We start from the raw sequence: 885,770 nt of genomic DNA, 5'->3' as shown, positions 1-885,770 counted from the left end.
CTACCCCTCCGCCTCCCACACCCGGTTCGAGCACTCGCTGGGCGTGTACCACCTCGCCGACCGCGCGCTGGAGTACCTCGGCGTCGACGGCGACCGCGCCCGCCACCTCCGCGCGGCCGCCCTCCTCCACGACGTCGGCCACGGGCCGTACGGCCACCAGACCGAGGAGGTGATCCGGCGGCGCACCGGCGTCGACCACGACGAACTCGGCGACCTCCTCGGCGGGACGGACGCGGGCGACGTCCTCCGCGCGCACGGCCTCTCCGTCGACCGCGTCGCCGCGATCGTCCGCGGCGAGGGCGAACTCGGCCAGCTCGTCTCGGGCGAACTCGACGTCGACCGCATGGACTACCTCGTGCGCGACGCCCACCACACCGGCGTCCCCTACGGCACCATCGACCACGAACGCCTCGTCCGCGAACTGCAGTACCGGGACGGGGCGCTCGTGCTCGCGGAGGGGAACGTCCAGACCGCCGAGTCGCTGCTGCTCGCGCGGGCGCTGATGGACGCGACCGTCTACCGGCACCACGTCTCGCGGGTGGCGGGCGCGATGCTGGAGCGCGCCTCCGAGCGACTGCTGGAGTCGGACGCGGGCATCGACGTGGAGCGGTTCCGGCGGATGGCCGACCACGACCTCCTCGTGGCCCTGCGCGAGCACGTCCCGCACCTCGGCGAGCGCATCGAGTACCGCGACCTGTTCAAGCGGGCGGTGTGGACGGACCTGTCGGCGACGCCCGCGGACGTGGTCGAGATGGACCACGGGGACGAACGCGCCGCGGAACGCGAGATCGCGGCCCTCGCCGATGTCGACGCCCGCGACGTCGTCGTCGACGCCCCCGGCCGTCCGACGTTCACCGAGGCCGGAAGCCGGGTCGTCGTCGACGGCGTCCCCCAGCGACTGGAGGACGCCTCGGAGCTGGTCGCGGGCCTGCGCGCCGCCCAGCGCGCCGGCTGGCGGATGGGCGTGTACGCGCCCGCCGCGGAGACGGACGCCGTCGCCGCCGCCGCCGAGGAGGTCCTCGGCGTGCGGGCGGGACCGATCCGGGACTGAGCCGCGGAACTCAACTCGTCGCCGACTCCGCCTCCGACAGCCACGACGGCTCGTCGACCGTCGTGGAGCCGACGTCCTCGTAGGTGAGCGTCAGGGAGAGCCGCGTCGGCTCGCCGAAGCCGTCGACCACGAACGCGTAGCGGACGCGCTTCACCAGCCCGTCGCTCCGGAGGTACACGCGGACGGTCGCGTCGGTCGCCTCGGCCTCGGCGAGCGCCTCGCCGACCGGCCCGACGGCCGACTCGTTCAGCGTCGAGAGGTTCGCCTCGTACACGTACGTCCGTGTCCCGTCGACCTGTGCGGTGCCGTTGGCGGCGAACTCGAAGGAGTCGGACAGCTCCGACAGCGGCGGCGCGACGAAGCGGCTCGCGTTCGGCACCGACCCGTTCTCCCCGCGCTCGTACCGGATCGTGTTGCCGGACTGCGTGCGGACGTACGGCCGCTCCCCGCCCGGCGCGTACACCGCGACGCCGGAGTCGCCGGTCCGCGTCTCGACGAGGTACGCGTCGCCGTCGAGGTCGACCGCGGCGGTCGTGTCGCTCGTGACGTCGAACAGGCTCCCGTTGACGGAGACCGATTGGTTGTACGTGAAGCTCCCCGCCTCGCGCAGGGCCTCCTCGTGGCCCGCCTCGACCTCCTCGGCGGACGGCGCGCTCTCGTACGGTGCGCCGCCGCCGGTACAGCCCGCGAGCGCGACGAGGAGGGCGAGTCCGGCAGCTATCCAGAGGGACCGTCGTGTGCCTGCTCTCATACGACCGCGGACGGTCGGGGCGCGAATATGGTTTCGGGCCGTCCGTCACGGAGCAAACACGACGCCGCCCCACCCGGGCCCTCGCCGACAGTTTATAGCGGGCGACGGCGAACCCCGGGTCGATGACGACGATCAAAGACTCCGTCCACGACCACATCTCCGTGGACGGCGTCGCGGCGGACCTCCTCGACACGGGGCCGGTCCAGCGGCTGCGACGGATCGCCCAACTGGGCACCGTGAAACTGGTGTACCCCTCCGCGAACCACACCCGGTTCGAGCACTCGCTGGGCGTGTACCACCTCGCCGACCGCGCGCTCGACTCGATCGGTATCGGGGGCGTCGAGGCCGAGCGCGTCCGTGCCGCAGCCCTCCTCCACGACATCGGCCACGCGCCGTTCTCGCACAACGTCGAGGAGCTGGTCCACCGTCACACCGGCCTCTACCACGACGACGTGTCGGACCTCCTCGTCGAGACGGAGGTCGGCGACGTGCTGGAGGCGCACGACCTCGACCCCGAGCGGATCGCCGGCCTCATCGCCGGCGAGGGGCAGTACGGCCAGCTCGTCTCGGGCGAACTCGACGTCGACCGCATGGACTACCTCGTGCGCGACGCCCACCACACCGGCGTCCCCTACGGCACCATCGACCACGAACGCCTCGTCCGCGAGTTGACGTTCGCCGACGGCGACCTCGTGCTCGACGAGGGGAACGTCCAGACCGCCGAGTCGCTGCTGATGGCGCGGGCGCTGATGACGCCGACGGTGTACGCCCACCCGGTCGCCCGCATCTCGAAGGCGATGCTCCGGCGCGCCGTCGAGCGCCTGCTGGCGACGCCCGACATCGACGCCGGGCAGGTGCGCCGGATGGACGACTACGACCTCGTCTCGGCGCTGCGCACGGAGCCGGCCACCGCCGAGTTCGCCGCACGCTACGACCGGCGCGACCTGTTCAAGCGGGCCGTGTGGGCCGAGTACGACGACACGCCCGAAGCCCTGCGCGAGGCCGACCACGAGGCGGTGCGGGAGTTGGAGGCGGAGATCGCCGAACGGGCGTCCGTCCCCGCCGACGAGGTCGTCCTCGACGTGCCCGGCGAGCCGTCGATGACGGAGTCCACCTCGGAGGTGCTCGTCAACGGCGAGATCCGCCGGCTGGGCGACCACTCGCCGCTCGTCGAGGGGTTGCGGACCGCCCAGAAACAGCAGTGGCGGATGGGCGTGTACACCGTCGCCGACGCGACCGAACGGGTCGGGAAGGCCGCCGTCGACGTGCTCGGCCTCGACGTGGACGGCACGCTCGTCTCGGACGTGCGGCGCCGCGTCAACGCGAGCCTCGACGAGTTCGAGGCGGGGGCGGGCCGGTGACCGACCCCGCCGCGGACGAGCCGGGGTCGGGCGACACGGAGACGTACGAGGGGACGGTGCTCGTGGGCGAGGACTTCGAGGCCGTCGAGGGGCGCGTGGTCGTCGAGGACGGCGCGATCGCCGCAATCGAGGAGGCGTCGGTCGCGAGCGACGACATCGTCTGTCCCGCCTTCGTCAACGCCCACACCCACATCGGCGACTCCGTCGCGAAGGAGGCCGGCCGGAGACTCGACCTCGACGCGCTCGTCGCGCCGCCGGACGGCCTGAAACACCGGATCCTCCGGGAGACGCCCGACGAGGAGTTGGTCGCCGCGATGCGGCGCTCGCTGCGGTACATGCACGCCACGGGGACGACCGCCCACGTGGAGTTCCGCGAGGGGGCGTCGCCGGCGTCGACGCCATCGCGGCGGCCGTCGACGGGCTCCCGGTCGAGTCGGTCGTGCTCGGGCGCGAGACGGTCGCCGCCATGGAACACCCGTTCGCGGCGGGCTTCGGCGCCAGCGGCGCCCGCGACGCAGACTTCGACGCCGAGCGGGCGGCCACGCGCGCGGCCGGCAAACTGTTCGGCATCCACGCCGGCGAGCGCGACCCCCACGACCTCGACGCGGCGATGGATCTCGACCCCGACCACCTCGTCCACGTGGTCCACCCGGAGGAGCGCCACCTCGACCGCCTCGCCGCCGAGGGGTGGCCGGTCGTCGTCTGCCCGCGCTCGAACCTCGTGACGGGCGTCGGCGTCCCGCCGCTGCGCGACCTGCTCGACCGGACGACCGTCGCGCTCGGCACGGACAACGTGATGCTCGACAGCCCGTCGATGTTCCGCGAGATGGAGTTCGCCGCGAAGCTCACCGACGCGACCGCCGTCGAGGTGCTCCGGATGGCGACCGCCGCCGGCGCCGCCGTGGCCGGCCTGAACTGCGGCGCGATCGAGCCGGGACGCGACGCCCGTCTGCTCGTGCTCGACGGGGACAGCGACAACCTCGCCGGCGTCCGCGACCCGGTCCGGGCGGTCGTCCGCCGCGCCGGACAGGGCGACGTGAAGGCGGTCGTCCCGTAGCCGGGGCGAGCCGGTCCGGCGGGGGCGATCGCCACCCCCGGTCGGCGACAGGTCCAAGCGCCGTCGCGGTGACACGTCGCGTGTGCACCCCGACGACCTCCCCGACCCCGGCAGCGTCCTCCGCCACGAACGGACCTTCACCACCGACGACGTGCGTGCGTTCGCCGACGTCTCCGGCGACCGCGGCGACCACCACGAGGTGCCCGACGACGAGGGGCGGCTGCTCGTCCACGGCCTGCTCACGGCGACGCTGCCGACGAAGATCGGCGGCGACCTCGACGTGCTCGCGCGGGAGATGACCTACGAGTTCCTCCGGCCGGTGTACACGGGCCAGCGCATCGTCTGCGAGGTGACCGTCACGGACGTGACCCGGCGCGACGACCGCGCGGAGATGACGGCCGACATCGTCTGCTACCGCGGCGACGCCGACGGGGAAGAGCTCGTGATGACGGGCGGGTTCGAGGGCGTGGTGCTGGAGTGAGTCGGAGCGGTTGGAACGAGTCGGAGGAGAAGCGCGCCGGGGCGCCGCCGAGCGAACGGGCGGCGCGACCCGTCGATCAGGCGACGCGCCCGGTCAGTCCGCCGACGACGCCCGCGGCCACGAGGACGTGGGCGAGGCCGAGGACGACGAGCGCGACGGTCGTCGCCCCCGGGATCGACGGCCCCACCGCGACCACCGGGACGAACGAGACGGCCAACACGACCGCCGAGACGGCGAGGAACGTGCGTTCGGGGGCGTCGCTGACCCGGCCGATCGCCGCGTAGACGGCCGCGGCACCGAGCGCGGCGACGGTCGCGGTCGCCGCCAGCGGCACGATCCCGAGCGGGTCGAACGACGCGGCCGCCGGGCCGAGCGCGACGGCGGCGAGCGCGCGAGTGGCGACGGCCGCGAGGAGGGCCAGCGCCAGCGCGACGACGACGCGGCGCCGCAGCGGCGACCCGACGACCGCGACGGTGTCGGCGGCGGGTTCGGCGGTGGGTCGGGCGATCGGATCGGCCTCGGGCCGGCTCGCGGCGTCGGTCGTGGAGCGTGTAGACACGAGGAGGATACGCGCGGCGAGGAGATAACCGGTCGCTCCCGAGGTCGGGAGCGACTCCGCGGGAGCGGAGTCGGTGCTATATCCCCCCGACAGTCCATCGTCGTGACGTGACTGGACAGCAGCGGACCGACGGCGGGGGACGGAGCGACGGCGGCCGACCGACGGTGTTGGTCGCCGGTGCGACGGGGACCCAAGGCGGGGCGGTGGTCGACGCCCTCGCGTCGGGCGCGTTCGGGGAGTTCGAGGTGCGCGGACTGACGCGCGACGCCGACGGCGCGGGCGCGCGGCGACTCCGCGAGCGAGGGGTCGCGGTCGTCGCCGGCGACATGACCGACCGCGCGGCGATGGACGCGGCGGTGGCGGGCGTCGACGCGGTGTTCGGCGTCACCGCCGGCGACCCGGCGACCGAGCGCGCACAGGGGCGGACGCTGGTCGCGGCGGCGGCCGACGCCGCCGTCGAGCGGTACGTGTTCTCCTCGGGCGGCGCGGCCCACACGACCCCCGGCATCCCCCACGTCGACGCCAAGGGCGACGTGGAGACGGCCGTGTGGGCGGCGTTCCCCGACGCGACGGTCCTGCGCCCGTTCAGCTTCCACAGCAACTTCGAGCGCCAGCGCGCGGAGATCGAGGCCGGGCGGCTCGCGTTCCCGCTCCCAGAGGGCGCCCGCCACGCGACCGTCGACCCGCGCGACATCGGCCGCACGGCCGCGGCCGCGCTCGCCGACCCGGAGGCGTTCGCCGGCGTCGCGGTGCCGTTGGTCGCCGAACGGCTCGCCCTCGCGGAGCTGGCCGACGTCTTCGCCGACGTGCTCGGTCGCGAGGTGGAGCCGGTCCGGGTGCCGCTGGCGTCGCTCGACGAGGGGTTCGCGGCGTTCATGCGGTTCCTCGCCACCGTCGAGGCCGACCCCGAGGCGTTCCGCGAGGCGGTCCCGTTCGAGCCGTACACGCTCCGGGAGTACCTGGTCGACGCCGGCTGGGGGGAGTGAGGGGCCCGCCGCGTGCCGGTGGACGCGGGGCGGCTCCGGACAGCCGGAGCGGGCGGTGACGCCCGTGTCACCGACGCGCGCTTTGATGCGGGCCGGCGCCGAACGGAGGGCCATGGCCTGTCCACACCTCGACTACCGCGAGTCGGACGGCGAACGGTCGTTCGACACCGCCCGCGCGTTCTGTACCGTGACCGACGAGTTCGTCCAGCCCGTCCACGCCGACATCTGCAACGAGCGCTACGGCCTCGACCCGGAAGCGGACTGCGAGGTCTTCCGCGCTGACGCCGGCCTCGACTGGGACGAATGACGTACGAGGAGTACCTCGACGGCGAGCCCGTCGTGATCACCGCGGCGCTCACCGGCGGGATCCAGGGGAAGGAAGCGCACCCGGAGCTCCCGGAGACCCCCGCCGAGATCGCGGCGGCGGCCGCCGCCGTCGAGGAGGCCGGCGCCGCGGTCGTCCACCTGCACGCGCGCCGCGACAACGGGGAACGGGCGTTCTCGACCGAGCGCTTCCAGGCGGTGACCGACGCCGTCCGCGACGCCACCGACGACGTGATCGTCCAGCACTCGACCGGGGGGACGGCGGCGCCCGACGCGCTCCGGGCCGAGCCGCTGCGCACCGACCCGGCGCCGGAGATGGCGAGCCTCGACATGGGGCCGCTGAACCGCGGCCGCCGGCTCACCAGCGAGAACACCCGCGACACGATCGACGGCCTCCACGCGGAGATGCGCGAGCGGGGGATCAAACCCGAGTTGGAGGTGTTCAACAACGGCCACCTCAACGAGTCGTTCCGGATCCTCGACGAGTTGGCCGACCCGCCGTACCTGAACCTCATCTTCGGCCCGGGGACGCTCACGCCGCCGTCGCCGGCGAACCTCCAGCGGATGGTGGACCAGCTCCCGGAGCGGGCGGCGTTCAACGTGATCGGCTTCGGCCCCCACCAGCTCCCGCTGACGACGCAGGCGATGCTGTTGGGCGGCCACGTCCGCGTCGGCCTGGAGGACAACAGCTACCTCCGGAAGGGGGAACGGGCGACGAACGCGGCGCTCGTCGAGCGCGCGGTCCGGGTCGCCGGGGAGTTGGGGCGCCCCGTCGCAACCCCGGCGGAGGCGCGCGACCTCCTCGGCGTCGTGTCGCGGCGCTGATCGGTTCCCCCGTTTCGCTGCGGGGTCGCTCCCGGCGCCGCCGGAACGCCTTTGCCTCGGTGGTCAAAGGCCCGGCCATGAACCCCGAGCCGTCGCCCGAGGCCGCGGAGCGCGCGCGACGGTACGCGGCGCGACTCCGGACGGTGCCCCGCGACGACACCGACCCGGCGTTCCCGCCGGCCGAGCCGGTCGCCCGCGACGACCCGTACGACGCGTTCGCCACGCCGGCGACGGCGGTCGGCCCCGGCGAGGGGCCGCTCGCCGACCTCCGCGTGGCGACGAAGGACAACGTCGCCGTCGCGGGGCTCACCCACCGCGCCGGGACGGGCGCGCTGGCGTGGACACCGACGGCGGACGCGACGGTGGTCGAGCGCCTCCGGGTCGCGGGGGGACGTTCGTCGGCACCACCCGGATGGACGCGCTCGCGCTCGGCGTCACCGGCGAGGCGTGCCGCGCCGGCCCGACCCGGAACCCGGCGGCGGCCGAGCGGGTGCCGGGCGGCTCCTCCAGCGGCGCCGCCGCGGCGGTCGCCGGCGACCTCGCCGACGCGGCGGTCGGCACCGACACCGGCGGCAGCGTCCGCGTCCCGGCGGCGTTCTGCGGCGTCGTCGGCGCGAAACCGACGTACGACCGCGTGCCGCGCACGGGCGTGCTCGACCTCGCGCCGACGCTCGACCACGTGGGCGTGCTCGCGCGCGACGCCACCACGGCCGCCCGGACGCTCGACGCCGTCGCCGGCGCGGACCCGCTGCGCCCGGGGTCGGCGCCCGCCCCGGCGTCGGCCGCGCTGGAGGCGCTCGACGACCCGCTGGGCCGCCTCCGCGTCGGCGTCCCGGAGCCGTTCGTCGAGGCGGCCGCCCCGCGCGTCGCCGCGGCGTTCGAGGGCACCGTGACGGCGCTGGCGGGCCTCCCCGGCGTCACCGTCGAGCGGCTCCCGTTCCCCGAACACGAGGACGCCGCGTTCGTGAACCAGGTCCACACGCTCGTCGAGTTCGCCCGCGTCGTCGAGACGGGCGGCCAACCCTCGGCGACGGTCGCGACGCCGCGACGCGCGCCGCGCTCCGGGCGGCCCCCGCCGCGATGGACCTGCCCGAGCGGGTCGAGCGGCTGATCGAGACGGGGCACGCGTTAGCGGCCGAGACGGACGCGTACGCCGACGCGTGGGACGCCCGGCGTCGGATCGTCCGCCGCACGCAGGCGTGTCTCGGCCGCGTGGACGTGCTCCTCACGCCGACGACGCCGATGCCGGCCCCGCCGTTCGGTGCCGTCGGGGACGACCCGGACGGTCCGACCGATGCGGGCGAGTCGGGCGACTCGGCGGCCGGAGGCGACGTCGCGCCGGGCGAGGTGCTCGCGAACACCGCGCCGTTCAACTGTACCGGGAACCCGGCGGTGTCGGTGCCCGCCGGCACGGTCGAGGGGCTCCCGGTCGGCCTGCAGGTCGTCGGCCCGCTCGGCGGGGACGAGCTCGCGTTGCGGGTCGCCCGCGCGGTCGAGTCGCTCGACGACGCGTGAGCGGCGCGGGGAGCGACCGGCGGCGCCGGGAGCCGCGATCAGAGGACGAAGACGAACAGCACGAAGCCCGCGAGGATGGAGCCGGTGATGACGAACTGGGCGACCGTCGAGGCGAGCAGGCCGGCGACGGTGAAGGCGGCCGCGCGGACCGCGCGGCGGGGCTCCTTGCCGGCGCGCAGCTCCGCCGCGAGGACGACGGCGACGGTGCCGATGACGATGCCGAGCGGGCCGACGACGAAGAACAGCGCCAGCGACGCCAGCCCCGCCACCACCATCGTCGACGTCTCCGCGCCGCCGGCCCGCGAGGCGAGCGGGCCCCCGAGGTGTTCGATCGCGAACGCGAGCAGGCCCACGACCACGAACACGACGAGCCAGCCGACCCACAGCGACGGCGCCGACGCCGGGGCGAGGAAGTAGTACAGGAGGACGCCCGCGACCGACAGCGGCCCCGCGGGCACGAGCGGGACGACGCTGCCGACGACGGCGCCGACGAGGAGGGCGAGCGCGAGGACCGTCACGAGGTCGACCATGGCGGAACGTCGTCGCGGTCGACCATAAGCCCGCGTTCGGCGGGTCGGCGCGCGGCGGTCGGCCTCGGGTGTCGAGGCCACCGGGGTGAAGGCAGTTGCGCGACCCCCGAGGACCACGGCTCCGACGCCCTCCGGTGACCCACGGGGGCGCCCTCGCGGCGACACCGGCGGACCGATCACTCGTACCGTGCGCGCTCGGCGAACGCCGCCTCGTCCCCGTAGCGGTCGACCAGCGGCTGGAGCGTCCGGCCGAGCGAGCGCATACACTCGGCGGTCGAGACGTACCCCAGCTCGTCGGTGACGGCCTCCCACTCGCGGGCCTGCAACACCTTGCGGACGAGCAGTCGCTCCGCCCGGTCGGCGAGGTCGGCGTCGCCGTCGAGCAGGTGCGCAAGCGCGAGCCGGCGGAACGGCCGCGGGGCCATGTCCGCGAGCCCGGGCCCGTACGCCGCGGCGACCGTGAGCCGCCACTCGTAGTCGGTGACGTCGACGACCGGCTCGCCGGGCGCGTCGCAGGCGGCGAGCGCGCCCCGCACCACGTCCGGGTCGAGATCGGACAGGGCGTCCGACAGCACCGCGCCGACGCGCTCGCGGAACCAGCGGGCGTGGCGGCCGGCGAACCGCCGGCCCGCGTCGCTCGTCGGGCGGACCATCAGCGCGGAGTGCTCGCCGCTGGCGTCGTTGCGCGTGGTCGCGAGGTGGACCGTCCGGTAGCCGTTCGCCCGCCAGAAGTCGAGCAACTCCGGCGTCGCGCCGAACCCCGTCCCGAGGTAGTCCACGTCGTCGCCGAGTTCGGCGGCGACCTCGTCGAGCAGCCGGGAGCCGAGCCCGCGGCTCCGGACGGCGTGGTGGGTCGCGATGCGGACCACGCGCGCGCCCGTCGGCGCGGCGGCGTCGGGGTCGCGCAGTTGGCTCGTCAGCACGTCCGGGAGCATGTTGCCGCGGACGCGCTCGCCGTCGTACATCGCCTCCCGGGTCGCCTCGTCGAGGCCGCCCTCCCGCGCGAGCAGCGCCACCGAGACCACGTGGCCGCCGTGTGTCAGCGCCCGTACCGAGAGGTTCGGCGCGTCGAGCAGGCGCGCGAGGTCGTCCGGCTCCGTCCGGTAGTGTGCGACGACGAGGAGGCCGAACGCAGCCGACAGCAGGTGCTCGTCGGCGAGCAGGTCGTCGCCGTCGAGGACGCGGTACGCGACGGACTCGGGCGTGGCGTCCTCGACGGCCGCGGCGACCGGCGGCCGGGCGTCCAGCAACAGCGCGCGGAACGCCCACGCCTCCACCGGGTCGCCGCGCGCGTAGCGGATCGGGTCGTCCATCCGAACGTCGGTCACGCGCCGGTCGGCGTCGTCGAGGCGGTCGCGGAAGCGGACGGAGAACCCCCGGCCCGCGCCCTCGTAGCCGTGGACCGTCGTCACGAACGCCGCCGCGGGCGCGTCGAGCAGCCCCGTCAACAGCCGCACGGGGAGCGCGGCCGCCTCGTCGGCGACGACGGCGTCGACCGCGTCGGCCGCCCCGACCGCCTCGGCGGGCGGGAGGTAGCGGACCCGGCCGCCGGCCTCGGGCACGAGCGTGCGCTCCTCGTCGACCGCGAGGGCGACCCCGAGGTCGTTCGCGAGCGCGCGGGCGCGCTCGAACAGCGCCGCGGCGCCGCCGAACGACGGCGCCGTCACGAGCACGTCCCGGCCCTCGGCGGCGAGCGCGGCGGCCGCGAGACCGGCGGCGCTGGACTTCCCGCGGCCGCGGTCGGCCTCGACGACGACCGCCGACCCCGGGGTCCGGAGCCGTTCCAGCGACGACACGGCGCGCGCCTGATCGCGTGTCAGACACGACTCGTATGCCGCGGCCGGGAAGGCGGCGCCGGCGGGCGTCGTCGGCGCCGCGGGCGAGGCTGGCGCGTCGTCCCCGGTCAGCCCGTCGCGCTCGACCGTGTCGCCGGCGCCGTCGGGGTCGTCGCCGACCGCGACGACCGCGACGCCGGGGTGGGTGCGGAGCGTCGCGACGAGCCGCGACCGGAAGCGGCCGGAGACGTCGTCGAGCCCGAACGGCGGCACCGCGAGCGACTCGTCGAAGTCGTCGCGGCGGTCGGGCCACTCGTCGAGGGGCGGCGCGAGCAGCACGTACAGGCCGCCCCCGTCGACCGCGCCGACGGACCGGCCGACGGCGTTGGGCGAGAACTCGCCGAACGCGTCGAGCACCACCGCCTCGCGGGTGGTGCCGAGGAGCCGCCCGGCGTGTTTCGGACGGTGGCGCTCGAACCGGAACCCCTCTCGCGTCGAGAGGACCGTGGCGTCCTCGTCCGCGACCCCGGCCGCCTCGACGGCGGTGAAGGCGGCGTCGATACAGGCGTCGCGCTCGCCGTGGAGCACGAGGAGGCGGCGCTGGTCGGTGCGGCGCGCCTCCGCGCGGAGGTCGGCCGCGAGCGCCGCGAGCGCGTCGCGTGTCACGCTCGCGTGTGGACGGGCCGGGGGCTTGCCCGTTTCGACCGCGGCCCGCCGGTGCTCGCCGGCGCCGCGCGTCGTCGACCGCTCGTCGCCGGCGCCGTGCATCGCCAGCCTCTCCTCCCGCCGCCGGGAGCCGACGGTATGGACCCAGTCGACCTCACCCGTCGGATCGAGCCCGGGATGCCCGTGTACCCGGGCGACCCCGGCGTGACGGCGGAGGCGAGCGCGACGATGGACGACGACGGCTACCGCGTCACCCACCTCTCGTTCACCACGCACGTCGGCACCCACATCGACGCGCCCGCGCACATGGAGCCGGACGGGGCGACGCTCGACGCGTTCGACGTCGGCGACTTCCGCTTCGCGGCGCGGCTCGTCGACCTCGCCGGGGACGCCGACGCCGACCGCGGACTCGACGCCCGCGAGCCGGTCACGCCGGCGGTGCTCCCCGACGGGGACGCCCTCGACGCCGACACCGACATGCTCGTGCTCCGGACCGGGTGGGGGGACCACTGGGGCGAGGAGCGGTACTTCGACCATCCGTACCTGACGGCCGCGGCCGCCCGACACGTTGCCGACCTCGGCTGTGCGGTCGGCCTCGACACGATCAACCCGGACCCGACGCCGACGGACCGCGCCGGCGACGACGAGCCCGAGGGCGTCCCCGCGCACCACGAACTGCTGGGCGCCGGCCGGTTCGTCGTCGAGAACCTCCGTCTCCCGGGGACGCTGCCCGAGCGGTTCGTCCTCCGGTCGTTCCCCCTCCGCGTGGACGCCGACGGCGCGCCGGTCAGGGCGGTCGCGGCGGACCGGTAGGGCGCGCCGGCGGATGCGGACGGTCCCCGTGTCGTGCCCTCACACGGCCGCAGCACATTGAACACGTTTATACGGCCAACCCGATTATCCGTGCAGTACGACCTGCTCGGGGTCGTGACCCGCTCCGTCGTCAGGGACTTACGACCGGCGGAGGTGTCGAGCCACCGAGCGGGAAGCCACACAACAATGTCAGTCTACGTCGACTACGAGACGCCGGCGGACCTCGCGGAACGAAGCCTCGACGCGCTCGAGGTGGCCCGCGACACCGGTATCGTGAAGAAGGGAACCAACGAGACGACCAAGGCCGTCGAGCGCGGCAACGCCAAGCTCGTGTACATCGCCGAGGACGTCGAGCCGGAGGAGATCGTCATGCACCTCCCCGAGCTGTGCGAGGAGAAGGGCATCGCCTACGTCTTCATCGAGACGCAGGACGACGTCGGCCACGCCGCCGGCCTCGAGGTCGGCTCCGCGGCCGCGGCCGTCACCGAGGCGGGCGAGGCCGAGGACGACGTCGAGGACATCGCCGGCAAGGTCGAGGAACTGCGGTAACCCACCATGTCCGCTGAAGAGCAAGAGAGCGGCTCCACGCCCGCCGAGGTCGTCGAGATCGTCGGCAAGACCGGGATGCACGGCGAGGCCATGCAGGTCAAGTGCCGCATCCAGGAGGGCGAGAACCAGGGCCGCATCATCACGCGGAACGTCCTGGGCCCCGTCCGGATGGGGGACGTCCTCCAGCTGCGCGAGACCCAGCGCGACGCCGACTCCATCGGAGGTCAGTAAGCCAATGCCCCAGCAACGAGACTGCGACTACTGCGGCGCCGACATCGAGCCCGGCACGGGCACGATGTTCGTGAGCGTCGACGGCAGCGTCACGCACTTCTGCTCCTCGAAGTGCGAGAAGAACGCGGACCTGGGTCGCGAGGCGCGCGACCAGAACTGGACGGAGGCCGGGCGCGAATGAGCCACCACGACGAGCGCACGTTCGTGATGGTCAAGCCCGACGGCGTGCAGCGCGGCCTCATCGGCGACGTCGTCTCCCGCTTCGAGCAGCGCGGCCTGAAGCTGGTCGGCGCGAAGTTCATGCAGATCGACGAGGAGCTCGCCCACGAGCACTACGGCGAGCACGAGGGCAAGCCGTTCTTCGAGGGCCTCGTCGAGTTCATCACCTCCGGCCCCGTCTTCGCGATGGTGTGGGAGGGCGCCGACGCGACGCGGCAGGTGCGCAAGATGATGGGCGAGACCGACCCCGCCGACTCCGCCCCGGGCACGATCCGCGGCGACTTCGGGCTCGACCTCGGCCACAACGTGATCCACGGCTCCGACCACGAGGACGAGGGCGCCAACGAGCGCGAGATCGCCCTCTTCTTCGACGACGAGGAACTCGTCGACTGGGACCTCGACACCGCCGAGTGGGTGTACGAGGACGAGTCCCACTGACGCCGGCACGACGACGCCGGACCGCGGGTTCCGTTTCTTCGCGCCGCCCGCCCGAGAGCGACGTGTGTGCGAACCGCGGTCCGGATTTATGTCGTCTCACGACGAGGTACCGGTATGACGCTCAGCGCACGTAACAGCCTGCACGGGACCGTCACTAGCATCCGGACCGACGGCCTCGCCGCCGAGGTCACGATCGAACTCGGCGACGGACAGCAGGTCACCTCCGTGATCACCGCGACCTCCGTGGACCGCCTCGGGCTCGAAGAGGGGATGGAGGCCGCCGCCGTGATCAAGGCGACCGAAGTGATGATCGACGCCTGAACGGGTCGCCCAACACAGATCCGACGCCGGCGCCCGTCGACCGAGTCACGGGGATCGACACCACGACACACATTTATTCGTACTGAAACTATAAATACGTACGAAGCGAGCCGGTAGCATGAACACCGGGGATTGGGGGGCACGGCCGATGGCCGAAGTCGTCAGGAACATCGCGCTGGCGGTGGCCGACGGCCAGGCGGCGCTCGACCGGCGAACCGCCGAAGTGCAGCGGGAGTTGGAGGCCGCGGCGGCGGCGGGGGGAGCTTCCCTACGCCATCGACGCGCCGTGGTACCGCTTCTCGGAGGTCGACGTGGACGTCGAGTTGGCCGTCAGCGTCGACGCCGAGGTCGAGCGCGACGCCGGCGGGACGGTCCGCGGGTACCGACCGTACGTGAAGGCGACGCCGCTCGACGCGGGCGCCACACGGACGGCCGACGTCGACGCGGAGTTGGCGAGCACGCTCTCGATGCGGTTGGTGCCGGTGCCGCCGGAGCGGCGCGTCGTCGGACGGGACGGGAGCGATGAGTAGCGGCGGCGACGGCGGGTACACGCTGTTCACCCGCTCGACGGTCGACGCGAAGACGCTCGAACCGGACGTGCGCGCGGAGTTGGGCGGGCTGTACGAGGCGACCGAGCAACTGAACACGAAACTGCGCGACGAACTGGCGGAACTGCGCGCCGAGCGCGACGTGTTGCGGACGCGCGTCGAGGGGTTGGACGCCGAGAACGACACCCTCGCACAGCGGTTGGGGAGTCTCGCGGCGGAGGTCGACCGGGTCGCCCGGGAGGCCGAAGCGGCCGAGGAGTTCGACCCCGAGGCGTTCGCGGCGGCGATGCGTGCGGATCTGGCCGACCTGCTGGACCGCGAGGACCGGGAGGCGCGGGAGGTGTTCCGGCCCGGAGGCGCTGCCCCGCTGCCGACCCTCGCCAGCGTCCCCGCGACGCGAGTGTTCGCGGACTTCGCGCTCGCCGCCGAGGAGGCCGACGCCGCCGCGGCGGACTCCGGGTTCGCCGTCGAGGACCTGTCGGTGACGCTGCGGACGGGCGTGCGCCACGAGGACGGCGTCGCGCTCCAACTGCCGGGGCTGGTCGGCGCCGACGCCGCGGGGCTGTCGGACGTCTCCTTCGCCGTCCGCCCGCGGGCGACGCCGTCGGCGGCGCCGGTCGGCGAGGACGGGGTCACCCCCGCGGACCTGCGGGAGGTGCCGCCGCTGGTCGGCCGGTCGCTGGCGGCCGCACGGGAGACGCTCGCGGCCGCCGGGTTCGCCGTCGGCGCGGTGACGGAGGACGACGGGGAGCCGGGGCGCGTGCTGGCACAGCTGCCGTCGAGCTACTCGCTCGCGGAGCCGGGCGCGCCCGTCGACCTCACGGTCGGGCGGGCCGCCGCACCCGACGACGACTCGCTGCAGGGGACCCGCCCGAGCGCGGCCCCCGATGCGGCCGGCGACACCGGGCCGACCGGGGAGGAGACGGACCGGGAGTCACAGGGGACGCCGGCCGCTGAGCCGGACGACCTCGAACGGATCGACGGCATCGGCCCGACCTACGCCGAACGGCTCGTGGACGCCGGGATCGAAACGTTCGCCGAGCTGGCGGCCGCGGACGTCGACCGCGTCGCCGCGGCGGCGAACACCTCGACCTCTCGGGCCGACGACTGGGTCGCCGCTGCCGGCCGGCTGGCGGGTGAGACGCGGTGACGACCGGGGACGGCGCGGACCCGGCGGCCGTCGCGACGGCGTTCGGCGCACGGGTCGACGTGACGCGGCCCGCGGGCGACGCGGGCTTCTTCGTGGTGACTCCGGCGCCGGGGAACCGCGGCGACGACGGGGCGCGCGCCGCGTTCGAGCGAGTGCTGCTGGAGGCCGTCGGCGGGCGAGACGCCGTCTTCCTCGCCGAAGGCGACGCCTACCTCGTCTACGCCGACTTCGCGGCCGCGGAGTCGCTCCGCGACCGGCCGGCGGTCGCACACGTCGGCGGCGTCTCGGTGGACATGGAGCGATTGCGGAGCGCGCTCGGGGTGTAAGGCGACGGCGGCGGCGGAACGGGCGGGGAGCGAACGACCGGATCGCGGAGCGATGCGTCGGAACACGGGTTCGTTCCGCCGCCAGATACGTTTATCTCGTTTCCTCGCGTGCCGTACTATCGAGGCACAAGGATGTCAGTAGGACAAGAACTGTTGGACGTACCGCTCCCGGACATGGTGCACAAGCTGGCGAAAGGGGGTCGCGGACGCCCAGCACGCACTAGACAAGAACTCGGTCGCGACCGCGCAGGCGCTGGCCGACGAGGAGGTCGACATCGTCACGAACCTGACGCGACACGTGACCGACAGCGGCATCACTTTCGACGACCCGGAGGTCGTCACGATGTCGCTGCTACAGGTCGGGCTGGCGCCGACGTTCTACCAGTTCAGCGAGGCGACCATCGAGGTGGAGATGGACATCAAGACGCAGCTCCAGACGGAGACGAACGTCGCCGTCGAGACGGAGTTCGAAGCCGACTGGGGGGGTCGTCAGCTGGAACGTCTCCGCGGAGGTCGAACACAACCGGAAGTTCGGCAAGGAGGTCCACGGGACGAGCCGGCTCGTGACGACGATGGTGCCGGTGCCGCCGCCGGAGTTCCTCATGCCGCGGATCGAGACGTTCGACGACCGGACCGACACCGACCCGTCGACGTGAACGCCGCGCGGACCGACGGATGACCGGGCGCGAGCGCGCCGCCCCCGTCGACGTCCCGTTCGAGGAGTTGGTGTCCCGACTCGCCGCCAGCGTCGCGGCCGCACAGGCGGAGTTGGACCGTGGGCTGGCCGAGTCGGTGCGGACGTACGCCGAGACGCGGGTGCCGGTGACGCCGCGGCTCGTCCGGACTCGGGACGCCGACGGGTCGGTGACGACGACCGCCGCCGACCCGGTCGACCGGTCGCTGTTGGAACTGGGGCTGACGCCGACCCGCTACCAGTTCGGGGAGGCGACCGTCGAGGTCGAGTTCGACATGCGTGTCGCCGAGGCCGGCGAGGACGACGGCCAGTCGGGCGGGGCGTACGGCCTCCTGGCCGACACCGCCGGCGTGGCGGCGGCGCGGCGGTTCGACCGCGAGGCGACCGCCACTGCGTCGCTGTCGGCGACGCTGGTGCCGACCCCCACACCGCCCGGACTCGCGCGGAGCGGGGCGACCGAAGACGGGGCGTCCGGTGGCGACGGCGAGTGACCGGCCGGCGATCGCCGGGAGGTTTTCACCGGTCGCCCCCCTACGTCGACGCGTGCGTCGAACGAAATCGACCCTGACGACGGTGGTGTTCGGTCTCGCCGGGGCCGCGTTCCCGGAACGAACCATCGCCTACGCGAACCGACTCCTCCTCGCCGGCTACGACAACCCGGAGGACCTGGAGCCCAGCGAGTGGTACGTGTCGCTCACGCGGTGGGTGTCGCTGCTCGTCGCCGCCGGCGCCCTGCTGGAGTTCCTCGTCGACCGGCGCGACAGCCGCGCCGAGAAGCGGGCGCGCACCGACCCCGCGGACGACGAGTAGGCGGCGGTCACTCGACGCGTTCGCTCGTCTCCTCGTACCGCTCCGCGAGTGCCGTGTAGTGGGCGGCCGCCGCGCGCGTGGGCGGGTCCTCCAGTTCCGTTTTCGGCTCCGCGGGGACGCCCGCGACGAGCGTCCGCGGCGGCACCTGCGTCCCCTCGGTGACGACCGCGCCCGCGGCGACGACCGCCTCCTCGCCGACGCGGGCGTCGTCGAGCACGACCGCGTTCATCCCGACGAGCGCGCCCTCGGCGACCGTGGCCGCGTGGACGATGGCGTTGTGGCCGACGGTCACCTCCGGTTCGAGCACGGCGTCCTCGTGGAGCACCGCGCCGTCCTGCACGTTGCTGTCGCGGCCGACCTCGATGCGCCCGTGGTCGCCGCGCAGCGTCGCGTTCGGCCACACGCTCGCGCCCGCCGCCAGTCCGACGTCGCCGACGACGACCGCCGCCTCGTCGACGTACGCGTCGTCGTGGACGTCCGGGGCCGTCCCGTCGAAGGATCTGATCACGGGTGCGGGTGCGGGGCTGCGGGGCTTGAACCTGTGGACGCCGACAGCCGACCGGCGCAACGACAGCGTACAAGTCCGCCGGGATGCAAGCGGCGGTATGGTCACGTTCCTCGCCGGCGGCACCGGCACGCCGAAGCTGCTGGACGGTGCCGCGGGCGTGTTCGCCCCGGAGTCGACGACGGTCGTCGGCAACACCGGCGACGACGTCGAACTCGGCGGCCACCTCGTCTGCCCGGACGTCGACACCGTCCTGTTCCACGGCGGCGGCGTCCTCGACACCGAGCGGTGGTGGGGGATCGCCGACGACACGACCGAGACGCACGCGGAACTGTCGCGACTCGCCGACGCCGCCGGGCTGGAGGGCGGCCCCCGGTACCTGGACGACGAGGCGCAGACGGCGGGGCGCGACATCGCCCGCTGGCGGCGCTTCTCGGGCGTCGCGGAGTTCATGGAGATCGGCGACCGCGACCGCGCGGTCCACCTCACGCGCACCTCCCTGCTCGACGAGGGACACACGCTCACCGAGGTGACGCGCACGCTCGCCGAGGCGTTCGGCCTCGACGTCGACGTGGTGCCGATGAGCGACGACCCGGTGGCGACGATCGTCCACACCGAGGACGGCCCGCTGCACTTCCAGGAGTACTGGGTCGCCGAACGCGGCGCCCCGGCGGTCGAGGACGTCGAGTTCCGCGGCGCCGACGCGGCGGCGCCGACCGACGCCGTCCGCGAGGCCCTGCGCGACGACGTGGTGGTCGGCCCCTCGAACCCGGTGACGAGCATCGGGCCGATGCTCGCGCTCGACGGGGTCCGCGAGGCGCTCGCGGAGACCACCGTCGTCGCCGTCTCGCCGTTCGTGGAGGACCGGGTGTTCTCGGGCCCGGCCGCCGACCTGATGCGCGGGACGGGTCGGGAGCCGAGCACCGCGGGCGTCGCCGACGCGTACCCGTTCGCCGACGCGTTCGTGCTCGACGACGACGACGGCACCGCGCTCGACCGACCGGTCGTCCGCACGGACACCCGGATCGGCGACACGGCCGACGCGGCCCGCGTCGCGCGGGCGTGCCGGGAGGCGCTGGAGGTGGCGCGGTGAGCGGCGGCGGGGGCCGCGCGACCGGGGCGGCGACCGTCGCCGACCTCGGCGTCGACACGCCGCTCGCGCTCGCGAGCCTCTCGGGCGTCGCGGACGCGGCGTGGGCCCGGGCGGGGGCCGCGTACGCCGGCCTCGCGTTCCTCGGCGGCATCGCGGTGGACGGGGCCGCCCGCGAGGCCGCCCGGGCGAGCGTCGCCGATCGCAACCGCTCGGAGTTCCTCCCGCCGGACCCGATCGCGTGGGTCGACGGGCAGGTGGCCGCGCTCGCGGACGCCGACCTCCGGGTCGGCGTCAACGTCCGCGCCACGTCGGTCGACGCCGTGCGGGGCGCGGCGGAGGCGTGTGCGGCCCACGACGCCGTGGTGGAGGTGAACGCCCACTGCCGCCAGTCGGAGCTGTGCGAGGCGGGCTGTGGCGAGACGCTGTTGGGCGACACCGAGCGGCTGTGCGAGTACGTCGCGGCCGCCGCCGACGCGGGCGCCGAGGTGAGCGTGAAGGTGCGCGCCGAGGTCGACGGGGTCGACCTCCCGGCGACCGCGCGGGCCGTGGCGGACGCGGGCGCGGACGCGGTCCACGTCGACGCGATGGACAGCGAGGGCGTGGTCGCGCTCGTGAAGGCCGCCGCCCCCGACCTCGTGGTGATCGCGAACAACGGCGTCCGCGACCGCGCGACGGCGCGGGAGTACCTCGCGGCCGGCGCCGACGCGGTGAGCGTGGGGCGGCCGAGCGACGACCCGCGCGTGCTCGGCCGCGTCCGCGAGGCGGTCGACGAGTGGACCGCGGCGTCCCCGGCGACCGTGCGTTCGGCACGCGGCCGCGGGCCGTCGCCGGGGGCGCCCCGATGAGCGAGGGCGTCGACCCGCCGCGGCGCGGCCCCGCGGCGAACGCCGAACTCGCGCTGCTGGTGGAGGTCGCGGGGACGCCGAAGCCGGGCAACGTCGACCGCCGCCGCGACCTCGCGGACCTGCGCTTCGAGCAGTTCCTCGCCGGCGCGGTCGGCGCCCGACCGGGGCTCGACCGGGCCGCCGCGGGCGCCCCCGTCGGCGAGGCGTTCGAGGCGGCCGTCGCCGGGATGAGCGAGCAGTCGGGCGGGAACACGCAGTTCGGCTGTCTCCTCCTGCTCGTGCCGCTCGTCCGGGCGGCCGCCGCGGACGACCTCTCCCCCGAGGGGGTTCGGTCCGTGTGTGAAGCGACGACGGTCGACGACGCCGCCGGCTTCTACCGGGCGTTCGAGCACGTCGGCGTCGCGGTGGCGGACCCGCCGCCGGGGCTGGACGCCCTCGACGTGCGCCGCGGCGCCGACGCGGTGCCGGCGCTGCGCGAGCGCGGCCACACCCTGTTCGACGTGCTGGCCGAGTCGGCGGCGCCCGTCGACGACGCGGGGACGCCCGGCGACGCGAACGCCCGCGATTGGGTCGAGGGGTTCCCGCGCGTGTTCCGCGCGGCCGAGGCCGTCGCGGCGGACGAGGGGCCGGTCGCCGACCGGGCGGCCCGCGCGTTCCTCGACCTGCTGGCCGAGGCCGACGACACGCTCGTCCGCACCCAGCACGGCCCCGCGGTCGCCCGGGAGGTCCGCGAGCGCGCGGCGGCGGTCGACTCGCTCGCGGAGGCGGAGTCGTGGGCCGGTGAGCTGGTCGACCGCGGGATCAACCCCGGCACGACCGCCGACCTGACCGCGGCGGCGCTGTTCGTCGCGCTCGAACGCGGGGTGACGGTGTGAGCGACGACGGGCGGGGGGCGGCGGACGGGCGGACGACGGAGCGGCGGACCCCGGCTCGGCGGACGGCGACTGGCCCGTCTCGCTCGCGGGCGTCACCGAGTCCGTCGTGGCGACCCTCGGGCCGAACGACCTGTGGAACGTCGCCGCGCTCGGCCTCCACCCGCCCACGCACGACGGGCGGGCCCCGGACGCGCCGGTCCGCGCCCGGACGTGGGGGCGGACGCGCACGTGGCGCAACTTCCGCGAGCGCGGCGGCGGCGTCGTCCAGTTCGTCACCGACCCGCGCGACTTCGTCGACGCGGCCGCGACGGTTCGCGAGGAGGAGACGCCCGTGCTCGACTCCGCGGACGCGTGGGCCGAGGTCGACGCCGAGCGCGTCGACGCCGGCGAGCGCGGCGGGACGCAGTGGGTGGACTGGCACCTGCACGTCGTCGACGCGGCCGTCGAGCGGACGGGCGTGCGGACGATCAACCGCGCGTTCGGCGCGGTCGTCGACGCGACGGTGGCCGCCTCGCGGCTGGACGTGCCGGCGTACGACACCGCGACGCTGCTGGAGCGGCTCCGCTACTTCGAGGCCGTCGTCGAGCGGTGCGGCGGGCCCGCCGAGCGCGAGGCGTTCGCGACCCTGAGCGCGGCGAGCGGGTGGCGGGAGGACGGCGACGACGGCGACGGCAGCCCGCAGGGGTAGCACGCCGCGCCGTTCGGCCCGGAACGAACGCTTTTAGTTCGCGTTTCGTGTACCATTGCACATGGCGATCAAACCGAAGTACGTCAAGCAGCTGGCGACGCTCCTGCTGGAGAAGTACCCGCAGTCGTTCAACACGGACTTCGAGACGAACAAGGAGAACGTCGCGAGGCTGACCAACGTCGAGTCGAAGGGCGTGCGCAACCGCATCGCGGGCTACATCACGCGCAAGAAGGCGTCCAGCGCGGCCGCGGCGTAATCGGGTATTCGACGTTCTCGCGACAGCCGCCCCGCCAGCGACGGCGTCGTCGCGCGCCGCCGCGCCGCCGCGTCGCCCCCCGACGGTGTCGCTCACACACGGAACCGACACCTTGAACGACGAGCGCCGCCGCGTGCCGGTATGTCGACCTCCTCGCTCGCGGACCGGCTCGGCACCTCTCCCGAGCGCGCGTACCTCGGGGCCGTCGCGGCGGCGGCCCTCGCGCTCGCGGCGGGCGCGCTGGCGTTCCCCGAGGCCGTGTACGACGGCTTCCTGTGGCACTACTTCTGGGGCCCCGTGCAGGCCGACGCCAACTCGGCGGTGTGTGCGATCCGCCCCGGCAGCAGCGTCGAGTACCTCTACTCGTCGGCCGAGTGTGCCGCGGCCGCGGAGCCGGTCGCGTACCCCGGCTACACGCTCGTCTCGGAGGCGGGCTACGTCGTCACGCTGTTGGTGGCGCTGTCGGGCGTCGTGCTCCTGTTGCAGCGGCTGGACATCGCGCGGACGACCGACTTCTTCCTCGCGCTCGTCCCGTACTTCTTCTTCGGGGGCGCGCTGCGCGTCGTCGAGGACGCCGACAACGCGATGGAGGCGTCGCTGTTCGGCTACCCGCTGAACACGCTGCTCATCAGCCCGATCATCTACTTCACCGTCTTCGCGATCACCCTCGCGGCCGTCGTCGCCGTCGTCTCGCTCCACCGAAACGGCGCGCTCGCGTCGACCGAACGGCCGATCCTGTGGATCGGGGTCGCGCTCAACGTCGTCACCGTGGGGTTCCTCGTCGCGCTCGCGCTCGCGCCGGACACCGTCGTCACCTTCTACGCGCAGGTGATCGGTGTCATCCTGCTGGGTACCGCGGTCACCACCGCGGCGACGTGGTACGCGACGAAGGCGGCGATCCCGTGGGTCCACTCGGGCACCGGCGCCGCCGGCGCCGTCGTCATCGGCGCGCACGCGCTCGACGGCGTCGCGAACGTCGTCGGCCTCGACTACATGGTCGCGCTCGGCGCCGGCCCGAACCTCGTCCCCAAACACCCGGTCAACCAGTTCATCGTCGACACCGCGGGCGCGGCGTGGCCGTTCCTCGTCGTCAAACTGGTCGCGGCGGTGTTCGTGCTCGCCATCTTCGAGGAGGAACTGTTCGAGGAGTCGCCGCGCTACGCGGTGCTGTTGCTCATCGCGGTGACGGCGGTCGGGATGGGCCCGGGGACGCGCGACATGCTGCGCGCGACGTTCGGCATCTGACGCCCGCGGCCCCGACGGGAGTCGGGACGCGGCGGGTCGAAACGCGGTCGGTCAGTTCTTCGGGGTCGTCTCCGCGGCGAACGTCTGTGTCTCGATGATCCCGTCGCGGATCACGAACGTGTCGGTCGCGAACTCGTACACCCGTTCGGGCGTCTCGGCGTGCCAGCGGATGTACGCGACCTCGCCCTCGACCTGCTGTTCGTCCATCGCGAACTCGACCGGCGACTGGGAGAACTCCGCGAAGAACTGCTCGAACAGCGTCTCGATCTCGTCGAGGCCGCGGAACGTCCCCTTCGTGCTCGTGACGACGACCGAGTCCTCCGTGTAGTCGGCCAGCATCTCCTCCATGTCCTGGTCCATGAACGCGTCGAGGTGGTGGGTGAGGACCGATTCGGTGTCGGCTGTGGGGCTGTGAGTCGCCATGGATAACCGATCGGAGAGACGACAGAAACGGACGTATCGGTATCGTCCGGGATGTTGCAGCTTCGGTGCACGGCGACCGACGGGGGTCGCGACGCGGCGACTTACTCCAGGACGACCAGCACGTCGCCCATGTCGACGGAGTCGCCCTCGCCGACGAGCACCTGCGAAACGACGCCGCCCATGTCGGCGACGACGTCGTTCTCCATCTTCATCGCCTCCAGCACGCAGACGACGTCGCCGGCGGCGACCTCGTCGCCCTCGGCGACGTTCACCGAGAGGATGGTGCCCTGCATCTCCGCCTCGACCGTCTCGCCGTCCCCCTCGACGACGACCTCGTCGTCGCCGTCGTCCGCGGCGACGCCGGGGCGCTCCATCCGCCCGGAGCCGCCGCCGGCGCCGTTCGGCGTCGGGATGGCGGGCGCGCCGCGCTCCTCGAGGCTCACCTCGAAGCGCTTGCCGTTCACCTCGACGGTGAACTCCCGCTCGGTCGACTCCTCGCCGTCGTCGGCGGCGGCGTCGCCGGTGCCCCACTTCTCCTGGGCCTCCGCGAACGTCGAGCGGTCGGCCTCCTCGTCGAGGTACTTCGTCGTGTGCGTGCCGCCGACGAAGCGCTCGTCGGTGAGCATCAGGCGGTGGAACGGGACGATGGTGACGACGCCCTCGATGTCGTACTCGGCGAGCGCGCGCCGCGAGCGGGCGAGACACTCGGTGCGGTCCGACCCGTGGACGATCAGCTTCGCGATCATCGAGTCGTAGTCGGTGACGATGTCGTCGCCCTGCCGGAGCGCGTCGTCGAGGCGGACGCCGATGCCGCCCGGCGGGTCGTACGTCTCGAGGCTCCCTTTGTTGGCGGGCGCGAAGTCGTCGGCCGCGTTCTCCGCGTTGATGCGGAACTCCATCGCGTGCCCCTCCAGTTCGACGTCCTCTTGGGCGAACCCGATCTCCTCGCCCATCGCGACGCGCAGCTGCGCTTTCACGATGTCGATGCCCGTCAGCTCCTCGGTGACGGTGTGCTCCACCTGGATCCGGGTGTTGACTTCGAGGAAGTAGAAGTTCGTGTCCGGCCCGAGCAGCTCGCCGTCCTCGCGCTCGAGGTCCTCCTCGACGAGGAACTCGACGGTCCCCGCGTTCGTGTAGTCGGCCGCGCGGACGCCGCGACGCGCCGCCTCGCCGATCTGCTCGCGCAACTCGTCCGACAGCGCGGGCGATGGCCCCTCCTCGATCACCTTCTGGTGGCGGCGCTGGAGCGAGCAGTCGCGCTCGCCGAGGTGGCGGACGTTGCCGTGCTGGTCGGCGACGATCTGCACCTCGATGTGGCGCGGGTTCTCGAGGTAGCGCTCGAGGTACACCGAGTCATTCGAGAAGTACGCCTCCCCCTCGCGCTTGGCGGACCGGAGCAGGTCGGCCGCCTCGTCGGCCGACTCGACGACCTTCATCCCGCGGCCGCCGCCGCCGCCCTCCGCCTTGATCGCGACGGGGTAGCCGTACTCGTCGCCGAAGTCGGTGACCTCCTCGACCTCGGTGACGGGGTCGGTCGTCCCCGGTACGATGGGGACGTCCGCGCCGTCCATGATCTTGCGGGCCTTCGTCTTCTCGCCCAGCGACTCCATCGCCTCGCTGGTCGGGCCGACCCACGTGATCCCCTCGGCGTCGGCGACCTTCGCGGCGAAGTCGGCGTTCTCCGCGAGGAACCCGTACCCGGGGTGGATCGCGTCGGCGCCGGCCTTCCGGGCCGCCTCGACGATCGCGTCCTGGTCGAGGTAGGAGTCGGCCGCGCGGGCCGGGCCGACGTTGTACGCCTCGTCGGCGTAGCGGACGTGCCCGCCGTGTTTGTCGGCCTCGGAGTACACCGCGACCGTCTCGATGTCGAGTTCCTCGCACGCGCGCATCACGCGCACCGCGATCTCCCCGCGGTTGGCGACGAGCACCTTGTCGAACCCCTGGGTTTCGGTCATTCTTGCGAGGTGCTTCCGCAGGGCGTCTACTCAAACCGTCGGTTCGGGACCGGTCACGACGCGACCCGCGAGAGGGAAGTCGCCCGCGGGGGTCCCCACCCGTCCCGTCAGAAGCGGTCGGCTCGCCCGCTCGCGGCCCACGCGTCGGTCGGCGCCCCCGTCGGCACGCGGGCGGGGCGGCCGCCGAGCGCGTCGAGTCGGCCGGCGAACGCCCACCGCTTGCCGTCCCACGTCTCCTCGCCCTCGGCCGCCGCGGCCGCCGCGGCCGCGGCCTCGCTGTCACGGATCTGCGCGCCGACGGCGGCGACGATGGCGGCCGCCTCCTCCGCGTCGGCGTCGTCCGGGAGCGTCAGGCGGTCGGCGAGCCGCGACGGCGCGAGGGCGTCCGGCTCGTCGGCCGCGTCGGGGTCGTCGGTCGCCATCTCAGATCGGGATGTTGCCGTGTTTCTTGTCCGGGAGCGAGTCGCGCTTCGACGAGAGCATCTCCAGGTCGTCGATGAGCCGCGGCCGCGTCTCCGGCGGCTCGAGCACGTCGTCGAGGAACCCCTTGTCGGCGGCCGTGTAGGGGTTGGCGAACTCCTCGCGGTACTCGTCGATCAGCTCCTGACGCTTCTGTTCGGGGTCGTCGGCGTCGGCGAGTTCGTCGTCGTAGAGGATGTTCACCGCGCCCTGCGGCCCCATCACCGCGATCTCGGCGGTCGGCCACGCGTAGTTCACGTCGCCGCCGATGTGCTTGGAGGCCATGACGTCGTACGCGCCGCCGTACGCCTTGCGCGTGATGACGGTCAGGAGGGGGACGGTCGCCTCCGAGTACGCGTACAGCAGCTTCGCGCCGTGACGGATGATGCCGCCGTGCTCCTGGTCGGTGCCGGGCATGAACCCGGGGACGTCGACGAACGTGAGGATGGGGACGTTGAACGCGTCACAGAACCGGACGAAGCGCGCGCCCTTCTCGCTGGACTCGATGTCGAGCGTGCCGGCGTTGACCCGCGGCTGGTTCGCGACGACGCCGACCGAGCGGCCGTCGAGGCGGGCGAAGCCGGTGACGATGTTCTTCGCGAAGTCGGCGTGGGTCTCGAAGAACGACCCCTCGTCGACGACGCGGTCGACGACGTTCGTGATGTCGTACGGCTTGCGCGGCTCGTCGGGGACGATCGAGTTGAGCTCCTCGTCGCGGCGCTCGGGGTCGTCCCACGGCTCGACGCGCGGCGGGTCCTCGACGTTGTTCTGCGGGAGGTACGACAGCAGGCGGCGCATGTGGTCGAGCGCCTCCTCCTCGGAGTCCTCCGCGAAGTGGGCGACGCCGGAGGTGCTGGCGTGCGTCTGGGCGCCGCCGAGTTCCTCGAAGCTCACCTCCTCCCCGGTGACCGTCTTGATCACCTCGGGCCCGGTGATGAACATGTGGCTCGACTCCTTCACCATGAACACGAAGTCCGTGATGGCGGGGGAGTACACCGCGCCGCCGGCGCACGGGCCCATGATCCCCGACAGCTGCGGGATGACGCCCGACGCCTCGGTGTTGCGCCGGAATATCTCCGCGTAGCCGGCGAGCGAGCCGACGCCCTCCTGGATGCGGGCGCCCGCGGAGTCGTTGAGGCCGACGACGGGCGCGCCGACGTCCATCGCCTTGTCCATCACCTTACACACCTTCTCGGCGAACACCTCGCCGAGCGACCCGCCGAACACGGTGAAGTCGTGGGCGAACACGAACGTCTTCCGGCCGTTCACCTCGCCGTAGCCGGTGACGACGCCGTCGCCCATGATCCGCTTGCCCTCCATCCCGAAGGTGTGGGTGTCGTGGGTGCGGAACTGGTCGAACTCGTGGAACGTGCCGTCGTCGAGGAAGTAGTCGATGCGCTCGCGCGCGGTCAGCTTCCCCTTCTCGTGTTGGCGCTCGATCCGGTCCTCGCCGCCCCCCTTCTCGGCCTCCGCACGCTTCTCGCGGAGCTCGTCGATGCGGTCCTCCATCGTCACGGCTGCTCACCTCGGGTCGAAGCGGACATTCGTTGGGGGCAGGTGCGACCACGCGCCCCTTAGGGGTTCCGTAACAGGCGACCGACCGGTCAGGTCCCGGTCAGGAACGCGTCGATCCGCTCCCACGTCAGTTCGACGCGCGCGCCCACCTCGCCGGCCGCGAGCGCCCCGCAGGCGTTCGCGACCGCCAGCGCCCGGTCGCGGTCGCCGCCGTCCAGCGTCGCCGCGAGGAAGCCCGCCGCGAACGCGTCGCCGGCGCCGGTCGTGTCGACCACGTCCGCGTCGAAGCCGTCGTGGGTGTCCGTGCGGCCGCTCGCGCGGTCGTGCACCTCCGACCCCTCGGCGCCGTGGGTGACGACGAGCGTGGCGTCGTCGCGGAGCGCGCCGTACGCCGTGTCGCCGTGTTCGTCCTCGTCGAGCAGCGCCGCCGCCTCCCGGCGGTTGCAGAACACCAGGTCCGCCAGCGGGAGCGTCGCCGAGAAGTCCCGCTCGGCGAACTGCCGGCCGGGCGCGAAGCTCACGAGCGCGCCGTTCTCCCGGGCGCGCTCGGCGAGCGCGGCCGCGACCGCCGGCGGCTGGTTCGTCAGGTGCAACAGGTCCGTCGCGGCCGTGAGCGCCCCGCGGGGGAGGTCGGCGGCCGTGAACGCCTCGTTGGCCCCCTCGTTCGACAGCACCATCACCTCGCCGTCGGCGTCGACGATCAGGTACTTGACGGCCGTCTCGCCGTCGGTGTCGACGAGGTGGGTCCGGACCCCCGCGTCCGTCAGTTCGCGGCCCGCGAGCAGTCCGGACTCGTCGTCGCCGACGGAGCCGAACAGCGCCGCGTCGCAGTCGAGCCCCGCGAGCACGGCCGCGACGTTGGCGGCGCTCCCGCCGCCCGCCTGGTGGCGACGCTCGATGCGCACCTCGCCGTCGGGCGCGGGCAGGCGGTCGACGATGAGCGTCACGTCCCAGTTGACGTGGCCCGCACACAGCACGCGCGGCCGGTCGCGGCGGCCGGCGCCGGCGAGGGCGCGGTCGCCCGAACGGTCGCGGCTCATGCGGACGAGGCGGACCCCGTCGTGCCGTCCGGCTCCTCCCACGGGCGGTCGGCGCTCTCGCCGAACAGCTCGCGCATGAGCGTGACGATGCTCTCGGGCGGGAACTGCCCCGACTCGGTGACGATGGCGTCGACGTACCGCGGCGGCGTCACGTCGAAGGCGGGGTTCTCGACGGCGATGTCGCCGATGTCCGCGCGGGCGTCGTCGGCGATCACCTCCGACTCGTCGCGCATCTCGATCTCGACGGTGTGGCCGGTGAGCGTGTCGGGGTGGAGTTTGATCGTCTGGGCGGCGACCATGATCGGGACGCCGCGCTCGCGGGCGTTGACGGCGAGCCCCGAGGTACCGATCTTGTTGACGACGCCGCCGTCGGCGGCGATGGAGTCGGCGCCGACGAGCACGTGGTCGACGTCGTCGAGGTAGCGGCGCGCGGCCGAGTCGACGACCAGGGTCACGTCGACGCCCATCTCGCGGAGTTCGGTGGCGGTGATGTGCCCCTGGTTGCGCGGGCGCGTCTCCTTGACGATCGCCGACACCTCCTTTCCCTGCCCGACGGCCGCCTCGACGCACGCGAGCGCGTCCGTGGAGTGGCAGTGGGTCATCACCGTGTCGCCGTCGCGGATGCGGTTCGCGCCGACGCGCCCGAGGTCGCGCTGGGCGCGGTCGAGGCGGTCGGTGAAGGCGGTCGTCGCCGCCAGCAGCGAACTCCGGAGCGTCTCCACGTCGTCGCCCGCCATGCGTCCGAGAGTGTAGCGGAGGGCGTTGGGCAGCGAGACGGCCGTCGGGCGGGTGCCGTACAGCCGTCGGCCGGCGTGTCGCATCGTCCGCTCGAAGGCGGCGGGGGTGTCCGCGTCCGTCTCGGCCGCCTGTTCGGCGACGGCCTCGGCGGCCGCGCGGGCGATGGTGGCGGCGCCGCGGATCTCCATCGTCGCGATGTCGTCGGCCGTCGCCTCGACCGCCTCGGCGAGCGGGGGTCCGTCGGTCATGGCGCCGACGTTCGCGGCGGTGGGTTATCAGTTGTCGGGTGTCCCGGCGTCAGTCGATCCGTCGGACGACGGCGACGAGTGCGACACACGCGGCCGCGACCGCCGTCGCGGCGCCGAACCCGGGGACGAGCGTGTCGGTCCGGCGGTCGATCGTGGTCGTGTGGATGTACGGCGTCGGACTCGTCGTCTCCGTCGGCGTCACCGCCGCGTCCGCGGCGACGACCCGCCCCTCGACCTCGGCGACGGTCGCGTCGTCGTACAGGACGGTCACGGAGAACGTGTCGCCGGGAGCGTGCTGGGAGAAGTCGTGCCCGATCGCGAACGTGCCGTCCTCGCGAACGGTCGCCTCCTCGGTGGCGATGAAGCTCGGCTGTGTCTCACCCGTCGACCTGAGTCGCACCGTCACGTTCGTCCCGGGGTCGAGGTCGGTCGTCCCCTCGATCGTCGCGTCCTCCGCCGCGTGGACACGGACCGTCCCGTTCACCGTGGTCACCTCGGTGGCGCCTTGGGCGGCGGCGACGCCCGCGACGCCGACGGCCGATACCGCGAGGACTGCCACGAGGACCAGTGTCGTCGTTTCCGTCGGTCGCATGTGACACTCGAAGGGTCGGACCGGTGTCAACTAAACACGACGAAGGCTCAAACGCGAGCTTTCGTCACCGTGCGAACCGTCCGCACACGGAGAGGCGCCCGACGTGGCCGGCCCTCGGGGCGGGTCTCCACCGGAGCGGCCGCGCGCCCCGCGTCAGTCGTCCGCCGGCGCGACGTCGCCGACGGCGGGCACGTCGATGGTGCCGGCGTCCAGTTCCTGTTCGACCTCGCGGGCCGCCTGCACGAGGTTCTCCATCTTCCCGTACGCCGCCTCGCGCGGGAGCAGTTTCAGCCCGCAGTCGGGGCTGACGGTGAGCTTCTCCGGGGGGACGACCTTCAGGCCCTGCTCGATGTTGGCCTTGATCTCCTCGACGGACTCCACCTCGGCGACGTGGGCGTCGACGACGCCGAGCGCGAGGTCGGGCGCGAACTCGCCGTCGGCGAACGTCTCGATCTGCTCGTAGTCGTCGTTGCACAGCTCCACGTCGAACTCGTCGATCGGGTAGTCGTTGATCTCGGGGTAGACGCGCGAGTAGTCCCCGTAACAGACGTGGAGGCCGATACGGACCTCGTCGGGGATGTCCGCGACGATGCGTTCGAGACACTCGCCGACGATGGCGTGGTCGTCCGGCGTCGTCGCCAGCGCCGGCTCGTCGATCTGGATGTAGCGGGCGCCCGCCTCGACGAGCTTCTCGATCTCCTCGTTCACCAGGTCGGCGAGGTCGTACGCCAGCGCCTCGTCGTCCGGGTACGACTCGTTGAACGCCCAGTTGGCGAGCGTGTACGGCCCCGTGATCGGCACCTTCACCGGGCGCGTCGCCACGTCGTCGACGAACGCGAACTCGTCGACGAGCCACGGCTCGTCGTACGCGACGTCCTCGACGACCGACGGCTTGTCGAAGTAGTTGTGGCCCCACACCTTCACGGGGCCGTTGAACTCGTAGCCGTCGATGCGTTCCGCGAAGAACTCCACCATCTCCTCGCGGCGCATCTCGCCGTCGACGACCGTGTCGAGGCCGGCGCGCTCGTGCTCGTGGGTGATCACGCGACAGGCGTCGTCGGTCGCCTCGGCCCACTCCGCGTCGCCGAACTGGTGGTCGTCGTCCTCGAAGCGGTCGCGGGCGCGGTTGAGCCACTTCGGCTTGGGGTACGAGCCGACCACGGTCGTCAGCAGGAAGTGGTCCGTCTCGTGCCCTTCGGGGCGGAACTGCTCGCGGTTCCCGGGGTTGCGGCTCACGCCTCCACCTCCGTCTCCGCGACGTCGGCGTTCGCGATCCCGGCGGCCTCCGCGAGCACCGACAGCTTCGCCTTGTGTTTGTTCACGGGCAGGTAGAACGTCTCGGTGTTGGGGGTCACGTAGGTGGTGTCGAACTCCTGGGCGGGGATCTGGTCGTCGACCCAGTCGACGCGCTCGGCGACCGTCTCGGGCTGCTCGACGAGCGTGTTCTGGCCGTCGACCAAGCCGAGCGCGATGTCGTCTTTCGTGCCGAGCTCGTTGACGCACTCCAGGTTCGCCTCGCGGTCGGCCGCGACGAAGTCGAAGCCGACGGCGTCGACGTCGGCGTCCATCAGGTGTGCGTACGCCTTCTCCTCGAACGCCGCCCAGTACGTCTGGACGACGACGTCGGCGTCGGTCGCGCCCGCCACGCGGTCGATCGTCTCGCTCGCGAGCTCGTTCAGGTCGTCGTCGGGCGCGTTCGTCACGAACGACGGCTCGAGGAGGAACAGCGTCTCGTGGGCGGGGAACGCCTCCACCTCGCCCGCGAGGAACTCGCCCACGGCGTCGAGGAACGCCGCCTCGTCGCCGTAGTGTTCGTCGGTCGCGAGGTCGGCGAGCGTGTACGGGCCCGGGAGGACGGCCTGCAGCGCGTCGTCGTCCCCGAGGTGGGCCGTCGCCGCGGTCAGTTCCGCCGCGACGTCACCCGACGCGGCGAGGTCGTCGACGACCCGGGGGTCGCGGTAGAAGTTGTTGTTGTCGTAGTAGCGGACGATGCCGCCCGTCTCGACGCTGTCGTGGACGGTCAGCGGGTGCGCCAGCATATCGTCCCACCGGCCCTGCCCCTCGACGATCCGGCCCAGGCCGGCCTCGCGTTGGTCGGCGACGACCTCGGCGCGGACGTCGTCGTACACGTCGGTGACGGCCGCCCCCTCGGCGCCGTCGATGAGGTCGTGTTTCTGGTGCCCCTTCAGGTCGGAGAGTTCCCCCTTCGCCCAGTCCGGGAGCGGATACAGTCCCGGAGTGGTCGCGACTACGTCGGTCATCGCTCACGGCTACGAAATGCCGACGCATAATACTTGTCGTTCGGGTTAATGTCTCACGGTAATTCTTCGGCCTCACTCCCGGTGTCGGAGCGCGAGGATCGAGAGCGTCTCGAACGGGTACGACTCCTCGGCGACCGTCTCCGCCCGGAAGCCGGCGTCGACGGCGTACTCGACGACGTCGGCGAAGCCGGTCAGCGAGGAGACGAGCAGCAGCGCCACGCCGTCGGGCGCGAGCGCGCGCGGGAGGTCGTCGAGGAACGGCTCGATGAGGTCCCGGCCGGACTCGCCGCCCGACAGCGCCGCCTCCTGCCAGTCGTCCCACTCGTTGTCCGGGTCCGTCGGCAGGTACGGCGGATTGAACAGCACCGTGTCGAGGGCGCCGTCGCGGAACGGGCCCAGGAGGTCCGCGCGGACGGCCTCGACGCCGCGGTCGCGCGCCCGCCGGGCGGCGTGGGGGTTCACGTCGCTCCCGATCACGCGCGTCGCGTCGGACTCGGTTCGCACCCTCTCGGCCACCCAGCCGGAGCCGGTGCCGACTTCCAGCGTCGCCCCGCGGGCGTGCTCGACCGCCGCCTCCGCGAGGAGGCCGGAGTCCTCCGCGGGAGCGTACACGGGCGCGTCGAGCCCCCGCCGGGCCGCGAGGGAGTCGCGAGTGCTCGTGTCGCGCGTCCCGTCGGACCGCGGGGCGTCCTCAGGCACCGTCGCCCCCGCGGTCGCCGCCGTCGGTCTGCGTGTTCGCGGCCGACCCGCGCGCGGCCGGGAGGTCCTCGCCGCCGGCGACGCGGAACCCGCCCGTCTCGGCGCGCCCGGACAGTTCGCGCTGCGGGTACGGGATCTTGATGCCCGCGTCGTCGAACGCCTCCTTCACCGCGAGCGTGACCCGCGTGCGCGCCTTCCACATCTTCCGGGCGCTGGGGTTGTCGATGAAGAAGCGCAGGCGGAGCCCGACCGAGGAGTCGCCGAACCCCGTGAGAACCACGTGCGGGTCCGGCTGGTCGAGCACCAGGTCGTGCCCGCGCATCGCCTCCTCGGCGATCGCGGCGGCCTCGTCGACGTCGGTGGCGTAGTCGACGCCGACGTCGAGGTTGAGCCGGAGCCGCCCCTTGCGCGAGCGGTTCACGACCTCCGTGTCGGTGACGACGTCGTTGGGGATCATCACGTACTCCTCGTCGAACGTCCGGATCTGGGTGTTGACGATGGTGATGTCGGTGACGACGCCCTCCTGGTCGCCGATCACCACCCAGTCGCCCAGCTCGAACGGCCGGGAGAACAGCACGACGAAGCCCGCGAGCACGGCCCCCAGCGTCTGCCTCGCCGCGAGGCCGAGCACGATTCCCGCGAACCCAGCGCCGACGAGGAGGTTGCCGGGGTTGACGCCCCAGACGGTGAACACGATCAACAGCGCGACCGCGTACACGCCGACCTGCACGACGTGGTGGGTGATCTCCGTCTGGTGGTCGGAGAGCGCCCCGTTCCGCCGGCCGAAGTCGCGGATCCCGCGCTTGGTCAGCCGGGTCGTCGCCGTCGCGAGCACGAGGATGGCGACCGTCAGGACCGTCCGGACGACCGCTCGCCCGGTGACCGTGTCGGTCGGGAGGACCCCGACGGCCAGCCCGACGCCCCGCCAGACGACGACGAGGAACAGGCCGAACGCCACGATCGACGTCGTGACGACCCCCGCCCGGAGCGACTCGATCAGGAGGTCGCTGTCGTCGGTGCGGGCCTTGAGCCACGGGCCGATCTGCCGGACGGCCACGACGACCGCCGCGAGGACGATCACCGCCACCAGCGACGCGAGGGCCCGCGATTCGGGCGTGGGGAACGCCGCCTGGATCGCGTCGACGAGCGCCGCGAGGCTCTCGATGACCGGGCTCGGCTCGGACGCGCCGCCGTCGGTCTGTGTCACTGTCCCGGGCCGACCTCGGTCGTCTCGGCGGCCAACTCCGCGAGCGCGGCGAACTCGGCGGGCGGGAGGTCGCCCGGCCGCTTCGACAGGAGCGCTTCGTCGGCGGCGGCGACGACCGCGTCGCCGTCGGCGAGGCCGGAGATGTGGACCGTGTTGCGGATCGCGTTGCGCACGGTCTTGCGTCGCTGAGTGAACAGCGCCTTCACGAACCGGAGGAAGAACGCCTCGTCGTCGACCTCGTAGTCGGGGTCACGGGGGACACACCGGACGACCGCGCTGTCGACGCGCGGCTGCGGGTCGAACGCCTCCGGCGGGATGCGCTCGACGATCTCGACGTCGGCGTAGTGTTGGGTCGACACGGACAGCCGGCCGTACTCGGGGGTCCCCGGCTCGGCCACCATCCGGTCGGCGAACTCCGCCTGGAACATCAACACGAGCGGCTTCCCGAGGGGGAGGAGCCGGAACGTCACCTCCGAGGAGACGCCGTACGGGAGGTTCGAGACGGACGCGGAGAAGTCGGGGAGCTCGACGTCGAGGGCGTCGCCGGCGACGACGTCGAGGGCGCCGGCGGCGACCGCGTCGGCGAACTCCTCGCGCAGGAACGCGGCGAGGTCGCGGTCGCGCTCGACGACCGTGACCCGGTCGCCCGCCGCGAGCAGTCGGTCGGTGAGCGCCCCCGTCCCGCCGCCGATCTCCAGCAGGTGCGAGCGGTCGGCGTCCGCGGGGAGGTAGCCGGCCAGCCGGTCGAGTACGCGGTCGTCGACGAGGAAGTGCTGGTCGCGGTCGGGGTCGCCGCGCACGCCCGCGCGGCGCCGGAGGTCGTCCGGGTCGCGGAACTCGGGGGTGGCGTCGGTCATTGGCCGCCGTTCGCGGTCGACGGGTGTAAAGCCGTCCATAGCCGGACGCGCCGGACGACGGGCCGCCGCCGGGACGGCGGCGTCGGCCTCAGGTCTTGTTCGCGGTCGGCGCGTCCACGCCGACGAAGATCCGGTACTTCAGGTCGTCGTCGCGCAGTTCCTCCATGACGCGCTCGACGAGCGTCCCCTTCGGGTCGTGGAGGCCGGAGACGCGCTCGCTCACGTCCGCGAACGACTCGAACGGGCCGCGCTTGCGCGCCTCGAGGACGTTGTTGCGCAGTTTCTTGCCGATCCCCGGCAGGAGGTTCAGCTGGTGGAGGCGGAGGGTGATCGGCTCGGCGTCGTTGTAGAAGTCGACGAACCGGCGCTCGTTCGACTCGACGATGTCCGCGACGACGTACTCCAGTTCTTGGCGCGCGCCGCGGTTGAGGTCGTCGTACCCCACCCGTCGCGCGCGTTTGATCCCGTCGGCGGTGGTCGGCTCGATCCGGACGAGGTCGTCGATGCCGAACTCGGCGTCGTCGGTCAACTCGAACTCGAACAGCCGGAAGTCGCGCTCGCCGAGCCCGTAGGCGACCGCCGGGCGGCGGTGCTGGGGACGGTCGTCGTCGGCGCGGCCGTGCGGGAGGTACTCGAGGACGTACGCGTGGACGGCGTCCGACTCGGGGTCGTCGTCCGCGCTCGCCCCCTCGGCGACCGCGGCGTCCGACGGCCCGTCCGCTGATCCCGGGTCGGTCTCGTCGTTCATACGGGCCGATAGGTCGCCGGAGTTGATAAAGTGTCGTCGCCGTCGCCGCGTCACGGTGACGGCCGCCGAGTCGACGGTCGGGGAGCGGGGGTCGGTTACGCGTACTTCGCGACGACGTCGAGGATCGCGTCGAGCTCGTCGCCGTCGAGCGCGTAGCGCTCCTGTGCGTACACGGCGCGGACCTCCGTGCGGTCGCGCGGCAGCAGGTCGGCGATCTTGTACGCCTGCGGTTCGTCCACCTTCTCCAGCTCCAGCAGCTCTTCGACCAGCTCCAGCGACTCGTCGGGGCCGAGGAACGCGAAGCGGTTGACGTGGTCGACCGCCCGCGCCAGTTCGTAGCGCATCTCGCGGTCCTCGTCGGCCGCGCGCTCCGCCTCGACCGCGCTCAGCAGCTCCTTCGCCTGCGAGACGGTGAGGTACTCCTCGGACAGTTTCTCCTTGAAGATCGTCATCGCGTCACTCGGTCTGGGCCTTCAGGTGCGCGGGCTTGGCGATGATCGTCTTGGCCTTGGAGCCGTCGACGATCTCGACTTTGAACGCGGCGCCCTGCTTGCCCACGACGGTCCCGGTGTGGCCGTTGAAGCGCGGGTGGAAGCGGCCGTCCGAGACCGAGGGGTCCAGCTTGAGGTGGACCTTCTGGCCCTCGTCGAACTCCGCGATCGCGCGCTGGGGCGGCGAGGTCCCGCGGTCGCGCGGGTCGTTCGAGAGCTTTCCACGAGTGCCCTTGAGGGGTCCGTTCGAACTCGGCATAGTCGTGCGAGAGCGTTCTCCTGTCGGGCGTATAAATGGTGCGTTCCGCGGTTCCGGTGTGGCGGTGTCGCACACCGTCGATCCCGGGGCCGTCCGTCGCGGTCCGCCCCGTCGCTACGAGCCGGGACGTGTCGCGCGACGGGGCCGGCGACGTCGACGCCGTTCAGGCGCCGATGTACTCCTCGTTGACCTCCCACTCGCCGCGGTCGTTCCGGACCATGTACTCGCCGTAGTACGGCACCCGGTTCGAGACGACCGTTCGGAACGCCTCGCGGATCTCGGGTTCGGTCATCTCGCCCATCGGCTTCAGGTCGTCGTTGCGGTTGAGACAGCCCTTCAGGTACCCCTCGTGGGTGACGCGGACGCGCCCGCAGTTCGCACAGAAGCCGGCGTTCTCGACGGGGTCGACGATCTCGACCATCCCCTCGCCGCCGTCGTCCCCCGCGACGTAGTACCGCCTGCGGTCGTGCATCTCGCGGTGCTCGACGCGGACCGCGATGTCCGCAAGCCAGTCGTGCACCCGCTGGATGTCGATGTTCCACTCGGGACGCCCCGTCAGCTCGGGCATGTACTCGATGAGCTGGAGCTGGAGCCCGTCGTTCTCGGCGACGTGGTCGACCATCCCCTCCACGTAGCCGGCGGTGTGCTCGAACACGACCATGTTGAGCTTCACCGGCGCGAGGCCGGCGTCGAGCGCGGCCTCCACGCCCTCGATCACCTTCTCGTAGGCGCCCGACTTCGTGATCTCGGCGAACGCCGCCGGGTCGAGCGCGTCCTGCGAGACGTTCACGCGGTCGAGCCCCGCCTCGACGAGCGCCTCGGCGCGCCCCGGGAGGAACGTGCCGTTCGTCGTCATCGAGGTCTCCATCGAGTCGGGGGTCCGACGGACAATCTCCTCGAGGTCGTCGCGCAACATCGGCTCGCCGCCGGTGAACTTCACGGCGTCGACGCCGAACTCGGCGGCGACCTCCAGGAACCGGACGACGTCGTCGGCGGACATCTCGTCGTCCTGCGCGTCCATCGGGCCGCGCGTGTCCCCGAGCCCCTCGTTGTGGCAGTAGACGCAGTCGAAGTTACACCGGTCGGTGAGCGAGACGCGGACCCCGGTGACCGCCCGCCCGAAGTCGTCGACCAGCGGTGTCGGCATTATGTAGATGCGTTCGTTCGTGCGTACTTGAACTTGTGGGACACATCGGCAGATTTGTAACTGTTCGAGGTTACTTCCGACGTATCCGTGGCGATACATCGATCGGCCGACGGCGACGCCGCGGTGGCCCCGTGGGAAACCCTTATTCGGGGCGCTCGCCGACGCGACGACATGGACGAAGCCGCCGTACGCGAGCGACTCGCCGGTGTCGACGACCCGGATCTGGGCGAGGACATCGTCTCGCTCGGTCTGGTGAACGCGGTGCAGGTCGACGACGAGGAGGGCGTGATCCGCGTGTCGCTGGCGCTCGGCGCGCCGTACGCACCGACCGAGACGGGGATCGCCGAGGCCGTCCGCGACGCGCTCGCGGACACCGACTACGCGCTCGACATCTCCGCGTCGGTCGACTCGGGCCTGTCGAGCGAGGAGGAGGTGCTGCCGAACGTGAAGAACGTCATCGCCGTCGCCTCGGGCAAGGGCGGCGTCGGGAAGTCGACGGTCGCGGTCAACCTCGCGGCCGGCCTCTCGGCGCTCGGTGCGCGCGTCGGGCTGTTCGACGCCGACGTGTACGGGCCGAACGTCCCGCGGATGGTCGACGCCGACGAGGCGCCGCGGGCGACCGAACAGGAGACGATCGTCCCGCCGCAGAAGTACGGGATGAAGCTGATGAGCATGGCGTTCCTCGTCGGCGAGGACGACCCCGTCATCTGGCGCGGCCCGATGGTCCACAAACTGCTCACCCAGCTCGTCGAGGACGTCGAGTGGGGCGCGCTCGACTACCTCGTGCTCGACCTGCCGCCGGGGACGGGCGACACCCAGCTCACCATCCTCCAGACGCTCCCCCTCACGGGCGCGGTGATCGTCACCACCCCCGAGGAGGTCGCGCTCGACGACGCGAACAAGGGCCTGCGGATGTTCGGCAAGCACGACACGAACGTGCTCGGGATCGTCGAGAACATGTCCGGGTTCGTCTGCCCGGACTGCGGGGGCGAACACGACATCTTCGGCAAGGGGGGCGGCAAGCGGTTCGCCGCCGACAACGACCTCCCGTTCCTCGGCGGCATCCCGCTGGACCCGTCGGTGCGCACCGGCGGCGACACGGGCGCGCCGGTCGTCCTCGACGACGAGTCGGGCGAAGTGGGCGACGCGTTCAAGATCGTCACCGAGAACGTCGCGAACAACGTCGGGGTCGTCCAGCGGCGCGCGGTGAGCCGGCGGACCGAGCAGCACACGCCGTCGCAGTAGGGACCGGGCGGCGACGGGGCCGCCGTCCGAGACACCGGTTTTCACGAGCAATCGGGGCCGAGCGCGCGGATTCGAACCGGCTTTGTCGCCGGGGCCTCGCATGCGACGTATGAGCGACGACGAGGACGCGCGGCTCCCCGAGGGCCTCCGGGCGGACGACGACCCCGACTGGCAGTTGGCGCCAGACTCCGCGGCCGAGTTCGCCGCCGACGCCGACAGCCGGGAGTTCCTCCGCGCCGTCGCCGAGGACGTGCGCGGCGACTCCAGCGAGTCGAAACAGCTCTCGGCGATCCTCTACCGCGTCTCGGACCTGTACGACCCCGACGAGGACACCTCCCCCGAGGAGATCTACCTGAACGTCCGACGGATCATGCAGATCAAAGAGCGCGGCGGGCTGCAGCGGGAGTAGCGGAACTGTGAGCGACATCGCCGTCCGGACTGCGACGGTCGACGACGCCGAGCGACTCGCGGCCGTCTACCGCAGCGCGTACGCGCGGAACCGCGAGTTGGGCTTCCCCGCGAAAGCGGCGTCGGCCACCGACGCGACGGTGACCGAGTGGATCCGCGACGACCACGTGCTCGTCGCCGTCGCGGAGGGGACCGTCGTCGGCGGCGTCCGTCTGGACCCGGTCGACGACGACGCGGTGAAACTGAGTCGGCTCGCGGTCCACGAGTCGCGGAAGGGCGAAGGCATCGGCGCCGCGCTGGTCGACGCGGCCGAACGGTGGAGCGGGAGACACGGCCACGGGACGGTCCGGCTGACCACGCCCGAGGAGCACCCGTTTCTCCCCGAGTTCTACCGCGACCGTGGCTTCCGGAAGACGGGCGACTACCCGCTGGCGTACCGCGACTACGACGAGATCGTGATGGAGAAGCGGCTGTAACCGGGTCGATGTCGGCGGCGTCGGTCCGAAATGGGTCGGTCCGAAATGGGTCGGTCCGGGGTCGCCGGACCCGTTACGCGGGGCTCACTGGAACGTCCGGCCCAGTTCCGACTCCTGTTCGTCGCGCGCCTCGCGGTTCTGGAACCGCTGTTCGATCTCCTCGTAGCGCTGCTTGGTCTCCTCGGTGACCGAGGGGTTCACCTCCTCCAGCGCCGCCTCGAAGTGGGCCATCGTCACGCGGACGTTGCCCACCGACTCGTTCATCTCCTCGGGCGACACCGACTGGATGAACTCCCGGGTGGCGTTCATCGACGCCTCGCGGCACACCGCCTCGATGTCGGCGCCGACGTACCCCTTCGTCTTGCGGGCGAGCCGTTCGAGGTCGACGTCGTCGGCCAGCGGCTTGTGCTGGGTGTGGACCGCGAAGATCTTGCGGCGGCCGTCCTCCTCGGGGACCGGCACGTGGACGTGGCGGTCGAGGCGGCCCGGGCGCAGCAGGGCGTTGTCGATGAGGTCCGGACGGTTCGTCGTCGCGATGACGACCACGTCCTCGAGCGTCTCCAGCCCGTCGAGTTCCGTCAGGAGCTGTGAGACGACGCGCTCGGAGACCCCCGAGTCGCCGGAGTTGCGGCCGCGCTCGGTCGCGATCGCGTCGATCTCGTCGAAGAAGACGATGGTCGGCGCGTTCTCGCGGGCCTTGCTGAAGATCTCGCGGACGCCCTTCTCGGACTCGCCCACGTACTTGTTCAGCAGCTCCGGTCCCTTCACCGAGATGAAGTTCGAGTCGGACTCGTTGGCCACCGCCTTCGCGAGCAGCGTCTTCCCGGTGCCCGGCGGGCCGTACATCAGCACGCCCTTCGCGGACTGCATGTCCATCGCCTCGAACACCTCGGGGTAGTCCAGCGGCCACTGGATCGTCTCCCGGAGACGCTCTTTCGTGTCCTCCAGTCCGCCCACGTCCTCCCAGGTCACGTCGGGGACCTCGACGAACACCTCCCGGAGCGCGGACGGCTCGATGCCCTTGAGCGCCTCCTTCATGTCGCCGCCGGTCACCTGGATCGACTCCAGCACCTCGGCGTCGATCTCGTCGTCCTCGAGGTCGATCTGCGGGCGGATGCGCCGCAGCGCGTTCATGCCGGCCTCCTTCGCGAGGCTCTCGAGGTCGGCGCCGACGAAGCCGTGGGTCGTCTCGGCGTACTCGTCGATGTCGATGTCGTCGGCCAGCGGCATGTTCCGCGTGTGGACCTGGAGGATCTCCTTGCGACCGTCGCGGTCGGGGACGCCGACCTCGATCTCGCGGTCAAAGCGGCCGCCGCGGCGCAGCGCCGGGTCGATGGCGTCGACGCGGTTGGTCGCCCCGATGACGACGACCTCGCCGCGCTCCTCCAGCCCGTCCATCAGCGAGAGCAGTTGGGCCACGACGCGGCGCTCGACGTCGCCGCCGGCCTCCTCCCGTTTGGGCGCGATAGAGTCCAGTTCGTCCATGAAGACGATCGCGGGGGCGTTCTCGGCGGCCTCCTCGAACACCTCGCGCAGCTGCTCCTCGGACTCCCCGTAGTACTTCGACATGATCTCGGGGCCCGACAGCGTCTGGAAGTGCGCGTCGATCTCGTTGGCGACGGCCTTCGCGATGAGCGTCTTCCCGGTGCCCGGCGGGCCGTGCAGGAGCACGCCCTTCGGCGGCTCGATGCCGAGGCGCTTGAACAGCTCCGGGTGGCGCATCGGGAGCTCGATCATCTCGCGGACCTGTTCGAGCTCGTCGTCGAGGCCGCCGATGTCCTCGTAGGTGACGTCCGGCGTCTCCGCGCCGGCGCCGCCGGCGGTGTCGGCGATCTGCTCGGCGGGCTTCTCGGAGATGTCGACCTCCGTGGAGTCGGTGATGACGACCGTGCCCGACGGCTTCGTGGAGGCGATCTTCAGCGGGACCGCCTGCGAGCCGCCGCCCATCAGCCCGAGGCCGAGCGGGAAGCGGATCGTCTGCCCCTGCGTGACGGGCTGGCCCGAGAGCTTGTCCCGGATGATCGAGCCGACGTTGCCGCGGATCCCGAACTGCTGGGGGAGCGCGATGGTGATGCGCTCGGCGGGCTCGACGTCGGCGGCCTCGACGGTGACGCGGTCGTCGATGCCGACGCCGGCCTCCTGTCGGAGCTGGCCGTCGATGCGGACGACGCCCGTGTCGTCGTCCTCGGGGTAGCCCGGCCAGACGCGGGCGATCGCGGTCGAGTCGCCCTCGATGCGGATGTAGTCACCGCCCGACAGGTCGAGCTCCTCGGCGGCGACGCGGTCGATCGCGGCGAGGCGTCGGCCGGCGTCCTTCTGTTTCAGGGGTTTGACGGTGAGTTTCATGCGATGTGGATCGTGAGTACGCCGTTCTCGATGTCAACGCTTGCGGCCGGGCCGGGGAGCTCGAACTCGAACTCCTCCTCCCCGCCCTCGCGGTCGACGACGACGATCGCGGAGCCGTCGACGGTGTCCACGTGGACGTCGTCGTCGGCCGCGTTCAGGTCCGCCGCCACGACGGTGCCGTCCGGGTAGTCGTACCGGCGGACGAACCGCTCGCGACGGTCGGTAGTGTGTCGTTGAGTCATGCTGTTCCTAACCCCAAGTAATACGCCACAGTATATAAAGATATCGCCGACAAACCGCAATACGGCGACGGGAATCGGATCTGAGAGTCGGCTCGCGGTTCACACCGACCGACGCCGCACCGCGGGACGCTCCCGGCCGATTTATCACGGGTCCGGGACGACTGCGAGTATGCACACCGTCGAACGGCACGGACGGCGCATCGCGTACAGAAGCCGCGGCGGGGACGCCGACGGGCCGGGAGTGGTGTGCGTCCACGGGAGCGGGGGGACCGGGGAGGTGTGGGCCGGCCAGTTCCGGCTCGCGTCCGAGACGACGACGACGGCGCTGGATCTGAGCGGTCACGGCGCGAGCGAGGACGTCGACGCCGAACCCGGCCCGGAGACGCTGGAGGCGTACGCCGAGGACGTCGTCGCCGTCGCCGAGGAGACCGACGCGTCCGTCCTCGTCGGCAACTCCCTCGGCGGCGCGGTCGCGATGTGGGTCGCGCTCGAACACGACCTCCCGCTCGACGGGCTGGTGTTGACGGGGACGGGCGCACGGCTCACGGTGCTCGAGGACCTGCTCGTGTGGCTCCGCGACGACTTCGAGCGCGCGGTGGCGTTCCTCCACGAGCCCGACCGGCTGTTCCACGACGCCGACGCGGAGACGCTCGACCGGTCGCGGGCGGCGATGCACGACGCGGGGCGTGCGGTCGTCGAGCGCGACTTCCGGACGTGCCACACGTTCGACGTCCGCGACCGGCTCGACGCGATCGACGTCCCGACGCTCGCGGTCGTCGGCGAGCACGACGGCCTGACGCCGCCCCGGTTCCACGAGCGCCTGGCCGAGGGGATCCCGGACTGCGAGCTCGTCGAGATCGACGACGCCGCGCACATGGCGATGGTGGAGCGCCCGGCGGCGTTCAACGACGCCGTCCGTCCCTTCCTCGACAGTCTGTAGACGGCACGGCGCCGGGCGCGGGCCGCGACCGCCTCAGTACACGTCGTCGACGTCGTCCTCGACGTGGCTGTGCTCTGCGGCGGGGAACTCGCCGCGCTCGACCTCCTCCCGGTAGGCGGTCACGGCGTCCGACATCGCCCCCCGGAGGTCGGCGTACTGCTTCGAGAACGGCGGCGACCACTCGTCGAGGCCGAGCACGTCGGTGATCACCAGCACCTGCCCGTCCGTCTCCGGACCCGCGCCGATGCCGACGGTCGGGATGTCGAGCGCGTCGGTCACCTGCTCGGCGAGGTTCGCGGGCACGTGTTCGAGGACCAGCGAGAACGCGCCCGCCGCCTCGTGTTCGCGGGCCAGATCGAGCAGTCGTTCGGCCGCCTCCGGGTCGGTCCCCTGCCGCTGGTACCCGCCGAGCTGGTTGACGTGTTGTGGTGTCAGGCCGAGGTGAGCCATCACGGGGATCCCCAGCTCCGCGAGCCGCCGGGTCAACTCGACGGTGTGGGGCCCCGACTCCAGTTTCACCGCGTCCGCGTCGGCCTCCTTCAGCATCCGGCCGGCGTTCTCGATGCTATCGGCCTCGTCGACGCCGAACGAGAGGAACGGCATGTCCGCGACGACGAGCGCGTCTTCGGTCGCGCGCGCGACGGCGGCCGTCCGGCTGTGCATCTCCTCCACCGTCACCGGGAGCGTCGAGTCGTGCCCGAGGACGGCGTTCCCCATCGAGTCGCCGACGAGGATCACGTCGATCCCGGCCTCGTCGACGATCTCGGCCGTCGGCGCGTCGTACGCCGTCAGCATCGTGATGGGCTCGTCGTCCGCCCGTTCGCGGAGGTCCCGCGTCGTCACCATGCGCCCGGCTTGGGGTGGGGTCCGATTAATCCGTGCGATCCCGGCGTCGGCGGGTTCGCCGCGTGATAATCGCGGCACAACGGGTATGTCCGTGGGGGCGCGACCGACCGACCGTGACCGATCGCGGCCTCTCGCCGGTCGTCGGCGTCGCGCTCATGGTCGTCGTCGTCGTCCTCCTCGGCGTCGTCGTCGGGACGCTGGCGTTCGGGTTCGACGACCGGCTCGGCGAGCCGGCGCCGCAGGTGGCCCTCGACGTGACCGCGTACTCGGCCGACGGCGCGGACAACTCCGGGCGGCCGTACATCGAGATCCACCACCGCGCCGGCGAGACCGCCGACGGCACCGAGGTCTTCATCCGCGACGAATCCGGCACCGAGATCCCGTGGAGCAGCGTGTGGACCGCCGGGCCGACGGTCGGCCCCGGGTCGTACGCCCACGTGGACGGCTGCGGGAGCGACGGCGCGCTCGACGTGATCGCCGCGGCGGGACAGACGTACTCCATCGTGTTCCGGAGCGAGGGCCGAACGCTCGTGATCTACGAGGTCGCGGTGCCGTCGCCGCCCGCCGACGTCGGCTGTTGACGCGGCCGCCGACGTCGGTCGGGGCCGTCCGGACCGGAACCGACACGGCTTACACCGTCGCGCCGCACCCTCCGAGCGTGCCCGAGCGCGTCGAGACGACCGACCCCGACGGGGTCGACTACGGCTGGGTGATGCAGGCGACGTTCGTCGTCACCGTCACCCTCGGGTCGGTGCTCGTCGCCGCGCTGTCCGCGTTCGTGGTCCTCCCGACGTGGGCGGCGCGCGCCTCCTTCGCCATCCGCGTCGGCGCCGTGATCTGGATCGTCACCGCCGTGGGCGCGTACTACTACGAGAAGAACGTGCGCGCGGCGTGAGCGGCGCCGACGGGCCCGACGGCCCGTCAGACCCAGCGGAAGTCGACGCCGGCCCGCTCGGCGGTCACCGCGTCGCGTTCGGAGTCGCCGACGAACAGCGCCGCCGCCGGGTCCGCGCCGAGGTCGCGCAGCGTCGCGATCAGCGGCTCGGGGTCCGGCTTGTACGTCGCCACCGAGTCGCGCCCGACGACGCTCCCGACGTGGGGCGTCAGGTCGTGGCGGTCGAGCGCGGTCCGACAGGCGGCCTCGCAGTTGAGCGAGCAGACGCCCGTCGGCACCGCCAGCGGGAGGTGGTCGGCGTGCGGGAGGCGGGCGGACGCCTCCGCGCCGGGCACCTCGTGGTCCGCGAGGACGGCCTCCAGCCCGGGCGGAGCCCCGCGCCGTCGGCGCGTTCCAGCAGGCTCCACAGCTCCGCGCCCGCGGCGTCGTGCCCGTTGGCCTCGAACAGCGCGACCGCGTCGCCGGCGGCGGCCGCCCAGTCGACCGCCAGGTCCACGAGCGTGCCGTCGAGGTCGAACACGACGGCGTCGTACCCCGCGTAGTCTGCCGCCGCGTCCGCGGACGGGTCGCCCGTCATCGGCTCACAACAGCTCCCGCGCGATGATCGTCTTCTGGATCTCGGTCGTCCCCTCGTAGATGGTCGTGATCTTCGAGTCGCGGTAGAACCGCTCGACGTCGAACTCGCTCATGTAGCCGTAGCCGCCGTGGATCTGGACCGCCTCGTTCGTCACGTCGACGGCGGACTCGCTGGCGAAGTACTTCGCCATCGACGCCGCGAGGCGGGGGTCCTCGCCGGCGTCGGCCTGCCGGGCGGCCTCGCGCACGAGCAGGCGCGACGCCTGCACCTTCGTCCCCATCTCCGCGAACTTGTTCCGCACCGCCTCGATCTCGGCGATCGGCGCGTCGAACTGCTCGCGCTGGTGGGCGTACTCGCGGGCCTCGTCGAACGCCGCCTGCGCGAGCCCGACCGCCTGCGCCGCGATCGCGATCCGGCCGCCCGTCAGGGTCTGCAGGGCCGCGGAGAGCCCGCGACCCTCCTCGGTGAGGCGGTACGCCTCGGGGACGCGCACGTCCGAGAACTGCATCCCGACGGTGTCGGAGGCGCGCAGGCCGAGCTTCTCCTCCCTCTTGCCGACCTCGACGCCGTCGTAGTCGGCGGGGACGAGGAACTGCGTGATCGACCCGTCGTCGTCGGCGTCGGTCTTCGCGAACACGATGTACACGCCCGCGCGCTCGCCGTTCGTGATCCACTGCTTCTCCCCGTTCAGGACGTACTCGTCGCCGTCGCGCTCCGCGGTCGTGGTCATCTGCGCGGGGTTGGAGCCGGCGCCCGGTTCCGAGAGACAGAACGCCCCGACCGGCCGGCCGTCGACCATGTCGGGGAGCCACTCCTCGCGGACGGCCTCCGAGCCGAAGTCGGCGATGCAGGAGGCGGCCAGACAGTGCACCGAGAGGGCGGTCGCGACGGCCAACTGGCCGTACGCGAGTTCCTCGTTGACGACCGCGTACGTCGAGCGGTCGGCGTCGAAGCCGCCGTACGCCTCGGGCGTCGTCAGCCCCGTGAGGTCCAACTCGGCGAGGGTGTCCCACGCGTCCTCGGGGAACGTCTCCGTCTCGTCGGCCGCCTGTGCCCCCGGCCGGAGTTCCTCGACGGCGACCTCCCGGACCACCTCGCGGATCGCACGCTCCTCGTCGTCGAGCATCGACGGGGAGTGCCCGTACGCGTCCGCGTTCGCGTGTGCCATACGCCCGCCTTCGGCGCGCGGGGGTTAAGCGTGACTGACCGCCGGGGGCCGCGCGGTCGAGCCGGGGTTAGCGGCCTCCTTGTCGCCGCGAAAGCTGTTCGTACCTTTCCGTCGGGCCGTCGTTCGGGAACACGAATGCGCCTCCCCACTCGCGCCGCGGTCCTCACAGCGGTCGCCCTGCTCGCGCTCGCCCCGGCGGTCGCCGCCGCCGCCCCGGTCCCCGGGACCGGCCCGGGCGACCGGTCCGCCCTCGCGGCGACACAGGAGTCGACCGTCACGCTCACCGTCGCGCTCGAGACCCCCGCGGGCGACCCGGTCGGCAACGCCGACCTCACGGCCTCGTGGGACGGCGGCTCCGCGAGCGCGACCACCGCCGGGAACGGCCGCGCGTTCCTCGACGTCCCCGAGGGCGCGACCGTCGAGATCGGCGTCGACCACCCCACGTACATGCGGAACGACCCCTACGTCGTCGAGGACGCCGCCGAGGAAACGGTCGCCGTCACGGTCCGCGAGCGCGGCGGCCTCACCGTCACCGTCACGGACGCCGGCGGCGACGCGGTCGGCGACACGCGGGTGGTGCTGCGGGCCGACGGCGAGGTCGTCGTCAACGGCCGCACGAACGCCAACGGCGGCTTCACCACCGGCGCCATCGAACAGCGCGAGTACGGCCTCACCGTGGTGAAGCAGGGCTACTACCGGGTGACGCGCGACGTCGACGTCGGCGAGTCGACGCGCGAGTCCGTCGCCGTCGAGCGCGGCTCGGTCACCCTCTCGTTCGACGTGACTGACGACCGCTTCGACCCGGCCGAGCCCGTCGCCGACGCCCGGATCGAACTGGAGACGGCCGGCACCTTCCGCACGCTCGACAACGGCGAGGCGACCGCGCAGGTCCCCGTGAACGCGGACCTCGACCTCGTCGTGACCAAGGAGGGGTACGAGACCGTCGAGCGGACCGTCGACGTCGGCGAGTCGGCGGCGACGATCCGGGTGGACCTCGGCCGGACGCCGGAGCTGAACGTCACCGCCGTGAACACCCGCGTCCTCGTCGGCGGCCGAACCGTCGTCACCGTCGTCGACGCCTACGGCGACCCCGTCGCGGACGCCGCCGTGCTCGTGGACGGCGAGCAGGTCGCCACGACCGGGGGCGACGGCACCGCCACCCTGCGGTTCGACGAGGCGGGCGACCGCACCGTCGTCGCCGAGTCCGACGAGCTGACATCCGGGGAGCTCACGGTGACCGTGGTCCGCGAGCGGACCGCGACGCCCACGCCGACCGCGACCCCCGACCCGACCCCGACGCCGTCGCCGACGGCCGCCGAGACGACCGATCAGGGCGAGACCGGCGTGAGCTTCCCCGGCTTCTCGCCGCTCACGGCGGTGGTCGCCGTGTTGACGCTGGCGGCGCTGTTCGTCGGGTGGGACCGCCGGACCGGCGAGTGACCGACGGAGCGAGTGCCCGGACGAGCGGGTGAGCGCGTGAGCGCTCGGCCGGGCGGTCGTGCCGGCGGGCGACCGCGCCGCCGCCGGCGGCCGGTCCCCGCGCCGGCGTCAGAACTCGCGGAGGAACGCCGCGACCTCGTCCGGGTCGGCGGCCAGTCCGCCGCCCTGCGCGAACCGCGGCGAGCCGCCCCCGCCCCCGCCGAACGCGTCGGTGACGGCGTCGACCACGTCGCCGGCGTCGAGGTCGCCGGCGGAGGCGACGACCACGAACGGGGCGTCCCCGTCACCGACCGCGGCGACCGCGTCGGGACCGTCCGGCTCGTCCACGAGCGTCTGCGCGGCCGCCCCGACGGCGTTCGCCTCGAAGCCGGCGACGACGCCGACCCGGCGCGCGCGTCCCTCCTCCCCGACGGCTTCGAGCGCGCGCAGTCGTCCCACGAGCACCTCCTCGCGGAGCGCCTCGAGGTCCGCGGCGAGGCGGTCGCGCTCGTCGGCAACCCGGGCGACCGCGTCCGGGAGGTCCGCCACGGCGACGCCGAGTTCGCGGGCGGCGGCGCGGGCGCCGCGGTGGGTGTCGGCCCGGCGGTCGATGCCGGCCGGGCCGACCGCGAACTCGACGCGGGTGAGCCCCTCGCCGGGGTTCGAGCGGTCGAGCACCGTCACGGGACCGATCTCGCGGGTGTTCGCGACGTGGGTCCCCCCGCACGCCGCCGCGTCCCAGCCCGCGACCGTCACGACGCGGACCGTGTCGGCGTCGGCCATCACGTCCTCCTCGGTCTTCGTGTTGAACGCCACCGCCTCGTCCCCGCGGGCCTCGTCGACCGGCCGCTCGGCCCACGACACGTCACGCGAGTCCCACACCGCGCGGTTCACGAGGCGCTCAAGTTCGACGAGCACGTCGTCGGTCACGTCGGTCGACGTGCGGAAGTCGACGCGCACCTTCTCGTCGGTGATCCCGAACCCGCCGTAGCCGAGGTCGTCGAGCACCCGCCGGCCCGCGCCGTACAGCACGTGGCTGGCGGTGTGGGCGCGCATGCAGTACGTCCGGTAGTCGTCGTCGACGACGCCCGCGACGGCGTCGCCCGCGTCGAACGCGGGCGCCTCGGCGAGCGTGTGCACCACGCCGTCGGCGCCGGCCCGCACGTCCGCGACCGACACGCCGCCGAGGGTGCCGCGGTCGGCGGGCTGGCCGCCGCCCTCGGGGTAGAAGTACGTCTCCGACAGCGTCACCGCCCGGCCGTCGACCGACTCGACGGTCGCCTCGAACGCCCGGACCTCCGGGTGCTCGGCCGCGAGTGTGTGTCCCATGGCCGCCCGTGGCCCCGGGAGCCGAAAAACGATGTGCCCGCGGCGGCGTCGCGCGCGGCGGGAGACGGGCCGGGCCGGATCGCCCGATCCGTTCCCGGTTCGGCACGGGATCTCGCCGCCGTCCTCCGAGGCCGCCCTCCCTCCGTTCGGCCGGGAAGGTCCGTTAGGTGGGCGGCTCGGCCCGAGACCTCGCCGCCGTCCTCCGAGGCCGCCCTCCCTCCGGTCGGCCGGCCTCGCGTTACTCGTCCACGAGCGTCACGTCGAGCGCCTGTTCGATGCTCCGGACCGTCGACCCGCCGACACCGGCGCGGGCGGCGCGCCCCTCCTCGACGGCGTGGACCTGCTTCACGTCGACGCCGACCTCCGCGGCGAGGTCCTCGGCGGTCAGCCCGGCCTCCTGTCGCGCGTCGGCGACGACGTCGCCGTACCCCTTCACGAGGTACGGCAGGCGGTCCTTCTCGTAGTCGGTGCCCTGCTCCTCCCAGCGGCGGGAGTCGCCGGTGTTGGCGTCCATCGCCTTCGCGACGTTCTGGGCGGCGCGCTTCGTGCGGCTCGGCTCCGCGGCGTCGCGGTTGCCGCCGCCGCCACCGCCACTCCCGCCGCGGCCGGAGCCGCGACGGGCGGCGTCGTCGTCGTGCGGCGCACAGTCCGAACAGACGAGCAGCTTCGCGCCGGCGACGTTCGCCCGCGACAGCTTGGTGTCCTCGCGGCCGCACAGCTCGCACGCGTCGCCGGAGCCACCCCCGCCGCCGCTCCCGGTGGAGTACTTGGCCATGCCCCAGCTACGCGCTCGGAGGGTTAAAAACCGTGTTCCGTCGCCGACATCACGACGGGAGCCCCGCGGTCGCGCTCAGACGACGCGGTTCTCCAGCTCCGGCAGCTCGTCGCCGTCGGCCGCGGCGAGTCGGCGGACGTTCCCCGCGAGGACGTCGGCGACGCGCTCGAAGTAGCGCGGGGTGTGGCCGGCGTTGTGCGGGGTGATGTGCACGTCGTCGAACCCCCACAACGGGTGGTCCTCCGGGAGCGGCTCCGGGTCGGTCACGTCGAGGAACGCCCCGCGGACGTGGTTCCACCGCAGCGCGTGCACGAGGGCGTCCGTGTCGACGACGGGGCCGCGGGCGATGTTGACCAGCGTCGCGTGCGGCGGGAGCGTCTTCAGGGCGTCGCGGTCGACGAGTCCCTCCGTGGTGTCCGTGAGCGGGCACGCGAGCACGAGGTGGTCGGTCCGCGCGAGCGCCTCGTGGACCGCGTCGTAGCCGAACACCTCGTCGACCGGGCCGCCCTTCTCCGGCGAGTGGCGGACGCCGAGCGTCTCCACGCCGAACGGGGCCAGTCGCTCGACGACGGCCGTGCCGATGGCGCCGAGGCCGACGACCGTCACGGTCGAGTCGTACAGCTCCCGGGTCCGGTAGGCGCGCCACTCGCGCCGGTCCTGTTGGCGGGTCGCCCGCCGGAAGTCCCGGGCGAGCGACACGAGCGCCCCGATCACGTACTCGGAGATGTTGGGCGCGTGGACGCCGGAGGCGTTGGTGACGGCGACGCCCGCGGCCTCGAAGGCGTCGAGGTCGAGGTGGCCGGTGCCGGCGTACACGCCGGCGAACAGCTTCAGCGACGCCGCCCCGTCGAGGAGTTCCCCGGTCGCGAACCCCTCGCCGGCGACGGCGTCGGCGGTCGCGACCGCCTCGCGCTCCTCGGCGGGTGTCGACGCGAGGACGACGTCGTGGTCGGGGAGGCGCTCGCGGAGGACGTCGACGAACTCGGCGGCCGGGTGGCCGTGGATCTTCTGTCTGGTGACGACGACGCGCATGCGCCGAGCGACGACCCGGCCCCACTTAGTTACGCCGAGCGTCGGCGCGACCGGCCGACACGGGTCGCGAGGGCTGGGGGGCGGCGGCCGGGGTCCGGCGGCGGTTCAGGCAATCGGCCCGTCGTCGTCCGCGAGTCGGCCGAGCGCGGCCGCCCCTCGTCGCCGGCGCCGGCGACGATCCCTCCAGGAGGTCGCCGGCGACCCCGCCGAGGAGTCGCAGCGTCTCCCGGTCGGCGGCGGCCGGCGGGCCGCGTTCGCGGCGGAACGTCGACAGCGTCCCGACGGCCGCGCCGTCGACGCGGACGGCGACCCCGGCGTACGAGCGCAGGCCGTACTCCAGCGCGAGGCTGTCGGCCTCGAAGCGCGGGTCGGCCGCGATGTCGGGCACCGCGTGGACCCCGTCCTCGAGGACCGTGTACGTCGAGAGGCTGCGGGCGCGGTCGACCGCGGTCGGCAGCGCCCCGTCCGAGCGGCCGACGACGTGGAGGCGGTACTCGCCCAACAGTCCGACCGTGGCCGCGTCCGCGTCGACGGCGTTCGTCACCGCCGTCGCGAGGTCGTCGAGCGCCCCCGCTTCGAGGAGCCGCCCCCTGTCGAGGGAGTCGACGGCGGCGACGCGGGCGTCCTCGCGCTCCGCGACGGGGTAGCCGCGGTGGGTGCGTCGCTCGACCGCGAACTCCGCGGCGGCGGCGACGGCGCTCGGCGCCCGCTCGGGCACGTACTCGAGCGATCGGTCGGTCGCCGCCGGCGCCGTCGGCGTCGCAGTCGACGCGACCGCCCCCGCCCGCGAGCAGGCACGCCGCGTCGGGGTAGCGGTCCCGGACCGCGGCGAACGGGACGACCGGCTCGCTCGGCGTCTCGCCGTCTACCACGACCGCCGCCGGGTAGCCGTCGAGGGCCGTCTCCGGCGCGACCGCGTCCGCGGGCGGGAGCCGGCGGACCGGGACGCGCGACGCCGTCGCGACGCGTCGTGCCCACTCGTCGTCGCCGCTGACGACGAGCAGTCGTTCGGGCCCGCCGTCGACCGTGGCTCCCGCTCCGGCCGCCCCGCGGTCGCCCGTCTTCCCGGCTGTCATCGTCGCGTCCGACACCCGACCCGGGGATAAAACGACGCCCGCAGGTATCGCCGCTGATTGCGGCCGGGGCGTCGGCGTGGATCAGCGGCCGTCGACGACGTCGTTGACGAGGGTGCCGACGCCCTCGTAAGTGATCTCGACCGCCTCGCCGGTCTCGACGAGGCCGGGGTTCGCGGGCGAGCCGAACGCGACGCAGTCGCCCGCGCGGAACTCGAAGCGGTGAGAGAGGTACGAGACGACCTCGTAGGGGTCGAACAGCATCAGTTCGGTGTTCGCCTCCTGTCGTCGCTCGCCGCCGACGTTGGTGTGCATGTCGATGCCCGTCGGGTCGAGGTCCGTCTCGATCCACGGGCCGAGCGGCCCGGAGGCGGTGAACGCCTTGCGCGCGGTGCGGCCCTGTTGGTCGAGCGCGTCGACGTCGTTCATTACGGTGTAGCCACGGATGGCGTCGGGCACGTCCGCGGGGTCGAGGTCCGAACAGGGGTCGTCGATGACGGCGACCAGCTCCCCGGCGTAGGTGAGTTCGTCCGTCCACGCGGGGTACGGGATCGGGTCCCGGTGGCCGACGACGCTGTGGGGCGGTTTGATGAAGAAGTCCGGCTCCTCGGGCCGCTCGTAGTCCATCTGGTCGAGCGTCGCCGCGTAGTTGCGGCCGACGCAGAACAGCGCGTCCGGGTCGCAGGGCGCGAGGAGGTCGGCCTCGTCGACCTCGTACTCGGCGTCGTCCGTGACGAGCGTGCCGTCGCGGTACTCCCCCCTCGCGGACGCCGTCGGCGGTCTGGGCGCGTGCGAGTCGCATGGCTGCGAGTGCGGAGCGGTCGGTGAAAAAGCGTTGTCCTCGCGGCGACGCGGGGGCGGTGGCGAGCGGGGCTCAGCTCCCGACCTGCGTCGCCCGCTCGACCACGTCCGCGCCGTACCGCTCCGCCAGCTCCTCGTGCTGGTCCGGGCGGTGCTCGTACACGTCCTGGAACAGGGTGATGGGGGTCTGGGCGGCCTGATACGTCGCTTCGTCCCACATGCGGTCCTTCTCAAGCGACACCTCGACGCCGTCGATGACGAGCGTCGCCGCCTGCGTCATCGCGATGGCGCCCATCCCGGACTCCTTGGCCGCCTCGAACTCCTCCATCGAGTCGACGATGTCGTCCATGCTCGGGACGTACGACGTCATGTCGAGCAGTTGCTCGCGGAGCTCGTCCTCGTCGAGGTGGTGCTCGTCGCCGCCGACCGTGAGGACGTAGCCGTCGCCGGTGGCCTCGAGCGAGAGGTCGTCGCCGTCGTACACCTGCGTGTCGCCGTCGGCGACCAGTTCCACCTCCTCGCCGTCGACGTCGAGCAGCCACGTCCCCGTGACCGGCGGGAGCGGGGCCGTGTTCGCGACCTCGACCTGGCCGGGCGTGAGCGACCAGATGCCGGTCATCCCCTTCGCGCGGTTGTCCTCCATGCGCTGTTTGTACCCCTCCACGTCGCGGATGTTGTCGTACGGGCCGTCGACGGCGACGAGGCCGGCGGCGCTGGCGCCCTTCGAGGTGTTGTGGCGGAGTTCGGGCCACTCGGGCAGTTCGCCGGTGGGCGTCATCGCCCGCATGTCCTTCGTGTAGTCGACCTCGCCGTCGACGAGCATGAACATCCGTTCGAGGGTGTTCGAGGGCTTGCCCATCTCGTCGCGGATGCGGTTGAGAGCGATCTCGGCCTCGCCGCTCTCGACGATCACGGACATCGAGAGGCTCCCCGCCTCCAGTCCGTGCTCGGCCTCGACGAGCTGGAACGCCTCGTCGGCCTTCTTCCAGTCGTCGATGTCCCCGACCTCGGGGATCACGAAGCCGTCGATGTGCTCGACGGCGCCGTTTTCGGGGTCGGCGATCTCGCGCATGTACTCGAACCCGTTCAGTCGGGTCGTCGGCCGGTCCCGGTGCCACTCGATTCGCGGGTGGATCTCGCCGGGGAAGTCGGCGCCGTGCTCGGCGACGACCTCGACGATGTTCCGCGCCCCCTCGGCGCGCATGTTCGGCGCGGTCGCGTCCTCGTTGTCGGGGATCCACACGTCGGGCGCCTGCATCCCGCGGAGGCTCGCCGCGCGCCGCAGCATCTTCGCCGAGTCGTCGCCCTCCTTGATCGCCGTGGGAGAGGTGAAGAACGTCCGAACGAACTCGCGTTCGTAATTGCGTTGCACACTCATGTCTACCGATTCAGGGGTCCCGGCGAACTATCATAAACGTTCGTTCCAGACACAGTTTTGCCCGGAAGCGACGCCCGCCGCCGGCGTCCAGCGACGCTACCCCAGCGGCTGCACCAACTCGACGGTGTGGCCGTCCGGGTCCTTCAGGAACGCCGTCCGCGCGCCCGCCTCCGGCTGGTCGCCCGGCTCCTTCACGACGCCGTGGTGGTCGATGCGCTCGAACGCGGCGTCGACGTCGTCGACCTTCACGGCGATGTGGTCGTAGGCGGTGCCCTCGTCGAACTCGTCGTCGCCGTCGGTGTCGGACAGCTGGAGTTCGACCCCGTTCTCGTCGGCGACGTACAGGTTCCGGGTGTCGCCGTCGGCGGTCGTGAACTCCCACGAGCGCTCGAACCCGAGGTGCTCCGCGTACCAGTCGGCCGCGCGGTCGGCGTCGGCGACGTTGAGACAGACGTGGATGAACGCCATGCGTTCCACACCCACACGGGCGGGGTTAACCGTTGGCGTCGCCGCAAGGCGCCCGTCGGGAGCCTCGTCACGTGACAACAGCCGACAAAGACTATTTACACGATTGTTCCTTCGGGTACCGCATGGCAACGCAGGAACCGGACGCGTCCCCGCGGTGGGACACGTCCGCCGCCGCGCTGGGGCACGACCGGCCGGACGTGGCGGCGTACGCCGCGCTCGCGTCGGACCTCCGGGAACGGGTCGACGGGGAGGTCCAGTTCGACGAGTACGCGCAGGTGTTGTACGCCACCGACGGCTCCATCTACCGGGCGAAGCCGGCGGGGGTGGTGTGCCCGCGCGACGTCGACGACGTCGTCGCCGCCCACGAGGTGGCCGCCGACCACGACGTGCCGGTGTTGCCCCGCGGGACGGGGTCGTCGCTCGCCGGGCAGGCGGTCGGTCCCGGCTGTGTCGTCCTCGACATGTCGCGGCACATGGACGACATCGTCGCGGTCGACGCCGACGCGAGGGAGGCGACCGTCCAGCCGGGCGTCGTGCAGGACCACCTCGACGCCCGCCTCGCCGAGGACGGCCTGAAGTTCGCGCCCGACCCCGCCTCCTCGGGCCGGGCGACCGTCGTCGGCGGCATCGGCAACAACTCGACGGGCGCCCACTCGGTTCGCTACGGGATCACCGACGCCTACACCGAGGAGTTGGAGGTCGTGCTCGCCGACGGCACCCGGATCCACACGCGCGAGGTGGTGCTCGGCTCCGACGAACACGAGGCGATCATCGACGGCGGCGGGGTCGAAGCCGAGCTGTACCGGACGGTGGAGGGGCTGGTCCGGGACAACGCCGACGAGATCGCCGAGAAGTACCCGAACCTCAAGCGGTCGGTGTCGGGGTACAACCTCCACAAGGTGATCTACGAGACCGACGACGGCGAGGAGGCGATCAACCTCAGCAAACTGTTCGTCGGCGCCGAGGGGACGCTCGGCACCGTCGTCGAGGCGACCGTCTCGCTCGTCTCCAAGCCCGCGGAGACCGCGCTCGCGCTGTACTGCTTCGACGACCTCGTCGACGCGATGGAGGCGGTTCCGGTCGCGCTGGAGTACCCGGTGAGCGCGGTGGAGTTGATGGACGACGAGGTGTTCCGCCTCGCCCGCGAGTCGACCGAGTACGCCCAGTACGAGGAGCCGATCCCCGACGGGACGGCCGCCGCGCTCATGCTGGAGTGGGACTCCGAGTTGGTGGACGACTTCGAGGCCGCCGTCGCCGACACGACCGCGGAGTTCGTCGACGCGGGCGCCGCCTTCGACGTGCTGGAGGCGTACTCCGACGAGGCACAGGGGAAGCTCTGGAAGCTCCGGAAGGCCGCCATCCCGCTCCTGATGAGTCTGGAGGGCGACCCGAAGCCGTACCCGTTCATCGAGGACGCGACCGTCCCGCCCGAGGAGCTCGCGGCGTACGTCCAGGAGTTCGAGGACGTGCTGGAGGCGCACGGCACCTCGGCGGCGTACTTCGCGCACGCGGGGTCGGGGACGCTCCACATCCGCCCGATCCTGAACCTGAAGGACGGCGAGGGGATCGAGACGATGCACTCGATCACCGACGACGTGACGGACCTCGTGCTCGACCACTTCGGCGCCTTCTCCGGCGAGCACGGCGACGGCCTCGCGCGCACGGAGTTCAACCCCAAGATGTACGGGCCACAGCTGTGGGGGGCGTTCCAGGACCTCAAGAGCGCGTTCGACCCCGACTGGCGGATGAACCCCGGGAAGGTGGTGTACGTCGACGGCGACACCGCCGCCGACCGGGGCTACCCCGAGTCGGCCGCCGACACGGACATGCGCGAGAACCTCCGTTACGGCGCCGAGTACCACTCCATCGAGCCGCAGACGGCGCTCGACTTCGACGACGAGGGCGGCTTCTCGCACCTCGTGGAGCTGTGCAACGGCTGCGGCACCTGCCGGGAGACGGAGGGCGACGTGATGTGCCCGACGTACCGCGCCTCGGGCGAGGAGATCCAGGCGACCCGCGGGCGGGCGAACATGCTCCGGGCGGCCATCTCGGGGGAGCTCCCCGAGGAGGAGCTCCACTCCGAGCGGTTCCAAGAGGAGGTGCTCGGCCTCTGTGTCGGCTGTAAGGGGTGTATGTCCGACTGCCCGACGGGCGTCGACCTCGCGAAGCTGAAGGCGGAGGTGAAACACGAGCACCACGAGCGCGAGGGGGCCGGCCTCCGCGAACGGCTGTTCGCCGACGTCGACGTCGCCAGTCGGGTCGGGAGCGCGCTCGCGCCCGTCGCCAACGCGGCGACGAAGCTCCCCGGCGCGCGGACGGCGATGGAGCGGACGCTCGGCATCGCCGCGGAGCGCGACCTGCCGACGTTCACGCGCGACACCTTCCGCAAGCGGTTCGCGCGCCGCGGCGGCGCCGCGGTCAGCGCCGCCGAGGCGGACGCCCGCGTCGTCCTGTTCCCGGACACGTACACCGACTACAGCATGCCCGACGCGGGCATGGCCGCCGTCGAGGTGTTGGAGGCCGCGAACGTCCACGTGCGCGTCCCCGACGACCTCGCGGCCTCCGGACGGGCGGCGTTCTCGACGGGGTTCGTGGAGAAGGCCCGCGACCGCGCCGCCGCGAACGTCGAGACGCTCGCGCCGTTCGTCGAGGAGGGGTACGCCGTCGTGTTCGTCGAGCCCTCCGACGCGGTGATGTTCCAGGACGAGTACCGCGACCTGCTCGACGGCGACGCGGTCGAGGCGGTGTCGGCCGCCAGCTACGGCGTGCTGGAGTACGTCGACACCCACCGGCTGGACGAGGCGATGGCGTTCCGCGAGGACCCGGAGACGGGCGAGCCGCTCGCGTACCACGGCCACTGCAACCAGAAGGCCGTGAACACCGACCACCACGCGGTGGGCGTGCTCCGACGCGCCGGCTACGACGTCGACCCGCTCGACACGACCTGCTGCGGGATGGCCGGGAGCTTCGGCTACGAGGCCGAACACTACGACCTGTCGAAGGCGATCGGCTCGATGCTGTTCGAGACGCACGACGAGAGCCGGGCCGAGGCGATCACCGCGCCGGGCGCGTCGTGTCGCTCGCAACTCGGCGACCGCGAGGAGGCGAGCGGGCAGCCGCCCCACCCCGTCGAGAAGGTCGCGGCCGCGTTGGAGCGGTAGCCCGGACGCGGGCCGCGGGACCGACGGGTCCCGGGCACGTCCGGGGCCGGGAGGGGTGTCAGATCCAGCCTTCGCTGGCGAGCAGTTCGCCGTTGAGGACGGAGGCGCCGGCGGCGCCGCGGATCGTGTTGTGCGCGAGGCAATTGTACTTCACACCCGTGGCCGTCGGCTGCACGCCGCCGGCGACGACCTGCATCCCGTCGCCGCGCATCCGGTCCATCCGGGGTTGGGGGCGTTCGGGCCGGTCGTCGCCGAACACGTGGATGAGCGGCTCGGGCGAGGACGGGAGGTCGGCGCTCGGGAACGACGCCATCGCCTCGCGGACCTCGTCGGCCGAGGGGTCGGCGGCCAGCTCCGCGAACACGTTCTCGAGGTGGCCGTCGATCGTCGGGATCCGGTTGCAGGAGGCGGCGACCTCCGCGTCGTGCAGCGACAGCTCGGCGCCGTCGAACTCGCCGAGGAGCTTCCGGCTCTCCGTCTCCATCTTCTCCTCCTCGCCGCCGATGTGGGGGATGGCGTTGTCGATGATCTCCATCGAGGTGACGCCGTCGTAGCCGGCGCCGGAGACGGCCTGCAGGGTCGACACCTGCACCCGCTCCAGACCGAACCCGTCGAGCGCCGCCAGCGTCGGCACCATCGTGATCGTCGAGCAGTTGGGGTTCTTCACGAGCGCGCCGTCCCAGCCGCGCTCGTCGCGCTGCACCTCGATGAGGTCGAGGTGGCCGGGGTTGATCTCGGGGATGGTGAGCGGTACGTCCTCGGCCATCCGCGCGTTCGAGGAGTTCGAGGAGACGACGTAGCCCGCCTCACACAGGTCGGGTTCGATCTCGGCGGCGACGCCGGAGGGGAGCGACGAGAAGAGGAGGTCGACGTCGTCGGGGATCGCCGCGGGGTCGGTCGCGCGAACGGTGACGTCGCGCACGGATTCGGGGATGGCGGAGTCGAGGCGCCACTTCGCCGCCTCGCTGTACGGCTCGCCCGCGGAGGACTCGCTGGCGGTCAGACAGGCGATGTCGAACTGTGGGTGGTCGTCGAGCAGTTGGATGAACCGCTGGCCGACGGCGCCGGTGGCGCCGAGGATACCGACTCGGTGAGACATTGTGCGCCTCTGTGTCACACGCGGATAAGACGCTTCGGATCCGGGCGAGGACGGCGAGGATTGCCGTAGCCGCGGTTCCTCGATTCGCCCCCGCGGGTCGCCGAGGAACCGTCGGCGCCGCGGCCGCGACGGCGACGGATCGTCGGCCGGGGGGAGCCCGCGGTCGACTCACTCCAGCGCCGCGTCGAACGCCGCCTGCAGGTCGGCCTTCATGTCGTCGATGTGCTCGACGCCGACGGAGACGCGAATGAGACCGTCCGTGAGCCCGGCGGCCTCGCGTTCTTCCTTCGGGATCGCGGCGTGGGTCATCGCCGCCGGCTGTTCGATGAGGCTCTCGACGCCGCCGAGCGACTCCGCGAGCGTGAACACCTCGGTCTCCTCGACGACCGTACTCGCCTGTTCGAGGCTACCGGCGAACTCGAAGGAGAGCATCCCGCCGAAGTCGTCCATCTGTGCGCTCGCGAGGTCGTGTTGCGGGTGGGAGTCGAGGCCGGGGTAGTACACGCGGTCGACGGCGTCGTGATCGGCGAGCCACGCGGCGAGGTCGCGGGCGTTGTCGCAGTGGCGGTCCATCCGGACGGGGAGCGTCTTCGTCCCGCGGAGGACGAGGAAGCAGTCGAACGGGCCGGGCGTCGCGCCCACCGAGTTCTGATAGAAGCCGATCCGCTCGTCGAGTTCCTCGTCGTCGACGACGAGCGCGCCGCCGACCACGTCGGAGTGGCCGCCGAGGTACTTCGTCAGCGAGTGGCTCACGATGTCGGCGCCGTGCTCCAGCGGGCGCTGGAGGTACGGCGTCGCGAACGTGTTGTCCACCGCACAGAGCGCGTCGTACTCGTGGGCGACGTCGGCGAGCGCGCCGATGTCGTTCACGCGCATCAGGGGGTTCGTGGGCGTCTCCACCCACAGCAGCGCGGTCTCCTCGCGCATCGCGTCGCGGACGGCGTCGTGGTCGGTCGTGTCGACGAAGTCGAACTCGAGGTCGTAGTCCTCGTACACCTGCGTGAAGATGCGGTGGGTGCCGCCGTACACGTCGTCGCCGGTGACGACGTGGTCGCCGGCTTCGAGGAGGTTGAGCACGGTGTTGATGGCGCCCATCCCGGAAGCGAACGCGCGGCCGAACTCGCCGCCCTCCAGCGCCGCGAGGTTCGCCTCCAGATCGGTCCTGGTGGGGTTGCCGGTGCGGCTGTACTCGTAGCCGCGGTGGTCGCCGGGGCCGTCCTGCTTGTACGTGGAGTTGGCGTAGATGGGCGTCATCAGCGCGCCCGTCTCCTCGTCGGGCTGTTGCCCGGCGTGGATGGCGTCCGTCTCGATGCGGAACTCGCGGTCGCCGTCGTCGCTCATGTGCGAGCCGAGGGTACCGACCGGTGTGATTCTTCCCATTGCGGCTCGCGCCGCCGCGGCGCCGGAGGCACGGCGCCGGAGGGACGGCGCCGTCGGGCGGCTTCCACCGAACGTGGAACGGTGGACACGCTGAATCGGGGGCGCCCCGAAGCCGGCGGCATGGACCCCGCACAGCTGACGAGGGACGTGTGGCGGGTCGACGCGGACGGGTTCCCGGCCGGGGGAACGGTCGCGGAGCAGGCCCGCTTCCTCCTCCGGTACGCGGTCCTCGCGCCGTCGAGCCACAACACACAGCCGTGGTCGTTCGCGGTCGACGACGACGGCACGGTCGCCGTCCGGGGGGTCGAGGACCGGTGGCTCCGGGAGGCCGACCCGGACAGGCGCGAGTTCCACCTGAGTCTGGGCTGTGCGGTCGAGACGCTCCGGATCGCCGCCGGCCGGTTCGGCCTCGCGTGCCGGGTCGTGACGCCGCCCTCGGGGCCGGTCGTCGCGCGCGTGGAGGTCGGCCCGGGCGGGAACCCGCACCGCGACGTGGCGCTGTTCGACCGGATCACCGAGCGGTACACCGACCACCGCCCGTTCCGGTGGACGCCGGTGCCGACGCCCGTGGTCGAGAGGGTCCGCGACGAGGTCGCCGACTTCGACGTGTCCCTCCGGCTCGTCCGGGAGGAGCGACCGAAGCGCGCGATCGCGGAGTTGCAGGCCGCCGCGGACCGCGCACAGATGGGCTCCGAGGCCTACCGCCGGGAGCTTGGTCGGTGGATCGGGAACGGCGCGCTCGGCGACTCGTGGCCGTTCGCCCGCGTCGGCCGAGCGGCCGTCACCCACCTGAACGTGGGCGGGCGCGAGGCCCGTCGCAACGCCGCGCTGATCGAGTCGGCGCCGGCCGTCGCGGTGCTCTCGACGGCGGACGACGACCGCGGCTCGCGCGTGGCGGCCGGGCGGGCGTTCCAACGGGTCGCCCTCGTCGCCAGCGCGGCGGGGCTCGCCGTCCACCCGATGAGCCAGATCCTCGAGCGGCCGGCCCGCCGCGAGACGCTGCGCGGACTGCTGGACCTCGACGCGCGGCCGCAACACCTGTTCCGGCTCGGGTTCGCCGACGGGAGCCGGCGCCACACCCCGCGGTGGCCCGCCGAGGCGGTGACGGTCGACGGGGGCGCGACCGCGGGCGAGGAGTGAGACGGGGCCGGGGCGGGCGGTCGGACGGATCACAAACACCTTGCCGCCCCGCCCCGGATGTCGGGCCAGTAGGTGGGCTCCGTGACCGAGAAACGAGAATACACCGACGACTACCCCGACAAGACGCTGTACATTCCCGGTCCGACCGAGGTGCGCGAGGACGTCATCGAGGAGATGGCGCAGCCGATGTTCGGCCACCGGATGGACCGGATGACGGACCTCTACACGACCATCGTCGAGGACACCAAGACGTTCCTCGGCACCGACCACGAGGTGATGATCCTCACGGCCTCCGGCACCGAGTTCTGGGAGGCCGCGACGCTCAACCTCGTCGACGAGCACATGCTCGTGGCGACGAACGGGAGCTTCAGCGAGCGCTTCGCCAACGTCGGCGAGCGCCTCGGCAAGACCGTCGACCGCCTCGAGTACGACTGGGGGAAGGCGGTCAAGCCCGAGGACGTGCGCGAGCGACTGGAGGAGCGCGACCGCGACTACGACGTGGTCGGCCTCGCGATGAACGAGAGTTCGACCGGCGTCCGCAACCCGATCGAGGAGATCGGCGACGTCGTCGCGGAGTACCCGGACACGTACTTCGTCGTCGACGCGGTCTCGTCGCTGGGCGGCGACTACGTCGACATCGACGCCCACGGGATCGACGTCATCTTCAACTCCACCCAGAAGGCGTTCGCCATGCCGCCGGGCCTGGCGGTGTGCGTCGTCAGCCCCGAGGCGTACGAGCGCGAGCTGTCGAAGGACTCCGCGTCGTGGTACGGCGGCTTCCAGCGGGCGCTCGACTACTACGACCGCAAGGGCCAGACCCACTCCACGCCCGCCATCCCGGTCATGCTCGCGTACCGCAAGCAGATGAAGTACATGCTGGAGGAGGGCCACGAGGCCCGATCCGAGCGCCACCGCGAGATGGCCGAGTACACGCGGGAGTGGGCCCGCGAGCACTTCGACGTGTTCCCCGAGGCGGGGTACGAGTCACAGACCGTCGGCTGCATCGAGAACACGCAGGGCATCGACGTGGCCGGCACCATCGAGCGAGTCAGTGAGGAGTACGACATGGTGTTCTCGAACGGCTACGGCTCGCAGCTCGGCGAGGAGACGTTCCGCATCGGTCACATGGGCGAACACGACGTCGAGTCGATCCGCCGGCTCACCGACGCCATCGAGGACGTCGCCGGGCTGTGACCGCGCGCGGGCGTCATCCCCCGGCGTCCGTGGGGTTCGACCCGTACACCGCCGGCACCCAGCGCTGGGAGTCGATCGGCGGCCGCTCGTAGTCCGCGCCGCTCTCCCGCGGCGGCAACGGGGCCGGCTCCGGCATCGTGTCCTCGTAGTCGATCCGGCCGAGCAGGTGGGTGATGCAGTTGAGCCGCGCGTGCTTCTTCACCTCGGCGTCCACGACGTACCACGGCGAGTCGTCGGTGTCGGTGTGCTCGAACATCGCGTCCTTCGCCCGCGAGTAGTCCACCCAGCGGTTCCGCGCCTCCAGGTCCATCGGACTGAGCTTCCACCGGCGCTTGGGGTCCTGACTGCGCTTCTGGAAGCGTCGCTCCTGTTCCTCGTCGCTGATCGAGAACCAGTACTTGACGAGGACGATGCCCGACCGCTGGAGCATCCGCTCGAACTCGGGGGCCGACCGGAGGAACTCCTCGTACTCCGCGTCGGTACAGAAGCCCATGACGCGCTCGACGGTCGCGCGGTTGTACCAACTCCGGTCGAACAGCACCACCTCGCCCGCGGCCGGCAGGTGCTCCACGTAGCGCTGGAAGTACCACTGGGTCTGCTCGCGCTCGGTCGGCTTCCCGAGCGCGACGACTTTCACGACCCGGGAACTCGTCCGGCGCGTGATGCGGTGGATGGTCCCGCCCTTCCCCGCGGCGTCGCGGCCGTCGAACAGCACCACCGCGCGGAGCCCCCTGCTCGCGCACCCACATCTGGAGCCGCACGAGTTCCTCCTGGAGCCGGTCCAGCCCCGCTCGTAGTACTTGCGCTTGATCGTCCCGTTGGACTTGTACAGGTCGTCCGCGTCGACCGTGGCCAGCACCGACTCCTCGCCGGGCAACACCGGGTGGGCGCTCATGGTCCGGGAGCCGGGTTCGGTCGAGTAGTGTTGACACGACTCATGGTATCCGATAGCCGCCAGCCCACCATAGCTGTGCGTGACGGCTCCCACGTGGCTGTGGCTGTGCGGGCGGAGTGTCGCCCGGGACACTAACGAGCCGGCGTCATCCCGAGGCGGCGTGCCGCGTCGGCCGGGAAACCCTCGTGCCGGGCGTCCGCGATCGCGGCTCGCGGCGGCCGTGTGTCGCACGCCCGGGTTCTCCGCGCCGTCATCGCACCCTGGCGGGTCTACTGGGGCGGGGACTGAAGGCGTGCGAACCCACCTACTCGGTCGCCGTACAAACCCCTACCGGACCCGTCGGACCTACCGGAGGAACTTCGAGAGCCGGTCGCGCAGCGAGGAGTCGTCGCCGAGCTTGAGGTAGTAGGCGTCGCCGCCGTCCTCGTAGTAGTTCTCGATGCGGCGGACGACCTCGAAGCCGATGTGCTCGTAGAACGACAGCGCCGCCCGGTTGGTCGTGCGGGCGTGGCACGACACCGACCGGTTCTCGTCGGCGACCTCGGCGACGAGGCGCTCGCCGTAGCCGCGCCCCCGGACGCGGGGCGCGACGGCCAGAAACAGGATGTAGCCGTCGCGGCGCGCGGACGAGAACCCGACGAGCTCGTCGTCCTCGACGAGCAGGTGACAGTTCGCGCGGCGATACGCGTCCATGAAGAAGCCGCGCCGCTGTTTCAGGACGCCCTCCAGCTGTCGGATCTCCTCTTTCAGCGCCCACGCGGCCTCGCCGTGTGTGGCGTCGCCCGGGGGATCCACGCGCTTCTCGACGTTGACGCTCACTTCGGAGAGAGCTACTGCTGACGCGCATTTAATTCCACCGTCGCCGGCGGTCGCGGGCCGTCGCGCGGGCACCACCGTTTTATCACCGTCGCTCGTGGGTCGGATAATGCAGCGTTGGTCGGCCCGTGAGATGGGCGGGTCGCTGGTCGGCGCGTTCCGGGCCGCGTTCGTCACGGGCGTCGCCGTCGTGGTGCCCCTCCTCGTCTCGCTCATCGTCCTCGCCGTCGCCGGCCAGTACGTCTATCAGTACCTCGACCTGTTCTCGTCGCTCGTGTTGGGCGTCGGTCCGGACACGAGTTTCGCCGTGGCGACGCCCGCCGGCGTCCTCACGGTGGGCAAGGAGACACTCATCGAGCTGCTCACGCCGATCGTGTTGGTGTACGTCATCGTGGTGATGGGCCTGTTCATCAACACGACGCGGCTGGGCGCGGTCGCGGTGGACTACTTCGACGCCGCCGTCGCGCACGTGCCGGGGATCGGCTCCGTCTACGAGTCGTTCCGGCAGATGTCGGACGTGATGCTGGAGGAAGACACCCAGAACTTCCGGGACGTGAAGCTCGTCGAGTTCCCCCACGAGGGGGCGTACACGCTGGGGTTCCTCACGACGGAGACGCCGCCCCCGCTCCGGGAGCCGACGGGGCACGACCGGATGCTCACGCTGTTCCTCCCGCTGGCCCCCAACCCGGTGATGGGCGGCCACCTCGTCCACATGCCCGCCGACAAGGTGATGGACGTCGACATGACCGTCGAGGAGGGGATCCGTGCGGTCGTCACCAGCGGCGTCGCCGTCTCCGGCGGCTCCGGCGGCGCGGGGGCCGCGAACGGGCTCTCCGAGGAGCAGCTCCGGACGCTGGGCGGCATCGAACACGCCGACCAACAGCTGAACCCCGACGCCGACTCGCCCGACGTCCGCCGCGAGGACGACGTCGACGTCGACCGCGACGAGGAGTGGGACCGGCAGGTCGCCCCCGAACGGTCGGGCACCCCCACCGACATCGCGCGGCGGACCCGCGCCCAACGCGAGGAGCCGCACGAGGAGCCGTCCCGCGACGAGGAACGACAGCCGTACTCGCTGTACGGCGGCGAGGAGGCGACGACGACGCCCGCCCGGGAGGCCGGCCGGTACGCCGCCGAGACCGACGAGACGGAGACGCGGCCGGCGCGGGAGGCCGACCGCGAGGCGGCCGACCGCGAGTCGCCGTCGGAGCGCCCCGAGCGGGCGGGCGATCGACCCGCCGGCGAGCGCGAGGAGACCGACGCCCGGCCGGAGACCGTCACCGAGGCGGCCGACATCGGCGAGGCGCGCGACGGGGACCGTGACGGGTAGGTTATCCCGGCCGACCACGAACGACACGGCGGACCAGTGACCGACGACCCCGACACGGTCGCCGACGGCGGCGCCGACGGCGACGACGGCCGGTTCGAGCTTCGAGACCACACCGCCGACGTCGCGGTGGCCGCGACGGCCGACTCGCTGGGGGGCGTGTTCGCGGCGGTCGCGAACGGGCTCACGGCGGCGATGTGCGACGAAGTCCCCGACACCGGGGAGCGGTTCCCGATCGAGGTTCGCGCCGAGTCGCCGGAAGCGGCGCTGTTCGACTACCTCGACGAGTGCATCTACGAGCGCGACGTCCGGTCGGTGCTCCCGGCCGACCACCGCGCACGGGTTGGGCCCGTCGACGGCGAGTGGGTCGTCGAGGCGTCGGCGCGCGGCGTCCCGTTCGCCGACGTGGTCGCCCGCGACGTGAAGGCCGTCACCTACTCCGAGATGGAACTCGCGGAGACGGCAGACGGCTGGCGGGCGTACGTCGTGTTCGACGTGTAGTCGTCGCCACAGCACTTAGGCCCGAGCCGGCGCAACATCCGGGGATGGAGACTGCACCCCGTGTTGGCGGCCGACTCGTCGGCGCGGCGGCCGCGCTGGTCGCGACCGTCGGCGTCGCCGCCGCCCACGTCGAGTACGTGACCGACGCGAGCGAACGGGGCGACCCCGTCGCGTTCGTGGTCGCGGCGCTGTCTGAGCCGACGGTCGTCGCGCCGCTCGCGTTGGGCGGCGTGGCCGTCGTCGCGACGATGGTCGGCTACTTACGCGTGCGGCCGCTCCGGGCGGACGTCACGGCGATCCGCCGCGCGCTCGCCGCGTACACCGATCTGCTCCCGTGGCTGCTCCGGCTCGCCATCGGCCTGCCGATGGTCGGCGCCGGGTTCGCGGGCTACCTGTTCACGCCGCTGGTGACCGCCGCGGACACGGCGATCCCGATCCGGCTGTTCGGCGTGGCCGTGGGGTTCGCGCTGTTGTTCGGGCTCGCGACCCGTTTCGTGGCCGCGGCGGCGCTCGCGTCGTACCTGCTGTTGCTGCCGTCGCACCCGTCGCTGTTCTTCGCGTTCGAGTACAGCGCCGGCCTGCTCGCCATCGTGCTCGTCGGCGGCGGACGCCCGAGCGCCGACCACGTCATCGCGCAACTGGCGGCGAACGAGGAGACCGTCTACTCCCGGTTCGACCCGTTCTACCGTCGGCTCGCCGTGCCGGTGGGCGAACGGATCGACCCGTACCGGCGGTTCGTCCCGACCGTGATCCGCGTGGGGATGGGCGTCGTCTTCGCGTACCTCGCGTTCGCCGAGAAACTGCTCGCGCCTGCGCGGGCGCTGGCCGTCGTCGAGCAGTACGGCCTCTCGACGCTGACGCCGGTGCCGCCGGAGCTGTGGGTGCTCGGCGCCTCGCTCACCGAGCTGTTCCTTGGCGTGTTGCTCGTCCTCGGGCTGTTCACGCGGGCCTCCTCGGCGGCGGCGTTCGTCGTGTTCACCACGACGCTGTTCGGCCTCGCCGACGACCCGGTGTTGGCGCACATCTCGCTGTTCGGCCTCGTGTCGGCGCTGTTGGTCACGGGCGCCGGCCCGCTGTCGCTCGACGCCGCGCTGTTCCGCACGCCCAACGAGATGGGCGTCCCCCGCACCGGGAAGGGGGCCGTGCGGGCGGCCGCCGGGGGCGACGCCGACGGCGAGGGGACGCGCACGGACGGCGGCCCGTCGGACGCCGACCGGTAGTAACGCTATTCCGTCGGGGTACGGGAGGTACGGGTATGACCGACACGCCCGAGACCCGCGAGTTCGACGGGGTCGAACTCCGGAAGGTCCGCGAGTTCGTCTGGGAGATCCCGCAGTCGGGAGGGATGAACGCCCCGGCGCGAGTGCTCGCGAGCGACGCGCTCCTCGACCAGATCGCCGACGACAACACGCTCCAGCAACTGCGGAACTCGACGCACCTCCCCGGGATCACGAAGTACGCCGTCTGCATGCCCGACGGGCACCAGGGGTACGGCTTCCCCGTCGGCGGCGTCGGCGCCACGGACACGACCGACGGCTGCATCTCGCCCGGCGCCGTCGGCTACGACATCAACTGCGGCGTCCGGATGGTCCGGACGAACCTCACCTACGACGACGTCCGGGGCACCGAGGAGGAGTTGGTCGACAGCCTCTTCGCGAACGTTCCCTCCGGGCTGGGCGGCGGCGGCGTCGTCGAGGGCGACGCCGACACCGTCGAGGCGATCCTCGAACGCGGGATGGAGTGGGCGCTGGAGGAGGGGTACGCCACCGAGGACGACCTCGCTCACTGCGAGGACGAGGGACGCCGCCCGGACGCCCGCCCGGAGTTCGTCTCGCAGAAGGCGAAGGACCGCGGGCGCAACCAGATCGGGAGCCTCGGCTCGGGCAACCACTTCCTCGAGGTGCAGCGCGTCACGGACGTGTTCGACGGCGAGGTGGCAGAGGCGTTCGGGCTCCGCGAGGACCAGATCGTCGTGTTGATCCACTGCGGGTCGCGCGGGCTCGGCCACCAGGTCTGCACGGACTACCTCAGACGGATCGAGAAGCGTCACGGCGACCTGCTGGAGCGGCTCCCCGACAAGGAACTCGCGGCCGCCCCCGCCGGCTCGGAACTCGCCGACGAGTACTACGGCGCCATGTGCGCGGCGATCAACTTCGCGTGGGTGAACCGACAGCTCATCACCCACCGGACCCGGCGCGTGTTCGAGCGCGTGTTCCGGATGGACGCCGACGAGTTGGGGATGGAACTGCTGTACGACGTCGCCCACAACATCGCCAAGCGGGAGGTCCACGAGGTCGGCGTCGACGCCGACGGGACGGCGGTCGCCGAGGCGGACGCCGTCGACCACGAGGAGCGCGAACTGTACGTCCACCGTAAGGGGGCGACGCGCGCGTTTCCCGCCGGCCGCGAGGAGGTGCCGCCCGCCTACCGCGACGTGGGCCAGCCCGTGATCATCCCGGGGAGCATGGGCGCGGGCAGCTACGTGCTCGTCGGCGGCGCCGAGTCGCTGCCGGAGACGTTCGGCTCGACCGCCCACGGCGCCGGGCGGGTGATGAGCCGGACGGCCGCGAAACAGGAGTACTGGGGCGAGACGGTGCAGGACGAACTCCGCGACCAGGACCACATCTACGTGAAGGCGCAGTCCGGCGCGACCGTCGCCGAGGAGGCGCCGGGCGTGTACAAGGACGTCGACGAGGTCGTCCGCGTCAGCGACGCGCTCGGTATCGGCGACAAGGTCGCGCGGACGTTCCCCGTCTGCAACATCAAGGGGTGAGGCCGGCCGAGGCGGAGGGAGGGGCTGACAGGCGACGCGGGGGCAGTTCACGGCGCGGTGCGTCGCACACCCGCGGAAGCGCCGTGGCGAGGGTCATCGCACGGCCCCGCTGGCCCCGGCTTCCCACGAAAACGTTCGGGTGGCCGTTCCGGGGACGCCACCGCCGCCCGCGACGACTACGGCCGCGCCCTCAGTAGAAGCCGCCCGTCGGTCCCGACGGGCCGTCCGGTCCCCGCGGGGCGTCCGGGCCGCGGCCCTCCGCGAGTTCGACCGTCTCGCCGTCGGTGGCGGCGCGTCGCGGGTCGAGTTCCTCGCCGTCCTCGAACTTCACGAACGAGAGGTAGAAGCGTTCGCCGCAGCCGTCGGCGCCGTCGTCGGCGGGCGCTGGCGACTCGCCGCAGACGAACGCGACGCCGTCGGCGGCGCCGTCCTCGAACGGCTCGTCGGGCGCGGCGTACGTCCACCCCTCGAACGGGTACGGGGTGACGGCCTTGTCCGAGAGGTAGCCGTCGCGCTCCAGTTCGACGAGCGTGCCGCAGTGTGGACAGTAGTAGCTGACAGGGTACCCCATACGGGTACGACGGGCGCCGCGCACTTGCGGCTGTCGCCGGCGACGACGGGGGTGTTCGCGCGGCCGGGAACGCGGACTTGAAGCCCCCCGGACACGAGGATCGGGCAATGACACCCGAGGAGACGGTTCGGGCGTACTACGACGCCCTCCGCGCGGGCGAACCGCTCGCGCCGTTCTTCGTCGAGTCGCCCGCGACGGTGAAAGTCGGGATCGGCGAGCGGTTGGTCGGCTACGCTGACGTCGCGAACGGCCTCCGCGAACAGACGCGGACGACGGACGACTGGGACGTCGAGAGCCACGACCTCCGCGTCGTCGAGCGGGGGGCCACGGCCGCGGTCAGCGACGCGGTGACCCTCTCGTGGTACGACACGGAGGCGTTCACCGAACGGACGTACGAGACGCGGTGGAGCGGGACGCTCCTGCCGAGCGACGACGGCTGGGCGTTCGCCGGGATGCACGTCTCGACCGCGACCGACCGGGACCGCTGATGGTCGGGCCGAGCATCACCAAGGAGGAGCGCGATGCCACGAACCGCCGGCTCAAGATCGGGCTGGTGGTCCTCATCGGGATCTCCGGGGGCCTGGTGTCGCTCCAGGTCGACCCGACGCCGGCGCAGTTCGCCGCCGCCGTCGGCGTGTCGTCGGTCCTCGGGTTCGCGCTCACGTGGTTCGTCGTGCGCACGCTCCGGGAGTTCTCGCCGAAGCGGTGAGCGACCGCCGCCGGCCGGCGGCGCGTCGGGCCGCGACCCCGTCGGCGGGGCTCAGGCGACCCGGCGGATCCACGCGCCGGGGTCGTCGAACTCCGCGTCGGTCGGGAGGTTCTCGGCCCGCTCCCACACCAGCGACGCGGTCCGGAGGTCGGTCTCGTCGGCGACGGCCGCGAAGAACGCCGCGCCGCGCTCGTACTGGCGCCGTTTCATCCCGAAGCCGAGCAGCCGCTTCAGCAGGTTCGTGATCGGGTCGCCGCCCTGCCGGCGCGCGTCGAGTTTCGCCCGGAGGTCGTCGTACTCGTCGTCGAACGCGCGGTCCATCAGGAGTTCGGCGTACCCCTCGACCGCGGTCATCGCGGTGTTGAAGCTCGCGGAACGCCTCGCGCGACTGCGCGCCGGCGCCCAGCAGCGAGCCCCCCTCGCTCAGCGCGCCGATCCCCTCCTCGACGCGCTCCTCGAGGTAGCCGGGGAGCCACGGCGCGGCGCCGAACTCGGCGGCGTGGGCGACCTCGTGGAAGGCGATCCAGCGCCGGAACCGCGGGTAGCCCACGTCGAGCTCGACCGCCGCGCGCCGGATGTTCGGGCGGACGAAGTACAGCCCGTGGTCGGTCTCGTCGGCGCCCGCCAGCAGGAGGGGGTCGTACTGCCCGAGGACGTTGCGCGCGAGGAACGCCAGCGACACCGCCATCGTCCCGGAGTTGATCGAGCGGGCGACGCCGGGGAACACGCCGCTGGCCTGCTCCTCCAGCGGGGCCAGCACGCGGCGGAACGTCTCGACGTTCGCGTCGATCCAGTGGTGGCGGTGTTGCACCTCGACGCTGTCGGGGAGGTCGAACTCGACCCCCGAGGCCGCGCGGAGCCCGTCGCGGGCCGCCCGCACGTCGTCGGCGAACGCCGTCCGCTCGGCCGGCTCCATCCGCAGGTCGCCCGGCTCGCAGCCGCCCTTGGCCGCCTCGGCGACGGCGTCCCAGTCGATGACGCCGTCGGGTGCGTCCGCGGCGTCCGCGATCGCGCGGAGACTCCGCGTCAGATCCATACCCCCGGTCGGGGACCGGACGGGATAGGCCTTCCCCCCGGGCGGCGGGCGGGGGCGACCGACCCCCCGAGGGCTCGTGGACGCTTCGGGCGATTTAAGACCGAACGGCGGCCCCGTTCACGGTATGCAACGAGTCGACGTCGCCATCGTCGGCGGGGGGGCCGGCGGGGTCGGCCGCCGCACACGCCGCCGCCTCGAACGGGGCCGACGCCCTCGTCATGGAGAAGGGCGTCCCCCGCGCGGACCGCGAGCGGCTCGGCCCGGACTCGACGGACGCCGCGGGCATCCTCGACTACTGGGTCGACATCATGGGCATCCACCCGGACGAGTTCCCCGAGGGCGTCCTGCAGGACCACCTCGACCGCGCGGAGTTCATCGGGCCGAACGAGGCGTGTACGCTCCGGTCGACGGGGATCGAGTCCAGCTACGACCACTTCGGGTACACGATGCACCGCGCCCGCTTCGACGACTTCCTGCGCGACCGCGCCGAGGCGGCCGGCGCCGAGTACCGCGTCAAGGCGTCGGTGAAGGGCGTGGAGACGGACCCGTCGGCCGGCGTCGGCGGCGACGACCCGCGACACGTGCTCTCGCTGGCCTCGGGCGACGAGGTCGGCGCGGACTTCCTCGTGCTCGCGGACGGCCCGCAACGCACGGTGACGAACCGCGTCCTCGACGACCTCCTCCCGGACGGCGCGAAGGCGTCCGAGCGCCTCGCGTCGACGCGGACCAACCACATCGCCTACCAGGAGTACCGCACGTTCCCGCAGGAGGTGTACGACGAGGTCGACGGCGCCATCAAGTTCTGGTGGGGCGTGATGCCCGGCCACACGGCGTACCCGTGGGTGTTCCCCAACGCAGACCGCGTCTGCCGCGTCGGCCTGACGATGCCCATCGGGATGGACCTCGACGAGATCGACGACCGCGAGCAGTACGCGCTCATCCACGAGGACGACGAGCGCGTCCCCTCGGGCAAGGAGTACGTCCGCCGTCTCCTCGAACGCGAGTGGGGCGACGAGTACGACATCGAGGAGGACTTCCCCCTCGTCGAGGAGGCCGGGAAGACGAAGGGGACCGAGACGTACCCCATCTCCTCGACCAAACCGATCGAGAGCCCCGTCGACGCCGGCGTCTGCGTGACTGGCGGCGCGATGGGGGCGACCAGCGCGTTCCACGAGGGCGGCGACCACGTCGCCGTCCGCACGGGCGCCATCGCGGGCGAACTCGCCGCCGCGGGCGACGTGTCGGCGTACAACGACCGCTGGCGCGACGCCATCGGCGACGAGGTGTTGCGCAACGTCGCGATGGCGGAGCTGTGTCGCGGCTACGGCCCCGCCGACTGGGACGACGCGTTCCGCATCGGCCGGCGGATGCTGGCGGACGGCCGCGGGTACCGGATGTTCGAACAGAAGTTCGGCGCCGGCTGGGGGGCGACGAAGCTCCTCCTCCGGTACCAGTGGATCAAGTGGAAGCACCGGGGCGGCCGGTACGTCCAGTTGACCGAGGACGAGTACGCGTACTGAGCCGGGACCGCGTCGGCGCGGCGACGCCGCCCCGACGAACACAAGACCCTTACCGACACCTTCCGGGCGCTGTGGTGTGCACATACGTCCCCTCCCGGCTGAAGAGGCCGCCGTGCGTCGCTACGTCGAGGAACTGTGGCTTCCGTACAACCGCGAGTTGGAGCGAACGGTCGCGGAGTTCGCGTTGGCGGACCGGCCCGACGCCGACCTCGTCGACGCCGAAGCCGAGTTCCGATCGGGACGGCTCGCGGAGGACGGGTTCGAGATCTGGATCGCCGTCGACGACGCGGCCGCCGACGGGGTGGACGCGGACGCGGAGCTGGGCGCCGCCGACCTGCCGTTGGCCGGGTTCGTCGCCGCCGAACGGGAGCCGGCGCCGACCGTGTTCGACCGCCCCGACCGGCTGGTGATCGACGACCTGTACGTCCGTGAGCTGTACCGTGGCGGGGATCTCGCACGCGATCTAGTGGGGCGAGCCGCCTCGTACGCCGAGGCGGCGGACTGCCCGCAGGTCGCGCTCGACGTCGACACCGACAACGAACGCGCCCGGGCGTTCTACGACAGCCTCGGCTTCGAGCCGCGTCGCCACCGGCTCGTCGTCGACACCGCGGAGCTGTAACCGGCGCTCCCGGTCTACATCCCCATGTCCGCGGCGTCCTCCGGCACCGGCAGGTCGTGCACGGCGACGCCGAGCAGTTCGGCGACGTGGTCCAGCGCCATGTCGAACCCGTAGTAGCGCTCCAACTCGTCGCCGGCGGGGCCGCCCTCGCGCACCTTCAGCATGGCGTACCCCTCCACGTTCTGTGCGACCGCCGCACGGCGGCCGTCGCGCTCGAACGTCAGCTGTCGCTCCCCGTCGGTCTCCTCGTACGTCGCCGTGATCCCGTCGGCCTCGGCGCTGCTCATACACACGCATGGGACGGGAGGTACTCGGCGGTTGCGGTCGCGACACCGCCGCGGTCGGTGGGAGCCGACCGACGTCACGGGAGAGAGTGCCGCCGCTCGGGGTCGTGAAGACGGAATGAGTGGCGGACGGGCCGGCGTTGCCCGGGAGTTCCGCTGCGGGGAATCCCGGTCGCTGACTCCGCCCCGCGGCCCGACGAGCGACGAACGTCCGGTGGTGGGCTGCTCGCTTCCGCGCCTGACCCGGTGCCACCGACGAACCGTGGGAGGGCACCCCTGCGGGTGCGCCCCGGCGGACCGTCGTCCCCGGCGGACGAGGCTTCTCCGTCAGCTTCCGAGGCCCACGACGGGCGTCCCGGACGCTGCCGGCGTTCGGTCCCCGCTGAAGACTCTATGGCGGGAGACGAGCAGGGCCTAACTGCCCGACCTAGTCCACCACAACGTAGTCCGGTTCGACTTAAGGGCCTTCCGGTACGGCACGACCGACCGACGGCGAAAACCGTGTGACCGCGCGGCCTCCCCGCCGCGGACCCTCCCGACCGCGGCGCGTCTCCGGTCGCCGTCGGCCCGCGTTACAGCACCGCCCGGGCGTAGGCGCCGGCGCTGACGGGCACCAGCGCGGCCACGCCGAGCACGAGCCAGCGGTGCCACAGGATCCAGCTTCGCGGACGCGGGGAACGAGTAGAGGTTCTGCACGTCGACGGCGAGCGCCCACGCCGCGGCCAGCGCGAACAGCGCGAGGCCGGCGACGACGGCGATGCCGGCGACGGTGTCGGCCGGACGGCGCTCCTGTCTGCCCGAGAGGAACACGATCACGAGCAGCGCCGCGAGGAACCCGACGCCGGCGGCGCCGAGCGTCCCGGAGGCGTAGTACACCGACAGCCCGGTGCCGGCGTCGGCGATCAACAGCAGCGGCGCCGCCAACGAGAGCAGCAGCGCCAGACAGGCGACGATCCCGGCGGTGGGTGCGGCGTCGGCGAGGTCCATGGTGTCGGAACGCCGGGCGGCGCGCACTTAACGGCGATCGATCCCGGTCGGCGCGGGCGGTCGGCTCCCGCCCGCGGCGGCGGTCGGTTGGGAGGCGACCGTCCCGTCCGAAGGGCAACGCCGAAGTAGACGCCCGCGGAGGCTCGGGTATGGAAGACGTCGCGATCGTCGGCGCGTCCATGACCCGGTTCGGGCAGCGGGACGCGTGGATCAGGCAGCTACTGGCGGAGGCCGGACAGGCGTGTCTGGAGGACGCCGGCGTGTCGGCCGACGCCGTCGAGCACCTGTACGTGTCGAACATGGCCAGCGGGGAGTTCGAGGGACAGACGGGCGTCCCGAACGCCCTCGCGCACGACCTGCAGGCGGTGCCGGCGTACACCGCCCGCATCGACCAGACCTCGTCGTCGGGCGGGGCGGGCATCTACGCCGCGTGGCAGTCGGTCGCCTCCGGCGCCTCCGACATGACGCTGCTCGTCGGCGGCGAGAAGATGACCCACCGGTCGACCGCCGAAGCGACGGACGTCATCGCGTCGCTCACGCACCCCTGCGAGTACAAACACGGGCTGACGCTGCCGAGTTTCGCCGGGCTCACCGCGCGCCTGTACCTCGACACGTACGACGCGCCCCGCGAGAGCCTCGGGAAGGTCGCCGTGAAGAACCACAAGAACGGCGTCGACAACCCCCACGCGCAGTTCCGCAAGGAGGTCGATCTGGAGACGGTGCTCGACTCGCCCGTCGTCGCCGACCCGCTGCGATTGTACGACTTCTGCCCGATCACGGACGGGTCGGCCGCGCTGCTGCTGTGCCCGGTGTCGGTCGCCGAGGAGTACGCCGACGACTACGTCACCGTCACGGGCATCGGCGGCGCCACGGACACCCACGTCGTCCACGAGCGCGCGGACCCGACGACGATGCGCGGCGTCGTCGAGTCCAGCGATCGGGCCTACGAGATGGCCGGCCTGTCGCCCGACGACGTCGACGTGGCGGAACTGCACGACATGTTCACGATCCTCGAGTTCCTCCAGTTCGAGGACCTCGGCTTCGCCGAGAAGGGCGAGGGGTGGAAGGCCGTCGAGGAGGGGCGCACCGACCGCGACGGCGAGCTCCCGATCAACACCTCCGGCGGGCTGAAGTCGAAGGGCCACCCGCTCGGGGCGTCCGGCGTCGCGCAGGCGTACGAGGTCGTCCAGCAACTGCGCGGCGAGGCCGGCAAGCGACAGGTCGACGCGGACGTCGGTCTCGCGTGCAACGTCGGCGGGTTCGGGAACTGTGTCACCACCGCGATCTTCGAGGGGGTGGACGCGTGAGCGACCGCGAGGGCGAGCGAAGCGCGCCCTCGAACCGAGCGGGGAGCGGATCGACCCGCGAGGGGGAGCCGAGCGAGCCCGCGACCGACGGTGGCGAAGACGCCCCCGCCTTCGAGGCGGCGCGCTACCCGGACGGGTCGATCACCTACCCCGCGCACCCGGTCGGCCCGGGCGGCCAGGAGCCCGTCGACACGGTCGACCTGAGCGAGCACACCGCGGAGGTCGTCACGTGGACCACCTCGACGGCGACGCCCCCGGGCGTCCGCGAGCCGAACCACGTCGCCGTCGTCGAGTTCGACGTCGACGGCGAGCCGGTGCGCGCCATCGGGCAGGCGACCACCGGCGACCTCGCCATCGGCGACGAAGTCGAGCCCGTCTACTGCGCGGAGCTGCGCGACCCCGAGGCGGGGATCCGCGAGCCCGCGAGCCAGGAGTGGGACGGGTTCCGCTTCCGGCCGGTCGAGTAGTCGAGGCCCCGCCGGACGCCCGTTCTCAGCAACAGTCGGCCAGCGCGCGCCGCGTCGTCTCCCCGTCGACCGTCCCGACGCGGCAGTCGTCGGCACAGTCGAGGTCGGGGGGACAGTCGACGAACTCCACCGAGCGCGTCACCCCGTCGAGCGCGGCGACCAGCCGCTCGCCCCCGTCCGTGAGCCGGTAGCGCGGTGTCGGCGGCGACGTCGCCGCGACCTCCCGCCGGATCAGCCCCCGCAGCCGCAGGTCGCGGAGGCGACGCGCGAGCGTCTTCTCCGGCACCTCGTCGAGGTCCGTGTGGAGGTCGCCGAACCCCCGCGGACCGTCGCGCAGGCCCGCGAGGACGTGGAGCGCCCACTTGCCCGAGAGCGCGGCGCGGAGGTCCGCCAGCCGCTCGTGCCGGTCGTCCGGATCGTCGTCGGTCACGGCCGACGATCGGCCGGACGGGACATAACCGCGTCGCCGACTGTCGCGCCCGACAGCGGCTGTCGGCGGCGACAGGGGGCACGGGGGACGACGACGGTTGCCCCCGTCCATCCGCCCGCATGACGACCGAACACGACCGCGACTGCCGTCCCGAATCCGACCGAACCGACCGGATCGAACTCCCCATCGCGACGCTCCGCGCGCTCGCGGGGTCCCGTGGGTGCCGGTGCGGGTGTTGCGACTGCTCGTGCGGGTGCTGTGACTGCCCGTGCGGGTGTCGCGACGTTCGCTGTGGACGCGACCTCGCGGCGGGGTGCTGTGGAGAGGGCGCCGCCGGACCGACGAGAACCCTCCGCGCCGGCGACCGGTGCGGCTGCTGTGTGCGCTGACCGTCGACGTCGTCCCGTCGGGCCTACCTCTCGTCGTCGGCGTCCGTGTCCGACGTGCCGTCGGCGGTGGCACCGTCGTCGGACCCGTCGGCGCCGTCGTCCCCATCGTCGGGCTCGGTATCCGCGGCTTCGGCCGGCGAACGGTCGGGCCCGTCGGCCGCGTCGTCCGACTTCCCCATCCGACGCTTGATCGACTCCAGTTCCGCGTCGACGTCGACCTGCGGCGCCGGCTCCTCCTCGTCCGGGTCGTCGTCCTCGGCGTCCGTCCGCGAGTCCGTGGCGTCCCGCCGCTCGTCGTCACCGTCCGTCGTCCCGTCGGGACCGCCGACGGCGATGCTCACCGGACCGTCGTCGCGCCGGCCGCCCCGGCCGCGCTCGTCGCGGCGCTCGCGCTCCCGCTCGCGGTCGACCGTCGCGCGCGACTCGCGCACCCGGCGCTCCAACTCGGCGCTCAGGTCGCGGGCGTCGGCGACGAGGTCGCGGCTCTCGTCGTCGTTCGGGAGGTCGGCCTCGGCGAGCGTCTCGCGGAGGCGCGCGAGCGCGTCGGCGGCGTCGGCGGTCGCGCGGTCGGTCGCGGAGGTCACGCCGTCGGCGAGCGCGTCCGAGAGGACCGAGCGCCCGAGCCCGCGGCGGTCGCGCCGGCCGCTCCGTCGGCGGCGCCGCTCGGGCGTCTCTCCGGGCGCCGCGAGGTCGATGACGCCTTGGAGGAGTTCGAGCGCCTCGACGGTCGCCTCGAGCACCGCGACGACGGTCGGGATCGTGTAGTCGCTGGTGAAGCGGAACAGTTCGCCCACCGCGGGCGGTCGCGGCGGCTCGCGGGTCGGTCGGCGGCGGCCGCCGCGGTCGTCGCGTCGCCGGTCGGGGGAGCGTCCCCCCCGCTCTCGCTCGCGGTCCGTCAGTTCGGCGCGGAGGTCGGCGAGCGTCGTCTCCAGTTCGTCGACGAGCGCGGCGAGCTCCTCGTCGTCGCGGGGGTCCCGGAAGGGGTCGGCCATACGGATCGTGTTGTTCGCGTTCGGGGATAACAGTTGGTGCGCGGCCGGGGCGGGCGCCCGACGGCGGCGGTCCCTCAGCGCGGCTTCGCGCGGCGGTACTGGACCGGCCACGCGACGTCCTCTCCCAACTCGCGGGCGGCGTGGAGCGGCCAGTACGGCGACCGCAGGAACTCCCGCGCCATCAACACCGCGTCGGCGCGCCCGTTGGCGACGACCGCCTCCGCCTGCTGGGGTTCGGTGATGCCGCCGACCGACGCGACGGCGATGTCGACGCCGGCGTCCGCGACGTGCTCGCGGATCACCTCCGCGTACGGGAGTTGGTAGTTCGGTCCCGCGTACGGCACGTCCTGCGCGGGCGAGATGCCGCCCGCGCTCACGTCGATCAGGTCCGCGCCGGCCTCGGCGAGCAGCGGCGCCAGCCGGGCCGACTGGTCGACGTCCCACGAGGGTTCGTCGTCGATCCAGTCGGTCGCGGAGATGCGCACGAACACGGGCTTGTCGTCGGGCCACACCGACCGGACGGCACCCGTCACCTCCCGGAGCAGGCGAGTGCGGTTCTCGAAGGAGCCGCCGTACTCGTCGTCGCGGTCGTTGGCGACCGGCGAGAGGAACTCGTGGAGGAGGTAGCCGTGGGCGGCGTGGACCTCGGCGACCTCGAAGCCGGCCTCGCGGGCGCGCTCGGCGGCGTCGGCGAAGTCGGCGACAACGCCCTCGACCTCGTCGGTCGCGAGGCTGCGGGTCGGCGCCTCGTCGCCGTCGCGCGGGTACGGTCCCGACGGCGCCACCGTCTCCCAGCCGCCCTCCTCGACCGGGACCGGACCCCGGTCCTCGTCCCACGGGCGGTACGTCGACGCCTTCCGGCCGGCGTGGGCGAGTTGGATCGCGGGCACCGACCCCTGCGACCGGACGAAGTCGGCGATCGGCGCGAGCGCGTCGCGCTGTTCGCCCGTCCAGATCCCGAGGTCCTGCGGCGAGATCCGACCCTCCGGCGACACGGCCGTCGCCTCCGTCATCACGAGGCCGGCGCCGCCGACGGCGCGCGACCCGAGATGGACGAGGTGCCAGTCGGTCGCGACCCCGTCGGGCGAGGAATACTGACACATCGGCGAGACGAACACGCGGTTCGGTATCTCCGTGCCACGGAGCGTGAGCGGCGAGAACAGGTGATCGACCATGTGCGTGGTGGGAGGGGGCGCTACTAACGGCTGGCGACGGCCGACGGCCTTGCCACTACCGAGGTCGCGGCCCCCGGCGGCCCCGCCGCGCCGCCCGTCGATCCCGGGGGGTTTTCACACGTACCGCGTCACGGTCGCGCCATGGGACTCTCTACGGACGAGATCATGCAGCTCAGTCTGGACCTCGTGGGGTGGGACGAGGTACCGGCCGACAGTACGGTGTACGTCTCCGGCGAGGACGTCGAGACGGCGCTGGTCGGCATCGACCTCGAGTCGCCCGAGATCCAGTTGGCGCACGACCGCGGCTACGACCTCGCGCTCGCGCACCACCCGACGGGGACGAGCGCCCGCCTCGAGTTCCCGGAGGTGCTCGACAAACAGGTCGAGTTCATGACCGCCCACGGCGTCCCCGAGAAGGTCGCCGAGGAGGCCGTCGCCGACCTCCGCTCGCGCATGGACCACGGCGGCCACTCGATGAACTACCGACACGACCCCAGCGTCGCCGAGCTGCTCGACCAGCCGTACCTCAACACGCACCTCGCGCCCGACGAGTACGGCCGCCGCGTGTTCCGCGAGGTCGCCGACGACATGGCCGCGGGCGCGACGGCCGGCGACTTCGTCGACGCGCTCGGCGCGATCCCGGAGCTCCGGGACGCCGAGACGGACGTGCGCCTGCGCCTCGGCGAGTGCGACAACGACCTCGGCGAGGTGGCGGTCCACCACGCCGCCGGCACCAACGGCGGCGCGTCGGTCGCCCGCACGTACTTCGAGCACGGCGTCGACACCGTCCTCTACATCCACGTCGGCGCCGGCGACACCGCGGAGTTGCGCGAGGCGTTCGCCGACGCGGGGAAGAACCTCGTCGTCACCGGCCACATCGCCAGCGACGCAATCGGGATGAACGCGCTCGTCGACGCGCTGGAGGAGCGCGGCGTCGCGTGCGACACCGTCTCCGGGTGCGGGATCGGCCGCGAGAACTGACGACGCCACGCGGCCCCGCCGGGGGCGGGACGTGGCGACGAGCCGTCGTTTAGGCAGACCAAAATCTATTTGCGTGGCGGGCGGCGAGGGAGTGCCAATGAGCGAGGACCTGCTCGCGGACCGTCGCGTCGACGCCGCCGTCCGGGCGGCGACGCCGCCGGTGAACGTGACCGCGCTGCGAACGCGACCCGACCGGACCGTGTTCACCGAGGACGACAACGCCGACGGCTGGATCGCGACGGACCTGACGGTCGCGGTCGAGCAGTAACGGTCGGCGAAAAACGGGAGACCGGCGACGGCGTCCGCTGTTACTCCATCGCGCCCGCGGTGACGAGCGTGTCGTCCTCGAGGTAGTGTTCGAGGTGGTGCGCGTCCTGTTCGACCCGCACGATGTGCTCGCGGAGCAGTTCGCCCGTCGCGAAGTCGCCGAGGCGGTCGGCCAGTTCGACGTGCTCGCGCAGGCTCTCGATGACGTCGCCGTACATCGCCACGTCGTGCTCCAGCGACGTGCGGATGTCGTACACGTCCTCGTCCTCCGGCTCGAACGGCGCTTCGGCCTGCAGCGTCGCCATCGAGGCGTGCGGGACGCCGCCCAATGCCTGCGCCCGCTCGGCGAGTTCGTCCGCGAACGCCTCGGCGTGCTCGGCGGCCTCGCCGAGGAACAGGTGGAGGTCGCGGAACTCCGCGCCCTCGACGTTCCAGTGGTGTTTCTTCAGTTGGTGGTAGAGGACGTACGTCGCCGCGAGATCGGTGTTGAGCGCGTCGACGATCTGTCGGGCCTTCTCGGCGTCCATCCGCAGCGCCTCCGAACCGGTGACCTCGCCCGCCGACTTGCGCACGTGCTTCTGGGTACTCATACTGTACGTCGACGTACGCGCTCCGAGGGCTTAAATCTGGATTTGACACAAGTTCGCTTTCGACATCGCGAACTTCTGTTTCCGTTCAGTTAGTCGTCCCGCCGGTCGCCGGGGGCCACGCCGTCCGGCGGTGCCGCCGGCGGGTTCGAGCACGGGGGCGAACACCCGCCGTTCGGCGAGCACGTTCGGGTCGAGGTCGACGACGGCTAAGTGCGGGACGGCGACGGTCGGCATACCCGCAGGCGTCAGCCCCGGCGGGAAGGCCCGGCGGTTCGGGCCCCGGATATGGAAACGCCCTTGTAGCCGACACACCCATCCTCGGCCATGAGCGACGACGATCCGGCCGAGGAAGCCGAGGAGGCCGAGGAGACGGAACTCGTCCCCGAGGTGTCCGCCGAGGACCTGGAGGCCCGGCTGGACGAGGCCGCCGAGGCGCTGGAGGCCGCCGAGACCGAGGCCGACCTCGACGACGTGGAGGGCGACCTCGACGCGGTCGAGGCGGACCTCGAGCGCGCGGACCTGCCCGAACCGGACGAGGACGACGACGAGGCCGAGGACCCCCGCGCGGACCTCGAGTCGCGGCTGTCGGACCTCCGCGACGACCTCGAGGAGCAGCGCGGCCCGTACGCCGCCGACGTCGTCGACGACGTCGCGGACGTGCAGGCGACGCTCCGCGACACGCGCTGGACCGAGGCCGGCGAGGCCGACCTGCCCGCGGTCGTCGACGAGTTCGTCGCCGCGGTGAACGAGGCGCTCGGGACCGAGCTCTCGCGCGACGGCGACGACGACCCCGAGGCGCTCGCGGCCGCGCTCGACGAGCCGACGGGCGCCGTCGAGGACGCCGGCCTCGACGCCGACGAGGACGCCGACACCATCGCGGCGCTGCTGGAGGCGACCGACGCGCTGGCGACCGGCGTCGACGACGCCGAGGAGTGGGACGACCTCGAGACGTACGAGCAGCTGCAGGCGCAGGGGTTCTACGACGTGCTCGGTCACTACAAGGACTTCCCGCCGGAGCTGTCGGCGCTGAAGGCCCACGAGCAGGCGGGCAACGTCGAGATGGTGCTGCTCGCGCTCGACTCGCTGGGCTCGGAGTTCATGGAGGAGCACGCGCTGAACGCGCTCGTCCGGATGAACGACCAGGGGGCGTTCGAGGCGATGCACCAGCGCGCCGGCAAGCGGGACCAGGCCGCGATCAAGGCGCTCGGGAAGATGGCCGCCGAGGACGCCGTCGAGACGCTCGTCGACTACGTCGACTCCGACTCCAACCCCGCGCTCCAGAAGGTGACGTTCAAAGCGCTCGGCGAGATCGGGCACGCCGACGCCGTCCAACCGCTCGCGAACAAACTCGCCATGGAGAACGACGAGGTCCGGCCGTACGCGGCGCGTGCGCTCGGCCTCATCGGCGACACGCGCGCCGTGGAGCCGCTCGCCGACGCCGCCGCCGACGACGAGAGCGACAACGTCCGGGCGGCCGCGCTGTGGGCGCTCCGGCAGATCGGCACCGAGGCGGCCCTGGAGGCGGCCGCCGAGTTCGACGACGACCGCGCGTTCATCGTCCAGACCGAGGCCGAGAAGGCCCGGGACGCGCTCGACGCCGGCGCCGAGGAAGCCGCGGCGTAAGCCGGGTGGGCCGCCGCCGCGTCCCGCTCGCCCCGTGCTACAACAGTTCGCCGACGAACAGCAGCGCGAACCCGAGCGCGACGAGCAGTCCGCCCGCGCGGCCCAGCGCCGTGTGCTCCGTCACCTCGGCGGGCGCGATGTCGATGTCGTAGCTGTCCCACTCCTCCTGGTACGAGACGTACGACGGCACTTGGAAGAACTCCAGCGCGATGAGCGCGCCGCCGACGGCGCCCAGCGCGGCGCCGACCAGCCGCACGCCGCCTGCGATGGCGACCATACCGAGAGGGACCGGCGGCGCGGCAAAAACACACCGAAGCGAGCCGACCCCGACCCGCCCGGAGGCGTCCGGCGCCGTCCCCGTTGCCGGGGAGGGTTCAAGTACCGGAACGGGCCCACTCCGTCGCAGTGGGACGCGACCGCCGCCGCGGCACGCTCGTGCTCCTCCTCGTGGTCGCGAGCGCCGCCGTCGTCGGGGGCGCCGCCACGGCCGGCGCGACGAGTGCCGACGGCGCGACCGCGACCGACGCGGCCCCGCGGGTCGTGGCGCTGCTCCCGAACCCCGTCGCCGCCGGCGACGCGGGCGAGTACGTCCGGCTGCGACTGCCCCGGGGGAACTGGACGCTGAGCGACGGCGAGGACCGGATCCGTATCGAGCGCGGTCGAGCGGGCGCGGTGCTGGTGACCGACGACCCCGAGGCGATCGTCGCGCCGCCGAACGGGAGCGTCGTCGCCGCCCCGCTGTCGCTGTCGAACGCGGGCGAACGGCTCGTCCTCCGGCGCGGCGGCCCGGACGGTACCGTCGTCGACGAGGTGGCGTACGCGGACGCCCCCGAGGGCGAGCGGTGGCTGCGGGACGCGGACGGAGGGGACCGGTGGCGACCCGTCGGGTACGCGCCCCGCGACCCGGTCGCGTTGGGGGCCGCGAACGCCACCGCGTTCGTCCTCCCGGACGCGCCGGGGGCGGCCGTCGAGCCGATCAGGCGGGCCGAGGACCGCGTGCTCCTCGCGGGGTACACCTTCGCCTCCGAGCGCGTCGCCGACGACCTGATCGCCGCCCGCGAGCGCGGCGTCCGGGTCCGGGTCCTCCTCGACGGCGCCCCCGTCGGCGGGATCACCGACGTCCAAGCACGGCTCCTCGACCGGCTGGTCGATGCGGGGGTCGACGTCCGTGTCGTGAGTGGGCCCCACGCACGGTTCCGGTACCACCACGCCAAGTACGCCGTCGCGGACGACGCCGCGGTCGTGTCGACGGAGAACTGGAAGCCGAGCGGCACCGGCGGCGCCGACAACCGGGGGTGGGGCGTGGTGCTCCGGTCGCCGACGGCGGCCGACGCCCTCGCGAAGCTGTTCGCCGCCGACCGTGGCTGGCGCGACGCCGTCCCGTGGCGGACGTTCCGCGCCGGCCGGACGTTCACGGACGCGCAGCCGGCGACCGGCAGCCACCCCCGCCGGCACGCGCCGGCGACGGTCCGCGTCGAGCGCGCGACGCTGTTGACCGCGCCCGGCAACGCCGAGGCGGGCGTCGTCGCGGTCGTCGACGACGCCGAGCGGCGGGTCGACGTGTTGCAGCCGACCGTCGAGCCGGGGGCGTTGCTTGCGGCGACCAGACGGGCGGCCAAGCGAGGGGTCCGGGTCAGGCTGCTGCTGTCGAACGCGTGGTACGTCGCCGAGGAGAACGCGGCGCTGGTCGACTCGCTGAACCGCTGGGCCGACCGCGCCGGGGTGCCGTTCGAGGCGCGTGTCGCCGACCCGGGCGGGGCGTTCGGCAAGGTCCACGCGAAGGGCGTCGTCGCCGACGACACCGCGGTGGTGGGGTCGCTGAACTGGAACCCGACGAGCGCGGGGGAGAACCGGGAGGTCGTCGTCGCGCTGGAGGGCGCGGGCGTCGCCGACTACTACCGGGAGAGCTTCGAGGCCGACTGGCGCGGCGAGGGCGGCCGACCCGGGGGCGCCGTCCCGCCGCTGGTGGCCGTCGCGGCGGTGGGCGCGGCGGCGGGGACCGTGCTGTACCTCCGGCGTCGGCTCGCGTTCGACGGTGGAAACGGGGGACCCGGCCCGTCGGAGGGGGACGACCGTGGACCGATCGGGTAGAGAGCGGTCGCGAGCGGTCGCGAGCGAGCGGCTCAGTCGTCGAGTTCGATCGTCGTCGACAGCTCCTCGTCGAGTTCGGCCTCCGCCATCTTCTCGACGAGCGCGTCGATGACGTCCTCGCGGCGCCCCTCGACGAACTTGATCGAGCCGACGACGAGGTGGCCGCCGCCGGAGACGCCGCCGCCGTGGACCTCCTCGTTCAGCTCCGTGACCATCTGCGGGATGTCGAGGCGCACGCCGTCGGAACGGAGGACGGCGAAGTCGGGGCCGTAGCCGATGGTGATGACGGGCTCGCCCGTCGCGCGTACCTTCCGGTCGTGGAGTTCGCCGGTCGTCTTCCCCGGCGCGGGGTAAGTGAACCGCTTGGCGAAGTTCTCCAGGTCGATGCGGTACAGGTGCGCGTCGGAGTCGAGGCGCTCGTGTTCGACGTGCGGCTCGACGGCGTCGAGCTGTTCTTCGACGTCGCGGGCCGCGCGCGTCGAGAGGAACTCGACGAGGTCGCGGTGACGCTCGTCGTCGTCGGCGCCCACGTTGAGCACGTCGCCCACGAGCGTCTTCCCCTCGCTGTAGCGCAGCCAGTGGGCGGCGTAGTCGAGCGCCTCGCCGATGTCCTCGATGTCGTCGCGGTCGTAGCCGGCCGTCTCCGCGAGCGCGAGGAACTCGTCCATGACCTCGGCCTTCGAGCGGTCGGACAAGCCCGCGACGGCGGGCACGTGGCGCAGTTCGTCCGTGACGCTCGGGTCGATGAGGCGCGCGAGCTCGACGCACAGCATCCCCGTCGTGATGCGATAGTCCTCGTCGTGGAGGTAGGGGTTGACGTGGTGGTCGAGCAGGTCGTTCACCGCCTCCGGGTCGGGGTGGTGGTGGTCGACGACCGCGATGGGGACGTCGTAGTGGGCGAGGTTCTTGTACGCGGGGACGTCCTCCTCGGTCGACCCGTTGTCGAGCATGAGCAGGAACGGGAGCTTCTGCCCGTGGCGGGCGCGCCCCTCGAGCGCGAAGTTGAGGTCGCGGGTGACGTCCTCCATCTCGTAGAACGGCGCCTTGCTCGGGAGGCGCTTCAGCGTGTGGCGGGCGGCGTCGTCGCCCTCGTGGACCTCCTCGATGAAGTTCTCCAAGGCGAGTTGGACCGGGATGGCCGCACACATGCCGTCGCCGTCGGCGTGGTGGCGGATGCGGATCGGGCGCCCCTCCAGCACCGTCCGGCGGAGCGTGCGCGCGAGGTCCTCGAGTTCCGGGCGCAGCGACTCGAACGCCTCCCACTCGACGAGCGGGTCGACGGCCGACGGCTCGGCGCGCTCGGCCATCGCCTCGTCGAGCCGTTCCCGGGCGGCGGCCGCGGCCTCGCCCGAGAGGACGGTCACGTCGTCCACCTCGAGCTGTCTGTCCCCGTTGTGCTCCTCGACGGTGCCGGCGACGCGGGCGACGTCGCCGATCTCGACCTCGGGGTACGCGCGGACGCCGGCCTCCTGGAAGGCGGCGGCCGCGAGCACGCCCGACTCGTCGGCGACGTGGAAGATGGTCGGCCCGCCGGTCTGCTTGATCTGGGTGATCTCCCCCTCGACGGTGACGTGGTCGCCCACGCGGCCGTCGGCGACGGCGGTGATCTCCGGTTCGTGCTCGACGGCGAGCACGTCGGCCTCCTCGAGGTCGACGTCCGCGAGGTCGAACGACACGTCGCCGTTCTCCTTGATCTCCTCGAGGAGGACGACCAGTTCGTCGCCGACGTCGAACGTCTCGCCGTCGAGGTTCGACTCGTGGAGCAGCCCCGAGACCTCCTCGGAGACGTCGACGAAGACGCCGTAGTCGACCACGCCGTTGACCGTCGCGACGTAGCGCGCGCCGACCTCGACGTCGGTGAGCGTGCACGTCGGATCGAGTTCGTAGACCGCGGGTCGGGAATCCCCCGCCCCGTTCTCGCCGGAGTCCCCGGCGGCGGAATCAGTCATACACGGAAGTCAGTGACGGCAGGTGTTAAGGGTTGTAGTATCGATCCAGCGGGGTCGGAGCCACGGCGGGCCGCGGGCCGGCGAGGGCCGACGCAGCCGTGGCTCCGCGTACCGACACCCTTAGTTTGCGTCCGACCCGACTTCGGACAATGCGACTGTTCCGGTCGAGCGAGGTGCTCGGCATCGCCGCCGAGACCCTCGAGTTCGCGTTGGAGGCCTCCCGGGACACCCACCCGAACGAGTACATGGGGTTCCTCCGCGCGACCGACGCGCGCGACCTCGGCCTGGAGAAGCGGGGGCAGGTCATCACCGACGTCCTCGTGATCCCCGGCACCACATCGACGCCGGAGTCGGCGACCGTCCAGGAACACATGCGGCCGAACTCCTCGCGGGCCGTCGGGTCGATCCACTCCCACCCCAACGGCGTCCTGCGCCCCTCGGACGCCGACCTCGCGACGTTCCACGCGGGGGAGGTCCACATCATCGTCGGCGCGCCGTACGAGCGCGGCTGTTGGAAGGCGTTCGACTCCGACGGCGACCCCCGCGACCTCGACGTGCTCGACGTGGCGCTGCCCGAGGACGAGGCGTTCTTCGACTTCGACCAGACCGACATCGACGCGGAGCTGTACGATGAGTGAGGACGCCGCCGAGCGGACGGACGGTAAGGCGGCGGCCGCGAACGACCCCGACGCCGCCGGGTCGCGGACCGCGCTCGCGCAGGGCACCTTCGACATCCTCCACCCGGGGCACCTCCACTACCTCGAGGACGCCGCGGCCCGCGGCGACGAACTCCACGTGATCGTCGCCCGGCGCGACAACGTCACCCACAAGCCGAAACCGGTGTGCCACGACCGGCAGCGACGGGACATGGTCGCGGCGCTGTCGGTGGTCGACGAGGCCCACCTCGGCCACCCCGAGGACTTCTTCGTCCCCGTCCGCGAGATCGACCCCGACGTGATCGTGCTCGGGTTCGACCAGCACCACGACGAGGCGGCCATCGCCGGCGCGCTCGCCGCCGAGGGGATCGACGCCGAGGTGACGCGCGCGACGGGGCGGGAGCCGCGGTACGAGGGGGAGTTGCTCTCGACCGGGGACATCATCGACCGGCTGATCGACCAGCGGGGCTGAGGCGCGCCGCCGCGCGGATCAGCGTCGGGGCTCCGCCGCAGCACCAGACTCCGTCGCCCCCCAGAGGTAGACGGGCGCCAGGCCGACCGCGAGCGCGCCCAGCGCGACGGCGACGATGGCGAGCGACTGGAGCGCGTCGACCCCCGCGACGCTCCCCGGACGGCGCCGGGCGTCCCGGCCGCCAACAGGATCGTTCCCGCCGCCCACAGGCCGAACGCGCGGCGCGTGTCCGACACGGTGACCGCGTCGCCGAGCCTGACGTAGACGGCGACGAGGCCGATGCCGGCCGCGAGCGCGATGCCCGCACCCGCCAGCGCGAGCAGCACCGTCACCAACTGTGCGGTGGCCAAGTGGCTCGTCATCGCCGGCCCCGCGGGCGAGGAGCCCTCGTGCGTCGGTCGCTCACGGCCGCCTCACGGGCGATCGTACCGCTGGAGCCCCTGCCGGACGGCGGCTAACAACCGAGCTTCGTCTCCGCCGTCGGCGTCGGTGAGCGCGGCGACCGCCTCGGCGGCGAACTTCGACTGCGCGGCGACGCCGCCGGCGCCCGTCCAGGGGCCGACCGCGGCGATGGAGAACGTCATGGGGTCAGCGAGCCCCGGCGGCGACAAAAGCGTGCCGGGGCGGCGAACGACGCCGCACGAGCCGATCCCGCGGTCGGCGCCGGGTGTCGGTGCTCCTCCGTCCCGAGCGTCTCCCCCCTGAGACGCCCTCGGGAACAGTCGACCGTACGTCAGGTCCGGAGATATAGTTGGCGTGAATCGGCCTGTCAGGCCCCATACAACCGCTTTTCAGGATCCTCCGGGCCGACCGGGCGAGCGACGACCCGGCGCGGATGGCGGGGCGGAGTACGGACGCGCCGCCCGGCGGTGGTGAACTGTTTTGCCCGTCGCCCCGCAATTGCGGCCATGGAAGTCCGCGGCGAACGCGAGTGTACCGAGTGCGGGACCCGGTGGTCGTACTTCGAGACCGGGAGCGTCGCGTGCCCCGACTGCGGGAGCCTCCACAGCGTCGGCACCGGCGAACGGCGGCGGCACACGGACACGCCCGCGGAGCTCGACTTGAACGGGGTGCTCGTCCGCCTCGACGAGGCGCCGCTGGCCGACCTCGTGGCCGACGTCAAGGACGCCTGTCGGACGTACCTCCGCAAGCGGGGGTTCATCCGCGGGGGCGACCTAGCGCCGCTGGACGACGCGTTCCTCGCGGCGACCGAACTCAAGCACGCCGCCGACGTGTACGGCCGGATCGCGTCGGCCGGCGGGGGAACGCCGCCGCGACGATCGGGCGTCGCGGCCCGGAGGGGTCGACGCCCGGAGTCACCGACGACGAGGAGTGGTACGTCACGAGTCTCCTCCGGGCCGCCGACACCGGGGAGCGACCGGCCGCCCGCGAGGTCCCGCCGCGGATGCACGAGGCGCGCGGGCTCGCCGCCGCCGAGGCGGTACTGGCGTACCGACAGGACGTGGCGACGTACCTCGACGACCACCCCGACGCGGCGGCCCGTCGGACCCTCGGGGCGGTCCGCGACCGCGCCAAACGGCTGGAGGCGCTCGAGGGCGACGTCGACCCGGCGGAGGCGGACGCGCTGGTCTCGGCTGCCGTCGAGTTGGGCCGCTACCTCATCGCCGAGGACGACGACGCGTTGGCGGCCGCCCGGGAGGCGTTGCGCCGGGAGTTCTGAGACCGCGCGGCCGGTCAGGGGGTGTCCTCCGGCGTCAGCAGGTGACAGTAGCCGGTGACGCCCACGAACGCCCGGCCCTCCTCGGTCGCCGTCGCCACCCGCTCGCGCCACCGGGTCGCCGCCGCCGTGCCGACCGCCCCGTGGTCGGCGACGAACTCGGCGACGAAGTCCAGGAGGTGGCCGGCGAAGGAGTCGTCGACCGGGTCGTGGGCGGCGACCGCGTACGGGTCGACCGACCGGACCGCGAGCCCCGACGCCGACGCCGCCTCGTGCAGTCGCGACCCGAGCGTCGGGTGCCGGCAGTGGTCCCGCCACGCGGTCAACACCCGCTCCGTCGACGACCGGTCGGCGCCGCGGACGACGAGGGTGTCCCAGTCGACGAGGAACACGGCCGCCCGGCCGGAGGGACGGAGGACCCGTCGGATCTCCGCGAGGGCGTCGCCCGGCGACCCGAGGTACTGGAGGACCTGCACCGCCGTGACGGCGTCGGCCGCGCCGTCGGGGAGCGGGAGCGCGGTCGCGTCGCCCGCGACGACCGAGGCTTCGGGAACGCCCGACAGGCGGTCGCGGGCCAACCGCGTCATCGGGACCGACCGGTCGACCCCCACGACGCGCCCCGCGGGACCGACTGCGTCGGCCAGTTCCAGCGGCTCGAACCCCGGGCCGGGACCGACCGAGACGACTGTCTCGCCGGGCGCCGGCGCCAGCGTCTCGCGGACGAACCGTCGGCGCTCGGCCGCGCCCGCGGTCCGATAGGCGGCCTCCTCCGCCGCGGCCGCCTCCATGTCGTACTCGTCGTCGTGTGTAGCTTCCTCGGAGGGAATCGCTGATCGCCGGCGGCACGGAGGGGGATCGTGAAAAACCGACGATCCCGCTCAGGGCAACTCGATCGCGACGTCGTGCTGCTCGCTCGCGGCCTTCACGGTGTTGTACAGCAGCATCGCGCGCGTCATCGGGCCGACGCCGCCGGGCACCGGCGTGATGGCGCCCGCTTTGCCCGCCACGTCGTCGTAGTCGACGTCGCCGACGAGGGTGGACTCGTCGTCGCGCTCGACGCGGTTGATCCCCACGTCGACGACGGTCGCGCCCTCGGAGATCATGTCGGCGGTGACCATCTCCGGGACGCCCGCGGCCGCGACGACGATGTCCGCACGGCGGGTGTGCGCGGCGAGGTCGTCGGTGCGCGAGTGACAGACGGTCGTCGTCGCGTTGCCGCCCTCCGCGCGGCCGAACAGGAGGTTCGCCATCGGCTTCCCGACGATGTCCGAGCGACCGATCACGACCGCCTCCTTCCCCTCGGGGTCGACGTCGGCCGCCGCGAGCAGGCGCTGGATGCCGTGGGGCGTGCAGGGCTTGAACCGGGGGTTGCCGGCGACGAGGCGCCCGACGTTCTCCGGGTGGAAGCCGTCGACGTCCTTCGCGGGGTCGACCGACCGGAGGACCCGGCGGGTGTCGACGTGGTCGACGACGGGCATCTGGACGAGGATGCCGTGGACGGAGTCGTCGGCGTTGAGGTCGTCGATGGTGTCGTACAGCTCCCGTGCGGGCGCGTCGTTGTCGACGTCGACGTGGATGCCGCGCATCCCGACCTCCTCGCAGTCGTTCTGCTTCATCGAGACGTACGTCTCGCTGGCGGGGTCGTCGCTCATCAGTACGGTCGCGAGCGCCGGCTCGACGCCCGCGTCGCCGAGCGTGTCCACGCAGTCGGCCACGCCCGATCGGATCTCGGCGGCGACGGCGTTGCCGTCGATGTCGGTCATACACGACGGGGCGGCGGCGAGGCGTAAGTATTCTCGGGTTCGTGCACAACCACGGCTGCAGAGTAGTGAAAATACGCACGAACGTGTGGTGGCGCGACGTGCGGACGACGAGGCCGACCGACGCGCCGAACCCTACTCGTACAGCGGGTGCTCGTCGGTCAGTTCCGAGACGCGCTCGCGGACCTCCGCGATCACGTCGTCGTCCTCGACGTTGTCGACGACCCGGTAGATGAGGTCGCCCACCTCGCGGCAGGCGGCCTCGTCGAAGCCGCGGGTCGTGAGCGCGGGGGTGCCCGCGCGGATGCCCGAGGGGTTGAACGCCGAGCGCGTCTCGCCGGGGACGGTGTTCGCGTTGAGGACGATGCCCGCGTCGGCGAGCGCGTCCTCGGCGTCGCCGCCGGTGGTGTCGGGGTGGGACTCGCGCAGGTCGACGAGCACGAGGTGGGTGTCGGTGCCGCCGGAGACGACCTCGAACCCGTTGTCGGCGAACGACTCCGCCAGCGCGGCGGCGTTGTCGATCACCTGCTGGGCGTACTCGCCGAACGCGGGCTCCAGCGCCTCGCCGAAGCCGACGGCCTTGCCCGCGATGTTGTGCATCAGGGGACCGCCCTGCCCGCCGGGGAAGACGGCCGAGTCGATGTCCGAGGCGTGCTCCTCGTCGCACATGACGATGCCGCCGCGGCCGGCGCGGATCGTCTTGTGCGTGGAGCCGGTGACGAAGTCGGCGACGCCGACCGGCGAGGCGTGGACGCCCGCGGCGACCAGGCCGGTGATGTGGGCGATGTCCGCGAGGTGGTACGCGCCGACGTCGTCGGCGACGGCCTGGATGCGCTCCCACTCGACCTCGCGCGGGTACGCCGAGAAGCCCGAGACGACGATGTCGGGCTCGTACGCGGCCGCCTGCTCGGCGAGCGCCTCGTAGTCGATGTAGCCCGTCTCCGTGTCGACGCCGTACTGCTCGACCTCGAACAGCTGGCCGGCGAAGTTCGCGGGGTGGCCGTGGCTGAGGTGGCCGCCGTGCTCCAGCTCCAGCGAGAGGATCTTGTCGCCGGGCTCCAGCGTCGCGAGGTAGACGGCCATGTTCGCCTGCGTGCCGGAGTGGGGCTGGACGTTGACGTGCTCGGCGCCCCACAGCTCCTTGGCCCGCTCGATGGCGAGCTCCTCGACGTCGTCGGCGAACTCGCAGCCGGCGTAGTAGCGCTTGCCGGGGTACCCCTCGGCGTACTTGTTGGTGAGGGCGCTCCCCTGCGCCTCGAGGACGGCCTCGGAGACGTGGTTCTCGGAGGCGATCATCGCCAGCGTGTCGCGCTGGCGCTGCACCTCGCCCTCCAGGGCGTCGGCGACGGCGGGGTCGGTGTCGCGAACTTCGGGATACTCCATACCGGAGTTCCGGTCAGCGGCGACAAAAAGCCATCCGTCCCCACGACGCCCGCCGGCGATAGGGCTAAATGGAGCCCCTTCGGAGGTGGGCCCGATCGGATGAAGATCGAGACGACCGACGAGGGACTCCGGGCGGTCGACGCCGCCAAGAACACCCTGACCGTCCGCACGGAGGGGTGGACACCCGGCGGGTCGGCCCCCTCGCTCCACGACGCGCTCGGCGCGGTCGGACTGGAGGACACCCGGACCCCGGACGTCGTGTTGTCCGGGGTCGTCGACCTCCTCGGGTTCCCCCCGGTGTACGCGCCCATCCGGGAGGTCGACACCGGCGAGGTGTTCGAGTTGGGCGCGGGCACCGGACCGCTGTCGATCCCGGACGGCGCCTACGTGCTCCACATCGGCAGTAGCGTCCACGCGTACGTCCGGTTCGACGGGCCCGCGACGGTCGAGAAGCCCGACTACGAGCGCTTCCACGTCCGGTTCCCCGAGTCCACCGCGGTGTCGATCGGCTTCAGCACCGGGATCCAGAACGACACGGAGGTCGTCACCGTCCCGCGAACCCCCGCGGGCGTCGCCGAGGCGCTGTCGGCGTTCCCCGCCGGACACCGGACCGCGACGGCCGACCGCTCGTTCGCCACGATGCGGGGGCGACCGCCCCGCGTCGACTTCGGCGAGACGCTGTCCGTGCCGCCGGCGGTCCGCGACCGGACCGAGGACGCGGACGCCCGGCTGGTCGTGCCCCCCGACCTCGAGTACCTGTTCCCGGTCGCGCCGCTGGCCCACTACGTCGGGGCCCGAGTCGACGTCGAGCCGGGCGCGACGCCGCGGGTGGAGACCCCCGGGGGCGTCGACGAGCTCCCGGCGTTCCCCGAGTTCCAGGACGCCGTCGGGGAACTCCTCGAGCGAACGTTCTACCTCGACTGTGTGGTCCGCGAGAGCGGGCCGTACGCGTCGGACCTCGGCCTCGCGTCGGTGCTCGAGGAGGTCGGGGTCGACGCGGACGCGCTGTACGCCGCGCCGCCCGCCGAGCGGTTCGACGCGTACCGGGCGGTGCCGTTCGAGCGCGTCGCCGACCGGTTCCCCGACTGGCACCTCTCGATGTCCATCGCGCCGCGATACGAGCACGTCCCGACGCTGTCGCACCTGCTGGCGAACGTGCCCCACGTCCGCATCGCCGAGTCCGCCTCGCTCGCGGAGACGGAGTGGTTGGACAACTCGCTCGACGACTTCTACCGCGCGGACGCCGGTCCCGCCCGGGCGGCCCCGGGCGACGTCGCCTCCGTCGAGCTGGTCCAACCGGAACTGGGCCCCGGGCGAACGCACGGCTGGCTCGCCGACGGCGTCCCCATCGACGCGTTCAAGACGCTCCCGGAGGCGTACGAGAACCGGACACGCTACCTCGACGCCGCCGGCGAGCCCACCTCGGTGGTCGCCATCCTCAACGACGGGGAGATGCGCGACGAGCACGCCGAGGTGGCGGCCCTGTACCGACGGCGCGCGGAAGCGCTCGACCTCGACGTCTCGCTCCGCGAGAACCTCGCCGTCGACGAACTCGCGACCGTGTTCGAGTCGCGTCACGACCTCGTCCACTACATCGGGCACTGCGAGCGGGAGGGGCTCCGGTGTGCCGACGGCTACCTCTCGGCGAGCAGCCTCGCGGAGTCGAACGCACAGACGTTCTTCCTGAACGCCTGCGGCTCGTACCACGAGGGCATCGAACTCGTCCGCAAGGGGAGCGTCGCCGGCGGCGTCACGTTCAACGAGGTGCTCGACAGCCAGGCGGCGACCGTCGGGACGATGTTCGCGCGACTGATGGTCAACGGCTTCAGCATCGAACGGGCGCTCGACAAGTCGCGACGCCGGATCATGACCGGGAAGGACTACGCGGTCGTCGGCGACGGGACCCACGTGCTCACGCAGTCGGAGGACTTCGTCGGCGCGGACATCCAGGTCGACAACCTGGGCGACGACCGCTACCGAGTGCGCTACTTCATGGACGCGCCGTGGATAACCGGCGGCGCGTTCCGGTCGTACCTGCAGGAGACCAACGAGACCCACCTGCTCGGCGAGACCTTGGAGTTCACCATCGACCGTGCGCGGCTCCTGGAGTACATGGCGGTCGCCGACACGGCTGTGCTGTACGACGGCGACCTCCACTGGTCGGATACGCTCGAAGAGAAGCTCGGCCGGGAGTAGCTCGAGCCGTTACGGGCCGGGGTACACTTCGCCGGACGACGACGGGCTCAACTCGAACCCGGTCGCGGCGGCGGTGTCGCCCGCGAGCAGGAGCACGAGCAACATCAGCGTCGTCAGGACGGCTTTCGGGTGGTTGCTCGCCGCTGACGCGACGCGGGAGTTCGCGGCACGTTCAAGCATAGCACTTGGTACCATACCCGCACTCAAAACGTAATCACACTTAAAATTCACGGCGAGGCAGGCTTCCATCCACCACCTCGACCGCGTATTCTGCCGCCTCAGCGGTTGATTCCTCGGAATTCCCGTTAGTATTAAATATTCACGAGGCGACTGTGGTAGCAACGATGACCGCGAATCTGCTCGAAGAGACGATGGACGACCTCCTCCGGTCGCTGCTGGAGGAGTCGACGGGGGACCTCGTCGTCGTGGACCCCACGGAGTCGGTGATCGAGTCGCTGATCGACATCGGCGCCGACGCCGAGGAGCTGCCGACGCTGAACGTCCTCGCGGACGACCGGCTGCTGAAGGACGTGATGGACGACTTCCTCGTCGCGGCCGACGCCGCGGACCTCGTCGACGCCGAGCGCATGACGCTGCGCGAGCTCGACGAGGGGGCCGACAACACGCTGTTCGTCGGCGAGGACCGGCTGTACGCGATCGTGAGTGCCGACGAGCACGTCGCCGCGCTGGCCGCGGACGACGAGGCGTTCATCGCCGACGCCTACGACACGTACCGTACGCGCTGGGCGGACGCCCCGTCGTTCAACCTCCGGACGCCCGCGCTCTCGCGCATCCGCAGCTCGCTCGACGACGACATCGGCGAGCCGGTCCGCGCGGACTTCGACAGCGTGCTCGACTCGCTGGAGACCGCCCGCGGCGACGGCGACGGCCTCGACGAGGTCACCATCTCGCTGCTCGTGGCCGCGAAGAACGACGTCCTCCTGTACGACATCAGCAAGTGGGGCGAGGACGTCGGCATCGCCTCGAAGGCGACGTTCTCGCGGACGAAGACGCGGCTGGAGGACATGGGCCTCATCGACACCGAGAAGGTGCCCATCGACGTCGGCCGCCCGCGCCTGCGCCTGAAGCTCGGCGACGACCGCCTGCGCGCCGCCGAGAGCGACGAGCTCGCCAGCGTCGCCTACCGGATGCTGAACTGACGCGGTCCACCCCCTCCGTCGCGGTCAACACCCCCGACTCGGGGTCCGTCGCGACCGACCACCTTTTTGTGCGGTTCGTGCCACGAGCGCGGCATGGACATCGCCATCGTCGCGCCCGACCCCGCCGCCGCCCCCCTGCGGGACGCGTTCGCCGACCTCGACGCGAACGTGATGGAGGTGGAGGCCGGCCTCCTCGACGGGTTCGACTTCGCGGTCGTCGCCGCGACGACCGGCGACGGCGTCTTCCGGACGGCGACGCGGCACCTCGACGAGTGGGTCGCCGTCGAGGTGGGCGGCGTCGGCGGCCGACCGGTCGAGGGGCTCGACGCCGCCGTCTCCGTGTTCTCCGCCGACGCCGGCTGTTACGACTGTCTGCGGGACCGCGTCCGGGCGAACGCGCCGGCGACGGACGTCGCCCCGCGGGGCACCCGCAGCGCCGTCCGCTTCGCGGGCGCGCTCGCCGGGCGGCGCGCCATCCGCCACCTCTCGGGCGAGTCGGTCGCGGGGACCGTCGTCGAGGTCGACGGGCCGGAGCGGTCGTTCCTCCCGTCCCCCGGCTGTGACTGCGGGAGCGCCCCCGACGGGTTCGAGGTGGCCGAGCGCGCGGACCCGGCGACGCTCGACGACGCCGTCGACCGGATGGACCGCGCGGTCGACGACCGGCTCGGCCTCGTGACGGAGGTGGGCGAGCGCGAGTCGTTCCCGGCGCCGTACTACATCGCGCGGACCGCCGACACGACGGCGTTCGCCGACGCCCGCTGTGCGGAGTTCGCGGCCGGCGTCGCCGACGGCTGGGACGCCGCCTACGCGAAGGCCGTCGGCGAGGCGCTCGAACGCTACTGTGCGGGCACCTACCGCTCGTCGGCGTTCCGGTCCGCGCCGACGGAGGGCGTGGTCGACGCGGTGCCGGTCGACCGGTTCGTCCGGCCGGCCGACGCCGAGTCGCCGGCGGCGGACGAGCGGCTCCCGTGGGTCGCCGGCGTCGACCTCGCCACCGGGGAGTCCGCGTCGCTCCCGGCCGAGTTCGTGGTGTTCCCGCCGCCGGCCGAACGGTTCGCGCCCGCGATCACCACCGGGCTGGGGCTGGGCAACTCGACGGCGGAGGCGGTGCTGTCGGGGCTGTACGAGACCGTCGAGCGCGACGCGTCGATGCTGTCGTGGTACTCCACGTTCGAACCGATGGGGCTGGCGGTCGACGACGAGGGGTTCGACGCGCTCCGCCGGCGGGCGAGCGCGGAGGGCCTCTCGGTGACGACGCTGCTGCTCACGCAGGACGTCGACGTGCCCGTGGTGGGCGTGGCGGTCCACCGGGACGCCGAGACGGGCGCGTGGCCGCGGTTCGCGATGGGGTCGGCCGCCGACCTCGACGCCGCCGCCGCCGCCCGGAGCGCGCTCGCGGAGGCGCTCCAGAACTGGATGGAGCTGCGGGCGATGGGCCCCGAGCGCGCGAGCGGCGAGCAGGGGGCGATCGGCGCGTACGCCGACTTCCCCGCCCGTGTCCACGAGTTCGTCTCGCCGGAGGTGACGCTCCCGGCGGCGGACGTGACCGACGACGGGGTCGCGGGCCTGTCGGGCGTCGACGCGGTCGCGGCCGTCGTCGACCGCCTCGGCGACGCCGACCTCGACGCGTACGCCGCGCGGCTCACCACCCGCGACGTGGCCGCGCTCGGCTTCGAGGGGGTCCGGGTGCTCGTCCCCGCGGCGCAGCCGCTGTTCACGGCCGAGCCGTTCTTCGGCGAGCGGCTGCACGAGGTGTCCGCGTCGATGGGGTTCGAGGCCGAGCCCGACCGGGCGTACCACCCGTTCCCCTGAGCGGTTCCGGGCAGCTCCGGCCGGGAACGTCGACCCGATCCGATCCCGGAGCGTTCTTGCCCGCATCCCCGTAGCGTGCAGACGACTGAATGCCCCGGTTCCTCCACTACTCGGACATCGAGAACGTCTACGACGACCCCGAGCGAGCCGGTCGCCTCGCGGGCCTGATCGCGGAACTGAACGGCCCGGACGCGGCGGTCGTCGGCAGCGGCGACAACACCTCGCCCGGCGTCGCGGCGACGGTCGCCGAGGGGCGACAGGCGGTCGACTTCTACCGTGCCGTCGACACCGACGTGGAGACGTTCGGCAACCACGACTTCGACTTCGGCCCCGCGGCGACGCGCGACGTCGTCGCCGACTCGCCCCAGACGTGGGTGTCGGCGAACGTGCGCGACGAGGCCGGCGAGCCGTTCGGCGCCGCCGAAGGGGTGGTCCCGTGGACCGTCGCCCGGGTCGGCGGCGACCGCGTCGGCTTCTTCGGCGTCACGGACCCGACGACGCCCTCGTTGAACCCCATGGCCGCCGAGATGACGTTCACGGACCCGTACGCCGCGGCCCGCGACTGCGTGGCCGCGCTCCGCGAGGAGGGCGTCGACCGGATCGTCGCCGTCTCCCACCTCGGCGGCGGCGACGACGACCTCGCACGCGTCGACGGCGTCGACCTCGTCCTCGGCGGCCACGTCCACAGCGAGCGCGCCGAGGCGGTCGACGGCGTCCTCTGTACCCGCCCGGGCGTCAACGGCCACACCGTCCTCGAGGTGACGCTGGACGACGACGGCGCGACCGTCGCGCGCCACAGTCCCGCCGACGCGCCCGTCGACGAGCGCGTCGCGGACGCGCTCCGGGAGCGCATCGCCGCGGCCGGGCTGGACGAGGCGGTCGGCCGGGTCGACGAGCCGATCCCCGGACCGAGGCGGCGATCCACGGCGGCGAGTGCCGGATCGGCAACCTCGTCGCCGACGCCTACCGGTGGGCAGCCGACGCGGACGTGGGGCTCCAGAACGCCGGCGGCCTCCGGCTCGGCCACGACCTCGCCGGCGAGGTCACGCGGGCGGACCTCCTGTCGGTGCTCCCGTTCGAGGAGCCCATCGTCGAGGTGGAGCTCACGGGCGCGGAGCTGCTGGACGCCTTCCGCCAGATGTCGGCCGCCGTCGTCGACTTCGGCGAGGACGACTGGTGGCACGGCCACGTCAGCGGGGCGACGGTCGTGTGGGACGACGACCGTGAGGCGCTCGTCTCGGCGACCGTCGACGGCGACGCGGTCGACCCCGAACGGCTGTACACCGTCGCGACGCCGGAGTACATCCTCCACTCCGACCACGAGTTCCCCGCCGTCGACGAGCACCACCGCGCGGGCGAACACGGCATCCAACACGAGGTCCTCGCCGCCTACATCGCCGAGTTCGGTGTCGACCCGCGGATCGAGGGACGGATCCGACGCGTCTCGACGGCCGCCGCCGAGGGGGTCGACCCCGACGGCGAGGTGTGAGGACAGGGACGGGGCGGGACACGACGGCGAGGGTGTCGGCGGTCGCGTCCCCCGGTTTCGTCGACGGGTGGTGCGGGAGTGTGTCGCAAGAGGAAGTGTTTACACGGGCCGGCGCGTTCGACACGACAATGACTCTGGTCGTCGTGCCGGTGCGCTACCCGCTCTCGAAACACTCGAGGGCGACGCTGGCGGAGGCGATCCGGATCGCCGACGAACGCGACGCCGAGTTGACCGTCCTCCACGTCGACCTGTACCAGGACGGCAAGGAGGTGACGCGCACCGGTCTCAAGCGCGCGGTCGAGCGCGAGTTCGGCGCGCTGCCGGAGGTGCGCTACGTGGTCCGTCGCGGCTTCCTCGTCGAGGAGACCATCCTCGACGAGGTCGCCGCCGAGCAGGCCGACGTCGTCGTCATCGGCGCGAAGCAGGCGAGCCGCTGGCGCCGCACCATCCGCAAACTGTTCTCCGACCCCGACATCGAGTCGTTCCTCAACGACAAACTGGACGCGACGGTGATCACCGTGCGGGCCGACGGGAAGGCGACCGAGCTGGCGTCCGCGGACGGCGGACGGGACGACCCGTGACCGGGGCGGACGACCCGCCGACCGAACGCGCCGAGACGGCCGCGGGCGGCCCCGCCACGGTGGGGCTCCCCGCGACGCGTCGCCGACTGCTGGCGGCGCTCGCGGACGGCCCCGTCTCCGGACCGCGACTGGCCGAGCGGCTCGGCGTCTCCCGCGCGGCCGTCTGGAACCACGTGGAGGCGCTGCGCGAGGCGGGCTTGACCGTCGAGAGCGGCGACGACGGCTACGCCGTGACGGACGTGACGGGGTACTCGGGCGAGGCGATCGCGTACGGACTCGAGGCGCCGTTCGCCGTCGAGTACCACGACCGCGTCGGGTCGACGAACGACCGCGCGCGCGCCCTCGCCGCGAGGGGCGCGGCGGCGTCGCCGTCGTCGCCGACGAACAGACCGCCTCGCGCGGTCGCCTCGACCGCGAGTGGGTGTCGCCCCCGGGCGGCGTCTGGCTCTCGGTCCTGTGTCGGCCGTCCGTCCCGCCGGCGCACGCGCCGGCGTTCACGCTGGCGATGGCCGTCGCCGTGACGCGCGCCTGCCGGGAGACCGGCGTCGACGCCCGGATCAAGTGGCCCAACGACGTGCTCGTCGGCGAGGGCGGCGCCCGCGGCGGCAGGAAGCTCTGCGGGATCCTCACCGAGATGGAGGGCGAGGCCGACCGGGTGTCGTGGCTGGTCGTCGGCGTCGGCCTCAACGCGAACGTCGACCCCGACGACCTCCCCCCGGACGCCGACGCCACGAGCCTGCTCGCCGAACGGGGCGCCCCGGTCGACCGACGGCTGGTCGTCCAGCGGATCCTCGAGGAGTTCCACGCGCTCCGCGGCGACCTCCGGGGCGCCGTCGACGCGTGGGCGGAGTACGCCGACACCGTCGGCCGGCGCGTCCGGGTCGACACCCCCGGCGGCGTCGTCGAGGGGGAGGCGGTCGGCGTCGAGTTCCCCGGCGCGCTCGTCGTCGACACCGGCACCGAACGCGTCACCGTCACCGCGGGCGACTGCGAGCACCTCCGGCCGACCGAGGAGTGAACGGTCGAGGAGTCGGTCGCCCGGAGGGCCCGCGCCGGCCGGCGGCGTCCGTCAGGAGCGGTCGGTCACACGCACGGTGAGCACCGGCACCGACGACGCCCGGACCACCTTCTCGGCGACGCTGCCCAACAGGAGTCTGTCGATGCCGCCGCGGCCGTGGGTCCCCATGACGACGAGGTCGCAGTCGTTCTCCTCGGCGTACCGGACGATCTCGCGGCTCGGGCTGCCGTCGACGATCGCCGTCTCGACGGGCACGTCGTAGTCGTCGCCGAGCGCCTCGACGAGGGAGACGGCGTCCTCCGCGTCGCGGCGGAGCAGTTCGTCGATCCCCTCCCAACTCGACTCCATCGGCATCCCGGCGTACGACGCCGAGTTGACGACGTACACCGCGTGGACGGTCGCGCCGTGCTCGACCGCGAGGTCGATCGCGTGGCGGACCGCGCGCTCGACGCCGTCCGAGCCGTCGGTCGGGACGAGGATCCGGTCGTACATCCCCATGTGAAGGTCTGTCGTACCGAGACCGTGATACGTAATCAACCCTTCGCACGATCGGACCGCCGTCTCTCGGTTCGTGGTTTCGGTTCGTAACGGTCGTCCGACGGTGGCGACCCCGACGGACGGTCGGCGTCGACGGCGCCGCGGCTCCGTGACGTTGCGAACGCGGGAGAACGGGACCGGACGCGGTCCCGGGCGCGGCCGACTTACAGGCGGCCGACTTCCTCGACCTTCACCGACTCGACGCCCTCGACGCCGGCGAACGCCTCCTCGACGGCCTCCGTGCCGCCGGCGTCGTCGGGGACGACGACCATCGGGAGCAGCGCGACGAGGCCGAACGCCACGTCGTCGCGCTCGACGTTGCGGATCTCCGCGCCCTGCGGGAGGGACGCCTCGAGCTTCTCCTGCAGTTCGTCGAGGTCGATCTCGGGGCTCTGCGGCATGACCTTCATCTTCGCGGCGACCTTCCCCATGGTCAGGGCCCCCGGAAGCCGCAGTCGGGACACTCGTAGAGGTTGCTCTGCTTGCGGCACTTCGCGCAGCGGCTGACCTGCGTGCCGCAGTCGGGGCACTTGAACGTCGCCGCCGCCGTGCCGGCGACGTTGATGCCACAGGAGACACAGCGCCGCTCGGAGCGCTGGTCCGACTCTGACTGGCTCATACGGCTAGACTCCGTCGCGCGACTTTTAACGATTGTCTTTCAGCCGGCGCTCCGGTCCGGCGGCCTCCCGAGCCGGGCGGCCGCAGTACCGCGCTCACCCGACCACGAGCGGCCCCAACAACACACCCATGAGGTGGACCCGGCGACAGCCGAGCCGGACGGGGACGAAGCCGACGACGGCGGCGGCGGCGAGGACGACCACGCCGACGGGCCCGGCGAACCCAGCCGACAACAACGCGAGGAACGCGAGCGCGCCGGCGACGAGCGGCCGGTGGGGGAGCGCCCCGACGGCCCGGAGGGCGCGGTCGCCGAGGACGACGACGCCGAGGACGCCGACCGCGCCGGCGACGACGACCGCCGCCGTCATCGGGCCGAGCACCGCGGGGACGCCCGCCTCGCGCATCGCGACGAGGACGCCCGACCGGGGCGCGTCGAACGCGCGGTAGGCGAACAGCGCGAACACCGCCGTCGCGGTGTTGGCGCCGCTGGTCGCGACGACGTACTCGCGGGCGGGGTCGCGGCCGACGGTCGCCGGGAGCGCGAGCACCGCGGCCACGCCGGCGGACACGCCCGGCAGGTAGCCGACGGCGGCCCCGCCGCCGGTTCCCGCGGCGGCCGCGCCCGCGAGCTCCCGACGCGACAGCCCGAGGCGGGCGTCGGCCTGCGGCGGCACCCCGCGCCGTCGGCGGCGTCGACCAGCACCGGCACGCCGAACAGGCCGGCGAACAGCGGGGCGAGCACACCGCCGGCGGGGAGGAGTCCCGATACGGGAAGGTCCAGCGTGACGAGGCCCAGCGCCGTCGCGAGCGCGACCGAGAGCCCGCCGGCCAGCCGGCGCCGCGTCGACGGTTCGGTGACGACGAGCAGGAGGGCGACGCCGCCGAGGACGACCGGGAGCCACCGGCGGAGCAGCGGGAGCGCGACCCGCATCCCTGCGGTGACGGCGACCGCCAGCGGCAGCGCCGCGGCCAGCGCGACGCCGGATCCGACCGCGGACAGCCGGAGCGCCTCCCGCCCGCGCCCCTCGGCGACGAGTCGGTGGCCGGGGAGCGCCGCGGCCGCCATCGCCGCGTCCGGCACGCCCAGCGCGAGCGACGGCACCACGTCGAGGAACGTGTGGACGACGCCGGCGGCGAGCATCGCACAGCCGAGCGGCACCGGCGGCGCCTCGAGGGCGGGCGCCGCCGCCGCCAGCAGGAACGCGAAGTTGTTGGCGTGGAGCCCCGGGATCAGCCCGCTACAACAGCCGAGCGCGCAGCCCCCGAGCGTGTACGCGAGCAGGAGCGTGCCGGCCGGCGCGGCTGGAGTCGGGAGCACCGCGACGGAGTGGTGTCGTCATCGCCCTTCAACGCTCGGCCCCCGGGGAGCCGCGACGGCGCCGTCGCTGGCGGCGGCGGCGGCGGCGAAAGAAGTGTGATCTCGGGTGGATCGATCGAGTCGAGGCGACTCGCCGACGTCAGCCGAAGAGTTCGCCCAGGCCCTCGCCGGAGGCGTCGTCCTCGTCGTCGTCGTCGTCGGCGGCCTCGTCGGCGGCCTCCTCCTCGGCCTCGTCGTCGCCGTCGTCGGCCTCCGCCTCGTCGTCGGAGCCGCCGGCGGCGCCGCCCGCGGCGCCCGCGGCGGGCGCGGCGGCGGCCGTCTCGATGGCCTCCTCGATGTCGACGTCCTCCAGCGCGGCCACGAGGGCCTTCACGCGGGACTCCTCGACGTCGACGCCGGCGGCTTCGAGCACCGCCGTGACGTTGTCCTCGTTGATCTCCTCGCCCGTCTCGTTCAGGATGAGTGCAGCGTAAACGTATTCCATTGTCCTGTGTAGTTGTGTTTATCCGAACATCGCGCCGAGGCCCTCGGCACCGTCCCCGTCGTCGTCGTCGGTGTCGGTGTCGTCGGACTCGGCTTCCGTGTCCTCGTCGTCGCTCGATTCGTCCGTCTCCTCCTCGGCGGCCGGCTCGGCCGCGGGCGCCTCGACGCCGCGGAGCTCCTCGGGGAGCGCCTCGTCGTCGTCGATGGCGGCCGCGAGCGAGCGCAGCTGCGCGTCCGCGCGCGCCATGAGGTCGGGCATGAGTTCCTCGTCCTCGATGGCGGCGAACAGACCGACGGCCTTCGCGTCGCCGGCGGCCTTGCCGAGCAGGGTGCCCGCGGTGCGGGCGGTCGGGTAGGCGGCGTTGACCGAGAGGTTGCGCGCCGCCGCCGCGGCGGACTGGACGTCCGCGCGGTACTCGTCCACGTCGATGGCGAGTTCCTCGGGCTCGAACAGCACGCCGTCGGCGAAGACGGCGCGCAGGTCCAGCCCGACCTCCTTCGGCTCGATGCCGAGCTCGCCGAGCACGCCCGCGAGCTCGTTCGAGACGACCTCGCCGGCGTCGAGGACGTGCGAGTCGGACAGCACCTGGATGGAGCCGTCTTGGATGCGCGCGTCCGCGCCGACCTGCTGGAGCTCGCCGACGAACGGCCCGGGGTCGACCCCCGTGTCACCCTCCGGGATGACGATGTCGTTCGGGGCGACCTCGCCCGCCGCGATGGGCGCGGACGTCTTCGACGCCTCGAGCTGTTTGTACAGCCCGAACGGGTTGTCGTCCGTCCCGATGAGGCCGACGTGGCCCGAGACGAACTGTCCGAGGTCCTCGATCCCCGCGTCGACCTCGTCCAGCGCGCGCTGGATGAGGGTGTTGCGGGACATCCGGAGCTCGGCCTGTCCGTACAGGTCGCGGCGCATGTCTTGGAGCTGCCGGCTCGGGATGCCCGTCAGGTCGACGACGCCGACGGCGTCGTACGAGCCGACGAACTCGGTGAGCTCGGCGACCTCCTCGCGCTTCCACTCCGGGATCGTCTCGGTCTTGCGCTCCTCGGCGGAACTGCTCATACGGGCACCTCCACGGACGGACCCATCGTCGTCTTGACGTAGATCGCGTCGATGTTGAGCGGCCCCTTCTCCAGATCCGCTTCCAGCCGGCGGACGATCACGTCGATGTTGTCGGCGATCTCGTCCGCGGTCATGTCCTGGGCGCCGACGCGCGTGTGGAACGTGCGGCGGTCCCGGGAGCGGAGCTGGACGGTGTTTTTCATGCGGTTGACGGTCTCGACGACGTCGTCGTCGGGCTGGAGCGGCGTCGGCATCTTGCCGCGCGGCCCCAGGATGCGCCCGAGGTTGGACGCGACGTCCTGCATCATGTCGGCCTCGGCGATGAAGAAGTCGGTCTCATCGGCGAGATCCTTGGCCTCGCCCTCTTCGGATGCGAGATCCGAGAGGTCGCTGCCGGACAGGACTCTGTCGGCGACGTCTTCCGCACGGAGGGCTGTCTCACCCTCCGCAATGACGACGATCTGCGTCTCCTGACCGGTGCCGGCCGGGAGAACGACTTCGTCGTCGACTCGATTCGACGGGTCGTTGAGGTCCAGATCCCGGAGGTTGATCGCCAAGTCCACGGTCTCGCGGAAGTTGCGAGCGGGGGCGGTCTCCAGTGCCTGGGTTACTGCGTCCTCGATTGAATCTGCCATTTTTCACCTCCGTAGTACGCAGGAATGCTCCTACGGGTCAGTGAAACAGGCGTACGCCTGTCTCACCGTCAGGTCCGCCCACGCGACACTTAAGACCGTCGAAGGCTCGGCCGCCGCGTCGACCGTTCACACGGTCGTTACTCCGCCGGACGGGGTCGCGACCCGCCGCGGCGACGCAGGTCGGCCGGCGAGACCGGCTCGATGTCGTACGTGTCGCACACGCGTGCGAGCGCGTCCACGCGCTCGGCGAACTCCCCCGGTCGGTGGGCGTCGGTGCCGACGGTGAACCGGACCCCGCGGTCGCGGAGCGCACGGAGCAGGTCGTCGGTCGGGTGGAGGTCGGGCTCGCCGTCGCGTGTCGTCCGCTTGGCGTTCACCTCGGGGACCGTGCGCGAGGCGGCGAACGCGTCGGCGACGCGGCGGACCTGTTCGTCGGTCCGGCGGCCGGCCAGTTGCGGGTGTGCCTCGATCACGTCGACGTGGGCGGCGATCTCGAACAGCTCCGACGACGCGAGCGCGACGACCGCGTCGTAGTAGTCCGCGACGACCGTCTCGGGGGCGGGCGTCCCGGGCGTCGAGAAGTCCTCGAACGAGAACACCGTGTGTCGGCCGACGTAGTGGACGCTCCCGAGGGCGTAGTCGAAGCCGGCCTCGTCGAGGAAGGCCGCGATGCGGTCCTCGCTCCCCGGCTCGTAGTCGACCTCGACGGCGTCGTGGACCGCGAGGTCGTACTCCCCGCGGAGCCGCTCGATGGCGTCGCGCCGGCGCTCGTAGGTGAGGTCGAAGTGGCGCGCGTAGCGGTCGCGCTTCGCCACCCAGTGGTCGTCGCGCGTGACCGAGCAGTGGTCGGCGAAGCCCACCCCCTCGAGGCCCGCCTCCGCGGCGGCGTCGAGCATCGGCCCGAGGTGGCCGCCGTCGGAGTACACCGAGTGGGCGTGGTAGTCGTGCATACCCTCGAACCGCGCGCCGCGGAGTTAAGCGCCCTGCACCTCACAACGGGCGTGGAACGACGGCCGCGGGGTCGCCGTCGCGGCCGCTGTACGGAGCGAGCGCGCGCGGGCCGCCGAGCACCGGCGGCCGGTCGCGAGAAACGAAGTGGAACCCGGGTCGCGTTACGCCGCCGCTTCGTCGGCGAGAACGTCGTCGTACTCGCCGGCGTCGACGCGGTCGTCGAACGTCCGGGCGTCCTCGCCGTCGATGGTGACGCCGAGGGAGGCGCACGTGCCGCCGACCTCCTTGGCCGCGGCCTTCACGTCGTACGCGAGCAGGTCGGTCATCTTCTGCTCGGCGACCTTCCGCACCTGTTCGACCGTCATGTCGGCGACGAAGTCCTTCTGGGGCTCGCCCGAGCCGGTGTCGAAGCCGACCTCGTCTTTGATCAGCTCGGCCGTCGGCGGGACGCCGACCTCGATCTCGAAGGAGCCGTCGTCGTCGTACTCGACCGTGACGGGCACTTCCATGCCGTCGAACGCCGAGGTCTTGTCGTTGATCTCGGCGACGACCGCCTGCACGTCGACCGGCGTCGGACCGAGCTCGGGACCGAGCGGCGGGCCGGGGTTGGCCTGACCGCCGGGAACGAGCACTTCGATGGTTCCAGCCATGCTTTCGGATTCCCCGTCGCGTCGTTTAAGGATTGTCTTTGCGACCGATACGCCGCCTCCCTGCGTGTGATCTGCACACATCCGGCCGGCGGACCACCGGCGCTTATTCACGCCCCGAACGGGCGAGTCGATATGACCGACCCGGCCGACATGGCGTACACCCGCCTCGGCGACACCGGGCTGGAGGTCTCGCGCCTCTGTCTCGGCTGCATGAACTTCGGCACCGAACGCCCGTGGATGGTTGGCGACCGCGACGACAGCGTCGACCTGATCCACGAGGCGCTGGACCTGGGGATCAACTTCCTCGACACCGCGAACGTCTACTCGACGGGCGAGTCCGAGGAGATCGTCGGCGACGCCGTCGCCTCGGCGAACCGCGACGAACTCGTCCTCGCCACCAAAGTGTACGGCGACATGGGCGACGGCCCGAACACCGGCGGCCTGTCGCGCAAGCACGTGCTCGATCAAGCGGAGGCGAGCCTCGACCGGCTCGGCACCGACTACATCGACCTCTACCAGATCCACCGCTGGGACGACGACACCCCCATCGAGGAGACGCTGTCCGCGCTCGACCACCTCGTCGAGACGGGGCGGGTGCGCTACATCGGCGCGTCGACGATGACCGCCTACCGGTTCACGAAAGCGCTGTACACAAGCGACGTCGAGGACTACTCGCGGTTCACGTGTATGCAGCCGGAGTACTCGGCGGTCGCGCGCCACGAGGAGGCGAACCTGCTGGAGGTGTGTGAGGGCGAGGGCGTCGGCGTCATCCCGTGGTCGCCGCTGGCGGGCGGCTTCCTCACCGGCAAGTACGAGCGCGGGGCCGGCCCCGCCGACGGGACCCGCGGGGCCGCCTCGGAGTCGGTGCGGAGCTACTTCACCGAGGAGAACTGGGCGGTGCTCGACGCCGTCCGCGGGGTCGCCGAGGAGGTCGACGCCTCCCCCGCGCAGGTCGCGCTCGCGTGGCTGCTCGAACGCGACGTGGTGACCGCGCCGATCATCGGCCCCCGGACGGGCGAGCACCTCCGCGAGAACGTCGGCGCCCTGTCGGTGGATCTCACGCCGGATCAGGTCGACCGGATCGCCGAGCCGAAGTCGCCGCGCTACCCCAAGGCGTAGCCGCGTCCCCCGTTCCCGCGTCCCCCGCTCCCGCGTCCCCCGTCCCCGTGTCCCGACGCCGGCCCCCGACGCTTATCGCCGTCGCCGGCGACACCGTGTGCATGAGTACCACCGACGACGACGCGGACGGGACGCCGGCGATGACGTACACGCGCCTCGGCGACACCGGACTGGAGGTCTCGCGCCTCTGTCTCGGCTGTATGAACTTCGGCTCCGGCGAGCCGTGGATGATGGGCGATCGCGACGCCAGCGTCGACCTGATCCACGAGGCGTTGGACCTGGGGATCAACTTCCTCGACACCGCGAACGTCTACTCGGCCGGCGAGAGCGAGGAGATCGTCGGCGACGCCGTCGCCTCGGCCGACCGCGACGAACTCGTCCTCGCCACCAAGGTGTACTTCGACATGCACGACGGGCCCAACGGGGGCGGGCTCTCGAGGAAGCACATCCTCGATCAGGCGGAGGCGAGCCTCGACCGCCTCGACACCGACTACATCGACCTCTACCAGATCCACCGCTGGGACGACGACACCCCCATCGAGGAGACGCTCGCGGCCCTCGACCACCTGGTGGAGTCGGGACGGGTGCGCTACATCGGCGCGTCGACGATGACCGCCTACCGGTTCACGAAGGCGCTGTACACCAGCGACGTCGAGGACTACTCGCGGTTCACCTGCATGCAGCCGGAGTACAACGCCGTCGACCGCCACGAGGAGGCGAACCTCCTGCCCGTGTGCGCCGGCGAGGGCGTGGGCGTCATCCCGTGGTCGCCGTTGGCGGGCGGCTTCCTCACCGGTAAGTACGAGCGCGACAGCCAGCCGGAGGCGGGACTCCGCGCGGACGCGGACGAGTACACGGCCGACCGGTTCACCGAGGAGAACTGGGCGGTGCTCGACGCCGTGCGCGCGGTCGCCGCCGAGCGCGCGGCGACGCCCGCACAGGTCGCGCTCGCGTGGCTGCTCCACCGGGACGTCGTCGACGCGCCGATCATCGGGCCGCGGACGAGCGAACACCTCCGCGAGAACGCCGGCGCCGTCGGCGTCGACCTCACCGACGCGGAGGTGGCCCGGATCGCCGAGCCGAAGACGCCGCGGTGGCCCGCCCCCGGGAAGGACTGACCCGGCGGACGGCAGACGGTACGGTTTTGCCGGTGCCGCACGGCGGGAGTCCATGGACACGGAGTCGCTCGTCGAGACGTTGGAGGCGGCGGGCCTCTCGCCGTACCAGTCGGCCGCGTACGTCGCCTTGTTGGATCTGGGGACCGCGTCCGCGACGGACGTGGCCGACGCGAGCGGGGTGCCCGCCCCGCGGATCTACGACGTGTTGCGGACGCTGGAGGAGTTGGAGTACATCGAGACGTACGAGGAGGGGTCGCTGCGCGCACGGGCCCACAGCCCGTCGATCGTGTTGGACGACCTGCGGGGGCGCGCGAACCGGCTGGAGGCGGCCGCCGAGGAGGTCGAGGACCGGTGGGAACAGCCCGAGCTGGAGGCCGGGGGCGCGAGCATCGTCACCCGCTTCCGGACGGTGATCGAGCGGGCGGAGTCGTTCATCGAGGAGGCGACCCACCAGATCCTGCTGTCGACGACGACGGCGAACCTCGGCCGGCTGGCGCCCGCGCTCCGCGCGGCGACCGAGCGCGGCGTCTCGGTCAGGGTGTCGGTCCACACCGGCGACGGCGAGGCGGTGCCCGACCCCGAGCAGTTCGAGGGGCTCTGCCTGGAGGCGCGCCACCGGCCGTTGCCGGCGCCGTTCGTCGCGCTCGCGGACCGCCGACAGGCGTCGTTCGCACACCACCCGGACTCGTACGACCGCTACGGCGTGCTCGTCAACGACCGGACGCACACGTACGTGTTCTACTGGTACTTCCTCACCTGTCTGTGGGAGCCGTGGGAGACGGTGTACGACGCCGCCGGCGAGGGCCTCCCCCGCGAGTACCTCGACGTGCGTCACCTCGTCCGTTACCTCCGCCGGGTCGACTGGGAGCACGAGCCGGTCCGGATCCGCGTCGACGGACACGACACCGTGACGGGGGACCCCTGCACCGTCGAGGGCACCGTCGTCGACGTGCGCGTCCCGTTCGCGGACGAGGCGAACTCGGGGTTCGAACTGGCGGGCCAGGTCACCGTCGACGTGGACGTCGAGGGCGACCGGGTCAGCGTCGGCGGCTGGGGCGCCATCGTCGAGGACGTCGAGGGCACCCGGCTGACGCTCCTCGACGGACCGACCGCGTGAGTCGGCCGTCGCACATATGTCCCTGCGACCTGACGTGAGGGGTGTGGACGCACGGCGCCCCGGCGCCGCGTAGCGACCTGCTCGTTAACAACAGGTGTTGTAAAGCCCATAGCCTATATTAACGATTGTTCCCTATGAGCGGGCGATGTCTGACGACAAGACACGGAACGGCGTATCGCGGCGGGAGTACCTCGCCGCTGCTGGGGCGTCAGGTGCCGCGCTCGGCTTGGCTGGCTGTCTCGGCGGCGGCGGGGGCGGCGGCGGCGGGTCGGACCCGATCGACACCGAACCGCCCGAGGAGGACGTGACCATCCAGATCGCGGCCGACTCGAACTTCGCGAACGCGCAGGAGGACATCGTCCAGACCCTGCGCGAGGACGGCGGCATGCCGGAGAACATCGAGGTCGAGTTCCTCGCCGGCTCGTTCACCACCGACGACCGACAGTCGCAGTACCAACAGATCCTGTCGGCCGGACAGGAGCGCCCGACGGTCCTGATGATGGACAACGGGTGGACGATCCCGTTCATCGCGCGCGACCAGCTCGCGAACCTGAGCTCGGCGCTGCCCGACTCGCTCACGAGCCAGATCCAGGACAACTACATCGAGAACATGGTCGCGACGGCCCAGAACGCCGACGGCGACCTGTTCGGCGTCCCGCTGTTCATCGACCTGCCGACGATCCAGTACCGCAAGGACCTGTTCCGGGAGGCGGGCTACAGCGACGACGACTTCGAGACGTGGGCCACCGAGCCGATGACGTGGTCCGAGTTCTCCCAGACCGTCGCCGAGGTCAAGGAGGCCACGGGCACCCAGAACGGGTTCCTCTGGCAGGGGTCCTCCTACGAGGGCCTCTCGTGTTGTTCGTTCATCGAGTTCATGGGCTCGCACGGCGGCTCGTACTTCGGCGAGTTCGAGAACTACTTCGGCCCCGTCGGCGACCGACCGATCACCGTCGACGGCGAGGGCGTCGTCAACGCCATCCGGATGCTCCGGACGTTCATCTACGGCTCCGACGACGACGTCGCGCTCGACGGCTACGCGGACATCTCGCCGCAGGCGGTCGTCCAGTACACGGAGGAGCCCGCCCGCGAACCCTTCACGAACGGGAACGCGGTCGCGCTGCGTAACTGGCCGTACTCGATCAACATCAACGGCGCCGAGGACGTCTTCGGCGAGGACCTGGGCGTCATGCCGGTGCCGTACGCGGTCAGCGAGGAGGACTCCGAGTACAGCTCCATCGGCGGCACGACGGCCGCGCAGGGCGGGTGGCACCTCACGCTCAACCCGAACGCGTCGGACCTGCGCAAGCGCGCGGCGCTGCAGTTGTTCCAGGCGCTGCAGGAGGAGTCCGTCCGGCTGCGGATGGCCGAGATCGGCGGGTGGATCCCCCCGCTCCCGAACCTCATCAACACCGAGGAGACGCGCGGCCTCGACATCATCGGTCGCTACGTCGACAGCCTCGAGGTGGCCGCGAACAACACGCTCCCGCGTCCGGTGACCACCGTGTGGACGCAGGAGTCGACGCAGATCGCCAGCGAGGTCAACAACGCGCTCCGCCAGGAGAAGACGCCCGAGCAGGCGATGAGCGACCTCAAGTCGTCGCTCGAGGAGATCGAGGGCTCGGCGTAAACCGACCCCGCTCTCGCATCACACTTATTACGATCATGAACAACGGTTAGCAAGACGCATGAGCACAGAACAAGAAACGGGGGATCTGTCCGGCGGGACGCGGACCGGCGCGTACGCGAGCGCCGTCCGCTGGATGGAGAACCTGTCCGAAACCCAGTACGCGTACCTGCTGTTGTCGCCGGCGATGCTGTTGCTGGCGGTCATCGCGTTCTGGCCGCTGCTGTCGACGTTGCGGCTGTCGCTGTTCGCCGACAGCTTCGCCGCCGCGAGCGTCGGGCAGTTCGTCGGGTTGGACAACTACGTAGCCATCATCACCGGGCAGCGGACGGCGCTGTTACCGTCGCCGTTCCTGCCGCAGGCGCTCACGGTGCAGGCGCTGTTCAACAGCGCGCTCGCCGTGACGATCCTGTTCACGGTCATCAGCGTCTCGTTCGAGACCGTGATCGGGTTCGTGCAGGCGCTGATCCTCGACCAGGACTTCCGCGGTCGCCGCTGGGTCCGGGTCGCGATCATCCTCCCGTGGGCGATCCCGATCGTCGTCCAGGGGATGATCTTCTTCCTGATGTTCCAGCCGAACATCGGGTTCCTCGTCGGGACCGCGGAGGACCCGGCGCTGCTGAACCAACTCGGCTTGCTGTCGGTCACGCCGCTGGCGAACGCGCAGGACGCGACGATGATCGTCATCGTGGCCGACGTGTGGAAGACGACGGCGTTCATGGCGCTGCTCATCCTCGCGGGGATGCAGTCGATCGACCGGAGCCTGTACGACGTGGCGCGGGTCTCCGGCGCGTCGCCGTGGCAGCGCTTCAAGCTGATCACCCTGCCGATCATCCTGCCGACGGTGCTGGTCGCGATGCTGTTCCGCACCATCCAGGCGATGCGGATCTACGGACTGATCGAGACGGTCGCGGGGTGTACGACGGTGCCGTCGCTGTCGTGTCTGGTCGTGACGACGTTCAACCAACGGCTACTCGGGTCGTCGGCGACGATCGCGTTCATCACGGCGGCGGTCATCGGCGTCGTGGTGTCGATCTACATCGTCGGCTACGCGCGAGGTGAGATGGCATGAGCAGGGACACGCGCACGGACGGCGGCGTACAGGGCGAACCGGAGCTGAAGCGCGGCCCCTTCCAGCGGTGGGTCGCCTCGACGATCAAAGAGCCCCAGAAGGCGTACCGCGCGATGTTCTACGTCGCGACGATCTTCTTCCTCGCGACGACGCTGTTCCCGTTCTACTTCCTGCTCGTGCTGGCGTTGACGCCGGAGAACGCGCCGCTGGCGCTGTTCCCGACCGCGCCGCGCTTCGAGGTCTTCCTCGACGTGTTCGACCGGGTCAACTTCCTGCGGTACATGTTCAACAGCCTGGTGCTCGCGCTGTCGACGACGGCCGTCGTGTTGTTGCTCGCGAGTCTGGCGGGGTACGTGTTCGGCCGACTGCAGTTCCCCGGCCGCACGCCGCTCATGCTGCTGATCCTCGCGATCAGCTACTTCCCGCCGGCGGCGTTCTTCCTGCCGCTGTACCAGCTGTTCACGGGGAACGTCGTGCCCGGGCTGAGTCTGTACAACACGCCCGGGTCGATGATCCTCCCGTTCAGCTCGCTGTTCATGCCGTTGTCTATCTTCATCCTCACGACGTTCTACGGGCAGATCCCGGACGGACTGGAGGACGCGGCGCGCGTCGAGGGGACGACCCGGCTGGGCGCGCTGTTCCGCGTGATCATCCCGCTGTCGGCGCCCGGTGTGGCGACGGCCGGGGTGCTCACCTTCATCTCCGTCTACAACGAGTTCTTCTTCAGCCAGCTGATGAACAACGGCCAACCGGCCAACTGGGCCCCCATCGTCGGGGGCCTGCTGAGCCTGCAGCGCGCGGGCCAGTTCCAAGTCACCTACGGCGTGATGGCCGCCGGCAGCATCATCGCGGTGGTGCCGGTCGCCATCCTCGTCGTGGTCGCACAGGAGCGCATCGTCAGCGGACTGACCGCCGGCGCACTCAAGGAGTAACAAACCAATGGCACGAGTACACCTACAGGACGTGACGAAACGCTACGGGGACGTAACCGCGGTCGAGGAGATGAACCTCGACATCAAGGACGGGGAGTTCATCACCCTCGTCGGCCCCTCGGGGTGTGGCAAGTCCACGACGATGGAGATGATCGCCGGCCTGACGACGCCCAGCGAGGGCACCGTCAACATCGGCGAGCGCGACGTGACGAACCTCCCGCCGAAGGACCGGGGCATCTCGATGGTGTTCCAGAACATCGCGCTGTTCCCGCACATGGACGTGTACGACAACATCTCCTTCGGGCTGCGCCTGCGCAACTACGAGAAGGAGGAGATCGACCGGCGCGTCGAGAACGCCGCCAGCATCGTCCAGATGGAGGGGATGCTCGACCGCATGCCCGACGAGATGTCCGGCGGCCAGCGCCAGCGCGTCGCCATCGCCCGCGCCATCGTGCGGAACCCCGACGTGTTCCTGATGGACGAGCCGCTGGCGAACCTCGACGCGAAGCTGCGCGTCCACATGCGGACGGAGCTCCAGCGCCTCCACAAGGAACTGGACACGACCATCGTGTACGTCACCCACGACCAGGCGGAGGCGATGACGATGTCCGACCGCATCGCCGTGATCAACGAGGGCGAACTCCAGCAGTTCGACCCGCCGCTGGTCTGTTACAACGAGCCGCGCAACGAGTTCGTCGCCGGCTTCATCGGCTCGCCGTCGATGAACTTCACGACCGGTCAGCTGACGCAGACCGGCTTCTCCTCGGAGTTCTACGACGTGAGCTTCGACACGACCGGGATCGACGCGAAGCCCGGCGACGCGGTCACCCTCGGCGTCCGGCCGGAGGACGTGTACCCGACGGAGTTCATCGACGACGCGAGCGACCCCACCGAGACCATCGAGGCCGAGGTGGACGTCCTCGAGCCGATGGGCGACGAGATCTTCGTGTACCTCATGCTCGACGAGGACAACGAGGGCGGGATGGGCGGCACCGCCGCCGGCGACGACAGTCTGCTGATGAGCGTCTCCCCCGACAGCGACCTCACCGAGGGCGACCTCGTCGAGGTCGTGCTCGACCGCGCGAAGATCCACCTGTTCGACGACTCGACCAGTCTCGCGATCACCCACGGCGTCTCGCGCGCGTCCGCCTCGGCCGCCGACGCCCAAAGCGAGGAGGCCGAGTAAGGATGGTCGAGGCCCTGTACCTCGCGGCGGTGACGATGCTGTTCGTCCCGTGGGTGTACGGGCTGTACGCGCTCGCCCGCGACGGGCGCAACCGGTTCCTGCCGCTCGCACGGCAGTTCCTCCGCGGCCGCCGCGCGAAGAAGGAGCAGGCGGAGGCGGAACGCGAGCGGGAGGAGCAGGAACGACAACTATACTGACCACCCCCTCGTTCGTGCGACCGAGATGAATTACTCGCTTCCGAGTAGTAGGGGGGGTGCGCCGATGACCCTCGTCGACGGCTTCGACCCGTCCGACGTCCGCGTCGGCATCGTCGGGCTCGGCGGGATCGGCCACCACCACGCGGAACAGTTGGAGGCGCTCGGCGCCGACCTCGTCGGCGGCATGGACGTCGACGCCGACGCGCGGGCACGGTTCTACGAGCGCTTCGACACACACACGCGTTCGAGGACGCCGACGAGCTGTTCGACCTCGTCGACGCCGTGTTGATCACCACGCCCAACCGCTTCCACGAGGAGTACGCGGTGAGCGCGCTCGAACGCGGGCTCGACGTCATGCTGGAGAAGCCGCTGGCGCACACGCTGGAGTCGGCCGAGCGGATCGCGGACGCGGCCGCCGACGCCGACGGCATCTGCATGGTCGGGTTCAACAACCGCTTCGCCGCGCCCGTCGAAGTGCTGAAGCACTACCAGGCGGAGGGTCGCCTCGGCGACGTGACCCACGTCGAGGCGAACTACGTGCGCCGTCGGGGCGTCCCCGGCCGGGGCTCGTGGTTCACGACCAAGGCGGTGTCGGGGGGCGGCAGCCTCATCGACATCGGCGTGCACGCCCTCGACCTGGCGCTGTACTTCCTCGACTTCCCCGAGGTCGTCGAGGTCTCGGGCGTCGCGCGCTCGGAGTTCGGCGACCGCGAGGACTACACCTTCATCGACATGTGGGGCGACGACTCCGGCCCGGAGGACTTCGACGTCGACGACTCCGTGTCCGCGTTCGTCCGCACGGCCGACGGCGCGACGATCTCGCTCGAGGCGGCGTGGGCGACGAACCGGCCGGAGAACAACGACTTCTACGTCCGCGGCACCGACGCGGGCGCACACTTCGACCGCGGGAGCGGCGACCTCACGCTGTACGAGAACGGCGTCGGCGGCGGCCACCACCTCACCGACACGGACGTCGACACGCGCGAGGTGAACACCCACCGCGCCGAGCAGGCGACGTTCCTCGAGGCCGTCGAGGCCGGCGAACAGCCGACCCGCAACACGGTCGAACAGGCGTTGACGGTCCAGCGCGTCATCGACGGCATCTACCGGTCGACCGAGACCGGCCGCGCGGTCCGGCTCGACGGCTGACCGCGCCGACCGTCCGCCGCGGTCGGATCAGCCGTCCGACTTTTGATCCCCCGGGCGCAACGGGAGGCCGATGGTCACGACAGCGATGGGGAGCGCCGAGGTGGTGCTGCGACTCGTCGCGGGACTGGGGCTGATCCTCGCGAACGGGTTCTTCGTCGCGATCGAGTTCGCGCTCACCCGGGCGCGACAGTTCACGGAGGAGGAGTTCGTCGGCGGCACCCCCGCGCTCGAACGGGCGTGGGAGATGACACAGAGCCTCGAGATCTACCTCACCACCTGTCAGGTGGGGATCACGGCGTCGAGTATCGCGGTCGGCATCGTCGCCGAACCGGCGCTGGCGGCGCTGTTCGAGCCCGTGTTCGCGAACACGGGGCTGGCGTCGGTCGGCGCCGGCGCCCTGCTCGGGTTCCTCATCATCAACCTCCTGCACCTCACCCACGGCGAGCAGACGCCGACGTACCTCGGCGTCGAGCGCTCGCGGCTGGTGTCCCGCTACGGCGCGACGCCGCTGTACTACTTCCACAAGCTCATCTCGCCGGTGATCACCTTCGGCGACTGGATCGCGAAGGCGACGCTGAAGCTGTTCGGCGTCGAGATGACGGGCGCGTGGCTGGAGACCGAGCAGGACGCCATCGAGAGCCGCGCGGACCTCCGCCGGAAGCTGTCGTCGACGCTCGAGGAGGGCGAGATCGCCGACGAGCGCCGCGAGGAGGTCGTCAACGCCCTCCGCGTCGGCGACCGCACGGTCGCCGAGATCATGGTGCCGGCCGACGAGATGGTGACGCTGTCGACGGGCGCCACGGCCGCCGAGAACCTCGAGCGGATGCGCGAACACCCCCACACCCGGTTCCCGCTGCTCGGCGACGACGGCGAGGAGTTCGTCGGCACCGTGTACGTGCCGTCGGTGATCCGCGAGACGGACGACCTCACCGACGACGGCGTCGACCTCGCGGCGCTTGCGACGCCGCCGATGACGCTGGCGCCCGCGACCAGCGTGGCCGACGCCATCGACCGGTTCCAGGTCGAGGGACAGGAGCTCGCGCTCGTCGTCTCGGAGGGGGAGATCCACGGCCTGCTCACCGCCACCGACGCCTTCGAGGAGGTGATGGGCGAACTCGAGGACCCCCTCGACCGCGCGGCCGGCGCGAACGAACCGGACGGCCCCACCGCGTAGGTGACGGCGCGCTTCAGGCCGGGGCGGGGACCGCACGGCGGCCGCCCGCCCGGCGGCCCGGCCGCGGCGACATACAGATTTATTCGGTGTGTAGTACAAACCGCGAGCATGGACATCGGCGTACTGACAGTGCCGCTGGGCGGCGAATCGCGGGCCGACGCGTTCGAGTACCTCTCGGGCATCGGCGTGAGCGCGGTCGAACTCGGCGTCGGGGGGTGGCCCGGCTCCGCACACACCGACCGGGAGGCGTTGGTGGCCGACGAGGCGGCCCGCGAGGCGCTGCGGGCGGACCTCGCGGAACACGACCTGCGGGTGAGCGCGTTCGCCACCCACAACAACCCCCTCCACCCGGACGCGGAGACGGCCGCCGAGGCCGACCGCGAACTCCGGGAGGCGGTCGAACTCGCCGACGCGTTCGACGTGAACACCGTCACCTGCTTCTCCGGCCTGCCGGCGGGCGGCCCGAACGACGAGGTGCCCAACTGGGTCACCGCGCCGTGGCCGACGGCGCACGCCGACGCCCACGACTACCAGTGGGGCGTCGCCGAGGAGTACTGGTCCGACCTGGCGGCCCACGCCGACTACCACGGCGTCGACCTCGCCATCGAGATGCACCCGAACATGCTCGTGTACGAGCCGCACGGCATGCTGAAGCTGCGCGAACTGACGAACGAGCGCGTCGGCGCCAACTTCGACCCCTCGCACCTCTACTGGCAGGGCATCGACGTGACGGAGGCCGTCCGCCTGCTCGGCGAGCACGACGCCATCCACCACGTCCACGCGAAGGACACGAAGGTGTACGAGTCGCAGGCCCGCGAGAAGGGCGTGCTCGACACGACCGACTACACCGACGAGCGGAACCGCTCGTGGCTGTTCCGCTCGGTCGGCTACGGCCACGGCGAGGAACACTGGAAGGACCTCGTCAGCACGCTCCGGATGGTCGGCTACGACGGCGCGCTCTCCATCGAGCACGAGGACTCGCTCACCTCCTCCCGCGAGGGGCTGGAGAAGGCGGTCGACCTGCTCGACCGCGCCGTGTTCGAGACGAGCCCCGGCGAGGCGTACTGGGCGGAGTGACCGCGAGGTGACCACGACATGACAGACGAACCCATCCGGATCGGCGTGCTGGGGTACCGCTTCATGGGCAAGGCGCACGCGAACGCGCTCGACCGCCTCCCCATGTTCTTCGACGACGCGCCGGAGACGGAGCGACACACCGTGATCGGCCGCGACGAGGCGGCGCTGGCGGAGGCCGCCGACACGCTCGGCTTCGCCCACACCGCGACGGACTGGCGCGACGTGGTCGACGAGGTGGACGCGTTCTACAACCTCGGCCCGAACCACCTGCACGTCGAGCCGACCGTAGCCGCGCTGGCGGCCGGCACGCCCGTCCTCTGTGAGAAGCCGCTGGCGCCGACGCTGGCGGGCGCCGAGCGGATGCGCGACGCCGCCCGCGAGGCGGACGTCCCGGTCGGCTGTGCGTTCAACTACCGGTTCGTCCCCGCGATCCGCTACGCGAAGCGGCTGATCGACGACGGCGAACTCGGCGAGATCCGGCAGGTCCGCGGGCGGTACCTCCAGGACTGGCTGTCGGACCCGGAGGCGCCGTGGAGCTGGCGCAACGACGAGGAGCTGGCCGGGTCGGGCGCGCTCGGCGATCTGGGCGCGCACACGGTCGACCTCGCGCGCTTCCTCGTCGGCGACCGCGTCGGCGAGGCCGCGTCGGTGTCCGGACAGCTCCGGACGTTCACGGAACAGCGCCCCGTCGAGGGCGACGCCGACGAGACCCGCCCGGTCACCGTCGACGACGCGTACTCGGCGCAGGTGACGTACGAGAGCGGCGCGATGGGCACGTTCGAGGCCAGCCGGGTGACCGAGGGGCACAAGAACGACCACACGATCGCGGTGCACGGCTCGAAGGGGAGTCTGGAGTTCTCGCTGGAGCGGCTGAACGAACTGCGGGTGATGACCGGCGACGACCGCGGCTACGAGACGGTGCTGGTCACCGACGAGGACGACCCGTACATCGACCACTGGTGGCCGCCGGGCCACGTCATCGGCTGGGAGCACACGTTCGTCCACGAGAACTACGAGTTCCTCTCGGCGGTCCGCGACGACGAGGCGTTCCGCCCGGACTTCGAGGACGCGTACGAGGTGCAGCGAGTCCTCGACGCCGTCGAGCGCTCGGACGCCGACGGCGTCCGCGTCGACCTCGCGTGAGCGCCGCCGGCCGCCGATTTCGGGCGGCGTTGGAACCTGCTTGCGGAGTGATGTGAACCGGCCGCGAGGATCGGGTGCGGACAATGCAAGCAGTAGTTTACAAGGGCCCGAAGGAAGTGGCCATCGAGGACGTCGAGGAACCGGAGATCGAACACCCGAACGACGTCGTCATCGACATCACGACCAGCTGTATCTGCGGGTCGGACCTCCACATGTACGAGGGTCGGACGGCCGCGGAGGCCGGCATCGTGTTCGGCCACGAGAACATGGGGGTCGTGACGGAGGTCGGGGACGCCGTGTCGACGCTGGCGGTCGGCGACCGCGTCGTCGCGCCGTTCAACGTCGCCTGCGGCTTCTGTGAGAACTGCGAAAACGGCTACACCGGGTTCTGTACCAACGTCAACCCCGGCTTCGCCGGCGGCGCCTACGGCTACGTCGCGATGGGACCGTACAAGGGGGGACAGGCGGAGAAGCTCCGCATCCCGTACGCGGACTTCAACGCGCTGAAACTGCCCGAGGGAGACCAACACGAGGACGCGTTCGCCCTGCTGGCGGACATCTTCCCGACGGGGTGGCACGGCACCGAACTGGCGAACCTCCAGCCGGGCGACTCCGTCGCGATCTTCGGCGCGGGGCCGGTCGGGCTGATGGCCGCCTACAGCGCCAAGATCAAGGGCGCGGCCGAGATCTACGTCGTCGACCGCGTGCCCAGCCGGCTCGAACTCGCCGAACAGCACTGCGACGCCACCGGGATCAACTTCGAGGAGGGCGACCCGGTCGACCAGATCACCCAACAGCACGGCGGCGAGGTCGACAAGGGCGTCGACGCCGTCGGCTACCAGGCGATCGACCCGGACACGGACCCCGGCTCGGACGCGTACGACCCGGCGCGGGAGAACCCGGCGGTCGTGCTGAACCAACTCGTGCAGGTCGTCCGTCCGACGGGCCAACTCGGGATCCCCGGGCTGTACGTCCCCTCGGACCCCGGCGCGCCCGACGAGATGGCCGCGCAGGGTCGCCTCGGCATCGACTTCGGCAAGCTGTTCGAGAAGGGACAGAAGCTCGGGACCGGCCAGTGCAACGTGAAGCAGTACAACCGGCAGCTGCGCGACCTCATCATCGAGGGGCGCGCGGACCCGAGTTGGGTCGTCTCCCACCGCGTGAGTCTGGAGGAGGCGCCCGAGATGTACGAGAAGTTCGACAACCGCGAGGAGGGCGTCACGAAGGTCCTCCTCGAGCCGTAGCGCCGCGCCCGCTCGCGGCGGCCGGCGGCGGTCGCCGGCGACCCTCGGTCCCCGTTCTCCGCGCGCGGTCGCTCGGCGCCGACCCGCTCAGCGCCGGAGCCACGTCCGCGGGTGTTCCTCGCGGAGGTGGTCGTGGTACGCCTTCGTCACTTCCGGGTAGCCGGTTCCCAGGTAGAACCAGTCGCACTGTTCACACGCCCCGCTGATTCCCGTGGCCATAACCCGGCCAGTAGGCGGAGCGATATGAACACACGTGGTAGCTGTGTACACACCAACAATAAACACGACAGCGACGAAGCAGGTCGCGTGTGCCAGTACTGCGACTACAGCTTCCACGACGGCTGGACGACCCTCCTGCGGTACGACGACGTGTACCGGCGGGCGACCGGCGGCGGGAGCACGGCCACGTACGGCTTCCACGAGGAGTGGGACGACCTCCGGGAGGAGGTGCTGTGAGCCTCACTCGCGGTCGAGTCGCCGCTCGACGGGGAACGGGTCGGCGTCCGGGTCCGCGCGCGCCGGCGAATCCCCCCGAGCCGCGAGACAGTCGTCGAGCGCCGCCTCGACGGACCCGTCGTCGACGCCGCGGCCGATGAACACGAGTCGCGTCCGCGGTTCGTCGTCGCCCCACTCGCCCAGCGGCCCGAACCGGACCACCGGGCCGGCCTGACTCAGTCCCATCACCGTGTCCGGGCGGCTCGCGACGTGGGCGAACCCCTTCGCGCGGACGACGCGGCCGTCCCAGTCGGCGAGCCACGCCGCGAACCGCTCGGGGTCGAACGGGCGCTCGCGCTCGTACACGACCGACTCGACGCCGTGGGCGACCGCGGCGGGCACGTCCCCGTGGTCGTGTGCGTGGCCGCGGCCGCCGTGATCCCCGGACGCCGCCGCGCCCGCCGCGTCGTCCCCGTCCCGGCCCGCGGCCAGCGCACGCCTCCAGCCGGGCGCGCGGCGCGCGGCGTCGAAGTCGAAGGAGTCGCCCGCGAGGACGACCTCGGGGTCGGCGTCCGACTCGGCGGTGCGGTGGATCGGCGCGCGCGGCTGCAGCTCCCGGATCGCCGCCTCGACGGCGGCGAGGGCGTCGTCCGGCACGAGGTCGCACTTGTTGAGCAGCAGGCGGTCGCAGAACTCGATCTGGTCGACCAGCACCTCCGCGAGCGGCCGTTCCGGCTCGGGGGCGTCGGCCGGGAGGCCGGCCTCGGGGTCGAACGCCTTCCAGAAGCCGTAGGCGTCGACGACGGCGACCACGGAGGCGAGCCGGAAGCGCTCGGTGGGGTCGCCCCCCTCGCCGGCCGCCGTGAGCGTGCGGGCGATCGGCAGCGGCTCGGAGACCCCGGACGCCTCGATCACGACGTGGTCGAACTCCCGGCGGTCGGCGAGGTCGAGCAGTTCCGCGACGAGGTCGTCCCCGAGGCGACAGCAGATGCAGCCGTTCGAGAGGTCGACCACGCCGTCCTCGCTCTCGCGTTCGACCGTCGCGGCGTCGACGTTCACCTCGCCCATGTCGTTGAGGACGACCGCGAGCCGCCGGTCGCCCGGGTTCGCCACCAGCCGGTTGACGAGCGTCGTCTTCCCCGCGCCCAGCGGGCCGCACAGCAGCGTGACCGGGATCCGGTCGTCGGTGTCCATACGCGCCCGTTCGGCGCCGGCGACATAGCTGGCCGACCGCGTCACAGCGTCGTGCGAACCCACGTCGACGGCGGTCGCGTCGGGGCCTCCGTCGATGTACACACCCGGTGGATAGCGGGCCGACATCCGGCGAAACCCGACGGTTCGACCGTTCAGTCACCCGAACGCTTTTGGACGAATCCGGGGTACGACACGGTGTGTCATCTTCCCCCACGGACGCCGCGACGGTCCGCGTCGCGTTCGACGCCGCCGGCGGGCGCGACGTCTCGCGGCGGCGCGGCGTGCCGCCGAGGCCGTCGACGCGCCGGTCTCGGTTCGCGCGGTCGGGTCGCCCGGGACGGTCCACGGTCCGCTGGTGGCGATCACCCGGGGGCCGCACCGCGACGTACCGCGCGGTCGACCCCAACGGGGCGGCGGCGCGGGTGAGCGTCCTCTCCGAGGGCGCCCTCCCCGCCGACGACGCCGACGCGGTCGTCGACCACGACGCGGCCCCCGGCGACTTCCCCGTCGGCGACGGGCCGCTGTCGGCGGGCGTCAGACGGACCCTCCGGGGCGCCGGGTGGGTCGACCCGGTCGCCGTCGACGTGCCGGCGGCGGACGGCGACGACGTGCTGGCGTCGTGCGCCGCGCTCGGCCTCCGCGGTCGGGGGTGGGGCGACGCCCGGCGGGACGAGCCGGTCGCGGGGGCTGGCGCGCCGCCCGCGACGCCGACGGCGACCCCGTCGTGGTCGTGAACGCGCTCGACGCGGACCCGAAGGTCGACGCCGACCGGCTGCTCGTCGGGAGCCTCGCCGGACGGGTCCTCGCGGGCGCCGCGCTCGCCGCCCGCGTCGTCGACGCCGCCGACGTGGTCGTCGCCCTCCCGACCGGCGAGCCGGTGCTCGCGGACCGCGTCCGCGCCGCCGGCGACGCGGTGGCCGGCGCGGGCGGCCCGACCGTCGAGGTGGCGGTCGCCGACGCGGCGTACATGACGGGCGAGCCGACGGCGCTGTTGGAGGCGCTGGAGGGGGCCGACCGGGTCGAGGCGCGGCGCCGCCCGCCGGGCCCCGAAGCGTGGGGCCTGTTCGAGCGACCGACGCTCGTCCACACGCCGCGGACGCTCGCGGCGGTCGCGCGAGCCGTCGCCTCCCCGACGATCCCGACCTCGACCCCGACGCGGCCGACCCGGGCACCCGGCTGGTGACGGTGGTCGGCCCCGACCGCCGAACCGTCGAACTGGCGACGGACGCGAGCCTCTCGCGGGCGCTCGGCGACGGCGATCGGGCGGCGTTCGCCTGCGTCGGCGGGCAGTTCGGCGGACTGACGCGCGACCTCGACACGCCGGTGTCGGCCCCGGCGCTGACGGGGGCGGGGCTGGGGACGAACGGCTCCGTCGAGGCGTACGAGGACGGCCCCGGCGGGGCGTGTCCGGTGGTCGTCGCCGGCCGCCGGGTCCGCGTCGCCCGCGAGGAGAACTGCGGGCGCTGTGTCCCGTGTCGGACGGGGAGCGTCCGCGCGCACGAACTGCTCAGGCGGGTGTACGCCGGCGAGTTCCCCGACGACCGCCTCCGGGAACTGGCCCGCACGATGGCGCGCACGTCGCTGTGCGGCTTCGGCGTCGACGCCGCCCGGCCGCTGGCGACCGCCCTCGACGACTTCGAGGCTGACCTGCGCGCCCACGCCGACGGCCGCTGCCCCGGGGGTGTGTGAGCTGTGAGCGCCGACGACGCGAACGACGCGGACGGCGAGCCGGAGGAGCCCGGGCCGCTCCCGCGGGTCCCCGAGGTGGCGGACCCCCGCACGTCGACGCCGCTGACCGAGACGTTCACGCCGGGGACGGCCTCGGACCCGCCGATCGACCCGCGAGGGGAGACGCGAGCCGCGGGCGGCTGCGGCGGCGCCTGTTCGTGCGGCGAGGGAGCGAGGACGCCGCGACGCCGGAGCCGGCGGCGGCGGGCGACGCCGTGACGGTCACCGTCGACGGGACCGAGGTGTCGGTGCCCGCCGGGTCGACGCTCCTCGACGCGATGGAGCGGGTCCCGTACGAGGGCACCGTGCCGGCGCTGTGCGCGTACGACCGCGACGGCGGCGACTGTTCGGACGACATCGGGCCGCGCTCGACGTGTCGGACGTGTACCGTCGAGGCCGACGGCGAGTTGGTGGCGGCGTGTTCCAGGCCCGTCGAGGACGGCGTCGCGGTCCGCACGGACGCCGCCGACGCCCGCGAGGCGCGGGAGGTGAACCTCGATCTGGTGTTGTCGGACCACAACCTCCGGTGTACCACCTGCAACCAGAACGGCCGCTGCGAACTGCAGGACGCCGCCATCGAGACGGGCGTCCACGAGCCGCGGTTCGGCGTGTTCGACGAGCGCAGCGCGTACGAGCCGCTCGACGACACCTCGTCGTTCATCCAGATCGACCGCAACAAGTGCATCACCTGCACCCGCTGTGTCGACGCCTGCAACGACGTGCAGGTGTCGGGCGTGTTGCGGGTGGAGGGCACCGGCGAGGACACCGAGATCGGGTTCCAGTCGGACGCCGAGACGATGGCCGACTCCGCGTGCGTCTCCTGCGGCCACTGCGCGACGGTGTGTCCGACCGGCTCGCTCACCGAACAGGGGCTGGCGGGCATCGCGACGCTCCCCATCCCGGGGTTCACCCACGCCAACAGCGTCGGGAAGTCGCTGCGGGCCGACGCCGAGAAGGCCGCCCGCGCGACCAGCGAGACCGGCGGCCGGCGGCGCCGGCGCGAGGGGGCGACGACGGTCCCTCCCCACCCACGAGCGCGCCGAGCGCGACGGCCTCGCGGCGGCGCTGCGGTGGGCGAGACGGAAGGCGGGCGAGGCGGGTCGGTCCGCGATGCTCGCGGGCGAGCACACCGCGGAGTCGATCGCCGCGAGCACGCTGAAGGAGGGGTGGCTGTTCGACATCGCCGACCGCGTCGCCGACCGCCGGCTGCGGGGCGTCGACTTCACCGAGACCACCTGCGGCTACTGTGCCGTCGGCTGCCGCTTCCAGCTCGTCTCGAAGGACGACGAACTGCTCGGGGTGGTGCCGACCGACGACCCGGCGGACGCGCCCGCCAACGACTTCTCCACCTGCGTGAAGGGGAAGTTCGGCTTCGCGTACGCCGACTCCGACGAGCGGCTGACGACGCCGCTGGTCCGCGGCGACGACGGCGAGTTGCACCCGGCGTCGTGGGAGGAGGCGCTCACGCGGGTCGCCGAGGGGTTCGAGGCGATCCGCGAGCGGTCCGGGCCGGACGCGCTGGCGGCGTTCGCCTCCTCGAAGTGCACGAACGAGGAGGACTACCTGCTGCAGAAGTTCGCCCGCACGGTGTTGGGCACGAAGAACGTCGACAACTGCGCCCGGCTGTGCCACTCGTCGACGGTCGCGGCGCTGAAACAGACGCTCGGGTTCGGCGCGATGTCGAACCGCATCAACGAGGACATCGGCGAGGCCGACGCCTACCTCATCACCGGGTCGAACACGACCGAGAGCCACCCGGTGTTGGCGACGCGGATCAAGCGCAACGTCCACGACGGCGCCGACCTCGTAGTCTTCGACCCCCGGAAGGTGGAGATCGCCGAGCACGCGAGCCAGTACGTCCGCACGACGCCCGGCTACGACGTCGCGTGGATCAACGGGCTGATCCGCTACATCGTCGCCAACGACCTCCACGACGCCGAGTTCGTCGCCGAGCGCACCCGCAACTTCGACGCGCTCGTCGAGAAGGTGGAGCCGTTCACGCCCGACGAGGTCGAGCGCCTCGCCGGCGTCCCGGCCGAGGAACTGGAGCGCGCGGCCGAGACCGTCGCGACGGCCGACTCGGTCGTGTTCGGCTGGGCGATGGGGATGACCCAACACAGCCACGGCACGCAGAACGTCCTCGCGCTCGCGGATCTGGCGCTCGTCACGGGCAACGTCGGCAAGCCCGGCGCGGGCGTGTCGCCGTTCCGCGGCCACAACAACGTGCAGGGCGGCGGCGGCGACATGGGGACGCTCCCCAACTCGCTGCCGGGCTACCGCGACGTGACCGACCCCGCCGTGCTCGACGAGTTCGAGGACGCGTGGGGCGTCCGCCCGCCCGGCGAGGTCGGGCTGAAGGTGCCCGAGGTGTTCACCGAGGCTCTCGCGGGTACCGTCGAGGGGCTGTACGTGATGGGCGAGAACCCCGCGCTGTCGGAGCCCGACGTCTCCCACGCCGAGGAGGCGCTGGAGGCGCTCGAGTTCCTCGTCGTGCAGGACATCTTCGAGACGGAGACCACGGCGTACGCCGACGTGGTGCTCCCCGCGTCGGCCGTCTCCGAGAAGGTGGGCACCGTGACGAACACCGAGCGGCGCGTCCAGTTGGTCGGGAAGGCGGCCGACCCGCCCGGCGACGCGCGCCAGGACTGGCGGATCGTCCAGTCGCTCGCCCGCCGGATCGCCCACGAGGGGCCGGCGTGGGACTACGACCGCCCGGCCGAGGTCATGGACGAGATCGCCGAGGTCGCGCCGATCTACGGCGGCATCAGCCACGACCGCCTCCGCGAGGAGGGCGGCCTCCAGTGGCCGTGCCGCGACGCCGACGACCCGGGGACGCCGTACCTGTACGACGAGGAGTTCAACTTCGACGACGGGAAGGCGCGGTTCGTCCCCGCCGACACGGGCGAGCCGGGCGATCTCCCGAGCGAGGAGTACCCCCCTAACGCTCACGAGCGGTCGGGTGCTGTACCACTGGCACACGGGGACGCTCACCCGGAAGGTGCCGGGGCTGGTCGACCACGTGAGCGAGGCGTTCGTCGAGGTGAACCCCGCGACCGCCGACCGGCTGGGGATCGTCGACGGGGGGGCGCGTCCGGGTGGAGTCGGCCCGCGGCGCCATCGAGGTGCGCGCCGAGGTGAGCGACCGCCCCGGCGACGGCGTGCTGTTCGTCCCGATGCACTTCGCCGAGAGCGCCGTGAACCGGCTCACCGCCGAGCACTTCGACCCGACGAGCGGCATCCCGGAGTACAAGGTCGCCAGCGTCCGGGCGACGCCGGTCGACGGCGAAGGCGTCCCGACCGACGAGTGACGCCGGGGCGTCGAAACAGCTTTTCGACGGACGCGTGAGGTGGGACCGTGCAGGTGCTGCAGACGCCGCCGCCGGAGCCGGACGCGCTCGCGCTGGCGATACTGGTCGTCGGCCACGCGGTCGCGTGCGTCGTCGCCGCGGCGGTCGCCGAGGGGGCGGCCGGCCGCTGGCTCAGGGCGACCCGCGTCGCGGTCGGGGAGCGGCGCTCGCGGTCGCGGTCCCCGCCGTGGCGCTCGTCGCGTACGAGGTCCGGCTGCTCGGCCCGGTCGTCTCCGTGACCGGGTGGAACGAACTGGAGACGTCGGTCGTCGTCGCGGGGGCGGCGAGCGTCGGGGCGGTCGTCGTCGCCTCGGCGGCGGCGGACGCGGAGTTGACGGATCCGGGCTACCCGAGCGCCGCGGCGGCGCTCCGGGCCCACCTCTCCGGGGACGACTTCGTCGGCGTCGTCGTCGGGACGGTCGCGCTCGTCGCGGGCGAGTTCGCGACCGTGGTCGCCGCGAACGCGGTGTGAGCGACGCCGGGTGCCCGGCCGCCGCCCGCCGCCTCACCGGTCGAGGACGCCCTCGTCGGTGACGACCTCGCTGACGAGGTGCATCGGGGTGGCGTCGTAGGCGGGGTTCTCGATGGCGATGCCGTCGGCCGGCTCGAGCATCACCTCGCTGGGCGGACGGAACTCGTTCTCGAAGCGGAACTCGTCGTCGATCACCTTCGTGCCGGAGCCGACGACGACGAACGGCACGTCGCACTCGGCGGCCGCCGCGGCGATGGGGAACGTGCCGACCCGGTTGTACAGCGTGTCGCCGACGATGCAGTCCATCCCGACGACGACGCGGTCGGGGTCCAGTTCCCGCAGGAGGTGGCCCGCCGCCGCGTCGACCGCGAGGTGCGGCTCGACGCGGTCCATCGCCGCGAGCGTGCGGGCGGTCTTGCGGCCGAGGTAGCGCGGGCGCGCCTCCGTCACGTAGGCGGTCATGTGTGTGCCGCCGGTCGCGGCCGCCTCGACCGCCTCCAACACCGTCGAGGAGTAGTCGTGGGTGAGGAACGTCTCGCCGTCCGCGAACGTGCGGGCGGCGTTTTGGGCGGCCTCGCGCTTGCCGGTCTCGACCCGGGACACCTCCTGGTCGATGGCGATCTCGAGCAGCTCCTTCGCGCCGCCGACGGTGTCGGCGTGGCCGAGGACGTCGCCGGTGACCGCGCGCATCGTCCGGTGGAGGCTGGCGTGCGAGGGGTTCGCCCGCCTGAGCGCCCCGGCGTTATGTTCGAGGTCGCGCTCGAACTCGTCGAGGGTGGCGTACTCGCGGTCGAGCAGGTCGGCGAGCGACCGGGCGGCCTTCACCGCGACGACCGACGAGGAGTGCGTCTGCATCTCGCGGATCTCGGCGACCGTCTCGTCTATCATGCGTCCGCGGTGGAGGCTTTCGGGGTTAGGTGTTGCGGCGGTCGCGACCGGCCGGGGACCGCGCGGCCGCGGCGGCCATCCCGCAACGCCCAAACACCCGCCGCAAGTACCCACGGACGATCAGATGGACCCGAAGACCGAAATGACGAGCGTCGACCTCGCGGCCCTCGTCGGGGAACTCTCCCGCTACGAGGGCGCGAAGGTGGACAAGGTCTACCTCTACGGCGACGACCTCGTCCGGTTCAAGCTCCGCGACTACGACCGCGGGCGGGTCGAACTCCTCGTCGAGACGGGCGACGTGAAGCGGTGTCACGTCGCCGACCCCGCGCACGTCCCCGACGCGCCGGGTCGCCCCCCGGAGTTCGCCAAGACGCTCCGCTCGCGACTCGCCGGCGGCGAGTTGGCGGACGTCGAGCAGTACGAGTTCGACCGCATCCTCTCGTTCGACTTCGACCGCCCCGACGCGAACACGACGGTCGTCGCCGAGCTGTTCGGCGAGGGCAACGTCGCGGTGCTCGACGAGACCGGCGAGGTGCAGCGCAGCCTCGAGACGGTACGGCTGAAGTCGCGCACCGTCGCGCCCGGGAGCCGGTACGAGTACCCCCAGTCGCGGATCGACCCCTTCGAGGCGCGCTACGAGGTGTTCGAGGCCCGGATGGACGAGTCGGACACGGACGTGGTGCGGACGCTCGCGACCCAACTCAACATGGGCGGGCTGTACGCCGAGGAGTTCTGCACCCGCGCCGGCGTCGAGAAGACGCTGGCCATCGCGGACGCCGGCGAGGACCAGTACCGCGCGATCCACGACGCGATCGAGCGGATGGGCGAGCGGCTCCGCTCGGGCGACCTCGCCCCCCGCGTGTACCTGGAGGACGGCGAGGTGGTCGACGTGACGCCGCTGCCGCTGGAGGAGCGCGACGGGCTGGAGTCGGAGGCGTTCGACGACTTCAACGCCGCGCTGGACACGTACTTCCACCGGCTCGACCTCACCGAGGACGAGGAGGTCGACGACGCGCCGGACTTCGAGGCGGAGATCGCGAAGAAGCGGCGCATCATCGACCAACAGGAGGGCGCCATCGACGACTTCGACGAGCGCGCGCAGGCCGAACGCGAGAAGGCCGAGGCGGTGTACGCCCACTACGACCTCGTCGCGGGCGTGCTCACCACGATCCAGGGGGCCCGCGAGGAGGGGCGCTCCTGGGAGGAGATCGACGAGACGTTCCTCGAGGGCGCCGACCGCGGCATCCCGGCGGCCGAGGCCGTGAAGGGCGTCGACGGCGCCGAGGGGACCGTCGACGTCGCCCTCGACGACACCGTCGTCACGCTCGACGCGAAGACGGGCCCCGAGAAGAACGCCGACCGGCTGTATCAGGAGGCCAAGCGCATCGAGGAGAAGAAGGAGGGCGCGCTCGCGGCCATCGAGAACACCCGCGAGGAGCTCGAGGCGGTGAAACAGCGCAAGGAGGCGTGGAAGCGCGACGACGGCGACGACGAGGCGGACGACGACGACGGCGAGGAGCACGAGGCCACCGACTGGCTCTCGCGGGCGTCGGTGCCCGTCCGCAACCGCGACCACTGGTACGACCGCTTCCGGTGGTTCGAGACGAGCGACGGCTTCCTCGTCATCGGCGGGCGCAACGCCGACCAGAACGAGGAGCTCGTGAAGAACTACATGGAGGGCCGGGACCTGTTCTGCCACGCGCAGGCCCACGGCGGACCCGTCACGCTGATCAAGGCGACCGACCCCTCGGAGGCCGCCCGCGACGTCACCATCCCCGAGCAGTCGCGCCGGGAGGCGGCGCAGTTCGCCGTCTCCTACTCCTCGGTGTGGAAGGACGGCCGCGGCGCCGGCGACGCGTACGTCGTCACCCCCGACCAAGTCTCGAAGACGCCCGAGTCCGGCGAGTACATCGAGAAGGGCGGGTTCGTGATCCGCGGCGAGCGCGACTACTACCGCGACGTCGCCGCCGAGGTCGCCGTCGGCGTCCAGGTGGAGCCGGAGACGCGGGTGATCGGCGGCCCCCCGAGCGCGGTCGAACCGCGCGCGGAGACGACGATCCGGCTCACCCCGGGGCAGTTCGCGCAGAACGACGCCGCGATGAAGTGTTACCGCCTGCTGAAGGAGCGGTTCGCCGACCAGTCGTTCGTCCGCAAGGTCGCCTCGGCCGACCGGGTGCAGGAGTTCCTCCCGCCGGGCGAGAGCGACGTGCACGGGGACTGACGCGTGATCGCCGAGGCGCTCCGGTTCCCGTTCGGCACCGGCGACGACCGCGGCGCGGCGACGGAGGCGCTCCTCGTCGGCGGCGGGCTCCACGTCCTCGCGGCGATCGTCCCGCTGGTGCCGCTGATCCCCGTGATGGGGTATCTGGTGCGGGTGTTGGGCGCCGCCGGCGACGCCGAGGACCCCTCGCGCCTGCCGACGTTCCGGTCGCCGGCGGGCCTGCTTCGCGACGGAGTCGTCGGCTGCCTGCTCGCGGTCGCGTTCCTCACCGTGCCCGTCGTGCTCCTCGTCGTCACCGTCGGGGGGGCGCTGTCGGGGGGCGCCGCCGGCGGTCCGATCGACCCGACGACGCCGCTCGGCTACGGCGCGACGCTGATCGGCGGGACCGTGACGCTCCTGCTGGCGGTCGCGCTCGTGTACCCTCCCCGCGGTGCTGGCGGGGTACGCCCGCGCGGACCCGGCGGGCGGCACGGTCGGGCGCGTCCGCGAGGCGTTCGCCCGGCGGCGGCTGTGGGCGAGCGTGACGAGCGGGCGCTACTTCTACGCGTGGACCGTCGGCGGCGTGTTGCTGCTGTTCGGCGCGGCGCTCGCCAGCGCGGGCACGCGGTTCACGCGACTGCTCGGCTTCTTCGGGCTGTTCTACCTCGAGGTCGCGGCCGCCGCGGCGCTGTCCCGCGGAGTCGGTGGAAACCGTTAACCCCCGGGCTCCTGACCGGTCGGGTATGTTAGAGGACGCGCTTCGGTACCCGTTGAACAACGACGACCGCCTCGCCACGCTGGTGATCGGCGGTCTGTTGCTCGCGTTCAGCTTCCTGATCGTCCCGGTCTTCGTCCTCCAGGGCTACCTGGTCAGGGTGTTGCGCTCCGCGGCCGAGGGCGAGGAGGCGGCCCCCTCCTTCACGGACTGGGGGGCGCTGATCGTCGACGGGCTGAAGCTGATCGTGGTCGGGCTCGTGTACGGCTTCGCCATCGCCGTCCCGTTCGTCGTCGCCACGTTCGTCGTCGGCATCGGCGGGGCGACCGGGAGCGAGGCGGGGCTGGCGGCGTTCGGCATCGTCGGGGTCCTGCTGTTCCTCGTCGCGACGGTGGTCGCGATCCTCGTCACGTACCTCCTGCCGGCCGCGCTCACCAACTTCGCGCTCGAGGGGCGCATCGGCGCGGCGTTCGACGTGAGCGCGATCACGGAGGCGACGCTGTCGTCGAAGTACCTGATCGGCGTCCTGCTGGGCGTCGTCCTCAACGCCGTCATCGGCACCGTCGCCGGGCCGCTCGTGTTCCTGCTCGTCGGGATCCCGCTGCTGTTCTACGGGCAGGTCGTCTCGTACTACTGCTTCGCCCGCGGCTTCGCGGAGGCGACCGGCCGGAGCGGTCGCGGCGGGGTCGACACCGCGCGGACGACGCCGACGGACACGCTGTAGGCGCCGCACGACGCCGACCGCCCCGACGGCGCCCCGCCGTCTCGGAGGGCCTTTGTACGCGCCCGCCGCACGTCGAGCCATGCGAATCGACTCGCGCGGCCGCGGCGAGGAGGGGCGCGAGCGCCTCACGGTCGTCCCGGAGACGACGGACGACCTGTGGCACCTCTCGCACGTCCTCGAGCCCGGCGACCTCGTCGAGGCGGACACGACCCGGCGCGTCACCCGCGACGACGACCAACTGCGCGACAAGGGCGGCCAGCGCGAGCACATGCGCGTCACCATCGAGGTCGACGACGTGGAGTTCGCCCGCTTCGCCAACCGCCTCCGGGTGGGGGGCGTCATCGTCGGCTGCTCGCGCGAGGACGAGATCGGCCACCACCACACGATCAACGTCGAGGAGCGCAAGGAACTGGTCATCGAGAAGCACTTCAAACCCGACCAGATCGACCGGATCGAGGAGGCCGAGGCGGCCACCGGCGCGCCCGACGTCGCCATCGCGACCGTCGAGGAGGGCGCCGCGTTCGTCCACACCGTCCAGCAGTACGGCACCGAGGAGTACGCCAGCTTCACCAAACCGACCGGGAAGGGCGAGTACGCCCGCCCCCGCGACGAACTGTTCGACGAACTCGGGTCGGCGCTGTCCCACCTCGACGCCGAGGCGGTGATCCTCGCGGGCCCCGGGTTCACGAAGAACGACGCCCACGACTACCTCGACGAGCACTACGGCGACCTCTCCGACCGCATCTCGGTCGTCGACACCTCCGCCGCGGGCGACCGCGGCGTCCACGAGGTGCTCAAGCGCGGCGCCGTCGACGAGGTGCAACGCGAGACGCGGATCGCCCGCGAGGCCGAGCTGATCGACGAGCTCACCGAGCGCATCGCGCAGGGCGCGAAGGCGACGTACGGCGTCAACGAGACGATGGAGGCCGCCGAGTTCGGCGCCATCGAGACGCTGCTCATCGTCGACGAGCGCCTGCGCGCCGAGCGCCAAGGCGAGGGCGACTGGGACGTCGACGTGAACGACCTCGTCTCGACGGCCGAGCAGAAGGGCGGCGACGTGGTCGTCTTCTCCGGCGAGTTCGCGCCGGGGCAGCAGCTCCGCAACCTCGGCGGCGTCGCCGCGCTCCTGCGGTACCGCCTCCAGTGACGATGCCGGGAGGCGCTCCGGACGACACGGACGCCGCCGCCGGCCCACGCGACGGGCTCACGCCCGCGGACGCCGATTGGACCGCGGCGCCCGTCGCGACCGCCGCCGACTGGGACGCCGTCGTCGACCTGCGGATGGCCGTGTTCGTCGACGAACAGGGCGTCCCCGAGGAACTGGAGCTGGACGAGCACGACGAGGACCCGCTCGGCTCGAGGGTCGACCACCTCCTCGTGCGCGAGGCCGCCGGCGACGCGGTGGCGACCGCCCGGCTGCGCGCGGTCGACGGGGCCGCCTACGGCCGCGACCCCGGACCCGTCGCGAAGGTCGAACGCGTCGTCGTCGCCCGCGAGCGCCGCGGGGAGGGGTGGGGCGCGAGGGCGATGGCGGCGGCCGAGCGGCGTGCACGCGAGCGCGGCCTCCCGGCGGCGGTGTTGCACGCGCAGACGCGGGCGGCGGGCTTCTACGAGCGCCTCGGCTACGCCGTCGACGACGCCGTCGGCGTGTTCGAGGAGGACGGCATCGACCACGTGCGGATGTGGAAGACGCTGTAAGAGGCGCCTCGACGCCCGGAGGCGGGCACGGGACCGCCGGACGCCGCTGCCGCGCTCGCCGGGTCCCGAAGCTACAAGCGCGACGTGCGACACACACGCACACATGGTCTTCCCCCGTCGCTACCGGCGCCACCTGATGTGGGCGACGCTCGCGTTCGGGTTCCTGTTCGTCAACTTCTTCCGCAACTCGACGGCGGTGCTGTCCGGCGACCTCGCGGCCGTCTTCGACGCCACGGCCGCCGAGTTGGGGCTGCTCCACTCGTCGTTCTTCTACATCTACGCGGCCGCACAGCTCCCCTCGGGGCTGCTCGTCGACCGGTACGGCCCCCGACGCGTCGTCTCGGTGGGGCTGGCGGGGATGGCCGTCGGGGTCGCCGGCTTCGCCGCCGCCGACACGCTCGCCGTGGGGTTCGCCGCGCGCTTCGTCGCCGGCCTCAGCGGTGCGGCCATCTACGTCGCCGTGTTGCGCTTCTGTGCGAACTGGTACGCCCCCGAGGAGTTCGCGACGATGACCGGCTTCACCATCGCCGCCGCCGGCGTCGGGGGGATCCTCGCCACGACGCCGTTGGCCGTCGCCGCCGGGGCGACCGGGTGGCGCGCGGTGCTGGTCGCCTCGGCCGGCGGCGTGTTCCTCGCGGCGCTCGCGGTCGGCGCGTTCGTCCGGGACCGCCCCGCGAACGTCGAGGACCGGCCCGCCGGCGCCGACTCGGGGACGGACCACGACTCGCTCCGGGAGGTGCTCGCGGGCGCCCGCCGCGTGCTCTCGGACGTCGACACGTGGCTGATGGGCGTGCTGCTGTTCCTCGTCATCGGGCTGAACTTCACCGTCGTGGGGCTGTGGGGCGTCCCCTACATCGTGAACCTCTACGATGTCCCCGTCTCGACGGCCGCGACGACGGTGCTGGCGGCGAACGTCGGCTTCGCCCTCGGGTCGCCGCTGTTCGGGGCGGTGTCCGACCGGACCGGCCGTCGGACGGAGGTGATCCTCGGCTCGTGTGTGGTGTTCCTGCTCGCGTACGGCGTCATCTTCCTCACGGTGACGCCGCCGCTGGTCGTCGTCTCGGCGGCGCTGTTCGTCGGCATGGGCGTCACCGGCGGCGCCTCGGTCGCCTACACCGTCGCCAAGGAGCGCCACGCGGCCGACAGCGGCGCCGCCACGGGGACGATCAACGGGATGGCGTACTTCGGCGCGGCGGTGTTCCCGGCGGTGATGGGCGCGGCGCTGGACGCGTACTGGACCGGCGCCGTCGTCGACGGGGCCCGCGCGTACACCGCACAGGGGTACCGCGTCGCCTTCGGCGTCGTCGCGGCCGGCGGCGTGGTCGCGGTGCTGTGTGCGGCGGCGCTCCACGTCCGGGTGCGGCGGCGCGAGCGCGCGGCGGCGACCGCGTCGGCGCCGAGCGACGACTGAGTCACGCCGGGGACAGCAGCGCCACGCCGGCCCGCGCCGCCGACGCGAGCGCGAGCCCCAGCCCCACGGCGGCGACGACGTAGGCGCCGACCGCGAGCGCCTCGGCGCCGCCGGCCGTGTCCGACAGCGCCACGGCGACGCCGGCGACGGCGAGCATCCCCGCCGCGACCACGCCCTCGACGACCGCCAGTGCCAGGTTCAGCCCCGTCGGGCGGTCGCCGCCGTCGAGGTACGTCGCCACCCCCCACACGCCGCGGGCGACGACGAGCAGCCACAGCAGCCCGACGCCGACCATCGTCGCGAGGATCGCCGTGCCCAGCCGGCGGCCGCCGGGGTCCGGGAGCGCGGTCGGGCCCACGAACGTGGACAGGGCCACGCCGGCGCCCGCGAGGACGAGCAGCGCGAGGCCCCCGCTGGCGGCGATCGACGGCGCGGCGCGGGCGCGGGCGGCCAGCCGAGCGACGGCCGAGTCGGTCACGCCGGGTGCGAGCGGCCTGCCGGGCATCAGTCTTGTCCTACTCCCCGGTCAACGCCTCGCTCGCGGGCGCGAAGTCGATGGACTGCCCGAGTCCCTCCTCCCGTGCGCGCTCGTACAGGAGGTAGGCGGCCGCGACCGTCTCGATGCCGGTGCCGCCGGAGTCGAACACGGTGACCTCGGTGTCGCTCGTCCGGCCGGGTTCGACGCCCGCGACGACCTCGCCCAACTCCGCGTGCACGTGGTCCTCGCCGACGACGCCCGCCTCGACGGCCGAGAGGAACGAGCCGGCGTCCTGCAGGGCGCGGGCGCGGAGGTCGGGGACGTACGTCGCGCGCTCGACGGTTGCGTGGTCGAGCTCCCGCTTGGTCGGGTCGTACTGCCCCATCGCGGTGACGTGGGTGCCGGGCTCGAGCGCCTCGCCGTCGAACACCGGCTCGGAGGCGTTCGTCGCGGTGATCACGATGTCGGCGTCCTCGATGGCCGCGTCGGCGCTGGCGACGGCGGCGACCGAGGCGTCGAGGCGGGGGTTCATCTCGCCGGCGAACGCCTCGCGGTGCTCCTTCGTCGGGGAGTACACCCAGACCGTCTCCAGGTCGCGGACGGTCGCGGTCGCCGTGAGCTGTCCCTTCGCCTGCGCGCCGGAGCCGATGACCGCCAGCGAGGTGGCGTCCTCGCGGGCGAGCGCGTCGACGCCGACGGCGCCCGCCGCACCGGTCTTGAACGGGTTCATCGACGCGCCGTCGAGCAGCGCCAGCGGCTCGCCGGAGTCGGCGTCGAACAGCGGCGTCATGAACCACGCGTCGCGGGCGCCGAAGCCCGCGGAGTAGGTGTACCCGCCCATCGCCCCCGTCTCCGGGAGGACCGCGGCGTAGGTGGTGAGGAACCCCGGCGGCTCCTCGTTCGTGAGCTTCGTCCGCGGGTCCGCCGGGGCGCCCTCGCCGACCTGGCGGTAGGCGTCGCGGACCGCGTCGACGTAGTCGGCGGGGTCGGCGAGGCCGTCGACCGCCTCGCTCGTCAGGAACAGCGTCTCGGTCATGGCTCGGGGTTGGACGGGCGAGGTGAAAAACGTGGGCGGCGGCGTGCCCGCGGGCCGAGGCGGGGGACGGGCCGGGCGACTCAGTCGAGGTTCGACGGGGCGCGGGGGCCGGTGCCGGCCTCCGGGGCTCCGGGGCGGGCCGGCGAGTCGGCGACCATCGGGTCCGAGGCCGGGCCGCGGACGAACATCGCGTGGGCGACGAGCCCGGCGGCGACGGCGCCCCCGACGGGGACGGCTACCTGCATCGACCAGCCCAGCCCCTCGAGCATGAACGTGATGCCGAGCAGCGCTGCCGGGATGAGACCGAGGACGTAGTCGTGGTAGCCAGTCATAGACAACACGTACTATGAACAGGGGTCATATAGGTGTTTCTCATGACTGCTGTGTCACAGATGCGCGAGTTATCGGTCACATCTTCATAAGTTATGGGACACGATCCCTCTCAGAGCGCCTCTCCTGTCCGATTCGCCAGATCACGGGGGTATCAGCGCCGCTAGGGATCGGCTGGCGAGCCCCGACGGCCGGATACGAACCGTTTTGCCCCTCGGGCGATTCCACGGACCGTGCGACGACCGATCGGGTACGCTTCGCTCGCGAGCGCGGTGGCGGCCGCCGTCGCCGCCGCCGTCGTGACAGCGACGACGCCGCTCGCGGACCTCGAGTTGCCGACGCCGGGCGTGACCTCGCCCGACGCCGTCGCGGCGACGCTCCTCCTGGCCGCCGCGGTCGTACTGGCGGCCAACGGCGCCTACTTCGTGGTGTACGGCTTCGCCGTCCGGCGCGCGACGAAACGCCGGGCGCACGACCTCCGCAACGTCCTGCGGTTGGCGTTCGGCGCGCTCGCCCTCGCCGGCGTGCTCGGCGTGGTCACCGACCGCTGGGTGGGCCTGCTCGTCTCGCTGGGCGTCGTCGGCTTCGCCGTCACCTTCGCGCTCCAGCAGCCGCTGTTGTCGCTGGTGGGCTGGTTCTACCTGATGTTGAAGCGGCCGTACGCCGTCGGCGACCGCGTCCAGATGGGCGACGTCGCGGGCGACGTCACGGAGGTGGACTTCTTCGTCACGACGCTGTGGGAGATCAACGGCCCGCTCGTCTCGACGAACCAGCCCTCCGGGCGCGTGGTGACGGTGCCGAACAGCCAGGTGCTCTCCTCGGAGGTGGTGAACTTCGGCGGGGACGCCTTCCCGTACGTCTGGAACGAACTGGCGATCCAGGTGGCCTACGAGACGGACCTGGCGTTCGCCCGCGAGCGGATGATCGCGGTCGCCGACGACTACCTGGGCGAGGAGATGGCGACGGCCGTCGACGGCTACCGCGACCGGCTCTCGGAGACGGCCGTCGAGCTCGAGGTCTCGGACGGGCCCACGGTGAACGTCGTCCAACGGGAGTCGTGGGTCGAGCTCCGGCTCCGGTACCTCGTCGGTCACCGACGGGCGACGCGCACCCGCAACGACCTCTACGACCGGATCGTCGCCGAGTTCAACGACGCGCCCGACCGCGTCGGCTTCCCGGTCGGCCGCAACCGCTGAGCCGCCGTCGCCGGCGGCCGAACGCGGCGGGACGACCCCCGCTCGCCCCCGTATTTTTGGTATCGCGTGCCACAGGTCCCGCATGGACTCCGGCCGACTCCCCGCGGTCGCGCGCGCCGTCGTCCCGGCGGGCGTCGGCCTCGCGGCCGCGGTCGGCGGCGGACTGCTGTACGTCCCCGGCGGCGTCGCACAGGGAGCGGGGCCGCAGGCGCCCGCCGCGTACCTGCTTGCCGGCGGCGGCGTCGCCTGTCTCGCCGTCGCGTTCGCCGTCGTCGCCTCCGGCCCGTTCGCGGAGCGCGGCCCCGTGTACGGCTCCGTCGCCCGGGTGTCGGGGTCGCGCCTCCCCGGCGCGCTCGCGGCGTGGGGGCGCTCGCCGGCTACGTCGCGCTCCTCGCGCTGCTCGCGGAGTGGTTCGGGCGGCTGGCCCCCTCCCCGCGGGCACCGGCGCCTACGTGCGCGGCACGCTCGACGCGCCGACCGGGCTCGCCGCGCTGACCGGCGTCGGGGCGCTGGCGCCCCCGCGGGCGAACTGCTCGCCGTGGGGGTGTGTGCGGCGGCGCTGGGCGTCCACCTGCTCGGGGCCCGCCGGGCCGCCATCGCGGCCGCGCTCCCGGCGTGGGGGGTCGTCTGCGGCGTCGGCGCGCTGCTGGCGGCGGCGTTCGTCCCCGGCGTCGGGGAGTTCGTCGCCGGCAACTTCGACCCGCTGTACCCCACCTTCGGTCTCCGGGCGGCGCCGGTGCGTGCCCTGGTCGGCGGGACGGGAGTGGCCCTGTTCGCGTTCCTCGGCGTCGAGGCCGCGGCGTACGCGGCGCTCGGGCGGGCGGGCGACCGGAACGCCGAACCGGACACCGGCGACGCCACAGCAGCCGCGAGCGCGCCCGTCCTCGCCGCCGCGACCGCGACCGCGCTGGTGTCGCTGACGGCGTTCGTCGCCCTCGGCGTCATCGACTGGACGCGGCTGAACCTCGCGGACATCCCCGCGGCCGACGCGGTGGGGGCGTACCTCCCGGTCGACCCCGTGGTGGTGACGGTGACCGTCTCGACGGTCGCGGGGGCCGCCGCGGTCGTCGCGCTCGGCGTCCCGGCGGCGCGCACGCTCGCCGGACTGGCCGAACTGTTCCCGCCGCTGGGCCGCGGACCGGGCGACCCCCGCTGGCGGCGCTGGCGGCGGTGTACGGGGCGGCGGCGGCGCTGGCCGTCGCCGACCTCGTCGCGGTCGCGCTGTACGTCGCCGTCCCCGGGCTGGCGCTGTCGTATCTGGCCGTCGTCGGCGCCGTCGTCGCGATGCCGTCGCGGCGGCCCGACCTCTGGCGGGCCTGTGCGCTCGCGCCCCGGGCGGGCGGCGGGCGGGCGGCGCTGCTGGGCGGGGGCGCGGTGGCGGCGTCGCTGCTCGGCGTCGCGCTCGCGAGCGACCCCGCGACGGTGCTGGCGCTGACGCTCCACCGCGTGTCGCTGGCGGTGTTCGAGTTCGAACTGGTGTCCGACCCGCTCGGCGGGCACGTGCCCGCGCTGGTCGTGTGGGAGCTCGTCGGCCTCGGACTGTACGTCGTCCTCCGGGACTACCGCGCGTCGACCGGGGCGGAGCTGTCGCCGCTGGACGGGGCGGGCGACGCGGGGGGCGACGAGGACCCGCCGCCGCAGTCGGGGGCGGCGACGGCGACCGCGCCGCCGAACCGTAACCCCGAACCCCGTCGCGCCCCTGCCGACGGTAATGGAAACCGGGGCCATCCCCCTCGAGTCGGTCGGGCCGTTCGACCTGCAGGCGACCGTCGAGAGCGGCCAGACGTACCTGTGGGACCGCGCGGACGGGAACATGTACGAGACGATGTCCGCCCACGGCGGCGACCACTGGTACGAGACGGTCGTCCCGCCGCTCGACGGCGTCACGGACGAGCGGGCGGTCGTCCGGGTCCGCCAGACCGGCGGGGTCCTCGAGTGGGAGTCGACGACCGACGCCGTGCCGGTGCTCACGCACCTGCTCCGCCTCGACGACGACCTCGACGCCGTCCTCGACGCGACGCCGGACCTCCCGCTGCTCGAGCGCGCCTACGAGGCGTACCGGGGGATGCGGCTCGTCCGCGACCCGCCGTTCCCGTGTCTCGTCTCGTTCATCTGCTCGGCCCAGATGCGCGTCAGCCGCATCCACGGGATGCAGATGGCGATGGCGGAGTCGTTCGGCGACGCCGTGTCGATGGACGGCCGGAAGTACCACGCGTTCCCGACGCCCGCACAGTTGGCCGACCGGACGGAGGACGAGCTCCGCGACCTGTCGCTCGGCTACCGGGCGCCGTACGTGCGGCGGACCGCCGAGATGGTCGCGACCGGCGAGGCCGACCCGACCGCGGTCCGCGGGATGGCGTACGAGGACGCGCGCGAGTACCTCACGCGGTTCGTCGGCGTCGGCGAGAAGGTGGCCGACTGCGTGCTGCTGTTCTCGCTGGACTTCCTCGAGGCGGTGCCGCTCGACACGTGGATCCGGACGGCCATCGCCGACTACTACCCCGAGTGCGACGCCGGCGGCTACGCCGAGACGAGCCGCGCGATCCGCGAGCGGTTCGGGGGCGAGTACGCCGGCTACGCGCAGACGTACGTGTTCTACTACCTCCGCGCCGGCGGGGAGTGACGCCGACAGGAGACGGGGGCGCCGTGACGGGGCCCGACGGCGACGAGTGGCACGGACGAGGCGGTCCCGGCCGAAGCTTCATACGCCGAGGAGTGGTACAGTTACCCATGGACTGCAGGGTCGTCGTCGAGGCCGCGGTGCCGGTGTACGACGTCGAGACACCCGACGAGGCGGTCCGGATCGCGATCTCGAAGACGGGGGAGATGCTGAATCCGGACCTCAACTACGTCGAGATCGCGATGGGGACCCGTACCTCCCCCGACGGCGAACAGCTCACGCCGGCGTTCGTCGCCGCGGACGAGGCGCTCGTCGCCTTGGAGCTGGAGATGACGGTGTTCAACGTCGAGCGCGAGGAACACGCCTCGCGGATCGCCCGCAAGGAGATCGGCCAACGGCTCCACGACATCCCGCTGAAGGTGTTGCGCGTCGAGCCGCTGGAGGAGGAGGAGGACGCCCGGGGCGACGGCACCGGGGACGACGGCGGCGAGCGCGGAGACGAGCGGTCGCCACGGGGGGCCGACGCGACCGACGAGGACCTCCTCCCGGAGTTCGAGGAGATGGTCGAGGAGGAGCGGACGCGGGACCGCGACGGGAGATAGGACGACGCCGTCGCTCGCGGGGGGTCGGGGTCGCGGGAGTAAGCGCGCGGTTTCAGTCGGCGTTCGGCGCGACGGGCTCCGTCGCTTCCGACTCCGCGGACGATGTGATTCCCGAGGCCAACTTGAACACGGCCGCCTTGTGATCCGTCTTCGACCGGTGGATCGACGTCGGCTTCACGCCCAACTCTCGGTACTCGGTGAGATCGAGGTCGGTTCCCCACTCCTCGTACTCGCTGCGTACCTCGCTGAGAAGGCCGTGCAGGTGGATGAGCTCCTGCTTCTTCATGGACGAACTCGGCTTGCGACCCGAGGGTTAAAGGCTTATCTTGAGCCTCGTTAGCACGGTGCCCAACGGATTTAGGTATGTCGAGCTAACTTGTCGGTCCCCTTACGATCCACTCCGGTTCCGTTCAGTCCCCCCGGACCGGAAACGAGCGAACTCACCCGACGATTTCGGTCGTGCGCGGGCGTCAAACCGCAGATCCGTTGTCAGGTGTCCGTCGGGCCCGCCGGGTCTCGGTGCCGGTCGACGGGCGGCGTCGACGGCGGGCCGTGAACGTTTTTCAGTCCGCACGCGCCTACACACGCGCATGGACTACGACGAGATGTTAGGTCGTGCGATCGAGGAGACGCCCGACATCGACGAGCGCGGGTCGCGCTTCGAGGTGCCCGACCCGGAGGTCCGCCCCGAGGGGAACGTCACCGTCGTCGAGAACTTCCAGACGCTGGTCGACCGCCTCAACCGCGACGAGGACGACCTCCTGCGGTTCCTGCAGGACGAGCTGGGGACGGCCGCGCGCATCGACGAGTCCGGGCGCGCCCGGCTCACCGGCGACTTCAAGCAGACGCGCGTCGCCGACGCCGTCCACGAGTACACCGAGGGGTACGTCATCTGCTCGGAGTGCGGGCTGCCGGACACGCGGATCGTCGAGCAGGGCGGTGCGGACGTGCTGAAGTGCGACGCCTGCGGGGCGATCACCAGCCTCGGTGCCTGAGACGGGCTACTGGAACTGTTTCAGCGTGTCGAGGTCGCGCTCCGTGCGCATGAACTCCGCGAGCCGCCGGGTCGCGTGACAGGAGGGACACGAGAAGTTCTCGCGGTGGCCCGGGAGGTCGGTCGGCCCTTCCTCCCAGTCTTTCGAGCACTCGGGACACAGCAGTCGGACGAAGGCCTCGACCATACGCCGTCCGGTTGCCGTGCCGCCCAATAAAGGCTTGTGGCGGTGTCACACGGACGGAATCGACCGCGCGGACGGCGTCGTCGTCGGTCGGCGGGAAAACGAAAGGGTCGCGACGGGTCGGCGTCGAAGCCGGGAGCCTCAGGCGTTCGCGCGGCCGCCGAGGGGCTCGCCGTCGGCGAACTCGGCCGCGTCGAGCAGCTCCTTGTAGCGGTTGCGGATCGTCACCTCGCTCACGCCCGCCACGTCGCTGACCTGGCTCTGGGTGAGCGCCTCGTTCGTGAGCAGCGCCGCCGCGTAGACGGCGGCGGCCGCGAGGCCGACCGGCGACTTGCCGCTGGTGACGCCCGTCTCTTGGGCGGTCTTGAGCAGTTCGCGCGCCCGCCACTCGCCCTCGTCGGAGAGGTCGAGGTCGGAGGCGAACCGACCGACGTACTGCGCGGGGTCGGCGGGGGCGACCTCCAGTTTGAGCTCGCGGACGATGTAGCGGTACGTCCGGGTGAGCTCCATGCGGTCGACGCGCGACACGGCGGTCAGCTCGTCGAGCGACCGCGGGGTGTTCGCCTGCCGGGCGGCTGCGTACAGCGCCGCCGAGGCGACGCCCTCGATGGAGCGACCCGGGAGGAGGTCCTCCGAGAGCGCGCGCCGGTAGATGACCGACGCGGTCTCGCGGACGTTCTCCGGCAGCCCCAGCGCGGAGGCCATGCGGTCGATCTCGCCGAGCGCCTGCTTGAGGTTGCGCTCCTTGGAGTCGCGCGTGCGGAACCGCTCGTGCCACGTGCGGAGGCGCTGCATCTGCTGGCGGCGCTCCGCCGAGAGGGTCTTCCCGTAGGCGTCCTTGTTCTGCCAGCCGATGTTCGTCGACAGCCCCTTGTCGTGCATCATCTTCGTCGTGGGGGCGCCGACGCGGGACTTGCTCTCCCCGTCGCGGCTGAACGACCGCCACTCGGGGCCGCGGTCGATGGCGTCCTCCTCGACGACGAGCCCGCAGTCCGTACAGACCGTCTCGCCGTGCTCCTCGTCGGCGACGACCGACCCGCCGCACTCGGGGCAGGTGCGCACGGACTCCGTCTCCTCGACGCGCTCCGCGGGTCGCTCTTTCGCGCTCTTCTCCCGCTCGGTGTAGCTGCTGATGGTGGTTTCTGACTCGCTCATGGGTCTCCCGGATCGCGGCCGACGCGGAGGGCGAAAAACTGCCGCCGCAGACCGTCGTCCTTACCAGTCGTTACGTGCATTCAGGTATTAAAGCTTTCGCGGATGGGATACCGCCGTACACACCGTCGAAACGGCCCGTAGCGTGTGAATTCGTGATCGATTCGACGCCGCACCGACAAGATCACGAGGATAAAAACCGTTCGGTCGTGTCGGAGGGGCGTTCGGTCGCGCCGAAGCGCCAGCAGGGCCGCGCCCAAGAGGGCGACTACGCCGAGCACCGCGCTCGAGCCGGGGCCGGACGTCTCGGCGGCCTCGCCGCCGGTCTCCGTGGCCACCTCCGTCTCGGTCATCGCCTCGGTGGCGGTGTCCATCGGGGTCGACGTCGCCATCGACTCGCCCGTGCACGTCACGTCCGCGGCGACGATGGCGCCCTGCGAGGAGGCGTACGGGCCGTCGGCGCCGCCCTCCTTTCGACGAAGTCGTACGTCTCGTCGTCGTCGTCCGTGTCCGTGTGCGGCATCGCGACGAACGTCCCGTCGGCCTCGACGCCGCTGTCGGGGTCGACCGTGGCGTTCTCGTGGGTGCCCGGCGCGAGGTACGCGCTGGTGCTGTGCACCGAGCCGAGCGCGTCGCCGTCGAGGAGGGTGGCGTCGTGGACGGTGACGATGCCGCCCTCTGGGAGGGTCACCTCGTCGACGACGATGGTCGTGCCGCCGGACGTCCGCGCGGTGAACGGGTCCGGACCCGGGTCCCGTGGCGCCGCTACACCTCGGCCGACCGCCGCCGTCGGCACCCGCCCGCGGCGCCGCCGACCGGCAACACTTACCGTCCCTGCCGGACCCGGTTCGGACATGACCGACGCGTACATCGTGGGGGCGGGCCAGTCGGCGTTCGGCTCGTTCCCGGAGGAGACGTACCGGACGCTGTTCCGGGAGGCGTACGAGGCGGCCGCGCCCGCCGACCTCGACCCGGGCGAGGTGGACGAGGCGTTCGTCGGGACGCTGGGGGTCGGCGGCCGACAGATCGGGCTCGCGGGCCCCGCCGTCACCGAACACGTCGGCCTCCACGGGGTGCCGTGCACGCGCGTCGAGAACGCGTGTGCCGCCTCCGGCTACGCGCTCCGACAGGCCGTGATGGCCGTGGAGTCCGGGATGGCCGACCTCGTGCTCGCGGGCGGCGTCGAGGTGATGACCGACACCTCCGCGGAGGCGACGAAGTACTGGCTCGGCGTCTCCGGCGAGACGGAGTGGGAGCGCATGGCCGGCACGACGTTCTCCGGCGTGTACGCCCAGATGGCCGACGCGTACCTCCGCGAGTACGACGCGCCGCGCCGGGCGATGTCGGAGGTGGCCGCGAAGAACCACGCCAACGGCGCCGAGAACCCGAAGGCCCACCTCGGCTTCGAGTGTTCCGTCGAGGACGCCGAGGCCGCCGCCGTCGTCGCCGACCCGCTCACGCTGTACCACTGCTGTCCGACGACGGACGGCGCGGCCGCCGTGTTCGTCGCCGGCGAGGACGTCGCCGCCTCCTTCGACGACCGCGTGCGCGTCGCCGGCGTCGGCGCCGCCTCCGACCGCGTGGGGCTGTTCCAGCGCGACAGCTACACCGCCGTCGAGGCGAGCGAACGCGCCGGCGAGGCGGCGTACGACGCCGCCGGCGTCGCCGACCCCCGGACCGACCTCGACTTCGCGGAGGTGCACGACTGCTTCGCCATCGCCGAACTGCTCGCGTACGAGGACCTCGGGTTCTGTGGCCGGGGCGAGGCGGCCGACCTCGTCGGCGACGGCGTCACCGCCGCCGACGGGGATCTCCCGGTCAACACCTCCGGCGGGCTCAAGTCGAAGGGCCACCCCATCGGCGCGACCGGCGCGGGGCAGGCCGTCGAGGCGTTCGACCAGTTGACCGGGACCGCGGGCGAGCGCCAACTCGACGACCCCGAGCGCGGCCTGACGCACAACGTCGGCGGCTCCGGCGGCGCGGCCGTCGTCCACGTGTTCGAGGCCGCGGGGGTGACGGGGGCGTGAGCGCGCCGACCCCGGGTCCCGGCCCGACCGCCGGGGAGCGGCCCGACGCGGACGCCCGGATCCTCGGTGTGGGGGTGTACGCGCCCCGCGCACGGCTCCCGAGCGACGAGGTGTCGAACGCGTGGGGGCGCTCGAAGGCCCGCGGCGTCGACGCCGTCGCGGTGCCGGCGCCCGACGAGGACGCGCTCACGATGGCCGTCGCGGCCGCCGAGCGCGCGCTGGAGGCGGCGGACCTGTCCGCGGGCGACCTCGCGGGGGCGATGTTCGGAACCGCGACGCCGCCGCTCGCCGAGGAGGACCTCACGCCGCGGCTGGGCGAGGCGCTGGGCGTCCCCGCCGACGCGACCACCGGATACACCGGGCGGAGCACGCGCGCCGGCACGCGAGCGCTCAGGGCCGCACGCGACGCCGGGGCGTTCCCCGCGCTCGTCGTCGCCGCCGACGCGCCGACCGGGGCGCCCACCGCGCCCGAGGGACACGCGGCCGGCGCCGGCGCGGCGGCGGTCGTCCTCGGCGGCGGCGACGGGAGCGGGGCGCGACTCGTCGGCGACAGCGAGGCCGCCAGCGACTACCCCGGCACCCGGTTCCGGCGCCGCGGCGGCGACGACGTCGAGGGGCTCGGCGTGACCGGGTACGACCGCGCGGCGTTCGTCCGGCCCGTCGCGGCCGCGGTCGAGGGTCTCGCCGGCGACGACGACGTCCCCGACCCCGGGACGGCCGGCGCGCTCGCGGTCACCGCGCCGGACGGCGACCTACCGGGGCGCGCCGCCCGCGCCGTCGGGCTCGACGGCGACGCCGTGACCACGCCCGTCGGGACGCTCGGCGACACCGGCGCCGCGGGGGCGCTGGCGGGGCTGGCCGAGGCGCTCCGCGCCGGCGTCACCCGCACGCTCGTCGTCGGCTGGGGGAGCGGCGCCGGCGCCGAGGCGCTCGTCGTCGACGGCGTCGCCCCCGTCGAGGGGACGCTCGACGGCGGCCGCGAGGTGACCTACACGGAGGCGCTCCGCCTCCGGGGCGAGGTGGTCCCCGACGAGCCCCCGGCGGGGGCGGCGCGGCGGTGTCCGTGCCGACGTGGCGGCGGTCGATCCCGGCGCGGTACCGCCTCCGCGCGGGCCGGTGTCCGGACTGCGGCGCGCTGGCGTTCCCGCCGGAGGGCGCGTGCCCGGACTGCCACGCGCTGGTCGAGTTCGCGCCCGCGCCGCTGCCCCGCGAGGGGGTCGTCGAGGCGGTGACCGGCGTCTCCCCGGGCGGAGCGCCTCCCGAGTTCGCGCGACAGGCCGAACGCGGCGGCGACTACCCGGTCGCGCTCGTCCGGTTCGAGCGGGACGGGCGGGCGGTCAGCCTCCCCATGCAGGTGTGTGACGCCGACCCCGAGGCGGTCGCGGCGGGCGACGCGGTCCGCGCGGCGTTCAGACGGATCTACGAGCAGGAGGGTGTCGTCCGGTACGGCCGAAAGGGTCGGCCGAGCGACGCCTCGACCTGACGCCGCGAGGGCGGCTCAGGAGCGTCGCTCGGCGAACGAGGGGAGCGCGGTAGCAAAATGCCCACGGGGGCCACGTCGTACCTGGGGGGGATGAGAGAGGCACACGACGGGACGGCCGTCCGTAGGCGTTCGATAGTGTACGCTTCATCGGTATGAGCGTTACGGCTTCGGCCGTCGACTGCCGGTGTCGGAACGGCCGGCCACGAGGCTTATTCGGCGGCCGCTTCGAGCCCGGACATGGACAGACGAGCGTTCATCGGTGCCGTCGCGGGCGCGACGACCGTCGGGCTCGCCGGCTGTTCGGGCTCGCCGACGACGTTCGAGGCGCGGCCGGCGGGCACCTCGGCGGCGGCCGCCGACGAGACCGGGTACGAGGAGCGAGGGACCGAGTCGCGGACCGTCAGCCGCGAGTTCGCCGGCACGGACGTCGAGGTGATCAACAAGGTGACCACCTACGAGAAGACCGTCGACACGGTCCTCGGGTCCGTCCGGGCGGGTGTGTTCGCCGCGGTCTCCTCGCCCGCGGTAGCGGTGGCGGGGCAGTCGTTCAACCCCGTCGGCGACTACGACCCCGGGCGTCTCGTCGAACTGCTCGCCGGCAGCTACGGGGGGCTATCCGACCCGACGCGGGTCGGCGAGTCCTCTGTGGAGGTGCTCGGGGAGCCGCGGACGTTCGTCCGGTACGAGGCGACCGCGACGTTCGAGGGCCAGGAGATCGACGTGTTCGTCCACGTCACCGAGGCGCTGCGCTCCGGCGAGGACTTCGTGATCCCCGTCGCGGTGTACCCGGCGCAGGTCGGGGAACGGGGCCGGGAGAACGCCCACACCCTGGCGAGCGGCACCGAACACCCCGTCTGAGTCCCGCCGAACGGCCCGAGTGCGTCCTCCTCGCGACGTGTCACCACAACCCACAGATATAAATACCGAAGTCGCATCAAGGACGGACGAGGTACACGCGAATGGCGAAAGGCACGGTCGCATTCTTCAACGACACTGGCGGCTACGGATTCATCGAGACCGAGGACGCGGACGAGGACGTCTTCTTCCACATGGAGGACGTCGGCGGGCCGGACCTCGAGGAGGGACAGGAAGTCGAGTTCGACATCGAGGAGGCAGAGAAGGGGCCACGGGCCAAGAACCTGCAGCGCCTGTAACGACGCTACCCGAGGTACCGAACCCGGACCGTCACCGGTCCGTCGGAACCGCTCACGACGACTTGTTCTTGGAGGGCGTCGCGCGCCGCCGAGCGCCAGCGCTCCGCACCGGCGCCGGGGAACCGCGGGAAGTCGTCGGCCACGAACGCCCGCGGCTCGACGTGGATGGGTTCGGCGCCGTCGTACTCGCCCTCCCCGCCCGCGACGTGGAGGCGGGCGCGCATCCGGCCGGCGAACGGCGGCGTGATCCGGAGCACCGCGTCGCGGCGACCGCGCTCGCGGGCTTCCAGCGCCGCGACGACGTCGTCCGCGGTCACCGCGAGCTGGCGGATGACCGAGGCGTCGGCGTGGTCCGTCTCCTCCACGGGTCAGTTCCCGGTGTGTGTGATCTGTTCGAGCGGTCCCGAACAGCGCGGACACGTCGCCCGGTAGGAGAGCGGGCTGACGCTCGATTCACACTCACGACAGACGAATGACCGTCCGACCATCGCTCACAGATAGTAGCGGTAGTGTGTTAAACGTTGTCGTGCACCCGATACCGTCGACGGGCGGCCGCGCCGGCGCCGGGCTCGGGGCCTACCCGTCGTGGTCGGTGACGAAGTCCGGCTTCACCGTCCTGTCGGCGACCTCCCCCCGGAGGTGCTCGACGAACTCGGAGACGGGCACGTCGTTGCGCTCGTTCTCGAAGCGGTCGCGGACGGAGACGGTCTCGGCCTCCTCCTCGTCGCCGCCGACGACGACCATGTACGGGACGCGGTCGTCGTGGGCCGCGCGGATCTTCCGGCCGATCGTCATGTCGCGGTCCTCGACCTCGACGCGGAACTCCGAGAGCTCGTTCTTCACGCGGTGCGCGTAGCCGAGGTTGTCGTCGGAGATGGGCAGGATGCGCACCTGCTCGGGCGCGAGCCAGAACGGGAAGCGACCTGCGAAGTGCTCGATGAGGACCATGAAGAAGCGCTCGTAGCTGCCGTACAGCGCGCGGTGGATCATCACCGGCCGGTGCTCCTGGTTGTCCTCGCCCGTGTACGTCAGGTCGAACCGCTCGGGCATCGTGAAGTCGAGCTGGACCGTCGGGCCGTCCCACGAACGGCCGAGGGCGTCCTCGAACGAGAAGTCGATCTTCGGCCCGTAGAACGCGCCGTCGCCCGGTTCGATCCCCCACTCCAGCGAGGACGACTCCAGCACGGCCTCCAGTTGGCTCTCGGCTTGCTCCCACACCTCGTCGCTGCCGACGGACTTCTCCGGGCGGGTCGCGAGGTCGACGGAGACGTCCAGGTCGAAGGTGTCGAGCACCTGCTCGATCCCGTCCATCACCTGCCGCACCTCCGCCTCGATCTGGTCGGGGCGCACGAACAGGTGGCCGTCGTCGATGGTGAACGCCCACGTGCGCGAGAGGCCCGACAGCTCGCCGCGCTGCTCCTTGCGGTACACCTTCCCGTGTTCGGCGTAGCGGATCGGCAAGTCGCGGTAGCTCCACGACCCCTGGTCGAAGATGGTCGCGTGCCCCGGGCAGTTCATGGGCTTGAGGCCGTACTCCTCGTCGTTGACGTCGAAGAGGAACATGTCGTCCTCGTAGTTGTCGTAGTGCCCGGACTCCTCCCACAGCTCCGTGCGGAACACGTGGGGCGTCTCCACCTTCCCGTAGCCCGCGGCGTCGTTGAGTTCGTCGACGTACTCCTCCAGCTCCGAGAGGATCGTCTTCCCGGCGGGGTGGTACAGCGGGAGGCCCGGCCCGGTGATCGTCGGGATGGAGAACAGGTCCATCTCGCGGGCGATCTTGCGGTGGTCGCGCTCGGCGGCCTGCTCGCGCATGGTCAGGAACTCCTCGAGGTCCGACTCGGACTCGAACGCCGTCCCGTACACGCGCGTCAGCTGGTCGTTCTCCTCGTCGCCGCGCCAGTAGGCCGACGAGATGTTCAGCAGTTCGAACGCGCCGATCTCGCCGGTGGACTCGACGTGGGGCCCCTTACACAGGTCGCGCCAGTCGTCCTGCTCGTACACGGAGACGGGGTCCTCGCCGGCGGCCTCCTCGTTGAGGATCTGGGTCTTGTACTCGTTGTCCTCGTAGGCGGCGAGCGCCTCCTCGCGGGACAGCTCCAGCCGTCGGATCTCGTAGTCGGCCGCGACGATGTCGGCCATCTCCGACTCGATGGCCGCGAAGTCGTCCTCGTCGATGTCGACGCCGGCGACGTCGTAGTAGAACCCCTCCTCGGTCGGCGGCCCGATGGCCAGTTTCGCCTCCGGGAACACCCGCTGGAGCGCCTGCGCGAACACGTGTGCCGCCGAGTGGCGCAGGACCGTGAGGTACTCGTCGGACTGGTCGGTGACGATCTCGATGCGCGCGCCGTCGTGGACGGGCGCGGCCTTGTCGACGAGTTCGCCGTCGACGACGCCGGCCACGGTGTCGCTCCCGAGTCCGGGTCCGATCTCGTAGGCCACGTCCTCCACGGAGGCACCCGCCGGCACGGACAGCTCCGAGCCGTCCGGCAGGGTGACGACGATGTCGCTCATACGCGTTCGGTGCCGGGGGGCGCGAATAAGTCTTGTCGAACCGTGTGAACCGCCGCGACGGCGGCTCCGGATCCGCCCGGCGACGGCCGCTTCGGAAAGAGCCAACACCCGCGGGCCCGACCCGTCGACATGGACCTCCCCGTCGACGCCGACCGTCTCCGCGACGACATCGAAGCGACCGCCGCCTTCGGCGACGTCGACGCCGCCGCGGGACGGGGCCGGACCGTCCTCGCCGGCACCGAGGCGAACCGCCGCGCCCGCGAGTACCTCGTCGACCGGCTGGACGCCGCCGGCCTCGACGTGACCGTCGACGCCGTCGGCAACGTCGCCGGCCGGTGGGTGCCCGAGGGCGCCGACTCCGAGGCCGCGCCGGTCGCCGCCGGGAGCCACCTCGACTCGGTCCCGGAGGGCGGCATCTTCGACGGCCCGCTCGGCGTGTACGCCGCGCTGGAGGCCGTCCGCGCGATGCGGGACGCCGGCGTCACACCCGACCGGCCCGTGGTCGTCGTCTCGTTCACCGAGGAGGAGGGTCAACGCTTCGCCGACGGGCTGCTCGGTTCGTCGGTCGCGGTCGGGGAGCGCACCGTCGACGAGGCGCTCGCGCTCGAGGACGACGACGGCGTGACGCTCGGCGAGGCGCTGGAGTCGATCGGCTTCCGGGGCGAGGGGCGGCTCGACGCGAGCGGCTGGGACGCCTTCTACGAGCTCCACATCGAACAGGACACGGCGCTGGAGGCGGCGGGCGTCCCGGTCGGCGTCGTCACCACCATCACCGGGATCACCCACCTCGACGTGGAGATCCGCGGCGAGGCGAACCACGCGGGCGCGACCCACATGCACGACCGGACGGACGCGCTCGCGGCCGCCGCCGAGCTCGTGCTCGACGTGGAGGCGGCCGCCACCGACGTGGTCGACACGACGAGCGACTCCGCCGTCGGCACCGTCGGCTCGCTCGACGTGTCGCCGAACGCCACGAACGTCGTCCCCGGCCGCGTCGAGGCCGGCGTCGACGTCCGCGACGCCGAGTACGGGTCGATGGAGGCGATCGTCGACGCCGTCCGCGACGCGCTCGCCCGGCTGGAGGACGAGCGCGGCGTCGACACCGCGTGCTCGCGCCCGTTCGACCTCGCGCCGACCCCGATGGCCGAGCGCCTCCGCGAGGCGGCCCACCGCGCGGGCGAGGCCGCCGGGCTGGAGACGATGGACCTGCACTCCGGCGCCGCCCACGACACGATGCACGTCGCGAGCGTGACGGACGCGAGCCTCCTGTTCGCCCCCTCGCGGGACGGCATCAGCCACAACCCCCGCGAGTGGACCGACTGGGACGACTGCGCCGACGCGACGCGGGTGCTCGCGGGCGCGCTGGCCGAGACCGCGGGCGCCGAGTAGCCGAGTAGCGTCGCCCGCCCACGGACGCGGACGAGCGAGGAGGGTTACGCGGCGAGCGCCACGTCGAGGTACAGCATCACGACCACCCCGACCATCGTCCCGAGCGTCGCCTCGCGCTCGTGGCCCCGCGAGTGCGTCTCCGGGAGGATCTCGTCGGAGATGACGAACAGCATCGCGCCCGCCGCGAACCCCATGGCGTACGGGAGGACCGGCTCGACCGCGACGACCGCGAACGCCCCCAGCACCGTGAGCGGGATCTCCACCAGCCCCGAACGGATCCCGGTGAGGACGGCGTAGGAGGACCGGTCGAACCCCGCGTTGATCGCGGCGATCGAGACGGCCAGCCCCTCCGGGATGTTCTGGATGCCGATCGCGATCATGAGGGCGAGCCCGTTGGCGACGTTGCCGGAGCCGAAGCCGACGCCGACGGCGAGTCCCTCGGGCATGTTGTGGATCGTGATCGCGACGATGAACAGGATCACCGAGGCGACCTTGGCGTCGGTGACGGTCTGGTCGTCGCGCTCGCGGCCCGTGATCAACACGTGGACGTGCGGCACCCAGCGGTCGGCCCGGTCGAGGACGGCCGCGCCGAGGAGGATGCCCACGAGCACCGGCACCGGCGAGAGCAGCCCCGTCGCGGGGACGCCGGGCACGACGACCTCCGTGAGATCGATACCGGGGACGATGAGCGAGGTGAACGACGCCGCGAGCATCACGCCGGCGGCAAAGCCGAGCGCGGTGTCGAGCGCGCGTTCGCCGGGGTCGCGGACGGCCAGCACCGTGACCGCGCCCACCATGTTCAGCCCGGCGATGACGACGCCGCCGACCAGCGCCTGGACGACGGGGTCCGTCCCGACGAGGTCCACGAACTGCTCTTCGAGCACGCTCGTCCCACCACGCGGTTCGACACAAAAGCTATCGGTCCCGGCCGGCCGCCGCGGCGGCGCGGTCGCGAGGGCGGGCGGGGGCGGCGTCAGTCGTCGGAGGCGTCGGGCGTCGCCGCGACCGGGCGGTCGGCGCCCTCCTCGGCGACGCGGAACCCGCCCGTCTCCGTGCGTCCGGACAGTTCGCGCTGCGGGTACGGGATCTTGATGCCCGCCTCGTCGAGGGCGGCCTTCACGTCGCGCACGACGGCCGCCTTCGCGAGGGTGCGCCGCGGCGCGCTCGGGTGCTCGATCCAGAACCGGCACTCCAGCACGACCGCGGAGTCGCCCAGCGACTTCGGGAACACCTGGGGCGGCGGGTTCGACTCGATGGGCGCTACCTCCGCGAGCGCGTCGGCGACGACCGACTCCGCGCGGTCGACGCCGGCGTCGTAGTCGACGCCCACGTCGACCGACAGCCGGAGTTGGCCGAGGCGGGTCCGGTTGGAGACGGTCGCGTTCGCGACCCGCTCGTTCGGGATGACGACGACCTCGCCGTCGGCGGTGCGGATGCGCGTGTTGATCACGGTGATGTCGGCGACGATCCCCTCCTCGCCGTCGATCTCGACCCAGTCGCCCAACTCGAACGGCCGGGAGAACATGAGGACGAACCCCGCGATGAGCGAGCCGATGGTCGTCCGCGCGGCGGTGCCGATGACGATGCCGAGGAACCCGGCGCCGACGAGCAGGCCGCCGAGGTTCACCCCCCAGACGGTGAGGCTCCCCACCACGGCCCCGGCGAGCACCGCCACCTGGAGCACCCGGAATACGATCCCCTTCTGGTGTTGGTTGATCGCGTCCGACTCGTCGGCGTAGTCGTCGAGTCGCGACTCCAGCACGTCGATCCCGACGAGCGCGCCGCCGACGATACCGACGGTGACGAGGACCTGGACGATCCGCGGGACCGTCGCGGCCATCGTGTCGACGGCGAGGAGCGCGAGGTCCGCGAACCCCCACACCACGAGCACGGCGAGGCCGCAGCCGATGAGCACGGCGAACTGGAGCGTTCGGACGACCGCCGTGACCGGGAGCCCCCAGTCGAACTCCGACGCCTGCACCGGGACGCGCTCGTCGGCGAGCACTCGGTCGCGCGTCACGCGGTGGACCGTCCGGACGACACGCGGCGCCAACAACAGGGCGGTGACCGCGGCCGCCGTGAGGAGGACGACCGTCACCGCGAGGCGCGCCTCGGTGGTGACGAACCCCTCAAGCGTGTTCCGCAACTGCACGACGAAGGTACCCTGCACAGTCGTGGGAGCCGACAGGTCGCAAAAAGTCGATCGGTACGCGTCCCTGCGCCGACGCGGGCCCGTCGAGCGGGCGGCCGGTCGCTCCGCGCGGTCGGCGGGAGCGGCGGCCGTGCTACAGGCGACGGCTCACGTACGGCCCGTCCTGGTAGTAGCCGAGCTTGTCGCGGTAGTAGCCGCGCACGCCGATCCCGGAGATGACCGACAGTTTCGGGAACCCCGCGTCGGCGGCGATGTCCTCGGCTTCGCGCAGCAGTCGGCGGCCGTAGCCGCGGTGTTGCCAGTCGCCGTCGCGTCCGTCGTCGCCGCCGTCGAACGTCGCGGGCGAGCCGTACACGTGGAGCTCCCGGACGAGCGCGGCGTCCTCCAGTTCGCGCCGGACCGCGTCGCCGTCGGCCGCGGGGCCCGCGCCCGGGGCGGCGTGCGAGTACGAGGGGAACCGGAGGCGGCAGAAGCCGACGAGCAGGTCCTGTGCGGTGTCCTCGAAGCTGACGAAGTGTTCGATGCCGCCGCCGGACTCGTAGGTGGTCACGTCGAGTTCCACGTCCTCGGGGGTCGGGTCGGCGTCGTTGTGGCCGACCTCGCGGGCGCGGACGTCCCGGAGCTCGTACCCCTTCTCGGCGGCCCGCTGTTCGGCGAGCTGGCGGAGGTTCGACTTCCAGACGCCGGCGTCGATGAAGTCCGCCGGGATGTCGCGCTGGACGCGCTGGAGGCGGCAGTACTTCGGGATCTCGTTCATCGCGTCGGCGACGAGGTCGGCGGCCGCCTCGTTGTCCAGCGGCTCGAACTCGTCGCGGCGCCACGCGTCGTACACGCGGGTGCCGCGCACCACGAGCGTCGGGTAGATCTTGAGGTAGTCCGGGCGCCAGTCGGCGTTCGCGAACAGCTGGCGGAAGTCCTCCCGACACATCTCGCGGCTCATCCCCGGCTGGCCCGGCATCATGTGGAACCCCACCTTGAACCCCGCGTCGCGCAGGCGACGGTTCGCGTCGATCGACGCCTGGTTGCCGTGGCCGCGGTGCATCTCGCGGTTCACCCGCTCGTACGTCGTCTGCACCCCGACCTCGACTTTCGTCCCGCCGAGCTTCAGCATCCGGTCGATCTGCTCGGGGTCGCACCAGTCGGGCTTCGTCTCGAACGTGATCCCGACGCAGCGGACGTCCGCCGACTCGTTGCGCGACTTCACGTCCTCGAGGTACTCGAAGTCGTACTCGTCCGCGTCCTGCGCGAAGCTCCGGCCCTCCGCGGGGTTCGGGCGCGCGTCGGTGTCGTACTCGTTCATCGCCTGTAACGCCCGCTTGACGAACCACTCCTGGTAGTCGTGCGAGCGCGCCGTCATCGTCCCGCCCATCAGGATCAGCTCCGCCTTGTCGACGGGGTGACCGATGTGGCGGAGCTGTTCGAGCCGGAGGGTCACCTGCCCGTACGGGTCGTAGTCGTTCTGCTGGCCGCGGGCGGCCGCCGGCTCGTGGCCGGTGTAGCTCTGGGAGGAGTCGAACTCGGAGGCGGGCCCGCCGGGGCAGTAGAGGCACTTCCCGTGGGGGCACATGTGCGGGGCCGTCATGATCGCGACCGGCGACACGCCCGACGCCGTCCGGACCGGTTTGCGGCGGACGACCTCGCGGACCGCCTCGCGGCGGCCCTCCGGGGCCCGCTGGAGGAGGTCCGTGTTCTGTGGCACCTTCGGGGAGGAGAACTCAGAGCACGCCTCGAGCTTGGCGGACTCGAGGTCGTCCCGGTCGATCTCGCCGTCGAGGATGCGCTCGACGAGGTGCGCGCAGGCCCGCTCGAACGCCGCCGGTTCGTCGGACTCCTCGGCGAACGCCGACAGCTCAGGATCCGAGTCCGCGGTCCCGCTCATTGGGTGTGACTGGTCGCGTTCGGGGCCTAAGGGTTTCGTTCGGGTGGGTGCCCGGGCGGTGGCTCGTGGATCGCCGGGCCGACGCGCCGCTGGCCGGCCGACGGGCACGGGAGAACCGCGAGGTGGACGAGCGTCGCGTCCGGGGCCGCGTCAGTGCAGCTGGCCCGCGACGGCGTCGACGACCGCGTCGACCACGGCGTCGCGGCGGCCGGCGAGGTACTCGACGCGGCCCTGGCGGACGCCGACGGCGGTGACGCCCGCGTCGGGCACCGCCATCGTCGCGTCGCCGGCGGCCTCGCGCACGTCGACGGCGTCGTCGGCGCGGACGTACAGTTCGTCGGTGCCGTACACGACCGTCGCGTCGCGGTCGCCACGGCGCTGGAGTTCGTCCGCCAGCAGGGTCGTCGAGGGGAAGTCGAACCGGTGGCTGTACGCGTCGGCGTCCAGCGTCGCGAAGGTGAGGCCGTCGACCTCGCGCTCCTCGATGTTGGCCTCGGCGGTGTCGAGTTCCGTCTCCAGCTTCTCGCGGAACTGCCCGGCGATGTGGCCCGCGAGGTCGCCGCCCTCGGCGCCGAACAGGATGTCCGTGATGAGCTCGCGCTTGTCCTGGTAGCTCTGGTAGTACGCCTCCAGCGCCACGGCCTCGCGCAGTTCGGCGACGCGCTCGGCGTCGCGCCCCGCCTCGTCGGCGAGGGCGGTGTACGTCTCGGGGGCGTCCGCCCAGTAGCTGACCGCGGGGAGGTGCGCGAGGTCGTCCGACACGTCGGGGTTGACCGTCGCCGCGAGCACCGTCGCCAGCGCGCCGGTCGTCAGGTCGGCCGCGTCGGCGCCGGCGATCCCGGGGTTGACGACCGTCGCGACGGCCTCGGCGATCTCGGGGTCGGCCGCGGCCGCGTCGACGACGACGCGCTCGGCGTCGTACACGCCCAGCAGGTCGAGCCCGTCCATCGACTCGCGCGTCGAGCCCGTCCCGACGAGGAGCACGAGCGGCAGCTGCTCGCCGTGGCGGTCGCGGTCCTGGAGCATCCGCGTCGCGTCCTTGGTCGCCGCGTCCATGTCGTACACCGGCTCGTCGAGCGGCCGGCGGGTGAAGTAGTGGTACTCCGCGTCGCTCTTGGCGTGCTCCTCGCGGACGAGCGGGAGCACCGCGCGCTCGACGGCGGCGCCGGCGACGTAGCCGTCGGCGGTCGCCGCGTGTCGGACGACGACGGGGCGCGACTCGATGACCGCCCGGCGGACCGCCTCGGCGGCGTCGAGCAGGTCGTCGGCCACGGCGTCGACGGCGTCGTGGTCGCCCAGCGTGACGAGGTCGTCGGGGCGCGCCTCGTCGGTGACGGCGTCCGCGAGGCGGCGCTGGACCGCCTCAGCTTCGTTTCCCTCTAGCGCCGCGAGCGCCTCCGTCTCCACCTGGATCTCGTTGCGGCGCACCTCGACCTCGCCGTCGAGGCGGACCACGTCGCCGACCTCGATCTCGGGGTACGCGCGGACGCCGGCCTGCACGAACGCCGCGCAGTCGACGACGCCCGTCTCGTCGCGCAGTTCGAACACGGTCGGCCCGCCCGTCTGGCGCGCGCCGACGACCTCGCCCTCGATGCGGACCGACTCGCCGACGCGGTCGGAGAGCGTGCCGATGGCGACGCGCTCGACCTCGCCGTCAGGCGTCGCCTGCTTCCGGTCGCGGACGGCGTCGACGTCGTCCCCGTCGTCGGTGGCGTCGGCGTCGGCGGCCGAGTCGTCGCCGCCGGACGCGTCCGTCACGGCGTCGGAGCCGCCGTCGTCGGCGTCCGTCCCGGCGGCCGAGTCGGCGGCCGACTCGGTGCTTTCGTCCGCGTCGTCGCCGGTCTCCCCGGGGCTGTCGGGGGTCGGCTTGTGGACCACGCCGCCCGCGTCGTCGTCGCCGTCGTCGCCGTCGTCGCGCTCCAGTTCCGTCGTCCCCTCCTGGACCAGCGCGCCGCGGAACTCCCGCTCGGACTGCCGGATCGACCACGCGAGGTCGACGTCGCCGTTCTCGCGGACGTTCTTCACCTGGACGAACACCTGGTCGCCCGGCTCCCAGTCGAGCGACTCCAGCCGCTTGTCGAGCTCCGAGCGGTGGAGCAGCCCCGTCACGTTCGACGACAGGTCGACGAACACGCCGAAGTCGGCGTAGCCGTCGACGAGGCCGCTGTAGAAGCGGTTCCCGACGAGTTGGTGGGGGTCGTTGCCGCGGAACTCGAAGACGACGTCCTCCTCGTGGGAGGCGCAGATGCGTCCGTCCACGGACGCACCACAGATGATACACTTGCCCATTTGTGTGGAGCCAGAGTCCCCTGCCTAAAACGGTTGTCGAAACGCCGACGGCGACGGATCCGGCCCGGTTCCGTGCGGATCGCACGACGGCGCTCGGATGGCCGGACGGACGGGCCGCTCAGACGATGTACCACCGGGTCAGGAGCGTCTCGACGGCCGCGAACCCGCGGAAGCCGACGCCGAACACCAGCGCCGACGGGAGCGCGGTCGCGACCGCGGCCCGGAGGGTCGAGGTGTCGTGGACCTCGCGGACCCCCAGCGCGAGCAGGCCGGCCCCGTACAGCGCACAGGCGGCTCGGAGCTCCGGGACGGGCGGGCCGGCGAGCGCACACGGCGCGCTCGCGTACGCCAGCACCTGTACCGTCTCGCTGATGCCGGCCCGGTCGCGGACCAGCAGGATCAGCACCACCGTCTGCAGCGCCGCCGTCAGGTGGAGGGCGGCGGGCGCGAGGAACACCGCCACGAACAAAAGCGACACCGCCGCGGACACGCCGGGACCGCCGAACGCCGTCGGGATCGTGACGGGGTCGAGGACGAACTGCACCCCGGCGAACGCGACGGCGACACAGACGGCGAACACGAGCCCGGGTGCTTGGTCGCCCGGAGCGACGCCCGTCCGGAAGAAGCGCGTCGGCCTGACCAGCACCTCGACCCACGCACGGGCGACCGCCGCCGGCCCGCGTGCCCGTCCCCCCCTCGGGGTTCTCGACCCACGTCGTCACGGTCGCCCTTGCGGCGGCGCGACATTGACCGTTGCGATGGCGGAGCGTCGGGCGGCCGCCCGTCGCCGTTTCCCCGTGCCACCGGTGTCGACCGTCCTCAGTCGCGACGGACGACGTGACAGTGCCGGCAGCGCGCCTGGTAGCTCTCCTCGGCGCCGACGAGGTACGTCGGGTCGTCCTCGTGGGCGGGCTCCCCCCTCGATGAGCCGCTGGTTCCGCGTCGCCGGCTCGCCGCACTCCGCGCAGATCGCTTGGAGCTTGTCGACGTACTCGGCGACCGCCATCAGGTCCGGGAGCGGGTCGAACGGCTCGCCGCGGTACGTCTGGTCGGTGCCCGAGACGATGACGCGGCGGTCGTCCTCGGCGAGGGTCTGGCAGACCTCGACGAGCGCGCCGGAGAAGAAGTTCGCCTCGTCGATGGCGACGACCATCTCCCCGTTCAACTCGTCGACCAGCTCCCACGGGCCCTCGCCCTCGTTGTCGACGACGGTCGCCTCCCACGAGCGGCCGTTGTGCGAGCCGATGGTCGTCTCGCCGTAGCGGTCGTCGAGCGCGGGCGTGAAGACGGCGATGTCCTGACCCGCGATCTCCGCGCGGCGGAGCCGTCGCAACAGCTCCTCGGTCTTCCCGGAGAACATCGACCCCGAGATGACCTCGATCCACCCGGAGCCGGTGATCGCGTGCATACCAGTTCGACGCGGTTGCTCCGCGGAAAACCGTTACTCTCTGTCCGCCGCGACGCGCGGCCGGACCGACGGCGCGACCGCTGTCGGGGGTGGCCGTCCGAAGGATTGTGCGTGGGTGCTGTCTGTAGGGCGCCCCGAGGGGCGCACAGCACCTGCATCCGTGTGGATGCGTGGGACCGGATTTGAACCGGCGGACCTCTACAGGACAGCGCCCTCAACGCTGCGCCGTTGGCCTGGCTTGGCTACCCACGCATCGTGCGTCAGTACGCGTTCCGTCGTACCCCGGTGACGGATAAAGGGCTTTCCATTCGGTCGGCCCCTCGGTGGGGAGTCGCACACGGCGGTGTCGCGACCCGGGCGGTCGGGCGCCGCCCCCGAAAACGGCTTTGTGCTCCCGATCGTTTGACCGGCAATGAGTACCGACACGTCCGCCTCCGGGGGACCGCTGCGAGGGTTCGTTCGCGATCACAGCCTCGGCGTCGCGGGCGCCGTCTCCGCGGTCGCGCTCGCGGCGGTGTTCGCGACCGCCGGCGGGCTCGTCCCCGCGGGACTGCTCCCGCGGGCGCCCTCGGGCGTCGTCGAGGCGATCCCGACCGTCAACGCCGTCGTCTCGCTGGCGGCGATCGCGACGATCCTCGCCGGTGTCCGCGCGGCGCGGGGGCGCGACTTCGTCGCACACCGGCGCTTCATGCTCGCCTCGACGGCCCTGTTCGGCGTGTTCCTCGTGTGCTACCTCTACCGGATCGCGTTGGTCGGGACGACCGACTTCGGCGGGCCGGCCGTCGTCGAACGGTTCGTCTACCTCCCGCTGCTGGCGGTCCACATCCTGCTGGCGGTCGTGTGCGTCCCGCTCGTCGTCTACGTGCTCACGCTGGGGGCGACGCGGCCGGTCGCGGAGCTGTTCGACACCGCCCACAAGCGGGTCGGGCGGGTGGCGGCGTCGCTGTGGGTGGTGTCGTTCGCCCTCGGCGTCGTCGTGTACGCGCTGTTGTACCTGGTGTACTGAGTCGGCGCCCCTCGGCGCACGCGGGGGTTCACGTAGTAGGACGCGACCACCGGCGGCGATGCGGTGACGGACGCCGCGGGCCGATCGCGGGTGTGCGACACGCCGGTCCGCGGACGCGGAGCGTGTCGCCTGTTCGCCACTCGCCGCCGGCGGTAGCGGCGGCCGCGACCGCTCAGTCGTCCGCGGGCGCCTCGCCGACCGCCGGCCGCTGCACGTCGCGGTCGGTGGGCTCGCCGTCGATGTCGTACGGGTACTCGCCGGTCACACAGCCGAGGCACAGGTCGGACTTCGACGACGCCAGCGCGCCGGCGACGGCGTCCGTCGAGAGGTACGACAGCGAGTCGGCGCCGATCGCCTCGCGCACCTCCTCGACCGAGCGGTCCGCGGCGATCAGCTCCTCGCGGGTCGCCATGTCGATCCCCATGTAACAGGGGGCGACGATGGCCGGCGCCCCGATGCGGACGTGCACCTCCTCGGCGCCCGCGTCGCGCAGCAGTTGGACCAGCTGTGTGGAGGTCGTCCCGCGGACGATGGAGTCGTCGATGAGGGTGACCGTCCGCCCCTCGACCGTCGAGCGGATCGGGTTGAGCTTGAGGCGCACCGCCCGCTCGCGCTCGTCCTGCGTCGGCATGATGAACGTCCGGCCGACGTAGCGGTTCTTCATCAGCCCCTCGGCGAACTCGACGCCCGCGTCGTCCTCGGCGGCGGCGTCGGCGTACCCCGAGGCGAACGCCCGGCCGGAGTCCGGCACCGGCATGACGACGTCGGTGTCGACGCCGGCCTCCTCCCACAGCGCCCGCCCGAGGTCGCGCCGCGCCTCGTACACGAGCGTGTCGTCGATGACCGAGTCCGGGCGCGCGAAGTAGACGTGCTCGAAGAAGCAGTGGGCGCTGGTCTCCTCCTCGAACAGGCGGTAGGAGTCGAAGCCGCTGCCGTCGGATTCGAGCACCACGAGTTCGCCCGGCCGCACGTCGCGGACGAGGTCGCCGTCGAGCGTGTCGATGGCGGCCGACTCGCTGGCGATCACGTAGCCGTCCTCCAGTTCGCCGATACACAGCGGCCGGTTCCCCCGCGGGTCGCGCACGCCGAGGACGGTGTCGTCGTGCATCACCGTCAGCGAGTACGACCCGTGGATCCGGCTCATCGTCCGCTTGACCGCGCGGATCAGGTCCGACTCGAGGAGGTTGCGCGCGAGGTCGTGGGCGATAACCTCGGTGTCGCCCTGCGATGTGAACGCGTGGCCGACGCCCGCGAGTTCGTCGCGGATCTCGTCGGCGTTCACGAGGTTCCCGTTGTGCGCGAGCCCGAGCGCGCCGGACTTGAACGACACCGAGAACGGCTGGGCACAGCAGGCGTTGACGCCGCCGGCGGTGGGGTAGCGGACGTGGCCGATGCCCGCCGACCCCGCGAGGCCGTCGAGGTCCGACTGCGAGAACGCGTCGCCGACGAGCCCCATCTCCACGTGGCTGTGTTGCTGGAAGCCGTCGTGGGTGGCGATCCCCGCGGAGTCCTGCCCGCGGTGTTGCAGCGCGTACAGCGAGTAGTACAGCGGGCGGGCCGCGTCCCGGTCGGCCAGCGACACCCCGACCACGCCGCACTTCTCCGTCGGCCCGTCGCCGGGCGTCGGCTCGCGCGAGCCGTCGCCGAGCGGTTCCGTGAGCGATGTGACCGGCGCCGACGTACCCTCCCCGGGGTCGCCCTGTGGCATGGGAGGTACTGGACACCGGCTCCACAAAAACCCTCGTTATCGTGTGTAGGTGTCCGCGATTCGGAGCCAGTGTATGCGCGTTCGTGTACATCACACCCGCAGAGGGGGCACCGGCCGAGCACCGGCGGCGGCGGAACGGCGCCCCGACGAGCGGCGCCGAGCGGCGACACCGTCGCTACGGGAGCGTGAGAACGTGAGAGGAGAGACGGCTCAGTTGTCGCCGGCCTTCGACTGCCACGAGTAGTCGCGCCGCTTGGCGGACTTCCCGAAGCCGCAGGAGGAGCACTTCTTCTTCTTCACGTGGTAGGACTTCTCGCCGCAGCGTCGACACTTGACGTGCGTCGTCTTGTTCTTCTTCCCCTGAGACGGCGTTCCGGCTCCGGTCATGCGTTGATGGAAACGACGTTGTCGCCACGGATAATCGTTGTGTCTTCCACTTCGTCGTCCGTGGAGCCCTCCAGCTCCGTCGGATCGAGGACGACGTTCATGTGTTGGTCGTAGCCGGCGAGGACGCCGAAGTGCGCGGAGCCGTCCTTCAGGTGGACGGTCACCGGCGTGTCGAGCGACTCCTCCAGCACGTCGAGCGGACGGCCAGTCATGTTCGCCCCGTCGGCCGATTGCCGTTTAAGCGTACCGGACCCGTTGTGAGCCGGAACCGGCGCCGACCGGCCGTTCGGCGGCCGTAGCGACGCTCGGGGGTCGCGGCCGACGGCGGTCGAACCCGCACAGTTTTAACACCGGACCGATACGCTACAAACACCACAGGCCCGCGGGTAAGTACGGGGATCGACCTCGTATTGCGGGATTGCGGACCGACGCGCTGTAAGACGCCGGGGTCCACAGCGACCCGTACCGGGGCTTTCCGTACGAGCATCGGCCGCGCGCGCGACGCGCGGGATTCACGCTCGCAACAACCAACGAACGCAACCATGGAAGTAGAAATCGCGACGATCGGCGGCTACGAGGAAGTCGGTCGTCAGATGACGGCAGTCAGAGCGGGAGACGACATCGTGGTGTTCGACATGGGCCTCAACCTGAGTCAGGTCCTGATCCACGACAACGTCGAGACCGAGAAGATGCACAGCCTCGACCTGATCGACATGGGCGCCATCCCGGACGACCGGGTGATGAGCGACATGGAGGGCGACGTGCAGGCGATCGTGCCGACGCACGGTCACCTCGACCACATCGGCGCCATCTCGAAGCTGGCGCACCGCTACGACGCCCCCATCGTCTCCGCGCCGTTCACCATCGAACTGGTGAAACAGCAGGTCAAAGGCGAGAACAAGTTCAACGTCGACAACGACCTCGTCAAGATGGAGGCCGGCGAGACGATGGAGATCGGCGACTCCGGCAACGTCCAGCTCGAGTTCGTCCACGTCACCCACTCCATCATCGACGCGGTGAACCCGGTCGTCCACACGCCCGAGGGCGCCGTCGTGTACGGCCTCGACAAGCGGATGGACCACTCGCCGGTCCTCGAGGACCCCATCGACATGCAGCGGTTCCGCGAGATCGGCCGCGAGGGCAACGGCGTCCTCGCGTACATCGAGGACTGTACCAACGCCGGCCGGAAGGGCCGCACGCCCTCCGAGTCCGTCGCCCGACGCCACCTGAAGGACGTGCTCACGTCCATCGAGGACTACGACGGCGGCATCGTCGCCACGACGTTCTCCTCGCACGTGTCGCGCGTCTCCTCGCTCGTCGAGTTCGCCGAGGAGATCGGCCGCGAGCCGGTGCTGCTCGGTCGCTCGATGGAGAAGTACTCCGGCACCGCCGAGCGCCTGAACTTCGTCGACTTCCCGGACGACCTCGGGATGTACGGCCACCGCAAGTCCGTCGACCGCACCTTCAAGCGGATCATGCAGGAGGGCAAGGAGAACTACCTCCCCATCGTGACGGGCCACCAGGGCGAGCCGCGCGCGATGCTCACCCGCATGGGTCGCGGCGAGACCCCGTACGAACTGGACGACGGCGACAAGGTCGTCTTCTCGGCGCGGGTCATCCCGGAGCCGACGAACGAGGGGCAGCGCTACCAGTCCGAGCGCCTCCTGAAGATGCAGGGCGCGCGCATCTACGACGACATCCACGTGTCGGGCCACCTCCGCGAGGAGGGGCACTACCAGATGCTCGACGCGCTGGAACCCCAGCACGTCATCCCGGCCCACCAGGACATGAAGGGCTTCGCGCCGTACGTGGACCTGGCGAGCCGCAAGGGGTACAAGCTCGGCCGTGACCTCCACGTCACGCAGAACGGCAACATGATCCAGCTGACCGAGTGACGATGGCGCAGGACGCGACGGCAGAACGGGTGCTCGCGGCGGTCGGACAGCGCCGCGAACGCGTCAACGCCGCCCTCGACGAGGACCTCCCGATGGCCGAGCCCGAGCGGCTGTACGAGGCCACCCGGTACATCCTCGAGGCCGGCGGCAAGCGCCTCCGGCCGACGGCGGCGCTGCTGGTCGGCGAGGCGCTCGCGGAGGTCGACGCCGACGACGCGACCGACTACCGGTCGTTCCCGGCGCTCGACGGCGAGGAGTTCGACCTGATGCGGGCGGCCGTGAGCGTCGAGGTCATCCAGTCGTTCACCCTCATCCACGACGACATCATGGACGAGGACGACCTCCGGCGCGGCGAGCCGGCGGTCCACCGCGCGTACGACACCGAGACCGCGATCCTCGCCGGCGACACGCTGTACGCCAAGGCGTTCGAGCTGCTCTCGGACACCGGCGCCGACCCCGCGAACACCGTCGACGCGGTCAACCGACTCGCCTCCGCGTGCACCCGCATCTGCGAGGGGCAGTCGCTCGACGTCGACTTCGAGTCGCGCGACGACGTCACGCCCGAGGAGTACCTCGAGATGGTCGAGCTGAAGACCGCCGTCCTGTACGGCGCGTCGGCGGCCATCCCCGCGGTCCTCATGGGTGCCGACGACGAGACGGTGCAGGCGCTGTACCAGTACGGCGTCGACTCCGGGCGCGCGTTCCAGATCCAGGACGACGTGCTCGACCTGACGGTGCCCTCCGAGAAGCTCGGGAAACAGCGCGGCTCCGACCTCGTCGAGGAGAAGGAGACGCTCATCACGCTCCACGCGCGCCAGCAGGGTGTCGACGTGGACGCGCTCGTCAGCGCGGAGACGCCCGCGATGGTGAGCGAGGCGGAGGTGGACGAGGCCGTCGCGGTGCTGGAGGAGGCGGGCTCGATCGCCTACGCCCGCGACATGGCCGAGGACCTCACCGAACGCTCGAAGGGGCGACTCTCGGTGCTCCCCGAGGGGCCGGCGCGCGACCTGCTGGCGGACCTGGCCGACTACCTCATCACCCGCGGCTACTGAGTCGCGACGGCCCGTTTTTTACTCGCCCCGTGCGGCGTGCCCGACATGGACGACAGCGACGGCCCCGCCGGGGGGGACGAGCCCGACGCCGAGGCGAGCGACACCGACGGACGCGTGGCGGCCCGACGGCCGGTCCAGACCCGCTCGGACCGGCGTCGTCGGGGCGTCCGGCAACTCCTGTTCGTGATCGCCGGGTCGCACACGGGCGCGTTCCTCGGGTCGTCGCTGCCGACGAACTTCGGCCTCCCGGGGAACGTCTCGGGCGCGCTGCTGGTCGTCGTCCTGTTCGTGCTCCCGTTCGTCGTCGACGCGAAGTGGGAGCGGATCGAGCGCGTCGCCGAGCGGGTGGGCCGGTGACCGGCGGGCGGTCCCGACCCGCGCGCCGGCCGCGGCCGCCGCGATCGCCGGGGCGAACGGAAACGCGCAAGTCCGTCCCGCCCGGCGGATCGGACGTGACCACTCCGTGAGTTCCGCCCGAACCGCCGCGCTGTTCCTCGCGCTCGGGCTGTGCTGGGGCGGGAGCTTCCCCGCCATCGAGTTCGGCCTCGTCGAACTCGACCCGCTGCTGCTCGGCGCGTACCGCTTCGATCTGGGCGCGCTCGTCGCGTTGGGGTACGTGTTCGCGACCGCCGACGACCCCATCCCGCGCACCCCGTCGGATCTGGGCGCCGTCGCGGTCGCCGGTCTCCTGTTCGTCGTGGCGAACATCGCCTTCCTCGCGTACGGGCAGGTGTACACCACCGGCGGCATCGCCTCGATCGTGTACAGCCTCAACCCCATCCTCACGACGTTCTTCACCGTCTGGCTGCTCGGGGAGGGGAGCCTCGACCTGCGGGGGTACGTCGGCGTCGCGCTCGGCGTGCTCGGCGTGGCGCTCGTCGCGCAGCCCTCGCCCGCGAACCTCGGCGGCGACACCACCGTCGGCGTCGCGCTCGTGTTCGTCGCGGCTGTCGCCGTCTCCTTCGGGAGCGTCGTCACCCGGTGGCTCGCGCCGCCCTCCGACGCGCTCCCGCGGACCGCGTGGGGGATGGCGCTGGGCGCGGTCGTCCTCCACGGGCTCAGCGTCGCCGCCGGGGAGCCCCAGCCCCTCCCGACGGCGCTGTCGCCCCGGGTGCTCGTGTCGCTGGCGTTCCTCGGCGTGTTCGCCTCGGCGCTCGCGTACGCGATCTACTTCGGGCTGCTCGACCGGCTGGGGCCGTTCGAGATCAACCTCGTGAGCTACGTCGTCCCCGTCGTCGCGACGGTGGCCGGAGCCGTGCTGCTGGAGGAGGCGGTGACGCCGCTCACGGTCGTCGGGTTCCTCGTCGTCGTCGCCGGGTTCGCGCTCGTCAAGCGGGAGGCGATCCGGCGCCAACTCCGCGGACGGTCGTGGTGAACGGTCGGCCCGCGTCACCCGCCGTTCCCGGGCCGGCTACTCGCCGCGCAGGTCGTCGATGTCCGCGAGGAGTTCTTCGGCGTGCTCCTCGGGCGAGACGCCCTCGTACACGCGCTCGATCGTTCCGTCGGGGCCGATCAGGTACGTGTTGCGGAACACGCCCTCGACGACGTTGCCGAACACGTTCTTCTCGCCGTAGGAGTCGTACGCAGCCGCGACCGATCCGTCCTCATCCGAGAGCAGGCTGAACGGGAGGTCGTGCTTGCGCGCGAACGCCGTGAGGTCGTCGACCGGGTCGTCGCTGACGCCGAGCACGACGGTGTCGCGCGCCTCGAACTCGTCGTAGGCGTCGCGGAAGCCGCACGCCTCGGTCGTACAGCCCGGGGTGTCCGCCCGCGGGTAGAAGTAGAGGACGACCCGCTTGCCGTCGAACTCGTCGAGCGAGACCTCGCGGCCGACGTGGTCGGGGAGCGAGAAGCCGGGCGCCTCGGTGCCGATGTCGAGCATGGCCGGGGTTGGGGCGGCCCGCCGAAAAGCCGTGTCGGTGTGGGTGAGTGGAACGACCCCGCCTCACGAGAACGATCCGCGTCGCGCCCCCGACCGGCCGCGGGCGACCGACTACTCGACGGGTTCGGCGGCGTCGCGCTCGACGAGCGGCCCGGCGTTCTCCGCCGGGAGCGTCACCACGTCGTCGGCCGCCAGATCGTACTCGACGTCGTCGACGCCGAGGATCGACCCCACGTCCCGGGTGATCCGGAGCGTCCGCCGGTCGACGGCGTCGTCGTCGGCCGCGGTCGCGGCGTCGGTCGACGGTTCGGGACCCGGATCGGAGCCCACGTCCGGGGCGCCGCCCGCGCGGTCGGGCTCGGAGCCCGGGACGAACTCCCCGGGCCATCCGACGGCTCGGCGGGCTGATCGGCCGGCTCGCCGGCGGGCGCCTCCGCGGGCGCCGGCGGCGACTCCGCGGCCGTGTCGGGGGCGGTCGCCCCGGCGTCGGCCCCGGCGGACGGCGACTCGCCGCCCATCGCGTCCGCGAGGACGCCGCCGCCGTCGTCGTCGGTCGGGGTGTCGGGCGGAGGTGCGGGGGCGTCCGACGAGGGGGCGCTCGCGTCGGTCGCGCTCGCGCCCGTGGCCGCGTCGGCGCCGACGGCCGCCGCCGGCGCGTCGGCCTCGGCCTCGACCGGGGAGCCGCCCCCGACGCCGATGTCGACGCCGGCGCCGTTCTCCAGCACGTCGAGGACGCGGTCTTTGTTCTGTTCGATCCGGACGACGAGGTCCTCGAACAGCTCCGCCTCCTGGACCGTCATCCCCTCCGTGTCGGTGGGGGCGCCGGCGGCCGCGAACGACGAGAGCTTCACCACCTTGCCGACGCGCCGTTCGTACAGCGACTCGACGACCTCCTCGGCGGTCTCGATCTCGTCGGAGAGCTTGCGGACCCGCTTGTCGGAGAAGGGGTTGCTCACCTCCGCGGCGCGCTCGTCGCGCTGGCGCTTGCGCTCGGCGAGGTACGCCGCGACGTCCTCGTAGAAGGAGTCACGCAGGTGCTGGAGGCTGTCCTTCCTGCGTTCCTTCGACTGTACCGAGCGTAGTTCGTCCAGATCCATCGTGTGCTACTCCCTCGCCTTCTGCGCTCGTCCGCGTGCCATGAGGAACACGCCGACGTACTCGGGTACCGAGACGATTCCCTCCGGCACCTTATCTCTGTCGTCGCCCACGTCGACCGGCCCCGGTTCCTCGACGTCGACGAGGATGTCGCGCCCGCGGAAGCGGTCCGGCACCGCGTCCGTCAGCGGGTCGAACGCCGCGACCTCGTCGCGCTCCAGCGGGCACACGAGCAGGCCGCTCCCGCCGTGGATGCTCCCCGGCAGGCGGATGAGTCGCCGGATGTCCGTGGTGACGGGTTCGTCGATGGGCGCCGTCTGGTCGGCGGTGACGCGCTCGGCGACGGCCCGCACCAGCGTCGAGGCGCCCGGACCCAACTCCACGTTCCCGGATTTCACCCCTTCGGGGTTGCGGTCGAGCACCCCGTAGATGGTGCGGGCCGTCTTCTCACCGACGCCGTCGAGCTCCTGCAGTTCGGCGAGCGCGTCGGCCTCGTCCATCGCGAGCAGGTCCTCGGCGTAGTCGACGAGCGCCTCGTGGACGCGACGCCCCCACCCGCCCTCGCGGCGGAGCTGTTTCTGCAGCGTCGTCCCGCGGTCGTTCGGCCGCTTCTCGATCAGGCCGTCGTAGTTGAGGTCGACCGCGCGGACGTAGTCGACGACCTCCCGGCGCGCGGTCGAGTCCAGCTCCGCGACGGCGTCGTCGCGGACGTGGACGTGGTAGCCGCGCCCGCCCGAGAACACGACCTGCATGTCCCCGTCGGCGAACCCGAAGTCCGCCGTCAGGATGTCGAGCAGCGCGAGCAGTTCCTCCTTGCAGGCGGCGAGCATCTCGCCGTAGCCCGCCTCCTCCGGGTCGACGCCCGGGAGGTGGTCGGCGTCGAGGTCGAAGACCAGATCCGCCGAGCGCCACCCCTTCCCGCTCATCGACCCGTTCGCGGGGTCGTCGTAGCGGGCCGCCGAGAAGTACGCGTGACGGGGCGCCTCGCGCGTGAGGAACTCCCCCACCTCGCCGATGTCGAGCAGCGACTGGTGGCGGACCATGGTCGTGCCGTCGCCCGCGGTGAACGGGATGTGTCCCCACTCGCGCTCGTTGGCCTGCGGCGGCGGGGAGACGCTCGCGCTCCGGTAGTAGTCGCCGAAGCGCCCCGTGAGGTACTCGCGTGTGCGACGGTTCATCTGACGGAGTTCACGTAGCGGGGTCTGCGGTATGAGTGTTGTCGTCTGTGTTCGGATCGCGAGAGCGACGGCGCGGCCCGCGGTTACGCGTCGGGGCCGGCGACGGTCGCCAGCGCGTCAGCGCCGCCCCAGGACGACGCCGATCGCGCCCGCGAGGAAGCCGAAGACCGCGAGCACGCCGAACAGCACCTGCTCGTTCGCGTACGTCAGGATGGCGCCCGCGATGGCGCCGCCGAGCGCGCCGACGCCGAACACGCCGAGGTAGGTGTAGCCGTACGAGAGGCCGCGGGTGCCGGCGGGCGTGTACTCGGCGACGGTCGCCTGGTAGAACGGCTGGACGACGAACAGCGCGACGCCCAGCACCGCCCCGAACGCGAGGAACGGGACGAACCCGAGGTTCGCGACCGGGAGGAACAGGACCGCGAGGACGCCGAGCAGCCCGTAGCCGAGCGCGAGGCCCCGCTCGACCGGCATCCGGTCGGTGAGCTTCCCGCCCGCGTACTGGCCGAGGACGCCGATCATCAGGAGCCCGGAGTAGACGTAGTTCGCCGGCGACAGCGTCTGGCCGGCGGAGCCGCCGACGGCGTCGGCCAGCCCGGCGGGGAGCAGCGAGGCGACCGGCACCGGCTCGAAGCCGGGGAACCCCTGGAGCAGCTCCGGCATGAACGTGAGGACGCCGCGGTAGTACAGCCCCGAGAGCATCACGACCACGAACACGAGCGCGAAGCTCCCGGCGAACAGCACGCGCGACTCCGAGACGAACTCCGCGACGGAGTCGACACCCGCGTCCGCCTTGGAGTCGCCGCCCTCGCCGCCGTCGGTCGCCGCCTCGACGGCGGCCGTCTCGTCGAAGCGGGCGCGCACGGCGTACCCCGCCGCCAACAGCGCGGGCACCGCCAGCACCATCGCGACCGTCTGCCAGTCGAGGAACAGCAGCATGATCGCCGTCAACAGCGGCCCGAGTCCGATACCGAGGTTGCCCGCGATGCCGTGGTACGCGAAGCCCGTGCCGCGTTCCTCGACGCCCTTCGAGAGGAGCGCGAGCCCCGCGGGGTGGTACACCGACGCCGAGACGCCCCACACGACCATCGCGAGCGTGACGGCCACCAGCCCCGGCGCGAGCCCCAGCAGGAGGAAGGAACTGGCCATCCCGACGAGACACGCGGTGATCAGCCGCCGCGACCCCACCCGGTCGACGAGGACGCCGCCGGGGAGCGCGCCGAGGCCGAACAGCCCGTACCCGACCGTGACGAGGAGCCCCAGCGTCGCCGACGTGACCGCCACCTCGACGGGGCCGAGCGACACCACGTCGAACTGCGTCAGCCAGATGGGGATGAAGATGGGAATCGACAGCTCGTAGGTGTGGACCATCCCGTGGGCCAACATCGTCAGCCCGACGATGGATCTGTCGTTCCGGTTCACACACGAACGACGCGGGCGCGGAGCCATGTAGCCGTCGGTGTCGGCACGGACGGCCGACTCGGGGGTCGTCCGCGGGGTCCGGCCGCCGCACTTATTTATATACTCACGGTATCACCTGTGCGAAACAGTTATGCTCCGGAGCGAGAACACATCGTGCAACCGCCGACCACGGGGAACCAATGCGCTGCATCCGATGCCACGACCGCGTTCGCTACGACCGGGCCGTCGTCCGGGAGTCCGACGGCCGCGTCCTCGGCGGCCTCTGTGCGGCCTGCGAGCGCGACCGGGTCGGCCGCGTGCTGCTCGACGGGTACGTCGACGGCGGCCCGGACTGTCTGTTCTGTGACGGAGCCGGCGCGGTGGCGCTCCCCGTCCACCGCATCGAGTTCGACGAGCGCGACGGCCCGACGGAGCGCCGGGGGTTCCCGGTCGAACCCGACACGCCGCGGCTGTGTGCGGCCCACGCCGAGGACGTGCTCGGCGTCGCGGTCGCGCGCGCGGCGCCCGCCGGGTCGACCGCCGCGCCCACCGCGGTCGCCGACGGCGGACGCGACGAGCGGCGCCGCGACGGGGAGCGAAACGACTAATCGACCCCCGCGACTAGCCGAGGGCAATGAGTTCGCGAGACTGGCCCCACGACCCGGACGGCGAGCAAGGGAGCGAGGGCCGCCGGAAGTACGGGCACGCGGTGTTCGTGAAGAAGGTCGACGAGGAGGAGGACTTCCCGCTGCGCGCCGGCGACTACCGCGAGGAGTTCGGCGACCACCCGATCCGCCTCGACGCGGACACCGTCGTCGCCGTGGAGGACGTGTTCCAGCACATCGACGACGACACCGAGTTCGAGGACATCGTCGCGTTCCACAAGGAGATCGGCGCGACGATGCGCGCCCACGACTACTGGACGTACGAGGGCGCGGAGGCGTTCACCCGCACCCGCGGGTGACGGCGCGGCGTGTCCGACGAGTTCTGCGTCCGCCGCGTCCGCCCCAGCGACGCCGCCGCCGTCGCCGCGGTGTTCGAGGCGGCGCTCCGTGACACCGGCGCGTACCACCCGGAGGCCGCCGGCTCGCCGGCCGACGAGACCCTCCCCGCGGACTACGTCGACGCCGGCGGCGACTTCCTGGGCTGCGTCGCCCCGACAGGGGCCGCGACGGCCGCCGACGTCGACCGGCCCGACGCGCTCGCCGTCGACGACGGCGTCCTCGTCGGTACCGGCGCGCTCCGCCCGCCCGCGGCGTCCGTGAGCGAGGCGGTCGCGGGCGTGGACGCGCTCGCGGGGCGGCGGCTCGCCGAGGTGAAGAGGCTGCACGTCCACCCGGCGTTCCACCGCCGCGGCCTCGGGTCGCGGCTGCTGGACGCCGTCGTCGACCGCGCACGCGCGAACGGGTTCGAGGCGCTGGTGTTGGAGACGACCGCGGGACAGACGGCGGCGCTGGCGTTCTACGCGAGCCGGGGGTTCGAGGAAGCGACGAGGACGACCGTCACGCCGCCGTCCGTCGGCGAACCGATCGAGCTGGTGTTCTGCTGGCGGCAGCTGTAGCCCGGCGACCGGTCGGGTGGTGACGCCGGCGTCTACTCGGGGTCGGGGGAGCCGCGCGCGGTCCGCCCGCCGATCTCGCGCTCGAAGTCCTCACGCTCCCACCCACGGGTCCCCTCGCCGTCGACCTCGTTCTGGAGCTTCTCCTCGAGGAGGTTGATCGCCATGCGGTTGGCGCCCTCGGGGATGATCAGGTCGGCGTGCTTCTTCGTCGGCTCGATGAACTGCTCGTGCATCGGCTTCACCGTCGAGAGGTACTGGTCGATGACGCCCTCCAGGTCGCGGCCGCGCTGGACGACGTCGCGCTCGATGCGACGCAGGATGCGCACGTCGGCGTCGGTCTCGACGTACAGCCGGAGGTCGAGCATGTCGTTGATCGCCTCGTCGTACAGCGCGAGGATCCCCTCGACGACGATCACGTCCGTCGGCTCCACGGTGAGCGTCTCCGGCTTCCGGTTGTGGACCTCGAAGTCGTACTGTGGCATCTCCACGTCGCCGCCCGAGAGGAGCGTCTCGAGGTGGTCGCGCAGGAGGTCCCACTCGAACGCCTCGGGGTGGTCGTAGTTCACCTGCTCGCGCTCGGCCAACTCGAGGTGCGACAGGTCCCGGTAGTAGTTGTCCAGCGGGATGCGCGTCACCGAGTCGGAGACGCTCTCGGTGATGAGCCGCGAGACGGTGGTCTTGCCGGCGCCGGTCCCCCCGGCGATGCCGACGACGAACGAGGGGTAGGTCATCGGTGAACGGTCCCGGTGCCGGACGCTTGTGCATGTCGGTCCGCCCCGCTCCTCGGACCGCCGCGCGCACGATCTTCTTCACAAAAATCTGATACTTGGGTGTGATACGTACAAATTCGGTCAACTTTATAAACGGCTACGGCATTGGCCCACACATGGCACGAAAGATCGACCGTCGCGACGTCCTCAAGGGCGCCGGCACGGCGGGTGTTGTCGGGCTGGCTGGCTGTATCACACAGAACGACTCGGGCGGCGGCGGCGGTGGCGGAGGAGGCGGCGGCGGCGACACCGAAGAGACGGAGTCCGAGATGGAGGACACCGAGTCCTCCGGCTCGATGCGGACGGTGCGTCACTCGGTGCTGATGCCGCTGACGGGCGACCTCGCGTCGCTCGGCGGTCCGATCCGCGACGGCGGCACCCTCCCGGTGAAGCAGCTCCGGGCGGCGGGCGACATGCCCGTCGAGTTCGACCAGACGGTGGAGGACACCCAGACCGACCCGCAGGCGGGGATCCAGGCGGCGAACGCGCTCGCCAACGCCGGCTACCCCACGGTGACGGGGCCGGCGTCCTCCGGCGTGAACCTGCAGGTCACCCAGCAGGTGTTCATCCCCAACAGCATGGTCGGCTGCTCGCCCTCGTCGACGTCGCCGAACGTGACGACGCTCGACGACAACGACCTCGTCTTCCGGACGGCGCCCTCCGACGCCCTGCAGGGGCAGGTGATGGCGCAGGTCGCCGACAACGAACTCGGGAACTCCAGCGCGTCCATCCTCTACGTCAACAACGACTACGGACAGGCGCTGGCCGACTCGTTCACGCAGGCGTTCCAGGACAACCACTCCGGCACCGTGCAGGAGTCGGTAGCGTTCGAACAGGAGCAGTCCAGCTACACCTCGCCGCTGTCGACGGCGATGGACGACTCGCCGAGCATGCTCGTCGTCATCGGCTACCCGGCCTCCGGGATCCAGATCTTCCGCGACTTCTACAACAACTACAACAACGACACGGACGTGCTGGTCACGGACGGCCTCGTCGACCCGACGCTGCCCGACGAGGTCGGGAACGACATGGCGAACGTGTACGCCACGACGCCGCAGGCGACCGGCCCCGGCCAAGAGGAGTTCGCGCAGCTGTACGAAGACGAGTACGACCGCGCCCCCGGCGTGTTCAACGCACACGCGTACGACGCCTCCGCGGTCTGTCTGCTCGCGAACGTCGTCGCCGGCTCCAACGACGGCGACGCGATCAAAGAGGAGATGCGGACCGTCGCCAACCCGAACGACGGGCTGGAGGTCACTCCCGGCAACCTCCCCGAGGGGCTGCGCGCCGCCGCGAACGGCGACGCGGTGTACTACCAGGGCGCCTCCTCGTCGGTCGACTTCGACGAGAACGGCGACATGACGGCCGTCACGTACGCGTTCCTGCAGTACAACACCGACGTCGAGGGCAACGTCGACACGCTCTCGACGATCGACTTCGAGGCCTGAGCGCGACGCGCTCGGCCGTCCACCGATCCTCCGTTTTTCGCGCCCGCAGCGACCGCGTCGACCGCCGCCACCCGCGGTTTTAGGAACCCCGCGCTGGACACGACGCTCATGCACGTACTCAGGAACGGCACCGTCGTCGACGCCGACGGCGTCCGCGAGGCCGACGCCGCCATCGCGGACGACGGGATCGTCGCCGTCGGCGACGTGGGGCGGGGCGACTCCGAGACCGACGTGAGCGGACAGTTCGTCGCCCCGGGGTTGATCGACGCGCACGTCCACCTGATGATGGACGGCCGGGCCGACGTGGCGACCGCACAGGACATGAGCGACTACGACCTCGCGTACGTCGTCGCCGCGAACCTCCGGAAGGCGGTTCGCGCGGGCGTGACGACGGTCCGCGACCTCGGCGCGAAGGGGACCGTCGCGCTCGACGCCGCCCGCGCGGTCGCCGAGGGGCGACTCGACGGCCCGCGCGTGCTCGCGGCGGGCCGGAACGTCGTGATGACCGGCGGCCACGGCCACTGGTTCGGCCGCGAGGCCGACGGCCCCGACGAGGTGCGCAAGGCCGCCCGCGAGCAGCTCAAACTCGGCGCGGACGTGGTGAAGTGTATGGCCACCGGGGGCGTCCTCACCGAGGGCGCCCAGACCGGGGCGCCGGAGCTCACCTACGACGAACTGGCCGCGCTCGTCGACGCCGCGGGCGCCAAGGGCGTCCCGACCGCCGCCCACGCCCACGGGAAGGAGGGACTGCTGAACGCCGTCGACGCCGGGATCACGAGCATCGAGCACGGGACGTTCATGGACCGGGAGGCCGCGAACGCGATGGCCGCCGAGGACACCTACTGGGTGCCGACCGCCGCCGCCCTGCAGAACATCGTCGAGAACCCCGAATCCGGGATCCCCCGCACGGCCATGGAGAAGGCCGTCGACGCCGCCGAGGCGTTCGAGTCCTCGTTCGAGCACGCCCAGGCCGCCGGCGTCGACATCGCGATGGGGACCGACGCCGGCACGCCGTTCAACTACTTCGACAGCATCGCCGACGAACTCGCGTACATGGTCGAGTTCGGCCTGTCGCCGGCGGCGGCGCTGGAGGCGGCGACCGTCACCGCCGCCGAGCTGTGCGGGCTCGACGACGTCGGCCTCGTCGCCGAGGACCACCGCGCCGACTTGGTCGTCCTCGACGCCGACCCCACCGAGGACGCCGACGCGTGGCAGGAGCCGAACGCCGTGTTCGCGGCCGGCGAGCGCGTCGTCTGAGCGGGCTCGGCGGCCGCGAGCACCCCCGGCAACTCTCGCCGAATCGGGGTGTGCCTTTTTATGGATGAAGTGATTGGGTCCGCTCGATGCCGGAGTGTACCAACTGTGGTGGGTTCGTAACGGAGCGGTACGTCCGGGTGTTCGCGCCCGACGGCCTGGAGAACGTACGGGTGTGTCCCAACTGCGAGGACAAACTCCGCGACGGCGCCGACGTGCGAGAAGCGCGCTCGAAGCGGAACTGACGACGCGAGGAGGGGAGCGAGGAGACTCGACGACGGTACCACCCGGTCGGGAGCCGGTCGGTCGTGGGGGCCGCCCCCGACCGGCCGACGGATGACATAGAACTACTACCCGTCACCCGGAAGCCACGGCCATGGACATCGACGCCGCCGGCGAGGGACTCGCGCCCGTCGCCGGAGCGCTCCGATCCGGCGACCGATCGCCGGTCGAGTACGCCGCGACGCTGTGTGACCGCATCGACGACCGCGACGGCGCCGTGCGTGCGTGGGTCGACGGCGCGAAGTCGCGCGAGTGGTCGACCGCGGAGGCGCGCGCGCTGGTCGACCGACATCCGGACCCCGACGGCCGTCCGCCGCTGTTCGGCGTCCCCGTCGGGGTGAAGGACATCTTCCACGTGGACGGGCTACCCACCCGGGCCGGCTCCGACCTCCCGCCCGGCGCGCTCGCGGGGCCCGAGGCGACCGCGGTCCGACGCCTCCGCGAGGCGGGCGCGCTCGTGGCCGGCAAGACGCACACCACCGAGTTCGCGTACTTCGCGCCCGGTCCGACGCGCAACCCGCACGCCCTCGACCACACGCCCGGCGGCTCGTCGAGCGGCTCCGCGGCGGCCGTCGCCGCCGGCACGACGCCGCTCGCGCTCGGTACCCAGACCGTCGGGTCGGTGATCCGGCCGGCCGCGTTCTGCGGCGTCGTCGGCTTCAAGCCGACGCGCGGGCGGATCCCGACCGACGGGGTGATCCCGCTGTCGGCGTCTGTGGACCACGTCGGGTTCTTCACCCGCGACACCGCCGGCGCGCGCCTCGCCGCCGCCGTCCTGCTCGACGACTGGAACAACCGCGACCTCGGGACGTCCGACACTCCCACCCTCGGGGTCCCGGACGGAGCCTACCTCGACCAAGCCACCGCGCGCGGACAGCGGGCGTTCGAGGCCGCGGTCGACGCGCTCTCCGAGTCGGGGGTCGACGTCGTCCGGACCGCCGCGTTCGACGACATCGACGCCGTGAACGAGCGCCACGACACCCTCGTCGCCGCCGACGCCGCCCTCGCCCACGGCGACTGGTACGCCGCCTACCCCGACCGGTACGCCGACGCGACCGCCGAACTGATCGAGACGGGACGCGACGCGCCGGTCGCCGCGGTCGTCGAAGGCCGTCGGGGACGTGCGGCGCTCCGCGAGTCGCTGGCCGCCGTCGCCGACCGGCACGGGATCGACGCGTGGGTCGCGCCCGCGGCGCCCGGGCCGGCGCCGGAGGGCTCGACGACACCGGCGATCCGGTGCTGAACCTCCCGTGGACGCACGCGGGACTCCCCACCGTCGGCCTGCCGGCCGGCGCCGTCGACGGGCTTCCGGTCGGGATACAGGTCGTCGCCGGGTTCGGACGCGACGAACGGCTCCTCCGGTGGACCGAGGATCTGGCGCCCGTCGTGCGCGGCGCCGCCTGACCGCCGCGCGCCGCCGAACCGACCCGTACCTCGTCACGAGAAACCCACACACGGCGGGGTCGAACCGACACCGTTTTACTGGTTACAGGCGTACCCTTGGTTGCACTCAGGTAGTGCATCACCGCGCTCCGGTGGTGTAGTCCGGCCAATCATATTGCCCTCTCACGGCAATGACCAGGGTTCAAATCCCTGCCGGAGCACTTCTCTCTCGACCCGATCGCCGAGCTACGGCCGTCTGGGTCGTACCTCGCCCGTACTCGGTCGTCGTTCGAGCCTCCCGTTCGTACGGGGCCAGTAACAATGCAGGAGCCGCCCATGCGTGTTCGACACCGATGGCTACCGCCCTCACACCCGTAGTGGGGTTCGCGACCACCGCCGCGCCCCCGCTCCAGTTGTTCTCCGGCGAGTTCCTCCAGTACGCGGTCGTGTTCTTCGTCCTCGCGGTGGTCGCCGCCGTCTTCGGTGCTCGTGGCATCGCCGGGCTGAGCATGACGATCGCGAAGTGGCTCGTGATCGCCTTCCTCGTCCTCGCGGTCGTCTCGCTGCTCCTCTGATCGACTGCCGGTGCGGGCGGCGCAGCTGCTCGACGATCGCCGAGTGGTCCCCGGAAGCCATCGAGAGTGGTGCGACTGCTCGGGGTGGCCGTCGCTGGCGGTCTGTTCGTGTGTGTAAATGAAGAAAGCCCACCAGCACGCGTGTGCTGGTGGGCTCTCGAACTGCGTGTATGAGTGGTGGGCGGCGAACCGGTGTTTCCAGAGGCTCTCGCACTCCAGGACTGGCCGGAACGCTGGCGGGCTTAACTTCCGTGTTCGGGATGGGTACGGGTGGTGCCCCGCCGCTATGGCCGCCCGAAGGCCGACCATCGGGAACGATCCGATGTGTGCCAACGTCGGTCTCCGACCGATATGTACGTGCAATCCAGTTAGCACCTGAACCCGATTCAACGGAACATCGGGCTCCAGTATATGAGTGTGGCTCGGTCTGTTAGTGCTCGCGGGCTGAACGTCTCGTTGCCTCGACGCGTACACCCCGAGTCTATCGAACTCGTCTTCTACGAGTGACCTCGGTGGTACTTCTTTTCCAAGTGGGTTTCGAGCTTAGATGCGTTCAGCTCTTACCCCGTGTCGCGTAGCTTCTCGGCAGCTGCCCTCTCGGACAACCGATACACCAGTGGCGACCATTCGTAGTTCCTCTCGTACTATACGAACGTTCTCGTCAAGTACCGTAACACCCCCAATAGATAGCAGCCGACCTGTCTCACGACGGTCTAAACCCAGCTCACGACCTCCTTTAATAGGCGAACAACCTCACCCTTGCCCGCTTCTGCACGGGCAGGATGGAGGGAACCGACATCGAGGTAGCAAGCCACGCGGTCGATATGTGCTCTTGCGCGTGACGACTCTGTTATCCCTAAGGTAGCTTTTCTGTCGTAAATCCGGGCCATTGAGGCCCTTGATCCGTTCGCTAGACCACGCTTTCGCGTCAGCGTCACTCGCTTGGAATGACACTGTCAGACTTCCTTGTGCTCTTGCGCTCTTCCGCGGGTTCCTGTCCCGCGTGAGGAAATCTTGGGGCGCGCTCGATATCTTTTCGAGCGCGTACCGCCCCAGTCAAACTGCCCGGCTACCGGTGTACTCCTCCCGGAGTGAGGGTCGCAGCCACTAACGGGTAGTATTTCAGTGATGGCTCGGTGGCCCGCTAGCGCGGGTACCTGTGTAATGCCTCCTACCTATCCTGCACGTTAGCGGCCACGTCCCAGCGACAGCCTGCAGTAAAGCTCTATAGGGTCTTCGCTTCCCCTTGGGGGTCTCCAGACTCCGCACTGGAACGTACAGTTCACCGGGCCCAACGTTGGGACAGTGTGGCTCTCGTTGATCCATTCATGCGAGTCGCTACTGAAGCGACAAGGTACTACGCTACCTTAAGAGGGTCATAGTTACCCCCGCCGTTGACAGGTCCTTCGTCCTCTTGTACGAGGTGTTCAGATACCTGCACTGGGCAGGATTCAGTGACCGTACGAGTCCTTACGGATTTGCGGTCACCTGTGTTGTTACTAGACAGTCGGAGCCACCGAGTCACTGCGACCTGCCCCGTCGAGGGCAGGCATCCCTTATTGCGAACGTACGGGACTAACTTGCCGAATTCCCTAACGTCGGTTGCTCCCGTCGGCCTTGGCTTGCTCTGCCAGAGTACCTGTGTCGGATCTCGATACGAGTACCACGCTCGTCTTTTCACGGGCCCCTGCTAACACCGTCTTGCGCTGTTTCAGGCTTCGTCCGCTTCGTGCCGTTACGGCTTCCACGGACTTCCCTGATTGGACCGGGCGAGTGCCCGGTACGATGGTTGCGGAGGCGTCGACTTTCAGTGCGTGGTAGCACTGGAATATTAACCAGTTGCCCGTTCGTCCGGTTCGAATTACGGCCGGACTTAGGATCGGCTAACCCTCGGCTGATTAGCAGTGCCGAGGAACTCTTACTCTTTAGGCCTTCGAGGTTCTCACCCGAATATCGCTGCTACTGTGACCAGGATTGTCGTTACTGAACGGTCCACGCGAGCTCTCGCCCGAGCTTCCATCCGTACAGTACGCCGACCTACACGATCCCTCGGTGAAGAGGGCGGTTAGGTATCAGAGGTGGATTTGAGTCCCGATCATTTTGGGCGCCTTGAACCTCGGCCGGTAAGCTGTTACGCTTTTCTTAGCGGGTAGCTGCTTCTAAGCTCACCTCCCGGCTGTTTAGGGCTCAAGACTACCTTCAGAGGATTACACTTAATCCACACTTTGGGTCATTAACCTAACTCTGGGTTGTTCCCCTCACGGTGCCCAAGCTTACCCCGGGACACCGGACTCCCTCCGTCAGCGGCGTTCGTACGTTCGGAGTTCGACAGGGAGGCCGACTCCTCTCGGAGGCGGGTCTCCCAATCGGTGGCTCTACCGCACGAACTACCTTAGGAGAGGTCATGCTTCGACATGTTTCGGTCGGAACCAGCTGTTGCCGAGTTCGATGGGCCTTTCACCCCTACTCCAAGATCACGCGAGGGTATTGTAGGACACCAACGCTAACGGACCTCCACGTGCCTTTCGGCACGCTTCATCCTGCCTCGGAGTAGATCACTCGGTTTCGGGTAGTACTGCTTCGACTCCCCGCGCTTGAACACGGCGGCCCTCGCAATGCTGCGGCCTTGTCGGTTTCCCTGCGCCTTCCTCGATACTCGAGTTAGACTCGCCGGAGCAGTACACTCCCTGGTTCGTTTTTCAAAACGCACGACGGAACTTCGGCTCCTCTCACGTCTTACTGGTGGGTCGCCCCACGGTCATTCTGTGAGAGGCCTTTCAAGCCCCGTCGCTCGATCGCCAGCTGATTTCAGGCCCTATTGCACCGCCCTTCTCGGGGTGCTTTTCAGCGTTCGCTCACGCTACTTGTTCGCTATCGGTCTCGAGGAGTGTTTAGTCTTCTCAGTCGATGCCTGAGGTATTCACGAGGGATATCCAACCCCCGCTACTCTGGGAACTGATCCGCAGGTCGCGTTCGTGATACGGGACTGTCGCCCTGTATCGTGCTCCGTTCCAGGAGACTTCTCACGAACTCGAACTGCTTGGTATCAGCCCGAACACCACATTGCCCGTGAGGGCTTCGGTTTGGACTGTGTCGCGTTCACTCGCCGTTAGTAACGACATCTCGGATTGATTTCTCTTCCTGCTCCTACTGAGATGTTTCAATTCGGAGCGTTCCCCATTGCGCAAGGCAATTGTAGAGGGATTCCCATTCGGAGATCTCAGGTTCTTCGCCTCCATGCGGCTTCCCTGAGCTTATCGCAGCTTGGCACGTCCGTCGTCGGCTCTCGAGCCGAGCCATCCACCAGCTGGCACAGTAGCCAATACTGAGTGGAACCCAATGGACCCGATGAATCGGGTTCAGTGGGTGTCTGGATTGCACGTACATACGGTCGTCATCGCACGTCCCGTGGGTGGCACGGGAGCGTGCATCGACCCTTCCCATTCCCGCTCTCGCGGAATGGTGCATCGATCGTGTGTACCTCTTCATCTCGTCGTGCCACACATAAGGGGCACGATTCGAATCGTGGTACGAGAGTGACCTCCAAGGAATCGAACCCTGGCGATGACCACGAGGTCTGACGAGCCCCGATAGTTCGAAGGTGTCTGGTCGCATCCACGAGCGCCACGACGAAACCCAAGGTGGGCCAGGACGTCGTCCTGGTCCCGGTCTGTGGAGGTGATCCAGCCGCAGATTCCCCTACGGCTACCTTGTTACGACTTAAGCCCCCTTGCGAAGCCCAGATTCGACCTGGCAACCCAGGCCTCATCCGGACCTCACTCGGGTGCTTTGACGGGCGGTGTGTGCAAGGAGCAGGGACGTATTCACCGCGCGCTTGTGACACGCGATTACTACCGAATCCAGCTTCATGTGGGCGAGTTTCAGCCCACAATCCGAACTACGACCGGGTTTCTGAGATTACCGTCCCCTCTCGGGGTAGGAACCCATTGTCCCGACCATTGTAGCCCGCGTGTAGCCCAGCTCATTCGGGGCATACTGACCTACCGTTGCCCGTTCCTTCCTCCGCCTTGGCGGCGGCAGTCCTCCTAATGTACCCATCGACCTCGAGGGTCATGCTGGCAATTAAGAGTGCGGGTCTCGCTCGTTGCCTGACTTAACAGGACGCCTCACGGTACGAGCTGACGGCGGCCATGCACCTCCTCTCTGATCGTCTGCTAAGCTCATCACACTGAGCTTCATTCGAACAGTCGGAGCTGGTGAGATGTCCGGCGTTGAGTCCAATTAAACCGCAGGCTCCTCCGGTTGTAGTGCTCCCCCGCCAATTCCTTTAAGTTTCATCCTTGCGGACGTACTTCCCAGGCGGTTCGCTTCTCGGCTTCCCTACGGCACAACACAGACTCGTAGTCTGCGTCGCACCTAGCGAACATCGTTTACAGCTGGGACTACCCGGGTATCTAATCCGGTTCGAGACCCCAGCTTTCGTCCCTGACCGTCGGAGCAGTTCTCTCAAGGTGCTTTCGCCATCGGTGGTCCGTCCAGGATTACGGGATTTCACTCCTACCCCGGACGTACCCCTTGAGTCTCCCTGTCCCAAGCCGAGCAGTTTCCGCCGGACGCCTACCAGTTGAGCTGGTAGATTTCCCGACGGACTTGCCCGGCCGGCTACGGACGCTTTAGGCCCAATAAGATCGGTCATCACTCGAGCTGCCGGTATTACCGCGGCGGCTGGCACCGGTCTTGCCCAGCTCTTATTCGTGTACCACCTTACGGTACACAAAAGCGAAGGCACTATGCCTCCGCACTCGGAGTCCCCCTATCGCACTGTCGTGCAGTGTAAAGGTTTCGCGCCTGCTGCGCCCCGTAGGGCCCGGAATCTTGTCTCAGATTCCGTCTCCGGGTTCTTGCTCTCACAACCCGTACCGATTATCGGCACGGTGGGCCGTTACCCCACCGTCTACCTAATCGGCCGCAGCCGCATCCTACAGCGCCGGAGCGTTTTCCGCTCCCCGCATTCAAGCGTGGGAGCAGTATTCGGGATTGCCCTCAGTTTCCCGAGGATATCCCGATCTGTAGGGCAGCTTGGCCACGTGTTACTGAGCTTTCCGCCACGGGTCTAACCCCGTGCGACTAGCATGGCTAAATCGGACTCCGATAGCAATGACCTCCGGCAGGATCAACCGGAATGTTTCTCCCCGTGAGGGGAGAGGGTGGCGGGTCATATCGTGGCGACATCGTGGAACCGACCAGATGTCACCGAACTATCGGGGCTCACATCAGATACCGTCTTGCGGCGGACCGCAGGGGCGGAATCCTCATACCGTGTCGCCGCGCCGACCGCGGCGCGCTTCACATCACATCGAATGGCAGTGTTACGTATAAGCCCGTCGTCTCGAAGGCGCCGAGGGAGGCGTACTCGTGGGTATGTCTCTCACAGTTTCCGCCCGAGGGCGCGTGGATCAGCCCGGCCACGCGTCACAAAGTATTCAGGGAAGTGACTGGTTCGTCCGACCAGTGGCCCTCCGTTCGTGGGTCGCCCCCGTCGGGGCGCGGCTTCGGAGCGCGGCGCGGGCTCGGCTGTCGGTGGACCCGCGTGCGTTGGTCGCGCTCCGGGTCGTGCTCGGGGCGACGCTCCTCGTCGACGTGTGCCTCCGGGCGCGGTTCCTCCGGTTCTTCTACACCGACACCGGCGTCCTCCCCCGATCGGTCCTCGCGGAGCGGTTCCCGACTGTGGCGCACGCGAGCCTGTACACCCTGACCGGCGGCGACTGGTGGGTCGCGTTCCTCTTCGCGCTCACGGGGATCGCGGCGGGCTGTCTGGTCGCGGGCTACCGGACGAAGGCCGCCGCCGTCTGTGCGCTGGTGCTCCTGACCGGGCTCCACGTCAGGAACCCGTTGGTGTTGAACGGCGGCGACTCGCTGTTACGGCGACTGTTGTTGTGGAGCGTGTTCCTCCCGCTCGGCACGGGAATGGCGATGGGTGCGAACGGAACGCGCGTCGAGACTGCGGGGAGCGCCGACGCTCGCGACGGCGGACAGTTGCTCCACCCGGCCGCCGTGGGGTTGTTGGTACAGCCGGTGGTCGTCTACGTCGCCAACGCGACGGTGAAGCTCCGCGGCGACGCGTGGACCGACGGCACCGCCGTGGCGATGGTGTTCAGCCTCGACTCGTTCACCGTCCTGTTCGGGGACGCGCTCGCAGGCCGGCCGCGCGTGCTCGCTGCCCTCGGCGTCGGCTGGCTCGCGCTGTTGTGTTGTGCACCCGCGCTCGTGGCGACCACCGGACGGACGCGCGCGCTGGTCGTCGGGGCGTTCGCGGCCGCCCACACCGGGATGGCGCTCACGCTAGCCGTCGGGCTGTTCCCCGTGGTCAGCGTAGCCGCGTTGCTCCCGTGTCTCCCCCCTCGCGTGTGGGACGCCGTCGAGCCCCGGTGGAACGCCGGGGTCGCGGCGCTCGCGCGAGTCCGCGGACGGCTGCGTCCGGCCGCGCTCCACCGCGCCGTCGCCTCGAAGGGCGTGATCGCGCGGGTCGAGGTGCCCGGCTCGACCGTCGCGACCGCCGCGCGGCGGACGGGTGCGTCGCTGCGCCGCACGGCGGTGCCGACGCTGCGCCGCCTATCGCGCGTCGCCGCGGCCGTCCTCCTGGTCGGCGTGCTCGTGTGGAACGCGACCGCGCTGGGCTACGTCGCCGTCCCGGTCGACGACGACGCCGGCGTAACCCCCGAGGGCGCCCGGTGGGACATGTTCGCGCCGTACCCGCCCTCGGAGGACGTCCGCTACGTCGCCGTGGGGACCACCGAGTCGGGGACGCGAGTCGACGCGATCCGCGGCGGGGCGGTCCGCTGGTCGCGGGACGGCGCCGGTGGGACGGGCTACCCGAGCGTTCGGTGGCGGAAGTACCTCGAGGTGGTCCGGTGGGGCGACGACGAGGCGCTCCGGGGCCACGTCGCGTCGGCGTTGTGTTCGCGGTGGGAGGCGACCCACGACGGCGACCTCGACAGGGTCGCGCTGTACACGGTCGTCGAGTCGACACGACCCGGCGAGCGGGGCTCGACGCGTGTCTCGCGCGTCCGAACACACGAGTGCGCGTGACCGCGGCGGAGCGAGTCGCTCGGCCGGGCGAGCACTCGAAAACCGGTGTCGGATCGGGCGAGGACGGTGGCGACGAGGGGGGACGACGGCGTCTGTGGGAGAGACGAGCGAGACGAACGAGCCGACCGGTCGGGGACGAGGTCGGGGGGACGGCCGGGGGAGTCGCGATCAGGTGTCGGCCAGTCCGGCGTCCCGCAGGATGCGGTCGACGTCGAGGGAGACGCCGTCGAGCAGGAGGTCCGACTCCGCGATGGCGTCCTCGACTTGGGCGACGGTGAGCGCCTCGGACAGTTCGTAGGTGTTGTACTGGCCGCCGCGGAGCCCCTCGTTGTTCTGGTACGAGTGGAGGAACCCCAGCATGTCGAGTCGGGTGAGGTGGTTGTACATCCCGCGCTGGCTGAGCGGGTCGTCGCCCGCGGCCTGCGCGAGCCGGCGGTACGCCGCGTGGATCGCCTTCGTGCGCACGGGCGTGCGACCGTCCGCGTCGAGGCGCGCGACCGCCGAGAGGATCAGCTGTTTGTGCTGGTCCTGGTCGGCGACCGACTCCACCATGTCGCCGTAGTCGAGTTCTTCCTTCGCGGCGTACACGTCGTCGGGCTGGATGGGGACGTGGCCCTCGTTCTCGGCGTGTTCGGCCGCCTGTTTGAGCAGGTCCATCGCCCGGCGGGCGCTCCCCGAGGAGTTCCGCACCGCGAGCGCCGCACACAGCGAGAGCACCTCCTTCCCGTAGGTGTCGGCGTGGAGCGCGCGTTCGGCGCGCGCCTCGATGATCTCCTCGAGCTCCTCGGCGGTGTAGGCGGGGAACTTGATCTCCGTCTCACACAGCGTGTCCCGCACCTTCGGCGAGAGGTTCGACCGGAACGTGTAGTCGTTGGAGATGCCGATGAGGCCGATGCGGGTGTTCTCTACGTACCCGATGTCGCGTGCGCGCGGGAGGTCGTACAGCAGGGTGTCGGACTCGCCGACGCGGTCGACCTCGTCGAGGACGATGAGGACGGTGCCGCCGATGTCGTCGAGTTCGTCGTACAGCATCTCGTACACCTCGCGGGCGGCGTACCCGGTCGAGGAGACCGTCTCGCCGTCGCGCAGTTCGTTCACGAGCGCGATGGCGACCTGGTACGACGAGGCGGTGCCGTCGGCGGGCGCGAGGTTCTGGCAGTTCACGCGCACGTACGTGAACCCCCGTTCGTCGCCCGGCGAGTCGGCGTTGCGCGAGTCGATGTCGGCGTCGAGTTCCTGGAGCAGGTACTTTGTCGCGGCCGTCTTCCCGACGCCGGTGTCGCCGTAGAGGAAGGCGTTCCGGGGCGGACGGCCCTTGTACACGGGTTTGAGCGCGTTCACGTAGTCCTGCATCACCTCGTCGCGGCAGAGGATCTCCGCGGGCGTGTGCTCCTCCGTGAAGAGGTCCGCGTTCCGGATGATCTCCACGTCGTCCTCGAATATCGAACTCGACCCCATATCGCACCCGTCTGTGAGACCAGCCTCCTGATAAGCGTGTGGAAGTTCGAGTGCTTTCGCGTGCTTTCGAGTGTTCAACCGGGGGGTTGCGAGTGTTCTACGAGTGCGTGCGCGAGCCTGCGAGTGTTCGCCTCGCGTCGGCGACGACCCCCACCGGTTTGCGAGTGTTCCGGGCCGCGCGGCCCCCGAACCGGCCCCGGGAGCACGGCCCCGTCCTCTCGACCCCTCCGAGGAACCGACGGCTCGTCCACGCGCCGGGCTTCACGGGGACGACACACACCGGTTTTCGAGTGCTTTCCGCGAGCGCGGCCCCCGCCCGTCGGCCCGCGGCGCGCGGCGCCGACCCGGACACCGGTTTTCGAGTGTTCGCGTCGCGGTGACCCTGCGGCCCACACGCCGTTCGTCGCGCTCGCGACTGCTACCGTCTGAACACCGCCGTCTCGTCGTCCTCTCGTGAGCGCTCCGGAGCGCGGGGGACGGCTCCGGAACGCGTCTCCGCGAACGACCCTCTCACACCGGATTTCGAGTGCTTCGGCCGGTCGTGTGGGTGCGTCGGGACACCCCGCCCGCGGCGGCACCGCCACCCACTACTTAAATGGACAGCGCGGCGAACGACACGGCACTCCCGATCCCGCTCAGACTAGCGATCCCGGCCTGCTCGACTCCCTCCTCTTCCTCCTCCTAGCTAGAGATCGATACCGATATAATATACGCGAGGGGGTGTCGCGACGGCCGCCCCCGCCACCCTCGTGCGGAAAGCACTCGCAAACCGGTGTCAGAGGGTCGCCCCGTCGATCCACCACACACCGGTTTGCGAGTGCTTCACAGTCGACCGGGGATCCGCTGCGAGCCGCCTCGACGGAACACCGGGTTTCGAGTGCTTTCGTCGGGCCGAACGCGTTTTGCGGGGGCGACACCCACCGACGGTATGAGCCACACGGGGTACGCGGCGGTGGCGTTCGACCTCGACGACACCGTCTGTCGGCGCGACCAGGACCCGAACGACCTGTACGCGGCGGCGTTCGAGGGGGCGGGCGTAGGCCGGTTCGGCGAACCGAGCGACCTGTGGCGTGCACTGACGGGGCCGCCGGAGCCGAACGCCGAGCACGCGTACTTCGCGGCCGGCTTCCGGGTCGTCGCCGCGAGACACGGACGGCCGGGAGTCGACGCCGACGCGCTCGCGACGGCGCTGCTCGACGCGGTCGACCACGGCGCGGTGTCGTTCACCCCCGGCGCCCGCGAGGCGCTGGCGACGGCCCGCGAGGCGGGTCCCGTCGCGGTGGTGACGAACGGGCCGGAGTGGCGGCAGTCGCAGAAGATCGCGACGTTGGGGCTCGCGGAGCTCGACGCGGTGGTGTACGCCGGCGACATGGACCGCCGCAAGCCCCACCCGGAGCCGTTCGAACGGGCGTGCTCGCTGTTGGGGTCGCGACCGAGCGAGACCCTGTTCGTCGGCGACTCGCTGGAGCACGACGTCGCGGGCGCGCAAGGCGCCGGGCTCCCGGCCGCGTGGGTGCCGTCACCCGACGGCGACCACCCGCGAACCGCCGACGGCAGGCCGGACCCGTCGCCGTTCGCCCCGGAACACGTCCTCGCGTCGTTGACGGAGTTCCCGCCCACCGTCGCGCGATGACCGAGGGAACCGACGAGGATCGCGGGGCGGACACGGACGCCGGGGACGACGCCGACGCAGACGGAAGCCCGTACGGCGACGTAGACGCGGCACTCGACGAGGCGTTCCCCGGTCGCACCGTGGAGTCCGTGACGACGGTCCACGCCGGCAACCGGAAGCGGACGGTCGTCGCCCGGTTCGGCGACGGCCGAGCGCCCGCGACGGCGGTGGTCCAGACCGCCCCGGCCGGGAGCGGGCTCCGGACGGAGGCGGCGCTCGCGCGCTCGGTCGCGGCCCGCACCGACGTCCCCGTGCCCGAGGTGCTCGGGGGCGGCGTCGTCCCGGGGCACGGACGGGCGTTCGTCGTCACGGAGCACGCGGCGGGCGAGGACCTCCACGCCCGCTTCGTCGCGCTCGCTCCGGCCCGCCGAACCGCGGTCGCTCGGGAGTTCGGCCGCTACCTCGCCGGGCTCCACGCGGCGTTCGCGTTCGAGGGGTACGGCCCGGTCGGCCTCCGCGGGCCGGCGGGATGGGAGGCCGTCCTCGACGACCCCGACCCCGGGTCGGCGCTGGCGGTCGGCGGCCGTCGGGAGACGACCGGCGGGATCCCCGAGGCGAGCGACGACTGGGCCGACTGGTTCCTGCGGTACGCGACGGCCGGCGTCGACGCGCTGCCGGCCGGGTTCGACGACCTCCGGCCGCGGCTCCGGGCCGAACTCGCGGACGAGCGCCCCCGGCTCCCCGCGTCGCCGCCGTCGACGCTGTACCCGTGGGATCTCCGGCCGGGGAACGCCCTCGTCGACGACGGTCGGGTGACCGCGGTGGTCGACTGGGGCCAGCCGCTGGCGGCGGATCCGGCGCTGTCGCTCGCGAAGGTCGAACACCTCGTGTGCGACTGGTATCTCGACGACGACGGGTCGCTCGCGACGGCGGTGCGCGCGGGCTACCGGGAGCGACGCCCCCTGCCGAGCGTCCCGTCGGTGTACCGCCTAGCCGCGGTCGTCCGCTCGGCGGTCGACGGTGCGGGCGTCGTGACGCGGCCGCGCTATCCGGAAGTCGACGGGGACGACGCCGTGGCGTTCCACCGCGAGCGGATCCGCGCCGTGCTCGACGGGTGACTCCCTCGCGCCAGCCGAACCGGGTCGCCGCCCGGTCGCCGACCCCGGCGCCGGTGGCGCTGGCGACGCCGGCGACCCGTAACGACCGAGTAGCAGCGCCCCGAACGGAGGGTCGTGTCGGAGACGTACGTCTGCCCGTACTGCGCGGCGGCGATCGAGCGGGAGTACCGAGTCCAGTACCTGATCCGAACGTGTGACGAGTGCGGGGACAACGGTCGCTTCGTCCACGCGGAGGTGGCGGCCGCGCTCGAGTCGGTCTCCGCGGCCGACCTCCCCGAGGGGTGGAGCGACGAGCCGCTGGACGAGCGGCTCCTCGCGGCCGTCAGGGAGGGCGCCCTCGACGTCGAGGAGACGAAGGTCCACCCGGAGGGCTGACCGTCGGCCGCCGGCCCGTGGGCCCGCTCACGGCGGGCGGCGCTCTCACTCGTCGTCGAACGGGGAGCGCGCGCCCGCCGGCGTGTGGTCCGGCAGGGAGATGACGTTGCCGCGACCGATGGTCGTCTTCTCGATCCGGTCGTCCTCGTCCATGCGCGAGAGGGTCCGGCTCACCTTCGACTTCGACCAGCCGGTCCGGTCGACGATCTCGGACTGTTTCAGGCGGCCGCCGTTGGCCTCCAGCACCGCCGTCACCTCCTCGGCGGGCGTCATCACGCGGTCGACCCCGCCGGCGGTCGCGTCGGCGGAGCCGCCGTCGTCGTCGGGGTCGGACGCCCCGGCCGACGCCGCCGTCCCCGGCCGCGTGGCCGCGGTGTCCTCGGCGGACCGGCCGCCGTCGGCCTCCGTCGCCCGGGCGTCCCCGTCCGACGGGTCGACGGCGGCCGCCCGCGCCGCGCTGGCGGCCGACCGGAGCCTGCGACTCACACCCCCGACGGCGCCGCGGATCGCCGCCGCGCGGTCGGCCGGGAACGCCGCCCGGAGGTTCCGGACGGCGGGGTCCTCGCGGACGGTCCGGCGGGCTCGCTCGGGCACCCGCGGGAGCCAGTAGCGTCTGGTGACCCACCCGCCGACGACGAGCACCGTCGGACCGACCACGGCGAGCAACTCCGCGCCGTACACCCGGATCCACGGCGGGGCCGGGCCGGCGTTCACCTCGCGCGCGTCGGCGACCCCGTCGGCGTCGGTGTCGGCCGCCAGCGGGTCCGTGCCGAACGCGTTCAGCTCGCGGCCGTCCGCGAGGCCGTCGCCGTCCGTGTCGACGACGAGCGGGTTCGTCCCGTACTCGTTCACCTCGCGGCCGTCCGAGAGGCCGTCCCCGTCCGTGTCGGCGTCGTCGGGGTCGGTGCGCGTGTCGTGCACCTCGCGGCCGTCCGAGAGGCCGTCCCCGTCCGTGTCGGCCGCGTTGGGGTCGGTCAGCGTGCCGTGGACCTCGTGGGCGTCGGTCAGGCCGTCGTCGTCCGTGTCCGCGACCAGCGGGTTCGTGTCGTGGACCGTCACCTCGCGGCCGTCGACGAGGCCGTCGCCGTCGGTGTCCACCTCTGTCGGGTCCGTGTCGTGGACGCGGACCTCGCGGCCGTCCTGCAGCCCGTCGCCGTCCGTGTCCACCTCGGTCGGCGCGGTGCGGGTGTCGGTCACCTCCCGGCTGTCCGAGAGGCCGTCCCCGTCCGTGTCGGTCGCCCGCGGGTCGGTTCTCGTGTCCTCCACCTCGCGACCGTCGGAGAGGCCGTCGCCGTCCGTGTCGGCCACGGTGGGGTCCGTGCCGTAGGTGTCGAGCTCGAGCCCGTCGGAGAGGCCGTCGCCGTCCGTGTCGGCCACCGAGAAGTTCGTCCCGGCGACGACCTCGCGTCGCGTCGTCGCCCCGTCGCCGTCGGGGTCGGCGTCCTTCCGGATCACCACGACCTCGTGGGAGACGTTCACCGCCACCTCGGCGTCGAGCGTCTCCGCGGTCACGACCGCCTCCACCGACCGCGGTCCCGGGTCGGTCGCGGTCCACGAGTCGACCTGGAAGGCGACCTCGGTCGTGGTGCCGCCCGAGAGGACGAGCGACTCGCAGGCGATCTCGCGGCGCTCGCCGTCGGGCGTGCGCGAGCGGAGACACGCCTCGTAGTACCCCTCGCCGTCGCCGCGTCCGGTCTCGAGCGTCATCGTGAAGCGAGCCGGCTCGTCGGCCCACAGGTACACCGCGCCCCCGCGCTCGAGGACGACGTTCCGGTCGGAGAACCCGCTCTCCGTCACCGTCATCTCGCCGGCGGCGAGCGACCGCTCGGTCGCCCCGCCGACACCGGCGACTCCCCCGGCGACCGCGCCGAGGAGCACGAGCGTCGCGACGACGACGCCCAGCGCCGGCCCTGTCGACCCGCCCCACGTGGTGGCACACATCCCCCTGTTGTTCCCCGCTTCGCCGGGAGCGGCTTAACCCTTTCTCGCGCGTGCCGTCGACGCCGAAACTGTCGCAACGGTCCGAAACAATCGAGCTCGTTACTGTTGCAAAAGCAGCCAAGTACAGCGATTTCGAACGAAACTATCCGATAACGGATACGTCGGTCGCCCCGGTTCAGCGGTAGCGGCTGCGGACGACCTCGAGCTCGTCGCCGCCGGTGGACGGCTCCGCGACGAGGTCGAACAGCGACGCCATGGTGTCGATCGCCTGCCGGTCGTGGACGTCTGGGACGATGTGCGCGTGGGTGGATCCCCCGTGTGTCGCCACGCGCGTCATCACCGCGTTCACGAACCGGTAGGCGCGGCGGGTGTCGACGTACTGGAGCAGTGCGGTGAGCGACCCGAGACAGCAGACCGGGCCGTGCGGTCCCCCGTCCGCACGGCCCGTTCGGGGCGCCATATCGTCCAGCACGTCGGTGATCCGCACCCCGAGGTCGGTGAGGTTCGAGGGGCCGGCCGCGGCGACGGTCACCACTCCCCCGTCGTCGCCGGCGGACGGGCACGGCGTCGCGTCGACGACGCGCACGTCCGCTCCCCGTCGGCCGCCGCTCGAACCCACGCTCCGGGCGGGCTCCGCCCGGCTCGGGTGAACGCCACGCGCAGGAATCCGCCCGCCCCCGCCGCCCCGGCCGTCCCGTCGTGTGCCTCTCTCGAACACGGGCAGGTGCCCCCTGAGCGAGACGGCGCAGCGAGGACGAGCGCGTTCGTGTCCGAGACCCCCCCCAGCAGACGGCGTCGGACCGAACCCCGCTCGCGATGGCGTTCCTGACATGGCATCTTCCCGGACGACAGGCGAGAATAAAACCCCCCCTCGGTCGTTTCGGACCGTTTCGGGCCCGCTGTCGGACGGTTTCGCACCGTTGCAGCGCCGACGGGAAGGCCGGGCCTACGCGCCCGGCGGCCCGAGGCGAAACGGTCGGAACGGTCCGGGAGCCGCCGCCGAGACGGGCCGACGCCCCCGATCCGTGCAGTTACGTCGGTCCGGTGAGAGGCCCGGACGATGACGCGAACGTCCTCGACGCTGGAGGCACGGTTCCCGACGGATCGACGCGCCGCGCTCGCGCGGCTGGCGACGGGACCGGACGAGGACGCACACGCAGCCGTCGATGCCGCCGGCCGGGACGCGACGGGCGCGGCCGAGGGGCGGCGCGCTGGCTCCGGGAGCCGTCGCCACACACCGGCGAGCCGCTCCGGCCGTTGCCCGCGGCCGGCGTCGACGACGTCGAGGCGGCCGTCGACCGGGCGCGGGCGGCACAGCCCGGATGGGCGGACCGATCGGTCGGGGAGCGGGCCGCGGTGCTCGACCGGGTGGCGGACCTCGCGCTCGACCGCCGCGGGGCGCTCGCGGACGCGGTGCAGGCGGAGACCGGGAAGGAGCGCGAGGGCGCCTACCAGGAGGTGTGGGGCGTCGCCGCCAACGCCGACTACTACGCCGAGCGCGCGCCGGGGCTGCTCGGCGCGACCCGCCGCCGGGGGCGCTCCCGTTCGCCACGCGCACGACCGAACACCGTCACCCCGTGGGCGTGGTCGGGCTGGTGACGCCGTGGAACTACCCGCTCACGCTCGTCGTCTCCGACGCGCTCCCGGCGCTGGTCGCCGGCAACACCGTCGTCGTCAAGCCCGCCGAGGCGACGCCGTACACCGCGCTGGCGGCCCGCGAACTGCTGCTCGACGCCGGCGTCCCGCGCGACTGCTTCCTCGTCGTCCCGGGCACCGGCGAGACGGCGGGCACGGCGCTGACCGAGCGTGTCGACTTCGTCGGCTTCACCGGCAGCACGGCCGTCGGCCGGGAGGTCGCGGCCACGGCGGGGCGGCGGCTGGTCGACGCCTCGCTCGAACTCGGCGGCAAGAACCCGATGGTGGTGCTGGGCGACGCCGACGTCGACGCGGCCGTCGACGGCGCGGTGGCGGCCTGCTACCCGAACGCGGGGCAGTTGTGCGTCTCCGTCGAACGGATCTACGTCGAGGACGCGGTCTACGAGGCGTTCCGCGACCGGCTCGTCGCGGCGACCCGCGGGCTCTCGCTCGGGGTCGACTTCACACACGACCCGGACGTGGGCTCGCTCATCGGGCCGGAGCAACTCGACCGGGTCGCCGGCGCGGTCGACGACGCGGTCGCGGCGGGCGCGGAGGTGCTCACCGGCGGTCGCCGCCGGCCTGACGTGGGACCGTACGTGTACGAGCCGACGGTGGTGGAGGGCGCCGGCCCCGACGACGCCGTCGTCCGCGAGGAGACGTTCGGCCCCGTGGTCACGCTCCACCGGGTGGCCGACGCCGACGAGGCGGTCGAGCGCGCCAACGACACCGACTACGGGCTGCACGCGTCCGTCTGGAGCGGCGACGCCGACCGCGGCGCGGCCGTCGCGCGACGGATCCGTTCGGGTACGGCGTCGGTGAACGACGCGTACGTCTCGGCGTACGCCGCCGTCGACGCGCCGATGGGGGCCGCGGCGACTCCGGGCTCGGCCGCCGCCACGGCCGCGAGGGGCTACTGAAGTACACGGAGTCGCAGACGGTCGCGGTGTCCCGGACGGGCGCGCTGACGCTGCCGGACCCGCCCCTGCGCGGGCCGGCCGCGCGCGTCGGGAACGCCCTCCTGCGGGCCGGGATCCGGGTGTCGCGCGCGCTCCGCGGGTTCCCCGGGCGCGGGGGCGGCCGATGACCGACGGGACGACGGTGCTGCTCACCGGGTTCCCGGGGTTCCTCGGGTCGGCGCTCGTCGAGCGGCTCCTCGACCGCCACGGCTCGGCGGACCGGCTCCTGTTGCTGGTGCAGTCCCACTACCGCGAGGCGGCCGAGCGCCGCCGGGCGGACCTGCTCGACGGCGCGGCGACCGCCGACGGCGACGGGGACCTGCCGACGGTCGACCTCGTCGAGGGCGACATCACCGACCCGGATCTGGGCCTGCCCGACCACGAGGCGGTCGCCCGGGAGACGTCCCTCGTGTACCACCTCGCGGCGGTGTACGACCTCGGCGTCGACCGCGACCTCGCGGAGGCGGTGAACGTCGACGGCACCCGCCACGTGCTCGACCTCTGCCGGGCCGCCGCCGCGGCCGGCGGGTTCGACCGGCTCCACTACGTGAGCACCTGCTACGTGAGCGGGCGCTACGACGGCGTGTTCACCGGGGAGATGCTCGCCGAGGCCGGGCCGTTCAACAACCACTACGAGGCGACGAAACACCGGGCGGAGGTGCTCGTGCGCGAGGCGATGGCGGGCGACGAGGGCGACGATGGCGACGGGGGCGACGACGGCCTGCCGGCGACGGTGTACCGGCCGGCGATCGCCGTCGGCGACTCGGCGACCGGCGAGACACAGAAGTACGACGGCCCGTACTACCTGCTCTCGCTCGTCCGCCGCCAGCACCGCGTCGCGGTCGTGCCCCGACTCGGCGACCCGCGGGCGACGACGCTGAACCTCGTGCCGCGCGACTACGTCGTCGACGCCGTCGAGGCGCTCAGCGGGATGTCCGGCACCGTCGGCGGCACGTACCAACTGTGTGACCCGAACCCGCCGACGATCGCGGAGCTGTACCGGGCGTTCGGGCGCGCGACCGGCCGGCGGATCCTCCCGGTGCCGACGCACCCGCGGCTCGCGAAGGCGGCGTGTTCGGCGCCGCTCCTCGGCGACCTGCTCGACCTGGAGCCGGAGACGATCCCGTACCTCACACACCCGACGGAGTACGCCGACGGCGCGACGCGGCGCGCGCTCGCGGGGACCGGCGTGGCGCCGCCGGCCTTCGGCTCGTACGTCGACCGGCTGGTCGCGTACGTGCGCGACCACCCCGAGGTGACCCCGGACGCGATGACCTGACGCGCCCGGGGCACCCGCGTCGCCGCCCCGTCCCGGGGCGCGCCTTCATACGGTTCGCGCGCGTCGTGTCACACATGGCGGAGGTAACCCTCATCGACCGCGGACGAGTGCGAGCGGACCACGGCTACGTGGTCGACGGCGCGACGATGGCGAGCGCGGCCGACCCGAACCCGGACCACGAGCGGATCGAGTTCGTCGTCTGGAACGCCGTGATCGAGGCGGGCGGCACCACCTACCTGTGGGACACCGGGGTGCCGACCGACGCGGCCGAGGCGTGGCCCGAACCGCTGTACGGCGCGTTCGAGGCCCACGACGCCCACGAACACACCCTTGAGGGCGACCTCGCCGGCGCGGGGTACGACCTCGCGGACGTCGACGCGGTCGTGATGAGCCACCTCCACCTCGACCACGCCGGCAACCTCGACGCGTTCGCGGGCACCGGCACGCCGGTGTACGTCCACCGCGAGGAGCTCGGCTTCGCCTTCTACTCGGCGCACACGACGGAGGGCTCCATCGCGTACCTCGCGGACGACTTCGACGGCGACCTCGACTGGCGCGTGGTGAAGCGCCACCGACACACGCTCGCGGACGGCTTCGAGTTGCTCCACCTCCCCGGCCACACCCCCGGCCTGCTCGGCGCGCGCGTCGAGACGGACGCGGGGACGCTGCTGGTCGCCGGCGACGAGTGTTACGTCGACGCCAACTACGCCGACGGCGTGCCGCTCGGTCCCGGCTTGCTGTGGAGCGACCGCGACTGGCGCGAGAGCTTGGAGACCCTGCGCGAACTGGAGCGCCGTCACGACGCCGACGTGCTGTACGGCCACGACCTCGACCGGTTCGAGACGCTGGCGGCGCGTTACTGACCGTCCGCGACGGCCTCGACGGCGATGTCGAGGTCGCCGTCGACGACCACGTCGCCCCCCACGGTCGGGAGGTCGTACCGCAGGGCGGGGTCGCCGTCGGCGTCGGTCACCGTCGCCGGCCACCGGAGCATCGTCGCGAACGCGTCGTAGCCGAGGCGGTCGACGCCGGCGGCCGCCAGCGCCTCCCGGAACGGCGTCCGGTGGCTGACCACGGTCGCGCCCGGCGCGATGCCGCCCTCCGCACACACCCGGCAGGTGGTGCGCACGACCGCGGGCATCGTAACCCCGCAGGCGGAGCACGGTTCCTCGCCCCCGTCGTGGTCGTCGCACACCTCGATCGTTGCGGTCGACTCCCCGCCACACCGCGGGCAGATCCCGTCCCCGAACATCCGCGCGCGGTGGCAGAACCGCCCGTGGGACCGGTCGAGCAGCGCCCGCGGCGCCGTCTCGACGGCGTCGCCGACCGCGCCCGCCGGGACGGGGATCGAACTCAAGGCCCCGTCGGGCACGAGGTCGAGCCCCAACGCCCCCGGGCACTCGGTACAGCAGGCCACGACGTACCCGCCGGTGTACGTCACCGTCACCGGCGCCCCACAGCGGTAACACGCCGCGTTCGTCTCGCCGGCGGCGCTCCCGGCGGTCGCGGCGACCGCCCCGCTTTTGATCGTGTGGACCAGCTCCCGCCCCGGCGACAGCAGGACGTAGCCGTGTTCGCGCTTCCCGACGAACTCCCCGAGGAGCTGGTTGAGGTGGTAGCCGAACTGGCCGCTGTCCTCGATCCCGACCGCCTCCCGCAGTTCGGTGTACCGGACCGGCGCCCCGTCGCGGTCGCCGCCGCCGAACTCCTCGTGGAGCGCCTCGAGGATCGCCACGCGGATCCGGTTGCCGAGGCGGGCGAACGCCTCCTCCGGCGCGCCCGTGGCCGGCGTACCGGCGTCCTCGCGCTCGTCGTCGCGCCCCCCGGTGTCGCTCATTCCCGGGAATTGGACGGGCTGGGCGCATAAGCGTGGCCCCGACCCCCGCCGCGTCGACAGTCCGTAAACCCCTTTACCCGAGTCGGTTTACGGGACGCCCATGAGTACGACAACCGAGGGAGTCGACCTCGTCGGCGAGGAGGTCGTCGGCAACCTCGCGCGCGCCGCGCTGTTCGCGGCGCTGACGGGCGTGTTCGCGTACGTGTCGTTCCAGCTTCCGGTCACCTCCGTGCCGTTCACCCTGCAGGTGCTCGGCGTGTTCCTCGCGGGCGTGTTCCTCGGCCCGGTCTGGGGCGCCGCGTCGATGGCGATCTACGTCGCCGCCGGCGCCGTCGGGGCGCCGGTGTTCGCCGGCGGCGGCGCGGGACTGGGGTCGCTGTTCGGCCCGTGGGGCGGCTACCTCTGGTCGTACCCGTTCGCCGCCGGGGTCGTCGGGCTGGGCGTCCACGGCGCGGGCGAGCTCGTCGACCCCGGCGACGCGAGCCTCGCGCGGCTCGTGGGCGCGATGGCGGCGGCGACGCTGGTCGTGTACGCGTTCGGCACGGCCGGCTACGCCCTCGTCAACGACGTGAGCCTCGCGACGGCGGTGCTCGTCGCCGCGGTGCCGTTCGTCCCCGCCGAGGCGATCAAGGCCGCCGCGGCCGTCGCCGTCGTCCGCAGCGACGCCGTCGTCGCGCGCTGACCGGCCGTGATCGAGACGCGCGGCTTGACCCATCGGTACGACGCCGGCCCCGACTCCGACGGCGACAACGACGACGGCGACGGCGGGGGCCGTGTCGCCGCACTCGCGGACGTGTCGCTGCGGATCCCCGACGGCGAGTTCCTCGTGCTCGCGGGCGCGAACGGCTCCGGCAAGTCGACGCTGGTGCGCCACTTCAACGGCCTGTTGACCCCCGACGAGGGGACGGTGACCGTCGACGGTACGCCCGTCGGCGACGACCTCGTCGCCGCGCGCACCCGCGTGGGGATGGTGTTCCAGGAGCCCCGCGACTGCTTCGTCGCCGCCACCGTCGCCGCCGACGTGGCGTTCGGCCCCGAGAACCTCGGCCTCGACCGCGCGGCGGTCGACGCCCGGGTCGAGGCGGCGCTGGCGGCCGTCGAGATGGCCGGCCGGGGCGGCGAGCGGATCGACCGCCTCTCGGGCGGCGAGCAGGAGCGCGTCGCCATCGCCGGCGCGCTCGCGATGGAGCCCGCGCACCTCGTCCTCGACGAGCCGTTCGCCGGGCTCGACGAGCCGGCCCGGGCGTCCGTCCTCGCGCACCTGCGCGGCCTCCACCGGAACGGCACCAGTGTCGTCCTCGTGACACACGACCTCCGCGACGTCCTCGCGCCGGCCGACCGGCTCGTCGTGCTCGCCGACGGCGAGGTGGCGGTCGACGGGCCGCCCGCCGAAGCGGTCGAGGCGCTCGGGGAGGTCGGCGTCCGGCGGCCCGACTGATGCTCGCGTACGACCCGGGCGAGTCGGCCGCCCATCGCCTCGACGCCCGGACGAAACTGCTCGTCCAGACCGCGTTCGCGGCGGCCGCGTTCGCACACACCACCCCGTCGGGCCTCGCCGCGCTCACCGCGCTGGCCGTCGTCCTGCTCGCCGGGTCGGCGACGCCGGTGCGAACCGCGCTCGCGGAGTTCCGCGTCGTCCTCCCGCTGCTGGCGGCGGGCCCGATCGTCGAGGCGCTGCGGCTCGGCGCGCCGTGGGTCGAGCCGACGGCGGCTGTCGCCCCCGCGCTGGCCTCCTACCGCAGCCTGCTGTTGCTCGGCCTCGCGGCCGCGTACGTCCGCACCACCCCGGTGCGGGAGTCGGAGGCCGCCGTCTCGTGGCTCGTCCCCGGACGGCCGGGCCGACTGCTCGGCGTCGGGGTGGGCCTCGTCTTCCGGCTGCTCCCCGTGTTGCAGGCGGACCTCGCGCGCACCCGCGAGGCGATGCGCGCCCGCCTCGGCGACGAGCGGCCGCTGCGCGACCGCGTCCGCATCGTCACGACCGCGGGGCTGAACCGGGTGCTGGGCCGGACCGACCGGCTGGCGGTCGCGCTGCGGGCGCGCTGTCTGTCGTGGAACCCCACCCCGCCGCCGTCGTCGCTCGACCGGGGCGACGCCGTCGCTGCCGCGCTCGCCGCCGGGCTGCTCGCGTGGGCGGTCTGGCCCGCCGGCGCCGTCTGAGCGACGCCGCCCGAGAGGCCGGCCGGCGCGGCGTCCTCGCGCCCGCGGCGGGTCGCGGACGAATCCCGACGCGCTTTTATCGGACCGCGGTAGAAGGTCGGGACGAAATGAGCGAGCGCGAGGCGGAGGACTGGCTGATCCGGTATCTGGTGGTCATGGTTGTCGGCGCGACCGCCCTCCTGGCGCTCATCTACGGGCTCGTGTTCGCTCCGAGCGCGGCGCTCGTGGTGGGTTCGCTGGTCGCCCTGCTCGCGGTGTTCGCGGTCGTCGGGATCGACCTGCGCTCCTGGCGCGCCGCCTGAGACGCCGTCGCGGTTCTACTCGCCGGCGTCCGCGAGCCGGCGGAGCTCCTCGTCCGACAGCGACAGCTCCGCCGCGGCGACGTTCTCCCGGAGGTGCTCGACGCTGGAGGTGCCCGGGATGGGGAGCGTCACGTCCGAGTGGCCGAGCAGCCACGCGAGCGCCACCTGCCGCCGGGTCGCGTCGTGGCCCGCCGCGACGTCGTCGAGCGCGTCGCCGACCGCGCCCAGATCGCCCGCCGCGAGCGGGAACCACGGAACGAAGCCGACGTCGGCGTCCTCGCAGGCCCGGAGGACGGCCTCGTCCTCGCGGTTCGCGACGTTGTACTGGTTCTGGACGGTCGCCACCTCGACGTGCTCGCGCGCCTCGTCCAACTGCTCGACCGTGACGTTCGACAGGCCGACGTGGTCGACGTGACCCTCGTCTTTCAGTTCGGCGAACGCCGCCACGCTGTCCGCGAACGGGGTGTCGGGGTCCGGCCGGTGGAACTGGTACAGGTCGATGGTGTCGACCCCGAGGCGGTCCTTGCTCACCAGCACTTGGTTGCGGATGTAGTCCGGGTCGCCGTGGGGGAGCCAGTCGCCGCCCGCCTCGCGGAGCAGGCCCGCCTTCGTCGCGACCACCGCGTCGTCGACGACGCCCGCTTCGCGGAGGAGACGCTCGGAGGTGCCGGGGCCGTAGGAGTCCGCGGTGTCGACGAAGTCGACGCCGTGGTCGACGGCGGCGCGGGCCACGGCGCGTGCGTTCCCCTCGTCGTCGGGCGCGCCGACGATCCCCTGGCCACAGAGCCGCATCGCGCCGAAGCCCAGCCTGTTGACCGTCGTCTCCCCGTCGAGATCGAACGTGCCTGCCGCCGCCGCGTCGGGTGTGTCGCTCATGCGACCGTGCCGTCGGTCGCCGGGGGGATAGTCGCCACGGCGACGGAAGCCGGCGCCCTACGCCGGGCCGAGGTAGCCCCACGTCTGGAGGCGGTCGCCATCGCCGTCGACCCACCGCTCACCGATGTCGTCGCGGTAGTAGAGGTTCGGAATGACGATGTCGTCCACGCGCTCGTAGGCCCGTCGGCGGGCGTTCTGCATCGTGTCCCCTTTCCCGGTGACGACGAGCGGCATGCCGCTCTCGCCGGCGACGCGCCACTGCCCGTCGACCCGCTTGGTGTCCTCCAGGTGGATCCCCTCACGGCTCTCGGTCCGGAAGACGACCGCGGCGTTGCGCGAGTTCTCGTCGTACGTCTTTCCGTCGTCGAAGGGGAACGGCGGCAAGACGACACGGACACCGATCTGGTAGCCGTTGTGAACCTCCAACTCGGGGTCGTTCCCGTGGGCCAGGTCGGAGAAGAACTGCCCGGTCGAGGACTCGAACGACTCCTCTTGGAGCGCGATCGTCGGATAGCCGAACCGTGGAGTGAACTCCAACGGGTAGATGCCGGTCTCGTTGACGATGCAGTTGATGTCGATACTCCCGACGTACCCCTCCTCCGCGAGCCAGCCTTCGAGCTTGCCGAACGTCTCCTCGAACAGTTTGTTCCGCCCGCCCCAGAACATCGACGTCCCCATCTCGCCCGTCGACGGGCCGATGTTTCCAGGGAACAGCTTCTTGTGCTCGAAATTGAAGTTGACCTGGTCGATGAACCGCTCGCCGTTGAAGAACCCACAGATGGCGATCTCCACACCCTCGACCTTCCGCTGGAGCTGGAACCCCTTCATCCGGTGTCCCCACGCCTTCTTGTAGGCACGCAGGACGTCCACCACGTCGCTGCCGTCGTCCTCGTTGCCGACGTAGAGGAGTCGCTTGACGTTCTGTACCTCCCCGAGCGGCTTGATCACGTACGGGGCGGGATGCTCTCTGACGTGCTGGATGCCGGCGTCGAAGTCCTCAAAGACGTGGTGCTCGATCGTGTTGACTCCGTGCGATTCGAGGACGTCCATTGCGTAGCCGCGATCCTCTTCGAGCTGATCGGTGTTCGGGGTGCCACCGACGACTGCTTTCCCTTGCTCCCGGAGTTCCTCAGCGAGCGCACCTGTACCGACGTCCGAGCCGACCCAGATGTCGTCGAAGATGATCACGTCGGCCCACTCCACCTCACCACGCCAGTCGTCCGTCTTGGGGACGAACCCGTCGCCGATTTCGTCGTCCGAGTCGGCTTCGATGTAGTACTTCACGTCGTGGCCCTCCCGATGGACTTGCCAGGCCAGGTCGGTGATCAGCGCGGCGTCGGCTGAGACGAACAAGAAGTTCTCGGCATCCATACCCGCACGCCGCCACGGGGCCTGAAATAGCCACCGACGCGGACCGCGAAACCGTGACACGAGAGAACGACACACGGTCGTCCGGAGCCGATCCGTTTTTGACTGACTGGCCAGTTAGTTAGTTCGAACGCGGCCGCTGCGCCGCACCCCTCACCCCCGACACGATGAGCAACGAGCAGGACACACGGACGGCGTTCATGGAGGCGACGTACCGCGCGCTGTGCAAGCACGGGTACGCCGACCTCACCATGCAGGACATCGCCGACGAGACGGACAAGAGCAAAGCCGCCCTCCACTACCACTTCGACGGGAAGGACGACCTCTTCCGGTCGTTCCTCGCGTACCTCCACGAGGGGTTCCTCGAGGAGATCGCCGACCACCCGGACGGCACGCCCGTCGAGCGACTGGTCGCGCTCGTCCGTCGGGTGCTCGACCCCGTCGACGACGAGGGCGACCGCCAGTTCAACACGGCGTTCATGGAGATCAAAGCGCAGGCGCCGTACCGCGACGGCTACCGGCAAGTGTTGCGCCGGTTCGACGCCGACCTCCACGGCGAGGTGGCCGCGCTCGTCGCGGCGGCGGTCGAGGCCGGCCAGTACGGCCCCGACACCGAGCCCGACGAGATCGCCGACCACGTCCTCACGTACATCCACGGCACGTGGACGCGCGCGGCCGCCATCGGCGCGGACGTGGTGAGCATGCGCGAGCACCTCGTCGAGGACCTCCTCGACCTGCTCGTCGACGGCGCCGAGGTGCCGGTGAGCCCCGCTCACACCGACGCGACGACCGTCGAGGAGCCAACGGACGCGGCCGCCGACGACGGGACCGAGGAGGTCACGTCGCGATGAGCGTCCGCGAACGGCTCTCCTCGGTGTTCAAGGGTCGCGAGGAGTTCGACCTCACGGACGGGAGCATCGGGAAGCCGTTGTTCTACCTCTCGTTGCCGATCGTCGTCACGAACCTGCTCCAGACGGCGTACAACCTCGCGGACACCCTGTGGCTCGGGCGCTACAGCACGGAGGCGCTGGCGGCGATCTCGTTCGCGTTCCCGATGGTGTTCCTGCTGTTCTCGCTCGGGATGGGGATCACCGTCGCGGGGTCGGTGCTGGTCGCCCAGCACGTGGGCGCCGAGGAGGAGGACGAAGCGAAGTACGCCGCCTCCCAGACGGTGTCGTTCGCCGTCCTCGCGTCGATGGTGCTCGGCGCGGCCGGCTACGTCGTCGTCGGCGACTTCCTCGCCCTGCTGGGGGCGTCGCCGGAGGTCCTGCCCGGCGCCACGGCGTACATGCGCATCATCTCGGCCGGGCTCCCGTTCATGTTCGGCTTCTTCGTGTTCACCGCGCTGATGCGCGGCTACGGCGACACGATCACGCCGATGCTGGTGATGCTGCTCACGGTCGTCGTCAACATCGTCATCGACCCGTTCCTCATCTTCGGGTGGTGGGTCTTCCCGGAGCTCGGGGTCGCCGGCGCCGCCTACGCGACGATCTTCTCGCGGGCGCTGGCGTTCGTCGTCGGGATGGCGGTCATGCTCCGGGGGAACCGCGGCGTCCAGATCGTGCCCGTGGACATGGTGCCGAACCTCACGTACGCCCGGCAGATCGTCCGCATCGGGGTTCCCGCCTCCGTCGAGATGACGGGGCGCTCGCTGTCGGTGAACCTGATGCTCGTCATCGTCGGGCTGTTCCCGACGACCGTCGTCGCCGGCTACGGGATCGGCGTCCGGGTGTTCTCGGTCATCTTCCTCCCGGCCATCGCCGTCGCCCGCGGCGTCGAGACGATGACCGGGCAGAACATCGGCGCGGGCAAGCCCGACCGCGCGGCGACGGCCGCCGGCCTCGCGGCGAAGTACATGTTCGTCATCCTCGCGGCGGTCGGCGTCCTCACCATCTTCGCGGCGCGGCCGATCGCGGCGCTGTTCACCCCGGATCCCGAGGTGGTCACGGTGACCGCGGACTTCCTCCGGTGGGTCGCGCCCACCTTCGGGTTCATCGGCGTGATGCGCGCGTACACCGGGAGCTTCCGGGGCGCAGGGAAGACCATGACCGCCGCCGCCATCTCGATCCTGATGCTCGGCGTCATCCGGATCCCGACCGCGCTCGGCCTCGCGCGCCCCGACATCGCCGGGATCCCGATCCCCGCGTTCGACTCGACGGGGATCTGGATCGCGTTCGCCGTCTCGAACACGGCCGGCGCCGTCATCGCCTACCTCTGGTACCGCCGCGGGACGTGGCGCGACGCGGACCCGCGCGGAACCCCCGCCGACGACGACGAGCGCGACGCCGCCCCCGCACCGACCGACGACTGACGGCGCGGCTCACCGTCACCGACTGGCTGACAGGCGACGCCGTCTCCTGCGTTCCGTCGACGGCAGGTGGGGAGGGTCGCGGACCGCGGCGTCGCACACCCGCGTTCGGTCCGCGTCGACCGTCAGGCCACCCGGGGCGTGGTCTCCCTCTTGGTGATAAACGCTCGCGGACGACGCGCCGATACGGAGATGTCGTTCGCCGGCGTAGATGTGGGATGGAGATCGAGTTCGAGATCGACGGGCAGCGACGCGGACCGAACGCCGGCGACGACCCCGTCGTCGAGGGGGCGCGGATCCGCGTCGCGAGCGACCTCGCGACGACGGCGTACCGGAACATCTGGCAGGTGAGCGTCGACGACCTCGACGACCTGCAGCGTCGCGCGGACGCCGCGTGGCTGTGGGTGACGCCGCCGCGCTCGAACGGGACGGACGCCCGCGTGGTCGCCGTCCCGAAGCGTCGCTGACTCCCGGGAGCCGGGACCCGGCCGTGTCCTTTTGCCCGACCGCCGGGTAGATCCGACCATGAGCACCGAACGCGACGCCGCGAGGGTCGCGGCGGACGAGGAGCGGGTGTGGCTCGCGGAGCGCACCTACGGCGACGACGAGCTGAACCTGATCATCCTCGTGTACGCCACGACGGACGGCGAGCGGTACGTCCGCAAGGAGCGCGCGCTGACGAGTTTCGCCGACCAGCGCGAGACGCCCGTGTCGATGGTGGTCGCGCGCGACCAGTTGGGCGCCGTCGACGACGAGGACCGCGAGCGGTACGCGACGGAGGCGACCCGGATGGCGGCCGAACACGGCCCGACCGACACGATCTGAGGCGGGCGGGGCGGTCGGTAGTGGACACGGTTTTCACGGGCGACTCGAAGGAGTCGGTATGCTCACCGCGAAGGGACCGCTCCTGACGGTCGACGTGACCGACCGAACCGTCGAGGAGACGGACATCTCGGAGACGCTCGCGGAGTTCATCGGCGGCCGGGCGGCCGCGACGGCGCTGGCACACGAGCGCATCCCGACCGACGCCGACCCGTTCGGCCCGGAGAACCGCGCGTACCTCTCGACGGGACCGCTCCAGCTGAGCCGGATGAGCTTCACGGGGCGGATGAACATGACCGCGCTGTCGCCGCTGACCGACGGGCTCGCCTCCACGAACGCCGGCGGCTACCTCTCGCGCAACTTCGCCGACACGGGCTACTCGGTCGTCGAGTTCGTCGGCGCGAGCGACGAGCCGCTCGCGGTCCACGTCCGCGACGACGGCGTTGAGTTCGAAGCCGTCCCCGACCTCGCGGGCGCGGAGGTGTCCGCGGTGTCGGAGTACGTGGCCGACGAACACGACCTCGGCCCCGAAGACTGCATCGCGGTCGGCCCGGCCGGCGAGAACCTCGTGCGCTTCGCCTCGGTGATGACGTTCGACTCGCGGGCGTTCGGCCGCGGCGGCCTCGGCGCGGTGCTCGGGAGCAAGAACGTCAAGTGCGTCACCTTCGCGGGCGACGGGAGCGCCCGGCCGGACGTCGAGGTGGCGAACCCCCCCGGCAGCGGACGTCCACCGGGAGGCGGCCACCTCCGACGACCGCATGAAGCGACAGGGGACCACCGGCGGCACGGAGTTCATCAACGACAACTTCGCGCTGCCGACCCGCTACTTCGACGAGTACGAGTTCGAGTCGGCGGCCGCCATCGGCGGCAACGCCGTCGAGGAGAAGAAGTACAAGCGGGGCGCCTGCTCGCAGTGCGCCTACGCCTGCAAGCTCCCCACGCGCGACGAGGAGCGCGGCGTCGAGACGGAGGGGCCGGAGTTCGAGACCGTCTACTCGTTCGGCTCGTGTCAGGGCGTGGGCGACATCGTCGACGTGATGGAGGCCAACGAGCTGTGCGACGAACTCGGGATGGACACCATCTCCGCGGGCGTCACCGTCGCCGCCTACCTCAAGGCCGAAGACGAGTTCGGCAACGCCGCGTTGGCCCGCGAGGTGCTCCGCGAGATCGCGACGCGGGAGACCGACCGCGGCGACCTGCTCGCGGAGGGCGTTCACCGCGCCCACGAGGAACTCGGCGTGACCGACTACACGGTGAAGGGGATGGAGTTCGCCGCCCACGACGGGCGCGTCCTCCACGGCCAAGGGCTCAGCTACGCGGTCGCGAACCGCGGCGCCGACCACATGTACGCCGGGATGCTCGGTTTGGAGTACTCGGGCGAGTTGGACCCGGAGGGCACCCTCGGGAAGGCGGAGCGGCTGGTCCACGAGGAGAACCGCAACGTGATCCGCGACTCGGGCGTCGTCTGCGCGTTCGCGGGGGACTACGTCACCGACGACCGCCTCGCCGCGCTGCTGGAGACCGACTACGAACACCTGCTGGAGATCGGTGCCCGCGTCGTCGCGCGCGAGCGCCACTTCAACAACCGTCGCGGGAAAGACGTCGCGGACGACCGCCTCCCCTACGACGACGAGGTGCCGGACCTGGAGGCGGCCCTCCAGGAGTACTACGCGGCGCGCGGGTGGAACGCCGACGGTACCGTCCCCGACGACGCCCTCGACTCGCCGACCGAGACGGCGGTGGGGTACGGGGCCGTCGCCGACGACTGAGACCGAGACGGGGGCGGGGAGCGACGCCCCGCCGACCGTCCGCGGGCCCGCGCCTCACCCGCCGTACACCGACGGGACGAGCCGGATCACGTCGCCGTCCGTGAGCGGCGTGTCGAGGCCGTCGAGGTGGCGGACGTTCTTCTTCGCCTTCGTCACCACCGTCGAGCCGGCGGTGGTGCCGGCGGCCTCGTCGACGAGCCGCCCGGCGAGCGCGGGGTAGTCGCGCTCGAGTTCGCGGAGCAGGCCGCCGACCGTGGTCGCGGTCGTCTCGCGGACCACCGCGTCGACCCCGGCGTCCTCGCGGAAGGGGCCGAACAGCCGACACTCGACTTCGATCGTCACGTCGGGGGGTTCGTCCTCGGCGGCTTGTAATTTCCCACCGCGGCCGGCCCGACGGACTCTTGCGCGCCCGTCCAGTAGCGCGACCATGAGCGACGACGGCGACACGTTCGGGGTCGGGATCCACGTCGCCGACGACGAGTTCCGGTTCGTCGTCCACGTCCCCTCGGACATCGACTCGGGGTGGGACGACCCCGACGAGTTCCAGCGGCGCATCGAGCGGGTGACGTGGGAGACGCTCGACCAGCGCGAGACGCTCCGCGCGGTCGCCCGGACCGCCGCCGTCGACGAGACGGTCACGCTCGGCACGGTCACGATGCGACCCGACGGCGAGGTGGTCGCGCACACGTTGGCGCCGCCCGAGGAGTGACCGACGGGCGAGGGCGGCCCTCCGGCGACGGGGAACGGGCGCGAGAAGCGAGGGGACGACCGGTGGTGCGCCGCGGGCGCGTCAGTCGTCGGCGTCGTCGAGCACCGCGCCGACGGCGTCGACGCGGGCCGGGTCGTGACCGGTGAGGTCGTAGCGGTTCGCGGCGACGGTGTCGCCCCAGACGCCGAGCGCGCCGAGCTTCACCAGCGCCTGCAGCGCCGCCCCGAGCGTCCGCGGCGTCGTCTCGGGGTCGGGGATGGCGGCGTGGACCTGCTTCGACTGCGGGTACGTCATCCCGACGGCGGTGAGTCCGCGGCGCGCCTCCGTCCAGTGGCGCCGGAGGTAGCCGAAGTTCGTCGGGTCGGTCTCGCGCAGGTGCGCCACGAGCCGCTCGGCGAGGGCGCGGTCCGCGGCGGCGTCCGCGCCGGGGAGGCGGCGCGCCAGCGCCGACACCGCCTCGCCGTCGCCGCCGACGCGCGCGTGGAACTCGACGCCGAACTCCGCCGCGAGGGCGAGCAGGTCGTCGACCGCGGCGACCGGGTCCGCGTCCGCAGGCAGCACCGCCCCGAGGTCGTCGACGACCACGGAGCCGGCGTCCCCCGTGACCGTCTCCTCGAGCACCTCGCGGAGGTAGCCGACGAGGTCGGGCATCGGTCCCTCGGCGGTCGCCAGCACGACGCCGCCGCCGACGGCGCGCCCGTCCGCTCCGGGGGCCGCCGCGGCCGCCCCGCGCACGGTGTCGTCGACGCTGACGAGGTAGGACCGCCGCGGCCCGTCGCCGTTCGACCCGGTCACCGCCCCGTGCCACTCGTCGACCGACCCGTCCGCGATCAACGCGACGTGATCGCCGCCGGCGACGGACGCCGCGTCCGCGAGCGAGGTCGTGTCGGCGTGTAGGGCCCCGACCGGTCGCTCGATCCCCTCTGCAGCCATATCGAACAGACGTGACGCCGGATCCGACATAAATTTACTGGGGGAAGTATCGCAAGTGATGGCGGAGTTTTGAGGCTGGGCCCCGTAGCGGGGTCGATGGCAGGGCAGAGGGACCCGGACCGGCCCGTGGAGGCGGTGCAGGACGCCGCGATCGAACACGCGCTGACCGCCGGCGAGTCGCGTCGCGCGCTCGCGCTGGTCGGCGCGCTCGACCCGCTGCGCGCGGCCGCCGGCGAGGACCCGGCTCTCACCGCGCTGTCCACGACGCTCGTCTCGTGGGTCGGCCTCCGCGAGCGCGACCCGGCCTTCGGCGCGTCCCCGTCCGCCCCTCCGACGGCGCCGACCCCGCGCACGACCCCGGTCGCGGGCGGGCCGGACGACGGGTCCGGGGGTCGGGACACGCGCCGGCGGCGGTCGGCGCGGCCGTCGCGTGTGAGCGATTCGACGTGTCACCGGCCCGAGCGGCCTCGCTCGCGGGGTGTGGGCGGGCCGCGGTCGAGCGGGCGCTGGCCGACCGTCGGTGAACGACCCCCGAGCGCCGATCCGACCGGGAGCGGGCGACCACCGAGACACCCGGCTTTATAACCTGTCGGTTTATAAAGGGAGAGTGAGGAACGACGACGCATGACGGACCCGGCAGAATCCATCGAGATTCAGAACGTTGTAGCATCGACGGGGATCGGGCAGGAGCTCGACCTCGAAGCGCTGGCAGAGGACCTCCCGGGTGCCGACTTCAACCCGGACAACTTCCCCGGCCTGGTGTACCGCACGCAGAACCCCAAGGCGGCCGCGCTCATCTTCCGCTCGGGGAAGATCGTCTGCACCGGCGCCAAGAGCATCGACGACGTCCACGACGCGCTCGGGATCATCTTCGAGAAGCTCCGCGGGCTGAAGATCCCCGTCGAGGACGACCCCGACATCACCGTCCAGAACATCGTCTCGTCGGCGGACCTGGGCCACCAGCTCAACCTCAACGCCCTCGCCATCGGCCTGGGCCTCGAGGACGTCGAGTACGAACCGGAGCAGTTCCCCGGTCTCGTCTACCGCATGGACGAGCCGGACGTGGTGATCCTCCTGTTCGGCTCGGGCAAGATCGTCATCACGGGCGGCAAACGGACCGACGACGCCGAGGAGGCCGTCGAGGAGATCGTCGACCGCATCGAGGCGCTCGGCCTGCTCGGGTAGGGTCGCCGGTCCCGGATCGGCTCCCCGATCGAGCGCCCGCGGCGACCCGGTAGGACCGGCCGTCCGTGCCTCCGCGTGGCACGGGTGTCACTACCGGGGAAACAGGTATATACTCCGGACACACACTCGGTACCATAGTGGCTTCCCGACAGGGCGCCGCCGACGCCGCCCCGGCGTCGGCGCACACCGGTCGCGGCGGCTCGTACACGAACACCCGGGCTCGGACCCGCTCGCCCGGCACCCCCGAACGGGGACGAGACGTCTCCACCCCTCCCGAACGCGACCCGGGGCTGTACGCGCAGACCGACCACTTCAGACACCGCCTCCGCCAGCAGGGCCGCTACATCACCCTCCCCGTCGCGGGCGACGCCATCAGGAACGGCCAGCTCCGCTGGAACTCGACCGACGGCTGGCGGTTCGCGGTCGTCCGCGACGGCGTCCGGTTCGTCGTCGTCGTGGGCGACACGGAGACCCCGTCGCCGGTGCTCGTCACCGGCTGGACGGAGGTCGACGACTGGGAGACGGCGCTGGCGTCGGACCGGTGGAGCGAGCACGACGTCCACACGATCCGGCTCCGCGCGGACCTGTCGGAGCACAAGGACCGACAGATCCCGGGCCGGATCCGTCCGCGGGTCGTCGCGCGCCCGTTCGCGGTCGGCGGCCACCGCGTCCGCACCGCCGCCGGCGAGGGGCACGTCGAGTGTGCCGACTGCGGCGCACGCTTCCGCTCGAAGCGCGAACTGTGCGAACTCCCCTGCGACGACCGGTAACCGCCCGCCGGCGCTCGCGGCGGTCCGCGACCGCGGCCGCCGCCCTCACCGCTCGGCGGAGTCGGCCGGGGCGGAGACGACGGCGCCGTCGGCGGCGACGAGCACCCCCACCAGCCGTCGACGTCCCCGTCGAGCATGTGCTCGGGCACCAGCGGCGCGGCGACCGGCGCGAAGCCGCCCGCGCGCATCGCCTTGACGCCCGGGAACGTCTCGACGGGGCGGCCACGGAAGTCGAACACGCGGATCCGCTTGTCGGCGTCGCGCTCGTACCCGTACGGGAACGTCGCGCGCGGCGGGCAGTCGAGCGCGCCGACGCCGTCGAGGGCGCCCAGCACCGTCCCGTCGTCGGCACGCAGTTCCAGCCGGAACGTCTCCCCCTCGCCGCTCTCGCGCCACTCGACGGCGTCGCCGGCCGGCACCGCGGCGTACCCGCCCTCCGCGAGCGGGACGCGGTCCGGCCCGTCGAAGAACACGCGCCGGCCCTGCTCGTCGGCGGAAACGACGCCCAGCGGGGGCGCGAGGAGGTCCGCGACGGCGTCGGCGGTCGCGCGGTCGTCGACGACGAACAGGGTCGCGCGGTCGTGGTTCCGGTTCGTCCACAGCCGCGAGAGCACCGTCGTCGGGTCGGCGTCCGCCAGCGGGTCGAGCGCGGTCTCGACGGGGTCGCCGAACGGCGCGTCCGCGCCGTCGCCGGGGACGGCGACCGCCGGCGGTTCGGCGCCGCTGTCGGGGTAGGACACGTCGTACCCGCGTTCGCGCATGGCGTCGGCGCCGGCGTCGAGGAGCCGCGTCGTCATCGCCCGACGTAGGGGCCGTGGGGTCAAGTCGCTTGCGCGGGGTGACCGGGCGCCGCCGGCGCGGCGCCGGGACGAACGGCGGCCATTTACCCGGCGGCCGCGTACGCCCCGTCGATGACGGACGACGACGCCCCCGCCCCCGACGCCGACGACGCGGACGAGGCCGCCGACGCGACGCCGGGCGCGGCGGGCGACGACGCGGCGCACGACGCGCCGTCCCTGACGATCGACCGGTTCTACGACGCCGTCGAGGCGACCGAGCGGCCGGTCGTGACGGCCAGCGACGTGGCCCGCGAGACGGAGCGCGAGCAGGGTGCCGCTCGCGAGCAGTTGGACGCGCTCGTCGACGCGGGGACGGTCGACCGGCTCGACGTCGCCTCGGACCCCATCGTCTACTACCCGAACTCGTGGGGCGACCTCGCAGAGCGCGAGCGGGTCGTGCTGTTCCCCTCCCGGCGGCAGGTCGTCGTCGACCAGCCGACCCAGTACACCCGGGCGATGCTGGCGGACTTCGCCCACCTCGTCGACTCGACGGGGACCGAGCCCGGGACCCGCGGCTACCTCTACGAGATCCGGCAGGAGGACGTCTGGGCGGCGCCGTTCGAGGAGTTCGGCGAGCTGTTGGCGCGGATGCGCTCGGTGCTGCCGCGGCGCTCGCCCCACCTCGAGGAGTGGGTGGAGAACCAGTGGAAACGGGCGCGCCAGTTCCGCCTGCGGACCCACGAGGACGGCTACACCGTGTTGGAGGCCGACCGCGAGGAGCTGATGGGCAACGTCGCCCGCCAGAAGCTCGACGCGTCGGTGTTGCAGGCGGATCTCTCCGACACCGCCTCGTGGGTGAACGACGAGGCGATCGGCCGCCTGAAGCGGGTGCTGTACGAGGCGGGCTACCCCGTCGTCGACCGCCGCGACCTGGAGTCGGGCGAGCCGCTCGACGTGACCCTCGAGACGGACCTGCGCGCGTACCAGGCCGACTGGGTCGAGCGCTTCGCCGAGCAGCGCGCCGGCGTGTTCGTCGCGCCGCCCGGCTCGGGCAAGACCGTCGCGGCGCTGGGCGCGCTGGAGGCGGTCGGCGGCGAGACGCTGATTCTCGTCCCCTCCCGCGAGTTGGCGGGCCAGTGGAAGACGGAGATCCTCGCGCACACCGACCTCGACGAGGACCGGATCGGCGAGTACCACGGCGGCGAGAAGGCGATCCGCCCGGTGACGATCGCGACGTACCAGACCGCCGGGATGGACCGCCACCGTTCGCTGTTCGACTCCCGGGAGTGGGGGCTGATCGTGTACGACGAGTGCCAGCACATCCCGGCCGACGTGTACCGCCGGTCGGCGGACCTCCAGAGCAAACACCGACTCGGCCTGTCCGCGACCCCGGTCCGCGAGGACGACAACGAGGAGGAGATCTTCACGCTGATCGGCCCGCCGATCGGCACCGACTGGGGGGCGCTGTTCGACGCCGGCTTCGTGCAGGAGCCGGAGGTCGAGATCCGGTACGTGCCGTGGCGCGACGACGACGCGCGCAACGAGTGGGCCAGCGCGGACGGGCGCGAGCGCCACATGGCCGCCGCGCGCAACCCCGCGAAGGCCGAGGAGGTGCGCCGCCTCCGCCGACAACACGGCGACGCGCGGGCGCTTGTGTTCGTCGACTACCTCGACCAGGGCGAGGCGCTCGCCGCCGAGTTGGGCGTCCCGTTCGTCTCCGGGGAGACGCGCCACCACGTCCGCCAGCGGCTGTTCGAGGAGTTCCGCCAGGGCCAGCACCGCACGCTCGTCGTCTCGCGCATCGCCGACGAGGGGATCGACCTCCCGAACGCCGAACTCGCCGTCGTCGCCTCCGGCCTCGGAGGGAGCCGCCGGCAGGGCGCCCAGCGCGCGGGGCGGACGATGCGGCCCGCCGGCTCCGCGCTCGTGTACGTGCTCGCGACGCGCGGCACCAGCGAGGAGGACTTCGCCCAGCGGCAGATGAACCACCTCGCGGAGAAGGGGATCCGGGTCCACGAGCGGACCGTGGAGTAGTCGCCCGCCCGCGTCGACGCCTCACTCCGTCGCCAGCGGCGCGTCCGCGAACCGCGATCCGCAGTCGTCGCACTCGACGATCGGGTCGTGGGCGGCGTCGGTCGCGAACGCGAGGCGGTCGCTCGCGCAGTCGGGGCACGGGGCGGGGGTGTGCTCGGCGCCGCAGTCGGGACACACGAACGTCGGCCCGCCGGCGGTGTCGAGCCGGAGCGCGTTCGCCCCGCAGTCCAGACACGTCGCCGGGACGCGGACGTCGTCGCCGTCGCGCGGGGCGCCGAGCGCGAGCGCGACCAGCGGGGTGTCGCCGGCGTTCTCCCCGGTCTGGAACTCCCCGGGCGCGAACCGGACGGCCTCGCCCGCCGCGACGCGCACGGGGCCGTCGAGCGTCTCGAACCGCGCGACGCCCGCGACGACGACGAACACCTCCTCTTGGTCGGCGTGGGCGTGGAGGCCGCCCGGGAACCCGTCCCCCGGGGGGAGGGTGTACCAGTTGACCGCGACGTGCTCCGTCGCGAGGCGGTCCGTCAGCCGGACGACCGACTCGTCCGCCTCGCCGAAGGCGGCGCCGTTCATCCCCCGTCGTCGAACGACGGCTCCGCCCACCGCTCGTCGGCGTCGACCGGGTCGAGGGCGTGGGCGATCTGTGCGCCCGAGAAGTCCGCGTCGTGCAGCGCCATGTTGAGCCGCTGCCAGCGCGCGCTCGGGTCGCCTTCCCCCTCCGGGCCGACGCGCGCGCCGTGGGTCTTGAAGAACTCGGCGCCGCGGCCGAGGCGGCTCCCCTCGCCGGTGTGTTGGTCGAAGGCGACGTCGTACTCGCCGCCCGGCTCGAACGCGCCGACCGGGAAGTCGGCGGCCGGGTCGGATCCGGTCTCGCGCGCCTCGACGCGCGCGTCCGCGGCGTTGCGGAAGAACTCGTCGGCGTTCGGGCCCTCGCGCGAGGAGCGGGCCCGGGCGCACGCGAGCGCGGCGTGGACCGCACACAGCCGGCCGCGCCACTCGCCGGGCTCCCACCGCTCGGTCGCGAGCGTCTCGTAGCGGTCGACGAGGAGCGCGACGTCCTGTCCCGCCGCGAGGTCCTCGACGACGTACAGGTGGAGGCGCTCCCAGAGGTTCCACGCGAACCCCGAGCGCGCCAGTTCCCACGCCGCCCACGCGGCGACCTCCTCGTCGGAGCGGCGGACGGCCTTCTGGAGCAGGCTCGACACCGCGAAGCGGTTGAACCCGCCGTCGGTCTCGTCGGCCCCCTTCGGCTCGCCGAAGTCGTTCGTCCCGTCGGCGTCGGGGTCGCGCTCCGAGAGTTCGCCGTCGGCACCGAACGTCGCCTGTCGGCTCTCGTCGTCGCCCATGTCGTTCGCCGTGTTCGCTCCGGACGCGATAAACCCCGCGACGGCACCGTGGTTCGCCGTACCGAACGGGCACCGAATGGGAACCCTTAAGTCCGAAACGCGGGGAATATAGCATCGTACCCGGGTTTAGCTCAGCCTGGTAGAGCAGCCGACTGTAGATCGGCTTGCCCCCCGTTCAAATCGGGGAACCCGGACTCCTCGACGGACTCACACCCCGGAGCCGTGCGGCCGTCGGTCGGGCACCGGCGTCGACGCGGTCGACCCGGGGCACCGCCCCGTCAATCCGAGCCGGCCGCACCCGCGTCGGGCGACTCGGGGCCCGTGGCGGCGAGCTGTCGTGCCGCCGGTAGTCGTAGGGTGACCGTCGACCCGGACTCGTCGCCGACGTCGACCGAGAACTCGCCGCCGACGTCGGTCACGATCCAGTACACCGCCCACAGGCCGATGCCGCTGCTGTGGGTCAGCTCCGACCGGTCGGCGCCGGCGACGATGTGGCGCCACTCCGTGTCCGGGATCCCGGGGCCGTCGTCCTCGACCCGGAGTTCGTAGTAGCCGTCGTCGGACTCGTCGATACGGACCCGAGCGAGGGGCGCGGCGTCGTCGTCGTGGGCGACGGCGTTCCGGAGACACTCCTCGACGGCCGTCACCAGCGCCGAGGTGGCGTCGACGGGGGCGGTCGAGGGGAGCGCCGTCTCCAGCGTCGCGGACGGGAACTCCGCCCGGACCTCGGCGGCCGCCTCGCGCGCGACCGCGGCCAGGTCGACCGTCCGTGTCGGCTGGTGCTCGGCGATGGTCGCCTCGACGGAGCGGGCGCGCTCGCTGACCCCGTGGAGGTCGTCCGCGGCGGTCAACACCGCCCCGGCGACGTCCTCGCGGTCGGCGGGCGGGACGCTCCCGGTCGCGAGGCGTTCGGCGTGGCCCCGGATCACGGTGAGTTTGTTGCGGATGTTGTGCCGCAGGACACGGGAGAGCACGCGCAGGCGCTCCTTGCGCTGCTCGCGGTCGGTCACGTCGACGTACAGGAGGTAGCCGGCCACGTCGCCGGCGTCGACCGGGACGGTCGCACACAGGAACGTCCGCAGCCCCGTCTCCGTCTCCAGCGTCACCTCCCGGCCCGTCCACTCGCCGCGTTCGTGCCGGAGGGAGTCGGGGGACGCGGGGCCGACCGCGGACCGGTCGTCGCCGGCGGGGACCAACACGTCGTCGACGCGGCGGTCGCGGACGGCGCCCTCCCCGTAGCCGAACACCGACTCGAACGCCGGGTTGGCGGCGACGATCCGCGCGCCGTCGTCGGCCCCGCGGACCGCGAGGACGGAGATGGGGACGTTCTCGAACAGCGCCGCGAAGCGGTCCCGCTCGGCCGACAGCGCCGCCCGACGGTCGGCGAGGCGCGCCCGGTAGACGCCGATGGCGAAGGCGGCCACGGCGCCGACCGCGACGGTGTGCCAGGCCAACGCGACCGGCTGGACGCGGCCGCGGACGAACTGCTGTGAGATCACAAGCCAGCCGAAGGCGATCCCGACGACCGCGGCGCCCAGCGCCGTCCGCACGCCGACGCGGCGGACGGCCCCGTCGTCGAGCCCCGATCGGTCGAGCCACACTCCCGCGACGATCAACCCCGCCGCCACGACGGCGAACGGCGCGTTCTCGAGGACGGCCGCGGTCGCCGAGTCGCCGACCGCGTACACGTCCTGGAGCACGCTCACCGTGGTGCCGATCACGAACAGCCCCCCGAGCCCGCTGACCAGCCCGGCGCCGACCGTCCGGTCGTCTATCGCCCCCAGCATCGGTAGCACCTCAGCCACGTCCTGGTCGACAAAAAGGCCTTTGAAGCCCGGTACGGCCGGAATCGCGTGCCGACGGCGACTCGGCGTCCACGCCCCGGGCGCGCTCCCGTTCGGCTCCCCCGCCCCGGTCAGTCGTCCGCGGGTCGCCGGGTCGAGAACTGTCGGTGCCGCCGCGAGCGGTCCCACACGACGATCACGTAGCCGCCGCCGGGGACCGGGCGGATCGACTTCGCCTCGGGGAACGTCGACCCGTCCGCCCGGAGTCCCGTCGAGGTGCCGCTCCACCCCCCGTCGGCGTCGACTGCGGGCAGCACCTCCGACTCGATGTGCTCGACCGCCGAGTCGGGGTGGACAGTCCGCCAGTCGGCCCCACGGAGCGTCTGGGGTTCGTGCTGGTACAGCGCGGCGTAGGCGGGGTTCACGTACTCGAACCGGCCGTCGGCGTCGAGCAGGGCGATGCCCTCGCGTGCGGACTCCAACGCCACGGCGCGCCGGTCCGCGCGCCGGTCCGCGCGGTAGCGGTCGACCGCCTGTTCGATGCGGTTGGCGAGGACGGCGTACTGCGCGGTGCCGGTCTCCTTCTGGATGTACTCGGTCACGCCGGCGGCGATGGCGTCGGCCGCGACCGACTCGCTCCCGCGGCCGGTGTACAGCACGAACGGGAGGTCCGGCGCGACCTCGCGGACCCGGCGCAGGAACTCGAGGCCGTCCGCGCCCGGCATCTCGTAGTCGCTCACGACACACTCGACCGAACAGTCGGCGTCGGCGAGCACGTCGAGCCCCTCGCCGACGGTCGACACCGAGACCACCTCGAACCCGTGCCGGTCGACGAGGAACGCGGCCACCAAGTCCAGGAACGACTCGTCGTCGTCGACGTGGAGCACGCGGGGACGGGGCTCGCTGTCGCCGTAGCCGGTGGTCACGACGTTCGTGTTCGGTCGGGTGTACTTACGAGTTCCTCTACGTGCAGGCCGGTTGACGGGTCCGACCGTCACGGCTCACGGCCGCCCCACACCCGCTTGTCGGCGACGAGTTCGACCGTCATCGGCGCGACGACGCGGATCCGACACGAGAGCCGCGGGTAGCCGAACCGGGCGGCGAGGCGGTCGTGCCAGTGGTCGGCGTCGGGCCCCTCGACGACCCGCACGCCGCAGGTGGCACACAGCCCGCGCCCGCCGCAGTTGAGTCGCTCCGTCGCCCGCGCGTACGGCGACAGGTCCACGTCGTCGCGCCGCTCGTCGGCGGCCAGCAGGGCGTCCCTCAGCATCGCCCCGTGCTCGACGCGGAGGAGCACCTCGCCGTCGGCGTGGCGAACGCGCACCGGAACCGCGTCGGCCGTGTCCCGTTCCGTCGTCACGGCCGGAGTGTCGGGACACAGGGGTAAAGCGGTCCCGGCGAGTCCGTCCCCTCCCGCGGTCCCGGGTGAACAGATACTTATGTCGAACGTGGTATTCTCCGGGTATGACTTCCGGAGCACTCGAAGAACACTCGGACGCCGGTCGCGACGACGCGGCGGTGGTCGACCGCCTCGCCGCGGCGGGCGAGCGCGAGCTGACCGTCGGCGGCGACCGACCGATCCGGATCTCCGCGGGGCACCGCCTGCTGCGCCACGACGGCAAGTGCAGTCGGCCGCACGGCCACAACTACGAGGTGACCGTCCGGATCGCCGGCGAACTCGGCCCCGAGGGCTGGGTCGTCGACAAGGGGGCGGTGACCGCCGTCATCGACGAGTGGGACCACCGCTTCCTCGTCGAGGCGGGCGACCCGCTCGTCGAGGGGTTCGCCGCCTCGGGCGACGAGGACGCGCTGGTCGTCCTCGACGCGCCCCCGACCGCCGAGGTGATGAGCGTCGTGCTGGAGGAGAAGCTCGCGGCGCGCCTCCCAGACCGCGTCTCCGCCGTGTCGGTCACGGTCGCCGAGACGAGCGAACTGTGTGCGGGCGGCGTCTGATCGATGCCCGTCACGAGCGACGTCGACCGCCCGGAGACCGCCCCCGACGGGCCGGCGCTGCCGGTCAACGAGCTGTTCGCCTCGCTGCAGGGCGAGGGGAAACTCGCCGGCGTCCCCAGCACGTTCGTCCGCACGAGCGGCTGTAACCTCCGCTGTTGGTTCTGCGACTCCTACCACACCTCGTGGGAGCCGACCCACGCGTGGCTGAGCGTGGCCGACGTCGTGAGCGAGGTGCACGCCCGCGACCCGTCCCACGTCGTCCTCACCGGCGGCGAGCCGACGATCCACGACGAGAGCTTCGAGCTGCTCCGCCGCCTCGGCGACGAGTACCACCTCACCGTCGAGACGAACGGCACCGTCGTGCCGCCGGCCGACGTCCCGATCGACCTCGCCAGCGTCAGCCCGAAGCTCGCCTCGTCGACGCCGACGCCCGAGCGCGCCCCCGACGGGGCCGACGCCGGCGACTGGGCCGAGCGCCACGAGGCGGCCCGCGTCGACGTCGACGCGCTCGCGACGCTGGTCGACCGCTACGACAGCCAGTTGAAGTTCGTCGTCACCGGCCGCGACGACGTGGCCGAGGTGGTCGACCTCGTCGAGCGGGTCCGCGCCGCCGCGTCCGTCCCCGTCCCCGACACCGACGTCCTCCTCATGCCCGAGGGCCGGACCCGCGAGCAGTTGGCCGGCACCCGCACGACCGTCGCGGAGTTGGCCGCCGAGTACGGCTTCCGGTACACGCCGCGCATCCACGTCGACCTGTGGAACGACGCCCCCGAGACCTGACCATGACCGACACGACACCCACCGAGTCCGCCGACCCGACCGTCCCGTCCGCCGACCGCGCCGCCGACTCCCGCGCCGACGGCGGCGACCGCCCCGGCGCGGTCGTGCTCGTCTCCGGCGGGATGGACTCCGCCACGACCGCCTACGAGGCCCGCGAGCGCGGGTACGACCTCCACTTCCTACACACCTCCTACGGACAGACCACCGAGTCGAAGGAGTTCGCCTGCGCGGAGGCGCTGCGCGACGAGATGGGCGTGGCCGACTTCCTCCACATCGAGACGGACCACCTCGCGCGCATCGGCGCCTCCTCGCTCACCGACGACTCGATGGCCGTCGCGGACGCCGACATGGACGCCGACGCCGACGAGATCCCCTCGTCGTACGTCCCGTTCCGGAACGCGAACCTGCTCTCGATGGCCGTCTCCTACGCCGAGGCGAACGGCTGCGAGGCGGTGTTCGTCGGCGCCCACTCGGAGGACTACGCCGGCTACCCCGACTGCCGCCCCGAGTTCTTCGCGGCGTTCGAGGCGATGGTCGACGTGGGGACCAAGCCCGAGACGAGTATCGACGTCGTCGTCCCGTTCGTCGAGGACTCGAAGACCGACATCGCCGAGCGCGGGACGGAACTGGGCGTCCCGTACGACCTGACGTGGAGCTGTTATCGGGACGAGGCGCCGGCGTGCGGCACCTGCGACTCGTGTGCCTTCCGGCTCCAGGCGTTCCAGCGCCTCGGCCTCGAGGACCCCATCGCGTACGAGGAGCGCCCCGACTACGCCGGCGACGACGACCCGACCGCCGACGCCTGACCGGCCGCGAACCCTTATCCCCGATCAGGGGGGCAAACGCCCCGTGACCTGACCGTCGCCCGCGGGCGTCCAGCGGTCGCGCGACGTACCGCCCGCGGTGCCGTCGTCCCTCGGGAGGACACCCAGCGTCGCCAGTCGGCCGATTCCACCGCGCTACCGCCGGAACCGCAAGGCCTTCCCGCGGACTCGCGTACGCGCAGACGTGTCGACGCTGGACGCGATCGACGCGCTCGAGGAGCGCGTCCCGCCGCTTGCCGGACTCGCCGTGGCCGTGTTGGCCGTCTCGACGAGCGCCATCCTCGTCGAGTGGAGCGGCGCGCCCAGCCTCGTGAAGGCGCTGTACCGCGTCGTGTTCACGATCGCGTTGTTGCTCCCCCTCGCGCTCGCGCGGCCGAGCGACCGCGCGGCGTTCCGCGACATCGGCGGCCGGGACCTGCTCCTCGCGGGCGCCGCCGGCGTCGCGCTCGCGGTCCACTTCGCCTCGTGGTTCGAGAGCCTCCGGTGGACGAGCGTCGCCGCCAGCGTGACGCTCGTGCAGGCGCAGCCGCTGTTCGTCGTGGTCGGCGCGTGGGCGCTGCTCGACGAACGGGTGGGACGCCGGACCGTCGTGGGGATCGGGGTCGCGCTCGCCGGGATGGCGCTGATGAGCGTCGGCGACGCCCTGCTGGGCGCCGGCGCCGCCGTCGCGGGGCCGGACCCCCTCCTCGGCAACGCGCTCGCCGTCGTCGGCGCCGCGACGGCCGGGGCGTACGTGCTCCTCGGCCGCTCGATCCGCCAGCGGCTCCCGCTGCTGCCGTACGTGATCGTGGTGTACGCGACGTGCGCGGTGACGCTGCTCGCGGCGACGCTGGTCCGGGGGCACCCCCTGTTCGCGTACCCCCTCGAGGAGTGGCTGCTGTTCCTCGCCATGGCCGCCGGCCCGGGCGTGTTCGGCCACACCGTGATCAACTGGGCGCTCGCCCACGTCGAGTCCAGCGTCGTGAGCGTCTCGCTACTCGGCGAGCCGGTCGGGAGCACCCTCCTCGCGGTGCTGCTGCTCGCGGAGGTGCCGTCGGCGGTCACGCTCGTCGGGGGCGCGGTGGTCCTCGCCGGCGTGGTGACGACGACGCGCGCCCGCGAGTCGTGACGCGCCGCCGCTACTCCAGCCGCTTGCGCGTCTCGCGGTGCCGGTAGCGGAACATGGGTTCGAACCCGACCCAGCCGAGCGGCGACGCCGCCCTGCCGAGCGAGCCGCCGGGGAGTTCGTACTCCACGCGGTCGTCGACGACGGTCGCGTCCTCGCCCGCGGCGTAGAACCGGTGGGTGTGGCGCCACGTGGGGAACGGTCCCTCCTCCATGGTGTCGACGAACTGCGCCTCGCCGTCGCCCGCCTCGCGCTCCCGGATGACGGAGGTCCACGGCTGGCGCGGGCCGACGCCGAACGGGCGCATGCTCATCTCGATCCGGCTCCCCGCCTCGAGCACCTCGGGGTCGTCCTCGCCGTCGGGGCCGACGATGCGGTCCACCCGGAGGTTCATGAAGTCGGGCGTCAGCGCTTCGAGCCCGTCGATACGCGAGTGGAACGCCCACACTTCGTCGAACGGCGCCGCGACTCGCACGCGGCGTCGGTACGTCGCCATACCTGACCGTGGGGCCGCGGGGGGAAACAGGCATCGGCGGCGGCGGGCCGTGCGCGGGGTCGCGGGGCGACGCTGGCACGACCGCGGCGGCGGTCACCGCGCGAGCGCGGCGGTCGCGACGGCGCCGACGACGGCGCCGGCCACGAACGCCGGGCGGTGGAGGGCGAACAGCGCCAGCGGGACCGCGGCGGCGACGGCGAACGCGGTCGCGAGGTTCGTCGGAGGGCGATACGGGTCGTCGTGCCGGCCGTGTGCCGGCGTTCGGGGAGACATCGTCGATCGTGTGCGGCGGCTCTCGTCGGTCGATACGGGGCACGTCGCCCCTCGGTGCTCCCATCAGCCGAGTCACACTTGAACGTGAGCCAGCCGTGTGAACACCCCCCGCGCGTACCGGCCACACAGGGGCGTATCGGTGGCTTTTACGACGACGCCCCCCGACTCGCCGGCCATGAGCGAGGACACCAACGAGTTCCGCACCGAGTCCGACAGCCTCGGCGACATGCAGGTGCCCGCCGACGCCTACTGGGGCGCACAGACCCAGCGCGCCGTCGAGAACTTCCCCATCAGCGGGGTCACCTTCGGGCGCCGGTTCGTCCGCGCGCTCGGCGTCGTGAAGAAGGCGGCCGCGCAGGCCAACCGCGACCTCGGTCACCTCGAGGCGGACACCGCCGCCGCCATCGTGGAGGCGGCCGACGAGGTCATCGCCGGCGACCACGACGACCAGTTCCCGGTCGACGTGTTCCAGACCGGCTCCGGCACCTCCTCGAACATGAACGCCAACGAGGTGATCGCCAACCGCGCCGCCGAGATCACCGGCGCCGAGGTCGGCGACCGCGTCATCCACCCCAACGACCACGTCAACTTCGGGCAGTCCAGCAACGACGTGATCCCGACGGCGATGCACGTCGCCGCGCTGGAAGCCGTCGAGAAGGACCTCATGCCCGCCCTCGAGGAGCTCCACGCGGCCCTCGAACAGAAGGAGGCGGAGTTCGACGGCGTCGTCAAGACCGGCCGCACCCACCTGCAGGACGCGACGCCCGTCCGGCTCGGTCAGGAGTTCGGCGGCTATCGCGCCCAGATCCAGAAGGGGATCAAGCGCGTCGGCGACGTGCGCTACCACCTCCGCGAGCTCGCCTTGGGCGGGACCGCCGTCGGGACCGGCCTCAACACCGACCCCGAGTTCCCCGAACTCGCCGCGGAGTACATCTCCGAGGAGACGAACACCCAGTTCCGCGAGGCGGACAACCACTTCGAGGCGCAGGCGGCCCACGACGCGATGTCGGAGGCCCACGGCGCCCTCCGCACCGTCGCCGGGAGTCTCAACAAGATCGCCAACGACCTGCGTCTGCTCGCCTCCGGCCCGCGCAACGGCCTCGGCGAGATCGAACAGCCCGAGAACCAGCCCGGCTCGTCGATCATGCCCGGGAAGATCAACCCCGTCGTCGCGGAGGCGGTGAACCAGGTCCACAAGCAGGTCGTCGGCAACGACGCCGCCGTCTCCGCGGGCGCCGCCGAGGGGCAGATCGACCTCAACCTCTACAAGCCGGTGCTGGCGCACAACTTCCTCCAGTCGACCGAGCTGTTGGCGAACGCCAGCGAGGTGTTCGGCGAGCGCTTCGTCGCCAAGCTGGAGGCCAACGAGGAGTACGCGGCCGAACGCGTCGAGCAGTCGATGGCGCTGGCGACGGCGCTCAACCCCGCCATCGGCTACGACAAGGCCAGCGAGGTCGCCAAGACCGCGCTCAAGGAGGGGAAGACCGTCCGCGAGGTCGTGCTGGAGAAGGGGTACCTCACGGAGGCCGAGGCCGACGAGGTGCTCGACCCCGAGGCGATGACCCACCGCGGCATCCTCGGCGAGGAGTAGGCGCCGCCGGTCCGACGCCGATCCCGATCAGGTCGCCCCCTCCTCCAACCGTTCGTACCGCTCCGCGAAGCTCGCCTCACAGGTCGGACAGCAGAAGTGGTACAGGGTGCCGCCGACCCGGGCGGCGACCCCCTCGCTCGTGACGCTGTTGCCGCACTCGGCACACTCGAGCGCGAACTCCGTCGCGCGGACGCTCGGCGTCCAGTCCACGTCCGACACGAGGTCGACGTCGTAGTCCTCGATGGCGTCGACCCCGACGACGGCGACGACCCAGTCGCCGACGGCCTCGTCCTCCACGCGGGCGTACGCCACCACGTCGCTGTCGGCGGTCGTGAACACGTGTTCGACGGCCTCGCTCCCGCGCAGCGCCTCGCGGACCTCGCCGGCGCCGCCGGGCGGCACGGCGAACCGGATGAGGACGGGGGTGCCCGCCCGCAGCGTCGACCGGTCGACGTCGATGGTGAACCGGCGGATCACGCCAGACTCCCGCAGTCGCGAGACGCGGTCCGACACCGCGGGGGCCGACAGGTCGACCGCCTCGCCGATGTCGCTGTAGGAGCGGCGACCGTCCGCCGCGAGCATCCGCAGGATCTCCATGTCCGTCTCGTCGAGGTCGCGCATCGTCCGTCGGTCGACGCCGCGCGTATTCAACCTACCCCGGGATCGAAGGCGAACGGGACGCTACCCGACAGCAACCAAAGCATACCGCGGTGCCGAGGCCGGATCGCTTCGCCCGGGGCGTCCACACCACGGATCCCGAACCCGCGTCACACCGTCCCGCGAGCGTGTGAATGTGCTAGCACACGACATACACCTCCCGGGGGTCGTACTGCCGCTCCGTCGACAGGTAAGTTCGCGTGATCGGGCGACAGCGTCGGGTCCGTTCCGTCGGGCCGCGGACCGACCGTTCGCGTCGTGTTGCTGGTCGAATACGTTCACGCTGTGGTCGGTCCCCGCTAGTTCGAAACCTAACGTGCGGTAACGCTTGCGTTGTCCGGGCTGTCCGACCGACGGCGGGACGCGATCCGTGCCCCGCCGCCCGGTCGGCCTTCGAACGTTCGATCGGCCGTGTTCGCGGCGTTGCGCCCCGTGAAAGACCGGTACGTTCAATTCCTCCCGCTCGAAGGGACGGATATGCCTCAGCTCACCGCGCGAGCGACCGGTCGAGACCTCCTGCGCTGCCGTCGATGCGGCGCGGAGTTCCCCGAGGGACAGGCGACTGAAGACGGCTGGCACTACACGTGTCCCGAGGAGGACTGCGAGGCGACCGGTATCGGCGAAGGCCTGAAGCGCGTCGACTGACGGCTCGGCCACACACGGCGGCCGACGGGGTGTCGTGGGGGCGCGCCCGACTCACACCCTTTTTCTCCCCGGCCGCCGCACGTCCGCGCAATGACCGAGCAGTCGTTCGACCCCGAGGACCTCGGCCTCGTCGCGGGGCTGGAGATCCACCAGCAACTCGACACCGCGACGAAGCTGTTCTGTGACTCGCCGACCCGGCTCCGCGAGCCCGAGGAGTCGACGCGGACGATCACCCGCTACCTCCACCCGACGAAGTCGGAGCTGGGCGAGATCGACGACGCCGCGCTGGAGGAGTCGCAGGTCGACCGCACGTTCGAGTACCTCGCGTACGACTCCACGTGTCTCGTCGAGGAGGACGACGAGCCGCCCCACGAGATGGACGGCGAGGCGCTCGACGTGGCGATGCAGATCGCCGACCTGCTCGACATGGCCGTCGTCGACCAGGCGCACGTGATGCGCAAGATCGTCATCGACGGGTCGAACACCTCCGGGTTCCAGCGCTCGACGCTGCTCGCACAGGAGGGCGAGATCGAGACGTCCGACGGCCCCGTCGGCATCGAGGACCTCATGCTCGAGGAGGAGTCGGCCAAGCGCGTCGCGGAGACCGACGAGGGCGTGCGCTACTCGCTGGACCGCCTCGGCATCCCGCTGGTCGAGATCGGCACGAAGCCGGACATCTCCACGCCCGCGCAGGCCCGCGAGGCCGCCCAGCGCATCGGGATGCTCCTGCGCTCGACGGGGAAGGTGAAGCGCGGGCTCGGCACGATCCGGCAGGACGTGAACGTCTCCATCGCCGAGGGCGCCCGCGTCGAGATCAAGGGCGTACAGGCGCTCGACCAGATCGACGAGATCGTCGAGACGGAGGTGCGCCGCCAGAAGGAACTGGTCGACATCGCCGCCGTCCTCGACGACCGCGACGCCGCGGTGGGCGAGCCGACGGACGTGACCGACGTGTTCGCCGACACCGACTCCGGCGTCATCGCGGGGGCGCTGAACTCGGGCGGCGAGGTCCACGCAGTACGGCTCGAGGGCTTCGACGGCGTCGTCGGGCGGGAGATCGCGCCGGACCGGCGCCTCGGCACCGAACTGTCCGACCACGCCAAGCGCCACGGGGCGGGCGGCATCTTCCACACGGACGAGCTCCCGGCGTACGGCGTCACCGCCGACGAGGTCGCGGCGCTGCGCGCGGCCGTCGACGCCGCCGACGGCGACGCGGTCGCGCTCGTCGCCGACGACCCCGAGACGGCCGCGTCGGCGATCGAGGCGGCCGCCGACCGCGCGGCCGTCGCCGTCGACGGCGTCCCCGAGGAGACGCGCGGCGCGAACGACGACGGGACGACGCGCTACCTCCGGCCGCTGCCGGGCGCGGCGCGGCTGTACCCCGAGACGGACGTGCCGCCGGTCGAGCCGGACCCCAGCGACGTGGAGACCCCCGAACTGCTCACGGAGAAGGTCGACCGCTACCGGTCCGAGCACGGGCTCGACGCCGGCCTCGCCGAGCAGGTCGCGTACGGCCGCCGGATGCCGCTGTTCGAGTCGGTCGTCGCCGACGGCGTCGCCCCCACGTTCGCGGCGACGACGCTGGAGTCGACGCTGACGGAACTGCGCCGCGACGACGTGCCCGTGGAGCGGCTGACGGACGACCACCTCCGCGAGGTGTTCGGGCTGGTCGAGTCGGGCGAGTTGGCGAAGGAGGGCGTCAACGACGTGCTCACCGTGCTCGCGGAGGACCCGTCGCTGTCGGCCGAAGCGGCCGTGGAGGAGGCCGGCCTCTCGGGCGTCGACGAGGAGGAGGTGCGCGTGGCCGTCGCCGAGGTCGTCGAGCGCAACGCCGACCAAGTGGAGGCCGAGGGGATGGGCGCGTTCTCCGGGCTGATGGGCGAGGCGATGGGCGCGCTGCGCGGGAAGGCCGACGGCGAGGTCGTCAGCGACGTGCTCCGCGAGGAGATCCGAAAGCGGGCGTGAGGCGGCCGCCCCCCGACGGCGCGTCCGCGGCGACGTGCCGTCGCTGGGACCGCGAGTATGAAGCTACTTGTCTCCGCACTCTGGAGAACCACCACTGACATGGCCGGTACCAGTTCGGACCCCGATCGCGACGACGGCCACGCCGCGCACGGCGGCGCCGAGGCGGTGCTCGCCGACCACTTCTCGACGGACGAGGTGTACCAGCGGGTGGTCGCCGACGCCGACCACGAGGTCACGTCCGGGACGCGGGAACTGTTCTTCAGCGCGCTGGCTGCGGGGTTCGCGATCACGGTGACGTTCCTGCTGTACGCCTCGGTGACGGCGACGGCCGACACGAAGTTCGTCGGCGTCCTGCTGTACCCGCTCGGGTTCGTCTACATCATCGTCGGCGGCTACCAGCTGTACACCGAGAACACGCTGCCGCCGGTGGCGCTGACGCTGGAGCGACTCGTCTCCGTCCCGACGCTGGTGCGCCACTGGCTGATCGTGCTCGCGGGGAACTTCCTCGGCGGCGGCCTCGGGGCGGTCGCGCTGGCGTACGGCGGCGTGTTCGACCCCGCGACCGCGTCGGTGGCCGCGGAGTTCGCGCGCAAGGGGATCGCCACCCCCGCGTCGGCGCTGTTCGTCAAGGCGGCGTTCGCGGGCCTGATCGTCGCCGGCGTCGTCTGGATCAACTTCGCGGTCCGGGACACCACCTCGCGGCTGCTCGTCGTCTACCTCGCGTTCCTCGCGATCCCGATGGGGAACCTCTACCACGTCGTGGTGTCGTTCACGGAGGTCGTGTACCTCGCGTTGACCGCCGGCGTCAACCCCGTCCCCGCGCTGGGCGGGTTCGTCCTCCCGGTGTTGCTGGGCAACACGCTCGGCGGCGTCGTCCTGGTGACCGTCGTCAACTACTACCAGACGTCCGACCGGCGCCTGCAGATCGAGCGGTTCAGCGACGTGCGCCGCCTGTCGCCGCGGGAGTGGCTGGTCGGGCCGCTGGCCGGGCGGTCGTACGTCCCCGTGATCGACACCGTCGAGGAGATCGTCCGCGACCCGGAGGCGTACCGCGTCATGGTGCCGATCGGCAACCCCCGGACGGAGTCGGGCGTCGTCGAACTCGCCTGCCGGCTGGCGAGCGCCCACCGGAAGGGGAAGGTCCACGTCGTCCACGTCGTGCAGGCGCCGCGGCGGTGGTCCGCCGACCCCGGCGACGACGAACAGGCGCGCATCCGGGCCGAGTCGAACCGCCTCCTGGCGGACGCGCGGGCGATCGGCGACCGACACGACGTCCACCTGGAGACGTCGACCGTCGTCACGCCGCGCTCGTTCGAGGAGGTGTTCACGCTCGCGCGCCGGACCAGCCCGGACCTCGTCGTGATGGACTGGGACCGGGAGGGGCTGTGGGGGTCGGCCCGCGCCGAGCGGGCGCTGGACGAACTCGCGAACCGGCTGCCGTGTGACTTCCTGATCGCCAACGACCGCGGCCTCGACCCGTCGCGGATCCTGTTGCCGACCGCCGGGGGGCCCGACTCCGACCTGAACGCCGAGGTGGTGCGGGCGCTCCAGACGGTCGCGAACGCGGAGGTCGAACTGCTCCACGTCGTCGCCGACGAGGCGGACGAGCCGGCCGGCCGGGCGTTCCTCCGCGACTGGGCCGCCGAACACGACCTGACGGACGTGTCGGTCACCGTCGCGTCCGGCGACGTGGAGTCGGCGATCGCCGCCGCCGCCGCCGACAGCACGATGCTGTTCATGGGCGCGACCGAACAGGGCCTGCTCTCGCGGCTCGTCCGGGACTCGCTACACCTCGACGTGGTCAACGACGTGGAGTGTTCGGTCCTGTTGGCCGAACGCCCGTCCGACCGGTCGCTCCGGCAGCGGCTGTTCGGGCCGCCCCTCAGGGACCGCCGGCCCGCGCGAGCCTACCGTGCCGACGGCGACGACGCCATCCGCGCCGAACCCGGCGACCGCGGCGACCCCGCCGACCCCGCCGAGGAGTGACCCGGGCGCGGCGCCCGCGGCGACCGCGGCGTCGCGGCGTTCGTCCCCACACCCGACCGGGATGGCCCGGCGCGCACGGGTCCGCTCCCGGTCCGCGGGCGCCCACCCACATCGTTAACCCCCACAGCCACCGAACACCGGGTAGTGCCGCACCAGGAGGAGCTCTCGAACCCGTACGGGATGGACACCGACTGCCAGCACTGTCCGGCGCTCGTCGACTGCCGCGAGCGAGTGGTCCACGGCTACGGCGACGCCGAGGCCGAGGTGGTGGTCCTCGGCGAGGCGCCGAGCGCCGGCGCCGAGCGCACGGGCGTCCCGTTCACGGGCGACGCGGCGGGCGAGCGGATCCAGCGGGTGCTCGGCGAGTTGGGCCTGTCGCGCTCCCCGCCCGACGCCGCCGAGCCCGACCTGCAGAACGTGTTCACCACCTACCTCACGCGCTGTCGCCACCCCGAGCGCCCCCCGAGCGACGAGGAGGTGCTACACTGCGACGCCTTCCTCACGGCGGAGGTGCGGATGATCAACCCCGAGTTGATCGTCCCGGTCGGCCAGCGGGCGCTGGAGGCGCTCGCCATCGAGTACACCACCCGCGCGCCCGACTCCTTCGACGCCGACGCCGAGCACGCCACCACCGTGCGCGGCCGCGGCTTCGAGCTGTTGCCGATGAGAGACCTCGCCGACCTCACCGACGCCGACGCCGACGCGTTCGTCGAGCACGTGCTGGAGAACGTCTTCTCGCGGGACTACCGCCAGACGAAGGGGCGGCGGAGCCGCTGACGGGCGGCGACCCGCCGCGCCGGCCGGCGGCCCCTACCAGTACCGCGTCTCCCACCGCGCGAGCGCCCCGCCGCGGCCCCACGCGACCGCGGCGACGGTCGCGACCGCGAGGAACGCCGCCGTCGCGAGCAGGCCGACGACGGGCACGCCCGCCGCGCCGACCCCGCCGACGAGCAGGAGGCCGACCGCGGCGACCGCGACCAGCACCGAACCGATCGAACCGAGGCGGACGAGCGTCGCCGTGATCTGCATACCGACCCCTCGGGCGGGGCGTTTGATAAACCCCTTTGGCGTGGCCGCCGAGTGGCCGGTATGACCGTCGTCGCCGTCCTCGCCGACCCCCCGCGCCCCGGACTCGTACTGTCGGACCTCGTCGAGACGACGCCGCTGTCGGCCGCCGACGCGGCGGCGTTGTACGCCGCGACGCTGAAGGACACGATGCGCGCCGTCGAGCGCTCCGGCGGCGACCTGCTGGTGAACGTCCGCCCCGACGACCTGCTCCCCGACGAACACGTCGACGACACGTCGAGCGAGGCCGAGTTGCGCGCGCTCGCCGGCGACGCGCTCGAGGACGTGACCGACGCGCGCTTCGAGCCGCAGGTGGGGTCGACGTTCTCCGCGCGGGCCGGCAACACCGCGACGCACCTGCTGCGCGAGGAGGGGGTCGACTCCGTCGCCGTGACGCGCGGGACGGCGCCGCTGCTCACGCGTCCGGTGGTCGACTCGGCGGCGATGAAACTGCGCCAACACCAGACCGTCCTCGGGCCGTCGACCCGCGGGCGCACCTACTACGCGGGCTTCACCGCGCCCGTCGACTACGCGGACGCCTTCGAGGGGCCCGAGCTGGAGACGCTCGTCGACCGTGCGAACGACGCCGGCCACGCCGTCGATTTCCTCCCGCTGCACGTCGGCGTCGAGACGGCCGCCGACCTCCGCGACCTCCTTCCCGTGTTGTGGGCCCGGATCGCCGCCGAACGGGTCGTGCCGGAGCACACCGCCACGTTCGTCCACGACCGCGGCCTCCGCGTCCGCGACGGCGCGGTCGTCCTCGACGGCTGACCCGCCCGCGGCGGGCGGCTACCGGCGACCGTCGTCCCCGCGGAGGTCGCGCCCGCCGTCCCCCACCACCTGTGCGGGCGACTCCGGCTCGGGGTCGACGGCGGCCCCCTCCCCGTCGGCCGCGGTTCGCCGCCGGCTAACCGACGGCTGCCCGTCGGCACCTCTGGATTCGGGTCCCCGGACGGCGGGGGCGCACCGAAGGGAACCGCTTTAGTCCGCGCCTGCGGTACTGCGGCACGTGGTGAGGTGGCAGAGTGGCCTATTGCGTCTGCCTTGAAAGCAGATGGCGCAAGCCTCCTGGGTTCGAATCCCAGCCTCACCGACTGCTTCACGACCCGCAGCCGCCGGGCCGTCAGTCGAGGGTTCGGCCGTCCCCGTGCAGCGCGGCCGCCACCCGGTCGGCCACGTAGCCGTGGCCGTCGCCGGTCGGGTGGACGCCGTCGACGGTCCGGTCGCGCCACGCCGACACCGGCCGGGCGAGCGGGACGTGCTCGGCGACGGTCCACGCGAGCAGGTCGTCGTACGCGAGCGAGCGCGCCGGCTGGACGTCGGCGAACGGGACCGCTCCGGGCCGATCCGACGGCAGCAACGGGACGAGCCCGACGAACAGGTGGCGGTCCACGGCGGGGTGGGCGTCGAGGCGACGGTCGAGGGCGCCCGCGGCGTCGCGGAAGGCGGCCGGGTCGACCCGCGGCGCCCCCTCGCGAAGTTGGGCGTCGTTGTGGCCGGCGTGGACGAGGACGGTCAGCGAGGGCTCGCTCGCGGTGCGCGCGACCGCGTCGGCGACGGTGGCCGCGAGGTCGGCGAGCGCGACGCCCGTCCGGGCGTGGACGGACACCGGCTCGTCCCGGTCGCCGTCGAGCAGCGGGGGGACGCGGTGGGGCCACGCGAGCGCGTCGCTCCGGTGGCCCAGCGGGACGCTGTCGCCGACGACGAGCAACACGGCGGGAGCCTCAGAACAGGTTGCCGGCGACGTAGCGCCACAGTCCGAGCGACACCGCGCCGACGACGAGGATGACGCCGGCGAACGTCGGGGCGACCCCGCCGTCGACGTACGGCGTCGCGCGCAGGAGGAGCCCGACGACGGCCGCCGGGACCCACGAGCGCACCGCCAGCGGGACCGACGCCTTCGCCGACTCGGCGGCGCCCGCGGAGTACGCGCCCACGAGCGGCGCGGCGACCGCCCAGCCGACGAGGAACGGCGCCGCCACCGCCAGCAGAGCGACCACGTCGCCGACCCCCGCCAGCGGGAACGGCACCGTCCCGTGCTGGAGCGTGCCGGCGTAGATGAACGCGACGATGACGAGCAGGTCGCCGACCGCCAGCGGGAGAGCGGCCGTGTCGACCCGGTTCGCGAGGAACGAGTCCGTACCCGAGTCCGTTGCCATACCGGGGTGTCCGTCCGATCCGGCTTAACGCCCCCGTTCCGCGTCGGCGTCCCCGCCCGCGTCCCCGGTCGCGCGCCCGGCGGCCGCGGGCGCGGCCTCGCCCGCCCCGGTCGCCTGCACGCCGACGACCGTGTAGCCGAACCCCGGGTCGACGACGTGGCCGCGCAGGCCGGCGTCGACGAGCAGGTCGGCCAGCTCCCGGTCGGCGAAGAACCGCGAGTCCATCCGGGCGAGCCCCTCGACGGCGACCAGCGCCCGGCCCCGCACCGTCCGGGGTCGAACTCCCGGACGACGACGACGCCGCCGGGCGCGAGCACGCGGGCCGCCTCCGCGAGCGCGCCGGGGACGTCCGGGAAGTGGTGGAGCGCGTCGGTGACGACGACGGCGTCGACGGCGCCGTCGCGGAGCGGGAGCCGGGCGGCGTCGGCGCGGACGCCGTCGACCCCCGCCTCGCGCGCCCGTCGGAGCATCCCCGCGGAGTAGTCGAACACGGTCGCCTCGACGCCGAGCTCGCCGAGGGTGCGGCTCGCGCGCCCCGTCCCCCGCCGAGGTCGACGACGCGCTCGACGGGGCGGTGGGCGAACGCGAGCCCCGCGCGGAGGTCCTCGGCGCGGACCGGCGGCATGAACACGTCGTACAGCGGGGCGATCCGGTCGAAGAAGCGCACGTCCCCGTGACCCAACATGGACGCCCCGACGCGCCCCACGACCGTAGCCGTGGCGCTGAAGCCCCGCGGCCGCGAAGGCGACGCGTGGAGTTCCGACTGCTCGGGTGGCCCGCGGACGACGTCCTCGTGCGCCTCGACCACCGCGCGTACGCCTACGCCGGCAAGTTCGCCATGTCGAGCACCGGCAAGGCCGTCGCGCTCGACGACGGGCAGCGGTTCCGGGTCCCCGACGAGCCGAAGCGCGAGTACGTCGCGCCCGTCGGCATCGTCGCGTTCAGCGAGGACCGCACCGACCCCGACGCGCTGTGGCTCCGCTACGTGAGCGTCCGCCGGGAGCGCCGCCGCGAGGGTGTCGGCCCGCGCCTCTGTGCGTTCGTCGTCGCCCGCGCCGCCGAGCGGGGGTACGAGCGCGTCCGCATCGCCGTCAACAACGCCTACAGCTACGAGGCGCTCCACAAGGTCGGGTTCGCGTGGACGGGTCGCGAGACGGGGATCGCCGAGTTGGTGCTGGAGCGCCCCGCGAGCGAGTCCGCGCGAGTCGACCCCGAGACGTACCGCGCGGGGCTCGACACCATCGCCGACCGCGACGACCTCGACGACGCGGAGCGCGCGTTCGTCCGCGAGAAGCGCGAGCGCGGCCCGCCGCCCGTGGACGACGCCGACCCGACGGCCTGAGCCGCGGGCGACGCCCGGCCGCGCACTCGACTCGGGAGCTTCAAACGCCGCCGGACCCAGACACCGACGATGGGAAACGCGGATCTCCGTGACATCGCGCACATCGAGGACGTCTCCTTCGACGACGTCTCCGGGGTCGTCGCGGTGGACGCGCACAACTGGCTGTACCGCTACCTCACGACGACGGTGAAGTTCACCAGCGAACACCGCTACACGACCGCCGACGGGAAGGAGGTCGCGAACCTCATCGGCATCGTGCAGGGGCTCCCGAAGTTCTTCGAGCACGACCTGACGCCCGTGTTCGTGTTCGACGGCGGCGTCACCGACCTCAAGGACGACGAGGTGGCGAAGCGCCGCGAAGCCCGCGAGCAGGCCGAACAGCGCCGGAAGGCGGCCGAGGAGCGCGGCGACTCCGTCGAGGCCGCCCGGCTCGAGGCGCGCACCCAGCGGCTCACGGACACGATCCACGAGACCTCCCGGGAGGTGTTGCGCCTGCTCGACGTGCCGGTCGTCGAGGCGCCCGCCGAGGGGGAAGCGCAGTGCGCCTACATGAACCGCGTCGGCGACGCCGACTACACGGGGAGCGAGGACTACGACACGATCCTGTTCGGCGGGCCGCTCACGCTGCGACAGCTCACCTCCTCGGGCGACCCGGAGCTGATGGACCTCGAGCGGACGCTCGCGGACCACGACCTCACCCAACAACAGCTCGTCGACGTGGCGATGCTGTGCGGCACGGACTTCAACGAGGGCGTGCGCGGCATCGGCCCCAAGACCGCCCTGAAGGCGGTGAAGGAGCACGGCGACCTGTTCGCCGTCCTCGACGCCCGCGACGCCGACATCCCCAACGCCGAGCGCGTCCGCGAGTTCTTCCGCTCCCCGCCGGTCACCGACGACTACGACATCGACACGCGGATCACGCCCGACGTGGACGCCGCCCGCGCGTACGTCGTCGACGAGTGGGAGGTCGACCCCGACGAGGTGGCGCGCGGCTTCGAGCGCATCGGCGACGCGCTCACCCAGACCGGGTTGGACGACTGGACCTGACGGCCACGCACGCGGCACGGGAGGCCGCCACACGCCGAGGGCCCCGCCATCGGTCGGATCCGATGGGATTAACACGTCCCGCGGGGTAGCAGAGAGTACGCTCGGTTGGTGTAGTCCGGCCAATCATGTTGGCCTTTCGAGCCGACGACATGGGTTCAAATCCCATACCGAGCACTTCTGTCGCACACCGCCGTCGCCGAGCGACCGCCACCGGTCACGTCGTGCGCCGCTCGCCGTCGTAGGCGTCGACCCAGTCGTCCACGGCGCCCGCCAGGACGCCGGTCGTGCTCCCCAGGTTGAGGATCCGGTAGCCCGCGTCCGCCTTCGCGTTCACGTCGTCCATCCCGAAGCCGAGGCCGCCGAGCGGCACGCCGGCGTCGAGCGTCTTCGACACGACCGTCTCGACGGCGTCCCGCACGTCGGGGTGGTCGAGTTCGCCGGGGTGGCCCAACGACACCGAGAGGTCGAACGGGCCGACGAACACGAACCCCAGCTCCGGAATGTCGAGGATGGCGTCGAGATCGTCGACCGCCGCGCGCGTCTCGACGGTCGTCCCGATCAGCGTCTCGCGGTCCTCGCGGGCGACGTAGTCGTCGACGGTCCCCCACCGACTCGCGCGCGGCGAGGCGAGCCCCCGGTCCCCGGGGACCCCGTCGACGCGGAACCGCGCCGACCGCACGGCCCGGGCGACCTCGTGGGCGGACTCGATGCGCGGGAGGAACAGCGACCGAACGCCGAGGTCGAGGCACTTCCGCACGGTCGCCGGCCGCGCGTCGGGTGTCCGGACGAGCAGGTCGATCCCCGTGCGTTCGGCCGCGCGGAGGAGGTGTTCGAGGTGGGGGCCGTCGGGACTCGGGCCGCCGTGTTCGAGGTCGATCCACACGAAGTCCAGACCGAGGTCGCCGAACAACTCCACGAGGGTCGGGCTGTACGTCGTGTCGAGCACGCCGAGGGCGACGGCGTCGTCGTCGATGCGCTCCCGGATCGTCCGCGGGGCGGTTGTCGTGGCCATACGCCCGCGTCGTCGCCGGGGGCGCTAAACCCCGGTCACGACTCCCGCCGACCGGTGAACTGCCAGCGGCGCCGGAGTGGGGCGGGCTGTCACCGGAGCTTCCGGTAGCTCTCCTCCAGATCGATCATCGGCTCCGGGTAGTCCATCCCCAACTGCACGCCGTACTCGGCCTGCTCGGCCTCGGTCAGCTCCCACGGCTCGTGCACCTTGCCGGGCGGGACCTCCGACAGCTCCGGGAGCCAGTGGTTCACGTACTCGCCCGCGCCGTCGTACTTCGACGCCTGTTTGAGGATGTCGAAGTAGCGGTCGCGGTTGTCGTTGCCGACGCCCGCGATGTACGCCCAGTTGCCGTAGTTCGACGCGGGGTCGTAGTCGACCAACTGCGTCTCGAAGTACGCCGCCCCGCGGCGCCAGTCGAGCCGGAGGTTGTTCGCGAGGAACGAGGCGGCGTTCTGGCGCGCGCGGTTGCTCTGGTAGCCCGTCGCGTTCAGCTCCCGCATCGCCGCGTCGACGAACGGGATGCCGGTCTCGCCGGCGGCCCAGCGCTCGAACTGCTCGTCGTCCTCGCGCCAGTGGATGTCGTCGCGGCCGCGGATGCCGCCCCGCCCGAAGAAGTCGGTGCCGTGCTTGGCGAACTGGAACTGGAAGAAGTCACGCCAGATCAACTCGAACAGGAGCCAGTACGTCGAGTCGTTCGCGACCCGCTCGCGCTCGTAGCGCTTCACCTCGCGGCGAACCCGCCGCGGCGACAGACAGCCCTCGTTGAGCCACGCCGACAGCTTCGAGGAGAACCCCTGCCCCAGCAGGCCGTTGCGCGTCTGTTTGTACTCGCGCAGGCGGTCCTCCTCGAACAGGTAGCGGTCGAGGCGGTCCAGTCCCGCCGACTCGCCCCCCTCGAAGCCGACCGCCCCGCGGTCGTCGTGGTCGGTGTCGTCGACGCCCAGATCCGCGTTCGACGGGATCGAGCCGGCGCCGACGGCGTCGACCGGTGCCCCCGGCAGGGTCGGGTCGGGGAGCGGCTCCCGGACCTTCGCATCGTTCTCGACGGTCTCGCGGAAACTGGTGTAGGTGTCGGAGATGTCGGTGTACTCGACGGGGAGGTCGTTCAGGTGGTACAGCGTGTGCGTCCAGTGGCGAGCGGGGGTGACGCCGAGCCCGCGGAGCCGGTTCCGGACGGCGTTCTCGACGCCGGCCTCCTCGGCCGTCGGGAGCGTCTGGAAGTGCACGACGTCGGCGTCGACCGCCTTCGCGACCGCCGGGACGACCACCTCCGGGCGCTCGTGGCGGACCACGAGGTCCGACCCGCGCTCGCGCAGGCGCTCGCGGAGGTCGGCGACCGCCTCGCGGCGGAAGCGGGTGCGGTGGGCGCCGGTCTTCTCGAAGCGGAAGGAGCTCCGGCCGCCGAACTCGCGTTCGCCGTACTCGCGGGGGTCGAACGCGTACACCGGGAGCACCGCGTCGGCGTCACACGCCTCCAGCAACGCCTCGTTGTCGTGGACCCGCAGGTCGCGTCTGAACCAGACTACCGCCGTGTCGTCGGCCATCGTCCCGGCTACGGCCGGGACGGACTTCAACGCGTTCGCCGTCGGGACGACAACCCGCCGGCCGTACCGGACGGCCGGACGCGGGCCGGCGGCGCCGGCTCAGGCCAGCCACTCGTCGGGCTTGGTGTCGTAGTCGGCGTCGGCGGCCGCGATCCGGTCGGCCAACGCCGGCTCCAGTTCGTGGCGTTCCACCTGGTCGCCGTCGTAGCGCAGGCGGATCGCCGCCTCCTCGCCGCGGGGCTCGCGGCCGCGCCGGCGCGCGACCTCCAGCTCGTGGTCGTCGTACTCGGTGACGACCGTCGCGAGGTTCACCGGGCGCCCCCACAGCTCGAACACCCGCTCCAGCGTCTTCGTCGCCTTCGGGAGGTCGAGCGCGACGCCGTTGTACCGGTGGCCGAGCAGGAGTTCGCCGCGGTTGTCGTAGTTGCCGTCGTACACCGCGATGGTGGGTTTCCCGAAGTTGGTGAACCGCAACAGGAGCTTCTTCTTCACGTCGTCGGGGTCGACGCTGGCGACGCGGTAGCCGCCGGCCGCGTGGGAGTACTCGTAGGTGAAGTAGTTCCCCTCGACGACGAACTCCTCGGTGAGGAACTCGTCGATGAACGTCACGTCGTTGTGGCTCTCGCGCACCTCGCGCATGCGCTCCCAGCCGGCGCCGTAGTCGACGTCCGCCAGCGCCGTCTCCACGTCGGGGTACACCTCGTCGTCGAACATGTACCGGGCGAGCCGCTCCAGCTCCGAACGCCCCACGCGCTGGAGGAAGCCGCGGTTGGCGGGCTTCGACAGCGAGAAGTGCCGCTCGCACAGCCCCTCGTAGGTGAGCACCGCCCACGGGTACGCGTCGGCGTCGAGGTCGCCGACCAGCGCCCGCTCGAGCGCGTCGGCGTCGACGCGCGGGTCCTCGGGGTCGAGGTGCTCGAGGGTGTCGGCGGTGAGCCCGGCGATCGCCGGGTCCGGCTCCAGCAGGTCCGCGACCGCGTCGAAGTCGACCACGTCGTGGAGGGTGCGCCACGTGACGCCCTCGACGCGCAGGAGCTTGTCGACGACCTCCCGGCGGTTCGCCGTGTTCTCGACGTACTGCCAGATGGCGAGCCCCAGCGCGTAGGGGTTGAGCCCGGGCGAGCCGAGCACGCGGCTCATGTGGTCGGCGTAGGTGACGAACTCGTCGTCGCCGGCGAAGCGCTCGTCGCCCATCATCAGCGACTCCCAGTAGCTGGCCCACCCCTCGTTCATCACCTTCGTCAGCTTCTGGGGCGCGAAGTAGTACGACTCGCGGCGCAACAGCTCGATCACGTCGTCCATCCACGGCTCGCGGTCGACGGCCTTCCCCTCCTCGGCGTCGAACCGCTTGCCGTGCTCGCGGAGGTACCGCACCACGTCGAGGCGCGGCTCGGGGAGGTGTTCGCCCTCCCGTTGGGCGTCGATCCACTCGTCGTCGAACACCTGGTCGCGCACCTCCGCCGACAGACCGAGGCGGTCGAGGCGCTCCTCGATGTCGACGAGGTCGGCGTCGGCGTCCTCGACGCCGCGCTCGGCGGCCAGCGCCCGGTGCTGGTCGATGGTGTCCTCGACGCACAGCACGGCGTCGATCAGCCGCTCGACGTCGCCGCGGTCGACCTCGGGGTCGTCCACGTAGCTCGCGATGGCGTCGGCGTGGCGCTCCAGCATCGCGGCGGCGTTCGGCTCCTCGCGGTCGCCGGCGAAGCGGCCGAACCACTCGTTGTTGCGGAAGAAGTCCGCGTGCGCCTCGACGTGCGTGATGACGGCCTTCTGGTCGGCGTCCGTGTTCGACTCCTGCAGGAACGCGTGGCAGGGGTTGTCGTTGTTGACGATCTCGAACGCCTTCCCCATCCCGAACGTGTCCTGCTTGCGCTGGCGGTCGTACTTCATCCCCCACCGCCAGTGCGGGTACCGCGTCTGGAACCCGTCGTAGGCGATGAGTCGGTTCATCTCCTCGTGTGTCACGACCCAGTAGCGCACCGGGTACGGGCGGAGGCCCAGCTTCTCGGCGAGCTCCCTCGCCTTCTCGGCCGGCTCCTCCAGCCCGGCGGCGACGCGCCGGGTCGCGACTCTGTCGTCGTGGATCATGTCAGGTGCCCTCCGTCGAGAGGATCTTCCGGATCGCGTCGGGGACGTCCTCGGGCCCGGCGACGCGGGCGACCACGACGTTGTCGCGGTCGGCCAACTCGCGCTCCACCTCCTCGGCGTGGGTGGCGTTGATCGTGTTGCCGCCCGGCTGGGTCTCCACGTACGCGTGGAGGTTCGCCGGGATCTCGCGCATCAGCGGCACGACGTTCTCGACGGTGTCGTTGCTGGAGTTCTCGGAGTCGCCGGCGGCGAACACGTAGCGGTTCCACTCGCTCCACGGGTACTCCTCGAGGATCTCCGCGGCCAGCGCGTACGCGCTGGAGATGCGGGTGCCGCCGCCCGAGCGGATGCCGAAGAACTCCCCGCGCTCGACCTCCCACGCGTCGGCGTCGTGGGCGACGTAGCGGAACTCCGCCTCGTCGTACTTCCCGGTGAGGTACCAGTCCAGCGGCGTGAACGTGCGCTCGACGAGCTCGCGCTTCGTCTTGCGCATCGAGCCGGACACGTCGCGGATGTTGACGACGACGACGTTCTTCTGCTTCTTCTCGATCACCTCGGGCTGGCGGTAGCGCTCGTCCTCGCGGCGGAACGGCACGTCGCGCAGGCCGTCCCGGCGGATCCGGGCGCTCACCGTCTCCCGCTCGACGCGGTCGGCGAAGTCGTCGAAGTCGGCGTACTCGTCCATCGCGACCCCCTCGGCGGCCAGCTCGTCGTACGCGTCGCGGATCCACGCCAACGAGACGAGCACGTTGTCGGCGCGGCAGAACTCGAACACGTCGCGCGCGTCGGCGCCGGCGACGCGACACGCCTCGCGCACGTACCCCTCGTCGAAGTCGGTCGCGAGCTTGCGCTTGAGGCCGCGCTTGAACAGCTGCTCGAAGTCGAGCGTGGAGTTGGGCCCCGCCCGCGTCAGCTCGGTGAAGTCGCCCTCCACCTCCTCGACGACGCGCTTGCCCTTCGGCTCGAGGTCGAGCCCCAGTTCCTCGTCGAGCTCCTGGGCGAACTCCTCGGGGTCCATCTCGTAGTAGTCGTGCTCGCCGCCCTCCTCGCCGGGGTCGCCGTCCTCGTCGCCGTCGCCGTCGGCGTCCCCGGGGTCGCCGGGCACGTCGACGGGCTGGCCCGGCTGGGGCGTGCCGCCCTGTCCTTGGCCGACGCCCCCCATGTCGCGCTGGCTGTACTCGAAGCTCGGCAGGTCGACGAGCTTCACCGGGATGCGGACCCGGTCGCGCGAGGAGCCCGAGAGGTCGCCCTCGCGGATGAACTCCGCCAGGTCGGGGCGGCGCCGGTCGCCGATCTCCCGGAACCGTTCGAGGTCCTCCCTCAGTCCCATCCGCCCTTCACCTCGCGCATCACGTGTCTGCTGGCAAGCTCGGCCGACGCCTCGCTGTACCCCTGTTCGGTGGTCATGTGGTCGATGGTGCGCGCCTTCACGCGCGCCGTCTCGGTGTCGGCCGGCGGGTCGTCCCACTGGCCGGGGTCGAGGTCCTCGTAGATGCGGCGGACGTCCTCCCACGAGTGCGCCTCCAACACCGCCCGGATGACGGGCACCGTCGAGAGGTCGACGTCCGCCACCGAGAAGTCCTCGTCGCGGTGCTCCCACGCGTAGCGGTTCAGCGCCGTGATCACGGTGTCGCGGCGGAACGTCTCGACGGCCTCTTCGGGCTCGTTGCCCGCGTAGTCGTCGGCGTCGAACCGGCCGAGGTGCTCCGTCTCGAACACCTTCATCAACAGCGGGTCGGGGTCGACCGCGCCGCGGTCGGTGGCGACCTGCTCGTCGGCGTCCCACGCGAACACGTGTTCGACGTACTCCTCGACGGTCTCCTCGGCGACGCCCTTGTCCGCGAGCACGGCGTCGAGCACGTCCGCCTCCTGGAGGTCGAACACGTGGGCCTTCACCGTCGCCAGCCGGCTCTCGTACTCGGCGATCTCCGCGCGCGAGAACACCGGCGCCGTCGCCAGCCCCTCGGCCATCGCGTGGAGCACGTCCTCGGGCGTGAGCACGTCCTCGACGCGCAACTCGGGGTGGACGCGGTCGGTCTCGTCGTGGAGCAGGTCGGCGATCGTGTCGCGGGTGTACGTGACCGGGATGCCGTGGCGGCCGTCCTCGCCGTCGAACTCGTACTCGTCGGCGGCGACGCGCTCCTCGCCGTCGCGGACGAACCCGCGGTCGAACAGCAGCGCCTTGTCGACGAGCCCCACCGAGTTGGGGAGGTCCTCGGCGTCGAGCCGGGTGACGACGGCGTACGTCGCCGCCGCCTCCAGCGCGTGGGGCGCGAGTTCGCGGTCGCGCATCCGCCCGCGCTCGTCGCGCATCCGCACCGTCAGCGGGCGCGCCATCCGCTCGCGCAGGCGCTCGTGTTCCGTCTCCGGGTCGGGCGCGTCGACGAGGTCGGCCCACACGGTCGTCTCGTCGGTCAGCTCCCGGTGGATCAGCTCCGTCTCCAGGGAGACGCTGGTGAGGTAGCGGAACTCGTGGCGGTCGAGCCGGCGCTTGAGCGCCTTCAGCGGGTCGCGGTCGTTGCGGTCGGCGAACTGCTCCAACTCCGCGTCCAGATCCGGGTTCGAGATGACGACCAACTGCGTGTCCAGGTCCATCCCGATCCCCTTGTCGAGCTTCACGCGCTTCTCGTCGGGGACGTTCAACAGCTTGCGCAGCAGGTCCGCGTGCTGGCTGGCGTCCTCGACGACGGTGACGAGGCCGTTCCCCTGCGAGAGCACGCCGTCGTAGCTGAACGCGCGCGGGTCCTTGCGGCCCCGGGAGTTGAGCTCCCGGAGCATCCCGGGCATCCACGAGCCGACGAGCCGCTCCTTCGGCGAGCCGTCGTCCTCCGCGTGGAGGACGCCGATGCCCGCGCCCACGTCGACGACGTAGTTCTTCACGCGCAGGTGCCGGCGGTCGGTCGTCGCCGAGAACAGGTCCCGGCGGCCCGCGCGGCGGTAGCGCTCCTCGAGGATGTCGAACGCCTCGCGGCTGAACGGGTCCAGGTCCGACTCCGCGCGGACCGGGATGTGGTCGCCGTGCGTCTCGTTGAGCGCCGCGACCAACTCGTCGCGCACCTCGTCGGGGAACACCGACAGCGGGTTCGACTGCACCGGCGACTCGTACCAGTCGTCGTCGGTGTCCTCCTCGGCCGCGTAGCTGAGCCCCCGCTCCTCGTCGCGGGCGGCGATGTTCCACTCGACGGTGTAGCGACGCCCGGCCTCCGTCTTCGAGTACGCCCGCAGGCCGTTGATCAGACACCGCTTCAGCTCGGACTTGCCCGTGGCGGTGGGGCCGTCGAACCAGTGGATCTTCTCCTCTTTCCCGCGGCCGGCGGCGACCGTGCGGAGGTCGTCGACGAAGGCGTTGAGCACGCCCGTGTTGCCGAGGACCGCGTGTTCGCCGTCGTTGGCGGGGTCGTCGAAGAAGCGGTAGCGCTCGCGCTCGACGCCCTCCTCGACGACCGTGCGGGTGCCCATCGACTCGACGGCCGACAGGAGGTACTTGGCGGCGTGGCTGGCGACGCCCGGGCGCTCGAACGCCAGGTCCACGAACTCCGCCAGCGACCGGGGCGGCTCGTAGGCCCCCTCCAGCGCTTCGTCGGCGCGCGCGAGGTAGTCGGTCATCTCAGTCCTCGAGCTCGCTCTTGGCGACCTCCGCGCCGGCGAACTCCAGCACCTCGCGGGCGCCGTCCTCGGAGTAGCCCTGCTCGGTCAGGGCGTCGACCCACGCCGAGCGCTCGTCGTCGTCCAACTCGCCGGCCGACACCAGCGCGGAGAAGTTGATGTTGTGTTTCTTGTCCTCCCACAGCTTGCGCTCCAGCGCGCGGCGGAGCCGGTCGTTGTTCTGCGGGTCGAAGCTCGACCCCTCGCGGGCGCGCCGGGAGACCCAGTTGGCGACCTCCTGGCGGAAGTCGTCCTTGCGGTCGCCCGGCACCTCCAGCTTCTCCTCGACCGAGCGCAGGAACGTCTCGTCGGGCTCCTGCTCGCGGCCCGTGAGGTCGTCCTCGACGGTCGTGTCGTCGATGTACGCCATCACGTGGTCCATGTACTTCTCGCCCTGCCGGCGGATCTCGTCGAGGTCGTACGCGAGCGCGTGGCGGACGTCCTCGATGGCGCGCTCCTTGTACTCCTCGCGGACGAGTTCGAGGTAGCGGTGGTACGTGTCGAGCTTCTCCTCGGGGATCGAGCCGTGGTTCTCGAGGTTGTTCTCGAAGTGCTTGAACACCGCCAGCGGGGAGAGGTACCCCCGGCCGCGGTGCCTGGAGTCCATGATCGCCTCGGCGATCTCGTCGCCGACGAAGCGGGCGGAGACGCCCTCCATCCCCTCGGCGATGTCGGCGACCTGGTCGCCGTTCTCGCGGAGTTTGCGCTCGTCGATCTCGTCGGTCTCGTCGATCTCGCCGTTGTACGCCTTCACCTTCTGGATGAGCGACACCGACTCGTCGGTGGGCTCCTCCAGCCGGGTGAGCACGCCGAACAGCCCCGCCATCTCCATGGCGTGGGGCTCGATGTGGATGTCGGGCACGTCGGCGTTGCGGAGCATCTTCCGGTAGATCTCCGCCTCCTGCTCGTACTCGAGGACGTACGGGTAGTCGATCCGCTTGGTGCGGTCGTTGAACGCCTCCATCTTCTCGTCGCCCTTCTTGTCCCGGTACTCGGGCATGTTCGTCCGGCCGACGATCACCTGGTCGATGTCGATGCGGGGGTTGTTGCGCGGCTTGATCGTCTGCTCTTGACTGGCGTGGAGGAAGTCGTACAGGAACTCCCGCTGGAGCTTCAGCAGCTCCTCGCCGGAGAAGATGCCGCGGTTGGCGTTGCAGAACGCCCCCGCGTAGTCGAACGCGCGGGGGTCGTTCTCGCCGTACACCGCGAGCTTCGAGTAGTTGACGTCGCCCGTCAGCTCCGTCTCGTCTTGGTTCTTCTTGTCCTTCGGCTCGAACGTCTCGATGCAGCGGCGCTGGTTCTCGTCGGCGACGAGCCGCACGACCTCGACGTGGTTCTCCAGCACCTGCTGGAGGTCGTCCTCGTAGTGGGCGAGCAGTTCGTCCATGTAGAAGCCCGACGCCGGGTCGAGGCTCTGCTCGTTGCGGATCGTGTACGGCGCGTCGAGCGCCTCGTTCATCGCCGCTATCACCTCGTCGCGCTGCTCCTGCGGGAGCAACACGAGCGGGTCCTGGTTCATCGCCGACCGGACGGTGTCGTCGGCGGGGTCCTGGTCCTCGATCACCGAGCACAGGTCCGTCCACCGGAACGTGTACATCCGGCCCGCGTCGGAGCGCGTGTAGTCCTCGAAGTAGCGCCGGACGAGCCAGTCGAAGTGGCTCTTGCCCGACCCCACCGGCCCGAGCAGCAGTTTGATCCGCTTCTCGGGCCCGAGGCCGCGCGCCCCGGACTTCACCTTGTTCACGAACTCGTGGATGGACTCGTGGACCTCCCGGCCGTAGAACGTGTTCTCGCCGTCGTGGAGCGGGTCCTCCGAGGCGAGCAGGTACTCGACGACGCCGGCGTCCTCGTCGTAGCGCGTCCCGTAGTGGTCGAACATGTCGGCGACGCGCTGGTGGGCGTTGCGCGCGACGCGCGGGTCCGCCACCACCTCCTCGAGGTACCACGCGAAGGGCTTCGCCTCCCGGAGGTCCTCGGGGACCGACCGCCGGTACTTCTCGCTCAGTTCCGCGAGCGTGTGCGTGCTCGCCACCTCCCCTGGTGCGGTATGATCCGCGTTCTCTGTCTGGTCGCTCATGTGTGGGCCACGTCTGCGGGGACGACCGCGACGGTGCCGCTCGTGGGCTCCCGGGAGGCGTGCGGACGCCCGCCCCGTCGGCGCGCCTCTCGGCAGCCGCGGAACCGTCATGTCTTACCATACCACACAACCGCTGCGCGACCGGCGTGGGCGTCGTCTCCAACAGAACTCGTCGTGAGGGCGATCGGTGGGGGTCGCTGCCTCCGTCCCGTGGTCGGACCGAGACTGTAATGTTGTGGTAGGTGTTAACACAGATAAGCGTGTCGGCGACGCCTGCCGGTACCGACGCCCGGTAGCCTCGTCCGAGCCGCCGGCAACCCGCCCCTTCGACGCCCGTAGGCGGTGGATAGCCGTCGGCGGGGCGCCGAGCGTGGCGCCTAAGCCCGCGGCCGCGCTATCGAGCGGTATGACCGACGAACACGGCGAGACCGGCGACGACGCGGCCGCCGAACCGGACGGGTGGGCCGACGGGGCGGACGTCTCGGTCGACCCGAGCGCCCTCGGCGACGGCTGGCGCGTGTGGAACGAGGAGCCGGGCGGGCGAGCCATCGTCGTCTACCGGCCGGACGTGTTCGACGCCGACCGCTTCCCGGCGCCGTGTCTCCCGACGGTGTACCTGACGAACGGCTCGCGGCGCGCGCGACCGGGCTCGGGCCAGTACCGGACCGACGAGTGGCACGTCACGCTGTTCTTAGAGCCGGAGGTGGAGGCGGAGTCGCGGACGTTCGACGAGCGGGCTGCGGCCGTCGACGGGGTCGCCGACGTGACGAGCCGGTTCGCGGCGGGCGCGATCGACTACCGCGGCGCCTACCAGGTGCCGCGGGAGGCGTACCTCGACGAACTCGACGCGCTCGTCCGGGGCGACTGACCCGGGTCGCGACGGGCGCGCCGGCGACGGCGTTAACTCCGGGGACCGGGTAGCCGAGGGCATGTCAACCGTCACGCTCGTCGGCACCGCGCTCGCGGAGGAGGGGACCGAGTTCGTCTTCCACGGCGCCGCGAGCGCCTGCGACGGCTGTCCGTACCGCGGCCAGTGCCTCAACCTCGCCGAGGGGCGGCGCTACCGCGTCACGGGCGTCCGCGACAACACGCAGGCGCTCGACTGCGCGGTCCACGCCGAGGGGACCGTCCGCGCCGTCGAGGTCGAGCCCGCGACCATCTCCGCGAACGTCGCCTCCCGGGGCGCGTACGCCGGCTCGCGGGCGTCGCTGGAGGGGCCGTGTCCCCACGTCGACTGTCCGAGCCACGAACTGTGCGAGCCGCTCGGCGCCGACTTCGACGCGGAGTACCGCATCGCCTCCGTCGACGGCGACCCGCCCCACGAGGTGTGTCACCTCGACCGGACGCTGACGACGGTGACGTTCGAGGCCGAGGACGGGGCGTAGGCCGACCCGTCGGGTACTCTCCCGACCGAAGACTTACCACGCCGCGTTCGGTACGCGCCGCCGATGCGCCCTCCCCGTCTCGCCGTCCTCCTGTCGCTGTGTCTCCTGCTCGCCGGCTGTGGCGGCGTGACCGACACCGGCGGCCCCGACGCCCGGACCGTCAACCCCGCGCTCGACGACACGCCGACCGCCTCGCCGACGCCGACGGCGTCGGCACTTCCGCGGGGGGTCACGGCCGACGGCGTCGACACGCGGGCGGTGACGGCCGCCCACGAGGACGCGCTCGACGGCCGGTCGGTGACGGTCGAGGTGTCGCGCACCCGGACGCACACGAACGGCTCCGTCCTGCTCGACACGGTCGTCCGGTCGTACGCGGCTCCCCCCGAGCAGTTCCTCGTGTCGGAGGCCGAGGAGACGCCGTACCGGCTGGCCGACGGCGACTCCGTCAACCGTACGCTGTGGCGCAACGACACCGTCTCCGTCCGTCGCGTGGGCGACGACGGCGCGGGCACCGTCGTTCACGACACCGACGTCCCCCGTCAGCGGGCGTTCAGCCCGACGGGCGCCGCCGAGATCCGCGAGATCCTCGGCCCGTACAGCCTGGTGTACTCGGGAGCCACGACGCGGAACGGGACGGTTCACCACCGGCTCACCGAGGCCGACGCCGGCCAGCCGTCGGTCCCGCTGCGCTCGAACGTCTCGGTGCTGGTCGTCGTCACCGACGAGGGCGTCATCGAACGCGCGACCGTCCGCTACCGGACGACCGAGTACGGCGAGCCGATGTCGGTGACCGTCGACGTCCGGGTGTCGAACGTCTCGGCGACGACCGTGCCGCGGCCGCCGTGGGTCGACGCCGCGCTCGCGAACGAGACCGGGTCGTGAGCGCCGCGCGTCACTCGTCGGCGTCCGGCGTCCGCGTCCCGCTGGCGTTGACCGCGGCCAGCTCGTCGGTGTCGAGTTCGCGCATCGGGTCCGGGAGCGCGGCGGCGGCCTCGTCGAGGGCGGCCATCGCCTCGCGGACCGCCGCCGACTGCGGGCCGTCGCCGAGGTTGAGCAGCCGGAGGTAGCCGCGCGCGAGCGCCGTGTACACGCCCGCCTCCGCGAGGTACGAACAGCCGAGCATGTTCGCCCAGACGTGCCCCGGGCGGTTCACCGTCCGGTGGAACGCGTACGGCTCGCCGAGGCCGCCCTCGACCGCCGCGACCGCCAGCGACGACAGCCGCGCCTTCGCCTCGCACCACGCCGCGAGGTGGTCGCCCCAGTAGCCGCGCAGCCGGTCGGCGTCGTACGCGAGGTCGATGTCGTAGCCGAGCGCGTCGAGCCCGCGGGCCTCCAGCGCGTCCGCCACGTCCGCGCCGGCGGCGACCGGGTCGGCGTCGGTGCCGCAGACGACCCGCAGCGTCGGCACCTCGTAGCGACCCGCGGCGTCCCAAAACGAGTGGAACCACAGCGACACCGACCCGCGGTCCGTCGCCTCCCGCATCGCGGGCGCGACGACCCGGGTGAGCACGCGATGTTTCCCGGCGAGCGTCCCGTCCGTCTCGGCCGCGAGGTCCCGCCACGGCACCGCGACCGCGAGGTACTCCATGGTCGTCGATGGGCGGCCACGCCCGATAAAGGTCGCCGCGGCCGCGGCCGCCGCCCCGGGTCGCGGCACCGACACCGTTTTTCCCCCGCACCCGTCCCTTCGGGTAGTGAACGTTCGCGGTCCCCTCCTCGACGTCGGCGAGGTCCGGCAGGTGAGCACGCGCTACGGCGAGCGCGACCTCGCCGAGTTGACGCTCCGGCCGGACGGCGGCGCGGGCGACCCGGTCACCGTCACCCTCTGGGGGAAGTGGACCCACACCGCCGAGCACGCCGAGGAGGGGATGGAACTGCTCGTCACGGACGCCGAGCGCGACGACTACGGCGACCGCGAGGGGTACACCACCTCCCAGGAGTCGTACGTCGTCCTCGAACCCGACTTCCTCGTCGACGTGACCGACATCCGCTCGTGGGTGCAGTGCCCGCGGATGTACTACCTGAACAAGCTCTCGGGTATCCCGCTCAACTACCCCGTGGTGAAGGGGACGGTCGTCCACGAGGTGTTCGGCGACCTGCTGCGCGGCGTCGACCTCGAGGACTCCATCGACGACCGCGTCGCGGAGGCCGGCCTCGAACTCGGCCTGCTCGGGATGGAGCGCGACGAGGTCGCCGACGAGGTGCGCCGCAACGCCGCCGCCATCGAGGGGTGGCTGAGCCAGGGGCGGCTGTCGGCGGCCGACGGCGCGGACGGTGCCGACGGCGCCGACGCAGCCGCCACGACGGGCGACAGCACGCTCGGCGACTGGGGCGACGCCGACGGAGACGGAGACGACTGGGACGGCGGCCCCGACGAGACGGAGTGGCGCTCGGAGTACACGCTCATCTCGCCCACCTTCGGGGTGAAGGGGCGCGCCGACGCGCTCCGGCGTGGCCAGCCCGTCGAGTTGAAGACCGGGAAGAACCTCAAGCGCGAGCCGCGGTTCCAGGACAAGGTGCAGGCGGCGTGTTACGCGCTCCTCCTGCGCGAGCGCGGGGTGGAGGTCGACACCGGCACCCTCCTGTACACGAAGAACACCGCGCTCGACCGCGGCGAGGAGTCGGGCGACCTCTCGCCGGCCAAGGAGTTCTCCGTCGGGAAGGGGTTCCTCGACTTCGTCGTCCGCCAGCGCAACGAGATCGCGGCGACGGAGTTCGACATGACCGTCCCGACGGGGTACGAGGCCGACGCGAAGTGCGAGTACTGCTTCGAGCAGGACACCTGCATGGTCGTGTCGGGACGGCTCGACCAAGAGTCGAAAGCCGGCCAGATCGGACAGCCGCTGCCCGAGGAAGAGCGGACGTACTTCGAGGAGACGTACCGCGCGCTGGAGGAGGAACGCCGCGAGACCCACGCCGAGTACCGGAAGCTGTGGGAGCAGACCGCCGCCGAACGCGCCGCCGACGACCGCGCGCTGATCGACCTCACTCCCCTGTCTCGAGAGCCGATCGGCGACGGCCGGTGGCGACTCACCGCGCGCAAGGACTCGGACGCCGTCTCGAAGCTCCGCGAGGGCGACGTGGCGCTGGCGTCGGACGGCGACCCCGCCTCGGGCCACGCCGAGTTGGGCCGCATCGAGAAACTGGGCGACGAGGTCGTCGTCGAGACGGACGAGCCGGTCGAACTCCGCCGCCTCGACGTGTACCCCTCCGAGCTGTCGGTGTCGCGGATGCACACGGCCGTCCACGACTTCGTCCTCAAGGGCGACCCCGACCGCAAGGACGTGCTGTTCGGGCGCCGCGAGCCCGCGTTCGGCGCCCGCGACGCCGACGCCGAACCGTTCATCGACAACAACGAGGCACAGAACGAGGCGGTGACCGGAGCCGTCACCGCCGAGGACTTCGCGCTCGTCCACGGGCCGCCCGGCACCGGGAAGACGTACACCATCGCCCGCATCGTCCGCGCGCTCGTCGACCGCGGGAACCGCGTGCTGCTGTCGGCGTTCACGAACCGCGCCGTCGACAACGCGCTGGAGGCGCTCCGCGAGCAGGGGTTCGACGACGCCTTGCGCGTCGGTACCGAGACGGGCGTGCGCGGCGACATGCAGGACATCCGGCTGGTCACGCGCGGCGAGCCGAACGACCGCGCCGCGACGCTGAACTCGGCGCCGGTCGTCGCCGCGACGACCTCCACCTGCGGCTCGCGCACGATGCGCGAACAGGAGTTCGACGTCGCGCTCGTCGACGAGGCCTCACAGCTGACCGAACCGGGGACGCTCGCGGCGGTGAACCTCGCCGACCGCTTCGTGCTCGTCGGCGACCACCAACAGCTCCCGCCGGTCGTGCGCGCCGAGAACCGCCTCCGGGAGTCGCTGTTCCAGCGGCTCATCGAGGACCACCCCGACGCCGGCGTGATGCTCGACCGGCAGTACCGGATGAGCCAGCGCATCCAGGCGTTCTCCTCGCGGGAGTTCTACGACGGGAAGCTCCGCCCGGCGACGCCCGAGGTGGCCGGCCAGACGCTCGCGGATCTGGGCGTCGACACCGCGGACCTCCCACCCGAGTTGGGCGACGGCGTGAGCTTCGTCGACCCCGACGGCGCGCGCGAGGGGAACGCCAACCCCGTCGAGGCCGACCGCGTCGCCGCGGTCGTCGACGCGTACGTCGCCGCCGGCGTCGACCCCGACGACATCGGCGTCATCGCGCCGTTCCGGGCGCAGGTCGCCGAGATCGGCCGCCGGACGGACGTGACCGTCGACACGGTCGACCGCTTCCAGGGGTCGAGCGAGGAGGTGATCGTCGTCTCGTTCGTCGCCACCGGCGACCTCGACTCGCCCGTCTTCGAGGACACCCGCCGCGTCAACGTCGCCCTGACGCGGGCGAAGAAGGCGCTGTGTCTCGTCGGCGACGCCGAGGCGCTGGCGTCGGAGCCGTTCTACGCCCGGATGCTGGAGTGGGCGCGCCGGTAGTTCGACGAGCCCGCCGGGCGCCCGGGGGCTTTTGCTCGCCGGGAGCGACTCGCCTCCCATGACCGACGACGTGTACGACCTCCCGTTCGGCGACGCGACGCTGTCGGTCCGGCTGCCGGACTGCGACGTCGACACGGCGGTCCCGGCGGGCGGCGAGGCGGTCGACCCCGGGAGGCCGCCGAGGCCGCGCTCGACGAGCCGCACGGCCCCCCGATCGGCGAGGTCGTCGACGCGAACGACGAGGTGGCGGTCGTCGTCACCGACGTGACGCGCGCGACGCCCGACGAGGAACTGGTCGCCGCGATGCTCGACCGGCTCCCCGTCGACCGCGACGCCGTGACCATCGTGCTCGGGCTGGGCCTCCACCGTCCGATGACCGACGAGGAGATCCGCGACGGCCTCGGCGAGTTCGCCGACCGCGCCGAGAACCACGACCCCGACGCCGCCGTCGAAGTGGGCACGGTCGACGGCGTCTCCGTCCGCGTCAACCCCGCGGTCGCCGACGCGGACGCGGTGCTCGCGACCGGGATGGTCGAGCCGCACCAGTACGCCGGCTTCTCCGGCGGCGCCAAGACGGTCGTCGTCGGCGCCGGCGCCGAGCCCCTCATCCGCTACACCCACGGGCCGGAGATGCTCGCGGAGCCGGGCGTGCGCCTCGGCCGCGTCGACGACAACCCGTTCCGCGAGTTCCTCGACCGCGCGGGCGACCTCGCCGGGCCGGACTTCTGCGTCAACGTCACCCACGGCCCCGCCGGCATCCTCGGCGCCGCCGCGGGCGAGCCGCGCGCGGTCGTGCGCGACCTCGCCGACACCGCCCGCGCGGCGCTGTCCGTCGAGGTGGCGGGCGAGTACGACGCCGTCGTCGGCGGCGTCCCCGCCCCGAAGGACGCGAACCTCTACCAGACGAGCCGCGCGGCGACGTACGTGATCCTCGGGGCGCGAAACCCCTGCGCGGGGGCGGCCGGGTCGTCCTCCCCGCGCGGCTCACCGAGGGCGCCGGCGAGGGCCGCGGGGAGCGACGCTTCTACGACCGACTGTCGGCGGGCTCCTCGGCCGCCGACGTGTTCGAGACGATGCGTCGGGGGTACGAGCCGGGCGCTCAGCGGGCGTTCGTGCTCGCGCGGGCGCTGCGCGACCACGAGGTGTGGGTGACGAACAGCGACCACCCCGAGGTCGTCGAGGCGTGCCTCATGCGCGCCGCGCCGTCGCCGGCCGACGCGGTCGCCCCCGGGAGTCGCGTGCTCGTCGTTCCCGACGCCTTGAGCACGCTGTTGGTGTGAGCTACCGCTCCGACTCGCCGTCGTCGGCGCCGCCGGGGCCCCCTCGCCGTCCGGCCCCTCCTCCCCGCCCTCGGTGCGGGCCGCGCCGTTCCCCGTGGGGTCGACCCACTCGAACGACCGCGACCCGTCCGCGGCGCCCGCGGCGTCGCCGCCGGCCGTGTCGTCGGGCGCTCCGTCGGCGGCGGGGCCGTCGTCCGCCTGTTCGTCGTCCGTCTGTTCGGGCGGGGTCGGCGGCCGGCGCCGCGTACGCCGTCGCCGTCGCTTCGCCGCGAGGTCCGAGCGCAGGCGCGCCAACAGCTCCTCCCGCAGGTCGTCCGCCTCGGCGCCGTCGACGTCGTAGGCGGTCGCGTCGCCGCCGAGCAGCCGCGACGAGGACGCCGAGTCGCCGACGACCGACGCGAGGTCGCGGCGGCGCTGGAACAGCGTCCGCGAGACGAACACCGTCTGGAGGCGGAAGTACGGCACCAGCCGCGTGTGTCGACGGAGCACGCCGGTGCGGGTGACCAGCCCGTCGTCGACGGTCGCGTGGCCGCGGTTCGCCCACGTCAGGTGGCCCGCCAGCGGCGCGAGCACGAGCCCCACGAGCGGCACGAGCGGGAGGTACCGCGGGAGGCCGAACGCGAACCGGTCGACGCCGACGGCGACGGCCGTCACCGCCAGCGCCGCCAGCGCGTAGCGGGCGACGTAGCGACGGCGGGCGCGGGCGGGCGGGCGCTCGACGACGGCCTCGCCGAAGGCGTCGTCGAGGTCTGCGTCGGTCGTCCACGAGGCGTCGTCGCCCGCCAGCGTCGCCCGGAGGTCGTCGGCGAGCCGACCGACGCGCTCGCGGGTGTCGAGCGGCACCGCCGTCTCCGCGCCGCCGCCGTCGCCGTTCGAGCCGGGGGCCGCGCCCGCCGTGTCGACGGTGAGGCTGGCGTACCCCAGCCGGCGCATCGCGGCGTTCTCCGAGACGGTGACCGTCTGCACCTTCGACAGCGGGACCGTCCCGCTGTAGCGGCCGAGCAGCCCCCGCTCGTACCGGAGTTCGTCGTCGACGCGCTCCAGCCGGAACCCGTAGTAGCGCACGAACGTGAGGACGCCGCTCACGACCCACACGACGAGCAGGAACGAGCCGACCCCGAGCGCGCCGAGGTACAGGAGGTCGGCCACCCCCAGCGAGGGGACGTCGGCCGGCCCGACGTCCACGTCCACGATGCCGGCGCGCACGAGCAGCCTGAAGCCGTCGACGACGAGGTCGTCGAAGATGCTCGCGCCGACGAACGGCGCGATCACGGCGCTCGGCCGGAACGACACCGCACACAGCGTCGCGAACCGTCGCCCCGAGAGCTCGTACAGCGTCTCGCGGTCCTCGGGGGGCGCGTCCACGCCGACGGCCCCGGCGTCGGTGTCGGTCGTCGTCGCCGACGTCGCGTCCGCGGTCCCGGCGTCGTCGGCGGCTCCCGTCCGGCCGTCCCGTGCCGCCCGTGCGCGACGGCCGAGGTCCTCGCGGAGGCGGTCGGCCTCGTCGGCCGACACCGCGTCCAGCGTCGCCTCCGTCGACCCGCCGCCGGCGGTCTCGACGCTGACGGTCGCGAGCCCGAGCGCGCGCTGGAGGACGCTGCGGCGCACGTCGACGTTCTGGATCCGCCGGAGCGGGATCTCCCGTTCCTGGCGCGAGAGCACGCCCGAGCGCACGACCAGCCGCTCGGGGAGCACCTCGTACTCGAACCGGTACCACCGAACCAGCGACAGCGCGCCGCCGACGAGGAACGCCGCGGGCGCGAACGCCAGCGCCGACGCGTCGAACCCGCCGCCCATCCCGCCGAAGGCGGTGCCGGCGAACAGCGCGAACAGCGCGAGCTGGCCGCCCGACCGGAGGGCGCTCACCGCCGCCGACAGCGGGTGGAGCCGGGCCATCAGACCGCGTCGAACTCCGACTCGGTCGCGAGCTCGCGCAGTCGCTCGCGTAGCTCGCCGGCCCGTGCGGGCGTGAGGCCGGGGATGGTGATGTCGGCGCCGCGCGACCCGGCGGTGTACACGACGACGGAGGCCAGCCCGAGCGCGCGCTCGAGCGGCCCGCGCCGGGTGTCGACGTGCTGGACGCGGACGTACGGGACCGACGTGTCGACGCGGGTGAGCACGCCGCGGACGATGAACAGCGAGTCCTCGCGCACCTCGAAGCGCCACACGCGGTAGCGGTAGACGGCGGCGATCAGCCCCAGCGTGACGACCGCGGCCGCGAACGCGAGCGCCCCCGTCAGCGGCACCGGCGCGCCGATGCGCGCGGCGCCGACGGCGACGGCCGCGATGACGGCCCCGGGGACGAGCGCCCCCACGACCCACGCGAGGCGGACGCGGGGATCCAACGACTCCATGGCGACGGCTACGGGTGCCTGCGGTAAACCATGTGGGGTCCGGCGGCGCCGATCCGGCCGCGGGGACCCCGTCGCGGACGCGGGGCCGAACGCGCGCGTCGGCGCCTCACTCCGCGCCGGTGGCGCCGCCCTCCGCGAACACGCCGTCGTCCGCGTCCTCCCCCAACTCCTCCATCACGCGGGCGTGGAACTCCCGCAACACGGCGTTCTCGTCCTCGGCGAGCACGACGTCGCTGGCCATGAGCGTCGCGAGCCCGAACGCCCGCGGCGACGGCGTGTCGACCTCGTGTTCGACCACCTCGAGGTCGCCGGCCTGCACGTCGGCCAACACCTCGCGGATCCCGGCGACGTTCAGTTTGTCCTCGACGATCTCGCGGTACGTCTCCTCCATCACCGCGAACGAGTCGAGGTCCTCCGCGAACGAGATGAGCATCTCCGAGGACACCTGTTGCTGGGCGGCGGACTTCTCGTACCCCTTGTAGCGCTTGAGGATCATCAGCGACCGCGTCGCGTTGATCCGGAAGTACCGCTTCAGCAGGTCCGTCCCCTGCAGCGCCGCCCGCAGATCCGGGTACACGTCGTCGGGGTCGATGGACGCCACCACGTCGGCGACGTCCACCTTCCGGTTCAGCGGCATCGTCACCGTGAAGCCGTTGTCGGCGACGGCGACCTGCACGTTCGTGTTCGCCCGGCGCGAACAGCGGTACGCCACCAGCCGCGAGAGCCCGTCGTTGAACTCCCGCCCGTAGTTGCTGTGGACGTGGTAGTGGCGGCGGTACTCCGCCCGGTCGAGCACCTGCTCGACGACCAGCCGCTCGTGGGTGGAGACGCCCTCGGGCCCGAGGTAGCGCCGCTGCTCGTCGAACATCCGCGTGATCGCCCGCACGGAGTTCTCGTCCAGCGGGAGGTCGCGGAGCCACCGGCGCGCGGCCGCGGGGCCGCCCGCGGAGAGGCGCTCGATCACCGCGCCCTGGAAGTCGAGGATCTCGCGCCCGAGGTCGTAGCTGAGGGGGAGCCGCTCGGAGAACCACGAGGGGACGGTGGGGCGCTTGCCGGAGGGGTCGACGTACACCTTCGACCCGCGGCGGTAGCTGAACTGGTAGGTGCCGCCGCCCAACTGGAACACGTCGCCCTTCTCCAGCGTGTCGAGGTACTCCTCGTCGAGTTGCCCCACCCACTCGTCGGAGCCGCGGACGAACACGTCGATGGTGAACGAGTCGGGGATGGTGCCGAGGTTCGTCATGTAGATGACGCGTGCCATCCGGCCGCGCTTGCCGATCAGCGGCTCGCCCACGTCGAACTCCTCGTAGTGGTACTCGCCGTCGGGCGGGTCGTTCGTGTCGCGCCACACCTTCGCGTACACGTTCTTCTCCTCCATCCCGGGGTAGTCGGCGGTGAGGTACCGCATGAGCTGTTCCCAGTCGGCTTCGGAGTACGCGCGGTAGGGGTACGCCGACCGGAGCGTGTCGAGCACGTCCGCCTCGCGCTTCACCGAGTTGATCGCCATCCCGTACACCTGCTGGGCGGCGACGTCCTGCGCCTCCTCGGGGACGAACACCCGGTCGACGAACCCCTCCTCGGCCTTCTCGAGCATCACCGCACACTCGACCAACTCGTCGCGGTCGAGCGCGATCACCCGGCCCTCGACGGTCTGGCCGAGCCGGTGGCCCGCGCGCCCGACGCGTTGGAGGAGGGAGGCGACCGACTTGGGCGAGCCGACCTGCACCACGAGGTCGATGTGGGGCATGTCGATCCCGAGTTCCAGCGACGTCGAGGTCGTCACCACGTCGACGTCTCCGGTCTTGAGCTGTTCTTCGATCGCCTCGCGGTGCTCCTTCGACATCGACCCGTGGTGGCAGCCGGAGTCCGAGTCGTCGTAGCCGAACCCCTCCCGGAGGTTCGTGAGCACGCGCTCGGCGCCCGACCGCGTGTTCGTGAACACCAGCGTGTTCTCGTGGCTCTCGATCAGGTCGTGGAGCCGGTCGTAGAAGCGCTCGTTCACCACGTCGCGGGGCGTGTCGATCAGGTCGTCGGTGGGACACTCCAAGCGGAGGTCGAACTCGCGGACGAACCGGGTGTCGACGATTTCGTAGTCGCGGGGCGTCCACTCCCCGTCGTCGGGGTCGTACTCCCCGCCGACGAGGAACTCCGCCATCGTCGACAGCGGCTCGACGGTCGCCGAACAGCCGATCCGCGTCGGCGACGACGCACAGAGGCGTTCGAGCCGCTCCAGCGAGACGGCGAGGTGGGTGCCGCGCTTGTTCTCCGCCAGCGAGTGGATCTCGTCGACGACGACGTACTCGACCGACCGGAGTTTCTCCTTGAACTTCGGGGAGTTGAGCAGGATCGCCAGCGTCTCCGGCGTCGTGTTCAACACGTGGGGGGTCTCCTCCAACATCTTCCGGCGCTCGCTGTCGGGGGTGTCGCCGTGGCGGATCGCCTGCCGCACGCCCGTCTCGTGGCCGCGGGCGGCGAGGTTCTCGGCGATGCCCGCGATGGGCTCGGCGAGGTTGCGGGTGATGTCGTTCGCGAGCGACTTCAGCGGCGAGACGTACAAACAGTAGACGCTGTTGTCGAGCCCGTCGTCTCGCTCGCGTTCGCGCCGGAAGAGGTCGTTGAGGATCGCGGTGAACGCCGAGAGGGTCTTGCCCGACCCCGTCGGCGAGCAGACGAGCGCGTTCTCCCCCTCGTCGATGAGGGGGATCGCCTCCCGCTGGGGCGGGGTGAAGAAGCCGCCGTTGCCGCCGACGTACGCGCCGAACTCGTCGACCCACCACTCGCGTACGCTGGGTTCGAGCCGGTCGAGCACGGCCGCGTCCGCGATGTCGACGGTCGCGGGATCGAAGTCGTAGTCGGCGTCGGTCGCCGCGAGCAGATCCCGGCCCTCGGTCATTGGGATCGCAAGGCGTCCCGCGGGTAAGTGGGTTGTGGGCGGGCGCACGCGGGCGCGAGCCCGACGGTTGCGCCCGTCCCGGCGCCCGGGTCGTCGCCGCGACCGCCCGAACCGCAACCACTTCCCGGCGCGCCCGCGACGCCGTCGGTATGCGCGTCACCTTCCTCGGCACGGGCTCGGCGATGCCGGTCGCCGACCGCGTCCAGACCGGGCTGCTCGTCGAGGCCGCCCCGGGCGACCGGCGCCCCCTCCTCGTCGACTGCGGTGCCGGCGTCCTCCACCGGCTCTCCCAGACCGACCCCGGCTACGAGGCGGTCTCGACGGTGCTGCTCACCCACCACCACCTCGACCACGTCGCCGACCTGCTCCCGCTGGTGAAGGCGCGGTGGCTCGCCGGCGAGGAGCGCCTCACCGTCGTCGGCCCGCCCGGGACGAAGGCGCTCGTCGACGACCTGTTCGCCGTCGGCGAGTACGAGTACCTCGACGGCCGCGTCGACGTGAGCGTGCGCGAGGTCCACGCCGGCACCGAGTTCTCGCTGGCCGGCCTCGACGTGGAGGCGTTCGAGACGCGCCACTCCAAGCCGTGTCTCGCCTACCGGTTCGCCGACCGCGGGGGCGACGCGGGCACGGAGGCCGCGGACGCCGACGCCGACGCCGATGCCGGCGGCGACTTCGTGTTCTCGGGCGACTCGGAGGCGTTCGCGGGGCTGGCGAACTTCGCCGACGGCGCGCGCGTGCTCGCCCACGACTGCTCGTTCCCCGACGAGGTCGACGTGGACAACCACCCGACGCCGACCCAACTCGGCGAGGCGCTGGCGGGCACCGACGTCGACCGCGTGTACCTCACCCACCTGTACCCCCACACGGAGGGGAACCACGAGGAGATGATCGCGTCGGTCGAACGCGGCTTCGACGGCGACGTGCGCGTCGCCCGCGACGGCCTCCGCTTCGAGCGTGAGGGGCCGCCGGGCGTCGTCCGGCGACCGCACCGCCGGGAGCGGCGCGTGAACCGCGACGCCGCGGGCTTCCTCGCGCTCGCGGCGCTGTGGGGGACGGCGTTCGTCGCGACGAAGGCCGCCCTCGCCGACTTCCCGCCCGTGCTGCTGGCGGCGCTGCGCTTCGGCGCCGCGGCGGCGACGCTGGTGGCGGTCGCGGTCGCGACCGGCCGCGGACTGCGCCCCGCCGGCCGGGGCGACCTCGCGCCGATCCTCGCGGGCGGCGCCTTCTCCATCGGCCTCCACCACGCGCTGTTGTTCACCGGCCAGCAGTACGTCCCCAGCGCGGTCGCGGCCACCCTGCTGGGACTGATCCCGGTGCTCACGCCGGTCGCCGCCCGCGCGCTCCGCCCCGACGACCGCATCGACGCCGTCGGCGCCGTCGGCATCCTCGTGGGGTTCGCGGGCCTCGTGCTCATCGCCGACCCGGACGCCGACCGGGTCCGGGCGCTCCTCCAAGCGACGGGGGCCGCGCGGTCGCCGGCGGTCCGGGCACGGCCGCGACCACGCTCGGCACCCTGTTCGTGTTCGCGTCGGCGGTCGCGTGGGTCGCCGGCGCGGTGACCACCCGCGAGGACGACGCGACGCTGGGGCCGCTCGCGCTGCAGGCGTGGATGGCGGCCGTCGGCGCCCTCCTCCTCCACGTCGCCGCGGCGGCGCTGGGACAGTCGCCCGCGGGGCTGGCCCCCTCGGCGACCGGGGTCGCGTGGCTCCTCTACCTCGCGGTCGTCCCCGGTGCGGGCGGGTTCCTGCTGTACTTCCGGCTGCTCGACCGACTGGGCCCGATCCGCGCGGGGCTGTTGGAGTACGCCATCCCGCCGTTCGCGGCGCTGTTCGGCTTCCTCGTCCTCGGGGAGACGCTCGCCGGGCGGACCGTGCAGGGGTTCGCGTGTGTCCTCGTCGCGTTCGTGCTCGTCCAGCGGGGGCCGATCCGTGCGGCGCTCCGCCGACGGATCGACTGACCCACCGGCCCTCCTGCGGCCGTCCCCCGGTCGCCCGCCCCGCCGGCGGCCCTCCCCGGGCTACCCGATCCGGGTGCCCACGTCGTCGCCGGCGAGGAAGCCCGCGACGGCGTCGGGCCCGAACACGTACGCGGGCGACCCCAGATCCAGCAGCTCCCGGACCTTCGCGGCCATCCCGCCGGTGACGTCCGTCGCGTCGCTGACGCCGAGCACGTCCGCCACGGCGTCGAAGTCGTCGATCCGGGGGATCACCTCGTCGTCGGCGTCGAGCACCCCCGGCACGGTCGAGCACAGCCCGACGCGGTCGGCGTCGAGCGCCGCCGCCAGTTCCGTCACGAGCTCGTCGCCGGACAGCACCGTGACGCCCTCGCCGGCGTGGACGACGCCGTCGCCGTGGAGGACCGGGACGAACCCCTCCCCGAGCATCGTCGCGACCTGGTCGGTCATCAGCGTGAGAGCGCCGTCGGCGTCGCGCACGGCCGCCGAGAGCGGGTGGACCGGCACCGCGGGCACGTCCTCGGCGTGGAGTCGCGAGAGGACGAAGCGGTTGAGCGTCGTCATCGCGCCGTGGACGTCCATCACGCCGCCCACGTCGCGGATCCCCTCGGTCGTGGTCACGCCGTGTTCGGCGGCGTGGTGGTGGCCGAACGAGCCGCCGCCGTGGACGACCACGAGGTCGTCGACGCCGGCGTCGGCGACCGCCGTCGCCAGCGCCGCGAGCGTCTCCCCGTCGAGCGTCTCGGGGCGGTCCTTCTCGGTGATCACCGAGCCGCCGAGCTTGAGGACGGTCGTCATCGGTCCTCCACGCGGACGCCCTCGGTCGCCAACTCGGCGCGGAACGACTGCTCGCACTCGGCGGTGTAGCCGAGGGCGTGTTCGGTCTCGTCGGTCGGGTCAAGCGCGACGGTGCAGCCGCCGCCGCCCGCACCGGTGAGCTTCGCGCCGTGCGCGCCCGCCTCGCGGGCGGCCCACACCATCGCGTCCAGCGAGCGCGAGGAGACGCCGAGCGCCGCCAGCAGGCCGTGGTTGAAGTCCATCAGCTCGCCCAGATCGGCGAGCAGGGCCTCGCTCGGCGGCGCGTCCGGGTCGGCCTCGGCGAGCAGGCGCTCGCCCTCGCGGGTGAGGTCGCCCACCGTCTCGACGGTGTCGGCGGCGAACGCGTGCTCCTCGCGCAGCGCGCGCACCCCGGCGACGAGTTCGCCCGTGTCGCCGGCGCCGCCGTCGTAGCCGACGACGAACGGGAGCGCCGGGGCGTCGATCGTCCGGGTGTCGTCGCCCTCGACGCGGACGGCCCCGCCCATCGCCGAGCAGTACGTGTCCGCGCGCGACGCCTGGCCGTCCTGCACCTCGTACTCCGCCTCGTAGGCGCGGCGGGCGACCTCCTCGGGTGGGAGTTCGGTGCCCAGCGCACGGGTGGCCGCGTCGATGCCGGCGACGACGACCGCCGCCGAACTCCCCAAGCCCGCGCCCAGCGGGATGTCCGACTCGACGGTGATGTCGAAGCCGGCGTCGGGCGCGGCCGCGGCCGCGCGAGCCTGGTCGACGGCCGCCTCGATGTACTCCATCGCCGCCGCCAGCAGCGGCGCGGGCACGTCGACGTCCGGCCGGTCGTCGATGCTCCCGCCCCACGTCACGGTGAAGCCGTCGAGCGAGAGGTCCGCCGCGTCCACGCGGACGCGGTCGTCCTCGCGCGGCTCGACGCTGACTCGCGCGCGGCGCTCGACCGCACACGGCACCGCCGGCTCGCCGTAGACGACCGCGTGCTCGCCGAAGAGGTACACCTTCCCCGGCGCGCTACAGGTGGTCATACCCGTTCGCACCACCGCGCCCCTAACAGCCGTTTCGGCTCGCGCGCGCCGCCCGGGAACGCAGCCCGGCGGGCGACCGGCTCGTTCACCCGGTCCCCCGCGGCGGCGACCCACGGGTGTCCAGAACCGCGCCGTCCCGGCCGGTTCCGCCACGCCCCGCGGAGTATCTTCTCTGATACTCGGAGGGGTGGAATTATACTCCCTGCCGTGGTATCGATTGGCATGAGTTCGACCATCGAACCGGAGCCGACGCCCAGCGTGGACCGAAGCCGCGACGGGACGGTGCTCCGGGTCGAACTCGTCGGCGAGTTCGGCGCCGCGGACGTGGTGCGTACGATGGCACGCGCCCGCCACGTCGCCGAAGGCTGCGACGCGCGCTTCGACGTCATCGTCGACGTGCGCGAGTTCGCCGCCCACGGGGGCGCCCTCGGCGCCCTCGGCGAGTGGGAGACGTTCCTCCGGATGGCCGGCGCCTGCACGGTCGTCCGCGTGGGCGAGGGCCGCGCGGTCGGGGGCCGACCGCCGCGCGGCCACCATGGCCGACGCCGAGGACCTGCTCGCACGGTAACGCCGACGATCGACGACCCTGGGGAGGGACGACGCCACGCGGTCGCGGAGCCGTGGCGCCCGTGCGACACGGCGGCCGGAGCGCGGGTCTCGCCGCTCCCGTCGCGGCCGGCGCCGCCGCTGGGGAGGCGGATATCGAAGGAGTGATCGAAAGTCAGCCGCCGGCTTACAGTTCGGCCTCGAAGTCCTCGAGGGCGTAGCCGGGCTCGGCGCCGCGGTTGTCGAGCGTCTCGTTGGCCAGCAGCCAGTAGACGACCGACAGGGCGCGGCGACCCTTGTTGTTGGTCGGGATGACCAGGTCGACGTTCGACACCTGGTTGTTGGAGTCACACATCGCGATGACGGGGATGCCGACCGTGATGGCCTCCTTCACCGCCTGCGCGTCGCCGATGGGGTCGGTGACGACCACGACGTCCGGCTCGATGTAGCCGGCGTACTCGGGGTTCGTCAGCGTCCCCGGGATGAAGCGCCCGGTGCGGGCGCGCGCACCGATGGCGTCGGCGAACTTCTCGGCGGGGAAGCGACCGTACTGGCGCGAGGAGGTGACGAGCACCTGCTCGGGGTCGTAGTTCGCCAGGAACGACGCGGCCGTGCGGATGCGGCCGTCCGTCTGGCTCACGTCGAGCACGTACAGGCCGTCGTCGCGGACGCGGTGGATGAACCGCTCCATGTCCTTCGTCTTCTGCTGGGTCCCGATGTGGACACCCGCCGAGAGGTAGTCCTCGACGGGGATGAGGAGGTCCGCCTCCTCGTCCGGCATGACGTCCTCGTCGAAGCGCGGACCCGCGTCCGCCTCCTCCTCGGCGTCCGCCTCGTCCGCGGCGGCCTCGTCGGCCGCCTCCTCGGTCTCCGTCGGCTGTTCCTCGGTCTCGTCGGGCGACTCCTCGGCCGCGGCGGTCTCCTCGACCTCCTCCTCGGCGTCGGGCGCCTCTTCGGTGTCGTTCTCGCTTTCGCTCATACTGCCTCCTCCGCGATGCGGATGAGTTCGTTCAGCTTTGCGGTGCGCTCGCCGCCGACCGTCCCCGTCTTGATGAACGAGGCGTCGGTCGCGACGGCGAGGTGTGCGATCGTCGTGTCCTCGGTCTCGCCGGAGCGGTGGGAGACGACCGCGTCCAGCCCGTTGCGCTGGGCCAGCTCCACGGCGTCGAACGCGTCCGACAGCGTCCCGATCTGGTTCGGCTTGATCAGGATGCTGTTGGCCGCGCCCTCGTCGATGCCCCGCGAGAGGCGCTCGACGTTCGTGACGAACAGGTCGTCGCCGCAGATCAGCGTGCGGTCGCCGACGCGCTCGGTCAGCTCGGCGAAGCCGTCGTAGTCGTCCTCGTCGAGCGGGTCCTCGACGTACGCGAGGTCGTAGTCGTCGACCAACTCGGCCATGTAGTCGACCTGCTCGTCGGGCGTGCGCTCGTCGTCGCCGTAGCGGTAGACGCCGGCGTCGGCGTCCCAGAGTTCAGACGCGGCCACGTCGAGGCCGAACTTGATCTCGAAGCCGACCGCGTCCTCGACGCGGGCGGTCGCCTCCTCGACGATCTCGAACGCCTCGCTGTCGTCGACGGCGGGCGCCCACGCGCCCTCGTCGCCCTTCGCGGCGGCGATGCCGCGCTCGTCGAGGATATCGGCGACCGCCGCGTGCACCTCCGCGTTGGCGAAGACGGCCTCCGCCACCGACGGGGCGCCCACGGGCGCCGAGAGGAACTCCTGGATGTGCGTCGCGTCGGCGGCGTGCTCGCCGCCGCCCACGACGTTCCCCAGCGGGACCGGGAACGTGCGGTCCGCGTCGCGGAACGTGCCCCCGAGGTGCTGGAACAGCGGCGCGCCCACCACGTCGGCGCCGGCCTTCGACGCCGCCATCGAGATGGCGACGGCGCTGTTGGCGCCGATCTCCGAGAAGTCCTCGGTGCCGTCGGCGGCGTGCAGCGCCGCGTCGGCGTCGCGCTGGTTGCCCGCGTGGACCGCCCCGACGAGGCGCGGCACCGCGTGCTCGCGGGCCTTCGCGATCGCCTCCTTCGGGGGCAGCTCGATCGCCTCGTACTCCCCGGTGGACGCCCCGGAGGGCGCCGCCGCGCGGCCGAAGCCGCCCGACTCGGTGAGCACGTCCGCCTCGACGGTCGGGTTGCCCCGGGAGTCGAGGACGCGGCGCAGCGAGACGGCGTCGATGCGGGTCATCTACTTGCCCCCCCGCCGGACGGTGAACGGCAACACGCCGGCGTCGTACTCCTCGGCCGCGATGAGGATCGGTTCGGACTGGTCGCTGTCGACGAGCACCGGCGCGCCGTACGCCAGCTGCAGCGCTCGCGCGCCCAGGATCCGGGCTTTCTCGTACCGGTTGTACTGCAGGTTCCCGCTCATTGGTAGGGGGAGACGACGTCGACGAGGTCGGTGTGGCTGACCATCATCCGCCGACAGCAGTGTCGGTTCACGCCCAGCTCGTCGAGGACCGCCGCAGGGTCCTCGTCGCCCTCGCGGGCGCGGGCCTTGAACTCCTCCCAGTGTTCACCGATGACGTTGCCGCACGTGAAACACCGGACGGGGATCATCATGGGTGGATCACCTCAGCGGTACGACTTCTGGTAGCGAGCACGCGCGCCGGGCCCGCCCCACTTCTTGGGTTCGCTCTGCCGGGAGTCGTTCACCAGCAGCGAGCGGTCGAAGTTCATGAACGCGTCGCGAAGCTCCGCGTCGTTGCGGTGCTCCACGAGGCCGCGGGCGATGGCGGTGCGGACCGCGTCGGCCTGCCCCGCGAAGCCGCCGCCGTTGACGCTGACCTCGACGTCGACCTCCGAGCGGAGGTCCTCGCCGGCGACGCGGAACGGCTCCAGCATCTTCAGGCGAGCCATCTCCGGTTCGACCAGCTCGACGGGCTGGGAGTCGATACGCACGCGCCCTTCGCCGTCGGTGACGGTCGCGCGGGCGACTGCGGTCTTCTTCTTTCCGGACGTGTTCGTTACCATGTGACGTTGGCCCCCAGGTCCTCGGCGATCTCGCCGAGGGTGGTGAACTTGATGTTCGACAGGCGATCGAGCGAGGTGCCCTCGAGGACCTCCGGTTCGGGAGCGTCCTCGTCGGGCGAGACGGTCTCGGACTCGAACGGGTTGCCGACGTACACGCGGACGTTCTCGAACGCCTCGCGACCCTTCGTGGTCTTGTACGGCAGCATCCCGCGGACGGAGCGCTTGAAGATGCGGTCCGGCCGCTTCGGGTAGTACGGCCCCGAGTCGGAACCGAGGTTGGCGCGCGTGCGGAACTTCTCCATCGTGAACTCGGTGTTACCCGTGATCACGGCGCGCTCGGCGTTGACGATCGCGACGCGCTCGCCGTCGAGCGCGCGCTGTGCGACCTGCGACGCGACGCGACCCACGATGGCGTCGCGCCCGTCGACGACGACGTCGGCCTCGAACTCTGCGAGACTCATCGGATCACCCTGACGTCGGTTCCTTCGGGGTTGTTCGACAGCGCTTCCTCCAGCCGGACGGCCTCGCCGGCCTGGTCGATCTTCGTCTCGGCGGTGCCGGAGAAGTCGACGGCGGCGACGGTGACGTCCTTGCGGAGCACGCCCGAGCCGAGCACCTTGCCCGGCACGACGACGGTCTCGTCCTCGTTGGCGTACCGCTCGATGCGGCCGAGGTTGACCTCCGCGTGCGTGCGCCGCGGCTTTTCGAGCCGGTCGGCGACGTCCTGCCAGACGTTGGCATCGGACGACCGCGCGACCGACTTCAGTTCGGCGATGAGGTTCTGAAGTCTCGGATTGGTCTTGCTACTACTCATACGAGTACCTCCTGAGTGGGAGTGGTCGACCCGGTCGGAACCGAGTCGGGTGTGAGAAGACGGGAGTGCAGGGGGCAGGATTTGAACCTGCGAACCCCTAAAGGACAGCGCCCTGAACGCTGCGCCGTTGGCCAGACTGGGCTACCCCTGCTCGCGTCCCGTCGTTTGCCGTCCCACCGGATAACCCCTTCGGTCCGAACCCTCCGTGCGGGACGGTGACGGCGACGCCGCTGGCCGGTCGGCGCCGCGCGGGCGGACGGGTCGGGGGTGTGGGACGGAGTCATTGTCTGTGGTTAGACTGCGACCTTCTCTGCCAGTTCGTCCGCGCGGTCACGCAGCGACCGGACCGCACGGAGGGTGAGTTCCTCGACGGGCAGGGACCCGTCGGACTCGACGTGGAAGACGAACGCGCCGGGCACGTCGGTGACCGCGAGCTCCTTGCCCGGGTACCGGTTCGTGAGGTCGGCGCCGAACTCGTCGGTGTGGACGAGTTCGCCGTCCTCCGTCTCGATGACGCCGCGGAGGATGTGGGGCTCCTCGTCGTCGAACTCGTCGGCGTCGCCGACGACCTCGACGCGCTGCAGGTGGCGGTAGCCGACGGCCACGCCGCCCTGGTGTTTCGCGTGTTCCTTGCCGCTGTCGAGGACGGCGTCGGCCTCGAACTCCAGCCGCTGTCCCTCCTTCAGTTCGATGATGGGGACGTTCTCGTCGGCGGGCTGGACGAGGTCGTCGGACGTCTCGATGTCGCCCGAGTACGCCGTCGCCGGCCCCTCGACGTCGAGCGCGAGGGTGACGGTGTCGCCGACCTCGTAGTCGTCGAGCGGCGTCGTCAGCGGGACGAGCCCCAGGCGGAGCCCGACCATCTCGTCGAACATCACCGACGAGTTCTCCACGAACCGGACGGTGTCGATGGAGAACGTCGGCACCTCCGAGAGCATCGTCCGGCGCAGCCCGTTGGCTACCGCGGGGGTGAGCCCGCGGACCAGCAGCCGCACGGATCGGTCGTCTCGGGTGACTACCTCGACGTCGAAGTCGTCTGCCATGGGTTACAGGCGGTTCTTCTTGGGTGCTCGCGTCCCGTCGTGGGGGATCGGGGTCACGTCCTCGATGCGACCGATCTCGATCCCGGCACGGGCGAGCGCGCGGATGGTCGGCTGCGCGCCCGGCCCCGGGGACTTCTGGGCGTTGCCACCGGGCCCGCGGATGCGGACGTGGACGCCCTCGATACCCTGCGCCCTCAGCTGCTCGGCGACGCCCTCGGCCATCTGCATGGCCGCGTACGGCGACGCCTCGTCGCGGTTCTGCTTCACCACGGCGCCGCCCGAGGACTTGATCAGCGTCTCGGCCCCCGTGATGTCGGTCACCGTGATGAGCGTGTTGTTGAACGACGCGAACACGTTCGCGATCGCCCAGCGGCTCTCGGTGTTCTCGGATTCACTCATTTACTGACCCTCCGCGCGTTCGGGGTGGAGTTCGTCTGCGAGCGGGCTGATCTCGTCGAAGTCGACGAGGTCCTCCTCGGCGGTCTCGACCTTGTAGGAGGGGCGGGTGACGCGGGCGTCCCCGACGACCACGTGGCCGTGGAGGATGAACTGCCGCGCCTGCTTCGGCGAGTTGCCGACGCCCTTCCGGTAGGCGACCGTCTGGAGGCGACGCTCGAGGACGTCGGTCACGTCCAGCGACAGGACGCCCGTGATCGCCTCGGTGTCGTCGAGGATACCCAGCCGCTGGAGCCGCGCGACGAAGTCGGCGCCGGCCTCGTTGGCGGCGTCGACGTCGCCCTGCGACTCGCCGATGAGGCGTCGCGCCTCGCGGCGGTAGCGGCGCAGTTCCGACTGCGCGCGCCACAGCTCCTCTTTGTTCTTCAGGCCGTAGCGGGAGAGCAGGTCCGACTCCTCGTCGATGCGCTCGCCCTGGTACGGGTGGTTCGGCGTCTCGTAGCGCTTGGTGGAGGTTCCGGTGCTCATTCGTCCTCACCCGCGGCTTCCTCAGCCTGCTCCTCGCGGATCTCCTCGACGTTGACCCCGATGGTACCCTCCGTCCGGCCGGTGGACTTCGTCCGCTGCCCGCGGACCTTCTGTCCGCGCTTGTGGCGGATACCCTTGTAGGAGTCGATCATCTTCATCCGGTTGATGTCGTGGCGGCGCTTCTCGTTGAGGTCCGAGCCCACGATGTGGGCGGTCTCGCCGGTGAAGAAGTCCTTCTGCCGGTTGACCATCCACTCGGGCACGTGCTCCGAGAAGTTCTCGACGACGTCGACGACGCTGTCGATGTCGTCCTGCTCGAGGCGACCGAACGTGGCGGTTCGATCCACGCCGGCGGCCTCGGCCACCAGGCGCGCGGTGCGCTGGCCGATGCCGTTCATGTCGCTGAGGCTGCGCTCGACGCTCTTCGTCCCGTCCAGGTCCGTCTGGCCGATTCGGACGAAGTACTGGAGGTCGTCGTCGTCCTCCGCGTCGGGCGCGTCCTCTGGTTCTTCTGCACTCATGTCTTGTCTGGGTGGTCAGCGTTGCGGCGGGGATTCGAACCCCGGAGGCTTGCGCCACTGAGTTAGCAACCCAGCGCCTTGGGCCAGGCTTGGCTACCGCAACACCGTGTGCTGTATCGTCGCCGCGCGAGCCATCTCGGCTCCGGACTCGGGACCCGGTGCCCCTACAGTGTCTGCGTTCGGTGTAACTCGGAGGCTCTACTTAAACGTCACGAAAGGGTCGGTGGCCGTGTGAGCCCGTCACGGCCGTGTCAACGCGGGGCACGCCGACTCCGGCGTGGTCGGCGACCGGCGCCGTCCGTCACGCGGCCGCCACGTCGTCGAACACGAAGCGTGCCCCGCCGCCGGCCGACTCCTCGACCGACACCGTCCAGCCGTGGGCGCCCGCGATCTCGCGGACGATGCTGAGCCCGAACCCGGTCCCCTCCTCCCGGCTGGTGTAGCCGTGGTCGAACACGGAGTCGCGGTCCGCCGCCGGGATCCCCGGTCCGTCGTCGGCGACGGCGAACCCGCGGGGCGTCGCCTCGACCCGCACGGCGACGTCGTCGCCCCCGTGTTCGACGGCGTTGCGGAACAGGTTCTCCAGCAGTTGGACGAGCCGGCTCTCGTCGGCGACGATCCGCGGGGCGGCCGCGGCGTCGAGCGTCGCCGCCCGGGTGTCGACCGTCTCCCACGCGTCGCGGGCGACCCGCCCGAGGTCGATCTCGTCCGGGTCCTCCACGACGCGGCCGCCCCGTGCCATCGTCAACACGTCCGAGACGATCCGGTCCATCCGGTCGTGGGCCCGGCGGGCCTTGTCGAGGTGTTCGCTGTCGCACTCCTCGGCGGCCAGCTCCGTTTGCCCCTTCGCGACCGCCAGCGGGTTCCGGAGGTCGTGGCTCACGATGGCGGCGAACTCCTCCAGCCGGTCGTTCTGTCTGCGGAGGTCCTCCTCGACGACCTGCCGCTCCAGCGCCGACGACACCCACTCCGCCATCAGGTCGACCAGCGTCACCTGCCAGTCGGCGAACGGCTCGGTCCGCGGCTCGCGGTCGTAGAAGCAGAACGTCCCGTACACCTCGCCGTCGACGACCACCGGCGCGCCGACGTAACAGGAGATGCCCAGCTCCGAGAAGGCCGCCTTGGCGGCCAACTCCTCGTCGGTCCCGACGTCGCGGAGCGACAGCGACTCCTCGGAGAGCACCACCCGCTCGCAGTTGGTCTCGCCGAGGTCGACCGTGTCGCCCGCCTCGAACAGGTCGTCGGGCGCCCGCACCACCTCGAAGACGTACGTGTCGTCGCGGATCCGCGAGAGGGTGCCGTACGCCGTCCCCAACACGTCCTGTCCCACGGACAGCAGTTCGTCCACCCGCTCCTCGAACGACGAGTCGGCGTCGGCGACCGCCTCCGTGATCCGTCTGAGCGACTCCTCCCGGGCGCGGAGCGTCTCCTCCTGCCGGTACTGCTCGGTCACGTCGCGGACGACAGCCGACAGCCCGGTGTCGTCGGGGTACGCGCGGACCCGGTACCACGTGTCGCTGGGCTCGTAGTACGCCTCGACGTCGGCGGGCTCGCCCGTCTCCATGGCCTCGGTGAGCCGGGCGTGGAACGGCGTGCCGACGATGTCGGGGAACCGCTCCCAGATCTCGTCGCCGACGAACGACTCCGACGGGTCGAGGTCGGCCGTCTGTGCGAACAGCTCCCGGGCACGGTCGTTGAGGTAGACGAAGCGCCACTCGTCGTCGAGGGCGTAGAACCCGTCCGTCAGCCGGTCGAGGAGCACCGCGTCCAGCGCGTCCGGGGCGGCGCTGTCCGTTCCCTGCGCCCCTGCCGTCGGCTCCCCGTCGCGATCCATCTACCGTATCACGGCGAGGCGTGGTTGTAAAGCATTCCCCCGCTCAGCCGTCACGTCGGCCGGTGTCGCCCCCGACACGTCCGCCCGATCACTCGTCGGGCCACCGCTCGATGTACACCGTCTCGTCGGTGTAGAACCGAACGGCGTCGTCGCCCTGCGCGTGCAGGTCGCCGAAGAACGACTCCTTGTCGCCGCCGAAGTGGAAGAACGCCATCGCCGCGGCGGTGCCGACGTTGACGCCGACGTTGCCCGCGTCGACCTCCAGCCGGAACTGCCGCGCCTCGCCGCCGTCGCGGGTGAACAGCGACGCGGCGTTGCCGAACTGCGACCGGTTCACCAGCGACACGGCGTCGTCGAAGTCCTCCGCCCGGATCAGCGCGAGCACCGGCCCGAAGATCTCCTCGCGCGCCACCGTCGCGTCCGGGTCGACGTCGCCGAACACGGTCGGCCCGAGGTGGTACCCCTCGCTCGGTACGTCGCGCTCGCGCCCGTCGAGCAGCACCTCGGCGCCCTCCTCGACGCCCGCCTCGACGTACTCCAGCACCGAGTCCCGGTGCGGCCCCGAGACGAGCGGGCCCATGTCGGTTCCCTCGTCGAGTCCGGGGCCGACCTCCATCGCCGCCGCCTCCGCCACCAGAAGCTCCGCGAACTCGTCGTACACCGCGTCCTCGACGACGGCGACCGGGTTGGCGAGACAGCGCTGGCCGGCGTTGGCGAACGCCGACGAACACGTCTGCTCGGCCGCGAACTCCAGGTCCGCGTTCGCCGAGACGACGACGTGGTTCTTCGCGCCGCCCTGCGCCTGCACGCGCTTGCCCGCGCCCGCGGCGGTCTCGTACACGTGCTTCGCGATGGGCGTCGACCCGACGAACGACACCGCCTCGATCCCGTCGTGGGTGATCAGTCGGTTCACCGTGTCGGGGCCGCCGTGGACGACGTTGACGACGCCGTCGGGGAACCCCGCCGCGTCGACGAGGCGGGCGATCCGGTCGGCGGTGAACGGGTCGCGTTCGCTGGGCTTCAACACGAACGTGTTGCCCGTCGCGACGGCGTACGGGAGGAACCACAGCGGGATCATCGCGGGGAAGTTGAACGGCGTCACCGCGACGACCGTCCCGAGCGGCTGGCGCACCGCCGTCTCGTCGATGTCCGGCGCGGCGTGCGGGAGGTGTCCCGCCTGCATCATCGTCGGGATGCCGCAGGCGACCTCGACGTTCTCGATCCCCCGGCGGATCTCGCCCATCGCCTCCGCCTTCGTCTTCCCGTGTTCGGTGACGAGCACCTCCGCGAGCGACTCCTGGTGCTCCTCCAACAGCGCCTTCAGGCGGAACAGCGGCTGGATGCGCTCCTCGACGGCGGTCGTCGACCACGACTCGAACGCTTCGTTGGCGAGCGCGACCGCCTCGTCCTCGTCGGCGGCCGACGAAAAGCCGACCGAGCCGATCCGCTCGCCCGTCGCGGGGTTCACCACCTCGCCGGCCCCGTCGCCGGTCGCCTCGCGCCACGCGCCGCCGACGTAGTTGTGTGCCGTCTCGCCGTCGGCGATGTCGTCGATCATGACGATCGATCACGTACCCCGTGGCAAGTAGCTACCGCTGGCGGTAGCCGCGGCTGGGAACCGGCGCCGCGGACGCACCCCCGGGGACTACGGGTGCGCGTAGAACGCGACGAACTCGTCGTCGCCGTCGGCGGGCGCGGCGTCGAAGCGGGCGAAGCCGACGCGCTCGAACTGCACGAGGTCGTCGGCCTCGTAGTCGGCGTAGCCGGGTTCGGCGTAGCCGACCACGTCGCCGTCCATGGTGCGGAGGCGGACGCGGACGTGCTCGTCGTCGCCCGCGCCGACCCAGTGGACGACGGGGACGTTCTCCTCGCGGACGAGGGCGATGTCGGTGCCGACCCACGCGAGCGCGTCGCCGTCGCGCCGGAAGCAGCCGAACCCCTTCAGCCAGACGCGCTCGCCGTCGGCGGGCACGTCGTCGGCCTCCAGCAGCACGCCATCGCCGGCGGGCACGTCGCGCTCGCCCCGTTCCTCGTCGTTCGGGTGCAGCGGCGGGTGGCCGACGGCGGGCACGTCGCCCGCGAGCGCGAACGACTCGGCGGGGCCGGCGGGAAGCCGGTCCCGGCCGGCGGCGTCGGACTCGGCGGCGTCGCGCACGAGGAACCGGCGGTCGGTGTCGTCGTCGACGAGGTCGCGGTTGTTCGCGTAGATGCTCGACATCGCGAGGTCGACGTTGCTCGTCGACACGCCCAGATCGACCATCGCGTCGACGATGGCCTCGCCGCGGATGCCGCGCCGCTGCACCGACGCCAGCGTCGGCGCGCGCGGGTCGTCCCAGCCGGTCAACTCGCCGGCGTCGACCCGCTCTTTGATCGTCGAGGTGGACATCGGCACGTCGTACGCGTCGATCTGGACGTGGCCCCAGTGGACGACCTCGGGGTACTCCCAGCCGAAGTAGTCGTACACGAACCGCTGGCGCTTGGCGGAGTCCTGCAGGTCGATGCCGCGGACGATGTGGGTGACGCCCGTGAGGTGGTCGTCGATGCCCGACTGGAAGTCGAGCATCGGCCACGCGCGGTACGCCGCGGCCTCGGGCCGGGGGTGGGGCGTGTCGACCATCCGGAAGGCGACGAAGTCCCGCAGCGCGGGGTTCTTGTGCTCGATATCGGTCTTCACGCGCAGCACCATCTCGCCGTCGCCGTACTCGCCGTCGACCATCGCCTCGAACTCCTCGCGGACGGTGTCGACGGCCTTGTCGCGGTGTTCACACGGCTCCGCGTCGGCTTTCAGGCTCCGGAAGTGTTCGGCGGGACACGAGCAGGTGTACGCGCCGCCGGCGTCGATGAGGTCGCGGGCGTGGTCGTAGTACGTCTCGACGCGGTCGCTCGCCTTCAGCACCTCGTCCGGTTCGAAGCCGAGGTACTCGATCGACTCGATGATGGCGTCGTACGCGTCCAGGTCCGGCCGCTTCGTCTCGGGGTCGGTGTCGTCGAACCGGCAGAGCATCCACCCGTCGTAGATCTCCTTGTACGTCCCGATGACGGCGGGCATGCGGGCGGAGCCGAGGTGCCACGGGCCGTTGGGGTTCGGCGCCAGCCGCATCCGGATCTCGTCGTACTCGTCGGCGTTCGGGAGGTCCGGGAGCACCTGGTCGTCGCCCTCGTCTTCGGCCTCCAGCTCCGCGACGAGGTCGGGGTCCAGTTCGAGCAGGCGGTCGCGGCGGGCGGCGTCGTCCATCCCGCTCACGTCCGCGACGACCGGCGCGACCGCGCCGGGGATCTCGTCGCCGTGCTGCCGGAAGTCGGGGTTCTCGCCCATCAGCGGGCCCATGATCGCGCCCACGTCGGGGTCCGAGCCGTGCTTGAGGGCGTTGTAGAGCGCGTGCTTCTCCGCCTCGGCGCGCACGCGCTCCCTGAGGTCGTCGTTCATTACGCCGAGGTTCAGCGTGCGCCCCCAAAACGGGTCCGGATCCGACCCACGAGGGCCGCCGCGGCGGACCGGCGGCGCCGCGTGGCCGCCGCTCGCGACGACGGTCGGTTCAGAAGGCGGCCGCGGGGCGGAGGGTTCACGTCGACCCGATCCCCCAGCGTCGACTCCCCCGCGCCACGACCGCGTAGGGCGCGCGTTCACACGACGAGCGCGCGTCGGCACACCCGGGTAGGGGCGTTCGACCGATAGCGACTGACGGACATATATACGTCGACCGTTCAGGTGAATTCACGGGTCAACGAGCCGCCACGACCGGGGTAACCGGCTCCTACCGACGGCGTCGCGCGCCGACCCACACCGGGTTTCATGTGCTCGCCGGCGAAGCGTCGGGGTATGCCCGTCTTCTACGAGGACGTCGCCGTCGGCGACGTCTCGACGCACGGCTCGTACGAGGTCGCCCGCGAGGAGGTGCTCCGGTTCGCCGAGCGCTACGACCCGCAGTGGTTCCACGTCGACCCCGAGCGCGCCGCGAGCGAGTCGCCGTACGGCGGCGTGATCGCGTCCGGGTGGCACACCGCGGCGATGACGATGCGCCTGCTCGTCGACGGGACGCTCGCCGACGCCGCCACCGTCGGCGCCAAGGGGGTCGACGACCTCCGGTGGCGCGTCCCCGTCCGGCCGGGCGACACGCTCCGCATCGAGAACGAGGTGGTCGAGACGGTGCCCGAGCGCCCCGATCGCGGCCTCGTACGGGCGCGGACGGAGACGTACAATCAGGACGACGAGCAGGTGTTCCACATGGTCGGGAACGTGATGTACCTCCGCCGGGAGGACGGCCCCGTGGAGTCGCGCGACGCCGGGGCCGATGACCGGGAGTGAGTCGCCGACGCGGGCGACCCGTCGCCGCGACGCCGGCTACCGCGCGTCCGCGTCGTCCGGGCGTTCGCGGTCGGCGTGGTCGGCGTGGTCCATGAGGTCGCTCGCGCGCCGGAACACGCCGGTGAGCGTCGTCATCTCCTTGGCCGTGGGGTGGGCGCGCCCGACGAGCCGGCGGATCAGTCGCTCGCTGCGCTCGCGTTTGTGGTCGCGCGACTCCGCGCGGTCGAGGAACGCCGAGAACTGCTCGTAGAACCGCTCGATGTCGCGCTCGTCGGCTCGCTCGTGGTCGACGTCCGGGAGCTGGTAGTCGTCGAGGAACAGCGACCGCAGTTCGTACAGCGTCACCGTCGCCGCCTGCCCGAGGTTCATCACGGGGTACGCCGGGTTGGCGGGGATGGAGATGACCTCGTCCAGCCGCTCCAGTTCGTCGTTGCTCAGCCCGGTGCCCTCGCGCCCGAACACCAGCGCGGTGTCGGTGTCGACCGTCGCCAGCGACTCGCGCAGTTCGGCGGGCGTCTTGAACGGGAACCGGACGTGACGGCGGGCGTCCTCGCCGGTGATGGCGGTGGTGCCGACCGTGTGGTACGTCTCGACGACCTCGTCGAGGGTCACCTCGTCGGCGTTCGGGAGCACGTCCTCGCGGGCGTGGCCCGCGAAGCCGTACGCCTCGCTGTCGCGGTCGATCTCGGGGGGGTCGACGAGCTTCAGGTCGGACAGGCCGAAGTTCTTCATCGCCCGCGCGATGGTGCCGACGTTCCCGGGCGTCTCCGGTTCGACCACGACGACGACGAACTCGCGGTCGGCGTGGCCCGCCCCGGTTCCGGTCCCCGCGTCCCCGTCGCTCATGAGGGGTACTCCCGGTCGAGGTCGAGGTCGTCCACGTCGAGGTCGCCGTCGTCAACGGCGTCCGCCTCGTTGCCTTCGTTGTCGCCTTCGGCGTCGCCCTCGTCGGCCGCGGCCGCGTCGTCGAAGTCCGGCCGCTCGTCGGCCAGCAGGTCGTCGTCCTCGTACAGCGTCTCGGGGTCGCGCAGGTCGGGGAGCTCCTCGGGCGCCTCCTCGACGTGGTCCATCCCGCCGTAGCCGTCGGGCGCGCGGCCGCCGTCGTCGAACCACTCGTGGAACGCGTCGCGGAACGTCTCCTCGCCGGCGATGGTCGAGCCGCCGCGCTCGCGGAACCAGAACAGGAAGTCGGCCTCGTGCTCGTCGCACAGCAGCACCTCGTCGAGCGGTTCGCCGTACACGATGCTCGCCACCCGGCACCGCTGGATCTCCTCGTCGCCGTGGATCAGGTAGCAGGCGTCGCACGGCTTGTTCATGACCACCTGCAGGCGGACGAGCCGGTGGCGGGGCTCCTGCGGGATCTCCTCCAGCGGCCGCCAGCCGCCGGCGTCGGTGAAGATGTCCTCCTCGTCGAAGCGCCAGCCGCGCAGGCCGATGCTCACCTTACCCATTTGCCGGCCCTTGCCGCGCGTTCGGGATAAGCGGCGCGCTCCCGGGTCCGGCGGCCGGGCGACCGCCGCGGCCGGCCGGCCCGGATCGCCCGCGGGCGCCGCGACCACAACACCGAAACCGGTGCCGCCCGAGGACGTGTCCATGCGAACTGTCGACGCCGCCGGCCTCGGTATCGGGGACGACCACCCGCCCCGGATCATGGGCGTGTTGAACGTCTCCCGGGAGTCCCCCTACGACCCGAGCGTGTACGACGACCCGAGCGAGGCGGCGGCGTACGTCGACGAGGAACTGATCGGCGAGGGCGCCGACATCGTCGACGTCGGCCTCGAGTCGGCGAACAAGAAGTTCGACGTGCTCACGGCCGAGCAGGAGCTGGAGCGCCTCGACACCGCCGTCGAGACCGTCGAGAGCGTCTCCGGCGACGCCGTCTTCTCCATCGAGACGCGCTACCACGAGGTCGCGGAGGCGGCGCTGTCTCGCGGGTTCGACATGGTGAACGACATCTGCGGCTTCGCCGACCCCGAGATGCCGCGCGTCTGCGAGGAGTTCGACGCCGCCGTCGCCAAGATGGCGTCGCCGCCGGACCTCGAACGCCCCGGCGCCGTCGAGGAGGTCGACGACATCTACGAGGCGCTGTCGCTCAACGGCTTCACCGACAAGACCATCGTCGACCCCGCCTTCGGCGGCTGGTCGGAGGCGAAGACGCTCGCCCACGACCGCGAGACGTTCCACCGCCTGCGGGAGTTCCGCGGCTACGGCCGGCCGATCCTCGTGTCGATCAACCGCAAGAACTTCCTCCGGAGCGTCGCCGGCCGCGACACCGAGGGGGCGCTGCCCGTCTCGCTGGCGGCGACGTCGATGGCGGTCGAGCGCGGCGCCCACATCGTCCGGACGCACGACGTGGCCGAGACGCGCGACGCCGCGCTCATCGGGAAGGAGTTCGCCCGCGAGCGCACACGTCGCTCGGACGACGTCTCCGTCGAGGAGTTGGACGTGACGACCGTCGGCGACGCCCGCCGCCACCTCGATCGGGTCGGCGGCGACCCGGCCGCGGCCGGGGACGCCGTCGCGCGGGTGTACGAGTTCGGCGGCCTCGACGCGGAGGAACTGGGCGCGCTGCGGGCCGCCGTCGCGGAGTCGACGGCCGTCCTCGCCGTCGGCGAGGCCGAGTCGACGGCGCTGCTCGTGGGCACGTCGCGAGCGCTCGCCGAGAGCGCAGACGCCGCGAACGGCGTCACCGAGGCCTTGGACGCCGCCTTGGCGTCGGTCGAACGTCCGACGGAGTAAGAAAACTTATACCCGATCCGTCGCTACCCACGGTTGGAAGCCGGGAAGGCACCGCGGGTAGGGGTACTCTGGTGCCGTTTCCGGCCCGATCCCGTATTACTGAGCGCCGCAACCCGGGTAGTCACCACCATGGAGTTCACCGACTGGGAGCCGATCTACGAGGCGATCCTCACCGACTTCGGGTTCGAGCGCGCCGCCGACGAGCGCGTCCGCGACCGGGCGGCCGCCTACGCGACCGCGTTCGACCTCGACCGCCTCGACTGCGCCGGCGACACCGTCGCCGTCGCCGGGGCGGGCCCGTCGCTGGAGGCCGACGCGGCGCTCGCGCGCGACGCCGACCGCGTGTTCGCCGCCTCCACCGCGACCGACCGCCTCGCCGACTGCGGGGTCGAGACGGACGCGATGGTGACGGACCTCGACAAGAACCCCGACACCGGGCGCCGGCGGACCGACCGCGGCGCCGTCGTCGTCGCCCACGCCCACGGCGACAACGGCCCCCTCGTCGACGAGTGGCTCCCCCGCTACGACGCCGCCCACACGCTCGTCACCACGCAGGCCGCCCCGGTCGACGCCGTCGCCAACTTCGGCGGCTTCACCGACGGCGACCGCGCCGCGTTCCTCGCGGATGCCTGCGGCGCCGACCGCCTCGTGTTCCCCGGGTGGGACTTCGACGACCCCGACGTGGACGGGATGAAGGCGCGAAAGCTCGACTGGGCGGAGCGACTCCTCCGCCTCCTCGAACGCCGGCGCGGCGAGCGGTTCGCGGTCTCGACGGCCGGCGCGACCGGGTCGACCCGCCGTGAGCGACGCCCGCCCGGCCCGGGTTCGCCCGCCCGCTAAACGATATTTTAGCTGATACTTATCCGTCGGCGGCCGCTCCGAAGCGTATGGACGACACGACTCCGAACGAGACGTCCCTCGGCACGACCGTCGTCGGGATCGTCGCACGAACCGACACGTTCCAGCACGCCGCCGACGGCGACACCGGTCGCGACGACGCCGCGGACGCTCCCCGTGGCGCGGCGGGCGACGCGGTGGTGCTCGCGTCGGACCGCCGCGCGAGCCTCGGCCGCATGGTGTCGAGCAAGGACGCACAGAAGGTCCACCCGCTCGGCGACTCGGCGGCGCTGGCGTTCACCGGGTCGGTGTCCGGGGCGCAGGCGCTCGTCGCCGACCTCGACGCCGAACGCCGGCTGTACGAACTCCGGCGCGGCCGGACGATGTCGACGACGGCGCTCGCGGGCTACGCGGCGAGCGCGATGCGTCGACAGCCGTACGGCGTCCAGCACCTGCTGGGCGGCGTCGACGCCGACCGGGCTCGGCTGTTCACCTTCGACGCCGGGGGGTCCGTGCTCGAACAGCCGTTCGCCGCCGACGGCTCCGGCGGGCCCTTCGCCTACGGCACCCTCGAGGACGGCTACGAGGCCGGGCTGTCGGTCGCCGACGCCGAGGCGCTGGCGGCTCGGGCGGTCGCCGCCGCGAGCGAGCGCGACACCGCCTCCGGCAACGGGCTCCAGTCGGTGACGCTCACGGCCGCGGGCGTCGACGCCCGCGTCTACGACGACCCCGACGCGGTCGCCTCCTGATCGTCGTCGCGATCGTCCTCGCTTCCCCCGACGGCCGCGCCCGCCACCTCGTCCCGGTCGCCTCCGCCGTTCCGCCCGTTGTCTCCGCGTTCTCGCGTCCCGTCGCTCGTCCGCTCGGCGTCCACGACCGTCGGGCCGTTGCCGACGAGGAGGGCGAGCACCTCGCCGCCGAGCGCGACCGACACCCGGACGGCGGGCGGGTCGGTCGACAGCACGGCCTCGCTCCACTCGGGGCCGAGGTTCCACAGGGGACGGTCGCGGGCGTCGACCCCGTGGTCGTCGAGGAAGGCGACGACGGTCGGGTGGTCCGCGAGCGCGACCGACACCGGCACCCGGACGAGGAAGTCGCACTCCTCGCAGGCGCCGGCGACCACCGGGCGCGACTCCCCCTCGGGGACGCCCGGGAGCGCGGTCGGTTCGACGAACGCGATCCGACCGGCGGCGCGACCCGCGCAGTCGGGGCAGACGCCGTCCGCCAGTTGGCGCAACCGGGCGCGGTGGTACGCGTCGAAGGCGTCGAGGACGGCGTCGGTGTCGCGGCCGCGGACGCCGCTCGGGGGGAACGGGAGCGCGAGCAGTTCCGTCCCGCAGGCGACGCAGGCGACGGCGACGTGGTTGTCGGCGATCCGCGCCTCCAGCGACGCCGCCCCGCAGACCGGGCAGTCGCCGTCGACGCCCTCCGGGTCCCGATCCACCCGCTCGGTGTACACCCCGGCCGCGAGCGCGCGGGCGGCCTGCCGGCCGGCGAACGTCAGGCGGTAGCGCCCCTCGTCGTCGGTGTCGACGTAGCGGCCGTTCAGTTTCCGCAGGTGGTAGGCGAACCCCGCCGACGGCTTCGCGGGGTCGTCGACGACGCGCTCGAACAGCTCGGTGAACCCGAGCGGCCCCTCGGCCGCGGCGAGTTCGCGCACGGTCCGCAGGCGCGTCTCGTCGCCGAGGGCGGCGAACGCGTCGTCGGGCGCCACCGCGGACTCGGCCGCGTCTCCGGCCTCCCGGTCGCCGTCGCTCGCGTCCCCGTCGCTCACGGCGCCAGTACCTCCATCGTCTCGCGGATCTCGTCGGCCTCGGCGGCGCGCGGGAACGACACCGCCACGGCGTCGACGCCGTCGATGGCCGCGAACCGCTCGACCGTCTCGCGGGCGCGCTCGGGCGACCCCGCCGCCGCGAGGTCGTCGAGGAGGTCGTCGTCCAGCGCCGCCAGCGCGCCCTCGCGGTCGTCGTCGTGCCACCGCCGACGGATCGTGTCGGCGACGTCGCCGTGGCCCTGTGCGGCGAGGGCGTTCCGGTAGAAGTCGCCCATCGCGGCGACGTAGAAGGCGACGTGCTGGCGGGCCGACTCGCGCGCCCGGTCGGCGTCCGAGAGCGCACAGCAGGTGAGCGACACGGTCACTCGCTGGTCGTCGGGCTCGCGGTCGCCCAACTCCCCACCGCGGCGGAACGCCGCCAAGCGCTCGCGCAGGCCGTCCGGCGTGAGCATGAGCGCGTGCCAGCCGTCGGCGAACCGCCCGCACAGTTCGACCGCCTTCGGTCCCATCCCCGCGGCGTCGACGGCGACGGGGTGGGCGGGCGGGCCCTGCCGGAGTCGGAAGCCGTCGAGGGTGAACACGTCGCCGTCGTAGTCGACCGGCTCGCCCGAGAGCACGCGTTTCGTCACCTCGACCGCCTCGCGGGTGCGCTTGAGGGGGTTGCCGAAGTCGGCGCCGTGCCACCCCTCGATCACGGCCGGCCCGGAGGGGCCGACCCCGAGGCGGAACCGCCCGTCGCTGGCCTCCTGCAGGGTGGCCGCCGTCTGCCCGAGCAGCGCCGGCGAGCGGGAGTAGACGTTCACGATGGAGGTGCCGAGGCCGACGGTGTCGGTGCGCTCGGCGGCGAGCGCGAGCGCCGTCACGGCGTCGCGCCCCCACGTCTCGGGGAGCCACACCCGGTCGTAGCCGAGGTCCTCGGCGTCCTCGGCCAGCGAGAAGACACCGTCGAGCGAGGGCTGGGCGGCGACGGGCAGGGAGACGTCGCGGTGTGTCATACCCCTCCGAAGCGGACCGGGGCGTAAGAAGCTACCCCGGCCGACGCCCCGCCCGCGGCGACGGGCGCCAGTAGCGTTACTACCGCGCCCCCCGAGGACACCTCCATGCGACTGTTCTGGCACCGACGGGACCTCCGGGTGGCCGACAACCGCGGGCTCGCCGCGGCCGCCGACGGCGACACGGTCGTGCCGGTGTTCGTCTTCGACGACGACGTGCTCGCACACGGGGCGGACCCGCGCGTCCGGTTCATGCTCGACGCGCTCGCCGCGCTGCGGGCCGACTACCGCGACCGCGGCTCGGACCTGGTCGTCGCCCGCGGCGACCCCGCCGACGAGCCCTCGACTCGCCGCCGAGCACGACGCCGACGCCGTGTTCTGGAACGAGGACTACTCGGGGCTCGCCCGCGAGCGGGACGCGCGGGTCCGCATGGCGCTCGACGACGCCGGCGTCGCCCGCGAGACGCGCCACGACGCCGTCCACCACGAGCCCGGCACGATCACGACGAACGCGGGCGACCCGTACGCCGTCTACACCTACTTCTGGAAGAAGTGGCGCGACCGCGACAAACACGACCCGTTCGACGCGCCGACCGCCGACGACCTCGCGGCCGTGACCGGCGCCGACCTCCCGACGGTCGAGGAGCTGGGGTTCTCCGAGCCGGCGGCGGACGTGCAGGAGGCGGGGACCGCCGCCGCCCGCGAGCGCCTCGCCGCCTTCTGCGAGGAGGCGATCTACCGCTACGACGAGGACCGCGACTATCCGGGGAAACACGCCACCTCGCGGCTCTCGACGGACCTCAAGTGGGGGACCGTCGGCGTGCGCGAGGTGTACGAGGCGACGGCGACCGCGAAGGCCGAGGCGGACGCCGACGGCGACGACGACGCCGTCGGGGCGGTCGAGGAGTTCCAGTCGCAGCTCGCGTGGCGGGAGTTCTACACGCAGGTGCTGTGGGCGAATCCCGAGGTGGTGGATCGCAACTACAAGGAGTACGAGCACGACATCGAGTGGCGCGACGACGACGAGGCGATGGCGGACCTGCAGGCGTGGAAGGAGGGGGAGACGGGCTACCCCATCGTCGACGCCGGGATGCGCCAGCTGAAGGCGGAGGCGTACATGCACAACCGCGTGCGGATGATCGTCGCCTCGTTCCTCACGAAGGACCTCCTGCTGGACTGGCGCCACGGCTACGCCCACTTCAAGGAGCACCTCGCGGACCACGACACCGCCAACGACAACGGCGGCTGGCAGTGGGCCGCCTCCACCGGGACGGACGCCCAGCCGTACTTCCGCATCTTCAACCCGATGACGCAGGGCGAGCGCTACGACCCGGACGCCGAGTACGTCAAGGAGTACGTCCCCGAACTCGCGAGCGTCTCCGCCGACGACGTCCACTCGTGGCACGAACTTTCCGTGGGCCGGCGCCGGCAGCTCGCGCCGCAGTACCCCGACCCGGTCGTCGACCACTCGGAGATGCGCGAGCGGGCCCTCTCGATGTTCAAGCGCGCCCGCGGCGAGGAGGAGGAGGGCGCCAGCGCCGACTGAGCCGGCCGGAGCCGACCGCCGGCGACCAGCGGCGAACAGCGCTCAGACGCCGACGCCGCTCGTCCCGAGGATCGCCCCGCACGCGGCGCACTCCCACACGGTCACGCCGCCGGCGTAGCGGGCGTCGGTGTCGCTCTCGACCAGTTCGCGGAGGTCGGTCTCGCAGTGGGGACAGTGACCCATACCGACGCCAGCGACGGCTGCGTGATGGGTCTTGTCGCCGCGTCCGTCGCCGCCCTCGGCACGGCTATCCCCCCGGCGTCCGAACGACCGGCATGAACGTCGCCGTGTTGCTGTACGAGGGGTTCGACGAGTTGGACGCGGTCGGCCCGTTCGAGGTGTTCCGCAACGCCGAGGCCGTCGGCGCCGACTTCCACACCCGACTGGTCGCGCTCGACGGTCCGGGTCCGGTGACCGCGAGCCACGGCATGCGCGTCGAGAGCGAGGGCGCGCTCCCCGACCCGGGCGGGGTGGACCTGCTCGTCGTCCCGGGCGGCGGCTGGAACGACCGCAGCAGCGCCGGCGCGCGGGCCGAGTACGAGCGCGGCGCCGTCCCCGACGCCGTCGCGGCCCACCACGACGCCGGCGCGACCGTCGCCTCGGTCTGCACCGGCGGGATGCTGCTCGCGAAGGCGGGCGTGTTCGACGGCCGGCCGGCGGTGACCCACGCCTCGGCGCTCGACGACCTCCGGGAGACGGCCGCGGAGGTGCGCGAGGAGCGCGTCGTCGACGACGGCGACGTGCTCTCCGCGGGCGGCGTCACCTCCGGCATCGACCTGGCGCTGCACATCGTGGAGCGCGAGGCCGGCGCCGAGGTCGCGGAGTCAGTGGCGACGACGATGGAGTACACCCGCCAGCACGCGGCGTACGAGCCGGGCGCCATCGCCGGCGGCGAGTAGCCCGGACCGCGACCCCCTGCCGGGGCGCCCTCACTCCCGCACCAGCGGCACCAGCGCGACCGCCGCCAGCGCCGCACAGCCCGCGAGCCCGTACCAGCCGAGCGCGTAGCCGGCGGTGTCCGCGAGGTAGCCGAAGGCGGGGGGCGCGAGGAGGCCGCCGAGGTTGATCGCGGTCTGGCCGCCCGCCGTCGCCGCGCCCACCTCGTCGTCGTCGACGAGCGCGGTGAGACAGCCGTAGTACATCCCCGGGAACCCCAGGACGAAGAAGCCCAACAGCGCGAACGCGACGGCCGCGACCGTCGGCGCGCCGACGAGCGTGACGACGACGAAGCCGACGGCGGTGACGACCGACTGGACGAGCAGGACGCGCGCGTTCGCCGTCGCCGCCGGCGTCGGGAGCCGGTCGGCGATGGCGCCGCCTCCGAGGCGACCGAGGCTGCCCGTGCCCTGGATCGCGGCGAGCGTGCCCCCGGCCAGCGCGGCCGAGGCGAGCACGGAGTCGGTCATGTAGAGCACGACGTAGCCGGTCGTGGTGAACACCGCCGCGCCGAGGAAGAAGCCCGCGACGAGCAGGCCGCGGTAGCCCGCGCCCGCCAACAGCCCGCGGACGTCGGGGAACGCGAGCCCCCGAGCCCGGCCGTCCGCCGTAGCCGCCGGCGAACGCGAGCGCGACGAGCGCCGCGACGCCGGCCGCGACGAGGAACCCGTCCCCCAGTCGCCGCCCGTGCCCGCGACGGTGACGACGCCGGCCGACAGCCCCGAGCCGACGGTGACGCCGACCTGCTTCACGTTCATCGCGAGGTTGCGGGCGCCGTCGGGGGCGACGACCAGCACCGCGCGGTTCGTCGCCGGCATCGCCGTGGCGTAGGCGACGCCGACGAGGAACAGCGCCCCGAGCACCAGCGGGTAGGAGGGCGCGAACGCGACGGCGACACAGCCCGCCCCCATCGCCGAGAGCCCGCCGACCATCGGACGGCGCTCGCCGTAGGCGTCGACGACCGCGCCGGCGGCGAACAGCGCGAGCGTGTAGCCGGCGATCACCGCCGTCACCGCGAGCCCGGTCCGGAAGCGCGTGAGGCCGAAGTCGGCCCGCAGGAACGCCGTCGTCGCGAACACGGCGTAGAAGCAGACGCTCGCCGACACCTGCCACCCCGCGACCAGTCCGACGCCGCGCCACCCGCGCACACCCCCCACTACTCGGGTGGGAGTGGTTCCTCCGTCGGTACCGGCGAGCCGGGCCGCGAGTTCGCGCCCGGCTGTCGACGCGGGCACACGTACGCGAACCTGAGGTGAATCGACCCCGCGAGGGCCCGGGCCGAGCGACGCCGCCGATCGCCCGACTCGACCGGGGCGCGGATCGAAACGGTCTTGTCAAGTGCTACCAGTCACCTTCTCAATCTTTAACAGCTATCGCGCCGTTGTAACGGTCGGAGGAACACAATCATGAGCTACGAACTCGACCCGCTGCCGTACGACTACGACGCACTCGAACCGCACATCAGCGAGCAGGTGCTCACGTGGCACCACGACACCCACCACCAGGGGTACGTCAACGGCTGGAACTCCGCCGAGGAGACGCTCGCCGAGAACCGCGAGAGCGGCGACTTCGGTTCGTCCGCGAGCGCGATCCGCAGCGTGACGCACAACTCGTCGGGCCACATCCTGCACGACCTGTTCTGGCAGAACATGAGCCCCGAGGGCGGCGACGAGCCGTCGGGCGCGCTCGCCGACCGGATCGCCGAGGACTTCGGCTCCTACGAGGCGTGGAAGGGCGAGTTCGAGGCGGCCGCCGGCAACGCCTCCGGCTGGGCGCTGCTCGTGTACGACACGTTCTCGAACCAGCTCCGCAACGTGGTCGTCGACAAGCACGACCAGGGCGCGATCTGGGGCGGCCACCCGATCCTCGCGCTCGACGTCTGGGAGCACTCGTACTACTACGACTACGGCCCGGCGCGCGGCGACTTCGTGAGCGCGTTCTTCGAGGTCGTCGACTGGGACGAGCCCAGCACGCGCTACGAGCAGGCCGTCGAGCTGTTCGAGTAAGTCGGACGACGACGAACGGACCCGGAGGGGGTCCGAGCAGACCTCGCGTTTCTTTCGACACGACCCGCCCAGCGACGGCGCCGTCGATCCTCGGCCGGCCGGCGGACCTCGACGTCGAACGAGCCGACTGGTTCCCCGGTGGGGCCGTCGCGGCGACCGCCGGCGACGTGACCACGGTGTGCGAGTCGCCCGCGGCCGGCCGCCTCGGCCGAGGGGGGGTAGTGGGGGCTGCCGGCGGCGCACGATTCATCACGGAGCCGACCCTGGCCACGGACGATGGAACACGTCGACATCGACGACGTAGCCGAGGGCGGCTTCGGCAACGGCGTGACGATGCGGAAGCTGGCCGACCCGCTGGGCGCCGAGGACCTGGCGATCAACCACTACGAACTGGCACCCGGAGAGGGGTTCTCCGGCGGGATGCACACCCACCTCGACCAGGAGGAACTGTTCGTGGTCCTCTCGGGGACGGCGACGTTCGAGACGCCCGAGGAGACGGTCGACGTCGCCGCGGGCGAGGCGATCCGCTTCGCGCCCGGCGAGTACCAGACGGGGAGCAACGAGGGCGACGAGCCCGTCGAGGCGCTCGCGCTCGGTGCGCCCGCCGACTCCACCGAGGTCCGGGTCCCGGTCGAGTGCCGCGAGTGCGGCCACGACGCCCTCGCCGCGATCCCGGCCGAGGAGGGGATGGCGTTCGAGTGTCCCGAGTGCGGCACCGCGGCGGACCTCCCGACGTAACCGACGCCGGAGCCGTCGGGCTTTAGCGGCGGCCGGGCCAACGGCCGTGTATGCCGACGGACAAGGACGACTTCTCCGCGCTGTATCCCTGCGACTTCTACACGCCCGCGGAGCTGCTGGCGCCCGGACAGATGTACACGGTGTACGAGATCGCACGCCTCCTCCAGGGGTTGGAGCCTGACGCCGAGATCGACGAGGGCACCGAGGAGATCCTGCTCGACTGGGCGATCCCGTGGGTGATCGTCAACGCCGACGACCTCGTCGTCGCCGAGCCGCGCACCGACGAGGAGCCGGGGTACTACGGCCTGCGGGAGGACGGCGACGTCGCGGACGGCGCCGACGAGTAGCCGTCGAGGAGCCGACGGGGAGCCGACCGCGGTGCGCGAGCTACCGCATCCGCGCCGCCCGCGCGGCCAGCTCGACGTGGTCGAACGGCGCGTCGAGCACGCTCGGCCCGTGCCCGACGTGCAGCTCCGCGAGGCCCTCGTCGACGCGGTCGCGAACGCGGTCGATGCTGCGGATCAGGGCCTCGCGGTCGCCCTCCTCGAGGTCCGTCCGCCCGAACCCGCCGTTCTGGAAGATCAGGTCGCCCGCGAACAGCACGCCCGCCGCCTCGTCGTACAGACAGAGGTGGTCGTCCTTGTGGCCGGGCGTGTGGAGCGCCTCGTACGTCCCGAGCCCCAGTTCGACGGTGCCCCCGTCCGGGATCGCGTTGTCGACGGCCGGCTGCTCCGTGTCGAACCCCCACGTCTCGACGCCGTACGCGTCACACACGGCCTTGACGTTGCCGACGTGGTCGCGGTGGGTGTGGGTGAGGACGACGGCGTCGAGGTCGTCGACACGCTCGTCGATGCCGGGGAGCACGTCGAAGTTCGACCCGGTGTCGACGAGGACGCGCCGGCCGGTGTCGCCGTCGTCGTCGGCCGCGGGCGAGTCGGCGCTCGCGGGACCGGCGACGAGGAACGCGTTGCTGGTGAACGCCTGCACGCCGGCGGCGAGGTTGTGGATCACGGCCGGGCGTTGGTGGCGGCGGGTCTTGGGGGTTCCCGTCGCGGCGGGCGCCGCGTCGTACCCGCGCAGCGGCGAAACCGATAGCAGTCGCCGGCCCGAACGACCGCGTATGGGTGGGTACGACCCCGACGCGATCGACCCGCGTGCGGAGATGGAGGCCCGCGGCTGGGACGTCGTGTACAAGCCACACGAGCGCATGGCCCGCTACAACGCCTTCTACAACGTCGAGTACGAGGGCGAGCGGATCGCGCCGCCCGCCGCCCGCCGCGAGGGCGTCCCCGCGAACGAGGTGTGGCTCACCGAGTACCTCCGGCCGTACGAGCGGTACATCCTCCACCACGAACTGAACGAGATCCGCTTCCGTGCCGCCGGCTACGGCGTCGAGGAGGCCCACGAGCGAGCCCTCAGAGCCGACGACGTGTTCGCGGGCGACCCGACGTGGGAGGAGCTGTGGACGGAGATCAACGTCGTGCCGCCCGCACGCGTCACGGCGCTCCCGGGCTTCGACGGGGAGTTGTTCGCGCGCATCCAACGCAACCGACCGTACTGCGACATGGCGGAACTCGCCGCCGTCCACGGGATCGACGAGGAGCGGCACGAGCGGCTCCGCGAGGCGTTCTGGTGTTTCGACTGCGACCTGTAGGCCGGACCACGACGGCACTCCGACCCCCGCGTGCGGCCGGTTCCCCATACGGTTTTGCCCCCCCGGCCGAACGACGCCACCATGAAGCAGTACCTCTCGACCGTCGAGGACGTGATCCGGGACGGCACGTACAAGCCGAACCGGACCGGCGTCGACACGCTGTCGGCGTTCTCGGCGCACTACGAGGCCGACCTCGCGGAGGGGTTCCCCCTCCTGACGACGAAGGACCTCTCGGGCTTTCGCTGGCGGTCGCTGATCCACGAACTGCTGTGGTACCTCTCGGGCGAGGAGCACGTCCGCGACCTCCGCGAGAAGACGGGCATCTGGGACGCGTGGGCCGACGAGGAGGGACGCCTCGACACCGCCTACGGGCGTTTCTGGCGGCGGTACCCGGTCCCCGAGGAGGGGCTCGAGGGGGAGACGTGGCCCGACGACGGCCACCGCTGGCTGAACGACGACGAGCGCACGTTCGACCAGTTGGCGTACGTGCTCGACACGCTCCGCGAGCACCCCAACTCCCGGCGCATCGTCGTGAACGCGTGGCACCCCGCCAACGCCACCGTCTCGACGCTCCCGCCGTGCCACTACACGTTCGTGTTCAACGTGCAGGGCGACCGGCTGAACCTCCACCTCACGCAGCGCTCGGGCGACCTCGCGCTCGGCGTCCCGTTCAACATCGCCGCCTACTCGATCCTGCTGACCGCCGTCGCCCAGCGCACCGGCTTCGAGCCGGGCACGTTCGCTCACAGCATCGTCGACGCCCACGTCTACTGCGGCACCGGCGACCGCGGCGACTGGTACGGCGCCGACGACACGCGCGCCATGCTCGCCGAGGGGCTCGCCGACGCCGACTCCCGCGAGGAGTACGAACGCCTCGCCGACTGGGTGGAGGCGGAGGCACCCCCCGAGGCCGACGGCGACGAGCGCAAGGACCACGTCCCGGGCCTGCTCCGCCAACTCGGGCGCGAACCGCGGGAGCGGCCCGACCTCCGCGTGGCCGACAAGCCGCTCGACGAGTTGACGTACGACGACATCGAACTCCGTGGGTACGACCCCGCGCCGGGGATCGAGTTCGCGGTCGCCGAGTGATGGCGGGGGACGACACCGACCCCGCCGACCGCCCCGCGGCGGACGCCGACGTGGACGCCGCCGGGCTCCGGGTCGCGCTCGTGGCCGCCGTCGCCGCCAACGGCGTCATCGGCGCCGACGGCGGGATGCCGTGGCACTTCCCGGCGGACCTGCGCCGCTTCAAGGAGACGACGACGGGCCACCCCGTCGTGATGGGTCGACGGACGTACGAGTCGATCGCGGCCGACCTCGGCGGCCCGCTCCCCGACCGGACGAACGTCGTGCTGTCGCGGTCCGCGCCGGACCTCCCCGACGATGTGGTCGTCGCCGACTCCGTGGCCGACGCGCTGGCGGCCGCCGAGCGCACGGCGGAGGCGCTCGGCGTCGACACCGTGTACGTGATCGGCGGCGAGACGGTGTACGAGCAGTTCCTCGCCGTCGCCGACCGGCTGGTGCTCACCGAGGTCCACGAGGCGTACGACGGCGACACCGAGTTCCCGGCGTTCGACGCCGACGCGTGGGTCGAGACCGAGCGCGAGGCGCGCGACGAGTTCGACTTCGTGACGTACGACCGGCGGCGCTGACCCCGCGGCGAACGGGCGCGGCGTCCCGCCGGGGCGACCGCACCGCCGCGGCGTCGGCCCCCGAACGGCTTTCCGCCCGGCGCGTGTGCCGGCGGTATGCACCGCGCCGGGCCCGCGCTCGTCTGCTGTCTCCTCCTCGTGTGCGCCGGCTGCGTCGCGACCCCGGCGGGGTCGGGAGCCGGCGGCGACGCGACGCCGACCGCGCCGCCCGCGGGCGACGGCACGGCGCGGACCGTGGCCCCGCCCGCCGACGGCCTCCGCGTCACCGTGGTCGAGGTCGTCGACGGCGACACGCTCCGGTTCGAGTACGACAACGGCACGACCGACACCGCCCGCCTGCTCGGCGTCGACACGCCGGAGGTGTACGCCGAGAACACGCCCGCCGAGTTCGAGGGCGTCCCCGACACCGACGCCGGCCGGGCGTGCCTCGCCGAGGCCGGCGACCGCGCCAGCGCCTACGCACGCGACCGCCTGCTCGGCGAGGAGGTCGTCCTCGCGTTCGACGCCAACGAGCCCCGCCGGGGCTACTACGACCGCCTGCTCGTGTACGTCCACCACGACGGCGGCTCGGTCAACTACGCGCTCGTCGACCGCGGCCTCGCCCGCGTGTACGACTCGGCGTTCGAGCGCGGCGACCGGTTCTATGCCGCCGAGGAGCGCGCGATGGCCGCGGGTCGGGGGTGTGGTCGTGTCGCGACGGCACGCCCGGGCCCGTCGGCGGGAGCGCGACGACGGCCGGCGCCACCGACGACGGCGAGGGCGTCGTGATCGCCCGGATCCACGCCGACGCCGACGGTCCCGACGGGGAGAACCTGAACGACGAGTACGTGGTGGTCCGCAACCGCGGGGAGTCGTCGGTCGACCTCTCGGGGTGGACGCTCACCGACGCGGCCGGCTTCGGGTACCGGTTCCCCGACGGGACGACGCTCGCGGCCGATGCGACGCTCACCGTCCACGTCGGGAGCGGCGAGGACACCGACACGGACCTGTACTGGGGGCGCGACCGACCCACCCTCAACAACGACGGCGAGACGGTGACGCTGCGGGACGCGAGCGGGGCGGTCGTCGCCGAGCGGTCCACCTGACGCTTATCCCTCGGCGCGTGGAGCGGGCACGCGTGCCACACCTCCGATTCGACCTCTCGGTCCCCGTCGACGACGCCGACCGCGACGCGTTCGCCCCCCGGGTCGCCGAGACGTACGCCGACGTGATGGACACCGGCACCGACCACGTGGGCGTGATCCTCGCCGAGACCGACCCCCGGATCGGCCGGGCGGCCGACGGCGAGCCGGTCGCGGTCGTGAACGCCGACGTCCGGGCGGGGCGGACCGTCGAGCAGCGCCACGAACTCGCGCGGCGGCTGACCGCGGCGCTCGGCGACCGCTTCGGCGTCCCCGAGCACACGGTGTACGTGGTGTTCACCGAGCACCCCGGCGAGGACTTCGTCCTCGGGGGTGAGCCGCTCGCGTCGTGGGACGCCGCCGAGGCCGACGACGCCCCGCCGACCGAACGCGACGGGCGCGAGTGATCGGCCGGCACGCCTTAGCCGCCGGGGGCTGACGGCCCGTCCATGCCGAGCAAGGCTACCTTCGAGGTGTACCGCGACCACGCCGACGAGTGGCGCTGGCGCCTCGTCCACGACAACGGCAACATCATCGCCGACTCCGGCGAGGGGTACGCGAGCAAACAGAAGGCCCACGAGGGCATCGAGAGCGTGAAGACGAACGCGTCGGACGCGCCGGTCGTCGACGACGAGTGACCGGCCGGCGGCGACCGGGCCCGCACGGACGCGCCGGTGTCGCCCGGTTTCGGCGGGGCAGCTAAAGCTCCGTTTAGGGAGGCTTTTTCCGACGTGGTCCCATACCGTGGACCGATGACCGTACTCGCGACGACGATTCACGTCGGTGGTGACCGATGAGGGGTAACGACCAGCAGGCGTACGACCGCGGGACCTCGCTGTTCTCGCCGGACGGCCGCATCTACCAGGTGGAGTACGCGCGCGAGGCCGTCTCGCGCGGCGCCCCCTCGGTGGGCGTGCGCACGACCGACGGCGTCGTGCTCGCGGCGCAGGCGCAGGCGTCCTCGAGCCTGATGGAGTCGGAGTCCATCGAGAAGCTCCACAAGCTCGACGACCACGTCGGCACCGCCAGCGCCGGCCACGTCGCCGACGCGCGCCAGCTCATCGACTACGCCCGCCGGATGGCGCAGGGCAACCGCCTGCGCTACCGCGAGCCGGTCGGCGTCGAGACGCTGACGAAGTACATCACCGACCACATCCAGGAGAACACCCAGCGCGGCGGCACCCGGCCGTACGGCGCCGCGCTGCTCATCGGCGGCTACGAGAACGGCGCGCCGCGGCTGTTCGGCGCCGACCCCTCGGGCACGCCCCACGAGTGGAAGGCGACCGCCATCGGCGGCTCCCGCCAGCAGATCCAGGAGCTGCTCGAGGAGGAGTGGAGCGAGGAACTCACCCTCGACGACGGCATCGGGCTGGCGCTGCGCGCGCTGTTCGAGGCGAACGACGAGCTGTCGGCCGACGACGTGTCGCTGTCGACGGTGTCGGAGGCGGGGTACACCGCCTTCACGGCCGAGGAGATCGCCGACCTCGTCGCCGAACTCGACCTCGAACGCGACGAGGACGACGACGAGACCACCGAAGAGGAGGAGTAGGGCCCGCCGCCCCCGTCCCGGGTCGACGACGGTCCGCGACCCCGTTCTGCCGCCCGCCGCCGGTTCGCCGGAGCGGCCGCCACGCGGGGAGGGCGTGCGACCGACCCGTTTACCTTCGCCGCGCCCGCCCTCGCAGTCGTGACCGACGACGCCCACACGACGACGCTCGACCGCGTCCGCGTGTACCCCGTGAAGGCGCTCGACGGCGTCGGCGTCGACGCCGCGGCGCTCGCCCCCGGCGGCGGCCTCGCCCCCGACCGGGAGTTCGCCCTGCTCGACGCCGACGGCGACTACGTGAACGGGAAGAACGAGCGGCGGATCCACCGCGTCCGCGCCGAGTTCGACCTCGACGCTCGGACCGTCGCCCTCGCGGCGCCCCACGACGACGACGCGCCCGCCCCCGACACCTTCCGCCTCGACGACGAGGGGGACGCGCTCGCGGCGTGGGTCGGCGCGTTCCTCGGCTACGAGGTGCGGTTGGTGGACGACCGCCCGGGCGGTTACCCGGACGACACGGAGCTCGCGGGGCCGACCGTGCTCGCGACGGGGACGCTCCGCGAGGTGGCGTCGTGGTACGACGGCCTCGACGTCGACTCGGTGCGCCGGCGGCTCCGCCCGAACCTCGAAGTCGCGAGCGACGAGGCGTTCTTCGAGGACCGGCTCGTCGCCGACCGCGGCCGGCGCGTCCGCGTCCGCGTCGGCGACGCCGACCTGCTCGGCGTCAACCCCTGCCAGCGCTGTGCCGTCCCCGCCCGCGACCCCGACACGGGCGCGGAGTACCCCGACTTCCGCGCGCGGTTCGTCGAGAAGCGGCGGGCGACGATGCCCGCGTGGAGCGGCGGCGACCGCTTCGACCACTACTTCCGGCTGATGACGAACACGGTCGTGCCGGCCGAGAGCGTCGGCGCGCACCTCGCGGTCGGCGACGACGTCCGGATCGTCGGCGTCGAGGAGGAGTAGCCGCGGCGGGCGACGCGGAGAGACGGCCTTGCCCGCGGGACGCGCCCGTCTCGGGTGAGTCCCGGCCTACTCGCCGTGTTCCGCGTACTCCTCGGGCGTGTACGTCTTGATCTCCAGCGCGTGGACCTCCTTCGTCATCGCGTCGCCGACGGCGTCGTACACGAGTTGGTGTTGCTGGACGAGCGACTTCCCCTCGAAGGCGGGCGAGACGACGACGGCGGCGAAGTGGGCGTCCTCGTGGTCCGGGTCGGGCGCCCGCGGCGTCGTGACGGTCGCCTCGCAGTCCTCGATGCCCGCCTCGATGGCGGCCTCGACGTCGGCGGCGGTCATGCTCATGGGCCACGGTCGGCGGTCGCCGGGGAAAAAGCGGTCGGTGCCGACGCCGTCCCGGCGCCGCTCCCCGACGGGCTTACCACCGCCCCGCCGGATCCCTCCACCGTGACCGACGCCGGCGACGGCCCCGACCCCACGACCGCCGTCCGCGAGCGCCTGCTGGCCGAACACGGGCCGCTGTTCGACGCCGTCGACGCCTGCGCCGACGCGGTCGCCGACCGGTGGGCCGGGGACGCGACGGCCGACCGCGACGCGGTGGTGCCGGCGCTGCGCGAGGCGCTGGCGGCCGCCGGCGCGCTCGACCGGCTCCCGGCCCTCCTGGCGACCGCCGCGGACGCGCTCGGGGTCCGGCTCCCCGCCGCGCCCGTGGCGGCGCCGCCGTACCTCGTCGTGACGGCGACCGGGCCGGTGGTCCGGGCGACGCTCCCGGCGGTCGGGCGACTGGTCGTCTCGCTCGACGTGTTCGCCGTGGACCGCTCGGGCGAGACCCCGCGGTACCGCCGTGTCGACGGCGACGGCGTGGCGCTGTCGGTCGCGCTCCGGTGACGGGCGCCGCGCGCTCACCCGCGGGCGCACAGCCACAGGCCGACCGCGCCCATCAGGAAGCCGGGCGCCATGGCGACGACGCCGACCCCGACCGGACGCGCGGCGAGGCCGTCGCGAGCGAGCGCGGGGAGGAGGACGCTCAGCGCGGCCGGGACCGCGGCGACGGACAGCACCACCGCGGCCGCGACGACCCACAGGTCCCGGCTCACGGCGCCACCCTCGCCGGATCGGCGACTCGCGGCCGCGGTTCGGTGCTCGTCCGGCGGTTCGCCAGTCGCCCGCTCGTCGCGTGTCGGACCACGGAGGGGGGTGGCGCGGCCCGAGCGAGTCGCTTGTGCCGGATCCCTCCGGCGCATTCATGTGCCGGTCGGCCGACGGGTCTCGCGTGCCACGGCGCGCACACCGACGATGAAACGCGCACGGATCACCATCCACCCGCAGTCGCTCGACACCCCCGCCCTGTACGAGTACCTCACCGACTCCCCGGACGTCGAGTCGGTCCGGACGGTCAACTGGAACGTCGCCGACCCCCCGGCGGGCTTCCTCCTGCACGTCCGGGGCGACCACGAGGCGCTCGCGACGGTGCTCGCGGACGACCCCGAAGTCACCGCCCACGAGGTCGTGCCGATCGACGACCGCTCGTGTTACTGTCTGATCGAGGGGCGCGCCCCCGCCGAGTCGCGGGCGCTGTGGGAGCACTTCACCCGCGGGAGCCTGATGACGGTCCCGCCGGTCGAGTGGAACGACGACGGCAGCAGCACCGTCACGCTCGTCGGGACGGAGGCGGACGTGCAGGCGGCCGTCGCGGCGGTCCCGGGCGACATCAGGGTCGACGTGGAGCGCGTCGGGCGCGGGCGGATCGACCGGCCCGACGCGGGGGACGCGTTGACCGACCGCCAGCGGGAGGCGCTGGCGACCGCCGTCGACCTCGGCTACTACGACACCCCGCGCGGCGCGACGATCGCGGATGTCGCGGCGGCGCTGGGACGGTCGCGCTCGACGGTCGGCGAACACCTCCAGCGCGCGGAGGCGACGGTGATCACTCGGCTGTTCGAGTGAGACGCCCGGTCCCGGTTCGTCGGGCGGGGCGGGCGCGCGGCGGCCGTCGCGACTCCGGCGGAGGTAAACCGCCGCGGCTCCAGTCACTCGGTATGAACCCCGACGAGGTCCGCGACGACTGGGCGGAGCGCGAGGGGGAGTTCTCCCCGCGGTACTACGCGCACAAGGGTCCGGACGACACGAGCGAGGCCCTGCTGTCGGCCATCGAGTTCTACGTCGGCGCCGACGCGCGGGTGCTCGAACTCGGCTGTGGCTCCGGCCGCCACCTCGAACACCTCCGGCGCAACGGCTTCGACCGGCTCGCCGGCGTCGACATCAACGACGAGTCGTTCGACGTGATGGCCGAGACGTTCCCCGAGCTCGCGGAGACGGGCGAGTTCCACACGGGCGCCATCGAGGACCTGCTCCCCGAGTTCGCCGACGACGCGTTCGACGCCGTCTACTCCGTCGAGACGCTCCAGCACGTCCACCCGGACGACGCGTGGGTGTTCGAGGAGGTCGTCCGCGTCGCCGGCGACCTGCTCGTGAGCGTGGAGAACGAGGGGAACGGCGCCGAACGCGGCCGCGACGGCGCGGAGGTGAGCTACGTCAACGACGAGTTCCCGCTGTACCACCGCAACTGGAAGGAGGTGTTCTCGCCGCTGGGCGGGGTGCAGGTCGTGAAAGAGCCGACCAAGCGGGACACCATCCGGGCGTTCAAGCTCTCGTAGTCGTCGCGGTCGGTGGGGACGACGGGCCCTCGCCGTTCACGAGCCCCAAGGTCCCGTGAGTGCGAACCTCCGGGCGCGTCTGTCCCCCGCTGTCCGTCCGAGACGCCCGCTGCATGACGGCCCCGTGTTCTATTGGGCGGAGGGTCACAGGACCGCTCGGCCGTCTTTCCGAGCCGCTCGGTCGCTTCGCTCGGACACTACGAGTTGCTGGGCGGCTCGGCCCACGGACCTCGCCGCCGCTTTCCCGAGACGCTCGCTACGCTCGCGTCTCGCTTACTTCCCTTCGAACTCCGGCTCCTCGTTGGACATGAACGCCATCACGCCCTCCATGAGGTCGTCCGTGTTCATCAGCTGGCCGAACGCCTGTGCCTCGATCTCCAGCCCGGCGTCGGTGTCGTCGCGCCCCGCGAGCATCGCGCGCTTCGTGTAGCGCTGGGCGACGGGCGGGCCGGCGGCCAGGTCCTTCGCCAACTCCATCGCGCGATCCTCGAGTTCGTCGTTGGCGACGACCTCGTTCAGGAAGCCGTAGCGCTCCATCTCCTCGGCCTCGTAGCGGTCGGCCGTGAAGATGATCTCCTTGGCGCGCCCCTCGCCGACGATGTGGCGCAGGCGCTGGGTGCCGCCCCACCCCGGCAGGAGGCCGAGGTTGTGTTCGGGCTGGCCCAGCTCGGAGCGCTCGGAGGCGATCCGCATGTCCGCGCACGTCGAGAACTCCATCCCGCCGCCGAGACAGTAGCCGTCGATGCCGGCGACGACCGGCACGTCGGCGGCCTCGAACTTCCCGAACGTCGACTGCCCCTTGCGCGACAACTCGACCGAGTGCAGGGGGTCGCCGCCGCCGGCGGCCATGCTCTGCACGTCGGCGCCCGCGGAGAACGCGCGGTCGCCCTCGCCGGTGACGAGCACGGCACGCACGTCGTCGTCCCCGTCGAGGTCGTCGATGGCGACGCCGAGTTCGTCGAGCATCTCGCCGGAGATGGTGTTCATCCGGTGCGGGCGGTCGAGCACGATGTGGCCCACCTTCCCGTCGCGCTCGATCCGGATCGTCTCGAAGTCGACCCCGTCGTCCTCGTCGTCGCCGCCGTAGAAGCCCTCGCCGGCGTCGACGAGCTCGCGGAGGTAGTCGACGGCGGCGTAGCGCTCGGCCTCGGTGGCCTCGTGCCGCTCGTCGAGCGTCTCCAGCAGGGCGTCGAGGCCGGCCGCGTCGGCCATCTTCGCGGGGCCGTCGGGGAAGCCGGCGCCCAGCTTCACGGCCTTGTCGATGGCGTCGGCGTCGGCGACGTCGTTGCCGATCAGGCCGGCGACCTCGTTGGCCATCACCGCCAGCAGCGCGTGCTTCACGTCCTCGGAGACCGCGTCCGAGGGCACGTCCGCGCCGCCGTTCTCGTAGTCGTAGAACCCCTCGCCGGTCTTCTTGCCGAGGGTCTCGTTGTCGACCTTCTCCGTGAGGAGCGGGCACGGCTCGTAGGCGTCGCCGAGCACCTCGTGCATGTACTCGAGGACGTGGACGCCCACGTCGATGCCGACCTGGTCGGCCAGCTCGAAGCTCCCCATCGGGAGGCCCAGGTCGTACTTCGTCGTGGAGTCGACCTCCTCGATGGTCGCCTCGCCCTCGTGGACGAGCCACGCGGCCTCGTTCATCAACGGGACGAGCACGCGGTTGACGATGAAGCCGGGCGAGTCCTTGCGGACGCGCACCGGCGTCTTCCCCATCCGCTCGGCGACGTCCTCGACGAGGTCGAGCGTCGCGTCGTCGGTGTGGGCGCCCGAGATGACCTCGACGAGCTGCATCCGCACGGGCGGGTTGAAGAAGTGCATCCCGCAGAAGCGCTCCTCGCGGTCGGTCACCTCCGACAGCTCCGTGATCGAGAGGCTCGACGTGTTCGAGGCGAACACGGCGTGGTCGGGCGCGTGCGCCTCGACGTCGGCGTACACGTCCTTCTTGATGTCCATCTTCTCCGGCACCGCCTCGACGATCAGGTCCGCGTCGGCGACGGCGTCCTCGACGGGGACGACCGCCGTGACGCGCTCCAGGGCGGCGTCGGCCTCGGCCTCGGAGATCTGGTCCTTCTCGGCGAGTTTGCCCAGCGACCACTCGATCTGGTCGTACCCCTTCCGGACGAACTCCTCGTTGATGTCCCGCATGTGCACCTCGAACCCGGCGAGGGCGGCCACCTCCGCGATGCCGTGGCCCATGTTCCCCGCGCCGAGAACCGCGATCGTCTCTACGTCATCAACGTCCATGTGCGTCGCGTTGGAGGCCCGCCGATTCAACGTTTCCCTCCGGCCCGACGCCAACACGTCGCCCGTTTCCCGCAGTTCTCGTTCCCCGGGCTCGGTCGGGGCGTCGTCCCGGTCCCGCCGAAACCCGTTTCTCGTCGCCGTGTCCAGGGACGGCTATGCCAGTCGACTCCGACGCCGACGGCTTCGACGCCCTCGACCCCGCCGACCGGGAGGCGCTCGCCGCGCTCCGGGAGGACGACCTGCTCGGGCCGGTGATCGAGCGCCACGGCCCGCTGACCATCGACCCGGCCGACGACCCCTTCGAGCGGCTCGTCGTCTCGATCCTCCGCCAGCAGGTGTCGATGGCCTCCGCGGCCGCGACCCGCGACCGCCTGTTCGACGCCGTCGAGGTGACGCCCGCGGGGATCCTCGCGGCCGACGAGCAGGTGTTGAAGGACGCCGGCCTCTCCCGGCAGAAGACCCGATACGTGCGCAACGTCGCCGAGGCGTTCGACGACCACGGGTGGGACCGCGAGACGTTCGCCGCGATGAGCGACGACGAGGTCCGCGAGGCGCTGACGGCGATCACCGGCGTCGGCGAGTGGACCGCGAACATGCAACTGCTGTTCACGCTCGGCCGCCCGGACGTGTTCCCCGTCGGCGACCTGGGGATCCGGAAGGGGATGGAGGAACTGTACGCGAGAGAGATGAGCCGCGCCGAGATGGTCGAGGCGGCGGCTCGGTGGGCGCCGTACCGCAGCTACGCGTCGCTGTACCTGTGGCGCGCGAAGGAGGACATCGCCGAGAGCGTCGACGAGGTCGTCGGCGGGGAGTGACGACCGGCACGGCCGCTCTCGGCGCGGGGAATCGAGAGAGGAGAGAAAGGGAGCCGCGCTACAGCTCGACCGCTTCCTTCTGCCCGAGCGACTCGGGGACGGTGAAGCGGATGCTCGTAGTCGCGCCGGACATCGTGTTGATCTTGATCGTGACCTCCTCGCCCTCGTCGAGGTTACTGCTCGCGAACGAGTTCACGTCGAAGATCAGGTTGAGCCGGTCGTCGGGGTCGTTGAGAACGTTCTCGTTCCCGGCGACGTTCTTCACCGACTCGTACGAGTAGTAGTTCGACGAACCGCTGTCGTCGAGTTGGCTCTGGGTGGAGAAGTTCGACGTCGTCGACTGCAGCTGAACCGTGCCCTGTGGGCCGATCCACGTCACAGTCGCGTTGTGCACGTCGATCTCGCCGGCACCCGCGGCCTGCGTGACCGTGACGTTGACGAGGTCGATGTCGCCGGCGTCGGTGACGTTCCCGACGGTGGCGACCTCCTGGAGGCGGTTACTGACCTGCTTGCTGCTCTGTTGGCCGGTCTCCTGCGACTTGCTCTGGAGGAAGCCCGCGGTGTTGATCAGGACGCCGGCGGCGATCGCCGCCACCAGCACCATCGCGATGAACACGATGAGCGTCCCGATACCGACCTGCCCGCGCTCTTCCTCGTCCGTGATGAATTCGAACATTGGGATGTCTTGCTCCCACCCGTTCGCGACAACGAACCGGGCGTATCTACTCCGGCGGCGACGTGAGCAATATACCTTCGGCGCAAATTATCGGAGAAGATATCGGACGTGCGAGCGGCGGTCGGAACGCCGCACGGGGCCGCGGCGTCGGGGAGTTACTCGTCGTCCTCGTCGTCTTTCATCTCCGAGAGCGCGGAGACGAGGTCGTCGGTCGAGGCGCCCGCCTCGAAGCTGGCGGTGCCGTCGTGGTCGTTCTCGTGGGCGTCGACCGTCGAGCCGTCGCCCGCGTCGCCGCCGTCGTTCTGTTGCCGTTCCTGCTCGGATTCGTCGTAGCTCCCGAAGCCCATACACTCCACTCGTGAGGCGAGCGGGAAAAGCGGTCCGGCCCGCGGCCGGCGTGCGGGTCGCTCCCGAACGCTACTCCTCGAGCCCCTCCTCTTCCTCCTCGTCGAGGTCGGGGGTGTTGGCGTCGTCGGCGCGGCGCTGCACGTCGACGCGGTAGTGCTGGAGGATGTCGCGGCCGAGGAGGACGGGGTACTCCATGTGCGAACGGTCCTCGACGCTCGCGGTGACGGTGTGCTGTTCGCCGCCGATCCCGACGACGAGGTCGACGACCGGCCGCGCCTTCCCGGACTTCACCGACCCCGACTTCACGCGCGTCATGCTCTTGATCGGACCCGCGCCGATCTCTGCGGCCAGACTGGTGTCGATTGACGAGCGCGTCGCGCCCGTGTCGGACTTGGCGTACGCCTTCGTCGCGCCCTGCGTCCCGGCGACGTTCACCTCCTCGATGTAGCCGATGATCGGCACCTGACCCTCGTTGATCCGACGCCGCGACGGCATGCACGCGGGCGTCGAGTCGTCGAGCACCGCCGACAGGTCCGTCACGCGTTCGTCGTCGACGTCGCCGCCGACGCGTTCGATCGCGAGCCGCGCGATGTGGGGCGCCGGCGAGCGGCCGCTGGCCTTGAACAGGCCCTTGAACCCCGCAGTGGGGTTGACCTCCAGCACGTACCAGCCGTCGTACCCCTGTACGAGGTCGACGCCGGCGTAGTCGAGGCCGATGGTCTCGGCGGCGCGAAGCGCCATCTCGCGGGCCTCGTCGTCGAGCGAGTCGGTGGCGTCCTCCACGTCGCCGCCGAGGGCGACGTTCGTGCGCCAGTCGTCCTCCGGGGCGTAGCGGTTCATCGCGCCGACAACCTCGCCGCCGACGACGTACACGCGGGTGTCGTGGTGGCGCGCGTCGTCGCGGTCGATGAGCTGCTGGAGGAACGCCTGCCGGTTCCCGACCTGCGGGTTCACCGGCTCCGTGAGGTCGACCTTCCACGTGCCGCCGCCGTGGGTGCCGATGGCGGTCTTGTACACGCCCTCGTCGCCGAAGCGGGTGCGGCCGTCGTTGAGACGGTCGTTCGACAGCGCCAGCAGCGCGTCGGGGACGCGCACACCGGCCTCCGCGAGCGCGACGGCCGAGGCGAACTTGTGCATCGCGGTGAGGACGGCCGAGGGGTCGTTGAGGATCGGTCGCGCCCGGCCGAACGTGTGGGCGAGGCCGAGGCCCTCGGCCGGATGCTCGATATTCGACAGCAGCATCCGGTTGGCGACCACGTCGACGTCGGGTTCGATCGTCACCTCGCCGGCGTCGATGCTGACGGCGGCGTTCTCGCGGCGCAGCCAGACCGGCTCGTGGCCCAGCGCCTCGACGGCGTTGCAGATGGCTTTCGACTCCTTGCTCGTGTGCAGCGAGAGCACCCCCACACGTACCGGATCCTCGGTCATGCGTTGGTGACTCGGCGGCGGCGTGAAATGTGTCCCGGTCCGGCGAAGCCGTGTCAGGAACGGACACGGGCCACGAGGCGCCCGATACCGTCCCGGAACGTGCGGTGGGCGGCGTGGCCCCGTTCACACGGGACGGCCGTTCCCGCCCGCCCGGCTGTGGCGTGCTTTATCACCCTCCGTCGCACACCGGCGGACATGAGCGACGACGGGTCATTCACCTACAACGGCGGGCGGGTGGGCCCAGGCGAACGACAGAACATCCGGTTCGTGGTGTCGGAGACGTACCTCGGGGACCCCGTGCGCATCCCCGTGACGATCATCAACGGGGCGCGCCCGGGGCCGACGGCGTTCCTCTCGGCGGCGGCCCACGGCGACGAACTCAACGGGATCGAGGTGGTGCGGGAGGTCGCCCACGAGTGGGACCTCGAGGCGCTGGCGGGGACGCTCATCTGCCTCCCGGTGTTGAACGTCCCGGGCTTCCTCGCCCAGCAGCGCTACCTCCCGGTGTACGACCGCGACCTGAACCGCTCGTTCCCGGGCGCGGCCGACTCCACGAGCGCCAAGCGGATGGCCGCCCGCATCTACACCAACTTCATCGAGCCGTGCGACTTCGGGCTGGACTTCCACACCTCCACCCGGGGGCGGACGAACATGATCCACGTCCGCGCCGACATGGCGGACGCGGACGTCGGCCGCCTCGCGCGGGCGTACGGGACGAACGTCATCATCGACAGCGAGGGCTCCTCCGGGATGCTCCGGACGGAGGCCGCCGTCGACGGCACGCCGACGATCACCGTCGAGATGGGCGAGGCTCACCGCTTCCAGCGCGGCCTGATCGACGAGGCGCTCGCGGGCGTCCGCTCGGTGTTCGCGGAGTACGAGATGCTGGCCGCCGAGTCCGTCCGGTGGCCGGGCTGGCGCACCGTCATCACCGACGAGCGCGAGAAGACGTGGCTCCGCGCGGACGCCGGCGGCATGGTCGACATGCACTTCGAGCGCGGGTCGCTCGTCCACGAGGGGGACACCGTCTGCACGATCACGAACCCGTTCAAGGACGACAACGTCCACGTCGAGGCGCCGTTCACCGGCCTGCTCGTCGGCGTGCTGGAGAACCCCGTCGTCTACCCCGGGAACCCGCTGTGTCACCTCGTGGAGTTGGACCGCCGCACGCGGCGGGTCGTGGAGATGGAGCAGAGTCCGACCGTCGGACTGGAGTGAGGCGGCGAGGGTCGACGGGTCCCGCGCTCACTCCGCCACGCCGAGGTCGTCGTCGAGGACCACCCGGACCCGACCGTCCGGGCGCTCGAACGCGACCTCGCCCGCGGCGTCGCCGGGGAGGGCGGTCGCGTCCCACGACAACAGCGCGGCGAGGCGGTCCCACGGGCGCGCCGGGTCGGCGACGACCGTCGCGTCCTCCGTGTCGGGGTTGCCGAACAGCGGGTGCGTGACGCGGCCGCGACCACACACCGTACACACCAACTCCGCGAGCACCGGGTAGGCGGTGCCGCACGTGCCACAGGTGCGACCCGTCGGCGCGTCGTGGTCGGGGCACCGCCGGAGGCGTCGCTCGACGTCGCCGCCGCACTCGAGGCACAGGCCGTCGACCATGGCGCGCAGCCGACGGCGGAAGACGCGGTGTGCGTGCTCGAACAGCGCGGCGGGGTCGCGCCCCTCGACGGTCGCCGGCGGGAGGACGACGCCGGTGAGGGTGCCGTCGGGGGTGCCGTCGGCGCCGAACAGCCCCTCGCAGTCGCCACAGCAGGTCACGACGTGGTGGTCGCCGTAGCGGACGTGGACGTCGCCCCCGCACAGCGGACACCGCGCCGGCACCGCCGTCGGCTCGAACTCGGCCGGCCCGTCGACGACGCCGCGGTCCAGCAGCCGGACCACCTCCCGCCCCGGCTCGCGGAGCCGGTAGCCGCCGTCGACCTTCTCGACGAACCGGCCGGTGAGTTTGTCGAGGTGGTAGCTGAACTTCCCGCTGTCGCGCTCGCCGACCTCGCGGCGGAGATCGCTGTACGCGACCGCTCCCTCGCGGGGGCCGGCGGGCGGCTCCCCGGCCGCCAGCGCCCTGAGGACCGCCAGCCGGAGCCCGTCGCCGAGGAACGAGAACGCCGCGCCGGCGCGCTCGGTCGTCTCCTCGCTCATCGGTCGGGGTGGGGGATCCAGCGACAAAACAGTTCGCCCGTTCGACACGACCGCCCTCGACGGGCCCGGCTGGCTCGCGGACCGTGCGGGTGCGTCACGTAACTACTATACCACCGTAGGCCGGAGCCACAGTACGTATGAGCCAGTCGTATGACAGAGGCCTCGTCGAGGACTTCGGCCGCTGGCGGGAGTTCTCGGCGGGGATGTGGGCTTGGGTGTTCCACAAGTTCACGGGCTGGGTGCTCGTGGGCTACCTCTTCACCCACATCGCGGTGCTGAGTACCGCCATCTCCGCGGCCGGACAGTCCTCGGAGGTCATCGCGGCGAACAACGACGTGTACACCACGGTCATCGTGACGCTCGAGAGCCTGTTGGTCGTCCGCATCCTCGAGGTCGGCCTGCTCGCCGTGGCCGTCTTCCACATCCTGAACGGCTGCCGGCTGCTGCTGGTGGACCTCGGGGTCGGATTGGACAGCCAGGACAAGAGCTTCTACGCGTCGCTGATCTTGACGGGCGCGATCGTCGTCGCGTCGGTGCCGACGTTCCTCGCGGGGGTGTTCTGAGATGGCGGAGCGATACTCCTCGTTCGAGAAGGGCGGCCGCCGCTGGCTGTGGCAGCGGATCACCGCCGGGTTCCTCGTCGTGGTGCTGGCGTTCCACTTCTTCCTGCTCCACTTCGTCAACCACGCCGACGAGGTCACGTTCGCGATGTCGAGCGCCCGGATGGAGAGCCTCGCGTACTACTCGCTGATGGTGCTGTTCCTGATCACGGCGACGTTCCACGGCGTCAACGGCGTCTACAACGCCCTCGAGAACCAGGGACTGACCGGGACGCCGAAGCGGGTCGTCAAGTACACGCTGATCGCGGCGAGCCTCGTGCTCGTCGTCCAGGGGATCCGGACCGCGAACGCCTGGGCGGGCCTCCCCACCTTCTGACCAATGAGCACGCAAGTACCAGAGACCGAGACGGAGACCGAGGCCGAGACCGACGTCGAGCACAGCGAGCCACTCGCGCCCGCGCAGGAGGAGCGGATGCGCAAGAAGGCCGAGGGCCGCGCCGAGCGCGAGGAGCGCGCCCGGCGGGAGGCCGAGGAGCGCGCGAACGCCGAGGAGGACACCTACCACCTGAAGGTGTTCCGCTTCGACCCCGAAGTCGAGGGCAAACAGGAGCCGCGCTTCGACGACTTCCACGTCCCGTTCAAGAAGGGGATGACCGTCCTCGACGCGCTCATCTACGCCCGCGACACGTTCGACTCCTCGCTCACCTTCCGGCACTCCTGCCGGCAGGCGATCTGTGGGTCCGACGCGCTGTTCGTCAACGGCCGCCAGCGCCTCGGCTGCAAGACGCAGCTGTCGGACCTCGACGAGCCGGTGCGCGTCGAGCCGCTCCCGCACGCCGACGTCGAGAAGGACCTGGTCGTCGACATGGACCACTTCTACGACCAGATGGAGGCGGTCGAGCCGTACTTCGACGCCGACGAGCTCCCCGACGGCGAACTGGAGGAGCAGCGCCAGTCGCGGGCGAACCGCGAGAAGGTGAAGATGTCCACGCGCTGCATCTGGTGTGGCGCGTGCATGTCCTCGTGCAACATCGCCGCGGGCAACAACGAGTACCTCGGTCCCGCCGCGATCAACAAGGCGTACCGCTTCGCCATGGACGAGCGCGAGGGCGAGGACCGCAAGCAGCACCGGCTCAACATCATCGAGCAGGAGAACGGCGTCTGGCGGTGCCAGACCCAGTTCTCGTGCACCGAAGTGTGCCCGAAGGACATCCCGCTCACCGAGCACATCCAGGAGCTCAAGCGGGAGGCCGTGAAGAACAACCTGAAGTTCTGGTAGGCTCGGGCCCCAGCGACTCGGATCGGCACGCGATTGAAGTAGCCGGAACCCCAAGCGAGTTCAGCGACGCACGGTCGGGAATCCGGCGCGGACGGACGAGCGGACACACGACACACACCACACGACACCATGTACGAACACGACGTTATCGTGGTCGGCGCCGGCGGCGCGGGACTCCGCGCTGCCATCGCCGCCCAGGAGGAGGGCGCGGACGTTGCGATCGTCTCGAAGCTCCACCCGGTGCGCAGCCACACGGGTGCGGCGGAAGGCGGGATCAACGCCGCCCTGCGCGAGGGCGACTCGTGGCAGGACCACGCCTACGACACGATGAAGGGGTCGGACTACCTCGGCGACGCCCCCGCCATCGAGACGCTCTGTAAGGAGTCCCCGAAGGAGGTCATCCAGCTGGAGCACTGGGGGATGGCGTTCTCGCGCGAGGACGACGGCCGCGTCTCCCAGCGACCGTTCGGCGGCCTCTCGTTCCCGCGGACGACGTACGCGGGCGCCGAGACCGGCCACCAGCTGCTCCACACGATGTACGAACAGCTCGTCAAGCGCGGCATCACCGTGTACGACGAGTGGTACGTCTCGGATCTGGCGGTCACCGACGAGGAGCGCCCCGAGGACCGCACCTGCCACGGCGTCGTCGCCTACGACATCCAGAGCGGCGAGCTGTCCGGCTTCCGCGCGAAGGAGGGCGTCATCCTCGCGACCGGCGGCCTCGGCCAGGTGTTCGACCACACCACCAACGCCGTCTCCAACACCGGCGACGGCGTCGCGATGGCGTACCGCGCGGGCGTCCCCATCGAGGACATGGAGTTCATCCAGTTCCACCCGACGAGCCTGCCCAGCACGGGCGTGCTCATCTCCGAGGGTGTCCGCGGCGAGGGGGGCATCCTCTACAACAGCGAGGGCGAGCGCTTCATGTTCGAGTACGGCTACGCGAGCAACGCCGGCGAGCTCGCCTCCCGCGACGTCGTCTCCCGCGCCGAGCTGAGCGAGGTGAACGAGGGGCGCGGCATCGACGACGAGTACGTCCACCTCGACATGCGCCACCTCGGGGAGGACCGCATCACCGACCGGCTGGAGAACATCCTCCACCTCGCGAAGGACTTCGAGGGCGTCGACGGGCTCGAGGAGCCGATGCCGGTCAAGCCCGGCCAGCACTACGCGATGGGCGGCATCGAGACCGACGAGAACGGCGAGACGTGCGTCGGCGGGCTGTACGCCGCCGGCGAGTGCGCCTGCGCCTCCGTCCACGGCTCGAACCGCCTCGGCGGGAACGCCCTGCCGGAGCTCATCGTGTTCGGCAAGCGCGCGGGCCAGCACGCCGCGGGCAAGGATCTGGGCACCGCGGAGATCGAGACCGGCCAGCAGGGCGAGTACGAGCTGGGCGAGGTCGACACGCCGGTCCAGCCCGGCGAGGTCGAGCCCGCGGGCGACGCGGTCGCCGACGGCGGCGTCGCCGCCGACACCGGGTCGCTGTCGGGGCACGACGTGGTCGAGCACGCCGTCAAGCGCGAGCGCGCCCGCATCCAGTCGCTGATGGACCGCGACGACGGCGTCCAGCACGCCGAGATCCGCTCCGACGTGCAGAAGAGCATGACGCGGAACGTGAACGTGTTCCGCGAGGAGGAGGGCCTCAAGCAGGCCCTCGAGGACATCGCGGAGGCGCGCGAGCGCTACCGCGACGTGTTCGTGAAGGACCCGTCGCGCACGTTCAACACGGACCTCATCCAGACCATCGAGACGCGCAACATCCTCGACACCGCCGAGGCGATCACCCTCGGCGCGCTCGCGCGCGAGGAGTTCCGCGGCGCCCACTGGCGCGCGGAGGCGCAGGAGCGCAAGGACGACGAGTGGCTCAAGCACACGATGCTGTCGTGGAACGACGGGACGCCGGAGCTGTGGTACAAGCCCGTCATCCTCGAGGGCGAGGACAAGGAGTACGAGCCGAAGATCCGCTCGTACTGAGTCCCGCGCCGGATTCCCCGTCGATCCCTTCTCCCGTCGGTCGCGTCTCCGTCGACAGTCGAAACCGACCGCCGATCCCGGCCCGAGACCGATTTACTCGGACCCGCGTAATTCCATCTCGTCCCCGAGAACGGCAGTCAGCGCCGTCGTGCGGGCGGTTTCGACGAACGTCGTACCGTGGTTTTACGTGTGTCGAAGCGTTGTGTCACGACAAGATGGCCACGACGCAGGCGGACGCGCTCGATACGAACCCGGAGACGCCGATGACACAGGTCCCCGCGGCGGTCGACTCCCCGCGGGCGAAGCTGGTGTACCTCTACCTCGCCACCCACGGCGCGGTGTGCGAGGACGACCTCTGTGACGGCCTGTCGATGAAGCGCATCTCCCTGTACTCCATTCTGAAGACGCTGCGCGAGGGCGGGCACGTCGAGAAGGCCGACGGTCGCTACACGCTGGCGTAAGCGGTTCCGCCGTTCTCACGACGCCGACCCCCGAGCGGCGGCGCCGCGCTCGCGGACGGACGCCGGCCGACTCCGTTGGCCGCCTCCCACCGGTGGCTGTCCGGGTCGGCGAAGTCGTCCGAGGGGCCGCTCGGGTCGGTGTGTGACGGGCGTGAGGATGCTGCTCGTCGAGTCAATGGAGCGGCGACGCTCCCGGTCGTGCCGAGACTGTCGGCGGCCGTGGAGAACGGAGGACTGGTCCGCGAGGACTACCCGCCGAGGAAGTCCTTGCGGACCTGTTCGTCGGCCAACAGCGCGTCGCCGGTGTCGACGTAGGCGTTCTCGCCGTTCACGAGCACGTAGCCGCGGTCACAGCGGCGCAGCGCCTGCTTGGCGTTCTGCTCGACCATGAGGACCGCCGTGCCGTCGTCGTTGATCCGGTCGATGCGGTCGAACATCTCCTGGACGAGGTCGGGCGCGAGCCCCGCCGACGGCTCGTCGAGCAACAGGAGGTCGGGGTCGAGCATCAGCGCGCGACCCATCGCGAGCATCTGGCGCTGGCCGCCGGACATGGTGCCGGCGCGCTGGTCCGAGCGCTCCCGGAGGATCGGGAACCGCTCGTACACCCACTCGATCTGGTCCTCCGGCACCTCGTCGAGGATGTACGCCCCCATCTCGAGGTTCTCCCGGACGGTGAGGCTCTCGAACACGTTCTCGTTTTGCGGGACGTACCCGATCCCCTCGTGGATGATCTCGTCGGGCGAGCGCCCGTGGATCGTCTCGCCGTCGAACTCGACGGTGCCGCCCATGTAGGTGGTGAGCCCGAACACGGACTTCATCACCGTCGACTTGCCGGCGCCGTTGGGGCCGACGATGGTGACGTACTCGCCGTCGCCGACGTCCATGTCGACCGACGTGAGGATCTGGAGGTCGCCGTAGCCGGCGTCGAGGTCGCGGACGCGCAGCAGGCTCTCCTCGGGGAGCGCGGCGTCGGCCGCGCGGACCGCGCCGGTCGCGGCGTCGTCGGCGACCGCGTCGCCCGCGGCGGCGTCCGCCCCGTCGCCTGCCGCCTCCGCCGATCGCTCGGCGGGCTCCCGGTGGTCGGCCTCGCCGCTCATACGTCGCCTCCGAGGTACGCCTCGACGACGCGCTCGTCGCTCGTGACCTGTTCTGGGGTGCCCTCCGCGAGCACCCGTCCCTGGTGCATGACGATGACGTGTTCGCAGTTGTCCATGATGACGTCCATGTCGTGTTCCACGAAGAGGAACGTGTTCCCCCTCTCGCGGAGTTCGTGGATCCGGTCCAGCAGTTTCTCCTCCAGCGTCGGGTTGACGCCCGCCAGCGGCTCGTCGAGCAGCACCATCGACGGGTCGGTCATCAGCGCGCGCGCCATCTCGAGCAGTTTCCGCTGGCCGCCCGAGAGGTTGCCCGCGTACTCCTCGGCGAGGTGGTCGATCTCGAAGAACTCCAACTGTTGCCACGCCCGCTCCAACAGCTCCTCCTCCTCGGCGACCACGCCGTCGCGCAGGCCGGGGAGGATCGCGTGGCTGAGCCGCTCGCCCGACTGCCCCTGCGGGGCGAGCATCATGTTCTCCAGCACCGTCATGTCGGGGAGTTCGCGGGCGATCTGGAACGTCCGCACCAGCCCCTGTCGGGCGATCTGGTGGGGCGCCATCCCGGTGATGTCGTTCCCGCGGAACGTCACCGACCCCGAGGTGGGCGTGTGGACGCCCGTGATGCAGTTGAACGTCGTCGACTTCCCGGCGCCGTTGGGGCCGATGAGTCCCGTGAGCGAGCCCTCCTCGACGGAGAAGCTCGCCCCGTCGACGGCCGTGATGCCGCCGAACGTCTTCCGCAGGTCCTGTACGACGAGCGGGTGCCCCGCGGCGTCGCGCGCGCCCTGTGCGGCCGCGGCGACCTCCGCGGTGTCCTCGGCGTCGTCCGCCGTCGGCTCGGCGTCGGCGCTCATCGGTCACCCCCTCCGCGCCGTCGCCCCCGTCCGCGACCGCGTCGGCCGAGGGGTGCCGCCCTCGCCGCCCGCCCGCTCCGTCGGGCGACCCAGCGGGATGGCGGCGGCCTCCTCCTTCCGGTGGCCGAGCAGCCCCTCCGGACGGGTCTGCATCAACGCGACGAGGATGACGCCCACGAGCACGAACCGGAGCGCCGAGATGTTGCCGAGCATGTACGCGAGGAACGGGAGCACCTCGCCCTCGACGAACGGGCCGACGGCGGCCGGGAACGTCCCCGGCGTGCCGCCCAACTCGACGTAGTTGGTGACGACCCGGCGCACGTACACCGGCCCCTCCCAGATGAGGCCGGCGAACAGCGCGCCCCCGAGGACGCTGCCGGTGTTGGAGCCGGCGCCGCCGATGATGAGCGCGACCCAGATGTAGAACGTGATGATCGGCCGGAAGGCGTTCGGGTTGGCGAACCCCTGACTCCCCTGCCAGAGGATGCCGCCCAGCCCCATCAGCCCGCAGCCGAACATGAACGCGACGATCTTGAAGCGGTTCGTGTCCTTCCCGAGCGACTTCGCGACGACCTCGTCCTCGCGGATCGCCTTGAGCACGCGCCCGAACGGGGAGTTGCCCGTCCGGACGAGCAGGACGTAGAACAGCGCCACGGCGCCGACGAGCACGGCGACGTACGCCCAGTTGACGATCACCGGCGGTTCCACCGCCAGATCGAGCGTGAACGCCGGCAACGGGACGACGCCCACGAGGAACGAGTTCGGCGGGATCAGTTGGACCCGCAGTCCCTCGAACACCGGGAACAGCACCGAGCCGAGCAGCGCCGGCCCGGCGCCGGGGTCGAAGCTCTCGTAGAACAGCAGCCGGATCGGGTTGCCCGGCATCGTCTTGCCGGTCGCCCCGCCGGTGCCGGTGGTCACGCCCGCGACGGTGAACTCCTGGAGCACCCGGGAGTTCAGGCTCAGACGGATGATCTCCGAGAGCGCGACCGTGACGATGGCGAAGTAGTCCGCGCGCAGGCGGAGGGCGGGCAGCGCCGCCACCAACCCCACGACCGCGGCCGCGACGACCCCCCCGAGGATGCCGATGGGGAGCGGGAGCCCGAGGCCGGGCACCCCGGTCGGGCCGGCGTCGACCGGCGTCGACAGGATCGCCATGACGTACACGCCGACGGCCATGAAGCCCGCGATACCGATGTTGAAGATGCCCGCGTACCCCCAGTGGAGGTTCAGCGCCAACACCATCATCGCGTACACGGCGGTGAAGAAGAACACCGAGCCGAGCGCGCCCGCCAGCCCGTTGAACGGGAGGCCGAGCGCGACGGCGAACAGGAAGAAGACGGCGACGACGTGACCGAGGATGATCAGCAGTTTGTCCGTGTCGGACTCCATCCACCGGTCGTCGAGCCACGCGACGTACGGCTCCGCGGGCGGCGCGGTCGCGGCGTACAGCACCACGACCGTCAGCGAGAGGTAGACGAACCACACGAGGCTCCCGCCGATCGGGAGCGACCCCACGTCGAACCCGACGACGAGCGCGAACGCGACCAGCCCGACGAACAGGTGGCCGAGGGCCGTGCCCCACGCGACGGCGCCGCCCTGCGCCCACTGGTCGCGGAACCACGCGCGGTACGGCGTCCACCCGGGGATCTCGCGGCCGTCGCCGGCGCCGGTCGCGGCCGAGGCGTCGGCGGTCTCCGTGGGCGAACTCATGCCGTCGTCACCCCGGAGAACAGCCCCTCCGGCTTGAACAGCAGGACGAAGATCATGACGCCGAAGGCGGCGACCGTGGAGAACTCGCTGGGGATCCACACCAGCGAGAGGTTCTGTGCGAGCCCCATCGTCACGCCGCCGAACATCGCGCCGTAGATGGATCCGATGCCGCCGAGGATGACCGCCGCGAAGATGAGCAGCAGGAGGACCCAGCCGAACTGGAAGTTCATCGCGCCGCGTTCGAGCGCGATGAGGAAGCCGCCGGCGCCCGCGAGCCCGCCGCCGATGATCCAGGTGAAGCGGACGACCCGCTCGGTGGGGATCCCGGTGACGCGCGCGAGGTCCTCGTTGTCGGCCATCGCGCGCATCGCCTTCCCAAGCTTCGTGGTCTGCAAGAGGAGGTGGACGCCCAACATGAGCGTCGCGGCGACGACGACGAGCGTGACCTCGTGGCCGCCGATGGCGAGCGTCTGGCCGCCGCCGACCGGCAGCGCGAGCTCGGGCACCGACTGCGCGTCGGTGAGCCCGCGGGTGCGCTGGCCGAACACGATGTAGATCGTGTAGCGCAGCGCCAGCGCGACGCCGATCGACGCGATCAACAGGGCGATCCCCTCCTGGTCGCGCATCGGCCGGTAGACGACCCGGTCGATCGCCAGCGAGAGGACGATCGCGGCGGCCGCCGCGACGACGAGGCCGACGACGATCGCCAGCGGCGTCGACAGGATCGACACGCCGAGGTCGGTCGTCGACAGCGAGCCGATGAACAGCAGCGTCGACAGGTCGAACTGGCCGGCGCCGGCGAACAGCCACGTCACCGCCCAGCCGGCGAACGCGCCGGAGGTGACGTAGTCGCCGTGACCGAAGTTCGCGAAGTTCAGGATGCTGTACGTCATCGAGAGGCCGACGCCGGCGAGCCCGATCGAGAGGCCGACGACGAGCCCGTCCCAGAGATACGTGGCGAGTCGGGCGGTCGACAGCCCGCCGGGCGTCGCCAACTGGCGGACGACGTCGAACCCGAGCAGCGCGAGGACGGCCGCCACGACGAGGACGAACGGCCGTTCGACGGCGAGTTCTCTGCCGCGTGTGTACGTTTCGCTAATGCCCATTGGTGTTCCTTCTCACGGTTCGAGAGGTGGCCCGATACACTTAACCGTTCTTTCAGCGCCGCCGGATGGTCGACGCGCCGACAGGTTCTCCCGGCGGCACAAACGCCAAGCCCGGGCGGCACGCACGTCCCATCGATGACTCGCGACGGCTCGGACGACGGGAGCGGCGGGCGCGTCGCGATCGAACGGGGGAGCATCGAGGACGTCGACGCGGTCGCCGGCCTGTGGATCGAACTCGCCGAGGGTCAGCGACCGCACGGGACCCACCTGCTCGCCGGTCCCAACCGTACCGCGGCCGCCGACGCGGTCGCGCGCGCGGCCGTCTCCGGCGGACTGTTGGTCGCGACGGCTCGCGGCCCGGACCGAGGCGACGACGACGGCGACGACCTCGTGGGGTTCGTCAGCTTCGGCCGGGAGGACGGCCGATACGCCCAGGACGTCGCCCGCGGGGTCGTGTACAACCTCTACGTGCGACCGGCGTACCGGGACCGGGGCGTCGGATCGCGGCTGCTCGAACGCGCCGAGGCCCTGTTGGCCGACGGCGGCGCCGACGTCGTGTCGTTGGAGGCGATGGCCGCCAACACGAACGCCCGCCGCTTCTACGAACGGCACGGCTACGCGCTCCACCGCGTCGAGTTGGAGAAGCACTTGCCCGGTGCCGGAAGCGATAGCAATTAAACGGAGGCTCCAGTAGTAACGCACCGCGCCGGGGGAGCATGGGCGGTGCATGCACTCGACTTGTAATCGAGACTTCGCGGGTTCGAATCCCGCCCCCGGCTCTCCAGCCGGCTCGCGGCGTCGCGGCCGCCGACGGCGGGTCGACCCCCGGGCGTGTCCCGCGGGATCGGAGCACTCGAAATCCGGTGTGTCCCTCCTCGGAACGGTCGCGGCCGCGGCGCCCCCGTCGAAGCAAGGTATATACACGTCGCCCCACTCACCTCACGTATGAGCGCCGACTCTCAGGACGACGGCGGCGAGGACGAACTGCGCGAGCGCGTGACGAACTTCCTGCGCCGCAACTTCCCGCAGATCCAGATGCACGGCGGGAGCGCGGCCATCCAGCACCTCGACCGCGAGACGGGCGAGGTCCACATCTCGCTGGGCGGCGCCTGCTCCGGGTGCGGCATCTCGCCGATGACGATCCAGGCGATCAAGTCGCGCATGACCAAGGAGATCCCCGAGATCAACGAGGTCGTCGCCGACACCGGGATGGGTTCGGGCGCGGACGGCGACCTCGGCGGCATGGGTCACTCCGACGGCGGCATGTCCCCCTCGTTCCCCGGCGAGTCCTCGGACGGCGAGGACGACGAGGGGCCGCAGGCTCCCTTCTGAGCGGCGCCGGTCGCCGACCGACGCCCGTCCCGCGGGTCGACGGCCCGACTCGCCGCCGACCGCACCGTCGCACCGTCCGCTCGACGTCTTCTCCCCCGACGAGCTCCGGGCCCGGGCGGCTCAGTCCTCGAGTTCCTCCCGGAGCGTCTGCCTGACCGTCTCGAACAGCTCCCCGTCGTCGTGGCGCAGCGCCATCTGGATGTTCGCCTCCAGCCAGTCGGGGACGTTCCCGATGTGGAAGCGGTCCCCGTCGACCGCGCGCCCGCGGACGCGGTCGAGCCGACGCATCGCGTCGGTCAACTCGATCTCGCCGTCGGGCGCCGGCTCGATCGCCCGCAGGTGGTCGAAGATCTCGGGCGTGAACACGTACCGCCCGACGATCGCGAGGTTCGACGGCGCGTCCTCGCGCGCCGGCTTCTCCACGAAGTCCCGGACGGGGTAGCTCTCGCCGGCGGTGTCCTCGACGTCGGCGATCCCGTACGAGGAGACGTTCTCCCACGGGATCTCTTCGAGCGCGACGACCGACTCCCCGTACTCCTCGGCCGTCTCGATCAGCTGTGCGATCGGCGGCGTCTCGCTTTGGATGAAGTTGTCGCCGAGCAGCAGCGCGAACGGCTCGCCGCCGATGTGGTCCTCGGCGTACATGACGGCCTCCCCCAGCCCGTTGCGGTCCTGTTGCCGGATGTAGTGGATGTCGGCGAGCTCGGTGATCCCCCGAACCCGCTCCAGCCGGTCGTACTTGCCGCTCTTCTCCAGTTCGTGCTCCAGCTCGTAGGACTTGTCGAAGTGGTTCTCGAGGGAGTTCTTCCCGCGGCCGGTGACGATGATGATGTCGTCGATGCCCGCCTCGACCACCTCCTCGACGACGTACTGGATCGTCGGTTTGTCCAGCACCGGCATCATCTCCTTGGGCTGTGCCTTCGTCACCGGCAGGAACCGCGTCCCGTACCCGCCCGCGGGGATGACTGCCTTGTTGATCTCCATTGTCGGATGCTCAGACTCGCCCAGTATATACCTTCTCCAGTCGTCCGAACGCGGTCGCGCGCCGACCGGTCGTCCGGGGCCGACGGTGCCGTGACGGGCGATCGACTCCGCGCCACCGCCGAACGCGACGGCAGCCACCCCCCGTTCGGAGCGGGGACGGCGACGACGTGACCGACGAGTACGACGATCGATCCCGCCGAGGCGATGTTCCGGGTCGAGGCGTCGGGTGACCAAAGAAAGCGGGTGACGGGTTGGGGAATCACCCGCCGGGCCGGAACCGGAGTCGGTCGCGCCGTGGAGAACGCGACCGGGTGTGGTGCGATGCGATGGCAGACAGTCGGCCGGGGAGCCGCTGTCGGCGGTGTCCGAGCGTCGTCGACCGACGCCGCGTCGGTCGGCCGCACGACTCGAACGGTACTCGCGTCGGGGCGGCGACGAACCCCGTCGGCGAGTGATCTATGCGAGAGCGCTCGCGACTATTGTTACTCGTTCGGTATCCTCGACGGGACGGGCGCGAGAGGCACGACTGCGGGACCGAGCGTGCGCTCGTCACACGACGTGCGTGGTCGACCCGGGGCGGGCGGCCCGTCGGGGCCGCCCGAGGGTGTCCATGAAGAGCCGGCCGTCTCCCGGGTACACACCGCGCGGGGCGCGCGGGTGCGGCGAGGACCGTCGTCCCCCCACTCGCGCCGGCGTGGCCGGGTACCGCCCCCGCGAGCGATCGACCACAGCGCCGGACGGGAGATAGTAAGGCGGCCGATAACCGTCGCGACGGCGACCGCCGCAACGGTTTTGCCGCGCGTCGTCGCGTGTACGGTCGTGCGGCGACGCGTCCACGACACGACCGTTCGCGGCGTCGACGTCGGCCCCGAGACGCGCTGCGGGCACTACGACGGGCCGACCGACGTGATCGCCCTCCGGTTCGGCTGCTGTGAGGCGTTCTTCGCGTGTGCGGCCTGCCACGAGGCGACCGCCGACCACGCGGCCGCGGCCTGGCCGCGCGACCGGTTCGACGAGCCCGCGGTCCTGTGTGGCGTCTGCGGCGCGCGCCTCGCGGTCGGGACGTACCTCGAGGCCGACTTCGCGTGCCCGGACTGCGGCGCCGCGTTCAACCCCGGCTGTGCGCGCCACTACGACCGCTACTTCGAGGGCGTCGACCCGGTCGAGGGGTGACCACGGCGGGGCGGCGGGGGCCGTCGCCGCCGCGGCGGGCGGGCACCGTCGACCCCACCGGTAGCTTGATGCGACACAGGGGCGACGTTCGCGCCGTGACCGACGACGCCCCCGCCGAGCCGCTCGACGAGGCCCTGACCGAGGAGCTGGAGGACCCGCCGACCGACCTCGACGAGGAACTCGACGGGGCGGCCGACGAACTCGCGACGCTGGACACGGAGATCCGCGACCTCATCGAGTCGGTCCGCGAGGACGTCGAGACCCTCCGGACGGCCGTCCGCTACGAGGGGCAAGCGATCGAACCGTTGTTCGTCCGCGACGACGTCCGCGAGCAGTTCCCGCCCGCGGAGCTGCGCCAGCGCATGGAGGAACTCGTACTCAAGGGACTGGGCGACCCCCAGCGCGACGCGCCCCTCCACGACTACGGGACGCTCGACGCGACGATCCGCTGGTACGACGAGGTACTGGTCGCCTCCTTCCCCACCGGCGAGTGGTCCGGCATCCTGTTCGTGTTCGACCGCGAGGCGTCGCCGCTGGTCGATCTGGTCGGTCGACACCTCGACGACGACTGAGACCGCCGCCGCGCCCCCCACGCCCGTCGCCTCCCTCCCTCAGAACGCGGTCCACGAGCGCGGGCCGAACCGCCCGCCGCGGACCCGCAGTTCGCGTCCCTCGTCGGTCTGTCTGGTGTCGACGACCGCGTCGCACAGCTGCGTGAAGCGGGCGGCCGGCTCCGGGTCGGACGCCACCGTGTCGAGCGCGTACGCGCCGACGCAGTCGGCGCCGTCGACGCGCCCGGTGAGGACGTGCATGAACTGGTACACCCGGCGGAGGTCAGCGTACATCAACAGCGTCGACAGCGAGTGGAGACCCAGCGCGCCGCGGACCCGCTCGTCGGCGCGGTACCAGTCGTACAGCTGCCCGCTCGCGAGGATCCCGATCCCCGTGAGGTCGCCGGGGCCGCTCACGTGGCTCACCGCCGCGGTGTCGCGTGCGACCGCCATCGACCGCTGTCGGGAGACGCAGTCGACGAACTGCAGCGAGCGCTCGTCGCCGTAGCGGTCGCGGAACCCCTCGCGGAACCGGTCGACCCCGTGTTTCGTCGTCACCAGCATCGCCGCCGGGTCGGGGGCCGCCCCCAGCAGGTCGAGGAGGACCTCTCGTTTCCCGGTGAGTCCGGGGCCGGCGATCAACACGTTGGTCCCGGCGGGGACCGCTTCGGGGCGCAGCGGGGTGCGCGACGCCGACCCGTACTGGGCGTCTCCGGTCACGACGGATGCGTCGGCCGGGGGGACCAAAGCGTTTGTCCGTCGCGTCGGCGCCCGCGCGCCCGCCCGAGTCGCCGTCTGCGGGAGCCTTAACCCGCGCGAGCACCTCCGATCGCCCGTGAGCGACACCGAGACCGCGACGTTCGGCGGCGGCTGCTTCTGGTGCACGGAGGCGGCGTTCAAGGAACTGGCGGGCGTCCGCGAGGTCACCTCCGGCTACGCCGGCGGCCACGTCGAGAACCCTACCTACGAGGCGGTGTGCCGCGAGGAGACGGGCCACGCAGAGGTCACCCGCGTCGAGTACGACCCCGACGAGATCACCTACGCGGACCTGCTGGGCGTGTTCTTCACCGTCCACGACCCGACGACGCTGAACCGACAGGGCCCCGACGTGGGCACCCAGTACCGCTCCATCGTCCTCTACGAGACGGACGAGCAGCGCGAGACGGTCGAGCGCTTCGTCGTCGAACTCGCCGAGGAGGGCGCCTACGACGACGAGATCGTCACCGAGATCGAACCCCTCGAGGCGTTCTACGAGGCCGAGGAGTACCACCAGGACTACTACGATAAGAACCCCGGCGACAGCTACTGCACGTTCAACGCCGAGCCGAAGATCCGGAAGGTGCGCGAGAAGTTCGCCGACCTCGCGCGGACGCAGGAGGCGTAAGCCGACCCCGCGCCCCGGCCGACCCCGAGCGGGGGCGGCGGGTCGATGCGGAACGGTTCGAACAGCCCGAACGGGCCGATCTTGTGGGAGATGCTTCCGTCGAGACGCCCGCGTCGAGTGGACGCCGACGCCGGCGCCGTGTCGCACCCGGCCCGCGGGCAATACGCCGGGGCCCGTCATCCTGTCCGGCCCTCCGTTACCCGTTGGCAGCCCCGCGGCCGGATCACCGGGTCGACCGCGGCGGTCGCCGAGGTCGCGTCGGATGGCAACCGACGGAACGTATTAGCGGATGGGAGACATATGTGCACGATACACATGGTCGAGGTCACGTTCCTCGCCGTCATCGTCGCGCTGTTCGCCCTGCAGGTGGCGTTAGTGGTGTACGCCGGCGTCAGGCGCGACGGCGGCGACGGCCACGGGGTGAGCGACGGCCCCGACGCGGCGCCGGCGTCGACGCCGGAGTCGACCGCGGGCGCCGCGGACGGACGCGTCCGGCGGGGGCCGGGGGCGGACCGGTCGGGGACGGTCCGGTGTCACAGCTGTGACGCCGCCAACGACGACACGTTCCGGTTCTGCCGCAACTGCGTCGAGCGCCTCCCCGCCGGCGGGTACGGGGCGTCGGCGGCGGACGCCGCTCGCGGGTCGGCGCGGTGACCCCGACGGTCGACGCGGCCCGAGACGGTAGGCGCGACCTTCGGGGACGGAAGGCCGCCCGTACGACGGGTGTGAGTGGCCCTACCCTGTCGGTATCCGATCGCCGGGCTGTGACAAGCAGTATCGTTAAGCCGGGTGAGGCGTACTCCAGCCAATGACCCGTGACGACCCGATCGCCTCCGCGCTCCTGTCCGACTCAGCGTACGAACGGGTTCGCTACCAGCGGTTCGGCTGGTTCAAACAGTCGGTAACCCGTAAACTCACGCTCCAGAGCTACCTGCTCCACGTGCTGGCGGGCGTGCTCCCCGTGCTGGCGCTGTTGCCGGCGGAGCTCCGACGGGCCTACTTCGGCGGCCCGGTCGCCGCGGCGGCGCCGAAGGTCGGCCTCGTCGCGCTCGTCGCCGTCGGCGTCGTCGCGGCCGGCGGCCTCGGACTCGTCGCCGTGGCGGCCATCCGCCTCGCGCGCGGCGACGACTTCGACGAACACACCGCCCACTCGGTGCTCAACCTCGAGGACCTCGGCTCGATGGTGGGGCTCGCGACAGGCGGCGTCGCCACCGTCGCGACGTACACGTTCGTGCTGCTCGGGTTCGGCGGCGTCGACACGGTGCGCGCGTGGGTCGACTTCGGCGGCGGGAACCCCTACGCGCCCAGCGGGGTGAGCCTGGACGTCGCCACGGTCGCCGTCACCGCGCTCGTGCTCGGCGTCTGTCTCCAGGTCGCGGCCGCGTACCTCCACGCGCGGAGTCTGGACGAACCGGACGTCGACCTCTGACCCGACCGGCGTACCCGAACGTTTTCGGCGCCGCCGGCGTAGCGGGGCGCATGGACGGCTCCGACCTGTTCTTCCTGATCGTGTCGCTCGTGATCCTCGCGCTGGTCCTGCTCGGGATCGTGATCAGCGTGGTCTGACCGGGCGCGGGCCGACGACGGCGCGCGCGTCGGCGAGACGAGTGGCGGGCCGCTCAGACGCGCGGCTCGACCTCGGCGCCCTCGTCGAGCGCGCGGTTGTGCAGCGCCTCGCCCGTCGCCCCGTCGAACAGGTGGATCGCGTCCGCCGGGAACCGCGCGACGACGCGCTCGTCCGCGTCGAGCTGGCGCATCCCGCCGACGGTGGCGACGAACGGGTTCGTCGGGTCGGCCTCGAAGCCGAGGTACACGGCGTTCTCGTTGCCCATCGGCTCCACCACGTCGACGACGGTCGGGAACTCGTTGTCGGCGGTCGCCTCCGAGCCCACCGTCACCGCGATGTCCTCGGGGCGGATCCCGAGGGTGACGGTGCCCGCGTTCGCGACGGCGGTCGCCTGCTCGTCGGTCAGCGCGTACTCGAAGCGGTCGCCGACGAGGCGGTCGCCCTCGACGTCCATGTCGAAGAAGTTCATCGACGGCTCGCCGATGAACCCCGCGACGAAGCGGTTCGCCGGGCGGTGGTAACACTCCAGGGGCGTCCCCGCCTGCTGGAGTTCGCCGCCGTCGAGGACGGCGATCCGGTCGCCCATCGTCATCGCCTCCGTCTGGTCGTGGGTGACGTACACGGTCGTGGTGTCCAGATCCTCCTGAATGCGCTGGAGCTCCGTCCGCATCTGCGAGCGGAGCTTCGCGTCCAGGTTGGACAGCGGCTCGTCCATCAGGAACACCTCGGGCTCGCGCACGATGGCGCGGCCGAGCGCGACGCGCTGCTGCTGGCCGCCGGACAGCTCGCCGGGCTTGCGGTCGAGCAGCTCCGGGATCGACAGCAGGTCGGCGGCGTTCTCGACGCGCTCGGCGATCTCCTCGTCGGAGAGGTCCGTGGACTCCTCGAGTCCGAAGGACATGTTCTGGCGCGTCGTCATGTGCGGGTACAGCGCGTACGACTGGAACACCATCGCGATGTCCCGGTTCTGCGGCTTCTTGTTCACGATCGAGCGGCCGCCGAGGCGGATGTCGCCGCCGGAGACCGACTCCAGCCCGGCGATCATCCGCAGCGTCGTCGACTTCCCGCAGCCCGAGGGGCCCACGAGGACGAGGAACTCCCCGTCCGCGATGTCGACGCTCACGTCGTCGACGGCGACGATGTCGGAGCCGTCGTCGTCGGTGAACACCTTCCGTACGTCGTCGAGTTCGAGTCGTGCCATGTCAGATCCCTCCGTGTGTCCGGCGCGGCGACCCGAGCCGGTCGATAGTCGTGGGTCCCTCGCCCGGGACCGTGGGTGTTGCGGCGGTCGGCGTCGCGCCCCGTCCGCGTCGGTTCACGAGGCGACCCCCTCGGCGAACTCGTCGCCGAACAGGACGTACACGATGAGCGTCGGCAGCGCGGCCACGAACGCCCCGGCCATCCGGAGCGCGAAGTCCTGTCCCTCCTGCGACTCCCCGAGGCCCGCGAGGATGAGCACGACCGGCGCGGCCGGGCTCGACTCGGTGGACACGAGGATCAGCGCGAACAGGAGGTCGTTCCAGATCTGGGTGAACTGGTAGATGAGGACGACCGCGAACATCGGCGTCGAGATGGGGAAGACGATCCGGCGGTACACCCGCGCGAACGTCGCCCCGTCGAGGCGCGCGGCCTCGATCATCTCCTCGCTGACGGTCGTGTAGTAGCCGCGGAACAGCACCATACAGATCGGGATCCCGTAGGCGACGTGCGTGACGATCAGCTCGATCACGCCGGTGTACGCCCGCGGGACGCCGGCGACCCACAGCGGGGTCAACACCTCCGCCAGCGGCACCGACCCCCAGAACTGCGAGAGGGGGACGAGCACCGCCTGGTACGGGATGAAGATCGCCGCGACGAACATCGCGAGGATCGGCGCTTTGTAGCGGGCGCGCCAGTCGGCCTGCGTCAGCCCGTAGGCGGCGAAGCTCCCCAACAGCGCCGAGATCACCGTCGCGGGGACGGCGTACAGGGCGCTGTTGACCATGCCCCGCCCGAGCGCCTGGACGGCGGTCTCCCACTTCTCCAGCGTGAAGAACTCGCCCGGCGGCGGCGCGAACGGGAGCGTCGAGGAGACGCCCTCCGGGTTCGTCTTGAACGCGGTGACGAGCCCCGACTCGATCGGCGTCAGGTAGAAGGCCGTCAGGCCGAGCACGGCCGCGTACAGCGCGACGCGGTAGCCGTCCAGTCCCGCGAGGTCCTCGCGGACGCCCGCGAGGGCGCCCGACTGTTCGCCGTCGGTGGTTGGTGCGTCGCTCATAGCTCACCCTTGCTGTACTGGTAGTAGAGGTACGGGCCGATGATCGACAGCGCCATCAGGAACAGGATGATGGCGATGGCCGACGCGTACGCCCAGTTGTTCACGCTGTACGCCTCGCGGACCATCTTGGTCGCGAGGATGTCCGTGCCGTTCGGCGGGCGGTAGCCGCTGACCAGCGAGTAGAGGAAGTCGAACGCCTTCAGCGCGAACACCATCAGGACGATGGCGGCGCTGATGGTCGACCCCTTCAACTGCGGGACGATCACCCGCCAGTACATCTTCAGCGTCGACGCGCCGTCGACGCGTGCGGCCTCGAAGTGCTCCCGCGGGATGGCGCGCAGGCCCGCGAGGTACACGACCATCGTGTACCCCGAGAACTGCCACACCAGCGCGAACACGACCGCCCACAACACGATCTGTGAGTTGCCGATCCAGTTGATCGGGCCGATCCCGACCGTGCCGAGGAGGATGTTCACGACGCCGTTGTTGAAGTTGTACATCCACAGCCAGAACTGCGCCGTCACCACGAACGACAGGCTCATCGGGAGCAGGTAGATGGTGCGGAACGTGTTCTCGAAGCGGATGTCGCGGTCGACGAGGATCGCCAACACCAGTCCGAAGGCGAGCGCGACCGCCGTGAACGAGACAACCAACAGGAACGTGTTGACCGTCGCCTCGATCACGCCGGCGTCGTTGGCCGCCCGGACGTACATCTCGAAGTCGAGGTCCGAGTAGTCCGGCCCCACGAACCCCTGGTAGTCGGTCAGCGAGATGACGAAGTTCCACGCGATGGCGCCGTACACGAACAGCCCCATCAGGAGGAACGGCGGCAGCCAGAACACCGCCGACTCGGTGAAGTCCTCGCCGATCCGCTCGTCGAGGCGGTCGAGGAGCCCCCCGGTGCCGGCCGCGCCGGCCGCGCCGCCCGCGGCCGTCCCGCCGTCGGTCGCGACGCGGCCGTCGTCCGTCACGGCGTCGTCGTCACTGTCCCCGCCGCGCAGGGCGCGCCGGAGCCGTGTTCGAGTGCTCGAAAGAATGTCGCGCATGGGGACGCGCTCAGTTTGAGACGGCGTCGACGATGCCGTCGGCGGCGGCCTCGACGTTGTACGGGCCGGAGAACTCGCTGGCGATCACGTCGTTGAGCGCCGAGCGCTGCTCCGCGGAGATGCCCAGCCCGTGCTGGATGTTCGGCGGGCGCTGCTCGGCGTTCGCGAAGTCCTCGGCGGTCTCCTGCAGGTACGGGCCGAACTCGCCCATGTCGACGTCCGTCCGCGTCGGGATCGAGCCCTTGTACTGGTTGAACGCGATCTGGGCTTCCGTGCCGCCGACGAACTCGAGCCACGTCCGCGTCGCCTCGGGGCTCGGGTTGTTCGACGGGTAGAGGAACGAGTCGAAGTGGAGCGTGTACATCCCCTCCGTCCCGGGGAACGTCTTGAAGCCCCAGTCCTCGTTGTAGTCGAACCCGTCCGCGTTCCGATACGCGCCGGCCGCCCAGTTGCCCTGGTGGATGAAGGCGGCCTCGCCCTCGATGATGTTCTGGTTGGACTCCGTCAGCCCGATCGACGCGGAGTCCTCGTTGATGTAGTTCTCGAACACCGTCGCGAGCGCGTCGAGCGCGCCGACCACGTCGCCGCGGTTCGGGCTGCCGTCGACGAAGCTCATGTAGCTGTCGTAGCCGGCCGTCGACAGCAGCATGACGCCGAACAGCTGCGCCTTCGTCCAGGTCCCGCTCCCGCCGTGGGTCATCGGGATCTTGTCCGTCTCGGTGGCGACCGTCTCCAGCGCGCCGAGCAGGTCCTCCGCGCTCGTCAGCGAGTCGGGGTCGACCCCCGCCTCCTCGACGACGGAGACGTTGTAGAACAGGCAGTTGAGCCGGTGCGACCCGAGTGGGACGGCGCGGAACGCGCCGTTGTACTGGTGCAGGTCGACGGCCTCGTCGATGTGGGAGTCGGTGAAGCCGGCCTCCTCCCAGAGGTCGGAGATGTCGCCCAACACGCCCTCGTAGCGCGCGAGGTTGGGGCCCGGCCAGTTCGCGAACGAACTCGGCGGGTTGTCGTTCTGGAGGCGGTTCGCGACGACCGCGTCCAGGTTCTGGTTGCCGCCCCCGCCGATGGGGTTCATGTCGAGTTCGGTGTCGGGGTGGGCCTCGTTGAACGCCTCCTCGAGGGCATCGGCGGCCGTCGCGCCGTCGCCGCCCGTCCAGCCGTGGAGCACCTCGACGGGGGCGTTGCCGCCGCCACCGCCGCCGCCCATACAGCCGGCGAGGCCGAGCATGCCCGCGGCGCCGACGCCGCCGGCGCCCTTCAGTACGTCTCGTCTGTTGAGTTCCGTGTCCTTCATCATCGTTCCTCCGTGCGTGGAGCCATGTCACGGTTCCTCCAGACGACACTTAAGACTTTCCGAAGTTTACTCCGCTGTGAGTGAAAATATGGTACAACGGGCGTTGTACCTCTCGAAATCGGCGGATTGCGGTTCGGGCAAAATTCGTCGGTGCAACCGCATATCGGTTCCGATCAGGTGTCGTCCGACCCGCCGTCGTTCGGACGGTCCGTCGCGGCCGGCACCGGCTCGTCGGTGCCGGCGAGCGCGTTCAGCAGGACGACCGCTTCGGGCTTCGACAGCGGCTCGTTGGCGTTGCCGCAGTGGGGCGACTGGACACACGCCGGACAGCCGTCGGCGCAGTCGCAGGCGGCGATCATCTTCGCCGTCCGCGCGAGCAGGCGGTCGGCCGACCGGTACGACGCCCGCGTCAGCCCGACGCCGCCGGGGTAGCCGTCGTAGATGAACACCGTCGACTGCCCGGTGTGTGGGTGGAACGGCGTCGACACGCCGCCGATGTCGGCGCGGTCACACAGCAGGTCCAGCGGCATGAGCGAGATGGAGCCGTGCTCGGCCGCGTGGATGCCGCCGTTGAACCCCGCCTCGCCGCGGCCCGCCGCGGTCGCCAGCGCGCGCATCTCGCGTTCCACGTCCTCGGGGACGGTGTAGTACAACCCCCGCGTCCGCAGCTCCGTCTCCGGCAGGTCGAGCGCCTCCGCGCCCATCGTCTCGCCGGTCGAGCCGTCCTTGCGCTCGAAGCCGGTGATCTGTTCGGCGACGGTGACGTCCGCGAACCGCACCTCGACGTCGTCGCGGGCGTCGAGCGGCCGGCTCCGGAGGTCCTCGTTGACGGTCACGTCCTTGTCGGTCAGCACCCGGGTGTAGTAGTCGGCCCACGTCGGCCGGAGACGGGCCACGTCTTTGCCGAGGTCCAACTCGTCGACCTCGTACGTCTGCCCCTGGTGGTGGTAGATGGCGCCGGGGTGGGCGTCGCGCAGCGCGTCGCCGAACGACAGCGACGCGATCGTGTCGTTGTTGCGGGCGTCCACGAGGTCGACCTCGCGGTCGTCGATGGTGCGCAGGCTCATCGAGTGTTGGGCGCTCCCCGGCCCGTCGTACGTCCATCGCGGCCCCCGGGAGGTGTCCATCCGTTCGAGGGTGCCGTCGGCCTCCAGCGCCTCCACCACGGACTCGAAGGAGTCGCCGAAGTGGCTCGCGTCCTCGGGGCGCAGCCAGTTCTCGTCGGCGGCGCTGGCGACGTGACTCGGCAGCAACTCGGCGTTCTCCGGGTCGACCATCGCCCGCTCGGGGTCGCCCTCGAACAGGTCGTCCGGGTTCGCCATCAGGTACTGGTCGAGTTGGTCCTCGCCGCCGACCATGACGACGAGCGCGTCGTCGGTGCCGCGCCCCGCGCGGCCGGCCTGCTGGAACGCGGACATCCGCGTGCCGGGGTAGCCGTCGAGGATCACCGCGTCCAGCCCCCCGACGTCGACGCCGAGTTCCAGCGCGTTCGTCGACCACACGCCCGCCACGTCGCCGCTGTGGAGGCCGCGTTCGATCTCGCGGCGGCGCTCGTTCGTGAGGCTCGCCTGGTACGCCTCCACGCGATTGGCGACGTCCCCTTCGCCGCGCCGGCGCAACTCCTTGGCGGCGTCGGTCGCGTACCGCTCGGCGGTCTGGCGGGCGCGGGTGAACACCAGCGTCTGGTACCCCTCCTGCACGAGGTCGCAGAACAGCCGCTTCGTCTCGGTGTGGCTCGACTTGCGCCGTCCCGACTGCCGATCCGCCTGCTCGCCGGTGTACTCCGGTGGGTTCCACAGCACCCAGTGGCGCGGGCCGCGCGCGGAGGTGTCCTCGTCGACGAGCGTGAAGGTCGACTCCGGCCGCGCCGTGACGCGGGCGGCGTGCTCGACGGGGTTGCCGATGGTGGCCGAACAGCAGACGAACTGCGGGTCCGCCCCGTAGCGCTCGCAGATCCGGTTGAGCCGGCGCATCACCAGCGCGACGTGGCTCCCGAACACGCCCCGGTAGCCGTGCACCTCGTCGATGACGACCGTCTCCAGCGAGCCGAAGAACCACTCCCAGTGCTTGTACGCCCACGGGAGCAGCCCGTAGTGGAGCATGTCCGGGTTCGACAGCAGGACTGTCGGCTGGCGGTCGCGCACGTCCCGCTTCTCGGCCTTCGACAGGCGGCCGGTGTACTGTTCGACGGAGACGCGCGACCCGAAGCCGAGCCCGTGGGCCAGCTCCGACAGCGTCTCCTCCTGGTCGGCGATCAGCGCGTTCTGCGGCGCGAGGTACAGCGTCCGGCCGCCGTGGTCCATCGCCCGCTCGAACGCGGGCACGGTGTACGCGAGCGACTTCCCGCTCGCGGTCCGGGTCGCGAGCACCACGTCGCCGCCGTCGCGCACCGCCTCGACGGCCTCGGCCTGGTGGCGGTACAGCGAGTCGATGCCGTCGTCGGCGAGCGCGCTCGCCAGTCGGGGCTCCAACTCCACGTCGGCGAAGGCGGCCTCGCGCCCCGGGAGGGTGCGGCTGTCGGCGACCTGTCCCTCGTAGTACGGGCGCGAGCGCAGCCACTCGACGGTGTCGTCCACGGCTGTCGATCCGTGGGCCGGCGCGCGCTTACCGGTTCCGGTCGCCCCGGCCGCCGCGGCGCGGGTCGCTACTCGCGGGCGTCGGCGACCGGGATGGTCGACTCCGCGCGCTCGCGCAGCGCCTCGTTCATCGTCTCGAAGCCGGCGCGGAGCCGGTCGCGCAGCGGGCCGGGGACGAGCGCGCCGGCGACGCCTCCGAACGTCTCGACCTGCGTGAACCGCGTCCGGGTGCCGTCGTCGAGCGGCTCCAGCAGGAACCGGTGGGTGGCGTCGAACGACCCGGGGACGGGCGCCGCCGAGCGCCACGCCAGTTCGCGCGCCGGCTCGACGCGCGTCACGGTCGGCGCGATGACCGTCGGGGGGAGCCCCCGCTGGGTGAGGAGGACTCGGAGGCGCCGGTCGGCCTCCGCGCGGCCGTCGACGCGCCGGATCAGCGGGTTCCAGTCGGGGTAGTCGTCGAACGCGAGCAGCACCCGCCACACGGCCTCGGGGGCGGCGTCCACCTCGACGCCGGCCTCGACGCGGGTCACGGGTCGACCCCCGGGTCGCGGTCGGCGTCGGCGCCGGGGACGTCGATACCGGCGTCGCGCGCCAGCGACACCAGTCCGACGCCGTCGTACAGGTCGACGGGCGCCGCCCGGGCGCGACGGGTCGCCTCCGGCGCGACGTCGCCGACGGTCGCCAGCACCGCGAACGAGAGCCCGCGCTCGGCGACGAACACGGCGAAGTCGTTCACGTCCGCGACGGTCACGTCCGCGCGACACACCCGCACGACCGCCCGCTCCGGTTCCCCGTCCGGTCGCTCGCGCGCGAGCGACAGCTCCGCCGTCCCGTCCGGCGTCACGGGGGCGGCGGCGGCGTCGTACACCGGCCAGACGGCGCCGAGCCGCTCGACGAAGCCGGCGAACGCGGCGTCCGGGAGCGCCGCGAGCCTGTCGGCCGGATGTCGCATACGCTGTAGTAGCCGCCGACCCGGGAAAAGCGCTCCCGTCGGGGCCAGCATTGATTACCGCCGGGGTGTGACCCCCTCGGTATGGACCGGAGGGCGAAGGCGCGCGAGTACGACGACCCGGTGACGCTGACGGTGCCGGGCGGCGAACTCGTCGTGGACGCCGCGTACGTCGACGCCCCGACCGACGAGATCCGCCGGCAGGCGCGGGAGTACCGGACGGGGAGCCGCGAGTCGTTCGACCTCCCGGTGCGCTACCCGGACGGCTTCCTCGGCCGCGTGATGGGCGCGATGGCGGCCATCCCGTACGGCGAGACGCGGACGTACGGCGACGTCGCCGCCGACCTCGGCAACGCGCCGCAGCCGGTCGGCGCGGCCTGCGGCCGCAACCCCGTCCCGCTGCTCGTGCCGTGCCACCGCGTCGTCGCCGCCGACGGGGTCGGCGGCTTCTCGGCGGCGGGCGGGCCGGCGCTGAAGCGTCGCCTCCTCGACCACGAGCGCAGCGAGTCCGTCCAGACGACGCTCGCGGACGCCCCGACGCGGGCCGACGGGGACGACACGGACGCCGGCGACCGCCCCGACCCGTGAGCGACGGCGGCACCTACACGCTGGTGTTCGCGGTTCCGCGGCCGATCGACGTCGCGGTGGGCGCGCTCGGCGACCGCCGGCTCCCCGCCGGCGGCTACGCCTACACCGGCAGCGCGCTTGGCGCCGGCGGCTTCTCGCGGGTCGACCGCCACCGACGCGTCGCGGCCGGCGACCACGGCGTCCGCCACTGGCACGTCGACTACCTCGGCGGGCACCCGGCGGTGTCGCTCGTCGGCGTCGAGCGCGCGGGCGGCGGTCGCGACGCGGAGTGTCGGGTCGCGCGGACGCTGGCGGCCGACGGGGCCGCCGCCGAGCCGGTGCCGGGGTTCGGTTCCTCCGACTGCGGGTGCCCGGCGCACCTCGCGCGGTACCCCGGCGTCGACGACGCACTCGCGGCCGCCGCCGCGGCGTACGCCCCGCTCCGGGAGGGGTCGGGGTCACGCCGGTGACGGAGCGCTTTTGCCCCGCGCCCCGAACGCCGGTGTATGTTTCCGCCGCTCTCGTACCTCCAGTGGATCGAGGGTCGTCCCGAGGCCGCCGACCACGACCTCGGCTCCAGCGACCTCCGGAGCGTCGCGCCGCCGACGCACGCCGACCCCGTGCCGCCGCGGCTCGCCGGGCTGGACGCCCCGGACGACGACACCGGCCTCCGCGAGTACGTGGCCGCGGAGTACGACGTCCACGAGTCGCGGGTGTTGCCGGCGGCGGGCGCGACACACGCCGGCTTCCTCGCGAGCGCGACGGCGGGCGCGCTGGCACGCGAGCGAGCGCCCGCAGCCGAGTCCGGCGACGGTGACGAGGAGGCCCCGCGCCCGTGGGCGCTGGTCGAGAAGCCGGGGTACGAGCCGCTCGTCGAGACGCCGCGCACGCTGGGGCTCCGGGTCGGTCGCTTCCGCCGGCCGGACGGCGACGCCGCGCTCGACGCCGAGCGGGTGGCGGCGGCGGCGGCCGACCTGCCCGGGCCGCTCGGGCACGCGACGGTGACGAACCGGCACAACCCGACGGGCCGGCTGTCGACGCGGTCGACGCTGGCGGAGGTGGCGGCCGCCGTCGACGACGAGGGCGGCTACCTGCTCGTCGACGAGGTGTACGCGCCGTACACCGTCGACGACGGCGCGGGGCCGTTCGGCGGGCCGACCGGCGCGGGCCTGCCGTCGACGGTCGCCGTCGGGTCGCTGACCAAGTTCCACGGCCTCGGCGGCCTGCGCGTCGGGTGGATCGTCGGCCCCGAGCGGTTCGTCGAGCGGGCGCGACAGGTCGAGCAGTACGTCCCGGCGCTGGCGGCCCCGAGTACCGCCCTCGCCCGACGGTTCTTCGCCAACCGCGACGCGCTCGTCGCCGAGGCGCGCGAGCACTGCCGCACGAACCACGACCTCCTCCGGTCGTTCGTCGACGGACGCGACGACCTCTCGGGCCACGTCGACGCCGGGGCGCCGTTCGCCTACCTCGAACACGAGCGCGCCGACGGCGACGCCGTCGCCGCGGCGGCGTGGGACGCCGGCGTGCTCGTCGTCCCGGGGCGGTTCTTCGGGCTCGACGAGGGGGTCCGCGTCTCGCTGGGTCGGACCCCCGACGACTGCGAGGCCGCGCTGGCGGCGTTCGGCGCCGTTCTCGACGACCTGTAGGCGTCACACGGCGACGACGCGGTCGTGGTCGGCGACGCCCTCGACGACGTGTTCGTTCGTCCGGGCCGGCCGGCGTGCGCCCGTCGCGCGTCCCCGAACCCGGACGCGGACGGCCGCTCCCTCACTCCGTCTCGTCGTCGCCGCGGTAGCCGCGGGCGAACGAGAACCCGGCCACCAGGGCGAGGACGGCGAGCAGGCCCAGCAGGAACCCGCCGACGCTGTCGTTCAGCGGGACGCCGTCGGAACCGCGGCCGAAGAAGTACAACACCCCGAACACCGAGAGGAAGCCGATCAGCGGGAGCGCCGTCAGTCGATTCATACGGCCGGGTCGGCACGACACGTGTTAACGCTGTCGCGCCGGGCACGCCGGCGGCGTCGCCGGCGGGGAAGGGGTGCGGCGCCGCGCGGCTCCGGCCTCACGCCAGCGCGGCGGCCAGCTTCTCGACCGGATGCGGCGGCTCCTCGCCGGCGCCCTCGCGGTCGCCCAACTGCGAGCGACACGAGGCGCCCGGCGCGACGACCGTCTCGCCCGGACTGGCGTCGACTTGGTCGTAGAGGATGCTCGCGATGGCCGTGCTCATCGAGTAGTGTTCGGCCTCGTAGCCGAAGCTCCCGGCCATCCCGCAGCACGTGGAGTCGAGCGGGTCGACGGCGTACCCCGCGCGCCGGAGGACGCCGACGGCGTGGTGGTCCTTCTTCGTCGCCTTCTGGTGGCAGTGCCCGTGGTAGGTGAGCGAGCCGTCCCCGGCGAGGTCCATCGCCTCGTCGAGCCGGAACGCGTCGACGTACTCCAGCACGCCGTAGCTGTTGGCGGCGACCGCGGCGGCGGCCGCGGTGTCGTGGAAGTCGAGCAGGTCAGACTGGAGCATCACGGCCTCGCTCGGCTCGACGACGACCACGTCGCGGCCCTCGTCCACCCGCGGCGCGAGGTCGTCGACCGCCGCGGCCGTCCGCTCGCGGGCGGTGTCGAGGAAGCCCATGCTGTGGGCCGGTCGCCCGGTGTCCTCCACGTCCGCGAGTTCGACGCGCACGCCCGCCGCCTCCAGCACCCGCACCGCCGCCTTCCCCGCCTCGGGGTGGTTGTAGTTGGTGTAGGTGTCCGGGACGAGCACCGCGATCCGGTCCGCGTCGGCCTCGCTCACCGCCGACCCGCCGCGGGCCTCGTACCAGTCGCGCAGCGTCGTCCGGCGGAACGCCGGGAGGTCGCGCTCGGCGGCGATCCCGAGCGCCTTCTCGGCGACCACCCCCGACCCCGGGAGCTTCGTCGCCCAGTTCGACAGCGGCGCCAGCGCCGACCCGACGCGCGAGACGAGGTTGATGTTGGCGAACAGGCGGTCGCGCAGGCTCGCCCCCTCGCGCTCGTGGCGCTCGTGGGCGACTTCGGCCTTCAATTTCGCCATGTCGACGCCGCTGGGACAGTTGCGCTTGCAGCCCTTACAGCCGATACACAGGTCCAGCACCTCGTCGGCGAACTCCTCGGAGAACGGATCCGCCGGGAGCTCTCCCGACATCGCGCCACGGAGGAGGTTCGCCCGGCCGCGGGTGCTCTGGATCTCCTCGTCGGCCGCGCGGAACGTCGGGCACATCACGCCGCCGGTCGTCGACTGGCCGCCGCGACAGCCGCCGCAGCCGTGACACAGCTCCGCCATCCCCCGGAAGCCGTTCTCGTTGTCCCAGTGGAGTTCGGGGTCGAACCCCGCGTCGAAGGCGTACTCCGGGTCGAACCGGAGGTGCTCGGTGAGCGAGTGGTCGCCGCAGACGTTGCCCGGGTTGAGCAGCCAGTCCGGGTCGAACGCCGCCTTGAGGTCGCGGAACACGTTCCAGAGGTCGTCGCCGTACAGCTTCCGGTTCCACTGGGTGCGCGCGCGGCCGTCGCCGTGCTCGCCGGAGACGCTGCCGCCGTACTCCACGACGAGGTCGGTCGCCCCCTCGGCGATGCGCTCCAACTGCTCCATCCCCTCCAGCGACTTCGTGTCCACCAGCGGGCGGACGTGGAGCACGCCCGGCCCGGCGTGGGCGTAGAACGACGCGAACGTGCCGACCTCCTCGAGCAGCTCCTGGAACCCCTCGACGTACTCGGAGAGGTGTTCGGGCGGCACCGCGCAGTCCTCGATGAACGAGATGTGCTTGGCGTCGGAGGTGCGCCCGAGGAGGATCGGCAGCCCGGACTTGCGCATCTTCCAGAACGTCGCGCGCTCGTCGGCGTCGTGGGCCTCCATCGCCGCCCGCGCCCGGATCGGCTCGTCGGTGTCGACCCGGTCGGCGGTCGGCTCGACGACGGTGTCGGTGCCGGGGCACCGGTCCGCGACCAGGTCCGCCACCTTCTCGCGCCCCTCGTCGTCGTCCTCGGCGTAGAACTCCACGAGCAGGACCGAGTCGGTGCCGTCCGGGAGCAGGCCGACGACGTCCCCGAACTCCGTCGTCTGGCGGGCCAGATCGAGGAGCGTGTCGTCCATCACCTCGACGGCCGCGGGGTCGTGTTCGAGGATCGGCGCCACGTCGTCCATCGCCTCGTTCAGCGAGTCGTAGGTGAGCAGCGCGACCGCCTTCGTCTCGGGCACCTCGACCAGCGAGACGGTCGCCTCGGTGACGATGCCGAGCGTCCCCTCGCTCCCACACAGCAGTCGAGCGAGGTTCACCGTCCCCGGCTCGCCGGTGCCGCCGGCACCGATCCCCTGGTCGGCCCACTCGCCGCGCGCCTCGTCGACGAGCACGTCGAGGTTGTACCCGGAGACGTTGCGCTTCATGTCCGGGTACCGCTCGGTCACGGCGTCGGCCTCCTCGTCGACGATGCGGACGAGTTCGGCGTAGATGCGCTCCAGCAGCTCGCCGTCCGGGTCCGCCTCCGCGCGCATCGTCTCGACCGCGACCTCCCCGAACGTCTCGACGGAGCCGTCCGCGAGCACGACCTCCACCTCCTCGACGTACGCGTCGGTCTTGCCGTACTTCAGCGAGTGCGAGCCGGTGGAGTTGTTGCCGATGGCGCCGCCGACGGCGGACTTGTCGCGCCACGCCGGGTCCGGGCCGAACTTCAGCCCGTGGGGCGCCGCGGCCTCGTTGACCGCCTCGACGACGGCGCCGGCGTCGACGGTCGCCTCGCGCGCGTCGGGGTCGACCTCGTGGATGCCGTCCATGTAGCGGGTGAAGTCGAGGACGACCGCCTCGTTCACCGTCTGGCCGGCCAACGACGTGCCGCCGCCGCGCGGGAGCACCGGGATCCCCTCGGCGGCACAGTACGACATCACCGCGGCCACGTCGTCGGTGTGGCGCGGGAGGACGACGCCGATGGGGGTGCGCCGGTACGCCGAGGCGTCGGTCGCGTACAGCTGTTTGGAGTAGGTGTCGAACCGGACGTCGCCGTCGACCAGGTCCTCGAGGTCGGCGACGAGGCCGGGCTCGGCCACGTCGTCGGCCGCGTAGTCGTAGTCGGCGTCCGTCAGGTCCGGCCCGTCGCCGGGCGGGGACGGGAGATCGGAAGACATCGGGTGTGTCTCGGTGTGTGTGCGAGTGACATAAGCCCGCGGGGGAGTGCTTCCGCGCTTCGCGGCCCGTGTCAACGCAACACACAAGCGCCCGGCTTCGCAAGGTCCCGACATGACCACGGACACGCGGTCGGCGTTCGTCGAGAACGTCGAGCGACACCACGCCACCGTCCACCGGGTCGCTCCCGACGGCGTCACCGACGCGGTCGCGACCCTGGTGGATCCGCCGGCCGTCGGCGTCGCGTTGCCCGACGGCCTCGCCCTGCCGCCGTCGGTCGCCACCGATCCGACGCCGGCCGACCTCGACGCCGCCGCCACCGGCGTCACCGCCGCGAGCCTCGGCATCGCCGACTACGGGACCGTCGTCCTGCCGGCCGACGCCGCCGGCAGCGAGCAGGTGTCGCTGTTCCCGGAGCGCCACGTCGTCGTCGTGCGCGCCGCCGACCTCGTGCCGGGGATGCGCGAGGCGATCGACGCCCTCGGGGACCGACTGCGCGACGGCGCCAGCGCCGTGTTGGCGACCGGCCCCTCCGCGACCGCCGACATGGGCGACCTCGTCATCGGCGCGCACGGCCCGCGCGAGGTCGACGTGGTGCTCGTGGAGGCGGCCGACGGCGACCCCGGCGCCGACGGCACACGGGAGGGGCGAGATGAGTAAGCCCGACTCCAAGGCCGAGCGGGCTCGCCGCATCCGGCACCTGCTGGAGACGGAGGGCGACGCCGTCGCCGAGAACACGCGCGGCTTCAACCGCGGGCGCATCGACTCGACGGCGACACTCGACGAGTACGAGGCGTTGAAGGGGGAGGCGCGGGCGATCAAGGAGGACGCGATCGAGCGCCTGCCCGAGCTGATCGACGACCTCCGCGAGGCGGTGGAGGCGCGCGGCGGCCACCTGTACGTCGCCGCCGACGACGACGACGCGACCGCCTACGTACGCGAGGTGGTCGACGGCGCGAACGTCGTCAAGAGCAAGTCGATGACCACCGAGGAGGTGGAGCTGAACGCGGCGCTCGAGGCCGACGGCGCGCGCGTCACCGAGACCGACCTCGGGGAGTGGGTGCTCCAGTTGGCCGACGAGGCGCCGAGCCACATCGTCGGGCCCGCGATCCACAAGTCCCGGGAGGGGATCGCCGACCTGTTCGCGGAGACGTTCGACCTCCCCGCCGACGACCGCCCGGAGACCGCCGAGGAGCTGACGCGGTTCGCCCGCGAGAAGCTCCTCGCGGAGATCCGCGAGGCCGACGTGGGCGTGACGGGGGCGAACTTCCTCACCGCCGACTCGGGGTCGCTCGCGCTCGTCACCAGCGAGGGGAACGCCCGCAAGACCGCGGTCGTCCCCGACACGCACGTCGCGGTCGCGGGCGTCGAGAAGGTGGTCCCCTCCGTCGAAGATCTGGCCCCGTTCGTCGAGCTGATCGGCCGCTCCGGCACCGGACAGGACATCACCTCGTACGTGTCGTTGCTCACGCCGCCGACGCCGTCGCCGCCGGTCGACTTCGCCGCCCCCGACGAGCCGATGGCCGCGCCGGGGGCCCGGACGGGCGACGGCGCGACCGACCCGCACCCCGACCGGGAGTTCCACCTCGTGCTCGTCGACAACGGCAGGCTCGACATGCGCGCGGACGACGACCTCCGCGAGACGCTGTACTGCATCCGCTGTGGCGCCTGCTCGAACTCCTGTGGCAACTTCCAGTCGGTCGGCGGCCACGCCTTCGGCGGGGAGACGTACTCCGGCGGCATCGCCACCGGCTGGGAGGCCGGCGTCGAGGGGCTCGACACCGCCGCCGAGTTCAACGACCTCTGTACGGGCTGCACGCGGTGCGTCCCCGCGTGTCCCGTCGAGATCGACATCCCGTGGATCAACACCGTCGTCCGCGACCGCGTGAACCGCGGCGCCGACCCCGGCACGTTCGACTCGCTCGTCGAGGGGCTGACGCCGGACGACGAACCCGGCGGACTGGACCCGGCCAAGCGACTGTTCGGCAACTTCGAGACGCTGGCGCGGCTGGGGAGCGCGACCGCGCCGGTGTCGAACTGGGGGGCGAACCTCGGGCCGGTGCGCGCCGCGATGGACCGCTGGCTCGGCGTCACGCGGGAGCGCGACCTCCCGTCGTTCCGGCGCGAGACGCTCGTGGACTGGTTCGCGGCCCGCGGCGGCCCGCGGGTGAGCGAGTCGATGGCCCGCCGCGAGGCGGTGCTGTACCCCGACATCTACACCAACCACGTCGCCGTCGACCGCGGGAAGGCGGCGGTCCGCACGCTGGAGGCGCTCGGCGTGCGGGTGACGGTCCCGGAGTCGGCGGCGGTCGGGAGCGGTCGCGCGCCGCTGTCGCAGGGGATGGTCGAGACCGCGCGCCGGAAGGCCGAACGCTGCCGCGACGCGCTGCTCCCCGAGGTCGACGCGGGCCGGGACGTGGTCGTCGTCGAGCCGAGCGACCTCGCGGCGTTCGACCGCGAGTACGGAACGCTCCTCGGCGGGGACGGTGCCGAGCGCCTCGCCGCGAACAGCTACGAGGTGCTGGAGTACGTGTTCGGGCTGCTGGAGAACGGCGCCGCCGCCGAGGGGCTGACCGCGGGCGACGGCGCGCCCGTCGCCTACCACGCCCACTGCCAGCAGCGCACGCTCGGGCTCGCGGACCACACCGTCGCGGTGCTGGAGCGCCTCGGCTACGGCGTGACCGTCTCCGACACCGAGTGTTGCGGGATGGCGGGCAGCTTCGGCTACAAGTCGGAGTACTACGCGCTGTCGATGGACGTCGGCGAGCCGCTGGCCGACCAGTTCGGCGACGCCGAGCGCGTGCTCGCGTCGGGCACCTCCTGCTGTGAGCAGTTGGACGCGCTCCTCGGGGGCCGAACCGAACACCCCGTCGAGGCCATCGCCCCCGAGTAGGCGGCGGTCCCACGGCTACGTCGACCACGCGGCCGCCCCGGGCCGACCGCGCCGCCGCCCCGTGTGCCGGGCGTCGGACACGCGTCGGTGTGCGAGGAACGATTTTAAGACCCGCCGTACCGCAGAACGGCGTATGCACGCAGACGCGGCGCCGCAGGAGATCACCACCCTCGTCGGGCGGGAGGTCTACTCCAACAACGGCGTCTTCGTGGGGGAGGTCGAGGACGTGCGCCTCGACCTGGACGGGCAGACCGTCACCGGGCTCGCGCTGTCGCAACTGAGCGACGAACTGTTCGCGAGCCGGATCGAGCCCGGTAAGGGCGTCATGATCCCGTACCGCTGGGTCCGCGCGGTCGGCGACGTCATCCTGATCAACGACACCATCGAGCGGCTCAAGGACGAAACCGCCGAGGAACAGCAGGTCTGATCGCCCGATAACGGCGGGCGCCGTTCGGTTCTTCGACCGGTCGACGCGTTCGGGAGTGACCACTCCCGGGTACTCGCAACAGGACGCCCGATGAGGGGTCCGACCGGCGGACCGCTCGTCGTGGCAGGTGTGGTTCCCGCGCTGTGCCGGTCGCCGCTCGATACTCGGTTCCCGCGCTGTGCCGATCGTCGCTCGGTGCCCGGTTAGCTCGCTGTGCAGGTTCCCGCCCGATACCCGATTTCGCCGCGGTCCTCGTCGCTGCCGAAGGTACGACCGCCCGCAGCGTGCGGGTCGGTCGGTCGGTCCCGGTCGTCCGTCCGTGTGTGTCCTTCGATGACGACCACCTCCTATACATGCATCATGGTACCACGTACCACATAAACGTTGCTCCGAACCTATCGGCGTCGAGAACCGGCCCGGGAACGCCGCGGCTGCCGACGGAGGCTCGCGGAGTGGTCCCGAGAACGACGTCCTGGTGGATGGAACAGTAGTTACGACCCGTTCGCCGACTCCGGCGACCCCGACCCGGGCGAACTCTCGACGCCCATCGCGTCGAACAGCTTCTTCCGCACCGCCTCCTCCGACAGCTGGAGGAGCGTGTCGCGGTTCGACTCGGTCGCCTCGATGCCCGTGAACAGCCCGAGCGGGATCTCGGCGGTGCCCTGTTTGGAGTGGCCGACCGCCTCGCCGACGTCCGAGAAGCCGTCGCGCAGGACGTTGCCGATGTTGATGCGGATGTCCTTCGAGCGCGCCGCGAGCGTGATGGTGTCCTCTGCGATGCCGAACACCGCGGAGGTGGTGATCCCCTCGAGGTTGAGGAGCTGTTGGGCCGCCTGCGCGAGCGCCTCGCGGTCGCGAACGAACCCGGCGTTGGAGATGAGGTGGCTGCCGTGGACCTCGCGGTTCTGGATCGCCTCCGCGAGCACGTCCAACGTCTCCGGGCTCATGCTCGGCGACTCGACGTCCTCGAGCGTGTCGTGGTTGGCGAACGGGTGGAGGTACGCCGCGGCGGTGAGGTCGGCGGGCGTGGTGTCGCGCTTGAAGTCGACCGTCTCAGCGCGGATCCCGTACAGCAGGGCGGTCGCGACCGTCTCGCTGGGAGAGAGGTCGAACTCCTGGAGGTACTTCGTGAGGATCGTCGACGTGGCGGAGACGTTCTTCCGGATGTCGGTGAACTCGGCGTCGATGAGGGCCTCCGGCTCGTCGTGGTCGATGTACACGTCGACGTCGGCGTCGATGTCGTCGCCGCCGGTCTCGGCGTAGTCGACGAGCGCGAGCGCGCCGTACTCCGACAATGGCTGGGCGTCCTCGCGGGCGTGCAGTTCGATGCCGAGCGTGTTCACGAACGCGCGGTTCTCTTGGTGGCCGATCTCGCCGTCGTAGAGGATGTCGGCCTCGACGCCGTACTCGGCCGCGATGGCCGTCAGCGCGACGGCGGCGGCGATGGAGTCGGGGTCGGGGTTGTCGTGTGCCAGCACCGCGAGCTTCCCGTTCGTCGCGCGGAGGATGTCCGCCAGCTGGCGGGCCTTGTACTCCAACTCGCCCGACTCGAGCGAGCGGAGCGCGGAGTCGGCGATGACGGTGGAGGGGTTGATCACCACGTCCGCGCCGAGGTCGGCGAGTTCGTCCTCGCTGACGGGGTCGGAGGCGCGGACGACGACGTACTGGTCGGAGCCGCGCTCGCGGATGGCGCGGACGGCGGCCTTGTTGGCGTCGACGTCCGACGAGAGGATGAGGATCACGTCGCGGTCGGCGACCGCGTCGACCACGCCGGGCTCGGCGATGTCCTGCACCTGCGCGTTCAGGTCCTGGTCGCGCAACGCCTCGACGCGCGACTCGTCGCGGTCGAGGATCAGCACGTCCTTCTCCTCGTCGGTCAACTCGTCGGCGACCGCGTGGCCGACGCTCCCACACCCGAGGATGGCGTAGGTCGACATCGAGGAGACGGTGACCCCGGTACTCATGTAGCCCGGAATCCGGCCGGACGGCACTTAAGCGGTGATGTTCGTTCACGCCGGCGCCGTCCGGGAAACGGAAGGTCTTTTAGCGTACCCTCGCTTCGTGGAAACGCAAGGGCTTGTAGCTCAGTCAGGGAGAGCGACGGACTCTTAATCCGTCGGTCGGGGGTTCAACTCCCTCCAAGCCCGTCACTCTCGCGGCGCAACGACGACGAGCGAAGCGAGTCGTCCGCGCCGCGGGGCTCGATCCGCGCGGCGGGAGTTGAGGTAGACGGGGGCGAGCGAAGCGAGCCCACGGCGTGGTTCAACTCCCTCCAAGCCCGTCCTTCTCGCGGCGCAACGACGACGAGCGCCGCTCACCGCGTCACGGCTTCCAACTCCGACAGCTGTCCCGCGACGATCCGCAGTTCCGCGACGACGTCCGCGGGGTCGTCGGTGCCGCCGAGGAACGTCTGGTCGGTCGTGAACGACACCCAGCCGTCGCGCGGCCCCCACACCTCGCGGTCGAAGTTGAGGTCCCACGCCGCCGGCGGGCCGTCCAACTCGGTCCTTGTGAACCCGCGGAAGAACGTCGAGACCGTGCCGCCGTCGCCGACGAGGAGCGCGTCGCCGACGCCGGACGCCTCGCCGTCGAGGGCGTTCGGCGGTCCGGCGACGACGAGCGGCCGGCCGTCGCGGTCGTCGCTCGCGACGACTTCATCGGCGAGTACCTGTGGCGGCCGTGGGGAACTCACTGCCGTCCGTTCGACCTCACACGGATAAGTCTGCCGCCGGCGACGACCCGGGTCGTCGCCTCGAACGCCGTCGCCGGGACGGTTCCGGCGTGGTCGGGGGACGGACCACGGCGCCGCACCGGCCTACCGGTCCGGCTCGTCCGGTTCGGCCGCCAGCGCCGCCCGCCGGCTTCTTCCTCGCGCTCGCCGTCGACCGCCAGATCCGGCACCGGCGTGGGCCGGCGGTCCTCGTCGAGCGCGACGAAGACGAACGTCGCCTCCGTCGTCAACTCGCGCGCGCCGGTCTCCGGCGTCTCGCGGAACGCCCGCAGACGGACCCGCACCGAGGTGCGTCCCGTCGCGTACACGTACGACTCGATGACGCAGGTGTCGCCCCGCGGGATGGGGCGCGCGAAGTCGAGCCGGTCGATGCTGGCCGTGACACAGGGGTTGCCCGCGAGGCGCATCGCCGACATCGCGCCGACCTCGTCCATCCACTTGGCGACGTTGCCGCCGTGGGCGGTGTCGTAGTTGTTGGTGTCGTCCGGCTGGACGCGCTCGCGGTTCTCGATGTACGTGTCGAGCAGGGAGACCACGCCGGCGGTACGCCCGCCGGGGTCAAGAGCCCCCCAGTCGACCGCGCGGGTTCGACGGCCATTTCACTCCCCCCGCGAACGCCGGAACGTGACCGACTCCTCGGCCTCGCCCCTCCAGTTTTGGACGCTGTACCTCTCGCGGTTCGCCGGCGGCTTCGGGAGCATCTCGCTGGTCATCCTCTTCCCGAAGCTGGCGGCCGACCTCGGCATCGCGGGCGTCGGCGCGGGCCTGTTCTACACCGTCTACACGCTCGCCCAGACCGTGATGGTCGTCCCGCTCGCGTGGGCGGGCGACCGCTACGACAAGCGACTGGTCCTGCTTGGCACGCTCGCCGTCGGCATCGCCACGTACGGGGCGTTCGCGTTCGCCGCGACCGAGCCCCAACTGCTCGCCGTCCGCGCGGCACAGGGCGTCGTGTTCACCGGGATGGGGCTGATGACGCTGGGGCTGGTCGGCGAACTCGCGACGCGCGGCACGCGCGCCAACCGGATCGGTCGCGCCAACGCCGCCGCCTTCGCCGCCTCCATCCTCGGCGGCCTGTCGGCGGGGTTCCTGTACGACTACTTCGACGGCGCCCGCGAGGTGTTCCTCCTCATCTCCGCGCTGTACGTCGTCACCTTCGGCGCGACCGCGCTGCTGCTGTCCGACGACGACACCCGCATCGAGGGGTTCCCGTTCTCCGATCTGGCGGTGAACCGTCGGATCCTCACGCTCACCTCCTTCCGCGCCCAGTACGCCGTCGCCGTCACGCTCGTCCGCAACTGGATCCCGTTCTTCGCGGGCTACGCCGCGGTCAACGGCGGGCTCGCGTACCCCGCGTTCGCGGTCGCCGTCATCACCGTCTCCGAGAAGTTCACGAACATGCTGTTCCAGCCGTACACCGGCCGCCTCTCCGACTCCGCCGGCCGCGCGCTGTTCGTGTTCGCCGGCGGCGGCGCGTACGGCCTCGTCGCGCTCGCGGTGCCGTTCACGCCGATGCTCGGCGAGGCGCTCGGGCTCCCGACCGCCTACCCCGTCGTCGGGGCGGTCTCCGCCGCGTTCGTCCCCCTCGTCCTCCTCAACTGCGGGCTGGGAGTCGCCGACAGCTTCCGCGAGCCCGCGAGCATGGCGCTGTTCGCCGACGAGGGCAGCGACGGGGAGGGCGTCGCCTCCAGCTTCGGCATCCGCGAGTTGGTGTGGCGCCCCGGCTCCGTGATCGCGCCCGTCGTCGGCGGGTGGCTGATGGCGAACGTCGGGATGGACTCGGTGTTCTACCTCGGCGGCGGGTTCGCCGTGCTCGGCGCGCTCACCTTCCTCGGCGTGTTGTGGCGCTTCCACGGCGCGAACGCGCTCGGCGAGTGGTGAGCGTGCGACCGCGCGGCGGCCGCCTCACACGAGCGGCTCGCCCGCCTCGTCGACGGGCGTCTTCACGACCAGCACGGGGCGGTCGCTCGCGCGGACGACGCGCTCGGTGACGCTCCCCACGAGCATCCGGTACTCGTCGGGACGGCGCTGGCTCCCGGCGACGATCAGGTCGGCGTCGACCTCGTCGGCCACCTCGAGGATCGTCTCCTCGGGCGTGCCGTGCTGGAGGTACGTCTCGACGGAGACGCCGGCGGCCTCGCCGCGCTCGCGCACGTCGGCGAGCGTCTCCTCGCCGAGGTCCTCGAAGCCGTACTCCGGCCCCTCGTGGCCGTCGACGTACTCGTCGCCCGAGTACGTCGTGATCGCGGCCTCGTCGACGACGAACAGCGCGTGCAGCGTCGCCTCCCGCTCGACGGCCACGTCGAGGTCGTCGAGCAGTCGGGCGCGGTCCGCGGCCAGTTCCAGCGCGTGGTCGGTGGCGTTGATCGACGCGTTGCCGCCGTTGGTCGCCAGCAGGATGTCCTCGTACATACGGCGTCCCGTTGGGACGGCGAGACGAAAAAGTGGTCGACGCGGCGCCGCGTCCGGTCGGCCCGCCCGTGTCAGGCGAACACGCCGGCCAACTCCAGCAGGAGTTGGGGCACCGTCGCCAGCAGGAGGCCGCCGACCATGAGGATCGCCGGGAGCCACAACAGCCCGGCGCCGGTGAACAGCCACAGCCCCGCGCCGGCCACCGCGAGCAGGATGCCGACGACCCTGCACAGCCAGACGACGGCCCCCTCCAGTTCCGAGTCCGCCACGACCTCCGCGGCCTCGAGTACCTCGTCCATGTGACCCGCAGGTCGCCCCGCACGACACTTGGACCTGGTGGCCGTCGGGACGACGGCGTCGGGGTGAGGGGCCGTTACAGCCGCTCGGCGGTCGCCTCGACGCCCGCCCCGACGTCGACGGCGGCGCCGTGCTCGGCGAGCGTCTGGCCGAGCGCGGAGACGAGCAGCGAGACGTTCCCCGGCCGCGCGGAGTGGCCCATACAGCCGATCCGGAAGATCTCCCCCGCGAGGTCGCCGAGACCGGAGGCGATCTCCAGGTCGTAGTGCTCCAGCAGGTCCGCGATGACGGCGCCGTCGTCGACGCCGTCGGGCACGCGCACCGCGTTGAGGCTCGGCAGCCAGTACTCCTCGGCGGCGTTCGTCTCCAGCCCCATCGCCTCCAGCCCGGCCTTGAGCGCGCCCGCGGTCTCGCGGTGGCGCCTCCAGCGCGCCTCGATACCCTCCTCGGCGACGAGCCGCAGCGCCTCGCGGAGCGCGTACACGTTCGTGATCGGCGCCGTGTGGTGGTACGCGCGCTCCTCGCCCCAGTACCCCTCCAGCAGCGACAGGTCGAGGTACCACGAGCGGGCGGGCTCCTCGCGGGAGAGCACCTTGTCCATCGCGCGGTCGTTCAGCGTCAGCGGCGACGCGCCGGGCGGACACGAGAGACACTTCTGGGGCCCGGAGTAGGCGGCGTCGACGTCCCACTCGTCGACCTCCAGCGGGACGCCGCCCAGCGAGGTGACGCAGTCGGCGATCACGAACGCGTCGTGGTCGTGGGCGATGCTCGTCAGCTCCGACACCGCCGGCTGCAACACGCCGGTCGAGGTCTCGGCGTGGACGAACCCGAACACGTCGGGCTGGTGTTCGTCGAAGGCGGCCTGCACGTCGACGGGGTCGAGCGGCTCGCCCCACGGGGCGTCGACCTCGACGACGTCGCCGCCGGCGCGACGCGCCATCTCGGCCATCCGGCCGCCGAAGTAGCCGTTCGTGGGCACGAGCATCGTGTCGCCCGGCTCGACGAGGTTGCCGATGGCCGCCTCCATCGACGCCGACCCCGTGCCGGAGACGGGGATGGTCCACCGGTTGTCGGTCCGGAACGTGTAGCGGAGCAGCTCCTGGGTCTCGTCCATGATGTCGACGAACGCGGGGTCGAGGTGGCCGACCAGCGGCGTGCTCATCGCGCGGAGCACCCGCGGATCGACGTCGCTCGGGCCGGGGCCCATCAGCGTGCGCTCGGGCGGGGTGAGTTCGCCGACGTCGGGCGCCTCGGGTCGGTCGAGGTCCGGCTGTTGCATGGCCGGGTGGTGAACAGTAGCGGGCAAAGGTTACTCGGTTCGTATCCCCGCCCGCGGAGACAACGCTAATCAACGGCGGCGGGGAACGGGCCCGTATGACGAGCAACGACGCCGCGGCCGCGGGCTGGTTCGCCGTCGGCGACGAGGAGACGCCGGCCGACCGCGTCAGGGACGGCTCGGCGAACGCGCCCGCCGACTGGCCGGCCGCGGCCGTCGACGCCGGGTTCGCGACCGACGAGGACGACTACTACGCGAAACTGCGCGAGGCGACGGTCGCGGCGACCCGCGCCGCGGTCGACGAGCGCGAGCGCGCCGACGACCGCCAACTGCTCCACGCCGTCCGCGCCATGGACGACGCCGAGCGCGTCGCCAACGAACTCGCCGAGCGCGTCTCGGAGTGGGCCGGGACGCTGTTCCCCGACGCTGGCACCGGTGTCGACGGCTGTCGCGCCCTCGCCGAGCGCGACCCCGACGGACCCGCCGAGGAGCGCGTGGTGTCGCTGGCGACGCGCGTCGCCGACCTCGCCGCGGAGGCCGACGAGTTGGCGGGGTTCATCGAGTCGCGCGCGCCGGTCGCCGCGCCGAACCTCGCGGCGCTGGCGGGGCCGGTGCTCGCCGCCCGCCTGATCTCGCTGGCGGGCGGACTGGAGCCGCTGGCGAAGAAGCCCTCCGGCACCCTGCAGGTGCTCGGGGCGGAGGACGCGCTGTTCGCGCACCTCCGCGGCCACGGCTCCTCGCCGAAACACGGGATCATCTACACCCACGAGTACGTCCGCGGCACCCGCCCCGAGGACCGCGGCTCCGCCTCCCGCGCGCTCGCCGGGAAGCTCACCATCGCCGCCCGCATCGACCACTACTCCGGCGACTACCGCCCCGAACTGGAGGCGGAGTTGGACGAGCGGATGCGCACGATCCGTGCGCGTGCCCCCGACGCGGCCGGCGGGGGTGGCGACGGTGAGTGACACCCTCCCGGAGGGCGTGGAACGCCGCGAGGTCGACGGTCGCGAGCGGCTCTGCACCCGTGGCGAGCCGGTGTACGGCGAGCCGACCGACGGCGAGTGGCGCGCGTGGGACGCCGGGCGCTCGAAGCTCGGCGCGATGCTGGCGCTCGGGATGGACACCGGGCTGGCGGGCGGCGAGACGGCCCTGTACCTCGGGGCGGCCAACGGCACCACCGTGAGCCACGTCGCCGACTTCGCGGGGCCGACGTACGCCGTCGAGTTCTCGCCGCGCCCCGTCCGCGACCTCCTCGACGCCTGTGCGTCGCGCCCGAACCTGTTCCCGCTGCTCAAGGACGCGCGCCGGCCGGAGACGTACGCCCACGTCGTCGAGGCCGACTGCGACGTGCTCGTGCAGGACGTCGCGACCCGCGGGCAGGCGGACGTGGCGGTGCGCAATCGGCGGTTCCTCGCCGAGGACGGCCGCCTCCTGCTCGCGGTGAAGGCCCGCTCGGAGGACGTCGCCGCCGCTCCCGACGCCGTGTTCGACGAGGTGCTCGCGGAGCTGCGGGAGGCGTACGAGGTGCTGGAGACCCGGTCGCTGGACCGCTACCACGAGGACCACCTCGGCGTCGTGGCGACGCCGAAGTGACGCCGCGTCGGCGTGGTCGGCCGCGACGGCGTCGACAGCCACGGCCGCGGACACGACACGCCCGGTTTCCCGACCTATTTATCGCCCCACGTCGAAGCCGTCGCCGATGGACACGGGTTCGGCCGCGGCGTTCGACCGGATGGGCACCCTGGGTGTCGAGGAGGAGTTCTACGTCGTCGACGACGAGGGCCGCCCCGCCTCCGGGAGCGACCGACTGGTGTACGGCGAGCGCGAGCCGCCCGAGCCGCTCGCGGGACGCATCGACCACGAACTGTTCAAGTTCGTCGTCGAGAGTCAGACGCCGCTGATCGAGGACCCCGGCGACGTCCGCGACCGCGTCGTCGCCGTCCGCGAGGCGCTCGTCGAGCACGCCGGGTCGTACGACCTCCGGGTCGCGGGCGCGGGCCTCCACCCCGCGGCGGTGTGGCGCGACCTCGACCACGCCGAGAAGCCCCGCTACCGCTCGCAGTTGGACCGGATCCGCTACCCGCAACACCGCAACACGACCGCCGGCCTCCACGTCCACGTCGGCGTCGACGACGCGGACAAGGCGACGTGGGTCGCGAACGAACTGCGGTGGAGCCTCCCGCCGATGCTCGCGCTGTCGGCCAACTCCCCGTTCTGGAACGGGTTCGACACGGGCTTGGCGTCGGCGCGCGCGACGGTGTTCGAGAACCTCCCCAACACGGGGATGCCGGGCTACTTCGACTCGTTCGCGGCGTACCGGGACTTCGAGCGTCGGATGGTCGAGCACGGCTCCATCGAGGACCGCGGCGAGCTGTGGTTCGACGTGCGCCCGCACACCGGCCACGGCACCGTCGAGGTGCGCACCCCCGACGGCCAGTCGAACCCCGACGTCGTCGTCGCGTTCGTCGAGTGGGTGCACGCGCTCGTCGTCGACCTCGCCGAACGCTACGAGGACGAGGCGGCGCCGGACGCGGCGGCCGGCGGCGACGGCCGCGGGCTCCGCCGGGAACTCCTCGACGAGAACAAGTGGCGCGCGGTCCGCCACGGCCGCGACGCGTCGTTCCTCGACCGCGACGGCGAGTCGACGGTGGACCTCCCGACGGTCGTCGACCGCCAGTGCGACCGGCTCGGCGTCGAGGGCCCCCGGTTCCTGCTGGAGCGGGAGTCGGGCGCGGCCCGCCAGCGCCGCATCCGCGACGCCGGCGGCCTCGACGCGCTGTGCCGCGCGCTCCTGCTCGACGAACACGACGCGTGACCGGCGTCGCGGCGCCGTCCGTGCGGGTCCTCCCGGCTATCGGGAACCGTACCGGGCGACGGGGTTTTCCCTCCGCAGTTCCGACCAGCGGCTAGCGACACATGTCTACCGACGAAGCCACCGAGGACGGCCACGAGTCGGACGGCGCCGCCGACGAGGAGCGCGAGCGCGGCGAGCTCAGGGAGGCCGCCGAGCGGATCGAGGAGAGCGCGACGGAGGTCGCCGACGGCTTCGACGAGCGGATCGTCGACCTGCTGTCGTGGCTGCTCGACACGGAGACGCGCGCCCGGATCTACGTCTACCTCCGCGAACACCCGGGGTCGACGAGCGACGAGGTCGCCGAGGGCACCGGGCTGTACCCGAGCACCGTCCGCGAGGCGCTGGCGGAGCTCCACGGCGAGGAGACGGTGACCCGGACGAAACGGGAGGCGGCCGGCGCCGGCAACAACCCCTACGAGTACGAGGCCATCGAGCCGGCGGCGCTCGTCGAGGGTGCGGTCGGCGAGGTGCAGGACCAACTCAACACGGTGTTCAACCTCGACGCGCGCCTCAGCGGCGACGGCGGCACGGACGACGGGTCCGACGACCCGGTTCGGATCTCGGTCGAGACGACCGAGGCCGACGAGTAACGCCCGCGAGCCGGCCGCGACGGCGGCGACGGGGAGTAACGTCGCTTTTAGGTGTCGGGGCCACCACCGCCGGGTATGCACGTCGCGCTGGGCGGGACGTTCGATCCGGTCCACGACGGCCACCGCGCGCTGTTCGAGCGCGCGTTCGAACTCGGGGACCTCACCGTCGGGCTCACGTCCGACGAGCTGGCCCCGGAGACGCGCCACACGGACCGCTACGTCCGCCCGTTCGAGGAGCGCCGGCGCGACCTCGAGGCGGAGCTGTCGCCGTTGGCCGACGAGTACGGCCGGCGGTACGAGATCCGCGAACTCACGAAGCCGACCGGGATCGCGATCGAGCCGGGGTTCGACGCGCTCATCGTCTCCCCGGAGACGCAGTCGGGCGCCGAACGGGTCAACGAGATCCGCGAGCAGAAGGGCCTCCCGAGCCTGCGGATCGAGGTCGTCGACCACGTCCCCGCCGAGGACGGCGACCGCATCTCCTCGACACGGATCGTCCGGGGCGAGATCGACCGGCACGGGAACCTCACGCCCGAGCGCGAGGGCCGCGGCACCGCCCCGCCGGACGCGGAGTAGGTCGCCCGTGGACGCCGTCGGCTGGCTGACGCGGCGCTCGCGCGCGACACAGCTGCTCCTCGCCGGCGGGCTCGCGCTCCTGTTCGGCTATCAGGCGATCCGGGTCGGCGGCCGCGACCCCGGCAGCCTGCTCGCGTACGTCGGCGGGGCGCTGTTCCTGCTGGGCCAGCTCGCGGCGTTCGCGGGGTTGGCGCTGTTGGCGTACCGACTGCTCACCGAGTAGGGTCGCGTCGGGCGGCGGGGCCGGCGGCCGCGCCGCTCACCACGACGGCGGGCGGAAGCCGGCGTCCTCGAGGACGTCCTTCCAGTGTTGTTGGACGGAGAGCCGGGTGGCGTCCATCGCCTCGGCGACGGCGGTCTGCGGCCGCTCGTCGCCGGCGATGAGGGCGCCGGCGTACAGCGCCGCCGCCGCCATCGCGGGCTTCGAGCGGTCGGCCTCGGGGACGCCCGAGAGGAACAGGTCGGTGGCGTTCGAACGGGCCTCCGAGGAGAGGTCGAGCGACTCGGCGGCGCGCTGGAGCTGCGCGAGCCACTCCTCGTTGTCGACCTCGTCGCGTGCCCGGTACATCCGGTCGGCGCTTCGGGGTCGTCGCTCATAAACTGTCGCCCCGGTCCGACAGCTACTTACCGCGATTCGGGGTACGTGAGGGCGAGCGCGGGTAGCCAAGCCAGGCCAACGGCGCAGCGCTTAGGACGCTGTCCCATAGGGGTCCGCCGGTTCGAATCCGGTCCCGCGCATGCGTGGGGCGAGCGCCGCGAGCCCCCGGACGGTTCTCCACGCCGACCCGAGGCGACGCGAGGGACACGGCCGAGCGACGCGGCCGTCACCGGTCCGCCGTCCGCCGACCCGCCGGAGGTCCCGACTGCGGTGTCGCGTCCGGAACGGTCCGACTAATCGAACACCGAACCGATAGCCCGAGACACGGTCCGGGCGCCGGCCCGACGCGGGCGACCGGCGACCGGGGCGCGCTCGGCCGCGGCGAGCCGGCGGCGGGAAAGCTCCCCATTACCAACTCGATACACGTCGCGTGCGCTCACATGGGATCCGCGTCGACCCACCCGCAGACGACGATCCGAGGGTACGATCCCGGCGACAGATCCGGGTTCCTCGACCTGTACGAGGCGGTCTGGGGCCGGCGGAAGGGCCGTGACTGGTTCCGCTGGCGCTTCGAGGAGAACCCCTACGTCGACGAGGTTCCGATGGTCGTCGCCGAGACCGACGGATCGATCGTCGGTGCCGAGCCGTGCGTGGCCTTCAGGCTCGCCGTCGGGGACCGCACCGCGCTGGCGTTCCAGCCGGCCGACTGGATGGTGCATCCCGACCACCGCCGACGCGGCGTGTTCACCATGATGACCGAGGGGCTCCTCGACCGCTACGCCGACGGTCCCGCCGGCTGCTACTTCAACTACCCCTCGGAGGCGATCCTCCCCGGACTGCGCGACCAGGGGTGGACCGAGGTCGGGTCGGTCCCCACGCACTACCGCGTGCAGGACCTCGAACGGCTCGCCGGCGACCGGCTGCCGACCGACCGCCTCGGGGCGAAGGGCGCGCTCGCGCTCGGACAGGCCGGCCTCTCCCTCGTGCGCGGCGTCTCGTCGCTGGCGACCGGGAGCGACGCCGACGGGTGGACCGTCGAGCGCCACGACGCGGTCCCCGCGACGACGCTGGTCGACCTGTACCGCGCCGGCGTCCCCGACGAGGTGCACGTCCGCCGGGACGTCCCGTTCTACCGGTGGCGGTTCGCGAACCCCCGTTGGGACCCGACGGCGTACCTCGTCCGGTCCGCGGGCGAACCGGTCGCGGGTCTGGTCGCGGCGGCGACCGAGGACGACCTCCGGCAGGTGTGGGTGATGGACGTCCAGCCGGCCGACGGCTCGGCGCCGGCCGGGAGCTACGAGGCGCTGCTGTCGGCGGTCGTCGCCGACGCCGCGGACGCCGACGTGGTGAAGTGCGCGGGGACGACAGTCCCCCCCGAAGCCCTCCGTCGGTGCGGCTTCCGGCGGGACGACGCGTTCCCCCTCTCGAGTGTCGCCACCCGGACGACGCAGGTCGTGCGCTCCCCCGTCCCCGCGGACGCCGACCCCCGCGGGCGGGTGCCGTGGACGGCGGCCGACGTCGACCCGACCGACGCCGACGCCTGGGCGGTCCAACTGTGCGGACAGGACGTGGCCTGACCGGGGCGCCGCCCCGTCTGACGGCGGCGACGCCGGGGCGGCCCGGCCGGACCGCAAGACGGACGCATGACGGTGCCGAAACCGATATGCCCGCGCCGAGAAACCTTGGACGCATGACTACCTCGGCCGACCTCCTCGCCGACCTCGTCGCGGACGTCGACGGGGTGTTCCTCTTCTCGCCGACGGGATCGACCTACGACGACTACCGGGTGATCGACGACGAACCGGCGGTCGTCGTCGCCCCGGAGAACGACCACGACGCCGAGCGGTACGTCGAACTCCCGCTGGAGTTCGACAACGTCCGCGACCGGATCCGCTTCGGGATCGAGGGCGCGATGGACCACGGCTACTGCGCCGAGGGCGACGTGATCGCCTGCGCGGTCGGCGTGTTCGGCGACCCCATCGACGGCGTCGTGCGCACGCCCGTCACCGAGTCGATGCACTCGGGCATCTTCGACCTGTTCGCCAACTCCCGCGCGGACCCCAACGTCGTGCGCGACGTGTTCGACGTGGCGATCGAGTTGGGGAAGAAGGGGCAGAAGGGCAAGCCCGTCGGCGCGCTGTTCGTCGTCGGCGACGCGGGGAAGGTGATGAACAAGTCCCGCCCGCTGAGCTACAACCCCTTCGAGAAGTCGCACGTCCACGTCGGCGACCCCATCGTGAACGTGATGCTCAAGGAGTTCTCCCGGCTCGACGGCGCGTTCGTCATCAGCGACTCCGGCAAGATCGTCTCGGCGTACCGCTACCTCGAACCGGGCGCGGAGGGCGTCGACATCCCGAAGGGGTTGGGCGCGCGCCACATGGCCGGCGGCGCCATCACCCGCGACACGAACGCCATCGCCATCGTCCTCTCGGAGTCCGACGGGCTCGTTCGCGCGTTCAAGGGCGGGTCGCTCGTCCTCGAACTCGACCCGGAGGAGTACTGACGGATGCGCCAGTTCGCCTCGCCCCCGTCGGCCGCGAGCGTGGCTCCCGGCGCCGCTCCCGTCCCGACGCCGCTCCAGTCGGCGACCGACGCCGTCGCCGGCGCGGTGACGAGCCTGCCGGCCCGGCTGTGGCTGGCGTTCGGGGTGATCGTCCTCGGGGCGTTCCTCGGCTTCCTCGTCGTCCGGATCAACCGGCGGATCCTCGTCGGCGCCGGCGTCCCCGAGACCATCGAGGGCACCGCCTTCGAGCGCACCGCCCGCGAGTTCGGCACGTCGACGGTGTCGCTGGTCGCGAACCTCTCGGGGTACTTCATCTTCATCCTGAGCGTCATCGTCGCGCTCACCATCGCGCAGGTGCGCTACATCTCCGACTTCTGGAACCGTACCGCCGAGTTCCTCCCCGCCCTGTTCCTCGCGGTCCTCGTGCTCATCGTCGGCCTCGTCGTCGGCGACAAGGTCGAGCTGCTCGTCAACGACCGGCTCCGCGGCGTGAAGCTCCCGCAGACCGGCGTCGTCCCGACGGCCGCGAAGTGGTCGGTCATCTTCGTCGCGGCGCTGGTCGCGCTCGGGCAGGTCGGCGTCGACACCGCCGCGCTGGTCGTCCTGCTCGGCACCTACGGCTTCGCGCTCGTGTTGCTGTGCGGGCTCGCCTTCCGCGACCTGCTGGCGTCGGGCGCGGCGGGGCTGTACCTCCTGCTCGAACAGCCGTACAGCATCGGCGACCGCGTCCGCATCGGCGACACCGACGGCGTCGTCCAGGAGGTGAACGTGTTCGTCACGCACGTCGAGAGCGACGGCGCCGAGTACGTCGTGCCGAACCGCCGGGCGTTCACCGAAGGGATCGTCCGGGTCCGCGAGTAGGGGTCCTCACTCCCCGGCGTCGTCGTCGGACCGCTCGTCCGTCGAGCCGTCGCGCGCCACCGGTTCGGCCGGGACGCCCGCGACGGTCGTGCCCGGGGGCACGTCGTCGGCGACCAGCGAGTTCGCGGCCACCTGCGCGTCGGCGCCGATGTGGACGCCCGGGAGGACGGTCACGTTCGCGCCCAGCATCGCCCGGTCGCCGACGACCACGTCGCCGAGGCGGTACTCGTCCTGCAGGAACTCGTGACACAGGAGGACGGAGTCGTAGCCGACGATGACGTCGTCGCCCACCGCGATCCGCTCGGGCCAGAACACGTCCGGCGTCGCCTCCAACCCCCACGAGACCCCTGCCCCGACGGTCGCGCCGAGGCGGCGGAGGAGCCAACTCTTGAGCCGCAGGCTCGGGGAGACCCGGATCAGCCACACGACGAGGTAGTTGAGCGCGACCGTCGCGGGCGACTTCGCGTCCGTCCAGTAGCGCAGGGAGTTGCGCCCGCCGGGCGTCGGGTGCCGCTCCAGGCGGTCGTAGCGGGCCGGCGGCCCGTCGTCGACCGCGTCGTCGGCCTCGGCGGCCGTCTCCTCGGGTGTCGCGGCGTCGTCGCTGCTCACGGTTCGGTGTCGGCGCCCGCGGTTATCAATCTCGTGCGTCGGCGGCGGCGGGGAACCCCCGTGTCGCCGGCGGAGCTACTCGCCGCGCAAGGCGGCCATGTGGTCGACGCGCGACCGCACGAGGTCGGCGGTGCCGATGTCGTGGCGGACGTGGAACCCGTCGTCGACCGTCGACAGCGCCGCCTCGGCGTCGGCCTCGGCCTCGGCGATGGAGTCGCCCAGCCCGACGACCGCGAAGGAGCGCGAGGTGGTCGTGTACAGGCCGTCCTCGCGCTGGTCGACGCTCGCGTAGAAGAGGAGGGCGTCGCCGACGCTCGACTCGTCGACCTCGATGCGCGCGCCGGCGTCCGGCTCGACCGGGTAGCCCGCGGGCACCGCGTACTTACAGACGGTCGCCTCCCCGGAGAAGGAGAGGTCGGGGAGCGACTCGCCGTCCCGGGCGGCCGTCAGCACGTCGAGGAACGGCGTCTCCAGCACGGGCAGGGTGTTCATCGCCTCGGGGTCGCCGAAGCGGGCGTTGAACTCCACCACCTTCGGCCCCTCGGCGGTGAGCATGAACTGGCCGTACAGCACGCCCTTGTACTCGGGGAGGGCGTCGACGACCGCCTCGATCACGTCGACGGCGGCCTCGTAGTCGGCCTCGTCCATGAACGGGAGCGTCAGTCCGGTGTCGGTGTAGCTCCCCATCCCGCCGGTGTTGGGTCCCTCGTCGCCCTCGTAGGCGCGCTTGTGGTCCTGCACCGCGGGCGTCGTGCGCACCTCGCCGTCGGCGACGAACGCCTGCACGGTGAACTCCTCGCCGACGAGGCGCTCCTCGATCACCCACTCGTCCCACTCGGCGTCGCGGATGTACTCGACCGCCGCCTCGGTCGTGAGCTGGTCGCCCGTCACGCGGACGCCCTTCCCGCCGGTGAGCCCCACCGGCTTGACCGCCACGTCGCCGTCGTACTCGGCGACGTAGTCGGCGGCGGCCCCCGCGTCGTCGAACGTCGCGAAGTCCGGGTTGCCGGGGACGTCGTGCTCGTCCATGAACCGCCGCTGGAACGCCTTGTCCGTCTCGATGCGCGCCTCGGCGGCGCGCGGGCCGAACGTGTACACGCCGGCGGCGTCGAGCGCGTCGGCGACCCCCGCCTCCAGCGCCGACTCCGGGCCGATGACCGCGAGGTCCGCGTCCACGGCCTCCGCGTAGGCGACGACGGCGTCGGCGTCGCGCTCCTCGGCCGTCTCGAAGCCGTCGGCCAGCGCGGCGATGCCGGGGTTGCGGTTGCTCGCACAGGCGTACAGCGCGGCGTCGTCGGCGAGCGCGCGGGCGATGGCGTGTTCGCGACCGCCGCCGCCGACCAGGAGTACGGTCTCCGTCATACCCGACGACACCGTGCACGGGCGTGTAGTCTTTGCGGTGTCTGTGGGTCTCGTTGTGCGTGTTCGTGTATCGGATCGGCGTCGCGCGGGGCGCGATCGCGGGCCGTGTCGTTCCGCGGCCGGCCCGCTTATCCCTCCCGCCGCCGACGCGCCGACAATGAGCGATCCGACGGCGCGAAACCGGCTGGACGAGGAAGCCAGCCCCTACCTGCGCCAGCACGCCGACAACCCCGTGCACTGGCAGCCGTGGGACGACGACGCGCTCGCGGCGGCCCGCGAGCGCGACGTGCCGGTCTTCCTGTCGGTCGGCTACTCGGCGTGCCACTGGTGTCACGTCATGGAGGAGGAGTCGTTCGAGGACGAAGCGGTCGCCGAGGTGTTGAACGAGTCGTTCGTCCCCGTCAAGGTCGACCGCGAGGAGCGCCCCGACGTCGACCGCGTGTACCAGACCGTGAACCAGCTCGTCAACGGGCGCGGCGGCTGGCCCCTCTCGGTGTGGCTCACGCCCGACGGGAAGCCGTTCTACGTCGGCACGTACTTCCCGCGCGACGGGCGCCAGGGGATGCCGGGGTTCCTCGAGATCTGTCGCAACCTCGCGAACTCCTGGAACGACCCCGAGCAGCGCGCGGACATGGAGGCCCGCGCCGAGCAGTGGACGAGCGCCGCGCGCGACGAGTTGGAGTCGTCCGGCGACGGGTCGCCGGCGCCGACCCGGGACGGCGCGGCCGCGGACGAGGCCGGCGACGCCCTCCCCGACGCCGACGTGCTCTCCGACGCCGTCACCGCCGCCCTCCGGAGCGCCGACCGCGAGCACGGGGGGTTCGGCCGGAAGGGGCCGAAGTTCCCGCAGACCGGCCGCGTCGACCTGCTCATGCAGGCGTACGCGCGCAGCGGCCGCGAGGAGCCGCTGAACGTCGCCGTCGAGACGCTCGACGCGATGGCCGACGGCGGCCTGTACGACCAGGTGGGCGGCGGGTTCCACCGCTACTGCACCGACCGCGAGTGGGTCGTCCCCCACTTCGAGAAGATGCTGTACGACAACGCCGAGTTGGCGCGCGTGTTCCTCGACGCCCACCGCCTCGTCGGGCGACCCACCTACGCCCGCACCGCACAGGAGACGCTCGCGTTCATGGAGCGCGAACTGTCCCACCCCGACGGCGGCTTCTACGGCACCCTCGACGCCGACTCCGGCGAGGGCGAGGGCGAGTTCTACGTGTGGACGCCCGAGACGGTCGCCGAGGCGCTCGCCGCCGCCGGCCTCGACGACGAGGAGACGGTCGATCTGGTGTGCGATCGCTTCGGCGTCGAGCCGGGCGGCAACTTCGAGCGCGGCACGACGGTGCTCACCCGCGCGACGCCCGCCGACGACCTCGCCGACGAGTACGACCTGTCGGTGGACGAGGTGCGCGAGCGCCTGGTGCACGCCCGGACCGCGCTGTTCGACTTCCGGGAGGCCGAGCGCGAGCGCCCGCCGCGCGACGAGAAGGTGCTCGCCGGGTGGAACGGGCTGGCGATCTCGGCGTTCGCCGCGGGGGCCCGCACCCTCGACCCCGCGCTCGCCGACCGCGGCGAGCGGGCGCTCGCGTTCGTCCGCGACCACCTCTGGGACGGCGACCGACTCAGCCGCCGGTACATCGAACGCGAGGGCGACGCCGTCGGCGACGGCGAGGTGAAGGGCGTCGGCTACCTCGAGGACTACGCGTACCTCGGGCGCGCCGCGCTGGAGCTGTACGGCGTCACCGGCGAGGTCGACCACCTCGCGTTCGCGCTCGAGTTGGCGCGCGTCGTCGTCGACGCGTTCTACGACGAGGCCGACGGCACCATCTACGCGACGCCCGCCGACGGCGAGGAGCCGTCGTCCGCCCGCAGGAGCCGAGCGACGCCTCCACGCCGTCGAGCCTCGGCGTCGCGACGCGGCTGCTGCTCGACCTCGACGTGTTCGCGCCGGACGCCGACTTCGAGGCGGTCGCCCGGGACGTGCTCGCGACCCACGCCGACGCGGTGACGACGTCGCCGCTGGAACACGTGACCCTGGCGCTGGCGGCCGCCCGCGCCGAGAGCGGCCCGTTCGAGCTGACGCTGGCGTGCGACGACCTCCCCGCGGAGTGGTGGGACACGCTCGCGAGCCGCTACCTCCCGGGCGTGATCGTCGCGCCGCGGCCGTCGAGCGACGACGGCCTCGACGCGTGGCTGGCGACGCTGGGCCTCGAGGAGGCGCCGCCGGTCTGGCGGGGGCGGGCGGCGCGCGACGACGCCCCCACGGCGTACGCCTGCCGCGACTTCACGTGTTCGCCCCCGAACCACGACCTCCGGGCCGCGCTGGAGTGGGGCGCACGGGAGTGAGGCGATCCCCCTCGCCACCCCCGCGCTCGCGACGCCGCCGCGCGGCCGCCCGAGCGTAACCGCTTTGCCGGCCGGCGGCGACCGGCGAGTATGACCACGGTCTGTCTCGTCGGCGACCCCGAGGCCGACCTCCGCTTCGAGCTGCTCTCGCGGGAGACGGCGCGCGAGGCGCTCGCCACCTACGACCTGCGCGCGCCGTTCGAGAACTCGCTGGCGCTCGACACCGTCAGCCTCGGCGCGGCGGTGTCGCTGTGCAACGACCTCAACTGGTACCTCGTGCGCTTCGTCGACGAGGTGTTGATCCGCGAGCCCTCGGTCGACCCCGACGAGTGGCTCTCGCGCGACCTCGCGACGGCCGTCCGCAACGACGCGATCCGCCGCGAGGAGACCGACCGGTTCCTGAAGGTGTACGGCGTCGCGGAGGGGGCGCTCGTCGAGCCGATGTACCTCGCGCGCAGCGACGACGCCGACCTCCCGACGTACGACCTCCGCGACGTCGACGAGACCGTCCGGGTGCGGGTGACGCGCGCGGAGTTCGAGGGGTAACCGTGCGCGTCGCCTGCGCGGACTCGCGGACCGTCGTCGTCGACGGCGTACGCGTCCGCTACCACGTCGCCGGCGAGGGGCGCGACGGGGTTCCGGTAGTGTTGCTCCACGGCGGCGGCCTCGACGAGGCGGCGCTGTCGTGGCGTGAGACGTTCCCGGCGCTCGCCGACGTGCGGCCGGTGTACGCCCTCGACTGGCCCGGCTACGGCGGCTCCGACCGCCCGGACGCCCCGTACTCGATCCCGTACTACCGGGACACGCTCGCGGGGTTCCTCGACGCGGTGGGTCTCGACCGCGTCGCGCTCGTCGGTGTCTCGATGGGCGGCGGGGCCGCACTCGGGTACACGCTCGACGCGCCCGACCGGGTCGACCGACTGGTGCTCGTCGACAGCTACGGACTCGGCGGTCGGATCCCGGGCGGCCCGCTCGGCTACCTGTTCACCCGCCTCCCGTTCGTTACCGACCTCGCGTGGGCGGCGCTGCGACGGAGTCGGCTACTCCTGTGGGTCGCGCTCAGGGGCATCGTCGGGTCCGGGGACGCCGTGACGCCCGCACTCCTCGACGACGCGGTGCGGGCCGTCCGCCGCGGGGACGCGGGGCGGTCGTTCACCGCGTTCCAGCGCAGCGAGGTGGGTCCGACCGGGCTCCGGACGAACTACGTCGACCGGCTTCCGGACCTGACGGTCCCGACGCTCGTCGTCCACGGCGAAGCCGACCCGCTGGTCCCGGTCGCGTGGGCGGTCCGCGCGGGGACGCTGATCCCCGACGCGACGACACGCGTCCTCCCCGACTGTGGCCACTGGCCGCCCAGAGAGTGCCCGGACCGCTTCCTCGAACTGGTCGAGGAGTTCCTGCTGGCGGAGTGAGTCGTCGCCGTCTCAGTCGAACAGGCCCGTCGAGAGGTAGCGCTCGCCGGAGTCCCAGAACGCCGTGAGCACCAGCGGGTCGTCGCCGGCGACGCCGACGCGGTCGTCCTCGCGGGGCGCCCACCCGTCGACGGCGACGTCGCGGTAGCCGGGGTCGTCGCCGGCGGCGAACGCCGCGGCCACGTCGTACGCCCGGACCTGCGAGGCGCCCGAGGACTGTCCGACGAGGATCCCCTCCTCGCGGGCGAGGCGGCGGCACTCCGCCTCCGCTTCCTCGACGTCGACGGTGAGCACGCCGTCGAGCAGGTCCGTGTCGAGGTTCGGGCTGACGAACCCCGGTCCCATCCCCTGGAAGGAGTCGGCCGTCGGCTCCTCGCCCGACAGCACCGCCGAGTCGACGGGTTCGACGGCGACCACGTCCATCCCGGGGAACTCCTCGCGGAGCCGTCGGCCGATCCCGGTGATCGTCCCGCCGGTGCCGACGCCCGCGACGAGGGCGTCCGGCTCGCGGCCGTCCAACTGGGCGAGCACCTCCTCGGCGGTCGTCTCGTAGTGCGCCTCGGGGTTGGCGGGGTTGTCGAACTGTCGGAGCTGCGTCATCCCCCCGGCCTCCAGTTCGTCGGCGCGGGCTTTCGCGTCCTCGATGCCGCCGTCGACCAGTTCGAGGTCGGCCCCGTAGGCGGCCATGACGCGCCGGCGCTCCTCGCTCTTGGAGGCGGGCATCACGAGCGTGACGTCGTACCCCTTCGCCGCGCCGGCCATCGCGAGGCCGATCCCCGTGTTGCCGGAGGTCGGCTCCACGAGCGCGTCGCCCGGCCGGATCTCGCCGGCCGCTTCCGCCCGTTCGATCATGCGGAGCGCCGGTCGGTCCTTGGCGGAGCCGCCGGGGTTGCGCGACTCCAGTTTCGCCGCCACCGTCGCGCCCGGCGGCGAGTTCACCCGCACCAGCGGCGTCCCGATGGTGTCGAGGACGGATTCGTCCATACCCACGCTACTCGCGTCGCGACTAAAGGGCCTCGCGTCGACGGCAAGCCGTCCGGCGGTCGCGGCGCACGAGCGCGGCCGGCCCGTCACGCCGCACCGTCGGATCTGCCGCCGGCGTCGCGCTTAACCGCCGTCCAGCCCCACTGTCGGGCATGAGTGCGAGCCTCTCGACGATGGAACCGGGCGACGGCTTCGACGCCGACGCGAACGCCGACGTGGTCGCCGCCCTCGGCGACGACGACCTGACGTACAAGGTGTGGGGCGGCGACTGGTGTCCCGACTGCACCGGGCAACTGCCGCGGTTCGCGGCCGCGCTCGCGGCGGCCGGCGTGCCCGGCGAGCGCGTCGAGCAGTTCCCCGTCGAGAAGGTCGACGGCGAGAAGCGGGGGCCCGGCATGGACGAGTACGGCGTCACGCACATCCCCACGGTGGTCGTCTTCCGGGACGGCGCGGAGGTCGCCCGCTTCGTCGAGTCGGCCGACACCGACATCGCGACGTACCTCGCGCGCGAACTCGGCGCGGTCTGAGGAGCCGCCTCCCGGACGGCCTCTCCGAGACCGACACTCCCCCCGCCCGAGCGGCGCCGACGGCCGAGCGGAGCCCCCCGCGCTCGCCGGCGCGTCCGCTCGGCGTCAGACACACTCGAAAACCGGTGGGGTGCGCCCCCTCAGAACGTCGACAGCTCGCCCTCGATGACCCGGCGGGTCACGTCGGTGACGTTGGCGAGGCGCTCGTCGATGATCGCGGTCGCTTCCTCCTCGATGTCGGAGACGGCGACGCCCTCCTCGGTGACGACCTGCGCGTCGGCGACGTGCGGCCGGTCGATCGGCCGGCCGATCTGCGAGAGGAGCCGGACCTGCAGGTCGCGGATGCCGTCGACCTCCTGGGTGACGGCCTCGGCGATGTCCGTCGACAGGAGGTTGTAGATCTTCCCGATGTGGTTCACCGGGTTCTTGCCAGAGGTCGCCTCCATGCTCATCGGGCGGTTCGGCGTGATGAGCCCGTTGGCGCGGTTGCCGCGGCCGACGGAGCCGTCGTCGCCCTGCTCGGCGGAGGTGCCGGTCGTCGTGAGGTAGATGGAGCCCTCCTCGAGGTCGTCGGCGGTGTTCACGTCGACGTGCACCTCGCGGTCGGTGTGCGACTGCGCGAGGTCGGTGACGAACGCCTCGACGCGCTCGGTCGCCGCCACGTACTCCGCCTGGTCGGCGATGTGGGCGTCGATCATCGCGGCGGCGACGGTGATGTCGATGACGTCGCCCTCGCGCTTGCCCATGATCTTCACGTCCTGCCCGAGTTCGGGGTTGTCCGCGGCGTACGCGCCGTTCAGTTCGCGCTCGGCCTCCAGCACGATCCGCTCGGTCTCCGTGAGCGGCGCGTGGCCGACGCCGAAGGAGGTGTCGTTCGCCATCGGCACCTGCACGTCGTCCTCGCCGAACACGTCCTGCAGGTCGCCCGAGCCCTCGCCGAGGTCGACGTCGATCACGATGTCCGAGCCCACCTCGAGCTCGGGGACGTGCTCCTCGACGTAGTCGCGGGCCGACTCCAGCGCGACGCGCTCGACGGGGAGGGTGAGTTCGCGCGTCCGGCCGTCGTCCGTCTCCAACTCGTACTCCTTCGTCGCGCGGCCGACGACGAGCACGTAGATCGGGTCGAGCACCTCGCCGCCGCCGTAGGCGGGGGCCGCGCGGCCCGCGACCAACTGCGTCTCGTCGGTGTTGTAGTGGAGCACGTGCCCGACGCGGTCGAGGTACAGCTGCGAGAGGCCGCGGGAGACGGCCTCGGCGATGCCGTCGCAGATGGAGTCGGGGTGGCCGATCCCCTTCCGCTCGACGATCTCTACCTCCTGGTCCTCGACCGCGCGCCGGTCGAGCTCGGAGACCTGGATGTTCCTCATTGTCCGGCGTGAGGACACCGGTCGCACTATAACTTGCGAAAACAGTCCGGGGCACGGAGATAACTCTGAGGTATTCTCCGGCGACTATTGCCCCTCCAACAGGAGGCCGAGGTAGGAGGTCAGGATCTGGTCGTCGGGGTCGAGACCGAGCTCCCGGAGGACGGCGTACGCGCCCTCCCGCGCCGCCTCGATGTCCGCCTCGGCGGCCTCGCGTTCGACCTCGACGAACTCCCCGACCCCGGCGACGGCGTCGACGGTGACGGTGTAGCCGTCGACGGCGTAGCAGTCGCGCTCCTTCTCGACGGTGGCGGCCGGCTCGAACCCCAGCCCGGCGAGGATGCCCTCGACGGCCCCGGCGTCCGCGACGGCTGTCTCGAACTCCTCGCGGGTCTTCGACGCGGCCTCGACGAGGGGGCCCTTGTACGTCACCCGCGTCTCGGTTCGACCCTCGCGCCCGTCGTGGCCGTCGTCGCCCGACGCCTCGCGGACCGTCTCGCGTCGGAGCCGGAGGGCCTCGTCGGTCTCCGCGAAGTCGCGGTGCGGGGCGTCGTAGTAGGTGTCGACCTGCTCGACCCGCCGGGTGTGCTCGGCGCCGACGGCGTCGAGCCGGGCGCGGACGGCGTCGTGGTCGGCGCGGACCTTCACCTCCACCTCGTACATATCGCGGCGGTCGTACCGGGCGAGGAAAAGGGTGGCGCGACCGGCCGATCGTCGCGCCGTCCGTCGATCACGGGTCCTGTGGGCCGTCCGACCGAAACGTGACTGTTAAGAAGCGGACGAGCGACGGTGGGCACATGAGCGAAGAAGAGCAGGCGGAGGCGGCCGAGGCCGCCGACGCCGGCGATGAGGCGAGCGAGGACGCCGAGTCCGAGACCGAGGAGTCCACCGACGGGATCCAGAACGGCGACTTCGTCCGGCTGGACTACACCGTCCGCACCGCGACCGAGGGCGACGAGGAGGGTCGCGTCGTCGACACCACGCGCAAGGAGGTCGCCGAGGAGGCCGGCATCGACGACGACGAGTACGATTTCTCCCCGCGAACCGTCGTCGTCGGCGAGGGGCACGTGTTCGACTCCGTCGACGAGGACCTGCTCGGCAAGGCGGTCGGCGACGGCAACACCGTCGTCGTCCCCGCCGCGGAGGCGTTCGGCGAGTTCGACCCCGACGACGTGCGCACGGTGAGCGCCGAGAAGATCCCGGAGGACGACCGCTACCCCGGCGCGCAGGTCACCATCGACGGCGAGCAGGGGTACGTCGAGACGGTCATCGGCGGGCGCTCGCGCGTCGACTTCAACCACCCGCTGGCGGGCGACGACCTGGAGTACGAGTACGAGATCCTCGGCGTCGTCGACGACGAGGAGGAGCAGGCCGCCGGCCTGCTCGGGATGTACCTCCAGGAGGCCCCCGAGGTCCGCATCGAGGTCGAGACCGTCGAGCAGGAGGTCCCCGTCACCGTCGAGACCGACGAGGAGACCGGCGAGGTCGACAAGGAGACCGAGACCGAGGAGGTCGAGCGCCGCACGCTGTACATCGAGGCCACCCCGATGATGCAGATGAACCAGCAGTGGATGTTCTCCAAGCAGCAGATCGCCCAGGACATCATGGGCCGCCTCGACCTCGACCGCGTCGTCGTCGAGGAGGTCATCGACGGCTCCGGCGGCATGATGGGCGGCATGGGCGGCATGATGGGCGGTATGGGCGGCGGCATGGGCGGCGAGGACATCGAGGAGGCCCTCGACGACGTGGACATGGACGACGTCGACGTCGACGCCGACGAGCTCGTCGAGGAGCTCGAGGACGCCGAGGAGTAACGCCCCGCGTCCCCGGTCGGCCAGGTCGGCGCGACCGACCCGGCGCCGACCCGACCGCGAACCGACACCGATTACTTCCGATCGGTCCACCCGGCGTGTAGATGGATCTCGACGACGCCCGCGAGGACCTCACGGTGGCCGGCGCGGCCGCCGCCGGCGCGCTCGTCCTCACCGTCGGCGTCGACCTCCTGGTCGGCATCGCGGTGTCGACGCCGCTGCGGCTGGCGCCGCTGGTCGTCTACTTCGCGTACCTCTTCAGCCGGAAGGGCGGTCCGTACGGCGCGGTCGACACCGCCCGCAACTGGATCGTCCTCGTCGTGCTCGTCACGCTCGCGGCGGCGGCGTACGCCGCGGTCGTGTGAGGGGGCGACGGCCGCCGCGACCGCGCGGATCCCCAGTCGCGGGGCTTAACAGCCGCCGATTCCTACCCCAGGTATGAGCATCGAGACCGACGCCCCGGAGGCGGCGACGGACGACTCGGTCGAGGCCCTCGCGCGCGAACTCGGCGACGCCATCGCCGACACGCCGACGTACCGGCGCTTCGAGGAGGCGAAGGCGGCGGTGCAGGCCGACGAGGAAGCACAGGAGCGCATCTCCGAGTTCGAACAGCTCCGCCAGGAGTTCGCGATGGCGCGGCAGGCCGGCCGCGCCGACCAGGAGACGCTCGAGAAGGTGCAGGCCGCCCAACAGGAACTCCACGCGCTCCCGGTGATGAAGGAGTACGTCGAAGCGCAAGACGAGCTCCGAGACCGCCTCGAACGGCTCAACGAGGCCATCTCGGCGGAACTGCTCGTCGACTTCGGCGGCGAGGCCGGCGGCTGCTGTCAGGACTGACCGGCACCGGCCCGCGGCGTCGGCGACCCCCGTTCTCCGCGCGCCCGTCGGACAGCGGCGGCGCCGGCGACGCGAGCGTTGAAACCGGATAGCGACACAGCGTCCCCGTGTTGGCCATCGCGAGCGGCAAGGGCGGCACGGGGAAGACGACCGCGACGGTCGAACTGGCGCGGGCGTTCGGTCGGCGGGGCCGGCCGACGCTCGCGGTCGACGGCGACTGGGACCTGCCGGATCTGGGCGCGCTCGTCGGCGGCCCGCGGCGGACGGCCGCGCTCGACGGCGGGGGCGCCGGCCCGCTCGACGCCGCGGTTCCGGTCGACGGGACGGCGGACGGCCTACTACTCCCGGCGCCGGCGGCCCCGACGACGTCGACCCCGGCCGGCTGTTCCGCGCGGTCGCCGCCGACCCCCGGCGGAGACGGCCGTCCTCGTCGACTGTCCGGCGGGCGCCGCGTCCGACGCCGTCGCCCCGCTGCGCGCCGCCGACGGCGTCCTCGTCGTCACCGAGGCGTGCGCGGCCGCGGCGCGGGACACGGCGAAGACCGTCGCCGTCGCCCGGCGACTGGGGACGCCCGTCGTCGGCGCGGTGGTCTCCCGCGCGACGGTCGCGCCGCCGGGGCTGTCGGCCCTGCTGGGCTGTCGTGTCCTCGCGACGGTGCCGCGGGTCGACCCGCCGGTCGTGGGGTCGGAACGGATCGAATCGACGTACGACGCGCTCGCGACGGCGCTGGCGGGGACGGCGGCGGTCCCGGAAAAATCCCGTCGGATCGCGTGAGAAACGATTATCACACAGCGGTTCGTCAGTGTGTCGCATGCAGGAGCGGCTGTCGACCGGGATCGAGGTGCTCGACCGTCGGTTCGACGGCGGGATCCCGGCGGGCAGCATCGTCTCCTTCTCCGCGGACCCGGCCAGCCAGTCGGAGCTGCTGTTGTACGAGCTGACGGCGGCGCGCGGCACGCTGTACCTCACGACGATGCGGTCGGACCAGGCGGTGCGGGACGCGCTGGACCGCACGCGCTCGCGGGTGGGCACCCCGACGGTGCGCGACATCGGCGGCGACGCGCCGCTGGACGCCGCCAACCGGCTCGTCGGGGCGCTCCCCGAGCGGGCGAACCTCATCGTCGACGTGGTCGACCCGCTGGAGCGGACCGACCGCTCGCGCTACCGGCGGTTCCTCACCGAGCTGCAGACCGCGATGGTGAACACGGGCAGCGTCGCCTTCCTCCACGCGATGAAGGGGCGCGACGAGCCCGTGAACCGCGGGATGACCGAGCACGTCGCCGACGTCGTCTGGGACCTCGACACCGAGATCCGCGGGACGGACGTGGTGAACAAGCTGGCCGTGCCGAAGTTCCGCGGCGGGCGCGCGCTCGACGAGACGGTGAAGCTGAAGCTCGAGGAGCAGGTCGCCATCGACACCTCCCGCGACATCGCGTAGTCGGAGTCGGAGGGTTTTCGACCTCGGCGGCCGGCCGACCGGTATGGTCTCAGTCCTCGCCGCGGTCGGGCTCATCGCCGTGGGAACGGCGATCGTCTGGGTCGCCGGCGGCCGCCTCGAATCCGCGAGCGAGCGCCTCGGCGCCCACTACGGCCTCCCCGCGGTCGTGCAGGGCGCGGTGATCGCCGCCATCGGCTCGTCGTTCCCGGAACTGACGAGCGTCGTGTTCTCGGTGTTGCTGTACGACAACTTCGACCTCGGGGTGGGCGCCATCGTCGGCTCGGCGGTGTTCAACATCCTCGTCATCCCGGGGTGGAGCGCGCTCCGCGGCCGCGGGCTCCGCGCCGACCGCGACGTCGTGTACAAGGAGACGCAGTTCTACATGCTCGCGGTCGCGGTCCTGTTGCTCACCTTCTCGCTCGGGGTGATCTACACCCCACAGCCGGTCGCCGACGGGCTCGTCTCGACGCTGACGCGACCGCTGGCGCTCATCCCGCTCGGGCTGTACGCGGTGTACCTGTTCATCCAAGCGCAGGACGTGTCCGACTACGACGCTCCCGACGTCGACGACGTGGACGCGGGCCGGCAGTGGCTGCTCCTCGTCGGGTCGATCCTCGGCATCCTCGTCGGCGTCGAGGCGCTCGTCGAGGCGGCGGTGTCGCTGGAGGCCGCCCTCGGCGTCCCCTCGGCCGTCTGGGGGCTGACCGTCGTCGCCGCCGGGACCAGCCTGCCGGACACCGTCGTCTCGGTGCGGGCGGCCGAGGCCGGCCGCGGGCCGACGAGCCTCGCGAACGTGCTCGGGAGCAACACCTTCGACCTCCTGGTGGCCGTCCCGGTCGGCGTGTTACTCGTGCCCGGCGGGCGCATCGACCTCGACTTCGGCACGGCCGTCCCGATGATGGGCTTCCTGACGATCGCGACGCTCGGGTTCCTCGTCGTCACGCGGACGGACTTAGAGCTGGACCGGCCCGAGGCGATCGCGTTGCTCGCCATGTACGGCGTGTTCCTCGTGTGGATGGTGTTGGAGACGCTCGGCGTGACGCGGCTGGTGCCGGGCGTGTGAGCCGCGCGTTCGGCCGCCGGCGCTACAACAGTCGTCCCTCGGCGACGGGGACGACGCCGCCCCCACCTCGACCGCGGGGGCGCCGTCCACGTCGCGCTCGGCGCGGATCCGGAGGCGGGAGGGGCGGCCCAGTTCGTACCCCTGTTCGACCGTCGCCGCGACCGGCCCGTCGCCGAGCCACCCGTGTTCGAGCAGCCAGCCGGCGAGACAGCCGGCCGCCGACCCGGTCGCGGGGTCCTCGGGGACGCCGGCGTAGTCGGCGAACACCCGGGCGTGGAGGTCGCCGCCGTCGACGCCGCCGCGCGCGACGACGAGGAGGTTGTGCTCGCCGACCGCGTCGAGCAGGTCGGTGTAGGCGGGGTCGGTCGTCGCGGCCCGCTCGACGGCCGCGACCGACGTGAGGGGGACGACCAGCGTCGGGAGCCCGGTCGACACCGACCGAACGGGCGCGCGGCGGTCGACGTCAGCGGCGTCGAGGCCGAGCGCGGGGGCGACCAGTTCGGGCGCGACGCTGCCGCCGAGGTCCGGGGTGATCTGTCGCATCCAGTACTCCTCGCGGCCGTCGCGCGCCTCGACCCACACGTCGATCGGGCCGACGCCGAGATGGAGGGTGAGGTCGTCCGGCGGGCCGTCGGGCGGGTCGCCGGTGTCGCGCTCGCTAACTCCACCGCCACCGCCACCGCCGACGAGTTCGCGCAGGACCGCGGCCGTGCCGAGCGTCGGGTGGCCCGCGAACGGGATCTCCTCGGCCGGGTCGAAGATCCGCACGTCGTAGCCGGCCCCGTCCCCGTCGTCGGCGCGGGGCCCGTCGACGAAGGTGCACTCGGAGAAGTTCGTCTCGCGGGTGAGCGCGAGCGCCGCCGCGGCGTCGACGTCGGCGGCGTCGTGGAACACGGCCAGTTGGTTGCCGGTGAAGCGCTCGCCGCCGCGGGTGAACACGTCGACGACGTGGAAGCGGTGTCCGGTCACGCCTCGGGATGCGGCGGCGTTCGACAAGGCGGTATCGGCGCCGTGCGAGGCGTTCTCGCGGGTGTTCGTGGAGCGCGCCGCTTAACCGGCTCCAGTCGGTATCCGGGTGCAATGAGCCAGCGGACCGAGGGCGACCTCACCAAGACGGGGATGTCGCTCAAACACGACCGCGAGTGGGACTACGAACTCGACCGCATCGTCGAGGCGGTCGAGGAGCGCGACGCCGACAAGGTCGGCCTCCAGTTCCCGGAGGGGCTGAAGCGCCGCGCGCCCGCGGTCGCCGACGACCTCCGCGAGCTGACCGACGACGTCACCTACCTCATCTCCGGGCAGCCGTGCTACGGCGCGTGCGACCTCGACACCTACCTCATGCGCCGGTGTGACGTGTTCGTCCACTTCGGCCACTCGCCGATGAAGGAGTCGGACAAGATCATCTACGTCCCGCTGTTCTCGAACGTCGACCCCTTCCCGATCATGGAGGAGTCGCTGGCGGAGCTCGCGGACCCCGAGGACGACCCCGACGTGGGCCTCGTCACGACGGCCCAGCACATGAACCTCTTCGGCGACATGGTCGACTGGCTGGAGGAGCGCGGCTACGAGGTGCACACCCGCCGCGGCGACGACCGCCTCACCCACGAGGGGCAGGTGCTCGGCTGCAACTACGCCTCCGCCGACATCGACGCCGACCAGGTACTGTACGTCGGCGGCGGGAAGTTCCACCCGCTCGGCCTCGCGATGGAACACCCCGACAAGACGGTCGTCATCGGCGACCCCGTCAACAACGTCGTGAAGGTCGCCGACACCGAGAAGTTCCTCAAGCAGCGCTACGGCGCCGTCCACCGCGCGATGGACGCCGACACGTTCGGCGTCATCTTCTGCACGAAGATCGGGCAGGGTCGCTGGGAGAAGGCCGAGGAGATCGTCGAGGAGAACGACAACGCCCACCTCATCACGATGGACGAGGTGACGCCGGACCGCCTCCGCAACTTCGACTTCGACGCGTTCGTCAACACCGGCTGTCCGCGCATCACGACCGACGACGGCCCCCGCTTCCACAAGCCGATGCTCACGCCCGGCGAGTACGAGATCGCGGTGGGCAACGAGCCGCTGGAGAACCTGGAGTTCGACACGTTCCACGGCACCTGGTAGGTCGCCCGGTCGCCGGCTACCCGCCGGCGGTGCCCGATTCCGTCACCGTCCCCGATTCCGTCACCGTTCCCGATTCCGTCTCCGTCCCCGATTCCGTCGCCGTTCCCGATTCCGTCGCCGTTCCCGGCTCGGCTTCGTGTGCGGTGACTCGGTACGACTCCCCCGCGTAGCGGAACGTCCGGGGCTCGCTCACGCCGAAGGGCGGGACCGCCCCGTTCGGCTCCACCAAGCGCACGCGGTCGACACCCGCCTCGAACGCCGGGAGCGTCTTCCGCAACAGCGGGTCGCGGACGATCTGTTCGGCGATCCTGCGCTCGGCGGTCGGCTCGTCGACGCGCTCGACGACGAACACGCACGGCCGGGTGTCCTCGCCGGAGGGCACGTCGGTGCGGACTGTCACCGTCGAGCCGTCGCGGGTCGTCTCCGTCACCGAACTGTCGAGCGTCGGCGTCAGGGGGTCGCCCGACAGGACGAACCGAACCGCCAGCCTCGTCGACTCCGTGTACCGTTGCCCCTCGAACGAGCCGTCGGTCTCGAAGGCGTACGTCCCGCCGCCGAGGCGGTCGGTGGTGATCGCGTCCCCGGCCCCCTCGCCCGCCGCCGACTCGTCGTCGCCGCCGACGACGAGCGTCCACGTTTCCGTCCCGCCCGGCGGAAGGAACGAGAGTGGCTGCGGGACGATCCGCGGCGCGACGTAGAACCACGAGCCGTCGACACGTTTCCACAGCCCCCAGTCGTACGGGTTGTACGCGAACCGGCGGTCGCTGTCGTTGACGAGCGAGAACCGGAACGTCGCGGCCGGGAGCCCGCCCGACCGGGGCTCGGCCACCAGTCGAACGGGGTCCGTCGGTCGCTCTGATCCCCACCAGACCACGCGCGCGACCGTGTCGTCGGGCGGGGGGCCGCCGGCCTCGCCGGCCGGGACGCCGAGTTCGGGGTCGGTCGTCGACGACTCGGCCGTGTCGGCGGGCGGCGCCGACCGGGTCGCGCTCGCGGCCGAGTCGCCAGCGGGCGCGAGACAGCCGGCCGCGCCGAGCGCGACCGACGCGAGGAGGGCGCGTCTGTGCACACCGCCGGCTCGCCGAGCCGCGGTAAGTGTCTTCGGGAGATCACGATCACAAGCTATTCACGCTCGGCGACGCCTTCGCCGACGATGCCCTCCACACGCACGCTCGTCGGCGCCGCCGGCGCGGCCGTCGCGCTCGCGGCCGTCGCCGTCGGGAGCGCCGCCGCACAGTCCGGCGTCCGGGACCCGGCGACGGGACTCGACGCCGGGGCGGCTGTCCTCCTCGACTTCGGCGTCGGCCTCGTCGTCTACCTCCTGCTCGGCGGCGTCCTCGTCGCCGTCAAGCCCGCGTACGCCACGGCGAAGGTTCGGGAGTTCCGCGACGACCCTGGCGAGACGGTCGTCTGGGGGCTGATCACCGGCATCGGCGTGCCGATCGTGTTGGTGCTGATCGGGCTCACCGTGATCGGGCTCCTGATCGCCATCCCCGGCATGTTCGTCCTCGCCGCGATGGGGATCCTCGGCACGGCGGTCGTCGTCGTGGTGGTCGGGACCGCCGTCACGAGGGACGGCGGCGAGCCCGGCGGGACGGAGGTGCTGGTGGGCGCGCTGGTGTTCGCGGCGCTGACGGCGCTGCCGCTCGTAGGCGGCCTGATCAACTCGCTCGCCACGCTCCCCGGCCTCGGGATGGTCGGACGCGACCTGAACCGGGCGTGGGACGGGGACTAACTCGACCGGTAGCCGAACGTCTGTGCGTCGAGGAGGTCGACGCACTCCGCGATGTTGTCGCGCATCGCCGCGAACTCCAGGGTCCGGTGTACTCCCGTCTCCATGTCACTCGGTGTCGTGCTCTCCGGCATATGCTTTGGGGCGAAGGCCCCACGACTGATAGTTAGGAGCCGGGTTCCCGACGGTAGCCGGCGTGAAACGTCGTCCCGAGGGACGATCCGGACGGTCGGATGCGGGACGGGTCCGCCGGGCGAGCCGACACGCCTTACTGCCCCCTCCGGGAACCGGGGGCCATGAGCGACACGAGCGACCCGCGGATCGCGTCCGACTGGGGCGACTGGCTCCCGCGAACGATCGAGGCCGCCGAACCCGACGGCGTGGCCGTCTGGTACCTCGGCTGCAACGGCTTCGTCCTGAAGGGGAGCGACGAGACGAGCGTCTGGATCGACCCGTACGTCGGCCTCGGCGACCCGCCGCGGACGGTGCGGATGATCCCCGTCCCGTTCGACCCCCACGACGTGTACGACGCCGACGCGGTGCTGGCGACCCACGAGCACACCGACCACACCCACGGCCCGTCGCAGGCGCCGATCCTCGCGAACTCCGGGGCGCCGTTCTACGCGGCCGACGACTCCCTCGCCGTGACCGAGACGGAGGGGTGGACCGACGGCTGGGACGTGGATCCCGACCAGCTGAACGAGGTCGACGAGGGCGACTCGTTCTCGGTGGGCGGGTTCGAGATCGACGTGGTCGAGGTCGCCGACGCGGACGCGACCCACCCCGTCGGCTACGTGATCCGGTACGGCGACACCACGGTCTTCCACGGCGGCGACACCAAGCCCCACGACGGCTTCGCCGATCTGGGCGAGACGTACGACGTCGACCTCGCGGTCGTCGCGTTCGGCTCCGTCGGCCGGGTCCCGGACAAGGAGACCCGCGAACCGCAGCGCACTCGGTGGTACTGCGACGAGAACCAGGCCGTCGAGATCGCCGAGGCGCTCCGGGCCGACCGGCTGCTCCCGAGCCACTGGGACATGTGGAAGGGGCTGACCGCCGACCCGACGGCCCTCCACGAGCACGTCCGGAGCTTCGCGTTCCCCGAGCGGCTCGAGGTCGTCGAGATCGGCGACCGGATCGACCTCTGAGACGCCGGGCCTCGACCGCGGCCGCCCGCAGTGCGGCCGGACGCGTCCGAACAGCGGGGTTTTTCATCCCCCTGTCCACAGTCGGGGCGTATGGACCACGCACTCGCCGTCGTCGGGCCGACCGAGACCGCCAAGACGCTGACCCGCGAGGCGGGCGAACTCGCCGCCGGCGTCGACGCGACGCTCACCCTGTTGCACGTCACCGACGAGGACGAGTACGACGAACAGCGCGAGCAGCTCCAGCAGGTGACGCGCGGCGACTCCACGTACAGCGTCGGGCAGGCCGTCGAGGGGGCCCGCGCGTACGCCTCCGACATCGGCCGCGAGGTGCTGGAGGGGGTCGGCATCGAGTACGAGGCGGTCGGCAGCGTCGGCGAGCGGGCCGAGACGGTGCTGCGGGAGGCGCGCGAGCGCGACTGCGACCACGTGTTCGTCACCGGCGCGAAGCGCTCCCCGACGGGGAAGGCCCTGTTCGGCGACGACACCCAGCGGATCATCCTCGAGGCCGACCGACCGGTGACCGTCGTCACCGAGTGAGCCACGGTCGGTGAGGCGTCCCGGGTGAGGCGTCCCGGGCGAACCGACGCGGGCCCGTCGACCGCGACCCGCGGCCCACGTTCCGACCCGAGCGATAATCGGCCCGGTGGCTTTTTATACCGAGTGAGGTACGGTGTATCCATGAGTCAGGGGCCCGACGCAGACGGCGGCGTCACCGTCGAGGGGGACGGTGTGACCGTCGACAAGCGGTACAGCGCCGACGAGTTCCCCGTACCCGCCATCGAGTTCACCCTCCGCTCCGACCGGGACGAGCCGACGGAGTTCAGTCTCGTCGACCACATCCCGGAGGACTTCCCGATGGACCGCATCGGGTTCCACCCGGAGTACGAGTCCGAGCACTGGACCGCCTACCAGGACCACCGCGTCGAGTACCGACGCCGGCTCGACCCCGGCGAGGAGGTCGTCACCGTCTACGGCATCCGGATGGACGACCCCGACGCCGAGGACGGGTCGCGGTTCCTCACGGAGCCGACCGTCGAGGAGGTGGCGGAGGGGGACGACCCCGTCGGCGACGTGGCCGACGTGCTCGGCGACGACTCCTCGCAGGCCGTCCGCGACGTGCTCGCCGGCGGCGACGGCGGGGACGACGACGGCGGGCTGGATCTGGCGGCCGCCGAGGACGACCTCGGCGTCGCCGACGCGCCCGACGGGGACGACGACCCGCTCGGGCTCGACGACGAGGCCGCCGAGGCGGACGACGACCTCGGGGACTCGCCGGCCGACGAGCCGCTCGACCTCGGCGACGACGAGGCGGAGGCGACGGACGAGGACGACGACGAGTACGAGGACGACGACGCGGAGGCGGTCGCCGAGGCGGACGACGAGGCGCCGGAGCCGCTCGACCTCGACGGCGAGGAGCCGGACGAGGTCGACGCCGACGAGGGGGACGGCGACCCCGACGACGACGTGCCGGCGGACGAGCCGCTCGACCTCGGCGGCGACGGTGTCGACGTGGACGACGATGCCGCAGACGCCGACGCCGACGACGAGGACGAGGCGGCGGACGACGTCGCGCCCGCGACCCCCGCGGCCGGCGTCGCCGCCGGCGGCGTCGCGGCCGCGCTCGCGGAGGAGCTCCGCTCCGGGAACGTCTCGGAGGCGGACCGGGCGGTGCTGAAGGAGGAGCTGGAGCTCGACTACTCGACGAGCGTCGACGCGCGGATCGCCCGCCTCCAGTCGAAGGTCGAGGACATGGCCGCCTACGCCGACGCGATGGAGGAGTTCATCGACGAGAACGGCATCGCGAGCGAGTGGATGGACGGGCTGCAGGCGGATCTCGACGCGCTGGACGAGTCGCTCGACGAGACGTGGAGCGAACTCGACGCCGCCGCGGACGAGCGCGAGACGCTCCACGACGACGTGGAGACGCTCCGCTCGGACGTCGCCTCCGCCAACGAGGAGGTCGACGCCGTCTGGGACGAGGTCGACGGCTGGGGCGACGACCTCGCGGAGACGGAGGAGGCGCTGGAGGCGTCGCTGTCTGAGGTGCGCGCTGACCTCGACGACCTCGCCGAGGAGGTCGCCGACGAGGACGAGGCGGTCGCCGAGATCCGCGAGGAGGTCGCCTCCGTCGCCGACGACGTGGAGTCCGTCTCGGCGATGGTCGACGACGAACTGTCGGAGGTGCGCGCCGAGATGGAGGCCGTCCACGACGAACTGGCCGAGTTCGAGCAGTTCCGCGAGCGCCTCTCGTCGGTGTTCGGTCCCGGCGGCGCGGGCGGCGCGGGCGGTGCGGACGGCGCCGGCGTCGACGGCGAGGCGGCCAACGAGGAGTAGCGACCGGGCGCGCGGTCGAAACGCGCCGCTTTTGCACGGGGGTTCCCACGTTCCGCCAATGAGCAGACCCGTCTCCGTCGCCGTGCCCCGCAAGGGGCGGCCGCTGGAGGCCACCCTCGAACGGTTCGCGGCGGTCGCGGGCGAGGACGCGACCGCGCTCGCGGACGAGGACGCGACCGCGCTCGCGGACGACGTCTCCTCGACGCTCCGCTACGAGAAGGCGGTGACGAAGGGCCGACAGGCCGACGACCGCGGGGTGTACGAGCGGCTCGCCGCCTACAGCGACCCCGACGGCCGCGGGCCGGAGTACACGCTGATGCGCGACGACCGCGAGGGCCACCCGCGCCGGATCGTGTTCGACTCCGCGCTCGTCGACGTCGACGGTACCACGGTCCGGCTGGTCGGCCGCGAGGAGCCGTTCCGCGCGCTGCGCACCCACGACGTCGCGCTGGGGTTCGACTCGGCGGACCTCGTCCTCGAGGAGGTCGTCGGACTGGAGCCGGAGGGGGTCGCCGACCTCGCGGACGTGAACGCCCGGATCGACCCCCGAGACACCGACGTCCGCGTCGCGACGGGGCTCGGCGACACGGTCCGCCACACGCTGATGGCGACGCCGGACGCGGTCCCGGACGGCGAGGACCTCGACCGCGCGTTCGTCGCCGACTACGAGGGGCCGCTGTGCATCTCGCCCCGCTACGAGCGCCTCGTGGAGGCGGTCATCGGCACCGACGCGCTCGCCGGCGTGGAGTTCGTCTACCCCGACGCCGGGCAGGAGGAGGAGGCCGCCATCGCCGAGGCGGGCGTGGGCGTCTACCTCACCGTCACGGGCGGCACCGCGCGCGAGCACGGGCTCGTGCTCGGCGAGGACCTGTTCCCCAGCGAGACGGTGCTCATGGAGAACGAGGCGGAGGCGACCAAGGCGACCCGGTCGCTGGAGATCGCGCTCGCCAGCGGCGTCGAGACGGCGCTCGCGCCGGAGTAGCGGGGGAACAACCGCCGGGCGGGCGGGAGCGGGGAATCGACGGCGGCGCGGGCGCCGTTGCGTGCGGCGTCGCGGAGTCGCGAGCAACGGACAACGTTATGGGAGCCGCATCGGTACAGCGCGTCGATGAGTGGCTCCCCCGCACACGTGGTGTGCGTCGACGACGACAGGGGGATCCGGCAACTGGTCGCGGAGCGACTGCGCCGGTCGCTCGACGACGTGACCGTCACGACCGTGGCGGGTCCCGACGACGCCGAGGCGGTCGTCGCGGCCGGGGACCCCCCGGTCGACTGCGTCGTGAGCGACTACGAGCTGCCCGGGCGCGACGGCCTCGACCTCCTCGCGAGCGTGCGCGAGCGCTGGCCGGACCTCCCGTTCCTGCTGTTCACCGGGCGCGGGAGCGAGGAGGTCGCGAGCGACGCGATCTCCGCCGGCGTCACCGACTACGTCCGTAAGGGCGGGAGCGACTCGTACACGCAGTTGGCCGACCGCGTGGAGGCGGCGGTGGATCGTCGCCGGACGGAGGCGGCCCTCCGGGCGGAGCGACGGCTGTTCGGCACCGTGCTGGAGACCACCCCCAACGGCGTCCTCCTCGTGGACACCGACGGCGACGACATCGTGTACGCCAACCGCCGGGCACGGGAGATCCTCCGGCTCGGGGGCGACGGGGACCCCCGGAGCGGCCCGGTGTCGGAGCCGCCCGGCGAGACGTACCCGGCGCCGACGTGGGAGTACGTCGACCTCGGCGGCCGCTACACGACCGGCGAGTCCGCCTACGAGACGGCGGCTCGAACGGGCGAGGCGGTGTACGACGTCCGCCACGCGATCGCGTTCCCCGACGGGACCCGCCGTCTGATCGCCGCGGACGCGGCGCCGGTGTCGGAGGGCCGCGAGACGGAGTACGTCGTCGTCGCCGTCGCCGACGTCACCGACTCGGAGACGGAGCGCGCCCGCGCCGAGCGCCACCGCGTCCTCGTCGAGCACGCCGACGACGCGATGGCCGTGCTGGAGGACGGCCGCTACCGGCTCGTCAACGAGGCGTGCGGCGACCTCCTCGGCGTGTCGCCGGAGGCGGCGGTGGGGTCGACCGACCGGGACCTCCTGCCGTCGGACGTGGCGTCGGCGCTCGCGGACCACTCCGAGCGCGCCGTCGAGGCGGGGGCGGCCGTCTCCCAGCGCGTCGAGGTCGTCTGCGGGGAGCGGACGCGGACGTTCGAGGTGCTGCACGTCCCCCGCGAGTCGGTCGTCGGCGCCGACACCAGCGTCGCGCGCGTCTGTCGCGAGGTGTCCGAACAGGCCGAGCGGGAACGGCTGCTCCGCGAGGAGCGCGACCGGCTGGAGTCGCTCGCCGGCGCCGTCGCCCACGACGCGCGCAACGCGATCCGCTCATCTCGGGGCGGACCGACCTCGCGCGCGAGGCGACCGCCCCCGGCGACGAGGCGGTGCGGCGGAACCTCGACGCGGTCGACAGCGGCGTCGAACGCCTGTTCGAGCTGGTGGCCTCCCTGGAGTCGCTCCGGGGCGTGAACGACCCGGTCACCGACGCCTCGCCGGTCTCGATCGCCGACGCCGCGGCCGACGCCTGGACGACCGTCGACGCCCCGTCGGCCACCCTGACGGTGGCCGCCGACACCGTCGTCGAGGCCGACCCGAAGCGGCTGCGGGCGCTGTTGGAGAACCTCTTCCGCAACGCGGTCGAACACGCCGGCGAGTCGGTCGCCGTGACCGTCGACCGCGTCGACGAGTCGGGGTTCGCGGTCGCCGACGACGGCCCGGGGATCCCCCCGGACGAACGCGACCGCGTGCTCGAGTTCGGCTACACCGGTGGAACCGGGACGGGGCTCGGGCTGGGCATCGTCTCCGGGATCGCGGAGGCGCACGGCTGGTCGGTGACGGTCACCGACTCCGCCGACGGCGGCGCGCGCTTCGAGTTCCGGCCGGAGACCATCGACTCGTTCGTCTCCTGATCGGCCCCCCGACCACCGACCGACGCCGACTCCACAGCCGCGCGTCCGTCCCCTGCTGCCGGCCCGGTCTCGGCACCGATTCGATATAGCGAGATGGCGTGTACGCGACGGACGACCGCCGGGTTTCTGTCGGCTGTAGGCCGACGCTATTCGGGTCGAACCGGCAGACTGACACCGGAACACCCGGAAGCGACCGGCGTGTTCGACTCCCTCTTCGCCGACGGCCGACAGCCCGTGATCGGAATGGTTCACCTCCCCCCGCTGCCCGGCGCGCCGAAGTTCGACGGCGACCGGGCCGGGGTCGTCGCGGCCGCCGAGCGCGACGCCGAGCGCCTCGCCGCCGGCGGCGTCGACGCGGTCATGGTGGAGAACTTCGGCGACGCCCCGTTCTACCCGGACGACGTCCCCAAACACGTGGTCGCGAGCATGACCCGCGCGACCCGGGCGGTCGTCGAGACGGTGGACGTGCCCGTGGGCGTGAACGTCCTCCGGAACGACGGCGACGCCGCCCTCTCGGTCGCGGCCGCCGCCGGCGGCGACTTCGTCCGGATCAACGTCCACACCGGGGCGCGCGTCACCGACCAGGGCGTCATCGACGGGAAGGCCCACGAGACGATGCGCCTCCGCGAGCGCCTCGGCGCGGACGTGGCCGTCCTCGCCGACCACGACGTGAAACACTCCGCACCCATCGCGGCCCGCGGCTTCACCGCGGAGTCGGTCGCCGACGGCGTCGAACGCGGCCTCGCGGACGGGGTCGTCGTCAGCGGCACCGGCACCGGCCACGAGACCGACCGCTCGGACCTCGAACACGCCGTCGAGCGCCGCGACGCGAACGACCTCGACACCCCGGTGGTCGTCGGCAGCGGCGTCACCGCCGACACGGTCGGGGACCTGCTCGACCTCGCGGACGGCGTCATCGTGGGGACCGCGCTCAAGGAGGACGGCGACGTCGGCGAGCCGGTGTCGGTCGAGCGCGTCCGCGAACTGGTCGAGGCCGCCCGGAACTGAACCGGGCGCCGGGGACCGTGGAACGCCCGAGTGAGTGGGTTCCGGACGGACTCGAATCCGTCGAGGGGATCGCGGTACAGCGGCGGGAATCGGAGCTACCGGTCCGCGAGGAACGACCGGACCGCCGCCCGCGTCGCCAGCCCGCCGCGGGCGCCCTCGGCGGCGACGTTGTGTGCGGCCGCCGCCGCGGCGAACCGCCCCGCCTCGCGCGGGGGCACGCCCGCGAGGATCCACCGGTCGATCAGCGCGGCGGCGTACGCGTCGCCGGCGCCGGTCTCGTCGACCACGGACACGTCGAACGCCGGCAGTTCGTACACACCCGAGTCGTTGGCCAGCACGGCGCCGGCGGCCCCGGACGTGGCGGCGACGCGGTGGGCGCCTCGGTCGCGGGCCCGCGGCGGCGGCCCGACCCGTACAGCCGAGGTACGACTCGGCGGCCACGTCGCCGACGACGAACAGGTCCGCCGCCTCGACCCAGCGGTCGATCGTCGCCTCGCTCGCGCCCCGCCCGGCCAACTCCGGCAGCGGCCCCGAGAGGTCGAACACGACCGGCGGCGCGTCGGACGCGCCCGCGATATCGAGGAGGGCGCGGTGGACCGGGTCGGGATTGTACGCCGTGAGGAACACGGCGTCGGCGCCGGCGAGGTAGCGCCGGTCCGCGTCGGTCGCGCGGAGCCGGCTCGCGGAGTCGCCGGCGGTGACGATGCTCCGTCTCCCGCCGCCGTCCCGGAGTATCACGCAGTGCGTGCTCGTGCCCGGCTCCCGGCGGACGCGGCGGTCGTCGACGGGCGAGGCGGCGAGGTCCGCGGCGATGCGGGCCCCGGCGTCGTCGTCTCCGAGGCGAGCGACCAGCCCCGCCGACCGGCCCAGTCGGGCGACCGCGCAGGCGACGTTCGCGCCGACGCCGCCGAACGACTCGGCGACGGTGTCGGCGTAGGCCCCGCCGTCGGGCTCGGGGATGTTCGAGACGTGGTAGGTGGCGTCGACGGTCGCGGCCCCGACGGTCACGACCGACGGCGACCCCGGCGTTCGCTCGGCCGGAACGTCGCTCCGATCGGCGTCGCCGTCGGGCATCCTCACTCCTCGACCAGCGGGAACTGCGCCAGCCGGGCGGCCGCCATCGCGGTCAGCCCCCGGGCGGTGACGGAGTCCGTCGAGCGCTCGCGGTGGCCGACGACCATCCCGTCGAAGTCGGCGACGGGGACGAACCGCACCTCGGTGCCCTCGGGGCCGACGTCGACGAGACAGTACCCCTGCGGGAACGAGCAGGTCGTCGGCATCATCAGCTCCCGGACCGACCCCTGCTCGGCCGCCGACGGCATGTGGAGGTGCCCGGTGAGCAGCAGCGGCGTGTCGTGGCGTTCGAGCGTCTCGACGAACGGCTCGGGGTCGTCCATCTCCGGCGGGACGAACATGTCCGGCTCGGCGAGGTCGCGGTGGTCGTGGACCTGTTCGGACATCGCCGGGAGGTTGTGGTGCGCGAGCACGAGCGGCGTCTCCGCCGCGGCCAACAGGTCGTCGAGCTCCGCGAGCTGCTCCTCGGGAACCGTCCCCGCGTGCGAGTCGTACAGCCACTCCTCGGTTCCGGCGGTGTTGACGCCGATCACGTCGATCCCGCCGACGGCGACGTGAAACGGAAAGCCCTGCCCGTCGGGCGTGTACCGCTCGGCGAACGCCGCCATCGGGAGGTTCTCGTGGTCGTAGCCCGCCTTGGGCACGTCGTGGTTGCCGGGCACCGAGTAGAACGGCACGTCGAGGTCGGCGATCAGCTCGTCGAACCGGTCGAAGTTCCACGGCTCGCCGTCCTTCGTGATGTCGCCGACCGAGAGGAGCGCGTCGGCGTCGCGCTCGGCGGCGTCGGCCACGGCGGCGGCGACGTGCTCCTCGGTGCGCTCGAACAGCTTCGAGGTGCCCGACGCCTCCGTCGAGAGGTGCGGGTCGGCGACGACCGCGAGCCGGGTCCGTTCGTCGCTGCGCGGGCGGTCGAGGCGCGCCACGACCGAGCCGGTCGGTCCGTCCGTCCTGTCGAGGGGTGAGGCCATGTGGCCGTGTGCTCGGACACCCCGTGCAAAACCCCCTCGGTCTCGCCCGCGCCGCCGGGACCTGTCGCCGGGGGACGATATTCGACGACCGTGTTGAATACACGGTAGTGGGTTCGATAGGTGTCCCGAGGGCTATGGATACGCACATGGATGCAGATGACAAGATATTTTGTCTATCCGCGGTCGTGTTCACCCGATGTCCGAGGACACCACTCGGCGGCGCTTTCTCACGGCGGCAGGCTCGGGCGTGGCGGCGGCGCTCGCGGGCTGCTCAGGCAACCAACCGAACCAGGAGTCGACCGCGGCCGACACCGAGACCGCGACCGAGGTCGACACGGCGACGGCCACCCCGGAACCGGAGAAGTCCTACACGGGCGGGACGCTCCAGATGGCGTCCGAGGGGCCCATCCAGACGCTCGACCCGGTGAACGCGAAGGGGTCGGGCGCGGGGTACAACCAGTACCAGCAGTCGTTGATGGCGTTCCCGGACGGCGACTTGCCGCCGGTCGGCGAACTGGCGACGGACTACGAGGTCTCCGACGACGGGATCACCTACACGTTCACGCTCCGCGAGGACGTCACGTTCCACGACGGCCAGGAACTGACGGCCGAGGACTTCGTCTACTCGTGGGAGCGCCTCGCGGGCGCCGAGGAGACGCGCAACGCCGACGACATCGTCGGCTCGACGTTCACCCTCGCCCACGAGGGGAACACCGGCGAGTCGGTGACGAACTACGTCCCCGGCTCGCTGGCGGTGCGCGCGGTGGACGACTACACCTTCGAGTTCGACATGGAGACGCCGTTCCACGCGGTGATCTCGCAGATCGCCGGCGGCGCGTTCGGCGTCATCCCCGCGGGCTCGGTCGACTACCCGAAGGACTACGAGAGCCACGGCCTCGACGGCCTCCTCTACGAGGGCGAGTACTCCTACAACGAGTACTTCTCCACGTCCGGCGACGGCCCGTTCTTCGCGGGTACCGGCCCGTTCGAGGTCGACGCCTGGAGCAAGGGCGACCAGCTCGAACTCGCCGCCTACGACGACTACTGGGGCGAGGGGCCGTACATCGACGGGATCGTCTACACCGTCATCGGCAACGCGAGCACGCGCTTCCAGCGGTTCCGTAACGGGAACCTCGACATCCTCGGGGAGTTCCCGACCGCCCAGTTCAACCCCCAGAACCGGTCGATCGACCGCAACCGCGGCTCCTACCGCACGGGGACGTACACCCTCGACAACGGCACCGAGGTGAACTACGGCGAGGCGACCGCTCTCGACACCGACTACATCGTCTTCAACTGCACGCGGACCGAGAAGGCGCCGCGGCAGGCGATCGCGTACCTCCTGAATCAGGACCAGATCGCCCAGCAGGTGTACAAGGGGCTGCCGGACCCGGCGTACCACCTCACGCCGCCGCCGGTGTTCATGGCGCGCGACGGCGAGGAGCCGTCCGAGAACTACCAGAAGCACGTCGAGGACGGCTTCCGGAACGAACTCGACTCCGCGAGCGACGGCTACCCGTACGGCGTCGGCGAGACAAAGCTCCAGGAGGCGAAGGCCGTGATGGAGGAGGCCGGCTACGGCGAGGACAACCGCTACAGCATGGAGTTCACCGTCTTCTCGGGGAACTCGGCGTGGGACTCCATCGCGGGACGCCTGCGCGACAAGGCCGCCAGCGCGTACATCGACCTCGACATCACGAAGGCCGACTTCGGGACCATCATCTCGAACGCGATCAACGGGTCGATGGACATGTTCGCGCTCGGCGACGGGATGGAGTGGCCGGAGTCGGACAACTTCCTCCGGTTCATCCCGCCGTACGACAGTCCCGGCAACATGTTCACCCGGTGGACGACCCGGACGGAGGCGCCCGGGCTCGACTTCAACGGGAACGACCCCGAGACGATCAAGCAGGACCTGCTGGAGGCGCTGCCCGACGAGGTGGAGGAGCAGCACGTCACGGTCACGCCCGCCAGCGACACCGACGGCCAGGGCACCGCCGCGGTGTTCATCGAGCCGGTGACGGCCGACGACCTCGCGAACGCCATCGACGAGGCGGGCTACTCCTCGTCGACGCCGAGCCAGTACGGCGAGTTCGACCCGATGATGAAGGTCTCGGAGGACGGCTGGGAGGACAACTACGTGCCCAACCGCGGGCCCGGGGAGGAGGAGCAGCGCGCGCGCAACGTCGCGTACTACATCCAAGAGGAGATCAACTGGGAGTTCGTCCAGGAGCTGCCCACCACCCACACCGTCTACCAGCGCGTCTGGTCGCAGGACGTCGACGTCCGGATGCACGGCACGATGGAGAACCAGACGTTCAACACGGTCACCATCGACCGGGAGTAACACGCCGTGGCTCCCGCGACGTATCGCGCCGACCCGACCACCCCTTTTCGGAACCGAGCGGAGCGGTCCACGACCACGGACACCGACCCTGACCAATGAGCAAGTGGAGATACCTGGGCAAACGGCTGCTGATGTCGATCCCGGTCCTGTGGCTCGGAACCAGCATGACCTGGTTCATCATCTTCCAGGGCCCGATCGACCCGGCGGCGAACGTCCTCAGCAACACGCAGACACAGAACACCGAGCGCTACGAGGCGGCTCGCGAACAGCTCGGCTTGAACCGCCCGCCCCTGGAGCACTACCTCGACTGGATGGCGAACCTGTTCACGCTCGACCTGGGCCAGACGTGGCTGTTGTACCCCGGCTCGAACGTGAACGCGCTCGTCATGGACTTCCTGCCTCGAACGGTGTGGCTCGGCTTCTGGTCCGTGCTGATCGCGGTGTTCGTCGGGATCCCCCTGGGCTTCTACGCGGGGCTCCGGTCGAACACGCTCGCCGACTACCTCGCGTCCGTCTCCGGGATCGTCTGGCGCGCGATGCCGAACTTCTGGCTCGCCGTGATCCTGCTGTCGCTGCTGGTGTCCTCGGAGACGCTCCTGGGGTTCGACTGGGACACGTTCCTGATCGACCTCCCGTCGGGCGTCACCGGCAACCCGCAGCTCAGCTACATGGCCGGCCGGCCGTGGGCGCTCCTCACCCAACCGGGGGAGACGCTCGCGGCGACGAAGAAGATCCTGCCGGCGGCGCTCGTGCTCGGGTCGGCGTCGATGGGCAACGAGATGCGGATCGGCCGCACCGCCGTGCTGGAGACGCGCTCGCAGAAGTACATCGACCTCGCGAAGGCGAAGGGCGTCTCCGACCGCGCGCTCGTGTGGAAACACATCCTCCGCAACGCCCTGGTCCCGCTCGTCCCGATCATCACCAGCGAGGCGTTCCTGCTAATCGGGGGCTCGGTCCTCGTGGAGTCCGTCTTCGGCATCCAGGGGATGGGGTTCCTGTTCTTCAAGGCCGCCATCCAGGGCGACCTCCCGCTCGTCGGGACGCTGATGTTCGTCTTCATCGTGCTCATGCTCGTCATCAACATCGCACAGGACATCCTGTACACCATCATCGACCCGCGCGTCGGGTACGAGGAGGCCTGAACCGATGAGCTCGCTCACCGGCTCCGAGTCCGTCCTCGCGGAGGCCGACGCCGACCCGCTCACCGACCGCCTGCTCGCACACCCCCGCCCCGCCGTGATCTGGGGCGGGGTCGCGGCGCTGTTGCTGCTCGTCGAGGCCGGCGCGCTCGCGGAGGTGAGCCTCCGCCTGCTCGCCGACCTCGTCGGGGCGCTCCCGGGCGTCGGCGACGCCGCGAGCGTGGCCGCGCTCGCGGACGCCGCCGGCGGCGTCCCCACCCTCCTGTCCCGGGAGACGATCCCGAACCAGGGGTACTGGAACGGCTCGGCGTACGTCGGCACGTTCCTCGGCCTCCAGCCCGCCTGGGCGTGGCTGATCCGGGTCGCCCTCGTGTACGCGTACGCGTTCGCGTGTCTCCTCTGGGTGTACGTCGGCTTCGAGTGGTACCGCACGCACTACCGCGTCGCCGACTGGACCCCGCGCGACGACACCGTCGACCGGCTGCGCGGCCACCGGTGGGGCCTGTTCGGCCTCGCGGTCGTGTTCATGTTCGTCACGATGGCGGTGTTCGCGCCCGCGCTCGGCCCGACCACCGTCGACCAGAACCTCGCGAACCCGTACAGCCACCAGATCAGCTACTGGACCGGGAGCGAGGTCGCCACCTCCCCGGTCGGCGACGCGAACCTCGGGTCGCGCTCGCAGGGCAACGCGCAGACGAACGTCGGCCCGTGGAGCTACGACGACTTCGGTCGGTTCCACCCGTTCGGGACCCTCCCGTCGGGGAAGGACCTGTTCACGTTCATCGCCGCCGGATCGCGCATCTCGCTGGTGATCGGCCTCCTGTCGGTCGGGCTGTCGGCGGGGGTGGCGACCGTGTTCGCGCTCCTGTCGGCGTACTACAAGGGCCGCGTCGACGACGGGCTGATCCTCCTGTCCGACTCCGTGATGGGGATGCCCCAACTCCTGTTGCTCATCATGCTGTCGGTCGTCCTCGCGGGGACGTGGATCGGGAACCTGTACAGCGGCGCGTTCGTCCTCGCGCTCATCTTCGCGGGGACGGGCTGGCCGTACATGTGGCGTTCCCTGCGCGGCCCCGCCCTGCAGGTGTCCGAACAGGAGTGGGTCGACGCCGCCCGCTCGTTCGGGCAGACCCCCGGCACCATCATGCGCAAGCACATGCTGCCGTACATCACCGGCTACCTGCTCATCTACGGCTCGATGACGCTCGGCGGCGCCATCATCGCCATCGCCGGGCTGTCGTTCCTCGGCCTCGGCGTCGACCCGCCGACGCCCGAGTGGGGGCGCGCGGTCAACGCCGGCCAGGAGTACGTCACGACCGCCTCGTGGCACATCAGCCTGATCCCGGGCGCGCTCATCACGCTCGTCGTCACCGGGTTCAACGCCATGGGCGACGGCATCCGCGATGCCATCGATCCGGAGTCCGACTCCGCCGAGGGCGAGGCCGGCGGCCGCGGGGGTGGTGCCTGATGGCCGCCCCGGACGACGGCGCCGACGGCGACGAGCCGCTGCTCGCGGTCGAGGACCTCACCACCGTCTTCCACACGGACAAGGAGACGATCCGCGCGGTCGACGGGGTCTCCTTCGAGGTGTCGGAGGGGGAGACCGTCGGCGTCGTCGGCGAGTCGGGGTCGGGGAAGTCGGTGACGGCCCGCTCGATCCTCGGGCTCATCGAGTCGCCGGGGACGATCGAGTCGGGGTCGATCCGGTTCCGCGGCGAGGAGCTGACCGGCGGGAACTGGGAGCGCCACCGCGGCGACCTCTCGATCGTGTTCCAGGACCCGATCAACTCGATGAACCCCGTGTACACCGTCGGCAACCAGATCCGCGAGGCGCTGCGGATCCACCAGGGGCTCCGCGGACAGGCCGCCCGCGAGGAGGCCGTGCGCCTGCTGGAGGCGGTGGGGATCCCCGACGCGCGGCGGCGCGTCGGCGAGTACCCCCACCAGTTCTCCGGCGGGATGCGCCAGCGGGCCGTCATCGCGATGGCGCTGGCGTGTGACCCGGACCTGCTCGTGTGTGACGAGCCGACGACCGCGCTCGACGTGACGATCCAAGCGCAGATCCTCGAACTGCTGGACGACCTCCAGCGCGAGGAGGACCTCGCGATCCTGTTCATCACCCACGACATGGGCGTCATCGAGGAGACCGCCGACCGCGTCAACGTGATGTACGCCGGCGAGGTGGTCGAGTCGGCGCCCGTCGAGACCCTCTTCGACGGCCCCGCCCACCCGTACACCCGTGGGCTGCTCGCGTCGATCCCCGGCCGGACGGCCACGGGCGACCGCCTCCCGACGATCGAGGGCGAGGTGCCGACGCCGACGGAGTCCGCGAGCGACTGCCGGTACGCGCCGCGGTGTCCCGACGCGTTCGACGCCTGCGAACGGGTCCACCCCGAGCACGTCCGCGTCGGCCCCGACCAGACGGCGGCGTGTCTGCTCCACGAGGAGGTACGACCGCGACCCGACGGGCGCGGCGACCGCGGCCGCCGACGGCGACGCCGCGGCCGACGGGGGTGAACGGCGGTGAGCCGGAGCGACGCGCCCGCGGGCGACGGCGCGGCGCCCGACGGGACCGACGGGACCGACGCCGACGGGGCCCAGCGCGACCCGCTGGTCGAGGTCCGGAACCTGAAGAAGTACTACGAGGACGACGGCTTCCTGACCGGCGACCCGGTGAAGGCCGTCGACGGCGTCTCCTTCGACATCCGGAAGGGGGAGACGCTCGGGCTCGTCGGCGAGTCCGGCTGCGGGAAGACGACGCTCGGGCGGACGATCCTCGGGCTGGAGAGCGCCACCGACGGCGAGGTCGTCTCCGACGGCCGCGAGGTCGCGCGCCTCTCGGGCAAGCAACTGCGCGAGTGGCAGCGGGACGCCCAGATGGTGTTCCAGGACCCCGAGGCGAGCCTCAACGACCGCATGACCGTCGGGGAGATCATCCGGGAACCGCTCGACGCCCACGAGCAGGGGACGAAAGCCGAGCGCAAGGAGCGCGTGTTCGAGTTGATCGACCTCGTCGGGCTGAACGAGGAACACTACTACCGCTACCCCCACCAGTTCTCCGGGGGCCAGCGCCAGCGCATCGGCATCGCCCGCGCGCTCGCGCTCGAACCGGAGTTCATGGTGCTCGACGAGCCGGTGTCGGCGCTCGACGTGAGCGTGCAGGCCCGCGTGATCAACCTCCTCGAGGACCTCCAGGACGAACTCGGCTTGACGTACCTGTTCATCGCCCACGACCTCTCGGTCGTGCGGCACATCGCCGACCGCGTCGCCGTGATGTACCTCGGCGACATCGTCGAACTCGGCGACACCGAGGCGGTGTACAACGACCCCGCACACCCGTACACCGTGTCGCTGCTGTCGGCGATCCCCGGGAGCCACACCGGCACCGACCGCGACCGGGTGACCCTGCGGGGGACGCCGCCGTCGCCGCGGGACCCGCCGCAGGGGTGTCGTTTCGCGACGCGGTGCCCCGCGCGGGTCCGCCCGGCCGCGTTCGCCGACCTGCCGGAGACGGCGTGGGACGGGATCGACGCCCTCGACACGGTGTTGCGCGAGCGCGCCTCGCTGGAGGACGGGCTCACCGACCGGCTCCGCCGGAGCCTCGGCCTCGCGGCCGACGCGAACGACATCGACGAAGTCGTCGCGGACCTGTTCGGCTGGCACCCCGGCGAACAGTCCCCGCAGGAGGGCGAGGGGCCGCTCACCTCGGAGGCCCGCGCGGCCGTCGAGGACGCCGTCCGGTTCGCCCGACGTGGCGAGGACGAGGAGGCCGCCGCGGTGCTCCGGGAGGCGTTCGGCTCGGTGTGCAACCGCGAGCGGCCGGAGGCACACGTCGTCGACGGGGACGGCCGCACCAGCGCGTGCGTCCGCCACACCGACGAGTACGACTCCCCGGCGGCCGCCATCGACGAGCGGTACGCCCGCCGGGACGACTGACGACCCCCCACTCTCCCCCGGTTCCTGTCGCGGTTCTCGACACCGCTTTCGATCGCCGAGGGGGTCCGTTTGGGTATCGCGATACGCAGTTTATGAGATCGGCGTGCGACACAATTCGTCCTCGTGCTGACAACACGGCCCAGCCGGTCGAGCCCGAACGCCGGCGACACAGCGTCGTTCAGACGCCCGGTGGGCGGGGAGCCGACTGCCTCGAAGGAACGCACCGGGCCCCTCACAGCCTGTGACGTCGGCGAGTCGAGCACCGCGAGCAAGCCGACGCCACTCCCGAGGAACCGGCGTGACGGGGCGCTCGCGACGCCTCGCGGCGGCCGGCGCCCGGCGAGCCGCTCTGGGCGCGGTCCGTCGCCGCCACGGGGATTCAGCCGGCGAGACGGCCGCCACTCCCGTCGTCGCGAGCGTCGCCCCCCTACGACTCTCGTTCGGCGGGGTCCCCGGTTCCACCCCCGTCGCCGTACCCAGTGCAGGTCCGTATAGGGTGCTCCCGCACGAATCGCCGGCTCCGCCGGCCCGCTTCACGACCGTTCCTCGCGCGATAGAGGTCGGGGCCTCCTTCGGGCCGCGGCGTGTCGGCTGCCCGACGGCCCGCGGCGACCGGCGGGAGACCAGTTCGTCGTCGCAGTTCCTCGGGTCGGAGCCTCGACGACCGCCGTCCACGGTCGTCGGTGGGGCGTCGACGAGGATCGCCGCGGCCCGTACCGCGTTCGGATCGAGTCCGATCCGTCCCGTCGACGCCGCCCTTCAGCGACACCGCATCGCGCTCGAGACGAGAGACTGGGACGACACCGTCGAAATATAAGCTGTGGGATTGCATCACGATCCGACGACCGAGATAGCTCCGAGAACACCCATAATCGAGGTTTGAGGGCTCCAGAGACACAAATAAGGCGAAACCGGATTCGGTGCAACGCACAGAATTAGATACTTAGGACTCACGTTTGCATCAGATTGATGTGGGTGGGGTCGGTGGTGCGGGTATGAGCGAGGCCGACGCCGACACCGAACGGGTCGCGGTGACCGCACGGGTGCCGGCGTACCAGAAGGAGGCGTGGGTGGCCGAGGCCGACCGCCTCGGGATGTCCCAGTCGGAGTTCGTCCGGACGATGGTCCAGGCAGGCCGCCGCGACCTCGGGATCGCCGACGAGCTCGGGCCGCCCCGGGGCGTCGAGGCGTCGACGGACGCCGACCGCGAGGATCCGGCAACGACTGCCGGGGAACTGGAGGGTGCTTCTCCCCCCTCGAACCCCGGGGGTGACGGGCTCGAAACGCCCCTCCTCGCGGCGCTGGATCGCGAGGGTGTCATGTCGTTCGACGAACTGGTCGAGGCGGTCGCCGGCGACGTCGAGGAACGGGTCGACGAGACGATGGGTGCGCTCCAGTCGCGGGGGCTGGTTCGCTACAGCGGTCGCGACGGCGGCTACGTGCGGGTGGACCGATGAGCGCCGCCGACCGCGCGGACGCCGGCGCCGACGACGACCCCGTCGGCTACTTCCTCGAGGACATGGAGCTCCACGGCAAGAGCCAGCGCACACGCGCCGAGTACGGCCGCGTCCTCCGGCGGTTCGAGGGGTTCCTCGCGTCGCCGGAGCGCGGGCCCGCCGGCAGCGCCGCCGACCCCGCGGCGGCGTCCCACCGGGACTGCATGGCGTTCGTGCACGCGCTCCGTCGCGACCCGGACCTGGCCGACTCGACCACGGCCACCTACGCGGCGTACCTCCACCGGTTCTACGCGTACATGACGCAGGTGGGTGCCTTCGAGGCGAACCCGATGGCGCTGGTGATGGAGGAACTCGACGAGCGGATCGACACCGACCCGACTCGCCGGGAGATCTCGGTGCCTCGGATGCGCGAGTTCGTCGCCGGCATCGCCCACCCGCTCGACCGGGCGCTAATCGTCACGCTCCTGAAGACGGGGATGCGCGTGGGAGAGGTGTGTAACCTCGATCTGCGGGATCTGACGCTGGATCGGCAGCTGCCGGGATACACGCTCGGCGGGCGAGCGCAGTTGGACGGGCGCCCCGACTCGCTGTACGTGGCCAGCGAGCCCGCGGTGGGCGAGCGCTACAACGGCGCGGAGCGCACCGCCTCGAACAAGCGCAAGCGCGGGACGGTCGTCCCCGTCGACGGGGAACTCGCGGAGACGCTCGTCCGCTGGCTCGCGATCCGCCCCGACGCCGCCTCGGACGCCGAGCCCCTGTTCGTCGCCACGGGGAGCGGTTGGGGCGAGCGGCTCACGCCCGAACAGGTGGCGCGCGTCGTCCGCGACCACGCGGGCGAGGCCGGCTGGTACGAGGCCGGCGCCGGGGCGACCGAGAACGTCACGCCCCACTACTTCCGGCACTTCTTCACTACCCACCTCCGCGACCGGACGGGCGACCGCGGCGTCGTGAAGTACCTCCGCGGCGACGTGGCCGGCGACATCATCGACACGTACACCCACAACTGGGGCGACAACGTCCGCGAGACGTACGAACGGCACGTGTACTCCCTGCTTGAGTGATCCGGCCGTCGCGGCCGACCCGACCGCGGACGCCGCGCGCGTCGTCGACACCGCCGGGTCGACTCCCCGCTTCGAGCGTCACACCCGCCATCCCGAAGAAATCTGTTGGAACTTCGAACGTCGGCACAGTTTCATTGTCCGGCGCGTATCGATCTCACAAACTGCATGTCGCTATATCTAATTCCGGGCGGAGCCCACGGGCGCAGTTCGCCCCGGACGACGGATCCGGGGCCGGTCGGATCGGGACGAGGGGGCGCCGACCGACGGCCCGCTCGCGGAGGTGCGCGTGGTCGACCGTGCCGGGATGACCGCCGCCGCCTCCACCGACGAGCAGTTCCTCGTCCGGGAGACCTGGGTCTCTGGAGAACGGGGCCGCGACGCTGCGCGACGTGGGCGTGTGAAGCGAGGAGGCCGTCGAGGCCGGCTACTCCAGCGCGGCGTCGGCGGCCGCGGCGACGAGCGCCGTGAAGAACGTGACCACGAGCACCGCCTTGGCGGCCTCGGTCGCCGACTGGCTCCCCTCCAGCGGGAGCCCGTACACCCCGACGACGCCGAGCGAGACGACGACGGCCACGCCGACCGTGGAGAGGAACCGGAGCGGGAGGCCGGCGACGGACCGCTCGACGGTCGGGTCGCGACGCTCGACGGCGGTGTACAGCGCGAGGTAGGTGAGCCCCAGCGTCAGCGTCGTCCCGACGACGGCGTGCGCGAGGGACATCCCGCCGGCGACGACCCAGATGTCCGCGGGGATGAGCAGGCCGCCCGCGACGACCAGCGCGCCGACCGCCTGCTGGGCGAGGTCGACGGGCTCGAAGCGCGGGCGGCGGTCGGGCACGGCTGTCGGTGCGTGTGCGGTCGGGAAGTAGGAACCGGATCCCCGCCCGGGGCGGCTACGCCTCGACCTCCTCGATCAGCGATGGGTCGTCGTTCGCCGGGGAGTTCACCCGCGTCGAGACGGGGTACCACCGGAGGTCGTCGCCGGGGTACGGCTCCAGGAGTGCCGCCTTCCCGAGGTCGCCCGCCAGCCACTCGCGCTCGCGGTCGCGCGGCAACACGACCGCCATCCGGTGGTGGAGGTCGCGGATCCGGTCGTTCGGCTCGGTGGTGAGGACGGCGAACGACTCGACGCGCTCGGCGTCGCCGCCGGCGTCGTCGCCGTCGCTCCCGCCGCCCCACTCGCCGAGCCCGGCCTGTCGCTGCGGCGGCTCCCACGTCGCGTGGATCCCCGCCATCGCGAAGGTGCGCTCGTCGTCGAACGCGACCCGGTACGGGCGTTTCTCGCCGGCGTGGTCGCTCCACTCGTAGAAGCCGTCGGCGGGGACGAGACAGCGCCGCGAGGCGAACGCGTCGGCGAACGTGCGCTTCTCGTCGACCGTCTCGGTCCGTGCGTTGATCAGGTCGAACGACTCGTCGGCCCACGGCGGGGTGAACCCCCACGTCATCCGGCGGAACGCGTCGGGGTCGTCGGCCGCGAGCACCGGGAGGTCCTGTCCCGGCGAGCAGTTGTACCGCGGCCCCCAGTCGTCGGGGACGGCCGCGTCGAACCGCTCGGCCAGTTCCGCGGCCGTGGCGGCGAGGGAGTAGCGTCCACACATCGTCTGTCGCGATACCGTTGGGCCGGTCCGGGGTTAACGGTACCGCGGCCGCCGGCGGTGTCCCTCCCCCGTCGTCGTCCCGGCGCCGCGCGCGGCGTCGCGCCGACCGCATCCGAACCCTTTAGCCGCGGTACGACCCCACGTCGAACGGACACGCGGTCGCGGCCGACGCTCGACGGGGAGCGAACGCGGCCCGCGACACACAGCGACCATGCGCATCAGAAACAGCTTCATTCCGGTCGAGGGGGTCGGCGCGACGACCGAGCGCCGCATGTGGGAGAACGGCATCCGCGAGTGGGACGAGTTCCGGGTCGACCGCGCGCCGGGCGTCGGCGCGACGACGGCGAGCCGCATCGAGGCGTTCGTCGACGAGGCGGGCGAGCGCCTCGACGACCGCGACGCCCGCTTCTTCGACGAGCGGTTCCCGTCGGGGGAGCGCTGGCGGCTGTACGAGGACTTCCGCGACGGCGCGTGCTTCTTCGACATCGAGACCACCGGACTGTCGCCCGAGCGCGACCGCGTCACGACCGTCTCGTTCCACCGCGACGGCGACACGACGACGCTCGTGCAGGGGGAGGACCTCTCGGCGGAGCCCGTCCGCGAGCAGTTCGACGCGGCCGACCTGCTCGTCACGTTCAACGGCGCGCGCTTCGACGTGCCGTTCCTCGAGACCGCGCTCGGGATGGAGGTCGACACCCCCCACCTCGACCTCATGTACCCGTGCAAGAAGGTCGGGCTGTCCGGCGGCCTCAAACCAATCGAGAAGGAGTTGGGGATCGCCCGCGACGGGCCGGAGATCACCGGTCGGGACGCCGTGCGGCTGTGGCACGAGTACGAGCGCGGCGACGAGCGGGCGCTCGAACGGCTCGTCTCGTACAACCGCGACGACACGGTGAACCTCCGCACGCTCGCGGACGTGGTCGCCGGGCGCCTCCACCGCGAGACCGTCCCGGACGACGACCCGATCGGGACGAGCCTCGGCGCGGACTGACCGTCGCGGCCGCGCCAGCGGGCGGGGTGAACGCGGCGCCCGCTCAGACGATGTCGCCGATGCGGCGCGGTTCGCCCGACAGCGACGGCCGCTTCTCGACGATCTGCAGCACCTCGTGGTCGGTGACGTCGACGTACGACTTCTCGGTGGCCTCCTCGATCAGCTCCTTCTCCAGTCGGAACTCCGTCCCCTGGTAGACGACGTCGACGCCGGTCTCGTCGAACGAGAGCGTGGTCATGGCGGGAGGTAGCTCGCGGGGGTAGTTAAGCGGACGGCACCGGCGCCGGCGCCGAACGCGGCGGGCGCGTCAGCCGACGACGCGGAGGAGGTTGAGCGCCCAGCGGACGACCTCCGACAGCGCCAGCGCGACGCCCTCCACCCGCGAGAGCCGGCGGCCGGACCACAGCGCCGCGACGACGACGACGGTGAGCGCGACGAGCCACGCCACGCTCCACAGCGCCTCGGGGCCGACCGTCAGCGTGGTCACCAGCGAGGCGAGCCCGAGGACCCCGAGGACGTTGAACACGCTCGACCCGACGACGTTGCCGACGGAGACGCCGAGGCTCCCCTGGCGAACCGCGACGAGCGAGACGGCGAACTCCGGGGTCGAGGTGCCCGCGGCGACGACGGTCCCCCCGATCACCCACTCGGAGACCCCGGCCGTCCGCGCGATCCGGACCGCCGCGCCGACGAGCAGGTCGCCGCCGAGCAGGACGACCGCCAGGCCGACGACGACGAGCGCCGCGTCGCGGGCCGGCCCCGTCGCCAGCCGGCGGGCCGGCGTCGACAGGTCCACCGGGTCGGCCGGCTGCCGGTCGACGCCGTCGCCGTCGGTCGCGGCGGCGGGCGGCGGGGCTCCTCGCCGTCGGCGGTGTCGGCGGTGTCGCCGCGCTCGGCGCCGGCGACGGTGCCGGCGCGGATCGAGACGACGGTGTACGCGACCAGCCCGGCCAGCAGCGCCGCCCCTCGACGGCGGTGACGCGGAGGTCGGCGACGGCCGCGGCCGCGGCCGCCGTCGCCGCCACGAGGGCGACGCCGTCGCGGTGGACGATCCGCCGGTCGACGGGGAACGACCCGACAACCGCGACGACGCCGAGCACGACCGCGAGGTTGTACACGTTCGAGCCGACGACGTTCCCGACGGCCAACTCGCCCGCGCCGGTGAGGGCGGCCCGGAGGGTGACGACGATCTCCGGGCTCGACGTGCCGACGGCGACGACCGTCACGCCGATCAGGAGGTCCGAGAGGCCGAGTCGGCGCGCGAGCCGGACGGACGAGCCGACAAGCAGCCGCGCGCCGGCCCACAGCGCCGCGACGCCCGCGGCCACGAGCACGGCGTCGACCGCGAGGGCGGCGGCGGGAACTGCCATACGGTGTCCCGGTTGCGGGCCGGCCCCGTAACTCCGGGGGTCGCGTGCGGGGTCGGACGGGTCGGCCGACCGAAAGCGCCTTTCGCCGCGCCCGAGGACACGTCCCCATGATATCCATCGCGCTCGCGGGCAAGCCCAACGCGGGCAAGTCCACCTTCTACACGGCCGCGACGATGGCCGACGTGGACGTGGGCAACTACCCGTTCACGACGATCGACCCGAACCGGGGCGTCACCCACGTCCGCACCGACTGTCCCTGCCTGACGCGCGCGGAGCGGTGCGGCGACGAGGACTGTCACGACGGGAAGCGCTACGTCCCCGTCGAACTGCTCGACGTCGCCGGCCTCGTCCCCGGCGCCGCGGAGGGGCGCGGTCTCGGCAACCAGTTCCTCGACGCCCTCACCGACGCCGACGTGATCCTCCAGGTCGTCGACGCCGCCGGTGCGACCAACGCCGAGGGCGAACCGGTCGAGGTCGGCGAGTACGACCCCGTCGAGGAGGTCGACTTCGTCGAGGCCGAGATGGACGCGTGGCTCGCGGGGATCCTCGAGCACAACTGGGAGTCGGTCGAACGCAAGTCGCGCTCCCCGGAGTTCGACCTCGAGGAGGCGCTGACGGACCTGCTCACCGGGTTCGGCGCGAGCGAGCACGACGTCGCGCTCGTGCTCCGCGGGCTGGAGTACCCCGACGACCCGATCCAGTGGAGCGACGAGGACCGCGAGGCGCTCGCCGCGGACATCCGCGCCCGGACCAAGCCCATCGTCCTCGTCGCCAACAAGGCCGACATCGCGCCGCCGGAGAACGTCGAGCGCCTGCGCGAGACGGACAAGCCCGTGATCCCCGCCACCGCCGACGGCGAACTCGCCCTCCGGCGGGCGGCGGAGGCGGGCGTCGTCGACTACGACCCCGGCGACGAGGACTTCGAGGTCGTCGGCGACCTGAGCGACCAGCAGGCGACGGGGCTCGAACAGATCCGCGAGGTGATGGGCGAGTTCGGCGGGACCGGCGTCCAGCAAGCGCTGAACGAGGCGGTGTACGGCCTGCTGGACCTGATCACGGCGTTCCCCGTGCAAAACGAGTCCAAGTGGACCGACGGGCAGGGGAACGTCCTCCCGGACGCGTTCCTGCTGCCGCGCGGCAGCGGCCCGAAGGACCTCGCGTACACCGTCCACACCGACATCGGCGACGGCTACCTCCACGCGGTCGACGCGAAGGCGGACCGGCGGATCGGCGAGGACACCGAACTGGAGGAGGGCGACGTGATCAAGATCGTCTCGACCGCCAAGTAGCGCGGGACCGCTCCGAGTTCACTCGAACGACAGCGTCCAGTCCCCGTCGGCGTTCACGTTCACGTAGGACGGACCGTCGATCCGTGCGGTCGTCGTCCCCTCGAACTGACCGATCTCGTTGAACACCAGTTCGCCGAAGTCGTCCGGGTCGAGCGGCACGGTCTCGACGATGAAGTTCGAGGACCCCTCGTGGCTGCCGGTCACCCGCGTCACGCCGTCGAACGCGACGAGGTCGACGTACGCGGGGCCCGATCCGGACGCTTCGGCAGGGAGTGACTGTCCCGCCGTGGCCGTCGGTTGGGCGAGTGTCACCTCCCACGCTCCGTCTGTCTCGATGTTGAGGACGTGCGGCCCCGGGACGTTGACCGCGGCCACCTGCGCCCCCTCGGCGGGCGCGAGCAGGATCGCGAGGTACACGTCCTCGTAGTCATCGCCTTCGACGGCCAGCAACTGCGCCGTAAACGCGGCGTCGCCGTCGACGGCGAACGCCGCCGTGATCGGGCCGCGGCGGAGGTCGAACTCCTCGGTCGTCGCGGTGCCGGTCCCCGTGAACGTCTGGGGGCCGAATCCGGTCGACGACGAGTCGGGCGTGGGAGTGGTCGTCGGATCCTCCTGTGCCCGGGGAACGTCGGCTGCTCGCTCGATGGCTCCACCGTTCGTCTTCGCGCCTACTGCTCGGACGACGCCGGCGCCTCCCAACGCCGTCGCCCCGAGGAGGGTCGCGTACTGTCGCCGGTTCATCACGTCCACTCCTCGCGTCGCGAGCAACGCTGTTTCTGCCGGGCGCTCACCGAACAGTTCCACCTTCGGACACGTTCGGTTGCGGTCACCGGTCCGATGGCGTCCTCGGAAGGACCGATCGCGTCGGTTTAGGGTCACGACGGGCGTCGGCGCGACCGCGACGCTCGCCTACGGCTCCCCGTTCAGCGCGGCCGCGAGTCGGTCCACCTCCTCCTCCGTGTTGAACGCGTGGACCGACGCCCGCACCGCCGCGGGCTCGGGGAGGTCGCGGATCACCAGCCCCTCGTCGTGGAGTCGCTCGACGGTCGCCTCGGGGTCGGCGACGTCGACCGTGACCAGCCCCGACTCCGGCTCGGCGGGCGACAGCAGTCGCTCGTCGTCGACGCGGTCGGTCAGCCGGGCGGCGAGGGCGAGGACGCGGTCGTGGACCGCGTCGAGGCCGACCGCCTCCAGCGTCCCGACCGCCTCCCGGAGGCCGACGTGCGGCGCGAGCGACGCGGTGCCGCGCTCGAAGCGCGCGCCGCCCGGCTTGAGGTGGTACTCGTCGGCCATCGCCTCCTCGACGCTCCGGTAGCTCACCTGCGCGGGCCGGAGGTCGTCGTCGACGGCGGGGTCGACGGCGAGGAGACCCGCGCCCCACGGGCCGAGACACCACTTGTGGCCCGAACAGGCGACGGCGTCGGCGCCCCACTCGGGGAGCGCGAGCGGGCGCTGGCCGGGCGACTGCACCGCGTCGACGAGCGTGAACGCGCCCGCGTCGGCGGCGATCTCGCACAGCTCCCGGACGGGGAGCCGGGTGCCGTAGTTCCACGACAGCGAGGAGAAACACGCCATCGTGGCGTCGGCGACGGCGTCCGCGAACGCGTCCGTGTCGACGCGGCCGTCGGGCGCCTCGACGACCCGCACCTCGACGCCGCGCCGGCGCGCGAGGCGGTCGAACGGGAGCGTGCCCGCGGGGTGTTCCAGGTCCGTGCGGACGACCACGTCGCCGGGCGACCAGTCGTACGCCGCCGCGACGGCGCTGACGCCGTCGGCGGTGCTCTCGGTGAGGCCGACGGCGTCGGCGTCGACGCCGAGGAAGCCGGCGAACCGCTCGCGGAGGCGCTCGTACTCGGCGAAGCCGATCTCGTAGGGGTCGGCGTCCGCGAGCACGTCGACCTTGTGGAACCGCTCCCACGCCGCGGCGGCGTCGAGCACCCGGGCCGGCGACGGGCCGGTGGCGCCCGTGTTGAAGTAGGCGACGCGGTCGCAGACGGGGACGGCCCCGCGGAGCTCGCCGAGCGAGGTCGGGCGCTCGCCGAGGGCGGGGGCGAACTCCGCCACGGGGTTACCGGACCGCCTCGGCGGCCTCGGCGATCAGCTCCAGCGCGTCGCGCAGGTCGTCCTCGCCGGCGGCGTACGAGATGCGCGCGTGCCCGGCGCCGTGCTCGCCGAACGCCTCGCCGGGGACGACGATCACCCCGCGCTCGATGCACTCGTCGACGAAGCCGTCGGGCACCCGCGGCATCGCGTAGAAGGCGCCCTGCGGGCTGGGACACTCGAGCCCGGCGTCGGCGAGCCCCGAGACGACGAGGTCGCGGCGACGCTCGTAGGCGTCGCGCATCTCGTCGACCACGCCCTGCGGCCCCGAGAGGGCGGCTTCGGCGGCGAACTGGGCGGGGGCGGACGCACAGGCCTGCACGTACTGGTGGACGCGGAGCATCCGTTCGATCCGCTCGCTCGACCCGGTGACCCAGCCGAGCCGCCACCCCGTCATCGAGTAGCGCTTCGAACAGGCGTCGACGACGACGACGTTGTCGCGCTCGAACTCCAGCGGCGAGCGGTGCTCGCCGTCGAACACGAACGGCGCGTACACCTCGTCGGAGACGCACAGCACGTCGTGTTCGCGCGCGATGCGGGCGAACTCGCGGACGTCCGCCTCCGAGGAGACGGTGCCCGTCGGGTTGCCGGGCGAGTTCACGACGAACGCGGCGGTGTCGTCGGTGATCCGCTCCTCGACGGCGGCGGGGTCGATGGTGAGATCCTCGCGCAGCGGGACCGGCACCGGCTCGCCGCCCGCGAGCTTCGCGAGCGCGTCGTAGGCGACGAACCCCGGGTCGGGGATGAGCACCTCCTCCCCGTGGTCGACGTGCGCCTCCATCGCGAGGTGGAGCGCCTCGCTCCCCCCGGCGGTGGCGATCACGTCGTCGGGGGACACCGTCACGCCCATGTCCGCCTCGTGGCGCGCGGCGATCGCCTCGCGCAGCGCCGGGATCCCCTTGTTCCCGGTGTAGGCGTCGGTGTCGCCGGCCTCGATGGCGTCGATCGCCGCGCGCTTGGCGTGGTCGGGCGTCGGGAAGTCCGGCTGGCCCAGCCCGAGGTTGATGGCGTCGGCGCCGGCGGCCTCGAACACCTCGCGGATGCCGCTGATGGAGATGCGCTCCACGCGGTCGGAGAACTGCGTCATGCTGGAAGGGGTGGCGGCGGCGGTGTTAGTCGTTTCCCCATCCCACACGGAGTGGCGGTCCCCGGCACGGTCGCTCGCGGGGGAGCGACCCCGCTCCCGGCCGCGGCGGCGGCGTCACGCTCCGGACGACGCTACTGGTACATCCGGAGCCGCTGTGCCTGCGAGATGGCCTCGTCGTCCCGGCCGCGCATCTGTACGGCCAGCTGTTCTTTCGCACGCTGGATGCGCTCTGCCTGCGCCGTCAGCGCCTCGACGTCGACGTCGACGCCGGTGATCGGCTCGACCGCTTCCTCCAGCACGACGCGGGCGGCCGCGGGGTCGGGGAACTGCGGGTCCACGTCGACGACCAGCCCGACGGCGGGCAGGTCGCGCGCCATCGCGTGGGCCAACAGCGCGCCCGTCGGCCCGGAGATCAGCCCCGCGGACTCGGGCGCCGGCACGCCGACGTCGTCGAGCAGGGCCGCCCCCGAGCCGACCGCGAGCCCCCTGAGCGACGACGCCGGCGCCGCGTCGTCTTCGCCGCCGTCCTCGCGTCCGTCCGCGGCCGCTGCGTCGGTCGCCCCCTCGCGGGGCAGTCCCGCGACGTACAGCGGCGTGACCGACTCCTCGCGGAACCACCCCTCGATGCACGCGGCGAACTCCTCGGCGGCGTCCGGGGAGACGGGCACGTCCGACTGGAGCACCAGCAGGTCCGCCTCGGGCGCCGCGTACAGCCGGAGCGGCGTCCGCACCGCACGGTCGCCGCCGGTGTAGGCGGCCGCCGCGGGCAGCGCCTCGCAGTGGACGGTCGCGTACAGCTCCATGTCGAGCGCCTCCACCAGGTGGTCGACGACGATCTTCCCCACGAGGCCGACGCCGGGCAGCCCCTCGACCAACACCGGCTCGTCGAACGAGCGCTCGGCGACCACGTCGATGTGTCCCATAGCCCGTGTCGCTCGGAGTGTGACATAAAGCTACGCCGGCGCGGCGCCCCGGCGGCGCGTCCGCGCGGTCCGAAAGCGACTACCGCGCCGGCGCGGATGGCGTGGTATGAACGACGACGACGGCGTGCTCGAGCGCTACCTCCCCCTCGTCGACGACGAGGCCGCGTTCCGGGCCGCCTGCGACCGGCCGCTCCCGTCGGTCGTCCGCGTCAACACGCTCGCGGCCGACGCCGACCGCGTCGCCCGCGCGTTCGACGCGGAGAGCACCGACTACGAGCGCGTCGACTGGCACGACGGCCTGTTCCGCATGGCCGACCGCTCGCCCGGCACGACGTGGCCGTACGCCCACGGCTGGGTCCACGGCCAAGAGGAGGTGTCGTGTCTCCCGGCGATGGCGCTGGACCCCGACCCCGGCACCCGCGTGTGGGACACCTGCGCCGCGCCGGGGAGCAAGACGACCCAACTCGCGGCGCTGATGGACGACTCGGGCGTGCTCGTCGGCAACGACACGAGCCTCGGCCGGCTGTCGGCGCTGCGCCACAACGCCGAGCGCCTCGGCGCGACGAACCTCGTCGTCGACCAGCAGGACGCGCGCAACTACTCGCTCAACGGGTTCGGGTTCGAGACGTTCGACGCGACGCTCGTCGACGCGCCCTGCTCGTGTGAGGGGACGATCCGGAAGAACCCCGACGCGTTCGACACGTGGACGCTGGACCACGTCCACGAGGTCGCGGGCATCCAGAAGGGCATCCTCCGGCGCGCGGTGCAGGCGACGCGCCCCGGCGGCACCGTCGTCTACTCGACGTGTACGTTCGCCCCCGAGGAGAACGAGGCCGTCCTCGACCACGTGCTCCGCGAGGAGGACTGCGAGGTCGTCGACTGGGACTGCCCGCTGGAGTCGGTCCCCGGGGTCATCGAGTGGCACGACGAGACGTACGACGAGCAGGTGACGCGCGCGACGCGGGTGTACCCGCACCACAACGACACGGGCGGGTTCTTCCTCGCGAAGCTCCGAGTCGGCGGAGCGCCGGACGACGCCGCGGCCGACGCGGAGGTGGGCGCGTGAGCGACGGCGAGGGCGCCCCCGGCAACGACGGGGGGCAGTTCGACCGCCTGCCCGCGACCGCAGACGACCGCGAGGTCGACGGCCGCGCCACGCGCGCCGAGGTGCTGGAGTGGTGGGAGACGCGCTTCGGCGTCCCGCCGGAGACGTTCGCGGACCACACCTTCTGGGAGAAGGGGAAGGGGAAGGTCTGGGCGTTCGCGGCCGACCTCCCCAGCCCGCAGGACCGCGAGGGCGTCGGGATGACGTTCCTCCGCACCCGGCAGGAGCACTGGAAGCCGACGACGACGGCGGTCCGCAAGTGGGGCCACCTCGCGACCCGGAACGTGATCGACCTGTCGCCGGGGGAGGCGACGGCGTTCGCCGCCGGCCACGACCAGGACCTCCCCGAGTGGGACGGCGACTGGGGCTACCTGATCGCGGCCCACGACCTCGCCGGCGAGCGCGTGCCCATCGGCGTGGGCCTGTACCTGTACGACGAACTCCGGTCGGTCGTGCCGAAGGGGTACCAAGAGGAGTTGCCGGAGCTGTAAGCCGGAGCTACCCGTCGCCGCCGTCGCCGTCCTCGCCCTTCTCGCGCACCGTCCCCCCGCCGAGCCCCTCCCACTCGACGCGGTAGTCCAGCGCCGACAGCGCCGCGCTCGCGTCGGTGAGGCCCGCGTCGGACAACACCGACTCCGCGTCGGCGTACGCCATCCCGGCTTCGATGTCGTCGCCGACGCGGTCCAGCACCGCCGGGCGCACGAGCGTGGCGCCGAGGCGGCGGTGCTCGGGGAACGTCACGTCGTCGAGCGCGTCCGTCGGCACGCCGTGCTCGGCGGCCAGGTCCTCGACCCGCACGACCTCCCGATCGGGAACGAGTTCCGCGGGGAGGTCAGCGGTCACCTCGCCCGCGAGGGCGGCCTCGTACTCGCGGAGCACGTCGACCACGTCCTTCACGCGGACGGTGCCCGAGTAGGTGACGACGCGGTGGTCGCGGGCGGCGATCTCCTCGCCGACGCCGAGCGACTCGTCGACGGCGACGACCAGTTCCACGTCCTCGACGCGGTCGAGCTGGTCGAGCTTCTTCTCGACGTACTCGGGCGTCCAGAAGCCCATCACCTCGAAGAACACGCGGTAGTCGGCGTGGCGGTACTCGAACGCGAAGTCGGGGATCATCACGCTCGTGCCGACCCGGAGCGGCTCCGGCTCGCGGGTGAGGTCCCAGTCGAGGTCGAGCGCTCGGAACCGGGCGGCGAAGTCCGCCTCGACGCCGGAGTCGAACGCCGGCTCCGCGAGCGGCTCGACGCCCGGGACGGAGACGTCGTCGTGGGTGAGTTCGAGCAGGTACTCGCGGCCGCGGTCGTCGATGTCGGCCGCCAGCGTCCACTCGCCGGCGGTCGCCGCGACGGTTCGCAGCAGCCGGGCGAAGGCGGTGCCGTAGCGGCGCGTCCGGCGGAACAGCGCGTCCGGCCCGGTGACGACCACCTCGCGGTCGGTCGGGCCGTCCCCGTCGTCGACGACCCGGATCTCGTACAGGAGCCCGAGGCGTTTGGCCGCGGAGACGAGCGCCTTCGGGTCCGTCGAGCGGACGCGCACCTCGGTCGCGTCGAACAGCGCCGTCTGGGCCAGCGAGAGGTCGTACTGGACGAGCAGTTGCTCGGGCGTCCACCGCGAGTCGAAGTCCGTGAGCACCCGTTCGGCGTCGCGGTCGGCGTACAGCGAGGCCTCAACGTCGGCCGGGTCGACGCCGAGCCCGTCGGCGGCGCGCGCGAGGGCCGTCTCGCGCTCGGCGTCGCTCGCGACCCCCGCCGCTTCGGCGGCCTCGAAGGCGACCCGGCGGGCGCGCCGGGGCGGCAGGGGCGCCCGGGTCTCGAAGGCGGCCTCGCGCTCCAGCAGCGAGGCGAACCCGCGGACGAGTTTGAAGTCGTCGGCGTCGCGCTCGAGGCGCTCCAGCGCCGCGTCGAGGTCGCGCCGTCGCTCCCCGACGTGGCCCTGGAACACGCCGAGCACCCGTGCGGCGAGACGGCGGGCGTCGTCGTCGCCGGCGACGAACTGCGGGCGGTAGCCGCCGCGGCGGCTGACGCGGAGGAGGTCCTTCGTGATCACGACCGGTCTACCGACGCGTGGGCCGGCGGGGGTAAAGCGGCGACGGTGCCGGCGTGGGCGAATGGACAAGGCTCATACCGGATCCACGAAACCCACGGCACGTGAACCGTCGCCGTCTCCTCGGGTCGCTCGCGCGCGCCGCGACCGCCGGCGTCGCCGCCGCGCTCGCCGGCTGCACCCCCCGCCGCGCCGTCCGGCCCGTTGACGCCGCCGCGCTCGCCCGTCCCCACCGAGCCGTCCGACACGGGCCTCGTCGTCGCCGACTTCGCCGACGTGGAGGGGGACGACGGCGACCTCCTCGTGGTCGTCACCGTCGAGAACGCCGCCGGCGAGTCGCGGTCGGGCGTCGTGGAGGCGACCGTCGCCGCCGGCTCGGGCGAGGACGCTCGCGAGGAGACCGTCGCCGCGGAGGTGACCGTCGGCCCCGGCGAACGGACGGAGGTGACGCTGGAGACGTCGTTCGGCTTCGACGAGTTCAGCAGCGGCGGGTCGATCCGCGTCGACGTCCGCCCGAACTGAGCCCGTCACCGGCGCCGTTGTGCGACCCGTTCTTCCGCAGTCTCGCTCGTCACCAGTTCGTACAGCGTCGCGGTCTTCGTCCCGTCGGCGCCGGGGCGGAGGACGCGGCCGAGTCGCTGGGTGAACTCCCGCTCGGAGCCGCTGCCCGAGAGGATGACGCCGACGCTGGCCTCGGGGACGTCGACCCCCTCGTCGAGGACGTTCGCCGCGACGACGCGGGAGTACGTGCCCGCGCGGAAGCGGTCGAGCGTCTCGCGGCGCTCCTCGACGCCCGTCTCGGCGGTGATCGCGGGGATCAGGAACCGCTCGGAGATGCGGTACACGAGCGCGGTGTGGGCGGTGAACACGATGACGCGCTCGCCGCGGTGGCGGTCGAGGATCCGCGCGAGTTCGTCGAGTTTCGCGTCGGCGTTCATCATCACCTCGCGGGCGCGCTGCTTGGCGAGCAGCGCCTCGCGTGCGCGCGGGTCGTTCCCCGACCGCTTCACGAGTTCCTGGTAGTCCGATCCCGAGCGGAACGTGATGCCGGCGTCGCGGACGTAGTCGACGAACGTGCCCTGCGCGGCCTCGTAGCGCTCTCGCTCGGCGTCGGTCAGCTCCACCTCGACGCGGCGCACCTCGTAGTCCGCGAGGTGTTCGCCCGCGAGGTCGTCGGCGTCGAGCGCGTACACGACCGGCCCGACGAGGTCGGCGACCGCCTCGTGGGCGCCGTCCGGGCGCTCGAACGTCGCGGTGAGGCCGAGGCGGGCGGGGGCCGCGAACAGCCGCGCGACGTCGCGGTACCCCTCGCCGCCGAGGTGGTGGACCTCGTCGAACACGAGCAGGCCGAACCGGTCGCCCAGCTCGTCGGCGCGGAGGTACGCCGAGTCGTACGTCGACACGGTGACCGCTTCCACCGTCTGCTCGCCGCCGCCGAGGCGGCCGACGGGGACGTCGAACGTCGACGACAGCTCGCGGTTCCACTGCTCCAGCAGGTCGACCGTCGGGACGACGACGAGCGCCGGCGTCCCCGCGGCGGCGATCGCCGCCAACGCGATGACGGTCTTGCCGCTCCCGGTGGGGAGTTCGAGGACGCCCCGGCGGCCGGCGTCGCGCCAGGCGTCGAGCGCGGCCCGCTGGTACTCGCGGAGGGTGTAGCCGGACGACAGCGCGGGGAGGGGGCGAGGTCGAGGACGCGGTCGGTCACGTCGTGACCGCGCTCGCGGAGCGCGTCGCGGACGGCGGCGTAGCGGTGGGCGGGGGCGCGGCGGTCGCCCGAGCGCGCGTCCGCCTCGACGCCGGGGAGCGACTCGTCGGGCGCGCCGGCGACCCGGACCGTCCCGTCCTCGTACGTGAGGGTGACCGACGACACGGGCGGGAGTCGTCGCCGGCGCGCCATAAGTTCGCCGTCGCGGGCACGTGAACCGCGAGCGGGCGACGGCGACCGCGCTCACCGGGCCGCGAGTTCGGCGTCGACGACGACGCCCACGAGGAAGACGTACGCCGCGGCGTACAGCCACGTGACCGCGAGGACGGCGCCGCCGAGCGCGCCCGAGAGCGGACTCCCGCCGGCGAGCCCGACCAGCCGCTCGAACCCGACGAACAGCGCGGTCCAGCCGACGGCCGTCACGACGCAGCCGGGGAGCACCTCCCGGACGGTGACTCGCGCGTCGGGGAGCACGCGGAAGGCGGGCACGAGGAGGACGACGAGGACGGCGACGCGGAGGACCCACCCGGCGGCCGCCGCGACCGGGCCGGCCGGGGCCCACGCGGGGGCGAGCAGGGCGACCCCGACGAGCGCGACCGCGGCCGTCACCACCGCCGCGAGCGCGGCGACGGCGTCGCGGGCCCGGCGGGCGGTGCCGCCGTCGTCGACGCCGTACACCCGGGCGACGGACCGGTCGAGCCCGCGGAACAGGCGGACCGCGCCCCACAGGAGCACCGCGACCCCGACGACGGTCGCGCGCGCCCGGCCGGCCGCCGACGTGAGCACCCGTCGGACGGTCTCCCTGCCGGAGACGGAGAGCGACTCGCCGAGGGCGAGGACCACCCGGTCGGCGACGGCCTCGCCGGCGACCGTCGCCAGCGCCAGCGCCGCCAGCGCCACCAGCGGGACCAGCGAGACGAGCGCGTAGTACGCGACCGCCGCCGCGAGGAAGCCGACGCCCGCCGAGCGCCCGCGCTCGACGACGCCGCGCGCGACCGCGAGGGCGCCGGCCGTCCGCGTCGGGGCGGCCGTCCGGTCGTCGGGCGGGTCCGGGCGGGGACTGTCTGCCACGTCGGTCGGGCGTTCGGGCTCCGGCCGGTTCGTTAGTCCGTCGGCCCGGGCCGGTACGCCGAGCTTACGGCGCGGGCCGCCGTCGCCGCGGCCCGCCCGTAAGTCACACAAGCGGACCCGCCGAACCGACGGGTATGAGCGACGACGACGCGGACGCGGCCGAGGCGGGCGGGATCAACGAGGCGGTCGCGGCGTTCCTCGCGGGCGCCGACGACGTGTACGACGAGTACGACAAGGGGTACGTCGACGCCGACGCGGCGCTGTCGGTGCTGGCGACCCGGATCGACGACCTCCGCGCGGCCGCCGCCGGCGACGACCCGGCCGAGGGCGACGGCGGCGAGTGAGTCGCCGGCGACGCCCGGATCCGCAATCCGTATTTCCGCGCGACCGCTTCGGTGGGGTATGAGCGACGAGGCCGACGCCGGACACGACGAGCCCGAGCCGGACGCGCCGACCGCCGACGAGGAGCCCGACGGGGCCGACGGCCCCGCGGAGTCGGTCGAGGAGACGCCGCTGGCCGACGAGGCGGCCGCGTACGACGACGACCTCGCCGAACGGGTCGCCGCGCTCGAACGGGAGGCCGCCGACGCGGCCGACCGCGTCGAGGAACTGGAGTCGAGCCTGCGCCGGACGAAGGCCGACTTCCAGAACTACAAGAAGCGCGCGAAGAAGCGACAGGAACAGGAGAAGGCGCGGGCCACGGAGGACCTCGTGAGCCGGCTGACCGAGGTGCGCGACAACCTCGTGCGCGCGCTCGACCAGGAGGAGGACGTCGACATCCGCCCCGGGGTCGAGTCCACGCTGGAGACGTTCGACCGGATCCTCGGCGACGAGAACGTCGCGGTCATCAGCCCCGACCCCGGCGAGGACGTCGACCCCGAGCGCCACGAGGTGATGATGCGCGTCGACTCCGACCAGCCCGCCGGCACCGTCGCCGACGTGTACAAGGACGGGTACGAGATGGCCGACAAGGTGATCGAGGCCGCGCAGGTCACCGTCAGCGACGAGGAGTAGGCGGGGACCGAGCCGCGAGGGCCCCGTAGCGTTTTGTGTCGGTCGCGTGCAGGGAGCGCATGGAGTTCACCGTCCACGGACCCGACGACGGGGAGCCGCTGCTGTTCGTGATGGGGTGGGGGAACACCGCCGCCCAGCCCGAGCCGCGCTGGCTGCTCGACGCGCTCGCCGACGAGGGGTACCGAACGCACGCCTGCGAGATCCCGACGAACGTGCGGAGCTTCGAGGACGAGTACCTCGCCCCGCTGGCGGCGTACGTCGCGGACGCCCCGGCGTTCGACCGGGTGCTCTCCCACTCGACGGGGGGCCTGATCGCGGCCCACGCCGTCGCGAGCGGGACGCTCCCCGAACGCGCGGTCCACCTCAGCCCGTGGTGGGGGCTCCACCCGAGCCAGCGCCTCCCGTTCCGCGTGCTGGGGGCGCTGCCGACGAGCCGCGAACTGGTGTCCGTGGAGGCCGACCGGGACACCCTCGGCGCGCTCGCGGAGCCGTCGGCCCGCGAGGCGAACGCGCTCGCCCCGTCGTTCGTGCGCGAGATCCGACGGGCGCAGGCGTCGCTGCCGGCGGCCGGCGACGAGGCGGTCGCCTTCTGCACGCTGACGGACGGCCTCGTCGGCACCGACGCGATCGGCGAGCGCCTCCCCGCCGACCGGATCCGGCTGTACGACGGCGGCCACGAGTGTTTCGCCTCGCCCGACCGCGAGGCGATCGTCGCCGACGCCGTCGCGGCGCTGCGGGAGGGGCCGTCCGCCCTCGAGTGAGTCGGGGCGGCGACGCCGTCGGGGCGACGCGAGGGGGGCGGTCGGCTGCGTTCGCGGTTCGTGATAAGCGTTGCCACTCGTGTGAGGGGCGTGGATCCGTAATCGCAAGCGGGCGACGACTTGGGGGGTGACCGCGGTACGCCCTGTCTAGTAACGTTTAACGGACTCGCGGCGCTATCGGTGGCCAAGATGGCGACCAACAAGATCCTCGGAATCGACCTGGGGACCACGAACTCGGCGTTCGCGGTGATGGAGGGCGACGACCCGGAGATCATCGTCAACGGCGAGGGCGACCGGACGACGCCGTCGGTGGTCGCGTTCACCGACGACGGGGAGCGACTCGTCGGCAAGCCCGCGAAGAACCAGGCCGTCCAGAACCCCGACCGCACGATCCAGTCGATCAAGCGGCACATGGGCGAGGAGGACTACACCGTCGAGATCGACGGGGAGGACTACACGCCCCAGCAGATCTCGGCGATGATCCTCCAGAAGATCAAGCGCGACGCCGAGGAGTACCTCGGCGACGACGTCGAGAAGGCGGTCATCACGGTGCCCGCGTACTTCAACGACAAGCAGCGCCAGGCGACGAAGGACGCCGGCGAGATCGCCGGCTTCGAGGTCGAGCGCATCGTCAACGAGCCGACCGCGGCGTCGATGGCGTACGGACTCGACGACGAGTCCGACCAGACCGTCATGGTGTACGACCTCGGGGGCGGCACCTTCGACGTGAGCGTCCTCGATCTGGGCGGCGGCGTGTACGAGGTCGTCGCGACGAACGGGGACAACGACCTCGGCGGCGACGACTGGGACGAGGCGATCATCGACCACCTCGCCGAGGAGTTCCAGAACGACCACGGCATCGACCTCCGCGAGGACCGGCAGGCGCTCCAGCGCCTGAAGGACGCCGCCGAGGAGGCGAAGATCGAGCTGTCCTCGCGCAAGCAGGCGAGCGTCAACCTCCCGTTCATCACGGCGACCGACTCCGGGCCGGTCCACCTGGAGACGGAGATCACCCGCGCGACGTTCGAGAACATCACCGCGGACCTCATCGACCGCACGGTCGAGCCGACCGAGCAGGCGCTCGCGGACGCCGGCTACGACGCCGACGACATCGACGAGGTCATCCTCGTCGGCGGCTCCACCCGGATGCCGCAGGTGCAGGAGAAGGTGACCGAGATCCTCGGCACCGAGCCGAAGAAGAACGTCAACCCCGACGAGGCGGTCGCGCTGGGCGCGGCCATCCAGGGCGGCGTCCTCTCGGGCGACGTGGACGACCTCGTTCTCCTCGACGTCACCCCGCTGTCGCTGGGGATCGAGGTGAAGGGCGGCCTGTTCGAGCGGCTCATCGAGAAGAACACGACCATCCCGACCGAGGAGTCGAAGATCTTCACGACGGCCGCCGCGAACCAGACGTCCGTCGACGTGCGCGTGTTCCAGGGCGAGCGCGAGATCGCCGAGGAGAACGAACAGCTCGGCGAGTTCCAGCTCACCGGCATCCCGCCGGCGCCCGCGGGCACCCCGCAGATCGAGGTGTCGTTCAACATCGACGAGAACGGCATCGTCAACGTCGAGGCCGAGGACAAGGGCTCGGGCAACGCCGAGTCGATCACCATCGAGGGCGGCGCGGGCCTCTCCGACGAGGAGATCGACCGGATGCAGCAGGAGGCCGAGCAGCACGCCGAGGAGGACGAGGAGCGCCGGCGCCGCATCGAGGCCCGCAACGAGGCCGAGAGCGCGATCCAGCGCGCCGAAACCCTGCTCGAGGAGAACGAGGAGAACGTCGACGACGACCTCGAGGCGGACATCCGCGAGGAGATCGACAACGTCCAGGACGTGCTCGGCGACGAGGAGGCCGACGCCGACGAACTGGAGGAGGCCACCGAGGAACTCTCGGAGGCGCTCCAGGAGATCGGCAAGCAGATGTACCAGCAGCAGGCCCAGCAGGCCCAGGCCGGCCCGGGCGGCGCGGGCGGCGCCGGTCCCGGCGGCATGGGCGGGATGGGCGGCATGGGCGGCGGTCCCGACGCCGGCGCCGAGGGTGACGACGAGGAGTTCGTCGACGCCGACTTCGAGGACGTCGAGGACGACGACGAGTAGTCGCCCTCGGCGACCGACCGGTCGACGCCGGTCGACCCGAGCGGTCGTTCTGCGACGCGGCGGGAGGACGGCCCCCGCCGACGGCGACACCGAACTGTCCCGGAGCGAACAGTCGTCCCGGAAGCCACGCGATTGAAATAGCCGGAGGGACGTATCCACGAACAACGAATGAGCGAGGACTTCTACGACGTGCTCGGGGTGTCCCGCGACGCCTCCGAGGACGAGATCAAACAGGCGTACCGGCAGAAGGCGACGGAGTACCACCCGGACGTCAGCGACGCCGACGACGCCGAGGAGAAGTTCAAGCAGGTGAAGAAGGCCAAGGAGGTCCTCACCGACGAGGAGAAGCGCCAGGCGTACGACCGCATGGGTCACGAGCGGTTCGAGCAGGCCGAGAAGCGCGGCGGCTTCGACGGCGGCGCCGGCGGCGCGGGCGCCGGCGGCATGGGCGGCGACCCGTTCGGGGGATGGGCGGCGGCGCCGGCGGCATGGGCGGCATCGGCGACATCTTCAACGACCTGTTCGGGGGCGGCGGCGGCCGCGGTCGCGGCGGCCCGCGTCCGGGGAAGGACCTCCGGACGAACCTCGACATCGACCTGCAGGAGGCACACGACGGCGTCACCAAGCAGTTCTCCGTCGCGCGCCCGACGCGGTGTGACGAGTGCGACGGCTCCGGCCACCCGGAGGACGCCGACGTCCGCACCTGCACGCAGTGCGACGGCCGCGGGCAGGTGACGCGCGTCCAACAGACGCCGCTCGGGCGGGTCCAACAGACGACCACCTGTCCCGCCTGCGAGGGCGAAGGCGAGACCTACTCCGAGGACTGCGCGGTGTGCGACGGCTCGGGGATCACCCGCGAGGAGACGACGCTGACGGTCGACGTGCCCGGCGGTATCCAGGACGGCCAGACCCTCCGCATGGAGGGCGAGGGCGCGCCGGGCGAGCCCGGCGCCCGCGACGGCGACCTGCTCATCGAGGTGCGCGTCGAGGGCGACGACCGCTTCGAGCGCGACGGCGCCGACCTCCACCTCACCGAGCCGGTGTCGTTCCCGCAGGCGGTGTTCGGCGACACGGTGACGCTGGAGACGCTCGACGGGAGCGTCGAGTTCGAGGTGCCCGCGGGCACCCAGAGCGGCGAGACGTTCCGGCTGAAGGGGAAGGGGATGCCGCGCCTGCGCCGCCGCGGGAACGGCGACCTCTACGTCAACGTGCAGGTCGTGACGCCGGAGGACCTCAACACGGAGCAACGGGAGGCGCTCGAAGCGTTCGCGGAGGCCGGCGGCGAGGAGATCGACGTGAGCGAGGGCTTCTTCGAGAAGATCAAGAACTCGCTGTAGACCGCGTCGGCGCGGCCGGCGTCGTTGCGGCTCGCGTTCTCAGGACAACTGCGCCGCCAGATCCGCTTCGGTGATGATCCCCGCGGCGTCGCCGCCCTCGGTGACGACGACCGCCTTGTAGTGTTCGAGGAGGTTCCGGATCTCGTCGACGGTCGCGTCGGGGCTGACCGGCGGGAACGACTCCGACATGACCTCGCTCACCGGGAGGTCGGCGGCGTCCTCGCCCGCCTTGTTCACGTCGGAGAAGGAGATGGAGCCGACCGGCGTCCCGTTCTGGATCACCGGCAGTTGGGAGTACGCCTCCCCCTCCATGAGGTCGACCGCCTCGCGCACGGACTGGTCGGGCGCGACGCTGATCACCGACTGGTGCATGATGTCGCTCGCGCGGACGACGTCGCCCTCCACCTCGTCGAGCGCCTCGACGATCCGCCGCAGCGTCGACAGTCGGGGGTCGACGTCGCCCCCCTCGATCCGGGCGATCAGCGGCTGCGACACGTCCGCGCGCTCCGCGAGGGCGCTTTGGGTCAAGTCGAGCGCCGTCCGGCGCTCGCGCAGGTCCTGGCGCGTCGGGAGTTCCATACGCCGGAATTACCGTTGGTAATTGAAAAGCGTTCGGTCGGGCGACGGCTTCGCGCCGGCGCGCCGTGCGGGCGGACCGGCGCGGAGCCGGTCGCGACTACCGCTCGTCGTCCTCGTCGGCCTCGGTCTCGACGACGTCGATGACGTCGAGCGGCACGTCGCGCAGCGCCCCGCCGACCTCGCTCTTGGCGATGCGGGTGGCGTGCTCCTCGCTGTCGGCGTTGAACACGTCGATCTCGAGCATCAGCCCGACGAGCGCGGTGGAGGCCGCGATGAACGCCGAGTCGAACGGCTCGCCGCAGGCGGGGCACGGCGTCGCCCCCACCTCCACGTCAACGAACTCCTTGTTCGCCTCGTTGAGTCGCCGACCTGCCTCGCTCACCGCCACGCCGATGGCGTCGTCGATCGCCTCGACGTCGCGGACCAGCCACGCCGCCTCGAGGGCGACGAGATAGTTGCTCATACGCTCCATCCCGGACCTGTGGACAATAACCCGTTGATTCGGCGGCCCGGACCGAGCGGTCGCCGGGCGCGCTCCCGTCGGAACGAGGGGCCCCGCCGACCGCGTCACTCGCGCCGTCGTTCGCATCGATCGGAACCGATACCGGAGATCGAAGGACGTTCGTCGGGTGTTCTCTCCATGCGCAGTCGATACACACAGAAAATTCCGAAACTGCTTTACGTACGGCCACAGTCTGAACGAGTCGTACGACACATGTCCCTGCAAGCACTGACGACGGCGCTGACACTGTACCGCGGAACGTCGCTCTCCCTGGAGCAGGCCGCGACCCGGGCCGGGATCACGACCGAGGAACTGGCCGCGCAGCTTCCGTCGGCAGGGCCTCGCCGTCGACGACGACCGCGCGACCCCCCGGAGCGGTCAGCGACTGACGACCCCGCTCGGTCGCGACGCCCCGCTGGTGCCCGTTTTCCGACCCTCGCCGCCTCTTCGTTCCACCCGTGTTCCACCCGCCACAGCCGCCGGATCCCCCGCGTGGGGACCCGGACGGGACGCCGTGGATTCCCGTAACTTATCGAAATCCTCGGTGTCCCTCCCGGCGAAGGTGCGGGTCTCAACGGCGCGAATCGGCTGGCCCCCACTCGCCGGGGCGGTGACGAGCCGATCGCCCGACTGCGCCGCGATCGAGCGGATCCGAGCGGCCAACAGACTTATACGCAGGTGCGGCGGCACCGGAGACCAAGGGTATGACCCACGCCGCACGCGCCGTCCGCCACGCCGGACTCCACGCGCTCCACCACCTCACCGTCCTCGCGGGGATCTGTGTGTTCCCGTTCGTCCTCATGAGCCGTCGCCTCGGGGTCCGCCTCCCGATGGGGACGGTCGTGGCCCGGATCCACGACGCCTACGACGCCGCCGTCGACGCGGCGACCGACGACGACGAGACGCCGGCCGCGACGGCCGAGACCGAGCGATAGCGCCGCCGTCGGCGAGTTCCTGAAGGGGTGCATTTATCAGCGACGGAGCCGTACCGCGAGTCAATGCGACCATCTAGTGACCTCGCGGACCTCGACGCGATCGGCGGCGAGGAGACCGTGTTCGGGCCGGAGCTCGGGGAGTTCCCCCACGCCGACGAGCGTCGCGCGCAGGCGACCGGCGAGGGCGAGATGAAGACCGGGACGACGACCGTCGGCCTCCGCACCGAGGAGGGCGTCGTGCTCGCGACCGACATGCGCGCCTCGCTGGGCCGGATGGTCTCCTCGAAGGACGTCCAGAAGGTCGAGGAGATCCACCCCACCGGCGCCCTCACCATCGCGGGCTCGGTGTCGGCGGCGCAGAACCTCATCCAGACGCTGAAGGCCGAGACGAACCTGTACGAGGCCCGCCGCGGCAAGGACATGAGCATGCAGGCGCTGTCGACGCTCACCGGCAACCTCCTCCGCTCGGGCGCGTTCTTCATCGTCCAGCCGATCCTCGGCGGCGTCGACGACGAGGGCGCCCACGTCTACTCCATCGACGCGGCCGGCGGCATGACCGAGGAGGAGTACACGGTCACCGGCTCCGGCTCGCAGTTCGCGCTCGGCGTGCTCGAGCAGGAGTACAGCGAGGACCTCTCCGTCGAGGAGGCCAAGCGCGTCGCCGCCCGCGCGATCAAGTCCGCGGTCGAGCGCGACACCGCCTCCGGCAACGGGATCAACGTCGCCGTCGTCACCGAGGAGGGCGTCGAGATCACGAAACACAAGGACATCGACGAGCTGACCGCGTAAGGCGGGGACTCGCCCGGCCCGATGTTCGACTTCGAGACGCGCTTTTGGATCGTCGTCACGCCGGCACTGGCGAGTATCCTCGTCGGACTGGTCGCCGGCGGCGTCCGCGACCGCCCGGCGCTGATCGTCGCGGGCGTCGCCGTCGCCGTCGCGTGGGCGGCCGTCGCGTACGGCGCGTGCACCTACTTCGACTACGGCGTCGGCGACGTGCCCGAGTACGACCCCGAGGCACGTCGCTGACGGCGTCGGCCGCGCGGTCGACGGCTCAGAACTCCCCCAGCGACGTCTGGTTCGCCCGCAGCGCCCGCGCGTCGTAGCCGCGCGAGACGAGGTGGTCGGCGAACGCGTCGGTCGACCCGTGGGTCGTGTACACGCGTTCGGGGTCGACGGCGTCGACGACGGCGTTCAGCTCGTCGAAGTCGCAGTGGTCCGACAGCGCGAAGGTGACGTCGTAGCCGCCGCGGTACCGGAACGAGTCGTCGACCGCCCAGCCGGAGAAGCCGGCCGCCGGCGCGTCGTGGCGCTCCCGGAGCCGGGTCACCCAGTCGCGACGGGCCGCGGACGGCGGGAGCACCAGCGCGTCGCCGGGCCGCAGGTCCACCCCGTCGGCGTACGGCGCGACCGGGAACGTCGCGTCCACGTGCGGCTCCATCGCGCGGTTCACGCGGCGGACGGCCTCGGTGGCGAACACGCGGTCGCGTCCCGCGCGCTCGGCCAGCACCTGCAGCTTCTGGGCGCGCCCCAGCGAGTAGCCGAACAGCAGAACGGGCGTGTCGGCCGTGTCCGCGAGCCAGTCGACGACCGCCCCCTCGACGGCGGCCTGCGGTGGGAGCCGGTACCGCGGCTCGCCGTAGGTGGTCTCGACGACGAGCACGTCCGCCTCGGGCGGGTCGAAGCCGTCGAGGTACAGGCGGTCGCGCGTCGAGCAGTCGCCGGTGTAGCAGTAGCGCGTCCCGTCGTCGGGGTCGGTGACGACCACGGCGCGCGAGCCGGCGACGTGGCCGGCGTTCACCAGCTCGACCCGCGGGTCGGTCGTCACCGCGACGTCCGCCTCCGGGCGACGGGCGCGGGCGATGTCGGCGGTCGCCGCCGAGCAGACGACGGGCCCGGGGTCGCCGCCGAACAGGTGGTCGCCGTGGGCGTGCGTGAGGGCGGTCACGTCGCCGGCGGGGTCGCGGGCGTCGGCGACGACGGTCGTGCCGTCCGCGAGGCGGATCTCGATCCCGTCGCGGAGCGCGACGCCGGGGGCCGTCTCTGTCACGGCGGCCCCTCGGGGGCGCCGGCACAAGACCGTTTCCCGACACCCCTTTTTGTCGCTCGCCGCCGAACGGCCGCCGATGTCGACCGGCTCGCGGATCGCCGCCGTCGAGGAGGTACCGGACGACGGGTCGTACCTGTTCGTCGCCAGCGACCGCCACGGCGAGGACACGGAGGTGATCCTCGTGCGCTGCGAGGAGCCGCCGGGCGTGCGCGCGTGGGTGAACGTCTGCCCCCACGAGTTCCAACGGCTCGACCAGGGGCGCGGCGCCGCGACCCGGAACGGCGAGGTGATCTGTCCGAAGCACGGGTCGATGTTCGACGCCTGCTCCGGCGAGTGTGACAACGGGCCGGCCGCGGGGACGACGCTCACGGAGGTGACGGTGGACGTGACCGACGGCGCGGTGCGCCTCGTCGACGAGAGGTACACGTTCCGACACGCGGGCGAGCGCGACGGCGACGACGGACCGAGTTCGACCTCCCACCTCGGGTTCTGACCGCGTGGGCGACGACGACCGCCGTCGCGACTCCGGGCTACGGCTCGATCCAGTCGGCGAACGTCCCGTCGACGAGCGTCCCGGTCTGCCGGTCGATGTAGGTGCGTTGCATCCCGCGGATCGCGTCGGCGAGGTCGGCGCCGTCGGCGAGGCGCTCGCGCACCCGCTCGCGCTTCCAACCCGCGGGGTCACCCCGCGCTCGGCGCGCCACCGGAGCGGTTCGACGTACGTCTCGGCCGCCGCCGCGGGCACGCCGGCGTCCTCCAGTCCCGCCTCGGCGTGGGCGAGGAGGTCGTCGAACAGCACCGCCCGGTCGCTCGTCTCGACGCCGTCGTTCGTCACCCACGAGAGGTCGGCGTCGATACCGTCGCGGACGGCGGCGTAGAAGTTCGCCTCGGCCGTCTCCCAGTCGAGGTCCGCGACCGGGTGGTGCCGCCGGGGGAGGCTCTCCATGAGCCCCGCGAACGCCGCGAGGAACGCGATCGAGTCGCGGACGGTCGGCTGAGCGGGGATCGGGCGGAACTCGATGCGGGCGTTGGCGGCCGAGCGCGTCGCCCCGTCGAACACCGGCCGCACCCACCGCCAGTAGGTGCCGTGTTTCCGCCGGAGGGTGGCGAACGCGTCGTCGAACCGGTCCCCCTCGGGCACCTCCATCGGCACCATCGTCGCGTCGGCGGCGACGCGGTCGACCGCCTCCGCGACGGAGTCGAGGTCGGCGGGGAACGTCACCTTCTCGGCGCCCTCGCGGTTGAGGACGGACTCGAAGACGGCGACGCGGTTCTCGTGCCAGCCGTCCCGGAGCACGTCCTCGGCGGTCGCGTCGGCGGCGTACAGGTCCGGCGGGAAGAACGGCGCGTTGACGCCCAGCGCGAGCAGGGGGCCGGCGATCCGCAACGCGAGGTCGTGGTACTGGGGGACGTCCTCGGCGCTGGCGACCTGGTAGTGGGGTTGGATCGAGGTGATGAGGCTCTCGGGCATCACGGTGCCGGCGCTCGCCTCGACGTGGGGCGCGTCGACGGCGAACTCGTCGACGCCGGCGCTGTTGGCCATCGCGTGGTAGCGCACCGCGTCGCTCATGTTCGTCGCGATCCGCACGCCGTCGACCTCGACGGCGTCACCGAGGTAGTCGCGCGCGGTCTCGCCCACCGGGGGGATCGTCCACATCCCGTCGGAGACCAGCCGCATCCCCTCGGCGCCCGTCGTGTCGAGCGCGGCCGTCAGCCGCGCGCGCACCTCCGAGGCCTGCGCCCGCAGCCCCGCCGCGTTGAGGGGTTGGGGGCTGGTCGTCATCTCGGCGTTGTGGAGCCCCAACTCCTTCTCGAAGCCGATGAGGTCGAGCAGCCGTCGCGGCACCCGACTCAGGTGGTACGCGTCCGGGTCGTCCTCGGAGCCCGCGCCGGACTCGCGCCACCGGCCCTCCGACACCGCGTAGAACTCGTACTCCAACCCGACGATCGACTGGTGGTTGTCGAAGGTGCCGTCGCGCAGCTCCGCCTTCACGGTCTCGGCGTCGGCGGCCGCGCGCGCCTCGAACGCCTCGGCGTCCGTCTCCAACACCTCGTTCACCCTCGCGGCCAGATCCGGGTCGCCGTCGCTCATGCACCCCGGTGGTCGCGCCGCCGTGTTCAACCCTCCGGCCGAGTCACATATCGAAATCGAGAACCAAGATTTATAAAACACGACTCGGACGGGTAGCGCATGGAGACGTTCGGACTCGTGCAGGCAGGCGCCTGTCCGTTCCGGGGCCGGGGGCGCGCGCTCGACCGCTACGCGACGGCGTTCTTCACGAAGAAGGCCGAGCTGGCGACGTTGGTCTGTGACGAGTGGGTCGTCCTCTCGGAGCGACACGGCGTGCTCGACCCGGACGAGGAGGTGGAGGGGATCGACCGCGAGTTCACGGAGCTGGAGCCGGCCGAGCAGGCCCGGTGGTCGATGGACGTCGTCGCCGACGTGGCCTCGCGGGTGCGGAAACAGGAGTACGACCGCCTCGTCGTGTTCGCCGACCGGCCCACTCGGACCGCGCTGAAGGAGCGCGGCGGGCTGCTCAGTCGGACGGCGGCCGCGGGCGCGAAGACGCTCGAGCCGCTCGCGGGGATCGGCGGGCGGGAGCGACAGGAACAGTGGCTCGACGAACAGCTCGAGATCCGGCGCGACGCCGCCGACCCGACCGCCGCCGACATCGAGGCCGACCTCGGCGAGTTGGGCTGAGCCGCGACGGGCCGCCGGGTCGTCCCGTCGGGACGTCCGGAGTCGTCGGAGTTTTGCGCGCCGCCCGACTCCGGGCGGGCATGGAGTTCGCTACGTTCGCCGAGCGCGCCGACGCGGCCGCCGCCGAGGAGGGCGACCTCGCGACGGTCGGCGTCGTCGCGGAGACGCTCGCGGCCGCCGGCGACGACCTCCCCGTCGTCGCGCGCTTCCTCCGGGGGCGGTGTTCCCCGGCTGGGACGGCCGGACGCTGTCGGTCGGTCCGGCGCTGTGTCACCGGGCGCTGGCGCGCGCCGCCGGCGCGAACGTCACCGCGGCGACGATCGAGACGCGCCTCGCGGAGACCGGCGAGATCGGCGCCGTCGCCGCCGGGCTCGACCTGGGGGGACAGACCGGGCTGGGGGCGTTCGCGGCCGGCGGCGACGACGACGGCCTCACCGTGCGGGCGGTGTACGACGACCTCGTCGCCGTCGCCGAGGCGACCGGCGACGGGAGCGAGTCGTTCCGGCTCGACACCCTGTTCGGGCTGTTCAACCGCGCGACGCCGACGGAGGCGAAGTACCTCGCGCGGCTCGTCCTCGGCGAGATGCGGATCGGCGTCGGCTCGGGGACGCTCCGGGACGCGACCGCCGAGGCGTTCCTCGGCGCGTCGGTGACGACGCCGACGGAGGAGCGCGACGACGCGGACCGCACCGAGGCGCTCGTCGCGCTCGTCGAGCGGGCGCTGCAGGTGACGAACGACCACGGGGTGGTCGCCGAACTCGCCCGCGACGACGGCGCGGCCGGCCTCCGCGCGTCTCGCTGGAGGTGGGGCGGCCGGTCCGGTCGATGCTCGCGCAGGCGGGCACCGTCGCCGACGCGCTGGACACGTGGGGCGAGGCCGTCGCCGAGACGAAGTACGACGGCGCGCGCGTCCAGATCCACTACGAGGCGGCCCCGGACGCCGACGCCGGATCCGACGCGGCCGCCCCCGGTGCGGGACCCGTCTCCGTCTACTCGCGCAACATGGAGGACGTCACCGCGGCGCTGCCGGAACTCGTCGAGCACGTGCGCGAGCACGCGACCGCGCCGGCGATCCTCGACGGCGAGGCGGTCGCCGTCGCCGACGACGGCGAGCCGCTCCCCTTCCAGGAGATCCTGCGCCGGTTCCGTCGCAAGCACGACGTCGACCGGATGCGCGAGGAGGTCCGGGTGGAGCTCCGGGCGTTCGACTGCCTCCACGCCGGCGGCGACGACCTGCTCGACGCGCCGCTGACCGAGCGCCACGAGCGGCTCCGCGAGGTCCTCGACGAGGGCGTCTCCGAGACCCTCGTCTCCGGGGACGCCGCCGCGATCGAGGCGTTCGAGGCCGACGCGCTCGCGGCCGGCCACGAGGGCGTGATGCTCAAGCGCCCGGACTCGACGTACGACCCCGGCAACCGCGGGAAGGAGTGGCTCAAGCGCAAGCCCGACGTCGAGACGCTCGACCTCGTCGTCACCGGCGCCGAGTGGGGCGAGGGCCGGCGGGCCGAGCAGTTCGGCACGTTCGAGGTGGCGGTGCGGGCCGCCGACGAGGGGGACGGCACGGCCGGCGACCACGCCGTCGTCGGCAGGGTCGCGACCGGGATCACCGACGAGGAGTTGGCGGAGTTGACCGCGCTGCTGGAGCCGCACGTGGAGTCCGAGTCCGGCCAGTCCGTCCGGTTCGCCCCCGCGGTCGTGTTCGAGGTGGGGTACGAGGAGATCCAGAACGTCGCCGACGTACGGCTCGGGGTACGCCCTGCGGTTCCCGCGGTTCGTCGCCGTGCGCGACGACAAGGCGCCGGCCGACGCCGACACGCTGTCCCGTCTCCGGCGGCTCGCGGGCGACGACGCCGACGACTGACCCGGCGACGCCGACGGCCCCCCCTCGCCGCCGAGTGACAAGACACTACTCGGGGGCGGTCGTGCGCTCGCACATGGACACACGCCGGATCCTCCGCGAGTACCCGTTACAGGTGTTGCTCGCCGTCGCCGCCGCCGCGGCGCTCGTCGCCACCGTCGCCGTCGCCGCCGGCGGGAGTTCGCTGTCGACGACGCTGCGGCTCGCCGCCCTCACGGTCGTCCTGTTCCTGTTCGCCGTCGGGTTCTCCGCCGGGCCGCTCGGGGAGCGGTACTTATAGGCGCGTCCCGGCCCCTCCATCGCACATGACCGTCAGGCACGACGACCTCCGGGTGACGTGGTACGGCTACGCGACGGCGCGGATCGAGAGCGCGGACGGCACCGTCGTCTACACCGACCCGGGCCGCTACGGCGTGCTCACCGGCGAGTGGACGCCCCCCGGCGGCGGCAACCCGAAGGACGCGGCCCACCCGCGCGCCACCGACCACCGGCCGATGGACGCCGACCTCGTCGTCGTCACCCACGACCACCACTACGACTCCGAGGGGATCGAGCGCGTCGCCGCCGACGACGCGACCGTCGTGGTGTTCGAGGGCGTCGACGCGGGCGCCATCGACCGCGACGTGAAGCCGGTCGAGGACCTGCCGTTCGAGGTCGTCCGCGTCGGCGACGCCGACCACGTCGCCGTCGACGGCGTCGGCGACGTGTGGTCGGTGCCCGCGTACAACGACCCCGACGGGTCCCACGCGAACCGCGACGGCTCCGTGCCGCACCCGGAGGGGTCGGGCGTCGGCTACCGCTTCACCGTCGGCGCGGACGACACCTCGGTGTTCTGGCCCGGCGACTCCGACGCGCTCGACGCGTTCGCCGAACTCGACGTGTCGCTGTTCCTCGCCAACATCTCGGGCGACGTCTGCATGAGCGGCCCCGAGGCCGCCGCCCTCGCCGAGCGCATGGACCCCGACCTCGTCGTCCCGATCCACTACAACACGCTCGAGTTCCTCGAAGCCGACTCCGCCGCGTTCGCGAGCGACGTGGCGAAGCGGGCGGTGCCGGTCGCGCTCGACGAGACGACCGCGTGAGCCGGCGCGGCGAACCGATCCCGTCGCTACCGGGCAACGACACCGCACGCAAGCTACTTCCCCTCCCGTGAGTGACATACCGTCGAGATGCCCTCCGGTGCCTCCCACGGCCACGACCCCGCCGGCTGCCCCGACTGCGGCGCGGTGGTCGCCCCCCACGACCGGTTCTGCTCGGACTGCGGCGCCGCGACGCCCGTCGCCGGCGCCGGCGCCGGCGGCGCCCGCCGCGCCCCCAGCGCCGAGGACCGCGCGTGGCTCCGCCGTCGGGTCGACGACCTCCACGCCGAGGGTGGGAGACGCTCGCCGACGACGGCGAGCGGGTCGTCCTCCGCAAGCGCGGCTTCGGCCGGATCCCGGTCCACGTCGTCCTGTTCCTGTTGACCGGCGGGATCGGGAACCTCCTGTACGCGCTGTACCGGTACAGTTCGGGCGCGCCGCGGCGCGAGGTGTACGCCGACGGGACCGAGCGGTCGCTGTCCGGCGGCGACGGCGGCCCCGGGCTCGGGACCGTCCTCGCGACGCTCGCCGGCGGCGGCCTCCTGTTCGTCGGGCTGGTGTGGTTCGCGGCCGCGCTGATCGCCGACGCCTCCCTGCTCGCGACGGTGCTCGGCGCGCTGGTGTTCGTCCTGTCGGCGCTGGCCGTCGTCTCGCTGCCCCGGGTCGCCCGCGACGGCGTGAAGTCGCCCGGCACGTTCGGCACCGAGCGGACCGTCGAGCGCGAGCGCGTCCGCAACCCCTCCGAGCCGTGTGCCGCCTGCGGCCGCCGCGTGTTCCACGGCGAGCACCGCCGCTACGCCGAGCGGCTGTACGTCGCCGGCCTCCCGGTGCGGACCGCCTCGTCGGGGGAGAACGTGTACTGCGCCGCCTGTGCCGACGAGACGGCCGGCCCGTTCGACGACGACGAGATCGACGCCGAACTGGCCCGGATGCGGGCCGAGCGCGGCGCGCGCGGCGACGCGCGCCGCGACCGCTCCACGGCCGGGGCGAGCGAACGGGAGCCCGAGGTCGAGTCGGACCCCCGGTAGCGCCCTCAGAGGACGCCCATCTCCCCGAGCCGCTCGGGGAGGTAGGTGTCGGTGACGAAGTCGAGCCCCTGCGCGGCGAGCGCCTGCTGCTCGGCCTTCTTCTCGATGTCGAGCTGGAGCTCGATCTGCTCGGTCCAGAAGTCGGTCTGGAAGCGCGGGTCCTCCAGCTCCGACTCGAGGGCGTTGACGTCGGAGTCCGACAGCGGGTCGGTCGGCAGGTCGTAGTCGACGATGTCCTGCGGGCGGATCCCCACGTACTTCGCCTCCGGCGTCGCGAGGTACTCCGAGAGGTGCGCGGACTTGATCGACCCGTAGGCGACGGAGCCGAAGATGCGGTACGACCACGGGTCGCCGTCACAGAACACCACGACCGGGAGGTCGAGTTCGTCGTGCAGGCGCTTGGTGAGCCGGCGGGTCGCGCGGGCGGGCTGGCCGCCGAGGTGGACGACGATCGAGTCGTAGTCGACGTCGAAGCCGTTCTCGACGAGGCGGTCGCGCATCCCGCCGGTCTCGACGCAGAGGACGAACTCGGCGTCGTTGTCGAGGAACTCGATGGTGTCGGGGTTGTTCGGGATCTGGTAGCCGCCCTGCCCGACGTCCTCCTGACAGTGGATCTCGCGGTCGCCGCGGCGGGTCTGCTCGCGGATCTTCAGCGGCCCCATCACCTTCGCGCCCGACTCCTCCGGGCGCATGTGGAAGTCCTCGCGGGTGACGCCGGAGACGATCTCCAGGTCCTCGATCAGCTGGTTCGACTCGTCCTGCGTGCTGAACTGCGCCTCCTCGGAGTCCCACGACTCGCTGAGGTAGTACAGCTCACGCAGGGTCGACGAGCGGTTCTCCTCGAGCTGTTGGGCGAGGAACTCGACGGCGTACACCGCCTTCAGGAGCTTGCGCGCCCCCCGGACGGAGTTGGCCGAGCGCGTGGAGGTGCGGTCGCCGTACACCCACACGCCCGCCTCCTCGTCGAAGACGATGTTGCTCTTCGTCCGCGTGGGGAGCGTCATCTCGGGGATGTCCCCGTGGTCGAACTGGTCGTAGAACTCCGCCGCGAGTTCGATCAGCTGCTCGCGGGCCTTCTCCTCGTTCAGTCGGGTGTCGGATTCGGGTGTGTCTGCGCTCATATCAGGCGTTCACGGTCAGCTTCTCGGTCTCGATGCCGTCCACGTTCACGTCGAACTCCGCGTCGCCGGCGACGGTGTACTCCAACACCGCCTCCTCGCCGGCCGCGACCGTCGGGTTCCACTTCACGAACCACTCGCCGTCGAGGTCGACGACGGTCGCCTCCTCGGGCACGTCCGTCGGTTCGACGCTGACGATGTCGGTCACGTCGGGCGCCTCGTTGCGGTCGGAGTGGTTCTCGACGATCAGTCGGACGGTGTCGCCGTCGCGCTCGCGCTCGATCCCGACGTTGTTCATGATGCGCGCCAGCGCCGCGTCGATGTTCGGCCGCTCGCGGCCGGTCACCTCCGCGACCTTGTCGGCCATCTCCGGGAGGATCCGCCCGAGCACGTCCTGTTTCTCGCGGCGCTTCTGCATCGAGCGCCGCTTGTTCAGGTACGACTTCAGTTCGCGCGCCGCCTCCCGGACGGCGAGTTCGATCTCGTCTTCGATCGCGGGGATGTTGGCGAGCGCGTCCTTCGACTCGCTGGTGAACGGGACGTTCGTCGAGGCGACGTGGATCATGATGACGGCGGGGCCGTTCGGCATCCCCGAGCCGCCGGGCTGGTCGAGCCCGTAGTTGCGCCAGCCGATGCGCTTGACCACGTCCGTGGTCGCACACGCCCCGCGCTGGTACACCAGCGGCACGCGGTTGGCGAACCGGAGGAGGTCGACCTGCCCGCCCTCGTCCAACTCGCCGCCGTAGGCGATGCCGGCCTCGACGATGAACGGGTCGCCGCCGTGGACCTCGGCGTCGCGCGTGGCCGCCGCGTAGAAGTCCGCGTCGAACTCCTTGCGGAGGCCCGCCTCGACGAGCTCCGAGGTGATGGGCGCGAGACAGTCGGTCGGCGGCGCGAGGATGTCCGTCTCGCGCATCGCCTCCAGCAGCTCGCTGGCGGTGTCGCGGCGCTCGGCCGCCTCGCGCACCTTCGGCACGTCGTCGGGGACGGTGACCATCCGTGACCACAGCGCCTCGACGACGTTCTCGCGGGCGGTGTCGCCGAAGGTGGCGTCGTCGAACTCCTCGGTGTCGTCGGCCGCCTCGTCGACGAGCGCCTGCAGTCGCTTGTGGGTCGCACGCGTGCGCTCGTCGTCGGCGGCGAACCGGCGCGCCAATCGCTCGGCCATCCCGGCGACGACGGCGTCGTCCTTCCGGGTGGAGGTGGCCTCGTCGACGAGCGGGTACAGGTCGTCGGTGAGTTCGTCGACGTCCTCGTCGGCGTCGAACGCCGTCATCGCCGCCCACGCGGCCGCGACCGCGTTCTCGCGCACGGTGGCGCCGAAGCGCGTGCCGTACTCGTCCTCGGCGGCCTCGGCGACGTTGTCGACGATGCCGACCAACTCGGAGTAGCTGGTGCGTTCGCGCGAGGCGAGCGTGCTCGCCACCTCCTCGGCGAAGAAGCCGGTCGCCGCCGCGCCCTTGTTCGAGACGGCGTCGGTGAGCGCGGCCGTCACCGGCTCCTCGTCGGCGCTCCAGCCGAGTTCGCGGCCGAAGTGACGGTCGCGGAAGTTGTCGACCACCTTGTCGGCCGTCTTCCGGCCGACCCGGGTGAACTCCTCCTGCAGGAACCCCGAGACGGAGTAGCTCTCGGTCGCCTCCAGCATCTTGATCAGCGTGCCGAGTTCGACCCCGTGCGGGTGGGGGCGGATCTCCTCCGTCTCCGCCGGAAGCTGGTCGGTGCCGCGCTCGAACTTCAGCGGCGCGTCCAGCCCCGGCTCGCGCAGTTCGAGCCGGGCGTGCGGGTTGACGACCGCGGTGTGTTTGATGTAGTCGTGGAGCTGCTGGCGCGCGCGCATGTTCGCCTCCATCTCCACCTCGATCCGGGTGCCGTGCGAGCGGTCCCACGAGGTGGTGCGCTCGGCTTTGATCTCCGGTTCGTTCGTGTCCGTGTCGATGATCAGCTCGAAGTACTGCGCGTCGGCCTCCCCCTTCGGCCGCGAGGTGATCTTCGCGGGCTTGCCGGAGGTGAGCTGCGAGTAGAGGACGGCCGCGGAGATGCCGATCCCCTGCTGGCCGCGCGACTGCTCGCGGGCGTGGAACCGGGAGCCGTACAGCAGTTTCCCGAACACCTTCGGGAGCTGCGCCTTGGTGATCCCCGGGCCGTTGTCCTCGACGATCAGGCGGTAGTAGTCGCCGACCTCCCTGATCTCGACGTAGATGTCCGGCCGGATCCCCGCCTCCTCGCAGGCGTCGAGCGCGTTGTCGACGGCCTCCTTGACGGCGGTGACCAGCCCGCGGGCGCCCGAGTCGAACCCGAGCATGTGCTTGTTCTTCTCGAAGAACTCGGCGATGGAGATCTCCCGCTGGCCCTCGGCCAGCTCGTCGGCGATCCCCTGGTCCTCGCCGAGTTGCGACTGGAACGACGTCATTCTCGTACGGGGTCGTATCCGACGTGGGGTTATAACCGTGTCCTCACCGCGGTGAAAGTGAACCGGGGGACCGACGGCCGGCCACACCGCCGTCGGCACGGGCCGCGACGGGCCGACAGGGCGCCGCCGAGACTGACCGTTCGGTCAGCGCCCGCTCGGCGCCCGTGGAGCGCGGGGAGGGTCGAACGAAGGGGGACGGACGCACCCGACCGCCGGACGGGATGACGGGGCGCTCACGCGCGCGCGTGAGAGGACTTATAACCGGGGACCCGTTAGGGTACGGTAAGGTTCCTATGTCAGGCTCAGGGGATAGTGAGTACGGTGCCGGGCAGATCCAGGTGTTGGAGGGCCTCCAGGCCGTCCGCAAGCGCCCGGCGATGTACATCGGTTCTACGGACTCTCGCAGCCTCCACCATCTGGTCTACGAGGTCGTCGACAACTCCATCGACGAGGCGCTCGCGGGCTACTGCGACCACATCGAGGTGACCGTCCACGACGACGGCTCCGTCTCGGTGTCCGACGACGGTCGCGGCATCCCGGTCGACACCCACGAGAAGTACGAGCGCCCGGCGCTGGAGGTCATCATGACGATCCTCCACGCGGGCGGGAAGTTCGACAACAAGTCGTACCAGGTGTCGGGCGGGCTCCACGGGGTCGGCGTCTCGGTCGTCAACGCCCTCTCACACTGGTTGGAGGTGGAGGTGAAACGCGACGGCGCCGTCTGGAAACACCGCTTCGACCACGGCGAGCCCGAGGAGGGCGCCTTCGAGCGGGTCCGGCCGATGGAGGACGGCGAGAAGACGGGCACGACGATCCGGTTCTGGCCGGACACGGACATCTTCGAGACGACGGACTTCTCGTTCGACACGCTCGGCAACCGGCTGCGCGAGCTGGCGTTCCTCAACTCCGGCGTCACCATCACGCTCGCCGACGAGCGCGACGGCACCGAGGAGACGTTCCTCTACGAGGGCGGCATCCGCGAGTTCGTCGAGTACCTCAACGAGACGCGGACGCCGCTGCACCGCGACGTCGTCTACTTCGCCGACGAGGAGGAGGCCGAGGACGGCTCCGTGCTCGTCGAGGTGGCGATGCAGGCGACCGACGAACTGCAGGGGTCGGTCCACGCGTTCGCCAACAACATCAACACCCGCGAGGGCGGCACCCACCTCACCGGCTTCAAGACGGCGCTCACCCGCGTCGTCAACGACTACGCCAACAGCGAGGGGCTCATCGGCGACCTCGACGGCAACCTCAAGGGCGAGGACGTCCGCGAGGGGCTCACCGCGGTCATCTCGGTGAAACACCCCGACCCGCAGTTCGAGGGGCAGACGAAGACGAAGCTGGGGAACTCCGAGGTGCGCGGCATCGTCGAGTCGGCGGTCCACGAACACCTCGGCACGTACTTCGAGGAGCACCCGGACGTCGCCGAGACGATCGTCAGCAAGGCCGCCGAGGCCGCCCGCGCCCGCAAGGCCGCCAAGCAGGCCGAGGAGCTGACGCGGCGCAAGTCGGCGCTGGAGTCGACGGCGCTGCCCGGCAAGCTCGCGGACTGTCAGTCTCGCGACCCGGAGGACTCCGAACTGTTCATTGTGGAGGGCGACTCCGCGGGCGGCTCCGCGAAGCAGGGGCGCAACCCCGAGTTCCAGGCGATCCTCCCGCTGGGCGGGAAGATCCTGAACGTCGAGAAACACCGCCTCGACCGGGTGCTCCAGAACGAGGAGATCCGGAACATGATCACCGCCGTCGGCACGAGCATCGGCGACGAGTTCGACATCGAGGAGGCGCGCTACAAGAAGGTCATCATGATGACCGACGCCGACGTCGACGGCGCCCACATCCGGACGCTGCTGCTCACGCTGTTCTACCGGCACATGCGCCCGCTCGTCGAGGCGGGGTACGTGTACGCGGCCCAACCGCCGCTGTACCGCATCCGCTACAGGGGCGAGACGTACGACGCCATGACCGAGGCCGAGCGCGAGCGGATCGTCGAGGAGAAGTGCGACGGGAAGCCCGACCGCGTCCAGCGGTTCAAGGGGCTCGGGGAGATGAACCCCGAACAGCTGTGGGAGACGACGATGAACCCGGAGAACCGGGTGCTCAAGCAGATCACGATCGACGACGCCGCGGCCGCCGACCGGATGTTCAACGTCCTGATGGGCGACTCCGTCGAGCCGCGTAAGCAGTTCATCAAGGAGCACGCGCCCGAGGCCGACTGGGTGGACATCTGACACCGATGCAGGCGACGCACATGACGACACGACACACGCACGACGGCGAGGTGTATCGATGAGTTCGGACGCACCGGTCGACCCGCAGGACGTCCGCGCGGCCCAGATCGACCGCGTCCGCATCGAGGACGAGATGGAGCAGTCGTACATCGACTACGCGATGTCCGTCATCGCGGGGCGGGCGCTCCCCGACGTCCGCGACGGGCTGAAGCCCGTCCACCGGCGCATCCTCTACGCGATGCACGAGATGGGCGTCACCTCCAACACCAGCCACCGGAAGTCCTCCTCCGTGGTCGGCGAGACGATGGGTGACTACCACCCCCACGGCGACCAGGCCATCTACGACACGCTGGTGAACATGGCCCAGGAGTTCTCCATGCGCTACCCGCTCGTCGACGGGCAGGGGAACTTCGGCTCGATGGACGGCGACCCCGCCGCGGCGATGCGGTACACGGAGGCGCGGATGTCCTCCATCGCCGAGGAGCTGCTGGCGGACATCGAGAAGGACACCGTCGACTTCACCGCCAACTACGACGACCGCCTCGAGGAGCCGGACGTGCTCCCGGCGGCGTACCCGAACCTGCTGGTCAACGGCTCGACCGGCATCGCGGTCGGGATGTCGACGAAGGTGCCGCCGCACAACCTCGGCGAGGTGATCGACGCGACCATCGAACTGATCGACGACCCCGACGCGACGGTCGCGGACCTGATGGAGCACGTGAAGGGGCCGGACTTCCCGACGGGCGCCAACATCGTCGGCCGCAACTCCGTCCGCGAGGCGTACACGACCGGCCGCGGCCGCGTGCGCGTCCGCGCGGAGATGGACGTCGAGGAGTTCGGCAACGACCGCAAGCGGATCGTCGTCACCGAACTGCCGTACCAGGAGAACAAAGCGCGCATCGTCGAGCGCATCGCCAACGACGTGAACGAGGGCGTCATCGAGGGCATCTCGGACCTGCGCGACGAGTCCGACCGCGAGGGCGTCCGCGTCGTCATCGAGCTGAAACGCGGCGCGAACGTCGAGGTGGTGAAGAACCAACTGCTCGAGCACCACCTGGAGTCCACCTTCGGCGTGATCAACCTCGCGCTGGTCGACGGCCAGCCGAAGGTGCTCACGCTGAAGGAGACGCTCGAACACTACATCGACCACCGCAAGGAGGTCGTCACCCGGCGCTCGCAGTTCGACCTCGAGGAGGCCGAGGACCGCGCCCACATCCTCGAAGGGCGGCTGAAGGCGTTGGAGAACGTCGAGGACGTCGTCGAGACGATCCGCGAGAGCGAGGACCGCGACGCCGCGAAGACGGCGCTGCGGAACGCCTTCGAGTTCAGCGAGGAGCAGGCCGAGCACATCGTCCGGATGCAGCTCGGGTCGCTCACCTCGATGGAGGCAGCCGAGATCGAACGGGAGTACGAGGACGTACAGGCGACCATCGAGCGCCTCACGGAGATCCTCGACTCCGAGGACGAACTCCTCGGGGTGATCAAAGACGAGCTCCGCGAGATCAAAGACCGGTACGACGACGAGCGCCGCACGGGGTTCGTCGAGGACACCGGCACCGTCACCCACGAGGACCTCATCCCGGAGGAGGAGTCGGTCGTCGTGCTCTCGGAGGACGACTACATCAAGCGGATGCCCGCCGCCCAGTTCCGCGCGCAGAATCGCGGGGGGAAGGGGATCATCGGCACCGACCTGAAGGAGGGCGACCGCGTCTCCTCGGTGTTCGTCGCCTCGACGCACGACTACCTCCTGTGCTTCACGGACAAGGGCCGCGTCTACCAGCTGAAGACGTATCAGGTGCCGGAGATGGGCCGCACCGCCCGCGGGAAGTCGGCGGTGAACGTCCTCGACCTCGACGACGACGAGGAGTTGACCGCGGTCGTCAACACGGACGACCTCACCGGCGACGAGTACCTCACGATGGCGACCGAGGGCGGCTACGTGAAACGCACCGCCGGCGACGAGTTCGACAACATCCTCTCGACCGGGATCCGCGCGATCAGTCTCGTGGAGGGGGACGCGCTGGCGGACGTCGAGGTCACCGACGGGGGCCGCGACCTCGTCATCGGCACCCGCGACGGGATGGCGATCCGCTTCGACGAGGACGAGGTGCGCGCGATGGGCCGCACCGCCCGCGGCGTCCGGGGGATCGACCTGGAGGGCGACGACCGCGTCGCCGGGCTCGCCGCCATCGACCGTGAGGCCCACGACTGGGTCCTCACCGTCACCGAGCACGGCTACGGCAAGCGGACCGACCTCTCCGAGTACCGCAAGCAGAGCCGCAACGGCAAGGGACTCATCGACATCAAGACGAACGAGCGCAACGGACCCGTCTGCGCCCTCGAGACGGTCACCTACGGCGACCACCTGTTCGCGATGAGCGCCGAGGGCCAGATCATGCGCACTCGCGTCGAGGACATCTCCACCATCGGCCGGAACACGATGGGCGTGACCGTGATGGACCTCGACGCCGGCGACGCCGTCGCCGCCGTCGACGCTTCCCGGCGGACCGCGTCTCGGGCGAGCGCACGGCCGAGGACGGCGAGGAGTAGCCCGACCGGCCCCCGTTTTCGCGTCGCCGGCCGACCGACGAGCCGACGGCTCGCGGCGGTCGGTCGTCGTGTCGCGAAGAGTCACCGCCCCCGAGCGCCCTCGGGGGCCGTCATTCCGGCATCGCGCCCGTCCACAGCGGGCGATGGGATTCAGCGCACACAGCTACTTAAAATCGAGCCCGGCCCGTCCCGGGGCGCGACCGCCGTCTCAGAGGATGCGCTTGCCGAACGCGCTGGCGACGAGTTCGGTCGCCAGCGCCGCCGTCTCGTTGGACTCGTCGAGGACGGGGTTCACCTCGACCACCTCCATCGACCGGACGGCGTCGGCGGCGGCGACCAACTCCATGGCGTGGTGGGCCTCGCGGTAGGTGACGCCGCCGCGAACCGGCGTCCCCACGCCCGGAGCGATCCCCGGGTCGAGCCAGTCCATGTCGAGGCTGACGTGGATGCCGTCGACCCCGGCGGAGGCGACCGACAGCGCGGCTTCGACCACGTCGGTGATCCCCCGCTCGTCGATGTCCGACATCGTGTACGCCGTCATCTCCGAGTCGCGGATCGCCGCCCGCTCGGTGTCGTCGAGCGCGCGCAGGCCGACGTACGCGACGTTCTCCTCGCGCAGTCCCGGGGCGTTCGCCCACTCGACGCCGTCCCAGTCGTCGTAGCCGAGGGCGGCCGCCAGCGGCATCCCGTGGACGTTGCCCGACGGCGACGTGGTGGGCGTGTTGTAGTCGCCGTGGGCGTCGAACCAGACGGCGCCGATCTCGGCGTCGCGGGCGCTCCCCTTCAGCGAGCCGATGGCGACCGAGTGGTCCCCGCCGAGCACGAGCGGCGTCTCCCCGGCCCCGACCGCGTCGGCGACCCGGCCGGCCAGCGCCGTCGTCACCTCCTCGGTCTCGCGGAGGAACTTGGCGTTGCCCTCGCTGGGCTGGCGGGAGTCGGGGTCGCGCTCCTCGGCCCGCGGGACCGCGAGGTCGCCGTCGTCGACGACCTCCGCCCCGGCGGACGCCAGCGCCTCCGCGAGGCCGCCGTAGCGGATGGCTGACGGGCCCATGTCCACGCCGCGTCGGTCCTGGCCGTAGTCGGTCGGCACGCCGATGATGCGGACGGTCATACCCGGATCGGCGGCTGCCCGGGGCTTGAAACGTGGGATCCGCGCCCGTCAGTCGTCGAGGTACGGCGCGCACACCTCGCGCACGCCGTCGGCGAAGTCGACCTCGGGCTCCCAGCCGGTCGCCGCCTTGAACTTCGAGGCGTCGGCCTTCGTGTGGTACACGTAGTTGTCGAGCGGCACCGGCTCGTACTCCGGTTCGACGTCGGTGCCGAGCGCGTCGTTGATCATCGCGACCATCTCGTTGAACGAGTAGCTCTCGCCCGTGCCGAGGTTGTACACGCCGGAGAGTTCGTGCTCCGCCGCGAGGACCAATCCCGCCACGATGTCGGTGACGTGTGTGAAGTCGCGCGTCTGTGAGCCGTCGCCCCACAGGACCGGCGCCTCGCCGTCGGCGATCTGGGCGGCGAACTGCGAGACGGTGTTGGCGTACTGGCCCTTGTGCTCCTCGTTGCCGCCGTACCCCTGGTACACGGAGAAGAAGCGCATCCCCGCGAGCGTGAGGTCCTCGTAGAAGTCGTCGTAGTACTCGGCGTAGCGCTCGCGCCCCATCATCGAGGCGTCGTACCCCGTCGACGCCTCCACGGCCATGTCCTCCGGACACGGGTCGGTCTGGCTCCCGTAGATGGAGGAGGTCGACGCGTACACGACCGTGTCACAGCCGTCGGCGCGGGCCTGCTCGACGACGTTGACGAACCCCTCGATGTTGACGCGGGCGCCCTGCCGCGGGTGTTCCTCGAGCATCTCCCGGGACGACAGCGCCGCCAGGTGGAACACCACGTCCACGTCCGTCGGCAGGTCGTCGTCGAGGACGTCGGCCTCGACGAACTCCACGTCGTCGGCGAGGTTCTCGTGGGTGCCCAGGTACTCGTTGTCCAGCGCGATCACGTCGTTGCCGTCGGCCGCGAGCGTGTTCGCGAGGTTCGACCCGATGAACCCCGCCCCCCCGGTGACGAGCACGCGTGCGTCGTTCATATCGCACGTCTCCCGGCCGGAGACAAAGACGTACCGGTCCGCGGGGCCCTCCTGTCGCCGCGCGGGCAGGCGGGTCCGGACTGTGGGATCCACCACCGCGCGTCTCCCGGGTCCGTGGTTTTAAGCGGGTTCCCGGAAAACCGTGAACAAATGTCGTCCATCGAGCTCACCGACAGCCAGCGGAAGATACTGAACGAACTGGTGAACCTCTACCGCGAGGAGGAGGACGCGGTGAAGGGCGAGACCATCGCCGAGGCCGTCGGCCGCAACGCGGGCACGATCCGCAACCAGATGCAGAGTCTGAAGGCGCTCCAGCTGGTCGAGGGGGTACCGGGGCCGAAGGGGGGCTACAAGCCGACCGCGAACGCCTTCGAGGCGCTCGACCTCCAGAGCCTCGACGAGCCGGCGTCGACGCCGCTGTTCCACAACGACGAGCGCCTCGACAACGTGAACGTCCAGGAGATCAACCTCACGTCGGTCCACCACCCCGAGCTGTGTCGCGCCGAGATCCACCTGCAGGGGTCGGTCCGCGACTTCCACGAGGGCGACGCCGTCACCGTCGGCCCGACGCCCCTCTCGAAGCTGGTGATCGACGGCACCGTCGACGGGAAAGACGACACCGCCTCCGTCCTCATCCTCAAGATCGACGGGATGAAGGCGCCGGCCGAGCCGCCCGAGCACTAAGCCGCCGCGTCGGGTCGCGGTTCGGCCCGCCACGTCGGAACCGATGCGTCGCGTGCCGCGTGCTTCTGCGAGCGAACCGCGCCCGAACGGCGAGCGACCGCCGGGTCGACTGGGCCGTCGCTACGGAGACATCGCGAGCGGCGACGGTGTGGAGAAGTGGACGGCGATCGGTCGCGGCCGCGCCGCGCGGCGGGTTACGCGGCCGCGGTCACATGTCGCTCCAGGCGTTGAGCGCGCGCCCGTACCCGGAGACGTCGGCGATCCAGCGGCTCGCCACGGCCTTCTTCAGCGCCTTCGCGGCCGGCCCGCCGAAGGTGTTCGGCAGGACCGAGAACCCCGGCACCTGCACGTCGTGGGCGACGGCCTCCTCGCCGACGGAGATGAGCGTCCCCTTGTCCTCGTGTTGCCACGACTTGAGCGGGGCGCCGCGGACGGCGCGCGCGAGGTTCTCGCCGGCGACCTCGGCGGCCTGCCAGGCGGCCTGCGCGGTCGGCGGGGCGAACTCCTCGTCTCCCTGGTCGACGAGTGCGGTGTCGCCGATGGCGAACACGTTGTCGTCGCTCGTCTCGAACGTCGACTCCGCGTACACGCGGTTCGAACGGTCGTCGGCGTCGAGGTGGAACTCCTCGACCTCCGGCTGCCCCGTGATGCCGCCCGTCCACAGCAGCACGTCGTAGTCCATCACGAGGTCGTCGGAGAAGTCGATCTCATCCTCGGCGGGCGCGTCGCCCTCGCCGTCCTCGCCGTAGTACTCCTCCTCGGCGCCGCCGAGGTAGACGGCGTTCTCGTCGACCTTCGAGATGAACTCGCCGGTGGAGACGCCGATGTCCTTGTCGTCGAGGCGCTTGCGGATCGCGCCCTGCACCTCGGGGTCGTTGTTCGGGAACACCGAGTCGAGCCCCTCGACGAGTTCGATCTCGATGGGGGCCTTGTTGTCGTCGCGGAACTCCGCGATCTCGCCGGCCGACTGGATGCCGGAGAGGCCGGCGCCGCCGACGAGCACCTTCGCGGGGTCGGTCGTGGTCGCGTCCTGCCCGGCGGTCTTGACCGCCTGGTGGATCTCGCGGGCGTCGTCGAGGCTCTTGAGCGTGAGCGCGTGCTCGCGCAGCCCCGGGATGCCGAAGAACGCGGTCGCCGAGCCGACGCCCACGAGGAGGTAGTCGTAGTCGATCGCCTCGCCGCCGCGCGTGTGGACGACCTGCTCGTCGGTGTCGACCTCGACGACGCGACCCTTCACGAACTGCGTGTCGTCGCCTTTGATCTCGTCGACCGGGATGGCGACCTTCGACTCCACCGCGGGCTTGCGGATGACGCGGTGCGACTCGTGGAGGACGAGGTGGTACTCGTGGTCGGAGACCCACGTCAGCTCTGCCTCGCCCGGTTCGATGGCGTCCTCGAACGCTTTCACCGTCCCGGCACCGGCGTACCCGGCCCCGACGACGACGACCTGCTGGCTCATGGGTTCGCCTTCCGAGGGGGAGGATAAAGGCGTGTTGAAACCGCCAGCAACCGACGCGTCCGGAGGCGCAGCCGGCCGATCCGTTCGGGACGGATCCGTGTCGGTCGCGACCCGTCGGCGCCCGTCACCGGGCGCGGCGACGGCCGGCGACTACTCCAGCGACAGGCCGGCGTGCCAGCGGTCGACGCCCGCCTCGCGCTTCACCTCGTCCATCCGGGCGAGCAACGCGGCCGCGAGGCTCGCACACTCGGCGGCGCGCGACTCGCCCTCGGTGCGGAACTCCCCGGTGACGCGGTTGGCGTACACCGTGCAGACGGCGCCGGCGCGCAGGCCGTACACGTTCGCGACGGTGGTGATCGCGGCCGCCTCCATCTCGATGTTCTTGACGTTCGCCTCGCGCAACTCGTCGACGAGGTCGTCGGCGCCGGCGGCGCGGAAGCCCTCGAACCCCGGGCGGCCCTGCCCGGCGTAGAAGGAGTCGGCGGACATGGTGATCCCGACGTGGTAGTCGTAGCCGAGGCGTTCGGCGGCGGCGACGAGCGCGGAGATGACCTCGTGGTCGGCGGCGGCCGGGTAGTCCTCGCGGACGTACTCCTTGCTCGTCCCCTCCTGCCGGACGGCGCCGGCGGTGATGACGAGGTCGCCGATGTCCATCTCCGGCTGGATGGCGCCGCAGGAGCCGACGCGGATGAAGGTGTCAGCGCCCGCACGGGCGAGCTCCTCGACGGCGATGGCGGCCGAGGGGGAGCCGATCCCGGTGGAGGTGACCGACAGGGGCTCGCCGTCGTACGTGCCCGTCGCGGTGCGGTACTCGCGGTGGTACGCCTTCTCCTCGTGGTCGTCCCACAGCGCGGTCACCTTGTCGACGCGCTCGGGGTTGCCGGGGAGGAGGACGGTGTCGGCCACGTCGTCGGGCCCGACTTCGATGTGGTACTGGACCTCCGCGTTCGGGTCCTCGCTGTCGTCGCTGGGGCCGTGGTCGCTCATGTCCCGGAGCTACTGGAAGCCGCCTTGTAGTTCGCTCGTTTCTCCGAGGCGACCGACGTCGTCGAAGCGGCCGGGGCGTCCACGTGTGTACCGCGCGGGCGGTGCAGGTCGAACGCGGACCCCCACCACGCGGACGGTCAACCGTGCGCAGCCGGCTCCACCGCCGTACCGCCCCGAGCACGCGACGGCGTGTGATCCGGCGGGCGAAGCGTCGCCGGGAACTAAGCCTCCCTCGTGCGTCGGTCCCGAGGTGACACCGCCCGTCGACCCCGGCCTCGACTACGTCAACCCCGCGGCGGCCTACGGCTTCGACGCGAGCTACCGGAGCGCCCCGCCCAACTGGGACATCGGCCGCCCGCAGCGCGCGTTCGTCCACCTCGCGGAGGCCGGCCGCGTCGGCCGACGGGTGATCGAGGTCGGCTGCGGCACGGGCGAGCTGTCGCTGTTCCTCGCGCGCCGCGGGCACGAGGTGCTCGGCGTCGACGTGGCGCCGTCGGCGATCCGGCAGGCGCGCGAGAAGGCGCGGTGGCGACGCGTCCCGGCGCAGTTCCTCGTGTGGGACGCGCTCCGCCTCGGCGACCTCGGCCTCCGGGCGGACACGGTGGTCGACTCGGCGATGCTCCACTGTCTGGGCCCGCGCGAGCGACGGCGCGCCGTCGAGTCGATCCGGCGGACGCTCCGGCCCGGCGGAGACTACTTCCTCCTGTGTGACGCCCGCGCGGACGACGTCGCCGCGACGTGGGCGTCGCTGTCGCGCGCGGAGCTCCGGGAGCTGTTCGCGGCCGAACGGGGCTGGCGGCTCTCGTTCGTCCTCGACACGGCGTTCGAGCGCCGCGGGTCGCGGAACCCGGCGTTCCTCGTCGGCGCGCGGCGGGTCGAGTAGCGCCGTCGACCGCGGCGAGTGCGCGGGGGCCTACCGCTGTCGGCGGCGCTCCTCGGCGTCGGTCAGCGTCTGGAGACTGATCGTCTCCGGGATGAGCTCCCCGAGGGTGTACGTCGACACCGCGTCGCCCTCGTCGCAGACGACCTCGAGGTCGGCGTCGCAGAACTCCGCGAGCGTCTGCCGGCACATTCCACAGGGGGTGACGCCGTCGCGGGCGTCGGAGGCGACGGCGAGGCGGTCGAACTCGGTGTACCCCCGCTTGACGGCCTCGGCGACGGCGACCTCCTCGGCGTGCAGGGAGTTGGAGTAGTTCGCGTTCTCGATGTTACAGCCCACGAAGACGGTGCCGTCGGCCGCGCGGAGGGCGGCGCCGACGGGGTACTCGGAGTAGGGGACGTACGCGTCGGCGAACGCCTCGCGGGCGGCCGCGACCAGCGGGTCGTCGCCGGGGGCGGCCGGCGCGGCGGAGTCGTCGGTCATACCGCGACCGACCGCGGCCGCACACTTAATCGTGGGCCGTCCCGGCCGACGGCCCGCCGGCGACGCGCCGGGGGCCCGCGATCCGCCCCCGACAGCGCCTTGTGGGTCGCGGTCCTACCCGCGGTCGTGAGCGACCGAGCGACGGCCGACGACGACGCCGGCGGCGAGCGCCTGATCGAGGGGGAGGCGGAGGCCGTCGAGGCGTCGGGCCGGCCGTACCTCGCCGGCGCGGCGGCCGTGGTGACGCTGTTCGCGGCCGCGGCGGGCTACGTCGTCGCCGCCAACAACGCCGTGCCCGCGGTGACCGTGTTCGGGGCCGTCACGCTCCCGGGGTCGCCGGCGGCGATGGCGCTGTACGGCGCCGTGTTGTCGCTGCTCGTCGTCGGCACGCTGTTCGGCCTCGTGACCGTCGCCTCCCGGTTCGACGACGACGCCGTGAACTGAGTCTACCCGCCGCCCGGCCGACCGGCTGACCAGTCGACCGCCGGGCCGGCGCCGTGCCCGGTCGCGCCCGAGCGGGCCCCTTTTGTGGCCGCGGCTCCGACTTCGGGTATGGCGACGAGCGCCCGCGACGGCGGCGAGTCGGGAGAGTTCGCGGCCGAGGAGGCCGAGGACGACGAGTCCGGGCGGAGCCGGTTCTGGGCGGTCGTGGCGGTGTTGCCGTTCCTCGCGATCGGGCTCGGCGACGTGGTGCTGCTGCTGTTCTGGGGGATCGACCCGCTGTGGGGGTTCGCGATCCTCCCGCCGATCCTGTTCTGTTCGGTGCTGGCGTACCTCGTATTCTCGACGGACTTCCTCGAGGGGCGGACCTGACGGGGGAGCGTCGGGGGCCGGCGAAGCGGCCCGCCTACCGGCCGGTGTCGTACTTGTAGGTCGCCTCCTCGGGGTCGATGCCGAAGTCCTCGGCCGTCTCCTCGACCGACGGCTCGGCGGCGTCGCCCTCGGCGGTCGCGTGCTTGAACCGCTCGCGGAGCCGGTCGGGCATCGCGAACTCGCCGCGGTCGAGCCGCATGGCGGCGACCGTCCCGTCGCTGTCGCCGCGCACCACGTCGAGTCGGCCGGCGAGCGCGTCGGGCACCTCGTCGGCGTCGAGGGCCGCGAACCCGAACTGTTCGAGGTACGACGCCGCCGGGGTGAAACAGTAGATCTCGTCGAAGCCGTCGTCGCCGGCAGACTCGACGAGCCGCTCGACGACGTGTGCGCCGACGCCCTGCCCGCGCCACGACTCCAGCACGCCGATGCCGGTCAACTCGACGAAGTCGCCGTCGTCGGTCTTGTGGATCCGCAGGCGGCCGAACCCCGCGCGGGTGTTCGACCCCTCCTCGACCGCGATGACGTAGTCCCGCGACCGGAACGACCGCTCGTCGAGGCCCATCTCCTCGATGCGGTCGAGCAGCCACGCCTCGTCACGGTTCTTGGCGTCGCGGACGTACATAGCGAGCGGTACGTGGCCCCGGGAGTTACCGTTTGTGGGGGGACACGTCCCCGGCGGCGGGCCGCCGGGTGCCGACTACCGCGCCGTCCACCCGCCGTCCACGCTCAGGCACGCGCCGGTGACGTAGCTGGCGGCGTCGCTCGCGAGGAACACGACCGGGCCGGCGACCTCCGCGGGCTCGGCGAACCGGGCCAGCGGCGTGCGGTCGCGGATCGACGCCAGCAGGCGCTCGTTCCCCTCGATGTCCGCCGTCAGGTCGGTGAGCACGTAGCCGGGGGCGACGGCGTTGACGCGCACGTCCGGCGCCCAGTCGAGCGCCATCGACTTCGTGATCCCGACGAGCCCGTGTTTCGAGGCGACGTACGGGTGCTGGCGCGGGAGGCCGACGAGGCCGCCGACGGAGGCGACGTTGACCAGCGCGCCGCCGTCGCTCGCGCGGAGGCTCGCGGCGGCCGCGCGTGCACACCGGAGCGCGCCGCGGAGGTTCACGTCCAGCACGGTCGCCTCGGCGGCCTCGGTCGTCGCCTCCGGCGGCCCGAGCGCGCCGTCGGGGTTGACGCCGGCGTTGTTGACGACGACGCCGACGCCGCCGAACGCGGCCTCGACGGCCGCGAACAGGTCGGTCACGTCGTCCGCGTCGGTCACGTCCGTCGGGTGCGCGAGCGAGTCGACGCCGCGGGCCTCGACGGCGTCGACGGCGGCCGCGACGTCCTCGGGGTCCGGCTCGTCGGCACCACGTCGGCGCCGGCGTTGGCGAGGCCGAGCGCGACGGCGCGGCCGATGCCGCGGGTGCCGCCGGTGACGACGGCGACGCGGCCGGTCAGGTCGAACGCGCTGTCCGGGTCGAACTCGTCGCCGTCGGCGGGAGCCATACCGGCGGTGCGCGGCAGTCGTGTAAAACTACTTGCCCTCCCCGCAAAAACGGCCGGACATGAGCGAGGATCCGGCCCCGACGGTCGACACCGACACCGTGGTCCACCGACCCGACGAGGCGGTCGCCGAGGCGACGAACGTCCGGGCGTTCGAGCGGGCGTACGACGTCGACGGCTACGAGGAACTGATCGAGCGCACGACGACCGACGTCGAAGGGGAGCCGGCCTCCGGCGTCGACTGGTTCTGGGACGAACTCGTCGACTACCTCGGGATCGAGTTCTACGAGCCGTACGACGCCGTCCGCGACGACACGGACGGCCCGCAGTTCACCGACTGGTACCCCGGCGGCGAGATCAACCTCGCGCACAACGTGCTCGACCGCCACGCCGCCGGCGACGCCCGCGACGACGTGGCGTGCGTCTGGGAGGGCGAACCCGGCGACACGCGCGAGGTGACGTTCGGCGACCTCCGCGCGCAGACCGACCGCGTCGCCAACTACCTCGAGTCGGTCGGCGTCGAGACAGGCGACACGGTCGGGCTCTACATGCCGATGGTGCCGGAGGTGATGAGCATCCTGTACGGCTGTTTCAAGGTCGGCGCGATCGCGGTCCCCATCTTCTCCGGGTTCGGCGTCGACGCGACCGCGACGCGCATCGACGACTCCGGCTGTGCGGTGCTGTTCACCGCGGACGGCTTCCACCGCCGCGGGAGCGAGGTGACGCTGAAGGACGCCGCCGACGAGGCCATCGAAGAGGTGGGCCACGTCGAGGACGTGGTCGTGTACGACCGACTCGGGGGCAGCGACCCGTCGAGCGACGTCGACGTGCCGTGGACCGAGGGCCGCGACGAGTGGTGGGCCGACGCGGTCGCCCCGCGGGCGGCCGAGTACGAGACGAAGTCGCTCCCCAGCGATCAGGAGTCGATGCTCCTGTACTCCTCGGGGACGACGGGCACGCCGAAGGGCATCGTCCACACCCACGCCGGCGTCCAGCTACAGTGCGCTAAAGAGATCCACTTCGGCTTCGACCAGCGGCCCGGCGACGTGTTCTGGTGGGTGTCGGACATCGGCTGGATGATGGGGCCGTGGACGCTGATCGGGAACCACACGTTCGGCGGGACGGTGCTCATGTACGAGGGGGCGCCCGACCACCCCGGACCCGACCGCTTCTGGGAGATGATCGACCGCCACGACGTGACGCAGTTCGGCATCTCCCCGACCGCGATCCGCGCGCTCCGGAAGTACGGCGACGACCACGTCGAGGGCCACGACCTCTCCAGCCTCCGCATCCTCGGGTCGACCGGGGAGCCGTGGGACCCCGAGAGCTGGCTGTGGTTCTACGAGCACGTCGGCGGCGGCGAGGCGCCCATCGTCAACATCTCCGGCGGCACGGAGATCTGCGGCTGCTTCCTCATGCCGATGCCCGACCAGCCGCTCAAGCCGTGCACGCTCGGCGGGCCCGGACTCGGCATGGCCATCGACATCGTCGACGAGGACGGCGACAGCATCGCCGACACCCACGAGCGCGGCTACCTCGTCGCGCGCGACTCCTGTCCGAGCATGACCAAGAGCCTCTGGTCGGGCGACGAGCGCTACCTGGAGGAGTACTGGTCGACGTTCACCGACCCGCCGCTGTGGAACCACGGCGACTGGGCCCAGAAGGACGCGGACGGCTTCTGGTTCCTCCACGGCCGCGCCGACGACACGCTCAACGTCGCCGGCCGGAAGGTCGGCCCCGCCGAGATCGAGGGCGTTCTCATCGACCACGACGCGGTGAACCAGGCCGCGGCCGTCGGCGTCGACGACGACACCACCGGGACGGCGGTCGTCGCGTACGTCGTCCTCGAACCGGGCGTCGAGCCGAGCGACGAGCTGAAGGCGGACCTGCGCGCGCTCGTGGGCGCGGAGCACGGCAAGCCGTTCCGACCCCGCGAGATCCTGTTCGTCGACGCGTTCCCCAAGACGCAGTCGGGGAAGATCATCCGCCGCGCCATCGCCTCCGTGTACGAGGGCGAGGACCCGGGCGACCTCTCGTCGATGGAGAACCCCGAGGCGCTGGAGGCGTTGCGGGAGGCGCGCTAGAGCGACACCGCGTCCACCGAGAGCGTCCGCTCTTCCGCCGCAGTCCCGTCCGTCCCCACCACCGCCGCCGTCGCGTCGAGCGGCGCGTCGCCCTCCGGGAGCGCGACCGCCCCGCCGACGAGCAGCGGCGCGAGCACGCCCGCGGCGACCGTCCGGGGGTCGGTCAGGGGTGCCCGCACCGCGACGCGGGAGTCGGCGTCCAGTTCGAGGGTGGCGGCCGCGTCGCGGGCGCCGTCGAGGAGTTCGGCGTGCGAGTACGTCCGGTCGGCGTCCGGATCGCGCAGGACGGGGTCCGCGGGGTCGTGGAACGTCGGCGGGAACGCGGGGTTCTCGCTCCACACCTCCTGCTCCCAGTGGGTCGTCTCCGGGCGCTCGGGGTCGCCGCCGAAGCAGATCAGCTTGGAGCCGCCGGGGAGGTCGAACTCGCCCTCGCGGGCGACGGGGACGACGACGCCGCGCGCGTCGCACCCGCGAGGGGGTCGGCGTCGAACTCGGTGACGGCGCCGAGCAGGGCGGCGCCGAGGAACGTGAGCACCGGCTCCGGGAGCGGCGTGGGGTCGACGACGAGCCGGTCGCCCTCGCGGACGCCGCGGTGGCTGAGGACGTTGCCGACCTTGTACGCGGTGTTACACAGGTCGAAGTAGCTGTACGTGCGGTCCAACTCGGCGGCGTGGAGCGCGAGGCGCTCGCTGCGGCGCTCGCGGGCGACGAGGTCGCCGACGAGCGCGAGGTCGGCGGGGTCCGCGTCGATGGGCATACGCCGGGTTCGGGCGCGACCCTCAAGAGCGCCGCGGCACCGACGGGCCGTGCCGCGCGGTCGCCGACGCCCGGATCTATTCCGACACGCGGACACGTCCCCGGCGATGACGACCCTCCACGGACTCCGACGGCGGGCGCTGCCCGCGTCGGTCGCCCTCTACGCCGCGTCGGTGGTCGCTCCCGCGACGACGCTGCTGCCCGGCGTCCCTCCGGACCCGGCGCTGGCGCTCGGCGTCGCCGCGGGGGTCGCCGCCGTCGCGTTCGCGGGCGCGACCGCCGTCGACGACCTCGCGGCCGGACTCTCGTCGGTGTCGACCCCCGCCGCCCTCGGGGGGCGCTGCTCTCCGGGCTCGGGTGGCTGGCGGTGGCGCTCGGCGCGACCGCTCCCGGGACGCCGGCCGCGTGGGTCGCCCTCGCCGGCGTGGCGTCGTGTCTCCCGGCGATGGCCGCGCTGTGGCTCGCGGAGACGGAGACGAGTCGCCGGCGGATCGACGACGCGACGGTCCACGTCCGCTTCGGCGGCGACGGGCCCGGTCGCACCGCGCTGGCGGGCGCGGCCGTCGCGGCCATCGGCGCCGTCGGGCTCGCGGCCGCCGGCCTGTTCGACCTGTTCGGCGACGGCGTGGGGACCGCGCTGTTCACGTCGGTCGCGACGCTCGTCACCGCCGGGAGTACGGTGCTGTCGGCCGCGGGCGACGACGAGGGCGGAAACGAGGACGACCGAGACGCCGACGGGACCGACGCCGACGACGCCCCGCGGGCGGCCGTCACCGACGCGGGGGTCCGGATCGGCGAGCGGTTCCACGGCTGGGAGACGCTGGAGGGGTACCGGGTCACGGACGAGGAGGTCGAGATCCGACGCGACACGTGGCTCCACCCGACGCTGTCGTTCGAGCGCGACGACCCCGACGACGTGGCGGCCGTGGTCGACGCGCTCGGGCGGCACCTCCCCCGCGTCGACGACGAGGGGCGCGTCGAGACGGCGGCGGCGCCCGGCCACGGGCGGGGGCTCCGCGACGCGGCCGAGGCGACGGGCGGGGAGCGCGAGTCGGCGGCCGGGCGGGAGCGGGAACGAGCCGAGTGATCCGGCCGGCTACAGCTCCAGCCCGCGGATCGCGACGCCGTCGCCTTCGGCGACCGCGCCGACGACGCGGCCGTCCGTCTCGTCGGCCAACGCCTCCGCGCGGTCGGGGTCGACGGCCGCGACGAAGCCGGTCCCCATGTTGAAGGTGCGGTGCATCTCCTCGTCGCTCACGTTGCCCTCCGCCCGCACGAACTCGAAGACGGGCTGGACCGGCCACGGGTCGGTCACCTCGTAGCGGTTGTCGCCGAGGCGTTCGAGGTTGGTCCACCCGCCGCCGGTGACGTGGGCGGCGCCGCGGACGCCGTACTCGCGCATCGGCGCCAGCAGGTCGGCGTAGATGCGCGTCGGCTCGAGGAGGGCCTCGCCGACCGTGTCGTACCCCTCGAACGGGCAGTCGTCAGTGTACTCGTGGGTCCGGGTGACGGCCTCGCGGGCGAGCGTGAGCCCGTTGGAGTGGATGCCCGAGGAGGCCCAGCCGACGAGCGCGTCGCCCGGTTCGGCGTGGCCGTCGAACACGGCGTCCTTGGCGACGAGACCCGCGCAGGTGCCCGCCAGATCGAGTCCCTTGATCACCTCGGGCATCACCGCCGTCTCGCCGCCGACGAGGGCGACGCCGGCGCGCTCGGCGCCCTCGCGCAGGCCCGCGCCGACCTGCTCGGAGAACGTCTCGTCGGGTTCGTCGACCGCGAGGTAGTCGACGAAGGCGACGGGGTCGACGCCGGCGGCGACGAGGTCGTTCGCGTTCATCGCGATGCAGTCGATGCCGACCGTCGAGTAGTCGCCGAGCGCCTCCGCGACGAGCAGTTTCGTGCCGACGCCGTCGGTCGCGAGCGCGAGGTAGCGGTCGCCGATGTCGAGCAGGCCGGCGTAGTCGCTCCCCTCGGCGCCGGCGTCGCCGACGGCCGAGACGAGCGCCGCCGTCGCCGCCTCGCTGGCGTCGATGTCGACGCCGGCGTCGGCGTACGTCAGTCCCTCCTCGGCTTCCTCGGCGTCCCCGTCGTCCCCCGCGGCGTCGTCGGTCATGCTCGTGAGGGGTTCGGGCGGGAGCAAAAGCGCACCGACAGCGCGGCCGACCGAAGGGAGGCCGCGGGAAGACGGCGGCGAGGTCTCCGGGCCGAGCCGCCCACGGACGCGGGGGGCAGCGGACTGAAGGGAGGCCGCGGGAAGACGGCGGCGAGGTCTCCGGGCCGAGCCGCCCACGGACGCGGGGGCAGCGGACTGAAGGGAGGCCGCGGGAAGACGGCGGCGAGGTCTCCGGGCCGAGCCGCCCACGGACGCGGGGGGCAGCGGACTGAAGGGAGGCCGCGGGAAGACGGCGGCGAGGTCCCCGGGCCGAGCCGCCCACGACCGTGCGGGGACAGCGGACCGGCGGGAGGCCGCGGGCGTGCGACGGCCGCGACCCTCAAAACAGCCTGACGACGAACACGACCGCGAAGCCGGCCGCCAGCACCGCGCTCGGGAGGAACGCGGCGAGCCACACCGCGGTCGACCACTCGCGGACGGTCGCGCCGTCGAGCGGGCCGAACGGGATGAGGTTGAACGCCGCCAGCAGGAGGTTCACCGCGACGCCGTACGTGCCGACCGTGAGCGCGGCGCCCGAGAACCCGAGCAGGCCGACGACGAACAGCGGGGCGAACACGGCCGCGAGCGCGAGGTTGACCACCGGGCCGGCGAGCGCGATGAGCCCGTTCTGCCGCTTCGTGATCCGGCCGGCGTGGTGGACCGCGCCGGGCGCGGCGAACAGGAACCCCGCCGTCGCCGCGACGACCGCGAGGAACAGCATCCCGTAGTCCGCGCGGAAGGCGGCGCGCTGGCCGTAGCGGACGGCGACGACCTTGTGCGCGAGTTCGTGCAGCAGGAACGCCACCCCGGCGGTGACGAGGCTGACGAGGAACAGCCCGCCGAGCGTGCCGTACGCGCCCAGCGAGAGGTTCCGGACGACCGTGTTGCCGCCGCCGGCGAAGAAGACGGTGAACGCGACCGACAGCGCCACCCACGCGACGCCGAAGTCGCGGAGTTCGCGCGTCGAGAAGGTGAGCCGTCGCGCGGCGGCGGCGTAGCCGGTCGCCGTGCCGCCGTCGGCGCGGGCGTCGCCCCGGCTCACGCGACGGCCCCCCAGATGATCCGGGCGGACTCGCGGGCGCCCTCGATCATCAGCTCCGTGATGCTCGGCTCCAGCGACTGCGCGAACGCCGGCACGACGTACGTCGCGAACAGCACCGACGCGATCAGGCTCCCGACGTTCGTCGCCGCGACGACGACGATGAGCCGGAACAGCGGCACGTCGAGCATGTCCGAGACGATCGCCCGGATCGGCCGCGTCTCGTCGGACAGCAGCTCGTTCAGCGTGCCGATATCGGAGACGTTCACCGTGAGGTGACGCAGCTCCATGTAGCCGGTGAACCACCCCGGCGCGAGCAGGGGGGTTCACGGAGGTCATCCACGCGACGGCGCCGCCGACGCCGGCCGAGCGCCACCGCGCGCCCGCGAGCTTCGCGAGGCCGGCGGCGAACACGCCGTTGATCAGGAACCACGCGGCGAACAGCGTGAGCAGCTGTTCGTTGCGGACGCCAGCCATCGCCAAGAGGACGAAGAAGGCGATGAACGCCGCCGAGATGCCGAAGGCGGCGAGCTTCCCCCACGGGACGCCGCCGGACTTCGCGGCGCCGACGAGCGACTCCATCGGGGGGGAGCGTCTCCGGCGCCTCGAGGTACGACTCGATGCCCGCGCGGTGGCCCGCGCCGACGACCGCCACCACGTCGTACCCCTCGTTGCGGAGGCCGACCAACTGGTGGGCGATGTACGCGTCGCGCTCGTCGATGAGCGCCTCCGCGCCGCCCGGCGAGAACTGGCGGAACTCCTCCATCATCGCCGTCACGACGTCCGCGTCGGTGAGTTCGTCCGGGTCGAACTCCTCGAACTCCTCGTCGGCGGCGGGGGCGATCCCCAGCGCGCCGATGGCCAGCGCCGCGACGGCGCCGACGCCGAGGCCGGCCGCGAGCCCGAGCGTCAGGCTCCCGACCGCGGTGAGGACGGTGCCCGACAGGAGGCCCGCGACTGGCGCGACGCCGACGCCGGTGACCACGACCGCCCCCGCGACCGCGACGGCGACGACCGCGCCGACGCCGAGGGTCGTCACGCCGCCCGGCGCGTCCGCATCGGCGTCGCCGCCGAGCGAGGCGGCGGCGGCGCGGTACCCGAGGTAGCCGGCGAGCGCCCCGGCGAGCGCGCCGACGCCGACACGCGTCAGGACGGCGCCGGTGATGCCGACGGCGCCGCCGAACAGGCCGATCGCCGGCCCCAGCAGGAGGCCGACGACGAGCCCGAAGGTGACGCCGGCGACCCGCGGGTCGGTGATCCCGAACGCGAGCGCGCCGACCATGCGGAGCTTCTCGACGACCGAGAGGCGGGCCCAGAACCGCTGGATCGTCGTCTGGATGTCGCGGTCGACGAGGGCGACGGAGATGCCGAGCTCCTCGGCGGTGTCGACGGCCGCCAGCAGCTCCGCGCCCGGGTCGATGTCGAAGCGCTCGCCCATCCGCGTCTGGACGTACGACAGCATCCAGTACGCGAGGAACTGGAAGACGGTGTTCCCCTTCAGCAGGTCGCCGGGGTCGAGGTCGTCCGGCGTCTCGCCTCTCATCTGCCGGTAGCGCCCCTCGTCGAGTTCGACGGCGACGATGTCCGGGCGCGCCTCGGCGACGGTTTCCTCCACCTCGCGGACGGACGCCTCCGAGACGTGGGCGGTGCCGACGACCCGGACGCTCCCCTCGCCGCGCTCGTTGGAGGGCTGTGGCGTGGTGCCGGGGGCGGGACCGCCGGTGGCGTCGCCGGCGGGCGCGCCGTCGTCGCCCGCGGCGGCCGCGGGACCGTCGACCCCGTCGGGGTCGCGGCTCACGGGTGTTCACCCGCGTGCGACTCGGTTCCGTAACTCATTGGCGCCGTCTTTCCGGCCGGCCGGTATACGCCTGTCGGAGTCCCACGCCGCCGACACGACGGGGCGTGGGCCCGAGCGCCGACGGCGTCGGCGAGGGGGGCGCCGCGGTAGGTATTCATGCCCGGACCGCGTGGGTCGCGTATGGACCACGAGGCCGAAGTCGCCGGCATCGGGGTGGGGGCGGGGCCGAACGGCGAGGAGGTGCCCGCGGTCGTCCTCCGGGCGCGCGGGGAGTACCTGCCGATCTTCGTCACGGCCGACCAGGCGCGGTCGATCCGCGGCGGGCTCGCGGGCGAGGCGTTCGACCGCCCGCTCACCCACGACCTGCTCGTCGAGATGGTGACGGAGTTCGGCGGCGCGGTCGACTCCGTCCGGATCGACGACCTCGCGGACGGCACGTTCTACGGGAAGCTCACCGCCGAGCGCTACGTGGACGGCCAGCCCGAACAGTTCACGTTCGACGCGCGCCCGAGCGACGCCATCGCGCTGGCGGTCCGGCTGGAGTGTCCGATCCGGATCAGCGACGACGTGATCGACGCCGCCGGCCAGCCGCCCGAGACGATCGAACTCGACGACGACGAGCCCGGCCGGTCGCCGTCGGACGGCCCCCGCGACACCGGCGGCTCCGGCTCCTCCGACACCGACGACGAGTACCGCTACCGCTGAGGCCCGCCCCGTTCAGGCGCCGTCGTCGACGCCGTCCGCTTCGACGTCGGCCGCCTCGACGCCCGCCGCCCCGTCGCCGTCCGCCTCGGCCTCGAGGGCCGCCGCGCGGTCGCGGAACACCGCCGCCAGTTCGCCGCGCTCGAACCCGTTGTCGACCGCCGACTCGACCACCTCGTCGAGCGCCTCGTTCAGGAGGGCGCTCGACGCGATCTCGCGGTTCGTTATCACGGCCGACGGTATCGGGAGGCACGACATAAGTACTCGGCCGATACCGCGACCGGCGGGGTTGATACCGGCGGCGACGGAACGGCCGGCCATGCGCGACACGCCGGATCCGGACGACCGGGACACCACGCTCGCGGCGTCCCACACGGAGATGACGGAGCTCATCCTCCCGAACGACACGAACAACCTCGGCCGGGCGCTGGGCGGGGCGGTGCTCCACTGGATGGACATCTGCGGGGCCATCGCGGCGATGCGGTTCGCCCGCCGCCAGTGCGTCACGGCGTCGCTCGACCACGTCGACTTCATCGCGCCCATCGACCTCGGGGAGGTCGCCGTCCTCGAGGCGTACGTGTTCAACACGGGGCGCACCAGCGTCGACGTGAAGGTGGACGTGCGCGCCGAGAACCCGAAGACCGGCGAGGAGCGCCGGACGACGACCTCGTTCCTCACCTTCGTCGCGCTCGACGAGGAGGGGACGCCGACGCCGGTGCCGGCCCTCGAGTGTCCGACCGCCGAGGAGACGGCGCTCCGCGAGGAGGCGACCGAGGAGCGCCGCGCGCAACTGCGCGACGTCGCCGACCGGCTCGAGTGAGGACGGACCGCCCGGCCGACGGGGCGCTCAGGCGGTCGGGTCGGGGCGCGCCCCGAGTTCGAACTCGACGGTCGTCTCGGCGCCGTCGCGGACGACCCTGAACGGGACCGTGTCGCCCGGCGACGTCTCCAGCGCGAGGTAGTTCGAGAGGTCCGCCTGCACCGCCACATCGGTGCCGCCGACGCCGACGACGACGTCGCCGCCGGTGGGGACCGACACGCCGTCGACGGTGGTCTCGCCGTCGGTACCCCGGAGGACGCCCGCCGCGGGCCCGCCGTCCATCACCTCGACGATGAGCACGCCGCCGACGTCGCCGAGGTCGTACGCCTCGGCGATGGTCGGCGACACCTCGATCAGCCGTACGCCCATGAACGAGTGTTCGTACTCGCCGGTGGCCGCGAGCGCGGGGACGACCCGCTTCGACAGCGCCGCCGAGACGCCGAACCCGAGGTTGTCGCCGCCGCCGCGGGCGGCGACCGCGGCGACGCCGCCGTCGTAGGTGACCAGCGGGCCGCCGGAGTTGCCGGGGTTGAGCGCGGCGTCGGTCTGCACCGAGTCGGCGACGGTGAAGTTGTTGGGCGCGGAGAGCACGCGGTCGACCCCGGAGACGATCCCGGTCGACGCGGAGCCGCTGAAGCCGTACGGCGACCCGATCGCCATCACCGGCGTCCCCACGGGCGGCTCGGGGTCGGTGTCGACCCACGACAGCGGCGTCGCGAACGCCGGCGTGCGCTCCGGGCGCAACACCGCGAGGTCGGAGTAGGCGTCGGTGCCGACGATCTCGGCGTCGCGCCAGGTGTTGTCCTGGAACCGGAGCCGGACGTCCCTCGCGCCCGCGACGACGTGCTGGTTCGTCACGACGTAGCCGTCGCCGGCGACGAACCCCGAGCCGCTCCCCTGTGGCCCGTTCGACCCGTAGTTGAGGATCCCGACGACCGAGTCGATCGTCGCGCGGTACACCTCGGTCTCGGTGCCGCTCGGGAGCTGGGCGGCCACCTCGGTGTCGTCGCCCGCGTCGGCCCCGGTCGAGGCGGCCGCGCTCGGCGCGCGCCCCGTCGAGCCGACCTGCACACAGCCGGCCGCGCCGGCAGCGCCGACGGCCGACAGGCCCGCGAGGAAGTCGCGTCGTGTTGGCATGACACACGTTTGGGCGCTCACTCGAATAACTCCGGCGCTCCGGGCGACGGCGTCGAACGGCGTCCAGCGGCGCTCCCCGGCGGCGCGGCGACGGCGCGGCGCTTCGGGGCTCCGGCAGGCATTTGCCCGCGCCGCGGCAACGACGACGCATGAGTCTGGACGCCGAGGTCCCCCCGCCGCCGACGCTCGCGACCGTCGACCCCAGTCAGTACGACGACACCGAGGTCGGGGGCGACGAGTACCACCGCGAGGAGCTGGAGGCGTTCCTGCGGGAGGGGGCGTGGGAGACGGCGTTCGAGCGCTGGGCGGCCGACGCCGACATCGACGCCGACGCGTGGCGCATCGCGGGCGAGCTCGACCTGTTCGCCGGCTTCGACTTCTTCTGGGACGACTTCGCCGACCGCGTGGGCTATCACGCGCCCGGCATCCCGGAGGACTGGAAGGAGCGCGACCTCCACCCCGACCTCGACAGTTGGGCGCAGGTGTCGGCGGTCAACGCCGCGCTCACCGAGTTCGGACAGGTCGTCTGTGAGGTGCTCAAAGCGGAGTACGTCGACTGGGAGAGCGAGTTCGAGGCGCCCGACGACCTCCCCGACTTCTGAGCCGCCACCGCCGGACGGCGCGGCGGTCCCCGCTCCCGTTGGGCGCCGGTAGCGATTTACCCGCGGAGTGACGAGTGCTACCTATGGTCACGGCAACCGAGCGGGACGAGATGACCTGGTACCGCTGTGACGCGTGCGGGCTGCTGCTCAGCGACCAGACGGACGCCGAGCAGCACGAGGAGCACTGCGACGCCGAGGACCCGTCGTACCTCCAGTGACGCCGGGATCCGGGGGTCGTTCGCCGGCGCCGACCGGCGCTCAGAAGCGGTCGTCCGCGAGCCGCTCGGCGTGGTCGCGCGACTCCGCGACGACCCACCGCACCTTCGCCGCGTCGCCGTACGCCAACTCCTCTTTCAGTTCGTCGCGCAGCACGCCCACGGCCCAGCCGAGCGACGCGCCGTCGGCGTCCCCCAACTCGTACACGCCGTAGCGGTCGGGCACGGCGCCGACGGTCGACCGGTCGAGGTCGCGCCACGGCTTGCGGAGGCTCATCTCACTCCCCCGCGCCGGGGTCGTCGCCGTCGCCCTCGGCGCCGGCCGCGACGAACTCGTAGCTGTCCTCGCCCCAGTCGTCCTCGACGAACGCGAACACGCGCCCGCCGGCGACCTCGGGGTCGGCCTCGATCTCGGTGCGCTGGCCGCCCGGGCGGCGCGCGACGACGCCCGGGAACAGCTCCTCCTCGGCGCCCTCGCCGAGGACGACGCGCCCGACGCCGGTCTGTTCGAGGATGTCGTCGTGGGTCTTCAGGTCGTTCACGTACACCAGCACGCCCTCGGTCTCCGTCGGGTCGGTGACGAGGACGTGCGTCTCCTTGCCGGGCGGCGTGGTGAGGGTGTCCTCGACCACCTGCGGGACGCCGTGGTAGAAGGTGACGCGGCCGTCGAGGTACTCGACCTCGACCCCCTCCTCCCGGAGGGCGACCGAGACGCTCGCGGGGGCGATGTCGTTGCGGTTGGGGGCGCTCATACCCCGACGTGGGGCGGCGGCGCCGATAAGCGCGGCGAGAGCGAGGCCGACGGAGCGACCGGAGGGAGCGACGGAGGCCTCGATCGACGGCGGCGAGGTCCGAAGGGCCGAGCCGCCCACGGTTGCGGGCGAGCGACCGGAGGGAGCGACGGAGGCCTCGATCGACGGCGGCGAGGTCCGAAGGGCCGAGCCGCCCACAGTTGCGGGTCGGCGACCGGAGGGAGCGACGGAGGCCTCGAACGGCGGCGGCGAGGTCCGAAGGGCCGAGCCGCCCACGGTTGCGGGCGAGCGACCGGAGGGAGCGACGGAGGCCTCGATCGACGGCGGCGAGGTCCGAAGGGCCGAGCCGCCCACGGTTGCGGGCGAGCGACCGGAGGGAGCGACGGAGGCCTCGAACGGCGGCGGCGAGGTCCGAAGGGCCGAGCCGCCCACAGTTGCGGGCGAGCGACCGAAGGAAGCGACCGAGGCCTCGACCGACGGCGGCGAGGTCCGAAGGGCCGAGCCGCCCGCAGTCGCGGGTCGGCGGTCGGCCGGACGGCCGGGCGACGGGGCGTCTCGCTTCCCCCTGTCTTTATCCGCCGGTGACACGCAGACGCGGCCATGTACGACAGGCGGGACGTGTTGGCGGGCACGGCCGGCGTGCTCGCGACGCTGACCGGCGGCTGTCTCGCCGACGGCTCGAACGTCCGCTACCCCTCGGGCGACGGCGCCGGTGTGACGGACGCCGCCGCGGCGGCCGGGGCCGACACGCCGGGGACGGCGGCGCCGCGCGGGGCGGCCGCGCCGGAGCCGTCGAACCCGGCGTTGGCGGACCGGACCCGCCGCGTCGCCGACGAGATCCGGTGGTTCGCCGTGACGTATCCGGCGGCGGTCGCCGCCTACCGCCGGGCGGTGGCCGGTCTCGCGAGCGCCGCGGGGGCGCTCGCGACGCGGTCGACCGTCGCCGTCGACGACGTGGAGGCGCTCCGCGACGCCGCCGCGGACCGGCTCGCCGCCGCCGACGACGCCGTCGGGGCCCACTTCCACGCCCCGACTCGACTGCGGGACCGGACCGCCCTCCACCTCGACGTGGCGCGGAAGTTCGCACGCCGGGGGGACCACGACCGGACGCGCGAGGAGCTCGGACGCCTCCGGGAGTTCGCCGCCGGGATGCGGACCGACCCCTACGTCGCGCGGGCGCTCTCCCGCGGCCCGATCCGGAACCGCGCGGTGGACCGCCTGCGCGGCGGCGAGCGCGACCCGGCGCGACCGATGCTGTTCCAACTCGCGTGGGTCGGCGACGACGGCCGTGACCGCGACGGCGACGACGAGGCCTCCGGGCCCGACACGGCGCCGTTCGACCGCGCCCCCGGGTTCCGGGCGTACGCGTTCGACCGGGCGACCGAGGACCCGGGGGAGTACCCGAACGTCGTGGAGCGGCCGGTGGGAGAGCGTCGGCTGCTCGCCCCCCCGCTGACCGACGCCGACCGCGGGGGCGTGGTCGACGCGTACCGCCCGACGTTCGTGCGCTCCGGGCGGGCGTCGACGCTCCTCGTCGGCGCACACCGGCTCGACCGGACGGACCGCCGGCGCGACTTCCCCGACCGCCGGCCGCGGACGCGCCCCGGGAACGCGGTGCTCGTGCAGCGGTACCGGGACGCGGCGACGGCCGCGCGGGCGCGGAGTCGGCTGCTCGACCGCGTCTCCCGGGAGGGGACGTACCCGCTCGGCGACGCGACGTGGGACCGGGTGTACTACGACCGCGGCGGCGACGTGACGTACGCGCTGGCGTGTCGGGCCGGCGAGCACCTGCTCGTGACGGGGGCCGACCGCACCGCGTGGGAGGAGCGCGTCGACTGGGGCGGGCTGCACGAGCGGACGTGGCTGGGGGTGCCTGACCGTGCGCGTCGCGGACCGCCGGGCGGTCGCGGTGGTCGCCGGGGGCTACGCGCTCGTCGGCGTCGGCCTCGCGCTCGTCGGCTTCGTCGGCGCCGACTGGGCGCGCGCGCAGTTCCTCGCCGACGCCGGCGGCGACGCCGCGAGGTTCGGCCCGACGTATCTCGCGCTCGCCGCGCAGGCGACCGCCACCGCCGGCCTCGTCGCGCTGGTCGCCGTCGCCGCCGTCGTCGGGACGGTCGCCGGGACGGGGTACGTCAGCCCGCGGCGGGCGGCGGGGTCGCCGGCGCCGCCGGCGTCGCGGGCGCCCTCCTCGCGGGCGTCGCGCTCCTCGTCGGCGTCGTCGGCGGGGCGGGCGGCGCCGGCGGCGGACAGGTGTTCTCGTTCGGACAGGCGGTCGGGCCGGCGGTCGTCGCGTCGCTGGCGGCCGGCGGTGTCGCCGCCGGGAGCGCCACGCTGGGCGCGGGGGTCGGCGAGTGACCCGCCGTCGCCCGTCGCGACGCGACCTGCTGGCCGCCGTCGCCGGCGCGGTCGCCGCGGCGACGGCCGGCTGTACCGACTCGTCGACGGTGTCGTACCCGGGCACGGGTACCGACGCGACGGCGACGACGGACACCGACGGGCCCCCGGCCGCGACGGCGACGGACACCGGCGGCGCGGCCGAGTCGACCGCGACGCCGACGCCCGCGGAGACCCCCACGCAGACCGCGACCGCGACGCCGACCCGGGCGCGCGCGCCGCCGCGGGGGTCGCTCCGCCTGCTCGACGCCGGCTTCGACGGGCCGGGCGCGTCCGGCGTCCGCCCGTACGCGCGGTTCCGCAACGTCGGCGACGTCACGTTCGGACTGGTGGAGCTCCGCTTCGACGTGTACTACACGCCGCTGGGCGGCGACGACGACGACCGCCGGCTCGTCGCCAGCGGCTACGGGAGCCGCGCGTTCGGCGACGAGGCCGGGTTCGCGCCGGGCGAGGAGCGGTCCGTGGGCGCCGACCTCCGCCTCGAGCGCGGGAGCGGCGTCGACGGGTCGACCGACCGGAAGCGGCTGGACGTGGCACACGCCTACCGCCGCGTCCGGTACCGCTGACCGGCGCCGCCGGGGCGGGCCGGGTCCCGCCGGACGATTGACGCGACCGCCAGCTTGAACCTCGGCGAACGCGCCCGTCGACCCATGGACGGACGCGCCGCCGCCCCCGGAGCAGGCACCGTCGTCAACGCCCTCGCGACGGGCCGCGGCTCCGCGTTCGCGCTGGACCTGGAGACGACCGCGACGGTGCGGCTCGACCCCGACGCCGACGCCGTCTCCGGCGCCATCGCGGGCGCCCCCGACGGCGACACGACGCTGATCGAGCGGTGCGTCGAGCGGTGCGTCGACCGGTACGGCACCGGCGAGGGCGGCACCGTCGAGACGGCCAGCGACGTGCCGACCGCGGCGGGACTGAAGAGTTCGAGCGCGGCCGCGAACGCGACCGTGCTGGCGACGCTGTCGGCGCTCGGGCTGGAGGCCGCGAACGACCCCGACGCGGACGTGTCGAAGACGGAGGCGTGTCGTGTCGGCGTGCGGGCCGCCCGCGACGCCGGCGTGACCGTCACCGGCGCGTTCGACGACGCCTCGGCGTCGATGCTCGGCGGCGTCACCGTCACCGACAACGCGGGCGACGAACTACTGGCCCACGAGGAGCCGTTCGCCTCGCACGCGCTGGTGTGGACGCCGCCCGAGCGCGCCTACTCGGCGGACGCCGACGCGGCCGCCTGCGAGCGCGTGGCGCCGATGGCCGAGCCGCGACCGAGCTGGCGCTCGACGGCGACTACGGCCGGGCGATGACCGTGAACGGGCTCGCCTTCTCGGCGGCGCTCGGCTTCCCGACCGACCCGGCGGTCGAGGCGATGGCCGACTGCGACGGCGTCTCGCTGTCGGGGACCGGCCCGAGCGTCGTCGCCGTCGGCGGCCGCGACGACCTCGCGGCGATCCGCGACCGGTGGGGCGGGCGCGACGGGGCGACCCGGCTCGTCGAGACGCGCCGCCGGGGGGCCCGGGTGCTGTGATCCGCGACACCGACACGAGGACGACACCATGAGCTACGAGGACACCGACGACACGGCGGCCGAACTGGAGGGCATGGGGCTGGACGAACTGCGCGAGGAGATCGCCGAGATCGACCGCGACCTCGTCGAGTTGATCGCCCGGCGGACGTACGTCGCCGACACCATCGCCGAGGTGAAGGCGCACAACGACCTGCCGACGACCGACGAGACCCAAGAACAGGCGGTGATGGACCGCGCCGGCGCCAACGCCGAGCGCTTCGAGGTGGACTCGAACCTCGTGAAGGCGATCTTCCGGCTGCTCATCGAGTTGAACAAAGTCGAGCAACGGGAGAGCCGCTGAGACGGCCCCGCGGGCGGCGGAACCGGCGCCGTCCCCTCAGCGGTCGTCGCGACCCCCGACGTCGATGCGGCCGCGGACCTCCCGTTTGGCGGGCGGACTGATCTCGACGTCCGCCGCCTCGAGCCGGCGTTTCACCGCCCGCGCGTACGCCGAGCGCACGGCGAACACCCGACTGCGGTCGGGGTCCTCGATCCAGTAGTGGGCGCTGATGCGGACGGCGTCCGGGCCGAGTTCGTCGACGTACACCGCCGGCGACGGCTCCGACAGCACGGCGTCGAGGTCGGCCGCCGCCGCCTCGAACAGCGCGACCGCCTCGTCCACGTCGGCGTCGTAGCCGACGGCGAACCGGTCGACGACGCGGTAGTTGCCGCGGCCGAACGGCCGCGTGATCGGCTCGTTCGTCAACACCGTGTTCGGGACCGTGACCAGTTCCCCGTTCGGAGTCGCCACCCTGGTGGCGCGCAGCGCGATGCTGCGCACGGTGCCCTCGCCGCCCGGCCAGCTGATGTAGTCGCCGACGTTGAACTCCGGGTCGAACACCAGCGCGGTGCCGCCGATGAGCGACCCGATGAGCTCCTGCCCGGCGACGCCGAGCGCCAGCGTCACCGCCCCGATGATGAGCGCCGAGCTCCCGAGCCCGCGACCGTAGCCGGCGACGCCGACGCCGACGACGACGCCGGCGACCACGAAGACCACCCGCACGTACAGCGAGACGGCGTCGCGCAGCCGCGGGTTGTTCCGGTTCCGCCGCCGGACGGCGCGTTTCACCGTCGGCTCGACGACCAGCCGACCGACGAACACCACCGCGAGGAAGCCGGCGAGGAACCAGGCGGCCCTGACGACCGCGGGGCCGTAGTCCGCGAGTTCGCCGGGGCCGACGCCCGGGGTCCCGGTCGCCGTCTGGAGGACGGCCGCCGTGGACGGGAGGCACGGACCTGCCGTCGCCGACCGGAGCGGGCCGCTCGCCATACCCGAGACGTACCCGGCGACGCGCATAGAGCGTTCCTCACGTCACAGGGGCGTTGCAACGCGGGTGGGTGCGCCGGCGCGGCCCGGAACGGCGCTCGGGCGCTCGCTTATCCCCTCACACGACGTTCCGTCGGCATGTCATCCGAACGCGCCGCGGTGCGGGAGACGGTCGCGGAACTGATCGAGGAAGCCGGCTCGTGGCCCCACGTGACGGTGGCCGACCACCGCTTCGGCGGGACGGAGTTCCGCGTCGGCCCCCGGGAGATCGGCCACGTCCACGAGTGGGGGATGCTCGACATCGCGTACCTCCGGGCGCTGCGCGACGTCCTGATCGACGAGGGCCACACCGGCGTCCACCACCTGCTGACGGAGTCCGGCTGGACGACCTACCGGATCGGCGCCGCCGCCGAGTACGACCACGCCCGGTGGCTGCTCCGGCTGTCGTACCTCTACCACGTCGGCGTGTTGCAGCGGACGCCCGCCGGCGCCGAGGAGCTCGCCGACGTCGACGTCGCGGCCGAACTCGACGGACTCGCGCCGAGCGAGGCGGTTCGGGCGGCGTTCGAGCGCCGTCGCGGGTGAGTCGGTCGTCGGCCCCGGCGACGATCCGGTCGGCGTCGGGGTGGTCGTCGAACGGCCGGAGCGACCGGACGAGCGCCCGGTGGCCGTGCACCGCCGAGTGCCGGTCGCAACGGCCGTAGAACACGGGGCGGCGCGCGAGGACGGCCGCCCCGTCGGCGCTCATCCAGTCGGTCCGCCCGGCGAGCAGGGGGCCGTCGGCCATCAGTACTCCCAGAGCCGCCGGATCCGGTCGGCGACGGCGGGGTGGGCGTCCCGAAGCGTCGCCACGTCCCGCTCGCCGTCCACGTTGACGACGTGGACCTCGCCGCGTTCGCCGCCGTACACGTCCTGGAAGTCGTACACGACGCCCACGACGTCGGTGTCGTCGGGAACGTCGTCGCTGTCGAGGAGGACGCCCACCTGTCGGTCGACGTTGTACTCGACGAGCCGGTTCACGGCGTCGGCCTCGTCGAGGCCGTCGGGGAGCATGTCGACCCCCGGCTCGAGGTGGGGGCCGAGCAGGTCGAGACAGTGCTCGATCCCGGGCGGCTCGGAGAGCCCGTCGGTCAGCGCGGCGTACGTCGCCGTGACGGCGCCACACCCCGTGTGGCCGACGACGACGGCCACGCGGGTGCCGGTGTGTTCCAGCGGGTACAACACGTCGCCCGACACGGTGTCGCCGACCGCGGTGCGTTGGACGACGCGGTTGCCGATGTTGCCGCAGGTGAACAGCCGGCCCGGCGTGTGGTTGTCGAAGACGTGGTCCTGTAACACCCGCGAGTCCGAGCAACAGACCGTCACGGCCTCGGGGTGTTGGGCCTCCTGAACGGCGTCGAACCGGGAGGCGAACTCCCTGGCGTGGCCCTCGTTGGCCCGGAGTAACTCGGTGACAGTCCGATCCATACGCCGGTGGTCCGGCCCCCCGTGCATTACCCTTGCCCCCGCGCGCCGTCCGAGGCGCCGCCCCGCCCGCGCGTCCGATCCCGGCGGCCGTCTCGCCGCGGAAGTGGACGGGCGTCGAGCGGGGGTGGCGGCGTGTATAATGATGTTAATATGGTATCGTGTGTCTAAGGGAGATTCATGCAACGCTGAAATACCTCCGCGTGCTGGTGTGTGTCACGATGGCAGAACGAACGATGCGAGAGGTCAGCCACACAGCACCGAACGGAGCCTCGGCGGACCGAGTGTGGGAGCGAGGCAACGAGAAACCCGACCCGCGAACCGACGGCGGCGACGAGTAACTCCGCGACGACGACGCGTTCTCCGATCAGGACTGTCCGCCAGCCGTCGGCTCGGCCGGCGGGGCCGCCGCGCGACACCACGACGCCCCCCACAGCGACGCGTCCGTCCGTCGGGGAAGGGAGCGCTCGATAGCGCTCGGTAGAAATCTTTACTCGAACGCGAGTAATCGACAGAAACGAATAAGTGTGCCGAGGTTGATGGATCCGGTATGGGACAGCAGACGACCGTCGACTCCTACAGCGGGGCGATGGCGAGCGGCGTCGTGGACGCGTGGGCGGGGACGGAGCGGGGGACGGCCGGCGCCTCGCCGGCGGATCGCTACACCGCGCGGGACGGGTCGACGGAGTCGAAGCCGGAGCGGTTCACCACGTTCGGCTACGTCGAGTACCCGCCACACGAGTGACGCCGGCGGCGGGCGCGGACCGGGCGGCGATGTCGGGGGTGTCGCCGCCGGCGGATCGTTCTCACCGCCGATAGCCGCGGCGACGGGCCTATATCGGCCCGACCGAACCGGGAGGTGTGATAACCGTCGACGGCCTGCGGAAGGTGTACGGCGACTTCGTCGCCGTGCACGGGAGTACCTTCGACGTGGAGCCGGGGAGATCTTCGGCGTCGTCGGCCCGAACGGGGCGGGCAAGACGACGACGCTGAAGACGCTGGCGGGGCTCATCGAGCCGACCGCCGGCACGGTCGAGGTGGCGGGCGCGCCCGCCGGCGACCCGGAGACACGCACCGCGTTGGGGTTCCTCCCGGAGGAGTCGCCGCTGTACGAGGACATGACCGCGCGGAGCTACCTCCGCTTCTTCGCCGACCTGTACGAGGTGCCCCGCGAGACGGCGAATCGGCGGATCGAGACCGCGCTCGACGATCTGGAACTGGAACACCGCGACCGTCGCCTCGGCGACGTGTCGAAGGGGATGAAGCGGAAGGTCGCCATCGCGCGCTCGCTCGTCAACGACCCGGACGTGCTCATCTACGACGAGCCGGCGTCGGGGCTCGACCCCCTCACGACGAACTACGTGCTGGAGTACGTCCGCGCGCTCGCCGACGCGGGCAAGACGGTGCTGTTCTCCGCGCACAACCTCTACCACGTCGAGTCGGTGTGTGACCGCGTCGTCATCATGAACGAGGGGCGCATCGTCGCCCGCGGCACCGTCGAGGAGATCCGCGCCGAGCACGGCGAGACGAGCTACCGGGTGTTCACGACGGTGCCCGTCGAGGGGAGCGAGCCGGACGGCGACCGCCACCGCACGGTCGTCGACTCGATGGCCGCCGTCGAGGAGCTGCGCGCGGCCGCCGACGCCGCCGGCGGCGAGGTCGTCGACATCCGGACGCGCGAGTCGACGCTCGAGGAGATCTTCCTCGACGTCGCCGGCCAGCCGATGCCCGGGAGCCGGCGAGTCGACCCGGGCGCCGACGGCGCGCGCGCCTCGGACGACGACCGCGACCGCGAGTCGCCCCCGGAGGCGACGACCGACGGCGGGGGACGCGAGCCGTGAGGCTCTCCCCCGGAAGCTGCTCCGGGTGGCGCGGTGGGAGGTGTCCCGGACGACGGGGACCGTCGACCGCCGAACGGCGGTGTTGGGCGCCGTCGCGCTCCTGCTCACCCTCGGCGTCGTCGCCGGCGGCCTCCTCGCGGGGGGCGTCGCGCTCGACGAGGACATCTACGCCGTCGCGGTGAGCCCGGACAGCCCCTACCACGAGCCGGTCGCGCAGTCGACGCCGCTGGAACCGGTGCCGGTCGGCGCGCCCGGCGCCGACGTGTACGTCGACGACCGCGACCCGAGCGACCGCGAGGCGAGCGTCTCGGTCGCCGACACCCCGAAGGGCGAGGCCGCGCTCGCGGCGTTCCGGTCGGCCGTCGAACGCCACAACGGGCGGCTGCTCGCGGCCGAAGCGAACCAGTCGGCGGCGTTCCCGGTCGGCGTCACCCTCAGCTACGTCGAGCGCGCCAGCGAGCGCGTCGGCGCGAGCGACGGCGCGGTCGGGGCGGGTGCCGCGGGCGACGCGGGAGGCGGGGCCGGCGGGTCGGGAGACGCCGACACAGGCGCGGGCGGCGGCGACGCCGCGGGCGGGGGCGGCTCCGGCGACGGCGCGCTCGGCGTCCCGGACTTCGGGGGCGCCGCGGGGCCGCTGTTCGGCGGGCAGCCGACGGGGTCGCCCGCGGAGATCGCGCCGCCGTTCCCCTTCTCGTCGCTCGTGCTCGCGTTCGCGTTCCTCGTCCCGATGAACTTCGTCATCCAAGCGTACGGCTCCACGATCCTCAACGAGCGGATCAACCGCCGCGGCGAGCTGCTCCTCGTCGCGCCGCTGTCGAAGACCGACATCGTCGCCGGGAAGACGCTCCCGTACGCGGGGGTCGCGCTCGCGGCGACGGCGGTGATCGCCGCCGGCGTCTCGGTCGCCTCCGGCGGCGGGGGCGGCCCGCTGTCGGTCGCGGCGGTGTTCCCCATCGCGCTGGTGTTCCTCGCGGCGACGTTCGTCGGCGCGATGTTCGCGCGCTCGTTCAAGGAGCTCACCTTCGTGACGGTCACCGTCTCGGTCGCGCTGACGACGTACGCGTTCGTCCCGGCCATCTTCGCGACGGTGACGCCGGTGGCGCTCATCTCGCCGCTCACCCTCGTCGTCCGCGACCTGCAGGGGGAGGCGGTGTCGATCGGCGAGTACCTGTTCTCCACGGGGCCGTTCTACCTCGTCGCGGGGACGCTGTTCGCGCTGGGCATCGGCGTGTACCGCGAGGAGGACATGTTCACCCAGCGCGCGGTGCCGCTGAAGTTCCTCGACGCTTTGGCGGTGCGGCTCCACCGCCCCAGCGACGTGGCGCTGTTGGCGGCGCTGTCGCTCCCGTTCGTGTTCGTCGCCGAACTGCTCGCGCTGGCGCTGCTGTTCGCGCTCCCGCAGGGGGCGGCGATCGTCGGCCTGCTCGTCGTCGTCGCCGTCGTCGAGGAGTTCGCCAAGGGGGTCGCGGTGTTCGCGGGCTTCCACGGGTCGCGCTTCGAGGCGGACCTCCCGACGGCGCTGAAGTTGGGCGCGCTGTCGGGCGCGGGCTTCTTCGTCGCCGAGAAGGCGACCGGCGTCGTCCAGATCGTCGGCCTCGGCTCGCTCCCGCTCGGGGAGGCGGCGTTCGCCACGTCCGGCGTGGGCGCCGACATCGGCGTGCTCGGCGGGCTGGCGCTGCTCGCGCTCCCGCTCGTGCTCCACGTCGTCACCGCCGCCGTCGCGGCGGTCGGTGCCACACGGGGGATCCGGTCGTGGCTCCTCACGCTCGCGGTCGCGATGGCGATCCACTTCGCGTACGACCTCACGGTGGTGAGCGCCCTTGGGTGACGACGCGCGGGCCGAGGGCGGCGACCGCGACCGCCGCGTCGACACCGACGGCGGCGGGGCGGGCGTCCCGGCGGACGCGCCCAACCCGGTGCCGGGCACGGTCGCCGCGGGCGACCGCACCGGCCGCGACCCGCGGTGGACCATCGCCAAACGCGAGTTGGCGTCGCTGCGGGCGGAGAAGACCATCGTGCTCGCGCTGCTCATCCAGCTGTTCGTGGCGGCGTTCTCGTCGTTCCTCGTCGTCGGCCTCGTCTCGCTGTACGACCCCGGGTCGGCCGCGGGCTACTCGGTCGAGACGGCCGTCGCGGGCGACGACGCGGGGGACCTCGCCCGGGCGGTCGACCGGACCGACGGGATGGACGCGCGGCTGTTCGGCAGCCGGCAGGCCGCCGCGGACGCGTTCGCCGACGGGCGCGTCGACGCGGCGATGCTCGCGACCGGGACGACACAAGGACGGGTGGAGGTACGGGTGCTCGTCCCCGACAGCAACGTCGCGACGACGCTGGTCGTGGTGCGCGCCCGCGAGGCGCTGCGCGCGTTCGAGCGGCTGGAGCGCGACCAGCGCTCGGCGTCGCTGACCGCCGAGACGCTCGCGCTCCCGCCGAGCGCCGGGGCGTCGCCGTACTTCGGCTTCACCTACACGGTGCTCGTCCCGCTCCTGCTGTTCCTCCCGGTGTTCATCGCCGGCTCGGTGACGGTCGACTCGCTCACCGAGGAACTGGAGCGCGGGACGCTCGAACTGCTCCGGGTGGCGCCCGTCACGATGACCGACATCGTGGAGGGGAAGCTGCTCGCGGCCGCGGGGCTCGCCCCCGTGCAGGCGGCGCTGTGGCTGGGACTGCTGTCGGTCAACGGCACCGCCATCGCGCCCGGCGGGGGCCCGCTCGCGACCGCCGTCGGCGTGCTCGCGCTCCTCGGGCTGACCGCGGGACTGGCGGCGCTGGTGACGGCGCTGGGCGCGGCGCTGGCGCTGACGGCGCCGGACCGGCGGGCCGCACAGACGGTGTACTCGCTGGGCGTCCTCGGGCTGTTCGGACTGGCGGCGCTGTCGCCGGTCAACCCCGCGAACGTCGCCGCGCGGCTCGCCGTCGGCAACCCCGACGCGACGTCGTTCCTCGCGGTCGGCGTCGTGGTCGTGCTCGGCGCCGTCGCGGTCGCGGCGGCGCGGGTCGGCGTGGCGCGGTACGGCCCGGCCTGAGCCGGGGGGCGGCGCTCGGTCCCGCTCAGGCGGCCACGAGGTCGACCACGGTCTCCTTGTCGACCACGAGGTTGTACGCGCCCTCGTCGTCGTTCCACAGCACGAGCACGTTCTCCACGGAGAGGACCGCGCCGTACGGCGCCTCCCGGAGGTCGCGGTTGAGGACGGACTCCCCGGTGAGCACGAGGTAGTGCTCCAGTCGCTCGCTGCCGTCGCCCACCTTGAACAGCGGGTTCGCGTCGTCGTGGGGCGCGAGGTTCGCCGAGAGCTTCACACACAGGAGGTTGACGCGGTCGGTGACGTGCGCCTCCGACTCGGCCATGCGGTGGTGGCGCTCGGCGCCGGCGACGACGGGGTGGCGTCGCTCGCCGTCCGGGCGGAGCACCGCCCACGAGAACTTCACGTCCGTGTTGACGTACGTGCCGGGCTCCTCGTCGTACGCGCGGGTCGCCGCCTCGTCGAGCTTCCGCTGGAAGGACGGGACCGCGAGGTCGCGGCGCTCCTCGAACGACCAGCCGCGGTCGTCGGGCGCGTCGCCGGGCCACAGGCGGAGGTCGGGCGCGTACACGCTCGTGTCGCCGTCGGGCGGCGTGAGCGCGCGCTCGACGCGGCGCATCCCGGTCGACGTCTCCAGGTCCGCGGGGGCGAGCAGCACGCACGAGCCGTCGGCGGCGACGGCGTCGAGGTAGCGGTCGACGACCGCCTCCGGGTCGGCCAGCTCCGAGAGGACGTTGCCGAACAGGAGCAGGTCCACCGCGCCCGCGTCGTCGGGGTCGAACGCCTCTGCGGTCTCTCGGTGGACGGTCGTGTGGAAGTTCCGGCGGGTGTCGGCCAGCACCTCGTCGAGCACGTCGGCGTTGGCGCTGGGTTCGAGCGCGTGGTAGTCGACGAGCGCGTCGTCGGGGAGGTAGTCGTGGAGCGCGAGCGCGGGGCCGCCCGTGCCGGCGCCCACGTCGAGCACGCGGAGGCGACGCGGGAGCAGGCCGCGGTCGGCGAGACGGTCGAGCACGTAGCCGACGGCGGCGTAGAAGTCCGGCTGGTGGTAGACGGCGTACGCGAGGGCGGCGTCGGCGTCGTACTCGACGCGGCGCCCGCGGTAGTAGTCCTCCTTCATCCGGTCGACCGTCTCGCGGAGCGCGTCGCCCGACTCCCCCTCGTGCCAGTCGAGGCCGTACCGCTCGAACAGGAGGTCCTCGACCGTCTCGACGTGGTCGGCGGGCAGCGCCTCCGGCGCCCATCCCGGCGGGTCGACCGGCTCGTCGTCGACGGGGACGAACGTGCCGTCGTCGCGCTCGAACAGGCCGAGGTCGAACGCCTCCTCGCGGAGGGCGGTGCGCACGACCGCCGGGTGCGGTCGGTCCGGGAGGTACTCGTACACCTCGTCGGGGTCGACGGGGCGGGCGTTGCGGAGGTACTTCGCGGTGTCGCGCAGCGCCTCGCGGTCGACGCTCACGGCGCCACCTCCGACGGCGGCTGCGACGGCGCGGCGCGTGCGGGGTCGACGCCGGGCGCGGCGTGCGACTGGGTCATACGCGGCGCTACTCGGTCGGCGTGGGTAACGGTTCTGTCTCGCGTCGATCCGCCGCGTCAGTCGTCGGCGTCCGGGGCGGCGTCGGGGCCGCCGTCGGTCGGCTCCGTCCCGGCCCCGGCGTCCGCGGCGTCCGCGACGCGCGAGTCGCCGTCGACGGCCTCGCGGGCGGCGGCGAACAGCGCGGCGAACTCCTCGCGGTCGGCGGCGGCGAGCGCCCGGGCGGCCTCGGCGACGGCGTCGGCCCCGTCGAACGCCTCCCGGATGTCCGCGTACACGCGCGGTTCGCCCTCGGTGACGGTGCGCGCCAGCTCCGCGAGGGGCTCCGAGACCGGCGTGTGGAAGCGGTCGTCGACGTCGCCGGCGGCGAGCGCGTACGCCAACACGGCGGCGTGGGCGCCCGTCTGGACCTTCCCCATGGCGTCGTCGTGCTCGGCGGCGGTCGTCTCGAACACCTCGTTGTCCACGGCGCGAAAGCGGTCGGCGACCGCCTCGACGACCGGCCCGGCCTCGCCGGGGACGTACGCGATCCGGCCGGGGCCGCGCGGCGGGGCGAACAGCGGGTGGAAACTGGCGTACTCGTCGCGGGCGTGCTCGGCCATCGCGGCCAGCGGCGCGCCCATCACGCCGGAGACGTCGACGAGCGCGCCGTCGGCCGCGTTGGCGGCGTAGCCCGCGACCGCGTCGGCGACCGCCGGGATGGGCACCGCGAGGACGACGCAGTCGAACGGCTCGTCGGTGTCGACCGGGACGACCCGCCCGTCGACGACGGCCTCGGCGGCGTCCATCGCGGCCTGCGGGTTCGTGTCCGCCAGCGCGACGCGGTCGGCGACGGGACGGAGGGTGCGCGCGGCCCACCGACCCATCTCGCCGGCGCCGACGACGAGCAGCTTCATGGCACCCGCTATCCGTGTCGCGACCGAAAGCGTGTCGGTCGGGGCGACGGGGCGCGCCCGTCGGTCCGGTGGCGAGGCGCCCTACTCGACGGACGCGATCCGGAACCACTCCGACGGCAGCGTGTCGCCGTCGTGGTCCTCGGCGGCGACGAGGCGCATCCGCACGTCCGCCATCGGGACGGGGTCCGCGAGGCGCACGCCGACGAGGGTCTCCGCCTCGACGCGGCGGGCCTCGCCGCGGAAGTCGACCGCGCGGACGGTGACGCGGTCGGCGCCCACGCCGCCGTCGACGACCTCGAAGTGCGCCTCGAGGAGGCCGGGCGCGACCTCCACGATCTCGCCGCCCTCTGCGGTCACCTCGATGGTGTACGTCCGGATCCCCTCGGGCGCGCGCTGGCAGACGGCCACGACCGCGTCGGTCAGGTCGTCGGCGGCCGGCTCCGCGGGGTCCTCACCGGCCGACTCCTCGCCCGGGCCGGCGTCGTCGTCAGTCACGGCGGCCTCCGTGGACGGCGCGCGGGCGTCCGGCTCGCGGAACGCGTCGGCGATGCGTTCGAACAGGCTCACGGCCGCCCGTACGGTCGCGGGGCGCAAAGCCGCGTCGGCGGTCGGGCGTCGCGGTCATTCGACGACCAGCTCGACCGGGTAGTCCCCGGTGAGGTTCTCGTAGCCGTCCTCGGTGACGATCACGATGTCCTCGATGCGGACGCCGCCGACCTCGGGGTCGTACAGCCCCGGCTCGACCGTGATCACCTGTCCCGCCTCCAGCTCGCCCCCGCGGGGGTTGAGCCCGGGCTGTTCGTGGACGTCGAGCCCGACGCCGTGGCCCGTCGAGTGGATGAACCCCGTCTCCGTGTCGGGGTCGGCGCGCAGCGTCGGGTGGCCGGCGTCCTCGTACACCTCGCAGGCGGCGGCGTGCACGTCCGCGCCCGTGGCGCCGGGCTCGACGGCGTCGAGCGCGGCGTCGAGCGCCTCGTGGGTCAGGTCGAACCACTCGGCGACGGTGTCGCTCGGCGCCCCCTTCGAGAACGTGCGCGTCATGTCGGAGTGGTACTTGCTCGCCTTCTCGCGGGGGAAGATGTCGACGATGATCGGCTCGCCCGCCGCCAGCGGGCCGCTCCCGCGGTCGTGGGGGTCGGCCGCGTCGGCGCCGCAGGCGACGATGGTCTCGTCGAGCGCGCAGCCGTGGCGCAGCAGCGTCACCTCGATCGCCTCCTTCACGCGCTCGCTCGTCAGGGTCGCCTCGCCGGCGTCGTCCGCGAGCAGGAGCGTCCCGTCGGCGGCGACGTCGGCGTCGGCGATCAGGTCCTCGGCGGCCGCCATCGCGGCCTCGTTGGCCGCGGTGGCGCGGCGCACCGCGTCGGCTTCCTCGTCGGTCTTCGTCGCGCGGAGCGTCTCGACGACGTCGTCGCGGTCCACGTCGACGGCGACGCCGTGGTCGCGCAGGCCGTCGGCGACGCCGACGGGGAACCGCTCGGGCACCAGCGTCGACTCGACGCCCAAGTCGGCGAGGAAGTCGGCGTACACGCCCGCCAGCGCCGTCGCCCGCCCCTCGTCGGCGGCGCGGGTCGCGTAGTCGTACGACGACAGCCGGGCGACCGTGTCGGCGTGCGACTCCTTGCGAGCGCGGCCGTACTCCAGCCCGGAGACGAGCACGGCGAGTTCGTCGCCGGTGTAGGCGGTGAAGAACGGGTCCGGCGCGTCGAACCCCGAGAGGTACAGCTGGTTCGAGTCGGCGCTGCCGGCCTCGATGCAGTAGGCGTCGTCGCCGGCCGCCGCGAGCAGGTCGTCGAGCGCCGAGCGGTCGCGTGTCATGTCCGACCGTGGGACGACGGCCGGGATAGGCGTTTTCGTCGCGGGGAACGCGGCCGGGGGCGGGCGGCGGCGGGCGGGGCGAGGGAGGACCGTGCGGCGACGACGACGGAGATCAGACCGATCGCTAAACGGACGCAACAGCCGCCTTTACGACTGATAACGGGCGTATTCGCCGGCAAGTTCAATCGCCGGTATCGCATACGGCCCCCATGAGCGTGCTCGCGCGGATCAGTATCGACGAGGACGACTTCGAGTTGGGGCGCGCGCTCACCGGGCTCCCCGAGGCGGTGGTCGAACTCGAACGGGTCATCCCGACGGCGGAGGCCGCCGTGCCGTACTTCTGGGTCCACAGCGCGACCGCCGAGGAGGTCGCCGAGGCCGTCGCCGGGACCGAGTACGTCGAGGAGGTGAGTCTGGTCGACGAGGTCGACGACACCCTCCTGTACCGGTGTACGTTCCGGCTCATCGAGGGCGGGGTGGTGACCGGGTTCATCGAGTCCGGGCTGACCCTGCTGTCCGGGACGGGGCGGGGCGGCCGGTGGACGTTCGACGTCCGGAGCGAGAAACACGGTGCGCTGGGGGAGTTCCAGCGCTTCTGCGCCGAGCGCGACATCCGCCTCCGACTGGAGTCGCTCACCGAGGACGTCCTCCCGGGCGCGGAGACGACGCTGACCGACGCCCAGCGGGAGGCGCTCTCGGCCGCGTTCGCGGCCGGCTACTACGACAGCCCGCGGACGGCGACGCTGGAGGACGTGGCGGGGCTGCTCGACATCTCCCGGCAGTCGCTGGCCGAACGCCTGCGGCGGGGGACGCGCAACCTGTTGGAGCACGAACTCGGCGCCGAGGCGGCCGAGTTCGGATAAGTACCCCGTTACATAGTCAGGGGTGAGAGCCATGCCCGGTACCGGAGTCCGGTGGGATAGGGATGAGGACAGGAGACACCACGACCGGATCGACCTCACAGGGGGCGGGCGCGAGCGCCGGCGACGCCGAGGTGCAGTACAGCACGTTCGACCCGACGGTCGGCGAGATCTCGGTCGACGTAGCCCGCGCCGTCGCGGAGGCGACCGACAGGGACCCGGCGACGATGGAGCCGTTGGCGAACGCGATCGACCCGGACGCGCTCGACGCGGTCGTCGGGAGCGGCCGCCCGTCCGCGACGCACTGGGCCGAGGTGACGTTCGAGTACCTCGAGTGCAAGGTGACGGTGTGTAGCGACGGCGTGTTGACGCTCGCGCCCCGAACCGACTGACCGACGACGACCCCGCTCCGTTCTCGAGCCGACCACGCGGACCAGCAACGGCTGTCGCGGTCGGTACACACTTGCCCCGGCGAGCGCACGGTCGGAGCATGGACGCTCACGTCTCCCCGTCTCGCGTCGCCGGCCGCGCCCGCGCCCCGCCGTCGAAGAGCTACACCCACCGCGCGATCCTCGCCGCGGGCTACGGCGAGGGCACGGTCGTCACCGACCCGCTCGACTCGGCGGACCCGCGCGCGACCGGCCGCGCCGTCGCCGCGTTCGGCGGCGCCGTCGACTGGGCCGACGACGCCAGCGCCGTCACGGTCGACGGGTTCGACGGCCGCCCCGCCACCCCCGACGACGTGGTCGACTGCGCGAACTCGGGGACGACGATGCGGCTCGTCACGGCCGCCGCCGGGCTGACCGAGGGGCTCGCCGTCCTCACGGGCGACGACTCGCTCCGCTCGCGCCCGCAGGGGCGCTCCTCGACGCCGTCGACGACCTCGGCGGCCGGGCCGAGTCGACGCGGCACAACGGGCAAGCGCCGCTCGTCGTCGGCGACGCGATGGGCGGGGGCGAGGTCGCCATCCCCGGCGACGTCTCCTCGCAGTTCGTCACCGCCCTCCTCATGGCCGGCGCCGTCACCGACGACGGGGTGACCGTCGAGCTCGAAACCGAGCTGAAGTCCGCGCCGTACGTCGAGATCACCCGCGAGGTGCTCGCCGACTTCGGCGTCGACACCGAGCGCACGGCCGCCGGGTTCCGCGTCCCCGGCGGGCAGACGTACGCCGCCGACGAGTACGCGGTGCCGGGCGACTTCTCGTCGATGTCGTACCTCCTCGCGGCCGGCGCCGTCGCCCCGGCGGACGGGGAGGCGGTCGTCGTCGAGGGCGCCCGCCCGAGCGCGCAGGGCGACTCGGCGATCGTCGACGTGCTCGACCGGATGGGCGCCGCCGTCGACTGGGACGAGGCCGCCGGCGAGATCGTCGTCCGCGGCGGCGACCTCTCGGGCGTCGAGGTCGACGTCGGCGACACGCCCGACCTGCTCCCGACGATCGCCGTGCTCGGCGCGGTCGCCGACGGCGAGACGCGCATCGCGAACGCCGAGCACGTCCGCTACAAGGAGACCGACCGCGTCGCCGCCATGGCGGAGTCGCTGGAGGCGATGGGCGCCCGCGTCACCGAGCGACAGGACTCGCTGACGGTCCACGGGGACGCCTCGACGCTGCACGGCGCGACGGTCCACGGCCGCGGCGACCACCGCCTCGTGATGGCGCTGACGGTCGCGGGGCTCGTCGCCGACGGCGAGACGACCGTCACCGGCGCCGAACACGTCGACGTGTCGTTCCCCGGCTTCTTCGGGACGATGGCCGACCTCGGGGCGGCCGTCTCCGTCGAGTAGGTCGGTGAGGGACCGGCGGTGCCGGTGTCCGCCTGTCGGTCAGTCGGTGCGGAGTCGCCGGGCCGCCCGCAGCAGCGCCTCGACGCCCGGGTCCCGTCGGTAGCGGACGACGCCCGCGTCGGCGTCGAACGCGACGACCCCGCCGCGGCGAGCTTCGGCAGGTGGACGTGGTGGAGGGCGATCCCGATCCGCCGAGCGTCGTCCGCGCTCGCCCGCTCGCGAACCGTCGTCACCGCGGCGTCGAACGACAGCGCCGCGGTCCCGTCGCCGCCCGCCCGCTCGACCAGCTCGGCCAACAGCGCCCGCCGGTGCGGGTGCGCGACGAGGTCGAGCACCTCGTCAACGTCGGCGGACGGGGGCGACCCCGCGGCGGCGGCGGCGGAGCCGTCGGCCGTGTCGACCACCGCCGACGGCGGGCCGACCGTCCACCCGTCCCCGTCGTATCGGGCGACGACGTCGTACAGGGGCGCGATGTCCGCCACCACGCCGGCGCCCACGTCGCCCGCGTCGAGGTGGTGGTGGGCGGCGACGTCGTCGGCCGCACACAGCGTGTTGAGCCCGCCGAGCAGGTGCTCGAGTTCCCGCGGGTCGTACCGCTCGACCAGCGTCTCCACGGCGTGGAGACACAGCCGGGTCGGCCCGGGGTCCTCGGTCCACGCGCCCAGCCGGCGGGCGACGGCCATCCCGAGGTCCATCGCCGTCGCCGTCGGCGGGAGGACGTCGAGCGAGACGGCGGGGTCGGCCGACACCGACGTCGAGCCGCCGGCCTCCCCGACCGGGCGTCGACGACCGCCGCGCGTCGCGGCCGGCGGTCGCCGACGGCGCCCTGCCACAGCGCGAGCCGGTCGTCCGGGGCGATCGACGCGGTCACGCTCAACACGCACCCCGCCGTCGGGTCGTCGCCCGCGAGGAGGTCGGTGCACACGTCCCCGTCCGGAACCGACCCCGACGGCGCCACGACCAACACCGCGGTCGCGTCCGCAACGCGCTCGTCGAGCCGGTCGAGTTCGGTCATCGGCGTCCGATACCACGCCACGGTCGATAACACTAGGCAAAGATTTAGTTTCAATATTACGGTACATAAACACGTTTGTCGACACACGTCCGACCGTCGCCGGTCGGGCGGTCGGGGCCCGGTTCCGGCCGTTCCGGCGCCGTGTCGCGCGTCCGGGGCGGGTCCGCCCTCGGTGCGGGACGGTTCCGCCGCCGATGCCGTTTTCGCCGGGGCGCGCGAGGCGAGCCGTATGACCGACCTCGACACGCCGCCGTTCGCGTTCGACTACGACCCCGGCGCGATCCGCTACGGGCGGGGCGCGGTCGACGGCCTCGGCGACGCGCTCGCCGACCGCGGGCTCGACACCGCGCTCGTCGTCTGCGGCTCGAACGTCGCCGCCAACGCCGACCTGATGGAGCCGATCGAGGGCGGCCTCGGCGACCGCCTCGCGGAGGTGTTCGCCGGCACGACCCCGGACAAGCGGCTCCGGGAGGCGGCCCGGGTCGTCGAGCGCGCGGACGCCCTCGGGGCGGACGCGGTCGTCCCGGTCGGCGGCGGCTCCAGCCTCGACGTGGCGACGGTGGCGTCGGTGCTGCGCGCGCGCGGCCTGTCGCTCGCCGACGCCCGCGCCGAGGTGGCCGAGACGGGCGGCATCGCGACCCCCGACGACCCGGCGGGGCTGACCCCGCTGTTCCCGGTGCCGACGACGCTCGCGGGCGCCGACCTGTCGGTGATCGCCGGCATCACCGCCGAGGTCGACGACGGCGCCGGCGGCACGGAGACGGTGTCGACCGGCGTCGGCGGCGCGGCGCTGATGCCGACGGCGCTGTGGTACGACCCCGCGCTGTTCGAGACGACGCCCGCGGGCGTGCTGGCCGGCTCGGCGATGAACGGCTTCGACAAGGCGGTGGAGTCGCTGTACGCCGGCACGCGGACGGCGGTGACCGACGCGACGGCGACCCGGGCGATCCGGCTCCTCGCCGACGGTCTCCCGGCGATGACGGACGACCCGGCGGCGATGGACCGCGCGGTCGCGGGGGTGATCCTCGCGCAGTACGGCATCTCGCGGCCCGGCGACATGACGATCAACGTGATCCACGCGTTCGGCCACGGCCTGCGCGACGCCTTCGGCATCCAGCAGGGCCTGGCCCACGCGGCCGTCGCCCCGCACGCGCTCCGGGCGATGGCGGACGCCGGCGTCGACCTCTCGCTGCTCGCGGCGGCGTTCGACGCCGACTCCGTCGAGGGCGCCGTCGCCGAGGTCGAACGGGTGCGCGACGCGCTCGACCTGCCGGGGTCGCTGTCGGCGGTCGACGGCGTCGACGAGGCGGGGCTCGACGAGGCCGCACGCGTCGCCGCCGCGGACTCGCTGCTGTCGTACGCGCCCGCCGGGTACGACCTGACCGTCGCTGACGCGCGGGCCGTGTTGGACGCGGCGTTCTGACCGGCGGCCGCCCCCGTCGGGGGCCCCCGGCCGACCCCTCGGGGCGCGGCAACCGCGCGGAACCGAGCCCGGGTTCACCAACGGCTATGTCGACCGACACGAACCCACCCGTATGAGCGACACTGCGGAGACGGCGTTGCCGTTCGAGGCGGTGCCCGGCCCGGACGGGCTCCCCGTCCTCGGGTCGTACCTGGAGAACAGTCGGGACTTCTTCGCGTTCCGCGACCGCGTCGCCGCCGAACACGGCGGCGTCGCCCGGTATCGGGTGCTCGGACAGGACATCTTCCTCGTGACCGACCCCGACGTGGTCCAGCAGGTGCTCGTCACCGAGAACGAGACGTTCGTCAAGGGGGAGCTGTTCCAACAGCAGCTCCGTCCGGTGCTCGGCAACGGCCTGCTCAACAGCGAGGGGGAGTTCTGGCGGCGCCAGCGCCACCTCATCCAGCCCGCGTTCACGCCGAAGCGGATCGCGGGCTACGCCGACATGATGGTCGAGACGACCGACCGCGCGGTCGACCGGTGGGACGACGGCGCGGTCCGGAACGTCCACCGCGACATGATGGAGCTGACGCTGGAGATCGTCGCCCGCGCGCTGATGGGCGTCGACATCCGCGACCGCACCCCCGCGATCGGCGGCGCGCTCGACACCGTCATGGAGGCGTCCGCCGGGGCGAGCCTGGTCGACCTGCTCCCGGCGGCGGTGCCGACGCCGAGCCGCGAGCGGCTCCGGGAGGCGGTCGCGTCCCTCGACCTGATCGTCGACGAGTTGGTCGACGAGAAGCGGCGGGCGCTGCGCGAGGGCGACGTGGAGCCGGAGGCCGACGTCGTGTCGGCGCTGCTGACGGCCGTCGACGAGGAGGGCGAGCGGATGGGCGCCGACCAGGTGCGCGACGAGGTGAAGACGCTCCTCCTCGCGGGCCACGAGACGACGGCGCTGTCGCTCACGTTCACGCTCCACCTGCTCGCGCGCCACCCCGAGGTGGAGGAGAAACTGCTCGCCGAGCTGGAGGCGGAACTCGGCGAGGAGCCGGCCGGCTTCGACAGCGTCCGCGACCTCGAGTACCTCGACAAGGTCGTCACCGAGTCGATGCGGATCCTCCCGCCGGTGCACGGCATCCTCCGGGAGCCGACCGAGGACGTCGTGCTCGGCGGCTACGAGGTGCCCGCGGGGACGCCGGTGTCGTTGAGCCAGTGGATCGTCCACCGCGACCCCGACCACTACGACGCCCCCCACGAGTTCCGGCCCGAGCGCTGGACCGACGAGATGGAGTCGGCGCTCCACCCGCTGGCGTACTTCCCGTTCGCGTCGGGCCCGCGCCGCTGTGTCGGCGACCGCTTCGCGCTGCTGGAGGCGAAGCTGGTGCTGGCGACGGTGCTGCGCCGGCGGTCGTTCGAGGTCGTCGAGCCGGCCGACCTGGAGGCGAATCTGGAGGCGAGCATCACGACGCGGCCGACGGTGCCGGTGCGGATGCGGGTGCGCGAGCGCTGATCGCCCTCCGCTCACCCGCGCAGCGCGGCGGGGGCGCCGCCGCGACGCTCCGGCGGTTCTTCGGCCCTTCGCCGCATTTTATACCGCCGACCGACCGAACACGCACATGAACGGGAACGAGTTCGGCCGGCTGTTCCGGCTGACGACGTACGGCGAGAGCCACGGCGAGGCGATGGGGTGTACCGTGTCGGGGGTGCCCGCGGGCGTCGAACTCGACGAGGAACGGATCCAGCGGGAGTTGGACCGGCGCAAGCCCGGGCAGTCGATGATCACGACCAGCCGCGGCGAGCCGGACGAGGTGACGATCAACTCCGGGATCCAGGACGGCTACACCACGGGGACGCCGGTGGGGATGGTGATCCAGAACAAGGACGCCCGCTCGGGCAAGTACGAGCCGTTCGTCACCGCCCCGCGGCCGAGCCACGGCGACTACACCTACTCGGCGAAGTTCGGCACGCGCAACTGGGGTGGCGGCGGTCGCTCGTCGGCCCGCGAGACGGTGAACTGGGTCGCCGCGGGCGCCATCGCGAAGGCGGTGATCGACCAGAGCGAGTACGACGTGCAGATCAAGGCGCACGTCAACCAGATCGGCGACGTCGTCGCCCCCGAGGTCACGTTCGAGGAGCTGCTCGAACACAGCGAGGAGAACGAGGTCCGCTGTGCCCACCCCGAGACGGCCGAGCGGATGCGCGAGCTGATCGACGAGTACCAGCAGGCGGGCGACTCCATCGGCGGCGCCATCGAGTTCGAGGCCCGCGGCGTCCCGCGCGGGCTGGGCGCCCCGCGGTTCGACTCGGTCCCCGCGCGGCTCGGGCAGGCGATGATGTCCATCCCCGCGACGACGGCGTTCGAGTTCGGCCTCGGGCGCGACGCACGCGAGGTCGCCGGCATCGACCGCAACGAGGACTGGGCGTTCGACGAGGGCGACCGCGACGACGTGGTCAGCGAGGCGGGCGACCCGGTGCCCGTCGGCAACGACCACGGCGGCCTGCAGGGCGGCATCACCACCGGCGAACCGATCTACGGCGAGGTGACGTGGCACGCGCCCACGTCCATCCCGAAAGAGCAGACCACCGTCGACTGGGAGACGGGCGAGGAGAAGCAGGTGCAGGTCGTCGGGCGCCACGACCCGGTGCTCCCGCCGCGTGCGGTGCCGGTCGTCGAGGCGATGCTGTACTGCACGGTGCTCGACTTCATGTTGCTGGGGGGCCGGATCAACCCCGACCGCCTCGACGGGCATGTCGGCGAGTACGACACCGAGTACCACGCCGAGCGACCGACGGACGAGAACTGACGCCCGAGGGAGTCCACGCGCCGCCGTGGTGAACACGACGCGGGCGCCGGACCCGCGCTGGGTATCCTATCGGTGCTGCTCGACGAACTCCCGCAGGCCCGCGGCGGAGTCGGCGTCGATCGGGTCGGTCCCCCACCTGAACGCCGGGAGGTCGGCCGCGCCGACGCCGCTGTCGCGTCCGAGGGCTCGGTCGGAGGTCGCCTGATTGCGCCGCCGTCGCGACCGCGCGGCCTCGACGACCGCGTCGCCGTCGACGCCGACTTCGGCGGCGAGGTCGCCGAGGAGGTCGAACGAGTAGTCGGGAGCCGCCGCGACGAGCCCCTCGTGGAAGCTCCACGCGTCCTCGCGGGTGCCGCGGGCGCGCACCTCGAACAGCGCACACGGGAGGAGCATCGACCACTCGTCGACGGGCACGGGGTACATCAACAGCGTGGGCCGGAACGCGTCCTCCGCGAGGAGGTCCGAGAGCTTCGGGAACTCCTCGCGCCACCACCGGATCGACGGTCGGTGGGCGTAGTCGAAGTAGATCGCGACGAGCGTGTTCCCGCCGGCGTAGATCTGCCCGACCCCGGCGTACGGCGTTCGGGTCCCCTCTCGAAAGCTGAACGTCTCGGTCGGTGCGGCCGTCGTGACCTCCTCGGTCTGCCACCCGCCCGGCGGGTCCTCGTCTGTGTCGTCGAGCCACCCGAGACAGCCCGAGACTCCCGCGAGACCGGTCGTCGCGGTCGCGGCGATGATCTGCCTCCGCGTAGGCGTGGTGTGGCGGTCGCGCCGGGTCATTCGTCGTCGTCCCCTCCGTCCTCGGGAAGCGGGTCGGCGTCACAGAGAGCCATGGTCACGTAGGCGTGACCGTTCTCGGCGACGTATATGCCGACGCCGATCGTCGTCATGTCCGAGTCGATCATCGCCGTGTTGTGTGGCGGCGATTCGATGAAGTTGATCAGAAACTGCTCGGCAAGTTGTTCTTCGGTCCGTGTACCGTTCGTTTTCCAGATAGTGCCACTGATGTTCTCCCACCCACCACCACAAGCGTAATCGCTCTCTTGCAGCCGGTCGGTGTACGTCTGGTTATCCGGGTTCGTGTGGGAGAAGAAGTCCCGTTTCACCATGTCGTAGGAGTGGTGACGTGCGATGCGAGCGAGACGGGGATCAGCTATTAGACCACCGACATTATTCGAATCACGATGGTCATCGACTTTTTTCTTCAGCAGCCTTTCAGCTAAGGTTACATTAATATCGTCTCTGGTAGTCTTGTTATCCAGAGGCTCCGGGGTGTTCACCTCGCTGTCAGGTTGCTTGTGTGCGTACTCGGGAGGGTCTGAGCCCCCGTTAAGTGGAGGGGCTTCTGTCTGGTCATCAGTATTCAGCTCGGTCGATTGTGTCCCACTCGGTGAGAGACAGCCTGTTACGAGCGAGAGGACGGCGAGTCCCAACAGTAGTTTTCGTCTCATCTCTGTCCTCCGTGAGCAGTTCTCTCAACCATATATTTCGATGAGCTCAATTGAAATCTAATCTCTTGTGCGTTTAATAATTGTCGGTCGCTAGCACATCACCTCGTCGTGGTGGCTCTCCTCGGAGCCGCACCGAACTTCGACGACCCGGAGGGTCCCCGCGATGTACGACCCGGACCGTGGCTCCTCGAGCGCGTATCGTTCCTCGACTTCGCCGCTGTCTTTCTCCCACAGCCACTCGACCCACGGTTCGGTCTCTGCAAAGGTCTTCAGCGTAACCGTTCGCGTTTCCTCGCCCGCGTACTTGTGGTAGGTCACCGTCTTCGTCCGCTCCACCTCTGTTTTGTACTGGTACTCGGTATCGTAGTACGTCCGGCCATCGTGATCGTGGCCGGTGTACCACGTCTCCGTATCGTAGTCCCACTCGTCGCACTTCTTCGAGAACCCACCGAACGGACCCACGTCGAGATCCCAGTTACTGCACGACCGGGTCGTCCGTCGGTGTTTCTGACGGTCGTGATCGTGGCCGTCACCGATCACCACGCGATCCGTTCGGACTTGCCCGGTGTACGTCCAACCCGCCCGGTCGAACTTGCTGTCGTACCACTCGTATCTGTCCTCGTAGTAGACCTGCGTCTCGGTGTGGACGTCGCGTTCGACCAGCGTCCACTCGTCGCCCGATCCGTCGGGGTCGCTCTTCTCGATGCGAGTGATCCGTCGTGTGCGTTCCTCGTGAGTTGTGGCGTTCAGTTTCCAACTCCCATCGAGCATCGCCAACCGCCCGGAATCTTGCGGGAACGTGACGGTCCGACCGGTGTAGGTTCTCCCGGAGTCGTGAATGGTGACTCTTCTCCAGTCAGCATTAGAGGGCAGATCCTCTGAAACCACTTGGTCCGTCTTCCCAGATCGGACGTCGTACCAGTACTCGACATACGTCCGCGGTCTGACCGTGACGGTCGCCGTTCCGATCGCTTCACCCTCGGATCCCTGCGTCGAGATCAGCCTGACGGTGTACGTACCCGGATCATCGTAGGTGTGTGGGATAGCGACGTTCGTCTTCCCGGGAGTTCCGGCCCCCCTCAGTCGACGTGCCGTCGCCGAAGACCAGTCGGTAGTTCTGGTAGGCTCCCACGGTGAACACGACCTCCTGCCCCGGTTCGACACGCACGTTCGACTTGGGGGGGCCCGTCGCGGGACGCCCTCGCGGAGAACACGACGTCGTCGTGGGACTGCACCGAATGCACCCGGCTCACCCACTTCTGTTTGTCCCGCTGTCCGTCCGCGTCCACGACACGCACCGTGACCTCTCTGGAGACCATCCCGCCGGTCTCCGAGACGAACGTGTGTTCGATGCCGGTCGTCTCGCTCCCGCGGAACCGACCGAGCGACTCGGTGTACCCCGACTCGACCGAGTCGTTGACCGTCCACCTCGCTCGAACCAACTTCGATTCGTTGTGAGAGACGGACGCCGCGAACTCGTAGGTCGCGTGTTCGATCGTATCCGCGTCACCCGTCCGCGTCGGAGCGTCGTGAACGTATCCCCACCTGATCTTCGAGAGCTGTGGTACACCCTGGGTGTCTTCCGCATCCTCCGAGTTCTCCACTTCGGTCTCTTTCACCGCGATCACGGTGTTCCCCTCGTCGTCTGTCACGATCGCACGGACCTCGACAGTTTCACCCAGTTCACCCTCGATCCCGACGTGATTGACGAACCGATCGTTCACGCGCTCCAACTGGTTCTGCGATGGATCCCACGAGATCGTCAAGTTGCCGCCGTCGGGGTCGTAGGCCTCCAGCGTGTACTCCTGCGTGGTCCCGACCGGTGCGGTGTCGGGGCCGGCGATATCGACCACCGGCGGTCCCTCGTCGTACACCTCAACGGTCTTCGTCGCGACCGCGGTCGCGCCGTCGTCGTCGGTCACGACACCGCGGAGCGTCACCGTCGTCGGAGTCGTCCACGCGAGGTCGATCGAAGGCCCGGTAGCCGTGCGTCCCGGCCACTCCCACCGGACGATCCGACCATCGGGGTCCGACCCGGCGAGCGCGTACGTCACCGACTGGTTCGTCGCGACCCGGTCGGGCCCGACGATCCGCACGCTGGGCTGCTGGTTGGCCGGATCGATGGTCGGCTCCCGCCCGGACGGACCGCCTTCGGCGCGTACCTCCACCGTCTTCCGGAACGTCCGGGTCGCGCCGTCGTCGTCCGTCGCCCGGACGGAGAACGCGAACGTCTCCCCCGGCGGGATGTCGACGGTCTTGGTCACCTCGGCGCCCGACTGGCCGTCCGACCACGCGTACGAGACGACGTCGCCGTCGGGGTCGTACACGTCGGCCGTGAACGTCGTGGGCTCTCCCGAGGTGACCGTATCCGGGCCCGCGATCCCGCCGGTCGGCGGTTCGTTCGCGTGCGGCGGGGACTCGTTCGCCGGCGCGTCGGCGGGGTCGGACCCCGACCGCGAGGACACCTCGACGTACAGGGTGTCGTTCCGCGTCACCCCGTGGTCGTCCGTGACCGTCAGCGTGACCGCGTAGCGTCCGACGGACTCCGGCACGAACGTCGTGGAGACCGCGTCGGGGTCGTCCGGGTCGATCGTGTCGCCGGTCGGGGTCTCGATGGCCCACCGGTACGATTCGATCTCGCCGTCCGGATCGAGCGAGCCACCGCCGTCGAGCCACACGGTCGCCCCACGTTCGACCGTCTGGTCGAGCCCGGCGTCGGCGAGCGGCGGGTCGTTCTCCGGACCGGGGTGACCGGCGACGGGAGTCGTGACCGCCGAGACGAGCAGGACCACTACGAGGGCGAGCGACGCGATGCGCATCCGTTGGGGTGGCTGATTCTTTTTGCACTATAAACTTAGCGTATGCAATTGCGGAACCAACGTTCCCACACCCCTTCGGCACGACGGCTACCCGTCGGTCACGGTCGAAGCAGTTCGCGTCGACCCGGGCTCCCCGCCTCGCATCCGCGCGAGCGCGGCCGCGGTGCCGCGGACCGCTCGGTCGGTGTCCGGGCCACACTCCCGTCGCTCGACGGCACGACGGTCCGGGAGCCGTGGACCGCACTCGCGACGGCCACCGCCGCTCGACCGCCCCAACCGCCCCGCGAACGCCGCAACCGCGTCCGGATACTCGGATGACATGAGTGGGGCGTCCGGCCGATGTGTGTTAAATGTACTCACGGGCGGTCTTGTCGTCGGATCGCCAGGATCGGTCGGTACGGCCGCGACCGCGCGGATCCCGAAACCCTCACGATCGTCCCTTTGCGAACCTATAGCAAGGCATTTCACTCGGGCAATTCAACCTTCGTATACTGCCCATCGGAGGGCCGATCAGTACCTATGTCAGACGACGAACTCATCTGGCGGATCGCTGGCGGGTCCGGGGACGGCATCGCCTCGACCAGTCAGAACTTCGCCAAGGCCCTGATGCGATCGGGGCTCCACGTTTTCACGCATCGTCACTACCCCTCGCGGATCCGCGGCGGCCACACGTACGTCGAAGTACGTGCCTCCGCCGACCCGGTCAAGTCCCGCGGCGACGGCTACAACTTCCTGCTGGCGCTGGGCGACTCGTTCGCCCGGAACCCGCAGGAGGAGGCCTACTACGGGAACGAGGAGGTCAAACCGCTGGCGGAGAACCTCGACGAACTCCGCGAGGGCGGGGTCATCGTGTACGACTCCGGCCTGCTCGACCCCGCCGAGATCCCCGACTTCGAGGAGCGCGTCGAGGAGAACGACTGGCACGTGTACGACATGGACCTGCGCTCGCTCGCCCGCGAGCAGGGGCGCGAGGTCATGCGCAACACCGCCGGCGTCGGCGTCACCTGCGCCATCACCGGCATTCCGCTGGAGGCCATCGAGGAGCTGATGCGCGACGCGATGCCCGAGAAGATCCTCGAGCCGAACATCGAGATCATGCAGACGGCGTACGACCTCGTGAACGAGGAGTACGACGTCGACGCCCCCGACGTGTCCGTCCCGACGGGCGAACACGACGAGGAGCAGGTCCTGATGTCCGGCTCCGACGCCATCGCCTACGGCGCCATCGACGAGGGGTGCCGCTTCATCGCGGGCTACCCCATGACGCCGTGGACCGAGGTGTTCACCATCATGAGCCAGAACCTGCCCGAGCTGGGCGGGATCTCCGAGCAGGTCGAAGACGAGATCGCCGCGGCCGCGCTCGCCATCGGCGCCTCCCACATGGGCGTCAAGGCCATGTCCGGCTCCTCCGGCGGCGGGTTCGCCCTGATGGGCGAGCCGCTCGGTCTCGCGGAGATGACCGAGACGCCGCTCGTGTTGATCGAGGCGATGCGCGCGGGTCCCTCGACGGGGATGCCGACGAAGCCCGAGCAGGCCGACCTCGAGCACGTCCTGTACACGTCGCAGGGCGACTCCCAGCGCGTCGTCCTCGCGCCCGGCACCGTCGCCGAGGCGTACGAGGCGTCGCGGCGGGCGTTCCAGCTCGCCTACGAGTACCAGATCCCGACGATGATCGTCTACGACCAGAAGCTGTCGGGAGAACTCACGAACGTCCCGGCCTCGCACTTCGACCGCGAGCCCAACCCGGACATCGGGATGACGCTCACCGAGGAGGAGCTGGCCGAGCAGCCCCACACGGGCGACGGCAAGTTCCACCGCTTCCAGCACGACGGCGAGGACGGCGTCTCGCCGCGCTCGGTGCCCGGCCAGAAGGGCGGGCGCTTCCTCGCGACCGGCAACGAGCACAACCCGGCGGGCCACATCAGCGAGGACCCCGACAACCGGGTCGCGCAGATGGACCGCCGCGAGCGCAAGCTCGACGCGATCCGCGCCGACCTCGACGACGACGGCCTGCTCGTCGAGCACGGCCCCGAGGACGCCGACTACGGCATCCTCACGTTCGGTTCCCAGCAGGGGACCGTCGAGGAGGCCGTCGACCGCCTCAACGACGACGGCACGTCGGTGAAGGCGCTGACGGTCGCCGAGCTGGCGCCGTACCCGACCGAGGCGGTACGCGTGTTCCTCGACTCCGTCGACGAGGCGCTCGTCGTCGAGATGAACGCGTCGGCCCAGTTCCGCGGGCTGACCCAGAAGGAACTCGGCACGCACGGGGAGATGCTCTCCTCGCTGCTGAAGTACAACGGGAACCCCTTCGAGCCGCGAGAGATCGTCGAGGGGTTCACCACGAACGTCGTCGAGGACGGGGAGCTCCCCGGCAACGAGACGAAGTTCGTCCCCGCGGCAGGTGACTAACAATGAGCGCATTCAGTGCCATCGGTGAGGAACGCGAGATCGACCGCAACGAGTACACCCCCGAGATCGAGCCCCAGCCCACGTGGTGTCCCGGCTGTGGCGACTTCGGCGTCCTGAAGGCGCTGAAGGGCGCGCTGCCCGAGGTCGGCCGCACGCCCGAGGAGACGCTGCTCGTGACGGGGATCGGCTGTTCGGGCAAGCTGAACAGCTACCTCGACAGCTACGGGTTCCACACGATCCACGGCCGTTCGCTGCCCGTCGCCCGGGCGGCGAAGCTCGCCAACCCCGGCGTCGAGGTCGTCGCCGCGGGCGGTGACGGCGACGGCTACGGCATCGGCGGGAACCACTTCATGCACACCGCCCGGGAGAACCACGACATGACGTACGTCGTGTTCAACAACGAGATCTTCGGCCTCACGAAGGGCCAGACCTCGCCCACCTCCCCGAAGGGCCACAAGTCGAAGACCCAGCCCCACGGCTCGGCGAAGTCGCCGATCCGCCCGCTGTCGCTGTCGCTCACCTCGGGCGCGTCGTTCGTCGCCCGCACGGCGGCCGTCAACCCGAACCAGGCCCAGCGCATCCTGAAGGAGGCGATGGAGCACGACGGGTTCGCGCACATCGACTTCCTGACCCAGTGCCCGACGTGGAACAAGGACGCCAAGCAGTACGTCCCGTACACGGACATCAACGAGTCGGACGACTACGACTTCGACCCGACGAACCGCGCCGACGCCCAGGAGCTGATGCGCGAGACGGAGGACAAGCTGTACGAGGGCGAGGTGCTCACCGGCGTCTACTACCGCGACGACGAGCGCCCCTCCTACCAGCAGGAGAAACAGCAGATCGGCGAGATGCCCGACGAGCCCCTCGCCGAGCGCTACTTCGACGACGACTACGAGTGGGAGCGCTCGTACGACTCGTTCATCGACAAGCACAAGTGAGCCGCCCGGCGGCGTCGGCGCCCCGAACGGCCCGCACACGGCCGTAGCGGGCGTCCCTCGCCGCGACTCACCTGCCGACAAACCCGTTTTTCTCTTCGCAAGGTATTTTTTCTGTCGCGCGAAACGATTCGGCAATGAGTACCTCCTCTACGGCCGATCGCATCCTCGAAGCGCTCGAGGAGGATGCGCAGGCCTCCTACGCGGAGATCGCCGACCGCGCCGGCGTCTCCAAGCCGACGGTGCGCAAGTACATCAACCAACTCGAGGACGAGGGCGTGATCGTCGGCTACTCGGCGCAGGTCGACCCCAAGAAGCTCTCGGGGCAGACGATCGCGCTGGTGGGCATCGACGTGGACAGCGAGCGCTACGTCGAGGCGACGCGGGCGCTGAAGGAACTGGACGCCGTGGAGTCGCTGTACTCCTCGTCGGGCGACCACATGTTCATGGCCGAGGTGCGGGCGGCCGACGGCGACGAACTCGGCGACGTGATCTCCGAGGCGATCGGCGGCGTCGACGGCGTGACGGCCGCACACCCGTCGGTGCTCCAGGAACGGCTGAAGTAGCGGCCCGCGGCCGCGAACCCGCCGACGCGGCGGGCGGCTTCACTTCCGCCGCGGGTGGCGAAGCTTTTGGAGGATCGGGGTCCCACCGCTCACCATGGAGGAGACGCTCCCCGGCGCGCCGACGGACGACCGCGGGGAGCGCGTGATCCTGCACGTCGACATGGACTGTTTCTACGCCTCCTGCGAGCGGCTGAAGGAGCCGGCGCTCGCGGGCGAGGCGGTCGTCGTGGGGATGGGGTACGAGCCGGGCGACGACATCGGCGCCGTCGCGACCGCCAGCTACGAGGCCCGCGCGTTCGGCGTCGAGTCGGCCCAACCGATCTCGCGGGCCCTCGAGCGGCTCCCGCGGGCGGCCGACGCCGACCCGGCCGACCCCGACGCACCCGACCCGGCGGAGGCCGGCCACTACCGGCCGGTCGACATGGCGTTCTACAAGTCGGTCGCGGCGGAGGTGAAGGCGGTCCTGCACGACGTGGCCGACACGGTGCGGGAGGTGAGCATCGACGAGGCGTACCTCGACGTGACCGACCGCACGTCGTGGGAGACGGTCGGCGACGGCGACGAGGGCGACCGCACCCTCGCGGAGGGGTTCGCGCGGTACGTGCGCGAGCGCATCGAGCGGGAGGCGGGCGTCCCCGCGAGCGTCGGCGTCGCGCCGAACATGGCGACCGCGAAGGTCGCCTCCGACCACGACAAGCCCGAGGGGCTCACGGTCGTCCCGCCCGGCACCGTCGCCGACTTCCTCGCGCCGCTCCCGGTCTCGGACATCCACGGCGTCGGGCCCGTCACCGCGAGCGACCTCGCGGACGCGGGGATCGAGACCGCCGGCGACCTCGCGGCGGCCGACCCCGCCGACCTCGAGGCCCGCTTCGGGTCGCGCGGCCGCGAGTTCCACGACCGCGCGAACGGCCGCGACGACCGCGAGGTGACGCCGACCGGGCGCCCGAAGTCGTTGTCGCGCGAGTCGGCCGGCCGGACGGACGACGCCGAGGCCCAACGGGAGAAGGTCCGCGCGCTCGCGGCCGACGTCGCCGAGCGCGCCCGCTCGCGCGACGCCATGTACCGCACCATCGGCGTGAAGGTGGTGCGGCCGCCGTACGACGTGAACACGCGCGCCGAGTCGCTGTCGGGTCCGGTCGACGACCCCGACCTCGTCGAGACGGTGGCGCTGGACCTGCTCGCGGAGTTCGCGGGGGAGACGGTGAGGAAACTCGGCGTGCGCGTGTCGAACCTCTCCTTTGCCGCCGAGGAGCAGGCGACCCTCGAGGGGTACGAGGGGGCCGCGACCGCCGACGCGAGCGGGGGGGCCGCCGACGCCGAGGCCGGCGACGACGAGTCGGCGTCGGCGGTGAGCCGCCGGACGATGTCCGGCGACGCGACGCTCGACGAGTGGGCCGACGAGGGCGACGCGGACGCGACGCGCGAGCGCCGGGGGCGGCGGCGACGCGGACAGGTCGACCTCGGGGAGTTCGAGTGAGCCGGCCGGGCGGGGACCGTCGCGGCCGCCTCAGCCGTCGTCCGGGTCGGCGCCGGGGCGACGGACGGGGACGAGCGCGTGGATCCGGTCGGCGTGTCGCATCAGCACCGTGCCGAGCACGCTGGTCACGAGGACGTAGCCGACGGTGAACGCGGGGATCGTCTCCCGGAGCGCCGGGGTCGTGCCGGCCGTGGCGAGGAACGCCGCGATGACCAGCGAGAACTCCCCCCGGGGAGCCAACGCACAGCCGACCCGGACCGCGCGACGGCGGTCCAGTCCGTACGCGAGCCCGGCGAGCGAGCCGCTCACCAGTTGGCCGGAGACGGTGACGACCGTGGCGACCGCGACGATCCCCGCCGTCGCGGTCAACAGCCGCGGGTCGGTCGCCAGGCCGATCGCGAGGAAGAACACCGCCGCGAACAGGTCGCGCACCGGCGCGAGCAGCCGTTCGATCCGGGCGGCGTGGTGGGTGCGCCCGAAGGCGGTGCCGACGACGAACGCCGCGACCGCCTCGCTCACCCCGACCGCGAGCCCGGCGCCGGCGACGGCCGCCCCGAGGCCGACGACGCCGAGCGAGAACAGCTCGCCCGAGTCGCCGTCGAACGCGCGTTCGAGCAGCCCCGCGCCGTAGTACGCCGCCGCGACGAGCACGAGCAGGAACGCCAACGACCTGCCGACGGACGCCACCGCGCCGGAGACGTCCGCCCCGCGCACGAGGAACACCGACAGCACCGCGAACCCCAGCGCCGTCAGCACGTCCTCGACGACGAGGACGCCGAGCACCACGTGGCTCTCCGGATCGGCGATCCACCCCAGGTCCGTGAGCGACTTCGCGACGATCACCGTGGAGGAGTTGAACACGATCAGGCCGACGAACGCCGCCTCCAGCCACGAGAAGCCGAGCGCGAGGCCGACGCCGACACCCAGCGGGAGGCTGATGCCCACGTCGGCGACGCTCGCGCGGAGGAACCGGTCCCGTTCGGCGAACAGGTGGTCGAGACCGAGCTCCAGCCCGACGAAGAACAGCAACAGGACGACGCCGAGGTCGGCCAACAGCCGCAGCGAGTCGGGCGTCGCGAGCAGGGTCAGCGGCGTCGCGCCGACCGTCGGTGCCGCCGGCCCGACGAGGATCCCCACGAGGATGTAGGCGGCGATGACCGAGTGGCCGAGCCGGCGCGCGATCCCGCCGGCGACGGCCAGCGCGACGAGCGCGACGCCGACCGTCAACAGGGGTGGAAGGGCGACCACGTGCGGGAGACTACCCCGCGAGGAGCCGGTCGAGCGCGTCGTAGGCCTCCTCGGTCCCAACGACGACGAGCGTGTCGCCCGCCCGGATCGCGGTGTCCGGGTCGGGGTTCGAGAGGAGGTCGTCGCCGCGGCGGATCGCGAGGATCGACGCGCCGGTCCTGCTCCGGATCCCCGTCTCCCGGATCGTCGCGTCCGCGACCGGCGACCCGGCGTCGATCCCGACCGAACGGATCGGCGCCTCCTCGAAGGCGTCGTCGAGGTCGGCCGCGACGGGGGGAGAAGTAGCTCCCCTCGAACAGTTCGCCGATCGTGCGCGCCTGCGACTCGGTGAGTTCGAACAGCGGCTCGCTGTCGCCGTCGGCCTCCCCCCCCGCCAGTAGGTTCGGCGCCGCCCGTCGTTGCGATGGACGATGACGAACTGGCCGCCGTCGGGGAACTTCGCGGTGTACCGCCGGCCCACCCCTGGAAGTTCGGTCTCGAATACCCGCATCGTCCGGCGGTTCACGCGCCCCCCCACATTGCTGTTCGGATACGGCGCCCTCGCCGCGTCGGCTCCCGGCGGAGACGGCGGCGAGCGCGGCCGCGGGTCGCCCCGCGGCGTCTGACGCGCGTCCGACCGGACGGCTGGAGTTAAGCCGGGGCGGGCGTCAGGGTGGGGTAATGAGCGACGAGACCATCACCGTCGCGGACGTGAGCGACGGCGTCGGCGGCGAGTCGGGTCTTTCGCCGGGAACGCCGATCTCGCTGCCGGTGGTCGAGATCCTGACGGGGCGCGGCTTCATCACGGGCAAGTCCGGCAGCGGGAAGTCCAACACCGCCTCCGTCGTCATCGAGAAGCTCCTCGCGAACAGCTTTCCGGTGCTCATCGTCGACTCCGACGGCGAGTACTACGGGCTGAAAGAGGAGTTCGAGATCCTCCACGTCGGCGCCGACGAGGAGTGCGACATCCAAGTGTCGGCCGAGCACGCGGGGAAGATCGCCTCGCTCGCGCTCGAAGAGAACGTCCCGATCATCCTCGACGTGTCGGGCTACCTCGACGAGGACGAGGCCTCCGAGCTGATCCGCGAGACCGCGCGCCAACTGTTCGCCAAGGAGAAGAAGCTGAAGAAGCCGTTCCTCATGCTCGTCGAGGAGTGCCACGAGTACATCCCCGAGGGCGCGGGGATGGACAAGACCGGCAAGACCCTCATCAAGATCGGCAAGCGCGGGCGCAAACACGGCCTCGGCATCGTCGGCATCTCCCAGCGCCCCGCGGACGTGAAGAAGGACTTCATTACCCAGTGCGACTGGCTCTGCTGGCACCGGCTCACCTGGGACAACGACACGAAGGTCGTCTCCCGGATCCTCGGCAGCGAGTACGGCGAGGCCATCGAGGACATGGACGACGGCGAGGCGTTCCTGATGACCGACTGGGCCGAGTCGATCAGGCGGGTCCAGTTCCGCCGCAAGACGACGTTCGACGCGGGCGCCACGCCCGGCCTCGACGACTTCGAGCGCCCCGACCTGAAGTCCGTCTCGGGCGACCTCGTCTCCGAGCTGAAGACGATCACCGACGAGCGCGAGCGCACGGAGTCGGAGCTGGCGGACCTCCGGCAGGAGTTGGACAAGAAGAACCAGCGCATCACCCAACTCGAACGGGAACTGGAGGAGGCGCGGGACATGTCGAACATGGCGGACAAGTTCGCGCAGGCGCTGCTCCAGAAGGCCGAGGCGCCGTACCGCGGCGGCACGGGCCGGAACCGCAGCCGGGACGCCGCCGGGACGGGCGGGCCGCCGGCGGACGGCTCCGCCCCCGAGCCCCGACGACGCGACGGGGACGACGCGTTCGGCAGCCCGGTGAACGACGACCAGTCGGAGCTACACGACTACGAGGAGCCCGGCGCCGCCGCGGACGCGACGGCCGACGCGGACGGCGCGACCCACGACGCCGGCGACGGCCGCGAGGGGGCCGCGGTGGCGGCGACGAACGGGACGTCGGCCGCCGCGGGCGACGCCGCCGACGGTGGGGCGAGCGACGGCCGCGTCGCCGACGCCGTCCCGCCGACCGACGGCGTCGACATCTCGCCGGCCCGGTCGCGGTCGGGGTTCGACGAGGCCGACGGCGCGGCCGCGTTCGTCGACGGGGACGAACTGCGCCACCGCGAGGCGGTCGTCGCGGGGTTCGTCCGGGCGGTGGAGTCGCTGGAGGACGTGACCCGCGGGATGCTCGCGGCGTACCGCGCGGCGGGGCGGTCGACGCCGTTCGCGGCCCACCGGTCGGCGAACGGCTCGGGCGACCGGACGTACGCGTACGCCCGCAACAAGGTGCTCCGCCGGGCGGGGTTCGTCGAACACCGCAGCGGGGGCGAGTACGCCTACACCCTGCCGGACCTCGTGCGCCGGGTGTACGGCGACCACGCCGACGAACAGGAGCTCGTGGAGGTGGTCGCCGAGATCGAGGCGGCCGCCGGCCTCGACCCGGACCTGTCGCCGTGACGCTGAAACTGCCGCCCAGCGGCGACGACCGCTGGCGGCTCGCCCCGCACGCACGGGTCATCGTGTACGAGACCCGCGACGGCAACGAGCTGCTCACCGTGTACGACTGCGGCGCCGCGCAGGCGCCCCCGTCGGCACAGGTGATCGGAAACCTCGTGCGCGTGAGCGCGGCGCACGAACTGGAGCGCGGCCCGACCGGCTACGTCGTCAGCATGCGCGAGGAGGCCGACCTCGTCCGTCAAGACGAGGCCCACTACCTCATCGAGGCGGTCGACGGGGACGGCGACGACGCTGTGGAGAGCGACGAGTCGGAGTAACGACGAAACCGGATCCCGGCGGTCGGTGCCGGTTCAGGCGCGCTTGACGAGTTCCTCGAGGTCGAGGTGGCCGGCGCCGTGGTAGCGTTCGCCCTCCTCGGGCATCGACGCGGTCTCTTGGATGAGTCCCTCCACCTCGTCGGGAGTGGCGTCGGGACGCAGCGACTTCACGAGCGCGACCGCGCCCGCGACCTGCGGCGCGGCCATCGAGGTGCCGGCTTTCCAGCCGTAGCCGGGGACGACGTTCCCGTCGTCGTCGGTCGTGTTGATCGTCGAGAACACGAGGTCGTTGTACGCCTTCAAGTTCTCCTCGACGACGATCTCCTCGTAGTCGTAGTTGCCGCCCGCGGCGCTCACGTCGACGGCGCCGCCGTAGTTCGTGTACACGGCGGGCTGGGTCGTCGGCTCCTCGAGGCGGTTCCCGGACAGCCACTTCTCCTCGTTGTCGTCCTGTTCGTCGCCCCAACTGAAGCCGATGGGGCCGGTGGCGGCGACGCCGAACACGTCGTCGGCCTCGGTCGGGAGGCTGAGCTGGTTCGGAGCGTCCATGTCGAGCGAGGCGTTGCCGGCGGAGTTGACGATGACCGTCCCCTGCGAGCGGACCGTCGTCGCCACCTGACTGATGATCTGCTCCAGTTGGAGCAGGCCCGGGTACTCCTCGGTGTCCGAGACGGTGTAGCCGACGCTGTAGTTGATCGCGTCACAGCCGATCTCGGCGGCGTACTCCCACGCGGCGAGGCCGTCGCCGAAGTAACCTTCGAGTCCGGAGAACATCCGCAGCGAGACGATCTCGGTGTCGGGCGCCGTGCCGAGAACGCCGCCGTCGGGGCCGTCGTTGCTGTTCGTCGCGGCGATCGTGCCGGCGACGTGGGTGCCGTGGTTGCCGGCCCCGTTGGGCCGCCAGTCGAACGGGTCGGTCGTGAAGTTCCGCGAGAGGTCGTCGTCGACGACGTCCGCGAGGTCGGGGTGGCCGTCGTAGACGCCGGAGTCGACGACGGCGACGCGCGTCCCCTCGCCGGTGGTCACGTCGTGCACCGTCTTCCCGTTGCCGGGCTTGTCCGTCAGGTCGTTGCTGAGGTTCTGGACGCGTTTGTCCCACTGATACTCCGAGTTGTTCGCGGGGCCGTCGTGGTTGTGGCTGTTGCCCTCGCCGGCGGCGGTCGGGCCGTCGGCCGCGACGACGGCGCCGGTCCGGTCGTCGCTCAGGTCGAACGCGATGTCCGGCACCGTCGCGGCGCTCGTCCCGACCGTCGTCTCGTCGCCGCGCGCGACGAGGACGTCCGACTGCGAGAGGTCGTGGACGATCTCCACGTCGTCGGGGATCTCGCTCCGGGAGACCTCGCGGAGGTTGACGAGGAACCGCTCGTCGGCCGCGCTCGCACTCACCTGCCCCGCACCGAGACCCACACCGACTGCGGCCGCCCCGATCCCCTTGAGGACGCCCCGTCTGCTATGTTTTGACATTGCGTATCTACACGAAGAATAGTGTGTAATAATACTACCGTGAATCGAAAAGAACCGTTCAGGGACCTATTCGTCGTGGCCGACGCAACAGGTGTCACCGATCCACACGTCGGGGAAACCCTCATCACGGAGCACGGACACCGGACGCCCATGGAGCCCAGTTCTCCGTCCCGCTGACCGGCGCGTCGGCGAGGACGCGTCGCTCGGCACGGCGGGGGTCTCGCCCCCGAGAAGACCGACCGACGAGCGACCGACCGCGCGTTCGCCATCGTCGGGACTCCCCTCCCGACGCCGGCGGGCCCGCGGTCACGACACACAGTGAACGTACGAAATAGACTGACGGACGGACGGGCGGTGGTCGCCGCCCGCGACGCAGACGACACGCCCGACACGACCGAGATCCGACGCCTCGCGGCGGCGGCCGGCTACGACGTCGTCGGGGAACTGACGCAACGGCGCGCCGAGGACCGCCGGTACAACCTCGGCGCGGGCAAGGCCCGGGACCTGGCCGACGTCGTCGCCGACGCGGACGCCGACGCGGTGGTGTTCGACGGCGAACTCTCTCCGGGGCAGTACGCGGACCTGTTGACGCTGCTCCCGGCGGGGACGACGCTGGTGGACCGCTACCGGCTCGTGTTGGAGATCTTCGTCGCGGGCGCCGGCTCGACCGCCGCCCGCACGCAGGCGGAGCTGGCGACGCTGCGGTACGAACTCCCCCGGCTCGAACGGGCGGAGGGGGAGTCGGCGCTGAACCGGGCGTTCTTCGAGAAGGGGTCGCCCGTGCTCGACGCCGAGCGCCGCATCGACGCGCTAGAGGCGAAGCTCGACGGGATCACCGACGCCGCGGCCGACCGCCGCGAGCGGCGCCGCGCGGAGGGGTTCGACCTCGTCGCGCTGGCGGGCTACACGAACGCGGGGAAGTCGACGCTGCTCCGGCGGCTCGCCGACGACATGGCCGTGGCGCCGCCGTCGGCCGAGGGGCACGCGGACCTCGCCGAAGCGGCGACCGCCGAGGACCGCCTGTTCGAGACGCTGGAGACGACCACCCGGCGGGCGACGCTGGACGGCCGGCGGGTGCTGTGTACCGACACCGTCGGGCTGGTCGCGGACCTCCCCCACGACCTCGTGCGCTCGTTCTCGGCGACGCTCGACGAGATCGCCGCCGCGGACGCGGTGCTGGCGGTCGTGGACGCCAGCGCCGACGAGGACCGCCTGCGCCGCCGGCTGGAGACGACGGTGGAGGTGCTGGCGGCCGACGCGACGGGGCCGGTGATCCCCGTCGTGAACAAGGTCGACCGTCTCGACGACGACGGACGGGCGGCGGCGCTCGCGGCCGTCGCCGACGTGCTCGCCGGGGGCGACGTCGACACCCGCGAGCCCGTGGCGGTCAGCGCGCTCGACGGCGCGGGCCTCGACCGCCTCCGGTCGGCGCTGGTCGACGCGCTTCCCGGCGCGACGGCCTCCTTCGCCGTCCCGAACTCCGGCGCGGCGCAGGCGTTCCTCTCGTGGCTCCACGAACACGGCGACGCCGACGCGACGTACGGCGCCGACGCCGTCGCCGTCGAGTTCGCCGGCAAGCCGTCGGTCGTCGAGGAGGCGCGGCGACGCGCCGACGCCCTCGGCGACGCCTGCGGGGAGTAGCCGCCGCGGGCCGAAGGCACATCCGCGTCGAGCGCCACCCCTCGGTATGGACGCGACGCTCGAGCTCCCGACGGGCGAGACGGTCGGCACCGACGAGGTGTTCTGCTTCAACGGCTACCCGTACCGCTTCCGCCCGCTCGACCACGAGGAGTACGCGTTCGCCCTCTCGCCGCTCGTGTGGGGCGGCGGCGACATGGACGTCCCCTTCGCGGACCGCGCGGAACTCCGCGAGCAGTGGGGCCCGGAGTCGCGGGGCGTGCTCGCCGACGAGGAGTGGCGCGACTGGCTCGTCGAGGCGCGCGCGGACGACCGCTTCGGCGACGAGGAACTCGACGCCGTCGAGCGCGAGCTGTTCGGCGACGACGGCGGCGACGGCGTCGTCGGACGCCTGCGGCGCGTGCTCGGCGTGTGACGACCCGCGGGGCTACCGCTCGCGCATGGGCACGTCGCAGTCGAGACACACCTCCATCCCGGCGATCCAGTTCACCTCCGAGCGCTCGCACTCCGGACAGACGTACACCGCGTTGTTGTGCTCCGTCGTCCCCCGCGGGGGCGCGAGGAACCCGGTGTCGGCGACGGTTTCGGCGATCCGCGGCACCCGCGAGCGCTTGAACCGCGCGCGGTGGGCGAGGTACTCGCCCGAGCCGGGGTCCGAGCCGTGGAGGTCGTCCCAGTCGAACCCGTGGGTCGTGTTGCGGGCCGCCTGCTGGGGGCCGAGCCGGACGGCCTCGAAGAGCGGCTCGGTCGCGCGCGACAGCGGCTCGGGCTCGTCCGCCGCGCGGTACAGCCGACGGCGCGGTCGTACGCGTCGGCGCCGTCGTCGCCGAGCCCGCCAGCGGCGCCGAAGTCGCCCATCGCCTCGAAGCAACAGGCGCGCTCCGCGGCCGAGTCGAGGACGCCCGCGTAGTCGGCGGCGACGGCGTTCCCCTCGCGGGCGCGCAGGCGGGCCCGGCGGTCGGCCCCGGCGGCGCGGTAGGCGAACGCCGCGAGCAGGAGGTAGCGGAGCCCGTACCCCCGTAGCTCGCGTCCTCGCCGAGGACGGCGCGGTCGTGGCCCTCGGCCTCGCGGCCCGCGAGGACGCCGCGGGCGACGAGACTGTACAGGTCGCCCGCGCGGGCGGGGTCGCGGTCGACGAGCGCGCGCACGGCCTCGTCGCGGCGGGCCGTCGGGTCGGTGTCGGTCATCGGCGCGGGTACGGGCCGCACGGCCGTGAATCCGCGGGCCGCGGCCGGGGCACGACCCGGGTCGGGGGCGGCGTCGACGGGGCCGCCGCCCGGTGTGAGCACGCTTAAGAAGCGTCCACTACTGCGTTCCCGCATGAACACGCGCGACCTCTCGGCGAACGCGCCGTACGTCCCCGGCCGCGGCGTCGAGGAGGTGGCCCGCGAGTTGGGCGTCGACCCCGACGAGTTGGTGAAGCTCTCCTCGAACGAGAACCCGTTCGGCCCGTCGCCGAAGGCCGTCGCGGCCGCGAAGGCGGCCGCCGAGGACGCCCACGTCTACCCGAAGGCCGCCCACACGGACCTCACCGAGAAACTGGCCGCCAAGTGGGACCTGTCCCCCGAACAGGTGTGGGTGAGTCCCGGCGCGGACGGCGCGCTCGACTACCTCGCCCGCGCGACGCTCGCGCCCGGCGACACCGTGTTGGTGCCCGAACCGGGGTTCGCCTACTACCCGATGAGCGCCCGGTACCACCACGGCGAGGTGGCGACGTACCCCGTCGAGAAGGCCGACGGCTTCGCGCAGACGGCCGACCGGATCCTCGACGCCTACGACGGCGAGCGGGTCGTGTACGTCACGTCCCCGCACAACCCCGCCGGCACCGAACTGCCGCGCGAGGAACTCGTCGCGCTGCTGGACGGCGTCGACGAGGAGACGCTCGTCGTCGCCGACGAGGCGTACGGCGAGTACACCGACACGCCCTCCGCCGCCGGCCTCCTCGACGAGTACGAGAACGTCGCCGTCACGCGCACCTTCTCGAAGGCGTACGGGCTCGCCGGCCTCCGCATCGGCTACGCGCTCGTCCCCGAGGCGTGGGGCGACGCGTACGCCCGGGTGAACACGCCGTTCGCGGCCAACGCCGTCGCGCTCGACGCGGCCATCGCCGCCCTCGACGACGACGAACACGTCGAGCGGAGCGTCGAGACCGCCGCGTGGGCGCGCGACTACATCGCGGCCGAACTCGACGCGCCCACCTTCGACAGCGCGGGCAACTTCGTGCTCGCGGAAGTCGGCGACGGCGCGGCCGTCGCCGAGCGCGCGCAAGCGCGCGGCGTCATCGTCCGCGACACCGGCTCGTTCGGGCTGCCCGAGTGCGTTCGGATCTCGTGCGGGACGGAGGCGGAGACGCGGACCGCCGTCGAGACGCTCAACGAGGTGCTCGCTGAGCTGGGGCTCGGGGCCGAAGCGTGACCGACGCGAGCGACGCCGCCGGCGCCGTCGACACCGACGCCCCGGACGGCGCCGCCGACCGCCTCGTCGTCACCGGGACGCCGGGGACGGGGAAGACGACCGCGACCGACATGCTCGCCGCCGAGCGGGGCGTCGAGGTCGTCCACCTGAACGACCTGATCCGCGAGGAGGGGCTGTACACCGAGCGCGACGCCGAGCGCGACTCGCTCGTCGCCGACCTCGACGCCGTCGCGGCCCACCTCGGCGACTGGACCGGGGTCGTCGACTCCCACCTCGCACACCACCTCGACGCGGACCGCGTCGCCGTGTTGCGGTGTCGGCCGGACGTGCTGGAGGAGCGACTGCTCGAGCGCGGCGAGGGCGAGACGAGCGCCCGTGAGAACCGCGAGAGCGAGGCGCTGGACGTGATCCTCGGCGAGGCGGTCGAGCGGTTCGGCGCCGAGCGCGTGTACGAGATCGACACGACCGAGCGCGACCCCGAGCGCGTCGCCGCCGAACTCGGCCGCGTCCTCGACGGCGACCGCGCGCCGTCGGCCGGCGAGGTCGACTTCGTGGAGTACCTATGACGCTCGACCAGTTCAGACCGTGGGCGGAGAAGGGACTGTCGCCGTTCGTGCGGGCGGCCGACGCGGTCGGCCTCTCCCCGGACGGCGTGAGCGTGATCGCGTTCGCCTGTGCGGTCGCCGCCGGCGTCGCGTTCGGTCTCCAGCCGCCGTCGGCGGCGCCGCTCGCGTACGTCGCGGGGTCGGTGCTGGTGTTCCTGAACGGCTGGCTCGACCTCGTCGACGGCGCGCTGGCGCGGGCACAGGGGACCGACTCCTCCGGCGGCGACCTGCTCGATCACGTGCTCGACCGCTACGCCGACATCGCGGTGTTGGTCGGGCTCGCGGCCGGGATCGGCCGGTTCGGGATCGGCCTCGCGGCGGTGACGGGCGTGTTGATGACTTCGTACCTCGGGACGCAGATCCAGGCGGTCGGGATCGGGCGCGAGTACGGCGGCCTGCTCGGGCGCGCCGACCGCCTCGCGCTCGTCGGCGTCGTCGGCGTCGTCGCCGCGGTCGTCCCCGGGCCGCTCGTGGCCGGCTTCGGCGCCGTGGCGATCCTGTTGGTCGTGTTCGCGGTCGTCGGCCACTTCACCGCGCTCCAGCGGTTCTGGGGCGCGTGGACGTCGTTGGAGTGACCCGCGGCCGCCCGGTCGCTGCGTCGGGCGGCGATCCCGGCTTGTGAACTAACCAACGCTTTTGTTCCCGCACTCGTATGAGGGAGCTATGACCGGTACGGCCGACGCGACCGGGGCCGACGACGGACTCCCGCGGGGCCGGGAGTCGACGCTCTCGGCGGCGCTCGCCGAACTCGAGGACGGCTGTTGCGTGTTGGTGACGGGCGACGCGCCCGACGCGGCCTACCGGGTCGCCGCGTCGCGCTACTTCGGCGAACCGGACCGTCGCCGGCAACGCCTGCTCGCGCTCACCGAGGCCGGGGCCTCGCCGACACCGTGGCTCCCGGAGGGGGCCGACCCGAGCGCCGACGACGAGACGACGGTCGTCCGCCTCGACGGCTCGGTCCGCGACCCGGCGGCCGTCTCGGAGCTGTCCCACACGAACGGGGAGGCGCCGACAGCGACGGACTCGCCCGACCGCCTCGACCTCGACGGCGGCTCCCCCGACGCGTCGTGGGACGCCGAGGCCGTCGCCGCCGCCGTGTTCGAGGCGATGGACGCGGTAGCCGTGGAGGATCCGGGACGGCTCGCGCTCCGGGTCGGCCTCTACCGCGCGGACGCGCTGTGTGCGACGGTCGGTACCGAGCCCGCGCGGGACCTCCTCCGGTCGATCGCCGGGGAGACACGCGACCGCGGCGGGATGGCCCACCTCCACCTCCCCCGGCCGGCGTCCGGCGACCCCCGAGCGGACCCCGTCGTCGACGACACGGCCGACGCCCTCGGCGACGAACTCGACGTGATCGTCGAGCTCCGCTCGCGGGACGGGTCGCCCGTCCCCGAGGAGCGCTGGCACATCCTCGAGTGGGGCGCCACCGAGTGGAACCCCCTCCGGTGACCGCATGACCGACCGAGAGCGACCGTCGGCGCCGAGAGCGGACGGCCTCGGGAGCGGTGTCGACGCCGACGTGGTCGAGGGGGCGACCGAGGACCCGGACGGCGTCGCGACCGAAGCGCCGGTGACACTCGTCGCCGCGGCCCGCGGGGCGCCCGGCGCGTTCGAGATCGTCGACTCGATCGAGGAGGTCCGGCTCCCCGTCGCCGTGGAGACGGACGGGACCGTCGCGCGACCGCCGCGGGTGCGTGCCGAGCGGGTCGCCGCCGCCGACCGGTTCGCCGCCCCGGTCGACGCCTGTTGGCGGATCGACGCCACGGCGGTCGTCCCGCTGTGTACGGCCGACGTGTACGTGCGCGACGCCGACAACCGCGTCGTGGCGACGGCGACGGCGGAGGCGCCCGCCCGCGTGCCGGCGGGGCCCCACGTGCTCGAGCTGTCGACCGCCCCGCTGAAGACGTACGTCGCGCTCGAGGGCCCGGGACGGGTGTCCTACGAGAACCAGTACCCGCGGGTGTCCGTCGCCGGAGGCGGGCTGGTCGTCGGCGCGCGGTCGCGACGGACGACCCCGGCGGGGACGGTCACCGTCCCCGAGACGCCCGCCGGCGTCGCCCGGGCGATCTCGACGTTCGGGTCGGCGTTGGCGACGACCTCGCCCGAGCGGTCGTTCCCGACGCTCCGCGGGCACCCGCCGCTGTTCGAGCGCGGCGAGACGTTCGAGACGCCGCGCTTCGTCGAGCGCGTCGACACGGACGTCGCCCTCGGGCTCCCGTTCGAGTACGACGCGCTGTACGCCGCGGCGCCGCTCGCGTTCTACCTCGCGGCGACGGTCGTCGAGAGCGACGCGCCGTACCTCCGGACGGGGGACGTGCGTCACGACCTCCCGAGCGAACCGGACGCGCTCGCGTCGACGCTCGGGGAGCTCCTGCGGCACTGTTTCACCCTCGACTGTGCGACGCGCGCGTGCTCGGTCGGGCTGTACGACGTCGACCTCGACGTCCACGAGACCCTGACCGAACGCCTCGACCCCCCGTGGGAGGCGTGGTACGAGGCCTCGCTGGCCGAGCGGACGGCGGCGTACCTCGAGGTGCCGACCGCGGCGACGCTCGACTGTCTCGAGTGGCCGTACACGACGGACGTGACGCCGGCGGACGAGAACGCGAGCGTCCTCCCGTTCCTCGCGGCGGACCTCTCGGTGGTCCGGTCGCCGCCGCCGCGGCCCGAGTCGGAGGCGGCCGGCGTCGGTCAACTGGACGACTTCGTGCGCGCGTCGAGCGCCGCCGTCGAGGCGGCGACGCTGACGCGGAGCGCGAGCGACGGCGACCCGCCCGGGCTCGCGACCGACGCGGTGCCCGCCTCCCTGCTCAGGGGGTCGACGCAGAACGACGGCGACGACTCCGAGACCGTCGTGACGCCGGTGCCCGCCGACAGCATCGCCCAGTCGTGGGTCGGGCCGGGCTACCCGATGGGCGCGGCCAAACCCACCGTCGAGGCGTACCGCCGCCGCCTCGACCGCACGCCGGCGGAGGACCTCACCATCGGCGTCACCGTCGTCTGCAACGACGAGGCGATGGTCGAGGAGTTGGGCGACACGTACGGCTTTCGCGACCACGTCACCTTCGACATCCGCGAGGAACGCGACCTGACGGTCGCCGAGTTGCGCGCCCTCCTGAGCGACGACCACGACTTCTTCCACTACGTGGGCCACGTCGACGAGCGGGGGATGCAGTGTGCCGACGGCTTCCTCGACCTCCGGGACCTCGCGGAGACCGGCGTCGACGCGTTCCTGCTCAACGCCTGCACGTCGTACCGGCAGGGGATGGCGCTCGTCGAGGCGGGCGCGCTCGGGGGCGTCGTCTCGCTGACGGACCTCCCCAACTCGCTGGCGACGCGGGTGGGGCGGGACCTCGCGCGGCTGTTCGACGCCGGCTTCCCGCTGTACGCGGCGTTGGACGTGGTCGGGACGGGACCGTTCGCCGGGAACGCGTACAGCATCGTCGGCGACCCGCTGGTGCAGTTGTGTCAGTGCACTACTGCCGTCGCGTATGTGCTGAACGTGGAGGATATTGACCTTGATTCGGATTCAGTCGATTTAGTGCCGCAATGGTATCCAACGCTGCGGCACGGGCTTGGAGGAATGAGTCGACCGATCATCCGTGGTGTCGATATGCGTTGGATCGGCACAGGTAGAGGTGATACTATCGAGACAAACACTTCCGCCTTGGTTGACTGTTCGAAAATGGGACGCTTCCCGATCCGGGTCGGGCGAGAATTGATCTGGAATATCGACATCTCCGATCAATCCCTTTCCACGATAGAGAATCAGTTGACGACGTGATTACGGGCCGGATACGTGTGCGTTCCCCGCAACTGCTGTTGAAACACCACTACTCAGCAACAGCACGAGCGTGAACAGCGCGCCCATCATCCGCGGGTGGTCGGCCAGGAACTCCGTCATCGTGGTGTCGCTTTCGGACATCGTATCTTCCAAGAACGTTGCATATGAATTCAAGATATCGGAAACATTCTGATAACACCCGATCAGAACCAACTAACGATAATCGGAGTATATAAATCGAACACGGATCGCCGGCCGTGGCACACGTTTTATACCGCGCAACGCGCAACGGAGAGGTATGCCCCAGTGTGAGATGTGCGGCGCGGAGAAGGCGTCGCTCACCACCACGAAAGTCGAGGGCGCGGAGCTCGAGCTTGTGTTCGGACTGCTCGGACTTCGGCACCGAGGTGCGCACGGAGAGCACGTCCTCGGCCTCGACGAAGTACTCCACCTCGTCTTCGTCTTCGTCGTCCTCCTCGTCGAGTTCGTCGTCCTCCTCCTCGTCCTCCTCGTCGCGGCGTCGGCGCGACATGTTCGACGACATGGACACCGTCGCCGCCGACTACGACGACCGGATCCGGCAGGCGCGCGAGGCGACCGGGATGAGCCAAGAGGACCTCGCGAAGGACATCAACGAGAAGGCCTCCGTCATCCGCAAGCTGGAGCGGGGGGGACATCCTGCCGTCCGACGAGGTGCAGCGGAAGCTCGAGCGCAAACTCGGCATCTCGCTGGTCGAAGGGGAGTCCGTCGACGACGCCGACTGGGAGAGCTCCTCCTCGGGGAGCATGACCCTCGGCGACGTCGTCAAGCGCAACGACAACTGACGGCCCGCGGGGCGCGGTCGGTTCGAGACCGCCCGACCGCGAACGCTGTCGCGACCGACGCCACTTTTCACCGGCGCCCACGACACACCGGTCGTGAGCGACTCCGATACCCTGATCCTCGTCAACCTCAAGGCGTACCCGTGTGACCCGATCGAGATCGCCGAGGCGTGCGCGAGCGTCGCCGCCGACACCGGCGCGCGGATCGCCGTCGCCCCGCAGGCGGCCCACCTGTCGGCCGTCGCCGACACCGGCGTCGAGACGTGGGCCCAACACGTCTCGCCCGTCGAGCACGGGAGCCACACCGGTTCGACGCTCGCGGAGGCGGTCGCCGACGCCGGCGCGACGGGCACGCTGATCAACCACTCCGAGAACCGGCTGAAACTCGCCGACATCGACGGCTCGCTCGCGGCCGCCGCGCGCGCGGGACTGGAGACGTGCGTCTGCGCCAACAACCCCGCGCAGTCCGGCGCGGCCGCCGCGCTGGGGCCCGACGCGGTCGCGGTCGAGCCGCCGGAACTCATCGGCGGCGACGTGTCGGTCGCGTCGGCCGACCCCGCTATCGTGGAGGACTCCGTGGCGGCCGTCGAGGCGGTCGACGCCGACGTGGACCTGTTCTGTGGCGCCGGCGTCTCCACAGGCGAGGACGTCGCCGCCGCCGGCGAGTTGGGGGCGACGGGCGTGTTGCTCGCCTCCGGCGTCGCGAAGGCCGACGACCCCGAGGCGGTGCTGCGGGACCTCGTCTCCGGACTGTAACCCACGCCGACCGAGACCGGCTTCTCGATCACGACCTACGGTGCCCGATTTCGTCGACCGAGGCAGCCACAGCGATCGTGACTCGGAGCGACGGACGCGCTCGATTCGTCGGGATCGCGCTCCGGCGTGGCAGCGGTCGCGTCTCGGCCCGCCGCTCAGGCCTGCCGGACGTCGTGTTCGAGGACGCCGACGCCCTCGACTTCGACCTCGACGCGGTCGCCGTCCGCCAGCGGGGCCACGCCCGCGGGCGTCCCCGTCGAGACGACGTCGCCCGGTTCGAGAGTCATGTACGCCGTGATCTCCGCCACGAGCTCCGGGACGGAGAACATGAAGTAGTCGCGCGAGGAGGACTGGCGGGTCTCCCCGTTCACGCGCAGTTCGACCCCGGCGTCGGCCGGGACGTGTTCGGGGTCGGCGAGGCACGGGCCGATCGGCGCGGCGCCGTCGAACGCCTTGCCGCGCACCCAGTTCTGCTCGCGGTTCTGGTCGTCGCGGTTGGACACGTCGTTCAGACAGGTGAACCCCGCGACGTAGTCCATCGCCTCCCCGGCGGCGACGTTGCGGGCCTGTTCGCCGATCACGACGGCGATCTCCGCCTCGTGATCCACACGGTCCTTCCCGGCGGGGAGGGTGACCGTCGACCCGGGGTCGGCGACGGCGTTCGGGGGCTTGAGGAACAACAGCGGGCGGTCCGGCACCTCGTTCCCGAGTTCCTCGGCGTGGTCGGCGTAGTTGCGGCCGACACAGACGATCTTCGACGGTTCGCACGGCGCGAGCAGGTCCACGTCGTCGCGGTCGGTGTCGAACGCCGTTCCCGCGGCGGTCACGACGCCGTCGTCGTACCTGCCGCGTCGGACCGCCCCGGCCGGGTCCCGAATACGGGCGTATCGCATGCCCGCCGGGTCGGCCGGTCGCGGCTTAGTCGTTGTGTGTCGCGCGCTCGCCACAACGACGGCGCCGTCGCTGTGGGTCGCGAAAAACGGAGAACCGCGGTTCGTCGGCAGGTCTACAGTTCGATAGCCTGCTTCTGCCCGAGCGACTCGGGGACGGTGAAGCGGATGCTCGTGGTCGCGCCGGACATCGTGTTGATCTTGATCGTGACTTCGGAGCCCTCGGCGAGGTTGTTCGGCGCCGCGGCCGGACCGTTGCTGTAGTCCTGGAGCTCGAACTCGATGTTGAAGCGGTCGTCCGCGTCGTTGAGCACGGTGTCGGAGTTGTCGGTGTTCTTCACCGCGTGCGTCTTGAACTCCCACCCGGTCTCGGTGGAGTCGGTGTGCGTCAGCGTCTCGGTCCCCTGCGGGCCGATCCAGTTGATCGTCGCGTTCGAGAGGTCGATCTCGCCCGCCCCGGGCGCCTGCGTGACGGTGACGTTGACGGTGTGGATCGTGCCGTCGGACTGGTTCACCGTCCCGGTCGTGACGACCTCCTGGAGGCGGTTACTGACCTGCTTACTGCTCTGTTGTCCGGTCTCTTGCGACTTGCTCTGGAGGAAGCCCGCGGTGTTGATCAGGACGCCGGCGGCGATCGCCGCCACCAGCACCATCGCGATGAACACGATGAGTGTCCCGATACCGACCTGCCCGCGCTCTTCCTCGTCCGTGATGAATTCGAACATGTTGTGGTCTCGTCCCGCCCGCTCGCGGCGGTTACCACTGCCGAAGGGGGTCTCCTACAAATACCTCGGCCACGAGGAATCAGAACTGATATCGAACCCGACGCTACCGGACCGTCGCGTCGGTGATCCGCGCGAGCCGGTCGGCCACGGCGTCGTCGAGCCCGGCGTCGGTGACGCGCCAGCGCCAGTTGCCCGTCGCCGTGCCCGGAGTGTTGAACCGGGCGTGGCTGTCGAGGCCGAGGAGGTCCTGCATCGTCGTCACCGCGAGCGTCGATTCGGAGTTCCACACCGCCTCGATCACGTCCCACTCGATCTCGGCGCCGTCGGTGCCGAGGTTGTAGTGGAGGCAGTCGCGCTGTTCGTCGCCCAGCGAGTCGTAGTAGCCGACGACGGTGTCGCTGTCGTGTGTCGAGGTGTAGCCCACGGAGTCCTCGGGGTAGTGCATCGGCTGGTAGAGGTGCCCCTGCTGGCACCAGTCGGCGTACTGGGGGACGCGCATCCCGGGGATGTCGAACGCCTCACGCAGCGAGGCGCTCTCGGCGTCGAGGAAGCCCAGGTCCTCCGCGACGAACGGCAGTTCGCCGAACTCGTCGCGGACGGCCTCGAAGAACGCGTGGCCCGGCCCCTCGCGCCACTCGCCGGCGGAGGGGTCGTCGCTGTCGGCGGGGATCGCCCAGAACTCGTCGAACCCCTTGAAGTGGTCGAGGCGTGCGTAGTCGACCAACTCGAACAGCCGACGGAGGCGGCCGAGCCACCAGTCGTACCCCGTTTCCGCGAGATGGTCCCAGTCGTACACCGGGTTCCCCCACCGCTGGCCGCTGTCGCCCATGTTCGGCGGGACGCCGGCCACGGCCGCGGGGCGGTTGTCCTCGTCGAGGTCGAACGCCGCCGGGGCGGCCCACACGTCCGCGGAGTCGAGGGCGACGTAGATGGGGAGGTCCCCGAGCACGTCGATCCCCCGCTCGGCCGCGTACGCGCGGACGTCGGCCCACTGGCGGTCGAACGTCCACTGGCAGAACGCGCGGAAGGCGACCTCGTCGGCCAGGTCCTCCCGGTAGTCGGCGAGGGTGTCCGGGTCGCGCGTGCGCACGGGTTCGGGCCACTCCGTCCAGAGCTCGCCGCCGAACTCGGCTTTCAGCGCGCGGAACAGGGTGTAGTCGGCGAGCCAGTCGGCCTCGCGCTCGCGGTAGTCGGCGAAGGCGGCATGGTCGTCGGGCGACCCCTCCGCGCGGAACCGGTCGAACGCCGTCCGGAGGCGGTCCAGTTTGAACGACGCCACCGCCTCGTACTGCACCTCGTGGGGGGAGAAGCCGGCGTCGTCGGCCGCGAGGTCGCCGTCGGCGAGGTAGCCGCGGTCGGCCAACTCGCGGAGGTCGACGAGGAGCGGGTTGCCGGCGAACCCGGAGAACGTCTGGTACGGCGAGTGGCCGTGGATGCCCGCGGTCGGCCCCAGGGGACACACCTGCCACACGGTCTGGTCGGCCCGGTCGAGGAAGTCGATGAACGAGCGTGCGCCCGCCCCGAGGTCGCCGATGCCGTGGGCCCCCGGCAACGCCGTCGGGTGGAGCAGGACGCCGCTGCGTCGGTCGAATCGCATTGGCGGGCCAAGGCGGCCGGGGCGTATGAAGTGTCGGGTCTCTCGGTCGCCCGGGCGGCGCCAGCGCCGCGTTCGACGCCCGGGGACTAAGTACCGGTCCCGCGATACGACTGGCAATGACGTACACGGTCCTGATGCTCGGGTGGGGGTTCCCGCCGAACGTGACCGGCGGGCTGGACACCGCCGTGGGGGAGCTGTTCACCCGACTGGACGAGCGCGAGGGGGTCGAGGTCGAACTGGTCCTCCCGGCGGAGTACGCCCCCGACGGGTGGGAGAACATCCACGGCGTGCCGACGGGCGACGGCGACATCATCACCCGGATCGGCCGCCTCTCCGGGGCGTTCGTCGAGCGCGCGGCCGACGCGGACGTCGTCCACACGAACGACTGGTTCGGCTACAACCCGGGATCGCGCGCGCAGGCCAGCCACGACGTGGAGTGGGTCACGACGTTCCACTCGCTGTCGTCCGACCGCAACACCGTCCCGCCCGAGCGCGAGAAGCGCACCGAACAGCGCGTCGTGAACCGCTCGGACCACCTGCTGGCGGTGAGCGAGTTCACGGCGGGGAAGATCAAACACGAGTACGGCCGCGACGCCGAGGTCATCTACAACGGCTTCTCGTCGGTCGAGCCGACCGGCCGGGACGTCAAGGCCGAACTCGACATCGACGGCCCGATGCTGTTCTTCGTCGGCCGCCACACCGACCAGAAAGGGCTGTCGTACCTGCTGTACGCGCTCCCGAAACTGGCGCGCGACGACGTGACGCTCGTCATCGGCGGGACGGGCCACCTCACCGACCAGCTGAAACGCTTCGTCGAGCTGCTCGACATCGAGGACCGGGTCGAGTTCGTCGGCTACCTCCCCGAGGAGGAACTGGGCGACTACTACGCGAGCGCGGATCTGTTCGTCTCGCCGTCGCTCGCGGAGCCGTTCGGCATCACCATCGTCGAGGCGCTGTCGGTCGGCACCCGCGTCGTCGCGGGGCCCAGCGGCGCCGCGGAGGTGCTTCCCGACGACTGCCTCATCGAGGTGGAGCCGAACTCCGACTCGATCGCCGACGGGATCGACTACGCGCTGTCGCTCGACACCCCCATCGAGTACGAGGTGCGCACGTGGGACGAGGTCGCCGACGAGCACGTGGCGTTCTACGAGCGGATCCTCGCGGAGAAGCGGCGCGACGACGCCGAGTGAGCGGTCGCGGGACCGGCCGGGCTACCGGAGGAGCCGGAAGTCCGTGACGGGCTCCGGGTGGACGATCCGGAAGCCGTCGGCGGTGGGTTCGAGGCCGACACGGTCGGGTGTCGGGCCGCCGCGCTGGTACGGGCTGTCCGACTCGCCGGGCGACTGGTACGGGCTGTCGCTCGCGACCGACTGGTAGGGACTGTCCGACACCGACTGGTACGGGCTGTCCGAGGTCCGCGGGCCGGTGCCGTACGCGTCCTGACGGGCCGCCTCGCCCGACTCGGGGGGCCGCCGGAAGTCCTCGGGCGGGAGGTAGATGTGCTCGCCCGAGGCGGACTCGACGACGACGGCGGCGTCGCGGTCGCCGGTGACGAGGACGGTCGTGCGGCCGCCGGCGATGTCGACCTCGACGGAGACCGGGCGGTCCTGTTCGGGGGTGGCGTCGTCGTCCGCGGCGGGCGCGTCGTCTGGGGTCCCCTCCATACTCCGACATCCCCCGCGGTCCACTTAGGGGTTCCCCGACCCCCCGTAGGTACTGTCCCGGGCGAAAGAGCGAAACCGTCGCCGAACAAGCCACTCGGCATGGAACATCCAGGACACCCTCGCGTGTGCGCCGTGGGCGAGTCCGTCGAACTCGCTCCCCGCGATCCCGATCCCAGCGTCGACTACGAGTGGCGAGTCGTCGAGGCGCCGACCGGCTCCGAGGCCGACGTCGACGGCGACGAGGCCGTCCAGTGGTTCACGCCCGATGTCGCCGGGCGGTACCGCCTGCGGCTCTCCGGCGGCGGGCGGAGCCACGACCTCACCGTCCGCGCGTTCGCCGCCGAGACCGCCCCCACGGCGAACTGGGCGGGGCTCCGGCGCCAGCGGGATGTCCGGCGCCAGCGGGCAGTCGGGCTCCGCGCGGGAGGTCGGGCAGTCCGGCGGGGCCAGCGGCTCCGCGCGCGCCGGCATCGGCGGGCGCGGCGGCGTCGAGCGCCCGCGCGTCCACCTGTCGGTCGAGGTCGACGACGACGAGGTGCGCGTCCGCGCGGCGGTCGACCCGGACGAGCCGGGGACCGAGGTGGCGTTCATGCTCGACGACCGCGACGAACTGACCGAGGCCGACGTCGCCGTCGACGGCCGGACGCTCACCGTCGCCCGCGACCGGCTCCCGGAGCGGGCGCGCGTCTACGCCGTCGCCGTCAGCGACGAGGCGTACGGGGTCACCGACGCCGTCGACATCCGCCGCGAGACGCTCGCCGACGGCGGGGCGGTCCGCGCCGACAGCGCCGCCGACGGCGTCCTCGTCGACCGGCCGTACGACCCGCCCGAGTGGGCGCTCGACGCGACCATCTACGAGGTGTACGTCCGCACGTTCGCCGACCCCGAGCACGACCGCAAGCCGTTCGAGGCGATCCGCCAGCAGCTCGACCGCCTCGACGAGCTGGGGGTCGACACGCTGTGGCTGACGCCGGTGCTCCAGCACGACGGCGCCCCGCACGGCTACAACATCGTCGACTTCTTCGAGATCGCCGCCGACCTCGGCGGCCGCGAGGAGTACCAGCGCCTGATCGACGCGGCCCACGAGCGGGGCATGAACGTCCTGTTCGACCTCGTGTGCAACCACTCGGCGCGCGACCACCCGTTCTTCGAGGACGCGTACCACAACCCCGACAGCGAGTACTACGACTGGTACGAGTGGCAGGAGAACGGCGAGCCGGGCACGTACTTCGACTGGGAGCTGATCGCCAACTTCGACTTCTCGTCGCTGGAGGTGCGCCGCCACCTGCTCGACGCGGTCGACGAGTGGGCGCCGATGGTCGACGGCTTCCGGTGTGACATGGCGTGGGCCGTCCCCAACGGCTTCTGGACGGAGGTCCACGACCGCGTGAAGGCGATGGACTCGGAGTTCTTCCTGCTCGACGAGACCATCCCGTACATCCCCGACTTCCAGGCGGGGCTGTTCGACATGCACTTCGACTCGACGACGGCGTTCACGCTCCGCGAGGTCGGCGCGGGCAACGAGCCGGCCGAGGCGGTGCTCGACGCCGTCGACCAGCGCCGGAAGATCGGCTTCCCGGACCACGCGTCGTTCATGCTGTACCACGAGAACCACGACGAGACGCGCTACCTCGCCTCCTACGGGGAGTCGGCCGCGTTCGCCTCCGCCGGGGCGCTGGCGACCCTCCCCGGGGCGCCGATGGTGTACGCGGGGCAGGAGACCGGCCAGTTGGGCCGGCGCGACCAACTCGACTACGAGAACGCCCGCGAGGACCTCACCGAGCACTACCGGCGGCTGCTCGCGCTGCGGGGCGACCACCCCGCGCTGGCCCACCGGGCGTCGCTGGAGCGGGTCGACTACGAGGTGCGCGAGGGCGCGGCCGACTCCGTCGTCGCGTACCGCCGCGAGGCCGCCGACGGCGAGGCCGTCGTCGTCGTCCTCAACTTCGCCTCGGGGCCCGCGACGGTGGCGGTCGACGCCGCCGTCGACGGGACGGACCTCGTGACGGGCGAGTCCGTCGTCGGCGACGGCGACGGCGTCGTCGTCGACGACGTGGTCGTGGTGCCGGTCGGGGCGTAAGGCGCCCCGCCGGACCGCGGGCGCCCGTGCGGCCGGGTCGCCGGCCGTCCGCGGAGCCGTGCCGCCGGACCGACGGCTGAGTGTGCCCTGCTCACGTACCGCGGAGTCTTTAACCACGGGAGTAGTTGCACGGGTGAATGCGGCTTCGAACGGCACTCAACGACTACAAACGCGACCGGGGGCACGGCGCCACCGGCACCGCCAGCACTGTCGACGGTGCGCTCTCCGGACAGGGGGAGCGGCTGGTCCACGTCGCTCCCTCCGGCGCGATCCGGGACTTCTCCTCGTCGCTGTCGGGTCTGTCCGGGATCGACCGGTCGCGGTTCGGCATCGAGACCGGCGACCGGACCTTCTGGTTCGACGAACTGGAGACGGTCCGCCAGCACTACTACCGCGAGACGACGCTCGTGGAGACGGAGTACGACGCCGGCGAGTTCACCGTCCACCAGTACGACCTCACGCTGGGACGCGAACACCTCACCCACGTCGAACTCCGCGGGTCGATCCCGCCGGAGGCCCACCTCGTGGCCTTCCTGACGCTGGCCCCCGAGGGCCAGGAGACGCGCGTCGGCCGGCTGATCCACGAGGGCGCCGGCCCGCTCGACGGCGACGCCGTCGAGGTGTTCCACCGGGAGGAACACGACTACGTCACCGCCTCGACCGGCCTCAGCGACGTCCGCGCACAGATCCCCGAACGGTTCGAGGAACTGCTGAACCCCGACCCCGTCGCGCTCCCGCGCGAGGGGGCGATCAACCGATACGAGGACACCCACCTCAGCGGCGACGTCGTCGTCACCGCGCCGCTGGAGCGTGCGGGCCGGGGGCTGCGGACGACCCTCGTCACCTCGCTGGCCGACGACGACGAGCGCGACGCCGCGCTGGCACGCCTGTGTGACACCGCCATCGAGCACGCCGGCGCCGACGAACTCCGGACCGTCGCCCGCGAGCGCGCCACCGTCTCGGTCCCCGAGGAGACGCGCCGCAAGCGGACCGTCCGCTCCGACCTGCGGGCGCTCGACCTGCTCGAGGCGCCCAGCGGCGCGCGGATCGCCGGCCCCGAGTTCGACCCGTTCTTCCGGAACTCCGGCGGCTACGGCTACACGTGGTTCCGCGACGACGCGCGGATCTCCCAGCACCTGCTGGAGTCGAGCCGCGACCTCGGCCTCGGCGTCGACGTCGAGGCGTTCGCCCGCGCCGCCCGCTTCTACTGCGACTGCCAGCAGTCGGACGGCTCGTGGCCCCACCGGGTGTGGGCGGTCGACGGCTCGCTGGCTCCGGGGTGGGCGAACGCCCGCGTCGAGGGGCGCGCCGACTCCGACGAGTACCAGGCCGACCAGACCGCGCTCACCGTCAACTTCCTCGCGACGTTCCTCCGCGAGTACGACGAGGAGCTGCCGACCGCCGACGAGCGCCGGATCCGCGAGGCCGTCGCCGCCGGCGTCGACGCGCTCGAGGAGGCGCGCGGCGACGACGGGCTCCCCGGCGGTGTCAGAACCTCTGGGAGGACATGGCCGGCCAGTTCACCCACACCGCCGCGACGTTCGTCGAGGCGTACGCCGCCGTCGCGCGCGCGCCGGTGAGCGAGGACCTCCGCGAGCGCGGCCGCGCGGGCGCCGAGGAGACGTTCGACGCCCTCGACGAGCTCTGGGACGAGGAGGCCCGGGCGTACGGGATGCGGCGCACGGACGATGGTCTCGACGACCGCCTCGACGCCGCGACGTTCTCGGTGGTCGACGCCGTGCGGGCCGTGGCCGCGGTCGACGGCCTGCACGTCACCGAGGCGGACGTCGACCGGGTCGCCGACCACCTCCGGGCGGCGCTCGACGGGCTGTACCGCGAGGCCGACGAGTCGAGCGTCGCGGGGCTGATCCGCTACGAGGGCGACAACTGGCGCACGGAGGGCCAGGACGGCGAGAAGGTCTGGACGCTCGCGACCGGGATGGGCGCCGCCGGGGCCGCGGGGCTGGGCGCGCTGCTGGCCGAGCGCGGCCGCGAGCAGACCGCCGAGTGGATGTTCGACCGCGCGGCCGAACTGTACGCGCTGCTGGAGGACGACGGCCCGCTGACGACGCCGACGGGCTACCTCCCCGAGCAGTGGTACGACGACGGCACGCCCGACAGCGCGACGCCGCTGGGGTACGCCCACGGGTTCCGCCTGCGGGTGACGGCCACGCTGGCCGAGACGACGCGCTGCCGAGCGCGGCGGCGCCGCCGACGGCCCCGAGCGACCGGCCGCGCTGGACGACCGGCGAGAAGTTCGGCGTCGCCACCGTCGCCGACCACGACGCCAGGGACGCCTCCCGGGTGTGGTTCACGATGACGGAGGGGGCGCTCACGGAGGTGCGCTTCCCGCGGGTCGACCTCATGAACCTGCGGACGCTGGACTTCATCGTCTCGGCGAGCGACGGCGACTACACCGTCCGCACCCACGTCGAGGGGCGCCGCTCGGACGACGACACCGTCGAGCGGCGGGTGGTCCCGACGGCCGACGACGCGCTGTTGTTCGCCCACGAGATCACCGAGACGGGCGACGGCCGGGGTCACGAGTGGACGCTACGCGTCGAGTACGCCGTCGACCCGAACCACGACGCGCTGGTGGCGGACATCGACTTCCGGTCGGACGACCGCACCGAGTACGACGTGTTCGCCGTCGCCGACACCGCGCTCACGAACACGGGGAACCGCGACCGGGGGCTCCGCCTGGGTCAGCCGGGGAGCCACCACCTGGTCGCGCGCGACGCCGAGGCGTACACGGGCGAGTCGGGCGACGCGATGCTCGTCGACGAGGACGGCAACGCCTACTCGGTCGCCGTGGCGATGGCGACGAGCGACCGGTTCGACTGGGCGACCGTCGCGGCCGCCGGCAGCGACGACCTCTCGACGCTGTTCACGGAGGGCGCGGTGCCGACGACGCGCTCGTCGGTGGACGACGACAACGTCGTGCTCGTCGGCCGGGTCGGGTCCGGACGGCGGACGACCGAGACGCTCGCGCTCGGGTTCGCCCGACAGGCGGACGCGTCGGCGGCGCTCGGCGAGGCCGTCGGGGCGCTCGCCCACGGCTACGAGACCGTCCGCGAGGCGTACCGCTACACGTGGCAGGAGTTCCTCGCGGAGAAGCCGCTGCCGGACTCCGTCTCCGGCGACGCGGAGCTCGCCGACCAGTACCGGGCGGCGCTGATGACGCTGCGCGCCGTCGAGGACAAGACGTACCGCGGCGCCTCCGTCGCCTCCCCGTCGGTGCCGTGGGGCGAGGCCGTCCACGCCGACGAGCAGAAGGGGTACGGCTACAACTTCGTGTGGGCGCGCGACCTCTACCAGGTGTTCACGGCCGCCGAGTTGACCGGCGACATCGAGACGGCCATCGACCAGCTGGAGTACATCTACGAGTACCAGCAGGACGAGGACGGGTTCATCCCGCAGAACACCTACCTCAACGGGATCACCCGCTGGGGCGGCGAGCAGATGGACAACATCTCGTTCCCCGCGGTGATGGCGTACCACCTCTGGGAGAACGGGGTGGAGTTCGAGGACACCCTGTACGGGTACGAGAACGTCCGTCGCTCGGCCGACTACGTCGCCCGCAACGGCCCGTTCAGCGCCCAGGAGCGCTGGGAGGAGGAGTCCGGCTACTCGCCGTCCTCCATCGCCGCCGAGATCGCCGGGCTCGCGTGCGCCGGGAAGCTCGCCGTCGAGAGCGGCCACGACGCCGACGCGCTCGTGTGGCTCGCGCTCGCGGACCGGTGGGCCGACGAGGTGGAGACGTGGACCGCGACGACGACCGGCACCGACCGCCACACCCACACGCCGTACTACGTGCGGGTCACCCGGGACGGCGACCCCGACGCGGGACACCTGCGCACACTCGCGAACAACGGGCCCCGCCTCGACGAGCGGGACATCATCGACGCCGGGTTCCTCGACTTGGTCCGGCTCGGGATCAAGCCGTGGGACGACGAGACGGTCCGCAACTCCGTGCGGGAGGTCGACGACACCATCCGCGTCGACCTGCCCGCGGGCGCGGCGTTCTACCGCTACAACGGCGACGGCTACGGCGAGCGCGACGAGGGTGACGTCGGCGCGCCGTGGTCCGTCGAGAACCACGGGAAGGGGCGGCTGTGGCCCCTCCTGACCGGCGAGCGCGGGGAGTACGAACTGCTGGCCGACGCCGAGGGGACCGGTCGCGGGGAGGACTTGGAGCCGGCGGCGCTGTTGCGGACGATGCAGCGGTTCGCCAACTCCGGGCGGATGATCCCCGAGCAGGTGTGGGACCGCGACTACCGCACCGAGTACGACTGGGAGTACGGCGAGGGCACCGGGAGCGCGACGCCGCTGGCGTGGTCGATGGCCCAGTACGTCCGCCTCGCGCACGGCATCGACGCCGGCGAACCCGTGGAGACGCCGACGTTCGTCCGCGAGCGCTTCCTCGAACGGCGCCTCCACGACAGCGACGAGAAGCCGGCGCTGCGCGTCGACACGAACTTCCAGGGGAACACCGTCGTCGTCTCCGGCGAGACGACCGGCGAGCGCGTCGCCGTGACGACGCCGGTCGACTCGGCGATCCTCACCCCGACAGACGGGGAGTTCGAGGCGACCCTCGACATCGGCTACGGCGAGAACGACATCACCGTCGCCGCCGCCAACGGCTCCGACCTGGAGCGCGCCGCCACCACCGTCACCCGGTTCACGGTCTGAGGGATCGACCGGCGGCCGCCCGGGCGGCCGCACGATACACCTAGTATTTCCTAGTTCGGTTGGGTACGTGTCCAAACAACATCAGGGGTGCCTTTAACATCCACAATCGGCTTCGGACGCGTATGCACGAGCCGGAGACGACGTACGTCGGGAAGGCGTGCGCGTACATCACGCGCGGCGGCTCGGAACTGCTGGTGTTCGAGGGGCCCGGCCACGAGGGGCTCCAGATCCCGAAGGGGACCATCGAACCCGGCGAACGACCCCGGTCGGCGGTGTTCCGTGAGGTCCGCGAGGAGAGCGGACTGGCGACGCTGTCGAGCGTCGAGAAGGTCGCGACCGACGTGTGGACCCGGCGGGAGTCGCCGCCGAAGGCGTACGTGCGGCACTTCTACCACGCGCGGGTCCACGAGCCGCGCGACGAGTGGGTCCACGTCGTCCGCGACGGCGGCGCCGAGCACGGGAGCGAGTTCTCGTTCTCGTGGATCGACGCCGAGGAGGCGCGCGAACGGGGGTTCGCGCTCGACCTCGACGACTACGTCGGCTACCTCGGGGGCGCGCGGGCGGCCCGGGCGGGCGCACAGGCGGCCGACTGACCGCGACCGCGGCGACGGCGTCGCGCGCGACGAACACACCGCGGGCGGCCGTTCTCTCCGTCGGCGACCGGTTTTATGTGTAACTCGGGCGAACGGTAGGGCGTATGTCCGCAATGGACCTCACCTGGCACGGCCACTCCACGTGGGCCGTCGAGATCGGCGACACGCGCCTGCTGATCGATCCGTTCTTCGACAACCCCCACACGTCGCTGGAGCCGTCGGACGTGACCGACCCGGACTACGTCCTGATCACCCACGGTCACGCGGACCACGTCGCCCACGCCGGCGAGTTCTCGGACGCGACGCTCGTCGCGACGCCCGAGATCACGGCGTATCTGGGCGAGGAGCACGGGTTCGAGGACCCGATCGGCATGAACCTGGGCGGCACCGTCGAGTGCGACGACGCGTTCGTCACGATGGTCCGCGCGGACCACACCTCCGGGCTGAACACCGGGTACGAACACGAGGTCGGGATGCCGGCCGGGTTCGTGATCTCCACGCAGAAGCCCACACAGACGACCGACGCCGAGAACACGACGTTCTACCACGCCGGCGACACGGCGCTGATGTCGGAGATGAAGGACGTGATCGGTCCCTTCCTCGAGCCGGACGCGGTCGCGGTGCCGTGCGGCGACCACTTCACCATGGGCCCGTGGCAGGCGGCCGTCGCCGTCGACTGGTGTGACCCCGACTACGCGTTCCCGATGCACTACGACACGTTCCCTCCGATCGAGATCGACGTGGACGACTTCGTCCGCGAGGTCGACGGCACCGGCAACGACGCGGAGGTCGTGGTGCTGGAGGGCGACGAGACGTTCACGATCGGCGGCGACGCCTACTGAGGCGCCGTCGCCGCGTCGCCGCAGTAACAAGGTTTACGCGTCGAGCACCCCACTCACCGGACGCACATGTCCGACATCGAGACCTCCACGGTCAGCGAGGAAGGGTTCACGAGCACGAGTCAGGTCGGCGACTTCGAGCTGACGATCGACGCGCTGGGCGAGGACGGTCCCGATCCCAACTCGGTGTTGGTGGCGGACTACGCCTCCTGTTTCCTGCCCGCGTTCCGCGTCGGCGGCCGCCAGCGGGGTCACGACGACCTCGGGAAGGTCCAGATCGACGCCGCCGCGTCGCTGGACGACGACGACGACCTGACGTCCATCAGCTTCGACATCTACGTCGAGGCCGACCTCGACGACGAGACGCTCGCGGAGATCGTCGAGCGTGCCGAGGGCATCTGTCACGTCCACTCGGCGCTGCGCGAGGGGCTCCACGCCGACGTCACGACGCACGGCGACGCGTTCTGAGGCGGCGCGACGCGTCGCGGTCGCTCGCGGTTCTTTCGACGACACGGACGGTTCGCGAGCCGCCGCCGCGGCGGCCGGCGCGCTCAGCGGGCGGGGTCGCCGTCGCCCCGGTACGTTCGGTACGTCATGGCGCGGCCGTCGATGATGACCACGTCCTCGTCGGTGTGGTCGTTCGTACCCCCGACGGGGTCGTCCGGCTCGTCGCGGAAGACGTACGGTGAGTCGCGCTCTTCCATGGTACACAATACCACATCCCGTGGTATAAGTCTTTGTCAGACAATATCACACTTGGTTCCGCGTTCGGCCGTTCACTCGCGGCCGGAGAACGGTTCCGCACGCGAGGCGGCTATATCCCGATCGGACGGTCGCTTCCGGCGGCCACCCGGACGGCGGGCGGGGCCGACGGCGCGGTCGACCGCACCGGTCGCTCAGGTCGCTCCGGTCACTCCGCTCGCCGTTCGGCGGCGAGCACGTCGTCGAGCTCCGAGAGGTCCGCGAGGACGTAGTCGGGGTCGTACGGCGACGCGGCGACGTCGTCGCGGTCGGCGACCCCCGTGAGGACGAGCGCCGTCGTCATCCCCGCCTCGGCCCCGAGCGCGACGTCCGTGTCGAGGCGGTCGCCGACGACGAGACACTCCTCGGCGGGGACGCCGAGGCTGTCGAGCACGAGGTCGCGCGCCGTCGCCGACGGCTTGCCGAGCACGGCGTCCGGCTCGTGGTCGAGGACGCCGCTGACGGCGTTGATCACGGCGCCGGAGCCGGGGACGAACGCCTCCGGGGCGGGGATGACGCGGTCGGGGTCGGTGCCGACGTACGGCGTGCCGTCGCCGAGCGCCCACAGCGCCGTCGCGAGGTCGTCGTAGTCGAACGAGCGGTCGATGGAGACGACGCCGGCCGTCGCGTCGGCGTGGTCGGTCGCGACGGCGAGGCCGGCCGCCTCCAACTGCTCGATCAGCCCGTCCTCCCCGAGGACGTACAGCGCGTCGTCGGCGTGGTGCTCCCGGAGGTACGCCACCGTGCTGTCGGCCGCGGTGACCACCTCCGACTCGGCGGCGTCGATGCCGGCGGCCGCGAGCCGCTCGACGTACGCCGGCGGCCCCTTCGTCGGGTTGTTCGAGCAGAAACAGATCGACAGCCCCCACGCCCGGAGGCGCGACAGGGCCGCGGGCGCGCCGGGGAGCGGGTCGCGTCCCCTGACCACCGTCCCGTCCACGTCGAGTACGACGCCGCGAATCACGGGCTCGCTACGGGCGGGCCGCTGTTGAAGCCGTCGCCCGGCGGTCGCGCCGCCCGGCCCGACGGACGGACAAGACCGCCGCGGTTCCGGCGAAGCGATCTGGTATCACGGAATCGTGAACGGTAACGTGTATGTGTCGTGGGCTCCGGGATCGGAGTACAGTGACCGCCGCGCAGTTGACCCTGGTGCAGATCGACAACTACGGCCCGTGGACCGTGACGCCGGAGCCTCGTCGGGAGATGGACCTCCAGACGCTCCAGTCGCGCCTGTTCGCGGATCTGGCACAGTACATCGGCAACCGGGGCGGCTACGTCTTCTTCACCCGCTTCGACAACATGGTGGCCGTGACGAACGGCCTCGACCGGCGCGACCACGAGGTCCTCCAGGAGTCGGTCGGGAACCGCTTCCCCGTCACCGTCAGCCTCGGCGTCGGCGTCGACGAGGTGCCGATCGAGGCGCTCGAGTCCGCGACCCAGCGGGTCCAGGCCGCGGGGTCGGCCCAGTCGTCGGACCGCAGCGAGGCGTTCGCGGGCGAGTTTCTCACCGACTCGACCGACGACGACGTCCACATCGCCCACTTCGACGTGAACGACGCGACCGGCAAGTACACCGACCGCATGAACGAGTTCGACTCGTTCATCAACATCGAACACGGCTACGCGAGCCTGATGAAGTACATGCGCGAGGAGCACGGCGCGCTCTCGTTCTTCGTCGGCGGCGACAACGTCATCGCGGCGTGTCCGTCGCTCGGCCACGACGAGTACATGGGCGCCATCGACCACGTCGTCGACGACGTCGACGTCCAACTCAAGGTCGGCGTGGGCACCGGCGAAACCCCCCACGAGGCCGGCTACGCCGCCAAACACGCGCTGGAGGACTGCCGGTACGACGGCACGCTCGTCGAGTTCGCCTGACCGCGACCGCGACGGCCCGAGCGCGAGAGGGTTCGTCGAGCCGGCCGGTTCGACCGGCCCGGCCACCACGCTGATACCCGTGTCGGGTGTGGAGTCGGCGAGGCGCGGGTCGCATCCCGGCCCGTGTCGTCGAAAACCCCCCTACCCACATGACCCTGAACCCGACTGACCGGTCCGTCGACGCGGACGTCGACGACCCGGTCGCGACCCACGCCGACCTCCTCTTGGACGCGTTCGTCGAACACGCCGCCCTCGACGACGGGCTGGTGAGCGCGGTCGAACGCCTCCGCCACGGCGGCCACCGGTGGGACGCGCTCGAACTCGTGATCGTCTCCGAGAAGGACCCGGACGCGGCCAGACGGCTCCTCGACGCGGCCGTCGTCGACGGCTGACCGGAGACCGTCGCCCGCCGACCGGCGAACCGTCGCCCGCGAGCCGATACGTTTGTGTCCGCCGCCGCCCCCCTTCCGACGATGAGCGACGGTTCCACGGCCGGCCGCCGCGACCGCGCCGCGGGCGCCCTCGTCGGCCTCGCGTGTGGCGACGCGCTCGGCCGCCCGGTCGTCGGCGACACCGCGGCGGCGGTGCGCGACCGCTACGGCCGCGTCACCGACCTCCTCGGGGCCGACGGCCGGCGCGCCGGTCGCACCACCGCACTCACCGCCGCCGCGACCCGGACGTGTCGTGTGGTCACGAACGACGGACCGACACCCACGGAGTCGCCCGACCGCGACGACGACCCCGAGCCGACGCCGGGCGCGACGCTCGCGGCGGCCGTGCCGGTCGGCCTGCTCGACGCGTCGCCGGCGCGACGGGCGTCGACCGCCGTCGAGCGTGCCCGGCGTGTGGGTGCGGACGACGCGCGAACCGAGGGGCGGCCGCCGCGCTCGCGGTCGTGGTCGGCGCCCTCGTCGACGGGGCGACGGTCGACGCCGCGCTGGCGACCGCACGGACCGCCGCGGTCGAGCGCGGCGTGCCGGTGCCCGTCCGGGAGACGCTGGCGGTCGTCGGCGACCGAAGCGCGGTGACGCTGGCGACCGACGGCGACGCGGTCGACCTGTTGGAGACCGCGCTCCACGAGGGCGTCCCCGCGGCGGACGTGGAGGAAGCGACGGTCGCCGCCGTGAGCCGCGGCGGGGCCGCCGGCGCCCTGGGCGCGGTCGCCGGGGCCGTCGCGGGGGCGCGACACGGCCGCGCGAGCGTCCCCGCACGGTGGCACAACGACCTCGACCGGACGCCCGAGGACCTCGCGGCGCTCGCGGCCGGGCTGGCGGCCTCGCCGCCGCGGTCGTGAACGCCGGGGGCCGCGGGTCGTCGCCGACCCCGGCGTCGGGTCACAGCGAGCCGTCCGGGCGGCCGCGGGCACCGACAGCCGCGTGCCGGCGGGGAGCCCCCTGTCGACACCCGGACCTGTCGCTCGCAAAGCGAGGGCTGGAGTCGGTCGAGACGGGCGCGGAGTAGGAGTCGGAGTTACTGGATGTGGCCTTCTTCGCGGAGCTGCTGGGCGTCGTCGGACTCGTAGCGCCAGACGACCTCGGCCTTCTCGTCTTGCCAGTCCCACGGCTCGGCGATGACGATGTCGCCCTCCTTGACCCACGTTCGGAAGCGCATTCGGCCGGGGATGCGGCCCATCCGCTCGACCCCGTCGGCACACCGCAGCGTCACGCGGCGGCCGCCGAGCATCTCGGTCACTGTCGCGAACACCTGGTTGTCGTCCGGCATCCGGAGGGGTTTCCGGTTGTGGGAGTCGTCGCTCATGGCCGACGGTTGGTGATGGAGTGGGATAAGTACGTGTATTCACCGAGCGGCCGAACCATGACCGGGACCGCACTCCGGCCGCGTCGAGATCGGTGCTCCGAGGCGTCGTCCGTCCGGCCGGGAGGACGCTTCGCACGCGACGGGACACCCGTCGCTCGCGGCCACGGACGCACGAGAGAATGGGGTCGGAGGGATTTGAACCCCCGATCGACTGATATCTCCGGTCGGCACCTCGGTACTCCAGAGGGTCGTCGTCGCGTCCGATGATCAGTCGGACGCTCGGTATATCAGTCTGGAGTTCGTCACCGGGCGCGTTGCCTCTGGAGTCAGTCGCCATACCGGGCTTGGCCACGACCCCGTGCAGTCGTTCGTTCCCGCGAGATACCTAAAGGGATTTCGATCGGATCCGCCTACGCGCGGTCGGTCTCGCCCCACGGACACTCCTGACACTTGTAGGCGGTGACGAACTCCGTCACGCTCGGCATGTACCCGACCGAGATGACGTCGCCCCCACAGTCGGGGCAGTCGCGGTCGGCGTCCTCGATCGGTTCGGCGTCCATCACGGAGTCGCCCTCGACGATCTCCGCGAGCCGCTTCGGCGTGACCATCCGCCCTTCGACGACACGGTTGCTCATACGCCCCGATGGAGGCGGACGGCGGTAAAACGTCGCGGTTACCGACGGTGGCGGGCACACGGCGGCCGCGACGGGCCGGTCACAGCCACGGCGCGCGCGACGGCTCGTCGTCGTCGCCCGCGGCGTCGCCCTCGGACGGCGCCCCCTCGGCGTCGACGGGGTCGATCCCGGCCGCCGACGCCGTGGGAGTGCTCCCGAACGCGACGCCCGCGTCCGGGTCGCGGTCCCCGGTCGCGGCGTCGGCGACGCCGGCCCCGTCGTGGCCGACCGCGTCGCCGCCGTCGGTGGTCACCGCCCCGCCGACGGGGGACTCGACGGCCGACGCCGCGGCCGTCCCGGGCGCGTCGTCGTCGCCGCCGGCGCCGACCGCGTCGACGCCGGCGCTCGGGTCGTAGGCGAACAGGCCGGCGACACACAGCACCGCCAGCGCGACCGGCTGTTCGGTCGGGAGCAGCCCCGACACCGACAGCGCGAGCGTGCCGAGCGCGACGGCCGAGCCGAACCGGAAGCGGTCGATGTCGACCCGGTCGCGGAGGTGGTCACCGCCCAGCGCCACCGACAACGCGAACCCGACGCCGACGCCGGCGGCCGCCCCCGCGTGGAGGAGCCGTTCGGTCATCGCCGCGTCGAGGGTGAACGCCAACTCGGGGTTCGCCGGCTGGAACGACGCCAGCAGGCCCAGCCCGATGATCGCGCCGGGGCTCGGGAGGTACTCGCCGATCTCGGCGCTGGCGGTCTTGGCGGCGATCGCGAGGATCACGACCGCGGCGAAGCGGTGGAACAGGTCCGTGTCGAGCAGGCTCTGGATCGTCTCGGCGAGGGCGGCCTCCGCCATCGCCACCGGGATCAACACCGCCCCCAGCAGGAGGATCGAGAGCGCCTTCTCGCGGGGCGTCCCCTCCATCTCCGCGAGGACGACCGCCATCGTCGCGGAGCCACCGAAGATGAGCAGCCCGGTCTCGACGATGCCGATCGGGTCGTCGATGGCGCCCGCGATCACGAGCGCGGGGAAGATGCCGTCGATCAGCGGGAGCGCCATCACCGTCGCCAGCAGCCGGGTCGCGCCGCCGACGCGCCGCTCGAGGCGGAGCGCGATGGGGTGTGCTGAGGTACTCACGGGTCAGCGATACGACCCGGCGTAACCCTCGGCCGGACGGGGATCTGGTGACGACCCGGAGGCGACGGCCGCTCGGGCGGAGAACGCGCGTTCCCCTGTCCACCAGTTGAGTCCGCGTTTGAACGGAATAAATGTCGGGAGTGCAGCGTTGTCGCTCACCCGGCCGACGATACCCGTTGCGATGCGGGACTCGAGGTCCATATCCGTACTCTGTGGCAGCCGAGACTTAATGATTGCGTGGGACGTGCCCACACAGTCCGAACGAACCCTCGGCAGGGTATAAGTACACCCGTGACGGTCCGTCGGCGAACGCGCGACCGGCCCGTGGGACCCTCGGAAACCGGAGGAGCGACGCGCAATTCTTGCGCGCGGCGCTCGCGGACCGCCGTCGGCCGTCCCCACGTCGGTGCCGGCGTGGCCGCGCGACGGCCGGGGCGGCGACGCGTCGCGGGGCGATCTGTGCACGGACGTGTGTGAATCCCTCCCCCAGCGGGCCGATTCTCGCAACGTTTTTGCGGTGGCCGCCGCCACCGTTGATATGGCGCAAGACGGTTCCGACGGCAGTCCGTTCTCACAGAAACTGGAGGTACCGGAAGCGTTGACGTTCGACGACGTGCTCCTTCGCCCCAAGGAGAGCCGGGTCGAGCCCGACGAGGCGGACGTGTCGACGCGGGTGTCCACGAACGTGGAGCTGACCATCCCCGTCCTCTCGGCGGCGATGGACACGGTCACCGAGTCGGAACTCGCGATCGCGATTGCCCGCGAGGGCGGGCTCGGCGTGCTCCACCGCAACATGTCCGTCGAGGAGACCGCCGCGGAGGTCGAGCGCGTGAAGCGCGCCGACGAACTCGTGATCCGACGCGAGAACGTCGTCACGGCCTCCCCCGACCAGCCCGTCCGCGAGGTCGACGCGATGATGGAACGCGAGGGCGTCTCCGGCGCGCCCGTCGTCGACGAGGACGACCGCGTGCTCGGCATCATCTCCGGCACCGACATCCGGCCGTACCTGGAGGTCGGCGAGTCCGACGCGGTCTCGGAGGCGATGACCGACGAGGTCGTCACCGCCGCCGACGACGTGGGCGCCCGCGAGGCGCTGGAGCTGATGTACGACCACAAGATCGAGCGCGTCCCCGTCGTCGACGACGAGAACCGGCTCGTCGGGCTGGTGACGATGCAGGGCGTGCTCGCGCGGCGCGAGCACACCGACGCCGCCCGCGACGAGGAGGGGTCGCTGCGCGTCGGCGTCGCCGTCGGCCCGTTCGAGGAGGAGCGCGCCGTCGCCGCCGACGCGGCGGGCGCGGACGTGCTGTTCATCGACTGTGCGCACGCGCACAACCTCAACGTCCTCGACGCCGCGGAGGCGATCAAAGCGGAGGTCGACGCGGACGTGGTCGTCGGCAACATCGGCACCCGCGAGGCCGCCGAGGCCGCCGTCGACTTCGCCGACGGCCTGAAGGTCGGCATCGGTCCGGGTTCGATCTGTACCACCCGCGTCGTCTCCGGCGCCGGGATGCCCCAGATCACCGCCGTCGCGCAGGTCGCCGACGTGGCCGCCCGCGAGGGCGTCCCCGTCATCGCCGACGGGGGGATCCGCTACTCGGGCGACGCGATCAAGGCCGTCGCCGCCGGCGCCGACGCCGTCATGCTCGGCTCGTACTTCGCGGGCACCGACGAGGCGCCCGGCCGCGTCATCACGATGAACGGCAAGCGCTACAAGCAGTACCGCGGCATGGGCTCGGTCGGCGCGATGTCCGAGGGCGGCGGCGACCGCTACCTCAAGGACGCCGAGGAGGACGAGGACTTCGTCCCCGAGGGCGTCGAGGCGGCGACGCCGTACAAGGGACCGCTCGCGGCGGAGCTCCACCAGCTCGTCGGCGGGATGCGCTCCGGCATGGGGTACGTCGGCGCGGAGACGCTCCCCGGGTTCAAGGAGCGCGCGGAGTTCGTCCGCGTGTCGCAGGCGGGCCAGACCGAGGGCCACCCCCACGACGTGACCATCACCGACGAGGCGCCGAACTACAGTCCCGAGTGAGCGGCCGGGACCGCGGCCCCCTGGGCCCGGCGCGCGCCCGAACCGGTTCGGTTCCCGGGAGCGCGGGCGCGCCGGGGCGGCCGGTACGCTTTCGACGGCTGCGCGCGTAGGTATCGACGGTGGCTGGTGGCCACCGCGGATCGTGGGGCACCACAGCGGCGTGACGCGAAAACGTCACCCGACCCACACCGTTTTCTCCGGAAGCCGTCACATCGCATACGATTAAGTACCCGGCGGCGCCAATTCCAGACAATGGCCGGACGGCGTTCGGGCGACCCGACGCGCCCGCGGCATCGAGCGGCGGGACCGCCGCACGGTAAGGGGTATATTGATATGCTCCCGTCCGCGACAGACGTACGAACGGACGGAGCCCCCCAGAATGAGTGAGGACACCACGACCGCCGACGCGGACCACACAGACGAGCAGCCGGTGGTGCTCGTGGTCGAGGACGAACCGGACCTCGCGGACCTGTACGCGGCGTGGCTCGGGGCCGAGTACGACGTGCGAACCGCGTACGGCGGTCACGAGGCGCTCGACCAGCTCGCCGACGACGTCGACGTGATCCTGCTCGACCGACGGATGCCGGGGCTGTCCGGCGACGAGGTGCTCGACGAGGTTCGCGACCGCGGCGTCGACGCCCGCGTGGCGATGGTGACGGCCGTCGAGCCGGACTTCGACATCGTCGCCATGGGGTTCGACGACTACCTCGTCAAGCCCGTCACCCGGGAGTCGCTGTTGGAGACGGTCGAGGGACTGTACGGCCGCTCGCAGTACGACTCGCGCATGCAGGAGTTCTTCGCGGTGTCGTCGAAGATGGGGGTGCTGGAGTCCGAGAAGGGTCGCGCGGCCCTCGAGGACTCCGAGGAGTACCACGAACTCGAGCGGCGCGCGAAGGAGCTGCGCGCGGAGCTCGACGAGGACGTCGCCGGGTTCGGCGAGGACGACTTCGACAGCGCGTTCCGCGAGTTCGACGGCGACGACGACGACGACCTGTTCGACGACGCCGACTTCGAGGACCTCTGAACCGGGCGGAGCGACGGCCGACGACGGCTCGTCGATCCACGACGAACAACGAGTCGCGAGCGACGGCTACGAGAGGAACCGTTCCAGCCGCGCCATCGCCTCCTTCAGGTCGTCCATCCCCGTCGCGTACGAGATGCGGATGTGGCCCCGCCCGCCCTCGCCGAAGGCGGTCCCGGGCACGGCGGCGACGCCCTCCGCCTCCAGCAGCTCGGTCGCGAACGCGCGGGCGTCCCCGTCCGGGGCGACGTCGGCGACGCGGGGGAACGCGTAGAACGCCCCGCCCGGTTCGGCCACCGCCAGCCCGAGTTCGCTGAGCCGCGCGACGACGTAGCGCCGGCGCCTGTCGTACTCGCGGCGCATCCGTTCGACGTCCTCGTCACACCGGTCCAGTGCCGCGAGCGCGGCGTGTTGGGCGGTCGTCGGCGCCGACAGCATCGTGTACTGGTGGACCTTCGTCATCGCCGCGACCGCCTCGGGGGGCCCCATCGCGTACCCCAGTCTGAGCCCGGTCATCGCGTACGCCTTCGAGAACCCGTTGATGACGACCGTCCGCTCACGCATCCCCGGCCGCGTGGCGACCGACTCGTGGTCGCCGTCGTAGGTGAGCGCCGCGTAGATCTCGTCGGCGATGACGAGCAGGTCGTGCTCGCGACAGAACGCCGCGACCGCGTCCATCTCGTCGGCGTCCATCGTGGCGCCCGTCGGGTTGTTGGGGTAACAGAGCACGAGCACGTCGGCCTCGTCGACGCCCGCCTCGGAGAGGGCGTCGGTCGTGAGCGCCCAGTCGTCCTCGTGGCGCGTGCGGACGGGGAGCGGCTCGCCGCCGGCGAAGCGCACGCCCGGTTCGTAGGAGACGTACGTCGGCGTCGGCAGCGCCACGGTGTCCCCGGGGTTCACGAACGCGCGGAAGGCGAGGTCGACCGCCTCCGAGGCGCCCGTCGTGACGAGGATCTCCTCGTCGGGGTCGTACGACTGGCCGTACCGGGTGACGCGCCCGGCGATCGCGCGTCGGAGCTCCTCGGTACCCCGGTTGGCGGTGTAGCTGGTGCGGCCGCGTTCGAGTGAGTCCACGGCGGCCGAGCGCGCGGGCCACGGCGCGGTGAAGTCCGGCTCCCCGACGCCCAGCGAGATCACGTCGTCGCGGGACTCGGCGACCTCGAAGAACTCCCGGATCCCCGAGGGTGCCACCGAGGCGACGCGGTCGGCGGGGGCGAACCGGGAGCCGTCCGTCCGGACGCCGTCGCTCGGGGCGTCCGTCGTGCCCTCCGTGCCGCCGTCGGGTCGTTCGTCCCCGCTCATGGCGTCACCGAGAGTCGGTCGTCGTCGTCGCCGTCGGTGAAGCGCATCCCGCGCTCCTTGTACGTCTCCATCACGTAGTGGGTCACGGTCTTCGTCACGGCCGGGAGCGGGGCGACCTCCTCGGAGACGAACCGCGACACGTCGCCCATCGACGAGCCGGAGACGTGGACGGCGAAGTCGTAGTCGCCCGACATCAGCCGCAGCGAGTCGACCGCGGGCGACTCGGCGATGCGGCGGGCCACGTCGTCGTAGTCGGTCTCGCGGTCCAGCTCCACGTTCACCTCCACGACCGCGGAGATGTGCTCCTCGTCGAGTTCGTCCCAGTCGACGATCGCCGTGTAGCCGCGCAGGGCACCCGACTCCTCCAACTCCGCCAGCGCCTCGGCCACGGCCGCCTCGTCGAGCCCGGTCTGGCGGGCCAGGTCGGCGGTGGACTCGCGAGCGTCGGCGACGAGCGCGTCGATCAGGGTTCGGGTTGCCTCGTCCATGTCTCCGAGTCCGCTCGCCCGGGCAAAGCGGTTTCGCCCGGTGCGATATCCGCGACCACACCACACGGCGGGTCGCCCCGTCCCGCCCCGCCGCCGGCGACCCCCCGGCTTCGGCCGGCGGCGCCGTCGCCGTTTCGAACCGCTCAAACGGCGCTGTCCCCGACGTGGCGTATGAACTACCTCGTGTGGGCGGTCGTCGCGATGGGGGCGTACTCGCTCGTTGCGCCGCTGATGCGCCTCGCCACCGCCGGAGAGGGGGCGATCCCGAGCACGGTCGCCGCGCTGGTGGCCAACACCGTCCTCGTCGTGCTCACCGTCGGCGTCATCGGCGTCACCGGCGAGAGCGTCCTCGACCAGTTCGCCGACCCGCGGATGCGGTACGTCCTCGCGGCCGGCGTCTGTCTCGGCGTCGGCATCCTCGCGTACTACCGCGCCCTCTCGGTCGGTCGCGTCTCCGTCGTCGCGCCGGTCTTCGCGATGTTCTTCGTCGCCTCCTCGGCCGTCGGCGTCGTCCTCCTCGACGAACCGGTCACCGCGCGGAAACTCCTCGGCGTCGCCTTCGCCGTCGTCGCCGTGATCCTCGTCGCGGGCGAGTGAGATAATTTCGCTCTTCTGACCGTGAACAAAGTTTAAGACCCGGAGCGCACCACGTCGGATCGATGTCGTCGTCGGACGCGGAGCGAACGGAGAGTCGGCCCGGCGGCGCCGGCGGCGGCCCGTCCGCCGCGGGCGTCTCGCCGACCGCGATCGCCGCCGACCGCGTCGACGGGCGCCGAGGGACCGGAACGCGGTCGCGCCGCGTCGCGCGGCGGCGGATCACGCCGTGGCTCCCGTTCGTGGCGGCCGCCGCGGCCGCGGTTGCGGTCGTCGCGAGCGCGGTGGCCGGGCGCGCCGCCGGGGCCGCCGGCACGGCCGCCGTGGGAGCGCTGCCGGTCGGGGTGGCGTCGCGACTGGACGCGCTCGCGACCGCGTGTGCGGCGGCGGCGCTGGTCGGCGCCGTCGTCGCCCTCGTGGCCGGGGGCGTCTGGGCGCTCCGTGTGGGCGCGGCCCTGTACCGGCGCCGGGCCGCGGCGACCGGCGACCGCGGGGACGGCGGGGACCGCGCGAGCGGCGCCCGACGCGGCCCGGCCTCCCGGTCGCGGTGACGCTTCAGCGACCTTTTGTACCGCCGTGCCGAACGCCGGGACATGACCGAGTTCGAGAAGGAGGACAGCGTCGTCCTGCACGACGTGCACAGCGAGTACGACGGCGAGACGGGCACCGTGACGCAGGTGATGGAGACGATGTTCGGCGACGCGACGTACACCGTCAGCTTCGAGGACGGACAGGAACAGGGCGTCCCCGCCGACGCGCTGGAGGCGGCCGCGGGCGACGACGCCGACGACGACGAGGAGTAACTTCTCACGGCGGGACGTCCCGCTTCCGACGCCGTTCGTCGCGACCGCCGAGCCGCGCCGCCGCCGTGATGCGTGCGCGCGGCGGCCTCACTCCTCGGCCGGGGAGCCTCGGTCCCGAACGACCGGGGGACGGGGACGCGCCACGCGATCAGCGCCAGCGAGCCGACGGCGAGGACGACCCCCGCCACGCCCAGCGCGACCCCCGGCGAGAACCGGTCGGAGAGGCCGCCGCCGGCGAGTTGGAACGGGACGACCGTCAGGCCCGACACCATCGCCAGCGCCGACAGCGTCGTCGCGCGCCCGAGCGAGGCGACGCGGTCGTTGACGTACGTCGCGGCGAACACGGAACTCGCCTCCGAGACGCCGCGCACGAGGAGGAACGCCGGCAGCGCGAACAGCGGGACCGCCCACTGCCCGACGAGCAGGGCGGCGACGGCGAACGGCGTCGCGAGGAACCACGTCCCCACGCCGACGGTCTCCCGGATCCACCCCGCACGCCCGGTGAGGACCGCCCCGACGAGGCTGATCCCCGCGTAGTACCAGCCGAGGAACGGCTCCACGCCGCCGGCGGCGCCGACGACCGCCGCAACCGTGCCCTCGGCGGCGACCGCCTCGATGCGCGGCTGGAGGAAGATGAACACGAGGTACGTCACCGCCGAGAACAACACGTAGTAGTAGGGGACGAACGACCGGAGGCGCGCGTCCGAGAGGGCCGTCCGGACGGCCTCGAGCGCACGTCGGGGGGTGAGCGGGTCGAACGACTCGTCGGCGTCCGCCGGGTCGTCCACGGTGAGGAGGACGGCGGCGCCGACGCCGGTGACGACGGCCGCGACGAGGAACGGGTACGTGAGGTCGACGCCGGCGAGCCACCCCCCGACGACGGCGCCCCCCACGCCGACCGCGAGCGCGACCGACTCCCCCCGGCCGCGGACGGTCGCGAACTCCCCGTCGCCGACGAGCGAGTCGTACAGCCACGCGTCCTCGCTGCCGGAGCGGAAGGCGTAGCCGACCGACCACAGCACGTACAGCGCGAGCAGCGCCGGGAACGTCGTCGCGAACGCGATCCCCGCGAGCGTCGTCGCGATGACCGCCGTGCCGACGACGAGGCTGAGTCGGCGTCCGATCACGTCGCCGACGTAGCCGGTCGGCACCTCGGCGACGACCGTGGTCACGTTGTACGCCGCCTCGAGCAGCGCGATCTGGGTGAACGAGAGGCCGACGGAGACGAAGTAGAGGTACATCACCGGCCGGTACAGCTCCACCGCCCGGGTCGCCTTGTAGAGGTAGTAGCGGAGGACGGCCGGCGACATTCGCTCGTCGAGAGCCGCGGCCGACACGAAAACGAACCGATCCGGCGGGCCGCGAGTCCAACGCTTTTCATGCCGACCCGCCTACGAACGGGTATCATGGGCTCCATTCCGTTCCACTACGTCGATCTGCGGACCTTCTGTTACGCCACCGAGGACGAGAAGCGGGTCGCGGACGCCCTCCGGGCGTTCCTCCCGGAGGAGTTCGAGGTCGACCGCGTCGTCAACACCGGGCACCACGGCGACCGGATCGTCGTCCTCTCGGCGCGCGTCGAGCGCGCCGACGACGTCCGGCACGTCCTCTCGCGGCTCTCGGACCTGGCCGAGTGGGATCAGGTGCTCGCCGAGCTGGACGAGCGCGTCGACGACAACAACTCGCTGTTCCTCCGGCTCGACAAGCAGGCGGCGTTCAAGGGCCGCGCCGAACTCGGCCCGGGGATCACCTTCCGGGCGAAGGTGGAGGCGTACCCCGCCAAACGCGAGAAAGCCGTCGAGAACGCGCGCCGGACGTTCGAGGAGCTGGCCGAGGAGGCCGCGGAGTCGGCCGGCGAGACCGCCTGAGGAGGCGGTGGCGGGCCGACGGCGCTACGGCCACTTGATCGAACAGCCGCGGCTGGGGCCGGGGTCGAGGTCCACCTCCTCGCCCGCCAGCACGGCGTCGATGGCCTCCTCGATGTAGTACGCGGTCGCCTCGTCGTCGGGGTTGAGCGCGTCGTCGAGGCGGCCGTGGTACGCCAGCCGGTACTCGTCGCCGTCGCGTCGCAGGAGGAACGGGTCGGGCGTGCAGACCGCCCCGTACGCGCGGGCGACCGCGGCCGTCTCGTCGCGGAGGTACGCGTCGTACGCGACCGTCCCCGACTCGACGTACTCCACCATCGTCTCGAACGAGTCCTCGGGGTACTCCGCGTCGTCGTTGGGGTTGACGCCGACGACCGTACAGTCGTCGTACTCGTCGGCGAGGCGGTTCAGGAGGTCGAACTTCGCCTTCGCGTACGGGCAGTGGTTGCAGGTGAACACGACCAGCACGGCGTCGGTGTCGAAGCCGTCGAGCGCGTGCGTGTCGCCGTCGGTGCCCGGCAACTCGAAGCCGGGCGCGACGTCGCCGACCGCGAGGTCGGAGTCGGAGTCGGTCTGGACCATGAGTCGTCGACGATTGGGTCGCCGCAGAGAAAGTCGTTCGGTCGACCGGCCATCGTTCCGGTCGCACCCCACACAGGGGAACGCGTTCGGCGGGAGCGATCGAACGGGCGACGGGCCGCCCGACACGGTCGTGTGACCGGGGCGTTCGCCGACGACGGTCGCTCAGTCCGCCGCCGAGGGCGTCGTGTGGAACGGCTGGCTGGCGATGGACTCGCGGAGGCGCGGCAGCGCGTCGCGACCGTGGCGGTGGGCCGCCGTCACGACGGCGAACACCTCCTCGCGGCTCACCTTCACGCCCTCGCCGGTGACGGCGCGCTCGGGGTGGGCGGAGAGTTCCCGCAGGGTGCCGACCGCGAGCAGGTACGGGATGGCCCACGCCGCGAGGGTGTTCCCCTCGACCAGCGGGACGTGTTCGAGGTACGTCTGGGCGCCGTCGAGGAAGCCGCGGGCGAAGCCGGCGGTCCGGGAGACGACGTTCGCGGTGCCGTCACGGTTCTCGGGCGCGACGACCCGCTCTTGGGGGACGCCCTCCTCGTCGAGCCACTCGGCGGGGAGGTAGACGTTGTTCTCCTCGGTGTAGTCGTCGTGGACGTCCTTCGCGACGTTGACGAGCTGCAGGAGCAGGCCGAACTCCTCGGCGACGGCGTACAGCCGCTCGGTGCGCTCCTCGTCGACGTTGCCGAGGGTGGTGACGAGGTTCGTGATCAGGTTCCCGACGGTGCCGGCGACGTAGTAGCAGTACTCCTCCAGCTCGCCTTTGGTCTCGATGCGGAGGCCGCCGTCGTCGGCGTAGCGCTCGACGAAGTCGGCCATCCCGGTCGCCATCTCGCGGGCGGGCGGGACGACCGCCGCGCGCACCTCCGGCGGGAGCGCCTCGAAGGTGGCGAACACGCGCTCGACGTTGGCGACGACCGCCCAGTCGGCCGAGCGTTCCCCCTCGGGCGGCAGGTGCGGGTCGACCGACGCGCGGAACCCGGTCGCGGTCGTGTCGTCCTCGGGGTCGAGCGCGGCGTCGAACTCCCGGAGGAGCGCCGCCTGTTCGTCCGGGGCGATGTGGTCGGCGTCCTCGACGGTGTCGGCGATACGGCAGACGAGATAGCCGAGACAGATGTACGACGACATCGGTTCGTCGAGAGTGTCGACTGTCAGCGCGAAGGTACGCGAGACCCCCTGCACGGCCTCGTGGCACCACGCGAGGTCGGCGTCGGGGTGGGTCGCGGTTGGGCGGTCGGCGTCGGGCATTCGGTTGGAAGGGCGTTAGGTAGGAGGGTTCAAAAGTACTGTGTGGTGCGGCGGGGTGACACACCCCCGCGGCTCGGCGGCCGAACCGCCCCGCGGTCGCCGGCAGTCCCCGCGTCCGCGGCGACACCGCAAAGATTGAAGCCCGCCAACCCACAGGGTCGACCATGGACTTCGGCTTGACGACCGAGCAACAGCAGATCCGCGACATGGTCGCGGAGTTCGTCGACGAGGAGATCGTGCCGCGGGCCGCCGAGATCGACGAGGAGGACGAGTTCCCGCGCGACCTCGTGGACCAGATGGCCGAGTTGGGCCTCATGGGGATGCCGTTCCCCGAGGAGTACGGCGGCGCCGACCTCGACTACCACAGCTACGCGCTCGGCCTCTCGGAGATCTCCCGCGGCTCGGGCGGGCTCGGCACCGTCGTCGCCGCGCACATCTCGCTGGCGGGCAACATGCTGTACGCCTTCGGGAACGAGGAGCAGAAGCGGGAGTACCTCACGCCGCTGGCGGAGGGGCGCGACATCGGCGCGTTCGCGCTGTCGGAGGCGGGCGCCGGTTCGGACGTGCCCGCGATGGAGACCACGGCGGAGAAGGACGGCGACGGTTACGTCGTCAACGGCGGCAAACTCTGGATCTCGAACGGCTCGGTCGCCGACACGGTGACGCTGTTCGCGAAGACCGACCCCGACGCCGGCAACAAGGGCATCTCCTCGTTCGTCGTCCGGCCCGAGGAGGACGACGGCTTCGTCGTCGAGGGCACCGAACACAAGCTCGGCGACAAGGGCTGTCCGACGGCCGAACTCCGCTTCGACGACCTGTACCTCCCCGAGGACCGCCTGCTCGGCGACGAGGGCGACGGCTTCGTGCAGGCGCTGAAGACGCTCAACGGCGGGCGGATCACCATCGCCGCCCGCGGCGTCGGCATCGCACGCGCCGCCTTGGAGGAGGCGGCCCAGTACGCGACCGAGCGCGACCAGTTCGGCGGCCCCATCTCGCAGTTCCAGGCGATCCAGCACAAGATCGCGGACATGGACACGAAGCTGCAGGCGGCGGAGCTGCTCATGCACAAGGCGGCCGACCTGAAGATCAAGGGCGAGCCGTTCATCAAGGAGGCCGCGCAGGCGAAGCTGTACGCCAGCGAGATCAGCCGCGAGGTGGCCAACGAGGCGATCCAGATCCACGGCGGCTACGGCTACACGAAGGACTTCCCCGTCGAGCGCTACTACCGCGACGCGAAGCTCAACGAGATCTACGAGGGCACCAGCGAGATCCTGCGCAACACGATCGCCCGGCAGGTGCTGGACGAGTAAGTCGGCCCGCGGGTCGAACGCGAAATCTTTCGGCAGTTCTCAGTCGTCGCCCAGCGCCGCGGCGCCCTCGGCGGGCGTGTTGAGCTCCACGTTACCCGAGAGGTCGCGCTGCGGGAACGGGATCTCGATGCCCTCCTCGTCGAAGCGGTTCTTCACGTTCGTCACGTACTCGCCGCGGATCTTGACGAAGTCTGCGCGCGAGGGGTTGGCGATCCAGATGCGGCTCTTGAGGCCGACGTAGCTGTCGCCGAGTTCGGTGAGGCGGACCGAGGGCGCGGGGTCCGAGAGGATGTCGGGGTGGCGCTCGGCCTCCTCGACGATGATCTCGGTGGCGTGGTCGATGTCGTCGCCGTAGCCGATGCCGAACAGGAACTGCATGCGGAGGGTGTCCTTCGCGACGGGGTTCTTGATGACGCCGTCGGTGAGCTGGGAGTTCGGAACCGTCAGGAGTTCGTTGTCGAAGGTGCGGACGCGGGAGACGCGAAAGGAGATGTCCTCGACGATGCCGGAGTTGCCGTCCCACTCGATCCAGTCGCCGATGCGGAACGGCCGGTCGGTGAAGATGAAGATGCCCGCGACGAAGTTCTTGATCACGTCCTGCATCGCGAAGCCGATGGCGAGCGTCGCCGCCGCGGCGATGGTCGCCAGCGACTGGAGGAAGTCGCCGTAGCCCGCGAGACCGAAGCCGACGGCGATCCCGGCGAACACGACGACGACGTTCGCCACCTTCCGGAGCGGGCGCTTCGCGTGGGTGTCGAGCCCCCGAGCCTCGAGCACGCGGTCGACGAGCGGCACGACGAACAGGCGGCTGCCGAGGTAGAACACGAGGAGGACGACGGCGAAGGTGATCCCCCCGCCCAACGGCTCCGCGAGCGTCGGCGGGACGCCCACGTCCGCGAGGAAGTTGGCGACGGGCGTGGTGAGCAGCTCCGCCGTGGCGCCGTCGCCGCCGCCGCCACCGTCACCGGTCGGGGTGCCGGTTCCCGTCTGCAACACCGGCAGTCCGAGCCTCATCGGTGGAGGACCGCCGTGTGGCCGCGCGTCTCGACGAGGTCGGCGGACACCCGATCCGCGAGGTCGGCCGCCAGCTCGTCGACGTCGGTCCCGGCCTGTGCCGAGCGGTGGAACTTCACCTTCACGAGGTCGCGATCCGTCAGCTGGTCGTCCAGTTCGTCGACGACGGCGGAGACGCCCTTCTTCCCGACCCAGACGGTCACGTCGAGGTCGTGGGCGCGCTTTCGGCGCTCCTGATCGGTCATGGGCTCGCTACCGGCGGAAGCGGTTTGAACGTTCCCGTTCGCGACCTCCGCGGACGACGGCGCCGGCGGATCACTCCCCGTACGGGTAGCGGGCGGTCGCCCCGCAGTCGCAGCGGACGACGACGTGGCTCCCCTCCTGGAGGCGGACGCGGGCGTTTCGACCGGGGAGCAGGTACGCGTCGCAGGCGTCGCAGGTGAACCGCTCGAAGCGCCGGGGGACGCCGCAGCGATGCCGCTCGGCGACCCGGCGGGCGAGCCGCACCGCCTCGCGGGCGCGGTCGTGCTCGCCGGCGCGGGCCATCTCGCGGGCGAAGGCGGCGAGCCGGTCGATGCGTTCCTCGGCGATCCGTGTCTCGTTCATTCGTGTCGCGACGCTCCGGGTGCCGGAGGTGCGTGACTGCGTCGGATAGCGGTTTCGGGTCGACGGGTGGCCGCGGTGCGATGACGACGACGACCACGCCGGCGCGGCTCCCTCCCGCCGGGGATCACCCGCGCGCTTTACACGTTCCCGCGCGAAGCGCCCACAGAGCCATGATCACCTCCGAGCGGATGGCGATGGTCGACCGCAACGCCGCGGCGCTCGGCGTCCCCCGCAGGCAGCTGATGGAGTCGTCGGGCAACGCCGTCGCCGACGCCGTCCGTGAGCACGCCGACCCGGGCGCCCGCGTCCTCCTCGTGTGTGGCCGCGGCAACAACGGCGGCGACGCGATGGTGGCGGCGCGGTTCCTCGACGACTACGAGGCGCACGTCGTCCTCCTCGGGCGCCCCGAGACGATCGCGACGGACATCGCGCGGGCGAACTGGGACGCGCTCGTCGCGAGCGAGGCGGCGACCGAGGCGGTCGGCGACTCCCGGGCGTTCGACCTCGACGAGCACGCCCCCGACCTCGTCGTCGACGCGATGCTGGGCACCGGCGTGACCGGCGCGCTCCGCGAGCCGGAGGCCGCCGTCGCCCGGCGACTGAACGCGGCGGACGTGCCCGTCGTCTCCGTGGACGCCCCTCGGGCGTCGACGCCGACACCGGCGAGGCGGCGGGGGTCGCCGTCGACGCCGACCGGGTGGTCACCTTCCACGACGAGAAACCCGGGTTGGGGAGCCTCGACGCGGCCGTCACCGTCGCCGACATCGGCATCCCCGACGCGGCCGAGACGTTCGTCGGCCCGGGCGACCTGCGCGCGCTCCGACGGGCGAGCGACTCCCACAAGGGGGACAACGGGGAAGTGCTCGTCGTCGGCGGGGGACCGTACACCGGCGCGCCCGCGCTCGCAGCCCGCGCGGCCCTCCGCGCCGGCGCGGACCTCGTCCGGGTCGCGTGCCCCGACCACGTCGCCCGCGAGATCCAGGGGTACGGGCCGGACCTCATCGTCCGCCCGTTCGCAGGCGAGCACCTCGCGCCGCCGCACGTCGAGCGCATCCTCGACCTCGCCGCGGGCCACGACACCGTCGTCTTCGGGCCAGGGCTCGGGAACGACGAGTCCACGCTCGACGCCGTCGGCGAGTTCCTCGCGGGCTACGACGGCCGCGCGGTCGTCGACGCCGACGCGCTCCAGGTCGTCCCCGAGGTCGACACCGACGCGGAGTTGATCTGTACGCCACACCAGGGCGAGTTGCGGAAGATGGGCGGCACTACCGCGGACGACTGGCGCGACCGCGCCGACCGCGTCCGCGAGTTCGCCGCCGAGGTCGGTCACACGCTGCTCGTGAAGGGAGCGTACGACGTGGTCAGCGACGGCGAGGAGACGCGCGTCGGGCGCACCGGCAATCCCGGGATGACCGTCGGCGGCACCGGCGACGTGCTCGCCGGCGTCGCGGGCGCGCTCGCGGCACAGATCGAGTCCCCCTTGCAGGCGGCGTCGCTGGCGGCGTACGCGAACGGGCTCGCGGGCGACGACGCCGCCGAGTCGTACGGCGACGGGCTCGCGGCGTCGGACCTCCCGGACCGCATCCCCCAAGCCCTTCGAGACGGTGGGGAGTGACATGAGCGACGACGCGACCCCCGGCGCCGACGCGGCGGCCGACCGGGACGACGACCTGACCCACACCGACGCGGCCGGCGACGTGCAGATGGTGAACGTCGGCGACAAGCCCGACTCGGCGCGCCGGGCGGTCGCCCGCGGCACGATCCACCTCACGGAGTCGACCGTCGAGGCGGTCCGGGGGAACGAGCTGAAGAAGGGCGACGTGCTCGCGACCGCCCGCGTCGGCGCGGTGCAGGCGGTGAAACACACGTGGGAGACGATCCCGATGTGCCACCAGATCCCGATCACGAACGTCGACACCGAGTTCGCCGTCCACGACGACCGCATCGACCTCGAGGTCGCCGTCGAGACGACCGGAACGACCGGCTGCGAGATGGAGGCGCTGGAGGGCGTCACCACGGGCCTGAACGTCGTCTGGGACATGGTGAAGGCCGCCGAGAAGGACGCCACCGGCGGCTACCCCGACACGCGGATCACGGACGTCGAAGTCGTGTCGAAGGAGAAGACCGTCCTCCAGTAGCCGGGCACCACCGCCCCGTATCGATCCCGACCGACCACCGCCTCACGGTCGGCGGATACCTTTTAATGCCGGACGGAGTATCACCGTCCATGATATCACTCGACGAGGCCGTCACCGCGCGGCTGGAATCCCACGGCACCCGCTTCGAAGTGCTCATCGACCCGGACGCGGCGCTGGCGATGAAGCGCGGCGAGTTCGACGGCGACCTCGAGGACGTGATCGCCGCCGAGGACGTGTTCGAGAACGCCTCCCGCGGCGACCGCCCGCCCGAGGAGGACGTCGAGGAGGTGTTCGGCACGACCGACCCGATGGAGATCATCCCGGAGATCGTCCGCCGCGGGGAGATCCAGATCACCGCCGAGCAGCGAAAGGAGATGCTCGAGCAGAAGGAGAAACAGCTGATCAACAAGATCACCCGCAACGCGGTGAACCCGCAGATGGACGACGCGCCGCACCCGCCCGAGCGTATCGAGCGCGCGCTGGAGGAGGCCGGGTTCACGCTCGACCCGATGGAGCCCGTGGAGAACCAGATCGACGACGCGCTGGAGGCGCTGCGGCCGGTGATCCCGATCCGGTTCGACGAGGTGACCATCGCGGTCCAGCTCCCGGCGGACTACGCGGGCTCGGGACAGGCGAAAGTGCGCGAGTTCGGCGACCTCGAGCGCGAGGAGTGGCAAAACGACGGCTCGTGGGTCGGCGTCGTGACGTTCCCCGCGGGGCTGCAAAACGAGTTCTACGACCTCGTGAACGAGGTGTCGAGCGGGGAAGCGGACACCCGCGTCGTCAAAGAGGAAGACGAGATCAGTCGACGGTGACGGAGCGGGGACCGGCACGGCGGGCCGGCCGTCGGTCGCGGTGTCGGTGCGCCGTTATCCGCGCTTGAACCCGATGAAGAAGCCGCCGGTGAAGCCGGCCGACACCGACAGCGTCGAGAGGATCGTCTGGACCCACGTCGGCGGCGTACTCGCGGTGGCGGCCTCGCCCGCGGACATGAACGTGCCCCCGAGCTTGTCCCAGTTGACGGTGAGGATCTCCCGCGACTCGAGGAACTTGAACAGCGCGAGCTCCAGCCCGATGATGACGGCGATCAGCTTCGCGACCTTCTTGGCCGCGAACCCGATGATCCCGCCGATCACGGCGCCCGTCCCGAGTTCGAGCCCGAGTTTCTGGGGGTCGATACCCAACTGTGCGATCACTTCTGGCCCTGGCATACCCCGGGATGGGCCGTCCCCCGTTAAGTCGTTTGTGGGGTACGTGTCGACAGGTTCGTGTCGGTCGCCCTCCGCGTTGCGGCCGGCTGTGTTCGGCTCTCCGGGTCCGGCCGGTCGAACGGGGTCGGCGCGGAATTGAAGTCCACCGGCCGCGTACCCGCGCGTATGCGACACGACTCGAACCACGGGGTGGACGGTACCCATCCCTGACCGCCGTACCGGCGAGGACCTCACGGCCGTCGTCGCCAAACGGGTCGACAGCGGGCGCGCCGACCTGACCGAGATCACCGAGCTGGCGGCCGCGGCCGGCTACGAGGTGACCGCGTCGCTCACGCAGACGCGCGACCAGGACCCAGCCTACCACTTCGGCGAGGGGAAGGCGGAGGAACTCGCCGCGCTGGTCGTCCGCGAGGACGCGGACGTGGTGATCATCGACAACGAGGTGGGCCCCTACCAGACGTTCAACATCGGGTCGAAGCTCCCGGAGGGCGTCGAGGTGATCGACCGCTTCACGCTGATCCTCGACATCTTCGGGCAGCGCGCCCGGACTCGCAAGGCGCAACTGCAGGTCGAACTCGCGGAGCTCCGCTACGAGCTCCCGCGCGCGGAGGTGAAGGCCAGCCTCGCCAAGCGCGACGAGCGCCCCGGGTTCATGGGGCTGGGCGAGTACGACGAGTCGCGCGAGCGCGACATCAAGTCCCAGATCAGCCGTATCAAGGACGAACTCGACGCCATCGCCGAGAAGGAGGAGGAGCGTCGCGAGCGTCGTCGCGAGTCGGGGTTCGACCTCGTCGCGCTCGCGGGGTACACGAACGCCGGCAAGTCGACGCTGCTCCGGCGACTCGCCGACGACCTCGACGTCGACGAGAACGCCGAGAAACACCCCGACATCGACACGACCGCCGAGTCGCAGAACCAACTGTTCACGACGCTCGGGACGACCACCCGCCGCGCGAACACGGGGAAACGGGACGTCCTGCTCACGGACACGGTGGGGTTCATCTCCGACCTCCCGCACTGGCTGGTGGAGTCGTTCAAGTCGACGCTCGACTCGGTGTACCACGCGGATCTGGTCCTGCTGGTCGTCGACGCGAGCGAGCCGGTCGAGGAGATGCGCGAGAAGCTGGTCACCTCCCACGACACGCTGTACGAGCGCAACGAGGCGCCCATCGTCACGGTGTTCAACAAGGTCGACCGCGTCGACGACGACGAACTCCGGCGCAAGCGCGAGGCGCTGTCGGCGCTGGCGCCGAACCCCGTGTGCGTGTCGGGGCTCACGGGCGACCGCATCGAGACGCTGTGTGGCCGCGTCGAGGCGGAGTTGCCGGACTGGAAGCGCGAACGCCTGCTGCTCCCGCTGTCGGACGAGGCGATGAGCCTCGTCTCGTGGGTCCACGACAACGGCCACGTCGAGCGCGAGGAGTACGACGGCCGCCAGGTGGACCTGGAGTTCGAGGCGCCGCCCTCCGTCGTCGAGCGGGCGCGCGCCCGCGCCGCGGAGGTCGAGCGCGACGCGGCGGCCGAGTCGGTCGAGTCGGCGTAGCCGGCGGTCGCGAGCGCCGGATCGGCAGTTTCGGACGGGTTAGTCGGCCGATACTAATTGGGTGGCGCCGTGTGGGGCCGCCCGCATGAGCCACTCCCTGTTCCACGTCGTCTGTCGCGACTGTCGCACCGAGTCGCTGCGCCCCACCGAGGAGGAGGCCGCCCGGGTCGCCGACGACCACGCCGAACGCGCGGACCACGCGGTCGCCGTGGGCCGGGTCCACTGACCCACCCGCGGCCCCCGCCGGCGGGGACCGACCGAGGTTTGTACCGGCCGCCCGAGCGACCGGTATGGCAGACGACGCGAGCGACCGGCTCGAGACGGCGATCGCGGCCGCCCGCCGCGGCGGGGACCGCGCGATGGAGTCGTTCCGCTCGGCGCCGGCGGTGGAGACGAAGGCGGACGGCCCGATGGACGCGGTCACCGCCGTCGACCGGGCCGTGCAGGAGACGGTCGCCGGCTTCCTCGCCGACGCGTACCCCGACGACGCGTTCGTCGGCGAGGAGGAGGACGCACGGAAGACGGTGCCGGCGACGGGCGACGCGTGGGTCGTCGACCCGGTCGACGGGACGGTGAACTACGCCGCCGGCAACCGGGTGTGGATGACGAGCGTCGCCGCCTGCCGCGACGGCGAACCGGTCGCGGCCGCCAACTACGCGCCGGCGACGGGCGACCTGTACGTCGCCGGCGACGCCGGGACGCGCCGCGACGGCGACCCGGCGACGGTGAGCGACACGACCGACACCGCGGCGTTCACCGTGAACCCCGTCTTCGGCGTCTCCCCGCGCCACCGGCGGGAGCTGACGGCCGTCGTCGGGACGGTGCTCGACTCGTTCGGCGACGTCCGGCGGTTCGGCTGCGCGCAGGCGGCGCTGTCGGGCGTCGCGACCGGGGAACTGGAGGCGACCGTCTCGACGGTCGCGCTCAACGACTGGGACACCGTCGCCGGCGTCCACCTCGTACGGCGGGCCGGCGGCCGCGTCACGGACGTCCACGGCGACCGCTGGACGCCCGGGGCGACCGGGTTGATCGCCTCGAACGACGAGGCGCACGACGCGCTCGTCGAGGCGTTCGCGCCCGTCGAGGAGTAGGGGCGGCGACTACCGCAGCGACGCGAGCACGCGCTGGAGGTTCTCCTTCTCCTGGACGCCGACGAGGCGCTCGGCGGGCTCGCCGTTCGCGTAGAACTGCAGCGCCGGGATGCCGCGGACGCCGGCGTCCTGTGCGAGCCCCTGGAACGCGTCGACGTCGACCTTCAGCACGGTGAGGTCCTCCTCCTCGGCGGCGAGCGCCTCGACGGTCGGCTCCAGCATCTTGCACGGCCCACACCAGTCGGCGTAGTAGTCGACGAGGACGATCCCCTCGCTCGTCAGCTCCTCGAACTGCTCGACGCTCTCGACGTGGATCGGCTCGGTCGCGGCGGTCTGGCTGCTCATGCCCCGTCGTTGGCGAGTCGCGGGGATAACCGTTCCACACGAATGTCGGCGGCACGCACGACCGTCGGCGGCGGCCGGCGCACGGCGACGGCGGCCCGGCGTCCCCTCTCAGGGTTCGTACGACAACAGCACGCCGTCGTCGACGCGGGCCACGTCGACGAGGTCGAGTCGCGGGAAGTCGTCGACGAACCCCTCGCCGTCGGCGAGCGTCGGCGCCTCGCGGCCGCCGATCACGAGCGAACCGACGTACAGCGTGAGTTCGTCGACGAGGTCGGCGTCGAACAGCGAGAAGATGACCTCGCCGCCCCCTCGACCATCGTGCGCTCGACGCCCTCGCGTTCGAGCGCGTCGAACGCCGCGCGGAAGTCGACGCGGCCGTCGTCGCCGCCGGCGGCGACGACCTCGGCGCCGGCCTCGCGCAGCGCGTCGCGGCGGTCGGGGGCGCGCGGTCGCTCACGAGCAGGTAGGTGGTCGCCTCGTCGTCGAGGATCCGGGCGTCGGTGGGCGTGCGGGCGCGCGAGTCCGCGACGACGCGCGCGGGGTTGCCGGGGCGGCCGTTGCGGAGCCGCTGGACGCGGCGGTCCTCCTCGTCGAGCGTGAGGTGGGGGTCGTCCGCGAGCACCGTGCCGACGCCGACGAGGACGGCGTCGGCGGCCGCGCGGATCCGGTCGACGCGGTCGAAGTCGGCGGCGCCGCTGATCCGGACCTGTTCGCGGCGGCGCGAGGAGAGCTTCCCGTCGGCGGAGACGGCGGCGTTGACGTGGACGTACACGGCGGTGACTCCGCGGGGCGCGGCTTCAGTTCTGCCGGTAGCCGAGCGGCTTCTTCTGCTCGACTTCGATCTCGACGTGGACGGAGTCGGGGAAGTCCATGTGGCCGACCTCGCGGGCGATGTGGTCGTTGCCGTGGATCTCGAGGCGGCGCGCGAACACCTCGAACTCCCAGTTACCGAGGGAGTCGCCCGAGGAGAGGCCCTCGTACAGCGGCACGCGGACGCGTTCGGCGGGCTCGGTGTGGGGGCCCTTGCACTCGGCGCCCTTGCGTTCGAGCATGGATCGCAGGCTGTTCACGGTGTCGTCGAGCGCGGCCCGATCCCCGCTTTGGAATCGGAGTTTGGTTACGAAGGTCATGAGCTGGGGGTCTACACCACCCGTGTCGCCAGAGCGTGAAAAACGCATCTACCCGTTCCTCGCCACGTGGCGGGGTGACATGGCCGGCGGCGCGTGGCCGCCCCGGCACCCCCGCGCGCCCGCTCGCCGCCGCTCGTGTCGTTTCGGCGTCCCTCGCCCGCGGGCAGGGGGTTTCCGCTCCGACATACTCTTGAACCGGGGTTGCTTACCTGTCGGCAATGCCGGTCGAAGCGACTAGCGCTGGAGCCATCCTCTTCCGCGACACCCGCGGCAAACGGGAGTACCTGCTCCTGAAGAGCCGACCCGGGGACTGGGAGTTTCCCAAGGGCGGGGTCGAAGGGGAAGAGGAGCTCCAGCAGACGGCGATCAGGGAAGTGACCGAGGAGGCGGGAGTCGAGGACTTCCGGCTCATCGACGGCTTCCGCGAGGAGTACGACTACGTGTTCGAGGCGGGCGGCGACACCATCCACAAGACGGTGCACCTGTTCATCGCCCACTCGTTCGAGGCCTCCGCGGAGCTGTCCACCGAACACCGCGACCTCCAGTGGCGCGACTACGAGCAGGCGCTCAACACCATCACCCAGGACGGTCCCCGGGACATCCTCCGCGACGCGCACGACTACCTCGACGAGCTCGCGGCCACCGAGGCCGAGGGCTACCTGCTCGACAGCGAGACCTGACGCCGCGCGACCCCCAGTCGCGTCGCGGTTCGACCCCACGCCCCGCAGCGGCCGCGCCGTCACCGAAAGGCGTTAGTCGGCGCTGACCCCACGGAGGCACGTGTTTCCGGGTCCGGGCGACAGCGAGTTCGCCTTCGAACTGCTCGTGTGTCGGTGGGCGGAGTTGGCGTGGCACCCCGCCGAGGGACGCCGCCCGGCCGTCGTCGCCCGACAGCTCGGCACCCGCGACCGTCGCTGGGACACGGTCGTCGTCGAGGTCGACCCCGACGCGTTCGCGGCCCGTCGGGCGTTCGGCGAGGACGGACTGGACTCGGACCTGCTGCGCGTCGTCCGCGGCGCGCCGGCCGAGTGGACGTGGTACCGCGACGCGCTCGACGACCCGGGGTTCCCGTGGCGCTACGTCCGCGAGGCGATCCACCGGGCGGCGGCGCTGGACCTCGTCGAGAAGCGGCCCGGTGCGAACGGCCGGATCGAGTTCCGCCGCGTCCGCGAGTACCCCGACTGGGTCGAGCGCGTCGTCGCGGTCGAGAACAAGCCGGATCTGGACGCCAGCGCCGCGCGGGCACTCGCCGACCAGCTCCGCCACGACGTGGAGGCCGGCCTCGCCGACGAGGTGTGGGTCGCGACCGGCGCGACCGGCGAGCGCGTCTCGCCCGCCCTGTTGGAGGACATGCCCGTCGAGGTGGGCGTGCTGGAGTTCGACTTCGCCGACGGCGTCGCCGCCGACGCCGGCGAGGTCGTGTGGCACCCGACGACGCTGCGCGCCGACGGCGACCCGCGACGCCGCCTGCTGCTGGCCGAGCGCGCCTACGGGAAGGGGTGGCGCTCGTTCCGCGAGACGATGCGGCCGGACTGTCGCCACTTCGAGCTCCGGCGACGGGGGCGCGCGCTCGTCCCGTACTGCGCCGCGAAGGGACGGGTCCCCACGGCCGCCGAGTGCAAGGGCGGCTGTCCGTCGTTCTCGCCGGAGCCGCCGGGGTGGCGGACGAACGGCTGGCCGGTCGAGGGCGGGCCGGGGAAGGGGGTCCGGGCGCTGTTGGAGCGGCGCCGCGAGCGGGAGCGCGAACGGGCGGGCGAGTGACCGACGGACCGCCTACGCCTCGCTCTCGGCGACGACCTCGACGTCCTCGCGCGGCACCGCCAGCTTGAACGTCGGCACCGTCCGGTAGACCACTTCGACGACGTTCTTCCGGCGGAGGCTCTGGAGCGCGCGGCGCACGTCGCCCGCCCCGGGGTCGACGCCGTACGCCTCGCGGACCTTGTTCAGCACGGAGACGACCGACTCCGAGCGCTCGTCGTGGTCGGCGACGACGCGGAACACCTGCGCGTGAAGTTCGGGGACGGTGAGGCGCTCCGGCACCGCGTCCGGGTCGTCGCCGTCGTCGACGATGCCCGGCTCGACGCCGGTGAGCTCGGCCGCCTCGCTCGTCGCGCGGATGAGGCTGTTGTCGTCGCGGTAGTAGTAGTCCTTCAGGTGGTTCTCCAGATAGCCGTGCACGTCGCTGCCGCTGTCCATCCCCCACCGGTCGCCGAGTTCGCTGTTCTTCGTCGGCTGGAGCCGCACCACGTCGCCGAGGCGCTCCAACTCCTCGTCGGTGAGGTCGCTCATGGCGGGAGGGTTCCCGGGCGCAGTATTTGGGCGTCCCGGTTCCGCGAGTCGCCGGGCGGTCCGGCGGCGGCCCCCGCGTGTGCCTCACCCCAGCGTCAGCGACAGACAGCGCACCGACCCGCCCGCCTTCCGGAACTCGCCGGTCGCGACCGGCACCGGCGTGAACCCCGCCTCGCGCAGTCGGCGCTCCGTCTCGGGGTTCCCCGCGGCGAGGAGGACGTGTTCGCCGTCGACGCAGTGGCAGTTGCACGCGAGGTCGCCCGTCGCCTCCGCGAGCGGCACCTCGACCACCTCGTCGAACAGCGCGTCGATGCTGGCGCGCCCGGCCTCGGTGAACGCCTCCGGCACGACAAGGGCGGTCGACTCGGTCAGCGGGGCGAAGCAGACGTCGAGGTGGTAGAAGCGGTCGTCGGACAGTTCCAGCGTCACGACCGGCGCGTCGACGAGGCCGGCGACGTCGTCGTACGCCGCGCGGTCCGTGCGGACGCCGTGGCCGCCCCACACGAGCCGCCGGCCGGGGTGCCAGACGGCGTCGCCCGCGCCCTCGAAGGCGACGTCCCCGGGGAGGTCGTACACCTCGTAGCCGACCGCGCGACACCAGCGAGCGAAGTGCGCGGGCTCGCCGGCGCGCTCGTCGGTGGCCATCCGCGCACGCACGACGGCCCCGCCGTCCGCCGTCGGGAACCCGAGGTTCGCGGCGAACACGAGGTCCGGGAGCGCGGCGGGCGGGACGTGGTCGGCCCCGCCGGGGGCCGGCGTGCCGTACCGGTCCGGATCGAGGACGACGACGCGCTCGGCGTAGCGTTCGTACACGCGGCGCAGGCGGTCCCACTCGCTGCGCGCGCGGGCGGCGTCGACGCGGCCGCCCATGTAGGGGTTGATCCGGTAGCGGACGTCGAAGTACGTCGGCGCGACGAGCACCACGGTGTCGTGGGCGGGGCGTCGCGGGAGGGTCGGCCGGTCGAGCGGCGGCGGGGCGCGGTCGTCGTACACGGTTCGTTCGATCGTCGACATTGGTCCCGGATCCGCTGGATCGATCTATTGTAAGTCGCGCCGAAACCGGCCGTACGCACGGTTATTCTGGTACTAGTCGGGCACGCGTGTGTCGACGAAGTGCCGGTCCGCGACCCGTACGGCTTTCTCGCCGCACCGAGACACGGCGGGTATGTCCGAGTGGGACACACTCCGCTTCGAGGTGACCGACGGCGTCGCGACCATCACCGTCGACCGGCCAGACAAACTGAACGCGCTCAACGTGGCGACGCTGGAGGCGCTCCGATCGGCGATCGCCGAGGCGGAGGCGGCCGACGCCCGCGCGCTCGTGCTCACCGGCGCGGGCGACACGGCGTTCATCGCCGGGGCGGACATCTCCTACATGAAGGACCTCGGGACGCCGGAGGCGCAGGCGTACGCCGAGTTGGGTCACGACGTCGCGCGGTCGCTGGAGACGTTCCCGGCGCCGTCGGTCGCGGCGGTGAACGGGTACGCGTTCGGCGGGGGCTGCGAGCTCGCGCTGGCGTGTGACCTGCGCGTCGCCGCCGAGAACGCGGTGTTCGGGCAGACGGAGATCGATCTGGGGATCGTGCCCGGGTGGGGCGGCACCCAGCGGCTCCCGCGGCTCGTGAACGACGAGGTGGCGCGGCGGCTGATCCTGTTCGGCGAGCGCATCGACGCGACCGACGCCCACGAGTACGGGCTGGTCGGCGAGGTCGTCGCCCACGACCAGTTGGACGCGCGGATCGACGACCTCACCGCGGACCTGGCCGCCCAGCCCCGCTTCGCGCTGGCGGCCGCGAAGGAGGCGATCAACCAGTCGTACGAGACGGGGCTCGCCGCGGGGCTGGAGTACGAACAGCGCGTGTTCTCGGGGCTGTTCGGGACCCACGACCAGCGCGAGGGGATGGACGCGTTCGTGGAGAAGCGCGACCCCGAGTTCGAGTAAGGCGTCGTCGAGCGACCGGAGGGAGCGAGACGACGGAGTGCGAGCGGGGCGAGGGCGAGCGACGCGAGCCCTCGGCTTCCGGCGGCGAGGTGGGCGCGGCGGAGCCGCGCGGCCCGAGCCGCCACGAGACGGGCGCCGTCGAGCGACCGGAGGGAGCGAGCCGACGGAGTGCGAGCGGGGCCCGGGCGGCTCCACGCGCCGTCCGGGTCGCTCTCGGGGTCGTGACACCGTCGGCACGTTTTCCACGCCGCGGTCGAAACGGTACCACAGCACATGGCGGTGGCGCGATGAGCGGGACGCACGGTCGTCGCTCGCCGGCGACGAACCTCGGGCTGTTGGACGCCACGATGATCGGCATCGGGGCGATGATCGGCGCGGGGATCTTCGTGCTGACGGGGCTGGCCGCCGAGACCGCCGGCGCGGGGGCCATCGTCGCGTTCGCGCTCAACGGCGGCGTGACGACGTTCACCGCGCTGTCGTACGCGGAGTTGGCGGCGGCGATCCCGAAGAACGGCGGCGGCTACGCGTACGTCCGCGAGGCGTTCTCCTCGCCGGTCGCGTTCGTGATGGGGTGGACGCGGTGGTTCACGTACATGGCCGCCGGGGCGCTGTACGCGCTGGGCTTCTCGTCGAACTTCGTCGAGTTGGTCCACCTCTACTGGCCCGGCCTCCCCTCCTCGGAGCCGTGGATCGTGGCGTACGCGCTGTTCGCGGTCGTCTCGTTCGTCGGGCTGAACGCCGTGTCGACGGAGGCGTCCGGCGGCGCCGAGACGCTCGTGACCGCGGTGAAGATCGTCATCCTCCTCGTGTTCGTCGCGTTCGGCATCGGCGCGATCGACGGCGCCAACTTCGTCCCGCTGTTCCCGGCCGAGGGCGGCGCGCTCACCGTCCTCCCGGCGATGGGGCTGACGTTCATCGCGTTCCAGGGGTACGACCTGATCGCCACCGTCACCGAGGAGGTGGAGAACCCGACGACGAACATCCCGCGGGCGATCCTCGCGTCGGTGGTCGTGACGGTCGTCGTCTACCTCCTCGTCGTCGGCGTCGCCATCGGGACGCTCGGCCCGGAAGCTGTTGGCGGCCGCCGGCGAGACCGCCGTCGCGGAGGCGGCGATCGGCTTCATGCCCGACGTGGGCGTGTTCGGCGCGCCGCTCGGCGGGGCGCTCATCGCGTTCGGCGCGGTGTTCTCGACGATCAGCGCGCTCAACGCCGTCGTCATCGGGTCGAGCCGCGTCGCGTTCGCGATGGGCCGCGAGCGCCAACTGCCGGCCCGCCTCGGGCGGATCCACCCCCCGGTTCGGGACGCCGTGGCTCGCCATCGCCGCCAGCGCGGTGGTGATGCTGATCGCGACGCTCGTGGCGCCGATCCGGGTCGTCGGCAACCTCGCGAGCCTGTTCTCGCTGCTCGGGTTCGCCGTGGTGAACCTCGCGGTGATCCGCCTGCGGCGACAGCGGCCGAACCTCGCGCGCCCCTTCGAGGTGCCGTTCTACCCGGCCGCGCCGCTGCTCGGGATCGTGTTGAACCTCCTGTTGGGCCTGTTCATCTCGCCGGAGACGTGGGCGATCGCGATCGGGTGGCTCGGGATCGGCGTCGTGTTCTACGTCGCCCTCCACCGCCCGTCGATCCCGTTCGGGCGCGGCGAGCCGGCGGTCGACGATGGCCCGACGTCGGCGGCGGGTGGGTCGGCGTCGGGCGCCGACGGGGACGCGGACGCCCCGGTCGTGGTCGACACGCCGACGACGGCCGACCCCGACCCGTGGGGCGAGCGCGAGGGGGCGTCTCCGGCCGACGGCGACGCCCGGGAAGTAGAAGTGGATCCCGACGCGACTGACACGGAGGAGGAACGATGAGCGCGCGTGAGGACCTGAGGGTCGTCGTCGTCGGGAGCGGTCGCGTCGGGCTGGAGAGCGCGCGCTCGCTCGCCGAGCGCGGCCACGACGTGGTGATCGTCGAGCGCAACCCCGAGCGGGTCGCCGCGGCCGCCGACGAGTACGTCGCGACGATCATCGAGGGGGACGCCGCGCGCCCGTCGGTGCTCGCACAGGCGGCGCCCGGGCGCGCCGACGTGGTCGCCGCGCTGACGAACACGCTCGGCACCAACCTCGCGGTGTGTCTCGCGGCCAAGCGGCTCGCCCCGGAGGTCCGCACCGTGTTGCGGACGACGGAGCCGGACACCGCCGAGTTCGAGCCGTTCGTCGACCACGTCGTCTACCCCGAGCGCGCCGGCGCCCGCCGCGCGGTCAACGAGATCGAGGGCGGCGAGGTGGTCCGCACGATCGAGGCGCTCGCCGGGGAGTTGGAGGTGATCGAGGTGACGGTCGCGGAGTCGGCCCCGGTCGCGGGCCGGACCCTCCGGGAGGTGTCGCTCCCGCGGGGGAGCCTCGTCATCTCCGGCGCCGAGGGCGAGCACGTCGCCGGCGCGGACACGGCGCTGACGCCGGGGGCGACGTACCTCGTCGCCGCGGAGGGCGACGTCATCGACGAGATCCGGCGGCTGTTCCGGGGGTGACGCCCGCGCTGGGGGCCGATCCCCGGTCGGCGGCGATCCGACACCACGCTGATACGGCCGGGGCGCGTATCGACGACCTATGTCCGAAGTCAAACTGTCCCGGGTGGAGTCGCTGTTCGAGGAACTGGAGTACCCGGTGAGCCGCGCGGCCGCCGCCGGCGAGTTCGGCGACACCACCGTGCTGTTCGCCGACGGCGAGGGCAACCTCGGCCGCTACATCTCCGAGTGCCCCAGCGAACAGTTCCGCAGCGCCGAGGACCTGTACACCGACCTCCAGTCCGCGCTCCCCATCGAGGCGGTGGGGGAACCCGGTCAGTCCGAGGGCGACGCCTGAGCGGTACCCCCCGACGGCGGCGGGATCCGGCGGCGGACGGAGACCCCGGACGTTAAGTACGAGGACGGCCGACGAGGCCGGTATGAACTTCTGCGACGAGTGCGGTTCGATGATGAAGGCGGACGACGAGAAGTGGGTGTGCGACTCGTGCGGCCACGAGGAGCTCCGCGACGCGGCCAAGGAGGCCGGCATGACGACGACGCAGGGACAGGAGGGGAGCGCCGTCGTCGACGTCTCCGAGATGGACCAGTCGGAGATCGGCCCGACGGTCGAACAGAAGTGCCCCGACTGCGACGAGGTGCGGACGGTGCGCTACGAGATGAAGCAGATCCGGTCGGCCGACGAGTCGGAGACGCGCTTCTTCACCTGCACCGAGTGCGGGCACAAGTGGCGCGAGGACGACCACTGAGCCGGGACGACCCCGTTCCCCGCCGCTACTCCCCTCCGAGGTCGGTCCGGTCGCGCGGACCGTAGCGGGCCGCCGGCGAGCGACACTGCGAGCCCGACCGGCGCCGTCGGCGCCCCCGGGTCGACCGTCCTACGCGTCGTCGGCCGCGGCGTCCCCGTCGTCGCCGTCGCGCTCGGCGGCCGCCGTCGCGGGGTCGACGACCCGCTTCCCCGTCTCCTGCGGGAGCACGACGCGGTCGGCGTCGGTCCACTCGCGCTCCAGTTCGGCGCCCTCGAACAGGCGGTCGAGGAAGACGGCGAGGCCGGCGACCTCCGAGTGCGGCTGGTTCGTGACGCCGACGTTGTAGTCGGCCTCCTCGTAGAAGTCGAACGGCACCTTCTCGCCGCCGACGACGACGAGCAGCGGCGTGTCCGCGTCCACGGAGTCGCCGCGGACGTCGGCCTCGACGTCCTGCACGCGCTCGCCGTACATCGTGAGGTGGACGACCGTCCCCTCGAACCGCCGGGCGTACGCGCGCTGGTCGTCGCGGAGTTCGACGGCGAACGGGCCGCCGAAGCGGTCGGTGATGTCGCGGATCGTCTCGGCGGACTGGCCGGCGTTGTCCGGGAGCACCACCCGGTCGGCGCCCAGCGCGCGCGCGGTCAGCCCCACGTGGGTCGTCATCCGGTCGTCCCGCCCCGGGCGGTGACCGTACCGGAGGACGACGACGTCGTCGGTCATACCGGAGCGTCGGCGCCGCGGGGTAAGGGCGGTTCGCTTCGCGCGCGGTCGAGCGAGCGAACGGCGTGAGCGAGCGAGACCGCGGGGGACGGCGGCGAGGTCCGGAGGGCCGAGCCGCCCATCGACCACACACACACCGAGCGAACGGAGCGAACGGCGTGAGCGAGCGAGACCGCGGAGGACGGCGGCGAGGGCCGGAGGGCCGAGCCCATCGACCACAGACCGAGCGAGCGACGCCGTCCGCCGCGGTCGCCGCCGCCAACGAGTCTTTAGCCGTCCGACACCTCCGATCGTCTATGACGAAGTTCCCCGAGGACGTCGCCGGCGTCGGCGACGACCGGATCGTCGGCAGTACCGCCCTCGTGACCGGCTCGACAAGCGGCATCGGTCGCGAGACGGCCCGCGCACTCGGCCGACTCGGTGCACACGTGGTCGTCCACGGGCGCGACGACGAGGCCGGCGGCGAGGTCGTCGACGCGATCGAGGACGCCGTGAACGAGGGCACCGCGGAGTTCGTCCGCGCCGACTTCGCCGACCCCGACGAGGTGTCCCGGCTGGCCGACCGGACGCGGAAGGCGGCCGGCGACGACGGCCTCGACGTCCTGATCAACAACGCCGGCGGCTACTTCCGCGAGCCGCAGCTCACCGACCTCGGCGTCGAGTACACCTTCCACGTGAACCACCTCTCCCCGTACCAGCTCACCGCGGAGCTGCTCGACGATCTCGCGGACGGCGCGCGGGTCGTCACGACCGCCTCGGAGGCCCACCGCGGGGACCGGATCGACCTCGACGCGGTGACGGCGCTCGACGACTTCTCCTCGTGGCGGGCGTACCAGCGGTCGAAGCTCGCGAACGTCCAGTTCGCCGCCGAACTCGGCCGACGGCTGCGCGACCACGACCGCGACGTCACGTCCAACAGCTTCCACCCCGGGGCCATCCCGGGGTCGGGGTTCTTCCGGCACCTCCCGGGGCCGCTGTCGAAAGCCGCCGGCGGGCTCGGCAAGCTCCCGTTCGTGACGACGCCCGCCGACGGCGCCGCCACCGCGGTGTACCTCGCCGTCGCCGACGACGTCGCCGACACCACCGGCCGCTACTTCGCGGACCTGCGCGAGAAGAAGCCCTCGACGGAGGCACAGGACCCCCGCGCGCAACGGGAGCTGTGGGAACGCAGCGCCGGCCTCCTCGGCATCGATGAGCCGCTCGCGGCCGACGGCGCCGACGCGGCCGCCGAGGACGCCACGGGGGCGACGGCGGCGGCCGACGACGCCGAGGCGACCGCCGAGTAGGGGCTCCGGGGCCGATCGACCGGACGCGACCGGAAGGCACTTTCCCCGCTCGGCCGCCGTTTCGCCATGGACTTGACCGACGCGACCGCCCTCGTCACGGGCGGCGGCGGCCTCATCGGCTCGCACCTCGCGGGCCACCTGACCACCGCGTACGGCGCGGACGTACGCGTCGTCGACGACTTCTCGAAGGGGGAGCGCGACCGCGTCCCCGACGGCGTCGACGTGGTCGAGGCGGACCTCACCGACGCGGCCGACGCCGCGGCGGCCGTGACCGACGACCTCGACGTCGTGTTCCACCTCGCGGCGTACACGGACACGAACTTCGACGACGACCGCCGACTGTTCGAGGAGAACACCGAGATGACGTACAACGTCCTCGAGGCGATGGACGAGGCCGACGTCACGAACCTCGCGTTCACCTCCTCGTCGACGGTGTACGGCGAGGCGCCCCGTCCGACGCCCGAGGACTACGCGCCGCTGGAGCCGATCAGCATCTACGGCTCGTCGAAACTCGCGGACGAGGCGCTGATCTCGACGTACGCCAAGAGCTACGGCGTCACCGCGTGGGTGTACCGCTTCGCCAACATCGTCGGCCCGTACCAGCGCGGCAACGTGATCCCCGACTTCATCCAGAAGCTGCAGGCCGACCCCGACGAACTGGAGATCCTCGGCGACGGCCGGCAGGAGAAGTCGTACCTCCACGTCACCGACTGCGTCGACGCGATGTGCCACGTCGTCGAACACGGCGCGCGCGACCTCAACACGTACAACCTCGGGTCGCGCACGACGACCTCCGTGAACCGTATCGCCGACATCGTCGCCGACGAGATGGGGCTCGACCCCGAGTACAGGTACACCGGCGGCGACCGCGGCTGGACGGGCGACGTGCCGAAGATGCGCCTGTCGGTCGAGAAGCTCTCTGCGCTGGGCTGGGAGCCGCCGGCCTCCAGCGACGACGCCGTCCGCGCGGCCACCCGCGACCTCCTCGCGGAACTGCGCTGAGGCCGCGCCCGCGCGTCTGGGGCCCCACACGGGGTGTCAACCCTTCGAACGAATTGTTTACTCGGTCGTGAAAAACTATTTCTACTCGGAGCGCATACACGTTAGTATGAACGCGTACCGCCAAGCAACCTACGCCGAAGTCGCGACCGCCATGCACCGTATCAACGACCGCACCGTCAGTCTCGGCCGCCCCGCCGGGGAGTGACCCCGTTCGGGCCCCGCGTTCGTCCCCTCCCCGCCCCGTCGGCCCCGCCCGTCGCCCGTTCCGACGCGGTCACCGACCGCCCGGCACGACGACCGTCATCGTCGCCGACGCCGCCGCGTCGGTCGCCGCCAACGACCCCGTGACCTCGTACTCGCCCGCGGGCGGCGACGCCCAGACGGCGTCGTAGGCGACCGTCTCGCCGGGCGCGAGCGTCTCGTTCCCGAGCGCCATCGCGAAGCCGCGGTCGTCGCTCCAGCGCCACGCCTCCGCGCCGTCGGCGTCGACGGCGACGAACTCGGCGCGCTGGCCGTCGGCGAACGAACAGTCGACGGCGTCGTCCCCGACGTTCTCGACCGTCAGCGTCAGTTCGAGGCCCTCCTCGGTCGGCGTCACCGTCAGCGTCGCCGCCAGCGTGTCGGCCATACCTACGCGTATCAGCGGAGCGAAAAGAACGTACGGGTCGTGCGGGGACGCGGGCGGATCAGTCGTCGGTGGACGTGTAGCCGAGCGCGGCGGCGGTGTCGAGGAGGCCCGCGCCCTGCTCGTTCGACGCGAGGCCAAGGTCCTCGGCCGTGTTCGTCAGCCGCGAGCGCGCCTCGCTGGCGGTGTAGCCGTCGGCCATCAGTTGGCCCGCGGCGCCCGCGACGTGGGGCGTCGCCATCGATGTGCCCGAGAAGGTGGCGTACGACCCGCCGGGCACCGTCGAGTACACGTCCGTGCCGGGCGCGATGATGTCGACCTCCGGGCCGGTCGAGGAGAAGCTCGACAGCGAGTCGTCGCTGGCGGACGAGGAGACGGCCACACACTCGGGGTAGGCGGCGGGGTAGCCCACGCAGTCCGTGCAGGGGCCGGAGTTGCCCGCCGCGGCGACGAGGAGCACGCCGCGGTCGACGGCGTACTGGCACGCGTCGCGCAGCGCCGCCGAGCCGGCGGAGGCGCCGAGGCTCATCGAGCCGACGTCCCAGCCCCGGTCGGCGACGTACTCGACGCCGGCGGCGATGTCGGAGAAGCTCCCCGAGCCGCGCTTGTCGAGCACCTTCACCGCGTGCAGCGTCGCCTCGGTGGAGACGCCGACGACGCCCTGCGTGTCGTCGTCCGCGCCGGCGGTGCCGGCGCAGTGGGTGCCGTGGTCGTTGTCGTCGTCCCAGTCGTACTGGTACTTCCCGCGCGCCTTCACGAACGCCCGGCCCGAGCCGAGGTTCGCCCGCAGGTCGGGGTGGTCGGAGTCGATCCCCGTGTCGAGGATCGCCACGTCGGCGCCCGCGCCGGTCGAGCCGTTCGCGTGGGCGACCTCCGAGTCCGTGCGGTCGATGCCCCACGGCGTCCGCTGGGCGAGCGCGTGCATCCGGCCGTTCTTCTCGACGTAGCGCACGTCGGGGCGCCTGCTCAGGCCCTCGATCGCGTTCTCGTTGACGCGGATCGTCACCGCGTCGAAGTTGAACTCCCGGACGACCTCGTCGGCCTCCGCCTTCGCGGCTCGCTTGCCGCTGTCGGCGCTGTAGCCGACGTTCACCTCGACGGTGCCGGGCGAGGCCGAGGCCATGCCCGCGAGTCCGGTCGTCGCGACCGCCGCGCCGGTCGCCTTCAGTACGTCACGTCGCGTCTTCCCGTCACGATATACCATGACGAACGTGAAGGCGTGGCACCCACATATAATTCTGATGGAAACTCATTCAAATTACTGTATAGTTATTCAGTAGTAACTTGTCCGAGCGCTAAGGTTATCCTCGTTCGGAGACGAATCTTGAGGCGGGTCCACCGACCGAGGCGGCGGCCGTCGCCGAATGGGACACGGATATACGCCGCGGCCCGTTACGGACGACCGTGCAGGTCGTGGGCTACGACACGCCGTCCGGCGGGCTGTTCGTCAGCGACGGCGCCCCCGACCCGGCGGCGCCGCCCGGCGTCGCGACCGGCGACGCCGACCGGGTGGCTCTCGACCCCGGCACCGACCTCTCGTGGCGCCTCGGCGAGCGTCGCTGCGCGGGCGCCGTCCACGAGGACGGCCACGTCGCCTGCGGGAACGACGCCGCGCCGTACTGCGAGGACCACCGCTCGACGTGGGTGTGCGCGCGGTGTACCGGGACGTGCCTGAAAGCCGAGATGGACTGCTTCGACGACCACGCGATCTACGTCGCGGCGTTCGCCCCCGACGTGTTCAAGGTGGGCGTGACGAGGGAGTGGCGCCTCGACACCCGCCTGCGCGAGCAGGGCGCCGACCGGGCGATCCACCTGCGGACGGTCGACGACGGCCGGATCGCCCGGGAGATCGAGTCGTCGATCGCCGCCCGCGGGCTCGACCGCGACGCGCCCGACGGCGGGGCGGCCGCGCCGCGCCCGGACGCCGACGGCCTCCCGGACCGGGTGCGCGTCCCGACGAAGATCGCGGGGCTCGGCGACGCGGTGGACGCGGCCGCGTGGGAGCGCCTGCTCGACGGCGTCGACTACGAGGCGTCGTTCGAGTTCGACTACGGGCTCGCCCTCGCCGAGCGCCCGGTCGCCGAGACCGTCGCCGCCGGGACGGTCGTCGGGACGAAGGGACGGGTGCTGGTGCTGGAGAACCGCGGGACGACGTACGCCGTCGACATGCGCGACCTCGTCGGCTACGAACTCGAGGAGGGCGGCGGCGACCGGGACCTCCAGTCGAGTCTCGGCGCGTTCGGGTGACGGCCCCGGGACGCCGTTCCCCGGGCCGCGGCCTCACCCCGACCACTCGACGTCCGACAGCGTCCGCTGGACCGCCTCCTCGCCGACGGCCGCCGCGAGCTCCTCGAACCCCTGTCGGACCGCGCGGTCGGAGGCGTTCGCGACGAGCCGCGAGACGATGAACTCCGGCGTCGACTTGCCGACGACGCCGAAGCGGGGCTGGTAGTCGACGAGCAGTTCCAGATCCGCGGTGAGCCCCTCCGCGAAGATGCCGTCCACGCGGGCGGCGTCGGGGAGCGGCGACAGGTCCGCCGCGAGGTGGGTGACGTACACGCCGACAGCGCCGCGGTCGACGGTGAGCTCGACGAGCCCGTTGAGCAGGTCCGCCGCGCGCCCGGGCTCGGTGATCGCCTCGAACTCGTCGACGAGCATCAGCGTCCGTCCCTCGCCGACGAGCGGCGGGACGACGGACTTCAGCGTCGACTCCAGCACCCCGGCGTTGAACGAGGCGTGCCGACGGTGGAACACGACCGTGTCGAACCGGCCGACCTCCGCGGCGTCCGCGGGGACGGGCAGGCCCATCGACGCGAGCACGACCACCTGACACACCGTCTCCAGCAGCGTCGTCTTCCCGCCGGAGTTGGCGCCGGTGAGCACGGCGACGCGGTCGTCAGCGGGGGCGACGTCGAGCGAGTGGTCGCCGACGCCGTACGAGACCGGCTGGACGTCGCCCGACAGGAAGAGGTTCCGAGCGTTCGCCACGGCGACGCCGTCGCCGTCGAGGTCGGGCGCGACGAGGTCGTGGGCGACGGCGAACCGCGCCAGCGACAGGCGGAAGGCGATGTCGGCGACCGCCGACGCGACGCCGTCCACGTCGACGTCGTCGTCGTCGACGTCCGCCTCCAGCGCGGCGCGGACCTCGGCGGCCCGCTCGTCCGCGGCCGTCTCCAGTTCCGCCGCGAGCGTCCGCAGCGTCCCCCCGACGTAGTCGGCGGAGTCGACGGCGTCGTCGGGGGCGGCCGAGCGCACGCGGCCGCGGTCCAGTCCCGTCTCGGCGGCGACGTACTCGACGACGGCCGAGCGGAACGCGTCGGCGTCGCGGGCGCCGCGCCCGCGGACGGTCTCCACGACGCCGAACGCGGAGTCGGCGAGGGCGCGCACGTCGGCCGCCTGCTCGCGGAGGCGGTCGAGGCGGTCGTCGGCGCCCGCGGCGACGCCGTCGTCGGTGAGCACGGCCAACGCGTCGGCCGCCTCCCGGAGCGCCGCCTCGTCGACGCCGTCGAGCGCGGCGAACGTCCCGCCGCGCAGGCCGGCCGCGCGCAGCGCCAGCGCACACTCCAGGGCCGCCCGGTCGGTGCCGCCGGCCTCGTCGTACTCGGCGAACGCGGCGATCACCGCCTCGCGAGCGTCGTCGTCGAGGGCGGTCCACGCGTCGCGCGCCTCCAGCACGTCGTCGAGGCGTTCCCGGCGGCGCTCGGCGCTCGTGAGCGGCGTGAGCACGCGCACGCGGTCGGCGGCGTGGTCGGTGACGGCGTAGCCCGCCGCGATGTCGAGGAGGTCGTCGTACACCTCCCGGGCGTCGCGCGTCCCGAACAGCTCCATCCCCGCTTTCCCGTTCGCCCGACGGAGGACGCGGGTCGCCCGGCCGCGGGGGACCCCGGCCTCGACGAGCGCGCGCACGTCGGCCGACTCGATGGCGGCGACGGCGGCCTCCTCGCCGATGGCGTCGGCGAGCGTCTCCGCCGTCTTCGGCCCGACGCCCCAGTACCGTTCCAGTCGCATACGCGACCGTGTGGTCGGGAGGATGTAGACGGTACCGGTCCGGGCGAGGCCGCACCGGGGAGGTCAGGCGTCCGATCCGTCAGTGGGCTCGGCCGCCGGGTCGAGCGTCCCCTCCGCGAGCAGCCGGTCCGCGACGGGCAGCGCGAGCGCGTGGAGGCGGACGAGGCCGTGCGTTCGCGTCCGCTCCCCCGCGGATAGGCGCCCGAGCCGGCCGACGCCGTCGCTCGCGGGACGTAGACGGACGGACGTAGAACGAACGCGGCCGCGACCCGGTCGGCCGGTCAGGCGCTGGAGCCCGACCCGCCCTCGGCGCGGTCGCGGTACACCCGCAGCAGTTCCTCGAGGATCATCCCCGAGCGGTCGGTGGTCTCGTAGTTCTCGTCGATGAACTGTTCGGCCTCGTCGAAGTCGTTACGCAGGCCGAGTTGGCGCACGGTGATGACGGCGTTGAGGAAGTCGCGGCCGCCGTCGGCGCCGATCAGCACCGGCTCCTTCTTCAGGTCCAGTTCCTCGCGGATCTCCCCGTAGTTGAACGTCTCCGGCTCCCAGTCGTCGCTGACGAGCGCGAGCACGTACTCCGCCGAGAACCGGTAGAACTCGGACTTGCTCTCGAAGACGCCGTCCTCGACGAGCGAGTCGATCTCGTCGACGACCTTGTCCGGGTATCGAACGGTGTCCTTGGCCATTCCGAGTTCCTCCTTCGTCCCGCCCGTTGGCACGGCGCATATAGAGTCTTTTGGTTACCTGACAGACGGCTTCCGACGAACGTCCACTACAGGGCGTGAGGCGTCCGAATTTTGGATTTGATACGCAAAGACGACATTCACACCCACACCCGGACGGCCGACGGCGCGGGGCGGACGACACGGGGCGTTCGGTCGCCGCGACCGGCCGGTTCGCGGCCGCTCGCGGTCGCGGTTACTTGCTCTGGCGGTACACGAGGTTGCGCTGGACCTCGCTGGCGCCCTCGTAGATGACGGGGATGCGCACGTCGCGGTACACGCGGGCGATGCGGCGCTCGGTCAGGATCGAGCGGCCGCCGTGGAGCTGCATCCCGCGCTCGGCGCAGTCGACGGCCATTTCCGTCGACTTGAGCTTCGCCATCGCCGCCCACAGGCCGGCGTCCTCGTGGTTGGCGAGCTTCTCGGCGGCCCGCCAGTTGAGCGCGCGGGCGGCCTGGAACTCGGTCAGCATGTCCGCGAGGTCGTGCTGGACCGACTGGAAGTCCGAGATGGAGCGGTTGAACGCCTCGCGGTCGTGGACGAAGTCCCACGCCTCCTCGATGGCGGCGGCGGCGAGGCCGAGCCCGTGGCCGCCGACGACGACGCGCCCGTGGTTGAAGAAGTCCGCGAGCATGTAGAAGCCGCCGCCCTCGGCGCCGATGAGGTTCTCCTCGGGGACGAAGCAGTCCTCCATCACGATGTGGCCCTGTTTGGACGCGCGCATCCCCATCTTCTCGGGGATGTGCTCGGCCTCGTAGCCGTCGCGGTCCGTCTCGACGATGAAACAGGAGTAGTTGCCGTAGCGGTCGTCGGAGTCGCCCGTCTTCGCGTAGACGGTGAGCCAGTCGGCCTCGACGGCGTTGCCGACCCAGTACTTCTCGCCGGTGATCTCGTAGCCGCCCTCGACCTTCTCCGCCTTCGTCGTCATGCCCGCGAGGTCGGAGCCGGTCTGCGGCTCCGACACCGCGAGCCCGGAGATCTGCTCGCCCTCGGCGACCGGGCGGACGTACTCCTCGCACTGCTCGTCGGTGCCGTAGTCGTACACCAACTCGTTGCCGAAGGAGGCGAGCATCAGCGTGAGGCCGATGCCGGCGTCGGCGCGGTAGAACTCCTCGGCGAGCGCGAGCATCTCGTAGATGTCGAAGCCGCGGCCGCCGTACTCCTCGGGGATGTCCTGCCCGACGAGGCCGGCCTCCTGACCCGCCTCCAGCACCTCCGTCGGGTAGTCGTCGGCGCGGAAGTGCTCCTCGGCGACGGGAGCGATGTGTTCCTCGGCGAACGCGCGGGCCTCGCGCTTGACCTCGCGGGCGTGCTCGGGAACCAGCGACTCGTCCAACAGACCGAGATCCGTGTTCATGATCCCCACTCGGGACGGCCCGACCATAACGTCCGTGGAACCGCGAACCCCGGGAGTCGCGTTTACGGAGGCGGACGGGCGATCGCGCGCCGCCGGCCGCTACTCGCCGCCGCGGCCGCCGGCGGTTCCGAGACCGGCGAGCGCGCTCCGGTCGGAGACGTACCGCTTCGCGAGGTTCGACTCCGCACGGTGGAGCGTCTCGCTCACGGTCGACTTCGCGCGGTCCAGTTCCTCGGCCAGCCCCGACAGCGTACACTCGCGGGGGGTGTCGTAGTACCCGGCCTCGACCGCGCGGGCGACGACGGTCGACTGTCGGTCGGTGAGGACGCTCGCCCCGTCGATCCGCTGGTGGACGGCCGCCACCCGGAACCCGTAGCCGGCCGCCCGGAGCGCGTCGCCCAGCGACGAGAGCCGGTCGGCCGGCGTCGTCACCGAGAGGGTCGCCTCGCCGCCGCGCACCGTCACCGGCGGTTCGAACGGGACGCCGGCGTTCCGCAGCGCCTCCTGGAGGAACGGCTCGCTCGTGTCGAAGGCGACGAGGCGCTCGCCGTCGCCGGCGCGCAGCACCTCGACGTCGCGCACGGTCGCGTGCCCCCGGAGGTCCCGCACGACCGCGTCGAGGTCCCCGCCGTCCTCGGCGGCGACCGAGAACAGCCCCGAACCGTCGGCGTCCGTCAACGGGATCGCCGCGAGGAGCCGGAACACCGTGCCCGGGTAGCTCCGGGAGAGGCTCCCGATCCACGACTCCGGGCCGAGGTCGACGACGAGGGTGGCGCGCGGCATCTCCCCGACCCGACACGCCCCAGGGGTAAATAGCGCCGGCCCGGGCTACTCCTCGTCGTCGACGTCGGGGTCGGGGTCGGCGGCGGGCGTGGCCGGGGCCGCGCCGTCGTCCTCCGCAGCCGGGTCGTCGCCGTCGTCCGCCTCTACGGCCGGATCGTCGCGGTCGTCCGTCGTCCGGTCCGGCTCCCCGACGGCGGCCGCGAGCGTCTCGCGCACGTCCGGGCGCCGGACGGAGCCGGAGACGGTCCGCGGGAGCTCCTCGGCGAACGCGATCGTTCGCGGGAGCTTGAACCCCGCCAGCCGCTCGCGACAGAACGACTCTAAGGCGTCGGCGGTCACGTCGGGGTCCGAGCGGACCACGAGCGCGGCGACGCGCTCGCCCCACTCCTCGTCGGGGAGGCCGACGACGGCGGCGTCGGCGACGCCGGGGTGGTCCCGCAGCGCCGCCGTCACCTCGCCCGGGTCGACGTTCTCGCCGCCGGAGATGATCCGGTCGTCGACGCGGTTGAGCACGTAGACGAAGCCGTCCTCGTCGCGGTACCCCACGTCGCCGGTGCGGAGGCGGCCGTCGTCGGTGAAGGCGGCGTCGGTCGCCTCGGGGTCGCCGTAGTAGCCGGCGGTGACGGACGGTCCCGACACCACCAACTCGCCCGTCTCCCCGGGCGGGAGCTCGGCTCCCTCGTCGTCGCGGACGCTCACGTCCGTCCAGAAGAGGGGGCGGCCGACGGTGCCGACGCGGTCGAACGCCTCCTTCGGGCGCGCGGTGGTGATCTGCGAGGCCGCCTCGGTCATCCCCCACGTGGGGTGGACGGGGACCGAGTAGTTGCGACACCGCTCGATCAGCGCGTCGGGGGCGGGCGCGCCCCCCAGCAGGACGGTCCGGAGACAGTTGGGGAGCGTGCCGCGGGCGTCGAGCATCCGCGACAGCATCGTCGGCACGAGCGACACGCCCGTCGCCTCGTAGCCGCGGATGTCGTCGACGGCGCCGCCGGCGTCGAACGCACGCCGGAGGACGACGCTCGTCCCGTACAGCGTCGCCCGGTACAGCGGCATCACGCCGCCGGTGTGGTGCAGCGACAGCGTCGCGAGGTAGCGGTCGTCCGGCAACACCCCGAGGCGGAACGCCGACGCCGTCGCCGACGCGAGGACGTTCCCCAGCGTCAGCGAGACGAGCTTCGGCTCGCCCGTGGAGCCGGAGGTGAACAGCATGAGCAGTCGGTCGCCGCGGCCCCAGTGGACGGAGGGGACGGCGCCGTCCGGGGCGGCGTCGACGTCGACCACCCGGTCGTCGGCGGGCTCGTCGAGCGAGACGACCGGGACGGAGCGCGCGCCGTCGGCGTCCGCGTCCGCGTCCTCGTCGGCGACGCGGGCGGGCTCGAACCCCTCGTCCTCGTTCCATCCGGTGTCGCCGGCGGCCGCGTCGCCGAGCGCCGCCGCGGCGGCGACCGCCTCGGTGTCGGCGCCGCACACCACCGCGGTCGCGTCGGCGGCGTCGAGCTTCGGACGGAGCTCCGGGGCGGTGAGGCGGTCCGAGCAGAGGACGAGCCGGACGCCCAGCCGCATCGCCGCGTGGACGAGCGCGACGTACTCGACGCGGTTGTCGAGCACGACGGCGAGGTGGTCGCCGGGGACGATGCCGAGGCCGGCGAGCCGGCCGGCGAGCGCCTCCGCGCGGGCGTCGAGGTCCGCGTACGTCAGCGACTCCCCCGTCGCGGCGACGACGAGCGCCTCGGCGTCCGGTGTCGCGGCGACGCGGTGGGAGAGCCAATCGCGCATGGGCCTCGAATGGACCGCCCCCCACTACCGTCTTTCCATCGGACGGGGGCGACCCCCCGCCCCCGGTCAGTGTTCGACGAACTCCACGAGGATCCCGCCGGTGTCGCGGGGGTGGCAGAACGCGACCTCGTGGCCCCACGCGCCGGGGCGCGGCTCCTCGTCGATCAACTCGACGCCGAGGTCGCGGGCGCGGGCGAGCGCCGCCGGGAGGTCGTCGGTCGCGAACGCGAGGTGGTGGATCCCCGCGCCGTTTCGCTCGACGTAGCGGGCGATGGTCCCCTCGTCGTCGAGCGGTTCCAGCAGTTCGAGGAAGGCGTCGCCGACCGCGAGGAACACGACGCGCATGCCGTCGAACTCCTCCTCGTGGACGACCTCACAGTCGAGGAGGTCGGCGTACAGCGCAGCGAGGCCGGCGGCGTCGTCGGTCGCGATCCCGGCGTGGTCGAGGTGCATACCGGCAGGTCGACGGTCGGGGCGATAAAATCCGTGTCCCGAGCGGGGCCGTCGGCGCCTACTGCCCGGGCTTGTACTCGCCGAACTCCTCGCGCATCACGTCGCAGATCTCCCCGACCGTCGCGTACGCCTTCACCGCGTCGACGATGTGGGGCATCACGTTCTGGTCGCCCCGACACGCGTCGCGCAGCCCCGCGAGGGCGGCGTCGGTCGCCTCCTGGTCGCGGTCGTCGCGCAGCGCCTGCACGCGGTCGATCTGGGCCTGTTCCTCCTCCTCGGAGACCTCCTCGAGGTCCATCTGCGGCTCGTCGTCCTCGACCCGGAACTCGTTGACGCCGACGATGACGCGCTCGCCCTCCTCGATCTCGCGTTGGCGCTCGAAGGCGGTGTCCTGGATCTGCCGCTGGACCCACTGGCTCTTGACGGCGTCGAGCATCCCGCCGCGGGTGTCGACCTCCTCGAGGATCTCGAACGCCTCCGCCTCGATGCCGTCGGTGAGGCTCTCGACGTAGTAGCTCCCCGCGAGCGGGTCGATGGTGTCGGCGGCGCCCGACTCGTGGGCGAGGATCTGCTGGGTGCGCAGGGCGGTGCGGACGGACTGCTCGGTCGGCAGCGACAGCGCCTCGTCTTTCCCGTTGGTGTGGAGGCTCTGGGTGCCGCCGAGGACGGCCGCGAGCGCCTGGTAGGCGACCCGGACGACGTTGTTCTCGATCTGCTGGGCGGTGAGCGTCGAGCCGGCGGTCTGGGTGTGGAACTTCAGCTGCTTCGACTTGGGGTTCTCCGCGCCGAAGCGCTCCTCCATGATCTGCGCCCACATCCGGCGGGCGGCGCGGAACTTCGCCACCTCCTCCAGGACGTTGTTGTGGGCGTTGAAGAAGAAGGAGAGCTGCGGGGCGAACTCGTCGACGTCGAGGCCGGCGTCGACGGCCGCCTGCACGTACTCGATGCCGTTGCCGAGGGTGAACGCGATCTCCTGGGCGGCGGTGGAGCCGGCCTCGCGGATGTGGTACCCCGAGATGGAGATGGTGTTGAACTTCGGCGTCTCGTCGGCACAGAAGGCGAAGATGTCCGTGATGAGCCGCATCGACGGCTCCGGGGGGGTAGATGTAGAGGTTGCGCGCGATGTACTCCTTCATGATGTCGTTCTGGATGGTGCCCCGGAGCTCGGCACGGTCGACGCCCTGTCGGTCGCCGACCGCGACGTACATCGCCAAAAGCACCGCCGCCGGGGCGTTGATCGTCATCGACGTCGACACCTCGTCGAGGGGAATGTCGTCGAACACGCGCTCGAAGTCCTCCAGCGAGTCGATGGCGACGCCCGACTTCCCCACCTCGCCGGCGGCCATCGCGGCGTCGGAGTCGTACCCCATCTGGGTGGGGAGGTCGAACGCCATCGACAGCCCCGAGGAGCCCTGATCGATGAGGTACTGGAACCGCTCGTTCGTCTCCGCGGCGGTGCCCATCCCCGCGTACTGGCGCATCGTCCACAGGCGCCCGCGGTGCATCGTCGGGTAGACGCCGCGCGTGTACGGCTCCTCGCCGGGGAAGCCGAGGTCCTCGTCGTAGTCGAGGTCGGCCACGTCGTCGGGCGTGTACAGGCGCTGCACGTCCTGTCCGCCGGTGTCGGTGTCGAACGCCTCCTTGCGCTCCCCGAAGCGGTCGAGGGTCGACGAGAGGGTCTCCTCCTCCCACTCCCGCTTGCCCTCGCGGATCGCTTCGAGGTCGTCCGGGTCGAACATGCCCGTGCAGACACGCGCCCGCGGCTTAAGCGGGGGGGGGAGACCCACCCCCCGCTCGCGACGGGGCGGGACCGGCCGCGACGACGGTCGCCCGCAGACGGCGCGGTCGTCGGCGCCGTCGTGTCGGGCTTTATGTCGTTGCCCCGGGTGGGACCGCCCGTGCAAGTCGCTCCCCTACAACTCGATCCCGTACTCACCGGGGCGTACGTGTTCCACACCCTGTTCGCCGGCCTGTGGGTCGGCGCCGTCGTGCTCGCCGCGTGGAAGGTGATCCCCCCTCGCGAAGGCGGGCGAAATGAACCCGGAAGTGCTCGGCAGCATCACCGCGGGCGTCTCGTGGATCACCCGGATCGGCGCCCTCGTGTTCCTCGCGACCGGCGGCCACATGGCGGCGACCGTCTACGGCGCCGAGGGGCTGTTCGCGCCGCCGCGCGGCCACGTCGTCCTCACGATGCTCGGGCTGTGGGTCGTGATGACCGGGCTCGTCGAGGTCGGCGGCTCGAGGATCCGCTCGGCGCTCGACGAGGGGAAGGTCCGCACCGCCGCCCGCGACGGCGGCACGTTCCTGCGCGCGGCCGCCGGCGTCGGCCTGCTCCTGCTCGTTCTCGGCGGCTACCTCTCGGCGTAACGCCGACGCCGAGCCCCGCCGTATCGGGCCGGCCTCGCCCCACGCCTAAGTCGCCGCACCGCGACCGAGCAGTATGGTCCTCTCCGACGATATCTCCCGGTTCGTCCGCGCGGCGGGCCCGGGGCACACCGAGGTACAGGCACGGATGGCGGCGTTCGCCCGCGAACACGACTTCCCGAACATCGGCCCCGAGTCGGGCGCCGTCCTCCGGCTCCTCGCCCGTCTCACCGACGCCGGCACCGTCTTCGAGTTCGGCTCCGGCTTCGGCTACTCGGCGTCGTGGTTCCTCCGGGGCGGCGCCGACCGGGTGGTGCTCACGGAGTTCGACGCGGACGAACTCGACCGGGGACGCGCGTTCATGCGCGAGGCCGGCCTCGCGGACCGGTGCGAGTTCGAGGACGGGGACGCGATGGCGACCGTCGAGCGGTACGACGGCCCCTTCGACGTCGTCCTCGTCGACCACCAGAAGGAGCGGTACGCCGACGCGTTCCGTGCCGTCCGGGAGAAACTGGCGCCGGGCGGCGTCGTCGTCGCTGACAACGTGATGCGCGGCCCCATCGACTTCGACGCCCTCCTGCGGGCGCTGGAGGGGGACGCGGCCGCGCCCGACGCGGACGACGACCGGACCCGCGGGATCGCGGCGTACCTCGACACGGTTCGCGAGGACGACGCCTTCGAGACGGCGGTCCTGCCGGTCGGCTCCGGACTGGCGGTGAGCACGAAGACGGACTGAGTGACCCGCGGCGAACGGTCGAACGGGAAGCCGAGCCCACCCACACCGTGCCCCGAGTCCCGGCCCGTCGCGTGCGGCGGGTGTGCGACACGGCGCGACGGGCTCGGCGTCGGTCGTGGCGGGGGCCGCGGGTGTCGCCTGTCCGCCTACTCGACGCGGAGTGTCACGTCGCCCAGCGACGCGAACGACGCGGTGACCGTCTCGCCGGCGTCGACCGGGAACGGCTCCGTCAGCGACCCGGTGGTGACGAGCGCGCCGGCCGCGAGGCCGTCGACGGCGTCCGCGAGCCACGTGAGCGCCGCCAGCGGGTTGCCGAGGACGTCCGCGCCGACGCCGGAGTCGACGGGGGAGCCGTCGACGCGGAGCGTGACCGACTCGTCGCCGAGGGCGATCCCGGCGGGGTCGACGTCGGACCCCAAGACGATCCCCGCGTCGAGGGAGTTGTCCGCCACCGCGAGCGGCGCGTCGAACGACCAGCCGGTGCGGCTGTCGACGAGTTCGATCGCCGGGACCGCCGCGCCGACCGCCTCGCGCGCCGCCCGGCGGCCCGCGTCGGCCGCGAGCGGGGACGCGAGCCGGAACGCGATCTCGGGTTCGACGCGGACGCCGACGAACGCGTCCGCGGCGACCCTCGCGGGCGACGACCGGACGGTCCCCCGAGCAGGCGGCCGTAGGCGGGCTCGTCGACGCCGAGCCCGTCGCGGACGCGCTGGTTCGTGAAGCCGACCTTGTAGCCGACGGGGTCGCCGCGGGCGGCGCGGAGTCGGTCGACGAGTCGCTCCTGGACACGGTAGCCGGTCGCCACCGAGTCGACGGCGGGGAGCGCGTCGGGGTCGACGGGCGTCGCCGTGTCGTGCGCCGTCGCGAGCAGCGCCGCCACGTCCGCCGCCCGCGGCGCCCTCATCGACGACTCCCGGGCTGGGGGTCGACGTGCGGCTCCGGCATGAGGTCGGCGAACGGCTGGTCGTCGACCCACTCCAGCAACCGGACCAGCTGGTCGCTGGCGGCCTCGAACAGCTCCGCGCCCTTCTCGGGGGTGGCGTCCGTCTGGTCGCCGAAGACGCCGTTCGCGGAGTTGTCCGGCGAGTCGTAGAACGTCCGCGAGCCGAACTTCATCGTCTCGGCGTCCGCGAGGTCGACGAGGCCGCCGTCGCGGGCGTCAGCGAGGCGGTCTTCCCTGACCAGTTCCTCGGCGATGTGCATGACCATCGCCGTCTCCTTCGGGCCGCCGTGGGGCCCGTTGTGTTCGAACGCCTCCGACACCAGGTCCGGGATCGACTCGTCCCACATCCACTCGACGGCGAAGGCGGTCTCGTCGCGGCGGAGGCGCCGCCCGACCTCGCGGAGGTGTTGGACGTTGCCGCCGTGGGCGTTCACGTAGACGATGCGGTCGACGCCGTGGTACGCGAGGTTGCGCGAGAAGCTCTCGACGTAGTCGCGGAACACCTCGGGGTCGACCCACATCGTCCCGTGGAACTGCCGGTGGTGTTCGGAGACGGCGATGCGGACGGGGGGCGTACAGAGGTAGCCCGTGCGGTCGGTGGCGTCGCGCGCGAGCGCCTCGGCGATGAGGTAGTCCGTCGCCAGCGGCAGGTGCGGGCCGTGCTGTTCGGTCGACCCGAGGGGGACGACCGCGAGCGACTCCTCGGCGACGTAGTCCCCGAGTTCCGGCCACGTCCGGTGGGAGAGGTACACACTCGCCGCAGGAGCGGCGCGGGGATGAATCCGGGGGTGGCGGCGGAGTCCGCGCCGACCCGTCGGCGCGGGGCCGCCGGGCGGTGCCTTCGCCATGCTTTTGCTCGCCGCGGCCGACTCGCCGCGTATGTTCGGAGGCGGCGGGATGAACCCGCGCAAGATGCAGCAGATGATGAAGCAGATGGGCATCGACGTGACCGAGATCGACGCCGAGGAAGTCGTCATCAAGACGGCCGACGAGGACCTCGTGTTCGAGGCGCCGCAGGTCACGAAGATGGACGCGCAGGGTCAGGAGACGTACCAGATCGTCGGCTCGCCCGAGACGGTCGCGTCCGCCGACGCCGCGATCGAGGGCGACGCGGACGAGGACGCGGCCGCCGACGCCGACGGCGCGGTGCCCGACGACGACGTCCAGCTGGTCGCCACCCGCGCCAACGTCACCGAGGACGAGGCGCGCGCGGCGCTGGAGGCGGCCGACGGCGACCTGGCGGCGGCCATCTCCCGGCTGGAGTGAGTTCGTACCTCCTCGTCCACGCCGAGTCCGACCGGGAGTACCTCCGCGCCCCCGGCGACGAGCTCCAGACGGACCTCGGCGTGCTGGAGGTCCCCGAGGACGTCGAGCACGGGCGGACGCTGGAGACGCATCTCGGCGAGGTGTTCCACGTCCGTCGGCTCCGCGGCCCGGACCTGTTCAACCACTTCGAGCGCACCGGGGCGCCGATGATGCCCCGCGACGTCGGGCTCGTGATCGGCCACACGGGCGCGCAGTCGGGCGACCGCGTGCTCGACGCCGGCACCGGAACCGGCGTGCTGTCGGGCTACCTCGGCCGCATCGGCGCCGAGGTGACCACCTACGAGGTCGACCCCGAGTTCGCCGAGAACGCCCGCGATAACATGCGGCTGGGCGGCGTCGCGGACCGCGTCGAGGTCCGCACCGGCGACCTCACCGACGACCTCGACGACCTGGCGGCCGGCGAGCCGTTCGACCTGCTGACGCTCGACACCGGCGACGCCGCCGCCGTCGTGGCGCGCGCGCCGGAGCTCCTCGTCCCGGGCGGGTACGTCGCCGTCTACACCCCGTTCGTCGAGGACGCCCGCGAGGTGGAGCTGACCGCCCGCGACGCGGGGCTCGGGGAGGTGCGGACGATGGAGACGATCCAACGCGAGTTGACCGTCGACGACCGCGGTACGCGGCCGAGCACGGCCGGCGTCGGCCACACCGGCTACCTCCTGTTCGCTCGCCTGCTCGAGTGAAAATCCAACGCGAGCGGATCTGAAAACTGAAGTCGCGGTGCGCCTCATCCCCCGTCGTGACGACACGTTCCCCCTCCGAGCTCGTCCGGGAGAGCATCGCGGGCGCCGAACGGGCGCTCCTCGTCGGCCCGGGGCCGGCGACCGTCCGCGCGCTCGTCGCCGAGCTTCGCGACCGTCGCACGGGCGACGCGCCGCCGCCGCAGTCGGTCAGGCTGTTGTGCACGCCCGAGACGGTCGACGCCGCGCTCGACGACTTCCTCGTGGCCGCGGACGCGGCCGACGCGATGGAGGCGGGCCGGCTCGCCGTGCGGACCGCCGCCGTCGAGTCGTCGCTGGCGATCGTCGACGGGCGCGCCATGGCGCAGTTCTCGCTCCCCGCCGCCGGCCCGGCGCCGGCGACGGTCCTCGGGGCGTCGGGCGGCGGGGCCGTCGACGGACCGCTCGCGGCGGCGTACGAGGACCGCTGGGACGGCGCCGACGAGGTGTCGGTCGACACACCCGGTCGGGAGACGGTGCTCGACACGTTCGCCGACCGGTGGCCGGACGCCGCGCCGGACCTCGCGGCGCTGTTCGACGCCGTCGGGCCGGGGACCGGCGACGAGCCCCTCGACCACGTGACGGCGTGTACCCTCGTCGCGGCCCGCAACCGCCTGCTCGCGATGCGTCTCGGGGACTGGGCCGAGTCGGTCGGCGTCTCGAGCCGCACTGAGGTCGCCCGCGCGAAGGCACGCCTCGTCGACGCCGGCGTGGTCGACACGGTCCGCGAGCCGGTCGGGGTGGGGCGGCCGCGCCACCGGCTCGTTCCCGCCGACGACCGGCTGGCCGACGCCGACCCGAGCGAACTCCACGCGGCCGTCGGCGTGGACCTGCGGGGGTAGTCGCCCCCGCGGGGCCGGCCGTCGTCGGAACCGGCACCGGGGACACCGATAAGACCGTCCGACCCCTTGGCCTGACACGAGATGAGTGCCGACGACACGCCGAACCGGCGGGGTGAGGAGACGACGACGTGGCCGGACTTCGGGATCGCCCTGTACGAACGGCTCACCGGGCGCGGAGCCGAGATCAGCTACACGTTCGACGACATGGAGGTCGACGTGCCGAGCGCCGCGGGCGAGGACGCCGAACACGCCCACTGGCGGCTCAACGGGACGCTCCGCATCTCCTCGAGCGAGCACCCGGACGACGAGTGAGCGACGACCCCGGCGGCGTGACCGGGGCGCCGGTCGACGAGTCGACGGACCCGGCGGCGCCCGACGAGCCGGACCGCATCGCGGTCGGCGACCTCCGGGTCGTCGTCGACGCCGACGCGACCGTCGACGGCGAGCCGCTCCGGATCCGGTCGCGGGACGGTCGCGTCGAGGTGCACGCCGACCGGCTGGCGGCCCTGCGGTCGTTCGCCGGACTCCGAGCCGCGCTCCCCTCCCGCCGGACGCCCCCGTCGACCGCGTCCCGCTCGGCCTGTACGTCCGCGGCGTCGAGGTGGCCCGCGTCGACCCGGGCGTGTCGCCGGGCCCGGTCGCGCGCGCCCTCGGCGTCGCGCCCGTGAGGGTCGACCTCGTCGGGGTCGTCCGCGCGCTGGCGGGTCGCCGCCGGCGCGACTGAGCCCGCGCGGGACGTCTCACCCCGTGTCGCGCATCAGCGCGAACAGCCCTCGCGGAACCCCTCGGCGTCCAGCGCCGCCGCGACGGCGTCGGCGGTCGCCGCGTCGGGCGCCTCCCGGACGGCCGTCGGGTACGCCCCGCCGACGAGGAGGTACGCGCCGTCGTGGGGCACGACCCCCGCCCACCCGCGGGCGCGGACGGCGACCTCGTCGAGCCGACAGAGGGCGTCGTACGCCGCGATCCGGACGCCGTCGTCGAACGCCGCCGCGGCCGCCGCCCGCCCGTCGTCGTTCGCGCGTCGGACCCCTCGAACCCGCGGTCGGCGAGCGTGTCGGCGAAGCCGGCGTGGCCGCGGTTCGCGACGAGCTTCGTGAGCGACGGCGAGGGGGCGTCCGCGGCGTGAGCGTGAGCCGGCTCGCCACGAAGAAGCGCCACAGCCCGTCGAGCCCGGTCGCCGCCCGCAGTCGCTCGCGGAGGGCGACGTCCTCGAACACGAGGGTGGCGGCGTCGACGGCGACCACCTTGGCGTCGAACGCCCGCGTCTCGCGGCGCTCGCGCTCGCGCCACCCGCCGTCGGCGAGCGCGTCCGTCGGCACCGTGGGGAACTGCCCGGACATCGGTCGGGTCGACGTGTCGCGTGGGCCGGTGTTAACTGTGCGGCCGGCCGCGGGCGTGCGCCGGAACGCCGCCGGATCCGACGAGTCGGTGACTTTAACCGACGGCCGCCCGCAGTTTCGACAAATGGCTTTTGAGGACCTCCTCGGAGACCCTGTCATCCAGAAGTACCTCCACGAGCTGGTCGGTCCGACGGGGATGCCCGTCGCGGCGGCCCCGCCGGACGGCGAGGTCACCGACGAGGAGCTCGCCGAGGACATGGGGCTGGAACTGAACGACGTGCGCCGGGCGCTGTTCATCCTCTACGAGAACGACCTGGCGTCGTACCGCCGCGTCCGCGACGAGGACTCGGGGTGGCTCACCTACCTGTGGACGTTCCACTACGAGAACATCCCGGAGAACCTCGAGGAGGAGATGCACCGCCTGCTCGAGGGGCTCGACCGACGGCGGTCGTACGAGTCCGACCACCAGTTCTACCTGTGCGAGGTCGACTCCATCCGCTTCGAGTTCGAGGAGGCGATGGAGTTCGGCTTCGAGTGCCCGGAGTGCGGCTCGCCGCTGGAGTCGATGGAGAACTCCCGGCTGGTGGAGGCGATGGAGTGGCGCATCGACCAGCTCCGCGACGAGCTGAACGTCGAGCGCGACGAAGCCGAGGCGGAAGCGTAGATGGTCGTCCTCGCGACCAAGTGCTACGTCGCCGGCGAGGCTCGCGAGCGCGCGCTCGACGGGATGACGTCGCTGGTGGCCAACGAGCTGGGCGACCTCGACGTGGAGTTCGACGTCGGCGTCCGCCACGACGACTTCGTCTCCGTCACCGTCTCCGGCGACGACGAGACGGTGGCGCGCAACCTCCTCCGCGAGGAGTGGGGCGAGGTCACCGACCACTTCACCGACGGCGAGACGTACGCCGGCACGCTGGAGGGATGGGACGACGAGGGGTTCGTCCTCGACGCCGGCACCGAGATCCGGATCCCGGCCGACGGGCTCGGGCTCGGCGCCGGGACGCCCGAACAGATCCGCGACCGGTTCGGCATCGTCCAACACACGACGCTGCGGTTCGTGTACGACGCGGACGGCGCCCACGAACTGGCCGACGCCGAGCGCGACCGCCTGTACGACTGGACCCGCGGTCAGGGGCGCGTCAACGTCAACTCCGCGACGCGGGCGGAGACGCGCGCCACCGTCAACCGGGCGGGCCACGCCAACGACATCGTCACCGTCGAGCGCCTCGGCCTGCTGGAGCAGAGCATCATCTGTCGCGAGAACACGGACGCGCCCGGCCTCCTCGCGTCCATCGGCGGCTACCTCCCCTCCGAACTGAAGGCGGTCATCCCCCAGTAACCGATGGTCAGGAGACGGCTCCTCCCCGTGGCGGCGCTCGTGGTGCTGTTGTCGCTGTCGGGCTGTCTCGGCCTCCTCGGCGGCGGCTCGGTCCCCGCCGACCGTCTCGACGCGGAGCCGCGCGGCGGCTCGTACGCGTGGAACGAGAGCGTCGACGACGACCTCGACGCCCACATCACGGTCCACGACGACGCGAGCTTCTCGGCGGTGTACGCGGTCAACGGGAGCGAGATCGAGCTGTTCCGCCGCGACGGCCTCGGCGGCACGAACCCGCTCGACGTCCGGGCGGTGCGCTACCGCTACCCGAACGGCACCGTGATCAACGGCACCCAGCTCCGTCAACGCGGCGCGGTCGACCAGACCCGCGACGTCGTCCGGATCGAGCTGCCCGGCGAGGGCGACGTCGACGGCGACCGGGTCGCGTTCTCCGCGGGGTCGACGCCCAAGCGCTTCACGCTGCCGACGTACGTGCGGGGCTCCTACGAGGTCGTGTTGCCGCCGAACCGTCGCACGTCGCTGCCGGTGTTCGGCGACGTCAGCCCCGCCCCCACGGCGACGAGCACGGACGCCGACGGCCGCCTCCACATCCGGTGGGACGACGTGCAGTCGCGCTCGGTGATCGTCCAGTTCTACCTCCCGCAGGACGTGCAGATCTTCGGCGCGGTGTTCGCGCTGTTCTTCGCCGTCGGCGGCGGCGGCCTGCTGTACTACCGGCGGCAGATCGAGGCGCTGCGCGAGCGGCGCGAGGAGATGGGGCTCGACGTCGACACGGACGGCGACGACCTCGGCGACGACGGCCCGCCGCCCGGGATGCGCTGACCGCCCCGCGCGAACGCCACCGCTTATCGCCGCCCGCGCCCACGCTTCGCCCATGACCGCGCAGTCGCCGGCGTTCGACGTCCCCGCCGACGCCGACCTCCCGCCGCTGGCGCTCGACATCGACGGCACCCTGACGACGCCCGACCACACCGTCGACCCGCGGGTGTTCCGCGCGCTCCCCGCGTGGCCCGCGCCGGTCGTGCTCGCGACGGGCAAGTCGTTCCCGTACCCGGTCGCGCTGTGTCACTTCGCGGGCGTCCCCGAGCGGGTGGTCGCGGAGAACGGCGGGGTCGTCTGCGTCGACGAGACGGTGCGGGTCGCCGGCGACGCCGACCGGGTCGCCCGCGCGGTCGCGGCGTTCCGCGAGCGCGGCGGCGACCTCGGGTGGGGCGAGGCCGACACCGTCAACCGCTGGCGCGAGACGGAGGTCGCCGCCCGCCTGACCGCCGACGAGGCGCTGTTGCGCGAGGTGGCCGACGAGTTCGACCTGACGTTCCTCGACACCGGCTACGCGTACCACCTCACCGACCCCGACGTGAGCAAGGGCGCGGCGCTCCGGGAGGCCGCGGCCGTCCTCGACCGCGACCCCGCCGAGTTCGTCGCCGTCGGCGACTCGATGAACGACGTCTCCACGTTCGACGTCGCCGGCGAGAGCTACGCGGTCGCGAACGCCGACGAGGCGGCCCGCGCGGCCGCCGACGAGGTGCTCGCGGACGGGTACATGGACGGCACGCTCGCGGTGTTGTCGCGGCTGGTCGACCGGGCCGAGCCCTGAAGCACCCCGCCCTACTCCGGGCTCGTCGCCTCGTCGATCCACGCGGCGAACGGGTCGGCGACGGCGTCGGGGGCGAACCGTTCGACGCAGGGGGTGTCGTACGGGTGGGCCTCGAGGATGCGGGCCTCCGCCTCGGCGACGCGCTCGTCGCTCGTCTTCACGAGCAGCACCTCCTCGGGGTCGTCGGCGACCACCGCCCCGTCCCAGCGGTACGTCGACCGGCAGGGGACGCGGTTGACGCAGGCGGCGAGGCGCTCGTCGACGAGCGTCCGGGCGAGAGTCGCCGCCGCGCCGGGCGGGGCCGTGACGTACAGCGTCGGCACGGTCGTCTCAGGCGTCGGCGCGGGGGTCGTCGAGTTCCTCGAACGGGACGAACGTGCCGTTGATGTCCCACTCGTGGATGCAGTACACGCCGCCGACCGCGTCCGCGTCGGCGACGACCCAACTCCCGCTGGCCACGTCGAACCGCTCCTGGCGGCCGCAGCGCTCGCACGTGCGTTCGTCGGGGCGGCGGATACGGACGGACATACCAGTCGGTGCACCGCGATCGGACTTAAACCCTCCCGGACCCGTCGGCGGCGCGCCCCCGTGGGTGTAAAGCCCCCGCCCGCCGAACGACGCCCGATGGGCTTCCACACGTTCGACGTCGACCGCGCGGACGCGCTCGAGGACCCCGGCCGGTTCCGCTACTGCTCGGCCGAGGAACTGCTCGCGGCGCTGGCGACGGCGCCCGACGCCGCGGTCGCCGACCTCGGCTCCGGGACGGGCTTCTACACGGACGCGGTCGCTCCCCGCGTCGGCACCTGCTACGCCGTCGACGTGCAGGCCGAGATGCACGACCTGTACCGCGAGAAGGGCGTCCCCGAGACCGTGGAGACGGTGACCGCCGGCGTCGACGACCTCCCGTTCGCCGCCGACGCGCTCGACGCGGCGTTCTCGACGATGACGTACCACGAGTACGCGAGCGACGCGTCGCTCGCGGAGCTCGCGCGGGTCGTCCGCCCGGGCGGCCGCGTCGTCACGGTCGACTGGACCCGCGACGGGCCGGGCGAGGCGGGGCCGCCCCGCGACGAACGCTTCGGCGTCGGCGACGCCGCGAGCGCCTTCGAGGACGCCGGGTTCACCGTCGAGCGCGCCGAGACGCGGCGCGAGACGTTCGTCTGCGTGGCGCGTCGGTAGGGCGGCACGGGGGAGACGGGCGGCGGGGGCGGCGACCGGTACCCGGCCGGCGACACCCCCCGAAGGTTCACGTACGGGGACGGGACCATCGACGGATTGAACCCCGTGGCTATCCCCGATTCCACCGTGAGCGAGGCGACGGACGAGGCGTGGCGCAGCGTGTTCGGGCACGACGAGCCGTACCCCGAACAGGCGGACGGCATCGAAGCCGCCCGCGCCGTCGCCGCCGACGACGGCTTCCTGACGCTCGAGGGCGCCTGCGGCACCGGGAAGACGATGCTGGCGCTGACCGCCGGCATCGACCTGGTGCGCGACCCCGACAGCGACTTCGAGCGCGTGCTCGTCCTCACCAGCGTCAAGCAACAGCTCCGCCAGTTCGAGGCGGACCTCCGGACGATCAACGAGGGGCTGCCCGACGACTGGCGCCCCGTCTCCGGGATGACGCTCGTCGGCAAGGCCGACGTGTGTCCGTACGCCCGCGAGAACCGCGGCGGCGTCGACACGACGAACGTGTACGAGCGCTGCGAGGGGCTGCGCGAGCGCACCCGGAACCTCGTCGGCGACGCCGACGGCGGCGAGACGACGGCGGGCGCGCTCGTCGAGCAGGCCCGCCGCGCCCAGACCGGCTTCGCCGACACCGGCGACGACGGCGTCGACTACCTCGAGACGGCCGGCGAGCCGACGCCGTACCTCCCCGAGATGCCCGAACACGGCGGGAGCGCGACGCGCGACGGCGTCGAGTTCTGTCCGTTCTACGCGCGCTACCTCGACGACCTCCCCGAGGACGGCGACGCCGCCGAAGCCGTCCCGTTCGACTTCACCGACCGCGGCCTCATCGACGCCGAAGAGCTCGTGCGGCTGTCGGCGGGCCACGGCACCTGCCCGCACTCGATGATGGGCGCGATCCTGCCGCAGGTGGAGGTCGTCGTCGGCAACTACTACCACGCGTTCGACCCGACGACGGTGGGCGGGTTCACCGGCGCGCTCGTCGACGACTCGACGTTCGTCGTCTGCGACGAGGCGCACATGCTCGAACCCCGCGTGCGGGACCTCGTCTCCGACGGGGTCGCCGACGCGAGCCTGCGCGACGCCGAGAACGAGCTGACCCGCGTGATCCAGCCCGTCCAGTTCGAGGACTCGGGCAAGCGCGCGCAGGGGACGACCGACGCGGACCTCGTGCGCGGCGAACTCGCCGACGCCGAGGTGAGCCTCGACGAGGTGCAACTGCTGCGCGAGTTCGTCGTCGACCTCCGCGAGGAACTCGACCGCCGCGTGACGGAGTTCCTCGACGCCGAGCGCGTCGGCTGGCGCGAGAACCTGACCGACCTCGACGACGAGGAACTCCCGCTGCGCGACCCGGAAGCGCCCGCGGTCGACGAGATCACCGAGTGGGCGCGCGACGCCGGCTACGGGGAGGACGTGTGGGCCCGCGCCGAACAGGTCGGCGCGGTGGTCGCACGCATCCTCGACGAGGCGGAAGACGAGGACCGCCAGCGCGCCGCGCCCGGCGTCGGGCGGACGCTGAACGCGTGGTACCGCTGCGACCACGAGTCGTACTTCCGGGAGTTGGAGCTGGATCGGACGTGGGACGAGACGGCGCCGCCGGACTCGTGGCGACGGGCGTACTCCGCGCGGCTCGCGCTCCACAACTGCGTGCCCGCCGACGCCATCGGCGAACGACTCGCCGACTTCGGCGGCGGCGTCCTCATGTCGGCGACGCTCGCGCCGCTGGACGTGTTCAGGGAGGTGACCGGCCTCAACTACCTCGAGTCCGAGGGCCGGCCGGTCGAGGAGCGGACGTACGGGCTCGGCTTCCCCGAGGGGAACCGCGCGTCGTTCGCGCTCGACGTGCCGAAGTTCACCTTCTCGAACCGCGGGCCGCCGGGCGAGGACAACGAGACGCGGCGGGCGCACGTCGACGCCGCCGCCGAGGTCGCGAGCACCACGCCCGGGAACGTGCTCGTCGGGATGCCCAGCTACGGCGAGGCCGAGTGGATGGCGGGGGAACTCGACGCGGACGCCCGGGTCGACAAGCCCGTCCTGCTCGACGAGTCGAGCGACGACACCGCCACCGAGTCGCTGAAGGCGGACTTCTTCGCCGGCGACGCGAAGGTGCTCGTCACGAGCATCCGCGGCACCCTCACCGAGGGCGTCGACTACGAGGGCGACCGCCTCGCGGCGGCGGTCGTCTGCGGCGTCCCCATCATCAACACGTCGTCGCCGCGGACCCGCGCCGTGAAGACGGCGTACGACCGCGAGTTCGGCGACGGCTTCGAGACGGCGCTGACGGTGCCGGCGGTCCGGAAGGCCCGTCAGGCGATCGGGCGGGTGATCCGCGGCACCGACGAGGTGGGCGTCCGGTGTCTGGTGGACGCCCGCTACGCCCGCGAGTCGTGGAACGGGGTCCGGGAGTACCTCCCCGAGTACGAACGCGATGAGTTCCGCCCGGTGAGCGCGGACATGCTCCGCTTCGGGCTGGAGCGGTTCTGGGAGCGCCACGCGGACGCGGAGTAGCGGACGCGGGCCGGTCCGCCCCGGTCGTGGGGCCGCCCGCCGCGACCGGAGCGGCAGTCGGCTCCCCCGCCTACACCAGGCTCGCGCCGAGCACGATCACGGCGAGGTTGTTGGCGTAGATCGCGAGCCCCGAGGCGACGAGCAGTCCGAGCCACGCCTCGATCACCAGGCCGTAGTACGGGCGGACCCGGACGGGCGTCACGCGGTACGTCTCGATGACGCCGTGGAACACGACGCTCGCGAGGACGACGGCCGCGAGGTTGATCCCGACGAGTACCGCCAGCGGGCGGCCGAGCGCCCACCGGACCAACGGGTTCGCCTCCGCCGCGCGGCCCACGGCGGCGGCCGCGTACATCGTCGTCAACAGGTCGACCGTCACCAGCAGGAACAGCGCGACCGCCGCCCACTCCCAGTACTCCTCGACGCGGTCGGCGATGGACGCGTGACGCTCGGTCGACACGGCCGAGTCGGGGCGGCGCCGGTATCTAATGGTAACGGCCCCTCACTCAGTTTCGGTACCCACGATTCGAAGGAAGGCGACGGCGGCCGCCCGCGCGTCGGGGGCCGGGTCGAACGACCGCGTGAGGGTCACCCGGTCGACGTCGACGTCGATGCCCGCCGCGACCGCGTCGACCAGCGACCCGGTCGGGTACGCCGCGCCCGCGAGCAGGAACGTGTCGCGCCACGGCCGGATCGCCGCGAGCACGCGGACCGGGACCCGGAGCGTCCCCGAGGTGGCCTCCGCGACCGCGGCGGTCGCGTCGACCGGGTAGTGGGCGTCGACCTCGAACAGTCGCCCCTCGACGTCGTCGAACGCGAACCGGCGCGTCGGGCCGGCCTCGAGGTCCCGCAGCCCCGAGTCGCGCAGGTCCGCGAGGAACTCGCCGCGCGCCTGCTCGGCGGCGAAGCCGACGACGGCGGCCGGCGAGACGGGCGCGCGCTCGAACCCGGGACGGAAGTGACACCGCGAGACGAAACACGCGCGGGCGGCGCGGTCGGCGTCGGTCGTGGGGAGCGCGTCGGCGACCGCGGGGTCGTCGTAGAAGCGCGTGCGGACCGCGACCGTGACGAACCGCGAGTCGAACCCGACGGTCGTGTCGTCGCCGGCGAACTCGTAGCCGGCGTCGGCGAGCGCGGCCTCGGGAACCGGCGGCGCGGGGACGTCGTCGCTCACGGCGGACGCTCGGGGCGGCGCGGTGAAAAGCGGGACGGCGGGGACGCCGGTGACGGCGCCGGGGGCGCGCCGGCGGCCCGACGGCTCACGCCTCCGGCGCCGCCTCGTCGAGCGGCGTCGGGAACCGGCCCGCGAGGTACAGCGCGCCGGCGACGACGAGCAGCACGGCCACGGCCGCCGCGAACAGCCGGAACACCCAGTCGAACGCGACGCCGGCGTCGGTGAGCGCGCCGACGACGCCGGAGCCGTTCGCCTCCAGCAGCAGCGAGGCGCCGGAGAAGACGGCGTAGGCGCTCGCGCGGTCGGGCGCCGGCAGCGTCGACAGCATGTACGTGTCGACGGCGGGGAACAGCGCGTGGGCGGCGTAGCCGATGACGACCGAGACGACGCCGAACGCCGCGAGCGACCCGGCGAACGTGAGCGCGACGAGCGCCGCGAGGAACGCGGCGTTGAGCGCGAGCAGGTACGGCACCTTCGGGAGCCGGTCGGCGAGGCGGCCGCCGAGCCAGAACGCCGGCACGCCCGCGGCGAACGCGACGGTGAGCAGGAGGTTCGCCTCCGCGGTCGACAGCCCCTCCGACAGCAGGTAGCTGACGTAGAAGTTGAACACCCCCTGCCACGCGAAGCCGGCGACGGCGACGAGCGACATCCCCGCGAGGACGATCCGCCAGTGCGACAGCGCCGCGCGGAAGTTCCGGGGCGGCGCGCCGTCGTCGCCGTCGGCCGCCGCGTCGACGCCGCCCCGGCCGCGGACGACGGCGACCAACACGGCGGTGACGACGAGCGCGGCGACCGCGAGCAGCGAGAACACGACGCGCCAGTCGCCGGCGCGCGCGATCGCCGCGAGGACCAGCGCGGGCGCGACGACGCTGGCGACCTGACTCGCCGTGCCGTGGACGCCGACCGCGCGGCCGGGACGGTCCGGGTACAGCGCCCCGATCAGCGGGATCGCCGCGACGAAGTAGCCGCCGGTGGCGAGGCCGACGGCGAAGGCGCCGACCCGGAGGGCCAGCAGGGAGTCGGCGGTCGCGGTGAGCGCGGCCGCAAGCGAGAGCGCGACCCCCGTCGCGAGGACGACCCGCTCGCGGGCGACCTTCGTGAGCACCCAGCCGACCGGGATGCGCGGGGCGGCGGTGCCGACCCACACGAGGGTGGTGACGGAGCCGACCGCGGCCGCCGAAAGGCCCAAGTCCTGTTGGAACTCGGGGACGAGCGGCGCGAACGCCACCCGCCCGAAGTTGACGAGGAAGACGAGCCCGCACAGCGCGGTGAACAGTCGGCGTGTCACGTCGTGGACTGTGCGGTCGGCGCTGCGGATGTCAAGCGTTGCGGATCCGGCCGCCGGGCTCCCCGTTCGCGGCCGGCCGGCCCCGGGACCGGGACGCGTGGATTGATACGGGTCGCGGGTGTCGGTGTGCCCGAATGGACCGCACGACTCCGGGACGGTGGCTGCTGTTCGAGGGGTCGCGCCTCCGCGTGACCGCCCTCACGGTCGTCGCGGTGTGGGCGACCGTCGGCCCGGTCGCCAACGCGGTGCTGGAGCGGTCGCCAGTGGCCGTCGCCCACGGCGAGTCGTTGGTCCCCCTGCTCACGACGTTCCTCAGCGGCGACCTCCTCCTGTTGTCCATCGTCGTCTCCGTGAACTCGCTGTTCATCACCCAAGAGCAGATCCCGTTCGACCAGCAGCTGCGGCGGATCGAGGCCGTCCGGGAGTTCCGGCGGGACATGGAGGCGCTCGTCGACGAACCGATCAGTCCGGCGGAGCCGGCGCGGTTCCTCCGGACGGTCGCCACGGCGGTGCTGGCGGAGGCGCAGGCGCTCGCGGAGGAGCTCGAGGGCGACAGCGACGCGGACGCCGACCTCGCCCGCTTCGTGGAGCGACTCGCCGCCCAGACGCGCACGGTCTCGGACGGGCTCCGGGATGCCGAGGGAACCCTCGACATCATCCTCGCGACCGTCGACTACGACTACGGCGCCCAGGTGACCGGGCTCAGGCGCCTGCGGACGACCCACGGCGACCGCCTCACGGACGACGAGGCCGATCGGATCGACCGGATGCTGGACCTGCTCCAGCACTTCGCGACCTCGCGCGAGCACTTCAAGACGCTGTACATCACGCGCGAGTTCACCGACCTCTCGCGGCAGCTGGTCGCCGTGACGCTCCCGGTCGTAACGGTCACCGCGTTCGTGCTGTTGCACACCGGCGCCGTCACCGGCCGCCACGGCGTGACGACGCTGCTCGTCGTGGCCGCGCTGGCCCCGTTCTTCCTGCTGGCGACGTACACCGTGCGGGTGGCGACGGTGATGCGCCAGACGCGGGCCGCGGGCCAGTTCGTCGTCGAGGAGCGGTCCGGGACGGACGACCCGCTGTCGTGACCCCGGTCGCCACGGATCCAGCACGCTCAAACCCCGCCCCGGAGAAGCGCCGACAGACACCGTGCGCGTTCTCGACTACCTCGAACTGGCCTCGCGACTCGACCGCGCCGGCATCGGCACCGCCCACGACCAGCAGGTCGAGGCGCTCCGTCGCGCCCGCGCCGCCGGGGCCGACGCCGAGGTGGTCACCTCGCCGTGGGCCGGGGGCGACCCCGCGGCGGGCATCCGCGACGGCCTCCGCGGCCGGGGGTTCCTCGCGGACGTCGACGTGGTCCACCTGAACCTCATCGGCCCCGCGAGCCTCGCGTTGGCCCGGTACGCGAAACGCACCGACACGCCGCTCGTCCTCCACTGCCACGTCACGAGCGAGGACTTCCGCGAGAGCTTCCGCGGGTCGAACACCGTCGCGCCCGCGCTGCGCCGCTACCTCCGGTGGTTCTACTCGCGGGCGGACCTGGTGCTCACGCCCTCGGAGTACACCAAGCGCCGGCTGGAGGCGTACCCCGTCGCCGCGCCGATCCGGGCGATGTCGAACGGCATCGACCTCGACTCGGTCGCCGACCACGCCGACTTCCGCGAGGAGTACCGCGCGCGCTACGACCTCGACGGCGTCGTGGCGTTCGCCGTCGGCTCCGTGTTCGAGCGCAAGGGGGCTCACCGCGTTCTGCGAGGTCGCCGAGCGCGTCGACCACGAGTTCGCGTGGTTCGGCACCGTCGACGCCGGCCCGCAGGCGTCGCCGACGGTGCGGAAGTGGACACAGAACCCCCCCGGAGAACGTCACGTTCACCGGCTGGGTCGACGACAAGCCCGGCGCGTTCGGCGCCGGCGACGTGTTCTTCTTCCCGACGAAGGAGGAGAACCAGGGCATCGTCGTGCTCGAGGCGATGGCGTGCGGCAAGCCGTGCGTCCTGCGCGACATCCCCGTGTTCCGCGAGTACTTCTCGGACGGCCACGACTGCATCCTGTGCGAGACGCGCGGGGAGATGGTCGACGCGCTGGAACGGCTCGCGGCCGACCCCGAGCTCCGGGCGCGCCTCGGCGAGAACGCCCGCGAGACGGCCGCCGCACACTCGCTGGACCGCGTCGGCGAGGAGCTGGTGGCGACGTACGAGGAGCTGCTCGCGTGAGCGTCGCGCCGCCGGGCGTCGCGCACCCCGTCGGGCCGCGTCGTCGCCGGCGAGACGAAACCGGTTTCACGCGACCCGGAGAAGCCCCGAGCCAGTGACCCCCCGAACCGTCGCCGCCTTCACCGACACGTACCTGCCGACGGTGAACGGCGTGACGTACACGCTGGAGTCGTGGCGGCGGCGCTGGCGCGAGCGCGGCGGCCGCATGGACGTCGTGTTCCCCGGCGCCCCCGACTACGAGCCCGGCGAGGGGGAGTACACCACCCGCAGCGTCGGCTTCCCCTTCTACGACGGCTTCCGGATGGGGCTCCCGGGCGTCCCCGACGCGGTCCACGACGCCGAGGTCGTCCACGCCCACACCCCCTTCGCGCTGGGGCTCTCGGGGTGGTACCTCGCGCGCAAGCTCGACGCGCCGCTGGTCGCCTCCTACCACACGCCGACCGCCGAGTACGCCGACTACCTCGCCGCCGGCCCGGCGGCGGCCGTCGTCGAGGGGGCGGCCCGCCGCTACGAGCGGCGCTACATGAACGCCGCCGACGCCGTGGTCGTGCCGAGCGAGCCCGCGGGCGAGCACCTCCGGAACATCGGCGTGCACAGCCGCGTCGAGGTCGTCCCCAACGGCGTCGACACCGACTTCTTCGCCCGGCCGCCGGACGACGAGGTCCGCGCGTTCCGCCGCCGCCACGACCTCCCGGCCCCCGGCGAGGCGCCGCTCGTCGGCTACACCGGCCGCCACGGCTTCGAGAAGGAGTTGGAGGAGATCCCGCCCGCGGTGGCCGCGGCCGACGGCGAGCCGACGCTCGTGTTCGGCGGCGACGGGCCCGCCCGCGAGGCGGTGCGCGAGGCCTGCGAGGCGGCCGGCGTCGACGCGCGGTTCCTCGGGTTCCTCCCGCGCGAGGAGCTGCCCGCGTTCTACGCCGGCCTCGACGCGTTCCTGTTCCCCTCGCCCGTGGAGACGCAGGGGCTCGTCGCGCTGGAGGCGAACGCCTGCGGCACGCCGGTCGTCGGCGTCAACGCCGGCGCGCTCGCCGACACCGTCGACGACGGGGTGACGGGCGCCCACTACCCCCGCGGCGACACCGCCGCGTTCGCGGCCGCCATCGACCGGACGCTCGCCGACCGCGACGCGCTGTCGGCGGCGTGTCTCGACCGCCGCGACGCGACGAGCGTCGAACACGCGGTCGACCGGCTGGCGGAGGTGTACGCGGCGGTGACGGAGTAACTCGGCGAGAACGGAGCGTCGGGGCGGTCGGCGCGGCGGGGCGGTTCAGGCGTGCTTCGCCGCGAGCACGTCGACGTCGGCGTCGATGTCGGGATCGTCGACGAGGAGGTCGTCCGCCCGCTCGAGCAGGGCGGTCGCGATCTCGCCCTCGAGGTGGGCCTGCCGCCCCGCCTCGTCGGGGAAGGTGTCGAAGATGCCGAAGCGCGTCTCGTCGAAGCGGACCGCGAACCACGAGGTCATGCCCGTCTCCGCCTCGGCGGCCTCCTGTGCGCCGCGGAGGAACTCGGCGACCTCCTCGGTCTTCTCGGGCTTCGCCTCGAACCGTGCCAGGATCGCGAACTCGGAGTCTGCCATGCGGGCACCGATACGGTCGACCGCCGCATATAGCCGCGTCTGGTGGTGAATACCCCGGATCCGAAGGAGTGATACGTGTGGTTCGGCGCCGCCGTGTTGCCGTCGCCGTCCGACCGGTCGCGCTCCGGTGCCGCGCCCGCCGCGTCCGGACGACGCCGTCAGTCGTCTTCCAGCGCCTGCGCGATCCGCTGGAGCTGTCGGGTCGCGTCGCGGACCTCGTCGCGGAGCTGGCGCACCTCGCGCACCAGCTCCTCGTTGCCGGCCGACTCCTCCTCGCGGGCGCCGGGGCCGCCCATGCCGGGCGCGCCGCCGCCCATCCCGCCGGGGCCGCCCCCGCCCATCATCCCGCCCATCATCTGCGCGAAGGGGTTGCCGCCGCCGCCCATCCCGCCGGGGCCGCCCCCGCCCATCATCTCCTCGGGGAAGGGGGCGCCGCCCTCGCCGTCCTCGCGCTCCTGCTCGCGTCGCTCGCGGATCTCCTCGACCCGCTCGCGGAAGGACTTCTCCTCGGCGGCCTCCTCGTCGCCGTCGGTACCCTCGCCTGCGTCCGTCGGGTCGTCGTCTGCCATACGCCGTCGTTCGGTCCGGCGTCCGAAAAGCGTTGTTCCTCGTGGGGCGGAACGGAGCGCTCTTGTGCGCCCGTCCCCGAAGGGGGCGCGTGTTCGCGGACCGGTCAGCCGACCTCGCCGACGACACGCCCCACCGCGGCTACGGGGCGGCCGTCACGCCCGGCGTGAGCGGTCCCTGTGTGCTCGTCGCGGGGCACGGACCGGCCAACCGCCTGCTGACGTGGCGCGACGGCGCCTTGCGCGACGTGGCGACGCCCGCGGTCGCCGACGAGGGGCGCCACGCCATCGGCGTCGTCGCCGCCGACCTCGACGCCGACGGCGCCGAGGAGATCTACGTCCACAACACCGACGCCTACGAGGGGCACACCCGCGACACCGACCTGCTCCTCGACCCGGTCGACGTGCGCCCGGACCACCCGGACGTCCGCTGGCGCGACCTGTTCGGCCTCGGCGTCAACGCCAGCCGGGGGAACTTCCGGGCGGGCCGGTCGGTCGCCGCGCTGGACCGCTACGGCACCGGGCGCTACGGCGTGTTCGTCGCCAGCTACGGCCTCCCGTCGCGCTTCTACGAGCTGGGCGACGACGGGGAGCTGTCGGACATGGTCGGGGCCGTCGGACTCGACCTGAAGGACGGCGCGCGCTCGCTGTACGCCGGCCCGATCGTGAGCGACCGGATGGACCTGTTCGTCGGCGTCGAGCGCGGTCCGAACCGGCTGTTCCGCAACGAAGGGGGCCACTTCCGCGAGGTCGCCGAGGCGGTCGGCGTCGCCGACCCGGAGACGAACGCCCGCGGGGTCACGATGGCCGACGGCGACATCGCCGTCGGCGGGTGGGAGACGCCGAGCCGCCTGTTCACGCCGTCGGAGGGTGCGGCGGGGTCGGACCCGCCGGCCCTCGGCGACGGGACCCGCAGCGACGGCGGGCTGGCGACGTTCGTCGACGCGGCGCCCGCGGACCTCGCGGCGGCGACGCGGACCCGCACGCTCGTGACCGCAGACTTCGACAACGACGGCCGCGAGGAGCTGTTCTGCAACACGATGGGCGACCGGAACCGGCTGTTCCGCAAGACGGCCGACGGCTGGGCGTCGACGGACGTCGGCGCCGCGCGCGAGCCCGACGGGCTCGGCACCGGCGCGGCCGTCGCCGACGCCGACGGCGACGGCGCGCTCGAACTGCTCGTCGTCCACGGCGAACTGTCGGCCCAGCCGCTCACGCTGTACGACGTGCCGGGCGCGACCGACAACGACTGGCTCCGGGTGCGCCCGACGACGCAGTACGGCGCGCCGGCCCGCGGCGCGACCGTCACCGTCGAGACGCCGTCGTGGACGCGCACGAAGGTGGTGTGTGCCGGCTCGGGCTACCTCTGTCAGATGGAGCCGGTCGCCCACTTCGGGCTCGGCGACGAGCGCGCCGAGCGGCTCACGGTGCGGTGGCCGGACGGCCACGAGGCGACGCTGGAGCGGCCCGCCGAGCGCGCCGAACACGAGGTGCCCCACCCGATGGCGCCGCGGTTCTGACGCGGGAGCGGTCCGGCCGCGCGTCCGGACGGCGCGCCCGGGCGACGACGTGACGGAACCGCTTTCACCCGCCCGCCGACACGTCGACCCATGAGCGACGACGCGCCGCGCCGGGGGAAGGTCGACCGCGACACGTTCGAGTCGACGATCCGTCCCGCGACCGGCGCCGCCCGCGACGACGTGCGCCTCGGCCCCGCCCACGGCGTCGACTTCGGCGTCCTCAACGTGGCCGGCCGGGCGGTCGTCTGCGCGACCGACCCCGTCTCGATGCTCCCGGCCCTCGGCCCCGAGCGCGCCGGCCGGTTCGCGCTGGCGTTCGCGCTCGGCGACGTGGCCGTCTCCGGCGTCCGGCCGACGCACTTCTGCCCCTCGTTCGCGCTCCCGCCGGACGTGACCGACGAGCAGTTCGCGGGCTTCTGGCGCGCGGTCGCCGCCGAGTGCGAGGCGCTCGGCGTCGCCGTCCCCACGGGCCACACCGCGCGCTACCCCGACGCCGCGCTCCCGTGGGTCGGCGCCGCCACCGTCCTCGGCGTCGGCGACCACGACGACGTGATCCGGCCCGACGGGGCCCGCCCGGGCGACCGCCTGCTCGTCACGAAGGGGCCGGGCGTCGAGACCGCGGGGCTGTTCGCCTCGCTGTACCCGGAGGCGCTCGCCGAGCGCGGCCTCGCGGCGTCGACGGTCGCCGACGCCGCCGCCCTGCTCGACGAGACGAGCGTGGTGCGCGACGCGCTCGCGGCCGCCGACGCCGGACGGGAGGCCGTCGCCGCGGGCGCCCCCGCCGGCGTCACCGCGATGCACGACGCCACGGAGGGCGGCCTCCGCGGCGCGCTGTGCGAGACGGCCGCGGCCGCGGGCGTCCGCATCGACGCCGAGCGTGCGGCGGTGCCGACCGCCGACGCGGCGCTGGCCGCCTGCGAGGCGCTGGAGCTGGACCCGTGGGCGTGTACCACCTCCGGGACGCTCCTCGTCGCCGTCGACCCCGGCGCGGTCGACGCCGTCGTCGCGGCGCTCCGGGCGCGGGGGACGCCGGTCGGCGACGCCGGCGCGGTCCGCGCGGGCGAGGGCGTGTTCGTCGACGGCGAGCGCGTCCGGCCCCCCGCGGAGGACGCCTCGTGGGCCGCCTACGAGCGCCTCTCCGGGGAGGAGTGACGGGGTCGACGGCCCGGCACGAGCGATTCCGACGGCCGTCGAATCGACGGCACCGCTAACCCCGCTCCCGGCGATGGATCGGGGATGAGCCCTCCCGAACGGCTGTACGACCTGCTCACGGGCGGGAGCGAGATCAACATCGTCTGCCACAACAACCCCGACCCGGACTGTCTCGCCAGCGCGCTCGCGCTCGGCCGGATCGCGGCGGCGGCCGGCATCGACGAGCGCCACATCCTCTACAGCGGCGACATCTCCCACCAGCAGAACCGCGCGTTCGTCAACCTCCTCGACATCGACCTCAAGGCGTTCGACGCCGACGCGATCGTCGACCGCGCCCCGGGGTCGCTGCTGGCGTTCGTCGACCACTCGATCCCCGGCGACAACAACGACGTGCCGGAGGGCACCCACGTCGACGTCGTCGTCGACCACCACCCGGCGGAGGGCGTCGAGGCGACGTTCGTCGACCGACGCGAGGAGATCGGCGCCACCGCGACCATCATGACGCAGTACCTCCGCGCGCTCGACACCGAGGTGGACTCGGTGCTCGCGACGGCGCTGTCGATCGCGATCCGCAGCGAGACGCTGGCGTACCTCCGCGGCACGACGCGCGCCGAGTACGACGCCGCGGGCTTCCTCCACGACACGGTCGATCAGGAGACGCTCCGCCGGCTCGTCGCGCCGTCGGTGACCGGCGAGACGCTCGACACCATCGCGACCGCCATCGCCAACCGCACGGTCGCCCACGCGGTGCTCGTCTCCCACGTCGGTCGGACCGGCGAGCGGGACGCGCTGCCGCAGGCGGCCGACTACCTCGCGACGCTGGAGGGCGTCGAGACGGCCATCGTCTTCGGCATCGTCCACGACGCGGTCCACCTCAGCGCCCGGTCGCCGGACCCGCGGGTCCACGCGGGGGAGGTGCTGCGCGCAGCGTTCGACGACGTGGGCAGCGCGGGCGGCCACCACGACGTCGCCGGCGGCCAGATCCCGCTCGGGATCTTCGCCGACGCCGCCGACGACGACGAGCGGCTGTTCGGCCTCGTCGACGACCTCGTCGCGGCCCGTCTGTTCGACGCCCTCGGGATCGGCGACGAGTGAGGCCGCCGGGTCGGACCCGGCTCAGTCGTCGGCCGCGGCCGCGAGCCGGTCGCGCGTCGCCGCCGCGAGGTCGTCGAACGCGGCGTCGGCGGCGGCCACGTCGTCGGCGAACGACAGGAAGCCGTGGCACATCCCGTCGTAGTCGAGGTGGTCGACCGCGACGCCGGCGTCCGCGAGCCGGGCGGCGTAGGCGGCGCCGTCGTCGCGCAGCGGGTCGCACTCGCCGGTGACGACGACCGCGGGCGCGGTGTGCGAGAGGTCGGCCGCCCGCAGCGGCGCGGCGTAGGGGTTGGCCGCGTCGACGTCCGAGCGGAGGTACGTCCGCCAGAAGTGGCGCATGTCCGCCCGGGTCAGGAGCGGGCCGTCGGCGTTCGCCTCGTAGGAGTCGGTGACGAACGCGCGGTCGGTGATCGGGTACAGCAGCGTCTGGACCGCCGGCACCGTGTCGTCGGGGGTCGCGAGCGCCGCCGCCGCCGCGAGGGTCCCGCCCGCCGAGGAGCCGGCGACGCCGACGACGCCGTTCCCGCCGAGCGTCGCCCCGTGTTCGCGGGTCCACTCCAGCGCCCGGACGGCGTCGTCGACGGGCGCGGGGAAGGGGTGTTCGGGCGCCAGCCGGTAGTCGACGGAGACGACCACGGCGCCGACGCGCCGGCACAGGCGGCGCGCGAGGTCGTCCGCCGAGTCGAGCGTGCCGAGACACCAGCCGCCGCCGTGGAAGAACACCAGCGTCGGCGCGGGCGTCTCGGCGGGCCGGTACACCCGCAGCGGGAGGTCGTCGCCGTCGGGCCCCTCGATGCCCAGATCGAGCGTCGAGGCGACCGGCAGCCGCTCGTCGGGGCCGCCGTCGCCCCCGAACAGGTCGTCCTCGATCCGGCGCGCCTCCGCGACGGAGAGGGCGTGCCACGGCGGCACCCCCATCGCCTCGATGTCGGCGACGACGGCGGCGGCCGGGTCGAGCGCGGGGTCGCGGTCGGCGTGCGGTCCGGCGTCGGCCGCGGCGTCGGCGGCCGGGTCGGCGTCGGTCATGCCCGTCGCGAGGGGCGACTCGGGTATGAACCGCCCGAATTCCGTCGACCGCGCGGGCCGCGGTGGGGTCGGCCGCGACCGTGTGGCTCTTGCGCGGCCGCCGCCGACCGGGTCGTGTGTCGCTCTCGCTCCGTTCGATCGTCGGCGCCGACGCCGACGTGCTCGCCGACCGGGACTTCCGGCTCCTCCTCCTCGCGTCGCTCATCTCGCCGATGGGCGCGTCCGTCGTCTCCCCGGTCGTCGAGACGCTCGCCGGCCCGTACGGCGTGCCGCCCGCGGAGGTCGCGCTCCTGCTGTCGGCGTTCACCGCGCCCGGCATCGTCTGTATCCCCCTCTCGGGCGTCCTCGCGGACCGCTACGGGCGCAAGCCGGTGTTGACAGCGGGACTGGCGCTGTTCGGCCTCGCCGGCGTCGCCCTGACGCTCACGACCGACTTCCGCGCCGCCCTCGGGCTCCGCCTCCTGCAGGGCGTCGGCTACACCGGCATCGGGCCGATCCTGATCACGGCGACGGGCGACCTGTTCTCGGGCGCCCGCGAGTCGGCGGCGCAGGGCGTGCGCTTCACCGCCGTGGGGGCGTCGCTCACCGTGTTCCCGCTGTTGTCCGGCCTCCTCGTCGCGCTCGCGTGGTGGGCGCCGTTCGCGCTGTACGCCGCGGCGCTCCCAGTCGCGGTGGCGGTGTGGCTGGTGTTCGACGAGTCGGCCGACCTCGGCGGCGACGCCGACGACGACGGGGCGGGCGTGCGCGACCTGCTCGCGCTCGCGACCCGCGGTCGGGTCGCGGCGACGCTCGTCGGCCGCGCCGCGCCGGGGTTCCTCTGGTTCGCGTTCCTCACCTACAACTCCATCGTGGTGGTGCGCCTGCTCGGCGGGTCGCCCGGCGCGGCGGGCGCGCTCGTCGCCGTCGCCTCCGTCACCAGCGCCGCGGCGACGACCCAGACGGGGCGCGTCACCGCGCGGTTCGGCCGGACCGCTCCGACGTTCGCGGCGCTGGTCGTCGCCGCCGTCGGCCTCGCGGGGCTGGCGGCGGCCCCGTCGGTCCCGGTCGCGCTGCTTGCGGGCGTCCCCGTCGGCGCGGGGTTCTCGGTCGCGCTCACGCTGTACCGCTCGGCGATCACCGGGCTCGCGGGCGACGACCTCCGCGGGGGCTCGTCAGCCTCGGCGAGTCCGTCGGCCGCGTCGGCTCGACCGGGGCGCCGGTCGCGATGGGCGCCGTCGTCACGCTCCTCACCGAGCCGCTGGGGTACGCCGGCGCCGTGCGGACCGTCTCGTTCGCGGTCGCCGCGGGCGTCGTCGTCGCCGGCGGCCTCCTCCTGCTCGTGGGCGACCACGGCGCCGACGACGGGCGCGGGACGGACGAGCCGGCCGGCGACGGCTGACCCGGCCGGAGGCGGCAAGCCCTTGCCCCCGCCCTCCCAACCCGGCCGCATGACCGACACGGACGCCGCCGGGACGGAGTCCGCCCACACCCTGGAGGGCGCCCGCGAGCGCGACGCCGCCGACCCCCTCGCCGGCTACCGCGACCACTTCGCGGTGCCCGACGGCGAGCGCTACATGGACGGCAACTCGCTGGGGCTGGCGCCAGACGCCGCGCTCGCGACGCTGGAGCGCGTCGTCGACGAGTGGCGGGAGCTGGCGATCCGGGGGTGGGAGGCGGCCGACCCCGACTGGTTCCACTACGGCGAGCACCTCGGCGACCTGCTCGCGCCGCTGGTCGGCGCCCGCGAGGAGGAGGTCGTCGTCGCCAACTCGACGACGGTGAACATCCACACGCTGATCGGGACCTTCCTCGACACCCTGCCCGGCACCCCCGCCGGCCCCGACCCCGCGGCCGACCCGCCCGCGGTGCTCGTCAACGATCTGGACTTCCCGACCGACCACTACGCGATCCGCGCGCAGTTCCGCCAGCGCGGCATCGACCCCGACGAGCAGTTGGTCGCCGTCGAGTCCCGGGACGGCCGAACGATCGACGAGGCCGACGTCGAGGCCGCGCTCCGCGAGCGCGACGACGTCGGCATCGTGTTCATGCCGTCGGTGCTGTACCGCTCGGGCCAGCTGCTGGACGTCGACCGGATCACCGCCGCCGCCCACGAGCACGGCGCGCTCGCGGGGTTCGACTGCGCCCACTCGGTGGGGGTCGTCGACCACGCGCTCGGCGACGCCGGCCGCGACGACGAGGGCGCCGACTTCGCGGTGTGGTGTTCGTACAAGTACCTCAACGGCGGCCCCGGCGCGACGGCGGGGCTGTACGTCCACGAGCGCCACCACGACGCCACCCCCGCGCTGGCGGGCTGGTGGGGCAACGACAAGTCGACGCAGTTCGAGATGCGCCACACGTACGACCACGCCGGCACCGCCGGCGCCTGGCAGATCGGCACCGTGCCGATGCTGTCGTCGGCGCCCATCGAGGGCGCGACCGAGTTGATCCGCGAGGCGGGCGTCGAGCGCGTCCGCGAGAAGTCGCTCGCGCTCACCGACTACCTGATCGAGTTGGTCGACGACCGCCTCGGCGACGACTTCTCCGTGGGAACCCCGCGGGAGCACCCCCGCCGCGGCGGCCACGTCGCCATCGAACACCCGGAGGGGTACCGCGTGAGCGAGGCGCTGCGCGACCGCGGCGTTGTCGTCGACTTCCGGCCGCCGAACGTCGTCCGCGTCTGTCCGGCGCCCATGTACACCCGCTTCGAAGACGTGTACCGCGTGGTCGAGACGATCGACGAGATCGTCGCGGCGGACGCCCACCTGGAGTACGACCCGCGCGGCGGCGGCGTCACCTGAGCCGCGGCCCCGGAACCGCGAGCGGGCTGCTCACTCCCCCAGGAAGCGCAGGCCCCCGCCGACGAGCAGCGTCAGCCCGCCGAGAATGAACGTTCCCGGGATCGGGAGCACGAACAGGCCGAGACCGACTAGCAACACGATGGTGGAGAGGCGCACGCACCCGAGTCGGCGCGCCAGTCAAAAGTGCTCGGTGGCAGTTCCGGCGGCGCCGGAACCGTGCCCAGCGGTCGGGTCGCCCCCGACTACTCGCGGACGTACTCGGGGTCGAACATCTGCGCGGAGGTGGGTGCGGGGTCGCCCTCGGTGCAGTTGTACGCCGAGAGGTCCGCGTCGGTCGCCCCCGCGGCGCGCAGGAGGTCCTCGTCGTACACCGAGTGCCCGGTGTACTCGCCCGGGTCGCGGTCGAGGATCGCCAGCACGGCGTCCGCGAGCACGTGCGGCGTCCGCCAGTCGTCCTCGGTACCGAGCCCGAAGTAGCGGGTCGCGCGGGTGTCGACCGCGGTGACCGGCCAGAACGTGTTACAGCCGATGTCGTCGCCCGCGAGTTCCTGCGCGAGCGACAGCGTGACGAACGACATGCCGAGCTTCGACCACGCGTAGGCGGCCTTGCCGGGCGCGCGGTCGACGGCGATCGGCGGCGCGTTCGTGAGGATCCACCCGCCCGCCTGCTCGCGGAGGTGCGGGAGGAACGCCCGCGAGACGAGGTACGTGCCGCGGACGTTCACGTCCGTCAGCAGGTCGAAGCGGTTCGCGGGGAGGTCGGCGACGTTCGCCAACTGGATCGCCGAGGCGTTGTTGATCACGATGTCGACCGTGCCGAACTCATCGATCGCCTCCTCGACGGCCGCCTCGACGGCGTCCTCGTCGCGCACGTTCAGCTGGATCGCGTGGGCGTCGACGCCGCGGGCCTCGCACTGCTCGGCCGTCTTGTGGATCGTGCCGGGGAGGTCGCCGCCGGGTTCGGCGGTCTTCCCCGTCGAGACGACGTTACAGCCGTGTTCGGCGAGCGTGAGCGCGATCCGCTTGCCGATGCCCCGGGTCGTCCCGGTGACGAACGCGGTCGACCCGGAGAGGTCGGGTCCCTCGAACGGGGGGTCGGCGCGGTCCGGTCCGGCGGGCATCGCCTCGGCGGCGTCGGGGTCTACGTCGGCCATACTGGGCGTGTTGCCGGCAGGGTTCCTGTAGCTACCGACGACGGCGCGACGCGAGTTCACCGCAGTTTACCGCGACCGCGGCGGCCGACGACCGCCCGGTCGTCAGGCGTCGCCGAGGCGCCGGCGGAGGCGGCCGAACGCCGCCCCGTACCGCTCGACCAGCACCGCCACCAGCCGGCGCTCGGCCGCGGAGAACCCCAGCGCCCACAACACGGCGGCGTACGCCGCGAGCCCGACGGCGGTGCCGACGACCGCGGCCGCGGCCCCGGGAAGCGCCGCCCGCGCCGCGAGCGCGACGAGCACGAACGGGAGCGCCGCGACGAGCGGCTTCCCGTGCGCGAGCGTGAACGGCTGGAGCCCCTCGACGCGGTACAACACCGCCACCTCCAGCCCGTTGTTCACGCCGAGCATGAGCAGGTAACTGGCGACGAGTCCCGCGAGGCCGAACTCGATCGTCAGCGGGATCGCCGTGACCGCGAGGAACAGCGTGATGGCGGTGTTGACGACGAGGAGGGCGCGCTGGTGGTCGGTCATCCGCAGGAGGATGCCGACGCTCCCGGCGGCACACGCGAGGAACTGCGCGGCGACGAACCCCGGGAGCAGCGGCGCGTAGCGGACGAACGTCGGCCCGAACAGCGCCATCACCGACTCGCGGTACACGACCACCGGGATCGAGAGGGCGGCGACGCCGACGAGGACGATCCGGCTCGTGACGTGGTACAGCCGCGCCAGCGCCTCGCCGTGCCCCTCGTCGTTGAGCGCGGCCGCGACCGGCGGGACGAACTGGTTGATCGCCATCAGCGGCAGGCGCACGAGACTCCCGACGAGCACGCCCACCGCGAACACGCCGCCGGCCGTGCCCGAGAGGAACACCGCGATGAGGGGGTAGAAGCCGAGCCGCTGGGTCGTCGTCGCGAAGCCGCTGAGGAACAGCGGGAACGTGTAGCCGACGTAGCGCCGCCGGACGGCGTCGCCGTCGGGGACGCGGATCCGGGGCGGAAGCCGCGCGACCGCGCGAGCCACGCCGCGCCGCCGAGCGCGACGACCCCCATCGCCAGCGGGACGCCGACCGCGACGCCGACGAGGTCGCCGAGCACGACGGCGCCGACGGCGCCGACGACCAGTTGGGCGGCCGGGAACGCGAGCCGCTGGAGGAGGTTCAGCGCCGTCACCTCCTCGGTGGCGCGCATGAGCCGCGCGACGGCGAACAGCGCGACCGACGCCGGCAGCCCCACGGCGAACACGCGGAGGTACAGCGCGAACCGGGGCGCCTCGCCCGAGCGCGCGGCGACCGTCGGCGCCGCGACGTACAGCGCCGCGCCGAACAGCGCCGCGACCGCGACGACGAGCGCGACCGCGAACGTCGCGATGGCGTCGCGCTCGGCGGCCGTCTCCGTCGTCGGGAGGAACCGGCTGAGCCCGCCGGCGAACCCGAGCGCGAGCCGTCGCAAGAACCGTTGGAGCCGCCGCGCCAGCGCGAACAGGCCGTACGGCCCCGCGGCGAACGTGTTGGTGAGAAGCGCGGTGAACGCGAGCGCCAGGCCGCGCTGGAGGAGGATGCTCGGCGTCGAGACGACCGCCCCGTGGGCGACCCGTTCGAGCGCGTCCGCGAGCCGCTCGTCCGGGGACTCGCCGTCCGCGAACCGCCCGCCGGCGGCGTCGGCGGCGTCGGTGGCCGCGTCGGCGTCCGCCCCCGCGTCGCCGTCGGCCGCCGCCTCCCCGGAGTCCATCGGCTCGGCGGAGTGGCGACCCGGACAAAAGGCCGACGGAGCGCGGCGGGTCGCGTCGGATCGCCGACGCGTCCGGCCGGCGGCTACTCGGGGTGCGGGACGTAGTCGTCGCCCACCCGCACGTCGAGCGCGCCGGGGAGGGCGCGGAAGTCGAGGCGCTCGTGGGTCGCCACCTCGCCGTCGCGGCTGAACGTGATCGGCTCGTCGCCGTCGGCGGCGACGTGGAGTTCGCCCGCCCGGAAGTGGGTGACGCCCTCGGTGCCCTCGCCGAGCAGGCGGTGGACGGCCGCCTCGACGGCCATGCCCGACGCCGGCATCCGCTCGACGACGACCACGTCGAACTCGCCGTCCTCCATGTCGGCCTGTCCGCCCTCCTCGACGAACTTCCGGGCGTTGCCGACGAGCACGCACGTCGCCTCGCCCGCCCACGTTGTCGTCGGCGACGCGACGCGCACGTCGAGCCCGTCGAACGCCACCGTCTCGCGGGCGCCGGTGAGGAGGAACGCGAGGGTGCCGAACCGCTCCTTCAGCTCCCCGGAGGTGTCGGTGCTGGCGTTCGCGGGGAGGCCCGCGATACACGACACGAGGAACGGCTCCGTGGACTCCCCGGCGGCGCCCTCGGCGACGCCCACGTCGAGCGGGCGCGCCTCGCCGGTGTCGGACAGTTCGATGCCGTGGTCGAGCGACTCGACGCCGAGGGTGCCCGCGAGGAGGTTCGCCGTCCCCCCGGGCAGCACCGCGAGCGTGGTGTCGCCGAGCGCGTCGGCGCGGAACAGCCCCCGGATCGCGTCGTTGATCGTCCCGTCGCCGCCGCAGACCGCGAGCGTCGACGCCCTCGCGGCCGGCCTCGGCGGCCAACTCGACGGTGTGGGCGGCGCTGTCGGTCTCGGTGACGGCGAAGCCGCGCGCCTCCATCGCCCGGCGGACGCGGTCGGCGTGGTCGCCGGTGCCGCTGTGGGGGTTGACGAGACAGCGGCGCGAACCGATCTGCATGGATCGAGGGACGCGGCCGCGCCACTTCAACCCCTCGGAGGACCGTCGCGGCGGGCGCTCGCGCCTCGCCGCCGACGGTACGGTTAAGTCGGTTCACGGGCCTTCTCGGAGGAATGAGCGACGACGCGACTGCCAGCGTCGGGGACGAGGTGCTCGACCGGATGCTGCGCGGCGGCCTCCCCCGCGGACAGACCACCCTGGCGCGGGGCGGTCCCGGGACGGGGAAGTCGACGCTGAGCATGCAGTTCCTCGACGCCGGCGTGCGCGCGGGCGAGCGGTGCCTGTACGTGACGACCGAACAGACCCTCGACGACGTGGCCCAGTCGTTCGCGGCGTTCCCGTTCGCCCTCGACGACGACCGCCTCGACGTGCTCTCCCTGCACGCGACCCCGGGCGTCACCCTCGACGACCCCGACGGAGCCGAGGAGACGCTCACCCTCCAACGGCTCGACGACGACGCCAGCGTCGGCGGCGACCTCGCTTTCGGAGAGTACACCCGCCCGTTGACGCCCGGGACGCTGCGCGAGGAGTTCCGCCGCTACGCCGACTACGACCGGGTCGTCGTCGACTCCGCGAACGGGCTCGCGGGGTTCACCGACGCCCACACCTACCGCCGGGTGGTCCTCGACGTGATCGCGACGCTCACCGACGAGGGGTCGGCGACGGCGCTGTTCACCGCCGAGGACGGCGGCGCCGACTCGGTCGGCGACCTGCTCCAGTACGCCGCCCACGGCGTGCTCGCGCTGTCGCGCGAGCGGGTGCGCGACGACAGCCACCGCTTCGTCGAGGTCGCGAAGCTCCGCGGCGTCGACCACGACACCCGCCGGCTCGAACTCCACATCGACGCCGAGCGCGGCGCCCGGGCGGTGCCCGGGCGGCGGAGCCAGCCGCCGGCGGTGAAGACCCACGGCCACCGGCCCGTCGGGGTGGCCGGCTTCGACCAACTCGTCGGCGGCGGCATCGTCGCCGGCGCGGGCGTGCTGTTCGAACACGACGGCACCGCGAACGTGTCGACGTTCCTCGGGTCGATCCTCCGGGCGGCGCTGGACCGCGGCGACCGCGTCGCCGTCGTGCCGACGATCCACCTGCGCCCGCACGGCCTGCGGACGGTACTTTCCGGGTTCGGCTACGACGCCGACGAGCTGCTCGCGGACGGCCGCCTCCACGTCGTCGACCTCATCGGCACGTGGGACGCCGACTGCGAGGGCGTCCACGCCCCCGAGCGCGCCGCGGAGGTGCGCGAGGCGTTCGCCGCGATCCGCCCCGAGGGGGACGACGCCGACCTCACGTCGCTGGTGAACGCCGACGCGTACGTGAACGCCCTCTCCCCGGCGGCGACGCGAGAACTGCGCTACCACGAGGAGTCGCGGCTCGTCCGCCCGGCTGACACGCTCGTCCACGTCCACAACCCCGGGGTGGCGACCGACGAGGTGTCGGCGTTCCTCGAGAACACCGCCGAGCAGGTGATCGAGACGTGGCTCTCCGAGAGCGGCCTCCAGTACGTCCAACTGCGCAAGTCGCCGTGCGGCTTCGTCGGCACCACCTCGCTGGTCGAGTACCTCGAAGAGGAGCCGTTCGTCGCCGTCCAAGAGCCGCCGACCGACCGCGAGAACCCGATGGCCGACGAGACGTACCCCGACGAGTACCCGAGCGGGGAGTGAACGGCGTCGCCGTCAGCGACTACGCCGGCGGTCGGGCGGCGTCCCCGACCCGATAGCGCTCCGCACGAGGTCGGCGGGCGTGGCCGACGCGCTCGGCCACGCACTCGCGGAAGTGTACGTCGTCCGCGTACAGGGACAGGCCAGCCCCCATGACCGCGGCGTCGCCGGTGGACGTGGCCGTCTCCGGCGTCGGGTCCCCGACTCCCCACCCCGACGAGTAGACACACCGCTCCCGCGGCCACGACCACGACCGCCAGACCGCGGCGCCGTCGTGAGCGACGGCACGGAGCGTGTGTGTGGTCGTGCGCAGGTCAAGGGCGAGCGTCGCCGACGCGTCGGCGGGGAGCCGGTATCGCCCGCCGGCGACGCGCTCGCCGTCCCGTTCGACGACCACCGACAGGGCTCGCCGGCTCGTCGCGCCGTTGGACAACAGGAGGAAGTCGCCGTCGCTTCGGGGCGGGAGGTCGTCCGGTCCGGCGTCGACACAGCCGGCGGTCGGGGCGACGAGCGCCGAGCCGGCGAGGCGGAGGGCGGCTCTCCGTGTGGAGGGCATCGCCGGCACGACGGCCGCCAGCCGCGAAACTCTACCGCCCGCGGCGGCGGCGCGCACGACCCCTTTTGTCCGTCGGGCGACTACCTCGGCCGTGTCACGCATCGGTCGGTTCCTCGTCGCCGCCGCCGTCCTCCCCCACGAGGCGGCCCACGCCGCGGTCGCGCGGCTGTTCGGCCTCCGCGCCGAGGTGGAGGTGCTGCCGGCGTGGGAGGGGCGCGGGCGCCCGCTCGGTCGCTTCGACGCCCGCGTGCCGGAGTCGACGCCGACGCTCGTCGTGCGAGCCGTGGCGCTGGCGCCGCTGGCGTACGTCGGGGTCGCGGCCGTGCTCGACGCCGTCCTCCCCGGCGGGTCGGACCTGCGGCTGGTCGCCATCGCGCCGCTGGCGTACTGGGCGGCGCTGTCGAACGGCGACCTCGCGGTGGCGGCCGACCCCGAGGCGGTGTGCGAGCGCGGGCGGTTCCTCGTCGCCGACGCGGGGTGGAGCGGGCCGACCGCCGACGCCCTCACCGTCCTCACGACGGGCGCGGTCGCCGGCCTGTTGCTGGCGTGAGCCGCGCTGTCGCCGCCCACGCCGCGGCGTCGAACGGAAGCGATTAGCGTCGCGCGACCCTGCGTTCGGGCGTGTCACGGCTCCGTCGCGCCGGGTCGGCGCTGGCCCGCGCGCTGGCCGACGCCGGCGTCATCGACGAGCGCCGCCTGCACGCGACGACCGACCTCGCGTGGCCCCGCATCGTCACCGGGTTCGCGATCATGTCGAAGCGGACGGTCGACCTGGCGCTCGTGGGGCTGGTCATCGGCCCGGCCGCCGTCGCGGGGCTGACGCTCGCGAACGCGTTCTGGATGCTCGCGAAGTTCGTCGCCATCGGCCTCGCGGGCGGCACCGTCTCGCTCGTCTCGCAGAACCACGGCGGCGGCGACGACGACCGCGCCGCGGCGGTCGTCCGTCTCAGCGTCCTCCTGTCGGTCGCGCTCGCGGTGCCGGCGGTCGTCGCGTTCGCGGTCGGCGCCGAGCCGCTGATCGGCGTCCTCGGCGACGACGCCGACAGCGTCGGCTACGGCGCGGCGTACCTCGCGGTCGTCGCCCCCGGCCTCCTGTTCGAGTTCCTGAACCTCGTCGCCAGCCGGACGTACGCCGGCGTCGGCGACACGCTCACCCCGATGGTCGTGCGCGCCGGCGGCGCCGTCGCGAACATCGCCCTCTCGGGGGCGTTCGTTCTGGGGCTGGGGATGGGCGTCGAGGGGGCCGCCCTCGGCACCGCGCTGGCGACGGCGCTGGTCACCGTCGTGTTCGCGTGGGGGATGACCGGCCGGAGCTACCTCCGGGGCGCGGCGCCAGCCCGGTCCCCCTGCGGCTGCGCGGGTCGGGCGCGGACCGCGAGCTGCTCGCCCAGATCGGCCGGGTGTCCGCCCCGCTTGTCGCCCGCCGCGCGGCGCAGGGGCTCGTCGTGTTCCCCCTGCTCGCCATCGCCGCGACGTTCGGCCCGGTCGCGGTCGCCGCCGTCGGCGTCGGCCGGCAGGTGCGCGCGCTCGTCGGCAGCTTCTCGTGGGGGTTCTCCATCGCCGCCTCGACGCTCGTCGGGCAGGAGCTCGGCCGCGGCGACGAGGCGGAGGCGGAGGCGTACGGCCGGGGGATCACCCGGCTGTCGGTGCTGGTGTACCTCCTCGCGGCCGCGGTCGTCCTCGCGCTCGCGGACCCCATCGCGGGCGTGTTCGTCGACGACCCCGCGAACCGGGCGCTGTCGGCGGACTTCGTCCGCGTCGCCGCGGTGAGCGTCGTCGCGCTCGGCGTCGACGGGTCGATCACCGGCGCGTTGCGCGGCGCGGGCGACACGCGGGTGCCGTTCGTCGCGACGCTCGTCGGCGCGTACCTCGCGGCGCTGCCGCTCGCGTGGGCCGGCACGGTCGTGCCGGCGCTGGGCGTGGGGGGCCTGCTCGTCGCGCTGGTCGCCGAGACGGCGGTGCCGCTCGTGGTGAACGCCCGGCGGTTCCGCTCGAACCGGTGGAAGGCCGTCAGCAGGGAGTACCGCCCGGAACCCACCGACTGAGTCGCGGGCGACGGCGAACGGCGGCGGCCGGGCCCGGGCGTCCGGACGGGTCAGGTGCGGGTGGCCGGGCAGTCCCCGACCGCCTCGCCGTCGACGAGGATCCGGTCGGGGCCGTCGACGGTGACGCGGTGGCCGTCGACGGTGAACACGAAGTGCCAGTCGTCGCTCCGGAGCGACGACAGCGCGTTCAACGCGTCGGCGTCGATCCAGTCGTGGAGGTTGAACTCCAGCTCCAGCGGCGTGACGCCGCGCGCGTCGGCGATCGCCTCGATCACCGCGACCGGGAGCCGCGACTCGGCTACCATCGACCGCCCTCCGGCGCCGCGACCGACGTCGCCCGACCGCGTCCGCGCCGCACGATCACACCGCCCCCGGAAGCGGTGTCGTCCGCTCCTCCCGGCGCGCCGCCGTCAGGATCGGCTCGGCGCCGTCGAACGCCGCGCCCATCCGGAGTTCGTCGTCGTCCCACCGGACGAGGCCGGTGTCGACGAGCTTCGGCAGGTGGACGTGCACGAACCGGATCCGCGTCTCGCGGCGGCCCGCGTCGAGGCGGGGAAGCTCCTCCGGGACGCGAACGGTGCCCGGGTGTCCCCGGTCGAGCATCGTCCACAGCAGGCGGCGTCGCGCGCGGTCGCTCAGGACGTCGTACAGTTCGCTGACCGTGAGATCGCCGTGCTCCATCGATAGGTGCACGCCCACGACCGCACTACATAGGTGCTTCAACCAGATCCCGATCCGATGGCGACGGGTCGGTGTCCGGTCGGTCACGCCGCGGGCTCGCGGGGGGCCATCACCCACGCTTATGCCGACGCGCGGCCGCCTCACCCCATGCGAATCACCGTACTGGGCGCGGGCACGATGGGGAGCGGCATCGCGCACGCGGCCGCCACCGCCGGCCACGACGTCGCCCTCCGGGACGCCGAGGAGGCGTACGTCGAGGACGGCGTCGCGAGCGTCGACGCGACGCTCGCCGAGGGCGTCGACCGCGGGAAGGTGACCCCGGCCGAGCGCGAGGCGGCGCTCGACCGGATCGCGGGGACGACGGACCTGGCGGCGGCCGCCGCCGGCGCCGACCTCGTCGTCGAAGCGGTGCCCGAGGACCTCGACCTGAAGCGGGAGACGCTCGCCGAGGCGGAGGACCACGTCGCCGCCGACGCGGTGCTGGCGTCGAACACCTCCGCGCTGTCGGTGACCGAGCTGGCGAGCGGGCTCGACCGCCCCGAACGCCTGCTCGGCCTCCACTTCTTCAACCCGGTCCACCTCATGGGGCTGGTCGAGGTCGTCGTCGCCGAGCGGACCGACGACGCGACCCTCGCGACGGCCCGGGCGTTCGTCGACTCGCTGGGGAAGGCGACCGTCGAGGTGCGCGACTCCCCCGGCTTCGCCTCCTCGCGGCTGGGCGTCGCCCTCGGCGTCGAGGCGATCCGGATGTACGAGACGGGCGTCGCCGGCGTCGCGGACATCGACGCCGCGATGGAGTTGGGGTACAACCACCCGGTGGGCCCGCTGGAGCTGACGGACGTGGTCGGCCTCGACGTGCGCCTCGACATCCTCGAGCACCTCCGCGAGGAGTTGGGCGAGCGATTCCGCCCGCCGCAGGCGCTCAAACGGAAGGTCCGCGCGGGGAAGCTGGGCAAGAAGACCGGCGAGGGGTTCTACGTCTGGGCGGACGGCGAGGCCGTCCGTCCCGTCGACGAGCCGGCCGACGCGGGGGCGGACGATGTCTGACCCCGATCCGGCGGCCGACCCGGAGACGGTCGCGGCCGACTGCGACGTCGTCGACTGCGCGGTCGGCGACCGCGTCGACGGGGTGGCGACGGTGACGATCCGCCGGCCGGCGGCGCGGAACGCGCTGAACGCGCAGGTGCGCGAGGAGCTGACGGCGGTGCTCGCGGCGGTCGAGGCGCCCGACAGCGGCGTCCGGGTGGTCGTCCTCACGGGCGCCGACGAGGCGAAGGCGTTCGTCGCCGGCGCCGACGTCGGCGAACTCCGCGAGCGGGACATGCTCGAACAGCGCCGGGCGAGCGAGCGCCCCCGCGTGTACGAGACGGTCGCCGATCTCCGGCAGCCGGTGATCGCGCGACTCAACGGCCACGCGCTCGGCGGCGGCTGCGAACTCGCGCAGGCGTGCGACGTCCGGATCGCCCACGAGCGGGCGAAGCTCGGCCAGCCCGAGATCAACCTCGGGATCATCCCCGGCGGCGGCGGCACCCAGCGGCTCGTCCGCCTCGTCGGCGAGGGGCAGGCGATGAAGCTGATCCTCTCGGGGGAACTGGTCGACGCCGCGGAGGCGGACGAAATCGGCCTCGTCGACGAGGTCCACGGCGACGGGGCGTTCGACGACCGCGTGTACGAGTTGGCGGCGTCGATGGCCGACAAGAGCCCCGTTGCGCTGGAGTACGCCAAGACCGCCGTGCGGGCGGCCTCGCGGATGGGGCTGGACGAGGGGCTCGACTACGAGTCGGAGCTGTTCGTCGGGCTGTTCGCGACCGCCGACAAGGACGAGGGCATCGACGCGTTCTTCGAGGACCGCGAGCCGGAGTGGGAGGGGCGGTAAGGCGGCGACGGACGACGGCTCAGTAGCGCACGACGGCGTCGACGATGCCGGCGGTCTGCCCGACGCCGACGAGCGCGAGGCCGGGGACCGCGAGCGCGAGCAACGGGTCGGTCGGACCGCCGACGAACACGCCCGCGAGATACACCGCCGCGCCGACGAGCGACAGCGCCGCGGCCGCGCGGTTCACGGGGCGAGCCGTCCCGGCGGACGCACGCGCCGTGTACCACAGCGCCGGCGCGGGCAGCAGCATCCAGCCGACGACCGACACGAGCAGCGGCGTCGTCCCGAGCCCCGGCGCGAGGAGGCCGGCGGTGCCCGCGAGCGTCACGGGGATGCCGACGAGGATCACGGTGCGCCACGCCCGGAGCACGCCCGTGCGCATGTCGGTCCACGAGAGGACGACGAACAGGACGAGCAGCGCGTCCATCACGAGGTGCGCGATCAGGACGGGGCGGTCGCCGACGGCGCCGAGGTGGGCGGCGACGGCGAACGCCCACGCCAGCGGGACGAGGCCGGCGGGGGCCGTCTCGCGGATGCGTCGGAACACGGCGACGAGACGGCGGTCGCCGTGAAAACCGTTCCCCCGGTCGCCCCGTGGCGGGGCCGGCCGCGACTACAGGAGCGCCGCGGCGACGCCGACGACCGGCACGAGCACGAGGAGGTACACGGCCGCCTCGATCGCCCACGCACGCCGGGTCGCGCGCAGTCGCTGGCGGGCCATCCCGACCGAGCGCGGCAGCACGACGAGCGCGAAGAACCCGACCATCAGCGGGTACATCGCCACGCCGGCGACGACCGTCGCCGCCGCGCCCGGTCCGAGGACGCTCGCGACCGCGAGCAGGAGCCACACGTACAGCGCGCCCGACAGCGTCCCGGCGACGTAGTGGACCGCCGTGGCGAGGCGGTCGGGCGACTCGTCGGGGTGGGTGTCGGTGAGGACGCCGCTGGCGACGCTCGGCGGCGTCCACCCCTCGTCGAGGCGGTCCATCGCCCGGTCCATCGCGAGCGTCGCGAGGACGCCGCCGCCGACGCCGACGAGGAACAACAGCGGGATCGACAGCGGCACGGGCGCGAGCAGCGGGAGCGGAGTCGGTGTCACGGTCGTGCCACGGGCGCGAGCTACCTATCGGTTTCCGCCGGGCGCAGGCGGGCGGGCGGCCGCCGCCCCGCTCACGCCGCGCCCGTGTCGGCGCCGTCGCGGTCGACGCGGACCCACTCCTCGAGGGTGAAGCGGTCGTACGCCGTCGACTCGACCAACTCCCAGTCGGCCGCGTCCCACTCGGGGTACTGCGAGTCCCCGTCGTAGCTGCCGTGGACGCGGCTGAGCGCCATGCGGTCGACGTGGGGCTGGAACAGCTCGTAGATCTTCCCGCCGCCGATGACGTACGCCGTGTCGGCGCCGAGCGACTCGGCGACCGCGACCGCCGCCTCGACGTCGGCCGCGTGGTGGGCGGTGGCGACGTCGAAGGAGTCGACGCTGCGCGAGAGGACGATCTGGGCGGCGCCCGGGAGGTCGTCGCGCATCGAGTCGAACGTCTTCCGGCCGAGGATCACGGGGTCGTTCGCGATGCGCGCGCGGTACTGCTCCTTGTCGGCGGGGATGGAGGGCCACGGGAGTTCGCCGTCGTCGCCGATGACGCCGTTGTCTGCCACCGCCGCGACGGACACGAGTTCGACCATGGTCGCGTGTCGGCGGGGCGACGCATACCGCTTTCCCCGGCGCGGGCGGCCGCCGGCGCGTCCCCCGCCGGCGTCCCGCGCGGGTCGGGCGCTCCGTCACGGTTATGCGCCCGGGCGAGCGCCTCACCGTATGGAGATCGGAGTCGTCGGCGTCGGCGGGGGCGGGAACGCCCTGGCGGACGCCCTCGTCGCGGACGACGCACGGCGGGCGACGGAGTACCTCGTTCGCGCCGTCGCCGTCGACACGGACGCCGCCGCCTTGGAGTCGCTCGACCGCGTCGCCGACGACGACCGACACCTGCTCGGGGCGGTCCACACGGACGGTCGCGGCACCGGCGGCGACGCGGAGTTGGCCGCCGAGATCGCCCGCGAGGAGCGCCCCGAGCTGCAGGCCGCGGTCGACGCCCTCCCGGTCGGGCGCATCGACGCGACGGTCGTCTGTGCGGCCCTCGGCGGCGGCACCGGCGCGGCGGTCGCCCCGGCGGTCGTCGACGTGCTCGGGCAGGTGACTGGCACGCCGGTGTACGTGCTGGGCGTCCTCCCGGGGGACGCCGAGGCGGGCGGCGACGGGGACGCCGTCGACACGGCCGACGGACCGAAGCGACGCGACCCCGACGCCGCGCCGAGCGGCCCGGACCGACCGCTGGCGTCGAACGCCGCGGACGCGGTGCGGGCGCTCAGGGCCGGCGCCGACGACCTCGTCGCCGCGGACCTCGACGTGTGGCGCGCCAGCGGGGCGTCGTACGCCGCCGCGTGGCCGACCGCCGACGAGGCGATCGCGACGCGCCTCGGCGCGCTGTGTGCCGCCGGCGAGGCCGCCGACCCCACGCCCGAGCGTGTGCTCGACGCGAGCGAACTGACCAACACGTTCGGCGCCGGCGGCGTCTCCGCCGTCGGCGCCGCGAGCACCGCCGTCGACAACGGCCGCCGGGAGGGCGTCGTCGGCGGCCTGCTCGACCGCTTCGGCGGCGGCGACCCGGACGTCGACGAGGGCGAGGCGGTGTCGGTCGCGGTCAACACGGCCCGGAAGGCCGTGACCCACCGCCTCTCGATGCCGTGTGACGTCGCGAGCGCGTCCCGCGCGGCCGTCGTGTTCCACGCGCCCCCGGCGTGGCTCAGCCGACGCGGCGTCGAGCGCGCCCGGGCGCTCGTCGGCGAGGAGACGGGCGTCCCCGAGATCCGGTGGGGCGACCACCCGGACCCGACAGCCGAGTCGTTCGGCGTCACGGTGCTGCTCTCGGGCGTCCGTGCCAGCGACCGCCTCGAACGGCTCGGCGACGGCGTCGACCCCGAACGGCTGGGCTGACCCCGCCGGCGGAGCGCGCCGGACCGGCGCCGCTCGTGAACCGACCCGTTTAGGCTCGCTCGCACACCACCGACCCGTATGAGCGCCGACGGGGACGACGAGCCGACCGTACCGATCGTCTGCGAGGAGTGCGGCACGAGCACGCGGGTGCCGCTGTCCGACCTCGCCGACCAGCTGGAGCGGCACAACCGGACCCGTCACGACGGCGAGGAGGCCGCCCGCGTCGACCCGGCCATCGCCGACCGCATCGCGGACCTGGTGGTCGAGGACATGGGCCTGCTCGAAGACGAGTGAGCGACGGGGCGGTGTGACGGGCGGCCGGTCGCCTCGGCGACCGTGTGTCCGCGAAAAGGGGTAGCACGCCTCCGGCGGCGCGGTCGGGCGGCGTCAGTCGTCGGTCGGCATGTGCGACTGGAGGTGGGCCGCCATCTCGCCCACCTCGCGTTTGAACGTCCCGAGGTCGTACTCCTGCGCGTGGATCATGCTGCTCCAGCGCGGCGTCGCGCCCGCGAGGAACGCCACCTCGGCCAACTCCTCGTCGGTCGCGCCGTGGAGCTTCGCGGCCCCGCGGTGGAAGTTGATGCAGTACGGGCACTTCAGGTTCGACGCGACCGCGAGGTTGATCAGCTCCTTGTACTTCGCGGGGACGACGGTCTCCTCGAGAGTGAGCCGCTTGAACGTCGGCCACTCGTTGACGAGGTCCTCCTGGTTCAGGTCGCCGAAGAACCCGGGCACCATGCCGAGCGACTCCTCGATCTCCGCGACCGTCCGGTCGTACGCGTCTGTCGTCGATGTCGTTGCCATAGTTGTGTTTCTCCGGTGTAACGGGCGTCCCGTCACCCGTGACAACGGACGCGTCGTGGCGGCTTTGTTATGGATATCGACGGTTCCGGGTGGGCCGACCGTGCCGACTCGGACCTCCCCGCTGGCCGCCACGACGGCCGGACGCCGACCGGCGCCGCCGTCGTCGGGAAGGGCGGGCCGACGCCGAGTACGTGCCCGTTCGCGGACCGGTGGGGTCGGGCGGCCGTGGGACGCCCGCCGCGGTCGGGGCGAACGGTACGGCGAGGCTGCGACGACTCCCGCACGGCGGGGATCGCCACACGGCGCGGCGGGGCGAGGGAGCGCGGGTCGCGGCCGCCGCGGTCGCCCCGTTGTCACCACCCCGGAACGGTCGCGGCGGCTATGCAGTCCGGGCGAGTATCGTAGGCGGATCGTGACGCACACCCCCGGAAGACGGCGAGGTCGCGCCGTCCGAGCCGACGGCGGGATCGACGAGGACCGGCTGGAGGCGGTCCGCGGCGACGTCCGCGCGCTGCACGACTACCTGACGGACCGCGCCCGACGGAGCGTCGCCGCGGTGGCGTACTCGGTCGACGGCCGGACGTTCGAGTACGAATCCCCCCTGTCGCTCCCGGTCCCGGTCGGCGGCTACGTCGGGCTGTCGACGTCGGGCGGGACGGCGTACCTCGGACAGGTGGTCACGAAGACCGTCGTCGACCGGGAGGGCGCGGAGTTGGGGTTCGAACTGGACCTGCGCGACCGGGACGTCCTGCCGCCGGGCGTGAGCGTCTCCGGCGTGACCGACCGCCTGCGCGTGCGGGCGCTCGACGGCGAGGGGGTGCTGCTCGGCCGGATCACGGGGGAGGGGATCGCGGCGACCGACGCCGACGACGCCTTCGAGACGGCGTCGATCGCGCGGGCGGACGCCGCGACGGTCGACCGGTACCTCGCCGGATCGGGGCGGACCGCCGCCCTCCCGATCGGGCGGGCGCTGTCCGTCGAGGGCGGCGCGACCGTGCGGCTCGACGCCGCCGGGTTCGGTCGCCACACGTTCCTGTGTGGCCAGTCGGGGTCGGGCAAGACGTTCTCGCTGGGGATCCTGCTCGAACGCCTGCTCGTCGAGACCGACCTCCGGATCGTCGTCGTGGACCCCAACTCGGACTTCGTGCGGCTCGACACCGTCCGGCCGCGCGAGGAGGTGAACCGACTCCGGGCCACCCCCCTGTCGGCGGCCGAGTACGAGCGCACGGTCGCCGAGTACGAGCGCGCCACCGAGCGCCTCCGGGTGGCCCGCCCGCGGTCGGTCGCGGCCGAGGGCGGGCGCGTCCCCGACGACGGCGACGCCGACACCGACGTGTTGCGCCTCCGGTTCGGCGACCTCGGGGCCGAGGAGCAGGCGACGGTGCTCGGCCTCGACCCGCTCGAGGACCCGGACGAGTACCGCGCCTTCCGCGACCTGGTCGACGGGCTCGGCGACGAGCCGTACTCGTGGGCGGAGGTCCGCGACGCGCTCGGCCGCGAGTACGGCGCGGACGCCCGACGCCTCGGCCTGCGGATCGCGAACCTCGGCGTGGCGGACTGGGAGGTGTGGGCCGCCCCGGGGGAGTCCTCGGTGGTCGACACGCTGGCGGGCGACGACTGGCGGTGTCTGGTCCTCGACGTGGGGACGCTCGGGTCGGCCGCCGAGGGAGCGGTCGTCGCGAACGCCGTCCTCGCGCGGTTGTGGCGCGACCGGACGCGCCGGCGGCCGACGCTCGTCGTCGTCGACGAGGCGCACAACGTCTGTCCGCGCGACCCCCGCGACGCCCTCCACGCGGCCGCGACCGACGCCGTGACGCGCGTCGCCGCGGAGGGGCGCAAGTACGGGCAGTACCTCCTGGTGGCCACACAGCGGCCGGGGAAGCTCCCGGAGAACGTCCTCTCGCAGTGCGACAACCTCGCGCTCATGCGGATGAACTCGCGGGACGACCTCGACCGGCTCGCGGCGCTGTTCTCGTACGTCCCCGAGAGCCTGCTGGCGGAGGCGACGAAGTTCGGCCTCGGCGAGGCGGTCGTCGGCGGACGGTTCGTCCGCAACCCCACGTTCGCGCGCTTCGAGGGGCGTCTCACCGTCGAGGGCGGCGCCGACGTGCCGGCGACGTGGGCGCGAGCGCGCGACGAGTCGGCCTGACCCCGCCCCGAGGGGCGGTCACAGGAGCAGGATCGTCAGCCCCAGACAGGCGATGCCGAGGATCACCCCGACGAACCGCGAGGGCCACCGCTCCACCTCGGGGTCGGTGAACACCGGCTGGAGGAACGTCGCCCCCGCGACGACGCCGAAACAGACGACGATCACCAGCTCCGGCGGGTACTCGAACAGCAGGATCAGGAGGTACGCGCCCTCGAACACCCACGGGAAGAACACCAGCTGGGTGAACGGGGAGGGGTCGGGCATCCGCCCGATGTACGTGAGGAAGTCGGGAACCACCCACGCGAACGCCCCCGCGAGGAACATCGCCAGCGACATCGCTACCAGCCCGGCGACGGTCGTGAGTTCGAACGCGGCGGACGGCATGGAGCCTCGAACGGCCGGTTCCGGGCGGGACGGTATAACTGATCGGGGGCTCGTTATTGGCGGTGATACTCGAACGGGTCGCCCGCCGGCCGGACCGGCCGACGGCGGAGCCGGGAGCCCGGCTACGTCCCGTCGGCGGCCAGTCCCCGCGCGAACGTCTCGCTGACGAACTCCCGCACCGCCGGGTACTGCTCGGCGCCGATGTCGTCCTCGTGCGTCGTCTCCCTCGAGCGCTGTGAGACAAACGCCCGTTTGCGTCTACGCGAGACCTATTTCGCGGGGCGCCCGACTCGGGACGTGTCCCGAACCACACTGGCGCTGGCCGTCCTCGTCGTCGCCGTACTGGCCGGCTGTACGGGAGCGGCCGGGCCCGGCGCCCCCACGGACGCCCCCGATCGGTCGACGCAGTCGCCGTCCGCCGCCACCTCCGGCCCCGACGAACCGCCGCTCGACGTCGACGGCGCGGCGGGGACGCTCGGCCCGGACGAACCCCCACACACGGTCCGCATCGTGAACGAGGGGAGCGCGACCCGGAACGTGACGCTCGTCGTCCGCCGCGACGGCGAGTCGGTGTACGACGGCTCGTTCCGGTCGTTCCCGAACACCACCGTCCTCGGGGAGATCGACCACGTCGGGAACTACAGCCTGACCGTCGCCGTCGCCGGCGGCGGCGGCGTCACGGAGACGATCGCGGCGTCGTCGTTCGACTGCAACAGTGCGACCACGACGTTCGACGTGAGCGACCCCGACCCGAGCGTCCGGACCGTCTCGACGGAGATGGCCTGTGGCACCGCCGACGGCTGAGTCGGGCGAGCGCTCCCCCCGGTTGCCCGGTGTGCTCCCCGCCCCCCAACATCGTGGGGATACAGGTACGTCGCCGGGGAGCGACCGGTGACCGTGAACTCGAGTGTTCGTGCCGACGGAGGCCGTCGTCGTGTCGTCTGACCCGCCGCTCGGCGGGCGGGTCGCCCCCGGGTTCGAACCGGTCGAGTCGGCGTTCCGGGAGACGCTCCGGGCGCCGGACGAACTCGGCGCCGCGTGCGCCGTCTGCCACCGCGGCGAGCTCGTCGTCGACCTGTGGGGCGGGTACCGCGACGCCGACCGGACCGAACCGTGGACCGAGGACACGCTCGCCCTGGTGTTCTCGACGACCAAGGGCGTCGCCGCGACGGCGATGGCGCACGCCCGGTCGCGCGGCTATCTCGACTACGACGACCGCGTCGCCGACCACTGGCCGGCGTTCGCCAGGCACGGGAAAGGCGACGTCACCGTCCGCCAGCTGCTGGCTCACCAGGCCGGCGTCGCCGCGGTGGGACGGAAGCTGACCCCCGCGGACGTCGCGGCGCGCGACTCGCTCGTGGACCGCCTCGCGGCGAAAGCGCCGGACTGGGAGCCGGGGACCCGCCACGGCTACCACGCGTGGTCGCTCGGGTGGTACGAGAGCGAACTCCTCCGCCGGACCGACCCCCGCGGGCGGACGCTCGGCACGTACGCCGCCGAGGAACTGTTCGCCCCGCTGGGCGAGACGTTCCACATCGGCGTCCCGGCGTCGGCCGACGACCGGGTCGCACACGTGGAGCCGTTCGGCCCGCTCGACGCCCTCCGGAACCTCGGGTCGTTCCCGCCCCGGCTGCTGCTCGGGCTCGCCGTCCCCTGGTCGACCGTCTCGCGGGCCATGAACCCGTTCGACGTCTCGACGCCCGCGGCGCTGAACGCGCCCGAGTGGCGCCGCCTCGAGATCCCCGCCGGCAACGGCACCGGAACCGCACGGGCGCTGGCCCGCCTCTACGGGGCGCTCGCGACCGACGGCGACCCGCTGGGCGTCGGCCGCGACACGCTCGACGCGCTCGCGGCTCCGGGCGTCCCGCCGACCCGCGGGTCGAGGGACGCGATCCTCGGCACGGAGACGGCGTACTCGCTGGGGTACTGGAAGCCGTTCGCGGGCTTCGCGTTCGGCAGCGACGCCGCGTTCGGCGCCCCCGGCGCCGGCGGGTCGTTCGCCTTCGCCGACCCCGAGCGCGACCTGGGCTTCGCCTACACGCCGACCCGGATGGGGACACACGTGTGGGACGACCCGCGCGAACTCCGCGTTCGGCGCGCCGTCGAGCGGTGTCTCGAGGGCCGCTGACCCGAGCGTTCCGGCCGCCCCGACGGGCGGGCGAACGGCCCCGCCGTCGGCTCCCGTGTCACGCTCGTCGGCGCAGGACCCGCTCGACGTGGTGCCCTTTCCACAACAGCAGCCCCGAGAGCGCCAGCGCCGGGAACACCAGCGCCCGCACCGCGAGTTCGAACGCCGCCACGCTGCCCAGCGGCGAGTAGAGGTACACGCCCAGCGTCGTCCCGAGGGCGAGGTGGACGAGTCGCTGCCGCGACCGGAGGCCCGGCCCGCTCATCCGCCCGCCCCGCTCGTTCCGCCGTCGGTCGTTCGTGTCACACCGGAGGGTGGGCGTGCGGCTGGTTCGCTGTTCGCCCAACGCGTTGGGGCGCCGCCCAGCGACCGGGCGGTTCGGCGGTCCCCGTGTGGGGTGCACGGCCACGCCGGGACGGCGCTCGCCGCGACGGAGGTCCCGACGTGCGCCACGGAGGCGGCGTTCAGACGTCGAGCGACCGCGCGTGGCCGAGGACGCGCGCGGTGGCGACCCCGAGACCGTAGGCGAGGGCGTTCAGGACGTGCAGCGAGAGAACGAGCACGAGCAGTCCGAACGCGGCGACGACGAGCGCCTCGCCCAGCGTGTCCACGTTCCACTCCGAGACCGTGATCACCGGCGCGAACGTGATCGACCAGAGGTCCTGCACGAACCGGATCCGGGGGGCGAACGTCAGCGTCGTGTCGTAGAACACGCGGTACGACCCCGGCAGGTCGTAGAGGAACGGGGCGGCCAACAGCGACGCCGTCAGCGTCCCGAGGAACGTCAGCAGGGTGAACGCGACGACGCCGACGGCCAGTTTCGCCAGGAGAAACGCTAACCCGACGTACGTCCCGGCGTCGAGCACGAGGTCCGTCGCGTAGGCGACGACGCCGTCCGAGCGGTCGACGCCGACCCGTCGGGACCGCACGTCGACGGACAGCAGCGTGTCCGCCAGCAGGGTCTCGACCCGGATGCCGGCGGTGGCGAGGACGAGCGTCCCCAGCAGGATCGGGACCCCGACACCGACGACCGAGAGCCCCAGCCCCAGCGCCAGCAGGGTGACGAGCGCGGTGAAGTACGCGAGGCCGAGCGGGAACTGGAGCGCGAGGTACGCGAGGTTCCCGTAGGTCCGGGGACGGAACGGGACGCCGAAGACGGCGCGGACCACGCCCAAGAGGCTCTCGGTCGGGCCGCCGCGGGTTTCGGAGGGAGTCGACATGCGTGGTGGTGTGGGGGAGGGGCTATCGTAGTTACGCGCGGTCCGGTTCCACGGCCGACCCGACATCGAGGACGCGGGCGTGCCGGCAGGCCAGCGTCGTCGCCTCGCCGAGGAGCCACGCGATCGCGTTCCACAGGTTCACGACGAGGACCGCGCCGACGACGCCGAGGGCGGCGAACGCGAGCGCCTCGGGGAGCGTGTCGACGGCGACCAGTCCGCCGCCGACCGCCGCCGGCAGCGGGATCGTGAGGGTCGCATCGGGGTGGTCGTAGAGGAACGGCGCCGCGAGGGCGACCGCGACCAGCGTGCCGGACACGGTGAGTACGACGAACGTGGCGATACCGACCGCGAACTTCGCGAGGACGAACACGACGCTGAGGTACGTTCCGGGGTCAAACAGGAGATCCGTTAGGTAGACGACGACGCCGTCGTCGAGCGACGCGCCGGCGGTGTGGCGCTCAAGTTCGACCGGGAGGAGGGCGGCCGTCACCGCGCGGTCGACGGTCATCGTCGCGACGCCGACCACCAGCGCGCCGACAGCCGGCAGGCCGAGCAGGACGAGCAGCGGGAGCGATCCCAGTCCGAAGCCGAGGGCGGGGACCAGCAGCACGAAGTACGCGACGCCGAGCGGGAACTGGAGCGCGAGGTACGCGAGGTTCTTGTACGTCTGGGGGCGGACGGGTGCGGTCAGGAACGCCTGCGCGACCGAGCGCGGCGTCGTGGTGGTCGTTCGCATCACGGCCTCCACTGTGTTGGGGGAAATCATAAGGCGGGAAGCCGAGTTTCTCACCCAGAAACTGTGCCGCACCGTACAACCCCCCTCGGCCCGCCCGTCCGTTGTGAGTGAGGACGTGGACCGGGCGGAGGTGCTCCGCCTCCTCGACGACGAGTACGCCCGCGCCATCCTCACGGCGGCCAGCCGAGACCAAATGTCAGCCAAGCAACTCGCAGACGCCATCGACGCCTCCCCACCGACCGTCTACCGCCGGGTCGAGGACCTCCAGTCCGCCGGCCTCCTCGTGGAGGAGCTCCGGTACGAGGCCAGCGGGCACCACTACGGCGTCTACCGGACCGCCGTCGACCGCGTCACCGTCACGTTCGCGGACGGCGAGTACGCCGTCCGCGTCGACGGCGCCGAGGAGTCGACCGCCGACCGCTTCACCAGACTCTACGAGGGGCTGCGATGATCGACCCGGCGCTCCCCATGCAGGTGACCCGGACCGGCGAGACCGCGCAGGTGCTGGCCGTGCTGGCGACGTTCCTGCTCTCGGCGATTCTCGGCCTCGTCATCGCGCGGAAGGCCTACCAAGGCTACCGCCGCAACGCCTCGCGACCGATGCTCTACCTCGCGGCCGGCATCGTCCTCCTGACGGCGGTGCCGGCGGTGCTGTCGCTGTTCCTCTCGACGTTCACCGCGCTGCCGAACTACCTCGTCGTGGTGACGACGAACGGCGCCGAGCTGCTCGGCCTCGTCGCCATCGCGTACTCGCTGTACGGTCGGTTCGAACCGGCCGAGGGGGGGCGGATGACCGGCCCGCCGTCGGTCCGCTCCGGACGCTTCCGGTTCCAGTCCCGGCCGCTGGCCGTCGGTGTCGGCCTCGCGGCGCTCACCGTCGCCCTCAGCGAACTCCTCCCCCCCGACGCTGGCGGCCGACCTGCACGCGATGATACTCGTGTTCATCGCCGCCCCGTACGCCGGGTTCGCGTCGCTCGACGGCGGTGTCCGAGCGATGGCGACGGAGTTCGCGGGCATCGCGCTGTTCTGCGGGCTGGCGGTCCTCGGGCTCTGGGTGTGGGCCCCGCTCTGGATACTCGGCTACGCCGGCCACGCGGTCTGGGACACCCTCCACCACCCGGAGTCGGGGTTCGGCGCGACCATCGTCGGGTGGTACGTCCCCTTCTGTGTGGTGTACGACGTGGTCGTCGCCGCGTATCTCGCGGCGGTGTACCTCGGTTGATCCGGGGCGCGTGTCGAGCGTCGACTCCCCGCCACGTCGGCGCGTGTGACGCCGCCGCGCGGCACGTCACGTCGGCCCCTCCACCGCCGTGACCCGGCCGCGCTCGTCGAGCGAGAGCGTGACCGTCTCGGCCGCCACCGTGACCGGGACGGCGACGCGGAGCGGCGCCTCCTGCAGGACCGTCGGCTCCCCGACGTGGGTCGTCAGCACCGACCAGGCGTCGTCGCGGACGTCGATCCCGTGGGCGTGGCACAGCGACACGACGGCCGGGTGGTGGAGGACCACCCCTCCGGCGGTCGTCCGGAGGTGGAGGCCGCAGCGGTCACACGTCGCCGAACGGACGACGGACGGCGTTCGCGTCGGGTCGTGTGTGAGTTCCCCGGACGCCGCCCCGTCACAGAGCGGGCAGACGCCCAGGCGGATGGACTCCGTCTCGTAGCGCATGCGGTGCATCGCGACGCGCATCGTCTCGTCGAGGCCCCGCGTCGCCAGGAGTTCCGGGCCGACGTTGGTGACGAACGAGTGGCCGGCCGGGCAGTCGAAGCGCACCGACCCGTCGCGGACGTCCACGGTCGCGACCGCGCCGCAGACGGGACAGTCCACGTCGTGTCGGCCCACCTCCGGGGCGGTCGAGGCGCCGTACCGCCCCGACCGGAGCACCCCGACGAACCGCTGGCCGACGTTCGAGAGCCGGTAGCCGTCGTCCGTCCGCGTGACGAGCGTCCCGACCAGCCGCTGGAGGTGGTAGTTGAAGTTCCCGGGGTCGTCGTGGCCGACCGCCCGCCGGAGGTCGGCGAACCCCACCCACGGCTCGCGCGGGCGCTCCCGCTGTCGTTCGGCGAGCGCCAGGAGGACACCCGCCCGCGTCTCGTGGCCGACCAACCCGACTACCGCCGTCAGCGCCTCCTCCTCCCCGGTCGCCTCGTCGCCGGTCACCATCGGATGCCCCCACGTCGTGAGCGGGGGGACTTAGCCTGTTGTGATGGATTTCTTATAGTAATTGAGTGCTCCGAGAGCCTATCTCCGCAGTCGGTTTCGGGAGTGTATGGTTCAGGAGACGGACTTCCCGACCCGGCACCGGATCGACGACCTCGTCACGGCGTGGCTCGCCGACGCCGACTGTCCGGGGGCGAGCGTCGCGATCACCGACGACACCGACCTCGTCCACGCCGCCGGCTACGGCCACCGGTCGCTCGACCCGGAACTGCCGGCCACGCCGACGACCCGGTACGGGGTGGGGTCAGTGACGAAGACGGTGACGGCCACGGCTGTGCGGGCGCTCGTCGACCGAGGCGCCCTCGAGGTCACCGATCCGGTCGCGACCTACGTCCCCTACTTCGACGCCGTCCCCGGCGAGCCGGTGACCGTCCGCGACCTGTTGACCCACACCTCGGGGATGCCCTCGGACGACCTCGACGCCCACGTCCTCGCGGCGACGGTGCTCGACACCGACCTGGGTGTGTCGCTCGACGACTGGTCCGACTTCGAGGCGTTCCTCGCCGGTCGGAGCGACCGGCGTCTCACCGACCGCCAGCGGTTCCTCTACTCCAACTCCGGCTACGTCGTCCTGGCCCGACTCGTCGAGGCCGTCTCCGGGGAGCCCTTCCGGGAGTTCGTCGATCGGACCGTCCTCACGCCCGCCGGAATGACGCGAACGACGTTCGACGTCGGCGCCGCCGCGGGCGACGACGATGTCGCCACGCCGCACCTGCGGGCGGGCGCGGACCTCCGGCCCGCGACGTACCCCGACCACTTCGCCTTCGAACCGATCGGCGGGCTGCTCGCCCCCGTGACCGACGTGGCGGCGTTCCTCCGCCGCCACATCGACGGCGGGTCCGCGTTCGGGGCCGCGCTGGCGGACGAGGCGTACGACGCGCAGGTCGTGGTGCGGACCCCGGTCGGCGGCGAACCGGTCGGGTACGGCTACGGCTGGTACGTCCGGCCGTTCGACGGCGACCGGCTGGTCGGGCACAGCGGAAACACGGGCGTGTCGGCCGGGTACGCCGGGTTCCTGCGGGAGCGGGGGCTCGGCATCGCGATCGGCTGTGCCGCGCCGCCGCGCCGGTCGCCCGAGACCCTCGCGGTCGAACTCCTCGCCGACCTCACCGACACAGTGCTGGCGGCCGTGTCGCCGCGGACCGCCCTCGACGAGACGCTGGACTCGCTGACCGGTCGGTACGCCTCGGACGGCGGCTTCCACACCGTGACCGTCGAGCGCGACGGCCCGACGCTCGTGCTCGTTCACGAGACGCCGCTCGGCGGGCAGGAGCTTCGGTTCCGGCCGCGGACACTCGACGGCGACGAGTACACGTTCGGCACGCTCGAGGACGACGGCTCGGAGACCGTCGCCGAGTTCTTCCCGTCGCCCGAGGGCGTCGACCTGCTCGTCGACCGGGTGTTGGTGGAGCGCGTCGACGGGGGGACGGAGGGCGACGGCGGCGAAGCGCCACGAGCCACCCGCTGATTCGGCGACGAGGGGTCCCGCGGTGGCCGGTGACCGACGTCGTGACCGACGGTTCGTGCTCGGGAGCGAGTCGTCGGTCCCGAGGGCCCCCGCCGTTCCCGTGCGTGCCACAGCCGGACCCCGACCGTGCGAACCCAACGTGTTGGGCAAATACTCTCCGCGACCGGGGCCCCGCCACGAGTATGGACGAGCCCACGCGGCCGAACGACCGCCGGAGAACGGGCACCGCGGGTGAGCAGGACGACACGGGGACGCCGTCGGCAGACGACTCGTGGCCGGGATCGCTGCGTCCGCGAGCCTACCTCCTGTTCGGGGTCGCGACGCTGCTCGGGCTGGCGCACCACCTCGACCACGTGATCCGGGGCAACCACGTCGGCTGGCCGATCACCCCCGAGGTGAATCCGTTCACCTACAGCCTCCTCATCTACCCGCTCGTCGTCGGGGGGTTCGCCCTCTCGCTGACCGGGCGGGCCGGGTCCGGGTACTGGACCGTCGTGATGACGCTCGGGACGGGGATGCTCGCGTTCTTCCACCTATCGCCGTGGGCGGTCGAGCCGCCGGCCGACGTGATACTCCCGTACGCCGACCCGGCGTTCGGCTATCTCGCGTTCGCGATCCTGCTCGCGCTCGTCGGCGTCGTCGGAGCGGGTGCGCTGTACTCGCTCCGTCTGTGGGTGCGCGCGTCGGCGTGAGCGACCGCCCCCGGGGTTAAGGAGCCACGTCCCCCACCACCCGCAGATGAACGGCGTGACGTGCCACCACCGTCGCGGCGGGGGAGCCTCGTGATCCGGGCTCGCTTCCGCCTGCGGCTGCCGAGCGACCTCTGGATCGGCGACGTGTCCCGGGCGTTCCCGAACGCGAGCCTCCGTCTGTTGGCGGCCGCACCGACCGGCGACCGGACGCTCGAACTCGGCGAGATCCGGGCCGACGACCCCCGGCGTGTCGCCGCCGCGATCGCCGACCACCGCGACGTCGTCGCACACGAACTCCTCCACTGCGACGGCGAGCGCGCGCTCTCGAAGTACGAGACGCGCGACCAGGCGTTGTTCGAGTTCCTCGGCGGGAGTTCGCTCCTGCCCGAGTTCCCGCTGCTCGTGGAGGACGGCGCGATGACGTTCGGCATCACGGCGACGCGGTCGGACTTCGACGCGTTCGGCGACACGCTGGACGCCAGCGGGGTCCGGTACGACCTGCTGTCGGTCGTCCACCGGGAGGCGGACGGCGACCTGCTCACCGACCGTCAACTGGAGTGTCTCACCGCCGCCGAGCGCCTCGGGTACTTCGAGGTGCCGCGCGACTGCACCCTCGCGGAGGTCGCCGACGCGTTGGGCGTCGACACCTCGACCGCCAGCGAGACGATCCGGCGCGGCACCGCCCGCGTCCTCGAGCAGTTCCTCCTCGACCGGTAGTCGCGACGTCGAGACGTCCCGGCTCTCGACCCCACTCGTAGGCCACCGTGGTCGAGCGACGACAAGCCGTCGGAGAGGTCCGCTGTCACATTCACACGTCATTGGCCATCGCGATTCGGCCCTCGTTCTGGATACGCGGAGACCTCAGCAGGGAGCGCGCTCGATCGGAACCGTTCGCACATCGACCGACCTCACACTCGGCAGTATGGGGAGATACACGACCAGCCTTCCCACGCCTACCGGAGGTTGCCCGTTCGAGAAGCGATGGGCGCTGCAGGCTTCTGTTCGTAATACGAACGATTTCCCTTAGAGGCTGTGAGGTGGTCGATCTGGGAGGGCGAGATGATGCCATTTTCGAGGGATCGCAACCAACCCAATATGTCGTTAGAGCCAATTGACCCAGAATCTTCGGTGGCTGGAATCGATAGAGGGTGTCGAGTAAGGCCTCGACACCAAGGTACTTTGACCCGTTCTTAGGGACGGCAACAACGTCCGAACGGCGATGGGAGACAGGAACAGCACAGCAGCAATTTTGAATCATCTGAAAACCAGCACATAACCCTTATATAATCTGAATATTTCGTTGATAGCATGTCTACGTCATCCTCTATCACTCCGCTGAAATACGATGCGGACACGTGGATCGACCTCGAAGTTGCAGGGAACCTCATCAATAACAAATGGACAGACGACGAGAAGCGAGGGGCCGCACGCAATAGCGTTTCCCGACCGGCGATTAATATGGACGCGGTGAAAATCGTCTGGGAACAGGTCAAGGGGAAGTCGTCACGCACCAAGGCCAAGCAAAGCAAATCTGACACCTTCGATCATATCGATAGTCTTGATCCTGAAGGGCTGAAGTGCCTGTACGCTGCATTTGAATTTACACGTGGCATTAAAGAGAAGTACATCTCATATTACTACGATCAACTCACAGTCGAGCCGGGGTATCAGGATCTGTACGATGATCTGAACAAGCAGGGCCGGAGAGTCGGCAAGACGCTTTTTCTGTACTTGTACGACCAGGATGCCCTGAAAAGCATCTTCTCGCTATCCCACATCGATCGCCCGAAGCCGAAGGCAATTGGAAAAAACGCGTCGAAGATCGCTAATCCGACAGGAAATATCGACATCGGCAAGTTCGAAGATGTCGCCAAATCGACCAACCGTGAGGCTCGGAAGTGGTGTGACTTCGAGTATGAGGGCGACGAGTACATTACAATCAAGCGTCATTACCGCGACGCTGTCGACCCACAGGCGCGTACCAACGAAGAGGTCGAACAGGCGGAGTACGTCGTGACACGGTTTTACGACAAGTTCGTGGACGTGTACACCGAGAAAAATACGACTGCAAGCTCGATTCGTGAGCAGTTGGGCTCGACGTTCAAGTCACAGTCAGTCCAATTCGATAGCGCTGAAGAGCGCAAACCGAATACCCACTTCAACAACCTCAGCCCATTTGACGCGATTCAGGCCATCGACAAGCTATCCAAGCACACCGTGATGGGCGTAAAGGCCTCAGACTCCGGGCTTAGTAACGGTCCCAGACTGACGATGCGAACGGAAGGGCAGAAGATCCTGCCAGCAATTCGAGACATTCGCAACGTCAACTCTGGCTTCGTTGATGACATGCGTGATGTCGCTCAGATCGTGATTTCCAAAGACGGGAAGACGTACACATTGTTCCCGCGTCAAGCAGACAGCTACGAGTGGTACGTGCGATACCAGGCCGCCGGCCTGACTGATGATGAGCGCGAAGAGTTCGAACAAGACATGGAAAAGATCCTCGACATTCAACCGTTCTACGTCTCCTCAAACTGATGCCGTCGGTCGATAAGATCTTGGCCCACTCATTTAGAAACGATTGGGCGAATATTGAGGAGCAGTTTGACGCGCTCGAAGATGCTGACCTCGGAGAACGAGAAGAGAAGGTATTCATAGATTGCACGTCACGCAAGGACGACGATTACGAGACAGCTGCAGCCATCGGTTGCGGTGAGCGTGTGGATATCTCTGAGAGTCCTGATGCAGAAAGCGTAATCTGTGAGTGTGGGCGAGAAATCGACCTGACCCAGAAACATCGTCAGCAGACCTTTGAGTTCAACACCGATTTCGAAGCGCTTCGAAATTGGGTTCAGAGCCGAGTCAAGACGGCCACTGATAATTCATCAGTCCAGATGAAAGACAAACTGACGTTCCTGGGCCATACATTCGACAGATCGATTCTTGTTGCTGATTTGGATCTGCTGAGAGATAATGAACACGTAACCGACGTGGTTGACATTCATCTTTGTACAGAGCGACTGCCACGGTCGGTCGCAGAAACGATCAAGTTGTACGGTCGGCAGGCGTGTTTCATCCTTGTCGGCGAGGGCGTCAACAACCGCGACCAGTTCGACGATCTCAACCTTCCATACGCACATTTCGCCGACTTGTTCAACGCTGATGATTCAGCGTTTGAGAGTCAGATCTGGGACCTCTTGGACGCAGCTCGCGCAGTGGATTCCCTGACCGACATCGAACAGCGTGCAGAAATCGCTGAGAACCTGTACACAAATCATCGCCACAAGCGCGATGGCGTCACTGCCATCGATGAAGACGATTTTGAGTACATCGTCAACACGCTATTGAACTACTGTTTCATGACTTCCAGAATGTTTGGGACTACAATGGCTGGGGAAGAAGTCCCAGACGGGGTGCTGTGTATGCAACGCCCAAATGGGGGAGCTGATGTATATATGTGGGATGCGAAGTATTCGAGCCCCGAGAACGAGCCGCACGAGCTTACAGCAAATAATCAGCGAAATATGACGAAGTATCCCAAGATAATCCATGATAAATCAGGCATGGATGAACGCGATGCAGACCTCACTCACTTTTCGGGCTTCATCTTCGTCACCCCCCAATTGAACACAAGCAATCTGGTCGGGTTTGCAAGGAAGCTCAATGAGCGGTACGCTGATGGGTCAATTATCAAGAGCACTGTGGTCCATCTCCGGATAGACGCATTACTGGCGTTCTACAGGGCTGTTCGGGAGAACAAGCATGGTGCGCGTCGCGTCGAGGTCCAAACACACAAACACTTCAATTCGCTCCTCACAGATGACGACTACCACGGCCATGAGACGGAATTCATCGAACACCAAACCCGGAACCATGGCGATGACCCTGAACACTGGCCTCCAATCGGCCCTTCAGGGATTGGGATATTCGACATCACCACTGGTGATATCGAGTACATCTTTGATGAATACATCAAGGGAAAGAGTTCACCACAGACCGAGATAGACTACCAGAGCTTGCGGAATTCGTTGTCGAAGGTCCGAAAATAGCCCATCAAATCCCATCTGCCAGCGACAGACGTCCTGATCGGGGTACCTTTCGGCGATCGATCGCCCCACTACCGCGGTACTGTTTTTCGTCTACGGGTCGGTGGTCAGCGCCTCGGACCCTATCTTCGACCGGCGATCATCAACCGGAGCGGGGCGATCAACGTCGCGACGATCGGTGGGTATCTTCGGGGGAATGGTTCTGTTCGGGACCATCGGCCTGTTCGTTGGCCCTGTCATACTTGGCGGCTCGAAGATCGTCCTCGACCTGTTTGCCCAGGAGCGAGCGGACCCGACCGTCGAACGATAGGGGATAGGTTCCGCCATCTGTCCTCACATGACCGTGGCCGTGGTACCATCTCACCCGCCGACATCGATCGTTTGCCACACCGCGACGGCATCGGATTCGCTGAGTCCAACCAGTTAGTGGTCGCCGAAACATCCAACGAGCCATTGATTATCGCTATTCGACGCTCGTCTATCTTTGCGAGAATCCCATCGGGAAGCACGCTCGTCCAGAATCGTGCGCCTATCGAACGAACTCGCTCTCAGCAGCCACAGTCGCTTATAAAGAACCCATCCACGTCTGCCGGATTTGGCCTGTTCGAGAAGCGATGGGCGAGGCAGGCTTCTGTTCGAGTGTCGAATGATTTCGCTTAGAGGCCGTAAGGCGACCGATCTGAGTGGGCGTTTCCGAGGGGGTCGCAGACAACAAACTATGTCGCTAGAACCGATCAATCCAGAATCAGCACTCGACCTCTATCTCACCGACCGTGAGCATGAGACATCACAAGCAACAATCTATTCGCACCGTTCGCGGCTAGGACACTTCATTCGATGGTGTGATCAACAGAGAATCACCAACCTGAACGACATCACTGGTCGAGACCTCCACTACTTCCGACTCTGGCGGCGTGAGGAAGGCGGTCTCAAGCCCGTCACCGAAAAAACGCAGATGGACACGCTCCGTGTGTTCATTCGGTGGCTGGAATCGATAGAGGGGGTTGAGCGAGACCTACACACCAAGGTGCTTTCACCAGATCTGGGGGACGGAGACAACGTCCGAACGGTGATGCTGGACAGTGATCGCGCTGAAGCAATTTTGAATCATCTGAACAAATTCGAGTATGCCTCACGCCCACATGTAGTACTCACATTATTGTGGCACACGATGATGCGGGTCGGTGCGGCTCATGCTCTCGATCTTGATGATTATGACCCGGTGGATCAATCTCTCCGTGTGGTCCATCGGCCAGAGACAGGAACCCCAATCAAGAACAAGGAGAGTGGTCAACGGTTCATCGCACTCTCAGAGGATGTCTGTACTGTTCTTGACGACTGGATAGAAATAACGAGGGGGGACGCAGTTGACCAGTATGGACGTCAACCATTGATTTCGACTTCTAAAGGGCGTGCTCACACGACTACCCTCAGAGGGGACTGTTATCGGTGGACCCGTCCCTGCGAGATCGGTATCGAGTGTCCACACGGACGAACGCGTCCTATGTGCGACGCGACTAGTTACGATGAAGCATCCAAGTGTCCCTCCAGCAGGAGCCCACACGCTATCCGCCGAGGCGGGATCACGTATGCGCTCAATCATGGGTGGCCAAAACCTGCTGTCAGTGATCGAGCTAATGTCTCTGAGGGAGTCTTAGACCGGCATTACGATCAACGGACAGAGCGGGAGAAGATGGAACAGCGTAGGGAGTATCTTGACAACCTATAGGCGATGGAGCCACCTGTTATCAATACTTGATCTGTCTCAGATACGTTTATGTCCCCAAACTGACCTCAGGCGAACACTGTGAACAGATCACGAATTCGACTGCCTTCGTTCGTTTTTCTCATAGAATAGATGAGCCGTGACGTTACTCACAAGCGATTGCGACAGATTCTGGGTGTCGACTCATCAGCCTCACCTGACGAAATCAAAGGGGCTTGGAAAGAGTGGATCAAGACTAACAGCGGCGATGCGCTCCGCGGAACGGGCGCTTCAGAAGCCGAAATAAAAGCGGCGTCACAGCGGACAATCGATATCAATCGGGCAAAGGCGGTCCTTCTTGGTGAGGAGGCGATTGGGTTCGGCACAACTTTCGCTGGGAGTTGGAGCGACGTCTTCGGCGAAGAGGGCTCCGATACGGATGATACAACCGCATCATCAACTGGCTCCGATTCCGAATCCAGTGCGGGTGACTCTGCTGACCAGACAGCGACTGACTCCGAAGGCACCACTGACGACTCGACTGGAGATTCGGCATCGTGGACACACCAGACAAATACTGACAAATCGACTCGCTCAGATAGAGGGACAGATAGTGGGACCAGTCAAGGTTCGACCTCAAGCGGTTCAAAACAATCCTCACATCAGAGAGCGGGACAAGCTAACTCAACTACTGGCGAGAATGACCGAAGAAGAAGACGGAAAAATTCGAATTCACGCCACGACAGCGACGGCACTGCCTCGCAGAGGACCTCACACCGAGCATCACATTCTGAATCAACATCTAGCAAGCAAGGTCATGACCGAGACCCTGGCACCGATCGGATAGCCGACACAGGTGAGGAAGGGGGTCGTCGAGGTTCTACACGGCGGTTACTGTTGGCCGCCGGTGCAACTGGACTATTCGGATTCGGGATCGGAGCGACACTGTTCAATTCGACACAGTCTGGTCCTTCGACTCAGCAACAATCAGGTTCCAACTCTGCGGCTGCAGCCGCAGACACGACCGACCAGCCAAACCAACAAGCCACCGCAGCGGCCACAGAACAGTCGGTTGGTCTCACCGAGGCGTGGTCCTACGACTTGGCTGTGCCGGAGCCGATCTCGCAACTGTACACGGACGGTGAGGGCGTGATCGTTCAAACAGGATCGGGGCTTATCAAGCGGCTCTCCCAGTCCGGTGGAGAAGAGTGGACAGTTGACCCTGGCGTAGAATTGTACGATCAAATCGCAGTTGCCGCCGGGACCCTTGTGTATGCCGGGGGAACACAAATCACAGCTATTGACACCAGTACCGGCGCAGAGCGATGGACAGTCGAACGAGAGTTCGACACTAGATATCGGGTTCCCAGTATAACGGTCGCCGACTCGGCTGTCGTCATCGGATACGAAGCTGATGGCGGGATGACGCCGGACGAATATCTAGAGGGGTTTGACTCGACCGACGGAAGCTCACTTTGGAAATTCCGGTCTGACTACACTGGTATGGACGCCGTCGGTGATAGTGTCTATTTCACCGATAACCGATTCATTGAGTCAGTTGGGTCAACGAACATTGATTCGAGACAGGAAATCCCGAACGCTGCAGTTGACCGAATCACATCACTGACAGATGACGAGCGGGTTTCGTACTACTGCGGTGAAGACAGAAACGGCGATGTCATGCTTGTTGCTTTAGATCGCAGACGTAATTCCGTTATTCGGAATATCGAATTGCCACACTCATGGAACCAACCGCTGCACGTGGATGGCGTGGCTCGCGTTGGCGATCTTGCATTTGTTCATATCGGAAATCGGTTGCTCGGTGTTGACCGGAGCGGTGATGTCGTGTACCAGCCCAAGGTTGGTAGTGACCACCGTGCTGGCCCCGTCCAAGCCGTTGGGAACCGCGCATATTTCAGAGCTGACGGCCATCTCAAATCGATTGACCCTGATAGCGGGAAGGTATTAATCGAGATGAAACTCGCAGAACCTTATTCGGCGGCCACTGAGATAGACGGACTGTTGGTAATTGGAGACGAGGCGGGCCGAGTCAGAGCATTTGAATCGGAGTGAACTGATCCTCTCGAGGCAGTTTCCACTTCAACAAATCACAGAAGGACACGCGGGTGAGTAAGAAGAGTTTGTAGTCAAGTCAGCAGATCACCGACTCAGTAATCAGTTGACGAACCGTGCATTTGCGACTAATCTTCTCGAACGTGGATTGATGAATGTGCATTCGACTTCTGTGCGCTTCCATTGACAAGTTAAGGAAGTGTGATTTCAATTGAATCATTGGCGGCTTTGCTACGGCAGGTCAATAGTAGGTGTCTGGCTCAGCCTTCACCGACATTTCTTTAAGTAGACTGTGAACAGTAGCCTATAGTTGGCGGTGCATAGTATGAGTAGATTTGACGACTATTGGAGAAAGACGATTGATCTTGAAGATGGCTCCACCGCGGCTGGTCAGTTAATATCCAAGAAGTCTGGGGATGGCTCATTGACGATTCGCGAGTGCATGCCGCAGCAAGGCGATCTGACTAAATTGATTCCATTCAGATCCGCGCGAACGACGTTTTATGCTGATGAAACAGGTGATGATCGTAATGAGAAGCAGTACGACCGACTCTGGCGACATCAGCACGACTGGCTTCGTGACGAAACGAGCCGTCGAACGCACTTAGATAAACTTCGAGTAGCTGCAGCTTTAGCTACTGCCGTAGGGATAACCCGATACCAAAGAACCCGCGTTCGTGAAATCGTAGGTTCCATCGACGGACGTCGTTTTAATCAGAACGGCGGAATCGTCGGGCTGGCTTTAGGAGCGATCGCCTATGTCGGCGATGAAGAGGCAAGCCGGCTGAAATCATTTGATGCCCGTATTTCTGGAAAGGATCGGTTCGAGGAAGTGTGTGAACGGCACGGTGTCAACGGGGCTCGAGCCTGTAACAAGATCAAGGAATCTTTGCGTTAGGACGAGGAGAAATTCTCGCTCGGTTTGTGAGATCAGTTTGTTGTGTAAATGGCGTGTCGAATTAGAATTTTTCTTCCGTGGACGTGTGGCGTTTTTGAGGTTAAAGACGCAGTCAGAAGTAAGATAATTGAAACATCGATTCTGGCTGCTAAGACAGTTCAACTGATCTCCAGTTCTCCTCAAATCGCCTTATAGAATATGAACGCGAAATTGCAAATCACAACCCGAGAGTGGAATCGCTGCTCGAACAAGTCCAAAGGTGATGAAGCGTGACCGAGACACGCACCGAAGAACTCCTCAGTCAGCTCCTCGCGGAAAATCCGGAGTTTCTCGAGAGTGTAACTGGTAGTCTGGAGGAAATCACACCCAAAGAAGGTGTGTCCGAATTCTTAGAGCACAAGTCGTTTACTGTCCGATCTAACACCACAGAAGAATATCGAAGGAAGCTAGAGTACTTCTTAGGATTCTGCGAGATGCGGGGGATCGACGTCCTGAGTGAAGTGACCATTCGGCAGCTCACGCAGTATCGTCACTGGCGTCGAAAAGACAGTCACAACGGTGATTCACCGCTGTCACCGAAGACTATGCGGGATGATCTGTACCTTCTTCGGGACTTCATCAAATTCTTAGAGGACATAGAGGCTGTCCGGTCGGGTCTGCACGAGCGCATTGATCCACCAACCCTTGCAGAAGGGGAAGGAGTCCGAGACATCGATATCTCTGACAGCCGTGTCAAGGATATTCTTGAGCACCTCTCGAGTTACAGATACGCAACTGCAGATCACGTCGTCTGGGCCTTCCATGCTCACACAGGTCGTCGTCCTGGTTGTCTGCACTCACTCGATCTCAAAGATCTCCGTCTAGAGGGCGACGAGCCCTACCTTGCCTTCCGACATCGGCCAAGCGAGACATCGCTCAAGAACGGTGAAAAAGGTGAAACTGAGCTTGTCATCAACAACGACGTCGCAGAGATCTTCCGCGACTACGTCGAACACCATCGGGTTGATTCGACTTCGCCTTCTGGACGACATCCGTTCCTCACCTCAACAAGGGGACGTCTTTCGAAGTCGACGATGCGGAAATATATCTACAAGTGGAGCCGACCGTGTGAGATCGGTTCGGGCTGTCCACATGACAAGGATCCGGCATCGTGTGAGGCAGCCAAGAGCAGTGATAAAGCGTCGAAGTGTCCATCGAGTCGGCCACCGTACGCGCTCCGCCATGGATACATCTCACAGATGCGCCAACAGGGGCTCAGGGTCGGAACGCTCAGTGCCCGTTGCGATGTGAGTGAATCGGTCATCGAGAAACATTACGACGAGCGAACCCCCGAACAGCGTCGTAAGTTCCGTCGTCGTCGGCTCGAGCGACTGCACCAAGATGTCGATGAAGGAGGATATCTGTAATGTTCGTTGCTCTGGCCGCGATCTGGTTCCATCCAACTGTTTATAAGCTACGCAGCATCTGCCACAGACTACTTAAGAAAGGTCGGATACGCTCAGGGTACCCTCTCCGTATCCTACCCTCTATAAGTACTCAGGGGCAGACCTCTTATCAGCAGATCAGCCGTGTTAGCATCTTGAGTTGGATAGTTCCACTAGTTCTACTCTCGTCATCGGTGAAGGAGCAGTCTGAGTTAACCAACTTCGAAGACACCTCTCAGAACTCTCCCAACGCGGGTTCCAAGCCAGACTGTTGGAACGGAGAAGACCAATCTGACGAGAGCGAGGACACTGGCATCATCTACGCACGGGTCAGTAGTCAAAAACAGGCTCGTGAAGGAGATAGCCTAGAAACACAAGTCGATCAACTGAAACGCATAGCTAAGAACGAAGACATCCCACTTCACTGCGAACCGATCCAAGATCGGGCGCAAACCGGTGGTAGTTTTGAGCGAGATGGTATTCAGCGGGTATTCCGAGAAGCGCAAATGGAGGGGCCGTCATATCTTCTCGTTCAAGATGTTGACCGAATCGGTCGAGCAGCAGCTGAGACGCTCTACTTCATCTACATTCTTCAAACAGAATGTGACGTGACTCTGATCACTCCGTCTGGTCAGAAAGACGTCTCAAGCACCCGTGGTCTCATGCAAACCACGCTCATGTCGCTCATGGCACAGCTGAACAACGATTTCCGAATCAGGAAATCGAAGGAATCGATGGCCCGAAGTTTCATCGAGAAAAAGAATTGGAAAGCAGTCAACCCCATCGTTCCGCTTGGTTACGATCTAACTGACGATGACTGGATTCAGAAGAACGCTGAAAAAGCACCTATCGTCAAAGACCTGTTTGAGGAATTCGTGGACTGTGAGGTATATCAAGAAGCGAAACGACGTATTGAACAAAGACACGGTGATGTCCTCGATGGCCACCGTGTGAAAACCCTACTCCAAGAATTCGCGTACAAAGGGAAACCGCAACTCCCCGAAAACACCGCACTCGACTACGAAGGAAGGAAAATTCGAGATGAACCAGAGCTTCAGATCGTCGACGAGAGAACGTTCGACGAAGCGCAACGTATCATCGAAGAGAAGAACCAGAAATATGAAACTGACAACTCAAAAGGGCTTGTAGATTTCATCCAAGAGTTCGACCTGTTCACTGTCGTTGAGTCCAGCCCTCTAGTCGAATTGCGGTGCGAATCATGCCGTGGTGCGCTGGTGAAAGACGGACAGCGATCGATCACCGGTGCACCAATCAAGGGCCACATGTATCGCTGCACTGAGTGCGGGAAGTCGCGTAAGTGGCCCCGAGACAGCGATTACGAACACATGGAACTCCTTCAGAAGCTACCGGACTTCTGGAGCCTCTTGGACCAACTGAAGAACTGAAGAAGTACTTTGGCCGTAGCAACGGTTCGACCGGTAGCGACGGCCACCTCTGTTGATTTTACCATCCACATCATTCGTTAGCACCGCTGGATACACCTTCAATGTGTAGTACGTCACTCCTCCCAAACTCAGATAGTTTTCTTGGGGTCCGTTAACGATGCTTGACCGGACTTCAAGAATTCGACATAGGTATCCATTACATCCCGTACGATCCGCTCTTTTCGAGAGGGTTCCATCTGACGTTGCGGCACGGAGCGGTTCTGAAACCGCATTCTTATTTCAGTCGCTCGTACGAATACGTCATCAGGGATAATTCTGTATTCAGAAACATACTCAGAGACATCTCCTACTGAATACTGCCCAGTATAGAGTTCATTTCGCAGAATATCTCCTACTGCCCGAGGACACCATTTGTTACCTTGACTTGTCAGAGATCTATTCTCGTTTAGTTTCCTCGCAACTCTGGGCATGGAACGCTCCTCGATGTATGATTCAAATATGGCTCGTACGAGGTCGGATGCCTCAGAGTCGATAGAGAGCCTTTCGTCTGGGAGCTTCGTGTACCCCAAGGGTGGTCGGTCGTTCGGCCACTTGTGATCCATCGCGAGGGCTCTGAGGCCCATCTGAGTCCGTTGCTGTATCATGTCGCGTTCAAACTCCGCTGCACTCGCGATGTTGCGGAAGTTGAACCGACCTGCAGCAGTGGTGGTGTCTATCTGCTCGGTGACGCTGAACAGACCAACTCCGTATTCCCGAAGACCCGATTCCAGTTGTACGGCGTGCATAAGACTCCTTGAGAAGCGATCCAACTTCCAGAAGAGTATCACGTCGAACCAACGCCGCTCCGCTCCAGCCATCATCTTTTGGAACATCGGGCGCTCTATGTCTTTCCCACTTTCAGCCTCATCTCGATAGATGAACCGAACTGTCCAATTTTGTACCTCGCACTGCTTCAAGCACTGGCGAACTTGCTCGTTGAGAGAATAGCCAAACTGCTGGCTCTTCGACGATGTTCGAGCATAAATCGCCACGGCAACATAATCGTCCACCCCTGAATCCTGAGATTCTGACAGAGCCTCATTCATCATTGACTCTTGCCTCTGCTAACTCGGCTATTCTGACCCGGATCGTCTCGGTGGAGATCCCTGCTGCCTCACAGATTTCCGCCTGTGTCTTATCGCCATCCAGTAGTCGGTAGACTGCTGCAGCTGCAACGCCTATCGGATTTCTACCCGTCCATTCACAGACGGCCTCAAACGATTGAAGACGCTGATTCAGATCATTAGCTTCTGAATCGGTGAGTTCGAGCCTGTGAGATAGGTATCCCACGTAATCTGTTGGTGTAGTTGGAGGGATTGGAATGTCCAGAACTGAACGGACCGTGTCAATGGAGTGACGGAGCGAAGAGTTTTCGATTTCACCGAATCGAGCGAACACTGTCATCGGAACTGGCTGGTCAGCGGTTCGCACTGCCCAGTACAGTGCGGCTGTAGCAAGTTCCTCGGTTCTGCGTCCGTGTGTGTCGCCATTAACGAATAGACGGCCGAAAATTTCTGCGCCTCGAATCCGAGACTGAGTTCCTAAGCCCAGCAGTAGCCCCAGCTGCTCAATGGTATCAATAGCGGTGACTAAGCGATCCTCAGTCGCGTTGCGTACCGAAGCGAACTCAAGCCACGATTCAGTCGCCAAATTGGATTCACTTGCTGGCCTCTGTGACTGGAAGAACAACTTGGGGTCGTTACCATCTAGAACAAAGCCACAATTAGCGCAGACCTGCTCGAACATGTACTCTGGATCCAGCCCTGACTTGGATCCACAGAGAGGGCACAGATTGGCACAGGTACCGACGTTTGCATCACTCATCAGGGACCACCGTGGGCATTTCTGGTCGTGAGAGCGATATCAAGATATCATCCTCAGCACACTCTGGACAGAGTGGCTCTCCAGCTGATTTGACGGCGTCCCACTCGGCACAGTATCCACAGCGGTCACAGGACCACTCCTGGATGGAATGGTCCGAAGCAAGATCGGGGAATTTCGAAGCAATTGCAGAGGGGATAGCGGCGCTTGGAAACAGGCGTAAGTACTCTTCCACATTCTCGTGGGGATATTCTGTGTATCCTGGAACAAATCCGTGGGCACCGCTATCTTTCACTGGCGATTTTCCTTTACCACAGCGCTCTCTATAGGAGCAATATCCACACTCCCACTCTTGTTCTGGGTCTGCTGGTGGGAGATTTTCGTCGAGAAGCGAGGTCGTTTGCGTTGCTGCCCAGGGGACTACAACTTCGTCCCAAAACTGCTCGCTGTACTCAATGTGAAAGGTCTTGACGTCGAACGTCTCTCGGCTTCCGTACAGAATTACCCCATCAGGCGGCTTGATTTCGTACTTGCGGCTCAGACCAACTATGTACGCGTGAAGCTGTGCCCTGTGTTTGGGGGAGGGCGAATCGAGCGACTCGACCGACTTTCTCGTTTTAACTTCAATCGGAACGATTGGTACCGAGTCGGAATCAACAATCAGAGGATCTGTTCTTCCTTTGAATCGTAATTCGGTGTTGTCTACCTCCGTACTGTAATCGATCCAATCATGCTTTCGAACGTATCCTCCAACCTCCGAGGCTAGATCTTGTATAAATGGCAGTACGATCTGCTCTTCGAAAGCGGTTCCAAACCAGAAGATGCCATCAGGATTCGCTTTCTCTCTGGGCGAGTTCAGCTTCTGATAGAACTGCTTTCGGTGGCAGTTCAATAAGCCACTTGGGCTGTGGCGATTCGGATCATCCAATATATTTAGATCGTTGAAATATGGCTGCCCTTCTAGAATGTTCTGTCGAAACTCACGATCGTCATACCACCTCGCGAATGAGTCGCCGCAGAGTTGAGAAATTACGCTTTCAGGGTCAATTGGATCTCGAGATTGGGTGTTGGGTGCTGGTTCAGGCATGGCGAGATTTGACTACCTATACTATGCGTTCCCCGAACTTGCTCAATCGGTCATTGATTCTTAGGTAATTGAACTGCCCTAGTGGGTCAATGGCTGTTGAACTGGGCCCGATGATGAGAATTGTAACTGCAGCAGGTAACTGAAAGCCAACTTGACCGCCTATCGGCTGTGGTCGTACTCACCAATCAATATATGAAGAGAACCTGCGACAAGAGCTTCCCTTTTTTTACCGAGCACTTGCCATCGCCTGCTCGACCGAAATATAGCTGGCGATGGCGACGACGAGCGCGACCAGCCAGACGGCGAACTGGGCATCACCGGTGAACGTTGTCGGGAGCATCCCCGCGAATACATTTGTCAGTGTGAACATCGCTACCGCCGCGAGTAGTCCAAGACCGGACATACACGTCCAACCAGGACAGGGGTGAAATTAACTGATTTGCAGCATAAGCCCAGCAGATAAGTAATATGGCATCACAATTAGCTGGTGAGCTAAGATATGTCGGAAGAATTCGATTGGGTCGAACGAGACCGGGGGATCCTGACCAAGCGCGACCGCCAAATCCTACTCGGTCGAGCTGGCGAAAATCTCGATAGAAACGCCCAGAATGTACGTCGCTACAATATTCGAGAAAGGATCAAGAACGCCCTCTACGACTTCCACATAATCGCCCAGAACCTCCCTGTTGCGGACATCCAACAGCTGTTCGAACCCGCCTACGATTGGTCGCGTGAGCGCCGACAACTGGACGAAGAGGGGCGGACCTCAGCCCACCCAGACATTGACCAGTTGCTCTGGAGTTGGTTGGATCTTTTCGAGTTCTTCAGCTACGGGATGTACGCGGGGGGCAAGCAGGAGACGCAAGTCCTGATGCAGGGACTCGTTGAGGGGGGTATTGAGCGGGGATACCGGGAGTACCAGCACGACAACCTCCAGACTTACCGGGAGATCGGTGTGGATCTCGATCTCAACTACGGAAACCTCGTGTTGCGGGACAACTACCTGCAGGGTATTCAACAGGACTTGCCATCAGAGGAATCAGAGATAGCCGAGGAAGTGTTGCGACTCCGCCAGCTGCGGAAAATTTCTCAGTTGGATGCATCCCGCTGGTTTGATCAGTATGTCGGGAAGCCAGAGTTTGATTAAGTGATTGCTCTTGATTCGGCCACGCTACGTGTAGTCAAAAGTGATTCTGATGATTCCAGTGGAATCCGTCGTTCAAAACCTACAGTAGACCGAGCCATCTATTCGGGGTTTACTGGTCTTGTAGAACTGTGTCCAGGGTACCACCAAACAGTACTTCTTCCGCCGACTTTCTTTGAGCGGAGATATCCCTGTTCTTCGAGGGATTCAAGTCGAGTGAGGATCCCCCGCCGCCCCATTCCAAGCCGTTCCGCGACCTCCGACGCCGTTAGTACCGGGTCTACTGCCGATTCGAAGACCCCCAGTATCTGATCGTCTGAGACCGAAGGCGGACGGCCTGGTCCGTTTTCCATTGGCCGACTTCTGCTATCACATCTGTTACACGTTTGCTCCTACGAAGGAGTTAATGCCGTCAACACCGTCAGAATAGTCAACGATCCAATCGCACAGTCATGAACAACGAAGCAGGAGACGACTTTGAGTCCAACCTCTACCATATTCTACGGACGCCCCGCCGCAGGCAGACTATCTCTATTCTCTACGAGCGCGAACTCCCAGTAGTACCTCTTCGGTCTCTCGCTCGTGAGATCTCTGCACGTGAGGAACAAGTGCAAGTCTCCCATGCGACGGGCGAGCCATATCGAAACGTGTACAATTCGCTCTCGCAGACGCATCTACCGGCACTTCAGGACGCTGGTGTCATCATCTATGACCCTCAGCGACAGACAATCTCACCTGGACCGAACCTAAGCGTAGCCGCACTGTTGTTGAGAATCGGTGCAGTAACTGTAGCGCATTTTGAACCGTCAACCGGGACTGATTTCGATGACCAGTAGCGACTGGGCAGGTATCTTCACCGGACCGTTTATCCAAGTGACTCGCCATCCCCAGAATAGATGGTAGACAACTTCAACGAGAAGGCGGATTTTATTTGGTCTATCGCGGACCTTCTCCGAGGGGACTACAAGCAGTCGGAGTACCAGAAGGTCATCCTCCCGCTGACCGTCCTCCGTCGCCTCGACTGTGTCACGGAGCGTAACAAGGACGAAGTACTGGAGCGGTACGAGCAGCTCCAAGAGTCCGGAATCGAGAACAAGGCACCGGCGCTGAGACGCGCGGCGAACGCGGAGGTGTACAACACGAGTACGTACACCTTCGAGTCGCTGTGCAACGACCCGGACCAGCTCGCCGAGAACCTCGACTACTACATCAACCAGTACGACGAGGAGACGAAGGAGATATTCGACAAGTTCGACTTCGACCACCAGATCGAGCGACTCGCCGAAGCGGATCTCCTGTTTAAGGTGATGCAGTCGTTCGCCGAGATCGACCTCCACCCCGACACGGTCCCCAACGAGGAGATGGGGTACATCTACGAGGAGCTCATCCGGAAGTTCAACGAGCTCAGCAACGAGACCGCTGGGGAGCACTTCACCCCCCGAGAGGTCATCGAGCTGATGGTGAACCTCATCTTCAGCGAGGACGACCAAATCCTAACCGAAGGTGGCGCGGTTCGGACCCTCTACGACCCTGCGTGTGGGACCGGTGGGATGCTCAGCGTCGCCGAGGACCACGTCCGCGCGATGAATGGTGACGCAAGCCTCCACGTCTACGGGCAGGAGCTCAACCCCGAGTCGTACGCGGTCTGTAACTCCGATATGCTCCTCAAGGGGCAGGACCCGGAGAACATCGCGTACGGGAACTCCTTCACGAACGACGGCTTCGAGGGGCGGACGTTCGACTATATGCTCTCGAATCCCCCGTTCGGCGTCTCGTGGAAGAAGGTCAAAGAAGAGATCGAGCGCGAACACGAGGAGAAAGGGTTCGCCGGTCGATTCGGCGCTGGGACGCCGCGCGTGAACGACGGTTCGATGCTGTTCCTCCAGCACATGCTCAGCAAGCGCAAGGACACCGACGAGGGTGGGTCACGCCTCGCCATCGTGTTCAACGGATCGCCGTTGTTCAACGGCGGTCCCAACAGCGGAGAGTCGGCGATCCGGCGCTGGATCCTGGAGAACGATTGGCTTGAGGCGATCGTCGGGCTCCCGGAGAACCTCTTCTACAACACGGGGATCCGGACGTACATCTGGGTGCTATCGAACGACAAGCCCGAGGAACGGAAGGGCAAGACGCAGCTCATCGACGCCCGCGAACTGTACGAGGAGATGGACGAGAGCCTCGGCGAGAAGCGTCACAAACTCACCGAAGAGCACATCTCCGAGATCACGCGGATCTTCGGCGACCTCGACGACAACGGGCGCTCGAAGGTCGTCGACAACCAAGAGTTCGGCTACCGCCGCATCGTCATCGACCGCCCGCTTCGGTTACGCTTCCGGGCGACCGAGGAGGCGATCGAGTCTCTCGACGACGAACGTGCGTTCACGAACCGCGACGAGGAAGTCCAGGAAGGGATCAAGGCGGCGCTCGGTGAACTCGACAGCGACGAAGTCTGGATGGATCGCGAGGCGTTTATGAACGAGGTGGAGTTGACGCTCAATATGAAGGGGTTGGACGTGCGAAACAGCGTCTACAACGCCATCGAACGGGCGCTGGGTGAACGTGACCCTGAAGCGGAGATCTGTCGCGACGGGAATGGTAATCCCGAGCACGATACGGACCTACGTGAGAAGGAGCGTGTTCCCCTTGGGACGGACATTCGCGAATACTTTGAGGAAGAGGTCGCACCGTACTCGCAAAATGCGTGGATTAATGAGAGCAGTAAATATCACGACGATCAAGATGGCGCACTTGGTGTAGTCGGGTATGAGATAAAATTTGAAAAATACTTCCACAAGTACACCCCGCCACGTCCAGTTAGTGAGATCAATTCAGAAATATCCGAGGTAGAGAATGAACTTGTGGATATGCTGAATTCGCTCACAGAAAAATGACAATTGAGACAACTACTGTCGGCGAAGAAGACGCACCAGTGACTAGTATCCCCTCAGATTGGTCACTCGTTCCGTTGAAATATGCCTGCGAGATCAACCCTGATTCTGTGACCGGGGAGTTTGATCAAAATGACAAAATAAAATATATTGACATTTCCTCCGTCAGTGATCGTGGGGAAATCACCTTCGATGAGGAGATCACATTTGGAGAAGCCCCAAGCCGTGCCAAACGATTGGTATGCCATGGAGATACAATAGTTTCCACTGTGAGAACGTATCTGAGGGCAATAGCTTATATCGATGAACCAACAGAGAATACAGTTGTGTCCTCTGGATTTGCAGTGCTTAGACCTCAACAGAATGTTCTCCCTCAGTATCTGTCTTATTGTATTCGAGCGAACCCATACATTGAGTGGATTGTTGCGAATTCAACTGGTGTTTCCTATCCGGCTATTGGGTCGGCAGATTTGGGCAACCTCAAGATCCCTGTCCCACCCCTGCCGGTGCAAGCAGATATTTCAAGATACATCAAGAAGAAATCATCGGGGATATTTGAGTCAATAGATTATTTAGACGAATTAAAATTGCTACTAGATGAGTACAAAAAATCGCTAATAACTAACGAGGTAGTCAGCGGTGTTCACCAAGACCGATCTTTCTTTAATGTTGATTCAGAATGGTATGATCAAATCCCTTATGGTTGGGAATTAAAGAGGCTGAATCACCTGCGCAAATCCCATACACCGATAGTCTATGGCATCATTAAGCCAGGGCCTAATCGTGATGAGGGGGTTCCAATCATCAAAGGCGGCGACTGTAAGCCAGAGCGACTTGATCCAGAGTTGTTATCGAAAACAACTGAGCAAAAATCTAACCAATACAGCAGGTCCGAATTGGATGCTGGAGACTTAGTATACGAAATTCGTGGCAGCGTTGGCCGAGTGGTCAAAATCCCTCCTGAGTTGGAAGGTGCCAATCTGACCCAGGATACTGCGAGGATCTCGCCAAAAGAGCATATTGATCCCGATTGGCTACAATATGCTCTGCAATCTGAGCCTTTCCGTCAGCAGATGGATTTGGTATCCAGAGGTGCGACAGTTCAAGGAGTGAACTTGTATGACTTGAGGAGGGGAATAATCCCTGTTCCTCCGGAAGACGAACAAACAATGATCGCAAGATCCCTCGACTCGAAAATCGATCAACTTAGTCAGGTGAGCAAAAATATCGAATCAATTAGAGAACTACTTTCCGAAAAGCGCCAAGCCCTGATCACTGCTGCTGTAACGGGCCAGATTGATGTAAGCGAGGAACGAGGTGATATGCAAGATCAACCTGTATGAGCAATCAGTACGACGAGCAGGCCTTTGAGACGCACATAGAAAGCCAACTGCTCGACCGTGGCTACGAGCAAATCCACAAGAGCAACTTCGACGCCGAACGCGGGATCTTCCCCGACGTCGTCGTCTCGTTCGTTCAGGAGACACAGCCCGACCAGTGGGCGAAGCTGGAGAACGCATATAAGGGGAAGGCTGAGGAACGGTTCCTCCGCGAACTCACGAGCGCACTAGAGAATCACGGCACCCTTCACCTCCTCCGCCACGGCTTCCGAACCACCGGCACCCGCATCGATCTCGCGTACTTCCAACCGAACACGGGGAAGAACCCCGAGGTGCAGCGCCGCTACGAGGCGAACCAGTTGGGTGTGACGCGGCAGTTCCGATACTCCCCGACCGATCAGTCTCTAGAGATTGACCTCGCATTGAGTCTCAACGGCCTGCCGGTCGCGACGGCGGAGTTGAAGAACCCCCAGACAGATCAGACCGTCGACCACGCGAAGCGGCAGTACAAGCAGGACCGCGACCCCGGCGAGCCTGCGCTCCGGTTCAAGCGCGGGGCACTCGTTCACTTCGCGATCGACACCCGTGAGGTCGCGTACACGACCGAACTGAACGGCGACGATACCAGCTTCCTCCCGTTCAATAAGGGTCACGAGAAGGGCGCTGGGAATCCGCCGGTCGAAGACGATCACCGGACGGCATATCTCTGGAAGGAGGTGTGGGAGAAGGACAGTTGGATGGAGATCATCCAGCGGTTCATCCACATCGACACGGAGGAGATCTACCAGGACGGCGTGAAGGTGGGGGAAGAAGAGACGATGATCTTCCCTCGGTACCACCAGCTCGAATGCGTCCGGAAGTTGATCGCCAGTACGCGCGAGAACGGCGCGGGTGAGGACTACCTCATCCAGCACTCCACCGGAAGCGGGAAGAGCAAGTCCATCGCGTGGCTCGTCCATCGCCTCGTCTCACTGCACGACACGAACGACGAAGCGGTGTACGACGGCGTCGTCGTCGTCACCGACCGCACGGTCCTAGACGAACAGCTTCGCAACACCATCTACGAGTTGGACCACAAGACGGGGATCGTCCACGCGATCAAGGGAGAAGGACGTTCGAAGTCTGAGGAACTCGCGGAGGCGTTGGAAGCCGGAAAGCCGGTCGTCATCACGACGCTCCAGACGTTCCCGCACGTCGTCGAACACGCGAAGAAGCTGCCCGAACGGGACTACGCTGTCGTCGTTGACGAGGCGCACAGTAGCCAGTCGGGAGAGATGGCCCACGAGATGAAACAGATCCTCTCGGGGTTGGACCTCCCGGACGACGCGGACGCCGAAGACGCCATCGCGCAGGCGGCGGAGACACGGGGGAACCAAGAGAACCTCAGTTTCTTCGCGTTCACCGCGACGCCGAAGGGGAAGACGTTGCAGGCGTTCGGCCACAGCGTGGACGGTGAAGACCCCGAGCCGTTCCACCTCTACTCGATGAAGCAGGCGATTGAGGAGGGGTTCATCCTCGACGTGTTGCAGAACTACACGACCTACGAGACGTTCTACGGCATCGCCAAGGCCATCGAGGAGGATCCGGAGGTGCCGGAGAAGAAGGCGGTCAAGGCGGTCTCGAAGTACCTGAAGCTCCACCCGCACAACATCTCACAGAAGGTCGAGATCATCGTTGAGCACTTCCGGGAGCACACGAGCAAGAAGATCGGCGGCAAGGCGAAGGCAATGATCGTGACGTCCTCGCGGAAGGCCGCCGTTCGCTACAAGAAGGCGATCGACGAGTACACTGACGAGCAAGGGTATGACCTCGGAACGCTCGTCGCCTTCTCCGGGACAGTCGAAGACGGTGGTATCGAGTACACCGAGGAGGGAATGAACGACGGGATCAAGGAGTCGGAACTTCCGAGCGTGTTCGACACGCCGGAGCACCGTGTTCTCGTCGTCGCCGACAAGTACCAGACTGGCTTCGACCAGCCCCGCTTGCACACGATGTACGTCGATAAGCGGCTCTCCGGGATCCAGGCCGTCCAGACGTTGTCACGGCTCAACCGTCGCTACGCGGGGAAGGACGACACGTTCGTCCTCGACTTCGAGAACGATCACGAGGATATCCGTGAGGCGTTCGAGCCCTACTACGAAAAGACGACGTTGGACGGTAAGACCGATCCCCAGCATATCTACCAGTTGGAAGCGGAACTCGACGCGTTCAGAATCTACAGGGAAGAGGAAGTCGATCGTTTCGCGGAAGCGTTCTTCGACCCGTCGAACACCGGGACCGAGGGAGCGCACGCAAAGCTGAGTAGCCTTGTGCAGCCAGCAAGGCACCAATTCAAGACCGCGACAGTCGAGAAGCAGGACGAGTTCATATCGAAACTCCGCTCGTTCCTCCGCCTCTACAAGTTCCAGTCGCAGATTGTCAACTACGCCGACGAAGAGCTTGAGAAACTCTACACATTCGGCAGGTTCCTCTACAAGGAACTCCCCCGTTCAGGCGGCTCCAGTGTCGAGTTTGATGACGAGCTCGCACTCCAGTACTACCGACTGGAAAAGAACGAGGAGGGAAGCATCGACCTCGGACCGTCTGGGAAAGGTGTCTCCTCACCGAGCGATACTGGAACCGGATCGTCTGAGGACGACGAGGTGGAGCTTTCACGCATCGTCGACCGAATCAACGAAGAACTTGGGACGGACTTCACCGACGCCGATCAACTGTTCTTGGACCAGTTGAAGGAGGATGCGCTGGAGGACGATCGGCTTCGCCGTTCGGCTCAAGTGAACAATATGGAGAACTTCGCGCTGGAGTTCGACGACGCTCTGACCAATATGTTCATTGACCGGATGGACCAGAATCAGGAAGCTCTTTGCGAAGTTTATGGACAACGACGAGGTGCAGGATGCGATAACTAGGCATCTTCGGAGTGCTGTCTACGACGCGAGTCAAGCTGAAGGGTAAAAACAATTCGACGGTCCCTGACAAATTGCGTCTACTACGGTCACGGCACTAGGTGGCCAACACGGACAGCCTACTACTTCGAGCCAGCAATGCGTCTACTATCGCATCAACCACTCAGCCACCGCGATTGCTCACACTGAGAGCGGTGAGATCAGCGAAGAAACGCCGGAGCCGTTCGCGCGCACAGGCTCAAGCAAGATCGTTGATTCCAATCCAAAATGCCTGTTAGTCTCGTTCGTAGAGAACTGCGCGCGCGAGACAACGATCAGCATTCGCTGTCACATCCAACGAGTCAATGATTATGACTATTTCACCCCGGTTTAGATGTGCGCAAACCCCAGACGGAAGCACGATCGTTCGGAATCGTTCGCCCATCGAACGAAATCAAAGTCAGCAGCCACGGTTGGTATATAAACAACCCGCCCACGTCTATCGGATTCGGACCGTTCGAGAAACGAATGGGCGCTGCAGGATTTGAACCCGCGGCAACTTGGTCCGAAGCCAAGCACTCTGTCCAGACTGAGCTAAGCGCCCTTCGCGTCCAGATACCCGACTGTCCCGCTTAAGTCCCGCGCTTCCGGTCGACGCCCCGTAGCCGAAGATATTTATACCACAGTTGATTGTCACCGATCGGCGACGACGGCCACAACGGTCGGGGCGGAGGCGGGCAGTCGGACGGGCGTTGGTTCCATGTTGGGTTGGGTCCCGGTGTCGGGCTTGCCGCATGGTCGCAGAATCCACCGGCGGATCAGTGGCACCGGGACGCTCGGGCGTCAACTCGCCCGGGCAATCTCTCGATACACCGCGAGCCGCGCGGCCGTTCCGCGTCGCTTATCCCCGGTCGGTCGGTGCCGGGGAACGATGGCAGCGACACGCACGCTGGGCGGCTACCTCGAACTCGCTCGCGTCGGCAACGCCGTCGCCGCGGGCGTGTTGACGTTCGTCGGCGCGTTCGTCGCGGGCGGACTCGGGTCGACGCGAGCGGTCGCGCTGGCGGTCGTCGCGACCGTCGCGGCGACGGGCGCGGGCAACGCGGTCAACGACTACTTCGACCGCGACATCGACGCGGTGAACCGCCCGGACCGGCCGATCCCGAGCGGTCGCGTGTCGGCGCGCGCCGCGGCGGCGTACGCGGCGGCGCTGTTCCTCGCGGCGGTCGTCGCGGCGGTGTCGCTCCCGCCGCTGGCGCTGGGCATCGCCGTGGCGAACCTGCTGGCGCTGGTGGCGTACACACAGCTGTTCAAGGGGTTGCCGGCGGTGGGCAACCTCGTCGTCGCGTACCTCACCGGCTCGACGTTCCTGTTCGGCGCGGCGGCCGTCGGGCCGATCGCGTCGCCGACGTGGACGCTGTTCGCGCTGGCGGCGACGGCGACGTTCGCCCGCGAGGTGGTGAAGGACGTCGAGGACGTCGCCGGCGACCGCGAGGAGGGGCTCCGGACGCTCCCCATCGTCGTCGGCGAACGGACGGCGCTGGCGCTGGCGACGGCCGTGATGGCCGTGGCGACGCTCGCGAGCGCGCTCCCGGTCCTCGGGGGGACGTTCGGGCTGGCGTACCTCGTGTTGGTCGTGCCGGCGGACGCGACGATGCTGGGCGCGACGGCGTGGGGCTTTCGCGACCCCGGAACCGCCCAGACGTGGATCAAACGGGGGACGTTCCTGGCGGCGGCGGCGTTCGTCGCGGGACGCGCCGCCACGGTCGTCGCGTGAGCGGCGCGGACGGCGCCCGACGGATCGGCAGCCGTCGTCCCGTCGTCTTCCCAATCATAAAGAATAATACCGGCTCACAGCAAGGGTTGGGTAGTTGGATGACGCCCGGCGTGACGGAGCGACCGACGAGCCCGCGAGAGCGCGCCGTCCGCGTCGACCCCCGCCCGGAGGCACGCTGATGTACGAGGTCGACACCCTCGAGGCCGAAATCGAGCCCGGCTCCAACGTCCTGGTGACCGGCCCGCCGCTGAGCGGCAAGCGGGAGCTGGCCCTGGACGTGCTCGCCGAGGGCACCCGCAAGGGAGAGGGGGCGATCATGGTGACGACGAAGGACTCCGCCGACCGGCTCCTCTCGCAGTTCGAGAAACGCGAGTCGTACGAGGGTCGGCCGGTCGCCGTCGTGGACACCGTCACCCGCCAGCAGGGCGTCGGCGACGTGCGCGACAGCGACCGCATCAAGTACACCTCCTCGCCGGTCGACATGACCGGGATCGGGATCAAGCTCTCGGAGTTCCTCGAGGCGTTCTACAAGGACCGCGGCATCCGCCAGAACCGGGTGATGGTCCACTCGCTGTCGACGCTGCTGATGTACTCGGACCTCCAGACCGTGTTCCGCTTCCTCCACGTGTTCACCGGTCGGATCCAGAGCGTCGACGGCCTCGGGCTGTACTGCATCGACTCGACGGCCCACGACGACCAGACGATGAACACGCTGAAACAGCTGTTCGACGGCATCATCGAGACGCGGGAGGACGGGGAGCCGACGGTGCGGCTCGCGAACGCGTAGTCGCTCGCACGGCCGGCCGGTGTCGGCGCACGAACGCTTTTGACTCGACACGACGCAGGTGTGGGTATGCCAGTCACCGACGACGACGGCCTGCGCGAACTGCTCTCGATGGACCCCGTCGCGGTCGTCGGCTGCTCGAGCACGCCCGGCAAGGCCGCCCACGACGTCCCGAAGTACCTCCAAGCGCACGGCTACGAGGTGATCCCGGTGAACCCGTACGCCGACGAGGTCCTCGGCCGCGAGGCGTACGACTCGCTCGCCGACGTCGACGAGGCGATCGGGCTCGTCGACGTGTTCCGCCCCGGCGACGAGGTCGCCGGCATCGTCGACGAGGTGCTCGCGCGCCACGAGGACCGCGGCGACGTCGAGGGCGTGTGGCTCCAGCTCGGGATCACCGACGACGAGGCGCTCGCGCGCGCCGAGGCGGCCGGCCTGCTCACCGCCCAAGACCGGTGCATGAAAGTCGAACACGGTCGGCTGCTCGGGTAGTCGCCGTCAGAACGACTGCTGGTCGGTGTCGACGGCGGTCTGGTCGCCGCGGTCGTCGTAGAACTTCCGGCCGACGAACGCGTCGCCGACGAACGCCACGAGCGTGGCGTGGAGGTCGTCCGCCGACGCGAACGTCGACACCGACGCGCGGTCGAGGACCGTCGCGACCGTCGTGTCCTCGCCGTTGGGCGCCTCCAGTCGCACGTCGCCGACCCGCGTCACCACCGTCTCGCGGTCCGTCGGGAACGTCAGCCGGTCGGCGAACACCGTGCGCGTCTCTGGCAGTCGCATGGGGAGTCAGTCGGGATCGGTCGGGAAGTGTCTGCGTGCGTGATGGTTCCCGGCTGGCTTCGGCCGTCCGCGCCGCGCGGGTCGCGGCGGTCGGCGACGTCGCCGCGATCCGGACACGCCCCGTTTATCCGCTCGCCGGTCGAAGCCCGGGGCATGACCGCAGGCAGCGCGCCGAACCGGAACACCCTCTGGGGTCGCGCCGTCGCCGACGAACTCGCGGCCGCCGGCGTCGACGCCGTCTGTATCACGCCCGGGTCGCGCTCGACGCCGCTGACCGTCGCGTTCGACCGCCACCCCGACGTCCACGTGTTCTCCCACCTCGACGAGCGCGCGTCGGCGTTCTTCGCGCTCGGCCGCGCCCGCCGCACCGGCGCGGTGACGCCGCTCGTGTGTACCTCCGGCACCGCCGCCGCCAACTTCCACCCCGCGGTGATGGAGGCGGCACAGTCGCGCGTCCCGATGCTCCTGCTCACGGCGGATCGCCCGCCGGAACTGCGCGACTCGGGGGCGAACCAGACCGTCGACCAGGAGAAACTGTACGGCGACGCCGTCCGCTGGTACAAGGACCTCCCCGAGCCCGAGGCCGACGACCGGAAGCTCCGCTCGCTCCGGACGGACCTCGCGCGCGCCGTCTCGACCGCCGAGGGGACGCCCGCCGGCCCGGTCCACCTGAACGTCCCGTTCCGCAAGCCGCTCGAACCCGTCGCGGTCGAGGGCGACGTCCCCGCCGACCTGCCGCGTCTCGCGGCCGAGGGGCGCGACGGCGACGAGCCGTTCGTCTCGACGACGGCGGGCCACCCGATGCCCGACGACCGCGGCGTCCGGCGGCTCGCGGAGGCGCTCTCCGCCGAGCGGGGCCTGCTCGTCGCCGGCCCCGCGGACCCGCCCGGCCCCGACCCGCAGGCGGTGACGGCGCTGGCACACGCGACCGGGTTCCCCCTGCTCGTGGACCCGCTGTCGGGGCTGCGCTTCGGGTCGGCGACGCGCGTCGCGCCGGTGCTGGGCGGCTACGACGGCGTCCTCGCGAACGGGGCGCCCGCCGACTGGCCCGATCCGGAGGTGGTGCTCCGGTTCGGCGCCTCGCCCACCTCCAAGCCGCTGCGGAAGTACCTCGCGGGCACCGACGCCCGCCAACTCGTCGTCGACCCCGCGGGCGGGTGGCGCGAGGCGGAGTTCACCGCGACGGATCTCGTCGTCGCCGACCCCTCTCGCCTCTGTGGCGCGCTGTCGCGACACGTCGGCGGACCGGACTCGACGGCGTGGCGCGAGCGCTGGGAGGCCGCCGAGGCCGCCCACTGGGACGCCGTCGACGCCGAGGAGCGCTTCTTCGAGGGGCGCGTCCTCGCCGACGTGGTCGACCTCGCGCCGGAGCCGTCGACCGTGTTCGTCTCGAACTCCATGCCCGTGCGCGACGCCGATCGGTTCGCCGCCCCGGCCGCGAAGGGACTCACGATGCTGGGGAACCGCGGCGCCTCGGGCATCGACGGCATCGTCTCGACGGCGCTGGGCGCGGGGTCGGCGACGACGGACGACCTGACGCTCGTGACGGGGGATCTGGCGTACTACCACGACATGAACGGCCTGCTCGCGCTGGGCCGCTGTGACGTGGACGCGACGGTCGTCGTGGTCAACAACGACGGCGGCGGCATCTTCCACATGCTCCCCATCGAGCGGTTCGACCCGCCGTTCACGGGGCAGTTCAAGACGCCCCACGGCCTCGACTTCGAGCCGACCGGGGCGCTGTACGACCTCTCGTTCGCCCGCGTCGACGGCGACGACCGCGAGACGTTCCGCGACCGGTACCGGGAGAGCGTGTCGAGCGAGGGGACGGAGGTGATCGAGGTGACGAGCGACGCCGAGGCGAGCCACCGGGTGCGCGAGGCCCTCGCCGACGAGGTCGCCGAGCGCGTCGCGGAACGGTAGCCGGCCGCCGCCGCGGACGGTCACGGGCGGTCACGGCCGACACCGGACGGTCCCCGGCGGTTCCCGGCGGTCGGGCGCCCGGGCGCGCCCGCGAGAGGGATTTATCAGTCGCCGTCGCCACCGGTCGACCATGAGCGAGGGCGACGGGGAGGCGGCGGCGCGCCACGCGAGCCGCCGCGGCAACGACTCCGTGGGCAGGCTCCTCGAGGACCTGTTCGACACGTTCATCGAACACGGGCTGGTGGGGTTCCCCGCGCTGCTCGTGTCGATCCGGCTGGTCCCCCGGGACGGCTCCGTGCCGCTCGTGCTCGGCTACTTCGCGTTCCTCCTCGGCCTCGCGCTCGTCCGGCACGACCGCCTCCACCGGCGCGACGACCGCTTCGCGCGGTGGCCGCGGGGACTCGCGCGGGGCCTGTGGGTCCGGGTGCTGTACTACAACGGCGTCGTGCTCGGGGTGACCGGCCTCGCGATCGGTAGCTGGGCCCTCGACGGGGTCGCGGCCGCCGCGGCGACGGTCCTGACGGTGTCGTTCGCGCTCGTCGCCGGGGTCGCGTTCCCGGACGCGTTCGCCGCGGCGCCCGTCGGGGGCCCGGACCCCGACCAGCGCTACCGGGACGTGTACGCGCTCCGGACCGACCGGCGCCGTCGCGAGCGGTAGCCCGGCGCCGCCTCCGGCCGGGCGACACGCGCACCTTTTTGCGCGCTCCCGCCGCCGCTCCTGCATGAGCGACACGGACACCGTCTCGGCGATCTTCGACCCGGACCTGTGGGAGCCGGTCGACGGCAGCGACGCGTTCGACGACATCACCTACCACCGCGCGGTCGACTCGCCGACCGTCCGCATCGCGTTCGACCGCCCCGGGAAACGCAACGCGTTCCGCCCCGGCACCGTCGACGAACTGTACGCCGCGCTCGACCACGCCCGCAAGCGGGCCGACATCGGCTGTGTCCTCCTCACGGGGAACGGCCCCTCCGAGAAGGACGGCGGCTGGGCGTTCTGCTCGGGCGGCGACCAGTCGGTGCGCGGCGAGTCGGGGTACGAGTACCGCGACGACGACGAGGCCGACGAGTCCGACGACGAGTTGGTCCGCGAGGCGAAGGCGGGCCGCCTCCACATCCTCGAAGTCCAGCGGCTCATCCGCTTCATGCCCAAGCCCGTCGTGGCCGTCGTGCCGGGGTGGGCGGTCGGCGGCGGCCACTCCCTGCACGTGGTCTGTGACCTCACGCTCGCGAGCGACGAGCACGCGAAGTTCCTCCAGACGGACCCCGACGTGGCGAGCTTCGACGGCGGGTTCGGCTCCGCGTACCTCGCGAAGCAGGTCGGCCAGAAGAAGGCGCGCGAGGTGTTCTTCCGCGGGAAGACGTACTCCGCCGCGGAGGCGGTGGACATGGGGATGGCGAACGAGGCGATCCCCCACGAGGAACTGGAGGACGTGGCGCTGGAGTGGGCCGACGAGATGACGAGCAAGTCGCCGACGGCGATGCGGATGCTGAAGTTCGCGTTCAACATGACCGACGACGGGATGGTCGGCCAGCAGGTGTTCGCCGGCGAGGCGACGCGGCTGGCGTACATGACGCCGGAGGCGCAGGAGGGGCGCGACGCGTTCCTCGAGGGGCGCGAGCAGGACTTCTCGCAGTTCCCCTGGCACTACTGAGCCGTCGCCGCGACGACCGGGAAGCCCACCCTTCTTGCCCCGCCCGCCCCACCTCCCGACAATGAGTACGGAGACGGGGCAGGCGGACATCTCCAGACGCGAGGCGTGGGTGATCGCCGCCCGCCCGCAGACGCTGCCGGCCGCGCTGGCGCCGGTGCTCGTCGGCACCGGACTGGCGGTCCGCGACGGCGTGTTCGCGCCGCTGCCCGCGCTGGTCGCGCTCGTCGGCGCGGCGCTGATCCAGATCGGCACGAACTTCGCGAACGACTACTACGACGCCGAGAAGGGCGCCGACACCGCGGACCGTCAGGGGTTCACCCGCGTCACCGCGGGCGGGCTCATCGAGCCGGCGGAGGTGAAACGCGCGATGTGGCTCACGTTCCTCGCGGCCGTCGTCGTCGGCGCGTACCTCGTCGCCGTCGCCGGCCTCCCCATCATGATCGTCGGCCTCGTCTCGGTGGCGATGGGCGTCGCCTACACGGGCGGCCCGTACCCGCTGGCGTACCACGGGCTCGGCGACGTGTTCGTGTTCGTCTTCTTCGGCCTCGTCGCCGTCACGGGCACCTACTACGTACAGGCCGCGGCCGAGGCGGGCGTCGCGTTCCTCACCCTCGTCCCCGGCCCGGAGCTGGTGCCGCCCGCGGCGCTGGTCGCCTCGCTTCCGATCGCCGCCGTCTCGACGAACATCCTCGTCGTCAACAACCTCCGGGACCGCGAGGAGGACGCCGAGACGGGCAAGAACACGCTCACGGTCCGCTTCGGCTACGGCTTCTCGCGGGCGCAGTTCGTCCTCCTCCTCGGGATGGCGTACACGGTCCCGGTCGTGTTCTGGCTGTCGACGGGCGACCTCACGACGCTGCTGCCGCTCGCGACGCTCCCGCTGGCCGTGCCGCTGACGCGGACGGTGCTGACCGAGACCGCGGGCGACGTGCTGAACCCCGCGCTGGAGCGGACCGGGAAGCTGCTCGCGGCGTTCGCCGCGCTGTTCGCGGTCGGGCTGGCGTTCTGATGTCGGGGTTCGGCCTCGACCCGGCCGACGCGCGGCTGCGGCTCGTCGAGCGCACGCTCCCGCTGCGCTCGCCCCTCGGCACCGCGACGGGGAGATCGACGAGCGCCGGGTGGCGATCGTCGCGCTGGAGGGGCGTTCGCCGACGGGCGCCCGTGCCGCGGCGTGGGCGAGGCCGCCCCGCTCCCGCCGTGGACGGAGCCGGCGGAGGCGTGTCTCGCCGCGCTCCGCGGGGCCCGCGCGGCCGTCGACCGGGACGAGCCGGTGGCGGTCGACGACCTCCCTCCGGCGGCCGCCCACGCGCTGTCGCTGGCGGTCGCCGACGCGACGGCGCGCCGCGACGGCCGACCGCTGGCCGCCTCGCTGGCCGCCGAGGCGGGGCTCGACGCCCCGGCGACGGCGGTCCCGGTCAACGCGACCGTCGGCGACGGGAGCGTCGACGAGACGGTGGCGGCCGCCGAGGCCGCCGTCGCCGACGGGTTCGACTGCCTGAAGTGCAAGGTCGGCGCCCGCGGCGTCGCCGAGGACGTCGACCGCCTCCGGGCCGTCCGCGACGCGGTCGGCGACGCCGTCGGGCTCCGGGCGGACGCGAACGGCGCGTGGCGTCGCGAGGAGGCCGAACGCGCCGTCGACGCGCTCGGCGGCGTCGCGTTGGAGTACCTCGAACAGCCGGTCGCCGCCGGCGACCACGGGGCGCTCCGCGCGCTCCGCGGTCGCGGCGTCCCCATCGCCGTCGACGAGGCGGTGAACGCCCCGAGCGGGGCGGAGGGGTGGCCCGACCCGGTCGAGGACACGCGGACGTGGCCGTCCTCAAGCCGATGGCGCAGGGCGGGCCGGGGGCGACCGTCGCCGCGGCGCGCCGCCTCGCCGACCGCGGCGTCGACACGGTCGTCACCACGACGATCGACGCCGCCGTCGCACGCGCCGCCGCCGTCCACGTCGCCGCCGCGGTCCCCGGCGGGGGCGACCGCGCACACGGCCTCGCGACCGGCGGGCTGTTGGCGCGGGGCGTCGTCGACGACGACCCCGCGCCGGTCGCCGACGGACGGATCGCCGTTCCGGCGGGACCGGGCGTCGCGGGCGAGGCGTTCGACGGCGTGGTGTGAGCCGCCCGCGGCGGGCTACGCCGACTCCTCGGCCACCTCGACGACGCCGACCATGCCGAGGTTCCGGTGGGGCGTGCAGTAGTACTTCGTGACGCCGGGCTCCCGGAACTCGTGGGAGAACGTCTGACCCTCGGAGGCGTAGTAGTTGCTCTCGAACCCGCCGTCCTCGGCGACGACGTTGTGGCGGCTCCCCATCCCGGTCCACTCCCAGACGACGGTCGTGCCGGGCGAGACGCGGACGGCGACGGGGTCGAACGCGAAGCCGTCGCCCGTGCCGACGGCGACGGTCACCTCGGCGTTCCCGGTGCGGTCGACGGCCTCGCCGTCGAAGCCGGCGGCGTCCGCGAGGTAGCCGTTGTACGGCCCCGAGTCGGTCTCGGCGCCCCCGCCGGAGCAGCCGGCCAGCGCCGCGACGCCGCCCGCCCCGACGGCCGCGAGGAGGCGTCTGCGTGTCGGGCGTGCGGGACCGGCGTCGGGCGTCCGGTCGGTCGGATCGCTCATACCCTCCTGGAGGGGCGCGCGGGCTTTGACCCCACCGGCTCCGGCCCGGGGGCGCCCGCGGAGCGTTCGGGAGACGGCGGCGACCTACGTGAACGTCCGGGAAAGACTTTAGCCGCGACCGTCCTTCCGGTGTGGTGGCATGACAAACCTCGTCACGCACGTCGGTTCGACCGTCGAGGACCACCCCGGCGAGACCGCCGTCTCGTTCAAGGGGACCGACATCGCCTACCGGGAGCTGTGGGGGCAGACGGGCGCGTTCGCGTCCGGGCTGGCCGACGCCGGCGTCGAGGCCGGCGGCCGCGTCGGCATCTACCTGCCGAACCTCCCGCAGTTCGTGGTCGGGTTCCACGGCACGCTGCGCGCGGGCGGGGTCGTCGTTCCCATGAACCCGCAGTACAAGGCCCGGGAGATCGAACACATGCTCTCCGACTCCGGCGCGGAGGTCGTCGTCACGCTTCCGGACCTCGCCGGACACGTCGCGGAGGTACGCGACGAGACGGACGTCCACACGGTCGTGACGGTCGGCGAGGCCGTCGAGGGCACCGTCTCCTTCGAGGAGTTCTGCGGCGCCCCGGAGTTCGACACCGTCGCCCGCGCGGACGACGACATCGCCTGCCAGCCGTACACTTCCGGCACCACGGGCACCCCGAAGGGCGTCCTCCTCACCCACGACAACCTCGCGTCGAACGCCGAGATGTCGGCGTCGCTCGTCCCGGGCGGCATCTCGACGGACGACCGCCAGCTGGGCGTGCTCCCGCTGTTCCACATCTACGGCATGACCGTCGTGATGAACGCGACGCTGTTCGACGGCGGCGCCTACTACCCCCCTGCCCGCGTGGGACGCCCAGCAGGCGTTCGACCTCATCGAGTCGGCGGAGTTGACGATGATGCACGGGGTGCCCGCGATGTACAACGACATGATCAACCAGCCCGACGCCGCCGAGCGCGACCTCTCCAGCCTCCGGCTGTGTGGCGTCGGCGGGTCGGGCATCCCCGTCGAGGTGTTGCGCCGCTTCGAGGAGCTGTTCGACGCGAAGATCTACGAGGGGTACGGGCTCACCGAGACCAGCCCGGTCACTCACTTCAACACACCCGGGAAGGGCCGCCGGGTCGGCTCCATCGGCAAGACGCTGCCGGGCGTCTCCGCGATGATCGTCGACCACGACTTCGAGCAGGTGCCGCCGGTCGACGAGGGGCCCGTCGACGAGGAGGACGTCGACCTCGACGACATCACCGGCGAGGTCGTCGTCAGCGGGCCGAACGTGATGCAGGGGTACCACGACCGCCCGGACGCCAACGAGGAGGTGTTCACCGAGTGGGACGGGAAGCGCTGGTTCCACACCGGCGACATCGGCTACCACGACGCGGACGGCTACTTCTACATCGTCGACCGCGAGAAGCACATGATCAACACCGCGGGGTACAACGTCTACCCGCGCGAGGTCGAGGAGTTGTTGTTCGAGCACGAGGCGGTCGCCGACGCGGCCGTCGTCGGCATCCCCGACGACCGGCGCGGGGAGACGGTGAAGGCGTTCGTCGTCCCCAAGCCGGGGACGGACGTGACGCCCGAGGCGATCAAGCAGTTCTGCCTCGACAACCTCGCGGAGTACAAACACCCCCGCGAGGTGGAGTTCGTCGAGGAACTGCCGCGGACGACGACCGGGAAGGTCCAGAAGTTCGAACTGCGCGGCGAGTAGGCGGTCCCGCCGGCCGAGCCGCACCAGCCACCCCCGACGCGCCCGCCGCGGCGAAGTGACGGGGAAACGGCCATAACCCGGGGCCACGACGCCCCGGTATGGCAGACGTCACCGAGTTCTCCGACGGTATCGTGCGGCTCGAACGCGACGACGACGGGGTCGCGACCGTCCGCCTGAACGACCCCGACAAGCGCAACGCCCTGTCGGTCGCGATGACCGACGGCATCGAGGCCGCCCTCGACGCCATCGAGGGCGGCGACACCCGCTGTGTCGTCGTCGAGGGCGCCGGCCCGGCGTTCTGCGCGGGCGGTGACATCTCCTCGATGCTGGAGCGACAGGCCTCCGACGCGCCCGTCGACCACGCCGTCCGCCACGTCATCCAGGACATCGGCCGCTGTGTGAAGCGGCTGTACGAGTGCGAGTTCCCGACCGTCGCGACGGTCGACGGCGCGGCGTTCGGCGCGGGCGCGAACCTCGCCATCGCCTGCGACGTGACCGCGCTCCACGAGGACGCCCAGATCGGCTTCGGCTTCCGCGAGGTCGGCCTCGCGGTCGACTCGGGCACCTCCTACCTCCTCCCGAAGCTCGTCGGCGAGAACGTCGCCAAGGAACTCGTCTACACGGGCGAACTCCTGAGCGCCGAGCGCGCGGCGGAGTTGGGCGTCGTCAACCACGCGGTGCCGGACGACCAGTTCGACGCGAAGGTCTCGATGCTGGTCGACCGCATCGCGTCGGGGCCGACCGTCGCCTTGCGCACCTCGAAGCGGCTCCTCCGCTCGGAGTTCGCGACGCTCGGGGAGGCGATCGAACACGAGGCCGGCGCGCAGGCGGCCGTCTTGGAGTCCGAGGACCACGCCGAGGGCGTCGACGCGTTCACCGACAAGCGCCAGCCGGAGTTCGACGGCCGGTAGCTCGGTCGGTCGGCGGCGGCGCGCCCGGTGTGGCCCGTCGTTCGCCCGGCCTGGGCGAGGCCGCACTGGTGACAAGCGAAACGTAGAAAGGGGAACCCGAGAACCGTGCTTGCATGACCGAGTACACGGTGGAGTTCGTCGGCACCGGCGAGACGATCGAGGTGTCCGACAAGCAGACCATCCTGAACGCCTGCATCGAGGAGGGGATCGCACAGGAGTACTCCTGTCGCGTCGGGATGTGTCTGGCCTGTACCGCCGAGATCGTCGAGGGGGAGGTCGCGCAGGACGCCGCCGTCGCCCGCGCGCTCACCGAGGAGGAAGCGGAGACGTACGCGCTGACGTGCATGGCGCGCGCGCAGTCGGACCTGAAGCTCGACCGCGGGAAGTACCCGCCGAGCATCGAACAGGACGCCGCCGCGGCCGACGCCGCCGCGGCGGACGACGACTGACGGGTGACGGGCGTCTGACGAGCGGACGCGACGCCGGAACTGGTTTCACGGTGGCTACGAACGGGAGGACGTGAATCGAACCCGGGCGGCGCGCCTGAGTCCCGCCCTGCTGGCGGCGTCGATCCTCTGTCTGGCGGTCCTCCACGTCCGGCTCGACCGCGACGACGTGTTCGTCGAGGCGGCCGAGGCGTCGATCCTGCTGGTGTTCGCGCTCGCGCTCGTGTTCGTCACGTGGCGCACCGTCCGGGAGTCGTTCGACGCCGAGCGGGTGTGGCGGATCGTCGCGACGGGGCTACTCACGGGGGTGGTCGTCGGCTCGCTGTCGGCGCTGTACCTCGGCGCGCGCCGGGTGACGAACGAGCCCATCACCGAGGCGTGGTTCATCGTCTCGATCGGGTGGAGCCTGGGGGCCAGCGCGGGGTCGCTGGTGGGCTACTACGTGCAGCGCGTCCACGACGAGCGTGCCGCACAGGTCCGGGTCGCGGGACGGTTGACCGTCCTCCAGCGGGTGCTCCGGCACAACATCCGCAACGAGGTGACGATCGTCCGCGGCATCGCGGAGGGGGCGATGGCGGCGACCGACGACGAGACCGTCGAGCGCGACCTCGAACGGCTCAGCGAGCACGTCGACCGGGTGTACGGGCTCTCCGAGAAGGCACAGACGCTCGCGAACCTCTGGAACGACACGGGCGTCGTCGACACGGACCTCGGGGCGGTGGCGCGCGAGGAGGTGTCGTGGTTCCGGGAGACGTACCCGGAGGCGACGGTGACGGTGTCGACCGACGACGACGCGTGGGCGAAAGCGCACCGCGACGCCGCCGCCGCCGTCCACGAGACGCTCGAGAACGTCGCCGTCCACAACGACCCGGCCACGGTGTCGGTCGCGGTGCGCGTCGAGCGCGTCGGGGACTGGGTCGCCGTCGAGGTCGTCGACGACGGGTCGAGCGTCCCCGAGGAGGAGCTCGCGGCGATCCGCGCGACCCGGGAGCTCCCGCTCCAGCACGTCACCGGGCTCGGCCTGTGGGTGATCTACTGGATCGTCGAACTGTCCGACGGCGAACTGGAGATGGACAACCGCGAGCCGTCCGGCGTCAGCGTGCGGATGCGGTTCCCGGCCGCCCCCGACGCCCGGAGCGACCCCACGCCGGCGGACGCCGAGTCGGCGTGAGCCGGTAGCGCCCGGGGCCGTGGGGGTCGCCGTGGCCCCGGCGACGGCGACGCCGTGATCCGTGAGCCGGCGCGCGCGAGGGCGTGAGACCGGCGCCGCGGCCGGATCAGTTCACCGCACAGTTGTTGGGCCCGAGCTCCGCCTCGAACGCCTCGTCGTCGGTCATCGACGCGCGCCCGAGGTTCGTCGCCACGATCCGCTCGTGGTTGGCGGGCCGCGGCGGCAGCGAGGAGGCGACGCGCTCGACGAACGCCTCGCGGTCGAGCCCGAGCACGTCGAGGTCGCGCACCGCGGCCAGCGGCGCGGCGTAGCCGTCGCCCCGGGCGTCCGCGAGGTCGGCGAAGTGGCCCGGCGCGACGAGCGTGTCCTCCGGGAGCGCGAGCAGGCGGTCGTGGAGGGAGTCGTACCCCCGTTCGGCGAGGTCGCGCGCCCCCGCGTCGCCCGCCTCCAAGTCGGGGCGGCCGACGCTCCGGAGGAACAGCGCGTCGCCCGTGAACAGGACGTCGCCCGCGTCCGGGTCGTCGCGGTGGAGCCGCAGACACGTCAGCTCGCTCGTGTGGCCCGGCGCGTGGACCGCCGAGACGGCGGCGTCGCCGACGCGGAGCGTGTCGCCGTCCGCGAGGAGGCGGGGTTCGAACGCGAGGCCGCGCTCGGTCGCGCCCGCCGGGAGCACCGCCTCGGCGTCGCCGTCGGTCGCCTCGCGTACGGCGCGGATCCCGCTGACGTGGTCGGCGTGGACGTGCGTGTCGACGGCGTAGCGGAGGGTCGCACCGTACTCGGCGGCGTCGGCGACGTAGCGGTCGGCGAACGCCCGGAGCGGGTCGACGACGAGCGCCTCGCGGTCGTCGCCGCGGCCCGCGACGACGAGGTGCGCGAGGCACCCGGAGGACGGGCGCTGGTACTGGACCACCGTGAGGTCGCCGCGCCGGACGAGCGGCTCGGCGAGGTACGTCTCGGCCCACGCGTCCATGCCGCCCGCGAGGTTCACCGCGTCGACGCCGGCGTCGGCCAGCCGGGTCGCCACGTCGGCGCTGGCCGCGCCGCGCCCGCAGACGACGACGATCGGCTCGGGGAGGTCGTCCGGGAGCGGGGCCGTCGGCTCGCCGCGCGCGCCGGCGGCGACGAACTGGACGTGGGCGACCTGCCGGGCGACGACGCCGCGGCCGTCGACGTGCCACGCCTCGAACTCGGGGCGGTCGCGCACGTCGAGGACGGAGACGTGCCCGCCGTCGCGCAGCAGTCGCGCGAGCGTCTCGGGGGCGACCTCGCCGCCGGGGTCGCCGCCGAGGCCGCCCGCCGCGGCGTCGGCCGGGGGCCGCGACCGGGGTCGTGGTCGGTCACGGCCGCCTCACTCCCGCGGCTCGAACGCGTGGCGGACGACCTCGCTGTCGTCGTCCCACTCGAAGGAGTCGTGGACGCGTTCGAGCCGCCGTTTGTACGCCGCGAGGTCCTCGGAGCCCTCCGCGCGGGCGTCCTCGTCGGTGAGGTCGCCCAGCGTGCGACGGTCGATCGCCGTCACCTCGAACGTCGTGCCGTCGATCTCGAAGGTGTCGCCCTCCTCGGCGTAGGCGTGCCCGCGGTGGAGTTGGGTGAGCCGTCCCTCGATCGCCTGCTGTCGGACGTGCTCGTTCGGCAGGATCTCGCCGGCGTCGATCTGTGCCATACGCGTTCGGTGGTGTCGCTCGGGGGAAACGTTAACGCCGCCCTCGTCGACCGATCGGACATGGACGGCGAGACGTTCCGCGAGGCGGTGGCGGGCGCGAAGGCGACCGAGTTGGACCGCCTCGGCTCGAACAAGCTCCTGATCGCGCTCACCGACGCGACGCTGGAGCCGACGGCGGTGTTGACCGCGGCGGCCGACTCCGAGCACGCCGCCCACACGACGTTCGCCGGGTGGGCCGACGACGAGACGGACGACGCGGCCCGCGAGCTGTTCGCGTGGCTGGCCGACCGCGAGCGCGACCACCGCGAGCGCGTGCTCGACTCGCTGGCGGCGCTGGACGGCGACCACGACCCCGCCGACGGCGGCGCGATGCACACGTACCTCCGGGCCCGCGAGGACGCCGTCGAGCGCGTCGCCGCCGGGACCGTCGGGCGTGGCCTCGTCAGCGACCGCACCCACCTCCAGATCGTCTCGTTCTTCGTCAACGAGGGGGACGAGCGGCGGGCGGACCTCTTTCGCGACCTCCGCGCGGAGACCGAGGCGGAGCTCGACCGGGGGGTCGCGCTCCTCGACGACCTGTGTGCCGACGAGGACGACTGGGAGCGCGCGCGGATGGTCGCCGAGTACGTGGTGCAGATCGCGTACGACGACTACGCCGACGCGCTGGCTGGGATGGGGATCGACGTGAAGCCGGTGTGTTGAACGCGTCCGTGGCCGCCGTGTGACCACGTGATCGATAGCGGTCTGCGGCCGCGACCGCGACGATCCGGATCCGAGGTGACCACCGTGCGACCGCTCGCGCGGCTCCGATCGGTCGTGACCCGTCGCCGTGAACCCGTCCCTCGTCGCGCGCCCCGCACGGTCCCGCGACCGGGGAGCCGCGACCGATGGCCCGTTACGAATCTCGAAACCGCGGCGACACCGGACAGCATCACCGTGCAAAACCGCAGGCAAGCGGCGGGATCGTCGAGCCGAGCGATTGAAGGGACGCGCCGACGCCGTATCGATCGATGCGACACGACCACCTCCTCTCGGCGGGCCAGCTCACCCGGGAGGACATCGAGGCCGTGCTGGACCGAGCGGCCGAACTCGACGCCGACCCGGACGCCGCCGCCGGCCGCTACGACGACACCCTGCTGGCGCTGTGCTTCTTCGAGCCGAGCACGCGCACCAAGATGTCGTTCGACACCGCGATGAAGCGCCTCGGCGGCGACACCGTCGACATGGGGACGGTGGAGTCGTCGTCGGTGAAGAAGGGGGAGTCGCTGGCCGACACCGTCCGCGTCATCGAGGGGTACGCCGACGGCATCGTCCTCCGCCACCCCAGCGAGGGGGCGGCCAAGCTCGCCTCCCAGTTCGTCGACGTGCCGGTCGTCAACGCCGGCGACGGCGCCGGGCAACACCCGAGTCAGACCCTGCTCGACCTGTACACGATGCGCGAGCGCGCCGGGCTCGACGACCTGACGGTCGGGATCATGGGCGACCTGAAGTACGGGCGGACGGTCCACTCGCTCGCGTCGGCGCTCACCGAGTTCGACGCCCGGATGCACTTCGTCAGCCCGGAGTCGCTGCGGCTCCCCCGGAGCGTCCAGTTCGACCTCCACGACGCCGGCGCCCGGCTCCGCGAACACACCGACCTCGACGAGGTGCTCCCGGAGCTGGACGTGCTGTACGTCACGCGCATCCAGCGCGAGCGCTTCCCCGACGAGAACGAGTACCAGAAGGTCGCGGGCCAGTACCGCATCGACGCCGAGACCCTCGAAGCCGCCCGCGACGACCTCACCGTGATGCACCCGCTGCCGCGCGTCGACGAGATCGCGCCCGACGTCGACGACAGCGAGTACGCCGCCTACTTCGCGCAGGCCCACAACGGCGTCCCGGTGCGGATGGCGCTGCTCGACGGACTGCTCGCCGGGGACGGCGCCGCCGACGACCCGGTCGCGACCGACGGGGGTGGCCGATGAGCGAGCCGGAACGCGAACTGCGCGTCTCGAAGATCCGCGACGGCACCGTCATCGACCACATCACCGGCGGGCAGGCGCTGAACGTGCTCGCGATCCTCGGCATCGACGGCGACGAGGGCGTCGGCGTCTCCATCGGGATGAACGTCCCCTCGGACAAACTGGGGACGAAGGACGTGGTGAAGGTGGAGGACCGCGAACTGAGCCAGGGCGAGGTCGACGTGCTGTCGCTGCTCGCGCCGGAGGCGACGGTCAACATCGTGCGCGAGTTCGAGGTGGTCGACAAGAAGCGCGTCGAGCGTCCCGAGCGCGTCGTCGGCCTGCTCACCTGCCCGAACCACAACTGCATCACGAACGCCGACGAGCCCGTCGAGTCCGCGTTCGGGGTCGTCGACGACGGCGTCCGCTGTGAGTTCTGCGGCGAGATCGTCCGCGAGGACATCGGCGACCACCTCGCGGTCCACTGACCGACCGGGTCGAGTATCGGTTCCGATACCCGGGGCGCTTCCGTTAAATCCCGACGGGGATCTCACCCGCATAGCGCCGAAGCAGATCAACCCATGTTCGAATTCATCACGGACGAGGAAGAGCGCGGGCAGGTCGGTATCGGGACGCTCATCGTGTTCATCGCGATGGTGCTGGTGGCGGCGATCGCCGCCGGCGTCCTGATCAACACCGCGGGCTTCCTCCAGAGCAAGTCGCAAGAGACCGGCCAACAGAGCAGTAAACAGGTCAGCAACCGCCTCCAAGAGGTCGTCACGACCGGGTCGGTCAACACCAACAGCAGCGACAGCATCCCGGACGACACGATCGAGCAGGTGAACGTGACGGTGACGCAGGCGCCGGGCGCCGGCGAGATCGACCTCTCGAACGCGACGATCAACTGGATCGGCCCGCAGGGGACCGAGACGCTGACGCACAACAGCTCCGGCGAGGCCGGCTGGCAGTTCAACACGACCGCGGTGAAGAACACGGACGACTCCGACACCGTGCTCAACGACGCGGACGACCGCTTCAACATCGAGTTCGACCTCACGCTGAGCGACTCGCCGGCGGCGCTGGGCGAGGGCGAGGAGGTCACGATCAAGATCAACACGATGTCGGGCGCGACCACGAGCATCCGCTTCACGACCCCCGAGTCGCTCGGGCAGAAGGAAGCCGTCGAGCTGTAGGCGCGTTCCCCCCTCTCTCGGTTCCGTTTTCGCGACCGTCACGACCGGCCGGCGAGCGGCGGCGACCCGCGGCGCTTCGGAAACGTCTATTCGCCTCCGGCGTACACACACACGGTCGTGACCGCGTTCGACGCCGCCGACGACGACGACCGTCGCGAGGAGCCGTCGCGAGCCTCCGACCCGCTCGCGCCAGACAGCGACCCGGCGGACCTGCTCGACACGATGCTGCGAGCGGGCGTGCTGACGGCGGGCGAGGACGGCGACGCGTTGTACCTCACCGACGCGTTCGAGGCGGCCTGGACCGACGAGATGGAGCGCCTCCGGGCGCTCGAGCCCGAGGAACTGATCGAGGTGACCGCGCGGGCGGTCCCGTTCGAGGCCGAGGGCGAACGCGCCTACGGCGGGATCCGGGTCGAGGGCGAGGCGGGCGTCGCCTGGCTCCGACCCGCGGACGCCATCGCCGACGTGGCCGCCGTGCTCGCGATGGAGTCGTTCGACGTGCCCGCGGTCGCCCGCGCGCCGGCCGCGACGCCGCTGCGACTGTTCACGCCGGAGTGCCCCGTCTGCGGCGACGACCTCGTCGAACGGCCGTCCGCGGACGGGTACGCCGACGAGATCCCCGGCCGGGACTCCCCGCGGGTCGTGCTGGGCTGTGCCGACTGCGGCGCCGAGGTCCACCGCCACTCCGCCCCGGTCGACGCCGGGGGGACGGACGCCGAATGAGGCGGACCTTCGTCCTCCGTCGGTGTCGGCAACGGCTATGCGGCTCCGGCCGCCACTCCCGGGCGTGAGCGTGCTCGACAGGCTCCGCAGACCGGAGTACACCGGCGCCGACCGGTGTTGGCCCTGCACCGCCGTCAACGCCGCCGCGGTCGCCCTCGCGGGCGCGGCCGTGGCAGTCGTCTCGATCCCCGCGGCGCTGCTCGTGCTCGCGGCGGGCGCGGCGCTGATCGCCGTCCGCGGCTACGTCGTCCCCGGAACCCCCGCGTTCGCGCCGCGGCTGGTGCGCGCCGCCGGGCTGGCGCCGTACTTCGCCCACGTCGGCGCCGACGACGCCGGCGGCTCCCCGGACCGGGAGTCCGACGACCTCGCGGTCGGGGACCACGACCCGGCGGAGCTGCTCGGCGCGATGCTGGAGGCCGGGGTGGTGACCGAGGGGAGCGACGGCGACCTCCACCTGACGGACGGGTTCGAGACGGCGTGGACCGACGAGATGGAGCGACTCCGGGCGCTCGACGACGACGCGCTGGCGGCCGCGACCGCCGACGCCGTCCCCTTCGAGGCGGAGGGGTCGACGCGGTTCGACGGGGTCGCCGTCGAGGGGGACGCCGGGGCGGTGTGGCTCCGCCCCGTCCACGCCGTCGCCGACGTGGCGGCGGTCCGCGCGATGGAGCGCGTCGGGGTGGCCGAACCGGTCCGCGCGCCCGCGGCGTCGCCGTTGCGGCTGTTCCTCCCGGCGTGCCCGGCGTGTGGCGGGTCGCTCGCGGAGACGACCGTCGCGGACGGCTGCTGCGGCGGGACGATGAACCCCGGCGAGACGCCGACCCGCCGGGTGGTGGCGTGCGAGGACTGCGGCGCGGCGGTCCGCGACCTTGGCGCGGTCGGCGTCGACGAGGAGCGGCCGACCGACTGAGGCCGCCCGGCCGCGCCGTCGGGGCGCCCGCCGCCCTCGCGACCCGCCCTCGATCCCGCCGCCGGGGGCGGAAACGATTAGTGCCCGCCGCCAGAAGGGCGGGGTATGTCCGGAAAGTCCAAGCTCGTCGTGTTGTTCGGTGTCGTCGTCCTCCTGTACGTGCTGTTCAGCTCAGACACCGAACCCGTCGAGGTCGAAGTCGAGACCGAGGAGTAACCGAATCCGTCCGCGCCGGTGCGTCGCCGGCGCCCCGCGACCGGTTTTCCGAAACACGTACCCTCCCGAGCGGCCAAGTCGCGGTATGACCGAGTACGGCGTCGTCACCCGCAACGCCGAGGAGGTTGAGTGGCCCGAGTTCGACCGCGGGTTCTACGAGGTGAAGGACGTGACCGGTCGGTCGGCCGAGCCGCTCGCGACCGCCGTGAACATGGTGTCGTGTTTCGGCGACAACGCCGCCGCCGAGGCGACGCCCGACCTCGTCCCGGTCGACGAGGCGGGGCGGCCGGCCACCCGCGACCGCACGTACTTCGACTGGGCGTACATCTGTCCCACCCACGAGGAGTACCGCCGCGGCCTCCTCGAGATCGTCGCGGACTGCGCGGCCGTCAACGACGACGTCCGCCTCGACGACGTGGGGTTCCCCCGGCAGGGGTTCTGTCACTGCGACCGGTGCGAGCGGCGGTTCGCGGACAGCGAGTTCGACGACTGGGAGGCGTGGCGCGCGTCGGTGATCACCGAGTTCGTCGCCGCGGCGACCGACCGGATCCCCGGGCGGGTGTACCTCACGCTCTACCCCGACCCGTACCCGGGCCACCTGTACGAGCGGGCGGGGCTGGACCTGGAGGCGCTGGCCGAGTACGTCGACGAGTTCGTCGTCCCGCTGTACGACACCCACTACGGGACGACGTACTGGCTGGAGACGATCGCGAAGGGGTTCGAGAGCCGGCTGGCCGACCTGGACGTCGAGTTCTCCGTCGAACTGTACGCCGTGAACGTCGACATCGACGACCTGAACCACGCCGCGGAGGTCGCGGCGGCGTACGGGAGGGACGTGTTCTTCGGGTACGACGCGAGCCAGGCGGTGGCGGCGCTGCGGCGGCTGAAGGCGGACGCGCGCGAGGGGAAGGAGTACGGAGCCGGCGGGTCCGACGGGCCATAACGGGACGGACTCGGCCGGCCGCCGGGCTCGGGGCCGTCGTCGTGCTCCTCGGCTCGTCGTGACGACCGGCCGTCTCGCGTCCGCGCCCGTCGTCGCCGGCGACGACGACGCGGCGCGGACCCGGGGAGGGGCCGTCGGTCCTCGGTCCCGCGGAGGGACGGCTACGCGCCGGGGTCGCTCGCGGCGACGCGGCCGTCGCCGCGAACCGTCACGTCGTGGCCGTGGTACCGAAAGCTGATCGTCGAGTCGGAGGTCGCGACGCGCAGCACCGCCCCCAGCGCGTCGGGGTCGACGACGCCGACGAGCGGGGACAGCGCCAGCGGTTCGGTCCCCGACGCCCGCGCGACCGCCTCCACGACGGCGTCGACGACGGTGTCCGGGTCCGCGGGGTCACAGCGTACTACCTCGCCGGCGTGTGCCGGGGGGCGTTCGGAGTCGCTCCCGTGTTCCATGCCCACCGTTCGGGACGATCACCGTTCAATGGGTACCCGAACCAGTCCGGTCGCGTCGCGCCCGGCGTCCGACGCCCGACGGCTCACGAGAGGGGGCCGTACGCGAACGCCCAGATGACCGCGATCCCCAGTAGCGTGATGAACCCCGCGACGCCGGCGAGGACGAGCAACATCCCGCCCGTCGCCTTCCGCTGCTCCTGATCGGCCATGGGAACCGCACGGGCCGGGGACACATAGACCCCGCGGCGGGCCGTTTTTGCCCGCGCGCCGCCGAGTGTGACCGTGTCGTCGTCCCGGTCGCCGCCGCCGTCGATGCTCCACCCGGAGGACCGCCCGGACCCCGCCGACGGGACGGGGCCGTGGACCGCCGCGCTGCTGGCGGGGACGCTCGCGTGGGTCGCGCTGGCGCTCGTCGAGTGGCGCTACCTCGCCCCCGGCACCTCGCCGTGGGCGCTCGTCCGCAGCGCGTACACGCTGGTCGTCGCCCCCGGCGTCGCGGCGGTGCTGCTCCACGACGCCCGCGTCCGCGACGCGACCGTCGGCGGCGTCGGCGCCGTCCGTTGGCTGTACGCACTCGTCGCGCTCGTGTTCCCGCCGGTGTCGGTCGGCTACCTCCTCCACCGACGACTCCGCGCCGCCTGAGCCCGCCGCCCGAGCCGGCCCGTCGACCGCCGGCCGCCCGCGTGCGTCGGGCCTGCACAATCATTACACACCGGCGCGTCCCCGAGGACATGATCGACGAGACGGTCCGACGGATCGAGGAGCTGCGGACGCAGAGCGCCTCGCTGGTCGCCGTCGACGCCGCCGAGGCGCTGCGCGACCTGCTCGACCGCGAGTTCCGCGGCGTCGAGGCGTTCGACCGCGCGCTGGAGCGCAACAGCCGCACGCTCAGGCAGGCGAACCGGTCGCACGCGCCGCTGTACACGAGCCAGCGGCGGATCCTCGAGGCGGTCGCCGACGCCGACCCCGCCACCGTCGACGAGGCGAAGGCGGTGCTTTCGGCCGCGATCGACGGGGTCGTCGAGCGCATCGAGGCGAGCAAGCGCGCGGCGGGCGAACACGCGGCGGCCCTGATCGAGGACGGCGACGTCCTGTTGACCCACGAGAACTCCTCGACGGTGGTGACGGCCCTCAGGCACGCCCTCGACGAGGGGACGGCGTTCGACCTGTACGTCACGGAGTCGCGGCCGCGGTTCCTCGGCCGGCGGACCGCCCGCCAGCTCGCCGGCAACGACCGCGTCGACGTGACGCTGATCGTCGACAGCGCCGCCGGGCACGTCCTCCGGGAGTGCGACCGCGTGCTCGTCGGGATGAACTGCCTCGTCGACGACCGCGTGTACAACCGCGTCGGGACGTACGGCATCGCCGTCGCGGCCGCCGACCGGGGCGTCCCCGTGACGGTCGTCGGCGCGTCCTCGAAGTTCGTCGGCGACGCGGGGTTCACCTTCGAGAACACCCACCGCCCCGAGTCGGAGGTGCTGCGGGAGCCCGCCGACGGCTTCGGCGCCGCCAACCCCGGCTACGACGCGACGCCGCTGCGGCTGGTCGACGCGGTGGTCACCGAGGACGGCGTGATGGGCGTGTGAGGCGGCGGCCCCCCGGACGGCGAGTACCGGCGGATCCACAGACGCTTTTCGGCTGACCCGCGTACGCCGTGCAATGACGCTCTACGACCGACTCTACCAGCTCTACGCGGAGTTCGACACGGAGACCCTCCGGGCGTACCGCGAGTTCGTCGACCTGTTCCCCCCGCTCGACTCCCGCGTCGCCCTCGACCGGTGGGACGAGGCCAACGGCGACCTCGCCGAACGGCGCGAGCGCATCGAGCGCGCGTTCGCCGGCCCCGACGGCGCGGCGCTGGCGGAGGTGGCCGCGATGGCCGACCGCGAGTCCGCCTTCACCGCGCTCGACCTCCACGGGAAGCACGGCCGCGCGCCGAACGCGCTCGTGCTCGACGTCGACGAGACGCTCCGCTCGGCGGGCGACACGGACAACGAGATCCCGCGCGAGACGCTCCACCTCCTCACGGAGTTCGCCGAGGAGCTGGGGGTGCCGCTGGTGATCTGTACGGGCCAGACGCTGGAGAACGTCAAGGGGTTCCTCATCCAGGGGCTGGGCAACGAGTTGGTCCACTCGGGGGACGTCTCCGTCGTGTACGAGGCCGGCGCGGGCGTGTTCACCCCCGGCAGCGGCGCCGACACGAAACGCCTGCTGTACGACGACCTCAACGACGACGTCCGGGGGGTCGTCGACCGCGTCCGCGACGGCGTGCTCCACGAGGCGCCCGAGCGCGTCCGCCGCGGCTGTCACCTCCAGGGCAACGAGTTCAACGTCACCCTCAAGCCCAACTACGAGACCGGCAGCGACGACGCCGAGGCCGTCATCGACGAGGCGATGGTCCACCTGCTCGACCTCGTCGGCGAGGCCGCCGGCGACCGCCTCGACCTCGCGGACGGCCCCGCGGCGGCCCGGGCGCACTACGCCGACGCCGACCCGGAGATCGCCGGCGCCGTCGAGCGCGCGGGCGCGACCGCCGACGGCGACGTGCCCGCGGCGGCCGCGGCGCTGTTCGACCGGCTGGAGGTGGCGCTGTACCGCGCCGACGCCGCGGAGTTGGCCGCGGCCGACCTCCACAAGGCCGCCGGCGTCGAGGCGTCGCTGGCGGTGTTGGGCGTCGACGACCCGTTCGTCTGCGTCATGGGCGACTCCAAGTCCGACCTCCGGGTGATGGAGTGGGCCGCCGACACCGACGCCGGCGTCGCGGCGGCGCCGGAGCACTCCTCGGCGTCGGTGCTGGACCACGTCCGGGCGACCGACGACCTCGTGTTCGCGCCCGGCGCGGCGGCGGACGTCCTCCGGACGATGTACGCGTGGCGCTGTCTGGCCGACCTCGACGGCGAGTAGTCGCGGCCGCGGGCCCGCCCCGGGAGGGTTTTCACCCTCCCACGCCGTGTCGTGGGTATGACAGGGGACGCGGGCGGCGACGACCGCCCGGACGGGGTCGCCGGGTGGCTCTCGCTGGCCGGGACGCCGTTCGACGACGTCGAGTTCTCCCGCCTGTGGTTCGTCGCGACGCTGACGTACGGCGTCGGCGACGTGGTGACGACGCTCGCGCTCATCGGCTACTCGGACACCGTGAACGAGGCGAACGCGCTGATCGCCGCCGCGGTCGGCGGCTTCGGCGAGGCCGGCCTGATCGCGGTGAAGCTGGCCGTGTTCGGCGTCTGTCTCGCCATCAGCCTCTCCAGCGCCCGCGCCGGCGACCGCGTCGGCTACTACCTCCCGCCGGTGGCGCTGTCGTTCGTCGGCGCGTTCACGACGGCGCTGAACCTCCGGCTGTTGATCGGGTGAGGTCGAGGCAGGCGGGGCCGCCGTTCCCCGTCCCCCGCTACCCGAGGCCGTCGCTCGTCAGTGTCAGCCGCAGGTCGAAGCCGACCGAGTCGGTCATGACGCCGTTGCCGGCGTCGAGCGGGACCCGCCACTCGACGACGACCGTCCGCGTGCGGTCGCTCCCCAGCGGCACCGACCCCAGCCCGTCGGCGACGGCGCCGTAGCGGACGAATCGGTCGGCGTCGCCGACGAGGTACGTCCGTCCTCCGTCGCCGTCGGCGACGGAGACGCGCAGTTCGAGCGCGTCGAGCAGTTCGACGCGTCCCGGGTCGTCGACGGGCGCCTCCGGTTCGGCGAGGCCGTTCTCGGCGGCCGTCCGGTTGGCGAACGCGAGGCGGAGCGTGCCGTCGGCGGCGCCGGCGTTGCGGACGCGGATCCGTCGCTCCGCGGTCGTCCCCGGCGCGACGTCGTCGACCGAGAGGCCGCGCGCGTCCCGCTCGTCGACCGCGAGGTCGACGGCGCCGGTGTTGGTCACGTCGAACGCGTAGGTGCGGACGCGCTGGGCCTGTCCGACCCGCTCGCCGTCGTCGAAGAACACCGCAGTCACCGCGACCGCGCCCGAGCGGGTGACGGCCGTCGCGTTGGTGGGGTTGTCCAGCGCCGAGGCGTTCGCGGCGTCGACGTAGGTGAACGACGTGTTCCCGACCGCGTCCGCGAGGTCGACGGCGTCCGCGTCGCCGACGGACACCGCCTCGCGGGCGAGTTCGCGCCACGTGCCGTCGGGCTGGCCGGCCCTGACGACGAACACGACCGCGTCGGCGTCGCCCGTCCACGACGCCCGTGCGTCCACGTCGCCGCCGACGGCGCCGACGGCGCCCGCGTCGTTCGACACGTCCGCCGGGGCCGAGACCGACAGCGAGAGCGCCGGGTCGGCGAACGGTCGCTCGGCGGGCGCGTCGTTCCGGTCGTCGTCCGCCTCCGAGTCGTCCGGGTCGCCGTCCCCGCCGCCGTCGTCCGTCGTCGCGGTCCCCGTCGTCGTCGTCGACGCGGTCGCCGTCGTCGACGGTGTCGAGGGTGGGGTGCCATCCTCGCCCCCGTCCCCGTCCGCGGTGCCCGTCGCGGGCGGCGTCACCGACACCGGCGGCGGTGTCGGGGTCGGTGTCGGGGTGGCGGTCGGCGTCGCCTCGGTCGCCGGTCCCCCGTCGCCGCCCTGCGTCAGTCCGAGCTCCGGCCCGAGCACGCCGAGGCCGGCGCCGCCGACGACGACGCCGCCGACGATGGCGACGAGCACCGTCTGTTTGGTCACCGTGAGGCCGCCGAGGAGGTCGCCGATCACGCGCCGTCACCCCCCGTCGTCGTGTTCGTCGCCGTGGCGTTGGGCGTGGGTGTCGCCGTCGCGTTCGGCTCGGGCGTCGCCGTGGCGTTGGGCGTGGGTGTCGCCGTCGCGTTCGGCTCGGGCGTCGCCGTGGCGTTGGGTTCTGGCGTCGCCGTGGCGTTCGGATCTGGCGTCGTTGTCGCGTTCGGCTCGGGTGTTGCTGTTGCGTTCGGCTCTGATGTCGCCGTCGCGTCGGGATCTGGCGTCGCCGTCGCGTTCGGCGGCGGAGTGGACGCGGTCCCCGAGGCCGACGTACCCGCGGCCGCGTCGGCGTGGGTCGCCTCGTCGGCCTCGACGACGACGCCGACGCGTTCGGTGTCCGAGAGGGCGGCGTCGGTGCCGCCGTCGGCGCCGAGACCGACGAACACGGCCGCCGCGAGGACGAGCGTGGCGGCGACGACCCGCCGGACCGGGACGTCGCCCATTCAGCCGTCACCTCCGTCGCCGTCGGCCGTCGCCTCCCGGTAGAGGTCGTACACCTCGCCGACCGCGAGCCCGACCGCCGGGAGGATGACGAACACCACGATGCCGAGGTCCGAGCCCGCGAACGAGACGACGTGCCCGATCAGGGGGATGTGGAACGCGACGACGCCGACCACGTTCGACGCGGCGACCGGCTGTGGGTCGGGATCCTCGTTGGCGTCGCCTTTGGTCCGGAACGACACGCCGCCGCCGTCGGAGCGCACCTCGATCACCCGGTGGGTGACGAGTTGGTCACCCCCGGGGCGCTCGTAGGTGATCACGTCGCCCGTCTCGATTCGGTCCGACGGCGCCTCGTCGACGACGACCACGTCGCCCGCGCGGATCTCCGGCGACATGCTGTCGGAGAGGACGACGTACGAGTGGCTCGCGCCGACGACCTGCGGCACCGCGAACACCACGAACGGCGCGAGCACGAGCACCAGCGCCACGGCGCCGACGGTCCGCGCGTTCGGTCGGCTCATCGGTCGCCACCTCGGGGCTGTCCGGTCCGTCCCTCGCGTGCTGGCTCCGTCATCTGTGGATCTCCGGTCGCAACTCGATCTCGACTGTCCCGCCGGCGACCGGCTCGGCGGGGTCCGCGTCGATCGACCACGCCACGTACAGCACCGCAGTCGAGCCCTGGGAGCCGCCGCTTTCCCCCGGAGCGAGCGTCCGGTCGCTCGTCGCCCGCGCCGGGACCGACAGGTCCCACGCCGGGTCCGCCCGGACGAGGGGGTCCGCCCCGGCCGCTGCCTCGTCGGCTGCGTAGCCGGCGTCGACCGACAGCGCCTTCGCGAGCGCGACGGACGCGCCGTCTCCCGAGGCGCCGTCGGTCGCGCAGGGGTTCGGGTTCGTCCACGTCCGGTCGTCGACCCCGACGGCGACGAGCTTCCCCCGGCTGCGCGTTAGTGTGGTCCGTCGCCGCCCGCCCGTCGCCGGCGTCGTCTCCGCCGCCTCGACCGTCCGCGTCTCGTCGACCGTCTCGCCGTTCCCCCGCCGTTCGTGCACGTCGAGCTCGACGGGGAACACCGCGTCGGCGGCGAACTCGACGACCGCCTTCCCGCAGCCCCGGAACGCGACGTCGGCGACCGGACCGCCCGACCGCTCGGCGTCCGCACCGGACCCGCCGCCGGGCGCGCTCGGGCGAACGTCGACGACCGTGAGGCCGAGCGTCCCCGCGACGGTCCCGTCGTTGGCCACCGGAACCGTCGCGACGCCGGCGTCCCCCGGCGCCGCGTCGTCGATCGCGAGCGTCGCCGTGCCGCCGTCGCCGACCCGGAGGTCGAGCGTCCCCGCGGTCACGCTTCCGGTCGTCCGCTCCGTGTCCGAGAGGAGCGCCCACGTGCCGATGCCGGAGGCGGCGCTGGCGGCGCCGAGCACGCCGAGGCTCGACAGCAGGCGGCGGCGGCCGATCGTTCCGGGGAGGTCGGGTACCATTCGTTCGTGTCCGTCGCTTGTCCGATACTTACGGGAGGTTCCTCATAGGTCTTCGTCCGAAGGACCCACCGGCGGAGTCGAACCGCCGCGAGGCGCCCGCGTGGGTCTGGTCGGTGGCCGCGGTGCGGATCAGTCGCCCGGTGTCTCCGCGACGAGCGGGACGAACGTCTCGGTGCCGTCGGCGAGGCTGACGTCGAACGTGACCCGGACCCGCTTGCCGGTCATCTCCTCTTTGTTCCCGCTCTCGTTGCGGAACGCGTAGAGGTTCACCGTCGCCGTGGTTCCGGGCGAGAGGACGGCCTCCTGCTGGGCCCCGGCGCTCCAGCCGTCGGAGCCGAGGTCGACCCAGCCGGGGACGTCGAACTCGCCGCTGCCGCCGTCGACCCAGCCGTCGGTGTCGCCGTCGGGTGTCTCGAGGTGGACGTCCGAGTTGTAGGTGTAGTCGTCGTAGTTCGTCCCGCCGGTCTCGTCGCTGACGAGGACCAGATCCGTGTCCGTCGGCTGGATGTGGACGTCGGTGACCGTCGCGGTCTGCCCGAACGGATTGGCGAGGTCGAACTCGACGCCCGCGTCGACCGCGTCCCCCGAGGGACCGACCGCGGTCGCGTCCACGGTGCGGGTCTCGGGGAGCGTGATCTGGTCGGGCTCCTGCGTGAGCGCGAACCCGGCTTCGATCTCGACGCTGTCGCTTTGGATCTCGTTGCCTGCGTTGTACACGCGGTAGTCCGTGACGAAGTCGACCGACTGTCCCGGCGACAGCCGGAGTTCGCCGAGGTCGTACGGCCCGAGGTCGACGTCCGACGCGAGCACGTACCCGTCGTCGCCGTTCACCGGCTCGTGACCGATCAGGTACTCGTCGGTCCCGTCGACCACGAGTTTGACCCGGAGTTCGAGGTTCTGTCCGAGTTCGCCCGTGTGCGACCCGCCGGAGTTCGACCCGAACGGGTCCGTCTCTTGGCTCGCGTCCGCCTCGGGGTCGTTGACGCCGTTCTCCGGGGTTCGGAACCCGGTGATCCCGAAGGTGAGATACCCGGGGAGCGTCCCGGCGTTTCGCAGCGTCGCCGAGTCGCTTCCCTCGCCCTCCGGGACGACGTTCGACACGTCGATGACGGCGTTCGAGCCGGTGCCGTTCACCGTCAGGTCGAGCGTGCCCGCCTGCACCGTGTTGTTCGCGCTGGTCTCCTCGTCGCTGAACAGCGCCACCGTGCCCGCACCCGCGGCTGCCGACGCCGCGCCCATCGTCACGAGGCCGCCGAGCACTCCGCGGCGGGAGAGCTCGAACGAGCTACCGGAGTCGTCGCGCATCGGTGGTCACCCGGTGGGGTTACTGCGAGTCCTCTTGGTTCAGAGTTGCAGTCACGTCGAACGTGGCCTCGTCGCCCTGCACCGCATTAGTGACATTCTTCGAGAGAGACCACTCAATTGCCAACTGATCGGGCTCGCTCTGGAACTCGTAATCCTCTAGTTCCGCGTCCAATACTTGCGAAAGTTTCCCACGAGCGATCTCTGTCCGGCCAGTTCCTGAGCTGTAGTCATCGTACATCGCAATGTCGACGTCAAGCATATCTGCGATATTCCGGTAGGTGTTCGACCCGTCGACACGAACGGTCGCGTAATTATCTGACGTCGCCAGTGCCCCGTTCTCGTCCTGCAGCCAATCGAACCCTGGCGTGACTGGAGCGACCACCCACCCATTGGTACCCTTCGGGCTGTTGTACGCAACATGGCCACCGAGCGAGAACTGATTACCCAGCCGAGATTCGTCGATATAGATCCGGGCGATCTTCAGGTCACCGTAATTCCCTCCGTAGAACCGGACGTCTTTGAATCCGACAGCGTCCGGAACGCCCGGCTTTCTGTCGGTAAAGTAACCTTGCTGAGTCGTTTCTTTGTAGAACCAACCACTATCGGTGTTTCCGCCGTCCGGCTGGTAGCCGATATGGAGGTCTGCGAGGCCTGAGTTATCCGTGTCAATCGCAACGGCAAAACTATCGAACGAACCGTCGTCGGGGAATGCCAGCCAGAGGTCTTCAAGATCGTTGTTCTCTCTGTACGGGACCCAGTCGTGGATCGTCCAGACGGGATATTCAAAGCCGACATCGTCGATAAGGTTTGTTCGGTTTCCTCCTGGACCCATCTCACCGAACCCGGTGGCAGCGAACAGGTTCTCGAATAGTCGGTAGTCCGGATCCTCGGCGTTCCCAGCCCCGATGTCCGCTGGATCGAGAGGCAACTCCGGATCAATGTCACCGGTCCGGTCGTTCGGCTGCGTTACCGATAGGTTGTCGATGGTCACGTCCAGTGTTCCGCCGATCGTCCCGGAGTTCTGCATACCGACGAGGTGAGTTCCCGAATATCCGGGAGCGATTCCCGAACCCTCGTTACCATCCGCGGACAGAGTAGCCGTTATATTGTCTTCGCCGTTTCCGTTCGCAAGATTCAGCGTACCGGCTTGGACTGAGTTACCGGAGACTCCTTCAGTGTCGCTGAAGAGCGCGAACGTCCCCGCGCCCGCCCCCGCGGACGCCACACCGATGGTACCGAGCGCACCGAGCACCCGGCGGCGATTCAGTTCGATCGTCGAGCCGCTGTTGTCGTCGTCGGACATGTTTGCACACCGCGCGGAACCACACCGCGCACACAACCGACAACGAACTGGGGGGTAGTATTCATGAGCCGCATACAGCGCTGTAGTGCCGGGGCTACGGCGCTGTATCGCGGGGATTATACCCTGTATCGGGGATCGTACACCCGGTATCGGGCCCCCTAAGGCCCCGGATCGGACGCGGGACGCCCGGAGCGACACCGCGGTCGACGGGGACACTCGCCGGGCGGGATCGACCGCGAAACGACCGGAAAACCGGGCGCGGAGCATGTTTCGGTTCGATTGACACTAAGATAACGACAATCGAACGGTAACCGAGGCCGAGCTTTAACTTATCCAACAACTGAGTAGTCGGTGATGTCAACCCACGTGGACGACACCGCGGGCGAGTTCGGACCGGAGGGACCGCCCGGCCCCGGCGACGACGGACCGGGCGATCTGGGCCGGACGGAGGTGTTCGAGCTCCTCGGCAACGACCGCCGTCGGTACGCGCTCCACCACCTGATGCGCGCCGAGAGCGCCGAGATCGGCGAACTCGCCGAGCACGTCGCGGCGTGGGAGAACGGGGTCGACGTGGCGGAGGTCGACTCGACGCAGCGACGCCGGGCGTACGTCGCGCTCCATCAGACGCACCTGCCGCGCCTCGACGAGGCCGGCGTGTTGCGGTACGAGTCGACTCGCGAGGAGATCGAGTTGACCGAGACCGGGGAGGACCTCCGGGTGTACATGGACGTCGTCCGCGGCAACGACATCCCGTGGAGCGAGTTCTACCTCGGGCTGTCGGCGTTCGCCGCGGCGCTGGTGACCGTGGCGTGGCTGGACTTCTACCCGTTCTCGATCGGCGGCGACGCCGCCTACGCGGCGCTGGTCGTCGCCCTGTTCGCCGCGACCAGCGTCGTCCACCTCGTGCGCTCGCGCCGGAACCGTCTCGGCGCCGGCGGCGACCCGCCGACGGCCCGCTGACCGGGGGCCACACGGAGGTCGCGCGTCCGTCCGGGAGCTTTTATCCGTCGGCGCTGGAAGGGGTGGTGTGTCCCGACGCCGCCCGTACGACGACACGAAGTCCATCCTCGCGGTGATCCTCGGCGTGCCGGGGCTCGCCGGCCTGGTGTACCTCATGCTCGTCGTCGTCAACGTCACGTGGCGCGACTACGGCCTCGCGGCGGGCGCGGCCGTGTTCGTCCTCGGGTTCGTCGGCCTCTCGTACGGCTCCTACCGCGCCGTGGAGCTGGTCCGCAGCGCCGGCGGCCGCTGACGCGAGCGCCCCCGCGCCGCGGCCGGCCGCCCCGGGACGGGCCGGACAGCCAACCTTTACACTAATGCGAGTAAACGGCTATCCATGAGCAGGAACTACGACTCGCTCCACGACCCGAACGCGGAGTACACGATGCGGGAGCTGTCGAGCGAGACGATGGGCGTCACCGCCGAGCGCGGCGGCGGCCGCGACGTCGAGATCACGGACGTGCAGTGCACGATGGTCGACGGGAACTTCCCGTGGACGCTCGTGCGCGTCTACACCGACGCGGGAGTCGTCGGCACCGGCGAGGCGTACTGGGGCGCCGGCGTCCCGGAGCTCATCGAGCGCATGAAGCCGATGATCGTCGGCGAGAACCCCCTCGACATCGACCGCCTGTACGAGCACCTCATCCAGAAGATGAGCGGCGAGGGCACCGTCGAGGGCGTCACCGTCACCGCGATCTCCGGCATCGAGATCGCGCTCCACGACCTCGCGGGCAAGATCCTCGAGGTGCCGGCGTACCAACTCCTCGGCGGCAAGTACCGCGACGAGATGCGCGTGTACTGCGACTGCCACACCGAGGAGGAAGCGGATCCGGAGGCCTGTGCCGACGAGGCCGAGCGCGTCGTCGAGGAACTGGGCTACGACGCGCTGAAGTTCGACCTCGACGTCCCCTCGGGCTTCGAGAAGGACCGCGCGAACCGCCACCTCCGGCCGGGCGAGATCCGCCACAAAGCCGAGATCGTCGAGGCGGTCACCGAGCGCGTGAAGGACCGCGCGGACGTCGCGTTCGACTGTCACTGGACCTTCTCGGGCGGCTCGGCCAAGCGGCTCGCGAACGCCATCGAGGAGTACGACGTGTGGTGGCTGGAGGACCCCGTCCCGCCGGAGAACCTCGAGGTGCAAGAGGAGGTCACCAAGTCGACGGTCACGCCGATCACGGTCGGCGAGAACCGCTACCGCGTCACCGAGGAGCGCCGCCTCATCGAGAACCAGGCGGTCGACATCATCGCGCCGGACATGCCGAAGGTCGGCGGGATGCGCGAGACCCGCAAGATCGCGGACGTCGCGAACCAGTACTACGTCCCCGTCGCGATGCACAACGTCTCCTCGCCGGTCGCGACGATGGCGAGCGCCCACGTCGGCGCCGCCATCCCGAACTCGCTGGCCGTCGAGTACCACTCCTACGAGCTGGGCTGGTGGGCGGACCTCGTCGAGGAGGACGTCATCGAGGACGGCTACATCACCGTCCCCGAGGAGCCCGGCATCGGCGTCACCCTCGACATGGACGTCGTCGCCGAGCACATGGTCGACGGCGAGACGCTGTTCGACGAGGCGTAACGTCGTCGCACGGACGAGCCGACGTCCCGGCTCGCCGGCTCGGTCGGGAGTGTAAGCCGACCGAACGCAGACTAACGCCGGCTTAGCGCCGGCCGTCGCCGGGAGGGCGCCCGCGTCCGGGGTGGGCCGACCGTACCGCCGGCCACGACGGCCGTCCGGTCCTCCGAGGCGGCGCCGACCCGGACCGGACCCCGTCGATCCCGCCGCCCTCCGTCGGTTCCCCGCTCGCGACCGTCGCGACGGTTCCGTGTAACGCGCCGCTACGCTCGCGGCCGCCGGCGGCGACGGTGGATAACAAGGACGGCCCCCGGCGTGGCCGTGGCCATGGTTCGACTCGATCACGCGACCGCGGTGGTGGTGGCGGTGACCCTGCTCGCGGTGGTCGCCCCCGTCGCCGGCGCGGTCGCTCCGTCCGGGCCCGGCCCGGGAGTCCGGGGCGGCGACGACCGCGACGACGAGCACCGCGACGACGGGCACCGCGACGACGGGTGCGGCGGCCGCGAGCGCGCTCGATCCCCCGACGCCGGGACCGTCGCGCCGGACCGACGCGGGGTTTTGACCGGTCGAACGGACCTCGGGGACGCCGACACGCGCGTCAACGCGACCGGTGACGGCGACCGGCTGGGCCGCGCGGTCGCCGGCGTCGGCGACGTGAACGGCGACGGCGAGGCGGACCTGCTGGTCGGCGCGCCGCGCAACGACTCCCGTGCCCGGAACGCCGGCGCGGTGTACCTGTTCTACGGGCCGGTCGACCGCGGCGAGGTGGACGCCGACGACGCGGACCTCGTGCTCTACGGGGTCGACACCGAGGACCGGGCGGGGGCCGCGCTCGCGGGCCGCGACGTCGACGGCGACGGGTACAGCGACCTCGTGATCGGCGCGCCCGGCGACGACGCCGGCGGCACCGACTCGGGGGCCGTCTACGTCGTGTACGGCGGCGAGTCGCTCTCGGGCGAGCGGCGGATCACGACGGCCGCCGGCGTCCGGCTCGCCGGCGCCGGCGCGGGCGACGAGGCCGGCGACGCCGTCGCCGTGGTGGGCGCCGGGCGCGACGACGACGCGGACGCCGGCGGCGGGGTCGCGGTCGGCGCGCCGGGCGCGAACACCTCCGCGGGCAACGCCTCGGGCGCGGTGTACGTCGTCGACCTGCGCGACGGGCCGACGGATCGGCGGTCGCTGGCCGACGCCGACGCGACGTTCCTCGGCGAGGACGACAACGACGTGGCCGGGGTCGCGGTGGCGGCCGTCGGCGACGTGGACGACGACGGGCGCGAGGAGCTGGCGGTGGGCGCGCCGGGCGCGGACGCGCGGCGGGCGAACGCCACGAACGACGGCGCGGTGTACGTCCTCTCGGACGTGTTCTCCGGGGCGAGCGGAGCCTCGACACGGCCGACGCGCGGGTGAACGGCGCGACCTCTCGCGACCGCGCCGGCGCCGCCGTCGCCGGCGGGGCCGACGTGAACGGCGACGGCGTCGACGACCTCGTGATCGGCGCCCCTTCGCCGACGCGACCGGCCGCAACGCCGGCGCCGCCTACGTCGTGTTCGGCGGCGAGATCGAGGACGGCAGCGTCGCGGACGCCGACCGCCGCCTGTACGGCGTCGCGGCGGGCGACCTCGCGGGCTTCTCGGTCGCCGTCGTCGGCGCGAGCGCGGCGACGCCGCGGACGTGCTCGTGGGTGCGCCGCGGCGCGACACGGTCGCCGGCAACGACTCCGGCGCCGCGTACCTGATCGACGGCGAGGTGCGACGGGGGTCGACCGTCCTCGACGACGCGGACGCGACGCTGCGCGGGGAGACGCCGCGCGACGAGGCCGGCACCGCCGTCGCCGACGCCGGCGACGTGAGCGGCGACGACGCCGCGGACGTGGCGGTCGGGGCACCGCGTGCGGCCGACGGCGGGATCGCCTACGTCCTGCGCGGCGACTGCGTCGACGACCCCGCGGAACGGGACGACGACCGCGACGAGGACCGGGACAAGGACCGTGACAAGGACCGCGACGACGACCGTGACAAGGACCGCGACGACGACGACGAGGACGACGACCTGACACGGGCGTCGATCGCGGTGACGTGTCGCGACGACGGCGGCCGGCTGGTCGTCACGAACCCCAACGACGAGCCGGTTCGCGTCGTCGTCACCGGCCCGGGAGGGTTCGAGCGACGCACGACCCTCGACGCCGAGGGCGGCGACGACGCCCTCCGGCTGTCGGCGCTCCCGGACGGCGACTACCGGGTCCGGACGCTGACCGCCGGGGAGGGCGACGGGGAGACGGTCGGCCGCGACACGCTCACCGTCGAGTGCGCGGACGACGGCGGCGAGACGCCGCCGCTGGGCTCGTCGGGACGAACACGACCTGCGCGGCCGCGGGGGGGACGCTGAACGTGACGAACCCCAACGACGTCCCCGTGGTGGCGGTCGTCGAGGGTCCGAACGACACCGTCGAGCGCGTGGCGCTCGATCCGGCCGGGGAGGCGAACGACAGCCGACGACTCGTCGGACTGGAGAACGGGAGCTACACCGTCCGCACGCTGACCGCCGACGGACGGGAGCGGGAAGTCGGCCGCGAGCGACTCGCCGTCGACTGCCCGGCCGCCGGCGACGGCCCCGGACTCGGCCCCGTCGAGACGACCGTCGCCTGCGACGTCGACGGCGACGGCGGCGTGCTGGTCGTCGCGAACCCCAACGACGTCCCGGTGCAGGTCGTCGTCGTGGGGCCGAACGACACCGACGAGCGCGCGACGCTCGGGCCCGCGGGCGAGGACGACGACCGGCTCCGGCTCGACGGGCTGGTGAACGGGACGTACACCGTGCGGACGCTGACCGCCGAGGACGAGAACGGCACCGAGGTCGGCGTCGAGGCCGTCGCGGTCGACTGTGCCCCGACGGCGCCCGACGAACCCGACGAGCCCGACGAGCCCGCGCCCCCGGTGAACCTGCGCCCGGTCGGGGCGACCGCCGACTGCGACGACGACGGCGGCGTGTTGGTCGTCACGAACCCCAACGAGGTCGCGGTGCAGGTCGACGTCGAGGGGCCGGGCGACACCGAAGAGCGCGTGACGCTCGACCCGGCCGGCGAGGAGGACGACGAACTCGCCCTCGACACGCTGGAGAACGGAACGTACACCGTGCGGACGCTGACCGGCGAGGACGAGAACGTCACCGAAGTCGGCGTCGACACCGTCGAGATCGCGTGCGAAGCCGACGCGGGCGTCGACTCCGACGAGGGGGAGACCGGACTCGAACCCGCGGACGGCGAGTCAGAGAACGGGACGGCGCCCCCCGACGGCGACGACGAACCGGACGAGGGGAACGAGACCGACGACGGCGAACCGGCGTCGCCCGACGGCGACGACCCCACGGACGAGAACGGCGACAACGGCGAGGAGGGTGACAACGGCGACGATGAGAACGGCGAGGAGGGTGACAACGGCGACGATGAGAACGGCGAGGCGGAGAACGGAGAGGAGGAGAACGGTGAGGAGGAGAACGGTGAGGAGGGTGACAACAGCGAGGAGGAGAACGGCGAGGATGAAGACGGCGGGAACGACGAGGAGAACGGTGAGGCGGAGAACGGCGAAGAGGAAGACGAGGACGACGAGAACGAAGAGAGCGAGGACGGGAGCGACGCGGAGAACGACGGCGGGGAGTCCACGTAACGACCGGGGAGGTCCTTCGGGGACCCACGTGTAGCGGAACGGCGACGCTACTCGTCGGCGTGGTCGTCGTACGGCGGCCTTTCCGCCCGTCTCGGGCCTCGGGAACGCCGATCCGTCCCCGATCGCTGTCTCGTCCGGCGCCCCGAGCGCGGCGCCGTGTAGCGCCGTGTTACTCGACGGCGACGTGTCGGGCGCTGTGAGTAACAAGGTGGCCGGTCGGCGTGGGCTCCTCGCATGGAGAACGGCGCTCGGATCCCCGCGTTAGTCGTCGTGATGGCCCTCGTGGTGGTCGCCGCCCCGATCCTCGTCGGTGTCGGCCCTACCGGCGTCACGGAGGGCTTACGCGGCGGCGACGCGGGGGGGATCTCGATCGGAGGCGACGACGCGGCGGACGCGGCGGAGGAGGTGACGCTCGCGGGCGAGCTCGAGTTGGGGTCGGCCGACGTCCGCGTCCGCGGCGGGAACGGCCGCGACATGGCGGGGTACACCCTCGCCGGCGTCGGCGACGTGAACGGCGACGGCGTCGCCGACTTCGTCGTCGGCGCGCCGGAGACGGACGGACAGGCACCAAACGGCGGCGCGGTGTACCTCTTCTACGGCCCCGTCGACCCCGGCGACCTCGACGTGACGGCGGCGGACGCCGTGTTCGTGGGCGACACCGCGAACGGGAGCGCCGGGGCCGCGGTCGCCGGCGGCGTCGACGGCGACGGGTACAGCGACCTCGTGATCGGCGCGCCCTTCGCCGACGCCGGCGGGAACGCGACGGGGAACGCGACGGGGAACGCGACGGGGAACGCCACCGCGGGCAACGCCACCGACGGCGGCGCCGGCGCGGCGTACGTCGTCTACGGCGGCGAGTCGCTCTCCGGGCGGAGCAGCCTCCCCGCGGCGGCCGACCTCACGCTGACCGCCGCCGGTGTCGACGACGAGGCCGGCGAGGCCGTGACGACGGTCGTCGCGGAGAACGGCTCCGGCGGCGGCGTGCTCGTGGGCGCGCCCCGCGCGGACACGACGGAGGGCAACGAGTCGGGGGCGGCGTACCTCGTGTCGCTCGCCGAGCGGCCGACGGGGACCCTGTCGCTGTCCGAGGCGGACGCGGCGTTCTACGGCGAGGACGACAACGACCTGGCCGGGTCGGCGGTCGCCGGAGTCGGCGACATCGACGGCGACGGCCGCGCGGACGCCGCGGTCGGGGCGCCGGCGTCCGACACCGACCGGGCGAACCGCTCCAACGACGGCGCGGTGTACGTCCTCTCGGACGTGTTCGCGGCGTCCAACGCGAGCGTCCTCGACGAGGCCGGCGTCGAGGTGACCGGCGCCGAGAGCGGCGACTTCGCCGGCGCGGCGCTGGCGGGCGGCGCCGACGTGAACGGCGACGGCGTCGACGACCTCGTGATCGGCGCGCCCTTCGCCGACGCCAACGGCACCGACTCGGGGGCGGCGTACGTCCTCTTCGGCAACCGGACGCTCGCCGGCGGCGACCTCTCGGCGGCCGACCGCACCTACCGCGGCGTGGGCGCGGGCGACCTCGCCGGCTTCTCGGTCGCGGTGACCGGTACGGCCTGCGGGCCGCGAGCCGACGTACTCGTCGGAGCGCCGCGCCACGACACCGGCGTCGGCAACGACTCCGGCGCCGCCTACCTGATCGAGAACGGGGGCGACGCGGTGACGAGCAGCCTCGGGGACGCCGACGCGCGGATCACCGGCGAGGGGGACGACGACGAGGCCGGCCACGCGGTCGCGTCGGCCGGCGACGTCGGCGGCAACGCCACCCAGGACGTGCTCGTGGGCGCGCCGGAGAACGACGGCGGCGGCAACGACGCCGGCGCCGCCTACGTCCTGTTCGGCCGGTGCGTCCAGACCGACGAGTCGCGCGTCGACGGCAACCCCGCGAGCCTGTTCGAGAGCGGCCCGGCGACGTCCGACGCCCCGAGCGCCTCGGCCGACTCCGGTTCGACCGACGACGATGACGACGGGGACGGGCCCGACGGCTCCGGTGCCGACTCGGGCGGCCAGTCGAACGCCGGGAGCGCCGGCGACGACGACGGGCAAGCGGAGGACGACGCGTCCGCCGGGGACGACGACTCGCCGCCGACGAACGACGACGATGACGGCAACGCGGGGAGTTCGTCGAGCGACGGTGACGAGTCCGCCCCGCCCGACGACGGGTCGGACGACGACGGCGGCGACGACGCCCCGGACGGCGAGGACGCGCCGGACGACGAGGACGCGCCGGACGAGGAGGGCGAGTCGGACGGTGACGAAGCCGACTCCGGGGAGTCCGGAGCCGAAGGGAACGACGACGCGCCGGCCGGCGAGGACGCCGACTCAGAGGAGTCCGGGGCCGACGGCGAGTCGGACGGATCGGGCGCGGGATCCGCGGACGACGAGGACTCGGCCGACGACCCCCCGGAGTCGGGGCAGTCCGAGCCCGACGACTCGGAGCAGCCCGACGACTCGGAGCAGCCCGACGACTCGGAGCAGCCCGACGACTCGGAGCAGCCCGACGACTCGGAGCAGCCCGACGGCGCTTCCGGAGACGAGCCGGCGGAGGGAGCCCAGTCCGGAGCGGGGAGCGATTCGACCGGTGGAAGCGACGACCAGCCGAACGACGACCAGCCGAACGACGACCAGCCGAACGACGACCAGCCGAACGACGACCAGCCGAACGACGACCAGCCGAACGACGACCAGCCGAACGACGACCAGCCGAACGACGACCAGCCGAACGACGACCAGCCGAACGACGACCAGCCGAACGACGACCAGCCGAACGACGACCAGCCGAACGACGACCAGCCGAACGAGAACTCCGACGCCGACGCCGGCGACGGTGACGGGAGCGACGACGAGACGGCCGACGACGGAGACGGCGAGGAGGCCGAGGACACGCCGGCGGACGACACGGCCACCCCCGGTTCCGGCGCGGCGGGCGACGACCAGTCGGAGGATGAGCCCCCCGGCGGCCCGCCGGAGAGCACCCCGGGGAACGACGACCCCGGGTCCGGATCGAACGGCGAGGGGCCCCCGGACCAGCCGCCGGCCGGTGACGGCGCGTCGGGCGGATCGTCGTCCGGCGACGCCGACGGGTCGGCCGAGGACGGCTCCGACACCGGCCCCCCCGGTAGCGACGACCAGTCGCCGAACGACGGCGCGCAGGAGGGGGAAGACGGGAAGGACGACCAGTCCAACAACGACCAGTCCAACAACGACCAGTCCAACAACGACCAGTCCAACAACGACCAGTCCAACAACGACCAGTCCAACAACGACCAGTCCAACAACGACCAGTCCAACAACGACCAGTCCAACAACGACCAGTCCAACAACGACCAGTCCAACAACGACCAGTCCAACAACGACCAGTCCAACAACGACCAGGAGGGAGACGCGGACGGCGACGAACCGCCGGCCGGTCCCGGCGGCGACGACGACGGGGACGACGAGCAGTCGACCCCGCCCGACGACGGGGCGTCCGGGGCCGGACCCGGGGACGATCGGGGCGAGAACGACGGAGCGGGACCGCCGTCGAACGCGCCGCCGGGGAACGGAGGCGCGGGCGACGACGCGGACGACGGGGCCTCGGAGCAGTCGGAGGACACGTCGACCCCGAGCGACGACGAGGAGGCTACCGACGGGGACGCACCCGAGGGCGACGGGAGCGGCGAGGACGCCGACGCGCCGTCGGACGAGGACGAGTCGGCACCGCCGACGAGTGACGCCGGTGACGCCGACGGCGACAGCGACGATCAGACTCCGGAGGGTACGACGGGCACGCCCGAGAGCCCCGACGACGACGGATCGAACGGCCAGCCGAACGACTCCGAGGGGAACGCGGGCCAGAGCGACGACGGCGAGACGGACGCCGCCGGGGACGGCGGGGACGACCCGGACGGGAACTCGGAGGGGAGTTCCGACGACGAGTCCGCCGCCACGGACCGGCCGGGCGAGGAAGCCGGCGACGGCGGTGAGACCGTCGACGAAGAGGAGGACGACGACGGGGAGCAGGAGACGGGCGACTCGGCGGACGACGGAAGCGAGAACGACGCCGAAGAGGAGAGTGAGGAGAACGACGCCGAAGAGGAGAGTGAGGAGTCGTCGAGCGTGTCGTCGCCTGGGCCCGGGAGCGACGACTCCACCGAACGTCCGCCCGGCGGCGACGAGGCCGACGACGCGGGCCCCGGGAACTCGAACGGTCAGGGGCCGCCCGAGACCCCGCCGGGACAGCAGGGTGACGACCCGAACGGCCCGCCCGCGGACGACGACACGGGTAACGGCGACGACGAACAGACGACCGGGAGCGGCGACGACGCCGCCGGCGACGGCTCTCCGGCGGGAAGCGGGCAGTCCGCAAACGACACGGCCTCCGGAGGAGCTTCCGGCGGTCCGGGCGCAGGAAACGGTAGTTCACCGGGGAACGCCAGCGACAACGGGAACGGACAGGCGAACGGCAACGGAGGCGGGAACAGCAGCGGTAGCGGAAACGGGAATGGGAACGGCAATGGGCAGGCGAACGGCAACGGGAACGGGAACGGGAACGGGAACGGCAACAGCAACGGGAACGGCAACAGCAACGGCAATGGGCAGGCGAACGGCAACAGCAACGGCAACAGCAACGGGAACGGACAGGCGAACGGCAACGGAAACGGACAGGGGCCCCCGGGCGCGCTGGACGCCTCGGAGGCGGTCGCGCGCGTGACGGACCGGCTGGTGGCGCTGGTGCAGGCCGACCGGTAGGCCGGGCGAGCGACCGTCGGGCGCGGTCAGCGGGGTTCGATCCCGCGAACCTCGAAGCGGGCGCCGCCGCCGTCGGACTCGACGAGGTCGACGTACCACCCTTGCGCCTCGACGAACTGTTCGACGATGGCGAGCCCGAGCCCGGTGCCGTCGTCGCCGGTCGTGTGGCCCGGCTCGAACACCGCCGCGCGCTTCCCGGGCGGGACGCCGGGGCCGTCGTCGGCGACGAAGAACCCGGACGGCTCGTCCGGTCGGGCGCCGCCGGAGACCGTCCCGACCGTGAGGGTCACGTCGGCGCCGGCGTGCTCGACCGCGTTGGCGAACAGGTTCTCGAGGACCTGCCCGAGCGGGCCCGCGGCCGCCTCGAAGGCGAACGAGTCGACGACGCGGACCGTCGCCTCCTCGCTTCGGACGTGGTCCCACGCCGCCTCCGCGGCCTCGCGGAGGCGGACCTCGGCGGGCGACTCCTCGCTCTCGAACCCGCCGCGCGCCAGCCGGAGCGCGTCCTCGATGATCGTCTCGATCCGGTCGGCCGACGCGTCGATCGAGGCGACGTGGTCGCCGGCGTCGGTGGCGGCGGCCGGCGCCTCGCCGTCGCCGTCGTCGTCGCCGTCGTCGCCGAAGCGGGAGTCGAGGAGCGCCGTCCGCCCCTGCACCACCTGGAGGGGGTTGCGCAGGTCGTGCGCGAGGACGCCGGCGAGCGTCTCGAGCCGGTCGTTCCGGGACTGGACGGTCGCCTCCGCGAGCTTCCGTTCGGTGATGTCGAGGTGTGTCACCTGCGCGAACGCCTCCCCGGCGTGTTCGAAGCCGGCGGCGCGCATGAGGAACCACCGTCGCTCGTCCGGGGAGTGACACGCGTACTCGTGCTCGAAGCTGTCGGCGTCGCCGGCGAGGACGGACTCGAGCCCCTCCGCCACCGCCTCGCCGTCGGCCTCCGCGGCCCGTGGCCCCGCGGCGCGGACCCCGCCGTCGACGGCGCGCGAGCGGTCGCCGCCGTCGCCGTCGCCGCCGCCGCGACACGCTCGGAGGTAGTTCCCGCCGCACGGATCGGTCGACTCGTCGATTCCCTCCCAGTCGCCGTACGACCGCCACGCGCTGTTGGTACGCACGATGACGCCGGCCGAGTCGATGACGGCGACCTGCATGGGTAGCGCATCGTATCCGGCTTCGAGGAGGGAGGGCGTGCTCACGTCACCGGTCACACGTTACAGCTACAAGAAGCCCCGATCCCGACTATCGGACCGGATAGCCGGGGCGTCGCTACCGCCGCCACGTCACCGGTCGTGTTAAGTCCGAAACAGGTGTAGTGTGGTGGCATGGGACACGACGCTGGCGCCGAGGCCGACGACCCGTACACGGTCGACCACCACCTGTCCGACGCCGACCGGAACGTCCACTCGGCGTGGGACAACTCGCTGGAGCCGGCGCTGACGGTCGCCGACGGCGACGTCGTGCGGTTCGAGTGCCGCGACGCGGTCGACGGGCAGATCGACGTGGAGACGACCGCCGAGGACGTCATGGACGTGAGCTTCGACCCGGTCCACCCGCTCACCGGGCCGGTGTACGTCGAGGGCGCGGAGCCGGGCGACGTGCTCGAGGTCGACCTGCTCGACCTCCAACACAAGGGGTGGGGGTACAACGTCTACTTCCCCGGCGAGATGGGGTTGGGCCTGCTCCCCGAGGACTTCGAGGAGCCGGGCATCCACGTCTGGGACCTGCAGGGCGACGTCGGGACGTTCGTGAACGGGATCGAGGTGCCGCTGGACCCGTTCCCGGGCGTCATCGGCAACGCCCCCGCCGAGGCGGGCGAGCACGACACGCTCCCGCCGCGCAGCGTGGGCGGCAACATGGACGTCAAGCACATGACCGCCGGCTCGACCGTCCGCCTCCCGGTGGAGGTCGACGGGGCGCTGTTCTCGACGGGGGACTGCCACGCCGCGCAGGGCGACGGCGAGGTGTGTGTCACGGGCGTCGAGGCGCCGATGTTCGTCACCGCGCGCCTCCGGGTGCGCAAGGACCTCGACATCGAACAGCCCGAGTTCTCGACGACCGGCCCGTTCACGCCGACCGGCCGCGACGAGCCGATGTACGCGACCACCGGGATCGACCCGGACCTGATGGAGGCGACGAAGAAGGCGACGCGCCACATGATCACCCACCTGCACGACCACCGCGGGCTGACACGGGGGGAGGCGTACATCCTCTGTTCGGCCGCGATGGACCTGAAGATCAGCGAGGTGGTCGACGCGCCCAACTGGACGGTGACGGCCTACGTCCCCGAGAGCGTCTTCCCGGAGGAGTCGGCGGCCGACGCCTGAACGTCGAGGCGCCACGCCGCCCACACCAACGACGCCGCGAGCAGGAGCGCGGCGACCGGCCGGAGCCACGCGACGGCCGTCAGCGCCGTGCCCGTCGCCTGCACCCCGAGGACGAGGAACACCAGCGGCCCGCAGCAGGCCGTCCCGGACAGCAACGCCGGCAGGCCGGCCGCGAGCCCCGACGCCGGCGAGACGCCGCAGGCGGCGGGCGCGCGCCACGCCAGCGCAGACAGCCCGAGGTTGGCGCCGACGAGGAGCCCCAGCCCGGTCGCGACGCCGAGCGTCGCCGGCGCGACGAGCACCTCGAGGGGGCCCAGCGTGACGAGCGCGACCGCCTCGCCGCCGAGCGCGCGTGCGAGCGGGTCCGCCGCGACGGTCGTCGCGACCGCGGCGCCGCCCCCGGCGCCGACGACGCCCGCGCTCGCCCGGCCGAGGTCGCCGACGGCGACGAGGTACACGAGGACGTAGCCGACCGTCGCCGCGACCGACACGCCGGCGGCGACGCGGTCGGCGAGCGCGGCCGCGAGCGCGCGCCGGGTGCGGGCGACGGCGACGGCCGCCCCTCACGCGACATACTCGGCCTCGGGGTAGAAGCCGCCGACGGCGTGCCACATCGCGTCGAAGGCGTACACCGGCTCCAACGGCAAGGCGGTGGCCGGGTGGTCGGCGCCGTCGACGCGGAAGCGACCGTCCCTCTCGCCGGACGGCTCGACAGTCGCGTCGCCGGCGCGGTACACCCACGCCGTGTCGAGCGCGGGGTCGTACGCGGCGACGAACGCGCCGTCGGCCGTGGCGAGGAGGTGCGCCCGCGTCGCGGCCGGACGGTCGAACGCGAGGACCCGGTCGGCGGTCCGGGCGGCGAAGACCACCCGCTTGGCGTCGTCCTGCGTCGCCCGCCACCCCTCGTCGAGCGGCGGGAACAGCGTGCGGCTCTCGGCGGCGTAGTAGCCGCTCGTCGGGTTGTAGTTGCCGTACGGGTCCGAGCCGTACCGCCGGGCGTACCCCGTGTGCTCGGTCATCACCAGCGTGTCGGGGTGCGCCTCGCGCCACCGGCCCCACGTCGTCCACACGAGCCGGAGTTCCCGGAGCTGGTCGCCCTCGTGGGGGCCGGAGACGGCCGTCGCGAGCACCTGCGGCCACCGCGAGTCGGTCGCGCGGTCGTACAGCACGAGGTTGTTGTTGACGAGCCGCCCCGACACGCCGAAGGTGGTCTCGCCGCGCTCGAACCCCATCGCCGTGCCCGTCAGCGGGCAGTACGTCACCGCGACCGGGGTCCCGTCCAGCGTGTCGTTCACGACCTCGTGCCACACGAGCACCGACTGGGGGTAGGCCGTGACGTCGTCGGCGCCGGCGTAACCGAAGACGACGTCGTCGGCCGCCAACGACACCTCGTCGGCGGCGGCGAACTGCGGGTCGTCGACCGAGGGGATGCCGTCCTTGCCCGGGCCGCCGGAGACGGTCGCCTCGCGGACGGCGGCAGGGTCCCACGGCTGGTGCAGCGGGTCCCCGCGGGTCGGCGGCCCCGCGTCGAACAGGTCGGCGACGCCGTCGCCGCCGCTCCCGGGCACGACGCCGCCCGTACAGCCGGCGAGCGCCCCGATCCCCCGGCGGCGAGGCCGCCGACGAACCGTCGGCGCGTGGGTGTGAGTGACATGGGCCGGGGTACGCGAACCGCCTCAAAAGCCGTAAGCCGGTCGTGTGTCGCCGTCGCACACGCCGGCGCGCGGGCGACCGGTGGGGACGTCAGCCGCCCAGCGACTCGCGGAGCCGGTCGACGATCTTCCGGCCCTCCGAGCGCGGGTCGTCCTCCAGCACCGCGACGCCGTCGCCGACGGCGACGCGGCCCGGGTCGACGACGTCGGCGCAGACGCCGCCGCGGCGGCCCTTCAGCGCGCGGGCGACGCCGTCCTCGCCCGCCACCTGTTCGACGTGGGTACACGGCGGGCGCGGGCGGGTGCCACGGAGCACCGCGCCCGTCTCGGCGTCGCCGAGGCGGAACGTCGCCCCCAGCAGCTCGTCGAGGTCGGCGCCGCGGACGACGACGTTGCGGCGGTGGCGGCCGTCGGTGAGGTCGATACCCGTCTCCTCGCGGATCGTGTCGAGGGCGGCGGCGTCGACGAGCGTCACCTCACAGACGTCGTACGGGGAGTAGTAGCCGGTGCCGTCGCGGTAGCGGTCCCCCTCGATGCCGCCGTCGACGAGGCGGACGCTGTCGTGGTCGACCATCGGCGCGGAGCCTTCTGGGGCGGTGAACAGCGCCTCGACGCGGGCCTCCTCCATCGGGACACCGTACGGTCGCGGCGGTGATGAAGCCGCGGGTCCCCGCGCCCTCGCGTCGAGCGCCCCGTCCGTCGGCCGGGGCCGCGTCCGCGGGACTACCGGATCGCTCCCCGGCTACCGCCACGACGACGAGGACGTGGAACGCCGCCTGCACGGCCGGCACCGCCACCACCGCCGCGGCCGCCGGCCGGCCCGGCCGTCGCGCCGCCAGCGCGTACGCCCCGGTCGCCGCCGCCACGAACCACAGGAACATCCCCAGGTCGTAGACGGCCGCCTCGGCGGGCGTGAGTGCACGCGGGAGGTAGTAGTTCGCGGTCAGCAGGTACAGCCCGACGACGCCCGCGACCGACGCGACCGCCCCCCACCCCAGCAGCGCCGCGATCCGGAGCCGGGAGGCCGGGGCGAACCGGAGGTACGCGAGCGTGGCGACGACCGGCGCCGTCACCACGATCGGGACCGGGCCGGCCCGGACGGCGACGACCTCGTAGGCACCGTGCACCAGCAGTCCGACGACGAAGGCGACGACGGCCGGTACCGACGACTCTGCCGGACGGAGGTGCGCGGGGCGGACGAGGGAGGACACGCGTCGGTCGACGCGCCACAGCGGCATGAAACACGCGTCGCGTTCCGACGGGCGGACGACGGGCCGGCGACGCCGAGACGGGCGCGGCGGTCGCCCCGAGGGCCGGCGACGCCGAGACGGGCGCGGCGGTCGCCCCGAGGCCCGACGCGACCGCCGGTGCGACCGCTCAGGGCCAGTTGCCGTTGTCGGAGAACGCGTCGACCACCCGCTGGATGGCGACGACGTACGCGGCGGTCCGGAAGTTCGGCACGTCGCGCTCCTCGTAGCACGTCGTGAGGTCGTCGAACGCCGAGACGATGTGGCGCTCCAACTCCTCGTTGACGCGCTCCTCGGTCCAGTAGAAGCGCTGGCGGTTCTGCACCCACTCGAAGTAGCTGACGGTGACGCCGCCGGCGTTCGCGAGGATGTCCGGGAACACGTGGACGTCGGCGTCGGTGAGGATGTCGTCGGCGTCCGGCGTGAGCGGGCCGTTGGCGGCCTCGACGATCACGTCGGCCTCCACGTCCGGCGCGAGGTCGCCGTCGATGGCGTTCTCCAACGCCGCGGGCACGAGCAGGTCGACGTCGAGCGTGAGGAGGCCCTCGTTGGCGAACTCCTCGTCGGCGTCGGGGTAGCCCGTGACCGAGCCCGTCTCGTTTTTGTACGCCTTCACGTCGCGGGCGTCGAGGCCGTCCTCGGCGTACACGGCGCCCGAGGAGTCGGAGACGGCGACGATGTTCGCGCCGAGGTCCTCGATGAGGTAGGCGGCGATGTGGCCGGCGTTGCCGTACCCCTGCACGGCGACCGACGCGCCGTCCATCTCCTTGCCGAGGTAGTCGAACGCCTCGCGGGCGGTGAGCATCGTCGAGCGCCCCGTCGCCTCGACGCGGCCCTCCGACCCGCCGGCCTCCAGCGACTTGCCCGTGACGACGCCGGGCTCGGTCGTGTTCTCCAGCGTCTCGTAGGTGTCCTTGATCCAGTTCATCTCCCGCTGGCCGGTGTTCACGTCCGGCGCGGGGATGTCCGTGTCCTCGCCGATGAACGGACGGAGTTCCTCGGCGAACGAGCGCGTGACACGCTCGATCTCCGCCTCGGAGTAGTCCGACGGGTCGATGACGATCCCGCCTTTGCCGCCGCCGTACGGGATGTCGACGACGGCGCACTTGTACACCATCCACCCCGACAGCGCCTTCACCTCGTCGCGGGTGACGCCCGGGTGGTAGCGGATGCCGCCCTTGTACGGGCCGCGGTCGCCGTTGAACTCCGAGCGGAACGCCGTGAACCGCCCGAGGCTCCCGTCGTCCATGTCGACCGAGAGGTTCAGCTCCAGCACCCGCTCGGGGTGTTTGAGCCGGTCGATGACGTCGTCGCGGACGTCGAGGTACGCCGCCGCGTCGTCGATCTGCTCTTGGAGGCTCTCGAAGGGGTTGGCCTCGTCTCCGGACATACGTACCCGGGCACCGTCCCCGTTCTTAACGATGCCGAATCAATATCATGGATATTCCTTACCCTCCCTAAGACGCATACCTACCGACGGCCACACGCGACGCGTCCGGTACCTCGACGGTCCGGACGCCGCCCTCGATCGACTGCGCGCGGCCGGCGTCCCACGACGTACCCCGACGGAGTCGTGCGATCCGTCCGGCCGGTCGAACCTATGTTGTGGTAATATACCTTAGTTCGGACAGCATCATTAATACTATATTCCGATCCGTCGCACCGCCGGTATCACCCCGTCACACGGCGGGCGACACCACCCATGTCCACCGGAACCGCAGACACACGCGAGGACCGCGCCGCGACCGACGAACCCGCCGCGACCGACGAACACGCCGGGACCGAGGACGACGCCGAGCCCGAGACGGCGCTGGAGACCGCACGCCGGCAACTGGAGCACGCCGCCGCCCACATCGACGTGGACCCCGGCGTCGTCGAGCGCCTGAAACACCCGACGACCGTCCACCGCGTCGCGGTGCCGCTGGAGCGCGACGACGGCTCCGTCGAGGTGTTCACCGGTTACCGCGCCCAACACGACGACGTGCGCGGACCGTACAAGGGCGGCCTCCGCTTCCACCCCCACGTCAGCGAGGCGGAGTGCGTCGGCCTCTCGATGTGGATGACGTGGAAGTGCGCGGTGATGGACCTCCCCTTCGGCGGCGGCAAGGGCGGCGTCGTCGTCGACCCCAAGGAGCTGTCCGCGACGGAGACGGAGAAGCTCACCCGCCGCTTCGCCGAGGAGCTGCGGAAGTTCGTCGGACCGAAGAAGGACATCCCCGCCCCCGACATGGGCACCGACGCCCAGACGATGGCGTGGTTCATGGACGCGTACTCGATGCAGGAGGGCGAGACCATCCCCGGCGTCGTCACGGGCAAGCCGCCCGTCGTCGGCGGGACGGAGGGGCGCGAGGAGGCGCCCGGCCGGTCGGTCGCCATCGTCGTCCGCGAGGCCGCCGACTACTACGGCTCCGACCTCGACGGCCTCACGGTCGCCGTGCAGGGGTACGGCTCCGTCGGCGCCAACGCCGCCCGCCTGCTCGACGACTGGGGCGCGGACGTGGTGTCCGTCTCCGACACCGGTGGCGCCGTGTACGACCCCGCCGGGCTCGACACCTACGCCGTCCCGAGCTTCTCCGAGCGGCCCAACGCCGTCACCGACTACGCCGCCGAGACGGCCGGCGTCGACCTGCTCGACGAGGGGAGCGACATCCTCGAACTCGACGTGGACGTGGTGGTCCCGGCGGCCGTCGGCAACGTCATCACCGCGGACAACGCCGCCGACGTCCGCGCCGACATCGTCGTCGAGGGGGCGAACGGCCCGACGACGTCCACGGCCGACGGGATCCTCGCCGAGCGCGGCGTCCACGTGATCCCCGACATCCTCGCGAACGCCGGCGGCGTCACCGCCAGCTACTTCGAGTGGCTGCAGGACATCAACCGCCGGACGTGGACCGTCGAGGAGGTGCGCTCGGAACTGGAGGCGGAGATGCTGAAGGCGTGGGACGCCGTCCGCACCGAGGTCGAGGACAAGGACATCACGTGGCGCGACGCGGCGTACGTCGTCGCGCTCGGGCGCATCGCGGAGGCCAAGAGCGTCCGCGGGCTGTGGCCGTAACGAGCCGTCGGGGATCGTCGGTCGTCGACTCCGACCGGCTTGGCGCAGTGACGTCCGGTCGGTGTCCGCGACAGGTAGTGTTATTGTGATGAATTGGCAGGTAGTAGATCACGATGCGTAACGACCCGGACGGTCGACGACGATTTCTTCGAGGGCTCGGCGTGGCGTCGGCCGGACTCTTCGCGGGCTGTACCGGCACTAGCGGCGACTCCGGCGGGCAAAGTATCGACGGAGACGAAAGCGACCCAGTTCACGAACACGTGCCGCGATTCGAGGACGACGAGTACGACGGGGACGTGATCACGGCCCGGTTCTTCTCCCCTGCGACGCTCGCCGCGACCAGTCAGACGCGCGTTCGGCTGCAACTCCTGGACAAGGCGCTCCCGCGCTCGCTCGACGTGGACGTCACGTCGTTGGTCGAGGGGTACACCGCGCTCGACGGGACGGTGGTGTCGGCTACGGCCCCCGACGGGGACGCGTTCGGCGACTCGATCGCCGGTCCCGAAGCCGGGTCGGTCGACCCGTACACGCTGTACGAACACGACGACGGGGTGCTCGGACTCGACGGCGAGCGACTGACGTTCGTTCGACCGGACGACCGGGTGTCGCTCGGCCCCCGGGACCTCTTCGAGCGGGTCGTTGACACGGGGTCCGAGGCGGGATCAGAGCAGTCGCCGACCGAGCGGCAAGCGGTCGCCTCGGAGACCGTCGAGGCGGCGGACTGCGACCACTTCCTGTCGGTGGCCGTGTCGGCGACCGGCGGTGGCTTCAGCGAGGAAAGCGGGCACGTTCAGGGGGCGCTCGCCTCCGCCTGGGGGCACACGATCGGGGAGAAGGACGACGAGGAGTTCCCGATCACGTCGACGGTCGCCGCTAAGTACCCCGAGGGCGAGGCCGACGAAGCGACGTTCATCGGGAGCACCTTCGACAACTACCCCTTCCTGGTGAACGGTGACACGGTTTCGACCGACAGTGCGATGATCACGGCACACGCGGATTCGAGTTCGTTCCCGTACGGGGGTGAGAACGTCTATCTGCGCCCCCGCGGGCTGGACGACCCGGAACGCGTTCGTGTCCGTGCCAGTCAGTGGGACTGGACGTTCGACTACCCCGAGTACGGCATCACCGGCTCGGATGAGTTGGTGCTCCCGACGGGACGCGAAACGGTGCTCGTTGCGACCAGTTCGGACGTCGTGCACGGCCTGCGTGTCCAGACCGTCGACGGGGCTGTTTTAGCCGAACCCGGCGTCGACCAGTACGTCGTCGTCGCCCCGACGGAGCCGTTCGAAGGGCGCACGCTCTGCACCGAATACTGTGGCGAGGGCCACGCGGATCACCAGGCGCCCGCCCGGATCGTCGAGTCCGAGACGTTCGACGATTGGGTCGCTTCGCGGTGAGTCGCTGCCGGCGTGGCGGGCGCCGGGTTCAGTGACCGCGACCCCACGACCGCCGTAGCGACGATTACGCCGTCGGTCCGCAGTTCTCACTCCCACTCGCCCGCCAGCCGCGCGTACTCGCGGACCCGCTCGGCCTGCGCGACCAGCGGCGCGTCGATCATCTCGCCGTCGACCTCGAACACGCCGCGGTCGTCGGCCGCGGCGTCGTCGCGGGCGGCGAGCACGTCCCGCGCCCACGCGATCGACTCGGCGTCGGGCGTGAACGCCTCGTTGATCACGGACACCTGCGCGGGGTGGATCGCCATCTTGCCGTCGTACCCGAGCGTGGCCGCGAAGCGCGTCTCCCCGGCCAGTCCCTCCGTGTCGTCGAAGTCCGTGTACACCGTGTCGATCGCGTCGACGCCGGCGGCCGCGGCCGCCGTGACCACCTTCTCGCGGGCGTACAGCACCTCCGTGCCCTCGTCGGTCCGGGTCGCCCCGAGGTCCGCCGAGAGGTCCTCCGCGCCGAACGCCACGGCGTCGGTCGCGCGGGCGTCGGCGATCTCCGCGGCGCGCAACACGCCGCGCGCCGTCTCGATCAGCGCGATCACCGGGACCGAGCGGTCGCGTTCGCGCAACTGCGCCGCGAGGTGGTCGACGGCGTCGGCCGACTCCGCCTTCGGGAGCATCACCGCGTCGAAGGTCGCCGCGTCGTCCGCGAGCACCTCCAGGTCGCGGTAGGTGTCGGTGCCGGTCACGCGAACGCACACCTCGGCGTCGGGCCGGAAGTCGGGGGCCGCGAGCACGTCGCGGACGTCGCGTCGAGCGTCGGCCTTGCGGGCGGGGGCGACGGCGTCCTCGAGGTCGAACACGATCGTGTCGGCGCCGGCGCCGGGCGCCTTCCGCATCAGGTCGGGCCGGTCGCCCGGGGAGAACAGGAGACTGCGTCTGGGCATGGATCGGGGTTCGCCGGACGACCGTATCAATCCCCGCGGCCCCGGGTCGCCGTCGCGGGGTCGCGACGCGGTTCCCGTACGGTTTTGGGCCCCCACGGCGACCCCCGACCATGGCCGGCAAGTATTACGAGGAGTTCGAACCGGGCGAGACGATCGTCCACGAGAAGCGACGGACCGTCTCCGAGCGCGACAACCAGACGTTCTGCGACATGACGATGAACCAGCAGCCGCTCCACCTCGACGCCGCGTTCGCGGCGGACACGCAGTTCGGGGAGCGACTCGTCAACGGCATCTACACGATGGCGCTCGCGACCGGCCTCTCGATCCCGGACACGACCGACGGCACCATCGTCGCGAACCTGTCGTACGACGACGTCGAGCACCCGAACCCCGTGTTCCACGGCGACACGATCCGCGCGGAGTCGACCGTGCTCGACAAACGCGAGACCAGCGACGGGGAGCGCGGCGTCGTCACGATGCGGGTGGACGCGTACAAAGCGGACGGCGACGACGAGACGCTCGTCTGCAGCTTCGAACGGACCGTGCTGTCGCTCAAGCGCCCCGACGCGGAGTGACCGGCTCGGCGCGACGGGCGCACGACCGAGCGCGGGCGTGCAATCTCTCGGCAGGCGCGGACAAAATTAGTGACGGACGAGCGGCAAAAATACTATGTCGGTCCGACACGGACCTCGGATGAGTAACCCGTGACGGGAGACGCACGACGCGGCGAGGGAGGGAGCATCGGGGGGTCTGTCGCGGCCGAGGGAGCCGGGGGGGAGTTCGACGGGGACGACGACCCGGTCGCACGGGCGGCGCGGCACATGGCGCGGGAGCTGTGTGCGGGGTTCCGCTACCACGACCGGGGGGATCGGTCGGCGGCGGTCGCGTCGTTCGCCGCCGTCGACGCCCGCCAGTTCGGCGACGTCGACGAGGCGGCCGCCCGTCGGGCGGCGCGGGGGTACGTCGACGCGCTGTGGGCGAAAGACGACATCGAGACCGAGCACATGCGGGACGGCCGCATCCACGCCGAGTCGATCCGCGACGCCGACTGGAGCGCCGTCAGGGAGCCGTTGCGCGACAGGGCCGCGGCTGTGGGGATGGACCCCGAGTACGCCGCGGCGACGACGCGGGCGTGGCGCAACCACAAGGCCGACGGAGACTACTGGACGCCGATGCTCCGGGCGCAGCGGATCGAGTTCCGGACCGCCATCGGCGACGAGACGTACCCGGAGAAGCCCAGCGACGGGCGGCAGGGGTTCGGGACGGCGCCGGTCCGGTACCTCCTCGGCGTCGAACTCCACGACCTCCACGAGGACGTCCACTGGCGGGAGGCCGTCACGGTCATGGAGCCGTACTACCGGCGGATCCTCCGCGCACACGCCGACGACTGATCGCCGCCGGGAGCAGCCTACTTACCTGTCCGAGCCGAAGCGACCCCGTGTCAGACACCGTCATCGAGGGCGCGCGGGCGACGGCCGCACGGCTCCCGTCGTCGCCGACGCTCGCCCGGTGGGGCCTCGGCGGGATGGTCCTCGCCGCCGGCGTCCACAAACTGCTCGACCCGGCCGCGTGGACCGTCTACGTCGTCGACTGGCTCGCGCCGTGGCTCGTCGTCTCGCCGACCGCGTTCATGCTGGTCAACGGTTTCCTCGAGGTGGCCTTCGGCCTCGCGCTCCTCGCCGACCGCGTCGTCGCCCTCGCCTCGTTCGTCGCCGCCGCGTCGCTGACGGCGACGTGTGTCTACCTCGCGGTCGTGTGGGCGACGACGGGCGGGCCCGCCGGCGGCGCCTTCGGCGACGTGTTGGCGCGCGGCGTCGGGCTCGTCGGCCTCGCCCTCGCGGTGCTGCGGCACTCGTTGACCGACGCCGAGTGAGGCGGCGTCGGGGTGGGGTTTATCACCTCCGGCGCGACACCACCGCCCATGTCATCCGACCCCGCGGACGGTGCCCTCCCGGACGGCTTCGACTGGCTCTCGCTCGACCCCGAGGAGGAGGTCGTCTGGACCGGCAAGCCGCACTCGATGAGCCTCGTCCCGGCGCTGGTGATCGGGATCCCGCTGTCGTTGGTGCTGGTGGGACTCCCGATCGTCGCGTCGGCGTACCTCGCACGCGAGAACACCGAGTACGTGATCACGACCGAGGCGCTGTACAAGAAGCGCGGCGTGCTGTCGCGCGACGTGAAGCGCGTCGGCTTCGAGAAGGTGCAGGACACCTCCTACACGCAGGGGTTCTTCGGCACGCAGTTCGGCTTCGGCGACGTCGACATCTCGACGGCCGGCGGCTCCGGGGTCGAACTCAGCCTCGACAGCGTCGGCGACCCGAAACGCATCCAGGAACTGATCAACGAACGGATCCGCGCCCGCGACGGCCGCGGCGGCCGCGGCGGCGACGCCGACGCGGAGACGAAACCCGACGTCCTCGCGGACATCCTCGCCGAGTTGCGGGCGATCCGGACGGCCGTCGAGGACACGGACGGGGCGGCGGACGGTTCGGCCGGGAGCGACGACGGCGGGGCGGACATGGTCGACACCGAGTCCCCGTTCGTCGCCGAGGACGACGGCGACCGATGAGCGACGCCGCCGCGGCCGCGGGCGCCGATGGCGTCCCCGAGGCGGTTCCGCTGGCCGACGACGAGACGGTGCTGTGGACCGGGCGGCCGCGGCTCTCGGCCGCGATCCCCGCGGGGGTCGTCGGGCTCGGCGTCGGGGTCGGCGGCCTGGCGCTCGCCGTCGGCCCCGCGGGCGGTGCCGGGCGGGTCGGGGTCGCGGTCGCGGCGCTGGCGGTGATCGTCGGCGCCTCCATCCCGGCGCTGGCGGTGCTGTCGCTGACGAACACCCGGTACGTCCTCACCGACCGAGCCGCGTCGGTGAAGACCGGCGTCGTCGGGCGCCGCGTCGTCCGCGCGCGGCTCTCGATGGTGGAGAACACCGCGTACGAGCAGTCGGTGACCGGGTCGCTGTTCGGCTACGGGACCGTGACGATCCAGACAGCCGGGGGCGGAGTGTCGTTCCGCCGCGTCGACGACCCGCGGGACGTACGCGGGCTCGTCGACGACAACACGGGCGGCGGTGGTGACGAGGGCCGACGGGAGGAGTCGATCCCCGGGTCACTCGACGCGTGGCGGGCGGTCCGCGACGAGGTGCGGCTGCTCAGGGCGGCGTTCGACCGGTAGCCGACGCGGTCGCGCACGCTCGTGGGACGAGGTACGGGCGAACAGCCGATGCGGCGCGGTCGGACGGCGGGGCACCGGGCACCCGCGGACCGCCGTCCGTCGGCTCGTCAGGACACGGACGGGGTGGTCCCGTTTCGGTACTTCAACTCGATCCCGCCGGTCAGAGGACGGTGCCGTGCTTCTTGTCCGGCACCGACTTCTCGATGTCCGCGTAGAAGTCGAATCGCTGGACCAGCTCCTCGCGCAGCTCCGACGGCGGGACGATCTCGTCGATGACGACCTCGCTGGCCATCCGGTGGACGTCGATGTCGCGGCGGTACTCCTCGCGGAGTTCGTCCTCGCGCGCGGCCCGCTCGTCGGGATCGTCGATGGCGTTCAGCTTGTTGGCGTACACCGCGTTGATCGCGGCCTCGGGCCCCATGATCCCGATCTCGCCGGAGGGGAGACCGATCACCGACTCGGGCTCGTAGGCGGGCCCGCCCATCGCGTAGATGCCGGCGCCGTACGCCTTGCGGACGACGACGGTCTGCTTGGGGACGGTCGCCGAGGAGGTGGCGTAGATGAACTTCTTCCCCTTCTCGAGGATGGCGTCCTTCTCGACCTGCGAGCCGGCCATAAACCCCGGCGTGTCACACAGGTACAGCAGCGGCACCTCGTAGGCGTCGCACGTCCAGATGAACTGCGCGGCCTTCTCGGCGGCGTCGGGAAAGATGGCGCCCGAGCGCTCGGTCGGCTGGTTCGCGACGATCCCCACGGGCCGGCCGTCGATGCGCGCGAACGCCGTGACGATCTCCTTGCCGTAGTCGGGCTTCAACTCGAAGACGGACTCGGCGTCACAGACCCGCTCGAGCAGGTCGTGGACGTCGTACGGGCGGTTCGGCGCCTCGGGGATCAGTTCGTCGATCCCGTCGGGGGCGTACGTCGGGGGCTTCGGGTCCGAGCGCGGGGGTTTCTCGCCCGCCTTGTCCGGGAGGTAGCCCACCAGTTTCGCGACGAGTTCGCGGGCGTGGCGCTCGTCCTCGGCGACGAGGTCGGCGCTCCCGGAGTGCTTGGCGTGGACGTCCGGGCCGCCCAACTCGTCCATGTCGATCTCCTCGCCGGTGACCATCTTCACCATCCGCGGCGACGCGATCGCCATCGCGGACATCCCCTCGACCATGATCGTGAAGTCGGCGAAGACGGGGGTGTACGCCGCCCCCGCGATGCACGGCCCGTAGAGGACGCAGACCTGTGGGACGCGCCCCGACAGCATCGAGTGGTTGTAGTAGTACTTCCCGATCCCCTCGCGGTTGGCGAAGAAGCCCGTCTGCTGGTCGATCCGGCCGCCCGACGAGTCCATCAGGTACAGCACCGGCTTCCCGTTCTTCAGGGCGCGCTGTTGCATCCGGAGGAATTTCTCGACGCCCTTGCCGGCCATCGACCCCGCCTTCACCGTGAAGTCGTTCGCCATGAAGTGCAGGTCGCGCCCCTCGAACTCGGCGGCCCCCGTGATGAGGCCGTCCGCGGGGAGGCGGTTGCCCTCGTCGTACTCGTCGACGTCGGGGGAGTGCTCGTGCCACGCGTCGAAGTGGGCGAACTTCCCGTCCTCGAACTTCACGCCGTCGGCGGCGCCCTCCCGGCCGGCGTCGCCCGGGCCGCCCTCCCCGCCCTCGCCGAACCACAGGTCCAGTCGGTCGCGGACGAACAGTTTCCCCTGGTCGGGGAGGCGCCGTTTGTACTTCTCGGGGCCGCCCTGCAGGATGTCGTCGATCTCCGCCCGCAGTCGCGCCTCGCGGTCGGTCGGCCCCAGATCGTCGTCCAGCGGGTAGTCGATCTCCGGCGGCTCGGCGGTCGCGAGCGGCTCGTCGGCGTCGTCGCCGGCGTACACCTCGGTGGCGACGCCGAAGTGCTCGGCCATCGCCTCCGCGATGGCGGAGGCCTCCTCGTCGGTCGCGGCCGCGCCCACGTGGATTTTCATAGCCCACCCTCCGCAAGAATTGCGGAAAGGGTTTTCCATGGGCGCCGGCCCGCGGCGCGGACCGGCGCACGGCCCCCGAACGGCGCTGCGAACACGTTGAAGTGCCTTCGAGCGCACCTACTGCCGTGAGCGACACCGACGACACCCTCCGAGCCCTCGCCGAGTTGCCGACGATGGCCCACCCCGCGCCGACGCCCGACGGCGACGAGGTGGCGCTGTACTACGACGTCGACGGCCGCAACGAACTGTACCTCCTCGACCCCGCGACCGGGGACCTGAGCCAGTGGTCCGACGGGCAGGTGCCCAAGGACGCCCGCCACGGCTTCGCGTGGGACGCCGCCGGCGACCGCGTGTTCTTCCACCTCGACGAGGCCGGCAACGAACAGAACGACGTCCACGCCATCGACCGCGACGGGAACGCCGAACCGGTCGTCGAGATGGACGGGCAGGTCACCCTGCAGGCCGTCGGCGACGACGGCGAGACGTTGCTCGTCGGCTCGAACGCCGACGGGCAGATGAACGTCTACCGCCACGACCTCCCGTCGGGCGAGACGACGAAGCTCACCGACTACGACCGGGCGGTGTGGACGGCGGAGCTGTCGCCCGACGGCGAGCGCTTCGCGTTCATGACGAACGAGTCCGACGACTACGACAACGCCGACGTGTTCGTCGCGGATATCGACGGGTCGAACGCCCGGAACCTCGAGATCGGCGAGACGGGTGCGGAGTCGGCCCCCGCCGACTGGCACCCCGACGGCGACGCGCTGTTGGTGGGGGACAACTCCGCCGACAAGGGTCGCTGCGGCGTGTACGACTTCGACACGGCCTCGGTGACGTGGTTCGGCGACGGCGCCTACGAGGAGGAGCCGGCCTTCTTCCTCCCCGACGGCGACCGCTTCCTCGCCACCCGACAGCGCGACGCCGAGGACGTCGCCGTCGTCTACGACGCGGAGACGGGCGAGGGCCGGGAACTCGACCTCCCCAGCGGCGTCGCGTCGCTGACCGACGACACGCCGCTGGCCGACGGTCGCGTGCTCGTCCAGCACACGACGCCGACGGCGCGGCCGGAGCTGCTCGCGTACGACCTCGACACCGACGAGTACGAGACGGTGCTGGAAGCCGAGTACGGCCCCTTCTCGCCCGACGACTTCGTCGACGCCGAGTACTTCACCGTCGAGTCCGACGGCGTCCCCGAGACGCCCCAGCGGGCGGTCGAGCACGACCCCTACGAGGAACTGGAGATCGGCGCCGTCTTCTACGACTCGGGGGAGCGTCCGTCGCCGCTCGTCGTCAACCCCCACGGCGGCCCGCGCCACCACGACCGCCTCTCGTTCAGCTATCGCACGCAGTTCCTCCTCTCCCGTGGGTTCTCCGTGCTGCAGGTGAACTACCGCGGGTCGACCGGCCGCGGCCGCGAGTTCGTCGAGGAACTGTACGACGACTGGGGCGGCGCCGAGCAGGGCGACGTGGCGACCGCGGCCGAGCACGTCCTCTCGACGTACGACTGGCTCGACGAGGACCGCGTCGTCGTGTACGGCGGCTCCTACGGCGGCTACTCGGCGAACTGGCAGTTGGTCCAGTTCCCCGACCTGTACGCGGCGGGCGTCACGTGGGTCGGCCTCTCGGACCTGTTCGACATGGCCGAGAACACGATGCCGCACTTCCGGTCGGAGCTGATGGTGAAGTACCTCGGCGAACCCGACGACAACGCCGCCCTGTACGAGGAGCGCTCGCCGGTCACCCACGTCGAGAACGTCGACGCGCCGCTGCTCATCGTCCACGGCGTCAACGACCGGCGGGTGCCGGTGTCGCAGGCGCGGATCCTCCGCGACGCGCTCGACGAAGCCGGCTTCGAGGCCGGCACCGACTACGAGTACGAGGAACTGGGCGAGGAGGGCCACGGCTCCTCGGACATCGACGACAAGATCCGGAGCCTGGAACTGCTCGACGACTTCCTCGACCGGCGGGTCGGAACCGTCGAGGCGGACGTCGTCGCCGGCGACGACTGAGGGCCGTCGGCGGTCGCGCGTCGCCCGTCGCTTCCCCCCTCCGCTCCGTGACGGGGCACCCCCTCGGGCGGGTCGCCCGGTCGGCGGCGTCAGTCGAACATCTTGTCGTCGAACTCGGGCACGTCGAACCCGCCCTCGCCGCCCCACCCGTCCATCACGCGGCTCTGGTACAGCATCATCGCGACCTTCGGCACCGCCTGCGGCGGCACCGGCGACGACTCGTCGAACGCCTCCGCGGACCACGTGTTGTACTCGTCGACGACGTCCATGGCGTCCTTGAAACTCCGCAGCATGAGCGCCTTGTAGCGGTCTCTCATCGCCCGTACTCGCGACCGGCGAGTCGTGTGTCTGTCGGTTCCGGGAGGTCACGCCGCCGGAAGCTCGACCGCGATCCGGGTGCCGGTGGGGTCGGCCGACGAGACGTCGAGGCGGCCGCCGACGACGCCGACGCCCCAGCGGACGACCCACAGCCCCAGCCCCGAGGAGTGTTGGAGCGGCCGTTCGGTGTCGGCCAACAGCGTCTCGCGCTCCTGGTCCGGGAGGCCGGGGCCGTCGTCGACGACGACGACCTCGACGTGGGCGCCGTCGGCGGCGACGCTCGTCGCCACGCGCACGGTGCCGTCGCCGTGCTTCGCGGCGTTCTCGACGAGGTTCTCGGCGACGGCGTACAGCACCTCACGGTCGGCACGGACCGGGCGGTCCGCCTCGACCGTGGACTCGAACCGCACCGCCGGGTACGACGCGGCGACGCGGTCGACGGCGTCGCCGAACACCGCCCCGACGTCGACCTCGCCGACCGGCTCCGACTCCGCCGCGACGACCCGCTCGACGGTGCCGGCCTTCCTGCTGAGCCCGGCGAGGCGGTCGGCGGAGCGCTCCATCGCGGCGATCGCGCGGTCGTCGTCGGCCGTGGCCCCGTCGGCGGTCGCGGCGTGGCCGCGGATCACGTTCACGTCGTTGCGGAGGTTGTGCCGGAGGACGCGACTCAACACGGCGAGGCGCTGTTCGCGGCGCTCGCGACCGCTCACGTCCCGCAGGACGCACGTTGAGCCGATCGACCGCCCGAAGCGGTTGCGCACGGGCGACACCGACACCGAGAACGGCTTCGGGCCGTCGACCGTCGGGACGCGGAGGTCGTGGCGGCCGGCCGCGGGCGCCGTCGCGGCGTCGAGCAGGCCCGCGACCGGTTCGCCGACCGGCTCCGTCGGGAGGCGCTCGCGGGCGGAGGCGTTGGCGTCGACCACCCGTCCCTCGGCGTCGGTGATGAGGACGGCGTCGCTGAACCCTTCGAGGGCCACGCGCCGCCCGAGGACGCGCGGCGCCGGCGAGCGGCCGATCAGGTCCCGCCGGAACACCACGACGGCGAACAGCACACACGACACCGACAACACCATCGGCGTCGGGTCGACGCCGGGCACCGGGACCACGCCGAACAGCCACGAGAGGCTGGCCACGAACGCCAGCCCGGAGCCGAGGGCGACGGCCACTCCCTCCATCGAGCGGAGTCTGTCGTCGCCGGCGAGCGCCCACCCGAGGACCAGCGTCCCGAGGCCGATGAGCGCGTACGAGTAGCCGACGTGCAGGTAGAACAGCGGGCCCGGGTCGAACCGGACGCCGGCGACGGCCGAGCCGACGACCCGGTAGTCGGTCCACAGGAGGTCGTGCAGCGGGGCGGTGGCCGTGAGCAGGAACGCCGTCGCCGGGACGACCGAGACGGCGACGAGGTGGGCCGGCGAGAAGCGGTCGGAGAGCCCGGCGTACGAGACGGCGAAGACGAGCCACGCGACCGGCAGCGTCCCGCGCCCGAGGTACACCAGCGTCTCCATCGCCTGCCGTGTGCCCGGGTCGAACGTGCCGAGCGCGACCGCGGACGACGCCGTCCACACGGCCGAGCTGAGCGTCAACACCGCGAGCGCGAGGGCGCCCGGCCGAGTGCGCCGTCGGTAGGCGACGAGCGCGATGCCGGCGGACACCGCCGCCGCGAGCAACGAGAGCACCGGGAGCGCGACGGCGACGGCTGTCACGCCGGGTGGTTCGGAACGGCACGTAGATAGCTGTCGCTCCAGTTCTCAGCGCGGATACCGGACGGCGCGCCCGACGCGGCTCACGCCAGCGCCGCCTCGAGCCGCTCGACGAGCGCGGCGTTGCCGACGTGGACCGGGACGCGCTGGTGGAGCCCGGTCGCCTCGACGTCGAGGATGGAGCCGTCGCCCGTCGAGGACCGACCGCCGGCACACTCGACGAGGTACGCGACGGGGTTCCCCTCGAACTGGAGGCGGAGCTTCCCGTCCGGCGCCGACTCCAGAGCGGGGTAGCCGAACACGCCGCCGTAGGCGAGCACCTGGCTCACGTCGGCGATCATCGCCCCGCCGTACCGGAGCTTCAGTTCGTCTTCCACCTCGTCGACGTAGGCCGCGAAGTCGGCGGGCCAGTCGGGGACCCGGCCGCCGAAGCCGTACACCGTCGGCTCGTCGGGGAGGTGGAGCGCGCCGAGCTCCTCGCGGTCGCCCCCGTCGCCGACGAGGAACTCGTCGACGGCGGCCTCGCCCGGCGGACCGACGCCCGCGACCATCGTCGTCACCGGGCCGTACAGGACGAACCCCGCCGCGACGAGGTCGCGGCCGGAGGCTGGGAGCGGCCCGTCGTACACGGCGACGACGGTGCCCATCGGGTTGTTCGACCGGAGGTTCGACGAGCCGTCGAGGGGGTCGACCGCGACCGAGACCGCGCCGTCGCCGACGTCGACGGGCGCCGCGCGTTCCTCGCTGGCGTACGTGCCGACGCCGTCGGCGTCGCCCAGCGCCGACTCCAGCAGCTCGTCGGCGAACACGTCGGCCGCGAGCACCCGCTCGCCCGAGGGGTTCTCGCCGTCGAGGTAGCGCCGGCGCCCCGGGAGGCCGTCGCGGACCTCGGGGGCGACGGCCGCGACCGCGTCCAGCGCCGACTCGGCGACCGCCTCGGGGTCCCGACCCGCCATCAGTCGTCCGCGGCCACCGCGGAGGTGTGTTCGAGCGCCTCCTCGACGCCGGCGCCCTCGAAGACGAGCGCCTCGAGCGCGTCGAGGATCTCGACGGGGTTCTCGCGCTGGAACACGTTGCGGCCGACCGCGAGCCCCTTCGCGCCGCCCTCCAGCGCCCCGGCGACCGACTCGAGGAACGCCCGGTCGTTCGTCATCGTCCCGCCGGACATCACGACCTTCGTCGGGCCCGCCATGCGGACGGCCTTCTCCATCGCCGCCGTCGAGCCGGGGTACTTCACCTTCGCGACGTCCGCGCCCAGCTCCAGTCCGAGCCGCGCGGCGTACGCGATGGTGTCCGGGGCCGTGTCGTTGCTCAGGCCCTGCCCGCGCGGGTACGACCACATGACGACGCCCAGCCCGTGGTCGCGGGCGGCCTCCTGCGCCTCGCGGAACTCCTCGGCCATCTCGACCTCGTGGTTCGAGCCCCCGTACAGGGTGAACCCGATGGCGGACGCACCCATCTCGGCGGCGTAGTCGACCGACCAGTTCACCGCCGAGTTCGGCTCGCCCATCCAGAGGTTCGACGTGCCGTTGAGCTTCGCGAGCAGCGCCACGTCGTCGGCGTAGCTCGGGTAGTACGCCTCGGCGACGCCCTTCCCGACCGCGAACGCGGTGACCGCGTCGTGGGCGGCCAGGTCGAACACGCGCTCGGGGTCGGCCGTCTCGGGGTTCGGCTTGAAGTCGACCGGTCCGTGTTCGATGCCGTGGTCGTACGCCAGGATGAGCGACTTACCGTCCCGGGAGATCGCCGCGTCCGCGTCGGGAATCATACGTACGTCCAGGCAACGTCGGGACGCATAAATCGAGTGGTGTATTCGAACTGATGTTTACTCGGTCGAGGGTATCACTCGGACCCGAGTAGCGGCGTCCGTCAGTCGAGGTACTCGGCGGCGGCGTCGCGGAGGTCGGCGACGCGCTCGGGGTCGCGTTCCAGCGCCGCGGCCACCTCCTCCGGGTCGGCGATCGCCAGCGCGCGGGCGGAGGTGATGCCCGCCTCCGCGAGGTCGGCGGCGTCAGCCGGCGTCACCCCGTCCACGTCGCCGACGGGCGTCGGTCGCGACCGTTCGCGCCACGCCGACTCCGCGGCGACCGGGTCGCCGGAGCCGTCGGCCTTCGCCGAGTCCCCGCCCCCGTCCCCCGCGGCGGCCACCCACGCCCGTTCGGCGTCGGCGTCCCCGTCGGCGTCCGTGGGGGCCGACGCCCCGGCGTCGTCGGCGTCGGGGGCGTCGCCGGCCTGCCAGTCGCCCGACGACGCCGCGACCCACGCGCGCTCGTCGTCGCCGAGGCCGCGGATCTGCGAGGAGCGACGGCGGAGGTCCTCGCCCTCGGACTCGAACGACCACGCCAGCGAGTGCTCGCGACGGATCCGGGCGGCGACGCCGGGGTTGACGCCCGCGTCGAGCAGCATCCGGAACGAGACGCGCTTGGCGCGGACGTCGTCGGCCCCGAACGACGCGTCCGCGAGCACCGCCGCCGTCGCCGGTCCCACGTACTTCAACTCCCGTACGTCATCCCCCACACCTAGTCACCTGTTGGGTCCCTCGGAGCCGAACGCTTTAATCTTTCTGCGCCGATCGACGGCCTCGGATAATTCGTCAGACGCGTCACGTGAGTCGCATCGACGGCTTCCGCGACGGGGCGACCGGGGGGACGCTCCGCTACGCTTACGGTGGCCGCCGGGGGAGCCCTCCCCATGCGAGACCTCTCCGAGATCGCGACGGTCGGCGTCGTCGGCGCGGGCACGATGGGCAACGGCATCGCACAGGTCGCCGCGACCGCCGGCTACGACGTGGTGATGCGCGACATCGAGCCCGAGTTCGTCGAGAACGGCTTCGACGCGATCGAGTCGTCGCTGTCGCGCCTCGCCGACAAGGGCGCGCTCGACGAGGACCCCGGGGCGATCCGCGACCGGATCGCCGGCACCACCGACCTCGCGGACCTGGCGGACGCCGACCTCGTCGTCGAGGCGGCGCTGGAGGACATGGAGGTGAAACGGGATGTCTTCGCGGACCTCGAGGACGTGACCGACGACGACGTGGTGCTCGCGACGAACACCTCGACGCTGTCGATCACGACCATCGCGTCGGCGACCGACCGCGAGGAGCTCGTCGTCGGCCTCCACTTCATGAACCCCGTCCCGATCATGACGGGCGTCGAGGTCGTCACCGGCGAGAAGACGGCCCCCGAGGCGACCGACTTCGCACACGCGTTCGCCGAGGACCTCGGCAAGGAGACGTGGGAGAGCGACGACAAGCCGGGGTTCGTCACCAACCGCGTCCTGATGCCGTGGATCAACGAGGGGATCCGCGCGTACGACGAGGGCGTCGCCTCCAAGGAGGACATGGACAAGGGGATGAAACTCGGGACGAACGTCCCGATGGGCCCGCTCGAACTCGCCGACCACATCGGCCTCGACATCTGTCTCGACGCCAGCGAGACGCTCCACGAGGAGCTGGGCGACCGCTACAAGCCCGCGTACCTCCTGAAGCGGAAGGTCGCCGCCGGCGACCTCGGCAAGAAGACCGGGAGGGGGTTCTACGAGTACTGAGACCCGGGGCGTTACTCTTTTATTACGACACCGGCCCCCTTCGGCAGTGATACCTCGCGCGGACGTGGCCGTCCTCGTCGCGGCCGCCGGGCTCGTGGCCGGGTGGGCCGGGGCGCTCGCGTGGCGCCACCGCGACCAGCGCGGCGCCGCGCCGCTGGCGGCGCTGCTGGTCGCCGCCGCGTGGACCGCGTTCGCGACCCTCGGCGGCTTCACGGCCGACGGCGTCGGCGAGCTACTGTTCTGGCGGCAGGCCAGACAGGTCGGGTTCGCGGTCATCGCGCCCACCTTCTTCCTGTTCACGGCCGGCTACGCCGAGGCGGACCGCGTAACCGGGCGGCGGGCGGTCGTCGGACTCGGGGCCGTCGCCGCGGTCGTCGCCGCGGGCATCGCCACGACCCACGTCCACGGACTGTTCTACGGCGCCGGCGACTACGTGGTGCGGGCGGGCGTCCCCCGCGGCGACTTCGCTCGGGGGCCGCTCTACTGGACCCACGTCGGGTACGCGTACCTGCTCGTCGGGGCCGGGACGGTGTTGGTCGTCCGCCGAGCGATCCGAACGCGTCACCTGTTCCGGCGGCAGGCGGCGGTCGTCGTCGCCTTCGCGCTGGTGCCGTGGCTGTCGAACGCGGCCGCGGTCGCCGTCCCGACGACGCTCCTGTTCGACCCGACGGTCGTCACCGTGCCCGCGGCCGGCGCGCTCGTCGCCGTGGGCGTGTACCGCTACCGGATGCTCGACGCCGCGCCGGTCGCCCGCGGCATCGTCCTCGACCACATCGACGACGGCGTGCTCGTCGTGGACCGCGACGGCGCGCTGGTCGACTACAACCGCACGATGTGGCGCTACCTCGGTCCCGACCCGGTCGGCAAGCCCGTCGACGAACTCGCCTCCGACCCGCTGGCGGCGTTCCTCGCGACGCGGCACGACCCGACGGCGACCGGCGGGTCCGCCGACGGCGACGATGGTCGCGACGCCGACGGCGCCCGGAGGGAGGGTGCCGTCGGGAGCGTCGAACTGCTCGACGCGACCGGCGAGAGCCGCACGTACGACGTGCACCGGTCCTCGATGGCCGACACGGCCGGGAGCGAACTCGCGGCGGTGTACCTGTTCCGCGACGTCACGGAACGGCGCGACCGGGAGGCGGAGCTCCGCCGGCGCAACGAGAAGCTCGACCGCTTCGCGGGGGTCGTCAGTCACGACCTCCGCAACCCGTTGGCCGTCGCCGAGGGGTACCTCGAACTCGCGCACGAGACCGGGAACGACGACCACTTCGACCGGGTCGCCGAGGCCCACGACCGGCTCGACGCCATCGTCGGCGACCTGCTCACGCTGGCTCGCACGGACGACCCGGACACCGAGCCGGTCCCGCTGGCGGAGACCGCGCGACGCGCGTGGCGACACGTCGACACCGCGTCGGCCTCGCTCGCGGTCGAAGTGCCCGAGGACACGGTCGTCGTCGCGGACTCGGGCCGGCTCGACAGGCTGTTCGAGAACCTCGTCCGCAACGCCGTCGAACACGGCGGCGACGACGTGACCGTCACCGTGGAGGCGGGCGACGGCTGGTTCGCCGTGGGGGACGACGGGCCGGGCCTCCCGCCGGCCCTCCACGACACCGCCTTCGAGGAGGGCAACTCCGGCGGGGGCGGCACCGGCATCGGCCTCGCCATCGTCCGGTCGGTCGCCGAGGCACACGGCTGGACGGTCGAGGTCGACCCCGCGGCCGACGGCGCCCGGTTCGTGGTCCGCGGCGTGCGGCGGGTGACGCCGGTCGACGGCGGGCGCGACGCCGACCGCGCGCCGGGTCGCGACATTCGGAACGACTAACCCCCGCCACCTCCGTTCGGCGGACATGAAGGCCACCGCGACGGCCCACCCGATCCAGGGCCTCGTGAAGTACCACGGGATGCGCGACGCCGAGCGACGGCTCCCGTACCACGACTCGATCAGCCTCTGTACCGCCCCGTCGCGGACGACGACGACCGTCGAGTGGCAGCCGGACGCGACGCCCGACGACGACGAGTACCGCATCGACGGCGACGTCGTCGAGGGGCGCGGCGCCGAACGGATCCGGCTGGTGACCGACTACGTCCGCGACCTCGCCGACCTCGACGCCGGCGTCCGCGTCGAGTCGGAGAACTCGTTCCCGTCGAACGTCGGGTTCGGCTCCTCGTCGTCCGGCTTCGCGGCGCTGGCGACGTCGCTCGTCGAGGCCGCGGGCCTCGACATGACGCGCCCTGAGATCTCGACGGTCGCCCGGCGGGGCTCGTCGTCGGCCGCCCGCGCGGTCACCGGCGCGTACTCCGTCCTCTACGCCGGGATGAACGACGAGGACTGCCGCTCGGAGCGCCTCGACGTCGGCGTCGGCCCCGACGGCTTCGACCCGGAGGAGGACCTCCGCGTCGTCACCGCGCTCGTGCCCGCGTACAAGGAGACCGAGGAGGCACACCGCGAGGCCGAGGCGAGCCACATGTTCGACGCCCGGATGGCGCACGTCCACGAACAGCTCCAGCGGATGCGCGACCGGCTCCGCACGGGGGAGTTCTCGGGCATCTTCGAGATCGCCGAGCACGACTCGCTGTCGCTGACGGCGACGACGATGACCGGGCCCGCCGGCTGGGTGTACTGGCAGCCCGAGACGATCGCCGTGTTCAACGCCGTGCGCGAACTCCGCGAGGAGGAGGACGTCCCCGTCTACTTCTCGACGGACACCGGCGCGAGCGTCTACGTCAACACGCCCGCGGAGTACGCCGAGCGCGTCGAGGAACGGATCGCGCAGGTCGGCGTCGAGACGGAGATCTGGGAGGTCGGCGGCCCGGCGCGCGTGCTCACGGAGTCGAAGGCGCTGTTCTGAACCGGCGCCGTCGCTCGGTGGGGGGCTGACGGGCGGTGCGGCGCGGGGCGCCCTCCGCGCGTCGGGCGTCGTCCCGCGGGCGGTGCACCGCGCTCCCGCCTCGGCCGCCCGCGGGCCGCGTTCAGCGCATCGCCGGGGCTGGTCGCGTGCTCGGTGAAGAACGTTCGCCCCCCGTCCCCGTCACGTCCTTACCCGCGCACCCCGTACTCGGCACACAGATGCACGTCGCCGTCCTCGGCGCCGGCTACGCCGGCGTCGCCCTGACACGCAAGCTCGAATCGCGTCTCCCGCCCGACGTCGACATCACCCTCGTCAACGACGGCGAGGAGCACGTCCTCGTCCACGAGACCCACCGCGCGATCCGACGGCCGGCCGTCGCGGACGCCATCTCGGTGCCCGTCGCGGACCTCCTCGACCGCGCCGAGTTGGTCGTCGACCGCGTCGACGACGTCGACGCCGACGCCGGGCGCGCGGAGTTGGCGTCCGGCGACGCCGTCGAGTGGGACTACGGCGCGGTGTGTCTCGGCTCCGAGACGGCGTACTACGGCATCGAGGGGCTCCGGGAACACGCGACGCCGCTGAAGTCGCTCGACGACGCGGCGCGGATCCGCGAGGAGTTCCTCGACGTCGTCGCCGACGGCGGCCGGGTCGTGGTCGGGGGTGCGGGGTTGTCGGGCGTGCAGGTCGCCGGGGAACTGACCGCACTCGCCGGCGAGGAGGGCGCCGACGTGCCCGACGACGTCGAGGTCGTGCTCGTCGAGCAGTTGGACGAGGTGGCGCCGAACTTCCCGGCGAACTTCCGGCGCGCCGTCCGCGAGCAGCTCTCCGAGCGGGGCGTCGACGTCGAGACGGGCACCGCCGTCGAGGCGGTGTACGACGACCGCATCGTCACGGACGACGGCGACCTCCGCTACGACCAACTCGTCTGGACCGGCGGCATCGCCGGCGACGACGCGGTCGACGGCGACCGGCCGGTGGTCCGGGCGGACCTGCGCCTGACCGACCGGACGTTCGCGCTGGGCGACGCCGCCCGCGCGGTCGACGCCGACGGCGAGCCGGTGCCGGCGTCGGCGTCGGCGGCCATCCGCGAGGCGAAGACCGTCGCCGAGAACGTCGGCCGCCTCGTCGACCACGAGCGCGACGCCGCCCCGGACGACTTCGCGCCGCGGCTCGCGCGCTACCGCTTCCAGGTGCCCGGCTGGCTCGTCTCCGTCGGCGACGGCGCCGTCGCTCAACTGGGGCCCACGGTGCTCACCGGCGCGGCCGCGAAGGCGTCGAAGGCCGGCGTCGGCGCGGGCTACCTCACGTCCGTCGGCGCCGTCGACCGCGCGCTCAAACTCGCCGAGGAGGAGTTGCTGTAGCTGCGGCCGCCGACGCGCCCCGTCCCGTCCCGCCCGTAGCGGGGCGTCGGGACTGGACGCGCGTCAATACATACGCGTATTATGACCTATGTTCCTTCGGAGGCATCTGTAGACAACGCTTAGGAACGGTCGTGACATACGTTCACTCATGCCAGCGATCGACATCGATCCGTACAGCAGTTCGGAGGGTCTGTTCGAGTGTGTGGGCTGCGGGAGCCGAACCCAGTCGGCGAGCCACCCGGGCACGTGCCCGAACTGCGACGCCCCGGTCCAGAACATCTCGGTGAGTCGCGAGTAGGCGACTCCCCGGCCGACCACCTCGACACCGCGGTTTCTGCGGTCGCGTCCGCGCCCCGCCAGCGGCCGCCACGACCGGGAACGCGAGCCTTAACACCGTCGCGCCGTTACGACGCGCGATGAGCGACACGTCGCGAGCGACGGGGATGGACGCCTTCGCGGCGCTCGGCGACGAGGTGCGGGCGGCGCTGTCGGAGCGCGGCTTCACGACGCCGACCGCGCCCCAGCGCCGGGCGATCCCGCCGCTGGCGGCCGGGAAGGACGCCCTCGTGATCGCCCCGACCGGCACCGGGAAGACGGAGACGGCGATGCTCCCCGTGCTCTCGGCGCTGGCGGACACGCGCCCGGAGGGACTCGGCGCGCTGTACGTGACGCCGCTGCGGGCGCTCAACCGCGACATGCGCGAGCGCCTCGAGTGGTGGGGCGAGTACCTCGACCTCGACGTGCAGGTGCGCCACGGCGACACCAGCGACTACCAGCGGAGCAAGCAGGCGGACGACCCGCCCGACGTGCTCGTGACGACGCCGGAGACGCTGCAGGCGATGTTGACGGGCGAGAAGCTCCGCGCCGCCCTCTCGGACGTCGACCACGTCGTCGTCGACGAGGTCCACGGCTCGCCGCGTCGAAGCGCGGCGCCCAGTTGACCGTCGGACTGGAGCGCGTCCGGCGACTCGCGGGCGACTTCCAGCGGATCGGGCTGTCGGCGACCGTCGGCGACCCCGCGGAGGTCGGGAAGTTCCTCACCGGCGACCGCGGCTGCGAGATCGTCGAGGTCGACGTGGGGAGCAAGGTGGAGTTCGACGTGGTGTCGCCGCAGGTGACGCCCGAGGACGAACGGCTCGCGGGGAAACTGGCGACCGACCCCGACATCGCCAGCCACGTCCGGTTCATCCGCGACGTCGTCCGGGACAACGAGTCGGTGCTGATCTTCGTCAACACCCGCCAGACGGCCGAGGCGCTCGGCTCGCGGTTCAAGACGCTCGAGGAACCGATCGGCGTCCACCACGGGTCGCTGTCGAAGGCGGCACGGATCGAGGTCGAGGACGCGTTCAAGGCCGGCGAGATCGACGGCCTCGTCTGCACCTCCTCGATGGAGTTGGGGATCGACGTGGGGCGCGTCGACCACGTCGTCCAGTACAACTCCCCGCGGGAGGTCGCCCGCTTGCTCCAGCGCGTCGGCCGCGCGGGCCACCGCCGCGACGAGGTGAGCCGCGGCACCGTCGTCACCGACGCCCCCGACGACACGATGGAGGCGCTGGCCATCGCCCGGCGCGCCGTCGCGGGGGAGGTGGAGGACTCGGGGATCCACCACATGAGCCTCGACACGCTCGCGAACCAGATCGTCGGCCTCCTGATGGACACAGGGGAGGTCAAGGCGCGCGAGGCGTACGACCTGATCACCCGGGCGTACCCGTTCCGCGACCTCGACGAGGCGACGTTCCGGGAGGTCGCCCGCGAACTCTCCGGGAACCGCCTGCTGTGGATCGACGAGGAGGCCGACACGCTCGAGACGTCGGGCGGCACGTGGCAGTACTACTACCGGAACCTCTCGATGATCCCCGACGAGGAGACGTACGACGTGTACGACATCTCCTCGCGCCGACAGATCGGCACGCTCGACGAGCGGTTCGTCGTCAACTTCGCCCAGCCGGGCGAGGCGTTCATCCAGCGCGGCGAGCTGTGGCGCATCAACGACATCGACGAGGAGGAGGCGGAGGTGAACGTCGCGCCCATCGAGGACCCCGCCGGCGAGGTGCCGTCGTGGACCGGCCAGGAGATCCCGGTCCCCCGCGCCGTCGCCGGCGAGGTGGGCGAGATGCGCCGCGTCGCCGAGCCGCAGTTCGCCCGCGGCGCCGACACCGACGCGGTCGCCCGCGAGTTCGCCGGCCGGTACCCCGCGGCGGCCGGGACGGTCCGCGTCGGCCTCGACACCGTCCGGAAACACGCCGAGGCGGGCCACCCGATGCCCACCGACTCCCGCATCGTCGTGGAGGGGCGCGGGCGCTCCATCGCGGTCAACGCCGCCTTCGGCCACGAGGTGAACCGCACGCTCGGCCGGCTCCTCTCGGCGCTCATCGGCCAGCGCACCGGCTCGTCGGTCGGGATGGAGGCGGACCCGTACCGCGTCGAGTTGGAGGTGCCCAACGGCGTCACCCCGGGCACGGTCATCGAGGTGCTGGAGGAGACCGACCCCGCGCACGTCGAGGCGCTGTTGGAGCTCGCGTTGAAGAACTCGGACACGCTGAAGTTCACCCTCGCGCACGTCGCCGCGAAGTTCGGCGCGCTGAAGCGCTACCAGGGGAACAAGCGCTTCGGCGGCGACCGACTGCTGGCGGCGCTGGAGGACACGCCCGTGTTCGACGAGGCGGTGCGGGAGGTGTTCCACACGGAACTGGCCGTCGAGGAGACCGCCGAGTTGCTCGACGCCATCCACGCGGGCGACGTCGAGGTGGTCGCCGCCCGCGAGCGCACCCCGCTCGGGACGGACGGGCGCTCGTCGGGCCGGGAGTTCCTCGTCCCCGAGAACGCCGACGCCTCGGTCATCGAGACCATCCGCGACCGGATCATGGACGACCACGTGATCCAGTTGTGCGTCCACTGCGGCGAGTGGAAACAGCGCACGAAGGTGCGGCGCGTCCGCGACACGCCGGAGTGTCCGGAGTGCGGGTCGACCCGTATCGCGGCGCTGAACCCGTGGGACGAGGACACCGTGACGGCGGTCCGCGCGCACGACAAAGACGACGAACAGGAGAAACTGACGCGCAAGGCGAACCGGGCGGCGAACCTCGTGCAGGCACACGGCAAGCAGGCGGTGATCGCGCTGGCGGCCCGCGGCGTCGGCCCCCACAACGCCGCGCGGATCATCGGGAAACTGCGGGAGAACGAGGACGACTTCTACCGCGACATCCTCAAACAGGAGCGCCAGTACGCGCGGACCAAGAGCTTCTGGGAGTGACCGCCGACCGGACGCCGCGCGGCGTCCGATAGTTTGTTGACAGTTCGGCGACGAGACCGGCGAGATGAGCGACGACACGGCGTCCCCGCGAACGTTCGACGCGCTCGGCGACGCGGTCCCCCGATACGACTCCTTCCTCCGGGTCGCCGACCACCGCGAGCGCGACCGCGCGCTGGCCGACGACCACGACCACGTCGCCTACCGCACCCACGGGGAGACCCCCGACGGGGAGGAGCTGTGGAGCGTCACGGTCGGGGAGGGCTCCGAGAGCGCCCTCCTGTTCGGCGCCCCCCACCCGAACGAACCCATCGGGTCGACCACGGTCGACTTCCTGCTCCACGAGCTCGCGGAGAACGACGCCCTCCGCGACTCGCTCGACTACGAGTTCGTCTGCGTCCCGGTCGCCGACCCCGACGGCGTCCGGCGCAACGAGGGGTGGTTCGACGGGCCGTTCACGCTGTCGAACTACGCGGGGAACTTCTACCGCCCGCCGCCGAGCGAACAGATCGAGGCGACGTTCCCGATCCGACACGAGGGGTACACCTACGACGATCCGACTCCGGGGACGCGGGCGCTCGCGACGCTGATCGACGAGCACGACCCGGCGTTCCTGTTCAGCCTCCACAACGCCGCCTTCGGCGGCTGTTACTACTACGCCACCGAGCGGCTGGACCCGCTGCACGGGACGCTCCAGTCCATCCCCGAGGAGCACGGCGTCCCCCTCAACCGCGGCGACCCCGAGGACCACCGGAACGAGGCGTTCGCGGACGGCGTGTTCCGGCTCCCGACGTTCGAGGACCGGTACGACGCCCAGACCGGCGACGGCGACCCCCGCGAGGCCGAGCTGCTCGGCGGCAACGCGTTCGACTACGCGCGACGGGCGACCGACGGCGACCCCCCGGTGCAGGTCGTCGTCGAACTGCCGTACTTCCGCGACCCCCGCGTCGGGGACACGACGGAACTGGACCGGAGCCGCGAGGCGGTGATCCGGGCGGCCGTCGAGGACCGCCGCCGGCTGATCCGGGAGTTCCGGGCGGCCGTCGCCGCGACGGCCGACCAGTTCCCCGACACGCCGATGGCCCGCGAGGTGCGCGGCGTGTTCGACTGGTACGCCGAGGAGGACGAGTCGCGGCTGGCGTGGGCGGAGTCGAACGACGCGGGCGACGAACCGGCGACCGTCGCCCAGTGCGTGGAAGAGCGGTACACGTGGACGTACCACCTGCTCACGAACGCGGGGATGCTGCTCCGGACGCTCGATACCGCCGCGATGACGGTCGACGACGACGCTCGCGAGCGACTCGTCAACGCGAAGGCGGCGGTCGAGCGGGTGTTCACCGATCGGATCGGCGACCTCCAGCGTGATCTCGACTACGAGGTCGTCCCGATCCGCGACCTCGTCGCGATCCAAGCGCGGGCCGGGCTGGCGTGTCTGGACTCCCTGCAGAAGCGACGTCGCTGACGACCGCCGGCCGGCGTCTCAGTCGTCGCCCTCCCACTCCTCCAGCGTCGCGCCCACGGCGCTGGCGAGGTGGTTGAAGTCGCGCAGCGCCATCCCGTCGCAGGTGACGAGTACGCCCTTGTCGCGGCCGTCGACGCGGATGGCGTAGCCGTTCTCGAACACCCGGAGGGTGTACCGGTACTGGCCCAACTCGGTGCCGGAGTAGCCGTCGCTGGCCATCGCGAAGTCCTGTCGCTCCGTGCCGATGAACGCCATCAGGTCGGCGTCCTGCTCGAGGTCGTCGCGGAGGTACAGCTGCTCGTGGTCCGTCCGCGAGAAGAACGTCACCGACCGCGCGTTGTCGCCGACGGTGGTTCGACAGGTGCTGACGAGTCGGTCGGCGGCCTCGTCCGGAAGGAGTTGGGGCATACCTCACGGCCGCCCTCGGCGCTGTTAGTCCGTGCGGTTCGGCGTCAGTGTTGCCGGTAGTTCGCGACGACAACTCGCGGACGAGTTCCCGCCGCGGCGGCGGCTCAGTCGAGCGACTCGTGGGGGCGCACCCGCTCCAGCGCCGCCGCGAAGTCGTCGCCCGTCACCGACAGCGCGTCGGCGTGGTCGTTCGCCGCCTCGCCGAACTCCTCGGCGACGCGCTCGACGGCGCGCATCGTCGCCTCCCGGACGACGGCGGTGAGGTCCGCGCCCGAGTACCCCTCCGTGTCTTCGGCCACGCCGTCGAGGTCGACGTCGTCCGCCAGCGGCGTGCGCTCGGTGTGGACCGCGAGGATCTTCCGGCGGCCCTCGGCGTCCGGGAGGGGGACCTCCACGTGGCTCTCCAGTCGCCCGGGGCGGATCAGCGCGTCGTCGAGCGCGTCCCGCCGGTTCGTCGCCGCGATCACCGCGACGTTCGGGTTGGCGCTCGCGCGGTCCAGTTCCGTCAGCAGTTGGGAGACGACGCGCTCGCCGACGCCCGAGGAGTCGCCGCCCATCCCGTCGCGGTCGACCGCGATGGCGTCGATCTCGTCGAAGAAGACGATGCTGGGGGCGGCCTGCCGGGCGCGCTCGAACACCTCGCGCACCGCCTTCTCGGACTCGCCGACGTAGCGGTCGAGCAGTTCCGGGCCGGCGACCTCGATGAAGTTCACCTCCGACTCGCCGGCGATGGCGCGCGCCAGCAGCGTCTTCCCGGTGCCGGGCGGGCCGTACAGCAACACCCCGGTCGGCGGGTCGGCGCCGGCGGCGTCGAACAGCGGCGCGTACATCAGCGGCCACTCGACGGCCCGCTCCAGCGTCTTCTTGGCCTCGGTCAGCCCGCCGACGTCGTCGAAGGTGGTGTCCGGCTGCTCGGCGACGTACTCGCGCATCGCCGACGGCTCCACCGTCGCCAGCGCCGCCTCGAAGTCCGCGCGGGTCACCTCGACGGTCGCGAGGTCGACCTCGCTGTCCTCGTGGCGCGCGCGCCGCAGCGCCGTCAGCGCCGCCTCGGTCGTCAGCGAGTCGATGTCGGCGCCGACGAAGCCGTACGTCCGGGCGGCCAGCCGGGCCACGTCCACGTCGTCCGCGAGCGGCATCCGGCGGGTGTGGACCTCGAGGATCTCCCGGCGGCCCGCCTCCCCGGGCACGCCGATCTCGATCTCGCGGTCGAAGCGCCCGCCGCGTCGGAGGGCGGGGTCGATGGAGTCGACGCGGTTGGTCGCGCCGATGACGATCACGTCCTCGCGGGCGTCGAGGCCGTCCATCAGCGAGAGGAGCTGGCCGACGATCCGGTTCTCCATGTCGCCGCCGTCCTCGCGCTGGCCGGCGATGGAGTCGATCTCGTCGAAGAAGACGATCGACGGCGCCGACTCGTTCGCCTGCGCGAAGATCTCCCGGAGCTTCTCCTCGCTCTCGCCTTTGTACTTGGAGGTGATCTCCGGGCCGGACACCGAGATGAACGAGGCGTCGACCTCGTTGGCGACGGCCTTCGCGATCAGGGTCTTCCCCGTCCCGGGCGGGCCGTGGAGCAGCACGCCCTTCGGCGGGTCGATGCCGAGGCGGGCGAACACCTCCGGCTCCGACAGCGGGAGCTCGATCGTCTCGCGCACGAGGTCGAGTTCCTCGTCGAGCCCCCCGATGTCCTCGTAGGTGACGCCGCCGGCGGGCGGGGTCGGTGCCGGTGCGGCGTCGGTGCCGCCGGCCGCGTCCGAGCCGTCGTCCCCGCCGCCGGCGCGACGGTCCCGCGTCGGGAGGTCGACCGACGCGCCCGTCCCCGAGGTCGTGGTGTTCGGCCCCGAGCGCGAGCGGTCGCGGCTCCCCGTCGTCGCGTCGTCCCCCGCCCCGGACGACCCCGACGACCGCTCGACGGTCACGCGCGTCCCGTCGTGGACCTTGACCGGGCCCTCGGGTCGCGTCTCGCGGACGACGAACACGTTGCCGCCGAGGTGCGCGAGGCGGACCTGCTCGCCGGCGCTGACTGGGCGGCCGTCGAGGTCGCGCTTGGCCGCGCGTGCGAGCGTGTCGGCGTCGATGTCCACGTCGTCGAGCGCCGACGGCGCGCTCAGGGTCACGGCGTCGGCCTCGCCGACGCGCTCCTTGCGGACGCGGACCTGCGTCCCGATCTTCGCGCCGGCGTTGGCGCGCGTCTCGCCGTCGACGAGGAGTTCGCCGTCGCCGGCCTCCGCGCCGGCGGGCCACACCTTCGCCGCCGTCTCGCGCTCGCCGGCGATGACCACCGTCTCGCCCGAGAGCACCCCGAGCCTACTCATCGTCGTGTCGGAGAGCCGCGCGATGCCGCGTCCGGCGTCGCGCTTGGCCGCGCCGCGGACCGTCAGCGCGTGCCAGTCGTCGTCGCTCATGGCACGGGCTTGGAATGGCGGGGGCTTACCGCTTTCCACGTGTCGGGCGGGGCACCCGACGGCGTCGCGCCCTCACCGGACGTCCAGATCGGAGTCGTCGAGCAGCGCGCGGATCGTCTCCTCGGGCGGCGCCCCGGGGTTGACCCGGCGGGCGTACCACCGCAGCGCCGTCGCGAGCGTGTCCGTCGGCGCCGCCGACGCGACCCGGAGCGTGTCGGTCTCGCCGCCGGCGGCGACCGCGAGCGCGAACCCGTGCGACGACGAGAGCGCGCCCGCTCCGCGGCGACGGCCGCCAGCGGGTCCTCCCCTCCCCGGCGGCGGCCGGCGGCTCGGCGGGCGACGGTCGCTCCGCCGGGGTGGCCGGCGAGTCGTCGGCCTCGGGGACGGTCGGGTCGGCTGCGTCGTCGTCGTCCACGCGGTCGTCGCGGCCGCCGCCGGTGGAGATGACGTAACGCCCGTCGTCGGTCTCGTCGACGCCGTCGCGGTCCCGGATGTCGAGGTCCTCGGGGTCGACCACGCCGTCGCGGCCGACCGGCGGGCCGTCGTCCCCGCCGTCCGCGCCGTCCGCCGAGGGCTCGTCGCCGTCGACGCGGACGACGTCGCGGACCGGTCCCTCCCCGTCGGCGGCCTCCCCGGGTCGTCGGCGTCGCTCATCGTCGGACGGTTGCCGAGGGCGGCGTATGAACGCACCGCCGCGGTTCTCACGGGTGAGAGCGGCGCGGCGTCCGGGCGGCGCGCCGGCGGCCCCGGCGGCTCCTCCCGTGTGGTCCCGTGTGAACCGCCGACGGTGGACCACCGACTTGATAACCTCGCGCCGGTTCACACCGTGCATGGACGACAGCGACATCTCGGACCAGTACACGCCGGAGGCGGTGGAGGCCGCCGTCTCCGAGCGCTGGGACGAGACGGACGCCTACGAGGTGACGAAGGAGGCCCACGCCGACGACCCCTCGTTCTTCTTCGTCGACGGCCCGCCGTACACGACCGGGCAGATGCACCTGGGGACGGCGTGGAACAAGACCCTCAAGGACACGGTCATCCGCTACCTCCGGATGCAGGGCCACGACGTGACCGACCGGCCCGGCTACGACATGCACGGGCTCCCCATCGAGACGAAGGTGGAGCAGGAGCTCGGCTTCGAGACGAAGCGGGACATCGAGGAGTTCGGCATGGAGAACTTCATCGAGGAGTGTCGGGAGTTCGCCGTCCGCAACCGCGAGAACATGGACGAGGACTTCCAGTCCATCGGCGCCTGGATGGACTGGGACGACCCGTACCAGACCATCGAGCCGGAGTACATGGAGTCGGCGTGGTGGGCGCTGTCGCAGGTCCACGAGCGCGGCCTCGTCGAGCAGGGGAAACGCTCCATCTCGCAGTGCCCCCGGTGTGAGACGGCCATCGCCAACAACGAGGTCGAGTACGAGGACATCGAGTCCCCCTCCATCTACGTGAAGTTCCCCCTCCGCGACCGCGAGGGGAGCCTCGTCATCTGGACGACGACGCCGTGGACCATCCCCGCGAACACGTTCGTCGCCGTCGGCGCCGACCTCACGTACCAGCAGGTCGAGGCGACCAAGGACGGCGAGACGGAGACGCTGTTCCTCGCGGAGTCCACCGTCGAGGACGCCCTCCGGCGCGGCCGCTACGACGACTTCGCGGTCGTGGACGAGTACAGCGGCGAGGAGCTGGTCGGCTGGACGTACGACCACCCGCTGGCCGAGGAGGTGCCCGAGCACCCGAGCTTCGAGGGCGCCGGCCAGGTGTACACCGCCGACTACGTCGAGGCCGACCGCACGGGGCTCGTCCACTCCGCGCCCGGCCACGGGCAGGAGGACTTCGAGCGCGGGTCGGAACTCGGGCTCGAGGCGTTCTGCCCCGTCGGCGGCGACGGCGTGTACACCGACCTCGCCGGGAAGTACGCCGGCGAGTTCGTCCGCGACGCCAACGACGACATCATCGCCGACCTCGACGCGAAGGGACACCTGCTCGCCAGCGAGACCCACGAGCACAGCTACGGGCACTGCTGGCGGTGTGACACCCCCATCGTCTTCCTCGCGACCGACCAGTGGTTCATCCGGATCACCGAGATCAAAGAGGAGCTACTCGACAACATCGACGACGCCGAGTGGCACCCCCACTCCGCCCGCGAGGGCCGCTTCCGCAACTTCGTCGAGGAGGCGCCCGACTGGAACGTCTCCCGCCAGCGCTACTGGGGCATCCCGCTGCCCATCTGGGTGCCGGAGGACGCCGACCAGTACGACGCCGCGGACCTGATCGTCGTCGGCACGCGCGAGGAGCTCGCAGAGCGGGTCGACCAGGACGTCGACCCCGACACCATCGACCTCCACCGGCCGTCGGTCGACGACCTCACCATCACCGAGGACGGCACCACCTACGAGCGCGTCCCCGACGTGTTCGACGTGTGGTTCGACTCGTCGGTGGCGACGCTGGGCACCATCGGCTACCCCGGCGACGAGGCCGACTTCGAGGAGCTGTGGCCCGCCGACCTCATCGTGGAGGCGCACGACCAGACGCGCGGGTGGTTCTGGTCCCAGCTCGGCATGGGCACCGCCGCGCTCGGCGAGTCGCCGTACAGCGAGGTGCTGATGCACGGGTTCACGACGATGGGCGACGGCTCGAAGATGTCCAAGTCGAAGGGGAACATCGTCGAGCCCGAGGAGGCCATCGACGCCGCCGGGCGCGACCCCCTCCGCTGCTACCTGCTGAGCCACGAGCAGCAGGAGAAGAACCTCGCGTTCGAGTGGGACGGCCTCCACGAGATGCAGTCGACGCTCAACATCCTGTGGAACGTGTTCCGCTTCCCGTTGCCGTACATGCAACTGGACGGCTACGACCCCGCCGAGCCGGACGTCCACGCGGCCGACCTCGACGTCGTCGACGAGTGGGTGCTGTCGCGCCTGCAGACCGTGAAAGCCGAGATGGCGGACGCGTGGGACGACTACGAGGTCGACGACGCGCTGAACGCCCTGCTCGACTTCGTCACGACGGACGTGTCGCGCTTCTACGTGAAGGCGATCCGCGAGCGGATGTGGGAAGACGAGGACAGCGCCTCCAAGCGGGCCGCCTACGACACGATGGCGACCGTGCTCGGCGAGGTGACGCGCCTGCTCGCGCCGTACGCGCCGTACCTCACCGAGCGGATGTACCAGCACCTCGACGGCGGGGCGACGACGGTCCACATGCTCGAGTACCCCGCGGTCGACGACGCCCTCCGCGACGAGCAGTTGGAGACCGACATGGCGGTCCTGCGCGACGTGGAGGAGGCCGCGGCGAACGCCCGCCAGCGCGCCGAACGCAAGCTCCGCTGGCCCGTCACGCGCGTCGTCGTCGAGAGCGACGACGGGGCGGTCCGCGAGTCGGTGGGGAACCTCCGCGCCCTGCTGGCCGACCGCGTGAACAGCCGGTCGGTCGAGGTCGTCGCCTCCTACGGCGAACTCGTCGAGGTCGCCGAGCCGGAGATGTCGAAGCTCGGCCCCGCCTTCGGCGGCGACGCCCAGGAGGTCATGACCGCCATCCAGGGGACGACCCGGGCGGAACTGGAGGAGAGCGGTCGCCTCGCGGTCGAGGTCGACGGCGAGGTGTACGAGCTCGACGAGGAGATGATCTCGTTCCACTCGCAGGCGCCCGAGGGCGTCGTGAGCGCGGAGTTCGACGGCGGCACCGTGTACGTCGACACGGAGCTCACCGAGGACGTCGAGTCCGAGGGGTACGCCCGCGACGTCGTGCGGCGTATCCAGGAGATGCGCAAGGAACTCGACCTCGACGTCGACGAGCGCATCCGCGTCTCCGTCGACGTGGGCGACGACCGCGTCGCCGGCTTCGTCGACGAGCACCGCGAGTACGTGGCCGAGGAGACGCGCGCCGACGCGTTCGTCGACGACGGGGAGTTCGACCTCGTCGAGGAGTGGACCGTCGAGGGGGTCCCGGTGACCATCGGCGTCGCGCGGGCGGAGGCGGAGACGCCCGCCGACGACTGACGCGTCGCCGAGCACAGCGAGGCGACGCGCGCCGGCGGCGAGGTCTCCGGGCCGAGCCGCCCACGAACACACCCACCGCCGAGCACAGCGAGGCGACCGGAAACGGCGGCAGGTCCGCTCTCCGAAGGGCGGTCGCTCGACGGAACTGACGGCGTGAGGGGGGTATGGCGGCCGCGGCCACCGACACCACTCGATCGGTGGCCGGCGGGCCGCACGTCGAGAGCGAACTGGAACGGAACGGTCTCCCGTGCCGTGCGCGCGGACCACGCCCGACGCGCCGGCGACTGTGCCTTCGCCGCGGAGCTACCTCAACGCCGCCGGTACTTCCAATCGCTCGGGAACCCTCCGGAGCGCTCCCGAGCGACGCGACCGCCACGTTCATATGAACAGTTCTGCAAGCGTTCGTATGGCTACAACCGAGCGACTCGAACGCCTCATCGCCGACGAGGTGGGCGAGTGTTGCGCGGCCGACGTGGACGACCGACTGGCGGACCTGCGCGCGCTGGCCGCGGGGGCGAGCGTCGAGGAGGGCGCGGGCGCGGCCGACGTCGACGCGCTGTCGGCGTTGGGGAGCGACACGCGCTACCGGCTCGCGCGGCTGCTCGCGGCGGCCGACGGCGATCTGTGCGTCTGCGAGCTGGAGCCGCTCGTGGACGTGAGCGAGTCCGCCGTCAGCCACGGGCTGTCGACCCTGACGGACGCCGGGCTGGCGACGCGGCGCAAGGAGGGGAAGTGGCGCTACTACGACACCACCGACCGCGCGGAGGCGCTGCTGGACGCGCTCGACGCGACCCGCGGGGTGGCGGAATGAGCGCCGACGCCGACGCCGACGCCGGCGCGGGCGACGACCCCGTCCGCCTCGCGTTCGTCTGCGTCCAGAACGCCGGCCGCTCCCAGATGTCGTACGCGTTCGCGCAACGCGAGGCCGAGCGCCGCGGGCTCGGCGACCGCGTCGAACTGCTGACGGGCGGCACCCACCCCGCCGACCACGTCCACGAGGAGGTCGTCGACACGATGGCCGAGGTCGGCATCGACGTGTCCGGCCGGACGCCGCAGCGACTGACCGACGAGCAGTTGAACGAGTGCGACTACGTCGCCACGATGGGCTGTTCGACGCTGTCGCTGGCGGACACGGTGCGGGCGCGCGACTGGGCCCTCACCGACCCCGACGGGAAGTCGCCCGCGGAGGTCGCCGCGATCCGCGACGAGATCGAGGGGCTCGTGGTCGACCTGTTCGACGAGGCGTTCGGCGAGGCCGAGGGCGACGCGGACGGGGCGGACGAATAGTGCCGCTGACGGACCTGCTCGCGGTCGAACTCCTGATCGCCGCGTTCGCCGGCGGCGCGTTCGGCGCGGCGCTCGGGGCGCTCAACACGTTCGTGCTGTGCGGCTTCGTCGTCATCGCCGGCGAGTTGTACGCGCTGGCGACCCGCGCCGCCGGCGGCGCCGTCCCGGTGAACGTCACCGGCGACGTCGCCTTCGGCGTCGTGCTCGGCCCCCACGTCGCCTTCGGCGGCGGCGCCGCGGCGCTGGCGTACGCCGTACACAAGGGGTACGTCGAGACGCCCGGCTTCGACTACCACCCCGCCAAGGAGGTCACCGTCGGCGTCGGGAGCCGCCCGGACGTGCTCGCCGTCGGCGGCGCCTTCGGCGTGTTCGGGTTCGCGGTCGCGACCGTCTCCGGCTCGCTGGGCGTCCCGACCGACCCGGTCGCGCTCGGCGTCGTGCTGTCGGCGCTCGCACACCGTGCGGCGTTCGGCTACAGCCTCGTGGGCGCGCCCGTCTCGAAACTGCTCGACATGACGCCGTTCGAGCGCGGCGACGGGCTCGTGGGACTCCCGGGCGGCGGGCCCGCGAGCGACGCCGTCGACGGGGAGCCGACCGAGGCGGTCGCCGACGGCGGCGCCACGGCCGCGGCGACGCCCCGCGTCCGCGACGGCGCCGACGACCCGATCCGGGTCGAGCCGTGGCTCCCGTACCTCTACCGCTGGCGCGACGTGATCGGCCTCGGGGCCGTGGTCGGCGTGCTCTCGGGGTACGCCGCCTACCTCACCGGGAGCGCGTTCCTCGCGTTCGGGATCAGCGTCGCCGCGCTCGTGTTCCTGATCGGCGGCACCGCCCGCATTCCCGTCACCCACCACATGGCGCTGCCGGCGAGTACCGTGGTGCTCGCGCTCGCGGGCGCCGAGCGCGGGACGGTGGTCCCGAGCGCCGTCGCCGGCGACGTGTCCATGACGGTCGCGCTGCTCGTCGCGGGCGCGTTCGGCGTGTTCGGCGCGCTGGCCGGCGAACTGCTCCAGCGCGTCTTCTTCGCGCACTCGGAGACCCACCTCGACCCGCCCGCCGCGAGCATCGTCGTCTCGTCGCTCGCCATCGGCGTGCTCGCGTGGCTCGGCGTGGTGCCGGCGAGCGCGTGGATCCCGCTGGGGTAAGTCGGGACGAGGCGGCGGTTCGGTATTCGGATCGACGTGCGAAGCAGTGGGTCGAAATCCGGCACGTAGGTACTGTGAACCCTTCGAATCGCGGCTGTACTACCCGACTAACCAACCGAGTGGGGAGTGTACTGCCGATGGATGGCCGGTTCCTCGATCCGTTCGACGTGGGGATACCGCACTCCTCGATTCTGGGTGCTCCTCGCGGCGTTCACCGACTGCGTTCTGGGGACTCTCCTCGCACTCGTCATCATCGAATCTCTTGACTGGGAGCCCCTACTCCCGGTGGCGCTCGCGGCGTGGATCTCCGGCGCCCTTTGTTGGTGGCTCGTCGTCGAGCGTCCCGCCAAACCGACGATTCTGCGGGGGACGCTGTTCGGGGTGGTCTCCGTCCTGCTCACCTTCGTGGTGTGGCTCTTCGGCATAGGCCCCATCATCTACAACGCGCTGTCAGAGAGTCCAGTGTCGCTGTCCCGGCTCGCGCTTGCCTACACCGATCCGACTGCGCTGTGGTTCATCCTCGCAATCTTCGCGTTTGGTAGCGTCGTCGCGGTCCCCGTCGGGACCGTCGGCGGCATCGTCCTGATCCTACTTCGACGGAGAGTTCCGATACGTTCGGACTCCACCTCGGTGGATGACCGAAAAACGCGCTGACGGCAACCGAGCGGAGCGCCGGCTCAGACCTCGACGTCGGTGTCGACCAACGCCTTCTCCAGCACTTCCAGCGGGTGGTTGATCTCGTAGCCCGTCCCGTGCTCCATCTGCATCGAGCAGGTCGGACACTCCGTCATGCCCGTCTCCCCCTCCGCGTGCTCCATGTGCTCGAACATCTCCTCGCCGATCTCCATCGAGTAGTCGTACTTCTCCTCTTTCCAGCCGTACGTCCCCGAGATTCCCGAACAGGAGTCGCCGACGTCCTCCACGTCGACGCCGTCGAGGTGGCGGAACAGCTCCACCGCCTGTCGGTCGAGCCCCTGATTGCGGGAGTGACACGGCGCGTGGTACGCGAAGTCCGGGAGGTCGAGTTGGTCGCCGTCGACCGCGCGGATGGGGTCGATGACGTTCTCGTGGACGAGGAGGTACTCCAAGGCGTCGTAGGTGTTCGCGGCGACCGTCTCGGTGCCGTCGAGGTCGAACTGCTCGGGGTACTCCTGCCGGAGCGCCATCGAACAGGAGGTGCAGGAGGCGACGACGTCGTACCCGTTCTCGATGGCGTCGCCGAGGTTCTCGACGTTCACCTTCGCGGAGCGGCGCGCGTCGTCCAACATCCCGTTGGCGAACATCGGCGTGCCCGAGCAGCGCTGGTCGGGGACGAGGATCTCGTAGCCGAACTCCTCGTACACGCGGACGAGCGCCTTCGCCACCTCGACGGTGTTGTAGTTGGCGTAGTCGCCGTGGAAGTACGCGATCCGCTTCTCCTCGCTGTGGACCTTCGGCCCGCCGCGCCGCTTCCACCACGAGCGGAACGTCTCGTCGGCGAACTCCGGGAAGTCGCGCTCGGCGGTGATGCCCAGCACCTTCTCGTTGATCTTCTGGACCAGCGAGTTCCCCATCACGGCGTTCGTCAGGCGGGGCACCTTCGAGCCGACGCGGGCGAGCGTGCCGTAGTTCGCGAGGATGCGGTTCCGAATGTACTCCCGCGAGAGCTTGTCCATCTGGTTGTCGACGTACTCCCCGCGGGCGCTGTTGTGCATCTGCGAGAGGGGGACGTCCGAGGGACAGGCGCCGTCACAGCGCATGCAGTTGGAACAGCCCATGATCGAGTCGTCGATCTCGGTGTCCTCCTTGCGCTTGAGGCGCCACTGCTCGGGCCCTTGGAACTTCGGCCCGGGGAACGAGTCGTCCACCTCCGCGACCGGACAGGAGGTGTCACAGGAGGTGCACTTGTAACAGGAGTCGGCGCCCGGCCGGAGGTCCATGTCCGAGCCGTCGAACACGTCGACCGGTTCGAACTCGCCGCCGGCCTCCGTGGCGGTGCCGCCGTCGGGCACGGCGCCCTCGCCGGCCGGCCGGGTCGCCTCCGCGTCGCTACAGCCGCAGTCGTCGTCCGTGTGGTGTGTGTCGTGTCCGTCGCTCATGCTTCCTCCGCCGCGGTGCGACCCGCGACCAGCCCCGTGGCCAGCGAGACGCCGCTGGCCGACTTCTCCCGCGCCACGTCCGCGCCGCCGACGACGCCGCCGGCGGCGAACAGGTTCGCGAACTCCGGCGATCCGCCCGCGTCGAGCGGCCGGAGTCGGTCGTCCGGGTCGACGCCGAACCGGGCGAACGCGTGGTCGGCGAACGCCCCCTCCCCGGACCACGCCATCCGGTCGTCGGGCGCGGGGACGTGACAGCCGAACACCGCCTCGCGCGGCCCGTCGCGGTCCGAGTCGACGCCCTTGCCGACGAGCCCGCCGGTCGCGAGCACGTACGCGTCGGCCCGGTACGGGATCCGCGCCCCGTTGCGGTCGATGTACACGCGCTCGATCCGGCCGTCCGCGTCCGTCTCGTGGTCGACGACCGGGTTCCCGGTCGTCATCGACACGCCCGCCTCGTCGAGCGCCTCGAACAGCCGGTCCTCCAGTCGGATCCCGGGGAGGCTCGGCGGCCCCGTCGGGATCTCGAACACCTCGGCGTCGAGGCGCTCCGACAGGTCCGCCCGGACGTCCTCGACGTGTGCGTCGCCGAGTATCGCCGGGAAGCCGACCCGTTCGGCGTCGCCGAGGTGCGGGCGCACGCGGTCGGCGAGCCGCTGCCGGGTCGAGCGCCCCTCGCCGGCGTCCTCGTCGCGCTCCAGCGCGTGCGCCAGCCGCGTCACCGCGGCGTCGGCGCGGTACTCGCCGGGGAACGCGACCGTGGCGCCCTCGACGTCGAACGGGACGCCCGCGGCCGTCAGTCGGTCGGCCGCCAGCGGCGCGTCGAAGTCCGTCGCCGCCTCGAACCCGACGAGGAGCGTGGAGCGGTCGTCGCTGGCGAGTCCCGGCGCCATGCTCCGGGGTAGCGCGCGGTCGGCTTCGCGCGCCCGGAGGTCGTCGCCACGAGCGCGTTGCGGTCGGTGTGCCCGCCGCGGTACAGGTCGCCGACGGCGCCGTCGAACAGCGCCAGCCCCTCGCGGAGCGCGTCCGCGCCGACGACGCGGTACGGGTGCGACTCGGGGAGGTCGTCGACGCCGTCGAACGGGTCCGCCACCGGCGCCGAGCGGCCGTCGGGGTCGGGGTAGCCGAGCGCGTCGACGAGCCCGCTCGCCTGCCGGAGCGTGCTCTCCTTGGCGGAGATCAGGTGGACGTGGACGCCCTCGCGGGCGGCCGCCAGCGCCGCCGTCGCGCCGGCGAGGCCGCCGCCGACGACGACCACGTCCGCCTCAATCGCCACCCGCGTCACCCCCGTCGGGCCGGTCCGCCTCGTCCGCGCCGGCGTCGACCGGCACCCCGCCGTCGGGCGCGGTCGCGCCCGCGGCGTCGCCAGGCCCGTCGACGCCGGCGGGCGCCCCGTCGGCCTCGCCCGCGTCGAACGCCGCGAAGTCCTCCGGGGCGGCGCCGTCGCGGTTCATCGTCGTCGCGTGCAGCAGGTGGTTGAGCATCGCCTGCGAGAGCTGTCGCCCCCACAGGGCGTGGCGCTGGCCCTTCCAGCGCTCCTGCCACAGTTCGTCGAGCGCGGCGTCGACGGTCGCGCGGTCGTAGCCGCCGTACTCGCGCAGGTCGTTCGCCATCCGGTGGACGCAGAAGCCGCCCTGACAGTTGCCCATCGACGCCCGGGTCCGCAGGCGGACCGCGTTCAGGTCGGTGCCGGACTGGTCGATCGCGTCCCGAAGCTCCGCCCGGGTGACCGCCTCGCACTGGCAGACGACCGGGTTCGGCTCGTCCGTCCGCAGCACCTCGTCGGCCCGACTGCCGAGCCGCTGCATGCTGCGGCGGCCGATCGGCGAGCGCAGGCCGAACTCGTCCATGTAGTCGCGGAGGACGGTGAAGTCATCGCTGCCGGGGAGGGGGACGTCGGCGGTCTCGCAGTCGGCGTCCACGCCCAAGAGATCGCAGACGTGGTCGGAGATCTTCTCGGCCATCAGCCGGTAGGTGGTGAACTTCCCGCCGACGATCGACGTCATCCCGGGCAGGTCGTCGCGGTCGGCGTGGTCGAGCAGGAAGAAGTCGCGCGTGATGTCCGTCGGGTCGGTCGTCCCGGTGCCCGGCGGCTCGTACAGCGGCCGCACGCCCCAGTACGACCGGATGGTGCGGGCGTCCTCGAGCATCGGCACGAGCTTCGACAGCTCCTCGATCATGAGGTCGACCTCCCACGCCTCCTCGGGGTAGTCCTCGGGGTCGTCGACCTCCTCGTCGGTCGTGCCGAGGATGCAGGTCGTCTCGTGGGGGACGACGATGTCGGCGTCGCCCTTCGGCTTGCAGCGGTTGATCACCGTGTCGACCTCGCGGACGTTCATCACCGTCATCACGCCCTTGCTCGGCCGGACCTCGACGTTCACGCCGGCCATGTCGCCGATGCGACCGGCCCACGCCCCCGTCGCGTTCACGACGTGGTCGGCGTAGATCGCCTCGGTGCCGCCCTCCGTCCCGTGGACGCGCACGCCCGGCCCGGACTCGTGGGTCACCTCGACGCCGACGATCTCGCCGTCCTCGACGAGCACGTCCGTCACCGGGGAGTGCGTCTCGACGCGGGCGCCGTGTTCCTCGGCGTCGGCGGCGTTGGCGACGCACAGCCGGAAGGGGTCGATGGCGCCGTCGGGCACCTCGATGGCCTTGTCGATGTCGCCCGCGAGGAACGGCTCGACCTCGCGCGCCTCCTCGGCCGTGAGCACCTCCGCGGGGATGCCGCACTCGCGACACCCCTCCAGCTTCTGCTGGAAGTACTCCTCGGTGTCCTCCGGTCGCTTCACGAACAGCCCGCCGGTCATCTCGACGCAGTGGCTGGCGATGTCGCGCAACACCCGGTTCTCCTCGATGCACTCGCGGGCGCTGGCCTGGTCCGAGACGGCGTAGCGGCCGCCGCTGTGCAGGAGCCCGTGCATCCGCCCCGTCGTCCCGTGTGTGAGGTTGCCCTGCTCGACGAGGGTGACGTCGACGCCGCGCATGGCGAGGTCCCGCGCCACGCCACAGCCCGTCGACCCGCCGCCGATCACGACCACCTCGGTCCGTTCGCTCATACTGTGACTCCGTGTGACACGGACCACGGCCGCGTCGGGCATTACGTTATCGGTCATCGCGAAGCGACAGTAAAGATACCGCGGGACCGCGCCGGGGTCGATCAGACGGCGCCGGCGCCGAAGCGCCGCTTGAAGAGGCGACGGAACGCGAGCGTCGCGAACCGCGGCTCCACCCGGCTGGGCGGCCGGCCGGGGCCGTCGTGGTCGTCGACGCGGACGCGCTCGACGATCCCGGCCTCCGCGAGTTCGTAGAGGAAGCGCTCGACCGTCGAGGCGGTCACCTCGAGGCGGTCGGCGATCCGCGCGGCACAGTCCCCGACGGGGGCGCGGTCGGCGGCGGACAGGTCGACGAGACACGCCAGCGTCCGGACCCGGTTGTCCGGGAGCGCGAGGACGCGGCCGAGCGGGACGCACGGCCACGGCACCGCCTCCATCCCGGCGTCGACGCCGGCGGCGTCGACGGCGAGGTCGCCGTCGGCCGCCGCGGCCTCCACCGCCCCGAGCAGCGCGGACAACGCCACCCCGGCGTCCCCCTCCGCCCACTCGGCGACCCGACGGACCGCACCGTGGCTCAGCGCGCCCTGTCCCAACCCGGCGTCGGCGCGGGCCGCGAGCAGGTCGGTGAGCGCCGCCCGGGAGTACGGCTCGACGTCGAGCACGGGCGTCTCCCGGGGGACGCCGACGGCGTTCGGGTCGTCGCGACCGATCGCGAGCCAGGCGAACGTGTCGGCGATCGCCGACAGCCGGGCGTCGACGGTGCCCACGTCGACGGTCTCCGGCTCCCCGACGTGGTCGGCGACGACGACGACCGGGCCGCCGCCCCGCACCCGTCGCCGGAGGCGCTCGTGGGCTCGTCGGTGCCGACGCCGCTGCGGGGCACCGACTCCGGGACCAGTCCGTCGAGGACGGCGTGGGCGAACTCGAACGCCGAGTCGGCGCCGCGGAGGTCCACCCGCACGAACGAGACGTCGGGGACGCTCCCGCCCCGCGTCGTCGTGTACAGCGCGTCGCTGGGCCGCGAGAGCGACCCCGCCAGCCGGTCGACGAGCGCGACCGTGACCGCGGACTTCCCCGTCCCGCCGGGCCCGCGGAGGTAGGCGTTCGGCGGCGTCGTGCCGTCGAACACGGGGTCGAGGTGGTCGAGCAGCCGCTCGACGAGCGCCCCGCGACCGATCGGTTCGTCGAGATGGTCGACGGGGCTGAGCGGGGCCTCGTCCAGTACGAGTCGGCGACGGTCGCCCGTGTGGCGACGGCGCGCGATGCGGTCGTCGATGTCCATTGTCTGGTCGCCGGCCGACCGTCCGCCGGGTCGGCCGCTCGGTGTGCGGTTCGCCGCTTGTGAGGCGGGGGTGGTGATCGGTGTGGTCCCGTGCCGTCGCGCCGACGGCCCGCGGCGAGCGACCGGAGACGGCCGGGATCGGTTGTTTACTACTGGTAGGCTATTGTCGATAACGTTTATAATCTTTCACTATAATGTTTTCCGTCACGGAGTTCCGACCGACCGGGGCTCGACACGGAGGACACACGACATGGCAGAAACCTACGTCGGCGCTATCGATCAGGGAACGACGGGCACGCGGTTCATGGTGTTCGACCACGCCGGAGAGGTCGTCGCCAACGCCTACGAGAAGCACGAACAGATCTATCCGAAGCCCGGGTGGGTCGAGCACGACCCGACGGAGATCTGGGAGAACACCCAGCAGGTCGTCACCGACGCGCTCGCGGCCGAGGACCTCGACCCGACACAGCTCGAGGCGATCGGGATCACGAACCAGCGCGAGACGACGATCGTGTGGGACGCCGAGTCCGGCCGCCCCGTCCACAACGCGCTCGTGTGGCAGGACCGGCGGACGACCGACCGCGTCGAGGAACTGCAGGCCGAGGACAAAGTCGAGTGGATCCGCGGCAAGACCGGGCTGGAGGCGGACGCGTACTTCTCGGCGACGAAGACCGAGTGGATCCTCGACAACGCCGAGCCGCTGAAGCTGCAGGCCTCCCGCGGCGAGAACGTCCGCGACCGTGCCGAGGCGGGCGAACTGCTGATGGGCACCATCGACACGTGGCTCATCTACAACCTCACCGGCAACCACATCACGGACGTCTCGAACGCCTCGCGGACGATGCTGTACAACATCCGCGACCTCGAGTGGGACGACGAGCTGCTCGAGGAGTTCGGCGTGCCGCGCTCGATGCTGCCGGAGGTGCGCCCCTCCTCGGACGAGGCGTACTACGGGACGACCGACGCCGACGGCTTCCTCGGCGCCGAGGTGCCCGTCGCCGGCGCGCTCGGCGACCAGCAGGCGGCGCTGTTCGGCCAGACCTGCTTCGACACCGGCGACGCGAAGAACACGTACGGCACCGGCTCGTTCTACCTGATGAACACCGGGACCGAGGCCGTCGAGTCCGACCACGGCCTGCTCACGACGATCGGCTTCCAGCTGTCGGGCGAGCCCGTCCAGTACGCGCTGGAGGGGTCGATCTTCATCACCGGCGCCGCCATCGAGTGGCTGGAGGACGTCGACCTCATCAACAACGCGGCCCAGACGGCCGAACTCGCGCGGTCGGTCGACTCGACCGACGGCGTGTACATGGTGCCGGCGTTCACCGGCCTCGGCGCGCCCCACTGGGACGGCGCGCCCGCGGCACCATCGTCGGCATGACCCGCGGCACGCGGAAGGCACACATCGTCCGGGCGACGCTGGAGGCGATCGCCTACCAGACCCGCGACGTGGCCGAGGCGATGGAGGCCGACTCCGGCGTGGAGACGAAGAGCCTCCGCGTCGACGGCGGCGCGGTGAAGAACAACTTCCTGTGCCAGCTCCAGTCGGACATCCTCCAGACGGAGATCGCCCGCCCGCAGGTCGACGAGACGACCGCGCTCGGGTCGGCGTACGCCGCCGGCCTCGCGGTCGGCTACTGGGATTCGACCGACGACCTGCGCGAGAACTGGCAGATCGACCGCGAGTTCACGCCGGAGGCGGACGCCGGCGAGGTGGACCGGATGTACGACCGGTGGGGTGACGCCGTCGAACGCTCGCGGAACTGGGCCAAGGAGGATTGATCGTGCATGAACGACCTGATACTGCAGGTTCCGCTCCTCGGTATGGAGTGGGAGGCGTTCCTCCTCCTGTTCATCACGGCGCTGGCCGGCGGCGCGTTCGGCGCGGCCATCGGCGCCCTGCCGGCGTTCATCTTCACGGGGTTCGTCGTGTTCCTCGGCGAGGGACTCGCGATCCTCCAGCGGGAGGTCGCGGCGGTTCCCGCGCTGGACGCTGAACTCGCCGTCGGCGTCACCGGCGTGATCGGCTTCGGCGCGGTCACCGGCCCCCACATCGCGTTCGCGGGCGGGGTGGCGGCCACCGCGTACGCGGGCAAGAAGTACCCCGAGATGACCCCCGAGGGGTGGGACTACCACTTCGGGAAGAACATCCTGTACGCGTTCGGCACCCAGCGCGACATCCTCGCGGTCGGGGCGGTGTTCGGCGTCCTCGGGATGCTGATCAACCAGGTCGGCGCCGCCATCGGGACGCCGACGGACACGATCGCCCTGTCGGTCGTCCTCACCGCGCTCATCGCGCGGCTGGTGTTCGACTACCCGCTCGTCGGGCGGCCGGCCGGCGGCAGCCTCCTCGACATGAGCCCGTTCGAGCGCGAGGAGCAGGCCACCGCCGCCGACGGCGGCACGGTCGATGACCTGTACCCGAACCGCCTCGCGACCGAGCCGTGGCTCCCCCACCAGTACAAGTGGGCCGGCGTCGCCACCATCGGCGTCGTCGGGGGGATCCTCGGCGGCTACATCTGGATCCAGACGGGGAGCATCTTCCTCGGCTACGCCATCTCGGCGATCAGCCTGTTGTTCCTCAACCTCGGCGTCGAGAAGATCCCCGTCACCCACCACATTACGCTCATCGGCGCCGTCGGCGCGGTCGTCGTCGCCCCGGTCGCCGGGAGCGTCGTCGCGCTGCTGGCGGCCGGCGCCTTCGGCATCGTCGCCGGCCTGCTGGGCGAGGTGACCCAGCGGATCATGTACTCCCACTCGGGCACCCACGTCGACCCGCCGGCGATGGCCATCGCGCTCGCGATGCTCGTCGTCGTGGTGCTGTCGGTGCTGGGCGTGCTGCCGAACGCCGGCTACCTCTGAGCCGGCGGCCGCGGCCGCCCGCGGACCGGCACCTCCCGGCCCGCCACCGCCTTTATTCGCGCGACCCGCCTCCCACACGCACATGCAGGTCGCGCTCGTCACCGTCGGGGACGAACTCCTCGCCGGCGACACCGTCAACACGAACGCCTCGTGGCTCGCCGACCAGTTGACCGCCCGCGGCGTCGCCGTCGAGCGCGTCACGACCGTCCCGGACCGCGTCGACGACATCGCCGCCGTCGTCGGCGAGTACCGCGACGCCTACGACGCGGTGCTCGTCACCGGCGGCGTCGGCCCCACGCACGACGACGTGACGATGGACGGGGTCGCCGCCGCCGCCGGCGTCGACCTCGTCGCCAACGGGGCGGCGCTCGACTACCTCACCGAGCACGGCGGCTACGCGGCCGACGACCTCACCGAGGGCACCACCCACCTCCCGGCCGGCGCCCGCGTCATCAACAACCCGGAGGGCGTCGCCCCGGGCTGTGTGATCGACAGCGTGTACGTGTTCCCGGGCGTCCCCGCCGAGATGCGGGCGATGTTCGCGTCCGTGGCCGACGAGTTCGCGGGCGCGGCGCCGTTCGTCGCCACCGTCGAGACGCCCGAGCCGGAGTCGACGCTGCTCGACCGGCTGGCGGCGGTGCGCGAGCGCTTCGACGTGACCGTCGGCTCGTACCCCGGCGACCACGTCCGCGTGAAGTTCACCGGCACCGACGAGGAGCGCGTCGAGGCGGCGGCGGCGTGGCTCCGCGAACGGGTCGACCCGTTGGACGGCGCGGCGGCCGACCGCACCGACGGCGAGGACTGACCGCCCGTCGACGCGGTCGCCGACGGTGGACGGCCGGGAGAAGCGACCGCGACGCTCAGCGGTAGAGGTACGCCAGCCAGCCGACGACGAGGAGGAGACTCGCGATCAGGACGACCGACGCGGCGAGCGTCGTGGGCAGCGCGACCCCCGAGCCGGACTCGGCGACGAGCGGAAGCGTGTTCATGTACGACGCTGGGACCGACCGGCGTATAAACGTGTATATCGCGGGTGGCCCGAGGAGGGCCCGGTCGCGACCCCGCGGCGCGCGGGGCTCAGTAGTCGGCCGCCAGCCCGTCGAGCGCGTCGTGGTGGCGGACGGTGTGGGGCGCCGTCAGCGGCGACACGGACACCCGCCCCTCGACGACGGCGCGGCGGTCGGTGCCGACGGGGTCCGGGATGTCGCCCGTCAACATCCGGTCCCACGTGCGGTCGACGAGGTCGACGTGGTCGCCGTCGCGCTCGGCGGTCATGTCGTACAGCGTCGACGGGCGGGTGACCTCCATCCCGGTCGGGCCGCCCTCCTCGCTCCACGGCGCGTTCACGTTCAGGTAGTCCGCCCGCTCGAACACGCCGGCGTCCTCGGCGTGGTCGGCGAGGTAGCGCGCCGCGGCGGCCGCCTCCCGGTAGTCGTCGGGGTCGCTCGCCTTGCTCCGCCAGTCGTCGCCGCTGCCGCCGGGGACGTACAGCGACACCGCCATCGCGGGCACGCCGAAGAACGCCGCCTCGACGGCCGCGGAGACGGTGCCCGAGCGCCCGAGGACGTACGCCCCGATGTTGGCCCCCTTGTTGCAGCCCGCGACGACCATGTCGACGTCGGGGCACAGCGACTCCAGCCCGGCGATGGCGCAGTCGGCCGGCGTCCCGACGATGGCGTACCCCAACTCGTGTTCGCGGACCTCGACGCGGCCCGAGAGCTTGCGCCCGACCGCCGACTGGTCGTCCGCGGGGGCGACCGCGACCACCTCGCCCAGCTCCGAGAGCGCGTCGTACAGCGCCCGGAAGCCGGGGCTGTCGATGCCGTCGTCGTTCGTGAGGAGGAACCGCGGGGCGTGGCTCGTGCTCATTGGTCACGGCTCGGTCGGGGTCGCCAAAAGCCCGCCGCTCGACCGCCCGCCAGCGCGCCGGGGTCAGACGATCGGGTCGCCGTCGCCGTCGGCTCCGCCGTCGCCTGCCGCCCCGTCGCCCTCGGCGCCCGTCGGCTCCCCGTCCCCGCCGCCGGGGAGCGGGAGGGGGCCTCGTGGGCGGCGGTCCGGAGGACGATCACGTCGCCGATCCCGCCCACGAGCCGGAACGGCACCCGGACCCCGGCGGCCGCGGCGGGGAGGCCGCCGACGGTGCGCTCGGCCACGTCGCCCACCGCCAGCGCGACGGGCGTCTCCGCCTCCAAGTCGACGATCACGTCGGTCACCCGGCCGACGCGCGCGCCGTCCGCCGTGAACACCGCCTTGCTCGCGAGGTCGGTCACGGGTGCGGGATCGGATGCCATGCTGTCGAACGCTTCGGCGGCTGTCACTTAACCTTGTCCGAGCGCGTCAGTACGTCGAGAGGTCGTTCAGGAGGCCGGCGAGTCGGTCGCGGGCGTCGACGCCGCCGAACGACCCCCGCGGGCGCGGCGCCGTCGCCTCGCCGTACCGGTCGAACGCCGTCTCCAGCCGTAGCTCGACCGAGCGCACGTCCCGCTCCTCGACGCCGACGTCCGCGTCCAGCACCCGCCGGTCGACGACCCGGCGGAGCCGCCCCGTCTCCCGGTCGAGCGTCGCGCGGAGGCGCGACCCCTCGCGGAGGTCGATCCCGCCGGGGGAGTACAGCGGCACCGCCCGGGCGTACGCGTCCGGGCCAGACAGTTCGTAGGTGACCGTCCGCCCGGTCCGGTCGTGTTCGCGCCACGTCGCGCGGTGCGGGCGGATCGGCTCGCCGAACATGACCCGGGGGTAGTCGCGGACCGGCGTCCGGCCCGCGTAGCCGCCGTCGACGGTCACCGGCTCGCCGACGGCCTGTGCCGGCGCGTCGCGGTCGACCGCCAGCGTCCCGTCGTCGACGTGGAACACGAACCGCTCGGGGAGGGTCTCGGGGTCGGCGAGCACGGCGTCCGAGAAGTGGAGCACCGCGTCGATGGTCGCGTACGGACACGCCGTCCGCGGGTCGACCCCGTCGGGCTCGCGGTCCGCGAGCACCATCCCGTTCCCGAACGTGGTGAGCGCGTGGGTGTGCCGTCTGCGCGAGTGCTCGTGCAGTTCGCGGTGGCGCGTGAGCCGGTAGGGGGCGTCGCCGGTCCAGTCGTCGAGCACCCGCACGCGCGTGACCGCGCGGTGGTCGGCCGCGAACAGGTGCCGGATCGCCGCGAGGACGCGCTCGCGCGGCGTCGCGTCGGCGGCGAGTCGGTCCGCGGGCGCGTCGGGGTCGTACGGGCGGAGGTCGGCGACGCGGAGGCCCCCGTAGCCGACGGCGCCGGCCGCGGCCGCGCCGAGGCCGGCGAGGAAGCCGCGGCGGTTCACGGCGCCCCCGTCGACGCGGCGGTCGCGGTCGCCGTCGGCTGCTGGTCCCGGTCCCACTGCGCGAGCGCCCGGCTCGTGCCGCCGTCCGGCGCGGTCCACACGACCCGGACGTCGCCGGGGCGGTCGACCGGGACCCGCAGGGTCGCGCCGGGCGCGAGCGGGAACGCGGCGCGGGGGCGGGCGCGTCCTCGGCGCCGCGGCGGGGTGGCTCGCCGGCCCACAGCGTCTCCGTCTCGTCGTCGTCGGTCGCCACGACCACGGCGAGCGCGCCGGTGTTGGCGGCCGTGAGCCGGTTCCCGCGGTCGAACGTCACCTCGTAGGCGGAGCCGTCGCCGTCCCACGCGAACGAGAAGAACGCGTTCGGGAACGTCTCGGGGAAGCCGTCGGTCGCGGGCGGGGCGGGTGCGAGGCCGCAGCCGGCGAGCGCCGTCGCGCCGGCCGCGAGGAGGGTCCGTCTGAACACGACCGGCGCTACGGCGGCGGCGGCGTAAATCCCCGGGTGACCGCCGCCGCGGACCGCAACGCACAGGGGGCCGCGGCGTCCACGGATCGGGCATGGGACTCGGAAGCACGGCGAAGAAGCTCCAGACGGTCGCCGACATGGCCGAGAAGCTGTACGCGAAGGTCAACGAGATCCGCGAGCAGGTGGAGGCCATGCAGGAATCCGTCGAGACGACCGAGGCGCGGGTCGGGGCGCTCGAACGCGAGACCGCCCGCCAGCGCGCGGTGATCGAGGCGCTCGCCGAACGGCAGGGCGTCGACGTCGACGCGGTCGTGGCCGACCTCGACCTCGCCGACGCGGACGACGCGGGGGACGACGAGCCCGGCGGGGCCGACGCCGACACTCCGACGGACGCCGCCTGAGGCGGCCCCGGCGGGCCGTGGCGGGGGTCCGCCCTCCGCCCCTCCCGCGATAGAAAGATACGTGTCCCTCGGCAAGAGTTGCGAGCGTATGACCACCCACCGCGAACCCCTCGACTCCGTGTTGGAGACGATCGGGGAGACCCCGCTCGTCCGGGTCCACGCCTCGCCGGACGAGGTCCCCGTGTACGCGAAGCTTGAGACGTTCAACCCCGGCGCCTCCGTCAAGGACCGCATCGGGAAGCACATGCTCGAACGGATGCTCGAGGAGGGGACCGTCTCCCCGGGGGGGAACCGTCATCGAGCCGACCGCGGGCAACACGGGCATCGGCTTCGCGGTGGCGGCCGGCCAACTCGACGTGAACGCCGTGTTCGTCGTGCCCGAGCGCTTCAGCGTCGAGAAACAGCAGCTCATGCGCGCGCTCGGCGCGGAGGTCGTCAACACCCCCAGCGAGGACGGCATGGGCCGCGCCATCGAGCGCGCCCACGAGCTCGCGGAGGAGCTCGACGGGGCGGTCGTCCCCCAGCAGTTCCGGAACCCGCTGAACGCCGAGTCGCACTACGCGACGACCGCGCCGGAGGTGTTCGACGCCCTCGACGGCGAGGTGGGCGCTATCGTCGCCGGCATGGGCACCGGCGGGACGCTGATGGGGATGGCCGACTACGCCCGCGAACAGGGGAGCGACGCCCGGATCGTCGGCGTTCAGCCGGCGGGGTCGACGTACGGCGACCTGTTCGGCGAGGAGACGACGGAGGGCGAGTACAAGACCGAGGGGATCGGCACCCACGACGTGTCGACGAACGAGCTGGTCGACCCCGAGAAGCTCGACGACCTCAAGACGTTCTCCGACCGGGCGATCCACGGGGAGATGGCCCGACTCGCCCGCGAGGAGGGGCAGTTGGTCGCCTCCAGCGCGGCCGCCAACTCGCTGGCGGCGATCGAGGTGGCCGAGGAGATCCGCGACGGCAGCGTCGAGGCGCCCCACGACACGGTCGTCACGGTGTTTTGCGACTCCAGCGAGCGCTACCTCTCGAAGGGCGTGTACCGCGACTTCGCGGAGTGGCAGGGCTGACCGGCGTGGGGAACGCTCATCGTCCGGGGCCCCGCAGGGAGGCCGTGAACCGACGCGAAGCACTCGGGGCTGTGGCGGCGGCGACGGCGGCGGTGGCCGGGTGTTCGAGCCCGACAGTCACCGAGCGCCCGACCGGCGAGGTCGACGTGACGTTCCGGACCGAGGCCGACACGGAGTACACGGTGCGGCTCTCGCTTACGGACGGCGGGGGAACCGTCGTGGAGGAGTTCGAGTCGCCCGTACCCCCCGGCCGGTCGGACGGACCGAGCTTCTACGCCGGCGGGCTCGCGGACGGTCCGTACACCCTCGCCGTCGAGACGGCGGCCGACGCCGTCGAACTGGAGTGGGACCCCGGCGACTGCGCGTCGCTCGCGGTCGGCGTGACCGTGACCGCCGACGGTCGGCTCCGCGTGGAGCGCGATTGTTCGACGGCGTGACCGGCGACGCGCGAGGAGTCGCCGACGCGAGCCGGGGCGCGGGCCGGGTCAGCGTCGCGCGAGGTCGCGTTCGAGCGCGCGGACGTTCCGGAGGTTGAGCTTCAGCGTCGCGTCGAGGACGTCGCCGACGAGCGGCACCAGCCCGAGGAGGTAGTCGAGGGCGACGAACAGCAGCATCCTGGCGAGCGTCCGCTTGCGGGCGCCGAGGCGGAACGCCTGCCAGACCACGAACAGCGCGACGATCGACCCGACCGCGTCGCCGACCACGGGGACCAGTCCGGCGACGGCGTCGAGGCCGATCCGGTAGGGGACGAACGGAACCGCGATCGAGTCGTCGAGGAGGGTGCCGACACGGCGCGCGCGGCGGAGCCGTCGCGCCGCGGCGGCGTCACCGACGAGGCGCTCGGCCGGAACGTCCCGGAGAGCGACGCCGCCGTCGGCGCGAACGGCCGCGTCGCTGCGGGCGGTTGGACGGTCCCGGGGGTCGAACGGCATCAGAGCTTGGACTCGGCGTCGTCGGCCAGCTCCGCCATGCGCTTGCCGACCCGGCCGGCGTTGGAGAACTCGTCCTCGGACATGGCGGTCGCGAGGGCGTTGCCGAGGACGAACACGGCGTGTTTGTGCTCGCTCTTGGACTTGTGGACGTGGGAGGGGTCGACGCTCAGCTCGTGGTACGGCTCGAACAACGCCTCGTCGACCTCTTCGCGGGCCGAGAAGTGCTCCATGATCGTCACCATCTGCTCGTGGAGTTCGAGGAGTTCGTCCTTGTGCATGAACGTGCGTTGGCCGCTGTCCGAGTTAAGCGTTGTTCGTGGCGGCGTCACACGGCTGGACCGACGAAATCGGCGGGAAGCGGACGACAGCAGCCGGACGGGGTGCCGTGGCGCGTCGGTGGACCGGAGGTCGGGTCAGAAGACGTACTCGTCCTCGTGGCCCATCATCCCGTCGTCCTCGAACCCCGGCTCCGTGTCGCTGTCTTGCGGACCGCTCGTCTTGTACGCCTTCATCCCGGTGGAGATCAGCTCCTCGATCGCCTCGTCGCGCGTGACGAACTCACCCTGCTCGACCATCTGGGCGATCTGCATCTCGAGGTGCTCCGGGACCGTGATCTCGACTTTCGGCATCTACGCGGGGCTTGACGGACGTGCTATTTAAAACCAGCGGGGGATGCTTGCGACAATGTAAACCCTACTTCGGGTTCGGCTCGGTTCAGTTTCCGGTCGAATAATCGAAGTTTTGGGAACACGGAAGCGTCGGCGGCGCGACCGCGGCGGACGCGAGCCGACAGTCTCAGGTCGGCCCGGGCGCTCGTGTCCACATGAGCAGCGAGGTCACCGACCACACGGACCTCTACGAGGAGTTCTCCGACGACCGCCTGCCGCCGGGCCAGCGGAAGACCGACCGCTTCCCGGTGCTCTCGAAGTCGGGCACGCCGGACTGGCACCGCGACGACTGGACGTTCGAGGTGTGGGGCGCCGTCGACGAGTCGCTGGCGTTCGACTACGACGAGTTCCGCGACCTGCCCGCCGAGACGCAGCGACAGGACTTCCACTGCGTCACGGGCTGGTCGAAGTTCGACTGCGAGTTCACGGGCGTCACCTTCCCCCGGTTGGCCGAACTCGCCGGCGTCCGCGACGACGCGGAGTGGGTCATGTTCCACGCGCTCGACGGCTACACGACCGACCTCCCGCTCGCGGCGTGCGACCGCGAGGAGGTGCTGTTCGCGTACGACTACGACGGCGAGCGACTGCCCGACGACCACGGCGGGCCGCTCCGCGTCGTCACCCCCCACAAGTACGCGTACAAGGGGGCGAAGTGGGTGACCGGCGTCGAGTTCCTCACCGAGCCCGAGCGGGGGTACTGGGAGAAGCGGGGGTACTCCGACACCGCGAACCCGTGGAACGAGGAGCGGTACAGCTAGCGAGGCCGAGCGAGCGACGCGAGCGAGGCCTCGGGGGCGGCGGCGAGGTCCGAAGGGCCGAGCCGCCCAAGTCGACCGAGCGACGCGAGCGAGGCCTCGGAGGAGCGGCGGGCGCCGACCGTCTCGACCCGCCGACCGACCGCGCGCCGACCCCGGTCGGGGCTCCCGGAACCAACGGGGTAAAGAGCGGCGCGCCCCAACCGTGGCCAATGAACCCGCCGGACGGCGACGCGCGGGCGGTGCCGCTCTCCGACGCCGACGCGGCGCTCGTGAGTCGCAGTTGCGAGGTCCCCGACATCTCCTTCGGATCGTTCCTCGCGGCGGGCGACCGCCACCGCGTCCACTGGTCCACCCCGGAGGGGTTGGAGGTCGCCGGCGGCGGCGCGGCCGCCCGGCTCGTCGCCGACGGTCCCGACCGCTTCGACGACCTCCGCGCGGACGCCGCGACGCTGTTCGACCGCGTCGACCACGAGGGCCGCCGGCGACGCGCCCCCGCGTGTTCGGCGGCGTCGCGTTCGACCCCGACCACGACGCCGCGGGCGTGTGGGAGGGGTTCCCGCCCGCGCTGTTCGTCCTGCCGGCGATCCAGCCACCCGCGCCGACGGGGGACGTACCTCACGGTGAACCGCTACGGCCCCGACGCCGACGCCGCGGACGCGGCCGACGCGCTCGCGGACGCCCGCGACCGCCTCGACGACCTGCCGATGATGCGCCCGCGCGGCGAGAAGCCGGGCGTCGTCGACACCGAGTGGCTCGTCGACCGCGCGGCGTGGACCGCGCAGGTCGCGAGCGTCGTCGACCGCATCCGCGCGGGCGCCCTCCGGAAGGCGGTGCTGGCGACGGCGCTGCGCGTCGACCTCGCGAGCGACGTGGACATCCCGGACACGCTGGGGCGCCTGCGCCGCACCTACCCCGAGTGCTACCGCTTCCTCGTCCAGCCGACCGACGGCGAGGGGTTCTTCGGCCCGCCCCCCGAGCGGCTCGTCCGCCGCGAGGGCGAGGTCGTCCAGACGGAGGCGCTGGCGGGGTCGATGCCCCGCGGCGACACCCCCGAGGCCGACGACGAGTACGCCCGCGCGCTGCTCGACTCCGAGAAGCTCCAACACGAACAGCGGCTCGTCGTCGACACCATCTGCGATCAGTTGGCCGCCTTCGGCACGGTCGGCGAGGGCGAGCAGGGGATCCGGAAGCTCACCAACATCCAGCACCTCAAGACGCCGATCAACGCCGTCCTCGACGGGGACACCCACGTGCTCGAACTCGTCGAGGCGCTGCACCCCACGCCCGCGGTCGGCGGGCTCCCGCTCGAGGCGGCGCTGGCGACGATCCGCGACACCGAGACGTGGGACCGCGGCTGGTACGCCTCGCCAGTCGGCTGGTTCGACGCCGCCGGCGACGGGGAGTTCGCGGTCGGCATCCGCTCGGGCGTCGCCGGCGGCCGGGAGGCGACGCTGTTCGCCGGCAACGGCATCGTCGGCGACTCCGACCCCGACGACGAGTGGGACGAACTCCAACCGAAGGTGCGCCCGATCATGGACGAGTTGGAGCGGGAGTAACCGACATTTTCGGATCCCTCCAACCCATCCGTCCAGATCAGTTGATTTCTGCTAATACTGCCGTAGCCCGAATTCGGAACCCACGTCCGCGAAACACTCTTGTTGTGATCTCGACAATATGGTAAGAAGTGGGTCAGAACAGACTGGACGATTTCGAGACGACGGAAACGTCGGCTGACGAGTCGACCTGTCCGACGTGTGGGGATGAGTTTGCATCACTCCGCGGGGTGAAGATCCACCACAAGGTCACTCACGGGACGTCGATCAAGCCGAATGTGACGTGTGAGTGGTGTCAAGAGACGTTTCAGGTCAAACCGAGGCGTCTTGATACTGCACGGTTCTGCTCGTCCGCGTGCCAAACAGAGTACCAGAATGAACACCACCGCCAAACAGTCACGTGCCAGAACTGTGGAGATAAATACTCAATAAAAGCGGCCGAAATAGACACCACACGGTTCTGTTCGCGTGAGTGTCAGCACGAAGCGTTTGAGGAAGAATACTCTGGACCGAACAGTCCACGGTGGGAAGGAGGCCTGGCAACCGTAGTTTGTGACGGGTGTGGTGGAACGTACGAAGTCAGGAAAGCGAAGGTCGATTCGACACGGTTCTGCTCAATGGAGTGCAAGGGGGATGTCTACGCCGAGGAGCGTCGTGGTGAGGGAAGTTTCACTTGGGAAGGTGGGTTCTCGGACGTAGCAAACACGCTCCGCAACCTCACTGGGTCGACGAGTTGGGATCGGATCCGGAGCAGTGAACGTGAAGACGAGTGCAAGATGTGTGGTTCCGAGCAAGGAGCCGACGATGGTCGTGCGCTTCACGTGCATCACATCGTACCAGTGCTTGCCGGCGGAACTAGCGAGCCGTGGAATCTGATTACGCTCTGTGCCGCCTGCCATCGTCGCGTCGAGACCTACACAAAGGACATCGTCGACCTAATTCTCGGCCCAGAATCGTGCACCCCCTCCTCGAGTAACGACTAACACCCCCGCCTTTGAGCCACGTCCATGAGCGACGCAGGCGAGGTCGAGGGAGTGGACGCGGCGGTCGTCGCGGAGAAGGTCGACGCCGCACGGGCGGCGGTGGCCGCCAGCGACGACGTCGACGCGTGGCTGTCGGTCGGCCGCGAGACGGACGTGAGCCCGGAGCCGTGTTTCCCGTACCTGCTCGGGTTCGACGTGGTGTGGCCCACCGCCGTCGTCGTCGGCCCCGACACGGCGGCGGTCGTGCTCGGGCGCCACGACGCGCCGACCGCCCGCGACCTCGGCGTCCACGACGTCCACCCGTACGACGAGTCGATCGCCGGGCCGCTCCGGGAGGTGCTCGACGACGTCGGGGCCGACCGCGTCGCCCTCAACTACGACCGCGACGACGTCGTCGCCGACGGCCTCTCGCACGGCCTGTTCCTCCAACTGCGCGACTACCTCCCCGAGCGCGAGTTCGTCCCCGCGAGCGACCTGATCCGGCGGCTCCGCGGGATCAAATCCGACACCGAGTACGAGCGGATCCGCGCCGCCGCCGAGGAGACGGAGGAGCTGTTACAGACGGCGACGGCGACGTGGACGCCCGACACGACCGAACGCGAGTTCGCCGACTTCCTCCACGAGCGCATGGCCGAGCGCGGCCTCGACTCGGCGTGGGCGTGGGACTACTGCCCGACGATCCACATGGGCGACCGCGAGGTGGGCCACACCCTCCCCGCCGACCACACCGTCGACGAGGGGCAACTGCTCCACGTCGACTTCGGGATCCGGCGCGACGGCTACGCCTCGGACATCCAGCGGCTGTGGGTCAGGGGGGAGGCGAGCGACGGCCTGCGGGCGGCGTTCCGCGACGTGCGCGCCGCCATCGACGCCGGTCACGACGCGCTCGACGCGGGCGCGGTCGGCCACGAGGTCGACGCCGCCGCCCGCGAGGAGTTGACCGCCCGGGGGTGGCCCGCCTTCGAACACGCGTTCGGCCACCAGGTCGGGCGCGCGGCCCACGACGGCGGCACCCTCCTCGGCCCCGAGTGGGAGCGCTACGGCGAGGCGCCCCGCCACGCGGTCCGCGCGGGCGAGGTGTACACGATGGAGCTTGGCGTCGCCACCGAGTGGGGGTACGTCGGGCAGGAGGAGCTGGTCCGGGTCACGGCGTCGGGGACGGAGTGGGTCGTCCCGCCACAGACCGACCTGCGGACGCTGCCCGAGTGACGGCGACACGCCCCGTGCGAGCGGCACCGTGAAGTACGGGGGGTCCGGAGCCCCGGTGTGAACTCCCCGGTCGTGGTCGGCTCCCGGGTGGCGGTCGTCGTCGCCGTGGCCCTCACGCTGGTTCTCGTGGTCGCGCTGGAGCGGCTGGCGGGGACCGACCGCCGGGTCGTGCTCCGCCGTCGCCTGTTGCTCGGCGTCCCGTGGGGGACGCTCACGGCGGTCGCGTTCGTCCTCGCGGTGTACCTGTTCGTGCAGGGGGGGTGGACCCACTGGAACGGCCCGGTCGTCGTGCCGTTCCGCGCGTGGTCGTACCTCGCGCCGCTGGGCGTCGTCGTCTCCCCGTTCGCCCACGCGGGCCCCGGCCACCTGCTCGGGAACCTGTTCGGGACGCTCGCGGTCGCCCCGCTGGTCGAGTACGCCGTCGGCCACTACCCCCGCCGGCGCGGCGCCTCGTCGTTCGGCCCCGGCAGGGACGGCTCCCGGCTCGGCGCGCTCGCGAACAACCCCTTCGCCCGGGCGTTCGTGCTGTTCCCGGGCGCGGTGCTCGCGGTGGGGCTCGTCTCCGGCGCGTTCGCGCTCGGGCCGGTCATCGGCTTCTCCGGCGTCGTGTTCGCGTTCGTCGGCGCGGCGCTCGTCTACTACCCGCTGGGGACGGTGGTCGCGCTGTCGGGCGCCGGGCTCGTCTCGACGACGTACCGCGCGCTCTCGACGCCGGTGCTCGAGGCGAGCGGTCGCCCCGCCTACGTCACGCCGTGGTGGGCCGACATCGCGATCCAGGGGCACGCGCTGGGGCTGCTCGTCGGCGTCCTGTTGGCGGCGTGGCTCGCGGCCGCCCGCGGCGACGACCTGCCGCCGCCGCGACGCCTCGCGCTCGGGGCGCTGCTCGTCGGCGTGGAGCAGTCGCTGTGGGCGGTGTACTGGTACCGCGGCGGCGAGTCGTACGTGCTGTACCGGGGCGTCGGCCTCGCGCTCGTCGCGCTGGCGGCGGTGCTCGTGGCGGCGCTGGCGGTCGGGCGGGACGCCCCGCCCGCCGACTCCGTGCGCGAGGCGCTCCGGGCGCTCACGCCGCGCCGGGGCTCGGTGGCGGTGTTGCTCGTCGTGTTGGCGGTGCTGTCGGGGCCTGCGGTGGTGGTGAACCTCGTCGCGGTGAACGACGAACCGCTCCCGGGCGACCCGGTGGAGGTGCGCGGCTACTCGGTCACGTACGCCGAGGGGGTCGAGAACGGGATGGTGTCGGTCGTCGAGTTCGAGGCGTTCGGCGAGTCGACGACGGTGAACACCTCGGGGGTGGTGGTGCGCAACCCCGAGCGGGGGGTGTGGACGACGGCCGTCTCGAAGGGCCGGCTGGCGTTCGCGGGCACCCAGCGGGTCGTCGTCGGCGGCGTCGGCTGGCGCGAGACGGTGCGCGTCGACCGGCGCGGCTGGACCACCGTCGGCGGCGACGCCCCCGCGTACCGCGTCACCCTGACGTACGACGACGAGACGCGGCTCGCCCACCTGTCGAACGCCTCGCGGGCGGAGCCGCGCATCGAGGGGAAGGTCGTCTCGGTGGTGCCGACCGCGTCCGGCTTCGAGTTGCTCGTCGAGGGCGACGACGAGCGCGCGACGGTGCCCGTGCCCGCAGAGAACGAGACGGTGCGGGCCAACGGGCTGTCGTTCGTCCGCGACGGGCGCGCCGTGTACGCGCTCGCGGGCGAGGGGAACGCGTCGACGGGGAACGCGACGACGACGCGCGTCCGGGTCGCCACGCGCGAGCGCTATCGCGGGAACCAGTGAGGCGGCGGGCGGCGGCCGGGCCGACCGGCGGCGACGTCAGCCGTCGCGGGGCCACTCGATGCGGAACACCTCGGCGTCGACGTCGGCCGACTCGCTCGTCTGGTGGTCGTACGTCCGGTCGAGCGTCAGCGTCGCCGCGAACGCGTCGGTGACGGTGCCGCCCTCGTCGGCGGCGAACGCCTCGACGAACTCGCGGCTGCCGGCGTTGTGGACGGAGTAGGAGACGTCCGCGAGCCCGGCGACCGTCTTCAGGAACGCTCGGTCGGCGTGTTCGTTCCCGGTCTGTGCGCCGAACGGCGGGTTCATGATCGCGGTGACGGGACCGGCGGCCGCGAGTCGGTCGCGCGCGAGGGGCGGGCGCGTCGCGTCCGCGCGGACCCAGTGGACCTCGGTCCTGGCGCCGACCCGGCGCTCGTTCGCCCGGGCGACCCCGAGCGCGCCGCCGTCGAGTTCGACCCCGACGACGCGGGCGGCGCCGCGCAGCGCGGCCCCGAGCGCGAACATCCCGGTGCCGGCCCCCAGGTCGACGACCGTGCGGCCGGCGACGCCGCCGCGGAGGTCCGCGAGGTGGACGACGTGGGCCGCGACGCCGGCGGGCGTAGGGTACTGTTCGAGGCTCGCCGTGGGGTCGTCGAAGCCGGCGACGACGGCCAACTCCCCTCGAGCGCGCGACGGCTCGCCACCGCCTCAGGCGCCGGCGTCCGCGGTCGGGTCGACCGCGCGGTCGCCCGCGACCGTCAGCGACACGCCCTCGCGGTCGGCGCGCTCGGCGAGCGCCGCCAGCGCCGGGCGCACCTTCGCGGGGTCGGCGACCGCGTCCGCCTCGACGACGAGTTCGCCCGCGCCGAGGTGGCTCGCCGCCCGCACCAGCGAGCGGAGGCGGTCGGCCTCCCGTTGGGTCTCGATGGAGCTGTCCGTCGCGAACTCCGCCTCCACCCGGAGCCCCGCCGGGACGTACCCCTCCCGCGCGAGCGCGGCGCGGAGGTCGCGGAGGTCGCCCGGGGCGGTCGACTCCAGCGCCGCCGCGTCGATCGTCACCGGTTCGGCGTCGACGGGCTCGGCGGTGGCGACGGCCCGCCGGACGTGCGAGGACGACTGTGTGCTCATGTCACACCGGTCGGGGCGGTAATACAAAAGCGTTTGTGAATGCGCAGTAGTTATTCCGCCGACCGGGTGCAACCGGCCGGTCGCGCCTCGATCGGTCGTACGACGTGTCTGTCGGGCGATCACTGTGTCGGACACGAAACGTCCGGATCCCCCATGACATGCCTATCGGTTGTGCGTCCCCGGAATACTCCCGGAAACCGCCCGCCTCGGCCGGGCTGTGTCACGGATCCGGCCCAGTAGCCGGCCCCAAAGTTTAAATACGAGCCGCGACAGAAGACTTATTAATGGAAGGTCCGAGCCGACAGCGACAACGGGAGAGCGGGGAGTCGGAGAAGCAGTCGGACGAGACGCTCTCGTGCCCGGAGTGTTCCAGCGACAACGTCATCATGGACGCGGACCAAGGGGAGCTGGTCTGTGACGACTGCGGACTGGTGCTCGACGAGCGCCAGATCGACCGCGGGCCGGAGTGGCGCGCGTTCAACCACTCCGAGCGGCAGTCGAAGTCCCGGGTCGGGGCCCCGGTGACGGAGACGATGCACGACAAGGGGCTGACGACCACCATCGACTGGAAGGACAAGGACGCCTACGGGCGGTCGCTGTCCTCGGAGAAGCGCTCCCAGATGCACCGCCTCCGCAAGTGGCAGGAGCGCATCCGCACGAAGGACGCCGGCGAGCGCAACCTCCAGTTCGCGCTCTCGGAGATCGACCGCATGGCCTCCGCGCTGGGCGTCCCGCGCTCGGTTCGGGAGGTCGCCTCCGTCATCTACCGGCGGGCGCTCAAGGAGGACCTCATCCGCGGCCGCTCCATCGAGGGCGTCGCCACCGCGGCGCTGTACGCCGCCTGCCGCCAGGAGGGCATCCCGCGCTCGCTCGACGAGGTCGCGGAGGTGTCCCGCGTCGAGCAGAAGGAGATCGGTCGGACCTACCGCTACATCTCCCAGGAGCTCGGCCTCGAACTGAAGCCGGTCGACCCCAAGCAGTTCGTCCCGCGCTTCGCCTCCGCGCTCGACCTCAGCGAGGAGACGCAGGCGAAGGCCACGGAGATCATCGACGTGTCCGCCGAACAGGGCCTGCTGTCGGGCAAGTCGCCGACGGGCTTCGCCGCCGCCGCAATCTACGCCGCCTCCCTGCTGTGCAACGAGAAGAAGACCCAGCGCGAGGTCGCCGACGTCGCGCAGGTGACCGAGGTCACCATCCGCAACCGGTACCAAGAGCAGATCGAAGCGATGGGCTTCCGCTGAGCGGGTCGGCTCGCGTCGGTCGCCCCGCACGGTCCCCGGTCCCGTTCTCTCGCGCCCGCGCCGCGAGCCGCGGCGCCGGCGACCGCGCCCCGCCTACTCGGCGACGAACACGACGACGCCGCGGTTCCACAGCCCCAGCGTGAGGTCGTACTGGGCGTAGCCGTCGAGCGCGCCGTTCACGGCGACCCGACGGTCCGGCGTCGTCACGACGACCGGGGGCGCCCGGTCGAGTTGGCCGACCGAGCCGACGCTGTCGGTCTCGGCGTCGACCCGTTCGAAGTACCACTGGAGCGGCAGCCGCGCCCCCCACGCGTCGCGGTCGGCCGCCGCCACCGGCGGGAGCGCGTACTCGCGGTCCGTGTCCAGGTCGCGTCCGACGTACACCACGTCGACGCCGTCGTTGCCCGCCATCGCCGTCTCGGCGGCCGCCAGCGCCGCGTCCACGTCGCCCGACGGCTGGGCGTACTGGGCGAACGCCGACTCCGGCGCCGGGTCGGCGTACACGCCCGCCGCGGTGGCGCCGTAGCCGGCGACCCCCGCCGAGGCGACGAGGAGGACGGCGACCAGCCACGCCGGGTCCGTGGCCGTCGCCCGCGCGCGGAGACCCCGGACCGCCCACGCCAGCCCGACCGCGCCGGGGAGCGCGAGCAGCGGGACGACGTGGACGGCCGTCCACGGCTCGACGCCCATCGACGCGATGGGGAACGCGAGCAGGCCGAAACCGGCGGCGTAGCCGCCGAACGCGACGACCGACCGCGTCCCCGGGCGGTAGCGCTCGCGGAGGAAGCCGACCAGCCCGAACACGAGGACGGGCCACGCCGTCGCGACGAGCGTCCGGGCGTACCCCGCCACCGCCGGGAGGAAGGAGTTCCCCCGGGCCGGCGGCGACAGCCGGCCGGCGAACCGCAGGCTCACGAACCGCTCGGGCGCCTCGACGAACGCGAACGCGACCACGGAGGGGAGCGTCGACGGCGACCACAGCCCCGGCCCGACGCCGCCGCCGCGCGGGGCGAACAGCACGAGCGCGACCCCGAGGAAGACGAACAGCGCCCGCGACAGCGACGTGGCGTTCGCGCGGGCCCACGCCACGCCGGCGCCGAGGCGTCCGACGGCCGCGGCGGGCGTCCCGCGCACGCGGGCCTCGTCGAGGACGAACGCGGCCGCGACGAGCCACAGCGGCAGGGACACGACCGCGAACCCGGAGGACGCCAGCGCCAGCGCCAGCGCGGCGGCCCCGAGGTACAGCGGCCAGCGCGCGCCGGTGTCGCGGTGGCGGACGACCGCGCCGACGACGACGAGGCCGAACCCGGCCGCGAGCACGTCGCCGCGGAGGAACCGCGAGTAGTAGACGAGCAGCGGCGACCCCGCCAGCAGCGCCGCCAGCGCGACCGTCTCCCCGTCGTCGAGGCTGCCGCGGAACAGCAGCGCCGCCGCCGGCAGGAGGCCGCCCACGAGCGCGACGAACGAGCGCGCGGCGGCGTCGGTGGCTCCGAACAGCCCGACGGTCCAGCGGGTCGCGAGGTACACGAGCGGCCCGCCGGCGGCCGGGCGGTACTCGTACACCCCGGTGTCGAGGTAGCGGAGCGTCCAGTAGCCCACCCGGCCCTCGTCCCAGTGGAAGGGACGGGCGCCGAGGAACGCGAACCGTGCGAGGAGGGCGAGCGCGACGACGACCCCGACCGCCGCGACCGTGCGGTCGATCCGGCCCGACCGCGTCGCGCCCGAGCGGTCGCCGTCCGACATACCCGGGCGTGTCCCCGCCGCGGTAGTAGGTCTTCGGGTTTCTCCCGGACGACGCGGGGCCGCGCCGCCCGCGGCCGAACGACAACGCTCTTTCGGGGGGAACGCCCACGGGGAACCATGTCGCTGATCTCGTCGCTGCCGGGGCGCCCGCTGTCCGACGGGGAGGTCGCCGCGTTGAACCGTGCGGAGTCGGTCGAACTCGCGGTCGCCGTCGACAGCGAGACCGACACCGAGGCCGCCGCGGCGAACGCGGCCGCCCCGGGCGCGGAGGGCCTGTTGCTCGCCACCGACGCGTGGGTGAAGGGGCTCGACTTCCGCGGCGGCGTCTGGACGGTCGTCGAGACGGTCGCCATCGCCGACGAGTCGGAACGCTACGACGCGCTGCGCGCCTGCGAGGACGCCGTCCGCGCGAACGACGGCGACGGGGCCGAGGCGGGCGGCGGAGCCGCCGACGCCGAGTGAGCCGGGGCGGCCCCGGCGTTCCACCGCGAACGGAGCGAGCGGCCCGCTTTTTCCTCCCCGCCGCGTAGGGTGTGGGGATGTACGACGACATCCTCGTGCCGACGGACGGGAGCCCGGCGGCCGACGCCGCGGTCGACCACGCGCTGACGCTGGCGCGGGAGTTCGGCGCCACGGTCCACGCGTTGTACGTCGTCGACGCGACCGCCTACTCCGTGTTGGAGGCCGGCACCACCGTCGTGCGCGACGCGCTCGAACGCGAGGGCGCGGCCGCCGTGGCGCGCATCGCCGAGGCGGCGGAGGCGGCGAACGTCCCCGCCGTCGAGGCGGTCGTCGACGGCACCGCGTACCGGGAGATCCTCGCGTACGCCGCCGACCACGACGTGGACCTGATCGTGATGGGGACCCACGGCCGGCGGGGGCTCGACCGCTACCTCCTCGGGAGCGTCACCGAGCGCGTGGTGCGCGCGGCGAACCGGCCCGTGTTGACGGTCCACGCGGACGAGGCCGACGCGGCCGACGCGACGGGGACGGCCGCCTGAACCGGTCGCCCGCCGGACACGTCCGGACTACCGCGAGGACAGGGATTATCCCGGCCGCCACGGAAGCGCCGGTATGAGCCAGACCGTCGCCCACGACGACCTGTCGGCGTTCCGCCGCGACCTCCACCGCCACCCCGAGCCCGCGTGGTGCGAGTTCTACACCACCGCCCGGATCGTCGACGAGCTCGAGGCGCGCGACCTCGACGCCGTCCACTACGGCCCGGAGATCCTCGGGAGCGAGCGGATGAACGTCCCCGACGACGACGAACTCGCCGAGTGGTTCGAGCGCGCGCGGGCCGCGGGCGCGAACGAGGACGTGCTCGCCGCCATCGAGGGCGGCTACACCGGCGCGGTCGCGGTGCTGGAACGCGGGGAGGGGCCGGTCGTCGGCGTCCGCGTCGACATCGACGCGCTCCCGATCCGCGAGTCCGAGGACGGCGCGCACGTCCCCGCCGGCGAGGGGTTCCGCTCGGAGCACGAGGGGTACATGCACGCCTGCGGCCACGACGCCCACGCGACGTTCGGGCTCGGCCTGATCGACGAGATCCTCGCCTCGGACTTCGAGGGGACGCTGAAGGTGTTCTTCCAGCCCGGCGAGGAGCAGATCGTCGGCGGCAAGCCGATGGCCGACTCCGCGTTGATCGAGGACGTCGAGTACTTCCTCGCCGCGCACGTCGGCCTCGACCACCCGACGGGCGAGGTCATCTGCGGCATCGACGGCTTCCTCGCCGTCTCGCACTTCCTCGCGGAGTTCGAGGGCGAGCCCTCCCACGCGGGCGGCCACCCCGAGCAGGGGCGCAACACGGTGCAGGCGGCGGCGGCGGCCATCCAGAACCTCTACGGCATCCCGCGCCACGCCGACGGGCCGACGCGCGTGAACGCGGGCGTCGTCGGCGGCGGCACGGCGACGAACATCATCCCCGAGGAGTGCTTCGTCGAGGGCGAGGTGCGCGGCGGCACCACCGAGCTGATGGAGTACATGGACGGGAAGGCGACCCGGGTCATCGAGTCCGCGGCCGACATGCACGAGGTGGACGTGGACGTCGAGACGCTCGGGCGCGCGCCGTCGGCGACCAGCGACCAGGAACTGATCGACGCCATCGCGCCCGTCGCGGGCGACGTCGACGGCGTGACGAACGTGGTCGAACGCGACGAGTTGGGCGGCAGCGAGGACGCGACGTACATGATGCAGGCGGTGCAGGAGAACGGCGGCTACGCGAGCTACGTCGGCGTCGGCACGAGCCACCCCGGCGGCCACCACACCAGCACGTTCGACGTCGAGGAGGAGTCGCTCGACATCGGCGTCGACTTCCTCACGGCCGCGGTGCTGGCGATCGCCGAGCGACGGCCCTGAGCGGGCCGCGAGCGCCGAGATAGCCCGTCGCACTACTACTTTATTAGCTCACGCACCCACTAGGAACGAAGGTATTCCGTGGGTCGGGATATCGGAGAATCACAATGTCCACTACCGTAACCACACAACCGATCGACCGTGTCGAGCGCCTCGGCGTGCGCCGACTCGTGACCTGGGCGGCCGTCCGCGTCCGGGAGAACCCCGAGCTCGTCGGGCTGTTCCTGCTCGCCGGGCTGGTCGGCTACGTCCCGCTCGTCGGGGGGCTGCTCGCGCTGCTCGTCACGACGTTCGTGCTCGGCGTCGCGTACGTCACCGTCGCCGACGACGTCCGCCTGCACGCGCGCGGCCTGAACGCCATCGCGGCCGACGTCCGCGAGCGCTACGTGACGCTGCTCGTCGTCGGCCTCGCGTACACGTTCGCGGTGGTCCTGGGGCTGATCGCGCTCGTGCTCCCCGGGCTGTACATCGCCGCCCGGCTGGCGCCCGCGCTGCCGGTCGCCGCGCTGAGCGACCGCGGGATCGTCGACTCGCTGCGCGAGGGCTGGGCGCTGGGCCGCGGGAACGTCCTGCGGCTGCTCGGCGTGTTCCTCGTCGTGTTCGTCCTCCAGGCGATCGCGGCCGGGATCCTCGCGTTGATCAGCACGGACCTCGCGACCACGGGCATCTCCGCGGTGCTCCTGAACGCCGTCTCCGGCCCGATCCTCGCGGCCGCCATCGCCCACGTGTACTTCGAGTCGCGTGACGACGCCGCGGAGCCCGTCGACGAGATGACCGCCGACGCGGCGGTGTAAGTCCGAGCCGAGGGGTTCGGCGACACGCGCCGCCGCGTCCGCGCGGCGTGATCCGGCCGCGAGTGTCACTCGAGTTGCGATTGTCTGACGACGACTTATATTCCGGAATCCCACACACCCCTGCATGAGCAGCGGACCGCGAGACTCGAACTCGGACGCGACGCAGGACGACTCCGAAGGGACCGGCGAGGCCGCGCACGCCTCGGAGGCCGCCGAGTCGCCGGGGATGACGATCCCCCTCCCGGAGGGGAGCACGAGCGTCTCGGACGCCATCGTCACGAACAGGGAGATGCTGCGCGAGCCGGAACAGCACGGCCTCGCGACCGAGGACGACGTCGCGAACCTCTCGGGGGCGATGGAGTCGCTCTCCGGGAAGGTCGAACGGGTGACGAACCAGTACGACGACGGCGAGGCACGGCTCACCGAACTCGAGGAGCTCGTGGAGCACCAACAGCGGCAGATCGACGAGCTACAGTCGATGGTCGGCTCCCTCGTCGACATTCTGGGCACCGAGGCGGAGTGGACCGCCTTCGACGACTCCTGAAAGCGGAGCGAGCGTCCCCGCCGCCGCGAACCCCGTCGCTGGCGATCGGAGAGTGGCGAGACGGGACGGAGTCGTGCGAGCCGGGACGGAGTCGGACACGGACGCCGGGTTCGCGCGCGGCGGCGGTCGACGGCGCGGCGCCTCAGTACTTCGCCTCCGCGCCGGTGACCTCGTACACGCGGTCCATGATCCGGTCGCGCTCCGCGCGCCACCCCTCGAACCCGCCCGGCCGCGACGGGTACCGCCGGTAGTGGGCCATCAGGTCGTCGGCGACGCGCTTCGTCTTGTAGAAGTCCCAGATCTGTCCCCAGTGGCCGTAGCTGTCCTTGACGACCTCGGCGACGAGCCGCGGCTTCACCGACGCGCTCCCCTCGTACAGCGCCTCCGCGAGGCTCTCGCCGGGCAGCGACGCCATCAGGCCCATCAGTTCGTCGACGTCGACGGCCGTCGAGAGGACGTTGTACACGTCGAGGGCGGCGAAGCGCGCGCCGAAGTGCCCCATCACGCGCTCGTTGTAGCGCCACAGCGTCTCCTCGTCGACCGATCCCTGCTCGATCGCTTCGATGGCCTGCTCGGCGGCGTACTTCCCCGCGTAGGCGGCGCCCGCGATGCCGCCGCCGGTGGTGGGGTTGACGTGCCCCGCGGCGTCGCCGGCGGCGACGAACCCCGGCGCGACCGCCGAGTCGTACGGGCGGCGGGTCGGGAGCGCCGCGCCCAGTTTGTCGGTCACCTCGGCGCCCTCGAACTCGGGGCGCGAGCGCATGTCGCGCTTGAGGTCGTCGACGAGCTTCATCGGCTCCTCGTTCATCTGGAAGCCGAGCCCGGCGTTGATCTCGGTGGACGAGCGCGGGAAGTACCAGAGGTAGCCCGCCGCGCGCTTCGTCGGCTTGAACACGAGGGCGTCGTCGTAGTCGACCGGCTCGGGCACCTCGACGACCTCCCGGTACGCCGAACAGAACTGCGAGAACGAGACGTTCGTGTCGAACGTCGCGTCGCGGAGGTCCGCCTTGTCCTGGAGGATGGACAGCGCCCCCGCCGCGTCGACGGTGACGTCGGCCTCGTACTCGACGACGTCGCCCTTGCGCTTCCCGCGGACGCCGGTGACGCGGCCGTCGTCGGTCTGGCGCACGTCCTGCACGACGGTGTCGTAGTGGAAGTCGACGCCGCGCTTCTTCGCGCCCTCGATGAGCAGTTTGCCGTACTGCAGGCGGTCGATGACGGCCAACTCGCCGGGGATCGGGATCTCCAACACCGTGTCGTGGCTCGGGATCTCGAAGCGGCCGTGGTCGACGCCGGTGTTGGTGAACGCCGGCTGGATCTCCGATTTGGGGATCGAGTCCGGGAACTTGTCGGCGCCCTTCAGGGCGTCGCCGCAGGCGATGTGGCCGGCCTCCTCCTCGTCCTTCCGCTCGACGATCACGACGTCGTAGCCGGCGTCGGCGGCGGTCGCGGCCGCGTAACAGCCCGCCGTGCCCGCCCCGACGACGACGATATCGGGCTCGTGTGTGGTCATTACACGGAGTCACTCGTGCGGGGAGAAAAAGGCAGCCGTTCGACGCGGGGCGAGTGTGCGAGGCGAGCGAGACTCCGGTGTGAACCGTGAGCCGCGAGCGATCTACGCCGTTCTCGACGGCTCGGCCCGAGGACCGCGCCGCCGTCGGGCCGCCGTCCCGTTCGGCCGCCCGCTCCGTTCGCGGCCTCGCGTCGACGACGCTACTCCTCGCCCGACTCGTAGTACTCCCCGGCCGCCTCGGGGATGCGCGTCCGGCCGAACAGCGCCAGCACGACGATGACGGACACGTACGGGATGGTACGCACGAGCGACTGCGGGATGGCGAGCACGTCCTGCCCCTGCAGGCCGAGCTGGAGCGCGTCCAGCCCCGCGAACAGCATCGTCGACAGCAGGGCGCCGACCGGGTTGTAGTTGCCCAGCAGGTACGTGACGATGGCGATGAACCCCTTGCCGTTCACCATCGTCGGGCCGTTGCCGACGAACTGCCCCAGCGACAGCGACAGCGCCGCGCCGCCGACGCCCGCGAGGACGCCCGACAAGAGCACCGCCGCGTAGCGCACCCGGGTGACGTCGACGCCGGCGGTGTCGAGCGCCTTCGGGTTCTCCCCGGAGGCGCGCACCCACCGGCCGAACGAGGTGCGGTTCAGCGTCCACCACGAGGCGCCGACGGCGACGAACATCAGGTACACCATCGGCGACGCCTCGAACAGCGCGCCGAGGAACGGGACGCCCGCGAGCGCGTCCAGCGCGCCGACGAGCGCCGTCGAGACGACCGGGAGCCCGGTGTCCGCGAGCAACTGCTGGATGTCGGGGAACGTCGCCCCGGCGGAGGCGTTCTTCGAGCCGAACACGACCTGCGAGGCGAACGGCGCGAGGCCGAGCGCGATGAGCCAGATGGCGAGGCCGGCGATGATCTGGTCGGCGCGGAACTCGATGCAGACGACGGCGAACAGCAGCGCCAGCAGCGTGGAGGCGACCACGCCCCCGACGACGCCGAGCCACACCGACCCCGTGATCGAGGTGGCGTACACGCCCGCGAACGCCGAGATGATGAGCAGCCCCTCCAGCCCGATGTTGATGACGCCGGACTTCTCGGCGAAGATGCCGCCCAGCGCGGCGAACGCGATGGGGACCGAGAGGCGCAGCGCCGCCGCCAGCGTCGACTTCGAGAACAGCAGCGCGACCACCGCGACGACCGTGTCGCCCGAGCCGGTCACCGCGAGCCCGGCGACTGCGAGCACGGCCGCCAGCACCGCGGCCGCAGCGACGGTGCCGCGCGTCCCGAGCGCGTCGACACGGTCGCCGAGGTCGGCGCTCACGCCTCCTCACCCCCGTCGGTCGCGACGGCGTCGCGACTCCCCCCGAGCCGGTCGCGCACGTCGACGCGCTTGCCGATCATCCGGAAGAACTCCGGCATCGCCACGAACAGGACGATGAGGCCGCGCAACACCCCCACCAACTGCGGGGGGACGTCCGTGCCGACGTCGACGACGATGGAGCCGGACTTGAGGACGCCGAACAGCAGCGCCGCCGCGACCGCCCCGACGGGGTTGTTGCCCGCGAGGATGGAGACGGTGATGCCGTCGAAGCCGTAGTCGGGCACGCCCGTCTGGAAGTTGCCCGCGATCGTGAGCACGTACACCGCGCCGCCGATGCCGGCGAGCGCGCCCGACAGCGCCATCGAGGAGACGACCGTGCGGGCGGCGTCGACCCCGCCGTACTCGGCGGCCTCCGGCTGGATGCCCGAGGTGCGCACGTCGTAACCGAACGCGGTCCTCCGGAGGAGGTACGCGATGCCGACGGCGACGGCGACCGCGAGCGCGAGCGCCAACAGCGACGCGTCCGTCCGGCCGGGGAACAGCGGCTGCGGGAACAGCGCGTACTCCGGGAGCCGCCGGGTCTGGTTCGCGAAGCTCTCGGGGTCTTTGAACGGTCCCCCCGCGAGGTACAGCGCCACCGAGGTGGCGACGAAGTTGAGCATGATCGTCGTGATCACCTCGTTGGCGTCGGCGTACGCCTTCAGCGCGCCCGGGATGGCGCCGTACAGGCCGCCGACGAGCGCGCCGACCGCGACGCCGACGGTGACGAGGACGACCGTGCCGACGAGGCCGGAGACCGCGCCGGCCAGCGCGTACACCACCAGCGCGCTCGCGAGCGCGCCGAACACGAGCTGGCCCTGCCCGCCGATGTTGAACACGCCGGCCTTGAACGCCACCGCGACGGCGACGCCCGTGAACACGAGCACCGTCGTCTCGGAGACGGTCGTCGCGAACTGGCCGTTGAGCGGGTTCGCGAAGAAGTCGCCGAAGGCGCCGAGGAACAGGCTGTCGTACACGAGGATCGGGTCGTAACAGAAGCCGACGCCGAACAGCGAGTACGCCGCCGCGTCGCAGGAGGTCATCCGCCCGGCCGCGAGGATCAACAGGAAGCCGATGGCGACCGACAGCAACAGCGCCGAGCCGGAGATGAGGAGGCGTTCGGTCGCGCTGGCGGCCACGAGCCGGTCGAGCACGTCGAACGCGCGGTCGCGCGCCGAGCGCGGCGGCGGGCCGCCGTCGGCCGACCCGTCGCCGTCGGCGTCAGTCATCCGCCACCTCCGCGTCCGCGTCGTCGGCCGGCGGCGTCCCGGCGACCCCGTCCGTCGCGTCGGCGGCGTCCGCGACCGGGTCCGCCCGCGGGACGTCCTCGGGCTCCTCGCCCGCCATCAGCAGGCCGAGCTGCTCTTCTGTCACCTCGTCCGGGTCGACCACGTCGACGACGCGGCCGCGGTACATCACCGCCAGCCGGTCGGACAGGCCGCGCACCTCGTCGAGCTTCGAGGAGACCAGCAGCACCGCCCGGCCCTCGTCGCGCAGGTCGATGAGCCGGTCGTGGATGAACTCCGTCGAGCCAATGTCGACGCCGCGGGTCGGGTGGGAGGCGACGATACAGGCGGGGTCGCGGGCGAACTCCCGGCCGACGATGAACTTCTGCTGGTTGCCGCCCGACAGCGACTTCGCCTCGGCGGTCGCGTCCGGCGGGCGGACGTCGTACTCCTCGATGATGTCGGCGGCGTGGTCGTCGGCGTACGTCCAGTCGAGCCGGCCGCCCTGCGCGAACGGGGCGTCGTGTTGGGAGCCGAGCACCCCGTTCTCGGAGAGGTCGAAGTCCATCACGAGGCCGCGCTCCTGTCGGTCCTCCGGGATGTACGCCATCCCCGCGCGGGTGCGTGCGCGGCGGGAGGCGTCGGTCACGTCCGTGCCCTCCAGCGCGACGGCGCCGGCGGTCGGCTTCCGCAGGCCGGTGACGACCTCGACCAGCTCCGACTGCCCGTTGCCGTCGACGCCGGCGATGCCGAAGACCTCGCCCTCGCGGACGGTGAAGGAGACGTCGTCGACGGCGGTGACGCCGCGCTCGTCGTTCGCCGAGACGCCGTCGACGGTGAGCGTCGGCGCTCCCGGGGTCGCCGGCGGCGTCTCCGTCTCCAGCATCACCTCGCGGCCGACCATCAGCTCCGCCAGTTCCTCGCGGGTCGTCCCGGCCGTCTCGACGCTGCCGACGTTCTTCCCGTCGCGCAGCACGGTCACCTCGTCGGCGGCCTCCAGCGCCTCGCCCAGCTTGTGCGTGATGAAGATGACCGTCTTCCCGGCGTCGGTCAGCTCCTCGAGCACCTCGAACAGGTCCTCGACCTCCTGGGGCGTGAGCACGGCCGTCGGCTCGTCGAGGATGAGGATCTCCGCGCCGCGGTACAGCGCCTTCAGGATCTCGACGCGCTGTTGGACGCCCACGCCGATGTCCTCGATCGTGGCGTCGGGCTCGACGTCGAAGCCGTACCGTTCGGAGAGGTCGAGCACCGCCTCCCGGGCGGCCGCGCGGTCGACGGCGAGGCCGCCCCACTTGCGGGGCTCGTTGCCGAGCGTGATGTTCTCGGCGACCGTCATCGGGTCGACCAGCATGAAGTGCTGGTGGATCATCCCGACGCCGGCGTCGATGGCGTCGCGGGGGGAGTCGAAGCGACGGGGCGCGTCCGCGACGGCGCCCTCGTCGTCGTAGGTCAGCCCGTCCCCGTCGACGTACACGTCGCCCTCGGTGGGCTCGTACAGCCCGTAGAGGACGTTCATCAGCGTGGTCTTGCCCGCGCCGTTCTCGCCGAGCAGGGCGTGGACCGTCCCCCGCTCGACCGAGAGCGTGACGTCGTCGTTGGCGACGACGCCGGGGAAGCGCTTCGTGATCCCGTCGAGGCGGACGGCCTCCGTCATGTCGGCGGGTGTTTCGGCGGGTACGGGATAAACGGCGCGTTTCGTCCGACGGGCGTCTCAGAAAACGCGAGTGTCAGGCGAGTTGGCAGTCGCTGGCCGGCGTTGCGCCGAACCGGATCGCGGACGCGACGGGGGGCGCCCCCGCGGCGCCTCAGACGTTGTCCGGGTCCTGGGGGACGGAGATGTCGCCGTCGACGATGCCCTGGCGGGAGCTCTCGACCTCCGACTTCACGTCCTCGGGGATCTGGCCGCCCAGCTCGGAGCCGTAGACGTTCGCGACACCCTCCTCGGCGAGGCCGAGGCTGGTGGCGGTGCCGCCCTCGAAGTTCCCGTTGACGGTCGCCTCCGCGGCAGCATACACGGCGGTGTCGACGCGCTTGACCATCGACGCGAGGATGACGTCCGCGTAGTCGGTCGTCACGGACTGGTCGCGGTCGACGCCGATGGCGAACTTGCCCTCGTCGCGGGCCGCCTGGAACACGCCGACGCCGGTGTTGCCGGCCGCGTGGTAGACGATGTCGGCGCCGGAGCTGTACATCGACAGCGCGGCCTCGCGGCCGGCCGACGGCTCGGAGAACGAGCCGGTGTACGTCGTCTGGACGTCGACGTTGGAGTTGGCCGCCTTGACGCCGGCGGTGAAGCCGGCCTCGAACTTCCGGATGAGCGTCCCCTCGACGCCGCCGACGAAGCCGACGTTCGTGGAGTCGCCCGCCGTCGACGAGTCGCCCGCGGTGAACGACTGGCTCGTGAGCAGGCCGGCCAGCTGGCCGACGAGGTACGAGCCCTCGTGCTCCTTGAACGTGTACGAGCGGACGTTGTCGGCGTCGACGACGCTGTCGACGATCATGAAGTCCTGCTCGGGGTAGTCGGGCGCGGTCTGCGAGAGCGCGTCCGCCTGCAGGAACCCGATGCACGACACGAGGTCGTAGTCCGGGTCCGTCGACTGGGCGTACTGCTGCTGGTAGGTGGAGAACTGCGACACCGAGTCCGGCTCGGACTCGTCGAAGGAGATGTCGAAGTCCTCGGCCGCGCGCTGGATCCCCGTCTGGGCCTGGTCGTTGAACGAGCCGTCGCCCAGTCCGCCGGTCGCGTACACCATGCCGACGTTCGTCGTCTCCGAGCCGGAGGCCTCGGTCGCGGTGTCCTCGGAGTCGGAGTCGTCGCCCGACGGCGTCGACATCTCGGTCTCCTCGGAGTCGCCGCCGCCGCCGGACTCGGGGCCGCCCGCACAGCCCGCGAGGCCCACGAGGCTCGCCGCGCCGACGCCCTTCACGAACTTCCGCCGATCGAACCGGTCAGTGTCCATGTGGGGAACCCCGGAGTTGAGACGGTTAAAATCGTCGTAATCCGCCGAATAGGATCGCTACTCGTCGCTGACAGCTTCCACGGCCGACTCGACGACGGCGGCGACCTCGGCGACGAACGGGTCGACGTCGTCGTGCTCGGCGTACACGCGGACGTACGGCTCGGTGCCGGAGGGGCGGACGAGCGTCCACGAGGCGTCGGGGAAGGTGAGCCGGACGCCGTACTCGGGGTCGACCTCGGCGTCGGGGAACGCGGCCGGGAGCGCCTCCCCGAGTCGCTCCATCGCCGCGGGCTTCGCCTCGTCCGGGCAGTCGACGCTGACCTTGCGGTACGGGCGCTCGGTGACGGGGGCGCGCAGGGCCGCGAGCCCCTCGTCGGCGACGAGCCGCGTCAACACCGCGGCGCTGACGACCGCGTCGATCCAGTCGCCGAACCCCGTGTGGACGTGTTTCCACGGCTCGGCCGCGAACACCACGTCGCCCCCGCCCGCGCGGGCCGCGGCGATGCCGTCGTGGAGGTAGCCGAGCGCGACGCGCTCGACGCGCCCGCCCGCCGCCGCGACGCGCTCGTCGATGCGGCCGGAGGCGTTCGGCGTCGTCACGACGACGGGGTCGGCGACGTCGCTCGTCCGGACGTACCGCTCGGCGAGGATGGCGAGCACGGTGTCCTCGTGGACGACCTCGCCGTCGCCGTCGACGACGACGATCCGGTCGGCGTCGCCGTCGTGGCCGATCCCCAACTCGGCGCCGCCCTCGCGGACGAACGCGCGGAGGTCGGCCAGCGACTCGGGCGTCGGCTTCGACTCGCGGCCGGGGAAGTGGCCGTCGACGGTCGCGTTGAGCGTCACCACCTCGACGCCCAGTTCGCGCAACACCTGCGGCGTCGCCACCGACGCCATCCCGTTGCCGCAGTCGACGGCGACGCGGAGGCGTTCGGGCGTGTCGCCGAACTCGCGGGCGTAGTCGACGACGGCCGCGCGGTAGGCGTCGAGCACGTCCTCGTGGGCGCCGTCGCCCCACTCGTCCCAGTCGGCGGGGGCGCCGCCCGCGGCGACGGCCTCCTCGACGGCGGTCTCGGCCGTCTCGCCGTACTCGACGCCGTCGACGAACGCCTTCACGCCGTTGTCGGTCGGCGGGTTGTGCGAGGCGGTGAGCATCACGCCGCGACGGCCGCGCGAGGCGAACGCCAGCGCCGGCGTGGGCACCTGCCCCACGCGGCGCACGTCCGCGCCGGCGGCCTCCAGCCCGGCCTCGGCGGCCGCCGCCAGCGCGGGGCCGGTGACGCGCCCGTCGCGACCGACGACGAACTCCCGGTCGCCGGCCTCGCGGGCGTGGGCGCCGAGCGCGCGGGCCACGTCGAGGACGAGCCCCGGCGTGACGCGCTCGGTCACGTCGCCGCGGATGCCGGCGGTTCCGAACAGGTCCATACCGGCACCTCCGGGGGAGCGCCCAAGACTCCCTCGGTCCGTTCCGACGGCGAGGGTTCTTCACCGATGCCGGGACCAGCCGCCGCGATGCGCTGAGCGCCACCCCGGCGCGTTCGCGGGAGCGCGGCGACGCGCGCCGGGGGCGGAGGGGACGCGTCGCCGCCCGTCAGCCCCCGGCGAGCCGGCGCGGTCACCGTCGTCGCCAGCGTCGTCGCCGTCGCCCCCGGCGGTCGCCACCGTCCAGATCCCGACGGCCATCACGGCGCCCCCGACGACGAACCACGGACCGACGGCCTCGTTCAACAGCAGCGCGCCGAGCAGCGTCCCCACGAGCGGCTGGGCGAAGAAGAACGCCGCGACGGTGCCGGCCGACACCGTCTCCAGCCCCTTGTACCAGAGGTACCACGCCGCCGCCGTCGACCCGAGGCCGAGGTACCCGACCGCCAGCAGCGCGCCCGGCGTCGCCATCGCGGCGAGCGACGGCCCGCGGACGGCCAGCTCGACGGCGGCCAGCGCCGCCAACACCGGCAGCGACGCCACCGTGGAGTACGTCGCCGCCGTCAGCGCGGAGTACTTCCTGACGACCGGCACCCCCCAGACGGTGTACCCCGCCCACGCGACGCTCGCGAGCACGAGCGCGCCGACGCCGGCGACGTTGCCGACCGCGACGGCGGCCGGGTCGTAGCGCCCGGCGAGCACGACCAGCGTGCCGACGCCGGCGAGCGCGACGCCGAGCGCCTTCCGCCGCGTCACGGTCTCGTCGAGCACCCACGCACCCAACGCGACGGTGAACACCGGCGTGAGCACGGTGAGCAGCGACCCCTGGCTCGCGTTCGTCCACGCCGTCCCGAGGAACTGCGTCGCGATGGTCGCCGCGACCCACCCGCCGAGCACGGCGAACCGGCGGTAGTCCGCCCGGTCGACCGTGACGCCGCGGACGCGGACGACCGCGTACAGCGCGGCGGCGCCGACCGCGACGCGCAGGAACCCCAGCGTGAGCGGCGGCACCGTGGCGAACGTCCACGTGCTGACGACGTACATCCCGCCCCAGATGGCGGCCGCCAGCAGCGGCGCCAGCGCGTACCCGTACCGGCGGACGCCGGGGCTCACGGTCGCCCCCGGCGGTTCCCCCCGTCGGTTCGCGGGTCCATCGTCGGCGGTGGGTCGCGCCCGAGGACCGAGTAGGCGTCGGTGTCGCCGCCCCGACGGGGCGTCGCCGCCGGCTTTTCGGCCTCCCGCGCCGAACCGCCGGGTATGAGCGACGACGACCGCGGGGACGACCGCGTCCGCGCACACGTGTACGTCTCCGGGCGGGTACAGGGCGTGTTCTACCGGGCGACCACCCGCGACACCGCCCGCGAGCGCGGCGTCGACGGCTGGGTGCGGAACCTCGACGACGGGCGCGTCGAGGCCGTGTTCGAGGGACCCCGCGACGCCGTCGAGGGGATGGTCGAGTGGTGCCACACCGGGAGCCCCAGCGCCGTCGTGGAGGGTGTCGACGCGGAGTACGAGGACCCCGAGGGCGTGACGGGGTTCACCGTCCGCCGGTAGCGGAGCCCCGCGGGTCGAACGGCTGCGGGGCGCGAGGTGTGGCGCGCGCGCCGCTCAGTCGCCCCGCGTCGGCTCCGGCGCCGACGGTCGGCCGCCGTCGCCGTCGCCGCCGCCGACGAACGGGAGCGAGATCGCCGACCGGGCCTCCACCGGCCGGTCGGGGTCGTGGCCCTTCAGCCGGTCCCACACGACCAGCGCCGACGGGAGCACCAGCATCGAGGTGACGAACGAGTAGAGGATCGACAGCGCGGTCAACACGCCGAACTGGCCGAGGATGCTGAGCACCGAGAACACCAGCACCCCGATCCCGGTCGTGGTGGTGAGCATGCTGCCGAACAGCGCGCCGCCGGTGCCGCGGACGGTCCGTTCCAGCGCCGTGACGAGGTCGTGTTCGGTTCGCTCGTCGACGAAGCGGTGGACGACGTGGACGGAATAGTCGATCCCGAGCCCGATCGTCAACGAGAGGATCGTCGCGGTGAACGCGTTGAACGCGATCCCCGCGAGCCGCATCGTCGCGGCCACCAGCGCGACCGACGCGACGATCGGGATCGTGTTCACCACGCCGAGCGACGGCAGCCCCTCCAACACGCCGTAGATGACGAGCAGGAACACCACCGTCAGCGACAGCGCCACCGCGAGACTCTGGACCGCGGAGGTGAAGATCAGGTCCGAGACGGCCGCGAACACGACCGTGCTGCCGGTGGCGACGGCGATCCCGCTGGTGTCGCGGTAGCGCTCGGCGACCGCGCGGCCGTCGGCGGTCACCTCGTTCTGGTCGGCGTCGGCCTCCGCCGAGTACACCACCTGCGTGCTGCGGCGGTCCTCCGAGAGGTACTGCAACGCCCGGTCGCGCGACGACGACGACAGCAGGTAGTCGTACACCTCGCCGAGGTTGTCGTCGGGGATGCCGTTGGCGTTGCGGTCGTTGCGGTTCACGAGCCGTCGGAACTCGGGGTCGCTCGCGGCGCGCTGGCGGATCACGGTGACGATGCTCTGCTCGTCGGCGTGGCCGTCCTCGCTGACGAAGGTGCTCGGGGGGTCCTCGCCCATCCGGTGGATCTCCTCCAGTCTGGTGGGTTCCTCCATGTCCCCCTCGACGTAGACGGTCACCGAACCGCCCTGACTCGACGTGAACTTCTCGTCGAGGAAGTTGAGGGTCCCGACGGCCGAGTAGTCGCCCGGCGCGAACGGCTCCGGGAGCGCCTCGAGGTAGTCGGGCGTCTCCTCCGGCGGGAGGAAGTCCTCCTGCGAGAACGACGTCGAGATGCCCGCGGCGTAGCCGCCGGAGGCGACCGTGGTGACGACGATCAGCGCGAGGAACACGCGCGGCCCGCGCTCGCCGATCCACACGCCGATCCGGAGCACGTCCGCGAGGCCGGAGCCCTCGGCCCCCAGCGGCCGCTGGGAGAACGTCGGGATCGGGAGGCTGTCGCGCCGGCGGTCGAGCACCACCTTCGCCGCGGGCAGGAAGATCCCGAACAGCAGGAAGGTGAACAGGATGCCGGCGGCCGCGACGAGCCCGAACTCGCGGATCGGCGTCAGCGCGGACGTGAGGTTCGCGAGGAAGCCGATGACCGTCGTCCCGGTGACGATGAAGAACGCGACCAGGAGCTGCCGCGCCGCCCGGTCCATCGCGGCGTCGATGCCGAACCCCTCGGCGCGGTCCTCCCGGTAGCGGTTCACCGCGTGGATCCCGAAGTCGATCCCCACCGCCAGCAACAGCGGGGGCACCGAGATCATGAGCTGGCTGAACGGGATCCCCGCCAGCCCGAGGAACCCGAACGTCCACACGACCGCCAGCAGGAGCGTGAACGAGCCGAGCAGGAGGTCCAGCAGGTCGCGGTACGCGACGATCAGGAACCCCGTGATGAGGATCACGGCCGCGGGCGTGACGATGATCAGCGAGTCGGTGATCACCGTCGAGAACTCGTCGGAGATGATCCCCGAGCCGAACACGGTGATGTCGCCGCCGACGGTGTCGACGACGCGCTGGCTGCGCAGTTGGATGTCGGTCAGCGGGCTCGACCCCGACTGCCCGGCGGCCGCGCCGCCGCCGCCGGCGCCCGGGATCTCGTGGGTGACGACGCCGATCGCCGCGGAGGCGGCGGCCGACTCGGCGTTGAAGTCGTCGGAGACACCGCCGGTGAACGCGGGGTCGTCCGCGTTCGCGCGGACCGCCTCGTCGATCTGCGAGGGCGTCGCCCGCTCCAGCGCGCGGATCTGTGCGTCGGTCGTCGTCGCGGACGGGTCGATGGTCCGGGCGACGGTCGCGGCCGGCGAGGAGACGCCGACGACCCGCAAGCCGTCGGTCTCCTGGAGGCGGTCTTGCGCCTCCAGCATCCGGAGCATCGCCGGCTTCGACAGCACGTTCCGGTTGCGCTGGACGAGCTGTGTCGAGCCCGTGTCGGCGGCGAACGACGGGCCGAACTCGCGTTGGATGTCCGACAGCGCCTCCTCGGCGGGGATGCCCGACGTGAACTGCTCGGTGCCGGCGGACGTGGAGACGTTCGCCAGCCCGCCGGCGAACACCACCGTCACCAGCAGGAACGCGACGACGATCCGGCCCGGTCGCTCGGTGATCTCCCGGGCGACCGCGCCGACGATCGGGCCGTCGCTCATCTGTTGCGGCGCACGTACACCGCGCCGACGAGCCCGACCACCACGAGCGCGACGACGCCGATCAGGCCGAGCGGGAAGCCGCCGCCGCTGGCGGCGATCGCCCGGACCGGGACGCGGTAGGTGTCGGAGATGAGGGTGTCACCCTCGCTCGTCTCGTAGCGGAAGTCGACGCTCGCGGGGTACTTCTTCCCGACGATGGCACTGCCCGCCATCGAGAGGTCGAACGTCACCTCCTTCGTCTCGCCGGGCGCGAGTTCGTCGATGTACCCCTCGTCGTCGCTCGACGACAGCGGCGCGTCGAGGAACAGCTTCGCCGACACCTCGCGCACGGCCGTCTCGCGGTTGTTCGTCACCTCGAGCGTGAGCGTGCCGCCGCCGCCGGCCTCGAGCGACCCGTTGACGACGCTCACCGCGAACTCGTCGCGCTCCTCGGCGACGGCGGCGGGCGCGTCGATCGGGTCGCCGGTGCGTTGGGTGCCTTCGGGGTCACGGTACTGCACGCGCAGGGTGAACTGGCGCGGGCCGGCCTCGGCGGCGTCGGACACCTCGATGTCGAAGGCGAACTCGGCGGACGCGCCCGGCTCGAGCGAGCCGATCGCGACCTCCGGCTCCAGCGGGGAGACGTTGGGGTTCGACGTCTCGAACAGCACGACGGCGTTCGTCACGGTCTGCTCGCCGGTGTTGGTCACGGTGCCGGTGAGCTGCCCCTCCTCGCCGACGCGCAGCGTGCTCTCGAGGCCCTCGACGTCGAACGTCTGCTCGGGGAGGGGGGTCACGCCGAACGACAGCGTGCGCGACGCCGCGGACGCGCCGTCGACGGTCTCGTACTCGACGGTGGCGTCGACGGCGTACTCGCGCGTCTCGGCCGTCTCCGAGAGGGTCGCGTCGACGGTCACCGTCCGCGTCTCGTTGGGGGCGAGTCCGCCGACGAACCGGCGGGCGGTCGCCGACTGTCCGAACGTGAGGTCGGAGTTGGCCGACTGGAACGCCAACACGGCGTTCGTGGCGGGCTCCTCGCCGACGTTGCGGATCGTCACGTCGACGGCGCCGGAGCCGCCGACCGGGGCGGCCGCCTCGACCGACTCGACGGCGAAGCGGGCGCGGTCCTGCACCCGCACGGTCGCGTAGACGGTCCGGGAGACGACCTCGTCGCGGTCGTCCTCGTCGCGGTACTCGACGAGCACCGGGATCCGGTGGGTGCCGCCGGCGATGTCGGCCGGCACGTCGATGCTGACGGTGACGGCGCGCGTGGCGCCGTTCCCCATCCGGCCGATCTCGCGGGTGCCGGAGAGCACCTCGATCCCGCTGGCGTCCTGTACCGTGGCGCGGACGTCGTACGCGGGCTCGACGCTGTCGTCGTAGTCGGCCGCCTCGTTGGTGAGCTCGATCGTCAGCTGCTGTGTCGTCCCGGGCGTCACCACCGGCTCCGACACGTCTGTCTCGAAGCGTGGGTCCTCCACCGCGGCCGCGGCGACCCCGGCGAACCCGGCGCCGACGGTCGAGAGACACAGTAGGGCGGCGATAACGGTCGCGCTGAAACGGTGTGACATCGGTCCTGTCTAACCGTTCAGTCAGGCGCGCACTTAACGTGACCGAAACCGACACCGAACGGTCGCCGCGGCGTCAGTTGAGCGGGACGGCGTACTGTTCGTTCAGGTGGTCGAGCACGCGGCCGACGATCGTCGGGTCGTACGTCCAGAAGCCGTAGAAGGACCGTTCGTCGGCGTCGCCGCGCTCCTCGGCCAGCAGGGCGCAGGCGTCGTTCGGGTTGCCGCCGCCGTCGAACACGACGAACCACGACTCCCGGATCTCGCGGGAGTCCTCCTGGTGGACGGTGACGCCCTCGATCTCCGGGTGTTCGTCGCTCGGCGCACAGTACGTGTGGATGTCGAGGTCCTTGGTCGCGAGGTCCTCGTACACGCCCTTCTGAGCACGGATCGCGCCGACGCGCTGGAAGCCGGCGTGGAGTTCGCCCGTGCCGGCGCGCCACGCGCGGTCCTCCATCTCCCGCGTCGCCGCCATCATCTGCCGGAGGTCGTAGGAGGTGAACGTCGTCCCGTCGAGGTGTTCGAGGATCGGCGCGAACGCCCCCTGCTCGCCCGGCGCCGCCGTGAGATCCCCGTCGAGGTGGCGGAGGTCGACCGCCGCCAACACCTCGTCGTCGTGCTCGTCCGAGAGGACGACGTAGCCGGAGAGCGCGCTGTCGGTCGTCCCCTCCGTGACCCTGACGGCCTGCGACGCGAAGTACTCGCGCAACTCCTCGACGACCCGCTCGTCGGGGGGGTCGAACACCGTCAGGCGCTTCTCGCGGTCCTGCACGGACGCGATGACTGCACGGAGTGACATCTGGTCTCGCGGAGCCTACACCGGGTACCGTGATAAGCCTATCACCGAGGTGTTCGCCCGCCGCCACGGGTGGCTGCGGGCCGTGCGCGAGCGCGGGCGTTCGACCCGCCTACGCCGAGACCACGTCCAGTTCCTCCAGCGAGTCGACGACGACGCGCGCCTCGACCACGTCGCGCTCCTCGGTCATCGGGTCGTCGACGTTCGCGAGCGTCTCGTCGGCCGCCGCCAGCAGGCGCTGCTCCAACTCCGTCTGGTCGGGTTCGTCGCGGGTGTCGTTCAACAGCGCCTCGAAGTCCTCCCGGAGGTCGAACGACGCGCGGGCGACGTTGCACCGCGACAGCGGGTTCATCCCCAGGTTCACCACGAGGTCGGCGACGGTCTCCCAGTCGGACTCGCAGAAGTGGATCGACACCTCGCCGACGATGTCGCGCCAGGCGATGGGGTCGGAGTGTTTCATCAACTGGACCGCGCGCGGCGGGATGTCGATCCGGGCGACCGTGTCGGGCGAGTCGCACAGACAACACGGCTGTTCTGTCCGCCCCGTGTACATGGTCGATCCGAGGGACCGGACGGTGATACCTCCGTCGCTCCCGGAGGCGGACGAGCGACCCGTTCCGGCGGTGCCGTCGTCGGAGCCGGCGGGCTTTTGGCCCGGGCGCGCCGCCCGTCGGTATGCGAATCGGCTTCCTGCTCAACCCCATCGCCGGCATGGGCGGCCGGGTGGGGCTGAAGGGCACCGACGGGAAGGTCGCGGCGGCGCGCGCCCGCGGCGCCGAGCCCCGCGCCCCGGACCGCGCCCGACGCGCCCTCGACGCGCTGGCCGAGCGCGCGCCCGACACGACCGTGCTCGCGTGGGGCGACCCGATGGGCGCGAGCGAGGTCCGCGCGGCCGGGTTCGACCCCGACGTCCGCGGCGGGCCGGCCGACGAGGAGACGACCGGCGACGACACCCGCGCGGCCGTCGCGGCGTTCCGCGACGCCGGCGTCGACCTCGTCGTGTTCGTCGGCGGGGACGGCACCGCCGCCGACGTCGCGGAGGCGCTGGAGGGAAGCGACGTGCCGATGCTGGGCGTGCCCGCGGGCGTGAAGGTGTACTCGTCGGTGTTCGGCGTCTCCCCGGAGGACGCCGCCTCCGTCGCCGCGACGTTCGAACGCACCGAGCGCCGCGAGGTGATGGACATCGACGAGGACGACTACCGCGAGGGGGAGGTCCACCCCGAACTCCGCGCGGTCGCGCACGTCCCCGTGGCCGAACAGCTCCAGTCGGGCAAACAGATCGGCGGCGGCACCGTCGAGTCGCTCGCCGAGGGCGTCGCGGACGACGTGCGCGCCCGCCCCGGGACGACGTGGGTGCTCGGGCCGGGCTCCACCGTCGGCGAGGTGAAGGAGCGACTCGGGTTCGAGGGGTCGCCCATCGGCGTCGACGTGTACCGCGACGGGGAGGTGCTCGCGCTGGACGCCAGCGAGGCGGAGATCCTCGCGGCGCTGGGCGACGACAACGTCATCGTCGTCACCCCCATCGGCGGGCAGGGGTTCGTGTTCGGCCGCGGCAACCCCCAGCTGTCGCCGGCGGTGATCCGCGAGTGCGACGTCGAGATCGTCGCGTCCCGCGACAAACTCGACGACCTCCGGGTGCTCCGGGTGGACACGGACGACCCCGACCTGGACGAGGCGCTGCGCGGGTGGGAGAAGGTGCGCGTCGGGCGCTTCGAGCGGCGGATGCTGAAGGTCGTCTGATCGCGACCCGGCGGCCCCTCATAAACCGGGCAGTCGATCCTTACATATCTCGCCACGGGTATTATGGACATAGGGTCAAGGTTAAGGTCGTATAGGGGATCCGGATAGCTATGGAGACGCGGAAGGTCCAACGACTGGGCCCCTCGACGCTGGCGATGACGCTGCCCGCCGAGTGGGCGAAAGAACAGAACGTCCAGAAGGGCGACGAGGTGTCGCTTCGGATGGGCGGGAAGGGGACGCTGACGGTGCTCCCGGAGTCCGCGAGCACGGAGGACGCGGAGGCGACGCTCCACGCGGACAACCTCGACGCCGACGCCCTCGAGCGGGCGATCCTCGCACAGTACGTGCTCGGGCGGCGCGTGATCAACATCACGACGAAGGACGGCGCCCTCGGCTCCGACCACATCAACGCCGTCTACAAGGCCGAGACACAGCTCATGGGGCTGGGCGTCATCGAGGAGACGCCGGAGAACATCGCCATCCGCTGTTCGGTCGACCCCGAGGACTTCACGCTCGACAACCTTCTCGAGCGGCTGGAGAACACCGGCTCGACGATGCGCGGGGAGGCGGTGAAGGCGCTCGCGCACGGCAACGCCGACCTCGCCCAGCGCGCGCTCAACCGCGAGCGGCAGGCGAACAAGATCTTCGTCCTCCTGTTGCGCCTCATCTTCACGGCGTACCAGAACCCGAACCTCGCGCGCGCGGTGGGTCTCGACTCCGGGTTCCCGCTGATCGGCTACCGGTCGATCGCGAAGAACCTCGAACTGATCGCCGACAACGCCGAGGACATCGCCGAGATCGCCATGGAGGCGGAGGGGAACACGCTCGGCGTCGACGACGCGACGATGCGGCGGATCCGCGACTTCACCGACCAGGTCGACGAGATCACGGCGATGGCCGTCGAGGCGGCCGTCAAGCGCGACTACGCGCTCACCATCGAGGTGAAGTACCTGTTCCGCGAGCTCAAGGACCGCGAGGAGGACATCCTCACCGACCTGCCGGAGATGTCGAACGCGCAGCTCCTCCAGGTGCGCGAGGTGCTCGTCAGCCTCCAGGAGACCGCCCAGTACGCGATGCGGATCGCCGAGGTGTCGGCGAACCTCGCGCTCAACGAGGAGAACGAGTTCGTCACGATCGAGTAGGCCGGCGGCACGCGGGGCGATCGGCCGAGGGACGGGGACCGGACCGTGCCCGGGTCCGACGTCCTCGGGACCCGTCGGGAACTACTCCTCGCCGTCCGTTTTCCGACCCGCGAGCGGGTTCCGGCGGTGGATCCGGCAGTCGAACGCCGGGTGCTCGGCGAAGTGGCGGATCACCATGTGACGCCGCGAGCCGGTGATCCCGGTGCGTCCCACGTCGTCGGCGTCGAACGTCTCCGGTAGGCGGTCGTACAGGCGGCGCAGTTCCTCGAAGGAGTCGAACACCTTGGCGTTGCCCGCCGAGTCGGCGGCCTTGCGCGAGACGACGTACGAGCCGTCGGCGCGGAACTCCCCGGCGGTCCGGAAGAACTCCCGGCGCTCGGTGAGCGCGTCCGTCAGCGACTCCCGCAGGTCGGCGGCGGCTTCGCGGGTCAGTTCGTACGCCTCTCCGTCCACCTCGACGACGATGGCATCGCCGTCCGCGGAGGTGGTTGCGTTACCGTCCGAGAACTCGATCAGGAGCGGTGATACTCCGAGGCATGGTCGTACGTCAGTCCCCCCGCCGACAAAGCCTTGTCGGCACCGTGTCGCGGGGGCACACGCTCACCACAGCGCGAACAGCCCGCCGTCGTCGGTCGTCGTCGTGTTCCCGGTCGGGGTCGGCGTCGCCGTGGGCGCCGCTGTCGGCGTGGCCGTCGGGGTCGACTCCCCGACCAGCCCGCCGTCGGAGCCGTCCGGCGTGTCGGTCGGCGTCGCCGTCGCGGTCGCCGTCCCATCGCTCGGGGTCGACTCGTCCGACGAACCGTCGTCGCTCGCGTCCGCGTCGCCCGCGGCGTCGCCGCTCGCGTTCTTCGTCCCGAAGACGTCCGTCTCGACGGTGCGCCGGTAGCCGTCGAGTTCGATCCGCCGTTCGCCCGCGCCCGTCTCCGAGAGGTCGACGACGAGGTAGAACGGCATCGTGAGGTTCGTCACCTGGTCGCGCCGGAGGTGCGACACCCACCACTCGTCGAGGCGCTGGGTGCGGATCGCGGTGGTCGCCTCGAGCGCGACCGTCTCCCCCGGCGGGATGACGGTCGTCCGCCCGGCCTCGCCGCTCCCCATCGTGATGTCGTTCATGTGGATGTCGTAGCCGATCTCGGAGACGGCGATCGGGTACGACTTCGGGTTCCGGAGGTACAGCGTCATCTCGACCTCGGTGGTCTCGTTGGTCACCGTCCCCCAGTCGGCCTCCGTGCGCTCGAGGACCAACACGGGGTCGGACACCACCGCCGAACTCGCGTCGAGGGGCTTCGGCTCGTCCGTCCGGAACGCCTCGACGATCGAGGTGTTCACGTCGCGGCTCACCTGCGTCGCGTAGCTACGCCCGACGAGCGACGAGTGGACGTCCGCGTCCACCCGGAGGTCGGTGTGCTCGCCGTTGGACACGTGGCTCACCCACCACGCGGGGATCTTCGAGTTGTCGAGCGACGTGGTGAACGGGAGGGAGGCGTTCCCGGTCGTGACCTCGACTCCCTCCTTCGTCCCTTCGGCCATCGTGATCCCGTTCATGGACACGGCGTAGTCGGCGGTGAGCCCGCCGAGTTGGACGCCGATCGGGTTCGGGTTGTTCACGATCAGGTCGCTCTCGACGGTCGTCGTCTCCGTCGTCACCTCGCCGAAGCGGTTCTCGACGCCCACGACCGACGGCGCGCCGACGACGCCCAGCGCGAACGCCCCGCCCACCGAGGCGACGAGCACGACGACGACGACGGCGACGACTCCGACGGTCGAGACGGCGCGGTCGCCGCCGCCGGTCGGACGGCGCGGTCCCGGGTTCCCGGTCATCGTCCGACGGCTCCGCCGGCCGCCGTCAAAAGTCTGCTCGCCGGCTGTCAGTTCGTTGTCCCGCCGCGCGAACGCCGCGGCGGCCCGGACGGCCGCGCCCGCCCCCGTCTCCGCCTTCCGCAAGCGTTAGGTACGCTCCGTCGGAGCCACGAGTATGGCAACCGAAACCCTCGAGAGCGACAAGGCGATCGGCGTGGCGCTGGCGTTCGCGGCGCTGGCGGTCGTCGGCGCCGGGTTCATGATCGCCGGCGCCTCCCAGATCGTGATGGCGTGGGGGTTCGCGCTCGCGATGGCGGCGGCGACGCTGGCGGTCGTCGCGGTGCAGGCGTTCGACGCCTGACGGGAGGCTCGTCGTCGACGGTCGGACCCGCCGTTCGCCACCGAGGGAAGCGTTAAGAACGCGCACACAGTAGAGTAAGGTAGCACAAATGACGGAGTACACCGACGAGGAGAAACGCATCCTCGCGTACCTGCGCGACAGCGTCTCCAGGGGGGAGGAGTACTTCCGAGCGAAGAACATCGCCGAGGCCATCGGGCTGTCCGCCAAGCAGGTCGGCTCGCGCCTCCCGACGCTCGCGGAGAAGGCCGACGAGGTCGACATCGAGAAGTGGGGCCGCGCCCGCTCCACGACGTGGCGCGTCGAACTGTCGTAGCCGCGCGGCTTCTGCCGGCGAGCGCGCTCGCCCCGAGCGGCCGCGCTCGCTCGGCGCCGTCGCCCGTCCCCCGGCGGGCGCCGCCGCGTCGGGCGTCCCCTCGGCCGCCGCAACCACCCCGTTTTTTCGCCCCGCGCCCGTAGCCCGACTCGATGACCGTACGCGTACGCCGGGAGTTCGTCTTCGACGCCGACCCGGAGGACGTCTGGGCGTTCATCGCCGATCCGGCCAAGCGCGCCGGGGCGATCAGCGTCGTCGACGAGTACGAGGTGCACGACGACGGCACCGCGACGTGGCACGTCCGCCTGCCGATCCCGGTGATCCGCTCCAGCATCGGGGTCGACACCGAGGAGGTGCGCAAGGACCCGCCCGAGTACGTGAAGTTCGTCGGGAAGTCGCGGGCGTTCCGCGTCACCGGCGAGCACACCGTCTCCGAGACCGAGGACGGCCGCGCCCGCCTCGTCAACGAGTTCGTCGTCGACGGACGGCTCCCGGGCGTCGAGTCGTTCTTCGAGCGGAAGTTCGGCGACGAACTGGACAACCTCGAACGGGCGCTCCAGCGCGACCTGGGGCTGGCATGAGGCTCGCGCTCGCGCAGCTGGAGGTCCGCGAGGCCGACCGCAACGGCAACCGCGACCGCGCGCTCGACGCGATCGAACGCGCGGCCGCCGACGGGGCGGACCTGGTCGCGCTCCCGGAGCTGTGGAACGTCGGCTACTTCGCGTTCGAGGCGTACGAGCGCGGCGCCGAGTCGCTCGTCGGCCCGACGCTCACCCGGCTGCGCGAGGCCGCCCGCGAGCACGGCGTGGCGCTGTTGGCCGGCTCCGTCGTCGAGGATCTGGCCGCCAGCGCCGCCGACGGCGAGGCCGTCCCCGCCGAGGAGGGGCTGGCGAACACCGCCGTCCTGTTCGACGCCGACGGCGAACGGCTGGCCGTCTACCGCAAGCACCACCTGTTCGGCTACGAGTCCGCCGAGACCCGGCTGCTCACGCCCGGCGAGCGGCTGCCGGTCGTCGACCTGCTCGGCTTCCGCGTCGCCGTGACGACGTGTTACGACCTCCGGTTCCCCGAGCAGTTCCGGGCGCTCGCCGACGAGGGCGCCGACCTCGTGCTCGTCCCGAGCGCGTGGCCGTACCCGCGGGTCGAACACTGGCGGACGCTCCCGCGGGCGCGGGCCATCGAGAACCTCGCGTACGTCGCGACGGTGAACGGCTCGGGGAGCTTCGAGGACGCGGACCTGGTGGGCCGCTCGACGGTGTACGACCCGTGGGGGACGACGGTGGCGTCCGCCGGCGACGAGCCCGCGCTCGTCACCGCCGCGGTCGACCCCGAGCGCGTCGCGAGCGTCCGCGGGGAGTTCCCCGCGCTGGACGACCGGCGGGAGTACTGACGGCGGCGACCGGGCGACGGGGACGCCTCACTCGAGGTAGTGGAGGAACACGGTGCGTTCGCCGTCGAGCAGGTGACACAGTCGCTCCCGGAGGTCGGGCGCCACGTCGACGTGCGCCAGCGGCACCTCCTCGACGCGCAACAGCTCCGCCACGCCGCCCTCCGCGAGGCCGAGCGTGTCGCCCGGCTCGCCGAGCCGCCGCCGGTCGACGACGCACCGCGGGCGTGCCAGGGGGTCCTCGCCGCCCCCGACCAGCGTGTCGGCCCCGAGCCGAACCATACCCCCGCCTTCCCTCGTGCCCACATAACCGTACCGCCGCCGTCGGATCTCGCCGTCGGTCGGTGCCGGTGCATTTATGCCCCTTACGCTGATAGTCGTCGATGCCGGCTGACCGACGCTTTTCTCGTCGAAGGCTGGCAATCGAAAATCCGCGCCGCCGCGCCCGACGCGACCGTGCGCGACCGCTCCGCGATCAGGGGTCCATCGCGACGGCCGCGCACACCACCGCCTCCCCACTCCACTCCGTCCACCTTCGTTTCGCCGGCCGACCGCCGAGCCGCCGCGCTCTCCGGTCGTCACAGTTCGACCCGCCCGCCGGACGCGGACGCCTCCTGCACCGCCGCCAGCGTCCGGACGTCGACGAGGCCGTCGGCGCCGTCGGGTTCGATCGGCGCGTCGGTCGCCACGGCGTGCGCGAAGTAGTCGAACTCCGCGACGGTCTCGTCGGCGCCGGCGCCCGCGACCGTCAGCGTCCCGTCGGGCGTCTCGACGGTCACCTCGCGGTCGGCGCCCGGCTCGAACGCCGAGCGGACGGCGACCCGCCCGTCGCTCCCGAGCAGTTCCAGCGACGTGTTCGGGTGCCCCGAGAACGACGCCGAGAAGTTCCCGACCCAGCCGTCCTCGCCCCCGAACTCGACGCGAAAGTCGACGTGTTGGTCCACCTCGTCGAACGCCGGATCCGGCGACCGGACCGTCGCCGAGACGGCGGTCGGGTCGTCGCCGGCGACGAACCGCGCGGTGTTGAGCGGGTACACGCCCACGTCGTACAGCGCGCCGCCGCCCGCGAGCCGACGGTCGAGGCGCCACTGGTCGGGACCCGCGCTCCCGCCGAGGACGGGGAAGGTGAAGTCGCCGGCCGCCCTCTGGAGGTCGCCGATGCCGCCGTCGGCGACGAACTCTCGGACCCGGCGGACCACGGGGTCGGTCTGCATCCGGTAGGCCGTCATCAGCCGCACGTCGGCGGCGTCGCAGGCGGCGACGAGCCGGTCGGCGCGGTCGACCGTGGCCTCAAGCGGCTTCTCGCAGATCACGTGTTTGCCGTGGTCGGCGGCGGTCTCGGCGTGCGGGAGGTGGAGACGGTTCGGCGTGGCGACGTACACCGCGTCGTACTCGTCGGTCGCGGCGCCCGCGGCGTACGCGTCGTAGTCGAGCGCGGTGACGCCGAACTCGTCGGCGAGGCTCGCCCGGGTGTCCGGGTCGCCGCTGACGACGACGGCGGGCGTCGCGTACGCGCCCTCGGCCATCGCCGGGATCGAGACGTTGCGGGCGTAGTTGCCGCAGCCGACGGTCGCGATCCGGACCGGCTCCTCGACCGCGCCGGTGTCCCAGTCCCGCTCTCCGGCCGCCGCGAGGGTCGTGTCGAACACGTGCCCTCGTCCCGCCGCGCGGGCTAAACAGCGTCGCCCGCTTCAGAATCGGATCCGATAATTCGGGCGGAGTCTTGAAGTAACGAACGCGCCCCGATACTGACGCCGCGGGACCGAGCCCACGTCCGGGTACTCCCCCCCCCAGCGTGTCCGGACGAGCGACCGTTTCGGTCGCCCCGGTTCGGCTTCGCGGGCCACGGGACCTCGTGTCCCGAGCGAACCGGGGGCGCCCGGGCGACGGCGCTTCGCCCATCCGCCCGGGAGGGTCGGAGCACTCCCGCTCCCACTCCCGCTTCGACCCGACGCCCCCGGCACCGCATCGACGCACGAACGCACACCCACACCACGTCCGCGCCGCGGTCGGCGTCCCACACCACGCCGGACTCGCCGCGACGCGGACCCCGGAGCCACACCCTCCGGCGCGTCACAGGGAGCGGACCTCCCCCCCTTTCGAGGTCCGGACTACGCCGCTGACCCACGGGTACGGACGTCGATGGGCAAAGAACGGCGACCGCCGACGGCTCCGCGCCGACTCAGTCCTCCTTCGTCTTGATGTCGGCCGAGAGGCCCTGTGCCATCTCGATGTCCTTCGAGTTGTTCAGCGTCCACGCCGTCCGCTCGGTCACCGCCTCGATCACTTCACGAGCGCTGGGGTAGCCGTTGCCGGACTTCTTGACGCCGCCAAAGGGCAGGTGGACTTCGGCGCCGATACAGGGCAGGTTCCCGTACGCCAGCCCGATTTCCGCGTTGTCGCGGAAGTAGTTGATCTGGCGGTAGTCCTCCGAGATGATCGCACCCGCGAGGCCGTAATCCGTGTCGTTGTGGATCTCGACGGCGTCTTCGATGTCGCCGCTGTACTTCAACAGCGCCACGTGCGGGCCGAACACCTCCTCGTGGGTGCAGCGCAGGTCCTCGTGGGGGTCGGCCTCGTACACGAACGGCCCGACCCAGTGGCCGTCCTCGTGGCCGTCCGGGATCTCCGAGTCGTCCAGTTCCTCGCGGTCGACGAGCACGTTCACACCCTCGTCTTTCGCGAGTTGGTTGTACTGGGAGACCTTCTCCTTGTGCTCGGCCTCGATGAGCGGGCCCATGAACGTGTTCTCGTCCAGTGGGTCGCCGACGGCGACGCTCTCGGCGTTGGCGACGAAGCGCTCCTTGAACTCGTCGTACACGTCCTCGTGGACGACGATGCGCTCCGAGGAGACACATCGCTGGCCGGTCGTCTTGAACGAAGACATGGTGGCCGAGTGGACCGCGGTGTCCAGATCGGCCTTCTCGGTGACGACGATGTTGTTCTTCCCGCCCATCTCACACGCCGCCAGTTTGCCCGGCTCGCCGCCGACCTTGCTCGCGATCTTGTGGCCGACTTCTGCGCTCCCGGTGAACAGCACGGTGTCGACGCGGTCGTCCTCGACGATAGCGTTGCCCGCGTCGCCGAAGCCCTGGACCATGTTGAACACGCCGTCGGGCACGCCGGCGTCCTCGAACATCTCCGCGAGGATCTGGGCACACCACGGCGTCTGCTCGGCGGGCTTGAACACGACCGTGTTGCCCTCGACGAGCGCGACGGCCATGTGCCAGAACGGGATGGCGACCGGGAAGTTCCACGGCGTGATACACCCAACCACGCCGCGCGGTTTGCGGCGCATGTACGCGTCCTTGCTCGGGATTTCGGAGGGGATCACGTCGCCTTTGGGGTGGCGCGCGTCGCCGGCGGCCCACTCGACCATGTGCCACGCCTCCGTCACGTCGGCTTTGCCTTCGGAGATCTCCTTGCCGCACTCCATCGTGACGATCTCTCCCAACTCTTGGTGACGCTCTTTCAGCTCGTGGTAGATGTCCCAGAGGTACTCCGCGCGGTCGATGTGCGAGAGCTGCTTCCACTCTTCGAAGGCGTCGTCGGCGGCGGCGACCGCGCGGTCGACGTCGGCCTCGGTGCCGCGGCGGAACTCGCCCAGTTCGTCGCCGTCGGCCGGGTTCTCCGAGACGAACGTCTCGTCGCCCGTCCCGTCGGTCCACTCCCCGTCGATGTAGTGCTGGTAGACGCCGTCGTCTCGGCTCATGGGCAAAACTTGCGCGAGGGTGGTGAAATAGGTGCGGGAACCGCCCCGTCGCGCCGGAGCCCCGCGGCGTCGGGCGAGCGCCGTCCCGCGATCGGCGGCGAGGGGCGTCGTGTCGGCCGCAAGGCACTTTCCGCGCGATCGTGACGGACCGACCATGACCGACGCCGAGTCGCTCACGATGGACCTGCCCGAATCGGCCGACGAACCGGCGCTGGCACGCGTGCGGACCGTCGCGCGCCTCATGGACGAGGCGGTTCGGGTGCCGGGGACGGACACGTGGGTCGGGCTCGACCCGGTGTTGGGGGTGTTGCCGGGGGCGGGCGACGCCGTCGCAGCGGGCGTGTCGCTGTACATCGTCGCCGAGGCGGCGTACCTCGGCGTCCCGCTGACGACGGTCGTCCGGATGTTGGCGAACGTCGCCGCCGACGTCGCGCTGGGGGCGATCCCCGTCGTCGGCCCGCTGTTCGACGCGGTGGTGAAGGCGAACGTGTGGAACGTCGAGGCGCTGGAGTCGTTCGTCGCCGAGGAGTCGACGAGCGCCGGCGAGGACGCCGGGGCGGAGGCCGCCGACGACGGCCCCGTGACGATCGAGATCACCGAGGGGTGAGCCGGCCGTCGGGACGGATTCCGGACGGATTTCGGACAACCCCCTTGGCGGCGTCGCTCGCAGCCCGAGTACGGACCGCAGACGCGTCCTCGCCGCCGCGCGACCGGCCTCGTCGCGGGACTCGCCGGCTGTGCGGGCGCCCGCGGGGACGACACCGTCCCGGAACCGACCGCGGCGCCGGGCGACCCGACGACCGCGACCGTCGACCTCGCGAACGACGCCGTCGCCCCGATCCGGCTGCCGGTCGAGCCGCCGGTCACCGTCGAGTGGGTGAACCGGGGCCCGTACGTCCACAACGTCAAGAGCGCGACGTGCCACGACGCCGCGACCCCGTGGGAGTACTTCTCCGGCAACTACGGCGAGGGCGAGTCCGAGACGGACACCTTCCGGCGGCCCGGGGTGTACGAGGACTTCTGCACGGTCCACGGCACCGCGACGATGTGCGGGGCGGTCCTCGTCGGGAACGTGACGCTCGAGGAGCCGCTGCCGTGCGAGTGAGGGGCGACGCGGGCGGAGGCCGCGGCCTCGCCGCACCCACCACCGCGCGACTCACGGCTCGCTGCGCTCGCCGTTCGTGACCGCGGCCTCGCTTCGCTCGGCCGCACGCTTCTCGATCTCGCCTTTCAGCCCCGGGCCGTCGAAGTCGTGGTCCGGCCGGATCGCCACGAAGTCGAGGTACTCGCGGGCGCCGAGCACCGACTCCGCGTCGTACGCCGTCAGCGCGGCCTCGACCGCGGCCGCCGCGCCGATCAGCGGCTCCAGCGCCGCCAGCCCGCACGCGAGGTCGTACTCGCAGGCGTCGAGCGCGCCCGGTTCGCGGACGCTCGTCGCGTCGATGAGGTACAGGTCGCCGTCGAGGATCAGGACGTTCTCCGCGCGGAGGTCGCCGTGGGCCAGCCCGTGGTCGTGGAGCCGTCGGAGCGCCCGGAACAGCGCCGGCGCGAGTTCGCGCTCGGCCTCGGTGTCCAGCTCGTCGAGCGAGCGGAACGCCGGGAGGTACTCGACGACGAGGACGCCCAGCCCGTCGATCTCCAGCGCCTCGACCGGCTCGGGCGCGTTCACGCCGAGCGCGCGCATCTCCCGGGTCGCCTCGAGTTCGTGCCGGGCCATGTCCGCGGGCGTGCCGAAGTGTTCGAAGAACCCCTCGGTGCCGGAGGTGAACGCCCCGAGGTTGCGGCCGGCGGTGAACAGCGCGTGGACGACGGAGTTCTGCCGGCTCACCACCTTCACGAAGTACGTCTCGCCGCCAGTGTGGAGGATGAACGGGGTGGAGAGCCAGTTGTCGGCGTCGAGGAACTCGACGCGGGCCGCGCCGTCGCCGTAGCGGGCCGCCAACTCGCGGCCGACCGCCTCCAGCCGCTCCCACTCGACGGTGCCGCGGAGGAGGCGCTGGAAGTCCATGCCACGTGGTACCCCGGCGAGCGGGATAAGCGTCGTCCTCCGTCGCCTCCGCCGGGGTCAGAACGACCGACGGTACAACACGGCCCCGAGCAGCAACCCCACCGCGGCGAGCAGCCCGAGCACGGCCGAGACCGCGACGACCGCCGGGACGTACCACGCCGGGAGATCGAACGCCGCGACGGCGACCGTCGTCGCGAGGCCGCACGCCGCGACGACCGCGAGCGGCGGTCCGGCGGCCCGCCCGTACCGTGTGAGCCGTTCGGTCATCTGTCTCGGGAGGAGCAACTACGGGGCGGCGGGGCAAAACGGCGTCGCGCTCGGGGACGGGCGGGCGGCGCGGATATTGCGCGTACCGAAAGCCATCGAAACAAGTATTTCCCGGGACGCCTCCACTTCGTTCATGAACTTTGATCTACCCGCGGAACACCGGATGATCCGCGACCAGGTCCGGGAGTTCTGCGAGGAGGAGATCGCCCCCATCGCCCAGGAGATCGAGGACGAACACCGCTTCCCGCGGGAGATCTTCGACGAGTTGGCCGCCCTCGACATGATGGGCGTCCCGCTCACCGAGGAGTACGGCGGGCTCGGCGGCGACACGCTGATGTACGCCGTCGTCGCCGAGGAGCTCGGCCGCGTCTCCGGCGGCATCGGCCTCTCGTACGTGGCCCACACCTCGCTGGGGGCCAAGCCCATCGAGCTGTTCGGCACCCACGAGCAGAAGGAGGAGTGGCTCCGCCCGCTCGCCGAGGGCGACGGGCTGGGCGCGTGGGCGCTCACCGAGCCCGGCTCGGGGTCGGACGCCTCCGACATGGACACCGTCGCCGAGAAGGACGGCGACGAGTACGTGTTGAACGGCACGAAGCAGTTCATCACGAACGCGAACGTCGCCAACAGCGTGCTCGTGAAGGCGGTCACCGACCCCGGCGCGGGCTACGACGGCATCTCCACGTTCATCGTCGACCCCGAGGCGGACGACGGCTTCGAGGTGACCACCGTCTGGGACAAGATGGGGCTCAACTGTTCGCCGACCTGCGAGATCGCCCTCGACGACGTCCGGATCCCCGAGGACCGCCTCCTCGGCAACGAGGGCGAGGGGTGGACACAGACGATGAAGACGCTCGACGGCGGCCGCATCTCCATCGCCGCGCTGTCGACCGGGCTGGCGCAGGGCGCCTACGAGGCGGCGAAGTCGTACTCCGGCGAGCGCGAGCAGTTCGGCAAGCCGATCTCGAAGTTCGACGCCGTCCGCGACAAGGTGGTCGACATGTACCGGAAGGTCGAGCGCGCGCGCCTGCTCACCCACAAGGCGGCGACCATGTACGACGGCGGCGAGGACGTGACGAGGGCGTCGGCGCTGGCGAAGCTCGACGCCAGCGAGGCCGCCCGCGAGGTCGCCGAGGACTCCGTGCAGGTGCACGGCGGCTACGGCTACACCACGGACTTCCCGCCCCAGCGCTTCTACCGCGACGCGAAGCTGATGGAGATCGGCGAGGGGACCAGCGAGATCCAGCACCTCGTCATCGGCCGGCAGCTCGGCCTGTAACGGCCCGCGACCGCCTCAATCCCTTCTGATAATTTCGGACGTACGTTTATGCGTGCTACCCCGGGACGATGCAAGCAGCATCGGCAATGGTTGGCGCGTCAGACACCCTCGTCGCCGCCGTCTTCGCCTCGGCGCTGACGTCGACGGCGGCGGGGACGCTCGCGTACCTGCGGACCCGCGAGCGGCGCGACCACGCCGGCACGGCCTTCGTCGCGATCACGTACGGGGCGGCGCTGTGGGCCGCGCTGTTCGGCCTCCAACTGCTCGCCGGGCCCACCGACCTCGGGCTGCTCCTCCTCCGCGCGAAGTGGGTCGCCGCGACGCCCATCGTGACGACCTCGCTGCTGTTCGGGCTGTACTACACCGGCCGCGGCGACTGGGTGACCCCTCGCCGCGCGGCGCTGTTGAGCGTCGAGCCGGCGCTCGCGGGCGCGCTGATCGTCCTCGACCGGGGGGGACTGTTCTTCGCCGGCGTCGCGCAGCGTTCGGTGTTCGGCGTCGAGACGTACGTGGCGGTCCCCGGGGTCGGGTTCGTCCTCCACGTCGCGTACGGCTTCCTCGTCGGGAGCGCGTTCGTGATGCTGTTGGCGGAAGCCGCCTCCCGCTCGTCGGGGCCGTACCGCAAACAGGCGGCGACGCTGGCGCTGGCGTCGACGTTCCCGCTCGTGACTGAGGTCGTGTACATCCTCGACCCGCCGTGGATCCCCCCGGCGGACACGACGCCGGTGGTGTTCGGCGGCGCGAGCCTCCTGTTGCTGTTCGCGATGTACCGCTTCGACCTGTTCGACGTGGCGCCGGTCGCCCACGAGACGGTGTTCGCCGGGCTCGAGGACGCCATCGTCGTCGTCGACGAGTCCGGCCGCGTGCTGGAGACGAACCCCGCCGCCCGCGAGGCGTTCGACCTCGACGGCGACGGCGTCGGCCTGCCGGCCGACCGGGTCCTCCCCGACTCGCCGGCGAGCGCGGCGCTGCTCGACGGGGAGGACGCCGAGGTCGTCGTCGACGACGACGCCGACGCCTACTCGCGCGGCGGCGAGCCGACGTACTTCGAGGCGACGTGCGAGCCGCTCGGTCGCGAGGGCGTCCGCCTGCTCGTGTTCCGGGACGTGACCGAGCGAACCCGGGTCGAGCGCCGGTATCGCGCGTACGTCGAACACGCCGACGACATCATCGCGGTGGCGGACGCCGACGGCGTGTTGGAGTACATCAGCCCCGCCGTCGAGGGGGTGCTCGGGTACGACCCCGAACTGCTGGAGGGGGGCGTCTTCACCGACTACATCCACCCGGACGACCGGCGCGGGGTCGCCGAGCCGTTCGCCGAGAGCCTCGGCCGGCCCGGCGAGAGCGTCCGGGTGTCGTTCCGCGTCGAGCACGCCGACGGCGGCTGGCGGACGCTCGACGGCGTCGGCGTCAACCGCTTCCACGACCCCCAGATCGGCGGCTACCTGATGACGCTGCGCGACGAGACCCGGCGCGAGCGGTACGAACAGCGGCTCCGGGTGCTGACGCGCGTGCTCCGGCACGACCTCCGCAACGAGTTGAACGTCGTCCTCGGCTACGCGGACGTCATCGCCGCCAGGGGCGACGACGAGTCCGTCGAGTACGCCGAGCGGATCCAGCGGTCGGCCGGGCGCCTCGCCTCGCTCGGGAACCGCGTGCGCGGCGTCGACCGCACGCTCCGGAGCGCCGACCACGGCGGCCGCCCGGTCGACGCCGTCGCCGTCGCCGACGAGGTCGCCGCCCGCGCCCGGGGCTGTTCCCGGAGGCGACGGTGACCGTCGAGGCGGACGCGGCGGTCGCGTACGCCGACGAACTGCTCGCGACGGCGGTGTGGAACCTCGTCGAGAACGCCGCCCGCCACCACGACGGCGACGCGCCGCGGATCGCGGTCACGGTCGAGTGCGACGACGAGACGGTCGAACTCCGCGTCGCCGACGACGGGCCGGGGATCCCCGAGGGCGACCGCGCGGCCGTCGAGTCGGGCCACGAGACGAAGCTCCGGCACGCCAGCGGGATCGGCCTGTGGCTCGTCCGGTGGATCGTCGACGGGGTCGACGGCGAACTCGCCTTCGTCGACGACCCGAGCGAGGTCGGGCCGCTGCCCGACACCGGGTCGGTCGTGGTGTTGCGGCTGCGGACGGCCGCGGGCGACCACGAGGCGGACGGCCACGACCTCGACGACCAGATCGAGCCGTGGGGCGTCCCCCCGTCGAACGCGGAGGTGGCCGACGGCGGGTACGGCGCCTGGCCCCGGGGGACGCGGCCGACGCCCCCGGTACGGCCGCGGACGACGACGACTGACGGCCGGGGGAGCGACGGGCGGGGAGCGACGCGCGCGCGCCGGCGCCGGCGGCCGCCCCGTCGCGTCACGGCGCCCGGTCGGCGACGAACACGAGCGGCTCCCAGTCGCCGCGTTCCGCGGGCTCCAGCGCCGTCGCCGCCGAGAACGCCCGGTCGTGGACGACCTTCGCGGCGGCGAGGACGCCCGCCGAGGCGTCGAGCCCCGCGGCGAACTCCCGCCACACCCGCGGCGGCACCAGCAGGTAGTACGCCCGCCCCTCCCGGGCGACGAGCGGGTCGTGCTCGAACGCGCGGCGGTACTCGAACACGAGGTCGGCGACCCCCGGGTACGACCGGACGTCGCGCTGCATCCCCGCGAGCGTCTCGCCCAGCGCCGCCTCGTCGACGGCGGCGTCGCTCGCCACGCTCCCGACGTGCGCCGCGAGCGGTCCGAGGTCGTCCATACCTCGTGTCGGTCGGCCGACGGCTTGAGCCCCACGGTGGCCCCGCCGGGCCCGGCCGCGTCGGCGGGGCGACGCCGTGGCGCCGTCCGCCCGGTCGGCACTCGTCGCGTCCGGTGGGTCGAAGTGGCGGCGCGCGGTAGGCGACACATGGACGCCGACATCGGGTTCGTCACCCAGCTCGGGATGGACCACCGCGAGGCGGTCGCGACGGCGGCCGAGCACGGCTACGACTACGTGGAGCTGATGCTGGACGGCGCGGGCGCGCGCGACCGGCTGGCCCCCGGCGCGACGCCCTCCGGGACGCCCTCGCCGACCGCGGCGTCGGCTGCACCGTCCACCTCCCCTTCCGCGGGCTCGACCCGGGGTCGCCGTTCGACGGCGTCCGCTCGGGGTCGGTCGCCGAGTTCGAGGCGCACCTCGACCTCGCGGCCGCCCTCGGGGCGACGAAGGCGACGATCCACCCGACGCCGAACGCGTGGACCCACGCCCACGACGACGAGACCGTCGGCGACGCGGTCGTCGCGTCGGTGCGCCGCCTCGACGGGCACGCCGCCGACCGCGGCGTGGAGCTGGTCGCCGAGAACATCCCGCGCGGCCGCTTCGACACGAACCGGATCGCCGAGTTGCTGGAGCGGACGGACGTGTCGATGTGTCTCGACACGGGGCACGCGCGCGTCGACGGGCGCGACGACGGCGGCATCGCGGCGCTGGTCGCCGACCACGCCGACCGCATCTCCCACCTCCACCTGAACGACGTGCGCGGGGCCGACGACGAACACCTCCCCATCGGCGCCGGGTTCGTCGACTTCGAGCGCGTGTTCCGCGCGTTCCCGGCCGACTGGGCCGGGACGCTCTCGGCGGAGGTGTTCACCCTCGACGGCGCGTACCTCGGCCACAGCATCGAGCGGGTGCGCGAGGTGCTCGCGGCCGTCGACGGCGACCCCGGGGACGCGGCCGACGACCCGGAGGTGGCCGAGTGAGCCGCCGGCTCGTGGTCGGCGAGTGCATCGTCGACCTCCACCCCGAGGGCGGGGCCGCCGGCGGCGCCGAGGCGGAGACGTACGCCCGGAAGCCGGGCGGCGCGCCCGCGAACGTCGCCGTCGGGCTGGCGCGGCTCGACGAGGCGCCCGGGCTGTGGACGCGCCTCGGCGACGACGCGTTCGGCGACTTCCTCGCGGCGACGCTGTCGGCGGAGGGTGCCCGACACGTACGTCGAGCGCGACCCCGACGCGCCGACCGGGCTGGCGGTCGTCGCGCTCGACGCCAACGGCGACCGGTCGTTCTCGCTGTACCTGGAGGGAACCGCCAGCACGCGGCTGGAGGCGGGCGCCGTCGACGACGCGACGCTCGCGGCGCTCGACTGGCTCCACGTCGGCGGCGTCGAGTTGGCCCACGAGCCGTCGCGCTCGGCGGTGTTCGACCTGTTGGCGCGGGCCCCCGCCGACACGACGGTGTCGTTCGACCCGAACGCCCGCGAGTCGCTGTGGCGCACGTTCGACTACGGCGAGACGCTGGCGGCGGCGCTGCCCGACGTCGACGTGCTCGTCGCCAGCGCGGAGGACCTCGCGCCGGCGGGGTACGCGGGCGACCCGGCGGCGCTGGCCGAGGCGGTGCTCGCCGAGGGCCCCACACCGCGCTGGTCACGCGCGGCGCCGCCGGCTCGTACGCCCGGGCGACGGCCGACGCGCCGTGGGGCGCCGGGGAGGCGTCACACGCCGGCTTCGACGCCGACGTGGTCGACACGACCGGCGCGGGCGACGCGTTCACCGCGGGGGCGATCGCGGCGCTGGACGGCGGCGAGTCGCTCGCGGCGGCGCTCCGGTTCGCCAACGCCGTCGGCGCGCGCGCGACGACCGCGCAGGGCGCGATGGCGGCGCTGCCGACGCGGGCTCACGTCGAGACGTTCCTCGCCGAGCGGTAATCGCTCGGCCGGCGCGCGAGGACGACGAGGCCGATGCCGGCGGCCACGAGCGCCGCCCCGAGCGCGAACGTCGCGAGGTAGCCGACGGCGCCCGCGACGACGCCGCCGACGGCCGAGCCGACCGCGGTGGCGAGGCCGGCGGCGGCCGCCTGCACGCCGAGCGCCGCCCCGCGGGTCGCCTCGTCGGCGAGCCGGGTGACGATGCCGGCGGTCGTGACGGCGATGAACGCCCACGTCGCCCCGATGAGCCCGAACGCGAGCGAGTAGCCCGGCAGCGCCGGGAGGACGAGCGCGACGACGGCGACCGCGGGGAACAGGCTCGCCCGGCCGGCGAGCGCGCCGATCTGGATGACGTAGGGGGCGTAGCGCCGCGCGAGCCGACCCGCGGGGCCGTAACACACCGCCGAGCCGAGGTTGCCGGCGAGGTAGACGCCGAAGACGGCGCCGGCGTCGACGCGGCCCGCGAGGAACGCCGGCACGGGCCCCCAGAAGACGGCGAACCCCAGCGAGAACACCACGACCGCGAGGACGTACCGCCGGAGCGCCGGCGCGAAGCGCGCGAACGGGTTCGGGACCCGTCCGCCGCCGGCCCGCCCGGAACGGTCGCCCCGCACACGCAGCGTCCGCAGGCCCCAGTACATCCGCGTCGGCCCGTACAGGCTCGCGCGGAGGTAGCGCCCGGCGCCCCAGTTCGAGCGGGCGAGGCGGGCGTACACCCGCCGGAAGCGCTCGGCGGAGACGGTCGACGGCTCCGGGTACCACAGCCGCGCCAGCGAGAGCGCGACCGTGGCGACGACCGCGAGCGCGAAGAACAGCAGTCGCTGGCCGACGAGCGGGGCGACCCCGAATCGGGGCGCCGCGAGCGTCCACGCGGTGCCGAGGACGAGGCCGGCGACCCAGCCGTACCCCTGCCAGGCGTTCAGCGAGGCGATCCGGCCGTCCCACTCGTCGACGGGCGCGCCCTCGACGACGACGAGGTTGAGCACGGGCACCGCCGCCGCGATCACGAACCACAGCGCGGCGTTCAACACGAGCACGGCGGCGGGCGAGTCGACGAACGGGACGAGCGCGAGCACGCCCGCGGTCGCCCCCAGCGCCACGAGCACGAACGGGCGGCGGCGGTCCGTGCGGGCAGCGAGGGCGGCCCACGCGACGGCGCCGGGCACGCCCACGAGCGCGGCGGTGGCGGCGATGAGACCGACGAACGCGAGGCTCGCGTCCAGCGCGATGGCGTACAGCGGCACCAGCACGGACGCCCCGCCGACCGAAGCGTACCCCAGCCCCCACGCGATCAGCCAGCGGCGGTTACGGTCCACGGACGGCGATGACGCGGGCGACCCATAGCCGTTGCGCCGGCGGCACCGCCCCGGCGCGTTCGTCGGCGTCGACACGAGCCCGGCGGGACCGACACGCCGACCTCCCGGACCCCGGTCGGGCGGGCCGACGGCAGAGGGGAACCGACGGCGCCGCCGACGCGTTCAACTCGGCGGCGGCGGAAGGGCCGGGTATGACCGACACCGACGCGCCGTACGCGCGCCGCCTCGACGCCGCCCGCGAGCGGCTGGCCGGGGCCGACGCCGACGCGCTCGTGCTGTTCCCGAGCACGAACCTGACGTACCTCACCGGGCACGACGAACACCCGAGCGAGCGTCACTTCCTGCTGTTCGTCGTCGCGGACGCCGACCCCGTGTTCCTCGTGCCCGAACTGGCCGGCGAGCAGGTGCGCGCCGGGACGCCCGTCGCGGACGTGCGGACGTGGAGCGACGACGAGGACCCCGTCGCCGCCGTCGAGGCCGTCGCCGAGGACCTCGCGCTGGCGAACGACGCGCCCCACGTCCTCGTCGACGACACGATGCACGCCCGGTTCACGCAGGACCTCCGGCGGGTGCTCCCCGACGCGACGTGGGGGCTCGCGAGCGACGCCCTCGCCGACCTCCGGGCGATCAAAGACGACGCCGAGGTCGCGGCGCTCCGGCACGCCGGCGAGGCCGCCGACGCCGTCGTGCGCGACCTGCGCGAGATGGGCGACGAGGTGGTGGGGATGACCGAGACCGAGTTGGCCCGTCTGATCGAGGACCGCCTCGAGGTACACGGCGGCACCGGCGTCTCCTTCGAGACCATCGTCGGCTCGGGCCCGAACGGGGCGATGCCCCACCACACCCACGGCGACCGCGTGATCGAGGCGGGCGACCCCGTCGTCCTCGACTTCGGCACCCGGGTCGACGGCTACCCCTCCGACCAGACGCGGACGCTCGTGTTCGGCGACGCCGAGCCGCCCGAGGGCTTTCGCGAGGTCCACCGCGTCGTGCGCGAGGCGCAGGAGGCCGCCGTCGAGGCGGTCGAACCGGGCGTCACGGTCGGCGCGATCGACGCCGCCGCCCGCGACGCGATCGCGGAGGCGGGCTACGGCGACGCGTTCGTCCACCGGACGGGCCACGGCGTCGGCCTCGACGTCCACGAGGAGCCGTACGTCGTCGCCGGCGGCGAGCGCGAGGTCGAGGCGGGGATGGTGTTCAGCGTCGAGCCCGGCGTCTACCGCCCCGACGAGTTCGGCGTCCGCATCGAGGATCTGGTCGTCGTCACCGACGACGGCTGCGTGCGTCTCAACCGCACCGACCGCGACTGGCGGACGGACTGACGGGGTTCGTCACAGGTTCCCGATACTTCGACTCGACGGGACGATCCGCCGTTTCGAGCGGTTTCGGGCGCCCTAAACGCCGACCGTGGTTTCGGCTGCCCGAAACCAGTCAGTCGCGTGAGACTTATATCCGAGTACGGGCTAGAGCCGCCGATGACAGATCTCGGCGCGTACGCGTTCGTGTTCGTCGCGGGGCTGATCACGGCGCTCGCGACGGGGCTGGGCGCGCTCCCGTTCTTCGTCCTCGACGACATCGGCGACCGCTGGAACGTGGTGTTGTGGGGGCTGGCGTCGGGGATCATGCTCGGCGCGTCGCTGTTCGGGCTGGTCGGCGAGGGACTGGCGTACGGGACGCCGCTGGAGCTGGGGGTCGGCGTCGTCGCGGGCGTGGTGCTCGTCGTCGTCGCCCACGAGGTGATCGAGGGCGCGGAGGTGAACCCGCGCAAGTACGAGGAGGCGGACTACAAGAAGCTCCTGCTCGTTCTCGGGGTGCTCACGGTCCACAGCTTCCCCGAGGGCGTCGCCGTCGGCGTCTCCTTCGCGGAGTTGGGGTTCGACACCGTCGGTGGGCTGGTGCTGTTCGGCACCGCGGTACCGCTGCTGGCGGTGTTCATGACCGTCGCCATCTCCGTCCACAACGTGCCCGAGGGGGGTGGCGGTGTCCATCCCGCTGCGGACCCTCGACGTGTCGCCCCCGAAGATGGTGTGGTGGGCGGTGTTCTCCAGCCTGCCCCAGCCCGTCGGCGCGGTGATCGCCTTCTACTTCGTCACGATCGCCCGGCAGTTCCTCCCGATCGGCTTCGGCTTCGCCGCGGGTGCGATGATCTACCTCGTGCTCACGGAGTTCGTCCCGGAGGCGCTCGAACTCGGCGAGGGGCTCGCGGGCGACGGGAAGCGGGAGTTGGTCGGGGGGGATGGCGACCGGCGCGGCCGCGATGGTGCCGCTGCTGTCGGTCACGTCGCTGTAGCGGTCGAGAAAACGGGAGACTCGGCCCGCGGGCGGCGGCGGCGGTCCGGGTTAGTGGGAGTGGCCCAGCGCCTCCGAGAGGCTCTGGCCGAACCGCTCCTCGAACAGTTCCTCGGCCTTCTCGTTGATCGCGGCGACGTCCTCGGGGGTCTCGCCCTGACTGTGGTGGGCGATGGCGTGGGCCTGCTGGGCGAACGCCTGCAGGACCACGTCGCTGATGACCTCGCTGGGGTTCTCGCCCTGCTCGGCCAGCAGGTCGACGAGCCCCGCGGGGAGGTCGACCTCGTCGCTGTCGCCGTCCGGTCCGCTGACTGTGTAGGTTTCGGTTCCGACCATGTCCCGCCGGAGGTGTGGGGCACGTAAAGGTCCGTGGGTCTCGGCGTCCGGTCCGCCGCCTGTCGAGGCCTCGCTTCGCTCGGTAACTGCCGGTCTTGGGCGGCTCGGCACGCAGACCTCGCCGCCGTCTGTCGAGGCCTCGCTTCGCTCGGTAACTGCCGGTCTTGGGCGGCTCGGCACGCAGACCTCGCCGCCGCCTGTCGAGGCCTCGCTTCGCTCGGTAACTGCCGGTCTTGGGCGGCTCGGCACGCAGACCTCGCCGCCGTCTGTCGAGGCCTCGCTTCGCTCGGCCTCGCGTCAGTCGTCCGCGGCGGCCGTCTCCCCCGACTTCGCCTCGGCGCGCTTCTGCTCCTCGAGGTAGTCGTCGGCGTCGATGGCGGCCTTACAGCCCATCCCCGCGGCCGTGACGGCCTGCTGGTAGTGGTAGTCGACCACGTCGCCAGCGCCGAACAGCCCCGGCACCGCGGTCTCGGTCTGGCCCGCGCCGTGGCCGCCCTTCGTCCGGACGTACCCCTCGTCGTCGAGCTCGACGCCCGTGTCCACGAGGTACTCCGTGTTCGGGGTGTGGCCGATGGCGAAGAACACCGCGCCGACCGGGAAGTCGCGCTCCTCGGTCTCGGGGTCGTCGAGCTTGTCGGTCGGGTACCCCTCCGGGTGGGAGACGAGCGTGACCGACTCGACGCCGTCCTCGCGCGTGCCGTGGAGTTCGGTCACCTCGGTGTTGCGCATGATCTCGATGTTCCCCTCGTCGACGTGCTCCTGCACGCGGTCGATCCAGTAGTCCTCGGCGCGGAACTCCTCGCGCCGGTGGACGATGTACACCGTGTCGGCGAACTTGGTGAGGAAGCTCGCCTCCTCCATCGCGGCGTCGCCGCCGCCGACGACGAGCATGTCCTCGCCCCGGAAGAACGCCCCGTCACAGGTGGCGCACGTCGACAGCCCGTACCCCATCAGCTCGTCCTCGCCGGGGATACCGAGCGTCCGCGCCGAGGCGCCCGAGGCGGCGATGACCGCGTCGGCGGTGTACACGTCGCCGTTCGTCAGCTCCACGCGGAACGGGCGCCGGGAGTCGTCGACCGATTCGACGACGCCGTTCTTCACGTCCGCGCCGAAGCGCTTGGCCTGCTCTTTGGCGTTGTTGATGAACTCGGCGCCGTTGATCCCCTCGGGGAAGCCGGGGAAGTTCTCGACCTCCGAGGTGAGCGTCAGCTGTCCGCCCGGCTCGTCGCCCTCGAAGACGAGCGGGTCGTTGTTCGAGCGGGCGGCGTAGATGGCCGCGGTGAGCCCCGCGGAGCCGGTCCCCGCGATGATCAGCGGCCGGTGGTCGACGACGTCGGCGGAGTCGCTCATTGGGTCCGGCTATGCGACTCCGGGGTTTGTACGTTGTGCTGTCGTGCTCGGCGGGCGACCGGCGGCCCGCGCGGGGCGGCGCGCCGCCGCCCGTCAGAACGCCAGTCGCTCGACGAAGCGGCGCGCGAGGCCGGGCCGGCGCGACTCGTGGGGGTACACCGTGACCGTCGTACAGCCGGGGGTCGGGAGGTCGGGCCGTTCGTCGAACAGGGCCGTCCGGAGGCGGTGGTCGGCGCCGCGCCGGATCACCAGGTCGGGGGTCCGCCGCTGCCCCCCGTCCGTGCGCACCGACTCGACGGCGACCGGCACGGAGAGCAGGTCCGACAGCTCCGTCCGGTAGTCCTCGACCAGCCGGCGCCGGGCGTCGGGGTCGGCGTCGCCGCCGGGGTACCACAGCGAGATCCGGCCGTCGTTCGCCCGCGCGACCGCGTCGGCCACGTCGACCGACAGCGGCGGGTACGGCCCCACGTCGCCCGAGAGCACGACCGCGCGCGGGTCGTCGTAGCCGAGGTTGTCGACGAGCAGGACGTCGCAGTGGGCGTGGCGGACGACCCAGTCGATGGGGTCGCCGACCAGCCGCGAGCGGAGCCGGAGCGGCTCGTGCTCGGCGACGATCGTGTCCACGTCGCGGTGGGCCGCGAAGTTGACGACGGCGTGTTTGGTGTCGTGGCTCACGATCTCGTCGGCCTCGACGGCCACGTCGAGGTCGTCGCCCAGCGCCGCGACGCGCGCCTCGAACGAGCGGTCGGCGTCGGACTGGACGGTCACCCCCTCGGTGAGCGGCGCCTGGTCGGGCACCTCCTCGAAGCGGACGGCGACGACGCGGCCGCCGTCCGCGCGGACGAGGTCGGCCGCCAGCGCGATCAGCGAGCGCTCGCGCGCCTCGTCGACGTTCTTCGTGAGCGCGACGAGCACCTCGCGGGTGTCGGGGCGGGCGGCGACGGCCGACTCGATGTCGGCGAGCGCGCCCCGGCCGACCTGCCGCCGGATCGCGTCGCTGGCGGCGCCCTCGCGGTCGACGCGCGGGCGGACGTACACGAGGTACCACGCCACGCTGGCGACGGTGATGGCGACGGCGCCCGCGAGCGCGGTGGTGCCCATCTGGGTCAACAGCGCCAGCCCGGAGACGGCGCCGAACACCTGGATCCACGGGTACAGCGGCGACGTGAACGCCGGCTCGTACTCGACGCTCCCCTCGCGGAAGGCGACGACGGCGACGTTGATCATCGCGAACACCATGATCTGGAAGGCGCTCGCGAGCTTCGCGATCTCGAGGATGGGCACGAACGCGATCAGCACCAGCAGCACCGCGCCGGTCACCGTGATCGAGGCGACGGGGGTGCCGAACCGCTCGCTGACCGACGACAGCGACGGCGGCGCGAGCTTGTCGCGGCTCATCGCGAACGGGTAGCGCGACGACGAGAGGATGCCCGCGTTCGCCGTCGACACCAGCGCGAGGACGGCCGCGAGGATCACCGCCGCGACGCCGGCGCGGCCGAGCGTCTGCTCGGCGCCGACGGCGACCGGCGTGAGCGACCCCGCGACGCTCCCCGGGTCGGTGATCCCGACGAGCACCGCGACGATGGCGACGTACAGGACGGTGGTGAAGGCGAGCGAGCCGAGGATGCCCAGCGGGATGTTCCGCCCGGGGTCTTCCACCTCCTCGGCGACGCTGGCCACCTTCGTCACGCCCGCGTACGAGACGAACACGAGGCCGGTCGCCGCGAGCACGCCCTCGACGCCGGCGCCGAGGAAGTCGGCGTAGTTCGCCTGCTCGACGCTCGGGGCGCTCCCCGCGGCGAACCAGCCCAGCGCCGCCAGCATCACGACGACGATGGCGAGCTGGAGGCGGCCGGTCTGTTTCGCGCCGACGACGTTGATCAGGATCAACAGCGCCGCGAGCCCCAGCGCGACGGGCGTCACCGGCAGGTCGAACACGAGCAGGAGGTACGGCACGCCGCCCACGAGCGCGAGCGCGCCCTTGAACGACAGCGAGAACCACGTCCCCACGCCCGCGATCGTGCCGAACAGCGGGCCCATCGCCCGCTCGATGTAGATGTACGTGCCGCCGGCCTCCGGCATCGCGGTCGCCATCTCCGACTTCGACAGCGCCGCCGGCACGACGAGCAGCCCCGCGATCGCGTACGCGAGGATCACCGCCGGGCCGGCGATCTCCAGCGCCAGCGCCGGGAGGATGAAGATCCCGCTCCCGATCATCGCGCCGATGCTGATCGCCAGCACCGACGGCAGCCCGAGGTCGCGTTCGAGTTCCTTCATCGGCGATCCACCGCGGGCGCCGGGCGAGCGGCCGCCGAACGGGTGGCCGCCGGGTAGTACGGGTCCGGCGACGCGGCTCCGGCGGCGCCGCCCGCCGCGGTGGTCGGTACACGGTACGTCGTCTGCGTGCCGCCCCGGCGGCGGCGCGGTCCGTCGAGTCGTCCCTGAGTCATCGTGGTGGGTTCCGCGGCGGTCGGCCCCGGGTGTCTATCGCAGCGTGAGTGACGGAAGTGCATAAATCGGGCGATTCAATTGACGGGTCGTCAAACTACTCGAACGTTCATTCGGTATCCGTCACGCGAGGGGGCGGGGGCGGTCGCCGGCGCGGCCGCGGCGGCCGACCGGCCGCGACCGCACGCAAGAAGACTAATGGGGCCACCCCGGGGACGTTGGCGTAGATGAAGGACGGCGAACTCGACTCGGTCGACCGACACATCCTCTACTACCTCCAACAGGACGCGCGGTCCACGTCGTCGAGCGACATCGCCGAGAAGCTCGGCCTCTCGGCGAGCACCGTGCGGACCCGGCTCAACAAGCTGGAGTCGAGCGGCGTGGTCCGCGGGTACCACATCGACATCGACTACGACCTCGCGGGCTACCCGCTGTACACGAAGATCATCTGCACGGCGACGATCCCGAACCGCGGCGAACTCGCCAACCGCGCGCGCGACATCCGCGGCGTCACCGCGGTCCGCGAGATCATGACCGGCGAGCGAAACGTGTACGTGAACGCGATCGGGCGCGACCACGACGACCTCGACCGGATCACCAAGGACCTCGACGCGCTCGGCCTCGACGTCCTCGACGAGCAGATCATCCGCGACGAGTACGTCTGCCCGTACCACGGGTTCCTCGACCCCGACGAGGACCCCGACGGCGACGGCGACGACGAGTAGCCCCCGCGGCGACGGGACGCGGTCCCCCACCGACACGCTCAGGGGACGCCGCCGCGACCCGCGACCATGGCCGCCGACCTCGACGAGAAGACGACCCGGTACGGCGAGATGCTCGCGGACGCCCTCGAGGCGGCGGAGGTGTGCGTCCCCGAGGGCACCCCGCTGTACGACGCCGCCGTCGAGTGCGAGGAGATGGCCGCCTCGTACCTCGAGGACGGCCGCCACTTCCGCGCGAGCGACGACCCGGTGAACGCGCTGGCCGCCTACTCGTACGGCTACGGCTGGCTCGACTGCGGCGTCCGCATGGGCCTGTTCTCGATCCCCGCGGACACCGGCCTGTTCACGACGGAGTGAGCCGGCCGCCGTCCCGGGCACCGGATTTATCGTGTCGATCGGGGATCTCCCACCATGGACGACACCGAGTTCACCGACATCGTGGTGGCGGCCGACGGGAGCGAGCCGGCCGAGGCGGCCGTCGACACGGCGTACGCGCTGGCGGCGGCGCTCGGGGCGCGCGTCCACCCCTGCACGGTGGTGGACCCGTTCCCGACGCGACAGCGGCTGAGCGACCTCCGCGCGCGCCGCGCGGCCGCCCGCGACCTCGCGGACGACCTGGCGGCGCGCGCCGAACGCGAGGGCGTCGACGCCGACCCCGTCGTGCGCGAGGGGCGCCCGCACAAAGCGATCCTCGCATACGCCGCCGAGACGGAGGCGGACCTGATCGTCGTCGGCACCCACGGCCGGGGCGGGGCGCGCCGGGCGCTGCTCGGCAGCGTCGCGGAGAAGCTGGTGCGGACCGCGGACGTGCCGGTGCTCGTCGCCCACGGCGCCGACGAGCGCCGCGAGTGGGGGCGGCGAGCCGGCTGCTCGTCGCCACCGACGGGAGCGGGGCGGGGCGCCCGCGGAGGCCGTCGCGGTCGGCCTCGCGGCGGCGCTTGGCGCACGGCTCACCGCCGTCAGCGCCGTCGACGAGGCGGGGACGCTCTCGGCGGTCGGCGGCGGCGCGCTCAGCGGGGACACCATCGCGGCGGTGCGGCGCGCGCTCGACGAACGCGCCGACGACGCCGTCGCGGGCGTGCTGGAGCGCGCGGCCGAGGCCGGCGTCGACGCCGCGTCGGAGGTGCTCGTCGGCGAACCCGGCGGCGCGATCCGCGGCTACGCGGCCGACACCGACGCGGACCTGATCGTCGTCGGGACCCACGGGCGGGGCGGGATCCGCCGCGCGGTGCTCGGCAGCGTCGCCGAGCGCGTCCTCCGCGGGGCCGACCGGCCGGTGTTGGTCGTGCCGGCGCGGGCGGGGACGCTCGCGGCGGAGGGCGACAGCGAGGACGGGGACCAGGTCGACGCCGGGTCGTAACGGTCGCGCGTCTCAGTCGACGCGGACCTCGGGCCCGTCGGGGCCGTCCTCGACGGCGAGCCCGAGCGCCTCCAAGTCGTCGCGGAGCGCGTCGGCGCGCTCGTAGTTGCCGGCCGCGCGTTCGGCCTCGCGCACCTCGAGCACGAGGGCCGCGAGGTCCTCCAGCAGTTCCACGTCGCCGCCGGCCTCGCGGCCGAGTTCCAGCCCGAACACGTCGCCGCCGAACGCCTCGAACGTCTCGACCGCGCGGCGCAGGCCGCGGTAGTCGGGGGCGACGTCGCCGCCGGCCGCCTCGACGCGGTCGACGTGGCGGTGTACCGCCGAGCCGACGCCGAGGAGCGCGCCGAACGCCTCGCGCACGTTCAGGTCGTCGTTCATCGCCGCGACGAACGAGTCGCGGGCGTCGTCGACGGCGGCCCGGAGGTCGTCGTCGACGGCCTTCGCGCGGGCGTCGACGGAGTCGCACGCCGCGACGGCCGTCTCGTAGGCGCGTTCGAGCCGCTCCCACCGCTCTTCGGCCTCCGCCATCGCCTCCTCGGAGAACACCTGGTCGCCGCGGTACTGCGCGCCGAGGTAGAACGTGCGGACGACGTTCACCCCGAACTCCGCGAGCGCGTCGCTCACGGTGAAGAAGTTGCCGAGGCTGGAGGACATCTTGTCCGCCGTCGTCTCCAGCAGGCCGTTGTGGAGCCAGTAGCGCGCGAACGTGTGGCCCGTCGCGGCCTCGCTTTGGGCGATCTCGTTCTCGTGGTGGGGAAAGACGAGGTCGCGCCCGCCCATGTGGACGTCGAGGGTGTCGCCGAGGTGGGTCGTCGACATCGCCGAGCACTCGATGTGCCAGCCGGGGCGGCCCTCCCCCCACGGGGAGTCCCACGTCTCGCCCGACGGGAGCTCGCCGTCGTGCTCGTGTTTGCGGTGCTCGCGGACCGCGTCGGCGCTCACGCCGTCGGCCTTCCACAGCGCGAAGTCGGCGGGGTGGCGCTTCTCGGCGAGTTCGTCGGCGTCGGCGTCGGCCTCCAACTCCTCGGGGCGCTGGTTCGAGAGGCGGCCGTAGTCGTCGAAGGAGGTGACGTCGAAGTAGACGGAGCCGTTCGTCTCGTAGGCGTGGCCCGACTCGATCAGGCGCTCGACGAGCGCGACGATCTCGGGGACGTGTTCGGAGACGCGAGGGTACACCTCGGCGCGCTTGAGGTTGAGCCCGCGCATGTCCTCGATCACCTGCTCGGTGAAGTGGCGGGCGACGTCCGCCTCGGTGTCCCACCCCTCGCGCTCGCCGACGCGGGCGGCGATCTTCTCGTTGACGTCGGTGACGTTCTCGACGTGGCGCACGTCGTAGCCGAGCCAGTCGAGCCACCGGTGGAGGACGTCGGCGTGGAACCACAGCCGCGCGTGGCCGAGGTGTGCGTCGTCCGAGACCGTCAGCCCACAGACGTACAGCAGGACCTCCTCGTCGCTCGCCGGCTCGAACGCCTCCCGTTCGCCCGTCAGGGTGTTGGTCACGGACAGACCCATGTCGGGCGCCGGTACGCGACCCTCCGTGGTAAACCCTCGAAGTTCGCTCCGGCGACCCCGCCCCCCGACGCCCGGCGTCGGCTACCCGTCCAGCGCCGCCTCGACGACCCGGAGCGCGTCGGCGCCCGCGCGCCGGCCGACGACGACGATCAGCGCGTCCGACGCCACCGCCGCCGCCTCCACCGTCGCGCCGGCCGCGCGCAGGCGCCCGAGGACGCGCTCGAGCGCGCCGGGGCCGACGCCGCCGCGGGCGACCACGGCGGTGGCGTCGCCCGCGCCGACGGCGTACCCCTCGCCGGCGACGACGAACAGCGGGTCGGGGTCGTCGTCGCCGTCGGTCCCCCGACGGCGCCGACGCGTCGCTCCATCGTGACGCGGGCGTCGCCGGTCGCGGGCGGCCGCGCGTCGATCTCGGCGGCGTGGCGCCGCAGCGCGGTCGCCACCGCGTCGGGGTCGGCGTCGATGTCGAGCGTCGCCGCGGCGGCGGCGTAGTTCACCACGCCCGCGCGGAGGGCGTCGTACAGGAACGGTCGCTCGCGGACGGCGGCGCGGGTCTCCTCGGCGACGGTCATCTGCCGGCACCTCGCGGCCGCGGACAAAAACGCCGACGGTACGGCGGCGCGGGTCGGGAAGCCGGCGGGCAGAAACGTCGATCGGCTCGCCGTCGTCCCCTCGCGGCTCCCTCGTTCGGCCGCGACGGGCCGCCCGACCCACCTCGCGGCCGCCTCCCGGAGTCCGACACCCCGGCGGATCGGCCATCGTCACGGACTCACACGCGGCCGCACGCGCCCTCGCCGAAGGCGATAAGGTCGCGCCGCCCCGTGATCCGGGCATGAGTCAGGCGCTGGTCATCGTCGCCCACGGGTCGCATCTCAACCCCGGGTCGAGCGCACCCACCTACGAGCACGCGGACACCATCCGCGCGGCCGGCGCGTTCGACGAGGTCCGCACCGGCTACTGGAAGGAGGAGCCGAGCCTCCGGGAGGTGCTCCGCACCGTCGAGGCCGACGAGGTGTACGTCGTCCCGATGTTCATCTCGGAGGGGTACTTCACCGAACAGGTGATCCCGCGGGAGCTCCGCCTCGACGGCTGGGACGTCGCCGACTGGGACTCCGACGGCCTCTCGGCGGACGTCGCCACCTACGTCGCCGAGGACACCGGTCAGACGGTCCACTACTGCGGCCCCGTCGGCACCCACGAGTCGATGACGGACGTGTTGATCCGCCGCGCCGAGAGCGTCACCGAGGACCCGCACGTCGGCGAGGGGTTCGGCTTCGCCGTCGTCGGCCACGGCACCGAGCGCAACGAGAACTCCGCGAAGGCGATCGAGTACCACGCCGAGCGCGTCCGCGAGACGGGCCGCTTCGACGAGGTGCAGGCGCTGTACATGGACGAGGAGCCGGAGGTGGACGACGTGACCGACTTCTTCGAGTCCGAGGACGTCGTCGTCGTCCCCCTGTTCATCTCCGACGGGTTCCACACGCAGGAGGACATCCCCGAGGACATGGGGCTGACCGACGACTACCGCACGGGGTACGACGTGCCCGCCGCGGTCGACGGCCACCGCATCTGGTACGCCGGCGCCGTCGGCACCGAGGCGCTGATGGCCGACGTGGTGCTGGAGCGCGCCGCCGAGGCCGGCGCCGACGTGTCGAGCGCCATCGAGGCCGTCCGCGAGACGACCCGCGTCGCCCCGGGGGCGGACGACTGAATGCTGGCGCGACAGTTCGACGCCCTCGTCGACGAGGCCGAGTCCGGGATCGCGTTCGACGGCCTGCACGTCGCGCGCGCCTCCGACGGCGGCTACACGTTCGGCACGCCCGACCACGAGGCGACGGGCCTGTCGGAGGCGGAACTCCACGCCCACGCCGACGGCAGTCCGTACGTCACCAACTGGTACTTCTGGGAGCGCGAGGTGCAGCGCCACGACTCCCCCCGGCGGGCGTTCCTCCGGCGGGCGGAGGCGGCCGCCGACCACGACCCCGGCGAGCGCTACGAGGCGCTGCGGGAGGGGCTGGTGACCGAGTGGGGTCACCTCCGGATCGAGGCGACGGTCGACCCCGACGACGGCGCACGGCGCTACGACGTGCGCCACGTCGACGACGCCGACCACGCGGTCGCGGACCTGGAGGCGCACGACGACCCGCTCGACGCCCGCGAGATCGCCAAGTACGACGACGACGGGATGTACCGACCGCTCAAGCCCGCGACGAACACGCCCACGGGCTGGGTGTTCCCCGACCTCGACTGGCGCGACGCCGTCGAGACGGTGGAGCTGTTCCTCCCCGCGACGGTCGCCAACTGGTACCGCGAGCAGCGGGGGGAGTTGGACGTCGACCACTGGACGGACACGATGGAGCGCCAGACCGGCATCTACGGCGTCGTCGAGGAACTCCCCCGCGAGGCCGTCGAGTGGGTCGCCGAGGCCGCGTGTGACGACTCCCAGTGCACGAAGCGCCGCGAGTGGCAGTACAGCGCGGACGACGAGTTGGCCGCCGACGGCGGCGCCGGCGTCTACCCGTGTCGCGAGCCGTGTTCGCTCGTCGTCGCCGCCGGCCGCAAGTGGACGAAGCTGGAGGAGGAGGAGCCCCGCGAGTACACGTTCCACCTGACCCCCAGCGAGAAGGAGCAGGTCGAGGGGATCGTCGAGGCGGTCGCGGACGACCGCGTCGACGAGATCCGGGAGGCCGACGTGTACGAGGACGCCAACCGCTACCGGACGCGCTACCTCCGCGCGAAACTGTTCGACGACCACGGCAACCTCGGCGGCGTCCCGACCGACCCCGAGGCGCACCACGACGCGGAAGCCCACGACGGCGACGGCGACAGCCACGGCGACCACGACGCGGACAACCACGACGGCGACCACGACGACCACGACGAGTAGCCGGAGGTCGTCGCGCGCCCCGCCGCGCGACCGCCGGTCACCGGATCAACAGGAAGACCGCGACGGCGACGGCGACGAACACGACGACGACGCCGAGCGTCACGACGACGCTGTCCAACACGAGCGCGAGCGCCACCGCGCCGACGAGGGCGAGGCCGGCGACGGCGCCGACGCCGACGGTCGCGGGGTCGACGTCGACCGGGACGGTCGGCCGGTCCGGGGCGTCGGCCGACTCGACGGGCGCCGGCTCGCCGCCGTCGCCGGCGGCCGCGCCCGGGGACGGGCGTACGACTCGTCGACGTCGATGGGCGCGGGCGGGGGTCGACCCTGACGGCGACCTCGGTCCCGTCGGCGCCGTGGCCCGTGACGACGCGGAGGGTGCCCTCGACCGGGTCGTCGACGCGGGCGACCCGCACGGGCACCGCGAGCGTCCGTCCGGCGTCGACGTAGTGGTTCGAGGTCTCCACGGCCGTCGCGTCCGCGACGGGGCCCGTGAACCGGAGGTGGACGTGCACCGGCTCGCCCTCGTTGTGTAACTCGACCGCGAACCCCTCGTCGGTCGCGAACGACTCGGGCGCGAGCGCCTCGTTCAGGCGGTCGCGGTTCAGCGTCACCCCCAAGGTGGCTGCCTCTGACGACACGTGCGTTCATCCGAACGACCGGACAAAAAGGTTCGTTGCGGGCGGCTGCGGGGTTACTCGTCGCGCATGTCCGGCGGCAGGAGGTTCGGGATGCCGTCCTCGATCGGGTACGTCTCCCCGCAGTCCGTGCAGGTGAGGGTTCCCTCGACGATCTCGCCGTCCTCGCCGGCCTCGCGCTCGGTGACCTCGAGTTCGAGGTCGTGCTTGTCGAGCGGGCAGCAGACGATGTCCAACAGGGACTCCTTCATTACGTCAGCGGTGGCGCGGGCCGGCCAAAAGCATACGGGTTCCCCGCGACCTCACTCGCCGGCGTCCTCGCGGAAGCGCCCGACGCGCCGGCTCCAGTCCCACTCGAGCGAGCGGACCCGCGGCCGCTCGTCGGCGCCGAGCAGCCCGTGCTCGCGCAGCAGCCGGCGGACGCCGGCGGCCCCGCCGAAGTCGCCCCGGAACCACAGACACACGCGGGGCACGCGCACCACCGAGCGGCCGAGGCGGCCGGTGTCGTGCTCGACGGTCCGCTCCAGGTACAGCGCGGTCGCGTCGGCGAGTTCGGCGTCCACGTCGGCCGAGTACGCCGCGATCGCGGGACACGACTCGGCCGCGCAGTTGAGCGCGAAGTGGATCCGCGGGTCGACCGTCTCCACCCGGTGACGGCGTTCGAACGCCGACGGCCGGAGCCGGGGGAGGTAGCCCAGCCCGTACTTCGAGCGCCCGCGGAGCAGGCCGTGTTCGACGTCGTCGAGCGAGAGGTCCGTCCCCGCGACGGTGAGCGCGGGGGCGGCGAAGAACCGCCCGCGCGACTCGTACAGGTCGGGGCGCTCGGTCGCGAGGAGTTGCGCGCCGGCGTTGTAGCAGTTCAGCCAGAACGCGAGCCGCTCGGCGCGACCCAGCGCGTCGAGCGCCGCCTCGTCGAGCCCCGCGAGAGCCGCGCGCTCGGCGGCGACGTCGTCGCCGCGTTTCACCCCGATCAGGAGGGCGCGGCTGGCCGCCAGCGGGTCCGTGGGGGCCGCGTCGTGGACGGGCTCCGTGGCGTCGTCGGCGCGGGGGGACACACCGGTCGTGGGGGCGCCGGACACAAAGCCGTGTCTCAGGCGTGTGCGAGCCACGTCCACGCCAGCGCCGTCGTCGTCGCCAGCGTCGCCATCGCGGCGACCGCCGGCAGCGGCGAACGGCGACGGGTCAGCGACCCGGCGGCCCACGCGACGGCGGGCAACGCGAGCGCGTGCGCGGCGACGACCAGCGGCGGGAGCGCCCCGGCGGCCGCGACGAGCACGACGACGCCGGGGTAGCCCGCGGCGAACGCGAGCCCGAGCGCCCGCAGTCGCCGCGGCGACAGTCGCACCGCGAGCGTCCGCTTGCCGGTCGCGGCGTCGGCCGCCCGGTCGGCGTAGTGGGTCGCCAGCAGGTTCGGGACGACGAGCCACGCGAACGGCACGAACGCGAGGGCCGTGGCCGCGCCGGGACGGGCGAGCGTCGCGTACCCCGCAGCCGGGAGCAGCACCGCGCCGAGGAGCACGTTCGTCCCCTCGCCGACGCCGCGGGCGACCAGTCGCACCGGCGGCAGCGAGTACGCCCACCCGACGACGAGGACGGCCGCCAGCAGCGCGAGCGTCGTCGCGGGGACGTCGGCGGCGACGGCGACGGCGAGCGCGATCCCGGCGACGACGGCGGCCCCGACCGTCGCCCGGGCGGCGACGCGCGGCGACAGCCCCAGGTCCGCGAGCGCGCCGCTCCCGCCCGAGAACGGGGTGCGTTCGGTTCGGGCGTCCGTCCCGGCGTCGGCGTACTCGTTGGCGTAGTGGACGCTCGCGGCGACCGGGAGGAGGACGGCCGCCCCGGCGAGGAGCGCGTCGCCGTCGGCGGCGGCCCCGCGGGCGAGCGCCATCGCCGCGCCCAGCCAGTACACCGCGAGGATCAACAGCACCTGCGCGGGGCGGGCCATCCGCCACAGCGCCAGCGCGCGCCTACGCACGCTCGTCGCCGCCGTCCGCGTCGTCGGGGGTCGCGTCGCCGGCGCCCTCGCGCCCGGTCGCCCGCCGACACGCCGCGAGCAGGTCGTCGACCGGCGGCCGGTCCGCGGGGCGGCGGCCGGGGAACGCCGCCGCGACGGCGGGGTCGCCGCGGAGGTCGAGCACGACCGCCAGCGGCATCCGGCCGACGAGGTCGAACAGGTTCCCGAGCGCCCCGAACCGGGTCGGCTGGTCGTACGCGTCGCCGGTCTCGCCGCCCGGGTCCGCGAGCACCGGGTACGGCAGGTCGACGACCCCCTGCCAGTCGCGGGTGCGGTCGACGGACTCCGGGAGGACGGACGCCACCTCGGCGCCGGCCGCGCGGAACTCGTCGTATCGGTCGGCGACGGCGGCGACCTGCCGCCGGCAGTTGCCGCAGAAGTAGTCGCGCTGGAACAGCAGCAACAGCGCGTCGTGGTCGGCGGCGGCGTCTGCGGGGCCGTACGGGTCCGGACCGACGCCGACGTTCGGGAGCGAGAAGTCGGGGGCGGGCGACCCCTCGATGGAGCGAGTCACACTACGGAGTGGGGCGCGAGCCGGGTAGTCGTTTTCCCGTGTGCCGGCGCGCTCGCGGGGGTCCCCGACGACGGAGCTAACAGGCCGCGGGACGGAGGGATCGCCATGACCCGCGCCGCCGTCGAGGAGGGGTTCGAGCGGTTCGTCGGCGACACCGTCCGGGCCACGTTCGAGGAGTTCTCCGTCGTCAACGCCCTCCGGGGCGGACGGGGACCGCCGGGGGTGATCGAGCGTCTCCTGAAGAACAACGAGGCGTTGGAGCGGACGGTCGTCCGGCCGGAGCTGCACGCCTACCGCGACCGCGTGCTCGCGCAGTTCGGCGCGTCGCTGGACGCGTACGCGAGCGACGACCCGTTCGAGGCCCACCGCGACAGCGTGCTCGCGGACGACGCCTACGCCGAGGCGCTCCGGCCGGACCTCCCCGGGCGCGCCGCGAGGCGATCCGCGACGCGCTCGTCGAGCGACAGCGCGACCTCGCGGCCGCGGTCCAGCCGCTCGTCGCGAGCGACGCCGACGAGTTCTGGGCGGCGGTCGCGGACGCGTTCACCCCCGAGGAGGCGCTCGCGTTCGTCGACGAACGCTTCGTGTTCACCGGCCCGCTGGAGGCGTACCCCGACGCGTTCCGGCTGGAGACGCGGATCGACCCCGGGGAGGTGGTCGGCGGCGTCGGTGGACTGCTCGCCGGCGGCCTCCCGGCCGTCCGCGTCGACTACACCGACGAGGCGTGCCGAGCGATGCGGCGCGCGGAGGAGCGCGTCCGGACGGAGGCGCGTCGGGAGGTCCGGCGACGGCTGTAGTGTCGCCGGGTTTTTGCGACGGGGACGACAGGCCCGCCCCGTGTCGACACTGTACGAGCGGCTCGGCGGCGACGACGCGATCGCGACGGTGGTCGACGACTTCTACGACCGGATGCTCGACGACGACCGCGTGCGTCACTACTTCGACGACGTGGACATGGAGCGGCAGCGACGCCACCAGACGCTGTTCCTCGCGAGCGTCGCGGGCGGGACCGACGCCTACGACGGCGCGGACATGGCGACGGCCCACGAGGACCTGGGGATCACCGACCGCGAGTTCGGGATCGTCGCGGAACACCTCGACGCGGCGCTCGCCGACGCCGGCGTCGACGAGGCGGACCGCGAGGCGGTGCTGTCCGAGGTCGCGGCCCTGAAGCCCGCGATCGTCTCCGCGTAACGCGGCGGGCGGCTACTCCCAGGGGTTCGTCCGCACGACCGTCTGCTCGCGGTCGGGACCGAGCCCGACGGCGTAGACGGGCGTGTCGAGCTGCTGTTCGAGGTACTCTAGGTACGCCAGCGCCGCGTCCGGGAGGGCGTCGTACCCCTCGGCGGCGACGGCGTCCCAGTCGACCTCGGGCCACGGCTCGAACTCCTCGAGCACCGGCTCGCACTCGGCCCACCGCTCGGTCGTCGCCGGCAGGGAGAGCCGCTCTTCGCCCTCCAGCTCGTAGGCGTGGCCGACGTGGAGCTCGTCGAGCCCCGCGAGCACGTCGAGGTGGTTGACCGCGACGCCGGTGTAGCCGTTGACGCGCGCCGCGTGGCGCAACATCGGCACGTCGAGCCAGCCGATGCGGCGCGGGCGCCCGGTGACGGTGCCGAACTCGCCGCCCTTCTCGCGGATGTCCGAGGCGAGCGCCGCCTCGGCCTCGTCGCCGTCGAGTTCGGTCGGCATCGGCCCCTCGCCGACGCGCGAGAGGTACCCCTTCACGACGCCGACGACCTCGCCGCCGCCCGTCACCGTCGGGCCGACGCCCGAGCCGGTGGCCGCGCCGCCGGCGGTCGGGTTCGAGGAGGTGACGTACGGGTAGCTCCCGTGGTCGATGTCGATGAGGGTGCCCTGCGCCCCCTCGAACATCACGTTCTTGCCCGCCGCGCGCTGCTCGTACAGGAAGTCCGAGCAGTTGACCGTCATCCCCTCCTCGCGGAGGCGACGGCCGAACGCGGCGTACTCCTCGTGGAGCGCGTCGACGTCGCACTCCTCGCCGGCCTCCAGCCCGTAGATGTCCTCGATGACCGCGCGCTTCTGCGGGACGACGTACTCCAGGCGGTCGCGCAGCACCTCGGGGTCGAGGAGGTCGCCGACGCGGACGCCGCGGCGGCCCGCCTTGTCCTCGTAGGTGGGCCCGATGCCGCGCCCGGTGGTGCCGACCTTCACGTCGGAGTCTTCCTTCGCTTCCTCCTCGATGGAATCGAGCCGGCGGTGGTACGGGAGGATGACGTGCGCGCGCTTGGCGACGCGGACGTCGGGGTCGAGCCCCCGCTCGCGGAGCGTCCCGATCTCCTCGAAGAGGGTCCGGGGGTTCACGACGCAGCCGTTGCCGAGGACGCCGACCTTGCCGCGGACGGCGCCGGAGGGGACCAACGAGAGCGCGTACTCCTCCCCGCCCTCGACGACGGTGTGGCCGGCGTTGTCGCCGCCCTGATACCGCACGACGACGTCGGCGTCCCCGCCCCAGAGGTCGACGAGGGCACCCTTGCCCTCGTCCCCGAGCTGGGAGCCGACGATGGTGACAGTCATACCGGACGCTGTTTCCGCACGGCCCGGTAAACCGATTACGGTCCGGCGCCGTCGAGAATGCACACTCGTGTATACTATCTCGATGTCGTCGCCCGGACTGTTCGTGTCCACGCATTATCGTCGCGATCGGCGTGCGTAAGCGTTAACCACACCCACGCCCGACTACCGCCCGGAATCGCACGACGACGTGACGGTCCCGTTACCCGTAGCCGGCCGAGAGGAGAACTTTTAAATCATGCACGGACAAGTTAACACGTGCCATGATAGACAGACTTGAGAAGGAGGTCGATATGCTGGAGCGGCACCTCCAAGTCCTCCGGATGGTCATCGAGAACGAGCCGATCGGGATCGTGAAGATGTCCAACGAGACCGGCTACCCCCACCACAAGGTCCGCTACTCGCTGCGGGTCCTGGAGGAGGAGAACCTCATCGAACCCTCGAGCCAGGGTGCGATCACCACCGAGCGCACCGCGGAGTTCGTCGGCGACCTCGACGACAAACTCGACGAGATCGTCGAGAAGATCGGCGGCATGCGCATCGAGGACGCGCCGGAACTCGAGAGCTGATCCGACCGCGGTCCCCGTTCTCGCGCCGCCGGAAGCGCCCGCTTCGGGCGGCGCTCTTCTACCGCAGACCGGTCGCGAGCGACGGCTCGCGTCGCTCGCGACCGCGTTCGTCCCGCGAAAACGGACGGCGACGCCGAGCTACAGTTCCGGGACGTTGACGTGGAACTCGCCGTCGCGCGACTCGACCAGACAGAGGTGGAACCCCTGCTTGCGCGACAGCTTCACGAAGCTCTTGCGCTTGCCCCGCGAGAGCAGGCCGCCGCCGGTGGCGTCGGCGGCCGCCTCGAGGGCGCCGGGCTCGAAGAACGAGGCGGTGACGTAGAACCCGGCCGCGAGGTGTTCGTCGGCGTCGGCGACGGCGCTCGCGTCGCCGACCAGCCCGTCGAGCATCGACTCCGTGGTCGCGTCGCGACCCTCGGTCACGTCCGCGACCAGCAGGGGGTTCCCCATCCGGTCGCGTAGGACGACGTCGAAGCCGTGCTCGGTCGAGCCGCCGTCCTCCTCCTCCAGGGTCACCGTGCCGTCGAGTTCCGCCCGGTCGACCTCGGGGATGGCGTCGAACAGGTCCCGCAGCGCCGACTCGTTGCCCGTGCTCTGGATCTCGTACAGCAGCTCCCGCACGGCCCACTCGACGAAGCCGTACTCGATGGTGTCGGTCAGGAACTCCCGGAACGGGCGGCCGTCGACGGCCGCGTCGTCGCTCTCGAACTCCGTGTGCACCTCCAGCCGGAGGTTGTCGTTCACGTCCGAGCGGGTCGCGCCGCCGGCGTGGGCCTTCTCCAGCGTCGCCCCGCCTTTCGTGTCGTAGCGGACGAACAGGTTCGTCCCGGCGAGCGCACGGTCGGCCGACACCGTCCGCGTCGGCGCGGCGTCGGCCCCGTCGGTGCCGGCCGCCGCGGCGTCGGCGCGCGACTCGGCGGCCGACAGCTCCTCGCGCGCGGTCGACAGCTCCGACTCCAACTGCTCGACGCGCGACCGCAGGCGGTCGTTCTCCTCGGTCAGGCGGTCGATCTCGTCCTCGCTGGCCTCGAGGCGGTCGCGGGCCTCCCGCACCGCCTCGCGGGCGCGGTCGCGCTCGGCGCGGACGGTCGCCAGCTTCCTCGGCGGCGGCCGTCGACTCGCCGCCGGCGCTCGCCGACCCGGACGGCGGGGTGCGCGCGTCGGTCGCCCGGGCGTCGTCCGTCGCGTCGGCGGCCTCGGCGGCGCCGTCGTCGGTCGGTCGGCGGCGCGTCCTCGCGGCCGCCGCGGACCGCTCGCGCGCCCCGTTGCCGGTCGCGTCCGTCGGTCCGGGCGTGGCCGACCGCGACGGGTCCAGCGACGGGATGGCGCGCGTCTCGCGCCACTCCTCCTCGGCGGAGAACGGGTCGCCGTTGGCGTCGGTCGGCGGGTCCTCCCCGGGCGCGTCGGCCGTCGACGCGTCCGCTCTCGACGCGTCGCCCGCCGGCCCGACGTCCGTCCGGGGGTCGACGGGTCGGCCTCGGGCGTCGCGGCGTCGTCGCCCGCCGGGGCCGGCTCCGGGTCCGACTCGGGCGCCGAGTCGGGGGTCGCGTCGGCGGTCGCCCCGGCGTCGGCGGACGGCTCCGCGGCACGGTCGGTCGCTTCCGGCTCCGCCGGCGACGTGTCGCGCCGGTCGCCGGCCGTCCCGGCGGCCGCCGCGCCGCCGAAGGTGACGCCGTCGGGCTCCGGCCCGTCGGCCGACGCGTCGGCGGGCTCGGCCGCCGTGTCGTCGGGTTCGGCCTCCGGGATCGGGTCCGGGCCGTCGTCTGGCGCCGCCGCGGGCTCCGGCTCCGGCTCCGGTTCGGCGTCGGCCGCCGACGGCAGCTCGACGACGTCGATGTCGACGTCGACGACCTCGTAGATCCCCACCTCGTCGTCGGCGGCGTCGAACGCCTCGTCGCCGGTGAGCACCTGCTTCTGTTCGCCGGTCCCGACGAACGCACACGCGAGACGGCGGCCGCCGTAGTACACCGCGTAGTAGTCGCCCGACAGGACGTTCTCCGACAGTTCGATGTAGCCGGTGAACTTCCCCGACGAGAGCTTCGCGTCGGCCGCCGACAGGGCCGTGTCGTTCGTGTAGTAGCGCGCCTTCGTGTCGCCACCCGTCTCCCGCATCGCGAACAGCAGCGGGAACGAGGGGTCGGGCGCCGCGTAGGCGGTGCCGTCAGCGTCCGCGAACGAGTCGAGCGACCCGTCGAAGACGCCGACGATCCGGCCGTTCAACATGAACAGCCAGGCGTGTCCCTCGGTGACCGCCCCCGTGAAGTCGCGGGACTGCAGGGTACGGAGCCCGTCGATCCCCCCCGAGAGCGGCTCGGACTCCCACCCGGTCACCGTGTCGATTGTTTCGCCGTCCATCGCCGGTACATCGCCCCGTCCGACGCAAATACCTTCCGCCTGATCGGACGGCCGTCGGACGGCCGTCAGTCGATCTCGCTGACAGGACCGGCGGCGAGCGAGCGCCCCGAGACGGCCGGTCGGCCGCCGCCGGCCTCCCCGCCCTCACCCGAAGATCGCGAACAGGAACAGGAACCCGAAGTAGAACAGCACGAGCAGGCCGAGGGAGACGATCCGGAACCGCCGGAGGTCGGCGGCCTCGTCGTCGCGGGCGGCGTCGTAGGCGGCGCGCTCGTCGGCCGTGAGGTCGGGGTGCGACTGCCCGAGGTGGAGGTCGCGGTGGCGCTCGCGGGCGAACGGCCGCCCGCAGCGGGGGCACTCGTGGGCGGTCGCGTCCGGCGGCACCGCGTACGGCTCGGCGTCGCTCGCGGTCGCGGGGGCGGTGTCGCGGCTCATACGAACGGGGGCGCACCTCCGGGGCGCGAGACGATCCACAGGCTCGCCATCGTGTACGCCACCATCGCGACCGTGACGCCGTACTGGCTCCGGATCGCCTGCAGGCGGTCGGGGAACAGGTCGTAGGCGGTCGAGTGCGCGACCCAGACGGCCAGCAGGTGGCCGCCGAGCACGGCCGCGACGCCGACGCCGCCCACCCACCCCGGGACGAGCAACACGGGGAGGGCGGCGACCGGCGGCGGCGACAGCGGGGCCGTCGCCACGACCGCGAGCGTCGGCGCCAGCGACAGCGCCGTCCCGAGGTTGTGCGCGAGGTGGTAGCCGGCGGCGATGGCCAACAGCGACGGCGCGAACCGGCGCGCGAGTTCGCCCGGCGCCACGAAGGTGTCGGCCGTCCGGCGCGCCGCCCGCGCCGACGCGAGGTACAGCCACAGGAACAGGCCGTACCCCGCGAGCATCGCCAGCAGGTAGACGACCAGCGCGGGCACCCCCACCCCCACGAGCGGGCGGGCGACGTCGGCCCACAGGCTCGTGCCGACGAAGCCGTCGTAGGTGGTGACGAACACCACCGCGACGACGAACCCCACGTCGTCGCGGCCGTCGACCCAGTCGGCCTCGGTGAGCCCCATGCCGGGGAGGCGGAGCCGGAGCCCGTCGGCGGTGCGGGCGACGGGGGCGACGCGGCCGTACGCCCGCAGGAGTTGCGAGACGGCGTCGGCGTTGCCGAACCAGTCGTCGACGCCGAACGCGACGCTGCCGGCGACCGAGACGGCGAGGTAGCCGAGCACGACGAGCGTGAGCAGGAACGGGTCGTCCGCCAGCGGCGTCACCACCTCGAGGTACACCAGCGCGAGCAGGCCGGCGACGGCGGGCCACGAGCCCAGCCGGTCGGGGTACGCGCGGTCGAGCGTCGGGAACACGCCCGCGACCGCCCGGAAGGGGTCGACGGCGGGCCACACGTTCCCGACGAGGTACGCCGAGAGCACGACCCAGCCCCACCAGCCGACCCACACGAGGAGCACCGCCGCGTTCCGGAGCGGGTCGGTGATCCCGAGCGACTCGGCGCCGAGCCCGGCGACGACCGTCACCGCGAGCGCGAGGAGGCCGACGCCGCGGGCCGCGAGCGTCGCCACCCGGCCGGCGTCCGGGAGCGGGCGCCCCCACGTGTCGATCCGGCGGATGTACGCGCGGTCGGTGACGGCGGAGGCGAGCAGGAACGACGCGCCGACGACCGCGCCGCCGGTCGCGAGGAACAGCCACGTCGGCACCGACACCGTCTCCCGGGCCGCGCTCCGGATGCCGCCGGCGTGGGCGGTCGCGCGGTCGGCGGCCGCCGCGGTCGCGAGCGCGGCGACGACGACCGGGAGGACACGGCGGGCGAGCCGGGTCGGACGGGGGGACCGTCGCATCGGTCGCCGTAGGGGGAGGGCGGCCGAGTAGCTTGCGGAACGGAACGCTCGGAGGCCGGGGCCCGACGGGCGACGGCGACGGCCGGCGCCGAGGCTACGGAGCGTCGGCGTCGGGAGAAGGGAACCGCGAACGGTCGCCGCGGGACGGTCAGACGCGCTTCGAGCGTGCTTCCCGGACTTCGGCACCTTCCCGCACCATGTCCTCACAGGACGGGCAGACGCGGACGTTGCTCATCCCCTCGGGGGCGAACACTCGAACGTACCGCTCGGTAACGAACGAACTACAGTTCCTACACTCCGGCATGCAACCGCAGCGACGTGCCGTACGGTAGTATGTGTGTCGGCCGTTCGCGGAAACTACCGCCGCCGGATCCCCGCGACCGACGCCGCCGGACCGCGCGCGCCCGGACCGCTGGCCGACGCAGGTGGGAGGATTTTTGTCTCCGCGTCGGCTACCCGCGCTCATGGCTACAGAAACGGAAGACGCCCACGACGACGGGCACCACCTCCCGGCGGTCGAGGACTGGCCGCGCGGGTTCGGGGAGGCCTCGTGGTGGCCGTTCGTCACGGCGCTCGGGGGCGCCGGCATCTACATCGGTGCGGCGCTGTACCTCATGGCGGTCGGCGACCGCAACCTCGTCGGGCCGATGGTCGGTCCCGCCGTCCTCGTCGGCAGCATCGGGCTGTTCCTCGTCGGCATCTACGGCTGGCTGTACCACGCGTTCGTCGTCCACTTCTGGGACCGCGGCGCGGACGAACACTCCGCCAGCAAACTCCGGTGGGGGATGCTCGCGTTCCTCGGGTCGGAGATCGCGACGTTCAGCGCCGGCTTCACGTACTTCTTCTTCATCCGCTCGCAGGACGCGTGGACGGAGATCGCCGCCGACCTCCCGCACCTGCTCGGGTCGCTGGTGATCATCAACACGGCGATCCTGATCGTCTCGTCGGTGACGCTGCACTTCGCCCACGGCGCGATCCGGGCGAACGACCGCCGGAAGTTCCTCGGCTGGCTCGGCGTCACGCTGGGGCTCGGCACCGTGTTCATCGGCGGGCAGGTGTACGAGTACTACGTGTTCATCCAGGAGGAGGGCTTCACCCTCTCCTCCGGGCTGTTCGGCTCGGCGTTCTACGGCCTCACCGGCCTCCACGGGCTGCACGTCTCGATGGGCGCGGTCCTGCTGGGGATCGTGTTCGTCCGCGGCCTGCTCGGGCAGTACTCGGCCGACCGCCACGTCTCGGTGACGACGGCCTCGATGTACTGGCACTTCGTCGACGCCGTCTGGATCTTCCTCGTCGTCGCGCTGTACGTCGGCGCCGAGGTCGGGGCGTAAGCCTCACTCGCGGCCGTCGTCCGCTTCTCCGCGTCCGTCCTCGTCGACCAGCTCCAGCGCCGCGACCACCCGTCGCTCCCCGTCGACGTACTTGTAGCACACCCCCGGCTCCTCGTCCTCGGTCGCCCGGTGGGAGCCGTCACACAACGGGAACTCGTCGCTCAGCCCGCAGCGACACACCGCGATGTCGCCGTACTCGTCGTGCAGGTCGTCCTCGTCGAAGCGGACCGGTCCGGTGTCGGTGAGCGTCACCTCGCGCATACGCGGGGCGACACGCCGGCGACGTATCAGTCCTCCCGGTCGGCGAACCACGTCGCCGGCTCCGGGAGGGCGCCGGAGACGACGCCCGCCAGCAGGAGGAAGTAGCCCGCGAGGCCGCCCGCCAGCGCCGCGACCGCGAGGGTGCCGAGCGCCGGTCCCCGAGCGCGACGACCGCGGGGCCGCCGCCGGCGACGAGGAGCGTGCCGCCCCAGCGGACCCGGCGGTCGCCCCACAGCCGTCGGGCGTCGTCGGGGCGGGCGGCCATCGCCACCTCGATCGCGACCGCCCCGGCGACGCCCGCGACCGCCGCGACGACGGTCTCGGGGGCGGCGAGCCGCGCGGCCGGCACCCCGAGCGCCGCCGCCCCCGCGAGGAGCGCGACCGCGGCCGCGAGCGCGAGGGCGGCGTCGCGGCGGCGGTCCGGCGCCGGTCCGGCGGTCGCGTCGCGGGGCACGCCCGTCGATCCGGGTGCGTGGTGTTTAATCCGCCCGCCCCGGTAAGCGGGGTATGCCATCGGCGACCCGTCGAGCGACCGAGTACCTCCTCGGCGCGTTCGGCGTGATGCTGCTCCTCGCGTTCGTCTACCAGTGGGGGTTCGCGACGTTCGAGGGCCAGCGGATCGACTACATCAGCTCGCTGTACGTGGTCGTCGAGACGTTCACGACGACCGGGTTCGGGCTGTACGCCGACGAGTGGGACACGAACGCCATGCAGCTGCTGATGATCGGGTTCCAACTGTCCGGCGTCGGGCTCATCTTCCTCGCGCTGCCGGCGGTGATCATCCCGCTGATCAACGAGGCGCTCACCAGTTCGCCGCCGACGACCACCGCCGCGAGCGACCACGTCGTCATCTGCGCGTTCACGCCGCGCGGCGAGACGCTCGTGAAGGAACTCCGTGCGCGCGACCAGCCGTACGTCGTCGTGGAGCCGGACGCCGACCGGGCGGTCGAGCTGTCGGGCGACCACGACGTCGTCCACGGCGACCCCGAGGAGGTCGAGGCGCTGGCGCGGGCGAACGTCGCCGACGCGCGCGCGCTCGTCGCGGACGCCGACGACGAGACGAACGCGAGCGTCGTCCTCTCCGCCCGGGAGGTGTCCGAGGAGGTCCGGGTGGTCAGCCTCGTCGAGGACGAGGACGTCGCCGACTACCACCGCTACGCGGGCGCCGACCGCGTCATCTCGCCGAGACGGCTGCTGGGGGAGAGCCTCGGCGCGAAGGCGACCGCCAGCGTCGCCGACGAACTCGGCGACGGCGTCGAGATCGGCGAGGACTTCCAGATCGCCGAACTGCTCGTCCACCACGGCAGCCCGCTCGTCGGCGAGACGGTCGCGGAGTCGGCCATCGGGGAGCGCACCGGCGCCAACGTGCTCGGCGCGTGGGACGACGGCGAGTTCGAGTCGCCGCCCCGCCCCGAGCGCGTCATCGACGAGCACACCGTCCTGCTCGTCGTGGGCACCGAGGCGGAGCTGGAGGAGCTCAAGGAGCTGACCCTCTCGGAGACCCGTCGCCGCCGCCGCGGGCGGGTGCTCGTCGTCGGCTACGGGATGGTCGGCCACAGCGCCGCCGGCGAACTCCGCCCGACCGACGACGTGGTCGTGGTCGACCTCGAGGACGACGACGGCGTCGACGTCGTCGGCGACGCCACCGAGCGCGAGACGCTGGAGGAGGCCGGCATCCACGACGCCCGCGCGGTCGTGCTCGCGCTCGACTCGGACACGACGACCATCTTCGCGACGCTGGCGGTGAAACAGGTCGCCCCCCACGCGGAGGTGATCGTCCGCGCGAACGACGCCGACTCCGTGCCGAAGCTGTACCGCGCGGGCGCCGAGTACGTGCTCGCGCTGTCGACCGTCTCGGGGCGCCTGCTCGCGTCGTACCTGCTCGACGAGGAGGTGTTGAGGCCGGAGACACAGGTCGACCTCGTACGGACGCGCGCGCCGCGACTGGAGGGGGAGGGGCTCGCGGAGGCGGACGTCCGCGCCCGCACCGGCGTCACCGTCGTCGCCATCGAGCGCGACGGCGACCTCCTCACCGACATCGGCCCCGACACTCGGGTCGTCCCCGACGACACGCTCGTCGTCGCCGGCACCGACGACGCCGTCAACCGCTTCAACGAACTGTTCTGTTGAGCCGCCGCGGCCGCCACGGCCGGCGCGGCGACTACCGCGCGGCGACGAACACGACCGCCTGCCCGTTCGCCAGTTCCACGGCCTCGTCGAGCGCCGGGGGCGCCTCGCGACCCTCGGCGACGCCGGGGGCGACGAGGGCCGCCTCGAACGCCGCCGGGTCGAGGTCGGCGTCGACGAGGTCGGCGGGCGTCACCGCCGTCGGGGCGCCCTCCATGTTGCCGACGAACAGCACGCGCTCGTCGCCGGCGGGCGACTCCCGCAGGCCGTAGTAGACCACCGAGCCGTTGGCGGGGTTGCGGTAGCCGAACCGGTCGGTCGCCTCGGCGGCGTCGGCGGTCACCGGCCCCTCGTCGTCCGGCGCGTCGGGCAGCCGCATCGACTCGCGGAGCCACGGCCGTTCCTGGCGGAACTCGCGGACGCGCCGCGCGAAGCCGGTGCGCTCGGCGTCCTGCGCGTCGCGCCAGTGCCCGAGGTTGGCGAAGTCGGCCACGTCGCGCATCCACGCGTCGGCGAACGCGTCCAGGTTCGCGGGCGTCAGGTCCATCGGCGGGTCGAGCGGCTCCAGCATCGCGCACATCGCCTCCGAGTCGTAGTCGGTCGGCTCGATCGTCGCCGCCAGCGCCTTCACGAACGCGTCGAGCTCCTCGCGCGTCCCGAAGCCCAACGCCTTCAGCCGGGTGAAGAAGCGGTCGTCGTCGTAGTCGCCCTCGCGCACCTGCCAGTCGAGGAGGTTGTGCTCGTCGGCGACGACCTTCACGTTCCACTCGGCGTCGGTGTCGCGGACGAACCCCCACGGCCCGCGGGCGTTGGCGTTGAGGAAGTCCATCGGCACGCCCGGCAGGAGCGTGTGCAGCAGGGCGTTCGTCGCGGGGTTGTCGTACGCGCGGTCGATGATCTCCGGGGCGGAGTCGCCGAGGTAGCGGTTGATCGGGTCGCCCTCCCACGACTCGGGCACGTCGACCTGCGTCCCGCGGCGGACGGTGTCGTGGTTGGCGACGCCGGTGATCCAGTTGCCGCCCATGTCGGCGACCTCGCGGACGCGCCACCACTTGCTCGCCCAGAAGGTGAGCATCGCGGGCTTGTTGTGCGCGAACGTGATCGGCGACCACTGGAACGAGTGGGGGTGCTGCTCGATGAGGGTGCGGTAGGTGGAGGCCAGCTCCCAGTCGTGGCGCGGCCACGGGCGGCCGTCCTCGTAGATCATCCACGGCCGGTACTCGGTGCCGGCGACCTCCTGCGTGACGGCGTCCATCTCCGCGAGGAAGTCGTCGTCGTGCTCCATCTCGCCGGTCTCGGGGTTGTAGTTGCGGAAGTCCTGCGCGCCGTCGACGCGGATGCCGTCGGCGCCCCAGTCCATCTTCCGGCGCTGGAGGTCGAGCACGTGGGCGCGCACCATCGGGTCGAGGTAGTCGAGGTGCTGGCCGTACATCCCCGGGCCGTGGAAGAACCGGTCCGGGAGGATCCGCAGGCCGCCGTCGTCGGCGTGGCCCAACGCCACGTCGAACACGACCTTCACGGGGTCGGGGAGCCCGTGACAGGCGGCGATGAAGTCGACGAGTTCGTCGGGCCGCCCGGACTCGAGGATCGACGGACAGGGCGCGCCGAACGCGCCGACGACGATGTCGTACCCCCAGTTCACCTTGTCGGGCCGGGCGACGGTCGCCGTCGCCGTGTCGCCGTCGCGGGCGACCCCGCGCCAGTTGCCCGGCGCGTCCGACCGCTCGGTGAGCGGCTCGACGGGCATCAACTGGACGGCGTCGTAGCCGGCGAACGTCTCCTCGAACGCGGTCGGGTCCTCGCCCGCGCGCTCCTTCTCGCCGACCGTCTCGACGAAGTCGGCGAGCCCGGCGAGCGAGCCGCGCTCGGTCGCGGTGCCGGGGTGGATCTCCACCATGCTCGTCGCCGGGTCGACGCGCGGGAGGCCGTCGTCCTCGCTGGTGGCGACGCGTTCGTCGTCGGTGCCCAGCGTCGCGAAGTAGTCGCGGTCGTCGCGCTCGGCGTCGAGCCGGGCGCGGTCGTACAGCTCCGCCGGCCCGAACGCGCCGAACGGCACCGAGTCGGCCAGCGGGTCCTGGACCGTCGCGAGGCCGTCCGCGACGAGTTCGCCGGGGAGGTCCGCCGGGTCGGCGTCGCTCGTCGCGTCGGCGGGGTCGTACACGAGCTGGTACAGGGAGCCGAGGCGCTCGCGGGTGCCCGGCACCGCGCCCTCGACGGCCGCGTACGTCACCTCGCCGGCGCGCCGCGTCGGCACCGTCGAGCGCTCGAACGTCACCTCGCGCGCGTCGACCGCGCCGGGGTCGACGTCCGCCGGCGGCGTGAGCACCTCCAGCGACACCGCCTCGGCCGGCACGCCGTGCTCGACGAGGCCGGGCGTCCAGATCCCGACCGTCGCGTGCCCGTCGCGCACGTGCGCGCCCAACTCGGGCACGAGCGCCTTCGCGGCCGCGAACGCGTCGTCGTGTTCGTCCCGGGTCGACTCGTGTCGCTCGACCAGCGCCGCCGTCTCGTCGGGGAGGAGCGTGGCTCCCCCCGTCGACTCCTGACTCATTGTCGGTGCCTGTAGCGCGAACGGCTTGATTGCTCGGGGATCGGTCAGCCGTCGAACGGATCGACCGGGGCGACGGGCGACACCGCGAGCACCCACGCGATCAACAGTCCGGCGCCGACCAACTCCGGGATCGCGAGCCCGGGCCCGAGGCGGACGCCCGCGACGTACAGCCACCACTGCCCGAGGTGGCCGACGGCGAACGCGAGGCCGACGCGGCCGGCGGTCGCGCGCCGCCGTCGCAGGCCGTCGGTGACGAACACGACGGTGACGGCGAGGTAGAAGCCCAGCGCGACGGGAAAGTGCAGCGGCGAGTCCGAGGGGAACACGCCGACGCCGGCCATCAGCAGCATCGCCGCGGCGAACTCGACGGCGAGGAGCCGTCCGCCCACGTCGTCGCCGGCGGTCCACAGCGCCCACGCGTACGGGAGCCCGACGAGGCCGGCGAGGATCAGCCCCCAGTTGAACGCGGCGGCGACGGCGGCGGCGTCGGCGACGCCGAGATCAGAGAGGGCGTTCCCGGTCACGGAGAACCACGGCGCGAGCGCGACGGCGGCGGCGATGCCGCCCAGCGAGACGACGGACGCGCCCGCCCCGGAGACGGCGGCGACGCGGCGGCGGAGCTCGGTCATCGTTCCCCCCTCCGTCGCCGGGGAGTTGGGTGTTTCCCACCCCGGCGGCGCGGCGGGACGGCGCCGGTTCCGGGGATTACTCGGGGTCGTCGTCGACGTGCTGCCCCCAGAACCCGGGGTGCTTCGCGACGGTCACGTCGCCCTCGACGGTCGTCTGACACGCGAGTCTGAGGCCCGCGTCGGGGTCGTGCGGGGGGACGCGCAGCCGGAGCCGCTCGCGGCGCGTCGGCGGCGACACCGCCCCGTCGACGCGGACCGCACACGTGCCGCAGGAGCCGAGCCCGCGGCAGTTCACCGTGTCCGCGCGTCCGTTGTGCGGCGTCAGCCCGGCCGCTCGCAACACGTCGCGGAGGGTGTCGCCGCGCTCGCAGTCGATCTCGGCGTCGCGAAAACGGACAGTCGGCATACCTTCCGTACGGAGGCGACCGACAAAGCGACGGCGGCCCGACCGTCCGGCGGTCGCCGGGGCGCCGCCCGACCGCCCGCTTCCGGCTCCCGAACGCTTTCGGTCGCGACGCGCCGACTCCCGGCGATGAACGACTTCGACCTGCCGCCGATCGGGCTCGGCACCTCCGCCAACGACGACTTCGAGGAGTGCGCGGAGACGGTGCGGACGGCGTTGGAACTGGGCTATCGCCACGTCGACACCGCCCAGATGTACGACAACGAGGCGGCCGTCGGCGAGGGGATCCGCCGGGCCGACGTCGACCGCGACGAGGTGGTCGTCGCGACGAAGGTCCACCCGGACAACCTCGCGTACGACGACGCCACGCGCACGGCGCGCGAGTCGCTGGAGCGCCTCGACCTCGACGCCGTGGACCTGCTGTACGTCCACTGGCCGATCTCGGCGTACGACCCCGAGGAGACGCTGCGCGCGATGGACGACCTGCGCGCCGAGGGGCTGTGCGACCAGGTCGGCCTGTCCAACTTCACGCCGGCACTCCTCGACGAGGCGCGGGACCTGCTCGACGCGCCCGTCGTCGCCCACCAAGTCGAGTGTCACCCCCTGTTCCCGCAGGCGGAACTCCGGGCGTACGCCGTCGAGCACGGCCACACGCTCGTCGGCTACTCCCCGCTGGGTCGCGGCGAGGCGCTGGACGACCCCCTGCTCGCGGAGATCGCCGAGAAACACGACACGAGCACGGCCGCGGTGTGTCTCGCGTGGGCGTTCGCACAGGACGCGCTCGTGCCGATCCCGAAGGCGACCGGCGACCACGTCCGCGCCAACTTCGCGGCGCAGGAACTGGAGCTGGACGACGAGGACCTCGCACGGATCGCCGACTACGACGTCCGCGAGCGGGTCATCGACCCGGACGCGGCGGCGTGGAACCGATAGTCGGGGCGGCGCCGCTCACAGTTCGACGCCGAGCCGTCCGAGCGCGAGCAGGAACAGGTAGCCGACGACCCCGAGCGCGAACAGCAGCGCCGGGAGGACGAACGGCCCGAACACCGACACGAGCGCGTCGACGGGGCCCAGTTGCGCGAGGACGGGCACGAGCACAGCGTGGTGCGGCGACGGCTTAACGGCCCCGCCCGTCGGCCGTGTCGCCGGCGTCGTCGGCGGTCGCCTCGCCCCCGACGGGTCGGGGCCGCCGCCGTCCGTCGCGGCCGAGTCGGCGCCGGCCCCGGCACGCCCGACCGGCACCCCGGACGCCGCGTCGGCGGGCGCCCCGTCGGCGTGGACCGTCACGTCGCGGCGGGGGTACGGGATGTCGATCCCCGCCTCGGCGAACCGGTCGTGGATGGCGCGGTTGAGCCGGTGGGTCGCCTTCGCGCGCCGCGTCGGCGACGCCACCCAACAGAGGAGTTCGTACTCCAGCGCCGAGTCGCCGAACCGCCGGAAGCGACACCGCGGCTTGGGGGAGTCGAGCACCAGGTTCTCCGCGAGGGCGATGTCGACGAGCAGCGCCTCCAGGTCGTCGAGGTCGGTGCCGTAGGCGACGCCGACGGGGACGCGGATGCGCCGCCGCCGCGAGGGCGCCGACTGGTTGATCACCTTCGTCGCGTTGAGCACGGAGTTGGGGACGGTGACGAGCACCTCGTCGCGGGTGAGCAGCGTCGTCGAGCGCACGCCCACCTTCACCACCGTCCCGGTCTCGCCGGAGTCCAACTCGACGAAGTCGCCGACGCGGTAGGTGTCGTCGAAGTACAGCGCGACGCCGCCGAAGAAGTTGGCGACGGTGTCCTTGGCGGCGAAGCCGACCGCGATGCCGGCGATGCCCGCCCCCGCGAGCAGCGGGGTGACGTCGATCTCCCAGATGTAGAGGACGGTGCCGACCGTGCCGGCGGCAACGAGGATCGTCCAGACGTTGGAGAAGACCGGCGCGAAGTCGTAGCGGGCGCCCTGCTCCTGCAGGTAGTCGACCGAGCGGTTCACCGTCTCGTTGAGCCCCCACGCCCACAGGACGACGACGACGGTGAGGGCGGGGTCGCCGAAGAAGCTCTCCAGCTCCGCGGCGGTGAACGGCACGGCCGCGACGACGGCGTCGAGGCGCGTGAGGAGGAACACCCCGCCGAGCGCGAGCGACGTGACGAGCGGCACCCGGATCTCCGCCAGCGCGATCTCGTCGAGCCCCGTCTCGGTCCGGGTGACGAACCGCTGGGCGGCCCGGATGACGACGAACTCGGCGACCAGCGCCGCGCCGAGCGAGAGCGCGAGGACCGCGAGGGCCGCCTGCCACGGCGGGAGGGCTTCCAACGAGGCGAGAACGTCCATGCATCTCGGGGCCGCCGCCGGGACTTATACCTTCGCCGCCCGCTTCGCGGCCGCGCCGCCCGCGGCCCGAGCGTTCATGTCCCCGACGCCCCCACGCCCGGACGTGTTCAGACGGGGCCACCTCGGCGTCGCGATGCTGACGCTGTCGCCGATCACCTTCTGGCTGTTGTCGACGGGCTACCCGGTGTTCGCCGCGCTCGTCGCCGGGACCGTCCTCTACCTCGCGATGCTCCCGGACGTCGACCACCGGATCCCCGGGATCCCCCACCGCGGGCCGACCCACTCGCTGCTGTTCGCGGGGGCGGTGGGGGCGGTGTTCGCCGCCGCCGCCTCGCTCGTCGAGCCGGTGTTGTCGGTCGCGGTCCCCGGCGGCGTGTCGATGGTCGCGTTCGGCTTCCTGCTGGGGTTCGGCGCGGTCTTCACGCACCTGCTGGGCGACGTGATCACGCCCGCCGGCGTCAACTTCCTGTGGCCGTACCCGCGGGAGTGGTCGCTGTACCTCACGCCCGCCGACTCGACGCTGTGGAACTGGGGGCTGTTCGGGCTCGGCGTGTTCGCGATGGCCGGGTCGGTCGCGCTGGCGGTGCGGGGGCTCCCGATCTGACGACCACAAGACCTATCGCCGAAGCGTGAGCCGTGGCGTGCATGGTCCTCCTCCAAAGCGCCGGCGGCGCCTTCGCGTTCCTCCTGTGGCTGTTGTTCACGGCGCTGTTCATCTACATGGTGTACTGGACGTACAAGGACGCCCAGCGCAACAGCCAGCACCCGGCGTTCCTGTGGGCGATCGTCGTGTTCCTCGCGCCGCTGCTGGGCCTCGTGTTGTACCTCCTGCTCGGCCGGAACTGAGGCGCGTCCCGCGCGACGCCGCGGCGGCCGACGTCGCCCGCGATCGGGGGTAGGGATTTACCCCGGGTCGTCGAAGCCAGCCCCATGAGCGAGGAGTCCGCCACCCCCGAGTTGCTCGACGACGCCCAGCGCCGCTTCCCCGTGCCCGACTACGACGAGGTGCCCGCCGACGTCCGCGAGCGACTGGACGAGGAGACCGAGCGCGCCGGCTTCACGCCGAACGTGATGTCCGCGCTGGCGTACAAGCCGAGCCACTTCCGGGCGTTCCTCGACTTCCACGACGCCTTCGTCGAGGACACCACCCTCGACCGCGCGGAGGTGGAGATGATCGTCGTCGCCGTCTCCGGCCGGAACAACTGCCTGTACTGCAACGTCGCCCACGGCGCGCTCGTCCGCATCTACGCGAAGGACCCCCACCTCGCCGACCAGTTGACGAGCAACCACCGCACCGCCGACGTGAGCGACGAGCGCATGGCCATGCTGGAGGTGGCGGTGAAGCTGACGGAGGAGCCGGACGCGGTGACGACCGAGGATCTGGACCTCCTGCTGGAGGCGGGCTACTCGCAGGCGGAGGTGTGGGACATCGGGATGGTCGCCGCCTTCTTCAACTTCTCCAACCGGATGGCGACGTTCGCCGACTGGCGGCCCAACGAGGAGTTCTACACGATGGGGCGGTAGGCGGCCCCCGCGACGGCGGGAGCGACGCGCCCTCAGTCGGTCGACTCGACCTCGTACTGCTCGGGCACCGCCGCGATCAGGTCGAGGGGGTCGGCGTCGCCCTCGACGGTCACGACGTTCGCCTCGTGGTCGGCGGTGACGCGCTCGACGCCGTCCAGCGCCTCCAGCGCGTCCACCACGTTCTGTTCGCAGCCGCCGCAGGTCATCCCGGTGACGGTCAGCGTCGTCATGCCTCGGGGTAGCCGATCCGGGGTGATGTGGATTTCGGTGTCGGAGCCGGACCGTCGCGCCGCTTTGGGACGCTGTGTCGATTGCGTGTGTCGCTTTGGTTTCGAAGATCCACGCGGCGATCCGGTCGCGGTCTCGAAGGCACAAACCGCATGAATAGGGCCCCCGTACTAGGTGGTATGAGTGACCGGAACCGCGTGACGATCGACGTCGGCGGCATGACCTGCGCCAACTGCGCCGCCACCATCGAGGACGCCGTCCGGGATCTGGACGGCGTCGGCGAGGTGAGCGCCAACTACGCCACCGACGAGGCGACCGTCGAGTTCGACCCCGAGCGCGTCTCGCTGGCCGACCTGTTCGACGCCGTCGAGTCGGCCGGCTACGACCCCATCGCCGAGACGGTCACGGTGGGGATCACCGGGATGACGTGCGCGAACTGCTCGGCGACCATCGAGGACGCCGTCGGCGCCCTCCCGGGCGTCGTCGCCGTCGACGCGAACTTCGCGACCGACGAGGCGACCGTGCGCTACGCGCCGTCGGTGACGACGCGCGAGGACGTCTACGACGCCGTCGCGGCGGCGGGGTACGAGCCGATCCGCGACGACGACGGCGACGCCGAGTCCGCGAAGGACGCCGCCCGCACCGCCGAGTTGACGCGCCAGCGCCGACTGACGCTGTTCGGGGCGGCGCTGTCGGTGCCGCTGTTGGCGATGCTCGTGTTCGAACTGTTCGCGCCCGGCACCTTGCCCGAGACGATCCCCGGCACGGGACTCGCGATCGGCTGGGTCGCGTTCGCGCTCGCGACGCCCGTGCAGGTCGTCCTCGGCCGCGAGTTCTACGAGAACTCCTACACGGCGCTCGTCGTCAACCGCCGCGCCAACATGGACGTGCTCATCGCGCTGGGGTCGTCCACCGCGTACGGCTACTCCGTGGTCGCGCTGTCGGGCGTGCTCCCGCAGGCGGGGCTGTACTTCGACACGGCCGCGCTCATCCTCGTGTTCATCACGCTCGGCAACTACCTCGAGGCGCGCTCGAAGTCGCAGGCCGGCGCCGCGATCCGCTCGCTGCTGGAGCTGGAGGCGGACACCGCCACGCGCGTCCGCGACGACGGCACCGAGGAGGAGGTCGCCATCGAGGACATCGCCGTCGGCGACCGCCTGAAGGTGAAGCCGGGCGAGAAGGTGCCGACCGACGCCGTCGTCCGGGAGGGCGAGTCCGCCGTCGACGAGTCGATGGTCACCGGCGAGTCCGTCCCCGTCGAGAAGGCGGCCGGCGACGAGGTGATCGGCTCGACCGTGAACGAGACGGGCGTGCTCGTCGTCGAGGCGACGAAGGTGGGCGAGGAGACGGCGATCCAGCAGATCGTCAAGCGGGTGAAGGAGGCGCAGTCGCGCCAGCCCGACATCCAGCGCCTCGCCGACCGCATCTCGGCGTACTTCGTCCCCGCGGTCATCGCCAACGCCCTGCTGTGGGGCGGGGTGTGGTTCCTCGCGCCCGAGACGCTCGCGGGCGTCGTCGGCGCGCTCCCGCTGTGGGGGCTCGCGGCCGGCGGCCCCGCCGCCGTCGGCGTCACGGAGTTCGCGGTGTTGGTGTTCGCCTCGGCGGTGCTCATCGCCTGTCCGTGCGCGCTGGGGCTCGCGACGCCGGCGGCGACGATGGTCGGCACGAGCATCGGCGCCCAACACGGCGTCCTGTTCGAGGGCGGCGACGTGCTGGAGCGCGTCCGCGACGTCGACACCGTCGTGTTCGACAAGACGGGCACGCTCACCCGCGGCGAGATGACGCTCACCGACGTCCGCCCGGTCGCGCCCGCGACCGACGGCGCCGCGCCCGCCGGGGAGGAAGCGGAGCCGACCGACGACCCGGCCGAACGCCTGCTCGCCGCCGCCGCGACGGCCGAACACGGCAGCGAACACCCCATCGCCGAGGCGGTCGTCGCCGGCGCCCGCGAGCGCGGCGTCGAGCCCGGCGAGCTCCAGGTGCTCCAGAACGTCTCCGGGAAGGGGATCCGCGCGCGCACCGAACACGGCACCGTCACCGTCGGCAAGCCGGAGCTGCTGCGCGACGACGGCGCCGACCCCGAGCCCGCGATGGACGCGATGCGGGAGTTGGAGTCGGCGGGGAAGACGGCGATGCTGGTCGCGCTCGACGGCGAGCTGCTGGGCGTGCTCGCGGTCGCCGACGAGGTGCGCGAGTCGGCCGAACACGCCGTCGCGGCGCTGCGCGAGCGCGGCGTCGCGGTCCACGTGATCACCGGCGACAACGAGCGGACCGCCCGCGCGGTCGCCGAGCGCGTCGGCGTCGACCCCGACAACGTCCGTGCGGGCGTCCTCCCCGAGGACAAGGCCGACGCCGTGGAGGCGATCCAGGCGGACGGCTCGCGGGCGATGATGGTCGGCGACGGCGTCAACGACGCGCCCGCGCTCGCCTCGGCGTTCGTCGGCGTCGCCATCGGCTCGGGCACCGACGTCGCCATCGAGGCCGCGGACGTGACGCTGATGCGCTCGGACCCGTACGACGTGGTGAAGGCGATCAACGTCTCCGAGGGGACGCTCTCGAAGATCAAACAGAACCTGTTCTGGGCGCTCGGCTACAACACGGCGATGATCCCGCTGGCGTCGCTGGGGCTGCTCCAACCGGTCCTCGCGGCGGGGGCGATGGCGCTCTCCAGCGTGTCGGTGCTGGCGAACAGCCTCGCGTTCCGGTCGTACGACCCCGACGAGCGCTACCGGATCTTCGGTCGGTTCCGGTAGGCCCGTCGGCGTCCGTCCTCCCGGTTACAGCGTCCCGTCGGCGCCCATCTCCCGCACCTCGGCGGCGCGTTCCCGGATCGCGGCCCACTCCTCGTCGTCCTTCCCGTCGACGTGGGAGTACATCAGCCCCATTCGCCCCGTCCCGCGGAGCGTCTCCTCGTTGTCCTTCAGGAAGTCCCAGTAGAGGGCGTTGAACGGGCAGGCACCCTCGCCGGTCGTCTTGGTGTGGTAGTACGGACACCCCGAGCAGTAGTCGCTCATCCCGTTCACGTAGTTCGCGGAGGAGGCGTACGGCTTCGAGGAGAGCGCGTCCGTCGCGAACGTTCCCATGCCCACCACGTTCGGCGTCGTCACCCAGTGGAAGGCGTCGACGAAGCCGAGGTGGAACCAGCGGTTCAGCTCGTGGGGGTCGGCGCCGTAGATCAGCGCGAAGTTCGCGAGCACCATCAGGCGCTCGATGTGGTGGGCGTAGCCGTGGTCGCGGACGTGCCCCACCGCCTCCGAGAGACACACCATGTCCGTGTCGCCGGTCCAGTACGCCTCGGGGAGGTCGCGCGTCTGGTCCAGTTGGTTCGCCTCGCCCATCGCCGGCATCGACTCGCGGTACACGTGGCGCATGAACTCCCGCCAGCCGATCACCTGCCGGACGAACCCCTCGACGGAGTTGAGCGGGACGTCGGTCTCCGGGTCCTCGTAGGCGTCGACCGCCGCGTCGACGACCTCACGCGGGCCGAGCAGGCCGAGGTTGATCGCCGGCGACAGCAGCGAGTGGTCCAGCGCCCACTCCCCCCTCGACCATCGCGTCCTGGTACGGCCCGAACTCCGGTAGGCGCACCTCGACGAAGTGCTGCAACGCCGTCAGCGCCTGCTCGCGGGTGACCGGCCACACGAAGTCCGCGAGGTCCCCACTCCCCCCAGTGGTCGTCGTAGCGCTCGGCGACGAACGCGTGCACCTCCCGCGTGATCGCGTCGGGCTCGAACTCCGGGATCGGCGGCGGCGACCAGTCCTCGGGGGGCGTCTCGCGGTTCTCGTCGTCGTAGTTCCACTCGCCGCCCACGGGGTCGTCGCCGTCCATCAGGACCCCCGTCTCGCGGCGGACGTGGCGGTACCAGTGCTCCTGTCGGTACGTCGCGCCCGACCCGCCGTTCGCGTCGGCCCAGTCGTCCCACTCCGCCGGAGTGGTGAGGAAGCCGTCGTTGGCGACGAGCGTACAGTCGCCGCCGCGTGCCTCGACCATGTCGCGCAGGCGCTCGCCGGCGCCGTGGCTCGGGGGGCGCTGGAAGACGAGCGCGTCGCCCGGGTTCGCCTCGAAGTAGCGGTCGAGCCCGTCGCCGAACGACTCGGCCTCGACGTACGTCACGTCGTACCCGTCCGCGCGGAGCGCGTCGCGGGCGTGGCGCATCGCCGAGAACACGAGCGTGAGCTTCTGCGGGTGGTACGGCATGCGCTCGGCGAAGTTGTGCGCCTCGATCATGAGGACGTGGTCGTCGGACTGGAGCGGTGCGGCGTCGCGGTGCAGTTGGTCGCCGAGGAGCCAGACGGTCATTGGGGGTGGGTGGGGCTTCGTGGGTGGTGGGACGGTGAGAAGGCGGTGCCGGCGGGCGGGTCGATAGCGATCCCACGGACGGCGAGCGTAAGGTCGTTGTGGCGGGGCGTCGGGGGCCGGGCGGCGGCCGCGGTGTCGCGGCTTACTCCCCGAACAGCTCCTCCTCGCGCTGGCGCAGCTCGATCCGGCGCGTCTTGCCCGAGGAGGTCTTCGGCAGCTCGTCGACGTACTCGATCCGGCGCGGGTACTTGTACGGCGCCGTCTCCGCTTTCATGTACTCCTGCAGTTCGGCGGTCAGCTCGTCGCTCCCCTCGTAGCCGGCCGCGAGGACGACGTACGCCTTCACGACGTTGCCGCGCTCCTCGTGGGGGGAGCCGACAGCCGCGGCCTCGGCGACGGCCTCGTGGGAGACGAGCGCGTCCTCCACCTCGAACGGGCCGATGCGGTAGCCCGCAGAGAGGATGATGTCGTCGGCGCGCCCCTCGAAGAAGAAGTAGCCGTCCTCGTCCTCGCGGGCGAGGTCGCCGGTGCGGTAGTAGTCGCCCGAGAACGTCTTCGCGTCGAGCTCGGGCTTCTCGTAGTACTGCTCGAAGATGCCCGGACAGCCCACCGGCACCGCCACTTCACCGATCTCGCCGGGCTCGACTTCCTCCTCCTCTTGGGTGTCGATGATCGTGGTGCCGAGGCCGGGCGTCGGCTTCCCCATCGACCCCTCCTTCACGTCGATCCCGGGGTAGTTGGAGACGAGACAGACGGTCTCGGTCTGCCCGTAGCCGTCGCGGGGCGTGATGCCGTACGCCTCCTGGAGCGCCTCGATCGGCTCGCGGTTGAGCGGCTCGCCCGCCGACAGCGCCTCTTTCAACTCGAGGTCGTAGTTCGAGAGGTCCGTCTGGGTGAACATCCGGTACTGCGTCGGGACGGCACACAGCCGGGTGACGCCCTCGCGCTCCATCACCGAGAGGAACTCGTCGGCGTCGAACTCGCCCTCGTACAGCAGTTGGCGAGCGCCGGTGGTGATGCCGACGCCGACGGGCGACCAGAACCACTTCGCCCACCCGGTGCCGGTCGTGGCCCACAGCAGCTCCTCGTCGAGGTCGACGTCGTCGGCGGCGACGCCCGGCGCGTCCGTCCCTTCCGCGGTGACGCCCCACCAGTACGGCGCGTTCACCAACTCGAACGCGCGCATCCAGCGGTGCTTGTGGAGGACGGGCTTGGGCTGGCCCGTCGTCCCGGAGGTGTAGTTGATGCTCATGGGGTCCTGTGCGCCGACCGCGGGCCCGTCGTGCTCGGTCGCCCGCCCGTCGAGCAGGTCGTCGAACGCGTGCCAGCCCTCGGGGCTCCCGTCGAGACAGATCAGGGTGTCGACGGGCGTGTCGTCGACGATCGGGTCGACCATGTCGACGAGCGACTCGTGGGCGACGACGGTCGTCGCCTCGCAGTCGTTCGCGCGGAAGGCCAAGTCCTTCGGCTTCAGCATCTCCGAGCACGGCACGAGCAGCGCCCCCCGCTTCAACACGCCGAGTTGGACGGCGAACGCGTCGGGGTGGCGCGGGAACAGGTGCATGACGCGGTCGCCCTCCCCGACGCCAAGTTCCTCGAGGGCGTTGGCGAAGCGGTTCGTGTCGTCGTGGATGTCCGCGTACGTCCGCTCGGCGCGCGTCCCCTCGTCGTCCAGGAACGTGACGGCGACCCGGTCGCCGTACGCCTCCGCGTGGCCCTCGATCACCGCCGGGAGGGTGTAGTCGTCCGGGATGTCCCACTCGAAGTCGGCGACGGCGGCGTCGTAGTCGACCGGCATACGCTGACCGTGGACAGTATCGGGAATAATCGTTTGGGTCCCGTTGGCACGCACCGGGGGCGGCCGGTGTGCCACGGACACCCGTGTTTTAGTCGTCCCCCCGCGAGGCTCGCGACATGGAGTACACCACCCTCGGCGACACGGGGATGACCGTCTCGCGCATCTGTCTCGGCTGCATGAGCTTCGGCGACCCCGACTGGCGCGACTGGGTGCTCGGCGAGGAGGCGGGCCGCGAACTCGTCGACCGCGCCGTCGAGTTGGGTGTGAACTTCTTCGACACCGCGAACATGTACTCGGACGGCGCCTCCGAGCGCGTGCTCGGCGACGCGCTCGCGGAGTACGACCGCGACGAGTTCGTCGTCGCGACGAAGGGGTACTTCCAGATGCGCTCCGAGGACCCCAACTCCGGCGGCCTCTCCCGGAAGGCGATCCAACAGGAGTTGGACAACTCGCTGGAGCGCCTCGGGATGGAGACGGTCGACCTGTACCAGACCCACCGCTGGGACTACGACACGCCCGTCGAGCAAACGGTGCGGGCGCTCGACGAGGCCGTCCGCGACCGGAAGGCGCGCTACGTCGGGGCCTCCTCGATGTGGGCCCACCAGTTCGCCGACGCGCTCCACACCGCCGACGCGCTGGGGCTGGAGCGGTACGTGACGATGCAGAACCACTACAACCTCCTGTACCGCGAGGAGGAGCGCGAGATGCTCCCGCTGTGCGAGCGCGAGGGCGTCGGCGTCGTCCCGTGGTCGCCGCTCGCGCGCGGGTGGCTCACGCGGCCGGTCGACGAACTCGACGCGACGACCCGCGGCGAGAGCGAGGAACACGCGCGTCGCCACCCGTACCTCGAGGGCGGCGGCGAGGAGATCAACGCCCGCGTCGCCGAACTCGCCGACGAGAAGGGCGTGAAGATGGCACAGGTCGCGCTCGCGTGGCTGTTCGAGCAGGACGCGGTCGACGCGCCCATCGTGGGGACGACGAGCGTCGAACACCTCGAGGACGCCGTGGAGGCGCTCGAGCTGTCGCTGTCGTCGTCCGACGTCGAGTACCTCGAGGAGCCGTACGAACCGGTGCGCGTCTCCGGGCACGAGTAGGCGTCGAGCCGTCCGCGCGCCCCCGAAACCGGCCGACGACGGCTCGACCCGGGATCGGCGGCACGCACACCCTGCCCGCCGTTATGCGGTGCGTACCTAAGTGCCGTGCTCCCAGTTACCACGCATGGTGTACGTGGAGACAGCGACGTTCGAGTGTGGCTGCTGCGGGCGGCAGTCGCCGTCGACGTGGATCGACTACGACCGGCTCGGCTACCCCGTGTGTCCCGACTGCGGCCGCGTCGACCGTCCCTTCGCCGTCCGGCCGTTCGGCGCCGGCGTCTCCCGACCGCACGCGGCCGCCGAGGTCGACGCGGCCGGTCGCGACCCGTCGACGCGCCCGGAGCCGCCGGCCGAACCGCCGCGTTGACGGCGTTCGACGGCGGATCACCCACCGTGCCCTGGACCCCCGTCGACACGGTCGACCGGTACGAGGAGTGGGAGCGTTCGGACGGACTCGCGACCCTCCGGGTGCGCGAGCGGCGCGGCGGCGGCTACGTCGTCCGGCTCGACCGCCTCGAACAGGCGCCCGACGGTCGGGCGTACCGCCGCGAACGCGTCGCCGACCGCGAGGCCGCCGAGGCGCTCGTCGACGCGTGGAAACGGGAGTTCGACCTCCCCGAGGACGCGTGAGGCCCGGGCGCGGACGACGCCCGGGAGGCCGCCGCCGCCTCAGTCGTCGCCGTCCTGGAACCGCTTGGTCGTCTCCACCAGCGGGTGGCGCGCGTAGTCGACGACCTCGATGTCGGCGATCGACGTGAGCCCCTCCTTGCGGGCCGTCTTCTCCATCCCGAGTTCGACGTGGTCCGCGATGACGATGACGTACGCGTCCATCTCCTCGATGCCCAGCCGGTGGGCCGCCATCACGCGGTGGTGGCCGTCCGCCAACACGAGGGTCCCGTCGTCCTCCACCTCGCCGCTCGCGCTGGGGTTGTCGATGACGACCAGCGGCTCGGCGAGCCCGCGCTCCAGTTCGTAGCGGCGCCCCTCCAGCTCGTCGGCGTACACCCGCGCCTGCGTCGGCACGAGGGCCGCCAGCGACACCCGGCGGCGTTCCTCGCTGGTGGAGACGCCGTGGATCTCCTCGAGCGTCCGCATCAGCTTCCCCACCTTCTCGGGGGTCGCCCGCTCGATGTGCGAGCGGATCACGTCGGTGTTGGAGATGATCCCGACGAGGTTGCCCGCGTCGTCGACGACGGGGAGCTTCTGGATCCCCGACCGCAGGATCACCCGCCCGGCGTCGGTGATGTTCATCTCCGGGTGGGCGACGATGATGTCGTCGCTCATCACCGTGAACAGCGGGGCGTCCGCGTCCGCCGAGAGGAGGTCGCGCGCGGAGACGAAGCCGACGACGGTGCGCCCGTCGGTGACGGGGAAGCCGTTGTGGTTGCTGTCGATGATCCGCTCGACGGCCTCGCGAACGGTGTCGTCGGGCGACACCGTCGCCACGTCCCGGGTCATGTACGCCCGCACCTTCGCCTTCGACGTGTCCGCGGCGGCGTCGCTCATTCGTCGGCGGTTCGACGGCGGGCGGCGTAAGGGTTCCTCCCGACGGGTCGGGGCGGACTCCCGGGGGCCCGTGCGTCAGTCCTCGTCCGGGAACGCGACGACCCGCTCGCTCGACCGGAGCGGCGCCGCCGGGGCGTCCTCCAGCGTCTCGAAGAAGCGGCCGGCGATGATGTCGCGGACGATCTCCGTCAGCGACTCCTTGGAGCCCTCCTCGACGTCGCCGAGGATCCCCAGCGGGATCTGCGCGCCCGCCATGTCGGCGTGGCCGCCGGCCGAGCCGATCTGGTCGAGCGCGTCCCGCAGCGTCTCGCCGAGGTCGATGCCGGCGCCGCGGGCGCGCCCGGAGGCGTAGACGACGCCGTCGCGGAAGCCGTACACGAGGGTCGTGTCGACCCCCTCCATGTCGAGCAGGCGGTCGGCGGCCTGCGCGAGCGCGTCGCGGTCGGTGATCTCCCCGACGCACGACGCGAGGGCGCTGCCGCGTCGCTCGCGGTTCTCGATGGCGCGCGCGAGCACGTCCAACACCGCGGGGTTGAGACTCGGCGTCTCCACCCGTTCGAGCACGTCCGCGTCGGCGTCGGCCAGCAGTTTGGCGGCGGCGTCGAAGTCGGCCTCGCTCACCTCCCGGGTGAAGTCCTTCGTGTCGACGCGGATCCCGTACAGCAGCGCCGTCGCCACCTGGCTGTCCGGTCGCAGGCCGAACCGGTCGAGGTACTCCGCCAACAGCGTCGACGTCGCGCCGACGTCGTCGCGCAGGTCGATGAACCCCGCGTCGATCGGCTCGCGCGGCGGGTGGTGGTCGACGACGACCACCGGCTCGATGTCCGTCGGGAGGCTGTCGTTGACCCCCGGCCGCGAGTGGTCGACGAGCGCGAACGCCGCGAACTCCTCGCGCGGGTCGACGTCGGGGTCGAGCCGCCGCATCTCGATGTCGAGGAGGTTCACGAGCGCGCGGTTCTCCTGGTGGGAGATGTCGCCGTAGTACACCGCCTCGGCGTCCGTGCCGGCGAACCGGGCGATCCGGACCAGCGCCACCGCCGCCGCGATGGCGTCGGGGTCGGGGTTGTCGTGGGCGACGACCGCCAGCGTGCCGTCGACCGAGCGCAGCGCCCGCACCATGCGGCGCAGGCGGTCGGCGGTCGCCCCCGTCGCCACCTCGAGCACGCGGTCGGCGGTCGCGCCGATGGGGTCGATGATCCGGTCGGCGACCTCGCGCAGCGCCCGGAGGTCGGCCTCGGTGGCCTCCTCGCCGGCGTACGCGACGATCACCGCGTCGGGGTACCGCTCGCGGGCGCGGTCGGCCGCCGTGAGGTTCCCCGTCGTCGACGGGCCGGCGACGACCACGAGGTCGGCGGTGTCGGGGTAGTTCGCCGGGTCGTGCGGGTCCGCCTCGACCGCCGAGACGTTCTCGTCGCGCAGCGCGGTCGCGCGGCCGCTGTCGCCGGTGATCACGTGGAGCTCCCCGGGGCGGCCGGTGAGCTCCTCGACCACCTCGGAGCCGACGGAGCCACAGCCCAGCACCAGCCGACGCATCACAGAACCACCTCGGACCGGGAGCGGAAAACCCTGCCGTCCTCCGTCGCCGCCGCCGGCGCGCGGCCGTCGACGGCCGCCGCTGGGGGCGAACGCGCGTCGGAGAAACGGCAGCGAACCCGCGGCGGGTGCGGCCGCCGGTCGCCGTCCCCTCTACGGGAGGATGGCGACCGCGGCCGACTGCGCCGTCTCGATGACGGGCGCGAAGCCGGGCAGCAGCAGCACCGTCGCGACGGCCGCGAACACGACCGCGGCGTACAGCGCCGTCGGCGTCGAGCCGAGCTCGAACTCGCTCGACGGGTCGTTCAGCCACAGCGCCTTCACGACGCGGCTGTAGTAGAACAGCGACAGCGCGCTGTTGACCGCGCCGACGGCCGCGAGCCACCAGAAGCCGGCCTCGACGGCGCCGGCGAACAGGAAGTACTTCGAGAAGAACCCGCCGAACGGGGGCAGCCCCGCCAGCGAGAACATGAACACGGTCATCGCGACGCACGCCAGCGGCGCCTTCTCCGACAGGCCCGCGTAGTCGTCGAACGTGCGGCCGATGTCCCACTGCTCGGCGAGCGCGACGAAGAGGAACGCCCCCGTGTTCATGAAGCCGTACACGAGGAGGTGCGCCATCGACGCGCCGAGCACGTTGCCGCCGGCGCCGCCGGTGAAGGCGGCGAGGCCGATGAGCGCGTAGCCCGCGTGGCCGATGGAGGAGTACGCCAGCATCCGCTTGACCTCCTCCTGGGTGGCCGCCGCGAAGTTCCCGAGCGTCATGGTGACGACCGCGAGGATCTGGAACAACAGCACCCAGTCGATCCCCACGTCCACCGGGAAGCCGGTGACGAACACGCGGAACGCGAGCGCGAACCCGGCCGCCTTCGAGGCCGACGAGAGGAACCCGGAGACGGGCGCGGGCGCGCCCTCGTACGCCTCCGGCGCCCAGAAGTGGAACGGGACGGAGGCGGTCTTGAACGCGAAGCCGCCGGCGATCATCAGGATGCCGACGCCCGCGACGCCGTCGAGGCCGGCGATGTCGCCCGACAGCGCGGCGTACACGTCCGGCAGGAGCAAGCTCCCGGTCGCGGCGTACACCAGCGAGATGCCGAACACGAACACCGCCGACGACAGCGCGCCGATGAGGAAGTACTTCAGCCCCGCCTCGACGCTGCCCGTGTCGCGCTTGAGGAACGCGACGAGCGCGTACGACGGCAGCGAGGCGAGTTCGAGCGCGACGAACGCGACCGCCAGCGAGTTGGCCGCCGCCATCAGCGACATCCCGGTCGCCGCGAACAACACCAGCGAGTAGAACTCCGCCTGGTACGCGCGGTCGTGGAGGTAGTCGTAGCTCGCGACCACGACGAGCGCGGTGACGGAGGCGAACAGCGCCTGGAAGAACAGCGTCATCCCGTCGACGACGAGCGCGTCGCCGAACAGCGCGATGGCGCCGTCGGTGCTCGGCTGGCCCGTCCCCGCCGAGAGGAACCAGCCGGCGAGGCCCAGCGAGGCCAGCGAGCCGACGGTGCCGACGCCGGCCAACAGCGCCGGGTTGGAGCTGTCGGGGTCGACGCTGTCGATCACGATGAGCAGCAGTCCGGTCAGTGCGAGCGCCAGCGCCGGCGCGAGCGCGGTCCACTGCGGGAAGCTGGTCGGCCTGGAGGAGCACGGGCTCCATCAGGCACCACCCCCCGACGACCGCGACCACCGGCTCGATCGCGTCAGTGATCATGTCGAAGAAGATGCCGGGCGCGACGCCCAGCGCGATGGTACACAGCAGCAGCACCGCCAGCGGCGCCACGTCGTGGAACGCCGCCCGGTGGACCTCGTAGTCCGAGTCGAGGCGGAACTCCCCGAACAGCGTCCGCTGCATCGCGAACAGGAGGTAGCCCGCCACGATGACGATGCCGAACATCGACGCCGCGGTGAACAGCGGCGCCGAGGGGATCACCGTCGAGGCGAACGCCCCCTGGAAGATGAAGTACTCGGCCGCGAAGCCGGCCATGAGCGGGAGGCCCATGTAGCCGAACGCGCCGGCGATGAGGATGCCCGTCGTGATCGGCATCCGGTCGGCCATCCCGGACATGTCGCCCACCATGCGCGTGTGGGTGACGTTGTAGATGACGCCGACCGCCATGAACATCAGCCCCGAGATGAGCCCGTGGGCGACCATCTGGAACGTCGCGCCGCCGATGCCCAGCCCCGTGTACGCGACGAGGCCGAGGATGACGTACCCCATCGACGAGACGGAAGAGTACGCGACGATCCGCTTGAGGTCCTGCTGGGCCAACGCGAGCATCGCGCCGTAGATGACCGACACCACGGCGACGCCCGCGACGACCGCCGCCACCAGCGGGCGCGTCGCCACGTCCGGCAGCATGGTGAAGTTGAAGCGCAGCAGCGCGTACGTCCCCATCTTCAGGAGGACGCCCGCCAGCATCACCGACACCGGCGTCGGCGCCTGCACGTGGGCGTCCGGCAGCCACGTGTGGACCGGGACGACGGGCACCTTCACCGCGAAGCCCGCGAACATGGCCGCGAACGCGACGAGCTTCAGGGTCGCCGGGTCGAGCCCGACGAAGCTCCCGAGTTCGCCGTTCTGCAGCGCCATCGTGATCTCCGGCAGCCCGAAGGAGCCGACGGGGAGGTTGAACACCAGCGCCATGAACCCGATGAACATGACGAGGCTGGCGATGTTCGTGTACACGAAGAACTTGATCGCGGCGTACTTCCGGCGCGGGCCGCCCCACACGCCGATGAGGAAGTACATCGGGACCAGCACGGCCTCCCAGAAGACGAACCACAGGAAGAAGTCGAGCGCGGTGAACACGCCCAGCAGGTTCGCCTCCATGAACAGCATGAGGCCGTAGAACTGCGACTGGCGCGAGTCGATGGGCGTCCACGCCGAGACGATGGCGAGCGTGGTCAGCACCGTCGACAACACGACCAGCGGGAGGCTGATGCCGTCGACGCCGACGAACCACTGCAGCTGGTAGCCGGCCAGCATCAGCCAGTCGAGTTGCGTCTGATAGGCGATGCTCCCGGCCATGAGCGCGTTGCCGCCGGCGTCGAAGCCGGCCCACATGTACAGGCTCCCGACCACCGGGACGAGGCTCAGCGCGAAGGCGAGCTTCCCGGCGTACTCGTCGGGCGCCAGCATGACGACCAGCGCGGCGAGGAACGCGAATCCGATGAGTGCTTCGATGATCACAGTAACCACCCCCCGAGAACGCCGAACAGCACGAGTAAGACCGTGAGCCCGAGCGTCACCAGCGCCGCGTAGTTACTCACCACGCCGGTCTGGATGCGCCGGACGCGCCGGCCCGAGAACAGGCTCACGCTGGAGACGGCGTTGACCGTCCCGTCGACGACGCTCTGGTCGAAGGTGTCCGCGGCGCGGGCCAACGGGAGGACGACCCGGTTCGCGAGGTACACCTGATACTCGTCCTGGTAGTAGTTGTCGTACAGCAGGTCCTTGGCGGCGCCGAGCTTGTCCGTGTGCTCGACGGGCTCGGGCACCGCGTACAGCCGGTACGCGAGCGCGAGGCCCAGCAGCGCCAGCCCGAGCGACACCGCGGCGCCGAGCAGGACCGTCGTCACCTCGCCGCCGATGTACGCCGAGGAGTACGGGTCGATCTCGGCGTAGTGGTGGACGGTGAGGTTCGTGAAGCCGCCGTCGAGCCACGAGTGGAGGAAGTCGACCTCCAAGCCCGTGAGGTACTTCACCGGCGCGAGGTTGACCACGCCCGCGCCCGCCGCGAGGACGCCCAGCACCGCGAGCGGCCCCTTCACGTTCCAGCGGACCGGGACGGGGTCTTCGGCCTCCGCCGTCCGGGCCTCGCCGTGGAAGGTGAGGAACACCATCCGGAACGTGTAGAACGCGGTGACCGGCACCGCGAGCAGGCCGAACACGTACCCCAGCAACAGGAGGGGCGCGCCGTCCAGCCCGTGGATCAGCGTCTCGAACAGGATCTCGTCTTTCGACCAGAAGCCGGCGAACGGGAAGATGCCCGCCAGCGCCAGCGACCCGGCGAGGAACGAGTAGTAGGTGACGGGCATCTTGTCCTTCAGCCCGCCCATGTCCCACATGTTCTCGTTGTGGTGCATCGCGAGGATGACCGACCCGGCGCCGAGGAACAGCAGCGCCTTGAAGAACGCGTGGGTGAGCAGGTGGAACGTCGCGGCCACGTAGCCGCCCGCGCCGAGCGCGAGCATCATGTAGCCGTACTGTGAGATGGTGGAGTACGCGAGCACCTGCTTCAGTTCGCGCTTCACCAGCCCCATCGTGCCGGCGAACAGCGCCGTGAAGCCGCCGACGAGGGCGATGACGCCCAGCGCCGTCGGGGAGACGGCGTAGAAGCCGTACATCCGGGCGACGAGGTACACGCCCGCGGCGACCATCGTCGCCGCGTGGATGAGCGCCGAGACCGGCGTCGGGCCCTCCATCGCGTCGGGGAGCCACGTGTGCAGCGGGAACTGCGCGGACTTGCCGACGACCCCGCCGAGCACGAGGAGGCCGACGACCGTGAACCACGCCTGCGTGCCGAGCCCGAGGAACGTGTTCGCCGCGAACTCGCCGTTCAGCGCCTGCTCCGCGAGCGCCGGGAAGCCCGGCGCGGCCTCGGTGCCGGCGAACTGCGCGGTGCCGAACGTCGCGAACACGGCGACGACGCCGATCAGGAAGAAGTAGTCACCGAAGCGGGTGACGAGGAACGCCTTCTTCGCGGCCGACGGCGGGCCGGGCTCGCGGAAGTGGAAGCCGATGAGGAGGTACGAGCACAGCCCCACCAGCTCGAAGAACATGAACGCCATGAGCAGGTTGTCGGCGACGACGAACCCGAGCATGGAGGCGGTGAACAGGCCGAGGCCGGCGTAGTAGCGCGGCAGGCCCGTCTGGCCGTCGTCGTTCATGTACCCCAGCGAGAACACGTGGACCAGCAGCGCCACGAGCGTCACGATGACGAGCATCATCGACGACAGCGGGTCGACGAGCACGCCGAACGTCAGTTCGAGCGGCGCCTCGGCGCCGGGGACGGCGCCGACCGCCCACGTGTAGATCGTTGCGTCGTACACCTCGCCCCCGGCCACGGTGGCCGCCATCGCGATCGACAGGACGAGCGACCCGGCGGTCGCCGCGATGCCGGGGATCGCCCCGCCCTTCGGGAGGAGGTCGCGCCCGGAGAGGGCGGTCCCCACCGCGATCAGGAACGAGAGGAACGGGAGCAGTACGATGGCCGGCGCGAAGTCGAAGATTCCTGCCATGGGTTTACCACCTCATCGTCGTCGCTTCCGTCACGTCGATGTCCTTGAAGTTGCGGTACAGCACCAGAATGATCCCGATGCCGATGGCGACCTCCGCGGCCGCCAGCGCCATCGTGAACAGGCTGAACGTCTGTCCCGTGACGTTCCCCCAGTAGAAGGAGAACGCCACGAGGTTGATGTTGGCCGCGTTGAGCATCAGCTCGACCGACATCAGGAACAACAACGCGTTCTTGCGCGTGAGCAGCCCGAACACGCCGATGCAGAACACGGCGGCCGAGAGGACCAGGTAGGCCTCGGGCGGGGCGAACATCAGTCGTCACCCCCGCGGAGCTTCTCGCGGATCTCCCGCCCCCCGTCGGTGAGGACGGCGCCGATGCCGCCCTCCTCGTCCTCGCTCTTGGCGAGGAACACCGCGCCGTCGATGGCGACGTCGAGCGCGACGGCGATGAGGACGAACGCCACGACGAACCCCTCGCCGGACACGACGGCCCCGGAGATGGCCCCCGCGTCGATGTTGAACATCGCGTAGCCGATACTGGCGGTGATCGACGCCCCCTGCTCGAAGCCCTGTGCCTCCCCGAAGGAGGCCTGCAGGAACACCAGCGCGAGGACGGCGAACAGCGCGACCGCCGCCAGCCCGGGCACGGGGTTGAAGTCCCGCTTCAGGCGCGGCCGCGACCCGTCGTTCGGGTCGTCGCTCACGCCTCGAACACCTCCATCGCCTCGGGTTCATCCTCCCTGCGCACCAGCATCACGGCGAACGTGATGAGGATCAGGACCCCGCCCACGTAGACGAGGATCTGCATGGCGGCCAGGAACTCCGCCTGTAACATCACGTAATGCACCGCGACGCTCAGGAGCGCGGCCCCGAGGAGGAGTGCGGAGTGCCACACGTCCTCGACGAGCACCACGCCCAGACTGCTGCCCACGGTGACGAGGGCGAACAGCGCGAACGCGATAGTCTCTACAACCATTACGGTCAACTCCCGCCGGAGTCCGTTTGAAGGTTTCGAGAACGGATTGCGCGTGTGGGTGCGCGTGTGCGTGCCGGCGGGCTGTCTCGGCCGGATCGGTTTTATACCAGTCCCGGCCGCCGCCGTCCCGCCCCGGCGGCGCCGCTGTCGAGTCGTCGAACCGAAGGGGGGAGAACCCGGGGCGGCCTACTGGTAGTCGACCTCGCCGTCGCCCTCGCCGATCCACGCGCCGCGGTCGGGGTTCCGGGAGTTGAGCGGGTCGATCCCCTTGTACCAGGGGACGTTCTTCAGCTGTTCTTTGTTGTAGACGAACTCGTCTTTCGTGTCGGCGGTGAACTCGAAGTTCTGCGTCAGCAGGATGGCGTCCACCGGACACACCTCCTCGCACAGCCGGCAGTAGATGCACTGCCCGATGTGGAGGTTGTACTGTTCGCCGTTGCGCTGGTCGTCCTGCACGATCTGGATCGTGTCGTTCGGACAGACGTTCTCGCACTGGCGGCACCAGATGCACCGCTCCTGGGAGAACTTGTGGACCCCGCGGAACCGCGGGCTCACCTCGGGCGCGACGTCCGGGTACTCGACCGTGAACGTCTTGCCGTCCAGCGCGTGCTTCATCGTCGTCGCCATTCCTTTCAGGATTCCGATCATAGCGTTGTGAGCACCCCCACGATCACCGCGGTGAGGACGAGGTTCGCGAACGAGAGCACCAGCATGCCCTTCCAGCCGATCTCGATGAACTGGTCGACGCGAAGGCGCGGCACCGCCGAGCGGAGCCACTGCGTGAGCAGGAAGAACGCCCAGATCTTCGCGGTGAACCAGACGATCCCCAGCGCCGCCGGGCCGGGCCCGGCCGGGCCGCCGAGGAACAGCGTCGCCGCGATGGCGCCGCCGAGGAAGATGTGGATGAACTCGCCGAGGTAGATGAGCACGAAGTACACCGAACTGTACTCCGTCTGGTAGCCGGCGACGATCTCCGTCGGCGCCTCGGGGATGTCGAACGGGTTGCGCCCGACCTCCGCGACGTTGGCGACGACGAACAGCGCGAACGCGAACGGGTTCACGAACGCGAACCACTGCGGGATCGCGATGCCGGCGATGCTGACGAACGTCGCCTCCTGCGCGGCGACGATCTCGCTCATCTGGAGCGTCCCCGTGAACAGCACGACGGAGACGCCGGTGACGATCAGCGGGATCTCGTAGGCGATGTTGGACGCGACGGCGCGCAGGCCGCCGAGCAGGCTGTACTTGTTGTTCGACGCGTAGCCCATCATGATCAGCCCGAGCGACGCGATGGACGACGCGGCGAACGCGAACGCCAGCCCGGTCTCGGGGTCGGCCAACTGCAGGCCGCTCCCCATCGGGATGACCGCGAAGCCGAGCAGCGCCGAGAACGGGATGAGCAGCGGACCCAGGTCCCACGCGGGCCGGTCGGCGCCCTCGGGCACGATCAGCTCCTTCGAGAGGAGCCGGACCGCGTCGGCGACGATGACGAACAGCCCGAACGGGCCGATCCGGTTGACCGCGATGCGGTCGGTGAACGCCGCCGTGATCTTCCGCTTGGCCCACGGGCCGGCGAACGCCGTGTTGATGAGCAGGAAGTTGGCGATGAGGAACGCGCCCAACAGCGCGGCGACGACGTCGCCGGCGATGCCGAACGCGTCCAGCCCGAGCAGGTTCGCGATCGTGTCGGGGAGCATCCCCTGTTGGAGCGGAACCGCCCCGGTCATCTGTCCACCTCACCGAGCACGATGTCCAGGCTGCCGAGCGCGGCGATGAGGTCGGGCACGTACTCGCCCTCCGCCATCTCGGGCAGCGTCTGGAGGTTCGAGAAGCACGGCGACCGGATCTTGAACCGGGCCGGCTTGTCCGTCCCGTCCGAGCGCATGTAGATGCCGAGTTCGCCCTTGGCGCCCTCGACCGCGCGGTAGATCTCGGTGTCGTCGTCCGGCTTCAGCGTGCGCGGCACGTTGGCCTGGATGGTGCGGTCCTCCTCGGGCCAGTCCTCGAGCAGGTCGATGCACTGCTCGATGATCTTCGCGGACTCCTCGACCTCGCGGAGGCGCACGAGCAGGCGGCTGTAGTTGTCGCAGCCGTCCTCGGTGACGACGTCCCAGTCGAGCTCGTCGTAGTAGCCGTACGGGTCGTCGCGGCGCAGGTCGTAGTCGACGCCGGAGCCGCGGGCGACGGGGCCCGTCGCCCCGTAGCTCTTGGCGACCTCCGGCGGCAGCACACCGGTGTCGATGGTGCGCATCTGGAGGATCTCGTTCGACGAGATGAGGTCGTGGTACTCCTCCAGCGCCTCCGGGAGGTCCTCGAGGAAGTCGCGGGTCTTCTCGAAGAACTCCTCGCGGGGCTCGGGCAGGTCCCAGACGACCCCGCCGAGGCGGAAGTAGTTGAACATCAGCCGCTGGCCCGTCAGGTCCTCGAGGATGTTCTGGGCCTTCTCGCGGTCCCGGATCGCGTACATGAAGATGGCGGTGAAGTCGCCGTACACGTCCAGCGCGAACGTCCCGACCGCGAGCATGTGCGCCGCGATGCGGCACAGCTCCGCGCCCATCGTCCGGATGACCTGCGCGTACTCCGGCACGTCGATGTCGGCCATGTCCTCGGCCGCGCGTGCGTACGCCCACTCGTTGAGCAGGCCCGCCGAGATGTAGTCCCAACGGTCGGGGTACGGCATGATCTGGTGGCGGTACGTGCCGTTCTGGCAGATTTGCTCCTCGCAGCGGTGGAGGTAGCCGATGTCGGACTCCACGTCCGCCACCTGCTCGCCGTCCAGAACCGTCTTCAGGTGGAGGACACCGTGGGTCGCCGGATGGTGGGGACCGATGTTGAGGTACATCGTGTCGGTGTCCTGCTCGCTGCGGTGGTCCTCCTGCAGCGGGTTGGCGTGCTCGCGCAGCGGGACGACCTGCGGGCGGTCCTGCTCGTAGTCCTCGGCCAGCGGGTGGCCCTGCCACGTCTCGGGCAGGAGGATCCGACGCAGGTCCGGGTGGTCGTCGTACTCGATGCCGACGAGGTCGTACGCCTCCCGCTCGTGCCAGTCGGCCGTGCGGAAGACGGCCTCGCCGGACTGCGAGACGGGGTTCTCGCGGTCGGCGGGCACGACGACCGAGACCTCCTGGGTCGGGTCGTCGTACTTCTTCAGGTGGTAGATGGACTCGTAGCGGTCCTCGTACTCCTGGGCCGTCACACACGAGAGGTGGTCGTACCCGGCGTCCTCCTTCAGCGTGGAGAGGACGGCCTGCACCTCGTCCGGCCGGACGACGTAGCCCGGCGCGTTCAGGTGCTCCTCGCGGCCGATCACGTGGTCGCCGAGCAGCTCGGCGAGCTCGTCGGCGGACTGTTCCTCGACGGTGGCCGGCGCGTCCGGCTCGGGTTCTTCCAGGCTCATGGTTACGGGGAGTCCGCCCAGTTGTAGCGCATGACGAGGTCCTCCTCGTCGATGTCGTCGGCGAGCTGCTGGACGATCTCGTCGCGCGAGAGGTCGCCGAACTGCTCGAGCTCGTACGGCTTCACCGTCACCGGCGACGACTCGCCGTTGGCGATGCGCTCCTGCAGCTTCGCGACGCCGTACACCAGCGCCTCGGGGCGCGGCGGGCAGCCGGGGACGTGGATGTCGACCGGGATGACCTCCTCGGCGCCCTTGATCACGTTGTACCCCTCCTGGAACGGGCCGCCGGAGATGGTACACGAGCCCATGCCGATGACGAACTTCGGCTCGGGCATCTGGTCGTACACGCGCTTCATGCGCGGCGCGAACTTCGAGACGATCGTCCCGGGGACGATGATCACGTCGGCCTGTCGCGGCGACGCGCGCGGCACACCCGCGCCGAAGCGGTCGAGGTCGTGCTTCACCGCGTAGGTGTGCATCATCTCGATGCTGCAGCAGGCGATGCCGAACTGCAGCATGAACATCGAGGAGCCCCGCACCCAGTTCATGAACTTGTCGAACTTGGTGAGGATGAACGGCGAGGAGCCGAACGCCTCCCGCAGCTTCGAGTTGAAGCGGTTGTCCTCGCCCGTCATCCGGGCGTCCCGGGTGTCGGTCAGTACCTGGCTGTCGTCCGTGACGAACGGTCTGTTGTCGCTACTCATGTCAGGAGGAACGCTCCGTCTTCTGTCTCGCCGCACGCGGGCTGGAGGCCCACTTCACGGCGCCCTGTCGCCACGCCCACACGAGTCCGACGACCAGCACGCCGATGAAGATCAACATCGGGAGCAGGACCGTCGCGAGGCCGACGCCCGACTGTAGCGCGGACTGGTAGATGACCGTCCACGGGAAGATCAGAACCGTCTCGATGTCGAACACGACGAACAGCAGCGCAACCATGTAGTACTGGATGTTGAACTGGATGCCCGTCGCCGACCCCGTCGGGATCTCACCGGACTCGTAGGTGGCGCTCTTGCCTTGTTCCGGCACGCTCGGACGGAGGATCGCGGACGCGGCCATCATCCCCAACGGGATACCCACGCCCATCACCGCCAACGCGCCGATCGCTATCCATGGATTCATACCGGGTTCTCCGTATCGTACGTGGGTTTGGACCCACCACACATAAGCGCTTCACTTACGCGTGCGCGCGGTTCCCGCCCGTCTCGCGCGCTCTCGCGGCGGACTCCCGTGCCCGCGACGTCCTGTCGTCTCCGCTCGGTCGAAATCCCGCCCGGATCGCCAGCCCGCGCGGCGACTACTCCCCGCCGCGGTGTTTCTCCCGGAACCCCGCGACGCCGAGGTCGTGGAGGTCGGCCGACACCGCGGCGACGTCGCCGACGAGTCCCTCGTGGTACTCGACGAGCGCGTCCGCGACGGCGTCGTGTTCGCGGGCGAGGATCTGGGCGGCCGACAGCGCGGCGTTGAACGACTTGCCCGCGTCGACGGCGACGATGGGGGCGCCCGTCGGCATCCCGATCACCGAGTCGACGGACTTCTCCTGGACGGGGACGCCGATCACGGGGATCGGGTAGGCGATGCTCGCGGTCATGTTCGGCAGGTCGGCGGACTTCCCGCCCGCCCCGGCGATCACCACGTCGAGGCCGCGGTCGGCCGCGGTGTCGCCGTAGGCGTACATGAGGTCGGGCGTGCGGTGGGCGGAGACGACGTACGCCTCGTAGGTGAAGCGGGCCTCCGGCGGGTCGTGGAAGTCGGTCTGCTCGGCGAACCCCAGTTCCTCGAGCGCGTCGAACGCCCCCTGCATCGTGTCGAGGTCGGAGTCCGAGCCCATGATCACCCCCACGTCGGGCGTCGTCGCGGGGTCGGCGTCGCTGGTCGCCTCCGATTCGAGTCGGTCGATGAGGTCGGTGACAGAGGTCATGGGTGGTGAGTCGGTCGTCGTCGGGTCACTCGAAGGTGAGCCCGTCCCGGAGGTCGCGGGCGCGGGCCAGCAGGTCGTCGCGGTCGGCGTCGGCCTCGGTCAGGGTGAGGTGGCCCATCTTGCGCAGCGGGCGGGCCTCGTGTTTCCCGTACCAGTGGAGGTTCGCGTTCGGCGCGGCGAGCACGTCGCCGACGCCCGCCAGCGCCGCGGGGCGGGGGTCGGACACGTCGCCGAGCACGTTCGCCATCGCGGTCGGCGACCGCAGGTCGGCGGTGCCCAGCGGCCAGCCGAGGGCGGCGCGGACGTGCTGTTCGAACTGCGAGGTGGTCGCCCCCTCGATGGTCCAGTGGCCGGAGTTGTGGGGGCGCGGGGCGACCTCGTTGACGGAGACGGTGCCGTCCGCCTCCTCGAACAGCTCGACCGCGAACACGCCGCGCCCGTCCAGCGTCTCCAGCGTGTCGAGGGCGACCTCGCGGGCGCGCTCGGCGACGGCGTCAGAGCAACGGGCGGGTGCGACCGTCTCGCGGAGGATCTCCTCGCGGTGGACGTTCTCCACGACGGGGAACGCCCGGCGCTCGCCGTCGCCGCGCACCGCGACGACCGACAGCTCGCGCTCGAAGTCGACCAGCTCCTCGGCCATCGCGCCGGCCTCCCCGGCGCCGACCGCCGCGAGCTTCGCCTCGTAGTCGTCGCCCGGTTCGACCGGGAGGTTGCCGCGGCCGTCGTAGCCGCCGGTGCGGGCCTTCAGCATACAGCCGTCGAAGCGCTCGACGGCGGCCGCGAGGTCGGCGGCGTCGTCGACGGCGACGAACTCGGGGACGGGGACGCCCGCGTCGGCGAACGCCCGCTTCTGGACGAGCTTGTCCCGGATCGTCCGGAGCGCGTCCGGCGAGGGGTTGACGGGGACGGCGAACTCCTCGCTCACGCGCTCCAGCACGTCCGGGTCGGCGAGTTCGATCTCCAGCGTGAGCGCGTCGGCCCGTTCGGCGAGCGCGCGGACGCCGTCGGGGTCGTCGAACGACCCCTCGATCTGCTCGGCGACGCGCGCGGCGGGACAGTCGGGCGTCGGGTCGAGCACGACCACGTCGACGCCCAGCGGCGAGGCGGCCTCGGCGAGCATCCGGCCGAGTTGCCCGCCGCCGACGACGCCCAGCGTCGGTCCGGGACAGGTCGGGTTCACGGCCGCGGCTTCGGCAGGTCCGCGCATAAAGATTGTTCAAATGCCCCCGGAGTATGCACGTTCCTGCGTACTCGTGGCCGCTCGCCCCCGACTCACACCGGCGCCGGCGCGAGCGAGGCGCTCGGGCCGGCGGCGACGTCGAGGTCGGCGTCCGGGTCGGCGTCGGCGGCCGTCGACGCGCTCGCGTCCGGGTCGGTCGCGCTCGCGAGCGCCGCCTCGTCGACGAACACGACGATGTGCTCGGTCCACAGGCGGAAGTCGTACTCGCGGGCCGAGTAGCCGTCGAGCATCGCGCCCACCTCGTCGGCGTCCTGCGGCTTCGCGAACACGACCGGCGGCATCTCCTCGGCCGGCGGGAGCCCGTCGAAACGGGCCTCCGGCGGCGTCGACGTCACCTCGGCGTCCGCGCGTTCGAGGTACCACGGGGTCGGCAGTCTGGAGTGCCAACTCGGCCCGCCGGGCGGCATCCGGTCGACGCTCGACTCGTCGGACACGTACAGCCGCGTCCCCCGACCGGTGTCGGTGCCGACCCACAGCACGTCCGTCCCCTCGTTGTCGCGGGCGACCGCCGCGGCGTCGGTCAGCGCCTCCTTGTAGGCGTTCTCGGGCTGGGCCCACTGGAGCACCTGCTTGTCCTCGACGGACGCGGAGTTCCAGTAGTCGACGTTCGGGACGACGACGCCGCCGACCGCCGCGAGGACGATCAGCCCCGCGAGCGCGGCCGTCACGGCGTCCTCGTCGCCGGCGGCGTCGAGCAGCGACTCGCCGACGCTGGCGAGGCCGACCGCCGCCGGGATCGACAGCGGGAGCACGATGTGGACGGCGGCCCACGGCGCCTGGATGTCGGTCGCGACGGGGTAGCCGACGAGCGACGCCAGCCCCCAGTACGTCGCGAACGCGACCAGCGGGCGGGTGCCCCGGGCCTCGCCGTAGCCGTCGACGAGGAAGCCGACGAGCGCGAGGACGACGAGGACGCCCGAGCCGTACGCGAGCGTCTCCAGGATGTCCCACAGGTACGGCACGTACGGGTGTCCCGAGTGGGTGCCCGACGCCCACGTCCCCCAGAACTTCTCGCCGGCGCCCCACGTCGCCTCGTACCAGACCGACCCGAGCGTCGGCGCCGCGCCGGTCGCGCCCGCGGGCGCCGACGCGACGCCGAGCGCCTGCCACAGGTCCGGCCGGGGGCGTAGAAGAACGTCGTGACCGCGAGGAACGACGCCGCGACGCCGACGGCGCCCACGGGGAGCCACACGGCGAGGTGGCCGAGGTAGCCCGCCTCGCTCGCGAACGGCGCGTCGGGCCGTCGGTCGCGAACCCGCCGTTCGATCGTCGCTCGCGTCCGCGACCCCTCGGTCCAGTCGTCGAGGAAGTGGCCGAGCGCGACGACCTCGGCGACCAGCGCGTCCAGCAGCGAGCCGGAGGTCCGCGCCGTCCGCACCACGCGGTGGTCGAGCAGGAGGAACCCCGCCCCGAGGAAGCACGCGAGGTACACGAGCGCGTTCTCCTTGGCGGTGAACCCGAGGCCGAGCAGCGCCGCCGCGCCGAACAGCGGGAGCGTCCGGCGGGTGTCGAGCGCGTACACGACGAGCGCGAACGCGGCGACGCAGAACGAGCCGACGAGCACGTCGCCGCGCATGAACCGCCCGTAGTAGACGAGCAGCGGGTCGACCGACAGCAGCAGGGCGAGCGCGACGACCTCGCGGTCGCGGAGGTGCCGGCGCAACAGCAGCGCCGACAGCGGGAGCAGGCCGCCGACGACCGCGACGGGGAGCCGCGCGGCGAAGTCGGAGGCGCCGATCAGGTCGAAGAGGACGTTGTTCACGACCGGGAGGAACGGGCCGTGGATGATCGGCCGGTAGAAGAACTCCCCGTTCGCGTCGAACCGGAGGATCCAGTAGCCGACGCGGCCCTCGTCCCAGTGGAACACCCGGGCGCCGAGTTGGACCGTCCGGAGCAGCAGCGAGCCGACGACGACGGCGACGACGGCCGCGACCGTGGGGTCGACGCCGCGGTCGCGGAGCCCGGTCGCGAGGCCGTCGAGCGGGCCGGCGGCGTCGGGGGCGGCCGACGCCGCGGACTCCGTGGGGGTCCGGTGGCCCGTCGGCGGTCGCGGTCCCGTCGGGGGCGGGCTCGGCCCCGCCGGCGGGGTCACTCATTGCCGAGCGGTCGCATCCGGCCGGTAACAACTCTTGTGATCCGGACGACGACGGGGGAGCACCCGCGGCCGCGGCGGGGCGGCGCGTGTCGCCGTCCGGGACGGCGCCCGGACACATCGGCCCCGAGCGGTACGCCTTTGGGTCGGCCCGCCATCCGACCGCGTAATGAGCGACACGACGCTCGGGCTGGTGGTCGCGCGCTACTACGCGTCCATCGCCGAGGCCATGGAGGAGTCCGCACGCACGGCGGTCGCCGACCGCGGGGCGACCGTCGCCGAGACCGTCGACGTCCCCGGCGCGTACGACACGCCGCTGGCGGCCGACCGCCTCGCGCGCCGCGACGACATCGACGCCGTCGCCGTTGTCGGCACCATCGTCAGCGGGGACACCGACCACGACCAGGTGATCGGCAGCGCCATCGCGAACAAGCTCGCCGACGTCAGCCTCGACCGCGACACGCCGGTCACGTTCGGCGTCTCCGGGCCGGGGCAGTCGGGCGCGGAAGCCCGCGAGCGCGCCGAGAAGGGCGCCGAGGCCGCGGGGGCCGCCGTCGACCTGGCCGAGGGCCTCCCGGAGCCGGGGGTGGCGGCTTGAGCGACTTCGCCTACGGCTTCGCCGACCGCGTCGGCCGGGTCGAGCCGTCCGCGACGCTGGCCATCTCCAACGCCGCCAGCGAACTGGAGGCCGAGGGCCACGACGTCGTCGACCTCTCGGTCGGCGCGCCCGACTTCCCCACCCCGGAGAACGTCACCGAGGCCGGCAAGGCCGCGATGGACGCCGGCCACACCGGCTACACCTCCTCGAACGGCGTCCCGGAGCTGAAGGAGGCGATCGCGGAGAAGCTCCGCGCCGACGACGTCGACGCCGACGCCGACGAGGTCATCGTCACGCCCGGGGCCAAGCAGGCGCTGTACGAGACGGTCCAGACGCTGATCGACGACGGCGACGAGGTCGTTCTGCTGGACCCGGCGTGGGTGTCCTACGAGGCGATGGTGAAGCTCGCCGGCGGCGACCTGACCCGCGTCGACCTCGCGCCGCACGACTTCTCGCTCGAGGACGGCCTCGACGACCTCGCGGACGCCGTCTCCGACGAGACGGAACTGCTCGTCGTCAACTCCCCGAGCAACCCGACCGGCGCCGTCTACACCGACGCGGCGCTGGAGGGGGTGCGCGACTTGGCCGTCGAGCACGACGTCGCCGTCGTCTCCGACGAGATCTACGACGAGATCGTGTACGGCGTCGAGCAGACCAGCCTCGCCAGCCTCGACGGGATGGCCGACCGCACCGTCACGATCAACGGCTTCTCGAAGGCGTACTCGATGACCGGGTGGCGCCTCGGCTACCTGCACGCGACGGGCGACCTCGTCTCGCAGGCCGGCAAGCTCCACAGCCACTCGGTGTCGTGTGCGACGAACTTCGTCCAGCGCGCCGGCATCGAGGCGCTGCGCAACACCGACGAGGCCGTCGAGGAGATGCGCGCCGCCTTCGAGTCGCGCCGCGACATGCTCGTCGACCTGTTCGCCGACCACGGCGTCGACATCGCGGTGCCCGACGGCGCGTTCTACATGATGATCCCGGTCGCCGACGACGACGCGGCCTGGGCCGAGGAGGCGATCCAGGAGGCGCACGTCGCGACGGTCCCCGGCTCCGCCTTCGGCGCGCCCGGCTTCGTCCGCATCAGCTACGCCGCCAGCGAGGAGCGCCTGCGGGAGGGGATGGGGCGCCTGTTCGACGCCGGCCTGCTCGGCGACGGGTAGCGACGACGGACGCGACCGCGGCGGACGGGGGGTCCGACGTCCCGAGGCGCCGGGCACGGTGGGTCCGACGGCGGCCACGGTGTGTGTCGCCGCGGGTCGGCGCGAACCCTTACGTACCGTCGCGACACACTCCCTGCAACCCGAATGCGCGTCGCCGACCTCCCGCTGGCCCCCGAGTACGTCGACCACTTCGCCGCCCGGGGGATCGAGGAACTGTACCCGCCGCAGGCGGCGGCCGTCGAGGCCGGCGTCTGCGAGGGCGGCAACGTCGTCGCGGCGGTGCCGACCGCCTCCGGCAAGACGTTTGTCGCCGAACTCGCCCTCCTCACGGCCGACGGGCCGGGGCTGTACGTCTGTCCGCTCCGGGCGCTCGCCCGCGAGAAGTTCGAGGAGTTCGACGCGCTCCCCGGCGTCGACGCCGGCATCTCCACGGGCGACTACGACTCGGCCGCGAGCGAACTCGCCGGCAAGGACGTCGTCGTCGCCACCAGCGAGAAGGTCGACTCGGCGATCCGGAACGGCGCCGAGTGGGTCGACGACCTCGCCTGTGTCGTCGTCGACGAGGTCCACCTGCTGGGCGCGGAGGGGCGCGGCCCGACGCTGGAGGTGACGCTCGCGACGCTGCGCCGGGAGGCGCCGGACGTGCAGGTGGTCGCGCTGTCGGCGACCGTCGCCAACCCCGCGGACATCGCCGACTGGCTCGACGCCGAACTGGTCGAGTCGACGTGGCGCCCGGTCGACCTCCGGGTGGGCATCCACGCCGAGGACGCCGTGCGCTTCGACGACGGCACCGAGCAGTCGGTCCCGGTCGACACCGCCGACCCGGCGGCGAGCGCCGACACCGAGGTGACCGCCGAGCTCGTCCGCGGCGCCGTCGCCGACGGCGGGCAGGCGCTGGCGTTCGTCCGCTCGCGCCGGGAGGCGGAGGCGCTGGCCGACCGGCTCACCGACGAGCGACTGCCGACCGTGGTCGACGGAACCGGGCGGCCCGGCGGCGACGGCGCCGGGACGGCCGACCGCGACGCCGGACTGGACGCCGCGGCGGTCGCCGAGGAGCTCCGCGAGGCCGGCGGCACGGAGACGGGCGAACGCCTCGCCGAGGCGGCCGCGTGGGGCGTCGCGTTCCACCACGCCGGGCTCTCGTCGGACCACCGGGCGCTCGTCGAGCGGGCGTTCCGCGAGCGCCGTCTCGCGGTCATCTGCGCGACGCCGACGCTCGCGGCCGGCGTGAACGTCCCCGCCCGCCGGGTCGTCGTGCGCGACCAGCAACGCTACACGGGGTCGGGCCACGAGTGGCTCCCCGTGCTCGAGGTCCACCAGATGTGCGGGCGCGCCGGGCGCCCGCACCTCGACCCGTACGGGGAGGCGGTGCTCGTCGCCGCCGACGCCGACGAGCGCGCCGAGCTGTGGGACCGCTACGTCACCGCCGGCGCGGAGGCCGTCGAGTCGAAACTGCGCGACCCCGCGGCGCTGCGCACCCACACGCTCGCGCTCGTCGCCAGCGGGTTCGCCGCCTCGCAGGCGGAGGTGCTCGACGCGCTGGCGGAGACGTTCTACGCCTCGCGCACGCCGAACCCGGACCTGGGCGGCGTCGTCGGCGACGCGGTCGCCAGCCTCGTCGACGACGGCCTCCTGACGGCCGGCGACGACGGCGGCATCGCGGCGACGCCCGTCGGCGCGCAGGTGTCCCGCCAGTACGTCACCCCCGACACCGGCGTCCGGATCGTCGAGGCGCTGCGGCGCGTCGAGGCGATGGCCGCAGAGGACGTCACCGAACTCACCGCCTTCGAGGCGATCTGCGACACGCCGGACATGGTCGACACGTACCTCGGCAACGCCGAGCGGGCCGCCATCTACCAGTTCGCGCGGACGCGCTCGGCCGAACTTACGACCGACATGACGGCGACCGACGACTTCGAGGGGTGGCTGGAGTCGGTGAAGACGGCGCGCATCCTCGCCGAGTGGGTCGAGGGCGCGAGCGTCGAGGAGCTCGTGGCGTCGTACCGGATCGGGCCGGGCGACCTCGAGTCGCGGATCGAGCGCGCCGAGTGGCTGCTGGGGGCGGCCGAGGCGCTCGCCGAGGAGCTCGACGTGTCGATGCCGGCGCTGGCGTCGGCGCGCGCGAAGCTGTAGGCGGCGCCGGGGTCAGCGGTCGTCCCCGCGGTCGTACGCCCCCGCCTTCCGCAACTCCCCCGCCCGCCGCAACACGCTCGGCGTCCGGCAGACGCCCGGCTCGCCCGCCGCCTGCGGCACGACGCAGTTGTTGCAGTCTTCACAGACGACGGCGACGCCGCGCTCGCCGGCGTCCGCGCGCAACAGCCGCGCCGGCAGCTCCGGCTCCGCGTAGAACGGCCGGGCCATCCCGACCGCGTCGGCGGCGGGGGTCGAGCCGTCGAGCAGTCGGTCGATGGTCGGGCGGTCGCGGATCCCCCCCTCGCACAGCACCGGCACGTCGACGCGCTCGCGGACCCGGCGACACAGCTCGTCGTTCCACGCCGACTCCCGGGAGTACACGAGCGACTCGGCCCAGTTGGCGGCGGCGACGAGGGCGGCGCGGGGGCGCGAGCCGAACGCGTCGACGTAGCCGTCGCGGAAGCGCTCGTCGCGCCACGAGTCGCCGGGGAACGCCCCCCTGACGATGCTCATGTCCCAGAACACCGAGGCGTTCACCGGGACGAGCGCATCGTACCCCGCCGAGTCGAGGCGCCGACACAGCCGGACGCAGTCGTCGGCCGACAGCGTCGGGCCGACGCCCGGCGGCGCCTCCGTCTCGGCGGGCACCTTCGTCGCCACGGGCACGTCGCCGGCGCGCTCGCGGATCGCCGCGAGCACCGCCTCGAAGAAGCGGGCGGGGTCGCCGAACTCGTCGTCGCGGCGGTTGTAAAAGGGCGACGCGAACTGGTGGACGATACCCATGTTCGCGCCCGCGAGGTGGATCAGGTCGTACCCGGCGTCGACGGCGTACGCGGCCGAGCGGCCGAAGTCGGCGGCCAGGTCGTAGCACTCCTCGGTCGTGAGGACGTGCGCGTCGTACGAGAGGAAGCCGAGCCGGTCGAGGAGCCGCAGGGGTCGCGGCGGCTCGGAGACGGCCACCTGTTCGACGCCCGGATTTCGCGCGCGGTGGCCGTGGTGCCACGTCTCCATCGAGCGCAGGCCGCCGTGCTCCAACTGGATCGCGATCCGGCCGCCGTGGTCGTGGACCGCGTCCGGCAGGCGGCCCATCTCGGCGACGAAGTCGGGGTCGTGGACCCGCGTCATCCCCGGGGCGGCACAGCCGCCCTCGCCGCGGACGATGGTCGCTCCCTGACAGACGAGGCCGGCGCCCGCGGCGGCGGCCGGCTCCAGATCCGCGATCAGCGTGTCGACCGCGTCCGGGCCGTTGCCCGCGCACTCGAGCAGCGGCGCGCGGTACAGGCGGTTCGGGAGGGTGACACCCCCGATCGACAGCGGGTCGGTGAGTCGCGCCACGACTCGGAGTACTACGGTCGGCGACATGAACGCTCGCCTCGCGAGCGGCGGGCGCGAGTCGCCGTCTCCCCGCAGATAGCTATCGCGTGTTCCGGTGGACTCATCCCCGCGTCCGACGGACACCGGCCATGACCGACATCGACGGCCGACCCGGGGCGGGAGGAGGCGACGAGGAGCCGAGAACCGACGGCGGCGACGCCGGCGACGGGGCCAGCGACGCGAACGGAGGCGCGAGCGACGGCCCCCGCCCGTTCCGCTACGAGACGGAGGTCGACCCCGGCGAGGTGCGCCACTTCCGCCACGAGGTCGGCGAGACGTACCTCGGCGACGCCGTCGAGATCCCGGTGTCCGTGATCAACGGGGAGCACGACGGGCCGACGGTGCTGCTCACCGCGGCGATCCACGGCGACGAGCTCAACGGCGTGAAGGTGTTGCAGGAGGTCGCCGCCGGCTACGACCCCGCCGAGATCCACGGGACGCTCGTGTGTCTCCACGTGTGCAACGTCCCCGGCTACCTCGCCCAACAGCGCTACCTCCCGATCTACGACCAGGACCTGAACCGGTCGTTCCCGGGGAAACCCCGCTCGAACACCGCCGAGCGCATGGCCAACGCCATCTACGAGACGTTCGTGAAGCAGTGCGACCTCGGACTGGACTTCCACACCTCCACCCGGGGCCGGACGACGATGTACCACGTCCGCGCCGACATGGCGACCCCGGCGGTCGCGCGGCTCGCGCGGGCGTTCGGCAGCAACGTCGTCCTCTCGGGCGAGGCCGACGCCGGGAGCCTCCGGAGCGTCGCCACGAACGGCGGCACGCCGACGATCACGATCGAGATGGGACGCGCCCACCGCTTCCAGCCGGAGCTGATCGAGCGTGGGATCGACGGCGTCGAGAGCGTGCTCGCCGAGTTCGACGTGCTCCCGGGGAAGCCGGTGATCTACCCCGGCTGGCGCCGCGTCGTCGACGCGGCGACGGACAAGACGTGGCTCCGCGCTGACACCGGCGGCCTCGTCGAGATGGAGTACGGCGCGCCGCTCGTGTACGAGGGCGACGCGGTCTGCACGATCAGCGACCACTTCAAGACGCGCGAGCGGACGGTTCGCGCGCCGTTCACGGGGCTGGTCGTCGGGGCGCTCCAGAACCCCGTCGCCGCGCCGGGCCACCCGCTGTGTCACCTCGTGAGCGTCGACGGGGCCACCGCCGCGGAGATCCAACGCGAGATCGACAGCGGGGAGTTCTCCGAGCGTCCGTGGGCCTGACCGCGGGGCGCGAGCGCCGCGAGCGCCCCGGGACGGCCGGGGAGCGACGCGGTCCGGAGGGACCGACGGCGCGCGCCGGTCAGCCGTCGGCGTCGACCTGTTCGTGGGTGTGGTGGTAGAACTCCACCAGCGCCGCGCCGTCGTCGCCCGCGACCGGCTCGAAGCACACCCGGCGGTAGCGCTCGTTGTCGAGGAGGTTCACCACGAGCCCGGCGTCGTGTACGGAGACGGAGTCGTAGGCGGCGCCGCAGGTCGGACACGTCTCGGGTGGGTCGCGCGGAACGTCCACGGTCGCCGTACGGGCCGCGCCGCGAAAACGGTGCGGGCGGCGAGCGGCGCGTCGACTTACTCGTCGTCGGCGCGGCCGTGCGGGTCCGCCGCGTCGGGATTTTCCACGGCGGGGTCGTGGCGCTCGTACCACGCCGTCAACTCCTCCAGCCGGTGGACCGCGCGGTCGGGCGTGCCGATGTCGTGGTGCTCGTTCTCGTAGAGGACGAGCCGCGCCTCGACGCCCTGCTTCTTCGCGGCGACGTACAGCTGTTCGCTCTGGCCCGGCGGACACCGCCAGTCCTCGGCGCCGGCGGCGACGAGCAGCGGCGTCTCGATGTTCCCCGCGTCGGTGATCGCCGACGACGCGTCGATGGCCTCCGGGTTCTCCCACGGGAGGCCGTACTCGTTCTCCATCCAGACGTGGGAGTCGTCGGTGCCGTACGCCGAGCGGAGGTCGTAGATGCCGTGTTCGGGCGCGGCCGCCGCGAACAGGTCGGGCTCCTGCGTGACGAGGAACCCCTGCGCGATGCCGCCGTACGAGAAGCCGTAGCCGAACACGCGCTCGTCGTCGACCCAGCCGCGCTCGACGACGTCGGCGACGCCGTTGGCGATGTCGGTCACCTCGTGGGTGCCCCACTGGCCCTTCAGCGCCTCCGCGAACTCGCGGCCGTACGAGGAGCCGCCGCGGTAGTTCGGCCGGAGGACGAGGTACCCCCGGCTCGTGAGCGCGGCGTGGTCGAAGCTGAACACCGGCTCGTCGTAGCTGATGGGCCCGCCGTGGATGGCGACGACGAGCGGGTGGTCGCCGTCCGCCGGGTCGACGTCGGGGTCGTGGTACAGGACCCCGGAGATGGACTCCCCGTCGCTGTCCCACTCGATCCGGCGCGCCTCCGGCATCGCGTACTCGTCGGTGAGCGCCGCGTTCGTCTCCGACAGCCGGGTCAGCGACTCGGCGTCGGCCCCGTCGGCGGCGTCGAGGTCGGCGGCGTCGAGGTCGGCGGCGTCGACCGCGAACACGTCCTGCCCGTCGCTCGGGTGCGAGAACACGAAGCCGGCGCGGGCGCCGTCGGCCGACAGGTCGAACGCGCCCATCGCGCGGCCGTCCCCCTGCGCCTCGAACACGCGCTCGGCGGCGTCGGGCGCCGCGTCGAACGAGGCGGCCACGCGCACCAGCCGCGTCCGTGCCTCGTCGGCGACCAGGCAGTACAGGGTGTCGTCGTCCGCCCACGCCGGGGCGCCGCCGCGGGCGACCGTCCGGTCGAGGTCCGCCGTCAGCGACGCGTACTCGCCGTCCTCGTACAGGTACACCTGCGTCGGGATACACCAGTTCACGGGGTCGCCGCCGAGGAACGCGAGGCGCTCGCCGTCGGGCGACCAGACGGGCGTGTTCGCGGAGAGGTCGCCGTCGGTCAGCTTCCGGAGGCCGGTGCCGTCGGGCGCGACGGTGAACACGTCGCGCACGAGCGTGTCGTCCGGCTCCGCCTCCCGGCAGGAGGTGAACGCGATGCGGTCGTTCGCCCCCCACGCCGGCTGGAGCCCCGAGAGGCCCTGGTAGGCGCCGGCGCCGTACGTGTCGTCGAGGCGCTCGGCCTCCCCCGTGTCGGCGTCGACGACGTGGAGGTACGTGCGCACGGTGTCGGTGTAGCCGACGCCGTCGAGCTTGTGCTGGAGGCGCTCCGTCTCGACGGGCTTCCCGTCCTTCCGGCCGTCGAGGTACGCCCGCTCGGCGTCCGTGGGGTCGCGCGCGGCGACGACGAGCCGGTCGCCGTCGGGACCCCAGTCGAACTCCTCGGCGCCCTCCTCGAAGTCGGTCGCCTGGGTCGCGTCGCCGCCGAGCGCGAGGTCGAACACCCACACCTGCGGGGTCGGCTCGTCGTCGCCGTTCCCGGCGTCGCCGGCCGCCTCCGTCTCGTCGTCAGCCTCGTCGTCGTCGTCAGCCTCGTCCCGGCCCACCCGGCGTTCGGTGTCGCCGTCGCGGGCGGCGAGGAACGCGAGGCGGTCGCCGTCGGGGCTCCACGCGGGCGCCGAGGCGCCCGACACGCGGGTGAGGCGGTGCGGCTCGCGGCCCCCGTCGGCGGGGGCGACGAACAGCGACCCGACCGGCTCGTCGGTCTCGGGGTCGTACTCCGTGGCGGTGAACGCGACCCGGTCGCCCGACGGCGAGACGGCGACCTCGCCGACCTGCGTCAGGTCGTAGTAGGCGTCCAGCGGCAGTTCCGTCATGCCCGGTCGTCGCGGTCGGCGCCGCAAATAGCTTCGTCATGCGGTCGCGACCGCCGGGAGTCGGCGGCGACGCGGCGCCCCGAACCGACGCGCTGAAACCGACCTCCCGCCCAGCGTGGGACATGACCGAGGACACCGCCGACGGCGACGGCGAGGCCGCCGACGCGTGGGCCCGCCCGGGCGTCCCCGGCCCCGAGGCGCTCGCGTCGACCGCGGAGGCGGCGACGCGCGCGGCCGGGACGTACCTCGCCGAGCGCTTCCGCGACGGCGGCACCGTCGGCGACTTCCACACCGACGACGTGAAAGCCGAGGCCGACACCGCCGCCGAGCGGCGGGTGTTCGACCGCATCCGCGAGTCGTTCCCCGACCACCCGCTCCACGGCGAGGAGTCGGGGCGGGCGGGCGACGGCCCCGTCGAGTGGATCGTCGACCCGCTCGACGGCACGAACAACTACGCCATCGACTACCCCTCCATCGCGACGGCGGTCGCGGCGCGGGCCGGCGACGAGACGCTCGTGGCGGCGATCTACGAGCCGCTGGTCGACGACTGCTACGTCGCGGTGCGCGGCGAGGGGGCGAGACTGAACGGCGAGCCGCTGGCGACGGCGCCGCGCGACCGCCCCTCGACCGCGCGACCGTCTCGCTCGTGGTCGGCCTGCCGGCCGTCCGCGACGACGACTTGCGCGCGGAGGTGGAGACGGTCCGTCGGGAGCTCGGCGGGCGCTGCAAGCGGGTGCTCGAGACGTGGTCGCCGTGTGTCGACTGGGGGCTGCTCGCGCGCGGGAGCATCGCGGGCGTCGTCTGCGCGTACCCCGACCCGTTCGAGCAGGAGGCGGGGGAGTTGCTCGCGGCGGAGGCGGGCGTCGTGTCGACGGCCGGCGACGGCTACTACGCCGGCGCCGTCGACGAGGAGACGCTGGCGGCGCTGATCGAGACGCTCCCGGCGACCGAGTGAGCGCGGCGGCTCGTCGTGTGAGAACGGGGACGCGCGTGGGTATGGCAGTCCAACCGGACCCGTCCGCGTGGGTATGGCGGCGGACGGATCCGTCGGCGCGGCCCCAGCGGCTGTGATCCGTTGAGGGTTATGTGTCTTCTGTTCGGTCACGGAGTTTGCGAACGCCGAGCACCGCCACCGCGGTCGGCACCGCCAACACCGCGAGGTACGGGAGCGCGTACGCCGTCAGGACGACCAGCCCGCGCCCGAGCACGATCACCCCGTCGACCGACTCGAGGAACGCCTCGGTCAGCGGCGTCTCGTACCACGCCGACCGCGTGGGCGGCTCGTAGTCCGGCCGCGGCTCCGACAGCTGCACCGTGATCGTGGAGTACGCGACCTGCCGCTGGAGGCTCTGGAGGCGCGCCTCCGTCCGTTCGATCTCCGTCTGCACGTCCGACAGCTCCCGCTGGACCGCCAGCACGTCCTCGGTGTCGTTGGCCTCGTCGTACAGTTCGCGCAGGCGGTCGCGCTCGGCGCGGAGGCTCTCCAGCCGGGCTTGCAGGTCGACGACCTGCGTCGTCACGTCGTCCGTCGACTGGTCGGCCGAGCGCACCTCGCCCTCGGCCCGGACCGCCTCGTAGGCGCCCGAGTAGTTGCCCGAGGGGATCCGGAGGACGACGGTGCCCTCCGTCCACGTCCGGTTCTCCTCGCCGCGGACCCGGGTGCTCGTCGAGCCGACGTAGCCGCCGCGGTCGCGCGCCAGCGCCGTGAGGTTCTCGCTGGCGGCGTCGTAGTCGTCGACCCGGAGGCTCACCGTCGCCTCGTAGATGATCTGTCTGTTCTCGACCTGTGCGGCGATGCCGCCGTCGCCGGAGCCGGCGTCGGAGCCGGCGTCCTCGGCCGCGGCCGCCTCCTCGGCCGGGGCGCCGGTGGCGACGTCCCCGCCGCCGCGTTGGGCGGCCGAGTCGCCGCCGCCGCCCGCGCCCGAACAGCCCGCGAGGACGAGGAGGAGGGCACAGCACACCGCCACGAGTGGACCACGTCGCATGGGCGTCGCTTCCGCACGGGGGTGCCTAACTGTTGGGTAGCGTGAAAGAGCCGTTTGACCCTTCCGTGGGCGACCCCTACGACGGGTATGAAGCGACGGCTGCTGGAGATGCGCTGGCTCGACGCGCTGTTCGCCCACTGGCGGGTCGACCCCGCGACCGTCGAGGCGCGCCTCCCCGACGCGCTGTCGGCGGCGACGTACGAGGGCGACGCCTACCTCGGGGTCGTCCAGTTCGAGATGACGGACATCCGCCCGCGGGGGTTCCCGGTCGGCCTGTCGTTCCCGGAGTTGAACCTCCGGACGTACGTCACCGACGGCGACACGAAGGGGGTGTACTTCTTCAACCTCGACGCCGCGGACCCCGTCGGCGTCGGCGTCGCCCGCGGGCTGTTCCGGCTCCCGTACTACCGGGCGTCGATGGACGTGACCCGCGACGGCGACCGCGTCACCGTCACCAGCCACCGCACCCACCGCGGCGCGCCCGAGGCACACTTCGACGCCACCTACTGGCCCGTCGGCGACACGGCGACGCCCGAGCCGGGGAGTCTGGAGGCGTTCCTCGTCGAGAACTACCGCTTCTACACCGAGGGGCGCGACCGGGTCTACTACGGCGACATCGCCCACGAGCCGTGGCCGCTCGCGCCCGCTGAGGCGGAGATCCGGACGAACACGCTGTTCGAGGCGAACGGCTTCGCCGAGCCCGCGGGCGAGCCGCTCCTGCACTACGCCCCCGCGAGCGACGTGGTCGCCGACCGGATCCGGCGGCTCGACACCGACGGGGCGACCCGCGCGGGCGACGGCGCGGTCGACATCCCCGTCGTCGACGCGGACTGACCGGCCGACCCGCGGGCGACCGGCACAAGACACTTCACCGGATCCGCCGGTGCTCCGAACGATGCGTCCCCGCGCTCCCCTCCCGGCGTGTTGCATCGCCCTCCTCCTCGTCGCGAGCGGCTGTCTCGGCGCCCCGGGGGCGCCGTCGGCGCCGGCCGACGGGTCGCCCGCGGCCGCGACGGCCCTCCCCGGCGACCCGGTCGCGTGGCCCGACGGGCCGAAGGAGCGACCCGCCCTCCCGGCGACCCTGAACGAGTCCGCCGTCGGCTCGTACGCGCTCACCCACGAGTACCGGTACGTGTACAACAGCCTCTGGTTCGACCCCTCGACGGAGGTGACGCTGGAGTGCGACCTCGACGGCGTCGCCCGCGAGCGCGGCGCGTGGCGCGCGACCGTCACCTGCACGGGCTACTCGAACAGCGACGGCCACACCGACAACGGCACGATCACCGCCACGCCGGCCCCGCACGCCGACTACTTCACCCAGACGTGGGTGTACTGGGTCGGCGACGGCGAGGACGGCGACACGGTCGTCCACCGGACCCGGCCCGAGGAGTGAGCGACCGGGGGGGCGGCCCGCGGGCTCACGCCGGCAGCTCGTGGAGGAACGTCTGGAACTCCACGGTGCGGCCGTCGGGGTCGTCCGCGAAGAACTGGTAGATGTCGTACCGCTCGTTGACGTGCGGCGCCTCGCGCGCGGCGTCGCCGACGCGCTCGTGCAGCCGGTCGACGCCCGCGCGGTCCGGGTACACGAACGTGAGGATGCCCTCGGTCTCGGTGTCGCCGGCGTCGGCGTCGCAGAAGCCGAACCGGAAGTCCCCGTGCGCGAGGATCGTACAGCCGGGCTGTTCGAGCCACACGTCGGCGCCGACGACGTCGGTGTACCAGTCGACGACGCGCTCGCGGGCCGCGGTGCGGACGAAGACGAGACCGCCGGGGTGGGACATACGCCGTCGAACGGTCGACGGCGACGAATAGGCGTCGGTCGGGGGCGTGTCGGTGCCCGTCAGCGGGCGTCCTCGATCACCGCGCGGAACGCCTCGGCGCGCTCGGTGATCGCGGCGAAGTCGCCCGCCTCGACGAGGTCGCGGTCGACGAGCGCGGAGCCGGCACCCACGCACGCCGCCCCCGCCTCGATGTAGTCGGCCGCGTTGTCCGGGGAGACGCCGCCGGTGGGCATGATCTCCAGCTGGCCGAGCGGCCCCTTCAGCGCCGCGACGTGCGACGGGCCGACCGTCTTCGCGGGGAACACCTTCACCATGTCCGCGCCGGCCTCGTACGCCTCGACGGCCTCCGTCGGCGTCATCACGCCCGGCGCACACAGCACGCCGTAGCGGTTGCACGTCTCGACGACGCCCGCGTCGAACGACGGCGAGACGACGAACTCCGCGCCGGCGGCGATGGCCGCGCGGGCCGTTTCGCTGTCGAGGACGGTGCCGGCGCCGACGAGCGCGTCGTCGCCGAGCGCGTCGCTCAGGGTGTCGATCATGTCGGTCGCGCCGGCGGTGTCGGCGGTGACCTCCAGCGCCGTCACGCCGCCGGCGACGAGCGCCTCGGCGGTGTCGACGACCGTCTCCGGCTCCGCGCCGCGCATGACCGCGACGACGCCGGACTCGCGCATCGCGGCGACCGCGTCGGTAGTACTCATACGCGAGTACCTCCTCACGCCGGGACTAAAACCGATCGGTGGCGCCCGTGGGGTCGTGCGTGGCCGACGCCCTACCGCGACCGCCATATGCTATCGCGTCACTTCCCTCGGGTGATGGAGGCCCAGGCGGGGGCGGGCGCCCCCGATTACGAGGAGCTGTACAGACGCGTCGCCCCGTCGGTCGTGTCGGTGTACGCCGACGGCGGCGGCGCGGCCCGCGGCGCCGGCTCGGGGTTCGTCTACGACGACGCCCACGTCGTCACGAACGACCACGTCGTCGGCGACCGCCGGACCGTGAGCGTCCGCTTCGCCGACGGCTCGTGGCTGGAGGGGCGGTCGTCGGCACCGACGCCGACACCGACCTCGCGGTCGTCCGCGTCGAGGGGATGGACGCCGAGCCGCTCCCGGTCGCGAGCGACGTGCCGGAGCCGGGGCGGCCGGTCGCCGCGCTCGGCAACCCGATGGGGCTCGACGGCTCCATCACCGCGGGGATCGTCTCCGGCGTGAACCGCTCGATGGCGATGCGGGGCGGCTTCTCCGTCCCCGACGTCGTCCAGACGGACGCCGCGATCAACCCCGGCAACAGCGGCGGCCCGCTCGTGACCGCGACCGACGACGGCGGCTACGAGGTCGTCGGCGTCAACCGCGCGAAGGGCGGCGACAACATCGGGTTCGCCGTCTCCGCGCGCCTGTTGGCCCGTGTCGTCCCCAGCCTCGTCGCCGACGGCGTCCACCGCCACCCGTACCTCCGGGTGCGGACGATGGACGTGACCCCGGCGCTCGCGGAGGCGAACGGCCTGTTGGAGACCGACGGCGTGCTCGTCGTCGACGTCGGGGAGGACGGCCCGGCCGCCAGCGACGACGGCCTGCGGGGCTGCTCGCGGACTGCGGTCGTCGGCGACCGCGAACTCCCGGTCGGCGGCGACGTGATCGTCGCGGCCGACGGCGAGCCCGTGCGCACCCACGAGGAGTTGGTCCGCCACCTCATCCTCACCGGCGCCCCCGGCGAGACGGTCGCGCTGTCGGTGTACCGCGAGGCGGAGACGACGCGACGCGTCGTCGAGGTGGAGTTGGCCGAGCGCCCCGCGACCGCGGGGACCGTGCCGGTTCGATAGGCGTCGGGTCGAGGACCGTGCCGGAACCGCGTCGACCGTTCGGGAGCGGTCAGCCCGCGACCGTGTGGTCGCGCCGACTCCGTTCGTGGACGTGTCCCGCCAGCGCGGCGACGGGGACGACGAGCCACGCCGACGCGAGTACGGCCGTGACGGCGACGAGGGCGCCGAAGCCGAAGGCGTCGAGGACGCCGCCGGCGACGAGGTCACCGGTCGTTCCGAGCGTGCGCCCGGTCTCAGCGACGGTGAACACGGCCGCGAACGCCGCCCCGGCGAGGAGGTACGCGAGCGTCGCGGCGACGACGCCGGCGACCGCGCCGAACTGCGGGACGCTCGCCGGGAGCCACCGCCACGTCGCCGCACCCGCGAGAAACGCCGTCGGGAGGACCGCCGGGAGCGCGAGCAGCGTCGCGGCCGCGAGGAACCCGGAGTCGAAGCCGAGGCGGGTCGCGCCGACGGTGGCGGCGACGAACAGGACGGAGGCGCCGAGCGCGGCGAGCGTAGCGGCGTAGCCGGCGCCGACCTCGCGTCGATCGGCGCCCGGGAGCCGGTCCGGTCCGTATCGTCGGTACGACCGAACGAACGGAGCGAGCGAGCGGATTCCCACGACGGCATTTCGTTCAGCAGAATGATAGTTCTTGTGACGACGTGGCGCTCCGGGTCGGTCACTCCCCGCGCGGCACCGCGACCGCGCCGACGCCGAACGCGACGAGCGCCAGCGCCGCGAGGATCGCGAGGTTCCCCGTCGCACCGAGCCCCCCCAGCCCGTCGGCGGTCGGCGCCTCGAAGGTGAGCGCGCGCACCCCCCGCGAGAAGTACGTGAGCGGCGAGAGGTTCACCACGGGGAGGAACCAGTCGGGGAGCAGCTCGGGGGAGACGAACGTGTCCGAGAGGAACAGCAGCGGCAGCGCCACCGAGTTCGAGGCGGCGATGACGCCGTCCTGCGTGTCCGACACGCGCCCGAGCACGGCGCCGACGCCGCAGAACAGCACGACGCCCACGACGACGAACGGGACGAGCAAGAGCAGGTCCGCCGAGAGCGGGATGCTCGCGCCGGTGACGAGCGTGACGAGCGCGAACACGAGCAGCGAGGCGACGCCGATGACGCCGACGTTGACGAGCGTGTGCGCCAGCAGCCACTCCCCGCGCGTCAGCGGCGTCGTCGCCAGCTTCTCGAAGCGGTGGCCGTCGCGGTGGCGCGCGATCTCCGAGCCGACGCGCGACAGCGGCGTGAACAGCACCACCGTCGCGAGGTAGCCCGGCAGGTAGTACGCGTCGGGCTGGGCGAACAGCCCGCCGCCGCCCGGCTGGGTGCGCACGAGGACGCCGAAGATGAGCACCAGCAGCAGCGGGAAGAAGAAGGTGAAGAACACCGCCGTCCGCCGGCGGAGGAACGAGCGCGTCGCCGCGACCGTCTCCGACCGCACCCGCCCGACGCGACTCATCGGTCCGCCTCCGTCGCCGCGGCGGCCGCGTCGGCCCCGTCGCCCGTCGCCCTCCCTCGCGCTGTCGGTGGGGCCGTCACCGCTCGCGCCCTCGACGGCGCTCGCGCCGGGCGTGAACGCCCCCTCGAACGTCTCGCCGGTCAGCCGGAGGTACACGTCCTCGAGCGTCGGCTCGGTCCACGTGAGCGACTCGTACGTCACGCCGGCGTTGGCCAGCGCGGTCACGGCGCCCGCGAGGTCGGTCGGCGCCACGTCGCCGACGACCAGCTCGTCGGCGCCGACCTCGACCGCGAACCCCGCCTCGCGCAGGGGGTCGACGCCCGCGTCGGCGTCGGGGCCCGCGACGACCAGCCGCGCGGGCCCGCCGTGGTCGGCGACGAGTTCGGCGGGCGTGCCGACCGCGACGAGGTCGCCGTCGCGCAGGAGCCCGACGCGGTCGGCGAGCCGCTCGACCTCCTCCATCGAGTGGCTGGTGAGGAACACGGTGACGCCGCCGTCGGCGAGCGACTCCAGCAGGTCCCACAGCGCCCGGCGCCCCGCGGGGTCGATGCCGGTGGTCGGCTCGTCGAGGAACAGCACGTCGGGGTCGTTGACGAGCGCGGTGGCGACGCACGCGCGCCGCTTCTGCCCGCCCGAGAGGTGCTCGTACCACGTGTCGGCGTCGTCCGTCAGGCCGACGTCGGCGAGCACGTCGGCGACCGGGCGCGACTCGTCGTACAGGCCGCCGTAGTAGGCGACGAGTTCCCGCGCGGTGAGGCGCTCGGGCGGGCCGAACTCCTGGGGCAGCAGTCCCACCCGGGAGCGGTCGGACTCGCGGGCGGGCGTCCCGAACAGTTCGAGGGTGCCCTCGGCGTCGGCGGTGCCGGTGAGCGCGCGCACGAGCGTCGTCTTCCCGGCGCCGTTGGGACCGATGAGGCCGAACACCTCCCCCTCGCGGACGTCGAGCGAGACGCCGTCGAGCGCGACCGTCCCGTCGTACGCCTTCCGGGCGTCGACCGCGCGGACGGCGGTCGCATCGTTCATGCCCGTCGCTGCGGGCGTCGCGGACAAGAGGGTGCCGAAGGCGGGGCGTCGCCCGGCGCGAGCGGCCCGAGCGGCCCGAGCGGTCGCCCCCGCGACGCTACCGGCGCGAGCGGAGCCGCGACAGCAGCGCGCCCACAGCGCCCGGTTCGTCCGGCCGGCCGAACGCCAGCGGGTCGGGCCGCGCGTCCTCGCCGCCGCGGACGACCAGCGCCACCCCGAGCGCGAGCCGGACGGCGACGAACGTGACCACGCCCACGACGACGGGGAGCTCCGCCAGCCCCCAGTCGGCGGCCACTTCGGGGACGTACGGCAGCGCGGGCACCGAGACGGACGCCGACAGCGCCATCCCCGCCCCCACGATCCGTCCCGACAGTCCCGACACGATTCCCCCCATGTGGATACCACCCATAGGCCGTTCGGGTGTGAAAAAGATTTTGTCAACCGATCGCGGAAGAAGGCCGATATCGCACGACAGCGGCGCCGAACGCGCAGTTCGCGCTCGGCGGTCTCGACGCCGTCGGGCGGTCAGTTCGCGCGGCGACGGAGCGACAGCGTCGCCCCGGCGACCGCCACGACGGCCGCGAGGACGCCGAAGCCGGGGACCGGCGTCGACGACTCGGTCGGCGCGTCCGAGTCGGCCACGGTCGACCCGGCGGCGCCCGGGCCCGGCGTCCCCGACTCGGAGCGGGACCCCGTCGCCGTCGGCGAGTCGGTCGGCTCGTACTCGACGGTCGTGCTCGCGTTCGGGTACGGCACGTCGGCCGCGTCGAGGCGCCCGTCCCGGTCCACGTCCCGGTACACGGTGACCGTGAGCGTGCCGGGGTCGGCGGCGGCGAGGCTCACGAGGCCGCCCGTGTACCCCGTGTCCGGGGCGCGTGGCTGGACGCCGACCACGTCGCCGTCAGCCTCGGCGACGACGACGAGGCTCCGGTGGGAGACGGTCGCGTCGAAGGCGACCTGTCGCTCGCCCTCCCCGCGGACGCTCGCCGAGAGGGTCGCCGCCGGGTCGCGCACGACCGCGCGTCGCTCGACGCCGCCCGTCCGGTCGGGGAGCCGCACCGCGACGGTCAGCCGTGTGCCGTCGGTCGCGTTCGCGGTGCCGAGGCTCGCCTCGAACGTCCCGTTGGCACCGACGGTCACCCGCCGGGTCGTCGTCGTGCCGTCCGCACGCGCCGCCTCGACGACCAGCGTCGACCCGGGGGCGAGCGTCGTCCGGCCGCGAACCGGCTGCCCGGGGGCGAGCGCGACGCGCTCGTCGCGGGGCCAGTCGGGGAGCCCCGCGTCCGGTTCGACGACGACGAACGACGTCTCCGCGGACGCCGGGTCCGCGCCGGCCGCCCGGTCGTGGGCGGCCGCCCAGTCGAAGCGGCCGCTCGCGTTCAGGGTGAGGTTCGCCGCGAACCGGTCGCCGCCGTAGAGCTCCGCCGGCGCGCCGTCGGCGGCGGGGTAGCCGCGGTCGGTGGCGCCGTGGACGACCCGGAGAGCTCGTGTGTCGGCGACGAGGTAGAACGAGTCGTTGGCCGGGTCGGCGTACAGCGACACCGCGTCGGGGTCGAGGAGGTCGACCGCCTTCACTCGACGCGAGGGGGTCGGGTTCGACTGGACGACGCGCAGCGCGCCGCCGGTCCGGTTCAGGTACGCCGCGAGCGCCGTCACCGAGGCGGCCGACTCGTTCGTGTCGACGGCCCACGCCAGCCGCTTCGCGTCGACCGCGAGCACCAGCGTCCCCGGGTGGAGCACCGTCGAGTCGCCGTCCTCGACGTCGTAGCCGCCGAGTCCGTCGACGCCGCCGGCGGTGACGACGGTGCCGTTCTCGAACCCGCGTCGGAGGTCGCCGGCGCCGGCGACCGTCGCGTTCGCCGCGGCGTAGCCGACGGTCAGGTTCCCGATCCGGGGGTCGCCGACGACGAGCGCGAGCCGGTCGACGACCGACCCCCCGCGCGACAGCGTCAGCGTGTACGTTCCCGTGCGGAACGAGCCGTCGGCGTGGTCGACGCCGAACGCGAGGCGGCCGGCGGTGCGGTAGGCGGCCGCGCCGTCGGCGGACGTGTTCACCACGAGCGTGCCGTGGCCCGACGCGCCGGCCTCGCCGCCGAGGTCGACCGAGGCGTTCACGCCGGGGCCCTCGACGCGGACGGTCGTCTCCCACGCCTTGCACGCGAGCACCGCGATCCGGGCGGTGTCGCCGGCGTCGACGTGGGCGGGACGGTCGGCTGCCGGGTCCTCGAACTCGGGGAGACAGTGGGTCGCGCTCGGTCGGTCCGGGGCCGCGAGCGGAGCGGCGAGCGCGGGCGCCGCGACGGCCGACGTCACGAGCAGGAGCGCCACGCTCGCCGCGAGGGGACGCGCGCTGGAGGGCATCGCCGGCACGTCCCGCCCGGGAGTCGTATTCCTTGTGGTCCCCCGACAGGACACCAACATACTTGTCGGCCGTCGGGGAGGGTCGGGTATGGGCGACGACCCGGAACCGGCGGTCGACCCCGACACGCAACGGACGGCGGTGCGCGACGGCTACGACGGGCTGGCGGGGACGTACGACCGCGAGCGCGACGACGCGGAGGCGCCGCTGGTGGAGTCGTTCCTCGGGACGCTCGACGCGGGGGCGCGGGTCCTCGACGCCGGCTGCGGGCAGGGCACTCCCGTGTTGAACCGCCTCCCGGATGGGGTCGACGCGGTCGGCGTGGACCTCTCGGCGTCGATGCTGGGGCTCGCGCGCGAGCGCACCGCCGCGCCGCTCGTGCGGGGCGACCTGACGCGGCTCCCCGTCGCGACGGACGCCGTCGACGCCGTGACCGCGCTCCACTCGGTCATCCACGTGCCGCTCTCGGAGCACGCGGCGGTGTACCGGGAGTTCGCGCGCGTCCTCCGGCCGGGCGGACGGCTCTACGTGACCTGTGCGACCGGCGAGGAGGGGTGGGCGGGCGCGAACGACGACTGGCTCGGCTCCGGCGAACTGATGGCGTGGTCGTTCCCGGGCCGCGAGCGGACGCGGGAGCTGCTGACCGAGGCCGGGTTCGCCGTCACCGCGACACGACGGCTCGGCGACGGCGTCGCCGACGACGACGGCGGCGAGTGGCTCCACCTGTTCGCGTCGCTGTCGGCCGAGTGAGCGTCCCGTTCCGGTCAGGTCACGCGGAGACGGCGGCGCGGACCTCCACGAGCAGCTCCCGGACCGGCTCGCGGAGTTCGTCGCCCCGGTACCGGGCCGCGCGCGTCGCCGGGTCGTACTCGACGATGCCCGCACGGGCGAGCTTCGGCAACGCGACGTGGTGGAGCCGCCGTGCGGTCCCGCCCGACCCGTCGGACGGGAGCGCGGCCGCGAGGTCCTCGACGGTCGCGACGTCGTCGCCCGAGCGCTCGAAGTAGCGGACGACCCCACGGCGGGTTCCGTCCGCGAGCGCCGAGAGCAGTTCGTCGAAGCTGTGCTTCCTCCCCGGCACCGTCGACCCGTCTCACCCCGGACATGAACGGACGTACCCGTCCCGAATGGTTCCGGTTGGTGCCGGAGTTCTCCGGGAGTTTATCTCCTTCCACCGCCTCCGGGCCGGCATCCCGGGGGGGAGCAATGATACTCGCACACTACACCATCGACCACCCGTTCCTGCGGCGGACCCTCCGCACGGTGGCGGGAGCGCACCTGAAGTGGGAGGACTCCTACACCGACCAGGCGGGCCACATGCGGCTGACGGGGTGGCTCGACGCCGACGACCTCGAGGAGTTGGACGCGGCCATCGCGGCGGACCCGACCGTCGGCGACCGCCTCGCGTTGACCGAGTCGAACGACCGCGTGCTGTACCGCCTCGACTTCGCGGACGCGTACAAGGCCGTCAGCGTCCGCTCGATCATCGGCGAGGTGGGCGGCGTCAACGACGTGATCACGGCCGACGCCGACGGCTGGCACCTCAAGACGGCGTTCCCCAGCCGCGAGGCGATCGAACACGTGTACGGCTTCTGTTGTCGCAACGACATCCCGTTCACCCTCGAGCGCATCTACGAGCAGTCGGACCTGTTCGGTTCCGGGAACGGCGGACTCACCGACCGGCAACACGAGACGCTCGTCGCCGCCGTAGAGTCGGGCTACCTCGACATCCCGCGGCGGGCGTCGTTGGCCGACCTGGCCGACACGCTCGGGATCTCGGAGAGCGCCGCCTCCGAGCGGTTCCGCCGAGGGGTGAAACGGCTGGTCACCGCGACCCTCGTGGAGTGAGGCGACGCGCCGGGCCACGGCCGCGGGGGACGGCCGCTACCGGAGCAGGTCGAACCCCGGCCGCCACCACAGCAGCGCGACGGTCACGCAGAACACGAGCGTCGAGGGGCCGTAGCCGATGCCGCCGACGGCCGCGACGACGAACCCCCCGCCGCCGACGACCGCGGTCGCCGCGCCGACGAGGATCGGCAGCGAGCAGGAGACACAGGAGAACAGCCCGAGCAGCCCGGCGACCCCCGCGCTCGTCGCGTCGACGACCGTCCCGTACAGCAGGTACGCCAGCGCCGCGTAGCCGAGCAGCTTCGCGGGCATGAGGACCGCCGCGGCGACGCCCGCGTTCACGACGACCGCCGGCCCCCACCCCGGCGGGAGCATCGCCACCGTCACCCCCGGCACCGTGCCGGGCGGCGCGACGCCGACCACCCCCGAACACCGAAAGCAGGAGCGCGTAGCCGCCGGCGACCGCCGCGGCCCGGCGCCGCGTCTGGGCGTCAGCGGCGGGCGGGCGATAGCGCGCGAACACGACGAGCGCGAGGTTCACCCACGTCAGACCGTACAGCGTGAACAGCGGCGACGAGAGCCGCGCGTTCGTCAGCGCGAAGTACGCGAGGACGGCGAGGAGTTCGAGGTTGACGACGAGCGCCGCGACCTGTAGCTCGCGGGCGGAGACGTCGAACCGGCCGACGGAGAACGTGCGAACGCTCATCTCAGACGGCGAGGGCGTCGACGACGACGGCCAGCAGGACGACGCCGAGGTAGGCGTTCGACGCGTGGAACGCGCGGAACGCCGCCGACTCGTCGCGCTCGTAGTGGAGGCGGACGATCGCCCACAGGAACACCGAGCCGACGACGACGCCGGCGAAGGCGTACAGCCAGTCGAGGCGGCCGAGGCCGACCATCGCGGCGCCGACGGCGAGGGTGGCGCCGAAGTACCAGACGATGTGGCGGCGGGTCGTCGTCTCGCCGCGCACCACGGGCATCATCGGGAAGCCGCCGCGCTCGTAGTCGTCCTTGTACGCCAGCGCGAGGTTGTAGAAGTGCGCGGGCGTCCACAGGAAGATGAGCGTCGCCAGCGCGACCCCGCCCAGTCCGACCTCGCCCGTCACCGCCGCCCAGCCGATGAGCGCCGGGAGGGCGCCCGCGGCGCCGCCGATGACGGTGTTCTGGACCGTGTTGGGCTTCAGGACGAGCGTGTAGATCACCGAGTAGAACACGATCGCCACGAGGCCGAGCACGGCCGCGAGGAGGTTCACCCACGCGAACAGCCCGACCGAGACCACGGTGAGCAGCAGGCCGAAGGCGACGGCGTTGCGGACGGAGACCAGATCGACCGCCAGCGGGCGGTCGCTCGTGCGCTGCATCCGGCGGTCGACGTCGCGCTCGAGGACGTGGTTGAACGTCCCCGAGGCGCCGATGGAGAGCGCGCCGCCCGTCAGCGTCGCCGCGACGACCGGGACCGAGAGGCCGGTGCCGCCGGCAAGCGCCATCGAGGCGCTGGCGACGAGGCACAGCAGCCACATCAGCCGGGGCTTCATCAGCCGGAAGTACGCCCCGGCGGTCATGCGGGCGCGCCGGAGCGGGTCGTCGCCCCACGCCGGGACCGCCGGCCGGGGGCCGTCGTCGAGGGGCTCGGCCGCCGGCTCCGGCGCCGACGTCGCCGACCGGTCCTCGTCCGGGTCGCCCGTCCGAGCCTCGAGCTCCCACGCGAGCGCCGCGAGGAGCCCGCCGAACACGACGAGCCCGCCCGCGAGGTGGAGCGCCGACAGCGTCACCGGGACGCCGGCGACGGTCGCGAGCGTGGCCGCGTCGGCGACGGCGACGTACGCGCCGAGCACGGACTCGACGGGGTACAGGAGGAACGCGACGGCCAGCGCCGCCCGGACGCGGCGGTCCGGGCGGGCCCGCCACGCGGCGACCCCCGTCGCGAGCACGAGGAGCCCGACGAGGAACGCGACCGCGCGGTGGCCGAGGGCCACCCAGCCCGCGGCGTCGCTCGGGAGCGCGAACCCGTCGCCGCAGGCGGGCCACGCGGCACACGAGGCGGCGGCGTCCGTGACCGCCGTGGTGGCGCCGACCACGAGCAGCAGGTACACCCCCATCGCGGACGCCGCGAGGAGCGCGGGGAACCGCTTCGATGTCACTACCACGGATTGCGTCCGGCGGCATATCAACCCCGCGCTTTCCCCGCTCGCGACCGCCCCGTACGACCCCGCCATCCGGTGTTTCGGGCGACAACAGTAGGTATTTACGTGGCCGACGCCGACGCGGATGTAATGACGCGCACGCGATTCGGGAGCCTGTTGCTCGGGCTCGTCGGGCTGGCGCTGTTGGCGACGCCGGTCGCGGCGCAGCCGTCGACGACCGCCGGGCTCATCAACGACCTGAACAGCCGGCTACTGTACGTCGCGATCCCGATCACCATCCTCGTCGAGGTCATTCTCATCTACACGGTCCTGAAGTTCAAGGACAGCGACGAGCCGTCGCCGACGCGGGAGAACCGCCGCCTCGAGATCACCTGGACGATCGCGACGGCCATCGTCCTCCTGTTCGTCGGCGCCGCCTCCTACGGCGTGCTCGCGAACCCGGACGTGACGTACACCGGCGGCGTCGACGAGATCGAACCCGCCGAGGGCGACGTCCACGTCGAGACGGTCGCCTACCAGTGGAACTGGCGGATGAACTACCAGAGCTCGAACATCACCGAGCTGACCGCCGGCGACCTCGACACGGAGGCCATCCCGCGGGCCGAAGGGTTGGAGGGGCCGGTGATCGTCGTGCCCGCCGGGCAGGACCTCTACTTCACCACCGCCTCCGACGACGTGCTCCACGGGTTCGCGGTGCCGGAACTCGGCCTGAAGCAGGACGCGATCCCCGGCCAGAAGAACACGATCAAGACGGTCGCCAACGAGCCGGGCGTCTACCAGGGCTACTGTACGGAGTACTGTGGTGTCGCCCACTCGAACATGTACTTCAGCGTCGTCGTCGTCGACCAGGACACCTACGACGGCTTCGTCGAGCGCCAGACGAGTCAGGGCGGCTCCGGAAACGCCTCGGCGTCGCTGGCGGCCCCGTCGCCGGCCGGTCTCGGCGCGTAACAGGGCGCGTCCGCTCCCGTTCCCGTTCTCCGCGCGCGCCGCACCCGCCGGCGGCGCCAGCGCCCCGGCGGCCTTTTGAAGTCGCTTCGTCCCGAACGCCGAGCGTGCGCGACGAGGCCGAGATCAGAGAGCAGTACGAGTTCCTCGCGGAGCAACTGGAGTCCGAGGAGATGCGCCACGAGAGCATCCGCCAACTGTTCACCCACTACAAACGGGCCCTCGGGTGGGTGTTGGAGGAGGAGCATATATAAGCGGACCCTGACTGCCCGGTAGTTTTATCCCATCACCGGGGCTACACGCAAGTGACGCTTCGTCTGGAGGGCCGAAGCGTCAGCGGGGACCGATTCGGGCGGCGCGCCGCGGGTGTTTCCGCGGCGCGCCCCCGTTCGTTCTCGGACCCGGACGACAGACCGACGAGCCGCGGCCGTCGCCGGCGGGAGCCGATCACTCGATACTGAGCCCGCCGTCCGCGCCGCCCGCGGGGTCGTCGACGTCGTCCCACTCCAGTTCGAACTCGACGCTCAACTCGTCGGGACCCGAGCCGGTCTCGCGCTCGGCTTTCACCTCGAACGTCGCCGTCGCGGGCACCTGCATCGTGAGCGAGTCGCCGGCCCCGGTGAGCGTCAACGCGCCGTCGTCGTCGAGCTTGTCGGCGACCGCGCGGAGGTGGGCGGCGATCTCGTGGCGGTCCTGGCGCAGTTCCGACTTGAACAGCACTTCCTCGGGCATACCGGTCACGACGCCGCCGACGGGTAAAAACCGGTCGGGGGTTACACGGAACTGACACGACAACGGACCTGTGTGATCCAGAAGAGATGCTTCCGAAGCGTCTCACGGCGTCCGCGCCCGATATTCGAGGGGTAGAGCCGTACCGAGGCGGCAAGCTTATTGGGATCCGACAGTAATCTCTCGACGGATAGTACCGATGTACGACCTGACCGGATTCCAGCGCGATCTCCTCTACGTGATCGCCGGGCAAGACGAGCCCCACGGGTTGGCGATCAAGGAGGAACTCGAGGACTACTACGAGAAGGAGATCCACCACGGGCGGCTGTACCCCAACCTCGACACGCTCGTGGAGAAGGGGCTCGTAGAGAAGGGGCAGCGCGACCGTCGGACGAACTTCTACACGCTCACGCGGCGCGGCCGCCGGGAGATCGAGGCGCGGCGCAGTTGGGAGTCGCAGTACGTCGACGCCGAGGAGTGACCGGGTCGGGCCGGCCCGGGCGTCACTCCCCGTCCGGGGTGCCGCCGTCGCCGGCGGGGGTGGGACCGGCGTCCGGGGGGTCCGACACGACCTCCTCGGTGAGGTGCGACGGGTCGACGGCGAACGGGCGGATCGGCTCGCCCGCGAGCAGTTCCGGCAGGACGATCCTGGCGAAGTGGACGACGAGCACGAGCAACAGCGGCATCAGGAAGATGCCGTACCAGCCGAACAGGAGGGGGCCGAGGGTGTACGCGAGCATGACCGCGCCGACGTGGAGCGACCGCCCGGAGACGTACGGCCGGAGCACGAGGTCGGGGATGGTGTCGACGATGACGAGCGACGCGACCGCGAACGCGAGCACGAACACCAGCCCGCCGGTCACGTCGTTGGCGACCGCCCGGACCGCCATGAAGATCACCACGGGGACGTACACCAGTTTCATGCCGACGATGGGGATCAGGCTCGCCGCGCCCGCGATCAGGCCCACGAGCGCGGCCGCCGGGATCGCGCCCCCCTGCGGCGCGAACACGTTGAGCAGCGAGTAGACGATGACGCCGATGGTGCCGGTGACGATGGCGTTGAGGATGTTGCCGAAGAAGATGGACTTGAGGTCGCGGTCGACCGCGAGGCCGTAGGCGTCGATGACGCCCGCCTGGTCGGTGAACTGGACGAAGTAGCGCGCCAGCTTCGTGCCGTCGCGCAGGAGGTAGAACGCGATCGCCAGCATCACGAACAGGTGGATGGCCGCGGTGCCGAGGACCGCGACCGTCCCGACGGCGCCCGACAGCGACCCCATCGCGCCCGAGAGGGTGTCGGCGGTGACGTACTGCTGCCAGTCAAGCGTCGCGAGCTGTGCCGGGTCGGTCACCGCCGGCAGGTCGCCGGGGTCGATGGGGAGCCGGTCGAGGTAGCCGTTCGCGGCGATGTCGAGCTGCTGGACCTGATCGACGACGATGAGGACGGCGTAGCCGACGAGCAGCAGCGCCGGGAGCACCATCGCGAACAGCGCCGTCGCGGCCGCGAGACTCCGCGACGGGAGGCGGCGGCGGAGCCGGTTGTACACGGGCCGGGTCGCGTAGTAGATGAAGACGCCGAAGACGAACGTACCGACGAACGAGTAGACGATGAACGTCACCGCGGCCGCGAGGGCGGCGCCGACGCCCCACCACGCGGTGCGCGACCAGTCGATGTCGGAGAGGGCCATACGCACCCGGGTCCGCCGAACGACAAAAGCGTATCGCGGACCTGACATCCGCTGGAACCGCGGGCGGTCGGCCCGAAGAAATATATACGGCTATACAGTAGTATGTAGCTCTATGCTACCGGTCGCGGTCGCCGGTGTGTCGACCGACCCGCTCGCCGTCCCGGTCGTCAGGCTGGCGTTGGCGGCGGCGCTGGGGCTGTTCCTCGGGCTGGAGCGCGAGTGGTCGGACAAGTCCGCGGGGATCCGGACGTTCTCGCTGACGAGCCTCGTCGGGGCGGTGTTCACGCTCCTGGCGAGCGAGAGCGCCGTGGGACGGGTGCTGTTGGCGGTCGGCGGCGTGCTGGTGGTCGTGCAGGGCACGCTGCTGGCCGCACGCGGGCTCAGCGACGGCGCCGACGGCTCGCTGTCGCTCACGACCTCGGTGTCGCTGCTCGCGGCGTACGGCGTGGGGGCGCTCGTCGCGAGCGGCTTCGTCGTCGAGGGCGTGACGGTGGCGGTGTTGTCGGCGGCGCTGTTGGTGTTGAAGCGGGAACTGCACTCGTTCGCGGGCGACCTCTCGCGGGCGGAGCTCCGGTCGATGACGGAGTTCGCGGTCCTCGCGTTCGTCGTCTACCCCGTGTTGCCCGCGGGCGAGCGGACGGTGTTCGGGGTGCCGCTGGAGCCGCGCGTCGCGTGGCTCATGGTCGTCACGGTCGCCGGCATCGGGATGGTGAACTACGCGCTGGTGCGGACGTACGGGGGCCGCGGCATCGCCGTGACGGGCTTTCTCGGCGGACTGGCCTCCTCGACGGCCGTCGTCGGGACGATGCTCGACCACGCGACCGACCGGGTTGAGTCGGTGTCGTACGCCGTCGCGGGGGTGTTGCTCGCCGACGCCGCGATGGCGGTGCGCAACCTCGCCATCGCGCTGGCGTTCACCGTCACCGGCGACGGCCCGCCGCTGGTGGGGGTCGTGGCGCCGCTGGGCGCGCTGACGCTCGGCGCCGTCGGCGTCGCCGCGGCGACCGCCGACTGGCGAACCCGGGTGGATCTGGCCATCGAGTCGCCGTTCTCGCTCCGCAACGCGCTGGCGTTCGGCGCGGCGTTCCTCGTCATCCTCGCGGTCAGCGGCGTCGCACAGGCCCGCTTCGGCGCGACGGGGCTGTACGTCTCGGCGGCCCTCTCGGGGCTGGTCTCCTCGGCGGGCGCGACGACCTCGGCGGTGCTGTTGTACCGCGGCGGCACCGTCGGCGCCGACGTGGCGACCGTCGCGGTGTTGCTGGCGACCGTCTCCAGCGTCGCCGTCAAGGCGGCGCTGGCGGTCGCCGGTCCGCGGGCGTTCGTGCGACGGGTCGCCGCGTACAGCCTCGCGCTGATCGCGGCGGCCGGCACGGCCGTCGCCGCGGCGACGCTCGTGTGAACGCACGACGGATCCCGGCCTCGGTCGAACGAGATGTCACTCGTCGCGCGGAAGTTGGATCCGGTCCCAAATTCGACCGCGACCTTTTTCATTCGCCCATCGTCACTCTCTGGCATGGATCGACACACCGCGGACGTCCGGGTGACGGAGATGCCCGGGGAGCGGGCCCGCGAGTGGGCGGCGTACCACCGCGAGGTCGCCGCGACGACGACGTACGTGTACGACTTCGTGTGGGACATCACCGCCGACGCCGAGGGGCCGTTCTGCACCGACGTCGACGGCAACGTCCTGCTCGACTTCACCTCCCACGTCGCCGCGGCGCCGCTCGGCTACAACAACCCCAAGATCGTGGAGCCGATGGCGGAGTTCGACATGGTCGACCCGACGAAGATCGCGGGGCAGGACTTCTACGTCTCCGACGGCGCCGACCCCGGCGAGTCGAGCCTGCCGGGGCCCGCCGACCTGATGCACGAACTGACCGAGCGGACGAGCCACTACGGGCTGGACACCGTGTTCCTGTCGAACTCCGGCGCGGAGGCCGTCGAGAACGCCATCAAGATCTGCTACGACCGCTCGGAGGGCGGGAAGTACGGCGTCACCTTCGACGGCGCGTTCCACGGCCGCACGCTCGGCGCGCTGTCGCTCAACCGCTCGAAGTCGGTGTACCGCAAGCGCTACCCCGAGGTCCCCGGCGTCCACGACGTGCCGTACTGCGACGACACCGGCTGTACGCCCGCGACGTGTTCGTGCGGCTTCTTCGTCGACGACGGCGACACGTCGCTGCTGCGGAAGAAGCTCGACCCGAAGACGGGCCACGTGAACCCCGAGGAGACCTCCTACATCGTCATGGAGCCGATCCAGGGGGAGGGCGGCTACCGCTTCCCCTCGGAGTCGTTCATGACCGAGGTGGCCGCCCTCGCCGACGAACACGACATCCCGCTGATCGCCGACGAGATCCAGTCGGGCATGGGACGGACGGGCGAACTGTGGGCCTCCGACCACTACCCCGTCGAGCCGGACGTGATCACCGGCGCGAAGGGGATGCGCGTCGGCGCGACCATCGCGAACGAGGACACCTTCCCGGAGGAGCGCGCCCGCCTCTCGTCGACGTGGGGCGCCGGGGACGTCGTCGCCGCCGCGCAGGGCGTGTTCACGCTGCGCGCCATCGACGAGTACGACCTGCTGGACAACGCCGTCGTCCGCGGCGAGCAGTTCGTGGAGACCGTCCGCGACGCCGCCCTCGACGGCGTCGACGACGTGCGCGGCAAGGGGCTGATGCTCGCCGTCGAGTTCGAGTCGGCCGACCTGCGCGACGCGGTGTTGGAGGCGGCGCTCAAGCGGGGCCTGCTCACGCTCGCGTGCGGGTCGAAGGTGATCCGGTTCCTCCCGCCGCTGGACGTGACCGAACGGGAGATCGACATGGGCGCGCGGCTGTTGATCGCGGCGACGCGCGACGTGAACTGAGACGGTCGCGCCGGCCGACTCGGCCTCCGGTCAGGCCTCGTCCTCCTCGCGTTCGGCCTCCGCCTCGCGCTCCCGCTCCTCGGTGAAGAAGTCGAACTCGGCGTCGTCCGCGCCGTCGAGGTACTCCGTCTCCAGCAGCTGCGACACCGTCCGGCCGAGCGCGTCCAACTCCTCGTCGACGCCGCCGGCCGCGTCGTCGGAGAACGCGTCGGGGGCGTCGTCGGGGACGGTCGGGGCGCGGTAGCCGACGTCGTCGGTCGCGGGGTCCCAGTAGAAGTCGAACCGGTCGAACAGGCCCAGATCGGCGGCCGTCTCGAACTCCGCGGCGGTGAGGTAGGTGTGTTCGGCCCACTCGGCGAAGGCGTCGCGCCACGCCCCCGCGCGCAGCGCCGTCCGGAGCGCCTCGCGCCGGTAGTCGTCCTCGATATCGGGGTCCCGCGTGCCCAGCGACTCGTAGTCGCCCCGGGGCTGGGGCCCGTGCAGGCTCGGCGGGTCGGGCACCTCGACGTCCAGCGCCATACGGGCGGGTCGCTCGGCGCGGACAAGGCGCTTGCCACGATTCCAGCGTGGGGGAACCGGGCGTCCCGCCGCGGCGACGCCTACTGCTGGTAGCGGCGGTCGTCGCTGGGCGTGGGGTACTGCGACTGCCCCGTCATCTCGTCGTACGTCATCCCCGAGAGGTACTCGTCGTAGGTGACGTCGAACGCCTGCCGGAGGTGGAAGTCGAGGTCGCCCGTGTCGAGCGTCCGGCGGAACAGCGCGTGGATCCCCCGACGGACGAGTTCGTCGCGGTCGGTGCCCAGCGCCGCCGCCAGCAGCGCCAACTCGTGTTTCGTCTCGCGGTCGAGGTCGACGCCGATCTCGTCGTCGAGGTCGCCGTACGCGTCGGTCACGGCCGCGTCGAGGTCGTCGAGTCCCATGTCCGGCCGGTGTCGCGGGCGCCGGATACCCGTTACGCTCCGTCGTCGTCGCGGGCGTCGAGCGCGGCCCCGCAGTAGTCGCAGGCCGCGTCGGCGACGGGGACGCGCGACCCGCAGTCCGGGCAGTTCGTCTTCTGTGCCGCCGCGGGTGCGTCGTCCGCGTCGCGGTCGTCGGCGGTGTACGCGACGCCGACCCCGAACGCGGCGACGACGACGCCGGTCGCCAGCCACATCGTCGGCCCGGCGGCGAGGTAGAACGTCAACACCGCGGGGAGGACCGCGACGGCGAGCCCCGCGAGCAGCGAGGCGAGGACCAGATCCTGTCGCATCGTCGCCACGAACCGCCGGGGACGACAAAGCGTTTGTGTCGTCCCGGGGGGCGAACCGTCAGCGCTTTTCGCCCCGCGGCCCGGTCTCCGACGATGACGGACCACCTCCCCGACGACCGCGACGCCGTGCGGGAGGCGCTCGTCGCGTGGTACGAGGCCGACCACCGCGACTTCCCGTGGCGCCGCACCGACGACGCCTACCGGATCCTCGTCTCGGAGGTGATGAGCCAGCAGACGCAACTCTCCCGGGTGGAGGAGGCGTACGCCGACTTCCTCGACACGTGGCCGACGGTGGAGGCGCTCGCGGCGGCCGACCGCGGCGACGTGGTCTCCTTCTGGTCGGGCCACTCGCTCGGCTACAACAACCGCGCGAAGTACCTCCACGAGGCCGCCACGCAGGTCGTCGAGGCGTACGACGGCGCGTTCCCGACGGATCCCGACGAGCTACAGGAGCTGATGGGCGTCGGCCCGTACACCGCGAACGCGGTCGCCTCGTTCGCGTTCGACAACGGCGACGCGGTGGTCGACACGAACGTCAAGCGCGTGCTCCACCGCGCGTTCGGCGTCCCCGACGACGACGCGGCGTTCGCCGCGGCCGCGAGCGACCTCATGCCCGCCGGCGAGTCGCGCGTGTGGAACAACGCGATCATGGAGCTGGGCGGCGTCGCCTGCGGCCAGTCGCCGCGGTGTGACGAGGCGGGCTGTCCGTGGCGGCGCTGGTGTCGCGCCTACGAGACGGGCGACTTCACCGCGCCGGACGTGCCCGAGCAGCCGAGCTTCGAGGGGAGCCGCCGGCAGATGCGCGGGAAGGTCGTGCGCGCGCTCGGCAACCACGACGCGCTCGCGCTCGACGCCTTGGGGCCGCGGATCCGCGTCGACTACAGCCCCGACGGCGACGGCGAGGGGTCTCGCGCGTGGCTCCGCGACCTCGTCGGCGACCTCGCGGACGACGGCCTCGTCGCGGTCGAGGAGCGCGACGGCGAGACGGTCGCCTCGCTGCGCCGGTGAGGCGAGCGCGGGGGCGCCGGCGACGCTACGGCACCCGGATGTACGCGTAGCCGTCGGCCTGCCGCCGGGTCAACTCGCCCATCCCGCTGGAGACGACGTCGACGCCGTACACGAGTTCGTCCGCGGGGATGTCGCGCCCGGCCAGCGAGTTCCCGCACGCGCACACCTCGACCGTCGGCGCGTCGGGTGCGGCCGTCTCCTCGGGCGTCCGCGCGAGCAGGCCGCGCACGTCGTCGGCGACGGGCGAGTCGGCGCGGACGGCGCCGACGCCGTCGCCGTTGAACACGACGACCAGCGCGTCGAGCGCGACCGTGTCGTCGCCCAGGAGGTTCGCCGCGTTGGCGAGCGCGTGCCGCCGGTCGTCGACGTCGCCGGCCGAGCAGTGCAGCGCGGTTCGCATGGGTGGACGCAGGCGCCCGCGACGCGTGAACCCCGCCGTCGATTCCGGCCGGGCGGCGACGCCGGCGACACGCGTGTGCGACCGTCGCGTGTCAGGGGGTGACCCGGACGCCGTCGACCGTAATTCGTTTATTCGCGGTGCCCCGCCGGGGTCGTATGCCCACTTGCCAGAACTGCCAGTCCTTCGTCACCGAACGGTACGTGAAGGTGTTCGAGCCGGAGGGCGTCGCCCAGCCCCGGGCGTGTCCCCACTGCGAGGACATGGTTCGACGCGGGAAGACCGTCCGCGCGAAGAAGAACTGACCGCGGGCGCCTCAGCCGCGGACCACGTTCTCGCCGGCGTCGTACTCGACGAGCCCGAAGTCGGCGAGCAGCGGGAGGTGGACGTGGTGCAACGAGATCGCGGCGTCGCGTCGGGCCGCGTCCGCGGCGGGGTCGGCGTCGGGTTCGCGCGCGACCACGGCCGCCGCCAGCGCCGCGAGGGGGACGGGGGCGTCCGCCCCGACAACACCGACAGCACGTGCCGCCGCCGGGCGGACGCGAGCACCCGGTGACGGTCGCTCTCGTCGAGTCCGGCCAGCGCCGGAGGGACGTCGGTCGGGTCCCCGCGGGTGCGGGGTCGGTCGGTCGAGCCGGGGAGTGTCTCGTCCGCGGGCATGGATCCACGAAGCACGGCCCGGCGCCTAAGGTCGGGGGCGAACTGTGTAGGTATCCTCGCCGCCGTCGGCGACCGGGTGGCGACCGGACGACGACGAGGTCCGGCCGGATGGCTGCACGGTGGGTGGCGCGTTGACTCCGGCGGCGGAACATTCACCACCGCGGGCCACGCGGTTGGGTGCGATGCCCCCCCACGTCACCTCGCGGGCGAACCGCGAGACGCTGGCGGCGTTCCGTCGCCGCGGACACCCGCTGACGACGAGCGAGGTCGCCGAACGGCTCGACGTCGGTCGCCGGGGAGCGTACGGTCGCCTGCGGCGGTTGGCCGACGACGGCCACCTCGAGACGAAGAAGGTCGGCTCCGGCGGCCGCGTCTGGTGGCGGGCCGTCGAGGCCGACGGGACGGCCGACGCCGCCCGGGACGACGGGGACGACGCCGACGGACGGCGCGACCGGACGAGACACCAGCACCGCACGCTCGTCGAGCAGTTCCCGAACGGCGCGCTCGCGCTCGTCGACGAGGACCTGCGGTACACCACGTTCGGCGGCACCGTCGAGGGGGACACCGACGTGACGCCCGCGGACCTCGAGGGCGAGCCGGTCGCGTCGGCGCTGCCGTCGGAGGTCGCGAGCGTCGTGGTCCCGGGGTACGAGCGGGCGCTCGCCGGGGACGCCGCCGTGTTCGAGGCGTCGATCGACGACCGGGTGTACCGCTTCCACTTCTACCCCGTCCGCGACGACGACGGCGAGGTGTTCGAGGCGCTGGGGATGTCTCAGGAGGTGACACAGCGCCGGGCGTACCGGCGGGAGCTCGAGGAGCGGATCGCCCAACAGCAGGCGGTCGCCGCGTTGGGCCAGCGCGCGCTCGACCTCGACGACCCCGAGGCCCTCGACGACCTGTTCGCCGAGGCGACCCGCGTGGTGGCCGACACCCTCGACAACGCCTACTGCAAGGTGCTCGACCTCGACGACGACGGCGAGGAGCTCCTGTTGCGACAGGGCGTGGGGTGGGACGAGGGGATCGTCGGCTCGGCGACGGTGTCGGCGGTCGAGGACGACTCGCAGGCGGCGTACACGCTGGCGACCGAGGAGCCGGTCGTCGTGGAGGACCTGGCGACGGAGACGCGGTTCGGCGGGCCCGCGCTGCTCAGCGACCACGGCGTCCGCAGCGGGATCAGCACGATCGTCGGTCCGCCGGAGTCGCCGTGGGGGATCCTCGGCACCCACGACACCGAGCCGGCGGACCTCGCCGACCACGACGCGGCGTTCGTCCAGTCGGTCGCGAACGTGCTCGCCTCGGCGGTCGTCCGCGCCCGCCACCGGCGCGAGCGCGAGCGACGGCGGAACCAACTCGGCGCGCTCAACAGCCTCAACCGCGTGGTCCGGGAGGTGTCGCGGGCGGTCGTCGACCGGTCCAGTCGCGAGGAGATCGAACGCGTCACCTGCGAACGGCTGGCGGCGGCCGACTCGTACCTGTTCGCGTGGATCGGCGAGGCCGACGCCGCGAGCAAGGAGATCCGCCCGCGCGCGGCGGCCGGCGCCGAGGCGTACGTGGAGGAGGTGACGGTGTCCGTCGACCCGGACGACGAGCGCGGCCGGGGGCCGGCGGGGCGCGCCTACCGAACGGGCACGATCCAGACGACCCAGCACGCGGACGCCGACCCGCGACACGAGCCGTGGGCCGCGCAGGCGGCCGCCCACGGCTACCGGTCGGCGGCGTCGATCCCGATCGTCCACGAGGGGACCGTCTACGGGGTGTTGAACGTCTACTCCGAGCGCGAGCGGGCGTTCGTGGACCGCGAACGGGCCGTCGTCGCCCAACTCGGCGAGGTGGTGGGGCACGCGATCGCCGCCCTCGACCGCAAGCGCGCGCTGTTGAGCGACGAGGTCGTCGAGCTCGAGTTCCTCGTCGAGGACGTGTTCGACTCGTCGGTCGTGACGCCGTCGCCCGACGCGATCCGGTTCGACCACGCCGTCCCGCTCGGCGACGAGGCGTTCGTGGTGTTCGGGACGACGACGGGCGCCGGCGTGGCGACGCTGGAGGAGCTGGTCGAGTCGCTCCCGCTGTACGACCGCCTGACGGTGCGCGCCGACGGCGACCGGCGCCGCTTCGAGCTGACCGTGACGGGGCTGCCGGTGTTGTCGGCGATCGCCGCCCACGGCGGCGCGATCGAGGAGGCGGTCGTCGAGGACGGCGACTACCGCCTCACCGTGGCGATCTCGCCGAGCACGGACGCGCGGGTCGTGATCGACGCGATGCGGGAGACGTACCCGGCCGCGTCGCTGGTGCGGCGCCAGCAGGTGGAGCGCACGGACGACCGCGTGGGCGCGACGGTGGCCGCCCTGACCGAGCGCCAGCGCGCGGCGCTGGCGGCGTCGTACCACGCGGGCTACTTCTCGTGGCCGCGCGACGCGACCGCCCAGGAGGTGGCCGACTCGCTCGACATCGCCGCGCCGACGCTCCACCAGCACCTGCGGAAGGGCCAACGGAAGGTGTTCGCGGCGGTGTTCGGCGACGGCTGACCCCCCGGATCGGCCCCACTTGTGCGCTGTGGCCGTGGCTTTAGCCGGCTCGCGCCCCTACCGCGGGTATGTCCGAGACGGACGGCGACCTGCCGCCGGTCATCGACGTGTACGACATGCTCGACCGCATCGAGCGCGACGCCGACAACGACGAGGAGGTCCCCGCCCACCTCGACGAGATCCGCGACCTGCTCGCGGAGTACGCCCGGCGCGACCGGAGCGGCCGTGCCTCGCTGGTCGACGACATCGACGGCCGGGTGCTCGCGGTGCGCGAGTACCTCGACGGCGACGCGGACCGCTGGGCCGAGGGGGTCGAGAACCGCCTCCGCGTGTACCGCGACTCGCTGCGCGAGGCCAGCGACCGGCTCCACCTCGCGAACGCCCGGCTGGAAGCCGACGGCGAACCGCTCGACGGCGCCGTCGGGAGCACGCCGACGGGACGGTCGCGCTCAGGGGGACGCTCGTCAACCAGGGCGACGCCGGCGACGGCGTCGTCCGACTGGTGTTCTACGACGGGGACGGCACCGCCACGTGGAAGGTGGAGAGCCGGCAGTTCGGCGTCGACGCCGGCGAGCGCCGCGACCTCGACATGCGGGTGTACGTCCCGGCGGACGCCGCCTACTGCGACGTGACCGCGCTCGACGCCGCCGACCCGGAGACGGCGACGCTGTAGCCGCCTACGGCTCGATCACGAGCTTCCCGAGGAAGCTGTCGGTCATCACCGCGCGCTGGGCCTCCGCGGCGCCCGCCAGGTCGTAGCTGTGGGCGACCCGGACCTCGATGTCGTCGCCCCACAGGGTGGCCACGTCCGCGAGCGCGTCCGCGAGGCTCGGCGTGTTGAACATCGACATCAGTTGCACGGAGAGGTCCTTCCCGCGGGCCGCCGCCGAGTTGGGGAACCCGATCGCCGGGTCGTTCTCGCCGATGCCGACGACGCGGGCGCCCTGTGCGGCGACCTCGGCGTCGAAGCCGAGGTACTCGTCGAGCCGGTGGTCGAGGATCACGTCGACGCCGTCGTCGCCGGCGGCCTCGCCGACGGCCTCGGCGAGGTCGTCGCGGTCGTAGTCGAGCACCGCGTCGGCGCCGAGGGCCGCGACCTCGTCGTGGTACCCCTCGGCGGCGGTCGCGACGACGCGGGCGCCGGTCGCGGCGGCGACCTGCACGGCGACGTGACCGACGCCGCCGGAGCCGCCGTGGATCAGGACGGTCTCGGCGGGCCGGAGGGTCGCGTGCTGGACGAGCGCCCGCCACGCCGTGACCGCGGCGACGCCCGCGCCGCCGGCGGCGACGAGGTCGGCGCCCCCGGGGAGCACCGCGAGGCGGTCGTCGGGCACCGCGACGAACTCGGCGTAGCCGCCGGGCATCGTCGAGGAGAGGCCGGTCGCGAACACCGGGTCGCCGACCTCGACGCCCGCGACCTCGCTCCCCACCTCGACGGCCGTGCCCGCCGCGTCGACGCCGGGGATCGCCGGGAGGCCGTACGGCTCGTACGACCCCTCGCGGAAGTACGTGTCCACGGGGTTGACGCCGGCCGCGGCGACCTCGACGAGCACCTCGTCGGGCGCCGGCTCGGGTCGGTCGACCTCCTCCACCGCCAGTACCGATTCGTCGCCGTGTTCGTGGAAGCGGACTGCGCGCATGGGCGACACGTCCCGCGCCGGCGACTTAACTCCGCGCGGCCGCGGCAGCGACGGGCACCGGACGGTCGCGGCTCCCGCGACCGGTGGAGTGAAACCGTCGCCCGCGGTAGCCGTCGGGTATGTCCCTCCGGCACGCCGGCGCGACCCTGTTCGGCGCCGGGCTGCTCGTCTGGGCGGTCGCGTACGTCGTCCTCGGCCCGGTGGCCGCCTCGACGGAGGCCGCCTGCCTCGACCCCGTCGCGCTCGCCGACTACGCGATCACCGGCGTGCAGTCGTGGCCGCCGACCCTGACGTACACCGACGGCTGCAACCGGAAGACGCTCCAGCCGCTCGTGCTGTGGCCGTTCCTCGCGAGCGTCGCGGGGCTGGGGCTCGCGGGCGTCGGGCAGGTGCTCGCAGAGCGGTCGTAGACGGCGTGAGCCGCCCCGTCGCGACGGGGTGGCGGCGGCGGCGGACGCGACCGGAACCGGCGGGATTTAACCCGGAGAGGCGTCGGTATTCGAACGCATGAGACTTCACGAGTATCAGGCGAAGCAGGTCTTCGCCGACGCCGGGATCCCGACCCCGGACTCGCGGCTCGCGTCCACGGTGGAGGAGGTCATGGACGCGGTCGACGAGATCGGGTATCCGGCCGCCATCAAGGCGCAGGTCCACGTCGGCGGACGTGGGAAGGCCGGGGGTATCGAGATCGCCACGAGCGAGGCGGAGGCGCGCGAGGCCGCCGAGTCCATCCTCGGGATGGACCTCAAGGGGTACACCGTCGACAAGGTCCTCGTCGAGGCCGGCGTCGACTTCGAGAACGAGCTGTACGTCGGCATCACGATGGACCGCGGCGAGGGCGAGCCCGTCGCGATGGTGTCGACCGAGGGCGGCGTCGACATCGAGTCGGTCGCCGAGGAGACGCCCGAGAAGATCGCCCGCGAGCACATCGACCCCGCGTTCGGCCTGCACCCGTATCAGGCCCGCAAGGTCGTGTTCGAGGCCGGCATCCCGAAGGACGTCGCGATGGACGTCGCCTCGATCCTCACGACGCTGTACGACCTGTACGAGTCGAAGGACGCCTCCGAGGTCGAGATCAACCCCGTGATGATCACGGGCGACCGGGAGGTCGTCGCGGCCGACGCCGTCATGAACATCGACGAGGACGCGCTGTTCCGCCAGCCCGAACTCGCCGAGATGGAGGACGAGGCCGCCGGCGACGAGCTGGAGGCGAAGGCCAACGAGTACGGCTTCGACTACGTCCGCCTGTCGGGCAACGTCGGCATCATCGGCAACGGCGCCGGGCTCGTGATGACGACGCTCGACCTCGTCGACTACTACGGCGGCGCGCCCGCCAACTTCCTCGACATCGGCGGCGGCGCCAAGGCCGAGCGCGTCGCGAACGCGCTGGAGATGGTGTTCGCCGACGAGAACGTCGACTCGGTCGTGTTCAACATCTTCGGCGGGATCACCCGCGGCGACGAGGTCGCCAAGGGGATCAACGAGGCGCTGGCGCAGTTCGACGAGATCCCCAAGCCGGTCGTCGTCCGCCTCGCGGGGACGAACGCCGCCGAGGGGATGGAGATCCTCAACGAGGACCTCGTGCAGGTCGAGAGCACCCTCGAGGACGCGGTCCAACGTGCAGTCAAGAACGCTGAGGAGGTGACCCAATGAGTATCTTCGTCGACGACGACACTCGCGTCGTGGTGCAGGGCATCACGGGCGGGGAAGGCAAGTTCCACACCGAACAGATGCTGGAGTACGGCACGAACGTCGTCGCGGGCGCGGTGCCCGGGAAGGGCGGCCAGGAGGTCGCCGGCGTCCCCGTCTACGACACCGTCGACGAGGCCGTCGACGCCGAGGACGCCGACGCCTCGGTCGTGTTCGTCCCGCCGGCGTTCGCCGGCGACGCCGTCTTCGAGGCGCTCGACACCGACCTCGACCTCGTGGTCGCCATCACCGAGGGCATCCCGACGCAGGACATGGCCAAGGTGAACAAGCGCCTCTCGGAGGTCGACACGCGCCTGCTGGGCCCGAACTGCCCCGGCATCATCACCCCCGGCGAGGCGAAGCTGGGCATCCTCCCGGGCAACATCTTCGAGGCCGGCAACGTCGGCCTCGTCTCCCGCTCGGGCACCCTGACGTACCAGGTCGTCTCGAACCTCACCGAGCGCGGCATCGGCCAGACCACCGCCATCGGCATCGGCGGGGACCCGATCATCGGGACCTCCTTCGTCGACGCGCTGGAGGCGTTCGAGGCCGACACCGACACCGACGCCGTCGTCATGTGCGGCGAGATCGGCGGCGAGGACGAGGAGCAGGCCGCGAAGTTCATCGCGGAGCACATGGACACGCCCGTCGCCGGCTTCATCGCCGGGCGCACCGCCCCGCCGGGCAAGCGCATGGGCCACGCCGGCGCCATCGTCTCCGGCTCCGGCACCGGCACCGCCGAGTCGAAGATCGGCGCGCTCAACGACGCGGGCGTCCCCGTCGGCGACACGCCCAACGAGGTCGCCGACCACATCGAGGACTTCCTGTAACGCCGCCCCGCCCGCCGGCGGCTCGCCGCCGGACCCTTCTTCGGTCGCTACGACCCGTCGCGGGGCTCGTCCGCGCCGAACGCATCGCCGACCAGCGCCGCGGTTCCGCGGCGGAGCCGCTCGCTGGCCGACTGCGTCGACACGCCCAGCTCCGCGGCGACCGCGGCGAGGTCCGCCTCCCGCGGGACGCGGAAGTAGCCCGCCTCGACGGCGGCGCACAGCGCCTCGCGCTGTTTCTCGGAGACGCCGGGGAACGGGTCGTCGTGCTCGCTCCCGTACAGCCGCGCGAGCGACACGTCGATGTCCTGCTCGCGACAGCGCGCGAAGTACGTCCGCATCGCCTCGCGGTCGGGGAAGCGCATCCGCACGTCGAGGCCGGCGGCCGTCGCCGAGAAGCCCAGCCGGGAGGCGCCGACCGCCAGGTCCGTCGGGTAGATGACGACCGACTCGGTGCCGTCGACGTCGACCCGGTAGAACCGTCGGGACGGCAGCGACTCGATGCGCTCCCACGCGGCGATGCCGGCCTCGTCGTCGAGGCCCGCCTCGAACGCGTCGTAGCGCTCCCCATCGGCCCAGAAGAACACGATGGGCATCCCGGGGTCGTCGGCGAGCACCTGCTCGGCCGTGAGCTCCATCCCGTCGGTGCGCTCCAAGGCGTCGACGGTCGGGATGTCGGGGTGGACCAGTCGGAACTC

General features: G+C 71.8%; 861 protein-coding genes, 12 tRNA genes, 3 rRNA genes, 1 other RNA gene and 82 pseudogenes (2 of these 959 cut by a window edge). 516 read left to right on the top strand and 443 right to left on the bottom strand.

What is annotated here, in order from left to right; genetic code table 11:
* Nucleotides 1-1,051, top strand: partial view of an HD domain-containing protein gene (locus tag P0R35_RS05345; protein WP_284014178.1) — the 3' portion only. The gene continues 125 nt to the left of window position 1, outside the view; only the last 1,051 of its 1,176 coding nucleotides appear in the window; the start codon falls outside the window, past its left edge; it ends in the stop codon at nt 1,049-1,051.
* A gap of 10 nt (nt 1,052-1,061) precedes the next feature.
* Here the strand turns inward: P0R35_RS05345 and P0R35_RS05340 are convergent, their stop codons facing one another.
* Nucleotides 1,062-1,802, bottom strand: coding sequence for a DUF7537 family lipoprotein (locus P0R35_RS05340; RefSeq protein ID WP_284014177.1), 741 nt, complete (start codon nt 1,800-1,802; stop codon nt 1,062-1,064).
* Nucleotides 1,803-1,924: 122 nt separating this feature from the next.
* Here P0R35_RS05340 and P0R35_RS05335 point away from each other — a divergent pair, with 122 nt between their 5' ends.
* The 3 genes and pseudogenes from P0R35_RS05335 to P0R35_RS05325 all read left to right on the top strand — a co-directional run bounded on the left by P0R35_RS05335 (nt 1,925) and on the right by P0R35_RS05325 (nt 4,701).
* On the top strand, nt 1,925-3,163 hold the full coding sequence (locus tag P0R35_RS05335; RefSeq protein WP_284014176.1) for an HD domain-containing protein: 1,239 nt from the start codon (nt 1,925-1,927) through the stop codon (nt 3,161-3,163).
* Nucleotides 3,160-4,220 (top strand): annotated as a pseudogene (locus tag P0R35_RS05330) (amidohydrolase family protein). The gene P0R35_RS05335 and the pseudogene P0R35_RS05330 overlap by 4 nt, the downstream one beginning before the upstream one ends.
* A gap of 82 nt (nt 4,221-4,302) precedes the next feature.
* On the top strand, nt 4,303-4,701 hold the full coding sequence (locus P0R35_RS05325; protein WP_284014175.1) for a hotdog domain-containing protein: 399 nt from the start codon (nt 4,303-4,305) through the stop codon (nt 4,699-4,701).
* A gap of 76 nt (nt 4,702-4,777) precedes the next feature.
* On the opposite strand, the gene P0R35_RS05320 is transcribed toward P0R35_RS05325, so the two are convergent.
* Complete coding sequence (locus P0R35_RS05320; protein WP_284014174.1) at nt 4,778-5,260, bottom strand: DUF6069 family protein; 483 nt, start codon at nt 5,258-5,260, stop codon at nt 4,778-4,780.
* A 107-nt stretch (nt 5,261-5,367) separates the two neighbouring features.
* Here P0R35_RS05320 and P0R35_RS05315 point away from each other — a divergent pair, with 107 nt between their 5' ends.
* The 5 genes from P0R35_RS05315 (at nt 5,368) to P0R35_RS05295 (ending at nt 8,910) form a co-directional block, all read left to right on the top strand.
* Nucleotides 5,368-6,246, top strand: a complete 879-nt coding sequence (locus P0R35_RS05315; protein ID WP_284014173.1) for an NmrA family NAD(P)-binding protein — start codon at nt 5,368-5,370, stop codon at nt 6,244-6,246.
* A gap of 112 nt (nt 6,247-6,358) precedes the next feature.
* Nucleotides 6,359-6,553 carry a hypothetical protein gene (locus P0R35_RS05310; protein WP_284014172.1) on the top strand — a complete coding sequence of 65 codons (195 nt, stop codon included), beginning with the start codon at nt 6,359-6,361 and terminating at the stop codon, nt 6,551-6,553.
* A complete protein-coding gene (locus P0R35_RS05305; RefSeq protein ID WP_284014171.1) occupies nt 6,550-7,395 on the top strand; it encodes a beta-keto acid cleavage family enzyme in 846 nt (281 codons plus the stop codon). Before P0R35_RS05310 ends, P0R35_RS05305 begins: the two co-directional genes overlap by 4 nt.
* Nucleotides 7,396-7,732: 337 nt before the next feature.
* On the top strand, nt 7,733-8,506 hold the full coding sequence (locus P0R35_RS05300) for an amidase family protein (protein WP_284014170.1): 774 nt from the start codon (nt 7,733-7,735) through the stop codon (nt 8,504-8,506).
* Entirely contained in the window at nt 8,476-8,910 is a 435-nt protein-coding gene (locus P0R35_RS05295) for an amidase family protein (protein WP_284014169.1), read from the top strand. The genes P0R35_RS05300 and P0R35_RS05295 overlap by 31 nt, the downstream gene beginning before the upstream one ends.
* Nucleotides 8,911-8,948: 38 nt before the next feature.
* On the opposite strand, the gene P0R35_RS05290 is transcribed toward P0R35_RS05295, so the two are convergent.
* A complete protein-coding gene (locus P0R35_RS05290; protein ID WP_284014168.1) occupies nt 8,949-9,440 on the bottom strand; it encodes a DUF456 domain-containing protein in 492 nt (163 codons plus the stop codon).
* 176 nt (nt 9,441-9,616) lie between these two features.
* Nucleotides 9,617-11,983 (bottom strand): tRNA(Met) cytidine acetyltransferase TmcA, encoded by a 2,367-nt coding sequence (tmcA, locus tag P0R35_RS05285; protein WP_432765038.1) that lies wholly within the window; start codon nt 11,981-11,983, stop codon nt 9,617-9,619.
* Between the two features lie 36 nt (nt 11,984-12,019).
* Here tmcA and P0R35_RS05280 point away from each other — a divergent pair, with 36 nt between their 5' ends.
* The 12 genes and pseudogenes from P0R35_RS05280 to P0R35_RS05225 all read left to right on the top strand — a co-directional run bounded on the left by P0R35_RS05280 (nt 12,020) and on the right by P0R35_RS05225 (nt 17,980).
* Nucleotides 12,020-12,694: a cyclase family protein gene (locus P0R35_RS05280; protein ID WP_284014166.1), complete on the top strand. Its 675-nt coding sequence runs from the start codon at nt 12,020-12,022 to the stop codon at nt 12,692-12,694.
* Between the two features lie 186 nt (nt 12,695-12,880).
* A complete protein-coding gene (gene rpl7ae / locus P0R35_RS05275) occupies nt 12,881-13,243 on the top strand; it encodes a 50S ribosomal protein L7Ae (protein WP_284014165.1) in 363 nt (120 codons plus the stop codon).
* A 6-nt stretch (nt 13,244-13,249) separates the two neighbouring features.
* Nucleotides 13,250-13,474, top strand: a complete 225-nt coding sequence (locus tag P0R35_RS05270; protein WP_284014164.1) for a 30S ribosomal protein S28e — start codon at nt 13,250-13,252, stop codon at nt 13,472-13,474.
* 4 nt (nt 13,475-13,478) lie between these two features.
* A pseudogene (locus P0R35_RS05265) lies at nt 13,479-13,649 on the top strand (50S ribosomal protein L24e); the annotation flags it as partial.
* Nucleotides 13,650-13,651: 2 nt separating this feature from the next.
* Nucleotides 13,652-14,131 carry a nucleoside-diphosphate kinase gene (gene ndk / locus P0R35_RS05260; protein WP_284014163.1) on the top strand — a complete coding sequence of 160 codons (480 nt, stop codon included), beginning with the start codon at nt 13,652-13,654 and terminating at the stop codon, nt 14,129-14,131.
* A 114-nt stretch (nt 14,132-14,245) separates the two neighbouring features.
* Nucleotides 14,246-14,452 (top strand): TOBE domain-containing protein, encoded by a 207-nt coding sequence (locus P0R35_RS05255; protein WP_284014162.1) that lies wholly within the window; start codon nt 14,246-14,248, stop codon nt 14,450-14,452.
* 311 nt (nt 14,453-14,763) lie between these two features.
* Nucleotides 14,764-14,982: a hypothetical protein gene (locus tag P0R35_RS05250; RefSeq protein ID WP_284014161.1), complete on the top strand. Its 219-nt coding sequence runs from the start codon at nt 14,764-14,766 to the stop codon at nt 14,980-14,982.
* On the top strand, nt 14,975-16,150 hold the full coding sequence (locus P0R35_RS05245; RefSeq protein ID WP_284014160.1) for a helix-hairpin-helix domain-containing protein: 1,176 nt from the start codon (nt 14,975-14,977) through the stop codon (nt 16,148-16,150). The genes P0R35_RS05250 and P0R35_RS05245 overlap by 8 nt, the downstream gene beginning before the upstream one ends.
* Complete coding sequence (locus P0R35_RS05240) at nt 16,147-16,476, top strand: hypothetical protein (RefSeq protein ID WP_284014159.1); 330 nt, start codon at nt 16,147-16,149, stop codon at nt 16,474-16,476. The genes P0R35_RS05245 and P0R35_RS05240 overlap by 4 nt, the downstream gene beginning before the upstream one ends.
* A gap of 298 nt (nt 16,477-16,774) precedes the next feature.
* Nucleotides 16,775-17,155, top strand: a complete 381-nt coding sequence (locus P0R35_RS05235; protein ID WP_284014158.1) for a hypothetical protein — start codon at nt 16,775-16,777, stop codon at nt 17,153-17,155.
* Complete coding sequence (locus tag P0R35_RS05230) at nt 17,152-17,661, top strand: hypothetical protein (RefSeq protein WP_284014157.1); 510 nt, start codon at nt 17,152-17,154, stop codon at nt 17,659-17,661. The genes P0R35_RS05235 and P0R35_RS05230 overlap by 4 nt, the downstream gene beginning before the upstream one ends.
* Before the next feature lie 52 nt (nt 17,662-17,713).
* Complete coding sequence (locus P0R35_RS05225; RefSeq protein WP_284014156.1) at nt 17,714-17,980, top strand: DUF6199 family natural product biosynthesis protein; 267 nt, start codon at nt 17,714-17,716, stop codon at nt 17,978-17,980.
* 7 nt (nt 17,981-17,987) lie between these two features.
* Here the strand turns inward: P0R35_RS05225 and P0R35_RS05220 are convergent, their stop codons facing one another.
* Nucleotides 17,988-18,488: a gamma carbonic anhydrase family protein gene (locus tag P0R35_RS05220; protein WP_284014155.1), complete on the bottom strand. Its 501-nt coding sequence runs from the start codon at nt 18,486-18,488 to the stop codon at nt 17,988-17,990.
* 97 nt (nt 18,489-18,585) lie between these two features.
* Between P0R35_RS05220 and cofD the strand changes: the two genes are divergently transcribed.
* The 6 genes from cofD (at nt 18,586) to P0R35_RS05190 (ending at nt 23,487) form a co-directional block, all read left to right on the top strand.
* Nucleotides 18,586-19,578 (top strand): 2-phospho-L-lactate transferase, encoded by a 993-nt coding sequence (gene cofD / locus P0R35_RS05215; protein ID WP_284014154.1) that lies wholly within the window; start codon nt 18,586-18,588, stop codon nt 19,576-19,578.
* The gene (locus tag P0R35_RS05210; RefSeq protein ID WP_284014153.1) at nt 19,575-20,423 is read left to right on the top strand and encodes a tRNA-dihydrouridine synthase; all 849 of its coding nucleotides are present in this window, start codon (nt 19,575-19,577) and stop codon (nt 20,421-20,423) included. Before cofD ends, P0R35_RS05210 begins: the two co-directional genes overlap by 4 nt.
* Nucleotides 20,420-21,298 carry a triphosphoribosyl-dephospho-CoA synthase gene (locus tag P0R35_RS05205; protein ID WP_284014152.1) on the top strand — a complete coding sequence of 293 codons (879 nt, stop codon included), beginning with the start codon at nt 20,420-20,422 and terminating at the stop codon, nt 21,296-21,298. The genes P0R35_RS05210 and P0R35_RS05205 overlap by 4 nt, the downstream gene beginning before the upstream one ends.
* Before the next feature lie 106 nt (nt 21,299-21,404).
* On the top strand, nt 21,405-21,986 hold the full coding sequence (locus P0R35_RS05200; RefSeq protein ID WP_284014151.1) for a DUF447 domain-containing protein: 582 nt from the start codon (nt 21,405-21,407) through the stop codon (nt 21,984-21,986).
* A 61-nt stretch (nt 21,987-22,047) separates the two neighbouring features.
* Nucleotides 22,048-22,242 (top strand): 30S ribosomal protein S17e, encoded by a 195-nt coding sequence (locus tag P0R35_RS05195; RefSeq protein WP_284014150.1) that lies wholly within the window; start codon nt 22,048-22,050, stop codon nt 22,240-22,242.
* Nucleotides 22,243-22,383: 141 nt separating this feature from the next.
* Nucleotides 22,384-23,487, top strand: coding sequence for a DUF63 family protein (locus tag P0R35_RS05190; RefSeq protein WP_284014149.1), 1,104 nt, complete (start codon nt 22,384-22,386; stop codon nt 23,485-23,487).
* A gap of 51 nt (nt 23,488-23,538) precedes the next feature.
* On the opposite strand, the gene P0R35_RS05185 is transcribed toward P0R35_RS05190, so the two are convergent.
* The 16 genes from P0R35_RS05185 to moaA all read right to left on the bottom strand — a co-directional run bounded on the left by P0R35_RS05185 (nt 23,539) and on the right by moaA (nt 38,126).
* Complete coding sequence (locus P0R35_RS05185) at nt 23,539-23,910, bottom strand: nuclear transport factor 2 family protein (RefSeq protein ID WP_284014148.1); 372 nt, start codon at nt 23,908-23,910, stop codon at nt 23,539-23,541.
* 101 nt (nt 23,911-24,011) lie between these two features.
* The gene (locus P0R35_RS05180; RefSeq protein WP_284014147.1) at nt 24,012-25,865 is read right to left on the bottom strand and encodes an acetyl-CoA carboxylase biotin carboxylase subunit; all 1,854 of its coding nucleotides are present in this window, start codon (nt 25,863-25,865) and stop codon (nt 24,012-24,014) included.
* A 107-nt stretch (nt 25,866-25,972) separates the two neighbouring features.
* Nucleotides 25,973-26,287: a DUF8022 family protein gene (locus tag P0R35_RS05175; RefSeq protein WP_284014146.1), complete on the bottom strand. Its 315-nt coding sequence runs from the start codon at nt 26,285-26,287 to the stop codon at nt 25,973-25,975.
* A gap of 1 nt (nt 26,288) precedes the next feature.
* Nucleotides 26,289-27,833 carry an acyl-CoA carboxylase subunit beta gene (locus tag P0R35_RS05170; RefSeq protein WP_284014569.1) on the bottom strand — a complete coding sequence of 515 codons (1,545 nt, stop codon included), beginning with the start codon at nt 27,831-27,833 and terminating at the stop codon, nt 26,289-26,291.
* 95 nt (nt 27,834-27,928) lie between these two features.
* A complete protein-coding gene (locus tag P0R35_RS05165) occupies nt 27,929-28,879 on the bottom strand; it encodes an ATP-dependent ribose-1-phosphate kinase (protein WP_284014145.1) in 951 nt (316 codons plus the stop codon).
* Nucleotides 28,876-29,865, bottom strand: a complete 990-nt coding sequence (locus P0R35_RS05160; RefSeq protein ID WP_284014144.1) for a ribose 1,5-bisphosphate isomerase — start codon at nt 29,863-29,865, stop codon at nt 28,876-28,878. The genes P0R35_RS05165 and P0R35_RS05160 overlap by 4 nt, the downstream gene beginning before the upstream one ends.
* A 49-nt stretch (nt 29,866-29,914) precedes the next feature.
* Complete coding sequence (locus tag P0R35_RS05155) at nt 29,915-30,457, bottom strand: BGTF surface domain-containing protein (RefSeq protein WP_284014143.1); 543 nt, start codon at nt 30,455-30,457, stop codon at nt 29,915-29,917.
* Nucleotides 30,458-30,610: 153 nt separating this feature from the next.
* Nucleotides 30,611-31,693 (bottom strand): methionine synthase, encoded by a 1,083-nt coding sequence (locus P0R35_RS05150; protein WP_284014142.1) that lies wholly within the window; start codon nt 31,691-31,693, stop codon nt 30,611-30,613.
* On the bottom strand, nt 31,690-32,718 hold the full coding sequence (locus tag P0R35_RS05145; RefSeq protein WP_284014141.1) for a 5-methyltetrahydropteroyltriglutamate--homocysteine methyltransferase: 1,029 nt from the start codon (nt 32,716-32,718) through the stop codon (nt 31,690-31,692). The genes P0R35_RS05150 and P0R35_RS05145 overlap by 4 nt, the downstream gene beginning before the upstream one ends.
* Before the next feature lie 72 nt (nt 32,719-32,790).
* Nucleotides 32,791-33,417, bottom strand: coding sequence for a HemK2/MTQ2 family protein methyltransferase (locus P0R35_RS05140; protein WP_284014140.1), 627 nt, complete (start codon nt 33,415-33,417; stop codon nt 32,791-32,793).
* Complete coding sequence (locus P0R35_RS05135) at nt 33,410-34,624, bottom strand: mechanosensitive ion channel family protein (protein WP_284014139.1); 1,215 nt, start codon at nt 34,622-34,624, stop codon at nt 33,410-33,412. Before P0R35_RS05135 ends, P0R35_RS05140 begins: the two co-directional genes overlap by 8 nt.
* Nucleotides 34,621-35,481 carry a 16S ribosomal RNA methyltransferase A gene (locus P0R35_RS05130; protein ID WP_284014138.1) on the bottom strand — a complete coding sequence of 287 codons (861 nt, stop codon included), beginning with the start codon at nt 35,479-35,481 and terminating at the stop codon, nt 34,621-34,623. The genes P0R35_RS05135 and P0R35_RS05130 overlap by 4 nt, the downstream gene beginning before the upstream one ends.
* Nucleotides 35,482-35,569: 88 nt before the next feature.
* A complete protein-coding gene (locus tag P0R35_RS05125; protein WP_284014137.1) occupies nt 35,570-36,229 on the bottom strand; it encodes a DUF655 domain-containing protein in 660 nt (219 codons plus the stop codon).
* Between the two features lie 95 nt (nt 36,230-36,324).
* Nucleotides 36,325-36,681 carry an RNA polymerase Rpb4 family protein gene (locus P0R35_RS05120; protein ID WP_284014136.1) on the bottom strand — a complete coding sequence of 119 codons (357 nt, stop codon included), beginning with the start codon at nt 36,679-36,681 and terminating at the stop codon, nt 36,325-36,327.
* A 4-nt stretch (nt 36,682-36,685) separates the two neighbouring features.
* Nucleotides 36,686-36,979, bottom strand: a complete 294-nt coding sequence (locus P0R35_RS05115) for a 50S ribosomal protein L21e (protein ID WP_284014135.1) — start codon at nt 36,977-36,979, stop codon at nt 36,686-36,688.
* Between the two features lie 163 nt (nt 36,980-37,142).
* Nucleotides 37,143-38,126 carry a GTP 3',8-cyclase MoaA gene (gene moaA / locus P0R35_RS05110; RefSeq protein ID WP_284014134.1) on the bottom strand — a complete coding sequence of 328 codons (984 nt, stop codon included), beginning with the start codon at nt 38,124-38,126 and terminating at the stop codon, nt 37,143-37,145.
* A 171-nt stretch (nt 38,127-38,297) separates the two neighbouring features.
* Here moaA and P0R35_RS05105 point away from each other — a divergent pair, with 171 nt between their 5' ends.
* The 3 genes from P0R35_RS05105 to P0R35_RS05095 all read left to right on the top strand — a co-directional run bounded on the left by P0R35_RS05105 (nt 38,298) and on the right by P0R35_RS05095 (nt 40,255).
* Nucleotides 38,298-39,371 carry an Mrp/NBP35 family ATP-binding protein gene (locus P0R35_RS05105; protein ID WP_284014133.1) on the top strand — a complete coding sequence of 358 codons (1,074 nt, stop codon included), beginning with the start codon at nt 38,298-38,300 and terminating at the stop codon, nt 39,369-39,371.
* Nucleotides 39,372-39,480: 109 nt separating this feature from the next.
* A complete protein-coding gene (locus tag P0R35_RS05100) occupies nt 39,481-39,780 on the top strand; it encodes a DUF7976 family protein (RefSeq protein ID WP_284014132.1) in 300 nt (99 codons plus the stop codon).
* 7 nt (nt 39,781-39,787) lie between these two features.
* Nucleotides 39,788-40,255: a GNAT family N-acetyltransferase gene (locus tag P0R35_RS05095; protein WP_284014131.1), complete on the top strand. Its 468-nt coding sequence runs from the start codon at nt 39,788-39,790 to the stop codon at nt 40,253-40,255.
* An 84-nt stretch (nt 40,256-40,339) separates the two neighbouring features.
* Here the strand turns inward: P0R35_RS05095 and P0R35_RS05090 are convergent, their stop codons facing one another.
* Nucleotides 40,340-42,601 carry a CDC48 family AAA ATPase gene (locus P0R35_RS05090; protein WP_284014130.1) on the bottom strand — a complete coding sequence of 754 codons (2,262 nt, stop codon included), beginning with the start codon at nt 42,599-42,601 and terminating at the stop codon, nt 40,340-40,342.
* Nucleotides 42,598-42,903 (bottom strand): DUF7127 family protein, encoded by a 306-nt coding sequence (locus P0R35_RS05085; protein ID WP_321170451.1) that lies wholly within the window; start codon nt 42,901-42,903, stop codon nt 42,598-42,600. Before P0R35_RS05085 ends, P0R35_RS05090 begins: the two co-directional genes overlap by 4 nt.
* 109 nt (nt 42,904-43,012) lie before the next feature.
* Between P0R35_RS05085 and P0R35_RS05080 the strand changes: the two genes are divergently transcribed.
* Nucleotides 43,013-43,783 (top strand): alpha/beta fold hydrolase, encoded by a 771-nt coding sequence (locus P0R35_RS05080; RefSeq protein WP_284014129.1) that lies wholly within the window; start codon nt 43,013-43,015, stop codon nt 43,781-43,783.
* 33 nt (nt 43,784-43,816) lie between these two features.
* Here P0R35_RS05080 and panB read toward each other — a convergent pair whose 3' ends face one another.
* Entirely contained in the window at nt 43,817-44,629 is an 813-nt protein-coding gene (gene panB / locus P0R35_RS05075; RefSeq protein WP_284014128.1) for a 3-methyl-2-oxobutanoate hydroxymethyltransferase, read from the bottom strand.
* Nucleotides 44,630-44,742: 113 nt separating this feature from the next.
* On the opposite strand from panB, the gene P0R35_RS05070 reads away from it, so the two are divergent.
* Nucleotides 44,743-45,210, top strand: a complete 468-nt coding sequence (locus P0R35_RS05070; protein WP_284014127.1) for a type IV pilin domain-containing protein — start codon at nt 44,743-44,745, stop codon at nt 45,208-45,210.
* A gap of 77 nt (nt 45,211-45,287) precedes the next feature.
* Nucleotides 45,288-45,524 carry a DUF5822 domain-containing protein gene (locus tag P0R35_RS05065; RefSeq protein ID WP_284014126.1) on the top strand — a complete coding sequence of 79 codons (237 nt, stop codon included), beginning with the start codon at nt 45,288-45,290 and terminating at the stop codon, nt 45,522-45,524.
* On the opposite strand, the pseudogene P0R35_RS05060 reads toward P0R35_RS05065, so the two are convergent.
* A pseudogene (locus tag P0R35_RS05060) lies at nt 45,475-46,101 on the bottom strand (HAD family hydrolase). The gene P0R35_RS05065 and the pseudogene P0R35_RS05060 sit on opposite strands and share 50 nt — an antisense overlap.
* Nucleotides 46,102-46,105: 4 nt before the next feature.
* A complete protein-coding gene (locus tag P0R35_RS05055) occupies nt 46,106-47,269 on the bottom strand; it encodes an acyl-CoA dehydrogenase family protein (RefSeq protein WP_284014125.1) in 1,164 nt (387 codons plus the stop codon).
* A gap of 135 nt (nt 47,270-47,404) precedes the next feature.
* On the opposite strand from P0R35_RS05055, the gene P0R35_RS05050 reads away from it, so the two are divergent.
* Nucleotides 47,405-48,709 carry a carboxypeptidase-like regulatory domain-containing protein gene (locus tag P0R35_RS05050; protein ID WP_284014124.1) on the top strand — a complete coding sequence of 435 codons (1,305 nt, stop codon included), beginning with the start codon at nt 47,405-47,407 and terminating at the stop codon, nt 48,707-48,709.
* A 108-nt stretch (nt 48,710-48,817) separates the two neighbouring features.
* On the opposite strand, the gene P0R35_RS05045 is transcribed toward P0R35_RS05050, so the two are convergent.
* From P0R35_RS05045 to P0R35_RS05015, 7 genes and pseudogenes are all read right to left on the bottom strand, one after another.
* Nucleotides 48,818-50,017 carry an alanyl-tRNA editing protein gene (locus P0R35_RS05045; protein ID WP_284014123.1) on the bottom strand — a complete coding sequence of 400 codons (1,200 nt, stop codon included), beginning with the start codon at nt 50,015-50,017 and terminating at the stop codon, nt 48,818-48,820.
* 238 nt (nt 50,018-50,255) lie between these two features.
* On the bottom strand, nt 50,256-50,792 hold the full coding sequence (locus P0R35_RS05040; RefSeq protein WP_284014122.1) for a helix-turn-helix domain-containing protein: 537 nt from the start codon (nt 50,790-50,792) through the stop codon (nt 50,256-50,258).
* Nucleotides 50,793-50,867: 75 nt separating this feature from the next.
* Complete coding sequence (locus P0R35_RS05035; protein ID WP_284014121.1) at nt 50,868-51,824, bottom strand: D-2-hydroxyacid dehydrogenase; 957 nt, start codon at nt 51,822-51,824, stop codon at nt 50,868-50,870.
* Between the two features lie 25 nt (nt 51,825-51,849).
* Entirely contained in the window at nt 51,850-52,542 is a 693-nt protein-coding gene (locus tag P0R35_RS05030; RefSeq protein WP_284014120.1) for a GAF domain-containing protein, read from the bottom strand.
* A 439-nt stretch (nt 52,543-52,981) separates the two neighbouring features.
* A pseudogene (locus tag P0R35_RS05025) lies at nt 52,982-53,699 on the bottom strand (fumarylacetoacetate hydrolase family protein).
* Between the two features lie 72 nt (nt 53,700-53,771).
* Nucleotides 53,772-55,076, bottom strand: coding sequence for a malate synthase AceB (gene aceB, locus P0R35_RS05020; RefSeq protein WP_284014119.1), 1,305 nt, complete (start codon nt 55,074-55,076; stop codon nt 53,772-53,774).
* Between the two features lie 96 nt (nt 55,077-55,172).
* On the bottom strand, nt 55,173-55,544 hold the full coding sequence (locus P0R35_RS05015) for a VOC family protein (RefSeq protein WP_284014118.1): 372 nt from the start codon (nt 55,542-55,544) through the stop codon (nt 55,173-55,175).
* 122 nt (nt 55,545-55,666) lie between these two features.
* Between P0R35_RS05015 and P0R35_RS05010 the strand changes: the two genes are divergently transcribed.
* A complete protein-coding gene (locus P0R35_RS05010; RefSeq protein ID WP_284014117.1) occupies nt 55,667-58,705 on the top strand; it encodes an FAD-binding and (Fe-S)-binding domain-containing protein in 3,039 nt (1,012 codons plus the stop codon).
* A gap of 58 nt (nt 58,706-58,763) precedes the next feature.
* Here the strand turns inward: P0R35_RS05010 and asd are convergent, their stop codons facing one another.
* Both asd and P0R35_RS05000 read right to left on the bottom strand, forming a co-directional pair.
* Nucleotides 58,764-59,804 carry an aspartate-semialdehyde dehydrogenase gene (gene asd, locus P0R35_RS05005; protein ID WP_284014116.1) on the bottom strand — a complete coding sequence of 347 codons (1,041 nt, stop codon included), beginning with the start codon at nt 59,802-59,804 and terminating at the stop codon, nt 58,764-58,766.
* A 168-nt stretch (nt 59,805-59,972) separates the two neighbouring features.
* A complete protein-coding gene (locus tag P0R35_RS05000) occupies nt 59,973-61,145 on the bottom strand; it encodes a cystathionine gamma-synthase (protein ID WP_284014115.1) in 1,173 nt (390 codons plus the stop codon).
* A 159-nt stretch (nt 61,146-61,304) separates the two neighbouring features.
* Here P0R35_RS05000 and P0R35_RS04995 point away from each other — a divergent pair, with 159 nt between their 5' ends.
* Together P0R35_RS04995 and P0R35_RS04990 are read left to right on the top strand one after the other, a co-directional pair.
* A complete protein-coding gene (locus P0R35_RS04995) occupies nt 61,305-62,324 on the top strand; it encodes an Acg family FMN-binding oxidoreductase (protein WP_284014114.1) in 1,020 nt (339 codons plus the stop codon).
* 81 nt (nt 62,325-62,405) lie between these two features.
* The gene (locus tag P0R35_RS04990) at nt 62,406-63,518 is read left to right on the top strand and encodes a pyridoxal-phosphate-dependent aminotransferase family protein (RefSeq protein WP_284014113.1); all 1,113 of its coding nucleotides are present in this window, start codon (nt 62,406-62,408) and stop codon (nt 63,516-63,518) included.
* Between the two features lie 13 nt (nt 63,519-63,531).
* On the opposite strand, the pseudogene ppk2 reads toward P0R35_RS04990, so the two are convergent.
* Both ppk2 and P0R35_RS04980 read right to left on the bottom strand, forming a co-directional pair.
* A pseudogene (gene ppk2 / locus P0R35_RS04985) lies at nt 63,532-64,413 on the bottom strand (polyphosphate kinase 2).
* 345 nt (nt 64,414-64,758) lie between these two features.
* Nucleotides 64,759-65,232: a GNAT family N-acetyltransferase gene (locus tag P0R35_RS04980; protein WP_284014112.1), complete on the bottom strand. Its 474-nt coding sequence runs from the start codon at nt 65,230-65,232 to the stop codon at nt 64,759-64,761.
* A 106-nt stretch (nt 65,233-65,338) separates the two neighbouring features.
* Here P0R35_RS04980 and P0R35_RS04975 point away from each other — a divergent pair, with 106 nt between their 5' ends.
* Genes P0R35_RS04975 through P0R35_RS04960 form a run of 4 tightly spaced genes read left to right on the top strand, consistent with a single transcriptional unit; the run spans nt 65,339 to nt 69,830 of the window.
* Nucleotides 65,339-66,559, top strand: a complete 1,221-nt coding sequence (locus P0R35_RS04975) for a DUF502 domain-containing protein (RefSeq protein ID WP_284014111.1) — start codon at nt 65,339-65,341, stop codon at nt 66,557-66,559.
* Nucleotides 66,560-66,595: 36 nt separating this feature from the next.
* A complete protein-coding gene (locus P0R35_RS04970) occupies nt 66,596-67,057 on the top strand; it encodes an archease (protein ID WP_284014110.1) in 462 nt (153 codons plus the stop codon).
* 44 nt (nt 67,058-67,101) lie between these two features.
* On the top strand, nt 67,102-68,277 hold the full coding sequence (locus P0R35_RS04965; protein WP_284014109.1) for a DoxX family membrane protein: 1,176 nt from the start codon (nt 67,102-67,104) through the stop codon (nt 68,275-68,277).
* 35 nt (nt 68,278-68,312) lie between these two features.
* Nucleotides 68,313-69,830 carry an RtcB family protein gene (locus P0R35_RS04960; protein ID WP_284014108.1) on the top strand — a complete coding sequence of 506 codons (1,518 nt, stop codon included), beginning with the start codon at nt 68,313-68,315 and terminating at the stop codon, nt 69,828-69,830.
* A 190-nt stretch (nt 69,831-70,020) separates the two neighbouring features.
* Here the strand turns inward: P0R35_RS04960 and P0R35_RS04955 are convergent, their stop codons facing one another.
* The gene (locus P0R35_RS04955) at nt 70,021-70,401 is read right to left on the bottom strand and encodes a DUF7969 family protein (protein ID WP_284014107.1); all 381 of its coding nucleotides are present in this window, start codon (nt 70,399-70,401) and stop codon (nt 70,021-70,023) included.
* A gap of 107 nt (nt 70,402-70,508) precedes the next feature.
* On the opposite strand from P0R35_RS04955, the gene P0R35_RS04950 reads away from it, so the two are divergent.
* Together P0R35_RS04950 and P0R35_RS04945 are read left to right on the top strand one after the other, a co-directional pair.
* A complete protein-coding gene (locus P0R35_RS04950) occupies nt 70,509-70,889 on the top strand; it encodes a nuclear transport factor 2 family protein (RefSeq protein ID WP_284014106.1) in 381 nt (126 codons plus the stop codon).
* Nucleotides 70,889-71,110, top strand: coding sequence for a DUF8527 family protein (locus P0R35_RS04945; protein WP_284014105.1), 222 nt, complete (start codon nt 70,889-70,891; stop codon nt 71,108-71,110). Before P0R35_RS04950 ends, P0R35_RS04945 begins: the two co-directional genes overlap by 1 nt.
* 51 nt (nt 71,111-71,161) lie before the next feature.
* Here the strand turns inward: P0R35_RS04945 and P0R35_RS04940 are convergent.
* Nucleotides 71,162-72,146, bottom strand: a pseudogene (locus P0R35_RS04940) (zinc-dependent metalloprotease).
* Between the two features lie 124 nt (nt 72,147-72,270).
* On the opposite strand from P0R35_RS04940, the pseudogene P0R35_RS04935 reads away from it, so the two are divergent.
* A pseudogene (locus tag P0R35_RS04935) lies at nt 72,271-73,666 on the top strand (NAD(P)/FAD-dependent oxidoreductase).
* 76 nt (nt 73,667-73,742) lie between these two features.
* Nucleotides 73,743-74,285, top strand: a complete 543-nt coding sequence (locus tag P0R35_RS04930) for a GNAT family N-acetyltransferase (RefSeq protein WP_284014104.1) — start codon at nt 73,743-73,745, stop codon at nt 74,283-74,285.
* Nucleotides 74,286-74,299: 14 nt separating this feature from the next.
* On the opposite strand, the gene P0R35_RS04925 is transcribed toward P0R35_RS04930, so the two are convergent.
* The 4 genes and pseudogenes from P0R35_RS04925 to P0R35_RS16605 form a co-directional block, all read right to left on the bottom strand.
* Nucleotides 74,300-74,572 carry a DUF7111 family protein gene (locus tag P0R35_RS04925; RefSeq protein ID WP_284014103.1) on the bottom strand — a complete coding sequence of 91 codons (273 nt, stop codon included), beginning with the start codon at nt 74,570-74,572 and terminating at the stop codon, nt 74,300-74,302.
* A gap of 120 nt (nt 74,573-74,692) precedes the next feature.
* Nucleotides 74,693-75,007: signal recognition particle sRNA (gene ffs, locus P0R35_RS04920), an RNA gene on the bottom strand.
* 134 nt (nt 75,008-75,141) lie between these two features.
* Nucleotides 75,142-75,204 (bottom strand): hypothetical protein, encoded by a 63-nt coding sequence (locus P0R35_RS16610; RefSeq protein ID WP_432765043.1) that lies wholly within the window; start codon nt 75,202-75,204, stop codon nt 75,142-75,144.
* 100 nt (nt 75,205-75,304) lie between these two features.
* Nucleotides 75,305-75,556 (bottom strand): annotated as a pseudogene (locus P0R35_RS16605) (DUF7548 family protein); the annotation flags it as partial.
* Nucleotides 75,557-75,705: 149 nt separating this feature from the next.
* On the opposite strand from P0R35_RS16605, the gene P0R35_RS04915 reads away from it, so the two are divergent.
* Nucleotides 75,706-76,863 carry a thiolase family protein gene (locus tag P0R35_RS04915; RefSeq protein WP_284014102.1) on the top strand — a complete coding sequence of 386 codons (1,158 nt, stop codon included), beginning with the start codon at nt 75,706-75,708 and terminating at the stop codon, nt 76,861-76,863.
* A gap of 140 nt (nt 76,864-77,003) precedes the next feature.
* Nucleotides 77,004-77,330: an OB-fold domain-containing protein gene (locus tag P0R35_RS04910; protein WP_284014567.1), complete on the top strand. Its 327-nt coding sequence runs from the start codon at nt 77,004-77,006 to the stop codon at nt 77,328-77,330.
* A gap of 25 nt (nt 77,331-77,355) precedes the next feature.
* Here P0R35_RS04910 and P0R35_RS04905 read toward each other — a convergent pair whose 3' ends face one another.
* The 3 genes from P0R35_RS04905 to P0R35_RS04895 form a co-directional block, all read right to left on the bottom strand.
* On the bottom strand, nt 77,356-77,760 hold the full coding sequence (locus P0R35_RS04905) for a winged helix-turn-helix transcriptional regulator (RefSeq protein ID WP_284014100.1): 405 nt from the start codon (nt 77,758-77,760) through the stop codon (nt 77,356-77,358).
* A 412-nt stretch (nt 77,761-78,172) separates the two neighbouring features.
* Nucleotides 78,173-79,141, bottom strand: a complete 969-nt coding sequence (locus P0R35_RS04900) for a DUF7547 family protein (protein WP_284014098.1) — start codon at nt 79,139-79,141, stop codon at nt 78,173-78,175.
* Between the two features lie 74 nt (nt 79,142-79,215).
* Nucleotides 79,216-80,316 carry an NADH:flavin oxidoreductase/NADH oxidase gene (locus tag P0R35_RS04895; protein WP_284014097.1) on the bottom strand — a complete coding sequence of 367 codons (1,101 nt, stop codon included), beginning with the start codon at nt 80,314-80,316 and terminating at the stop codon, nt 79,216-79,218.
* A gap of 141 nt (nt 80,317-80,457) precedes the next feature.
* Here P0R35_RS04895 and P0R35_RS04890 point away from each other — a divergent pair, with 141 nt between their 5' ends.
* Together P0R35_RS04890 and P0R35_RS04885 are read left to right on the top strand one after the other, a co-directional pair.
* Nucleotides 80,458-81,297: a hypothetical protein gene (locus tag P0R35_RS04890; RefSeq protein WP_284014096.1), complete on the top strand. Its 840-nt coding sequence runs from the start codon at nt 80,458-80,460 to the stop codon at nt 81,295-81,297.
* 97 nt (nt 81,298-81,394) lie between these two features.
* A complete protein-coding gene (locus tag P0R35_RS04885) occupies nt 81,395-81,565 on the top strand; it encodes a hypothetical protein (RefSeq protein ID WP_284014093.1) in 171 nt (56 codons plus the stop codon).
* A gap of 40 nt (nt 81,566-81,605) precedes the next feature.
* On the opposite strand, the gene dpsA is transcribed toward P0R35_RS04885, so the two are convergent.
* Both dpsA and P0R35_RS04875 read right to left on the bottom strand, forming a co-directional pair.
* Nucleotides 81,606-82,154: a DNA starvation/stationary phase protection protein DpsA gene (gene dpsA, locus P0R35_RS04880; protein WP_284014092.1), complete on the bottom strand. Its 549-nt coding sequence runs from the start codon at nt 82,152-82,154 to the stop codon at nt 81,606-81,608.
* 30 nt (nt 82,155-82,184) lie between these two features.
* A complete protein-coding gene (locus P0R35_RS04875; RefSeq protein ID WP_284014091.1) occupies nt 82,185-82,388 on the bottom strand; it encodes a hypothetical protein in 204 nt (67 codons plus the stop codon).
* Between the two features lie 90 nt (nt 82,389-82,478).
* Between P0R35_RS04875 and P0R35_RS04870 the strand changes: the two genes are divergently transcribed.
* Nucleotides 82,479-83,777, top strand: a complete 1,299-nt coding sequence (locus tag P0R35_RS04870) for a HEAT repeat domain-containing protein (protein ID WP_284014090.1) — start codon at nt 82,479-82,481, stop codon at nt 83,775-83,777.
* A gap of 37 nt (nt 83,778-83,814) precedes the next feature.
* Here the strand turns inward: P0R35_RS04870 and P0R35_RS04865 are convergent, their stop codons facing one another.
* On the bottom strand, nt 83,815-84,054 hold the full coding sequence (locus P0R35_RS04865) for a hypothetical protein (RefSeq protein WP_284014088.1): 240 nt from the start codon (nt 84,052-84,054) through the stop codon (nt 83,815-83,817).
* Nucleotides 84,055-84,182: 128 nt separating this feature from the next.
* Here P0R35_RS04865 and P0R35_RS04860 point away from each other — a divergent pair, with 128 nt between their 5' ends.
* On the top strand, nt 84,183-85,868 hold the full coding sequence (locus tag P0R35_RS04860; RefSeq protein WP_284014087.1) for a phospholipase D-like domain-containing protein: 1,686 nt from the start codon (nt 84,183-84,185) through the stop codon (nt 85,866-85,868).
* Nucleotides 85,869-85,900: 32 nt separating this feature from the next.
* Here the strand turns inward: P0R35_RS04860 and han are convergent, their stop codons facing one another.
* Complete coding sequence (han, locus tag P0R35_RS04855) at nt 85,901-87,817, bottom strand: Hef-associated nuclease (RefSeq protein WP_284014086.1); 1,917 nt, start codon at nt 87,815-87,817, stop codon at nt 85,901-85,903.
* A gap of 149 nt (nt 87,818-87,966) precedes the next feature.
* Between han and P0R35_RS04850 the strand changes: the two genes are divergently transcribed.
* Together P0R35_RS04850 and P0R35_RS04845 are read left to right on the top strand one after the other, a co-directional pair.
* Nucleotides 87,967-88,455 (top strand): Mov34/MPN/PAD-1 family protein, encoded by a 489-nt coding sequence (locus tag P0R35_RS04850; protein WP_284014084.1) that lies wholly within the window; start codon nt 87,967-87,969, stop codon nt 88,453-88,455.
* Nucleotides 88,448-88,945 (top strand): FAD synthase family protein, encoded by a 498-nt coding sequence (locus P0R35_RS04845; protein WP_284014083.1) that lies wholly within the window; start codon nt 88,448-88,450, stop codon nt 88,943-88,945. Before P0R35_RS04850 ends, P0R35_RS04845 begins: the two co-directional genes overlap by 8 nt.
* Nucleotides 88,946-88,963: 18 nt before the next feature.
* On the opposite strand, the gene P0R35_RS04840 is transcribed toward P0R35_RS04845, so the two are convergent.
* On the bottom strand, nt 88,964-89,152 hold the full coding sequence (locus P0R35_RS04840) for a hypothetical protein (protein ID WP_284014082.1): 189 nt from the start codon (nt 89,150-89,152) through the stop codon (nt 88,964-88,966).
* Nucleotides 89,153-89,358: 206 nt separating this feature from the next.
* Nucleotides 89,359-89,529, bottom strand: coding sequence for a hypothetical protein (locus P0R35_RS04835; RefSeq protein ID WP_284014081.1), 171 nt, complete (start codon nt 89,527-89,529; stop codon nt 89,359-89,361).
* Nucleotides 89,530-89,853: 324 nt separating this feature from the next.
* Between P0R35_RS04835 and P0R35_RS16600 the strand changes: the two are divergent.
* Together P0R35_RS16600 and P0R35_RS16595 are read left to right on the top strand one after the other, a co-directional pair.
* Nucleotides 89,854-90,135, top strand: a pseudogene (locus P0R35_RS16600) (DUF7117 family protein); the annotation flags it as partial.
* Nucleotides 90,075-90,626, top strand: a complete 552-nt coding sequence (locus P0R35_RS16595) for a DUF7117 family protein (protein WP_432765042.1) — start codon at nt 90,075-90,077, stop codon at nt 90,624-90,626. The pseudogene P0R35_RS16600 and the gene P0R35_RS16595, both read left to right, overlap by 61 nt.
* Nucleotides 90,627-90,640: 14 nt before the next feature.
* On the opposite strand, the gene P0R35_RS04825 is transcribed toward P0R35_RS16595, so the two are convergent.
* From P0R35_RS04825 to glyA, 3 genes are all read right to left on the bottom strand, one after another.
* Nucleotides 90,641-91,411: a methyltransferase domain-containing protein gene (locus P0R35_RS04825; protein WP_284014078.1), complete on the bottom strand. Its 771-nt coding sequence runs from the start codon at nt 91,409-91,411 to the stop codon at nt 90,641-90,643.
* A gap of 90 nt (nt 91,412-91,501) precedes the next feature.
* A complete protein-coding gene (locus tag P0R35_RS04820) occupies nt 91,502-92,386 on the bottom strand; it encodes a tetrahydrofolate dehydrogenase/cyclohydrolase catalytic domain-containing protein (RefSeq protein WP_284014077.1) in 885 nt (294 codons plus the stop codon).
* Nucleotides 92,387-92,518: 132 nt separating this feature from the next.
* Nucleotides 92,519-93,766: a serine hydroxymethyltransferase gene (gene glyA, locus P0R35_RS04815; RefSeq protein ID WP_284014076.1), complete on the bottom strand. Its 1,248-nt coding sequence runs from the start codon at nt 93,764-93,766 to the stop codon at nt 92,519-92,521.
* Between the two features lie 99 nt (nt 93,767-93,865).
* Between glyA and P0R35_RS04810 the strand changes: the two genes are divergently transcribed.
* Nucleotides 93,866-95,962, top strand: coding sequence for a hypothetical protein (locus tag P0R35_RS04810; RefSeq protein ID WP_284014075.1), 2,097 nt, complete (start codon nt 93,866-93,868; stop codon nt 95,960-95,962).
* Nucleotides 95,963-95,971: 9 nt separating this feature from the next.
* Here the strand turns inward: P0R35_RS04810 and P0R35_RS04805 are convergent, their stop codons facing one another.
* A complete protein-coding gene (locus P0R35_RS04805) occupies nt 95,972-96,142 on the bottom strand; it encodes a hypothetical protein (RefSeq protein ID WP_284014074.1) in 171 nt (56 codons plus the stop codon).
* A gap of 164 nt (nt 96,143-96,306) precedes the next feature.
* On the opposite strand from P0R35_RS04805, the gene tbsP reads away from it, so the two are divergent.
* The 5 genes and pseudogenes from tbsP (at nt 96,307) to P0R35_RS04780 (ending at nt 102,022) form a co-directional block, all read left to right on the top strand.
* Entirely contained in the window at nt 96,307-97,122 is an 816-nt protein-coding gene (gene tbsP / locus P0R35_RS04800) for a transcriptional regulator TbsP (RefSeq protein WP_284014073.1), read from the top strand.
* A 93-nt stretch (nt 97,123-97,215) separates the two neighbouring features.
* Nucleotides 97,216-98,934 (top strand): YcaO-like family protein, encoded by a 1,719-nt coding sequence (locus P0R35_RS04795; protein ID WP_284014072.1) that lies wholly within the window; start codon nt 97,216-97,218, stop codon nt 98,932-98,934.
* An 89-nt stretch (nt 98,935-99,023) separates the two neighbouring features.
* Nucleotides 99,024-100,423, top strand: a pseudogene (locus P0R35_RS04790) (bifunctional metallophosphatase/5'-nucleotidase).
* A gap of 128 nt (nt 100,424-100,551) precedes the next feature.
* Nucleotides 100,552-101,004: a universal stress protein gene (locus P0R35_RS04785; protein WP_284014071.1), complete on the top strand. Its 453-nt coding sequence runs from the start codon at nt 100,552-100,554 to the stop codon at nt 101,002-101,004.
* A 59-nt stretch (nt 101,005-101,063) separates the two neighbouring features.
* A pseudogene (locus tag P0R35_RS04780) lies at nt 101,064-102,022 on the top strand (biotin--[acetyl-CoA-carboxylase] ligase).
* 51 nt (nt 102,023-102,073) lie between these two features.
* Here P0R35_RS04780 and P0R35_RS04775 read toward each other — a convergent pair.
* The 9 genes and pseudogenes from P0R35_RS04775 to P0R35_RS04735 form a co-directional block, all read right to left on the bottom strand.
* Nucleotides 102,074-102,520 carry a universal stress protein gene (locus P0R35_RS04775; RefSeq protein ID WP_284014070.1) on the bottom strand — a complete coding sequence of 149 codons (447 nt, stop codon included), beginning with the start codon at nt 102,518-102,520 and terminating at the stop codon, nt 102,074-102,076.
* A gap of 203 nt (nt 102,521-102,723) precedes the next feature.
* Nucleotides 102,724-102,990, bottom strand: a complete 267-nt coding sequence (locus P0R35_RS04770; RefSeq protein ID WP_284014069.1) for an elongation factor 1-beta — start codon at nt 102,988-102,990, stop codon at nt 102,724-102,726.
* A 2-nt stretch (nt 102,991-102,992) separates the two neighbouring features.
* Nucleotides 102,993-103,178 carry an HVO_2753 family zinc finger protein gene (locus P0R35_RS04765; RefSeq protein ID WP_284014068.1) on the bottom strand — a complete coding sequence of 62 codons (186 nt, stop codon included), beginning with the start codon at nt 103,176-103,178 and terminating at the stop codon, nt 102,993-102,995.
* Between the two features lie 94 nt (nt 103,179-103,272).
* A pseudogene (locus P0R35_RS04760) lies at nt 103,273-104,495 on the bottom strand (tripartite tricarboxylate transporter permease).
* 139 nt (nt 104,496-104,634) lie between these two features.
* On the bottom strand, nt 104,635-104,979 hold the full coding sequence (gene rpl12p / locus P0R35_RS04755) for a 50S ribosomal protein P1 (protein WP_284014066.1): 345 nt from the start codon (nt 104,977-104,979) through the stop codon (nt 104,635-104,637).
* A gap of 18 nt (nt 104,980-104,997) precedes the next feature.
* A complete protein-coding gene (locus P0R35_RS04750; protein ID WP_284014065.1) occupies nt 104,998-106,038 on the bottom strand; it encodes a 50S ribosomal protein L10 in 1,041 nt (346 codons plus the stop codon).
* On the bottom strand, nt 106,035-106,673 hold the full coding sequence (locus tag P0R35_RS04745) for a 50S ribosomal protein L1 (RefSeq protein ID WP_284014064.1): 639 nt from the start codon (nt 106,671-106,673) through the stop codon (nt 106,035-106,037). The genes P0R35_RS04750 and P0R35_RS04745 overlap by 4 nt, the downstream gene beginning before the upstream one ends.
* A 137-nt stretch (nt 106,674-106,810) precedes the next feature.
* A complete protein-coding gene (locus P0R35_RS04740; RefSeq protein WP_284014063.1) occupies nt 106,811-107,623 on the bottom strand; it encodes a PHP domain-containing protein in 813 nt (270 codons plus the stop codon).
* A gap of 162 nt (nt 107,624-107,785) precedes the next feature.
* Nucleotides 107,786-108,274, bottom strand: coding sequence for a 50S ribosomal protein L11 (locus tag P0R35_RS04735; protein ID WP_284014062.1), 489 nt, complete (start codon nt 108,272-108,274; stop codon nt 107,786-107,788).
* Between the two features lie 150 nt (nt 108,275-108,424).
* Here P0R35_RS04735 and P0R35_RS04730 point away from each other — a divergent pair, with 150 nt between their 5' ends.
* The 13 genes and pseudogenes from P0R35_RS04730 (at nt 108,425) to P0R35_RS04670 (ending at nt 122,429) form a co-directional block, all read left to right on the top strand.
* Nucleotides 108,425-109,393, top strand: a complete 969-nt coding sequence (locus P0R35_RS04730) for an aldo/keto reductase (RefSeq protein ID WP_284014566.1) — start codon at nt 108,425-108,427, stop codon at nt 109,391-109,393.
* Nucleotides 109,394-109,533: 140 nt separating this feature from the next.
* On the top strand, nt 109,534-110,511 hold the full coding sequence (locus P0R35_RS04725) for an aldo/keto reductase (RefSeq protein ID WP_284014565.1): 978 nt from the start codon (nt 109,534-109,536) through the stop codon (nt 110,509-110,511).
* Nucleotides 110,512-110,563: 52 nt separating this feature from the next.
* Nucleotides 110,564-111,628, top strand: coding sequence for a TrmB family transcriptional regulator (locus P0R35_RS04720; RefSeq protein WP_284014061.1), 1,065 nt, complete (start codon nt 110,564-110,566; stop codon nt 111,626-111,628).
* 145 nt (nt 111,629-111,773) lie between these two features.
* Nucleotides 111,774-113,258 (top strand): extracellular solute-binding protein, encoded by a 1,485-nt coding sequence (locus tag P0R35_RS04715; protein WP_284014058.1) that lies wholly within the window; start codon nt 111,774-111,776, stop codon nt 113,256-113,258.
* A gap of 133 nt (nt 113,259-113,391) precedes the next feature.
* Nucleotides 113,392-114,327, top strand: coding sequence for a carbohydrate ABC transporter permease (locus P0R35_RS04710; RefSeq protein ID WP_284014564.1), 936 nt, complete (start codon nt 113,392-113,394; stop codon nt 114,325-114,327).
* On the top strand, nt 114,324-115,259 hold the full coding sequence (locus P0R35_RS04705; RefSeq protein WP_284014057.1) for a carbohydrate ABC transporter permease: 936 nt from the start codon (nt 114,324-114,326) through the stop codon (nt 115,257-115,259). The genes P0R35_RS04710 and P0R35_RS04705 overlap by 4 nt, the downstream gene beginning before the upstream one ends.
* Before the next feature lie 7 nt (nt 115,260-115,266).
* On the top strand, nt 115,267-116,445 hold the full coding sequence (locus P0R35_RS04700) for an ABC transporter ATP-binding protein (RefSeq protein ID WP_284014056.1): 1,179 nt from the start codon (nt 115,267-115,269) through the stop codon (nt 116,443-116,445).
* Nucleotides 116,446-116,447: 2 nt separating this feature from the next.
* On the top strand, nt 116,448-116,642 hold the full coding sequence (locus tag P0R35_RS04695) for a DUF8005 family protein (protein ID WP_284014055.1): 195 nt from the start codon (nt 116,448-116,450) through the stop codon (nt 116,640-116,642).
* Nucleotides 116,643-116,706: 64 nt separating this feature from the next.
* Nucleotides 116,707-117,791 (top strand): annotated as a pseudogene (locus tag P0R35_RS04690) (Gfo/Idh/MocA family protein).
* Between the two features lie 85 nt (nt 117,792-117,876).
* Nucleotides 117,877-118,965, top strand: a complete 1,089-nt coding sequence (locus tag P0R35_RS04685) for a hemolysin family protein (protein WP_284014563.1) — start codon at nt 117,877-117,879, stop codon at nt 118,963-118,965.
* Nucleotides 118,966-119,073: 108 nt separating this feature from the next.
* Complete coding sequence (locus P0R35_RS04680; RefSeq protein ID WP_284014054.1) at nt 119,074-120,042, top strand: sugar phosphate isomerase/epimerase family protein; 969 nt, start codon at nt 119,074-119,076, stop codon at nt 120,040-120,042.
* An 18-nt stretch (nt 120,043-120,060) separates the two neighbouring features.
* A complete protein-coding gene (locus tag P0R35_RS04675) occupies nt 120,061-121,185 on the top strand; it encodes a Gfo/Idh/MocA family protein (RefSeq protein WP_284014053.1) in 1,125 nt (374 codons plus the stop codon).
* An 83-nt stretch (nt 121,186-121,268) separates the two neighbouring features.
* Nucleotides 121,269-122,429, top strand: coding sequence for a glutathione-independent formaldehyde dehydrogenase (locus tag P0R35_RS04670; protein WP_284014052.1), 1,161 nt, complete (start codon nt 121,269-121,271; stop codon nt 122,427-122,429).
* Nucleotides 122,430-122,516: 87 nt separating this feature from the next.
* Here the strand turns inward: P0R35_RS04670 and P0R35_RS04665 are convergent, their stop codons facing one another.
* Nucleotides 122,517-122,648: a hypothetical protein gene (locus P0R35_RS04665; RefSeq protein WP_284014051.1), complete on the bottom strand. Its 132-nt coding sequence runs from the start codon at nt 122,646-122,648 to the stop codon at nt 122,517-122,519.
* 87 nt (nt 122,649-122,735) lie between these two features.
* Between P0R35_RS04665 and P0R35_RS04660 the strand changes: the two genes are divergently transcribed.
* Entirely contained in the window at nt 122,736-122,885 is a 150-nt protein-coding gene (locus tag P0R35_RS04660; protein ID WP_284014050.1) for a hypothetical protein, read from the top strand.
* A gap of 3 nt (nt 122,886-122,888) precedes the next feature.
* Here P0R35_RS04660 and P0R35_RS04655 read toward each other — a convergent pair whose 3' ends face one another.
* Nucleotides 122,889-124,058, bottom strand: coding sequence for a CobW family GTP-binding protein (locus P0R35_RS04655; RefSeq protein WP_284014049.1), 1,170 nt, complete (start codon nt 124,056-124,058; stop codon nt 122,889-122,891).
* 197 nt (nt 124,059-124,255) lie between these two features.
* Here P0R35_RS04655 and P0R35_RS04650 point away from each other — a divergent pair, with 197 nt between their 5' ends.
* The 9 genes and pseudogenes from P0R35_RS04650 (at nt 124,256) to P0R35_RS04615 (ending at nt 129,605) form a co-directional block, all read left to right on the top strand.
* Entirely contained in the window at nt 124,256-124,792 is a 537-nt protein-coding gene (locus tag P0R35_RS04650) for a hypothetical protein (RefSeq protein ID WP_284014048.1), read from the top strand.
* Nucleotides 124,789-125,241, top strand: coding sequence for a hypothetical protein (locus P0R35_RS04645; RefSeq protein ID WP_284014047.1), 453 nt, complete (start codon nt 124,789-124,791; stop codon nt 125,239-125,241). The genes P0R35_RS04650 and P0R35_RS04645 overlap by 4 nt, the downstream gene beginning before the upstream one ends.
* Nucleotides 125,238-125,747 (top strand): NADH-ubiquinone oxidoreductase-F iron-sulfur binding region domain-containing protein, encoded by a 510-nt coding sequence (locus tag P0R35_RS04640; protein WP_284014045.1) that lies wholly within the window; start codon nt 125,238-125,240, stop codon nt 125,745-125,747. Before P0R35_RS04645 ends, P0R35_RS04640 begins: the two co-directional genes overlap by 4 nt.
* Nucleotides 125,744-126,589: pseudogene (locus P0R35_RS16590) on the top strand (2Fe-2S iron-sulfur cluster-binding protein); the annotation flags it as partial. The gene P0R35_RS04640 and the pseudogene P0R35_RS16590, both read left to right, overlap by 4 nt.
* A 307-nt stretch (nt 126,590-126,896) precedes the next feature.
* Nucleotides 126,897-128,663: pseudogene (fdhF, locus tag P0R35_RS16585) on the top strand (formate dehydrogenase subunit alpha); the annotation flags it as partial.
* Between the two features lie 82 nt (nt 128,664-128,745).
* Nucleotides 128,746-128,808 (top strand): annotated as a pseudogene (locus tag P0R35_RS16580) (hypothetical protein); the annotation flags it as partial.
* A 112-nt stretch (nt 128,809-128,920) separates the two neighbouring features.
* Nucleotides 128,921-129,094 (top strand): molybdopterin dinucleotide binding domain-containing protein, encoded by a 174-nt coding sequence (locus P0R35_RS16575; RefSeq protein ID WP_284014044.1) that lies wholly within the window; start codon nt 128,921-128,923, stop codon nt 129,092-129,094.
* 47 nt (nt 129,095-129,141) lie between these two features.
* Nucleotides 129,142-129,372: a hypothetical protein gene (locus P0R35_RS04620; protein WP_284014043.1), complete on the top strand. Its 231-nt coding sequence runs from the start codon at nt 129,142-129,144 to the stop codon at nt 129,370-129,372.
* A complete protein-coding gene (locus tag P0R35_RS04615; RefSeq protein ID WP_284014042.1) occupies nt 129,321-129,605 on the top strand; it encodes a hypothetical protein in 285 nt (94 codons plus the stop codon). Before P0R35_RS04620 ends, P0R35_RS04615 begins: the two co-directional genes overlap by 52 nt.
* 33 nt (nt 129,606-129,638) lie before the next feature.
* Here P0R35_RS04615 and P0R35_RS04610 read toward each other — a convergent pair whose 3' ends face one another.
* A complete protein-coding gene (locus tag P0R35_RS04610; protein WP_284014040.1) occupies nt 129,639-130,493 on the bottom strand; it encodes an eIF2B alpha/beta/delta subunit family protein in 855 nt (284 codons plus the stop codon).
* Nucleotides 130,494-130,617: 124 nt separating this feature from the next.
* On the opposite strand from P0R35_RS04610, the gene rqcH reads away from it, so the two are divergent.
* From rqcH to P0R35_RS04580, 7 genes and pseudogenes are all read left to right on the top strand, one after another.
* On the top strand, nt 130,618-132,714 hold the full coding sequence (gene rqcH, locus P0R35_RS04605) for a ribosome rescue protein RqcH (RefSeq protein WP_284014039.1): 2,097 nt from the start codon (nt 130,618-130,620) through the stop codon (nt 132,712-132,714).
* A 135-nt stretch (nt 132,715-132,849) separates the two neighbouring features.
* Nucleotides 132,850-133,071 (top strand): annotated as a pseudogene (locus tag P0R35_RS16570) (DUF4013 domain-containing protein); the annotation flags it as partial.
* Between the two features lie 73 nt (nt 133,072-133,144).
* Nucleotides 133,145-133,411 (top strand): hypothetical protein, encoded by a 267-nt coding sequence (locus tag P0R35_RS04600; RefSeq protein ID WP_284014038.1) that lies wholly within the window; start codon nt 133,145-133,147, stop codon nt 133,409-133,411.
* 25 nt (nt 133,412-133,436) lie between these two features.
* A complete protein-coding gene (locus P0R35_RS04595; protein ID WP_284014037.1) occupies nt 133,437-134,132 on the top strand; it encodes a DUF4013 domain-containing protein in 696 nt (231 codons plus the stop codon).
* A 79-nt stretch (nt 134,133-134,211) separates the two neighbouring features.
* Nucleotides 134,212-135,279, top strand: a complete 1,068-nt coding sequence (locus tag P0R35_RS04590) for an mRNA surveillance protein pelota (protein WP_284014036.1) — start codon at nt 134,212-134,214, stop codon at nt 135,277-135,279.
* Between the two features lie 2 nt (nt 135,280-135,281).
* Nucleotides 135,282-135,830, top strand: coding sequence for a GNAT family N-acetyltransferase (locus tag P0R35_RS04585; protein WP_284014562.1), 549 nt, complete (start codon nt 135,282-135,284; stop codon nt 135,828-135,830).
* A 103-nt stretch (nt 135,831-135,933) separates the two neighbouring features.
* Nucleotides 135,934-137,241: an MFS transporter gene (locus P0R35_RS04580; RefSeq protein WP_284014035.1), complete on the top strand. Its 1,308-nt coding sequence runs from the start codon at nt 135,934-135,936 to the stop codon at nt 137,239-137,241.
* Between the two features lies 1 nt (nt 137,242).
* On the opposite strand, the gene P0R35_RS04575 is transcribed toward P0R35_RS04580, so the two are convergent.
* The 3 genes from P0R35_RS04575 to P0R35_RS04565 form a co-directional block, all read right to left on the bottom strand.
* Nucleotides 137,243-137,719, bottom strand: a complete 477-nt coding sequence (locus tag P0R35_RS04575) for a hypothetical protein (RefSeq protein WP_284014034.1) — start codon at nt 137,717-137,719, stop codon at nt 137,243-137,245.
* A gap of 37 nt (nt 137,720-137,756) precedes the next feature.
* Entirely contained in the window at nt 137,757-138,755 is a 999-nt protein-coding gene (locus P0R35_RS04570; protein ID WP_284014033.1) for an ornithine cyclodeaminase family protein, read from the bottom strand.
* An 80-nt stretch (nt 138,756-138,835) separates the two neighbouring features.
* Entirely contained in the window at nt 138,836-139,087 is a 252-nt protein-coding gene (locus P0R35_RS04565) for a DUF8015 family protein (RefSeq protein ID WP_284014032.1), read from the bottom strand.
* Between the two features lie 231 nt (nt 139,088-139,318).
* On the opposite strand from P0R35_RS04565, the gene P0R35_RS04560 reads away from it, so the two are divergent.
* From P0R35_RS04560 to P0R35_RS04545, 4 genes are all read left to right on the top strand, one after another.
* Complete coding sequence (locus tag P0R35_RS04560; RefSeq protein WP_284014031.1) at nt 139,319-140,281, top strand: mechanosensitive ion channel family protein; 963 nt, start codon at nt 139,319-139,321, stop codon at nt 140,279-140,281.
* Nucleotides 140,282-140,363: 82 nt separating this feature from the next.
* Nucleotides 140,364-141,716, top strand: coding sequence for a hypothetical protein (locus P0R35_RS04555; RefSeq protein WP_284014030.1), 1,353 nt, complete (start codon nt 140,364-140,366; stop codon nt 141,714-141,716).
* 276 nt (nt 141,717-141,992) lie between these two features.
* Nucleotides 141,993-142,904, top strand: coding sequence for a DNA-3-methyladenine glycosylase family protein (locus P0R35_RS04550; RefSeq protein WP_284014028.1), 912 nt, complete (start codon nt 141,993-141,995; stop codon nt 142,902-142,904).
* Nucleotides 142,905-143,011: 107 nt separating this feature from the next.
* Nucleotides 143,012-143,503 (top strand): DUF555 domain-containing protein, encoded by a 492-nt coding sequence (locus P0R35_RS04545; RefSeq protein WP_284014027.1) that lies wholly within the window; start codon nt 143,012-143,014, stop codon nt 143,501-143,503.
* A 52-nt stretch (nt 143,504-143,555) separates the two neighbouring features.
* On the opposite strand, the gene P0R35_RS04540 is transcribed toward P0R35_RS04545, so the two are convergent.
* Nucleotides 143,556-143,789, bottom strand: a complete 234-nt coding sequence (locus tag P0R35_RS04540; protein WP_284014026.1) for a UPF0058 family protein — start codon at nt 143,787-143,789, stop codon at nt 143,556-143,558.
* 304 nt (nt 143,790-144,093) lie between these two features.
* Between P0R35_RS04540 and P0R35_RS04535 the strand changes: the two genes are divergently transcribed.
* Nucleotides 144,094-144,498, top strand: a complete 405-nt coding sequence (locus P0R35_RS04535; RefSeq protein WP_284014025.1) for a translation initiation factor IF-2 subunit beta — start codon at nt 144,094-144,096, stop codon at nt 144,496-144,498.
* A 6-nt stretch (nt 144,499-144,504) separates the two neighbouring features.
* Here the strand turns inward: P0R35_RS04535 and P0R35_RS04530 are convergent, their stop codons facing one another.
* The 4 genes from P0R35_RS04530 to P0R35_RS04515 all read right to left on the bottom strand — a co-directional run bounded on the left by P0R35_RS04530 (nt 144,505) and on the right by P0R35_RS04515 (nt 146,524).
* Nucleotides 144,505-144,684, bottom strand: coding sequence for a DUF7836 family putative zinc-binding protein (locus tag P0R35_RS04530; protein WP_284014023.1), 180 nt, complete (start codon nt 144,682-144,684; stop codon nt 144,505-144,507).
* A gap of 138 nt (nt 144,685-144,822) precedes the next feature.
* Complete coding sequence (locus P0R35_RS04525) at nt 144,823-145,836, bottom strand: transcription initiation factor IIB (protein WP_284014022.1); 1,014 nt, start codon at nt 145,834-145,836, stop codon at nt 144,823-144,825.
* Between the two features lie 80 nt (nt 145,837-145,916).
* Nucleotides 145,917-146,207, bottom strand: coding sequence for a PGF-CTERM sorting domain-containing protein (locus P0R35_RS04520; RefSeq protein ID WP_284014021.1), 291 nt, complete (start codon nt 146,205-146,207; stop codon nt 145,917-145,919).
* A gap of 35 nt (nt 146,208-146,242) precedes the next feature.
* Nucleotides 146,243-146,524 (bottom strand): DUF7282 domain-containing protein, encoded by a 282-nt coding sequence (locus tag P0R35_RS04515; RefSeq protein WP_284014020.1) that lies wholly within the window; start codon nt 146,522-146,524, stop codon nt 146,243-146,245.
* 163 nt (nt 146,525-146,687) lie between these two features.
* Here P0R35_RS04515 and P0R35_RS04510 point away from each other — a divergent pair, with 163 nt between their 5' ends.
* From P0R35_RS04510 to P0R35_RS04495, 5 genes and pseudogenes are all read left to right on the top strand, one after another.
* Entirely contained in the window at nt 146,688-147,860 is a 1,173-nt protein-coding gene (locus P0R35_RS04510; RefSeq protein ID WP_284014019.1) for a thiolase C-terminal domain-containing protein, read from the top strand.
* A gap of 121 nt (nt 147,861-147,981) precedes the next feature.
* A pseudogene (locus P0R35_RS04505) lies at nt 147,982-148,992 on the top strand (hypothetical protein); the annotation flags it as partial.
* Between the two features lie 96 nt (nt 148,993-149,088).
* Nucleotides 149,089-149,343, top strand: coding sequence for a PhlB family protein (locus tag P0R35_RS16565; RefSeq protein ID WP_321170449.1), 255 nt, complete (start codon nt 149,089-149,091; stop codon nt 149,341-149,343).
* Between the two features lie 237 nt (nt 149,344-149,580).
* Nucleotides 149,581-150,201, top strand: coding sequence for a DUF6517 family protein (locus tag P0R35_RS04500; protein WP_284014017.1), 621 nt, complete (start codon nt 149,581-149,583; stop codon nt 150,199-150,201).
* A 101-nt stretch (nt 150,202-150,302) separates the two neighbouring features.
* Complete coding sequence (locus tag P0R35_RS04495; protein ID WP_276236645.1) at nt 150,303-150,497, top strand: cold-shock protein; 195 nt, start codon at nt 150,303-150,305, stop codon at nt 150,495-150,497.
* Between the two features lie 5 nt (nt 150,498-150,502).
* Here P0R35_RS04495 and P0R35_RS04490 read toward each other — a convergent pair whose 3' ends face one another.
* Complete coding sequence (locus tag P0R35_RS04490) at nt 150,503-150,862, bottom strand: DUF8009 family protein (protein ID WP_284014016.1); 360 nt, start codon at nt 150,860-150,862, stop codon at nt 150,503-150,505.
* 211 nt (nt 150,863-151,073) lie between these two features.
* Nucleotides 151,074-153,008, bottom strand: coding sequence for a threonine--tRNA ligase (gene thrS, locus P0R35_RS04485; protein ID WP_284014015.1), 1,935 nt, complete (start codon nt 153,006-153,008; stop codon nt 151,074-151,076).
* Nucleotides 153,009-153,137: 129 nt separating this feature from the next.
* Between thrS and P0R35_RS04480 the strand changes: the two genes are divergently transcribed.
* Nucleotides 153,138-154,397 carry a Zn-dependent hydrolase gene (locus P0R35_RS04480; RefSeq protein WP_284014014.1) on the top strand — a complete coding sequence of 420 codons (1,260 nt, stop codon included), beginning with the start codon at nt 153,138-153,140 and terminating at the stop codon, nt 154,395-154,397.
* A gap of 44 nt (nt 154,398-154,441) precedes the next feature.
* On the opposite strand, the gene P0R35_RS04475 is transcribed toward P0R35_RS04480, so the two are convergent.
* The 7 genes and pseudogenes from P0R35_RS04475 to P0R35_RS04445 form a co-directional block, all read right to left on the bottom strand.
* Nucleotides 154,442-155,281, bottom strand: coding sequence for a ZIP family metal transporter (locus P0R35_RS04475; RefSeq protein ID WP_284014012.1), 840 nt, complete (start codon nt 155,279-155,281; stop codon nt 154,442-154,444).
* An 89-nt stretch (nt 155,282-155,370) separates the two neighbouring features.
* Nucleotides 155,371-156,567, bottom strand: a complete 1,197-nt coding sequence (locus P0R35_RS04470; RefSeq protein ID WP_284014011.1) for a mechanosensitive ion channel family protein — start codon at nt 156,565-156,567, stop codon at nt 155,371-155,373.
* A gap of 115 nt (nt 156,568-156,682) precedes the next feature.
* Complete coding sequence (locus P0R35_RS04465) at nt 156,683-158,428, bottom strand: tRNA uridine(34) 5-carboxymethylaminomethyl modification radical SAM/GNAT enzyme Elp3 (RefSeq protein ID WP_284014010.1); 1,746 nt, start codon at nt 158,426-158,428, stop codon at nt 156,683-156,685.
* A 150-nt stretch (nt 158,429-158,578) separates the two neighbouring features.
* Nucleotides 158,579-160,717: a DHH family phosphoesterase gene (locus P0R35_RS04460; protein WP_284014009.1), complete on the bottom strand. Its 2,139-nt coding sequence runs from the start codon at nt 160,715-160,717 to the stop codon at nt 158,579-158,581.
* A gap of 118 nt (nt 160,718-160,835) precedes the next feature.
* Nucleotides 160,836-161,439, bottom strand: a pseudogene (locus P0R35_RS04455) (YIP1 family protein).
* 97 nt (nt 161,440-161,536) lie between these two features.
* Nucleotides 161,537-162,125: pseudogene (locus P0R35_RS04450) on the bottom strand (thymidine kinase).
* A gap of 167 nt (nt 162,126-162,292) precedes the next feature.
* A tRNA-Leu gene (locus P0R35_RS04445) sits at nt 162,293-162,377 on the bottom strand.
* A 160-nt stretch (nt 162,378-162,537) separates the two neighbouring features.
* On the opposite strand from P0R35_RS04445, the gene P0R35_RS04440 reads away from it, so the two are divergent.
* Nucleotides 162,538-163,131: a DUF420 domain-containing protein gene (locus P0R35_RS04440; RefSeq protein WP_284014007.1), complete on the top strand. Its 594-nt coding sequence runs from the start codon at nt 162,538-162,540 to the stop codon at nt 163,129-163,131.
* A 172-nt stretch (nt 163,132-163,303) separates the two neighbouring features.
* Here P0R35_RS04440 and purF read toward each other — a convergent pair whose 3' ends face one another.
* The 3 genes from purF to P0R35_RS04425 all read right to left on the bottom strand — a co-directional run bounded on the left by purF (nt 163,304) and on the right by P0R35_RS04425 (nt 165,438).
* On the bottom strand, nt 163,304-164,839 hold the full coding sequence (gene purF, locus P0R35_RS04435; RefSeq protein ID WP_284014006.1) for an amidophosphoribosyltransferase: 1,536 nt from the start codon (nt 164,837-164,839) through the stop codon (nt 163,304-163,306).
* Between the two features lie 210 nt (nt 164,840-165,049).
* Nucleotides 165,050-165,226 carry a 50S ribosomal protein L37e gene (locus P0R35_RS04430; protein WP_284014005.1) on the bottom strand — a complete coding sequence of 59 codons (177 nt, stop codon included), beginning with the start codon at nt 165,224-165,226 and terminating at the stop codon, nt 165,050-165,052.
* A complete protein-coding gene (locus P0R35_RS04425) occupies nt 165,223-165,438 on the bottom strand; it encodes an LSM domain-containing protein (RefSeq protein WP_284014004.1) in 216 nt (71 codons plus the stop codon). The genes P0R35_RS04430 and P0R35_RS04425 overlap by 4 nt, the downstream gene beginning before the upstream one ends.
* Before the next feature lie 330 nt (nt 165,439-165,768).
* On the opposite strand from P0R35_RS04425, the gene P0R35_RS04420 reads away from it, so the two are divergent.
* From P0R35_RS04420 to P0R35_RS04405, 4 genes are all read left to right on the top strand, one after another.
* On the top strand, nt 165,769-167,121 hold the full coding sequence (locus P0R35_RS04420; RefSeq protein ID WP_284014003.1) for an RNase J family beta-CASP ribonuclease: 1,353 nt from the start codon (nt 165,769-165,771) through the stop codon (nt 167,119-167,121).
* A 2-nt stretch (nt 167,122-167,123) separates the two neighbouring features.
* Nucleotides 167,124-168,173 (top strand): geranylfarnesyl diphosphate synthase, encoded by a 1,050-nt coding sequence (gene idsA3, locus P0R35_RS04415; protein WP_284014002.1) that lies wholly within the window; start codon nt 167,124-167,126, stop codon nt 168,171-168,173.
* A 45-nt stretch (nt 168,174-168,218) separates the two neighbouring features.
* A complete protein-coding gene (locus tag P0R35_RS04410; protein ID WP_284014001.1) occupies nt 168,219-168,530 on the top strand; it encodes a hypothetical protein in 312 nt (103 codons plus the stop codon).
* 106 nt (nt 168,531-168,636) lie between these two features.
* Nucleotides 168,637-169,548 carry a DMT family transporter gene (locus tag P0R35_RS04405; protein WP_284014000.1) on the top strand — a complete coding sequence of 304 codons (912 nt, stop codon included), beginning with the start codon at nt 168,637-168,639 and terminating at the stop codon, nt 169,546-169,548.
* 36 nt (nt 169,549-169,584) lie between these two features.
* On the opposite strand, the gene bcp is transcribed toward P0R35_RS04405, so the two are convergent.
* The 4 genes from bcp to P0R35_RS04385 form a co-directional block, all read right to left on the bottom strand.
* A complete protein-coding gene (gene bcp, locus P0R35_RS04400) occupies nt 169,585-170,055 on the bottom strand; it encodes a thioredoxin-dependent thiol peroxidase (RefSeq protein WP_284013999.1) in 471 nt (156 codons plus the stop codon).
* Between the two features lie 173 nt (nt 170,056-170,228).
* Nucleotides 170,229-171,152: a hypothetical protein gene (locus P0R35_RS04395; RefSeq protein WP_321170448.1), complete on the bottom strand. Its 924-nt coding sequence runs from the start codon at nt 171,150-171,152 to the stop codon at nt 170,229-170,231.
* A gap of 6 nt (nt 171,153-171,158) precedes the next feature.
* A complete protein-coding gene (priS, locus tag P0R35_RS04390; protein ID WP_284013998.1) occupies nt 171,159-172,328 on the bottom strand; it encodes a DNA primase small subunit PriS in 1,170 nt (389 codons plus the stop codon).
* Between the two features lie 117 nt (nt 172,329-172,445).
* Nucleotides 172,446-173,777: an MFS transporter gene (locus P0R35_RS04385; RefSeq protein ID WP_284013997.1), complete on the bottom strand. Its 1,332-nt coding sequence runs from the start codon at nt 173,775-173,777 to the stop codon at nt 172,446-172,448.
* Nucleotides 173,778-173,929: 152 nt separating this feature from the next.
* Between P0R35_RS04385 and P0R35_RS04380 the strand changes: the two genes are divergently transcribed.
* The 3 genes from P0R35_RS04380 to P0R35_RS04370 are packed head-to-tail and all read left to right on the top strand — an operon-like array spanning nt 173,930 to nt 175,290.
* Nucleotides 173,930-174,337 carry a hypothetical protein gene (locus P0R35_RS04380; protein ID WP_284013996.1) on the top strand — a complete coding sequence of 136 codons (408 nt, stop codon included), beginning with the start codon at nt 173,930-173,932 and terminating at the stop codon, nt 174,335-174,337.
* A gap of 26 nt (nt 174,338-174,363) precedes the next feature.
* Nucleotides 174,364-174,693, top strand: coding sequence for a DUF5785 family protein (locus tag P0R35_RS04375; protein WP_284013995.1), 330 nt, complete (start codon nt 174,364-174,366; stop codon nt 174,691-174,693).
* 9 nt (nt 174,694-174,702) lie between these two features.
* Nucleotides 174,703-175,290: a GNAT family N-acetyltransferase gene (locus P0R35_RS04370; protein WP_284013994.1), complete on the top strand. Its 588-nt coding sequence runs from the start codon at nt 174,703-174,705 to the stop codon at nt 175,288-175,290.
* Between the two features lie 32 nt (nt 175,291-175,322).
* Here P0R35_RS04370 and udk read toward each other — a convergent pair whose 3' ends face one another.
* Entirely contained in the window at nt 175,323-176,021 is a 699-nt protein-coding gene (gene udk, locus P0R35_RS04365; protein WP_284013993.1) for a uridine kinase, read from the bottom strand.
* Between the two features lie 155 nt (nt 176,022-176,176).
* Here udk and P0R35_RS04360 point away from each other — a divergent pair, with 155 nt between their 5' ends.
* The 7 genes from P0R35_RS04360 (at nt 176,177) to P0R35_RS04330 (ending at nt 181,002) form a co-directional block, all read left to right on the top strand.
* A complete protein-coding gene (locus P0R35_RS04360) occupies nt 176,177-177,508 on the top strand; it encodes an ABC transporter substrate-binding protein (RefSeq protein WP_284013992.1) in 1,332 nt (443 codons plus the stop codon).
* 108 nt (nt 177,509-177,616) lie between these two features.
* Nucleotides 177,617-178,765 carry a metal-dependent hydrolase family protein gene (locus P0R35_RS04355; protein WP_284013991.1) on the top strand — a complete coding sequence of 383 codons (1,149 nt, stop codon included), beginning with the start codon at nt 177,617-177,619 and terminating at the stop codon, nt 178,763-178,765.
* Between the two features lie 86 nt (nt 178,766-178,851).
* A complete protein-coding gene (locus P0R35_RS04350) occupies nt 178,852-179,007 on the top strand; it encodes a DUF7563 family protein (protein WP_284013990.1) in 156 nt (51 codons plus the stop codon).
* 131 nt (nt 179,008-179,138) lie between these two features.
* Nucleotides 179,139-180,287: an amidase gene (locus P0R35_RS04345; protein ID WP_284013989.1), complete on the top strand. Its 1,149-nt coding sequence runs from the start codon at nt 179,139-179,141 to the stop codon at nt 180,285-180,287.
* On the top strand, nt 180,281-180,448 hold the full coding sequence (locus P0R35_RS04340; protein ID WP_284013988.1) for an amidase family protein: 168 nt from the start codon (nt 180,281-180,283) through the stop codon (nt 180,446-180,448). Before P0R35_RS04345 ends, P0R35_RS04340 begins: the two co-directional genes overlap by 7 nt.
* 125 nt (nt 180,449-180,573) lie before the next feature.
* Nucleotides 180,574-180,648 (top strand) — tRNA-Glu (locus P0R35_RS04335).
* 132 nt (nt 180,649-180,780) lie between these two features.
* Nucleotides 180,781-181,002 (top strand): DUF1328 family protein, encoded by a 222-nt coding sequence (locus P0R35_RS04330; protein ID WP_284013987.1) that lies wholly within the window; start codon nt 180,781-180,783, stop codon nt 181,000-181,002.
* A gap of 176 nt (nt 181,003-181,178) precedes the next feature.
* Here the strand turns inward: P0R35_RS04330 and rrf are convergent.
* From rrf to P0R35_RS04315, 3 genes are all read right to left on the bottom strand, one after another.
* Nucleotides 181,179-181,300: ribosomal RNA gene (gene rrf / locus P0R35_RS04325) — 5S ribosomal RNA — on the bottom strand.
* A gap of 114 nt (nt 181,301-181,414) precedes the next feature.
* Nucleotides 181,415-184,330 (bottom strand): 23S ribosomal RNA (locus P0R35_RS04320).
* Nucleotides 184,331-184,675: 345 nt separating this feature from the next.
* Nucleotides 184,676-186,147: ribosomal RNA gene (locus P0R35_RS04315) — 16S ribosomal RNA — on the bottom strand.
* Together the 16S, 23S and 5S rRNA genes form the textbook arrangement of a ribosomal RNA operon.
* 327 nt (nt 186,148-186,474) lie before the next feature.
* On the opposite strand from P0R35_RS04315, the gene P0R35_RS04310 reads away from it, so the two are divergent.
* Entirely contained in the window at nt 186,475-188,052 is a 1,578-nt protein-coding gene (locus P0R35_RS04310) for an HTTM domain-containing protein (protein WP_284013986.1), read from the top strand.
* Nucleotides 188,053-188,220: 168 nt separating this feature from the next.
* On the opposite strand, the gene P0R35_RS04305 is transcribed toward P0R35_RS04310, so the two are convergent.
* The gene (locus tag P0R35_RS04305) at nt 188,221-189,510 is read right to left on the bottom strand and encodes a Cdc6/Cdc18 family protein (protein WP_284013985.1); all 1,290 of its coding nucleotides are present in this window, start codon (nt 189,508-189,510) and stop codon (nt 188,221-188,223) included.
* Nucleotides 189,511-190,438: 928 nt separating this feature from the next.
* On the opposite strand from P0R35_RS04305, the gene P0R35_RS04300 reads away from it, so the two are divergent.
* The 3 genes from P0R35_RS04300 to P0R35_RS04290 all read left to right on the top strand — a co-directional run bounded on the left by P0R35_RS04300 (nt 190,439) and on the right by P0R35_RS04290 (nt 192,615).
* Nucleotides 190,439-191,143 carry an HAD family hydrolase gene (locus tag P0R35_RS04300; protein WP_284013984.1) on the top strand — a complete coding sequence of 235 codons (705 nt, stop codon included), beginning with the start codon at nt 190,439-190,441 and terminating at the stop codon, nt 191,141-191,143.
* Nucleotides 191,140-192,240, top strand: a complete 1,101-nt coding sequence (locus P0R35_RS04295) for a phosphotransferase family protein (protein ID WP_284013983.1) — start codon at nt 191,140-191,142, stop codon at nt 192,238-192,240. The genes P0R35_RS04300 and P0R35_RS04295 overlap by 4 nt, the downstream gene beginning before the upstream one ends.
* A gap of 114 nt (nt 192,241-192,354) precedes the next feature.
* Nucleotides 192,355-192,615: a hypothetical protein gene (locus tag P0R35_RS04290; protein ID WP_284013982.1), complete on the top strand. Its 261-nt coding sequence runs from the start codon at nt 192,355-192,357 to the stop codon at nt 192,613-192,615.
* A gap of 45 nt (nt 192,616-192,660) precedes the next feature.
* Here P0R35_RS04290 and P0R35_RS04285 read toward each other — a convergent pair whose 3' ends face one another.
* Nucleotides 192,661-194,556, bottom strand: a complete 1,896-nt coding sequence (locus P0R35_RS04285) for a DUF7343 domain-containing protein (protein WP_284013981.1) — start codon at nt 194,554-194,556, stop codon at nt 192,661-192,663.
* A gap of 175 nt (nt 194,557-194,731) precedes the next feature.
* The gene (locus P0R35_RS04280) at nt 194,732-195,142 is read right to left on the bottom strand and encodes a DUF7504 family protein (protein WP_284013980.1); all 411 of its coding nucleotides are present in this window, start codon (nt 195,140-195,142) and stop codon (nt 194,732-194,734) included.
* A gap of 671 nt (nt 195,143-195,813) precedes the next feature.
* On the opposite strand from P0R35_RS04280, the gene P0R35_RS04275 reads away from it, so the two are divergent.
* The 4 genes from P0R35_RS04275 to P0R35_RS04260 all read left to right on the top strand — a co-directional run bounded on the left by P0R35_RS04275 (nt 195,814) and on the right by P0R35_RS04260 (nt 199,292).
* Nucleotides 195,814-196,155, top strand: a complete 342-nt coding sequence (locus tag P0R35_RS04275; RefSeq protein ID WP_284013979.1) for an aldehyde dehydrogenase family protein — start codon at nt 195,814-195,816, stop codon at nt 196,153-196,155.
* Nucleotides 196,140-197,111, top strand: a complete 972-nt coding sequence (locus tag P0R35_RS04270) for an aldehyde dehydrogenase family protein (protein ID WP_284013978.1) — start codon at nt 196,140-196,142, stop codon at nt 197,109-197,111. Before P0R35_RS04275 ends, P0R35_RS04270 begins: the two co-directional genes overlap by 16 nt.
* A 163-nt stretch (nt 197,112-197,274) precedes the next feature.
* The gene (locus P0R35_RS04265; protein WP_284013977.1) at nt 197,275-198,429 is read left to right on the top strand and encodes an SDR family oxidoreductase; all 1,155 of its coding nucleotides are present in this window, start codon (nt 197,275-197,277) and stop codon (nt 198,427-198,429) included.
* A gap of 74 nt (nt 198,430-198,503) precedes the next feature.
* Entirely contained in the window at nt 198,504-199,292 is a 789-nt protein-coding gene (locus P0R35_RS04260) for an N-acyl homoserine lactonase family protein (protein ID WP_284013976.1), read from the top strand.
* Here the strand turns inward: P0R35_RS04260 and P0R35_RS04255 are convergent.
* Nucleotides 199,286-200,266 (bottom strand): winged helix-turn-helix domain-containing protein, encoded by a 981-nt coding sequence (locus tag P0R35_RS04255; protein WP_284013975.1) that lies wholly within the window; start codon nt 200,264-200,266, stop codon nt 199,286-199,288. The two genes, P0R35_RS04260 and P0R35_RS04255, sit on opposite strands and share 7 nt — an antisense overlap.
* Nucleotides 200,267-200,366: 100 nt before the next feature.
* Here P0R35_RS04255 and P0R35_RS04250 point away from each other — a divergent pair, with 100 nt between their 5' ends.
* From P0R35_RS04250 to P0R35_RS04235, 4 genes are all read left to right on the top strand, one after another.
* Nucleotides 200,367-200,948, top strand: a complete 582-nt coding sequence (locus P0R35_RS04250) for a biotin transporter BioY (RefSeq protein ID WP_284013974.1) — start codon at nt 200,367-200,369, stop codon at nt 200,946-200,948.
* Between the two features lie 6 nt (nt 200,949-200,954).
* On the top strand, nt 200,955-201,704 hold the full coding sequence (locus tag P0R35_RS04245; RefSeq protein ID WP_284013973.1) for an energy-coupling factor ABC transporter ATP-binding protein: 750 nt from the start codon (nt 200,955-200,957) through the stop codon (nt 201,702-201,704).
* Nucleotides 201,704-202,423, top strand: coding sequence for an energy-coupling factor transporter transmembrane component T family protein (locus P0R35_RS04240; RefSeq protein ID WP_284013972.1), 720 nt, complete (start codon nt 201,704-201,706; stop codon nt 202,421-202,423). Before P0R35_RS04245 ends, P0R35_RS04240 begins: the two co-directional genes overlap by 1 nt.
* A 107-nt stretch (nt 202,424-202,530) precedes the next feature.
* Nucleotides 202,531-202,725, top strand: coding sequence for a hypothetical protein (locus P0R35_RS04235; RefSeq protein ID WP_284013971.1), 195 nt, complete (start codon nt 202,531-202,533; stop codon nt 202,723-202,725).
* Between the two features lie 15 nt (nt 202,726-202,740).
* Here the strand turns inward: P0R35_RS04235 and P0R35_RS04230 are convergent, their stop codons facing one another.
* Together P0R35_RS04230 and P0R35_RS04225 are read right to left on the bottom strand one after the other, a co-directional pair.
* Nucleotides 202,741-203,601, bottom strand: coding sequence for an aldo/keto reductase (locus P0R35_RS04230; protein WP_284013970.1), 861 nt, complete (start codon nt 203,599-203,601; stop codon nt 202,741-202,743).
* Nucleotides 203,602-203,658: 57 nt separating this feature from the next.
* Nucleotides 203,659-204,972: a phosphoribosylamine--glycine ligase gene (locus P0R35_RS04225; protein WP_284013969.1), complete on the bottom strand. Its 1,314-nt coding sequence runs from the start codon at nt 204,970-204,972 to the stop codon at nt 203,659-203,661.
* Between the two features lie 164 nt (nt 204,973-205,136).
* Here P0R35_RS04225 and P0R35_RS04220 point away from each other — a divergent pair, with 164 nt between their 5' ends.
* The 5 genes and pseudogenes from P0R35_RS04220 (at nt 205,137) to P0R35_RS04200 (ending at nt 209,868) form a co-directional block, all read left to right on the top strand.
* Entirely contained in the window at nt 205,137-205,820 is a 684-nt protein-coding gene (locus tag P0R35_RS04220) for a TetR/AcrR family transcriptional regulator (RefSeq protein WP_284013968.1), read from the top strand.
* Nucleotides 205,817-207,280, top strand: a complete 1,464-nt coding sequence (locus P0R35_RS04215; RefSeq protein WP_284013967.1) for an MATE family efflux transporter — start codon at nt 205,817-205,819, stop codon at nt 207,278-207,280. The genes P0R35_RS04220 and P0R35_RS04215 overlap by 4 nt, the downstream gene beginning before the upstream one ends.
* 215 nt (nt 207,281-207,495) lie before the next feature.
* A complete protein-coding gene (locus tag P0R35_RS04210; RefSeq protein ID WP_284013965.1) occupies nt 207,496-207,744 on the top strand; it encodes a hypothetical protein in 249 nt (82 codons plus the stop codon).
* A gap of 58 nt (nt 207,745-207,802) precedes the next feature.
* Nucleotides 207,803-208,102, top strand: coding sequence for a DUF7967 family protein (locus P0R35_RS04205; protein ID WP_284013964.1), 300 nt, complete (start codon nt 207,803-207,805; stop codon nt 208,100-208,102).
* A 58-nt stretch (nt 208,103-208,160) separates the two neighbouring features.
* A pseudogene (locus P0R35_RS04200) lies at nt 208,161-209,868 on the top strand (aldehyde ferredoxin oxidoreductase family protein).
* A gap of 54 nt (nt 209,869-209,922) precedes the next feature.
* Here the strand turns inward: P0R35_RS04200 and P0R35_RS04195 are convergent.
* Entirely contained in the window at nt 209,923-210,210 is a 288-nt protein-coding gene (locus P0R35_RS04195; protein WP_284013963.1) for a MoaD family protein, read from the bottom strand.
* Between the two features lie 85 nt (nt 210,211-210,295).
* Here P0R35_RS04195 and P0R35_RS04190 point away from each other — a divergent pair, with 85 nt between their 5' ends.
* Nucleotides 210,296-210,577, top strand: coding sequence for a DUF8124 family protein (locus P0R35_RS04190; protein WP_284013962.1), 282 nt, complete (start codon nt 210,296-210,298; stop codon nt 210,575-210,577).
* 81 nt (nt 210,578-210,658) lie between these two features.
* On the opposite strand, the gene P0R35_RS04185 is transcribed toward P0R35_RS04190, so the two are convergent.
* A complete protein-coding gene (locus P0R35_RS04185) occupies nt 210,659-211,510 on the bottom strand; it encodes a hypothetical protein (RefSeq protein ID WP_284013961.1) in 852 nt (283 codons plus the stop codon).
* 624 nt (nt 211,511-212,134) lie between these two features.
* Here P0R35_RS04185 and P0R35_RS04180 point away from each other — a divergent pair.
* Complete coding sequence (locus tag P0R35_RS04180) at nt 212,135-212,695, top strand: TATA-box-binding protein (RefSeq protein ID WP_284013960.1); 561 nt, start codon at nt 212,135-212,137, stop codon at nt 212,693-212,695.
* Between the two features lie 340 nt (nt 212,696-213,035).
* On the opposite strand, the gene P0R35_RS16560 is transcribed toward P0R35_RS04180, so the two are convergent.
* On the bottom strand, nt 213,036-214,262 hold the full coding sequence (locus P0R35_RS16560) for a hypothetical protein (protein ID WP_345782758.1): 1,227 nt from the start codon (nt 214,260-214,262) through the stop codon (nt 213,036-213,038).
* Between the two features lie 114 nt (nt 214,263-214,376).
* Here P0R35_RS16560 and P0R35_RS04170 point away from each other — a divergent pair, with 114 nt between their 5' ends.
* The gene (locus P0R35_RS04170; protein WP_284013959.1) at nt 214,377-216,278 is read left to right on the top strand and encodes a DEAD/DEAH box helicase; all 1,902 of its coding nucleotides are present in this window, start codon (nt 214,377-214,379) and stop codon (nt 216,276-216,278) included.
* Nucleotides 216,279-216,299: 21 nt separating this feature from the next.
* On the opposite strand, the gene P0R35_RS04165 is transcribed toward P0R35_RS04170, so the two are convergent.
* Together P0R35_RS04165 and P0R35_RS04160 are read right to left on the bottom strand one after the other, a co-directional pair.
* Nucleotides 216,300-216,851 carry a cupin domain-containing protein gene (locus tag P0R35_RS04165; protein ID WP_284013958.1) on the bottom strand — a complete coding sequence of 184 codons (552 nt, stop codon included), beginning with the start codon at nt 216,849-216,851 and terminating at the stop codon, nt 216,300-216,302.
* Complete coding sequence (locus P0R35_RS04160) at nt 216,848-217,624, bottom strand: hypothetical protein (protein ID WP_284013957.1); 777 nt, start codon at nt 217,622-217,624, stop codon at nt 216,848-216,850. Before P0R35_RS04160 ends, P0R35_RS04165 begins: the two co-directional genes overlap by 4 nt.
* A gap of 120 nt (nt 217,625-217,744) precedes the next feature.
* On the opposite strand from P0R35_RS04160, the gene P0R35_RS04155 reads away from it, so the two are divergent.
* Nucleotides 217,745-217,818 (top strand) — tRNA-Tyr (locus P0R35_RS04155).
* Between the two features lie 84 nt (nt 217,819-217,902).
* Here P0R35_RS04155 and P0R35_RS04150 read toward each other — a convergent pair.
* The 3 genes from P0R35_RS04150 to P0R35_RS04140 all read right to left on the bottom strand — a co-directional run bounded on the left by P0R35_RS04150 (nt 217,903) and on the right by P0R35_RS04140 (nt 220,768).
* Nucleotides 217,903-219,411 (bottom strand): ATP-binding protein, encoded by a 1,509-nt coding sequence (locus P0R35_RS04150; protein WP_284013956.1) that lies wholly within the window; start codon nt 219,409-219,411, stop codon nt 217,903-217,905.
* Nucleotides 219,412-219,539: 128 nt separating this feature from the next.
* Complete coding sequence (locus P0R35_RS04145; protein ID WP_284013955.1) at nt 219,540-220,334, bottom strand: response regulator; 795 nt, start codon at nt 220,332-220,334, stop codon at nt 219,540-219,542.
* A gap of 68 nt (nt 220,335-220,402) precedes the next feature.
* Nucleotides 220,403-220,768, bottom strand: a complete 366-nt coding sequence (locus P0R35_RS04140) for a 2Fe-2S iron-sulfur cluster-binding protein (RefSeq protein ID WP_432765037.1) — start codon at nt 220,766-220,768, stop codon at nt 220,403-220,405.
* A 104-nt stretch (nt 220,769-220,872) separates the two neighbouring features.
* On the opposite strand from P0R35_RS04140, the gene P0R35_RS04135 reads away from it, so the two are divergent.
* The 4 genes from P0R35_RS04135 to P0R35_RS04120 all read left to right on the top strand — a co-directional run bounded on the left by P0R35_RS04135 (nt 220,873) and on the right by P0R35_RS04120 (nt 224,073).
* Nucleotides 220,873-221,361, top strand: coding sequence for a 6-pyruvoyl trahydropterin synthase family protein (locus tag P0R35_RS04135; protein ID WP_284013954.1), 489 nt, complete (start codon nt 220,873-220,875; stop codon nt 221,359-221,361).
* 3 nt (nt 221,362-221,364) lie between these two features.
* Entirely contained in the window at nt 221,365-222,141 is a 777-nt protein-coding gene (locus P0R35_RS04130; protein ID WP_284013953.1) for a 7-carboxy-7-deazaguanine synthase QueE, read from the top strand.
* 122 nt (nt 222,142-222,263) lie between these two features.
* Nucleotides 222,264-222,947, top strand: coding sequence for a 7-cyano-7-deazaguanine synthase QueC (queC, locus tag P0R35_RS04125; protein ID WP_284014695.1), 684 nt, complete (start codon nt 222,264-222,266; stop codon nt 222,945-222,947).
* 202 nt (nt 222,948-223,149) lie between these two features.
* Nucleotides 223,150-224,073 carry a DMT family transporter gene (locus P0R35_RS04120; RefSeq protein WP_432765036.1) on the top strand — a complete coding sequence of 308 codons (924 nt, stop codon included), beginning with the start codon at nt 223,150-223,152 and terminating at the stop codon, nt 224,071-224,073.
* Nucleotides 224,074-224,083: 10 nt separating this feature from the next.
* Here the strand turns inward: P0R35_RS04120 and P0R35_RS04115 are convergent, their stop codons facing one another.
* Both P0R35_RS04115 and P0R35_RS04110 read right to left on the bottom strand, forming a co-directional pair.
* Entirely contained in the window at nt 224,084-224,566 is a 483-nt protein-coding gene (locus P0R35_RS04115) for an SRPBCC family protein (RefSeq protein WP_284013952.1), read from the bottom strand.
* A 93-nt stretch (nt 224,567-224,659) separates the two neighbouring features.
* A complete protein-coding gene (locus P0R35_RS04110) occupies nt 224,660-224,839 on the bottom strand; it encodes a hypothetical protein (RefSeq protein ID WP_284013951.1) in 180 nt (59 codons plus the stop codon).
* 175 nt (nt 224,840-225,014) lie between these two features.
* On the opposite strand from P0R35_RS04110, the gene P0R35_RS04105 reads away from it, so the two are divergent.
* Entirely contained in the window at nt 225,015-226,430 is a 1,416-nt protein-coding gene (locus P0R35_RS04105; protein WP_284013950.1) for a class II fumarate hydratase, read from the top strand.
* A gap of 27 nt (nt 226,431-226,457) precedes the next feature.
* Here the strand turns inward: P0R35_RS04105 and P0R35_RS04100 are convergent, their stop codons facing one another.
* The gene (locus tag P0R35_RS04100) at nt 226,458-227,051 is read right to left on the bottom strand and encodes a winged helix-turn-helix transcriptional regulator (RefSeq protein WP_284013949.1); all 594 of its coding nucleotides are present in this window, start codon (nt 227,049-227,051) and stop codon (nt 226,458-226,460) included.
* 513 nt (nt 227,052-227,564) lie between these two features.
* On the opposite strand from P0R35_RS04100, the gene P0R35_RS04095 reads away from it, so the two are divergent.
* The 4 genes from P0R35_RS04095 to P0R35_RS04080 all read left to right on the top strand — a co-directional run bounded on the left by P0R35_RS04095 (nt 227,565) and on the right by P0R35_RS04080 (nt 232,460).
* Nucleotides 227,565-227,732: an HVO_2901 family zinc finger protein gene (locus tag P0R35_RS04095; RefSeq protein ID WP_276236569.1), complete on the top strand. Its 168-nt coding sequence runs from the start codon at nt 227,565-227,567 to the stop codon at nt 227,730-227,732.
* A 90-nt stretch (nt 227,733-227,822) separates the two neighbouring features.
* Nucleotides 227,823-229,697, top strand: a complete 1,875-nt coding sequence (gatE, locus tag P0R35_RS04090) for a Glu-tRNA(Gln) amidotransferase subunit GatE (RefSeq protein ID WP_284013948.1) — start codon at nt 227,823-227,825, stop codon at nt 229,695-229,697.
* A 99-nt stretch (nt 229,698-229,796) separates the two neighbouring features.
* Entirely contained in the window at nt 229,797-231,683 is a 1,887-nt protein-coding gene (locus P0R35_RS04085) for a formate/nitrite transporter family protein (RefSeq protein WP_284013947.1), read from the top strand.
* A 180-nt stretch (nt 231,684-231,863) separates the two neighbouring features.
* Complete coding sequence (locus P0R35_RS04080) at nt 231,864-232,460, top strand: uracil-DNA glycosylase (protein WP_284014693.1); 597 nt, start codon at nt 231,864-231,866, stop codon at nt 232,458-232,460.
* 33 nt (nt 232,461-232,493) lie between these two features.
* Here the strand turns inward: P0R35_RS04080 and P0R35_RS04075 are convergent, their stop codons facing one another.
* Nucleotides 232,494-232,712 carry a hypothetical protein gene (locus tag P0R35_RS04075; protein ID WP_284013946.1) on the bottom strand — a complete coding sequence of 73 codons (219 nt, stop codon included), beginning with the start codon at nt 232,710-232,712 and terminating at the stop codon, nt 232,494-232,496.
* Nucleotides 232,713-232,772: 60 nt separating this feature from the next.
* On the opposite strand from P0R35_RS04075, the gene P0R35_RS04070 reads away from it, so the two are divergent.
* Together P0R35_RS04070 and P0R35_RS04065 are read left to right on the top strand one after the other, a co-directional pair.
* Entirely contained in the window at nt 232,773-233,519 is a 747-nt protein-coding gene (locus P0R35_RS04070; RefSeq protein WP_284013945.1) for a hypothetical protein, read from the top strand.
* Nucleotides 233,520-233,759: 240 nt separating this feature from the next.
* Nucleotides 233,760-233,841: transfer RNA gene (locus P0R35_RS04065), tRNA-Ser, on the top strand.
* Nucleotides 233,842-233,871: 30 nt separating this feature from the next.
* Here P0R35_RS04065 and P0R35_RS04060 read toward each other — a convergent pair.
* The 4 genes and pseudogenes from P0R35_RS04060 to P0R35_RS16260 form a co-directional block, all read right to left on the bottom strand.
* Nucleotides 233,872-234,462 carry an SGNH/GDSL hydrolase family protein gene (locus P0R35_RS04060; protein WP_284013944.1) on the bottom strand — a complete coding sequence of 197 codons (591 nt, stop codon included), beginning with the start codon at nt 234,460-234,462 and terminating at the stop codon, nt 233,872-233,874.
* A gap of 10 nt (nt 234,463-234,472) precedes the next feature.
* The gene (locus tag P0R35_RS04055) at nt 234,473-234,907 is read right to left on the bottom strand and encodes a DUF3054 domain-containing protein (protein WP_284013943.1); all 435 of its coding nucleotides are present in this window, start codon (nt 234,905-234,907) and stop codon (nt 234,473-234,475) included.
* Nucleotides 234,908-234,931: 24 nt separating this feature from the next.
* Entirely contained in the window at nt 234,932-235,174 is a 243-nt protein-coding gene (locus P0R35_RS16265; protein ID WP_321170447.1) for a hypothetical protein, read from the bottom strand.
* Between the two features lie 65 nt (nt 235,175-235,239).
* Nucleotides 235,240-235,398: pseudogene (locus P0R35_RS16260) on the bottom strand (methyltransferase domain-containing protein); the annotation flags it as partial.
* A gap of 260 nt (nt 235,399-235,658) precedes the next feature.
* On the opposite strand from P0R35_RS16260, the gene P0R35_RS04045 reads away from it, so the two are divergent.
* The 3 genes from P0R35_RS04045 (at nt 235,659) to P0R35_RS04035 (ending at nt 237,470) form a co-directional block, all read left to right on the top strand.
* Nucleotides 235,659-236,249: a GNAT family N-acetyltransferase gene (locus P0R35_RS04045; protein ID WP_284013942.1), complete on the top strand. Its 591-nt coding sequence runs from the start codon at nt 235,659-235,661 to the stop codon at nt 236,247-236,249.
* 69 nt (nt 236,250-236,318) lie between these two features.
* Nucleotides 236,319-237,296 carry a flap endonuclease-1 gene (gene fen, locus P0R35_RS04040; protein WP_284013941.1) on the top strand — a complete coding sequence of 326 codons (978 nt, stop codon included), beginning with the start codon at nt 236,319-236,321 and terminating at the stop codon, nt 237,294-237,296.
* 99 nt (nt 237,297-237,395) lie between these two features.
* A tRNA-Glu gene (locus tag P0R35_RS04035) sits at nt 237,396-237,470 on the top strand.
* A gap of 40 nt (nt 237,471-237,510) precedes the next feature.
* Here P0R35_RS04035 and P0R35_RS04030 read toward each other — a convergent pair.
* The 6 genes from P0R35_RS04030 to P0R35_RS04005 form a co-directional block, all read right to left on the bottom strand.
* Nucleotides 237,511-238,308, bottom strand: a complete 798-nt coding sequence (locus P0R35_RS04030; protein WP_284013940.1) for an HpcH/HpaI aldolase family protein — start codon at nt 238,306-238,308, stop codon at nt 237,511-237,513.
* 89 nt (nt 238,309-238,397) lie between these two features.
* On the bottom strand, nt 238,398-239,852 hold the full coding sequence (locus P0R35_RS04025; RefSeq protein ID WP_284013939.1) for a DASH family cryptochrome: 1,455 nt from the start codon (nt 239,850-239,852) through the stop codon (nt 238,398-238,400).
* A gap of 99 nt (nt 239,853-239,951) precedes the next feature.
* Nucleotides 239,952-241,940 carry a SpoVR family protein gene (locus tag P0R35_RS04020; RefSeq protein ID WP_284013938.1) on the bottom strand — a complete coding sequence of 663 codons (1,989 nt, stop codon included), beginning with the start codon at nt 241,938-241,940 and terminating at the stop codon, nt 239,952-239,954.
* Between the two features lies 1 nt (nt 241,941).
* The gene (locus P0R35_RS04015; RefSeq protein ID WP_284013937.1) at nt 241,942-243,270 is read right to left on the bottom strand and encodes a DUF444 family protein; all 1,329 of its coding nucleotides are present in this window, start codon (nt 243,268-243,270) and stop codon (nt 241,942-241,944) included.
* Complete coding sequence (locus tag P0R35_RS04010) at nt 243,261-245,546, bottom strand: PrkA family serine protein kinase (protein ID WP_284013936.1); 2,286 nt, start codon at nt 245,544-245,546, stop codon at nt 243,261-243,263. The genes P0R35_RS04015 and P0R35_RS04010 overlap by 10 nt, the downstream gene beginning before the upstream one ends.
* 1 nt (nt 245,547) lies before the next feature.
* Nucleotides 245,548-247,662 carry a PrkA family serine protein kinase gene (locus tag P0R35_RS04005; RefSeq protein WP_284013935.1) on the bottom strand — a complete coding sequence of 705 codons (2,115 nt, stop codon included), beginning with the start codon at nt 247,660-247,662 and terminating at the stop codon, nt 245,548-245,550.
* Nucleotides 247,663-248,068: 406 nt separating this feature from the next.
* Between P0R35_RS04005 and P0R35_RS04000 the strand changes: the two genes are divergently transcribed.
* The 3 genes from P0R35_RS04000 to P0R35_RS03990 all read left to right on the top strand — a co-directional run bounded on the left by P0R35_RS04000 (nt 248,069) and on the right by P0R35_RS03990 (nt 249,929).
* Nucleotides 248,069-248,530, top strand: a complete 462-nt coding sequence (locus P0R35_RS04000; RefSeq protein ID WP_284013934.1) for a DUF5820 family protein — start codon at nt 248,069-248,071, stop codon at nt 248,528-248,530.
* A 61-nt stretch (nt 248,531-248,591) separates the two neighbouring features.
* On the top strand, nt 248,592-249,047 hold the full coding sequence (locus tag P0R35_RS03995) for a UPF0179 family protein (RefSeq protein WP_284013933.1): 456 nt from the start codon (nt 248,592-248,594) through the stop codon (nt 249,045-249,047).
* Nucleotides 249,048-249,110: 63 nt separating this feature from the next.
* On the top strand, nt 249,111-249,929 hold the full coding sequence (locus tag P0R35_RS03990) for a hypothetical protein (protein ID WP_284013932.1): 819 nt from the start codon (nt 249,111-249,113) through the stop codon (nt 249,927-249,929).
* Between the two features lie 10 nt (nt 249,930-249,939).
* Here the strand turns inward: P0R35_RS03990 and P0R35_RS03985 are convergent, their stop codons facing one another.
* A complete protein-coding gene (locus tag P0R35_RS03985) occupies nt 249,940-250,635 on the bottom strand; it encodes a hypothetical protein (protein WP_284013931.1) in 696 nt (231 codons plus the stop codon).
* Nucleotides 250,636-250,741: 106 nt separating this feature from the next.
* Here P0R35_RS03985 and P0R35_RS03980 point away from each other — a divergent pair, with 106 nt between their 5' ends.
* Both P0R35_RS03980 and P0R35_RS16380 read left to right on the top strand, forming a co-directional pair.
* The gene (locus tag P0R35_RS03980) at nt 250,742-253,516 is read left to right on the top strand and encodes an AAA domain-containing protein (protein ID WP_284013930.1); all 2,775 of its coding nucleotides are present in this window, start codon (nt 250,742-250,744) and stop codon (nt 253,514-253,516) included.
* A gap of 58 nt (nt 253,517-253,574) precedes the next feature.
* A pseudogene (locus tag P0R35_RS16380) lies at nt 253,575-254,796 on the top strand (lactate racemase domain-containing protein).
* A gap of 348 nt (nt 254,797-255,144) precedes the next feature.
* On the opposite strand, the pseudogene P0R35_RS16375 reads toward P0R35_RS16380, so the two are convergent.
* The 3 genes and pseudogenes from P0R35_RS16375 to P0R35_RS03955 form a co-directional block, all read right to left on the bottom strand.
* Nucleotides 255,145-256,593 (bottom strand): annotated as a pseudogene (locus tag P0R35_RS16375) (PH domain-containing protein); the annotation flags it as partial.
* A 98-nt stretch (nt 256,594-256,691) separates the two neighbouring features.
* A complete protein-coding gene (locus P0R35_RS03960) occupies nt 256,692-257,150 on the bottom strand; it encodes a PH domain-containing protein (protein WP_284013927.1) in 459 nt (152 codons plus the stop codon).
* Nucleotides 257,151-257,256: 106 nt separating this feature from the next.
* Nucleotides 257,257-260,043: an ATP-dependent helicase gene (locus tag P0R35_RS03955; RefSeq protein ID WP_284013926.1), complete on the bottom strand. Its 2,787-nt coding sequence runs from the start codon at nt 260,041-260,043 to the stop codon at nt 257,257-257,259.
* 149 nt (nt 260,044-260,192) lie between these two features.
* Here P0R35_RS03955 and P0R35_RS03950 point away from each other — a divergent pair.
* The 3 genes and pseudogenes from P0R35_RS03950 to P0R35_RS16250 form a co-directional block, all read left to right on the top strand.
* Nucleotides 260,193-260,981: pseudogene (locus P0R35_RS03950) on the top strand (MBL fold metallo-hydrolase); the annotation flags it as partial.
* Nucleotides 260,964-261,602, top strand: a complete 639-nt coding sequence (locus P0R35_RS16255; RefSeq protein WP_321170463.1) for a DMT family transporter — start codon at nt 260,964-260,966, stop codon at nt 261,600-261,602. The pseudogene P0R35_RS03950 and the gene P0R35_RS16255, both read left to right, overlap by 18 nt.
* Nucleotides 261,599-262,000 carry a DMT family transporter gene (locus P0R35_RS16250; RefSeq protein ID WP_321170446.1) on the top strand — a complete coding sequence of 134 codons (402 nt, stop codon included), beginning with the start codon at nt 261,599-261,601 and terminating at the stop codon, nt 261,998-262,000. Before P0R35_RS16255 ends, P0R35_RS16250 begins: the two co-directional genes overlap by 4 nt.
* Before the next feature lie 60 nt (nt 262,001-262,060).
* Here the strand turns inward: P0R35_RS16250 and P0R35_RS03940 are convergent, their stop codons facing one another.
* Entirely contained in the window at nt 262,061-262,795 is a 735-nt protein-coding gene (locus P0R35_RS03940) for an isopentenyl phosphate kinase (RefSeq protein WP_284013925.1), read from the bottom strand.
* Nucleotides 262,792-263,808 carry a mevalonate kinase gene (mvk, locus tag P0R35_RS03935; protein ID WP_284013924.1) on the bottom strand — a complete coding sequence of 339 codons (1,017 nt, stop codon included), beginning with the start codon at nt 263,806-263,808 and terminating at the stop codon, nt 262,792-262,794. Before mvk ends, P0R35_RS03940 begins: the two co-directional genes overlap by 4 nt.
* 222 nt (nt 263,809-264,030) lie before the next feature.
* On the opposite strand from mvk, the gene P0R35_RS03930 reads away from it, so the two are divergent.
* The gene (locus P0R35_RS03930) at nt 264,031-264,522 is read left to right on the top strand and encodes a hypothetical protein (RefSeq protein ID WP_284013923.1); all 492 of its coding nucleotides are present in this window, start codon (nt 264,031-264,033) and stop codon (nt 264,520-264,522) included.
* 19 nt (nt 264,523-264,541) lie between these two features.
* Here P0R35_RS03930 and rpsB read toward each other — a convergent pair whose 3' ends face one another.
* From rpsB to P0R35_RS03850, 16 genes are all read right to left on the bottom strand, one after another.
* Entirely contained in the window at nt 264,542-265,333 is a 792-nt protein-coding gene (gene rpsB, locus P0R35_RS03925; RefSeq protein ID WP_284013922.1) for a 30S ribosomal protein S2, read from the bottom strand.
* Complete coding sequence (eno, locus tag P0R35_RS03920; RefSeq protein ID WP_284013921.1) at nt 265,330-266,541, bottom strand: phosphopyruvate hydratase; 1,212 nt, start codon at nt 266,539-266,541, stop codon at nt 265,330-265,332. The genes rpsB and eno overlap by 4 nt, the downstream gene beginning before the upstream one ends.
* Complete coding sequence (locus P0R35_RS03915; protein ID WP_284013920.1) at nt 266,542-266,724, bottom strand: DNA-directed RNA polymerase subunit K; 183 nt, start codon at nt 266,722-266,724, stop codon at nt 266,542-266,544.
* On the bottom strand, nt 266,721-266,915 hold the full coding sequence (locus P0R35_RS03910; RefSeq protein ID WP_284013919.1) for a DNA-directed RNA polymerase subunit N: 195 nt from the start codon (nt 266,913-266,915) through the stop codon (nt 266,721-266,723). The genes P0R35_RS03915 and P0R35_RS03910 overlap by 4 nt, the downstream gene beginning before the upstream one ends.
* Nucleotides 266,916-266,927: 12 nt before the next feature.
* Nucleotides 266,928-267,326 (bottom strand): 30S ribosomal protein S9, encoded by a 399-nt coding sequence (locus P0R35_RS03905; RefSeq protein ID WP_284013918.1) that lies wholly within the window; start codon nt 267,324-267,326, stop codon nt 266,928-266,930.
* Nucleotides 267,320-267,787, bottom strand: a complete 468-nt coding sequence (locus P0R35_RS03900) for a 50S ribosomal protein L13 (protein ID WP_284013917.1) — start codon at nt 267,785-267,787, stop codon at nt 267,320-267,322. Before P0R35_RS03900 ends, P0R35_RS03905 begins: the two co-directional genes overlap by 7 nt.
* Complete coding sequence (locus tag P0R35_RS03895; RefSeq protein ID WP_284013916.1) at nt 267,784-268,140, bottom strand: 50S ribosomal protein L18e; 357 nt, start codon at nt 268,138-268,140, stop codon at nt 267,784-267,786. The genes P0R35_RS03900 and P0R35_RS03895 overlap by 4 nt, the downstream gene beginning before the upstream one ends.
* A 66-nt stretch (nt 268,141-268,206) precedes the next feature.
* Nucleotides 268,207-268,291 (bottom strand) — tRNA-Leu (locus tag P0R35_RS03890).
* Nucleotides 268,292-268,433: 142 nt separating this feature from the next.
* On the bottom strand, nt 268,434-269,183 hold the full coding sequence (locus P0R35_RS03885; protein WP_284013915.1) for a DNA-directed RNA polymerase subunit D: 750 nt from the start codon (nt 269,181-269,183) through the stop codon (nt 268,434-268,436).
* A 3-nt stretch (nt 269,184-269,186) separates the two neighbouring features.
* On the bottom strand, nt 269,187-269,582 hold the full coding sequence (locus tag P0R35_RS03880; RefSeq protein WP_284013914.1) for a 30S ribosomal protein S11: 396 nt from the start codon (nt 269,580-269,582) through the stop codon (nt 269,187-269,189).
* Nucleotides 269,583-270,107 carry a 30S ribosomal protein S4 gene (locus tag P0R35_RS03875; protein WP_284013913.1) on the bottom strand — a complete coding sequence of 175 codons (525 nt, stop codon included), beginning with the start codon at nt 270,105-270,107 and terminating at the stop codon, nt 269,583-269,585.
* Nucleotides 270,104-270,628 (bottom strand): 30S ribosomal protein S13, encoded by a 525-nt coding sequence (locus tag P0R35_RS03870; protein WP_284013912.1) that lies wholly within the window; start codon nt 270,626-270,628, stop codon nt 270,104-270,106. Before P0R35_RS03870 ends, P0R35_RS03875 begins: the two co-directional genes overlap by 4 nt.
* A gap of 19 nt (nt 270,629-270,647) precedes the next feature.
* Nucleotides 270,648-270,731: transfer RNA gene (locus P0R35_RS03865), tRNA-Ser, on the bottom strand.
* Between the two features lie 198 nt (nt 270,732-270,929).
* A complete protein-coding gene (locus P0R35_RS03860) occupies nt 270,930-272,462 on the bottom strand; it encodes a sensor histidine kinase (RefSeq protein ID WP_284013911.1) in 1,533 nt (510 codons plus the stop codon).
* Nucleotides 272,463-272,550: 88 nt separating this feature from the next.
* Nucleotides 272,551-274,026, bottom strand: a complete 1,476-nt coding sequence (locus P0R35_RS03855) for a CoA-acylating methylmalonate-semialdehyde dehydrogenase (RefSeq protein ID WP_432765058.1) — start codon at nt 274,024-274,026, stop codon at nt 272,551-272,553.
* 81 nt (nt 274,027-274,107) lie between these two features.
* Nucleotides 274,108-275,889: a glutamate--tRNA ligase gene (locus P0R35_RS03850; RefSeq protein ID WP_284013909.1), complete on the bottom strand. Its 1,782-nt coding sequence runs from the start codon at nt 275,887-275,889 to the stop codon at nt 274,108-274,110.
* Nucleotides 275,890-276,282: 393 nt separating this feature from the next.
* On the opposite strand from P0R35_RS03850, the gene P0R35_RS03845 reads away from it, so the two are divergent.
* Nucleotides 276,283-276,768 carry a MaoC family dehydratase gene (locus tag P0R35_RS03845; protein WP_284013908.1) on the top strand — a complete coding sequence of 162 codons (486 nt, stop codon included), beginning with the start codon at nt 276,283-276,285 and terminating at the stop codon, nt 276,766-276,768.
* 36 nt (nt 276,769-276,804) lie between these two features.
* Here the strand turns inward: P0R35_RS03845 and P0R35_RS03840 are convergent, their stop codons facing one another.
* Both P0R35_RS03840 and P0R35_RS03835 read right to left on the bottom strand, forming a co-directional pair.
* The gene (locus P0R35_RS03840; RefSeq protein ID WP_284013907.1) at nt 276,805-277,614 is read right to left on the bottom strand and encodes an RNA methyltransferase; all 810 of its coding nucleotides are present in this window, start codon (nt 277,612-277,614) and stop codon (nt 276,805-276,807) included.
* Nucleotides 277,611-278,219 carry a DUF8114 family protein gene (locus P0R35_RS03835; protein ID WP_284013906.1) on the bottom strand — a complete coding sequence of 203 codons (609 nt, stop codon included), beginning with the start codon at nt 278,217-278,219 and terminating at the stop codon, nt 277,611-277,613. Before P0R35_RS03835 ends, P0R35_RS03840 begins: the two co-directional genes overlap by 4 nt.
* 142 nt (nt 278,220-278,361) lie before the next feature.
* Between P0R35_RS03835 and P0R35_RS03830 the strand changes: the two genes are divergently transcribed.
* The 3 genes and pseudogenes from P0R35_RS03830 (at nt 278,362) to P0R35_RS03820 (ending at nt 281,093) form a co-directional block, all read left to right on the top strand.
* Nucleotides 278,362-279,507 carry a dihydropteroate synthase gene (locus P0R35_RS03830; RefSeq protein WP_284013905.1) on the top strand — a complete coding sequence of 382 codons (1,146 nt, stop codon included), beginning with the start codon at nt 278,362-278,364 and terminating at the stop codon, nt 279,505-279,507.
* Nucleotides 279,508-279,636: 129 nt separating this feature from the next.
* Nucleotides 279,637-280,310 (top strand): annotated as a pseudogene (locus P0R35_RS03825) (6-hydroxymethylpterin diphosphokinase MptE-like protein).
* Nucleotides 280,311-280,394: 84 nt separating this feature from the next.
* Nucleotides 280,395-281,093 carry an Ntn hydrolase family protein gene (locus tag P0R35_RS03820; RefSeq protein WP_284013903.1) on the top strand — a complete coding sequence of 233 codons (699 nt, stop codon included), beginning with the start codon at nt 280,395-280,397 and terminating at the stop codon, nt 281,091-281,093.
* Here the strand turns inward: P0R35_RS03820 and P0R35_RS03815 are convergent.
* A complete protein-coding gene (locus tag P0R35_RS03815; RefSeq protein WP_284013902.1) occupies nt 281,063-282,118 on the bottom strand; it encodes a winged helix-turn-helix domain-containing protein in 1,056 nt (351 codons plus the stop codon). The two genes, P0R35_RS03820 and P0R35_RS03815, sit on opposite strands and share 31 nt — an antisense overlap.
* Nucleotides 282,115-283,113 (bottom strand): TIGR04024 family LLM class F420-dependent oxidoreductase, encoded by a 999-nt coding sequence (locus P0R35_RS03810; RefSeq protein ID WP_284013901.1) that lies wholly within the window; start codon nt 283,111-283,113, stop codon nt 282,115-282,117. Before P0R35_RS03810 ends, P0R35_RS03815 begins: the two co-directional genes overlap by 4 nt.
* Nucleotides 283,114-283,218: 105 nt before the next feature.
* Here P0R35_RS03810 and P0R35_RS03805 point away from each other — a divergent pair.
* Nucleotides 283,219-284,656 (top strand): annotated as a pseudogene (locus P0R35_RS03805) (cryptochrome/photolyase family protein).
* Between the two features lie 42 nt (nt 284,657-284,698).
* Here P0R35_RS03805 and P0R35_RS03800 read toward each other — a convergent pair.
* Nucleotides 284,699-284,839, bottom strand: a complete 141-nt coding sequence (locus P0R35_RS03800; RefSeq protein WP_284013900.1) for a hypothetical protein — start codon at nt 284,837-284,839, stop codon at nt 284,699-284,701.
* Between the two features lie 92 nt (nt 284,840-284,931).
* Between P0R35_RS03800 and P0R35_RS03795 the strand changes: the two genes are divergently transcribed.
* Nucleotides 284,932-285,555, top strand: coding sequence for a DJ-1/PfpI family protein (locus tag P0R35_RS03795; RefSeq protein ID WP_284013899.1), 624 nt, complete (start codon nt 284,932-284,934; stop codon nt 285,553-285,555).
* A gap of 30 nt (nt 285,556-285,585) precedes the next feature.
* On the opposite strand, the gene P0R35_RS03790 is transcribed toward P0R35_RS03795, so the two are convergent.
* Nucleotides 285,586-286,740 (bottom strand): MFS transporter, encoded by a 1,155-nt coding sequence (locus tag P0R35_RS03790; protein WP_284013898.1) that lies wholly within the window; start codon nt 286,738-286,740, stop codon nt 285,586-285,588.
* A gap of 258 nt (nt 286,741-286,998) precedes the next feature.
* Between P0R35_RS03790 and sod the strand changes: the two genes are divergently transcribed.
* The 3 genes from sod to P0R35_RS03775 all read left to right on the top strand — a co-directional run bounded on the left by sod (nt 286,999) and on the right by P0R35_RS03775 (nt 288,683).
* Complete coding sequence (sod, locus tag P0R35_RS03785; RefSeq protein ID WP_284013897.1) at nt 286,999-287,598, top strand: superoxide dismutase [Mn]; 600 nt, start codon at nt 286,999-287,001, stop codon at nt 287,596-287,598.
* A gap of 276 nt (nt 287,599-287,874) precedes the next feature.
* The gene (locus P0R35_RS03780; protein WP_284013896.1) at nt 287,875-288,336 is read left to right on the top strand and encodes a cupin domain-containing protein; all 462 of its coding nucleotides are present in this window, start codon (nt 287,875-287,877) and stop codon (nt 288,334-288,336) included.
* Between the two features lie 50 nt (nt 288,337-288,386).
* The gene (locus tag P0R35_RS03775; RefSeq protein WP_284013895.1) at nt 288,387-288,683 is read left to right on the top strand and encodes a DUF5827 family protein; all 297 of its coding nucleotides are present in this window, start codon (nt 288,387-288,389) and stop codon (nt 288,681-288,683) included.
* A 40-nt stretch (nt 288,684-288,723) separates the two neighbouring features.
* Here P0R35_RS03775 and P0R35_RS03770 read toward each other — a convergent pair whose 3' ends face one another.
* Complete coding sequence (locus tag P0R35_RS03770; RefSeq protein WP_284013894.1) at nt 288,724-289,347, bottom strand: MBL fold metallo-hydrolase; 624 nt, start codon at nt 289,345-289,347, stop codon at nt 288,724-288,726.
* A gap of 109 nt (nt 289,348-289,456) precedes the next feature.
* Here P0R35_RS03770 and P0R35_RS03765 point away from each other — a divergent pair, with 109 nt between their 5' ends.
* The 8 genes and pseudogenes from P0R35_RS03765 to P0R35_RS03725 all read left to right on the top strand — a co-directional run bounded on the left by P0R35_RS03765 (nt 289,457) and on the right by P0R35_RS03725 (nt 295,272).
* Nucleotides 289,457-289,990, top strand: coding sequence for a hypothetical protein (locus P0R35_RS03765; protein ID WP_284013893.1), 534 nt, complete (start codon nt 289,457-289,459; stop codon nt 289,988-289,990).
* 81 nt (nt 289,991-290,071) lie between these two features.
* Nucleotides 290,072-291,079: a thymidylate synthase gene (thyA, locus tag P0R35_RS03760; protein ID WP_284013892.1), complete on the top strand. Its 1,008-nt coding sequence runs from the start codon at nt 290,072-290,074 to the stop codon at nt 291,077-291,079.
* Nucleotides 291,079-291,642 (top strand): dihydrofolate reductase, encoded by a 564-nt coding sequence (locus P0R35_RS03755; RefSeq protein ID WP_284013891.1) that lies wholly within the window; start codon nt 291,079-291,081, stop codon nt 291,640-291,642. Before thyA ends, P0R35_RS03755 begins: the two co-directional genes overlap by 1 nt.
* A gap of 96 nt (nt 291,643-291,738) precedes the next feature.
* Nucleotides 291,739-292,727: pseudogene (locus P0R35_RS03750) on the top strand (lamin tail domain-containing protein).
* 32 nt (nt 292,728-292,759) lie between these two features.
* Nucleotides 292,760-293,170: a tautomerase family protein gene (locus P0R35_RS03740; RefSeq protein ID WP_284013888.1), complete on the top strand. Its 411-nt coding sequence runs from the start codon at nt 292,760-292,762 to the stop codon at nt 293,168-293,170.
* A 42-nt stretch (nt 293,171-293,212) separates the two neighbouring features.
* The gene (locus P0R35_RS03735; protein ID WP_284013887.1) at nt 293,213-293,401 is read left to right on the top strand and encodes an HVO_2922 family protein; all 189 of its coding nucleotides are present in this window, start codon (nt 293,213-293,215) and stop codon (nt 293,399-293,401) included.
* Nucleotides 293,402-293,556: 155 nt separating this feature from the next.
* A complete protein-coding gene (gene psmA / locus P0R35_RS03730) occupies nt 293,557-294,312 on the top strand; it encodes an archaeal proteasome endopeptidase complex subunit alpha (RefSeq protein ID WP_284013886.1) in 756 nt (251 codons plus the stop codon).
* Nucleotides 294,313-294,450: 138 nt separating this feature from the next.
* On the top strand, nt 294,451-295,272 hold the full coding sequence (locus tag P0R35_RS03725; RefSeq protein WP_284013885.1) for an MOSC domain-containing protein: 822 nt from the start codon (nt 294,451-294,453) through the stop codon (nt 295,270-295,272).
* A gap of 66 nt (nt 295,273-295,338) precedes the next feature.
* Here P0R35_RS03725 and P0R35_RS03720 read toward each other — a convergent pair whose 3' ends face one another.
* On the bottom strand, nt 295,339-295,602 hold the full coding sequence (locus P0R35_RS03720) for a BolA family protein (protein ID WP_284014692.1): 264 nt from the start codon (nt 295,600-295,602) through the stop codon (nt 295,339-295,341).
* Between the two features lie 108 nt (nt 295,603-295,710).
* On the opposite strand from P0R35_RS03720, the gene P0R35_RS03715 reads away from it, so the two are divergent.
* Nucleotides 295,711-296,151 (top strand): DUF7988 family protein, encoded by a 441-nt coding sequence (locus P0R35_RS03715; RefSeq protein ID WP_284013884.1) that lies wholly within the window; start codon nt 295,711-295,713, stop codon nt 296,149-296,151.
* 14 nt (nt 296,152-296,165) lie between these two features.
* On the opposite strand, the gene P0R35_RS03710 is transcribed toward P0R35_RS03715, so the two are convergent.
* On the bottom strand, nt 296,166-296,360 hold the full coding sequence (locus P0R35_RS03710; protein ID WP_284013883.1) for a hypothetical protein: 195 nt from the start codon (nt 296,358-296,360) through the stop codon (nt 296,166-296,168).
* Between the two features lie 199 nt (nt 296,361-296,559).
* On the opposite strand from P0R35_RS03710, the gene P0R35_RS03705 reads away from it, so the two are divergent.
* Both P0R35_RS03705 and P0R35_RS03700 read left to right on the top strand, forming a co-directional pair.
* Complete coding sequence (locus P0R35_RS03705) at nt 296,560-297,210, top strand: helix-turn-helix domain-containing protein (protein WP_284013882.1); 651 nt, start codon at nt 296,560-296,562, stop codon at nt 297,208-297,210.
* Nucleotides 297,211-297,302: 92 nt separating this feature from the next.
* Entirely contained in the window at nt 297,303-297,920 is a 618-nt protein-coding gene (locus P0R35_RS03700) for a class I SAM-dependent methyltransferase (RefSeq protein WP_284013881.1), read from the top strand.
* Nucleotides 297,921-298,193: 273 nt separating this feature from the next.
* On the opposite strand, the gene P0R35_RS03695 is transcribed toward P0R35_RS03700, so the two are convergent.
* Nucleotides 298,194-300,164, bottom strand: coding sequence for a 3-hydroxyacyl-CoA dehydrogenase/enoyl-CoA hydratase family protein (locus P0R35_RS03695; protein ID WP_284013880.1), 1,971 nt, complete (start codon nt 300,162-300,164; stop codon nt 298,194-298,196).
* Nucleotides 300,165-300,319: 155 nt separating this feature from the next.
* Between P0R35_RS03695 and P0R35_RS03690 the strand changes: the two genes are divergently transcribed.
* Nucleotides 300,320-300,979, top strand: coding sequence for a DNA-3-methyladenine glycosylase family protein (locus tag P0R35_RS03690; RefSeq protein ID WP_284013879.1), 660 nt, complete (start codon nt 300,320-300,322; stop codon nt 300,977-300,979).
* A 58-nt stretch (nt 300,980-301,037) separates the two neighbouring features.
* On the opposite strand, the gene P0R35_RS03685 is transcribed toward P0R35_RS03690, so the two are convergent.
* From P0R35_RS03685 to P0R35_RS03675, 3 genes are all read right to left on the bottom strand, one after another.
* Entirely contained in the window at nt 301,038-301,655 is a 618-nt protein-coding gene (locus tag P0R35_RS03685) for a flagellin (protein WP_284013878.1), read from the bottom strand.
* 155 nt (nt 301,656-301,810) lie between these two features.
* Entirely contained in the window at nt 301,811-302,002 is a 192-nt protein-coding gene (locus P0R35_RS03680; RefSeq protein WP_284013877.1) for a DUF5786 family protein, read from the bottom strand.
* Between the two features lie 70 nt (nt 302,003-302,072).
* A complete protein-coding gene (locus P0R35_RS03675; RefSeq protein ID WP_284013876.1) occupies nt 302,073-303,431 on the bottom strand; it encodes a putative ATP-dependent zinc protease in 1,359 nt (452 codons plus the stop codon).
* A gap of 195 nt (nt 303,432-303,626) precedes the next feature.
* Here P0R35_RS03675 and P0R35_RS03670 point away from each other — a divergent pair, with 195 nt between their 5' ends.
* Nucleotides 303,627-304,649 (top strand): succinylglutamate desuccinylase/aspartoacylase family protein, encoded by a 1,023-nt coding sequence (locus tag P0R35_RS03670; RefSeq protein WP_284013875.1) that lies wholly within the window; start codon nt 303,627-303,629, stop codon nt 304,647-304,649.
* Between the two features lie 27 nt (nt 304,650-304,676).
* Here P0R35_RS03670 and P0R35_RS03665 read toward each other — a convergent pair whose 3' ends face one another.
* Complete coding sequence (locus P0R35_RS03665; RefSeq protein WP_284013874.1) at nt 304,677-305,579, bottom strand: DUF7351 domain-containing protein; 903 nt, start codon at nt 305,577-305,579, stop codon at nt 304,677-304,679.
* A gap of 137 nt (nt 305,580-305,716) precedes the next feature.
* Between P0R35_RS03665 and sdhC the strand changes: the two genes are divergently transcribed.
* The 5 genes from sdhC (at nt 305,717) to P0R35_RS03640 (ending at nt 309,853) form a co-directional block, all read left to right on the top strand.
* Nucleotides 305,717-306,142, top strand: a complete 426-nt coding sequence (sdhC, locus tag P0R35_RS03660) for a succinate dehydrogenase, cytochrome b556 subunit (protein ID WP_284013873.1) — start codon at nt 305,717-305,719, stop codon at nt 306,140-306,142.
* A gap of 1 nt (nt 306,143) precedes the next feature.
* The gene (locus P0R35_RS03655; protein ID WP_284013872.1) at nt 306,144-306,515 is read left to right on the top strand and encodes a succinate dehydrogenase hydrophobic membrane anchor subunit; all 372 of its coding nucleotides are present in this window, start codon (nt 306,144-306,146) and stop codon (nt 306,513-306,515) included.
* 3 nt (nt 306,516-306,518) lie between these two features.
* Entirely contained in the window at nt 306,519-307,418 is a 900-nt protein-coding gene (locus P0R35_RS03650) for a succinate dehydrogenase/fumarate reductase iron-sulfur subunit (protein WP_284013871.1), read from the top strand.
* Nucleotides 307,419-307,547: 129 nt separating this feature from the next.
* A complete protein-coding gene (locus tag P0R35_RS03645) occupies nt 307,548-309,392 on the top strand; it encodes an FAD-binding protein (protein ID WP_284013870.1) in 1,845 nt (614 codons plus the stop codon).
* A 215-nt stretch (nt 309,393-309,607) separates the two neighbouring features.
* Nucleotides 309,608-309,853 (top strand): TrmB family transcriptional regulator, encoded by a 246-nt coding sequence (locus tag P0R35_RS03640; protein ID WP_284013869.1) that lies wholly within the window; start codon nt 309,608-309,610, stop codon nt 309,851-309,853.
* 248 nt (nt 309,854-310,101) lie between these two features.
* On the opposite strand, the gene P0R35_RS03635 is transcribed toward P0R35_RS03640, so the two are convergent.
* From P0R35_RS03635 to P0R35_RS03620, 4 genes are read right to left on the bottom strand one after another with little or no spacing between them, the layout of a single operon-like run.
* Nucleotides 310,102-310,950, bottom strand: a complete 849-nt coding sequence (locus P0R35_RS03635) for an ABC transporter ATP-binding protein (protein WP_284013868.1) — start codon at nt 310,948-310,950, stop codon at nt 310,102-310,104.
* The gene (locus P0R35_RS03630; RefSeq protein WP_284013867.1) at nt 310,947-311,801 is read right to left on the bottom strand and encodes an ABC transporter ATP-binding protein; all 855 of its coding nucleotides are present in this window, start codon (nt 311,799-311,801) and stop codon (nt 310,947-310,949) included. The genes P0R35_RS03635 and P0R35_RS03630 overlap by 4 nt, the downstream gene beginning before the upstream one ends.
* Nucleotides 311,802-311,804: 3 nt before the next feature.
* A complete protein-coding gene (locus P0R35_RS03625) occupies nt 311,805-313,514 on the bottom strand; it encodes a branched-chain amino acid ABC transporter permease (protein WP_284013866.1) in 1,710 nt (569 codons plus the stop codon).
* On the bottom strand, nt 313,511-314,620 hold the full coding sequence (locus P0R35_RS03620; RefSeq protein ID WP_284013865.1) for a branched-chain amino acid ABC transporter permease: 1,110 nt from the start codon (nt 314,618-314,620) through the stop codon (nt 313,511-313,513). Before P0R35_RS03620 ends, P0R35_RS03625 begins: the two co-directional genes overlap by 4 nt.
* Before the next feature lie 135 nt (nt 314,621-314,755).
* On the opposite strand from P0R35_RS03620, the gene P0R35_RS03615 reads away from it, so the two are divergent.
* The 3 genes from P0R35_RS03615 (at nt 314,756) to P0R35_RS03605 (ending at nt 315,952) form a co-directional block, all read left to right on the top strand.
* Nucleotides 314,756-315,298 carry a GNAT family N-acetyltransferase gene (locus P0R35_RS03615; protein ID WP_284013864.1) on the top strand — a complete coding sequence of 181 codons (543 nt, stop codon included), beginning with the start codon at nt 314,756-314,758 and terminating at the stop codon, nt 315,296-315,298.
* Nucleotides 315,299-315,325: 27 nt separating this feature from the next.
* Nucleotides 315,326-315,399, top strand: a tRNA-Thr gene (locus tag P0R35_RS03610).
* A 166-nt stretch (nt 315,400-315,565) separates the two neighbouring features.
* Nucleotides 315,566-315,952, top strand: a complete 387-nt coding sequence (locus P0R35_RS03605; protein WP_284013863.1) for a NifU family protein — start codon at nt 315,566-315,568, stop codon at nt 315,950-315,952.
* Between the two features lie 120 nt (nt 315,953-316,072).
* Here the strand turns inward: P0R35_RS03605 and galU are convergent, their stop codons facing one another.
* Nucleotides 316,073-316,936: a UTP--glucose-1-phosphate uridylyltransferase GalU gene (galU, locus tag P0R35_RS03600; RefSeq protein WP_284013862.1), complete on the bottom strand. Its 864-nt coding sequence runs from the start codon at nt 316,934-316,936 to the stop codon at nt 316,073-316,075.
* 819 nt (nt 316,937-317,755) lie between these two features.
* Between galU and P0R35_RS03595 the strand changes: the two genes are divergently transcribed.
* Nucleotides 317,756-318,109, top strand: coding sequence for a CHY zinc finger protein (locus P0R35_RS03595; protein ID WP_284013861.1), 354 nt, complete (start codon nt 317,756-317,758; stop codon nt 318,107-318,109).
* A gap of 95 nt (nt 318,110-318,204) precedes the next feature.
* Nucleotides 318,205-318,681: a DUF7522 family protein gene (locus P0R35_RS03590; RefSeq protein ID WP_284013860.1), complete on the top strand. Its 477-nt coding sequence runs from the start codon at nt 318,205-318,207 to the stop codon at nt 318,679-318,681.
* A 39-nt stretch (nt 318,682-318,720) separates the two neighbouring features.
* On the opposite strand, the gene P0R35_RS03585 is transcribed toward P0R35_RS03590, so the two are convergent.
* Nucleotides 318,721-319,380, bottom strand: a complete 660-nt coding sequence (locus tag P0R35_RS03585) for a DUF7504 family protein (protein WP_284013859.1) — start codon at nt 319,378-319,380, stop codon at nt 318,721-318,723.
* Between the two features lie 115 nt (nt 319,381-319,495).
* Between P0R35_RS03585 and msrA the strand changes: the two genes are divergently transcribed.
* The 3 genes from msrA (at nt 319,496) to P0R35_RS03570 (ending at nt 321,473) form a co-directional block, all read left to right on the top strand.
* Nucleotides 319,496-320,044, top strand: coding sequence for a peptide-methionine (S)-S-oxide reductase MsrA (gene msrA / locus P0R35_RS03580; RefSeq protein WP_284013858.1), 549 nt, complete (start codon nt 319,496-319,498; stop codon nt 320,042-320,044).
* Nucleotides 320,045-320,359: 315 nt separating this feature from the next.
* The gene (locus P0R35_RS03575; RefSeq protein ID WP_284013857.1) at nt 320,360-320,698 is read left to right on the top strand and encodes a DUF7577 domain-containing protein; all 339 of its coding nucleotides are present in this window, start codon (nt 320,360-320,362) and stop codon (nt 320,696-320,698) included.
* Between the two features lie 154 nt (nt 320,699-320,852).
* The gene (locus tag P0R35_RS03570) at nt 320,853-321,473 is read left to right on the top strand and encodes a hypothetical protein (RefSeq protein ID WP_284013856.1); all 621 of its coding nucleotides are present in this window, start codon (nt 320,853-320,855) and stop codon (nt 321,471-321,473) included.
* Nucleotides 321,474-321,663: 190 nt separating this feature from the next.
* On the opposite strand, the gene P0R35_RS03565 is transcribed toward P0R35_RS03570, so the two are convergent.
* From P0R35_RS03565 to P0R35_RS03535, 7 genes are all read right to left on the bottom strand, one after another.
* A complete protein-coding gene (locus tag P0R35_RS03565; protein WP_284013855.1) occupies nt 321,664-322,812 on the bottom strand; it encodes an ABC transporter ATP-binding protein in 1,149 nt (382 codons plus the stop codon).
* A 114-nt stretch (nt 322,813-322,926) separates the two neighbouring features.
* Nucleotides 322,927-323,868: a carbohydrate ABC transporter permease gene (locus P0R35_RS03560; RefSeq protein ID WP_284013854.1), complete on the bottom strand. Its 942-nt coding sequence runs from the start codon at nt 323,866-323,868 to the stop codon at nt 322,927-322,929.
* Nucleotides 323,865-324,914, bottom strand: a complete 1,050-nt coding sequence (locus P0R35_RS03555; RefSeq protein WP_284013853.1) for a carbohydrate ABC transporter permease — start codon at nt 324,912-324,914, stop codon at nt 323,865-323,867. Before P0R35_RS03555 ends, P0R35_RS03560 begins: the two co-directional genes overlap by 4 nt.
* A gap of 10 nt (nt 324,915-324,924) precedes the next feature.
* Entirely contained in the window at nt 324,925-326,211 is a 1,287-nt protein-coding gene (locus P0R35_RS03550) for an ABC transporter substrate-binding protein (protein WP_284013852.1), read from the bottom strand.
* Nucleotides 326,212-326,381: 170 nt separating this feature from the next.
* Nucleotides 326,382-328,784 carry a DEAD/DEAH box helicase gene (locus P0R35_RS03545; RefSeq protein WP_284013851.1) on the bottom strand — a complete coding sequence of 801 codons (2,403 nt, stop codon included), beginning with the start codon at nt 328,782-328,784 and terminating at the stop codon, nt 326,382-326,384.
* Nucleotides 328,785-328,852: 68 nt separating this feature from the next.
* Nucleotides 328,853-329,314 carry an SRPBCC family protein gene (locus P0R35_RS03540; RefSeq protein WP_284013850.1) on the bottom strand — a complete coding sequence of 154 codons (462 nt, stop codon included), beginning with the start codon at nt 329,312-329,314 and terminating at the stop codon, nt 328,853-328,855.
* Nucleotides 329,311-329,736: a restriction endonuclease gene (locus tag P0R35_RS03535; RefSeq protein ID WP_284013849.1), complete on the bottom strand. Its 426-nt coding sequence runs from the start codon at nt 329,734-329,736 to the stop codon at nt 329,311-329,313. Before P0R35_RS03535 ends, P0R35_RS03540 begins: the two co-directional genes overlap by 4 nt.
* A gap of 120 nt (nt 329,737-329,856) precedes the next feature.
* On the opposite strand from P0R35_RS03535, the gene P0R35_RS03530 reads away from it, so the two are divergent.
* Genes P0R35_RS03530 through P0R35_RS03520 form a run of 3 tightly spaced genes read left to right on the top strand, consistent with a single transcriptional unit; the run spans nt 329,857 to nt 331,946 of the window.
* Nucleotides 329,857-330,321 (top strand): methylated-DNA--[protein]-cysteine S-methyltransferase, encoded by a 465-nt coding sequence (locus P0R35_RS03530; protein WP_284014691.1) that lies wholly within the window; start codon nt 329,857-329,859, stop codon nt 330,319-330,321.
* Entirely contained in the window at nt 330,318-330,770 is a 453-nt protein-coding gene (locus tag P0R35_RS03525) for a GIY-YIG nuclease family protein (RefSeq protein WP_284013848.1), read from the top strand. Before P0R35_RS03530 ends, P0R35_RS03525 begins: the two co-directional genes overlap by 4 nt.
* A gap of 36 nt (nt 330,771-330,806) precedes the next feature.
* On the top strand, nt 330,807-331,946 hold the full coding sequence (locus P0R35_RS03520; protein ID WP_284013847.1) for a pyridoxal phosphate-dependent aminotransferase: 1,140 nt from the start codon (nt 330,807-330,809) through the stop codon (nt 331,944-331,946).
* 121 nt (nt 331,947-332,067) lie between these two features.
* Here the strand turns inward: P0R35_RS03520 and P0R35_RS03515 are convergent, their stop codons facing one another.
* Nucleotides 332,068-332,265 carry a hypothetical protein gene (locus tag P0R35_RS03515; protein ID WP_284013846.1) on the bottom strand — a complete coding sequence of 66 codons (198 nt, stop codon included), beginning with the start codon at nt 332,263-332,265 and terminating at the stop codon, nt 332,068-332,070.
* Nucleotides 332,266-332,362: 97 nt separating this feature from the next.
* Nucleotides 332,363-335,428, bottom strand: coding sequence for an FAD-binding and (Fe-S)-binding domain-containing protein (locus tag P0R35_RS03510; RefSeq protein ID WP_284013845.1), 3,066 nt, complete (start codon nt 335,426-335,428; stop codon nt 332,363-332,365).
* Nucleotides 335,429-335,540: 112 nt separating this feature from the next.
* Here P0R35_RS03510 and P0R35_RS03505 point away from each other — a divergent pair, with 112 nt between their 5' ends.
* The 3 genes from P0R35_RS03505 to P0R35_RS03495 all read left to right on the top strand — a co-directional run bounded on the left by P0R35_RS03505 (nt 335,541) and on the right by P0R35_RS03495 (nt 338,746).
* Nucleotides 335,541-336,086, top strand: a complete 546-nt coding sequence (locus P0R35_RS03505) for a LutC/YkgG family protein (protein ID WP_284013844.1) — start codon at nt 335,541-335,543, stop codon at nt 336,084-336,086.
* Nucleotides 336,079-338,319, top strand: a complete 2,241-nt coding sequence (locus P0R35_RS03500; protein ID WP_284013843.1) for an LUD domain-containing protein — start codon at nt 336,079-336,081, stop codon at nt 338,317-338,319. Before P0R35_RS03505 ends, P0R35_RS03500 begins: the two co-directional genes overlap by 8 nt.
* 133 nt (nt 338,320-338,452) lie before the next feature.
* Complete coding sequence (locus P0R35_RS03495) at nt 338,453-338,746, top strand: PRC-barrel domain-containing protein (RefSeq protein WP_284013842.1); 294 nt, start codon at nt 338,453-338,455, stop codon at nt 338,744-338,746.
* Nucleotides 338,747-339,237: 491 nt separating this feature from the next.
* Here the strand turns inward: P0R35_RS03495 and P0R35_RS03490 are convergent, their stop codons facing one another.
* Nucleotides 339,238-340,710, bottom strand: coding sequence for a DHH family phosphoesterase (locus P0R35_RS03490; protein WP_284013841.1), 1,473 nt, complete (start codon nt 340,708-340,710; stop codon nt 339,238-339,240).
* Between the two features lie 109 nt (nt 340,711-340,819).
* Between P0R35_RS03490 and P0R35_RS03485 the strand changes: the two genes are divergently transcribed.
* Nucleotides 340,820-340,893: transfer RNA gene (locus tag P0R35_RS03485), tRNA-Lys, on the top strand.
* A 167-nt stretch (nt 340,894-341,060) separates the two neighbouring features.
* On the opposite strand, the gene P0R35_RS03480 is transcribed toward P0R35_RS03485, so the two are convergent.
* The gene (locus P0R35_RS03480; RefSeq protein WP_284013840.1) at nt 341,061-341,438 is read right to left on the bottom strand and encodes a hypothetical protein; all 378 of its coding nucleotides are present in this window, start codon (nt 341,436-341,438) and stop codon (nt 341,061-341,063) included.
* Between the two features lie 123 nt (nt 341,439-341,561).
* Nucleotides 341,562-342,013: pseudogene (locus P0R35_RS03475) on the bottom strand (acyl-CoA thioesterase).
* A gap of 88 nt (nt 342,014-342,101) precedes the next feature.
* On the opposite strand from P0R35_RS03475, the gene P0R35_RS03470 reads away from it, so the two are divergent.
* Entirely contained in the window at nt 342,102-343,358 is a 1,257-nt protein-coding gene (locus tag P0R35_RS03470; protein WP_284013839.1) for an MFS transporter, read from the top strand.
* Between the two features lie 24 nt (nt 343,359-343,382).
* Here the strand turns inward: P0R35_RS03470 and P0R35_RS03465 are convergent, their stop codons facing one another.
* The 3 genes from P0R35_RS03465 to P0R35_RS03455 all read right to left on the bottom strand — a co-directional run bounded on the left by P0R35_RS03465 (nt 343,383) and on the right by P0R35_RS03455 (nt 345,465).
* Entirely contained in the window at nt 343,383-343,889 is a 507-nt protein-coding gene (locus P0R35_RS03465; protein WP_284013838.1) for a universal stress protein, read from the bottom strand.
* Nucleotides 343,890-343,960: 71 nt separating this feature from the next.
* Nucleotides 343,961-344,188: a hypothetical protein gene (locus P0R35_RS03460; RefSeq protein WP_284013837.1), complete on the bottom strand. Its 228-nt coding sequence runs from the start codon at nt 344,186-344,188 to the stop codon at nt 343,961-343,963.
* A gap of 74 nt (nt 344,189-344,262) precedes the next feature.
* Nucleotides 344,263-345,465, bottom strand: coding sequence for a pyridoxal-phosphate-dependent aminotransferase family protein (locus tag P0R35_RS03455; protein ID WP_284013836.1), 1,203 nt, complete (start codon nt 345,463-345,465; stop codon nt 344,263-344,265).
* A gap of 95 nt (nt 345,466-345,560) precedes the next feature.
* Here P0R35_RS03455 and P0R35_RS03450 point away from each other — a divergent pair, with 95 nt between their 5' ends.
* The 6 genes from P0R35_RS03450 to P0R35_RS03425 all read left to right on the top strand — a co-directional run bounded on the left by P0R35_RS03450 (nt 345,561) and on the right by P0R35_RS03425 (nt 349,705).
* The gene (locus P0R35_RS03450) at nt 345,561-346,427 is read left to right on the top strand and encodes an NOP5/NOP56 family protein (RefSeq protein ID WP_284013835.1); all 867 of its coding nucleotides are present in this window, start codon (nt 345,561-345,563) and stop codon (nt 346,425-346,427) included.
* Nucleotides 346,420-347,055, top strand: a complete 636-nt coding sequence (locus tag P0R35_RS03445) for a fibrillarin-like rRNA/tRNA 2'-O-methyltransferase (RefSeq protein WP_284013834.1) — start codon at nt 346,420-346,422, stop codon at nt 347,053-347,055. The genes P0R35_RS03450 and P0R35_RS03445 overlap by 8 nt, the downstream gene beginning before the upstream one ends.
* Before the next feature lie 106 nt (nt 347,056-347,161).
* Complete coding sequence (locus P0R35_RS03440) at nt 347,162-348,277, top strand: glutamate--cysteine ligase (RefSeq protein ID WP_284013833.1); 1,116 nt, start codon at nt 347,162-347,164, stop codon at nt 348,275-348,277.
* 101 nt (nt 348,278-348,378) lie between these two features.
* Nucleotides 348,379-348,906 (top strand): helix-turn-helix domain-containing protein, encoded by a 528-nt coding sequence (locus P0R35_RS03435; protein WP_284013832.1) that lies wholly within the window; start codon nt 348,379-348,381, stop codon nt 348,904-348,906.
* 75 nt (nt 348,907-348,981) lie between these two features.
* Complete coding sequence (locus P0R35_RS03430) at nt 348,982-349,482, top strand: phosphopantetheine adenylyltransferase (protein ID WP_284013831.1); 501 nt, start codon at nt 348,982-348,984, stop codon at nt 349,480-349,482.
* A gap of 7 nt (nt 349,483-349,489) precedes the next feature.
* Nucleotides 349,490-349,705, top strand: a complete 216-nt coding sequence (locus P0R35_RS03425) for a hypothetical protein (protein WP_284013830.1) — start codon at nt 349,490-349,492, stop codon at nt 349,703-349,705.
* Between the two features lie 36 nt (nt 349,706-349,741).
* On the opposite strand, the gene P0R35_RS03420 is transcribed toward P0R35_RS03425, so the two are convergent.
* On the bottom strand, nt 349,742-350,050 hold the full coding sequence (locus tag P0R35_RS03420; RefSeq protein WP_284013829.1) for a transcription initiation factor IIB family protein: 309 nt from the start codon (nt 350,048-350,050) through the stop codon (nt 349,742-349,744).
* Nucleotides 350,051-350,135: 85 nt separating this feature from the next.
* Between P0R35_RS03420 and P0R35_RS03415 the strand changes: the two genes are divergently transcribed.
* The 4 genes from P0R35_RS03415 (at nt 350,136) to P0R35_RS03400 (ending at nt 353,444) form a co-directional block, all read left to right on the top strand.
* Nucleotides 350,136-350,220, top strand: a tRNA-Leu gene (locus P0R35_RS03415).
* A 300-nt stretch (nt 350,221-350,520) separates the two neighbouring features.
* Nucleotides 350,521-351,657: a GNAT family N-acetyltransferase gene (locus tag P0R35_RS03410; RefSeq protein ID WP_284013828.1), complete on the top strand. Its 1,137-nt coding sequence runs from the start codon at nt 350,521-350,523 to the stop codon at nt 351,655-351,657.
* A gap of 113 nt (nt 351,658-351,770) precedes the next feature.
* Nucleotides 351,771-352,583 carry a diadenylate cyclase DacZ gene (gene dacZ, locus P0R35_RS03405; RefSeq protein ID WP_284013827.1) on the top strand — a complete coding sequence of 271 codons (813 nt, stop codon included), beginning with the start codon at nt 351,771-351,773 and terminating at the stop codon, nt 352,581-352,583.
* Between the two features lie 3 nt (nt 352,584-352,586).
* A complete protein-coding gene (locus P0R35_RS03400) occupies nt 352,587-353,444 on the top strand; it encodes a mechanosensitive ion channel domain-containing protein (protein WP_284013826.1) in 858 nt (285 codons plus the stop codon).
* A 6-nt stretch (nt 353,445-353,450) separates the two neighbouring features.
* Here P0R35_RS03400 and P0R35_RS03395 read toward each other — a convergent pair whose 3' ends face one another.
* Nucleotides 353,451-354,053, bottom strand: coding sequence for an acyltransferase (locus P0R35_RS03395; protein ID WP_432765031.1), 603 nt, complete (start codon nt 354,051-354,053; stop codon nt 353,451-353,453).
* 75 nt (nt 354,054-354,128) lie between these two features.
* Nucleotides 354,129-355,415, bottom strand: coding sequence for a phosphoribosylamine--glycine ligase (gene purD, locus P0R35_RS03390; protein ID WP_284013825.1), 1,287 nt, complete (start codon nt 355,413-355,415; stop codon nt 354,129-354,131).
* Nucleotides 355,416-355,572: 157 nt separating this feature from the next.
* Here purD and P0R35_RS03385 point away from each other — a divergent pair.
* The 3 genes and pseudogenes from P0R35_RS03385 to P0R35_RS03375 all read left to right on the top strand — a co-directional run bounded on the left by P0R35_RS03385 (nt 355,573) and on the right by P0R35_RS03375 (nt 359,170).
* Nucleotides 355,573-357,758, top strand: a pseudogene (locus P0R35_RS03385) (thioredoxin domain-containing protein).
* Between the two features lie 90 nt (nt 357,759-357,848).
* A complete protein-coding gene (locus tag P0R35_RS03380; protein WP_284013824.1) occupies nt 357,849-358,304 on the top strand; it encodes a DUF5804 family protein in 456 nt (151 codons plus the stop codon).
* Between the two features lie 2 nt (nt 358,305-358,306).
* Nucleotides 358,307-359,170: an alpha/beta fold hydrolase gene (locus P0R35_RS03375; RefSeq protein ID WP_284013823.1), complete on the top strand. Its 864-nt coding sequence runs from the start codon at nt 358,307-358,309 to the stop codon at nt 359,168-359,170.
* Nucleotides 359,171-359,182: 12 nt separating this feature from the next.
* On the opposite strand, the gene P0R35_RS03370 is transcribed toward P0R35_RS03375, so the two are convergent.
* Complete coding sequence (locus P0R35_RS03370) at nt 359,183-360,154, bottom strand: PLP-dependent cysteine synthase family protein (RefSeq protein WP_284013822.1); 972 nt, start codon at nt 360,152-360,154, stop codon at nt 359,183-359,185.
* Nucleotides 360,155-360,306: 152 nt separating this feature from the next.
* On the opposite strand from P0R35_RS03370, the gene P0R35_RS03365 reads away from it, so the two are divergent.
* Nucleotides 360,307-360,681 carry a thioredoxin family protein gene (locus P0R35_RS03365; RefSeq protein ID WP_284013821.1) on the top strand — a complete coding sequence of 125 codons (375 nt, stop codon included), beginning with the start codon at nt 360,307-360,309 and terminating at the stop codon, nt 360,679-360,681.
* A gap of 140 nt (nt 360,682-360,821) precedes the next feature.
* On the opposite strand, the gene P0R35_RS03360 is transcribed toward P0R35_RS03365, so the two are convergent.
* Together P0R35_RS03360 and cyaB are read right to left on the bottom strand one after the other, a co-directional pair.
* Nucleotides 360,822-362,048 (bottom strand): methionine adenosyltransferase, encoded by a 1,227-nt coding sequence (locus tag P0R35_RS03360; RefSeq protein WP_284013820.1) that lies wholly within the window; start codon nt 362,046-362,048, stop codon nt 360,822-360,824.
* An 84-nt stretch (nt 362,049-362,132) separates the two neighbouring features.
* The gene (cyaB, locus tag P0R35_RS03355; protein WP_284013819.1) at nt 362,133-362,708 is read right to left on the bottom strand and encodes a class IV adenylate cyclase; all 576 of its coding nucleotides are present in this window, start codon (nt 362,706-362,708) and stop codon (nt 362,133-362,135) included.
* 134 nt (nt 362,709-362,842) lie between these two features.
* On the opposite strand from cyaB, the gene P0R35_RS03350 reads away from it, so the two are divergent.
* The 7 genes and pseudogenes from P0R35_RS03350 (at nt 362,843) to P0R35_RS03320 (ending at nt 367,194) form a co-directional block, all read left to right on the top strand.
* On the top strand, nt 362,843-363,859 hold the full coding sequence (locus tag P0R35_RS03350) for an FKBP-type peptidyl-prolyl cis-trans isomerase (RefSeq protein WP_284013818.1): 1,017 nt from the start codon (nt 362,843-362,845) through the stop codon (nt 363,857-363,859).
* A gap of 101 nt (nt 363,860-363,960) precedes the next feature.
* Entirely contained in the window at nt 363,961-364,221 is a 261-nt protein-coding gene (locus P0R35_RS03345; RefSeq protein ID WP_284013817.1) for a DUF8049 family protein, read from the top strand.
* A gap of 73 nt (nt 364,222-364,294) precedes the next feature.
* Entirely contained in the window at nt 364,295-364,693 is a 399-nt protein-coding gene (locus tag P0R35_RS03340; protein ID WP_284013816.1) for a YlbF/YmcA family competence regulator, read from the top strand.
* A gap of 107 nt (nt 364,694-364,800) precedes the next feature.
* Nucleotides 364,801-364,869: pseudogene (locus P0R35_RS16435) on the top strand (nucleotide-binding protein); the annotation flags it as partial.
* A 409-nt stretch (nt 364,870-365,278) separates the two neighbouring features.
* Nucleotides 365,279-365,467 carry a hypothetical protein gene (locus P0R35_RS03330; protein ID WP_284013815.1) on the top strand — a complete coding sequence of 63 codons (189 nt, stop codon included), beginning with the start codon at nt 365,279-365,281 and terminating at the stop codon, nt 365,465-365,467.
* A 37-nt stretch (nt 365,468-365,504) separates the two neighbouring features.
* The gene (locus P0R35_RS03325) at nt 365,505-366,131 is read left to right on the top strand and encodes a DUF7125 family protein (protein WP_284013814.1); all 627 of its coding nucleotides are present in this window, start codon (nt 365,505-365,507) and stop codon (nt 366,129-366,131) included.
* 43 nt (nt 366,132-366,174) lie between these two features.
* Nucleotides 366,175-367,194 (top strand): sodium:calcium antiporter, encoded by a 1,020-nt coding sequence (locus P0R35_RS03320; RefSeq protein ID WP_284013813.1) that lies wholly within the window; start codon nt 366,175-366,177, stop codon nt 367,192-367,194.
* Here the strand turns inward: P0R35_RS03320 and P0R35_RS03315 are convergent.
* The gene (locus P0R35_RS03315) at nt 367,084-368,163 is read right to left on the bottom strand and encodes a PhzF family phenazine biosynthesis protein (protein ID WP_284013812.1); all 1,080 of its coding nucleotides are present in this window, start codon (nt 368,161-368,163) and stop codon (nt 367,084-367,086) included. The two genes, P0R35_RS03320 and P0R35_RS03315, sit on opposite strands and share 111 nt — an antisense overlap.
* Nucleotides 368,164-368,274: 111 nt before the next feature.
* On the opposite strand from P0R35_RS03315, the gene dph2 reads away from it, so the two are divergent.
* The gene (gene dph2 / locus P0R35_RS03310; RefSeq protein ID WP_284013811.1) at nt 368,275-369,312 is read left to right on the top strand and encodes a diphthamide biosynthesis enzyme Dph2; all 1,038 of its coding nucleotides are present in this window, start codon (nt 368,275-368,277) and stop codon (nt 369,310-369,312) included.
* Nucleotides 369,313-369,328: 16 nt separating this feature from the next.
* On the opposite strand, the gene P0R35_RS03305 is transcribed toward dph2, so the two are convergent.
* On the bottom strand, nt 369,329-370,381 hold the full coding sequence (locus P0R35_RS03305) for a hypothetical protein (RefSeq protein ID WP_284013810.1): 1,053 nt from the start codon (nt 370,379-370,381) through the stop codon (nt 369,329-369,331).
* Between the two features lie 84 nt (nt 370,382-370,465).
* Here P0R35_RS03305 and P0R35_RS03300 point away from each other — a divergent pair, with 84 nt between their 5' ends.
* The 8 genes from P0R35_RS03300 (at nt 370,466) to P0R35_RS03265 (ending at nt 378,483) form a co-directional block, all read left to right on the top strand.
* Nucleotides 370,466-371,047: a DUF8173 domain-containing protein gene (locus tag P0R35_RS03300; RefSeq protein WP_284013809.1), complete on the top strand. Its 582-nt coding sequence runs from the start codon at nt 370,466-370,468 to the stop codon at nt 371,045-371,047.
* Nucleotides 371,048-371,340: 293 nt separating this feature from the next.
* The gene (locus tag P0R35_RS03295) at nt 371,341-372,192 is read left to right on the top strand and encodes an MBL fold metallo-hydrolase (RefSeq protein WP_284013808.1); all 852 of its coding nucleotides are present in this window, start codon (nt 371,341-371,343) and stop codon (nt 372,190-372,192) included.
* A gap of 90 nt (nt 372,193-372,282) precedes the next feature.
* Entirely contained in the window at nt 372,283-372,729 is a 447-nt protein-coding gene (locus tag P0R35_RS03290) for a universal stress protein (RefSeq protein ID WP_284013807.1), read from the top strand.
* Nucleotides 372,730-372,870: 141 nt separating this feature from the next.
* The gene (locus tag P0R35_RS03285; RefSeq protein ID WP_284013806.1) at nt 372,871-374,526 is read left to right on the top strand and encodes a hypothetical protein; all 1,656 of its coding nucleotides are present in this window, start codon (nt 372,871-372,873) and stop codon (nt 374,524-374,526) included.
* Nucleotides 374,527-374,584: 58 nt separating this feature from the next.
* Nucleotides 374,585-375,508 (top strand): phosphoribosyltransferase HisG-related protein, encoded by a 924-nt coding sequence (locus P0R35_RS03280; RefSeq protein WP_284013805.1) that lies wholly within the window; start codon nt 374,585-374,587, stop codon nt 375,506-375,508.
* Nucleotides 375,509-375,634: 126 nt separating this feature from the next.
* Nucleotides 375,635-377,035: a PAS domain-containing response regulator gene (locus P0R35_RS03275; RefSeq protein WP_284013804.1), complete on the top strand. Its 1,401-nt coding sequence runs from the start codon at nt 375,635-375,637 to the stop codon at nt 377,033-377,035.
* Nucleotides 377,005-377,475: a sensor histidine kinase gene (locus tag P0R35_RS03270; RefSeq protein WP_284013803.1), complete on the top strand. Its 471-nt coding sequence runs from the start codon at nt 377,005-377,007 to the stop codon at nt 377,473-377,475. The genes P0R35_RS03275 and P0R35_RS03270 overlap by 31 nt, the downstream gene beginning before the upstream one ends.
* Nucleotides 377,476-377,718: 243 nt before the next feature.
* The gene (locus tag P0R35_RS03265) at nt 377,719-378,483 is read left to right on the top strand and encodes a BtpA/SgcQ family protein (RefSeq protein ID WP_284014689.1); all 765 of its coding nucleotides are present in this window, start codon (nt 377,719-377,721) and stop codon (nt 378,481-378,483) included.
* Between the two features lie 95 nt (nt 378,484-378,578).
* On the opposite strand, the gene P0R35_RS03260 is transcribed toward P0R35_RS03265, so the two are convergent.
* From P0R35_RS03260 to P0R35_RS03250, 3 genes and pseudogenes are all read right to left on the bottom strand, one after another.
* Nucleotides 378,579-378,821 (bottom strand): PfkB family carbohydrate kinase, encoded by a 243-nt coding sequence (locus P0R35_RS03260; RefSeq protein WP_284013802.1) that lies wholly within the window; start codon nt 378,819-378,821, stop codon nt 378,579-378,581.
* A gap of 250 nt (nt 378,822-379,071) precedes the next feature.
* Nucleotides 379,072-379,557, bottom strand: a pseudogene (locus P0R35_RS03255) (carbohydrate kinase family protein); the annotation flags it as partial.
* A 2-nt stretch (nt 379,558-379,559) separates the two neighbouring features.
* A complete protein-coding gene (locus P0R35_RS03250; protein WP_284013801.1) occupies nt 379,560-380,525 on the bottom strand; it encodes a metallophosphoesterase family protein in 966 nt (321 codons plus the stop codon).
* Between the two features lie 196 nt (nt 380,526-380,721).
* On the opposite strand from P0R35_RS03250, the gene P0R35_RS03245 reads away from it, so the two are divergent.
* The 7 genes from P0R35_RS03245 (at nt 380,722) to P0R35_RS03215 (ending at nt 390,465) form a co-directional block, all read left to right on the top strand.
* Nucleotides 380,722-382,872 carry an ABC transporter substrate-binding protein gene (locus P0R35_RS03245; protein ID WP_284013800.1) on the top strand — a complete coding sequence of 717 codons (2,151 nt, stop codon included), beginning with the start codon at nt 380,722-380,724 and terminating at the stop codon, nt 382,870-382,872.
* Nucleotides 382,873-382,967: 95 nt separating this feature from the next.
* Nucleotides 382,968-384,014, top strand: coding sequence for an ABC transporter permease (locus tag P0R35_RS03240; protein WP_284013799.1), 1,047 nt, complete (start codon nt 382,968-382,970; stop codon nt 384,012-384,014).
* Nucleotides 384,015-384,018: 4 nt separating this feature from the next.
* Nucleotides 384,019-385,479, top strand: a complete 1,461-nt coding sequence (locus P0R35_RS03235) for an ABC transporter permease (protein ID WP_284013798.1) — start codon at nt 384,019-384,021, stop codon at nt 385,477-385,479.
* Nucleotides 385,479-386,528 carry an ABC transporter ATP-binding protein gene (locus P0R35_RS03230; RefSeq protein WP_284013797.1) on the top strand — a complete coding sequence of 350 codons (1,050 nt, stop codon included), beginning with the start codon at nt 385,479-385,481 and terminating at the stop codon, nt 386,526-386,528. Before P0R35_RS03235 ends, P0R35_RS03230 begins: the two co-directional genes overlap by 1 nt.
* A 6-nt stretch (nt 386,529-386,534) precedes the next feature.
* Nucleotides 386,535-387,947: an ABC transporter ATP-binding protein gene (locus P0R35_RS03225; RefSeq protein ID WP_432765028.1), complete on the top strand. Its 1,413-nt coding sequence runs from the start codon at nt 386,535-386,537 to the stop codon at nt 387,945-387,947.
* Between the two features lie 995 nt (nt 387,948-388,942).
* On the top strand, nt 388,943-389,404 hold the full coding sequence (locus P0R35_RS03220) for a DUF5805 domain-containing protein (protein WP_284013796.1): 462 nt from the start codon (nt 388,943-388,945) through the stop codon (nt 389,402-389,404).
* On the top strand, nt 389,401-390,465 hold the full coding sequence (locus P0R35_RS03215; RefSeq protein WP_284013795.1) for a tyrosine-type recombinase/integrase: 1,065 nt from the start codon (nt 389,401-389,403) through the stop codon (nt 390,463-390,465). Before P0R35_RS03220 ends, P0R35_RS03215 begins: the two co-directional genes overlap by 4 nt.
* Nucleotides 390,466-390,889: 424 nt before the next feature.
* Here the strand turns inward: P0R35_RS03215 and P0R35_RS03210 are convergent, their stop codons facing one another.
* Both P0R35_RS03210 and P0R35_RS03205 read right to left on the bottom strand, forming a co-directional pair.
* On the bottom strand, nt 390,890-391,300 hold the full coding sequence (locus P0R35_RS03210) for a hypothetical protein (protein WP_284013794.1): 411 nt from the start codon (nt 391,298-391,300) through the stop codon (nt 390,890-390,892).
* A gap of 55 nt (nt 391,301-391,355) precedes the next feature.
* Nucleotides 391,356-392,060, bottom strand: coding sequence for an SOS response-associated peptidase (locus P0R35_RS03205; RefSeq protein WP_284013793.1), 705 nt, complete (start codon nt 392,058-392,060; stop codon nt 391,356-391,358).
* A gap of 211 nt (nt 392,061-392,271) precedes the next feature.
* On the opposite strand from P0R35_RS03205, the gene P0R35_RS03200 reads away from it, so the two are divergent.
* Complete coding sequence (locus P0R35_RS03200) at nt 392,272-393,051, top strand: ribonuclease H-like domain-containing protein (RefSeq protein WP_284013792.1); 780 nt, start codon at nt 392,272-392,274, stop codon at nt 393,049-393,051.
* 43 nt (nt 393,052-393,094) lie between these two features.
* On the opposite strand, the gene P0R35_RS03195 is transcribed toward P0R35_RS03200, so the two are convergent.
* The 3 genes and pseudogenes from P0R35_RS03195 to P0R35_RS03185 form a co-directional block, all read right to left on the bottom strand.
* Nucleotides 393,095-393,289 carry a DUF5800 family protein gene (locus P0R35_RS03195; RefSeq protein WP_284013791.1) on the bottom strand — a complete coding sequence of 65 codons (195 nt, stop codon included), beginning with the start codon at nt 393,287-393,289 and terminating at the stop codon, nt 393,095-393,097.
* 69 nt (nt 393,290-393,358) lie between these two features.
* A complete protein-coding gene (locus tag P0R35_RS03190; RefSeq protein WP_432765027.1) occupies nt 393,359-393,847 on the bottom strand; it encodes a sodium:calcium antiporter in 489 nt (162 codons plus the stop codon).
* 247 nt (nt 393,848-394,094) lie between these two features.
* Nucleotides 394,095-394,421 (bottom strand): annotated as a pseudogene (locus P0R35_RS03185) (sodium:calcium antiporter); the annotation flags it as partial.
* A gap of 107 nt (nt 394,422-394,528) precedes the next feature.
* Here P0R35_RS03185 and P0R35_RS03180 point away from each other — a divergent pair.
* A complete protein-coding gene (locus P0R35_RS03180; RefSeq protein WP_284013790.1) occupies nt 394,529-395,710 on the top strand; it encodes a redox-regulated ATPase YchF in 1,182 nt (393 codons plus the stop codon).
* A gap of 18 nt (nt 395,711-395,728) precedes the next feature.
* Here the strand turns inward: P0R35_RS03180 and P0R35_RS03175 are convergent, their stop codons facing one another.
* The 4 genes from P0R35_RS03175 to P0R35_RS03160 all read right to left on the bottom strand — a co-directional run bounded on the left by P0R35_RS03175 (nt 395,729) and on the right by P0R35_RS03160 (nt 399,820).
* Nucleotides 395,729-396,451, bottom strand: a complete 723-nt coding sequence (locus tag P0R35_RS03175) for a hypothetical protein (protein WP_284013789.1) — start codon at nt 396,449-396,451, stop codon at nt 395,729-395,731.
* 168 nt (nt 396,452-396,619) lie between these two features.
* Nucleotides 396,620-397,774, bottom strand: a complete 1,155-nt coding sequence (locus P0R35_RS03170; RefSeq protein WP_284013788.1) for an aminotransferase class V-fold PLP-dependent enzyme — start codon at nt 397,772-397,774, stop codon at nt 396,620-396,622.
* A 4-nt stretch (nt 397,775-397,778) separates the two neighbouring features.
* Nucleotides 397,779-398,897, bottom strand: coding sequence for a pyridoxal phosphate-dependent aminotransferase (locus P0R35_RS03165; RefSeq protein ID WP_284013787.1), 1,119 nt, complete (start codon nt 398,895-398,897; stop codon nt 397,779-397,781).
* A 131-nt stretch (nt 398,898-399,028) separates the two neighbouring features.
* The gene (locus P0R35_RS03160) at nt 399,029-399,820 is read right to left on the bottom strand and encodes a proteasome assembly chaperone family protein (RefSeq protein WP_284013786.1); all 792 of its coding nucleotides are present in this window, start codon (nt 399,818-399,820) and stop codon (nt 399,029-399,031) included.
* 106 nt (nt 399,821-399,926) lie between these two features.
* Here P0R35_RS03160 and P0R35_RS03155 point away from each other — a divergent pair, with 106 nt between their 5' ends.
* Together P0R35_RS03155 and P0R35_RS03150 are read left to right on the top strand one after the other, a co-directional pair.
* Nucleotides 399,927-400,886, top strand: a complete 960-nt coding sequence (locus P0R35_RS03155) for an RsmB/NOP family class I SAM-dependent RNA methyltransferase (protein WP_284013785.1) — start codon at nt 399,927-399,929, stop codon at nt 400,884-400,886.
* Nucleotides 400,883-401,416 (top strand): DUF7122 family protein, encoded by a 534-nt coding sequence (locus P0R35_RS03150; protein WP_284013784.1) that lies wholly within the window; start codon nt 400,883-400,885, stop codon nt 401,414-401,416. The genes P0R35_RS03155 and P0R35_RS03150 overlap by 4 nt, the downstream gene beginning before the upstream one ends.
* A 7-nt stretch (nt 401,417-401,423) precedes the next feature.
* Here the strand turns inward: P0R35_RS03150 and P0R35_RS03145 are convergent, their stop codons facing one another.
* Nucleotides 401,424-402,971 carry a DUF790 family protein gene (locus P0R35_RS03145; protein WP_284013783.1) on the bottom strand — a complete coding sequence of 516 codons (1,548 nt, stop codon included), beginning with the start codon at nt 402,969-402,971 and terminating at the stop codon, nt 401,424-401,426.
* A 201-nt stretch (nt 402,972-403,172) separates the two neighbouring features.
* Between P0R35_RS03145 and P0R35_RS03140 the strand changes: the two genes are divergently transcribed.
* A complete protein-coding gene (locus P0R35_RS03140; protein ID WP_284013782.1) occupies nt 403,173-403,490 on the top strand; it encodes a hypothetical protein in 318 nt (105 codons plus the stop codon).
* Between the two features lie 5 nt (nt 403,491-403,495).
* Here P0R35_RS03140 and P0R35_RS03135 read toward each other — a convergent pair.
* Nucleotides 403,496-404,868 (bottom strand): annotated as a pseudogene (locus P0R35_RS03135) (DEAD/DEAH box helicase).
* Nucleotides 404,869-404,919: 51 nt separating this feature from the next.
* Complete coding sequence (locus tag P0R35_RS03130; RefSeq protein WP_284013781.1) at nt 404,920-405,747, bottom strand: YhjD/YihY/BrkB family envelope integrity protein; 828 nt, start codon at nt 405,745-405,747, stop codon at nt 404,920-404,922.
* 134 nt (nt 405,748-405,881) lie between these two features.
* On the opposite strand from P0R35_RS03130, the gene P0R35_RS03125 reads away from it, so the two are divergent.
* The 5 genes and pseudogenes from P0R35_RS03125 (at nt 405,882) to dnaJ (ending at nt 410,956) form a co-directional block, all read left to right on the top strand.
* Nucleotides 405,882-406,091 (top strand): hypothetical protein, encoded by a 210-nt coding sequence (locus tag P0R35_RS03125; RefSeq protein WP_284013780.1) that lies wholly within the window; start codon nt 405,882-405,884, stop codon nt 406,089-406,091.
* A 58-nt stretch (nt 406,092-406,149) separates the two neighbouring features.
* Nucleotides 406,150-406,761, top strand: coding sequence for a nucleotide exchange factor GrpE (locus tag P0R35_RS03120; RefSeq protein WP_284013779.1), 612 nt, complete (start codon nt 406,150-406,152; stop codon nt 406,759-406,761).
* A gap of 59 nt (nt 406,762-406,820) precedes the next feature.
* Nucleotides 406,821-407,522: a lipase family protein gene (locus P0R35_RS03115; protein WP_284013778.1), complete on the top strand. Its 702-nt coding sequence runs from the start codon at nt 406,821-406,823 to the stop codon at nt 407,520-407,522.
* Between the two features lie 189 nt (nt 407,523-407,711).
* Entirely contained in the window at nt 407,712-409,619 is a 1,908-nt protein-coding gene (gene dnaK, locus P0R35_RS03110; protein ID WP_284013777.1) for a molecular chaperone DnaK, read from the top strand.
* A gap of 168 nt (nt 409,620-409,787) precedes the next feature.
* A pseudogene (dnaJ, locus tag P0R35_RS03105) lies at nt 409,788-410,956 on the top strand (molecular chaperone DnaJ).
* 39 nt (nt 410,957-410,995) lie between these two features.
* Here dnaJ and P0R35_RS03100 read toward each other — a convergent pair.
* Together P0R35_RS03100 and P0R35_RS03095 are read right to left on the bottom strand one after the other, a co-directional pair.
* Complete coding sequence (locus P0R35_RS03100) at nt 410,996-411,535, bottom strand: CBS domain-containing protein (RefSeq protein WP_284013776.1); 540 nt, start codon at nt 411,533-411,535, stop codon at nt 410,996-410,998.
* A gap of 97 nt (nt 411,536-411,632) precedes the next feature.
* Nucleotides 411,633-411,998, bottom strand: a complete 366-nt coding sequence (locus P0R35_RS03095; protein WP_284013775.1) for a DUF555 domain-containing protein — start codon at nt 411,996-411,998, stop codon at nt 411,633-411,635.
* 177 nt (nt 411,999-412,175) lie between these two features.
* Between P0R35_RS03095 and P0R35_RS16815 the strand changes: the two genes are divergently transcribed.
* The 4 genes from P0R35_RS16815 to P0R35_RS03080 all read left to right on the top strand — a co-directional run bounded on the left by P0R35_RS16815 (nt 412,176) and on the right by P0R35_RS03080 (nt 414,001).
* The gene (locus P0R35_RS16815; RefSeq protein WP_490396510.1) at nt 412,176-412,565 is read left to right on the top strand and encodes a DUF7317 family protein; all 390 of its coding nucleotides are present in this window, start codon (nt 412,176-412,178) and stop codon (nt 412,563-412,565) included.
* 176 nt (nt 412,566-412,741) lie between these two features.
* On the top strand, nt 412,742-412,972 hold the full coding sequence (locus P0R35_RS03090; RefSeq protein ID WP_284013774.1) for a hypothetical protein: 231 nt from the start codon (nt 412,742-412,744) through the stop codon (nt 412,970-412,972).
* Nucleotides 412,973-413,035: 63 nt separating this feature from the next.
* Complete coding sequence (gene psmB / locus P0R35_RS03085; protein WP_284013773.1) at nt 413,036-413,761, top strand: archaeal proteasome endopeptidase complex subunit beta; 726 nt, start codon at nt 413,036-413,038, stop codon at nt 413,759-413,761.
* 21 nt (nt 413,762-413,782) lie between these two features.
* The gene (locus tag P0R35_RS03080; RefSeq protein ID WP_284013772.1) at nt 413,783-414,001 is read left to right on the top strand and encodes a hypothetical protein; all 219 of its coding nucleotides are present in this window, start codon (nt 413,783-413,785) and stop codon (nt 413,999-414,001) included.
* Between the two features lie 25 nt (nt 414,002-414,026).
* On the opposite strand, the gene P0R35_RS03075 is transcribed toward P0R35_RS03080, so the two are convergent.
* Complete coding sequence (locus P0R35_RS03075; protein ID WP_284013771.1) at nt 414,027-415,022, bottom strand: MBL fold metallo-hydrolase RNA specificity domain-containing protein; 996 nt, start codon at nt 415,020-415,022, stop codon at nt 414,027-414,029.
* Between the two features lie 76 nt (nt 415,023-415,098).
* Between P0R35_RS03075 and P0R35_RS03070 the strand changes: the two genes are divergently transcribed.
* Nucleotides 415,099-415,515, top strand: coding sequence for a Rieske (2Fe-2S) protein (locus P0R35_RS03070; RefSeq protein WP_284013770.1), 417 nt, complete (start codon nt 415,099-415,101; stop codon nt 415,513-415,515).
* Nucleotides 415,516-415,552: 37 nt separating this feature from the next.
* On the opposite strand, the pseudogene P0R35_RS03065 reads toward P0R35_RS03070, so the two are convergent.
* Nucleotides 415,553-417,114, bottom strand: a pseudogene (locus P0R35_RS03065) (glutamate-cysteine ligase family protein).
* A 99-nt stretch (nt 417,115-417,213) separates the two neighbouring features.
* Here P0R35_RS03065 and P0R35_RS03060 point away from each other — a divergent pair.
* From P0R35_RS03060 to P0R35_RS03040, 5 genes and pseudogenes are all read left to right on the top strand, one after another.
* On the top strand, nt 417,214-417,723 hold the full coding sequence (locus P0R35_RS03060) for a DUF6884 domain-containing protein (protein WP_284013769.1): 510 nt from the start codon (nt 417,214-417,216) through the stop codon (nt 417,721-417,723).
* Nucleotides 417,724-417,803: 80 nt separating this feature from the next.
* Nucleotides 417,804-419,584: pseudogene (gene ligA, locus P0R35_RS03055) on the top strand (ATP-dependent DNA ligase LigA).
* Nucleotides 419,585-419,657: 73 nt separating this feature from the next.
* Nucleotides 419,658-419,861 (top strand): hypothetical protein, encoded by a 204-nt coding sequence (locus tag P0R35_RS03050; RefSeq protein WP_284013768.1) that lies wholly within the window; start codon nt 419,658-419,660, stop codon nt 419,859-419,861.
* Between the two features lie 25 nt (nt 419,862-419,886).
* Nucleotides 419,887-420,663, top strand: a complete 777-nt coding sequence (locus P0R35_RS03045) for an MBL fold metallo-hydrolase (RefSeq protein WP_284013767.1) — start codon at nt 419,887-419,889, stop codon at nt 420,661-420,663.
* Between the two features lie 251 nt (nt 420,664-420,914).
* Nucleotides 420,915-421,688 (top strand): DUF8108 domain-containing protein, encoded by a 774-nt coding sequence (locus P0R35_RS03040; protein ID WP_284013766.1) that lies wholly within the window; start codon nt 420,915-420,917, stop codon nt 421,686-421,688.
* Nucleotides 421,689-421,693: 5 nt separating this feature from the next.
* On the opposite strand, the gene P0R35_RS03035 is transcribed toward P0R35_RS03040, so the two are convergent.
* Together P0R35_RS03035 and P0R35_RS03030 are read right to left on the bottom strand one after the other, a co-directional pair.
* Complete coding sequence (locus P0R35_RS03035) at nt 421,694-422,809, bottom strand: DNA topoisomerase IV subunit A (protein WP_284013765.1); 1,116 nt, start codon at nt 422,807-422,809, stop codon at nt 421,694-421,696.
* A 1-nt stretch (nt 422,810) separates the two neighbouring features.
* Nucleotides 422,811-425,216 (bottom strand): DNA topoisomerase VI subunit B, encoded by a 2,406-nt coding sequence (locus tag P0R35_RS03030; RefSeq protein ID WP_284013764.1) that lies wholly within the window; start codon nt 425,214-425,216, stop codon nt 422,811-422,813.
* Between the two features lie 293 nt (nt 425,217-425,509).
* Here P0R35_RS03030 and gyrB point away from each other — a divergent pair, with 293 nt between their 5' ends.
* On the top strand, nt 425,510-427,444 hold the full coding sequence (gene gyrB / locus P0R35_RS03025) for a DNA topoisomerase (ATP-hydrolyzing) subunit B (RefSeq protein WP_284013763.1): 1,935 nt from the start codon (nt 425,510-425,512) through the stop codon (nt 427,442-427,444).
* A gap of 58 nt (nt 427,445-427,502) precedes the next feature.
* Nucleotides 427,503-429,938, top strand: a pseudogene (gene gyrA, locus P0R35_RS03020) (DNA gyrase subunit A); the annotation flags it as partial.
* A gap of 264 nt (nt 429,939-430,202) precedes the next feature.
* Here gyrA and rocF read toward each other — a convergent pair.
* Both rocF and P0R35_RS03010 read right to left on the bottom strand, forming a co-directional pair.
* Complete coding sequence (gene rocF / locus P0R35_RS03015; RefSeq protein ID WP_284014687.1) at nt 430,203-431,105, bottom strand: arginase; 903 nt, start codon at nt 431,103-431,105, stop codon at nt 430,203-430,205.
* Nucleotides 431,106-431,153: 48 nt separating this feature from the next.
* Complete coding sequence (locus tag P0R35_RS03010; protein WP_284013762.1) at nt 431,154-432,077, bottom strand: NAD-dependent epimerase/dehydratase family protein; 924 nt, start codon at nt 432,075-432,077, stop codon at nt 431,154-431,156.
* 150 nt (nt 432,078-432,227) lie between these two features.
* Here P0R35_RS03010 and P0R35_RS03005 point away from each other — a divergent pair, with 150 nt between their 5' ends.
* Nucleotides 432,228-432,761, top strand: a complete 534-nt coding sequence (locus tag P0R35_RS03005; RefSeq protein WP_284013761.1) for an HTH domain-containing protein — start codon at nt 432,228-432,230, stop codon at nt 432,759-432,761.
* 208 nt (nt 432,762-432,969) lie between these two features.
* On the opposite strand, the gene P0R35_RS03000 is transcribed toward P0R35_RS03005, so the two are convergent.
* Complete coding sequence (locus P0R35_RS03000; protein WP_284013760.1) at nt 432,970-434,220, bottom strand: NAD(P)/FAD-dependent oxidoreductase; 1,251 nt, start codon at nt 434,218-434,220, stop codon at nt 432,970-432,972.
* 150 nt (nt 434,221-434,370) lie between these two features.
* Complete coding sequence (locus tag P0R35_RS02995) at nt 434,371-435,207, bottom strand: nucleoside phosphorylase (RefSeq protein WP_284013759.1); 837 nt, start codon at nt 435,205-435,207, stop codon at nt 434,371-434,373.
* 250 nt (nt 435,208-435,457) lie between these two features.
* Between P0R35_RS02995 and P0R35_RS02990 the strand changes: the two genes are divergently transcribed.
* A complete protein-coding gene (locus P0R35_RS02990; protein ID WP_284013758.1) occupies nt 435,458-436,090 on the top strand; it encodes a class I SAM-dependent methyltransferase in 633 nt (210 codons plus the stop codon).
* A gap of 30 nt (nt 436,091-436,120) precedes the next feature.
* Here P0R35_RS02990 and cdd read toward each other — a convergent pair whose 3' ends face one another.
* Nucleotides 436,121-436,570 carry a cytidine deaminase gene (gene cdd / locus P0R35_RS02985; RefSeq protein WP_284013757.1) on the bottom strand — a complete coding sequence of 150 codons (450 nt, stop codon included), beginning with the start codon at nt 436,568-436,570 and terminating at the stop codon, nt 436,121-436,123.
* A gap of 126 nt (nt 436,571-436,696) precedes the next feature.
* On the opposite strand from cdd, the gene P0R35_RS02980 reads away from it, so the two are divergent.
* Together P0R35_RS02980 and P0R35_RS02975 are read left to right on the top strand one after the other, a co-directional pair.
* Nucleotides 436,697-437,014 (top strand): DUF7520 family protein, encoded by a 318-nt coding sequence (locus P0R35_RS02980; protein ID WP_284013756.1) that lies wholly within the window; start codon nt 436,697-436,699, stop codon nt 437,012-437,014.
* Nucleotides 437,015-437,122: 108 nt separating this feature from the next.
* Complete coding sequence (locus tag P0R35_RS02975) at nt 437,123-437,383, top strand: DUF8142 family protein (RefSeq protein WP_284013755.1); 261 nt, start codon at nt 437,123-437,125, stop codon at nt 437,381-437,383.
* Between the two features lie 34 nt (nt 437,384-437,417).
* On the opposite strand, the gene P0R35_RS02970 is transcribed toward P0R35_RS02975, so the two are convergent.
* Nucleotides 437,418-438,005 (bottom strand): GNAT family N-acetyltransferase, encoded by a 588-nt coding sequence (locus P0R35_RS02970; protein ID WP_284013754.1) that lies wholly within the window; start codon nt 438,003-438,005, stop codon nt 437,418-437,420.
* A gap of 75 nt (nt 438,006-438,080) precedes the next feature.
* Nucleotides 438,081-438,877 (bottom strand): annotated as a pseudogene (locus P0R35_RS02965) (SDR family NAD(P)-dependent oxidoreductase).
* 59 nt (nt 438,878-438,936) lie between these two features.
* Here P0R35_RS02965 and P0R35_RS02960 point away from each other — a divergent pair.
* Nucleotides 438,937-440,958 (top strand): AMP-binding protein, encoded by a 2,022-nt coding sequence (locus tag P0R35_RS02960; RefSeq protein ID WP_284013753.1) that lies wholly within the window; start codon nt 438,937-438,939, stop codon nt 440,956-440,958.
* On the opposite strand, the gene P0R35_RS02955 is transcribed toward P0R35_RS02960, so the two are convergent.
* Together P0R35_RS02955 and P0R35_RS02950 are read right to left on the bottom strand one after the other, a co-directional pair.
* On the bottom strand, nt 440,955-441,299 hold the full coding sequence (locus P0R35_RS02955) for a hypothetical protein (protein WP_284013752.1): 345 nt from the start codon (nt 441,297-441,299) through the stop codon (nt 440,955-440,957). The genes P0R35_RS02960 and P0R35_RS02955 overlap by 4 nt on opposite strands.
* A 53-nt stretch (nt 441,300-441,352) precedes the next feature.
* The gene (locus tag P0R35_RS02950; RefSeq protein ID WP_284013751.1) at nt 441,353-441,715 is read right to left on the bottom strand and encodes a hypothetical protein; all 363 of its coding nucleotides are present in this window, start codon (nt 441,713-441,715) and stop codon (nt 441,353-441,355) included.
* 366 nt (nt 441,716-442,081) lie between these two features.
* Here P0R35_RS02950 and P0R35_RS02945 point away from each other — a divergent pair, with 366 nt between their 5' ends.
* Nucleotides 442,082-442,801: a hypothetical protein gene (locus tag P0R35_RS02945; protein ID WP_284013750.1), complete on the top strand. Its 720-nt coding sequence runs from the start codon at nt 442,082-442,084 to the stop codon at nt 442,799-442,801.
* 9 nt (nt 442,802-442,810) lie between these two features.
* Here the strand turns inward: P0R35_RS02945 and purM are convergent, their stop codons facing one another.
* The 3 genes and pseudogenes from purM to P0R35_RS02930 form a co-directional block, all read right to left on the bottom strand.
* On the bottom strand, nt 442,811-443,824 hold the full coding sequence (purM, locus tag P0R35_RS02940) for a phosphoribosylformylglycinamidine cyclo-ligase (RefSeq protein WP_284013749.1): 1,014 nt from the start codon (nt 443,822-443,824) through the stop codon (nt 442,811-442,813).
* A gap of 379 nt (nt 443,825-444,203) precedes the next feature.
* Entirely contained in the window at nt 444,204-444,920 is a 717-nt protein-coding gene (locus tag P0R35_RS02935; protein ID WP_432765057.1) for a zinc metalloprotease, read from the bottom strand.
* Nucleotides 444,902-446,700 (bottom strand): annotated as a pseudogene (locus P0R35_RS02930) (TraB/GumN family protein). Before P0R35_RS02930 ends, P0R35_RS02935 begins: the two are co-directional and overlap by 19 nt.
* Nucleotides 446,701-446,880: 180 nt before the next feature.
* On the opposite strand from P0R35_RS02930, the gene P0R35_RS02925 reads away from it, so the two are divergent.
* On the top strand, nt 446,881-447,405 hold the full coding sequence (locus P0R35_RS02925) for a bifunctional nuclease family protein (RefSeq protein ID WP_284013748.1): 525 nt from the start codon (nt 446,881-446,883) through the stop codon (nt 447,403-447,405).
* Between the two features lie 12 nt (nt 447,406-447,417).
* Here the strand turns inward: P0R35_RS02925 and P0R35_RS02920 are convergent, their stop codons facing one another.
* A complete protein-coding gene (locus P0R35_RS02920; protein WP_284013747.1) occupies nt 447,418-447,633 on the bottom strand; it encodes a hypothetical protein in 216 nt (71 codons plus the stop codon).
* A gap of 88 nt (nt 447,634-447,721) precedes the next feature.
* Between P0R35_RS02920 and P0R35_RS02915 the strand changes: the two genes are divergently transcribed.
* Nucleotides 447,722-448,222, top strand: a complete 501-nt coding sequence (locus P0R35_RS02915; RefSeq protein ID WP_284013746.1) for an acyl-CoA thioesterase — start codon at nt 447,722-447,724, stop codon at nt 448,220-448,222.
* 27 nt (nt 448,223-448,249) lie between these two features.
* Here the strand turns inward: P0R35_RS02915 and P0R35_RS02910 are convergent, their stop codons facing one another.
* Nucleotides 448,250-449,359, bottom strand: a complete 1,110-nt coding sequence (locus P0R35_RS02910) for a S1C family serine protease (protein WP_284013745.1) — start codon at nt 449,357-449,359, stop codon at nt 448,250-448,252.
* Nucleotides 449,360-449,508: 149 nt separating this feature from the next.
* Between P0R35_RS02910 and P0R35_RS02905 the strand changes: the two genes are divergently transcribed.
* Together P0R35_RS02905 and P0R35_RS02900 are read left to right on the top strand one after the other, a co-directional pair.
* Nucleotides 449,509-449,961 (top strand): DUF7992 family protein, encoded by a 453-nt coding sequence (locus tag P0R35_RS02905; protein ID WP_284013744.1) that lies wholly within the window; start codon nt 449,509-449,511, stop codon nt 449,959-449,961.
* 83 nt (nt 449,962-450,044) lie between these two features.
* Nucleotides 450,045-450,179: a DUF7128 family protein gene (locus P0R35_RS02900; RefSeq protein ID WP_284013743.1), complete on the top strand. Its 135-nt coding sequence runs from the start codon at nt 450,045-450,047 to the stop codon at nt 450,177-450,179.
* Nucleotides 450,180-450,219: 40 nt separating this feature from the next.
* Here the strand turns inward: P0R35_RS02900 and P0R35_RS02895 are convergent, their stop codons facing one another.
* Together P0R35_RS02895 and P0R35_RS02890 are read right to left on the bottom strand one after the other, a co-directional pair.
* Nucleotides 450,220-450,453: a DUF7508 domain-containing protein gene (locus P0R35_RS02895; RefSeq protein WP_284013742.1), complete on the bottom strand. Its 234-nt coding sequence runs from the start codon at nt 450,451-450,453 to the stop codon at nt 450,220-450,222.
* Between the two features lies 1 nt (nt 450,454).
* Nucleotides 450,455-450,928, bottom strand: coding sequence for a DUF5796 family protein (locus P0R35_RS02890; RefSeq protein ID WP_284013741.1), 474 nt, complete (start codon nt 450,926-450,928; stop codon nt 450,455-450,457).
* 600 nt (nt 450,929-451,528) lie between these two features.
* On the opposite strand from P0R35_RS02890, the gene P0R35_RS02885 reads away from it, so the two are divergent.
* From P0R35_RS02885 to P0R35_RS02870, 4 genes and pseudogenes are all read left to right on the top strand, one after another.
* Complete coding sequence (locus P0R35_RS02885) at nt 451,529-453,283, top strand: hypothetical protein (RefSeq protein WP_284013740.1); 1,755 nt, start codon at nt 451,529-451,531, stop codon at nt 453,281-453,283.
* Nucleotides 453,280-453,888 carry a hypothetical protein gene (locus P0R35_RS02880; RefSeq protein ID WP_284013739.1) on the top strand — a complete coding sequence of 203 codons (609 nt, stop codon included), beginning with the start codon at nt 453,280-453,282 and terminating at the stop codon, nt 453,886-453,888. Before P0R35_RS02885 ends, P0R35_RS02880 begins: the two co-directional genes overlap by 4 nt.
* A gap of 84 nt (nt 453,889-453,972) precedes the next feature.
* A pseudogene (locus P0R35_RS02875) lies at nt 453,973-454,847 on the top strand (shikimate kinase).
* A gap of 28 nt (nt 454,848-454,875) precedes the next feature.
* Complete coding sequence (locus tag P0R35_RS02870; protein ID WP_284013738.1) at nt 454,876-455,187, top strand: chorismate mutase; 312 nt, start codon at nt 454,876-454,878, stop codon at nt 455,185-455,187.
* Nucleotides 455,188-455,223: 36 nt separating this feature from the next.
* Here P0R35_RS02870 and P0R35_RS02865 read toward each other — a convergent pair whose 3' ends face one another.
* Nucleotides 455,224-456,156 (bottom strand): mechanosensitive ion channel family protein, encoded by a 933-nt coding sequence (locus P0R35_RS02865; protein WP_284013737.1) that lies wholly within the window; start codon nt 456,154-456,156, stop codon nt 455,224-455,226.
* Between the two features lie 135 nt (nt 456,157-456,291).
* Here P0R35_RS02865 and P0R35_RS02860 point away from each other — a divergent pair, with 135 nt between their 5' ends.
* Nucleotides 456,292-456,738, top strand: a complete 447-nt coding sequence (locus P0R35_RS02860; protein WP_284013736.1) for a luciferase domain-containing protein — start codon at nt 456,292-456,294, stop codon at nt 456,736-456,738.
* Nucleotides 456,739-456,787: 49 nt separating this feature from the next.
* On the opposite strand, the pseudogene P0R35_RS16555 reads toward P0R35_RS02860, so the two are convergent.
* Nucleotides 456,788-456,901: pseudogene (locus P0R35_RS16555) on the bottom strand (DUF2891 family protein); the annotation flags it as partial.
* 38 nt (nt 456,902-456,939) lie between these two features.
* Complete coding sequence (locus P0R35_RS02850) at nt 456,940-457,620, bottom strand: carbonic anhydrase (protein WP_284013735.1); 681 nt, start codon at nt 457,618-457,620, stop codon at nt 456,940-456,942.
* Between the two features lie 218 nt (nt 457,621-457,838).
* Here P0R35_RS02850 and P0R35_RS16810 point away from each other — a divergent pair, with 218 nt between their 5' ends.
* From P0R35_RS16810 to P0R35_RS02830, 5 genes and pseudogenes are all read left to right on the top strand, one after another.
* Nucleotides 457,839-457,958: a DUF7989 family protein gene (locus P0R35_RS16810; protein WP_490396509.1), complete on the top strand. Its 120-nt coding sequence runs from the start codon at nt 457,839-457,841 to the stop codon at nt 457,956-457,958.
* Between the two features lie 209 nt (nt 457,959-458,167).
* The gene (locus P0R35_RS02845; protein WP_284013734.1) at nt 458,168-458,362 is read left to right on the top strand and encodes a hypothetical protein; all 195 of its coding nucleotides are present in this window, start codon (nt 458,168-458,170) and stop codon (nt 458,360-458,362) included.
* 116 nt (nt 458,363-458,478) lie between these two features.
* A pseudogene (locus P0R35_RS02840) lies at nt 458,479-459,458 on the top strand (ABC transporter ATP-binding protein).
* Nucleotides 459,459-459,498: 40 nt separating this feature from the next.
* Nucleotides 459,499-461,286 (top strand): ABC transporter permease family protein, encoded by a 1,788-nt coding sequence (locus P0R35_RS02835; RefSeq protein ID WP_284013733.1) that lies wholly within the window; start codon nt 459,499-459,501, stop codon nt 461,284-461,286.
* 88 nt (nt 461,287-461,374) lie between these two features.
* Nucleotides 461,375-462,484: an ABC transporter permease gene (locus P0R35_RS02830; RefSeq protein ID WP_284014685.1), complete on the top strand. Its 1,110-nt coding sequence runs from the start codon at nt 461,375-461,377 to the stop codon at nt 462,482-462,484.
* A 25-nt stretch (nt 462,485-462,509) separates the two neighbouring features.
* Here the strand turns inward: P0R35_RS02830 and P0R35_RS02825 are convergent, their stop codons facing one another.
* The 4 genes from P0R35_RS02825 to P0R35_RS02810 form a co-directional block, all read right to left on the bottom strand.
* The gene (locus P0R35_RS02825; RefSeq protein ID WP_284013732.1) at nt 462,510-463,937 is read right to left on the bottom strand and encodes a small ribosomal subunit Rsm22 family protein; all 1,428 of its coding nucleotides are present in this window, start codon (nt 463,935-463,937) and stop codon (nt 462,510-462,512) included.
* Between the two features lie 134 nt (nt 463,938-464,071).
* Nucleotides 464,072-464,908: a prephenate dehydrogenase/arogenate dehydrogenase family protein gene (locus P0R35_RS02820; protein ID WP_284013731.1), complete on the bottom strand. Its 837-nt coding sequence runs from the start codon at nt 464,906-464,908 to the stop codon at nt 464,072-464,074.
* Nucleotides 464,909-464,989: 81 nt separating this feature from the next.
* Nucleotides 464,990-465,475 carry a hypothetical protein gene (locus P0R35_RS02815; protein WP_284013730.1) on the bottom strand — a complete coding sequence of 162 codons (486 nt, stop codon included), beginning with the start codon at nt 465,473-465,475 and terminating at the stop codon, nt 464,990-464,992.
* Nucleotides 465,476-465,529: 54 nt separating this feature from the next.
* Nucleotides 465,530-466,723 carry a M24 family metallopeptidase gene (locus P0R35_RS02810; protein WP_284013729.1) on the bottom strand — a complete coding sequence of 398 codons (1,194 nt, stop codon included), beginning with the start codon at nt 466,721-466,723 and terminating at the stop codon, nt 465,530-465,532.
* A gap of 209 nt (nt 466,724-466,932) precedes the next feature.
* Between P0R35_RS02810 and P0R35_RS02805 the strand changes: the two genes are divergently transcribed.
* The 3 genes and pseudogenes from P0R35_RS02805 to aroA all read left to right on the top strand — a co-directional run bounded on the left by P0R35_RS02805 (nt 466,933) and on the right by aroA (nt 469,365).
* Nucleotides 466,933-467,586: a helix-turn-helix domain-containing protein gene (locus tag P0R35_RS02805; protein WP_284013728.1), complete on the top strand. Its 654-nt coding sequence runs from the start codon at nt 466,933-466,935 to the stop codon at nt 467,584-467,586.
* A 62-nt stretch (nt 467,587-467,648) separates the two neighbouring features.
* Nucleotides 467,649-467,975 carry a HalOD1 output domain-containing protein gene (locus P0R35_RS02800; RefSeq protein WP_284013727.1) on the top strand — a complete coding sequence of 109 codons (327 nt, stop codon included), beginning with the start codon at nt 467,649-467,651 and terminating at the stop codon, nt 467,973-467,975.
* A 98-nt stretch (nt 467,976-468,073) separates the two neighbouring features.
* Nucleotides 468,074-469,365, top strand: a pseudogene (aroA, locus tag P0R35_RS02795) (3-phosphoshikimate 1-carboxyvinyltransferase).
* Nucleotides 469,366-469,874: 509 nt separating this feature from the next.
* On the opposite strand, the pseudogene P0R35_RS16550 reads toward aroA, so the two are convergent.
* Nucleotides 469,875-470,447: pseudogene (locus P0R35_RS16550) on the bottom strand (DUF7504 family protein); the annotation flags it as partial.
* A gap of 162 nt (nt 470,448-470,609) precedes the next feature.
* Between P0R35_RS16550 and P0R35_RS02790 the strand changes: the two are divergent.
* The 3 genes from P0R35_RS02790 to aroC all read left to right on the top strand — a co-directional run bounded on the left by P0R35_RS02790 (nt 470,610) and on the right by aroC (nt 474,586).
* Nucleotides 470,610-471,803, top strand: a complete 1,194-nt coding sequence (locus P0R35_RS02790) for an iron-containing alcohol dehydrogenase family protein (protein WP_284013726.1) — start codon at nt 470,610-470,612, stop codon at nt 471,801-471,803.
* Nucleotides 471,804-471,915: 112 nt separating this feature from the next.
* Nucleotides 471,916-473,292 carry a cytochrome P450 gene (locus P0R35_RS02785; protein WP_284013725.1) on the top strand — a complete coding sequence of 459 codons (1,377 nt, stop codon included), beginning with the start codon at nt 471,916-471,918 and terminating at the stop codon, nt 473,290-473,292.
* A gap of 106 nt (nt 473,293-473,398) precedes the next feature.
* Nucleotides 473,399-474,586 (top strand): chorismate synthase, encoded by a 1,188-nt coding sequence (aroC, locus tag P0R35_RS02780; protein WP_284013724.1) that lies wholly within the window; start codon nt 473,399-473,401, stop codon nt 474,584-474,586.
* A gap of 66 nt (nt 474,587-474,652) precedes the next feature.
* On the opposite strand, the gene P0R35_RS02775 is transcribed toward aroC, so the two are convergent.
* The 4 genes from P0R35_RS02775 to P0R35_RS02760 form a co-directional block, all read right to left on the bottom strand.
* Nucleotides 474,653-475,366 (bottom strand): DsbA family protein, encoded by a 714-nt coding sequence (locus P0R35_RS02775; protein WP_284013723.1) that lies wholly within the window; start codon nt 475,364-475,366, stop codon nt 474,653-474,655.
* Complete coding sequence (locus P0R35_RS02770) at nt 475,363-476,037, bottom strand: CAP domain-containing protein (RefSeq protein ID WP_284013722.1); 675 nt, start codon at nt 476,035-476,037, stop codon at nt 475,363-475,365. The genes P0R35_RS02775 and P0R35_RS02770 overlap by 4 nt, the downstream gene beginning before the upstream one ends.
* Nucleotides 476,038-476,127: 90 nt before the next feature.
* Nucleotides 476,128-476,925 carry a hypothetical protein gene (locus P0R35_RS02765; RefSeq protein ID WP_284013721.1) on the bottom strand — a complete coding sequence of 266 codons (798 nt, stop codon included), beginning with the start codon at nt 476,923-476,925 and terminating at the stop codon, nt 476,128-476,130.
* Between the two features lie 191 nt (nt 476,926-477,116).
* Nucleotides 477,117-478,856, bottom strand: a complete 1,740-nt coding sequence (locus tag P0R35_RS02760; RefSeq protein ID WP_284013720.1) for a PKD domain-containing protein — start codon at nt 478,854-478,856, stop codon at nt 477,117-477,119.
* Between the two features lie 519 nt (nt 478,857-479,375).
* On the opposite strand from P0R35_RS02760, the gene P0R35_RS02755 reads away from it, so the two are divergent.
* The 4 genes from P0R35_RS02755 to P0R35_RS02740 all read left to right on the top strand — a co-directional run bounded on the left by P0R35_RS02755 (nt 479,376) and on the right by P0R35_RS02740 (nt 484,249).
* The gene (locus tag P0R35_RS02755; protein ID WP_284013719.1) at nt 479,376-481,268 is read left to right on the top strand and encodes a 2-oxoacid:acceptor oxidoreductase subunit alpha; all 1,893 of its coding nucleotides are present in this window, start codon (nt 479,376-479,378) and stop codon (nt 481,266-481,268) included.
* A 2-nt stretch (nt 481,269-481,270) separates the two neighbouring features.
* Complete coding sequence (locus tag P0R35_RS02750; protein WP_284013718.1) at nt 481,271-482,209, top strand: thiamine pyrophosphate-dependent enzyme; 939 nt, start codon at nt 481,271-481,273, stop codon at nt 482,207-482,209.
* A gap of 134 nt (nt 482,210-482,343) precedes the next feature.
* Entirely contained in the window at nt 482,344-482,772 is a 429-nt protein-coding gene (gene lrpA1, locus P0R35_RS02745) for an HTH-type transcriptional regulator LrpA1 (protein ID WP_284013717.1), read from the top strand.
* A gap of 94 nt (nt 482,773-482,866) precedes the next feature.
* On the top strand, nt 482,867-484,249 hold the full coding sequence (locus tag P0R35_RS02740; protein ID WP_284013716.1) for a DNA polymerase Y family protein: 1,383 nt from the start codon (nt 482,867-482,869) through the stop codon (nt 484,247-484,249).
* A 30-nt stretch (nt 484,250-484,279) separates the two neighbouring features.
* Here P0R35_RS02740 and P0R35_RS02735 read toward each other — a convergent pair whose 3' ends face one another.
* Together P0R35_RS02735 and P0R35_RS02730 are read right to left on the bottom strand one after the other, a co-directional pair.
* Nucleotides 484,280-485,497 carry a cation:proton antiporter gene (locus P0R35_RS02735; RefSeq protein ID WP_284013715.1) on the bottom strand — a complete coding sequence of 406 codons (1,218 nt, stop codon included), beginning with the start codon at nt 485,495-485,497 and terminating at the stop codon, nt 484,280-484,282.
* Nucleotides 485,498-485,507: 10 nt separating this feature from the next.
* On the bottom strand, nt 485,508-485,987 hold the full coding sequence (locus P0R35_RS02730) for a cation:proton antiporter regulatory subunit (protein ID WP_284013714.1): 480 nt from the start codon (nt 485,985-485,987) through the stop codon (nt 485,508-485,510).
* Nucleotides 485,988-486,157: 170 nt separating this feature from the next.
* Between P0R35_RS02730 and P0R35_RS02725 the strand changes: the two genes are divergently transcribed.
* Together P0R35_RS02725 and P0R35_RS02720 are read left to right on the top strand one after the other, a co-directional pair.
* The gene (locus P0R35_RS02725; RefSeq protein ID WP_284013713.1) at nt 486,158-487,972 is read left to right on the top strand and encodes a helicase HerA domain-containing protein; all 1,815 of its coding nucleotides are present in this window, start codon (nt 486,158-486,160) and stop codon (nt 487,970-487,972) included.
* A complete protein-coding gene (locus tag P0R35_RS02720) occupies nt 487,969-488,289 on the top strand; it encodes a hypothetical protein (protein ID WP_284013712.1) in 321 nt (106 codons plus the stop codon). Before P0R35_RS02725 ends, P0R35_RS02720 begins: the two co-directional genes overlap by 4 nt.
* 33 nt (nt 488,290-488,322) lie before the next feature.
* On the opposite strand, the gene P0R35_RS02715 is transcribed toward P0R35_RS02720, so the two are convergent.
* Complete coding sequence (locus P0R35_RS02715; protein WP_345782757.1) at nt 488,323-489,753, bottom strand: S8 family peptidase; 1,431 nt, start codon at nt 489,751-489,753, stop codon at nt 488,323-488,325.
* Nucleotides 489,754-490,071: 318 nt separating this feature from the next.
* On the opposite strand from P0R35_RS02715, the gene hflX (P0R35_RS02710) reads away from it, so the two are divergent.
* Both hflX (P0R35_RS02710) and P0R35_RS02705 read left to right on the top strand, forming a co-directional pair.
* Nucleotides 490,072-491,394 carry a GTPase HflX gene (hflX, locus tag P0R35_RS02710; protein WP_284013710.1) on the top strand — a complete coding sequence of 441 codons (1,323 nt, stop codon included), beginning with the start codon at nt 490,072-490,074 and terminating at the stop codon, nt 491,392-491,394.
* 46 nt (nt 491,395-491,440) lie between these two features.
* Nucleotides 491,441-491,806, top strand: a complete 366-nt coding sequence (locus P0R35_RS02705; protein ID WP_284013709.1) for a hypothetical protein — start codon at nt 491,441-491,443, stop codon at nt 491,804-491,806.
* Between the two features lie 12 nt (nt 491,807-491,818).
* Here the strand turns inward: P0R35_RS02705 and P0R35_RS02700 are convergent, their stop codons facing one another.
* Entirely contained in the window at nt 491,819-492,262 is a 444-nt protein-coding gene (locus tag P0R35_RS02700) for a hypothetical protein (RefSeq protein ID WP_284013708.1), read from the bottom strand.
* Nucleotides 492,263-492,711: 449 nt separating this feature from the next.
* Between P0R35_RS02700 and hisC the strand changes: the two genes are divergently transcribed.
* From hisC to P0R35_RS02675, 5 genes are all read left to right on the top strand, one after another.
* Nucleotides 492,712-493,806, top strand: coding sequence for a histidinol-phosphate transaminase (gene hisC, locus P0R35_RS02695; protein WP_284013707.1), 1,095 nt, complete (start codon nt 492,712-492,714; stop codon nt 493,804-493,806).
* 110 nt (nt 493,807-493,916) lie between these two features.
* Complete coding sequence (locus P0R35_RS02690) at nt 493,917-494,372, top strand: adenylate kinase family protein (RefSeq protein ID WP_284014684.1); 456 nt, start codon at nt 493,917-493,919, stop codon at nt 494,370-494,372.
* The gene (locus P0R35_RS02685) at nt 494,369-494,986 is read left to right on the top strand and encodes a CDP-alcohol phosphatidyltransferase family protein (RefSeq protein ID WP_284013706.1); all 618 of its coding nucleotides are present in this window, start codon (nt 494,369-494,371) and stop codon (nt 494,984-494,986) included. Before P0R35_RS02690 ends, P0R35_RS02685 begins: the two co-directional genes overlap by 4 nt.
* 88 nt (nt 494,987-495,074) lie before the next feature.
* Entirely contained in the window at nt 495,075-495,860 is a 786-nt protein-coding gene (locus P0R35_RS02680) for a DUF7504 family protein (protein WP_284013705.1), read from the top strand.
* Between the two features lie 4 nt (nt 495,861-495,864).
* A complete protein-coding gene (locus P0R35_RS02675) occupies nt 495,865-498,195 on the top strand; it encodes a caspase family protein (protein ID WP_284013704.1) in 2,331 nt (776 codons plus the stop codon).
* Here P0R35_RS02675 and P0R35_RS16545 read toward each other — a convergent pair whose 3' ends face one another.
* Together P0R35_RS16545 and P0R35_RS16805 are read right to left on the bottom strand one after the other, a co-directional pair.
* The gene (locus P0R35_RS16545) at nt 498,196-498,282 is read right to left on the bottom strand and encodes a hypothetical protein (protein WP_432765056.1); all 87 of its coding nucleotides are present in this window, start codon (nt 498,280-498,282) and stop codon (nt 498,196-498,198) included.
* 126 nt (nt 498,283-498,408) lie between these two features.
* A complete protein-coding gene (locus tag P0R35_RS16805) occupies nt 498,409-498,543 on the bottom strand; it encodes a hypothetical protein (RefSeq protein WP_490396508.1) in 135 nt (44 codons plus the stop codon).
* Between P0R35_RS16805 and P0R35_RS02670 the strand changes: the two are divergent.
* Together P0R35_RS02670 and tpiA are read left to right on the top strand one after the other, a co-directional pair.
* Nucleotides 498,494-499,020, top strand: a pseudogene (locus P0R35_RS02670) (multiprotein bridging factor aMBF1). The gene P0R35_RS16805 and the pseudogene P0R35_RS02670 overlap by 50 nt on opposite strands.
* Nucleotides 499,021-499,113: 93 nt before the next feature.
* Complete coding sequence (tpiA, locus tag P0R35_RS02665) at nt 499,114-499,773, top strand: triose-phosphate isomerase (protein WP_284013703.1); 660 nt, start codon at nt 499,114-499,116, stop codon at nt 499,771-499,773.
* A gap of 155 nt (nt 499,774-499,928) precedes the next feature.
* Here the strand turns inward: tpiA and P0R35_RS02660 are convergent, their stop codons facing one another.
* The 3 genes from P0R35_RS02660 to malQ form a co-directional block, all read right to left on the bottom strand.
* A complete protein-coding gene (locus P0R35_RS02660; RefSeq protein ID WP_284013702.1) occupies nt 499,929-500,666 on the bottom strand; it encodes a fumarylacetoacetate hydrolase family protein in 738 nt (245 codons plus the stop codon).
* A gap of 113 nt (nt 500,667-500,779) precedes the next feature.
* Entirely contained in the window at nt 500,780-501,388 is a 609-nt protein-coding gene (locus P0R35_RS02655; protein WP_284013701.1) for a flagellin, read from the bottom strand.
* Nucleotides 501,389-501,491: 103 nt separating this feature from the next.
* Complete coding sequence (malQ, locus tag P0R35_RS02650) at nt 501,492-502,985, bottom strand: 4-alpha-glucanotransferase (RefSeq protein WP_284013700.1); 1,494 nt, start codon at nt 502,983-502,985, stop codon at nt 501,492-501,494.
* Between the two features lie 116 nt (nt 502,986-503,101).
* Here malQ and P0R35_RS02645 point away from each other — a divergent pair, with 116 nt between their 5' ends.
* On the top strand, nt 503,102-504,175 hold the full coding sequence (locus tag P0R35_RS02645) for a glycosyltransferase family 4 protein (protein ID WP_345782756.1): 1,074 nt from the start codon (nt 503,102-503,104) through the stop codon (nt 504,173-504,175).
* A gap of 21 nt (nt 504,176-504,196) precedes the next feature.
* Here P0R35_RS02645 and P0R35_RS02640 read toward each other — a convergent pair whose 3' ends face one another.
* A complete protein-coding gene (locus tag P0R35_RS02640) occupies nt 504,197-504,649 on the bottom strand; it encodes a DUF7510 family protein (RefSeq protein WP_284013699.1) in 453 nt (150 codons plus the stop codon).
* A 99-nt stretch (nt 504,650-504,748) separates the two neighbouring features.
* Here P0R35_RS02640 and malA point away from each other — a divergent pair.
* The 5 genes and pseudogenes from malA (at nt 504,749) to P0R35_RS02615 (ending at nt 513,321) form a co-directional block, all read left to right on the top strand.
* Nucleotides 504,749-506,729: pseudogene (malA, locus tag P0R35_RS02635) on the top strand (alpha-amylase MalA).
* 137 nt (nt 506,730-506,866) lie between these two features.
* A pseudogene (locus P0R35_RS02630) lies at nt 506,867-511,421 on the top strand (DUF7997 domain-containing protein).
* A gap of 122 nt (nt 511,422-511,543) precedes the next feature.
* On the top strand, nt 511,544-512,014 hold the full coding sequence (locus tag P0R35_RS02625) for an NUDIX hydrolase (protein WP_284013698.1): 471 nt from the start codon (nt 511,544-511,546) through the stop codon (nt 512,012-512,014).
* Between the two features lie 113 nt (nt 512,015-512,127).
* Nucleotides 512,128-512,856, top strand: coding sequence for a metal-dependent hydrolase (locus P0R35_RS02620; protein WP_284014682.1), 729 nt, complete (start codon nt 512,128-512,130; stop codon nt 512,854-512,856).
* Between the two features lie 66 nt (nt 512,857-512,922).
* The gene (locus P0R35_RS02615) at nt 512,923-513,321 is read left to right on the top strand and encodes an OsmC family protein (protein WP_284013697.1); all 399 of its coding nucleotides are present in this window, start codon (nt 512,923-512,925) and stop codon (nt 513,319-513,321) included.
* A gap of 83 nt (nt 513,322-513,404) precedes the next feature.
* Here P0R35_RS02615 and P0R35_RS02610 read toward each other — a convergent pair whose 3' ends face one another.
* The gene (locus P0R35_RS02610; protein ID WP_284013696.1) at nt 513,405-513,557 is read right to left on the bottom strand and encodes a hypothetical protein; all 153 of its coding nucleotides are present in this window, start codon (nt 513,555-513,557) and stop codon (nt 513,405-513,407) included.
* Nucleotides 513,558-513,763: 206 nt separating this feature from the next.
* Nucleotides 513,764-514,558 (bottom strand): HAD-IIA family hydrolase, encoded by a 795-nt coding sequence (locus tag P0R35_RS02605; protein WP_284013695.1) that lies wholly within the window; start codon nt 514,556-514,558, stop codon nt 513,764-513,766.
* A gap of 161 nt (nt 514,559-514,719) precedes the next feature.
* Between P0R35_RS02605 and P0R35_RS02600 the strand changes: the two genes are divergently transcribed.
* From P0R35_RS02600 to P0R35_RS02590, 4 genes and pseudogenes are all read left to right on the top strand, one after another.
* On the top strand, nt 514,720-515,472 hold the full coding sequence (locus P0R35_RS02600) for a GTP cyclohydrolase III (protein WP_284013694.1): 753 nt from the start codon (nt 514,720-514,722) through the stop codon (nt 515,470-515,472).
* Nucleotides 515,473-515,621: 149 nt separating this feature from the next.
* Nucleotides 515,622-515,864, top strand: a complete 243-nt coding sequence (locus P0R35_RS02595; protein ID WP_284013693.1) for a hypothetical protein — start codon at nt 515,622-515,624, stop codon at nt 515,862-515,864.
* Nucleotides 515,865-515,945: 81 nt separating this feature from the next.
* A pseudogene (locus tag P0R35_RS16800) lies at nt 515,946-516,107 on the top strand (ADP-ribosylglycohydrolase family protein); the annotation flags it as partial.
* Between the two features lie 260 nt (nt 516,108-516,367).
* Nucleotides 516,368-516,766: an ADP-ribosylglycohydrolase family protein gene (locus P0R35_RS02590; protein WP_284013692.1), complete on the top strand. Its 399-nt coding sequence runs from the start codon at nt 516,368-516,370 to the stop codon at nt 516,764-516,766.
* A 176-nt stretch (nt 516,767-516,942) separates the two neighbouring features.
* Here P0R35_RS02590 and eif1A read toward each other — a convergent pair whose 3' ends face one another.
* The 5 genes from eif1A to P0R35_RS02565 form a co-directional block, all read right to left on the bottom strand.
* Nucleotides 516,943-517,230: a translation initiation factor eIF-1A gene (gene eif1A, locus P0R35_RS02585; protein ID WP_284013691.1), complete on the bottom strand. Its 288-nt coding sequence runs from the start codon at nt 517,228-517,230 to the stop codon at nt 516,943-516,945.
* A 180-nt stretch (nt 517,231-517,410) separates the two neighbouring features.
* Nucleotides 517,411-517,588: transfer RNA gene (locus P0R35_RS02580), tRNA-Trp, on the bottom strand.
* 52 nt (nt 517,589-517,640) lie between these two features.
* Nucleotides 517,641-517,865, bottom strand: coding sequence for a DUF5795 family protein (locus P0R35_RS02575; protein ID WP_284013690.1), 225 nt, complete (start codon nt 517,863-517,865; stop codon nt 517,641-517,643).
* A 79-nt stretch (nt 517,866-517,944) separates the two neighbouring features.
* Nucleotides 517,945-518,982 (bottom strand): DUF5794 domain-containing protein, encoded by a 1,038-nt coding sequence (locus P0R35_RS02570; protein WP_284013689.1) that lies wholly within the window; start codon nt 518,980-518,982, stop codon nt 517,945-517,947.
* Between the two features lie 3 nt (nt 518,983-518,985).
* Nucleotides 518,986-519,183: a hypothetical protein gene (locus tag P0R35_RS02565; protein ID WP_284013688.1), complete on the bottom strand. Its 198-nt coding sequence runs from the start codon at nt 519,181-519,183 to the stop codon at nt 518,986-518,988.
* Nucleotides 519,184-519,520: 337 nt separating this feature from the next.
* On the opposite strand from P0R35_RS02565, the gene guaB reads away from it, so the two are divergent.
* On the top strand, nt 519,521-521,014 hold the full coding sequence (guaB, locus tag P0R35_RS02560) for an IMP dehydrogenase (RefSeq protein ID WP_284013687.1): 1,494 nt from the start codon (nt 519,521-519,523) through the stop codon (nt 521,012-521,014).
* A 379-nt stretch (nt 521,015-521,393) separates the two neighbouring features.
* Nucleotides 521,394-522,038 carry a HalX domain-containing protein gene (locus P0R35_RS02555; RefSeq protein ID WP_284013686.1) on the top strand — a complete coding sequence of 215 codons (645 nt, stop codon included), beginning with the start codon at nt 521,394-521,396 and terminating at the stop codon, nt 522,036-522,038.
* A gap of 66 nt (nt 522,039-522,104) precedes the next feature.
* Here the strand turns inward: P0R35_RS02555 and P0R35_RS02550 are convergent, their stop codons facing one another.
* Both P0R35_RS02550 and P0R35_RS02545 read right to left on the bottom strand, forming a co-directional pair.
* The gene (locus P0R35_RS02550) at nt 522,105-523,337 is read right to left on the bottom strand and encodes a pyridoxal phosphate-dependent aminotransferase (RefSeq protein WP_284013685.1); all 1,233 of its coding nucleotides are present in this window, start codon (nt 523,335-523,337) and stop codon (nt 522,105-522,107) included.
* Complete coding sequence (locus P0R35_RS02545) at nt 523,334-523,825, bottom strand: Lrp/AsnC family transcriptional regulator (protein ID WP_284013684.1); 492 nt, start codon at nt 523,823-523,825, stop codon at nt 523,334-523,336. Before P0R35_RS02545 ends, P0R35_RS02550 begins: the two co-directional genes overlap by 4 nt.
* 171 nt (nt 523,826-523,996) lie before the next feature.
* Between P0R35_RS02545 and P0R35_RS02540 the strand changes: the two genes are divergently transcribed.
* Together P0R35_RS02540 and P0R35_RS02535 are read left to right on the top strand one after the other, a co-directional pair.
* Nucleotides 523,997-524,422, top strand: coding sequence for an EamA family transporter (locus P0R35_RS02540; RefSeq protein WP_284013683.1), 426 nt, complete (start codon nt 523,997-523,999; stop codon nt 524,420-524,422).
* Between the two features lie 590 nt (nt 524,423-525,012).
* On the top strand, nt 525,013-525,222 hold the full coding sequence (locus tag P0R35_RS02535) for a DUF1918 domain-containing protein (protein ID WP_284014681.1): 210 nt from the start codon (nt 525,013-525,015) through the stop codon (nt 525,220-525,222).
* 128 nt (nt 525,223-525,350) lie between these two features.
* Here the strand turns inward: P0R35_RS02535 and P0R35_RS02530 are convergent.
* A pseudogene (locus P0R35_RS02530) lies at nt 525,351-526,532 on the bottom strand (MFS transporter); the annotation flags it as partial.
* 96 nt (nt 526,533-526,628) lie between these two features.
* On the opposite strand from P0R35_RS02530, the gene P0R35_RS02525 reads away from it, so the two are divergent.
* Nucleotides 526,629-527,090 (top strand): RNA-binding protein, encoded by a 462-nt coding sequence (locus P0R35_RS02525; RefSeq protein ID WP_284013682.1) that lies wholly within the window; start codon nt 526,629-526,631, stop codon nt 527,088-527,090.
* A gap of 24 nt (nt 527,091-527,114) precedes the next feature.
* Here P0R35_RS02525 and P0R35_RS02520 read toward each other — a convergent pair whose 3' ends face one another.
* Both P0R35_RS02520 and P0R35_RS02515 read right to left on the bottom strand, forming a co-directional pair.
* On the bottom strand, nt 527,115-527,669 hold the full coding sequence (locus P0R35_RS02520; protein ID WP_284013681.1) for a thioredoxin family protein: 555 nt from the start codon (nt 527,667-527,669) through the stop codon (nt 527,115-527,117).
* 162 nt (nt 527,670-527,831) lie between these two features.
* Nucleotides 527,832-528,911 (bottom strand): phytoene/squalene synthase family protein, encoded by a 1,080-nt coding sequence (locus P0R35_RS02515; RefSeq protein ID WP_284013680.1) that lies wholly within the window; start codon nt 528,909-528,911, stop codon nt 527,832-527,834.
* A 164-nt stretch (nt 528,912-529,075) separates the two neighbouring features.
* On the opposite strand from P0R35_RS02515, the gene P0R35_RS02510 reads away from it, so the two are divergent.
* Nucleotides 529,076-530,221, top strand: a complete 1,146-nt coding sequence (locus tag P0R35_RS02510; RefSeq protein ID WP_284013679.1) for an acyl-CoA dehydrogenase — start codon at nt 529,076-529,078, stop codon at nt 530,219-530,221.
* A 39-nt stretch (nt 530,222-530,260) separates the two neighbouring features.
* Here P0R35_RS02510 and P0R35_RS02505 read toward each other — a convergent pair whose 3' ends face one another.
* The 3 genes from P0R35_RS02505 to P0R35_RS02495 all read right to left on the bottom strand — a co-directional run bounded on the left by P0R35_RS02505 (nt 530,261) and on the right by P0R35_RS02495 (nt 531,841).
* Nucleotides 530,261-531,235, bottom strand: a complete 975-nt coding sequence (locus tag P0R35_RS02505; RefSeq protein ID WP_284013678.1) for a mechanosensitive ion channel family protein — start codon at nt 531,233-531,235, stop codon at nt 530,261-530,263.
* Complete coding sequence (locus P0R35_RS02500; RefSeq protein WP_284013677.1) at nt 531,232-531,480, bottom strand: YhbY family RNA-binding protein; 249 nt, start codon at nt 531,478-531,480, stop codon at nt 531,232-531,234. The genes P0R35_RS02505 and P0R35_RS02500 overlap by 4 nt, the downstream gene beginning before the upstream one ends.
* A 70-nt stretch (nt 531,481-531,550) precedes the next feature.
* Nucleotides 531,551-531,841, bottom strand: a complete 291-nt coding sequence (locus tag P0R35_RS02495) for a ribonuclease P protein component 4 (RefSeq protein WP_284013676.1) — start codon at nt 531,839-531,841, stop codon at nt 531,551-531,553.
* A 170-nt stretch (nt 531,842-532,011) separates the two neighbouring features.
* Between P0R35_RS02495 and P0R35_RS02490 the strand changes: the two are divergent.
* The 3 genes and pseudogenes from P0R35_RS02490 to P0R35_RS02480 all read left to right on the top strand — a co-directional run bounded on the left by P0R35_RS02490 (nt 532,012) and on the right by P0R35_RS02480 (nt 534,794).
* A pseudogene (locus P0R35_RS02490) lies at nt 532,012-533,456 on the top strand (NAD(P)H-hydrate dehydratase).
* A gap of 1 nt (nt 533,457) precedes the next feature.
* The gene (gene moaC, locus P0R35_RS02485) at nt 533,458-533,979 is read left to right on the top strand and encodes a cyclic pyranopterin monophosphate synthase MoaC (protein WP_284013675.1); all 522 of its coding nucleotides are present in this window, start codon (nt 533,458-533,460) and stop codon (nt 533,977-533,979) included.
* Between the two features lie 89 nt (nt 533,980-534,068).
* Nucleotides 534,069-534,794, top strand: a complete 726-nt coding sequence (locus tag P0R35_RS02480; RefSeq protein ID WP_284013674.1) for a ribosome assembly factor SBDS — start codon at nt 534,069-534,071, stop codon at nt 534,792-534,794.
* 54 nt (nt 534,795-534,848) lie between these two features.
* On the opposite strand, the gene P0R35_RS02475 is transcribed toward P0R35_RS02480, so the two are convergent.
* Complete coding sequence (locus P0R35_RS02475; RefSeq protein ID WP_276239219.1) at nt 534,849-535,190, bottom strand: FUN14 domain-containing protein; 342 nt, start codon at nt 535,188-535,190, stop codon at nt 534,849-534,851.
* A gap of 202 nt (nt 535,191-535,392) precedes the next feature.
* On the opposite strand from P0R35_RS02475, the gene hflX (P0R35_RS02470) reads away from it, so the two are divergent.
* The 3 genes from hflX (P0R35_RS02470) to P0R35_RS02460 all read left to right on the top strand — a co-directional run bounded on the left by hflX (P0R35_RS02470) (nt 535,393) and on the right by P0R35_RS02460 (nt 537,824).
* A complete protein-coding gene (gene hflX, locus P0R35_RS02470; RefSeq protein WP_284014680.1) occupies nt 535,393-536,733 on the top strand; it encodes a GTPase HflX in 1,341 nt (446 codons plus the stop codon).
* Nucleotides 536,734-536,818: 85 nt separating this feature from the next.
* On the top strand, nt 536,819-536,959 hold the full coding sequence (locus tag P0R35_RS02465) for a hypothetical protein (protein ID WP_284013673.1): 141 nt from the start codon (nt 536,819-536,821) through the stop codon (nt 536,957-536,959).
* A gap of 64 nt (nt 536,960-537,023) precedes the next feature.
* Entirely contained in the window at nt 537,024-537,824 is an 801-nt protein-coding gene (locus tag P0R35_RS02460; protein WP_284013672.1) for an inositol monophosphatase family protein, read from the top strand.
* 9 nt (nt 537,825-537,833) lie between these two features.
* Here P0R35_RS02460 and P0R35_RS02455 read toward each other — a convergent pair whose 3' ends face one another.
* The 3 genes and pseudogenes from P0R35_RS02455 to P0R35_RS02445 all read right to left on the bottom strand — a co-directional run bounded on the left by P0R35_RS02455 (nt 537,834) and on the right by P0R35_RS02445 (nt 539,299).
* Nucleotides 537,834-538,169 carry a thioredoxin family protein gene (locus P0R35_RS02455; RefSeq protein ID WP_284013671.1) on the bottom strand — a complete coding sequence of 112 codons (336 nt, stop codon included), beginning with the start codon at nt 538,167-538,169 and terminating at the stop codon, nt 537,834-537,836.
* A 108-nt stretch (nt 538,170-538,277) separates the two neighbouring features.
* A pseudogene (locus tag P0R35_RS02450) lies at nt 538,278-538,941 on the bottom strand (2,5-diamino-6-(ribosylamino)-4(3H)-pyrimidinone 5'-phosphate reductase).
* A 25-nt stretch (nt 538,942-538,966) separates the two neighbouring features.
* The gene (locus tag P0R35_RS02445; protein ID WP_284013670.1) at nt 538,967-539,299 is read right to left on the bottom strand and encodes an uS10/mL48 family ribosomal protein; all 333 of its coding nucleotides are present in this window, start codon (nt 539,297-539,299) and stop codon (nt 538,967-538,969) included.
* Nucleotides 539,300-539,517: 218 nt separating this feature from the next.
* On the opposite strand from P0R35_RS02445, the gene P0R35_RS02440 reads away from it, so the two are divergent.
* The gene (locus tag P0R35_RS02440; RefSeq protein WP_284013669.1) at nt 539,518-539,979 is read left to right on the top strand and encodes a bis(5'-nucleosyl)-tetraphosphatase; all 462 of its coding nucleotides are present in this window, start codon (nt 539,518-539,520) and stop codon (nt 539,977-539,979) included.
* A gap of 100 nt (nt 539,980-540,079) precedes the next feature.
* Complete coding sequence (locus P0R35_RS02435) at nt 540,080-541,060, top strand: DUF5787 family protein (RefSeq protein ID WP_284013668.1); 981 nt, start codon at nt 540,080-540,082, stop codon at nt 541,058-541,060.
* A gap of 12 nt (nt 541,061-541,072) precedes the next feature.
* On the opposite strand, the gene P0R35_RS02430 is transcribed toward P0R35_RS02435, so the two are convergent.
* Both P0R35_RS02430 and P0R35_RS02425 read right to left on the bottom strand, forming a co-directional pair.
* A complete protein-coding gene (locus tag P0R35_RS02430; RefSeq protein WP_284013667.1) occupies nt 541,073-541,588 on the bottom strand; it encodes a DUF5797 family protein in 516 nt (171 codons plus the stop codon).
* Between the two features lie 84 nt (nt 541,589-541,672).
* A complete protein-coding gene (locus tag P0R35_RS02425; RefSeq protein ID WP_284013666.1) occupies nt 541,673-542,602 on the bottom strand; it encodes a dimethylarginine dimethylaminohydrolase family protein in 930 nt (309 codons plus the stop codon).
* 151 nt (nt 542,603-542,753) lie between these two features.
* On the opposite strand from P0R35_RS02425, the gene P0R35_RS02420 reads away from it, so the two are divergent.
* From P0R35_RS02420 to P0R35_RS02400, 5 genes and pseudogenes are all read left to right on the top strand, one after another.
* Complete coding sequence (locus P0R35_RS02420; RefSeq protein WP_284013665.1) at nt 542,754-543,530, top strand: enoyl-CoA hydratase/isomerase family protein; 777 nt, start codon at nt 542,754-542,756, stop codon at nt 543,528-543,530.
* A 287-nt stretch (nt 543,531-543,817) separates the two neighbouring features.
* Nucleotides 543,818-545,382, top strand: a pseudogene (locus P0R35_RS02415) (APC family permease).
* On the top strand, nt 545,379-546,041 hold the full coding sequence (locus P0R35_RS02410; RefSeq protein WP_284013664.1) for a potassium channel family protein: 663 nt from the start codon (nt 545,379-545,381) through the stop codon (nt 546,039-546,041). Before P0R35_RS02415 ends, P0R35_RS02410 begins: the two are co-directional and overlap by 4 nt.
* A 79-nt stretch (nt 546,042-546,120) precedes the next feature.
* Complete coding sequence (locus P0R35_RS02405) at nt 546,121-546,375, top strand: DUF5789 family protein (RefSeq protein WP_284013663.1); 255 nt, start codon at nt 546,121-546,123, stop codon at nt 546,373-546,375.
* A gap of 82 nt (nt 546,376-546,457) precedes the next feature.
* Nucleotides 546,458-546,784: a transcription factor S gene (locus tag P0R35_RS02400; RefSeq protein WP_284013662.1), complete on the top strand. Its 327-nt coding sequence runs from the start codon at nt 546,458-546,460 to the stop codon at nt 546,782-546,784.
* 129 nt (nt 546,785-546,913) lie between these two features.
* On the opposite strand, the gene P0R35_RS02395 is transcribed toward P0R35_RS02400, so the two are convergent.
* Nucleotides 546,914-547,504 carry a tRNA (cytidine(56)-2'-O)-methyltransferase gene (locus tag P0R35_RS02395; protein WP_284013661.1) on the bottom strand — a complete coding sequence of 197 codons (591 nt, stop codon included), beginning with the start codon at nt 547,502-547,504 and terminating at the stop codon, nt 546,914-546,916.
* Between the two features lie 296 nt (nt 547,505-547,800).
* On the opposite strand from P0R35_RS02395, the gene P0R35_RS02390 reads away from it, so the two are divergent.
* Together P0R35_RS02390 and P0R35_RS02385 are read left to right on the top strand one after the other, a co-directional pair.
* Entirely contained in the window at nt 547,801-548,790 is a 990-nt protein-coding gene (locus tag P0R35_RS02390) for an SDR family NAD(P)-dependent oxidoreductase (RefSeq protein ID WP_284013660.1), read from the top strand.
* 66 nt (nt 548,791-548,856) lie between these two features.
* Entirely contained in the window at nt 548,857-549,792 is a 936-nt protein-coding gene (locus tag P0R35_RS02385) for an NAD-dependent epimerase/dehydratase family protein (protein WP_284013659.1), read from the top strand.
* Nucleotides 549,793-550,066: 274 nt separating this feature from the next.
* Here P0R35_RS02385 and P0R35_RS02380 read toward each other — a convergent pair whose 3' ends face one another.
* The gene (locus P0R35_RS02380; RefSeq protein WP_284013658.1) at nt 550,067-550,420 is read right to left on the bottom strand and encodes a BsuPI-related putative proteinase inhibitor; all 354 of its coding nucleotides are present in this window, start codon (nt 550,418-550,420) and stop codon (nt 550,067-550,069) included.
* 58 nt (nt 550,421-550,478) lie between these two features.
* On the bottom strand, nt 550,479-551,621 hold the full coding sequence (locus P0R35_RS02375; RefSeq protein WP_284013657.1) for a S8 family peptidase: 1,143 nt from the start codon (nt 551,619-551,621) through the stop codon (nt 550,479-550,481).
* A 200-nt stretch (nt 551,622-551,821) separates the two neighbouring features.
* Between P0R35_RS02375 and P0R35_RS02370 the strand changes: the two genes are divergently transcribed.
* Nucleotides 551,822-552,664 (top strand): DUF2797 domain-containing protein, encoded by an 843-nt coding sequence (locus tag P0R35_RS02370; RefSeq protein WP_284013656.1) that lies wholly within the window; start codon nt 551,822-551,824, stop codon nt 552,662-552,664.
* Nucleotides 552,665-552,697: 33 nt separating this feature from the next.
* Here the strand turns inward: P0R35_RS02370 and P0R35_RS02365 are convergent, their stop codons facing one another.
* The 7 genes and pseudogenes from P0R35_RS02365 to P0R35_RS02335 all read right to left on the bottom strand — a co-directional run bounded on the left by P0R35_RS02365 (nt 552,698) and on the right by P0R35_RS02335 (nt 561,255).
* Nucleotides 552,698-554,425 (bottom strand): MutS-related protein, encoded by a 1,728-nt coding sequence (locus P0R35_RS02365; RefSeq protein ID WP_284013655.1) that lies wholly within the window; start codon nt 554,423-554,425, stop codon nt 552,698-552,700.
* 281 nt (nt 554,426-554,706) lie between these two features.
* The gene (locus tag P0R35_RS02360; RefSeq protein ID WP_284013654.1) at nt 554,707-555,111 is read right to left on the bottom strand and encodes a ribbon-helix-helix domain-containing protein; all 405 of its coding nucleotides are present in this window, start codon (nt 555,109-555,111) and stop codon (nt 554,707-554,709) included.
* A 232-nt stretch (nt 555,112-555,343) separates the two neighbouring features.
* Nucleotides 555,344-556,504 carry an acyl-CoA dehydrogenase family protein gene (locus tag P0R35_RS02355; protein ID WP_284013653.1) on the bottom strand — a complete coding sequence of 387 codons (1,161 nt, stop codon included), beginning with the start codon at nt 556,502-556,504 and terminating at the stop codon, nt 555,344-555,346.
* A 99-nt stretch (nt 556,505-556,603) separates the two neighbouring features.
* Nucleotides 556,604-557,287 carry a helix-turn-helix domain-containing protein gene (locus P0R35_RS02350; RefSeq protein ID WP_284013652.1) on the bottom strand — a complete coding sequence of 228 codons (684 nt, stop codon included), beginning with the start codon at nt 557,285-557,287 and terminating at the stop codon, nt 556,604-556,606.
* Between the two features lie 45 nt (nt 557,288-557,332).
* Nucleotides 557,333-559,063, bottom strand: a complete 1,731-nt coding sequence (gene menE / locus P0R35_RS02345) for an o-succinylbenzoate--CoA ligase (protein WP_284013651.1) — start codon at nt 559,061-559,063, stop codon at nt 557,333-557,335.
* A 66-nt stretch (nt 559,064-559,129) separates the two neighbouring features.
* Nucleotides 559,130-559,516, bottom strand: a complete 387-nt coding sequence (gene mce, locus P0R35_RS02340; RefSeq protein WP_284013650.1) for a methylmalonyl-CoA epimerase — start codon at nt 559,514-559,516, stop codon at nt 559,130-559,132.
* Between the two features lie 58 nt (nt 559,517-559,574).
* Nucleotides 559,575-561,255: pseudogene (locus tag P0R35_RS02335) on the bottom strand (acyl-CoA mutase large subunit family protein).
* A gap of 295 nt (nt 561,256-561,550) precedes the next feature.
* On the opposite strand from P0R35_RS02335, the gene P0R35_RS02330 reads away from it, so the two are divergent.
* On the top strand, nt 561,551-561,883 hold the full coding sequence (locus tag P0R35_RS02330) for a CopD family protein (RefSeq protein WP_284013649.1): 333 nt from the start codon (nt 561,551-561,553) through the stop codon (nt 561,881-561,883).
* Nucleotides 561,884-561,956: 73 nt separating this feature from the next.
* Entirely contained in the window at nt 561,957-562,616 is a 660-nt protein-coding gene (locus tag P0R35_RS02325; RefSeq protein ID WP_284013648.1) for an O-methyltransferase, read from the top strand.
* A gap of 146 nt (nt 562,617-562,762) precedes the next feature.
* Here the strand turns inward: P0R35_RS02325 and P0R35_RS02320 are convergent, their stop codons facing one another.
* Complete coding sequence (locus tag P0R35_RS02320) at nt 562,763-563,203, bottom strand: 2-keto-4-pentenoate hydratase (RefSeq protein ID WP_284014679.1); 441 nt, start codon at nt 563,201-563,203, stop codon at nt 562,763-562,765.
* 313 nt (nt 563,204-563,516) lie between these two features.
* Entirely contained in the window at nt 563,517-564,311 is a 795-nt protein-coding gene (locus tag P0R35_RS02315; protein ID WP_284013647.1) for a creatininase family protein, read from the bottom strand.
* Between the two features lie 127 nt (nt 564,312-564,438).
* Here P0R35_RS02315 and P0R35_RS02310 point away from each other — a divergent pair, with 127 nt between their 5' ends.
* The 5 genes from P0R35_RS02310 (at nt 564,439) to P0R35_RS02290 (ending at nt 567,111) form a co-directional block, all read left to right on the top strand.
* On the top strand, nt 564,439-564,825 hold the full coding sequence (locus P0R35_RS02310) for a nascent polypeptide-associated complex protein (RefSeq protein WP_284013646.1): 387 nt from the start codon (nt 564,439-564,441) through the stop codon (nt 564,823-564,825).
* Entirely contained in the window at nt 564,822-565,565 is a 744-nt protein-coding gene (locus P0R35_RS02305) for a methyltransferase domain-containing protein (protein ID WP_284013645.1), read from the top strand. Before P0R35_RS02310 ends, P0R35_RS02305 begins: the two co-directional genes overlap by 4 nt.
* Before the next feature lie 56 nt (nt 565,566-565,621).
* Nucleotides 565,622-566,443: a transcriptional regulator TbsP domain-containing protein gene (locus P0R35_RS02300; protein ID WP_284013644.1), complete on the top strand. Its 822-nt coding sequence runs from the start codon at nt 565,622-565,624 to the stop codon at nt 566,441-566,443.
* An 81-nt stretch (nt 566,444-566,524) separates the two neighbouring features.
* Complete coding sequence (locus P0R35_RS02295; RefSeq protein ID WP_284013643.1) at nt 566,525-566,755, top strand: hypothetical protein; 231 nt, start codon at nt 566,525-566,527, stop codon at nt 566,753-566,755.
* The gene (locus P0R35_RS02290) at nt 566,752-567,111 is read left to right on the top strand and encodes a hypothetical protein (protein WP_284013642.1); all 360 of its coding nucleotides are present in this window, start codon (nt 566,752-566,754) and stop codon (nt 567,109-567,111) included. Before P0R35_RS02295 ends, P0R35_RS02290 begins: the two co-directional genes overlap by 4 nt.
* A gap of 89 nt (nt 567,112-567,200) precedes the next feature.
* On the opposite strand, the pseudogene P0R35_RS16795 reads toward P0R35_RS02290, so the two are convergent.
* Nucleotides 567,201-567,419, bottom strand: a pseudogene (locus tag P0R35_RS16795) (DUF6517 family protein); the annotation flags it as partial.
* Between P0R35_RS16795 and P0R35_RS02280 the strand changes: the two are divergent.
* Complete coding sequence (locus tag P0R35_RS02280) at nt 567,330-567,569, top strand: hypothetical protein (RefSeq protein ID WP_284013640.1); 240 nt, start codon at nt 567,330-567,332, stop codon at nt 567,567-567,569. The pseudogene P0R35_RS16795 and the gene P0R35_RS02280 overlap by 90 nt on opposite strands.
* Before the next feature lie 34 nt (nt 567,570-567,603).
* Here the strand turns inward: P0R35_RS02280 and P0R35_RS16790 are convergent.
* Nucleotides 567,604-567,783: pseudogene (locus P0R35_RS16790) on the bottom strand (DUF6517 family protein); the annotation flags it as partial.
* Nucleotides 567,784-567,907: 124 nt separating this feature from the next.
* On the opposite strand from P0R35_RS16790, the gene P0R35_RS02275 reads away from it, so the two are divergent.
* From P0R35_RS02275 to P0R35_RS02260, 4 genes are read left to right on the top strand one after another with little or no spacing between them, the layout of a single operon-like run.
* Nucleotides 567,908-568,447, top strand: a complete 540-nt coding sequence (locus P0R35_RS02275) for a transcription factor (RefSeq protein WP_284013639.1) — start codon at nt 567,908-567,910, stop codon at nt 568,445-568,447.
* Nucleotides 568,448-569,122 (top strand): DUF2110 family protein, encoded by a 675-nt coding sequence (locus P0R35_RS02270; RefSeq protein WP_284013638.1) that lies wholly within the window; start codon nt 568,448-568,450, stop codon nt 569,120-569,122. It begins immediately after the preceding gene.
* A 3-nt stretch (nt 569,123-569,125) separates the two neighbouring features.
* Nucleotides 569,126-569,941, top strand: coding sequence for a DUF5803 family protein (locus P0R35_RS02265; RefSeq protein ID WP_284013637.1), 816 nt, complete (start codon nt 569,126-569,128; stop codon nt 569,939-569,941).
* A gap of 52 nt (nt 569,942-569,993) precedes the next feature.
* The gene (locus tag P0R35_RS02260; RefSeq protein WP_284013636.1) at nt 569,994-570,716 is read left to right on the top strand and encodes an HAD hydrolase family protein; all 723 of its coding nucleotides are present in this window, start codon (nt 569,994-569,996) and stop codon (nt 570,714-570,716) included.
* An 11-nt stretch (nt 570,717-570,727) separates the two neighbouring features.
* On the opposite strand, the gene cutA is transcribed toward P0R35_RS02260, so the two are convergent.
* Nucleotides 570,728-571,039 (bottom strand): divalent-cation tolerance protein CutA, encoded by a 312-nt coding sequence (cutA, locus tag P0R35_RS02255; RefSeq protein WP_284013635.1) that lies wholly within the window; start codon nt 571,037-571,039, stop codon nt 570,728-570,730.
* 7 nt (nt 571,040-571,046) lie between these two features.
* Entirely contained in the window at nt 571,047-571,244 is a 198-nt protein-coding gene (locus P0R35_RS02250; protein WP_284013634.1) for an HEWD family protein, read from the bottom strand.
* Nucleotides 571,245-571,340: 96 nt separating this feature from the next.
* Between P0R35_RS02250 and P0R35_RS02245 the strand changes: the two genes are divergently transcribed.
* Both P0R35_RS02245 and P0R35_RS02240 read left to right on the top strand, forming a co-directional pair.
* Nucleotides 571,341-571,895 (top strand): class I SAM-dependent methyltransferase, encoded by a 555-nt coding sequence (locus tag P0R35_RS02245; protein ID WP_284013633.1) that lies wholly within the window; start codon nt 571,341-571,343, stop codon nt 571,893-571,895.
* A gap of 126 nt (nt 571,896-572,021) precedes the next feature.
* Entirely contained in the window at nt 572,022-574,409 is a 2,388-nt protein-coding gene (locus P0R35_RS02240; RefSeq protein ID WP_284013632.1) for an ATP-dependent DNA helicase, read from the top strand.
* A 70-nt stretch (nt 574,410-574,479) separates the two neighbouring features.
* Here the strand turns inward: P0R35_RS02240 and P0R35_RS02235 are convergent, their stop codons facing one another.
* The 3 genes from P0R35_RS02235 to P0R35_RS02225 all read right to left on the bottom strand — a co-directional run bounded on the left by P0R35_RS02235 (nt 574,480) and on the right by P0R35_RS02225 (nt 576,871).
* Nucleotides 574,480-574,869 carry a hypothetical protein gene (locus P0R35_RS02235; protein WP_284013631.1) on the bottom strand — a complete coding sequence of 130 codons (390 nt, stop codon included), beginning with the start codon at nt 574,867-574,869 and terminating at the stop codon, nt 574,480-574,482.
* 42 nt (nt 574,870-574,911) lie between these two features.
* Nucleotides 574,912-575,583 carry a DUF6517 family protein gene (locus tag P0R35_RS02230; protein WP_284013630.1) on the bottom strand — a complete coding sequence of 224 codons (672 nt, stop codon included), beginning with the start codon at nt 575,581-575,583 and terminating at the stop codon, nt 574,912-574,914.
* A gap of 85 nt (nt 575,584-575,668) precedes the next feature.
* Nucleotides 575,669-576,871 (bottom strand): MFS transporter, encoded by a 1,203-nt coding sequence (locus tag P0R35_RS02225; RefSeq protein WP_284013629.1) that lies wholly within the window; start codon nt 576,869-576,871, stop codon nt 575,669-575,671.
* Nucleotides 576,872-577,005: 134 nt separating this feature from the next.
* Between P0R35_RS02225 and P0R35_RS02220 the strand changes: the two genes are divergently transcribed.
* From P0R35_RS02220 to P0R35_RS02210, 3 genes and pseudogenes are all read left to right on the top strand, one after another.
* Nucleotides 577,006-577,959, top strand: coding sequence for a DUF7972 family membrane protein (locus P0R35_RS02220; protein WP_284013628.1), 954 nt, complete (start codon nt 577,006-577,008; stop codon nt 577,957-577,959).
* 61 nt (nt 577,960-578,020) lie between these two features.
* A pseudogene (locus P0R35_RS02215) lies at nt 578,021-579,087 on the top strand (glycosyltransferase family 4 protein).
* A 94-nt stretch (nt 579,088-579,181) separates the two neighbouring features.
* A complete protein-coding gene (locus P0R35_RS02210; protein WP_284013627.1) occupies nt 579,182-580,309 on the top strand; it encodes a glycosyltransferase in 1,128 nt (375 codons plus the stop codon).
* Between the two features lie 45 nt (nt 580,310-580,354).
* On the opposite strand, the gene P0R35_RS02205 is transcribed toward P0R35_RS02210, so the two are convergent.
* A complete protein-coding gene (locus tag P0R35_RS02205) occupies nt 580,355-580,663 on the bottom strand; it encodes a putative quinol monooxygenase (RefSeq protein ID WP_284013626.1) in 309 nt (102 codons plus the stop codon).
* A gap of 158 nt (nt 580,664-580,821) precedes the next feature.
* A complete protein-coding gene (locus P0R35_RS02200) occupies nt 580,822-581,232 on the bottom strand; it encodes a hypothetical protein (RefSeq protein WP_284013625.1) in 411 nt (136 codons plus the stop codon).
* Between the two features lie 89 nt (nt 581,233-581,321).
* Between P0R35_RS02200 and P0R35_RS02195 the strand changes: the two genes are divergently transcribed.
* The 3 genes from P0R35_RS02195 to P0R35_RS02185 all read left to right on the top strand — a co-directional run bounded on the left by P0R35_RS02195 (nt 581,322) and on the right by P0R35_RS02185 (nt 584,996).
* Nucleotides 581,322-582,749, top strand: a complete 1,428-nt coding sequence (locus tag P0R35_RS02195; RefSeq protein ID WP_284013624.1) for a CRTAC1 family protein — start codon at nt 581,322-581,324, stop codon at nt 582,747-582,749.
* 90 nt (nt 582,750-582,839) lie between these two features.
* A complete protein-coding gene (locus P0R35_RS02190; RefSeq protein ID WP_284013623.1) occupies nt 582,840-583,901 on the top strand; it encodes an AIR synthase-related protein in 1,062 nt (353 codons plus the stop codon).
* An 84-nt stretch (nt 583,902-583,985) separates the two neighbouring features.
* Nucleotides 583,986-584,996 carry a DHH family phosphoesterase gene (locus P0R35_RS02185; RefSeq protein ID WP_284013622.1) on the top strand — a complete coding sequence of 337 codons (1,011 nt, stop codon included), beginning with the start codon at nt 583,986-583,988 and terminating at the stop codon, nt 584,994-584,996.
* A 21-nt stretch (nt 584,997-585,017) separates the two neighbouring features.
* Here the strand turns inward: P0R35_RS02185 and P0R35_RS02180 are convergent, their stop codons facing one another.
* The gene (locus tag P0R35_RS02180; protein ID WP_345782755.1) at nt 585,018-586,022 is read right to left on the bottom strand and encodes an alpha/beta hydrolase; all 1,005 of its coding nucleotides are present in this window, start codon (nt 586,020-586,022) and stop codon (nt 585,018-585,020) included.
* Between the two features lie 212 nt (nt 586,023-586,234).
* Here P0R35_RS02180 and P0R35_RS02175 point away from each other — a divergent pair.
* Nucleotides 586,235-587,125 (top strand): annotated as a pseudogene (locus P0R35_RS02175) (MFS transporter); the annotation flags it as partial.
* A 324-nt stretch (nt 587,126-587,449) separates the two neighbouring features.
* The gene (gene kynU / locus P0R35_RS02170) at nt 587,450-588,799 is read left to right on the top strand and encodes a kynureninase (protein WP_284014677.1); all 1,350 of its coding nucleotides are present in this window, start codon (nt 587,450-587,452) and stop codon (nt 588,797-588,799) included.
* A gap of 30 nt (nt 588,800-588,829) precedes the next feature.
* Here kynU and P0R35_RS02165 read toward each other — a convergent pair whose 3' ends face one another.
* The 5 genes from P0R35_RS02165 to P0R35_RS02145 form a co-directional block, all read right to left on the bottom strand.
* Nucleotides 588,830-588,955: a hypothetical protein gene (locus P0R35_RS02165; protein ID WP_284013621.1), complete on the bottom strand. Its 126-nt coding sequence runs from the start codon at nt 588,953-588,955 to the stop codon at nt 588,830-588,832.
* Between the two features lie 86 nt (nt 588,956-589,041).
* Nucleotides 589,042-589,920, bottom strand: a complete 879-nt coding sequence (locus P0R35_RS02160) for an SDR family oxidoreductase (RefSeq protein ID WP_284014676.1) — start codon at nt 589,918-589,920, stop codon at nt 589,042-589,044.
* Nucleotides 589,921-590,055: 135 nt separating this feature from the next.
* Nucleotides 590,056-590,784 (bottom strand): lipopolysaccharide biosynthesis protein, encoded by a 729-nt coding sequence (locus tag P0R35_RS02155; RefSeq protein WP_284013620.1) that lies wholly within the window; start codon nt 590,782-590,784, stop codon nt 590,056-590,058.
* Nucleotides 590,751-591,683: a polysaccharide biosynthesis protein gene (locus P0R35_RS02150; protein WP_284013619.1), complete on the bottom strand. Its 933-nt coding sequence runs from the start codon at nt 591,681-591,683 to the stop codon at nt 590,751-590,753. Before P0R35_RS02150 ends, P0R35_RS02155 begins: the two co-directional genes overlap by 34 nt.
* A gap of 83 nt (nt 591,684-591,766) precedes the next feature.
* Nucleotides 591,767-592,459 (bottom strand): diacylglycerol/lipid kinase family protein, encoded by a 693-nt coding sequence (locus tag P0R35_RS02145; protein WP_284014675.1) that lies wholly within the window; start codon nt 592,457-592,459, stop codon nt 591,767-591,769.
* Nucleotides 592,460-592,789: 330 nt separating this feature from the next.
* On the opposite strand from P0R35_RS02145, the gene P0R35_RS02140 reads away from it, so the two are divergent.
* Nucleotides 592,790-594,337 (top strand): ATPase domain-containing protein, encoded by a 1,548-nt coding sequence (locus tag P0R35_RS02140; protein WP_284013618.1) that lies wholly within the window; start codon nt 592,790-592,792, stop codon nt 594,335-594,337.
* Between the two features lie 19 nt (nt 594,338-594,356).
* Here P0R35_RS02140 and P0R35_RS02135 read toward each other — a convergent pair whose 3' ends face one another.
* The gene (locus tag P0R35_RS02135; protein ID WP_284013617.1) at nt 594,357-594,890 is read right to left on the bottom strand and encodes a hypothetical protein; all 534 of its coding nucleotides are present in this window, start codon (nt 594,888-594,890) and stop codon (nt 594,357-594,359) included.
* Nucleotides 594,891-594,981: 91 nt separating this feature from the next.
* Between P0R35_RS02135 and P0R35_RS02130 the strand changes: the two genes are divergently transcribed.
* Together P0R35_RS02130 and P0R35_RS16365 are read left to right on the top strand one after the other, a co-directional pair.
* A complete protein-coding gene (locus P0R35_RS02130; RefSeq protein WP_284013616.1) occupies nt 594,982-595,440 on the top strand; it encodes a hypothetical protein in 459 nt (152 codons plus the stop codon).
* A 59-nt stretch (nt 595,441-595,499) separates the two neighbouring features.
* Nucleotides 595,500-596,935 (top strand): annotated as a pseudogene (locus tag P0R35_RS16365) (MATE family efflux transporter).
* Between the two features lie 50 nt (nt 596,936-596,985).
* Here the strand turns inward: P0R35_RS16365 and P0R35_RS02110 are convergent.
* Complete coding sequence (locus tag P0R35_RS02110; protein ID WP_284013613.1) at nt 596,986-597,240, bottom strand: HalOD1 output domain-containing protein; 255 nt, start codon at nt 597,238-597,240, stop codon at nt 596,986-596,988.
* 55 nt (nt 597,241-597,295) lie between these two features.
* A complete protein-coding gene (locus P0R35_RS02105) occupies nt 597,296-597,616 on the bottom strand; it encodes a hypothetical protein (protein ID WP_284013612.1) in 321 nt (106 codons plus the stop codon).
* Nucleotides 597,617-597,763: 147 nt separating this feature from the next.
* Here P0R35_RS02105 and P0R35_RS02100 point away from each other — a divergent pair, with 147 nt between their 5' ends.
* Entirely contained in the window at nt 597,764-598,663 is a 900-nt protein-coding gene (locus P0R35_RS02100) for a 3-hydroxyacyl-CoA dehydrogenase family protein (protein ID WP_284013611.1), read from the top strand.
* Nucleotides 598,656-599,492, top strand: a complete 837-nt coding sequence (locus P0R35_RS02095) for an enoyl-CoA hydratase/isomerase family protein (RefSeq protein WP_284013610.1) — start codon at nt 598,656-598,658, stop codon at nt 599,490-599,492. The genes P0R35_RS02100 and P0R35_RS02095 overlap by 8 nt, the downstream gene beginning before the upstream one ends.
* A 19-nt stretch (nt 599,493-599,511) precedes the next feature.
* On the opposite strand, the gene P0R35_RS02090 is transcribed toward P0R35_RS02095, so the two are convergent.
* From P0R35_RS02090 to P0R35_RS02080, 3 genes are all read right to left on the bottom strand, one after another.
* Entirely contained in the window at nt 599,512-600,039 is a 528-nt protein-coding gene (locus P0R35_RS02090; RefSeq protein ID WP_284013609.1) for a hypothetical protein, read from the bottom strand.
* A 66-nt stretch (nt 600,040-600,105) separates the two neighbouring features.
* Complete coding sequence (locus P0R35_RS02085) at nt 600,106-600,558, bottom strand: hypothetical protein (protein WP_432765055.1); 453 nt, start codon at nt 600,556-600,558, stop codon at nt 600,106-600,108.
* Nucleotides 600,559-600,662: 104 nt separating this feature from the next.
* Nucleotides 600,663-601,172, bottom strand: coding sequence for a dihydrofolate reductase (locus P0R35_RS02080; protein WP_284013607.1), 510 nt, complete (start codon nt 601,170-601,172; stop codon nt 600,663-600,665).
* A gap of 130 nt (nt 601,173-601,302) precedes the next feature.
* On the opposite strand from P0R35_RS02080, the gene P0R35_RS02075 reads away from it, so the two are divergent.
* Both P0R35_RS02075 and P0R35_RS02070 read left to right on the top strand, forming a co-directional pair.
* On the top strand, nt 601,303-602,478 hold the full coding sequence (locus P0R35_RS02075) for an FtsZ/tubulin family protein (protein ID WP_284013606.1): 1,176 nt from the start codon (nt 601,303-601,305) through the stop codon (nt 602,476-602,478).
* Between the two features lie 78 nt (nt 602,479-602,556).
* Nucleotides 602,557-602,772 carry a DUF8149 family protein gene (locus P0R35_RS02070; protein ID WP_284013605.1) on the top strand — a complete coding sequence of 72 codons (216 nt, stop codon included), beginning with the start codon at nt 602,557-602,559 and terminating at the stop codon, nt 602,770-602,772.
* A 93-nt stretch (nt 602,773-602,865) separates the two neighbouring features.
* Here the strand turns inward: P0R35_RS02070 and P0R35_RS02065 are convergent, their stop codons facing one another.
* Nucleotides 602,866-603,282: a carboxymuconolactone decarboxylase family protein gene (locus P0R35_RS02065; protein ID WP_284013604.1), complete on the bottom strand. Its 417-nt coding sequence runs from the start codon at nt 603,280-603,282 to the stop codon at nt 602,866-602,868.
* A 412-nt stretch (nt 603,283-603,694) separates the two neighbouring features.
* Here P0R35_RS02065 and P0R35_RS02060 point away from each other — a divergent pair, with 412 nt between their 5' ends.
* Nucleotides 603,695-605,431, top strand: a complete 1,737-nt coding sequence (locus P0R35_RS02060; RefSeq protein ID WP_284013603.1) for an ATP-binding protein — start codon at nt 603,695-603,697, stop codon at nt 605,429-605,431.
* Between the two features lie 18 nt (nt 605,432-605,449).
* On the opposite strand, the gene P0R35_RS02055 is transcribed toward P0R35_RS02060, so the two are convergent.
* Nucleotides 605,450-605,815, bottom strand: a complete 366-nt coding sequence (locus P0R35_RS02055; RefSeq protein ID WP_284013602.1) for a hypothetical protein — start codon at nt 605,813-605,815, stop codon at nt 605,450-605,452.
* Nucleotides 605,816-606,112: 297 nt separating this feature from the next.
* Between P0R35_RS02055 and P0R35_RS02050 the strand changes: the two genes are divergently transcribed.
* Together P0R35_RS02050 and P0R35_RS02045 are read left to right on the top strand one after the other, a co-directional pair.
* The gene (locus tag P0R35_RS02050) at nt 606,113-606,619 is read left to right on the top strand and encodes a hypothetical protein (protein ID WP_284013601.1); all 507 of its coding nucleotides are present in this window, start codon (nt 606,113-606,115) and stop codon (nt 606,617-606,619) included.
* 109 nt (nt 606,620-606,728) lie between these two features.
* Entirely contained in the window at nt 606,729-607,943 is a 1,215-nt protein-coding gene (locus tag P0R35_RS02045; protein WP_284013600.1) for a serine hydrolase domain-containing protein, read from the top strand.
* Between the two features lie 58 nt (nt 607,944-608,001).
* Here the strand turns inward: P0R35_RS02045 and P0R35_RS02040 are convergent, their stop codons facing one another.
* The 3 genes from P0R35_RS02040 to P0R35_RS02030 form a co-directional block, all read right to left on the bottom strand.
* Nucleotides 608,002-608,208, bottom strand: coding sequence for a hypothetical protein (locus tag P0R35_RS02040; RefSeq protein WP_284013599.1), 207 nt, complete (start codon nt 608,206-608,208; stop codon nt 608,002-608,004).
* Nucleotides 608,209-608,407: 199 nt separating this feature from the next.
* The gene (locus tag P0R35_RS02035; RefSeq protein ID WP_284013598.1) at nt 608,408-609,163 is read right to left on the bottom strand and encodes a sensor domain-containing protein; all 756 of its coding nucleotides are present in this window, start codon (nt 609,161-609,163) and stop codon (nt 608,408-608,410) included.
* Between the two features lie 31 nt (nt 609,164-609,194).
* Nucleotides 609,195-609,899: a sensor domain-containing protein gene (locus tag P0R35_RS02030; RefSeq protein ID WP_284013597.1), complete on the bottom strand. Its 705-nt coding sequence runs from the start codon at nt 609,897-609,899 to the stop codon at nt 609,195-609,197.
* 103 nt (nt 609,900-610,002) lie between these two features.
* Between P0R35_RS02030 and P0R35_RS02025 the strand changes: the two genes are divergently transcribed.
* The 3 genes and pseudogenes from P0R35_RS02025 to P0R35_RS02020 all read left to right on the top strand — a co-directional run bounded on the left by P0R35_RS02025 (nt 610,003) and on the right by P0R35_RS02020 (nt 611,121).
* Nucleotides 610,003-610,350, top strand: a complete 348-nt coding sequence (locus tag P0R35_RS02025) for an ArsR/SmtB family transcription factor (protein WP_284013596.1) — start codon at nt 610,003-610,005, stop codon at nt 610,348-610,350.
* A pseudogene (locus P0R35_RS16540) lies at nt 610,347-610,598 on the top strand (DUF7521 family protein); the annotation flags it as partial. The gene P0R35_RS02025 and the pseudogene P0R35_RS16540, both read left to right, overlap by 4 nt.
* Nucleotides 610,599-610,827: 229 nt before the next feature.
* Nucleotides 610,828-611,121 carry a hypothetical protein gene (locus tag P0R35_RS02020; RefSeq protein ID WP_284013595.1) on the top strand — a complete coding sequence of 98 codons (294 nt, stop codon included), beginning with the start codon at nt 610,828-610,830 and terminating at the stop codon, nt 611,119-611,121.
* 66 nt (nt 611,122-611,187) lie between these two features.
* Here P0R35_RS02020 and P0R35_RS02015 read toward each other — a convergent pair whose 3' ends face one another.
* The gene (locus P0R35_RS02015) at nt 611,188-612,060 is read right to left on the bottom strand and encodes a DUF7351 domain-containing protein (protein WP_284013594.1); all 873 of its coding nucleotides are present in this window, start codon (nt 612,058-612,060) and stop codon (nt 611,188-611,190) included.
* Nucleotides 612,061-612,166: 106 nt separating this feature from the next.
* Here P0R35_RS02015 and P0R35_RS02010 point away from each other — a divergent pair, with 106 nt between their 5' ends.
* The 10 genes from P0R35_RS02010 to P0R35_RS01965 all read left to right on the top strand — a co-directional run bounded on the left by P0R35_RS02010 (nt 612,167) and on the right by P0R35_RS01965 (nt 625,829).
* Nucleotides 612,167-613,585, top strand: a complete 1,419-nt coding sequence (locus tag P0R35_RS02010) for a serine hydrolase domain-containing protein (protein ID WP_284013593.1) — start codon at nt 612,167-612,169, stop codon at nt 613,583-613,585.
* Nucleotides 613,586-613,767: 182 nt separating this feature from the next.
* Nucleotides 613,768-614,277 (top strand): hypothetical protein, encoded by a 510-nt coding sequence (locus P0R35_RS02005; RefSeq protein WP_284013592.1) that lies wholly within the window; start codon nt 613,768-613,770, stop codon nt 614,275-614,277.
* A 60-nt stretch (nt 614,278-614,337) separates the two neighbouring features.
* On the top strand, nt 614,338-614,994 hold the full coding sequence (locus tag P0R35_RS02000; RefSeq protein ID WP_284013591.1) for a helix-turn-helix domain-containing protein: 657 nt from the start codon (nt 614,338-614,340) through the stop codon (nt 614,992-614,994).
* Nucleotides 614,995-615,585: 591 nt separating this feature from the next.
* The gene (locus P0R35_RS01995; RefSeq protein ID WP_284013590.1) at nt 615,586-616,815 is read left to right on the top strand and encodes a hypothetical protein; all 1,230 of its coding nucleotides are present in this window, start codon (nt 615,586-615,588) and stop codon (nt 616,813-616,815) included.
* Nucleotides 616,815-618,326 (top strand): hypothetical protein, encoded by a 1,512-nt coding sequence (locus tag P0R35_RS01990; RefSeq protein WP_284013589.1) that lies wholly within the window; start codon nt 616,815-616,817, stop codon nt 618,324-618,326. Before P0R35_RS01995 ends, P0R35_RS01990 begins: the two co-directional genes overlap by 1 nt.
* Nucleotides 618,327-619,041: 715 nt before the next feature.
* Nucleotides 619,042-620,052 (top strand): tyrosine-type recombinase/integrase, encoded by a 1,011-nt coding sequence (locus P0R35_RS01985; protein ID WP_284013588.1) that lies wholly within the window; start codon nt 619,042-619,044, stop codon nt 620,050-620,052.
* A gap of 1,083 nt (nt 620,053-621,135) precedes the next feature.
* A complete protein-coding gene (locus P0R35_RS01980) occupies nt 621,136-622,101 on the top strand; it encodes an outer membrane protein assembly factor BamB family protein (protein WP_284013587.1) in 966 nt (321 codons plus the stop codon).
* 325 nt (nt 622,102-622,426) lie between these two features.
* Complete coding sequence (locus tag P0R35_RS01975) at nt 622,427-622,999, top strand: hypothetical protein (RefSeq protein WP_284013586.1); 573 nt, start codon at nt 622,427-622,429, stop codon at nt 622,997-622,999.
* 269 nt (nt 623,000-623,268) lie between these two features.
* Nucleotides 623,269-624,405: a tyrosine-type recombinase/integrase gene (locus tag P0R35_RS01970; protein WP_284013585.1), complete on the top strand. Its 1,137-nt coding sequence runs from the start codon at nt 623,269-623,271 to the stop codon at nt 624,403-624,405.
* A 212-nt stretch (nt 624,406-624,617) separates the two neighbouring features.
* On the top strand, nt 624,618-625,829 hold the full coding sequence (locus tag P0R35_RS01965; RefSeq protein ID WP_284013584.1) for a recombinase family protein: 1,212 nt from the start codon (nt 624,618-624,620) through the stop codon (nt 625,827-625,829).
* Nucleotides 625,830-625,957: 128 nt separating this feature from the next.
* Here P0R35_RS01965 and P0R35_RS01960 read toward each other — a convergent pair whose 3' ends face one another.
* The 4 genes from P0R35_RS01960 to P0R35_RS01945 form a co-directional block, all read right to left on the bottom strand.
* On the bottom strand, nt 625,958-626,914 hold the full coding sequence (locus P0R35_RS01960; protein WP_284013583.1) for a recombinase family protein: 957 nt from the start codon (nt 626,912-626,914) through the stop codon (nt 625,958-625,960).
* Complete coding sequence (locus P0R35_RS01955) at nt 626,907-627,692, bottom strand: transcription initiation factor IIB family protein (RefSeq protein WP_284013582.1); 786 nt, start codon at nt 627,690-627,692, stop codon at nt 626,907-626,909. Before P0R35_RS01955 ends, P0R35_RS01960 begins: the two co-directional genes overlap by 8 nt.
* Nucleotides 627,685-628,776 (bottom strand): CRISPR-associated protein Cas4, encoded by a 1,092-nt coding sequence (locus P0R35_RS01950; protein ID WP_284013581.1) that lies wholly within the window; start codon nt 628,774-628,776, stop codon nt 627,685-627,687. The genes P0R35_RS01955 and P0R35_RS01950 overlap by 8 nt, the downstream gene beginning before the upstream one ends.
* Before the next feature lie 226 nt (nt 628,777-629,002).
* A complete protein-coding gene (locus P0R35_RS01945; RefSeq protein ID WP_284013580.1) occupies nt 629,003-629,146 on the bottom strand; it encodes a hypothetical protein in 144 nt (47 codons plus the stop codon).
* Nucleotides 629,147-629,275: 129 nt separating this feature from the next.
* Between P0R35_RS01945 and P0R35_RS01940 the strand changes: the two genes are divergently transcribed.
* The gene (locus P0R35_RS01940; RefSeq protein ID WP_284013579.1) at nt 629,276-629,923 is read left to right on the top strand and encodes a DUF8102 family protein; all 648 of its coding nucleotides are present in this window, start codon (nt 629,276-629,278) and stop codon (nt 629,921-629,923) included.
* A 98-nt stretch (nt 629,924-630,021) separates the two neighbouring features.
* Here the strand turns inward: P0R35_RS01940 and P0R35_RS16355 are convergent, their stop codons facing one another.
* Nucleotides 630,022-630,159, bottom strand: a complete 138-nt coding sequence (locus P0R35_RS16355) for a hypothetical protein (RefSeq protein WP_345782777.1) — start codon at nt 630,157-630,159, stop codon at nt 630,022-630,024.
* Nucleotides 630,160-630,372: 213 nt separating this feature from the next.
* On the opposite strand from P0R35_RS16355, the gene P0R35_RS16535 reads away from it, so the two are divergent.
* From P0R35_RS16535 to P0R35_RS01920, 4 genes are read left to right on the top strand one after another with little or no spacing between them, the layout of a single operon-like run.
* The gene (locus P0R35_RS16535) at nt 630,373-630,756 is read left to right on the top strand and encodes a DUF7344 domain-containing protein (protein ID WP_432765022.1); all 384 of its coding nucleotides are present in this window, start codon (nt 630,373-630,375) and stop codon (nt 630,754-630,756) included.
* Nucleotides 630,757-630,816: 60 nt separating this feature from the next.
* Complete coding sequence (locus P0R35_RS01930) at nt 630,817-632,811, top strand: type I restriction-modification system subunit M (protein WP_284013577.1); 1,995 nt, start codon at nt 630,817-630,819, stop codon at nt 632,809-632,811.
* Nucleotides 632,808-634,151: a restriction endonuclease subunit S gene (locus tag P0R35_RS01925; RefSeq protein ID WP_284013576.1), complete on the top strand. Its 1,344-nt coding sequence runs from the start codon at nt 632,808-632,810 to the stop codon at nt 634,149-634,151. Before P0R35_RS01930 ends, P0R35_RS01925 begins: the two co-directional genes overlap by 4 nt.
* Nucleotides 634,148-637,057 carry a type I restriction endonuclease subunit R gene (locus tag P0R35_RS01920; RefSeq protein ID WP_284013575.1) on the top strand — a complete coding sequence of 970 codons (2,910 nt, stop codon included), beginning with the start codon at nt 634,148-634,150 and terminating at the stop codon, nt 637,055-637,057. Before P0R35_RS01925 ends, P0R35_RS01920 begins: the two co-directional genes overlap by 4 nt.
* Before the next feature lie 505 nt (nt 637,058-637,562).
* On the opposite strand, the gene P0R35_RS01915 is transcribed toward P0R35_RS01920, so the two are convergent.
* A tRNA-Arg gene (locus P0R35_RS01915) sits at nt 637,563-637,637 on the bottom strand.
* A gap of 327 nt (nt 637,638-637,964) precedes the next feature.
* On the opposite strand from P0R35_RS01915, the gene P0R35_RS01910 reads away from it, so the two are divergent.
* The 3 genes from P0R35_RS01910 (at nt 637,965) to P0R35_RS01900 (ending at nt 640,086) form a co-directional block, all read left to right on the top strand.
* Nucleotides 637,965-638,810 (top strand): geranylgeranylglycerol-phosphate geranylgeranyltransferase, encoded by an 846-nt coding sequence (locus tag P0R35_RS01910; RefSeq protein ID WP_284013574.1) that lies wholly within the window; start codon nt 637,965-637,967, stop codon nt 638,808-638,810.
* A 178-nt stretch (nt 638,811-638,988) separates the two neighbouring features.
* Nucleotides 638,989-639,597: a DUF7504 family protein gene (locus P0R35_RS01905; protein WP_284013573.1), complete on the top strand. Its 609-nt coding sequence runs from the start codon at nt 638,989-638,991 to the stop codon at nt 639,595-639,597.
* 66 nt (nt 639,598-639,663) lie between these two features.
* Nucleotides 639,664-640,086, top strand: a complete 423-nt coding sequence (locus P0R35_RS01900) for a CoA-binding protein (RefSeq protein WP_284013572.1) — start codon at nt 639,664-639,666, stop codon at nt 640,084-640,086.
* Between the two features lie 6 nt (nt 640,087-640,092).
* Here the strand turns inward: P0R35_RS01900 and P0R35_RS01895 are convergent, their stop codons facing one another.
* On the bottom strand, nt 640,093-640,377 hold the full coding sequence (locus P0R35_RS01895; protein WP_284013571.1) for a DUF5789 family protein: 285 nt from the start codon (nt 640,375-640,377) through the stop codon (nt 640,093-640,095).
* Between the two features lie 153 nt (nt 640,378-640,530).
* Between P0R35_RS01895 and menD the strand changes: the two genes are divergently transcribed.
* The 5 genes from menD to P0R35_RS01870 all read left to right on the top strand — a co-directional run bounded on the left by menD (nt 640,531) and on the right by P0R35_RS01870 (nt 646,149).
* On the top strand, nt 640,531-642,300 hold the full coding sequence (gene menD / locus P0R35_RS01890; RefSeq protein ID WP_284013570.1) for a 2-succinyl-5-enolpyruvyl-6-hydroxy-3-cyclohexene-1-carboxylic-acid synthase: 1,770 nt from the start codon (nt 640,531-640,533) through the stop codon (nt 642,298-642,300).
* Nucleotides 642,301-642,430: 130 nt separating this feature from the next.
* Nucleotides 642,431-642,958, top strand: a complete 528-nt coding sequence (locus P0R35_RS01885; protein ID WP_284013569.1) for a DUF8215 family protein — start codon at nt 642,431-642,433, stop codon at nt 642,956-642,958.
* A 64-nt stretch (nt 642,959-643,022) separates the two neighbouring features.
* On the top strand, nt 643,023-643,955 hold the full coding sequence (locus P0R35_RS01880) for a 1,4-dihydroxy-2-naphthoyl-CoA synthase (RefSeq protein ID WP_284013568.1): 933 nt from the start codon (nt 643,023-643,025) through the stop codon (nt 643,953-643,955).
* A 61-nt stretch (nt 643,956-644,016) separates the two neighbouring features.
* Nucleotides 644,017-644,964: a 1,4-dihydroxy-2-naphthoate polyprenyltransferase gene (locus P0R35_RS01875; protein ID WP_284013567.1), complete on the top strand. Its 948-nt coding sequence runs from the start codon at nt 644,017-644,019 to the stop codon at nt 644,962-644,964.
* 162 nt (nt 644,965-645,126) lie between these two features.
* The gene (locus P0R35_RS01870) at nt 645,127-646,149 is read left to right on the top strand and encodes an enolase C-terminal domain-like protein (RefSeq protein ID WP_321170441.1); all 1,023 of its coding nucleotides are present in this window, start codon (nt 645,127-645,129) and stop codon (nt 646,147-646,149) included.
* On the opposite strand, the gene P0R35_RS01865 is transcribed toward P0R35_RS01870, so the two are convergent.
* Entirely contained in the window at nt 646,083-646,568 is a 486-nt protein-coding gene (locus tag P0R35_RS01865) for a halocyanin domain-containing protein (RefSeq protein WP_284013566.1), read from the bottom strand. The genes P0R35_RS01870 and P0R35_RS01865 overlap by 67 nt on opposite strands.
* A gap of 139 nt (nt 646,569-646,707) precedes the next feature.
* Between P0R35_RS01865 and P0R35_RS16350 the strand changes: the two are divergent.
* From P0R35_RS16350 to P0R35_RS01840, 4 genes and pseudogenes are all read left to right on the top strand, one after another.
* Nucleotides 646,708-648,265: pseudogene (locus P0R35_RS16350) on the top strand (long-chain-fatty-acid--CoA ligase).
* A gap of 98 nt (nt 648,266-648,363) precedes the next feature.
* The gene (locus P0R35_RS01850) at nt 648,364-649,176 is read left to right on the top strand and encodes an enoyl-CoA hydratase/isomerase family protein (protein ID WP_284013564.1); all 813 of its coding nucleotides are present in this window, start codon (nt 648,364-648,366) and stop codon (nt 649,174-649,176) included.
* A 113-nt stretch (nt 649,177-649,289) separates the two neighbouring features.
* Nucleotides 649,290-649,625, top strand: coding sequence for a 2Fe-2S iron-sulfur cluster-binding protein (locus tag P0R35_RS01845; protein WP_284013563.1), 336 nt, complete (start codon nt 649,290-649,292; stop codon nt 649,623-649,625).
* Between the two features lie 70 nt (nt 649,626-649,695).
* Nucleotides 649,696-650,793 carry a sensor histidine kinase gene (locus tag P0R35_RS01840; RefSeq protein WP_284013562.1) on the top strand — a complete coding sequence of 366 codons (1,098 nt, stop codon included), beginning with the start codon at nt 649,696-649,698 and terminating at the stop codon, nt 650,791-650,793.
* 106 nt (nt 650,794-650,899) lie between these two features.
* On the opposite strand, the gene P0R35_RS01835 is transcribed toward P0R35_RS01840, so the two are convergent.
* Together P0R35_RS01835 and P0R35_RS01830 are read right to left on the bottom strand one after the other, a co-directional pair.
* Nucleotides 650,900-651,997, bottom strand: coding sequence for an MBL fold metallo-hydrolase (locus P0R35_RS01835; RefSeq protein WP_284013561.1), 1,098 nt, complete (start codon nt 651,995-651,997; stop codon nt 650,900-650,902).
* A gap of 144 nt (nt 651,998-652,141) precedes the next feature.
* A complete protein-coding gene (locus tag P0R35_RS01830) occupies nt 652,142-652,456 on the bottom strand; it encodes an ASCH domain-containing protein (RefSeq protein WP_284013560.1) in 315 nt (104 codons plus the stop codon).
* A 60-nt stretch (nt 652,457-652,516) separates the two neighbouring features.
* Here P0R35_RS01830 and P0R35_RS01825 point away from each other — a divergent pair, with 60 nt between their 5' ends.
* The 7 genes from P0R35_RS01825 to P0R35_RS01795 all read left to right on the top strand — a co-directional run bounded on the left by P0R35_RS01825 (nt 652,517) and on the right by P0R35_RS01795 (nt 658,381).
* Nucleotides 652,517-653,158 carry a ferritin family protein gene (locus P0R35_RS01825; protein WP_284013559.1) on the top strand — a complete coding sequence of 214 codons (642 nt, stop codon included), beginning with the start codon at nt 652,517-652,519 and terminating at the stop codon, nt 653,156-653,158.
* Between the two features lie 308 nt (nt 653,159-653,466).
* Entirely contained in the window at nt 653,467-654,420 is a 954-nt protein-coding gene (gene pyrB / locus P0R35_RS01820) for an aspartate carbamoyltransferase (protein WP_284013558.1), read from the top strand.
* Entirely contained in the window at nt 654,417-654,884 is a 468-nt protein-coding gene (gene pyrI, locus P0R35_RS01815) for an aspartate carbamoyltransferase regulatory subunit (protein ID WP_284013557.1), read from the top strand. Before pyrB ends, pyrI begins: the two co-directional genes overlap by 4 nt.
* A 93-nt stretch (nt 654,885-654,977) precedes the next feature.
* Nucleotides 654,978-655,589, top strand: coding sequence for a flagellin (locus P0R35_RS01810; protein ID WP_284013556.1), 612 nt, complete (start codon nt 654,978-654,980; stop codon nt 655,587-655,589).
* A 117-nt stretch (nt 655,590-655,706) separates the two neighbouring features.
* A complete protein-coding gene (locus P0R35_RS01805) occupies nt 655,707-656,312 on the top strand; it encodes a DUF8054 domain-containing protein (RefSeq protein WP_284013555.1) in 606 nt (201 codons plus the stop codon).
* A gap of 64 nt (nt 656,313-656,376) precedes the next feature.
* Nucleotides 656,377-657,222, top strand: a complete 846-nt coding sequence (locus P0R35_RS01800; RefSeq protein WP_284013554.1) for a DUF8054 domain-containing protein — start codon at nt 656,377-656,379, stop codon at nt 657,220-657,222.
* 301 nt (nt 657,223-657,523) lie between these two features.
* Nucleotides 657,524-658,381 carry a hypothetical protein gene (locus P0R35_RS01795; RefSeq protein ID WP_284013553.1) on the top strand — a complete coding sequence of 286 codons (858 nt, stop codon included), beginning with the start codon at nt 657,524-657,526 and terminating at the stop codon, nt 658,379-658,381.
* Between the two features lie 161 nt (nt 658,382-658,542).
* Here the strand turns inward: P0R35_RS01795 and P0R35_RS01790 are convergent, their stop codons facing one another.
* Together P0R35_RS01790 and P0R35_RS01785 are read right to left on the bottom strand one after the other, a co-directional pair.
* The gene (locus P0R35_RS01790; protein WP_284013552.1) at nt 658,543-658,833 is read right to left on the bottom strand and encodes a HalOD1 output domain-containing protein; all 291 of its coding nucleotides are present in this window, start codon (nt 658,831-658,833) and stop codon (nt 658,543-658,545) included.
* A gap of 83 nt (nt 658,834-658,916) precedes the next feature.
* Nucleotides 658,917-659,042 (bottom strand): hypothetical protein, encoded by a 126-nt coding sequence (locus P0R35_RS01785; protein WP_284013551.1) that lies wholly within the window; start codon nt 659,040-659,042, stop codon nt 658,917-658,919.
* 103 nt (nt 659,043-659,145) lie between these two features.
* Between P0R35_RS01785 and P0R35_RS01780 the strand changes: the two genes are divergently transcribed.
* From P0R35_RS01780 to P0R35_RS01765, 4 genes are all read left to right on the top strand, one after another.
* Nucleotides 659,146-659,475: a hypothetical protein gene (locus tag P0R35_RS01780; protein WP_284013550.1), complete on the top strand. Its 330-nt coding sequence runs from the start codon at nt 659,146-659,148 to the stop codon at nt 659,473-659,475.
* An 89-nt stretch (nt 659,476-659,564) separates the two neighbouring features.
* Entirely contained in the window at nt 659,565-660,419 is an 855-nt protein-coding gene (locus tag P0R35_RS01775) for an eIF2B alpha/beta/delta subunit family protein (protein WP_284013549.1), read from the top strand.
* A 73-nt stretch (nt 660,420-660,492) separates the two neighbouring features.
* A complete protein-coding gene (locus P0R35_RS01770; protein ID WP_284013548.1) occupies nt 660,493-661,737 on the top strand; it encodes an HAD family hydrolase in 1,245 nt (414 codons plus the stop codon).
* A 57-nt stretch (nt 661,738-661,794) separates the two neighbouring features.
* On the top strand, nt 661,795-662,184 hold the full coding sequence (locus tag P0R35_RS01765; RefSeq protein ID WP_284013547.1) for a DUF5658 family protein: 390 nt from the start codon (nt 661,795-661,797) through the stop codon (nt 662,182-662,184).
* Between the two features lie 37 nt (nt 662,185-662,221).
* Here the strand turns inward: P0R35_RS01765 and P0R35_RS01760 are convergent, their stop codons facing one another.
* The 6 genes from P0R35_RS01760 to P0R35_RS01735 all read right to left on the bottom strand — a co-directional run bounded on the left by P0R35_RS01760 (nt 662,222) and on the right by P0R35_RS01735 (nt 668,045).
* A complete protein-coding gene (locus P0R35_RS01760) occupies nt 662,222-663,499 on the bottom strand; it encodes a hypothetical protein (RefSeq protein WP_284013546.1) in 1,278 nt (425 codons plus the stop codon).
* On the bottom strand, nt 663,496-663,963 hold the full coding sequence (locus P0R35_RS01755) for a hypothetical protein (RefSeq protein WP_284013545.1): 468 nt from the start codon (nt 663,961-663,963) through the stop codon (nt 663,496-663,498). The genes P0R35_RS01760 and P0R35_RS01755 overlap by 4 nt, the downstream gene beginning before the upstream one ends.
* Nucleotides 663,964-664,482, bottom strand: a complete 519-nt coding sequence (locus P0R35_RS01750) for a signal peptidase I (RefSeq protein WP_284013544.1) — start codon at nt 664,480-664,482, stop codon at nt 663,964-663,966.
* A gap of 49 nt (nt 664,483-664,531) precedes the next feature.
* Nucleotides 664,532-665,437 carry a TasA family protein gene (locus tag P0R35_RS01745; RefSeq protein ID WP_284013543.1) on the bottom strand — a complete coding sequence of 302 codons (906 nt, stop codon included), beginning with the start codon at nt 665,435-665,437 and terminating at the stop codon, nt 664,532-664,534.
* A 129-nt stretch (nt 665,438-665,566) separates the two neighbouring features.
* On the bottom strand, nt 665,567-666,742 hold the full coding sequence (locus P0R35_RS01740; RefSeq protein ID WP_284013542.1) for a TasA family protein: 1,176 nt from the start codon (nt 666,740-666,742) through the stop codon (nt 665,567-665,569).
* 19 nt (nt 666,743-666,761) lie between these two features.
* Nucleotides 666,762-668,045 (bottom strand): SipW-dependent-type signal peptide-containing protein, encoded by a 1,284-nt coding sequence (locus P0R35_RS01735; RefSeq protein ID WP_284013541.1) that lies wholly within the window; start codon nt 668,043-668,045, stop codon nt 666,762-666,764.
* A 354-nt stretch (nt 668,046-668,399) separates the two neighbouring features.
* On the opposite strand from P0R35_RS01735, the gene P0R35_RS01730 reads away from it, so the two are divergent.
* The 9 genes and pseudogenes from P0R35_RS01730 (at nt 668,400) to P0R35_RS01695 (ending at nt 679,016) form a co-directional block, all read left to right on the top strand.
* Nucleotides 668,400-669,005 carry a DUF7344 domain-containing protein gene (locus P0R35_RS01730; protein WP_284013540.1) on the top strand — a complete coding sequence of 202 codons (606 nt, stop codon included), beginning with the start codon at nt 668,400-668,402 and terminating at the stop codon, nt 669,003-669,005.
* A 67-nt stretch (nt 669,006-669,072) separates the two neighbouring features.
* On the top strand, nt 669,073-669,297 hold the full coding sequence (locus tag P0R35_RS01725; RefSeq protein ID WP_284013539.1) for a hypothetical protein: 225 nt from the start codon (nt 669,073-669,075) through the stop codon (nt 669,295-669,297).
* A gap of 84 nt (nt 669,298-669,381) precedes the next feature.
* On the top strand, nt 669,382-670,620 hold the full coding sequence (locus P0R35_RS01720) for a mandelate racemase/muconate lactonizing enzyme family protein (RefSeq protein WP_284013538.1): 1,239 nt from the start codon (nt 669,382-669,384) through the stop codon (nt 670,618-670,620).
* A gap of 324 nt (nt 670,621-670,944) precedes the next feature.
* The gene (locus P0R35_RS01715; RefSeq protein WP_284013537.1) at nt 670,945-672,024 is read left to right on the top strand and encodes an integrin alpha; all 1,080 of its coding nucleotides are present in this window, start codon (nt 670,945-670,947) and stop codon (nt 672,022-672,024) included.
* Nucleotides 672,021-672,089: pseudogene (locus P0R35_RS16530) on the top strand (hypothetical protein); the annotation flags it as partial. The gene P0R35_RS01715 and the pseudogene P0R35_RS16530, both read left to right, overlap by 4 nt.
* 71 nt (nt 672,090-672,160) lie before the next feature.
* A complete protein-coding gene (locus P0R35_RS01710) occupies nt 672,161-672,352 on the top strand; it encodes a hypothetical protein (protein ID WP_284013536.1) in 192 nt (63 codons plus the stop codon).
* Nucleotides 672,295-673,002, top strand: coding sequence for an integrin alpha (locus P0R35_RS01705; protein ID WP_284013535.1), 708 nt, complete (start codon nt 672,295-672,297; stop codon nt 673,000-673,002). The genes P0R35_RS01710 and P0R35_RS01705 overlap by 58 nt, the downstream gene beginning before the upstream one ends.
* Nucleotides 673,003-673,004: 2 nt before the next feature.
* The gene (locus tag P0R35_RS01700) at nt 673,005-674,279 is read left to right on the top strand and encodes an ICP22 family protein (protein ID WP_284013534.1); all 1,275 of its coding nucleotides are present in this window, start codon (nt 673,005-673,007) and stop codon (nt 674,277-674,279) included.
* A gap of 234 nt (nt 674,280-674,513) precedes the next feature.
* Nucleotides 674,514-679,016, top strand: coding sequence for a hypothetical protein (locus P0R35_RS01695; RefSeq protein ID WP_284013533.1), 4,503 nt, complete (start codon nt 674,514-674,516; stop codon nt 679,014-679,016).
* A 26-nt stretch (nt 679,017-679,042) separates the two neighbouring features.
* On the opposite strand, the gene P0R35_RS01690 is transcribed toward P0R35_RS01695, so the two are convergent.
* Nucleotides 679,043-680,206, bottom strand: a complete 1,164-nt coding sequence (locus P0R35_RS01690; RefSeq protein ID WP_284013532.1) for a sensor histidine kinase — start codon at nt 680,204-680,206, stop codon at nt 679,043-679,045.
* Between the two features lie 126 nt (nt 680,207-680,332).
* Here P0R35_RS01690 and P0R35_RS01685 point away from each other — a divergent pair, with 126 nt between their 5' ends.
* On the top strand, nt 680,333-681,334 hold the full coding sequence (locus tag P0R35_RS01685) for an acetamidase/formamidase family protein (protein ID WP_284013531.1): 1,002 nt from the start codon (nt 680,333-680,335) through the stop codon (nt 681,332-681,334).
* On the opposite strand, the gene P0R35_RS01680 is transcribed toward P0R35_RS01685, so the two are convergent.
* The 5 genes from P0R35_RS01680 to P0R35_RS01660 form a co-directional block, all read right to left on the bottom strand.
* Nucleotides 681,286-681,825, bottom strand: a complete 540-nt coding sequence (locus P0R35_RS01680) for a hypothetical protein (RefSeq protein ID WP_284013530.1) — start codon at nt 681,823-681,825, stop codon at nt 681,286-681,288. The genes P0R35_RS01685 and P0R35_RS01680 overlap by 49 nt on opposite strands.
* 72 nt (nt 681,826-681,897) lie before the next feature.
* Nucleotides 681,898-682,902 carry a DUF3179 domain-containing (seleno)protein gene (locus P0R35_RS01675; protein WP_284013529.1) on the bottom strand — a complete coding sequence of 335 codons (1,005 nt, stop codon included), beginning with the start codon at nt 682,900-682,902 and terminating at the stop codon, nt 681,898-681,900.
* Between the two features lie 175 nt (nt 682,903-683,077).
* Nucleotides 683,078-683,560, bottom strand: a complete 483-nt coding sequence (locus tag P0R35_RS01670; protein WP_284013528.1) for an MOSC domain-containing protein — start codon at nt 683,558-683,560, stop codon at nt 683,078-683,080.
* The gene (locus tag P0R35_RS01665; protein ID WP_284013527.1) at nt 683,463-684,197 is read right to left on the bottom strand and encodes a hypothetical protein; all 735 of its coding nucleotides are present in this window, start codon (nt 684,195-684,197) and stop codon (nt 683,463-683,465) included. Before P0R35_RS01665 ends, P0R35_RS01670 begins: the two co-directional genes overlap by 98 nt.
* A gap of 166 nt (nt 684,198-684,363) precedes the next feature.
* Entirely contained in the window at nt 684,364-685,623 is a 1,260-nt protein-coding gene (locus P0R35_RS01660) for a Glu/Leu/Phe/Val family dehydrogenase (RefSeq protein WP_284013526.1), read from the bottom strand.
* Nucleotides 685,624-685,935: 312 nt separating this feature from the next.
* Between P0R35_RS01660 and gdhB the strand changes: the two genes are divergently transcribed.
* Entirely contained in the window at nt 685,936-687,288 is a 1,353-nt protein-coding gene (gdhB, locus tag P0R35_RS01655; RefSeq protein ID WP_284013525.1) for a glutamate dehydrogenase GdhB, read from the top strand.
* Nucleotides 687,289-687,548: 260 nt separating this feature from the next.
* Nucleotides 687,549-688,685, top strand: a complete 1,137-nt coding sequence (locus P0R35_RS01650; protein WP_284013524.1) for a cytochrome c oxidase subunit II — start codon at nt 687,549-687,551, stop codon at nt 688,683-688,685.
* A gap of 86 nt (nt 688,686-688,771) precedes the next feature.
* Here the strand turns inward: P0R35_RS01650 and P0R35_RS01645 are convergent, their stop codons facing one another.
* Nucleotides 688,772-689,620: an HpcH/HpaI aldolase/citrate lyase family protein gene (locus P0R35_RS01645; RefSeq protein ID WP_284013523.1), complete on the bottom strand. Its 849-nt coding sequence runs from the start codon at nt 689,618-689,620 to the stop codon at nt 688,772-688,774.
* Nucleotides 689,621-689,730: 110 nt separating this feature from the next.
* Here P0R35_RS01645 and P0R35_RS01640 point away from each other — a divergent pair, with 110 nt between their 5' ends.
* The 5 genes from P0R35_RS01640 to P0R35_RS01620 all read left to right on the top strand — a co-directional run bounded on the left by P0R35_RS01640 (nt 689,731) and on the right by P0R35_RS01620 (nt 692,791).
* The gene (locus tag P0R35_RS01640) at nt 689,731-690,195 is read left to right on the top strand and encodes a MaoC family dehydratase (RefSeq protein WP_284013522.1); all 465 of its coding nucleotides are present in this window, start codon (nt 689,731-689,733) and stop codon (nt 690,193-690,195) included.
* A gap of 129 nt (nt 690,196-690,324) precedes the next feature.
* Entirely contained in the window at nt 690,325-691,011 is a 687-nt protein-coding gene (locus P0R35_RS01635) for a hypothetical protein (protein ID WP_284013521.1), read from the top strand.
* Nucleotides 691,012-691,058: 47 nt separating this feature from the next.
* Nucleotides 691,059-691,493, top strand: a complete 435-nt coding sequence (locus tag P0R35_RS01630) for a MauE/DoxX family redox-associated membrane protein (protein WP_284013520.1) — start codon at nt 691,059-691,061, stop codon at nt 691,491-691,493.
* 48 nt (nt 691,494-691,541) lie between these two features.
* Nucleotides 691,542-692,189, top strand: coding sequence for a PH domain-containing protein (locus P0R35_RS01625; protein ID WP_284013519.1), 648 nt, complete (start codon nt 691,542-691,544; stop codon nt 692,187-692,189).
* The gene (locus P0R35_RS01620) at nt 692,186-692,791 is read left to right on the top strand and encodes a PH domain-containing protein (protein ID WP_284013518.1); all 606 of its coding nucleotides are present in this window, start codon (nt 692,186-692,188) and stop codon (nt 692,789-692,791) included. Before P0R35_RS01625 ends, P0R35_RS01620 begins: the two co-directional genes overlap by 4 nt.
* 160 nt (nt 692,792-692,951) lie before the next feature.
* On the opposite strand, the gene P0R35_RS01615 is transcribed toward P0R35_RS01620, so the two are convergent.
* The gene (locus tag P0R35_RS01615; RefSeq protein WP_284013517.1) at nt 692,952-694,748 is read right to left on the bottom strand and encodes an acyl-CoA carboxylase subunit beta; all 1,797 of its coding nucleotides are present in this window, start codon (nt 694,746-694,748) and stop codon (nt 692,952-692,954) included.
* A gap of 125 nt (nt 694,749-694,873) precedes the next feature.
* Between P0R35_RS01615 and P0R35_RS01610 the strand changes: the two genes are divergently transcribed.
* Entirely contained in the window at nt 694,874-696,757 is a 1,884-nt protein-coding gene (locus P0R35_RS01610; RefSeq protein ID WP_284013516.1) for a S9 family peptidase, read from the top strand.
* An 89-nt stretch (nt 696,758-696,846) separates the two neighbouring features.
* Here P0R35_RS01610 and P0R35_RS01605 read toward each other — a convergent pair whose 3' ends face one another.
* From P0R35_RS01605 to P0R35_RS01585, 5 genes are all read right to left on the bottom strand, one after another.
* Complete coding sequence (locus tag P0R35_RS01605; RefSeq protein ID WP_284013515.1) at nt 696,847-697,074, bottom strand: hypothetical protein; 228 nt, start codon at nt 697,072-697,074, stop codon at nt 696,847-696,849.
* A 48-nt stretch (nt 697,075-697,122) separates the two neighbouring features.
* Nucleotides 697,123-698,781, bottom strand: a complete 1,659-nt coding sequence (locus P0R35_RS01600; protein ID WP_284013514.1) for a histidine kinase N-terminal 7TM domain-containing protein — start codon at nt 698,779-698,781, stop codon at nt 697,123-697,125.
* 80 nt (nt 698,782-698,861) lie between these two features.
* Nucleotides 698,862-699,734, bottom strand: a complete 873-nt coding sequence (locus P0R35_RS01595; RefSeq protein ID WP_284013513.1) for a class 1 fructose-bisphosphatase — start codon at nt 699,732-699,734, stop codon at nt 698,862-698,864.
* Nucleotides 699,734-700,546, bottom strand: a complete 813-nt coding sequence (locus P0R35_RS01590; protein ID WP_284013511.1) for a class I fructose-bisphosphate aldolase — start codon at nt 700,544-700,546, stop codon at nt 699,734-699,736. Before P0R35_RS01590 ends, P0R35_RS01595 begins: the two co-directional genes overlap by 1 nt.
* Nucleotides 700,547-700,647: 101 nt before the next feature.
* On the bottom strand, nt 700,648-701,295 hold the full coding sequence (locus tag P0R35_RS01585) for a DUF7409 domain-containing protein (protein WP_284013510.1): 648 nt from the start codon (nt 701,293-701,295) through the stop codon (nt 700,648-700,650).
* A 174-nt stretch (nt 701,296-701,469) separates the two neighbouring features.
* Between P0R35_RS01585 and P0R35_RS01580 the strand changes: the two genes are divergently transcribed.
* The 7 genes and pseudogenes from P0R35_RS01580 to P0R35_RS01550 all read left to right on the top strand — a co-directional run bounded on the left by P0R35_RS01580 (nt 701,470) and on the right by P0R35_RS01550 (nt 711,246).
* Nucleotides 701,470-702,324 (top strand): 3-hydroxyacyl-CoA dehydrogenase family protein, encoded by an 855-nt coding sequence (locus tag P0R35_RS01580; RefSeq protein WP_284013509.1) that lies wholly within the window; start codon nt 701,470-701,472, stop codon nt 702,322-702,324.
* 46 nt (nt 702,325-702,370) lie between these two features.
* Nucleotides 702,371-704,146 carry a sensor histidine kinase gene (locus P0R35_RS01575; protein ID WP_284013508.1) on the top strand — a complete coding sequence of 592 codons (1,776 nt, stop codon included), beginning with the start codon at nt 702,371-702,373 and terminating at the stop codon, nt 704,144-704,146.
* Nucleotides 704,147-704,171: 25 nt separating this feature from the next.
* Nucleotides 704,172-705,173: a phosphomevalonate decarboxylase MvaD gene (gene mvaD, locus P0R35_RS01570; RefSeq protein ID WP_284013506.1), complete on the top strand. Its 1,002-nt coding sequence runs from the start codon at nt 704,172-704,174 to the stop codon at nt 705,171-705,173.
* A gap of 218 nt (nt 705,174-705,391) precedes the next feature.
* Nucleotides 705,392-706,534 carry an NAD(P)/FAD-dependent oxidoreductase gene (locus tag P0R35_RS01565; RefSeq protein WP_284013504.1) on the top strand — a complete coding sequence of 381 codons (1,143 nt, stop codon included), beginning with the start codon at nt 705,392-705,394 and terminating at the stop codon, nt 706,532-706,534.
* A 148-nt stretch (nt 706,535-706,682) separates the two neighbouring features.
* The gene (locus P0R35_RS01560) at nt 706,683-706,832 is read left to right on the top strand and encodes a rubrerythrin-like domain-containing protein (RefSeq protein ID WP_284013503.1); all 150 of its coding nucleotides are present in this window, start codon (nt 706,683-706,685) and stop codon (nt 706,830-706,832) included.
* Nucleotides 706,833-706,950: 118 nt separating this feature from the next.
* Nucleotides 706,951-709,787: pseudogene (locus P0R35_RS01555) on the top strand (DEAD/DEAH box helicase).
* Between the two features lie 64 nt (nt 709,788-709,851).
* On the top strand, nt 709,852-711,246 hold the full coding sequence (locus P0R35_RS01550; protein ID WP_284013501.1) for a M14 family zinc carboxypeptidase: 1,395 nt from the start codon (nt 709,852-709,854) through the stop codon (nt 711,244-711,246).
* Between the two features lie 18 nt (nt 711,247-711,264).
* Here the strand turns inward: P0R35_RS01550 and P0R35_RS01545 are convergent, their stop codons facing one another.
* From P0R35_RS01545 to P0R35_RS16525, 3 genes and pseudogenes are all read right to left on the bottom strand, one after another.
* Nucleotides 711,265-711,654: a DUF7522 family protein gene (locus P0R35_RS01545; RefSeq protein ID WP_284013500.1), complete on the bottom strand. Its 390-nt coding sequence runs from the start codon at nt 711,652-711,654 to the stop codon at nt 711,265-711,267.
* Nucleotides 711,655-711,758: 104 nt separating this feature from the next.
* Nucleotides 711,759-714,056: an AAA family ATPase gene (locus P0R35_RS01540; protein ID WP_284013498.1), complete on the bottom strand. Its 2,298-nt coding sequence runs from the start codon at nt 714,054-714,056 to the stop codon at nt 711,759-711,761.
* 72 nt (nt 714,057-714,128) lie between these two features.
* Nucleotides 714,129-714,888 (bottom strand): annotated as a pseudogene (locus P0R35_RS16525) (DUF7500 family protein).
* Here P0R35_RS16525 and ileS point away from each other — a divergent pair.
* From ileS to P0R35_RS01515, 5 genes are all read left to right on the top strand, one after another.
* Nucleotides 714,887-718,054 carry an isoleucine--tRNA ligase gene (gene ileS / locus P0R35_RS01535; RefSeq protein ID WP_284013497.1) on the top strand — a complete coding sequence of 1,056 codons (3,168 nt, stop codon included), beginning with the start codon at nt 714,887-714,889 and terminating at the stop codon, nt 718,052-718,054. The pseudogene P0R35_RS16525 and the gene ileS overlap by 2 nt on opposite strands.
* A gap of 406 nt (nt 718,055-718,460) precedes the next feature.
* Nucleotides 718,461-718,865 (top strand): ArsR/SmtB family transcription factor, encoded by a 405-nt coding sequence (locus P0R35_RS01530; protein WP_284013496.1) that lies wholly within the window; start codon nt 718,461-718,463, stop codon nt 718,863-718,865.
* Entirely contained in the window at nt 718,862-719,341 is a 480-nt protein-coding gene (locus tag P0R35_RS01525; RefSeq protein WP_284013495.1) for a low molecular weight phosphatase family protein, read from the top strand. Before P0R35_RS01530 ends, P0R35_RS01525 begins: the two co-directional genes overlap by 4 nt.
* On the top strand, nt 719,341-720,486 hold the full coding sequence (locus P0R35_RS01520) for a DUF7973 family transport facilitator (protein ID WP_284013494.1): 1,146 nt from the start codon (nt 719,341-719,343) through the stop codon (nt 720,484-720,486). The genes P0R35_RS01525 and P0R35_RS01520 overlap by 1 nt, the downstream gene beginning before the upstream one ends.
* 141 nt (nt 720,487-720,627) lie before the next feature.
* Nucleotides 720,628-721,140, top strand: a complete 513-nt coding sequence (locus P0R35_RS01515) for a hypothetical protein (protein WP_284013493.1) — start codon at nt 720,628-720,630, stop codon at nt 721,138-721,140.
* 23 nt (nt 721,141-721,163) lie between these two features.
* On the opposite strand, the gene P0R35_RS01510 is transcribed toward P0R35_RS01515, so the two are convergent.
* From P0R35_RS01510 to P0R35_RS16520, 5 genes and pseudogenes are all read right to left on the bottom strand, one after another.
* The gene (locus P0R35_RS01510) at nt 721,164-722,405 is read right to left on the bottom strand and encodes an anaerobic glycerol-3-phosphate dehydrogenase subunit C (RefSeq protein WP_284014674.1); all 1,242 of its coding nucleotides are present in this window, start codon (nt 722,403-722,405) and stop codon (nt 721,164-721,166) included.
* A gap of 155 nt (nt 722,406-722,560) precedes the next feature.
* Nucleotides 722,561-723,837 (bottom strand): annotated as a pseudogene (gene glpB, locus P0R35_RS01505) (glycerol-3-phosphate dehydrogenase subunit GlpB).
* On the bottom strand, nt 723,827-725,620 hold the full coding sequence (glpA, locus tag P0R35_RS01500; protein ID WP_284013491.1) for an anaerobic glycerol-3-phosphate dehydrogenase subunit GlpA: 1,794 nt from the start codon (nt 725,618-725,620) through the stop codon (nt 723,827-723,829). The pseudogene glpB and the gene glpA overlap by 11 nt, the downstream one beginning before the upstream one ends.
* Before the next feature lie 101 nt (nt 725,621-725,721).
* Nucleotides 725,722-726,447, bottom strand: a complete 726-nt coding sequence (locus P0R35_RS01495) for a Cdc6/Cdc18 family protein (RefSeq protein WP_284013490.1) — start codon at nt 726,445-726,447, stop codon at nt 725,722-725,724.
* Nucleotides 726,448-726,551: 104 nt separating this feature from the next.
* A pseudogene (locus P0R35_RS16520) lies at nt 726,552-726,746 on the bottom strand (Cdc6/Cdc18 family protein); the annotation flags it as partial.
* Nucleotides 726,747-726,755: 9 nt separating this feature from the next.
* Between P0R35_RS16520 and P0R35_RS01485 the strand changes: the two are divergent.
* The 4 genes and pseudogenes from P0R35_RS01485 to P0R35_RS01470 all read left to right on the top strand — a co-directional run bounded on the left by P0R35_RS01485 (nt 726,756) and on the right by P0R35_RS01470 (nt 730,566).
* Complete coding sequence (locus P0R35_RS01485; protein ID WP_284013488.1) at nt 726,756-726,962, top strand: hypothetical protein; 207 nt, start codon at nt 726,756-726,758, stop codon at nt 726,960-726,962.
* 187 nt (nt 726,963-727,149) lie between these two features.
* Nucleotides 727,150-728,681: pseudogene (glpK, locus tag P0R35_RS01480) on the top strand (glycerol kinase GlpK).
* 6 nt (nt 728,682-728,687) lie between these two features.
* Nucleotides 728,688-729,761: a DUF7973 family transport facilitator gene (locus P0R35_RS01475; RefSeq protein WP_284013487.1), complete on the top strand. Its 1,074-nt coding sequence runs from the start codon at nt 728,688-728,690 to the stop codon at nt 729,759-729,761.
* A gap of 82 nt (nt 729,762-729,843) precedes the next feature.
* Nucleotides 729,844-730,566 carry a competence/damage-inducible protein A gene (locus P0R35_RS01470; protein ID WP_284013486.1) on the top strand — a complete coding sequence of 241 codons (723 nt, stop codon included), beginning with the start codon at nt 729,844-729,846 and terminating at the stop codon, nt 730,564-730,566.
* Nucleotides 730,567-730,621: 55 nt separating this feature from the next.
* On the opposite strand, the gene P0R35_RS01465 is transcribed toward P0R35_RS01470, so the two are convergent.
* The 4 genes from P0R35_RS01465 to P0R35_RS01450 all read right to left on the bottom strand — a co-directional run bounded on the left by P0R35_RS01465 (nt 730,622) and on the right by P0R35_RS01450 (nt 733,118).
* The gene (locus P0R35_RS01465; RefSeq protein WP_284013485.1) at nt 730,622-730,750 is read right to left on the bottom strand and encodes a hypothetical protein; all 129 of its coding nucleotides are present in this window, start codon (nt 730,748-730,750) and stop codon (nt 730,622-730,624) included.
* 88 nt (nt 730,751-730,838) lie between these two features.
* The gene (gene surE / locus P0R35_RS01460; RefSeq protein ID WP_284013484.1) at nt 730,839-731,630 is read right to left on the bottom strand and encodes a 5'/3'-nucleotidase SurE; all 792 of its coding nucleotides are present in this window, start codon (nt 731,628-731,630) and stop codon (nt 730,839-730,841) included.
* Nucleotides 731,627-732,052, bottom strand: a complete 426-nt coding sequence (locus tag P0R35_RS01455; protein ID WP_284013483.1) for a PRC-barrel domain-containing protein — start codon at nt 732,050-732,052, stop codon at nt 731,627-731,629. The genes surE and P0R35_RS01455 overlap by 4 nt, the downstream gene beginning before the upstream one ends.
* A 46-nt stretch (nt 732,053-732,098) precedes the next feature.
* A complete protein-coding gene (locus tag P0R35_RS01450; protein ID WP_284013482.1) occupies nt 732,099-733,118 on the bottom strand; it encodes a hypothetical protein in 1,020 nt (339 codons plus the stop codon).
* 498 nt (nt 733,119-733,616) lie between these two features.
* Here P0R35_RS01450 and P0R35_RS01445 point away from each other — a divergent pair, with 498 nt between their 5' ends.
* The 3 genes and pseudogenes from P0R35_RS01445 to P0R35_RS01435 all read left to right on the top strand — a co-directional run bounded on the left by P0R35_RS01445 (nt 733,617) and on the right by P0R35_RS01435 (nt 735,432).
* The gene (locus P0R35_RS01445; RefSeq protein WP_284013481.1) at nt 733,617-733,925 is read left to right on the top strand and encodes a DUF5798 family protein; all 309 of its coding nucleotides are present in this window, start codon (nt 733,617-733,619) and stop codon (nt 733,923-733,925) included.
* A gap of 88 nt (nt 733,926-734,013) precedes the next feature.
* A pseudogene (locus P0R35_RS01440) lies at nt 734,014-734,995 on the top strand (PLP-dependent cysteine synthase family protein).
* A 44-nt stretch (nt 734,996-735,039) separates the two neighbouring features.
* Complete coding sequence (locus P0R35_RS01435; protein ID WP_284013480.1) at nt 735,040-735,432, top strand: Ig-like domain-containing protein; 393 nt, start codon at nt 735,040-735,042, stop codon at nt 735,430-735,432.
* 48 nt (nt 735,433-735,480) lie between these two features.
* Here P0R35_RS01435 and P0R35_RS01430 read toward each other — a convergent pair whose 3' ends face one another.
* The 3 genes from P0R35_RS01430 to P0R35_RS01420 all read right to left on the bottom strand — a co-directional run bounded on the left by P0R35_RS01430 (nt 735,481) and on the right by P0R35_RS01420 (nt 736,556).
* Entirely contained in the window at nt 735,481-735,927 is a 447-nt protein-coding gene (locus P0R35_RS01430) for a DUF4112 domain-containing protein (protein ID WP_284013479.1), read from the bottom strand.
* Nucleotides 735,927-736,205 (bottom strand): UPF0058 family protein, encoded by a 279-nt coding sequence (locus tag P0R35_RS01425; protein WP_284013478.1) that lies wholly within the window; start codon nt 736,203-736,205, stop codon nt 735,927-735,929. Before P0R35_RS01425 ends, P0R35_RS01430 begins: the two co-directional genes overlap by 1 nt.
* 135 nt (nt 736,206-736,340) lie before the next feature.
* A complete protein-coding gene (locus P0R35_RS01420) occupies nt 736,341-736,556 on the bottom strand; it encodes a DUF7120 family protein (RefSeq protein ID WP_284013477.1) in 216 nt (71 codons plus the stop codon).
* 194 nt (nt 736,557-736,750) lie between these two features.
* Between P0R35_RS01420 and P0R35_RS01415 the strand changes: the two genes are divergently transcribed.
* The 5 genes from P0R35_RS01415 (at nt 736,751) to P0R35_RS01395 (ending at nt 742,874) form a co-directional block, all read left to right on the top strand.
* Nucleotides 736,751-737,353 (top strand): sulfite oxidase-like oxidoreductase, encoded by a 603-nt coding sequence (locus tag P0R35_RS01415; protein WP_284013476.1) that lies wholly within the window; start codon nt 736,751-736,753, stop codon nt 737,351-737,353.
* A 209-nt stretch (nt 737,354-737,562) separates the two neighbouring features.
* Nucleotides 737,563-738,909, top strand: coding sequence for an isochorismate synthase (locus P0R35_RS01410; RefSeq protein WP_321170440.1), 1,347 nt, complete (start codon nt 737,563-737,565; stop codon nt 738,907-738,909).
* 614 nt (nt 738,910-739,523) lie between these two features.
* A complete protein-coding gene (locus tag P0R35_RS16515) occupies nt 739,524-739,889 on the top strand; it encodes an HNH endonuclease (RefSeq protein WP_321170462.1) in 366 nt (121 codons plus the stop codon).
* 24 nt (nt 739,890-739,913) lie between these two features.
* A complete protein-coding gene (locus P0R35_RS01400) occupies nt 739,914-741,098 on the top strand; it encodes a M24 family metallopeptidase (protein WP_284013475.1) in 1,185 nt (394 codons plus the stop codon).
* Between the two features lie 57 nt (nt 741,099-741,155).
* Nucleotides 741,156-742,874: a rhomboid family intramembrane serine protease gene (locus P0R35_RS01395; RefSeq protein WP_284013474.1), complete on the top strand. Its 1,719-nt coding sequence runs from the start codon at nt 741,156-741,158 to the stop codon at nt 742,872-742,874.
* 36 nt (nt 742,875-742,910) lie between these two features.
* On the opposite strand, the gene P0R35_RS01390 is transcribed toward P0R35_RS01395, so the two are convergent.
* The gene (locus P0R35_RS01390) at nt 742,911-743,528 is read right to left on the bottom strand and encodes an METTL5 family protein (protein ID WP_284013472.1); all 618 of its coding nucleotides are present in this window, start codon (nt 743,526-743,528) and stop codon (nt 742,911-742,913) included.
* 33 nt (nt 743,529-743,561) lie between these two features.
* Nucleotides 743,562-743,981: a DUF7961 family protein gene (locus P0R35_RS01385; RefSeq protein WP_284013471.1), complete on the bottom strand. Its 420-nt coding sequence runs from the start codon at nt 743,979-743,981 to the stop codon at nt 743,562-743,564.
* 284 nt (nt 743,982-744,265) lie between these two features.
* Between P0R35_RS01385 and P0R35_RS01380 the strand changes: the two genes are divergently transcribed.
* Nucleotides 744,266-745,222: a transcription initiation factor IIB gene (locus P0R35_RS01380; protein WP_284013470.1), complete on the top strand. Its 957-nt coding sequence runs from the start codon at nt 744,266-744,268 to the stop codon at nt 745,220-745,222.
* 93 nt (nt 745,223-745,315) lie between these two features.
* Here P0R35_RS01380 and P0R35_RS01375 read toward each other — a convergent pair whose 3' ends face one another.
* On the bottom strand, nt 745,316-746,965 hold the full coding sequence (locus P0R35_RS01375; protein WP_284013468.1) for a flippase activity-associated protein Agl23: 1,650 nt from the start codon (nt 746,963-746,965) through the stop codon (nt 745,316-745,318).
* Nucleotides 746,966-747,082: 117 nt separating this feature from the next.
* Here P0R35_RS01375 and P0R35_RS01370 point away from each other — a divergent pair, with 117 nt between their 5' ends.
* From P0R35_RS01370 to P0R35_RS01350, 5 genes are all read left to right on the top strand, one after another.
* Complete coding sequence (locus P0R35_RS01370; RefSeq protein WP_284013467.1) at nt 747,083-747,427, top strand: DUF7964 domain-containing protein; 345 nt, start codon at nt 747,083-747,085, stop codon at nt 747,425-747,427.
* Nucleotides 747,428-747,504: 77 nt separating this feature from the next.
* Nucleotides 747,505-747,966 (top strand): universal stress protein, encoded by a 462-nt coding sequence (locus tag P0R35_RS01365; RefSeq protein WP_284013466.1) that lies wholly within the window; start codon nt 747,505-747,507, stop codon nt 747,964-747,966.
* 73 nt (nt 747,967-748,039) lie between these two features.
* Complete coding sequence (locus tag P0R35_RS01360) at nt 748,040-749,320, top strand: amidohydrolase (protein WP_284013464.1); 1,281 nt, start codon at nt 748,040-748,042, stop codon at nt 749,318-749,320.
* Nucleotides 749,321-749,424: 104 nt separating this feature from the next.
* Nucleotides 749,425-750,111: a hypothetical protein gene (locus P0R35_RS01355; RefSeq protein WP_284013462.1), complete on the top strand. Its 687-nt coding sequence runs from the start codon at nt 749,425-749,427 to the stop codon at nt 750,109-750,111.
* Nucleotides 750,112-750,235: 124 nt separating this feature from the next.
* Entirely contained in the window at nt 750,236-750,655 is a 420-nt protein-coding gene (locus tag P0R35_RS01350) for a hypothetical protein (protein WP_284013461.1), read from the top strand.
* 142 nt (nt 750,656-750,797) lie between these two features.
* Here the strand turns inward: P0R35_RS01350 and P0R35_RS01345 are convergent, their stop codons facing one another.
* The 7 genes from P0R35_RS01345 to P0R35_RS01315 all read right to left on the bottom strand — a co-directional run bounded on the left by P0R35_RS01345 (nt 750,798) and on the right by P0R35_RS01315 (nt 760,247).
* A complete protein-coding gene (locus tag P0R35_RS01345) occupies nt 750,798-752,168 on the bottom strand; it encodes a geranylgeranyl reductase family protein (RefSeq protein ID WP_284013460.1) in 1,371 nt (456 codons plus the stop codon).
* Between the two features lie 200 nt (nt 752,169-752,368).
* Nucleotides 752,369-753,487: an ABC transporter permease gene (locus P0R35_RS01340; RefSeq protein ID WP_345782754.1), complete on the bottom strand. Its 1,119-nt coding sequence runs from the start codon at nt 753,485-753,487 to the stop codon at nt 752,369-752,371.
* A complete protein-coding gene (locus P0R35_RS01335; RefSeq protein ID WP_284013459.1) occupies nt 753,484-754,755 on the bottom strand; it encodes an ABC transporter permease in 1,272 nt (423 codons plus the stop codon). Before P0R35_RS01335 ends, P0R35_RS01340 begins: the two co-directional genes overlap by 4 nt.
* Nucleotides 754,748-756,406: an ABC transporter ATP-binding protein gene (locus P0R35_RS01330; RefSeq protein WP_284013458.1), complete on the bottom strand. Its 1,659-nt coding sequence runs from the start codon at nt 756,404-756,406 to the stop codon at nt 754,748-754,750. The genes P0R35_RS01335 and P0R35_RS01330 overlap by 8 nt, the downstream gene beginning before the upstream one ends.
* Nucleotides 756,407-756,557: 151 nt before the next feature.
* Nucleotides 756,558-757,712: a BMP family lipoprotein gene (locus tag P0R35_RS01325; protein WP_284013457.1), complete on the bottom strand. Its 1,155-nt coding sequence runs from the start codon at nt 757,710-757,712 to the stop codon at nt 756,558-756,560.
* A gap of 57 nt (nt 757,713-757,769) precedes the next feature.
* Nucleotides 757,770-759,137 carry a phosphohexomutase domain-containing protein gene (locus tag P0R35_RS01320; protein ID WP_284013456.1) on the bottom strand — a complete coding sequence of 456 codons (1,368 nt, stop codon included), beginning with the start codon at nt 759,135-759,137 and terminating at the stop codon, nt 757,770-757,772.
* A gap of 60 nt (nt 759,138-759,197) precedes the next feature.
* Nucleotides 759,198-760,247: a DMT family transporter gene (locus P0R35_RS01315; RefSeq protein ID WP_284013455.1), complete on the bottom strand. Its 1,050-nt coding sequence runs from the start codon at nt 760,245-760,247 to the stop codon at nt 759,198-759,200.
* A gap of 144 nt (nt 760,248-760,391) precedes the next feature.
* On the opposite strand from P0R35_RS01315, the gene P0R35_RS01310 reads away from it, so the two are divergent.
* Nucleotides 760,392-760,688 carry an acylphosphatase gene (locus tag P0R35_RS01310; RefSeq protein ID WP_284013454.1) on the top strand — a complete coding sequence of 99 codons (297 nt, stop codon included), beginning with the start codon at nt 760,392-760,394 and terminating at the stop codon, nt 760,686-760,688.
* Between the two features lie 54 nt (nt 760,689-760,742).
* Here P0R35_RS01310 and P0R35_RS01305 read toward each other — a convergent pair whose 3' ends face one another.
* The 4 genes from P0R35_RS01305 to P0R35_RS01290 form a co-directional block, all read right to left on the bottom strand.
* Complete coding sequence (locus P0R35_RS01305; RefSeq protein WP_284013452.1) at nt 760,743-763,307, bottom strand: efflux RND transporter permease subunit; 2,565 nt, start codon at nt 763,305-763,307, stop codon at nt 760,743-760,745.
* Entirely contained in the window at nt 763,304-764,767 is a 1,464-nt protein-coding gene (locus P0R35_RS01300; RefSeq protein ID WP_284013451.1) for a COG1361 S-layer family protein, read from the bottom strand. The genes P0R35_RS01305 and P0R35_RS01300 overlap by 4 nt, the downstream gene beginning before the upstream one ends.
* 163 nt (nt 764,768-764,930) lie before the next feature.
* Nucleotides 764,931-765,653 (bottom strand): DICT sensory domain-containing protein, encoded by a 723-nt coding sequence (locus tag P0R35_RS01295; RefSeq protein ID WP_284013450.1) that lies wholly within the window; start codon nt 765,651-765,653, stop codon nt 764,931-764,933.
* Between the two features lie 109 nt (nt 765,654-765,762).
* Nucleotides 765,763-766,203: a DUF7960 family protein gene (locus P0R35_RS01290; RefSeq protein ID WP_284013449.1), complete on the bottom strand. Its 441-nt coding sequence runs from the start codon at nt 766,201-766,203 to the stop codon at nt 765,763-765,765.
* 122 nt (nt 766,204-766,325) lie between these two features.
* Between P0R35_RS01290 and P0R35_RS01285 the strand changes: the two genes are divergently transcribed.
* Both P0R35_RS01285 and P0R35_RS01280 read left to right on the top strand, forming a co-directional pair.
* Nucleotides 766,326-767,390: an ATP-NAD kinase family protein gene (locus P0R35_RS01285; protein WP_284013448.1), complete on the top strand. Its 1,065-nt coding sequence runs from the start codon at nt 766,326-766,328 to the stop codon at nt 767,388-767,390.
* A gap of 110 nt (nt 767,391-767,500) precedes the next feature.
* Nucleotides 767,501-768,532 (top strand): PhoU domain-containing protein, encoded by a 1,032-nt coding sequence (locus P0R35_RS01280; RefSeq protein WP_284013447.1) that lies wholly within the window; start codon nt 767,501-767,503, stop codon nt 768,530-768,532.
* Between the two features lie 81 nt (nt 768,533-768,613).
* Here P0R35_RS01280 and P0R35_RS01275 read toward each other — a convergent pair whose 3' ends face one another.
* Nucleotides 768,614-768,964 carry a DUF7528 family protein gene (locus tag P0R35_RS01275; RefSeq protein ID WP_284014671.1) on the bottom strand — a complete coding sequence of 117 codons (351 nt, stop codon included), beginning with the start codon at nt 768,962-768,964 and terminating at the stop codon, nt 768,614-768,616.
* Nucleotides 768,965-769,132: 168 nt separating this feature from the next.
* Nucleotides 769,133-770,353 carry an LEA/WHy family protein gene (locus P0R35_RS01270; RefSeq protein WP_284013446.1) on the bottom strand — a complete coding sequence of 407 codons (1,221 nt, stop codon included), beginning with the start codon at nt 770,351-770,353 and terminating at the stop codon, nt 769,133-769,135.
* A 154-nt stretch (nt 770,354-770,507) separates the two neighbouring features.
* Here P0R35_RS01270 and P0R35_RS01265 point away from each other — a divergent pair, with 154 nt between their 5' ends.
* From P0R35_RS01265 to P0R35_RS01250, 4 genes are all read left to right on the top strand, one after another.
* A complete protein-coding gene (locus tag P0R35_RS01265; protein WP_284013445.1) occupies nt 770,508-770,693 on the top strand; it encodes a DUF7525 family protein in 186 nt (61 codons plus the stop codon).
* Between the two features lie 88 nt (nt 770,694-770,781).
* Nucleotides 770,782-771,006, top strand: coding sequence for a DUF7123 family protein (locus tag P0R35_RS01260; protein ID WP_284013444.1), 225 nt, complete (start codon nt 770,782-770,784; stop codon nt 771,004-771,006).
* Between the two features lie 152 nt (nt 771,007-771,158).
* Complete coding sequence (locus P0R35_RS01255) at nt 771,159-771,587, top strand: SRPBCC family protein (RefSeq protein ID WP_284013443.1); 429 nt, start codon at nt 771,159-771,161, stop codon at nt 771,585-771,587.
* Nucleotides 771,584-772,396, top strand: a complete 813-nt coding sequence (locus tag P0R35_RS01250) for a carbon-nitrogen family hydrolase (RefSeq protein WP_284013442.1) — start codon at nt 771,584-771,586, stop codon at nt 772,394-772,396. Before P0R35_RS01255 ends, P0R35_RS01250 begins: the two co-directional genes overlap by 4 nt.
* 27 nt (nt 772,397-772,423) lie before the next feature.
* Here the strand turns inward: P0R35_RS01250 and P0R35_RS01245 are convergent, their stop codons facing one another.
* The 3 genes from P0R35_RS01245 to P0R35_RS01235 form a co-directional block, all read right to left on the bottom strand.
* Complete coding sequence (locus P0R35_RS01245) at nt 772,424-772,675, bottom strand: hypothetical protein (protein ID WP_284013441.1); 252 nt, start codon at nt 772,673-772,675, stop codon at nt 772,424-772,426.
* A 296-nt stretch (nt 772,676-772,971) separates the two neighbouring features.
* Complete coding sequence (gene gfo6 / locus P0R35_RS01240) at nt 772,972-774,042, bottom strand: D-xylose 1-dehydrogenase Gfo6 (protein WP_284013440.1); 1,071 nt, start codon at nt 774,040-774,042, stop codon at nt 772,972-772,974.
* Between the two features lie 533 nt (nt 774,043-774,575).
* A complete protein-coding gene (locus tag P0R35_RS01235) occupies nt 774,576-776,105 on the bottom strand; it encodes an aldehyde dehydrogenase family protein (RefSeq protein ID WP_284013439.1) in 1,530 nt (509 codons plus the stop codon).
* 154 nt (nt 776,106-776,259) lie between these two features.
* Between P0R35_RS01235 and P0R35_RS01230 the strand changes: the two genes are divergently transcribed.
* Nucleotides 776,260-776,712: a DUF4112 domain-containing protein gene (locus P0R35_RS01230; protein ID WP_284013438.1), complete on the top strand. Its 453-nt coding sequence runs from the start codon at nt 776,260-776,262 to the stop codon at nt 776,710-776,712.
* A 270-nt stretch (nt 776,713-776,982) separates the two neighbouring features.
* A complete protein-coding gene (locus tag P0R35_RS01225; RefSeq protein ID WP_284013437.1) occupies nt 776,983-777,210 on the top strand; it encodes a cupredoxin domain-containing protein in 228 nt (75 codons plus the stop codon).
* Nucleotides 777,211-777,261: 51 nt separating this feature from the next.
* On the opposite strand, the gene P0R35_RS01220 is transcribed toward P0R35_RS01225, so the two are convergent.
* Together P0R35_RS01220 and P0R35_RS01215 are read right to left on the bottom strand one after the other, a co-directional pair.
* Entirely contained in the window at nt 777,262-778,113 is an 852-nt protein-coding gene (locus P0R35_RS01220; protein WP_284013436.1) for an RIO1 family regulatory kinase/ATPase domain-containing protein, read from the bottom strand.
* A 57-nt stretch (nt 778,114-778,170) separates the two neighbouring features.
* Complete coding sequence (locus tag P0R35_RS01215; RefSeq protein ID WP_284013435.1) at nt 778,171-778,398, bottom strand: hypothetical protein; 228 nt, start codon at nt 778,396-778,398, stop codon at nt 778,171-778,173.
* A 115-nt stretch (nt 778,399-778,513) separates the two neighbouring features.
* On the opposite strand from P0R35_RS01215, the gene P0R35_RS01210 reads away from it, so the two are divergent.
* The 3 genes and pseudogenes from P0R35_RS01210 to P0R35_RS16510 form a co-directional block, all read left to right on the top strand.
* Entirely contained in the window at nt 778,514-779,656 is a 1,143-nt protein-coding gene (locus tag P0R35_RS01210) for an acyl-CoA dehydrogenase family protein (protein WP_284013434.1), read from the top strand.
* 68 nt (nt 779,657-779,724) lie between these two features.
* On the top strand, nt 779,725-781,431 hold the full coding sequence (locus P0R35_RS01205) for a histidine kinase N-terminal 7TM domain-containing protein (protein WP_284013433.1): 1,707 nt from the start codon (nt 779,725-779,727) through the stop codon (nt 781,429-781,431).
* A pseudogene (locus P0R35_RS16510) lies at nt 781,428-781,733 on the top strand (ATP-binding protein); the annotation flags it as partial. The gene P0R35_RS01205 and the pseudogene P0R35_RS16510, both read left to right, overlap by 4 nt.
* A 289-nt stretch (nt 781,734-782,022) precedes the next feature.
* On the opposite strand, the gene P0R35_RS01200 reads toward P0R35_RS16510, so the two are convergent.
* Entirely contained in the window at nt 782,023-782,400 is a 378-nt protein-coding gene (locus P0R35_RS01200) for a DUF8048 family protein (protein ID WP_284013432.1), read from the bottom strand.
* A gap of 230 nt (nt 782,401-782,630) precedes the next feature.
* Nucleotides 782,631-782,816, bottom strand: coding sequence for a hypothetical protein (locus P0R35_RS01195; protein WP_284013431.1), 186 nt, complete (start codon nt 782,814-782,816; stop codon nt 782,631-782,633).
* On the opposite strand from P0R35_RS01195, the pseudogene P0R35_RS01190 reads away from it, so the two are divergent.
* The 3 genes and pseudogenes from P0R35_RS01190 to P0R35_RS01175 form a co-directional block, all read left to right on the top strand.
* Nucleotides 782,727-783,380 (top strand): annotated as a pseudogene (locus P0R35_RS01190) (sugar phosphate isomerase/epimerase family protein); the annotation flags it as partial. The gene P0R35_RS01195 and the pseudogene P0R35_RS01190 sit on opposite strands and share 90 nt — an antisense overlap.
* Nucleotides 783,377-783,908, top strand: a pseudogene (locus P0R35_RS16505) (PfkB family carbohydrate kinase); the annotation flags it as partial. The pseudogenes P0R35_RS01190 and P0R35_RS16505, both read left to right, overlap by 4 nt.
* Nucleotides 783,884-784,321: a carbohydrate kinase family protein gene (locus P0R35_RS01175; protein WP_284014670.1), complete on the top strand. Its 438-nt coding sequence runs from the start codon at nt 783,884-783,886 to the stop codon at nt 784,319-784,321. The pseudogene P0R35_RS16505 and the gene P0R35_RS01175, both read left to right, overlap by 25 nt.
* On the opposite strand, the gene P0R35_RS01170 is transcribed toward P0R35_RS01175, so the two are convergent.
* Nucleotides 784,291-785,637: an MFS transporter gene (locus P0R35_RS01170; RefSeq protein WP_284013429.1), complete on the bottom strand. Its 1,347-nt coding sequence runs from the start codon at nt 785,635-785,637 to the stop codon at nt 784,291-784,293. The genes P0R35_RS01175 and P0R35_RS01170 overlap by 31 nt on opposite strands.
* 191 nt (nt 785,638-785,828) lie before the next feature.
* Here P0R35_RS01170 and P0R35_RS01165 point away from each other — a divergent pair, with 191 nt between their 5' ends.
* Nucleotides 785,829-786,959 (top strand): M24 family metallopeptidase, encoded by a 1,131-nt coding sequence (locus P0R35_RS01165; RefSeq protein WP_284013427.1) that lies wholly within the window; start codon nt 785,829-785,831, stop codon nt 786,957-786,959.
* Nucleotides 786,960-787,112: 153 nt separating this feature from the next.
* Nucleotides 787,113-787,927, top strand: a pseudogene (locus P0R35_RS01160) (ZIP family metal transporter).
* A gap of 50 nt (nt 787,928-787,977) precedes the next feature.
* On the opposite strand, the gene P0R35_RS01155 reads toward P0R35_RS01160, so the two are convergent.
* The 3 genes from P0R35_RS01155 to P0R35_RS01145 form a co-directional block, all read right to left on the bottom strand.
* Nucleotides 787,978-788,262, bottom strand: a complete 285-nt coding sequence (locus tag P0R35_RS01155; RefSeq protein WP_284013425.1) for a DUF7545 family protein — start codon at nt 788,260-788,262, stop codon at nt 787,978-787,980.
* Between the two features lie 297 nt (nt 788,263-788,559).
* On the bottom strand, nt 788,560-789,612 hold the full coding sequence (locus P0R35_RS01150; RefSeq protein ID WP_284013424.1) for an NAD(P)/FAD-dependent oxidoreductase: 1,053 nt from the start codon (nt 789,610-789,612) through the stop codon (nt 788,560-788,562).
* A 93-nt stretch (nt 789,613-789,705) separates the two neighbouring features.
* Nucleotides 789,706-791,889, bottom strand: a complete 2,184-nt coding sequence (locus P0R35_RS01145) for an amino acid permease (RefSeq protein ID WP_284013422.1) — start codon at nt 791,887-791,889, stop codon at nt 789,706-789,708.
* Nucleotides 791,890-792,287: 398 nt separating this feature from the next.
* On the opposite strand from P0R35_RS01145, the gene P0R35_RS01140 reads away from it, so the two are divergent.
* The 4 genes and pseudogenes from P0R35_RS01140 to P0R35_RS01125 all read left to right on the top strand — a co-directional run.
* Nucleotides 792,288-792,785 carry an Lrp/AsnC family transcriptional regulator gene (locus tag P0R35_RS01140; protein WP_284013421.1) on the top strand — a complete coding sequence of 166 codons (498 nt, stop codon included), beginning with the start codon at nt 792,288-792,290 and terminating at the stop codon, nt 792,783-792,785.
* A 66-nt stretch (nt 792,786-792,851) separates the two neighbouring features.
* Nucleotides 792,852-793,139 (top strand): DUF357 domain-containing protein, encoded by a 288-nt coding sequence (locus tag P0R35_RS01135; protein ID WP_284013420.1) that lies wholly within the window; start codon nt 792,852-792,854, stop codon nt 793,137-793,139.
* 54 nt (nt 793,140-793,193) lie between these two features.
* Nucleotides 793,194-793,547, top strand: a pseudogene (locus tag P0R35_RS16500) (universal stress protein); the annotation flags it as partial.
* Nucleotides 793,548-793,752: 205 nt separating this feature from the next.
* Nucleotides 793,753-794,142 (top strand): annotated as a pseudogene (locus tag P0R35_RS01125) (universal stress protein); the annotation flags it as partial.
* Between the two features lie 12 nt (nt 794,143-794,154).
* Here P0R35_RS01125 and cysS read toward each other — a convergent pair.
* The 3 genes and pseudogenes from cysS to P0R35_RS16490 all read right to left on the bottom strand — a co-directional run.
* Nucleotides 794,155-795,654, bottom strand: a complete 1,500-nt coding sequence (gene cysS / locus P0R35_RS01120; RefSeq protein WP_284013418.1) for a cysteine--tRNA ligase — start codon at nt 795,652-795,654, stop codon at nt 794,155-794,157.
* Nucleotides 795,655-795,735: 81 nt separating this feature from the next.
* Nucleotides 795,736-795,966, bottom strand: a complete 231-nt coding sequence (locus tag P0R35_RS16495; RefSeq protein WP_432765054.1) for a DUF7523 family protein — start codon at nt 795,964-795,966, stop codon at nt 795,736-795,738.
* An 86-nt stretch (nt 795,967-796,052) separates the two neighbouring features.
* Nucleotides 796,053-796,226: pseudogene (locus P0R35_RS16490) on the bottom strand (DUF7523 family protein); the annotation flags it as partial.
* A 260-nt stretch (nt 796,227-796,486) separates the two neighbouring features.
* Here P0R35_RS16490 and P0R35_RS01110 point away from each other — a divergent pair.
* On the top strand, nt 796,487-797,365 hold the full coding sequence (locus tag P0R35_RS01110) for a CbiX/SirB N-terminal domain-containing protein (protein ID WP_284013417.1): 879 nt from the start codon (nt 796,487-796,489) through the stop codon (nt 797,363-797,365).
* Nucleotides 797,366-798,541, top strand: coding sequence for a DR2241 family protein (locus P0R35_RS01105; RefSeq protein ID WP_284013416.1), 1,176 nt, complete (start codon nt 797,366-797,368; stop codon nt 798,539-798,541).
* A 365-nt stretch (nt 798,542-798,906) separates the two neighbouring features.
* Here the strand turns inward: P0R35_RS01105 and P0R35_RS16485 are convergent.
* The 5 genes and pseudogenes from P0R35_RS16485 to P0R35_RS01080 all read right to left on the bottom strand — a co-directional run.
* Nucleotides 798,907-799,155, bottom strand: a pseudogene (locus P0R35_RS16485) (DUF7524 family protein); the annotation flags it as partial.
* 80 nt (nt 799,156-799,235) lie between these two features.
* Entirely contained in the window at nt 799,236-799,430 is a 195-nt protein-coding gene (locus P0R35_RS01095; RefSeq protein ID WP_284013414.1) for a methytransferase partner Trm112, read from the bottom strand.
* A 51-nt stretch (nt 799,431-799,481) separates the two neighbouring features.
* On the bottom strand, nt 799,482-800,234 hold the full coding sequence (locus P0R35_RS01090) for a DUF547 domain-containing protein (RefSeq protein ID WP_284013413.1): 753 nt from the start codon (nt 800,232-800,234) through the stop codon (nt 799,482-799,484).
* 35 nt (nt 800,235-800,269) lie between these two features.
* Nucleotides 800,270-801,154, bottom strand: a complete 885-nt coding sequence (locus P0R35_RS01085; protein WP_284013412.1) for a prenyltransferase — start codon at nt 801,152-801,154, stop codon at nt 800,270-800,272.
* Nucleotides 801,147-801,707 carry a peroxiredoxin family protein gene (locus tag P0R35_RS01080; protein ID WP_284013411.1) on the bottom strand — a complete coding sequence of 187 codons (561 nt, stop codon included), beginning with the start codon at nt 801,705-801,707 and terminating at the stop codon, nt 801,147-801,149. Before P0R35_RS01080 ends, P0R35_RS01085 begins: the two co-directional genes overlap by 8 nt.
* A 584-nt stretch (nt 801,708-802,291) precedes the next feature.
* On the opposite strand from P0R35_RS01080, the gene P0R35_RS01075 reads away from it, so the two are divergent.
* Nucleotides 802,292-802,504, top strand: a complete 213-nt coding sequence (locus P0R35_RS01075) for a hypothetical protein (RefSeq protein WP_284013410.1) — start codon at nt 802,292-802,294, stop codon at nt 802,502-802,504.
* A 40-nt stretch (nt 802,505-802,544) separates the two neighbouring features.
* Nucleotides 802,545-802,901 (top strand): group I truncated hemoglobin, encoded by a 357-nt coding sequence (locus tag P0R35_RS01070; RefSeq protein ID WP_284013408.1) that lies wholly within the window; start codon nt 802,545-802,547, stop codon nt 802,899-802,901.
* Nucleotides 802,902-802,913: 12 nt separating this feature from the next.
* On the opposite strand, the gene P0R35_RS01065 is transcribed toward P0R35_RS01070, so the two are convergent.
* Complete coding sequence (locus tag P0R35_RS01065; RefSeq protein ID WP_284013407.1) at nt 802,914-804,242, bottom strand: adenylosuccinate synthase; 1,329 nt, start codon at nt 804,240-804,242, stop codon at nt 802,914-802,916.
* A 260-nt stretch (nt 804,243-804,502) separates the two neighbouring features.
* On the opposite strand from P0R35_RS01065, the gene P0R35_RS01060 reads away from it, so the two are divergent.
* Complete coding sequence (locus P0R35_RS01060; protein ID WP_284013405.1) at nt 804,503-804,808, top strand: hypothetical protein; 306 nt, start codon at nt 804,503-804,505, stop codon at nt 804,806-804,808.
* A 138-nt stretch (nt 804,809-804,946) separates the two neighbouring features.
* Here P0R35_RS01060 and P0R35_RS01055 read toward each other — a convergent pair whose 3' ends face one another.
* From P0R35_RS01055 to P0R35_RS16480, 4 genes are all read right to left on the bottom strand, one after another.
* On the bottom strand, nt 804,947-807,163 hold the full coding sequence (locus P0R35_RS01055; RefSeq protein ID WP_284013404.1) for a DUF7527 domain-containing protein: 2,217 nt from the start codon (nt 807,161-807,163) through the stop codon (nt 804,947-804,949).
* A 144-nt stretch (nt 807,164-807,307) separates the two neighbouring features.
* A complete protein-coding gene (locus P0R35_RS01050; protein ID WP_284013403.1) occupies nt 807,308-807,598 on the bottom strand; it encodes a DUF7410 domain-containing protein in 291 nt (96 codons plus the stop codon).
* On the bottom strand, nt 807,595-809,007 hold the full coding sequence (locus P0R35_RS01045) for a hypothetical protein (RefSeq protein ID WP_284013402.1): 1,413 nt from the start codon (nt 809,005-809,007) through the stop codon (nt 807,595-807,597). The genes P0R35_RS01050 and P0R35_RS01045 overlap by 4 nt, the downstream gene beginning before the upstream one ends.
* A gap of 148 nt (nt 809,008-809,155) precedes the next feature.
* A complete protein-coding gene (locus P0R35_RS16480) occupies nt 809,156-809,311 on the bottom strand; it encodes a DUF7563 family protein (protein ID WP_432765020.1) in 156 nt (51 codons plus the stop codon).
* Nucleotides 809,312-809,471: 160 nt separating this feature from the next.
* On the opposite strand from P0R35_RS16480, the gene P0R35_RS01040 reads away from it, so the two are divergent.
* Complete coding sequence (locus tag P0R35_RS01040) at nt 809,472-810,338, top strand: cytochrome c oxidase subunit 3 (RefSeq protein ID WP_284013400.1); 867 nt, start codon at nt 809,472-809,474, stop codon at nt 810,336-810,338.
* 3 nt (nt 810,339-810,341) lie between these two features.
* Here the strand turns inward: P0R35_RS01040 and P0R35_RS01035 are convergent, their stop codons facing one another.
* Both P0R35_RS01035 and P0R35_RS01030 read right to left on the bottom strand, forming a co-directional pair.
* Nucleotides 810,342-810,599, bottom strand: a complete 258-nt coding sequence (locus tag P0R35_RS01035) for a CDGSH iron-sulfur domain-containing protein (protein ID WP_284013399.1) — start codon at nt 810,597-810,599, stop codon at nt 810,342-810,344.
* Between the two features lie 26 nt (nt 810,600-810,625).
* A complete protein-coding gene (locus P0R35_RS01030; protein ID WP_284013398.1) occupies nt 810,626-810,832 on the bottom strand; it encodes a hypothetical protein in 207 nt (68 codons plus the stop codon).
* A 274-nt stretch (nt 810,833-811,106) separates the two neighbouring features.
* Here P0R35_RS01030 and P0R35_RS01025 point away from each other — a divergent pair, with 274 nt between their 5' ends.
* Nucleotides 811,107-812,729 (top strand): potassium channel family protein, encoded by a 1,623-nt coding sequence (locus P0R35_RS01025; RefSeq protein WP_284013397.1) that lies wholly within the window; start codon nt 811,107-811,109, stop codon nt 812,727-812,729.
* Between the two features lie 31 nt (nt 812,730-812,760).
* On the opposite strand, the gene gghA is transcribed toward P0R35_RS01025, so the two are convergent.
* From gghA to P0R35_RS01010, 3 genes are all read right to left on the bottom strand, one after another.
* Nucleotides 812,761-815,277, bottom strand: coding sequence for a glucosylglycerol hydrolase (gene gghA / locus P0R35_RS01020; protein ID WP_284013396.1), 2,517 nt, complete (start codon nt 815,275-815,277; stop codon nt 812,761-812,763).
* 44 nt (nt 815,278-815,321) lie between these two features.
* Nucleotides 815,322-815,906, bottom strand: a complete 585-nt coding sequence (locus P0R35_RS01015) for a DUF998 domain-containing protein (protein WP_284013395.1) — start codon at nt 815,904-815,906, stop codon at nt 815,322-815,324.
* Between the two features lie 76 nt (nt 815,907-815,982).
* On the bottom strand, nt 815,983-816,312 hold the full coding sequence (locus P0R35_RS01010; RefSeq protein WP_284013393.1) for a 2Fe-2S iron-sulfur cluster-binding protein: 330 nt from the start codon (nt 816,310-816,312) through the stop codon (nt 815,983-815,985).
* 126 nt (nt 816,313-816,438) lie between these two features.
* Between P0R35_RS01010 and P0R35_RS01005 the strand changes: the two genes are divergently transcribed.
* Nucleotides 816,439-817,242 (top strand): aldo/keto reductase, encoded by an 804-nt coding sequence (locus P0R35_RS01005; protein ID WP_284013392.1) that lies wholly within the window; start codon nt 816,439-816,441, stop codon nt 817,240-817,242.
* A 15-nt stretch (nt 817,243-817,257) separates the two neighbouring features.
* Here P0R35_RS01005 and P0R35_RS01000 read toward each other — a convergent pair whose 3' ends face one another.
* Nucleotides 817,258-818,622, bottom strand: coding sequence for a mechanosensitive ion channel family protein (locus tag P0R35_RS01000; protein ID WP_284013391.1), 1,365 nt, complete (start codon nt 818,620-818,622; stop codon nt 817,258-817,260).
* Between the two features lie 103 nt (nt 818,623-818,725).
* On the opposite strand from P0R35_RS01000, the gene P0R35_RS00995 reads away from it, so the two are divergent.
* The 3 genes from P0R35_RS00995 (at nt 818,726) to P0R35_RS00985 (ending at nt 820,146) form a co-directional block, all read left to right on the top strand.
* The gene (locus P0R35_RS00995) at nt 818,726-819,226 is read left to right on the top strand and encodes a metal-dependent hydrolase (RefSeq protein ID WP_284013390.1); all 501 of its coding nucleotides are present in this window, start codon (nt 818,726-818,728) and stop codon (nt 819,224-819,226) included.
* A 41-nt stretch (nt 819,227-819,267) separates the two neighbouring features.
* Entirely contained in the window at nt 819,268-819,468 is a 201-nt protein-coding gene (locus tag P0R35_RS00990; RefSeq protein WP_432765018.1) for a PLDc N-terminal domain-containing protein, read from the top strand.
* 84 nt (nt 819,469-819,552) lie between these two features.
* Nucleotides 819,553-820,146 (top strand): peroxidase-related enzyme, encoded by a 594-nt coding sequence (locus P0R35_RS00985; protein ID WP_345782753.1) that lies wholly within the window; start codon nt 819,553-819,555, stop codon nt 820,144-820,146.
* Between the two features lie 32 nt (nt 820,147-820,178).
* On the opposite strand, the gene P0R35_RS00980 is transcribed toward P0R35_RS00985, so the two are convergent.
* Nucleotides 820,179-820,376: a heavy-metal-associated domain-containing protein gene (locus tag P0R35_RS00980; RefSeq protein WP_284013388.1), complete on the bottom strand. Its 198-nt coding sequence runs from the start codon at nt 820,374-820,376 to the stop codon at nt 820,179-820,181.
* 177 nt (nt 820,377-820,553) lie between these two features.
* On the opposite strand from P0R35_RS00980, the gene P0R35_RS00975 reads away from it, so the two are divergent.
* Complete coding sequence (locus P0R35_RS00975) at nt 820,554-823,127, top strand: heavy metal translocating P-type ATPase (RefSeq protein WP_284013387.1); 2,574 nt, start codon at nt 820,554-820,556, stop codon at nt 823,125-823,127.
* Nucleotides 823,128-823,151: 24 nt separating this feature from the next.
* Here P0R35_RS00975 and P0R35_RS00970 read toward each other — a convergent pair.
* Together P0R35_RS00970 and P0R35_RS00965 are read right to left on the bottom strand one after the other, a co-directional pair.
* Nucleotides 823,152-824,674 (bottom strand): annotated as a pseudogene (locus P0R35_RS00970) (cryptochrome/photolyase family protein).
* A 142-nt stretch (nt 824,675-824,816) separates the two neighbouring features.
* On the bottom strand, nt 824,817-826,472 hold the full coding sequence (locus tag P0R35_RS00965) for an acetate--CoA ligase (RefSeq protein ID WP_284013386.1): 1,656 nt from the start codon (nt 826,470-826,472) through the stop codon (nt 824,817-824,819).
* 116 nt (nt 826,473-826,588) lie between these two features.
* On the opposite strand from P0R35_RS00965, the gene P0R35_RS00960 reads away from it, so the two are divergent.
* From P0R35_RS00960 to P0R35_RS00950, 3 genes are all read left to right on the top strand, one after another.
* Nucleotides 826,589-827,566, top strand: coding sequence for an aldo/keto reductase (locus P0R35_RS00960; RefSeq protein ID WP_284013385.1), 978 nt, complete (start codon nt 826,589-826,591; stop codon nt 827,564-827,566).
* Nucleotides 827,567-827,690: 124 nt separating this feature from the next.
* Nucleotides 827,691-827,933, top strand: a complete 243-nt coding sequence (locus P0R35_RS00955; protein WP_284013384.1) for a hypothetical protein — start codon at nt 827,691-827,693, stop codon at nt 827,931-827,933.
* 26 nt (nt 827,934-827,959) lie between these two features.
* Complete coding sequence (locus tag P0R35_RS00950; RefSeq protein ID WP_284013382.1) at nt 827,960-828,196, top strand: DUF7543 family protein; 237 nt, start codon at nt 827,960-827,962, stop codon at nt 828,194-828,196.
* 39 nt (nt 828,197-828,235) lie between these two features.
* Here the strand turns inward: P0R35_RS00950 and P0R35_RS00945 are convergent, their stop codons facing one another.
* The 17 genes and pseudogenes from P0R35_RS00945 to P0R35_RS00870 all read right to left on the bottom strand — a co-directional run bounded on the left by P0R35_RS00945 (nt 828,236) and on the right by P0R35_RS00870 (nt 845,473).
* Nucleotides 828,236-829,072: a CBS domain-containing protein gene (locus tag P0R35_RS00945; RefSeq protein WP_284013381.1), complete on the bottom strand. Its 837-nt coding sequence runs from the start codon at nt 829,070-829,072 to the stop codon at nt 828,236-828,238.
* A 75-nt stretch (nt 829,073-829,147) separates the two neighbouring features.
* A complete protein-coding gene (locus P0R35_RS00940) occupies nt 829,148-830,608 on the bottom strand; it encodes a DHH family phosphoesterase (protein ID WP_284013380.1) in 1,461 nt (486 codons plus the stop codon).
* Between the two features lie 150 nt (nt 830,609-830,758).
* Nucleotides 830,759-832,207: an NADH-quinone oxidoreductase subunit N gene (locus P0R35_RS00935; RefSeq protein ID WP_321170461.1), complete on the bottom strand. Its 1,449-nt coding sequence runs from the start codon at nt 832,205-832,207 to the stop codon at nt 830,759-830,761.
* Nucleotides 832,208-832,274: 67 nt separating this feature from the next.
* Nucleotides 832,275-833,801, bottom strand: a pseudogene (locus tag P0R35_RS00930) (complex I subunit 4 family protein); the annotation flags it as partial.
* Nucleotides 833,798-835,852: an NADH-quinone oxidoreductase subunit L gene (nuoL, locus tag P0R35_RS00925; protein WP_284013378.1), complete on the bottom strand. Its 2,055-nt coding sequence runs from the start codon at nt 835,850-835,852 to the stop codon at nt 833,798-833,800. The gene nuoL and the pseudogene P0R35_RS00930, both read right to left, overlap by 4 nt.
* 4 nt (nt 835,853-835,856) lie before the next feature.
* On the bottom strand, nt 835,857-836,162 hold the full coding sequence (gene nuoK, locus P0R35_RS00920; protein WP_284013377.1) for an NADH-quinone oxidoreductase subunit NuoK: 306 nt from the start codon (nt 836,160-836,162) through the stop codon (nt 835,857-835,859).
* Nucleotides 836,162-836,554 carry a proton-conducting membrane transporter gene (locus P0R35_RS00915; RefSeq protein WP_284013376.1) on the bottom strand — a complete coding sequence of 131 codons (393 nt, stop codon included), beginning with the start codon at nt 836,552-836,554 and terminating at the stop codon, nt 836,162-836,164. Before P0R35_RS00915 ends, nuoK begins: the two co-directional genes overlap by 1 nt.
* Entirely contained in the window at nt 836,551-836,826 is a 276-nt protein-coding gene (locus tag P0R35_RS00910) for an NADH-quinone oxidoreductase subunit J (RefSeq protein WP_284013374.1), read from the bottom strand. Before P0R35_RS00910 ends, P0R35_RS00915 begins: the two co-directional genes overlap by 4 nt.
* A gap of 186 nt (nt 836,827-837,012) precedes the next feature.
* Nucleotides 837,013-837,474: a NuoI/complex I 23 kDa subunit family protein gene (locus P0R35_RS00905; RefSeq protein ID WP_284013373.1), complete on the bottom strand. Its 462-nt coding sequence runs from the start codon at nt 837,472-837,474 to the stop codon at nt 837,013-837,015.
* The gene (locus P0R35_RS00900) at nt 837,471-838,553 is read right to left on the bottom strand and encodes a complex I subunit 1/NuoH family protein (RefSeq protein ID WP_284013372.1); all 1,083 of its coding nucleotides are present in this window, start codon (nt 838,551-838,553) and stop codon (nt 837,471-837,473) included. The genes P0R35_RS00905 and P0R35_RS00900 overlap by 4 nt, the downstream gene beginning before the upstream one ends.
* On the bottom strand, nt 838,550-840,220 hold the full coding sequence (locus P0R35_RS00895; protein WP_284013371.1) for an NADH-quinone oxidoreductase subunit D: 1,671 nt from the start codon (nt 840,218-840,220) through the stop codon (nt 838,550-838,552). The genes P0R35_RS00900 and P0R35_RS00895 overlap by 4 nt, the downstream gene beginning before the upstream one ends.
* 2 nt (nt 840,221-840,222) lie before the next feature.
* On the bottom strand, nt 840,223-840,924 hold the full coding sequence (locus P0R35_RS00890) for an NADH-quinone oxidoreductase subunit B (RefSeq protein ID WP_284013369.1): 702 nt from the start codon (nt 840,922-840,924) through the stop codon (nt 840,223-840,225).
* A gap of 1 nt (nt 840,925) precedes the next feature.
* Entirely contained in the window at nt 840,926-841,342 is a 417-nt protein-coding gene (locus P0R35_RS00885) for an NADH-quinone oxidoreductase subunit A (protein ID WP_284013367.1), read from the bottom strand.
* 175 nt (nt 841,343-841,517) lie between these two features.
* Complete coding sequence (gene purE, locus P0R35_RS00880; protein ID WP_284013366.1) at nt 841,518-842,141, bottom strand: 5-(carboxyamino)imidazole ribonucleotide mutase; 624 nt, start codon at nt 842,139-842,141, stop codon at nt 841,518-841,520.
* 25 nt (nt 842,142-842,166) lie between these two features.
* On the bottom strand, nt 842,167-843,321 hold the full coding sequence (locus tag P0R35_RS00875; protein ID WP_284013365.1) for a 5-(carboxyamino)imidazole ribonucleotide synthase: 1,155 nt from the start codon (nt 843,319-843,321) through the stop codon (nt 842,167-842,169).
* 92 nt (nt 843,322-843,413) lie between these two features.
* Entirely contained in the window at nt 843,414-844,133 is a 720-nt protein-coding gene (locus tag P0R35_RS16240; RefSeq protein ID WP_321170439.1) for a hypothetical protein, read from the bottom strand.
* Nucleotides 844,046-845,473 carry a flippase activity-associated protein Agl23 gene (locus P0R35_RS00870; protein ID WP_321170438.1) on the bottom strand — a complete coding sequence of 476 codons (1,428 nt, stop codon included), beginning with the start codon at nt 845,471-845,473 and terminating at the stop codon, nt 844,046-844,048. The genes P0R35_RS16240 and P0R35_RS00870 overlap by 88 nt, the downstream gene beginning before the upstream one ends.
* A gap of 169 nt (nt 845,474-845,642) precedes the next feature.
* Here P0R35_RS00870 and ribH point away from each other — a divergent pair, with 169 nt between their 5' ends.
* From ribH to P0R35_RS00855, 3 genes are all read left to right on the top strand, one after another.
* Nucleotides 845,643-846,071: a 6,7-dimethyl-8-ribityllumazine synthase gene (gene ribH / locus P0R35_RS00865; RefSeq protein ID WP_284013364.1), complete on the top strand. Its 429-nt coding sequence runs from the start codon at nt 845,643-845,645 to the stop codon at nt 846,069-846,071.
* Nucleotides 846,068-847,234: a pyridoxal phosphate-dependent aminotransferase gene (locus tag P0R35_RS00860; protein WP_284013363.1), complete on the top strand. Its 1,167-nt coding sequence runs from the start codon at nt 846,068-846,070 to the stop codon at nt 847,232-847,234. The genes ribH and P0R35_RS00860 overlap by 4 nt, the downstream gene beginning before the upstream one ends.
* A gap of 144 nt (nt 847,235-847,378) precedes the next feature.
* Complete coding sequence (locus P0R35_RS00855; protein WP_284013362.1) at nt 847,379-849,367, top strand: DEAD/DEAH box helicase; 1,989 nt, start codon at nt 847,379-847,381, stop codon at nt 849,365-849,367.
* Nucleotides 849,368-849,379: 12 nt separating this feature from the next.
* On the opposite strand, the gene P0R35_RS00850 is transcribed toward P0R35_RS00855, so the two are convergent.
* Entirely contained in the window at nt 849,380-850,729 is a 1,350-nt protein-coding gene (locus tag P0R35_RS00850; RefSeq protein WP_345782752.1) for an oxidoreductase, read from the bottom strand.
* Between the two features lie 101 nt (nt 850,730-850,830).
* On the opposite strand from P0R35_RS00850, the gene P0R35_RS00845 reads away from it, so the two are divergent.
* Entirely contained in the window at nt 850,831-851,964 is a 1,134-nt protein-coding gene (locus P0R35_RS00845; protein WP_284013360.1) for a succinylglutamate desuccinylase/aspartoacylase family protein, read from the top strand.
* Between the two features lie 79 nt (nt 851,965-852,043).
* Here the strand turns inward: P0R35_RS00845 and P0R35_RS00840 are convergent, their stop codons facing one another.
* Entirely contained in the window at nt 852,044-852,253 is a 210-nt protein-coding gene (locus P0R35_RS00840; protein ID WP_284013359.1) for a DUF8145 family protein, read from the bottom strand.
* Nucleotides 852,254-852,309: 56 nt separating this feature from the next.
* Nucleotides 852,310-854,457 (bottom strand): S9 family peptidase, encoded by a 2,148-nt coding sequence (locus P0R35_RS00835; RefSeq protein ID WP_284013358.1) that lies wholly within the window; start codon nt 854,455-854,457, stop codon nt 852,310-852,312.
* A gap of 38 nt (nt 854,458-854,495) precedes the next feature.
* Here P0R35_RS00835 and P0R35_RS00830 point away from each other — a divergent pair.
* Nucleotides 854,496-855,071, top strand: a pseudogene (locus P0R35_RS00830) (inositol monophosphatase family protein); the annotation flags it as partial.
* A 32-nt stretch (nt 855,072-855,103) separates the two neighbouring features.
* The gene (locus P0R35_RS00825; protein WP_284014701.1) at nt 855,104-855,412 is read left to right on the top strand and encodes a hypothetical protein; all 309 of its coding nucleotides are present in this window, start codon (nt 855,104-855,106) and stop codon (nt 855,410-855,412) included.
* Nucleotides 855,413-855,539: 127 nt separating this feature from the next.
* On the opposite strand, the gene P0R35_RS00820 is transcribed toward P0R35_RS00825, so the two are convergent.
* On the bottom strand, nt 855,540-856,442 hold the full coding sequence (locus P0R35_RS00820; protein ID WP_284013357.1) for a DUF4349 domain-containing protein: 903 nt from the start codon (nt 856,440-856,442) through the stop codon (nt 855,540-855,542).
* Nucleotides 856,443-856,529: 87 nt separating this feature from the next.
* Here P0R35_RS00820 and P0R35_RS00815 point away from each other — a divergent pair, with 87 nt between their 5' ends.
* Nucleotides 856,530-857,276 carry a YqjF family protein gene (locus P0R35_RS00815; RefSeq protein WP_284013356.1) on the top strand — a complete coding sequence of 249 codons (747 nt, stop codon included), beginning with the start codon at nt 856,530-856,532 and terminating at the stop codon, nt 857,274-857,276.
* Between the two features lie 61 nt (nt 857,277-857,337).
* Entirely contained in the window at nt 857,338-857,835 is a 498-nt protein-coding gene (locus tag P0R35_RS00810; RefSeq protein WP_284013355.1) for a hypothetical protein, read from the top strand.
* A 25-nt stretch (nt 857,836-857,860) separates the two neighbouring features.
* On the opposite strand, the gene P0R35_RS00805 is transcribed toward P0R35_RS00810, so the two are convergent.
* Nucleotides 857,861-858,223 carry a VOC family protein gene (locus P0R35_RS00805; RefSeq protein ID WP_284013354.1) on the bottom strand — a complete coding sequence of 121 codons (363 nt, stop codon included), beginning with the start codon at nt 858,221-858,223 and terminating at the stop codon, nt 857,861-857,863.
* A 59-nt stretch (nt 858,224-858,282) separates the two neighbouring features.
* Nucleotides 858,283-858,924 carry a bifunctional 4-hydroxy-2-oxoglutarate aldolase/2-dehydro-3-deoxy-phosphogluconate aldolase gene (locus tag P0R35_RS00800; RefSeq protein WP_284013353.1) on the bottom strand — a complete coding sequence of 214 codons (642 nt, stop codon included), beginning with the start codon at nt 858,922-858,924 and terminating at the stop codon, nt 858,283-858,285.
* Nucleotides 858,925-859,038: 114 nt separating this feature from the next.
* Here P0R35_RS00800 and P0R35_RS00795 point away from each other — a divergent pair.
* Nucleotides 859,039-860,039, top strand: a pseudogene (locus P0R35_RS00795) (S1C family serine protease).
* Between the two features lie 49 nt (nt 860,040-860,088).
* On the opposite strand, the gene P0R35_RS00790 reads toward P0R35_RS00795, so the two are convergent.
* The 5 genes and pseudogenes from P0R35_RS00790 to P0R35_RS00770 all read right to left on the bottom strand — a co-directional run bounded on the left by P0R35_RS00790 (nt 860,089) and on the right by P0R35_RS00770 (nt 864,865).
* Entirely contained in the window at nt 860,089-860,643 is a 555-nt protein-coding gene (locus P0R35_RS00790; RefSeq protein WP_284013352.1) for a hypothetical protein, read from the bottom strand.
* Between the two features lie 58 nt (nt 860,644-860,701).
* The gene (locus P0R35_RS00785) at nt 860,702-861,481 is read right to left on the bottom strand and encodes an ABC transporter permease (protein WP_284014667.1); all 780 of its coding nucleotides are present in this window, start codon (nt 861,479-861,481) and stop codon (nt 860,702-860,704) included.
* Nucleotides 861,482-861,520: 39 nt separating this feature from the next.
* Nucleotides 861,521-862,504, bottom strand: a pseudogene (locus P0R35_RS00780) (ABC transporter ATP-binding protein); the annotation flags it as partial.
* Between the two features lie 97 nt (nt 862,505-862,601).
* The gene (locus P0R35_RS00775) at nt 862,602-862,898 is read right to left on the bottom strand and encodes a hypothetical protein (RefSeq protein WP_284013351.1); all 297 of its coding nucleotides are present in this window, start codon (nt 862,896-862,898) and stop codon (nt 862,602-862,604) included.
* A 131-nt stretch (nt 862,899-863,029) separates the two neighbouring features.
* Nucleotides 863,030-864,865 carry a BGTF surface domain-containing protein gene (locus P0R35_RS00770; RefSeq protein WP_284013350.1) on the bottom strand — a complete coding sequence of 612 codons (1,836 nt, stop codon included), beginning with the start codon at nt 864,863-864,865 and terminating at the stop codon, nt 863,030-863,032.
* Nucleotides 864,866-864,953: 88 nt separating this feature from the next.
* On the opposite strand from P0R35_RS00770, the gene P0R35_RS00765 reads away from it, so the two are divergent.
* The gene (locus tag P0R35_RS00765; RefSeq protein WP_284013349.1) at nt 864,954-865,613 is read left to right on the top strand and encodes a class I SAM-dependent methyltransferase; all 660 of its coding nucleotides are present in this window, start codon (nt 864,954-864,956) and stop codon (nt 865,611-865,613) included.
* A 19-nt stretch (nt 865,614-865,632) separates the two neighbouring features.
* On the opposite strand, the gene P0R35_RS00760 is transcribed toward P0R35_RS00765, so the two are convergent.
* Nucleotides 865,633-865,944, bottom strand: coding sequence for a DUF7344 domain-containing protein (locus P0R35_RS00760; RefSeq protein WP_284013348.1), 312 nt, complete (start codon nt 865,942-865,944; stop codon nt 865,633-865,635).
* A 125-nt stretch (nt 865,945-866,069) separates the two neighbouring features.
* Here P0R35_RS00760 and P0R35_RS00755 point away from each other — a divergent pair, with 125 nt between their 5' ends.
* Nucleotides 866,070-866,711: a helix-turn-helix domain-containing protein gene (locus tag P0R35_RS00755; protein WP_284013346.1), complete on the top strand. Its 642-nt coding sequence runs from the start codon at nt 866,070-866,072 to the stop codon at nt 866,709-866,711.
* Nucleotides 866,712-866,747: 36 nt separating this feature from the next.
* Here the strand turns inward: P0R35_RS00755 and P0R35_RS16475 are convergent.
* Nucleotides 866,748-867,417: pseudogene (locus P0R35_RS16475) on the bottom strand (DUF7546 family protein).
* Nucleotide 867,418: 1 nt separating this feature from the next.
* On the bottom strand, nt 867,419-868,810 hold the full coding sequence (locus P0R35_RS00740; RefSeq protein ID WP_284014666.1) for a heme o synthase: 1,392 nt from the start codon (nt 868,808-868,810) through the stop codon (nt 867,419-867,421).
* Between the two features lie 174 nt (nt 868,811-868,984).
* Here P0R35_RS00740 and coxB point away from each other — a divergent pair, with 174 nt between their 5' ends.
* Nucleotides 868,985-869,806, top strand: a complete 822-nt coding sequence (gene coxB / locus P0R35_RS00735; RefSeq protein WP_284013342.1) for a cytochrome c oxidase subunit II — start codon at nt 868,985-868,987, stop codon at nt 869,804-869,806.
* A 104-nt stretch (nt 869,807-869,910) separates the two neighbouring features.
* Nucleotides 869,911-870,057, top strand: a complete 147-nt coding sequence (locus tag P0R35_RS00730; RefSeq protein ID WP_284013341.1) for a DUF8555 family protein — start codon at nt 869,911-869,913, stop codon at nt 870,055-870,057.
* A 193-nt stretch (nt 870,058-870,250) separates the two neighbouring features.
* Here the strand turns inward: P0R35_RS00730 and P0R35_RS00725 are convergent, their stop codons facing one another.
* Entirely contained in the window at nt 870,251-870,535 is a 285-nt protein-coding gene (locus P0R35_RS00725; protein WP_284013340.1) for an amphi-Trp domain-containing protein, read from the bottom strand.
* 196 nt (nt 870,536-870,731) lie between these two features.
* On the opposite strand from P0R35_RS00725, the gene P0R35_RS00720 reads away from it, so the two are divergent.
* Nucleotides 870,732-871,013 (top strand): PadR family transcriptional regulator, encoded by a 282-nt coding sequence (locus P0R35_RS00720; protein ID WP_284013339.1) that lies wholly within the window; start codon nt 870,732-870,734, stop codon nt 871,011-871,013.
* 22 nt (nt 871,014-871,035) lie between these two features.
* Here P0R35_RS00720 and P0R35_RS00715 read toward each other — a convergent pair whose 3' ends face one another.
* Nucleotides 871,036-872,217 carry an AI-2E family transporter gene (locus tag P0R35_RS00715; protein WP_284013338.1) on the bottom strand — a complete coding sequence of 394 codons (1,182 nt, stop codon included), beginning with the start codon at nt 872,215-872,217 and terminating at the stop codon, nt 871,036-871,038.
* A 112-nt stretch (nt 872,218-872,329) separates the two neighbouring features.
* On the opposite strand from P0R35_RS00715, the gene P0R35_RS00710 reads away from it, so the two are divergent.
* Together P0R35_RS00710 and P0R35_RS00705 are read left to right on the top strand one after the other, a co-directional pair.
* Nucleotides 872,330-873,616: an MgtC/SapB family protein gene (locus P0R35_RS00710; RefSeq protein WP_284013336.1), complete on the top strand. Its 1,287-nt coding sequence runs from the start codon at nt 872,330-872,332 to the stop codon at nt 873,614-873,616.
* Between the two features lie 114 nt (nt 873,617-873,730).
* Entirely contained in the window at nt 873,731-875,080 is a 1,350-nt protein-coding gene (locus P0R35_RS00705) for an aminotransferase class III-fold pyridoxal phosphate-dependent enzyme (protein WP_284013335.1), read from the top strand.
* A gap of 30 nt (nt 875,081-875,110) precedes the next feature.
* On the opposite strand, the gene P0R35_RS00700 is transcribed toward P0R35_RS00705, so the two are convergent.
* The 3 genes from P0R35_RS00700 to P0R35_RS00690 form a co-directional block, all read right to left on the bottom strand.
* On the bottom strand, nt 875,111-875,599 hold the full coding sequence (locus P0R35_RS00700; protein WP_284013334.1) for a DUF7992 family protein: 489 nt from the start codon (nt 875,597-875,599) through the stop codon (nt 875,111-875,113).
* An 80-nt stretch (nt 875,600-875,679) separates the two neighbouring features.
* The gene (locus tag P0R35_RS00695) at nt 875,680-876,000 is read right to left on the bottom strand and encodes a ribbon-helix-helix protein (RefSeq protein WP_284013333.1); all 321 of its coding nucleotides are present in this window, start codon (nt 875,998-876,000) and stop codon (nt 875,680-875,682) included.
* A 32-nt stretch (nt 876,001-876,032) separates the two neighbouring features.
* The gene (locus P0R35_RS00690; protein WP_284013332.1) at nt 876,033-876,329 is read right to left on the bottom strand and encodes a hypothetical protein; all 297 of its coding nucleotides are present in this window, start codon (nt 876,327-876,329) and stop codon (nt 876,033-876,035) included.
* A gap of 93 nt (nt 876,330-876,422) precedes the next feature.
* On the opposite strand from P0R35_RS00690, the gene P0R35_RS00685 reads away from it, so the two are divergent.
* Complete coding sequence (locus tag P0R35_RS00685; RefSeq protein ID WP_284013331.1) at nt 876,423-877,337, top strand: HhH-GPD family protein; 915 nt, start codon at nt 876,423-876,425, stop codon at nt 877,335-877,337.
* A 25-nt stretch (nt 877,338-877,362) separates the two neighbouring features.
* Here the strand turns inward: P0R35_RS00685 and P0R35_RS00680 are convergent, their stop codons facing one another.
* Nucleotides 877,363-877,737 (bottom strand): DsrE family protein, encoded by a 375-nt coding sequence (locus P0R35_RS00680; protein ID WP_284013330.1) that lies wholly within the window; start codon nt 877,735-877,737, stop codon nt 877,363-877,365.
* A gap of 155 nt (nt 877,738-877,892) precedes the next feature.
* Between P0R35_RS00680 and P0R35_RS00675 the strand changes: the two genes are divergently transcribed.
* Complete coding sequence (locus P0R35_RS00675) at nt 877,893-878,039, top strand: DUF7563 family protein (protein WP_284013329.1); 147 nt, start codon at nt 877,893-877,895, stop codon at nt 878,037-878,039.
* Nucleotides 878,040-878,050: 11 nt separating this feature from the next.
* On the opposite strand, the gene P0R35_RS00670 is transcribed toward P0R35_RS00675, so the two are convergent.
* Nucleotides 878,051-878,197, bottom strand: coding sequence for a DUF7344 domain-containing protein (locus P0R35_RS00670; protein WP_284013328.1), 147 nt, complete (start codon nt 878,195-878,197; stop codon nt 878,051-878,053).
* A 379-nt stretch (nt 878,198-878,576) separates the two neighbouring features.
* Between P0R35_RS00670 and P0R35_RS00665 the strand changes: the two genes are divergently transcribed.
* Entirely contained in the window at nt 878,577-880,916 is a 2,340-nt protein-coding gene (locus tag P0R35_RS00665; RefSeq protein WP_284013327.1) for a bacterio-opsin activator domain-containing protein, read from the top strand.
* A gap of 68 nt (nt 880,917-880,984) precedes the next feature.
* Entirely contained in the window at nt 880,985-881,548 is a 564-nt protein-coding gene (locus P0R35_RS00660; protein WP_284013326.1) for a hypothetical protein, read from the top strand.
* A 45-nt stretch (nt 881,549-881,593) separates the two neighbouring features.
* Here P0R35_RS00660 and P0R35_RS00655 read toward each other — a convergent pair whose 3' ends face one another.
* On the bottom strand, nt 881,594-882,556 hold the full coding sequence (locus tag P0R35_RS00655) for an NADPH:quinone reductase (RefSeq protein WP_284013325.1): 963 nt from the start codon (nt 882,554-882,556) through the stop codon (nt 881,594-881,596).
* 119 nt (nt 882,557-882,675) lie between these two features.
* On the opposite strand from P0R35_RS00655, the gene P0R35_RS00650 reads away from it, so the two are divergent.
* From P0R35_RS00650 to sucD, 3 genes are all read left to right on the top strand, one after another.
* Nucleotides 882,676-882,966 carry a hypothetical protein gene (locus P0R35_RS00650; protein ID WP_284013323.1) on the top strand — a complete coding sequence of 97 codons (291 nt, stop codon included), beginning with the start codon at nt 882,676-882,678 and terminating at the stop codon, nt 882,964-882,966.
* A 97-nt stretch (nt 882,967-883,063) separates the two neighbouring features.
* Entirely contained in the window at nt 883,064-884,209 is a 1,146-nt protein-coding gene (gene sucC, locus P0R35_RS00645; RefSeq protein ID WP_284013322.1) for an ADP-forming succinate--CoA ligase subunit beta, read from the top strand.
* Entirely contained in the window at nt 884,206-885,075 is an 870-nt protein-coding gene (gene sucD / locus P0R35_RS00640) for a succinate--CoA ligase subunit alpha (RefSeq protein WP_284013321.1), read from the top strand. The genes sucC and sucD overlap by 4 nt, the downstream gene beginning before the upstream one ends.
* Nucleotides 885,076-885,122: 47 nt before the next feature.
* Here sucD and P0R35_RS00635 read toward each other — a convergent pair whose 3' ends face one another.
* A protein-coding gene (locus P0R35_RS00635) for a helix-turn-helix domain-containing protein (protein WP_284013319.1) crosses the window boundary here: on the bottom strand, nt 885,123-885,770 show its 3' portion. 15 nt of this gene lie beyond the right edge of the window; the window shows 648 of its 663 coding nt (coding positions 16-663); its start codon lies off the right edge, out of view; the stop codon is at nt 885,123-885,125.

It is taken from the genome of Halobaculum litoreum (assembly GCF_030127125.1).
GTDB lineage: Archaea > Halobacteriota > Halobacteria > Halobacteriales > Haloferacaceae > Halobaculum > Halobaculum litoreum.
This window is presented reverse-complemented; position numbering and strand designations above follow the sequence as displayed.

What these genes read in the sequence shown, in the direction of transcription:
- P0R35_RS01615 (WP_284013517.1), bottom strand. Translation starts at nt 694,748, where the DNA reads ATGAAAATCCACGTGGGCGCGGCCGCGACCGACGAGGAGGCCTCCGCC.
- P0R35_RS05340 (WP_284014177.1), bottom strand. Translation starts at nt 1,802, where the DNA reads ATGAGAGCAGGCACACGACGGTCCCTCTGGATAGCTGCCGGACTCGCC.
- P0R35_RS04285 (WP_284013981.1), bottom strand. Translation starts at nt 194,556, where the DNA reads ATGTGTGCCACCACGTGGGGCGGGTCGACAGGGCCGGCGCTGGGCGTC.
- P0R35_RS03780 (WP_284013896.1), top strand. Translation starts at nt 287,875, where the DNA reads ATGGAACACGTCGACATCGACGACGTAGCCGAGGGCGGCTTCGGCAAC.
- P0R35_RS03455 (WP_284013836.1), bottom strand. Translation starts at nt 345,465, where the DNA reads ATGCAACAGCCGGACCTCGACCGACCCGAGGCGCCCGACGTCGGCGAA.
- P0R35_RS16560 (WP_345782758.1), bottom strand. Translation starts at nt 214,262, where the DNA reads ATGACGACGCGGCTCCTCGACGCCGGCGCCGACGCCATGCGCGAACGC.
- P0R35_RS02325 (WP_284013648.1), top strand. Translation starts at nt 561,957, where the DNA reads ATGGTCCTCTCCGACGATATCTCCCGGTTCGTCCGCGCGGCGGGCCCG.
- P0R35_RS03080 (WP_284013772.1), top strand. Translation starts at nt 413,783, where the DNA reads ATGTTCGACTTCGAGACGCGCTTTTGGATCGTCGTCACGCCGGCACTG.
- P0R35_RS04210 (WP_284013965.1), top strand. Translation starts at nt 207,496, where the DNA reads ATGGAGATCGAGTTCGAGATCGACGGGCAGCGACGCGGACCGAACGCC.
- aroC (WP_284013724.1), top strand. Translation starts at nt 473,399, where the DNA reads ATGAACGGGAACGAGTTCGGCCGGCTGTTCCGGCTGACGACGTACGGC.
- P0R35_RS03900 (WP_284013917.1), bottom strand. Translation starts at nt 267,787, where the DNA reads ATGAGTCTCGCAGAGTTCGAGGCCGACGTCGTCGTCGACGGGCGCGAC.
- P0R35_RS00905 (WP_284013373.1), bottom strand. Translation starts at nt 837,474, where the DNA reads ATGATCGGAATCCTGAAAGGAATGGCGACGACGATGAAGCACGCGCTG.
- P0R35_RS03120 (WP_284013779.1), top strand. Translation starts at nt 406,150, where the DNA reads ATGAGCGACGAGGCCGACGCCGGACACGACGAGCCCGAGCCGGACGCG.
- P0R35_RS02850 (WP_284013735.1), bottom strand. Translation starts at nt 457,620, where the DNA reads ATGGATCGGACTGTCACCGAGTTACTCCGGGCCAACGAGGGCCACGCC.
- menE (WP_284013651.1), bottom strand. Translation starts at nt 559,063, where the DNA reads ATGCGCGATTGGCTCTCCCACCGCGTCGCCGCGACACCGGACGCCGAG.
- P0R35_RS03165 (WP_284013787.1), bottom strand. Translation starts at nt 398,897, where the DNA reads ATGACGCAGTTCTCCGACCGCGTGGAGCGCATCTCCATCAGCGGCATC.
- P0R35_RS04885 (WP_284014093.1), top strand. Translation starts at nt 81,395, where the DNA reads ATGAGCGAGGACCTGCTCGCGGACCGTCGCGTCGACGCCGCCGTCCGG.
- P0R35_RS01730 (WP_284013540.1), top strand. Translation starts at nt 668,400, where the DNA reads ATGTCAACCCACGTGGACGACACCGCGGGCGAGTTCGGACCGGAGGGA.
- P0R35_RS01685 (WP_284013531.1), top strand. Translation starts at nt 680,333, where the DNA reads ATGGGACACGACGCTGGCGCCGAGGCCGACGACCCGTACACGGTCGAC.
- P0R35_RS03955 (WP_284013926.1), bottom strand. Translation starts at nt 260,043, where the DNA reads ATGACCGAGGGCCGGGATCTGCTCGCGGCGACCGACGCCGACTACGAC.
- P0R35_RS01510 (WP_284014674.1), bottom strand. Translation starts at nt 722,405, where the DNA reads ATGGACCTCCGGCCGGGCGCCGACTCCTGTTACAAGTGCACCTCCTGT.
- P0R35_RS00770 (WP_284013350.1), bottom strand. Translation starts at nt 864,865, where the DNA reads ATGCCCTCCAGCGCGCGTCCCCTCGCGGCGAGCGTGGCGCTCCTGCTC.
- P0R35_RS02105 (WP_284013612.1), bottom strand. Translation starts at nt 597,616, where the DNA reads ATGGAGCACGGCGATCTCACGGTCAGCGAACTGTACGACGTCCTGAGC.
- P0R35_RS02555 (WP_284013686.1), top strand. Translation starts at nt 521,394, where the DNA reads ATGAGTGAGGACACCACGACCGCCGACGCGGACCACACAGACGAGCAG.
- P0R35_RS03345 (WP_284013817.1), top strand. Translation starts at nt 363,961, where the DNA reads ATGGATCTCGACGACGCCCGCGAGGACCTCACGGTGGCCGGCGCGGCC.
- P0R35_RS05105 (WP_284014133.1), top strand. Translation starts at nt 38,298, where the DNA reads ATGGACGAAGCCGCCGTACGCGAGCGACTCGCCGGTGTCGACGACCCG.
- P0R35_RS04380 (WP_284013996.1), top strand. Translation starts at nt 173,930, where the DNA reads ATGCGCTGCATCCGATGCCACGACCGCGTTCGCTACGACCGGGCCGTC.
- P0R35_RS04255 (WP_284013975.1), bottom strand. Translation starts at nt 200,266, where the DNA reads ATGAGCGACACCGGGGGGCGCGACGACGAGCGCGAGGACGCCGGTACG.
- han (WP_284014086.1), bottom strand. Translation starts at nt 87,817, where the DNA reads ATGACTGATTCCGCCGCCGGGGACTCCGGCGAGAACGGGGCGGGGGAT.
- P0R35_RS01200 (WP_284013432.1), bottom strand. Translation starts at nt 782,400, where the DNA reads ATGGACGACCTCGGACCGCTCGCGGCGCACGTCGGGAGCGTGGCGAGC.
- P0R35_RS03695 (WP_284013880.1), bottom strand. Translation starts at nt 300,164, where the DNA reads ATGGACGTTGATGACGTAGAGACGATCGCGGTTCTCGGCGCGGGGAAC.
- gghA (WP_284013396.1), bottom strand. Translation starts at nt 815,277, where the DNA reads ATGAGTCAGGAGTCGACGGGGGGAGCCACGCTCCTCCCCGACGAGACG.
- P0R35_RS00695 (WP_284013333.1), bottom strand. Translation starts at nt 876,000, where the DNA reads ATGGGACTCGACGACCTCGACGCGGCCGTGACCGACGCGTACGGCGAC.
- P0R35_RS03765 (WP_284013893.1), top strand. Translation starts at nt 289,457, where the DNA reads ATGGGTGGGTACGACCCCGACGCGATCGACCCGCGTGCGGAGATGGAG.
- P0R35_RS04465 (WP_284014010.1), bottom strand. Translation starts at nt 158,428, where the DNA reads ATGAGCGGGACCGCGGACTCGGATCCTGAGCTGTCGGCGTTCGCCGAG.
- P0R35_RS03125 (WP_284013780.1), top strand. Translation starts at nt 405,882, where the DNA reads ATGAGCGACGACGACGCGGACGCGGCCGAGGCGGGCGGGATCAACGAG.
- P0R35_RS02010 (WP_284013593.1), top strand. Translation starts at nt 612,167, where the DNA reads ATGGTTCAGGAGACGGACTTCCCGACCCGGCACCGGATCGACGACCTC.
- P0R35_RS04095 (WP_276236569.1), top strand. Translation starts at nt 227,565, where the DNA reads ATGCCTCAGCTCACCGCGCGAGCGACCGGTCGAGACCTCCTGCGCTGC.
- P0R35_RS01430 (WP_284013479.1), bottom strand. Translation starts at nt 735,927, where the DNA reads ATGCCGTTCGACCCCCGGGACCGTCCAACCGCCCGCAGCGACGCGGCC.
- P0R35_RS05335 (WP_284014176.1), top strand. Translation starts at nt 1,925, where the DNA reads ATGACGACGATCAAAGACTCCGTCCACGACCACATCTCCGTGGACGGC.
- P0R35_RS02730 (WP_284013714.1), bottom strand. Translation starts at nt 485,987, where the DNA reads ATGCGGGTATTCGAGACCGAACTTCCAGGGGTGGGCCGGCGGTACACC.
- P0R35_RS02805 (WP_284013728.1), top strand. Translation starts at nt 466,933, where the DNA reads ATGAGCGTGCTCGCGCGGATCAGTATCGACGAGGACGACTTCGAGTTG.
- P0R35_RS04305 (WP_284013985.1), bottom strand. Translation starts at nt 189,510, where the DNA reads ATGGGGTCGAGTTCGATATTCGAGGACGACGTGGAGATCATCCGGAAC.
- P0R35_RS02550 (WP_284013685.1), bottom strand. Translation starts at nt 523,337, where the DNA reads ATGAGCGGGGACGAACGACCCGACGGCGGCACGGAGGGCACGACGGAC.
- cofD (WP_284014154.1), top strand. Translation starts at nt 18,586, where the DNA reads ATGGTCACGTTCCTCGCCGGCGGCACCGGCACGCCGAAGCTGCTGGAC.
- P0R35_RS04360 (WP_284013992.1), top strand. Translation starts at nt 176,177, where the DNA reads ATGGCACGAAAGATCGACCGTCGCGACGTCCTCAAGGGCGCCGGCACG.
- P0R35_RS02675 (WP_284013704.1), top strand. Translation starts at nt 495,865, where the DNA reads ATGACCGACCGAGAGCGACCGTCGGCGCCGAGAGCGGACGGCCTCGGG.
- P0R35_RS04820 (WP_284014077.1), bottom strand. Translation starts at nt 92,386, where the DNA reads ATGACCGACATCGACGGCAACGCCGTCGCCGCCGAGATCCGATCGGGC.
- P0R35_RS00890 (WP_284013369.1), bottom strand. Translation starts at nt 840,924, where the DNA reads ATGAGTAGCGACAACAGACCGTTCGTCACGGACGACAGCCAGGTACTG.
- P0R35_RS02895 (WP_284013742.1), bottom strand. Translation starts at nt 450,453, where the DNA reads ATGAGCCTCCGCAAGCCGTGGCGCGACCTCGACCGGTCGACCGTCGGC.
- P0R35_RS01565 (WP_284013504.1), top strand. Translation starts at nt 705,392, where the DNA reads ATGCACGTCGCCGTCCTCGGCGCCGGCTACGCCGGCGTCGCCCTGACA.
- P0R35_RS02355 (WP_284013653.1), bottom strand. Translation starts at nt 556,504, where the DNA reads ATGAACACGGATCTCGGTCTGTTGGACGAGTCGCTGGTTCCCGAGCAC.
- P0R35_RS16545 (WP_432765056.1), bottom strand. Translation starts at nt 498,282, where the DNA reads ATGGGCGCGCTGTTCACGCTCGTGCTGTTGCTGAGTAGTGGTGTTTCA.
- P0R35_RS04850 (WP_284014084.1), top strand. Translation starts at nt 87,967, where the DNA reads ATGCGACTGTTCCGGTCGAGCGAGGTGCTCGGCATCGCCGCCGAGACC.
- P0R35_RS03070 (WP_284013770.1), top strand. Translation starts at nt 415,099, where the DNA reads ATGTCGACCGGCTCGCGGATCGCCGCCGTCGAGGAGGTACCGGACGAC.
- P0R35_RS00705 (WP_284013335.1), top strand. Translation starts at nt 873,731, where the DNA reads ATGGATCGACACACCGCGGACGTCCGGGTGACGGAGATGCCCGGGGAG.
- lrpA1 (WP_284013717.1), top strand. Translation starts at nt 482,344, where the DNA reads ATGAGTACCTCCTCTACGGCCGATCGCATCCTCGAAGCGCTCGAGGAG.
- P0R35_RS04080 (WP_284014693.1), top strand. Translation starts at nt 231,864, where the DNA reads ATGGACACCGACTGCCAGCACTGTCCGGCGCTCGTCGACTGCCGCGAG.
- P0R35_RS02135 (WP_284013617.1), bottom strand. Translation starts at nt 594,890, where the DNA reads ATGCCCTCCACACGGAGAGCCGCCCTCCGCCTCGCCGGCTCGGCGCTC.
- P0R35_RS03675 (WP_284013876.1), bottom strand. Translation starts at nt 303,431, where the DNA reads ATGACCGAGGATCCGGTACGTGTGGGGGTGCTCTCGCTGCACACGAGC.
- P0R35_RS02405 (WP_284013663.1), top strand. Translation starts at nt 546,121, where the DNA reads ATGTCCGAAGTCAAACTGTCCCGGGTGGAGTCGCTGTTCGAGGAACTG.
- P0R35_RS01895 (WP_284013571.1), bottom strand. Translation starts at nt 640,377, where the DNA reads ATGCGACTGCCAGAGACGCGCACGGTGTTCGCCGACCGGCTGACGTTC.
- P0R35_RS01670 (WP_284013528.1), bottom strand. Translation starts at nt 683,560, where the DNA reads ATGGTCGACCACGACAGCGTCCGCCTCGTCGACGGCGGCATCGAGGGG.
- P0R35_RS04015 (WP_284013937.1), bottom strand. Translation starts at nt 243,270, where the DNA reads ATGGGACTGAGGGAGGACCTCGAACGGTTCCGGGAGATCGGCGACCGG.
- P0R35_RS02260 (WP_284013636.1), top strand. Translation starts at nt 569,994, where the DNA reads ATGACCGCGCAGTCGCCGGCGTTCGACGTCCCCGCCGACGCCGACCTC.
- malQ (WP_284013700.1), bottom strand. Translation starts at nt 502,985, where the DNA reads ATGCGATTCGACCGACGCAGCGGCGTCCTGCTCCACCCGACGGCGTTG.
- P0R35_RS04295 (WP_284013983.1), top strand. Translation starts at nt 191,140, where the DNA reads ATGACCGAGGGAACCGACGAGGATCGCGGGGCGGACACGGACGCCGGG.
- P0R35_RS03215 (WP_284013795.1), top strand. Translation starts at nt 389,401, where the DNA reads ATGAGCGCCGCCGACCGCGCGGACGCCGGCGCCGACGACGACCCCGTC.
- nuoL (WP_284013378.1), bottom strand. Translation starts at nt 835,852, where the DNA reads ATGGCAGGAATCTTCGACTTCGCGCCGGCCATCGTACTGCTCCCGTTC.
- P0R35_RS03410 (WP_284013828.1), top strand. Translation starts at nt 350,521, where the DNA reads ATGGGATCCGCGTCGACCCACCCGCAGACGACGATCCGAGGGTACGAT.
- P0R35_RS01295 (WP_284013450.1), bottom strand. Translation starts at nt 765,653, where the DNA reads ATGTCACTCCGTGCAGTCATCGCGTCCGTGCAGGACCGCGAGAAGCGC.
- P0R35_RS02465 (WP_284013673.1), top strand. Translation starts at nt 536,819, where the DNA reads ATGAGCCACTCCCTGTTCCACGTCGTCTGTCGCGACTGTCGCACCGAG.
- P0R35_RS05145 (WP_284014141.1), bottom strand. Translation starts at nt 32,718, where the DNA reads ATGACCGACGTAGTCGCGACCACTCCGGGACTGTATCCGCTCCCGGAC.
- P0R35_RS02845 (WP_284013734.1), top strand. Translation starts at nt 458,168, where the DNA reads ATGGGACAGCAGACGACCGTCGACTCCTACAGCGGGGCGATGGCGAGC.
- P0R35_RS01365 (WP_284013466.1), top strand. Translation starts at nt 747,505, where the DNA reads ATGTACGACGACATCCTCGTGCCGACGGACGGGAGCCCGGCGGCCGAC.
- P0R35_RS00765 (WP_284013349.1), top strand. Translation starts at nt 864,954, where the DNA reads ATGGGCGACGACCCGGAACCGGCGGTCGACCCCGACACGCAACGGACG.
- P0R35_RS04010 (WP_284013936.1), bottom strand. Translation starts at nt 245,546, where the DNA reads ATGACCGACTACCTCGCGCGCGCCGACGAAGCGCTGGAGGGGGCCTAC.
- P0R35_RS01785 (WP_284013551.1), bottom strand. Translation starts at nt 659,042, where the DNA reads ATGGCCGATCAGGAGCAGCGGAAGGCGACGGGCGGGATGTTGCTCGTC.
- P0R35_RS01165 (WP_284013427.1), top strand. Translation starts at nt 785,829, where the DNA reads ATGACCGACACCGACGCGCCGTACGCGCGCCGCCTCGACGCCGCCCGC.
- P0R35_RS04825 (WP_284014078.1), bottom strand. Translation starts at nt 91,411, where the DNA reads ATGGAGGCGGCCGCGGCGGAGGAGGCCGCCTATCGGACCGCGGGCGCG.
- P0R35_RS03010 (WP_284013762.1), bottom strand. Translation starts at nt 432,077, where the DNA reads ATGAACGACGCACGCGTGCTCGTCACCGGGGGGGCGGGGTTCATCGGG.
- P0R35_RS02190 (WP_284013623.1), top strand. Translation starts at nt 582,840, where the DNA reads ATGAGCGACGACGCGCCGCGCCGGGGGAAGGTCGACCGCGACACGTTC.
- P0R35_RS02080 (WP_284013607.1), bottom strand. Translation starts at nt 601,172, where the DNA reads ATGGTCGAACTCGTGTCCGTCGCGGCGGTGGCAGACAACGGCGTCATC.
- P0R35_RS01445 (WP_284013481.1), top strand. Translation starts at nt 733,617, where the DNA reads ATGGGACTCGGAAGCACGGCGAAGAAGCTCCAGACGGTCGCCGACATG.
- P0R35_RS04665 (WP_284014051.1), bottom strand. Translation starts at nt 122,648, where the DNA reads ATGGCCACGGGAATCAGCGGGGCGTGTGAACAGTGCGACTGGTTCTAC.
- P0R35_RS02515 (WP_284013680.1), bottom strand. Translation starts at nt 528,911, where the DNA reads ATGCCCGACGCCGACCGCCCAACCGCGACCCACCCCGACGCCGACCTC.
- P0R35_RS02685 (WP_284013706.1), top strand. Translation starts at nt 494,369, where the DNA reads ATGACGCTCGACCAGTTCAGACCGTGGGCGGAGAAGGGACTGTCGCCG.
- P0R35_RS04240 (WP_284013972.1), top strand. Translation starts at nt 201,704, where the DNA reads ATGCTCGCGTACGACCCGGGCGAGTCGGCCGCCCATCGCCTCGACGCC.
- P0R35_RS01010 (WP_284013393.1), bottom strand. Translation starts at nt 816,312, where the DNA reads ATGCCGACTGTCCGTTTTCGCGACGCCGAGATCGACTGCGAGCGCGGC.
- P0R35_RS00820 (WP_284013357.1), bottom strand. Translation starts at nt 856,442, where the DNA reads ATGCGACGTGGTCCACTCGTGGCGGTGTGCTGTGCCCTCCTCCTCGTC.
- P0R35_RS00740 (WP_284014666.1), bottom strand. Translation starts at nt 868,810, where the DNA reads ATGGGGGTGTACCTGCTGCTCGTGGTCGGCGCCACCACGGCGGTCACG.
- P0R35_RS04580 (WP_284014035.1), top strand. Translation starts at nt 135,934, where the DNA reads ATGGTCTTCCCCCGTCGCTACCGGCGCCACCTGATGTGGGCGACGCTC.
- P0R35_RS00980 (WP_284013388.1), bottom strand. Translation starts at nt 820,376, where the DNA reads ATGACGACGCTGACCGTCACCGGGATGACCTGCGGCGGCTGCGAACAG.
- P0R35_RS01910 (WP_284013574.1), top strand. Translation starts at nt 637,965, where the DNA reads ATGGCAGCGACACGCACGCTGGGCGGCTACCTCGAACTCGCTCGCGTC.
- P0R35_RS02030 (WP_284013597.1), bottom strand. Translation starts at nt 609,899, where the DNA reads ATGCGAACGACCACCACGACGCCGCGCTCGGTCGCGCAGGCGTTCCTG.
- P0R35_RS03570 (WP_284013856.1), top strand. Translation starts at nt 320,853, where the DNA reads ATGACCCGTGACGACCCGATCGCCTCCGCGCTCCTGTCCGACTCAGCG.
- dnaK (WP_284013777.1), top strand. Translation starts at nt 407,712, where the DNA reads ATGGCGACCAACAAGATCCTCGGAATCGACCTGGGGACCACGAACTCG.
- P0R35_RS03800 (WP_284013900.1), bottom strand. Translation starts at nt 284,839, where the DNA reads ATGGGTCACTGTCCCCACTGCGAGACCGACCTCCGCGAACTGGTCGAG.
- P0R35_RS03630 (WP_284013867.1), bottom strand. Translation starts at nt 311,801, where the DNA reads ATGAGCGCCGACGCCGAGCCGACGGCGGACGACGCCGAGGACACCGCG.
- bcp (WP_284013999.1), bottom strand. Translation starts at nt 170,055, where the DNA reads ATGCTCGACATCGGCACCGAGGCGCCCGGCTTCTCGCTCCCCGACCAC.
- P0R35_RS02760 (WP_284013720.1), bottom strand. Translation starts at nt 478,856, where the DNA reads ATGCGCATCGCGTCGCTCGCCCTCGTAGTGGTCCTGCTCGTCTCGGCG.
- gatE (WP_284013948.1), top strand. Translation starts at nt 227,823, where the DNA reads ATGACCGAGCAGTCGTTCGACCCCGAGGACCTCGGCCTCGTCGCGGGG.
- P0R35_RS02390 (WP_284013660.1), top strand. Translation starts at nt 547,801, where the DNA reads ATGACGAAGTTCCCCGAGGACGTCGCCGGCGTCGGCGACGACCGGATC.
- P0R35_RS03820 (WP_284013903.1), top strand. Translation starts at nt 280,395, where the DNA reads ATGGACGACACGACTCCGAACGAGACGTCCCTCGGCACGACCGTCGTC.
- P0R35_RS03810 (WP_284013901.1), bottom strand. Translation starts at nt 283,113, where the DNA reads ATGACACACCGCGACGTCTCCCTGCCCGTCGCCGCCCAGCCCTCGCTC.
- P0R35_RS01740 (WP_284013542.1), bottom strand. Translation starts at nt 666,742, where the DNA reads ATGCGCGACGACTCCGGTAGCTCGTTCGAGCTCTCCCGCCGCGGAGTG.
- P0R35_RS04570 (WP_284014033.1), bottom strand. Translation starts at nt 138,755, where the DNA reads ATGACCGAGACGCTGTTCCTGACGAGCGAGGCGGTCGACGGCCTCGCC.
- P0R35_RS01095 (WP_284013414.1), bottom strand. Translation starts at nt 799,430, where the DNA reads ATGAAGGAGTCCCTGTTGGACATCGTCTGCTGCCCGCTCGACAAGCAC.
- P0R35_RS02475 (WP_276239219.1), bottom strand. Translation starts at nt 535,190, where the DNA reads ATGCCAGGGCCAGAAGTGATCGCACAGTTGGGTATCGACCCCCAGAAA.
- P0R35_RS03100 (WP_284013776.1), bottom strand. Translation starts at nt 411,535, where the DNA reads ATGGAACTCCCGACGCGCCAGGACCTGCGCGAGCGCCGGACGGCGCTC.
- P0R35_RS05160 (WP_284014144.1), bottom strand. Translation starts at nt 29,865, where the DNA reads ATGACCGACGGACCCCCGCTCGCCGAGGCGGTCGAGGCGACGGCCGAC.
- P0R35_RS03850 (WP_284013909.1), bottom strand. Translation starts at nt 275,889, where the DNA reads ATGAACGACGACCTCAGGGAGCGCGTGCGCGCCGAGGCGGAGAAGCAC.
- P0R35_RS05055 (WP_284014125.1), bottom strand. Translation starts at nt 47,269, where the DNA reads ATGGCACACGCGAACGCGGACGCGTACGGGCACTCCCCGTCGATGCTC.
- P0R35_RS02500 (WP_284013677.1), bottom strand. Translation starts at nt 531,480, where the DNA reads ATGACCGATCAGGAGCGCCGAAAGCGCGCCCACGACCTCGACGTGACC.
- P0R35_RS03505 (WP_284013844.1), top strand. Translation starts at nt 335,541, where the DNA reads ATGACCACGGACACGCGGTCGGCGTTCGTCGAGAACGTCGAGCGACAC.
- P0R35_RS01515 (WP_284013493.1), top strand. Translation starts at nt 720,628, where the DNA reads ATGGCCGGTTCCTCGATCCGTTCGACGTGGGGATACCGCACTCCTCGA.
- P0R35_RS04925 (WP_284014103.1), bottom strand. Translation starts at nt 74,572, where the DNA reads ATGAGCAGCGCCGAGGCCGACGGGATCACGGCGACGTACGAGGAGACC.
- P0R35_RS03325 (WP_284013814.1), top strand. Translation starts at nt 365,505, where the DNA reads ATGCAGGAGCGGCTGTCGACCGGGATCGAGGTGCTCGACCGTCGGTTC.
- P0R35_RS05010 (WP_284014117.1), top strand. Translation starts at nt 55,667, where the DNA reads ATGGCAACGCAGGAACCGGACGCGTCCCCGCGGTGGGACACGTCCGCC.
- P0R35_RS01940 (WP_284013579.1), top strand. Translation starts at nt 629,276, where the DNA reads ATGTCGGAAGAATTCGATTGGGTCGAACGAGACCGGGGGATCCTGACC.
- priS (WP_284013998.1), bottom strand. Translation starts at nt 172,328, where the DNA reads ATGAACCGTCGCACACGCGAGTACCTCACGGGGCGCTTCGGCGACTAC.
- gdhB (WP_284013525.1), top strand. Translation starts at nt 685,936, where the DNA reads ATGTCCACCGGAACCGCAGACACACGCGAGGACCGCGCCGCGACCGAC.
- P0R35_RS01885 (WP_284013569.1), top strand. Translation starts at nt 642,431, where the DNA reads ATGAGCGAGGGCGACGGGGAGGCGGCGGCGCGCCACGCGAGCCGCCGC.
- P0R35_RS04300 (WP_284013984.1), top strand. Translation starts at nt 190,439, where the DNA reads ATGAGCCACACGGGGTACGCGGCGGTGGCGTTCGACCTCGACGACACC.
- P0R35_RS04500 (WP_284014017.1), top strand. Translation starts at nt 149,581, where the DNA reads ATGGACAGACGAGCGTTCATCGGTGCCGTCGCGGGCGCGACGACCGTC.
- P0R35_RS04135 (WP_284013954.1), top strand. Translation starts at nt 220,873, where the DNA reads ATGACTTCCGGAGCACTCGAAGAACACTCGGACGCCGGTCGCGACGAC.
- P0R35_RS00690 (WP_284013332.1), bottom strand. Translation starts at nt 876,329, where the DNA reads ATGCGACAGGATCTGGTCCTCGCCTCGCTGCTCGCGGGGCTCGCCGTC.
- P0R35_RS01255 (WP_284013443.1), top strand. Translation starts at nt 771,159, where the DNA reads ATGACCGTACGCGTACGCCGGGAGTTCGTCTTCGACGCCGACCCGGAG.
- P0R35_RS04440 (WP_284014007.1), top strand. Translation starts at nt 162,538, where the DNA reads ATGAGTACCGACACGTCCGCCTCCGGGGGACCGCTGCGAGGGTTCGTT.
- P0R35_RS04170 (WP_284013959.1), top strand. Translation starts at nt 214,377, where the DNA reads ATGACGGACGACGACGCCCCCGCCCCCGACGCCGACGACGCGGACGAG.
- dacZ (WP_284013827.1), top strand. Translation starts at nt 351,771, where the DNA reads ATGACTACCTCGGCCGACCTCCTCGCCGACCTCGTCGCGGACGTCGAC.
- P0R35_RS03775 (WP_284013895.1), top strand. Translation starts at nt 288,387, where the DNA reads ATGCCGACGGACAAGGACGACTTCTCCGCGCTGTATCCCTGCGACTTC.
- P0R35_RS03500 (WP_284013843.1), top strand. Translation starts at nt 336,079, where the DNA reads ATGAGTAAGCCCGACTCCAAGGCCGAGCGGGCTCGCCGCATCCGGCAC.
- P0R35_RS01540 (WP_284013498.1), bottom strand. Translation starts at nt 714,056, where the DNA reads ATGAGCGACGACGACTGGCACGCGCTGACGGTCCGCGGCGCGGCCAAG.
- P0R35_RS01205 (WP_284013433.1), top strand. Translation starts at nt 779,725, where the DNA reads ATGCAAGCAGCATCGGCAATGGTTGGCGCGTCAGACACCCTCGTCGCC.
- P0R35_RS05050 (WP_284014124.1), top strand. Translation starts at nt 47,405, where the DNA reads ATGCGCCTCCCCACTCGCGCCGCGGTCCTCACAGCGGTCGCCCTGCTC.
- P0R35_RS02725 (WP_284013713.1), top strand. Translation starts at nt 486,158, where the DNA reads ATGAGCGACGAGACCATCACCGTCGCGGACGTGAGCGACGGCGTCGGC.
- moaC (WP_284013675.1), top strand. Translation starts at nt 533,458, where the DNA reads ATGAGCGACGACGCGACCCCCGGCGCCGACGCGGCGGCCGACCGGGAC.
- P0R35_RS01995 (WP_284013590.1), top strand. Translation starts at nt 615,586, where the DNA reads ATGTCTACGTCATCCTCTATCACTCCGCTGAAATACGATGCGGACACG.
- P0R35_RS04950 (WP_284014106.1), top strand. Translation starts at nt 70,509, where the DNA reads ATGACACCCGAGGAGACGGTTCGGGCGTACTACGACGCCCTCCGCGCG.
- P0R35_RS04005 (WP_284013935.1), bottom strand. Translation starts at nt 247,662, where the DNA reads ATGAGCGACCAGACAGAGAACGCGGATCATACCGCACCAGGGGAGGTG.
- P0R35_RS01380 (WP_284013470.1), top strand. Translation starts at nt 744,266, where the DNA reads ATGGAAGGTCCGAGCCGACAGCGACAACGGGAGAGCGGGGAGTCGGAG.
- P0R35_RS03625 (WP_284013866.1), bottom strand. Translation starts at nt 313,514, where the DNA reads ATGAGTTCGCCCACGGAGACCGCCGACGCCTCGGCCGCGACCGGCGCC.
- P0R35_RS02785 (WP_284013725.1), top strand. Translation starts at nt 471,916, where the DNA reads ATGAGCGACACTGCGGAGACGGCGTTGCCGTTCGAGGCGGTGCCCGGC.
- P0R35_RS04150 (WP_284013956.1), bottom strand. Translation starts at nt 219,411, where the DNA reads ATGCTGGGGGCGATAGACGACCGGACGGTCGGCGCCGGGCTGGTCAGC.
- P0R35_RS01605 (WP_284013515.1), bottom strand. Translation starts at nt 697,074, where the DNA reads ATGAGAGACCGCTACAAGGCGCTCATGCTGCGGAGTTTCAAGGACGCC.
- P0R35_RS03035 (WP_284013765.1), bottom strand. Translation starts at nt 422,809, where the DNA reads ATGAGCGCAGACACACCCGAATCCGACACCCGACTGAACGAGGAGAAG.
- P0R35_RS00720 (WP_284013339.1), top strand. Translation starts at nt 870,732, where the DNA reads ATGTACGACCTGACCGGATTCCAGCGCGATCTCCTCTACGTGATCGCC.
- P0R35_RS04710 (WP_284014564.1), top strand. Translation starts at nt 113,392, where the DNA reads ATGGAGAACCTGTCCGAAACCCAGTACGCGTACCTGCTGTTGTCGCCG.
- P0R35_RS04510 (WP_284014019.1), top strand. Translation starts at nt 146,688, where the DNA reads ATGACCGACGCGTACATCGTGGGGGCGGGCCAGTCGGCGTTCGGCTCG.
- P0R35_RS02035 (WP_284013598.1), bottom strand. Translation starts at nt 609,163, where the DNA reads ATGTCGACTCCCTCCGAAACCCGCGGCGGCCCGACCGAGAGCCTCTTG.
- P0R35_RS00665 (WP_284013327.1), top strand. Translation starts at nt 878,577, where the DNA reads ATGCCCCCCCACGTCACCTCGCGGGCGAACCGCGAGACGCTGGCGGCG.
- P0R35_RS04805 (WP_284014074.1), bottom strand. Translation starts at nt 96,142, where the DNA reads ATGCTTGAACGTGCCGCGAACTCCCGCGTCGCGTCAGCGGCGAGCAAC.
- P0R35_RS03295 (WP_284013808.1), top strand. Translation starts at nt 371,341, where the DNA reads ATGAGCGACACGAGCGACCCGCGGATCGCGTCCGACTGGGGCGACTGG.
- P0R35_RS03665 (WP_284013874.1), bottom strand. Translation starts at nt 305,579, where the DNA reads ATGAGCGAGGAGACGACCGAGCGCGCCGGCGCGGCGTTCTCGTTCCTC.
- P0R35_RS04870 (WP_284014090.1), top strand. Translation starts at nt 82,479, where the DNA reads ATGAGCGACGACGATCCGGCCGAGGAAGCCGAGGAGGCCGAGGAGACG.
- P0R35_RS04900 (WP_284014098.1), bottom strand. Translation starts at nt 79,141, where the DNA reads ATGGCCGACCCCTTCCGGGACCCCCGCGACGACGAGGAGCTCGCCGCG.
- P0R35_RS04865 (WP_284014088.1), bottom strand. Translation starts at nt 84,054, where the DNA reads ATGGTCGCCATCGCAGGCGGCGTGCGGCTGGTCGGCGCCGCGCTGGGC.
- P0R35_RS03550 (WP_284013852.1), bottom strand. Translation starts at nt 326,211, where the DNA reads ATGATGAAGGACACGGAACTCAACAGACGAGACGTACTGAAGGGCGCC.
- P0R35_RS01110 (WP_284013417.1), top strand. Translation starts at nt 796,487, where the DNA reads ATGAGTCAGGCGCTGGTCATCGTCGCCCACGGGTCGCATCTCAACCCC.
- aceB (WP_284014119.1), bottom strand. Translation starts at nt 55,076, where the DNA reads ATGAGTGTGCAACGCAATTACGAACGCGAGTTCGTTCGGACGTTCTTC.
- P0R35_RS03720 (WP_284014692.1), bottom strand. Translation starts at nt 295,602, where the DNA reads ATGACCGCCGCCGACGTCGAGGCCGCCATCGAGGCGGGCATCGAGGAC.
- P0R35_RS03510 (WP_284013845.1), bottom strand. Translation starts at nt 335,428, where the DNA reads ATGTCTTCCGATCTCCCGTCCCCGCCCGGCGACGGGCCGGACCTGACG.
- P0R35_RS01590 (WP_284013511.1), bottom strand. Translation starts at nt 700,546, where the DNA reads ATGATTCCCGACGCGGACGCGGCGATCTCCCGGGACGGTAAGTCGCTC.
- P0R35_RS02970 (WP_284013754.1), bottom strand. Translation starts at nt 438,005, where the DNA reads ATGTACGTCCGCGACGCCAAGAACCGTGACGAGGCGTGGCTGCTCGAC.
- P0R35_RS02460 (WP_284013672.1), top strand. Translation starts at nt 537,024, where the DNA reads ATGGCAGACGACGCGAGCGACCGGCTCGAGACGGCGATCGCGGCCGCC.
- P0R35_RS01530 (WP_284013496.1), top strand. Translation starts at nt 718,461, where the DNA reads ATGGCTACAACCGAGCGACTCGAACGCCTCATCGCCGACGAGGTGGGC.
- P0R35_RS01140 (WP_284013421.1), top strand. Translation starts at nt 792,288, where the DNA reads ATGAAGGACGGCGAACTCGACTCGGTCGACCGACACATCCTCTACTAC.
- P0R35_RS03155 (WP_284013785.1), top strand. Translation starts at nt 399,927, where the DNA reads ATGAACGACGACGACGGCGTGCTCGAGCGCTACCTCCCCCTCGTCGAC.
- P0R35_RS03350 (WP_284013818.1), top strand. Translation starts at nt 362,843, where the DNA reads ATGAGCGAAGAAGAGCAGGCGGAGGCGGCCGAGGCCGCCGACGCCGGC.
- P0R35_RS03520 (WP_284013847.1), top strand. Translation starts at nt 330,807, where the DNA reads ATGTTTCCGCCGCTCTCGTACCTCCAGTGGATCGAGGGTCGTCCCGAG.
- P0R35_RS02310 (WP_284013646.1), top strand. Translation starts at nt 564,439, where the DNA reads ATGTTCGGAGGCGGCGGGATGAACCCGCGCAAGATGCAGCAGATGATG.
- P0R35_RS03285 (WP_284013806.1), top strand. Translation starts at nt 372,871, where the DNA reads ATGAGTCAGGGGCCCGACGCAGACGGCGGCGTCACCGTCGAGGGGGAC.
- P0R35_RS02395 (WP_284013661.1), bottom strand. Translation starts at nt 547,504, where the DNA reads ATGACCGACGACGTCGTCGTCCTCCGGTACGGTCACCGCCCGGGGCGG.
- P0R35_RS04220 (WP_284013968.1), top strand. Translation starts at nt 205,137, where the DNA reads ATGAGCAACGAGCAGGACACACGGACGGCGTTCATGGAGGCGACGTAC.
- P0R35_RS04070 (WP_284013945.1), top strand. Translation starts at nt 232,773, where the DNA reads ATGACCGTCGTCGCCGTCCTCGCCGACCCCCCGCGCCCCGGACTCGTA.
- P0R35_RS04720 (WP_284014061.1), top strand. Translation starts at nt 110,564, where the DNA reads ATGGACACGGAGTCGCTCGTCGAGACGTTGGAGGCGGCGGGCCTCTCG.
- P0R35_RS03275 (WP_284013804.1), top strand. Translation starts at nt 375,635, where the DNA reads ATGAGTGGCTCCCCCGCACACGTGGTGTGCGTCGACGACGACAGGGGG.
- P0R35_RS02595 (WP_284013693.1), top strand. Translation starts at nt 515,622, where the DNA reads ATGACCCTGAACCCGACTGACCGGTCCGTCGACGCGGACGTCGACGAC.
- P0R35_RS00975 (WP_284013387.1), top strand. Translation starts at nt 820,554, where the DNA reads ATGAGTGACCGGAACCGCGTGACGATCGACGTCGGCGGCATGACCTGC.
- P0R35_RS02535 (WP_284014681.1), top strand. Translation starts at nt 525,013, where the DNA reads ATGACCGAGTTCGAGAAGGAGGACAGCGTCGTCCTGCACGACGTGCAC.
- menD (WP_284013570.1), top strand. Translation starts at nt 640,531, where the DNA reads ATGACCGCAGGCAGCGCGCCGAACCGGAACACCCTCTGGGGTCGCGCC.
- P0R35_RS04740 (WP_284014063.1), bottom strand. Translation starts at nt 107,623, where the DNA reads ATGCACGACTACCACGCCCACTCGGTGTACTCCGACGGCGGCCACCTC.
- P0R35_RS02375 (WP_284013657.1), bottom strand. Translation starts at nt 551,621, where the DNA reads ATGGTATATCGTGACGGGAAGACGCGACGTGACGTACTGAAGGCGACC.
- P0R35_RS05280 (WP_284014166.1), top strand. Translation starts at nt 12,020, where the DNA reads ATGGACCCAGTCGACCTCACCCGTCGGATCGAGCCCGGGATGCCCGTG.
- P0R35_RS05155 (WP_284014143.1), bottom strand. Translation starts at nt 30,457, where the DNA reads ATGCGACCGACGGAAACGACGACACTGGTCCTCGTGGCAGTCCTCGCG.
- P0R35_RS01135 (WP_284013420.1), top strand. Translation starts at nt 792,852, where the DNA reads ATGGCCGCCGACCTCGACGAGAAGACGACCCGGTACGGCGAGATGCTC.
- P0R35_RS00815 (WP_284013356.1), top strand. Translation starts at nt 856,530, where the DNA reads ATGAAGCGACGGCTGCTGGAGATGCGCTGGCTCGACGCGCTGTTCGCC.
- P0R35_RS01810 (WP_284013556.1), top strand. Translation starts at nt 654,978, where the DNA reads ATGTTCGAATTCATCACGGACGAGGAAGAGCGCGGGCAGGTCGGTATC.
- cyaB (WP_284013819.1), bottom strand. Translation starts at nt 362,708, where the DNA reads ATGTACGAGGTGGAGGTGAAGGTCCGCGCCGACCACGACGCCGTCCGC.
- purM (WP_284013749.1), bottom strand. Translation starts at nt 443,824, where the DNA reads ATGACCGACGACGCCGCGGGGGACGACGGGGACGCCGAGGAAGCCGAG.
- P0R35_RS00960 (WP_284013385.1), top strand. Translation starts at nt 826,589, where the DNA reads ATGGAGTACACCACCCTCGGCGACACGGGGATGACCGTCTCGCGCATC.
- galU (WP_284013862.1), bottom strand. Translation starts at nt 316,936, where the DNA reads ATGGAGATCAACAAGGCAGTCATCCCCGCGGGCGGGTACGGGACGCGG.
- P0R35_RS02640 (WP_284013699.1), bottom strand. Translation starts at nt 504,649, where the DNA reads ATGGAGGGGACCCCAGACGACGCGCCCGCCGCGGACGACGACGCCACC.
- surE (WP_284013484.1), bottom strand. Translation starts at nt 731,630, where the DNA reads ATGAGCACGAGCCACGCCCCGCGGTTCCTCCTCACGAACGACGACGGC.
- P0R35_RS00775 (WP_284013351.1), bottom strand. Translation starts at nt 862,898, where the DNA reads ATGGGGGGAATCGTGTCGGGACTGTCGGGACGGATCGTGGGGGCGGGG.
- P0R35_RS01865 (WP_284013566.1), bottom strand. Translation starts at nt 646,568, where the DNA reads ATGAGCGATCCGACCGACCGGACGCCCGACGCCGGTCCCGCACGCCCG.
- P0R35_RS01360 (WP_284013464.1), top strand. Translation starts at nt 748,040, where the DNA reads ATGAGCCAGACCGTCGCCCACGACGACCTGTCGGCGTTCCGCCGCGAC.
- fen (WP_284013941.1), top strand. Translation starts at nt 236,319, where the DNA reads ATGGGAAACGCGGATCTCCGTGACATCGCGCACATCGAGGACGTCTCC.
- P0R35_RS03435 (WP_284013832.1), top strand. Translation starts at nt 348,379, where the DNA reads ATGTCTACCGACGAAGCCACCGAGGACGGCCACGAGTCGGACGGCGCC.
- P0R35_RS04420 (WP_284014003.1), top strand. Translation starts at nt 165,769, where the DNA reads ATGGAAGTAGAAATCGCGACGATCGGCGGCTACGAGGAAGTCGGTCGT.
- P0R35_RS03090 (WP_284013774.1), top strand. Translation starts at nt 412,742, where the DNA reads ATGACCCACGCCGCACGCGCCGTCCGCCACGCCGGACTCCACGCGCTC.
- P0R35_RS03180 (WP_284013790.1), top strand. Translation starts at nt 394,529, where the DNA reads ATGATATCCATCGCGCTCGCGGGCAAGCCCAACGCGGGCAAGTCCACC.
- P0R35_RS03460 (WP_284013837.1), bottom strand. Translation starts at nt 344,188, where the DNA reads ATGGACGAGGTACTCGAGGCCGCGGAGGTCGTGGCGGACTCGGAACTG.
- P0R35_RS02205 (WP_284013626.1), bottom strand. Translation starts at nt 580,663, where the DNA reads ATGGCAGACTCCGAGTTCGCGATCCTGGCACGGTTCGAGGCGAAGCCC.
- glyA (WP_284014076.1), bottom strand. Translation starts at nt 93,766, where the DNA reads ATGGAGTATCCCGAAGTTCGCGACACCGACCCCGCCGTCGCCGACGCC.
- P0R35_RS05305 (WP_284014171.1), top strand. Translation starts at nt 6,550, where the DNA reads ATGACGTACGAGGAGTACCTCGACGGCGAGCCCGTCGTGATCACCGCG.
- P0R35_RS01595 (WP_284013513.1), bottom strand. Translation starts at nt 699,734, where the DNA reads ATGGCGGGTCGGGACCCCGAGGCGGTCGCCGAGTCGGCGCTGGACGCG.
- P0R35_RS02900 (WP_284013743.1), top strand. Translation starts at nt 450,045, where the DNA reads ATGGTCACGGCAACCGAGCGGGACGAGATGACCTGGTACCGCTGTGAC.
- P0R35_RS04085 (WP_284013947.1), top strand. Translation starts at nt 229,797, where the DNA reads ATGGCCGGTACCAGTTCGGACCCCGATCGCGACGACGGCCACGCCGCG.
- P0R35_RS05180 (WP_284014147.1), bottom strand. Translation starts at nt 25,865, where the DNA reads ATGACCGAAACCCAGGGGTTCGACAAGGTGCTCGTCGCCAACCGCGGG.
- P0R35_RS04260 (WP_284013976.1), top strand. Translation starts at nt 198,504, where the DNA reads ATGGCGGAGGTAACCCTCATCGACCGCGGACGAGTGCGAGCGGACCAC.
- P0R35_RS01470 (WP_284013486.1), top strand. Translation starts at nt 729,844, where the DNA reads ATGCAGGTCGCGCTCGTCACCGTCGGGGACGAACTCCTCGCCGGCGAC.
- P0R35_RS05045 (WP_284014123.1), bottom strand. Translation starts at nt 50,017, where the DNA reads ATGGGACACACACTCGCGGCCGAGCACCCGGAGGTCCGGGCGTTCGAG.
- P0R35_RS04185 (WP_284013961.1), bottom strand. Translation starts at nt 211,510, where the DNA reads ATGGCTGCAGAGGGGATCGAGCGACCGGTCGGGGCCCTACACGCCGAC.
- P0R35_RS04995 (WP_284014114.1), top strand. Translation starts at nt 61,305, where the DNA reads ATGGACCCCGCACAGCTGACGAGGGACGTGTGGCGGGTCGACGCGGAC.
- P0R35_RS01235 (WP_284013439.1), bottom strand. Translation starts at nt 776,105, where the DNA reads ATGAGCCGAGACGACGGCGTCTACCAGCACTACATCGACGGGGAGTGG.
- P0R35_RS05165 (WP_284014145.1), bottom strand. Translation starts at nt 28,879, where the DNA reads ATGAGCCGCGACCGTTCGGGCGACCGCGCCCTCGCCGGCGCCGGCCGC.
- P0R35_RS05290 (WP_284014168.1), bottom strand. Translation starts at nt 9,440, where the DNA reads ATGGTCGACCTCGTGACGGTCCTCGCGCTCGCCCTCCTCGTCGGCGCC.
- P0R35_RS05310 (WP_284014172.1), top strand. Translation starts at nt 6,359, where the DNA reads ATGGCCTGTCCACACCTCGACTACCGCGAGTCGGACGGCGAACGGTCG.
- P0R35_RS03440 (WP_284013833.1), top strand. Translation starts at nt 347,162, where the DNA reads ATGGACACGGGTTCGGCCGCGGCGTTCGACCGGATGGGCACCCTGGGT.
- eif1A (WP_284013691.1), bottom strand. Translation starts at nt 517,230, where the DNA reads ATGAGCGACGACTCCCACAACCGGAAACCCCTCCGGATGCCGGACGAC.
- P0R35_RS03995 (WP_284013933.1), top strand. Translation starts at nt 248,592, where the DNA reads ATGTCAACCGTCACGCTCGTCGGCACCGCGCTCGCGGAGGAGGGGACC.
- P0R35_RS02525 (WP_284013682.1), top strand. Translation starts at nt 526,629, where the DNA reads ATGGGCTCCATTCCGTTCCACTACGTCGATCTGCGGACCTTCTGTTAC.
- P0R35_RS03915 (WP_284013920.1), bottom strand. Translation starts at nt 266,724, where the DNA reads ATGAGCGGGAACCTGCAGTACAACCGGTACGAGAAAGCCCGGATCCTG.
- ndk (WP_284014163.1), top strand. Translation starts at nt 13,652, where the DNA reads ATGAGCCACCACGACGAGCGCACGTTCGTGATGGTCAAGCCCGACGGC.
- P0R35_RS01045 (WP_284013402.1), bottom strand. Translation starts at nt 809,007, where the DNA reads ATGCGACGGTCCCCCCGTCCGACCCGGCTCGCCCGCCGTGTCCTCCCG.
- P0R35_RS03795 (WP_284013899.1), top strand. Translation starts at nt 284,932, where the DNA reads ATGAACGTCGCCGTGTTGCTGTACGAGGGGTTCGACGAGTTGGACGCG.
- P0R35_RS02810 (WP_284013729.1), bottom strand. Translation starts at nt 466,723, where the DNA reads ATGACACGCGACCGCTCGGCGCTCGACGACCTGCTCGCGGCGGCCGGC.
- P0R35_RS04100 (WP_284013949.1), bottom strand. Translation starts at nt 227,051, where the DNA reads ATGCGCGACCTCGACGAGACGGACATGGAGATCCTGCGGATGCTCGCG.
- P0R35_RS04225 (WP_284013969.1), bottom strand. Translation starts at nt 204,972, where the DNA reads ATGGATGCCGAGAACTTCTTGTTCGTCTCAGCCGACGCCGCGCTGATC.
- P0R35_RS04460 (WP_284014009.1), bottom strand. Translation starts at nt 160,717, where the DNA reads ATGGGCAAGTGTATCATCTGTGGTGCGTCCGTGGACGGACGCATCTGC.
- P0R35_RS02610 (WP_284013696.1), bottom strand. Translation starts at nt 513,557, where the DNA reads ATGGAAGAGCGCGACTCACCGTACGTCTTCCGCGACGAGCCGGACGAC.
- P0R35_RS02540 (WP_284013683.1), top strand. Translation starts at nt 523,997, where the DNA reads ATGAACTACCTCGTGTGGGCGGTCGTCGCGATGGGGGCGTACTCGCTC.
- P0R35_RS04345 (WP_284013989.1), top strand. Translation starts at nt 179,139, where the DNA reads ATGGACATCGACGCCGCCGGCGAGGGACTCGCGCCCGTCGCCGGAGCG.
- P0R35_RS03845 (WP_284013908.1), top strand. Translation starts at nt 276,283, where the DNA reads ATGCCCGTCTTCTACGAGGACGTCGCCGTCGGCGACGTCTCGACGCAC.
- P0R35_RS00680 (WP_284013330.1), bottom strand. Translation starts at nt 877,737, where the DNA reads ATGCGAACCGCGCTGCACTGCTCGGCCGGCGACGTCGACGACCGGCGG.
- P0R35_RS04670 (WP_284014052.1), top strand. Translation starts at nt 121,269, where the DNA reads ATGCAAGCAGTAGTTTACAAGGGCCCGAAGGAAGTGGCCATCGAGGAC.
- P0R35_RS01260 (WP_284013444.1), top strand. Translation starts at nt 770,782, where the DNA reads ATGACGGAGTACACCGACGAGGAGAAACGCATCCTCGCGTACCTGCGC.
- P0R35_RS04545 (WP_284014027.1), top strand. Translation starts at nt 143,012, where the DNA reads ATGGACTGCAGGGTCGTCGTCGAGGCCGCGGTGCCGGTGTACGACGTC.
- P0R35_RS05185 (WP_284014148.1), bottom strand. Translation starts at nt 23,910, where the DNA reads ATGGCGACTCACAGCCCCACAGCCGACACCGAATCGGTCCTCACCCAC.
- P0R35_RS04585 (WP_284014562.1), top strand. Translation starts at nt 135,282, where the DNA reads ATGCCGGGAGGCGCTCCGGACGACACGGACGCCGCCGCCGGCCCACGC.
- P0R35_RS00855 (WP_284013362.1), top strand. Translation starts at nt 847,379, where the DNA reads ATGCGCGTCGCCGACCTCCCGCTGGCCCCCGAGTACGTCGACCACTTC.
- P0R35_RS04180 (WP_284013960.1), top strand. Translation starts at nt 212,135, where the DNA reads ATGACGGACCCGGCAGAATCCATCGAGATTCAGAACGTTGTAGCATCG.
- hisC (WP_284013707.1), top strand. Translation starts at nt 492,712, where the DNA reads ATGAACACGCGCGACCTCTCGGCGAACGCGCCGTACGTCCCCGGCCGC.
- P0R35_RS01290 (WP_284013449.1), bottom strand. Translation starts at nt 766,203, where the DNA reads ATGTACACGGGGCGGACAGAACAGCCGTGTTGTCTGTGCGACTCGCCC.
- P0R35_RS05245 (WP_284014160.1), top strand. Translation starts at nt 14,975, where the DNA reads ATGAGTAGCGGCGGCGACGGCGGGTACACGCTGTTCACCCGCTCGACG.
- P0R35_RS00755 (WP_284013346.1), top strand. Translation starts at nt 866,070, where the DNA reads ATGATACTCGCACACTACACCATCGACCACCCGTTCCTGCGGCGGACC.
- P0R35_RS04020 (WP_284013938.1), bottom strand. Translation starts at nt 241,940, where the DNA reads ATGATCCACGACGACAGAGTCGCGACCCGGCGCGTCGCCGCCGGGCTG.
- P0R35_RS01790 (WP_284013552.1), bottom strand. Translation starts at nt 658,833, where the DNA reads ATGGAACACGGGAGCGACTCCGAACGCCCCCCGGCACACGCCGGCGAG.
- P0R35_RS00710 (WP_284013336.1), top strand. Translation starts at nt 872,330, where the DNA reads ATGCTACCGGTCGCGGTCGCCGGTGTGTCGACCGACCCGCTCGCCGTC.
- P0R35_RS02070 (WP_284013605.1), top strand. Translation starts at nt 602,557, where the DNA reads ATGAGCGCCGACGGGGACGACGAGCCGACCGTACCGATCGTCTGCGAG.
- P0R35_RS03495 (WP_284013842.1), top strand. Translation starts at nt 338,453, where the DNA reads ATGCACGCAGACGCGGCGCCGCAGGAGATCACCACCCTCGTCGGGCGG.
- P0R35_RS16480 (WP_432765020.1), bottom strand. Translation starts at nt 809,311, where the DNA reads ATGCCGGAGTGTAGGAACTGTAGTTCGTTCGTTACCGAGCGGTACGTT.
- cdd (WP_284013757.1), bottom strand. Translation starts at nt 436,570, where the DNA reads ATGACCGACGACTCCGCCGCGCCGGCCGCCCCCGGCGACGACCCGCTG.
- P0R35_RS03895 (WP_284013916.1), bottom strand. Translation starts at nt 268,140, where the DNA reads ATGAGTAGTAGCAAGACCAATCCGAGACTTCAGAACCTCATCGCCGAA.
- P0R35_RS00810 (WP_284013355.1), top strand. Translation starts at nt 857,338, where the DNA reads ATGCGTCCCCGCGCTCCCCTCCCGGCGTGTTGCATCGCCCTCCTCCTC.
- P0R35_RS04555 (WP_284014030.1), top strand. Translation starts at nt 140,364, where the DNA reads ATGGACTCCGGCCGACTCCCCGCGGTCGCGCGCGCCGTCGTCCCGGCG.
- sucD (WP_284013321.1), top strand. Translation starts at nt 884,206, where the DNA reads ATGAGTATCTTCGTCGACGACGACACTCGCGTCGTGGTGCAGGGCATC.
- P0R35_RS04030 (WP_284013940.1), bottom strand. Translation starts at nt 238,308, where the DNA reads ATGGCCACGACAACCGCCCCGCGGACGATCCGGGAGCGCATCGACGAC.
- P0R35_RS02705 (WP_284013709.1), top strand. Translation starts at nt 491,441, where the DNA reads ATGGACGCGACGCTCGAGCTCCCGACGGGCGAGACGGTCGGCACCGAC.
- P0R35_RS00850 (WP_345782752.1), bottom strand. Translation starts at nt 850,729, where the DNA reads ATGTCGCCGACCGTAGTACTCCGAGTCGTGGCGCGACTCACCGACCCG.
- ileS (WP_284013497.1), top strand. Translation starts at nt 714,887, where the DNA reads ATGGACGACAGCGACATCTCGGACCAGTACACGCCGGAGGCGGTGGAG.
- P0R35_RS05000 (WP_284014115.1), bottom strand. Translation starts at nt 61,145, where the DNA reads ATGAGCGACGACGGCGACCGCGAGTTCCGCATCGAGACGGACGCCATC.
- rqcH (WP_284014039.1), top strand. Translation starts at nt 130,618, where the DNA reads ATGGACCCGAAGACCGAAATGACGAGCGTCGACCTCGCGGCCCTCGTC.
- P0R35_RS04550 (WP_284014028.1), top strand. Translation starts at nt 141,993, where the DNA reads ATGGAAACCGGGGCCATCCCCCTCGAGTCGGTCGGGCCGTTCGACCTG.
- P0R35_RS05230 (WP_284014157.1), top strand. Translation starts at nt 17,152, where the DNA reads ATGACCGGGCGCGAGCGCGCCGCCCCCGTCGACGTCCCGTTCGAGGAG.
- P0R35_RS01560 (WP_284013503.1), top strand. Translation starts at nt 706,683, where the DNA reads ATGCCAGCGATCGACATCGATCCGTACAGCAGTTCGGAGGGTCTGTTC.
- P0R35_RS04330 (WP_284013987.1), top strand. Translation starts at nt 180,781, where the DNA reads ATGGCTACCGCCCTCACACCCGTAGTGGGGTTCGCGACCACCGCCGCG.
- queC (WP_284014695.1), top strand. Translation starts at nt 222,264, where the DNA reads ATGGACTCCGCCACGACCGCCTACGAGGCCCGCGAGCGCGGGTACGAC.
- P0R35_RS05040 (WP_284014122.1), bottom strand. Translation starts at nt 50,792, where the DNA reads ATGGCCAAGTACTCCACCGGGAGCGGCGGCGGGGGTGGCTCCGGCGAC.
- P0R35_RS05255 (WP_284014162.1), top strand. Translation starts at nt 14,246, where the DNA reads ATGACGCTCAGCGCACGTAACAGCCTGCACGGGACCGTCACTAGCATC.
- P0R35_RS05100 (WP_284014132.1), top strand. Translation starts at nt 39,481, where the DNA reads ATGAGCGACGACGAGGACGCGCGGCTCCCCGAGGGCCTCCGGGCGGAC.
- P0R35_RS02185 (WP_284013622.1), top strand. Translation starts at nt 583,986, where the DNA reads ATGAGCCCTCCCGAACGGCTGTACGACCTGCTCACGGGCGGGAGCGAG.
- P0R35_RS00800 (WP_284013353.1), bottom strand. Translation starts at nt 858,924, where the DNA reads ATGAGTACTACCGACGCGGTCGCCGCGATGCGCGAGTCCGGCGTCGTC.
- P0R35_RS00685 (WP_284013331.1), top strand. Translation starts at nt 876,423, where the DNA reads ATGACGGACCACCTCCCCGACGACCGCGACGCCGTGCGGGAGGCGCTC.
- P0R35_RS03615 (WP_284013864.1), top strand. Translation starts at nt 314,756, where the DNA reads ATGACTCGCGACGGCTCGGACGACGGGAGCGGCGGGCGCGTCGCGATC.
- P0R35_RS01220 (WP_284013436.1), bottom strand. Translation starts at nt 778,113, where the DNA reads ATGGACTTCCAGCGCCTCCTCCGCGGCACCGTCGAGTGGGAGCGGCTG.
- P0R35_RS01695 (WP_284013533.1), top strand. Translation starts at nt 674,514, where the DNA reads ATGGAGAACGGCGCTCGGATCCCCGCGTTAGTCGTCGTGATGGCCCTC.
- P0R35_RS03700 (WP_284013881.1), top strand. Translation starts at nt 297,303, where the DNA reads ATGAACCCCGACGAGGTCCGCGACGACTGGGCGGAGCGCGAGGGGGAG.
- P0R35_RS04785 (WP_284014071.1), top strand. Translation starts at nt 100,552, where the DNA reads ATGACTCTGGTCGTCGTGCCGGTGCGCTACCCGCTCTCGAAACACTCG.
- P0R35_RS02885 (WP_284013740.1), top strand. Translation starts at nt 451,529, where the DNA reads ATGTACGACAGGCGGGACGTGTTGGCGGGCACGGCCGGCGTGCTCGCG.
- P0R35_RS01770 (WP_284013548.1), top strand. Translation starts at nt 660,493, where the DNA reads ATGACGCTCTACGACCGACTCTACCAGCTCTACGCGGAGTTCGACACG.
- P0R35_RS03195 (WP_284013791.1), bottom strand. Translation starts at nt 393,289, where the DNA reads ATGACCACGCTCTCGTTCGACGAGACCGGCGTCGACGTCGTCTACCAG.
- P0R35_RS03340 (WP_284013816.1), top strand. Translation starts at nt 364,295, where the DNA reads ATGAGCATCGAGACCGACGCCCCGGAGGCGGCGACGGACGACTCGGTC.
- sdhC (WP_284013873.1), top strand. Translation starts at nt 305,717, where the DNA reads ATGAGCCAGTCGTATGACAGAGGCCTCGTCGAGGACTTCGGCCGCTGG.
- P0R35_RS04250 (WP_284013974.1), top strand. Translation starts at nt 200,367, where the DNA reads ATGAGTACGACAACCGAGGGAGTCGACCTCGTCGGCGAGGAGGTCGTC.
- tmcA (WP_432765038.1), bottom strand. Translation starts at nt 11,983, where the DNA reads ATGCACGGCGCCGGCGACGAGCGGTCGACGACGCGCGGCGCCGGCGAG.
- P0R35_RS01385 (WP_284013471.1), bottom strand. Translation starts at nt 743,981, where the DNA reads ATGAGCACACAGTCGTCCTCGCACGTCCGGCGGGCCGTCGCCACCGCC.
- P0R35_RS03245 (WP_284013800.1), top strand. Translation starts at nt 380,722, where the DNA reads ATGTCCGAGGACACCACTCGGCGGCGCTTTCTCACGGCGGCAGGCTCG.
- P0R35_RS03515 (WP_284013846.1), bottom strand. Translation starts at nt 332,265, where the DNA reads ATGAATCGACTGACGGCGCTCCCGCTGATCGGCTTCCTCTCGGTGTTC.
- P0R35_RS00845 (WP_284013360.1), top strand. Translation starts at nt 850,831, where the DNA reads ATGACCGACATCGACGGCCGACCCGGGGCGGGAGGAGGCGACGAGGAG.
- P0R35_RS00655 (WP_284013325.1), bottom strand. Translation starts at nt 882,556, where the DNA reads ATGCGCGCAGTCCGCTTCCACGAACACGGCGACGAATCGGTACTGGCG.
- P0R35_RS02360 (WP_284013654.1), bottom strand. Translation starts at nt 555,111, where the DNA reads ATGGCCAAGGACACCGTTCGATACCCGGACAAGGTCGTCGACGAGATC.
- P0R35_RS01035 (WP_284013399.1), bottom strand. Translation starts at nt 810,599, where the DNA reads ATGCGCGAGGTGACGCTCACCGACACCGGACCGGTCCGCTTCGACGAG.
- P0R35_RS02615 (WP_284013697.1), top strand. Translation starts at nt 512,923, where the DNA reads ATGTCCGACATCGAGACCTCCACGGTCAGCGAGGAAGGGTTCACGAGC.
- P0R35_RS04565 (WP_284014032.1), bottom strand. Translation starts at nt 139,087, where the DNA reads ATGACTGGCTACCACGACTACGTCCTCGGTCTCATCCCGGCAGCGCTG.
- P0R35_RS04230 (WP_284013970.1), bottom strand. Translation starts at nt 203,601, where the DNA reads ATGAGCGACACACCCGACGCGGCGGCGGCAGGCACGTTCGATCTCGAC.
- P0R35_RS02385 (WP_284013659.1), top strand. Translation starts at nt 548,857, where the DNA reads ATGGACTTGACCGACGCGACCGCCCTCGTCACGGGCGGCGGCGGCCTC.
- P0R35_RS01370 (WP_284013467.1), top strand. Translation starts at nt 747,083, where the DNA reads ATGTCGCTGATCTCGTCGCTGCCGGGGCGCCCGCTGTCCGACGGGGAG.
- P0R35_RS02095 (WP_284013610.1), top strand. Translation starts at nt 598,656, where the DNA reads ATGTCTGACCCCGATCCGGCGGCCGACCCGGAGACGGTCGCGGCCGAC.
- P0R35_RS00885 (WP_284013367.1), bottom strand. Translation starts at nt 841,342, where the DNA reads ATGAATCCATGGATAGCGATCGGCGCGTTGGCGGTGATGGGCGTGGGT.
- P0R35_RS01930 (WP_284013577.1), top strand. Translation starts at nt 630,817, where the DNA reads ATGGTAGACAACTTCAACGAGAAGGCGGATTTTATTTGGTCTATCGCG.
- P0R35_RS04960 (WP_284014108.1), top strand. Translation starts at nt 68,313, where the DNA reads ATGACCGACACGCCCGAGACCCGCGAGTTCGACGGGGTCGAACTCCGG.
- P0R35_RS03680 (WP_284013877.1), bottom strand. Translation starts at nt 302,002, where the DNA reads ATGGGCTTCGGGAGCTACGACGAATCCGAGCAGGAACGGCAACAGAAC.
- P0R35_RS05195 (WP_284014150.1), top strand. Translation starts at nt 22,048, where the DNA reads ATGGCGATCAAACCGAAGTACGTCAAGCAGCTGGCGACGCTCCTGCTG.
- P0R35_RS01795 (WP_284013553.1), top strand. Translation starts at nt 657,524, where the DNA reads ATGACCGAGTACGGCGTCGTCACCCGCAACGCCGAGGAGGTTGAGTGG.
- P0R35_RS04495 (WP_276236645.1), top strand. Translation starts at nt 150,303, where the DNA reads ATGGCGAAAGGCACGGTCGCATTCTTCAACGACACTGGCGGCTACGGA.
- P0R35_RS01900 (WP_284013572.1), top strand. Translation starts at nt 639,664, where the DNA reads ATGCCAGTCACCGACGACGACGGCCTGCGCGAACTGCTCTCGATGGAC.
- P0R35_RS01780 (WP_284013550.1), top strand. Translation starts at nt 659,146, where the DNA reads ATGCTCCACCCGGAGGACCGCCCGGACCCCGCCGACGGGACGGGGCCG.
- P0R35_RS02075 (WP_284013606.1), top strand. Translation starts at nt 601,303, where the DNA reads ATGGAGATCGGAGTCGTCGGCGTCGGCGGGGGCGGGAACGCCCTGGCG.
- P0R35_RS02365 (WP_284013655.1), bottom strand. Translation starts at nt 554,425, where the DNA reads ATGCGACTGGAACGGTACTGGGGCGTCGGGCCGAAGACGGCGGAGACG.
- P0R35_RS01455 (WP_284013483.1), bottom strand. Translation starts at nt 732,052, where the DNA reads ATGGCATCCGATCCCGCACCCGTGACCGACCTCGCGAGCAAGGCGGTG.
- P0R35_RS00895 (WP_284013371.1), bottom strand. Translation starts at nt 840,220, where the DNA reads ATGAGCCTGGAAGAACCCGAGCCGGACGCGCCGGCCACCGTCGAGGAA.
- P0R35_RS01000 (WP_284013391.1), bottom strand. Translation starts at nt 818,622, where the DNA reads ATGGACGTTCTCGCCTCGTTGGAAGCCCTCCCGCCGTGGCAGGCGGCC.
- P0R35_RS05080 (WP_284014129.1), top strand. Translation starts at nt 43,013, where the DNA reads ATGCACACCGTCGAACGGCACGGACGGCGCATCGCGTACAGAAGCCGC.
- P0R35_RS01150 (WP_284013424.1), bottom strand. Translation starts at nt 789,612, where the DNA reads ATGAGCGACTCCGCCGACGTCGTCGACCACCGGCCGCTGATCATCGCG.
- P0R35_RS01880 (WP_284013568.1), top strand. Translation starts at nt 643,023, where the DNA reads ATGAGCGACACGGACACCGTCTCGGCGATCTTCGACCCGGACCTGTGG.
- P0R35_RS04520 (WP_284014021.1), bottom strand. Translation starts at nt 146,207, where the DNA reads ATGGACACCGCCACCGAGGCGATGACCGAGACGGAGGTGGCCACGGAG.
- guaB (WP_284013687.1), top strand. Translation starts at nt 519,521, where the DNA reads ATGGCGCAAGACGGTTCCGACGGCAGTCCGTTCTCACAGAAACTGGAG.
- P0R35_RS02350 (WP_284013652.1), bottom strand. Translation starts at nt 557,287, where the DNA reads ATGCCGCGCGCCACCCTCGTCGTCGACCTCGGCCCGGAGTCGTGGATC.
- P0R35_RS01950 (WP_284013581.1), bottom strand. Translation starts at nt 628,776, where the DNA reads ATGCCTGAACCAGCACCCAACACCCAATCTCGAGATCCAATTGACCCT.
- P0R35_RS05175 (WP_284014146.1), bottom strand. Translation starts at nt 26,287, where the DNA reads ATGGCGACCGACGACCCCGACGCGGCCGACGAGCCGGACGCCCTCGCG.
- P0R35_RS03940 (WP_284013925.1), bottom strand. Translation starts at nt 262,795, where the DNA reads ATGACGACCGTCCTCAAGCTCGGCGGCTCGGTGATCACCGAGAAGGAC.
- P0R35_RS03650 (WP_284013871.1), top strand. Translation starts at nt 306,519, where the DNA reads ATGAGCACGCAAGTACCAGAGACCGAGACGGAGACCGAGGCCGAGACC.
- P0R35_RS03830 (WP_284013905.1), top strand. Translation starts at nt 278,362, where the DNA reads ATGCGAACTGTCGACGCCGCCGGCCTCGGTATCGGGGACGACCACCCG.
- P0R35_RS03230 (WP_284013797.1), top strand. Translation starts at nt 385,479, where the DNA reads ATGGCCGCCCCGGACGACGGCGCCGACGGCGACGAGCCGCTGCTCGCG.
- P0R35_RS04895 (WP_284014097.1), bottom strand. Translation starts at nt 80,316, where the DNA reads ATGGTCGATCACCTGTTCTCGCCGCTCACGCTCCGTGGCACGGAGATA.
- P0R35_RS03640 (WP_284013869.1), top strand. Translation starts at nt 309,608, where the DNA reads ATGGCCACGACGCAGGCGGACGCGCTCGATACGAACCCGGAGACGCCG.
- P0R35_RS04055 (WP_284013943.1), bottom strand. Translation starts at nt 234,907, where the DNA reads ATGGCAACGGACTCGGGTACGGACTCGTTCCTCGCGAACCGGGTCGAC.
- pyrB (WP_284013558.1), top strand. Translation starts at nt 653,467, where the DNA reads ATGCGACACGACCACCTCCTCTCGGCGGGCCAGCTCACCCGGGAGGAC.
- P0R35_RS04425 (WP_284014004.1), bottom strand. Translation starts at nt 165,438, where the DNA reads ATGACTGGCCGTCCGCTCGACGTGCTGGAGGAGTCGCTCGACACGCCG.
- P0R35_RS01925 (WP_284013576.1), top strand. Translation starts at nt 632,808, where the DNA reads ATGACAATTGAGACAACTACTGTCGGCGAAGAAGACGCACCAGTGACT.
- P0R35_RS16810 (WP_490396509.1), top strand. Translation starts at nt 457,839, where the DNA reads ATGGCAGAACGAACGATGCGAGAGGTCAGCCACACAGCACCGAACGGA.
- P0R35_RS04395 (WP_321170448.1), bottom strand. Translation starts at nt 171,152, where the DNA reads ATGGATCTGGACGAACTACGCTCGGTACAGTCGAAGGAACGCAGGAAG.
- dpsA (WP_284014092.1), bottom strand. Translation starts at nt 82,154, where the DNA reads ATGAGTACCCAGAAGCACGTGCGCAAGTCGGCGGGCGAGGTCACCGGT.
- P0R35_RS04810 (WP_284014075.1), top strand. Translation starts at nt 93,866, where the DNA reads ATGAAGATCGAGACGACCGACGAGGGACTCCGGGCGGTCGACGCCGCC.
- P0R35_RS01620 (WP_284013518.1), top strand. Translation starts at nt 692,186, where the DNA reads ATGAGCGACGCCGCCGCGGCCGCGGGCGCCGATGGCGTCCCCGAGGCG.
- P0R35_RS00805 (WP_284013354.1), bottom strand. Translation starts at nt 858,223, where the DNA reads ATGTCCCACCCCGGCGGTCTCGTCTTCGTCCGCACCGCGGCCCGCGAG.
- P0R35_RS02510 (WP_284013679.1), top strand. Translation starts at nt 529,076, where the DNA reads ATGGACTTCGGCTTGACGACCGAGCAACAGCAGATCCGCGACATGGTC.
- pyrI (WP_284013557.1), top strand. Translation starts at nt 654,417, where the DNA reads ATGAGCGAGCCGGAACGCGAACTGCGCGTCTCGAAGATCCGCGACGGC.
- P0R35_RS03400 (WP_284013826.1), top strand. Translation starts at nt 352,587, where the DNA reads ATGCGCCAGTTCGCCTCGCCCCCGTCGGCCGCGAGCGTGGCTCCCGGC.
- P0R35_RS01335 (WP_284013459.1), bottom strand. Translation starts at nt 754,755, where the DNA reads ATGACTGACGCCGACGGCGACGGGTCGGCCGACGGCGGCCCGCCGCCG.
- P0R35_RS00955 (WP_284013384.1), top strand. Translation starts at nt 827,691, where the DNA reads ATGGTGTACGTGGAGACAGCGACGTTCGAGTGTGGCTGCTGCGGGCGG.
- P0R35_RS01755 (WP_284013545.1), bottom strand. Translation starts at nt 663,963, where the DNA reads ATGGGCGACGTCCCGGTCCGGCGGGTCGTCGCCGCCACGCTCGTCCTC.
- P0R35_RS04105 (WP_284013950.1), top strand. Translation starts at nt 225,015, where the DNA reads ATGAGCGAGGACACCAACGAGTTCCGCACCGAGTCCGACAGCCTCGGC.
- P0R35_RS03705 (WP_284013882.1), top strand. Translation starts at nt 296,560, where the DNA reads ATGAAACGCGCACGGATCACCATCCACCCGCAGTCGCTCGACACCCCC.
- P0R35_RS05270 (WP_284014164.1), top strand. Translation starts at nt 13,250, where the DNA reads ATGTCCGCTGAAGAGCAAGAGAGCGGCTCCACGCCCGCCGAGGTCGTC.
- P0R35_RS05125 (WP_284014137.1), bottom strand. Translation starts at nt 36,229, where the DNA reads ATGAACGACGAGACCGACCCGGGATCAGCGGACGGGCCGTCGGACGCC.
- purF (WP_284014006.1), bottom strand. Translation starts at nt 164,839, where the DNA reads ATGCCACAGGGCGACCCCGGGGAGGGTACGTCGGCGCCGGTCACATCG.
- P0R35_RS03205 (WP_284013793.1), bottom strand. Translation starts at nt 392,060, where the DNA reads ATGTGTGGACGCTACTCCCTCGCCGCCACGGCCGCGGAACTGGCCGAG.
- P0R35_RS03370 (WP_284013822.1), bottom strand. Translation starts at nt 360,154, where the DNA reads ATGGACGAATCCGTCCTCGACACCATCGGGACGCCGCTGGTGCGGGTG.
- psmA (WP_284013886.1), top strand. Translation starts at nt 293,557, where the DNA reads ATGAGGGGTAACGACCAGCAGGCGTACGACCGCGGGACCTCGCTGTTC.
- P0R35_RS01715 (WP_284013537.1), top strand. Translation starts at nt 670,945, where the DNA reads ATGGTTCGACTCGATCACGCGACCGCGGTGGTGGTGGCGGTGACCCTG.
- P0R35_RS04795 (WP_284014072.1), top strand. Translation starts at nt 97,216, where the DNA reads ATGGACATCGCCATCGTCGCGCCCGACCCCGCCGCCGCCCCCCTGCGG.
- moaA (WP_284014134.1), bottom strand. Translation starts at nt 38,126, where the DNA reads ATGCCGACACCGCTGGTCGACGACTTCGGGCGGGCGGTCACCGGGGTC.
- P0R35_RS03200 (WP_284013792.1), top strand. Translation starts at nt 392,272, where the DNA reads ATGCGCATCAGAAACAGCTTCATTCCGGTCGAGGGGGTCGGCGCGACG.
- P0R35_RS03265 (WP_284014689.1), top strand. Translation starts at nt 377,719, where the DNA reads ATGGTTCACCTCCCCCCGCTGCCCGGCGCGCCGAAGTTCGACGGCGAC.
- P0R35_RS02775 (WP_284013723.1), bottom strand. Translation starts at nt 475,366, where the DNA reads ATGACCCGGCGCGACCGCCACACCACGCCTACGCGGAGGCAGATCATC.
- P0R35_RS02420 (WP_284013665.1), top strand. Translation starts at nt 542,754, where the DNA reads ATGTCCGAGTGGGACACACTCCGCTTCGAGGTGACCGACGGCGTCGCG.
- P0R35_RS03885 (WP_284013915.1), bottom strand. Translation starts at nt 269,183, where the DNA reads ATGGCAGACGACTTCGACGTCGAGGTAGTCACCCGAGACGACCGATCC.
- P0R35_RS16815 (WP_490396510.1), top strand. Translation starts at nt 412,176, where the DNA reads ATGCGCAGTCGATACACACAGAAAATTCCGAAACTGCTTTACGTACGG.
- mce (WP_284013650.1), bottom strand. Translation starts at nt 559,516, where the DNA reads ATGCACCTCGACCACGCCGGGATCGCGACCGACGACGCCGCCGGCCTC.
- P0R35_RS02455 (WP_284013671.1), bottom strand. Translation starts at nt 538,169, where the DNA reads ATGAGCAGCCAGACCGCCGCGACCGAGCCGATCCACGTCGAGAGCGTC.
- P0R35_RS03290 (WP_284013807.1), top strand. Translation starts at nt 372,283, where the DNA reads ATGGACCACGCACTCGCCGTCGTCGGGCCGACCGAGACCGCCAAGACG.
- P0R35_RS01920 (WP_284013575.1), top strand. Translation starts at nt 634,148, where the DNA reads ATGAGCAATCAGTACGACGAGCAGGCCTTTGAGACGCACATAGAAAGC.
- P0R35_RS02575 (WP_284013690.1), bottom strand. Translation starts at nt 517,865, where the DNA reads ATGAGCAACCGTGTCGTCGAAGGGCGGATGGTCACGCCGAAGCGGCTC.
- P0R35_RS02690 (WP_284014684.1), top strand. Translation starts at nt 493,917, where the DNA reads ATGCTCGCCGCCGAGCGGGGCGTCGAGGTCGTCCACCTGAACGACCTG.
- P0R35_RS04530 (WP_284014023.1), bottom strand. Translation starts at nt 144,684, where the DNA reads ATGGTCGAGGCCTTCGTCCGACTGCTGTGTCCCGAGTGCTCGAAAGAC.
- P0R35_RS02715 (WP_345782757.1), bottom strand. Translation starts at nt 489,753, where the DNA reads ATGTCAAAACATAGCAGACGGGGCGTCCTCAAGGGGATCGGGGCGGCC.
- P0R35_RS02005 (WP_284013592.1), top strand. Translation starts at nt 613,768, where the DNA reads ATGGACGAGCCCACGCGGCCGAACGACCGCCGGAGAACGGGCACCGCG.
- P0R35_RS02995 (WP_284013759.1), bottom strand. Translation starts at nt 435,207, where the DNA reads ATGAGCGACCACGGCCCCAGCGACGACAGCGAGGACCCGAACGCGGAG.
- P0R35_RS02020 (WP_284013595.1), top strand. Translation starts at nt 610,828, where the DNA reads ATGATACTCGTGTTCATCGCCGCCCCGTACGCCGGGTTCGCGTCGCTC.
- P0R35_RS01420 (WP_284013477.1), bottom strand. Translation starts at nt 736,556, where the DNA reads ATGCCGAAAGTCGAGATCACGGTCCCGGAGCACCTCGAGATGCAGATC.
- P0R35_RS01155 (WP_284013425.1), bottom strand. Translation starts at nt 788,262, where the DNA reads ATGGTCGGAACCGAAACCTACACAGTCAGCGGACCGGACGGCGACAGC.
- P0R35_RS01210 (WP_284013434.1), top strand. Translation starts at nt 778,514, where the DNA reads ATGAACTTTGATCTACCCGCGGAACACCGGATGATCCGCGACCAGGTC.
- P0R35_RS03420 (WP_284013829.1), bottom strand. Translation starts at nt 350,050, where the DNA reads ATGTACCGGGCACGCGACGAGGTCGACAACGAGGAGTGGCTCGCGCAG.
- P0R35_RS01550 (WP_284013501.1), top strand. Translation starts at nt 709,852, where the DNA reads ATGAGCGACGACACGGCGTCCCCGCGAACGTTCGACGCGCTCGGCGAC.
- mvk (WP_284013924.1), bottom strand. Translation starts at nt 263,808, where the DNA reads ATGACCACCTGTAGCGCGCCGGGGAAGGTGTACCTCTTCGGCGAGCAC.
- P0R35_RS04655 (WP_284014049.1), bottom strand. Translation starts at nt 124,058, where the DNA reads ATGGACACCGACGACCGGATCCCGGTCACGCTGCTGTGCGGCCCGCTG.
- P0R35_RS03380 (WP_284013824.1), top strand. Translation starts at nt 357,849, where the DNA reads ATGACCACGGTCTGTCTCGTCGGCGACCCCGAGGCCGACCTCCGCTTC.
- P0R35_RS04190 (WP_284013962.1), top strand. Translation starts at nt 210,296, where the DNA reads ATGAGCGACGACGGCGACACGTTCGGGGTCGGGATCCACGTCGCCGAC.
- P0R35_RS02680 (WP_284013705.1), top strand. Translation starts at nt 495,075, where the DNA reads ATGACCGGTACGGCCGACGCGACCGGGGCCGACGACGGACTCCCGCGG.
- P0R35_RS01060 (WP_284013405.1), top strand. Translation starts at nt 804,503, where the DNA reads ATGATAGACAGACTTGAGAAGGAGGTCGATATGCTGGAGCGGCACCTC.
- P0R35_RS01355 (WP_284013462.1), top strand. Translation starts at nt 749,425, where the DNA reads ATGTCCACTACCGTAACCACACAACCGATCGACCGTGTCGAGCGCCTC.
- P0R35_RS05130 (WP_284014138.1), bottom strand. Translation starts at nt 35,481, where the DNA reads ATGACCGACGCCACCCCCGAGTTCCGCGACCCGGACGACCTCCGGCGC.
- P0R35_RS04430 (WP_284014005.1), bottom strand. Translation starts at nt 165,226, where the DNA reads ATGACCGGAGCCGGAACGCCGTCTCAGGGGAAGAAGAACAAGACGACG.
- P0R35_RS03045 (WP_284013767.1), top strand. Translation starts at nt 419,887, where the DNA reads ATGACCGTCAGGCACGACGACCTCCGGGTGACGTGGTACGGCTACGCG.
- P0R35_RS04165 (WP_284013958.1), bottom strand. Translation starts at nt 216,851, where the DNA reads ATGAACGGCGCCGCCTTCGGCGAGGCGGACGAGTCGGTCGTCCGGCTG.
- P0R35_RS01975 (WP_284013586.1), top strand. Translation starts at nt 622,427, where the DNA reads ATGAGTAGATTTGACGACTATTGGAGAAAGACGATTGATCTTGAAGAT.
- P0R35_RS03565 (WP_284013855.1), bottom strand. Translation starts at nt 322,812, where the DNA reads ATGGCACGACTCGAACTCGACGACGTACGGAAGGTGTTCACCGACGAC.
- P0R35_RS01105 (WP_284013416.1), top strand. Translation starts at nt 797,366, where the DNA reads ATGCTGGCGCGACAGTTCGACGCCCTCGTCGACGAGGCCGAGTCCGGG.
- nuoK (WP_284013377.1), bottom strand. Translation starts at nt 836,162, where the DNA reads ATGTTCGCCCCGCCCGAGGCCTACCTGGTCCTCTCGGCCGCCGTGTTC.
- P0R35_RS02410 (WP_284013664.1), top strand. Translation starts at nt 545,379, where the DNA reads ATGAGCGCGCGTGAGGACCTGAGGGTCGTCGTCGTCGGGAGCGGTCGC.
- P0R35_RS01875 (WP_284013567.1), top strand. Translation starts at nt 644,017, where the DNA reads ATGAGTACGGAGACGGGGCAGGCGGACATCTCCAGACGCGAGGCGTGG.
- rocF (WP_284014687.1), bottom strand. Translation starts at nt 431,105, where the DNA reads ATGACCGTCCGCATCATCGGCGTGCCGACCGACTACGGCCAGGACCGA.
- P0R35_RS03605 (WP_284013863.1), top strand. Translation starts at nt 315,566, where the DNA reads ATGAGCGCCGACTCTCAGGACGACGGCGGCGAGGACGAACTGCGCGAG.
- P0R35_RS04110 (WP_284013951.1), bottom strand. Translation starts at nt 224,839, where the DNA reads ATGTCTCCCCGAACGCCGGCACACGGCCGGCACGACGACCCGTATCGC.
- gyrB (WP_284013763.1), top strand. Translation starts at nt 425,510, where the DNA reads ATGTCAGGCTCAGGGGATAGTGAGTACGGTGCCGGGCAGATCCAGGTG.
- P0R35_RS05190 (WP_284014149.1), top strand. Translation starts at nt 22,384, where the DNA reads ATGTCGACCTCCTCGCTCGCGGACCGGCTCGGCACCTCTCCCGAGCGC.
- P0R35_RS02220 (WP_284013628.1), top strand. Translation starts at nt 577,006, where the DNA reads ATGGACCGCACGACTCCGGGACGGTGGCTGCTGTTCGAGGGGTCGCGC.
- thrS (WP_284014015.1), bottom strand. Translation starts at nt 153,008, where the DNA reads ATGAGCGACATCGTCGTCACCCTGCCGGACGGCTCGGAGCTGTCCGTG.
- P0R35_RS16535 (WP_432765022.1), top strand. Translation starts at nt 630,373, where the DNA reads ATGAACAACGAAGCAGGAGACGACTTTGAGTCCAACCTCTACCATATT.
- P0R35_RS02620 (WP_284014682.1), top strand. Translation starts at nt 512,128, where the DNA reads ATGGACCTCACCTGGCACGGCCACTCCACGTGGGCCGTCGAGATCGGC.
- P0R35_RS04130 (WP_284013953.1), top strand. Translation starts at nt 221,365, where the DNA reads ATGCCCGTCACGAGCGACGTCGACCGCCCGGAGACCGCCCCCGACGGG.
- P0R35_RS04410 (WP_284014001.1), top strand. Translation starts at nt 168,219, where the DNA reads ATGGACGACAGCGACGGCCCCGCCGGGGGGGACGAGCCCGACGCCGAG.
- P0R35_RS02330 (WP_284013649.1), top strand. Translation starts at nt 561,551, where the DNA reads ATGAACCCGGAAGTGCTCGGCAGCATCACCGCGGGCGTCTCGTGGATC.
- P0R35_RS04745 (WP_284014064.1), bottom strand. Translation starts at nt 106,673, where the DNA reads ATGGCAGATTCAATCGAGGACGCAGTAACCCAGGCACTGGAGACCGCC.
- P0R35_RS05295 (WP_284014169.1), top strand. Translation starts at nt 8,476, where the DNA reads ATGGACCTGCCCGAGCGGGTCGAGCGGCTGATCGAGACGGGGCACGCG.
- P0R35_RS03685 (WP_284013878.1), bottom strand. Translation starts at nt 301,655, where the DNA reads ATGTTCGAATTCATCACGGACGAGGAAGAGCGCGGGCAGGTCGGTATC.
- P0R35_RS03280 (WP_284013805.1), top strand. Translation starts at nt 374,585, where the DNA reads ATGAGCAGACCCGTCTCCGTCGCCGTGCCCCGCAAGGGGCGGCCGCTG.
- P0R35_RS01330 (WP_284013458.1), bottom strand. Translation starts at nt 756,406, where the DNA reads ATGACGGAGGCCGTCCGCCTCGACGGGATCACGAAGCGCTTCCCCGGC.
- P0R35_RS03050 (WP_284013768.1), top strand. Translation starts at nt 419,658, where the DNA reads ATGGACACACGCCGGATCCTCCGCGAGTACCCGTTACAGGTGTTGCTC.
- P0R35_RS03880 (WP_284013914.1), bottom strand. Translation starts at nt 269,582, where the DNA reads ATGAGTGAATCCGAGAACACCGAGAGCCGCTGGGCGATCGCGAACGTG.
- P0R35_RS04115 (WP_284013952.1), bottom strand. Translation starts at nt 224,566, where the DNA reads ATGGCGACGTACCGACGCCGCGTGCGAGTCGCGGCGCCGTTCGACGAA.
- P0R35_RS02625 (WP_284013698.1), top strand. Translation starts at nt 511,544, where the DNA reads ATGCACGAGCCGGAGACGACGTACGTCGGGAAGGCGTGCGCGTACATC.
- P0R35_RS01065 (WP_284013407.1), bottom strand. Translation starts at nt 804,242, where the DNA reads ATGACTGTCACCATCGTCGGCTCCCAGCTCGGGGACGAGGGCAAGGGT.
- P0R35_RS01320 (WP_284013456.1), bottom strand. Translation starts at nt 759,137, where the DNA reads ATGGACCTGTTCGGAACCGCCGGCATCCGCGGCGACGTGACCGAGCGC.
- rpsB (WP_284013922.1), bottom strand. Translation starts at nt 265,333, where the DNA reads ATGAGCGAAAGCGAGAACGACACCGAAGAGGCGCCCGACGCCGAGGAG.
- P0R35_RS03985 (WP_284013931.1), bottom strand. Translation starts at nt 250,635, where the DNA reads ATGGAGTACCTCGCGGTCGCGGTGCCGTGGCGGGACCTCGCGGCCGAG.
- P0R35_RS02150 (WP_284013619.1), bottom strand. Translation starts at nt 591,683, where the DNA reads ATGGACTCCGGGGAGGCGGCGGCCGACGGCGACGCGGGGGCGGACGCC.
- P0R35_RS00785 (WP_284014667.1), bottom strand. Translation starts at nt 861,481, where the DNA reads ATGAGTCGCGTCGGGCGGGTGCGGTCGGAGACGGTCGCGGCGACGCGC.
- P0R35_RS03060 (WP_284013769.1), top strand. Translation starts at nt 417,214, where the DNA reads ATGGAGACGTTCGGACTCGTGCAGGCAGGCGCCTGTCCGTTCCGGGGC.
- P0R35_RS03235 (WP_284013798.1), top strand. Translation starts at nt 384,019, where the DNA reads ATGAGCTCGCTCACCGGCTCCGAGTCCGTCCTCGCGGAGGCCGACGCC.
- P0R35_RS01005 (WP_284013392.1), top strand. Translation starts at nt 816,439, where the DNA reads ATGAACGACTTCGACCTGCCGCCGATCGGGCTCGGCACCTCCGCCAAC.
- P0R35_RS04215 (WP_284013967.1), top strand. Translation starts at nt 205,817, where the DNA reads ATGAGCGTCCGCGAACGGCTCTCCTCGGTGTTCAAGGGTCGCGAGGAG.
- P0R35_RS03220 (WP_284013796.1), top strand. Translation starts at nt 388,943, where the DNA reads ATGAGCGAGGCCGACGCCGACACCGAACGGGTCGCGGTGACCGCACGG.
- P0R35_RS02275 (WP_284013639.1), top strand. Translation starts at nt 567,908, where the DNA reads ATGGCTTTTGAGGACCTCCTCGGAGACCCTGTCATCCAGAAGTACCTC.
- P0R35_RS01580 (WP_284013509.1), top strand. Translation starts at nt 701,470, where the DNA reads ATGCGAGACCTCTCCGAGATCGCGACGGTCGGCGTCGTCGGCGCGGGC.
- P0R35_RS02975 (WP_284013755.1), top strand. Translation starts at nt 437,123, where the DNA reads ATGGCGACGAGCGCCCGCGACGGCGGCGAGTCGGGAGAGTTCGCGGCC.
- P0R35_RS01250 (WP_284013442.1), top strand. Translation starts at nt 771,584, where the DNA reads ATGAGGCTCGCGCTCGCGCAGCTGGAGGTCCGCGAGGCCGACCGCAAC.
- P0R35_RS01850 (WP_284013564.1), top strand. Translation starts at nt 648,364, where the DNA reads ATGGCAGACGTCACCGAGTTCTCCGACGGTATCGTGCGGCTCGAACGC.
- P0R35_RS00725 (WP_284013340.1), bottom strand. Translation starts at nt 870,535, where the DNA reads ATGCCCGAGGAAGTGCTGTTCAAGTCGGAACTGCGCCAGGACCGCCAC.
- P0R35_RS03175 (WP_284013789.1), bottom strand. Translation starts at nt 396,451, where the DNA reads ATGAACCGGCGACAGTACGCGACCCTCCTCGGGGCGACGGCGTTGGGA.
- P0R35_RS02065 (WP_284013604.1), bottom strand. Translation starts at nt 603,282, where the DNA reads ATGGCAACGACATCGACGACAGACGCGTACGACCGGACGGTCGCGGAG.
- P0R35_RS05035 (WP_284014121.1), bottom strand. Translation starts at nt 51,824, where the DNA reads ATGCGCGTCGTCGTCACCAGACAGAAGATCCACGGCCACCCGGCCGCC.
- P0R35_RS02660 (WP_284013702.1), bottom strand. Translation starts at nt 500,666, where the DNA reads ATGCGATACGCCCGTATTCGGGACCCGGCCGGGGCGGTCCGACGCGGC.
- P0R35_RS03835 (WP_284013906.1), bottom strand. Translation starts at nt 278,219, where the DNA reads ATGGGTAAGGTGAGCATCGGCCTGCGCGGCTGGCGCTTCGACGAGGAG.
- P0R35_RS01325 (WP_284013457.1), bottom strand. Translation starts at nt 757,712, where the DNA reads ATGGACACTGACCGGTTCGATCGGCGGAAGTTCGTGAAGGGCGTCGGC.
- P0R35_RS04525 (WP_284014022.1), bottom strand. Translation starts at nt 145,836, where the DNA reads ATGAGCGAGTCAGAAACCACCATCAGCAGCTACACCGAGCGGGAGAAG.
- sucC (WP_284013322.1), top strand. Translation starts at nt 883,064, where the DNA reads ATGAGACTTCACGAGTATCAGGCGAAGCAGGTCTTCGCCGACGCCGGG.
- P0R35_RS02055 (WP_284013602.1), bottom strand. Translation starts at nt 605,815, where the DNA reads ATGCCGTCCGCCGCGTTCGAACTCACGACCGTCGCCGGGCTGGTAGCG.
- P0R35_RS04945 (WP_284014105.1), top strand. Translation starts at nt 70,889, where the DNA reads ATGGTCGGGCCGAGCATCACCAAGGAGGAGCGCGATGCCACGAACCGC.
- P0R35_RS02960 (WP_284013753.1), top strand. Translation starts at nt 438,937, where the DNA reads ATGAGCGAGGATCCGGCCCCGACGGTCGACACCGACACCGTGGTCCAC.
- P0R35_RS02295 (WP_284013643.1), top strand. Translation starts at nt 566,525, where the DNA reads ATGAGTGCCGACGACACGCCGAACCGGCGGGGTGAGGAGACGACGACG.
- P0R35_RS02905 (WP_284013744.1), top strand. Translation starts at nt 449,509, where the DNA reads ATGAGTCTGGACGCCGAGGTCCCCCCGCCGCCGACGCTCGCGACCGTC.
- P0R35_RS03465 (WP_284013838.1), bottom strand. Translation starts at nt 343,889, where the DNA reads ATGTACGAGGACATCCTGCTGGCGACCAACGGCGGCAACGCGTCGATC.
- P0R35_RS04355 (WP_284013991.1), top strand. Translation starts at nt 177,617, where the DNA reads ATGCACGTACTCAGGAACGGCACCGTCGTCGACGCCGACGGCGTCCGC.
- P0R35_RS01425 (WP_284013478.1), bottom strand. Translation starts at nt 736,205, where the DNA reads ATGCACAAGGACGAACTCCTCGAACTCCACGAGCAGATGGTGACGATC.
- P0R35_RS02200 (WP_284013625.1), bottom strand. Translation starts at nt 581,232, where the DNA reads ATGGCAGACGACGACCCGACGGACGCAGGCGAGGGTACCGACGGCGAC.
- P0R35_RS04205 (WP_284013964.1), top strand. Translation starts at nt 207,803, where the DNA reads ATGAGCACCGAACGCGACGCCGCGAGGGTCGCGGCGGACGAGGAGCGG.
- P0R35_RS01145 (WP_284013422.1), bottom strand. Translation starts at nt 791,889, where the DNA reads ATGAAGGAACTCGAACGCGACCTCGGGCTGCCGTCGGTGCTGGCGATC.
- P0R35_RS04775 (WP_284014070.1), bottom strand. Translation starts at nt 102,520, where the DNA reads ATGGGGATGTACGACCGGATCCTCGTCCCGACCGACGGCTCGGACGGC.
- P0R35_RS03620 (WP_284013865.1), bottom strand. Translation starts at nt 314,620, where the DNA reads ATGGGCATTAGCGAAACGTACACACGCGGCAGAGAACTCGCCGTCGAA.
- P0R35_RS02265 (WP_284013637.1), top strand. Translation starts at nt 569,126, where the DNA reads ATGGTCAGGAGACGGCTCCTCCCCGTGGCGGCGCTCGTGGTGCTGTTG.
- P0R35_RS03870 (WP_284013912.1), bottom strand. Translation starts at nt 270,628, where the DNA reads ATGAGTGCAGAAGAACCAGAGGACGCGCCCGACGCGGAGGACGACGAC.
- P0R35_RS02140 (WP_284013618.1), top strand. Translation starts at nt 592,790, where the DNA reads ATGAGCGACGACGCGACTGCCAGCGTCGGGGACGAGGTGCTCGACCGG.
- P0R35_RS03735 (WP_284013887.1), top strand. Translation starts at nt 293,213, where the DNA reads ATGCCGAGCAAGGCTACCTTCGAGGTGTACCGCGACCACGCCGACGAG.
- P0R35_RS04730 (WP_284014566.1), top strand. Translation starts at nt 108,425, where the DNA reads ATGGCGTACACCCGCCTCGGCGACACCGGGCTGGAGGTCTCGCGCCTC.
- P0R35_RS03360 (WP_284013820.1), bottom strand. Translation starts at nt 362,048, where the DNA reads ATGAGGAACATCCAGGTCTCCGAGCTCGACCGGCGCGCGGTCGAGGAC.
- P0R35_RS04875 (WP_284014091.1), bottom strand. Translation starts at nt 82,388, where the DNA reads ATGCCGACCGTCGCCGTCCCGCACTTAGCCGTCGTCGACCTCGACCCG.
- P0R35_RS04735 (WP_284014062.1), bottom strand. Translation starts at nt 108,274, where the DNA reads ATGGCTGGAACCATCGAAGTGCTCGTTCCCGGCGGTCAGGCCAACCCC.
- P0R35_RS02425 (WP_284013666.1), bottom strand. Translation starts at nt 542,602, where the DNA reads ATGTCGACGATCGAACGAACCGTGTACGACGACCGCGCCCCGCCGCCG.
- P0R35_RS01400 (WP_284013475.1), top strand. Translation starts at nt 739,914, where the DNA reads ATGAGCGACGCAGGCGAGGTCGAGGGAGTGGACGCGGCGGTCGTCGCG.
- P0R35_RS02770 (WP_284013722.1), bottom strand. Translation starts at nt 476,037, where the DNA reads ATGAGACGAAAACTACTGTTGGGACTCGCCGTCCTCTCGCTCGTAACA.
- P0R35_RS02445 (WP_284013670.1), bottom strand. Translation starts at nt 539,299, where the DNA reads ATGACCTTCGTAACCAAACTCCGATTCCAAAGCGGGGATCGGGCCGCG.
- P0R35_RS02040 (WP_284013599.1), bottom strand. Translation starts at nt 608,208, where the DNA reads ATGAGCGGGCCGGGCCTCCGGTCGCGGCAGCGACTCGTCCACCTCGCC.
- P0R35_RS01825 (WP_284013559.1), top strand. Translation starts at nt 652,517, where the DNA reads ATGGACGGCGAGACGTTCCGCGAGGCGGTGGCGGGCGCGAAGGCGACC.
- P0R35_RS01765 (WP_284013547.1), top strand. Translation starts at nt 661,795, where the DNA reads ATGACAGGGGACGCGGGCGGCGACGACCGCCCGGACGGGGTCGCCGGG.
- P0R35_RS00990 (WP_432765018.1), top strand. Translation starts at nt 819,268, where the DNA reads ATGGTCCTCCTCCAAAGCGCCGGCGGCGCCTTCGCGTTCCTCCTGTGG.
- P0R35_RS04770 (WP_284014069.1), bottom strand. Translation starts at nt 102,990, where the DNA reads ATGGGGAAGGTCGCCGCGAAGATGAAGGTCATGCCGCAGAGCCCCGAG.
- rpl12p (WP_284014066.1), bottom strand. Translation starts at nt 104,979, where the DNA reads ATGGAATACGTTTACGCTGCACTCATCCTGAACGAGACGGGCGAGGAG.
- P0R35_RS02380 (WP_284013658.1), bottom strand. Translation starts at nt 550,420, where the DNA reads ATGGCCGACACGCTGGCGGCGACGCTGACGGTGACGCCGACCGAGGAG.
- P0R35_RS02755 (WP_284013719.1), top strand. Translation starts at nt 479,376, where the DNA reads ATGTCAGACGACGAACTCATCTGGCGGATCGCTGGCGGGTCCGGGGAC.
- rpl7ae (WP_284014165.1), top strand. Translation starts at nt 12,881, where the DNA reads ATGTCAGTCTACGTCGACTACGAGACGCCGGCGGACCTCGCGGAACGA.
- coxB (WP_284013342.1), top strand. Translation starts at nt 868,985, where the DNA reads ATGACGCGCACGCGATTCGGGAGCCTGTTGCTCGGGCTCGTCGGGCTG.
- P0R35_RS04965 (WP_284014109.1), top strand. Translation starts at nt 67,102, where the DNA reads ATGGAGACTGCACCCCGTGTTGGCGGCCGACTCGTCGGCGCGGCGGCC.
- purE (WP_284013366.1), bottom strand. Translation starts at nt 842,141, where the DNA reads ATGACCTCTGTCACCGACCTCATCGACCGACTCGAATCGGAGGCGACC.
- P0R35_RS01830 (WP_284013560.1), bottom strand. Translation starts at nt 652,456, where the DNA reads ATGGCACAGATCGACGCCGGCGAGATCCTGCCGAACGAGCACGTCCGA.
- P0R35_RS02015 (WP_284013594.1), bottom strand. Translation starts at nt 612,060, where the DNA reads ATGGTGACCGGCGACGAGGCGACCGGGGAGGAGGAGGCGCTGACGGCG.
- P0R35_RS00945 (WP_284013381.1), bottom strand. Translation starts at nt 829,072, where the DNA reads ATGAGCGACGCCGCCGCGGACACGTCGAAGGCGAAGGTGCGGGCGTAC.
- P0R35_RS00700 (WP_284013334.1), bottom strand. Translation starts at nt 875,599, where the DNA reads ATGGCGCTGGACGTCGAGGTGCCCGACCCGCCGAGCCTGCACGGGCCC.
- P0R35_RS01645 (WP_284013523.1), bottom strand. Translation starts at nt 689,620, where the DNA reads ATGCCCAGACGCAGTCTCCTGTTCTCCCCGGGCGACCGGCCCGACCTG.
- psmB (WP_284013773.1), top strand. Translation starts at nt 413,036, where the DNA reads ATGCGACCATCTAGTGACCTCGCGGACCTCGACGCGATCGGCGGCGAG.
- P0R35_RS01280 (WP_284013447.1), top strand. Translation starts at nt 767,501, where the DNA reads ATGGAGACGCGGAAGGTCCAACGACTGGGCCCCTCGACGCTGGCGATG.
- P0R35_RS04235 (WP_284013971.1), top strand. Translation starts at nt 202,531, where the DNA reads ATGAGCGAGCGCGAGGCGGAGGACTGGCTGATCCGGTATCTGGTGGTC.
- P0R35_RS01640 (WP_284013522.1), top strand. Translation starts at nt 689,731, where the DNA reads ATGGCCGGCAAGTATTACGAGGAGTTCGAACCGGGCGAGACGATCGTC.
- P0R35_RS03755 (WP_284013891.1), top strand. Translation starts at nt 291,079, where the DNA reads ATGGCGGGGGACGACACCGACCCCGCCGACCGCCCCGCGGCGGACGCC.
- P0R35_RS00900 (WP_284013372.1), bottom strand. Translation starts at nt 838,553, where the DNA reads ATGACCGGGGCGGTTCCGCTCCAACAGGGGATGCTCCCCGACACGATC.
- sod (WP_284013897.1), top strand. Translation starts at nt 286,999, where the DNA reads ATGAGCTACGAACTCGACCCGCTGCCGTACGACTACGACGCACTCGAA.
- P0R35_RS04765 (WP_284014068.1), bottom strand. Translation starts at nt 103,178, where the DNA reads ATGAGCCAGTCAGAGTCGGACCAGCGCTCCGAGCGGCGCTGTGTCTCC.
- P0R35_RS04750 (WP_284014065.1), bottom strand. Translation starts at nt 106,038, where the DNA reads ATGAGCAGTTCCGCCGAGGAGCGCAAGACCGAGACGATCCCGGAGTGG.
- P0R35_RS01410 (WP_321170440.1), top strand. Translation starts at nt 737,563, where the DNA reads ATGAACCCGCCGGACGGCGACGCGCGGGCGGTGCCGCTCTCCGACGCC.
- P0R35_RS01270 (WP_284013446.1), bottom strand. Translation starts at nt 770,353, where the DNA reads ATGACCGGGAACCCGGGACCGCGCCGTCCGACCGGCGGCGGCGACCGC.
- P0R35_RS01375 (WP_284013468.1), bottom strand. Translation starts at nt 746,965, where the DNA reads ATGTCGGACGGCGACCGCTCGGGCGCGACGCGGTCGGGCCGGATCGAC.
- P0R35_RS02800 (WP_284013727.1), top strand. Translation starts at nt 467,649, where the DNA reads ATGAGGACAGGAGACACCACGACCGGATCGACCTCACAGGGGGCGGGC.
- P0R35_RS03575 (WP_284013857.1), top strand. Translation starts at nt 320,360, where the DNA reads ATGGTCGAGGTCACGTTCCTCGCCGTCATCGTCGCGCTGTTCGCCCTG.
- P0R35_RS03905 (WP_284013918.1), bottom strand. Translation starts at nt 267,326, where the DNA reads ATGGTAACGAACACGTCCGGAAAGAAGAAGACCGCAGTCGCCCGCGCG.
- P0R35_RS03655 (WP_284013872.1), top strand. Translation starts at nt 306,144, where the DNA reads ATGGCGGAGCGATACTCCTCGTTCGAGAAGGGCGGCCGCCGCTGGCTG.
- P0R35_RS02645 (WP_345782756.1), top strand. Translation starts at nt 503,102, where the DNA reads ATGACGTACACGGTCCTGATGCTCGGGTGGGGGTTCCCGCCGAACGTG.
- P0R35_RS05205 (WP_284014152.1), top strand. Translation starts at nt 20,420, where the DNA reads ATGAGCGAGGGCGTCGACCCGCCGCGGCGCGGCCCCGCGGCGAACGCC.
- P0R35_RS02480 (WP_284013674.1), top strand. Translation starts at nt 534,069, where the DNA reads ATGATATCACTCGACGAGGCCGTCACCGCGCGGCTGGAATCCCACGGC.
- P0R35_RS00675 (WP_284013329.1), top strand. Translation starts at nt 877,893, where the DNA reads ATGCCCACTTGCCAGAACTGCCAGTCCTTCGTCACCGAACGGTACGTG.
- P0R35_RS01720 (WP_284013538.1), top strand. Translation starts at nt 669,382, where the DNA reads ATGAGCAGGAACTACGACTCGCTCCACGACCCGAACGCGGAGTACACG.
- P0R35_RS03960 (WP_284013927.1), bottom strand. Translation starts at nt 257,150, where the DNA reads ATGGAGTCGTTGGATCCCCGCGTCCGCCTCGCGTGGGTCGTGGGGGCG.
- P0R35_RS03250 (WP_284013801.1), bottom strand. Translation starts at nt 380,525, where the DNA reads ATGGCCTCACCCCTCGACAGGACGGACGGACCGACCGGCTCGGTCGTG.
- P0R35_RS01465 (WP_284013485.1), bottom strand. Translation starts at nt 730,750, where the DNA reads ATGAACACGCTTCCGCTCGTCGCCGAGTCCGGCTCGGGGGTCGCGCTG.
- P0R35_RS02110 (WP_284013613.1), bottom strand. Translation starts at nt 597,240, where the DNA reads ATGGTAGCCGAGTCGCGGCTCCCGGTCGCGGTGATCGAGGCGATCGCC.
- P0R35_RS01735 (WP_284013541.1), bottom strand. Translation starts at nt 668,045, where the DNA reads ATGTCCGACGACGACAACAGCGGCTCGACGATCGAACTGAATCGCCGC.
- udk (WP_284013993.1), bottom strand. Translation starts at nt 176,021, where the DNA reads ATGACCTACCCCTCGTTCGTCGTCGGCATCGCCGGGGGGACCGGCGCC.
- P0R35_RS04675 (WP_284014053.1), top strand. Translation starts at nt 120,061, where the DNA reads ATGACAGACGAACCCATCCGGATCGGCGTGCTGGGGTACCGCTTCATG.
- P0R35_RS04025 (WP_284013939.1), bottom strand. Translation starts at nt 239,852, where the DNA reads ATGGCCGACGACACGGCGGTAGTCTGGTTCAGACGCGACCTGCGGGTC.
- P0R35_RS01245 (WP_284013441.1), bottom strand. Translation starts at nt 772,675, where the DNA reads ATGGTTCGGCTCGGGGCCGACACGCTGGTCGGGGGCGGCGAGGACCCC.
- P0R35_RS00835 (WP_284013358.1), bottom strand. Translation starts at nt 854,457, where the DNA reads ATGACGGAACTGCCGCTGGACGCCTACTACGACCTGACGCAGGTCGGC.
- P0R35_RS03300 (WP_284013809.1), top strand. Translation starts at nt 370,466, where the DNA reads ATGCCCTCCACACGCACGCTCGTCGGCGCCGCCGGCGCGGCCGTCGCG.
- idsA3 (WP_284014002.1), top strand. Translation starts at nt 167,124, where the DNA reads ATGGCGCAGGACGCGACGGCAGAACGGGTGCTCGCGGCGGTCGGACAG.
- P0R35_RS01285 (WP_284013448.1), top strand. Translation starts at nt 766,326, where the DNA reads ATGCGAATCGGCTTCCTGCTCAACCCCATCGCCGGCATGGGCGGCCGG.
- P0R35_RS02250 (WP_284013634.1), bottom strand. Translation starts at nt 571,244, where the DNA reads ATGTCCGTCCGTATCCGCCGCCCCGACGAACGCACGTGCGAGCGCTGC.
- P0R35_RS01545 (WP_284013500.1), bottom strand. Translation starts at nt 711,654, where the DNA reads ATGCCCCAACTCCTTCCGGACGAGGCCGCCGACCGACTCGTCAGCACC.
- P0R35_RS04535 (WP_284014025.1), top strand. Translation starts at nt 144,094, where the DNA reads ATGGACTACGACGAGATGTTAGGTCGTGCGATCGAGGAGACGCCCGAC.
- P0R35_RS01525 (WP_284013495.1), top strand. Translation starts at nt 718,862, where the DNA reads ATGAGCGCCGACGCCGACGCCGACGCCGGCGCGGGCGACGACCCCGTC.
- P0R35_RS03645 (WP_284013870.1), top strand. Translation starts at nt 307,548, where the DNA reads ATGTACGAACACGACGTTATCGTGGTCGGCGCCGGCGGCGCGGGACTC.
- P0R35_RS01055 (WP_284013404.1), bottom strand. Translation starts at nt 807,163, where the DNA reads ATGGACGGCGAAACAATCGACACGGTGACCGGGTGGGAGTCCGAGCCG.
- P0R35_RS00965 (WP_284013386.1), bottom strand. Translation starts at nt 826,472, where the DNA reads ATGCCGGTCGACTACGACGCCGCCGTCGCCGACTTCGAGTGGGACATC.
- P0R35_RS01265 (WP_284013445.1), top strand. Translation starts at nt 770,508, where the DNA reads ATGGCAACCGAAACCCTCGAGAGCGACAAGGCGATCGGCGTGGCGCTG.
- P0R35_RS03555 (WP_284013853.1), bottom strand. Translation starts at nt 324,914, where the DNA reads ATGCGCGACATTCTTTCGAGCACTCGAACACGGCTCCGGCGCGCCCTG.
- P0R35_RS04725 (WP_284014565.1), top strand. Translation starts at nt 109,534, where the DNA reads ATGACGTACACGCGCCTCGGCGACACCGGACTGGAGGTCTCGCGCCTC.
- P0R35_RS03990 (WP_284013932.1), top strand. Translation starts at nt 249,111, where the DNA reads ATGCGCCCTCCCCGTCTCGCCGTCCTCCTGTCGCTGTGTCTCCTGCTC.
- P0R35_RS01015 (WP_284013395.1), bottom strand. Translation starts at nt 815,906, where the DNA reads ATGACCGAGCTCCGCCGCCGCGTCGCCGCCGTCTCCGGGGCGGGCGCG.
- P0R35_RS03670 (WP_284013875.1), top strand. Translation starts at nt 303,627, where the DNA reads ATGAGCGACGACGGGTCATTCACCTACAACGGCGGGCGGGTGGGCCCA.
- P0R35_RS01040 (WP_284013400.1), top strand. Translation starts at nt 809,472, where the DNA reads ATGGCTACAGAAACGGAAGACGCCCACGACGACGGGCACCACCTCCCG.
- P0R35_RS02790 (WP_284013726.1), top strand. Translation starts at nt 470,610, where the DNA reads ATGACCGACCTCGACACGCCGCCGTTCGCGTTCGACTACGACCCCGGC.
- P0R35_RS01625 (WP_284013519.1), top strand. Translation starts at nt 691,542, where the DNA reads ATGTCATCCGACCCCGCGGACGGTGCCCTCCCGGACGGCTTCGACTGG.
- panB (WP_284014128.1), bottom strand. Translation starts at nt 44,629, where the DNA reads ATGGTGACGACGCGGGACCTCCGCGAACGGGCGGACGACGAGCCCATC.
- P0R35_RS01745 (WP_284013543.1), bottom strand. Translation starts at nt 665,437, where the DNA reads ATGGTACCCGACCTCCCCGGAACGATCGGCCGCCGCCGCCTGCTGTCG.
- P0R35_RS00985 (WP_345782753.1), top strand. Translation starts at nt 819,553, where the DNA reads ATGAGCGAGGAGTCCGCCACCCCCGAGTTGCTCGACGACGCCCAGCGC.
- P0R35_RS01050 (WP_284013403.1), bottom strand. Translation starts at nt 807,598, where the DNA reads ATGAGCCGCGACACCGCCCCCGCGACCGCGAGCGACGCCGAGCCGTAC.
- P0R35_RS01350 (WP_284013461.1), top strand. Translation starts at nt 750,236, where the DNA reads ATGAGCAGCGGACCGCGAGACTCGAACTCGGACGCGACGCAGGACGAC.
- P0R35_RS03115 (WP_284013778.1), top strand. Translation starts at nt 406,821, where the DNA reads ATGGAGTTCACCGTCCACGGACCCGACGACGGGGAGCCGCTGCTGTTC.
- P0R35_RS02440 (WP_284013669.1), top strand. Translation starts at nt 539,518, where the DNA reads ATGCCGGTCGAAGCGACTAGCGCTGGAGCCATCCTCTTCCGCGACACC.
- P0R35_RS04385 (WP_284013997.1), bottom strand. Translation starts at nt 173,777, where the DNA reads ATGGCTCCGCGCCCGCGTCGTTCGTGTGTGAACCGGAACGACAGATCC.
- P0R35_RS04680 (WP_284014054.1), top strand. Translation starts at nt 119,074, where the DNA reads ATGGACATCGGCGTACTGACAGTGCCGCTGGGCGGCGAATCGCGGGCC.
- P0R35_RS01415 (WP_284013476.1), top strand. Translation starts at nt 736,751, where the DNA reads ATGAGCAGCGAGGTCACCGACCACACGGACCTCTACGAGGAGTTCTCC.
- P0R35_RS01660 (WP_284013526.1), bottom strand. Translation starts at nt 685,623, where the DNA reads ATGTCCGGAGACGAGGCCAACCCCTTCGAGAGCCTCCAAGAGCAGATC.
- P0R35_RS02400 (WP_284013662.1), top strand. Translation starts at nt 546,458, where the DNA reads ATGAACTTCTGCGACGAGTGCGGTTCGATGATGAAGGCGGACGACGAG.
- P0R35_RS02520 (WP_284013681.1), bottom strand. Translation starts at nt 527,669, where the DNA reads ATGGTCCAGACCGACTCCGACTCCGACCTCGCGGTCGGCGACGTCGCG.
- P0R35_RS00910 (WP_284013374.1), bottom strand. Translation starts at nt 836,826, where the DNA reads ATGGTTGTAGAGACTATCGCGTTCGCGCTGTTCGCCCTCGTCACCGTG.
- P0R35_RS02565 (WP_284013688.1), bottom strand. Translation starts at nt 519,183, where the DNA reads ATGGACCTCGAGTCCCGCATCGCAACGGGTATCGTCGGCCGGGTGAGC.
- P0R35_RS05170 (WP_284014569.1), bottom strand. Translation starts at nt 27,833, where the DNA reads ATGGAGGACCGCATCGACGAGCTCCGCGAGAAGCGTGCGGAGGCCGAG.
- P0R35_RS04265 (WP_284013977.1), top strand. Translation starts at nt 197,275, where the DNA reads ATGACCGACGGGACGACGGTGCTGCTCACCGGGTTCCCGGGGTTCCTC.
- P0R35_RS05015 (WP_284014118.1), bottom strand. Translation starts at nt 55,544, where the DNA reads ATGGCGTTCATCCACGTCTGTCTCAACGTCGCCGACGCCGACCGCGCG.
- P0R35_RS03930 (WP_284013923.1), top strand. Translation starts at nt 264,031, where the DNA reads ATGAGTTCGACCATCGAACCGGAGCCGACGCCCAGCGTGGACCGAAGC.
- P0R35_RS00715 (WP_284013338.1), bottom strand. Translation starts at nt 872,217, where the DNA reads ATGGCCCTCTCCGACATCGACTGGTCGCGCACCGCGTGGTGGGGCGTC.
- P0R35_RS05090 (WP_284014130.1), bottom strand. Translation starts at nt 42,601, where the DNA reads ATGAAACTCACCGTCAAACCCCTGAAACAGAAGGACGCCGGCCGACGC.
- P0R35_RS03095 (WP_284013775.1), bottom strand. Translation starts at nt 411,998, where the DNA reads ATGAGCAACTATCTCGTCGCCCTCGAGGCGGCGTGGCTGGTCCGCGAC.
- P0R35_RS01845 (WP_284013563.1), top strand. Translation starts at nt 649,290, where the DNA reads ATGACCGAGTACACGGTGGAGTTCGTCGGCACCGGCGAGACGATCGAG.
- P0R35_RS04705 (WP_284014057.1), top strand. Translation starts at nt 114,324, where the DNA reads ATGAGCAGGGACACGCGCACGGACGGCGGCGTACAGGGCGAACCGGAG.
- P0R35_RS04595 (WP_284014037.1), top strand. Translation starts at nt 133,437, where the DNA reads ATGTTAGAGGACGCGCTTCGGTACCCGTTGAACAACGACGACCGCCTC.
- P0R35_RS03030 (WP_284013764.1), bottom strand. Translation starts at nt 425,216, where the DNA reads ATGACGTCGTTCCAGTCGCAACTCGGCGAGGACCAGGGGATCGCCGAC.
- P0R35_RS03365 (WP_284013821.1), top strand. Translation starts at nt 360,307, where the DNA reads ATGAGTGCGAGCCTCTCGACGATGGAACCGGGCGACGGCTTCGACGCC.
- P0R35_RS03535 (WP_284013849.1), bottom strand. Translation starts at nt 329,736, where the DNA reads ATGCGACATCCGGCCGACAGGCTCGCGGCGCTCCCGGACGCCGCGTTC.
- P0R35_RS01990 (WP_284013589.1), top strand. Translation starts at nt 616,815, where the DNA reads ATGCCGTCGGTCGATAAGATCTTGGCCCACTCATTTAGAAACGATTGG.
- P0R35_RS01310 (WP_284013454.1), top strand. Translation starts at nt 760,392, where the DNA reads ATGAGCGACGACGACCGCGGGGACGACCGCGTCCGCGCACACGTGTAC.
- P0R35_RS01955 (WP_284013582.1), bottom strand. Translation starts at nt 627,692, where the DNA reads ATGAGTGATGCAAACGTCGGTACCTGTGCCAATCTGTGCCCTCTCTGT.
- P0R35_RS04915 (WP_284014102.1), top strand. Translation starts at nt 75,706, where the DNA reads ATGGAAGACGTCGCGATCGTCGGCGCGTCCATGACCCGGTTCGGGCAG.
- P0R35_RS00660 (WP_284013326.1), top strand. Translation starts at nt 880,985, where the DNA reads ATGTCCGAGACGGACGGCGACCTGCCGCCGGTCATCGACGTGTACGAC.
- P0R35_RS01025 (WP_284013397.1), top strand. Translation starts at nt 811,107, where the DNA reads ATGCCATCGGCGACCCGTCGAGCGACCGAGTACCTCCTCGGCGCGTTC.
- P0R35_RS02245 (WP_284013633.1), top strand. Translation starts at nt 571,341, where the DNA reads ATGGGCTTCCACACGTTCGACGTCGACCGCGCGGACGCGCTCGAGGAC.
- P0R35_RS02925 (WP_284013748.1), top strand. Translation starts at nt 446,881, where the DNA reads ATGGACCACGAGGCCGAAGTCGCCGGCATCGGGGTGGGGGCGGGGCCG.
- P0R35_RS02100 (WP_284013611.1), top strand. Translation starts at nt 597,764, where the DNA reads ATGCGAATCACCGTACTGGGCGCGGGCACGATGGGGAGCGGCATCGCG.
- P0R35_RS03910 (WP_284013919.1), bottom strand. Translation starts at nt 266,915, where the DNA reads ATGATGATCCCCGTCCGGTGTTTCACGTGCGGCAACGTCATCGGTGAA.
- P0R35_RS04955 (WP_284014107.1), bottom strand. Translation starts at nt 70,401, where the DNA reads ATGGGGTACCCTGTCAGCTACTACTGTCCACACTGCGGCACGCTCGTC.
- P0R35_RS02950 (WP_284013751.1), bottom strand. Translation starts at nt 441,715, where the DNA reads ATGCCCATCGACGCGGACCCCGCCGACCTCGCGCTCGTCGGCGACCTC.
- P0R35_RS04350 (WP_284013990.1), top strand. Translation starts at nt 178,852, where the DNA reads ATGCCGGAGTGTACCAACTGTGGTGGGTTCGTAACGGAGCGGTACGTC.
- P0R35_RS00650 (WP_284013323.1), top strand. Translation starts at nt 882,676, where the DNA reads ATGTCCCTCCGGCACGCCGGCGCGACCCTGTTCGGCGCCGGGCTGCTC.
- P0R35_RS04685 (WP_284014563.1), top strand. Translation starts at nt 117,877, where the DNA reads ATGGGGAGCGCCGAGGTGGTGCTGCGACTCGTCGCGGGACTGGGGCTG.
- P0R35_RS03690 (WP_284013879.1), top strand. Translation starts at nt 300,320, where the DNA reads ATGCCAGTCGACTCCGACGCCGACGGCTTCGACGCCCTCGACCCCGCC.
- P0R35_RS04610 (WP_284014040.1), bottom strand. Translation starts at nt 130,493, where the DNA reads ATGATAGACGAGACGGTCGCCGAGATCCGCGAGATGCAGACGCACTCC.
- P0R35_RS16515 (WP_321170462.1), top strand. Translation starts at nt 739,524, where the DNA reads ATGGAGTGCAAGGGGGATGTCTACGCCGAGGAGCGTCGTGGTGAGGGA.
- P0R35_RS01985 (WP_284013588.1), top strand. Translation starts at nt 619,042, where the DNA reads ATGTCGCTAGAACCGATCAATCCAGAATCAGCACTCGACCTCTATCTC.
- P0R35_RS03490 (WP_284013841.1), bottom strand. Translation starts at nt 340,710, where the DNA reads ATGAGTACCGGGGTCACCGTCTCCTCGATGTCGACCTACGCCATCCTC.
- P0R35_RS03320 (WP_284013813.1), top strand. Translation starts at nt 366,175, where the DNA reads ATGGTCTCAGTCCTCGCCGCGGTCGGGCTCATCGCCGTGGGAACGGCG.
- P0R35_RS03000 (WP_284013760.1), bottom strand. Translation starts at nt 434,220, where the DNA reads ATGAGCCAGCAGGTCGTCGTCGTCGGGGCCGGGTACGCCGGTGCCGGG.
- P0R35_RS04590 (WP_284014036.1), top strand. Translation starts at nt 134,212, where the DNA reads ATGCGAATCGACTCGCGCGGCCGCGGCGAGGAGGGGCGCGAGCGCCTC.
- P0R35_RS03450 (WP_284013835.1), top strand. Translation starts at nt 345,561, where the DNA reads ATGACGAGCAACGACGCCGCGGCCGCGGGCTGGTTCGCCGTCGGCGAC.
- P0R35_RS02870 (WP_284013738.1), top strand. Translation starts at nt 454,876, where the DNA reads ATGAGCTACGAGGACACCGACGACACGGCGGCCGAACTGGAGGGCATG.
- P0R35_RS02740 (WP_284013716.1), top strand. Translation starts at nt 482,867, where the DNA reads ATGGAGGAGACGCTCCCCGGCGCGCCGACGGACGACCGCGGGGAGCGC.
- P0R35_RS02750 (WP_284013718.1), top strand. Translation starts at nt 481,271, where the DNA reads ATGAGCGCATTCAGTGCCATCGGTGAGGAACGCGAGATCGACCGCAAC.
- mvaD (WP_284013506.1), top strand. Translation starts at nt 704,172, where the DNA reads ATGAAGGCCACCGCGACGGCCCACCCGATCCAGGGCCTCGTGAAGTAC.
- asd (WP_284014116.1), bottom strand. Translation starts at nt 59,804, where the DNA reads ATGTCTCACCGAGTCGGTATCCTCGGCGCCACCGGCGCCGTCGGCCAG.
- P0R35_RS02495 (WP_284013676.1), bottom strand. Translation starts at nt 531,841, where the DNA reads ATGAACGAGACACGGATCGCCGAGGAACGCATCGACCGGCTCGCCGCC.
- P0R35_RS04715 (WP_284014058.1), top strand. Translation starts at nt 111,774, where the DNA reads ATGTCTGACGACAAGACACGGAACGGCGTATCGCGGCGGGAGTACCTC.
- P0R35_RS04975 (WP_284014111.1), top strand. Translation starts at nt 65,339, where the DNA reads ATGCAGCGTTGGTCGGCCCGTGAGATGGGCGGGTCGCTGGTCGGCGCG.
- P0R35_RS03840 (WP_284013907.1), bottom strand. Translation starts at nt 277,614, where the DNA reads ATGAGCGACGGGGACGCGGGGACCGGAACCGGGGCGGGCCACGCCGAC.
- P0R35_RS02890 (WP_284013741.1), bottom strand. Translation starts at nt 450,928, where the DNA reads ATGAGCGCCCCCAACCGCAACGACATCGCCCCCGCGAGCGTCTCGGTC.
- glpA (WP_284013491.1), bottom strand. Translation starts at nt 725,620, where the DNA reads ATGAGCGAACGGACCGAGGTGGTCGTGATCGGCGGCGGGTCGACGGGC.
- kynU (WP_284014677.1), top strand. Translation starts at nt 587,450, where the DNA reads ATGACCGACACGGACGCCGCCGGGACGGAGTCCGCCCACACCCTGGAG.
- P0R35_RS02270 (WP_284013638.1), top strand. Translation starts at nt 568,448, where the DNA reads ATGGTCGTCCTCGCGACCAAGTGCTACGTCGCCGGCGAGGCTCGCGAG.
- cysS (WP_284013418.1), bottom strand. Translation starts at nt 795,654, where the DNA reads ATGGGTCTGTCCGTGACCAACACCCTGACGGGCGAACGGGAGGCGTTC.
- P0R35_RS05115 (WP_284014135.1), bottom strand. Translation starts at nt 36,979, where the DNA reads ATGCCGAGTTCGAACGGACCCCTCAAGGGCACTCGTGGAAAGCTCTCG.
- P0R35_RS04375 (WP_284013995.1), top strand. Translation starts at nt 174,364, where the DNA reads ATGAGTTCGCGAGACTGGCCCCACGACCCGGACGGCGAGCAAGGGAGC.
- tbsP (WP_284014073.1), top strand. Translation starts at nt 96,307, where the DNA reads ATGACCGCGAATCTGCTCGAAGAGACGATGGACGACCTCCTCCGGTCG.
- P0R35_RS01230 (WP_284013438.1), top strand. Translation starts at nt 776,260, where the DNA reads ATGACCGACGCCGAGTCGCTCACGATGGACCTGCCCGAATCGGCCGAC.
- P0R35_RS03160 (WP_284013786.1), bottom strand. Translation starts at nt 399,820, where the DNA reads ATGGGACACATCGACGTGGTCGCCGAGCGCTCGTTCGACGAGCCGGTG.
- P0R35_RS01750 (WP_284013544.1), bottom strand. Translation starts at nt 664,482, where the DNA reads ATGAGCCGACCGAACGCGCGGACCGTCGGCGCCGTGGCGCTGGTGCTC.
- P0R35_RS03005 (WP_284013761.1), top strand. Translation starts at nt 432,228, where the DNA reads ATGTCGTCCATCGAGCTCACCGACAGCCAGCGGAAGATACTGAACGAA.
- P0R35_RS04835 (WP_284014081.1), bottom strand. Translation starts at nt 89,529, where the DNA reads ATGACGTTCTCCATCGCCGCGGTCGGCCCCTGGACGGGCGCCGGCGGC.
- P0R35_RS02430 (WP_284013667.1), bottom strand. Translation starts at nt 541,588, where the DNA reads ATGAGCGACCTCACCGACGAGGAGTTGGAGCGCCTCGGCGACGTGGTG.
- P0R35_RS03875 (WP_284013913.1), bottom strand. Translation starts at nt 270,107, where the DNA reads ATGAGCACCGGAACCTCCACCAAGCGCTACGAGACGCCGAACCACCCG.
- P0R35_RS04695 (WP_284014055.1), top strand. Translation starts at nt 116,448, where the DNA reads ATGGTCGAGGCCCTGTACCTCGCGGCGGTGACGATGCTGTTCGTCCCG.
- thyA (WP_284013892.1), top strand. Translation starts at nt 290,072, where the DNA reads ATGAAGCAGTACCTCTCGACCGTCGAGGACGTGATCCGGGACGGCACG.
- dph2 (WP_284013811.1), top strand. Translation starts at nt 368,275, where the DNA reads ATGAGCCAGCGGACCGAGGGCGACCTCACCAAGACGGGGATGTCGCTC.
- P0R35_RS01960 (WP_284013583.1), bottom strand. Translation starts at nt 626,914, where the DNA reads ATGAATGAGGCTCTGTCAGAATCTCAGGATTCAGGGGTGGACGATTAT.
- P0R35_RS04540 (WP_284014026.1), bottom strand. Translation starts at nt 143,789, where the DNA reads ATGAAGAAGCAGGAGCTCATCCACCTGCACGGCCTTCTCAGCGAGGTA.
- P0R35_RS04075 (WP_284013946.1), bottom strand. Translation starts at nt 232,712, where the DNA reads ATGCAGATCACGGCGACGCTCGTCCGCCTCGGTTCGATCGGTTCGGTG.
- P0R35_RS02505 (WP_284013678.1), bottom strand. Translation starts at nt 531,235, where the DNA reads ATGAGGCTCGGACTGCCGGTGTTGCAGACGGGAACCGGCACCCCGACC.
- P0R35_RS04480 (WP_284014014.1), top strand. Translation starts at nt 153,138, where the DNA reads ATGGACCTCCCCGTCGACGCCGACCGTCTCCGCGACGACATCGAAGCG.
- P0R35_RS02180 (WP_345782755.1), bottom strand. Translation starts at nt 586,022, where the DNA reads ATGACCGACGCCGACCCGGCCGCCGACGCCGCGGCCGACGCCGGACCG.
- P0R35_RS02910 (WP_284013745.1), bottom strand. Translation starts at nt 449,359, where the DNA reads ATGCCAACACGACGCGACTTCCTCGCGGGCCTGTCGGCCGTCGGCGCT.
- P0R35_RS02915 (WP_284013746.1), top strand. Translation starts at nt 447,722, where the DNA reads ATGCGCGACACGCCGGATCCGGACGACCGGGACACCACGCTCGCGGCG.
- P0R35_RS01775 (WP_284013549.1), top strand. Translation starts at nt 659,565, where the DNA reads ATGATCGACGAGACGGTCCGACGGATCGAGGAGCTGCGGACGCAGAGC.
- P0R35_RS04160 (WP_284013957.1), bottom strand. Translation starts at nt 217,624, where the DNA reads ATGGGCGACGACGAGAGCCGACAGGCGACGTTCGGTGCCGACGGCGAA.
- P0R35_RS02860 (WP_284013736.1), top strand. Translation starts at nt 456,292, where the DNA reads ATGTCATCCGAACGCGCCGCGGTGCGGGAGACGGTCGCGGAACTGATC.
- P0R35_RS02545 (WP_284013684.1), bottom strand. Translation starts at nt 523,825, where the DNA reads ATGGACGAGGCAACCCGAACCCTGATCGACGCGCTCGTCGCCGACGCT.
- P0R35_RS01305 (WP_284013452.1), bottom strand. Translation starts at nt 763,307, where the DNA reads ATGAGCGACGGCCCGATCGTCGGCGCGGTCGCCCGGGAGATCACCGAG.
- ribH (WP_284013364.1), top strand. Translation starts at nt 845,643, where the DNA reads ATGAGCGACACGACGCTCGGGCTGGTGGTCGCGCGCTACTACGCGTCC.
- P0R35_RS04845 (WP_284014083.1), top strand. Translation starts at nt 88,448, where the DNA reads ATGAGTGAGGACGCCGCCGAGCGGACGGACGGTAAGGCGGCGGCCGCG.
- P0R35_RS02820 (WP_284013731.1), bottom strand. Translation starts at nt 464,908, where the DNA reads ATGAAGCTGCTCGTCGTCGGCGCCGGCGAGATGGGTCGGTGGGCCGCG.
- P0R35_RS01905 (WP_284013573.1), top strand. Translation starts at nt 638,989, where the DNA reads ATGTACGAGGTCGACACCCTCGAGGCCGAAATCGAGCCCGGCTCCAAC.
- P0R35_RS03860 (WP_284013911.1), bottom strand. Translation starts at nt 272,462, where the DNA reads ATGGATCGCGACGGGGAGCCGACGGCAGGGGCGCAGGGAACGGACAGC.
- P0R35_RS04890 (WP_284014096.1), top strand. Translation starts at nt 80,458, where the DNA reads ATGGGACTCTCTACGGACGAGATCATGCAGCTCAGTCTGGACCTCGTG.
- P0R35_RS03635 (WP_284013868.1), bottom strand. Translation starts at nt 310,950, where the DNA reads ATGAGCGGCGAGGCCGACCACCGGGAGCCCGCCGAGCGATCGGCGGAG.
- P0R35_RS03430 (WP_284013831.1), top strand. Translation starts at nt 348,982, where the DNA reads ATGCACGTCGCGCTGGGCGGGACGTTCGATCCGGTCCACGACGGCCAC.
- P0R35_RS01345 (WP_284013460.1), bottom strand. Translation starts at nt 752,168, where the DNA reads ATGACCACACACGAGCCCGATATCGTCGTCGTCGGGGCGGGCACGGCG.
- P0R35_RS16355 (WP_345782777.1), bottom strand. Translation starts at nt 630,159, where the DNA reads ATGGGGCGGCGGGGGATCCTCACTCGACTTGAATCCCTCGAAGAACAG.
- P0R35_RS05120 (WP_284014136.1), bottom strand. Translation starts at nt 36,681, where the DNA reads ATGACGATCTTCAAGGAGAAACTGTCCGAGGAGTACCTCACCGTCTCG.
- P0R35_RS02160 (WP_284014676.1), bottom strand. Translation starts at nt 589,920, where the DNA reads ATGCCCGCCGGACCGGACCGCGCCGACCCCCCGTTCGAGGGACCCGAC.
- P0R35_RS01945 (WP_284013580.1), bottom strand. Translation starts at nt 629,146, where the DNA reads ATGTTCACACTGACAAATGTATTCGCGGGGATGCTCCCGACAACGTTC.
- eno (WP_284013921.1), bottom strand. Translation starts at nt 266,541, where the DNA reads ATGACCCGCATCGACGCCGTCTCGCTGCGCCGCGTCCTCGACTCCCGG.
- P0R35_RS04700 (WP_284014056.1), top strand. Translation starts at nt 115,267, where the DNA reads ATGGCACGAGTACACCTACAGGACGTGACGAAACGCTACGGGGACGTA.
- P0R35_RS01475 (WP_284013487.1), top strand. Translation starts at nt 728,688, where the DNA reads ATGAACGACCTGATACTGCAGGTTCCGCTCCTCGGTATGGAGTGGGAG.
- P0R35_RS02865 (WP_284013737.1), bottom strand. Translation starts at nt 456,156, where the DNA reads ATGGCGAGCGGCCCGCTCCGGTCGGCGACGGCAGGTCCGTGCCTCCCG.
- P0R35_RS03240 (WP_284013799.1), top strand. Translation starts at nt 382,968, where the DNA reads ATGAGCAAGTGGAGATACCTGGGCAAACGGCTGCTGATGTCGATCCCG.
- P0R35_RS04000 (WP_284013934.1), top strand. Translation starts at nt 248,069, where the DNA reads ATGACCGACGAACACGGCGAGACCGGCGACGACGCGGCCGCCGAACCG.
- P0R35_RS03560 (WP_284013854.1), bottom strand. Translation starts at nt 323,868, where the DNA reads ATGAGCGACGCACCAACCACCGACGGCGAACAGTCGGGCGCCCTCGCG.
- purD (WP_284013825.1), bottom strand. Translation starts at nt 355,415, where the DNA reads ATGACGGAGACCGTACTCCTGGTCGGCGGCGGCGGTCGCGAACACGCC.
- P0R35_RS02655 (WP_284013701.1), bottom strand. Translation starts at nt 501,388, where the DNA reads ATGTTCGAATTCATCACGGACGAGGAAGAGCGCGGGCAGGTCGGTATC.